The sequence below is a fragment of the Streptomyces sp. NBC_01485 genome (assembly GCF_036227125.1).
GTDB lineage: Bacteria > Actinomycetota > Actinomycetes > Streptomycetales > Streptomycetaceae > Streptomyces.
The window spans coordinates 1,815,756-2,735,559 of sequence record NZ_CP109435.1; the positions used below are offsets into that span (position 1 = coordinate 1,815,756).

General features: G+C 71.5%; 787 protein-coding genes, 2 tRNA genes, 3 rRNA genes, 1 other RNA gene, 28 pseudogenes and 3 riboswitches (2 of these 824 only partly in view). Of the genes and pseudogenes, 369 read left to right on the top strand and 452 right to left on the bottom strand.

All coding sequences use genetic code 11. From position 1 onward, the window contains the following. Both OG352_RS08410 and atzF read left to right on the top strand, forming a co-directional pair. On the top strand, nt 1-3,110 hold the 3' portion of the coding sequence (locus OG352_RS08410; protein WP_329215758.1) for a 5-oxoprolinase/urea amidolyase family protein. 439 nt of this gene lie to the left of the window's left edge; the window shows 3,110 of its 3,549 coding nt (coding positions 440-3,549); its start codon lies beyond the left edge, outside the window; the stop codon is at nt 3,108-3,110. A 17-nt stretch (nt 3,111-3,127) separates the two neighbouring features. Further along, on the top strand, nt 3,128-4,783 hold the full coding sequence (gene atzF / locus OG352_RS08415) for an allophanate hydrolase (protein ID WP_329215759.1): 1,656 nt from the start codon (nt 3,128-3,130) through the stop codon (nt 4,781-4,783). Nucleotides 4,784-4,878: 95 nt separating this feature from the next. Here the strand turns inward: atzF and OG352_RS08420 are convergent, their stop codons facing one another. The 11 genes from OG352_RS08420 to OG352_RS08470 form a co-directional block, all read right to left on the bottom strand. Further along, nucleotides 4,879-7,731, bottom strand: coding sequence for a DEAD/DEAH box helicase (locus OG352_RS08420; RefSeq protein ID WP_329215760.1), 2,853 nt, complete (start codon nt 7,729-7,731; stop codon nt 4,879-4,881). A gap of 142 nt (nt 7,732-7,873) precedes the next feature. Next, nucleotides 7,874-8,776, bottom strand: a complete 903-nt coding sequence (gene tatC / locus OG352_RS08425) for a twin-arginine translocase subunit TatC (protein WP_329223761.1) — start codon at nt 8,774-8,776, stop codon at nt 7,874-7,876. Between the two features lie 92 nt (nt 8,777-8,868). Next, complete coding sequence (tatA, locus tag OG352_RS08430) at nt 8,869-9,156, bottom strand: Sec-independent protein translocase subunit TatA (protein ID WP_329215761.1); 288 nt, start codon at nt 9,154-9,156, stop codon at nt 8,869-8,871. Between the two features lie 283 nt (nt 9,157-9,439). Then, nucleotides 9,440-9,634 carry a hypothetical protein gene (locus tag OG352_RS08435; protein WP_329215762.1) on the bottom strand — a complete coding sequence of 65 codons (195 nt, stop codon included), beginning with the start codon at nt 9,632-9,634 and terminating at the stop codon, nt 9,440-9,442. A 20-nt stretch (nt 9,635-9,654) separates the two neighbouring features. After that, nucleotides 9,655-9,945: a hypothetical protein gene (locus OG352_RS08440; protein ID WP_329215763.1), complete on the bottom strand. Its 291-nt coding sequence runs from the start codon at nt 9,943-9,945 to the stop codon at nt 9,655-9,657. Beyond that, on the bottom strand, nt 9,942-11,012 hold the full coding sequence (locus OG352_RS08445; RefSeq protein ID WP_329215764.1) for a helix-turn-helix transcriptional regulator: 1,071 nt from the start codon (nt 11,010-11,012) through the stop codon (nt 9,942-9,944). Before OG352_RS08445 ends, OG352_RS08440 begins: the two co-directional genes overlap by 4 nt. An 18-nt stretch (nt 11,013-11,030) precedes the next feature. Then, a complete protein-coding gene (locus OG352_RS08450) occupies nt 11,031-12,008 on the bottom strand; it encodes a helix-turn-helix transcriptional regulator (protein ID WP_329215765.1) in 978 nt (325 codons plus the stop codon). 129 nt (nt 12,009-12,137) lie between these two features. After that, a complete protein-coding gene (locus OG352_RS08455) occupies nt 12,138-12,509 on the bottom strand; it encodes an FKBP-type peptidyl-prolyl cis-trans isomerase (protein WP_256909863.1) in 372 nt (123 codons plus the stop codon). Nucleotides 12,510-12,574: 65 nt separating this feature from the next. After that, nucleotides 12,575-13,588, bottom strand: coding sequence for an FKBP-type peptidyl-prolyl cis-trans isomerase (locus OG352_RS08460; protein ID WP_329215766.1), 1,014 nt, complete (start codon nt 13,586-13,588; stop codon nt 12,575-12,577). Nucleotides 13,589-13,714: 126 nt separating this feature from the next. Continuing rightward, a complete protein-coding gene (gene pafA / locus OG352_RS08465) occupies nt 13,715-15,076 on the bottom strand; it encodes a Pup--protein ligase (protein ID WP_093774493.1) in 1,362 nt (453 codons plus the stop codon). A gap of 9 nt (nt 15,077-15,085) precedes the next feature. After that, entirely contained in the window at nt 15,086-16,345 is a 1,260-nt protein-coding gene (locus tag OG352_RS08470; RefSeq protein ID WP_329215767.1) for an MFS transporter, read from the bottom strand. Nucleotides 16,346-16,465: 120 nt separating this feature from the next. On the opposite strand from OG352_RS08470, the gene OG352_RS08475 reads away from it, so the two are divergent. Beyond that, nucleotides 16,466-17,482: a LacI family DNA-binding transcriptional regulator gene (locus OG352_RS08475; protein WP_329215768.1), complete on the top strand. Its 1,017-nt coding sequence runs from the start codon at nt 16,466-16,468 to the stop codon at nt 17,480-17,482. Between the two features lie 67 nt (nt 17,483-17,549). On the opposite strand, the gene prcA is transcribed toward OG352_RS08475, so the two are convergent. The 6 genes from prcA to arc form a co-directional block, all read right to left on the bottom strand. Next, entirely contained in the window at nt 17,550-18,287 is a 738-nt protein-coding gene (prcA, locus tag OG352_RS08480) for a proteasome subunit alpha (protein WP_329215769.1), read from the bottom strand. Between the two features lie 62 nt (nt 18,288-18,349). Then, nucleotides 18,350-19,195, bottom strand: coding sequence for a proteasome subunit beta (gene prcB / locus OG352_RS08485; RefSeq protein WP_329215770.1), 846 nt, complete (start codon nt 19,193-19,195; stop codon nt 18,350-18,352). Further along, on the bottom strand, nt 19,147-19,740 hold the full coding sequence (locus OG352_RS08490; protein WP_329215771.1) for an endonuclease VII domain-containing protein: 594 nt from the start codon (nt 19,738-19,740) through the stop codon (nt 19,147-19,149). The genes prcB and OG352_RS08490 overlap by 49 nt, the downstream gene beginning before the upstream one ends. Nucleotides 19,741-19,772: 32 nt before the next feature. Next, nucleotides 19,773-19,991 (bottom strand): ubiquitin-like protein Pup, encoded by a 219-nt coding sequence (locus OG352_RS08495; protein WP_328482900.1) that lies wholly within the window; start codon nt 19,989-19,991, stop codon nt 19,773-19,775. Between the two features lie 188 nt (nt 19,992-20,179). After that, nucleotides 20,180-21,691, bottom strand: a complete 1,512-nt coding sequence (gene dop / locus OG352_RS08500; protein ID WP_443072186.1) for a depupylase/deamidase Dop — start codon at nt 21,689-21,691, stop codon at nt 20,180-20,182. A 234-nt stretch (nt 21,692-21,925) separates the two neighbouring features. After that, nucleotides 21,926-23,692: a proteasome ATPase gene (gene arc / locus OG352_RS08505; protein ID WP_329215772.1), complete on the bottom strand. Its 1,767-nt coding sequence runs from the start codon at nt 23,690-23,692 to the stop codon at nt 21,926-21,928. A gap of 243 nt (nt 23,693-23,935) precedes the next feature. Between arc and OG352_RS08510 the strand changes: the two genes are divergently transcribed. Beyond that, entirely contained in the window at nt 23,936-24,241 is a 306-nt protein-coding gene (locus OG352_RS08510) for a ferredoxin (protein WP_329215773.1), read from the top strand. A gap of 57 nt (nt 24,242-24,298) precedes the next feature. Here the strand turns inward: OG352_RS08510 and OG352_RS08515 are convergent, their stop codons facing one another. The 3 genes from OG352_RS08515 to OG352_RS08525 all read right to left on the bottom strand — a co-directional run bounded on the left by OG352_RS08515 (nt 24,299) and on the right by OG352_RS08525 (nt 27,578). Continuing rightward, nucleotides 24,299-24,871 (bottom strand): hypothetical protein, encoded by a 573-nt coding sequence (locus tag OG352_RS08515; RefSeq protein ID WP_329215774.1) that lies wholly within the window; start codon nt 24,869-24,871, stop codon nt 24,299-24,301. A gap of 219 nt (nt 24,872-25,090) precedes the next feature. Next, nucleotides 25,091-25,993 (bottom strand): tRNA (adenine-N1)-methyltransferase, encoded by a 903-nt coding sequence (locus OG352_RS08520; protein WP_329215775.1) that lies wholly within the window; start codon nt 25,991-25,993, stop codon nt 25,091-25,093. Nucleotides 25,994-26,045: 52 nt separating this feature from the next. After that, entirely contained in the window at nt 26,046-27,578 is a 1,533-nt protein-coding gene (locus OG352_RS08525; RefSeq protein ID WP_329215776.1) for a site-2 protease family protein, read from the bottom strand. A 186-nt stretch (nt 27,579-27,764) separates the two neighbouring features. Here OG352_RS08525 and OG352_RS08530 point away from each other — a divergent pair, with 186 nt between their 5' ends. Further along, a complete protein-coding gene (locus OG352_RS08530) occupies nt 27,765-28,745 on the top strand; it encodes a RecB family exonuclease (protein ID WP_329215777.1) in 981 nt (326 codons plus the stop codon). Between the two features lie 15 nt (nt 28,746-28,760). Next, complete coding sequence (locus tag OG352_RS08535) at nt 28,761-29,432, top strand: response regulator transcription factor (protein ID WP_329215778.1); 672 nt, start codon at nt 28,761-28,763, stop codon at nt 29,430-29,432. 95 nt (nt 29,433-29,527) lie between these two features. On the opposite strand, the gene OG352_RS08540 is transcribed toward OG352_RS08535, so the two are convergent. From OG352_RS08540 to metH, 4 genes are all read right to left on the bottom strand, one after another. Then, complete coding sequence (locus OG352_RS08540; RefSeq protein ID WP_329215779.1) at nt 29,528-31,111, bottom strand: ABC transporter substrate-binding protein; 1,584 nt, start codon at nt 31,109-31,111, stop codon at nt 29,528-29,530. A 71-nt stretch (nt 31,112-31,182) separates the two neighbouring features. Further along, a complete protein-coding gene (locus OG352_RS08545) occupies nt 31,183-32,790 on the bottom strand; it encodes an ABC transporter substrate-binding protein (RefSeq protein WP_329215780.1) in 1,608 nt (535 codons plus the stop codon). A 479-nt stretch (nt 32,791-33,269) separates the two neighbouring features. Next, on the bottom strand, nt 33,270-33,968 hold the full coding sequence (locus OG352_RS08550; RefSeq protein WP_329215781.1) for an HAD family hydrolase: 699 nt from the start codon (nt 33,966-33,968) through the stop codon (nt 33,270-33,272). Nucleotides 33,969-34,119: 151 nt separating this feature from the next. Beyond that, on the bottom strand, nt 34,120-37,644 hold the full coding sequence (gene metH / locus OG352_RS08555) for a methionine synthase (protein WP_329215782.1): 3,525 nt from the start codon (nt 37,642-37,644) through the stop codon (nt 34,120-34,122). Between the two features lie 343 nt (nt 37,645-37,987). On the opposite strand from metH, the gene OG352_RS08560 reads away from it, so the two are divergent. The 4 genes from OG352_RS08560 (at nt 37,988) to OG352_RS08575 (ending at nt 43,154) form a co-directional block, all read left to right on the top strand. After that, nucleotides 37,988-38,752 (top strand): IclR family transcriptional regulator, encoded by a 765-nt coding sequence (locus OG352_RS08560; RefSeq protein WP_329215783.1) that lies wholly within the window; start codon nt 37,988-37,990, stop codon nt 38,750-38,752. A 347-nt stretch (nt 38,753-39,099) separates the two neighbouring features. Next, nucleotides 39,100-39,894 (top strand): MIP/aquaporin family protein, encoded by a 795-nt coding sequence (locus tag OG352_RS08565; RefSeq protein ID WP_329215784.1) that lies wholly within the window; start codon nt 39,100-39,102, stop codon nt 39,892-39,894. 85 nt (nt 39,895-39,979) lie between these two features. Continuing rightward, nucleotides 39,980-41,518 carry a glycerol kinase GlpK gene (gene glpK, locus OG352_RS08570; protein WP_329215785.1) on the top strand — a complete coding sequence of 513 codons (1,539 nt, stop codon included), beginning with the start codon at nt 39,980-39,982 and terminating at the stop codon, nt 41,516-41,518. A gap of 19 nt (nt 41,519-41,537) precedes the next feature. Next, the gene (locus OG352_RS08575) at nt 41,538-43,154 is read left to right on the top strand and encodes a glycerol-3-phosphate dehydrogenase/oxidase (protein WP_329215786.1); all 1,617 of its coding nucleotides are present in this window, start codon (nt 41,538-41,540) and stop codon (nt 43,152-43,154) included. A 149-nt stretch (nt 43,155-43,303) separates the two neighbouring features. On the opposite strand, the pseudogene OG352_RS08580 reads toward OG352_RS08575, so the two are convergent. Then, nucleotides 43,304-43,815, bottom strand: a pseudogene (locus OG352_RS08580) (phosphotransferase); the annotation flags it as partial. A 193-nt stretch (nt 43,816-44,008) separates the two neighbouring features. On the opposite strand from OG352_RS08580, the gene OG352_RS08585 reads away from it, so the two are divergent. Genes OG352_RS08585 through mtnB form a run of 3 tightly spaced genes read left to right on the top strand, consistent with a single transcriptional unit; the run spans nt 44,009 to nt 45,971 of the window. Then, nucleotides 44,009-44,608 carry a 1,2-dihydroxy-3-keto-5-methylthiopentene dioxygenase gene (locus OG352_RS08585; RefSeq protein ID WP_329215787.1) on the top strand — a complete coding sequence of 200 codons (600 nt, stop codon included), beginning with the start codon at nt 44,009-44,011 and terminating at the stop codon, nt 44,606-44,608. 2 nt (nt 44,609-44,610) lie between these two features. Further along, on the top strand, nt 44,611-45,366 hold the full coding sequence (gene mtnC / locus OG352_RS08590) for an acireductone synthase (RefSeq protein WP_443072474.1): 756 nt from the start codon (nt 44,611-44,613) through the stop codon (nt 45,364-45,366). Beyond that, nucleotides 45,363-45,971 (top strand): methylthioribulose 1-phosphate dehydratase, encoded by a 609-nt coding sequence (gene mtnB, locus OG352_RS08595; protein WP_329215789.1) that lies wholly within the window; start codon nt 45,363-45,365, stop codon nt 45,969-45,971. The genes mtnC and mtnB overlap by 4 nt, the downstream gene beginning before the upstream one ends. Before the next feature lie 19 nt (nt 45,972-45,990). On the opposite strand, the gene mtnA is transcribed toward mtnB, so the two are convergent. Further along, nucleotides 45,991-47,022: an S-methyl-5-thioribose-1-phosphate isomerase gene (gene mtnA / locus OG352_RS08600; RefSeq protein ID WP_329215790.1), complete on the bottom strand. Its 1,032-nt coding sequence runs from the start codon at nt 47,020-47,022 to the stop codon at nt 45,991-45,993. A 338-nt stretch (nt 47,023-47,360) separates the two neighbouring features. Between mtnA and OG352_RS08605 the strand changes: the two genes are divergently transcribed. The 8 genes from OG352_RS08605 (at nt 47,361) to OG352_RS08640 (ending at nt 55,824) form a co-directional block, all read left to right on the top strand. Next, nucleotides 47,361-48,425, top strand: coding sequence for a BMP family ABC transporter substrate-binding protein (locus OG352_RS08605; RefSeq protein ID WP_329215791.1), 1,065 nt, complete (start codon nt 47,361-47,363; stop codon nt 48,423-48,425). Continuing rightward, nucleotides 48,406-49,926, top strand: a complete 1,521-nt coding sequence (locus tag OG352_RS08610) for an ABC transporter ATP-binding protein (protein WP_329215792.1) — start codon at nt 48,406-48,408, stop codon at nt 49,924-49,926. The genes OG352_RS08605 and OG352_RS08610 overlap by 20 nt, the downstream gene beginning before the upstream one ends. A 16-nt stretch (nt 49,927-49,942) precedes the next feature. Continuing rightward, nucleotides 49,943-51,016: an ABC transporter permease gene (locus tag OG352_RS08615; RefSeq protein ID WP_329215793.1), complete on the top strand. Its 1,074-nt coding sequence runs from the start codon at nt 49,943-49,945 to the stop codon at nt 51,014-51,016. Then, nucleotides 51,016-51,885, top strand: coding sequence for an ABC transporter permease (locus tag OG352_RS08620; RefSeq protein ID WP_329215794.1), 870 nt, complete (start codon nt 51,016-51,018; stop codon nt 51,883-51,885). Before OG352_RS08615 ends, OG352_RS08620 begins: the two co-directional genes overlap by 1 nt. Then, the gene (locus OG352_RS08625; protein ID WP_329215795.1) at nt 51,882-52,634 is read left to right on the top strand and encodes a nucleoside phosphorylase; all 753 of its coding nucleotides are present in this window, start codon (nt 51,882-51,884) and stop codon (nt 52,632-52,634) included. The genes OG352_RS08620 and OG352_RS08625 overlap by 4 nt, the downstream gene beginning before the upstream one ends. Next, nucleotides 52,631-53,926, top strand: a complete 1,296-nt coding sequence (locus OG352_RS08630; RefSeq protein ID WP_329215796.1) for an amidohydrolase — start codon at nt 52,631-52,633, stop codon at nt 53,924-53,926. The genes OG352_RS08625 and OG352_RS08630 overlap by 4 nt, the downstream gene beginning before the upstream one ends. 76 nt (nt 53,927-54,002) lie before the next feature. Then, nucleotides 54,003-54,674 (top strand): FadR/GntR family transcriptional regulator, encoded by a 672-nt coding sequence (locus OG352_RS08635; protein ID WP_329215797.1) that lies wholly within the window; start codon nt 54,003-54,005, stop codon nt 54,672-54,674. 145 nt (nt 54,675-54,819) lie between these two features. Next, complete coding sequence (locus tag OG352_RS08640; protein WP_329215798.1) at nt 54,820-55,824, top strand: PAC2 family protein; 1,005 nt, start codon at nt 54,820-54,822, stop codon at nt 55,822-55,824. Between the two features lie 93 nt (nt 55,825-55,917). Here the strand turns inward: OG352_RS08640 and mshC are convergent, their stop codons facing one another. From mshC to OG352_RS08660, 4 genes are all read right to left on the bottom strand, one after another. Then, complete coding sequence (gene mshC, locus OG352_RS08645; protein ID WP_329215799.1) at nt 55,918-57,147, bottom strand: cysteine--1-D-myo-inosityl 2-amino-2-deoxy-alpha-D-glucopyranoside ligase; 1,230 nt, start codon at nt 57,145-57,147, stop codon at nt 55,918-55,920. 119 nt (nt 57,148-57,266) lie between these two features. Beyond that, nucleotides 57,267-58,109, bottom strand: coding sequence for an SCO1664 family protein (locus OG352_RS08650; protein WP_329215800.1), 843 nt, complete (start codon nt 58,107-58,109; stop codon nt 57,267-57,269). Beyond that, nucleotides 58,073-58,663, bottom strand: coding sequence for a DUF3090 domain-containing protein (locus OG352_RS08655; protein ID WP_329215801.1), 591 nt, complete (start codon nt 58,661-58,663; stop codon nt 58,073-58,075). The genes OG352_RS08650 and OG352_RS08655 overlap by 37 nt, the downstream gene beginning before the upstream one ends. Before the next feature lie 117 nt (nt 58,664-58,780). Next, entirely contained in the window at nt 58,781-59,467 is a 687-nt protein-coding gene (locus OG352_RS08660; protein WP_329215802.1) for a histidine phosphatase family protein, read from the bottom strand. Nucleotides 59,468-59,529: 62 nt separating this feature from the next. Between OG352_RS08660 and corA the strand changes: the two genes are divergently transcribed. Further along, nucleotides 59,530-60,528 (top strand): magnesium/cobalt transporter CorA, encoded by a 999-nt coding sequence (gene corA, locus OG352_RS08665; protein ID WP_329215803.1) that lies wholly within the window; start codon nt 59,530-59,532, stop codon nt 60,526-60,528. A gap of 36 nt (nt 60,529-60,564) precedes the next feature. Here the strand turns inward: corA and OG352_RS08670 are convergent, their stop codons facing one another. Continuing rightward, nucleotides 60,565-61,353: a ferritin-like domain-containing protein gene (locus OG352_RS08670; RefSeq protein ID WP_329215804.1), complete on the bottom strand. Its 789-nt coding sequence runs from the start codon at nt 61,351-61,353 to the stop codon at nt 60,565-60,567. 206 nt (nt 61,354-61,559) lie between these two features. Beyond that, the gene (locus OG352_RS08675; protein ID WP_329215805.1) at nt 61,560-62,615 is read right to left on the bottom strand and encodes an LLM class F420-dependent oxidoreductase; all 1,056 of its coding nucleotides are present in this window, start codon (nt 62,613-62,615) and stop codon (nt 61,560-61,562) included. A gap of 209 nt (nt 62,616-62,824) precedes the next feature. Between OG352_RS08675 and OG352_RS08680 the strand changes: the two genes are divergently transcribed. Next, entirely contained in the window at nt 62,825-63,811 is a 987-nt protein-coding gene (locus OG352_RS08680) for an aldo/keto reductase (protein WP_329215806.1), read from the top strand. Beyond that, a complete protein-coding gene (locus OG352_RS08685; protein WP_329215807.1) occupies nt 63,808-66,087 on the top strand; it encodes a helix-hairpin-helix domain-containing protein in 2,280 nt (759 codons plus the stop codon). Before OG352_RS08680 ends, OG352_RS08685 begins: the two co-directional genes overlap by 4 nt. A 103-nt stretch (nt 66,088-66,190) precedes the next feature. On the opposite strand, the gene OG352_RS08690 is transcribed toward OG352_RS08685, so the two are convergent. After that, complete coding sequence (locus tag OG352_RS08690) at nt 66,191-66,880, bottom strand: hypothetical protein (protein WP_329215808.1); 690 nt, start codon at nt 66,878-66,880, stop codon at nt 66,191-66,193. Between the two features lie 47 nt (nt 66,881-66,927). On the opposite strand from OG352_RS08690, the gene OG352_RS08695 reads away from it, so the two are divergent. Beyond that, nucleotides 66,928-67,116, top strand: a complete 189-nt coding sequence (locus OG352_RS08695; protein WP_319166212.1) for a DUF5703 family protein — start codon at nt 66,928-66,930, stop codon at nt 67,114-67,116. A gap of 72 nt (nt 67,117-67,188) precedes the next feature. Here OG352_RS08695 and OG352_RS08700 read toward each other — a convergent pair whose 3' ends face one another. The 3 genes from OG352_RS08700 to OG352_RS08710 form a co-directional block, all read right to left on the bottom strand. Continuing rightward, a complete protein-coding gene (locus OG352_RS08700) occupies nt 67,189-68,028 on the bottom strand; it encodes a chaplin (protein ID WP_329215809.1) in 840 nt (279 codons plus the stop codon). Nucleotides 68,029-68,209: 181 nt separating this feature from the next. Further along, a complete protein-coding gene (chpH, locus tag OG352_RS08705) occupies nt 68,210-68,443 on the bottom strand; it encodes a chaplin ChpH (protein WP_093774589.1) in 234 nt (77 codons plus the stop codon). A gap of 166 nt (nt 68,444-68,609) precedes the next feature. Next, a complete protein-coding gene (locus tag OG352_RS08710; RefSeq protein ID WP_329215810.1) occupies nt 68,610-69,938 on the bottom strand; it encodes a M20/M25/M40 family metallo-hydrolase in 1,329 nt (442 codons plus the stop codon). Nucleotides 69,939-70,142: 204 nt separating this feature from the next. Between OG352_RS08710 and OG352_RS08715 the strand changes: the two genes are divergently transcribed. From OG352_RS08715 to OG352_RS08730, 4 genes are all read left to right on the top strand, one after another. Further along, a tRNA-Leu gene (locus OG352_RS08715) sits at nt 70,143-70,227 on the top strand. 392 nt (nt 70,228-70,619) lie between these two features. Beyond that, nucleotides 70,620-74,492, top strand: a complete 3,873-nt coding sequence (locus tag OG352_RS08720) for a Pls/PosA family non-ribosomal peptide synthetase (RefSeq protein WP_329215811.1) — start codon at nt 70,620-70,622, stop codon at nt 74,490-74,492. 77 nt (nt 74,493-74,569) lie between these two features. Next, on the top strand, nt 74,570-75,922 hold the full coding sequence (locus tag OG352_RS08725; RefSeq protein ID WP_329215812.1) for a M1 family metallopeptidase: 1,353 nt from the start codon (nt 74,570-74,572) through the stop codon (nt 75,920-75,922). Between the two features lie 45 nt (nt 75,923-75,967). After that, a complete protein-coding gene (locus tag OG352_RS08730) occupies nt 75,968-76,411 on the top strand; it encodes a YchJ family protein (RefSeq protein WP_329215813.1) in 444 nt (147 codons plus the stop codon). A gap of 4 nt (nt 76,412-76,415) precedes the next feature. Here OG352_RS08730 and OG352_RS08735 read toward each other — a convergent pair whose 3' ends face one another. Then, nucleotides 76,416-77,117, bottom strand: coding sequence for a FadR/GntR family transcriptional regulator (locus OG352_RS08735; protein WP_329215814.1), 702 nt, complete (start codon nt 77,115-77,117; stop codon nt 76,416-76,418). Nucleotides 77,118-77,259: 142 nt separating this feature from the next. Between OG352_RS08735 and OG352_RS08740 the strand changes: the two genes are divergently transcribed. After that, entirely contained in the window at nt 77,260-77,760 is a 501-nt protein-coding gene (locus OG352_RS08740) for a gluconokinase (RefSeq protein ID WP_329215815.1), read from the top strand. Between the two features lie 9 nt (nt 77,761-77,769). Here OG352_RS08740 and OG352_RS08745 read toward each other — a convergent pair whose 3' ends face one another. Together OG352_RS08745 and OG352_RS08750 are read right to left on the bottom strand one after the other, a co-directional pair. Then, the gene (locus tag OG352_RS08745; RefSeq protein WP_329215816.1) at nt 77,770-78,390 is read right to left on the bottom strand and encodes a cytochrome b/b6 domain-containing protein; all 621 of its coding nucleotides are present in this window, start codon (nt 78,388-78,390) and stop codon (nt 77,770-77,772) included. Next, nucleotides 78,374-79,135 (bottom strand): molybdopterin-dependent oxidoreductase, encoded by a 762-nt coding sequence (locus OG352_RS08750; protein ID WP_329215817.1) that lies wholly within the window; start codon nt 79,133-79,135, stop codon nt 78,374-78,376. Before OG352_RS08750 ends, OG352_RS08745 begins: the two co-directional genes overlap by 17 nt. Before the next feature lie 377 nt (nt 79,136-79,512). Here OG352_RS08750 and OG352_RS08755 point away from each other — a divergent pair, with 377 nt between their 5' ends. From OG352_RS08755 to OG352_RS08770, 4 genes are all read left to right on the top strand, one after another. Further along, a complete protein-coding gene (locus OG352_RS08755) occupies nt 79,513-80,406 on the top strand; it encodes a DMT family transporter (RefSeq protein WP_329215818.1) in 894 nt (297 codons plus the stop codon). A gap of 86 nt (nt 80,407-80,492) precedes the next feature. Further along, the gene (locus OG352_RS08760) at nt 80,493-81,008 is read left to right on the top strand and encodes an NUDIX hydrolase (RefSeq protein ID WP_329215819.1); all 516 of its coding nucleotides are present in this window, start codon (nt 80,493-80,495) and stop codon (nt 81,006-81,008) included. A 65-nt stretch (nt 81,009-81,073) separates the two neighbouring features. Next, nucleotides 81,074-81,466, top strand: coding sequence for a YidH family protein (locus tag OG352_RS08765; RefSeq protein ID WP_093774611.1), 393 nt, complete (start codon nt 81,074-81,076; stop codon nt 81,464-81,466). Next, nucleotides 81,463-81,786 (top strand): DUF202 domain-containing protein, encoded by a 324-nt coding sequence (locus OG352_RS08770; RefSeq protein WP_329215820.1) that lies wholly within the window; start codon nt 81,463-81,465, stop codon nt 81,784-81,786. Before OG352_RS08765 ends, OG352_RS08770 begins: the two co-directional genes overlap by 4 nt. A 58-nt stretch (nt 81,787-81,844) precedes the next feature. On the opposite strand, the gene OG352_RS08775 is transcribed toward OG352_RS08770, so the two are convergent. Next, complete coding sequence (locus tag OG352_RS08775; RefSeq protein WP_329215821.1) at nt 81,845-82,810, bottom strand: NADP-dependent oxidoreductase; 966 nt, start codon at nt 82,808-82,810, stop codon at nt 81,845-81,847. 117 nt (nt 82,811-82,927) lie between these two features. Between OG352_RS08775 and OG352_RS08780 the strand changes: the two genes are divergently transcribed. From OG352_RS08780 to OG352_RS08790, 3 genes are all read left to right on the top strand, one after another. Beyond that, nucleotides 82,928-83,224, top strand: coding sequence for a hypothetical protein (locus OG352_RS08780; RefSeq protein ID WP_329215822.1), 297 nt, complete (start codon nt 82,928-82,930; stop codon nt 83,222-83,224). A gap of 190 nt (nt 83,225-83,414) precedes the next feature. Then, complete coding sequence (locus tag OG352_RS08785) at nt 83,415-84,437, top strand: phosphotransferase family protein (RefSeq protein ID WP_329215823.1); 1,023 nt, start codon at nt 83,415-83,417, stop codon at nt 84,435-84,437. Between the two features lie 6 nt (nt 84,438-84,443). Next, nucleotides 84,444-85,694: an acyl-CoA dehydrogenase family protein gene (locus OG352_RS08790; protein WP_329215824.1), complete on the top strand. Its 1,251-nt coding sequence runs from the start codon at nt 84,444-84,446 to the stop codon at nt 85,692-85,694. A gap of 91 nt (nt 85,695-85,785) precedes the next feature. Here the strand turns inward: OG352_RS08790 and OG352_RS08795 are convergent, their stop codons facing one another. From OG352_RS08795 to OG352_RS08805, 3 genes are read right to left on the bottom strand one after another with little or no spacing between them, the layout of a single operon-like run. Continuing rightward, entirely contained in the window at nt 85,786-86,379 is a 594-nt protein-coding gene (locus tag OG352_RS08795; protein WP_329215825.1) for a TetR/AcrR family transcriptional regulator, read from the bottom strand. Between the two features lie 56 nt (nt 86,380-86,435). After that, nucleotides 86,436-88,124 carry a class I adenylate-forming enzyme family protein gene (locus OG352_RS08800; RefSeq protein ID WP_329215826.1) on the bottom strand — a complete coding sequence of 563 codons (1,689 nt, stop codon included), beginning with the start codon at nt 88,122-88,124 and terminating at the stop codon, nt 86,436-86,438. Beyond that, on the bottom strand, nt 88,121-88,885 hold the full coding sequence (locus tag OG352_RS08805; RefSeq protein ID WP_329215827.1) for an SDR family oxidoreductase: 765 nt from the start codon (nt 88,883-88,885) through the stop codon (nt 88,121-88,123). The genes OG352_RS08800 and OG352_RS08805 overlap by 4 nt, the downstream gene beginning before the upstream one ends. A 222-nt stretch (nt 88,886-89,107) precedes the next feature. On the opposite strand from OG352_RS08805, the gene OG352_RS08810 reads away from it, so the two are divergent. Continuing rightward, nucleotides 89,108-90,388: a serine-threonine protein kinase gene (locus OG352_RS08810; RefSeq protein ID WP_329215828.1), complete on the top strand. Its 1,281-nt coding sequence runs from the start codon at nt 89,108-89,110 to the stop codon at nt 90,386-90,388. Between the two features lie 23 nt (nt 90,389-90,411). On the opposite strand, the gene OG352_RS08815 is transcribed toward OG352_RS08810, so the two are convergent. Further along, complete coding sequence (locus tag OG352_RS08815; RefSeq protein ID WP_329215829.1) at nt 90,412-93,198, bottom strand: penicillin acylase family protein; 2,787 nt, start codon at nt 93,196-93,198, stop codon at nt 90,412-90,414. Between the two features lie 223 nt (nt 93,199-93,421). Here OG352_RS08815 and OG352_RS08820 point away from each other — a divergent pair, with 223 nt between their 5' ends. After that, nucleotides 93,422-94,024: a hypothetical protein gene (locus OG352_RS08820; RefSeq protein ID WP_329215830.1), complete on the top strand. Its 603-nt coding sequence runs from the start codon at nt 93,422-93,424 to the stop codon at nt 94,022-94,024. Nucleotides 94,025-94,293: 269 nt separating this feature from the next. Continuing rightward, nucleotides 94,294-95,361 carry an RNA ligase (ATP) gene (locus tag OG352_RS08825; RefSeq protein ID WP_329215831.1) on the top strand — a complete coding sequence of 356 codons (1,068 nt, stop codon included), beginning with the start codon at nt 94,294-94,296 and terminating at the stop codon, nt 95,359-95,361. A 191-nt stretch (nt 95,362-95,552) separates the two neighbouring features. On the opposite strand, the gene soxR is transcribed toward OG352_RS08825, so the two are convergent. Continuing rightward, nucleotides 95,553-96,035, bottom strand: a complete 483-nt coding sequence (gene soxR, locus OG352_RS08830; RefSeq protein WP_329215832.1) for a redox-sensitive transcriptional activator SoxR — start codon at nt 96,033-96,035, stop codon at nt 95,553-95,555. Nucleotides 96,036-96,167: 132 nt separating this feature from the next. Between soxR and OG352_RS08835 the strand changes: the two genes are divergently transcribed. Beyond that, entirely contained in the window at nt 96,168-96,629 is a 462-nt protein-coding gene (locus OG352_RS08835) for a MaoC family dehydratase (protein ID WP_329215833.1), read from the top strand. 52 nt (nt 96,630-96,681) lie between these two features. On the opposite strand, the gene OG352_RS08840 is transcribed toward OG352_RS08835, so the two are convergent. From OG352_RS08840 to OG352_RS08850, 3 genes are all read right to left on the bottom strand, one after another. Continuing rightward, a complete protein-coding gene (locus OG352_RS08840; protein ID WP_329215834.1) occupies nt 96,682-97,308 on the bottom strand; it encodes a TetR/AcrR family transcriptional regulator in 627 nt (208 codons plus the stop codon). Between the two features lie 85 nt (nt 97,309-97,393). Further along, nucleotides 97,394-97,642 (bottom strand): YiaA/YiaB family inner membrane protein, encoded by a 249-nt coding sequence (locus OG352_RS08845; RefSeq protein ID WP_329215835.1) that lies wholly within the window; start codon nt 97,640-97,642, stop codon nt 97,394-97,396. A 97-nt stretch (nt 97,643-97,739) separates the two neighbouring features. Next, nucleotides 97,740-98,894, bottom strand: a complete 1,155-nt coding sequence (locus tag OG352_RS08850) for an acyl-CoA dehydrogenase family protein (protein WP_329223763.1) — start codon at nt 98,892-98,894, stop codon at nt 97,740-97,742. A gap of 103 nt (nt 98,895-98,997) precedes the next feature. Between OG352_RS08850 and OG352_RS08855 the strand changes: the two genes are divergently transcribed. From OG352_RS08855 to OG352_RS08865, 3 genes are all read left to right on the top strand, one after another. Further along, a complete protein-coding gene (locus OG352_RS08855) occupies nt 98,998-99,639 on the top strand; it encodes a TetR/AcrR family transcriptional regulator (protein ID WP_329215836.1) in 642 nt (213 codons plus the stop codon). Nucleotides 99,640-99,712: 73 nt separating this feature from the next. Then, nucleotides 99,713-100,564: an ArsR/SmtB family transcription factor gene (locus OG352_RS08860; RefSeq protein ID WP_329215837.1), complete on the top strand. Its 852-nt coding sequence runs from the start codon at nt 99,713-99,715 to the stop codon at nt 100,562-100,564. A 62-nt stretch (nt 100,565-100,626) separates the two neighbouring features. Then, nucleotides 100,627-101,559, top strand: coding sequence for a DMT family transporter (locus OG352_RS08865; protein ID WP_443072187.1), 933 nt, complete (start codon nt 100,627-100,629; stop codon nt 101,557-101,559). Here the strand turns inward: OG352_RS08865 and OG352_RS08870 are convergent. The 10 genes and pseudogenes from OG352_RS08870 to OG352_RS08915 all read right to left on the bottom strand — a co-directional run bounded on the left by OG352_RS08870 (nt 101,556) and on the right by OG352_RS08915 (nt 110,837). Further along, nucleotides 101,556-102,638 (bottom strand): Zn-dependent alcohol dehydrogenase, encoded by a 1,083-nt coding sequence (locus OG352_RS08870; protein ID WP_329215838.1) that lies wholly within the window; start codon nt 102,636-102,638, stop codon nt 101,556-101,558. The genes OG352_RS08865 and OG352_RS08870 overlap by 4 nt on opposite strands. 15 nt (nt 102,639-102,653) lie before the next feature. Further along, a complete protein-coding gene (locus tag OG352_RS08875; protein WP_329215839.1) occupies nt 102,654-104,042 on the bottom strand; it encodes an aldehyde dehydrogenase family protein in 1,389 nt (462 codons plus the stop codon). Between the two features lie 107 nt (nt 104,043-104,149). Then, nucleotides 104,150-104,311, bottom strand: a pseudogene (locus OG352_RS08880) (sugar ABC transporter ATP-binding protein); the annotation flags it as partial. A 52-nt stretch (nt 104,312-104,363) separates the two neighbouring features. Then, on the bottom strand, nt 104,364-105,101 hold the full coding sequence (locus tag OG352_RS08885; RefSeq protein WP_329215840.1) for a class F sortase: 738 nt from the start codon (nt 105,099-105,101) through the stop codon (nt 104,364-104,366). Continuing rightward, nucleotides 105,088-105,894, bottom strand: a complete 807-nt coding sequence (locus tag OG352_RS08890; RefSeq protein ID WP_329215841.1) for a hypothetical protein — start codon at nt 105,892-105,894, stop codon at nt 105,088-105,090. The genes OG352_RS08885 and OG352_RS08890 overlap by 14 nt, the downstream gene beginning before the upstream one ends. A 104-nt stretch (nt 105,895-105,998) precedes the next feature. After that, a complete protein-coding gene (locus OG352_RS08895) occupies nt 105,999-107,300 on the bottom strand; it encodes an MFS transporter (RefSeq protein ID WP_329215842.1) in 1,302 nt (433 codons plus the stop codon). 29 nt (nt 107,301-107,329) lie between these two features. Continuing rightward, nucleotides 107,330-108,781: a CitMHS family transporter gene (locus OG352_RS08900; protein ID WP_329215843.1), complete on the bottom strand. Its 1,452-nt coding sequence runs from the start codon at nt 108,779-108,781 to the stop codon at nt 107,330-107,332. A 124-nt stretch (nt 108,782-108,905) separates the two neighbouring features. After that, a pseudogene (locus tag OG352_RS08905) lies at nt 108,906-109,454 on the bottom strand (molybdopterin oxidoreductase family protein); the annotation flags it as partial. A gap of 116 nt (nt 109,455-109,570) precedes the next feature. Next, a complete protein-coding gene (locus tag OG352_RS08910) occupies nt 109,571-110,188 on the bottom strand; it encodes a TetR/AcrR family transcriptional regulator (protein WP_329215844.1) in 618 nt (205 codons plus the stop codon). 64 nt (nt 110,189-110,252) lie between these two features. Beyond that, nucleotides 110,253-110,837: a hypothetical protein gene (locus OG352_RS08915; RefSeq protein WP_329215845.1), complete on the bottom strand. Its 585-nt coding sequence runs from the start codon at nt 110,835-110,837 to the stop codon at nt 110,253-110,255. Nucleotides 110,838-111,011: 174 nt separating this feature from the next. Here OG352_RS08915 and hmgA point away from each other — a divergent pair, with 174 nt between their 5' ends. Genes hmgA through OG352_RS08935 form a run of 4 tightly spaced genes read left to right on the top strand, consistent with a single transcriptional unit; the run spans nt 111,012 to nt 115,541 of the window. Beyond that, entirely contained in the window at nt 111,012-112,343 is a 1,332-nt protein-coding gene (gene hmgA, locus OG352_RS08920; protein WP_329215846.1) for a homogentisate 1,2-dioxygenase, read from the top strand. 26 nt (nt 112,344-112,369) lie between these two features. Continuing rightward, complete coding sequence (locus OG352_RS08925; protein WP_329215847.1) at nt 112,370-113,119, top strand: GntR family transcriptional regulator; 750 nt, start codon at nt 112,370-112,372, stop codon at nt 113,117-113,119. A 25-nt stretch (nt 113,120-113,144) separates the two neighbouring features. After that, nucleotides 113,145-114,308, top strand: a complete 1,164-nt coding sequence (locus OG352_RS08930; RefSeq protein WP_329215848.1) for a type ISP restriction/modification enzyme — start codon at nt 113,145-113,147, stop codon at nt 114,306-114,308. Nucleotides 114,309-114,317: 9 nt separating this feature from the next. After that, nucleotides 114,318-115,541: a CaiB/BaiF CoA transferase family protein gene (locus OG352_RS08935; protein WP_329215849.1), complete on the top strand. Its 1,224-nt coding sequence runs from the start codon at nt 114,318-114,320 to the stop codon at nt 115,539-115,541. Between the two features lie 79 nt (nt 115,542-115,620). Here OG352_RS08935 and OG352_RS08940 read toward each other — a convergent pair whose 3' ends face one another. The 3 genes from OG352_RS08940 to OG352_RS08950 all read right to left on the bottom strand — a co-directional run bounded on the left by OG352_RS08940 (nt 115,621) and on the right by OG352_RS08950 (nt 117,404). Beyond that, a complete protein-coding gene (locus OG352_RS08940) occupies nt 115,621-115,920 on the bottom strand; it encodes a hypothetical protein (RefSeq protein ID WP_329215850.1) in 300 nt (99 codons plus the stop codon). A gap of 126 nt (nt 115,921-116,046) precedes the next feature. After that, entirely contained in the window at nt 116,047-116,865 is an 819-nt protein-coding gene (locus tag OG352_RS08945) for an anti-sigma factor (RefSeq protein ID WP_329215851.1), read from the bottom strand. After that, entirely contained in the window at nt 116,862-117,404 is a 543-nt protein-coding gene (locus OG352_RS08950; protein WP_329215852.1) for a sigma-70 family RNA polymerase sigma factor, read from the bottom strand. The genes OG352_RS08945 and OG352_RS08950 overlap by 4 nt, the downstream gene beginning before the upstream one ends. Before the next feature lie 210 nt (nt 117,405-117,614). On the opposite strand from OG352_RS08950, the gene OG352_RS08955 reads away from it, so the two are divergent. The 4 genes from OG352_RS08955 to OG352_RS08970 all read left to right on the top strand — a co-directional run bounded on the left by OG352_RS08955 (nt 117,615) and on the right by OG352_RS08970 (nt 124,480). Continuing rightward, nucleotides 117,615-119,123, top strand: a complete 1,509-nt coding sequence (locus tag OG352_RS08955) for a DUF4331 domain-containing protein (protein WP_329215853.1) — start codon at nt 117,615-117,617, stop codon at nt 119,121-119,123. 147 nt (nt 119,124-119,270) lie between these two features. Beyond that, a complete protein-coding gene (locus OG352_RS08960) occupies nt 119,271-121,061 on the top strand; it encodes a tetratricopeptide repeat protein (protein WP_329215854.1) in 1,791 nt (596 codons plus the stop codon). Then, entirely contained in the window at nt 121,058-122,794 is a 1,737-nt protein-coding gene (locus OG352_RS08965) for a nickel transporter (RefSeq protein WP_329215855.1), read from the top strand. The genes OG352_RS08960 and OG352_RS08965 overlap by 4 nt, the downstream gene beginning before the upstream one ends. A 60-nt stretch (nt 122,795-122,854) precedes the next feature. Next, nucleotides 122,855-124,480: a serine/threonine-protein kinase gene (locus tag OG352_RS08970; RefSeq protein ID WP_329215856.1), complete on the top strand. Its 1,626-nt coding sequence runs from the start codon at nt 122,855-122,857 to the stop codon at nt 124,478-124,480. A 4-nt stretch (nt 124,481-124,484) separates the two neighbouring features. Here OG352_RS08970 and OG352_RS08975 read toward each other — a convergent pair whose 3' ends face one another. Further along, nucleotides 124,485-125,291, bottom strand: a complete 807-nt coding sequence (locus OG352_RS08975) for an SGNH/GDSL hydrolase family protein (protein ID WP_329215857.1) — start codon at nt 125,289-125,291, stop codon at nt 124,485-124,487. Between the two features lie 534 nt (nt 125,292-125,825). Here OG352_RS08975 and OG352_RS08980 point away from each other — a divergent pair. From OG352_RS08980 to OG352_RS09000, 5 genes are all read left to right on the top strand, one after another. After that, nucleotides 125,826-126,665: a glycosyltransferase family 2 protein gene (locus OG352_RS08980; protein ID WP_329215858.1), complete on the top strand. Its 840-nt coding sequence runs from the start codon at nt 125,826-125,828 to the stop codon at nt 126,663-126,665. Beyond that, on the top strand, nt 126,662-127,669 hold the full coding sequence (locus OG352_RS08985) for a glycosyltransferase family 2 protein (RefSeq protein ID WP_329215859.1): 1,008 nt from the start codon (nt 126,662-126,664) through the stop codon (nt 127,667-127,669). The genes OG352_RS08980 and OG352_RS08985 overlap by 4 nt, the downstream gene beginning before the upstream one ends. Next, complete coding sequence (locus OG352_RS08990; protein ID WP_329215860.1) at nt 127,666-128,451, top strand: polysaccharide deacetylase family protein; 786 nt, start codon at nt 127,666-127,668, stop codon at nt 128,449-128,451. Before OG352_RS08985 ends, OG352_RS08990 begins: the two co-directional genes overlap by 4 nt. A gap of 319 nt (nt 128,452-128,770) precedes the next feature. Next, nucleotides 128,771-129,883, top strand: a complete 1,113-nt coding sequence (locus OG352_RS08995) for a DUF5925 domain-containing protein (RefSeq protein WP_329215861.1) — start codon at nt 128,771-128,773, stop codon at nt 129,881-129,883. 37 nt (nt 129,884-129,920) lie between these two features. Continuing rightward, nucleotides 129,921-130,706 carry a DUF72 domain-containing protein gene (locus OG352_RS09000; RefSeq protein ID WP_329215862.1) on the top strand — a complete coding sequence of 262 codons (786 nt, stop codon included), beginning with the start codon at nt 129,921-129,923 and terminating at the stop codon, nt 130,704-130,706. Nucleotides 130,707-130,739: 33 nt separating this feature from the next. On the opposite strand, the gene OG352_RS09005 is transcribed toward OG352_RS09000, so the two are convergent. Beyond that, complete coding sequence (locus tag OG352_RS09005; RefSeq protein ID WP_329215863.1) at nt 130,740-131,108, bottom strand: GntR family transcriptional regulator; 369 nt, start codon at nt 131,106-131,108, stop codon at nt 130,740-130,742. Between the two features lie 96 nt (nt 131,109-131,204). On the opposite strand from OG352_RS09005, the pseudogene OG352_RS09010 reads away from it, so the two are divergent. Beyond that, nucleotides 131,205-131,396 (top strand): annotated as a pseudogene (locus OG352_RS09010) (GNAT family N-acetyltransferase); the annotation flags it as partial. Beyond that, a complete protein-coding gene (locus tag OG352_RS09015) occupies nt 131,377-131,880 on the top strand; it encodes a DUF402 domain-containing protein (RefSeq protein WP_329215864.1) in 504 nt (167 codons plus the stop codon). The pseudogene OG352_RS09010 and the gene OG352_RS09015, both read left to right, overlap by 20 nt. 16 nt (nt 131,881-131,896) lie before the next feature. On the opposite strand, the gene OG352_RS09020 is transcribed toward OG352_RS09015, so the two are convergent. Then, complete coding sequence (locus OG352_RS09020; RefSeq protein ID WP_329215865.1) at nt 131,897-132,511, bottom strand: class I SAM-dependent methyltransferase; 615 nt, start codon at nt 132,509-132,511, stop codon at nt 131,897-131,899. A gap of 138 nt (nt 132,512-132,649) precedes the next feature. On the opposite strand from OG352_RS09020, the gene OG352_RS09025 reads away from it, so the two are divergent. Beyond that, nucleotides 132,650-132,784, top strand: a complete 135-nt coding sequence (locus OG352_RS09025; protein ID WP_020128204.1) for a hypothetical protein — start codon at nt 132,650-132,652, stop codon at nt 132,782-132,784. Nucleotides 132,785-132,806: 22 nt separating this feature from the next. On the opposite strand, the gene OG352_RS09030 is transcribed toward OG352_RS09025, so the two are convergent. The 5 genes from OG352_RS09030 to OG352_RS09050 form a co-directional block, all read right to left on the bottom strand. Then, nucleotides 132,807-133,268 carry a GNAT family N-acetyltransferase gene (locus OG352_RS09030; protein ID WP_329215866.1) on the bottom strand — a complete coding sequence of 154 codons (462 nt, stop codon included), beginning with the start codon at nt 133,266-133,268 and terminating at the stop codon, nt 132,807-132,809. 31 nt (nt 133,269-133,299) lie between these two features. Further along, nucleotides 133,300-134,187 (bottom strand): esterase/lipase family protein, encoded by an 888-nt coding sequence (locus tag OG352_RS09035; RefSeq protein WP_329215867.1) that lies wholly within the window; start codon nt 134,185-134,187, stop codon nt 133,300-133,302. 164 nt (nt 134,188-134,351) lie between these two features. Continuing rightward, a complete protein-coding gene (locus OG352_RS09040; RefSeq protein ID WP_329215868.1) occupies nt 134,352-135,398 on the bottom strand; it encodes a DNA polymerase Y family protein in 1,047 nt (348 codons plus the stop codon). Next, nucleotides 135,395-138,877 (bottom strand): DNA polymerase III subunit alpha, encoded by a 3,483-nt coding sequence (locus OG352_RS09045; RefSeq protein ID WP_329215869.1) that lies wholly within the window; start codon nt 138,875-138,877, stop codon nt 135,395-135,397. Before OG352_RS09045 ends, OG352_RS09040 begins: the two co-directional genes overlap by 4 nt. A 220-nt stretch (nt 138,878-139,097) precedes the next feature. After that, nucleotides 139,098-140,180, bottom strand: coding sequence for a S1 family peptidase (locus OG352_RS09050; protein ID WP_329215870.1), 1,083 nt, complete (start codon nt 140,178-140,180; stop codon nt 139,098-139,100). 378 nt (nt 140,181-140,558) lie between these two features. Between OG352_RS09050 and OG352_RS09055 the strand changes: the two genes are divergently transcribed. The 6 genes from OG352_RS09055 to OG352_RS09080 all read left to right on the top strand — a co-directional run bounded on the left by OG352_RS09055 (nt 140,559) and on the right by OG352_RS09080 (nt 151,214). Further along, the gene (locus OG352_RS09055) at nt 140,559-142,085 is read left to right on the top strand and encodes an acyl-CoA carboxylase subunit beta (protein ID WP_443072189.1); all 1,527 of its coding nucleotides are present in this window, start codon (nt 140,559-140,561) and stop codon (nt 142,083-142,085) included. Between the two features lie 67 nt (nt 142,086-142,152). Beyond that, the gene (locus OG352_RS09060) at nt 142,153-143,934 is read left to right on the top strand and encodes a fatty acyl-AMP ligase (protein WP_329215872.1); all 1,782 of its coding nucleotides are present in this window, start codon (nt 142,153-142,155) and stop codon (nt 143,932-143,934) included. Then, entirely contained in the window at nt 143,931-147,971 is a 4,041-nt protein-coding gene (locus OG352_RS09065) for an acyltransferase domain-containing protein (protein ID WP_329215873.1), read from the top strand. The genes OG352_RS09060 and OG352_RS09065 overlap by 4 nt, the downstream gene beginning before the upstream one ends. A 21-nt stretch (nt 147,972-147,992) precedes the next feature. After that, nucleotides 147,993-149,006 (top strand): alpha/beta hydrolase, encoded by a 1,014-nt coding sequence (locus OG352_RS09070; protein ID WP_329215874.1) that lies wholly within the window; start codon nt 147,993-147,995, stop codon nt 149,004-149,006. 182 nt (nt 149,007-149,188) lie between these two features. Continuing rightward, nucleotides 149,189-150,418: a PucR family transcriptional regulator gene (locus tag OG352_RS09075; RefSeq protein WP_329215875.1), complete on the top strand. Its 1,230-nt coding sequence runs from the start codon at nt 149,189-149,191 to the stop codon at nt 150,416-150,418. A 142-nt stretch (nt 150,419-150,560) separates the two neighbouring features. Continuing rightward, nucleotides 150,561-151,214: a cutinase family protein gene (locus tag OG352_RS09080; RefSeq protein WP_329215876.1), complete on the top strand. Its 654-nt coding sequence runs from the start codon at nt 150,561-150,563 to the stop codon at nt 151,212-151,214. 78 nt (nt 151,215-151,292) lie between these two features. Here OG352_RS09080 and OG352_RS09085 read toward each other — a convergent pair whose 3' ends face one another. The 6 genes from OG352_RS09085 to OG352_RS09110 all read right to left on the bottom strand — a co-directional run bounded on the left by OG352_RS09085 (nt 151,293) and on the right by OG352_RS09110 (nt 160,080). After that, on the bottom strand, nt 151,293-153,059 hold the full coding sequence (locus OG352_RS09085) for a hypothetical protein (protein WP_329215877.1): 1,767 nt from the start codon (nt 153,057-153,059) through the stop codon (nt 151,293-151,295). 232 nt (nt 153,060-153,291) lie between these two features. After that, complete coding sequence (locus tag OG352_RS09090) at nt 153,292-154,206, bottom strand: S1 family peptidase (RefSeq protein ID WP_329215878.1); 915 nt, start codon at nt 154,204-154,206, stop codon at nt 153,292-153,294. A 568-nt stretch (nt 154,207-154,774) separates the two neighbouring features. After that, nucleotides 154,775-155,800 (bottom strand): LLM class flavin-dependent oxidoreductase, encoded by a 1,026-nt coding sequence (locus OG352_RS09095; protein ID WP_329223765.1) that lies wholly within the window; start codon nt 155,798-155,800, stop codon nt 154,775-154,777. 58 nt (nt 155,801-155,858) lie between these two features. Continuing rightward, nucleotides 155,859-157,604 carry an FAD/NAD(P)-binding protein gene (locus tag OG352_RS09100; RefSeq protein WP_329215879.1) on the bottom strand — a complete coding sequence of 582 codons (1,746 nt, stop codon included), beginning with the start codon at nt 157,602-157,604 and terminating at the stop codon, nt 155,859-155,861. A 478-nt stretch (nt 157,605-158,082) separates the two neighbouring features. Continuing rightward, on the bottom strand, nt 158,083-158,682 hold the full coding sequence (locus tag OG352_RS09105) for a GTP-binding protein (RefSeq protein WP_329215880.1): 600 nt from the start codon (nt 158,680-158,682) through the stop codon (nt 158,083-158,085). 147 nt (nt 158,683-158,829) lie between these two features. Then, entirely contained in the window at nt 158,830-160,080 is a 1,251-nt protein-coding gene (locus OG352_RS09110; RefSeq protein WP_329215881.1) for a DUF5685 family protein, read from the bottom strand. 322 nt (nt 160,081-160,402) lie between these two features. Between OG352_RS09110 and OG352_RS09115 the strand changes: the two genes are divergently transcribed. Beyond that, complete coding sequence (locus OG352_RS09115) at nt 160,403-160,840, top strand: cell division protein SepF (protein ID WP_329215882.1); 438 nt, start codon at nt 160,403-160,405, stop codon at nt 160,838-160,840. A 40-nt stretch (nt 160,841-160,880) separates the two neighbouring features. On the opposite strand, the gene OG352_RS09120 is transcribed toward OG352_RS09115, so the two are convergent. Together OG352_RS09120 and OG352_RS09125 are read right to left on the bottom strand one after the other, a co-directional pair. Beyond that, nucleotides 160,881-162,071 (bottom strand): acyl-CoA dehydrogenase family protein, encoded by a 1,191-nt coding sequence (locus OG352_RS09120; RefSeq protein ID WP_329215883.1) that lies wholly within the window; start codon nt 162,069-162,071, stop codon nt 160,881-160,883. A gap of 295 nt (nt 162,072-162,366) precedes the next feature. Next, the gene (locus tag OG352_RS09125) at nt 162,367-163,968 is read right to left on the bottom strand and encodes an MFS transporter (protein ID WP_329215884.1); all 1,602 of its coding nucleotides are present in this window, start codon (nt 163,966-163,968) and stop codon (nt 162,367-162,369) included. A gap of 291 nt (nt 163,969-164,259) precedes the next feature. On the opposite strand from OG352_RS09125, the gene OG352_RS09130 reads away from it, so the two are divergent. Together OG352_RS09130 and OG352_RS09135 are read left to right on the top strand one after the other, a co-directional pair. After that, entirely contained in the window at nt 164,260-165,498 is a 1,239-nt protein-coding gene (locus OG352_RS09130) for a hypothetical protein (RefSeq protein ID WP_329215885.1), read from the top strand. A 206-nt stretch (nt 165,499-165,704) separates the two neighbouring features. Next, on the top strand, nt 165,705-166,766 hold the full coding sequence (locus OG352_RS09135) for a phosphatase PAP2 family protein (protein ID WP_329215886.1): 1,062 nt from the start codon (nt 165,705-165,707) through the stop codon (nt 166,764-166,766). Between the two features lie 169 nt (nt 166,767-166,935). Here OG352_RS09135 and OG352_RS09140 read toward each other — a convergent pair whose 3' ends face one another. Further along, nucleotides 166,936-167,151: an I78 family peptidase inhibitor gene (locus tag OG352_RS09140; protein WP_329215887.1), complete on the bottom strand. Its 216-nt coding sequence runs from the start codon at nt 167,149-167,151 to the stop codon at nt 166,936-166,938. A 437-nt stretch (nt 167,152-167,588) separates the two neighbouring features. Then, nucleotides 167,589-168,335, bottom strand: coding sequence for a LysM peptidoglycan-binding domain-containing protein (locus OG352_RS09145; RefSeq protein ID WP_329215888.1), 747 nt, complete (start codon nt 168,333-168,335; stop codon nt 167,589-167,591). Nucleotides 168,336-168,876: 541 nt separating this feature from the next. On the opposite strand from OG352_RS09145, the gene OG352_RS09150 reads away from it, so the two are divergent. Next, the gene (locus tag OG352_RS09150; protein ID WP_329215889.1) at nt 168,877-169,659 is read left to right on the top strand and encodes a hypothetical protein; all 783 of its coding nucleotides are present in this window, start codon (nt 168,877-168,879) and stop codon (nt 169,657-169,659) included. 163 nt (nt 169,660-169,822) lie between these two features. Further along, nucleotides 169,823-170,242 carry a hypothetical protein gene (locus OG352_RS09155; protein WP_329215890.1) on the top strand — a complete coding sequence of 140 codons (420 nt, stop codon included), beginning with the start codon at nt 169,823-169,825 and terminating at the stop codon, nt 170,240-170,242. Nucleotides 170,243-170,318: 76 nt separating this feature from the next. On the opposite strand, the gene der is transcribed toward OG352_RS09155, so the two are convergent. The 5 genes from der to aroH all read right to left on the bottom strand — a co-directional run bounded on the left by der (nt 170,319) and on the right by aroH (nt 174,974). Beyond that, nucleotides 170,319-171,803 (bottom strand): ribosome biogenesis GTPase Der, encoded by a 1,485-nt coding sequence (gene der / locus OG352_RS09160; protein ID WP_329215891.1) that lies wholly within the window; start codon nt 171,801-171,803, stop codon nt 170,319-170,321. A gap of 134 nt (nt 171,804-171,937) precedes the next feature. Continuing rightward, the gene (locus tag OG352_RS09165; RefSeq protein ID WP_329215892.1) at nt 171,938-172,630 is read right to left on the bottom strand and encodes a lysophospholipid acyltransferase family protein; all 693 of its coding nucleotides are present in this window, start codon (nt 172,628-172,630) and stop codon (nt 171,938-171,940) included. Beyond that, the gene (gene cmk, locus OG352_RS09170; protein ID WP_329215893.1) at nt 172,588-173,274 is read right to left on the bottom strand and encodes a (d)CMP kinase; all 687 of its coding nucleotides are present in this window, start codon (nt 173,272-173,274) and stop codon (nt 172,588-172,590) included. Before cmk ends, OG352_RS09165 begins: the two co-directional genes overlap by 43 nt. A gap of 255 nt (nt 173,275-173,529) precedes the next feature. Beyond that, nucleotides 173,530-174,615, bottom strand: coding sequence for a prephenate dehydrogenase (locus OG352_RS09175; protein ID WP_329215894.1), 1,086 nt, complete (start codon nt 174,613-174,615; stop codon nt 173,530-173,532). Then, complete coding sequence (aroH, locus tag OG352_RS09180; protein WP_329215895.1) at nt 174,612-174,974, bottom strand: chorismate mutase; 363 nt, start codon at nt 174,972-174,974, stop codon at nt 174,612-174,614. Before aroH ends, OG352_RS09175 begins: the two co-directional genes overlap by 4 nt. Nucleotides 174,975-175,210: 236 nt before the next feature. Between aroH and OG352_RS09185 the strand changes: the two genes are divergently transcribed. From OG352_RS09185 to OG352_RS09195, 3 genes are read left to right on the top strand one after another with little or no spacing between them, the layout of a single operon-like run. Next, nucleotides 175,211-175,867: a hypothetical protein gene (locus OG352_RS09185; protein WP_329215896.1), complete on the top strand. Its 657-nt coding sequence runs from the start codon at nt 175,211-175,213 to the stop codon at nt 175,865-175,867. 43 nt (nt 175,868-175,910) lie between these two features. Continuing rightward, nucleotides 175,911-176,495 carry a DUF6529 family protein gene (locus OG352_RS09190; protein WP_329215897.1) on the top strand — a complete coding sequence of 195 codons (585 nt, stop codon included), beginning with the start codon at nt 175,911-175,913 and terminating at the stop codon, nt 176,493-176,495. Continuing rightward, nucleotides 176,492-176,914: a Rieske (2Fe-2S) protein gene (locus tag OG352_RS09195; RefSeq protein ID WP_329215898.1), complete on the top strand. Its 423-nt coding sequence runs from the start codon at nt 176,492-176,494 to the stop codon at nt 176,912-176,914. Before OG352_RS09190 ends, OG352_RS09195 begins: the two co-directional genes overlap by 4 nt. A gap of 21 nt (nt 176,915-176,935) precedes the next feature. On the opposite strand, the gene OG352_RS09200 is transcribed toward OG352_RS09195, so the two are convergent. The 11 genes from OG352_RS09200 to OG352_RS09250 form a co-directional block, all read right to left on the bottom strand. Next, the gene (locus tag OG352_RS09200) at nt 176,936-177,961 is read right to left on the bottom strand and encodes an ADP-ribosylglycohydrolase family protein (RefSeq protein WP_329215899.1); all 1,026 of its coding nucleotides are present in this window, start codon (nt 177,959-177,961) and stop codon (nt 176,936-176,938) included. Further along, nucleotides 177,958-178,692 (bottom strand): NUDIX hydrolase, encoded by a 735-nt coding sequence (locus OG352_RS09205; protein ID WP_329215900.1) that lies wholly within the window; start codon nt 178,690-178,692, stop codon nt 177,958-177,960. The genes OG352_RS09200 and OG352_RS09205 overlap by 4 nt, the downstream gene beginning before the upstream one ends. A gap of 113 nt (nt 178,693-178,805) precedes the next feature. Continuing rightward, entirely contained in the window at nt 178,806-179,987 is a 1,182-nt protein-coding gene (locus OG352_RS09210; RefSeq protein ID WP_329215901.1) for a pseudouridine synthase, read from the bottom strand. After that, nucleotides 179,987-180,559 (bottom strand): SMC-Scp complex subunit ScpB, encoded by a 573-nt coding sequence (gene scpB, locus OG352_RS09215; RefSeq protein ID WP_329223766.1) that lies wholly within the window; start codon nt 180,557-180,559, stop codon nt 179,987-179,989. The genes OG352_RS09210 and scpB overlap by 1 nt, the downstream gene beginning before the upstream one ends. A 71-nt stretch (nt 180,560-180,630) precedes the next feature. Then, the gene (locus OG352_RS09220) at nt 180,631-181,611 is read right to left on the bottom strand and encodes a segregation and condensation protein A (protein WP_329215902.1); all 981 of its coding nucleotides are present in this window, start codon (nt 181,609-181,611) and stop codon (nt 180,631-180,633) included. Nucleotides 181,612-181,629: 18 nt separating this feature from the next. Next, a complete protein-coding gene (locus tag OG352_RS09225; protein WP_329215903.1) occupies nt 181,630-182,202 on the bottom strand; it encodes a hypothetical protein in 573 nt (190 codons plus the stop codon). After that, nucleotides 182,187-183,323, bottom strand: a complete 1,137-nt coding sequence (locus OG352_RS09230) for a ParA family protein (protein ID WP_329215904.1) — start codon at nt 183,321-183,323, stop codon at nt 182,187-182,189. The genes OG352_RS09225 and OG352_RS09230 overlap by 16 nt, the downstream gene beginning before the upstream one ends. Before the next feature lie 427 nt (nt 183,324-183,750). Continuing rightward, nucleotides 183,751-184,875, bottom strand: coding sequence for an alanine dehydrogenase (gene ald / locus OG352_RS09235; protein WP_329215905.1), 1,125 nt, complete (start codon nt 184,873-184,875; stop codon nt 183,751-183,753). 145 nt (nt 184,876-185,020) lie between these two features. Beyond that, the gene (locus OG352_RS09240; protein WP_329215906.1) at nt 185,021-187,141 is read right to left on the bottom strand and encodes a tetratricopeptide repeat protein; all 2,121 of its coding nucleotides are present in this window, start codon (nt 187,139-187,141) and stop codon (nt 185,021-185,023) included. Nucleotides 187,142-187,372: 231 nt separating this feature from the next. Further along, entirely contained in the window at nt 187,373-187,999 is a 627-nt protein-coding gene (locus tag OG352_RS09245; RefSeq protein ID WP_329215907.1) for an NUDIX hydrolase, read from the bottom strand. Between the two features lie 89 nt (nt 188,000-188,088). Then, nucleotides 188,089-189,813, bottom strand: a complete 1,725-nt coding sequence (locus OG352_RS09250; protein WP_329215908.1) for a CTP synthase — start codon at nt 189,811-189,813, stop codon at nt 188,089-188,091. Nucleotides 189,814-190,282: 469 nt separating this feature from the next. Here OG352_RS09250 and OG352_RS09255 point away from each other — a divergent pair, with 469 nt between their 5' ends. Together OG352_RS09255 and OG352_RS09260 are read left to right on the top strand one after the other, a co-directional pair. Further along, entirely contained in the window at nt 190,283-192,085 is a 1,803-nt protein-coding gene (locus OG352_RS09255) for a glycoside hydrolase family 15 protein (protein WP_329223767.1), read from the top strand. Nucleotides 192,086-192,181: 96 nt separating this feature from the next. After that, nucleotides 192,182-193,564, top strand: coding sequence for an FAD-binding oxidoreductase (locus OG352_RS09260; protein WP_329215909.1), 1,383 nt, complete (start codon nt 192,182-192,184; stop codon nt 193,562-193,564). A 6-nt stretch (nt 193,565-193,570) separates the two neighbouring features. Here OG352_RS09260 and OG352_RS09265 read toward each other — a convergent pair whose 3' ends face one another. Beyond that, complete coding sequence (locus tag OG352_RS09265; RefSeq protein WP_329215910.1) at nt 193,571-193,864, bottom strand: hypothetical protein; 294 nt, start codon at nt 193,862-193,864, stop codon at nt 193,571-193,573. A gap of 113 nt (nt 193,865-193,977) precedes the next feature. Here OG352_RS09265 and OG352_RS09270 point away from each other — a divergent pair, with 113 nt between their 5' ends. After that, a complete protein-coding gene (locus OG352_RS09270) occupies nt 193,978-195,639 on the top strand; it encodes a PucR family transcriptional regulator (RefSeq protein ID WP_329215911.1) in 1,662 nt (553 codons plus the stop codon). Between the two features lie 4 nt (nt 195,640-195,643). Here the strand turns inward: OG352_RS09270 and OG352_RS09275 are convergent, their stop codons facing one another. The 6 genes from OG352_RS09275 to OG352_RS09300 all read right to left on the bottom strand — a co-directional run bounded on the left by OG352_RS09275 (nt 195,644) and on the right by OG352_RS09300 (nt 201,870). After that, entirely contained in the window at nt 195,644-196,771 is a 1,128-nt protein-coding gene (locus OG352_RS09275; RefSeq protein WP_329215912.1) for a glycosyltransferase family 4 protein, read from the bottom strand. Nucleotides 196,772-197,023: 252 nt separating this feature from the next. Then, a complete protein-coding gene (locus OG352_RS09280) occupies nt 197,024-197,806 on the bottom strand; it encodes a hypothetical protein (protein ID WP_329215913.1) in 783 nt (260 codons plus the stop codon). A 63-nt stretch (nt 197,807-197,869) separates the two neighbouring features. Further along, nucleotides 197,870-199,588 carry a DNA repair protein RecN gene (recN, locus tag OG352_RS09285; protein WP_329223768.1) on the bottom strand — a complete coding sequence of 573 codons (1,719 nt, stop codon included), beginning with the start codon at nt 199,586-199,588 and terminating at the stop codon, nt 197,870-197,872. 193 nt (nt 199,589-199,781) lie between these two features. Continuing rightward, the gene (locus tag OG352_RS09290) at nt 199,782-200,687 is read right to left on the bottom strand and encodes an NAD kinase (protein ID WP_329215914.1); all 906 of its coding nucleotides are present in this window, start codon (nt 200,685-200,687) and stop codon (nt 199,782-199,784) included. After that, on the bottom strand, nt 200,684-201,499 hold the full coding sequence (locus OG352_RS09295; protein ID WP_329215915.1) for a TlyA family RNA methyltransferase: 816 nt from the start codon (nt 201,497-201,499) through the stop codon (nt 200,684-200,686). Before OG352_RS09295 ends, OG352_RS09290 begins: the two co-directional genes overlap by 4 nt. Nucleotides 201,500-201,576: 77 nt before the next feature. Then, nucleotides 201,577-201,870 carry a hypothetical protein gene (locus tag OG352_RS09300; protein ID WP_329215916.1) on the bottom strand — a complete coding sequence of 98 codons (294 nt, stop codon included), beginning with the start codon at nt 201,868-201,870 and terminating at the stop codon, nt 201,577-201,579. Between the two features lie 42 nt (nt 201,871-201,912). On the opposite strand from OG352_RS09300, the gene OG352_RS09305 reads away from it, so the two are divergent. Beyond that, on the top strand, nt 201,913-202,260 hold the full coding sequence (locus OG352_RS09305; protein ID WP_093780510.1) for an SCP2 sterol-binding domain-containing protein: 348 nt from the start codon (nt 201,913-201,915) through the stop codon (nt 202,258-202,260). Here the strand turns inward: OG352_RS09305 and OG352_RS09310 are convergent. The 4 genes from OG352_RS09310 to OG352_RS09325 all read right to left on the bottom strand — a co-directional run bounded on the left by OG352_RS09310 (nt 202,244) and on the right by OG352_RS09325 (nt 206,435). Beyond that, nucleotides 202,244-203,110 carry an ABC transporter ATP-binding protein gene (locus OG352_RS09310; protein ID WP_329223769.1) on the bottom strand — a complete coding sequence of 289 codons (867 nt, stop codon included), beginning with the start codon at nt 203,108-203,110 and terminating at the stop codon, nt 202,244-202,246. The two genes, OG352_RS09305 and OG352_RS09310, sit on opposite strands and share 17 nt — an antisense overlap. 17 nt (nt 203,111-203,127) lie before the next feature. Further along, complete coding sequence (locus OG352_RS09315) at nt 203,128-204,246, bottom strand: FecCD family ABC transporter permease (protein ID WP_329215917.1); 1,119 nt, start codon at nt 204,244-204,246, stop codon at nt 203,128-203,130. Beyond that, nucleotides 204,243-205,286, bottom strand: coding sequence for a FecCD family ABC transporter permease (locus OG352_RS09320; protein WP_329215918.1), 1,044 nt, complete (start codon nt 205,284-205,286; stop codon nt 204,243-204,245). Before OG352_RS09320 ends, OG352_RS09315 begins: the two co-directional genes overlap by 4 nt. Before the next feature lie 120 nt (nt 205,287-205,406). After that, nucleotides 205,407-206,435, bottom strand: coding sequence for an HAD hydrolase-like protein (locus OG352_RS09325; RefSeq protein WP_329215919.1), 1,029 nt, complete (start codon nt 206,433-206,435; stop codon nt 205,407-205,409). Between the two features lie 83 nt (nt 206,436-206,518). Here OG352_RS09325 and OG352_RS09330 point away from each other — a divergent pair, with 83 nt between their 5' ends. Further along, nucleotides 206,519-207,802: a DUF1015 domain-containing protein gene (locus tag OG352_RS09330; protein WP_329215920.1), complete on the top strand. Its 1,284-nt coding sequence runs from the start codon at nt 206,519-206,521 to the stop codon at nt 207,800-207,802. Between the two features lie 63 nt (nt 207,803-207,865). On the opposite strand, the gene OG352_RS09335 is transcribed toward OG352_RS09330, so the two are convergent. The 6 genes and pseudogenes from OG352_RS09335 to OG352_RS09360 form a co-directional block, all read right to left on the bottom strand. Next, complete coding sequence (locus tag OG352_RS09335) at nt 207,866-208,630, bottom strand: hypothetical protein (RefSeq protein ID WP_329215921.1); 765 nt, start codon at nt 208,628-208,630, stop codon at nt 207,866-207,868. Nucleotides 208,631-208,873: 243 nt separating this feature from the next. Next, nucleotides 208,874-209,572, bottom strand: a pseudogene (locus OG352_RS39945) (hypothetical protein); the annotation flags it as partial. Nucleotides 209,573-210,223: 651 nt separating this feature from the next. Further along, nucleotides 210,224-210,340 (bottom strand): 5S ribosomal RNA (rrf, locus tag OG352_RS09345). Between the two features lie 101 nt (nt 210,341-210,441). Beyond that, a 23S ribosomal RNA gene (locus OG352_RS09350) occupies nt 210,442-213,564 on the bottom strand. Between the two features lie 319 nt (nt 213,565-213,883). Continuing rightward, a 16S ribosomal RNA gene (locus tag OG352_RS09355) occupies nt 213,884-215,410 on the bottom strand. The 16S, 23S and 5S rRNA genes sit together here, the layout of an rRNA operon. Before the next feature lie 553 nt (nt 215,411-215,963). Next, complete coding sequence (locus tag OG352_RS09360) at nt 215,964-216,605, bottom strand: DNA-3-methyladenine glycosylase (protein ID WP_329215923.1); 642 nt, start codon at nt 216,603-216,605, stop codon at nt 215,964-215,966. Nucleotides 216,606-216,767: 162 nt separating this feature from the next. Here OG352_RS09360 and OG352_RS09365 point away from each other — a divergent pair, with 162 nt between their 5' ends. The 3 genes from OG352_RS09365 to OG352_RS09375 all read left to right on the top strand — a co-directional run bounded on the left by OG352_RS09365 (nt 216,768) and on the right by OG352_RS09375 (nt 218,850). Continuing rightward, a complete protein-coding gene (locus tag OG352_RS09365; protein WP_329215924.1) occupies nt 216,768-217,550 on the top strand; it encodes a sporulation protein in 783 nt (260 codons plus the stop codon). Between the two features lie 55 nt (nt 217,551-217,605). Next, the gene (locus tag OG352_RS09370; RefSeq protein WP_329215925.1) at nt 217,606-218,145 is read left to right on the top strand and encodes a YbhB/YbcL family Raf kinase inhibitor-like protein; all 540 of its coding nucleotides are present in this window, start codon (nt 217,606-217,608) and stop codon (nt 218,143-218,145) included. A 198-nt stretch (nt 218,146-218,343) separates the two neighbouring features. Continuing rightward, entirely contained in the window at nt 218,344-218,850 is a 507-nt protein-coding gene (locus OG352_RS09375) for an HNH endonuclease (RefSeq protein ID WP_329215926.1), read from the top strand. Between the two features lie 81 nt (nt 218,851-218,931). On the opposite strand, the gene OG352_RS09380 is transcribed toward OG352_RS09375, so the two are convergent. The 3 genes from OG352_RS09380 to OG352_RS09390 all read right to left on the bottom strand — a co-directional run bounded on the left by OG352_RS09380 (nt 218,932) and on the right by OG352_RS09390 (nt 221,375). Continuing rightward, a complete protein-coding gene (locus OG352_RS09380) occupies nt 218,932-219,894 on the bottom strand; it encodes an SPFH domain-containing protein (protein WP_329215927.1) in 963 nt (320 codons plus the stop codon). Nucleotides 219,895-220,036: 142 nt separating this feature from the next. Further along, a complete protein-coding gene (locus tag OG352_RS09385; RefSeq protein ID WP_329215928.1) occupies nt 220,037-220,468 on the bottom strand; it encodes an NfeD family protein in 432 nt (143 codons plus the stop codon). Between the two features lie 109 nt (nt 220,469-220,577). Next, nucleotides 220,578-221,375 carry an ABC transporter ATP-binding protein gene (locus tag OG352_RS09390; RefSeq protein ID WP_329215929.1) on the bottom strand — a complete coding sequence of 266 codons (798 nt, stop codon included), beginning with the start codon at nt 221,373-221,375 and terminating at the stop codon, nt 220,578-220,580. Nucleotides 221,376-221,528: 153 nt separating this feature from the next. Between OG352_RS09390 and OG352_RS09395 the strand changes: the two genes are divergently transcribed. After that, the gene (locus OG352_RS09395) at nt 221,529-222,317 is read left to right on the top strand and encodes a hypothetical protein (protein WP_329215930.1); all 789 of its coding nucleotides are present in this window, start codon (nt 221,529-221,531) and stop codon (nt 222,315-222,317) included. A 216-nt stretch (nt 222,318-222,533) separates the two neighbouring features. Here the strand turns inward: OG352_RS09395 and OG352_RS09400 are convergent, their stop codons facing one another. The 4 genes from OG352_RS09400 to OG352_RS09415 form a co-directional block, all read right to left on the bottom strand. Further along, nucleotides 222,534-222,773, bottom strand: a complete 240-nt coding sequence (locus OG352_RS09400) for a chaplin family protein (protein ID WP_329215931.1) — start codon at nt 222,771-222,773, stop codon at nt 222,534-222,536. 206 nt (nt 222,774-222,979) lie between these two features. Next, nucleotides 222,980-223,225: a chaplin ChpE gene (gene chpE / locus OG352_RS09405; protein ID WP_329215932.1), complete on the bottom strand. Its 246-nt coding sequence runs from the start codon at nt 223,223-223,225 to the stop codon at nt 222,980-222,982. A gap of 154 nt (nt 223,226-223,379) precedes the next feature. Further along, nucleotides 223,380-224,021, bottom strand: coding sequence for a response regulator transcription factor (locus OG352_RS09410; protein WP_329215933.1), 642 nt, complete (start codon nt 224,019-224,021; stop codon nt 223,380-223,382). Then, nucleotides 224,014-225,192 carry a GAF domain-containing sensor histidine kinase gene (locus OG352_RS09415; RefSeq protein ID WP_329215934.1) on the bottom strand — a complete coding sequence of 393 codons (1,179 nt, stop codon included), beginning with the start codon at nt 225,190-225,192 and terminating at the stop codon, nt 224,014-224,016. The genes OG352_RS09410 and OG352_RS09415 overlap by 8 nt, the downstream gene beginning before the upstream one ends. Nucleotides 225,193-225,432: 240 nt before the next feature. On the opposite strand from OG352_RS09415, the gene OG352_RS09420 reads away from it, so the two are divergent. The 3 genes from OG352_RS09420 (at nt 225,433) to OG352_RS09430 (ending at nt 228,259) form a co-directional block, all read left to right on the top strand. After that, nucleotides 225,433-226,131: an SDR family NAD(P)-dependent oxidoreductase gene (locus tag OG352_RS09420; RefSeq protein WP_329215935.1), complete on the top strand. Its 699-nt coding sequence runs from the start codon at nt 225,433-225,435 to the stop codon at nt 226,129-226,131. Further along, on the top strand, nt 226,128-227,183 hold the full coding sequence (locus OG352_RS09425) for an S-adenosylmethionine:tRNA ribosyltransferase-isomerase (RefSeq protein ID WP_329215936.1): 1,056 nt from the start codon (nt 226,128-226,130) through the stop codon (nt 227,181-227,183). The genes OG352_RS09420 and OG352_RS09425 overlap by 4 nt, the downstream gene beginning before the upstream one ends. Before the next feature lie 332 nt (nt 227,184-227,515). Continuing rightward, nucleotides 227,516-228,259 carry a transglycosylase SLT domain-containing protein gene (locus tag OG352_RS09430; protein ID WP_329215937.1) on the top strand — a complete coding sequence of 248 codons (744 nt, stop codon included), beginning with the start codon at nt 227,516-227,518 and terminating at the stop codon, nt 228,257-228,259. An 88-nt stretch (nt 228,260-228,347) separates the two neighbouring features. Here OG352_RS09430 and OG352_RS09435 read toward each other — a convergent pair whose 3' ends face one another. Then, entirely contained in the window at nt 228,348-230,900 is a 2,553-nt protein-coding gene (locus OG352_RS09435; RefSeq protein WP_329215938.1) for an ABC transporter ATP-binding protein/permease, read from the bottom strand. Between the two features lie 247 nt (nt 230,901-231,147). Here OG352_RS09435 and OG352_RS09440 point away from each other — a divergent pair, with 247 nt between their 5' ends. Together OG352_RS09440 and serB are read left to right on the top strand one after the other, a co-directional pair. After that, on the top strand, nt 231,148-233,133 hold the full coding sequence (locus OG352_RS09440; protein ID WP_329215939.1) for a streptophobe family protein: 1,986 nt from the start codon (nt 231,148-231,150) through the stop codon (nt 233,131-233,133). A 114-nt stretch (nt 233,134-233,247) separates the two neighbouring features. Continuing rightward, nucleotides 233,248-234,462 carry a phosphoserine phosphatase SerB gene (serB, locus tag OG352_RS09445; protein ID WP_329215941.1) on the top strand — a complete coding sequence of 405 codons (1,215 nt, stop codon included), beginning with the start codon at nt 233,248-233,250 and terminating at the stop codon, nt 234,460-234,462. Nucleotides 234,463-234,622: 160 nt separating this feature from the next. Here the strand turns inward: serB and OG352_RS09450 are convergent, their stop codons facing one another. The 4 genes and pseudogenes from OG352_RS09450 to OG352_RS09465 all read right to left on the bottom strand — a co-directional run bounded on the left by OG352_RS09450 (nt 234,623) and on the right by OG352_RS09465 (nt 237,049). Continuing rightward, nucleotides 234,623-235,141, bottom strand: a complete 519-nt coding sequence (locus OG352_RS09450) for a SixA phosphatase family protein (protein WP_329215943.1) — start codon at nt 235,139-235,141, stop codon at nt 234,623-234,625. A gap of 112 nt (nt 235,142-235,253) precedes the next feature. Then, entirely contained in the window at nt 235,254-235,460 is a 207-nt protein-coding gene (locus tag OG352_RS09455; RefSeq protein WP_329215944.1) for a hypothetical protein, read from the bottom strand. Nucleotides 235,461-235,686: 226 nt separating this feature from the next. Next, the gene (locus OG352_RS39950) at nt 235,687-235,803 is read right to left on the bottom strand and encodes an SGM_5486 family transporter-associated protein (RefSeq protein WP_443072191.1); all 117 of its coding nucleotides are present in this window, start codon (nt 235,801-235,803) and stop codon (nt 235,687-235,689) included. A 44-nt stretch (nt 235,804-235,847) separates the two neighbouring features. Continuing rightward, a pseudogene (locus OG352_RS09465) lies at nt 235,848-237,049 on the bottom strand (MFS transporter). Between OG352_RS09465 and OG352_RS09470 the strand changes: the two are divergent. After that, nucleotides 237,014-237,160: pseudogene (locus tag OG352_RS09470) on the top strand (GntR family transcriptional regulator); the annotation flags it as partial. The pseudogenes OG352_RS09465 and OG352_RS09470 overlap by 36 nt on opposite strands. Here OG352_RS09470 and OG352_RS09475 read toward each other — a convergent pair. The 3 genes from OG352_RS09475 to fabG all read right to left on the bottom strand — a co-directional run bounded on the left by OG352_RS09475 (nt 237,141) and on the right by fabG (nt 239,082). Continuing rightward, nucleotides 237,141-237,470, bottom strand: a complete 330-nt coding sequence (locus OG352_RS09475; protein ID WP_329215945.1) for a hypothetical protein — start codon at nt 237,468-237,470, stop codon at nt 237,141-237,143. The pseudogene OG352_RS09470 and the gene OG352_RS09475 sit on opposite strands and share 20 nt — an antisense overlap. 134 nt (nt 237,471-237,604) lie before the next feature. Further along, entirely contained in the window at nt 237,605-238,372 is a 768-nt protein-coding gene (gene fabI / locus OG352_RS09480) for an enoyl-ACP reductase FabI (protein WP_329215946.1), read from the bottom strand. A 5-nt stretch (nt 238,373-238,377) separates the two neighbouring features. After that, nucleotides 238,378-239,082, bottom strand: coding sequence for a 3-oxoacyl-[acyl-carrier-protein] reductase (gene fabG, locus OG352_RS09485; RefSeq protein WP_329215947.1), 705 nt, complete (start codon nt 239,080-239,082; stop codon nt 238,378-238,380). A gap of 244 nt (nt 239,083-239,326) precedes the next feature. Between fabG and OG352_RS09490 the strand changes: the two genes are divergently transcribed. The 3 genes from OG352_RS09490 (at nt 239,327) to tyrS (ending at nt 243,570) form a co-directional block, all read left to right on the top strand. Then, nucleotides 239,327-240,850 (top strand): TldD/PmbA family protein, encoded by a 1,524-nt coding sequence (locus tag OG352_RS09490; RefSeq protein WP_329215949.1) that lies wholly within the window; start codon nt 239,327-239,329, stop codon nt 240,848-240,850. Beyond that, complete coding sequence (locus OG352_RS09495) at nt 240,847-242,241, top strand: metallopeptidase TldD-related protein (protein WP_329215951.1); 1,395 nt, start codon at nt 240,847-240,849, stop codon at nt 242,239-242,241. Before OG352_RS09490 ends, OG352_RS09495 begins: the two co-directional genes overlap by 4 nt. 63 nt (nt 242,242-242,304) lie before the next feature. Next, nucleotides 242,305-243,570, top strand: a complete 1,266-nt coding sequence (gene tyrS / locus OG352_RS09500) for a tyrosine--tRNA ligase (protein ID WP_329215953.1) — start codon at nt 242,305-242,307, stop codon at nt 243,568-243,570. A 98-nt stretch (nt 243,571-243,668) separates the two neighbouring features. On the opposite strand, the gene OG352_RS09505 is transcribed toward tyrS, so the two are convergent. Continuing rightward, nucleotides 243,669-243,947 (bottom strand): GlsB/YeaQ/YmgE family stress response membrane protein, encoded by a 279-nt coding sequence (locus OG352_RS09505; RefSeq protein WP_329215955.1) that lies wholly within the window; start codon nt 243,945-243,947, stop codon nt 243,669-243,671. Between the two features lie 212 nt (nt 243,948-244,159). Between OG352_RS09505 and OG352_RS09510 the strand changes: the two genes are divergently transcribed. Together OG352_RS09510 and OG352_RS09515 are read left to right on the top strand one after the other, a co-directional pair. Next, entirely contained in the window at nt 244,160-244,585 is a 426-nt protein-coding gene (locus OG352_RS09510) for a DUF3099 domain-containing protein (protein ID WP_329215957.1), read from the top strand. A 201-nt stretch (nt 244,586-244,786) separates the two neighbouring features. Beyond that, entirely contained in the window at nt 244,787-245,011 is a 225-nt protein-coding gene (locus OG352_RS09515) for a hypothetical protein (RefSeq protein WP_329215959.1), read from the top strand. Here the strand turns inward: OG352_RS09515 and moaA are convergent. The 3 genes from moaA to OG352_RS09530 form a co-directional block, all read right to left on the bottom strand. Beyond that, the gene (gene moaA / locus OG352_RS09520; RefSeq protein ID WP_329215961.1) at nt 245,008-245,997 is read right to left on the bottom strand and encodes a GTP 3',8-cyclase MoaA; all 990 of its coding nucleotides are present in this window, start codon (nt 245,995-245,997) and stop codon (nt 245,008-245,010) included. The two genes, OG352_RS09515 and moaA, sit on opposite strands and share 4 nt — an antisense overlap. A 182-nt stretch (nt 245,998-246,179) precedes the next feature. Beyond that, nucleotides 246,180-247,808, bottom strand: a complete 1,629-nt coding sequence (locus OG352_RS09525) for a solute symporter family protein (protein WP_329215963.1) — start codon at nt 247,806-247,808, stop codon at nt 246,180-246,182. Next, nucleotides 247,805-248,161, bottom strand: a complete 357-nt coding sequence (locus tag OG352_RS09530; protein WP_329215965.1) for a DUF485 domain-containing protein — start codon at nt 248,159-248,161, stop codon at nt 247,805-247,807. Before OG352_RS09530 ends, OG352_RS09525 begins: the two co-directional genes overlap by 4 nt. A 339-nt stretch (nt 248,162-248,500) precedes the next feature. On the opposite strand from OG352_RS09530, the gene OG352_RS09535 reads away from it, so the two are divergent. From OG352_RS09535 to OG352_RS09545, 3 genes are all read left to right on the top strand, one after another. Next, the gene (locus OG352_RS09535) at nt 248,501-250,033 is read left to right on the top strand and encodes a S8 family serine peptidase (RefSeq protein ID WP_329215967.1); all 1,533 of its coding nucleotides are present in this window, start codon (nt 248,501-248,503) and stop codon (nt 250,031-250,033) included. 51 nt (nt 250,034-250,084) lie between these two features. Beyond that, nucleotides 250,085-251,575, top strand: coding sequence for a CoA transferase (locus tag OG352_RS09540; RefSeq protein WP_329215968.1), 1,491 nt, complete (start codon nt 250,085-250,087; stop codon nt 251,573-251,575). A 93-nt stretch (nt 251,576-251,668) separates the two neighbouring features. Then, nucleotides 251,669-252,631 carry a CopD family protein gene (locus tag OG352_RS09545; RefSeq protein WP_329215969.1) on the top strand — a complete coding sequence of 321 codons (963 nt, stop codon included), beginning with the start codon at nt 251,669-251,671 and terminating at the stop codon, nt 252,629-252,631. Between the two features lie 57 nt (nt 252,632-252,688). On the opposite strand, the gene OG352_RS09550 is transcribed toward OG352_RS09545, so the two are convergent. Together OG352_RS09550 and OG352_RS09565 are read right to left on the bottom strand one after the other, a co-directional pair. After that, the gene (locus OG352_RS09550; RefSeq protein WP_329215971.1) at nt 252,689-253,732 is read right to left on the bottom strand and encodes a zinc-dependent alcohol dehydrogenase family protein; all 1,044 of its coding nucleotides are present in this window, start codon (nt 253,730-253,732) and stop codon (nt 252,689-252,691) included. A gap of 602 nt (nt 253,733-254,334) precedes the next feature. Continuing rightward, complete coding sequence (locus OG352_RS09565; RefSeq protein WP_329215973.1) at nt 254,335-255,057, bottom strand: VIT1/CCC1 transporter family protein; 723 nt, start codon at nt 255,055-255,057, stop codon at nt 254,335-254,337. A gap of 204 nt (nt 255,058-255,261) precedes the next feature. On the opposite strand from OG352_RS09565, the gene OG352_RS09570 reads away from it, so the two are divergent. From OG352_RS09570 to OG352_RS09580, 3 genes are all read left to right on the top strand, one after another. Beyond that, complete coding sequence (locus OG352_RS09570) at nt 255,262-256,266, top strand: DEDDh family exonuclease (protein ID WP_329215975.1); 1,005 nt, start codon at nt 255,262-255,264, stop codon at nt 256,264-256,266. A gap of 133 nt (nt 256,267-256,399) precedes the next feature. Beyond that, a complete protein-coding gene (locus OG352_RS09575; RefSeq protein WP_329215977.1) occupies nt 256,400-256,633 on the top strand; it encodes a hypothetical protein in 234 nt (77 codons plus the stop codon). A gap of 71 nt (nt 256,634-256,704) precedes the next feature. Beyond that, a complete protein-coding gene (locus OG352_RS09580; protein ID WP_329215979.1) occupies nt 256,705-257,496 on the top strand; it encodes an SURF1 family cytochrome oxidase biogenesis protein in 792 nt (263 codons plus the stop codon). Nucleotides 257,497-257,649: 153 nt separating this feature from the next. Here OG352_RS09580 and OG352_RS09585 read toward each other — a convergent pair whose 3' ends face one another. Further along, nucleotides 257,650-257,841, bottom strand: a complete 192-nt coding sequence (locus OG352_RS09585; RefSeq protein ID WP_329215981.1) for a YbdD/YjiX family protein — start codon at nt 257,839-257,841, stop codon at nt 257,650-257,652. Next, nucleotides 257,838-259,994: a carbon starvation CstA family protein gene (locus tag OG352_RS09590; protein ID WP_329215983.1), complete on the bottom strand. Its 2,157-nt coding sequence runs from the start codon at nt 259,992-259,994 to the stop codon at nt 257,838-257,840. Before OG352_RS09590 ends, OG352_RS09585 begins: the two co-directional genes overlap by 4 nt. A gap of 229 nt (nt 259,995-260,223) precedes the next feature. On the opposite strand from OG352_RS09590, the gene OG352_RS09595 reads away from it, so the two are divergent. The 5 genes from OG352_RS09595 to OG352_RS09615 are packed head-to-tail and all read left to right on the top strand — an operon-like array spanning nt 260,224 to nt 265,279. Beyond that, nucleotides 260,224-261,780, top strand: a complete 1,557-nt coding sequence (locus tag OG352_RS09595; protein WP_329215985.1) for a sodium:solute symporter family protein — start codon at nt 260,224-260,226, stop codon at nt 261,778-261,780. Continuing rightward, nucleotides 261,777-262,352, top strand: coding sequence for a SigE family RNA polymerase sigma factor (locus OG352_RS09600; protein WP_443072193.1), 576 nt, complete (start codon nt 261,777-261,779; stop codon nt 262,350-262,352). The genes OG352_RS09595 and OG352_RS09600 overlap by 4 nt, the downstream gene beginning before the upstream one ends. Further along, a complete protein-coding gene (locus OG352_RS09605; RefSeq protein WP_329215987.1) occupies nt 262,349-262,678 on the top strand; it encodes a hypothetical protein in 330 nt (109 codons plus the stop codon). The genes OG352_RS09600 and OG352_RS09605 overlap by 4 nt, the downstream gene beginning before the upstream one ends. A gap of 33 nt (nt 262,679-262,711) precedes the next feature. Further along, on the top strand, nt 262,712-264,508 hold the full coding sequence (locus OG352_RS09610) for a glycoside hydrolase family 15 protein (RefSeq protein WP_329215989.1): 1,797 nt from the start codon (nt 262,712-262,714) through the stop codon (nt 264,506-264,508). A 15-nt stretch (nt 264,509-264,523) separates the two neighbouring features. After that, nucleotides 264,524-265,279: an SDR family oxidoreductase gene (locus tag OG352_RS09615; RefSeq protein WP_329215991.1), complete on the top strand. Its 756-nt coding sequence runs from the start codon at nt 264,524-264,526 to the stop codon at nt 265,277-265,279. A gap of 31 nt (nt 265,280-265,310) precedes the next feature. Here OG352_RS09615 and amaP read toward each other — a convergent pair whose 3' ends face one another. Genes amaP through OG352_RS09640 form a run of 5 tightly spaced genes read right to left on the bottom strand, consistent with a single transcriptional unit; the run spans nt 265,311 to nt 267,682 of the window. Further along, complete coding sequence (amaP, locus tag OG352_RS09620) at nt 265,311-265,898, bottom strand: alkaline shock response membrane anchor protein AmaP (RefSeq protein ID WP_329223772.1); 588 nt, start codon at nt 265,896-265,898, stop codon at nt 265,311-265,313. Then, nucleotides 265,895-266,581: a DUF6286 domain-containing protein gene (locus OG352_RS09625; protein ID WP_329215993.1), complete on the bottom strand. Its 687-nt coding sequence runs from the start codon at nt 266,579-266,581 to the stop codon at nt 265,895-265,897. The genes amaP and OG352_RS09625 overlap by 4 nt, the downstream gene beginning before the upstream one ends. Further along, a complete protein-coding gene (locus OG352_RS09630) occupies nt 266,578-266,952 on the bottom strand; it encodes an Asp23/Gls24 family envelope stress response protein (protein ID WP_329215995.1) in 375 nt (124 codons plus the stop codon). Before OG352_RS09630 ends, OG352_RS09625 begins: the two co-directional genes overlap by 4 nt. A gap of 17 nt (nt 266,953-266,969) precedes the next feature. Continuing rightward, on the bottom strand, nt 266,970-267,161 hold the full coding sequence (locus OG352_RS09635; protein WP_329215997.1) for a hypothetical protein: 192 nt from the start codon (nt 267,159-267,161) through the stop codon (nt 266,970-266,972). 35 nt (nt 267,162-267,196) lie between these two features. Next, nucleotides 267,197-267,682: an Asp23/Gls24 family envelope stress response protein gene (locus OG352_RS09640; RefSeq protein ID WP_329215998.1), complete on the bottom strand. Its 486-nt coding sequence runs from the start codon at nt 267,680-267,682 to the stop codon at nt 267,197-267,199. Between the two features lie 97 nt (nt 267,683-267,779). Between OG352_RS09640 and OG352_RS09645 the strand changes: the two genes are divergently transcribed. After that, the gene (locus tag OG352_RS09645) at nt 267,780-268,490 is read left to right on the top strand and encodes a nucleopolyhedrovirus P10 family protein (RefSeq protein ID WP_329215999.1); all 711 of its coding nucleotides are present in this window, start codon (nt 267,780-267,782) and stop codon (nt 268,488-268,490) included. Nucleotides 268,491-268,521: 31 nt separating this feature from the next. Here OG352_RS09645 and OG352_RS09650 read toward each other — a convergent pair whose 3' ends face one another. The 3 genes from OG352_RS09650 to OG352_RS09660 form a co-directional block, all read right to left on the bottom strand. Next, the gene (locus OG352_RS09650) at nt 268,522-269,325 is read right to left on the bottom strand and encodes an enoyl-CoA hydratase/isomerase family protein (RefSeq protein ID WP_329216001.1); all 804 of its coding nucleotides are present in this window, start codon (nt 269,323-269,325) and stop codon (nt 268,522-268,524) included. Between the two features lie 121 nt (nt 269,326-269,446). Further along, the gene (locus tag OG352_RS09655) at nt 269,447-269,668 is read right to left on the bottom strand and encodes a helix-turn-helix domain-containing protein (RefSeq protein WP_004002281.1); all 222 of its coding nucleotides are present in this window, start codon (nt 269,666-269,668) and stop codon (nt 269,447-269,449) included. 347 nt (nt 269,669-270,015) lie between these two features. Next, entirely contained in the window at nt 270,016-271,614 is a 1,599-nt protein-coding gene (locus OG352_RS09660; RefSeq protein ID WP_329216003.1) for an ABC-F family ATP-binding cassette domain-containing protein, read from the bottom strand. 278 nt (nt 271,615-271,892) lie between these two features. On the opposite strand from OG352_RS09660, the gene OG352_RS09665 reads away from it, so the two are divergent. Beyond that, nucleotides 271,893-272,306 (top strand): VOC family protein, encoded by a 414-nt coding sequence (locus tag OG352_RS09665; protein ID WP_329216005.1) that lies wholly within the window; start codon nt 271,893-271,895, stop codon nt 272,304-272,306. 36 nt (nt 272,307-272,342) lie between these two features. Here OG352_RS09665 and OG352_RS09670 read toward each other — a convergent pair whose 3' ends face one another. The 3 genes from OG352_RS09670 to OG352_RS09680 form a co-directional block, all read right to left on the bottom strand. Next, nucleotides 272,343-273,779: a hypothetical protein gene (locus tag OG352_RS09670; protein WP_329216007.1), complete on the bottom strand. Its 1,437-nt coding sequence runs from the start codon at nt 273,777-273,779 to the stop codon at nt 272,343-272,345. Nucleotides 273,780-274,009: 230 nt separating this feature from the next. After that, entirely contained in the window at nt 274,010-275,146 is a 1,137-nt protein-coding gene (locus tag OG352_RS09675) for an alpha/beta hydrolase (RefSeq protein WP_329216009.1), read from the bottom strand. Between the two features lie 105 nt (nt 275,147-275,251). After that, nucleotides 275,252-275,962, bottom strand: a complete 711-nt coding sequence (locus OG352_RS09680; RefSeq protein ID WP_329216011.1) for a class II aldolase/adducin family protein — start codon at nt 275,960-275,962, stop codon at nt 275,252-275,254. 137 nt (nt 275,963-276,099) lie between these two features. Here OG352_RS09680 and OG352_RS09685 point away from each other — a divergent pair, with 137 nt between their 5' ends. The 9 genes from OG352_RS09685 (at nt 276,100) to cobI (ending at nt 288,997) form a co-directional block, all read left to right on the top strand. Then, entirely contained in the window at nt 276,100-277,356 is a 1,257-nt protein-coding gene (locus OG352_RS09685; RefSeq protein ID WP_329216012.1) for an inorganic phosphate transporter, read from the top strand. A 50-nt stretch (nt 277,357-277,406) separates the two neighbouring features. After that, nucleotides 277,407-277,628 carry a hypothetical protein gene (locus tag OG352_RS09690; RefSeq protein WP_329216013.1) on the top strand — a complete coding sequence of 74 codons (222 nt, stop codon included), beginning with the start codon at nt 277,407-277,409 and terminating at the stop codon, nt 277,626-277,628. Nucleotides 277,629-277,766: 138 nt separating this feature from the next. Then, nucleotides 277,767-277,905, top strand: a riboswitch (cobalamin riboswitch). 101 nt (nt 277,906-278,006) lie between these two features. Next, nucleotides 278,007-278,948, top strand: coding sequence for a cobalamin biosynthesis protein (locus tag OG352_RS09695; RefSeq protein ID WP_329216014.1), 942 nt, complete (start codon nt 278,007-278,009; stop codon nt 278,946-278,948). Beyond that, nucleotides 278,945-280,456 carry a cobyric acid synthase gene (locus OG352_RS09700; protein ID WP_329216015.1) on the top strand — a complete coding sequence of 504 codons (1,512 nt, stop codon included), beginning with the start codon at nt 278,945-278,947 and terminating at the stop codon, nt 280,454-280,456. Before OG352_RS09695 ends, OG352_RS09700 begins: the two co-directional genes overlap by 4 nt. After that, nucleotides 280,453-284,124 (top strand): cobaltochelatase subunit CobN, encoded by a 3,672-nt coding sequence (gene cobN, locus OG352_RS09705; RefSeq protein ID WP_329216017.1) that lies wholly within the window; start codon nt 280,453-280,455, stop codon nt 284,122-284,124. Before OG352_RS09700 ends, cobN begins: the two co-directional genes overlap by 4 nt. Further along, on the top strand, nt 284,121-286,151 hold the full coding sequence (locus OG352_RS09710) for a putative cobaltochelatase (RefSeq protein WP_329216019.1): 2,031 nt from the start codon (nt 284,121-284,123) through the stop codon (nt 286,149-286,151). The genes cobN and OG352_RS09710 overlap by 4 nt, the downstream gene beginning before the upstream one ends. Beyond that, nucleotides 286,151-286,750, top strand: coding sequence for a cob(I)yrinic acid a,c-diamide adenosyltransferase (gene cobO / locus OG352_RS09715; RefSeq protein ID WP_329216021.1), 600 nt, complete (start codon nt 286,151-286,153; stop codon nt 286,748-286,750). The genes OG352_RS09710 and cobO overlap by 1 nt, the downstream gene beginning before the upstream one ends. Before the next feature lie 4 nt (nt 286,751-286,754). Further along, on the top strand, nt 286,755-288,269 hold the full coding sequence (locus OG352_RS09720; RefSeq protein ID WP_329216023.1) for a cobyrinate a,c-diamide synthase: 1,515 nt from the start codon (nt 286,755-286,757) through the stop codon (nt 288,267-288,269). Further along, complete coding sequence (gene cobI / locus OG352_RS09725; protein WP_329216024.1) at nt 288,266-288,997, top strand: precorrin-2 C(20)-methyltransferase; 732 nt, start codon at nt 288,266-288,268, stop codon at nt 288,995-288,997. Before OG352_RS09720 ends, cobI begins: the two co-directional genes overlap by 4 nt. Nucleotides 288,998-289,008: 11 nt before the next feature. Here the strand turns inward: cobI and OG352_RS09730 are convergent, their stop codons facing one another. Next, nucleotides 289,009-289,737, bottom strand: a complete 729-nt coding sequence (locus OG352_RS09730) for a ZIP family metal transporter (RefSeq protein WP_329216025.1) — start codon at nt 289,735-289,737, stop codon at nt 289,009-289,011. Between the two features lie 145 nt (nt 289,738-289,882). Between OG352_RS09730 and cobM the strand changes: the two genes are divergently transcribed. From cobM to cobC, 6 genes are read left to right on the top strand one after another with little or no spacing between them, the layout of a single operon-like run. Next, the gene (gene cobM / locus OG352_RS09735) at nt 289,883-290,701 is read left to right on the top strand and encodes a precorrin-4 C(11)-methyltransferase (RefSeq protein ID WP_329216026.1); all 819 of its coding nucleotides are present in this window, start codon (nt 289,883-289,885) and stop codon (nt 290,699-290,701) included. Beyond that, entirely contained in the window at nt 290,698-291,939 is a 1,242-nt protein-coding gene (cbiE, locus tag OG352_RS09740; RefSeq protein WP_329216027.1) for a precorrin-6y C5,15-methyltransferase (decarboxylating) subunit CbiE, read from the top strand. The genes cobM and cbiE overlap by 4 nt, the downstream gene beginning before the upstream one ends. Beyond that, complete coding sequence (gene cobJ, locus OG352_RS09745) at nt 291,936-293,645, top strand: precorrin-3B C(17)-methyltransferase (RefSeq protein ID WP_329216028.1); 1,710 nt, start codon at nt 291,936-291,938, stop codon at nt 293,643-293,645. The genes cbiE and cobJ overlap by 4 nt, the downstream gene beginning before the upstream one ends. Beyond that, nucleotides 293,642-294,301 carry a precorrin-8X methylmutase gene (locus tag OG352_RS09750; protein WP_329216029.1) on the top strand — a complete coding sequence of 220 codons (660 nt, stop codon included), beginning with the start codon at nt 293,642-293,644 and terminating at the stop codon, nt 294,299-294,301. The genes cobJ and OG352_RS09750 overlap by 4 nt, the downstream gene beginning before the upstream one ends. Continuing rightward, complete coding sequence (locus OG352_RS09755) at nt 294,298-295,242, top strand: sirohydrochlorin chelatase (protein WP_329216031.1); 945 nt, start codon at nt 294,298-294,300, stop codon at nt 295,240-295,242. The genes OG352_RS09750 and OG352_RS09755 overlap by 4 nt, the downstream gene beginning before the upstream one ends. Then, nucleotides 295,232-296,293 (top strand): Rv2231c family pyridoxal phosphate-dependent protein CobC, encoded by a 1,062-nt coding sequence (gene cobC, locus OG352_RS09760; protein WP_329216033.1) that lies wholly within the window; start codon nt 295,232-295,234, stop codon nt 296,291-296,293. Before OG352_RS09755 ends, cobC begins: the two co-directional genes overlap by 11 nt. Nucleotides 296,294-296,417: 124 nt before the next feature. Here cobC and OG352_RS09765 read toward each other — a convergent pair whose 3' ends face one another. From OG352_RS09765 to OG352_RS09785, 5 genes are all read right to left on the bottom strand, one after another. After that, a complete protein-coding gene (locus OG352_RS09765; RefSeq protein WP_329216035.1) occupies nt 296,418-297,419 on the bottom strand; it encodes an SCO1860 family LAETG-anchored protein in 1,002 nt (333 codons plus the stop codon). Nucleotides 297,420-297,604: 185 nt separating this feature from the next. Beyond that, the gene (locus OG352_RS09770) at nt 297,605-298,696 is read right to left on the bottom strand and encodes an amidohydrolase family protein (protein ID WP_329216036.1); all 1,092 of its coding nucleotides are present in this window, start codon (nt 298,694-298,696) and stop codon (nt 297,605-297,607) included. A gap of 126 nt (nt 298,697-298,822) precedes the next feature. Next, entirely contained in the window at nt 298,823-299,629 is an 807-nt protein-coding gene (locus OG352_RS09775) for an amino acid ABC transporter ATP-binding protein (protein ID WP_329216037.1), read from the bottom strand. Continuing rightward, nucleotides 299,626-300,459 (bottom strand): amino acid ABC transporter permease, encoded by an 834-nt coding sequence (locus OG352_RS09780; RefSeq protein ID WP_329216039.1) that lies wholly within the window; start codon nt 300,457-300,459, stop codon nt 299,626-299,628. The genes OG352_RS09775 and OG352_RS09780 overlap by 4 nt, the downstream gene beginning before the upstream one ends. 4 nt (nt 300,460-300,463) lie before the next feature. Then, nucleotides 300,464-301,348 carry a transporter substrate-binding domain-containing protein gene (locus OG352_RS09785; RefSeq protein ID WP_329216041.1) on the bottom strand — a complete coding sequence of 295 codons (885 nt, stop codon included), beginning with the start codon at nt 301,346-301,348 and terminating at the stop codon, nt 300,464-300,466. A gap of 91 nt (nt 301,349-301,439) precedes the next feature. On the opposite strand from OG352_RS09785, the gene OG352_RS09790 reads away from it, so the two are divergent. Next, nucleotides 301,440-302,540: a pyridoxal-phosphate-dependent aminotransferase family protein gene (locus OG352_RS09790; RefSeq protein WP_329216043.1), complete on the top strand. Its 1,101-nt coding sequence runs from the start codon at nt 301,440-301,442 to the stop codon at nt 302,538-302,540. Nucleotides 302,541-302,652: 112 nt separating this feature from the next. Next, a complete protein-coding gene (locus OG352_RS09795) occupies nt 302,653-303,093 on the top strand; it encodes a GNAT family N-acetyltransferase (RefSeq protein ID WP_329216045.1) in 441 nt (146 codons plus the stop codon). A gap of 177 nt (nt 303,094-303,270) precedes the next feature. On the opposite strand, the gene OG352_RS09800 is transcribed toward OG352_RS09795, so the two are convergent. Continuing rightward, nucleotides 303,271-303,849 carry a TetR/AcrR family transcriptional regulator gene (locus tag OG352_RS09800; RefSeq protein ID WP_329216046.1) on the bottom strand — a complete coding sequence of 193 codons (579 nt, stop codon included), beginning with the start codon at nt 303,847-303,849 and terminating at the stop codon, nt 303,271-303,273. Between the two features lie 90 nt (nt 303,850-303,939). Between OG352_RS09800 and OG352_RS09805 the strand changes: the two genes are divergently transcribed. From OG352_RS09805 to OG352_RS09815, 3 genes and pseudogenes are all read left to right on the top strand, one after another. Beyond that, nucleotides 303,940-304,386 carry a DUF1772 domain-containing protein gene (locus tag OG352_RS09805; protein WP_329216047.1) on the top strand — a complete coding sequence of 149 codons (447 nt, stop codon included), beginning with the start codon at nt 303,940-303,942 and terminating at the stop codon, nt 304,384-304,386. A 326-nt stretch (nt 304,387-304,712) separates the two neighbouring features. Continuing rightward, nucleotides 304,713-305,138 carry a DUF4267 domain-containing protein gene (locus OG352_RS09810; protein ID WP_329216049.1) on the top strand — a complete coding sequence of 142 codons (426 nt, stop codon included), beginning with the start codon at nt 304,713-304,715 and terminating at the stop codon, nt 305,136-305,138. Nucleotides 305,139-305,210: 72 nt separating this feature from the next. Next, nucleotides 305,211-305,720 (top strand): annotated as a pseudogene (locus tag OG352_RS09815) (transposase); the annotation flags it as partial. Between the two features lie 594 nt (nt 305,721-306,314). Here OG352_RS09815 and OG352_RS09820 read toward each other — a convergent pair. After that, nucleotides 306,315-307,259 (bottom strand): alpha/beta fold hydrolase, encoded by a 945-nt coding sequence (locus OG352_RS09820; RefSeq protein ID WP_329216051.1) that lies wholly within the window; start codon nt 307,257-307,259, stop codon nt 306,315-306,317. Between the two features lie 193 nt (nt 307,260-307,452). On the opposite strand from OG352_RS09820, the gene OG352_RS09825 reads away from it, so the two are divergent. Next, nucleotides 307,453-308,400: a helix-turn-helix transcriptional regulator gene (locus tag OG352_RS09825; protein WP_329216053.1), complete on the top strand. Its 948-nt coding sequence runs from the start codon at nt 307,453-307,455 to the stop codon at nt 308,398-308,400. Nucleotides 308,401-309,381: 981 nt separating this feature from the next. Here the strand turns inward: OG352_RS09825 and OG352_RS09830 are convergent. Next, nucleotides 309,382-309,948, bottom strand: a complete 567-nt coding sequence (locus tag OG352_RS09830) for a dihydrofolate reductase family protein (protein ID WP_329216055.1) — start codon at nt 309,946-309,948, stop codon at nt 309,382-309,384. A gap of 406 nt (nt 309,949-310,354) precedes the next feature. Here OG352_RS09830 and OG352_RS09835 point away from each other — a divergent pair, with 406 nt between their 5' ends. From OG352_RS09835 to thpD, 5 genes are all read left to right on the top strand, one after another. Then, on the top strand, nt 310,355-310,882 hold the full coding sequence (locus OG352_RS09835; protein ID WP_329216057.1) for a DinB family protein: 528 nt from the start codon (nt 310,355-310,357) through the stop codon (nt 310,880-310,882). Between the two features lie 257 nt (nt 310,883-311,139). Next, the gene (gene ectA / locus OG352_RS09840; RefSeq protein ID WP_329216059.1) at nt 311,140-311,673 is read left to right on the top strand and encodes a diaminobutyrate acetyltransferase; all 534 of its coding nucleotides are present in this window, start codon (nt 311,140-311,142) and stop codon (nt 311,671-311,673) included. 12 nt (nt 311,674-311,685) lie between these two features. Continuing rightward, a complete protein-coding gene (gene ectB / locus OG352_RS09845; protein ID WP_329216061.1) occupies nt 311,686-312,957 on the top strand; it encodes a diaminobutyrate--2-oxoglutarate transaminase in 1,272 nt (423 codons plus the stop codon). A gap of 51 nt (nt 312,958-313,008) precedes the next feature. Beyond that, nucleotides 313,009-313,413, top strand: a complete 405-nt coding sequence (locus tag OG352_RS09850) for an ectoine synthase (protein WP_329216063.1) — start codon at nt 313,009-313,011, stop codon at nt 313,411-313,413. 5 nt (nt 313,414-313,418) lie between these two features. Further along, nucleotides 313,419-314,306: an ectoine hydroxylase gene (thpD, locus tag OG352_RS09855; protein WP_329216064.1), complete on the top strand. Its 888-nt coding sequence runs from the start codon at nt 313,419-313,421 to the stop codon at nt 314,304-314,306. Between the two features lie 22 nt (nt 314,307-314,328). On the opposite strand, the gene OG352_RS09860 is transcribed toward thpD, so the two are convergent. The 5 genes from OG352_RS09860 to OG352_RS09880 all read right to left on the bottom strand — a co-directional run bounded on the left by OG352_RS09860 (nt 314,329) and on the right by OG352_RS09880 (nt 319,128). Next, nucleotides 314,329-315,390, bottom strand: coding sequence for an aminotransferase class V-fold PLP-dependent enzyme (locus OG352_RS09860; RefSeq protein WP_329216066.1), 1,062 nt, complete (start codon nt 315,388-315,390; stop codon nt 314,329-314,331). A 97-nt stretch (nt 315,391-315,487) separates the two neighbouring features. Further along, the gene (locus tag OG352_RS09865; protein ID WP_329216068.1) at nt 315,488-316,216 is read right to left on the bottom strand and encodes a DsbA family oxidoreductase; all 729 of its coding nucleotides are present in this window, start codon (nt 316,214-316,216) and stop codon (nt 315,488-315,490) included. Nucleotides 316,217-316,320: 104 nt separating this feature from the next. Further along, nucleotides 316,321-316,824, bottom strand: a complete 504-nt coding sequence (locus tag OG352_RS09870) for a GNAT family N-acetyltransferase (RefSeq protein ID WP_329216069.1) — start codon at nt 316,822-316,824, stop codon at nt 316,321-316,323. A gap of 61 nt (nt 316,825-316,885) precedes the next feature. Next, nucleotides 316,886-317,494, bottom strand: a complete 609-nt coding sequence (locus OG352_RS09875) for a DUF1349 domain-containing protein (RefSeq protein WP_329216070.1) — start codon at nt 317,492-317,494, stop codon at nt 316,886-316,888. A gap of 104 nt (nt 317,495-317,598) precedes the next feature. Continuing rightward, the gene (locus tag OG352_RS09880; RefSeq protein ID WP_329216072.1) at nt 317,599-319,128 is read right to left on the bottom strand and encodes an aldehyde dehydrogenase (NADP(+)); all 1,530 of its coding nucleotides are present in this window, start codon (nt 319,126-319,128) and stop codon (nt 317,599-317,601) included. A 121-nt stretch (nt 319,129-319,249) separates the two neighbouring features. Between OG352_RS09880 and OG352_RS09885 the strand changes: the two genes are divergently transcribed. The 3 genes from OG352_RS09885 to OG352_RS09895 all read left to right on the top strand — a co-directional run bounded on the left by OG352_RS09885 (nt 319,250) and on the right by OG352_RS09895 (nt 322,056). After that, nucleotides 319,250-320,023 (top strand): IclR family transcriptional regulator, encoded by a 774-nt coding sequence (locus OG352_RS09885; protein WP_329216073.1) that lies wholly within the window; start codon nt 319,250-319,252, stop codon nt 320,021-320,023. Nucleotides 320,024-320,026: 3 nt separating this feature from the next. Next, nucleotides 320,027-320,500: a GNAT family N-acetyltransferase gene (locus OG352_RS09890; RefSeq protein ID WP_329216074.1), complete on the top strand. Its 474-nt coding sequence runs from the start codon at nt 320,027-320,029 to the stop codon at nt 320,498-320,500. Between the two features lie 101 nt (nt 320,501-320,601). After that, nucleotides 320,602-322,056: a peptidoglycan D,D-transpeptidase FtsI family protein gene (locus OG352_RS09895; RefSeq protein WP_329216075.1), complete on the top strand. Its 1,455-nt coding sequence runs from the start codon at nt 320,602-320,604 to the stop codon at nt 322,054-322,056. Nucleotides 322,057-322,149: 93 nt separating this feature from the next. Here OG352_RS09895 and OG352_RS09900 read toward each other — a convergent pair whose 3' ends face one another. Further along, nucleotides 322,150-323,550 carry an NCS2 family permease gene (locus OG352_RS09900; RefSeq protein ID WP_329216077.1) on the bottom strand — a complete coding sequence of 467 codons (1,401 nt, stop codon included), beginning with the start codon at nt 323,548-323,550 and terminating at the stop codon, nt 322,150-322,152. A gap of 258 nt (nt 323,551-323,808) precedes the next feature. Here OG352_RS09900 and OG352_RS09905 point away from each other — a divergent pair, with 258 nt between their 5' ends. Together OG352_RS09905 and OG352_RS09910 are read left to right on the top strand one after the other, a co-directional pair. Continuing rightward, on the top strand, nt 323,809-324,378 hold the full coding sequence (locus OG352_RS09905) for a SigE family RNA polymerase sigma factor (RefSeq protein ID WP_329216079.1): 570 nt from the start codon (nt 323,809-323,811) through the stop codon (nt 324,376-324,378). Next, nucleotides 324,375-325,250 (top strand): hypothetical protein, encoded by an 876-nt coding sequence (locus OG352_RS09910; RefSeq protein ID WP_329216080.1) that lies wholly within the window; start codon nt 324,375-324,377, stop codon nt 325,248-325,250. The genes OG352_RS09905 and OG352_RS09910 overlap by 4 nt, the downstream gene beginning before the upstream one ends. 89 nt (nt 325,251-325,339) lie before the next feature. Here the strand turns inward: OG352_RS09910 and OG352_RS09915 are convergent, their stop codons facing one another. The 20 genes from OG352_RS09915 to OG352_RS10010 all read right to left on the bottom strand — a co-directional run bounded on the left by OG352_RS09915 (nt 325,340) and on the right by OG352_RS10010 (nt 347,847). Continuing rightward, on the bottom strand, nt 325,340-326,494 hold the full coding sequence (locus OG352_RS09915) for a right-handed parallel beta-helix repeat-containing protein (RefSeq protein WP_329216081.1): 1,155 nt from the start codon (nt 326,492-326,494) through the stop codon (nt 325,340-325,342). A 153-nt stretch (nt 326,495-326,647) separates the two neighbouring features. Continuing rightward, nucleotides 326,648-327,445, bottom strand: coding sequence for an HAD family acid phosphatase (locus OG352_RS09920; RefSeq protein WP_329216082.1), 798 nt, complete (start codon nt 327,443-327,445; stop codon nt 326,648-326,650). A gap of 207 nt (nt 327,446-327,652) precedes the next feature. After that, nucleotides 327,653-328,828: a dienelactone hydrolase family protein gene (locus tag OG352_RS09925; RefSeq protein ID WP_329216084.1), complete on the bottom strand. Its 1,176-nt coding sequence runs from the start codon at nt 328,826-328,828 to the stop codon at nt 327,653-327,655. After that, nucleotides 328,815-329,855, bottom strand: coding sequence for a pectinesterase family protein (locus tag OG352_RS09930; protein ID WP_329223773.1), 1,041 nt, complete (start codon nt 329,853-329,855; stop codon nt 328,815-328,817). Before OG352_RS09930 ends, OG352_RS09925 begins: the two co-directional genes overlap by 14 nt. Nucleotides 329,856-329,859: 4 nt before the next feature. Continuing rightward, nucleotides 329,860-331,008, bottom strand: a complete 1,149-nt coding sequence (locus tag OG352_RS09935) for a pectinesterase family protein (RefSeq protein WP_329216086.1) — start codon at nt 331,006-331,008, stop codon at nt 329,860-329,862. 104 nt (nt 331,009-331,112) lie between these two features. After that, nucleotides 331,113-332,426 carry a pectate lyase family protein gene (locus OG352_RS09940; protein WP_329216088.1) on the bottom strand — a complete coding sequence of 438 codons (1,314 nt, stop codon included), beginning with the start codon at nt 332,424-332,426 and terminating at the stop codon, nt 331,113-331,115. 37 nt (nt 332,427-332,463) lie between these two features. Beyond that, nucleotides 332,464-333,282 carry a rhamnogalacturonan acetylesterase gene (locus OG352_RS09945; RefSeq protein ID WP_329216089.1) on the bottom strand — a complete coding sequence of 273 codons (819 nt, stop codon included), beginning with the start codon at nt 333,280-333,282 and terminating at the stop codon, nt 332,464-332,466. Between the two features lie 93 nt (nt 333,283-333,375). Then, nucleotides 333,376-334,716, bottom strand: coding sequence for an ABC transporter substrate-binding protein (locus tag OG352_RS09950; protein ID WP_329216090.1), 1,341 nt, complete (start codon nt 334,714-334,716; stop codon nt 333,376-333,378). A 59-nt stretch (nt 334,717-334,775) separates the two neighbouring features. Beyond that, nucleotides 334,776-336,365: a glycoside hydrolase family 43 protein gene (locus tag OG352_RS09955; RefSeq protein WP_329216091.1), complete on the bottom strand. Its 1,590-nt coding sequence runs from the start codon at nt 336,363-336,365 to the stop codon at nt 334,776-334,778. After that, the gene (locus tag OG352_RS09960) at nt 336,362-337,216 is read right to left on the bottom strand and encodes a PmoA family protein (protein WP_329216092.1); all 855 of its coding nucleotides are present in this window, start codon (nt 337,214-337,216) and stop codon (nt 336,362-336,364) included. Before OG352_RS09960 ends, OG352_RS09955 begins: the two co-directional genes overlap by 4 nt. Beyond that, entirely contained in the window at nt 337,216-338,406 is a 1,191-nt protein-coding gene (locus OG352_RS09965; protein WP_329223774.1) for a Gfo/Idh/MocA family protein, read from the bottom strand. Before OG352_RS09965 ends, OG352_RS09960 begins: the two co-directional genes overlap by 1 nt. 199 nt (nt 338,407-338,605) lie before the next feature. Then, complete coding sequence (locus OG352_RS09970) at nt 338,606-339,505, bottom strand: carbohydrate ABC transporter permease (RefSeq protein ID WP_329216094.1); 900 nt, start codon at nt 339,503-339,505, stop codon at nt 338,606-338,608. Then, nucleotides 339,502-340,437: a carbohydrate ABC transporter permease gene (locus OG352_RS09975; protein ID WP_329216095.1), complete on the bottom strand. Its 936-nt coding sequence runs from the start codon at nt 340,435-340,437 to the stop codon at nt 339,502-339,504. The genes OG352_RS09970 and OG352_RS09975 overlap by 4 nt, the downstream gene beginning before the upstream one ends. 105 nt (nt 340,438-340,542) lie before the next feature. Further along, entirely contained in the window at nt 340,543-342,321 is a 1,779-nt protein-coding gene (gene araD, locus OG352_RS09980; RefSeq protein ID WP_329223775.1) for an L-arabinonate dehydratase, read from the bottom strand. Further along, nucleotides 342,318-343,229, bottom strand: coding sequence for a dihydrodipicolinate synthase family protein (locus OG352_RS09985; RefSeq protein ID WP_329216097.1), 912 nt, complete (start codon nt 343,227-343,229; stop codon nt 342,318-342,320). Before OG352_RS09985 ends, araD begins: the two co-directional genes overlap by 4 nt. Next, a complete protein-coding gene (locus OG352_RS09990) occupies nt 343,226-343,930 on the bottom strand; it encodes a GntR family transcriptional regulator (RefSeq protein ID WP_329216099.1) in 705 nt (234 codons plus the stop codon). The genes OG352_RS09985 and OG352_RS09990 overlap by 4 nt, the downstream gene beginning before the upstream one ends. Before the next feature lie 199 nt (nt 343,931-344,129). Continuing rightward, on the bottom strand, nt 344,130-344,891 hold the full coding sequence (locus OG352_RS09995; RefSeq protein WP_329216101.1) for an MBL fold metallo-hydrolase: 762 nt from the start codon (nt 344,889-344,891) through the stop codon (nt 344,130-344,132). 109 nt (nt 344,892-345,000) lie between these two features. Continuing rightward, nucleotides 345,001-345,594, bottom strand: coding sequence for a TIGR03086 family metal-binding protein (locus tag OG352_RS10000; RefSeq protein ID WP_329216104.1), 594 nt, complete (start codon nt 345,592-345,594; stop codon nt 345,001-345,003). Nucleotides 345,595-345,724: 130 nt separating this feature from the next. Beyond that, nucleotides 345,725-346,897 (bottom strand): hypothetical protein, encoded by a 1,173-nt coding sequence (locus OG352_RS10005; RefSeq protein WP_329216106.1) that lies wholly within the window; start codon nt 346,895-346,897, stop codon nt 345,725-345,727. After that, nucleotides 346,897-347,847 (bottom strand): 5-dehydro-4-deoxyglucarate dehydratase, encoded by a 951-nt coding sequence (locus OG352_RS10010; protein ID WP_329216108.1) that lies wholly within the window; start codon nt 347,845-347,847, stop codon nt 346,897-346,899. The genes OG352_RS10005 and OG352_RS10010 overlap by 1 nt, the downstream gene beginning before the upstream one ends. 228 nt (nt 347,848-348,075) lie before the next feature. Here OG352_RS10010 and OG352_RS10015 point away from each other — a divergent pair, with 228 nt between their 5' ends. From OG352_RS10015 to OG352_RS10045, 7 genes are all read left to right on the top strand, one after another. Then, nucleotides 348,076-348,900: an NAD-dependent epimerase/dehydratase family protein gene (locus OG352_RS10015; RefSeq protein WP_329216109.1), complete on the top strand. Its 825-nt coding sequence runs from the start codon at nt 348,076-348,078 to the stop codon at nt 348,898-348,900. Nucleotides 348,901-349,188: 288 nt separating this feature from the next. Beyond that, complete coding sequence (locus OG352_RS10020; protein ID WP_329216111.1) at nt 349,189-349,959, top strand: DeoR/GlpR family DNA-binding transcription regulator; 771 nt, start codon at nt 349,189-349,191, stop codon at nt 349,957-349,959. A 90-nt stretch (nt 349,960-350,049) separates the two neighbouring features. Continuing rightward, on the top strand, nt 350,050-351,420 hold the full coding sequence (locus tag OG352_RS10025) for an ABC transporter substrate-binding protein (protein WP_329216112.1): 1,371 nt from the start codon (nt 350,050-350,052) through the stop codon (nt 351,418-351,420). Continuing rightward, nucleotides 351,417-352,355, top strand: coding sequence for a carbohydrate ABC transporter permease (locus tag OG352_RS10030; protein WP_329216113.1), 939 nt, complete (start codon nt 351,417-351,419; stop codon nt 352,353-352,355). Before OG352_RS10025 ends, OG352_RS10030 begins: the two co-directional genes overlap by 4 nt. Then, nucleotides 352,352-353,176, top strand: a complete 825-nt coding sequence (locus tag OG352_RS10035) for a carbohydrate ABC transporter permease (protein ID WP_329216114.1) — start codon at nt 352,352-352,354, stop codon at nt 353,174-353,176. Before OG352_RS10030 ends, OG352_RS10035 begins: the two co-directional genes overlap by 4 nt. Beyond that, on the top strand, nt 353,173-354,162 hold the full coding sequence (locus OG352_RS10040) for a zinc-dependent alcohol dehydrogenase family protein (protein ID WP_329216115.1): 990 nt from the start codon (nt 353,173-353,175) through the stop codon (nt 354,160-354,162). The genes OG352_RS10035 and OG352_RS10040 overlap by 4 nt, the downstream gene beginning before the upstream one ends. Before the next feature lie 82 nt (nt 354,163-354,244). Further along, entirely contained in the window at nt 354,245-355,471 is a 1,227-nt protein-coding gene (locus OG352_RS10045; protein ID WP_329223776.1) for a TerD family protein, read from the top strand. Between the two features lie 108 nt (nt 355,472-355,579). Here OG352_RS10045 and OG352_RS10050 read toward each other — a convergent pair whose 3' ends face one another. From OG352_RS10050 to OG352_RS10075, 6 genes are all read right to left on the bottom strand, one after another. Further along, a complete protein-coding gene (locus OG352_RS10050; protein WP_329216117.1) occupies nt 355,580-356,155 on the bottom strand; it encodes a TetR/AcrR family transcriptional regulator in 576 nt (191 codons plus the stop codon). Between the two features lie 108 nt (nt 356,156-356,263). Next, nucleotides 356,264-357,289 (bottom strand): 1-aminocyclopropane-1-carboxylate deaminase, encoded by a 1,026-nt coding sequence (locus OG352_RS10055; RefSeq protein ID WP_329216119.1) that lies wholly within the window; start codon nt 357,287-357,289, stop codon nt 356,264-356,266. Nucleotides 357,290-357,346: 57 nt separating this feature from the next. After that, on the bottom strand, nt 357,347-358,015 hold the full coding sequence (locus OG352_RS10060; RefSeq protein ID WP_329216120.1) for a GntR family transcriptional regulator: 669 nt from the start codon (nt 358,013-358,015) through the stop codon (nt 357,347-357,349). A gap of 88 nt (nt 358,016-358,103) precedes the next feature. Beyond that, nucleotides 358,104-359,690, bottom strand: a complete 1,587-nt coding sequence (locus OG352_RS10065) for a TROVE domain-containing protein (protein ID WP_329216122.1) — start codon at nt 359,688-359,690, stop codon at nt 358,104-358,106. Nucleotides 359,691-360,044: 354 nt separating this feature from the next. Continuing rightward, nucleotides 360,045-361,532: an alkaline phosphatase PhoX gene (locus tag OG352_RS10070; protein ID WP_329216124.1), complete on the bottom strand. Its 1,488-nt coding sequence runs from the start codon at nt 361,530-361,532 to the stop codon at nt 360,045-360,047. 223 nt (nt 361,533-361,755) lie between these two features. Continuing rightward, a complete protein-coding gene (locus OG352_RS10075; RefSeq protein WP_329216126.1) occupies nt 361,756-363,270 on the bottom strand; it encodes a hypothetical protein in 1,515 nt (504 codons plus the stop codon). A gap of 357 nt (nt 363,271-363,627) precedes the next feature. On the opposite strand from OG352_RS10075, the gene OG352_RS10080 reads away from it, so the two are divergent. Then, nucleotides 363,628-365,451 carry an endonuclease/exonuclease/phosphatase family protein gene (locus OG352_RS10080; RefSeq protein WP_329216128.1) on the top strand — a complete coding sequence of 608 codons (1,824 nt, stop codon included), beginning with the start codon at nt 363,628-363,630 and terminating at the stop codon, nt 365,449-365,451. A 53-nt stretch (nt 365,452-365,504) separates the two neighbouring features. Here the strand turns inward: OG352_RS10080 and OG352_RS10085 are convergent, their stop codons facing one another. The 3 genes from OG352_RS10085 to OG352_RS10095 all read right to left on the bottom strand — a co-directional run bounded on the left by OG352_RS10085 (nt 365,505) and on the right by OG352_RS10095 (nt 367,318). Continuing rightward, nucleotides 365,505-366,239: an SRPBCC family protein gene (locus OG352_RS10085; protein WP_329216130.1), complete on the bottom strand. Its 735-nt coding sequence runs from the start codon at nt 366,237-366,239 to the stop codon at nt 365,505-365,507. 29 nt (nt 366,240-366,268) lie between these two features. After that, complete coding sequence (locus tag OG352_RS10090; protein ID WP_329216132.1) at nt 366,269-366,907, bottom strand: ArsR/SmtB family transcription factor; 639 nt, start codon at nt 366,905-366,907, stop codon at nt 366,269-366,271. Nucleotides 366,908-367,039: 132 nt separating this feature from the next. Next, on the bottom strand, nt 367,040-367,318 hold the full coding sequence (locus OG352_RS10095) for a DUF3618 domain-containing protein (protein ID WP_329216134.1): 279 nt from the start codon (nt 367,316-367,318) through the stop codon (nt 367,040-367,042). A gap of 166 nt (nt 367,319-367,484) precedes the next feature. Between OG352_RS10095 and dapA the strand changes: the two genes are divergently transcribed. Both dapA and OG352_RS10105 read left to right on the top strand, forming a co-directional pair. Further along, the gene (gene dapA / locus OG352_RS10100; RefSeq protein ID WP_329216136.1) at nt 367,485-368,417 is read left to right on the top strand and encodes a 4-hydroxy-tetrahydrodipicolinate synthase; all 933 of its coding nucleotides are present in this window, start codon (nt 367,485-367,487) and stop codon (nt 368,415-368,417) included. A gap of 4 nt (nt 368,418-368,421) precedes the next feature. Next, a complete protein-coding gene (locus OG352_RS10105; protein WP_329216138.1) occupies nt 368,422-368,925 on the top strand; it encodes a hypothetical protein in 504 nt (167 codons plus the stop codon). 60 nt (nt 368,926-368,985) lie between these two features. Here OG352_RS10105 and dapD read toward each other — a convergent pair whose 3' ends face one another. Continuing rightward, on the bottom strand, nt 368,986-369,975 hold the full coding sequence (gene dapD / locus OG352_RS10110; RefSeq protein WP_329216140.1) for a 2,3,4,5-tetrahydropyridine-2,6-dicarboxylate N-succinyltransferase: 990 nt from the start codon (nt 369,973-369,975) through the stop codon (nt 368,986-368,988). 396 nt (nt 369,976-370,371) lie between these two features. On the opposite strand from dapD, the gene OG352_RS10115 reads away from it, so the two are divergent. After that, on the top strand, nt 370,372-371,220 hold the full coding sequence (locus OG352_RS10115) for an AbfB domain-containing protein (protein WP_329216141.1): 849 nt from the start codon (nt 370,372-370,374) through the stop codon (nt 371,218-371,220). Between the two features lie 112 nt (nt 371,221-371,332). Here OG352_RS10115 and OG352_RS10120 read toward each other — a convergent pair whose 3' ends face one another. From OG352_RS10120 to OG352_RS10155, 8 genes are read right to left on the bottom strand one after another with little or no spacing between them, the layout of a single operon-like run. Further along, nucleotides 371,333-371,665 carry a metal-sulfur cluster assembly factor gene (locus OG352_RS10120; RefSeq protein ID WP_030612912.1) on the bottom strand — a complete coding sequence of 111 codons (333 nt, stop codon included), beginning with the start codon at nt 371,663-371,665 and terminating at the stop codon, nt 371,333-371,335. Further along, nucleotides 371,662-372,129, bottom strand: a complete 468-nt coding sequence (gene sufU / locus OG352_RS10125) for a Fe-S cluster assembly sulfur transfer protein SufU (RefSeq protein WP_329216143.1) — start codon at nt 372,127-372,129, stop codon at nt 371,662-371,664. The genes OG352_RS10120 and sufU overlap by 4 nt, the downstream gene beginning before the upstream one ends. A gap of 19 nt (nt 372,130-372,148) precedes the next feature. Next, entirely contained in the window at nt 372,149-373,405 is a 1,257-nt protein-coding gene (locus OG352_RS10130; RefSeq protein ID WP_329216144.1) for a cysteine desulfurase, read from the bottom strand. Then, nucleotides 373,402-374,166 carry a Fe-S cluster assembly ATPase SufC gene (gene sufC / locus OG352_RS10135; RefSeq protein ID WP_329216145.1) on the bottom strand — a complete coding sequence of 255 codons (765 nt, stop codon included), beginning with the start codon at nt 374,164-374,166 and terminating at the stop codon, nt 373,402-373,404. Before sufC ends, OG352_RS10130 begins: the two co-directional genes overlap by 4 nt. Nucleotides 374,167-374,173: 7 nt before the next feature. Further along, nucleotides 374,174-374,506, bottom strand: coding sequence for a non-heme iron oxygenase ferredoxin subunit (locus OG352_RS10140; RefSeq protein WP_329216147.1), 333 nt, complete (start codon nt 374,504-374,506; stop codon nt 374,174-374,176). Continuing rightward, nucleotides 374,506-375,723, bottom strand: coding sequence for a Fe-S cluster assembly protein SufD (sufD, locus tag OG352_RS10145; RefSeq protein ID WP_329216149.1), 1,218 nt, complete (start codon nt 375,721-375,723; stop codon nt 374,506-374,508). Before sufD ends, OG352_RS10140 begins: the two co-directional genes overlap by 1 nt. Before the next feature lie 58 nt (nt 375,724-375,781). Then, the gene (gene sufB, locus OG352_RS10150) at nt 375,782-377,206 is read right to left on the bottom strand and encodes a Fe-S cluster assembly protein SufB (RefSeq protein WP_329216151.1); all 1,425 of its coding nucleotides are present in this window, start codon (nt 377,204-377,206) and stop codon (nt 375,782-375,784) included. Further along, nucleotides 377,203-377,925: a helix-turn-helix transcriptional regulator gene (locus OG352_RS10155; RefSeq protein WP_329216153.1), complete on the bottom strand. Its 723-nt coding sequence runs from the start codon at nt 377,923-377,925 to the stop codon at nt 377,203-377,205. Before OG352_RS10155 ends, sufB begins: the two co-directional genes overlap by 4 nt. Before the next feature lie 160 nt (nt 377,926-378,085). Here OG352_RS10155 and OG352_RS10160 point away from each other — a divergent pair, with 160 nt between their 5' ends. From OG352_RS10160 to OG352_RS10175, 4 genes are all read left to right on the top strand, one after another. After that, nucleotides 378,086-378,889: an aminoglycoside N(3)-acetyltransferase gene (locus tag OG352_RS10160; protein ID WP_329216155.1), complete on the top strand. Its 804-nt coding sequence runs from the start codon at nt 378,086-378,088 to the stop codon at nt 378,887-378,889. A 46-nt stretch (nt 378,890-378,935) separates the two neighbouring features. After that, a complete protein-coding gene (locus tag OG352_RS10165) occupies nt 378,936-379,859 on the top strand; it encodes an ABC transporter ATP-binding protein (protein ID WP_329216156.1) in 924 nt (307 codons plus the stop codon). Then, nucleotides 379,856-380,644, top strand: a complete 789-nt coding sequence (locus OG352_RS10170; RefSeq protein WP_329216157.1) for an ABC transporter permease — start codon at nt 379,856-379,858, stop codon at nt 380,642-380,644. Before OG352_RS10165 ends, OG352_RS10170 begins: the two co-directional genes overlap by 4 nt. Before the next feature lie 63 nt (nt 380,645-380,707). Then, the gene (locus OG352_RS10175; RefSeq protein ID WP_329216159.1) at nt 380,708-381,718 is read left to right on the top strand and encodes a COX15/CtaA family protein; all 1,011 of its coding nucleotides are present in this window, start codon (nt 380,708-380,710) and stop codon (nt 381,716-381,718) included. A 22-nt stretch (nt 381,719-381,740) separates the two neighbouring features. Here OG352_RS10175 and OG352_RS10180 read toward each other — a convergent pair whose 3' ends face one another. The 4 genes from OG352_RS10180 to OG352_RS10195 all read right to left on the bottom strand — a co-directional run bounded on the left by OG352_RS10180 (nt 381,741) and on the right by OG352_RS10195 (nt 385,066). Next, the gene (locus OG352_RS10180; RefSeq protein WP_329216160.1) at nt 381,741-382,484 is read right to left on the bottom strand and encodes a nucleotidyltransferase domain-containing protein; all 744 of its coding nucleotides are present in this window, start codon (nt 382,482-382,484) and stop codon (nt 381,741-381,743) included. An 18-nt stretch (nt 382,485-382,502) separates the two neighbouring features. Beyond that, a complete protein-coding gene (locus tag OG352_RS10185) occupies nt 382,503-383,609 on the bottom strand; it encodes an amidohydrolase family protein (protein WP_329216161.1) in 1,107 nt (368 codons plus the stop codon). 80 nt (nt 383,610-383,689) lie between these two features. Beyond that, the gene (locus OG352_RS10190) at nt 383,690-384,034 is read right to left on the bottom strand and encodes a hypothetical protein (RefSeq protein ID WP_329216162.1); all 345 of its coding nucleotides are present in this window, start codon (nt 384,032-384,034) and stop codon (nt 383,690-383,692) included. Nucleotides 384,035-384,112: 78 nt separating this feature from the next. Then, nucleotides 384,113-385,066 carry a heme o synthase gene (locus tag OG352_RS10195; RefSeq protein WP_329216163.1) on the bottom strand — a complete coding sequence of 318 codons (954 nt, stop codon included), beginning with the start codon at nt 385,064-385,066 and terminating at the stop codon, nt 384,113-384,115. Nucleotides 385,067-385,421: 355 nt separating this feature from the next. Here OG352_RS10195 and tkt point away from each other — a divergent pair, with 355 nt between their 5' ends. The 5 genes from tkt to pgl are packed head-to-tail and all read left to right on the top strand — an operon-like array spanning nt 385,422 to nt 392,131. Further along, nucleotides 385,422-387,509 carry a transketolase gene (gene tkt, locus OG352_RS10200; protein ID WP_329216164.1) on the top strand — a complete coding sequence of 696 codons (2,088 nt, stop codon included), beginning with the start codon at nt 385,422-385,424 and terminating at the stop codon, nt 387,507-387,509. A 33-nt stretch (nt 387,510-387,542) separates the two neighbouring features. After that, nucleotides 387,543-388,661, top strand: coding sequence for a transaldolase (tal, locus tag OG352_RS10205; RefSeq protein ID WP_329216165.1), 1,119 nt, complete (start codon nt 387,543-387,545; stop codon nt 388,659-388,661). A gap of 4 nt (nt 388,662-388,665) precedes the next feature. Beyond that, nucleotides 388,666-390,204: a glucose-6-phosphate dehydrogenase gene (gene zwf / locus OG352_RS10210; protein ID WP_329216167.1), complete on the top strand. Its 1,539-nt coding sequence runs from the start codon at nt 388,666-388,668 to the stop codon at nt 390,202-390,204. Further along, nucleotides 390,201-391,352 (top strand): glucose-6-phosphate dehydrogenase assembly protein OpcA, encoded by a 1,152-nt coding sequence (gene opcA, locus OG352_RS10215; RefSeq protein WP_329216168.1) that lies wholly within the window; start codon nt 390,201-390,203, stop codon nt 391,350-391,352. The genes zwf and opcA overlap by 4 nt, the downstream gene beginning before the upstream one ends. Further along, complete coding sequence (pgl, locus tag OG352_RS10220; protein ID WP_329216169.1) at nt 391,349-392,131, top strand: 6-phosphogluconolactonase; 783 nt, start codon at nt 391,349-391,351, stop codon at nt 392,129-392,131. Before opcA ends, pgl begins: the two co-directional genes overlap by 4 nt. Nucleotides 392,132-392,165: 34 nt before the next feature. Here the strand turns inward: pgl and OG352_RS10225 are convergent, their stop codons facing one another. Then, nucleotides 392,166-393,056 carry a hypothetical protein gene (locus tag OG352_RS10225; RefSeq protein WP_329216171.1) on the bottom strand — a complete coding sequence of 297 codons (891 nt, stop codon included), beginning with the start codon at nt 393,054-393,056 and terminating at the stop codon, nt 392,166-392,168. A gap of 133 nt (nt 393,057-393,189) precedes the next feature. Beyond that, entirely contained in the window at nt 393,190-393,618 is a 429-nt protein-coding gene (gene tnpA / locus OG352_RS10230; protein ID WP_329216173.1) for an IS200/IS605 family transposase, read from the bottom strand. A 23-nt stretch (nt 393,619-393,641) separates the two neighbouring features. Here tnpA and OG352_RS10235 point away from each other — a divergent pair, with 23 nt between their 5' ends. Further along, nucleotides 393,642-394,922 carry an RNA-guided endonuclease InsQ/TnpB family protein gene (locus OG352_RS10235; protein ID WP_329216175.1) on the top strand — a complete coding sequence of 427 codons (1,281 nt, stop codon included), beginning with the start codon at nt 393,642-393,644 and terminating at the stop codon, nt 394,920-394,922. Nucleotides 394,923-395,063: 141 nt separating this feature from the next. Here the strand turns inward: OG352_RS10235 and pgi are convergent, their stop codons facing one another. The 12 genes and pseudogenes from pgi to uvrC all read right to left on the bottom strand — a co-directional run bounded on the left by pgi (nt 395,064) and on the right by uvrC (nt 410,294). After that, nucleotides 395,064-396,749: a glucose-6-phosphate isomerase gene (pgi, locus tag OG352_RS10240; RefSeq protein WP_329216176.1), complete on the bottom strand. Its 1,686-nt coding sequence runs from the start codon at nt 396,747-396,749 to the stop codon at nt 395,064-395,066. Nucleotides 396,750-396,822: 73 nt separating this feature from the next. Further along, a pseudogene (locus OG352_RS10245) lies at nt 396,823-397,558 on the bottom strand (MFS transporter). A 232-nt stretch (nt 397,559-397,790) separates the two neighbouring features. After that, nucleotides 397,791-398,126, bottom strand: coding sequence for an RNA polymerase-binding protein RbpA (locus OG352_RS10250; protein ID WP_010352468.1), 336 nt, complete (start codon nt 398,124-398,126; stop codon nt 397,791-397,793). Nucleotides 398,127-398,336: 210 nt separating this feature from the next. Further along, nucleotides 398,337-398,573: a preprotein translocase subunit SecG gene (gene secG / locus OG352_RS10255; protein ID WP_093773548.1), complete on the bottom strand. Its 237-nt coding sequence runs from the start codon at nt 398,571-398,573 to the stop codon at nt 398,337-398,339. Between the two features lie 144 nt (nt 398,574-398,717). Next, nucleotides 398,718-399,494, bottom strand: coding sequence for a triose-phosphate isomerase (gene tpiA / locus OG352_RS10260; RefSeq protein WP_329216178.1), 777 nt, complete (start codon nt 399,492-399,494; stop codon nt 398,718-398,720). A gap of 6 nt (nt 399,495-399,500) precedes the next feature. Then, complete coding sequence (locus OG352_RS10265; RefSeq protein WP_329216179.1) at nt 399,501-400,733, bottom strand: phosphoglycerate kinase; 1,233 nt, start codon at nt 400,731-400,733, stop codon at nt 399,501-399,503. Between the two features lie 108 nt (nt 400,734-400,841). Further along, nucleotides 400,842-401,852, bottom strand: coding sequence for a type I glyceraldehyde-3-phosphate dehydrogenase (gap, locus tag OG352_RS10270; protein WP_329216180.1), 1,011 nt, complete (start codon nt 401,850-401,852; stop codon nt 400,842-400,844). Nucleotides 401,853-402,080: 228 nt separating this feature from the next. Next, entirely contained in the window at nt 402,081-405,035 is a 2,955-nt protein-coding gene (locus OG352_RS10275) for a M14 family metallopeptidase (RefSeq protein ID WP_329216181.1), read from the bottom strand. Between the two features lie 144 nt (nt 405,036-405,179). Beyond that, complete coding sequence (gene whiA, locus OG352_RS10280) at nt 405,180-406,169, bottom strand: DNA-binding protein WhiA (RefSeq protein WP_329216183.1); 990 nt, start codon at nt 406,167-406,169, stop codon at nt 405,180-405,182. Beyond that, on the bottom strand, nt 406,160-407,227 hold the full coding sequence (locus tag OG352_RS10285) for a gluconeogenesis factor YvcK family protein (RefSeq protein WP_329216184.1): 1,068 nt from the start codon (nt 407,225-407,227) through the stop codon (nt 406,160-406,162). Before OG352_RS10285 ends, whiA begins: the two co-directional genes overlap by 10 nt. Continuing rightward, nucleotides 407,224-408,222, bottom strand: a complete 999-nt coding sequence (rapZ, locus tag OG352_RS10290) for an RNase adapter RapZ (RefSeq protein WP_329216186.1) — start codon at nt 408,220-408,222, stop codon at nt 407,224-407,226. Before rapZ ends, OG352_RS10285 begins: the two co-directional genes overlap by 4 nt. Beyond that, nucleotides 408,219-410,294, bottom strand: a complete 2,076-nt coding sequence (uvrC, locus tag OG352_RS10295; RefSeq protein ID WP_329216188.1) for an excinuclease ABC subunit UvrC — start codon at nt 410,292-410,294, stop codon at nt 408,219-408,221. Before uvrC ends, rapZ begins: the two co-directional genes overlap by 4 nt. A gap of 313 nt (nt 410,295-410,607) precedes the next feature. Here uvrC and OG352_RS10300 point away from each other — a divergent pair, with 313 nt between their 5' ends. Both OG352_RS10300 and OG352_RS10310 read left to right on the top strand, forming a co-directional pair. Next, on the top strand, nt 410,608-411,579 hold the full coding sequence (locus OG352_RS10300; RefSeq protein WP_329216189.1) for a hypothetical protein: 972 nt from the start codon (nt 410,608-410,610) through the stop codon (nt 411,577-411,579). A gap of 286 nt (nt 411,580-411,865) precedes the next feature. Beyond that, nucleotides 411,866-412,776, top strand: a pseudogene (locus tag OG352_RS10310) (carbohydrate kinase family protein). 126 nt (nt 412,777-412,902) lie between these two features. Here the strand turns inward: OG352_RS10310 and uvrA are convergent. Then, nucleotides 412,903-415,917, bottom strand: a complete 3,015-nt coding sequence (gene uvrA / locus OG352_RS10315; RefSeq protein WP_329216191.1) for an excinuclease ABC subunit UvrA — start codon at nt 415,915-415,917, stop codon at nt 412,903-412,905. Between the two features lie 222 nt (nt 415,918-416,139). On the opposite strand from uvrA, the gene OG352_RS10320 reads away from it, so the two are divergent. The 5 genes and pseudogenes from OG352_RS10320 to OG352_RS10340 all read left to right on the top strand — a co-directional run bounded on the left by OG352_RS10320 (nt 416,140) and on the right by OG352_RS10340 (nt 420,401). After that, complete coding sequence (locus OG352_RS10320; RefSeq protein WP_329216193.1) at nt 416,140-416,826, top strand: maleylpyruvate isomerase family mycothiol-dependent enzyme; 687 nt, start codon at nt 416,140-416,142, stop codon at nt 416,824-416,826. Nucleotides 416,827-416,835: 9 nt separating this feature from the next. Then, nucleotides 416,836-417,492, top strand: coding sequence for an MBL fold metallo-hydrolase (locus OG352_RS10325; protein ID WP_329216194.1), 657 nt, complete (start codon nt 416,836-416,838; stop codon nt 417,490-417,492). A gap of 314 nt (nt 417,493-417,806) precedes the next feature. Then, nucleotides 417,807-418,691 (top strand): ABC transporter substrate-binding protein, encoded by an 885-nt coding sequence (locus OG352_RS10330; RefSeq protein WP_329216196.1) that lies wholly within the window; start codon nt 417,807-417,809, stop codon nt 418,689-418,691. Then, nucleotides 418,688-419,650, top strand: coding sequence for an amino acid ABC transporter permease (locus tag OG352_RS10335; protein WP_329216198.1), 963 nt, complete (start codon nt 418,688-418,690; stop codon nt 419,648-419,650). The genes OG352_RS10330 and OG352_RS10335 overlap by 4 nt, the downstream gene beginning before the upstream one ends. After that, nucleotides 419,647-420,401: pseudogene (locus OG352_RS10340) on the top strand (amino acid ABC transporter ATP-binding protein). Before OG352_RS10335 ends, OG352_RS10340 begins: the two are co-directional and overlap by 4 nt. 50 nt (nt 420,402-420,451) lie before the next feature. On the opposite strand, the gene aroQ reads toward OG352_RS10340, so the two are convergent. Next, on the bottom strand, nt 420,452-420,925 hold the full coding sequence (aroQ, locus tag OG352_RS10345) for a type II 3-dehydroquinate dehydratase (protein ID WP_329216200.1): 474 nt from the start codon (nt 420,923-420,925) through the stop codon (nt 420,452-420,454). Between the two features lie 161 nt (nt 420,926-421,086). Here aroQ and OG352_RS10350 point away from each other — a divergent pair. Further along, nucleotides 421,087-421,296 (top strand): annotated as a pseudogene (locus OG352_RS10350) (LD-carboxypeptidase); the annotation flags it as partial. Between the two features lie 104 nt (nt 421,297-421,400). Next, on the top strand, nt 421,401-422,681 hold the full coding sequence (locus OG352_RS10355; protein WP_329216202.1) for an MFS transporter: 1,281 nt from the start codon (nt 421,401-421,403) through the stop codon (nt 422,679-422,681). Here the strand turns inward: OG352_RS10355 and OG352_RS10360 are convergent. The 7 genes from OG352_RS10360 to OG352_RS10390 form a co-directional block, all read right to left on the bottom strand. Then, nucleotides 422,671-423,771: a calcium:proton antiporter gene (locus OG352_RS10360; protein WP_329216204.1), complete on the bottom strand. Its 1,101-nt coding sequence runs from the start codon at nt 423,769-423,771 to the stop codon at nt 422,671-422,673. The genes OG352_RS10355 and OG352_RS10360 overlap by 11 nt on opposite strands. Before the next feature lie 143 nt (nt 423,772-423,914). After that, the gene (locus tag OG352_RS10365; protein WP_329216205.1) at nt 423,915-424,916 is read right to left on the bottom strand and encodes a TerC/Alx family metal homeostasis membrane protein; all 1,002 of its coding nucleotides are present in this window, start codon (nt 424,914-424,916) and stop codon (nt 423,915-423,917) included. 223 nt (nt 424,917-425,139) lie between these two features. Further along, nucleotides 425,140-427,164 (bottom strand): TerD family protein, encoded by a 2,025-nt coding sequence (locus tag OG352_RS10370; protein ID WP_329216207.1) that lies wholly within the window; start codon nt 427,162-427,164, stop codon nt 425,140-425,142. A 52-nt stretch (nt 427,165-427,216) separates the two neighbouring features. Then, a complete protein-coding gene (locus OG352_RS10375) occupies nt 427,217-427,795 on the bottom strand; it encodes a TerD family protein (protein ID WP_329216209.1) in 579 nt (192 codons plus the stop codon). A gap of 161 nt (nt 427,796-427,956) precedes the next feature. Further along, entirely contained in the window at nt 427,957-430,101 is a 2,145-nt protein-coding gene (gene uvrB / locus OG352_RS10380; RefSeq protein WP_329216211.1) for an excinuclease ABC subunit UvrB, read from the bottom strand. Nucleotides 430,102-430,263: 162 nt separating this feature from the next. Then, nucleotides 430,264-431,853: a group II intron reverse transcriptase/maturase gene (gene ltrA / locus OG352_RS10385; protein ID WP_329216213.1), complete on the bottom strand. Its 1,590-nt coding sequence runs from the start codon at nt 431,851-431,853 to the stop codon at nt 430,264-430,266. Between the two features lie 315 nt (nt 431,854-432,168). Next, nucleotides 432,169-433,035: an MHYT domain-containing protein gene (locus OG352_RS10390; protein ID WP_329223777.1), complete on the bottom strand. Its 867-nt coding sequence runs from the start codon at nt 433,033-433,035 to the stop codon at nt 432,169-432,171. A 271-nt stretch (nt 433,036-433,306) separates the two neighbouring features. Between OG352_RS10390 and OG352_RS10395 the strand changes: the two genes are divergently transcribed. The 3 genes from OG352_RS10395 (at nt 433,307) to OG352_RS10405 (ending at nt 436,339) form a co-directional block, all read left to right on the top strand. Continuing rightward, nucleotides 433,307-434,182 carry a glycerophosphodiester phosphodiesterase gene (locus OG352_RS10395; RefSeq protein WP_329216215.1) on the top strand — a complete coding sequence of 292 codons (876 nt, stop codon included), beginning with the start codon at nt 433,307-433,309 and terminating at the stop codon, nt 434,180-434,182. Between the two features lie 68 nt (nt 434,183-434,250). Beyond that, entirely contained in the window at nt 434,251-434,805 is a 555-nt protein-coding gene (locus OG352_RS10400; protein WP_329216217.1) for a methylated-DNA--[protein]-cysteine S-methyltransferase, read from the top strand. Nucleotides 434,806-434,971: 166 nt separating this feature from the next. Next, complete coding sequence (locus tag OG352_RS10405) at nt 434,972-436,339, top strand: MFS transporter (RefSeq protein ID WP_329216219.1); 1,368 nt, start codon at nt 434,972-434,974, stop codon at nt 436,337-436,339. A 17-nt stretch (nt 436,340-436,356) separates the two neighbouring features. Here OG352_RS10405 and OG352_RS10410 read toward each other — a convergent pair. Continuing rightward, nucleotides 436,357-436,461, bottom strand: a pseudogene (locus OG352_RS10410) (VOC family protein); the annotation flags it as partial. 103 nt (nt 436,462-436,564) lie between these two features. Here OG352_RS10410 and OG352_RS10415 point away from each other — a divergent pair. Both OG352_RS10415 and OG352_RS10420 read left to right on the top strand, forming a co-directional pair. After that, nucleotides 436,565-437,470 (top strand): pseudouridine-5'-phosphate glycosidase, encoded by a 906-nt coding sequence (locus OG352_RS10415; protein ID WP_329223778.1) that lies wholly within the window; start codon nt 436,565-436,567, stop codon nt 437,468-437,470. Then, entirely contained in the window at nt 437,467-438,576 is a 1,110-nt protein-coding gene (locus tag OG352_RS10420) for a carbohydrate kinase family protein (protein WP_443072197.1), read from the top strand. Before OG352_RS10415 ends, OG352_RS10420 begins: the two co-directional genes overlap by 4 nt. A 227-nt stretch (nt 438,577-438,803) precedes the next feature. Here the strand turns inward: OG352_RS10420 and OG352_RS10425 are convergent, their stop codons facing one another. Then, nucleotides 438,804-439,598 carry a methyltransferase domain-containing protein gene (locus tag OG352_RS10425; protein WP_329216221.1) on the bottom strand — a complete coding sequence of 265 codons (795 nt, stop codon included), beginning with the start codon at nt 439,596-439,598 and terminating at the stop codon, nt 438,804-438,806. A gap of 256 nt (nt 439,599-439,854) precedes the next feature. On the opposite strand from OG352_RS10425, the gene OG352_RS10430 reads away from it, so the two are divergent. Continuing rightward, nucleotides 439,855-440,982 carry a magnesium and cobalt transport protein CorA gene (locus tag OG352_RS10430; protein WP_329216222.1) on the top strand — a complete coding sequence of 376 codons (1,128 nt, stop codon included), beginning with the start codon at nt 439,855-439,857 and terminating at the stop codon, nt 440,980-440,982. A gap of 105 nt (nt 440,983-441,087) precedes the next feature. On the opposite strand, the gene OG352_RS10435 is transcribed toward OG352_RS10430, so the two are convergent. After that, complete coding sequence (locus OG352_RS10435) at nt 441,088-441,522, bottom strand: CBS domain-containing protein (RefSeq protein ID WP_329216224.1); 435 nt, start codon at nt 441,520-441,522, stop codon at nt 441,088-441,090. A 153-nt stretch (nt 441,523-441,675) separates the two neighbouring features. After that, entirely contained in the window at nt 441,676-442,317 is a 642-nt protein-coding gene (locus tag OG352_RS10440) for a uridine kinase (RefSeq protein WP_329216226.1), read from the bottom strand. Nucleotides 442,318-442,604: 287 nt separating this feature from the next. Between OG352_RS10440 and OG352_RS10445 the strand changes: the two are divergent. From OG352_RS10445 to OG352_RS10455, 3 genes and pseudogenes are all read left to right on the top strand, one after another. Next, a pseudogene (locus OG352_RS10445) lies at nt 442,605-443,285 on the top strand (DUF2293 domain-containing protein); the annotation flags it as partial. A gap of 176 nt (nt 443,286-443,461) precedes the next feature. After that, nucleotides 443,462-443,941 carry an anthrone oxygenase family protein gene (locus OG352_RS10450; RefSeq protein ID WP_329216230.1) on the top strand — a complete coding sequence of 160 codons (480 nt, stop codon included), beginning with the start codon at nt 443,462-443,464 and terminating at the stop codon, nt 443,939-443,941. 106 nt (nt 443,942-444,047) lie between these two features. Beyond that, nucleotides 444,048-445,535 (top strand): glutamate synthase subunit beta, encoded by a 1,488-nt coding sequence (locus tag OG352_RS10455; RefSeq protein WP_329216232.1) that lies wholly within the window; start codon nt 444,048-444,050, stop codon nt 445,533-445,535. 128 nt (nt 445,536-445,663) lie between these two features. Here OG352_RS10455 and OG352_RS10460 read toward each other — a convergent pair whose 3' ends face one another. After that, on the bottom strand, nt 445,664-446,170 hold the full coding sequence (locus OG352_RS10460) for a carboxymuconolactone decarboxylase family protein (protein ID WP_443072198.1): 507 nt from the start codon (nt 446,168-446,170) through the stop codon (nt 445,664-445,666). A 47-nt stretch (nt 446,171-446,217) separates the two neighbouring features. Between OG352_RS10460 and pdxR the strand changes: the two genes are divergently transcribed. Next, on the top strand, nt 446,218-447,720 hold the full coding sequence (gene pdxR / locus OG352_RS10465; RefSeq protein ID WP_329216233.1) for a MocR-like pyridoxine biosynthesis transcription factor PdxR: 1,503 nt from the start codon (nt 446,218-446,220) through the stop codon (nt 447,718-447,720). Nucleotides 447,721-447,848: 128 nt separating this feature from the next. Here the strand turns inward: pdxR and OG352_RS10470 are convergent, their stop codons facing one another. Further along, on the bottom strand, nt 447,849-448,124 hold the full coding sequence (locus OG352_RS10470) for a DUF397 domain-containing protein (protein WP_329216234.1): 276 nt from the start codon (nt 448,122-448,124) through the stop codon (nt 447,849-447,851). Further along, complete coding sequence (locus OG352_RS10475; protein ID WP_329216235.1) at nt 448,125-448,985, bottom strand: helix-turn-helix domain-containing protein; 861 nt, start codon at nt 448,983-448,985, stop codon at nt 448,125-448,127. 278 nt (nt 448,986-449,263) lie between these two features. On the opposite strand from OG352_RS10475, the gene OG352_RS10480 reads away from it, so the two are divergent. The 3 genes from OG352_RS10480 (at nt 449,264) to OG352_RS10490 (ending at nt 452,930) form a co-directional block, all read left to right on the top strand. Next, entirely contained in the window at nt 449,264-450,208 is a 945-nt protein-coding gene (locus tag OG352_RS10480) for an ATP-binding protein (RefSeq protein ID WP_329216237.1), read from the top strand. After that, nucleotides 450,205-450,657, top strand: coding sequence for a hypothetical protein (locus tag OG352_RS10485; RefSeq protein ID WP_329216238.1), 453 nt, complete (start codon nt 450,205-450,207; stop codon nt 450,655-450,657). Before OG352_RS10480 ends, OG352_RS10485 begins: the two co-directional genes overlap by 4 nt. Before the next feature lie 359 nt (nt 450,658-451,016). Further along, nucleotides 451,017-452,930 (top strand): ABC transporter ATP-binding protein, encoded by a 1,914-nt coding sequence (locus tag OG352_RS10490; RefSeq protein ID WP_329216239.1) that lies wholly within the window; start codon nt 451,017-451,019, stop codon nt 452,928-452,930. Between the two features lie 79 nt (nt 452,931-453,009). Here OG352_RS10490 and OG352_RS10495 read toward each other — a convergent pair whose 3' ends face one another. From OG352_RS10495 to OG352_RS10505, 3 genes and pseudogenes are all read right to left on the bottom strand, one after another. Then, complete coding sequence (locus tag OG352_RS10495; RefSeq protein WP_329224185.1) at nt 453,010-453,216, bottom strand: hypothetical protein; 207 nt, start codon at nt 453,214-453,216, stop codon at nt 453,010-453,012. Between the two features lie 131 nt (nt 453,217-453,347). Next, a pseudogene (locus tag OG352_RS10500) lies at nt 453,348-453,993 on the bottom strand (DUF899 domain-containing protein). A gap of 137 nt (nt 453,994-454,130) precedes the next feature. Next, on the bottom strand, nt 454,131-455,990 hold the full coding sequence (locus tag OG352_RS10505) for an FUSC family protein (RefSeq protein WP_329223781.1): 1,860 nt from the start codon (nt 455,988-455,990) through the stop codon (nt 454,131-454,133). Between the two features lie 461 nt (nt 455,991-456,451). Here OG352_RS10505 and OG352_RS10510 point away from each other — a divergent pair, with 461 nt between their 5' ends. Next, nucleotides 456,452-456,697, top strand: coding sequence for a hypothetical protein (locus tag OG352_RS10510; protein ID WP_329216240.1), 246 nt, complete (start codon nt 456,452-456,454; stop codon nt 456,695-456,697). Between the two features lie 153 nt (nt 456,698-456,850). Here the strand turns inward: OG352_RS10510 and OG352_RS10515 are convergent, their stop codons facing one another. Both OG352_RS10515 and OG352_RS10520 read right to left on the bottom strand, forming a co-directional pair. After that, nucleotides 456,851-457,582 carry an aspartate/glutamate racemase family protein gene (locus OG352_RS10515; RefSeq protein ID WP_329216241.1) on the bottom strand — a complete coding sequence of 244 codons (732 nt, stop codon included), beginning with the start codon at nt 457,580-457,582 and terminating at the stop codon, nt 456,851-456,853. Nucleotides 457,583-457,587: 5 nt separating this feature from the next. Beyond that, on the bottom strand, nt 457,588-459,066 hold the full coding sequence (locus tag OG352_RS10520; protein ID WP_329216242.1) for an NCS1 family nucleobase:cation symporter-1: 1,479 nt from the start codon (nt 459,064-459,066) through the stop codon (nt 457,588-457,590). Between the two features lie 155 nt (nt 459,067-459,221). Between OG352_RS10520 and OG352_RS10525 the strand changes: the two genes are divergently transcribed. Next, entirely contained in the window at nt 459,222-459,923 is a 702-nt protein-coding gene (locus OG352_RS10525) for a GntR family transcriptional regulator (RefSeq protein ID WP_329216244.1), read from the top strand. Nucleotides 459,924-459,941: 18 nt separating this feature from the next. On the opposite strand, the gene pip is transcribed toward OG352_RS10525, so the two are convergent. Together pip and OG352_RS10535 are read right to left on the bottom strand one after the other, a co-directional pair. Next, nucleotides 459,942-460,898, bottom strand: coding sequence for a prolyl aminopeptidase (gene pip / locus OG352_RS10530; RefSeq protein ID WP_329216246.1), 957 nt, complete (start codon nt 460,896-460,898; stop codon nt 459,942-459,944). Nucleotides 460,899-461,003: 105 nt separating this feature from the next. Then, the gene (locus OG352_RS10535) at nt 461,004-461,801 is read right to left on the bottom strand and encodes a uracil-DNA glycosylase (RefSeq protein WP_329216248.1); all 798 of its coding nucleotides are present in this window, start codon (nt 461,799-461,801) and stop codon (nt 461,004-461,006) included. Between the two features lie 60 nt (nt 461,802-461,861). On the opposite strand from OG352_RS10535, the gene OG352_RS10540 reads away from it, so the two are divergent. Next, complete coding sequence (locus OG352_RS10540; RefSeq protein WP_329223782.1) at nt 461,862-462,128, top strand: DUF6343 family protein; 267 nt, start codon at nt 461,862-461,864, stop codon at nt 462,126-462,128. A 29-nt stretch (nt 462,129-462,157) separates the two neighbouring features. Here the strand turns inward: OG352_RS10540 and OG352_RS10545 are convergent, their stop codons facing one another. From OG352_RS10545 to rpsA, 4 genes are all read right to left on the bottom strand, one after another. Then, nucleotides 462,158-462,538 carry a tetratricopeptide repeat protein gene (locus OG352_RS10545; protein WP_093773458.1) on the bottom strand — a complete coding sequence of 127 codons (381 nt, stop codon included), beginning with the start codon at nt 462,536-462,538 and terminating at the stop codon, nt 462,158-462,160. 50 nt (nt 462,539-462,588) lie between these two features. Beyond that, nucleotides 462,589-463,209, bottom strand: coding sequence for a dephospho-CoA kinase (gene coaE / locus OG352_RS10550; protein ID WP_329216250.1), 621 nt, complete (start codon nt 463,207-463,209; stop codon nt 462,589-462,591). A gap of 69 nt (nt 463,210-463,278) precedes the next feature. Then, on the bottom strand, nt 463,279-464,217 hold the full coding sequence (locus OG352_RS10555) for a PAC2 family protein (protein ID WP_329216251.1): 939 nt from the start codon (nt 464,215-464,217) through the stop codon (nt 463,279-463,281). Nucleotides 464,218-464,480: 263 nt separating this feature from the next. Then, nucleotides 464,481-465,989, bottom strand: coding sequence for a 30S ribosomal protein S1 (gene rpsA, locus OG352_RS10560; protein ID WP_329216252.1), 1,509 nt, complete (start codon nt 465,987-465,989; stop codon nt 464,481-464,483). Nucleotides 465,990-466,385: 396 nt separating this feature from the next. Here rpsA and OG352_RS10565 point away from each other — a divergent pair, with 396 nt between their 5' ends. Then, complete coding sequence (locus tag OG352_RS10565) at nt 466,386-467,210, top strand: class I SAM-dependent methyltransferase (protein WP_443072475.1); 825 nt, start codon at nt 466,386-466,388, stop codon at nt 467,208-467,210. Nucleotides 467,211-467,353: 143 nt separating this feature from the next. Beyond that, nucleotides 467,354-469,876: an ATP-dependent helicase HrpB gene (gene hrpB, locus OG352_RS10570; protein ID WP_329223784.1), complete on the top strand. Its 2,523-nt coding sequence runs from the start codon at nt 467,354-467,356 to the stop codon at nt 469,874-469,876. Here hrpB and OG352_RS10575 read toward each other — a convergent pair. The 3 genes from OG352_RS10575 to OG352_RS10585 all read right to left on the bottom strand — a co-directional run bounded on the left by OG352_RS10575 (nt 469,866) and on the right by OG352_RS10585 (nt 472,950). Further along, nucleotides 469,866-470,861, bottom strand: coding sequence for a DUF3068 domain-containing protein (locus OG352_RS10575; RefSeq protein WP_329216254.1), 996 nt, complete (start codon nt 470,859-470,861; stop codon nt 469,866-469,868). The genes hrpB and OG352_RS10575 overlap by 11 nt on opposite strands. Before the next feature lie 57 nt (nt 470,862-470,918). Then, nucleotides 470,919-471,053 (bottom strand): SPW_0924 family protein, encoded by a 135-nt coding sequence (locus OG352_RS10580; RefSeq protein WP_329216256.1) that lies wholly within the window; start codon nt 471,051-471,053, stop codon nt 470,919-470,921. A gap of 133 nt (nt 471,054-471,186) precedes the next feature. Then, entirely contained in the window at nt 471,187-472,950 is a 1,764-nt protein-coding gene (locus OG352_RS10585) for a lytic transglycosylase domain-containing protein (RefSeq protein WP_329216258.1), read from the bottom strand. 351 nt (nt 472,951-473,301) lie between these two features. Here OG352_RS10585 and OG352_RS10590 point away from each other — a divergent pair, with 351 nt between their 5' ends. Next, nucleotides 473,302-474,183, top strand: a complete 882-nt coding sequence (locus tag OG352_RS10590) for a DUF4184 family protein (RefSeq protein ID WP_329216260.1) — start codon at nt 473,302-473,304, stop codon at nt 474,181-474,183. On the opposite strand, the gene OG352_RS10595 is transcribed toward OG352_RS10590, so the two are convergent. After that, a complete protein-coding gene (locus tag OG352_RS10595) occupies nt 474,149-474,613 on the bottom strand; it encodes a hypothetical protein (RefSeq protein WP_329216261.1) in 465 nt (154 codons plus the stop codon). The genes OG352_RS10590 and OG352_RS10595 overlap by 35 nt on opposite strands. A 305-nt stretch (nt 474,614-474,918) precedes the next feature. Next, nucleotides 474,919-477,645, bottom strand: a complete 2,727-nt coding sequence (gene polA / locus OG352_RS10600; RefSeq protein WP_329216263.1) for a DNA polymerase I — start codon at nt 477,643-477,645, stop codon at nt 474,919-474,921. A 149-nt stretch (nt 477,646-477,794) separates the two neighbouring features. Here polA and OG352_RS10605 point away from each other — a divergent pair, with 149 nt between their 5' ends. From OG352_RS10605 to OG352_RS10645, 9 genes are all read left to right on the top strand, one after another. Then, nucleotides 477,795-480,074 carry an FdhF/YdeP family oxidoreductase gene (locus OG352_RS10605; protein ID WP_329216265.1) on the top strand — a complete coding sequence of 760 codons (2,280 nt, stop codon included), beginning with the start codon at nt 477,795-477,797 and terminating at the stop codon, nt 480,072-480,074. 50 nt (nt 480,075-480,124) lie between these two features. Next, on the top strand, nt 480,125-480,589 hold the full coding sequence (locus OG352_RS10610) for a hotdog fold thioesterase (RefSeq protein WP_329216267.1): 465 nt from the start codon (nt 480,125-480,127) through the stop codon (nt 480,587-480,589). 69 nt (nt 480,590-480,658) lie between these two features. Next, a complete protein-coding gene (locus OG352_RS10615) occupies nt 480,659-481,063 on the top strand; it encodes a hypothetical protein (RefSeq protein WP_329216269.1) in 405 nt (134 codons plus the stop codon). After that, on the top strand, nt 481,060-481,722 hold the full coding sequence (locus OG352_RS10620) for a Tat pathway signal sequence domain protein (RefSeq protein WP_329216270.1): 663 nt from the start codon (nt 481,060-481,062) through the stop codon (nt 481,720-481,722). The genes OG352_RS10615 and OG352_RS10620 overlap by 4 nt, the downstream gene beginning before the upstream one ends. Before the next feature lie 271 nt (nt 481,723-481,993). After that, a complete protein-coding gene (locus OG352_RS10625) occupies nt 481,994-483,220 on the top strand; it encodes a branched-chain amino acid ABC transporter substrate-binding protein (RefSeq protein WP_329216271.1) in 1,227 nt (408 codons plus the stop codon). Between the two features lie 109 nt (nt 483,221-483,329). Then, nucleotides 483,330-484,262: a branched-chain amino acid ABC transporter permease gene (locus tag OG352_RS10630; protein ID WP_329216273.1), complete on the top strand. Its 933-nt coding sequence runs from the start codon at nt 483,330-483,332 to the stop codon at nt 484,260-484,262. Nucleotides 484,263-484,267: 5 nt separating this feature from the next. After that, nucleotides 484,268-486,091 (top strand): branched-chain amino acid ABC transporter permease, encoded by a 1,824-nt coding sequence (locus OG352_RS10635; RefSeq protein ID WP_329216275.1) that lies wholly within the window; start codon nt 484,268-484,270, stop codon nt 486,089-486,091. 5 nt (nt 486,092-486,096) lie between these two features. Then, on the top strand, nt 486,097-487,008 hold the full coding sequence (locus tag OG352_RS10640; RefSeq protein WP_329216276.1) for an ABC transporter ATP-binding protein: 912 nt from the start codon (nt 486,097-486,099) through the stop codon (nt 487,006-487,008). After that, nucleotides 487,005-487,721 (top strand): ABC transporter ATP-binding protein, encoded by a 717-nt coding sequence (locus OG352_RS10645; RefSeq protein WP_329216277.1) that lies wholly within the window; start codon nt 487,005-487,007, stop codon nt 487,719-487,721. The genes OG352_RS10640 and OG352_RS10645 overlap by 4 nt, the downstream gene beginning before the upstream one ends. 92 nt (nt 487,722-487,813) lie before the next feature. On the opposite strand, the gene OG352_RS10650 is transcribed toward OG352_RS10645, so the two are convergent. Continuing rightward, nucleotides 487,814-488,470, bottom strand: a complete 657-nt coding sequence (locus tag OG352_RS10650) for an ANTAR domain-containing response regulator (RefSeq protein ID WP_329216278.1) — start codon at nt 488,468-488,470, stop codon at nt 487,814-487,816. A 99-nt stretch (nt 488,471-488,569) separates the two neighbouring features. Here OG352_RS10650 and OG352_RS10655 point away from each other — a divergent pair. After that, nucleotides 488,570-488,655: transfer RNA gene (locus tag OG352_RS10655), tRNA-Leu, on the top strand. A gap of 77 nt (nt 488,656-488,732) precedes the next feature. After that, nucleotides 488,733-489,521, top strand: coding sequence for a helix-turn-helix domain-containing protein (locus OG352_RS10660; protein WP_329216279.1), 789 nt, complete (start codon nt 488,733-488,735; stop codon nt 489,519-489,521). A gap of 10 nt (nt 489,522-489,531) precedes the next feature. On the opposite strand, the gene pyk is transcribed toward OG352_RS10660, so the two are convergent. Both pyk and OG352_RS10670 read right to left on the bottom strand, forming a co-directional pair. Then, a complete protein-coding gene (pyk, locus tag OG352_RS10665; protein ID WP_329216280.1) occupies nt 489,532-490,968 on the bottom strand; it encodes a pyruvate kinase in 1,437 nt (478 codons plus the stop codon). Between the two features lie 147 nt (nt 490,969-491,115). Continuing rightward, the gene (locus tag OG352_RS10670) at nt 491,116-491,817 is read right to left on the bottom strand and encodes an SIMPL domain-containing protein (RefSeq protein ID WP_329216281.1); all 702 of its coding nucleotides are present in this window, start codon (nt 491,815-491,817) and stop codon (nt 491,116-491,118) included. Between the two features lie 149 nt (nt 491,818-491,966). Between OG352_RS10670 and OG352_RS10675 the strand changes: the two genes are divergently transcribed. Then, complete coding sequence (locus OG352_RS10675; RefSeq protein WP_329216283.1) at nt 491,967-493,784, top strand: bifunctional metallophosphatase/5'-nucleotidase; 1,818 nt, start codon at nt 491,967-491,969, stop codon at nt 493,782-493,784. Between the two features lie 6 nt (nt 493,785-493,790). Here OG352_RS10675 and OG352_RS10680 read toward each other — a convergent pair whose 3' ends face one another. From OG352_RS10680 to OG352_RS10700, 5 genes are all read right to left on the bottom strand, one after another. Beyond that, entirely contained in the window at nt 493,791-494,627 is an 837-nt protein-coding gene (locus tag OG352_RS10680) for an inositol monophosphatase family protein (protein WP_329216284.1), read from the bottom strand. Between the two features lie 26 nt (nt 494,628-494,653). After that, complete coding sequence (locus OG352_RS10685; protein WP_329216286.1) at nt 494,654-496,105, bottom strand: lysine N(6)-hydroxylase/L-ornithine N(5)-oxygenase family protein; 1,452 nt, start codon at nt 496,103-496,105, stop codon at nt 494,654-494,656. Next, entirely contained in the window at nt 496,102-497,562 is a 1,461-nt protein-coding gene (locus tag OG352_RS10690) for a pyridoxal phosphate-dependent decarboxylase family protein (protein ID WP_329223785.1), read from the bottom strand. The genes OG352_RS10685 and OG352_RS10690 overlap by 4 nt, the downstream gene beginning before the upstream one ends. A 196-nt stretch (nt 497,563-497,758) precedes the next feature. Then, nucleotides 497,759-500,293 (bottom strand): aminopeptidase N, encoded by a 2,535-nt coding sequence (gene pepN, locus OG352_RS10695; RefSeq protein WP_329216287.1) that lies wholly within the window; start codon nt 500,291-500,293, stop codon nt 497,759-497,761. Between the two features lie 202 nt (nt 500,294-500,495). After that, nucleotides 500,496-500,867 carry a chorismate mutase gene (locus tag OG352_RS10700; RefSeq protein WP_329216289.1) on the bottom strand — a complete coding sequence of 124 codons (372 nt, stop codon included), beginning with the start codon at nt 500,865-500,867 and terminating at the stop codon, nt 500,496-500,498. A gap of 87 nt (nt 500,868-500,954) precedes the next feature. On the opposite strand from OG352_RS10700, the gene OG352_RS10705 reads away from it, so the two are divergent. After that, nucleotides 500,955-501,857 (top strand): hypothetical protein, encoded by a 903-nt coding sequence (locus OG352_RS10705; protein ID WP_329216290.1) that lies wholly within the window; start codon nt 500,955-500,957, stop codon nt 501,855-501,857. A 21-nt stretch (nt 501,858-501,878) separates the two neighbouring features. On the opposite strand, the gene OG352_RS10710 is transcribed toward OG352_RS10705, so the two are convergent. Further along, complete coding sequence (locus OG352_RS10710; protein WP_329223786.1) at nt 501,879-502,784, bottom strand: SDR family oxidoreductase; 906 nt, start codon at nt 502,782-502,784, stop codon at nt 501,879-501,881. A 14-nt stretch (nt 502,785-502,798) separates the two neighbouring features. After that, on the bottom strand, nt 502,799-503,560 hold the full coding sequence (locus tag OG352_RS10715) for an SDR family oxidoreductase (protein WP_329216292.1): 762 nt from the start codon (nt 503,558-503,560) through the stop codon (nt 502,799-502,801). Nucleotides 503,561-503,615: 55 nt separating this feature from the next. On the opposite strand from OG352_RS10715, the gene OG352_RS10720 reads away from it, so the two are divergent. From OG352_RS10720 to OG352_RS10735, 4 genes are read left to right on the top strand one after another with little or no spacing between them, the layout of a single operon-like run. Then, nucleotides 503,616-504,380, top strand: a complete 765-nt coding sequence (locus OG352_RS10720; protein ID WP_329216293.1) for an enoyl-CoA hydratase family protein — start codon at nt 503,616-503,618, stop codon at nt 504,378-504,380. Continuing rightward, nucleotides 504,381-505,217, top strand: coding sequence for a CoA transferase subunit A (locus OG352_RS10725; protein ID WP_329216295.1), 837 nt, complete (start codon nt 504,381-504,383; stop codon nt 505,215-505,217). Then, complete coding sequence (locus tag OG352_RS10730) at nt 505,214-505,960, top strand: CoA-transferase subunit beta (protein WP_329216296.1); 747 nt, start codon at nt 505,214-505,216, stop codon at nt 505,958-505,960. Before OG352_RS10725 ends, OG352_RS10730 begins: the two co-directional genes overlap by 4 nt. Further along, nucleotides 505,960-507,009: an NAD(P)H-dependent flavin oxidoreductase gene (locus OG352_RS10735; protein WP_329216298.1), complete on the top strand. Its 1,050-nt coding sequence runs from the start codon at nt 505,960-505,962 to the stop codon at nt 507,007-507,009. The genes OG352_RS10730 and OG352_RS10735 overlap by 1 nt, the downstream gene beginning before the upstream one ends. 46 nt (nt 507,010-507,055) lie before the next feature. Here the strand turns inward: OG352_RS10735 and OG352_RS10740 are convergent, their stop codons facing one another. The 3 genes from OG352_RS10740 to OG352_RS10750 are packed head-to-tail and all read right to left on the bottom strand — an operon-like array spanning nt 507,056 to nt 509,684. Continuing rightward, nucleotides 507,056-508,213 carry an acetyl-CoA C-acetyltransferase gene (locus OG352_RS10740; RefSeq protein WP_329216299.1) on the bottom strand — a complete coding sequence of 386 codons (1,158 nt, stop codon included), beginning with the start codon at nt 508,211-508,213 and terminating at the stop codon, nt 507,056-507,058. A gap of 55 nt (nt 508,214-508,268) precedes the next feature. Then, complete coding sequence (locus OG352_RS10745; protein ID WP_329216300.1) at nt 508,269-508,883, bottom strand: TetR/AcrR family transcriptional regulator; 615 nt, start codon at nt 508,881-508,883, stop codon at nt 508,269-508,271. A gap of 15 nt (nt 508,884-508,898) precedes the next feature. After that, nucleotides 508,899-509,684, bottom strand: coding sequence for an SDR family oxidoreductase (locus OG352_RS10750; RefSeq protein ID WP_329216301.1), 786 nt, complete (start codon nt 509,682-509,684; stop codon nt 508,899-508,901). Nucleotides 509,685-509,732: 48 nt separating this feature from the next. Between OG352_RS10750 and OG352_RS10755 the strand changes: the two genes are divergently transcribed. Together OG352_RS10755 and OG352_RS10760 are read left to right on the top strand one after the other, a co-directional pair. Further along, nucleotides 509,733-510,872 carry an acyl-CoA dehydrogenase family protein gene (locus OG352_RS10755; RefSeq protein ID WP_329216302.1) on the top strand — a complete coding sequence of 380 codons (1,140 nt, stop codon included), beginning with the start codon at nt 509,733-509,735 and terminating at the stop codon, nt 510,870-510,872. Continuing rightward, complete coding sequence (locus OG352_RS10760; protein ID WP_329216303.1) at nt 510,872-511,822, top strand: acyl-CoA dehydrogenase family protein; 951 nt, start codon at nt 510,872-510,874, stop codon at nt 511,820-511,822. The genes OG352_RS10755 and OG352_RS10760 overlap by 1 nt, the downstream gene beginning before the upstream one ends. A 54-nt stretch (nt 511,823-511,876) precedes the next feature. Here the strand turns inward: OG352_RS10760 and OG352_RS10765 are convergent, their stop codons facing one another. Next, nucleotides 511,877-512,368, bottom strand: a complete 492-nt coding sequence (locus tag OG352_RS10765) for an FBP domain-containing protein (RefSeq protein ID WP_329216304.1) — start codon at nt 512,366-512,368, stop codon at nt 511,877-511,879. Nucleotides 512,369-512,455: 87 nt separating this feature from the next. Here OG352_RS10765 and OG352_RS10770 point away from each other — a divergent pair, with 87 nt between their 5' ends. Next, the gene (locus OG352_RS10770) at nt 512,456-513,028 is read left to right on the top strand and encodes a TetR/AcrR family transcriptional regulator (RefSeq protein WP_329216305.1); all 573 of its coding nucleotides are present in this window, start codon (nt 512,456-512,458) and stop codon (nt 513,026-513,028) included. Nucleotides 513,029-513,037: 9 nt separating this feature from the next. Here OG352_RS10770 and qcrB (OG352_RS10775) read toward each other — a convergent pair whose 3' ends face one another. Continuing rightward, nucleotides 513,038-514,699, bottom strand: a complete 1,662-nt coding sequence (gene qcrB / locus OG352_RS10775) for a cytochrome bc1 complex cytochrome b subunit (protein ID WP_329216306.1) — start codon at nt 514,697-514,699, stop codon at nt 513,038-513,040. Between the two features lie 98 nt (nt 514,700-514,797). Beyond that, nucleotides 514,798-515,520, bottom strand: coding sequence for a vWA domain-containing protein (locus OG352_RS10780; protein WP_329216307.1), 723 nt, complete (start codon nt 515,518-515,520; stop codon nt 514,798-514,800). A gap of 117 nt (nt 515,521-515,637) precedes the next feature. Between OG352_RS10780 and OG352_RS10785 the strand changes: the two genes are divergently transcribed. Continuing rightward, nucleotides 515,638-516,450 (top strand): chitosanase, encoded by an 813-nt coding sequence (locus tag OG352_RS10785; RefSeq protein ID WP_329216308.1) that lies wholly within the window; start codon nt 515,638-515,640, stop codon nt 516,448-516,450. 124 nt (nt 516,451-516,574) lie between these two features. Here the strand turns inward: OG352_RS10785 and OG352_RS10790 are convergent, their stop codons facing one another. The 3 genes from OG352_RS10790 to OG352_RS10800 form a co-directional block, all read right to left on the bottom strand. Further along, nucleotides 516,575-518,035: a glutamate synthase subunit beta gene (locus OG352_RS10790; RefSeq protein WP_329216309.1), complete on the bottom strand. Its 1,461-nt coding sequence runs from the start codon at nt 518,033-518,035 to the stop codon at nt 516,575-516,577. Beyond that, nucleotides 518,028-522,659 carry a glutamate synthase large subunit gene (gene gltB / locus OG352_RS10795; RefSeq protein WP_329216310.1) on the bottom strand — a complete coding sequence of 1,544 codons (4,632 nt, stop codon included), beginning with the start codon at nt 522,657-522,659 and terminating at the stop codon, nt 518,028-518,030. The genes OG352_RS10790 and gltB overlap by 8 nt, the downstream gene beginning before the upstream one ends. A 416-nt stretch (nt 522,660-523,075) precedes the next feature. Further along, on the bottom strand, nt 523,076-523,807 hold the full coding sequence (locus OG352_RS10800) for a VIT1/CCC1 transporter family protein (RefSeq protein ID WP_329216311.1): 732 nt from the start codon (nt 523,805-523,807) through the stop codon (nt 523,076-523,078). 289 nt (nt 523,808-524,096) lie between these two features. On the opposite strand from OG352_RS10800, the gene OG352_RS10805 reads away from it, so the two are divergent. From OG352_RS10805 to OG352_RS10835, 7 genes are read left to right on the top strand one after another with little or no spacing between them, the layout of a single operon-like run. Beyond that, nucleotides 524,097-525,179, top strand: a complete 1,083-nt coding sequence (locus tag OG352_RS10805; protein WP_329216313.1) for an ADP-ribosylglycohydrolase family protein — start codon at nt 524,097-524,099, stop codon at nt 525,177-525,179. Then, nucleotides 525,176-526,579, top strand: coding sequence for an ADP-ribosylglycohydrolase family protein (locus OG352_RS10810; protein ID WP_329216315.1), 1,404 nt, complete (start codon nt 525,176-525,178; stop codon nt 526,577-526,579). The genes OG352_RS10805 and OG352_RS10810 overlap by 4 nt, the downstream gene beginning before the upstream one ends. A gap of 8 nt (nt 526,580-526,587) precedes the next feature. Further along, on the top strand, nt 526,588-527,781 hold the full coding sequence (locus OG352_RS10815) for an ADP-ribosylglycohydrolase family protein (protein WP_329216316.1): 1,194 nt from the start codon (nt 526,588-526,590) through the stop codon (nt 527,779-527,781). After that, nucleotides 527,769-529,178: an ADP-ribosylglycohydrolase family protein gene (locus OG352_RS10820; RefSeq protein ID WP_329216317.1), complete on the top strand. Its 1,410-nt coding sequence runs from the start codon at nt 527,769-527,771 to the stop codon at nt 529,176-529,178. Before OG352_RS10815 ends, OG352_RS10820 begins: the two co-directional genes overlap by 13 nt. Beyond that, a complete protein-coding gene (gene rbsK / locus OG352_RS10825; RefSeq protein WP_329216318.1) occupies nt 529,175-530,068 on the top strand; it encodes a ribokinase in 894 nt (297 codons plus the stop codon). The genes OG352_RS10820 and rbsK overlap by 4 nt, the downstream gene beginning before the upstream one ends. Then, complete coding sequence (locus OG352_RS10830; protein ID WP_329216319.1) at nt 530,065-531,279, top strand: CaiB/BaiF CoA transferase family protein; 1,215 nt, start codon at nt 530,065-530,067, stop codon at nt 531,277-531,279. The genes rbsK and OG352_RS10830 overlap by 4 nt, the downstream gene beginning before the upstream one ends. After that, complete coding sequence (locus OG352_RS10835; protein WP_329216320.1) at nt 531,276-532,130, top strand: HpcH/HpaI aldolase/citrate lyase family protein; 855 nt, start codon at nt 531,276-531,278, stop codon at nt 532,128-532,130. Before OG352_RS10830 ends, OG352_RS10835 begins: the two co-directional genes overlap by 4 nt. A gap of 375 nt (nt 532,131-532,505) precedes the next feature. On the opposite strand, the pseudogene lgt reads toward OG352_RS10835, so the two are convergent. The 11 genes and pseudogenes from lgt to hisI form a co-directional block, all read right to left on the bottom strand. Beyond that, nucleotides 532,506-533,384, bottom strand: a pseudogene (lgt, locus tag OG352_RS10840) (prolipoprotein diacylglyceryl transferase); the annotation flags it as partial. A 94-nt stretch (nt 533,385-533,478) separates the two neighbouring features. Beyond that, nucleotides 533,479-534,258: a thioredoxin domain-containing protein gene (locus OG352_RS10845; protein WP_329216321.1), complete on the bottom strand. Its 780-nt coding sequence runs from the start codon at nt 534,256-534,258 to the stop codon at nt 533,479-533,481. Between the two features lie 76 nt (nt 534,259-534,334). After that, on the bottom strand, nt 534,335-535,153 hold the full coding sequence (gene trpA / locus OG352_RS10850) for a tryptophan synthase subunit alpha (RefSeq protein WP_329216322.1): 819 nt from the start codon (nt 535,151-535,153) through the stop codon (nt 534,335-534,337). After that, nucleotides 535,150-536,433, bottom strand: a complete 1,284-nt coding sequence (gene trpB, locus OG352_RS10855) for a tryptophan synthase subunit beta (RefSeq protein ID WP_329216323.1) — start codon at nt 536,431-536,433, stop codon at nt 535,150-535,152. Before trpB ends, trpA begins: the two co-directional genes overlap by 4 nt. Nucleotides 536,434-536,501: 68 nt before the next feature. Further along, entirely contained in the window at nt 536,502-536,741 is a 240-nt protein-coding gene (gene trpM, locus OG352_RS39955) for a tryptophan biosynthesis modulator TrpM (protein WP_443072200.1), read from the bottom strand. 22 nt (nt 536,742-536,763) lie between these two features. Then, on the bottom strand, nt 536,764-537,573 hold the full coding sequence (trpC, locus tag OG352_RS10860; RefSeq protein ID WP_329216324.1) for an indole-3-glycerol phosphate synthase TrpC: 810 nt from the start codon (nt 537,571-537,573) through the stop codon (nt 536,764-536,766). A 121-nt stretch (nt 537,574-537,694) separates the two neighbouring features. Beyond that, nucleotides 537,695-538,129, bottom strand: coding sequence for a DUF2752 domain-containing protein (locus OG352_RS10865; protein WP_329216325.1), 435 nt, complete (start codon nt 538,127-538,129; stop codon nt 537,695-537,697). Nucleotides 538,130-538,215: 86 nt separating this feature from the next. Then, nucleotides 538,216-538,470 carry an HGxxPAAW family protein gene (locus OG352_RS10870; protein WP_329216326.1) on the bottom strand — a complete coding sequence of 85 codons (255 nt, stop codon included), beginning with the start codon at nt 538,468-538,470 and terminating at the stop codon, nt 538,216-538,218. A 168-nt stretch (nt 538,471-538,638) separates the two neighbouring features. Beyond that, nucleotides 538,639-539,289 carry a TIGR02234 family membrane protein gene (locus OG352_RS10875; RefSeq protein ID WP_329216327.1) on the bottom strand — a complete coding sequence of 217 codons (651 nt, stop codon included), beginning with the start codon at nt 539,287-539,289 and terminating at the stop codon, nt 538,639-538,641. Between the two features lie 84 nt (nt 539,290-539,373). Then, on the bottom strand, nt 539,374-540,852 hold the full coding sequence (locus OG352_RS10880; RefSeq protein WP_329216328.1) for an anthranilate synthase component I: 1,479 nt from the start codon (nt 540,850-540,852) through the stop codon (nt 539,374-539,376). Nucleotides 540,853-540,863: 11 nt separating this feature from the next. Continuing rightward, nucleotides 540,864-541,328 (bottom strand): phosphoribosyl-AMP cyclohydrolase, encoded by a 465-nt coding sequence (gene hisI / locus OG352_RS10885; RefSeq protein ID WP_329216329.1) that lies wholly within the window; start codon nt 541,326-541,328, stop codon nt 540,864-540,866. Nucleotides 541,329-541,410: 82 nt separating this feature from the next. Here hisI and OG352_RS10890 point away from each other — a divergent pair, with 82 nt between their 5' ends. Continuing rightward, nucleotides 541,411-542,046 (top strand): TIGR03085 family metal-binding protein, encoded by a 636-nt coding sequence (locus OG352_RS10890; protein WP_329216330.1) that lies wholly within the window; start codon nt 541,411-541,413, stop codon nt 542,044-542,046. A 12-nt stretch (nt 542,047-542,058) separates the two neighbouring features. Next, nucleotides 542,059-542,457 carry a VOC family protein gene (locus OG352_RS10895; protein ID WP_329216331.1) on the top strand — a complete coding sequence of 133 codons (399 nt, stop codon included), beginning with the start codon at nt 542,059-542,061 and terminating at the stop codon, nt 542,455-542,457. Nucleotides 542,458-542,463: 6 nt separating this feature from the next. Here the strand turns inward: OG352_RS10895 and hisF are convergent, their stop codons facing one another. The 8 genes from hisF to hisD are packed head-to-tail and all read right to left on the bottom strand — an operon-like array spanning nt 542,464 to nt 548,218. Then, nucleotides 542,464-543,219 (bottom strand): imidazole glycerol phosphate synthase subunit HisF, encoded by a 756-nt coding sequence (gene hisF, locus OG352_RS10900; RefSeq protein WP_329216332.1) that lies wholly within the window; start codon nt 543,217-543,219, stop codon nt 542,464-542,466. After that, a complete protein-coding gene (locus OG352_RS10905; RefSeq protein ID WP_329216333.1) occupies nt 543,216-543,611 on the bottom strand; it encodes a RidA family protein in 396 nt (131 codons plus the stop codon). The genes hisF and OG352_RS10905 overlap by 4 nt, the downstream gene beginning before the upstream one ends. Continuing rightward, nucleotides 543,608-544,333 carry a bifunctional 1-(5-phosphoribosyl)-5-((5-phosphoribosylamino)methylideneamino)imidazole-4-carboxamide isomerase/phosphoribosylanthranilate isomerase PriA gene (gene priA, locus OG352_RS10910; protein ID WP_329216334.1) on the bottom strand — a complete coding sequence of 242 codons (726 nt, stop codon included), beginning with the start codon at nt 544,331-544,333 and terminating at the stop codon, nt 543,608-543,610. The genes OG352_RS10905 and priA overlap by 4 nt, the downstream gene beginning before the upstream one ends. Then, nucleotides 544,330-544,986: an imidazole glycerol phosphate synthase subunit HisH gene (gene hisH / locus OG352_RS10915; protein ID WP_329216335.1), complete on the bottom strand. Its 657-nt coding sequence runs from the start codon at nt 544,984-544,986 to the stop codon at nt 544,330-544,332. Before hisH ends, priA begins: the two co-directional genes overlap by 4 nt. Beyond that, on the bottom strand, nt 544,983-545,147 hold the full coding sequence (locus tag OG352_RS10920) for a hypothetical protein (RefSeq protein ID WP_329216336.1): 165 nt from the start codon (nt 545,145-545,147) through the stop codon (nt 544,983-544,985). The genes hisH and OG352_RS10920 overlap by 4 nt, the downstream gene beginning before the upstream one ends. A 4-nt stretch (nt 545,148-545,151) precedes the next feature. Next, on the bottom strand, nt 545,152-545,745 hold the full coding sequence (gene hisB, locus OG352_RS10925; protein WP_329216337.1) for an imidazoleglycerol-phosphate dehydratase HisB: 594 nt from the start codon (nt 545,743-545,745) through the stop codon (nt 545,152-545,154). Then, nucleotides 545,742-546,881, bottom strand: coding sequence for a histidinol-phosphate transaminase (locus OG352_RS10930; protein ID WP_329216338.1), 1,140 nt, complete (start codon nt 546,879-546,881; stop codon nt 545,742-545,744). The genes hisB and OG352_RS10930 overlap by 4 nt, the downstream gene beginning before the upstream one ends. Continuing rightward, complete coding sequence (gene hisD, locus OG352_RS10935; RefSeq protein ID WP_329216340.1) at nt 546,878-548,218, bottom strand: histidinol dehydrogenase; 1,341 nt, start codon at nt 548,216-548,218, stop codon at nt 546,878-546,880. The genes OG352_RS10930 and hisD overlap by 4 nt, the downstream gene beginning before the upstream one ends. Nucleotides 548,219-548,353: 135 nt before the next feature. Here hisD and OG352_RS10940 point away from each other — a divergent pair, with 135 nt between their 5' ends. The 4 genes from OG352_RS10940 to ybaK all read left to right on the top strand — a co-directional run bounded on the left by OG352_RS10940 (nt 548,354) and on the right by ybaK (nt 552,399). Further along, nucleotides 548,354-549,931 (top strand): oxidoreductase, encoded by a 1,578-nt coding sequence (locus OG352_RS10940; protein WP_329216342.1) that lies wholly within the window; start codon nt 548,354-548,356, stop codon nt 549,929-549,931. A gap of 139 nt (nt 549,932-550,070) precedes the next feature. Continuing rightward, nucleotides 550,071-551,114 (top strand): hypothetical protein, encoded by a 1,044-nt coding sequence (locus tag OG352_RS10945; RefSeq protein WP_329216344.1) that lies wholly within the window; start codon nt 550,071-550,073, stop codon nt 551,112-551,114. Nucleotides 551,115-551,125: 11 nt separating this feature from the next. Continuing rightward, on the top strand, nt 551,126-551,866 hold the full coding sequence (locus OG352_RS10950) for an LON peptidase substrate-binding domain-containing protein (protein WP_329216346.1): 741 nt from the start codon (nt 551,126-551,128) through the stop codon (nt 551,864-551,866). 26 nt (nt 551,867-551,892) lie between these two features. Next, entirely contained in the window at nt 551,893-552,399 is a 507-nt protein-coding gene (gene ybaK / locus OG352_RS10955; protein ID WP_329216347.1) for a Cys-tRNA(Pro) deacylase, read from the top strand. 198 nt (nt 552,400-552,597) lie between these two features. On the opposite strand, the gene OG352_RS10960 is transcribed toward ybaK, so the two are convergent. From OG352_RS10960 to OG352_RS10975, 4 genes are all read right to left on the bottom strand, one after another. After that, nucleotides 552,598-553,320 carry a DUF2567 domain-containing protein gene (locus OG352_RS10960; RefSeq protein ID WP_329216349.1) on the bottom strand — a complete coding sequence of 241 codons (723 nt, stop codon included), beginning with the start codon at nt 553,318-553,320 and terminating at the stop codon, nt 552,598-552,600. 34 nt (nt 553,321-553,354) lie between these two features. Beyond that, nucleotides 553,355-554,179, bottom strand: a complete 825-nt coding sequence (locus tag OG352_RS10965; protein WP_329216350.1) for an ABC transporter permease — start codon at nt 554,177-554,179, stop codon at nt 553,355-553,357. A gap of 82 nt (nt 554,180-554,261) precedes the next feature. Next, entirely contained in the window at nt 554,262-555,281 is a 1,020-nt protein-coding gene (locus OG352_RS10970) for an ABC transporter ATP-binding protein (RefSeq protein ID WP_329216352.1), read from the bottom strand. 63 nt (nt 555,282-555,344) lie between these two features. Beyond that, nucleotides 555,345-556,574 (bottom strand): NYN domain-containing protein, encoded by a 1,230-nt coding sequence (locus tag OG352_RS10975; protein WP_329216353.1) that lies wholly within the window; start codon nt 556,572-556,574, stop codon nt 555,345-555,347. Between the two features lie 223 nt (nt 556,575-556,797). Here OG352_RS10975 and OG352_RS10980 point away from each other — a divergent pair, with 223 nt between their 5' ends. Beyond that, nucleotides 556,798-556,962 carry a hypothetical protein gene (locus tag OG352_RS10980; protein ID WP_329216354.1) on the top strand — a complete coding sequence of 55 codons (165 nt, stop codon included), beginning with the start codon at nt 556,798-556,800 and terminating at the stop codon, nt 556,960-556,962. An 82-nt stretch (nt 556,963-557,044) separates the two neighbouring features. Here the strand turns inward: OG352_RS10980 and dnaE are convergent, their stop codons facing one another. Continuing rightward, the gene (gene dnaE / locus OG352_RS10985) at nt 557,045-560,584 is read right to left on the bottom strand and encodes a DNA polymerase III subunit alpha (RefSeq protein WP_329216355.1); all 3,540 of its coding nucleotides are present in this window, start codon (nt 560,582-560,584) and stop codon (nt 557,045-557,047) included. Nucleotides 560,585-560,807: 223 nt separating this feature from the next. Here dnaE and OG352_RS10990 point away from each other — a divergent pair, with 223 nt between their 5' ends. The 4 genes from OG352_RS10990 to OG352_RS11005 all read left to right on the top strand — a co-directional run bounded on the left by OG352_RS10990 (nt 560,808) and on the right by OG352_RS11005 (nt 565,576). After that, a complete protein-coding gene (locus OG352_RS10990; protein ID WP_329216356.1) occupies nt 560,808-562,133 on the top strand; it encodes a DUF2252 domain-containing protein in 1,326 nt (441 codons plus the stop codon). Between the two features lie 67 nt (nt 562,134-562,200). After that, entirely contained in the window at nt 562,201-562,893 is a 693-nt protein-coding gene (locus OG352_RS10995; RefSeq protein ID WP_329216358.1) for a hypothetical protein, read from the top strand. 100 nt (nt 562,894-562,993) lie between these two features. Beyond that, entirely contained in the window at nt 562,994-563,803 is an 810-nt protein-coding gene (locus tag OG352_RS11000; RefSeq protein WP_329216359.1) for a thioredoxin domain-containing protein, read from the top strand. Between the two features lie 93 nt (nt 563,804-563,896). Continuing rightward, nucleotides 563,897-565,576 carry an alkaline phosphatase D family protein gene (locus tag OG352_RS11005; RefSeq protein WP_329216360.1) on the top strand — a complete coding sequence of 560 codons (1,680 nt, stop codon included), beginning with the start codon at nt 563,897-563,899 and terminating at the stop codon, nt 565,574-565,576. Nucleotides 565,577-565,583: 7 nt separating this feature from the next. Here OG352_RS11005 and OG352_RS11010 read toward each other — a convergent pair whose 3' ends face one another. Beyond that, on the bottom strand, nt 565,584-566,153 hold the full coding sequence (locus tag OG352_RS11010; RefSeq protein WP_329216361.1) for a dienelactone hydrolase family protein: 570 nt from the start codon (nt 566,151-566,153) through the stop codon (nt 565,584-565,586). 99 nt (nt 566,154-566,252) lie between these two features. On the opposite strand from OG352_RS11010, the gene OG352_RS11015 reads away from it, so the two are divergent. Then, a complete protein-coding gene (locus OG352_RS11015) occupies nt 566,253-567,362 on the top strand; it encodes a mechanosensitive ion channel family protein (RefSeq protein ID WP_329216363.1) in 1,110 nt (369 codons plus the stop codon). 55 nt (nt 567,363-567,417) lie between these two features. On the opposite strand, the gene OG352_RS11020 is transcribed toward OG352_RS11015, so the two are convergent. From OG352_RS11020 to OG352_RS11040, 5 genes are all read right to left on the bottom strand, one after another. Next, complete coding sequence (locus OG352_RS11020; RefSeq protein ID WP_329216365.1) at nt 567,418-569,004, bottom strand: Na+/H+ antiporter; 1,587 nt, start codon at nt 569,002-569,004, stop codon at nt 567,418-567,420. 65 nt (nt 569,005-569,069) lie between these two features. Continuing rightward, nucleotides 569,070-569,543, bottom strand: coding sequence for a GNAT family N-acetyltransferase (locus OG352_RS11025; protein ID WP_329216366.1), 474 nt, complete (start codon nt 569,541-569,543; stop codon nt 569,070-569,072). Next, a complete protein-coding gene (locus OG352_RS11030; RefSeq protein ID WP_329216368.1) occupies nt 569,540-570,484 on the bottom strand; it encodes an RluA family pseudouridine synthase in 945 nt (314 codons plus the stop codon). Before OG352_RS11030 ends, OG352_RS11025 begins: the two co-directional genes overlap by 4 nt. Nucleotides 570,485-570,606: 122 nt before the next feature. Next, a complete protein-coding gene (lspA, locus tag OG352_RS11035) occupies nt 570,607-571,215 on the bottom strand; it encodes a signal peptidase II (protein ID WP_329216369.1) in 609 nt (202 codons plus the stop codon). Between the two features lie 67 nt (nt 571,216-571,282). Continuing rightward, nucleotides 571,283-572,074, bottom strand: a complete 792-nt coding sequence (locus OG352_RS11040) for a TraR/DksA family transcriptional regulator (protein ID WP_443072202.1) — start codon at nt 572,072-572,074, stop codon at nt 571,283-571,285. A gap of 621 nt (nt 572,075-572,695) precedes the next feature. Here OG352_RS11040 and ileS point away from each other — a divergent pair. Further along, complete coding sequence (gene ileS, locus OG352_RS11045) at nt 572,696-575,845, top strand: isoleucine--tRNA ligase (RefSeq protein ID WP_329216373.1); 3,150 nt, start codon at nt 572,696-572,698, stop codon at nt 575,843-575,845. A gap of 190 nt (nt 575,846-576,035) precedes the next feature. On the opposite strand, the gene OG352_RS11050 is transcribed toward ileS, so the two are convergent. From OG352_RS11050 to rsmH, 16 genes are all read right to left on the bottom strand, one after another. Continuing rightward, the gene (locus tag OG352_RS11050; protein WP_329216375.1) at nt 576,036-577,346 is read right to left on the bottom strand and encodes a DivIVA domain-containing protein; all 1,311 of its coding nucleotides are present in this window, start codon (nt 577,344-577,346) and stop codon (nt 576,036-576,038) included. A gap of 52 nt (nt 577,347-577,398) precedes the next feature. After that, nucleotides 577,399-577,683, bottom strand: a complete 285-nt coding sequence (locus tag OG352_RS11055; RefSeq protein WP_329216377.1) for a YggT family protein — start codon at nt 577,681-577,683, stop codon at nt 577,399-577,401. Nucleotides 577,684-577,756: 73 nt separating this feature from the next. Beyond that, on the bottom strand, nt 577,757-578,398 hold the full coding sequence (locus tag OG352_RS11060) for a cell division protein SepF (RefSeq protein ID WP_329216378.1): 642 nt from the start codon (nt 578,396-578,398) through the stop codon (nt 577,757-577,759). A 127-nt stretch (nt 578,399-578,525) separates the two neighbouring features. Then, the gene (locus OG352_RS11065) at nt 578,526-579,245 is read right to left on the bottom strand and encodes a YggS family pyridoxal phosphate-dependent enzyme (RefSeq protein WP_329216379.1); all 720 of its coding nucleotides are present in this window, start codon (nt 579,243-579,245) and stop codon (nt 578,526-578,528) included. A 5-nt stretch (nt 579,246-579,250) separates the two neighbouring features. After that, entirely contained in the window at nt 579,251-579,979 is a 729-nt protein-coding gene (gene pgeF, locus OG352_RS11070; protein ID WP_329216380.1) for a peptidoglycan editing factor PgeF, read from the bottom strand. Further along, nucleotides 579,976-581,172, bottom strand: a complete 1,197-nt coding sequence (gene ftsZ, locus OG352_RS11075; RefSeq protein WP_329216382.1) for a cell division protein FtsZ — start codon at nt 581,170-581,172, stop codon at nt 579,976-579,978. The genes pgeF and ftsZ overlap by 4 nt, the downstream gene beginning before the upstream one ends. A 276-nt stretch (nt 581,173-581,448) precedes the next feature. Then, complete coding sequence (locus tag OG352_RS11080; RefSeq protein WP_329216384.1) at nt 581,449-582,243, bottom strand: cell division protein FtsQ/DivIB; 795 nt, start codon at nt 582,241-582,243, stop codon at nt 581,449-581,451. Between the two features lie 26 nt (nt 582,244-582,269). Beyond that, on the bottom strand, nt 582,270-583,367 hold the full coding sequence (gene murG / locus OG352_RS11085; protein ID WP_329216386.1) for an undecaprenyldiphospho-muramoylpentapeptide beta-N-acetylglucosaminyltransferase: 1,098 nt from the start codon (nt 583,365-583,367) through the stop codon (nt 582,270-582,272). Nucleotides 583,368-583,373: 6 nt separating this feature from the next. Further along, nucleotides 583,374-584,735 (bottom strand): putative lipid II flippase FtsW, encoded by a 1,362-nt coding sequence (gene ftsW / locus OG352_RS11090; protein ID WP_329216388.1) that lies wholly within the window; start codon nt 584,733-584,735, stop codon nt 583,374-583,376. A gap of 108 nt (nt 584,736-584,843) precedes the next feature. Continuing rightward, entirely contained in the window at nt 584,844-586,277 is a 1,434-nt protein-coding gene (gene murD, locus OG352_RS11095; RefSeq protein WP_329216390.1) for a UDP-N-acetylmuramoyl-L-alanine--D-glutamate ligase, read from the bottom strand. Continuing rightward, entirely contained in the window at nt 586,259-587,332 is a 1,074-nt protein-coding gene (mraY, locus tag OG352_RS11100) for a phospho-N-acetylmuramoyl-pentapeptide-transferase (protein ID WP_329216391.1), read from the bottom strand. Before mraY ends, murD begins: the two co-directional genes overlap by 19 nt. Then, nucleotides 587,329-588,744, bottom strand: coding sequence for a UDP-N-acetylmuramoyl-tripeptide--D-alanyl-D-alanine ligase (locus tag OG352_RS11105; RefSeq protein WP_329216393.1), 1,416 nt, complete (start codon nt 588,742-588,744; stop codon nt 587,329-587,331). The genes mraY and OG352_RS11105 overlap by 4 nt, the downstream gene beginning before the upstream one ends. 4 nt (nt 588,745-588,748) lie before the next feature. Continuing rightward, a complete protein-coding gene (locus OG352_RS11110) occupies nt 588,749-590,419 on the bottom strand; it encodes a UDP-N-acetylmuramoyl-L-alanyl-D-glutamate--2,6-diaminopimelate ligase (protein ID WP_443072206.1) in 1,671 nt (556 codons plus the stop codon). Between the two features lie 98 nt (nt 590,420-590,517). Then, nucleotides 590,518-592,485: a peptidoglycan D,D-transpeptidase FtsI family protein gene (locus OG352_RS11115; protein WP_329216397.1), complete on the bottom strand. Its 1,968-nt coding sequence runs from the start codon at nt 592,483-592,485 to the stop codon at nt 590,518-590,520. Nucleotides 592,486-592,490: 5 nt separating this feature from the next. Next, nucleotides 592,491-593,015: a septum formation initiator family protein gene (locus tag OG352_RS11120; protein ID WP_329216398.1), complete on the bottom strand. Its 525-nt coding sequence runs from the start codon at nt 593,013-593,015 to the stop codon at nt 592,491-592,493. A 44-nt stretch (nt 593,016-593,059) separates the two neighbouring features. Continuing rightward, complete coding sequence (rsmH, locus tag OG352_RS11125; RefSeq protein WP_329216400.1) at nt 593,060-594,064, bottom strand: 16S rRNA (cytosine(1402)-N(4))-methyltransferase RsmH; 1,005 nt, start codon at nt 594,062-594,064, stop codon at nt 593,060-593,062. Between the two features lie 330 nt (nt 594,065-594,394). Between rsmH and OG352_RS11130 the strand changes: the two genes are divergently transcribed. The 4 genes from OG352_RS11130 to OG352_RS11145 all read left to right on the top strand — a co-directional run bounded on the left by OG352_RS11130 (nt 594,395) and on the right by OG352_RS11145 (nt 600,100). Further along, nucleotides 594,395-594,949: a beta-class carbonic anhydrase gene (locus tag OG352_RS11130; RefSeq protein ID WP_329216401.1), complete on the top strand. Its 555-nt coding sequence runs from the start codon at nt 594,395-594,397 to the stop codon at nt 594,947-594,949. 239 nt (nt 594,950-595,188) lie between these two features. After that, nucleotides 595,189-596,223, top strand: a complete 1,035-nt coding sequence (locus OG352_RS11135) for an AAA family ATPase (protein WP_329216403.1) — start codon at nt 595,189-595,191, stop codon at nt 596,221-596,223. Then, the gene (locus OG352_RS11140; RefSeq protein WP_329216404.1) at nt 596,223-597,602 is read left to right on the top strand and encodes a DUF58 domain-containing protein; all 1,380 of its coding nucleotides are present in this window, start codon (nt 596,223-596,225) and stop codon (nt 597,600-597,602) included. The genes OG352_RS11135 and OG352_RS11140 overlap by 1 nt, the downstream gene beginning before the upstream one ends. Next, entirely contained in the window at nt 597,599-600,100 is a 2,502-nt protein-coding gene (locus OG352_RS11145) for a transglutaminase TgpA family protein (protein WP_329216406.1), read from the top strand. The genes OG352_RS11140 and OG352_RS11145 overlap by 4 nt, the downstream gene beginning before the upstream one ends. 110 nt (nt 600,101-600,210) lie before the next feature. Here the strand turns inward: OG352_RS11145 and OG352_RS11150 are convergent, their stop codons facing one another. From OG352_RS11150 to OG352_RS11160, 3 genes are all read right to left on the bottom strand, one after another. Continuing rightward, the gene (locus OG352_RS11150) at nt 600,211-600,615 is read right to left on the bottom strand and encodes a DUF3040 domain-containing protein (RefSeq protein WP_107444448.1); all 405 of its coding nucleotides are present in this window, start codon (nt 600,613-600,615) and stop codon (nt 600,211-600,213) included. Between the two features lie 276 nt (nt 600,616-600,891). Next, nucleotides 600,892-601,719, bottom strand: coding sequence for a methyltransferase (locus OG352_RS11155; RefSeq protein WP_329216408.1), 828 nt, complete (start codon nt 601,717-601,719; stop codon nt 600,892-600,894). Nucleotides 601,720-601,943: 224 nt separating this feature from the next. Further along, complete coding sequence (locus OG352_RS11160; RefSeq protein ID WP_329216409.1) at nt 601,944-602,555, bottom strand: SAV_6107 family HEPN domain-containing protein; 612 nt, start codon at nt 602,553-602,555, stop codon at nt 601,944-601,946. A gap of 174 nt (nt 602,556-602,729) precedes the next feature. On the opposite strand from OG352_RS11160, the gene OG352_RS11165 reads away from it, so the two are divergent. From OG352_RS11165 to OG352_RS11185, 5 genes are all read left to right on the top strand, one after another. Next, a complete protein-coding gene (locus tag OG352_RS11165) occupies nt 602,730-603,545 on the top strand; it encodes an ATP-binding cassette domain-containing protein (protein ID WP_329216410.1) in 816 nt (271 codons plus the stop codon). Beyond that, nucleotides 603,517-605,601, top strand: a complete 2,085-nt coding sequence (locus OG352_RS11170; protein ID WP_329216412.1) for a YhgE/Pip domain-containing protein — start codon at nt 603,517-603,519, stop codon at nt 605,599-605,601. The genes OG352_RS11165 and OG352_RS11170 overlap by 29 nt, the downstream gene beginning before the upstream one ends. Before the next feature lie 43 nt (nt 605,602-605,644). Beyond that, complete coding sequence (locus OG352_RS11175; RefSeq protein WP_329216413.1) at nt 605,645-606,271, top strand: TetR/AcrR family transcriptional regulator; 627 nt, start codon at nt 605,645-605,647, stop codon at nt 606,269-606,271. A gap of 441 nt (nt 606,272-606,712) precedes the next feature. Then, the gene (locus OG352_RS11180) at nt 606,713-607,327 is read left to right on the top strand and encodes a DUF4126 domain-containing protein (protein WP_329216415.1); all 615 of its coding nucleotides are present in this window, start codon (nt 606,713-606,715) and stop codon (nt 607,325-607,327) included. A gap of 47 nt (nt 607,328-607,374) precedes the next feature. Further along, nucleotides 607,375-608,847 carry a phytoene desaturase family protein gene (locus OG352_RS11185; protein ID WP_329216416.1) on the top strand — a complete coding sequence of 491 codons (1,473 nt, stop codon included), beginning with the start codon at nt 607,375-607,377 and terminating at the stop codon, nt 608,845-608,847. An 85-nt stretch (nt 608,848-608,932) separates the two neighbouring features. Here OG352_RS11185 and OG352_RS11190 read toward each other — a convergent pair whose 3' ends face one another. The 6 genes from OG352_RS11190 to OG352_RS11215 form a co-directional block, all read right to left on the bottom strand. Continuing rightward, the gene (locus OG352_RS11190) at nt 608,933-610,036 is read right to left on the bottom strand and encodes a hypothetical protein (protein WP_329216418.1); all 1,104 of its coding nucleotides are present in this window, start codon (nt 610,034-610,036) and stop codon (nt 608,933-608,935) included. A 56-nt stretch (nt 610,037-610,092) separates the two neighbouring features. Then, on the bottom strand, nt 610,093-611,016 hold the full coding sequence (gene metF, locus OG352_RS11195; protein ID WP_329216420.1) for a methylenetetrahydrofolate reductase [NAD(P)H]: 924 nt from the start codon (nt 611,014-611,016) through the stop codon (nt 610,093-610,095). Between the two features lie 123 nt (nt 611,017-611,139). Further along, entirely contained in the window at nt 611,140-611,787 is a 648-nt protein-coding gene (gene thiE / locus OG352_RS11200) for a thiamine phosphate synthase (RefSeq protein ID WP_329216422.1), read from the bottom strand. Between the two features lie 76 nt (nt 611,788-611,863). Beyond that, nucleotides 611,864-612,229 carry an Rv2175c family DNA-binding protein gene (locus tag OG352_RS11205; protein ID WP_329216424.1) on the bottom strand — a complete coding sequence of 122 codons (366 nt, stop codon included), beginning with the start codon at nt 612,227-612,229 and terminating at the stop codon, nt 611,864-611,866. Between the two features lie 86 nt (nt 612,230-612,315). Beyond that, entirely contained in the window at nt 612,316-613,563 is a 1,248-nt protein-coding gene (locus OG352_RS11210) for an NAD(P)/FAD-dependent oxidoreductase (protein ID WP_443072210.1), read from the bottom strand. 32 nt (nt 613,564-613,595) lie between these two features. Continuing rightward, nucleotides 613,596-613,946 (bottom strand): hypothetical protein, encoded by a 351-nt coding sequence (locus tag OG352_RS11215; RefSeq protein WP_329216426.1) that lies wholly within the window; start codon nt 613,944-613,946, stop codon nt 613,596-613,598. A gap of 85 nt (nt 613,947-614,031) precedes the next feature. Continuing rightward, nucleotides 614,032-614,143: riboswitch (TPP riboswitch) on the top strand. Here OG352_RS11215 and thiO point away from each other — a divergent pair. From thiO to OG352_RS11240, 5 genes are all read left to right on the top strand, one after another. Further along, nucleotides 614,141-615,307 carry a glycine oxidase ThiO gene (thiO, locus tag OG352_RS11220; protein ID WP_329216428.1) on the top strand — a complete coding sequence of 389 codons (1,167 nt, stop codon included), beginning with the start codon at nt 614,141-614,143 and terminating at the stop codon, nt 615,305-615,307. (Overlaps the previous riboswitch by 3 nt.) Continuing rightward, the gene (gene thiS / locus OG352_RS11225) at nt 615,304-615,504 is read left to right on the top strand and encodes a sulfur carrier protein ThiS (RefSeq protein ID WP_329216430.1); all 201 of its coding nucleotides are present in this window, start codon (nt 615,304-615,306) and stop codon (nt 615,502-615,504) included. The genes thiO and thiS overlap by 4 nt, the downstream gene beginning before the upstream one ends. Nucleotides 615,505-615,509: 5 nt before the next feature. Then, on the top strand, nt 615,510-616,304 hold the full coding sequence (locus tag OG352_RS11230; protein WP_329216432.1) for a thiazole synthase: 795 nt from the start codon (nt 615,510-615,512) through the stop codon (nt 616,302-616,304). A gap of 108 nt (nt 616,305-616,412) precedes the next feature. Then, a complete protein-coding gene (pknB, locus tag OG352_RS11235) occupies nt 616,413-618,386 on the top strand; it encodes a Stk1 family PASTA domain-containing Ser/Thr kinase (RefSeq protein ID WP_329216433.1) in 1,974 nt (657 codons plus the stop codon). A 34-nt stretch (nt 618,387-618,420) separates the two neighbouring features. After that, complete coding sequence (locus OG352_RS11240; protein WP_329216434.1) at nt 618,421-619,299, top strand: deoxyribonuclease IV; 879 nt, start codon at nt 618,421-618,423, stop codon at nt 619,297-619,299. 11 nt (nt 619,300-619,310) lie between these two features. On the opposite strand, the gene OG352_RS11245 is transcribed toward OG352_RS11240, so the two are convergent. Both OG352_RS11245 and OG352_RS11250 read right to left on the bottom strand, forming a co-directional pair. Beyond that, nucleotides 619,311-619,586 carry a hypothetical protein gene (locus OG352_RS11245; protein ID WP_329216436.1) on the bottom strand — a complete coding sequence of 92 codons (276 nt, stop codon included), beginning with the start codon at nt 619,584-619,586 and terminating at the stop codon, nt 619,311-619,313. 66 nt (nt 619,587-619,652) lie between these two features. Then, nucleotides 619,653-620,285 (bottom strand): sulfite oxidase-like oxidoreductase, encoded by a 633-nt coding sequence (locus OG352_RS11250; RefSeq protein WP_329216438.1) that lies wholly within the window; start codon nt 620,283-620,285, stop codon nt 619,653-619,655. Between the two features lie 187 nt (nt 620,286-620,472). Between OG352_RS11250 and bfr the strand changes: the two genes are divergently transcribed. After that, nucleotides 620,473-620,952: a bacterioferritin gene (gene bfr, locus OG352_RS11255; RefSeq protein ID WP_329216439.1), complete on the top strand. Its 480-nt coding sequence runs from the start codon at nt 620,473-620,475 to the stop codon at nt 620,950-620,952. 16 nt (nt 620,953-620,968) lie between these two features. Here the strand turns inward: bfr and OG352_RS11260 are convergent, their stop codons facing one another. Both OG352_RS11260 and OG352_RS11265 read right to left on the bottom strand, forming a co-directional pair. Then, a complete protein-coding gene (locus OG352_RS11260; RefSeq protein ID WP_329216440.1) occupies nt 620,969-621,208 on the bottom strand; it encodes a (2Fe-2S)-binding protein in 240 nt (79 codons plus the stop codon). Between the two features lie 133 nt (nt 621,209-621,341). Further along, nucleotides 621,342-622,694 carry a class II 3-deoxy-7-phosphoheptulonate synthase gene (locus OG352_RS11265; RefSeq protein WP_329216442.1) on the bottom strand — a complete coding sequence of 451 codons (1,353 nt, stop codon included), beginning with the start codon at nt 622,692-622,694 and terminating at the stop codon, nt 621,342-621,344. A 96-nt stretch (nt 622,695-622,790) separates the two neighbouring features. On the opposite strand from OG352_RS11265, the gene OG352_RS39960 reads away from it, so the two are divergent. Continuing rightward, a complete protein-coding gene (locus OG352_RS39960) occupies nt 622,791-622,859 on the top strand; it encodes a trp operon leader peptide (RefSeq protein WP_443072476.1) in 69 nt (22 codons plus the stop codon). A 100-nt stretch (nt 622,860-622,959) separates the two neighbouring features. Then, nucleotides 622,960-624,813: an anthranilate synthase family protein gene (locus OG352_RS11270; RefSeq protein ID WP_329216443.1), complete on the top strand. Its 1,854-nt coding sequence runs from the start codon at nt 622,960-622,962 to the stop codon at nt 624,811-624,813. Between the two features lie 16 nt (nt 624,814-624,829). Here the strand turns inward: OG352_RS11270 and OG352_RS11275 are convergent, their stop codons facing one another. From OG352_RS11275 to OG352_RS11290, 4 genes are read right to left on the bottom strand one after another with little or no spacing between them, the layout of a single operon-like run. Then, a complete protein-coding gene (locus OG352_RS11275; protein WP_329216445.1) occupies nt 624,830-625,858 on the bottom strand; it encodes a 6-phosphofructokinase in 1,029 nt (342 codons plus the stop codon). 60 nt (nt 625,859-625,918) lie between these two features. Next, nucleotides 625,919-626,599: a response regulator transcription factor gene (locus OG352_RS11280; protein WP_329216447.1), complete on the bottom strand. Its 681-nt coding sequence runs from the start codon at nt 626,597-626,599 to the stop codon at nt 625,919-625,921. Beyond that, complete coding sequence (gene macS / locus OG352_RS11285) at nt 626,596-627,828, bottom strand: MacS family sensor histidine kinase (RefSeq protein ID WP_329216449.1); 1,233 nt, start codon at nt 627,826-627,828, stop codon at nt 626,596-626,598. Before macS ends, OG352_RS11280 begins: the two co-directional genes overlap by 4 nt. Nucleotides 627,829-627,868: 40 nt before the next feature. Then, nucleotides 627,869-628,696 (bottom strand): lysophospholipid acyltransferase family protein, encoded by an 828-nt coding sequence (locus tag OG352_RS11290; RefSeq protein ID WP_329216450.1) that lies wholly within the window; start codon nt 628,694-628,696, stop codon nt 627,869-627,871. A gap of 159 nt (nt 628,697-628,855) precedes the next feature. Here OG352_RS11290 and OG352_RS11295 point away from each other — a divergent pair, with 159 nt between their 5' ends. Further along, nucleotides 628,856-629,662 carry an alpha/beta hydrolase gene (locus OG352_RS11295; protein ID WP_329216452.1) on the top strand — a complete coding sequence of 269 codons (807 nt, stop codon included), beginning with the start codon at nt 628,856-628,858 and terminating at the stop codon, nt 629,660-629,662. Then, nucleotides 629,655-630,335, top strand: coding sequence for a hypothetical protein (locus tag OG352_RS11300; protein ID WP_329216454.1), 681 nt, complete (start codon nt 629,655-629,657; stop codon nt 630,333-630,335). The genes OG352_RS11295 and OG352_RS11300 overlap by 8 nt, the downstream gene beginning before the upstream one ends. On the opposite strand, the gene OG352_RS11305 is transcribed toward OG352_RS11300, so the two are convergent. From OG352_RS11305 to OG352_RS11330, 6 genes are all read right to left on the bottom strand, one after another. Further along, complete coding sequence (locus OG352_RS11305; RefSeq protein WP_329216455.1) at nt 630,332-631,108, bottom strand: endonuclease/exonuclease/phosphatase family protein; 777 nt, start codon at nt 631,106-631,108, stop codon at nt 630,332-630,334. The genes OG352_RS11300 and OG352_RS11305 overlap by 4 nt on opposite strands. A 124-nt stretch (nt 631,109-631,232) precedes the next feature. Further along, complete coding sequence (locus OG352_RS11310) at nt 631,233-632,186, bottom strand: ROK family glucokinase (RefSeq protein ID WP_329216456.1); 954 nt, start codon at nt 632,184-632,186, stop codon at nt 631,233-631,235. A 67-nt stretch (nt 632,187-632,253) separates the two neighbouring features. Next, nucleotides 632,254-632,769: a DUF5304 domain-containing protein gene (locus tag OG352_RS11315; protein WP_329216457.1), complete on the bottom strand. Its 516-nt coding sequence runs from the start codon at nt 632,767-632,769 to the stop codon at nt 632,254-632,256. Nucleotides 632,770-632,874: 105 nt separating this feature from the next. Then, nucleotides 632,875-634,041 carry an ArsA family ATPase gene (locus tag OG352_RS11320; protein WP_329216458.1) on the bottom strand — a complete coding sequence of 389 codons (1,167 nt, stop codon included), beginning with the start codon at nt 634,039-634,041 and terminating at the stop codon, nt 632,875-632,877. 53 nt (nt 634,042-634,094) lie between these two features. Further along, nucleotides 634,095-634,547 carry an SRPBCC family protein gene (locus OG352_RS11325; RefSeq protein ID WP_329216460.1) on the bottom strand — a complete coding sequence of 151 codons (453 nt, stop codon included), beginning with the start codon at nt 634,545-634,547 and terminating at the stop codon, nt 634,095-634,097. A gap of 158 nt (nt 634,548-634,705) precedes the next feature. Next, nucleotides 634,706-635,461 carry a metallophosphoesterase family protein gene (locus OG352_RS11330; protein WP_329216461.1) on the bottom strand — a complete coding sequence of 252 codons (756 nt, stop codon included), beginning with the start codon at nt 635,459-635,461 and terminating at the stop codon, nt 634,706-634,708. A gap of 342 nt (nt 635,462-635,803) precedes the next feature. Here OG352_RS11330 and OG352_RS11335 point away from each other — a divergent pair, with 342 nt between their 5' ends. Then, entirely contained in the window at nt 635,804-637,600 is a 1,797-nt protein-coding gene (locus tag OG352_RS11335) for an AMP-dependent synthetase/ligase (protein ID WP_329216463.1), read from the top strand. Between the two features lie 28 nt (nt 637,601-637,628). Here OG352_RS11335 and OG352_RS11340 read toward each other — a convergent pair whose 3' ends face one another. Both OG352_RS11340 and OG352_RS11345 read right to left on the bottom strand, forming a co-directional pair. Continuing rightward, nucleotides 637,629-639,215 (bottom strand): GMC oxidoreductase, encoded by a 1,587-nt coding sequence (locus OG352_RS11340; RefSeq protein WP_329216465.1) that lies wholly within the window; start codon nt 639,213-639,215, stop codon nt 637,629-637,631. Nucleotides 639,216-639,319: 104 nt separating this feature from the next. Next, on the bottom strand, nt 639,320-640,462 hold the full coding sequence (locus OG352_RS11345) for a glycosyltransferase family 4 protein (RefSeq protein WP_329223788.1): 1,143 nt from the start codon (nt 640,460-640,462) through the stop codon (nt 639,320-639,322). An 85-nt stretch (nt 640,463-640,547) separates the two neighbouring features. On the opposite strand from OG352_RS11345, the gene OG352_RS11350 reads away from it, so the two are divergent. After that, nucleotides 640,548-641,822 (top strand): glycosyltransferase family 87 protein, encoded by a 1,275-nt coding sequence (locus OG352_RS11350; RefSeq protein ID WP_329216467.1) that lies wholly within the window; start codon nt 640,548-640,550, stop codon nt 641,820-641,822. Between the two features lie 29 nt (nt 641,823-641,851). Here the strand turns inward: OG352_RS11350 and OG352_RS11355 are convergent, their stop codons facing one another. After that, the gene (locus OG352_RS11355) at nt 641,852-642,772 is read right to left on the bottom strand and encodes an NAD(P)-dependent oxidoreductase (RefSeq protein ID WP_329223789.1); all 921 of its coding nucleotides are present in this window, start codon (nt 642,770-642,772) and stop codon (nt 641,852-641,854) included. Nucleotides 642,773-642,879: 107 nt separating this feature from the next. On the opposite strand from OG352_RS11355, the gene OG352_RS11360 reads away from it, so the two are divergent. Next, on the top strand, nt 642,880-643,251 hold the full coding sequence (locus tag OG352_RS11360) for a winged helix-turn-helix transcriptional regulator (protein ID WP_329216468.1): 372 nt from the start codon (nt 642,880-642,882) through the stop codon (nt 643,249-643,251). A 32-nt stretch (nt 643,252-643,283) separates the two neighbouring features. Here the strand turns inward: OG352_RS11360 and OG352_RS11365 are convergent, their stop codons facing one another. The 5 genes from OG352_RS11365 to OG352_RS11385 all read right to left on the bottom strand — a co-directional run bounded on the left by OG352_RS11365 (nt 643,284) and on the right by OG352_RS11385 (nt 648,666). Further along, entirely contained in the window at nt 643,284-644,507 is a 1,224-nt protein-coding gene (locus OG352_RS11365; RefSeq protein ID WP_329216469.1) for a hypothetical protein, read from the bottom strand. 39 nt (nt 644,508-644,546) lie between these two features. Continuing rightward, the gene (locus OG352_RS11370; protein ID WP_329216470.1) at nt 644,547-645,569 is read right to left on the bottom strand and encodes a C40 family peptidase; all 1,023 of its coding nucleotides are present in this window, start codon (nt 645,567-645,569) and stop codon (nt 644,547-644,549) included. A 222-nt stretch (nt 645,570-645,791) separates the two neighbouring features. Further along, entirely contained in the window at nt 645,792-646,832 is a 1,041-nt protein-coding gene (locus OG352_RS11375; RefSeq protein ID WP_329216471.1) for a C40 family peptidase, read from the bottom strand. Between the two features lie 212 nt (nt 646,833-647,044). After that, nucleotides 647,045-648,388: an NYN domain-containing protein gene (locus OG352_RS11380; protein WP_329216472.1), complete on the bottom strand. Its 1,344-nt coding sequence runs from the start codon at nt 648,386-648,388 to the stop codon at nt 647,045-647,047. A gap of 38 nt (nt 648,389-648,426) precedes the next feature. Further along, the gene (locus OG352_RS11385) at nt 648,427-648,666 is read right to left on the bottom strand and encodes a hypothetical protein (RefSeq protein ID WP_020129990.1); all 240 of its coding nucleotides are present in this window, start codon (nt 648,664-648,666) and stop codon (nt 648,427-648,429) included. 182 nt (nt 648,667-648,848) lie between these two features. On the opposite strand from OG352_RS11385, the gene OG352_RS11390 reads away from it, so the two are divergent. Next, nucleotides 648,849-649,565 (top strand): rhomboid family intramembrane serine protease, encoded by a 717-nt coding sequence (locus OG352_RS11390; protein WP_329216473.1) that lies wholly within the window; start codon nt 648,849-648,851, stop codon nt 649,563-649,565. 471 nt (nt 649,566-650,036) lie between these two features. Beyond that, nucleotides 650,037-650,318, top strand: a complete 282-nt coding sequence (locus OG352_RS11395) for an Lrp/AsnC family transcriptional regulator (protein ID WP_057579946.1) — start codon at nt 650,037-650,039, stop codon at nt 650,316-650,318. An 18-nt stretch (nt 650,319-650,336) separates the two neighbouring features. Here the strand turns inward: OG352_RS11395 and OG352_RS11400 are convergent, their stop codons facing one another. From OG352_RS11400 to ctaE, 6 genes are all read right to left on the bottom strand, one after another. Continuing rightward, nucleotides 650,337-651,710: an aminotransferase class V-fold PLP-dependent enzyme gene (locus OG352_RS11400; RefSeq protein WP_329216475.1), complete on the bottom strand. Its 1,374-nt coding sequence runs from the start codon at nt 651,708-651,710 to the stop codon at nt 650,337-650,339. 154 nt (nt 651,711-651,864) lie between these two features. Further along, a riboswitch (SAM riboswitch) is annotated at nt 651,865-651,981 on the bottom strand. Nucleotides 651,982-652,055: 74 nt separating this feature from the next. Continuing rightward, entirely contained in the window at nt 652,056-653,120 is a 1,065-nt protein-coding gene (trpD, locus tag OG352_RS11405) for an anthranilate phosphoribosyltransferase (protein WP_329216476.1), read from the bottom strand. A gap of 176 nt (nt 653,121-653,296) precedes the next feature. Then, a complete protein-coding gene (gene qcrB, locus OG352_RS11410; protein WP_329216477.1) occupies nt 653,297-654,934 on the bottom strand; it encodes a cytochrome bc1 complex cytochrome b subunit in 1,638 nt (545 codons plus the stop codon). Continuing rightward, on the bottom strand, nt 654,931-655,992 hold the full coding sequence (gene qcrA, locus OG352_RS11415; RefSeq protein WP_329216479.1) for a cytochrome bc1 complex Rieske iron-sulfur subunit: 1,062 nt from the start codon (nt 655,990-655,992) through the stop codon (nt 654,931-654,933). The genes qcrB (OG352_RS11410) and qcrA overlap by 4 nt, the downstream gene beginning before the upstream one ends. Beyond that, the gene (gene qcrC / locus OG352_RS11420; RefSeq protein ID WP_329216480.1) at nt 655,989-656,801 is read right to left on the bottom strand and encodes a cytochrome bc1 complex diheme cytochrome c subunit; all 813 of its coding nucleotides are present in this window, start codon (nt 656,799-656,801) and stop codon (nt 655,989-655,991) included. Before qcrC ends, qcrA begins: the two co-directional genes overlap by 4 nt. Before the next feature lie 61 nt (nt 656,802-656,862). Next, nucleotides 656,863-657,483, bottom strand: coding sequence for an aa3-type cytochrome oxidase subunit III (gene ctaE, locus OG352_RS11425; protein WP_329216482.1), 621 nt, complete (start codon nt 657,481-657,483; stop codon nt 656,863-656,865). Between the two features lie 178 nt (nt 657,484-657,661). Here ctaE and OG352_RS11430 point away from each other — a divergent pair, with 178 nt between their 5' ends. Next, nucleotides 657,662-658,066 (top strand): hypothetical protein, encoded by a 405-nt coding sequence (locus tag OG352_RS11430; protein WP_329216484.1) that lies wholly within the window; start codon nt 657,662-657,664, stop codon nt 658,064-658,066. Between the two features lie 102 nt (nt 658,067-658,168). Here OG352_RS11430 and OG352_RS11435 read toward each other — a convergent pair whose 3' ends face one another. The 4 genes from OG352_RS11435 to ctaC all read right to left on the bottom strand — a co-directional run bounded on the left by OG352_RS11435 (nt 658,169) and on the right by ctaC (nt 662,641). Continuing rightward, entirely contained in the window at nt 658,169-659,422 is a 1,254-nt protein-coding gene (locus OG352_RS11435; protein ID WP_329216486.1) for a L,D-transpeptidase, read from the bottom strand. Nucleotides 659,423-659,553: 131 nt separating this feature from the next. Continuing rightward, on the bottom strand, nt 659,554-659,952 hold the full coding sequence (locus tag OG352_RS11440; RefSeq protein ID WP_329216487.1) for a cytochrome c oxidase subunit 4: 399 nt from the start codon (nt 659,950-659,952) through the stop codon (nt 659,554-659,556). Next, nucleotides 659,949-661,685, bottom strand: coding sequence for an aa3-type cytochrome oxidase subunit I (ctaD, locus tag OG352_RS11445; protein ID WP_329216488.1), 1,737 nt, complete (start codon nt 661,683-661,685; stop codon nt 659,949-659,951). Before ctaD ends, OG352_RS11440 begins: the two co-directional genes overlap by 4 nt. Continuing rightward, nucleotides 661,682-662,641 (bottom strand): aa3-type cytochrome oxidase subunit II, encoded by a 960-nt coding sequence (gene ctaC / locus OG352_RS11450; RefSeq protein WP_329216490.1) that lies wholly within the window; start codon nt 662,639-662,641, stop codon nt 661,682-661,684. Before ctaC ends, ctaD begins: the two co-directional genes overlap by 4 nt. Nucleotides 662,642-662,962: 321 nt before the next feature. On the opposite strand from ctaC, the gene OG352_RS11455 reads away from it, so the two are divergent. Then, nucleotides 662,963-664,324, top strand: a complete 1,362-nt coding sequence (locus tag OG352_RS11455; RefSeq protein WP_329216492.1) for a cysteine desulfurase/sulfurtransferase TusA family protein — start codon at nt 662,963-662,965, stop codon at nt 664,322-664,324. A 19-nt stretch (nt 664,325-664,343) separates the two neighbouring features. On the opposite strand, the gene OG352_RS11460 is transcribed toward OG352_RS11455, so the two are convergent. After that, nucleotides 664,344-665,318 carry a carbohydrate kinase family protein gene (locus tag OG352_RS11460; protein WP_329216493.1) on the bottom strand — a complete coding sequence of 325 codons (975 nt, stop codon included), beginning with the start codon at nt 665,316-665,318 and terminating at the stop codon, nt 664,344-664,346. A 130-nt stretch (nt 665,319-665,448) separates the two neighbouring features. Here OG352_RS11460 and OG352_RS11465 point away from each other — a divergent pair, with 130 nt between their 5' ends. Continuing rightward, a complete protein-coding gene (locus OG352_RS11465; RefSeq protein ID WP_329216494.1) occupies nt 665,449-665,658 on the top strand; it encodes a hypothetical protein in 210 nt (69 codons plus the stop codon). 139 nt (nt 665,659-665,797) lie between these two features. Then, nucleotides 665,798-667,630 (top strand): hypothetical protein, encoded by a 1,833-nt coding sequence (locus OG352_RS11470; protein ID WP_329216496.1) that lies wholly within the window; start codon nt 665,798-665,800, stop codon nt 667,628-667,630. Nucleotides 667,631-667,747: 117 nt separating this feature from the next. Here the strand turns inward: OG352_RS11470 and erpA are convergent, their stop codons facing one another. After that, nucleotides 667,748-668,104, bottom strand: a complete 357-nt coding sequence (erpA, locus tag OG352_RS11475) for an iron-sulfur cluster insertion protein ErpA (protein ID WP_030039301.1) — start codon at nt 668,102-668,104, stop codon at nt 667,748-667,750. A gap of 310 nt (nt 668,105-668,414) precedes the next feature. Between erpA and nadA the strand changes: the two genes are divergently transcribed. Then, nucleotides 668,415-669,614, top strand: a complete 1,200-nt coding sequence (gene nadA / locus OG352_RS11480) for a quinolinate synthase NadA (RefSeq protein WP_329216499.1) — start codon at nt 668,415-668,417, stop codon at nt 669,612-669,614. Between the two features lie 21 nt (nt 669,615-669,635). Here the strand turns inward: nadA and OG352_RS11485 are convergent, their stop codons facing one another. From OG352_RS11485 to OG352_RS11505, 5 genes are all read right to left on the bottom strand, one after another. After that, nucleotides 669,636-671,873, bottom strand: coding sequence for a protein kinase domain-containing protein (locus tag OG352_RS11485; RefSeq protein WP_329216501.1), 2,238 nt, complete (start codon nt 671,871-671,873; stop codon nt 669,636-669,638). A 153-nt stretch (nt 671,874-672,026) separates the two neighbouring features. After that, nucleotides 672,027-672,710, bottom strand: coding sequence for a response regulator transcription factor (locus tag OG352_RS11490; RefSeq protein WP_329216502.1), 684 nt, complete (start codon nt 672,708-672,710; stop codon nt 672,027-672,029). Next, nucleotides 672,707-673,930 carry a sensor histidine kinase gene (locus OG352_RS11495; protein ID WP_329216503.1) on the bottom strand — a complete coding sequence of 408 codons (1,224 nt, stop codon included), beginning with the start codon at nt 673,928-673,930 and terminating at the stop codon, nt 672,707-672,709. The genes OG352_RS11490 and OG352_RS11495 overlap by 4 nt, the downstream gene beginning before the upstream one ends. Nucleotides 673,931-674,102: 172 nt before the next feature. Next, on the bottom strand, nt 674,103-674,381 hold the full coding sequence (pspAA, locus tag OG352_RS11500; RefSeq protein ID WP_329216504.1) for a PspA-associated protein PspAA: 279 nt from the start codon (nt 674,379-674,381) through the stop codon (nt 674,103-674,105). A 50-nt stretch (nt 674,382-674,431) separates the two neighbouring features. Continuing rightward, nucleotides 674,432-675,205 (bottom strand): PspA/IM30 family protein, encoded by a 774-nt coding sequence (locus OG352_RS11505; protein ID WP_329223790.1) that lies wholly within the window; start codon nt 675,203-675,205, stop codon nt 674,432-674,434. A 325-nt stretch (nt 675,206-675,530) separates the two neighbouring features. Between OG352_RS11505 and OG352_RS11510 the strand changes: the two genes are divergently transcribed. Beyond that, a complete protein-coding gene (locus OG352_RS11510) occupies nt 675,531-676,124 on the top strand; it encodes a DUF3043 domain-containing protein (RefSeq protein WP_329216506.1) in 594 nt (197 codons plus the stop codon). An 83-nt stretch (nt 676,125-676,207) separates the two neighbouring features. After that, nucleotides 676,208-676,909, top strand: coding sequence for a class I SAM-dependent methyltransferase (locus tag OG352_RS11515; RefSeq protein ID WP_329216507.1), 702 nt, complete (start codon nt 676,208-676,210; stop codon nt 676,907-676,909). A gap of 120 nt (nt 676,910-677,029) precedes the next feature. Here the strand turns inward: OG352_RS11515 and OG352_RS11520 are convergent, their stop codons facing one another. Then, nucleotides 677,030-677,242 carry a hypothetical protein gene (locus OG352_RS11520; protein ID WP_329216508.1) on the bottom strand — a complete coding sequence of 71 codons (213 nt, stop codon included), beginning with the start codon at nt 677,240-677,242 and terminating at the stop codon, nt 677,030-677,032. 114 nt (nt 677,243-677,356) lie between these two features. Between OG352_RS11520 and OG352_RS11525 the strand changes: the two genes are divergently transcribed. Next, nucleotides 677,357-678,565 (top strand): bifunctional adenosylcobinamide kinase/adenosylcobinamide-phosphate guanylyltransferase, encoded by a 1,209-nt coding sequence (locus OG352_RS11525; RefSeq protein WP_329216509.1) that lies wholly within the window; start codon nt 677,357-677,359, stop codon nt 678,563-678,565. Between the two features lie 40 nt (nt 678,566-678,605). On the opposite strand, the gene OG352_RS11530 is transcribed toward OG352_RS11525, so the two are convergent. Then, nucleotides 678,606-679,505 carry a class I SAM-dependent methyltransferase gene (locus OG352_RS11530; RefSeq protein WP_329216511.1) on the bottom strand — a complete coding sequence of 300 codons (900 nt, stop codon included), beginning with the start codon at nt 679,503-679,505 and terminating at the stop codon, nt 678,606-678,608. Between the two features lie 184 nt (nt 679,506-679,689). On the opposite strand from OG352_RS11530, the gene cobT reads away from it, so the two are divergent. From cobT to OG352_RS11545, 3 genes are all read left to right on the top strand, one after another. Then, on the top strand, nt 679,690-680,820 hold the full coding sequence (gene cobT, locus OG352_RS11535) for a nicotinate-nucleotide--dimethylbenzimidazole phosphoribosyltransferase (protein WP_329216512.1): 1,131 nt from the start codon (nt 679,690-679,692) through the stop codon (nt 680,818-680,820). Nucleotides 680,821-680,896: 76 nt separating this feature from the next. Beyond that, a complete protein-coding gene (locus tag OG352_RS11540; RefSeq protein ID WP_329216513.1) occupies nt 680,897-682,615 on the top strand; it encodes a phosphatidylglycerol lysyltransferase domain-containing protein in 1,719 nt (572 codons plus the stop codon). Beyond that, a complete protein-coding gene (locus OG352_RS11545) occupies nt 682,612-683,403 on the top strand; it encodes a hypothetical protein (protein ID WP_329216514.1) in 792 nt (263 codons plus the stop codon). The genes OG352_RS11540 and OG352_RS11545 overlap by 4 nt, the downstream gene beginning before the upstream one ends. 6 nt (nt 683,404-683,409) lie before the next feature. Here the strand turns inward: OG352_RS11545 and OG352_RS11550 are convergent, their stop codons facing one another. Beyond that, on the bottom strand, nt 683,410-684,174 hold the full coding sequence (locus tag OG352_RS11550) for a hypothetical protein (RefSeq protein WP_329216515.1): 765 nt from the start codon (nt 684,172-684,174) through the stop codon (nt 683,410-683,412). A 73-nt stretch (nt 684,175-684,247) separates the two neighbouring features. On the opposite strand from OG352_RS11550, the gene OG352_RS11555 reads away from it, so the two are divergent. Then, nucleotides 684,248-685,033 carry an adenosylcobinamide-GDP ribazoletransferase gene (locus tag OG352_RS11555; RefSeq protein ID WP_329223791.1) on the top strand — a complete coding sequence of 262 codons (786 nt, stop codon included), beginning with the start codon at nt 684,248-684,250 and terminating at the stop codon, nt 685,031-685,033. Nucleotides 685,034-685,040: 7 nt separating this feature from the next. Here OG352_RS11555 and OG352_RS11560 read toward each other — a convergent pair whose 3' ends face one another. Continuing rightward, on the bottom strand, nt 685,041-685,850 hold the full coding sequence (locus tag OG352_RS11560) for an endo alpha-1,4 polygalactosaminidase (RefSeq protein WP_329216516.1): 810 nt from the start codon (nt 685,848-685,850) through the stop codon (nt 685,041-685,043). 331 nt (nt 685,851-686,181) lie between these two features. Here OG352_RS11560 and OG352_RS11565 point away from each other — a divergent pair, with 331 nt between their 5' ends. The 7 genes from OG352_RS11565 to OG352_RS11595 all read left to right on the top strand — a co-directional run bounded on the left by OG352_RS11565 (nt 686,182) and on the right by OG352_RS11595 (nt 696,043). Continuing rightward, on the top strand, nt 686,182-687,708 hold the full coding sequence (locus OG352_RS11565; protein ID WP_329216517.1) for a leucyl aminopeptidase: 1,527 nt from the start codon (nt 686,182-686,184) through the stop codon (nt 687,706-687,708). A gap of 279 nt (nt 687,709-687,987) precedes the next feature. Further along, on the top strand, nt 687,988-689,376 hold the full coding sequence (gene lpdA / locus OG352_RS11570) for a dihydrolipoyl dehydrogenase (protein ID WP_329216519.1): 1,389 nt from the start codon (nt 687,988-687,990) through the stop codon (nt 689,374-689,376). Between the two features lie 68 nt (nt 689,377-689,444). Then, nucleotides 689,445-691,214 carry a 2-oxoglutarate dehydrogenase, E2 component, dihydrolipoamide succinyltransferase gene (gene sucB, locus OG352_RS11575; RefSeq protein ID WP_329216520.1) on the top strand — a complete coding sequence of 590 codons (1,770 nt, stop codon included), beginning with the start codon at nt 689,445-689,447 and terminating at the stop codon, nt 691,212-691,214. 333 nt (nt 691,215-691,547) lie between these two features. Next, complete coding sequence (locus tag OG352_RS11580) at nt 691,548-692,171, top strand: GntR family transcriptional regulator (protein ID WP_266396122.1); 624 nt, start codon at nt 691,548-691,550, stop codon at nt 692,169-692,171. 326 nt (nt 692,172-692,497) lie between these two features. Next, on the top strand, nt 692,498-695,203 hold the full coding sequence (aceE, locus tag OG352_RS11585; protein WP_329216524.1) for a pyruvate dehydrogenase (acetyl-transferring), homodimeric type: 2,706 nt from the start codon (nt 692,498-692,500) through the stop codon (nt 695,201-695,203). Between the two features lie 32 nt (nt 695,204-695,235). Further along, the gene (locus OG352_RS11590) at nt 695,236-695,397 is read left to right on the top strand and encodes a hypothetical protein (RefSeq protein ID WP_443072214.1); all 162 of its coding nucleotides are present in this window, start codon (nt 695,236-695,238) and stop codon (nt 695,395-695,397) included. Between the two features lie 124 nt (nt 695,398-695,521). Next, the gene (locus tag OG352_RS11595; RefSeq protein WP_329223792.1) at nt 695,522-696,043 is read left to right on the top strand and encodes a DUF4240 domain-containing protein; all 522 of its coding nucleotides are present in this window, start codon (nt 695,522-695,524) and stop codon (nt 696,041-696,043) included. A 30-nt stretch (nt 696,044-696,073) separates the two neighbouring features. Here the strand turns inward: OG352_RS11595 and OG352_RS11600 are convergent, their stop codons facing one another. Continuing rightward, on the bottom strand, nt 696,074-696,334 hold the full coding sequence (locus OG352_RS11600; RefSeq protein WP_329216525.1) for a hypothetical protein: 261 nt from the start codon (nt 696,332-696,334) through the stop codon (nt 696,074-696,076). A gap of 74 nt (nt 696,335-696,408) precedes the next feature. Continuing rightward, nucleotides 696,409-697,188, bottom strand: coding sequence for a peptidoglycan recognition protein family protein (locus OG352_RS11605; RefSeq protein WP_443072477.1), 780 nt, complete (start codon nt 697,186-697,188; stop codon nt 696,409-696,411). 288 nt (nt 697,189-697,476) lie between these two features. Here OG352_RS11605 and OG352_RS11610 point away from each other — a divergent pair, with 288 nt between their 5' ends. After that, nucleotides 697,477-698,661: a MarP family serine protease gene (locus OG352_RS11610; RefSeq protein ID WP_329216527.1), complete on the top strand. Its 1,185-nt coding sequence runs from the start codon at nt 697,477-697,479 to the stop codon at nt 698,659-698,661. Nucleotides 698,662-698,682: 21 nt separating this feature from the next. Here the strand turns inward: OG352_RS11610 and OG352_RS11615 are convergent, their stop codons facing one another. Next, nucleotides 698,683-699,180, bottom strand: a complete 498-nt coding sequence (locus OG352_RS11615) for a GNAT family N-acetyltransferase (RefSeq protein WP_329216528.1) — start codon at nt 699,178-699,180, stop codon at nt 698,683-698,685. Between the two features lie 71 nt (nt 699,181-699,251). Between OG352_RS11615 and OG352_RS11620 the strand changes: the two genes are divergently transcribed. Both OG352_RS11620 and OG352_RS11625 read left to right on the top strand, forming a co-directional pair. After that, nucleotides 699,252-700,145, top strand: a complete 894-nt coding sequence (locus OG352_RS11620; protein ID WP_329216529.1) for a TIGR01777 family oxidoreductase — start codon at nt 699,252-699,254, stop codon at nt 700,143-700,145. A gap of 161 nt (nt 700,146-700,306) precedes the next feature. Then, nucleotides 700,307-701,668, top strand: a complete 1,362-nt coding sequence (locus tag OG352_RS11625; protein WP_329216531.1) for an NAD(P)/FAD-dependent oxidoreductase — start codon at nt 700,307-700,309, stop codon at nt 701,666-701,668. A gap of 141 nt (nt 701,669-701,809) precedes the next feature. Here OG352_RS11625 and OG352_RS11630 read toward each other — a convergent pair whose 3' ends face one another. Then, nucleotides 701,810-703,348: a regulator gene (locus OG352_RS11630; RefSeq protein WP_329216533.1), complete on the bottom strand. Its 1,539-nt coding sequence runs from the start codon at nt 703,346-703,348 to the stop codon at nt 701,810-701,812. Nucleotides 703,349-703,592: 244 nt separating this feature from the next. Here OG352_RS11630 and lipB point away from each other — a divergent pair, with 244 nt between their 5' ends. From lipB to OG352_RS11650, 4 genes are all read left to right on the top strand, one after another. Further along, nucleotides 703,593-704,420 (top strand): lipoyl(octanoyl) transferase LipB, encoded by an 828-nt coding sequence (gene lipB, locus OG352_RS11635; protein WP_329216535.1) that lies wholly within the window; start codon nt 703,593-703,595, stop codon nt 704,418-704,420. Between the two features lie 73 nt (nt 704,421-704,493). Further along, nucleotides 704,494-705,459 carry a lipoyl synthase gene (lipA, locus tag OG352_RS11640; protein ID WP_329216537.1) on the top strand — a complete coding sequence of 322 codons (966 nt, stop codon included), beginning with the start codon at nt 704,494-704,496 and terminating at the stop codon, nt 705,457-705,459. 290 nt (nt 705,460-705,749) lie between these two features. Beyond that, nucleotides 705,750-705,950, top strand: a complete 201-nt coding sequence (locus OG352_RS11645; protein ID WP_329216538.1) for an SCO2195 family GlnR-regulated protein — start codon at nt 705,750-705,752, stop codon at nt 705,948-705,950. 116 nt (nt 705,951-706,066) lie between these two features. Next, nucleotides 706,067-706,771, top strand: coding sequence for a DUF4191 domain-containing protein (locus tag OG352_RS11650; protein WP_329216539.1), 705 nt, complete (start codon nt 706,067-706,069; stop codon nt 706,769-706,771). A 91-nt stretch (nt 706,772-706,862) separates the two neighbouring features. Here the strand turns inward: OG352_RS11650 and OG352_RS11655 are convergent, their stop codons facing one another. Further along, entirely contained in the window at nt 706,863-707,330 is a 468-nt protein-coding gene (locus tag OG352_RS11655; RefSeq protein ID WP_329216541.1) for an RDD family protein, read from the bottom strand. 197 nt (nt 707,331-707,527) lie between these two features. On the opposite strand from OG352_RS11655, the gene glnA reads away from it, so the two are divergent. The 5 genes from glnA to pspAB all read left to right on the top strand — a co-directional run bounded on the left by glnA (nt 707,528) and on the right by pspAB (nt 713,795). Next, a complete protein-coding gene (gene glnA, locus OG352_RS11660; RefSeq protein ID WP_329216542.1) occupies nt 707,528-708,937 on the top strand; it encodes a type I glutamate--ammonia ligase in 1,410 nt (469 codons plus the stop codon). 123 nt (nt 708,938-709,060) lie between these two features. After that, entirely contained in the window at nt 709,061-709,318 is a 258-nt protein-coding gene (locus tag OG352_RS11665; protein ID WP_329216543.1) for an SCO2583/SCO2584 N-terminal domain-containing protein, read from the top strand. A 144-nt stretch (nt 709,319-709,462) separates the two neighbouring features. Beyond that, nucleotides 709,463-712,135, top strand: coding sequence for a phosphorylase family protein (locus OG352_RS11670; RefSeq protein WP_329216544.1), 2,673 nt, complete (start codon nt 709,463-709,465; stop codon nt 712,133-712,135). A 119-nt stretch (nt 712,136-712,254) separates the two neighbouring features. Continuing rightward, a complete protein-coding gene (gene htpX, locus OG352_RS11675; protein ID WP_329216546.1) occupies nt 712,255-713,175 on the top strand; it encodes a zinc metalloprotease HtpX in 921 nt (306 codons plus the stop codon). Nucleotides 713,176-713,180: 5 nt separating this feature from the next. Next, entirely contained in the window at nt 713,181-713,795 is a 615-nt protein-coding gene (pspAB, locus tag OG352_RS11680; RefSeq protein WP_329216548.1) for a PspA-associated protein PspAB, read from the top strand. 185 nt (nt 713,796-713,980) lie between these two features. Here pspAB and OG352_RS11685 read toward each other — a convergent pair. Then, a pseudogene (locus tag OG352_RS11685) lies at nt 713,981-714,637 on the bottom strand (DUF2252 family protein); the annotation flags it as partial. A 2-nt stretch (nt 714,638-714,639) separates the two neighbouring features. Between OG352_RS11685 and OG352_RS11690 the strand changes: the two are divergent. Then, nucleotides 714,640-714,936, top strand: a pseudogene (locus OG352_RS11690) (DNA glycosylase AlkZ-like family protein); the annotation flags it as partial. A gap of 123 nt (nt 714,937-715,059) precedes the next feature. Here the strand turns inward: OG352_RS11690 and OG352_RS11695 are convergent. After that, entirely contained in the window at nt 715,060-715,380 is a 321-nt protein-coding gene (locus tag OG352_RS11695) for a hypothetical protein (protein ID WP_329216549.1), read from the bottom strand. Nucleotides 715,381-715,523: 143 nt separating this feature from the next. On the opposite strand from OG352_RS11695, the gene OG352_RS11700 reads away from it, so the two are divergent. After that, the gene (locus OG352_RS11700; RefSeq protein WP_329216550.1) at nt 715,524-715,883 is read left to right on the top strand and encodes an arsenate reductase family protein; all 360 of its coding nucleotides are present in this window, start codon (nt 715,524-715,526) and stop codon (nt 715,881-715,883) included. A gap of 52 nt (nt 715,884-715,935) precedes the next feature. Here the strand turns inward: OG352_RS11700 and OG352_RS11705 are convergent, their stop codons facing one another. Then, on the bottom strand, nt 715,936-716,784 hold the full coding sequence (locus OG352_RS11705; RefSeq protein ID WP_329216551.1) for an alpha/beta fold hydrolase: 849 nt from the start codon (nt 716,782-716,784) through the stop codon (nt 715,936-715,938). A gap of 105 nt (nt 716,785-716,889) precedes the next feature. On the opposite strand from OG352_RS11705, the gene OG352_RS11710 reads away from it, so the two are divergent. The 7 genes from OG352_RS11710 (at nt 716,890) to OG352_RS11740 (ending at nt 724,635) form a co-directional block, all read left to right on the top strand. Further along, nucleotides 716,890-717,366, top strand: a complete 477-nt coding sequence (locus OG352_RS11710) for a MarR family winged helix-turn-helix transcriptional regulator (RefSeq protein WP_329216552.1) — start codon at nt 716,890-716,892, stop codon at nt 717,364-717,366. A gap of 284 nt (nt 717,367-717,650) precedes the next feature. Next, on the top strand, nt 717,651-718,682 hold the full coding sequence (gene glnII / locus OG352_RS11715; RefSeq protein ID WP_329216553.1) for a glutamine synthetase: 1,032 nt from the start codon (nt 717,651-717,653) through the stop codon (nt 718,680-718,682). Between the two features lie 370 nt (nt 718,683-719,052). Then, nucleotides 719,053-719,646, top strand: a complete 594-nt coding sequence (locus tag OG352_RS11720) for a winged helix-turn-helix domain-containing protein (protein ID WP_329216555.1) — start codon at nt 719,053-719,055, stop codon at nt 719,644-719,646. A 132-nt stretch (nt 719,647-719,778) separates the two neighbouring features. After that, nucleotides 719,779-720,861, top strand: coding sequence for an NAD-dependent epimerase/dehydratase family protein (locus tag OG352_RS11725; protein ID WP_329216557.1), 1,083 nt, complete (start codon nt 719,779-719,781; stop codon nt 720,859-720,861). A 52-nt stretch (nt 720,862-720,913) separates the two neighbouring features. Next, on the top strand, nt 720,914-722,203 hold the full coding sequence (locus OG352_RS11730; RefSeq protein WP_329216558.1) for a sensor histidine kinase: 1,290 nt from the start codon (nt 720,914-720,916) through the stop codon (nt 722,201-722,203). Further along, nucleotides 722,188-722,844 carry a response regulator transcription factor gene (locus OG352_RS11735; RefSeq protein WP_329216559.1) on the top strand — a complete coding sequence of 219 codons (657 nt, stop codon included), beginning with the start codon at nt 722,188-722,190 and terminating at the stop codon, nt 722,842-722,844. The genes OG352_RS11730 and OG352_RS11735 overlap by 16 nt, the downstream gene beginning before the upstream one ends. Nucleotides 722,845-723,015: 171 nt before the next feature. After that, nucleotides 723,016-724,635 (top strand): DUF1996 domain-containing protein, encoded by a 1,620-nt coding sequence (locus OG352_RS11740; protein ID WP_329216560.1) that lies wholly within the window; start codon nt 723,016-723,018, stop codon nt 724,633-724,635. A 114-nt stretch (nt 724,636-724,749) separates the two neighbouring features. Here the strand turns inward: OG352_RS11740 and OG352_RS11745 are convergent, their stop codons facing one another. Then, nucleotides 724,750-725,199 (bottom strand): hypothetical protein, encoded by a 450-nt coding sequence (locus tag OG352_RS11745; RefSeq protein WP_329216561.1) that lies wholly within the window; start codon nt 725,197-725,199, stop codon nt 724,750-724,752. 101 nt (nt 725,200-725,300) lie between these two features. Here OG352_RS11745 and OG352_RS11750 point away from each other — a divergent pair, with 101 nt between their 5' ends. The 3 genes from OG352_RS11750 to OG352_RS11760 all read left to right on the top strand — a co-directional run bounded on the left by OG352_RS11750 (nt 725,301) and on the right by OG352_RS11760 (nt 728,611). After that, nucleotides 725,301-725,816, top strand: a complete 516-nt coding sequence (locus OG352_RS11750) for a tetratricopeptide repeat protein (protein ID WP_329216562.1) — start codon at nt 725,301-725,303, stop codon at nt 725,814-725,816. A gap of 45 nt (nt 725,817-725,861) precedes the next feature. After that, entirely contained in the window at nt 725,862-727,787 is a 1,926-nt protein-coding gene (locus OG352_RS11755; protein WP_329216564.1) for a hypothetical protein, read from the top strand. A 134-nt stretch (nt 727,788-727,921) separates the two neighbouring features. Then, the gene (locus OG352_RS11760; protein ID WP_329216566.1) at nt 727,922-728,611 is read left to right on the top strand and encodes a TetR/AcrR family transcriptional regulator; all 690 of its coding nucleotides are present in this window, start codon (nt 727,922-727,924) and stop codon (nt 728,609-728,611) included. 35 nt (nt 728,612-728,646) lie between these two features. Here the strand turns inward: OG352_RS11760 and OG352_RS11765 are convergent, their stop codons facing one another. The 9 genes and pseudogenes from OG352_RS11765 to OG352_RS11805 all read right to left on the bottom strand — a co-directional run bounded on the left by OG352_RS11765 (nt 728,647) and on the right by OG352_RS11805 (nt 742,264). After that, a complete protein-coding gene (locus OG352_RS11765; protein ID WP_329216567.1) occupies nt 728,647-729,009 on the bottom strand; it encodes a 5-carboxymethyl-2-hydroxymuconate Delta-isomerase in 363 nt (120 codons plus the stop codon). Between the two features lie 35 nt (nt 729,010-729,044). Next, the gene (locus OG352_RS11770; RefSeq protein WP_329216568.1) at nt 729,045-730,676 is read right to left on the bottom strand and encodes a fused response regulator/phosphatase; all 1,632 of its coding nucleotides are present in this window, start codon (nt 730,674-730,676) and stop codon (nt 729,045-729,047) included. 111 nt (nt 730,677-730,787) lie between these two features. Beyond that, nucleotides 730,788-733,463: pseudogene (gene pulA / locus OG352_RS11775) on the bottom strand (pullulanase-type alpha-1,6-glucosidase); the annotation flags it as partial. A 282-nt stretch (nt 733,464-733,745) separates the two neighbouring features. Further along, nucleotides 733,746-735,206 carry a glycoside hydrolase family 30 protein gene (locus OG352_RS11780; protein WP_329216570.1) on the bottom strand — a complete coding sequence of 487 codons (1,461 nt, stop codon included), beginning with the start codon at nt 735,204-735,206 and terminating at the stop codon, nt 733,746-733,748. A 152-nt stretch (nt 735,207-735,358) separates the two neighbouring features. Continuing rightward, nucleotides 735,359-736,744 (bottom strand): alpha-amylase, encoded by a 1,386-nt coding sequence (locus tag OG352_RS11785; RefSeq protein ID WP_329216572.1) that lies wholly within the window; start codon nt 736,742-736,744, stop codon nt 735,359-735,361. 220 nt (nt 736,745-736,964) lie between these two features. Next, a complete protein-coding gene (locus tag OG352_RS11790; RefSeq protein WP_329216574.1) occupies nt 736,965-738,698 on the bottom strand; it encodes a glycoside hydrolase family 13 protein in 1,734 nt (577 codons plus the stop codon). A 196-nt stretch (nt 738,699-738,894) separates the two neighbouring features. Then, entirely contained in the window at nt 738,895-739,809 is a 915-nt protein-coding gene (locus OG352_RS11795) for a sugar ABC transporter permease (RefSeq protein WP_329216575.1), read from the bottom strand. Nucleotides 739,810-739,822: 13 nt separating this feature from the next. Next, nucleotides 739,823-740,827, bottom strand: a complete 1,005-nt coding sequence (locus OG352_RS11800) for a carbohydrate ABC transporter permease (protein ID WP_329216577.1) — start codon at nt 740,825-740,827, stop codon at nt 739,823-739,825. A 159-nt stretch (nt 740,828-740,986) separates the two neighbouring features. Further along, complete coding sequence (locus OG352_RS11805) at nt 740,987-742,264, bottom strand: extracellular solute-binding protein (protein ID WP_329216579.1); 1,278 nt, start codon at nt 742,262-742,264, stop codon at nt 740,987-740,989. Nucleotides 742,265-742,687: 423 nt separating this feature from the next. On the opposite strand from OG352_RS11805, the gene OG352_RS11810 reads away from it, so the two are divergent. Beyond that, nucleotides 742,688-743,722: a LacI family DNA-binding transcriptional regulator gene (locus OG352_RS11810; RefSeq protein ID WP_329216581.1), complete on the top strand. Its 1,035-nt coding sequence runs from the start codon at nt 742,688-742,690 to the stop codon at nt 743,720-743,722. 132 nt (nt 743,723-743,854) lie between these two features. Then, nucleotides 743,855-744,715: a phosphatase PAP2 family protein gene (locus OG352_RS11815; RefSeq protein ID WP_329216582.1), complete on the top strand. Its 861-nt coding sequence runs from the start codon at nt 743,855-743,857 to the stop codon at nt 744,713-744,715. Nucleotides 744,716-744,872: 157 nt separating this feature from the next. On the opposite strand, the gene OG352_RS11820 is transcribed toward OG352_RS11815, so the two are convergent. The 3 genes and pseudogenes from OG352_RS11820 to OG352_RS11830 form a co-directional block, all read right to left on the bottom strand. Next, a complete protein-coding gene (locus tag OG352_RS11820; RefSeq protein ID WP_329216584.1) occupies nt 744,873-745,112 on the bottom strand; it encodes a LysR substrate-binding domain-containing protein in 240 nt (79 codons plus the stop codon). Beyond that, nucleotides 745,073-745,639: pseudogene (locus OG352_RS11825) on the bottom strand (IS200/IS605 family accessory protein TnpB-related protein); the annotation flags it as partial. The pseudogene OG352_RS11825 and the gene OG352_RS11820, both read right to left, overlap by 40 nt. Nucleotides 745,640-745,657: 18 nt before the next feature. After that, complete coding sequence (locus tag OG352_RS11830; RefSeq protein WP_329216585.1) at nt 745,658-748,651, bottom strand: bifunctional [glutamine synthetase] adenylyltransferase/[glutamine synthetase]-adenylyl-L-tyrosine phosphorylase; 2,994 nt, start codon at nt 748,649-748,651, stop codon at nt 745,658-745,660. Between the two features lie 159 nt (nt 748,652-748,810). Between OG352_RS11830 and OG352_RS11835 the strand changes: the two are divergent. From OG352_RS11835 to OG352_RS11850, 4 genes and pseudogenes are all read left to right on the top strand, one after another. Continuing rightward, nucleotides 748,811-749,286 (top strand): annotated as a pseudogene (locus OG352_RS11835) (VOC family protein). Nucleotides 749,287-749,452: 166 nt separating this feature from the next. Further along, on the top strand, nt 749,453-750,346 hold the full coding sequence (locus OG352_RS11840) for an alkaline phosphatase family protein (protein WP_329216586.1): 894 nt from the start codon (nt 749,453-749,455) through the stop codon (nt 750,344-750,346). A gap of 1 nt (nt 750,347) precedes the next feature. Next, the gene (locus tag OG352_RS11845) at nt 750,348-751,655 is read left to right on the top strand and encodes an MFS transporter (protein WP_329216587.1); all 1,308 of its coding nucleotides are present in this window, start codon (nt 750,348-750,350) and stop codon (nt 751,653-751,655) included. Then, on the top strand, nt 751,646-752,695 hold the full coding sequence (locus OG352_RS11850) for a TolB family protein (RefSeq protein ID WP_329216589.1): 1,050 nt from the start codon (nt 751,646-751,648) through the stop codon (nt 752,693-752,695). Before OG352_RS11845 ends, OG352_RS11850 begins: the two co-directional genes overlap by 10 nt. A 27-nt stretch (nt 752,696-752,722) precedes the next feature. On the opposite strand, the gene OG352_RS11855 is transcribed toward OG352_RS11850, so the two are convergent. After that, the gene (locus tag OG352_RS11855) at nt 752,723-754,084 is read right to left on the bottom strand and encodes a glutamine synthetase family protein (RefSeq protein WP_329216590.1); all 1,362 of its coding nucleotides are present in this window, start codon (nt 754,082-754,084) and stop codon (nt 752,723-752,725) included. A 507-nt stretch (nt 754,085-754,591) separates the two neighbouring features. On the opposite strand from OG352_RS11855, the gene OG352_RS11860 reads away from it, so the two are divergent. Then, nucleotides 754,592-754,813: a hypothetical protein gene (locus tag OG352_RS11860; protein WP_093774942.1), complete on the top strand. Its 222-nt coding sequence runs from the start codon at nt 754,592-754,594 to the stop codon at nt 754,811-754,813. A gap of 377 nt (nt 754,814-755,190) precedes the next feature. Here OG352_RS11860 and OG352_RS11865 read toward each other — a convergent pair whose 3' ends face one another. Continuing rightward, complete coding sequence (locus OG352_RS11865; RefSeq protein ID WP_329216592.1) at nt 755,191-755,457, bottom strand: DUF6959 family protein; 267 nt, start codon at nt 755,455-755,457, stop codon at nt 755,191-755,193. 68 nt (nt 755,458-755,525) lie between these two features. On the opposite strand from OG352_RS11865, the gene OG352_RS11870 reads away from it, so the two are divergent. Continuing rightward, nucleotides 755,526-755,714, top strand: a complete 189-nt coding sequence (locus OG352_RS11870; protein WP_329216594.1) for a hypothetical protein — start codon at nt 755,526-755,528, stop codon at nt 755,712-755,714. A 27-nt stretch (nt 755,715-755,741) separates the two neighbouring features. Here OG352_RS11870 and OG352_RS11875 read toward each other — a convergent pair whose 3' ends face one another. Continuing rightward, nucleotides 755,742-756,206 carry an RrF2 family transcriptional regulator gene (locus tag OG352_RS11875; protein WP_329216596.1) on the bottom strand — a complete coding sequence of 155 codons (465 nt, stop codon included), beginning with the start codon at nt 756,204-756,206 and terminating at the stop codon, nt 755,742-755,744. A 199-nt stretch (nt 756,207-756,405) separates the two neighbouring features. Between OG352_RS11875 and OG352_RS11880 the strand changes: the two genes are divergently transcribed. From OG352_RS11880 to OG352_RS11895, 4 genes are all read left to right on the top strand, one after another. Then, entirely contained in the window at nt 756,406-757,068 is a 663-nt protein-coding gene (locus OG352_RS11880) for a DUF3105 domain-containing protein (protein WP_329216598.1), read from the top strand. An 11-nt stretch (nt 757,069-757,079) separates the two neighbouring features. Beyond that, nucleotides 757,080-757,682 (top strand): DUF305 domain-containing protein, encoded by a 603-nt coding sequence (locus OG352_RS11885; RefSeq protein ID WP_329216600.1) that lies wholly within the window; start codon nt 757,080-757,082, stop codon nt 757,680-757,682. A gap of 274 nt (nt 757,683-757,956) precedes the next feature. Next, nucleotides 757,957-759,897, top strand: a complete 1,941-nt coding sequence (locus OG352_RS11890) for a S53 family peptidase (RefSeq protein WP_329216602.1) — start codon at nt 757,957-757,959, stop codon at nt 759,895-759,897. A gap of 123 nt (nt 759,898-760,020) precedes the next feature. Next, nucleotides 760,021-761,775, top strand: coding sequence for an NAD+ synthase (locus OG352_RS11895; protein WP_329216604.1), 1,755 nt, complete (start codon nt 760,021-760,023; stop codon nt 761,773-761,775). 132 nt (nt 761,776-761,907) lie between these two features. Here OG352_RS11895 and OG352_RS11900 read toward each other — a convergent pair. Together OG352_RS11900 and OG352_RS11905 are read right to left on the bottom strand one after the other, a co-directional pair. Next, nucleotides 761,908-762,278: pseudogene (locus OG352_RS11900) on the bottom strand (NUDIX domain-containing protein). A gap of 254 nt (nt 762,279-762,532) precedes the next feature. Beyond that, nucleotides 762,533-763,756, bottom strand: coding sequence for an RNA-guided endonuclease InsQ/TnpB family protein (locus OG352_RS11905; RefSeq protein ID WP_329216605.1), 1,224 nt, complete (start codon nt 763,754-763,756; stop codon nt 762,533-762,535). A 50-nt stretch (nt 763,757-763,806) separates the two neighbouring features. Between OG352_RS11905 and OG352_RS11910 the strand changes: the two genes are divergently transcribed. Beyond that, entirely contained in the window at nt 763,807-763,965 is a 159-nt protein-coding gene (locus OG352_RS11910) for an Arc family DNA-binding protein (RefSeq protein ID WP_329216607.1), read from the top strand. A gap of 183 nt (nt 763,966-764,148) precedes the next feature. Here the strand turns inward: OG352_RS11910 and OG352_RS11915 are convergent, their stop codons facing one another. The 6 genes and pseudogenes from OG352_RS11915 to OG352_RS11940 all read right to left on the bottom strand — a co-directional run bounded on the left by OG352_RS11915 (nt 764,149) and on the right by OG352_RS11940 (nt 769,367). Continuing rightward, nucleotides 764,149-764,667 (bottom strand): GNAT family N-acetyltransferase, encoded by a 519-nt coding sequence (locus OG352_RS11915; RefSeq protein ID WP_329216608.1) that lies wholly within the window; start codon nt 764,665-764,667, stop codon nt 764,149-764,151. A gap of 25 nt (nt 764,668-764,692) precedes the next feature. Further along, nucleotides 764,693-765,001, bottom strand: a pseudogene (locus OG352_RS11920) (UTRA domain-containing protein); the annotation flags it as partial. A 15-nt stretch (nt 765,002-765,016) separates the two neighbouring features. Beyond that, nucleotides 765,017-765,736: pseudogene (locus OG352_RS11925) on the bottom strand (MFS transporter); the annotation flags it as partial. A 36-nt stretch (nt 765,737-765,772) separates the two neighbouring features. Next, nucleotides 765,773-766,855, bottom strand: coding sequence for an endonuclease/exonuclease/phosphatase family protein (locus OG352_RS11930; protein ID WP_329216609.1), 1,083 nt, complete (start codon nt 766,853-766,855; stop codon nt 765,773-765,775). A gap of 181 nt (nt 766,856-767,036) precedes the next feature. Then, nucleotides 767,037-767,720: a TetR/AcrR family transcriptional regulator gene (locus tag OG352_RS11935; RefSeq protein ID WP_443072215.1), complete on the bottom strand. Its 684-nt coding sequence runs from the start codon at nt 767,718-767,720 to the stop codon at nt 767,037-767,039. Between the two features lie 54 nt (nt 767,721-767,774). Then, nucleotides 767,775-769,367 carry an MFS transporter gene (locus OG352_RS11940; protein WP_329216610.1) on the bottom strand — a complete coding sequence of 531 codons (1,593 nt, stop codon included), beginning with the start codon at nt 769,365-769,367 and terminating at the stop codon, nt 767,775-767,777. A 191-nt stretch (nt 769,368-769,558) separates the two neighbouring features. Here OG352_RS11940 and panB point away from each other — a divergent pair, with 191 nt between their 5' ends. The 3 genes from panB (at nt 769,559) to OG352_RS11955 (ending at nt 772,416) form a co-directional block, all read left to right on the top strand. After that, nucleotides 769,559-770,425 (top strand): 3-methyl-2-oxobutanoate hydroxymethyltransferase, encoded by an 867-nt coding sequence (panB, locus tag OG352_RS11945; RefSeq protein WP_329216612.1) that lies wholly within the window; start codon nt 769,559-769,561, stop codon nt 770,423-770,425. A 135-nt stretch (nt 770,426-770,560) separates the two neighbouring features. After that, a complete protein-coding gene (locus tag OG352_RS11950; protein ID WP_329216614.1) occupies nt 770,561-771,595 on the top strand; it encodes an ATP-binding cassette domain-containing protein in 1,035 nt (344 codons plus the stop codon). After that, nucleotides 771,592-772,416 (top strand): ABC transporter permease, encoded by an 825-nt coding sequence (locus OG352_RS11955; protein ID WP_329216616.1) that lies wholly within the window; start codon nt 771,592-771,594, stop codon nt 772,414-772,416. The genes OG352_RS11950 and OG352_RS11955 overlap by 4 nt, the downstream gene beginning before the upstream one ends. 26 nt (nt 772,417-772,442) lie before the next feature. Here OG352_RS11955 and OG352_RS11960 read toward each other — a convergent pair whose 3' ends face one another. Next, on the bottom strand, nt 772,443-775,904 hold the full coding sequence (locus tag OG352_RS11960) for an AfsR/SARP family transcriptional regulator (RefSeq protein ID WP_329216617.1): 3,462 nt from the start codon (nt 775,902-775,904) through the stop codon (nt 772,443-772,445). Nucleotides 775,905-776,157: 253 nt separating this feature from the next. On the opposite strand from OG352_RS11960, the gene OG352_RS11965 reads away from it, so the two are divergent. Further along, complete coding sequence (locus OG352_RS11965) at nt 776,158-776,955, top strand: site-2 protease family protein (protein ID WP_329216619.1); 798 nt, start codon at nt 776,158-776,160, stop codon at nt 776,953-776,955. Here OG352_RS11965 and OG352_RS11970 read toward each other — a convergent pair. Together OG352_RS11970 and npdG are read right to left on the bottom strand one after the other, a co-directional pair. Further along, entirely contained in the window at nt 776,945-777,115 is a 171-nt protein-coding gene (locus OG352_RS11970; RefSeq protein WP_177244470.1) for a hypothetical protein, read from the bottom strand. The two genes, OG352_RS11965 and OG352_RS11970, sit on opposite strands and share 11 nt — an antisense overlap. A 147-nt stretch (nt 777,116-777,262) precedes the next feature. Next, nucleotides 777,263-778,003: an NADPH-dependent F420 reductase gene (gene npdG / locus OG352_RS11975; protein ID WP_329216622.1), complete on the bottom strand. Its 741-nt coding sequence runs from the start codon at nt 778,001-778,003 to the stop codon at nt 777,263-777,265. Nucleotides 778,004-778,107: 104 nt separating this feature from the next. On the opposite strand from npdG, the gene OG352_RS11980 reads away from it, so the two are divergent. Then, the gene (locus OG352_RS11980) at nt 778,108-778,704 is read left to right on the top strand and encodes a hypothetical protein (RefSeq protein WP_329216624.1); all 597 of its coding nucleotides are present in this window, start codon (nt 778,108-778,110) and stop codon (nt 778,702-778,704) included. Between the two features lie 420 nt (nt 778,705-779,124). On the opposite strand, the gene OG352_RS11985 is transcribed toward OG352_RS11980, so the two are convergent. Next, nucleotides 779,125-780,294 carry a helix-turn-helix domain-containing protein gene (locus tag OG352_RS11985; RefSeq protein ID WP_329216626.1) on the bottom strand — a complete coding sequence of 390 codons (1,170 nt, stop codon included), beginning with the start codon at nt 780,292-780,294 and terminating at the stop codon, nt 779,125-779,127. 154 nt (nt 780,295-780,448) lie between these two features. Between OG352_RS11985 and OG352_RS11990 the strand changes: the two genes are divergently transcribed. The 3 genes from OG352_RS11990 (at nt 780,449) to OG352_RS12000 (ending at nt 783,031) form a co-directional block, all read left to right on the top strand. Next, the gene (locus tag OG352_RS11990) at nt 780,449-780,688 is read left to right on the top strand and encodes a hypothetical protein (RefSeq protein ID WP_329216627.1); all 240 of its coding nucleotides are present in this window, start codon (nt 780,449-780,451) and stop codon (nt 780,686-780,688) included. Nucleotides 780,689-781,255: 567 nt separating this feature from the next. Next, nucleotides 781,256-781,453, top strand: a complete 198-nt coding sequence (locus OG352_RS11995) for a hypothetical protein (protein WP_329216629.1) — start codon at nt 781,256-781,258, stop codon at nt 781,451-781,453. 234 nt (nt 781,454-781,687) lie between these two features. Further along, nucleotides 781,688-783,031 carry an MFS transporter gene (locus OG352_RS12000; protein WP_329216630.1) on the top strand — a complete coding sequence of 448 codons (1,344 nt, stop codon included), beginning with the start codon at nt 781,688-781,690 and terminating at the stop codon, nt 783,029-783,031. A 19-nt stretch (nt 783,032-783,050) separates the two neighbouring features. Here the strand turns inward: OG352_RS12000 and OG352_RS12005 are convergent, their stop codons facing one another. Further along, on the bottom strand, nt 783,051-783,284 hold the full coding sequence (locus OG352_RS12005; protein ID WP_329216632.1) for a hypothetical protein: 234 nt from the start codon (nt 783,282-783,284) through the stop codon (nt 783,051-783,053). A gap of 57 nt (nt 783,285-783,341) precedes the next feature. Here OG352_RS12005 and map point away from each other — a divergent pair, with 57 nt between their 5' ends. Both map and OG352_RS12015 read left to right on the top strand, forming a co-directional pair. Beyond that, nucleotides 783,342-784,199, top strand: a complete 858-nt coding sequence (gene map, locus OG352_RS12010; protein ID WP_329216633.1) for a type I methionyl aminopeptidase — start codon at nt 783,342-783,344, stop codon at nt 784,197-784,199. Between the two features lie 152 nt (nt 784,200-784,351). Continuing rightward, nucleotides 784,352-784,999, top strand: coding sequence for a biliverdin-producing heme oxygenase (locus tag OG352_RS12015; protein ID WP_329216635.1), 648 nt, complete (start codon nt 784,352-784,354; stop codon nt 784,997-784,999). A gap of 76 nt (nt 785,000-785,075) precedes the next feature. Here the strand turns inward: OG352_RS12015 and OG352_RS12020 are convergent, their stop codons facing one another. Together OG352_RS12020 and OG352_RS12025 are read right to left on the bottom strand one after the other, a co-directional pair. Beyond that, nucleotides 785,076-785,276, bottom strand: coding sequence for a hypothetical protein (locus OG352_RS12020; RefSeq protein ID WP_329216636.1), 201 nt, complete (start codon nt 785,274-785,276; stop codon nt 785,076-785,078). A gap of 123 nt (nt 785,277-785,399) precedes the next feature. Next, nucleotides 785,400-786,044 (bottom strand): PhzF family phenazine biosynthesis protein, encoded by a 645-nt coding sequence (locus OG352_RS12025; protein ID WP_329216638.1) that lies wholly within the window; start codon nt 786,042-786,044, stop codon nt 785,400-785,402. A 240-nt stretch (nt 786,045-786,284) separates the two neighbouring features. Between OG352_RS12025 and efeO the strand changes: the two genes are divergently transcribed. From efeO to OG352_RS12045, 4 genes are read left to right on the top strand one after another with little or no spacing between them, the layout of a single operon-like run. Next, nucleotides 786,285-787,424, top strand: coding sequence for an iron uptake system protein EfeO (gene efeO / locus OG352_RS12030; protein WP_329216640.1), 1,140 nt, complete (start codon nt 786,285-786,287; stop codon nt 787,422-787,424). Nucleotides 787,425-787,440: 16 nt separating this feature from the next. Then, complete coding sequence (efeB, locus tag OG352_RS12035) at nt 787,441-788,691, top strand: iron uptake transporter deferrochelatase/peroxidase subunit (protein ID WP_329216642.1); 1,251 nt, start codon at nt 787,441-787,443, stop codon at nt 788,689-788,691. A 3-nt stretch (nt 788,692-788,694) separates the two neighbouring features. Then, the gene (gene efeU / locus OG352_RS12040; RefSeq protein ID WP_329216643.1) at nt 788,695-789,588 is read left to right on the top strand and encodes an iron uptake transporter permease EfeU; all 894 of its coding nucleotides are present in this window, start codon (nt 788,695-788,697) and stop codon (nt 789,586-789,588) included. Beyond that, nucleotides 789,527-790,549: a hypothetical protein gene (locus tag OG352_RS12045; protein ID WP_329216644.1), complete on the top strand. Its 1,023-nt coding sequence runs from the start codon at nt 789,527-789,529 to the stop codon at nt 790,547-790,549. Before efeU ends, OG352_RS12045 begins: the two co-directional genes overlap by 62 nt. A 213-nt stretch (nt 790,550-790,762) precedes the next feature. Here OG352_RS12045 and OG352_RS12050 read toward each other — a convergent pair whose 3' ends face one another. The 3 genes from OG352_RS12050 to OG352_RS12060 all read right to left on the bottom strand — a co-directional run bounded on the left by OG352_RS12050 (nt 790,763) and on the right by OG352_RS12060 (nt 793,316). Beyond that, nucleotides 790,763-791,500, bottom strand: coding sequence for a bifunctional DNA primase/polymerase (locus OG352_RS12050; RefSeq protein ID WP_329223794.1), 738 nt, complete (start codon nt 791,498-791,500; stop codon nt 790,763-790,765). Between the two features lie 137 nt (nt 791,501-791,637). Beyond that, nucleotides 791,638-792,270, bottom strand: coding sequence for a TetR/AcrR family transcriptional regulator (locus OG352_RS12055; RefSeq protein ID WP_329216646.1), 633 nt, complete (start codon nt 792,268-792,270; stop codon nt 791,638-791,640). Nucleotides 792,271-792,314: 44 nt separating this feature from the next. After that, the gene (locus tag OG352_RS12060; protein ID WP_329216648.1) at nt 792,315-793,316 is read right to left on the bottom strand and encodes a Gfo/Idh/MocA family protein; all 1,002 of its coding nucleotides are present in this window, start codon (nt 793,314-793,316) and stop codon (nt 792,315-792,317) included. An 86-nt stretch (nt 793,317-793,402) separates the two neighbouring features. Between OG352_RS12060 and OG352_RS12065 the strand changes: the two genes are divergently transcribed. From OG352_RS12065 to OG352_RS12075, 3 genes are all read left to right on the top strand, one after another. After that, the gene (locus OG352_RS12065; protein WP_329216649.1) at nt 793,403-794,740 is read left to right on the top strand and encodes a multidrug effflux MFS transporter; all 1,338 of its coding nucleotides are present in this window, start codon (nt 793,403-793,405) and stop codon (nt 794,738-794,740) included. Continuing rightward, a complete protein-coding gene (locus OG352_RS12070; RefSeq protein ID WP_329216650.1) occupies nt 794,695-795,873 on the top strand; it encodes a serine hydrolase domain-containing protein in 1,179 nt (392 codons plus the stop codon). The genes OG352_RS12065 and OG352_RS12070 overlap by 46 nt, the downstream gene beginning before the upstream one ends. A 173-nt stretch (nt 795,874-796,046) precedes the next feature. Continuing rightward, the gene (locus OG352_RS12075) at nt 796,047-797,033 is read left to right on the top strand and encodes a small ribosomal subunit Rsm22 family protein (protein WP_329216651.1); all 987 of its coding nucleotides are present in this window, start codon (nt 796,047-796,049) and stop codon (nt 797,031-797,033) included. Between the two features lie 18 nt (nt 797,034-797,051). Here the strand turns inward: OG352_RS12075 and OG352_RS12080 are convergent, their stop codons facing one another. Further along, entirely contained in the window at nt 797,052-798,692 is a 1,641-nt protein-coding gene (locus OG352_RS12080) for an alkaline phosphatase D family protein (RefSeq protein WP_329216652.1), read from the bottom strand. A gap of 191 nt (nt 798,693-798,883) precedes the next feature. Between OG352_RS12080 and OG352_RS12085 the strand changes: the two genes are divergently transcribed. Further along, the gene (locus tag OG352_RS12085) at nt 798,884-799,654 is read left to right on the top strand and encodes an SDR family oxidoreductase (RefSeq protein ID WP_329216654.1); all 771 of its coding nucleotides are present in this window, start codon (nt 798,884-798,886) and stop codon (nt 799,652-799,654) included. 269 nt (nt 799,655-799,923) lie between these two features. Here the strand turns inward: OG352_RS12085 and OG352_RS12090 are convergent, their stop codons facing one another. Further along, nucleotides 799,924-801,123, bottom strand: a complete 1,200-nt coding sequence (locus OG352_RS12090) for a D-alanyl-D-alanine carboxypeptidase family protein (protein WP_329216655.1) — start codon at nt 801,121-801,123, stop codon at nt 799,924-799,926. A 564-nt stretch (nt 801,124-801,687) separates the two neighbouring features. Further along, the gene (locus OG352_RS12095; RefSeq protein ID WP_329216656.1) at nt 801,688-802,014 is read right to left on the bottom strand and encodes a nuclear transport factor 2 family protein; all 327 of its coding nucleotides are present in this window, start codon (nt 802,012-802,014) and stop codon (nt 801,688-801,690) included. Between the two features lie 115 nt (nt 802,015-802,129). On the opposite strand from OG352_RS12095, the gene OG352_RS12100 reads away from it, so the two are divergent. Next, a complete protein-coding gene (locus OG352_RS12100; protein ID WP_329216657.1) occupies nt 802,130-802,675 on the top strand; it encodes a DoxX family membrane protein in 546 nt (181 codons plus the stop codon). 48 nt (nt 802,676-802,723) lie between these two features. Next, a complete protein-coding gene (locus tag OG352_RS12105) occupies nt 802,724-803,107 on the top strand; it encodes a MazG-like family protein (RefSeq protein WP_329216658.1) in 384 nt (127 codons plus the stop codon). A 24-nt stretch (nt 803,108-803,131) separates the two neighbouring features. Here the strand turns inward: OG352_RS12105 and OG352_RS12110 are convergent, their stop codons facing one another. From OG352_RS12110 to OG352_RS12120, 3 genes are read right to left on the bottom strand one after another with little or no spacing between them, the layout of a single operon-like run. Next, a complete protein-coding gene (locus OG352_RS12110) occupies nt 803,132-803,854 on the bottom strand; it encodes a hypothetical protein (protein ID WP_329216659.1) in 723 nt (240 codons plus the stop codon). Between the two features lie 25 nt (nt 803,855-803,879). After that, nucleotides 803,880-806,144 (bottom strand): glycosyltransferase, encoded by a 2,265-nt coding sequence (locus OG352_RS12115; protein ID WP_329216660.1) that lies wholly within the window; start codon nt 806,142-806,144, stop codon nt 803,880-803,882. Further along, entirely contained in the window at nt 806,141-810,064 is a 3,924-nt protein-coding gene (locus OG352_RS12120; protein WP_329216661.1) for an NACHT domain-containing protein, read from the bottom strand. The genes OG352_RS12115 and OG352_RS12120 overlap by 4 nt, the downstream gene beginning before the upstream one ends. Nucleotides 810,065-810,742: 678 nt before the next feature. On the opposite strand from OG352_RS12120, the gene OG352_RS12125 reads away from it, so the two are divergent. The 7 genes and pseudogenes from OG352_RS12125 to asnB all read left to right on the top strand — a co-directional run bounded on the left by OG352_RS12125 (nt 810,743) and on the right by asnB (nt 840,777). Beyond that, the gene (locus OG352_RS12125) at nt 810,743-813,433 is read left to right on the top strand and encodes an acyltransferase domain-containing protein (protein WP_329216663.1); all 2,691 of its coding nucleotides are present in this window, start codon (nt 810,743-810,745) and stop codon (nt 813,431-813,433) included. A 123-nt stretch (nt 813,434-813,556) separates the two neighbouring features. Further along, nucleotides 813,557-818,974, top strand: a complete 5,418-nt coding sequence (locus OG352_RS12130) for a type I polyketide synthase (RefSeq protein ID WP_329216664.1) — start codon at nt 813,557-813,559, stop codon at nt 818,972-818,974. Nucleotides 818,975-818,986: 12 nt separating this feature from the next. Further along, nucleotides 818,987-825,514 (top strand): type I polyketide synthase, encoded by a 6,528-nt coding sequence (locus OG352_RS12135; RefSeq protein WP_329216666.1) that lies wholly within the window; start codon nt 818,987-818,989, stop codon nt 825,512-825,514. A gap of 125 nt (nt 825,515-825,639) precedes the next feature. Continuing rightward, complete coding sequence (locus OG352_RS12140) at nt 825,640-831,345, top strand: type I polyketide synthase (RefSeq protein WP_443072478.1); 5,706 nt, start codon at nt 825,640-825,642, stop codon at nt 831,343-831,345. 45 nt (nt 831,346-831,390) lie between these two features. Further along, nucleotides 831,391-838,269: pseudogene (locus OG352_RS12145) on the top strand (type I polyketide synthase); the annotation flags it as partial. A 102-nt stretch (nt 838,270-838,371) separates the two neighbouring features. Next, nucleotides 838,372-838,872: an SRPBCC family protein gene (locus tag OG352_RS12150; RefSeq protein ID WP_329216670.1), complete on the top strand. Its 501-nt coding sequence runs from the start codon at nt 838,372-838,374 to the stop codon at nt 838,870-838,872. Nucleotides 838,873-838,953: 81 nt separating this feature from the next. After that, nucleotides 838,954-840,777 (top strand): asparagine synthase (glutamine-hydrolyzing), encoded by a 1,824-nt coding sequence (gene asnB / locus OG352_RS12155; RefSeq protein ID WP_329216671.1) that lies wholly within the window; start codon nt 838,954-838,956, stop codon nt 840,775-840,777. 76 nt (nt 840,778-840,853) lie between these two features. Here the strand turns inward: asnB and OG352_RS12160 are convergent, their stop codons facing one another. Next, entirely contained in the window at nt 840,854-842,110 is a 1,257-nt protein-coding gene (locus OG352_RS12160) for a phthiocerol/phthiodiolone dimycocerosyl transferase family protein (RefSeq protein ID WP_443072218.1), read from the bottom strand. 396 nt (nt 842,111-842,506) lie between these two features. On the opposite strand from OG352_RS12160, the gene OG352_RS12165 reads away from it, so the two are divergent. From OG352_RS12165 to OG352_RS12180, 4 genes are all read left to right on the top strand, one after another. Further along, nucleotides 842,507-851,062, top strand: a complete 8,556-nt coding sequence (locus tag OG352_RS12165; protein ID WP_329216673.1) for a non-ribosomal peptide synthetase — start codon at nt 842,507-842,509, stop codon at nt 851,060-851,062. Continuing rightward, entirely contained in the window at nt 851,055-854,891 is a 3,837-nt protein-coding gene (locus tag OG352_RS12170) for a type I polyketide synthase (RefSeq protein ID WP_329216675.1), read from the top strand. Before OG352_RS12165 ends, OG352_RS12170 begins: the two co-directional genes overlap by 8 nt. Nucleotides 854,892-854,911: 20 nt before the next feature. Next, on the top strand, nt 854,912-855,694 hold the full coding sequence (locus OG352_RS12175; RefSeq protein ID WP_329223795.1) for an SDR family oxidoreductase: 783 nt from the start codon (nt 854,912-854,914) through the stop codon (nt 855,692-855,694). Nucleotides 855,695-855,785: 91 nt separating this feature from the next. Beyond that, nucleotides 855,786-856,619 (top strand): alpha/beta hydrolase family protein, encoded by an 834-nt coding sequence (locus OG352_RS12180; protein WP_329223796.1) that lies wholly within the window; start codon nt 855,786-855,788, stop codon nt 856,617-856,619. Between the two features lie 60 nt (nt 856,620-856,679). On the opposite strand, the gene OG352_RS12185 is transcribed toward OG352_RS12180, so the two are convergent. Next, nucleotides 856,680-857,291, bottom strand: a complete 612-nt coding sequence (locus OG352_RS12185) for a response regulator transcription factor (protein ID WP_329216676.1) — start codon at nt 857,289-857,291, stop codon at nt 856,680-856,682. After that, the gene (locus OG352_RS12190) at nt 857,237-858,553 is read right to left on the bottom strand and encodes a sensor histidine kinase (RefSeq protein WP_329216677.1); all 1,317 of its coding nucleotides are present in this window, start codon (nt 858,551-858,553) and stop codon (nt 857,237-857,239) included. The genes OG352_RS12185 and OG352_RS12190 overlap by 55 nt, the downstream gene beginning before the upstream one ends. Before the next feature lie 700 nt (nt 858,554-859,253). Here OG352_RS12190 and OG352_RS12195 point away from each other — a divergent pair. Then, nucleotides 859,254-860,078 (top strand): AfsR/SARP family transcriptional regulator, encoded by an 825-nt coding sequence (locus OG352_RS12195; protein WP_329216678.1) that lies wholly within the window; start codon nt 859,254-859,256, stop codon nt 860,076-860,078. A gap of 78 nt (nt 860,079-860,156) precedes the next feature. On the opposite strand, the gene OG352_RS12200 is transcribed toward OG352_RS12195, so the two are convergent. The 5 genes from OG352_RS12200 to OG352_RS12220 all read right to left on the bottom strand — a co-directional run bounded on the left by OG352_RS12200 (nt 860,157) and on the right by OG352_RS12220 (nt 864,990). Next, nucleotides 860,157-860,993 carry a thioesterase II family protein gene (locus tag OG352_RS12200; protein ID WP_329216679.1) on the bottom strand — a complete coding sequence of 279 codons (837 nt, stop codon included), beginning with the start codon at nt 860,991-860,993 and terminating at the stop codon, nt 860,157-860,159. Nucleotides 860,994-861,072: 79 nt separating this feature from the next. Further along, a complete protein-coding gene (locus OG352_RS12205) occupies nt 861,073-861,963 on the bottom strand; it encodes a 3-hydroxybutyryl-CoA dehydrogenase (protein WP_329216680.1) in 891 nt (296 codons plus the stop codon). Further along, nucleotides 861,960-862,958 (bottom strand): 3-oxoacyl-ACP synthase III family protein, encoded by a 999-nt coding sequence (locus tag OG352_RS12210; RefSeq protein ID WP_329216681.1) that lies wholly within the window; start codon nt 862,956-862,958, stop codon nt 861,960-861,962. The genes OG352_RS12205 and OG352_RS12210 overlap by 4 nt, the downstream gene beginning before the upstream one ends. Before the next feature lie 49 nt (nt 862,959-863,007). Next, nucleotides 863,008-864,378, bottom strand: coding sequence for a crotonyl-CoA carboxylase/reductase (ccrA, locus tag OG352_RS12215; RefSeq protein WP_329216682.1), 1,371 nt, complete (start codon nt 864,376-864,378; stop codon nt 863,008-863,010). Nucleotides 864,379-864,579: 201 nt separating this feature from the next. Next, complete coding sequence (locus OG352_RS12220; protein ID WP_329216683.1) at nt 864,580-864,990, bottom strand: hypothetical protein; 411 nt, start codon at nt 864,988-864,990, stop codon at nt 864,580-864,582. A 51-nt stretch (nt 864,991-865,041) separates the two neighbouring features. Between OG352_RS12220 and OG352_RS12225 the strand changes: the two genes are divergently transcribed. After that, complete coding sequence (locus OG352_RS12225) at nt 865,042-865,377, top strand: hypothetical protein (protein WP_329216684.1); 336 nt, start codon at nt 865,042-865,044, stop codon at nt 865,375-865,377. 94 nt (nt 865,378-865,471) lie between these two features. Further along, nucleotides 865,472-866,089: an RNA polymerase sigma factor gene (locus tag OG352_RS12230; protein WP_329216686.1), complete on the top strand. Its 618-nt coding sequence runs from the start codon at nt 865,472-865,474 to the stop codon at nt 866,087-866,089. A gap of 23 nt (nt 866,090-866,112) precedes the next feature. Here the strand turns inward: OG352_RS12230 and kynU are convergent, their stop codons facing one another. From kynU to paaA, 7 genes are all read right to left on the bottom strand, one after another. Next, nucleotides 866,113-867,387, bottom strand: coding sequence for a kynureninase (gene kynU, locus OG352_RS12235; protein WP_329216687.1), 1,275 nt, complete (start codon nt 867,385-867,387; stop codon nt 866,113-866,115). Then, nucleotides 867,380-868,261, bottom strand: coding sequence for a tryptophan 2,3-dioxygenase (locus tag OG352_RS12240; RefSeq protein ID WP_329216688.1), 882 nt, complete (start codon nt 868,259-868,261; stop codon nt 867,380-867,382). The genes kynU and OG352_RS12240 overlap by 8 nt, the downstream gene beginning before the upstream one ends. 79 nt (nt 868,262-868,340) lie before the next feature. Continuing rightward, entirely contained in the window at nt 868,341-869,534 is a 1,194-nt protein-coding gene (locus tag OG352_RS12245; protein ID WP_329216689.1) for a 2Fe-2S iron-sulfur cluster-binding protein, read from the bottom strand. An 8-nt stretch (nt 869,535-869,542) separates the two neighbouring features. Further along, nucleotides 869,543-870,196 carry a 1,2-phenylacetyl-CoA epoxidase subunit PaaD gene (paaD, locus tag OG352_RS12250; protein ID WP_329216690.1) on the bottom strand — a complete coding sequence of 218 codons (654 nt, stop codon included), beginning with the start codon at nt 870,194-870,196 and terminating at the stop codon, nt 869,543-869,545. Beyond that, entirely contained in the window at nt 870,193-870,897 is a 705-nt protein-coding gene (paaC, locus tag OG352_RS12255; protein ID WP_329223797.1) for a 1,2-phenylacetyl-CoA epoxidase subunit PaaC, read from the bottom strand. Before paaC ends, paaD begins: the two co-directional genes overlap by 4 nt. Before the next feature lie 133 nt (nt 870,898-871,030). Then, nucleotides 871,031-871,375, bottom strand: a complete 345-nt coding sequence (gene paaB, locus OG352_RS12260; RefSeq protein WP_329216692.1) for a 1,2-phenylacetyl-CoA epoxidase subunit PaaB — start codon at nt 871,373-871,375, stop codon at nt 871,031-871,033. After that, nucleotides 871,372-872,400 carry a 1,2-phenylacetyl-CoA epoxidase subunit PaaA gene (paaA, locus tag OG352_RS12265; protein WP_443072222.1) on the bottom strand — a complete coding sequence of 343 codons (1,029 nt, stop codon included), beginning with the start codon at nt 872,398-872,400 and terminating at the stop codon, nt 871,372-871,374. Before paaA ends, paaB begins: the two co-directional genes overlap by 4 nt. Before the next feature lie 265 nt (nt 872,401-872,665). Between paaA and OG352_RS12270 the strand changes: the two genes are divergently transcribed. From OG352_RS12270 to OG352_RS12290, 5 genes and pseudogenes are all read left to right on the top strand, one after another. Beyond that, entirely contained in the window at nt 872,666-872,917 is a 252-nt protein-coding gene (locus OG352_RS12270) for an acyl carrier protein (RefSeq protein ID WP_329216694.1), read from the top strand. Next, complete coding sequence (locus tag OG352_RS12275; RefSeq protein WP_329223799.1) at nt 872,917-874,392, top strand: class I adenylate-forming enzyme family protein; 1,476 nt, start codon at nt 872,917-872,919, stop codon at nt 874,390-874,392. The genes OG352_RS12270 and OG352_RS12275 overlap by 1 nt, the downstream gene beginning before the upstream one ends. Nucleotides 874,393-874,611: 219 nt before the next feature. Further along, nucleotides 874,612-874,962: a type II toxin-antitoxin system Phd/YefM family antitoxin gene (locus OG352_RS12280; RefSeq protein WP_329216695.1), complete on the top strand. Its 351-nt coding sequence runs from the start codon at nt 874,612-874,614 to the stop codon at nt 874,960-874,962. A gap of 153 nt (nt 874,963-875,115) precedes the next feature. Further along, nucleotides 875,116-875,301 (top strand): annotated as a pseudogene (locus OG352_RS12285) (type II toxin-antitoxin system Phd/YefM family antitoxin); the annotation flags it as partial. Beyond that, nucleotides 875,298-875,562: pseudogene (locus OG352_RS12290) on the top strand (Txe/YoeB family addiction module toxin). The pseudogenes OG352_RS12285 and OG352_RS12290, both read left to right, overlap by 4 nt. 21 nt (nt 875,563-875,583) lie before the next feature. On the opposite strand, the gene OG352_RS12295 reads toward OG352_RS12290, so the two are convergent. The 4 genes from OG352_RS12295 to OG352_RS12310 form a co-directional block, all read right to left on the bottom strand. After that, the gene (locus OG352_RS12295) at nt 875,584-875,721 is read right to left on the bottom strand and encodes a hypothetical protein (protein WP_329216696.1); all 138 of its coding nucleotides are present in this window, start codon (nt 875,719-875,721) and stop codon (nt 875,584-875,586) included. A gap of 22 nt (nt 875,722-875,743) precedes the next feature. Further along, the gene (locus OG352_RS12300) at nt 875,744-876,046 is read right to left on the bottom strand and encodes a hypothetical protein (protein ID WP_329216698.1); all 303 of its coding nucleotides are present in this window, start codon (nt 876,044-876,046) and stop codon (nt 875,744-875,746) included. Beyond that, nucleotides 876,043-876,336 (bottom strand): DUF6247 family protein, encoded by a 294-nt coding sequence (locus OG352_RS12305; RefSeq protein WP_329216700.1) that lies wholly within the window; start codon nt 876,334-876,336, stop codon nt 876,043-876,045. Before OG352_RS12305 ends, OG352_RS12300 begins: the two co-directional genes overlap by 4 nt. 76 nt (nt 876,337-876,412) lie before the next feature. Continuing rightward, the gene (locus OG352_RS12310) at nt 876,413-876,982 is read right to left on the bottom strand and encodes an ATP-binding protein (protein ID WP_329216702.1); all 570 of its coding nucleotides are present in this window, start codon (nt 876,980-876,982) and stop codon (nt 876,413-876,415) included. A gap of 248 nt (nt 876,983-877,230) precedes the next feature. Between OG352_RS12310 and OG352_RS12315 the strand changes: the two genes are divergently transcribed. From OG352_RS12315 to OG352_RS12330, 4 genes are all read left to right on the top strand, one after another. Beyond that, nucleotides 877,231-878,115, top strand: a complete 885-nt coding sequence (locus tag OG352_RS12315) for a helix-turn-helix domain-containing protein (protein ID WP_329216704.1) — start codon at nt 877,231-877,233, stop codon at nt 878,113-878,115. Continuing rightward, nucleotides 878,112-878,348 (top strand): DUF397 domain-containing protein, encoded by a 237-nt coding sequence (locus OG352_RS12320; RefSeq protein WP_329216705.1) that lies wholly within the window; start codon nt 878,112-878,114, stop codon nt 878,346-878,348. The genes OG352_RS12315 and OG352_RS12320 overlap by 4 nt, the downstream gene beginning before the upstream one ends. 189 nt (nt 878,349-878,537) lie before the next feature. Beyond that, nucleotides 878,538-880,433: a DUF2075 domain-containing protein gene (locus OG352_RS12325; RefSeq protein WP_329216706.1), complete on the top strand. Its 1,896-nt coding sequence runs from the start codon at nt 878,538-878,540 to the stop codon at nt 880,431-880,433. A 39-nt stretch (nt 880,434-880,472) separates the two neighbouring features. Next, a complete protein-coding gene (locus OG352_RS12330) occupies nt 880,473-880,910 on the top strand; it encodes a DNA/RNA helicase domain-containing protein (RefSeq protein WP_329216708.1) in 438 nt (145 codons plus the stop codon). Here the strand turns inward: OG352_RS12330 and OG352_RS12335 are convergent. The 3 genes from OG352_RS12335 to OG352_RS12345 form a co-directional block, all read right to left on the bottom strand. Next, nucleotides 880,841-882,487 carry a serine/threonine-protein kinase gene (locus tag OG352_RS12335; RefSeq protein WP_329216709.1) on the bottom strand — a complete coding sequence of 549 codons (1,647 nt, stop codon included), beginning with the start codon at nt 882,485-882,487 and terminating at the stop codon, nt 880,841-880,843. The genes OG352_RS12330 and OG352_RS12335 overlap by 70 nt on opposite strands. Before the next feature lie 1,127 nt (nt 882,488-883,614). Then, nucleotides 883,615-884,021: RNase P RNA component class A (gene rnpB / locus OG352_RS12340), an RNA gene on the bottom strand. A 121-nt stretch (nt 884,022-884,142) separates the two neighbouring features. After that, nucleotides 884,143-884,775, bottom strand: a complete 633-nt coding sequence (locus tag OG352_RS12345; RefSeq protein WP_329216710.1) for a TetR/AcrR family transcriptional regulator — start codon at nt 884,773-884,775, stop codon at nt 884,143-884,145. Nucleotides 884,776-884,826: 51 nt separating this feature from the next. Here OG352_RS12345 and OG352_RS12350 point away from each other — a divergent pair, with 51 nt between their 5' ends. Next, nucleotides 884,827-886,527 carry an FAD-dependent oxidoreductase gene (locus OG352_RS12350; RefSeq protein WP_443072479.1) on the top strand — a complete coding sequence of 567 codons (1,701 nt, stop codon included), beginning with the start codon at nt 884,827-884,829 and terminating at the stop codon, nt 886,525-886,527. A gap of 7 nt (nt 886,528-886,534) precedes the next feature. Here OG352_RS12350 and OG352_RS12355 read toward each other — a convergent pair whose 3' ends face one another. Beyond that, nucleotides 886,535-888,226, bottom strand: a complete 1,692-nt coding sequence (locus tag OG352_RS12355; RefSeq protein WP_329216713.1) for an RNB domain-containing ribonuclease — start codon at nt 888,224-888,226, stop codon at nt 886,535-886,537. Between the two features lie 78 nt (nt 888,227-888,304). On the opposite strand from OG352_RS12355, the gene yaaA reads away from it, so the two are divergent. Together yaaA and eda are read left to right on the top strand one after the other, a co-directional pair. Then, nucleotides 888,305-889,087 (top strand): peroxide stress protein YaaA, encoded by a 783-nt coding sequence (yaaA, locus tag OG352_RS12360; RefSeq protein WP_329216715.1) that lies wholly within the window; start codon nt 888,305-888,307, stop codon nt 889,085-889,087. Between the two features lie 75 nt (nt 889,088-889,162). Then, the gene (gene eda, locus OG352_RS12365) at nt 889,163-889,897 is read left to right on the top strand and encodes a bifunctional 4-hydroxy-2-oxoglutarate aldolase/2-dehydro-3-deoxy-phosphogluconate aldolase (RefSeq protein ID WP_329216717.1); all 735 of its coding nucleotides are present in this window, start codon (nt 889,163-889,165) and stop codon (nt 889,895-889,897) included. Here eda and OG352_RS12370 read toward each other — a convergent pair. From OG352_RS12370 to OG352_RS12380, 3 genes are read right to left on the bottom strand one after another with little or no spacing between them, the layout of a single operon-like run. Then, nucleotides 889,869-891,305 carry a bifunctional RNase H/acid phosphatase gene (locus OG352_RS12370; RefSeq protein WP_329216718.1) on the bottom strand — a complete coding sequence of 479 codons (1,437 nt, stop codon included), beginning with the start codon at nt 891,303-891,305 and terminating at the stop codon, nt 889,869-889,871. The genes eda and OG352_RS12370 overlap by 29 nt on opposite strands. Nucleotides 891,306-891,360: 55 nt before the next feature. Further along, on the bottom strand, nt 891,361-892,104 hold the full coding sequence (locus OG352_RS12375) for a zinc ribbon domain-containing protein (protein ID WP_329223800.1): 744 nt from the start codon (nt 892,102-892,104) through the stop codon (nt 891,361-891,363). Continuing rightward, nucleotides 892,101-893,015 (bottom strand): Nif3-like dinuclear metal center hexameric protein, encoded by a 915-nt coding sequence (locus OG352_RS12380; RefSeq protein WP_329216719.1) that lies wholly within the window; start codon nt 893,013-893,015, stop codon nt 892,101-892,103. The genes OG352_RS12375 and OG352_RS12380 overlap by 4 nt, the downstream gene beginning before the upstream one ends. Nucleotides 893,016-893,185: 170 nt before the next feature. On the opposite strand from OG352_RS12380, the gene OG352_RS12385 reads away from it, so the two are divergent. Further along, nucleotides 893,186-894,628, top strand: a complete 1,443-nt coding sequence (locus tag OG352_RS12385) for a hypothetical protein (protein ID WP_443072480.1) — start codon at nt 893,186-893,188, stop codon at nt 894,626-894,628. 97 nt (nt 894,629-894,725) lie between these two features. Next, on the top strand, nt 894,726-894,896 hold the full coding sequence (locus tag OG352_RS12390; RefSeq protein WP_329216722.1) for a hypothetical protein: 171 nt from the start codon (nt 894,726-894,728) through the stop codon (nt 894,894-894,896). A gap of 241 nt (nt 894,897-895,137) precedes the next feature. On the opposite strand, the gene OG352_RS12395 is transcribed toward OG352_RS12390, so the two are convergent. The 3 genes from OG352_RS12395 to OG352_RS12405 form a co-directional block, all read right to left on the bottom strand. Beyond that, the gene (locus tag OG352_RS12395; RefSeq protein ID WP_329216724.1) at nt 895,138-896,085 is read right to left on the bottom strand and encodes a 3-oxoacyl-ACP reductase; all 948 of its coding nucleotides are present in this window, start codon (nt 896,083-896,085) and stop codon (nt 895,138-895,140) included. A gap of 60 nt (nt 896,086-896,145) precedes the next feature. Continuing rightward, nucleotides 896,146-897,222: a Zn-dependent alcohol dehydrogenase gene (locus OG352_RS12400; protein WP_329216725.1), complete on the bottom strand. Its 1,077-nt coding sequence runs from the start codon at nt 897,220-897,222 to the stop codon at nt 896,146-896,148. A 111-nt stretch (nt 897,223-897,333) separates the two neighbouring features. Then, the gene (locus tag OG352_RS12405; protein WP_329216727.1) at nt 897,334-898,209 is read right to left on the bottom strand and encodes a MaoC/PaaZ C-terminal domain-containing protein; all 876 of its coding nucleotides are present in this window, start codon (nt 898,207-898,209) and stop codon (nt 897,334-897,336) included. Nucleotides 898,210-898,736: 527 nt separating this feature from the next. Here OG352_RS12405 and OG352_RS12410 point away from each other — a divergent pair. From OG352_RS12410 to OG352_RS12420, 3 genes are all read left to right on the top strand, one after another. Continuing rightward, nucleotides 898,737-900,149 carry a sensor histidine kinase gene (locus tag OG352_RS12410; protein WP_329223801.1) on the top strand — a complete coding sequence of 471 codons (1,413 nt, stop codon included), beginning with the start codon at nt 898,737-898,739 and terminating at the stop codon, nt 900,147-900,149. 29 nt (nt 900,150-900,178) lie between these two features. Continuing rightward, nucleotides 900,179-900,811 carry a response regulator transcription factor gene (locus OG352_RS12415; RefSeq protein ID WP_329223802.1) on the top strand — a complete coding sequence of 211 codons (633 nt, stop codon included), beginning with the start codon at nt 900,179-900,181 and terminating at the stop codon, nt 900,809-900,811. Nucleotides 900,812-900,880: 69 nt separating this feature from the next. Then, nucleotides 900,881-902,389, top strand: coding sequence for a hypothetical protein (locus OG352_RS12420; RefSeq protein ID WP_329216729.1), 1,509 nt, complete (start codon nt 900,881-900,883; stop codon nt 902,387-902,389). On the opposite strand, the gene OG352_RS12425 is transcribed toward OG352_RS12420, so the two are convergent. Continuing rightward, the gene (locus OG352_RS12425) at nt 902,386-903,036 is read right to left on the bottom strand and encodes a class I SAM-dependent methyltransferase (RefSeq protein WP_329216730.1); all 651 of its coding nucleotides are present in this window, start codon (nt 903,034-903,036) and stop codon (nt 902,386-902,388) included. The two genes, OG352_RS12420 and OG352_RS12425, sit on opposite strands and share 4 nt — an antisense overlap. 141 nt (nt 903,037-903,177) lie before the next feature. Then, nucleotides 903,178-904,920, bottom strand: a complete 1,743-nt coding sequence (locus OG352_RS12430) for an MFS transporter (RefSeq protein ID WP_329216732.1) — start codon at nt 904,918-904,920, stop codon at nt 903,178-903,180. Between the two features lie 52 nt (nt 904,921-904,972). On the opposite strand from OG352_RS12430, the pseudogene OG352_RS12435 reads away from it, so the two are divergent. From OG352_RS12435 to OG352_RS12460, 6 genes and pseudogenes are all read left to right on the top strand, one after another. Further along, nucleotides 904,973-905,230, top strand: a pseudogene (locus tag OG352_RS12435) (MFS transporter); the annotation flags it as partial. Between the two features lie 210 nt (nt 905,231-905,440). Then, nucleotides 905,441-906,472 (top strand): N-acetylmuramoyl-L-alanine amidase, encoded by a 1,032-nt coding sequence (locus OG352_RS12440; RefSeq protein ID WP_329216733.1) that lies wholly within the window; start codon nt 905,441-905,443, stop codon nt 906,470-906,472. Nucleotides 906,473-906,686: 214 nt separating this feature from the next. Next, nucleotides 906,687-907,268 (top strand): SgcJ/EcaC family oxidoreductase, encoded by a 582-nt coding sequence (locus OG352_RS12445; RefSeq protein WP_329216735.1) that lies wholly within the window; start codon nt 906,687-906,689, stop codon nt 907,266-907,268. A gap of 497 nt (nt 907,269-907,765) precedes the next feature. Further along, entirely contained in the window at nt 907,766-908,602 is an 837-nt protein-coding gene (locus OG352_RS12450) for a hypothetical protein (RefSeq protein ID WP_329216737.1), read from the top strand. 112 nt (nt 908,603-908,714) lie between these two features. After that, nucleotides 908,715-909,725 (top strand): LLM class F420-dependent oxidoreductase, encoded by a 1,011-nt coding sequence (locus OG352_RS12455; RefSeq protein ID WP_329216739.1) that lies wholly within the window; start codon nt 908,715-908,717, stop codon nt 909,723-909,725. Nucleotides 909,726-909,784: 59 nt separating this feature from the next. After that, entirely contained in the window at nt 909,785-910,078 is a 294-nt protein-coding gene (locus tag OG352_RS12460) for a hypothetical protein (RefSeq protein WP_329216740.1), read from the top strand. Between the two features lie 67 nt (nt 910,079-910,145). Here the strand turns inward: OG352_RS12460 and OG352_RS12465 are convergent, their stop codons facing one another. Genes OG352_RS12465 through OG352_RS12475 form a run of 3 tightly spaced genes read right to left on the bottom strand, consistent with a single transcriptional unit; the run spans nt 910,146 to nt 913,425 of the window. After that, nucleotides 910,146-911,216, bottom strand: a complete 1,071-nt coding sequence (locus OG352_RS12465; protein ID WP_329216741.1) for a prenyltransferase/squalene oxidase repeat-containing protein — start codon at nt 911,214-911,216, stop codon at nt 910,146-910,148. Continuing rightward, nucleotides 911,213-911,947: a class I SAM-dependent methyltransferase gene (locus tag OG352_RS12470; protein WP_329216743.1), complete on the bottom strand. Its 735-nt coding sequence runs from the start codon at nt 911,945-911,947 to the stop codon at nt 911,213-911,215. The genes OG352_RS12465 and OG352_RS12470 overlap by 4 nt, the downstream gene beginning before the upstream one ends. After that, nucleotides 911,941-913,425 (bottom strand): glycosyltransferase family 4 protein, encoded by a 1,485-nt coding sequence (locus OG352_RS12475; RefSeq protein ID WP_329216744.1) that lies wholly within the window; start codon nt 913,423-913,425, stop codon nt 911,941-911,943. The genes OG352_RS12470 and OG352_RS12475 overlap by 7 nt, the downstream gene beginning before the upstream one ends. A 180-nt stretch (nt 913,426-913,605) precedes the next feature. Between OG352_RS12475 and OG352_RS12480 the strand changes: the two genes are divergently transcribed. Then, nucleotides 913,606-914,226 (top strand): TetR family transcriptional regulator, encoded by a 621-nt coding sequence (locus OG352_RS12480; protein ID WP_329216745.1) that lies wholly within the window; start codon nt 913,606-913,608, stop codon nt 914,224-914,226. Between the two features lie 324 nt (nt 914,227-914,550). Here the strand turns inward: OG352_RS12480 and OG352_RS12485 are convergent, their stop codons facing one another. The 4 genes from OG352_RS12485 to OG352_RS12500 all read right to left on the bottom strand — a co-directional run bounded on the left by OG352_RS12485 (nt 914,551) and on the right by OG352_RS12500 (nt 916,850). Beyond that, the gene (locus OG352_RS12485; protein ID WP_329216746.1) at nt 914,551-914,784 is read right to left on the bottom strand and encodes a ferredoxin; all 234 of its coding nucleotides are present in this window, start codon (nt 914,782-914,784) and stop codon (nt 914,551-914,553) included. 6 nt (nt 914,785-914,790) lie between these two features. Further along, entirely contained in the window at nt 914,791-916,248 is a 1,458-nt protein-coding gene (locus OG352_RS12490) for an aldehyde dehydrogenase (RefSeq protein ID WP_329223803.1), read from the bottom strand. Nucleotides 916,249-916,390: 142 nt separating this feature from the next. After that, the gene (locus OG352_RS12495; protein ID WP_329216748.1) at nt 916,391-916,582 is read right to left on the bottom strand and encodes a hypothetical protein; all 192 of its coding nucleotides are present in this window, start codon (nt 916,580-916,582) and stop codon (nt 916,391-916,393) included. A 19-nt stretch (nt 916,583-916,601) separates the two neighbouring features. Continuing rightward, nucleotides 916,602-916,850 (bottom strand): hypothetical protein, encoded by a 249-nt coding sequence (locus tag OG352_RS12500; protein WP_329216749.1) that lies wholly within the window; start codon nt 916,848-916,850, stop codon nt 916,602-916,604. 503 nt (nt 916,851-917,353) lie between these two features. Here OG352_RS12500 and OG352_RS12505 point away from each other — a divergent pair. The 3 genes from OG352_RS12505 to OG352_RS12515 all read left to right on the top strand — a co-directional run. Beyond that, nucleotides 917,354-918,364, top strand: a complete 1,011-nt coding sequence (locus tag OG352_RS12505) for a ScbA/BarX family gamma-butyrolactone biosynthesis protein (protein ID WP_329216751.1) — start codon at nt 917,354-917,356, stop codon at nt 918,362-918,364. Further along, on the top strand, nt 918,361-919,074 hold the full coding sequence (locus OG352_RS12510) for an HAD family hydrolase (RefSeq protein ID WP_329216752.1): 714 nt from the start codon (nt 918,361-918,363) through the stop codon (nt 919,072-919,074). The genes OG352_RS12505 and OG352_RS12510 overlap by 4 nt, the downstream gene beginning before the upstream one ends. Nucleotides 919,075-919,382: 308 nt before the next feature. Further along, nucleotides 919,383-919,804, top strand: partial view of an MBL fold metallo-hydrolase gene (locus tag OG352_RS12515; RefSeq protein ID WP_329216753.1) — the beginning only. The gene runs 604 nt beyond the window's last position; 422 of the gene's 1,026 nt are visible here — the first part of the coding sequence; the start codon lies at nt 919,383-919,385; the stop codon falls past the right edge of the window.

A 919,804-nucleotide genomic window follows, 5' to 3' on the forward strand; every position in this document is an offset into this window, starting at 1 on the left:
AAGCCCAGCTCATCGGCTATCCGGTCATGCTCAAGGCGACGGGCGGAGGCGGCGGCATCGGCATGTCGGCCTGCCACTCCCCCGACGGACTCACCGACGCCTGGGAACGCGTCCAGCGCGTCGCCGCCGCCTCCTTCTCCTCCGCCGGCGTCTTCCTGGAACGGCTCGTGGAGCACGCCCGCCATGTCGAGGTGCAGGTCTTCGGCGACGGCGAGGGCAGGGTCGTCACCTTCGGCGACCGCGACTGCTCGCTCCAGCGCCGCAACCAGAAGGTCCTGGAGGAGGCGCCGGCCCCGGGCCTCCCTGACCACGTGCGCGACCAACTCACCTCCTCCGCCCGCGACTTGTGCGCCTCCGTCGGCTACCGCTCCGCCGGGACCGTCGAGTTCGTCTACGACGCGGCCCGCGAGGAGGCCTACTTCCTGGAGGTCAACACCCGTCTCCAGGTGGAACATCCGGTCACCGAGGAGATCTACGGCGTCGACCTGGTCGCCTGGATGCTGCGCCTGGCGCGCGGCGAGCGGGACGTCGTACACGACCCCGGCGCCCCGCGCGGCCACGCCGTCGAGGCCCGCCTCTACGCGGAGGACCCGAGCCGCGAACACCGGCCCAGCGCGGGCCTGTTGACCCGGGTCGAGTTCCCGGCCGGGGTACGCGTCGACGGCTGGGTGGAGACGGGCACCGAGGTGACCACGTCGTACGACCCGATGCTCGCGAAGGTGATCGCCTACGGCCCCGACCGGGAGCACGCGCTGCGCCGCCTCGACGAGGCGCTGGCCCGCACCCGCGTCGACGGCGTCGAGACCAACCTGGGGCTGGTGCGCGCCTCGCTCACCGACCCGGACTTCCGCCGGGCGACCCACTCCACGGCGACCCTCGCCACGGTCACCGACCCGACCCCGCGCATCGAGGTCGTCGCCGGCGGCACCCTCACCACCGTGCAGGACTGGCCCGGCCGCACCGGCCACTGGCAGGTCGGGGTGCCGCCGTCCGGCCCGATGGACGACCGCTCCTTCCGCCTCGGCAACCGGGCATTGGGCAACCCCGAGGGCACCCCGGGCCTGGAGTGCACCCTCCAGGGCCCGACGCTGCGCTTCACCCACCCCACGACGGTGTGCGTGACGGGCGCCCCGGCGCCGGTCGCCGTGGACGGCAGGGCGGTGCCGCAGTGGGAGCCCGTGACCGTGCCGGCCGGGGCCGTGCTGGAGATCGGCGCGCCCGGCGAACACGGCCTGCGCACCTACGTCCTGTTCTCGGGCGGCCTGGACGTCCCCGCCTTCCTGGGCAGCGCGAGCACCTTCACGCTGGGCCGCTTCGGCGGACACGGCGGGCGCGCGCTGCGGACGGGCGACGTCCTGCACGGCGGGACGACCACCGAGGGCGGGGCGGCCATAGAAGGCGGGGCGGCCGTAGAAGGCACCGCCGCACCGGTCACGGACCGTCCGGAGTTCGCCCCCGTCTGGCACATCGGCGCGGTCGAAGGCCCGCACGCGGCCCCGGAGTTCTTCACCGAGGACGACATCCGCGACTTCTACGCCGCCGACTGGAAGGTCCACTTCAACTCGGCCCGCACCGGCGTGCGCCTGGTGGGACCGAAACCGCGCTGGGCGCGCACGGACGGCGGCGAGGCGGGCCTGCACCCGTCCAACATCCACGACACGCCCTACTCCGTCGGCGCCGTCGACTACACCGGCGACATGCCGGTGCTGCTCGGCCCGGACGGCCCCTCGCTCGGCGGGTTCGTGTGCCCGGCGACCGTGCTCAGCTCCGAGCGCTGGAAGCTCGGCCAACTGCGCCCCGGCGACACGGTCCGCTTCCGGCCGGTGGACGTGTCCGGCGCGCCCCGCGCCGACATCGTCGACGGCGGCGTACTGGCCCGCGACGGCGACGTCACCTACCGGCGCAGCGGCGACGACAACCTGCTGGTCGAGTTCGGACCCATGCAACTCGACCTGGCGCTGCGCATGCGGGTCCACGCGCTGATGGAGGCGGTGGCCGAGGCGGACCTGACGGGCGTCAGCGACCTCACCCCGGGCATCCGCTCCCTCCAGATCCAGACGGACCCCCGCCGCCTCCCCCAACACGAACTCCTCGCGGTCGTCCGGGAGATGACGGCGGCCCTCCCGCCCTCGGACGAGCTGGTCGTCCCCTCCCGTACCGTGCACCTCCCCCTGTCCTGGGACGACCCGGCCACCCGCGAGGCGATCGCCCGCTACATGGCGGGCGTCCGCGACGACGCGCCCTGGTGCCCGTGGAACATCGAGTTCATCCGCCGGGTCAACGGCCTGGAGTCGGTGGCCGACGTCTACGACACGGTCTTCGCCGCGGAGTACCTGGTCCTGGGCCTGGGTGACGTCTACCTGGGCGCCCCGGTCGCCACCCCCCTCGACCCCCGCCACCGCCTGGTGACGACCAAGTACAACCCCGCACGCACCTGGACGGCCGAGAACTCGGTCGGTATCGGCGGGGCGTACCTGTGCGTCTACGGCATGGAGGGCCCCGGCGGCTACCAGTTCGTGGGCCGGACGACCCAGGTGTGGTCGCCCTGGCAGCAGCGCGGCGCGTTCGAGGCGGGCTCGCCCTGGCTGCTGCGCTTCTTCGACCGGATCCGCTGGTACCCGGTCGACCCGGACGAACTCCTCGACCTGCGGGCCGACATCATCTCGGGCCGCTTCGTGCCGCGCATCGAGGAGGGCACCTTCTCGCTCGCCGGGTACCAGACCTTCCTGGCCGAACACGCGGACTCCATCGCGGAGTTCAGGTCCGGCCAGCGCACCGCGTTCGCGGCGGAGCGGGACGCGTGGGAGGCGGCGGGCGAGTTCACCCGCGCGGAGGCCGCGGCAGCGCCGCCCGCTCCCCCTGCCGAGGTGGCACTCCCGCCGGGCGGCCGCCTGGTCGAGGCCGAATTCGCCGCGTCCGTATGGCAGTTGAACGTGTCTCCCGGCGACGAGGTGACGGCGGGACAGCCGCTGCTCGCCCTGGAGGCGATGAAGATGGAGTCCAGGGTGCACGCGCCGGTCGACGGCGTGGTGGCGCAGATCCTGGCCCGACCCGGCGACCAGGTCGAGGCGGGGACGGCACTGCTCGTCCTGGCCCCGGCCGCGAGCTGAACCCGAGGAGCACGAGAATGTCCCGCACCCTGTCCCGCGTCCGCGCCGCCTACGCCCGCATCGAGGCCACGGCCCGCCCGGAGATCTGGATCGACCTGCGGCCCCGGGAGGAGGTCGAGGCGGAGGCCCGCACGCTCGACGAACGGCTCGCCCGGGGCGAGCACCTCCCGCTCGCCGGCCGGCTGCTCGCCGCCAAGGGCAACATCGACGTGGCCGGCCTGCCCACCACGGCGGGCTGCCCGGCGTACGCCTACCAGCCCGCCGCCGACGCCCCCGTCGTGGCCCGCCTCCGGGCGGCCGGCGCGCTGGTGCTGGGCACCACGAACCTGGACCAGTTCGCGACCGGCCTGGTGGGCACCCGCTCCCCGCACGGCGCGGTCCGAGGCGCCCACGACCCGGCGCGGGTGAGCGGCGGTTCGAGCTCCGGCTCGGCCGTCGCGGTCGCTCTCGGCATCGTCGACCTCGCCCTCGGCACCGACACCGCCGGTTCGGGCCGGATCCCGGCCGCCTTCAACGGCATCGTCGGCCTCAAGCCCACCCGCGGCCTGGTCCCCACGGAGGGAGTCGTCCCGGCCTGCGCCTCGATCGACTGCGTGACGGTGTTCGCCCGCACGCTCCCCGAGGCCGAACGGGCACTGGCCCACATGGCGTCCCCGCCCGACCGCGCCCTGCCGTCCCTCCCCGCCCGAACCCCCGGCCCGTGGCGCATCGCGGTCCCGCCCCGCGAACAACTGGGCGAGCTGGACGAGGGCTGGGCGGAGGCCTACGAGGCGGCGGTACGGCAGGTCGGGGCGGCCGGGGCGGAGCTGCGCACCCTCGACCTCACCCCGTTCACCGAGGCCGCCGCGATGCTCTACCAGGGCGCGTTCGTCGCCGAGCGCTACACCGCCGTAGGCCACTTCGTCGACAAGTTGCTCGCGGAGGGCGGCGCGGGCCTGGACCCGACGGTCACCGGCATCATCACCCGAGCCCGCGACATCCCGGCCCACCAGCTCTACACGGACACCCAGCGCCTGACGGCCCTGCGCACCCGCGCCCTGGCCGAACTGGCCGACGCGGACGCCCTCTTGCTGCCGACGGCCCCCGGGCACCCCACCCTCGCCGAGGTCGCCGCCGACCCCCTTGGCGCCAACGCCCGCCTGGGCCGCTTCACCAACTCCACGAACCTCTTCGACCTGGCAGCGGTCGCCGTCCCGGCCGGCGAGGCAGGCGGCCTCCCCTTCGGCGTGATGCTGATCGGCCCGGCGTTCACGGACGAACGCCTGGCCCGAATCGCCGGACTGCTCCAACCGGATACGCAACTGGCAGTGGTGGGCGCGCACTTGACCGGCCAGCCACTGAACCCCCAACTCCTGGCCCTGGGCGCCCGCCTGGACCGCACGACGACAACAGCCGCCGCATACCGCCTCCACGCCCTGCACACGACCCCACCGAAGCCGGGCCTGGTACACGTGGGAGAAGGAGGCGCACAGATCGAGACAGAGATCTGGCACCTCCCACCAGAAGGCCTGGGCCGCCTACTGACGTCCCTCCCCCGCCCGATGACACTCGGCACCGTGCAACTGGCGGACGGCAGCAGCGTCCCGGGCTTCCTGTGCGAACCGAGCGCTCTGGAGAACGCCGAGGACATCACGCAACACGGCAGCTGGCGCTCATATCTCAACAAGCGCTGAGGCGAGGTACGTCAGGGGCGCGGGGCTCTATCGATTTGCGGCTCCGCCGCGTGGGCGCGAGCAACCACATGCTCCCCGCACCCGCCGTCAACCCGTCACCCCACCGACGAATAGGCGACAACCCCCCGCAGCAACTGATCAACCGCCTTACGCGCAGCCTTGGCCACGGTAGAACCCTCGGCCGCAGAGGCCGCAGAGATCTGCCCCAGCACATCAATCACCTGCTTGCACCACCGCACGAAGTCCCCCGCCGGCATCTCCGCCTCACGCAACACCTCATCGAGCCCCTTACCGGAAGCCCACATATACGCAGACCAGGCGAACCCGAGGTCAGGCTCACGCTGCCCGACCCCCTCCGTCTGGCTGATCCGGAAATCCTCCTCCAGCGCGTCCAGCCGCCCCCAGATCCGCACCATCTCACCGAGCGCGGCCTTCGCCTTGCCCGAGGGCAGCTTCGGCGCCATCGCGTCGTCGGCGACCCGCGACTCGTAGACCAGCGCCGAGACACAGGCGGCGAGCTCGGCGGGGGCCAGCCCCTCCCACACGCCCGCACGCAGGCATTCGCTCGCCAGCAGGTCGAGCTCGCCGTAGAGCCGGGCGAGCCGCTTGCCGTGCTCGGTGACCTCGTTGCCGCGCAGATAGTCCAGCTCGGTCAGCAGCGCCACGATCCGGTCGAACGTACGGGCGATGGTGTTGGTGCGTCCCTCGATACGGCGCTCCAGTTGCGAGGTGTCGCGCAGCAGCCGGTGGTAGCGCTCGGCCCAGCGGGCGTGGTCCTCGCGGTCGGAGCAGCCGTGGCAGGGGTGCGCGCGCAGCGCGGCGCGCAGCCGGGCGATCTCACGGTCGTCGGCGGCCTGGGCGCGCTGCTTGCGGGCCCGCTCCGGCGCGATGTGCCCGGCCTTGGTGCGCAGTGCGGAGGCGAGGTCGCGGCGGGACTGCGGCGAGCGCGGGTTGAACGTCTTGGGGATGCGCATCCGGTCCAGTGCCTCGACCGGTACCGGGAAGTCCATCGCGGCCAGCCGCTTGACCTGCCGCTCGGCGGTGAGGACCAGCGGACGCGGCCCGTCGTGCTGGTCGAAGCCGCGGTGACCGTTGGCCCGCCCGGCGGGCAGGCCCGGGTCGAGGACGAGTGCCAAGCCCGCGTACTTGCCGGCCGGCACGTGGATGACGTCGCCCGGCTTGAGCTTCTCCAGCGCCACGGCGGCCTCGACGCGCCGCTGGGTCGCGCCCTGCTTGGCCAGTTCGGTCTCGCGGTCCTTGAGATCGCGGCGCAGTTGCGCGTACTCGTCGAAGTCCCCGAGGTGGCAGGTCATGGAGGCCTTGTAGCCGTCGAGCCCCTCCTCGTTGCGCTGCACCTGCCGGGAGATCCCGACCACCGACCGGTCGGCCTGGAACTGCGCGAACGACGTCTCCAGCAGTTCCCTCGACCGGTGCCGGCCGAACTGCTCGACCAGGTTGACCGCCATGTTGTACGACGGTTTGAAGCTGGAGCGCAGCGGATACGTGCGGGTGCCGGCCAGTCCGGCGAGGTGGTCGGGGTTCATGGCGCGCTGCCACAGCACCACCGCGTGGCCCTCGACGTCGATGCCACGCCGGCCCGCGCGCCCGGTGAGCTGGGTGTACTCGCCGGGGGTGATGTCGGCGTGCTGCTCGCCGTTCCACTTGACGAGCTTCTCCAGCACCACGGACCGTGCGGGCATGTTGATGCCCAGCGCCAGCGTCTCGGTGGCGAACACGGCCTTGACCAGGCCGCGCACGAACAGTTCCTCGACGACCTCCTTGAACGACGGCAGCATGCCCGCGTGGTGGGCGGCGATACCGCGTTCCAGGCCCTCCAGCCACTCGTAGTAGCCGAGGACGTGCAGGTCCTCGTGCGGGATCGCGGCCGTGCGCTCCTCGACGAGGGCGCGGACCTCGGCCCGCGCGTCCTCGTCGTTCAGCCGCAGTCCGGCGTACAGGCACTGCTGGACGGCGGCCTCGCAGGCGGCGCGGCTGAAGATGAAGGTGATCGCGGGCAGCAGCCCCGCGGCGTCGAGCCGCTCGATGACCTCCGGCCGGCCCGGCGTCCACACCCGCGAACGCTGTCTGCGCTCCCGCTCACGGTCGGCCTCGCGCATGCTGCGGCCGCGTCTGCGGTCCTGGTACGAGGGCTTGCTCGCCTCCATGCGGGCCAGGCGCGCGAGGTCGGGGTTGACGGCCCTGCGGTGGCCCTCGCCCTCCTCGAACAGGTCGTACATCCGCCGTCCGGCGAGCACGTGCTGGAACAGCGGCACGGGCCGGTGCTCGGAGACGATCACCTCGGTGTCGCCGCGCACGGTGTCGAGCCAGTCGCCGAACTCCTCGGCGTTGGACACGGTCGCGGACAGACTGACCAGGGTGACCGACTCGGGAAGGTGAATGATCACTTCCTCCCATACGGCGCCCCGGAAGCGGTCGGAGAGGTAGTGCACCTCGTCCATCACCACGTAGCCCAGGCCGAGGAGGGTCTGCGAACCGGCGTACAGCATGTTCCGCAGCACCTCGGTGGTCATCACGACCACCGGGGCGTCGGAGTTGACGCTGTTGTCGCCGGTGAGCAGGCCCACCTTGTCGTTGCCGTAGCGGCGGCACAGGTCGGAGTACTTCTGGTTCGACAGCGCCTTGATGGGTGTCGTGTAGAAGCACTTCTTGCCCTGGAGCAGGGCGAGGTGGACGGCGAACTCGCCCACGATCGTCTTGCCCGAGCCGGTGGGGGCGGCCACCAGGACGCCCTTGCCCGCCTCGAGGGACTGGCAGGCCTCGATCTGGAAGGGGTCGAGACCGAAGTCGTACATCTCGCGGAAGGACGCGAGCGCGGTGGCCTGCTCGACAGCGCGCTTACGGGCTGCCGCATACCGCTCGGCCGGGGAGAGATCGTCTGTCATCGTGCTTTCGAGCGTACCGGGCCGCACTGACAACAGGACGATCATTATCCGGATCCACGGCTGGAGGTAGGCCGGGGTCGGCTCCGTGCGTGACCTGTGAGGCTCGTCGCCGCGTCACCGAAGAGCAGCAGGGGCCGGACGGATATCCGTCCGGCCCTCGTCCTTCCCGCCCGCTCGTCCGTCCCGCTCAGGTGACGTCGTCGTATCCGTTGACGCGCGACGATGTTCCCTCGATGCTCCCGGCCGCCTGATGCGACGCGGTCCCCGACGCCGACACGGGTTCGACCTCGTCGACGGCCTCCGGCGTGAGATCGATCCGCGACGCCTCGTCGTCGTCCAGCTCGGCGTCCGGATTCGCGCGGCGGCGGCGCCTGTCGTTGAGGAGGGAGACGCCCACGGCGATGAAGTACAGGACGATGATGGGACCGGCGAGCGCGATCATCCCGAAGGGGTCGGTGGTGGGGGTGGCCACGGCGCCGAAGACGAAGACGCCCATGACGACGCCACGCCACCAGCCGGCCATCCTGCGCCCGGTCACCATGCCGCTGAAGTTGAGCATGACAAGGAGGAGGGGCAGCTCGAAGGCCGCACCGAAGATCAGGATCATCCGGACGATGAAGTCCAGGACCTTGTCCATGGGCAGGATGTTCGCCGAACCGTCGGGCGTGATGCCGAGCAGCACGCGCATGCTGATCGGCAGAACCGTGTAGGCCAGCGCGGCACCGCCCAGGAAGAGCGGCACGGCCCCGGACACGAACCAGTAGGTGTACTTGCGCTCGTGCTTGTGCAGGCCCGGCGCCACGAACGCCCACAGCTGGTACAGCCAGATCGGGCTCGAAATGATGATTCCCGCCATGAAGCAGACCTTCACCGTGGTGGTGAAGGGCGACAGCAGGTCGGTGTACGCGATGACGGCGCAGGTGCCGCCGGTGGACTCACCCAGTCCCGTGGTGCACTTCGGCACCGGGCCCATCAGGAACGTCATCAGTTCCTGGCTGTAGAAGGCGACCACCACGGACACGACCGTGACGGCCAGCATGGCCTTCGCCAGCCGGTTGCGGAGCTCACGAAGATGATCCGCGAGGGGCATCCGCCCCTCGGGGTCCTTCTCCTGCTTCCGGGCAGACTTCAGCAACCCACGTTCCCATCTCGTACGGCGGGCCGGAGGTCACCGGCCCTGCGTCAGCGCTTCGTCGTGTCCGTCGGCTCGGTGACCGGGCGGGAGCTGGTCACGTCGCCGGGGGCGGCCTGGATGGTGCGCTGCGCCGGGGGCTGCTCGTCGTTGTTGGGCGGGCCGGCCGGGGTGGCCGTGCTGCTGCCCTCTTCCTTCATCGCCTTGGCCTCGCTCTTGAGAATGCGAGCGGACTTGCCGAGCGAGCGCGCCATGTCGGGAAGCTTCTTGGCGCCGAACAGTAGGATGACGACGACGAGGATGAGAAAAATCTCGGGGGCGCCGAGCCTTCCGAACATAAGTCTTTACCTTCTCACCGAGGCTGCGGGGGCGGGTTGCCGTCCGACCGGTCGGACATCCGTCCGAACAGTCGTACTGACAGCGATCGTAACGCTCCGGGGTAAACGTGAGGCAATCCCCGTGCGTACTCCCGGTAAGCGGTCCGGGCCTCGTTCTCCGAGCCGCGACCAGCAGCGTACCTGCCCCCGCCACCCGGACGGGAGGGCGAAGTGGCACAAAACGCATTCGCCGCAGGACTCACAGCACGCCCACAGCACACCGCGAGCCCCACCACAGCAGCCCTCACAGGGTGTCCACAGCCCGGGCCGCGCTCACGGCCGCCCGCTCCAGGTCCTGCGCGGCCCGGTCGATGCGCCGCGCGGACTCCGCGACCTGCCGCCCCAGCCGCTGCGCCTCCAGGAAGACCCGCACGACGAACACCGCGAGGACGACAAGACCCGCGAAACCCACGGCAACGGCGAACATCGGCCAGAACATGGAGCCGAGCCTAGACCCCGCTACGGGGTGTGCAGGCGCAGGGTCCGGACGCCGCCGCCGGTGAGCAGTTCGACGATCCGCTCGCCGGCCGGCTTGCGCACGGCCGCCCCGCAGTCGGGGCAGGTGAAGGAGTAGAAGGTGGTGCTGCTGGAGGCGCCGATCGCCAGCCGCAGGGCGCTCGCGGTGAGCTCGAAGGCCCCCCGGCAGTCGGGGCAGCCGGCTCTGAACCGCACCGGGGTCACGCTGCGCATTCCCGCGAACGCGGAAGCCACCGAGATGCCCGGCACACCGGACGCCACCGACTCGCTCAAAGCCCCTGCTCCCGCCCGTCGACCCGACTGTCACCCTGCCGCTGCCGCGAACGCGCCGGCAGGCCGCCCACCGCCCCCTGCGCCTCGATCCCGTCGTACGCCGCCAGCGCCTCGCGGGCGGCCCGGCGGGCGCTGTCGGCGAGGTCCGGCGGCGAGACGATCCGGCCCTCGCGGCCCAGGCGCAGGGCCAGCCGCCTCAGCGAGGCCGGTTCGGGCGTGCGCAGAGTGATACGCAGTCCGCCGTCCGGCAGCTCATCGGCGCTGTCGTGCGGGTAGTACTCGGCGACCCAGCGGCCGCCCGGCCCGACCTCGACGACGACCTCCGGGTCCTCTGCGGCCGGCTGCACCAGCCCCTCCGACAGGTCCCGCAGCTCGATCTCGGGCGGCGCGGACGGCTCGTCGAGAATCCTGATCTCGGCGACCCGGTCCAGCCGGAAGGTGCGCCGGGCCTCCGAGCGGCGGCACCAGGCCTCCACGTACGTGTGCCCGACGCTGACCAGCCGGATGGGGTCGATCTCGCGCTCGGTGACCTCGTCCCGAGCGGGCGAGTAGTAGCGGATCCACAGCCGGCGCCGCTCGGAGATCGCCCGGTCGACGTCCGCGAAGACCCCGCCCTCCGACTCGAACGTCACCGACAGCCGCGCGCTCGCGCCCGCCGCCTCACCGGCCGCGGCCTCCACCTTCGCCGTCGCCCGCAGCAGCGCCTGCCGGTCGCCCTCCCGCAGACCGGGCAGCGTGGACACCGCCCGGGCCGCCACCAGCAGCGCCGTCGCCTCGTCCGCGGCCAGCCGCAGCGGCTCGGCGGCCTCCGCGCCCAGCGCCGCCGGGTTGTGCCACCAGATACGCTCGCCGTCGGTGTCGATGTCGAGGAGATCGCCGCCGCGGAAACTCGTGCCGCACATGGGCAGCACATCGAGGTCCGAGACCAGCTCGTCCTCCGTGATCCCGAACGCGCGCGCCACGTCCTCGATCCGCGCGCCGGGGCGCTCCCTGAGATACGTCACCAGGGAGAGCATCCGCCGGGTCTGGTCGATCGCGTTCGCCGGCCTGACCGGTTTGCCTGCCACTGTGTTGCTCGCTCCCCCTCAGCCCTTCGCCACGGCCCGCAGCCGGTCCACGACGTCCGCCCGCAGTTCGGCGGGGTCCAGGACCACCACGTCCGGCCCGAACTCCACCAGCCAGGCGTCCAGCCCGTGCCCGTACGGAATCTCCAACTCGTCCCAGCCGTCCCCGAGTTCCCGAACCGCACTGGCCTTCGCCCGCAAGGGGTACCCGGAGCCCGTCCGCAGCCGGATCAGCGCGCTGCGGTCGGCGGTCTCCCCCGCCCAACTCGCGACCGTCTCCCGCACGGTGACGACATCGGGGACCTCCGCGGTCAAACGCGCCCCGCGCGAACGCACCTTCCCGGTGATCCGCGACAACCGGAACACCCGCTCCGCGCCCCGGTCCCGGTCGAAGCCCGCCAGATACCAGTGACCGCGCCAGCACTCCAGCGCCCACGGCTCGACATGCCGGGGCTCCGGGTGCGCGGCGGTCGCCTTGCGGTAGTCGAACACCACGGGACGACGGTCCCGGCAGGCCAGCATCAACGGCTCGAACGCGGCCTCGTGCACAGGGATCCGGGGCTCCAGCGCGCCGTGCGTCTCGTACGGGTCGACGTCCTCCGGGAGCCCCGCCGCACGCAGCTTCTGCAGGGCGCCGCTCGCGGCGCCCGCCAACCGCGCCTGCTGCCACACCTTGGCGGCCAGGCCAAGGGCCGCGGCCTCCTCGGCGTCCAGGGTGATGGGCGGCAGCCGGTTGCTGTCCCGGCGCGCGAGGTAGCCGATCTCGCCGTCCAGGCTCTCCACGGTCTCGATGACCAGGCCGAGCTCCCGCAGATCGTCCTTGTCCCGCTCGAACATCCGGTTGAAGGAGTCGTCCGACCCGGCCGCACCGCTCCCCGGCCGGAAGGTCTCGACATACGCCTCGATGGAATCGCGCAGCTCACGCTTGCTGAGCGGCCGGCGCGTCCCGAGCAGACACAGCGCCAGGTTCATCAGCCGCTCGGCCTTGGCAATGGCCATCGACGCCCTTCGCCTCCCCTATGGTGCTTACGATCGAGACCGTACCGCCCAGCGGTGCCGGGACAAAAGCCGAGGGCCCACACCCGGGCAGGCATGGGCCCCAGCCGATCACCACTGGTCCTACGACGATCAGACCCCGAGCAGGTCCACCACGAAGATCAGCGTCTCACCGGGCTTGATCGCCGGGGTCGGGCTCTGGTTGCCGTAGGCGAGGTGCGCGGGGATGGTCAGCTGACGACGGCCGCCGACCTTCATGCCCTGCACGCCCTGGTCCCAGCCCTTGATGACCCGGCCGCCGCCGAGCGGGAAGCGGAACGGCGTCCCACGGTTCCAGCTCGCGTCGAACTCCTCACCGGTGCTGAAGGCGACACCCACGTAGTGCACGGAAACGGTGTGACCCGCCTGCGCGACCTCGCCGTCGCCCTCCCAGATGTCCTTGATCTCGAGGTCCGCCGGGGGCTCGCCGCCGGGGAAGTCGATCTCGGGCTTGTCGATGCTCACGTCACTGGCTCCTGCATGTCTCACGGAAAGGCAACAACACGGACAGTCTTACATCTCTTGCTGCCTCACACCTTCGTGAGGATGTCCACCGAGAAGACCATCGTGGAGTCCTTCTCGATACCGCTGCCGCTCGGCGGACTGTCCCCGTAACCCAGCGCCGGGGGAACGACGATGACGACCCGGCTGCCCACCTTCTTGCCGGTCAGCCCCTGCGCCCAGCCCTTGACGACCCCCTGCAGCGAGAACGACGTCGGCGCGTCGCGGGTGTACGTCGAGTCGAACTCCTTGCCCGTCTCCCAGACGACGCCCTTGTACTGCACGAGCACGGTGTCGGCCGCCACGAGCGGCGCGCCGTCGCCCTCGATCACGTAGTTCGACACCAGCTTGGCCGGCGCGGCCGACTTGGGGATCTCGATCGAGGGCGCCTTGCCGTCGGTGTTCGTACCGACCTTCGGCACAGCGGCGTCGGACTGCGGGACGTCCTGGCCCTTGGCCGAGCTCTTCGGGCCGAACGCCTCCTGGATGTCGAACACGAACACCAGCGTGTCGGTGCCCTTGACACCCGCCTGCGCGTTGCCCTCCGCACCGAAACCCCAGGTCGGCGGGACGGAGAACTCCACCCGGCTGCCGACCTTCTTCCCCGTCAGGGCATAGCGGATGCCGTCCATGGAGGCACCCGGCGCGAGCTGGGTGAACTGCGGCTTGTTGGTCGAGAAGGTGTCCACGAGAACTTTCGCGGAGTCCCAGAGCTGGCCGATCAGGTTGGCCTGGATGGTGTCCTTCTCCACGACCGTCTTCCCACTGCCCGCGATCAGCGTCTTCACCGCCAGCTGGTCCGAAGGCGTACCGGTGCCCTTGGCGATCGTCGGCTTCTGACCGAACTTCGCCCCCGCCGTGATGGCCGGCAGCGGACCGTCGACGATCTTCGGCGGAGGCGCGGCCGACGTGGCCGACGGGGCCGGGGCGGAGGGCGACGCGCTGTCGCTCGCCTTGCTCGAGTCGGACTTGTCGTCACCGCACGCGGAGAGAGTGACCAGTCCCGCGGGTACGGCGGCAAGGATGAGTGAGCGTCGGCGCACGATGAAAGCCTCGTAATCGGTCGATCGTCTGATGGAGTGCGCGCAACTCTACGACGCGACGCGGGCACCGTACGGGAAACGTACGGTGCCCGCGTTGCGTTCCGCACCACATGCGGAACGCGTCGCTCACATGCCGGCGATCAGCTTCTCCACCCGGTCGTCCACCGAACGGAACGGGTCCTTGCACAGCACGGTGCGCTGCGCCTGGTCATTGAGCTTCAGGTGCACCCAGTCCACCGTGAAGTCCCGGCGCTGCTCCTGCGCACGCCGGATGAAGTCACCGCGCAACCGCGCCCGCGTGGTCTGCGGGGGCACCGACTTGCCCTCGAAGATCTTCAAGTCGTTGCAGATCCGGGCCGCCTGGCCCCTCCGCTCCAACAGGTAGTACAGACCACGACGACGGTGGATGTCGTGGTAGGCGAGGTCTATCTGCGCCACCCGCGGATGCGACATCGTCATGTTGTGCTTGGCCCGGTACCGCTCGATGAGCTTGTACTTCATCACCCAGTCGATCTCGGTGCCGATCGCGTCGAGGTCCTCCGCCTCGATCGAGTCCAGCGTGCGGCCCCACAGCTCCAGGACCTGGTCGACGACGCCGGTGCGGATGCCGCGACGCTCGACGAAGTCCACGGCCTTCTCGTAGTACTCGCGCTGCACCTCCAGCGCGGAGGCCTCCCGGCCACTGGCCAGCCGCACCTTGCGGCGGCCCGTGATGTCGTGACTGACCTCGCGGATCGCCCGGATCGGGTTCTCCAGCGTCAGATCCCGCATCACCGTGCCCGCCTCGATCATGCGCAGCACCAGATCGGTCGCACCGACCTTCAGCAGCATGGTCGTCTCGGACATGTTCGAGTCGCCCACGATGACATGCAGCCGGCGGTACCGCTCGGCGTCCGCGTGCGGCTCGTCACGCGTGTTGATGATGGGCCGCGAGCGGGTCGTCGCCGAGGAGACGCCCTCCCAGATGTGCTCGGCCCGCTGACTGACGCAGTAGACCGCCCCGCGGGGCGTCTGCAGCACCTTGCCCGCGCCGCACAGCAGCTGCCGGGTCACCAGGAACGGGATCAGGATGTCCGCGAGCCGGGAGAATTCCCCGTGCCGGGCCACCAGGTAGTTCTCGTGGCAACCATAGGAGTTGCCCGCCGAGTCCGTGTTGTTCTTGAAGAGGTAGACGTCGCCCGCGATTCCTTCCTCGTGCAGGCGTCGCTCCGCGTCCACCAGGAGTCCTTCGAGAATGCGCTCGCCCGCTTTGTCGTGGGTGACCAGCTCGGTCAGGTTGTCGCATTCCGGTGTCGCGTATTCCGGATGCGAACCCACGTCGAGATAGAGGCGGGCGCCGTTCCGCAGAAAGACATTACTGCTTCGGCCCCATGACACGACACGGCGGAAGAGGTACCGCGCCACCTCGTCGGGAGACAGTCGACGCTGTCCCCTGAACGTACATGTGACGCCGTACTCGTTCTCCAGCCCGAAAATGCGGCGGTCCATGAGTGAACATTACGCCCGATCACCCGAACTGAAACGGGGTTCGGCAGCACGGTTTGGATCATTTTCCGATGAAGCCGCAACCACCCCGCTTACAGCGGGAACTGCAAGTACCCGCCCTGTGGCCAGCAAAACCAAGAAAGCCACGGCCCCCGCCGCACCCGGCACCGCGAACCCCCACAGCGCACCGCCCGCCTCCACGACCGGCCCCGCCAGGCCCGTTCCCACCGACGCCCCCACCGTGAACGTCGTCACCAGCCACGAGAACGCCTCCGTCACCGTCCCGCGCGGCGCGTGCCGGTCCACGATGACGAACGCACACGCGAGGGCCGGCGCCAGGAACACCCCCGCCAGCGCCGCCAACGCCACCATGGCCACCGCACCCGGCATCAGCAGCAGCGGCAGGTAACACACCGCCAGCAACGCCACCAGCCCGCGCAGCCGCCGCTCCGGCGTCCCCGCCCACCGCCGCGCCCCGTACACCACACCGCCGACCAGCGCGCCGAGCCCCACGGCCGCCATCAGCCAGCCGTACACCGCGGCACCGCCGTGGTCGTCCGCGTACGCCACGGAGGCCACCGAGATCGACCCCAGGGCGATGCCGACGAACAGGAACGAACCCAGCAGCGCGAGCAGCCCCGGCGAACGCAGCGCGCCCAGCCAGTGCGCCTCGCGCGGATCGGAGCGCCACGCGCGCGAAGGGGCCGCCACGACCACCGAGAGCGCCCCCAGCACCCCCACGGCGTTCAGCACCAGCAGCGCGACCTGCGGCGACCACAGCGCCGTGCACAGCGTCACCAGCAGCGGGCCGACCGTGAACAGCACCTCCTGGGCGACGGCGTCCATGGCGTACGCCGTGTGGATCTGGTCCTCGCGGCGCAGCACCGACGGCCACAGGGCCCGCAGCCCGCCCTCCAGGGGCGGGGTGAACAGACCGGCGGCGGCCACCGCGGCGTACGCCGGCGCGAGCGGATCCGCGCCCACGACGGCGAACACCGCTATGGCGAGCGCCGAGGCCAGCGCGGCGGGCAACTGCACCCTCGGCTGCCCGTACAGATCGACCAGCCGCCCCAGCAACGGCTGCCCGACGGCGTTCGCGACGCCGTACACCGCCGCCAGCGCCCCCGCGAGGCTGTACGTGCCGCCCTGCGCGCGGACGAACAGCACGATCGCGATCGCGCCCGTGGCGTTGGGCAGCCGGCCGACGAGCGTGCCGGTCAGCAGCCGGGCGGCGTGCTTCGCCCTGAGGATCTCCAGGTATCCCGCGGCCAATGTCCCGCCTCCGTCGGCTCGCCCGAGGCGGTGGACCACCTCGAAGTTTTACGTATAACGTCTCTTGTCATACGTACCATGTGCGCTGTTCACCAGTCCAGACGAAGGAGCAGGCCCACCGTGGCACGAGGTAGCACGCGCCCTACGAGCCGCGACGTCGCCCAGGCCGCAGGAGTCTCCCAGGCCGCCGTCTCCCTCGTCCTCGGCGACAAGTGGCGCGGCCGCGTCTCCGCGACCACGGCCGAACGCGTACGGGAAGCCGCCCGCGAACTCGGCTACCGGCCCAACCTCGCCGCCCGCAACCTCCGCCTCGGCCACACCCGCACCGTCCTCCTCGTCGTCCCCGCCCTGACGACGGAATTCTTCGCCGGTGTCTACACCGGCGCGGCACGCGTGGCCGCCGAGCACGGCTTCGGAGTCGTCCTCTACCCCTCCCCCGAAGGCGTCGGCCCCGCCCGCGACCCCTTCGCCTCCGCCCAGGCCGCCCTCGACGGCGTCCTCGCCTCCTCCATGGCCGCCGACGCCCTCACCGCCATCCGCGGCGACCAGCTCCCCCTCGTCATGCTCGACAGCGACCCCACCGGAAGCCTCGGCGCGGCCACCGTCAACCTCGACATCACCGACGGCGTACGCCAGATCACCGACCACCTCCTCGGCCTCGGCCACCGGCACTTCCTGCACCTCGCGGCCGACGTGCCCTCCTGGACCTTCGAGGCACGCGCGCGTGAGCTCACCGAACGCATCGGCGCGGTGCCGGGCACCTCGGTCCGCACCGCCCCCGCCCCGATCTCCATCCCCGGCGCCCTGGCCGCCGCGGAAGCGGCCCTCAGCACCCCCGGACCACGCCCCACAGCCGTCGTCTGCGACGACGACAAACTCGCGGCCGGCGTCTACAAAGCCCTGCGCCGCCTCGGCCTGCGCGTACCCGACGACATGTCCGTCACCGGCCTGGACGACCTCGCCCTCGCCACCGCCCTCGACCCCGAACTGACGACCGTACGACTCGACGCCGAGCTCTTCGGCGAACGGGGCATGCAGGCCCTCCTCGCCGTCCTGGAGGGCCGCACACCGGACGGCGGGGACATCCCCGTCCAACTCGTCGTACGAGCCTCCACAGCCCCACCCAACGCCTCCTGAAACGCCTTGCGCCCCGGCCGAGGAGTCGACCGGGGCGCAAGGCGTGGGACGAGGGGTGAGGCGAGGGCTACTCCTCGTCGGAGCTCTCCGCCTCCGTGGACGCGCCGTCCGTCTCCAGCAGGCGCCCCAGCTGACGACCGACGATCCGCTTGAACTTGCGCTTCTGCGGCCGCGTACGGTCCAGCACCGCCACCTCCAGCCGCTCCGCCGGAATCTCCCGCTCCGTGCCGTTGGTGTCCCGCGACAGCGCCTGAACGGCCAGCTTCAACGCCTCGGCAAGGCTCATGCCCTCCTCGTGACGCTGATCCAGATAACCGCTGATCTGCTCGGCGTTGCCACCGACCGCCACCGAACCGTGCTCGTCCACGATCGACCCGTCGTGCGGCAGCCGGTAGATCTGGTCGCCGTCCGGCGTCTCACCGACCTCCGCCACGACCAGCTCCACCTCGTACGGCTTCTCACCGGCCGAGGAGAAGATCGTGCCCAGCGTCTGCGCGTACACGTTGGCCAGACCACGAGCGGTCACGTCGTCACGGTCGTAGGTGTAACCACGAAGATCGGCGTACCGGACGCCACCGATCCGCAGGTTCTCGTACTCGTTGTACTTACCGGCGGCCGCGAAACCGATCCGGTCGTAGATCTCGCTGAACTTGTGCAGCGCACGGGACGGATTCTCGCCGACGAACACGATGCCGTCGGCGTACTGGATCACGACGAGGCTGCGCCCGCGCGCGATGCCCTTGCGGGCGTACTCGGCGCGGTCGGCCATCGCCTGCTGGGGGGAGACATAGAACGGCGTCGACACCGGTTATCCGTCCCTTTCTGTCGAAGTCACTGGATCACCTGGGATGAGAACGGGGCCGCCGACTACAGCAGAGCGGCGCGCGGGCCGTCCGGCTGCTCCAGGCGACGCTCCAGGATCGAGCGGGCGATCTCCGACGACTCCTCGTCGGTCAGCCGACGGAAGCCGTCCTCGGTGATCACGGTGACGATCGGGTAGATCCGACGGGCGACATCGGGACCACCGGTCGCCGAGTCGTCGTCAGCCGCGTCGTAGAGGGCCTGGACCACGAGCGTCGTGGCCTCGTCCTCGGTCAGGTCGTTGCGGAAGAGCTTCTTCATCGCCCCGCGCGCGAAGATCGAGCCGGAGCCGGTGGCGGCGAAATGGTGCTCCTCGGAGCGACCGCCCGTGACGTCGTACGAGAAGATCCGGCCCCGGTCCCGGTCCACGTCGAACCCGGCGAACAGCGGAACCACGGCCAGGCCCTGCATGGCCATCCCCAGGTTCGAACGGATCATGGTCGACAAACGGTTCGCCTTGCCCTCCAGCGAGAGCTGCGCGCCTTCGACCTTCTCGAAGTGCTCCAGCTCCAACTGGAACAGCTTGACCATCTCGACGGCCAGACCGGCGGTACCGGCGATGCCGACGGCCGAGTACTCGTCCGCCGGGAAGACCTTCTCGATGTCCCGCTGCGCGATGACGTTGCCCATGGTGGCGCGGCGGTCACCGGCGAGCACGACTCCACCGGGGAACGTCACGGCCACGATCGTCGTCCCGTGCGGCGCCTCGATCACACCCTGCGTCGGAGGCAACTGCCGCTTGCCGGGCAGCATCTCCGGCTGGTGATCGGAGAGAAAGTCCATGAAGGACGAGGACCCGGGCGTCAGGAAGGCAGCCGGTAGACGCCCGGTGCTACGAGTGTTGGCTTCCACGTCGTTCCCTCCAGGTAGGCAACAGCCCGGCGACCGACGTCGGGATCGTCTCCCAACTTGCCGATGGCCGAATTGCAGTTGAAGCACAGTACGCCACGGACCCTACCCGTGTTGTGGCAGTGATCCACATGGACGGCAGGAGCTTTCAGGCAGATCACACAGAGCCCCATCTGAGAGGCGACCATGGCGTCCCGCTCGGCTTCCGTCATGCCGTACTGGCGTTTGAGATGCCCCCGCCGGCCCTTGACGGCTTTGCATGCCTTGCAACAGGTCGCAAGGCCGTCGGACGCTGTGGCGTTGCGGTGCCACTCACTGTGCGGCTTGATCTCCTCGCAGCTGCGGCAGAACTTGTGACCCTCGGGCGTCTCCACACGCGGCCGCACGTTCTTTCCCTTCGCCAGTTGCCGCGCCTGGTGATAAGCCGCCCAGCACTCCCGGCAGTAGGCCTGCAACCCGTCCCGGGTCGCCTTGTTACCGGCGAAGGTTGCTCGCGGCTTGGACTCCTTGCACCGCGAGCAACGCTTCACGCCCTCTTCGCTTGCCAACTCCAGACCCCCAGAAACCTTCGATACAAAGGCTACTGGCCGCCCTTCTGAACGAAACTTCGAACGAAGTCCTCGGCATTTTCCTCGAGTACATCGTCAATTTCGTCAAGAACCGAGTCCACGTCGTCGCTCAGCTTCTCCTGGCGCTCCTTGAGGTCTTCCGAGGCCTGCGCCTCGGGCGCCTGCTCTTCGGTCTCCTCCGTGGAGCGCGTCGCCTTCTGCTGGCCGCCGCCGGTGTCCTTGGTCGCCATAACCCTCACCCCGCTCTTTCGCCCGACATGGTCGACAGGTCGGCATTCCTGCCGATCGGTGATGATCAGACCCTACAAGCCGGGTCCGACATCGGCCCCGCAGTTGTCACAACGTACGGGCGCCACCTCGATGATTCCCGGACGAGGGGATTTCCACCCCGTCCGGCAGGTTCGGTCCGGGTGGCCGTTCAGCCGCCCGAGAGGACCCTGACCAGGTCTTCTGCCGTACGGCAGCGGTCCAGGAGCTCCTTGACATGATTTCGCGTTCCGCGAAGCGGTTCGAGGGTTGGGACGCGCTGGAGCGAATCCCGGCCCGGCAGGTCGAAGATCACCGAGTCCCAGGAGGCGGCGGCGACGTCGTCGGCGTACTGCTCCAGGCAGCGGCCGCGGAAGTACGCGCGCGTGTCCTCCGGGGGCTTCGTGATCGCCCGCTCGACCTCGGTCTCGTCCAGGAGCCGTTTCATGCGGCCGCGGGCCGCGAGACGGTTGTAGAGGCCCTTCTCGGCCCGTACGTCGGCGTACTGGAGGTCGACGAGGTGCAGGCGCGCGGCGTCCCAGTCGAGGCCGTCACGGCGCCGGTAGCCCTCCATGAGTTCCCGCTTGGCGACCCAGTCCAGTTCGCCGGCGAGGCTCATGGGGTCGTTCTCCAGGCGGTTCAGGGTGTCCTCCCAACGGGTGAGGACGTCCTTGGTCTGGTCGTCGGCGTCCGCGCCGTAGCGCTCCTCCACGTACTTGCGCGAGAGCTCGAAGTACTCCATCTGGAGTTGGACCGCGGTGAGTGTGCGGCCGCTGCGGAGGGTGACCAGGCGCTTGAGGGTCGGGTCGTGGGAGACCTGGTGAAGGGTGCGGACGGGCTGGTCGACGGCCAGGTCCACGGCGATGAAGCCGTCCTCGATCATGGAGAGGACCAGCGCCGTCGTGCCGAGCTTCAGGTACGTCGAGATCTCGGAGAGGTTCGCGTCGCCGATGATCACGTGGAGGCGGCGGTATTTCTCGGCGTCCGAGTGCGGTTCGTCGCGGGTGTTGATGATCGGGCGCTTGAGGGTCGTCTCGAGGCCGACCTCGACCTCGAAGTAGTCGGCGCGCTGGCTGAGCTGGAAGCCGTGTTCGTGGCCGTCCTGGCCGATGCCGACGCGGCCGGCGCCGGTGACGACCTGGCGCGAGACGAAGAACGGCGTCAGGTGGCGCACGATGTCGGAGAAGGCGGTTTCCCGCTTCATCAGGTAGTTCTCATGGGTGCCGTAGGAGGCGCCCTTGTTGTCGGTGTTGTTCTTGTAGAGGTGGATGGGCTGGGCGCCGGGCAACTGGGCGGCCCGTTCCGCCGCCTCGGCCATGATCCGTTCGCCGGCCTTGTCCCAGAGGACGGCGTCCCGGGGGTTGGTGACCTCGGGGGCGCTGTATTCGGGGTGTGCGTGGTCGACGTAGAGGCGGGCGCCGTTGGTGAGGATGACGTTGGCGAGGCCGATGTCCTCGTCGGTGAGCTGGCTGGAGTCGGCTGCCTCGCGGGCGAGGTCGAAGCCTCGCGCGTCGCGCAGCGGGTTCTCCTCCTCGAAGTCCCAGCGGGCCCGGCGGGCCCGGTGCATCGCCGCCGCGTAGGCGTTGACGATCTGGGACGAGGTGAGCATGGCATTGGCGTTGGGGTGGCCGGCAACGGAGATGCCGTACTCCGTCTCGATGCCCATTACTCGCCGTACGGTCATGCGGCCCTCCTTGCCCGGCGGCACCCTCGGTCGTGGGCGCCGCTCAGATACCGGTGGTGCTCCGGTGCGTGCGCGGTGCCCGTCCCCGCAACTCGCGACCCGGCGGTACGGAAGAGCCTAGAACGCCTCTGCGCTGGTGGGGAGATCATTTGCGTCATTGCCTTGCTCCAGCCGTGGCCTGAAAAACAGGGCGGCTGCGGGTACCCGTGGAGGGCACCCGCAGCCGCCCTGTTTTTACAGGTACTGTCCGGTGTTCGCCACCGTGTCGATGGAGCGTCCGGTGTCGGCGCCCTGCTTTCCGGTGATGAGGGTACGGATGTAGACGATCCGTTCGCCCTTCTTTCCGGAGATTCGGGCCCAGTCGTCGGGGTTGGTGGTGTTGGGAAGGTCCTCGTTCTCCTTGAACTCGTCCACGCATGCCTGGAGGAGGTGGGAGACGCGGAGGCCCTTCTGGTTCTTGTCGAGGAAGTCCTTGATCGCCATTTTCTTGGCGCGGCCCACGATGTTCTCGATCATTGCGCCGGAGTTGAAGTCCTTGAAGTAGAGGACTTCTTTGTCGCCGTTGGCGTAGGTGACTTCCAGGAAGCGGTTCTGCTCGGATTCGGCGTACATGTGTTCCACTGCCGTCTGGATCATGCTCTGGACGGTGATGGTCCTGTCGCCGCCGTGTTCGCCCACGTCCTCGGAGTGCAGGGGGAGGCGTTCGGTGAGGTACTTCTGGAAGATGTCCTTGGCCGCTTCGGCGTCCGGGCGCTCGATCTTGATCTTCACGTCGAGGCGGCCAGGGCGCAGGATGGCGGGGTCGATCATGTCCTCGCGGTTGGAGGCGCCGATGACGACCACGTTCTGCAGGCCTTCGACGCCGTCGATCTCGGCGAGGAGCTGCGGGACGATGGTGTTCTCGACATCGGAGCTGACGCCGGAGCCGCGGGTGCGGAAGAGGGATTCCATCTCGTCGAAGAAGACGATGACGGGGGTGCCCTCGGAGGCCTTCTCCCTGGCGCGCTGGAAGACGAGGCGGATCTGCCGCTCGGTCTCGCCGACGTACTTGTTGAGGAGCTCGGGGCCCTTGATATTGAGGAAGAAGCTCTTGCCGGTGGCCTGGCCGGTGACCTCGGCGACCTTTTTGGCCAGCGAGTTGGCGACGGCCTTGGCGATGAGCGTCTTGCCGCATCCGGGGGGCCCGTAGAGCAGGACGCCCTTGGGGGGGCGCAGCTCGTGCTCCTTGAAGAGGTCGGGGTAGAGGTAGGGGAGCTCGACGGCGTCGCGGATCATCTCGATCTGGCCGCCCAGACCGCCGATCTGCTCGTAGCCGATGTCCGGGACCTCTTCGAGGACGAGTTCCTCGACCTCGCTCTTGGGGACGACCTCGTAGACGTAGCCGGAGCGGGGTTCGAGCAAGAGGGCGTCGCCGGGGCGGATGACGACGTCGAGGAGTGGCTCGGCGAGCCGTACCACTCTTTCCTCGTCGGTGTGCCCCTGCACCAGGGCGCGTACGCCGTCCTCAAGGATCTCCTTGAGGGTGACGATGTCCCCGACGCTCTCGTACTCCATGGCCTCGACCACGTTGAGGGCTTCGTTGAGCATTACTTCCTGGCCGCGTCGTAGCTCGTCGAGCTCGACGCCGGGGCTGACGTTCACGCGGAGTTTGCGGCCTCCGGTGAAGATGTCGGCTGTGCCGTCCTCGTTCGCCGTGAGGAAGACACCGAAGCCGGCCGGCGGCTGGGCGAGCCGGTCGACTTCCTCCTTGAGGGCCACGATCTGGTCGCGGGCCTCACGGAGTGTGTTGGCGAGTCGCTCGTTCTGGGCGGACACGCCGGCCAGGTTGGTCTGCAGCTCGACGATCCGCTCTTCGAGAATCCTCGTGTGTCGCGGAGAGTCGGCGAGCTTACGTCGCAGGACGGCGATCTCCTGCTCAAGGTAGGCAATCTGCCCGGACGGGTCGTCGGACCCTCGTCCCGGGCGGATGCCGCGGTTCATGTCGTCGTCGTGGGCTGCCACGGTCCTCACCTCCTCCAAGGGGAGCTGGACGCTTCCAGACCCTACCTGGGTGGGTGTCGATTGAAACCCCTAGATCACAAAGACTGTCGGGGTGTGTCCGATCTTCACCCTTGCGCTCTCCCTCACGCCAGGGGGATACCCACGGAACATGCTCGGGAAGCGGCCGAGGGTAGGGTCGAAGTGTTCAACACCCGTCAGAGCCTGCATCGTTCCCTTGCGGCTCGACAGTAAACGGCAGGAGTTATGGGCGTGCAGCAGGAGGCCGGGGTCGGCGGCGAGGCGCTGGAGGTCTGGATCGACCAGGATCTCTGTACCGGTGACGGGATCTGCGTTCAGTACGCGCCGGAGGTGTTCGAGCTGGACATCGACGGTCTGGCTTATGTCAAGAGCGCGGACGACGAGCTGCTGCAGGCCAAGGGGGCCACGGCTCCGGTGCCGTTGCCGCTGCTGACGGACGTGGTGGACTCGTCGCGGGAGTGCCCGGGTGACTGCATTCATGTGCGGCGGGTTTCGGACAGCGTCGAGGTCTACGGTCCGGACGCGGAGTGAGGGTCCGGGTGCGGGCTGTGACGGCTGTCTGATTTCTCACAGGGCCGGTGGCCGGGATCAGACGCTGTGGGCGCCTGCGGGTGTCGAGCGGATGAACCTGTTGTCCTTCCACTGCCACTTGGCGCTGTCCTTCAGGTCGGGGCAGCAACTGGGTACGTCGGGTGTGGAGTAGCCGAGGAGTGTGGCGAGGACGGCTCCGTGGGCGACGGCGAGGCTGGTGACGGTTTTGCGGTCCTTGGGGGCGACGAGGGTGGCGACCACGCGCGCGTGGGTGCGGTCGGCGCTGTGGGTGAGGACGTAGACGCCGTCGGGCGGGGTGCCCATGGCGGCGTCGCAGTGGACGACGGCGACTGTTTCGGGGGTGCCGTCGCCGTCGAGGTCGCCGGTGGCCTGCTTGACGACGAGTGCCTGTACGGGGCCGCATTCGATGGGGAAGTCGACGCCTGTGGTGGCGGGGGCCACGGTGGTGGCGGGGGCGGGCTTGGCGTCGGTGGCCTGGGCGGCGGTCGCGGGTCTGGGCTGCAGGAGCGAGGAGAGCGCGATGACGCCGGCGAGGGCGGTGGCGGTCGCGACCCAGTGGATCGGCCGGGTGTGGGTGTGCGCCAGTTCCGGGACGGCGGGGTGCTGCACTAGGAGCGTCTCCTGTGATGGCTGTGCCGGTGGGGGTGGGGGGATTGGCCAGCATCGTGCCACACGTCACAGGGCGGGGGAACGGCGGGGTGCGGGGTTTCGGACGCCGGGTGCGGTGCGTGGGTGGGGGTCAACGGGAAGGCGCCGTGGTCGAGTTCCGGGTGTGGTGCGGGAACTCGGTCACGGCGCCTTGTCGTTGGGCGTGGTGTGGGGGCCGGGTCAGCGGCCGCTGCCTCCGTCGGCGTTGGGGCCGGAGTAGTCGTCGCCGTAGGCGCCCTTGGCGGGGCGGCGGCGGCGCATGGGGGGCTCGACGCCGTCGGCGAGGCGGCGGGCGGTGAGGAGGAAGCCGGTGTGGCCGATCATGCGGTGGTCCGGGCGGACGGCCAGGCCCTCGATGTGCCAGTTGCGGACCATCGACTCCCAGGCGCTCGGCTCGTTGAAGCAGCCGATCTCGCGGATGGACTCGACGGTCCGGGCGAGCTGGGTGGTGGTCGCGACGTAGCAGCAGACGATGCCGCCGGGCACGAGTGCCTTGGAGACGGCCTCGAGGCATTCCCAGGGGGCGAGCATATCGAGGATGACGCGGTCGACGTCGGTGTCGGAGAGGTTGTCCTGGAGGTCGCCGACGGTGAGCTGCCAGGCGGGGTGGGGGCCGCCGAAGTAACGCTCGACGTTCTGCTGGGCGATCTCGGCGAAGTCCTCGCGACGCTCGTAGCTGTGCAGCATCCCCTGGTCGCCGATGGCGCGCAGCAGGAAGCTGCTCAGCGAGCCGGAGCCGACGCCTGCTTCGACGACGCGGGCGCCGGGGAAGATGTCGGCGAAGGCGAGGATCTGCCCCGCGTCCTTGGGGTAGACCACGGCGGCGCCGCGGGGCATGGACAGGACGTAGTCGGGGAGCAGGGGGCGCAGCGCGAGGTAGGCGACGTTCCCGGTGGTGCGGACAACGCTGCCCTCGGGTGCGCCGATCAGTTCGTCGTGCGGGAAGGAACCCTTGTGGGTGTGGAAATTCTTCCCGGCTTCGAGCGTGAACGTGTAGTGGCGGCCCTTGGGGTCGGTCAGCTGAACCTGGTCCCCGACCTTGAAGGGCCCGCGCCTGCGGGCGGCACCGGTCGGTTCGGACATGTGAACAGCCTACCGGGGTTTGCCGGGGCCGCCGACCACCGCGTCGGCCGGGCTAGGAGGGCCTGGCCATGGCTTTGACGAAGGCGCGCTCGACGTCGGCGGCGGACAGGACGCCGAAGATCTCGCCGGTCTCCTCGACGACGAGGTACTCGGTGGCAGGGGTGGCGCGCAGGACGTCGAGGAGGTCCTCGCCGGCGAGTTCGGCGGAGATCCGCATGCCGTCGTCGAGGTCCTGGGCGAGGCCGCTGACGGCGACCCAGGGGCGGCGGTGTTCGGGTACGCCGACGATGGCGGCCTCGCGGACGAGGGAGAGGGGTTGGCCGTGGGCGTCGACGACGACGAGGGCGCGGGCGCCGGCGTCGTTGGCGCGGCGCAGGGCCTCGGAGAGGGGGGTCTGCGTCTCGACGGGGACGGCGCGGCGGGTGAGGGTGCGGGCGCGCAGTTCGGGGAGGTGTTCGCGCAGGCGGGCCATGCGCAGGCTGTTGCCGGCGCCGGTCCAGATGATCGCGGCGAGGATGGCGGCCAGGAGGGCGTCGGTGACGGTGTCCATGCCGACGCTGTCCTCGGCGCCGGAGCCGAGGGCGCCGGACTGGGTGAGCAGGGGCAGTCCGATGAGGACGGAGACGGCGAGGGCGCGGCCGACCCAGGCGGCGGCGACGGTGCCGCTCATGGGCTTGCCGGTGATCTTCCAGACGACGGCGCGGAGCATGCGGCCGCCGTCGAGGGGGAGGCCGGGCAGGAGGTTGAAGATCGCCACGATGAGGTTGGAGATCATCAGGCCGGCCAGCAGGACGCCGGGGACGGTGCCGGGCTCGACGGGCTGCATGGCGAGGTAGAAGAGGCCGGAGAGGGCGAGGGAGAGGAGCGGGCCGACGAAGGCGAGCCAGAACTCGCGGCCGGGGGTCTCGGCTTCCTTCTCGATCTCGGAGACGCCGCCGAAGAACTGGAGCTGGATGCGGCGGACGGGGAGTTTGAAGCGGAGGGCGGCGACGGTGTGGGCGAGTTCGTGGATGAGTACGGAGGCGTAGAAGGCGACGGCGAAGAAGAGGGAGACGAGGTAGCGGGCGGCGCCGAGTTCGGGCAGTACGCGGTCGAGCTGGCCGCCGAAGACCCAGGTGATGAGGGCGGCGACGAGGAACCAGCTCGGGGCGACGTAGACGGGTACGCCGAAGGGGCGGCCCATGAGGATGCCGCCGCGGGGCTGCTCCGGGGGGCGCGGGGGCGGGGGGCCTTTGGGGAGGGTCGGGGTGGGGGGTACGGGTTGCCCGGCCTCGATCTCGGCCTCGATCTCGGGCTCGGCCTCGGGCTTGGCCTCGGGTTCAGGCTTGACCTCGGGTTCGCCTTCGGCAAGCTTCTCGTTCTCACCCGTACTGCCCGTGTTGCCCGTACTCCCCGTGTTGCCCGTGTTGCCCGTGTTGCCCGTGTTGCCCGTGTTGCCCGTGCTACCGGTGGTGTTTTCGTCGTCGGGCTCCGGTGCGTCCGGGGTCCGGGCGAGGTCGGTGGCCGGAGACGCAGGTGTGGCGGGGTGCTCGGCCGACTGTTCGTTGTCCGGCCGCGGCCGCCCGCTCCCGCCGCTTTCCACCACGGTGTCCCCTCGATCGAAGCGTCTCCCGCTCGTGCCGGGCGGGAGGGTCTCGGACCGATGGTATGCGGCGGTCGGGACGTGTTCCGCCCCGGCACCCCCTGTGTTTCCCCGCTCGTCGCCGCTGTTCGGGGTGAGGTGGGGTGCGGGGCTGGGTGACTGTCAGTGGTGGGCCGTATGGTCTGAGGCATGGAGAGCAGCAGCGAGGACGTCGTCCCGGCGGGCGACGGCGGTGTGGTGGGCGGTGTGGTGGAGGTTGCGGCGCAGGCGGGGGCGGCCGTGCCCGAGGCGGTGGTGGCGGCCGTCGCCGTGGCGCCTGCCTCGCTGTCTCCGTCGCGGGCCGGTGATTTCATGCAGTGCCCGCTGCTGTACCGGTTCCGGGTGATCGACCGGCTGCCGGAGAAGCCGAGCCCGGCGGCGACGAAGGGGACGCTGGTGCACGCGGTCCTGGAGCGGTTGTTCGACGCGCCGGCGGCCGAGCGGACGGCGCCGCAGGCCAAGTCGCTGATCCCGGGTCAGTGGGACCGGCTGCGGGAGTCGCGGCCGGAGGTCGGGGAGCTGTTCGCCGACGATCCGGCGGGTGAGCGGCTGGCGGGCTGGCTGGCGGAGGCGGAGGGGCTGGTCGAGCGCTGGTTCACGCTGGAGGATCCGACGCGGCTGGAGCCCGCCGAGCGGGAGCTGTTCGTCGAGGCGGAGCTGGAGTCGGGGCTGCGGTTGCGCGGGATCATCGACCGGGTCGATGTGGCGCCCACCGGTGAGGTGCGGATCGTCGACTACAAGACGGGCAAGGCGCCCCGCGCGGAGTACGCCGACGGGGCGCTGTTCCAGATGAAGTTCTACGCCCTGGTGGTGTGGCGGCTGAAGAACGTGATTCCGCGCCGGCTCCAGCTCGTCTATCTCGGCAGTGGGGATGTGCTGACCTACGATCCCGTCCTCGCCGATCTCCAGCAGGTCGAGCGCAAGTTGCTGGCGCTGTGGGAGGCGATCCGGCTGGCGACGGAGACGGGTGAGTGGCGGCCGCGGCCGACCAAGCTGTGCGGCTGGTGCGACCATCAGGCGCACTGTCCGGAGTTCGGCGGCACTCCCCCGCCGTATCCGCTTCCGGTGACGTCGCCGGTGAGGGCGGCCGAGTCCGAGGGCGGGGCGCAGGGCAGAATGGGGCCGGGCTAGAGAAGGAGACTTATCGTGGCCATCCGCGTCCTACTGGTCGATGACCAGCCGCTGCTGCGCACGGGCTTCCGGATGATTCTGGAGGCCGAGCAGGACATCGCGGTCGTCGGCGAGGCCGGGGACGGTCTGCAGGCTCTCGACCAGGTGCGGGCGTTGCAGCCCGATGTGGTGCTGATGGACATCCGCATGCCGCGGATGGACGGGGTGGAGGCGACCCGGCAGATCACCGGGCCGGGGCGGGACGGTCCGGCGAAGGTGCTGGTGCTGACCACGTTCGATCTCGACGAGTACGTGGTGGAGGCGCTGCGGGCCGGGGCGAGCGGGTTCCTGCTGAAGGACGCGCCGGCCAACGAGCTGGTGCAGGCGATCCGGGTGGTGGCGGCCGGTGAGGCCATGCTGGCGCCGAGCATCACGCGCCGGCTGCTGGACAAGTACGCGACGCATCTGCCGTCGGGCGACGAGCCGGTGCCGGACGCGCTGAACACGCTCACCGACCGTGAGGTGGAGGTGCTGAAGCTGGTGGCGCGGGGTCTGTCGAACGCCGAGGTCGCCGCCGATCTGTTCGTCAGTGAGACGACCGTGAAGACGCACGTGGGGCATGTGCTGACGAAGCTGGGGCTGCGCGACCGGGTGCAGGCCGCGGTGTACGCGTACGAGAGCGGTCTGGTGCGTCCCGGCGCGCAGTAGGTCGCAGCAGGTCACGGTTACGGGGTACGGCACGCGAGTACGGCGACAAGGCGCCTCTCCCACCGGGAGGGGCGCCCTGTCGCGTGGTACGGCTGTCAGCCCTTGCTGAGTTCCCAGAAGCGGAACACGGTCGAGGCGTCCAGGCAGTTCTCCAGGCCGTAGACGTTGTCGCCGACGATCGCGTACTGCCTGGCCTGCCAGATCGGCAGGACGGGGAGCTGTTCGGCGACGATGTCCTGGATCTCGGCGTAGTCGGGGCCGGTGGCGGTGCGGTCGCTCTGGGCGGCGGTGCGCGGGAGGAGCGTGCCGGTGATGGCGTCGTCGGTGTAGTTGTTGCCGAGCACGTTGCCCTTGCCGAAGAAGGGCGAGGTGAAGTTGTCGGCGTCCGGGTAGTCGGGCACCCAGCCCTTGACGTAGACGCCGTACTTGCCGGCGGCTATGTCCTTCTCGTACTGGTCGTAGGCGACGGACTGGACGTCGGCGTCGAACAGGCCGCTGGCGTTGAGCTGGGCGGCGATGGCCGTCAGTTCCTGGTCGGTGGCGGGGCCGTAGCGGGACGGGGTGGACCAGAGGGTGAGCTTCACCTTGCCGGTGATGCCGTCGTCGGCGAGGGCGGCGGCGGCCTTGGCCTGGGAGGGGCGGGCGCCGTAGCGGTCGAAGAAGGCGGTGTTGTGGCCCGCGATGCCGGCCGGGATGATCGAGTAGAGGGGGTCGGCGGTGCCCTGGTAGACGTCCTTGATGAGGGCTTCGCGGTCGATCAGGTGGGCGATGGCCCGGCGGACGCCGAGCTTTCCGGCGACGGGGTCGGTCATGTTGAAGACGAGGTGCTGGACCTCGGCGCTGCTGCCCTCGACGGCCTCGGCGCCCGCGTCGGCGGTGGTGTGCTGGAGGTCGGCGATGTCGGCGGCGGTCAGGCCCCGGTAGGCGATGTCGACGTCGCCGGCGAGCAGCGCCTGCTTGAGGGCCTTCTGGTCGCCTCCGAAGAACTTCAGGGTGACGCCGGTGTTCTGGGCGTCGCCGGCGGTGCCCTTGTAGTTCTCGTTGACGGAGAAGGCGGCTTCGTCGTCGCCGAAGGAGTCCAGCTTGTAGGGGCCGGAGCCGACGGCGCCGCCGTCCTCGCGCAGGCCGTCGGCGTCGTACTCCTTGTGGTCGACGATGGAGCCGGCGCCCGAGGCGATCTTGCTGGGGAAGGTGGCGTCGGGGCTCTTCAGTCGGAAGACGACGGTCTTGGCGTCGGGTGTCTCGACCTTGTCGAGCGTGGAGAACATGACCGCCGGGCCGTCGTCGTCGTTGATCTTCAGCGTGCGGTCGAAGGAGAACTTGACGTCTTCGGAGGTGAGCGCGTCGCCGTTGCTGAACTTCAGGCCGTCCTTCAGCGTGCACGAGTAGACCTGGGTCTTCGTGTCGGTGAAGGAGCACTCCTTCGCAGCGTCCGGCTCGGGTTCGGTGCCGCCCTTGGGGAAGCTCAGCAGGGACTGGAAGACGTTGTTGAACAACAGCCAGGAGCCTGGGTCGTAGCCGGACGCCGGGTCCGTGGCGAGGACGTCGTCGGACATTCCCAGGACGACGGAGGAGGCGTCGCCCCCGGATCCTCCGCTCTGGGTGCCGCAGCCGGTCAACAGGCCGGAGGCCAGTCCCGCCACGATGGGCAGGACCGGCCACTGGTTGCGCATGTTCACGAAATGCCTTGTCGTCGGTTGTCGTCACACCGGAGCCGCCGTCCCGGGCCCCGGACCGTCTGGGGGTTCGGTCAGTTGCTGACGCCTCGGCCGAGCTCCCACAGTTGGAGGGTCGCGGAGGAGTTCAGCGCGTACGCCGTGCCCGTGATGTCGTTGTTGGCGGCGACGTACTGCTTGCCCTGCCACAGCGGCAGGATCGGAACGTCCTCGGCGACGATGTCCTGAATCTCCGTCAGGCTCTTGGCGGCGCTGAGGCGGTCGGCCTCGCGGCGGGAGGCCGGGATCAGGTCGGTAATGATGTCGCGGTTGGCGTAGGCGGACTTGAGGACGTTGTCCTTGTCGAGGAACGGCGCGACGAAGTTGTCGGCGTCGGGGAAGTCGGGGAACCAGCCCATGCCGTAGACGGCGTACTCGCCCTTGTGCTGGGCCGGGACGAACGACTCCCAGGGGGTGCCCTCGATGGAGACGTCGAACAGGCCGCTGTCGTTCAGCTGCTTCTGCAGCGTCTCGAACTCCAGCTTCGTGGCCGGGCCGTAGTGGTCGGTCGTGTAGTGCAGCGTCAGCTTCACCGGGGTGGTGATGTCCGCGTCGGCCAGCAGGGTCTTGGCCTTGCCGGCGTTCGGGTCGCCGTAGGTGTTGAAGAAGGAGTTGGAGTGGCCGATGAGGGTGGCCGGGACCAGCGAGTAGAGGGGCTCGGCCTGGGAGCCGTACACCTTGCTGACGAGCTCGGCGCGGTTGACGACCTGGGCCATCGCCTGGCGCACGGCCTTGGCCTTGACCTTCGGGGCGGTGGTGTTGAAGGCCAGGTAGCGGATCTCGAGGCCGTTGAGCTCGACCATGTCGATGTCCCCGCTGACGGAGCCCGCGGAGAGCTTCTGGATCTGCTCGGGCGACATGGTGCGGGTCATGAGGTCGACGTCGCCCTTCTGGAGGGCGGTTCCCATGGCGTCGGCGTCCTTGTAGGAGACCATGTCGACCTCGTCGTTGTTCACCTTCAGCGTCCCCTTGTAGTGGGCGTTCCTGGTGAACACGGCCTTGGTCATCTCGTCGCCGTCGGTCTCGGCCTTGAGGGTGTAGGGGCCGGAGCCGTCGACCGCGAAGCCGTCGCGCAGCTTGCCCTTCTCGTAGTCGTCGGGGTTGACGATGCCGGCGACCGGGGTCGACAACTTGAAGGGGAAAGTGGCGTCGGCGGTCTTGAGATGGAAGATGACTTCGTTGTCGCCCTGCGTTTCGATGGTGTCGATCGTGGAGAGCAGGGCGAACACGCCGGAGTCGGCCTTGATGGTGCGGGCGCGCTCGATGGAGAACTTGACGTCCTCGGCGGTGACGGCGTCGCCGTCCGCGAACTTCAGGCCGCTGCGCAGCTTGCAGGCGTAGCGCTCGTTGCCGCTGTCGGTGAAGCTGCAGCTCTGGGCCGCCTCGGGGACGGGCTCGCCCTCGCCCTTGGGCTGGATCATCAGGGTCTGCACGGTCTGGCGCAGGATGTTCCAGGTGCCGACGTCGTAGGAGTAGGCGGGGTCGAGCGGCGCCGGGGCGTCCTTGGTGGCGGTGAACCGGTCGGTGGTGCCGACGACGATGGCGTCACCGCTGCCGCCGGCGCTTTCGGACGCGCCGCAGGCGGCGAGTACGGGCGCGAGCAGACCGGCCACAGCCGGCAGCGCCAAAGTCTTGCGGTTCATGCTCGAGTTTCTCCACAGCTGTCGGTCCGTGTATCCGGCATGCAGGGATGTCGCGGCGGATCACGGGGTTAGGGCGATGGTCCCGCCACGAGGTTAGTCCGCAGCGGCACGAGGGGTCGCGGCCACCGGAGCTGAAAGCCCATCACACAGCGAAACCGGCCGTGGACGCACTGAACAAACGTCAGCGGAAGGATTCGTACGACGAATCACCAATCGGGACACAAGGACGCACCCGGCCCCCTCGATGAGAGCCCGGAAACACACGGAGAGTCATCTGTCGACCCCCGGCCAGGTGGGGAACGTCACATGCTCGAAAGGCTTCGGAGGGGCCGGAATTCAGCCGTCTTGGAGGCACCGGTGAAGATCCGAATTCCCCCGCGCGCGCACCCGCCGAATTCCTTGTCGTCGGCGGTGCACGCTGGGTGAACGCCCTATCGCAATTCCCGTCGCCGACCGCTCTTCAATGATCGTCTCGGGGATCAGCGGAGCGGCATCAGGCCACGTAGAAAAGGCAGGTCGACCTGTTCCAGGGAGGGGACGACGGTGCGTCGCGCGGACGGCGCGATGGGTGCCACGGAGGGCACCGCGACGACGTGACAGCCCGCCGCCTCCGCCGAGGCGACGCCGGTCGCGGTGTCCTCGACGACGGCGCATCTGGCGGGGTCCACGCCCAGTCCGGCGGCGGCGAACAGGTAGGGGTCGGGGTACGGCTTGGTGCGCGGGACCTCGTCGCCGGCCACGGTGAGGTGGAAGTTGCCGGCGCCGAGCGAGGCGAGGACGCGGTCGATGATGCGCCGGTGGGAGGCGGAGACGAGGGCGGTGGGGATGCCGTGCTCGGCCAGTTCGTCGAGCAGCCGGGCGGCGCCCGGCATCAGGGGCAGGGAGCGGGTGATGCGGTCCTCGAAGCCGTCGTTGAGCAGGACGGTCAGGTCGACGAGGGCGATCTCGGCCCCGGTCGCCTCGATCAGGAACCCGGCGCTGCGGGTCATCGGGCCGCCGACCACGACATGGCGCCAGGAGTCGTCGAGGGCGTGGCCGAGTCCGGCGAAGATCTCGACCTCGACGTCCCACCAGAAGCCCTCGGTGTCCACCAGGGTGCCGTCCATGTCGAGGAGCACGGCCTGCAGGGCTGAGCCCTCGGCCGTTCGGGTCACTGACGCGGGAACCGTGCTGGTCATCCACGTACCTCCTTGAGGGACGAGCAGGCCGGTTCCCGCGGGGGAACCGGCCTGCAGTGGACCGACCAGTGTACGACCTGTCCGATCAGTGTGCTCAGTGGCACGCCTGGCACCGTCCGTACGTCACCGCGCGTGCGTCACCGCGCGTGCGTCACCGCGCGTTGAAGTACTTCGCCTCGGGGTGGTGGATCACGATGGCGTCCGTGGACTGCTCGGGGTGCAGCTGGAACTCCTCGGAGAGGTGGACGCCGATCCGCTCGGGCCGGAGCAGGTCGGCGATCTTGGCGCGGTCCTCCAGGTTGGGGCAGGCGCCGTAGCCGAGGGAGAAGCGGGCGCCGCGGTACTTCAGGGCGAACATGTCCTCGACGTCGGCGGGATCCTCGCCGGCGAAGCCGAGTTCGGCGCGCACGCGCGCGTGCCAGTACTCGGCGAGGGCCTCCGCCAACTGCACGGACAGACCGTGCAGTTCGAGGTAGTCGCGGTAGGAGTTCGACTCGAAGAGCTTGGCGGTCTCCTCGCCGATGCGGTTGCCGACGGTGACGATCTGGAGGCCGACGACGTCCGTCTCCCCCGACTCCTCCGGGCGGAAGAAGTCGGCCAGGCACAGGCGGCGGCCGCGGCGCTGGCGGGGGAAGGTGAAGCGGGTGCGTTCGTTGCCCCGCTCGTCCAGGATGATCAGGTCGTCGTCCTTGGACACGCAGGGGAAGTAGCCGTAGACGACGGCGGCTTCGAGGAGGTTGTCGGTCTGGAGCTTGTCCAGCAGGCCGCGCAGCCGGGGCCGGCCCTCGGTCTCGACGAGTTCCTCGTAGGTCGGTCCGTCGCCGGTGCGGGCCTGCTTCAGGCCCCACTGGCCCTTGAACAGGGCGCCCTCGTCGAGCCAGGAGGCGTACTCCTTGAGCTGGATGCCCTTGATGACGCGCGTGCCGTCGAACGGCGGCCTGGGGACGGGGTTGTCGGTGGAGACGTCGGAGCGGACGTGCCCCTCCTCCGGGCGGTCCTCGACCTCGACGACGGCCGCGGCGGCGTCGGCGCGGACCCGGCGCTGCTTCAGCTCGGGCAGCTTCGCGCCGGGCACGCCCCGCTTGACGCCGATGAGGGCGTCCATGAGGCGCAGGCCCTCGAAGGCGTCGCGGGCGTAGCGGACCTCGCCCTCGTAGATCTCGTGCAGGTCCTGCTCGACGTACGCCCTGGTCAGGGCGGCGCCGCCGAGGATGACCGGGTAGTTCGCCGCGAGGCCGCGCTGGTTGAGCTCCTCCAGGTTCTCCTTCATGATCACCGTGGACTTGACCAGCAGGCCGGACATGCCGATGACGTCGGCGCGGTGCTCGGCGGCAGCGTCCAGGATCGCGGAGACCGGCTGCTTGATGCCGAGGTTGACGACGGTGTAGCCGTTGTTGGACAGGATGATGTCGACGAGGTTCTTGCCGATGTCGTGGACGTCGCCGCGGACGGTGGCCAGCACGATGGTGCCCTTGCCGTCGTCGTCGGTCTTCTCCATGTGCGGTTCGAGGTGGGCGACCGCGGTCTTCATGATCTCGGCGGACTGGAGCACGAACGGCAGTTGCATCTGGCCGGAGCCGAACAGTTCGCCGACGACCTTCATGCCGTCCAGCAGGGTCTCGTTGACGATGTCCAGGGCCGGGCGGCTCTGCAGCGCCTCGTCGAGGTCGGCCTCCAGGCCGTTCTTCTCGCCGTCGATGACGCGGCGCTTGAGGCGCTCGTCCAGGGGCAGGGCGGCGAGTTCCTCGGCCCTGCCTGCCTTGAGGGACTTCGCCGTGGCGCCCTCGAAGAGCTGCATGAGCTTCTGGAGCGGGTCGTACCCCTCGGCCCTGCGGTCATGGATGAGGTCGAGGGCGGTCCGCACCTCCTCCTCGCTGAAGCGGGCGATGGGCAGGATCTTCGACGCGTGGACGATCGCCGAGTCCAGGCCCGCCTTGACGCACTCGTCGAGGAAGACGGAGTTGAGCAGGATGCGGGCGGCCGGGTTGAGGCCGAAGGAGATGTTCGACAGGCCCAGGGTGGTCTGGACGTCGGGGTGTCGGCGCTTGAGCTCGCGGATCGCCTCGATGGTGGCGACGCCGTCGCCGCGGGACTCCTCCTGACCGGTGCAGATGGTGAAGGTCAGGGTGTCGATGAGGATGTCCTCCTCGCGGATGCCCCAGTTCCCGGTGAGGTCGTCGATGAGCCGTTCGGCGATCTCGACCTTCTTCTCGGGGGTGCGGGCCTGGCCCACCTCGTCGATGGTCAGCGCGATCAGCGCGGCGCCGTGCTCCTGGGCCAGCTTGGTGACCTTGGCGAAGCGGGACTCGGGGCCGTCGCCGTCCTCGTAGTTCACGGAGTTGATGACCGCGCGGCCGCCGAGCTTCTCCAGGCCGGCCCGGATGACCTCGACCTCGGTGGAGTCCAGGACGATCGGCAGGGTGGAGGCGGTGGCGAAGCGGCCGGCGAGTTCCGCCATGTCGGCGACGCCGTCGCGGCCCACGTAGTCCACGCACAGGTCGAGCAGGTGCGCGCCCTCGCGGATCTGCTCGCGGGCCAGCTCGACGCAGTCGTCCCAGCGGCCCTCCAGCATGGCCTCGCGGAACTTCTTGGAGCCGTTGGCGTTGGTGCGCTCCCCGATGGCCAGGTACGAGGTGTCCTGGCGGAAGGGGACCGTCTGGTAGAGGGAGGCGGCGCCGGCCTCGGGGCGGGGGTCGCGGGGCGGCGGGGTGAGGCCGCGGACCCGTTCGACGACCTGGCGCAGGTGCTCGGGGGTGGTGCCGCAGCAGCCGCCGACCAGGGACAGGCCGTAGTCGCGGACGAAGTTCTCCTGCGCGTCGGCGAGCTCCGGCGCGCTCAGCGGGTAGTGGGCGCCGTCCTTGCCGAGCACCGGCAGGCCCGCGTTCGGCATACAGGCCAGCGGGATGCGCGCGTTGCGGGCCAGGTAGCGCAGGTGCTCGCTCATCTCGGCCGGGCCGGTGGCGCAGTTCATGCCGATCATGTCGATGCCGAGCGGCTCCAGCGCCGTCAGGGCGGCGCCGATCTCCGAGCCGAGCAGCATGGTGCCGGTCGTCTCGACGGTCACGGAGACGATCAGCGGCACGTCCAGGCCGGCCAGCTCGCGGGCGCGGTGGGCGCCCAGCACGGCGGCCTTGGTCTGCAGCAGGTCCTGGGTGGTCTCGACGATGAGCGCGTCGGCGCCGCCGGTGATGAGGCCCTCGGCGTTGCGCTGATAGGCGTCGCGCAGCGTGGTGAAGCCGATGTGGCCGAGGGTGGGCAGCTTGGTGCCGGGGCCGATCGAGCCCAGCACCCAGCGGGTGCGGCCGTCGCGGGCGGCGAAGGCGTCGGCGGTCTCACGGGCGATGCGGGCGCCCGCCTCGGACAGCTCGTACACCCGTTCGGGGATGTCGTACTCGACCATGGCGGAGTGGTTTGCGCCGAACGTGTTGGTCTCGACGCAGTCCACGCCCGCGTCGAAGTACTCCTCGTGCACGGAGCGGACGATGTCCGGCCGGGTGATGTTGAGGATCTCGTTGCAGCCCTCGAGGTTCTCGAAGTCCTCGAGGGTGGGCTCCTGGGCCTGGAGCATGGTGCCCATGGCTCCGTCGGCCACAACCACTCGGGTGGCCAGGGCCTCTCGGAGCGCGGACACACGGGTCCGGCTGTCGGCGGAAGGGGTCGGCGGCACAGAGGCCATGGAAGGGCTCCCTCGGATGCGACGGCTGTCGGCTTTGTGTCACCTCAGGATGCGGGCAGAGCGGCATCCTGGGGAGAGCGCACGCCGTCAGGGTAGCCGGACGGAGGCCTTATGGTCAGGGGCGTCCACGGGACGGACGAACGTGGCGCGGGGGACGCGGCCCAGGGAGCGGGCGGGGCCCGGGCGCGTCGCTCCGGGGGACGAGTGACGTAACGCGTATCCGAACGCGAATCGGCCGACCGTTGGCGGGATGTCGGCATGGACCGGTAGTGTTCGACATTGCCGAACGGCGGTGGCAACTACCGCGCGTGGTTCGGTCGAAGGGGACGGAGGCAGGACGGCGATGGCACGGAACATCCAGTCGGTCGAACGTGCGGCCGCGATGCTGCGGCTGCTCGCGGGCGGCGAGCGGCGCCTGGGCCTGTCGGACATCGCCTCGTCCACGGGCCTGGCCAAGGGCACCGCCCACGGCATCCTGCGCACCCTCCAGCACGAGGGCTTCGTCGAGCAGGACGACGCCTCCGGGCGCTACCAGCTCGGCGCGGAGCTGCTGCGCCTGGGCACCACCTACCTGGATGTGCACGAGCTGCGCGCGCGTGCCCTGGTGTGGACGGACGACCTGGCCCGCTCCAGCGGCGAGAGCGTCCACCTGGGGGTGCTGCACCAGCAGGGCGTGCTGATCGTGCACCACGTCTTCCGGCCCGACGACAGCCGGCAGGTGCTGGAGATCGGGGCCATGCAGCCGTTGCACTCCACGGCCCTGGGCAAGGTGCTGTCGGCCTACGACCCGGTCGCGCACAGCGAGGCCCTGGAGGCCGAGCGCAAGCCCTTCACGGACCGTACGGTGTGCGAGCCGGAGGCCTTCGAGCACATCCTCGACCTCACGCGCGCGCGTGGGTACGCGGCCGACGTGGAGGAGACCTGGGAGGGCGTGGCCTCCATCGCCGCGCCCATCCACGACCGGCGCCGCATGCCCGTCGGCGCGGTCGGCATCACGGGCGCCGTGGAGCGGCTGGGCCGGGACGGCGAGCTGCGCCCCGAGCTGATCGCGGCGGTGCGCGACTGCGCCCGCGCGGTGTCACGGGACCTGGGCGCCGGGCGCTTCTGAGAAGTACGCGAGAGCGGGCCGGGACGTCGGACGACGTTCCGGCCTGTGGCATACGCCGAAATCGACCCTGAAGTGGACAAAAGGGCGAGAGTATGCGCACTGGCGCCAAGATCGATAAGCCGCACCGATCAATAACGATCGCGTTTTCGATAACAGCACTCTTGACGCACACGTAACGCCAGGACAAGACTCCCGTCCATCGGTCGGCATTGTCGAACACCTGACGGCAATACACGCTAGAGTGTGACAACGCCACAGGCCGGCATCGCTCTCACCCCCGAGGGCGCTCGAACCCCCGGCGGGAACCGGGGTTCGGCTTCCCTGGACGAAGGACAAAGGAGTCGCGGGTGTCCAGCTCCGACATCTTCATCGGCGAGACCATCGGTACCGCCATACTCATCCTGCTCGGCGGTGGCGTCTGCGCCGCCGTCACGCTGAAGGCCTCGAAGGCCCGAGGCGCCGGCTGGCTCGCCATCACCTTCGGGTGGGGTTTTGCCGTTCTGACGGCCGTCTACACCTCGGCGCCGCTCTCCGGCGCCCACCTCAACCCGGCGGTCACCCTCGCACTCGCGATCAAGGACGACGACTGGAGCAACGTTCCGGTCTACTGGGCCGGGCAGCTGCTCGGAGCCGCCATCGGCGCCACCCTGGTCTGGGTCGCCTACTACGGCCAGTTCCAGGCTCACCTCACCGACGAGGAGATCGTCGGCAAGCCGGACGCGCGGGCCACGAGCGGCAAGTCCGTCGAGGCGCGGGAACAGGCCGCAGGCCCGGTCCTGGGCATCTTCTCCACCGGCCCCGAGGTCCGCGTCGTCTGGCAGAACCTGGCCACGGAGATCATCGGCACGACCGTGCTGGTGCTGGCCGTCCTCACGCAGGGCCTCAACGACAAGGGCAACGGCCTCGGCACCCTGGGCGCGCTGATCACCGCGCTCGTGGTCGTCTCGATCGGCCTGTCCCTCGGCGGCCCGACCGGATACGCGATCAACCCGGCCCGTGACCTCGGTCCGCGCATCGTGCACTCCCTCCTGCCCCTGCCCAACAAGGGCGGCTCCGACTGGAGCTACGCCTGGATCCCGGTGGTCGGTCCGCTGATCGGCGGCGCGATCGCTGCAGGCATCTACAACGTCGCTTTTGCTTGAGAGCACCAGCAGAGCACCAGCCACACCGTGTAGTCGGCAGCGCCGTACAGACAGCACCTCACCCACGGAACCCCAGGAGCACACAGTGACCGACGCGCACACCGCCGGGCCGTTCATCGCCGCCATCGACCAGGGCACCACCTCCTCTCGCTGCATCGTCTTCGACCGGGACGGCCGCATCGTCTCCGTCGACCAGAAGGAGCACGAGCAGATCTTCCCCAAGCCGGGCTGGGTCGAGCACGACGCCAACGAGATCTGGACCAACGTCCAGGAGGTCGTCGCCTCCGCCATCGCGAAGGCCGGCATCACCCGCGACGACATCAAGGCCATCGGCATCACCAACCAGCGTGAGACCACGCTGCTGTGGGACAAGAACACCGGTGAGCCCGTCCACAACGCCATCGTCTGGCAGGACACCCGCACCGACGCCCTCTGCAAGGAGCTCGGCCGCAACGTCGGCCAGGACCGCTTCCGCCGCGAGACCGGCCTGCCGCTGGCCTCCTACTTCGCCGGTCCCAAGGCGCGCTGGCTGCTGGACAACGTCGAGGGGCTGCGCGAGCGCGCCGAGGCCGGCGACATCCTCTTCGGCACCATGGACAGCTGGGTCATCTGGAACCTGACGGGCGGGGTGAACGGCGGCAGGCACGTCACCGACGTCACCAACGCCTCCCGCACCATGCTGATGAACCTGCACACCATGCAGTGGGACGAGAAGATCGCCGAGTCCATCGGCGTCCCGCTGAACGTGCTGCCCGAGATCCGCTCCTCCGCCGAGGTCTACGGCGAGGTCGCCGGCGGCCGTCTCGGCGACCTGCTCGGCGGCATCCCGGTCGCCTCCGCGCTCGGCGACCAGCAGGCGGCGCTGTTCGGCCAGACCTGTTTCGCCGAGGGCGAGGCCAAGTCGACGTACGGCACCGGCACCTTCCTGCTGATGAACACCGGTGAGAAGCCGGTCAACTCGTACAACGGCCTGCTCACCACGGTCGGTTACCGCATCGGCGACCAGAAGGCCGTCTACGCCCTCGAGGGCTCGATCGCCGTCACCGGTTCGCTGGTGCAGTGGATGCGCGACCAGATGGGCCTGATCTCCACCGCCGCCGAGATCGAGACGCTCGCGCTGTCCGTCGAGGACAACGGCGGCGCCTACTTCGTGCCGGCCTTCTCCGGTCTGTTCGCCCCGTACTGGCGCTCCGACGCCCGTGGCGTGATCGCCGGCCTCACCCGGTACGTCACCAAGGCGCACCTCGCGCGCGCCGTCCTGGAGGCCACGGCCTGGCAGACCCGTGAGATCACCGACGCCATGACGAAGGACTCCGGCGTCGAGCTCGCAGCGATCAAGGTCGACGGCGGCATGACCTCCAACAACCTGCTGATGCAGACGCTCTCCGACTTCGTGGACGCCCCCGTGGTGCGCCCGATGGTCGCCGAGACCACCTGCCTCGGCGCCGCCTACGCCGCCGGTCTCGCCGTCGGCTTCTGGACCAGCACCGACGACCTGCGCGCCAACTGGCGCCGGGCCGCCGAGTGGACCCCCCGCATGGACGCGGAGAGCCGCGACCGTGAGTACAAGAGCTGGCTCAAGGCCGTGGAGCGGACCATGGGCTGGATCGAAGACGAAAACTGACGAGGAGTAAGAACCCCACATGACCAGTCAGTCCACCCTCCAGTCCGTGCCTGCCCTGGGGACGCGCCCGGCGTCCGGCTCGAACCCGAGCCGCGCCGAGACCCGGGAGCAGCTCTCCAAGGCGTCGTACGACCTCCTCGTCATCGGCGGCGGCATCCTGGGCATCTCCACCGCCTGGCACGCCGCGCAGTCCGGGCTCAGGGTGGCCCTGGTCGACGCCGGCGACTTCGCCGGCGCCACCTCCTCCGCCTCCTCCAAGCTGCTCCACGGCGGTCTGCGCTACCTGCAGACCGGCGCGGTGAGGCTGGTGGCGGAGAACCACTTCGAGCGCCGTGCGGTGTCCCGCCAGGTGGCCCCCCACCTGGCGAACCCGCTCACGTTCTACCTCCCCGTGTACAAGGGCGGGCCGCACGGCGCGGCGAAGCTCGGGGCGGGCGTCTTCGCCTACTCCGCGCTGTCGGCGTTCGGTGACGGCGTCGGCCACCTGCTGTCCCCGGCCAAGGCCGCGCAGGACGTGCCCGAGCTGCGCACCGACAACCTCAAGGCCGTGGCCGTGTACGGCGACGACCAGATGAACGACGCGCGCATGGCACTGATGACGGTGCGCGCGGCCGTCGAGGCGGGCGCGGTCGTCCTCAACCACGCCGAGGTCACCGGCCTGCGGTTCACCAAGGGCCGGGTGACGGGCGCCGACCTGCGCGACCGGCAGTCCGGCGACGAGTTCGGGGTCAACGCCCGTCTCGTCCTGAACGCGACCGGCCCGTGGGTCGACCACCTGCGCAAGCTGGAGGACCCGGACGCGGCGCCGTCCATCCGGCTGTCGAAGGGCGCGCATCTGGTCCTGAAGCGCACCGCCCCCTGGAAGGCGGCGCTCGCCACCCCCATCGACAAGTACCGCATCACCTTCGCCCTCCCCTGGGAGGACATGCTGCTGCTCGGCACCACCGACGAGGAGTTCGAGGGCGACCCGGCGGACGTCTCGGTGACCGAGAAGGACACCGCCCAGATACTGGACGAGGCCGCGTTCTCCATCCGCGACCAGCAGCTCGACCGTGACCTGATCACGTACTCCTTCGCGGGCCTGCGGGTGCTGCCGGGCGGCCCCGGCGCCACGGCGAAGGCCAAGCGCGAGACCGTGGTCACGGAGGGCCGGGGCGGCATGCTGTCCGTCGCTGGCGGCAAGTGGACGACGTTCCGGCACATCGGCCGTACGGTCATGCAGAAGCTGGAGGCGCTGCCGGGCCGTCCGCTGGGCGAGGACTTCGAGCCGATCTCCTCGCTGCCGAAGAAGCTGCCGCTGCCCGGCGTCGCCAACCCGCGCGCGGTCGCCCACCGTCTGCTGGTCGACCACCCGGCGCCCGGCCCGCGCATGGCGGCCGACACCGCCCGCCACCTGGCCACCCACTACGGTTCGCTGGCCTTCGACATCGCCCGCCTGGCCAACGACAACCCGGAGCTGGCCCAGCGGGTCCACCCGGACGCCCCCGAGATCTGGGCGCAGGTCGTCTACGCCCGCGACAACGAGTGGGCGCAGACCACGGACGACGTCCTGCGCCGCCGTACGACCCTCACGATCCGCGGCCTGGCCACGGACGACGTCCGCGCCAAGGTGCAGGACCTGCTCGACAAGAAGTGAGAAGTCGGCGGTACGACGTGAAGGGGGCGGCTCCACTGTGAGGGAGCCGCCCCCTTCACGTGCCGTGTGCGTCGTATGTCGTCTGCGGGCGCGTTGTGGCTGGTCGCGCCCACGCGGCGGAGCCGCATATCGATACAGCCCCGCGCCCCTCAGGTGGGCTGTACTACCGCCCTTACATCGTTCGGGTTCTTCAACTCCTCACGCTTCACGATCAGTTCGCGGCCCAGGAGCAGGGCGCGACGGGACGCCGGGACCGGGTCCGGGAGGGTGGTCAGGTCGGTCAGGTGGGCGAAGCCGATGATGCGGCGGACGATCTCCGTGCCGGCGTAGCCGACGGAGTCGGTCCAGACGCGGTGGAGGAAGCGGTCGAGGTAGGCGTCGTCGAAGAAGGTGTCGACGCGGGTCGGCCACAGGCGGCGGAACTCGGTCTCGAACGCCTCCCAGGAGAGGCCGAGTTGGTCGGCGTGGTCGGACAGGGTGCCCAGGGCGCGGGCCCGTTCCTCCGAGACCAGGGCGTTGGCCCAGTAGAGGCCGAGGTCGTAGCCGATGGGGCCGACGAAGGAGAACTCGGGGTCGAAGACCCGGACGACGGGGCGCCTTCGCGGATGCCGACCATCACGCTGCCGGTGTGCAGGTCGCCGTGCAGGAGTGCCTGGGCGTCCACGTACAGCCGCCGCACGAGCAGCGGCGTCTTCATACGCAGATCATGAGAACGTTTTCAGCCACCCGTCAAAGGAATGGACACCGAATCTCGCCATACGAGACAACGGCCATGTCACAGTACGTGTACAAGCCATCGGGAGTTACCCTTCGGCCAACCCCCGCTCTCTTTCCAGACTCCTGGAGTTGCTTCCGTGACGCTGCTGACGACCTGGTCCGAGTCCGGCCCGGAGACCCTGGTCCGCCGCACCGCCGACCCCGCCGAGATCGCCGAGGCCCTCAAGCCGCTGGGCGTGCGCTACGAGCAGTGGCCGATCCGCGCCGACGTGCCGTTCGACGCCGACAGCGAGACGGTGTTCGCGGCGTACGGCCCGGAGATCGAGAAGCTGAACGCGCAGGAGGGCTTCACCACCGTCGACGTCCTCGGTCTGCACCCGAGCGACGACCCGGAGTTCCCGGCGAAGGCGAAGGCCGCCCGCGCGAAGTTCCTTCAGGAGCACACCCACGACGACGATGACGAGGTCCGCTTCTTCGTCTCCGGCTCCGGCATCTTCTACCTGCACGTGAACGGCGAGGTGCACGCGGTCTTCTGCGAGAAGGGCGACCTGCTGGGCGTGCCGCGCGGCACCACCCACTGGTTCGACATGGGCACGCGGCCCTCCTTCACGGCGATCCGCTTCTTCCACGAGGAGGACGGCTGGATCGGCAACTTCACCGGCTCCACCATCGCGGGCCGCTTCCCGGACTACGACACGATCGCGGCGGGCTACGAGGCCGACAGGGCAGCCGCGTGAGCGTGCCGGACCGGTCGGCCCCGTCGGCCCCGTCGGCCCTGTCGTTCGACGTGGACGCCGTGGTGCTCGACATCGAGGGCACCACGAGCGCCACGGGCTTCGTCGTCAACGTGCTCTACCCGTACTCGCGCGCCCGCTTCGCCGAACTGCTCACCGAGCGCGCCGGGGAACCGGCCGTGGCCCGGGCGATCGCGCAGGTCCGGGAGCTCACGGGCGAGCCGGACGCCGACGCGGCCACCGTCGAGAAGGCGCTGAACGCCTGGCTCGACGAGGACCGCAAGGCCACACCCCTGAAGACCCTCCAGGGCGTCATCTGGTCCGAGGGCTTCGCCCGGGGCGACCTCGTCTCGCACTTCTACGACGACGTCGTACCGGAGTTGCGCGCCTGGCACGCGGCGGGCGTGCTGCTGTACGTCTACTCGTCCGGTTCGGTGGCCGCCCAGCGGGCGTGGTTCACCAACAGCCCTGCGGGCGACCTGACGTCGCTCGTGTCGGGTCTGTACGACACCGAGAACGCCGGACCCAAGCGGGACCCGGCGTCGTACCGCCGTATCGCGGAGGCGACCGGCGTCGAGCCGTCCCGGCTGCTCTTCCTCTCCGACCGACCCGGCGAGCTGGACGCGGCCGTCGGGGCGGGCTGGCATGCCGTGGGCATCCGGCGGCCCGGGGAGCCGTACTACGAGCAAGGCGTCGGCGACCACGCGCAGGCGGGGACGTTCGACGAGATCACCGTCAGCACTTCCAGGAGCCCTTCATGACCGCCCACATCAGCGCCCTCGACCTGGAGGAAGCGGGGGCGGTGCTCGCCGCCGAGTCCGCGCGCTTCGCCTCCTTCGGCTGGATGCGCGGCACCTCCGGCAACCTGTCGGTGGTGCTCACCCGCGACCCGCTGCGCCTCGCGGTGACCGCGAGCGGCCACGACAAGGGCGAACTGACGCCCGCGGACGTGGTGTTGGTGGACGGGGACGGCGCCGCCGTGCACGGGGGCAGGCCGTCCGCCGAGGCCGAGCTGCACGCGCGGGTGGCCGCGCTGACCGGCGCGGGCGCGGTCGTGCACGTCCACACGGTGGCGTCCGTGGCCATGGGACACCGGCACCCGGGCGGGATCGTCTTCAAGGACGTGGAGATGCTCAAGGGCGTCGGCCAGCCCGCGCACGACGTCGAGGTGACGCTGCCGGTCATCGCCAACAGCCAGGACATGAAGGTCCTCGGCGACCGGCTGGAGGCGGCCCGCGAACCCCGGATGCCGGCGGTGGTCGTGGCGGGCCACGGGCTGTACGTCTGGGGCGACACCCCGCGTCAGGCCCGCCACCACACCGAAGTCGTCGAGTGGCTCCTGGAGTTGGAGCTCACCCGCCGCTGATCTCGTGGAGCCGGCCAGGCTACTTCAGGTGCTCACCGGGGAGTTGACCGGCCGCCACTTCCAATACACCCCGCTCGGTGACCAGTCCGGTCACCAGCCGCCCCGGCGTGACGTCGAACGCCGGGTTGTGGCCGCGCGATTCGGCGGGCACGGTCCGTACCCCGCCCCACTCCAACACCTCGTCCTCGCCGCGGAGTTCGATGTGGATGGCGTCGCCGGTCGGGGTCGACAGGTCGACCGTGGTCGTCGGGGCCGCCACCAGGAACGGGATGCCCACGTCGGCGCAGGCCAGGGCGACGCCCACGGTGCCGACCTTGTTGGCGGTGTCGCCGTTGGCGGCGATGCGGTCGGCGCCGACGATCGCCGCGTCGACCTCGCCGCGCAGGATCGTGCCGGCCGCGGCCCCGTCGGCCTGGACGTAGTGCGGGATGCCTTCCTGGACCAACTCCCAGGCGGTCAGGCGCGATCCCTGGAGCAGCGGGCGGGTCTCGTCGGCGTAGACGACCTCGAGGCGTCCGCGCGCGTGCAGTTCACGGATGACTCCGAGGGCGGTGCCCCAGCCGGCGGTCGCCAGGGCGCCGGTGTTGCAGTGGGTGAGGATCCGCAGCGGCCGCTCCTCGCCGACCCGCTTCAGCAGCCAGTCCGCGCCGAAGGCGCCCATCGCGCGGTTCGCCTCGACGTCCTCGCGCTGGACGGCGGCGGCCTCCGCCAGGACCGCGTCGATGCCCTCGGCGAAGCGGGTCATGACCCGGTCCACGCACACCATGAGGTTCACGGCGGTCGGACGTGCCGCGCGGACCCGGGCGACGGCCTCGCGGGTCGCGGTCTCCGTCCAGCCCTCGCGCTCGCCCTGGAGCAGCGCGATCGCGACACCGTACGCACCCGCCGCACCGATCGCGGGGGCGCCGCGCACGACGAGACGCTGGATCGCGTCGACCAAGGTGTCCACATCGCGGACAACGACTGTCTCGGCACGATGCGGGAGCAGCGTCTGATCGATGAGCACGAGACCGTTTCCGGCCCAGTCGACAGCACGCAATTCCTGGGACATATCGGGACACTCCTGATGTTCCGGTGGTGTCGGCCACCGTACATGACCTGGGAGAACCATAGTTCGAGACAACCGAGCAGGTGTCCGGAAACGGGTGTTAGAGTCCAGCACCCGGTCCGCAGACCGAGACGAAGGAGGAAGACCCGTGCCGCTGACCAAGCGCCGTTTCCTCGACTTCGGCCGGTGTGCCGGCGACGGCTGTCGTAGCTGAGCCCGCCCCCTCGGCCCGCACGAGCACAGCCGCTCACCACCGCAGCCCGCACCACCGCAGCGCCCACCCCTCACTCCCCCCGTGCTCACCGCCGAGCGCGTCCCTCGGCATCCCCGGAAGGTCCCCGATGTACCGCAGAAACCGCCGCTCCGTGCAGTTCGCCGCGCTCGCGGCCGGCACCGCACTCCTCGCCACCGCCTGCAACGCCGCCGCGAAGAAGGACGACTCCGCCGCGAGCGCGAGCGGCAGCAGCGGTGGCGGCGGCAGGTCCTTCACCCTCGTCACCCCCGACGCCGTCGGGCAGAACGAGTTCCTGAAGCTCGCCGTCACCGGCGTCAAGAACGCGGCGAAGCAGCACGGCGGGACCGAGAAGGTCTACGAGTCCACCGACGCCGCCTCCCAGCAGCAGAACGTGGCCGCCGCGGTGGACGCGAAGCCGGACGTCATCGTACTGGTCGGCTTCGAGTTCGCCGACATCGTTGCCCAACAGGCCCAGAAGAACCCGAAGCAGCAGTTCCTGATCGTCGACGCCTGCACCACCAAGACCTTCAAGAACGTCAGTTGCGCGGTGTTCCGGGAGCACGAGGGCGTCTACCTCGCCGGCGCCGAGGCGGGCCTGCTGAGCAAGTCCGGCAAGGTCGGCGCGGTCGACGTGCTCGACACGCCCCAGTTCCGCCGCTACAGCGACCCGTTCGCGGCCGGCGCCAAGAAGGTCGCCGCCAAGACCGAGACGTCCACCCGGTTCGTCGGCGGCCAGTCCCCGTTCGACGACTCGGCGCGCGCCAAGGAGCAGGCCAACACCCTGCTCGCCAAGGGCTACGACCAGATCATGGCGGCGGCCGCGGCCGGCAACTACGGCGTCTTCGAGGCGGCGAAGGCCAAGGGCGCGTTCGCGTACGGCGTGGACGTCAACCAGTGCGTCTCGGCGCCGGGCACGGTCGTCGACAACGTGATCAAGCGCACGGACGTCGCCGTCGAGAAGGGCATCGAGTCGGTCCTCGGCGGCACGACGGGCACGACCGTCTCGTACGGCCTGAAGGAGGGCGGCATCAGCCTGACCGGCCTGGAGGACGGCGTGGACACGTCCAAGTGCGTGATCTCCGACCACAAGGACGTCCTGACGAAGGTCGAGGCGCTGCGCGACCAGATCGTCTCCGGAGAGCTGAAGGTCGATGACCCGGCTGCCGGCTGACACGGAACCCGCCGTCGAACTCCGGGGGATCACCAAGCGGTTCCCCGGCACGCTCGCCAACGACGCCGTCGACCTGACCGTCCGCCGCGGTGAGATCCACGCGCTGATGGGCGAGAACGGCGCGGGCAAGTCCACGCTCATGTCGGTCCTGTACGGCATGGAGCGCGCCGACGCCGGGACGGTCCGGATCGACGGGCGGGACGTGCGGTTCGCGAGTCCCTCCGCCGCCATGGCCGCCGGGCTCGGCATGGTCCACCAGAGTTTCAAGCTGTTCGACTCGCTGACGGTCGCCGAGAACGTCGTCTACGCCGCCGAGCCGCGCCGCTTCGGTCTGGTGGACCGGGCCGCCGCCCGCCGCAGGGTGCGCGAACTCGCCGAGGAACACGGGCTGGCCGTGGACCCGGACGCCCGGGTCGGCGACCTCCCGGTGGGGCTGCGCCAGCGCGTGGAGATCCTCAAGCTGCTGCACCGGGGCGCCCGTACGCTCATCCTCGACGAGCCGACGGCCGTGCTCACCCCGGCCGAGGCGGACGCCCTGTTCGCCGTGCTCAAGTCACTGACCGCGCAGGGCCGTACGGTGATCCTGGTCACCCACAAGCTGCGCGAGGTGCTGGAGGGCAGCGACCGCGTGACGGTCCTGCGGGACGGCCGGGTGGTGGCGCGTCTCGTCACCGCCGACACGACGGCCGGCGAGATCGCCGCCGCGATGACCGGCCGCGCGGTGGAGCTGGACCGCGTCCACGCGCCGGGCACGCCCGGTGCGGCGGTGCTGCGGGTCACCGGTCTCCGCACGGATTCCGTCCACGATGTGGACCTCACCGTCCACGCCGGCGAGATCGTCGGTATCGCGGGCGTCGCCGGGAACGGACAGAGCGAGCTGGTCGAGGCGCTGGCCGGACTGCGGCCGGTCACCGCCGGCCGGGTCACCCTCACCGGCGACGACATCACGCACGCCTCGGCCACCGAGCGCCGCGCGAAGGGCCTCGCGTATGTTCCCGAGGACCGGCACGCGGTGGGTACCGCGCCCGCCGCCTCGGTCGCGGACAACCTGGCGATGGGCCACCACCGTACGTCCCTCTCCTCCCGTGGCCTGCTGCCCCCGGCGGCCGTCCGCGCGCACGCCCGGCGGCTGGTCGAGCGGTTCGGCGTCAAGGCGGCGACCACCGGGGTGCCCGCGTCCGCGCTGTCCGGCGGCAATCTGCAGAAGCTGCTGATCGGCCGCGAACTCGCCCATGACGCACCGCTGTTGCTCGTCGAGCAGCCGACCCGCGGGGTCGACATCGGCGCCATCCAGAACATCCACGAGCAGATCGTCGCCTACCGCGACGCCGGTCACGCCGTCCTCCTCGTCTCGGCCGAGCTGAGCGAGATCCGGGGGCTCGCGGACCGGGTGCTGGTCATGTACGAGGGCCGCATCGCGGCCTCGTACGCCAGGGAAGAGGCGGACGAACGGACGCTGGGCCTCGCGATGGCGGGCGCCGCGGCGGAGGCGACCCACTGACATGACACGCACACTCATGGACACACGCGCACGCACACGCATCGCGGGAGCCCTGCGCTCCCCTCTCACCTTCTCCGTGCTCGCGGGCCTCGTCATCGGCGCGCTGTTCCTGCTCGGCACGGGCGCGGACCCGGTCACGGCGTACGAGGCGGTCCTGACCGGCGCGCTCGGCGGCGACGGCATCGGCTCGACGCTGACCACCGCCACCAGTGTGCTCGGACTGGCGCTCGCGCTGGCGATCCCGCTGCGGGCGGGGCTGATCAACCTCGGCGGCGACGGGCAGATGGTGCTCGGCGGGATCACGGCCGCCGTGACCGGTCTCTACTCGCCGCTGCCCGCTCCCCTCACCGTCGTCGCGGCTCTGCTGGCCGGCATGGCGGCGGGCGCCGGGTACGCCGTGCTGGCCGCCCTGTGCGAGAACCGCCTCGGCGTCCCGCTGCTGGTCAGCAGCCTGCTGCTGAGCTACCCGGCGGTGTCGCTCGCCTCCTACCTGGCGCGCTACCCGCTCAAGGAGCCCGGCTCCAGCCTGCCCCAGACCCGTGCGCTGCCCGACGGGGTGGCGCTGCCCGCGTTCGGCGACTCGACGGTCACCCTCGGGCTCGTCCTGGTCGCGCTCGCCGCCGCCGCGTACTGGTTCACCGACCGGCGCACCGCCGTCGGCTACGAGATCCGTATGACGGGCCTCAACTCCCGGTTCGCCGCGTACGCGGGGGTCGAACGCCGGGGCCTGACCCTGAAGTTGATGTCGGTCTCCGGCGGACTCGCCGGACTCGTGGGCGCGATCGGGGTGTTGAGCTTCCCCTACCGCTTCGTGGACGGCTCGCTCACCGCCCCGGGCTACACCTGGACGGGCCTCACGGCGGCCCTGCTCGCCGCCGCCGCTCCGCCGGGCACGGTGATCGCCGCGTTCTTCTTCGCCGTCCTCCAGGTCGGGGGCCTCGCGATGGAGCGGACCACCGAGGTGCCGCGCGAGCTGACCCAGGTGCTCCAGGCGATCGTGATCGTGTTCCTGGCGGCCCGGCTGCGCTTTCCCGGCCGCTGGTTCGCCTTCGGCTCCGGCCGTCGCTCCCCGGAAAGCGAGGCGGTGTGATGTTCCTCGACTCCGATCTCCTCATGTCGGCGCTGCGCGCCCTCACCCCGATCCTGCTGGCGGCCCTCGGCGGCGCGCTGTGCGAGCGGGCCGGGGTCTTCAACATCGGCCTCGAAGGCATGATGCTGATGGGCTGCTTCACGTCCGTGGCGACGAGCTGGTTCACCGGCAGCCCCTGGCTCGGCGTCCTGGCGGCGGCCCTCGCGGCAGCCGCGTACTCGCTGATCCTGGCCGTGGGCGCGGTCACCCTGCGCGGCGACGCGGTCGTCCTCGGCATCGCGATGAACCTGCTGGCCGTGGGCCTGACGAGCTTCCTGCTCCGTACCGTCTTCGGCGTACAGGGCACGTTTGACGATCCGTCACTCGCCGGGCTCCCACTGGTCGGTGGCTTCACCCCCCTCGCCTACCTCTCGTGGGCGGCGGTCGCGGTCGCCGCGCTGCTGCTGTCGCGGCATGTGTGGGGGCTCAGGCTGCGCGGGGTCGGCGAGGCGCCCGACGCGGCGGCCACGCTCGGCGTGAGCCCGGCGAAGTACCGGTACGGCGTGATCCTGCTGTCGGGAGTCCTGTGCGGGCTCGCGGGCGCCCAACTCGCCCTGGGCAACGTCACCTTGTTCACGGAGAACATGACGGCGGGCCGTGGTTGGATCGCTGTCGTGGCCGTCATGCTCGGTCGCGCCGCGCCACTGGGCGTCCTGCTCGCCGCGCTGCTGTTCGGGCTCGCGGAGGCGGCCGGGTTCCGTCTCCAGGGGCTCGGCCTGCCGCAGCAGGCGACCGACGCCGCCCCCTATGTCGTGACGCTCGGCGCGCTGTTCCTCACGACGGCCCGCCGCCGTCGCACCCGTCCTCGTACCACCGGAGCCGTCCGATGACCCAGGATCTGCTGCCCGTCACCCGTATTCCGCGCACCGGCCTCCCGGCGCACGCCGTGGTCGTCGGCGACCCGGCGCGCGCGGCGGCCGTCGCCGCGCTGCTCGACGGCGCCGAGGAGGTGTCGTACCACCGCGAGTACCGGGTGTTCAGCGGGAGTTGGAAGGGCGTGCCGGTCGTCGTCGCCTCGCACGGGGTGGGCGGGCCGGGCGCGATCCTGCTGTTCCAGGAGCTGGCGGACGCGGGCGTGCGCACCTTCCTGCGGTTCGGCACGGCCGGCGCGATGCGGCCGGGCATCGGGGACGGCGACCTGGTCATCGCGGAGGCGGCCGTCCGCGACGACGGCGTCACCCAGCAGCTGCTGCCCCCGGAGTACCCGGCGGTGGCCGCGCCCGAGGCGGTGTTCGCCCTCCAGCGGGCGGCCCGCGCGGCCGGCGCCCCGCACCACCGGGGCATCGTCTGGACCCGGGCCGCCTTCCAGCCGGGCCTGCTCCCGTTCTTCTCCTACGAGGGTGCCGGCCTCGCCGCCATCGAGATGGAGCTGTCCGCGCTGCTGGTCACGGCCTCGCTGCGCGGTCTGGTCGCGGGCGGGGTGCTGGTGATCGACGGGGCGAACGCCGACGAACTGGTCGACGAGCAGGCCACCGGCGGCTACGACCCGCACCGGGAGGTCGTCGCGGCCGGTGTCGAGCGCGGCGCGGTCGTGTCCCTGGAGGCGCTGCGGCTGCTGGCGGAAGGGGAGCGGGCGTGAGCATCGACCTGCTGGTGCACGGCGGTGACGTCCTCACGGTGGACGACGCCGGAACCGTCGTACGGAACGGGGCGGTCGCCGTCCACGAGGGCGAGATCATCGCCGTGGGGCCGGCCGACGTACTGCGCGAACGCCACACCGCCGCCGAGGAGGTCGACGCCGACGGCTGTCTCGTCCTGCCCGGGCTGATCAACACGCACACCCACCTCGCGATGACGCTGCTGCGCGGTCGCGCCGACGACGTCACCCTCCAGGGCTTCCTGGAAAGGGTGTTGAAGTGGGAGGCGGAGCTGCTGGCGCCGAAGAACGTGGCGGCGGCGGTGCGGCTGGCGGTCGCGGAGAGCGTCCGGGCCGGGGTGACGTCGGCGCTGGACATGTACTGGTTCCACGAGGCGGCCGAGCAGGCGGCCCGCGAGGCGGGCTGGCGGCTGCACACCGGCCCCACCTTCATGGACGTGCCCGAGCCGCCGGACGGCATCGCCTACGAGGACCGACTCGCCTGGGCACGGCGGGACTTGACCGCACGCGGGGCGGCGGGGCACGGAACGCGTCCGGTCGTCTTCGCACACTCCGCCTACACCCTCTCCCCCGCGCAGCTCACCGAAGTCTTCGCGCTGGCCCGGGAGTTCGTGGCGCTGGTGCACATCCACGCGGCCGAGAACGCCACCGAGGTCGCCACGGTGGAGGTGAAGTACGGGAAGCGGCCGGTGGAGTTGCTGGACTCCCTCGGGCTCCTCGGCCCCGATGTGCTGCTCGCGCACGCCGTCGACCTGACCGGCCCGGAGATCGCGGCGCTGGCCCGCACGGGCACCGCCGTCGCCCACTGTCCGGTGTCCAACCTGAAGTTGGGCTGCGGGATCGCGCCGGTGCCGCGCCTGCTCAGCGCGGGCGTGACGGTCGGGCTGGGAACGGACGGGGCCGTCAGCTCCAACTCGCTGGACGTGCTGGGCGCGGTGCGGCAGGCGGCGCTGGTGCACAAGGCCGGCGGCGACCCGACGGCGGTCGGCGCCGAGCAGGCCGTCCGGATGGCGACGATCGAGGGCGCGCGGGCGCTGGGGCTCGGGGAGCGGCTCGGCTCGCTGGAGGCGGGCAAGCGGGCCGACCTGATCGTGCTCGACCTGGCCGCACCGCATCTTCGCCCGCGCCACGACCCGTGGTCGACGCTCGCGTACGCGGCGCACTCGGCGGACGTGCGGGACACCGTCGTCGACGGGCGCGTGCTGATGCGCGACCGCAAGCTGACCACCCTCGACGAGCGGGCCGTGATCGCAGATCTGGAGGCATTGCTCTGATCTGCCCCCATAATGGCGCTGAGACATCCGATGTCTGGATCCGACGTCTGGGCGATGAGCGACAGGGAGGCCGGTCATGGCAGTCACCGACGAGGCGATCGAGAAGATCAAGGGCATGATCGTCTCGGGTGCGCTGCGCCCCGGGGAGCGGTTGCCCAAGGAGAGTGAGCTGGCCGCCGAGCTGGGCCTGTCCCGCAACTCTCTGCGGGAGGCGGTGCGCGCCCTGTCGCTGATCCGGATCCTGGACGTACGGCAGGGCGACGGCACGTACGTGACGAGCCTCGATCCCCAACTCCTCCTGGAGGCGCTGAGTTTCGTCGTCGACTTCCACCGCGACGACACGGTCCTGGAGTTCCTGGCGGTGCGCCGCATCCTGGAGCCGGCCGCGACCGCGATGGCCGCCCTGCGCATCAGCGAGCAGCAACTGAACGCGCTGGACGCCCAGTTGGACAAGCTGGGCGACGCGCCGTCGGTGGAGGAACTGGTCGCCTGCGACCTGGAGTTCCACCGGGGCATCGTGCAGAGCGCGGGCAACTCGGTGCTGTGTTCGCTGCTCGACGGGCTGTCCGGTCCCACCACCCGGGCCAGGATCTGGCGCGGTCTGACGCAGGAGGACGCGGTCACCGGCACCCTGCGCGAGCACCGGGCGATCCTCGCGGCCCTGCGCGACCGGGACGCGGAGGCGGCGCGGTCGTGGGCGACGGTGCACATCGCGAGCGTGGAGCAGTGGCTGCGCTCCACGCTGTGAAGAGGCGCGCCCGGTGAGGGGTGTTCGGGGGTGGCGATCGGGGCAGTGATCCGTTCACTCCCCCGTGCGAGGGGGCTGCGGGCGCCCCCGCAGAACGCCGTAAGGTTGGGTGGTCAAGCGAGGGCACGTCGGAAGGAGGCGCTGGGTGATCGAGCTCGAGGGGGTTCCCGAGCTGATCGACCCGGTCATGGTGGCCGCGTTCGAGGGCTGGAACGATGCCGGCGACGCCGCCTCCACCGCGGTCGCGCACCTGGAGCGGGAGTGGAAGGGCGAGGTGTTCGCGGCGCTGGACGCCGAGGACTACTACGACTTCCAGGTGAACCGCCCCACGGTGTGGATGGACGCCGGCGTGCGCAAGATCACCTGGCCGACGACGAGACTGTCGGTGGTCCGGGTCGGTGGCGAGAAACCACGCGACCTGGTGCTGGTACGCGGTATCGAACCGTCCATGCGCTGGCGTTCGTTCTGCAACGAGCTGCTGGGCTTCGCGCACGAGTTGGGCGTGGAACTGGTCGTCATCCTGGGCGCGCTGCTGGGTGACACCCCGCACACACGTCCGGTGCCGATCAGCGGGACGACGTCCGACGCGGACCTGGCGCAGCGGATGGACCTGGAGGAGACCAAGTACGAGGGCCCCACGGGCATCGTCGGCGTCCTCCAGGAGGCGTGCACGCACGCGGGTGTGCCCGCGGTCAGCCTCTGGGCGGCGGTGCCGCACTACGTGTCGCAGCCGCCGAACCCGAAGGCGACGCTGGCCCTCCTCAACCGCCTGGAGGACCTGATCGACGTGCGCATCCCGCTGGGCGAGCTGCCCGAGGACGCGCGCGCCTGGCAGGTGGGCGTGGACCAGTTGGCCGCCGAGGACACCGAGGTCGCCGAGTACGTGCAGACGCTGGAGGAGGCCCGGGACACCGCGGAGCTGCCGGAGGCGTCGGGCGAGGCGATCGCCCGCGAGTTCGAGCGCTACCTGCGGCGCCGGGACGGCGGCCCGTCCGACCCCGGCGAGCGCACCCGGCCCCCGAGGCCGCCGAAGCCACTCGGGGACTCCTCCGATGCGTCGGATGCCTCGGATGCCTCCGAGTCTTCTGACTCGTCTGACCCCTCTGACTCTTCTTCCGACTCCGACGACGAGGATTCGTCGGAGGACTGAGGGGACCAAAAAGGCTGGCAGGACGGAGAGGGGCGCTTCCCGGCGACGGGAAGCGCCCCTCTCTTTCGGCCTTCGGCCTTCGGCTCCGGTGCGTTACAGCGCGACGCCGAGCAGCGCGTCCACGGCCCGGGACACGACACCGGGGGCGCCGATGTCCGTACCGCCCTGCTCCTGCTGGAGCGCGGCCCAGCGGTCGACGGCGGCCAGGGCGGCCGGGGCGTCGAGGTCGCCCGCGAGGGCCTCGCGGATCTCCTCGACGAGCGCCTCGGCGGGCGGCCCGTCGGGCCGGGAGACGGCGGCCCGCCAGCGCCCGAGGCGGGCCTCGGCGTCCGCCAGGACCTGGTCGGTCCACTCCCAGTCGGCCCGGTAGTGGTGGGCGAGGAGGGTGAGACGGATGGCGGCGGGGTCGACGCCGTCCTGGCGCAGCCTCGACACGAAGACGAGGTTGCCCCTGGACTTGGACATCTTCTCGCCGTCGAGGGCGACCATGCCGGCGTGGACGTACGCCTTGGCCATGGGGAACTCGCCGGTCAGCACCTGGGCGTGGGAGGCGCCCATCTCGTGGTGCGGGAAGGCGAGGTCGGAGCCGCCGCCCTGGACGTCGAAGCCCATCCCGAGGTGGTCCAGGGCGATGGCCACGCACTCGATGTGCCAGCCGGGGCGGCCACGGCCGAGCGAGCCGCCGTCCCAGCTCGGCTCGCCCTCGCGGGCGGCCAGCCACAGGATCGGGTCGAGCGGGTTCTTCTTGCCCGGGCGGTCCGGGTCGCCGCCGCGCTCGGCGGACAGCAGCCGCATGGCGGCGGCGTCGAGGCCGGACACCTTGCCGAAGTCCGGGTCGGATTCGACCGAGAAGTAGGTGTCGCCCTCGAGGTCGTAGGCGGCGCCCGCGTCCCGGAGTCGTTCGACGAGCGGGACGATGCCGGGTATGGCCTCGACGGCGCCTATGTAGTGCTGCGGCGGGAGCATCCGCAGGGCGGTCATGTCCTCGCGGAAGAGGGCCGTCTCCTTCTCGGCGAGGGCGACCCAGTCGACGCCGTCGCGTTCGGCGCGCTCCAGCAGCGGGTCGTCGACGTCGGTGACGTTCTGGACGTAGTGGACCTGCCGCTTGGTGTCGAGCCACACGCGCTGAACCAGGTCGAACGCGTTGTAGGTCGCCGCGTGACCCATGTGGGTCGCGTCGTACGGCGTGATGCCGCAGACGTAGATACGGGCGACGGGACCGGGGTCGAGGGAGACCAAGCCGCCGGTCGCGGTGTCGTGGATCCTCAGGTCGCGGCCCTGACCAGGCAGGGCGGGGACCTCGGAAGCGGGCCAGGCATGCATGTCATGAGCCTAACCGGACGGAAGTTGCGTATACGAACCGGAGCGGTCCAGATGGCTGCGAAGGCGCTCTTGTGCGATCCCGGCGGATGTGCCGGGCGCGGCCGGAAAGCCTCGCGCGGCTACACCGGGGGCCAGGGGATCGCCGGCCACTCTCCGCTCGGCTCCGGGTGCTTCCCGGAGGCGAGGAGCGCCTCGGTACGCGCGCGTGTGGCGTCGAGTTCGGCCGGGGTGATGAGCCCGGCCAGGGTGGCGGCCAGCCGTCCGCCGGCCTCCAGGGCGCCCTGGAGGCCCTTGAGGGCCTCGACGGCCTCGCCGGTCAGGGGCTCGCCCGCCCAGCCCCACAGGAGCGTGCGCAGCTTGTTCTCGGCGTTGAAGGTGACGCCGTGGTCGATGCCGTAGAGCCGGCCGTCGGCGGTGGGCAGCAGGTGGCCGCCCTTGCGGTCGGCGTTGTTGATCACCGCGTCGAGGACGGCGAGCCGGCGCAGCCGTTCGTCGTCGGCGTGCACCAGCAGCGCGGTGCGGCCCTCGCCGACCTCGGCGAAGCCGATCGCCTTCCAGCCCGGCCCGGGTTCCTCCGCGTCCACGAGGGCGAGCAGTCCGGCCTCCGGGGCCGTCTCGATCCACAGCTGGCACATGCCCTCGCCGTGCGGCCCCTCGCGCAGCACGGTGGGCGGGACGAGGCCCCAGCCGGTCGCCGCGGAGACCTCGTAGGCGGCGACCTCGCGCTGGGCGAGGGTGCCGTCGGGGAAGTCCCACAGGGGTCTCTCCCCGGCGACGGGCTTGTAGACGCAGGCGGCCTCGCGGCCCTCGTGCGTGACGGTGCAGTACAGGGCCGCGTTCGAGGCGCCCGGGATGCGTCCGCGGACGGTGAGCTCGCCCCGCGCGAGGAGTGCGTACGCTTCGGCGGCGGCCGGGTCGGTGGTCGTCACGCCCCCCGGCGGTATCCGTTCTGGCGCGGACATACGTGTCCTTCCGGGTCGAGCGGCAGGCTGCACAGCGGGCACGGCGGCCGGCCGGCGTTGACGACGTCGAGGGCGCGCTTGGCGAAGGCGCGCGCCTGCGCGCCGGTGAGCCGGACCCGCAGCATCGGGGGCCCGTTCTCCTCGTCCTGGAGGAGTTTCTCCTCGGCCTCGGCGAGATCGTCCTCGGAGTCCGCGTCGAGCTCCACGAGGGCCTGCGCCTCGACGATCATGCGCTGTTCCTCGCCGTCCCAGGCCAGCGCCATGGTGCCGACCCGGAACTCCTCCTCGACCGGGGCGTCGAGGGGGGCCGTGTCGGTGTTCTCGGCGGGCGACACGGCGGGTACGGAGGCGCTGCCGCCGGTGCGGCGTACGACCTCGTCCAGCAGCTCGTCCATGCGCTCGGCGAGCGCGGCGACCTGGGTCTTCTCCAGGGCCACACTGGTCACTCGGGCGCCGGCGACGGCCTGGAGGAAGAAGGTACGGCGCCCGGGCAGTCCGACCGTACCGGCCACGAAGCGGTCCGGGGGGTCGTAGAGGAACACCTGACGGGACACGTCCTGTCTCCATGGGAATCGTGGGTCTGGGTCATCGTGGGTCGGGGAAGGCGTGGGGGAACGTCCGTGCGGGCACGCGCGCGTACGTGGACCGCTTCACCCTACTGCGGCCGACGATCACGGTGCGCCCGCACCACCCCCGACGGTCGCGTCCCCGGCGGGGGGCTCCTCGCGCGGCGCGAGCGAGGCGAAGTCGCCGGTGTCGCCGAGACGCACGACGAAGGGGCGCAGCCGGGTGTAACGGATCGCGGTCACGGAACACGGTTCCACGGAGATCCGCTGGAAGAGGTCGAGATGAAGACCGAGCGCGTCCGCGACGAGCGACTTGATGATGTCGCCGTGCGAGCACATCAGGTAGACGGCGTCGGAGCCGTGATCGCGCTCCACGCGCGCGTTCCACTCGCGCACCGCCTCGGCGGCCCGGGTCTGCATGGCCCGCATGGACTCGCCGCCGGGGAAGGCCGCCGCGGAGGGGTGCGCCTGCACGACCTCCATCAGGGGCTCGTCCATCAGCTCGGCGAGCTTGCGGCCGGACCAGTCGCCGTAGTGGCACTCCCCGATCCGCTCGTCGGTGTGCGCGCGCAGGCCGGGGCGGGCGTCGAGGAGGGGCCGGATCGTCTCCTGGCAGCGCTGCAGGGGGCTGGCGACGACCTCGGCGATCGGCAGCGCGTCGAGCCGCCCGGGCAGCGCGGCGGCCTGTGCGGTGCCGCGCTCGTCGAGGGCGACGCCGGGCGTCCAGCCGGCGAGCAGTCCGGAGGTGTTGGCGGTGGACCGGCCGTGCCGGACGAGGATCAACGTGGGCATGCGGCCCAGGGTAGGCGCAGCGCGGGGTGCGCCCGTCGGCGGACGGCGGGAGAATACGCTCCGTGATCGTCGACTGCGCCATCTACCGCGACGGGCGCCGCACGCAGGGGCCCGCGGACTTCTCCGACGCCCTGGCGCAGTGCCGCGGCGGGAGCGACGCGTTCGTCTGGATCGGCCTGTACGAGCCCACGGCGACCGAGTTCGACCAGGTCTCGCAGGAGTTCGGGCTGCATCCGCTGGCCGTCGAGGACGCCCTGAACGCGCATCAGCGTCCCAAGCTGGAGGTGTACGACGACTCGCTGTTCGTGGTCCTCAAGCCCGTGGGGTACGAGCCGAAGAGCGACATCGTCTCGTCCGGCGAGGTCATGGTCTTCGTCGGCGACTCGTTCGTGGTGACCGTCCGGCACGGCGAGGAAGCGCCCCTGGGCGCCGTACGACACCGTCTGGAGGCGGAGCCCGAGACGCTCCGGCACGGCCCTACGGCGGTGCTGTACTCGATCGCCGACGCCGTGGTCGACCACTACGTCGACGTGGCGGGCGAGTTGGGCACCGACCTGGAGGAGCTGGAGGCGGAGGTGTTCTCGCCGACCGGCGGCGGCTCGCGGCACACGGCGTCGCGCATCTACGCCTTCAAGCGGCAGATCCTGGAGTTCCGCAGGGCCACCGGCCCGCTCGCGCAGCCGCTGGACCGGCTCGCGGGCGGGGGGCTCTTCGGCGTGCGCGTGCCGTTCGTCCACGAGAAGGCCCGGCCGTTCTTCCGCGACGTCAGCGACCACCTCACGCGCGTGAACGAGTCCGTCGAGGGTCTCGACCGGCTGGTGTCGGACGTCCTGTCGGCGCATCTGGCGCAGATGAGCGTCCGGCAGAACGACGACATGCGGAAGATCTCCGCGTGGGCGGCCATGGCCGCGGTCCCTACGATGATCGCGGGGATCTACGGCATGAACTTCGACCACATGCCGGAGACGCACTGGCTTTGGTCCTACCCGGCCTTGATCCTGCTGATGGCCGGCCTGGAGGTACTGCTGTACCGGCTGTTCAAGCGGCGCGGCTGGCTGTAGGGGCGGGGCCGACGGCAGGTTCCCGGTCGGTTCGGTTCAGGCGAACTCGGGTGCCGGGGTGGACGGGCCGCCGAGTGCGTCGCGGCGCTCGGGCATCTCCAGGGAGACCATCCGCCGCCAGCCCGCGAGCCGCTCCCACGCGTGGACGGCATGGATGCCGGCCGCGAGGACGGCCGACCTGGCCGGGGGCCAGCCGAGGATGCGGCCCATGTGGGCCATGACGGCGAGGCTGACGTCCCGGTAGATCCCGATCTCGGCGAGCGCGCTCGCGCGCAGCGTCCGCTGGATGGCGCGGCCGTGCCCCGCGCGGGCGAGGCGCAGCAGTTCCTCGTGGCAGTAGGCGAGGTGGTTGTCCTCGTCGTTCGAGATCATCCGCACCGCCCGGCCGAGGCCGGGGTGGTCGGCGAAGTGCCGGCGCAGCAGCGCCATCTGTTCGGCGGCCCGCTGTTCGGTGACCCGGCTGTGGGCGAGGTAGGTGACGATGTCGGGCACGGTCAGCGACCGGTCCGCGGTGAGCCGGTCATGGGCGAGGCCGATGCCGGCCCGCTCCAGGAGCATCGTGTAGTCGGTGTCGCGCGGGACGGGCACGGGGGCGAGGCCGCGCTTCTTCATCAGCGCGTTGAAGATCCGCCCGTGTTTGTCCTCGTCGGCGCCGTGCCGGGCGATCTTGGGGGCCAGGTCGCGTTCGCTCTGCGGGACGAGCGCGGCGATCCTGGCGTTCTCCCAGCCGCCCTGCGACTCACCGCCGGCGGCGATGGAGCAGAAGAGCGCGAAGGACTCGTCGTTGTCGATGATCTCCTGGAACAGACTCTTCGCCGAAAGCATGCAAATGAGTCAAATGCGGCAGGGCAGATGCCGCAACACCTGCGATCCGACAACTGGGCCGAAAGACGGACGTCCGGAATCACGACGGGGGCGTAACCGCGCGCCTCCTGGCGCGTTGTTCCCCGTGACGGCCGTGGCGGGGAAGACCCCCGAGCCCCCACCACGGCCGCTGAAATCCTCCTCTTCCCCGCCTCCCCGGTAGCCCGCTATGCCAGCCCGGACAGCTCCAGGGCCTGCGCGCCGGCCCGCAGCGAGGCGAGGCGCTCGTCGAGGGTGAAGCCCGCGGGGGCGAGGGTGAGGGTGGTGACACCGGCCGCCGCGTAGGCCTTCATCCGGTCGGCGATCCGCTCCACCGAACCCAGCAGCGTCGTCCGGTCGATCAGCTCGTGCGGGACGGCCGCCGCGGCGCCCTGCTTGTCGCCGGACAGGTACTTGTCCTGGATCTCGGCGGCCGCCGCCTCGTACCCCATCCGCTGCGCGAGGTGGTTGTAGAAGTTCTGCTTACGGCTGCCCATGCCGCCGACGTACAGCGCGGTGTACGGGCGGAAGGTGTCGGCGAGCCTCTCCACGTCCTTGTCGTCGCCGACCGCGAGGGGCAGCGTCGGGCAGACGTCGAAGCCGTCCAGCGTCAGGCCGGCCTTCTCGCGTCCGGCCCGCAGGTACTTGATCGCGGTGTCCTCGAGGTGGTCGGCGGACGGGAAGATGAGCAGCGCGCCGTCGGCGATCTCGCCGGTCTGCTCCAGGTTCTTCGGCCCGATCGCGGCGATGTACAGCGGGATGTGCTCGCGTTCCGGGTGCACGGTCAGCTTGATCGGCTTGCCCGGACCGCCCGGCAGCGGCAGCGTCCAGTGCTCGCCGTCGTACGACAGCCGCTCGCGCGTCATCGCCTTGCGGACGATCGCGACGTACTCGCGCGTCCGGGACAGCGGCTTGTCGAACTTGACGCCGTACCAGCCCTCGGAGACCTGCGGGCCGGAGACGCCGAGGCCGAGGCGGAAACGGCCGCCGGAGAGGGAGTCGAGGGTGGCGGCGGTCATCGCGGTCATCGCGGGCTGACGCGCGGGGATCTGGAAGATGGCCGAGCCGACGTCGATCCGCTCGGTCTGCGCGGCGACCCAGGTGAGCACGGTGGCCGCGTCCGACCCGTAGGCCTCGGCGGCCCAGCAGACCGCGTACCCGAGGCGGTCGGCCTCCTGGGCGACGGCCAGGTTGTCGCCGTCCATTCCGGCACCCCAGTAGCCGAGGTTGATCCCGAGCTTCATGGCCGATCCCCTTACTGATCAGTAACGACGCTGTCGCGGAGACAGTAGCGCGGCGGTGCGCGTCGGGTCAGGCCGCGGTCCCGTTGTGCGGGACCCGTCACACGGCGGGACCGACGGCCCGGCCTGCGCCGAACTCCGCAGCTCCTCGCACGGATTCGGTTATCCACAGGCAACCCACTGCCCAGTTCTGGCCAGTAATCTCGGCGTTCATGGAGCAGAGGCATCTCGGCCGCACCGGCCTGCGTGTGTCCCGCATCGGGCTCGGCACCCTGACCTGGGGCCGTGACACCGACGAGCACGACGCCGCGGACGTCATGAAGACGTTCTGGGAGGCGGGCGGGACCCTCGTCGACACGGCCGACGTGTACGGCGACGGGGACGCCGAGTACCTGCTCGGGCGGCTCATAGACGGCCTGGTGCCGCGCCGGGACCTGATCATCTCGACCAAGGCGGGCAGCGTGCCCGACCCGGACCGCCGCTTCGACGGCTCGCGGGGCCACCTCCTGGCCGCCCTCGACGCCTCGCTGGCCCGGCTCGGCACGGACTACGTCGACCTGTGGCAGGTGCACGCCTTCGACCCGGACACCCCACTGGAGGAGACCCTCCAGGCCCTCGACATCGCTGTCGCCAGTGGCCGCGCGCGGTACGCCGGGGTCGCCGACTTCTGCGGCTGGCAGCTCGCCAAGGCGGCCACCTGGCAGCTCGCCGCGCCGGGCACCCGGACACGGCTGGCGGCGACGCAGATGGAGTACTCGCTGTTGCAGCGCGGCATCGAGCGCGAGGTGCTGCCGGCCGCGCTGGACCTGGGCATCGGCCTGCTGCCCTCGTCCCCGCTGGGGCGCGGGGTCCTCACCGGCAAGTACCGGGGCGACGCCCTGCCGCCCGACTCACGCGGCGCCTCGGACCACTTCGGGCTCTTCGTCGAGCCGTACCTCGACGACACCGCGAGCCGCATCGTGGACGCCGTGTCGACCGCCGCGGACGGACTCGCGGTGACCCCGATCCAGGTCGCCCTCGCCTGGGTCCGCGACCGGCCCGGCGTGGCCGCCCCGATCGTCGGCGCGCGCAACGCGCAGCAGCTCACGGCGGCATTGTCAGTGGAGGCCCTTAGTCTTCCTGACGAGATCTGCCGGGCCCTCGACGACGTGTCGGCGCCCCTGCACCGCTATCCCGATCACGACTGGAGCACGCTGTGAGCACGGACCCGGTCCCCCCGGAGAACACGGAGAACGCCGTTCCGGCGAAGCCGGGGGCCACCGGCGAACCGCCTGCCGCAGAGCCCGAGGACACGGCGCCGGCCCCCGAGCCCGAGGCCACCGAGGACACGGACGAGAGCGCGGACGGGGGCGGGGACGAAGAGACGCCCGCCTCGGAGGAAAGCGCCGAGGGTGTGAGCGCCGGCACGGAGACGCCCGCCGCGGACACAGCCGCCGCGCAGCTTTCCGAGGCTCAGGCCGAGCTTGCCGCGCAGAAGTTGGAGCGGGAGCGCATCGAGCGGCGCAAGGCCGAGAAGGCGGCGCCGATCACCGCCGGGGCCAAGCTCAGCGGAACGGCCGCCGACCTGCTGGCGGCCGTACGTGCCGTGGAGGGCGGCGCGAAGCCCCCGGCCGCCGCCTTCGCGGCAGAGCCCGCCCCGCGCCGCCCGGCCCCGGAGCCGGTACGGCGTCCGCAGCCCGTGGCCGCCCCCGTACCGGCGCCCGCGGCGGACACGGTCGAGGGCGTGCGACGCGTGCTGGCCGACGGCGGCGCGCCCGAGACGCTCGCGCCGCAGACCGCCGCCGCGCTCGGCGAGGGCGCCGTGGAGCTGCTGCGCGAGGATCCGTGGCACCTGCTGCGCGTCCCCGGCGTACGGCTCGAGCAGGCCGACGGGTTCGCGCGGGCGCTGCTCGGCCCGGAGTGCGCCCCCGACGACGAGCGACGTGGCCGCGCGGTGACGGTCTGGCTGCTGGAGCAGGCCGCCCTGGCCGGGCACACCGCCCTGGAGCTGCCGACGCTCACCGCGGCCCTCGGCAAGCAGGCCGTGCCGGACGCGGACGCTGCCGTGCAGGACACGCTGGCCGAGGGCGATGCCCTCGTCTTCCAGGACGCTCTGGACACGCCCGGAGCCGGACAGCCGACGGCGGCCACCGCAGAGAACGGCGACGAGAGCGGCGAAGAAGGCGGCGAAGCGGGCGAGGAGGCCCGGCCGGTTCGTGTCCTGGTCGGTCTGGAGCGGTACGCGCTCGCGGAGGAGAGCCTCGCCGACGCGCTGGCCCGCGTGGTCAACTCGCCGGCCAAGGAGGCCTCCGCGCCGTGGGATTCGGCGATCGCCGCCGCGTCCGGCAGCACGGCCGAGCTGATCCGTGCCGTCGCCGGGCACGGCCTGGTGCTGCACACCGGCGGCGAGGCCGCCCGCGCCGAACCGGCGGCCCTGCTCGCCGCGGCCCGGGCCCTGGGCCTGCGCACCGTCGCGGCCTGCCACACGCCGGACGGCCGGCGCCGCTTCACGGCTCTCCTCGGCGAGGCGGACGGCGCCGTCGTGACCGTCCCCGGTCTCCTCGCCGGCGCCGAGGGTCCCGGGCGGGACGCCGACGGGGCCTTCGCCCTCGACCTGCTGGTCGTGCTGGACGCGCCGCACCTGGACGTGGAGAGCGCGGCGATGCTGGCGGAGTCGCTGCCGGACGGGGCGCGGCTGGTGCTCAGCGGGGATCCGGCGGTGCTGTGGTCGGCCGGTCCCGGCCGGGTCTTCGGCGACCTGCTGGCGGCCCGGGTGTGCCCGCAGGTCGCCTCGCGCACGCCCGACCCGGGACCGCTCGGCGAGTTGGTCTCCGGCGTCGGCATCGGCGAGCTGAACCAGGTCGACGCGCCCGGCAAGGAGATCGTGATCGTGCCGGTACGGGACGCGGGCGAGGCCGTGCACCGGACGGTGCAGCTCGTCGCCGACTCGGTGCCGCGGGCCTTCGGGATCCCGCCCGAGGAGACGGTGGTGATCACCCCGGGGCACGGCGGCGCGGCCGGCACACGCGCGCTGAACGCCGCCCTCAAGGAACGGCTGAATCCGGGCCCCGGCCGCTTCGGCGGCTACGACCCCGGCGACCGGGTCGCCTACTCCCCCGTACCGGGCCGTACGGTGCCGGGCCGGGTGGTGACGGCCGACGCGGAGGGGCTGCACCTGACGTGCGCGGGCGTCGCCGTGGTCGTACCGAGGGAGCGGGTGGAACAGGCCGTGCGGCACGGGTGGTCGCTGACCGCGCACCAGGCGGTGGGCAGCCGATGGCCCGCGGCGGTCGTGGTCCTGCCCGGGGACGCCGCGCAGGCCCTCTCCCGCCCCTGGGTGTACACGGCCTTCGGCAGGGCGGAGCGCCATCTGTCCGTGGTGCACGGCGTCGATCAGGCCCTGCCGAAGGCCGTCGCCGAGGTACCGGCCAAGCCCCGCACGACCCGGCTGACGACGCTGCTGCGCGCCCAGGTCCCGGCGGTGGCCAGACCCTGACGCGAACGGCGGCGGTCACGAGGGTCGCCCCCTCGTGACCGCCGCCGTCAAGAACGTCCGGAATCCACCGGTCGGCGGCCCTGTCGGCTAACGGCCCTGTCGGCTAACGGTCCGCGTCCAGTGGCTCCAGGTCCTCGTCCTCGATGTCGTCCACGAGATCCCCGTCGCCGTCCTCGTCGTCGCCGTCCTCGAGTTCGTCGAACACCGAGCTCACGTCGAAGCGGCAGACCACCCGGCCGGGGTCGGCCGCTTCGAACGGGGTCTCCAGCCACTCGCCCGGCTCGGCCGGTTCCTCGGCGGCCAGCACCCACAGGGTGGAGTCGCCCTCCTCCAGGCCGAACTCCTTGTGCCGGGAGGCGATCTCGTCCGCCTCGAACTCGCCGAACAGGATGCCCAGCGCGCCGTGCACGGTGGCCGAGACTTCCGCGCCCGCTCCCCCGTCGTCCGCCGCCTCGACCCGCTGGGCCTGCGCCATCAGCCGCTGGGGCTCCGCGACGGCGTAGTCGCGGCGGATCAGCACGCTCAGCGCGTTCGGCTCCTCGGGGCCCTCGTACGGCGGCAGGGAGTCCTCCGCGCCGGGGATCTCGAAGGGCGTGACCTCGTCGTAGCGGTCGTAGAGCAGTTCGTCGTAGACCTCGGCGGCCGCGGCCAGCTCGTTGAACGCCTCGTAGACGGCCGGGTCGTCCTCACCCGTCCTGCGTTCGACCGCGGCCAGGTGGCGGTCGAGCGCGGTCTTGACCGCCTCGGCGGCGGCTCGTACCTCGGCAGCGGTGGGCTGCGCAGCATCAGACATAGTGCAGACGCTATCCGTACCGGGCCCCAGCCCGCACAATAGATGCGATGCCGGAATACGAATTTGTCGACGTCTACGTACCGCGCGGGGTCTCCCGCAACGAGGCGACACGACTGCTGACCGACCATGCCGAGTACGGACACTGGGAGTTGGACCGCCTGAGCCTGCTGCGTGACGGCAGCCGGCGGGTGCGGTTGCGCCGGCGCATCATCCGCCAGGTACGGGCCACGTGGTGAGGTGAGACGACGGAAACGGAGCGGGCCCCGCCGAGGCGGGGCCCGCTCCGTCGTGTGCGGTGCCCTGGAGAGTTACGCGGAGGCGCGTGCCTTGCGGTAGAGCACCGCGCCCGCGAGCAGCGCGCCCGCGCCGGCCGGCAGGGCGAGGCCGACCGGCAGCTCGCTGCCGGTGTGCGCGAGCTGCGCCGGGCCGGCGGCGGGCCGGTGGACGGCGCCGGCCGGCGTCACGTGGCCCGGGGTGGACGGCGCGCCCTCCGGCTTGGACGGGCTGGACTGTCCGTGCTCGCCCGGCTTGCCGGGGCCCTGCCGACCGGGCTTGCCCGGCGTCTCGTGGCCACGCGACGGAGGCGTGTGCACGCCGGAACCGCTGTCGTTGGCGCAGTCGTTGCCCATCGACGGGTTGAGGATCCCGACGACGTCGACGCTGTTGCCGCACACGTTCACCGGCACGTCGATCGGTGCCTGGACGTGGTTGCCGGAGCCGACACCCGGCGATCCGCCGGTGTGCCCGCCCGCGTGCGCGCCCCCGGAGCCCCCGTGCGCGCCGGAGCCGCCCTGGCCTCCACCGTGGCTTCCGCCCTGGTTCCCACCGTGGTTGCCGCCGTGGTTACCGGCCTGGCCGCCACCGCCTCCCCGGTGCTCGCCGTATCCGCCCGACGACGCACCGCCGCCCTTGTTGGCACAGGAGTTGCCGAAGGACGGGTTGAGCGCCCCGATGACGTCGACGGTGTTGCCGCAGACGTTGACCGGAACGTTGACGGGCGCCTGCACCGAGTTGCCCGACAGAACGCCGGGCGAGTCCGAGGCGGAGCCGTGCGCGCCGGTGTCGGCGTGGGCGTAGCCGCCGGCGGCGGCGATCACCCCCGTCGCCGCCGCCACGGTCATAAGGCTTTTACGGGTGACCTGTCGCATTGCTGAATCCCTGCTTTCGATCTCATCGCTCGTCCCGAATTCCTCGCATCATTCCAGCTGTTCGAATTCTTCGGGCTCTTCGACTACTTCGGTTTTCCTTCGGAAAACGACCGGTCGGCCCCGGAGCGCATGGCGTGCGCTCCGGGGCCGACGGTGTGGACGACCCCTCAGCGGGTCGACGTCACTTGTTGATGCAGGTGTTGCCGAAGGCGGGGTTCAGCAGCCCGATCACCGAGATCGTGTTGCCGCAGACGTTCACCGGGACGTGCACCGGAACCTGAACGACGTTGCCGGACAGGACACCCGGGGAGTGCACCGCGGCACCCTGGGCACCGGCGTCGGCGACAGCCAGGCCCGCACCCGCGAGAACCAGACCACCAGTGGCAGCCGCAGCGGCGACGACCTTCTTGATCATTATTCCTCCTTGTAGGCAAAGCGATCCCAATCAGCGGATCGCATCACCAGTAACGAGGCGGAATTAATGAGGCTACGCGCTTATCGTCGCATTCACTCTTCCCAGTCACGTCCGTACAAGCGGCCGATTTTCTGCGTCCGGTGAAATCTCGTTTCACCGGGACAATTCAGGACGCGTCGATGAAGCGGTCGAGCACGCGCACCCCGAACCGCAGCCCGTCCACCGGGACCCGCTCGTCGACGCCGTGGAACATCCCGGCGAAGTCCAGCTCCGGGGGGAGCTTCAGCGGGGCGAAGCCGAAGCCGCGGATGCCGAGGTCGTCGAAGGACTTGGCGTCCGTGCCGCCGGAGAGCATGTAGGGGATGGCCTTCGCGGTCGGGTCCTCGGCGAGCAGCGCGGACTGCATGGCCTCGACGAGCGGCCCGTCGAAGGAGGTCTCCAGGGCCTTGTCGGAGTGCACGTCCTCGCGGCGCACCTTCGGGCCGAGGATCCGGTCGAGGTCGGCGAGGAACTCGTCCTCGTGACCCGGCAGGAACCGTCCGTCCACGTGCGCGGTGGCCTCGCCCGGGATGACGTTGACCTTGTAGCCGGCGCCGAGCTGGGTCGGGTTGGCCGTGTTGCTGAGGGTCGCGCCGATCAGCTTGGCGATGCCGCCGAGCCGGGCGAGCGTCGACTGCATGTCCTCGGGGTCCAGCTCGGTGCCGAGGGCGTCGCCGAGCTCGTCGAGGAAGGCGCGGGTCGTCTTGGTGACCCGCACCGGGAAGGTGTGCCGGCCGAGCCGGGCGACCGCCTCGGACAGCTCGGTGATCGCGTTGTCCCGGTGGATCATCGAGCCGTGTCCGGCGGTGCCGGCGACGGTGAGCTTCATCCAGTGCATGCCCTTCTCGGCCGTCTGGATCAGGTAGAGCCGCCGCTCCTCGCTCACGGTGAACGAGAACCCGCCCACCTCGCTGATCGCCTCGGTGACGCCCTCGAAGAGGTCCGGGTGGTTGTCGACGAGGTGACGCGCGCCGTACGTACCGCCGGCCTCCTCGTCGGCCAGGAAGGCGAGGACGATGTCCCGGGGCGGCTTGCGCCCGCTGCGCAGCCGGTCGCGGACGACGGCCAGCGTCATCGCGTCCATGTCCTTCATGTCGACCGCGCCCCGGCCCCACACGCACCCGTCGGCGACCTCGCCGGAGAAGGGGTCGTGGGTCCAGTCGGCCGCGTTGGCCGGGACGACGTCGAGGTGACCGTGGATGAGCAGCGCGGGCCGGGACCGGTCCTCGCCCTCGATCCGGGCCACGGTGGAGGCCCGGCCCGGGTGCGACTCGTAGATCTTCGGTTCGAGCCCCACCTCGGCGAGCTTCTCGGCGACCCACTCGGCCGCCTTGCGCTCACCGGGACCCGAGTGGTCGCCGTAGTTGCTGGTGTCGATCCGGATCAGCTCGCGGCAGAGGTCCACGACCTCGTCCTCGCCGGTGACGCTCCTGGCCGTGTCGTCCGTAGCGCTCACGCTGCTTCCTCCCGCTGTCACTGCTGCTGGTCCTCCTCATCCTCCCTCTCCCCCGTGCCGGCGCCCAAGACCGGTCCCGGCCGGTCACACGCCGTTCACGCCGGATGCGGCTCCGGGCGGGCGTCCGCGGTGATCGGGCACCCCGGAAAGCCTGGTAATGTTTACGTCGTCGCCGCGGGGGAAACCCCGCACGACAGACACCTTGTCCGGGTGGCGGAATGGCAGACGCGCTAGCTTGAGGTGCTAGTGCCCTTTATCGGGCGTGGGGGTTCAAGTCCCCCCTCGGACACAGAACCAGAGAGGGTGGTTCCGGCCAATCGGCCGGGCCACCCTCTCTGGCATGCCAGCGCGAATCGGGGCCGGGCGGGGCTGATCGGGTCGGGTCGGACGAGCCGCCCGGGGTCGAGGAACCACACTCGTGACGCTCGCACAGGTACCGCAAGCGGGGCCTCGCGCCGATGTGGGGCAAGTCTCCCCGCCGTGTGGATCATGCAGGTCAGCGCGGCGCCCGCGGACTATCCTTGATCCTCGGACGGCCTCCCCGGGTGGCCGGTGGAAGGCGGTGACACTAGCGTCGTACTAAAATTTCCGGCTTGTTACGGAGCTGGACCGGACAACCCCAGGCAGACCTGCGGGCCCGCCGGCGCCCCGGAGGCTTCCGGGATCGAGACGCGAGGACCGATGGCAGCCACACACGAGAGCAGTGCTCTCGGCCTGCTCGACGAAGAAATCCGCGCACAACTCGGTGACAAGGCACGTTTCTCCGGTGGCCCCGCTGCCTCTCCGCGCACCCTCGTGGACGTCTTCGACGCGTCCGTGCGGTCGTACCCGGACGAGCTCGCCCTGGACGACGGCACCACTCCCCTCACCTACCGCGCCCTCGCCGTCGAGGTGGAGCACCTCCGGCGCCGGCTCGCCGCCGCCGGGGCCGGCCTCGGCGACCGGGTGGGCGTGCGCGTCCCGTCCGGCACCAACGACCTCTATGTGGCGATCCTGGCCGTCCTCGCCGTCGGCGCGGCCTACGTCCCGGTGGACGCCGAGGACCCCGACGAGCGGGCCGAGCTGGTGTTCGGGGAGGCGGAGGTACGGGCCGTCGTCGGGGCCGGGCACTCGATCACCGTCCACGGCGACGGCACCTCCGAAGCGGTCGCCGGGCGGCCCGGTCCCGAGCACGACGCGTGGGTCATCTTCACGTCCGGTTCCACCGGCAGGCCCAAGGGCGTCGCCGTCTCCCACCGCAGCGCCGCCGCCTTCGTGGACGCCGAGGCCGCGCTGTTCCTCACCGAGGAGCCGATCGGGCCCATAGACCGGGTCATGGCAGGACTGTCGGTGGCCTTCGACGCCTCCTGCGAGGAGATGTGGCTGGCCTGGCGGTACGGGGCCTGTCTGGTGCCCGTGCCGCGCTCGCAGGTCAGGAGCGGCGCCGATCTCGGGCCGTGGCTGGTCGAGCAGGAGATCACCGTCGTCTCGACCGTGCCGACGCTGGCCGCGCTGTGGGAGCCCGAGACCCTCAACGACGTACGGCTGCTGATCTTCGGCGGCGAGGCCTGCCCGCCCGAGCTGGTGCAGCGGCTGGTGACGGAGGGGCGGGAGGTCTGGAACACGTACGGGCCGACCGAGGCCACCGTCGTCGCCTGCGCGTCGCTCATGTCCGGCGAGGAGCCGATCCGGATCGGGCTGCCGCTGAAGGGCTGGGAACTGGCCGTCGTGGACGAGGCCGGGGAGCCCGTGCCGATGGGCGGCAGCGGGCAGTTGGTGATCGGCGGGGTCGGGCTCGCCCGGTATCTCGACGCCGAGAAGGACGCGGAGAAGTACGCGCCGCTGACCTCGCTGGGCTGGGAGCGGGCGTACCGCAGCGGTGACCTGGTGCGCGCCGACGCCGAGGGGCTCGTCTTCCTCGGGCGGGCCGACGAGCAGATCAAGCTCGGCGGGCGGCGGATCGAGCTGGGCGAGGTGGACGCGGCACTCCAGGCGCTGCCGGGTGTCGCGGGCGCCGCCGCCGCCGTACGGACCGCGCGCAGCGGCAACCAGCTCCTGGTCGGGTATGTCGTCACACAGGACGGCTGGGACCAGGCGGCGGCCGTGCAGCGGCTGCGCGCCGAGCTGCCGGCGGCCCTGGTGCCGCTGCTCGCGCCCGTCGGCGACCTGCCGACGCGCACGTCCGGGAAGGTCGACCGCAACGCCCTGCCGTGGCCCCTGGAGGGTCTGGAGACGGGCGGCCCGGCCGAGCAGCTCTACGGCACCGAGGCGTGGCTGGCCGAGCAGTGGACGGAAGTCCTCGGCATCCCCGTGGGCAGTGCCCGCGACGACTTCTTCGCGATCGGCGGCAGCAGTCTCGCCGCCGCCCAGCTCACGACGCGGCTGCGCACCCGCTATCCGAGCGCGGCCGTCCTCGACGTCTACCAGCAGCCCACCCTGCGCAAGCTGGCCCGGCACCTGGAGGAGTCCGCGCAGGACGACGGGTCGGTCCGGGCCGTCGCCCCGGTGCCCATGCGCGCCAAGGTGACGCAGCTTCTGCTGCTCGTTCCGCTGTTCACGCTGCTGGGGCTGCGCTGGACGGTGCCGCTGACCGTGCTCGGGAACCTGCTGCCCGCGTACGGCTGGCTGCCGGCCGCGCCCTGGTGGCTGGTCGGGTCGGGCGCGCTGCTGCTGTTCAGCCCGCCCGGACGGCTCGCGATCGGCGCGGGCGGGGCGCGGCTGCTGCTGCGCGGTGTGCAGCCGGGGCGGTACGCGCGCGGTGGCGGTGTGCATCTGCGGCTGTGGACGGCGGAGCGGCTGGCCGAGTTCAGCGGGGCGACCTCGCTGACCGGGTCCTGGCTGACGCGGTACGCGCGGGCGCTGGGCGCCAAGGTCGGGCCGGACGTGGACCTGCACTCGCTGCCGCCGGTCACCGGCCTGCTGAAGCTGGGCCGGGGCGCGGCCGTGGAGTCCGAGGTGGACCTGTCCGGCCACTGGCTGGACGGTGACCGGCTGGAGATCGGCCAGGTCAAGGTGGGCGCACACGCCGTGGTCGGCACGCGCAGCATCCTGTTCCCGGGCGCGCGGGTGGGCAAGCGGGCCGAGGTGGCGCCGGGTTCGGCGGTCACCGGTCAGGTGCCCACCGGTCAGCGGTGGGCGGGCGCGCCCGCGGTCAAGCTCGGCAAGGCCAAGCGCAACTGGCCCAAGGAGCGGCCGGCCCGGGGCACGTACTGGCGGGTGATGTACGGCCTGACGGGTTTCGCGCTGACCTCGCTGCCGGTGCTGGCGGCGGGCGCCGCCCTGCTGGTGGCGAGCCTGTTCGTGGCCCCGGGCGACGGGCTGGGCGAGGCGCTGCGGGGCGCCGCGCTGGCCCTGGTGCCGGCCACGCTCGCCTTCGGGCTCGCGTACGCGGTGGTGCTGCTGGTCGCCGTACGGCTGCTGAGCCTCGGTCTGCGCGAGGGGACGCATCCGACGCACAGCAGGATCGGCTGGCAGGCCTGGACCGTCACGCAGCTCATGGACCTCTCACGGGAGACCCTCTTCCCGCTGTACGCGGGGCTGGTCACGCCGGTGTGGCTGCGGCTGCTGGGGATGCGGATCGGCAAGGGCGCCGAGGTGTCGACCGTCCTCGCGCTGCCCAGCCTGACCACGGTCGGCGAGGGCGCGTTCCTGGCCGACGACACGCTGACCGCGCCGTACGAGCTCGGCGGCGGCTGGATGCGGATCGGGCGTGCGGAGATCGGGCGGCGGGCGTTCCTCGGCAACTCGGGGATGACCGCGCCGGGGCGCAGCGTGCCGGACGGCGGGCTGGTGGGCGTGTTGTCGGCGACGCCGAAGAAGGCGAAGAAGGGCAGCTCCTACCTGGGGCTGCCGCCGGTGAAGCTGCCGCGGAACACGGCCGGCGGCGACCAGAGCCGGACCTACGAGCCGCCCGCGCGGCTGCTGTGGGCGCGTGCCCTGGTGGAGCTGTGCCGGATCGTGCCGGTGTTCTGCTCGGCGGGGCTGGCCGTGCTGACGGTGGCGGCGCTGTGCGCGCTGGGCGTCTGGGCGCCGCTGCTGTCCGGGCTGGTGCTCTTCGCGGCGGGGGTGGCGGGCGCGCTGGTCTCGGTCGTCGCCAAGTGGCTGCTCGTGGGGCGTCACCGCAGCGGTGAGCATCCGCTGTGGAGCTCCTTCGTGTGGCGCAACGAGCTGGCGGACACGTTCGTCGAGGTGGTGGCCGTGCCGTGGCTGGCGGGCGCGGCGGTGGGCACGCCGGTGCTGACGGCGTGGCTGCGCGGGCTCGGGGCGCGGATCGGCCGGGGCACGTGGGTGGAGAGTTACTGGCTGCCGGAGTCGGACCTGGTGACGCTGGAGGACGGGGCGACGGTGAACCGTGGGTGCGTCCTGCAGACTCACCTCTTCCACGACCGGATCTTGCGGACGGATACTGTTGTTCTCCGTGCGGGCGCCACGCTGGGCCCGGGCGGGATCGTGCTGCCCGGCAGCACGATCGGGGCCCGTACGACCCTGGGTCCCGCGTCGCTCGTCATGGCCGCGGAGTCCGTCCCGGACGACACCCGCTGGCTCGGCAACCCGATCGAGGCATGGCGTCCCTGAAGGCGGGCCGCCTGGAGTCGGCGGGCGGTGCGCCGGCGACGGGTGGTTCGAGCACAGGTCAGGGAGCGGACGGGGAAGTGGCAGTTCAGCAAGCGGTAGGTCCGGACCCGTACTTTCCGGGCAACGGTGACTCCCGGTACCGGGTGCACCGCTACGAGCTCGCGCTGGACTACCGGCCCGGGCCGAACCGGCTGTCGGGGACGGCGCGGATCAACGCGATCGCCGGGCGGTCGCCGCTCACCGAATTCCAGCTGAATCTGGCCGACTTCAAGATCGGCCGGATCCGGGTGGACGGCCGGCAGCCGCACTACACGCACCGGGGCGGCAGGCTGCGCATCCGTCCCGCCAAGCCGATCCGCGCCGGCGCCGCCTTCACCGTGGAGGTGCACTGGTCGGGCAACCCCAAGCCGGTCAACAGCCCCTGGGGCGGGATCGGTTGGGAGGAGCTGGGCGACGGGGCGCTGGTGGCGAGCCAGCCGGTCGGGGCGCCGTCCTGGTACCCGTGCAACGACCGGCCGGCGGACAAGGCGTCGTATCTGATCTCGATCACGTGCCCGTCGTCGTACTCGGTGGTGGCGGGCGGCCGGCTGCTGACGCGGACCACGAAGGCCTCGACGACCACGTGGGTGTACGAGCAGGCGGCGCCGACGTCGAGCTATCTGGTCGGGCTGTCGATCGGCAAGTACCAGACGGTCCTGCTGGGCGATCCGGGTCTGGGCGGCGTCCCGCAGCACGGGCACCTTCCGGCGCATCTGCTGGCGGAGTTCTCGCGGGACTTCGCGCGCCAGCCCGGCATGATGCACCTCTTCCAACAGCTCTTCGGGCCTTACCCGTTCGACGAGTACGCGGTGGTGGTGACGGAGGAGGAGCTCGATGTCCCCGTCGAGGCACAGGGGTTGTCGCTGTTCGGCGCCAACCATGTGGACGGGGCGCGGGGTTCGGAGCGGCTCGTGGCGCACGAGCTGGCACACCAGTGGTTCGGCAACAGTGTGTCCATCGCCGACTGGCGGCACATCTGGCTGAACGAGGGGTTCGCCAAGTACGCGGAGTGGCTGTGGTCGGAGCGCTCGGGTGGCCGCAGCGCGCAGCAACTCGCCACCATCGCCCACCGGTTGCTGTCCGCGCAGCCGCAGGACCTGCGGCTGGCCGACCCCGGCCGCAAGTCGATGTTCGACGACCGGCTCTACGAGCGCGGCGGCCTCACCGTGCACGCGCTGCGCTGCGCGCTGGGCGACGAGGCGTTCTTCCGGATGCTGCGCGCCTGGCTCGCCCTGCACCGCAACGGCGCGGTGACGACGTCGACGTTCACCGCCCACGCGGCACGGTTCGCGGCGGAGCCGCTGGACGACTTCTTCGAGGCCTGGGTGTACCGGGGGGCGCTGCCGCCCATGCCGCTCCCGTTGGCGCCGCGGGGCGCGGAGTCGGCGTAGCGGGGCGGCGCCCGGCGAGGTGATGGGCCGGGCAGAATGGGGGCCATGTCCCGACGCACCGCCCGCCCGCGCCAGCGCGTGTCCGCCGCCGTCCCGGCCGGCGTCTCCGCCTCCTCTGCCGCCTGTCCCTGCGGTCTCTCCGAGTCGTACGAGGCCTGCTGCGGCCGTTTCCACGCGGGTGCGGCGGGTGGGGGCGCCCCGACCGCCGAGGCGCTCATGCGGTCGCGCTACAGCGCCTTCGCGAAGGGCGACGCGGGGTACCTGCTGCGGACGTGGCATCCGCGGACGCGGCCGGAGGGGCTGGAGCTCGATCCGGGGATGCGGTGGACGGGCCTGGAGATCCTCGCCACGGCCGACGGGAGCGCGTTCCACGCCACCGGGACGGTGGAGTTCCGGGCGTCCTACCGGGGCGGCGCCCTGCACGAGCGCAGCCGGTTCGAGCGGTTGGCCGGGGCGTGGGTGTACGTGGACGGGGAGTTCCCCGAGTAGCGCGCTACGGCGCCAGGACGTCCAGTTCCTGGAGGGCGCCGACGGTGATCTCGCGGGTGAGGTGCTCCGCGCGGGCCGCGTCGCCCTCGCGGACCGCCTCCGCGACCTGGACGTGGAGCGTGACGGCGGCCGGGTCGGGGTCCTCGAACATGACCTCGTGGTGCGTGCGGCCGGCCAGCACCTCCGCGACGACGTCGCCGAGGCGGGCGAACATCTCGTTGCCGGAGGCGGCCAGGATCACCCGGTGGAAGGCCACGTCGTGGACGAGGTACCCCTCCAGCCGGTGGCCGCGCGAGTGGGCCACCATGCCGAGCGCGCACTCGGTCAGCTCGGCGCACTGCTCCGCCGTGGCGTACTTCGCCGCCAGGCCCGCCGCGACCGGCTCGACCGCCGAGCGCAGGACGGTGAGCGAGCGCAGTTGGTGCGGGCGGTCGGCGCCGGCCAGGCGCCAGCGGATGACCTGCGGGTCGTAGACGTTCCACTCGGCCTTCGGCCGCACCGTCACGCCCACCCGGCGGCGGGACTCGACCAGGTGCATGGACTCCAGGACGCGGACCGCCTCGCGCATCACCGAGCGGGAGACCTCGAAGCGCTGGGCCAGTTCGTCGGTGCGCAGGACACTGCCCGGCGGGTACGCGCCCGCGGTGATCGCGGGGCCCAGGGCGTCCAGTACTCGGCCGTGCAGACCCCGGCCCGGAGTGGTCATGCACACAGAGTACGGGGTGGATCACCGAGCCGAAAGGTCAGACTTATTCGTCGCACCTCTTGAATTCGTCGTACCTAATCGGTTTGAGTGTGGTCGCGGCGTCCGTTTGACGTCGGGTGTCGACGAAGACAGCGAGGCAGAGATGCGTACCCCCCACGTCGTCGTGGTCATGGGCGTCGCCGGCACGGGCAAGACCACCGTCGGTCCGCTGCTCGCGGCCCGGCTGGGCGTCCCGTATGCCGAGGCCGACGACTTCCACCCGCCGGCCAGCATCGCCAAGATGTCGGCCGGCGTCCCGCTCGACGACGACGACCGGTGGCCGTGGCTCGACGCCATCGGCGGCTGGGCGGCCGGACGGGCCGGGCTCGGCGGGGTGGTCAGCTGCTCGGCGCTGAAGCGGTCGTACCGCGACCGGCTCAGGGCCGCCGCACCCGGGGTCGCCTTCGTGCACCTCACGGGCGACCGTGCGCTGATCGAGGACCGCATGGGGCACCGGCGGGGTCACTTCATGCCGGCCACGCTGCTGGACTCGCAGTTCGCCGCGCTCCAGCCCCTCCAGCCGGACGAGGCGGGCGTCGCCGTCGACGTCGCCGGCCCGCCCGAGGAGATCGCCGGCCGGGCCGCGACGGCGCTCGACGCCTAGGCGCGTCTGCTACGGGCGCCACAGGCGGTGTTCCCGCTCCGCCCACTCGCGGGTAACCGAGCCCGTGCGCATGCCGCGGCGGGACTCCGGGTCCGCCAGGGCCATGCCGATGTGGCCGGCCAGGACGACGCCGACGGTCAGCGCCAGCCAGTCGTGGACGAAGGTCGCGCTGGTGCGCCACATGATCGGGGTGAGGTGGGTGAACCACATGAGCAGGCCCGTGCCGAGCATCACCAGGGTCGCCCCGGCGATCCAGGCCGCGTAGACCTTCTGCCCGGCGTTGAACTTGGCCGCCGGACGCGACTCCCGGCGCTTGTCGCGGTGCAGGGCGGCGCGCAGCCAGCGCCGGTCGTGCGGGCCGAAGCGGTTGAGGTGTCCGAGGTCGGCGCGGAAGGCGCGGGAGGCCAGGCCCGCCAGGACGGGCACGGGCAGCGCGAGGCCCGCCCACTCGTGGACGCGGACCACCAGCTCACGGCGGCCCACGAGTTCGGCGAACTCCGGGATGTACAGGAAGGCCGCCGTCACCACGCACACGCCCATCAGGACGGCCGTGGTGCGGTGCACCCACCGTTCGGCGCGGGTGAAGCGGCGGACGGTCGGGGCGGCCGGCGCCTCAGCTCGTAGGCTCATCGTCGCGTCCGTTCGAACGGCCGACCCAGGCGTCGACGTCGTAGCCACGGTCCTCCCAGTAGCCGGGCTTCACCTTCTCGGTGACGGTGATGCCGGAGAGCCACTTGGCGGACTTGTAGAAGTACATGGGCGCCACGTAGAGGCGGACCGGGCCGCCGTGGTCGTGGCCGAGGTCCTTGTCCTGCATGCGCAGCGCGACCAGGACGTCGGCGCGGCGGGCCTGGGCGAGGGTGAGGCTCTCGGTGTAGGCGCCGTCGAAGCAGGTGAAGCGGATCGCGCCGGCCTTGGCCTTGACTCCGGCCGCGTCGAGCAGGGCGGACAGCCGGACGCCCTCGAAGGGCGTGCCCGGCACCCGCCAGCCGGTGACGCACTGGACGTCCTTGACCATCCGGGTCTGGGGCAGGGCCCTGAGGTCGGCCAGGGTGTAGGTGTGGGGGCGGTCGACCAGGCCGTCGACGGTGAGGCGGTAGTTCACGGCGTTCTTGTGCGGGACGGAGGACGTCACCGAGTAGTAGCGGAAGCCGCCGCCGTTGGGGAGCAGGCCGGTGAGGCCGGTGGGGTCGTTGTCGGCGGCGCTGCCGAGGAAGGCCTCCAGGCCGCGCTGGAGCGGGGGCGCGGCGACGACCCCCAGGGCGCCGAGCGCGAGGGTGCCGAGGAAGACGCGGCGGCCGACGGGGGCGCCGCGTCCGCCGGGTGCCTCAGGCGCTCCGGATGGTTCGGAGGGTCCGGACGGTTCGGGGTTCACCCTTCCATTCGAGCACTCGGGGGCCCGGCGGGGCCAGTGATCCAGGGCGGCCGTCAGATTTGCGTCATGACTTCTTACCCGCCTCTCATGACCCACCTCTCGTTACCCGTCTCTCGTTACCCGTCTCTCAGACCGGGCGTGGGCCGGTGGTGTGGCGTGCGCCATGGCGCGGCCCGGCCGCAGCGCCCACCATGGCCGTACGGTCGTCCCGCACCCCCGGGCCCGTCCCCGGGTGCCGCGGCCGAGTCAACCGCCCGGCTCCGGGTACTCCCGGAGCAGAGTTCCCGGCACTCCCAGGGCACCGGGAGCGCTGGGACGCTACAGTCGGCCACTACGCACCCCGTCCGTGGTCCGACCGGATGATCGAGGTACGCAGCGTGTCGGTTCTGGTTCTGGTCCTCGCCGTGAGCGCCGCCTGCTGCCTGGGCTTCGGATTCGTGCTCCAGCAGAACGCCGCCCAGAGGGCCCCGCTCGGCGACTTCCTCTCGCCTCGGCTGCTGCTCGACCTCATCAGGGTGCCGCGCTGGCTGGGCGGCATCGGCCTCATGGTGGCCGGCATGGTGCTGGGCGCGATCGCGCTCGGCCAGGGCGAGATCTCCCTGGTGGAACCGCTGCTCGCGACGAACCTGCTGTTCGCCCTCGCGCTCTCCCGCCGCCAGACGAAGCAGCCGCTGGGCCGCCAGGGCTGGTCGGGCCTGGCCCTGCTGGCGGGCGGGGTGACGACGTTCATCGTGGCGGGCGAACCGCGCGGCGGCAGCGCGGTCACCGATCCGCTGCGGCACTGGCTGATCATCGGCGTGATGATCGGCACGGCCCTGCTGCTCACCACGTACGCCAAACGCTCGCGCCTGAGCGCGGGCCCGGTGCTGCTGGCCACCGCGGCCGGTCTGCTGTACGGCGTCCAGGACGCGCTGACCCGGGTCAGCGGGCAGCGCTTCTCCGCCGACGGCCTCGGCGAGCTGCTGACCAGTTGGCAGCCGTACGCGGTGCTGGCCCTCGGCGTGACCGGGCTGGTGCTGGTCCAGAGCGCCTTCGAGACGGCCCCGCTGCGCATGTCCCTGCCCGCGCTGACGGCGGCCCAGCCGCTCGCCGGGATCATCTGCGGGGTCGGCTTCCTCGGTGACCGGCTGCACACCGACACCGGCGCACTGGCCTGGGAGGCGGCGGGGCTGGCGGCGATCGTCGCGGGCATCGTCCTCCTCGGACTGCACCCGGCGATGCCCCGGGGCACGGCCCCGCACGAGCGGGTGCCGGACCTCCAGCCCCAGTAGGCGTCGACGGCCGGCAGCACGGGGCGTCGGCGTCCGGCCTGCCTGGATTCCGGCCTGCTTGGATTTCCGCCTGCTTGGATGGGGCCATGAGCGCTGCTGACGAGATCCTCGACATCGTCGACGAGAACGACCGGGTCGTCGGGCGGTCCCCGCGCGGGCGGGCCTACGCCGAGGGACTGCGCCACCGCTGCGTGTTCATCCAGGCCAGGGACGCCGAGGGCCGGATCTTCGTGCACCGCCGCACCCCGACCAAGCTGGTCTTCCCCTCCCTGTACGACATGTTCGTCGGCGGGGTGGTCGGCGCGGGCGAGTCCTACGACGACGCCGCCCTGCGGGAGGCCGAGGAGGAGCTGGGGGTGAGCGGTCTGGCGCGCCCGGAGTTCCTCTTCAAGTTCCTCTACGAGGACGGCGCGGCCGGAAGCTGGTGGTCGGCCGTGTACGAGGTCCGCTGCGAGCTGCCGGTGAACCCGCAGGTGGAGGAGGTCGCCTGGCACGACTTCCTGCCCGAGGCTGAGGTCGAACGGCGGCTGTCCGGCTGGGCGTGGGTGCCGGACGGGCTCGCGGCGTACGAGCGGCTCCGGGCGCACCGGACGGCGGGCTGAGCAGGGCGGAGGGGAGCGGAGAAGGGCGGAGCAGGCGGTGGGTGGGGGCGGGTAGGGTCCTGCGGGTGATCGAGTTCGTGCAGAACGTCCGTCTGTGGTTCGCGCCCGAGCAGATCCGCGAGGAGGGCAGCACGCCCGACTACCGGTTCTCGCTGGCGAACGAGCGTACGTTCCTGGCCTGGCTGCGCACCGCGCTCGCGCTGATCGGCGGGGGCTTCGCGGTGGACCAGTTCCTGCCGGACCTGCGCTGGGGCTGGCGGGTCGGGCTGGCGCTCGCGCTGCTGGCGGCGGGCGTGCTGTGCTCCCTGCGCGCGGTGAACCACTGGATGCGCTGCGAGCGGGCGATGCGCCGGGGCGAGGATCTGCCGGCGTCCAGGTTCCCGGCGCTGCTGGGCGTGGTGGTCGCGGTGGTGGCCGTGGCGATGGTCGTCGTGGTGCTGGTGGGGTGGGAGGGGTGAGCGGCGCGGTCGTGCCGGTGCGCGATCCGGGGCTGCAGCCCGAGCGGACCCGGCTGGCCTGGCGGCGGACGACGCTGGCGAGCACCGTGGCCGCCGTACTCGCGGTGAGGGCCTCGCTGCACGGCGGTGTGTCCGTGTCCGGGGTCGTCGTCTGCGCGCTGGCCTGCGGTCTGTGGCTGGCGTTCCTGGCGCTCGCCCACCACCGGATCCGCGCCCTCGCCGCCACGTCGAGCCCGGCGGCCCTCACCCCGCGGCACGCCACGGCGGCGGTCCTGTGCACGGTGGCCACGGCGGCGTGCGCCGCGGCGCTGGTGCTCTGACTCCTACGCCGGACCGTCCCCGACTCCTAGGCCGTACCGTCCGCGTCCTCCGCGACTCCTACGCCGTACCGTCCGCGTCCTCCGCGCCCTCCGCGTCCCAGTCCACCGTGACCACGATCTTGCCCCGGGTGCGGCCCTCCTCGTTGAGCCGGTGGGCGTCGGCCGCGCGCTCCAGCGGGAAGGTGTCGGAAACGTGCACGGACACCACGCCCTGTTCGGCCAGTTCCGCCAGCCGGGTGAGGTCGTCGGCATCGGGCCGGACCCAGTAGTACCGGCCGCCGTAGCCGACGACGTCCCCGTCGGCGATGGACACCAGGCGCCCTTCCGGGGCCAGCAGGTTGGCGGAGACCTTCAGCGTCTCGCCGCCGATCGTGTCGAAGGCCGCGTCCACACCCTCGGGGGCCAGTCCGCGCACCCGTTCGGACAGTCCCTCGCCGTAGGTCACGGGCTCGCCGCCCAGCGAGCGCACGAAGTCGTGGTTGGCCTCGCTCGCCGTGCCGATCACCCGGGCTCCCAGATGCCGGGCGAGCTGCACGGCGATGGAGCCGACGCCGCCCGCCGCCGCGTGCACGAGGACGGTCTCGCCGCGCTTCACCTGGAGCGCCTTCATCAGCACCTGGTAGGCGGTGAGCCCGGCCAGCGGCAGGCCCGCGGCCTCCTCCCAGGTGAGGTTGCGCGGCTTGCGGGCGAGGGTGCGCACCGGGGCGGCGACGTACTCGGCGAAGGTGCCGCGGGAGAGGAAGTCCTCGCGGACGTAGCCCATGACCTCGTCGCCGATCGCGTACTCCGCGACGGAGAACCCGAGCTGCACGACGACGCCGGAGACGTCCCAGCCGGGGACCACCGGGAAGACGGCGTCGAAGACCGGGTCCAGGTACCCCTCGCGGGCCTTCCAGTCGATGGGGTTCACGGCCGCCGCCCGGACCTTCACCAGTACCGAGTCGGGGCCGACCTTGGGGTCTCGTACCTCACCGAATGTGAGTGTCTCGGGGCCGCCGTAGCGTGAGTAGCTGATGGCCTTCATGGTCCGACCCTCCGGGGTACGCGGACGCCACGCAAGCCGAATGACCCGTTATGCGGATTTCGCGTGGCACCCTGTCCGACGTCACACCCGCAGCCGCTCTTCGAAGGTGAGCACCTCATGACCACCCTCCATGCCGAACACTCCGCCCACACGCACACGCACGGTCCGGACTGCGGGCACACCGAGGTGAGCCACGGCGACCACGTCGACTATGCCCACGACGGGCATCTGCACCGTGCGCACGACGGCCACTGGGACGAGTGCGAGCCGGGCGGGCACGTGGCCCACGACGGGCACGAGCACCGGCACGGCGAGGACTGCGGGCACACGCGCGTGCGGCACGGCGACCACGTGGACTACGTGCACGACGGCCACCGGCACGCCGAGCACGACGGCCACTGGGACGATCACTGATCGCCGTTCGGGACCGGCGCTGACCGCGACCTGAATACGCCTGTCGACGGCTCCCCGCGCTTCTGCGCGGGGAGCCGTCGGCCTAGGGTGGCCCCGATCACGTTGGGTACCCCCACTGGACTCCATACCGACCGGTCGGCATGATGGGCGGGTCCCGTTCACCACGCCCACCCGTCCGTAGGAGTGACGCATGAGCCCCGACCACCCGCCCGGACTCGACCTCGACCGGCTGCGCGCCCTGCTGGAGCGCGAGCGGCCCGGTCTGGTCCACGGCCCGCTCACTGGCCGGCTGATCGAGGGCGGACGGTCGAACCTCACCTACGCGGTCACCGACGGCGCGGCGAAGTGGGTCGTACGGCGGCCGCCGCTCGGGCATGTCCTGGCCACCGCGCACGACATGCGGCGCGAGCACCGGGTGATCAGCGCGCTGCACCCGACGAGTGTGCCGGTGCCGCGCCCGGTGCTGCTGTGCGAGGACGAGGAGGTGCTCGGGTCGCCGTTCTACGTCATGGAGTTCGTCGAGGGCACCCCGTACCGCACGGCCGACGAGCTTCTCCCGCTTGGCCCGGAGCGCACCCGGAACGCGGTGCTGTCCCTCGTCGACACCCTCGTGGAACTGCACGCGGTGGACCCCGTCGAGGTGGGCCTCGCGGACTTCGGCCGGCCCGAGGGCTTCCTCGACCGGCAACTGCGGCGCTGGGGCAAGCAGTTGGACGCCTCCCGCACCCGTGAGCTGGCCGGCGTAGACGAACTGCACGCGGCGCTCGGGCGGCAACTGCCGGACTCCCCCGCGCCGTCCGTCGTGCACGGCGACTACCGGCTCGACAACGTGCTCATCGACGGCGAGGACCGGATCCGGGCGATCCTCGACTGGGAGATGTCGACGCTCGGCGACCCGCTGACCGACCTGGGCCTGCTGGTGATGTACAGCATGCCGCTGGAGCTGCCGAACTCCCCCATCTCCACGACCGCTTCGGCCGCCGGGCACCCGGCGCCCGCCGAGCTGATCGAGCGGTACGCGGCGCGGTCGGGGCGGGACGTCTCGGCGGTCTCCTGGTACACGGCGTTCGCCTGGTTCAAGCTCGCCGTGATCCTGGAGGGCATCCACTACCGGTACACGCTGGGCCAGACGGTCGGACGGGGCTTCGACCGCATCGGGGAGCTCGTCCCCGTCTTCATCGAGCACGGACTGACCACTCTTCAGGAAGGCTGACCGGCCATGGACTTCGCGTTCGACGCCCGCACCGAGGAACTCCGCGCCAAGCTGCTCGCCTTCATGGACGAGTACGTCTACCCGGCCGAGCCGGTGGCGGAGGAGCAGCGGGCCGCGCTGGCCTCCCCCTGGGACACCCCGGCCGTGGTCGAGGAGTTGAAGGCGGAGGCGCGCAGGCAGGGCCTGTGGAACCTCTTCCTCCCCGACGCCGAGCACGGCGCCGGCCTCACGAACCTCCAGTACGCGCCGCTGGCCGAAATCACGGGCCGTTCCCCGCAGTTGGCGCCGACGGCCCTGAACTGCGCCGCGCCGGACACCGGGAACATGGAGGTGCTCGCGCAGTTCGGCGACGAGCGGCAGAAGAAGCAGTGGCTGGAGCCGCTGCTCGCGGGCGAGATCCGTTCGGCGTTCGCGATGACCGAGCCGGAGGTGGCCTCCTCCGACGCCACGAACATCACCACGCTCATCGAGCGCGACGAGGGGGGCACCTCCCGCTCGAGCGAAGCCGAGAGTGGGGGAGAGTACGTGATCACCGGGCGTAAGTGGTACATCTCCGGGGCGATGAACCCGGACTGCAGGATCTTCATCGTGATGGGCAAGACGGACCCGGACGGGGCCGACATCCGCCGTCAGCAGTCGATGGTGCTGGTGCCGCGCGACACGCCGGGCGTCACGGTCAAGCGGGCCATGCAGGTGTTCGGGTACGAGGACCACTCCCACGGCGGCCACGCCGAGGTGGTTTTCGATCACGCGCGCGTACCGGTGACGAACCTGGTCGGCGAGGAGGGCGGCGGCTTCGCCATCGCGCAGGCGCGGCTCGGTCCCGGCCGGATCCACCACTGCATGCGGCTGATCGGCATGGCGGAGCGGGCGATCGAGCTGATGTGCCGCCGGGCCGTCTCCCGCGAAGCCTTCGGCAAGGCGCTGGCCCAGCAGGGCGTGGTGCAGAACTGGATCGCGGACGCGCGGGTCGCCGTCGAGCAACTGCGGCTGCTGGTGCTGAAGACGGCCTGGATGATGGACACCGTCGGCAACAAGGGCGCCCACACGGAGATCCAGTCCATCAAGATCGCCACGCCCCGTGCGGTCGTCGGCATCCTCGACCGGGCGATCCAGTTGCACGGCGCGGGCGGCGTCAGCCAGGACTTCCCGCTGGCCGAGCTGTACGCGAGCGCCCGCACCCTGATGCTCGCCGACGGCCCGGACGAGGTGCACCAACGCTCGCTGGCGCGACGGGAGTTGAAGAAGTACCTGTAGTCGAAGAAGTACCTGTGGAAACGAGGGAGCCCCGGCAGCAGTGCCGCCGGGGCTCCCTCTCCGCATCTCCCGCATCTACCGCGTCCGGCCGTCAGGGACGCAGGGCTCGCAGCAGCAGGTCGGCGAGCTGGTCCGCGACCTCCTGGGGGGTCATCGGGCCGTCCGGGCGGTACCAGGTCGACAGGTGGTGCACGGACCCGAAGTGGTAGTCGACCACCAGGTCGGCCGGGGTCGCCGTGGAGAAGACACCGGCCTCCTGACCCTCCTCGACGAGGGCGCGGAAGCGTTCGTGGTAGCGCCGGCGCTCGGCGCGCACCTGCTTGTACTTCTCCGGGCTCAGGTGGTGCATCGAGCGGAAGAAGATGTTCGCGTCGTCGAGGTTGTCGATGGTCGTGACGACGACGTCGGCCGCCGCGCCCCGCAGCCGCTCCTCGATCGGCCCCTCGGCGTCCGCGAAGGCGTCCAGCCGCTCCTGCTGGACGCGCAGCACGCGCGCGTACACCTCGTGCAGCAGGTCGTCCTTGGAGCCGAAGTAGTGGTACAGCGCCCCCTTGGTGACGCCCGCCGCCTCGACGATCTCCTGCACCGAGGTGCGGTCGTAGCCCTGCTCGGCGAAGAGCCGGGTGGCGGCGGCGAGGAGCCGCTGCGGAACAGGAGCCTCTGGGCCGTCCGTCGTCCTGGGCACTGCCGCCACCTGCCTTCCGTCTCGCTCTGCCGGTCGTGCGCGTACTGCTGCTCGTCCTACTGGCCGTGCCCGTTCTCCTGGTCACGCGCGCGGGTGCGCAGTTCCCGGCGGAGGATCTTCCCGGTCGCCGTCTTCGGCAGGTCGGCCAGAATCTCCACCTGCCGCGGATACTTGTACGCCGCCAGTCGGTCCTTGCAGTAGGCGGCGAGCGTATCGGCATCCGTTTCGGCCCCCGGACGCAGGCTGATGTACGCCTTCACGGTCTCCCCGCGATACCCGTCCGGCACCCCGACGACGGCCGCCTCGCGCACCGCCGGATGGGTGTACAGCACATCCTCGACCTCGCGCGGCCACACCTTGAAGCCGGACGCGTTGATCATGTCCTTCTTGCGGTCGACGACGTACAGCCAGCCCTGCTCGTCCATGAACCCGATGTCGCCGGTGCGCAGCTCGCCGCCGGGGAAGGTCTCGGCGGTTGCGTCGGGCCGCCGCCAGTACCCGGGCACGACCTGCGGCCCCCGGACGACGATCTCCCCCTGCTCGCCGAACGGCACCTCCGCGCCCTGCTCGTCGAGGATGCGTACGACAGTGTCGGGTCCGGGCAGGCCGACGGCGAGGGTCCCGGATGCCGGGTCGACCGGCGCCTCCAGGTGGGGCGGGACGGAGGCGCAGGGCGCGGTGCACTCGGTGAGCCCGTAGCCGTTGCGGAGGTAGGGCCCGAAGCCGGCGCGGAACTTCTCCACCAGGGCCGGCGGCACGGGCGCGCCGCCGGAGGAGATGTTCACGAAGGAGGCGAAGTGCTCGCGGGTGGCGGCCGGGTGCGCGCCCAGCGCCATGAAGGCGGTCGACGGGCCGACGGTGTAGTGCGGCGCGTGCTCGGCGAACGCGTCGAGCACCACCCCCGCCTCGAAGCGGTACGTCAGCACGAGCGTGCCCGCACTGTTCAGACAGGCGCCGAGCTGGCAGACCATGCCGGTGATGTGGAACAGGGGCGCGAGCGCGTAGTAGACGGGCGCCTCGGGCAGGTGCAGCCCGGTGCGCTGCCGCTCGGCGTTGAACATGATGTTGCCGTGCGTGTTGGTGGCGCCCTTGGGGGCGCCGCTGGTGCCGGAGGTGTAGCTGATCAGGGCGATGCCGTCGGAGACGGGATCGCGGCCCTCGGGGGCCTTGTGTCCGGCACGGGCGACGGCGGTGAGGTCGTCGGCGTCGGCCGCCTGCGGGAGCCGTTCGAAAGCGAGCACGCGCGCGTCGGTGCGCGTCTGGAAATCCAACTCGCACCCGGTGAGCACGATCGACACCGCCGAGTCCGCGACCGTCTCCCGCAGATACGACTCCCAGGCCCGGTCGGAGCAGATCAGCGCGGCCACCTCGCCGTCCCGCAGGACGTGGGCGACCTCCCCCGACTTGTACATCGGGTTGACGGGGACGACCGTCGCGCCCGCCTTCCAGGCGCCCAGCAGGGCGAGGACGAAGTGCGGGGAGTTCTGCAGCAGGACGGCGACCCGGTCGCCGGGCGCGAGGCCGCGGGCGGCGAGGTGACCGGCGACGGAGTCGCTGAGCTCGTCCACCTCGCGGTAGCCGAGCCGGCCGTCGAAGTAGGCGAGGCAGGTGCGGTCGGGGGCCTCGGCGACGGACCGGCGGAAGGCGTGCACGAGGGAGGCGGCCGGGTCGATCGGGGCGCGCTGGGCGTCGTCGAGGAGGGCCAGCCACGGCTGGGCCGCGTATCGGGAGGCGGGCTCGGTCATTCGGCGGCCTCCCACTTCTGCTGGAGGTGGTTCATGTTGGTCAGCCAGCGGTCGGGCTCACCGGCCCGCACCTGGTAGTACCCGGCGACCTCGGGGTGCGGCAGGATCAGGAAACGGTCCTCGGCGATGCCCTTGAACAGGGCGTCCGCGACGGCCTCCGGCTCGATCGCGGTCGGCTTGAGCACCAGGTCGCCCGCGCTGCCGGTGGCGTCCAGCATGTCGGTGCGGACGCCCTGGGGGCAGATCGCGTGGACGTTGATCCCCCGGTGGCGGTAGGTCAGCGACAGCCACTCGGCGAAGGCGTACGCGCCGTGCTTGGTGACGCTGTAGGGGGCGGCGCCGATCATGGTGAGCAGTCCGGCCGCGGAGACGGTGGACACGAACCGGCCCCGGCCGCGCTCCAGCCAGTCCGGCAGCAGCGCGTGCGCCGCGCGGACGTGCGCCATGACGTTGACGTCCCAGGCGAGCGCCCATACGGCCTCGTCGGCCGCCTCCGAGCCGCCCGAGGCGACCCCGGCGTTGGCGCAGTACACGTCGACGGTGCCGCCGAGCGCCTCCCGTGCCCGGTCGACGATCGCGGCGGCGTCGCCGGGGACCGCGATCCCGCCGATCTCGTCGGCGACGGCCTGTGCCCGCCCGGCGTCCAGGTCGTTGACGACGACCCGGGCCCCCTCGGCGGCGAAGCGGCGGGCCAGCGCCGCCCCGATGCCGCCCCCGGCTCCGGTCACGACCACTCCGGCATCCTGCACGGCTCCCACCATCGGTCTCCTTCGACACGCAGCGAATCGGCTCGAGCGCCAGACTAACCGGTCGGTATGTGTCAGGAAAGGGGCCACGGACGCCCCGCACAGGTACCGGCCACGTTCCGGCGGACGCGACGACATTATCTTTTGTACGGATGAGCCGTGACGTATAGCCAATTACCTCTGTTCGCAGGACGATGCGCGCACTTGGCGCACCGCTTCGGGGCGAGGGGGCCTGTCATGGCGGATCCGGCGATGAGCGTGACTCCCTACTGGGCGCTGACCTTCGACGCCGACGGGGATGTCGACGGCGGACAGCGGGACCGGCTGCTGACCGAGGTGAAGCGGCGCGGCGTCCGTGACCTGCTCCTCTTCTCGCACGGCTGGAACTGCGACCGCTCCGCCGCGACCCGCCTCTGCAGCCGCTTCTTCGCCCCCGTCCCCGCGCTCGCCCCGGCCGCGAAGATCGGCTACGTCGGCGTGGTGTGGCCGTCGATGCGCTTCTCGGACGAGCCGATCCCCGACTTCCCGCACTCCGCGGCGACCGACCCGACGCCCCGCACCGCGCTGGACGAGGACACCCGGCACGACCTCCTGGAGACGTTCCCGGGCCGGGCCACGGTGATCGACCAGATCGCGCGGATGCTGGAGCAGCGGCCGCCCGGGAGAGCCGAACTGGAGGAGTTCGGGCGGCTGGTGCGGCTGCTCGTGGACGTGGTGCCGCCGGGACCGCAGGCGCTGTTCGCGGCGGACACGCTGGCGGAGGGGGTGCCGCAGGACGAGCCGGAGATGTTCACGGGCTCGACGACGGCGGCCTGCGAGGAGTTCGCCCAGGCCCTGGCCGCACTCCAATCCCCGTCGCATACCGAGGAGTTCAGCCTCCCCAACCCGTGGGACGGCGCGCACGAGTTGCTGCGGCAGGCGACGTACTACGCGATGAAGCGGCGCGCGGGGACGGTCGGCGAGCGCGGACTCGGGCCGTTCGTCGGCCGGTTGGCGACGGTGACGCCCGGTGTCCGGGTGCATCTGGTGGGGCACAGCTTCGGCGGGCGGCTGGTGTCGTTCGCCCTGCGCGGGCTGCCCGAGGGGGTGCGCACGGTGAAGTCCGTGACGCTGCTCCAAGGGGCCTTCTCGCACTACGCGTTCGCGCCGCGCGGGGTGCTCCAGGGGCACCAGAACCGTATCGACGGCCCCCTGGTGTGCTGTTACTCGCGGTTCGACCAGGCGCTGGGCACGATGTACCCGCTGGCCTCGCGAATGGCGGGCGATTCTCAGGGGCTGGTCGGGGAGATGCTGGGCGCCAAGTGGGGTGCCATGGGGCACGACGGGGTGCAGGCGGTACCGGGCACGCGCGCGTACGCGCTCGCCGAGGCGCTGGCCGCTCCCCTGCCGACGTCAGGGTGTGTGAACGTGGACGCGGCGGCGGTGGTCAGGCGCGGCGGGGCGCCGGCCGGGGCGCACAGCGACATCGTGCACCCCGAGCTGGCGCGGCTGGTGCTGGCGGCGGGCCGCATCCGTTAGGACGCGACCCGCCGTCGTAGCGACTACCGGTGCGAGGTGAACTCCACCACCTGCTGGAAGGTGGGCCGGTTCTGCCAGCTGATGTTGCCGTGCTTGATGCCGCCCAGGGTGCGCTGGACGATCGAGTCGGCGCACCACTGGTTGCCCGCCGCGCACAGGTCGTCGCCGGGGTAGACCTGGGCCGCGGTCTTGCCGGCCGCCGTCTTCAGGGTGCTGATGAGGACGTCCCGGCAGCCGCCGAGGGTGCCGCCGCCGCAGTACTTCTGCGTCAGCCCGCCCTGCACGGACTCACCGAGCACGGCCCGGATGTCCTTGTCGACATAGCTCCACCAGCCGTACTGGAAGGAGCTTCCGGCGTGCGCCCCGGTCGGGCCGTGGGCGGCCGACGGGGGCTCGTCGACCCACAGGTTGGCGGTGAACGCCGTGTACAGGCCGGTGCCGAGACCGGGTTCGAACTCGGCCTTGACCAACAGCGGCCACCACGCGTCGAGGATGCGGATCGCGTCGGCGTCGGCGTACGTCTTCGAACCGGCCGTGGTCTCCGTGCGTTTACCGCCCGCCGTCAGCCAGGTCTGCAGCTTGGTCACCGCGGCCGCGGCCGTGGTGTCGGTGACCGTGGAGCTGTTGACGACCTTCAGCAGGTCGGGCAGGACGTCCTCGGCGCGCAGGTCCGCGAGCGCCGCCTCCGCCATCGCCTTCGTCAGGGACGCGCGCGTGACGCCGCCGGCCGCGACCAGCTTCTTCACCCGGTCCTCGAGCAGGTTGCCGCGGTGCACGGACCCGTCGCCCCAGGATGCGGTGGCGTAGTCCTTGGCCTGCTTGTTGTTCCAGGAGATGTAGTAGTCCTGGTCGATGGAGTTGGGGTGCGCCGAAGCCGGCGTGTAGTCGGCCGTGTTGGTGGCCGGCACCCAGTTCCGCCAGTCGTACGCCGCCTGCGCCCACACCGGGAACTCGGCGTCGACGCCGCTCGCGCGCACCGGGTTGTCGCCGCTGTTGTAGTACGCGGTGTGCGTGGAGTCGGCGTAGAACCAGTTGAAGGTGTAGTTGATGTGCTGCACCGCGCTCTGGAAGGTCTGCGGGCTCTTGACGTAGTCCGGGTCGTTCAGCATCTGGAAGCCGATGATCGAGTCGGCCTCGTGCATGTAGGAGGACCGCAGGGTGGTGTAGGCGACCTTCTTCCCGCCCACGGTCGCCCGGTACTCGACGGGTCCGTACTTGGTGCGGTAGACGCGCATCGTGTACGAGCCGGCGGCCGTCCCGTCGGCGGTGGTCGGCTTCCAGGCGTTCTTCTGCTCGGTCATGTCCATGGCCGTGCAGGTGCCGTGGAACAGGTAGTGGTAGTCGTCCTGGCACAGTTCGACCGCGTAGGTGTCGATGATGTCCTGGCCGGACGTGGTCGCGCTCCACGCGTAGTCCTGACCGCGCCCGAGCTCGACGTACATGCTCAGGCCGGCGAACGAGGCGCCGCGGGCGCTGATGCCCGGCCCCTGGATCTCCTGGAGCATGAGCAGTTGCGGGGCGAAGTAGCCGGTCTGCGGCCCGAAGACGGCGATCGGGTGACCACTGGCGGTGGCCTTCCCGCTCACCACGAGGGCGTTGGACATGCCCCGCCTGGCCGAACTGAGGGCGCTCGCGGTCGCCTTGGCGGAGGCGGCGGTGGCGCTCGCGTCGCCTCCGGTGCCGGTGGCGTCGTGGATCAGCGGCTCGGTCGTCACCGAGCCGGCGTCGGGCAGCGCCTCGCCCTGCGGGTTCGCGGGCTTGGCGGCGTACGGGAAGCTCTCGCCGTTGTGGACGGTGAGGACGGCCTCGGGATCGTTGCGCTCGCGGAACGCCTCCCAGACCTGACTGCCCTGCTCCACGCCGTACTTCTCCTGCGCGGCAAGCAGCGAGATCGCGTTGTTGACCTCGCCGCCGCCACCGGAGCCGAAGAGCGAGCCGATGACCGAGGCCAGCGCCACCAGGTCGGTGATCTTGAAGTGATCTATGGTGCCGGCGTTGGTGATTGAGTCCTTGTGTCCGGTCAGGACGTATTCACCGGGGAAGTAGCGCCCGCTGTCGGAGGCGTCGATGTAGGCGTTGATTCCGGCGAGGTAGGCGTTGGCGTCCGCGAGGGCCTGCTGACCGCGGGCGCCGTTGGTCGCGATGGCGTTGTCGATCTGGGCCTGGAGGTCTGCCTCGGTGTACGGAGCGTTGCGCCAGAACTGCTGTTCCAGACCCTGGTTGGAGGGAGCCCCGCCCGCGAAGGCGGTGAGCTGTCCCCGGCCGACGTGCCGGAAGACGTCCATGAGCCACAGCCGGTCCTGGCCTGCCGCATACCCGGCACCGAACTCGGTGCCGTATCTGGTGGTACCGGTGATGTGCGGTACGCCCGTCTTCTTGTCACGGACGATCGTCACGTCGGTCCGGCCCGCGGGCTGCAGAGTGGAGGCGACTTGATCGGAAGGCACGCCGAACGACGCGTCGTTGAAGAACGTGTTGATCGTGGCGTTGGTGAGCGTCGAGTAGCCCTTGGCCAGGTTGGCGTAGGGGCCGAGCTGATCCTCGGCGTGGTCCGGCTGGGCGCCGAAGGCCTGGTTGAGGAGGATCTGCGCGAGGGTGGCGTTGCCGTTCTGGCCGGGCGGCAGGATGTCGGAACACTGGCCGCCGCAGTAGTCGTTCGAGGCCGTGGCCTCGGCGGCCACGGCCACTTGGGAAAGGGGCGACAAAAGACCGGCAATCAGGGTGCATACAGAGACGGTCTTCAGGAACCCGGGGATTCTGCCGGGAGTTCTCAGTCTGTCGAGAGTGGTGCGGGGGGTGCGCCGAGGCATCGGCTTGCTCCTAGCGACGGGGGTCGGCGGAAGGTTACCGCCGGTATCCCCGAGATTGAAGATGAACATGCGTCACTTTTCAGAGTCGTCCCAGTCGGCTCGCGGAGATCGTCGGACATCGAAGGGAGCCGAATCGCGTGTCGATACGTCTATTCGACGACGTCCGTACGACGACGCCGAAGTGACCGAAGTACAGGTGCAGATGTGACGGAGGTGCATGGCGATGGCCGGTTTCCGGAGTCTGGCGAGACAGGTGCGAGACGCGCGCTGCGATCTGGCACTGCGGCGCTACTCGCTGCGCAAGTGCCTTGAGCGGTTCGCCCCTTACGGGCACCGCGCGACGTGGGACCACCTGTGCTCCCGGGCCGGGTTCGGACCCGAGGACCGCTCCCCCGATCCAGCGCGGCTCGTGGCCGCGCTGGACGAACTGGAGGAGGCGCGGGCGGTGTGGCTGGCCTACGAGGTCGAGTTCGCCGAGCGCCGCAAGAAGGAGAAGCACGACGGGCTGCGCCGGCCCGGCAGTGTGGACGACTGGCACCGCCTGACCTGGGGCGGTTTCGGCGTCGCCTGGTGCGACGACCCGCGGCTGCACCCCCGTCAGCCGCTGGCCGAGGTACTGCGCAGGCTGATCGCCGCGCTGGAGCGGGCACCGGGCGCGGGCTGCCCGGTGTGCGGCGGCGAGCGGCTGCCGTGGAAGTACGACCTGGATCACGAACCGTCGGCGGGCCCGGTCTGCGCGGACTGCGGAATTCTCGTACCGCGCCCCGTACTCACGGCCGAGACCCTGGCGTACGCCAGGCGCGGACGACTGCTGATGTCTGCCTGACACCGGCCTGAGCTCTGCCCAAGGCCGGCCACCGCGGCCGGCCTGAGAGCACACCGGGGGTGCGCCGGGGATGCCGCACCCCCTGTTTCTCCGGCCCGGAGTTGATCCCATCCGGACTCCGTGCACGACGACGAACGCCGTCGGCCGAAGAGAGCGACGCTACCAACACCAAAACAATTCGCTCCACCTCTTTCCACTGGAGACAGTAGGAGGCGATGAACCCACCCGAGACAGCACCTGAGTCCCCGCCAAGTCCCTGAAGGAGCCCCATGTCGACGCTGCGCGTCACCGCCGAAGTGCTGACCGTGCACGACCACCCCAACGCCGACGCCCTCGAACTGGCCCAGGTGGGCCTGTACCGAGCGGTCGTCGCCAAGGGTGCGTACCGCACCGGCGAGGCCGCTCTCTACATTCCCGAACAGTCGCTGCTCCCCGCCGAGTTGGTCGAGGAACTGGGGCTGACCGGGCGGCTGGCGGGCAGCAGGTCGGACCGGGTCAAGGCGGTGCGGCTCCGGGGCGAGCTGTCCCAGGGGATCGTCTGCCGGCCGAAGGCACTGGCCGACGTCGACCTGACGCAGGCGGCGACGGAGGGCACCGACTTCGCGGAACAGCTCGGCATCGTCAAGTGGGTACCGCCGATCCCGCCGACCATGAACGGCGAGGTCGAATCGGCGCCGGATCTGCTGCCCTGGGTCGACATCGAGAACATCCAGCGCTACCCCGGCATCTTCGAACCCGGCGAGCCCGTCATCGTCACCGAGAAACTGCACGGCTCGGCATGCCTGCTGACGTACGTGGCGGACGACGACCGGGTGTACGTCTCCTCGAAGGGCTTCGGCGCGAAGTCCCTGGCCCTGACGGAGGACCCGCGCAACCTCTACTGGCGGGCCGTACGCGCCCACGGCGTCCCCGAGGCGGCGGCCCGCCTCGCCGACCGGCTCGGTGCCCGCCGGATCGGCATCTTCGCGGAGGTGTACGGCGCGGGCGTACAGGACCTCACCTACGGAGCGGACGGCCGCCGCGACACCCTCGGATACGCGGTGTTCGACGTCTCCGCGGAGATCGACGGCAAGGTCCACTGGCTCAACGCGACACACGAGCTGAAGAACGAACTCCCCCTGGTCCCCCGCCTGTTCGAGGGCCCGTACGACGCCGACCACATCCTGGATTTCGCGACCGGCGGCGAAACGGTCTCCGGCCGCGAACTGCACCTGCGCGAGGGCGTGGTGATCCGGCCGTCGAACGAGCGCTACAGCCCGGTGACCGGCGGAAGGACGATCGCCAAGGCAGTCAGCGGCGCCTACCTGACCCGCAAGGGCGGAACCGAGTACGAGTAAGAGAGCGGCGCACACGCCACGACGCTCCGGAAGCCGCCGACGAACGGGAGCGGGTCGCGGTGGTGCGGCTCAGGCCGTCGCTCAGCTCGTCACAGCCAAGTCCGACTTGGCAGCAGACAGCAGTACGCCCAACACGCGACGGGCTCGCCGCGCCACCGCGACGCCGACCCACCCACCAGCCCGAGCCGCCCTCACCGCTCCCCGCACGCGCCCCGCGCCGGCTGCTCCACCAACAGCCGTGATCCAGAAGCCCGTTCGCCGAAGACGTCGTCCGGGTTGGACAGGACACACGTGGCAAGGGACAGGCAGCCGCACCCGATGCAGTCGGTGAGGTGATCGCGGAGCCGGTTGAGCTGCTTGATGCGCTCGTCCAGCTCCGCGCGCCACGCCGCCGAGAGACGGGCCCAGTCCTCCCGGGTCGGAGTGCGCTCCTCGGGAAGCTCGGCGAGGGCGTCCCGGATCGTGGCCAGGGGAATGCCGACCCGCTGCGCCGCGCGGACGAAGGCGACGCGGCGCAACGTGTCGCGGTGGTAGCGCCGCTGGTTGCCCGCCGTCCGGCGGCTGCTGATCAGACCCTTGGCCTCGTAGAAGTGCAGGGCGGACACGGCGGCGCCGCTGCGCGCGGCGAGCTGGCCGACCGTGAGCTCGTGGATCTTCTCGGGAATCTGCGGCACCCGCGAACCCTACCCACGCCCTTCACACCTCAGCCCCGTTGACATGGCCCCCTACACCCCACCATGCTAAGCAGTTGCTTAGACCTATGACACGGTGACATGGGCAGTGCGCGACTCGAGAGGGCCACAGACATGGCAGAGCCGAGGATCTTCACTTCCGCCGACGACCTCAAGGCGGCGGTGGGCGAGCAGTTGGGGTACACCGACTGGCTGCAGGTCGACCAGAAGCAGATCGACGTCTTCGCCGAGGCCACCGGCGACCACCAGTGGATCCACGTGGACCCCGAGAAGGCCGCCACCGGCCCGTTCGGCACCACCATCGCACACGGCTACCTCACCCTCTCCCTGCTGCCCCGCTTCGGCCCCCAGCTGATCAAGGTCGAGGGCGCGAAGATGGGCGTCAACTACGGGACGAACAAGGTGCGTTTCCCCGACATCGTCCCCGTCGGCTCACGCCTGCGCGCCACCGCGACGATCACCGGCGTGGACGACGTGAAGGGCGGCGTCCAGGTCACCGTCGCCTTCACGGTGGAGCGTGAGAACGGGCACAAGCCGGTGTGCGTGGCGGAGTCCGTGTCCCGCTACTACCTCTGACTGCCTACGACGTCCCACCCCGAACGACCCACCACCGCCGAACGGCCTCGGCCTACTTCGCCGCGCCCACCATCCGCAGCACGAGGTCGGCGTACAGCGCGCCGACCTCGTCGGGTGTGCGCGGCCCGTCGACGTTGAACCAGCGGGCCACGTCGATGCAGAGCGACAGCACGGCCAGCGTCGTCCCCTGCACGTCCGGCACGTCGAACTCGCCGCTCGCCACGCCGTCCTCGATGATCGCGCGCACCTCGGCGTCGACCTTCCGGCGCAGGTCGAGGATCTCGGCGCGGGCGTCGGGCCCGAGCGCGTCCAGTTCGTACTGGACGACGCGGGCCGTGGTGCGCCGCCCGGCGTGCCAGCGGACGAAGGAGCGCACGGCTTCCGCGAGCCGCGCGGTGGCGTCGCCCTCACCGGCGGCGGCCGTACGCAGGATGTCCAGCGCCCGGTCGTGCCCGATCCGGCTGATGCGGTGGAGCAGCTCTTCCTTGGTCTTGTAGTGGATGTAGAGGGCGGCCGGGCTCATCCCCGCGCGGCCGGCGATGTCACGGGTCGTCGTCGCGTGGTAGCCGCGCTCGGCGAAGGCCTCCACGGCGGCGACGAGCAGTCGCCGGGCCGCGTCAGGGGTGACCTCTTCCCACGGCTCGACCTCGCCGCCGGCTGTCTCCTCCGCCGTAGTCATCGCTGGCCCGCCCCTCTCGATACAAGACCTCCACCATACCGCCGAAGGTGAGCGCCCGCTTAGTGTGCCCGTTCAGGGGGTCCGTTCAGAGCTTTTCGAAGGGGCCGGGGCCGTACGCCCGGCCCGCCGCGTCCTGCTTGTCCCTGATCACCTTGGCCAGGGTGAACGCGGACGTGACGAGGTAGAGAACGGCGATCGCGAGGAAGGACCGCACCCAGGCGTCGGCGTGCAGCTTGAAGATGCCGATGGCGGTGGCCGCCATGGCCACGGCGAAGGACGCGACCGCCTGGCCGTAGAAGGCGGCGGTGTTCTGCTTGACCGGTGTCTCACTCATGGGGAGAAGCATCGGCGGACGGGGCGGCCACCACATCCGTGCGCCTACTCAGACGGATACTCACCCGGGCAGACGCTTCAGAACACCGCCAGATGCTTCAGAACGCCGAAACCCCCGTCAGAGCCCGCCCGATGAGCAGCTTCTGGATCTGGCTGGTGCCCTCGTAGAGGGTCATCACGCGCGCGTCGCGCAGCAGCTTGCCCACCGGATACTCGTCGATGTAGCCGTAGCCGCCGAAGACCTGGAGGGCGTTGTTGGCGGCGCGGACGGCGGCCTCCGAGGCGAAGAGCTTGGCCTTGGAGGACTCGGTGGCGAAGGGCAGGCCCCGGTCGATCAGGTCGGCGACCCGCCAGGTCAGCAGCCGGGCCGCGTCGACGTCGACCGCGATATCGCTGATCAGCTCCTGGACGAGCTGATGATGGGCGATGGTCTTCCCGCCGAACTGCTCGCGCTCGCCGGCGTACCGCACGGCCGCGTCCAGGGCGGCCTGGGCTATCCCGACGCAGCCCGCCGCGACCGACATACGACCCTTCGCCAGCGCCGACATGGCGACGGAGAACCCCTTGCCCTCGGGCGCCAGCATCGCGGAGGCGGGGACCCGGACGCCGTCCAGGACCACTTCGGCGGTCGCCTGGCCGCGCAGCCCGAGCTTGCCGTGGAGGGCGCGGCGGCGCAGGCCCGGGGTGTCGGTCGGCACGAGAAACGCGGAGACGCCCTTGTGTCCCGGCGCGTCGGTGGACCGGGCGAACAGCAGGATCACATCGGCCCAGGTCCCGTTGGTGATGAACATCTTGGTGCCGCTGATGACGTAGTCGTCGCCGTCGCGCACCGCCCGCGTCGAGAGGTTGCCGGCATCGGACCCCGTGCCGGGCTCGGTCAGTCCGAAGCAGCCGACGTACTCGCCGGACGTCAGCCCCGGCAGCCAGCGCCGCTTCTGCTCCTCGCTCCCCCAGGCCGCGACACTCTTGGCGACCAGGCCGAGGGAGACGGACACGATCCCGCGCACGGACGAGTCGCCGCGCCCCAGTTCCTCCGTGACCAGGCAGTACGCGAGATGGTCGCCGCCCGACCCGCCGTACTCCTCGTCGACCGTCAGACCGAGGAAGCCGACCTCGCCGAGCTTCTTGACGATGGACCGGTCGACGTCCTCCGCACGGTCCCAGGCGACGACGTGCGGGGCGATCTCGCGGTCCACGAACTCCCTGGCGAGCCGCCGGACGGCGGCCTGCTCCTCGCTGAGCCCCAGGTTCACCACGAGATCACCCCACACAGGAAGCCGGACCGGAAGCCGGACAAGAAGTCAGACATTAAATTAGCACTGCTAGTTTCTGTCACGCAGCCCTACTATGTGCGCCATGGCCCGACCGCGCAAGCCCCTCCTCAGCACCGACCGGATCGTCGAGACCGCACGGGCGCTCGTGGACGCGGAGGGTCTGGCGGCCGTCTCCACGCGTCGGCTCGCCGCCGAACTGGGGGTCAGCGGCCCCTCCCTCTACAACCACTTCCGCACGAAGGACGAGATCCTGGAGGCCGTCGCCGACTCGGTGAGCGCGCAGGTCGACCTGTCGATGTTCGAGGACGGCCGGGAGTGGCGGACCGCGCTGCGCGACTGGGCCGTCTCCTACCGGGCGGCCCTGCGCGACCACCCGAACATCGTCCCGGTGCTCGCCCAGGGCCCCGGCCGCCGTCCCGCCGGACTGCGCGTCGCCGACGCGGTGTACGGCGCGATGGTCCGCGCCGGGTGGCCGCCCTCGCAGGCCACCTCCATCGGCGCGCTGATGCGGTACTACGTCACGGGCTCCGCGCTCGGCTCGTTCGCCGGCGGATTCGTCGACGACATGAGCGCCTACGACCCCGCCGACTACCCGCACCTCGGCCAGGCCCACCTCCTGGCCGAGCAGCAGGAGAAGATCGACGAGCGGGCGTACCAGACGGGGCTGAGGGCGCTGCTGGACGGGCTGGCGCTCCAGTACGAGCAGGTGCGGCGCCCGGCGTAGACGGGTGGGCACAGACGGTTCGGCGTGGACGGTTCGGCGGGCGCCGAAGTGTTCGTGGCGCATCCTGGGACGCATGACCGGCAGGGACCTCACCAGGGACACCATCAGGGACGTACGGGATGTACGGGACGTACGGGCGCCGGGGCTGGCCGCGCTGGCCGGGCTCCTGGCCGACGAGACACGGGCCGGGTGCCTGCTGGCGCTGCTCGACGGGCGGGCCTGGACCGCCGGTGAGCTGGCCCGGCACGCGGGCGTGGCCGCGTCGACGTTGAGCGAGCACCTGGGCAAGCTGGTCGCGGGCGGGCTGCTCGCCGAGGAACGGCAGGGCCGGCACCGGTACGTGCGCCTCGCCGACACCCGGGTCGCCCAGCTCGTGGAGGACCTGGCAGCCCAGGTGGCCCCGGATCCGGCCCGCCGCCCGCGCACCCTGCGCGCCGCGAACGCCGGTTCGGCGATGGCCCGCGGCCGCACCTGCTACGACCACCTGGCCGGCCACCTCGGCATCGTCGTCACCGACGCGCTCACGGCACGCGGACTGCTGACCGCGGCAGGGCTCTCGGAACGCCCCGCTTCACCCCCGCGACAGACACCCCCGCGACGGACACCCCCGCGACGGACGCCTCCGCGACCGGCACCCCAGGAGCGGGCCACCGGGTTCGTGCTGACCGAGGCGGGGCTGCGGTGGTTCGAGGGGAGCGGCATCGCGCTCGACCGCGCGACCCGCCGCCCGCTCGCCCGCGCCTGCCTCGACTGGACCGAACGCCGACCCCACCTGGCGGGCGCCGCGGGCGCGGCCCTGTGCCGGCACGTCCTCGACGCGGGCTGGTGCGTACGCATCGGCTCCGAGCGGGCGGTGAAGGTGACGACGACGGGCGAACGGGCACTCGGTGAGCTGCTGGGCATCGAGCCGGGGGCTCTGCGGTGAGCCGTGGTGGCCGTCCGAAATCCGCGCGCCTCCGGCTCCTCACCCCTCCTGGCCTCGGGACCATGATGAACAGCGCTCGTCGTCCGGAACTGCTCGCCGCCGGTGCCGCCCTGGTGACGGTCATGGCTTGGGCCTCGGCCTTCGTGTCGATCCGCAGCGCGGGGTCCTCGTACGCGCCGGGCGCGCTGGCGCTCGGGCGGCTGCTGTCCGGGGCGCTGGTGCTGGGGGTGCTGTGCGCCGTACGGCGGGAGGGGTGGCCGCCGAGGTCCGCCTGGCGCGGCATAGCGGTGTCCGGTGTGCTGTGGTTCGGGTTCTACATGGTGGCGCTCAACTGGGGCGAGCAGCAGGTGGACGCCGGCACCGCGGCGCTCGTCGTGAACATCGGGCCGCTGCTGATCGCCCTGCTGAGCGCGCGGCTGCTCGGGGACGGGCTGCCGCCGAGGCTGCTGGCCGGGATGGCGGTGTCGTTCGCGGGGGCGGTGGTCGTGGGCCTGTCGATGTCGGGCGGGGGCGGATCCTCGCTGCTCGGGATGGTGCTGTGTCTGCTGGCCGCCGTGGCGTACGCGGGCGGGGTGGTGGCGCAGAAGCCGGCGCTCGGCCGGGCGAGTGCGCTCCAGGTGACGACGTTCGGGTGTCTGGTGGGCGCGGTGGTGTGCCTGCCGTTCGCCGGGCAGTTGGCGCGGGACGCGGCCGACGCCCCGCTGTCGGCCACGCTCAACATGGTCTACCTGGGGGTCGTGCCGACCGCGCTCGCCTTCACGACGTGGGCGTACGCCCTGGCCCGCACGACGGCCGGGCGGATGGGCGCGACGACGTACGCCGTGCCCGCGCTGGTCGTGCTGATGTCCTGGCTGGCGCTGGGCGAGGTGCCCGGGGTGTTCACCCTGGCGGGCGGGGCGCTGTGTCTGGCGGGGGTGGCGGTGTCCCGGTCGAGGGTGCGGCGGCGGCCTGCCGCACCCGAGCCCCGGGCCGACGACGAGCGGGCCCTGCGTTAGAACACCACCAGGGCCCGGCCGCCCTTCCCCGCCAGCATGTTGTCGAAGGCCGCCGGGATGTCCTCCAGGGTGATGCGGTCCGTCACCAGGGCGGTCAGGTCCAGGCGGCCCGCGCGGACGTGGTCGGCCAGCACCGGGAGGTCCCTCGCCGGGTCGGAGTTGCCGTAGACGCAGCCCGAGAGGGTGCGGCCCCAGTGGAAGAGTTCCAGGGCGTTGAAGGTGACCTGCTGGTCCTTGCCGCCGATGCCGACGACCGTGGTGCGGCCGCCGCGCCGGGTGGACTCCCAGGCCGTCCGGATGGTGACCGCGCGGCCCACGCACTCGATGGCCACGTCGACGCCCTGTCCGCCGGTGAGGGCGCGGATCTCGCGGGCGGTCTGTTCGGAGGCGACGACGTACTCCGTGGCGCCCGCCGCCCGCGCCAGCTCCTCCTTCTCCGGGGAGACGTCGACGGCGACGATCGTCGACGCGCCGGCGATCCGGGCCGCCTGGAGGGTGGCGAGGCCGACTCCGCCCGCGCCGAAGACGGCGACCGTCTCGCCGGGCAGCACTCGCGCGCAGTGGTGGACGGCGCCGTAGCCGGTGAGGACCGCGCAGCCGAGGAGGGCCGCGTCCGTGAGGGGGATGCCGTCGGGCAGGGGCAGCGCGCAGGACGCCGGGACGACCGTCTCCTCGGCGAAGGCGGCGACGTTCAGCCCCGGGTGGAGGTCCCGGCCGTCCGTCGTGCGGGCGTACACCTCGGCGGCGCCGTTCAGGGCGTTGGCGCACAGCCAGACCTCACCGAGCGAGCAGGCGTGGCAACGTCCGCAGGACGGCGCCCAGTTGAGGATGACCCCGTCACCGGGCGCGAGGTGTTCGACTCCCTCGCCGACGGAGACGACCGTGCCCGCGCCCTCGTGGCCGAGGACGGCCGGGACCGGCACCCGCATGGTGCCGTCGGACAGGGACAGGTCGGAGTGGCAGACCCCGGCGGCGGCGAGCCGGACCCGGACCCGGCCGGGGCCCGGCTCCGGAAGCTCGATGCCGGTGATCTCCAACGGTGCCCCGATGGCGGGCAGTACGGCGGCGCGGACGGCCATGGTCGACTGACTTCCTTAGAACTGGAGGGACTTGGTCTGGAGGTACTCGGCGAGGCCGTGCGTGCCCAGCTCGCGGCCGACGCCCGACTGCTTGTAACCGCCGAAGGGGGCGAGGGGGTTGAACCGGCCGCCGTTGATGTCGACCTGGCCGGTGTCCATCCGGCGGGCGAAGGCCACCGCCTCCGCCTCGTCACCGGCCCAGACGGCGCCCGCGAGGCCGTAGACCGTGCCGTTGGCGATCCGCAGGGCGTCCTCCTCGTCGTCGTAGCGCAGGAGGGACAGGACCGGGCCGAAGATCTCCTCCTGGGCGATCGTCATGTCGGGGGTGACGTCCGCGAACACGGTCGGGCTGACGAAGTAGCCCTGCTCGCGCGGGGATTCGGGTCCGCCGACGACCAGCCGCGCGCCCTCCGCCAGGCCCTTCTCGATGTAACTCCGTACGCGTGCCTGCTGTTTGGCGCTCACGACCGGGCCGATGCGGTCGCCGTACTTGCCGGCCGCCGCCGCGGCGAGCTCGACCGCCTCGTCGTACCGGTCGCGGTGGACGAGCATCCGGGTCCAGGCGCTGCACGTCTGGCCCGAGTTGGACATCACGTTGGCGACGCCGACGTTGACCGCGCGGGCGAGGTCGGCGCTGGGCAGGATGACGTTGGCGGACTTGCCGCCGAGTTCGAGGGCCACCTTCTTGACCGCGGCGCCGGCCGTCGCGGCGATGCGCTTCCCCACGGCCGTGGAGCCGGTGAAGGAGACCAGGTCGACGCCGGGGTGCTCGGCGAGGGCCTGGCCGGCGACCGGGCCGAGGCCGGTGACGAGGTTGAAGACACCGGCCGGGACGCCCGCCTCGTGGACCGCCTCCGCGAAGAGCTGCGCGACCAGCGGGGTGTCCTCGGCCGGTTTCAGGACCACCGTGCACCCGGCGGCGAGGGCCGGGGCGACCTTGGCGACGATCTGGTGCAGCGGGTAGTTCCACGGGGTGATGGCCCCGACCACGCCGACCGGCTCCCCGTACACGGTCGAGTTGCCGACCCTTTCCTCGAAGGAGTGGGTCGCGGCCAGCTCGGCGTAGGAGCCCGCGACCGCGATCGGCACGGCCGCGTGGACCGCCTGGGAGAAGGGCAGGGGGGAGCCGAGTTCGGCGGTGACCGTCTCGGCGATCTCGTCCTTGCGGGCCACCAGGACGTCCCGGAGGGCGCTGAGCCGGGCGGCGCGCTCGGCGGGCGGGGTGGCCGCCCAGCCGGGGAGCACGGCACGGGCGGCCCGTACGGCGGCGTCGACGTCCTCGGCGTCGCCCGCCGGGACCCGGGCGATCACCTGTTCGTCGGCCGGGTTGACGACCTCGATCACGCCCTGACCTGCGGCGGGGCGCCACGCTCCGTCGAGGTAGATACCGTCGTGTGCCTTCATGGTGTTCCCTCCGGGCGGGCCTCGTCGTCCGCGTCCCAAACTAGCGTCGTTAGTTTTCCGGCACCAGGGGACACCACCGGTACCCGGGGACACAGCCGTCGCCCCGCTCACTCGTCCAGGTCCGGCAGCCGCGCCGGAACCGGGCTGACGCGCTCGCCGTGCTGGTCGAAGACGAAGAGGTGGGCGACGTCGACGAGCAGCGGGATCTGCATGCCGTACCGCAGGTCGAAGTCGGGGGTGGTGCGGACGACGAGGTCGCCGAGGGTGCGGACCCCGGGGGACGTGGGCGGCGCGTCCTGCTGCGGGTGGTCCCGCGGCGGGTCAGCGGGTCGCCGTCAGATGGGCGAAGACGACGACGTTGCTGGTGTATCCCGTCGCGTGCCGGAAGAGACCCCCGCAGGTGAGCACGCGCAGCTCGGGGCGCTTGGTGGGGCCGTACACCTCCTTGTCGGGGAAGCCGGCCTTGTCGAAGACCCGCACCCGGTCGACGGTGTACACGGCGGTGCGGCCGTCGGCGCGCCGGGCCTCGATCCGGGCGCCCCGCGGGACACGGGCGAGGCCGGCGAAAACCGCCGGGCCGGTCTTGGTGTCGCGGTGCCCGACCGCGATCGCCGCACCCCGCTCCCCCGGTGTGGGGCCGCCCGCGTACCAGCCGACGAGTTTCGGCTTGTCGAGCGGCGGGGTCCCGAGGTGCCGGTCGGGGCCGAGCCGCAGGGGGACGATCGACGCGACGATGCCCAGGGACGGCACGCGCAGGGTGGTCGCCGGGGACCGGGGCAGCGGGCGGGGCGGCGTGGGGCGCGCGGCCGCCTTCTTGCCCGGTGCCCGGCCCGCCGCGTCCGCGTCGCCCTCGTCCGCGCCGCCCCCGGGGGCCGGGCCGGCCGGCGCCCCGTCGGACACCGCCGCTCCGGCCCGGGCCGGTGCGACCGGGGCGACGTGCCCCGTGCACCGGACGCCCGCCGTCACCAGGACGACCGCGAACACGGCCGTCCTGGCGAGACGGAAGGCACGGGTCCGGTACCAGGGCCTGCGCCTGCGTTCGCGCCTACGCGGCACCATGGTTGCGCCGGCGGATCAGCCGGAAGTACGCGGCGCCGCCGACGGCCGCCAGGCCGACAGCCGCGGCCCCCGCCAGCGGGGTGAAGGCCGCCGAGGTGTCGGCGAGGCCACCGCCACCGGCGTGCACGCCGCCCTCCGGGCCGCCCTTCTCGCCGCTCCAGGCACCGCCGGCCTGGCTGCTGCTCTGGCTGCTGCTCTGACCGCCGGCCTGGCTGGTGGTCTGGGCGCCGGTCTGGCCGCTGCCGCCCTGACCGCCGCCGCCCTGGCCGCCCGGGGCCACGGCCTCGCGGCCGTCGTCCGTGATCGGCCGGTTCGGGCTTCCGGCCGCTTCGCGCTGGTCGCCGTCGCGCCGGTTCTCCCGGCAGTCGATCTTGAAGATCTTCACCTTGGGCGAGGGCACCGGGGCCGCGCCGACGACGGGGACGATGTTCCACTCGAGCGTGTACGACCCCTCGGCCAGCCCCAGCGTGTCGGTGTGCCCGGCGCCGCCGGTGAGGGTGATGTTGCCGCTCACCGTGGCGGTGTCGGGGGCCGGGGGCCGCGCCTTGATGGTGTAGGCGACGGTGGTCAGTTCGCCGAAGTTGGCGGCGTCGAGGTAGAACCGGCAGGCCACCGGGTCGTCCTTGGAGACACCGGTGGGTACCTGCTCACGGTGGATCCTGATGTCGCCGGCTTCCCCTACGGCCACGGCCGCCGGTGCCGAGAGGCAGGTGAACCCCGCCGCGGCGAGCACCGTGAGGGCCGTGGCGCCGAGGCGGGAGCCGAGGGCGGGTGGGAGCGTCGAGCTGGACATGCGCATTCCTCCGAGTCAGGACGATTTTCATACAAATCGTTCTTGGCACCTGACTCTCTTTCACATCGACGCCCGCGACCGCGGGAGCGCCGCCCGACGCGCCGTCAAACATCGCTCGACCGGCGCAACCCCGATGCGGACGACCGGCGCGGCCCCGCACCCGACCCGGCCCCCTCACCACCACCCTCACCATCCCCCTCACTGTCACCCTCGCCGTCGCCGTCGCCGTCCGCTCGCGGCTCCCCCGGCGACCGCAGCGCCACCCCCGACGACAGCAGCAACAGCACGCCCAGCATCACGAACGGCGCGGCCACGCCCGCGATCCCGGCCACCAGTCCCGCGGCGGCGGGCGCGGCGACCTGGCCGAGCCGGTTGCCGGTGAGGCGCAGCGCGAGGGCGGTGGACCGGGCGCCGTCCGGGGCGGCCTGGACGACCGTCGTCATGGACAGCGGCTGCCCGACGCCGAGGCAGAAGCCGAGCAGCGCGAGGATCACGCCCAGCGCCCGGACCGGCACCGGAAGCGCGATCCCGGCACACAGCAGGGCCGCGAGCAGACAGGTCACGGTGAGCAGCGCCGTCCGGCCGAGCAGCCGCAGCAGCGGGGTGAGGACGAGCCGGCAGGCGATGGAGGCCGCCGCGCGGACGCTGAGCAGGACGCCGACGACCGACGGCGCGATGCCCCGGTGTTCGCCGACCACCGGCAGATAGGCGGTGAGGATGTCGGTCGCGGACAGCACGGAGAGGCTGATGAGGATGCCGGCGGGGACGCCCCGCGCGTGCAGGATGCGTCCGACGGAGACGCGATCGCCTTGCGCCGTACGGGACTTGGGCGTCGCCTCGCGGTGTTCGACGCGCCACAGCGAGGTGAACGCGACCGCGCAGCCCGCGCCCGCCACGAGCAGGGCGAGCGCGCTGCTGCCCGCCATGTCGTCGCCGCCGATCAGCACTCCGGCGGCGACGGGGCCGACCAGTTGGCCGAGGGAGGCGCCGATGGTGAAGTGGCCGAAGTTGCGGTCCTGTTCGTGCGGCGCGGACTGGCGGGCGACGAGCGACTGGGAGCCGATGACGAAGCAGAGGTGGCCGAGCCCCATCACCCCGCTCCACAGGGCCATCGTCCAGAGGGAGCCGGCGAGTCCGCTGAGCACGCAGCCGCCGGAGATGAGGACCACGCCGACGGGCAGCAGGGGGGCGCAGCGGCCGTGGTCGGTACGGCGGCCGAGCGGTACGGCGGCGAAGAGCGGCAGCAGCGCGTACACGCCCGCGATGACGCCGATGGCCCGCTCGTCCGCGCCGAGGGCGAGGGCCCGGTACGAGACGGCGGGCCGGGCCATCGACACCGCCCCCTGCGCGAAGCCGAAGGCGATGACGAGACGGAGCAGCCAGCCGCGGTTCGTGCCGGGCCTCACAAGTTCCTCCGGTTTCTCGGTAATTGAGGTCAGATGATTCCGAACAGCAGACCCGCGCCGAGGATCACCAGGCAGGTGAGCGCCGCCCACTTCACCACGAACCTCGTGTGGTCGCCGAACTCCACCCTCGCCATGCCGACGAGGACGTAGACGGCCGGGACCAGCGGGCTCGACATGTGCAGGGGCTGGCCGACGAGCGAGGCGCGGGCCATCTCCAGCGGCGTGACACCGTGCGCGGCGCCGGCCTCGGCGAGGACCGGCAGGACGCCGAAGTAGAAGCCGTCGTTCGACATGAAGTAGGTGAGCGGCAGGCTCAGGACGCCGGTGACGAGCGCCATGTGCGGGCCCATGCCCTCGGGGATGACGTCCACCATCCACGTGGCCATGTGGTCGACCATGCCGGTGCCCTGGAGGACGCCGGTGAAGACGGCGGCGGCGAAGACCATGCCGGAGACGTTGAGGACGTTGTCGGCGTGGGCGGCGAGCCGGGCCTTCTGGTCCGGGATGTGCGGGTAGTTGACGCTGAGGGCGAGCGCGGCGCCGAGCAGGAACAGCACCGGGATCGGCAGCAACTCCATGATCATGGCGGTCAGCAGACCGACCGTGAGCAGCGCGTTGAACCAGTACAGCTTGGGGCGCAGGGTGGCCCGGTTCGGGTCGAGGCCCTGGAAACCGTCGTCGGACTCGTCGTCGTCACCGAGGGCGGCGGCACCGGAACTCGCGGTCGGGGCAACGCCCTTGCCGGTGCCGGAGCCGGAACCGCCGGCGCCCACGAGAACCGCCTCGGTCCGCTCGGCCTTCTCCGCCACCTTCTCCGCCGCCTTCCCCGGGACCTTCTCCTCGACCAGCACCTCGTCCAGGGTCAGCACGCCGAGCCGGGTGCGCTCGCGGCGGCCGAGGACGTAGGAGAGGGCGAAGACGAAGAGCAGGCCCACGGCCAGCGCCGGGATCATCGGCACGAAGATGTCGCCGGCGTCCAGCTTCAGCGCGGTGGCGGCGCGGGCGGTCGGGCCGCCCCAAGGCAGCGTGTTCATCACGCCGTTGGCCATGGCCGCGACGCCCGTCATGACGACCAGGCTCATCTTCAGGCGCTTGTACAGCGGGTACATCGCCGAGACGGTGATCATGAAGGTGGTGGAGCCGTCGCCGTCGAGGGAGACGATCGCGGCGAGCAGTGCCGTGCCGACGACGATGCGCAGCGGGTCGGCCTTGCAGAACTTCAGGATGCCCCGGACGATCGGGTCGAAGAGGCCGACGTCGATCATCACACCGAAGTAGACGATCGCGAACATGAGCATCGCCGCCGTGGGGGCGAGGCTGGTGACGCCGTCGAGGACGTAGTCGCCGAGCTTGGCGCCCTTCCCGACGAAGACGCAGAACAGTGCCGGGATCAGCACGAGTGCCGCGATCGGCGACATCTTCTTCAGCATGATCAGGACCAGGAAGGTCGCGATCATGGCGAAGCCGAGGATGGTCAGCATGTGTGGATACCTAACGTTCGCCCTTGAACATCCCACCTGGGGGTCGGCGGTCCGTTGACGTTAGGTCCGTTCAAACGGTGTTAACAAGACGTTGACGTGCGAGCAATAAGCGCAAAACTCCAGGTCACGGCTTTGCCGCTAGCGCGGTGAGCTCGATGGGCACGCCGTTGAGGACCGCGTTGCCCGACAGCGGGTCCAGCAGGCTGCCGTCGAGGAGCTGGTTGACGTTGACGCCGGGGTCGACGGCGGCGTGCCTCAGGCGGGTGCCGGGGCGGTCGTGGCCCCAGCCGTGCGGCAGGCTCACCACACCCCGGCGCACGCGGTCGGTGACCTCGGCGGGCGCGACCACCTCGCCCCCGGCGCCCTTCACCCGCACCCGCGATCCGTCGGTCACGCCCAGCCGTTCGGCGTCCTCGGGGTGGATGTGCAGGGTGCAGCGGTTGGTGCCGCCGGTGAGGGCGGGGACGTTGTGCATCCAGCTGTTGTTGGACCGCAGGTGCCGCCGTCCGACGAGGACGAACCCGTCGGGCCGTCGCCGCAGTCCCTCGCGCAGGCGCGGGAGATCGTCGACGATCGGCTGCGGCAGCAGCTCGACGCGCCCGCTGCGGGTCTTCAGCGGCTGCGGCAGCCGGGGCTCGAGCGGTCCGAGGTCGATGCCGTGCGGACGGGCGAGCTTCACGGGCGAGGGCGCGGATGACCGGGGCGTCCACCTCGGTCGCGGGGGCGACCGCTTCCGGAGTGAAGTCCCGTACCGCGGTATGGCGGAGGGGGAGGGGTCGGGCGCGACCGTCAGTCCAGGGTCCGCGCCAGATACGCCCGCAGCAGCTCGCGCGTCTCGTCGATCACCTTCGGGTCGCCCTCCGGATCCACCCGGAACGCCAGTTGGACGAGGGTGTCGGCGGTCTCCACGGCGATCAGGAAGGTGCGGCGCAGGTCGTCGTCGGGCTCGCGGACGAGGTAGTCGGAGAGCAGGTCGGTGAGGCGGTCGGCGACGCGGTGGTTGGGTTCGGCGTGCCGGGCGCCGACCGGGATCTGGTTGCCGAAGTCGACGAGGGAGAAGCCGGGCGCGGTGCGCTTCATGGCCAGGTACTCGTCCAGTACGGCGTCCATGGCGGCCCGCCAGTCGCCCCGGCGCGCCCCCTTCAGGCGCTCGGTGACGTGCTCGGCGTAGTGCTCCAGGTTGCGCTGCGCGAGCGCGTCGGCCATCTGCCGCTTGTTGCCGAAGAAGCGGTAGACGGAGCCGATGGGGACACCGGCGCGCTCGGCGACGGCGCGGGTGCTCAGGGCGTCGTAGCCGACCTCGTCCAGCAGGCCGGCGCAGGCGTCGAGGATCCTGGTCAGCCGTTCGGCACTGCGCCGCTGGACGGGCGCACGACGGAGCGATGTCGCTTGGGGCACGGACTTCATGATGCCTTTCCGCCGCGGCCTGGTGAAGCTCGCCCCCGGGTACGAAGAAAGATGCCTGACGCACTCAAGGGGCCGGTGCTCCGGTCGGGGACCCGATGGGGGACTCGGAGAGGGATTCGGTGGGGGACTCGGAGGGGGACTCGGAGGGGGTCCCCGCCGACTCCGTGACGTCCGCCGTGGCCTGCACCGGCTTGCCGTCCACCGCCCACACCGTCGCGTCGTCCGCGTACAGGCGGGCGGAGACCTCGTGCGTGCCGTGCGGCAGGAAGCCGGCCGGGATGCGGTAGGCCGGGCCGCGCAGGTCGGCGATCGGCCGGTCGTCGACGTAGAGCCGGGCGATGCCGCGCCCGGTGACCGCCTGCTGCGCCGCCCCCGTCGGCGAGAACCGGAAGTTGGCCAGCTTCAGCCGTACGTCCCAGCCGCCGTCGGCGTCCGGCTGGACCTCCACGCCGACCTCGGGCGCCCCCTCCTTCGCGACCTCGCGGTAGTGGCGCCCGTCGTCGTCCGTGTGGTCCAGGACCTTGCCCACGGGCGAGGGCGACGCCACGGTCCGCTGCCCCCGCGCACCACTGGAGCCGCAGCCCGCGGATCCGGTCAGCAGCAGGACACAGACCGCGAGCGCGGCGGGAAGTGCGCGCGTCCACGACATGCTCGGGACACTAAGGCACCGGGCCCGGCCCGTGGATCCCCCTGAGGTCTGGTTCTCACCGCGCCGTGATCGTCCTCTGAGACGAGGACCGGCGGGCCTCTTGCGTCCGGGAAACCGCAATCCTACGGTGATACATAGGAATGGGCAGTGGAACCGGTCGGCAAGGGAGCGACGATGAGCAGCGGGGACGCACGCAAGACGGCCGAGGGGCTGACCTATCTCTCCGGGTTCGGCAACGAGCACGCCTCGGAGGCCGTGCCGGGCGCCCTGCCCGAGGGCCGCAACTCGCCGCAGCGCGCCCCGCTCGGCCTGTACGCGGAGCAGCTCAGCGGCAGCGCGTTCACCGAGCCGCGCGCCCACAACCGCCGCTCGTGGCTGTACCGGATCCGCCCGTCGGCCGCGCACCCGGCGTTCACCCGGATCGGCGACGGCGCGCTGCGCACCGGCCCCTTCACCCAGACGGTCCCCGACCCGAACCGGCTGCGCTGGAACCCGCTGCCCGAGCCGCCCGCCGGCACGGACTTCCTGGCCGGCCTGTGGACCCTGGGCGGCAACGGCGACGCCGCCCAGCGCACCGGCATGGCCGTGCACCTGTACCACGCGAACGCCTCGATGGACCGGGTGTTCAGCGACTCCGACGGCGAGCTGCTGATCGTCCCCGAGCGGGGCGGGCTGCTGCTGCGCACGGAGTTCGGGCTGCTGCACGCCGAGCCCGGCCATGTGGCGCTGATCCCGCGCGGGGTCCGCTTCCGCGTCGAACTCCTGGACGCCGCCGCCCGCGGCTACGTCTGCGAGAACTACGGCGCCCCGTTCCGCCTGCCCGACCTCGGCCCGATCGGCGCCAACGGCCTGGCCGCCGCCCGTGACTTCCGGGCCCCCGTCGCCGCGTACGAGGACGTCGAGGGCCCGGTGCGGGTCGTCAACAAGTTCTGCGGGCACCTCTGGGGCGCGACCTACGGCCACTCGCCGCTCGACGTCGTCGCCTGGCACGGCAACCATGTGCCGTACGTCTACGACCTGCGCCGTTTCAACGTCATCGGGTCGATCTCGCACGACCACCCGGACCCGTCGATCTTCACGGTGCTGACGGCCCCGACCGACACCCCCGGGCTGGCCGGCGTGGACTTCGTGGTCTTCGCCCCGCGCTGGCTGGTCGGCGAGGACACGTTCCGGCCGCCGTACTTCCACCGGAACGTGATGAGCGAGTACATGGGGCTCATCGAGGGGGCGTACGACGCCAAGGCGGAGGGCTTCGTGCCGGGCGGCGGTTCGCTGCACAACATGATGTCGGCACACGGCCCGGACCGGGAGACGTTCGACCGGGCGAGCGCCGCCGAGCTGAAACCGCAGAAGATCGACGACGGTCTGGCCTTCATGTTCGAGACGCGCTGGCCGCTCACGCTCACCCCGTACGCGGCCCGCGCGGACCATCTGCAACACCGCTACGACGACGTCTGGCAGGGCCTCGAACGCCACTTCCGTCCGTCCGGCGGACCATTGCACTGAACGTTGCCGACCGGTACGGATAGCCCGTGACCTCCTTCGCCCCGGACTCGATCGTCCTCACCCGCAAGCTGCCGCTGTGGTACCAGGTGTCGCAGTCGTTGCGCGCCTCGATACTCGGCCGCTCGCCCCGGGACCCGCTCCGGCTGCCCACCGAGGAGCAGTTGGCGGGGCACTACGGGGTGAGCGTGCTGACCATGCGGCAGGCGCTGAAGGAGCTGGAGGACGAGGGGCTGATCACCCGGCACCGGCGGCGCGGCACGTTCATCGAGCCGACGGCCCGGCGCGGCGCCCCGGTCCGGCTGCTCGGCTCGGTCGACGCGATCGTGGCCCAGCAGTCCGGCATGGCGACGGAGCTCCTCGGCCACGGCCGCGCGCCCGTCCCCGCCGAGGTCGCCGAGCACTTCCCGGACCTGGCCGAGGTGGCCACGTACCACCGGCTCAGGAGCGACGAGAAGACGGGCGAGCCCACCAACCACGCCCGCAACTACGTCCGTCCCGAGCTCGCCGCCCGCATCGACCCCGACGACCTGCTCCGCTGGCCCATGACGAAGGTGCTGCGGGACGTCGTGGGCGCGGACATCGGCCGGATCACCGACACGGTCGAGGCGCGGCTCGCGGACCCGGAGACGGCCCGGCTGCTCCGGGTCCCGCTGCTGAGCCCGATCCTGCACTGCACGGGCGTCACCCACGACACGGCCGGGCGGGTCCTGGACGCGGCCGTCATCCACTACCGGGGCGACCGTTTCTCCTTCACGGTCACACTCGACGCGACGTGACCCGGCGCGGGCGGGCCGTCGTACCATGCCACGCGTGACGCACGACGACGCTCCGCCGCTGGCGGACCTGATGCCGTGGTCCGTCGCACCGCCGCGGCTCGGCCGGGGCTGGCCGGCGGCGCCCGACCCCGCTTCCCTGACGGCCCGCTGGGACGCCCTGGTGCGGGCCGAGGGCGACGCCCGCGAGGCCCTGTTCGAGCCGACCCGCGCCCGCACCCTGCACACGGCGGTCGGGCAGCTCCCGGGCCGGACGGGCGGCGGCACCCAGAAACTCGCCCGCGCCTCCGGCCCCTGCCCGGAGCCGGTACGGGTCCTGGCGGCGCCCTTCGACGAGCAGTGGCTCATCCCCGACCACCGCCTGATCGACGCGGCCCGCCCGGAGGTGTGGCGGGTGGCGGACGACACACAGGTGTTCGTGATCGAGACACCCCAGGCGTCGCCGTGGCCGCTCCTCGCGACCTCACTCTTCCCCCTCCTGCGCCCGGGCCGGATCCGCCCGCTGTACCGGCGGCCGGGCGGCCGGGAACCGAACCTGGCGCCGGGCCTGCCGGAGCAGCTCCGCCGGCTCGGCCACTCCCCCGATCCGGTGGACTTCCTGGCGTGGACGCTGACCGCCGTCCGCCCCGATCTCACCGTGCCGCTCACCCGGGACCGCGAGCTCTGGGCGCGCGGTGTCGAGTCGGGCCACCGCGCGCTGCGGCTGCTGCGCCGGGCCGGCGAGCGCCCCAAACTGCCCGGCGGCCGCCGCCCCTACGTCCGCGCCCCGATCCCGGCCCGCCCCCTCACCCTGCACTACGACCGCGCCGAGGAGGCCCTCCACCTGGACGAGGGCCGCGTCTCCCCCGTCCCGCCCGAGGCCTGGGACTTCGGGGCGGACGCGGGCGGCCGGGTCCTGGAGCAGTGGTTCGCGGCGCGGACCGCGTCGGAGGCCGGGCCGGGCACCCTGGCCGCGATCCGCCCGGCGACCTGGCAGCAGGCATGGACCTCCGAACTCCTGGAGCTCATCACGGTGTTGGCGCTGCTGGCGGAAGTCGGCGCGCGGCGGGCCGAGTTGACGGTGCCGGACACGGTCACGGCGGCGGAGCTGCACGCGGCGGGCGTCCTGCCGGTCCCCGACGCGGCCCGCCGCCCGGCGACGGTCCTGGACCACCACGAGGAGGGCCCGGAGGGCCAGTTCGCGCTGATCTAGCATCCCCCCATGGATCCCACGAACCAGCCCCCGCCGCCACTGCCCTCGCCGCTGCCCCTGGAGGGCATCACCGTCGTCGCCGTCGAGCAGGCCGTCGCGGCGCCGTTCGCCACCCGGCAGCTCGCCGACCTCGGCGCCCGGGTGATCAAGGTCGAGCGGGTCGACGGCGGTGACTTCGCGCGCGGCTACGACACCGCCGCCGCGGGCCTCGCCTCGCACTTCGTGTGGTGCAACCGGGGCAAGGAGTCCCTCGCGCTGGACCTCAAGGACCCGCGGGGCCTGGACGTCGTACGGCGGCTGATCGCGGACGCGGACGTGTTCGTGCAGAACCTCGCGCAGGGGGCGGCGGCCCGGCTCGGCCTGGACGCGGCCACCCTGTGCGCGGCGCACCCGCGGCTGATCGCGGTCGACGTCTCCGGGTACGGGGCGGGCGGGCCGTACGCCGACAAGCGGGCCTACGACATGCTCGTGCAGTGCGAGGCGGGGCTGGTGTCGGTGACCGGGACGCCGGAGCAGCCGGTGAAGGCGGGGATCCCGGCGGCGGACATCGCGGCGGCCATGTACGCCTTCTCGGGCGTCCTGGCGGCGCTGGTGCGGCGGGGCACGACCGGGCGGGGCGGCCCGGTGGAGGTGTCGATGCTGGACGCGCTGGCGGAGTGGATGGGGCATCCGCTGCACCACTCCCTGCACGGGGGCACTCCCCCGGCCCGCACCGGTCTCGCGCACGCCGTGATCGCGCCCTACGACGCCTACGCCACCGCCGACGGCGGGCGGGTGCTGCTGTCCGTGCAGAACGACCGGGAGTGGCGGCGGCTGGCCGAACAGGTCGTCGGACGGCCCGAGTTGGGGACGGATCCGGCGTATGCGACGAACGCGGCACGGGTGACGAACCGGGCGCGCACGGACGCCCTGGTGGCGGAGGCGCTGGGTGCGCTGGGCGCCGACGAGGCGCTGGCGCGGCTGGCGGGGGCGGGGATCGCGTGCGCCCGCCTGAGGGATCTGCGCGAGCTGGCGGAGCATCCGCAACTGACGGCCCGTGAGCGGTGGCGGGAGGTGGGGACGCCGGTCGGGCCGCTGCGGGCGCTGCTGCCCCCGATCACGCTGCCGGGCGGGGAGGAGGCACGTATGGGGGACGTGCCCGCGCTCGGGGAGCACACCGAAGCATTGCTGCGTGCCGTGGGGATGACGGACGAGGAGATCGCAGCGCTGCGCCGGGATGGTGTGGCCGCCTGAGCGCGGGATTCAGCGGGACTCGGTACGTGAGGGACTCGGTAGGCGAGGGGGACTCAGTACGTGAGGACGCGTCGGCCGGTCAGTGCTTGTTGCCGCCGAACAGCGAGCGGCGCAGTCGGCGCAGGGGCGCGAAGAGCGAGACACGGCTCACCCGTGCCCGCGTCGTCATCTTGGAGCCGGGGTCGTTGGAGCCGTGGTCGCGCACGGGCTCACGCGCGGTCAGCTCCCGCATCAGCGAGGTCGCCTCGATCGTCTCCCGTTGCGGTATGGCGGGACCCGCCAGTACCGAGAGATGGCGGTCCAGGCGCGAGCTGGTCGCGCTGCTTCCGCAGGTGATCGCAGGGACCCTCGCCCTGCTGTGCACCGTTATCTGTTCCATGTCACTCCCCACCCGTACGAGTCCACCCGGCCCGGGCAGGTTAACCCTATCGCTCCATCGCGGCACCCGTGTATCGAGCTCACAGGATTCACCTTCCCCGTAAGGGGGTTGACGACCCCTCTCCGATCACTCTCCGAATCCAACCGATTTCAGGGTGAGTTGGACAACTGGCTGTGTGGTGGGCTGTGGTGACCCCCCGTCGGGCTCGACGGTCACAGCGAGTGATGTCGCCGCCTTGTCGAGACCGGTGGCGACGAGGGGCGTGTCGTCGTCGAAGAGCCCGAGGGAGCGTGGTTGCGCGCCCGGGCGCATGAGCCACAGCTGATGCGCCTGCCCGGTGGGCAGACCCCCGTACCCGTTCAAGGTGACGATCGCCTGCCCCTCCGAAGCGGAGGCGATCACTCCGATACTGCGGCCCTGGGCGTCCTTGCCGGTGCTCGCCAGCGCGTCCGGAGCCGCCAGAACGTGGGCGATCTCACGCGACTGGGCGCGCTCGGCGTTCAGCTGGTCCTGGGTGCGGTCGGCCTGGACGGCGAAGAGCGAGGCGACGACGAGGGCCGCGGCGGCGGCGGCCGTGGCGAGCGGTCCGAACAGCGGGCGGCGCGCACGGGGCGCACGGGAGCGTCCGGGCGGCGGCTGCGTGCCCCAGACGTGCGGGGGCAGTTGGGGCGCGTGCTCCCGGGCCGGCGCACGCGAGTGCTCCTGCGGGGTTCTCTGGACGGCGGCCAGCACCCGGATGCGCATATCGGCCGGCGGCGGGGCGGCCTGGGACCAGGCGAGCCGGACGGCGTCCTCGGCCAGCGCCCGCACCTCGGCGAAGCAGCGGTCGCAGCCCTTCAGATGCTTCTCGAAACGGAGGCGTTCATCGGGTTCGAGGGCGTCGAGCGCGTAGGGGGCCGCCAGCGAGTGCAGATCCTCGCGGCGGAACAGGCCGAGCACACTCATGCGGCACCTCCCAGGCACTCGCGCAGCCGCGTGAGCCCGTCACGCATCCGTGTCTTCACCGTGCCGAGCGGCAGCGACAGCCGGTCGGCCACTTCACGGTACGTGTAGCCGTCGTAGTAGGCGAGGGTGACGGACTGCCGCTGTAACGCCGTCAGCCGGTCCAGGCAGCGGCGGACCAACTGGCGTTCCAGGCCCGCCTCGACCTCCTCGGCCACCTGGTCGAAGGCGGGGTCGTGGTAGCGCCGGGCCTCGCGCTGCTCGCGGTCGACGGCCGCGCGGGCGCTGCGCACCCGGTCGACGGCGCGGCGGTGGGCGAGGGTGAGGATCCAGGAGAGGGCGCTGCCGCGGCTGGGGTCGAAGCGGCCGGCAGAGCGCCAGGCCTCCAGAAGCACTTCCTGGGCGACCTCCTCGGACTGTGCGGGATCCCTGACGACCCGGCGCACGAGCCCGAACACCGGCCCGGACACCAGCGCGTAGAGCTGTTCGAAGGCGTACTGGTCGCCTCCCGCCACCAGCACCAGAAGCTCGTCCGCCTCCATGCGGTCCCCCTCTCTGCGGCCGCCGCACCCGGACCGCCCCGTCATACCAGGCATACGCAACGAACACACCTCCGTTTTAGGGGTACGGATCGCGGCGCCCAAAACGCGGGTGAGAAGGAAATTAAAAGTTTTTCGGTTTCGACCAATCCGAAACCGCCCTCCGTTCCGTATCAGTGTCCGTCAGGCAAGTTGGCACAGAGGACGGACGGCATGACAGCTATCTCGCGGAGCGGCAACGGACGCAGGAGCGTCGCGACCCTCATATGCGGTGCGTTGGCCGCCGGGGGGCTCGCGGCCGCCGGCGCCGCCACGCTGGCCCCGGGGGCGGCATACGCCTCCAGCCACCGTGAGGCCCCCCTCATCTCGGGGACCCCGCAGTACGACAACACGGACGTGTACGCGTTCGTGAGCCCGGACCACCCGGACACGACGACGATCATCGCGAACTGGATCCCGTTCGAGGAGCCGGCCGGCGGCCCGAACTTCTTCCCGTTCGCCGAGGACGCCCAGTACGACCTGCACATCGACAACAACGGTGACGCGAAGGAGGACCTGACCTTCCGCTACACCTTCAAGACGCATACGAAGAACAAGAAGACGTTCCTCTACAACACCGGCGCCGTCGAGAGCCTGGACGACCCCGACCTGAACATCACGCAGACCTACGACCTCGAGCTGATCAAGTCGAAGAAGGGGAAGGTCGAGCACAAGACGAAGATCGCGGACGACGTGCCGGTGGCGCCGTCGAACGTGGGCAAGGCGTCGATGCCGAACTACTCGAAGCTGCGCGACCAGGCGATCTACAAGCTGCCCAACGGCGCCAAGACCTTCGCGGGCCAGGCCGACGACCCGTTCTTCCTGGACCTGCGCGTCTTCGACCTGCTCTACGGCGGCGACCTCTCCGAGGTCGGCAACGACACGCTCAAGGGCTACAACGTCAACTCGATCGCGCTGCAGGTCCCGAGCGACATGATCTCCGAGGGGAAGCACCAGCCGATCGTCGGCATCTGGTCGACCACCCAGCGCGAGAACGCCGAGGGCTACTACTCGCAGGTCTCGCGTCTCGGTATGCCGCTGGTCAACGAGGTCGTCAACCCGATCAAGGACAAGGACAAGTTCAACGCGTCCGAGCCCAAGGACGACGCCCAGTTCCTGAAGAACGTCACCAACCCGGAGCTGCCGAAGCTCATCGAGGCGATCTACAAGATCAAGGCGCCGGCCGAGCCGCGCAACGACCTCGTCGACGTGTTCCTGAAGGGCGTCAAGGGCCTCAACCAGCCGCCGTACGTGACGCCTTCGGAGGAACTGCGCCTCAACACCTCCATCAAGCCCACCGCCAGCCCCAAGCGGCTCGGTGTCCTCGACGGTGACAACGCGGGCTTCCCGAACGGCCGTCGCCTCACCGACGACGTGATCGACGCCTCGCTGCAGGTCGTCGAAGGCGAGCTGGTCGGTTCCAAGAACGACCTGGGCGACGCGGTCGACAAGAACGACAAGAACTTCGAGAAGTACTTCCCGTACGTCGCCCTGCCGACCGAGGGTTCGCGCGGCGCGACCGCGAAGAGCGGCGCCGACGTCCGCAGCCAGCTCGGTGACGCCCTCACGGGCTCCGACAACAACACCGCGCTGATCGCGTCCTCCGCGGGCGCCGGCGCTGCGGGCATCCTCCTCATCGGAGGCGGCCTGCTGTGGTGGCGCGGGCGGCGGCGCGCCTACTAGGCCCTCCGCCGAGACGGGCCGGGGAGAACCTGCACTCCCCGGCCCACCCCACCGACTGGCGCGGCCCGCGCACTCATCCCCCACGGCGCGGGCCGCGCCACCCCCATGCGAGCACACTGATCCACCCCAGGCGACCTAGGAGAGGGCATGTCCCCGCGGACGAACGACGGCGAACCGGAGCAGCCCGAGCACCCGGCCCCGGCCTCAGACCAATCGGCCCCGGCCCCGGACGCCGGGCGGGACCCCGAGGACGCCTCCGCCGTGGGCGACCCGATCGTGAGCGACGGGGCCGGGGCCGGCAAGGCCGAGGCGAAGCCCGGAGCCACCACCGCCGGAGACACCACCGCGGAGGACGCGACCACCGGGGACGACCTGCCGGAGTCCGCAGCCACCGAAGCCGCTGAAGCGGCGGAGGCCGTGACGGCCACCGGCCCCAGTACGCCGGTTGTCGATGCCCGCGTCGATGCCGGAGCCGACTCCGACCCCGGTGCCGCCGTCGCCGACGGCGCCGATACTGCCGCCGGTATCCATGCCGAGACCTCCGCCGAGACCTCCGCCGGTCCCGACGACCGTGTCGCCGCCGTTCGGCGGGTGGGTGCCGCCGGGCGGCGTTGGCGGGGGGTGCAACTCGGGGCGTGTGCGGCCATGTTGGCTGTCGCGCTCACTGCCGGGGCGATCGCGCTCGGGGCGGCGCGGGACGGGCAGAACGTGCCCGTGGCGACCGCCGCGGCGGTCTCTCCGGGGCTGCTCGCCAGCGGGAACCTCGACTCCAGCATCACCGCGCTCCAGGCCCATCTCCGCGTCCAGCCGAAGGACTTCGGCGGCTGGGCCACCCTCGGACTCGCCTACGTCGAGCAGGCCCGTACCAAGGGCGACCCCTCCCGCTACCCGCAGGCCGAGCAGGCCCTGAAGCGCTCCCTCGCCCTGCGCCCCGACAACGACCAGGCCCTCGCCGGCCGGGCCGCCCTCGCCGCCGCCCGGCACGACTTCGCGAACGCCCTGACCTTCGCCGACCAGGCGCTGAAGCTGAACCCCTACAGCGAGCGCGCCCTGTGCTCCCGTATCGACGCCCTCGTCGAGCTCGGCCGCTACGCCGACGCCGACCAGGCCGTGCGCACCGCCGACGAACGGCGGCCCGGAGTACCGGTGTTCACCCGCTACGCCTACGTCCACGAGCTGCGCGGCGACGTCACCACCGCCCGTCGGGTCCTGGACCGGGCGCTCGCCGCGTCGACCTCCCCAGGCGACATCGCCTACGTCGCCTCCCAGCTCGGCCAACTCGCCTGGAACCAGGGCGACTACCCCAGCGCGCTGACCCACTACGCGCGCGCCCTGGCCGCCGACGAGAACTACCTCCCCGCGCTGGAGGGCCGCGCCCGCGCCCAGGCCGCGATCGGTCAACAGGCCGAGGCCATCAAGGGGTTGGAGCTGATCGTCGCCCGCTATCCGCTGCCCGGCCCGCTGGTCGAGCTCGGCGAGCTGTACGACGCCCGGGGCGCCGAGGGCGACGCGGCGAAGGCCCAGGACCAGTACGTCCTCGTCGACGCGTGGACCGCCATCGCCCGCGCCAACGGCGTCAACGCCGACCTCGACACCGCGCTCGCCGCCGCCGACCACGGCGACAAGGCGACGGCCCTGCGCGCGGCCCGCGACGACTGGTCGCGCCGGCACACCGTGCACACGGCGGACGCGCTCGCCTGGGCCCTGCACGTCAACGGCAAGGACGCCGAGGCGCTCCCCTACGCCCGGCAGGCCACCGCCACCGGCTACCACAACGCGGCCTTCCTCTACCACCGCGGTGTGATCGAGAAGGCCACCGGTCACGCCGCCGACGCCCGTACCCACCTCTCCGCCGCCCTGAAGCTGAACCCCGGCTTCGCCACGCTGGGCGCCCGCGAGGCCCGTACGGCACTCAAGACGCTGGAGGCGAGCAAGTGATTTCCCGTCGTCTGCTCGCCTCCTGCGCGGCCGTGTTCACGGCCGGCTGCGCGCTCGCGCTGGTTCCTTCCGCCAGCGCGAGCGCGCACCCCCTCGGCAACTTCACCGTCAACCGCTACGACGGTCTCGTCGCCGCCCCCGGACAGCTCCGCGTCGACCACGTCGAGGACCTCGCCGAGATCCCGGCGACCCAGGCGAAGCCGGACATCGAACGCCTCGGGATGACCGAGTGGGCCCGGCAGCGGTGCGCGACGGCCGCGAGCGGCAGCAAGGTCACCGTCGACGGCGGCGCCGTCCCGCTCACCGCGGGCACGAGCAAGGCGGTCCTGCGGCCCGGTCAGGCGGGGCTGCACACCCTGCGCGTCGAGTGCCGGCTGACGGCCCCGCTCCCCGACGAGGCCACGATCACCCTCGGCTTCCACAGCGAGGGCGCCTCCAGCGGCCCCGGCTGGCGTGAGATCACCGCCCGCGGCGACCGTATGACGCTGACCGACTCCGACGTGCCGTCGAAGTCGACCTCGGGCGAACTCACCAGCTATCCCAAGGAGTTGCTCTCCTCCCCGGCGGACACCTCGACCGCGTCCGTGAAGGTGCGGCCGGGTGGCGCGGCCCTCGTCGAGGAGGGCCGTAACGCGCCGGCCGCGTCCATCCTGCCGCGCGGCGCCGACCGCTGGACGCAGGCCCTGAACAACCTGGTCGCCCGGCAGCACCTCACCGTCGGCTTCGCCGCGCTGGCGCTGGTGATCGCCATCGTGCTCGGCGCGCTGCACGCCGTCGCCCCGGGCCACGGCAAGACCATCATGGCCGCGACGGCGGCCGCCCGGGGCGGCAAGGCCCGGATGAAGGACGTCCTCCCGCTCGCCGCCTCCGTCACCATCACGCACACCCTGGGCGTCGTCGCCCTCGGCCTCCTCGTCACCGCCGGTTCGGCCGCCGCGCCCTCGGTGATCGCCTGGCTGGGCCTGGCGAGCGGCGCGCTGGTCCTCTTCGCGGGCGCGAGTCTCGCCCGCCGCGCCTGGCGCAACCGTGCCCCCGGCCACGCACCCGGCCACAGCCACGGTCACGACGACGGCCCCGGTCACAGCCATGACCACGGACACGACCATGACCACGGGCACGATCACGGACCTGGCCACGGGCACACCCACAGCCACGAGCCGTCCAAGCCCCCCGCCCGTCAACTCGCCCTCGTCGGAGCCCCCGCCGAACGCACGCACGACGACCACGGACACAGCCACGGGCACGGACACAGCCACGGCCACGAGCACCGTCACGACCACTCCGAGCACACCCACGACGAGCACGAGCACCCGCATCCCCACACCCACGACCACGGCCGTACCCACACGCACACCCACGGCGGCCGCACCCACACCCACGCCATCGCCCCCACCCTCCGCGGCACGATCCTCCTCGGCTTCGCCGGCGGCATGGTGCCCAGTCCGTCCGCCGTGGTCGTGCTGGTCGGCGCGGCGGCGCTCGGGCAGGCCTGGTTCGGGCTGCTGCTCGTCGTCGCGTACGGCGTCGGGCTCGCGCTGACCCTCACCGCCGCCGGGTTCGCCGTCGTCCGGCTGGGCTCGGGCGCGACCCGCCTGCTGGACCGGCAGCCGCGCTGGACCACCCACCCGGTCGTGACGCTCGTCCGCCGCAACATGCCCCTGTGGTCCGCGTTCCTCGTCGTGGCCCTGGGCGCCGGACTGGTGCTCAAGGGGGCCGCATCCGTGCTCGGCTGAGCTACGTTTGTGGAGTTGTGGAGGTTTTCGCCCGGATACGAAGAGCGGAATGGGGTCGCGGTGTCCGAAGAGGGCAGTGAACGTCTGATCGCGGGCCGCTACCGCCTGCTGACCCCGCTCGGCGAGGGCGGCATGGGGACGGTGTGGCGGGCTCTCGACGAGGTGCTGCACCGCGAGGTCGCCGTCAAGGAGGTCCGCGCCCCGCACGGGCTGTCGGCCTCCGACGTCGAGCGGCTGTACGCCCGGCTGGAGCGCGAGGCCTGGGCCGCGGCCCGGGTCGCGAACCGGAACGTCGTCACGGTGTACGACGTGGCCACGCAGGACGGGCGGCCCTGGATCGTCATGGAGATCGTGCGGGGGATCTCCCTCGCCGAGCTGCTGGACTCCGAGGGACCGCTGGAACCGGCGCGGGCCGCGCACATCGGGGCCGAGGTGCTGGCCGCGCTGCGGGCCGCGCACGAGGCCGGGGTGCTGCACCGGGACGTCAAACCGGCGAACGTGCTGCTGTCGAACGACGGCCGGGTGGTGCTCACCGACTTCGGCATCGCGACCGTCGAGGGCACGTCCGCGCTGACCATGACCGGCGAGGTCATCGGCTCCCCCGAGTTCCTCGCGCCGGAACGCGCGCTGGGGCGTACGCCGGGGCCCGAGTCGGACCTGTGGTCGCTGGGCGTGCTGCTGTACGCGGCGGTCGAGGGCAACTCCCCCTTCCGGTACGACACTCCGCTGAGCACCCTGCGCGCGATCGTCGACGAGGAACTGCCGCCGCCGCACCGGGCCGGGCCGCTCGCGCCCGTGATCGAGGGGCTGCTGCGCAAGGACCCGGCCGACCGGCTGCCCGCCGACACGGCCGAGCGTGACCTGCGGATCGTGGCGGCGGGCGGCGACCCGTACGAGGGAACCGCCCCTACGACGCCGCAGTCGCCGTACACGCCCTATCCGCCGACGGCCGTGACCCCCGCCGAGCCGTTCCGTCACGAGCCGTCCTCGCCGACCCCGCCCCAGCCCTGGACGGCGGCCCCGGCGACGGCCTCCTCGGCCGAGCCGCGACGCAACCGGCGCGCCGGGGTGGCCCTGGTCGCCGGTGTGGCGGTGCTCGCGCTGGCGGTCGCCGGGCTGACGTACGGGCTGCTGAACCGGGACAACGGCAGCGGCGGCAAGGCCACCGGTGGGGTCACCAACAGCGGTACGGACCTCGCGAGTTCACCGGCGACGCGGCCGGAGACGAGCAGCGAGGAGTCCAGCGAGTCGCCGAGTCCGAGTCCGAGCGAGAGCGCCTCCTCGGAGGCCCCGCCGCAGACCGTCGAGGTCACCGTCGCCGGCGCGAACACGGACTACTCCGGTTCCTGTCCGCCGTCGGACGCCGACGCGCCCGCCTTCACGGCGACGATCACCGTGGGGCAGTTGCCCGCGACGGTGTCCTACCGCTGGGTGTCGAAGGAGGGCGAGCTGTCCGGGCAGACCTGGAAGACGCTCGACTTCCCGTCGGGCGGCGGCAAGTCCCAGCAGGACAAGGTGATCGTGTCGACGTACGCGGAGAGCGGGACGTACCAGAACGCGATCGGCGTCGAGGTGCGGGAGCCGGTCAAGGCGACGTCCGACAAGGTGCCTTTCTCGGTCACCTGCGAGACGGAGGCCCCGACGGACGGGACCTCCCCCTCCCCCTCCTCCTCGCCGTCCGAGTGACGGCTCAGGCCGCGCTGTTCAGGACCGGCAGGTAGCCGCCCGACTGACCGGCTGCGGTCGGGTGGTAGGACTCGCCGATGTTCAGCAGGTTGAGGCTGTGCAGCCAGGAGCTGCCGGAGCAGATCTCGTGGCCGGTGAACGGGGTGCGGACGTCGCCGAAGACGAAGCCGTGGGCGGCGGCGCGCTTGGCGGTCGCCGCGTCGAGGTAGTCGGCCGCGTTGTTGATGGCGGAGCGCTTGGCCTCCGACAGGCCCAGGCAGACCGTGCGCAGCCGGTAGAAGCGGGGGTAGCCGATGACGACGACGCGGGCGTTCGGCGCCTTGGAGCGGATCGTCGAGTAGACGGTGTCGAGTTTGCCGGGGAGCGTCGAGTCGACGTAGGCCCTGGCGGTGTTGATGCGGTTCAGGCAGGAGCTGTCGGAGCCGGTGACACAGGTCGTCATGACGTCGGCGAAGCCGGCGTCGTTGCCGCCGACGGTGAGGGAGACCAGGCCGGTGGTGGAGTTCAGGCCGCCGAGCTGACCCGCCAGAACATCACCCGTTCGAGCGCCCGAGCAAGCGGCGAAAGTGAACGAGGCGGGGGCGTGGGCGGCGTTCCAGAGGTACGGGTACGCCTTGGTGCTGCGCTTGCAGTCGCCGCTGGAGCTGATGTAGCCGCCCGCGCCGACACCGGACGAGTAGGAGTCGCCGAGCGCCACATAGCCGCCGCCGGCGGCGAGTTGGGACCCTTGCGCCGAAGCCGCCCCGGTGAGGGCGGCGCTGACGGCGAGGAGGACTGAGCTGACGATGACGACAAGTCGGAAACGTCTCATGGAACCTCCTTTAGCAGGATCTCTGCCACAACTTTCGTAGCAATGACCCGCGTTGACGGGAAGTGTCCATGCCAAGTTTTGCCGTTTCCCGGCCCCTGCGGCACCACTCTGGAACACTTGTGCACATACACCGCACGCGTGTCCCCGACGGGACGCACCATTCTGTAACGGTCAAACGAACAAAAAGGTGAGAGGGCCATCAAGGGCTTGCCATCCGGGCTTAATCATCAATACCGTCATACATCTCACTCGCACGGACCGTCAGCAAGCGGCACCAGGGGAGGGCTCAGGGACCGCGGCGGTATCCGGAGCGGGGCGCGGTAGGGGGGTGCCGTGCTCGGTGACCGCATGTTGTGACCGAGTCGTGCCGCGCGGTCGGCTGCCGTCTTTCGCCGGTGGCCGGTCAGTTCTGCCAGCTCACCCGGTATGCGCGGAGAGCGTTCCGCCATGGGTGAGAAACCCCCCTTTCGAACCGGACGTGGATTCCGGGCTGCCCGGGGGTGGGCGGCCCACCGGACGAGAGGGACCAGACTCATGAGTTCTGTTCTGCAACCGGCGACCTCGGGCGAGGATCTCCAGGATCTCCAAGGCCCGTCGACCGCCGGCAAGTACCGGCCCATCTCCTCTCACCTGGCCATCGCGCCACCGGTGAGCGTGGTCATCCCGGCGATGAACGAGGCCGAGAACCTTCCGTACGTCTTCAAGACCCTGCCGGACTGGATCCACGAAGTGGTCCTGGTCGACGGCAACTCCACCGACGACACCGTCCAGGTCGCGCGCGACCTGTGGCCCGGCGTCAAGGTCGTCGCGCAGCGGGGCCGGGGCAAGGGCGACGCCCTGATCACCGGCTTCGAGGCGTGCAGCGGCGACATCATCGTGATGGTCGACGCGGACGGCTCGGCCGACGGCAACGAGATCGTGTCGTACGTCTCCGCCCTCGTCTCGGGCGCGGACTTCGCCAAGGGCTCCCGTTTCGCCAACGGCGGCGGCACCGACGACATGACCTTCATCCGGTGGCTCGGCAACCGGGTCCTGTGCGCCATCGTCAACCGCAAGTTCGGCGCCCGCTACACCGACCTGTGCTACGGCTACAACGCGTTCTGGCGACACTGCCTGGACAAGATCGAACTGGACTGCACCGGCTTCGAGATCGAGACCCTGATCAACATCCGGGTCGTCAAGGCGGGGCTGAAGGTGCAGGAGATACCCAGCCACGAGTACCTGCGCATCCACGGCGTCAGCAACCTGCGCGCCGTCCGCGACGGGCTGCGCGTACTGCGGGTGATCCTCCGGGAGCGGTCCAACCGGCGGGCGCTGCGCCGGCTGGCGCGCCGCTCGCCGATGCTCGACTCGGCCCGGGGAGAGGTGTCTTGAGCACGATCGACGTCTCCGTCGTCATCTGCGTGTACACCGAGGACCGCTGGGAGGACATCCTCGCGGCGGTCGCCTCGGTGCGGGCGCAGACCCACCCGGCCCTGGAGACGCTGGTCGTCGTCGACCACAACGCGACCCTCCTGGACCGGCTGAGAAGCGAGTACAAGGAGATCGGGGAGACCGGCGAGGTGCGGGTGCTGCCCAACGCGGGCCCGCGCGGTCTGTCGGCCGGCCGCAACACCGGCATCGCCGCCTCGTGCGGCGAGGTCGTCGCGTTCCTCGACGACGACGCCGTCGCCGAACGGGACTGGCTGCGCCGGTTCGCCGACCCCTACTCCGATCCCCGGGTGCTCGCCGTGGGCGGCCGGGCGGTGCCCGTCTGGTCGTCCGGCCGGCGGCCCGACTGGTTCCCCGAGGAGTTCGACTGGGTGGTGGGCTGCTCCTACCGGGGTCTGCCGCCCGGCCGGGTCCGGGTGCGCAACATCCTCGGCGGGAACGCCTCCTTCCGGCGCAGCGCGTTCGACTTCGTGGGCGGCTTCGCCACCGGCATCGGACGCGACGGCAGCAAGCGCCCGATGGGCGGCGAGGAGACGGATCTGTGCATCCGGCTCAGCCGCGCGAGACCCGACGCGATCCTGCTGATGGACGACCGTGCGGTGATCCATCACAAGGTGCCCGAGGGGCGCGAGCACTTCGGGTACTTCCGCACGCGCACCTACGCCGAGGGGCTGTCCAAGGCGCTCGTCGCCCGCAGCGTCGGCGCCGACAAGGGGCTGGAGACCGAACGCCGGTACGCCACGCGGGTGTTGCCGGCCGGTGTGCTGCGCGGACTGCGCGACCAACTGCTGGCCCGGCCCGGCGGCGCCCGGCGGGCGGGCGCGATCGTCGCCGGGGTGCTGACGGCGGCCGGCGGGTACGCGGTCGGCAGTCTGCGGGCGCGGCGGGCGGGGACGACGTTCGCCGTGGTGCCGATCTCCCCGGACGACGTGGAGCGTGCCGCATGACGCCGGAGCGCGTACCGATCCTCATGTACCACGCGGTCGCCGCCGCCCCGAGCGACGCCACCCGCGCCCTGTCGGTCACGCCCGAGGCGTTCGCCGGGCACCTGGCGGTGATCGCGGACCGGGGCCTGACCCCGCTCACCACCGCCGACCTGGCGGCCCGCTGGCGCACCGGCCGGCCGCTGCCGGACCGCCCGGTGCTGATCACCTTCGACGACGGCTACGAGGGCGTCCACCGGCACGCCCTCCCCGCCCTGTCGAAACACGGCTTCCCGGCCACCCTGTTCGTCTCCACCGGCTGGATCCGGGGTGCCTACGACACCGGCGGCGGCCTGGACACCATGCTGGACTGGGGTCAGGTACGCCAACTGGCGGACGGGGGCGTCGAGATCGGCGGACACAGCCACACCCACCCGCAGCTCGACCAGCTCGACGACGTCCGGCTGCGCGCCGAGCTGACCCGCTGCCGGGAGATCGTCGCCGACGAACTGGGCGGCCCGCCCGCGTCGTTCGCCTACCCGTACGGCTACTCCAGCCGCCGGGTGCGCGCGGCGGTGCGCGGACACGGCTTCGCGCAGGCGCTCGCCGTGGGCAACTCCCTCGCCCGCCGCGCCCAGGGGCCGTACGCCCTGCGGCGGGTGACGGTACGGCGTACCACGGACGCCGCCGAGTTCGAGCGGCTGCTCGACGGCCGGGCGATCGGCCGTACGTTCGCCCGGGACCGGGCGCTGACGAAGGGGTACGCGGTGGTCCGGCGGGCGCGGCGACTCCAGCGGCCGGTGTGAGAGGGGTGGCCCCGGCGGAGCCCGGTGCTGCTGGCTGATCCGCAGGGGGGTGGGTACGAGTTCCAGAACTGTGACACTCCCGGGGGGATGTGTCACAGTTCGCGGCCGACGGTATCCCGGTCCCCGGCACGGGCTCACCCTGGCCCGGACCGCCCAGGCGGAACGCGCCGCAGAACCGGAGCCCGTCGGGGCCACCACTCACGACCGTCCCGGCCCGTCAGCCGCACCCGGCACACCCGACACACCGAAGACTCCGGGCACACCACGCGTACTGCGGAAACCGGGTGCAGACGGGGCCCGTGTGCCCGATCATGGCCGCATGTCTGCCCAGCCACAGGACGCTCTGCCGATCCGGCTCAACGTCGACGACTCCGACTCCCCGTCCGACGTCGTCGACGCGCTGTTCCTCGGCCGCTTCGCGACGGGCGAGCAGCCGTACTCGCACGCCGCGAACATCGACCGCGTACGCTCCGGCGCGACCCTGCTGCCACCGCAGGCCCGCGTGCTGCGCGTCGCCCGCGACGACGACCGCAGCGCCACGCTCGCCGAGGGGGACGGCTGGACGCTGCTGATCTCCCGCTGGAACCACGGCGCCGACGTCACGGTCACCGCGACCACCGCCGAACTGGCCGCGAAGGTCCTCGACGAGGCCACCGACGGCGCGGCCGACGAGCCCGAACCCCAGCCGGAGAACGTGACCATGGGGTTCTGGTACGTCTCCCCGCGGCGCGGCCCGCACCGCACCACCCGCCAGATCTCCGCGGGCACCTGGGACGAGGTGCGCGCCAACTACACGGCCCCGGTCGCCCAGGCGATGGACCGCCTGATGGGGACGACCCCCGACGACATCGCGGGCCGGCTGCTCCTGCTGCACGGCCCGCCCGGCACCGGCAAGACGTCGGCGCTGCGCACGCTGGCCCGGTCCTGGCGGGAGTGGTGCCAGGTGGACTGCGTCCTGGACCCCGAGCGGCTCTTCTCCGACGTCGGCTATCTGATGGACATCGCGATCGGCGAGGAGGACGCCACCGGCAAGGGCCGCTGGCGGCTGCTGCTCCTGGAGGACTGCGACGAGCTGATCCGCGGCGAGGCCAAGCACACGGCGGGCCAGGCCCTGTCCCGGCTGCTGAACCTCACCGACGGCCTCCTCGGCCAGGGCCGCAACGTCCTGGTGGGCGTCACGACCAACGAGGACCTGGAGCGCCTGCACCCCGCCGTCGTCCGCCCCGGCCGCTGCCTGGCCCGCATCGAGGTCGGCCCGCTGACCCAGCGGGAGGCCGTGGACTGGCTGGGCAGGGAGGACGCCGTCGGCGGGGAGGAAGCCGTCGGCCGCGAGGGCGCGACGCTGGCCGAGCTGTACGCGCTGCGCCGGGGCACCTCCCCGACCTCGCTCCCGGAGCCCCGGGGGCGGTCGGACGCGGGGCTGTACCTGTAGGCGTCTCGGTGGCGGCATCAGGTGTTTTGATGGAGGTATGACGCTGTACGTCGGCACGTCCGGCTGGCAGTACAAGGACTGGAGGGGCGTCCTGTACCCGGCCGACATGCCCGTGCGGCGGTGGCTGGAGGAGTACGCGGAGCAGTTCGCCACCGTCGAGATCAACAACGCCTTCTACCGGCTGCCGTCGCGGGAGAACTTCGCGTCCTGGGCCGGGCGTGTCCCGCCGGACTTCGTGGCCGCGGTCAAGGCGAGCCGGTATCTGACCCACATCAAGCGGCTGCGGGACCCCGAGGAGCCGGTGCACCGCCTGATGACCCACGCGGCCGGCCTCGGCGCCCGCCTCGGCCCGGTCCTCCTCCAACTCCCGCCGACCCTGCGCGCCGACGCCGGGCTGCTGGACGCCTGTCTGTCCCGCTTCCCGTCCGACGCCCGGGTGGCCGTCGAACCGCGCCACGCGTCGTGGTGGACGCCGACGGTGCGCGGGGTGCTGGAGGCGCGGGGTGCGGCCCTGTGCTGGACGGACGTCGGCTCCCGCCCGGCCACCCCGCTGTGGCGGACCGCCGACTGGGGCTACGTCCGCTTCCACGAGGGCCGCGCCCAGCCGTGGCCGCGCTACGGCCGGCGCGCCCTGGAGACCTGGGTCGACCGCGTCGCGACGACCTGGCCGGACGGGGACCGGGGCGGCGGTGACGTGTACGCGTACTTCAACAACGACCCGGGCGGCGCGGCGGTCGGGGACGCGGCGCTGTTCGGCAGGACGGCGGAGCGGGCGGGCCTGACGGTGACCCGCACCCCTCGCGCGCTCGCGGCACGCGGCTGATCACGGCATGCGGGCCCTGCGGGCATGCCGTGATCAGCCCTGGTAGGCCGCCCGCAGGGCATCCCGCACGGCCGCCGTCGCCTGCTCCTCGGTGAGCCCCAGCCGCCGTACCCGCTCGGCGTACGCCTGCGCCGCGCCGGCCGCCTCGCGCTCCGCCGCCGTACCCGCCTCGGCGACGAACGTGCCGTTGCGCCCCCGGGTCTCGATCACCCCGTCCGCCTCCAGCGCCCGGTACGCCTTGGCGACGGTGTTCGCGGCGAGGCCGAGCGACTCGGCCAGTCCGCGCACCGTCGGCAGCCGGTAGCCGACCGGCAGCGCTCCCGACCGGGCCTGCCCGGCGATCTGCGCCCGCACCTGCTCGTACGGCGCGGCGCTCTCATCGATGTGGATCTTCAAGGTCACGGGCCGATTGTCCCGCACCCACCGCGAACGAGGGGCATGAGTGCGGGGCGTAAATGAGAGGCAGAGGGGCGGCTCCCGCCCGTAGCGTGCGCTCACATGACCGGCACCGCCCGCACCCACCGCGGCCGGGGCCTGGCCAAGCTCGTCAAGAACGCCTCCCTGCACCGCGCCCGTGCCACGGGGTACACGGAGGCGTACACGGGCAACGCGCCGATGCTCGCCATCAACAAGTGGTTCGGGTACGAGATCCACGCGACGGAGGTGCGGCATGTCCGCGAACTCGGCTGAGCCGGTGCGTCCGGTGGACGTCGTCCTGGTCAAAGCGGGCCGGACGAAGATCCGGTACGCGGCCGAACTGCTCTCGGACGACGGCACACGCATCGCCGTCCGCGCGCCCTGGGCCGGCGACGGCGTACGCGACTTCGGCTTCGTACGGTTCGAGGCGGGTGACGTCTTCACGGAGTACTACTGGCGCGACCGCTGGTACGCGGTGAAGGAGGTCCGCGACCGGGCGGGCGCCCTGAAGGGCTGGTACTGCGACGTCACCCGCCCGGCCGCCCTGTCCGGCGCCGAACTCGTCGTCGAGGACCTCGACCTGGACCTGTGGCGCTCCGCCGACGGGACGGACGTCCGACGACTGGACGAGGACGAGTTCGAGGAGAGCGGGCTGCGGGAGCGCGACCCGGCAGCCGCCGGGGCCGCGATGGCCGCCCTCGGCGAACTGGAGGTGTTCGCGTCCGTCGAGGGCGGCCTGGAGTCGCTGCTGGCGTAGGGGCGTAGGGGGCCGCTCACATCGTCGCCACCACCGCGTACCGCTCGTCGTCCACCTCCCCGCCCCACAGCCGCGCGTCGTCGGACAACCTCTCCACGCGTGTGTTCCCGGCGAGCGGGGCCAGCAGGCCGGTGAGCCGGTCCGCCGGTATGCCGACCGGGGTGACGGTCCCCCACACGCCCTCGACCAGCACGAGCCGGCCTCCGGGGCGCAGCAGGCCGCGCCAGTGCCGCAGGACGCGGGCGGGGTCGGGCAGGGTCCACAGCACGTGCCGTACGAGCAGGGCGTCGAAGCGCCGCTCGCCGACCGGGGGCGCCGCCGCGTCACCGAGGAGGAACACCGCGTCACGTCCGGCGAGTTTGGCGCGGGCCAGGTCGATCATGGCCGGGGACAGGTCGACCCCCGTCACCCGGTGCCCCTGTTCGGCGGCGAGGAGCGACAGGCTGCCGGTGCCGCAGCCGAGGTCGAGGACGTCGCAGCCGCGCTCCGGCAGCCAGCCCCGTAACCGCCGGGCCCAGGCCGTGCGCACCTCGGGGTCGCGCAGGCCGTGGTCCGGCTCGTCGTCGAAAGCGGGCGCCGCCGCGTCCCAGTCGACACCCGGCGGAGTCGGTTCATCACGCTTTTTCGTCATGCGCCCAAGAGTGACACCCACCACTGACACTCGAATCGTGACACCCGCCACTGACAGATCGCGGGCGATGAGGAACTCTCCCGGAAAGGGTCTACCTCCGTGAGAACGCGGAACTCGGTGGCCCTGAAGGAGGCAGCCATGCGCCGCACGACCGTGCAGAAGCCCCTGAAGAAGACGGACTCCCGCCGGATCCGCGACGAGGTCGACGAACGGCCCGCCGGCCGCCCCGAGGTGCGCAAGGACATCGCCCGCACCTGGTGGCCGGACGGCTGACACCGCCCGCTGGCGGACGCCGTCAGTCCAGCCGCTTGCGGTAGTGGAGGCGGTCGTACGGTCCGTCCATGCGCCGCTCCACGAACTCGTAGCCGTACCCCGGGTAGATCTCCTGGTTCTCCCACATCATCGCGTTCGTGCAGAGCCTGACCTCGGACAGGCCGAGCGCACGCGCGTGTGCGTCCACGAAGTGCAGCAGCCGCCGCCCGACGCCCTTGCCGTGGACGTCGGGGCGGACGGCGATGCTGTCGAGGAACAGGTGGTCCGCGAACGCCTCGACCACCACCAGGCCGACCACCGCGCCGGCGACCGGATCGCCGGTGACGTACACCTTCCCCGCGGCCACGTTCGCCGCGTGGTCCGCCTCCATGGGCGGCGGCACGCACCCGATGCGCTCGATGTAGTGCGTGTACGCCGCGTTCGTGACGGCCTTCACCGCCGCCACGTCGGCCGCCGTGGCAGGCCTGATCTCCTCACTCGTCATGCCGGGAACGCTACCCGGGGCGGGCTGCGGGTCAGCTCAGGGCGGACGCGCAGGTGGTGCGGGTGGCGTGGGCCGGGTCGAGTGCGCCTGCCACCTCGTGGTAGGCGATCCGGTCGAACAGTCCGATCGCCACGTGCTCGGAGAGGTCCAGCGGGCACAGGTCCTGGAGCAGGACGTTGCGCACGTCGGAGCCGCTGAGGTACTGGCTGCGCCACGGCGTGACCACCTCGTCGTACTTGGTGGCGATGACCGTGTAGTGGACGCCGGCGACGGTGTCGCCGCCCGCGTTGAGCCTGGTGAGGAAGGCCGAGCCGGCGATCTGGTCGGCGAGGCCGGGGGTGGCGGCCGAGAGGTGGTCCTGCGCGCCCGGGAAGTAGGGCAGCAGGTTGGCGAGTCCGCCGAGCGTGGTGCCGTGGTTGCTGGGGGCGAGGCCGACGAGCGCGTTCACCTTGGCGGCTCCGCCGAGGAACTTCAGGTAGTGACGCGGCATCATGCCGCCCTGCGAGTGGCCGACGAGGTCGGCCTTGGCGGCGCCGGTCGCGGCGAGCACCTTGTCGACGAAGACGGAGAGCTGCCCGGCCGACCTGTCGACGGGGCCGAGGCCGTCGAAGAGCGGGACGCCCGGCAGTCGGCCGTAGTCGACGGAGAAGACGCAGTATCCGCGGACCGTCAGGTAGGGGGCGAGGGCCAGCCAGTTGTCGACCGAGTTCCCGAAGGTGCCGGGCACGAGGACGACGGGGCGGGGGTGGGCGGCGGAGGGCTTGCAGTCGTAGTCGTTCCAACCGCTCGAAGGGGCGGTCGCGGTGAAGGCGGAGGCGGGGGTCGGGTCGGCGTGGGCGGCGGTCGCGGGGACGGTGACGGCCGCGGCGGCCAGCAGCAGTGCGGCGAGCGGTCCGAGCACGCGCTTCCAGGGCAGCATCGTGTGATCTCCTTGCGGCTCAAGGGAGGTGCGATGGCCTTACGCCCTGTGATCCGGATCACGAGGATGCTGTTCACTCGTCAAGTTACGGTTGAGTAGCTGAAGTGTGAAGTTACGCGTCGGTAAAAACTTCCAGTGGTAGTCGGCGACAGCCCGACCGAGGCCTACGCCGCCAGCGTTCCCGGTTTCACCGACTCCGGTCCGAACTTCGCCCGTACCCGGTCGGCCGCCTCCTCGACGCGGCGGACCTTCTCGTCGACGGGGTCGAAGGTGAGCTGGTGGGAGGCCTGCTCGGCGGGGGTGAGGGCCTCCGCGCGCAGGGCGAGCGCGCGGACCCGGGCGCGCTGGAGGCCGAGCGCCTCGTACAGGCCGTACGCGGTCCTCGTCAGGGCGGCGGAGTGTGCGGTCGGCTCCTCGAGGGTGCGGCTGCGGGTGGTGGAGATGGGGGTCCCCCCGCTCGAGCCTGTTCGAGCGGGGGGGAGGCCGGCGTAGCGGACGGTGAGGGTGAGGGTGCGGCAGACCTTCTCCACGGCGCGCAGCCGGGTGCCCAGTTCCTCGGCGGCCGAGAGGAGGGCTCGGCGGTGCCGGTCCGGGTCCAACTCGTCGAGGGGGAAGGGGCGTTCGGCGGCCAAGGAGCGGGAGACCGTGTTCGGGAGGACCCGGCCTCGGTCGATGCCGTTCGCCTTCTCGTGCAGGTCGCGGGCCGTCTTCGCGCCGATCAGGCGCTGGAGCGTGGACAGGGGTGCGGCGGCGACCCGGCCGAGGGTGTCGAGGCCGTACTCGCACAGGGTGCGGGCGGTCGCCGTACCGACACCGCGCAGCGCGGTGACGGGCTGCCCGGCGAGGAACTCCCGCACCTCGCTCTCGCCCTCGGGGACCGCGCAGGTCACCCCGGGCCGGGCACCCCGCAGCGCCAGGCGGGCCGTCATCGGGCCGGGACCGGCGCCGATCACGCAGTCGACCCCGTACCGCGCGAGCGCCCGCACCCGGATCACCGACGCCAACTCGACCGCGCTGCGCCCGAAGTACCGTTCGGCGCCCCGCAGATCGGCCAGCGCCCCGTCCGGCGGCAACGCCTCGACGACCGGCGTGAACTCCTCCAGCAGCCCGAGCAGCGCCGGCAGGACGGCCTCGTTCGTCGGTGTCGGTGTCGGCGTCGGCGTCGGCGTCGGCGTCGGCGGCAACTGGAAACGTACGCAGAGGATGGTCATCCCGCACTCCCCGGGCTCTGGTGCCACAACTTCCGTACCCTCGCGGGGTCTTCGCCCGCCGGGCGCAGATCGGCCCACGGATGCAGTTCGTATCCGGTCGGCAGCCGGATACGACGCCCGTCCGTCGGGTCGCCGTCCCGTTCTTCCTGTTCCCGGCCCGGCCCCAGTCCCGGTTCCGGCCCCGCCAGCCGCGCCGCCACCTCGTCCAGCCCGCCCTCGGCGCGCAGTTCGACGAGTTCGGCGAGGTTCCAGGCGGCGGCGCCCACCACGCTGAGGCTGCGCGGACCGCGCCGCTGCACCACCCCGCGCACCAGCAGCAGCCAGGAGTGGAAGACGGTGTGCGCGCACGCGTCGTGGGAGTCGTCGAAGAAGGCGAGGTCGACGAGGCCGGTGCCGTCGTCCAGGGTGGTGAAGATGACCCGCTTGCCGGACCGGATCGGCGGGGTCTGGGTGGCCGCCTTGGCGCCCGCGACCAGCACGGTCTCCCCGTGCCGGGTGTCCCGCAGCCGGCGCGCCGACACCACGCCCAACTCGTCGAGGAACGCGCGGTGGTCGTCCATCAGATTGCGCGAGGCGTCCATGGACAGCACCCCCAGCTCGGCACTGAGCCGCTCCGCCGAGGACAGGTCGGGAAGCCCGGCCGGAGCCGTCTCGCGCCCGCCGGACAAGGGGAGTTGACCGCCGCCCGCACCTCGCGCGCCCCGGTGCAGCTCGGTCAAGTGCAGTTGCAGGTCACGGCGGTTGGCACCGAAGGAGTCCAATGCCCCTACCTGGGCCAGCCGCCCGGCCAGCGGACGGCTCGGCCGCCCCCGCTCCCAGAAGTCCAGCAGCGAGGCGTACGGCTGCCCGTCCGCGATCCGCGCCGCCTCGGCCTCGCTGATGCCGTGCACGTCGGAGAGGGCCAGCCGAAGCCCCCAACACCCGCCGGAACCAACAGGTTCGGACACCAGTTCGATACGATGGGCGACCGCCGACCGGTTCACGTCCAGCGGCAGGATCGGCACCCCGCGCCGCCGCGCGTCCGCCAGCAGCAGCCGCTTCGGGTACATCCCGGGGTCGTGCGTGAGCAGCCCGGCGTAGAAGGCGGCCGGGTGGTGCGCCTTCAGCCACGCCGACTGGTACGTCGGGACGGCGAAGGCGACCGCGTGCGCCTTGCAGAAGCCGTAGGAACCGAAGGCCTCGACGATCTCCCAGGTCCGCCGGATCGTCTCCGCCCCGTACCCGTTCGCCGCCGCGCGCTCCGCGAACCACACCTTGATCCGCCCCTGCGACTCCGGATCGGACAGCCCGCGCCGCACCCGGTCCGCCTCGCCGCGCCCGCAGCCGGCCATGACGGCGACGATGTCGATGATCTGCTCGTGGAAGACGACGACCCCGTAGGTGTCCCGCAGCGCCTCTTCCAGGTCCGGGTGCGGATAGCGGATCGGCGCCCGCCCGTGCCGTGCCTCGATGAACGGCCGCACCATGTCGGCGGCGACCGGGCCGGGCCTAAACAGCGAGATGTCGACGACCAGGTCGTGGAAGGCGGCCGGCTGCAACCGCCCCACCAGGTCCCGCTGTCCCGGCGACTCGATCTGGAAGCAGCCCAGCGTCTCGGTGGACCGGATGAGCCGGTACGTCGCCGGGTCGCCGCCCTCGACCGCGTCCAGGTCGATCCGCTCCCCCGTCGCCCGCTCCACCTCCGCCACCGCGTGCGCCATCGCCGACTGCATCCGCACACCCAGCACGTCCAGTTTGAGCAGCCCGAGATCCTCGACGTCGTCCTTGTCGAACTGCGCCATGGGGAACCCCTCACCGCTGGTCGGCACGACCGGCGTACGGGAGAGGAGGGAGGCGTCGGAGAGGAGCACTCCGCACGGGTGCATGGCGACTCCGCGCGGGAGGGCGTCGAGGGCCTCGACCAGCGTCCAGAACCGTCCGTACTTCTCCCCCTCCCGTTGGAACTCCCCGGCGAGCGCCTTGAGTTCGGGCAGTTCCGCCAGGGCCGCGCGGGCGTCCCGGGCCCGGATGTGCGGGAAGGACTTGGCGACGCGGTCGATCTCGGCGGGGTCCATGGACAGGGCCGCGCCCACGTCCCGGATCGCGTGGCGGACCCGGTACGTCTCCGGCATCGCCACCGTCGCGACCCGCTCGGTGCCGAACCGGCCGATGATCGCGCGGTAGACCTCCAGGCGGCGCGCGGACTCCACGTCGATGTCGATGTCGGGCAGCACGACCCGCTCCTTGGACAGGAAGCGCTCCATCAGCAGCCCGTGCTCGACGGGGTCGGCGTGGGCGATGCCGAGGAGATGGTTGACGAGGGAGCCGGCGCCGGAGCCGCGTGCGGCGACCCGGATGCCCAGGTCCCGTACATCGTCGACGATCTGAGCGACCGTCAGGAAGTAGGAGGCGAAGCCGTGGTGGGCGATGATGTCCAGCTCGTGGTGCATCCGCTCCCAGTAGAGCACCGCCTCAGGAGAGCGGTGGTATCCCCGCCGCACCATCCCCGCCGCCGCCCGCGAGGCCAGTGTCCGCTGGGCGGTGCGGCGGTCCGCGCCGACGAGGTGCGGCTCGGGGAAGTGGACGGCGCCCATGCCGAGGTCGTCCTCGGGGTCGACCAGGCACTCGGCGGCCGTCGCCCGGGTCCGCTCCAGCAGGCGGTGGGCGGTGTCCCGGCGGAAGCCCGCGGCCTCCACGATCCGCTCCGCCGCCCCGAGCATGGCGTCCGCACCCTTGAGCCAGGCCTCGCCCGAGTCCGGTTCCCTGGTCGGGTCGATGGGGACGAGCCGGCGGGCGGCGTCCAGGACGTCCACGACCGGGCCCTGGCCGGGGTCGGCGTACCGGACGGCGTTGCTGAGGACGGGCCGGATCCGCTGTTCGGCGGCGAAGCCGACGGTGCGGGCGGCCAGCCGCAGGGAACCGGGTCCGGTGCCGGAGCGCCCGTGCCAGACGGCCTCCAGGCGCAGGGCGTCGCCGTACGTCTCCCGCCAGGGGGCGAGGAGCTTCGCGGCCCGGTCCGGACGGCCCGCGGCGAGCGCGCGGCCGACGTCGGAGTCGGGGCCGAGCAGGACGGTCAGGCCGTCGCCGTGGTTGCCGGCCCAGGGCAGCGACGGGGTGCCGGCGGCGGCGTGGGCGACGGTGACGATCCGGCACAGGTCGGCCCAGCCCCGGGCGCCGTCGCGGGCGAGGAAGGTGACGCGGGGGGCCGACTCGTCGACGAAGGCGCCGCCGCGCGCGGGCGTGCGGCGCCGGTCCCGCCGTACGTCACTCTCCTGGCGGACGGGCCCGGCGACCGCCAGGTCCACCCCGAACAGCGGGCGCACGCCGGCCCGCGCGCAGGCCTTGGCGAAGCGGACCGTGCCGGCGAGGGTGTCGCGGTCGGTGAGGGCGAGGGCGTCCATGCCCCGCTCCGCGGCGCGCTCGGCCAGCCGGTCCGGGTGCGAGGCGCCGTAGCGCAGGGAGAACCCGGAGACGGTGTGCAGATGCGTGAACCCTGGCACACGCACCTCCTGTACTCACGCCCACACTCTCGAACATCTGTTCCCAGCTCCCCCACCCCCACCATAGACCAAATCTCGAACATCTGTACGACGACTGCCTCACAGTCGCCCGCTCGCCGCCCGTCGGCCGCCCGCCAGTCGTCCGGGCGCCTCTCACCTGCGGAAACACGCGTGAGGTCCCGCCCCTCGCGCGCGGGGCGGGACCTCCGTGAGCCGTGCGTCAGCCGATCCGGGTGCCCGTCGCCGACAGTGCCTCTGTCACCGGCTGGAAGAACGTCTCCCCGCCGGAGGCGCAGTCGCCGCTGCCGCCCGAGGTCAGGCCGACGGCGCTGCCGCCCGAGAAGAGGGAGCCGCCGCTGTCGCCGGGCTCGGCGCAGACGTCGGTCTGGATGAGACCGTTGACGATGTCGCCGTTGCCGTAGTTCACCGTGGCGTCCAGACCGGTGACCGTGCCCGAGTGGACCCGGGTGGTCGTGCCGCTGCGGGTGACCTTCATGCCGACGGTGGCCTCGGTGGCGCCGGTGATCCGCTGGGCCGAGCCGTTGTAGAGGTTCACCTCGCTCGGGTGGTCGACGTCGGCGGTGTACTTCACCAGGCCGTAGTCGTCGCCCGGGAAGCTGGAGGTCTCGTTGACGCCGATCTCGGTGCCGGCGGAGTCCGACCAGGTGGAGATGGCGTCGGTGCAGTGCCCGGCGGTCAGGAAGTACGGCGCGCCGCCCTTGACCACGTTGAAGCCGAGCGAGCAGGTCCCGCCGGACCCCTCGATGGTGTCACCGCCGGCGATGAGGGGCTTGAACTCCCCCTTGGTGCGCTGGAGTTCGGCCACCTTGCCGAGTCCGCCGACAACCTTGGTGAGCTTGGTCCACTCGGCGTCGGAGACGGTGCGGTCGGCGGTGACGACGACCTTGTTGGTGGTCGGGTCGGTCACCCAGGCGGTGCCCGGGATGGTCGCGTCCGCCTTCAACGTCGTATGGGCGCCGGTCAGTTCGGCGAGGGAGTTCTCGACGATTCTGGCCTTCGCGCCGGCCGCCTCGGCGGTCTTCGCGGCGGCCGCGTCGAGGACGTTCACCACGAGGCTCCTGCTCTTGGCCTCGTAGTACGTGCCCGCCGCGTCGGCGCCGAGGTCCTCGCCGAGCGTCGAGGCGAGCTTCCCGGCCGCGAGGGCCGAGAGGGTGGCGGGCTGCGGGGTCTTCGCGGGCTCGCTGGCGTTCGCGGTCTGGAAGGTGACTCCCGCCGCGACGAGCGCGGCGACACCCGCACCCGTCATGACCGCCCGCCGCCCGGGTATGCGTCGGTGCTTCAACTCGCGTCCTCCTGTGGGGGGTCGGCCCGGCGCGGTGATGGAACCCGCGCCGGGCCGGAAGGCTGGTTGTTGACGAACGTTCACTCTTCCGAACCGCACAGGGAGCACACAAGGTCGCCCTCCGGAAGCGCACAAGGTGGGCACCGCGCGCCCTCCGCTCCTTCACCACCCCCTCTCACCACCCGTGTGCGGGCACACCGACCGGCGGTCTGTTGTCACCCAGGGACGAAGACGGTCCTCAGGAGACTCATCTCCCGCACACAGAAAGGTGATCCGCCCGGTCCTCCCCCTGTCCGCTGCCATATTCAGAGCCACTTTTCGGAGGTGGCTGTGACGCCAGAGGCGACAACGTCCCACATACGCGAGACAGTGACGCGTGTGCCCGACGGCACCGCCGGACGCCTCGCCGGTCTGGAGAGCCGACGGGCCCGGGCGGAGGCTCCGGGCGGCCCGCGACGACGCGGGGAGTACGGTGCCCGCGAGCGGATCAACCTGCTGCTGGACGTGGGCTCGTTCACCGAGACCGGCCTGTTCGTCCGGGGCCGGCCCACCGGGGACGGCTCCCGTGGGCCGTACGGCGACGGGGTGGTCACCGGCTACGGCACGGTCGACGGACGTCCGGTCTGTGTGTTCGCCCAGGACTCCACGGTGTTCGGCGGCAGCATGGGCGAGGCGTTCGGTGAGAAGACGATCGCCCTGATGGACCTCGCCCTGAAGACCGGCTGTCCGGTCGTCGGGCTCAACGACGGCGGCGGCGCCCGCATCCAGGAGGGCGTCGCCTCGCTCGCCCTCTACGCCGAGCTGGTGCGCCGCAACGTCAAGGCGTCCGGTGTGATCCCGCAGATCTCGGTCGTCCTCGGGCCGTGCGCCGGCGGGGCCGCGTACTCGCCGGCCATCACCGACTTCACCGTGATGGTGGACGGCGCCTCGCACATGTTCGTCACCGGACCCGACGTCATCGAGGCGGTCACCGGCGAACGCACCAGCGCCGAGGAGCTGGGCGGCGCCCGGGCCAGCAACACCGTCAACGGCAACGCCCACTTCCTCGCCGCCGACGAGGTCGACGCGCTGGACACCGTCCGCGACCTGCTGTCGTACCTGCCCGCCAACAACCTGGAGCCGCCCCCGCGGTACGCGCCGGGCGACGCGGCCGACGGCGCGCGGCTCGACGGGGTCGTGCCGGACCGGCTCGGGCAGGCCTACGACATGCGCGACATCCTGCGGGCGGTGGTCGACAACGGCGAACTGCTGGAGATCCAGGAGCTGTTCGCGCCCAACATCATCTGCGCGCTGGCCCTCGTCGAGGGCTCGCCCGTCGGCGTCGTCGCCAACCAGCCGCTGCACCGCGCCGGGGTCCTCGACATCGACGCCTCCGAGAAGGCCGCGCGTTTCGTGCGGTTCTGCGACGCGTTCGGCATCCCGGTGCTGACCTTCGCCGACGTCCCCGGCTATCTCTCCGGCGTCCGCCAGGAGCAGGCCGGGATCATCCGGCGCGGCGCCAAACTGCTGTACGCGTACGCCGAGGCGACCGTCCCGAAGGTCACCGTGGTGGTGCGCAAGGCCTACGGCGGCGGGTACGCGGTGATGGGCTCCAAGCATCTGGGCGCCGACCTCAACCTCGCCTGGCCCACGGCCCGGATCGCGGTCATGGGCGCCGAGGGCGCCGTCGGCGTCCTGCACCGGCGGGAACTCGCCGCCGCCGCCGACCCGGACGCGTTGCGCGCCCGCCTCGTCGCCGCGTACGAGAGCACGCACGGCACCCCCTATCTCGCCGCCGAGCGCGGCTACGTCGACGCCGTGATCGCCCCGCGCGACACCCGCCCGCAGATCTGCCGTGCCCTGCGGGCGCTGCGCGGCAAACGCGCCCCGATGCCGGAGCGCCGGCACGGCAACATCCCCCTCTGACCCCGCCCCCCTTCCGCTCCCTCCCTCCCCCGCCCCCTCCCCGTCCCGCTATGAGGAGCCGTCTCCGATGGACACCCCCCACCCCCCGCTCACGCCCGTGCCGGTGCCGGTGCCCCGCAGCCTGCCGGAGTACGTGCGGCACTGGGCCGGGGCCACCCCCGACCGCCGGGCGCTCACCTTCGTCGACCACCCCTCACCGCACGCGCGGGGCGTCCACCGCACCCTGACCTGGCGCCGCCTGGACCTGCGGGTACGGGCGCTGGCCGCCCGGCTCGCCGAGGAGGCCGAGCCCGGCGCGCGGGTCGCGCTGCTGTGCCCGCAGGGCCCGGAGTACGTCACCGCGTTCCTCGCGACGCTGGCCGCCGGGCTGGTCGCCGTACCGCTGTTCCCACCCGGGCTGCCCGGGCACGGCGACCGCCTCTCGGCCGTCCTCGCCGACGCGCGTCCGGCGGCCGTCGTGACGGCGAGCGGCGCCCTCGACGAGGTGCGGGAGTTCTGCGCGGGCGGCGCGGTGCCGGTCGTCGCCGCCGACCTCGTGCCCGACACCGCCGCCGACGACCTGCGGTGGGTCGCGCCGGACGACGACGCGGTCGCCTACCTCCAGTACACCTCCGGCTCGACCCGCACCCCGGCGGGCGTGGAGATCACGCACGCCAACGTCGTCGCCAACGCCCGTCAGGCGCTGGCCGCCTACGGCGCCGACGACCGGCCGGTGACCTGCGTGGGCTGGCTGCCGCTGTACCACGACATGGGGCTCGTACTGAGCGTCGCCGCCCCGGTCGTCCGGGGGCTGCTGTCGGTGCTCATGGAACCGGCCGCGTTCATGCAGGAGCCCGCGCGCTGGCTGCGGCTGCTCGCCACGCATCCGCACGCGTTGAGCGCCGCGCCCAACTTCGCCTACGACCACTGCGTCTCGGCCGTCACCGGCGCGCAGCGGGCGGGCCTGCGGCTGGACGGGGTCGCCGCGCTGATCAACGGCAGCGAGCCGGTCCGCCCCGGCACGGCCGACGCCTTCCACGCCGCCTTCGCCGGCCAGGGACTCTCGGCGGACACCCACTGTCCGTCGTACGGGCTCGCCGAGGCCACCGTCTTCGTCAGTGCCGCCCGGCCCGGGGAGCCGCTGCGCCGGTTCGCGCTCGACCGTGACGCCCTGGCCGGCGGGAAGGCCCTGCCCGCGCGGCCCGACGATCCCGGCGCCGTGCTGCTGGCGGGCTGCGGTACGCCGGCCGGCCAGCAGGTCCGCATCGCCGATCCCGTGTCCCGCACCGCCCTGTCCGAGGGGGAGGTCGGTGAGATCTGGGTACGCGGCCCCAACATCGGGCGCGGCTACTGGCAGCAGGAGGAGCTGACCCGGCGCGTCTTCGGCGCCGCGCTCGACGGCACGGCGGGCGGCTGGCTGCGCACCGGTGATCTGGGGACGGTCCTGGACGGCCAGTTGATCGTCACCGGCCGGCTGAAGGACCTCATCGTCGTCGACGGCCGCAACCACTATCCGCAGGACGTGGAGGCGACGGTCCAGGAGGCGCACCCGGCGGTGCGGCGCGGCCGGCTCGCCGCCTTCGCGGTGCCGGGCCCCGAGGGCGAAGGCAAAGGCAAAGGCATGGGCGAGGGCGAGCGGGTGGCCGTCGTGGCGGAGCACATACGGACCACGGACCTCGCCGAGATCGACGTACCGGTCCTGGTGCGCGCGTGCCGGGCGGCCGTGTCCGTCCGGCACGGGCTGCGGCTCGCCGACGTCGTCGTCGTGCCCCCGGACGCCGTGCCCCGTACGTCCAGCGGCAAGGTGTCGCGGGCGCTGACCCGCGAGCGGTATCTGGCGGGCGTCTACGCGGCGGGGAGCGCGCGATGAGCGCCGTCGACGAGGGCGCGCTGCGCCGGCTGATCGCCGAACGGGTCGCCGCCTGGAACGGCACGCCCGGCGCGGACGTCCCGATGGACCGGCCGCTGGCGGACCTCGGCATGTCCTCGCGGGACGCGCTGGTCCTGGCCGGGGAGCTCTCCTCGGCCACGGGTCGTGAGCTGCCCGCGACGCTGCTGTGGGAGGCGTCCACCGGCGACGCCCTGGTGGCGCACCTGTGCGGCGGCGCGGGGGCGCGGACCGCTCCCCGGGCCGCGCCGGAACCGCCCGGTGAGCCCGTCGCGCACGGCGAGCCCGTCGCGGTCATCGGGGTGGGGTGCCGGCTGCCGGGGGGTGTGCGCGGTCCGGGGGACTACTGGCGGCTGCTGAGCGAGGGCGTCGACGCGATCCGGCGGGTCCCGGAGGACCGGTGGCGTGACTTCACCGCCTTCCCGCCCGCCGACGCGCCCCGCTACGGCGGCTATCTCGACGACATCGCCGGGTTCGACGCGGACTTCTTCCACATCACACCGCGCGAGGCCGCCGTCATGGACCCGCAGCAGCGGATCCTGCTGGAGGTCGTCCACGAGACCCTCGACCACGCGGCCGTCCCCGCCGCCTCCCTCGCCGGCACCGCCACCGGTGTCTTCGTCGGCGTCTCCGCCCCCGAGTACGGCGCGCTGACCGGCGCGGACCCCGACGCCGTCGACCCCTGGGCGCCGGCCGGCGGGGCGTTGAGCGTGACCGCGGGGCGTCTGGCGTACGTGCTGGACACCCGGGGGCCGAGCATGGCCGTCGACACCGCCTGCTCGTCGTCGCTGGTCGCCGTGCACCACGCCTGTGTCAGTCTGCGCACCGGCGAGGTCGACACGGCGATCGCCGCCGGGGTCAACGTGCTGCTCTCCCCCGCCGTCACCGTCGCGTTCCGGCGGGCCGGCGCCCTCGCCCCGGACGGCCGGTGCAAGCCGTTCGCCGCGGCGGCCGACGGCATCGGGCGCGGCGAGGGCTGCGCGGCCGTGCTGCTGAAGCGGCTGTCCGACGCGGAGCGCGGCGGCGACCGCGTCCTCGCCGTCATCCGGGCCACGGCCGTCAACTCCGACGGCCGCTCCAACGGTCTCCTGGCCCCCAACCCCGTAGCCCAGCAAGCCCTGTTGAGCACCGCCTACGCACGGGCCGGGCTCGACCCGGCGCACGTCGACCACGTCGAGGCGCACGGCACCGGCACCCCGCTCGGCGACCCGATCGAGGCGGGCGCGCTCGGCGCCGTGCTGGGCGCCGGCCGCGATGCCGACCAGCCGCTGCTGCTCGGCTCCGTCAAGGGCAACCTCGGCCACCTGGAGTCCGCCGCGGGTATCGCCGGGCTGGTGAAGACGGTGCTCGCGCTGCACCACGACCTCGTTCCGCCGTCCCTGCACTGCGCGGGCGGCAGCGCGATCGACGACGTACGGCTGCGGGTGGTGACCGAGCCGGAGCCGTGGCCCCGCTACGGCGGCACGGCCACCGCCGGGGTCTCCGGGTTCGGGTTCGGCGGCACCAACGCCCATGCGGTGCTGGAGGAATGGCGACAAGGCACCCCACCGCCCCCGGCTCCGGCCGCCCGGCTCCATCTCCTCTCCGACCTCGACACCGCACGCGTCCGGGACACCGCGGCCCGGCTGGCCGAGTGGCTCCGTACGCCCGAGGGGAGTGCGGCGCACCCCGCCGACGTGGCGCGCACCCTCGCCGGGCGGACCGGACGCGGCCCGGTGCGGGCCGCCGTCGTCGCCCGCGACCGTCCCGAACTCGCCGACGCCCTGGCCGCGTTGGCGCAGGGCCACCCCCACCCCCGGGTCGTCACCGACGACCGCCCGCCCGCCGGGCGCGGGCCGGTGTGGGTCTTCTCCGGGTACGGCAGCCAGTGGGCCGGCATGGGGCGTCGGCTGCTGGCGGAGGAGCCCGTCTTCGCCGCCGCCGTGGAGAAGCTGGACGCCCAACTGGCCCCGGAGTGCGGGCTGTCCCTGTACGACCACCTGGCGTCGGGGGCCGCCCTCGATCGACTGGAGGTCGGCCAACCGGTCCTGTTCGGGACGCAGTTGGCGCTCGCCGAGCTGTGGCGCGCCCAGGGTGTCGAGCCCGCCGCCGTCATCGGCCACTCGGTGGGCGAGGTGGCCGCCGCGGTGTGCGCGGGCGCCCTGGACGTGTCGGACGCGGCCCGGGTCGTCGCCGTGCGGGCCCGGCTGCTCAGCGGGCTGCGGGGCGGCGCCATGGCCGTCGTCGACCTCGAGGACGACGAACTCGACGCCCTGGAGGGGGAGTTCCCCGACGTGCACGTCGCCGTGCACTCCTCGCCCGGCCAGAAGGTCGTCACCGGGACGGAGGAGGCGGTGTCCCGGCTGGTGCACGCGCTGGAGCTGCAAGGCCGGGCCGCCCGCCTCATGCGGGTCGCCGGCGCTGGACACTCACCTCAAGTCGACCCGCTGCTACCGGAGTTGACCAGTGCCCTGGCCGACGTCCGGGGCGTCCGGCCGGGCGTCCCGGTGTACTCGACCGTCCTGGACGACCCGCGCGGCGACGGGGTGTTCGACGCCGCCCACTGGGCCGCGAACCTGCGTCGGCCCGTGCGCCTGGACCGGGCCGTCGCGGCCGCCGCGGCCGACGGCCACACCGTCTTCGTCGAGATCTCGCCCCACCCGGTCCTCACCCGGGCCGTCACCGACACCGCGCCCGGCGCCCTCGCACTCGGCACCCTGCGCCGCGACGCCGACGACTCGGCGGCGTTCCTCACGCAGGTGGGAGCCCTGTACACGGCCGGCGGCCGCCTGCCGTCGCCGCCCGGCCAGGTCATCGACCTGCCCGCACCGCGCTGGCGGCACGTACGGCACTGGTGGACGGACCGGCGCCCGACAGCCACCACCTCCGTACCGGCCATGCGCGTACAGGAGGCCCGGGAGGCGGAGGCTCCGAAGGACGAGGACACCTCCGTCTCCGCCCGGCTGCGCCACCACATCGCCGCCGTCACCGGCCACCCGGCGGCCCGTGTCACGCCCACCACCGCCCTGACCGACCTCGGCCTGGACTCCCTGATGGCCGTCCGCATCCGCACCGCCGTCGAGCGCGAGTTCGGGGTCGAGCTGCCGCTGCGCGGTCTGCTCGGCGCCGGCACCGTCGAGAAGGCCGCCGATCACCTCCAACAGGCGCTCCTCGCAAGGGAGTCGGACTCCCCACTGCCACAATCCCCACTGCCACAATCCCCGCTGCCGGACTCCCCACTACGGCCCCTGCACGCCACCGGCTCGCGGCCCCCGCTCTTCCTCCTCCACGCCGCCGGCGGCACGACCGGCGTCTACGAGGCGCTCGTCGACCGACTCGACGGCGACCGCCCGGTGTTCGGACTGGAGCGGGTCGAAGAGGCCCGTACGGTGACCGGGAAAGCGCGCCGCTACGCCGAGGCGATCGCCGCCGTCCACCCCGACGGGCCTTGTCTGCTGGGCGGTTGGTCCTTCGGCGGCTTCGTCGCCCAGGAGACCGCACGGCAACTCGCCGCAGCCGGGCGGGACGTGGAGCTGGTCGTGCTCCTGGACTCCGTACGTCCGCTCCCGCTGCCCGGCGTGACACCGGCCGACCGGATCCGCGCCCACTTCACGGGCTTCGCACAACACGTCGCCGATGCCTACGGGGTCCGGCTGGAGCTGTCCTACGACGCGCTCGTCGCGATGGACGACGGCGCACGGATCGACGCCGTGCTGCGGGCCCTGCGCGAGGCCGCCGACGTGCCCGCCGCCGCTCTGGAGCACCAGCGCGCGTCCTATCTGGACCTCAGGATCGGCGAGGCCCATCGCCCGGGGCCCTACGACGGGCGGGTGGTCCTGTACCGGGCCGCCGAGCCCGCTCCGCACACCGTGCACGATCCCGCCTACCAGCGGGACGACGAGACGCTGGGCTGGGACGAGGTGTGCCCGCGCCTGACGGTCGTACCGGTCGCCGGACACCACCTGTCGCTGCTCGACCCCCCGCACGTCGACGAGCTCGCCGCCCGTCTGCGGCACGCACTCGCCGAGCACAGCCGCTGAACCGGACGACGAGGAGTCGCCATGTCCCACCCCACCACCGGAGTGTCCCGCCGCGCCGCCGCCAAAGCCGCGACGGCCGTCGGTCTGACCGCGCTGTTCGGCGCCGGATCCGCCACGGCCGAGGCCGCCACCGCCGAAGGCGTCGCGGCCAACGCCGTAGCTGACAATGCCGTCGCGGCCGAGGCCGTCACCCGGCTCGGACCGCGCACCCTGGACGTCACCGTGTCGTCCCCCGCCCTCGGCCGCAGCGCCCCGGTACGGCTGATCCTGCCGTCGGGCTTCGACAGCCAGACCGCGCGGACCTACCCCGTCCTGTATCTGCTGCACGGCGCCCACGACGACTACACCTCCTGGACCCGCGAGACGGACATCGAGGCCTTCACCGAGGGCCGGGAGCTGATCGTGGCGATCCCGGACGCGGGCCCCACCGGCATCCCCACCGTCTGGCGCAACGGCCCCGACTACGAGACCTTCCAGGTCCAGGAGGTCCCGGCGCTGCTCGCCCGGCAGTACCGGGCCTCCGGTGTGCGGGCCGTCGCCGGGGTCTCCACCGGCGGCTACGGCGCGATGGCGCACGCGGCACGTCACCCCGGGACGTTCGCCGCGGCCGCCTCCTACAGCGGCGTCCTGGACACCATGGCGCCGGGTGTGCCGCCGATCGTGGACGCCATCGTCGCCCGCGAGAACCTGCTGCCGCCGTCCCTCTGGGGCAACCCGGTGCTGAACCTCCTCACCTGGCGCGACTTCAACCCGCGCAGCCGGGCCGCGGGGCTGCGCGGCACCGGCCTCTACGTCTCCAGCGGCAGCGGTGCGGCCGGCGGCAGCAGCGGCGGCGGCAGCGGTGACTGGCTGCCCGGGGCGCTGGAGAGCGCCCTGTGGCCCTCCGCCCACGCCTTCACCGACACGCTCGCGCTGCTCCGCGTCCCGGTCACCACCCACTACTACGCGGGAGGAGGACACAGCTGGACGTACTGGAAGCAGGAGTTCACCACGTCGTGGCCGATGCTCGCCCGTGCGCTGGGGGTCCCGGAGTGACGCCGGCGCCGTCGGGGCACGGAACACCGGGACACGAGACGTCGGGACACGGAGCCTCGGCACACGGGACGTCGGGGCACGGAACGGAGCGCAGGGGACGTCCGTCCAACACAGGACTGTCCCCTCGCCCCACGGGCAACGGCCCACGGGTGAGCCGCTTCCGGATGAAAGCAGGGTCCGCCGTGGCTTCCCCCACTCCGCACGGTGCACCGGAGGGCCTCGGCGCCTCCCCGGTCCCACCCGACCTGGCCAAACTGCTGCGCGCCCAACTCGAGGCCGTCGCCGACGAGGTCGAGGAGGAGGTGCGCAGCCAGGTCCCCGAGTACGCGCGGCCGGCCGACGGGACGGAGCGCAAGCAGCTCAGAGGCGGGGTCGTACAGGCCCTCACCCTCTTCGTCGACCACATCGCCGACCCGCGCGGACCGGGGGACGCGATCGCGGCGACGTACTACGAACTCGGCCGCAGCGAGGCCCTGGAAGGCCGCAGCATGGACACGTTGCAGTCCGCGCTGCGCGTCGGCGGGCTGCACGCCTGGCGGCTGCTGGGCCGTACGGCGGAGGAACTCGGGCTGGACTCCGCGGTCGTGGCAGCCCTGGGCGAGCTGGCGTTCCGGACCGTCCACGAGGTGGCCGAGGCCGCGGCGGCCGGCTACGCGGAGGCCCGGCTGCACAGCACGGACGAGCTGGAACGGCGCCGCAGACGGCTGCTCGACCTGCTGCTGGGCGAGGGCCCGGTGTCCCTGGACGCCGTGCAGGACCTGGCGCACGGCGCCCGGTGGTCGGTGCCGCGGCACGTCGCGGTCGTCGCCCTCGCGTCCGCCACGGACCAGCGGGAGCAGGACTGGCCGCTCGCCGCGGCCGGGGCGCTGGTGGACATGGAGTCCCGGCCGCCCCGGATGCTGGTGCCCGACCCGGACGGTTCCGGCCGTTTCGGCGGGCGGGCGTTCGCCCTCGCGCTGCGCGGCCGTCCGGCGGCGATCGGCCCGACGGTCCCGCTCACCGAGGCCGCCCGGTCGCTGCACTGCGCCACCCGGGCGCTGGGGCTGATGGGCCGTGGCGTACTGCCCCGGCAGGGCGTGGTGCGCTGCGCCGACCATCTGTCGACCCTGCTGCTGCACGCCGACGAGCCGCTGCTCGCCCAGTTGGAGGCGCGGGTCCTCACGCCGCTCGACGCGGTGTCCGAGGGACAGCGCCCCCGGCTCGCCGAGACACTGCTCGCCTGGCTGCTCTGCGGCAGCAACGTGCCCGACGTCGCCGCCCGGCTGCACGTCCACCCGCAGACGGTCCGCTACCGCCTGCGCCAGCTGGAGAAACTGTTCGGCGACGCGCTGCACGACCCCGGCACCCGCCTGGACCTCATCCTGGCCCTGCGCGCCGAGGAACTGCGGGGCCAGAGCGACTGCGCGACGTGACGTAATTCCCGACTCACTTCGGCAACAAAAAATCGGGAATTTATGAATTCCCGTCCATAACACCCGGTCAGAAAACGCGAATACGTTCTGGATGTCCTTTCCCTCAGGCGCCGCATCGCGCCCCACCCGCAAAAGGATTCCCATGCGTATTCGCTCGTGCCTCGCCGCGCTCTCGCTGCTCGGCGGGGCCGGACTGGTCACCGTCACAGCGCCCACCGCGTCGGCCGCCGCACCGGCCGCCGCCTGTTCGGACATCGATGTCGTGGCAGCTCGTGGCACCTTCGAGCCCGGCACACTCGGTCTGATCGTCGGCGACCCGGTCCTCTCCGCCCTGAAGAGGAAACTGACGGGCAAAAGCCTCTCCGGCCACAAGGTGGACTATCCCGCGGACCTTTCCCTCACCTCCGCCGCACAGGGCAACGCGAACCTGGTGAACCACGTCAAAAACCAGGCGTCCGCCTGCCCGAACCAGCGTTTCGTCCTCGTCGGCTATTCGCAGGGCGCGAACGTCGTCGACAACTCCATCGGCATCAGCAGCGCCGGCGCGGTGGTCGGCAGCCCCGTCGTCGCCGCCATCCCCGCCGCCCTCGAACCGCGGGTCGCCGCGGTGCTGCTGTTCGGCAACCCGATCCGGGCCCTCGGCAAGAGCGTCACCGGCGTCTACCAGAGCCGCACGATCGACTTCTGCGCCCAGGGCGACCCCATCTGCGTGAACGGCGGCGACGACGTCCTGGCCCACCTCGGCTACACCGCGAACGCCGACGCGGCGGCAGCCTTCGCCGCGGGCAGGATCTGAGGTCCGAGTCGCGACCCCACGATGCGGGGCCCGGGAGGAGCTCGATCTCCTCCCGGGCCCTCTTCCGCACGGGTACGGCTACCGGGGGTCCCGTGCGAACTCGGTGAGGGCGGTCGAGACGGGCTCGGGCCGGCCGTTGTTCTGCACCGGCGCCGCGGTCAGCACGTCGAGGTGCTGGTAGCCGTCGGCGACCACGGGACGCAGGTCGGCCGGGATGCGGCCGGCCAGCAGTCCGTCGCCCGCGAGCACGGTGAGCGTCGGGTGGGCGGTGAGCCCCTCCGGGTGCGCGACGAGCCGCTTCACCTGCGGCGAGGCGGCCAGTTCGAGGTCGGTGATCAGCTTGGTCGGGAAGTACTGCTCGGTGAAGTCCAACGGCTGCTGGGCGAGGCTGCGGGCCAGCTCCTGGAGGTCGGTGACCTCCTTGTCGGCGCCGGTGAACGGCGTCCCGTCGGCCGACCGGTACCCCGGGTCGTCGGGGTCGCCGACCCGGTCGTAGTCGCGCCAGGTGTACAGCGGCCCGTGCGGCCGGTCCGGGATGGCCTTGTACGCGACGCCGGACAGCCCCGGCTGCTGGTCACCGCCGTTGGCGACGGGGAAGCTCTTGTCGGCGACCGGCCCGCCGTCGAAGAAGCCGACGCTGCTCTGCAGGAACGCCAGCGGTACGGAGTTGTCGTCCAGCAGCGCTCCCAGCACCGCCGCGTTGGTGAGCCGGAAGTCCTTCACCCCGGGCGAGCCGGTGAGGAAGGCGGCGGCGTCCTTGGAGAACAGGAAGCGGTTGGTCGTCTCGATGTTGAGGTCGGCTGGCAGATAGGCGGGCAGGTCGGCCTCGGCGCCCGGATCCCGTACGGCGCCCAGGCCGGCGATGGACAGCAGCGTCATGGTCGCGGGGTTGAGCAGCACCGGCGCGGACAGCGAACGCGGCAGCACGCCGCTGTCGAGCCCGGCCTGTACGACGCCGTAGCCGAGGCCGATGTCGGGCAGATTACTGTCGTCCGGGATGCTGCCGCTGAGGTCGGCGAGCGAGGTGGAGACGGTGGTGTCGAGGGCGAAGTAGCCGGCGCACTGGCGGTAGCCGGCGTCGGCGGTGGTGGCCGGGTTGCCGTCGAAGTCGGCGGTCGCGAAGTACCCGGTGACGACTCCGCCGAGCGAGTGCCCGCCGCACAGCACCTTCCGCGCGCGCAGCCCCTGGTCGGGGAGTTCGGCGACGAGCAGGTCGTACTGGTCGCGGACGGTCTGCTCGATGCCGAGCCTCGCCATCCACCCCAGCCGGTCGTTGCCGACGAACCCGGCGAAGGCCCGCCCGCCGACCTGCTTGCCGCGGTAGTAGTAGTCGACGGCCGTGTGCTGGTCGCCGGAGTCGATGCCGGTGTGGTCCTCCAGGCAGTTGGAGCGCCGGTCCAGGGCCCAGAACTCGATGTGCCGGCCCTGCTCGGCGGCGCGTGCCACGGTGTTGCGGGCGACGCTGTCGAACGCCCCGGCGCCCTCCAGGATGCCCGGCTGGGCGACGAGGATCCGGTCGGCGTCGGCCGACGCCGCGGGGCCGTCGGAGGAGCGGTAGCGCAGATACGACAGCCAGTCGCACGCCGCCGGACGCGCTCCGAAGGAGACCGGCAGCGGCGCCTTCACCCGCACCACCGACTCGGTCACCCCGGCGACCGGACTCGTCGACGCCACCGGCGTCTCGGTCCTCCCGGTGCTCCCGGTACTCGTGGTCCTCCCTGAACTCCCGGTCTCCCCCTGGGCGTTCGGGGCGGCCGCGGTGAGGGTGCCGGTGATCAGCAGCACCGCCAGCGCGGCACTGCGCAGTGCTTTCGCGGTTGTTCCTCTGCTGCGACTCGTGTTCATGACCGGACCGTAGGACCGCGGAGCCCACACGATCGGGCAGTGCTCACAAGAACGCAGCTACGGGCGACGCTTTTGTCAGACCTGGACGAACAGGTTCCGGCCCCCGGACAGGAGCGGCAGGAGCGAGCCCCCGCACGCCGGATCGCATCGCGTACGGGGGCTCGCCGGTAGGCCGGAGGTGCACTGCACCGGAGATGTGCTGGACGTGCGCTGGAGCGGACTGAAGGTGGGTTTAGAAGACGCTGACCCCGAAGGCGTTCAGGGCCTCCACCACCGGCTGGAAGAAGGTCGTACCGCCGGAGGTGCAGTTGCCGCTGCCGCCGGAGGTCAGACCGTAGGCGATGCCGCTGGTCGAGTACAGCGCCCCGCCGGAGTCGCCGCCCTCGGCGCAGACGTTGGTCTGGATCATGCCGTAGACGATGTCACCGCTGCCGTAGTTGACGGTCGCGTTCAGGGCGGTGACGCGCCCGCTGTGGATGCCGGTGGTCGAGCCGTCACGGTAGACCGTGGTGCCGACGCTGGGCGTGCCGGCGCTGGTGATGTCCGTGTTGCCCGCGGTACCGGACTTGGTGACCGAGGTGTTGGTGTACCGGACCAGCGCGTAGTCGTTGGTCGGGAAGCTGTAGCTGACGTTCGTGCCCAGCGTCGTCGACTGCCCGGAGTTGGAGTACCAGGTCGACGCGACCTCACCGCAGTGGCCGGCGGTGAGGAAGTAGTAGGTGCTGCCGCTGACCACGTTGAAGCCGAGCGAGCAGCGGTAGCCGCCGCCGTAGATGGCGTCGCCGCCGGCGATCAGCTTGCTGAACCTGCCGGGCGTGTGCTTGATCGTGAGCGCGCCGGCGTTGCTGCCCGCCTGCTCCTTGATCTGCGCGATCTCCGTGTCGGACACGGTGCTGTCGACCGTGACGACAACGCGCCCGCTCTTGCTGTCGACGGCCCAGGCGGTGCCCGGGACGTCCGCCGCGAGCACCGAGGCGCTCGCGCTCTTGAGCTGCGCGGTACTGAAGGTGGCGGTGTCGTCGGCCGCGCTCGCGTGGGGGGTCGCGATGGCGGCGGCGGCCACGAGTCCGGTGGCGACGGCGGTCAGCCGGGTCCGTCTCGAGATGCCACGCGTGGGGGTGGTGGGGGTGGTGCGCTTGTTCCTCACGTTTCGTTCCCTCCCAGGGGAAGTCGGGGGCCCGTCGTGTGGGGTCGGGGCCCGTGAGGCGCAGCCAGGACCGACGTTCGCCCGCATTTCCGGACACGCCGTGACCCTGACAAGCGCTGAGGGGGAGTATTCGACCGAACGGCCGGCCGGCGCAAGGGCACCTTTCGGCCGTCAGACCGCGAACGAACTGCGCGAGTTGAGCCCGCCTTCGACCCTCTTGCAGCCCTCTTGCCCCCGCTCAGACCAGGTTGCGCCTCTCTGTCTCGACCACCACGTCACAGGTGTTCCCCGGCGACGGGGAGAGACAGCGGAAAGAGAAGGAGGAAGTGCGGAGGAAGAGACGGGGAAAGCGTCACCCATGGCGCACGGAAGCGGCGCGGAACGTTCCAGGTCCGGCGTCGTGCATCCGTCCGCGTCGGGTGCGCCGGGGCGCGGAACACCGGCTGTCCGGAAGTGGACCGTCCGGAAAGGTTCCCTCGAATGCCGTACCGAACGCGCCACACTCCTGGAGCAACGAGGACGAATCCGTCGCCGGCGTCGGCCGGGGAGGCCACACATCGCCGCCCCGTCATACCACTCCCCCCGCGTACCGTCTGGCGGGCCGGCCCAGCCCCAGGTGTTCGCGGAGTGTGCTGCCGGGATAGAACGTGCGGAACAGGCCACGATGTTGGAGCAGTGCCACCGTGCCGTTGACCAGGCGTTCCAGGTCGCGGCGGGGTTCGACGGGGGTGAGGTGGAAGCCGTCGGCGGCGCCGCCCCGGTGCCAGGCGGCGATCAGGTCGGCGAGGTCGACCGGACCGCCACGGTAGAGCGGCCCTTCCGGGGTCTGCCGGGGGCCGCCTCCGCCGTGACCGGGTTCGGCGGCGCACTCGCCGTCGCCGAGATCGATCAGCAGACTCACCAGGACCCGCAGGGAGTTGGGGTCGCGCCCCAACCCGGCCGCGTCGGACCGCAGCCGCTCACGGACGGCACGCGCCTGCGCCAGGCTCGTCGCGCGGACGAGGGCCACGTCGGCGTGTTGGGCGACGGCGGACAGACCGGCTCCCTCGGCGGCGTCGACGACCCGCACAGGGTGACCCTGCGGAGATCTGGTCGCGCCCCCGCCCTCCCGGCTGTCCCGACCGTCCCGGATGTCCCGGCTGTCCCACAACTTCGCGGCCACGTCGGCGACTTCACCGGTCTCCTGCCACCACTCGTCCGGCCGTACGGCAGACCGGCGGCCGAACAGCCGGGCCTCCCCCTCGGTGGTGGAGACGTCGATCCGCCAGCCGGCCCGTCCCCGGCTGACCTGGTCGAGGGTGGCGATCGCGGCCGGGACGTGGAAGGGCTCGGTGTGGGTGGCGGTGAGCGTGGGCACCAGTCCGACGCGGTGCGTGGCCGGTGCCACCCGGGCGAGCACGGCCGCCGCGTCCGGCCCGGACAGGGCTCCGGACCGGGCCCCGGACCGGGCGAAGGCGTCGTCCAGCGTCACGAAGTCGAGCCCGCCGCGCTCGGCGAGCCGGGCCAGCTCGACGTAGGCGCCGACGTCGTACACCCCGGGCTGGTCGACGGCGGCGGCCAGGTGCAGCAGGCCCCGGCCGGGCGATGAGGTCATGGGAGTCATCGGGGTCATGGGAGAACCCTTTCTGTGGCACTTCGAAGTGGACGGGTTTTCACCCGACGGCGTCGGCGCCCAGGTCCCGCAGGAACACCAGGACGGCCCGTGCGGTGGCGTCGTTCTGCCGGAACGCGGGCCCGCCCGTGCGCGGCCGGGTGAAGGCCCCCGGCGTACGTGCGTCGGTGTGCGGCCCGAGCGCGAAGCGCCGTGGGTGCGGCCGGCCGGCCCGGTCCAGGACCCGCCCGTCGGCGTGGTCCACCCGCAGCAGCCCGTCCGGGGTCTCGCCGGCGCCGTCGGCGTACAGCTCGCGCAACAGCGGATCGAGAGCGCGCCGCAGCATCGGCTCGGGCAGCCGGGCCTCCACCAGCGCCCGCGCCTCGACGGAGAGTCCCGGCACGGTCGCACTCGACGCCCGGAACACACCGTCCTCGGCGCGTACGGCCATGTCGGCGCCGACGAACCTCACCACCCCCGCCCGGGACAGCGCGAGCAACTGCCGCAGCCGGGGTCCGGGCGGCCCGGAGGCGAGGTAGCTGAAGAACCCGTGCCACCAGGACCCGATGCCCCCGAGCCGGATCAACTGCCCGTAGACGGACAGCAATCCGAGGAACACGGCCAAGTCGGGCCTGTGGTCGGCCTGATGACGACGCCTCAGATCGTCCTCGACGTATCCGCGCAAGCCCTCCTGGAACTCCTCGAAGGACCCGTACGTCACCCCGTCCAACGGCCGGTCGAGCGCCGCCAGTTGGAGCCGGTCGCGCGGATCGGGCACGGCGGACGCGATCAGCGCCTCCCGCTCGACTCCCCCGGACGCGGCCGCGTACTTCTCCTCGAAGTCGGTCCAGGCCATCGCGGTCCGCTCGGCGTGCGCCGTGAACAGCCGGTGGTAGTGGGCGAAGCCCAACTCCTTCTCCACCAGCGGCCACACGTCCCGTCGGAAGTCGAAGCCGCCGGGCCGCGCGAGCAGCCCGTCGATCTCGGCGGGCCCCAGGAACCGGGGCAACAGCGGCCGCTCCCCCGTCCAGTCGTAGCCGATCTTCGCGTGGTACGGCACTCCGCGCCGCGAGCCGACGTACAGCACCGGCTCCCGCCCCGAGGGCAGGTACGTGTCGTCGCCCTCGTAGCGTCCGCCGCGCCCCTCGGTGAGCAGCACCATCAGGTCGACGAAGGCGAGCCCGAAGCCGCGCACCAAGGCGGGTTCACCCGGCCGCAGCGCGGACAGGTCACTGTCGGCGGTGAAGTCCGGCGGCAGATGCACAAGGTCGTGCGTACGCGCGTACGCCGCCAACTCACTTTGTTCCTGGTTGAGTTCGGCGTCGAGATGACCGAGGCCAAGGACGACGAGGTCGGCGGTCAGGGGCCGGGCGCGGCCCTCCAGCCACACCTGCTGACGTCCCTCGCGGGGGCCGCTCACCCGCAGGGCGCGGCGCGGGTGGTGATGGACGGCGACGGACGGGGGCAGGGCGGCGACGGCCTGTTCGTGCACCCGGCGCAGGTAGGAGCCCTGGATCTGCCGGTCGGCGAAGGTGCGCCCGTCGAGGCCGGCCCACTCGTGCAGCGTGGGGCCGGGGCGCACGGGCCCGTCCATCCGCACCGTCTCGTCGGTGAACATGGTGACGTCCTCGGCGTGCGAGTTCATCCACAGCAGCGGCGACTGGGCCGCCCGCCAGATGCGTCCGGCCCCCGGCGGATACGGGTCGACGAGATGGACGTCGAGACCCGAACCGGCGTACAGCTCGGGGGCGTTGGCGGCGATCCGCTCGATGAGACCGGTCCCGCGCGGCCCGGCCCCGACGATCACGAGAGACCGTCGCGCCGCATGAGCCGCCGGGGCTGTCGCGTGAGCTGCTGGGGTTGTGACCGAGGGAGGGCTCGACTCGGAAGGCATGCGAAGACTCCGTGACACGGGTGGGTGCCTGCACACGGTTCGCACAGTTCGCGCGGTTCGCACGACGGGAGATCACGGCCGAGCCCCTCAGCAGGGCCGTGCGGCGAGAGTACGCGGGGGTTTCCCCTCACTGTCAAGGCTGTCCGAACTGTGAGCCGTCCGAACTGTGAGCCGTCGCTCTCACATCGGTTGACGGGTATCCGTAGACCTGTTCCACTTGGCCCATGCATTCGCAGCGGTGGCTGGTCACCCGCTCCCACATCGACTTCGGTCGCGTGTGGTCCTGTTCCTGTTGAGCTGACCCACTGCGCGCCCGTGTTTCCGGGTGCTCTCTTCGCGTTCTCCCTCACCGTTCCGCCTTCACACACGCACGCTCACGCACCCCCTCCCCTCACCCCCGCGCCACCGCCGCGCCACGCCCGGGCACGGCGCGCGCCCCGACCACCCGGTCCATCAAGGCCCCCAGCACATCGCGCACCGAGCCCCGCTCCCGCGCGTCGCACTCCAGCACCGGCACCTCGGCGCTGAGCCCCAACGCCTCCCGGACCTCGTCCAGTTCGACCCGCTCGGCCCCGTCGAAGCGGTTCACGGCCAGGACGAACGGCGCGTCCTGGGACTCGAAGTAGTCGACGGCGGGGAAACTCTCCTCGATGCGCCGGGTGTCCGCGAGGACCACCGTGCCCAGCGCGCCCTCCACCAGGTCGTCCCACAGGAACGAGAAGCGGTCCTGTCCGGGCGTCCCGAACAGATACAGCGCGATGGTCCGGTCGAGCGTGATCCGCCCGAAGTCGAGCGCGACGGTGGTCGTCGTCTTGGACTCGACGCCCTCCAGCGAGTCGATCCCCACCGACACCTGGGTGATCGCCGCCTCCGTGTCGAGCGCCTCGATCTCGGAGACGGCCCCGATGAACGTGCTCTTGCCGACCCCGAGCCCCCCGCTCACCACGATCTTCACGGCGAGCGGCACGATTTTGTCAGAGCGACCGGGCATCGTCCGTGGTCCTTTCGCACATCCGCGTCCTCTCCGGGAGATACGTCCCCGGGAGGCCCACCGCTCACCGTGGCCGCACCCGCCACGGACGATGAGCACGTACACACGGCACGTGATGAGCACGCACACACGACACATGACGGCGCGTCAGCACGAGCAGTCGCAAGCGCAGCACTCACAGCACTCGCACGCGTCACAGCAGCCGGAGCCGCAGTCGCATCCGTCGCTGCACCGTCCCTCACGCCTCTTCCTCGACCACGGCCCCTCGAACGAGTCGGCGCAGCACACCCGGCAGGTGCAGCACAGCCCGACCGCGACCGCGCACCCGGCCCAGAAGCCCCGCTTGCCGGGCCGCGGCGGCTCACCACCGAAAGGGTTGCCGTAGGGGTTGCCAGGGGGCATGCCGTAGGGGTCGCCGGGCGCGTTCGGGTCCACCGGCCCCTGGGGGGCGTACGGCCCGGTCGGCGGCCCGAAGGCGCCCTGCGGACCCTGCCCCTGCCCAGGGCCCGGGCCCTGGCCGTGTGCGTGGCCGCACGAGGACGTCCCGAACGCCCGGTCCACCGACCGCTCCAGTTCGTGGGCGAGCAGCAGATGTGCCAGCCTGCCGTCCTCGAACTCCATGTCGCGCAGCGCGAGCCGGATGCCGTGCAGGGCGTCGTCGGCGAGCCGGCGGGCCTCGGGGAGCGGGGTGGCCGTGGCCGTCAGCGGGTTCCAGGCACCGGCCGCCGCGTCCGCCGCCCGGTCCTCGACCGCGTCCAGCAGATGCGCGAGCCGTCCGAAGAGGCGGCCCGCCTCGGCGAGCGGCACGGCGTTGCCCGGCCGGCCCGCCAGGACCGCGGTGTGCGCGAAGGCGGCGGCGGTGGCGGTCTCCGTCGGCTCGGTGACGGCTCGCAGGGAGGTGCCCGGTCCGGCGAGCGCCTCGATGCCGGTCTGCCGCTCGACGGCGTCGACGAGGACGGCGGTGTCGAACCCGACGGCGGCCCCGCCGCGTTCCCCGGCCCGCCCCCAGCTCGCGGCGACCCTGCGCGCGGCGACGGCGACCGGCCGCCGCGCCAGCAGCCCGTCCCCGTCGGCGACGTGGTCGCGCACCTTGGCCGAGGCGAGCACCAGCGAGACGGCGGCGGCGAGCCGCGCGCCCTCCCCCTGCGCGACGGACGCGGTGCGCATCCCGCGCAGCGGGCACGGTCCGGCCGTGCGCCGCCACCCGCCGGCCGCGGTCCGCTCGGCCTGAGCCTCCGTCAGAACCGAGATGAGCAGCCCGTCGTAGTTGGTGACCACCCGCGCGAACTGCCCGTGGTCGCCGCGCAGCGCGAGGCAGAGCCCGCACAGGTGCGCCATCCACTGGGTCTTGAGACCCTCACCGAGCCGATGAGCGCACGGCCTGACGATTCCGAACACGACAACCCCCGTCGTCCTTGGGACATTGAGCTGCCGCATGTTATCGACCGATTGTCACGTCGGAAGGAGGCCGGAAGGAGGTGTTCGGTTCACCCGGACGCACCGTACGTCACCCATCCGCCACAAAGAATCATATTTCACTCACAGTCAGCAGCCGTACGCGGTACGACCCTTGGGAGACGCGGGCTCTCGACGTATTCGCTGTGCACCAGTACCGTCACAAACCCCCCGCGCGGCGTCTATCCACTTGGCGCGACCTCAGCATCATGGACGACCATGGGGAATGCGGATAGCAGAAAGACCGCTGCGAGAGGAGGCGTCCATGGGATCGGTGCGCAAGGCGAGTGCCTGGCTTGGCCTCGTCGACGACAACGATGACGAGCGTTACTACGACGACGACTATTCCGAGGGGACCGACTCCGGGGACGCCTGGGTCACCGACCCCCGAGTGAAGGTGGCCACGGACACGGCCGAGGAGAAGGGCCGCCGGATCGGCACCGTCACCCCGGACAGTTTCCGGGACGCGCGGGCGATCGGTGAACTGTTCCGCGAGGGCGTGCCGGTCATCATGAACCTCACGGCCATGGAGGCGGGCGACGCCAAGCGCGTCGTCGACTTCGCGGCCGGGCTGATCTTCGGCCTGCGGGGTTCGATCGAGCGGGTGTCGACCCGGGTGTTCCTGCTGACCCCCGCCAACACGGAGATCGTGAACGGAGACCCGTCCTCCCATCGGACGGACGGTTTCTTCAACCAGAGCTGAGGCGGGGCCGCTCACCGGCCCTGCCTCGGCCCTGGCCGGGTCAGCGGAAGGCGTCGAGTCCGGTGAGCGCCTTGCCCAGCACGAGCTGATGCATCTCGACGGTGCCCTCGTAGGTGAGGACCGACTCGAGGTTGGTCGCGTGCCGCATGACGGGGTATTCGAGCGAGATCCCGTTCGCACCGAGGACGGTGCGGGCGGTCCGGCAGATCTCGATCGCCTCCCGTACGTTGTTGAGCTTGCCGAAGCTGACCTGCTCGGGACGCAGGCGGCCGGCGTCCATCCGCCGCCCCAGATGGTGGGCGAGCAGAATCCCCTTGTGCAGCTCGACCGCCATGTCGGCGAGCTTGGCCTGAGTGAGCTGGAACCCCCCGATGGGCCGCCCGAACTGCTCCCGGGTCTTCGCGTACTCGACCGCGGTCTCGAAACACGACCGGGCCGCTCCCATCGCTCCCCAGACGATCCCGTAGCGCGCGTGGGACAGACAACTCAGCGGCCCGCGCAGCCCGGTGACCTCCGGCAGGACGGCGTCTGCGGGCAACCGCACGTCGTCGAGGACGAGTTCGCTGGTCACGCTGGCCCGCAGGGACCACTTGTGCTTGATCTCGGGGGCGGTGAACCCGGCGGTGTCCGTGGGCACGACGAAACCGCGGATCCCGTCCTCCGTCTGCGCCCACACGACGGCGACGCCGGCGACGGACCCGTTGGTGATCCACATCTTGCGCCCGTCGAGCACCCAGTCCGAGCCGTCCCGCTTGGCGTGCGTGCGCATCCCGGCGGGGTCGGACCCGTGATCGGGTTCGGTGAGCCCGAAGCATCCGATGACCTCTCCGGCTGCCATGCGCGGCAGCCAGCGCTGCTTCTGCTCCTCGCTGCCGAAGCGGTGGATCGCGTACATGGCGAGGGAGCCCTGCACGGAGACGAGGGACCGGATCCCGGAGTCGGCGGCCTCGAGTTCGAGACAGGCCAGCCCGTACTGCACGGCGCTGGCGCCCGCGCATCCGTACCCGTCGAGGGACATCCCGAGGGCCCCGATCCCGCCGAGCTCGCGCGCGAGTTCCCGGATGACCGGCAGTTCCCCGCTCTCGTACCACCCGGCGACGTACGGCAGCACCCGGTCCGCCGCCCAGCTCCGCACGGTGTCACGGACCGCGAGATCCTCCGGCTCCAGCAGATCGTCGATCCCGAGCGGGTCGGCGGGGTCGAAGGGCGGCAGTTTCGAGGACGCGGACATGAGAAAGCCTCCGACAGAAACCAAAAACTAGCACCGCTAGTCACAATGTCCCGAGCGACGTTACGACGCACCGCCCGGCACGTCCAGTACACGCCGGGCACGCGCCCAGCACCGGCCCAGCACGCGCCCCGGCCCCGCAGGCCGCGGGCCGCGGGCCGCGGGCCGCGAGCCGCGAGCCGCGAGCCGCGAGCCGCGAGCCGCGAGCCGCGAGCCGCGAGCCGCCGACGGTGGTGTACCCCCACGGGCAACGCCCACCTCTCGCCCAAGAGTCACGGGTGGTGGGTGGGTGGGAGCCTCACACCGAGACGCGGGACTCCACGACTCCCCGGGGGCCCGGGAGCTCCACCTCCGCCGAAGGCACCTCGCACTGCATCACCCGCGGCAACCGCACCGCCATCACCGCCCCCAGCAGCAACAACCCCGCGCTCACCAGCAACGTCACATGCAGTCCGTGCACGAAGGAATCCCGCGCCGCACGACGCAGGGCGCCCCCCGCCGACCCCCCGAGCCGCCCGGCAACCTCGTAAGCCTCGCCCAGCGAATGCCCGGCCGCGGCCGACGCCGACGCCGGTACCCCCGGCACGGCGTTGAGTCCAGGCGCGTACGCCGCGTTCATCACGCTGCCGAGCAACGCGATCCCGATCCCGGCCCCCAACTGGTACGACGTCTCCCCGATCGCCGCCGCCCCGCCCGCCTGCTCCGGCGGAGCCTCGCTCAGCATCGACTCGTACGCCGCGAACAACGTCGTCTCCAGGCCGAAGCCCAGCAGCACGAACCCGGACAGCAGCAGCCCCGCGTTGTCCGACCCGCCCATCGCGGTCAGCGTCAGCACCGCTGCCGCGGTGAGCACGAACCCCCCGCACACCATCCGCCGCGGCCCGAACTGCCGCAGCAGCCGCGCCCCGGCCAGCCCCGCCGCCATCGCGGCGATCGTCAGCGGCAGCAGTCGTAGGCCCGTCTCCAGGGGAGACAGACCCAGCACCAGCTGCAAGTACTGCGCCGCGATCAGCTCCAGGCCGACCAGCGCCAGCATCGCCAGCACGATGCACCCCACCGACGTACTGAACGCCGGCCTCCCGAACATCCGCAGGTCCACCAGAGGATGGACGCGACGCCGCTGACGTCGTACGAACAACACGAGCAGCACCGTGCCCACCACCAGCGGCATCACGGTGAACGGCCCCACTTCCCCGGCGCCCAGCCGCTTCACGCCCAGCACGACGGCGAAGAGTCCCGCTGCGGCCGTCAGCGCGCCGACGACGTCCCACGGGCCGTTCCCCGCGCCGCGCGACTCGGGCAGCAGCAGCCGCCCCACCGGCAGGCTGACCAGCATCAGCGGGATGTTGACGAGGAAGACCGAGCCCCACCAGAAGTGTTCGAGCAGGAAGCCGCCGAGCAGCGGACCCACCGCCGCGCCCACCGCGGCCACCGCGCTCCAGATGCCTATCGCCAGCGCACGCTCACGCCGGAGCGGGAACACCTGCCGCAGGATCGACAGCGTCGCCGGCATGATCATCGCGCCGCCCACGCCCAGCAGCGCCCGCGCCACGATCAGCGTCTGCGCGCTCCCCGCGAACGCCGCCAGCGCGGAGGCGACGCCGAACAGGGCGTACCCGAGCAGCAGGATCCGCCGGCGGCCCACCTTGTCGCCGAGCGTGCCGAACAGGATCAGCAGCGAGGCGCAGACCAGCGGATACGTGTCCACGATCCAGAGCAGCTCGATCGCACCGGGCCGCAGGTCCTCGGTGACGGCGGGCACCGCCACGTGCAGCACGGTCGCGTCGACGGCGACCAGGAGCAGGCTGACGCACAGCACCACCAGGACGACCCAGCGGTTGGCACCGGCCCCGGCCGCCCGACGGCGCAGCCCTGCGGCGGCCATGGTCGTCCCGGACATGTACGTACCTCCCAGGTGATACCTCGGTCCGGCGGGCTCACGGGGTGGGGACTCCCCCGCGACTCGGCCGGAGAGCAGCGGTGGGGTGGTCTCCGACCCGCGCAGACGAACACGAGTGGAACGCAGCGTACGCGAGTTCGCGCCAGGGCCACGTGGCGGACCTCTCACACCCCACGGGCAACCCGTGTGGCGTAGGCCACTGCCCAGACCGTTGTTCGAATGCGCCCCGCACAACCGGCCCGTACGCCCCGACGGTCCCCGGCTCCGGGCACCCCGTCGATAATCGAGCCTGTGACCGATCTTGAGACGCGCGCGACGCCCCCCGGCTCCGCGACCCTGCGCCGGGCGGCCCCCGCCCTCCTGGGGTACGCGGCCGTGCGCGCCCTGGGCCTGCTGGCCCTCGCCCTGTGGAGCGCCGCCCGCGACAAGAACGCGTACACGCTGCTGACCGCCCGCTGGGACGCCCTCTGGTACACGAGGGTCGCCGAGCTGGGATACGGCTACGAGGTGCGGCTGCCGAACGGCGACGTCCACTCCAACCTCGCCTTCTTCCCGCTGCTGCCCTGGCTGGAACGGCTTCTGCACGCGGCGACCCCGCTGCCGTACGCCGGCGCCGGTCTCGTCGTGTCCCTGCTCGCCTCGCTCGCCGCGGCCTGGGGGATCTTCGCGGTCGCCGATCACGTGTACGGGCGCCGGGCCGGGGTGTGCGCGGTGCTGGTGTGGGCCGTCCTGCCCGTCGGGATCGTGCAGTCGATGGCGTACAGCGAGTCGCTCTTCACCGCGCTGGCCGCCTGGTCGCTGTACGCGGTGCTCACCGACCGCTGGGTGATCGCGGGGACGCTCGCGTCGTTGTCCGGCCTGACCCGCCCGGTGGGGCTCGCCGTGGTCGCGGCGGTGTGGGCGACCGGCGTGGCGTCCTTCCTCCGCGACCGGAACGCCTCCCGTGACCCGAACGCCCGCCGTGACCGGAACGCCTCCGCGACGGTCTCGTTCGCGCGAACCCGCAGCGCGACGCCCGAGCCCGGCGCACCCCCCTGCCGACGCGCCCTCGGCATGCTCCTCGCCCCCCTCGGCGCCGCCGGATACGTCCTGTGGGTCGGCCACCGCATCGGCCACGGTCCCCTCGGCTACCTCGACGTCCAGGCGGGCTGGCGCAACGGCTTCGACGGCGGGTACGCCTTCGCACGCTTCGTCGCCGGCAAGTTCACGTCCTTCCCGTCGGCCCTCGCCGGCCTCGGACTGATCGTCGGCGTCGCCCTGCTCCTGTGGCTGTACGTCGTCTGCGTACGGCAGCGCCAGCCGCTCCCGCTGCTGGTGTACGGGGGTGTCGTCCTCGCGCTCGCCCTGTGCGCGTCGAGCTACTTCGGCTCCAAGCCGCGCCTGCTGCTGCCCGCGTTCCCCCTGCTGCTGCCCCCCGCCCTGGCCCTGGCCCGGCTGCGGACGTCCAGGTCGGCACTGGTGGTGGGGTGCGTCGCGGTGGCTTCGGCCGTGTACGGCGCGTGGTGGCTGAACGGCTCCGGTCCTCCGTAAGAGGAGTCCTGCTTTTCAGTGAAACCTTTCATAAGTTCCCTAAAACTATCCCCTGGAATGATCAAAGGAATTGAAGGGAACAGGCTTCGACGATTAATGATTCCAGAGGGATAAACACCCTTCTGAGAGCAATCCCACATCACATCGTCATCACAAACCAGCGGAATCGGCCGGGTCTCGAGCTCACTCGCTGTAACGTCGTTTAGGTGCGTACCGAACAAAACCTCACCCGTCTGGACCGGGTGTTCGCGAGGCTCGACCGTGAGCCGGAACGACCGGCCCACATCGATGTGCCGAAGATGAGCAGGCACCGGGTCGCCCTGCTCGCCCTGACCCTGGCCTTCTACCTGGCGATCGTGTGGCTCGTGGTGATCACCTCGTGGCTCGTGCGCTTCGACTGGCAGGTCATGTTCTTCCGGCCGTACCAGCAGTGGCCCGAGATCCACGCGTTCCTCGACTACTACGTGGTCCTGGGCCAGCGTGGCCCGACCGCCGTGATGGTCGCCGCCTGGCTCGGCTGGCGGTCCTGGCGGCAGCACACCCTGCGCCCGATGCTCACCCTGGGCGCCTCGCTGCTGCTGCTGAACATCACCGTCGGCGCCGCGAAGCTCGGCATGGGCCGGCTCGGGCCCCACTACGCGACCACCATCGGTTCCAGCGAGATGGGCCTGGGCGGCGATATATTTCCCAGCGGCCACACCGCCAACGCCGTCGTGACCTGGGGAATCCTGGCGTATCTGGCGTCCACGCCGAGAGCCCGCCGCTGGCTGTCCGCCGTGTCCGCGGTGGTCTCGCTCGGCGTCGGCCTCACCACCGTCTACCTCGGTACGCACTGGCTGAGCGACGTGGTGCTCGGCTGGGCCGCGGGTCTGCTGGTCCTGCTGGCGCTGCCCTGGTGCGAGCCGCTGATCGCCCGCGCCGAGGTCTCGATCTTCGCGCTGCGCGACCGTCTGCGCGAGCGCCGTTCCGCCACGGCCCCGGTGCCGACGGCTCCCACGCCCACCCCTGCCCCTGCCCCCACGCCCGTCGCCGTACCCGTGTCGCTCAAGCCGCGCGCCATGGTCCAGGAGGAGGCACCCGCGGCCCACGAGCCGGTCGCTCCGGCCCGTGCGCCGCGCGCGCCGGTGTATCTGGCCCCCGGCCCGCACACGACCCGCTCGGAGCGCACTCCGGTCACCCCGGTCGGCAGCCGCCGTCCACCGCACGCCGACCGCCTCCCGCGCACCGCGCCGACCCCGACGGCGGCCCGCCCCCTGACCGGCGGCTGACCTGCGGCTGACCTGCGCGAACTCCGCCCCACAACGGCGGGACCCCGGTACGCACAACCCGGCCCCGCACCCGAAGGCCCCGGCCCCTGAACCCAGGAACCGGGGCCTTCGCCGTACCCGTAATGCGTAGCAGTACTTATGGCCCAGCAGTACTTGCGGGGATTGCCTCTCAGCCCTTCCAGGCGCGTGCCACGCGTCCGTCCCGTACCTCGAAATTCAGCCGCCCGAAGCGGTACTCCATGGTGATGATCGTCCCGGGCGCCAACGCGCGCACCGCCGACCACCCCCGTTCCCGCGCGAGGCGCTCGGCGCGCGCGGCCTCGAGGCCGACGTACCCGTCCGGACTGTCCTGGGGCTCCGCTGGCGGAGTGGGATTCGGTGCCATACCGCCACGCTAGGCCGCGAGCCGCGCCCCGGGAACCCCGGCCCCCGGACCGGTGCCGCGAATCGCTCCGGTCACACTTCTGTCACAGGATCACGACACGCGTTTCGACGAACTCCGTCACACGTACGAGCGGTTTCGTACGCCTTACGCGCGTATTCGAACGCAATTCCCGCGTGTCGTCCGGCCGCCTCGAATAACCGGCCGAAAAGCGCGCGGAGAACCCGCCCGCGGATCCCGGCGCATTCCGAATCCAGCGGGATCGCGCGACCTGACCGCCCATAGGAAATGCACGGCTCCCCCACATGTCCTCCGTACGCCCGGGGACACCCACCCGGGCGTCTCACGGTGTGCAGGCCACGGGCATGACCGGCACGACCGCAGTGGCCCCACCCGGTCGTCGCACCGGATGGGGCCACCTCGTCCCGTAGGGGGAACGGTCAGAGCACGAGGCGCTGGCCGGGCACGATCAGGTCGGGGTCGCCGCCGACGACGGCCTTGTTGGCGGCGTAGACGCGCTGCCAGGTGAGCCCGTGCCCGTCCGCGATGGTGCTGAGGGTGTCGCCCTGGCGGACGGTGTAGTCGCCGCGGGACGTACCGCGCGAGGTCTGGCTCGTCGAGCGCTCCGGCGCCTTCGAGGAGCTCGACCCGGAAGACCCCGACTCGGAAGACCCCGACTTGGAGGAACCGGACTTCGACGAGCCGTACTTGGACGAGCCCGACTTCGACGAGCCGGAGTAGGACTTCGAGGAGCTCGACTCGGTGGAACCCGACGTACCGGAGGACGACGAACCGCTCGTCCCGTTCGTCGGTGCGCTGCCGGACGCTCCGGCGCGCGCCGAGCAGGTCGGCCACGCGCCCCACCCCTGTGCGTTCTGCACCTTGGCGGCGACGGAGATCTGCTGTGCCTTGCTGGCCTTGTCGGCGGTGGACGCGTAGGCGGTGCCGCCGTACGCGCGCCAGGTGCCGGCGGAGAACTGCAGCCCGCCGTAGTACCCGTTGCCGGTGTTGATGGACCAGTTGCCGCCGCTCTCGCACCGGGCGATGCGGTCCCACACCCCGCTGTCGGCCGCCGCGGCGTTGCCGGTCGCGGAGAGCAGTCCGAGGGGGGCGAGGAGTATCGCCCCGGCGAGGACCGCCGTCTTGCGCGACGACGTGCGGGTGTGGTTATCGGCACATTCGGACATGTAGATCCCTCTCTACGGACCCGGGCTCCCCCTGACCGGAGCGCTTCGGCCGCGCAAGGACGCGGTCGTGGCGCTCCGCCCCGTCCGTCGGCGGTCGTGCTGCGCGTTGTCTGGCTCTGCGCGGCCGGCGGACGTACCCGAGCGGTGCTCGCTGCACACGGCGGTGCAATCTAGGGACCCTGACGACCCGTTATCAACCAACTCCCTGTTCTCCCAGGCCAGTTACTGGTTACCGTAGGTAGCGGCGAATTCAGGACACCTACTTCATCCACCTTTTTCACATTTTGTCGACCAGCCACTCGAACAAACTGTGAGTCAGTTCACCGGGCCAAGTTCCGTGATCTCCCCGTTACTTGACATGGAGTGGCCGATTCCGCACGCAGCGTGATCACGTGCGCAGGATGGTTCGATTACGTTGGCCGTGCAGCGTGACTCCCGCCACAGCTCGCCCGTTGTCTTCTTCATGAGCCGGGGACCCACCCGGACCACGAGCCGGAGCCACCCCGGCCTCGCCCAAGCACCGCATCCGAGGGAGTCACCCGTGCCGCGCATGCTCGACGTCAGCGACGAGGTACGCGCCGAGATCGGCGACGAAGAAGCCGACCGGCTGCTCGCCGGAGACAACGCCCCGGGCAGTTACGACTGCACGTCCTGCCGCACCCCGGGCGACTCCGAGAACGAACGCACCAGCACTGTCCTGTTCATCGGCGACGAGACCGCGGTCCTCGCCTTCGCCCACTCCACCTGCCTGCCCTCGCAGATCGTCCAGGTCACCGAGGAGCAGCTTCAGGGCGCGGTCCGCTCCATCAGCGGCGACACGGTCGACCTGGACCCCGACAAGGTCATCCCCGAGCAGGCCGTGCTCGGTGTGACCAGCGGACTCGTCCTGATCGCCGGGGAGTTGCACCCGGCCCTCGTCGTCGAGCCGACCGCGCCCATCGTGCGGCCCGGCACGACCGGCGCCGGCGACGACTTCCTGCCCCTTCTCATCGAGCAGGGCTTCATGCCGCTGAGCCAGCTCACCGAGGTCCCGCCGGTACAGCACGGCTGGTCCGTACTGCTCGCGATGGGCCAACTGCACGCCGTACTGCAGCCGTCGGTGAACGGCGGGCAGCCGGTCGCCTGGTGGCAGGCACATCAGCCGTTGCAGGTGACGGAGGGCTGGCGGGCCGCCGCCAACAAGCACCAGCAGGTACTGATGTTCGCGGCGCCGGTGGGCTCGATCGGCCGCCAGCCCAGGGAGGACCTGCTGCGGGACGCGCTCGACAAGTCCGCGGCGAACGGGCAGTTGGTGGGGGCGGCACTGCCCCTTGCCGGGACCTGAGACAAGCGCATGAGGGGGCGGGGACTGCGGGTTGCACGGCGGCGGCGGGTCGTTCGTGGCTGGTCCCGCCCACGCGGCGGAGCCGCATGTACACGCAGCCCCGCGCCCCTTCGGGCGCGCTGCACAACCGCATCTCTTCCCGTGCCGCGTCGTTTGGACATACGTGCACACCTATGACGTTCCCCGCCGCCCGTCCTACCAGTCGATCCCGTCCGCGCGACCGGCTCAGGACTCCCAGGGCGGCCCATCGGCCACGCCGATCTACGACGCGCTCTACTCCGAGTACGTCAAGACGTTCCGCTCGCTGCCGGGTGACCGCAGCGGCGAGGACGATCTGGGGTTCACCGCCTTCGGGAACATCCCGCACAGCACGGGCTCGTACGCGCCACCCCGCCCGGGGTCGTTCAGCAGTTCCTACAGCGCCTACAGCGCGGGGGCGCAGAGCGCGCGGCACGGGATCGGTCAGCAGTCCCAGTGGCAGCGGGTCGGGCAGATCGGCCAGCCGCACCCGCCCACCGCGATGCACCACATCCCTGCGGCACTCCCTGCGGCTCTCCCACCGGCGCCCCGCAGGACCGTCTGATCACGCTGCACATGGCTGAGGGCGGCACCCGTGACGGGTGCCGCCCTCAGCCATGTGGCCGCTTCTGGTGCTGCCGCTACTTCTTCTTGTTGGCGCCGCGCTTCTCGCGCACCCGCACCGAGATGTGGATCGGGGTCCCCTCGAAGCTGAACTCCTCGCGCAGCCGGCGCTCGATGAAGCGCCGGTAGCCCGCCTCGATGAACCCGGAGGCGAACAGGACGAAGCGCGGGGGCTTGGTGCCGGCCTGGGTGCCGAAGAGGATGCGGGGCTGCTTGCCGCCGCGGACCGGGTGCGGGTGGGCCGCGACCAGCTCGCCGAGGAAGGCGTTGAGGCGGCCCGTCGGGACGCGGGTCTCCCAGCCGACGAGGGCGGCCTCGATGCCCGGGACCAGCTTCTCCATGTGGCGGCCGGTGCGCGCCGAGACGTTCACCCGGGGCGCCCACGCGACCTGGGCGAGCTCGGTCTCGATCTCGCGCTCCAGGTAGTAGCGGCGCTCCTCGTCGAGGGTGTCCCACTTGTTGAAGGCGAGGACGATCGCGCGGCCCGCGTCGACGGCCATGGTGACGATCCGCTGGTCCTGGACCGAGATGGACTCGGAGGCGTCGATCAGGATGACCGCCACCTCGGCCTTCTCGACGGCGGCCGCGGTGCGCAGCGAGGCGTAGTAGTCGGCGCCCTGCTGGAGGTGGACGCGCTTGCGGATGCCCGCCGTGTCGACGAACTTCCAGGTGATGCCGCCGAGTTCGATCAGCTCGTCGACCGGGTCACGGGTGGTGCCCGCGATCTCGTTGACGACGACGCGCTCCTCGCCCGCCACCTTGTTCAGCAGCGAGGACTTGCCGACGTTCGGGCGGCCGATGAGCGCGATGCGGCGCGGTCCGCCGACCGCGGTGCCGAAGGTCTGCTCGGGCGCCTCGGGCAGCGCCTCCAGGACGGCGTCCAGCATGTCGCCCGTGCCGCGGCCGTGCAGCGCGGAGATCGGGTGCGGTTCGCCGAGGCCCAGGGACCACAGGTAGGACGCGTCGGCCTCGCCGCTCTGGCCGTCCACCTTGTTGGCGGCGAGCACGACGGGCTTGCCGGCCTTGCGCAGCAGCCGGACGACCGCCTCGTCGGTGTCGGTGGCGCCGACCTTGGCGTCCACGACGAAGACGACGGCGTCGGCCGCCTCGATCGCGTACTCGGCCTGCGCGGCCACGGAGGCGTCGATGCCGAGGACGTCCTGCTCCCAGCCGCCGGTGTCGACGACCTTGAAGCGGCGGCCCGCCCACTCGGCCTCGTAGGTGACACGGTCGCGGGTGACGCCGGGCTTGTCCTCGACGACCGCCTCGCGCCGCCCGATGATCCGGTTGACGAGGGTCGACTTGCCGACATTCGGGCGGCCGATGATGGCGAGGACCGGCAGCGGCCCGTGCCCGGCGGCCTCGATCGCCCCCTCGACGTCCTCGACGTCGAAGCCCTCGACGGCGGCGAGCTCCATGAACTCCGCGTACTCGGCGTCGCCGAGCGCCCCGTGATCGTGCTCGAAGCCGTCCGAGCCGTCGGGCTGGGTGTGGTCGTTCATGAAGTGCGTCCCTCGTCGTTCATTCGTGGTGATCGGTGGAGCACCCGGTTCGTCCGGGCTGATCCACTACTCGGTACTCGGTACTCGGTACTCGGTTTGCTCGGTTACTCAGTCAACTCGGTTTTCAGTGTCGCTCAGCGCCCGGTGAGGCGCCTGGCGTTTTCCAGGTGGGCGGCCAGATGCTTCTGGATGCGTTCGGTCGCCTCGTCCAGTGCCTTGCGGGTACGCCGTCCGCTGCCGTCGCCCGCCTCGAACGGGTCGCCGAAGACGACGTCGACGCGGGAGCGCAGCGGGGGCAGCGCCTTTATCAACCGTCCGCGCTTCTCGGAACTTCCCAGCACGGCGACGGGCACGATCGGGGCCCCGCCGCGGACGGCGAAGTAGGCGAGCCCGGCGCGCAGGGCGGCGAAGTCGCCCTCGCCCCGGGTGCCCTCCGGGAAGATCCCGAGGACCCCGCCGTTCTCCAGCACTCCCAGCGCGCGGGTGATGGCCGTGCGGTCGGCGGTCGCCCGGTCGACCTCGATCTGGCCGACACGGGTCATGAACCGGCCGAGCGGGCCGATGAACGCTTCCTTCTTGACCAGGAAGTGCGAGGCCCGGGGCGCCACGCCGATGACCATCGGGCCGTCGACGATGTGGGAGTGGTTGACCGCGAAGATCACGGGGCCGCTCGCGGGCACCTTCCAGGCGCCCAGCACGCGCGGCCGCCACAGCCCGTACATCAGGCCGACGCCGATCCGCCGCCCGACCTCGGCGCCCTTCTCGGAGGGCACGGACTCAGGACTCACCGCACGGCCCGCTTCTCCTCGACGAGGGTGACGACGCACTCGATGACCTGGGTCAGCGTCAGCTCGGTGGTGTCCACCTCGACGGCGTCGTCCGCCTTGGCGAGCGGGGAGGTCCTGCGGGAGGAGTCGGCCGCGTCCCGCTTGATCAGCGCCTCGCGGGTGCTGTGTATGTCGGCGCCCTTCAGCTCACCGCTGCGGCGGGCGGCGCGGGCCTCCGGCGAGGCGGTGAGGAAGATCTTCAGATCGGCGTCGGGCAGCACGGTCGTACCGATGTCCCGCCCCTCGACGACGATGCCCCGCTCGGCGGAGGCCGCCAGCGAGCGCTGCAGCTCGGTGATCCGGGCCCGCACCTCCGGTACGGCGCTCACCGCGCTGACCTTGGAGGTGACGTCCTGGGTGCGGATCGGGCCGGTCACGTCGAAGCCGTCGACCTCGATGGTCGGGGCGGCCGGGTCGGTGCCGGAGAGGATCTCCGGCTTGCCGGCGACCTCGGCGATCGCCGAGGGGTCCTCGACGTCGATCCCGTTGCTCACCATCCACCACGTGATCGCCCGGTACTGGGCACCGGTGTCCAGGTAGCTCAGCCCGAGCTGGGCGGCCACGGCCTTGGACGTGCTCGACTTGCCCGTGCCGGAGGGGCCGTCGATGGCGACAATCACGGGCTGGGTGGCGCCGTTTTCCACGGGGGGACACCTTCCTGGTGCGAGGCGGTGGATGTGCGGGGCGCGATCGTGCCCCGCACAAGGTTACCGGGCACAGGTCACTCGTCCGGCCGCTGCCCGTTCGTCACAGCCCGCTACCTGTTCAGCACCGGCCGGCCGCACTCAGCCCGTTGGGGGTCCCCCCTCGGGGGGAGCTCGAGGACGAGGCCCCTTCAGGGCCGAAGCGGGGGCCTGGGGGCGGCAGCCCCCAGCAGCGCCCACACCGGCACCGGGTGCCTACTTCCGGATAGCCCACCCTCGCTCACGCAACGCCGAAGACAGAACCACCGCGGACTTCGGCTCGACCCACAGCTGCACCAGCCCCGCCTGCTGCCCGGTCGCGTGCTCGATGCGTACGTCCTCGATGTTGACCCCCGCCTGCCCCGCGTCCGCGAAGATGCGGGCCAACTGCCCCGGCTGGTCGTCGATCAGCACGGCGACCACCTCGTACACCCGCGGAGCGGCCCCGTGCTTGCCGGGCACCCGCACCTGGCCCGCGTTGCCGCGGCGCAGGACGTCCTCGATGCCGCCGACGCCCTCGCCGCGCTCGGCGTCGTCGGAGGACTGCAGGGCGCGCAGGGCCCGCACCGTCTCCTCCAGGTCGGCGGCGACGTCGGTGAGCAGGTCGGCGACCGGTCCGGGGTTCGCGGACAGGATGTCGATCCACATCCCGGGCTCGGAGGCGGCGATCCGGGTGACGTCCCGGATGCCCTGCCCGCACAGCCGTACGGCGGCCTCCTCGGCGTGCTCCAGGCGCGCGGCGACCATGCTGGACACCAGGTGGGGCATGTGGGAGACCAGCGCCACCGCGCGGTCGTGGGCGTCCGCGTCCATGACCACCGGGACGGCGCGGCAGTGCGAGACCAGCTCCAGGGCGAGGTTCAGCACCTCGGTGTCGGTGTCCCGGGTCGGGGTGAGGACCCAGGGCCGTCCCTCGAACAGGTCGCCGGTCGCGGCCAGCGGCCCGGACTTCTCCCGCCCCGACATGGGATGCGTGCCGATGTAGGCCGACAGGTCGAGGCCGAGCGCCTCCAGCTCGCGGCGCGGCCCGCCCTTGACGCTGGCCACGTCGAGGTAGCCGCGGGCCACCCCCCGGCGCATCGCGTCGGCGAGCACACCGGCCACGTGGGCGGGCGGGGCGGCGACGATCGCGAGGTCGACCGGGCCCTCCGGCGCCTCGTCGGTGCCGGCGCCGAGCGCGGCGGCCGTGCGGGCCTGCTCGGGGTCGTGGTCGGCGAGGTGGACGACGACGCCCCGCTGGGCCAGGGCCAGGGCGGCGGACGTGCCGATCAGCCCGGTTCCGATGACGAGCGCGGTCCTCACTGGGCGATGTCCTTGCGCAGGGCGGCGGCGGTGCCGAGGTAGACGTGGCTGATCCCGGCGCGCGGCCGGTCGGACTCGATGTGCGCGAGGATGCGGACGACCCGCGGCATGGCGCCCTCGATGTCGAGTTCCTGGGCGCAGATCAGCGGCACGTCGACGATGCCCAGCTTGCGCGCGGCGGCCGCCGGGAAGTCGCTGTGCAGGTCGGGGGTGGCCGTGAACCAGATGCTGATCAGGTCGTCGGCGCTGAGGGAGTTCCGTTCCAGGACGGCGGTGAGCAGGGCCCCGACCTGCTCGTCCATGTGCCCGGCCTCGTCCCGCTCCAGTTGGACGGCTCCCCGGACCGCTCGTACCGCCACGGCGCTGCTCCTTGCTGATGTGTGATGCCTGATGTGCTGACGCCTGATGTGCTGACGCGCTGCCGATATACGGCGCTCGACGCATTGATGCATCAAGCGTAGTCAGCCCGGGTCGGTCCGGTGCGCGCCGACCGCGTGCCGAGACGGGAGTGCCTCCGTACGCCCTTTACGGCGGGTGCGGCCTGCGCTCTCATGGCACTCTGACGGCAGGACACCCGCATCGGGGAAGGCCCGACATGAAGCGTCCAGGACCCCTGCTCACCCTTCTCGCGGGACTGGTGCTCGGCCTGTTCCTGCTGACGCTCAACGTGACGACGGGGACGAAGACCGTCTCGTCCACGCAGCAGGAGAAGTCACCGACCCCGGCCCCCACCCGCAGCACCGCCGCGTCCCCCACGCCCACCCCCTCCCGTACCCCGGTCCCGGCCCCGGACTCCGACTACGCCGGCCGTACCGCCGACGACGCGGCGGCGATCGCCGTCTCCGTCCGCGACGGCAGGGCGATCGCGTACTTCTGCGACGGCCACACCCGGGAGTCCTGGCTCAAGGGCGACGTACGGGACGACGGCACGCTGAAGCTCACCGGGAAGAACGGCGCGAAGCTGGACGGCACGCTGCGGGACGGCAGGAAGATCGACGGCACGGTGGACGTCGGCGGCGGCCACCACGCGTTCACCGCGGACCGGGCGAAGAAGCCGTCCGGGTTGTGGCGGGCGACGGCCACCGTGCGCTCCGCGAAGATCGACGGCGGCTGGATCGTCCTGAAGGACGGCACCCAGGTCGGCATCCTCACCCGCGACGGCGAGCCCTCCCCCGCGCCCCGCATCGACCCGGCCACCGGCGCGGTGACGGTCGACGGACAGCGGCTCACAGCCCGCCCCGCAACGCCCTGACCGCCCGCACCCCACCCCTGACCCCTTTGAGCAGGGAGCCATCATGACCGTCGACCCGAACGCCGCCACCCAGGGTTTCCCCGCCCCCGAGCCCGCGCGGCGCGGCCCGCACCCCGCCCGCTACCTGGTCCCGGCGCTCGTCGCCGCCGCGGTCGCCGTCGCCCTGGGCGTGTACGGCAAGGTCCACGACCCGGCCGGGACGGCCTTCAACCTGGCCGGCTTCAGCAGCACGGGCGCGGTGAAGTCCTGGCTGGCGACGGCCGCGATCCTCTTCGCCCTGGTCCAGGTCGCCTCGGCGCTGATGCTCTACGGGAAGCTGCCGGGTCCCGCCTGGTCGGGCACGCTCCACCGCTGGTCGGGCCGCGCGGCCTTTCTGATCGCCGTCCCGGTTGCGGTGCACTGCCTGTACGCGCTTGGCTATCAGACGTATGAAACGCGTGTTTTGTGGCACTCCGCCCTGGGTTGCTTCTTCTTCGGCGCCTTCAGTGCCAAGATGCTGCTGCTCCGTTCGGAGCGACTCCCCGGATGGCTGCTGCCGATCGTCGGCGGACTCGTCTTCGCCACGCTCACGATCATCTGGCTGACCTCGGCCTTCTGGTTCTTCCGTACTTTCGGAGTGACGACATGACTCTCCCCGCGACACGACGCACGGTTCTCCTGGCGACGGGCGGCGCGGCAGCGGCGCTCACGGCGGCATGCAGCAACTACGGCGACAGCAATTCGTCCTCTTCCTCGTCCGAGAAGTCGTCGGCCGCGGCCGGCCGGGAACTGGCGAAGACGACCGACATCCCCGTCGGCGGAGGCAAGATCTTCGCGGACGAGAAGGTCGTCGTCACCCAGCCGACCAAGGACGACTTCAAGGCGTTCTCCGCGATCTGCACCCACATGGGCTGCACCGTGGCCAAAGTCGCGGACGGCACCATCGACTGCCCCTGCCACGGCAGCAAGTACCACATCGCCGACGGCTCGGTGGCTCACGGCCCGGCGCCCAAGCCGCTGCCCGCGGAGCAGATCACCGTCGCGGGCGGCGTCATCAAGCTGGCCTGAGCCCCCCGCCGGATCAACGGCTCACTGGTCCCAGAGCGCCCCGAGCGTCACCAGCTCCCCCTGGTACTCGATCCGGTCCGCCCACTCGGTCGGCCAGGCGTCCGCCCCGGCGTGCGCGCCCGCGAAGGCGCCCGCCAGACAGGCGATGGAGTCGGAGTCCCCCGACGAGCAGGCGGCCCGGCGCAGCACGGTCACCGGTTCGTCGGGGAAGAGCAGGAAGCACAGCAGGCCACTGGCCATGGCCTCCTCGGCGATCCACCCCGCCCCCGTCGCCAGGCACGGGTCGGTCTCGGGCGAGGGATCGCGCAGCGCTTCCTCAAGGCGCTCCAGCACGCCCAGGCACTCGTCCCAGCCGCGCGCCATGAAGTGCTCCGGGTCGGGGTCCTGGCCGCGGGTCCACAGGTCGTCGAGCCAGCGGTGGTGGTAGTGGGTGCGGTTGTCGAGGGCGTACGTGCGCAGCAGCCCGACCAGCGCGGCCGGGTCGGTGCCCTGTGTGAGCAGCCGCACGGCGTGGGCGGTGAGGTCGGAGGCGGCGAGCGCGGTGGGGTGGCCGTGGGTGAGGGCGGACTGGAGCTGCGCGGCCCCGGCGCGCTGCTCGTCGCTGAGCCCGGGGGCGAGGCCGAGGGGGGCGACGCGCATGTTGGCGCCGCAGCCCTTGGAGCCGATCTGGCTGGCGTCCTGCCAGACGCGCTTGCCGTCCTCGAGCAGGTCGCAGGCGGTCAGGCAGGTCTGCCCCGGAGCCCGGTTGTTGTCCGGCGACCGGTACCAGTCCACGAACTCCTTCCGCAGCGGCTGGGCCATGCCTCCGGGAGTGAGCAGCCCCCGGTCCATGGCGGTCCGCATGGCCCGCCCCACCGCGAGGGTCATCTGCGTGTCGTCGGAGACGAAGGCGCGCTTGGGCAGTTCCATCTCCCGCCACGGCCCGCACTTGGCGAGGATCGACGGGATGTCGTTGAACTCGGTCGGAAACCCGAGCGCGTCCCCCAGGGCGAGCCCCAGCAGGGATCCGGTGGCGCGCTTGCGGACGGCGGTGGTCGAGGTGGTCATGCGGGGCGTCCTTCCGGGGGCGGTCGCAGCAGGGGCGGGTGGAGTGCGGTGGCGGCGCCCGCGCGGTAGAGGGCGGCGGGCTTGCCGCGGCCGCCGGTCAGACGTGCGGCGCCGGGCACGGGTTCGACGAAGCCGGGGGTGGCGAGCACCTTGCGCCGGAAGTTGGGGCGGTCGAGCCCGGTCCCCCACACCGACTCGTAGACCTGCTGGAGCTCGCCGAGGGTGAACTCGGGCGGGCAGAAGGCGGTCGCGAGGCCGGTGCGCTCGAACTTGGCGCCGACCCGGTCGTGGGCGTCGGCCAGGATCCGGTCGTGGTCGAAGGCGAGCGGCTCGACACCGTCGTACGGCAGCCAGCGCGCCTGGGCCACGTCGCCGCCGCCGGTCGGCTCGGGGGCGTCGGGCAGCAGCGCGGCGAAGGCGACGGACACGACCCGCATCCGGGGGTCGCGGCCGGGCTCGCTGTAGGTGCGCAACTGCTCCAGGTGCAGCCCTGAGACGTCCTTCAGGCCGGTCTCCTCGGCGAGTTCGCGCCGGGCGGCCGTCTCCGCGGACTCGTCCGGCAGCACGAAGCCCCCGGGCAGCGCCCAGTGTCCGGCGTACGGCTCGTGGCCGCGCTCGATGAGCAGCACGTGCAGGGTGCCCGCGCGGAGCGTGAGGACGGCGAGATCGACGGTGACGGCGAAGGGCTCGTAGGCATGCTTGTCGTAGGCGTCCTGGCCGTGGCCCCACATGACGAACACCCCCTTTTAATAGTCATCACGACTATAAAAAGGGGGTGCGTCAGCGCACAAGCCCTCGGATCCTCAGGAATCCTTAAAGGCAGGGATCCTTGAAGCGGGGATCCTTAAAGGTCGACTTCCTGCATCAGCATGCCGACTTCGGTGTTGGACAGCCGTCGCAGCCAGCCCGACTTCTGGTCGCCCAGGGTGATCGGGCCGAAGGAGACCCGCACCAGCTTGTCGACCGGGAAGCCGGCCTCCGCCAGCATCCGGCGCACGATGTGCTTGCGGCCCTCGTGCAGGGTCACCTCGACCAGGTAGTTCTTGCCGGTCTGCTCGACGACCCGGAAGTGGTCCGCCTTCGCGTACCCGTCCTCCAACTGGATGCCGTCCTTGAGCTGCTTGCCCAGGTCGCGCGGGATCGGGCCCACGATGTGCGCGAGGTAGACCTTCTTCACGCCGTACTTGGGGTGGGTCAGCCGGTGCGCCAGCTCGCCGTGGTTGGTGAGGAGGATGACGCCCTCGGTCTCGGTGTCGAGCCGGCCCACGTGGAACAGCCGCGTCTCACGGTTGGTCACGTAGTCGCCGAGGCACTGCCGGCCCTCGGTGTCCTCCATCGTGGAGACGACACCGGCCGGCTTGTTCAGCGAGAAGAACTGGTACGACTGGGTCGCGACGGTCAGGCCGTCGACCTTGACCTCGTCGGTCTCCGGGTCGACCCGCTTGCCCTGTTCGAGCACGATCTCGCCGTTGACCTCGACCCGCGCCTGCTCGATCAGCTCCTCGCAGGACCGCCGGGAGCCGTAGCCCGCGCGCGCGAGGATCTTCTGCAGCCGCTCGCCCTCCTGCTCGGCGCCCGGGAAGGTCTTGGGAAGCTTGACGTCCTTCTTGCTCGCGTACCGCTCGCGGTTGCGCTCCTCGGCCCGCGCCTCGTACTCACGGGAGGTCGCCGGCACCGAACGGCCGCGCCCGGTGCCCTGGCTCTGCTTGGGCCCGCCCTTGGCGCCGCCGCGCGCGGAGGCGCCGCGCCCGGACTTCGGGCCCTCGTAGTTCCCGCTCGGCCCTACGTCGTAGCGGCGCTCCTCGGGACGGGGCTTGCCCTCGCGCTTCGGCCTGTCGTCGCGGTCGCGCCCTGCCCCGCCCGTCGGCTGGGAACCCCTGCCACCGGCCCCGCGGGAGTTGCCGCTTCCACCGGTCCCGCGAGGGTTGCCGCCCCCGCCGGTTCCCCGGGGCTTGCCGCCCCCACCGGTCCCGCGGGGGTTGCCGCGCCCGCTGTTCCTGCCACTGCCGCTGCCACTGCTTCGCATCAAAGTTCCGTCGTCGTCGTGTCGTCTGCATCTGCATCCGGTGCGTCCGGATCGAACGACGGGACCCCTTCCAGCGTCTCGGCCTCGATCGCCTCCGCCTCGGGGAGAAAGGGCGCGAGCTCCGGGAGCTCGTCCAGGCCTCGCAGGCCCATCCGCTCCAGAAAGTAGTTCGTCGTCCTGTACAGGATCGCACCTGTTTCGGGTTCCGCGCCCGCCTCCTCGACCAGACCCCGTTGGAGCAGCGTGCGCATGACGCCGTCACAGTTGACTCCGCGCACCGCGGAGACCCTGCTGCGGCTGACCGGCTGGCGGTACGCGACGACCGCCAGGGTCTCCAGCGCCGCCTGGGTGAGCCGCGCCTGCTGCCCGTCCAGGACGAAGCCCTCGACGGCCGCCGCGTACTCGGGCCGGGTGTAGAACCGCCAGCCGCCCGCGACGAGCCTGAGCTCGAAGCCACGCCCCTGCACGGTGTACTCGTCGGCCAGCTCGCGCAGCGCGCCGGCGACCTGCCGCCGGGGCCGCTGGAGGATCTTCGCGAGGTGCTCCTCGGTCGCGGGCTCGTCGACGACCATCAGGACGGCCTCCAGGGCCGGCTTGAGATCCAGTCCGGCGACGCTCTCCTCACTCACGCCACTCACGCCACTCACGTCTTCTTCTCCTCTCCGGACTTCCCGGGCTCCTCGGGCGGCCGGTCGAACTCGTCCGTGACCGTCGGCTGCGCGTCCCCGTCCCCGCCGGTCCAGCGCACCAGCAGCTCCCCGAGCGCGGTCTCCTGGTCGAGCGCGACGGCCTTCTCCCGGTACAGCTCCAGCAGCGCCAGGAACCTGGCCACGACGGTGAGGGTGTCGTCGGTGTCCTCGACGAGCGCCCGGAAGCTCGCCTCCCCCAGCTCCCGCAGCCGCGCGACGACGATCCCGGCCTGCTCCTGCACACTCACCAGCGGCGCGTGGATGTGGTCGACGTACACCTGCGGCTCGGCCCGGGGCTGCATCGCCTTGACCGCGAGCTTCGCGAACCCGGCCGCGCCGATGCTGATGACCACCTCGGGCAGCAGCTCGGCGTGGTGCGGTTCGAGCCCGACGGTACGGGGGTAGCGGCGTGCCTCGCGCTCCAGCCGGTGCGTGAAGACGTCGGCGACCTGCTTGTAGGCCCGGTACTGGAGCAGCCGGGCGAACAGCAGGTCCCGGGCTTCCAGCAGCGCGAGGTCGGCCTCGTCCTCGACCTCCGCGGTGGGCAGCAGCCGAGCGGCCTTCAGATCGAGCAGCGTGGCGGCCACGACCAGGAACTCGGTCGTCTGGTCGAGGTCCCAGTCCGGGCCCATCGCCCGGATGTGCGCCATGAACTCGTCGGTGACCTTCGACAGCGCGACCTCGGTGACGTCCAGCTTGTGCTTGGAGATGAGCTGGAGCAGCAGATCGAAGGGGCCCTCGAAGTTGGCGAGCCGCACCTTGAAGACGCCGTCGGGGGTGTCCTCGGCGGTGGCCGCCGGTTCCGGAGGCGGCGGCACGGCTTCGGGCACCGGAACGGGATCGGGCGCCGCCCCCGGCCCCCGCCCCAGCGCACGCCGACGGCCGGCTGCCGCGCCGGGGACTGAGGCTGGAGCTGGGACGTCGTTCGAGGTCATGGCCCCCGCAGGCTACCGCTAGCGCCCGCGCAGTCGTCGTACGAGGATGCTCGCGTCCCCGCGGCTCTCCAGGTCGGCGAGGACCACGGCGACCGCCTCGCGGACGATGCGCCCCCGGTCCACGGCCAGCCCGTGCTCACCGCGGAGCACCAGCCGGGCGTGCTCCAGGTCCATGAGCTCCTCGGCGGAGACATAGACGGTGATCTTCTCGTCGTGCCGCTCCCGGCCGCTTGGCCGACGGGAGGGGGCCCGCCCGCGCTTACGCGACTGGGTCTCGTCCGAGCCGTCCGCGGCAGAACCTTCCTGCACGCCCTGACGGCGCTCCCCGGCGGCGCCCCTGGTACGGGACTCCCCGGCGGCGGTCTGACCCGCCTCGGCCGCCGCGTGCTCGGCGCCCTCGCCGCCCTGCGCGGGCACGGCCTGCGGCGCGTCCTGCGCACCGCCGGCCGCCGCCCCGTCGCTCTCGCCGGCCGGCCCGGGCACCCGGGCGTCACCGCCTGAGGAGCGACGGGCCGCGGACGACTGAAGCGCCATTCCCCCTGTCGTACGGAAGAGTTCGTCGGCCCCCGGCAGACTCACTCGGCGGGACACCGGGCGAGCACCTCCCTGGCGAGCTGACGGTAGGCGGCGGCGCCGACCGAGTTGGATGCGTACGTGGTGATCGGCTCACCGGCGACCGTGGTCTCCGGGAAGCGGACCGTACGCCCGATGACCGTGTGGTAGACGTGGTCGTCGAACGCCTCGACCACGCGCGCGAGCACCTCACGGCTGTGCACGGTGCGCGAGTCGTACATCGTGGCGAGGATCCCGTCGAGCTCCAGATCCGGGTTCAGCCGCTCCTGGACCTTCTCGATGGTCTCGGTCAGCAGCGCCACACCCCGGAGGGCGAAGAACTCGCACTCCAGCGGCACGATCACCTTGTGCGCCGCCGTCAGGGCGTTGACCGTGAGCAGGCCGAGCGAGGGCTGACAGTCGATGACGATGTAGTCGTAGTCGGGCAACAGCGGCTTGAGCGCACGCTGGAGCGTGGACTCGCGCGCGACCTCGGAGACCAACTGGACCTCGGCGGCCGACAGGTCGATGTTGCTGGGCAGCAGGTCCATGTTGGGGACCGCGGTCTTCAGGAGCACCTCGTCCGCCGCCATGCCCCGCTCCATGAGCAGGTTGTAGACGGTGAGGTCGAGCTCCATCGGATTGACGCCGAGACCGACCGACAGCGCGCCCTGCGGGTCGAAGTCCACGAGCAGCACGCGTCGTCCGTACTCCGCGAGCGCGGCACCCAGGTTGATGGTCGACGTGGTCTTGCCCACGCCGCCCTTCTGGTTGCACATCGCGATGATCGTCGCGGGGCCGTGACTGGTCAGCGGGCCCGGGATCGGGAAGTACGGCAGCGGGCGTCCGGTCGGACCGACGCGCTCACGGCGCTGTCGGGCCGCGTCGGGCGCGAGCGTGGCCGCGTACTCCGGATCCGGCTCGTACTCGGCATCGGGATCGTAGAAATGCCCGTCGGGCAGTTCGTCGTAGTCGGCGAAGTGGTTGTGGGGCGCGCCACTTCCGTCGCCGGCCATGGCGTTCACGTGATGGCCATCCATGCTCTGGGGTGCTGTCTGAGCCAGTAGGGGGCTGGTCTGGCTCTGATGGGCTGCGAAGGTTCGGACAGCGACGGAGCCGACAGCCTCGAGCCCCGCGGAACCCGCGCCCCGCGTAAGCATTCCTGGATGACCACCCCCGGGAGAAAATGTCGACTCATTCACAAGTCGTCTTACCTCCTTGGTGACCAGGAAACTTCTAGACAAGGTCAGCGTGGCACCATGCCGACGGTTGGCGACTCTATGGCGTGTCGGGCGTCCGCAGCAACACAATCCGCCGGACCCGGCCCGATGTGTCGGCAATGAAACATCCCTCTGTCAAGGGCGTACGGCCGTCGCACGGCAGGCTTCACCGGTGAACGAATCGGTCGAAGGGTTACGTTCGAGGCGAGTTGACCGAGAGCCGCAAAGTGACCATACACACATCCGGCCGGGCCTTGTCGGGCAAGGTCCGGCCGGGTGCGCGAGGTTGACGACCCGTGTTGACGTATCGCCTTTTGCAGGCCGCCTACTTGGCCGTACGGGGTGGTCCAACGGGTGCTGGAACGGCTCAGCCGAGCAGGGACTCCAGCTCCAGGTGCTCCAGCCCGTGCGCCTCGGCGACCTCGCGGTAAACGACCTTGCCGTCATGGGTGTTGAGGCCCTTGGCCAGCGCGGGATCGCGGCGCAGCGCCTCCACCCAGCCCCGGTCGGCGAGTTCGACGATGTAGGGCAGCGTGGCGTTGGTGAGCGCGTAGGTGGAGGTGTTGGGGACCGCGCCGGGCATGTTGGCGACGCAGTAGAAGACCGAGTTGTGGACCGGGAAGGTCGGCTCGGCGTGGGTGGTCGGACGGGAGTCCTCGAAGCAGCCGCCCTGGTCGATCGCGATGTCGACAAGGACACTTCCCGGCTTCATCCGGGACACCAGCTCGTTGGTGACCAGCTTCGGGGCCTTGGCGCCCGGGATGAGGACGGCGCCGATCACGAGGTCGGCCTCGATGCAGGCCTTCTCCAGCTCGAAGGCGTTGGAGACGACCGTCTGGATCTTCGTACCGAAGATCTTGTCGGCTTCCTTGAGCTTGTTGATGTCCCGGTCGAGCAGGGTCACGTGGAAGCCCATGCCGATGGCGATCTGCGCCGCGTTCCAGCCGGAGACACCGCCGCCGATGACGACCGCCCGGGCGGCCAGCACGCCGGGGACGCCGCCGGGCAGCACACCGCGGCCGCCGTTGGCGCGCATCAGGTGGTAGGCGCCGACCTGGGGGGCCAGCCGGCCGGCCACCTCGGACATCGGGGCGAGCAGCGGCAGGGCGCGGCTCGGCAGCTCGACGGTCTCGTAGGCGATCGCCGTGGTGCCGGACCCGATGAGGGCGTCCGTGCACTCCTTGGAGGCGGCCAGGTGCAGGTAGGTGAAGAGCGTCTGGTCCTTGCGCAGCCGGTGGTACTCCTCGGCGATGGGCTCCTTGACCTTCAGCAGGAGGTCGGCGGTGGCCCACACCTCGTCGGCCGTGTCCAGGATCCGCGCACCGGCGGCCACGTACTCGGCGTCCAGGATCGACGAGCCGACACCGGCGCCTCGCTCGACGACGACCTGATGGCCGTGGCGCACCAGCTCGTGCACACCGGCGGGGGTGATGGCCACCCGGAACTCGTTGTTCTTGACCTCGCGGGGGATACCGACCTTCACGTCGATCACGGTCCTTGGCTCAGAGGGGCTCAGAGGGTGTGGGGGCACAGCGAGACCTGCCCGTGGGTACGGGACATGTCCGGAGACACCGCAGGGGAACGTGCGGCAGAGCCAGTCTAATGAAGGTGTTCCCGCTGTCTAGCCTTTCATTGCATCAATCTTCAGCGGATGTACTGCGGATTTCGCAGGTGTTAGCACCGTGTTCCAGTCGTTCCGACTGCTCCGGCCGCACTGGCTGCCCCAACTGCCCTGGCTGCCCCGGCCCTTCCGGCTTCGGCTCCCGGTCCGGGAGCTCCTCTCCCAGGATGCGCTCGGCCGCGCCCCGGTGCAGGCCGGCCGCCGCCGGGTCGCCGAGGCGCTCCAGGGTGTCGGCCAGCCTCAGCTGCACGGCGGCCTGCAGCCGCGTGTCCTCGGCGCGCCGGGCCCACTCCACCGCCTCCTGGCAGGTCCGCAGCGACTCCTCGGGGCGGCCCGCGTACTCCTGGACCCTGGCCAGCTCGCTCAGCGCCCGGGCGTGCGCGCCCACGTCGCCGTTCTTGCGGTGCCCGGCCGCCGCGGCCCGCCAGGCCCGCTGCGCCTCGCCGTAGCGGCCCGCGTAGGTGTGCGCGGTGGCGGTACGGCCGTAGAGGCGGGCGGCGTCCGCGCGCTCGTCCCGGGCCAGCCGCTGGGCGAGGGCCCGGCCGAACCAGTCGGCGGCCCGGTCGTAGTCCCCGAGTTCGAGATGCGCGCCCCCCACGGACTCCATCGCGCGGCCGATCGCGTACGGGTCGCCCGCCTCGCGTCCGGCGTCCAGCGCGGCCCGGTAGCGCACCAGGGCCTCCGCCGTGCGGCCGGTCCTGGCGTCCACGTCGGCCAGGTTGAGCAGGGCGGCGGCCTTCTCGCGGGGCAGGTTCCGGCGCTCGGCCACGTCCAGGACGAGCTGGTGGACGCCGTACAGGTCGGGCGCCGCCTCCTGGGTGCCGAAGTGCGCGACCATCGCCCTGACCAACTGGGACATCAGGCGGCGGGCCAGGGTGTCCAGCTCGCCGTCGGCGACCGCGAGGCGGGCCGAGGCGAGCAGGGCCGGACGGCGCACCCGCAGCCAGTCGGCGGCCGCGCGCGGGGTGGGGAAGCGCAGGGCACGGGGCAGGCCCTGGAGCTTCTCGCGGGCCTGGGGGTTGTCGGTCTCGGTGATGGCCCGGCAGGAGTGCAGCAGCCGCACCGTCCGCTCAAGCATGCGGGCGCGGGCCAACTGGAGCTCGGCCGGGCGGTCGTGGGTCTCTGCGGCGGCGCGCAGCAGGGGGTACAGGCAGCCGGGGACCTCGTACTGGGGCAGCGGGGAGTCCAGGGCCCGCAGCAGGCCCAGGGTGGTGAGGTCGTCCAGGGTGGTGTGGGCGGCGCCCACCGAGCAGCCGGCGAGCGCGGAGGCGGTGTGCGGGTCGGCGAGGCCGGCCGGGGCGAGGCACAGCAGTCGCAGTATCCGGGCGGCGGGGGCCGGCAGCGCGGCGTGCACGAGCCGGAAGACCCGGCTGAGCGGGGTGCCCTCGTCGCCCTCGGCGTGGAGCTGCTTGGCGAGGTCGGCGACGGCCGCGTTGGGGCGGGCGGCGAGCCAGCCGCCCGCCAGGATCAGCGCGGCGGGCTGGCCCTGGCAGGTTTCCACGAGGCCCTCGGCGGAGCGCGGGTCGACGGTGATGCGGACCGAGCCGGTGAACCGGGTCAGCAGTTCGAGGGCGGACTTGGTGTCCAGGCCGCCCAGGGTGCAGGGACGGACGTCCGCGATGCCGGTGAGCGGTCCGGCGGAGACGGCGACGAGCAGGCACTCCGGGGTGTCCGGGAGGAGCGCGTCGACCTGTTCGGCGCCGGCCGCGTCGTCGAGCAGGAGCAGCACGCGCCGTTCGGCGAGGGCCTCGCGCAGGAGGGCCGCGAGGTCGTCCTCGTCGGCGCCGGGCGGAGTCGGCACGTCCAGCGCGGCGAGCAGTGCGCGGGCGGCGCGCTCGACCGGTACGGGCGTGCCGTCGGGCTCGGCGAGGCGGGCGCGCAGGACGCCGTCCCGGTAGCGGTCGGCGAGCTGCCGGACGAGTTCTTCGGCGAGCGCCGTACGCCCGGAGCCGGGCCGGCCGGCGATGAGCAGCACGCGCGCGCGGGGGGCTTTCTTCCCGGAGATGGTGTCCAGCCCGGCGCGCTCGATGTCGGCGCGCAGTTCCTTCAACTCCCGGGTACGGCCCAGGAAATGGCCCTCTGTCGCAGCGTGTCCCGACAGCTGCACGCCGCCTGTGTCCACTGCCTGATCCGTCACGGGCCACACTCCCGTCCCACCGCACACGCAAGCCCGCCGGGACTCCGGATCGGGTGATTCCAGAGCCTAGTTCACGCTCTGCGACGTTCCGGGAGCAGTACGGCGGGGCACGGCCGAGACGTCCCCCGATCGGATCAGCCGATCGTCACACCGCCGGAGACCCGGGCGCGCCCGGAACTCGCCGGTTCGGGCCCGGTGTGTTCGGGCCGGGTGCGTTCAGGCGCGGTGCGTTCAGGACTCGAACGGACGGGCCGGCCACGGCGCCTCCGCCGGACGCAGCGCGTCGAGCCCGTCGCCGGCGCGCGCGGCGATCAGGGAAAGGACGCCCACGACGAGGCAGTTGCTGTGCACGTCGCCCGCGAGCACGCCCCGGACGAGCTCGTCGACCGGCACGCGCGCGTGCTCCATGTCGGCCTCCTCGTCCGCCACCGCGAAGCGCTCGCCGTCGGCCTCGGAGAGGCCGCGGGCCAGGAAGACGCGTACGGACTCGTCGCAGCCGCCCGCGGTCGGGTACACGTCGGTCAGCACCCGCCAGTCCTCGGCCTTGACGTGCGCCTCCTCGTACAGCTCGCGCTGGGCCGCGTGCAGCGGGTTCTCGCCGGGCACGTCGAGCAGGCCGGCCGGGATCTCCCACAGCTTCTGCCGCACGGGGTGGCGGTACTGCTTGATGAGCAGCACCCGCCCCTCGTCGTCGAGGGCGAGGACGGCCACCGAACCGGGGTGGACCTGGTAGTCCCGGCGGACCACCGAGCCGTCGGGCATGACCACCTCGTCGGTGCGGACCGAGGTCTTGTTGCCCACGAAGGGGGTCTCCGTGGCCCGGATCTCCCACGCCTCGGGGGTGTCCTTGATCGTCATGCCTGTCCTTCCACGTGCCACGTGCGCAAACGAAAACCGGGGCGCCAACCTTTGAAGGTTCGCACCCCGGCCACCGTACAACTGGTGTGTTACTTCGAAGCCTTCCCCGCCTCGGCCTTCCCCGCCTCGGCCTTCCCCGCCTCGGCCGTCGCCTCGACCGTCCGCCGCACCGCCGCCTTCACCAGGCCGGCGAACAGCGGGTGCGGACGCGTGGGCCGCGAGCGCAGCTCGGGGTGCGCCTGCGTGGCGACCAGGTAGGGGTGGACGTCACGCGGGTACTCGACGTACTCGACGAGCTTGCCGTCCGGCGAGGTGCCGGAAAACAGGATGCCCGCCTTCTTCTCCAGCTCCGCGCGGTAGGCGTTGTTCACCTCGTAGCGGTGCCGGTGCCGCTCCTCGACGTACTCCTTGCCGTCGTACACCTCGCGCACGATGGAGCCCTCGGCCAGCTTGGCCGGGTACATGCCCAGCCGCATCGTGCCGCCCATGTCGCCGTCGCCGGCGACGATGTCGAGCTGCTCGGCCATGGTGGAGATGACCGGGTGGCCGGTGGCCGAGTCGAACTCGGTGGAGTTGGCGTCGGGGATGCCGGCCAGGTTGCGCGCGGCCTCGATCACGATGCACTGCAGGCCCAGGCACAGGCCCAGCAGCGGGACCTTGTGCTCGCGGGCGTAGCGGATGGCGCCGACCTTGCCGAGCACCCCGCGGTCGCCGAAGCCGCCCGGGATGCAGACCCCGTCGACGTCCTCGAGCTGCGCCTTGGCGCCCGCCGGGGTCTTGCAGTCGTCCGACGTGACCCACTTGATCTTCACGCGGGCCTTGTTGGCGAAGCCGCCGGCCCGCAGCGCCTCGGTGACCGACAGGTAGGCGTCGGGCAGGTCGATGTACTTGCCGACCAGCGCGAGGGTGATCTCGTGGTCGGGGTTGTGGACGCGGTCGAGCAGGTCGTCCCAGGTCGTCCAGTCCACGTCGCGGAACGGCAGGTCCAGCTTGCGGACGACATAGGCGTCCAGGCCCTCGCCGTGCACGGTCTTGGGGATGTCGTAGATCGACTTGGCGTCGGGGCAGGCGACCACGGCGGACTCGTCGACGTCGCACATCAGCGAGATCTTGCGCTTGATCGCGGTCGGCACCTCGCGGTCGCAGCGCAGCACGATCGCGTCCGGCTGGATACCGATGTTCCGCAGGGCCGCGACCGAGTGCTGGGTCGGCTTGGTCTTCAGCTCGCCCGAGGGGCCGATGTACGGCAGGAGCGAGATGTGCACCACGAACACGTTGTCCCGGCCGACCTCGTGCCGGACCTGGCGGACCGTCTCCAGGAACGGCAGCGACTCGATGTCGCCGACAGTGCCGCCGACCTCCGTGATCACGACGTCCACCTCGTCCGTCGCCATGCGGCGGATGCGGTGCTTGATCTCGTTGGTGATGTGCGGGATGACCTGGACGGTGTCGCCCAGGTACTCGCCGCGCCGCTCCTTGGCGATCACCGTGTTGTAGACCTGGCCGGTGGTGACGTTCGCGGAGCCGTCGAGGTCGCGGTCGAGGAAACGCTCGTAGTGGCCGATGTCCAGGTCGGTCTCGGCGCCGTCGTTGGTGACGAACACCTCACCGTGCTGGAAGGGGTTCATCGTGCCCGGGTCGACATTCAGATACGGATCGAGTTTCTGCATCACGACGCGCAGACCGCGCGCCTTGAGCAGCATGCCGAGGCTGGAGGCCGTCAGACCCTTGCCGAGCGAGGAGGCGACACCCCCGGTGACGAAGATGTGCTTGGTCGTCGTGGCTGTGCCAGATCGAAAAGCAGTGGGCGTCATGGCCAAGAGGGGGCTCCCGTGGTCGCTATTTGGGGTTGCGGTTCGGGGGCTTCGAGACCACCGGTCCACGGGCTACCAGGGTATCAGCGCCTCGGAGACCTGGCTTCCGGCCACGCTCCGCGCACGGCCCGACACGGACGGCCGCTCCCGCACCGGTTCATCACTCGCCGCTCACCCGTTCGGCCCACCCACGTTGTCCGGAGCGGCACGCAGATCATCTACGTGCGTCGTATCCTGCTCGGACACTCGCTGCCGAGTCCGGTCGGAAAGACGGCACACCCCAGCCCGTATCCCACCGGAACAACGAGACCCCGTCAGTTCGTTGAGCAAGAATCGGCGTTTTGCCTATATGGCCGGCCGACTGCTTTGCTTCAGCGCTAAACGACGCATGACAAACCACCCCTTGACCGCACTAGCGACAGCCCCCGTACCGCATGGGGGCGACGTGGCCGTTCGACTGGAGTTGCACGTGGCCGGGCGCATCGAAGACTACGCACTCATCGGAGACATGCAGACTGCCGCCCTGGTCTGCCGGGACGGCACAGTCGACTGGCTGTGCCTGCCCCGCTTCGACTCGCACGCGATCTTCGCCGGTCTGCTCGGCACCGAGGAACACGGGTTCTGGCGGCTGGGCCCCGCGCACGCCTCGGACGCGCAGCCGCCCCGCGCGGCCCGGCGCACCTACCGGGGCGACTCGCTGATCCTGGAGTCCGAGTGGGACACCCCGCGCGGCACGGTCCGGGTGACCGACTTCATGCCCCCTCGTGACGGCGCGCCCCAGCTGATCCGCATCGTCGAGGGCGTCTCGGGCCGCGTCCCGATGCGCTCGACCCTGCGCATGCGGTTCTCCTACGGCCGGGTCGTCCCGTGGGTGCACAAGCACGAGGGCCGTACGGTGGCCGTCGCGGGCCCGGACTCGGTGTGGTTCGACACCGACTGCGAGACCTACGGCAAGTCGCTGACGACGTACGCGGACTTCACGGTCGCCCCCGGTGACCGGATCGCGTTCACCATCTCGTGGGAGCCCTCGCACAAGCAGCCGCCCGCGCTGCCGGAGCCCGAGCAGTCGCTGCAGGCCACGGAGGACTTCTGGCGCGAGTGGGTCGAGCACTGCACGTACCACGGCCCCTACCGCGAGGCCGTGATCCGCTCGCTGATCACCCTCAAGGCGCTGACCTACGCCCCCACCGGCGGCATCGTCGCCGCGCCCACCACCTCCCTCCCCGAGGACATCGGCGGCGTCCGCAACTGGGACTACCGCTACACCTGGCTGCGCGACGCGGCGATCACCCTGTCCTCGCTGCTGCGCACCGGCTACCGCGAGGAGGCCCGCGCCTGGCGCGAGTGGCTGCTGCGCGCGGTCGCCGGCGACCCCGAGAACCTGCAGATCATGTACGGCATCGCGGGCGAGCGCGAGCTCGGCGAGGCCGAGCTGGACTGGCTGCCCGGCTACGAGAACTCCGGCCCGGTCCGGGTCGGCAACGGCGCCGCCCACCAGCTCCAGCTCGACGTGTACGGCGAGGTCACCGAGGCCCTGCACCTGGGCCACATGACGGGCCTGGCCCGCAACGACTACGCCTCCCTCCTCCAGCTCAAGCTCATCCGCTACCTGGAGCAGCACTGGGACGAGCCGGACGAGGGCATCTGGGAGGTGCGCGGCCCGCGCCGCCACTTCGTGCACTCCAAGGTCATGGCCTGGGTCGCCGTCGACCGCACGATCAAGCTGATCGAGTCCGGCGACGCGGACGGCCCGCTGGAGCGGTGGCGCGAGCTGCGCGACGACATCCACCGGGACGTGTGCGAGAAGGGCTACGACAAGGAACGCAACACGTTCACGCAGTCCTACGGCTCGAAGGAGCTGGACGCGTCGCTGCTCCTGATCCCGCAGATGGGCTTCCTGCCCCCGGACGACAAGCGCGTCATCGGCACCATCGAGGCGATCCAGCGCGAGCTGTCCACCACGGACGGCTTCATCCTGCGCTACCCGACCTCGGGCGGCGACGAGGGCGTCGACGGCCTGCCGGGCGACGAGGGCGCCTTCCTGGCCTGCTCGTTCTGGATGGCGGACGACCTCGCGATGATCGGCCGCGTCGACGAGGCCCGCAAGCTGTTCGAGAAGCTGCTCTCCCTGCGCAACGACCTCGGTCTGCTCGCCGAGGAGTGGGACCCGCGTCTCAAGCGCCAGGTCGGCAACTTCCCGCAGGCCTTCAGCCACGTCCCCCTGATCGACACGGCCCTGCGCCTGACGGCGTCGGGGGCGTACGGCGGCTGATCCGGCTCCGCAAGGTCCGGCGGCTGAACAGGACCGCCGCGCCGCGCGCGCCTAGTCTGGGAAGGTCAGCAGCCCCTGCATGGAAGGGGGCGCCGTATGGCCTCCCCGTCGAAGGCGGGCGCGGCACTCGCCGCGTTGCGCGAGGATCTGGTCGGCGACGTGTTCGCTCCGGGGGATCCGGGCTACGACGAGGCCCGGACGGTCTTCAACGCGATGATCGACCGCCGTCCCGCCGTGATCGCCCAGTGTGTGGACGAGTCCGACGTCGTCCGGGCCGTGCGCTTCGCCCGTGACCTGGACCTGCGCGTCGCGGTGCGCGGCGGCGGGCACAGCGTGGCGGGCATGGCGCTAGGCGACGGGGCCGTGGTCGTGGACCTGCGTCACATGCGCGCGGTCGGCGTCGATCCGGCGGCCGAGGCGGTACGGATCGCGGGCGGGGCCACGATGAGCGACCTGGACCGGGCCTGCGAGCCGCACCGGCTGGCCACGACCGGCGGCCGGGCCTCCACGACCGGCGTCGGCGGCTTCGTCCTCGGCGGCGGCAGCGGCTGGCTGGACCGCTGCTGCGGGCTGGCGGTCGACAACCTGCTGGGCGTCGAGCTGGTCACCGCCGACGGCGAGCGGATCCACGCGAGCGGCGACGAGAACCCGGACCTGTTCTGGGCGCTGCACGGCGGCGGCGGAAACTTCGGCGTCGCCACCGCGCTCACCCTGAAGCTGCACGAGCTGCCCGAGTTCTCCATCGCCCTGCTGCTGTACCTCCCGGAGTACGGCCGGGAGGTCACCCGCACCTACCGTGACGTGATCACGGCAGGCCCGGACGAGGCGAGCGGCGCGGTCCTCTACGTCACCGGCCCGCCCGCGGAGTTCGTCCCGCCGCACCTGGTCGGCACGCTGCTGGTCGCGGCCCTGCTGACGTACGCCGGGGCCGAGGCGGACATGCGCAAGCTCGCCGAACCCCTGCTGGCGCTGCCGCACGAGTCGGAGATCGTCGGGGCGATGCCGTACGCCGACGTGCAGTGCATGCTCGACGACCCGCCCGGGATGCGGAACTACTGGTCGGCGGAGTACCTGACGGGCGCCCCCGACGCCCTCGTGGACGTCTTCTGCGCGCGCGGCGAGTCCGTGCCCGTGCCGACGGGCACCATGCACGCGCTGTTCCCGCAGGGCGGCGCGATCGGCTCCGGCCCGCACGAGTACCCCGTCCCCTACCGCGACGCGCCGTGGGCCGTGCACCCGTTCGGGCTGTGGGAGGACCCGGCGGACGACGAGCGGTGCGTCCAGTGGGTGCGGGACGTACGCGCCGCCGTACGGCCGTGGAGCACGGGCGCGGTCTACCTCAACTTCATCGGCGACGAGGGCACCGACCGGGTCGTGGCCGGTGTGGGCAGCGAGAACGCCCACCGGCTGGCGGAGGTGAAGCGGCGGTACGACCCGGACAACGTCTTCCGCTTCAACCACAACATCAAGCCCGCCTGAGCGCCGTCAGCGTCCGCTCCCCCGCCGGTCACCGGCCGTCGCCGGGACGAGCGCGATCTCGTCGAGCCCCGCCTCGGCATAGGCGTCGATCCGGGCGCGTACGGCGTCCAGGTCGCCCACCAGGCCGACGGTGGCCGCGGCTGCCGGGGGCAGGGCGCGGACCAGGGCGGCGCGGTCGGCGCCGGCCTCGGCGAGTTCGACGGCCTCGCCGAAACCGGCTTCGGCGAACACCTCGAGCCGGTCGGCGAGCGCCGCGACCCGCAGCGGCTCCTCGACCGGGCTGTCGTCCTCACGGGCCACGGCAACCACACTGAAGTCGCGGCGGCCACGCATGACCGGCCGCTACCCGGCCGCGGGCCGCCCACCCCGGTCGCGGATGTCGCCCCGACGTCGGCGCGGGTAGCGTCCGCTGCATGGACAGCCACAGCCGTACGGACCACCGCACGGACCACCGTTTCGACAGCCACGGCGCCGGCATCACCGTGCGGCGCGCGCTGGAGCTGCCCGGCCTGCGCAGCGGCCTGCCCGAGGTCCTCGCGGGCGCCGACCGGCTGGAGCGCGCCGTGCGCTGGGTGCACGCGGGCGAGGTCCCGCACATCGCCTCGCTGCTCAAGGGCGGCGAACTGCTGCTGACCACGGGCTACGGTCTCGGCACCCGGCCGGCCGAGCAGCGGGCGTTCGTCCGCACGCTGGCCGAGCGGGGCATCACGGCCCTGGTGATCGAGCTGGGCCCGCGCTTCACCCGGCTGCCCGCCGCCCTGGTCGAGACGGCCCGCGCGAGTGGGCTCCCCCTGGTCCAACTGCACCGCGAGGTGCCCTTCGTGACGGTCACGGAGGAGATCCACACCGAGATCGTCAACGGCCACTACGCGCTGCTCCAGCGGGCCGAGGAAGTGCACCGCCGCTGCACGGAGGCGCTGCTGGGCGGCGGCGGGATCCCTCAAGTGCTGGGCATCCTGGCCGACTTCAGCGGCAACCCGGTGTTCCTGGAGACGACCGACGGCCAACTCCTGTACGCGGCCGGAGCCGGACCCGAGGGCGCGGACCCGCTCCAGGTGTGGGAGGGGCTGCGCGGCCCGCACAAGGACGCGCCGCCGCCCGCCGGTTCGGTGCTGGTGGACGTGCCCGGGGGCGGGCCGGGGGCGGGTTCGGTGCGCGCCCGGCTCGTACTGCTGCCCGTGCGCGCCCCTCTCGCACCGGTGCACCGGATCGCCGCCGAGCGGGCGGCCGGGATCCTCGCCGTGGTACTGATGCAGGCCCGCCAGGAGGAGGAGCTCGCGGCGCGCGGCCGGGGCGACTTCCTCACCGACCTGGGCGAGGGCCGGATCGCCGCCGAGGACGCTCCGGCGCAGGCGCGCGTCCTCGGCTTCAGGCCGGGCGCCGGCCCGCTGCTCCCGGTCGTGATGCGGCTGGGCGACGGCCTTTCCCCCGGCGGCGGCTGGGCGGTGCTCGCGCGGGCGGTGGCCGAGGAGTTGGCATCGGTGGGCGTGCCGGTCCTGCTGGGCGTACGGCCGGTGGAGGGCCGGGTGCCGTTGCTGCTGGGGCTGCGTGCGGAGTCGGAGCGGCCGGCGGTGGCCGACCGGGTCGCGGCGGCGCTGCGGGCCGGCGTGGCACGGGCCGGGATGCGTCGGCCGGGGGCCGCGCCGCCGGTGGTCGTCGTCGGGGTCGCGGGCGGCTGGGCGGCCGCCTCGGCAAGCCTGCGGCACGCGGCGGAGACGGCGACCGCCGCGCAGGGCCTGCCGGACCGCCCCTGGTACGACGCCCGCCGCCTCGACATCGACCTGCTGCTGTGGCGGCTGCGCGAACACCCCGACCTGGCGGCCTTCGTGGACCGCGCGATCGGCCCGGTCCGCGACCACGACCACCGCTCCAGGCCGCCCCTGCTGCCCACCCTGGAGACCTACCTGGCGCACGCGGGCCGCAAGGCGGAGACGGCCCGCGAACTGCACCTGAACCGCCAGACGCTGTACAACCGCCTCGCCCGCATCGGCGAGTTGCTCGGCACCGACCTCGACGACCCGCAGACGGTCCTGGCGTTGAGCCTGGCGCTGCAGGCACGACGGCACGTGCTCTGAGGAGTCAGATCATCGGTCGGGGCTGCGTCAACTCGTCGTAGACGCTGAGGACTTGGGCGACGGTCTCGTCCTCGGTGGGCCAGGTGGCCGCCTGCCCGGTGCCCAAGTCCCGGAGGGCTTCGCAGCGTTCGGGGTCGCCGAGGAGTCGTACGACGACGGCGGCGAAGGTCTCCGCGTCGCCGGGCGGTACCAATTCGGCGGCGTCGCCGACGAGTTCGCGGATGCCGCCGGCCAGGGCCGCGACGAGCGGCACGCGTGCGTGCAGCGCCTCCTGCGCCAGGACCGACCGTGACTCCTCGCCGCCCGGCAGCAGCGCCAGGTCGGCGGCGGCGAGCAGTTCGCTCACGTCGTCCCGCCGCCCGAGCAGCCGGACCGGCAACTCCTCGTCCTCGATACGGCGCTGGAGTTCCGCCCGCTGCGGCCCTTCCCCGGCGACGACGACCAGGGGCACGGCGTCCAGCCGGCGCCAGGCGCGCGAGGCGTCCAGCAGGAGGTCGTAGCCGCGGTGGCGGTCCAGGGAGCCGACCGCCATGAGCAACGGGCGTCCGATGGCGCCGAGTTCGGCCCGCAGTTTGGAGGCCGGCTGCTCGGACTCCTCGGGCCCCTCGCCCCGGCGGGGTTCGGGCAGCGCCACGGCGGCGAGCCGCGCGTCGCGGGCGCCTGTACGGCGGGCCCGGTCCACGAGGTCGGAGGTGGTGCCGAGGACCACGGCGGCCGTCCTCGCGACCCGCCGTTCCAGCAGCCGCAGCAGATGGGCGCGGGCCCCTTCGGCGTGCGCCCGGCTGTGCCAGGTGACGACGAGCGGGGTGTGCCGGCCGCTGAGTGCGAGGACGGCCCGGAAGGAGGCGTGCAGCCCGTGCGCGTGGACCAGGTCGGCGTCCGTGCAGGCCGCCCGGAGCGCCGCCACGGACCCCGGATCGCTGCTGCGCGGCACGTGCACGTGTTCGGCTCCGGCGCCCGTGAAGTCGTAGGCGCGATCGGCCTCGACGGGGGCGCACACGGTCACTCGCACGCCCCGCGCGACGAGCCCCGCGGCCAGGGAGCGCACATGCGCGCTGCTGCCGGCGTTGCCGCCGCCCAGCACCTGCACGGTGCGCAGCGCGGACTGGCCGTGCGGTGAGTGGCTGCTCACGTGGCCGGGGCTCCTGGTTCGGCGTCGGACGGTCACGAAGAAACGTACGGAAGGACCGGGCGGAGGGGTGGACCGCTGACGTCCTCCACGTTCTACGCCCAAGGATGCCAGCACGTACGGGTGTTCCGTGCCGCCGAGCACCCCGGCACCCGGCAACAGGACCCCCCGCATCACCCACACGGGTGAGGAAAGCCAGGTTCCGTTCGAATCCCTGAGCCTGGATCACCCGAGTTTCGATCGCCGGACTCGCGACTACCCGAGTCCCGACCACCCGAACGCGGATCTCGCCGCCCCGCTCACCCGCTCCCCGCACACCGCGGCGGCCACCACGGCGGCGGCGTGCGCGACGAGCCCCGCACGCCCGTCGCCGGCCACCACCGCCACCCCGAGCAGCGCGCCCAACGCGTGCGCCCCGCTGTCGCCGAGCATCTCCCGCCCACCCAGATCCTCGGGCAGCACAGCCGCGCCGGCCCCGACCGCCACGGCGGACAGTTCCCCGGCCGCCCCCGCCCGCAGCAACCCCGGTGCAGCGAGCGCGAGTACGGCACCGGCGGCCCTCCCGGGGCGTACGTCCACGAGGTTGACGAAGTGCGCGGCCCCGGCGATCACCACCCCCGCGAGCACCTTGTCCAGGGGCCGCTCCTTCAGCAGCGCCCCCGCGACCAGCCCGGCCGCCGAGATCCCGAACAGCTTCACGGCCCCGCTCGTGACCTCGCCCTGCCGCAACGCGCCCAGATGCGCCCGGAAGCCCCGCCGCGGATCGCCGACGCCGACGACGTCGTCGTACGCCCCGCAGATCCCGGCGACGCCCACGGCGAGCGCGGCGCCCGGAGCCACCCGCCCGGCCGCGACCGCGCCGGCCAGAGCGACGGCGGGGCCGGCGTACAACCCGACCGTCCGCCCCGCATGGTTCTCGCGCTCCCAGCGCGCCCGCCCACCGGGCGCCGTCGCCCGCAACACCGCCGCCGTCGCCCGTGTCAGCCCGGCCGCCGCTGCGAACGCCGTGCCCCGTCCCCTTCGTACGCGTATGAACATGCCCTCACCTTAGGGAAACGGCGCATGTCCACGTCACGGCGGCCAGAGCGTCCAGGGGTGCCGCTATCCGTCCGCCCGCGCTGTCGCCAGCAGCTCTTCCGCGTGTGCGCGGGCCGTCTCGGAGTCCTCCTGGCCGGCGAGCATCCGGGACAGTTCCCTGATGCGGTCCTCGCCCTCCAGGATCTTCACGCCGGACCGGGTCACCGACCCGTCGTCGGTCTTCTCCACCAGCAACTGCCGGTCGGCGAAGGCCGCGACCTGCGGAAGGTGGGTGACGACCACGACCTGCGCGGTCTTCGCGAGCCGCGCCAGCCGCCGCCCGATCTCCACGGCCGCCTTGCCCCCCACGCCCGCGTCGACCTCGTCGAAGAGATACGTCGGCACGGGATCCGTCCCCGCGAACACGACCTCGACGGCGAGCATCACGCGCGACAGCTCACCGCCGGACGCGCCCTTGGCGATGGGCCGTGGTGGGGCGCCGGGATGCGGGGCGAGCAGCAGCTCGACCTCGTCCACGCCGGCCGGCCCGTACACCACGGCACGGCCGCCGACCTCGACACCCTCCGGGTCCTCGGTCTGCCGGATGTCGAACGACACGCGCGCGTGCGGCATGGCCAGGGAGGCCAGCTCGGCGGTCACCGCGGCGGCGAACCGCTCGGCGGCCTCCGTGCGCGCGTCCGTCAGCGCCTGCGCCAGCCCGCCGAGTTCGGCCCGCAGGCCGTCCCGTTCGGCGGTCAGTTCGTCGATGCGCTCGTCGTCGCCGTCCAGCTCGGTGAGCCGGGCGGCGCTCTGCTCGGCCCAGGCGAGAACGGCGTTCACGTCCGGACCGTACTTGCGCGTGAGCCCGGTGAGCGCGGCCCGCCGCTCCTCGACGGCCGACAGCCGCAGCGGATCGGCGTCGAGGTCGTCGGCGTACCCCGCGAGGTCGCCCGCCGCATCGCCCAGCAGGATCGCGATCTCCCCGATCCGGCCGGCGAGCGCGGCCAGCGCCGGATCGTGCGACCTGACGGCCTCCAGGGCCCGCTGCGCGCCCGCGACGAGCGTGGCGGCGTCGATGCCCTCGGGATCCTCCGGGTTACCGGCCAGAGCGGCGTGAGCGGCCGTCGCGGCGGACGACAGCGCCTCCGCGTGCCCGAGCCGCTCGGCCTCCTCGGCCAGCTCCGCGTCCTCCCCGGCGCGTGGTTCGACGCCGGCGATCTCGTCGAGCCCGAAGCGCAGCATGTCGGCTTCCTGAGCCCGCTCCCGCGCGCGGGTGACGATCTCCTCCAGCTCGACGGCCACGGCCCGCAGCCGCCGGTAGGCCTCGGTGTACTTGGCGAGCGGCACGGTCACCGCGTCGCCCGCGTACCGGTCGAGCGCCTGCCGCTGCCGGGACAGCTTCAGCAGCCCCTGCTGGTCGGTCTGCCCGTGCACGGCCACCAGCTCGTCGGCGAGCTCGGCGAGCACGCCCATGGGCACACTCCGCCCGCCCACATGCGCCCGCGACCGCCCCTCGGCGGAAACGGTACGGCTGATGATCAGGGCGCCGTCGTCGAGCTCGGCCCCGGCCTCCTCGGCCCGTACGACCACCGGGGCGCCCGCGGGCAGGGCGATCCGCCCCTCCACGACCGCCTTCTCGGCACCTATCCGCACGAGCGCGGGATCGGCGCGCCCGCCGAGCAGCAGCCCGAGGCTGGTGACCACCATGGTCTTGCCCGCACCCGTCTCACCCGTGACGGCGGTGAACCCGGGCGACAGCTCGACAACCGCGTCGTCGATGACCCCGAGCGACCGTATCCGCATCTCCTCCAACACGACCCGAACCTTACGAGGTCGGGGAGGCAAAGTGCGAGGCGGCCCGTCACCCGGGCGAGTGGACCCGCCCAGGGGCGCGGGGCCGCATCGGCATGCGGCTCCGCCGCGCGGGCGCGACCAGCCACAACAGGCCCGCAGCCGCCGCGAGTTCCCCGCCACCCCCTACAAACTGCGCAAACGGCTACGGCCGAGCCCCACGCCACCCGGAAACAGGCAACGCGAACTTCGCCACCAGCCGATCCGTGAACGAAGCGTGATGCAGCCGGGCAAGCCGAACCGGCACAGCCCCCCGCCGCACCTCGACCCGAGCCCCCGCGGGCAACTCGACGGTCCGCCGCCCGTCACACCACAGCACACCCGGCGGAATGTGCGGCAGCACCTCGACCGCAAGCACCGAATCCGGCGAGGTGACCAACGGCTTCGCGAACAACGCGTGCGCGCTGATCGGCACCATCAGCAACGCCTCCACCTCGGGCCACACCACAGGCCCACCGGCGGAGAACGCGTAGGCGGTGGACCCGGTCGGCGTCGACAGGACGATCCCGTCGCACCCGAACCCGGTGACCGGCCGCCCGTCGATCTCCAGCACCACTTCCAGCAGCTTCTCGGCGCCCGCCTTCTGCACGGCCGCCTCGTTCAGCGCCCAGTCGGTGTGCACGATGTCCCCGTTGCGATGCACGACGACGTCGACGGTCATCCGCTCCTCGACCTCGTACGCCTTCGCCACCACCCGGTCGACGACCTTGTCGAGGTCGTCCCGCTCGGCCTCGGCGAGGAAGCCGACGCTGCCGAGGTTGACGCCGAGCATCGGCACCCCCGACGCCCGCGCGAACTCCGCGCCGCGCAGCAGCGTGCCGTCACCGCCCAGGACGATGAGCAGCTCGCACCCCTCCAGGCACTGCGGGGTGGCCTCGGAGACGAGTTCCACCTCGTCAGGCAGGGGCAGGTCGGCGGCCTCGTACTCCAGGACGCGCACCCCGATGCCCTCGCGCAGCAGCCCCTTGACCACCAGCTCGGCGCTGCGAATGGCCGCGGGCCGCCCGGTGTGGGCAAGCAGGAAAACAGTTCGAGCTCGGTTCTGAGTCAACGCGGCCCCTCCGCAACTGCACGGTCAACATCCGCCGGGTCCAGGGCAGGCGCCCCGGCCCGGAGCCACAGAAAGTACTCGACATTGCCCGAAGGCCCGGGCAGCGGACTGGCGGTGACACCCTTCACCCCGAGCCCCAGCTCCCACGCCTTCCCGGCCACGCCCCGCACGGCTTCCGTCCGCAACTGCGGACTCCGTACGACGCCTCCGCTGCCGAGCCGTTCCTTCCCCACCTCGAACTGCGGCTTGACCATCATCACCAGGTCCGCGTCCGGCTTGGTGCACCGCGCAAGGGCGGGCAGGACCAACCCGAGCGGGATGAAGGACAAGTCCCCCACGACAAGATCCACAGACTCCCCATCGATCGCTTCAAGCGTCAACTCGCGTACGTTCGTACGGTCCTTGACCGTGACGCGTTCATCGCTCTGAAGAGACCAGGCGAGTTGTCCGTATCCGACGTCGACCGCGACGACATGCGCGGCGCCCGCCCGCAGCAGCACGTCGGTGAACCCCCCGGTGGACGCCCCGGCGTCCAGCGCCCGCCGCCCCTGCACCACGAGCCCCCGCGGTACGAAGGCGGCCAGCGCGCCGGCGAGCTTGTGCCCGCCCCGGGACACGTAGTCGGGGTCGTCGCCGTCGACGGCGACGACGATCGCGGCGGCCGTCTCCACCTGCGTGGCCGGCTTGGTCGCGACGGTCTTCCCGACGGAGACCCGCCCGGCGGCGATCAGCTGCCCGGCATGCTCACGCGAGCGCGCGAGCTTCCGGCGGACCAGCTCCGCGTCCAGACGGCGCCGTGCGACTCCTGCCACGTTCGGTTCAGCTCCTATTGCGTGTTGCCTGCTGCGTGTTGCCCGTTGCGTGTTGCGTGTTGCTAGTCCCTATTGCCCTACGACGTCGGGGGCCCCGGAGTTCCCGGGCGGGCGTCGAGCGCGGTGAGCGCGTCGCGCAGTCCCCGGTGTACATCCTCGTACACCTCGAGGTGCCCGTCCGTGGCGAGGTGGTCGGCGTCGGCCAGCCGGTCCAGACGGGCGTCGACCTCGGCGTCACCGGTGGGCGTGCGGGAGACGTTCAGCGGGGCAGGCGCGGCGGGGCCGTGCTCCGCCGTCTCAGGCGCGGCCTCCGTCGACGCACCCGCACCCGCGCCTGTCTCCGCCTCCGCCCCCGGCGCTGTGTCGCTCATGCCCAGACGCTACCTCGAACCGCTGAGGTACCGTCGATCACGATGGCCACGATCGAGGAGTGCCGCGCCGCACTCGAGAAGCTCTCGGACAACATGCAGAGCACCGAAGGGGACGTCCGGGCGGCCGCGGCCCTGGACCGTTCGGTGAGCTGCCGGATCACCGACCTGGACGTCACGTTCGTCGGCCGCATGGCGGACGGCCGGATCGTCGTCCACGACACCCTGCAAGGGCCCCCTCGGGAGAAGGCCCAGATCAGGCTGACCATGAGCGGCGACGACCTGGTCGCGCTGGTCGACGGCGGGCTGAACTTCGCGAAGGCCTGGGGCTCGGGCCGGGTGAAGCTGGAGGCCGGTCTGCGGGACCTGTTCCAGCTCAGGAAGCTGCTGTGACCGTCTCGCGCGCGCGTGCCTTCCGCGCCGCCGGCACCACCAGCGGAGTCCCCGTCTCGGGGTCGTCGATGACCTGACAGCGCAGCCCGAAGACCTCCTCCACCAGAGCGGCCGTGACGACGTCGTTCGGCGCGCCCTGCGCGATGACCTCGCCGCCCTTCAGCGCGATCAGGTGGGTGGCGTAGCGGGCGGCGTGGTTGAGGTCGTGCAGCACGGCGACGAGCGTGCGCCCCTGCTCCTCGTGCAGCTCCGCGCACAGGTCCAGTACGTCGATCTGGTGCTGGATGTCGAGGTAGGTCGTCGGCTCGTCGAGCAGCAGCAGCGGGGTCTGCTGGGCCAGGGCCATCGCGATCCACACGCGCTGCCGCTGCCCGCCGGACAGCTCGTCGACGTACCGGTCGGCGAGCTCGGCGACCCCGGTCTGCGCCATGGACTCCTGCACGACCCGCTCGTCCTCGGCCGACCACTGCCGCAGGATGCCCTGGTGCGGGTAGCGTCCGCGGCCGACGAGGTCGGCGACGGTGATCCCGTCGGGCGCGATGGACGACTGCGGCAGCAGCCCCAGCGTCCGCGCGACCTTCTTCGCGGGCATCGACTGGATGACCTGCCCGTCGAGCAGCACCCGGCCGTGGCTCGGCTTCAGCATCCGCGACAGCGCCCGCAGCAGCGTCGACTTGCCGCAGGCGTTGGGGCCGACGATCACGGTGAAGGAGTTGTCGGGTATCTCCACCGACAGCTGTTCGGCGATGACCCGCTGGTCGTAGGCGAGGGTGACGTTCTCGGCGGAGAGGCGGTTCACGGTGCTCCTTCGGTTGTTCGACCCGCGGCTTCCGGAAGGGGTGGCGCTCATGTCCGCAGTGGCGGTGGTCATATCCGGCCCGCCTTGCGCTCGGTGACCAGCAGCCACAGCAGGTAGACCCCGCCCAGCACGCCGGTGACCACGCCCACGGGCAGCTGTCCGTCGCCGAAGAGCCGCTGCGAGGCCCAGTCGGCGGTGACCAGCAGGACCGCGCCCATGCACAGGGACGGCACGAGGTTCGGCCCGGGCATGGGGGCACCTCCCGCGCCCTTGAGGCAGCGGGGGAGGGTCAGCCGCCGGGCGAGCTGCGGCGCGGTGAGCGCCACGAAGCTGACGGGGCCCGCGGCGGCGGTGGCCGCCGCGGTGAGCAGTACGGCGGAGACCATCAGCAGCAGCCGCACCCGCTCCACCCGCACGCCCAGCGCGTGCGAGACGTCGTCGCCCATCTCCATCATCCGCAGCCCGCGCGCGTTGGCGAGGACGAGCGGTACGAGCACGCCGGCCAGGGCGAGCAGCGGCCAGACCTGCTTCCAGTCCCGGCCGTCGAGGGTGCCGGTCATCCAGACGACCGCGCGGGCCGCGTCGACGAAGTCGGCCTTGGTGAGCAGGTATCCGTTGACCGCCGTCGCGACGGCCGAGACGCCGATGCCGACGAGCACCAGCCGGTACCCGTGCACGCCCCGCTTCCACGCCAGCAGGTAGATCAGGGCGCCGGTCACCAGCCCGCCCACCAGCGCGCCGACGGTCACCTGGGCGGCGCTCCCGGAGAACAGCACGATCATCACGAGCGCCCCGGCCGTCGCCCCCTGCCCGAGCCCCAGCACGTCCGGACTGCCCAGCGGGTTGCGCGACACGGCCTGGAACAGCGCCCCGCCGAGCCCGAGCGAGGCGCCGACGAGCAGCCCCACCAGGACGCGCGGCAGCCGCAGTTCGTTGACGATGAACTCCTGCCCGGCGTTGCCGTGGCCGAACAGCGTCCTGACGACGTCACCGGACGAGATCGGGAAGTCGCCGGTGCCGATCAGCACCACGCTCACGGCGAGCGCGGCGACCACCAGCAGCACGACGACGACCAGCGCCCGAGGATCCAGCCGGACGGACAGCCCACCCGGCGTACGCAGCGCACGAGGGGCATGAAGGGTCTTCTGCGCGGTGTTCGTGGTGTTCGTGGCGTTCGTGGTCTTCACAGCTGGGCCGTCCTCCGCCGTCGTACGAGAAAGATGAAGACCGGCCCGCCGATGATCGCGGTGATGATGCCGACCTGCACCTCGGACGGCCGTGCGACGACCCGGCCGATGACGTCGGAGCCGAGCAGCAGCACCGGCGACAGGATGGCCGCGTACGGCATGATCCAGCGCAGGTCGGGGCCGGTGAACGAGCGCACGACGTGCGGGACCATCAGCCCCACGAACACGATCGGCCCGCAGGCGGCGGTCGCCGCGCCGCACAGCACGGTCGCGGCGAGCATCGACAGCGCCCGGGTCCGGTTCAGGTCGGCGCCGAGCGCCTTGGCGGTGTCGTCGCCCATGGCCACGGCGTTCAGCGGCCGGGCGAGGACGAACGCGAGGAACGTGCCGACGGCCAGGAAGGGCAGCACCTGCCAGATGATCTCGTCGGTCGCCGAGGACAGCGAACCGACCGTCCAGAAACGCATCCTGGACAGCGCCGCTTCATCCATGATCATCACGGCCTGGATGTACCCGTAGAGCGCGGCGCTGATCGCGGTGCCGGCGAGCGCGAGCCGCACCGGCGTGGCCCCCCGGCTGCCACCGAGGAACCAGACCAGCGCGCCGACCGCGGCCGCCCCGAAGAAGGCGAACCACACATAGCCGGTCAGGCTGGTGACACCGAAGTAGGTGATGGCGGTGACGACGGCGGCCGAGGCGCCCGCGTTGATCCCGAGCAGCCCGGGGTCGGCCAGCGGATTGCGCGTCAGCGCCTGGAGCACGGCCCCGGACAGACCGAGCGCGGCCCCGACGAGCAGCCCGAGCACGGTCCGCGACAGCCGCTCGTCGACGACGACGTCCGCGTACGTCCCCGAGTCCTCGAACAGTCCGTGCCAGACCTGCGTGACGGACAACTCCTTGGCCCCGACGGCGATGCTCGCCACCGCCACCAACGCCAGGACCGCCACGGCGGCAAGCAGCCCAACGGCACGTGTCGCGTGGCGATTCGGGGGCGCGGGGGCGGTCTCCGCGCGCTGCTCGGGAACACTGTCGACCAACACGTAGTTAGGTTAGCCTACCCTGCCATTCCCCCTCGATCCCTGGTCACGACCGTTGCCGGGTTCACAGGTTCGGGACCGCTCACGGGTTCGGGTCGCTCAGAGACTCACGGGCTCACGGGCTCACAACCCCAGCCGCGCCAGCGCCTTGCCCCCGTCCAGCTCGCAACTCCCCTCCCCCGCCGCCGTCCAGGCCGCCGCGCACAACGCCCGCAGCCCGTCCAGGGCCTCGCCCTCGCCGTCCAGCTCCAGCCGGTCCGCCCGCGCGGTCGCCGTCCAGCCACCGCACCGGAACCCGCCGTCGGCCACGCCCACCTCCGGCTGCCCGGTGAGCAGCCCGCGCAGGTCGTTGTCGACATACGTCGGCCGGTGCTGCGGCGGCGCGGCGAGCAGTTGAGCACCGTCCGTGACCCCCGTGAGCACGAGCAGCGAGTCGACCTCCCCGTTGAACGCCCCCTCGATGTCCGTGTCCAGCCGGTCCCCGACGACCAACGGCCGCTCGGCGCCCGTCCGCAGGATCGTCTCCCGGTGCATGGGAGGCAGCGGCTTGCCCGCGACCTGCGGCTCGGCGCCGGTCGCGATCCGTACGACCTGCACCGCCGCCCCGTTGCCCGGCGCGATGCCCCGCCCGCTGGGGATCGTCAGGTCGGTGTTGGACGCGAACCACGGCACCCCGCGCGCGACGGCGTAGGACGCCTCGGCGAACCGCCCCCACGGCAGGTCGGGCCCGCCGAACCCCTGCACGACGGCCGCCGGATCGTCGTCCGCCGATTCGACCGGCTCGAGCCCGCGCTCCCGCAGCGCGACCCGCAGCCCCTCCCCGCCGATCACCAGCACCCGCGAACCCGCCGGCACCTGCTCACTGATCAGCCGCGCGACCGCCTGCGCCGAGGTGATGACCTCCTCGGCCCCCGTCGGTATCCCCAGCTCGGTGAGGTGCTCGGCCACGGTGTCCGGCGTCCGCAGCGCGTTGTTGGTGACGTACGCGAGCCGCATCCCGCCCGCGCGGGCGGTGGCCAGCGACTCGACGGCGTACGCGATCGCGTCACCCCCCGCGTACACCACCCCGTCGAGGTCGAGCAGCGCCGTGTCGTACGCCTCGCTCAGGGCCTGCCCACTGGCCTCGGGCCTCGTCCTGACGCTCCGGCTCATTGCACATCGCTCCTCGTTCGGTCCGCTTTCCCCCGATCATCCCGCATGCCACTGACACACGTAGACACACGTACGATGCCGGGATGAACACAGCAGGTCACTCGGAAGCAACGGCGCGCCGAGGCCTGGAACTCACCCCGTTCCGAGGCCTGCGCTACGACCCCGACCGGGTCGGCAGCCTCGCCGCGGTCACCTCCCCGCCGTACGACGTCGTCGTCCGCCCCGACGGCCTGCACCAACTCCAGGACGCGGACCCGTACAACATCGTCCGCCTGATCCTCCCCCAGGCCACCACCCCCACCGCCCGCACCGAACAGGCCGCCGGCGCCCTGCGCCGCTGGCTGTCCGAGGGCATCCTGACGGCCGACGCCGAGCCCGCCCTGTACGTCTACGAGCAGCGGCACGCGGACGGCATGCTCCAACGCGGCCTCATCGGCACCCTGCGCGTCTCGGAGCCGTCGGAGGGAATCGTCCTCCCGCACGAGGACGTCATGCCGCACATCGTCGCCGACCGGGCGGCCCTGATGCGCGCCACGCACGCCAACCTCGAGCCCCTGCTCCTCACCTACCGCGGCAACGGCACGGCGGCCGAGATCGTGGACCGCACCGCGGAGCACCCCCCGCTCCTGTCCACCACCACGCAGGACGGCTACAGCCACCGGCTCTGGGCGATCACCGACCCCGCCGAGACGGCCCGCGTGCAGACGGACCTCGCCCGCCACCAGGCCCTCATCGCCGACGGCCACCACCGCTGGGCGACCTACCTCCGGCTCCACGCGGAGCACCCCTCCCCCAGCCCCTGGGACCACGGCCTGGTCCTCCTGGTCGACACCGCCCGCTACCCCCTGCGCGTCCGCGCCATCCACCGCCTCCTGCACGGCCTGCCGGTCGCGGAGGCCCTGGCCGCGCTCGACGGCCGGTTCCGCGTCCAACGCCTGGCGGTCCCCCTCCCGGAGGCCCTCGACACCCTGGCGGACGCGGCCTGCGCGGGCAACGCGTTCCTCCTGGCGGGCGACGGCGCCTTCCACCTCCTGGACCGCCCGGACCCGGCGCTCCTCGACCGCACGATCCCCGCCGACCGCCCGGCGGCCTGGCGCACCCTGGACGCGACGGTCCTGCACGCCACGCTCCTAGACCACGTGTGGCACATCCCCGAGGACGACCCCGCCCGCATCGCCTACATCCACGACACGGCCGCGACGGTGGAGAAGGCGGAACGCGACGGCGGTACGGCGGTCCTGCTCCACCCGGTCCGCGAGGAGGTCGTCCGCGACCTCGCCCGCCAGGGCGTCACGATGCCCCGCAAGTCGACGTCGTTCGGCCCGAAACCGGCCTCGGGCCTGGTCCTGCGCGCACTCGACATCTGAACGCACAAAGGGGCGGGACCCGGTGACACCGGATCCCGCCCCCTAGACCTGTGTCAGGCCTCGTCAGTCCTCATCGCGCTCGGCCTTGACCTCGGCCACGTCGTCGACCTCGGCCTCCTCCACCACAGCCCCGGCGTCCTCGGTCTCGGTCTCACCCTCGGTCTCACCCTCGGTCTCGGTCTCGGTCTCGCTCTCGTCGAGGGCGTCGACGAAGTCCACCCCGTCGAGTTCGGCGAGCCGGTCAGAGGCGTCCGTGCTGCCGTCCTTGTCGGACTCGATGGCCTTCGCGAACCACTCCCGCGCCTCACCCTCGCGCCCGGCGGCGAGCAGCGCGTCGGCGTACGCGTACCGCAGCCGCGCGGTCCACGGCTGGACGGAGTTGGCGGCCAGCTCGGGGCTCTGCAGCGTCACGATGGCCGCGTCCAGTTGCCCCAGGTCACGCCGGGCCCCGGCCGCGACGAGCCGCATCTCCACCTGGCCGGCCTTGTCCAGCTTGTTCACCTCGGGAGCGCCGGCCATGTCGAGTGCCTTCTCCGGCCGCCCGAGCCCACGCTCGCAGTCGGCCATGACGGGCCACAGTTCGACACCGCCGCTCATCCGCCGCGCGGCCCGGAACTCGGCGAGCGCCTCGCTGTACTTCTGGTTGGCGTACGCGGCGAACCCGCCGGCCTCACGCACGGCGGCGACGCGCGAGGCAAGCCGCAGGGCCACCTTGGAGTAGGCGTACGCCTGCTCGGGGTCCTCGTCGATCAGCCGGGCGACCATCACCAGGTTCCTGGCGACGTCGTCGGCAAGCGTCTTGGGCAGGCTCATCAGCTCCTGCCGCACGTCCTTGTCGATCTCCTCACCGGTGACGTCCTCCGGGATCGGCAGCCGCTTGATCGGCTCACGGTCGCGGTCCCGCTCGTCACGGAACCGGCCGCCACCACCCTGCCGGTCGTCCCGACGGTCATCACGCCCGTCACGACCCCGGAACCCACCGGGCCGCGCACCCCTGTCATCCCCACGGGGCCCACGAGCCCCCCGGTCGTCCCGACCACGGAATCCACCGCCAGCGCCACCACCACGACTGTCGTCCCGCCGCACGAACCCACCACGGTCATCGCCCCGACGATCGTCACGCCGGTCATCGCGCCGGTCGTCACGCCGGAAGGCGGGACGGTCACCGGAACCACCGCGGTTGTCGTCACGCCGGAAGGGGGGACGGTCGCCACCACGGTTGTCGTCACGGCGGAAGGGGGGTCGGTCACCGGAACCACCGCGGTTGTCATCGCGGCGGAAGGCGGGACGGTCGCCACCACGGTTGTCGTCGCGACGGAACGCGGGACGGTCGCCACCACGGTTGTCGTCGCGACGGAACGCGGGACGGTCGCCACCACGGTTGTCGTCACGGCGGAAGGGGGGTCGGTCTCCACGGTCGTCCCGACGCGGCCCACGGTCACGGTCGTCCCGCTGGAACGCCGGCCGAGAACCCCGATCACCTTCACGACGGTCATCACGACGATCGTCCCGACGGAAACCGGGACGGTCACCGGAACCACCACGGTTGTCATCGCGGCGGAAGGGGGGACGGTCGCCACCACGGTTGTCGTCACGCCGGAAGGCGGGACGGTCCCCACGATCATCACGGCCCCGGTCGTCACGACGATCGTCCCGGCGGAAGCCCCCACGCTCACCAGAGCCACCACGGTTGTCATCACGACGGAACGCGGGACGGTCCCCACCACGATTGTCGTCACGCCGGTCGTCGCGGCGGAAGGCGGGACGGTCACCGGAGCCACCACGGTTGTCGTCACGGCGGAAGGGGGGTCGCTCGCCGCGGTCGTCGCGCCGGAAGGGGGGTCGGTCTCCACGGTCGTCCCGACGCGGCCCACGGTCACGGTCGTCCCGCTGGAACGCCGGCCGAGAACCCCGATCACCTTCACGACGGTCATCACGACGATCGTCCCGACGGAAACCGGGACGGTCACCGGAACCACCACGGTTGTCATCACGACGGAACGCGGGACGGTCCCCACCACGGTTGTCATCACGCCGGTCGTCGCGGCGGAAGGCGGGGCGGTCGCCACGGTCATCACGGCCCCGGTCGTCGCGACGATCATCGCGCCGGCCGTAACCACCGCCGCCACCACCACGGTTGTCGTCACGGCGGTTGTCGTCACGCCTGAAGGCGGGACGGTCGCCACGGTCCTGGCCCCCGCGGTTGGCACCGCGGTCGCCGCGGTCACCGCGGTCCCCATTGTCCCGTCGCCGCTGGTCGCGCTCCGGTCGATCGTCGGGAGAGTTGGTGGACATCGGGTGACTCCTGTCTTCGGTACCGCAAAACATTCTCGCGCACCCGGGTACCCGGCGCGCTCCGGAAAAACAAAAGGACCCTTGGCCCCAGCTGAACGCTGGGACCAAGGGTCCTTTCCAAAGATTGTTCGGCGGCGTCCTACTCTCCCACAGGGTCCCCCCTGCAGTACCATCGGCGCTGTAAGGCTTAGCTTCCGGGTTCGAAATGTAACCGGGCGTTTCCCTCACGCTATGACCACCGAAACCCTAATGGTTTCGAGCGAACAAGCACACTTTTTACTTGTTTTCAGCTCTAGCCGGCAACAGTCGTTGCCTCAGAACTAACACAGTGGACGCGAGCAACTGAGGACAAGCCCTCGGCCTATTAGTACCGGTCAGCTCCACCCATTACTGGGCTTCCACATCCGGCCTATCAACCCAGTCGTCTACTGGGAGCCTTAACCCCTCAAAGGGGGTGGGAATACTCATCTCGAAGCAGGCTTCCCGCTTAGATGCTTTCAGCGGTTATCCCTCCCGAACGTAGCCAACCAGCCATGCCCTTGGCAGAACAACTGGCACACCAGAGGTTCGTCCGTCCCGGTCCTCTCGTACTAGGGACAGCCCTTCTCAATATTCCTGCGCGCGCAGCGGATAGGGACCGAACTGTCTCACGACGTTCTAAACCCAGCTCGCGTACCGCTTTAATGGGCGAACAGCCCAACCCTTGGGACCGACTCCAGCCCCAGGATGCGACGAGCCGACATCGAGGTGCCAAACCATCCCGTCGATATGGACTCTTGGGGAAGATCAGCCTGTTATCCCCGGGGTACCTTTTATCCGTTGAGCGACGGCGCTTCCACAAGCCACCGCCGGATCACTAGTCCCGACTTTCGTCCCTGCTCGACCCGTCGGTCTCACAGTCAAGCTCCCTTGTGCACTTACACTCAACACCTGATTGCCAACCAGGCTGAGGGAACCTTTGGGCGCCTCCGTTACTCTTTAGGAGGCAACCGCCCCAGTTAAACTACCCATCAGACACTGTCCCTGATCCGGATCACGGACCCAGGTTAGACATCCAGCACGACCAGACTGGTATTTCAACGACGACTCCCCCTGAACTGGCGTCCAGAGTTCAAAGTCTCCCAGCTATCCTACACAAGCCGAACCGAACACCAATATCAAACTATAGTAAAGGTCCCGGGGTCTTTCCGTCCTGCTGCGCGAAACGAGCATCTTTACTCGTAGTGCAATTTCACCGGGCCTATGGTTGAGACAGTCGAGAAGTCGTTACGCCATTCGTGCAGGTCGGAACTTACCCGACAAGGAATTTCGCTACCTTAGGATGGTTATAGTTACCACCGCCGTTTACTGGCGCTTAAGTTCTCAGCTTCGCCACACCGAAATGTGACTAACCGGTCCCCTTAACGTTCCAGCACCGGGCAGGCGTCAGTCCGTATACATCGCCTTACGGCTTCGCACGGACCTGTGTTTTTAGTAAACAGTCGCTTCTCGCTGGTCTCTGCGGCCACCCCCAGCTCGGAGAGCAAGTCCCCTCACCAGTGATGGCCCCCCTTCTCCCGAAGTTACGGGGGCATTTTGCCGAGTTCCTTAACCATAGTTCACCCGAACGCCTCGGTATTCTCTACCTGACCACCTGAGTCGGTTTAGGGTACGGGCCGCCATGAAACTCGCTAGAGGCTTTTCTCGACAGCATAGGATCATCCACTTCGCCACAATCGGCTCGGCATCAGGTCTCAGCCTTAATGTGCGACGGATTTGCCTATCGCACGGCCTACACCCTTACCCCGGGACAACCACCGCCCGGGATGGACTACCTTCCTGCGTCACCCCATCACTCACCTACTACAAGTCTGGTCCGTCGGCTCCACCACTTTCCATTCCCCGAAGGGTCCGGAACGGCTTCACGGACTTAGCATCGCCTGATTCAATGTTTGACGCTTCACAGCGGGTACCGGAATATCAACCGGTTATCCATCGACTACGCCTGTCGGCCTCGCCTTAGGTCCCGACTTACCCTGGGCAGATCAGCTTGACCCAGGAACCCTTAGTCAATCGGCGCACACGTTTCTCACGTGTGTATCGCTACTCATGCCTGCATTCTCACTCGTGAACCGTCCACCACTGCCTTCCGGCGCGGCTTCACCCGGCACACGACGCTCCCCTACCCATCACAGCACCCGTTGGGGCTATATGCTGCAATGACACGACTTCGGCGGTACGCTTGAGCCCCGCTACATTGTCGGCGCGGAATCACTAGACCAGTGAGCTATTACGCACTCTTTCAAGGGTGGCTGCTTCTAAGCCAACCTCCTGGTTGTCTCTGCGACTCCACATCCTTTCCCACTTAGCGTACGCTTAGGGGCCTTAGTCGATGCTCTGGGCTGTTTCCCTCTCGACCATGGAGCTTATCCCCCACAGTCTCACTGCCGCGCTCTCACTTACCGGCATTCGGAGTTTGGCTAAGGTCAGTAACCCGGTAGGGCCCATCGCCTATCCAGTGCTCTACCTCCGGCAAGAAACACACGACGCTGCACCTAAATGCATTTCGGGGAGAACCAGCTATCACGGAGTTTGATTGGCCTTTCACCCCTAACCACAGGTCATCCCCCAGGTTTTCAACCCTGGTGGGTTCGGTCCTCCACGAAGTCTTACCTCCGCTTCAACCTGCCCATGGCTAGATCACTCCGCTTCGGGTCTTGAGCGTGCTACTCAAACGCCCTATTAGGACTCGCTTTCGCTACGGCTACCCCACCCGGGTTAACCTCGCAACACACCGCAAACTCGCAGGCTCATTCTTCAAAAGGCACGCAGTCACGAGACATGTGCAAGCACATGTCCGACGCTCCCACGGCTTGTAGGCACACGGTTTCAGGTACTATTTCACTCCGCTCCCGCGGTACTTTTCACCATTCCCTCACGGTACTATCCGCTATCGGTCACCAGGGAATATTTAGGCTTAGCGGGTGGTCCCGCCAGATTCACACGGGATTTCTCGGGCCCCGTGCTACTTGGGTGTCTCTCAAACGAGCCGTTGACGTTTCGGCTACGGGGGTCTTACCCTCTACGCCGGACCTTTCGCATGTCCTTCGCCTACATCAACGGTTTCTGACTCGCCTCACAGCCGGCAGACTGTGAAAGAGAGATCCCACAACCCCGTATGCGCAACCCCTGCCGGGTCTCACACGCATACGGTTTGGCCTCATCCGGTTTCGCTCGCCACTACTCCCGGAATCACGGTTGTTTTCTCTTCCTGCGGGTACTGAGATGTTTCACTTCCCCGCGTTCCCTCCACATACCCTATGTGTTCAGGTATGGGTGACAGCCCATGACGACTGCCGGGTTTCCCCATTCGGAAACCCCCGGATCAAAGCCTGGTTGACGACTCCCCGGGGACTATCGTGGCCTCCCACGTCCTTCATCGGTTCCTGGTGCCAAGGCATCCACCGTGCGCCCTTAAAAACTTGGCCACAGATGCTCGCGTCCACTGTGCAGTTCTCAAACAACGACCAGCCACCCATCACCCCCAACCCTCACCGGGTCGGAGTGCACTGGGGCCGGCACTGAAGACAGACCTTGCGGCCATACCCTCAGACACCCAACAGCGTGCCCGACCAACCCCCGCCCGAAGATCATGCTTTCCACACCCTTACGAGCAGTACTTGCAGCCTCCGACCCGGAAACCGGCCGAATAATCAACGTTCCACCCTTGAGCAACCACCGTCGGACATACGCCGACGTAATGGCCCTGGACCACCGGGCAAGCCCGGCAGCCTAGATGCTCCTTAGAAAGGAGGTGATCCAGCCGCACCTTCCGGTACGGCTACCTTGTTACGACTTCGTCCCAATCGCCAGTCCCACCTTCGACAGCTCCCTCCCCGTGAGGGGTTGGGCCACCGGCTTCGGGTGTTACCGACTTTCGTGACGTGACGGGCGGTGTGTACAAGGCCCGGGAACGTATTCACCGCAGCAATGCTGATCTGCGATTACTAGCAACTCCGACTTCATGGGGTCGAGTTGCAGACCCCAATCCGAACTGAGACCGGCTTTTTGAGATTCGCTCCACCTCACGGTTTCGCAGCTCTTTGTACCGGCCATTGTAGCACGTGTGCAGCCCAAGACATAAGGGGCATGATGACTTGACGTCGTCCCCACCTTCCTCCGAGTTGACCCCGGCAGTCTCCTGTGAGTCCCCATCACCCCGAAGGGCATGCTGGCAACACAGAACAAGGGTTGCGCTCGTTGCGGGACTTAACCCAACATCTCACGACACGAGCTGACGACAGCCATGCACCACCTGTACACCGACCACAAGGGGGCGACCATCTCTGGCCGTTTCCGGTGTATGTCAAGCCTTGGTAAGGTTCTTCGCGTTGCGTCGAATTAAGCCACATGCTCCGCTGCTTGTGCGGGCCCCCGTCAATTCCTTTGAGTTTTAGCCTTGCGGCCGTACTCCCCAGGCGGGGAACTTAATGCGTTAGCTGCGGCACCGACGACGTGGAATGTCGCCAACACCTAGTTCCCACCGTTTACGGCGTGGACTACCAGGGTATCTAATCCTGTTCGCTCCCCACGCTTTCGCTCCTCAGCGTCAGTAATGGCCCAGAGATCCGCCTTCGCCACCGGTGTTCCTCCTGATATCTGCGCATTTCACCGCTACACCAGGAATTCCGATCTCCCCTACCACACTCTAGTCTGCCCGTATCGAATGCAGACCCGGGGTTAAGCCCCGGGCTTTCACATCCGACGTGACAGACCGCCTACGAGCTCTTTACGCCCAATAATTCCGGACAACGCTTGCGCCCTACGTATTACCGCGGCTGCTGGCACGTAGTTAGCCGGCGCTTCTTCTGCAGGTACCGTCACTCTCGCTTCTTCCCTGCTGAAAGAGGTTTACAACCCGAAGGCCGTCATCCCTCACGCGGCGTCGCTGCATCAGGCTTTCGCCCATTGTGCAATATTCCCCACTGCTGCCTCCCGTAGGAGTCTGGGCCGTGTCTCAGTCCCAGTGTGGCCGGTCGCCCTCTCAGGCCGGCTACCCGTCGTCGCCTTGGTGAGCCATTACCTCACCAACAAGCTGATAGGCCGCGGGCTCATCCTTCACCGCCGGAGCTTTCAACCCCCACCCATGCGAGTGGAAGTATCATCCGGTATTAGACCCCGTTTCCAGGGCTTGTCCCAGAGTGAAGGGCAGATTGCCCACGTGTTACTCACCCGTTCGCCACTAATCCACCCCGAAAGGCTTCATCGTTCGACTTGCATGTGTTAAGCACGCCGCCAGCGTTCGTCCTGAGCCAGGATCAAACTCTCCGTGAATGTTTTCCCGACTATGCTTAATTAAAAGCGCGGGTCGACACCACGAGAGCGGAACAGCCAGGCGGAATAAGCCCGGCCGTTCACAGCGTCCTCGCTGTGTTTTGTTTCAAAGGAACCTCATCCCCGGCTATCACTGCCGGGAACGGGGTATCAACATATCTGGCGTTGATTTTTGGCACGCTGTTGAGTTCTCAAGGAACGGACGCTTCCTTTGTACTCACCCGAGAGACTCTCTCAGGCTTTCCTCCGGGCTTTTCCCTTCGGTCTTGCGTTTCCGACTCTATCAGATCCTTTTCTTGATCCGATTCCCTGTCGGCGGGATTGCCTTGGGCTTTGGGCTTTCGCCTGTCGGCCTTTCGACATTCACTACGTTAGCCGATTCCCTCCGCAACTCATAATCGAGTTCCGCCGAGTCGAATTCGGACATGCGGACACGCCGAATTCACCCCCGCTGAGGGGCGCTGTAGTAGTGGGTTGGCCGCTTCCGGCTGCTGGCGATTGCCGTACCCGGTTCAAGCGGCTCGGGCTACGTTACGCGCAGGCCAACAGTGAGTCAACTTCGTCGACGTCGTGGGGCGTGGGCCCGATAAGGGCTCACCGTCGGGTCGTTGGCGACCCAGTATCGCCAGGGGTGCACGGCCCCGTCGCCGGAGACTCCGGTGCGTGGGCCGCTGCGTACCTGGTCCGAGGGGACCGGGGTGCCCGTCAGGATCCTCAGCGGGGTGTCCCCGGTGGCGCAGGCGTCCGTGCCGTCAAGGGTTCTGTCCACGTCCAGGGCGGTGGCCAGGCGGGCAGGGCCTTTGGCCAGTTCCTTGTCATTTCGGGCTGAGAGTCGACGTTTGCGCGCCGACTCGGCCCCCTCGACGATCTCTCCGGCGCGGAGCAGGACGGCGCTCGCCGTGCCGTCCGGACCGCAGACGAGGTTCATGCAGTGCCACATGCCGTAGGTGAAGTAGACGTACACGTGTCCCGGCGGGCCGAACATCACGCTGTTGCGGGCCGTGGGGCCCCGGAAGGCGTGGGAGCCGGGGTCGTTGGGGCCGTCGTAGGCCTCGACCTCTGTGAGGCGCAGGGTGATCGGACCGTCGGGGGTCGTACGGACGAGCAGGCGGCCTAGGAGATCCTGGGCCACTTCCAGGACAGGGCGGTCGAAGAAGGTCCTGGGCAGGGGCGTACGGTCGGGGGTCGCGATCATGCCCGCCGAGCGTAGTGCAGACGGACGGGTGCGTCGGGGTGGTCAGCGGGTACGCGGCTTGCCAGGGTGTGGAGCGCGGAACCGGCCACGTCCGGATCGCGTTTGTAGGGGTCGAGGGATCGATCCCTCGGTTGAGGTCGTAGAAGGTCACGAGGGAGAGACATGGCGTTCAAGAAGCTGCTCGCGAGCCTGGGGGCCGGCGGAGCCTCGGTCGAGACGGTGCTGACCGAGGTCAACGTCGTTCCGGGCGGTGTCGTCCAGGGCGAGGTGCGGATCCAGGGCGGGTCCGTCAACCAGCAGATCGAGGGGCTGTCGGTCGGGCTGCAGGCCAAGGTCGAGGTCGAGAGCGGTGACCAGGAGTACAAGCAGGACGTCGAGTTCACGAAGCTGCGGCTCGGGGGCGCGTTCGAGCTGCAGGCGGGTGCCGTGCACACGGTGCCGTTCGGGCTCGAGATCCCCTGGGAGACGCCGGTCACGATGATCGACGGGCAGTCGCTGCGCGGGATGAACATCGGGGTGACCACCGAGCTGGAGATCGCCCGCGCCGTGGACTCCGGTGACCTGGACCCGATCAACGTCCACCCGCTGCCGGCGCAGAAGGCGATCCTGGACGCCTTCATCCAGTTGGGCTTCCGCTTCAAGAACGCGGACCTGGAGCGCGGTCACATCCGGGGTACGCGGCAGAAGCTGCCGTTCTACCAGGAGATCGAGTTCTTCCCGCCGTCGCAGTACCGGGGGCTGAACCAGGTCGAGCTGAGCTTCGTGGCCGACGGGAACGCGATGGACGTCGTCCTGGAGATGGACAAGAAGCCCGGGCTGTTCAGCGAGGGAAGTGACACCTTCCGCTCGTTCCAGGTGGGTCTGCACGACTACCAGGGGACCGACTGGGCCGCCTACCTCAACCAGTGGCTGTCCGAGGTCGGCAGCAAGCGCAACTGGTTCTAGGCTCGGAACCACTGATTCCACCGTCTCCCCACAGGATCGTTCAGGAGGTACCCAGGTGACCGAGCTCAAGCGGCGGCCGCTCCCCCATGACTTCCACCCGCCCGTGCCGTCGTTCACGGTGACGAGTGAGGATGTCGCGGAGGGCGCGACGCTCAGGAGTGCTCAGGTCCACACGGAGGGGAACACCTCGCCGCAGTTGCGGTGGAAGGGGTTCCCGCCCGAGACCAAGAGTTTCGCCGTGACCTGCTACGACCCGGACGCCCCGACGGGCAGCGGGTTCTGGCACTGGGTCCTGTTCGACATCCCGGCCTCGGTGACCGAGCTGCCGGCGGGTGCGGGCAGCGGCGCGTTCAAGGGGCTGCCGGAGGGTGCCGTACAGGCGCGTAACGACTACGGCGGCAAGGATTTCGGCGGTGCCGCTCCGCCGCCGGGGGACGGGCCGCACCGGTACGTCTTCACGGTGTACGCGGTCGATCAGGAGAAGCTCGGTCCTGACGCCGACGTCTCGCCCGCCGTCGTGGGGTTCAACCTGCGGTTCCACGCGATCGCCCGTGCTCAGCTGATCGGTGAGTACGAACATCCCACGGAGGGATGAGTCAGCTCATCGTTCATTGAACGTTTGCCCGCCCCCGGTCTTGGAAGTGATCAGGGGCGGGCATTTTGTTGCCGGGGGTCGCGGGGGTCACCTCCCGTGGAGCGGCAGATATTGCGTTGTCCATCTCGGCGTGCCCGGCCAGAGTTGGTCCCAGCCCGCCACGGGGGTGGGCCGGTGCACACAGGAGGTGGGCTGGTTATGCGGGACACGCTGGTACTGAACGCGAGCTTCGAGCCGCTGTCGACGGTGACGTTGAACCGAGCCGTCGTTCTGGTGCTTCAGGACAAGGCCGTCGTCGAGCAGGCCCACCCCGAACTGCGGATGCGCGGAGCCGAGGTCGACATTCCGGCGCCGCGGGTGATCAGGCTGTGCAGGTACGTACGGGTGCCGTTCCGAAGACAAGCTCCGTGGTCGAGGCGGGGTGTGCTGGTCAGGGACCGGCACCGGTGCGCGTACTGCGGTCGCCGGGCGACGACCGTGGACCACGTGGTGCCGCGGGCGCAGGGTGGTCAGGACTCGTGGCTGAACACGGTCGCGTCGTGCGCGGAGGACAACCACCGTAAGGCGAACCGGACTCCGGAGCAGGCGGAGATGCCGTTGCTGCGGCAGCCGTTCGAGCCGACGCCGGCGGACGCGATGCTGCTGTCGCTGGGGCAGGACGACCTGGCCGCACTGCCGGACTGGCTGACGTTGGACGCGGCGTAGTCCACCACGCCTGTACGTGACTGGGGCCCATCTCCGCTCGGGAGGTGGGCCCCAGTCACGTCACCAGTGTCATGTCACCGGTCAGTCGATCGACGGCTTCTCTCGGCGTTCGTTGCCACCGCCGTTGCCGTTACCGGAGTTGCCCGAGTTCCCGGAGTTGCCCCCGCCGAAGTTGCCGAAGTTGCCCATGCTGCCGGACAGGCCCTTGAGGGCGTCGCCGATTTCGCTGGGGACGATCCAGAGCTTGTTGGCGTCGCCCTGGGCGATCTTCGGGAGCATCTGGAGGTACTGGTAGGAGAGGAGTTTCTGGTCCGCGTCGCCGGCGTGGATCGCCTCGAAGACCGTACGCACGGCCTGGGCTTCGCCCTCGGCGCGCAGGGCGGCGGCCTTGGCCTCACCTTCGGCGCGCAGGATCTGGGACTGCTTCTCGCCCTCGGCGGTGAGGATCGCGGCCTGGCGCGTGCCTTCCGCGGTGAGGATCGCGGCGCGCTTGTCACGGTCGGCGCGCATCTGCTTCTCCATCGAGTCCTGGATGGAGGTCGGGGGCTCGATCGCCTTCAGTTCCACACGGTTGACGCGGATGCCCCACTTGCCGGTCGCCTCGTCGAGGACGCCGCGCAGGGCCGCGTTGATCTCCTCGCGGGAGGTCAGGGTCCGCTCCAGGTCCATGCCGCCGATGATGTTGCGGAGCGTGGTGACGGTGAGCTGCTCGATCGCCTGGATGTAGCTGGCGACCTCGTAGGTCGCGGCCCGGGCGTCGGTCACCTGGTAATAGATGACCGTGTCGATGTTGACGACCAGGTTGTCCTGGGTGATCACCGGCTGCGGCGGGAACGGGACGACCTGTTCGCGGAGGTCGATGCGGTTGCGGATGGTGTCTATGAACGGAACGACGATGTTGAGGCCCGCGTTGAGCGTGCGCGTGTAGCGGCCGAAGCGCTCCACGATCGCGGCGCTCGCCTGCGGGATGACCTGGATCGTCTTGATGAGGGCGATGAAGACCAACACCACCAGAATGACCAGGACGATGATGACCGGTTCCATCGCGGCTCCCCGTACCTTTCTCCGCCTCGGCGCTTTCGGAAGATCTTATGCCTGTTGAAGATCTTGCTGGTCGAGTCTGACAGACCGTCGTGCGGCTCGCGAGGTGTTCTGTTCACTTGTGTGGTGCGGGAGTTGTGCAAGGTCAGATGACGATCGCGGTCGCTCCCTCGATGTCCACGACGTCGACTTCCTGCCCCACCTCGTAGACGCGGCCGGTGTCGAGTGCGCGCGCCGACCAGACCTCTCCGGCGAGCTTGATCCGGCCGCCGGAGCCGTCGACGCGCTCCAGCACGACGGCCTGCTTGCCCTTCAACGCGTCGATGCCGGTGGCGAGTCGGGGGCCCTGCTTGCTGTGCCGGATCGCGATGGGGCGTACGACGGCGATGAGGGCGACGGAGACGACGATGAAGACGAGCACCTGGGCGACGGCTCCGAAGCCGAGGCCCGCGACGATCGCGGCGGCCACGGCGCCGACCGCGAACATGCCGAACTCGGGCATCGCGGTCACCACGAGCGGGATTCCGAGCGCTGCCGCGCCGACGAGCCACCACACCCACGCGTCGATGTCGTTCACACGGTCATGGTAGGGCCGCAGGTCCTGTTGCGGACAGGGCGCACAGGGGCAGGACCGGGGCAGGGCCAGAACGACCGGGGGTCAGGATCGGGGCAGAAACCGGGACGGGTCAGGACAGCGGCAGGCCCTGGGCCGTCCAGCGGTCGCCGACCTGTTCCACGACGAGCGGGAGGCCGAAGCAGAGGGAGAGGTTGCGGGAGCTGAGTTCCAGCTCGACCGGGCCAGCGGCGAGGATCTTGCCCTGGCGGATCATGAGGACGTGGGTGAAGCCGGGGGCGATCTCCTCGACGTGGTGCGTGACCATGATCATCGAGGGGGCGATGGGGTCGCGGGCGAGCCGGCCGAGTCGGCGTACGAGGTCCTCGCGGCCGCCGAGGTCGAGGCCGGCGGCGGGCTCGTCGAGGAGCAGCAGCTCGGGGTCGGTCATCAGGGCGCGGGCGATGAGGACGCGCTTGCGTTCGCCCTCGGAGAGGGTGCCGAACCTGCGCTCCAGGTAGTCGCTCATGCCGAGGCGGTCGAGGAAGGCGCGGGCGCGCTGCTCGTCGACGTCCTCGTACTCCTCCTGCCAGCCGGCCGTCATGCCGTAGGCGGCGGTGAGGACGGTCTGCAGGACGGTCTGGCGCTTGGGGAGCTTGTCGGCCAGGGCGATGCCGGCCATGCCGACGCGCGGGCGCAGCTCGAAGACGTCGGTGCCGGGCTTGCCGAGGGTCTCGCCGAGGACGGAGACGGTGCCGGCGCTGGGGAAGAGGTAGGTGGAGGCGATGTTCAGGAGGGTCGTCTTGCCGGCCCCGTTGGGACCGAGGATGACCCAGCGCTCGCCCTCCTTGACCGACCAGGAGACCTGGTCCACGAGAGCCCGGCCCTCACGGACCACGGTTACGTCCTGAAGCTCCAGAACATCGCTCATGAGCGCGTTGTCTCCCCTTGCAGTGTGGCCGGTCGGTTGTCGCGGACGCCTGTGGCTCGGACCGCCGCGCGTAGGTGGGCGCGGCCCCCTCGGGAAAATCTACGCCACCGGTCGGGCGGACCGTTCCATCGGTCCGGTCCTTAGGCTGGGGGCATGTTCTCGGAACCGCGCTCTGGTCGCCTTGCCGCTTGGGGAAATGCCCTGTTGGCCGGATTTGTATCGCCGGACGACGCCGTCGTCGCCATCGTCGGCGAGGACGCCGTGCACCGGGTGGAGGGGCTGCCCGGTGAGTCGGCGCCCGTCGGGCTCACGCTCGCGCTGGGGCGGCTGCGGGCGCTCGGGGTGAGCGGGATGCGGGTGGCGCTGCCCGCTCCCGGGCATCCGCTGGGGCTGAGCGGGCCGCCCGAGTTCAACGCGCGTGCGTTGGAGGCGGAGGAGGCGGTGGTCGGTTACGGCGCCGGGTACGGGCTGGTGCCCGAGGTGTACGAGGCGGGACCCGACGGTGATGTGCACGTCGAGGTCGTGTGGCACTGCCTGCCGGTGCGGGAGGCGCCGCCGGCCGATGTGCCGTCGCTGGGCGAGGCGGAGCGGGAGCTGGCGGAGGCGCTGCGGGATGCCACGGTGGTGTTGTCGCGGCTGGACCTGGCGGGGTCGGGGCCGGTGGCGGAGGCGGCGATCGACGCGTACCGGGCGCGGGCCGACCGGGGGCGGGAGGTGCTGGCGCCGGGGTATCCGCCTCGGGCGGTGCGGGTGTTGGAGATGGCGCGGCGGGTGGGGTTGCTGGTGTCGCTGGCGTACGAGAACGGGCCGGGTGGGGCGGTGAGTTCGGCTGAGATGGCGGTGCGGGCGGAGGCGTTGCGGCCGGTTGAGCGGACGGCTCGGCGGGCGCAGGTCGCTGCGTACAACTCCGTTGTGGAGGCGCGGGAGCGGGGGGTGCGGTGAGGGTGGGTTTCTGGTCGGCGTCTGCTGGTGTGAGCGGTGCTGGGGGCTGCCGCCCCCAGGCCCCCGCTATCGGCCCTTGAGGGCCTCGTCCTCAAACGCCGGACAGGCTGAGTTGTCCTGACCGGTGCCTCGTCCTCAAACGCCGGACGGGCTGACACAGCAGGGCCCACGCGTCGTCGTCGACGTGTGGGCCCTGCTTGCGCTTCGGCGGTGAGGTCAGTGGTTGACGCCCGTGTTGCCGAAGGCCGGGTTCAGCAGGGCGATGAGGTTGGCGGTGTTGCCGACCACGTTGACGGGGACGTTGACCGGGACCTGGACGGTGTTGCCCGAGCCGACGCCCGGCGACTTCACGGCCGCGCCTTCCGCGCCCGCGTCTGCGACGGCCGCACCGGCCGAGGCGCCTGCGGCGATACCGGCGACGGTGAGGGCCACGGCGGCCTTCCTGGCGATGTTCATGGGTTGCGTTCCTCCTGCGGTTGCGTGTCCGACCCGGCCGCGGGTCGTGCGCTGCCCAACGTGGAGGCCGTCCGCGACGGTGCGGGGAGTGAGCGCAACAGAGCTCGTTCGGATCATTGGAGCGACAAGCAGACCGGCCTCCCCGGTGGGGGCCGGGGAGGCCGGAGGTCACTGCGGGTCCGGACGGGACCTCAGCGGTCGGGACCTCAGTGGTTGAGACCCAGGTTGCCGAAGGCCGGGTTCAGCGCGCCGATGACGTTCACGCTGTTGCCGACGACGTTGACCGGGACGTGGACCGGGGCCTGGACGAGGTTGCCCGAGACGACGCCCGGCGAGCCCTTGGCCTCGCCGAGGGCGGTGGCGCCGTCGGTGGCGGAGGCCATGCCGGCACCCGCGGCCATCAGCCCGCCGGCCACCATCGTCACGGCCGCTGCCTTCTTCAGGTTCTTCACTTCTGACCCCTCCTAGCGATTGCCGCGGCAATCGCCGCGGCACGCACTGGAGAACGCCGGAGAGCGGCGAAGGATGCGCCATCCGGGGGACATTCCCACGACGGTATGAATCTCGGATCGGAAGTTAACCTTCCATGTTGCCGGCCGGTCCGTGTCAGTCGGCCATGCCATGGCGTACGGCCCACAGCGCGGCCTGGGTGCGGTCCGCGAGGTCGAGCTTCATCAGGATGTTCGAGACGTGTGTCTTGACCGTCTTCTCGGAGAGGACCAGGGCGCGGGCGATCTCGCGGTTGGAGCGGCCGTCCGTGATCAGGCCGAGCACCTCGCGCTCCCGTTCGGTGAGCGAACCGCCTCTCCCCTGGCCCGAGTTGGCCTCGTCCTGGGAGAGGAGCGCGCCGGCGACCTCCGGCTGGAGCAGGATGTGGCCGGCGTGGACCGAGCGGATGGCGCCGGCGAGGGCGTCGGGGTCCACGTCCTTGTAGACGTACCCGGCGGCGCCCGCGCGCAGGGCCGGGACGACCGTGCGCTGTTCGGTGAAGCTGGTGACGATCAGCACGCGTGCGGGGTTGTCGAGTTCGCGGAGTCTGCGGAGGGCCTCGACGCCGTCCATGCCGGGCATCTTGACGTCCATCAGGACGACGTCGGGCTTCAGCTCCTCGGCGCGGGCGACTCCTTCGGCGCCGTCGGCGGCCTCGCCGACGACCTCTATGTCGTCCTGCACTTCGAGGAAGGTGCGCAGGCCCCGGCGGACGACCTGGTGGTCGTCGACGAGCAGCACCTTGATCGGGTCAGCCACCGGGAGCCTCCAGCTCGATCGTGGTGCCCTTGCCGGGCGCCGAGTGCACCGTGAGCGTGCCGCCGATCCCGCTCGCGCGGTCCCGCATCGACACCAGGCCCAGGTGGCGGCCGGCCCGGCGGACCGTCGTCGGGTCGAAGCCGGCGCCGTCGTCCGAGACGCGCAGGACCGTGTCCTGGCCGCGCTTGCGGAGGGTGACCTCGACCCGCTCGGCGCCGGAGTGGCGCAGCGCGTTGTGCAGGGCCTCCTGGGCGACCCGCAGCAGGGCCTCCTCCTGGGCGGCGGGCAGGGCGCGGACGCCGTGGCTCGTGAAGGTCACGCGCGCGGCGTGAGCGCGGTCGAGGACCTGGATGTGGGTGCGGAGGGTGGCCACGAGGCCGTCCTCGTCGAGGGCGGCGGGCCGCAACTCCACTACTGCGGCGCGCAGTTCGTCGGCCGCCTCGGCGGCGAGGGCGGCGACCTGCTGCAACTCGCCCTTCGCGCGGGAGGGGTCGCGGTCGACGAGGGCGGCGGCGGCCTGGGCCGTGAGGCGCAGGGAGAACAGCTTCTGGCTGACCGCGTCGTGCAACTCGTGGGCCAGCCGCGAGCGTTCCTCGGCGATGGTCAGTTCGCGGCTGCGCTCGTACAGGCGGGCGTTGGTGAGGGCTATCGCCGCGTGCTGGGCGAGGATCGAGAGCAGTTCCTCGTCGTCCTCGGTGAAGCCGCAACTGCCGTCGGGCTTGGGGCACGGGGGGTGTGGGGGGTTTCCCCCCACAGGACGCAGCTTGTTCGCGAGGAAGAGGGCGCCGATGACCTCGTCGCCGTCGCGGATGGGCAGGCCCAGGAAGTCGGACATCTCGGGGTGGGCGGACGGCCAGCCCTCGAAGCGGGCGTCCTTGCGGACGTCGGCGAGGCGCTCGGGCCGGGCCTCGTGCAGCATCGCCGCCAGGATGCCGTGCTGGCGGGGCAGGGGGCCGATGGCCTTCCACTGCTTGTCGCTGATGCCGTCGACGACGAACTGGGCGAACCCGCCGTGATCGTCGGGGACGCCGAGGGCGGCGTACCGCGCGTTCAGCAGTTCACGGGCGGAGGCGACGATCGTCTTGAGGACGTCGCGCACCTCCAGGTGCCTGCTCATGGCCAGCAGCGCGGAACTCACCGCGGCGAGGCCGGACCGGGGGCCTTGGTTCATGTCCTCACGATACCGGCGGGGTGTGACACCGCGGATCGGTCCTGTGACACCGCGACCTGGGACGGGAGACCTAGGGCTGAGGTCCCGGGGTGCGGGGGTCCAGGGCTCGGGGAGCGGGTGTGCGGGCGTACGCCGAAGGTCCTGCGCGGTTGCGTCCCGGGTCCGAGGCGGGGGTGGGGGGCCGGTTCCTACGTTGGGGTCGTCGCCGAGTGGCGGCGGTCTGACGAGGGGACGGTTGTCATGCCGGTAGCGATCATCACGGGAGCGTCGAAGGGGCTGGGGCGAGCGCTGGCCCGGGCGCTGGCCGCGCGGGGGTGGGATCTGGTGCTCGACGCCAGGACGCCGGAGGTGCTGAAGGCCACAGCGGCGGCCGTGGCGTCGTACGGGAACCGGGTCGAGGCCCGCGCGGGGGATGTCACGGATCCGGGGCACCGGGCCGAGCTGGTGGCTGCCGCCCGGCAGCTCGGGGGCTGCGACCTGCTGGTGAACAACGCGAGCGCGCTGGGGGCCGAGCCGCTGGTGCGGCTGGCGGAGCTGCCGCTGGACGGGCTGCGGCGGGCGCTGGAGGTGAACGTCGTGGCGGCGCTGGGGCTGGTCCAGGAGGCGCTGCCGCTGCTGCGCGGGGCGCGGGCGGGCGCGGTGATCACCGTCAGTTCGGACGCGGCCGCCGAGGCGTACGGGACGTGGGGCGGTTACGGGGCGTCCAAGGCGGCCCTGGACCGGCTCGCGGCGGTGCTCGGCGTGGAGGAGCCGGGGCTGCGGGTGTGGGCGGTGGACCCCGGGGACATGGCCACGGACCTGTACGCGGCGGCCGTACCGGACGACGACGAGCCGCGGCCCGGGCCGGACAGTGTGGCGCCGGCTTTTCTGCGGCTGCTGGACGAGCGGCCGGCGAGCGGGCGGTACGGGGCTCAGGCGCTGCTGGAGGGAGGGCGATGACGCTGGCCGTGCAGGTGCCGGAGGAGTTGTCGGCGCGGGTGCCGGCCGAGCAGCGCGGGCCGGGACGGGACCGCGGTGATGTGCGGCTGCTGGTGTCGCGGGGGACGGAGGTGGCGCATCACGCGTTCCGGGAACTGCCGTGTCTGTTGCGGGCCGGGGACCTGCTGGTGGTGAACACCTCGCCGACGCTGGCGGCGGCCGTGAACGGGCGGATCTGGCACACCCGCGTGGTGGTGCACTTCTCCACGCGCGGGGACGACGGCCGGTGGGCCGTGGAGCTGCGGGAGCCGGACGGGAAGGGCACCACCCGCGCGCGTGCGGGTGGACCGGTGGGGGCTCAGGTGCGGCTGCCCGGGGGTGTGCGGTTGGTGCTGGAGGAGCCGCTGAGTCCGGGGAGCGGGCGGTTGTGGTGGGCGCGGGTGTCGCCCGGTGGGGCGGTGCCCGGGCTGCTGCGGGAGCACGGGCGTCCCATCCGTTACTCCTATACGGAGCGGGACCAGCCGCTGTCCGTCTACCAGACGGTGTTCGCGCTGCCGTCGGCCGTCGGGGCGGGCAGCGCGGAGATGCCGAGTGCGGCGCGGCCCTTCACTGCTGGGCTGGTGGCGGAGCTGGTGAGCCGGGGGGTGCGGTTCGCGCCGATCACGCTGCACACCGGGGTCGCCTCGGCGGAGGTGCACGAGCCGCCGTATCCGGAGCGGTTCGCGGTGCCGGAGGCGTCGGCGCGGCTGATCAACGCGGTGCGGGCGGAGGGCGGGCGGGTGGTGGCGGTGGGGACGACGGCGGTGCGGGCCGTGGAGTCGGCGGCCGGGGCGGACGGGGTCGTACGCGCGCGTGCGGGGTGGACGGATCTCGTCGTCACTCCCGCGCGCGGGGTGCGGGTGGTGGACGGGCTGCTGACCGGGCTGCACGAGCCGGAGGCCTCGCATCTGCTGATGCTGGAGGCGGTGGCGGGGCGGGCCTCGATCGACCGCGGCTACGACGAGGCGCTGCGCGGGCTCTATCTGTGGCACGAGTTCGGGGACGTGCACCTCATCCTCCCCGAGGAGCACTGACACAGAGCGTTGCTTTGGCAACTCGCGGTGAGAACGGGGTGGGGTCCCTGTGAGCCGGCGCATAGGGCGCAGGTCACCTACGAGGGTCAATAGGAGATAAAGGGGTCCGGCATGAGCGGGGCAGATAGCTCTATCTGTCCCGTTTTGCCCTTCCCTCATCCACTATCGAGGATCGTAGGTCACACCTTTGCGTGTCCTTTTTGCGGCAGCTAAGAATGGTTCTCGTCGCTCAGCGCCGTGGGTTCTCCCCGGCGGCGCCCGTGCCTCAAGCACCCGCTGTCCGCCGTCGGACGAAGAGAGCGACCTCCCCTATTCGAAGAGGTCCTTCCGCTATGCCCAAGAACACGCACAAGATCGCGATCGCGGGTGCCGCCACCCTCGGCGCCGCCGCCCTCGCCTTCTCCGTGGTGCCGGCCGACGCGCAGACGACCACTACGGGCGCCGTCTCCACGTCCCGGGTCGCCTACGGCTCCGCGCCGGTCCAGGACGTCAAGGCCAGCGTGACCGACCAGCTGGCCGGAGCGAGCGTGAAGGCCGACGCCATCGAGGCGAAGAAGAAGGCCGCCGCTGCCGCCGCCGCGAAGAAGAAGGCCGCAGCAGCGAAGGCCGTCGCCGCGAAGGCCGCTGCCGCGAAGAAGAAGGCGGCCGCCGAGGCCGCCGCCAAGAAGAAGGCCGCCGCCGCGCGCAAGGCGAAGGAGGCCGCGAGCCGGTCCGCCAAGCGCGCCGCGATCAAGAAGGCCGTCGGCAAGACCTACGCCAACAACCTCGACGGCTGGATCAAGCGCTCCCTGGACATCATGAAGTCCAAGGGCATTCCGGGCAGCTACCACGGCCTGCACAAGAACATCATGCGGGAGTCCTCGGGCAACCCGAACGCGATCAACAACTGGGACATCAACGCCATCAACGGCATCCCGTCCAAGGGCCTGCTCCAGGTGATCCCGCCGACCTTCAGCGCGTACCACGTGCCCGGTACGTCCTGGAACATCTACGACCCGGTCGCCAACATCACCGCCGCTGCGAACTACGCGGCCGACCGGTACGGCTCGATCGACAACGTCAACAGCGCGTACTGAGCCACCTCCACGCGCCGATGGGCGGCACCCCGTAACAGGGGTGCCGCCCATCGGCGTACTACGAGCCGTCGGCGTACTGCGGGAACGGCTACTTGCGCATGACCTCGGGCTCGTGGCGGCGCAGGAAGCGGGCCACGAAGAAGCCGCAGATCACGCCGAGGGCGATCAGCGCGGCCATGTCCAGGCCCCAGGCGCCGACGGTGTGCTCCCACAGCGGGTCCGTCGCGCCGCCGTCCTTCGGCGGGCTGATCTTGTTGAAGTCCAGCGTGGCGCCGGCGGCCGCGACGGCCCAGCGAGACGGCATCAGGTACGAGAACTCGTTGACGCCGACCGCGCCGTTCAGGCTGAACAGACAGCCGGTGAACACGACCTGGATGATCGCGAACATGACCAGCAGCGGCATGGTCTTCTCGGCCGTCTTCACCAGCGACGAGATGACCAGGCCGAACATCATCGAGGTGAAGCCCAGCGCCATGATCGGGATCGAGAGCTCGACCAGGGTGGCGCTGCCGAGGACCAGGCCCTCCGTCGGGATCTCCCGGCTCGCGAAGCCGATCACGCCGACCAGCAGGCCCTGGAGCACGGTGACGACGCCGAGCACGAACACCTTGGACATCAGGTACGCGGAGCGCGACAGGCCGGTCGCGCGTTCCCGCTCGTAGATGACCCGTTCCTTGATCAGCTCGCGGACGGAGTTCGCCGCGCCCGCGAAGCAGGCGCCGACCGCGAGGATCAGCAGGACGGTGGTGGCCGTGCCGTTGGGGATGATCCGCCCGGACTTCGGGTTGACCGGGTTGGGCAGCAGGCTGTTGCCGGAGTCGATGAGCAGGCTCACCGCGCCGAGGACGGCCGGCAGGATCACCGTCAGCGCCAGGAAGCCCTTGTCGGAGACGATCACCGAGACATAGCGGCGCACCAGTGTGACGAACTGGGACATCCAGCCCTGCGGCTTCGGCGGCTTCATCGCCTGCATCGGCGGCATCTGTACGGACTGCGGCGCGATGGCGTCGATGTCCGCGGCGTACATCTGGTAGTGCTGCGAGCCCTTCCAGCGGCCCGCCCAGTCGTAGTCGCGGTAGTTCTCGAAGGCGGAGAAGACGTCGGCCCAGGTGTCGTAGCCGAAGAAGTTCAGTGCCTCCTCGGGCGGGCCGAAGTAGGCGACCGAGCCGCCCGGGGCCATCACCAGGAGCTTGTCGCAGATCGCCAGCTCGGCCACGGAGTGCGTGACGACGAGGACCGTGCGGCCGTCGTCGGCGAGGCCGCGCAGCAACTGCATGACGTCGCGGTCCATGCCCGGGTCGAGGCCCGACGTGGGCTCGTCCAGGAAGATCAGCGACGGCTTGGTGAGCAGCTCCAGGGCCACCGAGACGCGCTTGCGCTGGCCACCGGAGAGGGAGGTGATCTTCTTCTCTTTGTGGATGTCGAGCTTGAGCTCGCGCAGCACCTCGTCGATGCGGGCGTCGCGCTCGGCGCCCGTGGTGTCGGCGGGGAAGCGGAGCTTGGCCGCGTACTTGAGGGCCCGCTTGACGGTCAGTTCCTTGTGCAGGATGTCGTCCTGCGGGACCAGGCCGATGCGCTGACGCAGTTCGGCGAACTGCTTGTAGAGGTTGCGGTTGTCGTAGAGCACGTCGCCCTGGTTGGCGGGCCGGTAGCCGGTGAGCGCCTTGAGCAGGGTGGACTTGCCGGAACCGGACGGTCCGATGACCGCGATCAGCGACTTCTCGGGGACGCCGAAGGAGACGTCCTTGAGGATCTGCTTGCCGCCGTCGACCGTGACGGTCAGGTGGCGGGCCGAGAAGGAGACCTCACCGGTGTCGACGAACTCCTCGAGCCGGTCGCCGACGATCCGGAACGTCGAGTGGCCGACGCCGACGACGTCGGTCGGGCCCAACTGGACCGAGCCGCCCTTGGCGATCGGCTGGCCGTTGACGTAGGTGCCGTTGTGCGAGCCGAGGTCGCGGATCTCCATGCGGCCGTCGGGCGTCGAGTGGAACTCGGCGTGGTTGCGCGAGACCTGCAGGTCGGAGACGACCAGCTCGTTCTCCAGGGCACGGCCGATGCGCATCACGCGGCCGAGGGAGAACTGGTGGAACGTGGTGGGGCTGCGGTCGCCGTAGACCGGCGGCGCCCCCGCGCCACCACCGGGAACCTTCTGGGCATGGCTTTCGGCCGGTCCCTGCTGCTGCGGGACCTGCGGTGCGGCCTGCTGCGGCTGCTGCCAGCCGGCCTGCGCGGGCGGCGTGCCCTGCGCGGCCTGCGGCTGCGGGGCCTGCTGGGCCGCCCAGCCCGGGTTCGCGGCCTGCGCGGCGTACGGCTGCTGCTGAGGCTGCGCGGCGGGCGCCTGCGCTCCCGCTCCCGTCAGGTTCAGCCGCGGCCCGTCGGTCGCGTTGCCCAGGTGCAGCGCCGAGCCAGGGCCGACCTCCAGCCGCTGGACCCGCTGGCCCTGCGCCCACGTGCCGTTGGTGCTGCCATGGTCCTCGACGACCCAACTGCGGCCGTTGAAGCTGACCGTGGCGTGACGCCAGGAGACCCTGGCGTCGTCTAGGACGACGTCCCCCTGCGGATCACGTCCGAGGGTGTATGTCCTGGACGGATCGAGCGTCCAGGTGCGTCCGTTCAATTCCAGTACGAGTTCCGGCACTCCAGCCCCACTGAGTTGTCCCCCGATTTAGCCCCATCGACGGGGAGTCTAGGGATGTCGAACATCGGGGGGAACTATTTCAGTAGCGGCCCCCTGACCGAAAGTCGGGCCTTGTGAAGAGCGTGCGTGAGCGTATCGGCCGTTCCCGTTGACGGGGTTGAAACCGGACCGGAGAGTGGTAAAAGCACGCGAGGGGGGACGGAAGCGGCGATCTTCGCCGCTGCGCACCGCGGATCGGGGGGTCTGCATGAGGGCCGGCACGGGTGTCGAGGGCAGTGGGAGCGCGACGCGTGGTGGGGGCGTGCCGTGGACGGACGTACTGCTGGCCGCCGTCGCCGCGGTGAGCTGGGCGTTGATCGGGATGGCGGGGACGGCGGCGCTCGGGCTGCATCTGCTGGAGGCGGACTCCGCGGGCTCGTTGGGCCCGATGACGGCCGCGGTGGTGGCCCTGGGGGCCGGGGGCTCGGTCACTCCGTCCGGCGACGTGTCCGCCTTCGGACTCACGGGCGCGCAGGCGACCACGGCCATCGAGATCACGCCATTGGGGGTGAGCCTGGTGGGTGCGCTGCTGCTGTCGTGGTTCTTCCTGCGGTCCCTGCGCGCGGCGGGAGTTGTGATCGCCCCGGCCGAACTCCTCGCGCGCGTCGGCGCGGTGGTCGCGCTGTTCGTGGCGATGCTCGGCGGGCTGGCCTGGGCGGGGCACGACGTCATCACGCTCGACGGGGCCTCGCTGGGTCTGGGTGATCTGCCCGGCGGGGGCGGGGGCGGCGCGGGAAGTGGCGGGGGTCTGGACATTCCCGGGCTCGGGGATATCGGGGACATCGGTGGGCTGCTGCCCGACCGGCTCGGCGATCTGGTCGACGCGAAGGCCGCGGTCGGCTTCACCGTCGACACGGCGCCCACGCTGCTCGGCGGCCTCGGCTGGTGCCTAGGCATCCTGCTGATCGCCCTGCTGGCCTCGCGCAGAACGCCGCTGCCGCGCGGCTGGGAGGCGGTGCACCGCGTGGTGCGGCCGGCGGTGTCCGCCGTGGTCACGGTGCTGCTGGTGGCGGTCGCGGCCGGGTTCACCGCGGCGGCGTACGCGGCGATCGGCGACGACCACCCCCGGCGGATCGCGGGAGCGGCGCTGCTCGGCGCCCCGAACGGGGTCTGGCTGGGCATCCCGCTCGGCCTGTTCGTCCCGTGGGACGGCCACGCGACGGGAGCCCTGACGAACCTCCTCCCGTCCCCGCTCGACGACCTCCTACGCCTCGGCACCGACCGGCCGGTGACACTGGGCCGCCTGGCCGAACTGGACGGCCGGGTGTGGCTGCTGGGCGTGGCGGCGGCCCTGATGATGCTGCTGGCGGGGGTGCTTACGGCTGTACGGACGCCGGTGGGTGGGGCGGAAGTCGGTGCAGGGGGCGGAGGAGCTGGCGGCGGCGTGATGGGTGGCGGGTCTCGGTCATGGAGGCGTGGGGTCGGGGGGTTCGTGGGGCGTTGTGCTGTGCGGGTGGGGGTAGTGGGTGCGTTGGCGTTGCCGTTGGTCGTCTGGCTGACGGAGGTGTCCGTGGACGCCTCGCTGTCCGTGCTGGGGTTCGATGCGTTCGGGGCCGGGGTCGCGTTGCACGGGCGCTTCGGTGCGGCGCTGTTGCTGGGCGCCGTGTGGGGTGCGGGGGCGGGGGCCGCCGGTGCGTTGCTGGCGTGTGTCACGGGGGCGGCGGGGCGGTGGGCGGCGCCGCTGGCACGGGGTGACCTGGGGGGTGTGGCGGCGGAGGTTTCCGGCGCGGGCCGTGGGCTTTCGGGGCACGCCGGTGACCGGGCGGGGCCGTACGCGCCGAGTACGTCGTACCGGGCGCCGAATCCGGCGACCAACCCCTACCTGCGGCTCCCGGAAGGGCTGCTGGACGTGCAGGACGCACGGCCGGAGCCGGAGCCGGAGCCGGCGCAGCGCGAAGGCGGCGGGAGCGAGCGATCGAGGCCGGGGCCGGGGCAGCGCGAAGGCGGCGGGAGCGAGCGATCGAGGCCGGGGCCGGGGCCGGGGCCGTACGAGAGTTCGCGGCCGGGCGAGCCCTCGGCGACGGACGGGCGTCCGGACGACGTCTACGGCGCACCGACCGTGGTCCGGCCGATCGGACCGCCTCCCCGCTTGCCGCGTCGGCCTCCTGGCCGGCGGCCGTCGTCCGGCCCGGACGAGGGGCCGCCTCCCCCACCGCCTGTTCCTCCCCCGCCCCCGCCGAGGGGGTCGCGGTGACGGTCGCGGTCGGCTGTTGGGGTGTTCGCCACCCCGCCGCCATTCACTGTTCCCCGTCCGTCAGGCGGACCTGAGCGGCGGAAGGCACTGGGTGCCGGATACGGTGGGTACACCATGAGCGCTTTGCAGACTTCGTCCCCCGACGTCCCCACGCTCCTTGTCAAGATCTTCGGCAAGGACAGACCGGGCATCACGGCCGGCCTCTTCGACACCCTCGCCGCCTACTCCGTCGACGTGGTCGACATCGAGCAGGTCGTCACCCGAGGCCGGATGGTGCTGTGCGCGCTCGTGACCGAGCCGCAGGCCGGCCTCGAGGGGGACCTGCGGTCGACGGTCCACAGCTGGGCCGAGTCGATGAAGATGCAGGCGGAGATCATCTCCGGTCTCGGCGACAACCGGCCGCGCGGCCTCGGACGGTCGCTGGTCACCGTGCTCGGGCATCCGCTCACCGCGCGGGCCACGGCGGCGATCGCCGCGAAGATCACGAAGGCCGGCGGCAACATCGACCGTGTCTTCCGGCTGGCCAAGTACCCGGTCACCGCCGTCGAGTTCGCCGTCTCCGGGGTGAAGACCGAGCCGTTGCGCACCGCCCTGGTCACGGACGCGGCGGTGCTCGGTGTGGACGTCGCCGTGGTGGACGCGGGGCTGTACCGGCGGGCCCAGCGGCTCGTCGTCATGGACGTCGACTCCACTCTCATCCAGGACGAGGTGATCGAGCTCTTCGCCGCGCACGCCGGCTGCGAGGACAAGGTCGCCGAGGTGACGGCGGCCGCGATGCGCGGTGAGCTCGACTTCGAGCAGTCGCTGCACGCGCGCGTGGCGCTGCTGGCGGGGCTGGACGCCTCGGTCGTGGACAAGGTGCGCGCCGAGGTGCGGCTGACGCCGGGTGCGCGCACGCTGATCCGGACGCTGAAGCGGCTCGGCTACCAGGTGGGCGTCGTCTCCGGTGGTTTCACCCAGGTCACCGACGATCTGCAGGAGCGGCTCGGGCTGGACTTCGCCCAGGCCAACACGCTGGAGATCATCGACGGCAAGCTGACCGGCAGGGTCACCGGCGAGATCGTGGACCGTGCGGGCAAGGCTCGGCTTCTGCGCAGGTTCGCCGCCGAGGCGGGCGTACCGCTGTCACAGACCGTGGCGATCGGTGACGGCGCCAATGACTTGGACATGCTCAACGCGGCCGGTCTCGGGGTCGCCTTCAACGCCAAGCCGGTGGTGCGCGAGGCGGCGCACACGGCGGTGAACGTGCCGTTCCTGGACACCGTCCTGTATCTGCTGGGCATCACCCGCGAAGAGGTCGAGGCCGCGGAGACGCACGACGAGCAGTAGCCCGGTGCTGAGCGAGCGGTAACCCGGGGCCGGGATACCGTCGGCCGCGAAATGTGACACATCCGCCCGGGAGTGTCACATTCGCGGAACTGGGACCCGGCTGCCCGTGGATTCGCCAGCAGCATCCCGTCGGCGGTGCCGGGCCCCGGCGCGCGGTGGGCTACTCGGAGGGCGCCCAGTAGTCGAGCAGCGTGGCCGTGCCCGGTTCCAGGGACTTCCAGGTGCCGTCGAAGGAGACGACGACGAAGGCGGCGGCCGGGAACCCGCGGCGGTGCATCCGCTCGCCCGCGTCACCGGCGGCCTGGCCGGACAGGACGTCGGCGAGTCCCTGGACGCCCGGGTTGTGGCCGATCAGGACGAGGTTGCGCACGTCGTCGGGTGTCTCGTTGAGCAGGGCGATCAGCTCGCCCGGCGTGGCCTCGTAGATCCGCTCCTCGTAGACGGTTTTCGGCCGCTGTGGGAACTCCTGGACGGCGAGCTTCCACGTCTCCCGGGTGCGGACCGCGGTGGAGCACAGGGCCAGGTCGAAGGGGATGCCGGTGTCGGTCAGCCTGTGTCCGGCGACGGCGGCGTCCTTACGCCCCCGTTCAGCGAGCGGGCGCTCGTGGTCGGTCACCTGGGGCCAGTCGGCTTTCGCATGGCGGAAGAGGACGATCCTGCGGGGTTCTGCGACGCTCATGAGTCCCAGCTTCGCATGAAACAGGCCATGGGGCGCAGGGAGTTGACATGCGGCTTCACCAGCGGTCCGAAGGCGGCCGGAGCCGCCCTCGCGGGGTGCGACAGGCACCGTCCTAGCGTGCGATCAGTTGCTGCACGCGCTCGACGAGCTGGGTGATCGCCGGGTCGCCGGTGGCCGCGTGGGCGTCGGCCGGGTTCAGTATCAGCACGAACAGGGTGATGAAGGCGAGGGTCGGCAGGGCGAGGGCCCACCAGGGCAGCCGGGTGCCGACGCCGCCCGAGGTGGCCGACTGGGGCCGGGTGTGCGTTGGGGCCGACATGGGTGCCTCCGCTGTCTTCGAGTGGTCCGGCGTCCGTCCGAGGTCCGTGGACGTCCGTGGACCGTGGCAGGTGTTTCCGCGTCGCGGTCACAACTCGAAGTTACGGAATCGGCGGCCCCCAACCCATCCGGAGATCCACCCACTTGACCCTGACCTCCACCCCCTAGGGGACAGGGGGGTTAACCCCACCCCCGCTCCCTTCCCCTGGTACAGCGGGGCCGGGCGATCAGGGTGAGGCGATGGTCGCGATGACGGCGATGATCACGAAGATGGCGAAGAACGAGCCGAAGACGAGCAGCATCTTCTTCTGGCCGTTCTGCGGATTCGGGTCGAGCAGAGGCATACGGCCAAGTCTCGCACCCCGCGCCCGTGACGCCTCCTCCGGGGTCAGCGGGCGGCTTCCGCCTCCCACCCGTGCGGTCAAGCCCACCAGGACGCCCACGACCGTCTGCGGGACCATCAGGGCCGCCATGAGGGCGAGGGGCAGGCCCCAGCCGCCGCTGTGCTGGTAGAGCACACCCACCAGGAGCGGGCCGGGGACGGAGATCAGGTAGCCGGTGCTCTGCGCGAAGGCCGACAGCTGGGCCACGCCCGCGCCGGTCCTGGCACGCATCCCGACCACCGTGAGGGCCAGAGGGAAGGCGCAGTTGGCGACGCCCAGCAGCAGGGCCCAGCCACAGGCACCGCCGACGGGCGCGAGGTACAGGCCGGCGTATCCGACGAGTCCGCAGTCCCCGAGCGCGACCACGATCGGGCCCTGGTGCGGCAGCCGGGTGGCGACGCGCGGGATGACGAAGGCCAGGGGCACGCCCATCGCCATCGTCACGGCGAGGAGCAGTCCGGCCGTGCTCGCGGGCACGCCCGCGTCCCGGAAGATCTGCGGCTCCGGCCCATGGTGATGCAGGCGGCGGTGACCTGGAGACCGAAGAAGACGGCGAGCGCCCAGGCGGTACGGCTCCTGGTGATGCGCAGCGGGACCGACGGCGTCCGCACGCGCGCGTGGATCTGCGGATCGACTCGCACCGCTCGCTCCCCCGAAGCCCCCGACGCCCCGGCCCCCTCGGCTCCTCCCGCATGTCCGCCGTCCCCGTACCGCCCGGCACCATGTCCCGGTCCCGGGCCAGTGCCAGTGCCAGTGCCAGTGCCAGTGCCAGTGCCGGCCACGGCAGGACGGCCGCCGCCGCCAGGGTCGCCCACACCGCGAGGCCGGTCTGCCAACTGCCGCCCAGTGCCTCGGTCATGGGCACGGTGATGGCGGCGGCGGTCGACGTGCCGAGCGCCAGGGCCATCGAGTACAGGCCGGTCACGGAGCCGACCCGGTCGGGAAAGTGCCGCTTGACGATGACCGGCATCAGGACGTTGCCGACGGCGATGCCCATGAGGGCGAGGGCGCTGGCGGCGAGGAAGCCGGCCGTGCCGCCCAGGTAGGGGCGGACCAGCAGTCCCGCCGTGATGGCGGCCATGCCCGCGCACACCACCGCGCCCGGACCGAAGCGGCGGGCGAGACGGGGGGCCATGACGCCGAAGGCGGCGAAGCAGAGCGGCGGCACGGAGGCGAGGAGCTGACGCCGGAGACGTACATGGACCACACGCGGCTGGTGGACGCGATCCGCGCGGGCGACGCGGAGGCGGCCGCCGTCGAGGCGGCGGGCTGTCCGCTGCTGTGCAGGCCCGGGCGGTTCAGATCTTCCGGTGGCTGACCCAGGCCGAGCGGACTTCCTTCCAGCAGCGCCCGGTGAGCCGTACGGTCACGGCGGGCCCGGCGTCGGTGGGGGCGCCGTCGGCGTCGAGGTCCCACCAGCGGTCGCACTCGATGTGGAGGGTGACGCGGTCGGTGTCGGCGTAGGGGTTGTGGCAGTAGGCGACGACATGGGAGCCGTCGACGCTCGTGCGGCACTCCGCGCCGAACGGTTCGGGCTTCGCCTGCGCGTGGGAGAGGGCCTCATAGGGCGCGCAGAGCGCGAGCGCGACGACGGCGGTCACTGGGGCGAGGAAACGGGACAGGCGCACAAGACAACCTCCTCGGCAGGGCTGGGGAGGGCTGCGCGTGGGTGAACGCGCACTTCATCGTGCCTGGTCGCAGACCTCACCCGCCCGGCCAGATAGGCCGGACGGGTGACGGGTGTGACGGGTGAGCGGCAGCGTCACGCTCCGATGGCGTGCAGACCGCCGTCCACGTGGACGATCTCGCCCGTGGTCTTCGGGAACCAGTCGCTCAGCAGGGCGACGACGCCCTTGCCGGCCGGCTCGGGGTCCTTGAGGTCCCACTCGAGCGGGGAGCGCTCGTCCCAGACGGCGGCCAGGTCGGCGAAGCCGGGGATGGACTTGGCGGCCATCGAGCCGATCGGGCCCGCGGAGACGAGGTTGCAGCGGATGTTCTGCTTGCCCAGGTCGCGCGCCATGTAGCGGCTGGTGGCCTCCAGGGCGGCCTTGGCCGGGCCCATCCAGTCGTACTGCGGCCAGGCGAAGGACGCGTCGAAGGTGAGGCCGACGACCGAGCCGCCGTTCTGCATCAGCGGCAGGCAGGCCATGGTGAGCGACTTCAGGGAGAACGCCGAGACGTGCATGGCCGTGGCGACCGACTCGAACGGCGTGTTCAGGAAGTTGCCGCCCAGGGCGTCCTGCGGCGCGAAGCCGATGGAGTGCACGACCCCGTCGAGGCCGCCGAGCTCCTCGCCGACGATGTCGGCCAGCCGGGCGAGGTGCTCGTCGTTCGTCACGTCGAGCTCGATGACCTTGGTGGGCTTCGGCAGCTTCCTGGCGATGCGCTCGGTCAGCGTGGGCCGCGGGAACGCGGTCAGGATGATCTCGGCGCCCTGCTCCTGGGCCAGCTTGGCGGTGTGGAAGGCGATGGAGGACTCCATCAGCACACCGGTGATCAGGACGCGCTTGCCCTCGAGAATTCCGCTCATGGTGATCAGTGACCCATTCCCAGTCCGCCGTCAACGGGGATGACGGCTCCAGTGATGTACGAGGCGTCGTCCGAGGCGAGGAACCGCACCGTCGCGGCGATCTCCTCCGGCTGCGCGTACCGGCCGAGCGGGACCTGCGAGACGATGCCCGCGCGCTGCTCGTCGGTGAGCACCTTGGTCATGTCGGTGTCGACGAAGCCGGGCGCGACGACGTTGAAGGTGATGTTGCGCGATCCCAGCTCACGGGCGAGGGAGCGCGCGAAGCCGACCAGGGCGGCCTTGGAGGCGGCGTAGTTCGCCTGCCCGGGCGAGCCGTAGAGGCCCACGACCGACGAGATCAGCACGACGCGGCCCTTCTTGGCGCGCAGCATGCCGCGGTTGGCGCGCTTGACCACGCGGAAGGTGCCAGTGAGGTTGGTGTCGATGACCGAGGTGAAGTCGTCCTCGGACATGCGCATCAGGAGCTGGTCCTTGGTGACGCCCGCGTTGGCGATCAGGACCTCGACGGGGCCGTGCGCGGCCTCGATCTCCTTGTAGGCCTGCTCCACCTGCTCGGTGTCGGTGATGTCGCACCTGACCGCCAGGAAGCCGGCCGGCGGCTCACCCGACCGGTACGTGATCGCGACCTTGTCGCCGGCGTCGGCGAACGCGCGGGCGATGGCGAGGCCGATGCCCCGGTTTCCTCCGGTGACGAGAACCGAGCGGCTCAACGGATCACCCTTTCGATTGGGGTCTGACACACCCGCCCGAACACATGACGGCAGGCGGCTTCCCTCGAAACCTATCGGTCCATGTCGGGCCTCGGACATTCGGGCACCGACAGTGGCGCACGGGCCAGTCTGTGGGGTCTCTACAGAATGTTTGCGGACGCGGGGCGGAAAGGTGTGGTCCGGGGGCCGCCGGGCGCGACATGATCGAGGTCTTCACACTTGACGACACCAGGGAGAGACGTAGGTGCCCCATACCATCGATGAAAGTTTCACGGCCCTACCCCTGCGCGCCCTCGCCGACGCCGCTCTCGCACGCGCGCGTGCGCTGGGGGCGGACCACGCGGACTTCCGGTTCGAGCGGGTGCGCAGCGCCTCCTGGCGGCTGCGGGACGCCAAGCCCTCCGGGTCGTCGGACACGACCGACCTGGGGTACGCGGTGCGGGTGGTGCACGGCGGAACGTGGGGGTTCGCGTCCGGCGTGGACCTGACGATGGACGCCGCGGCCAAGGTCGCCTCGCAGGCCGTGGCGATGGCCAAGCTGTCCGCGCAGGTGATCAAGGCGGCCGGGTCGGACGAGCGTGTGGACCTGGCGGAGGAGCCGGTGCACGCCGAGAAGACGTGGGTGTCGTCGTACGAGATCGATCCGTTCAGCGTGCCCGACGAGGAGAAGGCGGCGCTGCTCGCGGACTGGAGCGCGCGGCTGCTGGCGGCGAGCGGGATCAGCCATGTGGACGCCTCGCTGCTCACCGTCCACGAGAACAAGTTCTACGCCGACACGGCCGGGACGGTGACGACCCAGCAGCGGGTGCGGCTGCACCCGGCGCTGACCGCGGTGTCGGTCGACGAGTCCAGCGGCGAGTTCGACTCGATGCGCACGATCGCGCCGCCCGTCGGACGCGGCTGGGAGTACCTCACCGGCACCGGCTGGGACTGGGACGACGAGCTGGCGCGGATCCCGGAGCTGCTCGCCGAGAAGATGCGCGCGCCGAGCGTCGAGGCGGGGCTGTACGACCTGGTGGTCGACCCGTCCAACCTGTGGCTGACGATCCACGAGTCCATCGGGCACGCCACGGAGCTGGACCGGGCACTCGGCTACGAGGCCGCCTACGCCGGCACCTCCTTCGCCACCTTCGACCAGCTCGGCAAGCTGCGCTACGGCTCGGACCTGATGAACGTCACGGGTGACCGCACCGCCGAGCACGGCCTGGCGACCGTCGGGTACGACGACGAGGGCGTCGCGGGCCAGTCCTGGGACCTGGTGAAGGACGGCACGCTCGTCGGCTACCAGTTGGACCGGCGGATCGCGAAGCTGACCGGGTTCGAGCGCTCCAACGGGTGCGCGTTCGCCGACTCCCCCGGCCATGTGCCGGTGCAGCGCATGGCCAACGTGTCGCTGCGGCCGGATCCGGCCGGGATGTCGACCGAGGATCTGATCGGCAGCGTCGACCGGGGCATCTACGTCGTCGGGGACCGGTCGTGGTCCATCGACATGCAGCGGTACAACTTCCAGTTCACCGGCCAGCGCTTCTTCAGGATCGAGAACGGGCGGATCACCGGGCAGCTGCGGGACGTGGCCTACCAGGCGACGACGACCGACTTCTGGGGCTCGATGGCGGCGGTGGGCGGCCCGCAGACGTACGTCCTCGGCGGCGCCTTCAACTGCGGCAAGGCCCAGCCGGGCCAGGTCGCGGCCGTGTCGCACGGCTGCCCGTCGGCCCTGTTCAAGGGAGTCAACATCCTCAACACCACGCAGGAGGCCGGTCGATGAGCGCCCGTAGCATCAAGCCGCACGAGGTCGTCGAGCGGGCCCTCGCGCTGTCGCGGGCCGACGGCTGTGTCGTCATCGCCGACGAGCAGTCGACGGCCAACCTGCGCTGGGCGGGCAACGCACTGACGACCAACGGCGTCACGCGCGGGCGCACGCTCACCGTGATCGCCACGGTCGACGGCAAGGAGGGCGCCGCCACCGGTGTCGTCTCGCGGGCCGCGGTCACCGCGGACGACCTGGAGTCCCTCGTCCGGGCGGCCGAGGCCGCCGCGCACGGTGCGGGCCCCGCCGAGGACGCGCAGCCGCTGGTCACGGGTGTGGCGCAGTCCCCCGAGTTCACGGAGGCGCCCGCGGAGACCTCGTCGGCGGTGTTCGCGGACTTCGCGCCCGCTCTGGGCGAGGCGTTCGCACGCGCGCGTGCGGGCGGCCGGGAGCTGTACGGGTTCGCCAACCACGAGCTGGTCTCGACGTACCTGGGCACGTCGACCGGGCTGCGGCTGCGGCACGACCAGCCGAACGGGACACTGGAGCTCAACGCCAAGTCGCCGGACCGTACGCGCTCGGCGTGGGCGGGGCGCTCGACGCGGGACTTCAAGGACGTCGACCCGGCGGCGCTCGACGCCGAGCTGGCCGTCCGGCTGGGCTGGGCCGAGCGGCGGATCGAGCTGCCCGCCGGGCGGTACGAGACGCTGCTGCCGCCGACCGCGGTGGCCGACCTGATGATCTACCAGATGTGGTCGGCGTCGGGCCGGGACGCGACCGAGGGCCGGACGGTGTTCTCCAAGCCCGGCGGCGGCACCCGGCTCGGCGAGAAGCTGACCGACCTGCCGCTGACGCTGCGCAGCGACCCGAACGAGGCGGGCCTGGAGTCGGCACCGTTCGTCATCGCGCACTCCTCCGGCGGCGACCAGTCGGTCTTCGACAACGGGCTGCCGGTGCGGCCCACCGAGTGGGTCGGCGGGGGCGAGCTGAAGCACCTGACGACCACCCGGCACAGCGCGGCGCTGACCGGCCTGCCGTCGGCTCCTGGGGCCGACAACCTGATCCTGGACGGCGGCGCGGACCGCTCCCTGGAGGAGATGGTGTCGAGCACCGCGCGCGGGCTGCTGCTGACCTGCCTGTGGTACATCCGCGAGGTCGACCCGGCGACCCTGCTGCTCACCGGTCTGACCCGGGACGGCGTCTACCTCGTCGAGGACGGCGAGGTCGTCGGCGAGGTGAACAACTTCCGGTTCAACGAGTCGCCGGTCGGCCTGCTGGGGCGGGCGACGGAGGCGGGGCGTACGGAGAAGACGCTGCCCCGCGAGTGGAGCGACTGGTTCACCAGGGCCGCGATGCCCGCGCTGCGGGTGCCGGACTTCAATATGAGCTCTGTCAGTCAGGGCGTATAACCTCGTACCTGATTCGCGAGACCACTCAGGATTCACGAGACCACCCAAGGAGATACGAGAACCGTGACGGACATCGTCGACGAGCTGAAGTGGCGCGGCCTGTGGGCCCTGTCCACCGACGAGGACGCTTTGCGCAAGGCGCTCGCGGACGGTCCCGTCACGTTCTATTGCGGTTTCGACCCCACCGCGGCCAGCCTGCACGTCGGCCACCTGGTGCAGGTGCTCACCATGCGCCGGCTCCAGCTGGCGGGCCTGCGTCCGCTGGCCCTGGTGGGCGGGGCGACCGGCCAGATCGGCGACCCGCGCCCCACGGCGGAGCGCACGCTGAACGACCCGGAGACGGTCGCGAACTGGGTGACCCGGCTGCGCGGGCAGATCGAGCCGTTCCTGTCCTTCGAGGGCGAGAACGCCGCGGTGATGGTCAACAACCTGGACTGGACGGCCGGGCTGTCGGCCATCGAGTTCCTGCGGGACATCGGCAAGCACTTCCGCGTCAACAAGATGCTGACCAAGGACTCGGTGGCCCGGCGGCTGGAGTCCCAGGAGGGCATCAGCTACACGGAGTTCAGTTACCAGCTGCTCCAGGGCATGGACTTCCTGGAGCTGTACCGCCGCTACGGCTGCACGCTCCAGCAGGGCGGCAGCGACCAGTGGGGCAACCTGACGGCGGGCCTGGACCTGATCCACCGGCTGGAGCCGGAGGCCGAGGCGCACTGTCTGGCGACGCCGCTGATGGTCAAGGCGGACGGCACCAAGTTCGGCAAGACCGAGGGCGGCGCCGTCTGGCTCGACCCGGAGATGACGACGCCGTACGCGTTCTACCAGTTCTGGCTGAACGTGGACGACCGGGACATCTCGACGTACCTGCGGATCCTGTCCTTCAGGTCCCGGGCGGAGCTGGAGGAGCTGGAGAAGCAGACGGAGGAACGTCCGCAGGCCCGGGCCGCCCAGCGGGCGCTGGCCGAGGAGCTGACGACGCTGGTGCACGGCGCCGACCAGACGGCCGCGGTGATCAACGCGTCCAAGGCCCTCTTCGGCCAGGGTGAGCTGGGCGACCTCGACGAGCGGACGCTGGCCGCGGCCCTGTCCGAGGTGCCGCACGTCCAGGTCGCCGAGCTGGGCCCGGTCGTGGATCTGTTCGCCGAGGTCGGCCTGGTGGCCAGCAAGTCCGCCGCGCGGCGGACCGTGAAGGAGGGCGGGGCCTACGTGAACAACGTCAAGGTCTCGGCCGAGGACGCGGTTCCCGTACCGGAGGACCTCCTGCACGGGCGGTGGCTGGTGCTGCGGCGGGGCAAGAAGAACCTGGCCGCCGTCCAGGTCACCGGCTGACCGGTCACCGGTCCAGTCCACCGGTCAGCGGCTGGCGCATACGACGAAGGGGGGCGGCTTCCCGAGCTTGGGAAGCCGCCCCTTCGTCGTATGCCTGCTCAGGCGCGCTGTTTTCCCTTGCCCAGCGTCGCCATGTAGAGCATGTCGCCCAGGGCGACGATGATGATCGCGGCGATCAACTGGAACAGGTGCCGGCTCCAGTCGATGCCCGACGTGACCTCGACCCCTGCCGCGCGGGCGATCGCGTTGCCCACGATCGCGCCCAGCATGCCGAAAATGGTGGTCAGCCAGAGCGGGCTGTGCTGCTTGCCCGGGATGATCGCCTTCGCGATCAGGCCCAGCACGAATCCCACGATGATCGCCCACAACCAGCCCATGGCTGCCTCCTCGTACGGCTCTACGTGAGCATTGCCCTCAGTGTCGGCGCGCTCACCGTACGGCGCATGTCGGGTACGGCCGTACGCGGGACGGCGCAGAACGGTCGCCCGGACGGGGTGCGACCCGGTCTCGAAGGCGACGCAGTCGCGGCGTACCGTGGAAAAGCGAGGAGAGCCGGGGAGAGGCCGATGCGGGCGGACGGTGGAATGTGATGCGGAAGCAGGGTGGCGGCGGCAACGCCGAGGTGTTCCGGATCACCGGTGCGCGGCAGGGTCTCCAGGACGATGTGCGGGGGCGGCAGCGGCGGTACATCATCTCCATGTCGGTGCGTACGGTGTCGGTGATCCTCGCGGCGACGTTGTGGAACGTGGAACGGCATGTGGCGATCGTGGCGCTGGTCCTGGGGGTCGTTCTCCCCTATGTCGCGGTGGTGGTCGCCAACGCCGGGCGGGAGAACGTGCCTTCGCTGCCGTCCACCTTTCTGACCGCGCCGGTGCGGCCGGCGCTCGCTCCGCCGCGGGTCGGGGACGACTCCGCGGAATCCGTTCCGGAAGGGCCGGAAAGGGCGGAAAGGGAAGGCTTCGCGGAGTCTCTCCGGGAGGAGCCGGCGCCCGGTCCCGCTGAGCGGCAGCCATGAACCGGCCATGAACGGGCTGTGCGCCAAGCTCAGGAAAAGCTCAGATCAATCATGTTGTTCCAGTGCCGTGGGAGTGGTCCGCCGTGACATACTTCGTACGCGCTCCGCATCCCCCGTCGGAGCGACGGACCGACGCCGGGCAGCTCCCCCCGTGGCTGCTCGGCGTCGCCTTTGTGTGCGGGTTTTCTGCGAGACGAAGCTGTGAGTGACGAGACGCCGATCTGTTCCGCCAAGGGCTGCCGTGCCGACGCGGTGTGGGTGTTGGCGTGGAACAACCCGAAGATCCATACGCCGGAGCGGCGCAAGACGTGGCTCGCGTGCGAGGAGCACCGGGAGCATCTGTCGCAGTTCCTCGGCGTGCGGGGCTTCCTCAAGGACGTCGTCCTGCTGACCGAGTGGGAGTCCTCGGCCCCGGAGCGTTCCTAGCCGCCGATCGCCGACATCGGCCGGTCCGGCTGGAGGAAGCTCGGGTCGTCCAGGCCCGAGCCCGCTTTCTTGCCCCACATCGCCAGGCGCCAGACGCGGGCTATCTCCTCGTCGGGGGCACCGGAGCGCAGGGCTGCTCTCAGGTCGGTCTCCTCGCGGGCGAAGAGGCAGGTGCGGACCTGGCCGTCGGCGGTGAGGCGGGTGCGGTCGCAGGCGGCGCAGAACGGGCGGGTGACGGAGGCGATGACGCCGACGCGGTGCGGGCCGCCGTCCACCAGCCAGCGTTCGGCCGGGGCCGAGCCGCGTTCGTCCTGGCCCTCGGGGGTGAGGTCGAAGCGGGTGCGCAGGGAGGCCAGGATGTCGCCGGCCGTGACCATGCCCTCGCGCTTCCAGCCGTGTTGCGCGTCGAGGGGCATCTGCTCGATGAAGCGCAGCTCGTAGCCGTTCTCTACGGCCCAGGCCAGGAGGTCCGGGGCTTCGTCCTCGTTCAGGCCGGGCATCAGGACCGAGTTGACCTTCACCGGGGTGAGGCCCGCCTCGCGGGCGGCTTCGAGGCCTTCGAGGACGTCCTTGTGGCGGTCCCGGCGGGTGAGGGTCTTGAAGACGTCCGGACGCAGGGTGTCGAGGGAGACGTTGACCCGGTCCAGGCCCACCGTCTTCAGGGCGGCGGCGGTGCGGCGCAGGCCGATGCCGTTCGTCGTCAGGGACGTCTGGGGGCGGGGCGTCATAGCCGCGACCCGCTCGACGATGCCGACGAGGCCCGGACGCAGCAGGGGCTCGCCTCCGGTGAAGCGGACCTCCTCGATGCCGAGCGTGGAGACCGCTATGTCGATCAGGCGGACGATCTCGTCGTCCGTGAGGAGGTCTGGCTTGGCCAGCCACTGCAGGCCCTCCTCGGGCATGCAGTAGGTGCAGCGCAGGTTGCACCGGTCGGTCAGCGAGACTCTCAGGTCGGTGGCCACTCGGCCATAGGTGTCGATGAGCACGTGGGCCCCCTCCCTCGCAGCGGATCGCAGTACTTTCCCGTCACTTGCGAGCCTACGTGACGCCACTGACAACACCAGGGCCCGATCCCACCAGGCAGGACGCGGCCGCGTCGTAGGGATCTACGACGCGGCCGCGGGAGGAGACGTGGTCAGTGGGTGGTCGCCGGGTGCCCGGTGGGTGCTCAGTGGGCTCCGGTGCCGGTCAGGGAACGGACCTCCAGTTCGGCGTACTTGTCCTTGTCGGCCTCCTCCTTCGACAGGAGGGTGCCGACGACGCCCAGCAGGAAGCCGACCGGGATCGAGATGATGCCGGGGTTCTCCAGCGGGAACCAGTGGAAGTCGACGTCCGGGAACATCGAGGTGGGCTTGCCGGAGACGACCGGCGAGAACAGCACCAGGCCGACCGCGGTGACCAGGCCGCCGTAGATCGACCAGAGGGCCCCGGCTGTGGTGAACCGCTTCCAGAAGAGGCTGTAGAGGATCGTCGGGAGGTTGGCGGAGGCGGCGACCGCGAAGGCGAGGGCGACCAGGCCGGCGACGTTCAGATCGCGGGCGAGGGCGCCCAGGAGGATGGAGACCGCGCCGATGCCGACCGTGGCGTAGCGGGCCGCGGCCATCTCCTGCTTCTCGGTGGCCTGGCCCCGCTTGATGACGTTGGCGTAGATGTCGTGCGCGAAGGACGACGACGAGGCCAGGGTGAGGCCCGCGACGACCGCGAGGATCGTGGCGAAGGCGACCGCGGAGATGGTGGCCAGCAGGATCGCGCCCCAGTTGGAGTCGACGCCGCCCAGATGCAGGGCGAGGAGCGGTGCGGCCGTGTTGCCGGCCTTGTTGGAGGCGGTGATCTCGTCCGGCTTGATGAGCGCGGCGGCGCCGAAGCCGAGGGCGAGGGTCATCAGGTAGAAGGCGCCGATCAGGCCGATGGCCCAGAGGACCGACTTACGGGCGGCCTTGGCGGTGGGCACGGTGTAGAAGCGGATCAGGATGTGCGGCAGGCCCGCGGTGCCCAGGACCAGGGCGATGCCCAGGGAGATGAAGTCCAGCTTGGTGGTGCCGGTGGCGCCGTACTTCAGGCCGGGCTCCAGGAAGGCCGCGCCCTTGCCGCTGTTCTCGGCGGCCGAGCCGAGCAGGTCGGAGACGTTGAAGTCGAATTTCAGCAGGACCAGGAAGGTCAGCAGCAGGGCGCCCGCGATGAGCAGGACCGCCTTGACCATCTGGACCCAGGTGGTGCCCTTCATGCCGCCGATCGTCACGTAGACGATCATCAGGACGCCGACCAGGGCGACGATGCCGATCTTGCCGCCGTCGCTGGTGATGCCGAGGAGGAGCGAGACGAGGACGCCCGCGCCCGCCATCTGGGCCAGCAGGTAGAAGATCGAGACGACGATGGTGGAGGTGCCGGCGGCCGTGCGGACCGGGCGCTGGCGCATGCGGTACGCGAGGACGTCGCCCATCGTGTAGCGGCCGGAGTTGCGCAGCGGTTCGGCGACCAGGAGCAGGGCGACCAGCCAGGCGACCAGGAAGCCGATGGAGTACAGGAAGCCGTCGTAGCCGAAGAGGGCGATGGCGCCCGCGATGCCGAGGAAGGACGCGGCGGACATGTAGTCGCCGGAGACGGCGAGACCGTTCTGGAAACCGGTGAACTGGCGGCCGCCGGCGTAGAAGTCGGCGGCGTCCTTGGTCTGGCGGCCGGCCCAGACGGTGATGACGAGGGTCGCGACGACGAACACCGCGAACAGGGTGATGATCAGCGTGCGGTGCTCGCTCGCCTCGCCGGCGGCGAGCAGGGTGGTGTGCTGTGCGGGGCTCATGCGCCGCCCTCCATCCGGGACTTGATCGCCTCGGCCTTGGGGTCGAACCGGGCGGCGGCCACGCGCGCGTACCACCAGGCGATGAGGAACGTGGTGAGGAACTGGGCGAGGCCGAGGGTCATGGCCACGTTGAAGTTGCCGAAGAGCTTGGTGCCCATGAAGTCGCCCGCGTAGCTGGAGAGCAGGACGTACAGCAGGTACCAGGCGATGAAGGCGACGGTCAGCGGGAAGGCGAAGCCTCGGTAGGAGCTGCGCAGTTCACCGAATTCCGCGCTCTCCTGCACCGCGACGAACTCCTCGGTGGAGGGCAGCCGGGGTGAGGCTTTCGAGGGGGGTGGTGTCTCGGTGGCCACGGAGTCTCCTCGCATTGCGGGTGGCGGGTCGGGCGGGGGCTCGATCGTGCACGGGCTCCCTGTTCAAGGGCACGGCGGCGCGCTTGGACCGGTTCAACTCGTTCTGCTTCTTTCGGACGCGGTCTTTCGGACGGTTCTTTCCGACGGGTTCTCTGCCGGGTTCTCTCTGCCGGGTTCTTCCGGACGGGTTCTTCGAAGTCGGCGTCAAAGGTCGTTGCTGGCCGGCGAGTCGGGGAGATAGCTTCGGGGCCAGTACCACCCGTCATGTACCTGCCCAATACCTGTCCAAACGGCAGCCGCGCTTGGACAGGTCTCGTTTCCGGATGATGTGGAGACCCCATGGCTCATCTGCCTTCCAGACGCCGCCTCGCTCTCGCGGTGCCCGTCGTGCTGTCGCTGACCGCCTCCCTCGGCTTCCTGCCGACGGCGGCCTCCGCGGCGCCCGTCACGACCTCCGCCACGCAGGCGGCCGACGCCGGAACCCTGGCGTACGTCGTCAACACGAAGGTGGACCACCGCACGATCAAATCGGTGAAGAAGGCGATCGCCGCGGCCGGCGGCACCGTCGTCGCGGCGTACGACCGGATCGGCGTGCTCGTCGTCCACTCGGCGAACCCCGACTTCGGCGCGGCGATACGCGCGGTGCGCGGCGTGCAGTCGGCGGGTGCGACCCGTACCGCGCCGCTGAGCCCCGCCTGGACCACCGACGAGGGTGCGGCACAGGTCCTGTCGAAGGCGGAGGCCGCGAAGGTCGCGAAGGCGTCCGGCGCGGCGGGCCCGAGCGAGCCGCTCGAGGCCGACCAGTGGGACCTGCGGGCGATCGGCGCCGACAAGGCCGCCCTGATCAACCCGGGCAGCAAGAAGGTGACGGTCGCCGTGATCGACACCGGCGTCGACGACACCCACCCGGACCTCGCGCCGAACTTCTCCGCGGCCCAGTCGGCGAACTGCGTCGGCGGCGTCGCGGACACCAGCGCGGGCGCCTGGCGTCCGTACACCGCGGACGACTACCACGGCACGCATGTCGCCGGTGAGATCGCCGCGGCCCGCAACGGCATCGGCGTGGCGGGCGTGGCGCCCGGTGTGAAGGTCGCCGGCATCAAGGTGAGCGACCCCAAGGACGGCCTCTTCTACCCGGAGAACGTCGTCTGCGCCTTCGTGTTCGCCGCCGACCACGGCGTCGAGATCACGAACAACAGCTACTACGTTGACCCGTGGCTGTACAACTGCATGGACGACCCCGATCAGAAAGCCATTGTTGACGCGGTCAACAGGGCCCAGACGTACGCCCAGAAGAAGGGCACGCTCAACGTCGCCTCGGCGGGCAACTCCAACCACGACCTGGACTCCGGCGCCCTGGTCGACGCCTCCAGCCCCGACGACTCCACGCCGGTGACGCGCACGGTCGACCCGCACGAGTGCTTCGACGTGCCGACCCAGTTGCCGGGCGTCGTCACGGTGAGCGCGACGGGCGTCAAGGGCACCAAGTCGTACTACTCCACCTACGGCCAGGGCGTCATCGACGTCGCGGCTCCGGGCGGCGACAAGTACCAGATCCCGGACACCCCGTCGGCCAACGGCCGCATCCTGTCGACGCTGCCGAACAACACGTACGGCTACCTGCAGGGCACCTCGATGGCGTCCCCGCACGTGGCCGGCGTGGCCGCGCTGCTGAAGTCGACGCACCCGCACGCGAGCCCGGCCCAGTTGCAGGCGCTGCTCAAGCTGCAGGCCGACAGCACGGCCTGCCCGGCGGGGCCGTACGACGGTGACGGCGACGGTGTCGTGGACGCGACGTGCGTGGGCGGCAAGCGGGTCAACGGCTTCTTCGGCTTCGGTGTCGTCAACGCGTTGAAGGCCGTCAAGAAGTAGGTCCGGTCAAGGGGCCATGTATTGATTCAGTCAATACTGCATAGTGCAGTCATGACTGATATCAAGCTCGCCTGGTCCGCGGTCGGCGGCGATCCCGCCCTTCTCGCGCGCGTGACGACCGTGGTGCGGGAAGGCGCTCTCCCAGGGCGCCTTCCCGTGCGGGAGCTCGCGCGGGCCTGTGTGGGCGCGTGCGCGCTGGCCGGCGCCGAGCTGGGGGCGCGGCGGGCAGGGCTCTCGGAGGTGCCCGCGGTGCGGGTGGACGACGGGGCGGTGGCCGCCGCGTTCACCAGTGAGCGCCATGTGCTGGTCGACGGGCGCGCACCGGTCGCCTTCGCCCCGCTGTCGCGGTTCTGGCGCACGGCCGACGGCTGGGTACGCACCCACGCCAACTACCCCCACCACCGCGAGCGGCTGCTGACGGCGCTGGACCTGCCCGCGCACCTCGCGGATCCCTCGAACCCCGAGGACGCCGCCCCGGCTGCCGTGCAGGCGGCGCTCACCGAGCGCTCCGCCCTGGACGTGGAGGACGCGGTGTACGCGGCCGGGGGCCTGGCCGTCGCGTCGCGCACGCCCGGGGAGTGGGCCGCGCACGCGCAGGCGGCCGCGGTCGCCGCTCGCCCCCTGGTCGAGCGGGGCCGGCTGGACGGGGCACGCGCGCGTGCGTTCACCCCGCTGGACGGCGTCCCCCTGCTCCCGGCGGCAGGACTGCGCGTCCTGGACCTGACCCGGGTTCTCGCCGGGCCGGTCGCCACCCGCACCCTCGCCCTGCTGGGCGCGGACGTCCTGCGCCTCGACGCACCCCACCTGCCCGAGCTTCCCGACCAGCACGCCGACACGGGCTTCGGCAAGCGCTCGGCGCTGCTGGACCTGACGGCGGACCGGCGCCTCTTCGACGAGTTGCTCGCGGCGGCGGACGTCGTGGTCACGGGATACCGGCCGGGCGCCCTGGACCGGTTCGGGCTCTCCCCCGAGGCGCTGGCCGAACGCCGGCCCGGGCTGGTCGTGGCGCAGGTGTCGGCGTGGGGCGCGTACGGGCCGTGGGGCGGGCGACGCGGCTTCGACAGCCTGGTGCAGGTGGCCACCGGCATCGCGACCGTCGAGGGCTCGGCCGAGCGGCCCGGCGCGCTCCCCGCGCAGGCCCTCGACCATGGCACCGGCTATCTGCTGGCGGCGGCGGTGCTGCGGGCGCTGACCGAGCAGTCGTACGACGGCGGCAGCCGGTTCGTACGGCTGGCGCTGGCGCGGACGGCGGCATGGCTGACCGAAGACGTCGGCAGTGATCGAGGCATCGGGGCGGGCGACGGGAACGGCGTCCGGATGGACGAAGGTGACGGCAAAGGGATGCCCAAGGACGAGGAGCGAGAGGTGAACGGCCGGGTGAGCGGCGAGGTCTACCGGAGTGCGGAGCCCTGGCTCGCGGAGACCGACAGCCGTGTCGGGCGGCTGCGGTACGCCCTTCCGGCGGTGTCGTTCGACGGCGGCCCGGACGACTGGGCACGGCCGCCCGGGGCCTGGGGAGCCGATCCGGCGCGCTGGCTCTGAGCCCCCGACGGCTCACTCCCGCGCGCGTGCCGCGACCTTCGCCGACCTCACGGCGACTTGCCCCGTTTTGTCGGACATGGTGAAGATCCTGCCATGGCCCTCATACGACCGACCGAAGCAACCGACTCCGCACGCCGTACCGGCCCAGGTGCCGGTGTCGGCCGGGCAGTGGGGCTGCTCGTCCTGGTGGGGCTCGGGGCGCTGGTCCCCCTGATCGGGCCGTCCGTCGCCGCGCACGGCACCGGGGAGGCGGCGGCGCCGGACTCCGGTGCGGTCGCGCTGCTGCGGGCGGTGCTGTTCGCGTCGTTGTGCGTGCAGGTGGGCGAGCTGTTCGTGGCCGGACTCGCCCGGCGGGTGCCCGACGCCCCGGCCGACCGGCCGGGCAGTTGGGCGCCGTACGCGGCCGTCGTGGGGTTCGCCGCCGCCGCGGCGGTCGGAGAGCTGGTGCCGCACGGCCATGGCTCGCGGGACGGGGTCCTCGCGCTGCTGGAGGCGATCGCGTTCGCGGTGGCGGGGCTGTGCGCGCTCTCGCGCCGGCCGGACCACGGGGTGTGGCCGCTCGCGGCGGTCGTCCTGGCGGAGGCGCTGCGCGCGCACCCGCCGACCGAACACACGCCGCTGATCGGCTCGGGGCTGACGGTCGTGCACCTGACGTGCTCGGCGCTGTGGGCGGGCGGACTGCTGAACGTGCTGCGCACGCTGCGGAGGTGGGGCGGCGGCGAGGCGGGCGCCGCGCTGCTCGGGCTCTACGCGCGCGTGGCGGCCGTCCTGTTCGCCGGGGTGACCGCGACCGGGCTGTGCAGTTCGCTGCGCCGGCTGCCGTCGGCGACGGCGCTCGACCAGTTGACGACGACGGCGTACGGGCGCGTGCTGCTCGCGAAGGTGCTCCTCGTCGGTGCGGTCGCGCTGCTCGCCCTGTGGGCCCGGACCCGGTTGCGCCGGGCCCCCGACCCGCTGACCGCCTGCTCTCCCGCGCGCGTGGAGGTCGTCACGCTGGGTGTGGTGGTCGCGGTGTCGGGGTTGTTGACGGCGTTGCCGCTGCCGATCAAGGGTTGATGGCGAAAGGGGTGAAGGTTGATGACTGATCAAGGGTTGAGGATCAACTGTTGAGTGTCAGTTGGTCACCATGACCTTGAGGGCGGTGCGCTCGTCCATCGCCTTGTAGCCGTCCGGGACGCCCTCCATGCCGACGGTCAGGTCGAAGACGGGCGACGGGTCGATCGTGCCGTCCAGGACGTCGGGCAGCAGCTCGGGGATGTAGGCGCGGACCGGGGCGACGCCGCCGCGCAGCGCGATGTTGCGGTCGAACAGGACATTGAGGTCGAGGCCAGTGCCGCTGCCGTGCGGGACGCCCACAAAGCCGATGGCGCCGCCGTCACGGGTGACGCCGACCGCCGTACGCATGGACTGTTCGGTGCCGACCGCCTCGACGACGGCGTGCGCGCCCTGCCCGCGGGTGAGCTCGCGCACGGCCTCGACGGCGGCGTCCCCGCGTTCGGCGACGACGTCGGTGGCGCCGAAGCGGCGCGCGATGTCCGTACGGGCCTGGTGGCGGCCGAGCGCGATGATCCGCTCCGCGCCGAGCCGCTTGGCGGCCAGCACCGCGCACAGGCCGACGGCCCCGTCCCCGACCACGACGACGGTGGCGCCGGGGCGGGCTCCCGCGCCGAGGGCGGCGTGGTGGCCGGTGCCCAGCACGTCGGACAGGGTGAGCAGCGCGGCCAGCAGGTGGTCGTCGGAGGCCGCGTCCTTGGGCAGCCGGACGAGGGTGCCGTCGGCGAAGGGCACGCGCACGGCCTCGCCCTGGCCGCCGTCGTAGCCGACGGAGCCCCAGAAGCCGCCGTGCTCGCAGGACGTCGTCAGGCCCTCGCGGCAGTGGTCGCAGACGCCGTCGGACCACATGAAGGGCGCGACGACGAGGTCGCCGCGCCCGAGCGTCGTCACCTCGGAGCCGGTCTCCTCGACCATGCCGAGGAACTCGTGCCCGATCCGCTGGCCCGGCTGCCGGGCCGCCTCGCCGCGGTACGCCCACAGGTCGCTGCCGCAGATACAGGCGCGCAGCACCCGGACCACGGCGTCGGTGGGCAGTCGCACCACGGGCTCGGGTACGTCCTCCACACGTATGTCGAAGGGGGCGTGGATGGTGGTGGCGCGCATACGAGGGTCCTTCTCGTCTCTGGCTCTGGCTCTGGTGTACGTGCACTCAAGGGGTGGTCGAGCGCACTTCACGGTACGACGACGTCGCCGCGCGTCGCTCACGGAGGGTGCCGAGGGTGCCGAGGACCAGCAGGAGCTGTGCGGCGACGTACGTGAGCGTGATCCAGAGGTCGGGGCGCGGGGGCTGGGGCCAGTCGTGTGCTCTCCTCGACCGATGCCGGGTCGACCGGTGCGGAGGTGGCCGGTGACGGGCCGGCCGGTGACGGAGTGGCCGATGCCGGAGCGGTGGCGGGCGTCGGGCGCCAGCCCGGGCCGCCGAACACCCGTCCCGTCCGCTCGCGGCAACTGGTCGCCGCCTTCACGTCCTTGACGATCGCGACGTACTCATGAGTGGCCGACCACGGTGAGCAGCACGAAGGCGGGGATCGACCACAGCACGACATCGGGCAGGTTCGGCATGTCAGGCACCGTAGAACCGCTGGTGGCCTGCGGCTAGACGTTGTTACCCACAAGTATTACCGACGGTACGCGCTTGCTTCTTGGCCATGTCCGCCAAACCGGCGCCGACCAGTGCCAAGGACGGACGCCTCGCCTCCCGGCCCTCACACCCCAGCCGCCCCCAGCAGAGCCCCCACCGCGTACGTCACCCCCATCGCCAGCGCACCGCCTGCCACGTTCCGCAGTACCGCCCGGCCCGGTGACGCCGAGCCCAGGCGGGCGCTGCTCCAGCCGGTGACGGAAAGGGCCACCAGGACCGATGCGACCGTCACCGGGAGCCGCCAGTTCGTCGGGGGCAGGACGATGGCCAGGAGGGGGAGCAGGGCACCGGCGGTGAAGGCGAGGAAGCTCGCCCAGGCGGCGTGCCAGGGGTTGGTGAGGTCGTCGGGGTCGATGCCGAGCTCCACGCGCGCGTGGGCCTTCAGGGCATCCCGTTCCGTGAGCTGGACGGCGGCTTCCCGGGCCACCTCCCGGGACAGGCCCCGTTCCTCCAACAGCTCGGTCAGCTCCTCCAGTTCGGCCTCCGGCTGCTCGCGCAGTTCCCGGCGCTCCAGCGCGAGGGCGGCCTTCTCGGAGTCCCGTTGCGTCGACACGGAGACGTACTCCCCCGCCGCCATCGACATCGACCCGGCGAGCAGACCGGCGAGGCCGGCCGTCAGCAGCGCCGAGCGGTCGTCCGTCGCACCGGCCACGCCGACGACGAGGCCCGCGGTGGAGACGATGCCGTCGTTGGCGCCGAGGACGGCGGCGCGCAGCCAGTTCAGCCGGGATCCGAGCGAGCCGTCGTGGGCCTCGGAGTGGCCCTCTGCAGGGGTGGGTTCCGTCACAGGACGGAGGATGGCACAGCCCCGCGTGAACCTCGGGCCGCCGCCCTGGCGTTGGCCCGCCGTCAGCCGACGACCAAGCACACACGCGCGCGTGCGTCCCACGAACTCCCGTACGGTGCGAAAGGGTTCCCAGGGGCTTCCCCGCACTCTGTTCCCGGGGCAGGTGCGACGGGGTGTCAGTGGTGGCCCGTATCCTCAGTGACCATGCTCGAAGACCACATGACGACGGCGTCGTCCCCCACGGAGTGGCCGACCGCGTATCCCCAGGGGTACGCGGTTGTTGACGTGGAGACCACGGGCCTGGCCCGGGACGACCGGATCATCTCCGCCGCCGTCTACCGGCTGGACGCGCGCGGTGAGGTCGAGGACCACTGGTACACGCTGGTCAATCCGGAGCGCGATCCGGGGCCGGTGTGGATACACGGTCTGACGAGCGACGTGCTGGAGGGCGCGCCCCTCTTCCGGGACGTCGCCGAGGAGTTCGCGGCGCGGCTGGACGGGCGGGTGCTCGTCGCGCACAACGCGGTGTTCGACTGGCAGATGATCGCGCGGGAGTACGCGCGCGCGGAGCGCGAGGCGCCGGTGCGGCAGCGGCTGTGCACCATCGCGCTCTCCAAGGAGCTGGCGCTGCCGCTGCCCAACCACAAGCTGGAGTCGCTGGCGGCCCACTTCGGCGTCGTACAGCAGCGGGCGCACCATGCCCTCGACGACGCGCGCGTGCTCGCGGAGGCGTTCCGGCCGAGCCTGCGGGCCGCGGCGGCGGGCGGCGTCCGGCTGCCGCTGCTCGAATGCCGGCCGCTGACGGAGTGGACCGACCGGGCCGCGCCCCGGATCGGACAGCAGGCGAGCGGTCCGGGCGGCGGGTACGGCGGCGGTTATCGGCCGAGCAGTTGGCGGCCGTCCCGGAAGCGGCCCGCCTGCCCGTATCCCAACCCCGGGCGGTACGAGGACGGCAAGCGGCTCAGGCAGGGCATGCGGGTCGCCTTCTCGGGGGACACGTCGGTGGAGCGCGAGCTGCTGGAGGACCGCGCGACCGAGGCGGGGCTGCATGTGGCGACGAGTCTGTCCCGGGTGACCAGTCTCCTGGTCACCAACGACCCCGACTCGCACACGTCGAAGGTGGTCAAGGCGCGGCAGTTCGGGACGCCCGTCGTGGACGAGGCCGCCTTCGGGCAGCTCCTGCGGGATGTCGAGGCCGCCGACGGGTGAGCCGTACGCGGTGCGATGACCGTGACCCGTATGCGGTGCCTCGTACGCGGGGACCCGTACGTACGGGTGATTGGCGCGCGACTCGCCCGCTGCCCGCTCGCCCGCCCGGGGGTGACGGCCCACCCTGTGGCGCATGGCGAGATGCGAAGTTTGCGGCAATGACTACGGAATGAGCTTCGAGGTGCACGCGCAGGGCGCGGTGCACGTCTTCGACTGCTTCTCCTGTGCGATCCACCGGATGGCCCCCATCTGCGAGCACTGCCGGGTCCAGATCATCGGCCAGGGCGTCGAGGTCGAGGGGCACTGGTACTGCGGCGGCCACTGTGCGCGGGCGGAGGGGAGGCCGGGGATCGTCGACAAGGTGTGAGCCGGGCCCGGAAGGCACCCTTCCGGTACCCGCCCGAATGCGCCCCACGACCGAGTTGTACCGTCAGTGGGGTGTACCGCTTCCTGTTGTCCCGGCAGTGGGTGATCCTCACGCTGGTCGCGCTCCTCCTCATCCCCACGATGATCAGGCTGGGCTTCTGGCAGATGCACCGCTACGAAGAGCGCACCGCGCGCAACCAGCTCGTCGCCGACGCGCTGGGCGCCGAGCCGGTGCCCGTGGAGCGGCTGACCTCCCCCGGACACACCGTCACCACCGGCCAGCGGTACCGCGGTGTGACCGCGACCGGCACGTACGACACCGCGCGGGAAGTCGTCGTGCGGCGGCGCGTCAACTCCGACGAGACGGTCGGCTTCCTCGTCCTCACCCCGTTCGTCCTGACGGACGGCACGGTGCTGCTGGTCAACCGGGGCTGGATCCCCTCGGACGCGCCGACCCAGACCGCGTTCCCCAAGGTTCCCGCGCCGCCGCGCGGCCAGACCACCGTCACCGGGCGGCTGATGCCCGACGAGACGACCGAGGCGAGCGGCATCAAGGACCTCAAGGGGCTGCCGGACCGGCAGGTCATGCTGATCAACAGCGAGCAGGAGGCCCGGCGGCTCGGCGAGAAGGTGCTCGGCGGCTACATCGCGCAGACCGCGCCCGAGCCGAAGGGCGACACCCCGGAGCTGGTCGGGGCGCCCGGCAACGAGGACGCCGCGCTGAACTACGCGTACGCCATCCAGTGGTGGCTGTTCGCCGTGGGCGTCCCGGTCGGCTGGGTGGTGCAGGCGCGCCGCGAGGCCCGGGACCGGGCGCAGGCGGCGGCGCAGCAGACGGAGCGGGCCGAGCCGGCGCCGGTGTAGCGGACGCACACGCGTCCTCCGCTACACCGTCGCCGACTCTGGGCTCCCGACTCCCGGCTCCCGACTCTCGGCTCCCGACTCTCGGCTCCCGGCTCCCGGCTCTCCCCCGCCGCGCCTCCGGCCGTTCAGCAGCGGCGGTTCAGCAGCAGCGGTTCAGCAGCAGCGGCTCTGCGGATGCTCCTCGCGGTGGCGTGCCCGCAGCGCCTGGTACTCGCGTCTGCTCGGCACGGGAGCGTGCGGGTGGTGGTGGCGGTGCCGTTCGCAGTGGCGGTCGTACTCCGCCTCGCCGGTCAGCTCCCGCAGGTACCAGCGCACGGCCCGCGCCCAGCGCAGGGCGCCCCTCACGGCCGGGACTCCGCCAGAGACCCCACCGGGGGCTCCGTCGGCACGCCGATGCGGGACTCGACGTACGGCGCCTCGGTCGTCGGGAGCGGGACCGGGGACCGTACGGCCCGGACGCAGACCGCCGCCGCGTTCACGATCACCACGGCGACCAGCAGCAGGAACACGGCGATCAGGACGCCGTCCACGGTGGAGTTGGTGACGACCGTGTGCATGTCGGCCGGCGACTTCGCGGGCGCCAGCACCTGGCCGGCGTCGAGGGCGTCGGCGTAGCGCGCGCGTTGGGCGAAGAAGCCGACCCGGGGGTCGTCGGAGAAGAGCTTCTGCCAGCCTGCGGTGAAGGTGATCGCGACCACCCAGGCCAGCGGGACTCCGGTGACCCAGGCCCAGCGCAGCCGGCCGGACTTGATCAGCACGGTCGTGCAGACGGTCAGGGCGATGGCGGCCAGCAGTTGGTTCGCGATGCCGAACAGCGGGAAGAGCTGGTTGATCCCGCCGAGCGGGTCGGTGGCGCCGGAGTGCAGGAAGTAGCCCCAGGCGGCGACGACCAGGCCGCTGCACAGCCAGATGCCGGGCTTCCAGTTGACCCGGCCCAGCGGCTTCCACACGTTGCCGAGCATGTCCTGGAGCATGAAGCGGCCGACCCGGGTGCCCGCGTCCACCGTGGTCAGGATGAACAGCGCCTCGAACATGATGGCGAAGTGGTACCAGAAGGCCTTCATCGCGGTGCCGCCGAAGACGCCGGAGAAGATCTCCGACATGCCGACGGCGAGGGTGGGCGCGCCGCCCGAGCGGGCGATCAGGGTCTGTTCCTCGACCGCCTTCGCCGCCTGGGTGAGCTGGTCGGGGGTGATGGTGAAGCCAAGGCCCGCGACCGCGTGGGACGCCGACTCGGCCGTCGCGCCGAGCAGTCCGGCGGGGGCGTTCATGGCGTAGTAGAGGCCCGGTTCCAGGGTGGCCGCGGCGATCAGCGCCATGATCGCGACGAACGACTCCATCAGCATCGCGCCGTAGCCGATCAGCCGGACCTGGGACTCCTTCTCGATCAGCTTGGGCGTCGTCCCGGAGGCGACGAGCGCGTGGAAGCCGGAGAGCGCGCCGCACGCGATGGTGATGAAGAGGAACGGGAAGAGGGAGCCGGCGAAGACCGGGCCCGCGCCCGACGACGCGAAGTCGCTCACCGCGTCCGCCCTGAGCACGGGCGCGGCGACGACCACGCCGACCGCCAGCAGCGCGATCGTGCCGATCTTCATGAAGGTGGAGAGGTAGTCGCGCGGGGCGAGGAGCATCCACACGGGCAGGACCGAGGCGACGAAGCCGTAGCCGATGAGGCAGAAGACGAGGGTGGTGGGGCTGAGGGTGAAGGCGCCGGCCAGCGAGGAGTTCTGCACCCAACTGCCGCCGACGATCGCGAGCAGCAGCAGCGCGACGCCGATGAAGCTGGTCTCGACGACCCGGCCCGGGCGGATGCGGTGCAGCCAGAAGCCCATGAACAGGGCGATGGGGACGGTCATCGCGACCGAGAAGGTCCCCCAGGGCGAGTGGGCGAGGGCGTTGACGACGACCAGCGCCAGCACGCCCAGCAGGATGATCATGATGGCGAGGACGGCGACCAGCGCCGCCGCTCCGCCCGCGCGGCCTATCTCGTCGCGGGCCAACTGCCCGAGCGACTTGCCGTCCCGGCGCATCGACAGGAACAGCACCACCATGTCCTGCACAGCGCCCGCGAAGATCACTCCGGCGACGATCCACAGGGTGCCGGGCAGGTAGCCCATCTGGGCCGCGAGCACCGGTCCGACCAGCGGTCCCGCGCCGGCGATCGCGGCGAAGTGGTGGCCGAGCAGGACGCGGCGGTCGGTGGGCTGGAAGTCGACGCCGTCCTCGAGGCGTTCGGCGGGGGTGGCCCGGCTGTCGTCCGGCTTCAGCACCCGGCGGGCGATGAAGCGGGAGTAGAAGCGGTAGGCGATGGCGTACGAGCCGAGGGCCGCGACCACCAGCCAGACCGCCGAGATCTTCTCTCCCCGGGCGAGGGCGAGGACGCCCCAGGCGACGGCGCCGAGCAGGGCGACGACGGCCCACAGCAGCACGGACCTTGGTGATGTACGCGACTTTTCCGGCCCCGGGAGGCCGGTTTCGGGCAGGGTGGACGTCGACATGGCGGCTCCTCGCCTGGTGCGCAGAGGGTGCTGGGGTCAGCGAGGGGCGCGGCTCTCCCACTCGCTGTCGATCGGCCGATCGGCCGATCGGTCTGTGCAAGAGTTGCCCGCCCGCCGGAGATGGTTGACAGCGAATTTCCAGAGGATTTCCCGCCGGTTCCCTGTCAACCGAAACCGCCGTCCGCGCAACTGACCGATGAGGGAACAGGCACACCAAGGACGGTGACCCGTGGCCGACGGCGCCATGACCATGACGTTCCTCGCCGTGATCGGCGGGGCGTCGCTGCTCGCCGTGACCGCGCGGCGGCTGCGCCCCAGCGACCGGCTGCCCTCCCTGGAGGGCTGGGCGCTGGCCGACCGCTCCCTCGGCCCCGTCTGGACCTGGCTGCTGCTCGGCGGCACGATCTTCACCGCGTACACCTTCACGGCCGTCCCGGGACTGGCGTACGGCAACGGCGCGCCCGCGTTCTTCGCGGTGCCGTACACGGTGATCGTCTGCCCGCTCGCCTTCGTGCTGCTGAGCCGGCTGTGGAGCGTGGCCCGCAGGAACGGTTACGTCACCGCCGGCGACTTCGTGCGCGGGCGGTACGGGTCGCCGTCGCTGGCCCTGGTGGTGGCGCTGACCGGGATCCTCGCGACGATGCCGTATCTGGCGCTGCAACTGCTCGGGATACGGGCGGTGCTGACCGCCGGGGACCTGTATCCGCGCGGCGCGGCCGGCGATCTGGTGATGGTGGCGCTGTTCGCGGGGCTCGCCGTGGCCACCTACCGGCACGGGCTGCGGGCGCCCGCGGTGATCTCGGCGCTGAAGGCGGTGGCGGTGTTCGTGTCGCTGACCGCCGTGTGCTGGCTGGTGCTCGAACGGCTCGGCGGGCCCGGGGCGGTGTTCGAGGGCGCGGCGCGGCGGCTCGGCGGGACGGACGTGGCGCACTCCCCGCTGGTCCTCTCCCCCGCGCAGCAGCCCGCGTACGCCACGCTCGCGCTGGGTTCCGCGCTGGCGCTGCTGATGTACCCGCACGTGCTCACCGCCGGGTTCGCCGCCGACGGGCCGCGCACCCTGCGCAAGGTGTCGGCGGCGCTGCCCGTCTGGACGGGACTGCTCGCCCTCTTCGGCTTCCTCGGCGTCGCCGCCCTCGCGGCGGGGGTACGGGCTCCGCGCGGGAGCGCCGAGGCCGCCGTGCCGATGCTCGTCGACCGGCTGATGCCCGCCCCGCTCGCCGGGCTGGTGTTCGCGGCGATCACCGTGGGCGCGCTGGTCCCGGCGGCCGTGATGTCGATCGCGGCCGCCACCGGCTTCGTACGCAACGTGTACGTGGAGTACGTCCATCCGACGGCCACACCGAAGCGGCAGGTGCGCGTCGCCAAGGCGGTGTCGCTGACCGCGAAGGCGGGGGCGGTGGCGTTCGTGTTCGGGCTGCGCGACCAGGACGCCGTCAACCTGCAACTGCTGGGCGGGGTGTGGATCCTTCAGGTGTTCCCGGCCGTGGCCGTCGGGCTGTTCACCGGGCGGCTGCATCCGCGCGCGCTGCTCGCCGGGTGGGCGGCCGGCATGGCGGCCGGGACCTTCCTGGTGGTGCGCGAGGGGTTCTCGGCCGTCGTCGGCCTGGGCTTCGGACCGCTGGAGGTCTACGCCGGGCTGGTGGCGCTGCTGCTCAATCTGACCGTCGCGGTGGCCGGCACCGCGCTCCTCGAACGCCTCGGCGTGCCGCGCGGCGCCGACACCACCGACCTGCCCTCCCGCCTGGCCCTCAGGCGGCGCCCCGAGACGGGAGCGAACCACCCGTGAGACGCAGACCCCCGACCCCCGTGCAGGAGCCCCCCGTCGAGCCGCTCACCCCCGTGGCGGGCGACCCGGCGGACCTGGAACGCGAGGCCGGCCTCGCCCGGCTCTTCGAGCTGCACTACTCCTCGATGCTGCGGCTCGCCGTGCTGCTGGGCGCGGACGACCCGGAGAACGTGGTCGCCGAGGCCTACTACCAGATCTACCGCAAGTGGCGGCGGCTGCGGGACGTGCAGGCGGCTGAGGCGTATCTGCGCTCCACCGTCTGCAACCTGACCCGGATGCGGATACGGCACCTCCAGGTCGCCCGCCGGCACGTGGAGAGCCCGCCGGAGCTGCCCGACGAGATCGTGGCCTCCGCGGAGAACACCGCACTGCTCCACGACGACCAGCGGGTGCTGATCCACGCCCTCCAGCGGTTGCCGGCCCGGCAGCGGGAGGCGCTCGTGCTGCGGCACTGGCTCGGGCTGAAGGAGAGCGAGATCGCCGCCGCGATGGGCATCTCCGGCGGCTCCGTCAAGACCCACACCTCACGCGGCCTCGCCGCGCTCACCCAGGCGATGGAGACCCGGCGATGAAGGACGCAGACCACGCAGCCCGCACCGAGCGGGAGCTGCGCGAGGCCCTGGAGGCGCTGGCCGGCGGCGTACGGCCGGCCCCGGACGCGTATCGCACGGCGCGCGGCGAGTGGCTGCGGCGCGAACGCCGGCGGCGGCTGGTGCTCGCCGTGCTGATCGCCGTCGTCTTCGCGCTGGCCACGCTGAGCGGCCTGTGGGTGCTCAACCAGGCGCCGTCCGACCCCGGGGTCGTCTTCTCGGGCACCGCCGCCGGCACCGGCACCGGCACCGGCACCGGCACCGGCACCCAAGTGGGCGTGGCGTCACTCGCCCGGCCGCACCCCTGATTGCACCCCGGGTTCGCCGGGAACCCGCACCCCGTGCACCCCCGTATCGAGGACTACGCCCTCATCGGCGACGAACAGACCGTGGCCCTGGTCGGCATGGACGGTTCCGTCGACTGGCTCTGCCTGCCCCGGTTCGACTCCGGGGCCTGCTTCGCCCGCCTCCTCGGCGACGAGGAGAACGGCCACTGGCGCATCGCCCCCAAGGGCGTGAAGGGTCACTGCACCCGGCGCGCCTACCGCCCCGACACCCTTGTCCTGGACACCGAGTGGGAGACCGCCGAGGGCGCGATCCGGGTCACCGACCTGATGCCGCAGCGCGAGGCCGCCCCGGACGTCGTACGCATCGTCGAAGGTCTGCGCGGCCGGGTCACGGTCCGCAGCACGCTGCGGCTGCGCTTCGACTACGGCTCGATCGTGCCGTGGATGCGCCGGGTCGACGGCCATCGGGTGGCGGTCGCGGGACCGGACGCGGCCTGGCTGCGCAGCGAACCGCCCGTGCGCACCTGGGGCCAGGACTTCTCCACCCTCTCGGAGTTCACCGTCGGACCCGGCGAGCGGGTCGCGTTCGTCCTGACCTGGCACCCCTCGCACCACACCCGCCCACCGCTGTGCGACCCCTTCGAGGCGCTGGAGACCAGCGTCGCCGGCTGGCAGGCGTGGTCGGCCCGGTGCCGCTACCGGGGACCGTACCGGGACGCCGTGCTCCGCTCCCTGATCACCCTCAAGGCCCTCACCTACGCCCCCACCGGCGGCATCGCCGCGGCCGCCACCACCTCGCTGCCCGAGGAACTGGGCGGGGTACGCAACTGGGACTACCGCTACTGCTGGCTGCGGGACTCCACGCTCACCCTGAACGCCCTGCTGGCCGTCGGCTACCAGGAGGAGGCCGAGGCGTGGCGCGACTGGCTGCTGCGCGCGGTGGCGGGCGACCCGGCGGAGCTGCAGATCATGTACGGCCTGGCGGGCGAGCGGCGGCTGCCGGAGTACGAGGTGCCGTGGCTTGCGGGCTTCGCCGGCTCGGCGCCGGTCCGGATCGGCAACGGCGCGGTGAAGCAGCGTCAGCTCGACGTCTACGGCGAGGTCCTGGACTCGCTGTCGCTGGCCCGGCGCTCCGGGCTGCCGAGCAAGCCGCACATGTGGTCGCTCCAGGCACTGCTGCTGAAGTTCCTGCGCACGGAGTGGCACAAGCCGGACGAGGGGCTGTGGGAGGTGCGCGGCGGCCAGCGGCACTTCGTGCACTCCAAGGTGATGGTGTGGGTGGCCGCCGACCGCGCCGTACGCGGCATGGAGGACGACCCGAGCCTGCACGGCGACCTGGCGGGCTGGCGCGCCCTGCGCGACGAGGTGCACGCCGAGGTCTGCGCGAAGGGCTACGACCCCGACCGCAACACCTTCACCCAGTACTACGGCTCCCGTGAGCTGGACGCGGCGCTGCTGCTCATCCCGCGCGTCGGTTTCCTGCCGCCGGACGACCCGCGGGTGATCGGCACCGTCGACGCGGTCCGCGAGGAGCTCGGCCACAGCGGTCTGGTCCGCCGCTACAGCACCGAGGGCGGCGACGGCGCAGTCGTAGACGGGCTGCCGGGCGACGAGGGCGCGTTCCTGGCCTGCTCGTTCTGGCTCGCGGACGCGCTGCACATGACGGGCCGCACGCAGGAGGCACGGGACCTGTTCGACCGGCTCGTGGGCCTCGCCAACGACGTGGGGCTGCTGGCGGAGGAGTACGACCCGGTGGCCGGCCGGCACCTCGGCAACTTCCCGCAGGCCTTCAGTCACATCGGGCTGGTGAACACCGCCCTCGCCCTGTTCGGCGGCGCGCAGGCCCCATAGGGGAGGATGGGGGGCATGGATCTTGGACTGAAGGACCGGGTGTACGTCGTCACCGGGGCCACTCGCGGCCTGGGCAACGCCGCCGCGCGCGAGCTCGTCGCGGACGGCGCGAAGGTCGTCCTCACCGGGCGGGACGAGAAGCGCGTCGCCGACGCCGCGGCCGAGCTGGGGCCGAACGCGGTCGGGGTCGCCGTGGACAACGCCGAGCCGCAGGCGGCGGCCCGGCTGATCGCCGCGGCGCGGGAGGCCTTCGGCGGGTTCGACGGGGTGCTGGTGAGCGTGGGCGGTCCGCCGCCCGGGTTCGTCGCCGACAACACCGACGAGCAGTGGCAGGCCGCGTTCGAGTCGGTGTTCCTGGGCGCGGTGCGGCTCGCGCGGGCGGCGGCGGCCGAACTGACGGCGGGCGGGGTCATCGGGTTCGTGCTGTCGGGGTCGGTGCACGAGCCGATTCCCGGGCTGACCGTCTCCAACGGGCTGCGGCCGGGACTGGCCGGGTTCGCGAAGTCGCTCGCCGACGAGTTGGGGCCCCGGGGGATCCGGGTGGTGGGGCTGCTGCCGGCGCGGATCGACACGGACCGGGTGCGCGAACTGGACGGCCTGTCGGCCGACCCCGCGGCCACCCGGGTCGCGAACGAGTCCCGGATCCCGCTGCGGCGCTACGGGACTCCGGACGAGTTCGGCCGCGCGGCGGCGTTCCTGCTGTCTCCGGCGGCTTCCTATCTGACGGGGATCATGCTGCCGGTCGACGGCGGCATGCGGCACGGTTTCTGACGCCCCGCCGCCGCCGAAGCCCGAAGACCGCTCAACTGACCCTTTCCGCCTTGTGCTTGGCGCCCTTCATCCGCACCTCCGCCGGCAGCGCCCGCAGCGCCGCCGACTCCCTCGCGTGGGTCAGGGCCTGCGCCGTCAGGTCCTCCAGCACCGTCGCCGGGTCGACGTGGGGCTCCAGGAGCAGGCGTACGCGGGTCTCGGGCGCCTCCTTGCGGCCCGTCAGGTGGATGTGGACGTGGGCGACGCCGTCCATCCGGCCCGCCTCGCCCGCGAGGACGCCCTCCAGGGCGCGGCCCCGCAGCAGGGCGCCCGCGCCGTCGCCCGTGTCGACGAGGACCTCGCCGAGCCGGCGGCGGCGCAGAACCGCCGTCAGCCACCACAGGGCGAGCAGGACGACGAGCGCGAGGACGGCGATGACCGTCGGCCACCACCATGCCTCGTCGCGCCAGCGGGTGCGCTCGGCGGTGCTGAGGAGGCTGTCGTGGGGGCCGTCGTGCAGCCACCAGGAAGGCGGGGACGCGCCCAGGCCCACGGCCAGTACCGCGCCGCCGACGGCGAGCAGCACCAGCCCGGCGACTGCGAGGAGCACGCGGTTGACGGTACCGAGCATCGCCCTCAGCCCTTCTTCCCGGGCCGCCGCACCTGGACCGAGAGCGCGGGCGGCCGGGTCAGTCCCAGGCCGCGGACCGCGTCGGTGAGGACGGCTTCCAGGTCGTCGTGTACGTCGTCCAGGTCGCGGAAGTGCGAGACCGCGAGGACGTCGGCCTTGCGACGCCCGGCGCGCACCCGTGCCGACTGCACGCCGGCGACCTCCATGGCCCGGTCGCGCAGCACCAGCGCGGCGGCGCCCCGGTGCAGGCCGGCGCGGACGTCGGGGTGGGTGCGGCGCATCGGCAGGACGTCGCGCAGGCCCGGGGTGACGGCCAGGACGATCAGCCACAGGCCGAGGGCCGCCGCGACACCGGCGCCGACCAGCACCCAGATGTCGTCGAGGGGGCGCTCGGCGAGTTGCCGGGCGAGTCCGCGCCGCCAGGCCATGGCGGGCCGGTCGGCGCGGACGGCGACGACGTCGTAGAGGAAGCCGCCCGCGACGACCAGCAGCACCGCCGCGACGACGGCGGCCGGGACCCGGCGCGCCGACCAGAACCGGTGACCGGAGCGGCCTGTACCGCCGCCCTGTCCGGGATCGGCGCCTCCCGTGTTGTCTGCGTTGTCCGTGTTGCTCGTGTTGCCCGTGTTCCCCGTGGACTTCTCCAGAACGGGCGCTGTGCCTGTGCCCTGCAAGCCGCCGGGCTCGCTCATCGCGTCCTCCCGTGTGCCACGCCGGGGGCTGATGCCAGGTGCAGCCGTTCCACCTGGACGGCGACCTCCGGGACCGCCATTCCCACCAACGCGCCTACCCGCTGAGTGACCTGACGACGCACCTCATGGCAGCGGGCGCCGATATCGGTCGGGTACTCGAGCTCCAGGTGGACTCCGACGTGCGCGGCGTCATGGTGGACGACGACGGTGGCGTGCGGGATCCCGGCGCCCGGGGGCAGGGGGCCCACCGCCTCGCGGGCGGCCTGCGCGGCGATCTTCGCCACGACCCGGTCGGCGATCCGGGTCGCGCCGCGCCCGCCCGGGGGAACGGCGGCAGGGCGGCCGTCCGGCGCGCCGGTCCCCTCGCTCATCGCGGTCACCGCCACCGTCACCGGCGCCGGTCGTCACGGGTGCGGGTGCGGAAGAAGTCGCCGAGTTCCAGGTCGCCCTCCAGGAACCGGCCGACGACGAACCCGATGGCGCCCAGCGCCGCCACCAGCAGGAAGGCCCCGAACCCGCCGAAGTATCCGGCGAAGCCCAGCGCCATGCCGGCGATCATGCCGACCAAGGCCATACTCAAGGTGCTCTCCCCTCGGCAGTGCTCTCACCGCCTCGTCACTGGATCCGGGGCTCCGGCTCCTCGTCCTCTTCGTCGGGCAGTTTGACGTCGCTCACCGCGATGTTGACCTCGACGACCTCCAGTCCGGTCATCCGCTCCACGGCCGCGATCACGTTCTCCCGCACGGCCTGGGCGACGTCGGCGATGGCCACGCCGTAGTCGACGACGATCTCCAGGTCGAGCGCGGTCTGCACCTCGCCGACCTCGGCCTTCACGCCTCGGGTCACCGACTTCGAGCCGCCGGGCACCCGGTCCCGGACGGCGCCGAAGGTGCGGCTGAGGCCGCTGCCCATCGCGTGGACGCCGAGCACGTCCCGGGCCGCGAGGCCCGCGATCTTCTCCACGACTCCGTCGGCGATGGTGGTCCGCCCGCGGGTCGCCGCGGTCCCGCCGCCTCGTCGGGCGGCCTTGCGGGCCTGGAGCGGCTCGGTGCCGCTGTCGTCGGGGGTCTGCGTCCGGTTCTGCTGCGTTGACTCGGTCATCGCCGTAGGTCCTCACGTCCGGTTTCGTTCGTCGTCCCTTCGACCACGGTAAGCGCGGTTGCCCGACCGCGCCCCGGGGATGCGGCAGGCTGGAGCAATGACGGCGGACGGATGGACGAGCGCGGTACGGCACCAACTGGGCCTCGGCAGACTGCTCCCCCTGGGCGGGCCGCGCGACGGCGCGTGGATCACGGAGGAGGCGGCGGAGGCGGCGCTGCGGCGGGCGGTACGGGGTGTGGGAGGCGTACGGCTGGGGGCGCTCCGGCTGGGGCCGGCGGATCCGGAGGGCGCGTACGAGCCCGTCGTACCGGCCCCGCCGAGCGCGCCGGCGCCGGGACCGCTGCGGGTGACGGCGGAGTGCGCGGCGGCGACGTCCGAGCCGCTGCCGACGGCAGCGGCCCGGCTGCGGAGCGCCTTGGTGACGGCCGCGACGGAGCGGCTCGGGCTGGTGGTGACGGAGGTGGACGTACGGGTGACGGATCTGCTCGACGAGGACCCGCCGGCGCCGCGGCCCGAGCAGCCGGCCGCGCCGCTGCCGGGCGGCCCCGCCCTGGCCGGCGACGAGGCCTTCGTCGCCGCGGCGGCGCTGTCCGTGCCAGGAGTGACGGGCACGAGCGCGGTACGCCTGGAGGACCTCGATGAGCGGCAGGACGCGACGGCGACCCTGCCGCGTCGCCACGCGCGCGTAGAGATCGCGGTCGGCGTGGCCCACCGCGCGGTGGAGGTGGCCCGCGCGGTCCGGGGCGTGGTGTCGGAGACCCTGCCGGACCACCCGACGGTCGCCGTACTGGTGACGGCGGTCGGCTGACGGCGGTCGGTCGGGGGTGGTCGGCCGCCGGTTACTCGCCGATGCCTGCCACGTCTCGTAGGCGGCGGGACTGGGCGGCTCGTTCGGCGGCGCGTTGGTCGTCGTAGGTGCGGTCGGTGGCGCCGCGCAGGAGGGCCTTGGTCTCGATGACGGCCTCGCGGGGGGCGGCCAGGATCGCCGCGGCCAGTTCACGGGTCGCCGTGTCGAGTTCGGACGCGGGCACGGCGATGTTGGCGAGCCCGGAGCTCACCGCTTCCTCGGCGTGCACGAACCGGCCGGTCAGGCAGATCTCGGCGGCGCGGCCGTAGCCGACCAGGGAGACGAGGGGGTGCGTGCCCGTCAGGTCCGGTACCAGGCCCAGGCTGGTCTCCCGCATCGCGAACTGCACGTCGTCGGCGACGACGCGCAGGTCACAGGCGAGGGCCAGTTGGAAGCCCGCGCCGATGGCATGGCCCTGGACGGCGGCGATGGACACGAGGTCGTTGCGTCGCCACCAGGTGAAGCCCTCCTGGAACCCGGCGATGGCGGCGTCGAGTTCGGCGTCACCACTGCGCGCGAGTCCGATGAAGGACAGCTCGCCCTCGATCCCCTCGGGCGTGAACATCTGCCGGTCGAGCCCCGCGGAGAAGGACTTGCCCTCGCCGCGCAGCACGACCACGCGGACGGAGCCCGGCAGCAGCCGCCCGGCCTCGGCGAGCGCCCGCCACATCGCGGGGCTCTGCGCATTGCGCTTGGCCGGGTTGACCAGCGTCACCGTGGCGAGTGTGTCGTCGACGGTGAGCCGTACGCCGTCCTTGTCGAGCAGGGGAACGAGTTCCTGGTCGGGCGTGGCCATGGGGCGCCTCCGATGGATGCGGTGCGGTCAGCTAGCGTCAGCTAAGTGACTGCACAGTAACCACCCGGCCGATCGGAAGACCGACCGGGTGGCCACCATCGAAGCCGATGGGCCGCCCGGGTCAGGACGAGGCAGCCTTCTTGCCTCGAGTCGCCCCGCCACGCCCACGAAGCGTGACGCCCGACTCGCTGAGCATCCGGTGCACGAAGCCATACGAGCGGCCGGTCTCCTCGGCCAGCGCTCGGATGCTCGCACCGGAGTCGTACTTCTTCTTCAGGTCTGCCGCGAGCTTGTCGCGCGCGGCGCCGGTTACCCGGCTGCCCTTCTTCAGAGTCTCGGCCACCCGTGCCTCCTCATGGGAAGTGCGCTCTGGTCCCCTCATGATCACCCCTCCAGGGCGGGATGGCCACCCATTCGGCAAGGTCCGTGCAACAGGGTTCTGACGACAGGAGCGCGTCCCCACAAGTGGAATCTTCGATTCCGATCGGCGGCGTCCGTGGGGCCGAACGGGTTGTTGTGCGTCGTAGCAGGTCAGAGACGCGCGACGGCCGACCCCTTGTCGAGAAAGGGATCGGCCGCGAAATGGATGTAGGACACACCTCGGTACGAGGAGATCTCACACAGATGATGGATCACCGGTGGGCCGAATGATCCAGACGAATGATCCAACGCCGTGGATCACGTATTCGATCAGGCCAGCGCGACGAGATCGGCGTAGTCGGAGCCCCACAGGTCCTCGACGCCGTCGGGCAGCAGGATGATCCGCTCGGGCTGGAGCGCCTCCACCGCGCCCTCGTCGTGGGTGACGAGGACGACCGCGCCCTTGTAGGTACGCAGCGCGCCGAGGATCTCCTCACGGCTGGCGGGGTCGAGGTTGTTGGTGGGCTCGTCGAGGAGGAGGACGTTCGCCGAGGAGACGACCAGGGTGGCGAGGGCGAGCCGGGTCTTCTCGCCGCCGGACAGGACGCCGGCCGGCTTGTCGACGTCGTCCCCGGAGAACAGGAACGAGCCGAGCGTCTTGCGGACCTCCACGAGATCGAGGTCGGGGGCGGCGGAGCGCATGTTCTCCAGGACCGTGCGCTCCGGGTCGAGGGTCTCGTGCTCCTGGGCGTAGTAGCCGAGCTTGAGGCCGTGGCCCTCGATGACCTCACCGGTGTCGGGCTTCTCGGCGCCGCCGAGCAGGCGCAGGAGAGTCGTCTTGCCCGCGCCGTTCAGACCGAGGATGACGACGCGGGAGCCCTTGTCGATGGCCAGGTCGACGTCGGTGAAGATCTCCAGGGAGCCGTACGACTTCGACAGGCCCTCCGCCATGAGCGGGGTCTTGCCGCAGGGCGAGGGCTCGGGGAAGCGCAGCTTGGCGACCTTGTCGGAGACCCGGACCGCCTCGAGTCCGGCGAGCAGCCGGTCGGCGCGCTTGGCCATGTTCTGCGCGGCGACCGTCTTGGTGGCCTTGGCGCGCATCTTGTCGGCCTGCGAGTGGAGTGCGGCGGCCTTCTTCTCGGCGTTCTGCCGCTCGCGCTTGCGGCGCTTCTCGTCGGCCTCGCGCTGCTGCTGGTAGAGCCTCCAGCCCATGTTGTAGACGTCGATCTGGGAGCGGTTGGCGTCCAGGTAGAAGACCTTGTTGACGACCGTCTCGACCAGGTCGACGTCGTGGCTGATGACGATGAAGCCGCCGCGGTAGGTCTTGAGGTAGTCGCGCAGCCAGACGATCGAGTCGGCGTCGAGGTGGTTCGTCGGCTCGTCGAGGAGCAGGGTGTCCGCGTCGGAGAACAGGATGCGGGCCAGTTCGACGCGGCGGCGCTGACCGCCGGAGAGCGTGTGCAGGGGCTGGCCGAGCACGCGGTCGGGCAGGTTGAGCGCGGCGGCGATGGTCGAGGCCTCGGCCTCGGCGGAGTAGCCGCCCTTGGTGAGGAACTCCGTCTCCTGGCGCTCGTACTGGCGCATCGCCTTGTCGCGGGTGGCGCCGCTGCCGTTGGCGATCCGCTGTTCGTTCTCGCGCATCTTGCGGATCAGGACGTCGAGGCCGCGCGCGGAGAGGATGCGGTCGCGGGCGAGGACGTCCAGGTCGCCGGTGCGGGGGTCCTGCGGGAGGTAGCCGACCTCGCCGGAGCGGGTGACCTGGCCGCCGGCGGGAATGCCCTCGCCGGCCAGGACCTTGGTCAGCGTGGTCTTGCCGGCGCCGTTGCGCCCGACCAGGCCGATGCGGTCGCCCTTGGCTACACGGAAGGAGGCGTTCTCGATGAGGATGCGGGCACCGGCGCGCAGCTCGATGCCGGAGGCGGAGATCACGGACAGACTCCAGGCGGGGTCGTTGGCGGGATGGGCGGCTGAGGACGTTCCCGCCGTCTAATGCGCGAGGAGAAGGGCCATGAGGCCCAGTCTAACGGGACCGTGCAAGCACTTCTTCTACGTTCGGGTGTTCGATCTACGCGCGCGGGTGTGCGATTCGTCGCCCCGGGACGTCCCGCGACAGCCAGGGGCCGTTGTCAGTGGTCGCTGCGAGACTGGAACGGCGGATGACAAGTGCGGATGACAGGTTCGGCAGTGGTCACGAGGGAGTGGTCGGCATGGCAGGCATGAACGGCGGGCGTCCGAGCATCTATCCGACGGTGTTGTACACCGACGCGAAGGCGGCGATCCGCCAGCTCACGGAGGCCCTGGGGTTCACGGAACTGTCCGTGTACGAGGGCGAGGACGGCTCGGTGATGCACGCCGAGCTGGTACAGGGCAACGGCGCGGTCATGCTCGGCTCGAAGGGCCGCGGCGGTGTCTTCGACACGGCGATGAAGGGCGCGGGCCCGGCCGGGGTGTACGTCGTCGTGGACGACGTCGACGCACACCACCGGCGGGCCGTGGAGCACGGCGCGGAGATCCTGATGCCCCCGACGGACCAGGACTACGGCTCCCGGGACTACATGGCCCGCGACATCGAGGGCAACCTGTGGAGCTTCGGCACGTACGCGCCCGAGATACAGGGCTGACGGCCGGGCGGCATCAGGGGCCGGGCGGCCGGGGGCTCAGCTGCCCCCGGTGTGCACCTGGAAGGCGGCCCGGCGGACGGCCTTGGCCAGCGCCGGGTCGGGATGCGCGGCGGCGAGCGCCACCAGCACCTGCACGGTGCGCGGGTGTCCGACGGCGCGCACCTCGGTCAGCAGGGCGGGCACGGTCGGCTGCAGCGCGGACTCCAGGTGGCGTACGAGCATCGGCGCCTCCCCGTGGTCGGCGACGGCCGCGGCGGTGTCGACCCACAGCCAGGTGGCCTCCTCCCGGGTGAGCACCTCGTGGGCGTCCTCCGGGTCGATGCCGTCGTGCTCGGCGAGCCACAGCAGCGCGTACGGCCGCAGCGCCGGCTCGTCGACGACCGCGCGGACGTCGGGCTCGGCGGGGGCGCCGACGACGCGCAGCGCCTCGAAGGCGAGGCCGCGCAGCAGGGCGTCGTCGCCGCGGGCGGCGAGCAGCAGTTCGGTGACGGCGCTGCCGACGGTCCGGGCGGCGAGCCAGGCGCGGTACTCGGCGCGGGCCGCGTTCGGGCGGAGCTGGGCGCAGCCGCGGAGCATGCCCTCGGCCGACTGCTCGATGTTCCCGGCGGGGCTCTGCGCGGCGACGCAGATCTGCTCCAGCTTGACCCACACCGCCCAGTTGCCCAGCGGGGTGAGCGTCGCCTGTCCGGCGCCGCAGGTGAGGGCGCCGACGGCGGCGAGGGCGTGCAGGGCCCAGTCGAGGAGGGGGGCGAGTTCGGCGTCCTGGGCGGGCTCCGCCGGGTCGGCGTCCACGGGGAGGACCGGGGCCACGGGGGCCGTGGGTTCGGCGCCGGCGTTGTAGGGGACCTCGCAGCGCTCGGTGCGCAGTTCGGTGACGCGCTGGCGCAGCAGGTCCAGGAGCTGTTCCACGGGGACGGGCCCGGCGGAGAGCTGGAGGAAGGAGAGCACCTGGGGCATGGCCGAGACGACCTCGGCGACGGCGGCGTGCTCCTGGTCCCCGGGTTCCGGGGAGGCGAGCGACCAGGCGTCGAACAGGGCGACCCAGCCGCGCAGGACGGCGCTGTCGTCGCGGTCCCAGGCGCGCAGCCGCCAGCCGGGGCGGGCGCTGCCGCCGTGCACCTCGACGAGGCCGGCCAGGCGGGCGGTGTCCCAGTCGGCGCGGATCCGGTCGATGGTCAGGCCCAGATCACTGGCCGCCCGTTCGGCGGTCGTGTCGGAGAGGGTGGCCTTGCCGTCGGTGGTCGCGGCGTCTTTGCCGGGGCCGAGGGCGTTGTCGGCCCAGCGGGCGACACGCGCCGCCGCGGCCAGTCCGGAGCGCGCCATTCTGGCCAGCTCCGCGGGGGCCGGGGTGCCCTCCGGCGGGCGGGGTGCGGGGCGGCGCGGGCGCCGCTCGTTCACAGCTGAGGGTGCGGCGGCCAGGGGTCGCGGGCGGACGAGTCGAAGCCTGGAGTCGCGCGGGATACGGGACGTCACGGGTGCAGTCTTCCGGTTGACGGTCCGAAAACCCAAACGGAATGTCACGGCGGGCTACGGGACTGGCCAACGCACGGGGTGCGGAGAGGGGCGAGGAGACGTGTTCAGGCCAGTGGCACGGGCTTAAACGGAATGGTCGGGACCGCTCCGGGCGCCCTGTACCCCGGCTCACCTGAGCAGGCCGGATCGGCGGGTCGGATCAGCGGTTCACGGGCAGTTGGGGCCGGGGGTCACATCAGGGGGGTGAGGAAGCGGCGCAGGGCTTCCTCGTAGGCCGCGGGGTCGGCGTTCCACATGGCGCCGTGCTGGGCGTGCGGGACGGTGTGGAGGGCGACCAGTTCGGGGCGGCGGTCGGCGAGGCGGCGGGAGACCTTCCAGGGGGCGACGGTGTCGTCGGGGCCGTGGAGGATCAGGGTGGGGACCGTCAGCCGGGCCGGGTCGGCGGCCGTGTCGCCGTCGTCGCCGGGGCCGCCGTGCAGGCCGGTGCGGCCCTCGGCGGCGCGGACGGCGAGCGGCAGCAGCGCGCCGGGGGTGTGCCGGGCGGCGGCGAGGGCGCGCAGGGTCGTCCGCCAGTCGAGGACCGGGGAGTCCAGCACGAGCCCCGCGACGAGGTCGCGCGGACCGGAGTCGGCGGCGGCGCGCAGGGCCATGGTGGCGCCGGTGGACCAGCCGAGCAGGACGAGGCGTTCGGCGCCGTAGCGCACGGCGTACCGCATCGCCGCGTCCAGGTCGCGCCACTCGGTCGTGCCGAGATGGTTCAGGCCGTCCGGGGAGCGGGGTGCGCCCAGGTCGCCGCGGTAGGCGAGGGCGAGCACGGGGAAGCGGCGGCGGTGCAGGAAGCCCATGAGGTTCAGGGCGTGTTCGCGGGTGGTGCCCAGGCCGTGCACGGCGATCACCCACGTGCGGCGGTCGCCGGGGACGAACCAGGCGGGCAGGGTGCCCAGTTCGCCGGGGATGTCGATGTCGGCGTGGTCCAGGCCGAGGGCGCTGCCGGGGTTGCCGACGTACAGGTTCGGCGTGAGCCAGACCGCGTCGCCGGGGTTCAACGTGCCGTGGGTGACCCGTTCCAGGCGGCGTACGACGGTGTCGGCGGAGCGCGGGGCGGTGGACAGGACGGCGCCGACGACCGCGTGGGAGCCGTTCCCGGAGAGGCCGTGGGTGCCGGGGCGCAGGGCGGCCAGGTCACGGGTGAGGGTGATCCGGCCGGCGGCCGTGCCGTGCACGGTGAGCCGGGGTTCGGTGGGCAGCGGCCGGCCGGGCGGCGCCTTCAGCGCGGCGTCGCTGGCGAACCGGCCGGCGGCGACACCGGCTGCGCCGGCGGCCAGGACTGCGGTGACGGCGGCGGCCGTCGCTTTGACAGTGCGCACCCGTCCAGTGTCCTGGCCGTCCGTCGGACCGGCCAGTGCTGCGGGCGGGCGGGTGACGTGCGACGACGCGCGGCGGCGCTCACCCGCGAGGGCAGGTGGCGGTGCTCACCCACCACCGGAAGAGGGGTGCTGGCCGTACCCGCGCAGCCGCTCCCCCGCCTCCGCGACCTGTTCCTCCGTCAGGAGGGCGGGGCTGCGGCCGGGGAGCGACGAGGCCGTGAGCCACAGCCGGCACATCCACTCCAGTTGGGCCGTGCGGTCGTAGGCCTGGTCGAGGGTGATGCCGTAGGTGAGGGTGCCGTGGTTCCGCAGGAGGCAGCCGGTGCGGTCGGCGAGGGCGCGCAGCACGTTCCCGGCGAGTTCCTCGGTGCCGTACGCCGCGTAGGGGGCGACCCGGACGGGGCCGCCGAGCGCGCCCGCCATGTAGTGGACGCGGGGCAGTTCGTCGACGAGGGTCGAGACGGCCGTGGCGTGCACGGCGTGGGTGTGGACGACCGCGCCGGCGTCGGTGCCGCGGTAGACGGCGAGGTGCATGGGCAGTTCGCTGGTCGGGACCAGGGTGCCGAGCACCTGACGGCCGGTGAGGTCGACGCCGGTGACGTCGGCGGGGGTGAGCCGGTCGTAGGGCACGCCCGACGGTGTGACCAGCACGGTGTCGCCGACGCGCACGGAGACGTTGCCGGAGGTGCCGACGACCAGCCCGTCGGTCACGGTGCGGCGGGCGGTCGCCACGAGTGCCTCCCAGGCCCGGCGCACGTCCTCGGGACCCGTACGCCTCCCCCGCTGATTCCGCCGCTCGTTCCGCTGCTCAGCCATGTCACGATCCTGCCAGGACGCCCGGGGGACGGCACGGGCCGGATACGGACACTCCTACGCCCACCCCAGTTCATCTTCCGTTCACTCAGATTGCCTACGGTCAACCGGCCAATGACCTCGAACGATTGCCTGGGTAAATGGAAAACTTCTCGCTGATCCTCGCGATTGTGGTCGTCACCGCACTCGCGTTCGATTTCACGAACGGTTTTCATGACACCGCGAACGCGATGGCCACCACCATCTCGACCGGTGCTCTCAAGCCCAAGGTCGCGGTGGCCATGTCCGCCGTGCTGAACCTTGTGGGCGCTTTCCTCTCCGTGGAGGTCGCCAACACGATCTCCAAGGGTCTCGTCGACGAGACCGGCATCCGTCCCGAGGTCATCTTCGCGGCGTTGGTCGGCGCGATCCTCTGGAACCTGCTGACCTGGCTGGTGGGCCTGCCCTCCAGTTCCTCCCACGCCCTCATGGGCGGCCTGATCGGCGCCACCATCGCCTCGGCCGGCGCCGGCGCGGTGCACGGCGACGCGCTGGTCACCAAGGTGCTGATCCCGGCGATCGCGGCGCCGATCGTCGCCGGCGTCGCGGCTCTGCTCGCGACCCGCCTGTCCTACAGCCTCGGCAGGAAGGCCGACGGCAAGGCCGCGGCGAAGGGCTACCGCGCGGGCCAGATCGCCTCGGCCGGCCTGGTCTCCCTCGCGCACGGCACCAACGACGCGCAGAAGACGATGGGCATCATCACCCTCGCCCTGGTCGCCGGCGGCGCCGTGGCCCCCGACTCCGACCCGCCCACCTGGGTCATCCTCTCCGCCGGTCTCGCGATCGCGCTCGGCACCTACCTCGGCGGCTGGCGCATCATCCGCACCATGGGCAAGGGCCTGACCGACCTTCAGCCGCAGCAGGGCTTCGCCGCCCAGACCAGCGCGGCCACGGTCATCCTGGCCTCCTCCCACCTCGGCTTCTCCCTCTCCACCACGCACTCGGTCTCCGGTGCGGTGATGGGCGCGGGCCTGGGCCGCAAGGGCGGGGTGGTCCGCTGGTCGACGGCGACCCGCATGTTCGTCGCGTGGGGTCTGACGCTCCCGGCGGCGGCCCTGGTGGGCGCGCTGGCCGAGTCGGTCACCGACCTCGGCGACTGGGGTACGGCGGTCGTGGCCGTGTTCCTGGTGGCCTCCAGCGCGGCGATCTGGAAGATCTCGCGGCGCGAGGTCGTCGACGCGTCGAACGTCAACGAGACCGATGAGCCCGATGCGACCGGTACGACCGAGGAGTCGCCGGGCGTGATCACCGCGGCGATCGCAGCGGTGACCCCGCCTCCGGCGGGCCCGGTCACCGACGGCCTGACGGCCACCATCCCGTCCCCGGCCGCCACGTCCACCGAGCCCACGGCCGTCTGAGCCCGCGCGCTCAGCACGAAGCGCACCCGGTACGAAGGAAGAGAAACAGCATGAAGATCGACTGGGCGGCCCTGGGCTCCGTCTTCGGCGTCAGTCTCGTGGTCACCGTGGGCCTCGTGGCCCTGTTCACCCTCGGCATCATGGGCCTGTCCCGCCAGGAGCGGGTCACGGCCGAGGGCGGCTCGGCCGCCCTCGCGGTGACGGGCGCCTACGCGTGCTTCGCGGCCTGCGCGGCGGCGGTGGCCTACGGGATCTCACTGATCGTCGTCTGACGCGCCACCTGAACACCCCCGGGGTGCGGGACGGATCACCGTCGCGCACCCCGTTCTCGTGGTTCCCGTGACCGCGGCAACCGCCTCTGTGTGGGGTTCTGCACACTCCAGCCTCGCAGGTCAACGGCAAGTTGACGGGTCTTCCGGGCCCGTGGTGGACTGCCCGAGCCATATACGGCGGCAGGAGAGGAAGCCGGTGCGAATCCGGCGCGGTCCCGCCACTGTCACCGGGGAGTGAACCCCGGGAGCCAGGAACTCTCGCCGCCGGTCTCGTCGAACCAGGGCGTGGACACCCTGAGTGAGGACATATCGCCATGCTCGGCTGCCGATCGAGGTTCAGTACCAGCGCACCCTCCGACTCAGCGACCGGCTGAGCCGATGCGTGCCGATCGCGTCTTCGCGTACGGCGCCGCCGCCGGCCTTCTCGGCGACCACCTGCTCGGCGACCCGCGCCGCGGCCATCCGGTGGCCGCGTTCGGGCGGGCCGCGGGCGCCGTGGAGCGGGTGTTGTGGCGCGACCATCGCGGGTGGGGGGCGCTGCACACCGGGGTGTGCGTCGGCGGCGCCGTCGCCCTCGCGGCCGGTGCCGTGCGCTGCGTACGGTCCTCCCGCACCGCCTCCGTCGCCCTCACCGCCGCCGCCACCTGGGCCGTCGTCGGCGGGACCTCGCTCGCGCGCGAGGCGCGGGCCGTCGGGCGGGCGCTGGAGGCCGGGGACGTCGAAGGGGCCAGGGCGCGGCTGCCGCATCTGTGCGGCCGGGATCCGCAGGCGCTGGACGCCGACGGGATCGCCCGGGCCGTCGTCGAGTCAGTCGCCGAGAACACCTCGGACGCCGTGGTGGGGGCCCTGGTGTGGGGAGCCGTGGGCGGGGTGCCCGGGCTCGTCGGGTTCCGCGCCGTGAACACGCTCGACGCCATGGTCGGGCACAAGTCGCCCAGACACCGGCGCTACGGCTGGGCCTCCGCCCGTCTCGACGACGTGGCCGGCTGGCCGGGCGCCCGCCTCACCGCCGTCCTCGCGGCCGCCGCCGGCGACGATCCGCGGGGCGCCGTGCGCGCCTGGCGCACCGACGCCGCCAAGCACCCGAGCCCGAACGCCGGTCCCGTGGAGGCCTCGTTCGCGGGCGCCCTCGGGGTGCGGCTGGGCGGGACGCTGTCCTACGGCGGGCGGGTGGAGCACCGGCCCGTGCTCAACTCCCCGGGCCGCGCCGTGGACGTACCCGACATCGAGCGGGCCGTACGGCTCTCCCGGCGCGTCGGGCTGCTCGCCCTCGGCGTCGGGGTCGCCGGGCGGCTTCTCGCGAAGGGACGCAGGTCATGACGGGCGGCGGGCTGCTGGTCGCCGGCACCACCTCCGACGCCGGCAAGAGCGTCGTCACGGCCGGCATCTGCCGGTGGCTGGTGCGGCAAGGGGTGAAGGTCGCGCCCTTCAAGGCGCAGAACATGTCCCTCAATTCGTTCGTCACGCGCGAAGGCGCCGAGATCGGGCGGGCCCAGGCCATGCAGGCCCAGGCCTGCCGGGTCGAGCCGACCGCGCTGATGAACCCGGTGCTGCTCAAGCCCGGCGGCGAGCAGAGCAGCCAGGTGGTGCTGCTCGGGAAGCCCGTCGGGGAGCTCAGTGCCCGGGGGTATCACGGGGGGCGGCAGCAGAAACTCCTCGGAACCGTTCTCGACTGCCTCGCCGAGTTGCGGGGCACGTATGACGCGGTGATCTGTGAGGGGGCCGGCTCTCCTGCCGAGATCAATCTTCGGCGGACCGACATCGTGAACATGGGGATCGCGCGGGGCGCGCGGCTGCCCGTGCTCGTCGTCGGCGACATCGACCGCGGCGGGGTCTTCGCGTCCTTCTTCGGGACGGTCGCGCTGCTCTCGCCAGAGGACCAGGAACTCGTCGCCGGGTTCCTCGTCAACAAGTTCCGCGGGGACGTCTCCCTGCTGGAGCCGGGCCTCGACATGCTGCACGGGCTCACCGGGCGGCGGACGTACGGTGTGCTGCCGTTCCGGCACGGCCTCGGCATCGACGAGGAGGACGGCCTGCGCGTCTCCCTGCGCGGGACCGTGCGGGAGTCGAACACCGCCCCGCCCGTCGGCGAGGACGTGCTGCGGGTCGCCGTCTGCGCGATCCCGCTCATGTCCAACTTCACCGACGTGGACGCGCTGGCCGCCGAACCGGGCGTCGTCGTGCGGTTCGTGGACCGGCCCGAGGAACTGGCCGACGCCGACCTGGTCGTCGTACCGGGGACCCGGGGGACCGTGCGCGCCCTGGAGTGGCTGCGGGAACGCGGCCTCGCCGACGCCCTGCGCCGCCGGGCCGCCGAGCAGCGGCCCGTCCTCGGCGTCTGCGGCGGTTTCCAGATCCTCGGCGAGCACATCGAGGACGACGTCGAGAGCCGGCTCGGACAGGTCGACGGGCTCGGCCTCCTGCCCGTCCGGGTGCGGTTCGCCCGCGAGAAGACCCTCACCCGGCCCGTCGGGGAAGCCCTCGGCGAGCCGGTCGAGGGGTACGAGATCCATCACGGGGTCGCCGAGGTCACGGGCGGCGAGGCCTTCTTGGACGGCTGCCGGGTCGGCTCCGTCTGGGGCACGCACTGGCACGGCTCGCTGGAGTCGGACGGGTTCCGGCGGGCGTTTCTGCGCGAGGTGGCGGCCGCCGCGGGCCGGCGTTTCGTGCCCGCCGCCGACACCTCGTTCGCCGGGCTGCGCGAGGAGCAGCTCGACCGGCTCGGCGACCTGATCGAACAGCACGCGGACACCGACGCGCTCTGGCGGCTCATCGAGTCGGGCGCGCCGCAAGGACTGCCTTTCATTCCACCGGGAGCGCCCGCATGAGCACAGTGTTGTTGTTGTCGACCGCCGACACCGATCTGCTGGCGGCCCGGGCCGCCGCCGGCGCCGACTACCGGATCGGCAACCCGACCCGGGTGGACGTGGCGCAGGAGCTGCCCGCACTGCTCGACGGCGCGGACATCGCCGTCGTACGGCTGCTCGGCGGGAAGCGGGCCTGGGAGGACGGGCTCGCCGCGCTGAGGGCGTCCGGTGTGCCGACGGTGCTGCTGGGCGGCGAGAGCGTGCCGGACGCGGAGCTGATGGCCGAGTCGTCCGTCCCCGCCGGTGTGGTGGCGGAGGCGCTGCGGTACCTCGTCGAGGGCGGGCCGGACAACCTGACCGAACTCGCCCGGTTCCTCTCCGACACCGTGCTGCTGACGGGCGAGGGGTTCGTCGAGCCGCGGAAGATGCCCGAGTACGGCGTCCACGGCGAGCGTGCGTCCGTCGAGGGGCGGCCGACCATCGGGGTGCTCTTCTACCGGGCCCACGAGTTGAGCGGCAACACCGGCTTCGTGGACACCCTGTGCGACGCGATCGAGTCGAAGGGCGCCAACGCCCTTCCCGTGTACTGCGGTTCGCTGCGCGGCGCGGACCCGGAGCTGTACGAGATCCTCGGCAAGGCAGACACGCTGGTCGCCACGGTCCTGGCCGCCGGCGGCACGCACGCCTCGCAGGCCTCGGCGGGCGGGGACGAGGAGGCCTGGGACATCGGGGCGCTCGCCGACCTCGACGTGCCCGTCCTGCAAGGGCTTTGCCTGACGTCGTCGAAGAGCGCGTGGCAGGAGTCCGACGCCGCTGTCTCCCCCATGGACGCGGCGATGCAGGTCGCCATCCCGGAGTTCGACGGCCGGATCATCACGGTGCCCTTCTCCTTCAAGGAGCAGGGCCCGGACGACGTCCCGGTGTACGTCGCCGACCCCGAGCGGGCCGCACGGGTCGCCGGAATCGCCGTGCGGCACGCGCGGTTGAAGTACAAGCCGAACGCCGAGAAGAAGCTCGCGCTCGTCTTCACCGCCTACCCGACCAAGCACTCGCGGGTCGGCAACGCCGTCGGCCTTGACACGCCCGCCTCGGCCGTCCGGGTGCTGGACGCGCTGCGCGACTCGGGGTACGGCGTCACCGAACACCCCGACAACGGCGACGAGTTGATCCACCGGCTCATCAACGCCGGTGGCCACGACGTCGAATGGCTCACCGAGGAGCAGTTGGCCGCCGCGCCCGCGCGCGTGCCGCTCGCCGACTACCGGGCCTGGTTCGACAAGCTGGACGGCGAGTTGCGCAACGGCATGCTGGAGGCGTGGGGCGAGCCGCCGGGCAACCTGTACGTCGACGGCGACGACATCGTGCTGGCCTCCCTCCAGTTCGGGAACGTCGTCGTGATGATCCAGCCGCCGCGCGGCTTCGGCGAGAACCCCATCGCGATCTACCACGACCCCGACATGCCGCCGTCGCACCACTACATGGCCGCCTACCGGTGGCTGGAGGCCGCGACGTCGGAAGGGGGCTTCGGCGCGGACGCGATCGTGCACATGGGCAAGCACGGCACGATGGAGTGGCTGCCGGGCAAGGGCCTCGGGCTGAGCGGCGGCTGTGCGCCGGACGCCGTGCTCGGCGAACTGCCGCTGATCTACCCCTTCATCGTCAACGACCCCGGCGAGGGCACCCAGGCCAAGCGGCGTGGGCACGCCACCGTCGTCGACCACCTCGTCCCGCCGATGGCGCGCGCCGACACCTACGGCGACCTGGCCAAGCTGGAGCAGCTCCTCGACGAGTACGCGCTCGTCTCCGACCTGGACCCGACGAAGGCGCCGGCGGTGCGCGCGCAGATCTGGACGCTGGTGAAGGCGGCCGAGCTGCACCACGACCTGCACGTCGACGACCAGCCGGACGACGAGGCGTTCGACGAGTTCGTCATGCACATCGACGGCTATCTGTGCGAGATCAAGGACGTGCAGATCCGGGACGGCCTGCACATCCTCGGCGGCGGGCCGGTCGACGAGGCGCGGGTCAACCTCGTGCTGGCCGTGCTGCGCGCCTCGCAGGTGTGGGGCGGCACGGCGAACGCCCTGCCGGGGCTGCGAGCCTGCCTCGCCGAGCACTTCGGCCTGGTCGAGAAGGAACTGCTCGCCGAGCCGGGCGCGCCGGTGAAGGCGCCGGTGGAGCTGACCGACCTGGTCGAGGGGCCGGCCCGTTCGGCGGCCGACGCGATCGACCTGCTGGAGCAGCTGTGCCGTCGGTTCGCGGAGGGCATGGAGGAGCGGGGCTGGCAGACGGCCACCGTGCCCGCGCTGGTGCGCGAGGTCGTGGGCACCGAACTCCCGGACGCCGTCGCGGTGTTGGAGTTCGCCTGCACCGAGGTCGTACCGCGGCTGGCGAGGACGACCGACGAGATCGACCACATCCTCAAGGCCCTGAACGGCGGTTACATCCCGGCCGGCCCGTCGGGCTCGCCGACCCGCGGCCTGGTCAACGTCCTGCCGACCGGCCGCAACTTCTACTCGGTCGACCCCAAGGCCATTCCGTCCAGGCTGAGTTGGGAGGTCGGCCAGGCGCTGGCCGACTCCCTCGTGCAGCGCTACCTCCAGGACAACGGTGAGTACCCGAAGTCCGTCGGCCTGACGGTCTGGGGCACGTCCGCGATGCGCACCCAGGGCGACGACATCGCCGAGATCCTGGCACTGCTGGGCTGCCGCCCGGTGTGGGACGACGCCTCGCGCCGGGTCACCGGCTTCGAGGTGGTGCCGGTGACGGAGCTGGGCCGGCCGCGCATCGACGTCACGGTCCGCATCTCCGGGTTCTTCCGGGACGCGTTCCCGCACGTGGTCGGGCTGATCGACGACGCGGTGCGGGCGGTGGCGGATCTGGACGAACCCGCGGACTCCAACTACGTACGCGCCCACGTCGACGAGGACACCGCCGACCACGGCGACCGACGCCGCGCGAGCGCCCGCATCTTCGGCTCCAAGCCGGGGGCGTACGGGGCGGGTTTGCTGCCGCTGATCGACGCGCGGAACTGGCGCAGCGATGCGGACCTCGCCGAGGTGTACGCCGTCTGGGGCGGTTACGCGTACGGGCGCGGGCTGGACGGCCGGGCGGCGCGGGGGGACATGGAGACGGCGTTCCGGCGGATCGCGGTGGCGGCGAAAAATGTCGATACGAGAGAACATGATCTTGTCGACGCCGACGACTACTTCCAGTACCACGGTGGCATGGTCGCCATGGTGCGGCACCTGACGGGAGCCAACCCCGAGGCGTACGTGGGTGATTCGGCGACCCCGGACCAGGTGAAGACACGCACGCTGGGCGAGGAGACGCACCGGGTGTTCCGCGCCCGGGTGGTCAACCCGCGCTGGATGGCGGCCATGCGCCGACACGGCTACAAGGGCGCTTTCGAGATGGCGGCGACGGTCGACTACCTCTTCGGGTACGACGCCACGGCCGGGGTCGTGGACGACTGGATGTACGAGAAGCTCGCGTCCGAGTACGTGTTCTCACCGGAGAACCAGGACTTCATGCGGAAGTCCAACCCGTGGGCGCTGCGCGGCATCACCGAGCGGCTCCTCGAAGCCGCCGACCGCGGGCTGTGGGCGGAGCCGGACGCCGACACGATCGAGCGGCTGCGCGCCACCTACCTGGAGCTCGAAGGCGACTTGGAGGGTGACGAGAAGTGAGTACTCCTTTCCCGTTCACGGCCGTTGTCGGCCAGGACGACCTGCGGCTCGCGCTGCTGCTGAACGCCGTGTCGCCGGCGGTGGGCGGTGTGCTGGTCCGTGGTGAGAAGGGCACCGCCAAGTCGACGGCGGTGCGGGCGCTTTCGGCGCTGCTGCCTCCGCTGGAGGTCGTCGTCGGCTGCCGGTTCTCCTGCGCCCCCGCATCTCCCGACCCCGTGTGCCCGGACGGGCCGCACGAGCGCGCGTTCGAGACGCGGCCGTCGCGGATGGTCGAGCTGCCGGTCGGCGCCTCCGAGGACCGGCTCGTGGGCGCGCTGGACATCGAGCGGGCGCTCGCGGAGGGCGTCAAGGCGTTCGAGCCGGGGCTGCTCGCCGACGCGCACCGGGGCATCCTGTACGTCGACGAGGTCAACCTCCTTCACGACCACCTGGTCGACCTGTTGTTGGACGCGGCGGCGATGGGCGCGTCGTACGTGGAGCGCGAAGGCGTGTCCGTGCGGCACGCCTCGAAGTTCCTGCTCGTCGGGACCATGAACCCCGAAGAGGGCGAGCTGCGGCCGCAGTTGCTCGACCGGTTCGGGCTGACCGTCGAGGTCGCCGCCTCGCGGGAACCCGACCAGCGGGTGGAGGTCGTGCGGCGGCGGCTCGCGTACGACGACGATCCGGGCGGGTTCGCCGAGCGGTGGGCCGACGAGGAGAGCGCCGTACGGCAACGGATCGTCGCCGCACGGGAGTTGTTGCCGTCCGTGCGGCTCGGCGACGGGGCGCTGCGGCAGATCGCGGCCACCTGCGCCGCGTTCGAGGTGGACGGCATGCGCGCCGACATCGTCATGGCGCGGACGGCGACCGCGCTGGCCGCCTGGGCCGGGCGCACCGACGTGCTCGCCGAGGACGTACGGCAGGCGGCGCTGCTCGCGCTGCCGCACCGCCGGCGGCGTAATCCCTTTGACGCGCCGGGACTTGACGAGGACAAGCTCGACGAGACGCTGGAGGAGTTCGCCGGCGAGGGCGAGAGCGAGGGCGAAGGAAAGGGCGAGGGCGACGAGGACCCGGACCCGGACGGGCCGCCGGACGGGCCCGGTGACGGTGGGCAGCCCGCCCCGGACGCCGGTCCGCAGAGGGGTGGCGACACCGCCGCGCGGCCCGAGGCCGGCGAGGACGGGGAGCCGCAGGCCTCCGGCGCCGGGGAGCAGGCCGCCGCACGGGCTGCCGAGCCGTTCCGTACGAAGGTGCTCAGCGTGCCCGGGATCGGTGAGGGTGCCGCCGGGCGGCGTTCGCGGGCGCGGACCGAGCACGGGCGGACGACGGGTGCGCGGCGGCCCCGAGGGGCCCTGACCAAGCTGCACCTGGCGGCGACCGTGCAGGCAGCCGCGCCGCATCAGCGGGCGCGGGGGCGCTCGGGGCCGGGGCTCGTCATCCGCCGGGACGATCTGCGGCAGGCGACCCGGGAGGGGCGTGAGGGAAACCTCGTGCTGTTCGTGGTGGACGCCTCGGGGTCCATGGCCGCCCGGCAGCGGATGAGCGCGGTGAAGGGTGCCGTGCTGTCGCTGCTGCTCGACGCCTACCAGCGGCGGGACAAGGTGGGGCTGGTGACGTTCCGGGGGGCGGCGGCCGATGTGGCGTTGCCGCCGACGTCCTCGGTGGAGGCGGCGGCGGTCCGGCTGGAGTCGCTGCCGACCGGTGGGCGGACGCCGCTCGCCGCCGGACTGCTCAAGGCGCACGATGTGCTGCGGGTGGAGCGGCTGCGGGATCCGGCGCGGCGCGCGCTGGTCGTCGTGGTGACGGACGGACGGGCCACCGGTGGGCCCGAGCCCGTCGCGCTCGCGGGGCGGGCGGCTCGGCTGTTCGCCGCCGAGGGGGTCGCGTCGGTGGTCGTGGACTGCGAGTCCGGGCCGGTGCGGCTGGGGCTCGCGGGGCAGCTCGCGGGTGAGCTGGAGGGTACGGCGGTGACGCTCGACGAGTTGCGGGCGGACTCCATCGCCGGGCTGGTCAGGGACGTGCAGGGGACTTCCAGGAGGGCCGCTTAATGCCGCAGGGACAGCCGAGTGTCGTACCCGAGGACGGCCTGACGACCCGTCAGCGTCGTAATCGGCCGCTGGTCGTCGTGCACACCGGGATCGGCAAGGGCAAGTCCACCGCCGCGTTCGGGCTCGCGCTGCGCGCCTGGAACCAGGGGTGGCCGATCGGGGTGTTCCAGTTCGTCAAGTCGGCGAAGTGGAAGGTCGGCGAGGAGAACGCCCTTCGGGTGCTGGGGGCCAGCGGTGAGGGCGGTTCCGTCGACTGGCACAAGATGGGCGAGGGGTGGTCGTGGGTGCAGCGCGACTCCCAGATGGACAACGAGGAGAAGGCCCGCGAGGGCTGGGAGCAGGTCAAGCGGGATCTCGCCGCCGAGACGTACAAGCTGTACGTGCTCGACGAGTTCGCCTATCCGATGCACTGGGGGTGGGTCGACGTCGACGAGGTCGTCTCCGTGCTGCGGGAGCGGCCGGGGACCCAGCATGTCGTGATCACCGGGCGGAACGCGCCCGAGAAGCTCGTCGAACTCGCGGACCTGGTGACCGACATGTCGAAGGTCAAGCACCCGATGGACGCCGGGCAGAAGGGGCAGCGGGGGATCGAGTGGTGATGTCGTGGTGAAACCCTCCTCCGTGTCCTCCGTCCCTCGGCTGGTCATCGCCGCGCCGTCGTCCGGCAGCGGCAAGACCACCGTCGCCACGGGGTTGATGGCCGCGTTCGCCGCGCGGGGGCTCGCCGTGTCCCCGCACAAGGTCGGGCCGGACTACATCGACCCCGGGTACCACTCGCTCGCGACCGGGCGGGTGGGGCGGAACCTCGACGCGTATCTGTGCGGGCCGGAGTCGGTCGGGCCGCTGTTCGCGCATGGTGCGCGCGGGTGCGATGTGGCGATCGTCGAGGGTGTGATGGGGATGTTCGACGGGGCCGCGGGGGAAGGTGAACTGGCGTCCACCGCCCATGTGGCGAAGTTGCTGCGGGCGCCGGTGGTTCTCGTCGTGGACGCCTCGTCCCAGTCGCGGTCCGTCGCCGCGCTGGTGCACGGGTTCGCTTCCTGGGATCCGGAGGTGCGGGTCGGGGGCGTGATTCTGAACAAGGTCGCGTCGGATCGGCACGAGGAGTTGTTGCGGGAGGCGTTGGAGTCGGCCGGGGTGCCGGTGTTCGGGGTGTTGCGGCGGGTGGCGCAGGTGGATACGCCGTCGCGGCATCTGGGGTTGGTGCCGGTCGCCGAGCGGGGCGCTGCCGCGGTGGAGGCTGTGGCGGCCATGGGGGCGCAGGTTTCCCAAGGGTGCGATCTCGAGGCGCTGTTGGGGTTGGCGCGTGGGGCCGGTGCGTTGTCCTGTGCGGCTTGGGATGCGGCTGAGGTTCTGCGTTCCTCGCCCCCGCCGCCCCTTCCCGTCCCGTCCCTGGGGGCTGCGCCCCCAGACCCCCGCTATCGGCCCGAAGGGCCTCGTCCTCAAACTCCCCCAGAGGGGGTACCCCCAGAGGGGGTACCCCCAGACGGACTGGGTGCAACCGGCCTGGGTGGCAAAGTGACCGTTGCCGTCGCCGGAGGGTCCGCGTTCACCTTCTCCTATGCCGAGCATGCCGAGTTGCTCGCCGCCGCCGGGGCCGAGGTCGTCGTCTTCGATCCGTTGCGGGATGAGCGACTGCCCGACGGCACGCGGGGGTTGGTCATCGGGGGTGGGTTTCCCGAGGTGTACGTCGATGAGTTGTCGGCCAACGAGGCGCTGCGTAAGGCCGTTGCCGAGCTGGCGTTGAGCGGTGCTCCCGTCGCCGCCGAGTGTGCGGGGCTGCTCTACCTCTGCCGGGAGTTGGACGGGCAGCCGATGTGCGGGGTGCTGGAGGCCGGTGCCCGGATGACGGGGCGGCTGACGCTGGGGTATCGGGACGCCGTCGCCGTGAGCGACAGTGTGCTGGCCGTGGCCGGGACGCGGATGCGGGGGCACGAGTTTCATCGGACCGTCGTCGAGCCCGGCTCGGGGGCGGCTGCCGCCTGGGGGGTGCGGACCCCGCAGCGGCGGGTCGAAGGTTTTGTGGAGCGCGGTGTGCACGCGAGTTATCTGCACACGCACTGGGCGTCCGAGCCCGGTGTGGCCCGTCGGTTCGTGGAGAGGTGCCGGACGTCATGAGCAGCAAGCTGGTCGGAGTCGGGGTGGGTCCCGGGGATCCGGAGCTGGTGACCGTCAAGGGTGTCAACACGCTCCGGTCCGCCGATGTCGTCGTCGTCCCCGTGATGGACGGCGGTGAGCGGGGGCGGGCCGAGGCCACCGTTCTGCACTACGTGCCCGAGGAGAAGGTCGTCCGGGTCGTGTTCGCTCTGAACGAGCGGACCGACCGGGCGCGGCGGGAGGCCGCCTGGGACGCCGCCGGTGAGCGGGTCGCCGGGCTGCTGCGGGAGTACGAGGCCGTCGCCTTCGCGACCATCGGCGATCCCAACGTGTACTCCACGTTCACCTATCTCGCGCAGACGATCGTGGAGCTGGTGCCGGGGACGATCGTCGAGACCGTTCCCGGGATCACCGCCATGCAGGATCTCGCCGCCCGGTCGGGGGCCGTCCTGACGGAGGGGACGGAGCCGTTGACGCTGGTGCCCGTGACCGCCGGTTCCGCCGTGCTGAAGGACGCGCTCGCCGGACCGGGGACGGTCGTCGCCTACAAGTTCGGGCGGCAGGCCGCCGAGGTCGCCGAGGCGCTGCGGGAGACCGGGCGGATCGGGGACGCGGTGTGGGGGTCGGCGCTCGGGCTGGCGGAGGAGTCCATCCGGCCCGCCGCCGAGCTGGACGGCGAGCCGCTGCCCTACCTGTCGACGCTCATCGCTCCCGCGCGGCGCGCGGGCGGGCGGGGCGGCAAGCTGTGAGTCGCCGCACGTCAGCTCGCCAGGCCCACCACCAGCCAAATGAAGGCCGCGCCCGCGATCGTGCACAGCACGGTCGAGCGGGCGGGGTGTTCGTGGTGGGCCTCGGGCAGGATCTCGGCGGCCGCCAGATACAGCAGCGCGCCGCCGAAGAAGCCGAGATAGCCGCCGAGCAGTTGCTCCGGGATGGTGACGAAGGACGTCGAGAGCGCGCCCAGCACCGGGGCCGCCGCGTCCGCGAACAGCATGGCCACGGCCTTGCGGCGGGCGTTCCCGTACAGGCTGGTGATCGTGTAGGTGTTGAAGCCGTCCGCGAAGTCGTGGGCGACCACCGCCAGGGCCACGGCGGCGCCCATGCCGCCGCCCACCTGGAAGGCCGCGCCGATCGCCACGCCGTCCATGGCGCTGTGGCCGACCATCGCCGCGGCGGCCGTCAGACCGACCTCGGGGGTGCGGCCGTTGTGCTCCTCCGCGCCGTGCGCGGCCTGGCGGAGTGCCAGCAGGCGTTCCACCAGATGGGCCAGCAGGAAGCCCGCCACGAAGAGCAGGAGCGCGGCGGGGACGCCGAAGACCTCCGTGCCGGCCGCGTGCAGGGCCTCCGGCAGCAGGTCCAGGCCGACCACGCCCAGCATCAGGCCGCCGGCCAGGCCCAGCACCAGGTGGCGGCGGTCGGTCACGCGCTGCGCCGTCCAGCCGCCGGCCAGCGTCATGAGGAACGCGCCGAGCGCGACGAAGACCGCCATACGCCCTTCGTATCCGATCAACCCCCGGCCGCGCACATCCGGCCCCTGCCCTGACCTCCGTCAAGACCCCCGGCAATACTTCCGTTATGACCCGTTGCGACCCGCTTACGACCTGTTGCGATCCCCTGTGAGAGGACCCGAACCCATGGCCGATGCCCCCACCGGCAAGGTGACCTTCGTCGGTGCCGGCCCCGGCGCCGCCGACCTGCTGACGTTCCGTGCCGCGCGCGCCATCGCCGCGGCCGACGTCGTGATCTGGGCCGCGAGCCTGGTCCAGGCGGAGGTTCTCGAGCACGCGGGCGAGGGTGCGGAGATCCTCGACTCGGCCACGATGTCCCTGGAGGACGTCGTCGCCGTGTACGAGCGGGCGCGCCGGGAGGGGCTCAAGGTCGCCCGGATCCACTCCGGCGACCCCGCGCTCTGGGGCGGTACGCAGGAGCAGCTCGACCGGTGCGACGAGATCGGCGTCGAGACCGAGATCGTCCCGGGCGTCTCCTCCTTCTCCGCCGTCGCCGCGCTCGCCCGGCGCGAGCTGACGATCCCGGAGGTCGCGCAGTCCGTCGTCCTCACCCGGCTCGGCGGCGGCAAGACGCCGATGCCGCCCGGCGAGGAGGTGCGCGAGTTCGCCCGGCACGGCACGACCATGGCGATCTTCCTGTCGGCCGCCCGCAGCGGGCAGTTGGTGCGGGAGCTGCTGGAGGGCGGCTATCCGACGGCCACCCCGGTCGTCGTCGCCTACCAGGCGACCTGGCCGGAGGAGCTGGTCGTGAAGTGCACGATCGAGACGCTGGAGGAGACGGTGAAGGAGCACAAGCTCTGGAAGCACACCCTCTTCCTGGTCGGCCCGGCCCTGGACGCGCACGGCACCCGCTCGCACCTGTACCACCCCGGCCACTTCCACGGCTACCGCAAGGCGGACCCGGCGGCCCGGCGGGCGCTGCGCGAACGGGGTGCGAGTACGTGATCACCGTCGTCGGCACGGGCACCGGTGCGCCTCCGCCCGAGGACGTCCTCGCGGGGGCGGAACTCGTCGTGGGCGGGGGCCGGCATCTTGACGCGGTACGGCTGCCCGACGGCGTGGAGCGGATCGTCCTCGGTGCGCTGGCGCCGGCGCTCGACGTCGTCGAGGAGTACGTCGCGAAGGACCGGCGGGTGGTCGTGCTGGCGTCCGGGGATCCGGGGTTCTTCGGGATCGTGCGGGCGCTGGCCGAGCGGTTCGGGGCCGGGCGGCTGGACGTGCGGCCGGGGGTGTCCTCCGTGGCCGCCGCCTTCGCGCGGCACGGGCTGACCTGGGACGACGCCGTCGTCGTCAGCGCGCACGGGCGGGATCCGCGGACCGCCGTGCACGTCTGCCGGGCGTATCCGAAGGTCGGCGTGCTGACCGGGCCGGGCGCCGGGCCGGCCGAGCTGGGCGCCGCGCTCGCCCGCACCGCGCCCGGCCGGGTCCTCGTGGTCGCCTCCGCCCTCGGCGACCCGGTGCGCGAGCGGGTGGAGCGGGTCTCCCCCGCCGAGGCCGCGGAACGGGACTGGGGTACGGCGGTGAGCGTCGTCCTGTGCCTGGACGAGACGCGTCCGGCGGGCGGCCCGCGCACGCTCGCGGGGCCCGCGCTCCCGCCCGCCGGGTGGGCGCTGGCGGAGGACGGCTTCGCGCACCGCGACTCGATGATCACCAAGTTCGAGGTGCGGGCGCTGGCGCTGGCCCGCCTCGGACCGCGCGCCGGTGACCTGGTCTGGGACGTCGGCGCGGGCTCCGGCTCCGTGGCCGTGGAGTGCGCGCGGCTCGGGGCCGCCGTCAGCGCGGTCGAGAAAGCGGCGGACGGGGTGGAGCGGATCCGTGCCAACGCCCGTGCGCACGGCGTCGACGTGCATGTCGTGCACGGCGCCGCGCCCGACGCGCTGGCCGAACTCGACGATCCCGACGCCGTGTTCGTCGGCGGCGGGGGCCGCGAACTTCCTGGGATCACCGCCGCGTGCGCGCGGCGGGCCCGGCGGACGGTGGTGGTCGCGATGGCCGCGCTGGACCGGGTCCCGGCCGTGCGCGGCGCGCTCACGGACGCCGGATTCGACGTCGACGGCGTGCTGTTGCAGTCCTCGCGCCTCGCGCCGCTGCCGGGGGATGTCACCCGGCTCGCGGCGACCAATCCCGTTTTCCTGCTGTGGGGGACCCGCTCCGCAGTGCGTACCGAAGGAGTTGTTCTGTGATCGGCCTCATTTCCGCCACCGCGGCGGGGGCGGCGGCGCGCGACCGGCTGGCCGCGGCATGGCCGGACCGCACGCGCGTGTACGACGGACCCGTCGGGGACGCCGTACGGCGGGCGTTCGCGGAGTGCGAGCAGCTCGTGTGCTTCCTGGCGACGGGCGCGGTCGTCCGGCTCGTCGCGCCGCTGCTCGGCGACAAGGCGTCCGACCCGGGTGTGGTGTGCGTCGACGAGGCCGGGCGGTTCGCCGTGTCGCTGGTCGGCGGGCACGGCGGCGGGGCCAATGAACTCGCCCTCGAAGTAGGCGAGTTGCTGGGCGCCGAGCCCGTGGTGACCACGGCCACGGACGCCGTCGGCATCCCCGGTCTGGACACCCTCGGCCTCCCGGTGGAGGGCGATGTGGCGGGCGTGACGCGGGCCCTGCTGGACGGGGAGCCGGTCGCGCTGGACGCCGAGGTGGCGTGGCCGCTGCCGCCGGTGCCGTTCGCCGAACGGGGCGCGTACACCGTGCGGTTGACCGACCGGGCCGTCGAACCCGGCGAGCGTGAGGTGCTGCTGCGTCCGCCGTCCCTCGTGGTCGGCGTCGGCGCCTCCAAGGGCGCGCCGGTCGAGGAGGTGCTCGACGTGATCGAGGGCGCCCTGCGGGAGGCCGGCCTGTCCGCGCGCAGCGTCGCCGGACTCGCCACCGTCGACGCCAAGGCGGCGGAGCCCGGCATCGTGGCCGCCGCCTCGCGGCTCGGGGTGCCCGTAATGACGTACTCCGCCGGGGAGTTGGCCGCAGTCGAGGTGCCCAACCCCTCCGCCGCACCGCTTGCCGCCGTCGGCACGCCGTCCGTCGCGGAGGCCGCCGCGCTCGTCGGCGGGGGTGAACTCCTCGTACCCAAGCGGAAGTCGGAGCGCGCGGACGGGCGGCCCGCGATGGCGACCTGTGCCGTCGTACGTCGGCCGGGGCGCGGGCGGCTCGCGGTGGTCGGGCTCGGGCCGGGCGCCCGCGACCTGCTCACCCCGCGTGCGCACGCCGAACTGCGGCGCGCCGCCGTGCTGGTGGGGCTCGACCAGTACGTCGACCAGATCCGCGACCTGCTGCGGCCCGGCACCCGGATCCTGGAGTCGGGGCTCGGGGCCGAGGAGGAGCGGGCCCGCACGGCCGTCGCACAGGCCCGGCGCGGGCAGGCCGTCGCGCTGATCGGCAGCGGGGACGCGGGCGTGTACGCCATGGCCTCCCCCGCGCTCGCCGAGGCGTCCGACGACATCGACGTGGTCGGGGTGCCGGGGGTGACCGCCGCGCTCGCGGCCGGGGCGATCCTCGGTGCGCCGCTCGGCCACGACCACGTGTCGATCAGCCTGTCCGACCTGCACACGCCGTGGGAGGTCATCGAGCGGCGGGTGCGGGCGGCGGCCGAGGCGGACCTCGTCGTCACGTTCTACAACCCGCGTTCCCGGGGCCGCGACTGGCAGTTGCCCAAGGCGCTGTCGATCCTCGCCGGGCACCGGGAGCCGACGACGCCGGTGGGCGTCGTACGGAACGCCTCGCGCCCGGACGGGACCAGCCGGCTGACCACGCTCGCGGAACTCGACCCGGCGTGGGTCGACATGATGACCGTCGTCACGGTCGGCAACACCGCCACCCGGAACATCGCGGGGCGCATGGTGACGCCGCGCGGCTACCGCTGGCAGGAGAGCACGCAGGAGCAGGGGGAGGCGCAGTGAATCCGACGGCCCGTGTGGTCCATCCGATCGAGCAGGAGTCCTTCCGGCGGCTGCGTGCCCGCCTCGACACCTCGCACCTCCCGCCGCTGACCCGGGCGGTGGTGGAGCGGGTCATCCACTCCGCCGCCGATCTGGAGTACGCGGACGATCTCGTCCTGGACGAGGTCGAGTTGACGCAGGCGCATGCCGTGCTGCACGCCGGTGCGCCGGTCGTCGTGGACGTGGAGATGGTCGCGGCGGGCATCACGCGCCGCGAGACCGTCTGCCGGCTGAAGGACGCCAGGTCGGGGGCGGGGCTGACCCGTTCGGCCCATGCGGTCCGGCTGGCGTACGAGGAGGTCGGCCCGGGGGCGATCTGGGTGATCGGCTGTGCGCCGACCGCTCTGGAGGAGCTGCTGACGCTCGACGCCTCCCCCGCGCTCGTCATCGGGCTGCCCGTCGGTTTCGTCGGCGCGGCCGAGTCGAAGGCCGCGCTGCGCGAGAGCGGGCTGCCCGCCGTGAGCAACGTGTCCGAGAAGGGCGGGTCGGCGGTCGCCGCCGCCGCGCTCAACGCCCTGCTGTACACACCCCTTTCGTCCCCCGCATCGTCCCCCGCATCGTCCCCCGCTTCGTCTTCCGCTTCGTCTTCCGCTTCGTCTTCCGAGGAGAAACAGTGACCACCCCGCCGCCCGCCCTGCTCATCGCCGGCCATGGCACCCGGGACGAGGCCGGGGCCGAGGCGTTCCGTGACTTCGTACGGGAGTTGGGGCGCCGTCACCCCGAACTGCCCGTCGCGGGCGGCTTCATCGAGCTGTCCCCGCCGCCGCTGGGCGACGCCGTCGCCGACCTGGTGGAGCGGGGCGTGCGCCGGTTCGCCGCCGTTCCGCTGATGCTGGTGTCCGCCGGGCACGCCAAGGGGGACATCCCGGCGGCCCTGTCCCGCGAGAAGGAACGGCACCCGGGGATCTCGTACACGTACGGGCGTCCGCTGGGCCCGCACCCGGCGCTGCTGAACGTGCTGGAGCGGCGGCTGGAGGAGGCGCTGGGCACCGTGGGGCGCACCCCGGAGGACCTGGCCGACGTGACCGTGCTGCTGGTGGGGCGCGGGTCGACGGACCCGGACGCCAACGCCGAGGTGTACAAGGCGGCGCGCCTGCTGTGGGAGGGGCGAGGGTACGCGGGCGTGGAGACTGCGTTCGTGTCGCTGGCCGCGCCGGACGTGCCGAGCGGGCTCGACCGGTGCGTGAGGCTGGGCGCGCGGCGGATCATCGTCCTGCCGTACTTCCTGTTCACCGGGATCCTGCCGGACCGGGTGCGGCAGCAGACCGATGGCTGGGCTGCCGCGCACCCGGACGTGGAGGTGCGGTCGGCGGACGTCATCGGTCCCGAGCCGGAGCTGCTCGACCTGGTGATGGAGCGGTACGCGGAGGCCGTCAAGGGCGATCTGCGGATGAACTGCGACTCGTGCGTGTACCGGATCGCGCTGCCGGGGTTCGAGGACAAGGTGGGGCTGCCGCAGCAGCCGCACTTCCACCCGGACGACGACGGAGACCACGACGGCCACAACGGTCACGGGCATCATCACCACGGAGGGCACGCGCACTCCCATGCACACTGACGGGCACGATCTGCGCCACCACGGGGACGCCGAGGTGCGGGACGACGGCTCGGAGCTCGTCGACCTCGCCGTGAACGTCCGCGCGGACACGCCTCCGCGCTGGCTGCGCGAGCGCGTCGCCGCGTCCCTGACCGGCCTCGCGGCCTACCCGGACGGGCGGGCCGCCCGGGCGGCGGTCGCGGCGCGGCACGGGCTGCCGGTGGAGCGGGTGCTGCTGACGGCGGGCGCGGCGGAGGCGTTCGTGCTGCTGGCGCGCGCCCTGAAGGTCCGTCAACCCCTGGTCGTGCACCCGCAGTTCACGGAGCCGGAGGCGGCGCTGCGGGACGCCGGACACAGCGTGGACCGGCTGATACTGCGGGAGGAGGACGGTTTCCGGCTGGATCCGGCGGCCGTTCCCGAGGACGCCGACCTGGTGGTGATCGGCAATCCGACGAACCCGACGTCGGTGCTGCACCCGGCCGAGGCGATCGCCCAACTGGCGCGGGCCGGGCGGACGTTGGTGGTCGACGAGGCGTTCATGGACGCGGTGCCCGGCGAACGCGAGGCACTCGCCGACCGGACGGACGTACCCGGTCTGGTGGTGCTGCGCAGCCTGACGAAGACCTGGGGGCTGGCGGGGCTGCGCATCGGCTACGTCCTGGCGGCGCCGGACACGATCGCCGAGCTGGAACGGGCCCAGCCGCTGTGGCCGGTGTCCACCCCGGCACTGGCCGCGGCGGAGGCGTGCATGGGCACGCGGGCTCTGGCGGAAGCCGCCCACGCCGCCCACGGCATCGCCACGGACCGGGCCCATCTCGTGGCCGGACTCGAGGAGTTCGCCTCGGACGGGGTACGGGTCGTGGGGTCGGCGGAGGGATCGTTCGTGCTGGTCCGGCTCCCCCGGGCCGCCGCCGTCCGCGATCGGCTGCGCACGCTGGGGTTCGCGGTCCGCCGTGGGGACACCTTCCCGGGGCTGGACGCGGAGTGGCTGCGGCTGGCGGTACGGGACCGGGTGACGGTGAACCGCTTTCTCCAGGCACTGGACCAGGCGCTGGCACTGACGCGGAGATGAGGGCGACAAGGACAGCGGTCCGGGGATGACGGCGGCAAGGGCGGCGGTCCGGGCATGAGGGCGCGACGTGGCGAGGGGTACGGAACCGGCGGGACGTCCGTGTCCGTGCCCCTCGCCCGTCCGGTCAGCCCCGGTTCCGGCGGGCCATCGCCACCGCTCCCCCGCCCGCCGCCAGCAGGGCCACCGCGCCGCCCGCGAGGTACGGGGTCGTCGAACTGCCGCCGGTCCGGGCCAGGTCCGCCTGTGCGGGTGCGCCCTGGGCCTTCACGTCGGCGGCCGGGGCGGCGGCACTCGGCTCGGCGGACTGGGCCTGTTCTTCGCCCTGTTGCGACTCCTCCCCCTGTTGCGACTCCTCCCCCTGTTGGGGCTCCTCACCCTGCCCCTGTTCCTCCCCCTGTTTCCGTGCGGCGGGTGTCTCGCAGGTGGCCTTCGCGAGGGTGAGGGTGCCGGTGACCTCGGCGACGTTGAGGCTCAACGGGTTGACGGAGACGGTGAGTTCGAGGGCGGTGGCGGCTGCCGTGCGGGACGTCGTCTCGCGCTGGGAGAGGTCCAGGCGGACTTCGCCCACGCCCGGCGCCTTCACCTCCGTCGTGCCGCCCGTGCTCACCGACACCTTCTTGCCGAGGACCGTCACCGAGCCCAGCACGTCGGAGGCGGCGACCGGGGCCTTGCCGGTCTCGCAGGTCGCCTTCGAGGTGACCGCGCCGATCTCGATGACGGAGAGCAGCGGGAGGCCGGGGACGTGCAGCTTGGCGTGGGCGAGGCGGGTGGAGGCCTCGGCCTTCGTGTCGTCGACCGTCGCCTTGGCCTCGGCGACGTCCGCACGCAGGACGCTGAAGGGCCTGCCGCCGTCGACACCCTTCAACTCCGCGGTGAGCGCGGTCTTTTCGGCACTCTGCGGGGCCTGCACCTCGTTCAGGGAGACGGTGAGCGGGACGTCGACGGTCTTGTTGAGCAGGGCCACGTCGAGGCCGGTGCGCAGGACGGACGCGCTCGCGCGGCCCTGGCCGTCGGTCGCGTCGGCGGGGCCCGCGCCGGCCAGGGCCGCGGGACCTGCGGCCAGGGCCGTGGTCGCCAGGACGGTGGCGACGCGGCGTGCGGGCATGCGGAAGGTGTTGCCGTTCAAGGGTGGGACCCCCAGAAGAGACGCTTCGGGACCCCGTAAGAATTACGTACAAGTGGTCAACGGTCAGCACGCTGACGCGAGTTCACTCCAACGTGAGTTTTCCGTGCACATCTTCGAATCCCGCAGCACGTACGTTCTCCACAACCCCACACACCACACGACCCTCTGCCCACCGGCCGCTGCCCTCAGCTCATCACCGTCCCGTTCAGCACCACCCGGCGCGGGGCCGCCAGCACCCGTACGTCCGCGCGCGGATCCGTGTCGTAGACGACGAGGTCCGCCGGGGCGCCCTCGTCCAGACCGGGGCGCCCGAGCCACGCGCGTGCGCCCCAGGTCGTCGCCGAAAGCGCCTCCAGCGGCGGGATGCCCGCCGTCACCAGCTCGGCGACCTCCGCGGCCACCAGACCGTGCGGCAGCGTGCCGCCGGCGTCCGTGCCGACGAAGACGGGGATGCCGGCGTCGTAGGCGGCGCGCACGGTGTCGTAGCGGCGGGCGTGCAGCCGACGGAGGTGGGCCGACCAGCGCGGGAATTTTCCCTCGCCGCCGGCCGCGAGGCCGGGGAACGTGGCGATGTTGACGAGCGTCGGCACGATCGCGACGCCGCGCTCGACGAACAGCGGGATCAGGTCGTCCGTGAGGCCCGTCGCGTGCTCGACGCAGTCGATGCCCGATTCCACCAGGTCGCGCAGCGAGTTCTCGGCGAAGCAGTGGGCGGTGACCCGCGCGCCCAGCCGGTGGGCCTCCGCGATGGCCGCTTCGACCGCGTCCCGGGGCCAGCTCGGGGTCAGGTCGCCCACCTCGCGGTCGATCCAGTCGCCGACCAGCTTGACCCAGCCGTCGCCGCGCCGGGCCTCCCGGGCGACGTACGCGACCAGGTCCTCGGGCTCGATCTCGTGCGCGTAGCCGCGGATGTAGCGGCGGGTGCGGGCGATGTGCCGGCCCGCCCGGACGATCTTCGGGAGGTCGTCGCGGTCGTCGACCCAGCGGGTGTCCGAGGGCGAGCCGGCGTCGCGGATCAGCAGGGTGCCCGCCTCGCGGTCGGCCAGCGCCTGCTTCTCGGCGACGTCCGGCTCGACCGGCCCGTGCGGGCCCAGGCCCACATGGCAGTGGGCGTCGACCAGACCGGGCAGCGCCCAGCCCTCGACGGTCCGGACGTCGCGGGCGCCGCCGGGACGGTCGTAGGAGATCCGGCCGTCGACGACCCACAGCTCGTCGCGGACGTCCTCGGGTCCGACGACGATCCGCCCCTTCACGTGCAGCACCGCGTGATCGCTCATGCACCGCACCTTATTGAATCCTCCCCCTCGTAAACGAGGGGGATTCCTGGCTCAGGCCGCCTCCGGAGGCAGCGCCTCCGGGGGTCTTCCGCCATCAGCACCAGCCGGGGTGAGCCGCTTCGTGAGCTACTTCTCGGGGCCGGCCGCCTGGTCCGACACCTGGTGCGAGGTCTCCTCCTCCACCTCGGCCATCGCCGGGTCGAGGAGGCGGGAGAGGAAGTGGCGGGTGCGTTCGTGGCGCGGGGCGCCGATGACGTCGGCCGGGGCGCCGTCCTCGACGATGACGCCGCCGTCCATGAAGACGACCCGGTCGGCGACCTCGCGCGCGAAGGTCATCTCGTGGGTCACCACCATCATCGTCATGCCCTCGTGCGCGAGCCTGCGCATGACGGCCAGGACGTCCCCCACCAGCTCCGGGTCGAGCGCCGACGTCGGCTCGTCGAACAGCATCACCTCGGGGCCCATGGCGAGGGCGCGGGCGATCGCCACGCGCTGCTGCTGGCCGCCGGAGAGGGAGGCGGGGTAGGCGCTCGCCTTCTCCGACAGGCCCACCCGCTCCAGGTTCTCGGCGGCCACCCGCGCCGCCTCCGCCTTGCCGCGCCGCAGCACCCGGCGCTGCGGCAGCGTGAGGTTCTCGGTCACCGACAGGTGCGGGAAGAGGTTGAACTGCTGGAAGACCATGCCGATACGACGGCGTACGGCGTCGATGTCGACGTCGGGGTCGGTGAGTTCGGTGCCGCCGACGAAGACCTGGCCCTTGGTCGGCTCCTCCAGCAGGTTCACGCACCGCAGCAGCGTCGACTTGCCCGAGCCGGACGGGCCGATCACGCAGACGACCTCGCCCTGGCCGATCTCCAGGTCGATGCCGCGCAGCACCTCGTTGTCGCCGAACGACTTGTGCAGGTCGCGGACTTCGATCTCGGGTCGGCTCATTTCACGGCCTCCTGGGCCTTGGCCTCCATACGGCGCACGACGAAGCCGAGCGGGACGGTCACCAGCAGATAGCAGAGGCCGGCGACCAGGATCGGCGTGGAGTTGGCCTTCTCGCTGGCCAAGTCACGGCCGAACTTGGACAGTTCGCGTTCCGCCAGGGTCACGCCCAGGAGCAGGACCAGGGAGGAGTCCTTGAAGAGGATCACGAGTTCGTTGGTGAGCGGCGGCAGGATGATGCGGAACGCCTGCGGGATGACGATGGAGATCATCGCCCGCGCGGGCGAGAAGCCCAGCGAACGCGCCGCCTCCATCTGCCCCTTGGGCACCGCCTGGATGCCCGCGCGGAAGGTCTCCGCCATGTACGCGGCCCCCACCAGGCCGAGCGCGAGGGCGGCCTTGCCGTAGGTCCCGCCGATGATCTCCGTGCCGGGGAAGGCGAGCGGTACGGCCACGCCGATGAAGACGAAGATCAGCAGGGCCGGCAGACCACGGAAGATCTCGATGTAGACACCGGCCAGCCAGCGGTACGGGCCGACCGAGGACAGCCGCATCAGCGCGATGACCAGACCGAGCACCAGCCCGAGCACGAAGCCGGACAGCGTGTACAGCACGGTGTTCTTCAGCGCCAGCGTGATGACGTCGGGGAACATCTCCTTCGCGATGTCCCACTGGGCGAACTGGTTCTTCAGCCGCCCCCAGTCGGCCGTGACCGCGAAGACGATCACCGCCGCGACGAACACCGCGTACTGCGCCCCACGCGTCAGACTGCGCTTCTGACGCCGGGTCAGGCCCTTTCGCCGGGGCTGGAGTTGTACGTCCGTATCGGCCATGGGGTCAGGAGCCCGAGGCGGAGGCGGAGGCCGGGACGGAGCCCGACGGGGAGGCGGCCACGGACTCGTCGTACGGGCCGATCCACTGCTCGTACAGCGTCTTGTAGGTGCCGTCGGACTTCGCGTCCGCCAGCGCCTTGTTGACGGCGGCGAGCAGCTTGGCGTTGCCCTTCTTCACCGTGAAGCCGTACTGCTCACCGGTGTTGAGATTGTCGACGACCTTGAAGGCGCCGGCGTTGGCCTTGTCCTTCAACCAGCCCTGGACGACCGGGTAGTCGATGATGACGGCCTTGACCTGGCCGGTGCGCAGGCCGTTGAGGACGGCGTCGGAGGACTCGAAGGAGACCGGGTCCAAACCCTGCTTCGTGGCGTAGTCCTCGCCGGTGGTCTGTGCCTGGGCGCCGAGCTTGAGGCCCTTGGACTTCACGTCGGCGAGCGAGGTGACGCCCGCGCCCTTGTCGACCAGGACGGCCTGGGTGGCGTCGAAGTAGGGGTCGGAGAAGTCGACGTTCTTCTTGCGCTCGTCGGTGATGGTCATGCCGGCGGCGGCCACGTCGCACTGGCCGGAGTTGAGGAAGGCGCCGGTCTTGAAGTTCTCGAAGGGCGTGTCGACGATCTCCTGCCGCACGCCGAGGTTCTTGGCGACGAGGTCGATCAGGGACACGTCGAAGCCCTGCACCTTGCCGTCGATCTCCGACTGGAAGGGCGGGTAGGGCAGGTGGGTGCAGGTGGTGAGCTGGCCCGCCTTGACGAGCTCGACCCCGCCGGCGGCTGCCTTGGAGCCGCTGCCGCCGTCGTCACTGGAGGTACAGGCGGCCACGAGTATCAGCCCGGCCGTCGCGGTGGTGGCGGCCAGAACGCGGATCCGGCGCCCGGGGACGGTGTTCAAGGCGAACCTTCCTGTAAGGGAACTGAGGGGGCGGAGCACATGCCGGTTACTCTCGTCACGTCTACCCCGTGAGTGAAGAGAGAGCACCCCCGTGACGCACCCGTTCCTGGATCTCGCCCCGTTGAGCGCAGCGCACTTCGCCTCGATCGAGGACCGGGTGGCCCGGCTGCTGGACACCCGGCAGGACGTCGTGATCACTCAGGGCGAGGCGCTGCTGCCGCTGGAGGGCGCGATCAGGGGGACCGCCGGTCCGGGCACGGTGGCGCTGAACGTGATCACCGGTCCGTACGGGCAGACCTTCGGCGACTGGCTGCGGGACTGCGGCGCGACCGTGATCGACCTGGCGGTGCCCTTCCACACGGCGGTGACGGCGGCGCAGATCCGGGAGGCGTTCGCCGAGCACCCGGAGATCGACTTCGTCTCGCTGGTGCACGCGGAGGCGGCGACCGGCAACACCAACCCGGTCGCGGAGATCGGCGAGGTGGTGCGGGAGCACGGCGCGCTGTTCTACCTCGACGCGGTCGCCTCGATCGGCGCGGAGCCGGTGCTGCCGGACGCATGGGGCGTGGACCTGTGCGTGATCGGCGCGCAGAAGGCGATGGGCGGCCCGGCGGGCGTGTCGGCGGTGTCGGTGAGCGAGCGGGCATGGACGCGAATGTCCGCGAACCCGCACGCGCCCCGCCGCTCGTACCTCTCCCTCCTCGACTGGAAGGAGCGCTGGCTCGACGGCGGCCGCAAGACCCTCCTGCACGCACCGGCCCAACTGGAGATGCTGGCGCTGGAGGCCTGCGTCGAGCGGATCGAGGCGGAGGGCCTGGCCACGGTGATGGCCCGCCACGCCTCCGCCGCGGCGGCGACGCGCGCGGGCGCGGTGGCCCTGGGCGGCGGCCTGGAGCCGTACGTCCACGACGCGGCGGACGCGGCACCGGTCGCCACGACCCTGAGGGCCCCGTCAGGTGTGGCGGCGTCGGAGCTGGTGACCCGGGCCCTGGAAAACGACCCGGCACTGCCGCTGGCCGCGGGCGGGGGCGCACTGGCCAAGGAGATGATCCGGGTCAACCACTACGGGGTTGACGCGGTGCAGGGTGTGGTGCGCGGAAGCCTGACGGCTCTGGGGCTGGCGCTGGAGGAGAAGGGGCTGGCCGTGGATGTGGCGGGGGCGGTGCGGGCGGTGGAGCGGGCCTGGGGGTAGGACGCAGGGTCGGACCCAAGGGGCCAACGGGCGGGGCGGGGCCTGCCGGGCGGGTCCTGTCGGGCGGGCCGCCGCACCCGACCACCACCTACCACTCGCTTAGGAGTACCGCATGATCAGTATCGGCAAGCTCGTTCCGTCCGACAGGGCTGACTGGGAGGCCCTGTTCGGCGCGTACATCGACTTCTACCAGCGCGTCGAGCCGCCCGAGATGTACGACAGGGCCTGGCACGAATTCCAGGCGGACACACGTCTGCACGCCCTCGGGGCGAGGCTGGACGGCAGGCTCGTCGGCATCACGCACTTCTTCGTCCACCCCAACACGTCGGGGCCGGACGTCTGTTACCTCCAAGACCTCTTCACCGCACCGGACGCACGCGGCAAGGGCGCGGCCCGCGCACTGATCGCCGCCGTGTCCACCTGGGCCCAGACCCAAGGCTGCTGCCGCGTGTACTGGAACACCCACGAGTCCAACAGCACGGCCCGCCACCTCTACGACAAGGTGGCGGAGAACCGCGGTTTCCTCCGCTACCAGATCGAACTGCCCCACTAGGGCGCGTATCGGGTCGTGATCAATGAGCTCGCAGCCTCCGGGGCTGGTGCCCCGTCTGGGTGCGGGGCCCGGCGATCTGCGGCTGCGCCGTGTGGACGCGAATGACCGGAAGCGTTGCCGCAGGCAGGCAGCGGCGGGGCCCGAGGGCCCCGGCTGCGTGCCCGCCGAGGCGGTGTGTCAGACCATGGCGAGCCGGTCCACCAGCAGTTCCACCCTCGGCTCGGCGTCCTCGGGCAGCAGACGGCCCGCGCGGGTCAGGGTCGCAAGGCCGTGCAGGGCCGCCCAGAACACCTCGGTGAACAGCCCCGGGTGGACGCCGTCGCCGGCGACCTCGCCGAGAGTCTCCAGCAGGGCGGCGAAGGCGTCCTTCAGAGGCTCGGGGGTGTCCTCCTGCGCGTACGCCAGGCCGCCGTCGAGCTGGAACAAGGCGTCGTAGACCGCCGGGTTGCGTGCGGCGAAGTCGAGGTAGGCGCGGGCCAGGGCGGCGGCCCGGGCGCGGGGGCGGTCCGCGGCGGAGGTCGCGGCCCGCACCGCCGTGGCCAGTTCGGCGGCCCCCTGAAGGGCGACGGCGCCGACGATCTCGCGCTTGCCTCGGAAGTGGCTGTAGAGGACGGGCTGACTGTATTCGATGCGCTCGGCGAGCCGGCGGGTGGTGACTGCGTCCCAGCCCTGCTGCTCGGCGAGTTCGCGGGCTGTCGCCACGATGAGGCGCTCGCGCTCCGCCCGTTCGCGCTGCTTGCGTTCCTGTACCGACATGAATAGATCCTAGCATCGCTAGACAATCGAGCGGCGGCAGTACTAGCGTTGCCTCATCATCTAGCAATGCTAGTTCGCGGAGGGATCGTCATGCTCAACGCACTCGAGGTCGTCACCACCGTCGTCGTCGGCCTGATGGTGGGGGTGGAGTTCTCGGTCGCCTTCATCATGAACCGGATCCTGGACGCCCTTCCCGAGGACAGCGGCCAGCTCGGCCACGCCCACGGCGGCCGGATGCTCGGCGCCCTGATGCCGTTCTGGTACATCGGCTCGCTCGTCCTCAGCGCGATCTGGGCCGTCGCCGGGTGGCACCACCACGGCGCCGGACTGGTCGCCACCGCCGCCGGACTGCTGATCGTCAGCGTGGTCATGTCGATGCTGCTGCTCGTCCCGATCAACAACCGAAACAAGACCTGGACCCCCGAGAACCGGCCCGCCGACTGGAAGGAGCAGCTGCACCGCTGGGACCGCTACCACTACGTCCGCGTCGCCATCATCATCGCCGCCTTCGCCCTGCTCACCTCCGCCCTCGTCTGAAACCATCGCTGCCCCGACATGCGCTGGTTCGTCCCTGTATATCGACGGCTTTTGCCCCGTCGGGGTGAGCCCGAGAGGGCTTCGGATTTCTGACCCCGCGGGCCGACGCCGCGCCGGTGGCCGCACAATCCCCACTCCTCAGGGGCGGCTGACCACCGAAATCCCGACATCCGGAAATGCAGCTGCCGCGCAGATCCCACAACTGCGATCCCGGCAAGCTACGCCCCTCGATCAGCCGCGTCCGCGCGGCCTGATCAGGCCCCATACGACTCAGCAAGCTCCACGAGCACTCACCGAGTTGACGAAGTCTCGCAAGGAGAAGAACAGTGTCGCTGAAGAAGATCAATACCGTACTGGCCGCCGCCTTCATCTTCTTCATCCTCTGGTTCGGGATGGAGTTCATCCTGAGCCCGGAGACGACGGCGCCGGGCTTCGGCCTGCCGAGCTGGCCGTCCGGCGACGGCGACGGCTTCCTGATCATCAAGGGAATCCGCGACGTCGTCTTGGCCCTGGTCCTGGGCATCCTGCTGGTGACGGGCCACCGCCGGGCGCTGGGCTGGGTGCTGCTGGTGGAGGCCCTCGCCGCGTACGGCGACATGACCACGGTGCTGGCCCACCACGGCTCCGTGGCCACCGCGCTCGGCGTCCACGGCCTGACCGCGACACTGATGGTGGTCAACGGCCTGCTGATAATGCGCGAGACCCGCAAGGCCGCGGCCGCTCCGGTAACACCCGCCCCGCAGCGCGCATAAGGCGCGGATCGGGCCGTGATCAATCCGTGGGTCTCGCCCCGTTCCAGGCCCTGGCCCGGTAGACCGTCGTGCGTGACGCGTGCGCAACTGACGGACGAAGAGTGGGAGTTCATCGAGCCGCACCTGCCGATCGGCGAGTACGGCCCGTACCCCAAGACCCTGCGGCAGCAGTTCGAGGGCGTGATCTGGCGGTTCCGGACCGGCGGGCAGTGGCGGGAGATGCCGAGCGAGTTCGGTGCCTGGTCAACCGTCTCCAACCGCTTCCGCCAGTGGCGTGACGCCGGCGTGTTCGATGCCCTGCTGGAGGACCTGATCGCGGAGGCGGCGAAGCGGGGCGAGGTGGACCTGTCCCTGGTCGGCATCGACTCCACCACCGCACGCGCCCACCACGATGCCGCCGGGATGCACCTGGGCCAGAAGGTCCTCACCGCCCTGGAGAAGGCCGCCGCCGAAGAGGAGAAGGCCCGGCCGAAGGGGGCAGCCCGAAGAACAAAGCGGACGCGACGCCGAAGCGGCCCCGAGCGGGAGGAACGACGCCGGGTTCGCCGCCGGCGAAAGCTGCGCCTGGAGACCGCCCTCTTGGCAGTTCCCTTCGTGGTCGACAACGGTTCGCCACCGTCTCTCGACGTGGCCGGGGGAAGCCCGCATCCGGTAACAACGATGGGAGCTTCGCCGCCCGAGCCCTGCGCACGCCGCAAGCAACGGCCACATACTCAGTCGGGCCGATCAGAGGTGGCTCAGGATCCAGGTCTGGTGGGTGATCCGGCAGGTCGAACTCGAAGGGCCTGAGCGGACCTCGATCGCAGCTGCCTCCCTCGCCGAGTGGCAGCGATCGCATGTGGTGTTACCGGTCCCGCCGGTCGATTCGATTCCGGAGCCGTCGTAGCCACGTTTTCAGCTTGTACATGCGCCGAACGGGCCGGAGGGTTTTCCCTCCGGCCCGTTCGGGTTTTCCGTACCGCTGTCAGATGCTCCGGCGGGGCACCGGGGGAGCGAGGCCCGGCCGCTGCCTCGCTGTGCCGCTGTTCCCCCGTGAGTCTGCCCCCGGCTTGCCGTACGGCCGGTGGCCGTGGCTGATCGGACGGTGGCGGCTGCTCGGGCCTCGGCCGAAGAGAGATTCACACACCGCCCGACGGCTCGAAGAGCTTCAGGCGACACGAACCGGATCACGAGCCACTAAATGGCATCCTGCTGTTCCAGCCATTTCGTCATCGCCTGGTTCGTTTCTTCCGGCTTCTCTTGCTGGATCCAATGACCGCAATCCAGATTGACCACTTCCACATGGGGCACGAACTCTGCCAGCTTTTCAGACCTCTGGACCACATCCCGGTCGCCGTAGATCATGAGTGTGGGCTGCTGGATGATCGGGTCCACGTCCGCCAGCAAGCGCCAGTTGCGGTCAAGGTTCCTGTACCAATTCACACTGCCCGTGAACCCTGTCGATTCGAAGGCGGAGACGAAAACGGCCAGTTCGCTGTCGCTCATGACGGGATCACCGAGTGGCGTTTTCGCTCTGGCGAGATCGATCAGCGCCATACCCGGCTGAGGCTCCCTGGGGGGCTCGTTCTTCCGGTACATGTTGCGAAGGAACTGGAAGGTGTTCTCTTCGAACACGGCGTCCGCGACGCCTGGCTGCCGATTGAAGTGGACGAAATAGAAGTCGCCGCCAAGCACATCTTCCATGAACTCGATCCAGGGCTTTTCTCCGCGCTCCTGGTAAGGCAAGCTCAAGTTGATCACTTTGTTTACACGGTTCGGATGCAGCAGGGTCAGTCCCCAGACGACCATTGCACCCCAGTCATGACCGACAAAGGTGGCATCTTCGTATCCGTAGTGATCGAGAAGTGCGACGAGATCACCCGACAGGTGTTCAATGTCGTAGTCCGTTACTTCGGTCGGACGGGATGAGTTCCCATAACCCCGCTGGTTCGGGACGATGACATGGTAGCCCGCTGCGGCGAGGGCGGGCATCTGATGGCGCCAGGAAAAGGCGTGCTCCGGCCAGCCATGACAGAGCACGATGGGCTTTCCGGCATTCTGCCGGCCTGCTTCAAAGACTTCAAGCTCCACACCGTTGACCGAAATAAGGGTGGGCTTGGGAAAATCGGCTGGATCGAACATTGCATTTCCTCTCTTTCTTTTCGGGGTGATCAGGCTCAGGCGACGAAGGTTCCCGAAGACAGCGTCGGCGCACCCCCGACGGGCCGGGGCCGATACGGCCGTGGGCAGTGGGACCCGCCGGTGAGGCCATGTCGCCATCCTGCCGACCGAAACCGGTCACCCCATGACCGGTTTTTGTGGAAGTGTCGTCGGCATGCGAACCGACCGGCTGGTGGCCGTCCTCCTCCTGCTGCAACGGCGCGAGCAGGTGACAGCAGCAGAGGTCGCCCGAGAGCTGGAGGTCTCCGAGCGCACCGCCCGCCGCGACCTCGACGCCCTGGCCATGGCCGGGGTGCCCGTGTACTCCCTGCAGGGCCGAAGCGGCGGCTGGCGCCTCGTGGGCGGCGCCCGCACCGACCTGTCCGGGCTGACCGCCGGCGAGGCCCGCGCCCTGTTCCTGGTCGCCGGCCCGGCCTCGGCCGCGGCACCGGCCGTGAAAGCAGCACTGCGCAAGCTCGTCCATGCCCTGCCGGAACCCTTCCGGGTCCAGGCCGAGGCAGCAGCGTCGTCGCTGGTCACGGACCCGCAACGATGGGGGTCGAGCCGGATCGAGCACCGACCGCCCCGCTTCCTCGACGAACTCCAGGACGCGGTGATCCGCGGCGTCCAGGTACGGCTCGGCTACATCGACCGCAAAGGCACCGAAACCGAGAGAACCGTCCACCCCCTGGGCATCGTCGCCAAAGGCCCGTCGTGGTACCTCGTCTCCAACACCGAGGCGGGCCGGCGGACCTTCCGGATCGACCGCGTGTCGTCCGCCGACCCGACCGACGATCCCGTGCACCGACCCGAGGACTTCGACCTTGCCGAGAGCTGGCACGAGATCGCCGACGAGGTCGACCGCAAGCGAACGCCCCTCGAAATCCAGGCGGTATGCGCGCCCCACGGGATAGGCCTGCTCCGGATGGCGCTCGGCGGTCGGCTCGAGGTGGGAGGTTCCACGACCGACGGCCGCATCGAGGTCGTGATCCGCGGCCACAACGAGTACATGCTCGCCGGCGAGCTTGCCGGGCTGGTCGAATGGCTCGAGGTGACTGGCCCTCCGGGTGTGCGAGACCACCTGGCCTCGATCGGCAACGCGCTCGTCGAGCGATACGGCTGAGACCGTCCCATAGTGTCGAAGTGCGGATCTTGGAGGCGTCCTCGCGGAAAGCGGTGTCCCGGACGAAGTGGAGCCTGTTTTCGATCACCCAGCGCGCCCTCGAGATCGTCGCGATGCGTTCCGGGGACGCCTGCCGACTGGTCATCCCGGTGCCGGTCAGCGCGGCCGGCAGATGGGCGGCCGGGGTGGTTCCGAGGCGCGAGCCGCGGGCGCTCTTGCCGTCGACCGCGAGGGTGTCGGCACCGGCTGGGTCGTGTCCGAGGAGGTCGGCCAGGCCCCCGGGGCAGGTGTTCTTGATGACCCGCCGGATCGTCGCGCCGCTGGGCGGGATGCACACGGCCAGGGCGGTTGCGGTACGGGCACCGAGCCGGGCCAGAACGTCCTGCGGGGCGTCGGCGGCCCGCTCAGCGATCGCCACGTAACTCCTCGCCCGGCTCACCACAGCGGAGCAGGCGATCAGCAGCACTGCCACGAAGGGGTGAGCTTCCCGCGCCGGCACCGCGGGTCGGCCGGCGTGGCCAGCCGCTCGGCCAGCGCACCCGTCGCGCGGTGCTGACGGGTGGGCGACGTGCCCGGACAGACGGTGGCAGACTGACGGCACATCGAAGCTCCGTTGGGCGCGGGCGACTTGGGAAGGTCACCTCCGCAACGAGCTTCGTTGCGTCGTCAGCCGCATCGAGCGAGCAGTAACCGTGCGCGAGTGGATGGAACGGATGGGTGCCGAAGCAGGTTCGTGACACCCCTGGGCGGCAGTGCAGCCTGCTGGACAGGCTGAGGAAATGACACCGATCTGAGACAGCCGTCGGCCGAAACGTTGTGAGACTGACGAGGAACCCGCAGGTCACAGCGTCGGCGCATGACACCGAAAGTGAGAACCTACACCCATGTAGGGTCTCGCGGCTGATGTCGTAGTCTCACGGGCCGTGTCGTACCGATGTCGTATACGACATCACCGTGAGACTCGCGCGTGGGTGCTGCTGCTCAGCGCCTCGTCTCGTACCTGGTCAGGACCACGCCGCCGGGAAGCGTCCGCGTCTCCACCAGGTTCAGGTTCACCCAGCTGTCCAGCGCGGTGAAGAACGGCGTGCCGCTGCCCACCAGGACCGGATGGGCGGCGATCGCGTACTCGTCGATCAGCCCGGCGCGCATGGCCGACCCGGCGAGCGTTGCGCCGCCGATGTTCATTGGGCCGCCGTCCTCGGCCTTGAGCCGGGTGATCTCGGCGATCGCGTCGCCGGTGACCAGGCGGGTGTTCCAGTCGACCTTGTCGATCGTCGAGGAGAACACCACCTTCGGCGTGTCCCGCCAGTTCCGCGCGAACTCGATCTCCGCCGGGGTGGCGCCCGGCTGCTGGTCGCCGGTTGGCCAGTAGGAGCTCATCGTCTCCCACAGCTTGCGCCCGTACAGCGACAGGCCACTCGCCTGCTCGTGGTCGAGCCACCACTGGAACAGCTCGTCGCTCGGCGGTCCGCTCCAGCCGATGTCGTCGCCGGCCGCGGCGATGTAGCCGTCCAGGGTCAGGTTCATGCCGTAGATCAGTTTCCGCATGGCGCAGCCTTCCGTCCGTGGGTGTCCGGCGTATAGACCAGCGCGGCGCGGGAAACTCATCGGTGCGCGATCTGGGCTCGCCGGCAGTCCTCGTGCTCGGGGCTCAGCGTGGTGTACTCGGCCGACTCGGGCAAGCCGCCTGATCTCGACCTCGCCCTCGCGAGGAAATGCCACGGATTTGAGACTGATCACGGGTGACAAGGCCGTGAGGCAGCCAAGAACGCCCAGGTCACGCAAGATCGACATGTCACGAGCGGCGAGACCCTACATGGGCCCCTGATAGCGGCTACCAGGAGACGAAGTCATACGACACCGACGTCCGCGTAGATCTGGGCACGGTTCGTGAGGCTCAGCTTCCCCGAAACGGCCGGTGATCGATGTCAGTCCCCCGTGCCATCCTCCCCCCATGACCACCAACACACCCCAGCCCCTCCCCGACGGCCGACCCGTCCCCCTCATGACCGGTGATGAACTCCCCATGCTGGAGAGCTGGTTGGAGTTTCATCGGGGGACGCTTGTGTTGAAGTGTGCGGGGCTGGATGACGAGCAGGTGCGGCAAGTCGCCGCCGAGCCGTCCGCGTTGACGTTGCTCGGGCTGGTACAGCATCTCGCCGAAGTCGAACGGAACTGGTTCCAGCGGGCGTTCGCCGGGCTGGACGTGCCGCCGGTGTTCGAGGAGGAGACCGGGTACGTGCTCGACGCCGGGCGGGGGCTCGACGAGGCGCTGGCCGTGTGGCGGCGGGAGATCGCGCGGGGGCGGGAGTTGATCGCCGGGCGGTCACTGGAGGACACCGGGCGGATCGTCGACGGGCCGATGGCCGGCCTCGAGGTCAGTCTGCGCTGGGTGCTCATCCACATGATCGAGGAGTACGCCCGGCACAACGGTCACGCGGACATCCTCCGGGAGCGCATCGACGGGGCGACCGGATTCTGATTCCAGTTCTGAATTCGCGGCGATTCCGGGAATTCTCTCCAGGAGAGCCTTCCCTGTTCTCCTGCCCGGATTCCCTGCGGCTAAACGCAGGGAATTTCCGGCCGGTTACGAGTCCGTGACGCATTGCACAAGTGGTGCGGTATGTACCTTTCATGGGGTGCAAAGATGTGCAAATAGGGCTCCTGTCCCTGTGGCATCACGGAATCACCACGGCCTCTCCATGCGTTATTGAATTTCCCTGGGTAAGTTCAATCCGCATGACTGCCGCACAAGCAGACCTACGTATCGACCGCCCGTCGGTGGAAGACGGGACCGTACTCTGGCGTATCGCCAAGGAATCCGGAACGCTCGATCTGAACTCCTCCTACAGCTATCTGCTGTGGTGTCGCGACTTCGCCGGCACCTCGGCCGTGGTGCGGGCGGAGGGCGAGGCCGGCGGCGAGCCGGTCGGGTTCGTCACCGGGTATGTACGGCCGGAGGACCCGCACACCCTGCTGGTCTGGCAGGTGGCCGTAGACGCCGCGTACCGCGGTCGCGGACTCGCCGCCGCGCTGCTCGACGGGCTGACCGCGCGGCTCACCGCCGAACGCCCGCTCAGCCCGATCACCACCGTCGAGACCACGATCACGCCCGGCAACACCGCCTCCGAGCGGCTTTTCACGTCGTACGCCGAGCGGCACGGGGCTGCCGTCAGCCGCGAGGTGCTGTTCGGGGCCGGGCTGTTCCCCGACGGCCCGCACGACCCCGAAGTGCTGTACCGCATGGGCCCGTTGACCACACCTTCGCAGTAAGGAGCGATTCCCGTGAGCATCACCCAGCCCGACCTCAGCGTGTTCGAGACCCTCGAGTCCGAGGTGCGCAGCTACTGCCGTGGCTGGCCCGTCGTCTTCGACCGGGCGCAGGGCAGCCGCATGTACGACGAGGACGGTCATCGGTACCTGGACTTCTTCGCCGGTGCCGGGTCTCTCAACTACGGCCACAACAACCCCGTACTGAAACGGGCGTTGATCGACTATCTGATGCGGGACGGCGTCACGCACGGGCTCGACATGTCCACCGTCGCCAAGCGGTCCTTCCTGCAGACCTTCCAGGATCTGGTGCTGCGCCCGCGTGACCTGCCCTACAAGGTGATGTTCCCGGGCCCGACCGGCACCAACGCCGTGGAGTCCGCGCTGAAGCTGGCGCGGAAGGTGAAGGGGCGCGAGGCCATCGTGTCGTTCACCAACGCCTTCCACGGGATGTCGCTCGGATCGCTGGCCGTCACGGGCAACGCCTTCAAGCGGGCCGGCGCCGGGATCCCGCTGGTGCACGGCACGCCCATGCCGTTCGACAACTACTTCGACGGACGGATCCCCGACTTCCTGTGGTTCGAGCGGCTGCTCGAGGACCAGGGGTCCGGGCTCAACAAACCCGCGGCCGTGATCGTCGAGACCGTGCAGGGCGAGGGCGGCATCAACGTCGCGCGTCCGGAGTGGCTGCGGGCGCTGAAGGAGCTGTGCGAACGGCAGGACATGCTGCTGATCGTCGACGACATCCAGATGGGATGCGGGCGCACCGGGGCCTTCTTCTCCTTCGAGGAGGCCGGGATCGTCCCGGACATCGTCACCGTGTCCAAGTCCATCAGCGGCTACGGACTGCCCATGTCGCTCTGCCTGCTCCGGCCCGAGCTCGACGTGTGGGAGCCGGGCGAGCACAACGGCACCTTCCGCGGCAACAATCCGGCGTTCGTCACCGCCACCGCCGCCCTCGAGACGTACTGGGCCGACGGGTCCGCCATGGAGAAGCAGACCCGGGCGCGCGGCGAGCAGATCGAGCAGGCGCTCATCTCGATCACCGAGGAGAACCTCGCCGACGTCAAGGAGTACCGGGGCCGCGGACTCGTGTGGGGTCTGGAGTTCCACGAGAAGGCGCGGGCCGAGCGGGTCGCGCGGCGCGCCTTCGAGCTCGGGCTGCTGATCGAGACGTCCGGCCCGGAGAGCGAGGTCGTCAAGCTGCTGCCGGCCCTGACCATCACCCCGGAGGAGCTGGACGAGGGCCTCAGCGTCGTCGCCCGCGCCGTACGGGAAACCGTCTGACCACCATCGATCCGACACCTGACCACCCCTGTCGAGGAGGCATCGCACCCCGTGATCGTCCGTTCGTTCAAGGACATCGAAGGCACTGACCGGCATGTGCGGGCGGCGTCCGGCACCTGGGAGAGCAAGCGCATCGTGCTCGCCCGGGAACGGGTCGGGTTCTCGCTGCACGAGACGATTCTGTACGCGGGTACCGAGACGTCGATGTGGTACGCGAACCACGTCGAGGCCGTCGTCTGCGTCGAGGGCGAGGCCGAGCTGACCGACCACGAGACCGGGCGCGCGCACCGCGTCACGCCCGGGACCATGTACCTCCTCGACGGGCACGAGCGGCACACGTTGCGCGTCAAGGAGGACTTCCGCTGTCTCTGCGTGTTCAACCCGCCCGTGACCGGACGGGAGGACCATGACGACAACGGCGTCTACCCCCTGCTGACCGAGCCCGAGGAGGTGTGAGCGCCGTGACCACGCTCACCGATCTGTATCCCACCCGTGGCACCACCGAGGTGTCCGTCCCCCGCCAGGACCCCGTCGTCTGGGGCTCCCCCGACGCCGCCGGCCCGATCCCGACGGCCGGCCTCCAGACGTACGAGCGCGACGGCTTCCTCGGCGTCGACCAGTTGATCAGCGACGACGAGGCCACCGTCTGCCGGCGGGAGCTGGAGCGGCTCGTCGCCGACCCGGAGATCCGGGCGGACGAGCGGTCGATCGTCGAGCCACGGTCCAAGGAGATCCGGTCCGTCTTCGAGGTGCACAAGCTCAGTCCCGTGTTCGCCGCCCTGGTGCGCGACGAGCGGGTCGTCGGGCGGGCGCGGCAGATCCTCGGCTCGGACGTGTACGTCCACCAGTCTCGGATCAACGTCAAGCCGGGCTTCGGGGCCGGGGGCTTCTACTGGCACTCGGACTTCGAGACCTGGCACGCCGAGGACGGTCTGCCGAACATGCGGACGGTGTCCGTCTCGATCGCGCTGACCGAGAACTTCGACACCAACGGCGGGCTCATGATCATGCCGGGCTCGCACCGGACGTTCCTCGGCTGCGCCGGGGCCACCCCCGAGGACAACTACAAGAAGTCGTTGCAGATGCAGGACGCGGGCACGCCGTCCGACGAGGCGCTGACCTCGATGGCGGGCGACCACGGCATCAAGTTGTTCACCGGGAAGGCCGGTTCGGCGACCTGGTTCGACTGCAACTGCATGCACGGGTCCGGCGACAACATCACGCCGTTCCCGCGCAGCAATGTCTTCGTCGTGTTCAACAGCGTGGAGAACACGGCCGTGGAGCCGTTCGCGGCTCCGATCCGGCGGCCGGAGTTCATCGGGGCGAGGGACTTCACCCCGGTGCGGTGAATTCCCCACCCGGTGTGGGAGTTCAGCCCGACAGCGCGTCCAGCAGGTGGTCGACGTCGGCTGGTGTGTTGAACAGGTGGAAGGACGCGCGCAGGTTGCCCGCGCGTTCGGAGACCTGGATGCCGGCGGCGGCCAACTCGGGCTGACGGTGGGCCAGTCCGGGCACGGCGACGATCGCCGACCCGGGTGCGGGAACGGGTTCGTGGCCGAGGGTCGTGAGGCCCGCGCGGAAGCGGTCGGCGAGGGCGAGGTTGTGGGCGCGGATCGCCGACACGCCGAGTTCCTCGATCAGTTCGAGGGAGCGGCGCAGTCCGGCGTGGGTGAACAGGACGGGCGACAGGTCGAACCGCCGTGCCGAGTGGGCGAGTTCGGCGACCGGGCCGTAACAGCTCGCCTCGGGCTCCTCGCCCGCGACCCACCCCGCGAGGATCGGTGACAGTCCGCCGAAGTCCTCCGGGACGACGAGGAAGGCCGCGCCGTTCGGTCCGAGCAGCCACTTGTAGGAGACGGCGGCGGAGAAGTCGTGGGCGTCGGCGTCCGTCGGCAGCCAGCCGGCGGACTGCGAGAAGTCGACGTAGGTGCGCGCCCCGTGCGTGCGGGCCGCCTCGCGCAGGGCGGGCAGGTCGGCGATCCGGCCGTCGGCGGACTGGGCGGCGCTGACCGCGACCAGCGCCGTGCCGGGGCGGACGGAGTCGGCGATCCGCTCCAGCGGGACCTCGCGCACCTTGAGGTCGCCGCGGACGTGGAACGGGTTCAGCACGGAGGTGAAGTCGCCCTCGGCGGTGAGGACTTCGGCGCCCGCGGGAAGCGAGGCGGCGATCAGGCCGGTGTGCGCGGCGACCGACGCGCCCAGCGCCACCCGGCCCACCGGGACGCCGGCCAGCCGTGCGTACGCGGCCCGGCACGCCTCCACGTCCTCGTGCAGCGGAGTCAACGGCCTGCCCTCGGCCCGCAGCAGCGCCGCCTCATGCAGGGCGGCGACGGTGCGGGCGGGGAGGAGGCCGTTGCTCGCGGTGTTGAGATAGGTGGTCTTCGGGGCGAACTCGGCACGGACGAGGCTCTCGAAAGTCTCCGTAGTCTCCATGGGTTCCACTCTGCGGCCGCCAGAACTCATAGTCCATTGCGGCTTTCTACGTGGTTCCACCAAGCCACGCTTATGGATCGGCCCCGACCTGCGGTTTTCAGCCCTGCGGCACCGCGCACCCGTCGGGTCCGCAGACCTCCGCGCCGTCGCCACCGTCGCCGCCGCCGACCAGCTTCAGCGGGGAGCGGTCGCCCCAGGCCTGGGTCAGGGCCTGGGTGAAGACCTCGGCGGGCTGCGCGCCGGAGACGCCGACGGCGCGGTCCAGGACGAAGAACGGCACGCCGTTCGCGCCGAGTTGGGCGGCCTCGCGCTCGTCGGCGCGGACCTCGTCGGCGTAGGCGGCCGGGTCGGCGAGGACCGTGCGGGCGGCGTCCGCGTCGAGGCCCGCCTCGACGGCCAGGTCGACGAGCCGCTCGTCGCCCTCGGAGAAGACGGACCGCTCCTCGGCGAAGTTCGCCCGGTAGAGGATCTGGATCAGCTCGTCCTGCCGGCCGTGCTCCTTGGCGAAGTGCAGCAGGCGGTGCATGTCGAAGGTGCTGCCGTGGTCGCGGTCGCGGGTGCGGTAGGCGAGGCCCTCGGCGGCGGCCTGGGCACCGAGGTTCTCCTCGCCGGCCTGCGCCTGCGCCGCGCTCATGCCGTACTTCTTGCCGAGCATGGCCAGCACGGGCTGGATGTCACCCTTGGCGCGGCCGGGGTCCAGCTCGAAGGAGCGGTGCACCACCTCGACCTGGTCGCGGTGCGGGAAGGCCTCGAGCGCCTTCTCGAAGCGGGCCTTGCCCACGTAGCACCAGGGGCAGGCGATGTCGCTCCAGATCTCGACGCGCATGTCTCGGCTCTCTCCAGGTCGTACGGGTACGGAGACTCCCTCCGCCTGGTGTGTGAACGTTCAAGCGGCCGGTTTCATTCCCCGCCCGTCAGGTTTCGGCTCGTTCACTCCCCGCTCACCGGGAAACACAGGAAGAGATGGTGATCATCCTCGGCGGGCGGGTTCCGCGGGTCAGGAAACCAGCCCTGACGTGCGTAGAAGGCCTGGGCGCGCCGGTTGTCGACGTGCACGTCGAGCACGGCCGTGCGCCGGCCGTCCGCCCGCCACTGCTCGACACAGGCCGTGTGCAGGGCCGTACCGATGCCGCCGCGCCAGTGGCCGGGGTCGACGTGGAACTGGAACAGCTTGACGGTGTCGGCGGCCGAGCCCTCCGGCGTACGGAACGAGGCGAGGCCGACGATCCGCCCCTGCTCGACGACGCAGAGCACCTGGCCGTCGGGCCGCTCGATGGCCGTGCGCCAGTTCGCGAGCCAGTCGGTGCCGTCCTGCGGGACCCCGTCCGGGTAGTAGGTCGCCCGGGCGCGCGCGTGCAGCGCGGCGACCGCCTCCGCCTCGGCGGGCACGGCGGTACGGATCACCCGGTTTCCGGTCAGGCGCTCTTCGATCATGCACGGCAGGACGCGTCGGGCCGTCACGCCGGTTCCCGCCGGCCGGACCGCGCCCGCCTGCTCAGCTTCCGTCTCTCAGGTCGTCCGGCCACTCGGTCCTGAACTCGAGGTGGTCGTACGTCACGACGCACCCTTCTCCCATCGGCGACTGCGTCATGAAGCCGATGAGGGCCGCGCCGGTCTCCTTCTCCTCGCCGAGCGTGAACAGCCGGACGAAGGTCCAGCGCTTGCCGTCCCGGGAGGCGTGGAAGGCGAAGGCACGACCGGTGCGGCTCACCCGCAGCCAGACCGAACTGCCCTCCACGGTGAAGGAGTTGGCGTCGTCGGAGTGTCCCCGGGTGACCACCGTGCAGACGGTCGCCACGTCCGGGGAGTACTCCAGGCACAGCTTGGCCCAGGCCCGTTCACCGACATGGACGTACAACGCCCCCGCATCGAAGGCCCAGTTGAACCCCACGGTGACGCGCGCGATGAGCTGGAAGTCCCCTTCGGGCGCCCCCAGCAGCCGGGGCGCGTCGGCGGCGGGGTCCAGCGCCTCCCCCGTGGGCGGCACGAACCGGTCCTGCCGGGGCCCGGCCCAACCGGTCAACACCCCGTCCTCATGCGACCAGTGCCCGGAGGGCCCATAGGTACGGAGGGGAAAAGGCAGTTCGGGAAGCGAGACGTCCATAACCCGATTATCGCGGGTGAGCGCATCCCCCCGGGGGCGCGGGGAACTGCGCGACAAGCCACGACGGACCCGCACCCGCAACAAACCCGCACCCAAGCGGAGCGCTACCGCTCCAGACGCCCGTTGAACCGACGCGGAAGCCCCAGCTCGTTCTCGTCCCGGAGCTCCACAGGCAGCAGCGCAGCAGGAGCATTCTGGTAGGCGACCGGCCGCAGCCACCGCTCGATCGCCGTACCGCCCACAGAAGTAGACGTGGACGTCGTCGCCGGGTACGGACCACCGTGATGCTGAGCCGGCGCGACGGCGACACCAGTCGGCCATCCATTCACCAGCACGCGCCCCGCGAGCGGAGTCAGCTCGGCGAGGATCTCCGCACCGCGCCCCTCGCCGGAGGCCTCCCCGTCGGACAGCTGGACCGTCGCCGTCAGGTTGCCCGGCAGCCGCGACAGAACCGCCTTGACCTCGCCCTCGTCCTCGTAGCGGGCCACGACGGTGACCGGCCCGAAGCACTCCTCCAGCAGCAGGTCATGCGCCCCCTCGGCGGCGAGCCGGGCCGCGGGCACGGTCAGGAACCCCGCGCTGACGGTGTGCTCCCCGCCCGCGCCGGGCGTCACCGGCGACTCCACGTCGGCCAGCTCCGCACGCTCGGCGACCCCGGCGATGAAGTTGTCCCGCATCCGGTGGTCGAGCAGCACGCCCGCGTCGGTGTCGCTCACCGCGTCGGTCAGCGACTTGACCAGACCGTCGCCGGCCGCGCCGGACGGCACCAGGACCAGCCCGGGCTTGACGCAGAACTGCCCGACGCCCATGGTCATGGACCCGGCGAGCCCGGCGCCGATCTCCTCGGCACGCTCGACGGCGGCGGCCTCCGTCACCACGACGGGGTTCAGCGAGCCCAGCTCCCCGTGGAAGGGGATCGGCACCGGCCGGGCCGCGGCCGCGTCGAACAGCGCCCGCCCGCCCCGGATGGAGCCGGTGAAACCGGCGGCGGTGACCAGCGGGTGCCTGATCAGCTCGACGCCGGCCTCGAAGCCGTGCACGAGCCCGAGTACGTCCTGCGGGATGCCGTGCTCGGCGGCGGCGTGCCGCAGCACCTTGGCGACCAGCTCGGACAGCGCCGGGTGGTCGGGGTGGGCCTTGACGACGACCGGGTTGCCGGCCGCGAGCGCGCTGGCGGTGTCGCCGCCCGCGACGGAGAAGGCGAAGGGGAAGTTGGACGCCGAGTACACGGCGACCACGCCGAGCGGCACCTTGTAGCGGCGCAGGTCGGGGATGGGCGGGGTGGCGGCGCCGTCGGGGTGGTTGATGACGACGTCGAGGAAGGCGCCCTCGTCGACGATGTCGGCGAACGAGCGCAGTTGGTAGCAGGTGCGGGCGAGCTCGCCGTTCAGCCGGACCGGGCCGAGCGCGGTCTCCGCGTCGGCCACCTCGACCAGCGTGTCCTTGGCCGCCTGGAGCCGGTCGGCGGCGGAGCGCAGGAACGCGGCGCGGACGGTGCGGTCGGCGAGGGAGCCGCGGGCGGCGTGCCCGGCACGGACGACGGTGTCGACCTCCTCGGCCGTGGCCTCCACCGCGACCTGTTCCCGCTGCTTCCCGTTACGGGGGTCGACACTCCAGACTGGTGCTGCTGCCACCGCGGGTCCCTTCACATGCTCTGCATCAGCCTTGTTCGATATGCTGAACGCTGTCTCGGATGGTGAATATGCTGTCGAGACTATAACTTCAGCTTCTCGTCGAACGAAGGGGTCAAAGGCGATGGCGGCTGGCGAAACGGGGGGCGGGGCTCAGGTCAAGTCCGCGGTGCGGACGGTTGAGCTGCTGGAGTACTTCGCCGGACGCCCCGGTATGCATTCCCTCGCGGCGGTCCAGGAGGCCGTCGGGTATCCCAAGTCGAGCCTCTACATGCTGCTGCGCACGCTGGTGGAGCTGGGCTGGGTGGAGACGGACGCGACGGGCACGCGGTACGGCATCGGCGTACGGGCGCTGCTCGTCGGCACCTCCTACATCGACGGCGACGAGGTCGTCGCGGCGGCCAGACCGACCCTGGACCGGCTCTCGGACGACACCACCGAGACCATCCACCTGGCGCGGCTCGACGGCACGAACGTCGTCTACCTCGCCACCCGCCAGTCCCAGCACTACCTGCGCCCCTTCACCCGGGTCGGCCGGCGGCTGCCCGCCCACTCCACCTCCCTCGGCAAGGCGCTGCTGAGCACCTACCCCGACGAGCAGGTCCGCAAGATGCTCCCGGAGACGCTCCCGGCGCTGACCGAGCACACGATCACGGACCGCGAGAAGCTCATAGAGGAGCTGCGCCAGGTCCGCGAGCAGGGTTTCGCGGTGGACCGCGAGGAGAACACGCTGGGCCTGCGCTGCTTCGGCGTGGCGATCCCGTACCGCACGCCGGCCCGGGACGCGATCAGTTGCTCGGTGCCGGTGGCGAGGCTGACGCCCGCGCACGAGCAGATGGTGAAGGACGCGCTGTTCGACGCGCGCGACCGGCTGACCCTGGCGACCCGGAGGCTCTGAACGATGCAGGTCGTACTCCGCGCGGTACACGACAGCGACGTGCCGGTGTTCTACCGGCAGCTCAACGACCCGGAGGCCCTGTGGATGGCAGCGTTCACCCCTGAGGAGCCGGCCGACCGGGACGTCTTCGAGGCCCGCTGGAAGCGGATCCGGGCCTCGGCCGACGTGGTCGTACGGACCGTCCTGGCCGACGGGGACGTGATCGGCCACGCGTCCGTGTACGGGGAGCCGGGCGAGCGCGAGGTGACGTACTGGGTGGACCGCGCCTACTGGGGGCGCGGCGTGGCGACGGCCGCGCTGCGCGCGCTGCTGGCGGAGGTCGGGGAACGCCCGCTGTTCGCCCGGACCTCGGCGGACAACGCCGGCTCGCTGCGGGTCCTCCACAAGTGCGGCTTCCGGACGACCGCGCGGGCCACGGGGTACGCCCCCGCGCGCGGGGAGGACGTCGAGGAGCTCGTCCTGCGACTGGAGCCCTGAATCCGAACCGGCCCCGGACGGGCGGGCGTCAGATGAACAGACGATGAGAAATCCGGGCGGATGGGAACGATCGATCGCTTCCCGTTCGTCTTTCTGACGCAATGAACAAGACGATCAGGCGCGCCTCGGTCTTCGCGCTGCTGCTCGTGTTCGCCCTGCTGCTCCGGGCGACGTGGGTGCAGTTCTACGAGGGCCAGGCACTCGCAGACGACAAGGGCAACCGGCGCAACGCGATTCTGACGTACGCGGAGCCGCTCGGGAACATCATCGTGGCCGGAAAGGCGATCACCGGCTCGGCCGTCACGTCGGACGGCGACCTCAGATACAAGCGCACGTACACCGACGGCGAGCTGTACGCGGCGGTGACGGGCTACGCCTCGCAGAGCTACGCCCCGACCCAGCTCGAGGGCATCTACGCGGACCTGCTCAACGGCACGGACATCCGTCTGAAGACGGCACTGGACACGGTCACCAACAAGCGGGCCGACCCGGGCGACGTGCTCACCACGATCGATCCGGACGTACAGAAGGCGGCGTACGACGCGCTCGGCGACAAGAAGGGCGCGGCCGTCGCGATCGATCCGACGACCGGCCAGATCCTCGCGGTCGTGTCGACGCCGTCGTACGACCCGTCGTCGCTGACCGACGCCAACACCGCCCAGGCGGCCTGGACGAAGCTGAACGCGGACTCCGACAAGCCGCTCACCAACCGGGCGCTGCGCCAGCCGCTGGCACCGGGCTCCACGTTCAAACTGGTCGTGGCGGCGGCAGCGCTGGAGGACGGGCTGTACGCGTCGGTGGACGAGAAGACCGACAGCGAGGACCCGTACACCCTGCCGGGCACGCGGACGGTCCTGAAGAACGAGAACACGTCCGCGCCCTGTGAGAACGCCACGATCCGGGTCGCGTTGCAGTACTCCTGCAACAACGTCTTCGCGCACATGGCCGTCCAGCTCGGGCAGGACAAACTGAGGGCGATGGCCGAGAAGTTCGGCTTCAACGATGAGAGCCAGGACGTGCCGGTGCGGGCGTACGCGAGCGTGTACCCGTCCGGCATGGACGCGTCGTCCACGGCCCTGACCGGCATCGGCCAGTTCGACGTGACCGCGACCCCGCTGCAGATGGCCATGGTGCCGGCCGCCATAGCCAACGGCGGCAAGCTGGTCTCGCCGCACATGGTCGCGCAGATCACCGACAGCGGCGGCGACGTACTCAAGGACTACGACGACGAGGCGTCGACCACGCGGATCGTCAGCTCCTCCACCGCCGAGCAGTTGCGGTCGGCGATGCAGACGGTCGTAGAGAAGGGCACGGGCACGAACGCGCTCATCGACGGCGTCACCGTCGGCGGCAAGACGGGCACGGCCCAGAACGGCGAGAACAACAGCAAGGCGCCGTACGCCTGGTTCACGTCCTACGGCAAGTCCGACTCGACCGGCAAGGAGGTCGCCGTGGCGGTCGTGGTCGAACAGTCGGACGCGGCCCGCTCCGAGGTCAGCGGCAACGGCCTGGCGGCCCCGGTAGCAAGGGCCATGATGAAAGCAGCGCTGACGTAACCCACCAAGGGACGCGAGGCCGCATCGATATGCGGCTCCGCCGCGCGAGCGCGACCAGCCACGACAAACCCGCAGCCGGTCGCGCAGCGCACCTCACTTCACGCCGAGCACCTGCTCGATCGGGTCGATGGCGAAGTACACGAGGAACAGCGCCGACGCCCCCCACAACAGCCAGTGCACGTCCTTCGCCTTGCCGAGCACCGTCTTGATGAGGACGTACGCGACGAAGCCCGCGCCGATGCCGTTGGTGATCGAGTAGGTGAAGGGCATCACGGCGATGGTGAGGAACGCCGGGATGGCGATCTCGTACTTGTCCCAGTCGATGCCCTTGACCTGGGTCATCATCAGGAAGCCGACGGCGACGAGGGCCGGGGCGGCCGCCTGGAGCGGGACGATGGTGAGGACCGGGGTCAGGAACAGGGCGAGGGCGAAGAGGCCGCCGGTGACCACGTTGGAGAAGCCGGTGCGCGAGCCCTCGCCGACGCCGGCCGCCGACTCGATGTAGGAGGTCGCGGAGGACGACGAGGCCGCGCCGCCCGCGACCGCCGCCGCGCCGTCGATGAGCAGCACGCGGCCCAGGTTGGGCACCTGCCCCTTGTCGTCCAGCAGTCCGGCCTCCGCGCTGATGCCGACGACCGTGCCCATGGTGTCGAAGAAGTCGGACAGGATGAGCGTGAAGATCAGCAGGACGACCGTGATGACGCCGGTCTGGCCGAAGGCGCCGAACAGACTGAAGTGACCGATCAGCCCGAAGTCCGGGGTGTCGACGATCTTGTCGGGCCAGGAGGGCGTGGTCAGGCCCCAGGACTTGATGTCTGCGGTCGAGTTGATGACGATCGCGAGCAGCGTCATGGTGACGATGCTGATCAGGATCGCGCCCTTGACCTTGCGGGCGAGGAGTCCGATGGTCAGCAGCACGCCCAGGCAGAACACGAGGATCGGCCAGCCGGAGAGGGTGCCGGTGCCGCCGAGCTGCACGGGCACGGTCGTGTTCGCGGCGTCGGGGATCCGGCTGACGAAGCCGGCGTCGACGAAGCCGATGAAGGCGATGAACAGGCCGATGCCGACGCTGATCGCCTGCTTGAGCGGCTGCGGGATGGCGTGCATGACGGCCTCGCGCAGACCGGTCACCACCAGGACGCAGATCAGCAGCCCTTCGAGGACGATGAGGCCCATCGCGTCGTCCCAGCTCATCAGCGGGGCGATCTGGAAGGCGACGACCGCGTTCAGGCCGAGGCCCGCGGCCAGCGCGAGGGGCAGGTTGCCGCCGACGCCCATGATGATCGTCATGACGGCGGCCACCAGGGCGGTGGCGGTGGTGAGTTGGACGGTGTCGAGCTGGTGCCCGAACTTGTCCTTGGCGCTGCCCAGGATGATCGGGTTCAGGACGAGGATGTAGGCCATGGTGAAGAACGTGGCGAAGCCGCCGCGTATCTCCCGGCCGAAGGTGGACCCCCGTTCGGAGATCTTGAAAAACCGGTCGACGGTTTCCACGTGCGCTGCTCCCTGCTGCCTGGATGATCGTGTGCGGATGCTGGCTGGATTGTTCCCGTGTTGAACCGTCTTCAGGTTTTCGCCGTGTTACGGAATCGGGTTCCGCTTTCGGTCGGCCCGCCACAGGATGTTCGAACCCCCGTACTAAACCAGGCGGCGAGCCACTGCTACGCTTCCCGATCTCGTCCCGGCCACCTCCTCGGGACATCCCCGTCGAATCCACAGGAAACGCACAGGCGCATCGAGAAGAGGTCACCCGTGGGCACAGTCGTCGACGACGCCGCCTCCGTGGAATTCCATGCCTTCTTCGACCGTCACTACGCGGAACTGTCCCGTCTCGCCCACCTGTTGACCGGCGAGCCGGACGCCGCCGACGACCTGGCGGCGGACGCGCTCCTCGCGCTGTGGAACCGCTGGGACCGGGTGCGCGCGGCCGACCATCCGGTGGCGTACGCCCGTGGCGTCGTCGCCAACCTGGCCCGCACCCGCATCCGCAGCGCCGTCCGGGAGCGCCGCAGGATCGCCCTGTTCTGGTCGCAGCGCGAGGAGAAGACGGAGAACCCGGACGTCGCGGGCGTGGTGGACGTCCAGTCGGCGCTGCGCAGACTTCCGTTCCGCAAACGGGCCTGTGTGGTGCTGCGGCACGCCTTCGATCTCTCGGAGAAGGACACCGCGCTCGCCCTGGGGGTTTCGGTGGGTACGGTGAAGAGCCAGACCTCCAAGGGGATGGCCGAGTTGCAGAAGCTGCTCGGCGCGAAGGGGGCTCCGCTCACGATGCCTGCGATGGTGCGCACCGGTGAGGCCTCGGCCTCGGGAAGGGACCGATGAGGATGCGGCGGGACGGGCACGACGAGCTGCGTGCCCGGCTGCACGAGGCGGCCGGAGCGCACGAGCCCGACCGGGCGCGCATCCTGGCCCGGGTCGAGCGCGGCATGGCGGGGCAGGGGCAGGGGCAGGGGCAGGAGTGGTCCGATCACCGGGCGGCCCATCCCCCGTTGTGGGGCTGGGTGCGGATCGTGGGGGCCACGGCCGCGGTCGCGGGCATGCTCGGGGCCGGCGGCTACGCGGTGGCGTCCGCCGTGAAGGACGACGCCCCGGCGCAGCAGACGGTCTCCGTGTCGTCGCCGCCGGTCGAGTCCCCGGACGCGACGAGCCGCCCGCCGGCCTCGCCGAAGGCCACGCCGAGTTCCGGCGGCGGCGCGAAGGACCCGGCGAAGCCGAGCACCTCACCGGCGACGCCCGCCGCGCCCGCCGCCGAACTGCCGGCGACCGGCGACACCGAGGACGGCCCGCTGTGGTCGGACGGCTCGGTCGACCCGCACAGCAACGACTTCTGGGCGCAGAGCGACGTCACGCTGAAGACGTCCGAGGCGCTCACCGGGCTCACCGTGCAGCTGAAGGTCGCGCAGACCGGCGGGGTCTCGTCGGCGGGCGCCTGGCGTTCCCTGCCCGAGGGCGACTTCACCCTCACGGTCGCCGAGCGGAACGGCTTCCTGGTCTACACCTGGGTGCTCAAGCCGGGCCGTACGATCGCCAAGGGCGAGTGGGTGTTCGCCGGGCAGTACAACCACGACCGCGGCGGCCGGGACGCCAAGGGCGACACCTACGCGGTCACGGGCCGGTCGGCTAAGCAACAGGGCTCTGTGGGCGGCGACTTCGCCGCCCACGGGGGCGACGGGGACAACGAGGGCGACTCGTAGAAAACTACTGAGGGCTTTGCGTTCGCTTACTCACAGGCGCGGGTTCCGTGCGGTCGGTCACGCAGAACCCGAGCCCTCAAAGGCCACCGTCAGTTCATGGTGGAACCGATGGTCGTCGACCCCGTCGTCAGGAACGTGGTCGACGGCAACGCCCCGCTGCCCTGCCGGGAGCCGTACGCGGTGGTCGCGTCCGTCGACCTGAACGCCGGTGTGGACACCCCGCCGTCCCAGTTGTCGGCGGCGGAGACGGCGGACGGCCCGAGCTTGTCCGGCCCGCCCTTGTTGCCCACCGCGAGGTTCTGGGCGAGCCGGGCCTTACCGGTGGCGAAGTAGAAACCCGTCTGCGCATTGGCGTAGGCGGTGTTCCGGTTGAGTACGATCGCCCCGGTGTTGGAGTTCTCGGTGAAACCGTTCAACGAGTTGTCCCAGGCGGCGTTGTTGTTGACGGCATGCGCCACCGCGACTCCCCCGCCGCCGAGTTTGAACCCGTTCCCGTTGCCCTCGAAAGCGGAGTCGTTCCAGCGGTTCCTGCCGTTGCCGAAGGCCCACGAGTGCTCGATGGTGACCGGCGTGGAGAACTGCCACAGGTCGAGGCCGTCATCCGAATTGTCGTACAGCCGCGCGCCGGTGATCCTGTTGCCCGTTCCCGAGCCGAACTTGATGGCGATGCCGTCCGCGTTCTGGCCGTGCCCGGCCGCGTCGTAGTTCCCGTAACTGTCCAGGTTCTGCACGAGGTTGTTCACCGTGTTGTCGCCGCGCAGGGTGAAACCGGAGTCGCCGTTGTTCGCGGTGACCAGGTTCTTGAAGATGCCGCCGGTCGACGACGTGACGACGAAGCCCTGGGCCGGGGAGGACTGGAAGGTGAGGTTCTGCACGGTCCAGTAGCTGCCGTAGATCCCGGCGAGCCAGGAGCCGGCGGGCAGCTCGGAGCCGTCGATCCGCACCTTCTCGCTGCCGTAGGCCTGGAGCGTGATGGGGGCGGAACTGGTGCCGTTGGCCGTCGACTTGAGGGTGGCCGTCGGATAGTAGGTGCCGGCGCGGACCTGGATGACGGTGCCGGCGACCGCGTTCTTCACCGCCGACTCCAACTGCGCGGTGGTGGACACGGTGACCGTCGACGACGCGGCCTGGGCGTCGCCGTTCGACAGGCCGAGGTAGACGCCGCCCGCGCCCGCCGAGACGGCTACCGCGGCGGCGATCGAGAGGGTGCGCGTCCTGCGGTGACGTCCGGTGCTCAAACGCACGGGGCCGCTCCTTTCACTGGGGCAAATAGTACGAAACGGGCCGGAGGGGGTTACCCCGGCCCGTTTCTGCACCCCAGTCGCCGCCATGGCCGGAAAGGGTTGCCGCGTCCACGCGAAACAGATCGAAACTTTTCGCCGGACGGCGGCGGTGCGTCAGCTCACGAAGTACGTCGGGTTCGGGAGCTTGTACTTCTTGTCGGCGTGACCGCCCTCGAGGTCCGAGTACTGGTCGCCGAAGTTGGCGATGATCTCGTACCCGAGGTCGTCCTCGATGTGCTTGCGCGTACCGGCCTTGTACTGGACCGTCGTGCAGGTCCAGGTGCCCGGCGTCGCGCAGGCGCTCAGGTAGGACGGCGGGTTGACCGCGTCCTTGAGGAAGATGTGGGCGGCGTCGAGGTTCACGTCGGCGCCGACCTTCTTCAGGTTCTCGACGGCCGAGGCGCGCTGCGACTCCTTCAGGCCCGAGTTGTAGAAGACCGTGACGCCCTTGGAGTCGGCGTACCGCACCAGCTCGGGGCTGCCGAAGACCGCCGGGCGGTTCGCCTGAGCCACGTAGTCGGCCCAAGTGGTCGAGTTGTACGTGTAGTTGGTCTTCTTCTCGTAGTCGAGGCTGAGCAGCAGCGTGTCGTCGATGTCGAAGACGACCGCGGGCTTCTCACCCTTCTTGACCGCCTTGCGGGCGGCCTGGTCGATGTACTTCCGCGCGGCCTTGTCGAGGCTCGCGAGGTCCTTCGCGTACGGGCTGGTCGACGACGCCTGGTAGACGCCGTTCGCGTCCAGCGTGGTGCCGTAGTAGGTGTCGATGTCCTTCACCAGGAGCCCGATGTTGTAGGGCTCGTGGGTGGAGTTGGCCGTGGACTGGCCGGCCGTCGCCGCGCCGGCGCCGTACAGGGCGGCGCCGACGACGGCGCAGGCTGCGGCGAGGGCTGCGATGCGCAGTGGCTTATGCATGACACGTTTTCTACGCGCGTCACGTGGGTGAGCGCGAGACCCGTTGCCCTATCGATACCCTTTCGGCGGGCAAAAATCAGGTCAAGTGGCCGGATCGGGCACCCGGGTGGCCCAGCGGCCGGCCGGGCCCACCGGCCCGTCAGGTTGGCGTAGACGGTGGTGCGGTTGAGGACGATCGCGCCGGTGTTGGAGTTCTCGAGCGGTGGTTCACAGGACGGTGTCGAGCCAGGTGAAGACCTCGTCCTGCATGCGGTCGACGAAGACATGGCCGAGGTCGGGCCAGGTCGTGAGGCGCAACCGCTCCTCGGCGTGCCGGGACCGCCAGACGGTGCGCAGCCTGTCGTGGGCCGCGCGGACGCCGTCGGCGGGGAACAGCGGGTCGAGCCCGCCGTTGAGGAACAGCATCGGCCTGGGTGTGGCGATGCTCGCCACGTCGGGGAAGTCGAGGAACCGGGGAAGCCCGGGGTGGAGCATGTAGTAAGCGGACTGCCCGCGCAGGGTGTTGTCGCCGGGCACCATCATGTCCTTGAGGCCGGTCATCCAGCAGACGGCCGCCGCGGCGGCGAGGTCGTCGCTGAGGGCGGCCGTCTGCCAGGCGCGGAAGGCGCCCATGGAGAAGCCGACGGCCGCGATCCGGCCCCCGTCCACGCGGTCGAGGCCGGCCAGGAAACCGGCGGCCCGGGCGTCCTCGCGGGCCATGAGCCCGGCGAGCGAGGAGCCGAGGTTGAAGAAGTTGGCGGCGAGGGCCTGCTGTTGGTCGTAGGCGAGGGGGCCGCGATCGCCCCAGCCGAGGGCGTCCGCGCACAGGACGACGTAACCGCGCCGGGCCAGTTCGTCGCCGACGAACCGTCCGCTGAAGTACCTCTGCGACCATGCCTGCGCGGAGACGAGCCGCGTGTCGTCGTACCAGGGCCGGACCAGTTTCTCCTTGCCGATGTCGAACTTCGCCCCGTGGTCGTGCAGGAGGAGCACGGCCGGGAAGGGGCCGGGTCCGTCCGGGGTGAGGAGGGCGGCCCGGACGCGTTCGTGGTGGGTGAGAGACAGCGTCACCAACTCGCTGGTGTAGCCGTCCTGTTGACGTCGGCCGGTGAACTCGGGGGCGTACGGGGTCCGGTCCTCCCGGCCGACGATCAACAGCTCCTCGACCTTGGCGCGGGCGGCCCGGCGCCAGGCGCGGAAGTCGCGGATCGGGGAGTTTCCCCAGGCGAGCGGGAAGGTCAGCTCGGCGTTGAGAGCGGGGTGGAAGTCGGGCAGCGGCCCGTCCACGACGGCGGCCTGCGCGTCGGCGGTGGCGGCAGCCCCGGCCAGGAGGGCGGCCCCGGTGCCGACCACGAACGCCCGCCGCCCCACCGCCGCCGTCGTCGCCGGGTCACGGGCGCTCATACGGCCTCCAGTCCCCGAGATACGTCCGCCGGGTGTGGGTGACCGCCTCCTCGGCGGTCAGTTGCGGCCGGTTTTCCGGCACCGAAATCACCGCGCCCTGACCGGAGTTGCCGTACTCGCGAAAGCGCATGGTCTGCCACGGGTAGGCGTCGCGCATGTTGACGTACGGGGTCGCCGCGTCGGTCCCGGGACCGATCCAGGTGTCCCGCACGACCAGCGAGGGCCAGGCGGTCGTCTCGTACGACGGCACCCAGGGCCGGGCGATCTTGTACGCCGCGTTCTCGGCGCCGGAGGTGATCCGGCCCCGGAGGGCGAGGAAGCCGTAGGGGTTGGCGCGGGCGGTGGCGGGGGCGAAGACCATGCCCTTGGGGGTGAAGGCGACGTCCCGCTGGAGGGTGTGGAAGTGGCAGGCGTCGAAGACGGTCCGGCCGCGCCCGAAGACGAAGTCGACGTCGCCCTCGATGTAGCAGCGGTGGAAGTACTGCCGGTCGAAGGCGTCCAGCGCGGTCGTGTCCGCGAAGAGGGTGTCCTGGTGGGCCAGCAGCCGGACGTTCTCGAAGTGCGTGCGGTCGCCGGTCACATAGGCGGCTACCGCCTGGGTGCCGGTGATCTCCGGGTGGTCGGCGCGCAGCCAGTCGTTGGCGAGGGTGAGGTCGCGGACGGTGAGGCCGGGCGCGGCGGAGGTGAGGGTGGCGGAGCCCGCGGTGCCGTAGGTGCCGGACCCGTCGGGCTTCTGCGTCCCGTTGGCGTTGTCGTACACGAGGACGGCGGCGCGTGCGTCGCGGCTCGCACCGCACAGCGTCAACTCCCTTTTGCCGGCAGGGATGTTGACGACCTCCCGGTACGTTCCCGGGTGTACGACGATCGTCCGGCCGGGTCCGTCGACGGCGTCCACGGCGGCCTGGAGGGAGTCGCCGGGACGGACGTGCAGGACATGGCGGGAGTGGGCAAAAGCGGGTGTCGCGGCGCGCGTTGCGGTGATCAGGGCGCCGCCCGTGAGCCCGGCGAGGAGGGTGCGTCGGCGCAGCATCTCAAGCCTCCCCCTGCCAGGGCCGCCAGTTGCCGAGGTAGGTCTCGCGGGTCGCCGACTCGGCCTGTTCGCGGGTGAGTTGGGGGCGGTTGCCGGGGACGGTGATCTCGGCTCCCGGCCCGGTGTTGCGGTACTCGGCGAACCGCTGCTGCTGCCAGGGGAAGGAGGCCGACATGTCGGTGTAGGGCGCGACCGCGTCGAGGCCGGCGTCGAGGCGGGTGTCGCGGACGGTGAGCATGGGGCGGGCGGTGGTGTCGGAGCTGGGCACCCAGGGGCGGGCCAGCTTGTAGGCGGCGTCGGGCGCCTCGCTGCTGATCCGGCCGCGGCTGACCAGGTATCCCAGCGGGTTGGCGGCCGCCGTCGAGGGTGCGAAGACGAAGCCGTAGGGGGCGGCGGCCAGGTCGGTGCGGTTCAGGGTGCGGAAGTGGCAGTGCTCGTAGACGGCCGTCGCCCGGCCGAACACGAAGTCGACGTCGCCCTCGGCGTAGCAGTGCGCGTAGTACTGGCGGGCGAAGGCGCCGAGGGCGATCGAGTCGGCGTACAGGGTGTCCTGGTGGCCGAGGAAGCGGCAGTGGTGGAAGGCGGAGCGGTCGCCCTGGACCTTGATGGCGACGGCCTGGGTGCCGGTGATCTCCGGGTGGTCGGCGCGCAGCCAGTCGTTGGCGAAGGTGATCCAGCGGGCGGTGAAGCCGTCGGCCTGCACGGTGGTGGTGGCCGACCCGGTGGTGCCGTAGGTGCCGCCGCCGGGCTTGGGGGTGCCGGCCGCGTTGTCGTAGACGATGACGACGTCCCGGGGGTCCCCGGAGGCGCCGATCCAGGTGGCCTCGGTGCGGGTGACGTCGACGGCGACCGTCTCCCGGTACACCCCCGGTGCGAGGACGAGGGTCCAGCCGCTGCCTGCGGTGGCGGCGACGGCGGCGCGGACGGAGGTGAAGTCGCCCCGGCCGAGCGGGTCGACGTAGAGGGTCTTCGGGGTGCGGCGGGCGGTCGGCGACCCGTGGCGGCCGAACGGACCGCGCCGGGCGGAGGCTGCCCGCGCGGGCGCGGAGGCCAGGCCGAGGGCGGCGGCCGTACCGGCGGTCGCGGCCAGGAACCCCCGTCTGGAGAGGGGAAGTTGGGGGTGACGTAGATGGTGTCGGGGTGAGGGCATGCGGGTGCTCCTTGGCAGTGCGGCTCGCGGCTCTGCGGCTCTGCGGAGGGGGCCGGGGCGGGTGACGGGTGCCGCCCGCCCCGGCCGTCGGGGTGTCCGTCGGGTCAGCCCAGGCGTCCGGCGCCCGCGCCGCAGTCGACGATGCGCGGGACCGCGCGCGCCGGGTCGACCTTGGTGCGCAGGGTCGGCGTCCAGCCCGCGCCGGACTGCAGGACCTCACCGGGGATCTCCGCGTTGTGCACGGCGATCAGGTCGGTGAGCCTGCCGTTGACGTAGTTGTCGTCGGCGGTGACCGGGGACACGTTCCACCGCTTCAGCACCTTGGCCGCGCTGACCCCCGGCGGCAGCGTGAACGCGTTGTGCTGGGCGACGAGTTGGGACTCCTTGCCGATGCCGAAGCTGTAGGCGAAGGAGTCGTCTCCGACGAAGTGGTTGTTGTAGGAGTCGACTTGGCCGAAGCGGACGCGTGGAGCACGCTCGACCAGGTCCGAGAACCGGTTGTGATGGAACGTCACCTTCAGGTGCCCCCGGTCGCCGGTGGCCGTCGACTCGCTGTCGCTGTTGCCGATGAGGATCGTCTTGTCGTGCTCGGTGAAGACGTTCCAGGAGGCGGTGACGTAGTCGGCGCCCCGGACGATGTCCAACTCGCCGTCGTGCTGCTGGTAGAGCATGCCGAAGTAGGTCGGCGCGGCGCTGTCCGGGTGCGTGCCGTCGGTGAACGTGTTGTGGTCCAGCCAGACGTGCGTGGAGCCGTACACGACGGCGGTGTCGTACTCGGAGTTCCAGTTGCCGCTGGAGCCGTCGGTCGGGTCCCACTGCGGGAAGCAGTCGATGGGCGACTCGAAGGCGAGGTTGCGGACGATCACGTTGTCGACGGCCTTGATCTGCAGGCTGACGCCCTTGAACCCGGCGTTCTTCCCGATGCCGACGAGGGTGGTGTTGGCGGGGATGTTCGCCTTGATGGCCTTGTCCTGGGCGGCGGCGGAGGCGCGCCGCAGCCCCTCCGGGCTGTCGTCGGGCTCGGCGCTCAGGTCGGTGTCCAGTCCCCAGGTCTGCGGCGCGTACTTGGCGAGGTAGGCGTCGAAGTCGTAGCCGGGCGCGGCGAAGGCGTCACATCCCTCGGCGACGGCGTCGATGACGCCCTTCACCTTGATGATCTTCGGCGCGCTGCCGCCGGCGGCGAGGGCGGCCTTGAATCCGGCCCAGGTGGTGACGGTGTAGACGTGGGCGGCGTCGGCGGCCGATCCGCCGGTCGTCCCGGTCCCGTACGAGCCCCAGCCGTCGCCCGTGGCCAGGACCTGCCGGCCGAGGTCGCGGGAGACGGCGTGGGCGGAGGCCGTGCCGGTGGCGGTCAGCGCCAGCGCGGTGCACCCCACCAGGGCGGCTATGACGCGTCCATGACATATCTGTGTAGGCACTGTGCGGGTCTCCTCTGGATGAGAGAGCGGTGCGGTGCTACGAGGGCGGCGACGACAGCGGTGCCGAGAGCCGCGCGGGCCAGGTGATCCAGGACGTGGGGATCTCGTCGTGCAGCCGGACGACGTCACACGGCGCGAGCACCCGTGTCCGCAGCAGCTCCCCTGCGACGAGCCGCGCCACGGCGATCGCGCCCGGGGGATTGAAGTGCGTGTTGTCCTGCTCGGTCGGCGTCCAGTTGAAGTACGTCTTCGTCTCCTCGACCCCGAGTTCCTGCCACAGCGCGAGCGACCGGGCCTGGACGTCGAGCAGCGCCACCCGCTCCGACTCGGCGAGCGCGCGCATGGCGGCGGGGTACTCGCCGTGCGTCGGCTGGGCGGTCCCCTCGGCGTCGAACCTGCGGCGCTCGACGGGCGTGGCGAGCACCGGCCGCGCGCCCTTCGCGCGGGCGCCGTCGATGTGCATCCGCAGGTAGTCCTGGTACGTCGTCCAGGGCTCGGTGTACCGGGTCGGGTCGGTGTTCTTCTCGTCGTTGTGCGCGAACTGGATCAGCAGGAAGTCGCCCGGCCGGATCGCGGCGAGGACGGCGTCGAGCCGGCCTTCGTCGACGAAACTCTTCGAACTGCGCCCGTTCACCGCGTGGTTGGCGACGGGCCGGTCCTCGTGCAGAAAGAACGGAAGCGCCATTCCCCACCCGGTCTCGGGGGCGGCGTCGGAGTACTTCTGCGCGGCGGTGGAGTCACCGGCGATGTAGATCGTTCGCTTGCGTCCCCCGGCACGGGCGGTACCGGCCGCCGCGACACCGAGGGGGACGGCGGACAGCGCCGCCGAGGTGACCTGCCTACGGGTAAGAGACACGAACCTGCACCTCTTGTTCCTCTAGGGGCGCGGGGCGACTGCGCGACCAGCAACAACCGGCCCGCAGTCGCCCCGCAACCGAAACCACCCGAGCTATCCGTTGTTCTTCTTCCAGTCGGCCTGCGCAGCGTTCAGCTGCTTGGCCAACGTGCCCAGAAAGTCCTTCGCGCTCATCTTCCCGAGCAGCATCTTCTGGAAGTTCGGCTCGTTGTCGGCCTTGGAGATGGTGTTCCAGTCGGGCAGGTAGTACGGGAACTGCACGATCTTGGTGTCGGCCCCGTTGAGGGCCTCGGCGGCGAGCTTCGTCGGCTCGGCCTTCTGGATCCACTCGTCCTGCGCGGCCTCGGTGTTGGCGGGGATCTGCCCGGCGGACCGGTTGTACTTGGAGTTCTCCGCGTGCGAGACGGCGAACTCGACGAACTTCCAGGCCGCCGCCTTGTTCTTGCCGGGCTTGAAGACGCTCAGCCCGTCGACCGGGTTGGAGACCTGGACGCGACTGCCGTCGTCCCGGGTCGGGCTCGGGATGCCCCGGAACTTGCCCGCGCCCAGCGCCTTCAGGTGGTCCTGGTAGGAGCCGAGGTTGTGGCTCAGCATGCCGATGCTGCCGCTGTCCCACTGGGAGACCATCTTGGTGAAGTCGTTGTTGACGTCGGCGGACGGGGTGTCCTTCTTGTACAGGGCGACGTACTTCTCCAGCGCGGCGACGAGCTTCGGGTCGTCGACGGTGGTCTTGTCGCCGTTCCAGAAGGTGTCGACGCCGGACTGGCTGTACGCCGCGTCCAGGGCGGGCGCGATGGAGCCCTCGCCGCCGCGGATGGTGAAGCCGAACCTGTTCTTGTCCTTGTCGGTGAGCTTGTCGGCGGCCGCGTAGAACTTCGTCCAGGTGGTCGGCGCGTCCAGGCCGGCCTGCTCGAAGAGGTCGGTGCGGTACCAGAGCGTGCCGTTGTTGGACGAGGTGGGTATCTGGTACAGCGCGTCGCCGCCGCCGGCCGCCCGGCTGCTGTCCAGGAGGTTCTGGCTGAGCTTGCCCTTGAGGGCGCTCTTCGCCAGGCGGCTGTCCAGCGGCTCCAGCGCGCCCTGGACCGCGACCTCGGCGAGCATCGCGGTGCCCACGCCGCCGACGTCGGGCAGCCCGCCGCCCTGGATGGCGGTGTCGTACTTGGACTGGGCGCTCGCGGCCGGGATCCCGACGTACTTGACCTTGATGTCGGGGTTCGCCTTCTCGAAGTCGGCGATGATCTCCTTCCAGATGTCGGTACGGACACCGCCGTTGTTGTCCCAGAAGGTGATCTCCCCCTTGGCGGAGCCCTCGCCTCCCTTGTCCCCCGCCGCGCCGCTGCCGTCGTCGCCGCAGGCGGTGGCGGTCAACGCGAGCACGGAGCCCAGGGCGACGGCCAGGACGGCACGTCTGCTGCTGCGGATGCTGCTCTTCATATGTCGGCTCTCTTCTTCTGGATCCAGGCGGAGACATGAAGGTGTGCGCGTGTGGGGGGTCAGTGAGGGTCGAGAGGTCTGATCCGGAACTCGTCGAACATGGCCGCCCCGGCGTGCCCGGTCCCGACGGGTGCGAGGGCGAAGAGGCCGAGCAGGGCGCCGACCCAGCGCCAAGGGGTGGCGGCGAAGACGGGGCCGGAGGGGTGCGGGCCGTCGCCGACGTCGTAGGCGAAACGGCAGCGGGCGCCCGCGCCGATCTCGATCCGCAGCCGGGCCCGCCCCTCGGGGGCGAGTCGTGGGTGGGCGGCGTCCCGTTCCTTCTCCGCCACCGGTTCGGCGAAGCGGTGTACGAGGTGGACGGCGCCGTCGGCTCCCCGCTGGAGGCCGATCCAGGCGAAGGCGTCGCCGAGGACCGCGAGTCCGGCGCGGGCGCCCGGCTCCTCGCTGTGCAGCCGCAGCTCCACCTCGACGGCGGACGGGAGGCCGGGCAGTCGTTGGGTGAGGACGTTCGGCAGGGTGCGCAGGTCGTGCGCGTGGGCCGTCCGTACGCAGGTCAGGCGTAATCCGTCGGCGGAGTGCTGGGGCGCGAGGCCGTCCTGGGGGTTGGCCGTCCACGACCACTGGCGGCCGAGGCGTCCGCCGGGGAAGTCGTCGTCGGCGGCGGGCGCGGCGGACGGCTGCGCGGGCAGGTCGGGCCGCCGGTGCTCAAGGACCGGGGCGCCCTCGTCGCCGATCACCGGCCAGCCTCCCCCACTCTCGGCTCCTCCCCCACTCTCGGCTTCGCTCGAGCGGGGGGACCCCCATGAGCGGGAGGTGCCCCCAGCGCCCCAGCGCATGGGCTGGAGGTGGACGACCCGGCCGTACGCGCCGCGCTGCTGGAAGTGCAGGAACCAGTCCTCGCCGGACGGGGTGCGCACCCAGCCGCCCTGGTGGGGGCCGTTGACCTGGGTGTCCCGCTGTTCCAGGACGATCCGCGCCTCGTACGGGCCGAAGAAGTCCCGGGCGCGGAAGGCTCCCTGCCAGCCGGTCTCCACTCCCCCGGCGGGCGCGAGGATCCAGTACCAGCCGTCGCGCTGGTAGAGCTTCGGCCCTTCCAGGGTGAACCAGCCGGGGATGCGGTCGCCGTCGACGATCACTTTGCCCTCGTCGAGGACGGACGTCCCCTCGGGGTGCATCCGGTGGCCGGTGAGCCGGTTCTTGACGCCCGCGCGGGACTTGGCCCAGGCGTGGACCAGGTAGGCCTCGCCGGTCTCGTCGTCCCAGAGGGGGCAGGGGTCGATGAGCCCCTTGCCCTCCTTCACCAGGTGCGGGCGGCTCCAAGGGCCTCTGATCTCCGGGGCGTTGACCTGGAAGATGCCCTGGTCGGGGTCGCCCCAGAAGATCCAGAAGCGGTCGTCGTGCCATCTCAACGCGGGTGCCCAGACACCGCAGTCGTGGCGCGGCACCCTGAACTCGGCTGCTGGTTCGAGGCGTTCGAGGGCGTGGCCGACCAGCGTCCAGTTGACCAGGTCGCGCGAGTGCAGCAGCGGCAGTCCGGGAGCGCGGCCGAAGCTGGAGGCGGTGAGGTAGAAGTCGTCGCCCACCCGCACGACGTCCGGGTCGGACCAGTCGGCGTTCAGGACCGGGTTCGTGTACGTCTCCCGCGTCACTGGCTGACCGCCTTCCGGACCAGCGCCGCCGCCTCGTCCCGGTCCAGCGGGCCGTCGGCGACGACGGTGACGACGCGGCGTACGGCCGTCTCGCCGGGCGGGATGGGCAGCCGTTCCGCCGAGGCCAGCGAGGAGCCGACGCCCGGGTACTCGGCGGTGCGCACGAACCAGGGGTCGCGGCGGGTGGTCCCGGTGGCGCCCGCGAAGACGAGCGTCCAGCCGGCGCCTGCCAGGGCGAGCCAGTCCGCGCGGGCACCGTGCACCGACGCCTCGCCCTCCGCGTCGGCGGTGAACACCCGCGGGGCCCCGGCCTCCTTGCGGGCCCGCCAGAAGAAGCCGCCGTAGGCCGCTCCGGGGCGGCCGTTCGTCGCCGGGCTGCCGATGGACAGCGGCGCGGACGTGACGTTGGTGAGGGAGAAGGTGAAGTCCAACGCCCAGGCGGTGTCGGTGAGTTCGGTTGCCGCGACCGTACGGCGCTCGCGCAGCAGCTCGGCCCCGGCGGCGACCCAGCGCAGCTCCTCCACGAAGCCGTCGGGGTCGCGGAGCTGGAAGGAGCCGTGGCGCTGGGCGCCGTGGTTGTCCAGCTCGGTCGGTCCCTGGTCGCGGACGTAGGTGCGGCCGCCCCAGAAGTTGTGCCCCTCGACGTCGGGTACGGCTACACCGACGCCGAGGTGGTGGATGTGGTCGGCGGGGCCGAGCTCGGTGACCGCTGTGCCGGCCAGGGTGGTGACGGGGTGCAGGTAGGGGCGCGGGGAGAGCCGGGCGGGCAGCTCGGGCCGGGTGACGTAGCGGCCGACCGGGCGGCCCGCGACGCGCAGGACGACCGGTGAGTCGGGTGCCTGGGCCGTCATCAGGTGCTCACCTCTTTCGGATCTTCCGGGTACGCGGTCGGGGTCGCCCAGGGGGCGCCCAGTTCGGAGAAGAGGGCCAGGGTGTCGGCGGCGGCCGCCACGAGCCCGTCGATGCCGGGGACCGCCCTGCGGTCCTCGCCGGGCAGCAGGTGCCAGGCGTCGTCGGGCAGTTGGACCGGGTCGGGGGCCGTGCGGATCGCCTCGACGACCCGCATGAACGACTCGGTCGCGGCGGGCGGTACGAGCAGTTCGGCCCCGTCGGTGAGGTGCTCGACGAGGTTCTCCAGCAGGTCGGTGCTGCCGTACTCGTACTCCTCGGGGCCGTGCCCGGCGCGCTGGAGCAGGACGCGGTCCTGCTTGTACCAGTACGTGATCCGGCCGCGGCTGCCGTGGACGACGACGTACGGGTCGTCGGGGTCCTCGGCGCACAGCGTGGCCGCGACGACGATCCGACGGCCGTCGGCGGTGCTGACGCGGACGCAGGAGGTGTCGTCGGACTCGATGGCGTTGGCGTGCGCCAGCTCGGTCTCGATGCCGGTGACGTCCTCGGCGCGGGTGGCGCCGGCCAGCGCGAGGGCGGTCGCGACGGCGTGCGCGAGCGGGTTGGTGAGCGCCCCGTCGATCACGTCGACGCCGTTCAGCCGCCGCTTGCCCGCCCAGGGAGCGCGCCGGTAGTACGCCTCGGCGCGCGCCCACGCACCGGCGCCGCCCACGCCGGCCACCTCGCCGATCACCCCGTCGCCGATCAGCCTCCGGATCGCGGGCACCGCGTGCGAGCCCAGCGACTGGAAGCCGATCTGGCAGACCACGCCGGCCTCGGCGACCCCGTCGGCCATCCGGCGGAACTCGGCGTAGGAGGGCGCGGGCGGCTTCTCCAGGAGCAGGTGCACGCCCTTGCGGGCCGCGGTCAGGGCCAGGTCGGTGTGGGTGGGGATGGGGGTGCAGACGACGGCGATCCGGGCGCCGGTGGAGTCGAGCAGCGCGCCGAAGTCGGCGGACTGCTCGGGCGCGCCGAGGCCCTCGGGGATCTCGGCCGGGGCCAGCGGGGTCAGCTCGCAGATGCCCGCCAGCCGGACGATCCCCTTGTCCTGGAGCCGTCGGATGTTGTCCAGGTGCCAGCGGCCATGGCCACGCGCACCCGCGAGGACCACGGGGAGGGCGGTGCCTGTGGTGTCTGCGGTGCCCGTCATACCCGTAGGACCGGTGCCGCCCGTGTTGCCTGCGTTGCTCATGGGATCCTCCCTGCGCCCGCACCGCGTGCCACCTCGCGGTCGGCCACCGCGGCGCTGTCGATCTTTCCGTGCAGGGTAGGCGTCCGGCCGACGCACGCCGTGAGGTCGCGCGCGATGGCGATGATCTGACGGAGTCCTGCCTGATGGCGTCCCTGCCTCATCCCTTCACCGCCCCCGCGCTGAACCCGGTGATCAGCCACTTCTGGATGAAGGCGAAGACGATCACCACGGGGACGGCGGCGATGATGCCGCCCGCCGCCAGCGCGCCCAGGTCGACGCTGTCCGCGCTCATCAGGGTGTTGAGACCGACCGGGATCGTCTGCTTGCTCTGGTCGGAGAGGAACATCAGGGCGAACAGGAAGTGGTTCCAGGCGTGCACGAAGGCGAAGGAGCCGACGGCGATCAGCCCGGGGCGCAGGAGGGGCAGGACGACGATGCGGAAGGCGGTGAGCCGGTTGCAGCCGTCGACCCAGGCGGCCTCCTCCAGGGAGTAGGGCACGTTCCGGATGAAACCGCTGATCAGGATCATCGACAGGGGCAGTTGGAAGACCGTCTCGGCGATGATGACGCTGCCCAGCGAGTTGATCATCTTCAGCTCGGCGAAGATCTGGAAGAGCGGTACGAGCAGCAGCGCGCCCGGCACGAACTGGGTGCACAGCAGGGCGAGCATGAACCCGCGCTTGATCCTGAAGTCGAAGCGGGCGAGGGCGTAGCCGCCGGCCAGGGCGACGCCGGTCGTCAGCAGCAGCGTCGCCACGCCGGTGAGCACGCTGTTCTGGAAGTAGACCGCGAAGTCCCGCTCGTTCCACACCTTTTCGAAGTGCTCGAAGGTCATCGGCCAGGGCACGAGCGAGGTCGAGCCGGCCGGGCGGAGCGCGAACAGCAGGATCCAGTAGAAGGGGACGAGGGTGAAGACCAGGTAGATCGACAGGGGGAGGTAGATCTGCCAGCGGGGGGCCTCGTCCCAGGCGCGGTTCTTCCTGGGCGGCCGTCGGTCGGCTGCGGTGGGCACGCGCACGGGGGCGGGTGCGACCTCGGTGGCCTCCTCGGTGATCACTTGTCGCCTCCTCCGAACTTGCTCACCCGCAGATAGACCATCGAGCAGAAGAGCAGGATCACGAACGCGACCGTGGTGAGGGCGGACGCGTAGCCGAAGTTGTGGGCGTCGACGCTGGTGTTGGCGATGTAGAGCGGGAGGGTGGTGGTCTCCCCCGCCGGGCCGCCGCCGGTGAGCGTGTAGAGCAGGTCGACGTTGTTGAACTCCCACACCGCGCGCAGCAGCGTGGACAGGACGATGGCGTCCTTCAGGTGGGGCAGGGTGATGTGCCAGAACTGCTTGAGCCGGCCGGCCCCGTCGACCTCGGCGGCCTCGTACAGGTCCTTCGACACGGACTGGAGGTCGGCGAGGATGAGGATCGCGAAGAAGGGGACCCCGCGCCACAGGTCGGCGACGATCGCCGCCGGGAAGACCGTGGAGGTGTCCGACAGCCAGCTCGTGCCGTACTCGCCGACGCCCATGTCCGCGAGGTAACGGGTGATGCCCGTCTGGGAGTTGTAGAGCAGCACCCAGATCGCGGAGGTCAGCACGCCGGAGACGGCCCACGGGGAGAAGACGAGGGCGCGGCCGAGCGAGCGTCCGACGAAGGTCTGGTTGACGATCAGCGCCAGCGCCAGACCGAACAGCAGTTGCAGCCCGACCTCGACGACGACCCACTTGGCGCTGAAGGTCAGCGTGTCCCAGAACTGCGGGTCGTCGGTGAAGGCGTGGACGAAGTTGTCGAAGCCCGCGAAGCCGTTGCGCCACGGTTTGGTGGGGTTGTAGTTCTGCAGGCTGTAGTAGAAGACGCTGATGACGGGGTACGCGATGAAGCCCACCATCAGCAGGCCCGCCGGCGCGATCAGCAGGTACGGCAGCCTGCGCGGCGTGGCGGAGGCACGGCGCCGCCGGGGTGGCGCCGGCGGTTTCGCCACGGCTGCGGCTTGGGCCATGACCGTTCTCCGTTCTCGGTTACGTCTCTCAGTCACGTCGTGCGTGCGGCGTGCAGGAAGCGCTTTCTCTCCGCGCAGGGGTGTGCGCTGTCGTCCGTGCTCGGGTCAGCCCGCGTACGGGTCCGCGACCTTGCCCGGACGGGCCAGGAACTCGAAGTCGCAGCCGGTGTCGGCCTGGGTGATCTGTTCGTTGTAGAGCGCGCCGTAGCCGCGCTCGTACCGGATGGGCGGTGGCGTCCACTGCGCCCGGCGCCGCTCCAACTCCTCTTCGTCCACGTTGAGTCGGAGTGAGCGGGCCTCGACGTCGAGGGTGATCGAGTCGCCCGTGCGCACCAGTGCGAGGGGCCCGCCGACATGCGACTCGGGTGCCACGTGCAGCACGCACGTGCCGTAACTCGTCCCGCTCATCCGGGCGTCGGAGATCCGCACCATGTCCCGCACGCCCTGCTTGAGCAGGTGGTCGGGGAGGGGCAGCATGCCGTACTCGGGCATGCCCGGGCCGCCCTTGGGGCCGGATCCGCGCAGCACGAGCACGGTGTCGGCGGTGATGCCCAACTCCGGGTCGTTGATGGTGCGTTGCATGGTCCGGTAGTCGTCGAAGACGACCGCGCGGCCGGTGTGCTCGAGCAGGTGCGGCTCGGCGGCGACGTGCTTGATGACGGCGCCGTCCGGGCAGAGGTTGCCGCGCAGCACGGCGACCCCGCCCTCGGCCGCCACCGGGTTGTCCCGGGGCCGGATGACGTCGTCGTCGTGGACCCGGGCGCCGGCGAGCTGCTCGCGCAGGGTGTCGTGCGCGACGGTCGGGCGGTCCAGGTGGAGCAGGTCCGGGATCCGGGAGAGGAAGCCGGGCAGGCCGCCCGCGAAGTGGAAGTCCTCCATGAGGTACTTCCGGCCGCCGGGGCGGACGTTGGCGAGGACGGGGACCGTGCGGGCGATGCGGTCGAAGTCGTCGAGGGTGAGCGTGACGCCCGCGCGGCCGGCCATGGCGATGAGGTGGATGACGGCGTTCGTCGAACCGCCGAGGCCGAGGACGGTCGTCACCGCGTCCTCGAAGGCGTCGCGGGTGAGGATCTCGGAGAGGACGCGCCCCTTGTGGACCTGTTCGACGATCCTCATGCCGGACGACGCGGCCATCCGGTCGTGCCCGGAGTCCACGGCCGGGATGCTCGACGCCCCCGGCACCGTCACGCCCAGCGCCTCCGCGGCGGCCGTCAGCGTGGACGCCGTGCCCATCGTCATGCAGTGACCCGGCGAGCGGGCGAGGCCGCTCTCCAGCTCGGCCAGCTCGCAGTCACCGATCAGGCCGGCCCGCTTGTCGTCCCAGTACTTCCACATGTCGGTGCCCGAGCCGAGGACCTCGTTGCGCCAGTGGCCCGGCAGCATGGGTCCGGCCGGCACGAACACGGTGGGCAGGTCGACGCTCGCCGCGCCCATGAGCAGCGCGGGCGTCGTCTTGTCGCAGCCGCCCATCAGCACGGCCCCGTCGACCGGGTAGGAGCGCAGCAGCTCCTCGGTCTCCATGGCGAGGAGGTTGCGGTAGAGCATCGGGGTCGGCTTCTGGAAGGTCTCGCTCAGGGTGGCGACCGGGAACTCCAGCGGGAAACCGCCCGCCTGCCACACGCCCCGCTTCACGGCCTGGGCGCGGTCGCGCAGGTGGACGTGGCAGGGGTTGATGTCCGACCAGGTGTTGAGGATCGCGATGACCGGCTTGCCGAGGTGCTCCTCGGGGAGGTAGCCGAGCTGGCGGGTGCGGGCACGGTGACTGAAGGAGCGCAGGCCGTCGGTGCCGTACCACTGGTGGCTGCGGAGCTCCTCCGGGCGCTTGCGGTGCTGCTCCGGGCGCTGTCCTGACCGGTCGTCGGCATGATCGTCGAAGCGCTTCATATGGACCATCCGGCGGCTATGGCGGCGACCTCGGAGCGCTCGTCCTCGGGCAGCGGGCGGCTCGGCGGACGGACCTCGCGGCGGCAGAGTCCAAGGGAGGCAAGAGCCTCCTTGACGACGGTGACGTTGTTCGCGGAGCCGTTGGCGGCGCGCAGCTCCTCGAAGCGCCTGATCTGTTCCCACACCTTCATCGCCGCTGGATAGTCCCCTGATCGAAGCGCTTCGATCATGTTCAGCGAAACGGCCGGGGCGACGTTCACCAGCCCTGAGGTGAAGCCGGTGGCGCCCGCCGAGAAGTAGGAGGGGGCGTACGGCTCGGCGAGGCCGGCGACCCAGACGAAGCGCTCCAGACCGGCGTCCCGCGCGAAGGCGGCGAAGCGGGCGGCGTCCGGGACGGCGTACTTGACGCCGACGACGTTCGGACAGGCGTCGGCGAGTTCGGCGAGGCGCTCGCCGGGCAGTTGCGCGTTGCGGATGTACGGGACGACGCCCAGTTCGGGCACCGCCGCCGCGATCGCCCGGTGGTAGTCGACCCAGCCGCCCTGGGAGACGTAGGGGTGGACGGGCTGGTGGACCATCACCATCTGCGCGCCCAGCTCACGGGCGTGCCGCGCGGAGGCGACGGCGGTGGGGACGTCATGCCCGACACCGACGAGGATCGTCGAGCGGTCCCCCGCCTCCTCGATGGTCGACTCCGTGAGCAGGCGGCGCTCCTCGGGGGTGAGGGCGTAGAACTCGCCGGTGTTGCCGTTCGGGGTGAGGGTGGTGATCCCGCCGTCGAGCAGGCGGCGCAGCAGGGCCCGGTGGGCGGCCCGGTCGATGGTGCCGTCCTCGGCGAACGGGGTCACCGGGATGGCCACCACGTCGGCCAGGGCCGCACGCTGGGTCTCGAACGCCACGCTGCTCATTCCTGACCTTCCTGGTTCGTCGCCTGGTTCGTCGCCCGGTTCACTGCCTGGTTCGCTGCCGGGTCTTCCGCCCGGGGGAACGCCCGCTCGACGAAGGACGCGATGTGGGCGTGCAGGGCGCGGGCCGCGCCGTCCGCGTCGCCGGCCAGGGCGAGCCGCAGGATCTCGCGGTGCTCGCCGGCCTCCCGTTCCCACGAGGGCGAGGCGGCCCAGGCGACGGCGGAGACCAGGGCGGCCTGGTCGCGGACCTCGTCGAGCATCCGGCCGAGCAGCGGGTTGCCGCACGGCAGGTACAGGGCGCGGTGGAACTCCCGGTTGGCCAGGGACCGTTCGGCGGTGTCGGTCGCCTCGTCGGCGCTGGTCAGCGCGGACCGCGCGGCGTCCAGGGAGGCTCCGCGCCGCACCGCCCGCCGCAGCGCCTCGGGTTCGAGGAGCAGCCGGACGTCGTAGACCTCGCGCGCCATGTCCGCGTCCACCATGCGCACCGTGACGCCCTTGTACTGGCTCATGACGACCAGTCCGGTGCCGGCCAGCGTCTTGAGCGCCTCGCGCACCGGGGTCTTGGACACCCCGAACTGTGCGGCGAGTTCGGTCTCGACGAGGGCCTGACCGGGCGTCAGCCGTCCGGTGAGGATGCGGCGTTTGATCTCCTCCAGCACGTACTGCGTGCGGGAGGGGATCGGCGTGGGCACAGAGGTCATGCGCGCCTCTCGGATCTCGAATCTCGGGATCAGATCTCACATATCGCGTCTCATATATGACGTACGAAGTACGACGCGTTGAAGGTAGGAGCGCCCCTGCGTTTCGTCAATGCTTCTGACAAAGGACGTCGAAGACGTGTCAGAAAGGGTTGATCGAGGGGGAGTTGGCTCAGTGGGGGATGGTTCCGAGGGAGTTGGCTCAGAGGGGGATGGTCTCGCCCTCGCGGGCGGTGCGGGTGGGGCCGTCGAAGGCGAGGGCGGCCCGGGCGGTCGCGGCCTCCCGGGTCAGGGTGGGCCCGACGTGGGTGATGTACAGCTCCCGCACCCCCGCCTTGCGGGCGGCCGCGCCGGCGTCCTCCGGCGTGAGATGGACCTGCGGGTTGTGTTCGCCTTCGTCATGCCGGTCGAGGTCCGCCTCGCACAGGAACAGGTCGGCCCCGGAGGCGAGTTCGGTGAGCGCGTCGCACGGCCCGCTGTCCCCGGAGTAGGCGAAGACGCTCCCCTGGCACTCGGCGCGCAGCCCGTACGCCTCGGTGCCGTGCGCCACCCGGCGCGAGGTGAGGCGCACGTTCCAGTGCCGTACGGTGTGCCCGTCGAACAGGGCCCGGAAGTCGAAGACGCCGGTCAGGAACCGTACGTCCGGCCGGCCGAAGAAGCCCGCCAGGCGCCGGGCGCAGTCGATCGGCGCGTACACCGGGATCGGGGCCGGCGGGGTCATCCCGCCGTGGACGAGCGCGTAGGCGGCGGCGAGGAGATCGGCGCTGTGGTCGGCGTGGAGGTGGGAGATCCAGATCGCCGTGAGCCGGTCCGGATCCGTGTGCCTGCGCAACTCTGCGAACGTCCCGAACCCCGCGTCCACCCAGACCTCCGCCCCCGCGCCGCGCAGCAGATAGCCGGAGCAGGGGCGGCCCGGCCCCGGGTGCGGAGAGGCGGTGCCGAGGATGGTGAGGCTGAGGGGCATGGTGGGGAGCGTACGTTTCGGTTCCGCCGGGCGTGCCGTGACTACGTGCGTCTACGGCAACCGCAGGAGGCCGTCTACGCCCGGCCGCCTGTGTGGCCCGGCGGGTCGGCTACGGCGTCCACCCCGGGTCGCGGCCGCTCAGTCCGACCGTACGGTCGAGCAGCGGGGCGGCTTCGGGGACGGGCACGACGGGGCCGAAGATGCCGCCCCCGTCGTCCCCCTCGTCGGCGGCGGCCCGCAGGAACGTGTGCGAGGCCCGCAGCGCGGCCGGGTCGGGGGCGTACTCCTGCCCGGTGGCCCGCGCCAGGTCCCAGCCGTGGATGACGAGCTCGTCGGCGGCGACGGAGCCCGCGACCGCGCCGGGCAGGTCGACGCCGCCCGCGCGGGTCATGCCGGTCCAGGCGGCCGGGTCGCGCCAGGCGTCGGCCAGTTCGTCGAGCGCCTTGGGCAGTGCCTCGCGCCAGTCGGGGCCGATGTCCGGGGTGGCGGTGCCCGGAGGGGTGGCGGTCGTGGGGCCCAGGTCCTTGCGGGCGGCGTCGCGGAAGGCGACGGCGAGGCCGGTCAGGTGCCCGACCAGGTTGCGGACCGCGTAGTCCGGGCAGGGCGTACCGTCCGCGAGCTGCTCGTCGCGCACGCCCTCCGCGAGGCGCGCGATGATCCGGGCCTGGGGTCCGAGGTCGAAGGTCGTCATCGTGTCGGTCATACGGGGTAGACCGCCCGCACACCGAAAACTCATCGCACCCCGGCCTCGACCTGTACGCCCGGCGGGGCCCGTACCGAGCCCGTACCACCGCGTGCCCCGGCCCGAACAGCGGGATTCCCGGCGGGGGCCCTCAGCCGGCGGCCAGTGCCCCGCGTACGGCCTCCAGGTCGGCGTCCGACGCCAGCCCGGCGTGATACAGCCGCAGTTCCGTCGCCCCGAGTTCCCGCGCCCGCGCCGCGTCGGCCGCGAGGGTGCCCGGGCTGCCGCCCATGCCGGAGACGACGCCGAAGTTGGCCGCGACGACCGCGCCCGCGCGGCTCTGTTCGGCGAAGGGCGTCAGCAGGCCGGGTCCGCCCGCGCAGGGCACGACGACACCGTCCGCGACGGACAGGATGTGCGCGGGGTCGACGCCCGCGTTGGCGCCCACGTGGTACGTCACGGGGTCGGCGTGCAGCAGGATCTGGAAGCCGTCGGGCGCGGCGTCGCGCACCGCCCGGACCGCCGTCTCCTGAAGGGTGCGGGCCCGCTCGTCGCGCCACGCGCGCGTGGCCGCCGCCGTCTCCTCCCCGAGCAGCTTCTCGACCCCCGCCCAGCCCCCGTCGTCCGGCGCCCCCTGCCACAGCGGCTCCAGCGCGTCCCGTACGGCGGCGGCGAGCGCGTCGGCGTCCAGGCCCTGGGCGCCGTAGCCGGCCCGGCAGGTGGGGCAGAAGCAGAGCGCCATCAGGTAGAGGCCGGCGTCCCCGAGGCCGATGCCGCCGGTCTTGTCGTGGGCGTGCAGGTGCTGGAGGCCGTACCAGCCGAGGGACTCCAGTTCGGTGCCGCTCGCGCCGGGGCGTACGGCGGCCTCGGCGGCGAGTTCGACGAGGTACGCGCGCGTGGCGGGCTGCGCGATGCACGGCGCCCATGGGTAGCGATCGCCGTAGGCGTTGACGACCGAGGTGTCCGGATGGTCGGCGCCCAGGCGGGAGTTGTGCGCGAGGACCACCCAGGTGTGCACGTCGAGACCGGCCCGCGCGAGCGCGTCGGCGGCCTCCCCGTAGGCGTCGCCGGGGGCCCAGTCGCCGGCCGGGTACGGGCGCAGGGCGCGGCCCTTCCAACGGGCGCCCTCCGGGTCCGTGGGGTACAGCACGGCCGCGTGCTCGGCGGTGACGATGCGGTGGCGCGGGTGGCGCGGGGTGAGCGCGCGGGTGGAGTGGTAGGCGGCGGCGAGGGTCGCCTGCCGCACGCCGAGCGCGGCGATACGGGCCGGGGCCCCGGGATCGCCGACGACGTCCCAGGGGTAGACGAATGTCGACGCCTTCACTACTTGGCCTCCTCTTCCAGCACCAGCAGCGCGTAGCCGCGTTCGATCACCAGGGCGAGTTGCTTGACATGATCCTCGCTCGGTTCGTGCAGCGGCGGGCGGACCTCCCCGACGTCGAGCCCGCGCAGCCGGACGCCGGCCTTGACGAGGGAGACGGCGTAACCGCGGCCAAGCGCGCGTAGTTCGACGAACGGCCGGTAGAAGCCGTCGAGCAGGCGGTGGGCGGTGGTGTCGTCGCCGGTGGTGAGCGCCCGGTGGAAGGCGAGGGCGAGTTCGGGGGCGAAGCAGAACACGGCCGAGGAGTAGAGGGTGACGCCGAGGGCCCGGTAGGCGAGCTGGGTCTGTTCGGCGGTCGGCAGGCCGTTGAAGTAGAGGAAGTCGCCGGGGACCTCGGTGCGGACGGCGCTGACGATCCGCTGCATGAGGTCGAGGTCGCCGAGGCCGTCCTTGAGGCCGATGACGCCCTCGGTGCGGGCGAGCCGTACGACCGTCTCCGGGGTGAAGACGGCGTTGTCGCGCTGGTAGACGATCACGGGGAGCGCGGTCGCGGCCGCGACCTCCCGGTAGTGGCGCAGCAGGCCCTCCTGGGCGGCGACGACGAGGTAGGGCGGCAGGGCGAGCAGACCGTCCGCCCCGGCCGCCTCCGCCAGCTTCGCGTAGCGCACGGCGAGCGCGGTCCCGTAGCCCGCGCCGGCGACGACCGGCACCCGCCCGCCGGTCTCCTCGACGGCCGCCCGTACGCAGGCCTCGAACTCCTCCGGCGTGAGCGCGTGGAACTCCCCCGTGCCGCAGCAGGCGAAGACGGCCGCGGCGCCGGCCTCCACCCCGCGGCGGACGTGCGCGCGGTAGACGTCGAGGTCGACGGCGCCGTCGGGGCCGTAGGCGGTGACGGGGAAGAACAGCGGTCCGCTGGGGATACCGAGCCGGGCGGCGAGAGGGGCTGGCGTCACGGGCTCTCCCTTGAACTGACGCGTACGTTCTTCTGACCCACGTCCACATTTCTGAACAGGCCCACCCTAAAGAGCCGCCTTATGTCGGGTCAAGCAGGCAAATGACCAAGAGGGCAGCGGATTTCCCAGGTCCGCGCCACACTTGACGGGTACAGCGAGGGATCCATAACTTGTCCACGCATGTGAATGCCGACCACACATGAGGCCGCCGACCCAAGGAGACCGAGGATGCCCGCTCCCCGCACCGTTCTGCTCACCGGCGCCGCCGGCGGGCTCGGCACCCTGATGCGGGAGCTGCTGCCGACATACGGCTACGAGCTGCGCCTGCTCGACCTGCGCCCGATCGAGGGCGAGCCGGAGGCGATCGTCGCGGACCTGGCCGACAAGGCGGCGGTCCGGGAGGCCGTGCGGGGCGTCGACGCGGTCCTCCACCTCGCGGGCATCTCCCTGGAAGCCCCCTTCGAGAAAATCCTCGAGGCGAACATCGAGGGCACCTACCACCTGTACGAGGCCGCCCGTGAGGAGGGCGTCGGCCGGATCGTCTTCGCCTCCTCCAACCACGCGGTCGGCTACGCCCCCCGCCCCCGGGGCGACGCGCCTCTGGACGCGGCCGACCTCATCCCGGTCGACGTCCCGCACCGCCCGGACACCTTCTACGGCCTGTCCAAGGCCTTCGGCGAGGATCTCGCCCAGCTCTACTGGGACCGGCACGGCCTGGAGACGGTGTCGGTGCGCATCGGCTCCTGCTTCGCCGAGCCGACCAGCGTGCGCATGCTGTCGCTGTGGATGAGCCCGGCCGACGGCGCCCGCCTCTTCCACGCGGCGCTGACCGCCCCGGGCGTCGGCCACACCGTCGTCTACGGCTCCTCCGCCAACACCCGCCTGTGGTGGGACCTCGGCTCCGCGCGGGCGCTCGGTTACGAGCCGCAGGACGACTCCGAGCCGTACGCCGAGAAGCTGATCGCCGAGCAGGGCGAACTGGACCCGGAGAACATCGCCCACGCCCACCTGGGCGGCCACTTCGTCAACGACCCGCCGATCTGGCCGTACTGACCCTCCCTCACGGTCCTTTCGGGACACGGGCGGGCACCGAACGGGCCCGCCCGCCGCCGCATCCGGGCATCCGCGCTGCCCGAACCCACCCGCCTCCCGGCTCCACCGCAGGTCCGAGGCGGGCGGCCGGTTCGGGAAACGGGCCGAGACGGGCACCAACAGGCCCGCGACAGGCCTGTTCAGTGCCGCGCACCCGCTGTAGAACTTCCCCCGTGGACCCCACCGGGCGACGCCGGGCCCGAACGGGCAGGGCGAACGGGCAGGACAGCGGAAGAGCGAGGTGACGGCATGACCCCGAGGACGGCGGAGGACCGGCAGCGCGCGATCGTGCGCACCGCACGCGCCACCGGCTCGGTCGACGTCGCCGCGCTCGCCGTCGAACTGGGCGTGGCCAGGGAGACCGTACGGCGGGATCTGCGCACCCTGGAGGACCACGGGCTGGTACGCCGTACGCACGGCGGCGCCTATCCCGTGGAGAGCGCCGGCTTCGAGACCACGCTGGCCTTCCGCGCCACCAGCCACGTCCCCGAGAAGCGCCGGATCGCGGCCGCGGCGGCCAGGCTGCTCGGGGACGCCGAGACCGTCTTCGTCGACGAGGGCTTCACCCCGCAGCTCATCGCCGGGGCGCTGCCCAGGGACCGGCCGCTGACCGTGGTCACCGCGTCCCTGCCGGTCGCGGGCGCGCTCGCCGAGGCCGAGAACATGTCGGTGCTGCTGCTCGGCGGCCGGGTCCGCTCCGGCACGCTGGCCACCGTCGACCACTGGACGACGAAGATGCTGGCCGGCTTCGTCGTCGACCTCGCCTACCTCGGCGCCAACGGCATCTCCCGCGAGCACGGCCTGACCACCCCGGACCCGGCCGTCGGCGAGGTCAAGGCGCAGGCCGTGCGGGCGGCGCGCCGCGTGGTGTTCGCGGGCGTGCACACCAAGTTCGGCGCGGTCGGCTTCTGCCGGTTCGCCGAGGTGGGCGTGCTGGAGACGATCGTGACGAGCACCCTGCTTCCGACGGCCGAGGCCCATCGGTACTCACTGCTGGGACCACAGATCATCAGGGTTTGAAAAACCAACTCACCCACCATGGGGCACCTCCATACGGCACCCCCATGCCCCACCACGCGCGATACGTCCCTCTATGTCCAGGAGCGATCCATGCGAACCCAGAGCCGACGGAGGCCGCGAGCCACGCTCGCCGCGGTCGCCGCAGGGACGCTGCTCGCCCCGCTGCTCTCCGGCTGCTGGGCCGGGGCCGGCGGGGCGGGTTCCGGCGGCGACTCCATCAACGTCCTGATGGTCAACAACCCGCAGATGACGGAGTTGCAGAAGCTCACCGCCGACCACTTCACCAAGGAGACCGGCATCAAGGTCAGCTTCACCGTCCTCCCCGAGAACGACGTCCGCGACAAGATCAGCCAGGACTTCGCCAACCAGGCGGGCCAGTACGACGTGGCGACCCTGTCGAACTACGAGATCCCGATCTACGCCCGCAACGGCTGGCTGCACGAGATGGACTCCTACGTCGCGAACGACCCGGCGTACGACGAGCAGGACGTCCTGAAGCCGATGCGCGAATCCCTCACCGCCGACGACGGCAAGCTCTACGGCCAGCCCTTCTACGGCGAGTCGTCCTTCCTGATGTACCGCAAGGACGTGTTCGCGGCGAAGGGCCTGACGATGCCCGCGCACCCCACCTGGCAGCAGGTGGCCGACCTGGCGGCGAAGACGGACGGCGCCGAGCCCGGCATGAAGGGCATCTGCCTGCGCGGGCTGCCCGGCTGGGGCGAGGTGATGGCGCCCCTGACGACGGTCGTGAACACCTTCGGCGGCACCTGGTTCGACAAGGACTGGAAGGCGCGGCTGAACTCGCCCGAGTTCGAGAAGGCGACGAAGTTCTATGTCGACCTCGTCCGCGCGCACGGCGAGTCCGGGGCCGCCCAGTCCGGCTTCGCCGAGTGCCTGAACAACATGACCCAGGGCAAGGTCGCCATGTGGTACGACGCGACCTCCGCGGCCGGTTCCCTGGAGGCGGCGAAGTCCCCGGTCAAGGGCAGGATGGGGTACGCGCCGGCCCCCGTGGAGCGGACCGCCGCCTCCGGCTGGCTCTACACCTGGGCCTGGGGCATCCAGAAGGCCTCCCGCAACTCCGACAAGGCCTGGAAGTTCGTCTCCTGGGCGTCGGGCAAGCAGTACGAGCAGCTCGTCGGCCAGAAGGTCGGCTGGTCCGACGTGCCGGCCGGCAAGCGGGCGTCGACGTACACGAACGCCGACTACGTCCAAGAGGCCGCCGCCTTCCAGGAGATGACGAAGCAGGCCATCGAGGGGGCGAAGCCCAACGACCCCGGCGTGCAGCCGCGCCCCGCGCCCGGCATCCAGTTCGTCGGCATCCCCGAGTTCACCGACCTCGGCACCAGGGTCTCCCAGGAGATCAGCGCGGCCATCGCCGGACGCCAGTCCGTCGAGACGGCCCTGAGGAAGTCCCAGAAGATCGCCGAGCGGATCTCCGAGGAGTACGAGGGACGATGACCGCGACGACGACGGCCCCGCCGGCCACCGCACCCGTACGCCCCCTGCGGCAGCCCTCCGCCCGCCTGCGCGCCTGGGCGACCCGGGCCCCGCTGCTCCCCGCCCTGGTCTTCATGATCGTGGTCACCCAACTCCCCTTCGTGGCCACGCTGGTGATCTCCTTCTTCGACTGGAACGCCCTCTACCCCAAGGCCCGCCGCTTCACCGGCCTCGACAACTACCACCAGGTCCTGACCGACGCCGACCTGCGCCACTCGGTGTGGACGACCATCCTGCTGACGGCGACCGTGGTGCTGGTCAGCCTGGTGCTCGGGCTGGCCCTGGCACTGCTCCTGGACCGCCGCTTCCGCGGCCGGGGCGTGGTCCGCACGCTGCTGATCGCGCCCTTCCTGGTGGTCCCGGTGGCCGCGGCCCTGCTCTGGAAACACGTCCTCTACAACCCCGAATACGGCCTGCTCAACGGGCTTTCGCACTACGTGGGCGGCCCCCAGCCCGACTGGATCTCCGACACCCCGCTGCTCGCCGTCGAGGCCTCCCTCGTCTGGCAGTGGACGCCGTTCATGATGCTGATCCTGCTGGCCGGACTGCAGAGCCGCGACCAGCAGCAGATCGAGGCGGCCCGGGTGGACGGCGCGAGCGACTGGCAGATCTTCCGCCACCTCACCCTCCCCCACCTGCGCCGCTACCTCGAACTCGGCGCCCTGCTCGGCTCGATCTACATCGTGCAGAACTTCGACGCGGTCTTCACCATCACGTCCGGCGGCCTGGGCACGGCGAACCTCCCCTACACCGTCTACCAGAGCTTCTACCAGGCCCACGAGAACGGCCTCGCCTCGGCCGCCGGCGTCCTGGTGGTCATCGGCTCGATCGTCATCGCGACCTTCGCCCTGCGGGTCGTCTCGTCCCTGTTCCGCGAGGAGGTGTCCCGCGCATGAACGTCGTACGCCGAGGCGGCCTCGGGCTGCTGGCCTGGGTGGCCGGGATCGTGTTCTTCCTGCCCGTCGCCTGGATGGCCCTGACGTCCCTGCACTCCGAGCAGGACGCGGCGACCAACCCGCCGTCCTTCACCGCGTCGCTCACCCTCGACGGCTACCGCGAGTTCTTCGGCACCGGCGGCGGCGCGAGCCCGTGGCCGGCGCTGGTCAACTCGACGGTGGCGTCGCTCGGTTCGACCGTCCTGGTCCTGCTGCTCGCCCTCCCGGCGGCCTACGCGCTGTCGATCCGCCCGGTGCGGAAGTGGACGGACGTCCTGTTCTTCTTCCTGTCGACGAAGATGCTGCCGGTGGTGGCGGGCCTGCTGCCGATCTACCTGTTCGCGAAGAACGCCGGGCTGCTGGACAACATCTGGCTCCTGGTCGTCCTCTACACCTCCATGAACCTGCCGATCGCGGTGTGGATGATGCAGTCGTTCCTGTCCGAGGTCCCGGTGGCGATCATCGAGGCCGCGCGGGTGGACGGGGCACGGCTGCCGACGATCCTCGCGCGTGTGGTCGCCCCGATCGCCCTGCCGGGCATCGCGGCGACGGCCCTGATCTGCTTCATCTTCAGCTGGAACGAACTGCTCTTCGCCCGGGTGCTCACCGGTGTGGTCGCGGAGACCGCCCCCGTCTTCCTGACCGGCTTCATCACCAGCCAGGGCCTGTTCCTGGCGAAGGTGTGCGCCGCGTCGCTCGTCATCTCCCTGCCGGTGCTCGCCGCGGGGTTCGCCGCCCAGGACAAACTGGTCCAGGGCCTGTCCTTGGGAGCCGTGAAATGAAGGCCGCCGTCATCGAGTCCGTGGGCCGCGCCGTCGTCACCGAGGTCCCCGACCCGACGCCCGGGCCGCGCGAGGTCGTCGTAGAGGTCGCCGCCTGCGGTCTGTGCGGCACCGATCTGCACATCCTCCAGGGCGAGTTCGCGCCCAAGCTGCCCCTCGTGCCCGGGCACGAGTTCGCGGGCGCGGTGGTCGGGGTGGGCGCCGAGGTCACGGAGGTCTCCGTCGGCGACCGAGTGGCCGTGGACCCCTCGCTGTACTGCTACGAGTGCCGGCAGTGCCGCACCGGCCACAACAACCTCTGCGAACGGTGGGCCGCGATCGGCGTCACCACGGCGGGCGGGGCCGCGCAGTACGCGGTGGCACCGGCCGCGAACTGCGTACGGCTGCCCGAGCACGTCCGCACACAGGACGCGGCGCTGGTGGAGCCCTTGTCGTGCGCGGTGCGCGGCTACGACGTGCTCCGCTCGCGCCTGGGCGCGCATGTGCTGATCTACGGCTCCGGGACGATGGGCCTGATGATGCTGGAGCTCGCGAAGCGCACGGGCGCGGCCAGCGTCGACGTCGTCGACGTCAACCCCGCGCGCCTGGAGACGGCCCGTCGGCTGGGCGTCTCCGGGTCGGCGGCGAGCCCGGACGAGCTGGAGCGGCCACAGGGCTGGGACGTCGTCGTGGACGCCACGGGCAACGCGGCGGCGATCCAGGACGGCCTGGACCGGGTGGCGAAGGCGGGGACGTTCCTGCAGTTCGGGGTGGCGGACTACGCGACCCGGGTGACGATCGACCCGTACCGGATCTACAACCAGGAGATCACCATCACCGGGTCGATGGCGGTCCTGCACAGCTTCGAGCGGGCGGCCGAACTGTTCGCGAACGGCGTGCTGGACGCGGACGTCTTCATCAGCGACCGGATCCCGCTGGAGCGCTACCCGCAGGCGCTGGAGCAGTTCGCGGCGGGGGTCGGCCGCAAGATCGTCGTGGTGCCCTGACGGCTTTTGACACCTTTGACAGCTTCGGGCTCAGGTAAGGGAACGGCAAAGTGATGCCGTTCGTTCACCCGGCATGACAGCTATGACCCCCGGCTCGAACATCCCTCTCCCCGTCGCGCGCGTGACGGTGGACGTCGCCGCCCCGGTGCGGCTCGACGTTTCGGGCCTGCTGCTCACCGCAGACGGCAAGGTGCGCTCCGACGACGACTTCATCTTCTACAACCAGCCCAGCGGCCCCGGTGTCACGTACCGCACCGGCGGGGGTACGGCGCCCGACGCGATCGTCGTCGACACGGCCGCGCTCCCGCCCGGCATCGAGAAGATCGTCATCACCGCGAGCCCGGACGGCGCGGGCCAGACGTTCCAGGGCGTCGAACCGACGGCGACGATCCGCGGCGCGGACGACAACAGCGTCCTGGCCACCTTCACGCCCCCGCAGCTCGGCGGCGAGACGGCGCTGGTGGTCGTGGAGATCTACCTCAGGAACGGCGCCTGGAAGGCCCGCGCGGTCGGCCAGGGCTACGCCAACGGCCTGGCCGGCATCGCCACCGACTTCGGCGTGACGGTGGAGGAACCGGCACCGGCCGCAGCCCAGGCCCAGCCGGTCGCCCCGCCCACGCCGACGATGCGGACCCCGGTGGCGCCCTCGGCCCCGCCCGTGGACCCGCGCCTCGCCGCTCCCGCGCCGCCCGCCGCTCCCCCGGCCCCGCCCGCCGCCGCGCCGGGCACCGGGAAGATCAACCTCGACAAGGGGCGCGTCAGCCTCCAGAAGAACCAGACCGTCTCCCTCGTCAAGGGCGGGCAGCCGCTGCTCTCGCAGGTCAAGATGGGCCTCGGCTGGGAGCCCGCGTTCCGCGGCAAGGACATCGACCTGGACGCATCGGTCATCGCCTACGGCCCCCAGCGCAACCACATCGACAGCTGCTACTTCGGCAAGCTCTCCATCGTGAACGGCGCGATCAAGCACTCCGGGGACAACCTCACCGGCGAGGGCGGGGGCGACGACGAGGTGATCGTCGTCGACCTCGGCCGTCTCCCGCAGGAGGTGTCCGGTCTGGTCTTCACGGTGAACTCGTTCTCCGGCCAGAAGTTCACGGAGGTCGCCAAGGCGTACTGCCGCCTGCTGGACGCCGCGACCGGCGAGGAACTCGTCCGCTTCGACCTCACCGGCGCCGAACCGCAGACGGGCGTGCTGATGGCCAAGCTCATCCGGCAGTTCTCCGGTGAGTGGGAGATGACGGCCATGGGCGACTTCGTGAAGGCCCGTACGGTGCGGAACATGGTGAAGCCGGGCGCCCAGGCCCTGTAGCCGCGTCGCCGTCGTCGCCCGTAGACGTCCCCGACGCCAGTAGACGTCCCCGACGCATGTAGACGTTCCGCTGCCGGGCGCCCGCCACCAAGGGGGCGCCCGCAGCCGTCACCGCGCGGGCGGCCGCAGGCCCTCCGTCAGCAGCGACACATACCGGCGGATGGCACCGCTGTCGCCCTTCGCCAGCTCCGACGCCGTCGCCACCCCGTGCGCGAGGCGCAGTACGTCGATCGGCTCGACGTCCGCCCGCAGGGTCCCCTCCCGCTGCGCCGCCCCCACCAGCCGGGCCGCCGCGTCCTTCATGCTGCTGCCGCAGGCGGTGACCGCGGCCGCGCCGCCGTCCGTGACGGCGGAGCCCAGCAGTGACTTCAGGCCGCGGACCTGGATCGTGCCGACGCACAGCTCGTTGAGCCAGGCCACCAGCGCCTCGCCCGGCGGGAGTTCCCCGCCGAGTTCGTCGGCCCGCGCGGCGAGCGCCTCGATCCGGTCGAGGTAGGCCGCCTCCAGCAGCGCCTGACGGGTCGGGAAGTGCCGGTACAGCGTGCCGGATCCGACGCCCGCGCGCTTGGCGATGTCGTCGAGGGAGGCGCCCTCCCCATGCTCGGCGAAGGCCTCCGCCGCCGCCTTCAGCAAGCGCTCGTAGTTGCGGCGAGCGTCCGCGCGCATGGGCCTGACCTGCGTCATCCAGTTACTCCTCGCGCCGACGTCGTGCTGCCCGCATGTTCCACCACATCACGCGGCGACACCAGACGGGGCACGCGGTCGCGGGCGGTGTCTGGAACAGGGTGGCGTCTAGAACAGGGCGCTGTACGCGTTCAGCGCGGGCTGCCCGCCCAGGTGCGCGTACAGCACGGTGGCGGCGCGGCCGATCTCGCCGCGGGCGACCAGGTCGACGAGCCCGGCCATCGACTTCCCCTCGTAGACGGGGTCGGTGACCATGCCCTCGGTCCGCGCGGCGAGCCGCATCGCCTCCAGGGTCGTCCCGTCCGGGACTCCGTAGACACCGGCGTGGTAGCGCTCGTCGAGTTCGACGTCCTCGACGGTCAACTCCCGCCCCACACCGATCAGTTGACCGGCGCCGTGCGCGATGCGGGCGATCTGCTCGCGGGTCTCGGCGGGCCTGGCGGAGGCGTCGATCCCGATGACGCGCCGGGGCCGCCCGCCCGCCTCCTCCAGCGCCGCGAACCCGGCGACCATGCCGGCCTGGGTGGACCCGGTCACGGAACACACGATCACGGTGTCGAAGAAGACGCCCGACTGCCGCTCCTGCTCGGCGACTTCGTACGCCCACCCGGCGAACCCGAGCCCGCCGAGCGGATGGTCGGAGGCCCCGGCCGGGATGGCGTACGGCTTCCCGCCCGACTCCTCGACCTCCCTGAGCGCCAGCTCCCAGCTCTCCTTGAAGCCGATCCCGAACCCGGCCCGGACGAGCCGTACGTCCGCTCCGGCGAGCCGGCTGATCAGGATGTTGCCGACCTTGTCGTACACGGAGTCGGGCCACTCCACCCAACTCTCCTGCACCAGAACGCACTTGAGCCCGGCGCGGGCGGCGCAGGCCGCGACCTGACGGGTGTGGTTGGACTGCACCCCGCCGATCGACACGAGCGTGTCGCACCCCTGCGCGAGCGCGTCGGCGACCAGGTACTCCAGCTTGCGCGTCTTGTTCCCGCCGTACGCGATCCCGGAGTTGCAGTCCTCCCGCTTGGCCCAGAGGGCGGCGCCGCCGAGGTGGGCGGTGAGCCGTTCCAGCGGGTGGACGGGCGAGGGCCCGAAGAGGAGGGGGTAACGCGCGTACGAGGAGAGGGACTTCACGGCCATGGAGCCTCCTTGGCTCAGTCGGGTTCGCCTCAGCCGGTTCGCCTCAGCCGGTTCGCCTCAGCCGGCATCGTCGGCCAGGTCGACCAGATCGGCGAGTTCGGCCAGCGTGCGCCAGATCTCCGCCGTGACACGGACCGCCTCGGTCGCGTCACCGTCGGCGCAGGCCTCGATCAGCCGTCCGTGCAGTCCGGCCGAACGGCAGGTGCCGCCCTCACCGAAGCGCCGTCGCTCCAGCCGCCGGATGAGCGGGGTGTAGCGGGCGATGGTGGCGGCGGCCGCGCGGTTGCCGGCGGCCCGGACGAGGATGTCGTGCAGCTCGTCGTCGGCGCGCAGCGCGGCGTCGACGTCGCCGGCGGTGACTGCGGCCGTGAAGCGTTCGTTGGCCGTGCGCATCGCCTCGACGTCCGCCGCGAACAGCCGGGGCACCGCGACCCGGGTGGCCAGCTCGTGCATCGCCCCGACCACGGCCGCCGCGTCCCGTACGTCGCCGGCCACGACCGGGGTCACCCGCGTGTAGCTCTGCGGCTTGCTCTCCAGCAGCCCTTCGTCCACCAGCCGCGAGAACGCCTCCCGCACCGGCGCCCGGGACAGCCCGAGCCGCTCCGCGAGTTCGGCGTCGCGCACCACCGCACCGGGTGCGATGTCCCCGGCGACGATGGCGTCCCGGATGGTCTCGTAGGCGCGGTCCCGCAGAAGGGTGCGGCGGACGGGTCGTAGAGGCTCCACAAACTGAAATGTTAGATATCGGCCGCCCCGCGAACAAGCCCCGAACCCACCTCGAACCAACCCGGACCCACCCGAGTGAGCAGACGCCCTATCGGACGGCCCACGGCCAGTCGGCGTCCCGGGTGGCTTCCAGCAGCGGCACCATCCGGAAAGCCGCGTCCGAGAGCCCGCCGAAGGTGTGCCGGTTCGCCTTCCCCGACGGGCCGTGGCCCACGCGGTACCCGGCCAGGTTCCAGGTGTAGACCGGCACATTCGCCGGGACCTGGTCGGTCGGGTCGCCGTGGTGGCTGAAGGCGTACTGCTCGTCGGTGATGATCAGGACGCGGTCCTGCCCCCGGTAGTGCGCGCGGATCGCCGAGGTGGTGTCGGTGCCGCCCAGGTCGCCGAAGCGCTCCAGGATCTTGAGCACCGACTCGCCCGCGCCGGTCTCCAGTCGCTTGCTCATGGTGCCGAACTCGACGAGGTCCGCGTCGGCCGCCCGCAGCGCGAGCGCCGTGCCGAAGATCGCCGCCGCGTCGGCCCTGTTGAGCTCGGAGCGGTCCGACAGCCGGGAGTAGAACATCGAGCCCGAGCGATCGACGAGCACCAGCGTGCGGCCGGGCAGCGCGGGCACGTTGGCCAGCGAGTGTCCGAGCGCCTGCTCCAGCGGGTACGCCCAGCGCAGCGAGGGCGCGTGCCGGTACGCGGCGAGGTAGCGGAAGGGGAACTGCCGCGAGCGCGCGACCTCGGCGGGATCGCTGATCTTCGCCGCCACCTGCGCGGCCACCTCGTCCGAGACGCCGGCCTCGTCGAAATTGCGCAGATTTCGGAGCAATGCCATCGACCCCATGGACGGAATCACGGCCTCCCAGGCCGCGTTGTCCATCGGCCCCTGCAGCCAGCCCGCGAGCGCCTCCCACGTCATCCCGGCCGCCGCCAGCCGCTCGGCCCCGCCCTCCGACGTCACCACCGCGCGCCGCTCCCCCACCGGCAGCGCCATCAGCTCGCGGTGCGCGGTCAGGACACGGTTGGAGGCGGGCGGCACGGCGGTGTCCGGGTTGTGCCGGCGGTCCAGGGCGTACTGGAACAACTCGCCCTGCCACGGCTTGTCCGGGTCCGGCGCCGCGTGCACCACGTTGAGGATGTCGCCGAAGCGGTAGCCCTTGGACGCGGTGTCGTACTTCAGCAGCGACCTGCCGCCGTAGAGCCGCCGTACGGCGTCGGCGACCCCGCGCTTGACGGGCTTGGGGACGTTACGGCCGTACGTCGCCGTCCAGTACGCGAGCAGCTCGCCGGGCTCGTCGGGACGCCGCAGCACGGAGTCCACGACCTGCCGGTTCGAGGGACCGTCCGTGGCGCCCGCCGCCAGACGCGCGTGTACGTACTCGGCGGCGCCGACGATCGCGGCGGTACGGAGGTTGCCCTCGCCGCGCAGCCAGCCGAGCAGGCCGGCCGTCCAGGACGGGTCGCTGACGGCGAGTTCGCGCACGAGGTTCGCGAAACGGTCGTCGCGATCGGCGCCGGACTCGTAAAAGGTCTGCTGGGAGACGAAGTTGGCGATCGCCAGCAGGAAGAGCTCGGAGCGGGCGTCCCGCTCATGGCCTCGGCCGCCCTGGTGCGTACGGAGCACCCGGCCCGTGGTGGTCACGGGCGAGGTGGGCTGCGCCTTGGCGGTACGGGTGTTGAAGCGCGCCATGCTGAATTCCCCCCGAATTCATGGTGATTCCGAAAGGGAGGCGCAGCAGAGGGAAGGTGCCCGAGATCGGGAGTCGGCGACGGACTAAGCCAGATGCTCTACCCAACTGAGCTACACCGACCTGAAGTCGATGACGGGACTCGAACCCGCGACCGTCCGATCCGATGAAGTAACCGTTGCCTGCGCACCGGGCACCCACCGTATGCTGCGCCTCCCGAGATCAAGTCGGCGGCGGCGCTGGATTCTTTGGAAGAGAAGTAGCCGCTGCCTTCGCACCGGGAGGTGCGCTGTTCGTGATCTCACTGTAGGAGGCGCGGCATCGCGCGGGCGAGCGAATTAATGACGACTCATCGCTTACCGCTTCTGCCGCTTCCAAGGCCCCGTGATCGCGAGCATGATGCCCGGTGTCTGGATGTTGGCGAACAGGGTGTGGCCGTCGGGGGAGAAGGTGACACCGGTGAACTCGCTGTATTCCGGCTTCTCTTCGGTGCCGATGTTGAGTTCATTGCGGGCGATGGGGTAGGTGCGGCCGCTGTCGGTGGCGCCGAACAGGTGCTGGACGCCCTCGCCGTCCTCGGCGATGACGAGGCCGCCGTAGGGGGAGACCGTGATGTTGTCGGGGCCGTCGAACGCGCCGTCGGCGGACGGGTCGGGGTTCACGCCGAGCAGCACCTTCAGGGTGAGGGTGCGGCGCTTGGGGTCGTAGAACCAGACGGCGCCGTCGTGTTGTGCGCCGGGGCTCTCCTCACGGGCGTACGAGGAGACGATGTAGGTGCCGCCGTCGGCCCACCACATGCCCTCCAGTTTGCGGGCGCGGGTGACCTGGCCGGCGGCGAACTGCTTGCGGACGGGGACGGTCTTCGCGTCGCGGTCGGGGACGGTCACCCAGTCCACGCCGTACACCGTGCCGATCTTCGTGGCGCGGGACAGGTCGTCGACGAACTTGCCGCCGGAGTCGAAGCACTTGAAGGCCTCCAGGACGCCGGCGTCGTCGGCGAGGGTGCGCAGCTTGCCGCGCCCGTGGTGGAAGCCCGCCGGCGGGGTCCAGCGGTAGAGCAGGCCGTTGGGGCCGGAGGCGTCCTCGGTGAGGTAGGCGTGGCCGCGCCTGGGGTCGATGACGACGGCCTCGTGGGCGTACCGGCCCAGCGCCTTGACGGGCTTGGGGTTCCGGTTGGCGCGACGGTCGGCGGGGTCGACCTCGAAGACGTAGCCGTGGTCCTTGGTCATGCCGTTCTGGCCGGCCTTGTCCTCGGTCTCCTCGCAGGTGAGCCAGGTGTCCCAAGGGGTGCTGCCGCCCGCGCAGTTGGTGGAGGTGCCGGCGATGCCGACCCACTCGGCGACCCGGCCGCCGGGGCGCACCTCGACGACCGTGCAGCCGCCGGAGGCCGCCGGGTCGTAGACGAGGCCCTCGGTGAGCGGGACCGGGTACTGCCAGCTCGACCGCGGGCCCTTCAGCTCGTGGTTGTTGACGAGGAGGGTCGCGCCGCGCGGTCCGCGGAAGGCGGCGGTGCCGTCGTGGTTGGACGGGGTGATCTCGCCGGACTCCAGCGTGGTCTTCCCGCTGTGGGTGATGACGCGGTACGTGAAGCCGGCGGGCAGCGCGAGGATGCCGTCGGGGTCGGCGAGCAACGGCCCGTAGCCGACCCCGTGATGCCCGGCCGCCGCCGACGGCTCCCGCGATCCGTCCGCTGCGCCTGCCGCAGACTCGACGTCCGCAGGCTCGACGTCCGTGGACGCGAGGGCGTTCGGCGCGGTGGCGAGGGCGCCTACGCTGCCCGCCAGTGCGACCCCGGCACCGGTGATCGCGGATTGCCTGGCGAAGTCCCTGCGGGTGAGCGACATGGTGTCTCCTGAGACTCGGAAGTGCCGTGGAGTGGGACGGACCTCGGTTCGGCGACACCGTCCCGCGCATGCCTGAACGGGAGTTGAACGGGGAGCGACTTCAATGGACCCGCTTCCATGAGCCCGTACGGATCAGGCCACGAAAGCCCCAAGCCCCCCCTCAAACTCCCAAGTCCCCACGGGAGTCCGAAGAAGCCCCCTCCCCGAAAGAACCCGGGAAACGTCAACCGCCCTGCTGCGACCGTGCCTTGAACGCCGCCTTGCGTGCTTCCTTCGCGATGCGCTTGTCCGGGTGCAGGCGTCCCATCGCCTCCAGGACGTCCGGGGTCGCCGGGTGGTCGACGCGCCAGGCCGCCGCGAAGAAACCGCTGTGCTGCTGGGCCAACCCCTCGACGAGCGCCTGCAGTTCCTCGGAGTTGCCCTCGGCGGCGAGCTGCGCGGCCAGGGTGTCGATGGTGAGCCAGAAGACCAGGTCCTCGGAGGGGGCGGGGATGTCCGTCGCGCCGAGTTCGCTCAGCCATACGCGGGCGAGGCCGCCGAGTTCGGCATCGTCGAGAACGGTGCGCACGGCGGGTTCGGCCTGCGCGCCGAGGAGGGACAGGGCCTGCTGGCAGCGCAGTCGGCGCAGCGGGGCGCCGGGGTCCGAGCCGCGGGCGGCGGCCAGCAACTCCTGTGCGGCGGCGAGGGGTTCACGGCGGGCGAGCCACTGCTCGGTCTCGGCGAGGGCGGCGCGCGGGCCGTAGCCGGCGCTGCCGTCGAAGAGGGCGTCGGCGCCCTTGTCGGCGAGGTCCCCGACGGCCGGGGCCGCGAAGCCGGACTCCAGCAGCCGGGCCCGCAGCCCGTACAGGCCGAGCGGGGTGAGGCGCACCATGCCGTAGCGGGAGACGTCGGCCTCGTCGACCGGGACGACGGGCTCCTCCGCCACTGCGCCCGTCCCCGCACCCGTCCCCTCGACCGCCGCTTCGCCCGGCCCCTCTTCCACGTCCCCTTCCGCATCCCCGTCCACGTCCAGGTCCCCCAACAGCGCCTCGTCGACGGGCTGGTAGACGACGAGGCCGATCGGGTCCAGCAGCCGGAACTGTTCGTCGAGCCGCATCATCGCGTCGGAGACCTGCTCCAGGACGTCGTTGGTGGGCTCGTCCATGTCGCCGGGGATGATCATCGAGGCGGCGAGCGCGGGGAGCGGGACGGGGGCGTCGCCGGGGCCGTCCTCGCTGGCGGTCAGCAGGTAGAGGTTGCCGAGCACACCGTCGAGGAACTCGGCCTCGGCCTCCGGATCCCAGTCCAGCTTGGAGAAGTCGACCGCGCCGCCCTCGTCCATGACGTCGATCAGCGCGTCGAGGTCGGGCACGGCCGCATCCGCGATCACGGACTCCAGGGCGCCGAGCCAGACGGCGAGGACGTCGTGCGGGGAGCCGCCGGTGAGCAGCGCCAGGTCCTCGCCGGTCGCGACGGTGTCGGCCTGCTCGTCGACGACCTCCACGAGCCCGGTGTCCATGGCGAGCCGCCACGCCTCGCTCGCCTCGGCCGCCGCGTCGTCCCCGGCCAGTCCGAGCGCCTCGGCGGCGGCCGCCAACTGCTCCTCTACGAGCTGGCCGCCGGGGTCGACCCGGGTGCCGGGACCGGCCCAGCGGGCCAGCAGGGCGGCCCGGGAGAGCAACGGCGTGGACAGGGCGTCGCGCGCCAGCTCCGCTTCGGGGTGCAGCCGCACCGGCGGCAGGGGGGAGCTGTCTGACATCGGCTGGTTCTCCTCGGGCGCGGGGTGCCACCGGCCCGCCGGGGGCACGGGCACTGGGCCACTCAGCCTAGACGGATATGGACCCATGCCGCCCGGTTCATCTACCCGTCGGGCTGCGTACATGGCTGAAACCTTGACAAGTGGCCTGACCAGGCAGGAGATTGACGCGCGTAGAAATCCACTGGACACCTGTTCACCGTATTTTCTACGCGCGTCGCGCTCCGCCCCACCGGTCGCGGCCCCTCATCACCTGCCCGACCCTCGTTCCACCCTCGTCTCCACCCCTGATCTCCCCCCGTCTCCACCCTTGTTTCCACCCTGGTCCCGGCGCTCACGTACGTCCCCGGAGGGATTCCGTTGCCGAGCAAGAAGTCCGCGCGCCTCGCCGCGCTCACCGTCGCCGCCGTCTGTTCCGCGGCCTCCACCGTCGCCCTCACCGTGCCCGCGCAGGCGGACACCGTGGCCATTCACGACATCCAGGGCACGACCCGGATATCGCCGTACGCCGGCAAGGCGGTCACGGGTGTGGCCGGAATCGTCACCGGCGTCCGCACCTACGGCTCGTCCAAGGGGTTCTGGATCCAGGATCCGAACCCGGACGCCGACCCGGCCACCAGTGAGGGCGTCTTCGTCTTCACCAGCTCCGCCCCGAAGGTCGCCGTCGGCGACTCCGTCACGGTCACCGGCACGGTCTCGGAGTTCGTCCCGGGCGGCGCCTCGACGGGCAACCAGTCGATCACCGAGATCACCAAGCCGACGGTGACGGTCGTGTCGAGCGGCAACGCGGTTCCGGCCGCGACCGTCGTGAACGCGAAGTCGGTCCCGGGCGCGTACACGCCGGCCGGCGACACCGTCGCGAGCAACTCGATCAACGCGCTCACCCTGCGGCCCAAGAAGTACGCCCTGGACTACTACGAGTCCCTGGAGGGCATGAACGTCCGGGTCTCTGACGCGCGCGTGGTGACCGCCACCGACCCGTACAGCGAGCTGTGGGTCACGGTGAAGCCGCACGAGAACACCAGCCGCCGCGGTGGCGCCCTGTACGGCTCGTACACCTCGCAGAACACCGGCCGGCTGCAGATCCAGTCGCTGGGCGCGACGGCGGACTTCCCCGTCGCGAACGTCGGCGACAAGCTCACCGGCGTCACGTCCGGCCCGCTGGACTACAACCAGTTCGGCGGCTACACGCTCGTCGCGAGCCAACTCGGCACGCTCAAGAGCGACGGGCTGAAGCGGGAGACGACGAAGAAGCAGAAGAAGGGCGAACTCGCGGTCGCGACGTACAACGTCGAGAACCTCGACCCGTCCGACCCCACGTTCGAGGAGCACGCCTCCGCGATCGTGCACAACCTGAAGTCGCCCGACATCGTGTCCCTGGAGGAGATCCAGGACGACAACGGCGCGACGAACGACGGCACGACCGCCGCCGACGTCACCGTGAACAAGCTGATCGACGCGATCGTGGCCGCGGGCGGCCCGACGTACGAGTGGCGCTCGATCGACCCGGTCAACAACACCGACGGCGGCGAGCCGGGCGGAAACATCCGTCAGGTGTTCCTGTTCAACCCCGAGCGGGTGTCCTTCACCGACCGTGCGGGCGGCGACGCGACCACCGCCGTCGGCGTCACCAAGGTGCACGGCAAGGCGCAGCTCACCGCCTCGCCCGGCCGGATCGACCCGGCCAACACCGCCTGGAACTCCAGCCGCAAGCCGCTGGCCGGCGAGTTCGTCTTCCGTGGCCGCACGGTCTTCGTGATCGCCAACCACTTCAACTCCAAGGGCGGCGACCAGGGTCTGACCGCGCAGTACCAGCCGGTGGTGCGCAGCTCGGAGATCCAGCGCCACCAACAGGCGACGCTGGTCAACGCGTTCGTCAAGAACATCCTGGACGTGCAGAAGAACGCGGACGTCATCGCCCTGGGCGACATCAACGACTTCGAGTTCTCCGGCACCGCGCAGATCCTGGAGAGCGACGGCGCGCTGTGGTCGGCGATCAAGTCGCTGCCCAAGAACGAGCGTTACACCTACGACTACCAGGGCAACCAGCAGGTCCTGGACCAGATCCTGGTGAGCCCGTCGATCCGGTGCGGCGACTTCAAGTACGACAGCGTGCACATCAACTCGGAGTTCCACGACCAGATCAGCGACCACGACCCGCAGGTACTGCGCTTCGAGCCGTAGCCGCCGTTGCAGCTGTAGCTGTAGCTGTAGCTGTAGCTGGAGCTGGAGGTCTGTCAACTGTGCTGGCTGAACACTGCGTTCAGCCAGCCCTGCCAGGCGGTCTCGTTCGCCTTGGCGTCGGCGTCCGCGGCGAAGTCGTGGACGCTGACGCCGACCGGCGCGCCCCAGTGGTTGCGTCCGAAGATCCGCACGAGGGCGTCCTCAGTGCGCAGGCCGATGAAGTACGGGTCGAGGTAGTCGAGTACGGCATCGAAGTCCTGCGGGCCGCGCACCGCGACGCGGGTGCCGGTCGCCGTGTCGTCCGCCAGCCCCAGGGCCTGCCCGACCGCGGTGAGCGCGGTGGGCGTGACGGACGCCTCGCCTCCGTCGAGTTGGGCGAACGTGACGGGGCGGGGCGCGAAGTGCGTGAGGTACTCGCGCAGGGTGTGCAGGTAGAAGTCCGTGTGCTTGCTCGCCCCGTCGTACTGGTTGTCCCAGTCGTCGGTGAAGATCCCGCTGTGCACGTACCGCACCCAGGCGCGCCGGCCGCCGTCGCGCGACTCGATGACATGCTCGAGCTGGTTCAGGCTCTGGACGGAGAAGCCGACGTCCTCGCTGCGGATGGTGAGGTGGTGCGGCGGGTCCCAGGCGGTGACCGTCGACCCGAACGCCGCCTTGCCGCCCACCCGGGGCTCCGGTGCCTCCATCGGCCACAGGTATCCCCCGGTGCCGTTCGTGACCGCCTCCCACACCTCCTCCGGAGTGGCGTCGACCTCGAACTCGCGGGCGATCTCGAATTCCTTGGACATGGCTGCGCTCCTCAACTGGGCAAGTGGTCTTACGACTCGGCGAGTTCGGGGTTCATGGGGCGTACGGGTTCTTCGGGGTCCTGCGGCTGCTTGAGCGTGGGGTGGACGGCGATGACGATCCGGTGATCGCGGCCACCCTCGGCGTCGGGGGCGTCGTACTTGTGGATCAGAGCGCCGACCCCCGCCGTCAGCTCCTGGATGAACGCGGCCCGGTCCGCGGCCGAGGCGAAACGCACTTCGCCGTCCAGCGCGTACGTCGCCAGCCCCTTGCGGGCCTTCGCGGCACCGGTGATCAGCGAGCCGACGTCGCGCACCAGCCGAGCGCCGAGCGCGAGCAGCCAGCGCGCCGAGAGCTGGTCCCGGAAGCGGTCCGGATCAGGCTGCACGGCGGCGAGCGCGAGCGGTGAGATCACGTACGACGCGGCGGTCGCCCGCATCAGCCGCTCGGTGACATTCCCCTTACGGCGCTCGCCGGCCAGCTCCACCAGCCCGTGCCGCTCCAGCGCCTTGAGGTGGTAGTTCACCTTCTGCCGGGGCAGCCCGACCTTGCCGGCCAGCATCGCGGCCGATGCGGGTCCGGCCGCCAGCTCGGCGAGCAGCCTGGCCCGTATGGGGTCCAGCGAGACGGCTGCGGCCTCGGGGTCCTCGATCACGGTGACGTCCAACATGCAGCCACCGTCTCACCGAAAACTTTTTTTGTCCAGGGGAATCAAGTGTTCGGCGAGGGGGGACTACCGGGGAGGGGCTACCGGAGGGACAGGGCAGCGAGCAACGAGCGGGCTACCACCGCCCCACCGCGCTCAACACCCGCTCCGCCGCTTCCCGAGCACCCACGCCACCACGAGCGCCACACCCACCGCCACGCCCGTCGCACCCGCGATCACGATCGGCCGCGGATGGCGCGCCGTGCTGCGCAGTTGCACGGTCATCGCGCCGGCGCGGTCCATGAGGTCGGCGGCGCGGGCCCCGGTGCGACCGCGCACGTCCGCCTTGGCAGCCAACTCCTCGACCGTGGCCCCCAGTTGGTGCCTGGTGTGCTCGATCTGCCGACGCAGATCCGCCACTGTCCTGTCCGTCATCGGTGCGCCCTTTCCCTGGCCCCCGTCCATCCGTCCGGAACACCCGGGTACCCCGGCGGACCTGCACTACCCGCACACCCCCAAGCACAACCCGTAAGCACTCCTTATCAATACCATGCACAAAAATTAAGTGGAGCTTCTCGATGACCGGGCCGACACTACCCCCATGACGACAACCCCTCCCCCGCTCCCGCCCTCCCCCTTCGGACGCGCCCTCTGCGCGATGATCACGCCCTTCACCGGCTCCGGCGGGCTCGATCTCGACGGTGCGCAGCGGCTCGCCGAGCGACTGGTGGCGGCCGGGTGCGACGGGCTGGTGCTGTCCGGTACGACGGGTGAGTCGCCGACCACCACGGACGCCGAGAAGGCGGAGCTGGTGGCGGCGGTACGGGAGGCGGTGGGCGGGCGGGCCTCGATCGTCACGGGCGTGGGCACCTTCGACACCCGGCACACCCTCGACCTCACCCGCGCCGCCGAGAAGGCCGGAGCGGACGGCGTCCTCGTCGTCAGCCCGTACTACAGCAGGCTCCCGCAGGACGCCCTGGAGGCACACTTCCGGGAGGTCGCGGACGCGTCCGGGCTGCCCGTCATGCTGTACGACATCCCCGGCCGCACCGGCACCCGCATCGAGCCCGACACGTTGCTCCGACTCGCCGAGCACCCCCGGATCGTCGCCGTCAAGGACTGCTCCTACGACTTCCTCGGCACCCAAAAGGTGCTTTCCCGCACCGAGTTGGCGTACTACGCGGGCTGCGACGAACACAACCTCGCGCTCTACGCCGTAGGCGCGGCGGGCTACGTCAGCACGGTCGCGAACGTGGTCCCGGCCCAACTCCGCGCCGTCCTGGACACATTCGACGCGGGCGAGACGACCGAAGCCGCCCGCCTCCAGCAACGGGCCACGGAACTGGTGGAGTTGATGATGGCCTCGGGCCTGCCCGGCACCGTCACCACCAAGGCCCTCCTGAGCGACCTGAACCTACCGTCCGGCCCGGTCCGAGCACCGCTACGCCCCGCCGACCGGACGACGGCCGCCAACCTGCGCGCGGCCTACGAACGACTCGTCACACCCCCGCGCCCCCACGCTGCCGTACGGTGAACGGATGAGCCGACCGCTGCTCTACCTCGACGTCGACGGCCCCCTGAACCCCTACGCCGCCAAGCCCACGCAGCGGCCGGCGGGCTATACGACGATCAGGGCGGACGTGGGCCGTGAGCGACCGCTGCGAGTCTGGCTGCACCCCGGACACGGCGCAGCGCTGCTCCGCCTCCCTTACGACCTGTGCTGGGCCACGACGTGGATGGCCGAGGCCAACCGCTGGATCGCACCCGTGGTGGGCCTGCCCGAACTCCCGTACGTCGACTTCGGCGCGGCGCTCTTCGCCCACCGCCCCGACGGCGTCCACTGGAAGACGGAAACGATCGTCACCCACGCGGCGGGCCGCCCCTTCGTCTGGGTGGACGACGAACAGTCCCCCGCCGACACGGCATACGTCACCGCCCACCACCCCGCCCCGGCCCTCCTGCACCACGTGAACCCACGCATCGGCCTGCGGGACGAGGACTTCACGGCACTGGCGGAGTTCGCGGCGACGCTGCCCGTATGACGGAGCGCCCTTCCGCGGGCAGCGGGAGGGCGCTCCGTCATACGGGCTGGGCGTTCGGTGTCAGTTGTGGCTGTGCAGGATCTCGTTCAGGCCGCCCCAGACCGCGTTGTTCGGGCGGGCCTCGACCGCGCCGGTGACCGAGTTGCGGCGGAAGAGGATGTTCGAGGCGCCGGAGAGTTCGCGGGCCTTGACGATCTGGCCGTCGGGCATGGTGATCCGGGTGCCCGCGGTGACGTAGAGGCCGGCCTCGACGACGCACTCGTCGCCCAGCGCGATGCCGACGCCCGCCTCGGCGCCGATGAGGCAGCGCTCGCCGATGGAGATGATCACGTTGCCGCCGCCGGACAGCGTGCCCATCGTGGACGCGCCGCCGCCGATGTCCGAGCCGTCGCCGACGATGACGCCCGCGGAGATGCGGCCCTCGACCATCGACGTGCCGAGCGTGCCCGCGTTGAAGTTGACGAAGCCCTCATGCATGACCGTGGTGCCCTCGGCGAGGTGCGCGCCGAGGCGGACCCGGTCGGCGTCGGCGATCCGGACGCCCTTCGGGGCGACGTAGTCCGTCATGCGCGGGAACTTGTCGATGGAGGTGACCTGGAGGTGCAGGCCCTCCGCGCGGGCGTTCAGGCGGACCTGCTCGACGGCGTCGACGGCGACCGGGCCGAGCGAGGTCCAGGCGACGTTGGCGAGGTGGCCGAACATGCCGTCCAGGCTCTGCCCATGCGGCTTCACGAGCCGGTGCGAGAGCAGGTGCAGGCGCAGGTAGACGTCGTGCGCGTCGAGCGGCTTGTCGTCGAGCGAGGCGATGACCGTGCGGACCGCGACCACCTCGACGCCCCGCCGGGCGTCCGGACCGATCGCCTTCGCCGCGCCCTCGCCGAGCAGTTCCACGGCCTTCTCGGCGGACAGCCGCTCGGTGCCGGACGGGCCGGGCTCCGCGAGGAGCGCGGGCGCGGGGAACCAGGTGTCGAGAACGGTGCCGTCGGCGGCGATCGTGGCGAGGCCGGCGGCCGCGGCGCCGGTGGTGCGGGGGACAGTCGTGTCGGTCATGAGGGAAACCTAACCGGCGGGAGGGCGCGGAGGCCAACCCACACAGCGGTGTCTCAGGGAGCGAGCCGGGGGCCCCGCAGGCCCCCGCCGGCCTCGCACGTTCCCCTCAGGAGCACCCGAGATCACAGGAACCTCGAGAACCACGAGAGCCACGAGAGCCACGGGGACCTCGCGCAGCACGAAAGCCACGAGATCCGACCGCCGGTGAGCATCCGGGCCCCAACGATGCGTATACACGCATAGCAGCACACATGAGTCGCGGATTCGAAAGCGTTATGGAAAGCCCTCGCCCAAACGGATGAACGCGGGCCACAGGTTCCACTACTGTTTCACCGTTCACACACCGGGCCATCGCAGCCGCGGCAGCCGCCAGGGGTGCCGCTGGAGGAACAGCGCATGCCAGAAAACAAGTCCCGGCCGTCCCAGGACCAACGCTGGGAGAACGGCTGGGCCCCGGACACCTCCCGGGCACCCGGAACACGGCGCCTCTGGTTGGCCGGCGGCCTCGCCGTCGCCACCGTCTTGGCGTGCGTGACCGCAATCGCCCTCAACGACAAGCCCGTTGACAAGAAGACAGAAGCCCGTGAGGGACAGACGCTGTCGGACGACGAGACGGCGGGCGGCGGCCTGATCTCGTTCGCCACCCCCTCTCCGACCCCGTCGACGACACCCGAGGGGGACGACAAGGGCACGCCCGCATCCGCGTCCGTGTCCGCGTCGCCGCAGGCCCCCTCCTCCCCCAGGCCGCAGGGCAGTTCGGCTCCGCACACCCCGGCCAAGCCCTCCGCGTCACCGACGAAGAAGCCCACCCGACCCAAGCCGACCAGCTACAAGCGGTCGGTCCGCTCGGTCAACTACCCGGACCGCTACTGGCATGTGAGTGGCGGCCTGGTGAAACTCGACCCGGTGCGCGGCTCGGAGTCCCGTGCGGACTCCACCTTCACCGTGGTCAAGGGCCTGGCGGACAGCTCCTGTTACTCCTTCGTCACGGCCGGCGGCAGCTATCTGCGTCACTACAACTTCGTGCTGCGCGCCGACCGCAACGACGGCAAGGCCGTCTTCAAGAAGGACGCCACCTTCTGCTCCCGCGCCTCCGGCTTCTCCGGCGCGGTCATGCTGGAGTCGGTGAACTACCCCGGCCGGTACCTGCGGCACAAGGACTTCCAGCTCCGCCTGGACCCGTACCAGTACGACAGCCAGTACGCCTCCGACTCGGCGTTCCGGGTCGTCAACGCACTGTCGTAGGAAGCTCGGAAGCCCTGACACTCTGAAACACCCGGCAACTCTGAAACGCAGGAAAGCGGCGAGGTCCCCAGGGACCTCGCCGCTTTCCTGTGCTTCCGCCGGACGGCAGCTCTCAGACGTTGAACCCGAGCGCCCGAAGCTGCTCGCGGCCGTCGTCCGTGATCTTGTCCGGGCCCCACGGCGGCATCCAGACCCAGTTGATCCGCAGCTCGTTGACCAGGCCGTCCGTGGCGGACTTCGCCTGGTCCTCGATGACGTCCGTCAGCGGGCAGGCCGCCGACGTCAGGGTCATGTCGATCGTCGCGATGTTCGCGTCGTCGATGTGAATGCCGTAGATCAGCCCGAGGTTGACGACGTCGATGCCCAGTTCGGGGTCGACGACGTCGTACAGCGCCTCGCGGACCTCTTCCTCCGAGGCCGGCTTCATCTCAATGGTCTCGCTCATGCCGTCTTCCTTTCGGCGGCGTCCGAGCCCAGGGCCTGGACCGTCGCATCCTTCCACGCCATCCAGCTCAGCAGCGCGCACTTCACCCGGGCCGGGTACTTGGAGACGCCGGCGAACGCGACCGCGTCCTCCAGCACCTCCTCCATCGCGTCGTCGGGCTCGATCTTCCCCTTGGACTGCATCAGCTCCAGGAAGGTCTCCTGGATCTTCTGCGCCTCGGCGAGATCCTTGCCGACGAGGAGGTCGTTCAGCACGGAGGCCGACGCCTGGCTGATGGAGCAGCCCTGGCCCTCGTAGCTGACGTCCTCGATCTTCGTGCCGTCGTACTTCACACGCAGGGTGATCTCGTCGCCGCAGGTCGGGTTCACGTGGTGCACCTCGGCGTCGCCATCGCGCAGACCACGCCCGTGCGGGTGCTTGTAGTGGTCCAGGATGACTTCCTGGTACATCGAGTCCAGCTTCATGCGATCCCTCGCCAACCCCTCAGCCGAAGAAGTTCCGTACGTGCTCCAGTCCGTCGACCAGAGCGTCGATCTCGGCCGGCGTGGAGTACAGATAGAACGACGCTCGCGTGGTCGCGGGAATTCCGTACCGCAGGCAGACCGGGCGGGCGCAGTGGTGGCCGACGCGGACCGCGATGCCCTGCTCGTCCAGCACCTGGCCCACGTCGTGCGGGTGGATGTCGCCGAGCGTGAAGGAGATCGCCGCCCCCCGGTCCTCGGCCGTCGACGGGCCGATGATCCGCAGGTCGGGGACCTCGGTGAGCCGCTTCACCGCGTACTCGGTGAGCGCGTGCTCATGGGCGAGGACCTTGTCCATGCCGATCGCGGAGAGGTAGTCGATCGCCGCTCCCAGGCCCACCGCCTGGGCGATCGGCGGGGTGCCCGCCTCGAACTTGTGGGGTGCCGGGGCGTACGTCGACGAGTGCATCGACACCGTCTCGATCATCTCGCCGCCGCCGAGGAACGGGGGAAGGTCCTCCAGCAGCTCCTGGCGGCCCCAGAGGACGCCGATGCCGGTCGGGCCGCACATCTTGTGGCCGGTGAAGGCCACGAAGTCGGCCTGGAGGGCCTGTACGTCCAGCGGCATGTGCGGCGCGGCCTGCGAGGCGTCGATCAGGACCAGGGCCCCGACCTCCTGCGCGCGGCGCACGATCTTCTCGACCGGGTTGACCGTGCCCAGGATGTTGGACACCAGCACGAAGGAGACGATCTTCGTCTTCTCGGTGATGACCTCGTCTATGTTCGACAGGTCGAGCCGGCCGTCGTCGGTCAGGCCGAACCACTTCAGCTTCGCGCCCGTGCGCTGCGACAGCAGTTGCCACGGCACGATGTTGGAGTGGTGCTCCATCTCCGTGATGACGATCTCGGTCTCGTGGTCCACGCGGTAGGGCTCGTCGGCCCAGCCCAGCATGTTCGCCACGAGGTTCAGCGACTCGGAGGCGTTCTTGGTGAAGATGACCTCGTCGCGGCTGGGCGCGTTGATGAACGTCGCGACCTTGTCGCGCGCGCCCTCGTACAGCGCCGTGGCCTCCTCGGCGAGCACATGCACACCGCGGTGGACGTTGGCGTTGTAGCGCTCGTAGTACTCGTTCAGGGCGTCCAGCACCTGGCGCGGCTTCTGCGAGGTCGCCGCGTTGTCCAGGTACACGAGCTTCTTGCCGTCGTGGATCTGTCGGTCCAGGATCGGGAAGTCCTTGCGGATCGCCTCGGTGTCGAGGAGGCCCGGCAGCTGCGTCACGCTGATACGCCACCCTTCGTGTAAGCCTCGTAGCCCTCGTTCTCCAGCTTGTCGGCGAGTTCGGCGCCGCCGGACTCGGCGATCCGGCCGTCGGAGAAGACGTGCACGAAGTCGGGCTTGATGTAGCGGAGGATGCGCGTGTAGTGCGTGATCAGCAGGGTGCCGACCTCGCCGGTCTCGCGGACGCGGTTGACGCCCTCGGAGACGATGCGCAGGGCGTCGACGTCCAGACCGGAGTCCGTCTCGTCGAGGATCGCGACCTTCGGCCGCAGCAGCTCGAGCTGGAGGATCTCGTGGCGCTTCTTCTCGCCGCCGGAGAAGCCCTCGTTGACGTTGCGCTCGGCGAAGGCGGGGTCCATGTGGAGGCGCTGCATGGCCTCCTTGACCTCCTTCACCCAGGTGCGGAGCTTGGGGGCCTCGCCGCGGACGGCGGTGGCGGAGGTGCGCAGGAAGTTGGAGACCGAGACGCCGGGGATCTCGACCGGGTACTGCATCGCCAGGAACAGGCCCGCGCGGGCGCGCTCGTCGACGGACATCTCCAGGACGTTTTCGCCGTCGAGGGTGACGGTGCCGCTGGTGATCGTGTACTTGGGGTGGCCCGCGAGCGAGTAGGCGAGGGTCGACTTGCCGGAGCCGTTGGGGCCCATGATGGCGTGCGTCTCGCCCTGCTTCACGGTCAGGTCGACGCCCTTGAGGATCTCCTTCGTGGCGTTGTCGGCCTCGACGGTGACGTGCAGGTCGTGGATTTCAAGCGTTGCCATGGGTGCCTCAGGACTCCTGGGTGAGGGAGACGAGCACGTCGTCCCCTTCGATCTTTACGGGATATACGGGGACGGGGCGCGTCGCGGGAAGGCCGGACGGCTTGCCGGTGCGCAGGTCGAAGCTGGAGCCGTGCAGCCAGCACTCGATCTGGCAGTCCTCCACCTCGCCCTCGGAGAGCGAGACGTTCGCGTGCGAGCAGATGTCGTGGATGGCGAACACCTCCCCCTCGGTACGGACGACCGAGACCGGCGTGCCGTCGAGTTCCACCCGCCTCGGGGTGTCCTCCTCGAGCTCGCTCAGCCCGCAGGCTCGAATGAATCGAGCACGGTCGTCGGCCATCAGACGGTGGCCCCCAGCTCGGTCTCGATCCTGGCGAGCAGGCGCTCCTCGATGTCGTCGACACCGATCTGCTGGACCAGTTCGGCGAAGAAGCCGCGCACCACGAGGCGACGGGCCTCGTCAGCCGGGATGCCGCGGGCCATCAGGTAGAAGAGCTGCTCGTCGTCGAAGCGGCCGGTGGCGGAGGCGTGGCCGGCGCCGACGATCTCGCCGGTCTCGATCTCCAGGTTCGGCACGGAGTCGACCCGGGCGCCGTCGGTCAGCACCAGGTTGCGGTTCATCTCGTAGGTGTCGGTGCCCTCGGCGGCGGCCTCGATGAGCACGTCGCCGATCCACACCGCGTGCGCGGCCTCGCCCTGCAGCGCGCCCTTGTAGACGACGTTGGACTTGCAGTGCGGGACGTTGTGGTCGACCAGCAGGCGGTGCTCCTGGTGCTGGCCGGCGTCCGTGAAGTACAGGCCGAGCAGTTCGGCCTCGCCGCCGGGGCCGGCGTACGTCACGCGCGGGTGGAGGCGGACGAGGTCGCCGCCGAAGGTCACGACGACCGACTTGAAGCTCGCGTCGCGCCCGATGAGGGTGTTGTGCTGGGCCACGTGCACGGCCTTGTCGTCCCAGTCCTGGATGGAGACGACGGTCAGCTTCGCGCCGTCCCCGAGGACGTATTCGACGTTGGCGGCGACGACGGCGTCACCGGTGTGGTCGAGGACGACGACGGCCTCGGCGAAGGCGCCCAGCTCGATCACCTGGTGGGCGTAGGACACCCCGCCCTCGCCGTGCACCGCGACGCGGATCGGCTCGGTGAGCACCATGTCCTTGGGGACGGTGATCACGCCGGCCTTCTCGAACGCGGAGTACGCCTGGGCGGCGACCCGGTCCACGGGGGTGCCGGCCCTGCCGAGCCGGGCGTCGTCACGGTCGACGAGTTCGACGGTGACGCCCTCGGGGGCCTCGACGGCGACCTTGACGGCGCCGTCGGTCGCGGCGGCGGTGCCGTCGTGCAGCCCGCGCAGCCGCTCCAGCGGCGTGAACCGCCACTCCTCCTCGCGGCCGTGGGGGACCGGGAAGTCCGCCACGTCGAAGGACGGGGGCGCGCTCATGCGCGTGGCGACGGTCGACTCGGCGGCCACCGCGATCTGGCCCGCGGTGGTCGAGCCCGCGGGTGGGGGTCCCCCCGCCCGAGCGGATTCGAGGGTGGGGGAGTTCTGAGCCTCAGCCATGGCTGTCGGTCTGCTCGCTTTCTTGCGTGAGTGGCTTGATGGGTGGGGCGGTTGGCGGTTAGCCGACCGCGCCTTCCATCTGGAGCTCGATCAGCCGGTTGAGCTCGAGGGCGTACTCCATGGGCAGCTCCTTCGCGATGGGCTCGACGAAGCCGCGCACGATCATCGCCATCGCCTCGAACTCGCTCAGACCACGGCTCATCAGGTAGAAGAGCTGGTCGTCGGAGACCTTGGAGACGGTGGCCTCGTGGCCCATGGACACGTCGTCCTCACGAACGTCCACGTAGGGGTACGTGTCGGAGCGGGAGATGGTGTCGACGAGCAGCGCGTCGCACAGCACGTTCGACTTGGAGCCGTGGGCGCCCTCGCCGATCTCGACGAGACCGCGGTAGGACGTACGACCGCCGCCGCGCGCCACCGACTTGGAGACGATGTTGGAGGAGGTGTTCGGCGCCATGTGGACCATCTTGGAGCCGGCGTCCTGGTGCTGGCCCTCGCCCGCGAAGGCGATGGAGAGGGTCTCTCCCTTGGCGTGCTCGCCCATCAGGTAGACGGCCGGGTACTTCATCGTCACCTTGGAGCCGATGTTGCCGTCGATCCACTCCATGGTCGCGCCCTCGTACGCCACGGCGCGCTTGGTGACCAGGTTGTAGACGTTGTTCGACCAGTTCTGGATGGTCGTGTAGCGGCAGCGGGCGCCCTTCTTCACGATGATCTCGACCACCGCGGAGTGCAGGGAGTCCGAGGAGTAGATCGGCGCCGTACAACCCTCGACGTAGTGGACGTAGGCGCCCTCGTCGACGATGATCAGCGTCCGCTCGAACTGGCCCATGTTCTCCGTGTTGATACGGAAGTAGGCCTGGAGCGGGATCTCGACGTGCACGCCCTTGGGGACGTAGATGAACGAGCCGCCGGACCACACCGCGGTGTTCAGCGACGCGAACTTGTTGTCGCCGACCGGGATGACCGTGCCGAAGTACTCCTTGAAGAGCTCCGGGTGCTCCTTCAGCGCCGTGTCGGTGTCCATGAAGATGACACCCTGCGCCTCCAGCTCCTCGTTGATCTGGTGGTAGACGACCTCGGACTCGTACTGCGCGGCGACGCCGGCGACGAGGCGCTGCTTCTCCGCCTCCGGGATGCCGAGCTTGTCGTACGTGTTCTTGATGTCCTCGGGCAGGTCCTCCCAGGACTCCGCCTGCTTCTCCGTGGAACGCACGAAGTACTTGATGTTGTCGAAGTCGATGCCGGAGAGGTCCGAGCCCCAGTTCGGCATGGGCTTCTTCTCGAACAGGCGCAGGCCCTTGAGGCGGAGCTTGGTCATCCACTCCGGCTCGGACTTCTTGCCGGAGATGTCGCGGACGACGTCCTCGTTGATGCCGCGCTTGGCAGAGGCACCGGCCACGTCGGAGTCGGCCCAGCCGTATTCGTACGTGCCCAGACCCTCGAGCTCGGGGTGGGCGGTCTCCTCGATGGGGAGCGTCATGCGGGGTTCCTCCCGGCGGTGCTTGCGGATGCGTGGTGGTTGGCTGTGGAAACTCTGGGGATGAACGTCGTGCACACGCCGTCGCCGTGGGCGATGGTCGCCAGCCGCTGGACGTGCGTGCCCAGCAGCTGGGAGAAGACCTCGGTCTCCGCCTCGCAGAGCTGCGGGAACTCTTCCGCGACGTGGGCGACGGGGCAGTGGTGCTGGCACAGCTGCTCGCCGACCGGTGCGCTGCGCGCCGTGGCAGCGTACCCGTCCGCGCTCAGGGCCTTGGCGAGGGCTTCGGTCCGCTCCTCGGGGGCGGCGGCCTCCACCGCCTTGCGGTACTCGGCGGCCTGTCCGGCCATCCTGGCGCGCGCGAAGGCGACGACCGCCTCGTCCCCGCCGAAGCGTTCCTGGATGAAGCGCAGGGCGTCCGCGGCGAGCGTGTCGTAGGACTGGTCGAAGGCGTCACGGCCGCAGTCGGTGAGGACGAAGACCTTGGCGGGGCGTCCGCGCGTCCGCGCTCCGTACACCCGCTGCTCACGGGGCTCCACGACATCGTCGGCGACCAGTGCGTCGAGGTGGCGGCGGACGGCGGCGGGGGTGAGCCCGAGCCTTCCGGCCAGCTCGGTGACGGTCGACGGGCCGTGGTCCAGGATGGACCGCGCGACACGGTTGCGCGTGGAGCGCTCACCGGTCGCGAGCTCCTCCTGCGGGGCCGCGCCAACGTTTTTCACAACGCCATTGTTGCGTAATTCCTCAGGGGCAGGCAAGCCGGGTCCTCGCCGCCCCGGGTGCGGTGCATCACTTAGGTAAACCTAATCTGACCTGCGGGAATGATCTTTGATCGATCAATTCGGTGGCACGGCGTGCGCTTCTCGGGGAGACTGCCCGACCATGCCGACACCCCCTCCCACCGGCCCTCTCGTCACCCGCGCCACCCTCGCCGAGGACCTGCGCGCGCTCGGCGTCCGCCCCGGCGAGACGCTCCTCGTCCACGCGTCGCTCCGCTCCCTCGGCTGGGTCAGCGGCGGCGCGGTCGCCGTCGTCCAGGGGCTGCTCGACGCGCTCGGCCCGGACGGCACACTCGTGGCGCCCACCCAGTCCGGGAACCTGTCCGACCCGGCCCTGTGGTCCAACCCGCCCGTACCCGAGGAGTGGTGGGAGACGATCCGCGCCACCATGCCGGCCTACGACCCGCGCCGCACGCCCACGCACGGGGTCGGCGTGCTCCCGGAGACCGTCCGCACCTGGCCCGGCGCCCTGCGCAGCGCCCACCCGCACACCTCGTTCGCGGCACTCGGGGCGCGGGCGGCGGAGATCGTCGAGGGGCACGCCCCCGACTGCCGGCTCGGCGAGCGCAGCCCGCTGGCCCGACTGGAGCAGGCGGGCGCGCGGGTCCTGCTCCTCGGCGCCGGCTACGCCACCTGCACCAGCTTCCACCTGGCCGAATACCGGATACCGGCCCCGCGTGTCGCGATCGGCAGGCCCGGGCCCGACGGGGCATGGGAGGTCGTCACCGAGGTGTCGATCGACGCCGACCGGTTCGACGAGCTCGGCCACGACTTCGAACGCGACCGCGACCGCGATGTCGTACGGGGAAAGGTGGGCGGGGCCGACGTACGGCTGTTTCCGGTCGCGGACGCCGTGGCGTACGCGCAGCGGTGGCTGCCGCTGCACCGGCCCCGCGAGGAGTTCTGACACCCGCCGGTCTGAGCCCCCGCCGGCGAACCTAGACTCTTGAGCCATGCGAACTGAGCCTGTCGTCCGGGTCCAGGCCCTGGTGAAGCGGTACGGGACGAAGACGGCGGTGGACGGCCTCGACCTGACGGCCCGGCCGGGCGTCACCGCCGTCCTCGGACCCAACGGCGCCGGCAAGACGACCACGATCGAGACCTGCGAGGGGTACCGCAAGGCGGACTCCGGCACCGTGCGCGTCCTCGGCCTCGACCCGGTGAGACAGGCCTCCGACCTGCGCCCCCGGATCGGCGTGATGCTCCAGTCGGGGGGTGTGTACTCGGGTGCGCGGGCCGACGAGATGCTCCGCCACATGGCGAAACTGCACGCGCGTCCGCTGGACGTCGACGCCCTCGTCGAGCGCCTGGGCCTCGGCTCCTGCGGCCGGACGACGTACCGGCGCCTGTCCGGCGGCCAGCAGCAGCGCCTGGCACTGGCCATGGCCGTCGTCGGCCGCCCGGAGCTCGTGTTCCTGGACGAGCCGACGGCCGGCCTGGACCCGCAGGCCCGCCGCGCCACCTGGGACCTCGTACGGGACCTGCGCGCGGACGGCGTCTCGGTCATCCTGACCACCCACTACATGGACGAGGCCGAGCAGCTCGCCGACGACGTCGCGATCATCGACGCGGGCCGGGTCATCGCCCAGGGCTCCCCCGAGGAGCTGTGCCGGGGCGGCGCCGAGAACACCCTGCGCTTCACCGGCCGCCCCGGTCTCGACGTGAACTCCCTGCTCAAAGCCCTGCCCGCCGACAGCGCCGCCGCCGAGCTGACCCCGGGCTCCTACCGCGTCATGGGCAAGGTCGACCCGCAACTGCTGGCGACGGTCACCTCGTGGTGCGCGCAGCACGGGGTGATGCCGGACCGCATCTCGGTCGAACGGCACACGCTCGAAGACGTCTTTCTGGAGCTCACAGGCAAGGAGTTGCGTTCATGATCACCACCTCCGCCCCCACCGCCTCCGGCACCTACACGCCGAACCCCGGTGCCGCGCCCCTCCCCCGCATGATCGGGACGCAGGCGGCGCTGGAGACGAAGATGCTGCTGCGCAACGGCGAGCAACTGCTGCTCACCGTCGTGATCCCGACGCTGCTGCTGGTCCTGTTCAGCAGCGTGGACATCGTCGACACCGGCGCGGGCAAGGCGGTGGACTTCCTCGCCCCCGGCATCCTCGCGCTCGCCGTGCTGTCGACGGCCTTCACCGGCCAGGCCATCGCGACCGGCTTCGAACGCCGCTACGGCGTCCTCAAGCGGCTCGCCTCCTCGCCGCTGCCCCGTTGGGGCCTGATGACGGCGAAGACGCTGTCGGTCCTGGTCACCGAGATCCTCCAGGTGATCCTGCTGACGGTGATCGCCTTCGCGCTGGGCTGGCAGCCGCACGGCAACCCGGTGGCCGTCGTACTGCTCCTGGTCCTCGGCACGGCCGCCTTCTCGGGCCTCGGGCTGCTGATGGCGGGCACGCTGAAGGCGGAGGCGACGCTCGCCGCGGCCAACCTGGTCTTCCTGCTGCTGCTGGTGGGCGGCGGGGTGATCGTCCCGCTCGACAAGTTCCCGCCCGCCGCGCAGGACGTGCTCGGCGTGCTGCCCATCGCGGCCCTCTCCGACGGCCTGCGCGACGTCCTCCAGCACGGTGCGGGCATGCCCTGGGCCGACCTGGGGATCCTGGCGGCCTGGGCGGTCGTCGGCCTCGCGGCGGCGGGCCGTTTCTTCCGCTGGGAGTGAGGACGCAGAGGGCCCACGGGAAGTGGGGACCCTCGTGAAAGCGTGCACAAGCGTCCGCCTACGATGGGACGCGTGCCGAACCTGACCCGTGCCGACGCCGTAGCCGCCGTGCGCAACCCGCTCGCCTTCATCGCCGAACGCTGGACCCCCGCCCCCCGGACGGTGCGGCGGGCGGCCCTGTCCGCGCTCGTGATGTCGGTGGTCATCGTGGTCACCGGCGGTGCCGTCCGGCTCACGGGCTCCGGCCTCGGCTGCCCGACCTGGCCCAAGTGCACCGCCGACTCGCTCACCGCGACCAGCGCGATGGGCTTCCACGGCGCCATCGAGTTCGGCAACCGCATGCTGACGTACGTGCTGTGCGCGGCCGTCGGCTGGGCGATCGTCGCCGCACGCTCCGAGAAGCCGTACCGGCGCGGGCTGACCCGGCTGGGCTGGGCGCAGTTCTGGCTCGTGATGGGCAACGCGATCCTCGGCGGCATCGTGGTCCTCGTCGGACTCAACCCGTACACGGTCGCCGCGCACTTCCTGCTGGCCTCGGCGCTCACCGCCGTCGCCACGCTGATGTGGCAGCGCACCCGGGAGGGCGACGGCGCGCCCGAGCCGCTGGTCGGCGCGTCCGTGCGGCAACTGGTGTGGTTCCTGGTCGCCGCCGCGGCGCTGCTGATCGCCGTCGGCACGGTGGTCACCGGCTCCGGCCCGCACGCGGGCGACTCCAGCGAGGTCGAGCGGATGCCGCTGGACTGGGAGACGGTGAGCAAGCTGCACGCCGTACTCGCCTGGATCGTCGTGACCCTGACCTTCGCCCTGTGGTTCGTCCTGAAGGCGGTCGACTCCCCCAAGGCCCCCCTGGACCGCACCCGGGAGCTGTTCGTGGTCCTCCTCGCCCAGGGCGTCATCGGTTACGTCCAGTACTTCACGGACCTCCCCGAGGCCCTGGTCGGCATCCACATGCTCGGCTCCTGCCTGGTGTGGATCGCGGTACTGCGCGTCCTGCTGTCCCTGCGCGAACGCCCCGCCACGAAGCTCGGCCTCCCGGCCCCGGCGACCAGGACACCGGCCGACACGCACGCGTGAGGCGACCGTACGACGACGCCGCTCACCCGTACGTCTCCACGAGCCCGTCGATCGCCGGCCCCAGGTAGGCCCTGGCCAGCTCGCCCCGGCGGGCGAGCCACTCCTCGTCCGGCTCCCCCGGCCGCCCGTACCGGCGTCGCTCGATGTCCGCGACGACCTCCACCGGCGCCCCCAGTCCGGGAAGCGCGTCCAGTGCCTCCCGTTTGGTGATCAGGCGGCCCTCCCGGAGGGTGACGGCGGCGCGGGCGTACGTCAGCAGACCCAGGTCGACCCAGACGTCCCGCCGCCACAGCCGCGCCGTGCCGACGTTCGGCCGCCAGAACTCCTTCTGGTCGCGTACGACGAACTCGGCCAGCTCCCGGTCCGTCACCGTCGGGAGCAGTCCGGCGGGCGGCCGGCCCCGCAGCACCCGGCCGAAGGCGTGCAGCTCGCGCCGGGTGACGGGCGTGACCGGCCGGCGCGTCAGGCCGCCGTGCGCCCAGGTCGGGTGGGGGCGCTGGGGGTCCGCCGCCGTTTCGGGGGTCAGGTAGGTGCAGTGCAGCCCGGCGGCGAGAGGCTCGGCGCGCAGGTTCCGGTGCAGCGCGACGATCCGCCGTACGGTGCGCAGGGTCGGCGGAGTGTCCAGCACCGCGATGAGGTCCAGGTCGCTGCGGCCCTCCTGGTAGTCGCCCCCGGCGAGCGAGCCGTGCGCCCAGACCGCAGTGGGGGCGAGCGGCGAGAGAGCGGTCAGGAAGCGGGTCAGCAAGGCGTCGGTGTCGGTGGTCATCCGGGCAGTCTGGGCGGCTCAGCCCAGGCCGTACACCCTGCGGGCGTTTCCCGCCGCGATCAGGCCCGCCACGCGTTGCGCGTCCGGCAGGGACCACGCCCCCTCCGCGACCCAGGTGCCCAGTACGCGGGCCAGGGCCTCGCGGAACAGGCGGGCGCCGACCACGTGCAGTTCGGGCAGGCCCTGGGCGCCGCTGGAGAAGAGGATCTTGCCGAAGGGGGCGAGTTCCAGGATCTCCGCGAGGATCGTCGCGGCGCGGGCGCCGGTGCGGACGAGGGCCGCGCCGCAGTCGGCGTAGACGTGCGGGAAGACTCCGGCGAGGTGGGCGGCGTGGCGGTGGTAGGGGTAGGCGTGCAGCACGACGAGGTCGGTGCCGAGGCCGGCCGTCGCGCGGACGAAGTCGGTGAGCAGCACGGGGTCGGTGCGGTCGATGCGCGCTTCGGACGCCCCGAGCCCCGCGTGCAGTTGCAGGGGCAGTCCCGAGGCGACGGCGATCCACAGCAGGTGCCGTAGCAGTACCGGGTCGCTCAGTTCGCCGCCGACCCGGCGGGCGGCCAGCCATCGGCCGGCCGCGCCCCGCACCTCCCCCGGCCCGGGCGGCTCCGGCGCGAGGGCGAGGCCGTGCCGGACGCCCGCGACGGAGGTGAAGGCCACGGCGTTCGCCGCGGCCCCGTGGACCGCCTCGGCGAGGTTGGCGAGGAAGGACTCGACGGTGCCGGAGGTGTCGGCGACCTGTTCGGCGAGGAGTTCCAGGCGCACGATCTCGCGGGCCTCGGCGGCCCCGGCGGAGGCCAGCTCGGCCGGTCCTGTGAGGTCGCCGGGCAGGCCCGTGTCGACCAGGTAGGTGGTGATGCCGCTGCCGCGCAGCAGCCGGCGCCCCGATTCCAGTACGCCGAGTTCACGACGCCGGGCGAGATAGCGGGCGGGCGGGGAGTGCGGTTCCAGGCCGAGCAGCGGTGGGCACCAGCGGCGTACCGCGAACCCCGTCTGCGTGTCGAAGAACGTCGTCCCCGGGGCGGGCGGGCCCTCGGTACGCGACAACTGGGCCTCGAAGGTGCCGAGACCCAGCTCCGTTCTCAGGACGCCGTGGCAGTACTGGTCCACCAAGGACGGCGTTTCGATCATCCGGACTCCCCGAAACTGGACCTCGTACTCCTAAGGGTCCTAACGGGTGAGCCGGGTGGAGGTGTTGCGGGAGATGCCGCTCAGCCGTTCTTCGGTCCGCCGACCTGGATGCCCGCCATCCGCGTCCACTCGTACGGCCCTGTCCGCACCTTCGCCGCGAACTCGCCGTCGAAGGACTCGTGGGCGGTGATCCCGGCCTTCTCGACGGCCTGTTCGGCGAGGGCGACCGAGGGGGCCACGAGGTCGCCCCAGCCGCCGTCCTCGCCGACGAGGACGATGCGCGCGCCGCGCTCTCCGATGTACGCGACCTGGCTCTCGGCTCCGCCGTGCTCCTTGGCGAAGGCACTGATCTGCTTGGCGAGTCGGGCGGCCTTCCGCCCGTCCTTCGCCGCGTCCTTCGCGTCGACCTGCTGTGTGTCTGCCATGGCCAGGATGCTACTCACGAGTAGATGGACTGGCGAGAGCGGGCCCGTGTGACGTGCGTCAGCGCACGTCGGAGCATGTCAGCGCAGGAAGGGGTCCACCGCGACCGCCACGAACAGCAGTGACACATAGGTGATGGACCAGTGGAACAGCCGCATCTCCTTGAGCTTGCCGCCCGTCACCTCGGCCTTCGCGCGGGTGTGCAGGCCGTGCGCCTCCCACAGCCACCAGCCGCCGGCGACCAGCGCGACCGAGGTGTAGAACCAGCCGGTGTAGCCCAGGGGGGTCAGCAGCAGCGAGACGGCGACCATCACCCAGCTGTAGAGGACGATCTGCTTGGCGACGACCTTGTTGGAGGCGACGACCGGCAGCATCGGCACGCCCACGCGCGCGTAGTCGTCCTTCACCTTCATGGACAGCGGCCAGTAGTGCGGCGGCGTCCAGAAGAACATGACGAGGAAGAGGATGACCGGCGCCCACGACACGGAGTCCGTGACGGCCGACCAGCCGATCAGCACCGGCATGCAGCCGGCGATGCCGCCCCACACGATGTTCTGCGAGGTACGGCGCTTGAGGATCATCGTGTAGACGACGACGTAGAAGAGGAGCGCGCCGAGGGCGAGCCAGGCCGACAGCCAGTTGACGGTCAGGCCGAACAGGAGCGTCGAGACCACCGCGAGGGTGATGCCGAAGGCGAGGCACTCGCGCGGGCTGACCATGCCGGTGACCAGCGGGCGCTGCGAGGTGCGGTCCATCAGCGCGTCGATGTCGCGGTCGATGTACATGTTCAGCGCGTTGGCGCCGCCCGCGGAGAGGTAGCCGCCCAGGCAGGTCAGCAGCACCAGGCCGAGGTCCGGAACCCCCTGCTGCGCCAGGAACATCACCGGGACGGTGGTGATCAGCAGCAGCTCGATGATCCGCGGCTTCGTCAGCGCCACGAACGCCATGACCCGGGCCCCGAGTGGCCGCCGGCTCGGGCTCTGGCTCGTCCCGATAATCCCCACTGGACGGGATTCAACGGCCGTCACGCACACCCCTGACAGAGACTCCCAGCGAGCCTCCCCATGCGAATACGGGGTAAAGGCTCGCGCGTACCACGCCACTGTAGACGTTGCCCATACCCCGACATTCGCGGGGGTGGGGTCGTGTTGGAGAGGCCCTCCGGAAGAGCTGGGCGGCACTCTGTTGAGCACTCGTACGAGCGCCTCCGTATTCACCTGCTGAACAGCGGACACACCGGTCGGCAGGCGGATCCCGAAGACTCCCGGCAGTCTGGAATGACTCGAAAAAATGCACGTTCGCACGGGGGTAGGCTCGACAGCGGCCGGTGGGCGCCGCGTGCACCGGCATTCGACATGTGTGACATGTGGAGAGGAGCCCTGACCCAGGGTGAGCACCAAGCCGACCACCACAGACCTCGAGTGGACCGAGTTGGACCAGCGGGCCGTCGACACCGCCCGCGTCCTGGCCGCCGATGCCGTACAGAAGGTCGGCAACGGCCATCCCGGTACGGCGATGAGCCTGGCGCCTGCCGCGTACACCCTCTTCCAGAAGGTGATGCGACACGACCCGGCGGACGCCGACTGGGTCGGCCGCGACCGCTTCGTGCTGTCCGCGGGCCACTCGTCCCTGACCCTCTACACCCAGCTGTACCTGGCCGGTTTCGGCCTGGAGCTGGACGACCTCAAGGCGTTCCGCACCTGGGGTTCGAAGACGCCGGGCCACCCGGAGTACGGCCACACCACGGGCGTCGAGACGACGACCGGCCCCCTGGGCCAGGGTGTCGCCAACGCCGTCGGCATGGCGATGGCCGCCCGCTACGAGCGCGGTCTGTTCGACCCCGAGGCCCCGGTCGGCGAGTCGCCGTTCGACCACTTCATCTACGCGATCGCCGGTGACGGCTGCCTCCAGGAGGGCATCTCCGCCGAGGCGTCCTCGCTCGCCGGCCACCAGCGGCTCGGCAACCTGGTCCTGCTGTGGGACGACAACCACATCTCGATCGAGGGCGACACGGAGACGGCCGTCTCCGAGGACACCGTCAAGCGGTACGAGGCGTACGGCTGGCATGTGCAGCGCGTCGCCCCGAAGCCGGACGGCGACCTGGACCCGCACGCCCTCTACAACGCGATCGAGGCCGCGAAGCAGGTGACGGACAAGCCGTCCTTCATCGCGATGCGCTCGATCATCGCCTGGCCCGCGCCGAACGCGCAGAACACCGAGGCCGCGCACGGCTCGGCGCTCGGCGACGACGAGGTCGCGGCCACCAAGCGCGTCCTCGGCTTCGACCCGGAGCAGAGCTTCGAGGTCGCCGACGAGGTCATCGGCCACACCCGGCAGGCCCTGGAGCGGGGCGCGCAGGCGAAGGCGGAGTGGGAGAAGTCCTTCCAGCTCTGGCGCGACGACAACACCGAGCGCGCCGCCGAGTTCGACCGCGTCGCCGCGGGCGAGCTGCCGGCCGGCTGGGAGGAGAAGCTCCCGGTCTTCGAGCCCGGCAAGGGCGTCGCCACGCGTGCCGCGTCCGGCAAGGTGCTCCAGGCGCTCGGCGCGGTCATCCCCGAGCTGTGGGGCGGCTCCGCCGACCTCGCGGGCTCGAACAACACGACGATCGACAAGACGTCGTCGTTCCTCCCGGCGGACAACCCGCTGCCGGAGGCGAGCCCCTACGGCCGTACGGTCCACTTCGGCATCCGCGAGCACTCGATGGCCGCGGAGATGAACGGCATCGCGCTGCACGGCAACACCCGTGTCTACGGCGGCACGTTCCTCGTGTTCTCCGACTACATGCGCAACGCCGTGCGCCTGTCCGCACTGATGCACGTGCCGGTGACGTACGTGTGGACGCACGACTCCATCGGTCTCGGCGAGGACGGCCCGACGCACCAGCCGGTCGAGCACCTCGCGTCGCTGCGCGCGATCCCGGGCCTGAACGTCGTGCGCCCGGCCGACGCCAACGAGACGGTGATCGCCTGGCGCGAGATCCTCAGGCGCTGGACGAAGGTCTTCGGCAAGGGCGCCCCGCACGGTCTGGCCCTCACCCGCCAGGGCGTGCCGACGTACGAGCCCGACGAGAACGCGGCCAACGGCGGGTACGTCCTGTTCGAGGCCTCCTCGGGGACGCCCGAGGTGATCCTCCTCGCGACCGGTTCCGAGGTGCACGTCGCCGTCGAGGCGCGCGAGCGGCTCGAAGCCGACGGCGTGCCCACGCGGGTCGTGTCCATGCCGTGCGTGGAGTGGTTCGAGGAGCAGGACCAGGGGTACCGGGACAGCGTCCTGCCCCCGTCGGTCAAGGCCCGGGTCTCGGTCGAGGCGGGTATCGGTCTGACCTGGCACAAGTACGTCGGGGACGCCGGCCGCATCGTTTCCCTGGAGCACTTCGGTGCTTCGGCCGACGGCAAGGTCCTCTTCCAGGAGTACGGCTTCACTGCGGAGAACGTGGCCGCCAAGGCCCGGGAATCCCTCACCGCCGCCCAGCGCTGACGCTCACATACGACACGTAGGAGATGTAATTCCATGACAGACGCACTCAAGCGCCTCTCCGAAGAAGGCGTGGCGATCTGGCTGGACGACCTGTCGCGCAAGCGGATCACGTCCGGCAACCTCGCCGAACTGATCGACCAGCAGCACGTCGTGGGCGTCACCACCAACCCGTCCATCTTCCAGAAGGCGATCAGCAGCGGCGACGGCTACGAGCAGCAGCTCACCGACCTCGCCGCCCGCAAGGTCACCGTCGAAGAGGCCATCCGCATGATCACGACGGCGGACGTCCGCGACGCCGCCGACATCCTGCGCCCGGTCTTCGACGCCACCGGCGGCCAGGACGGCCGGGTGTCCATCGAGGTCGACCCGCGCCTGGCGCACCACACCACGCCGACCGTCGCCGAGGCCAAGCAGCTCGCCTGGCTGGTCGACCGCCCCAACACGCTGATCAAGATCCCGGCGACGAAGGCGGGCCTGCCGGCCATCACCGAGGTCATCGGCAACGGCATCAGCGTCAACGTCACGCTGATCTTCTCGCTGGAGCGCTACCGCGAGGTCATGGACGCCTACCTGGCGGGCCTGGAGAAGGCACAGGCCAAGGGCCTGGACCTGGCCCTGATCCACTCGGTGGCGTCCTTCTTCGTGTCCCGCGTGGACACCGAGATCGACAAGCGGCTCGACGCGCTCGGCACCCCCGAGGCCAAGGCCGCCCGCGGCAAGGCCGGCGTCGCCAACGCCCGCCTCGCCTACCAGGCGTACGAGGAGGTCTTCGCCGGCGAGCGCTGGAGCGCGCTGGCCAAGGCGGGCGCCAACAAGCAGCGCGCGCTGTGGGCCTCCACCGGTGTGAAGGACCCCGCGTACAAGGACACCCTGTACGTGGACGACCTGGTGGCGCCGAACACGGTCAACACCATGCCGGAGGCGACCCTCTTCGCCACCGAGGACCATGGGCGGATCACCGGCGACACGATCGCCGGCACCTACGAGCAGGCCCGCGCCGAGCTCGACGCCGTGGAGAAGCTCGGGATCTCCTACGCCGACGTGGTGCAGCTGCTGGAGGACGAGGGCGTCGAGAAGTTCGAGGCGTCCTGGAACGACCTGCTCAAGTCGACCGAGGCAGAGCTGGAACGCCTCGCCCCCTCGGAGGGCTGATCTCTTGTCGCCTTTCACCGGTGCCGGAGCGAATCCGCTCCGTGACCCCGCAGACCGACGGCTCCCGCGTATCGCGGGGCCGTCGGGCCTGGTCATCTTCGGCGTCACGGGCGATCTGTCCCGCAAGAAGCTCATGCCCGCCGTGTACGACCTCGCCAACCGGGGGCTGCTGCCGCCGGGCTTCTCCCTGGTCGGCTTCGCCCGCCGCGAGTGGGAGCACGAGGACTTCGCACAGGAGGTCCACGACGCCGTCAAGGAGCACTCCCGTACGCCCTTCCGCGAGGAGGTCTGGCAGCAGCTCGTCCAGGGCATGCGCTTCGTGCAGGGCACCTTCGACGACGACGACGCGTTCGAGCGGCTGCGCGGCACGATCGAGGAGCTCGACAAGGCACAGGGGACGGGCGGCAACTTCGCCTTCTACCTCTCCGTGCCGCCGGGCGCCTTCCCCGTCGTCATCCAGCAGCTGAAGAAGCACGGGCTGGCCGACCAGAAGAACGGCTCCTGGCGACGCGCGGTCATCGAGAAGCCGTTCGGCCACGACCTGACCTCGGCCGAGGATCTGAACAAGGTCGTCCACGAGGTGTTCGCCTCGGACCAGGTCTTCCGCATCGACCACTACCTGGGCAAGGAGACGGTCCAGAACATCCTGGCGCTGCGCTTCGCCAACACGATGTTCGAGCCGATCTGGAACCGGTCCTTCGTGGACCACGTGCAGATCACGATGGCCGAGGACATCGGCATCGGCGGCCGGGCCGGCTACTACGACGGCATCGGCGCCGCCCGTGACGTCATCCAGAACCACCTGCTCCAGCTCATGGCGCTGACCGCGATGGAGGAGCCCGCCTCCTTCGACGCGGACGCGCTGGCCGCCGAGAAGACCAAGGTGCTCGGCGCTGTGAGGCTGCCGAAGGACCTGGGCCGCGACACCGTGCGCGGCCAGTACGCGGCCGGCTGGCAGGGCGGCGAGAAGGCCGTCGGCTACCTCCAGGAAGACGGCATCGACGCCAAGTCGAAGACCGACACCTACGCGGCCGTCAAGCTGGGCGTCGACAACCGCCGCTGGGCGGGCGTCCCCTTCTACCTGCGCACCGGCAAGCGGCTGGGCCGCCGGGTGACGGAGATCGCGGTCGTCTTCCAGCGGGCACCGCACTCCCCCTTCGACTCCACGGCCACCGAGGAGCTGGGCGCGAACGCGATCGTCATCCGCGTCCAGCCCGACGAGGGCATCACGGTCCGCTTCGGCTCCAAGGTGCCCGGCACCTCCATGGAGATCCGGGACGTGTCCATGGACTTCGCCTACGGCGAGTCCTTCACGGAGTCCAGCCCCGAGGCGTACGAACGCCTCATCCTCGACGTGCTGCTGGGCGACTCGAACCTCTTCCCCCGCACGGAAGAGGTGGAGCTGTCCTGGAAGATCCTCGACCCGATCGAGCAGTACTGGGACAAGAACGGCAAGCCCGCGCAGTACCCGTCGGGCACCTGGGGGCCCGTCGAGGCCGACGAGATGCTCGAGCGAGACGGACGGAGCTGGCGCCGGCCATGAAGACAGACCTCACGGACACCACCGCCAGCAAGATCAACAAGGCGTTGGTGCAGGGCCGCCGTGCGATAGGCACGCCGGCCGTCGGCATGGTGCTCACCCTCGTCGTCGTCACGGACGAGGAGAACGCCTACGACGCCCTGAAGGCCGCGAACGACGCGTCGCACGAGCACCCCTCGCGCACGCTCGTGGTCATCAAGCGCGTCTCGCGCTCCTCCCGGGGCCGCACCCAGTCCCGCCTCGACGCCGAGGTGCGCCTCGGCACGGACGCGGGCAGCGGCGAGACGGTCATCCTCCGGCTGTACGGCGAGGTCTCCGACCACGCCCAGTCCGTCGTGCTGCCGCTGCTGCTGCCGGACGCGCCGGTGGTGGTCTGGTGGTCGGTGGACGCCCCGCGCGACCCGGCGGGCGACCCGCTGGGCGCCCTGGGCCAGCGCCGGGTCACCGACAGCTACGCGGCGGAGAAGCCCGTCGGCGAACTGCGCTCCCGCGCCGAGAGCTACGAGCCGGGCGACACCGACCTCGCGTGGGCCCGGATCACCCCGTGGCGCTCGATGCTGGCCGCCGCCCTCGACCAGGTCAACAGCGAGATCGTGTCCGCCGAGGTGGCGGGCGAGGAGTCCAACCCGAGCGTCGAACTGCTCGCGATGTGGCTCGCCGACCGGCTCCATGTGCACGTCCGGCGCGCGGTCTCGGCCGGTCCCGGCCTGACCCAGGTACGCCTGGAGACGACCGGCGGCCCGATCACGCTGCACCGCTCGGACGGCTCGATGGCCACGCTGGCGCTGCCCGGCCAGCCGGACCGCGCGGTGGCGCTCAAGCGCCGCGAGACGTCCGAGCTGCTCGCGGAGGAGCTGCGCAGGCTCGACCCCGACGACACGTACGCGTCCGCGCTGCGGTTCGGCGTGGACCGGCTCGGCGGGATCCAGTCGGCCGCGGAGCGGGTGGCGGTGCGGGCCGAGGCCGCCGCGCAGCCCGCGCCGTCCCTCCCGGTCCGCGCGGTGCCGGACCCGGTCACCCCGGCCGCCCCGGCCGCCCCGGCCGCGCCGAATCGGCTGGCCCTCGCCCCGTCGCAGGGCGAGGGCGAGGGTCAGGCCGACCGGCCGACTCCGGCGCAGATGCCGCCGGTCAGGAAAGCGGATTCGCCGTGAGCACGCCCCAACTGGTCGTGCACCGCGACAAGGAGCTGATGGCGCAGGCCGCCGCGGCCCGCCTCATCACGAAGATCGTGGACGCCCAGGCCTCCCGGGGCCAGGCGTCCGTGGTCCTCACGGGCGGCCGCAACGGCAACGGCCTGCTGGCCGCGCTGGCGGCGGCGCCCGCCCGGGACGCCGTCGACTGGGGCCGGCTCGACCTGTGGTGGGGCGACGAGCGCTTCCTGCCCGAGGGCGACCCGGAGCGCAACGTCACGCAGGCCCGCGAGGCCCTGCTGGACGCCGTCCCCGTGGACCCGAAGCGCGTGCACGCCATGCCCGCGTCGGACGGTCCGTACGGCGCCGACGTGGAGGCGGCCGCGGAGGCCTACGCCGAGGAGCTGGCCCGCGCGGCCGGCCCCGAGAACCACGGCGCCGTGCCCACCTTCGACGTCCTGATGCTGGGCGTCGGCCCGGACACCCACGTGGCCTCGCTCTTCCCCGAGCTGCCGGCCGTGCGGGAGACCGAGCGCACGGTGGTCGGCGTCCGCGGCGCGCCCAAGCCGCCGCCGACCCGGATCACCCTCACCCTCCCGGCGATCCGGGCGGCCCGTGAGGTGTGGCTGCTCGCGGCCGGCGAGGACAAGGCGCAGGCCGCGGCGATCGCCCTGTCCGGCGCGGGCGAGATCCAGGCCCCGGCGGCGGGCGCCCAGGGCCGCGCCCGCACCCTGTGGCTCCTGGACACGGCGGCGGCCTCCCGCCTCCCGAGAGCGCTGTACCCGCCGGCGTCCCCCTGACGCCGGCACCACCACCCCCACGGAGCCCGTACGGTCAACCGCCGTACGGGTTCCGTCCGTTGTGGGGCTGGTAGGAGCCGGGGCCGTACGGGTGCTGCTGCGGCGGCGGGTAGTACGGCGGCTGGGGCGCGCCCTGGTGGTACGGGTTGCCCTGCGCCGGCCCGTACGGGTTGCCCTGAGGGTGAGCGCGGCCCTGTGCGGGGATGCGCGGCGGGGTGGCCGGGTGGGCCGCCAGCCGGATGCCGTACCGCCGCTTGAGGCGCCGCATCTCCAGCAGGGCGATCCCCGTGACCGTGACCGGTGCGCCCAGGATGAAGACGATGCCCATGGTGAGGCTCAGGCCGTGCAGGTCGCCGGTGACCAGGTCGGGGACGGCCATCAGCCAGGTCGTCACCGTGGCGAGCAGCGGCGGCAGGGACCGGTGGACGGCGGCCGTGCCGAAGAAGTTCCCGGAGACCTGCACCGCCCCGTAGACCACCATGCCGGTCAGCCAGAGCGCCGTGAAGCCGAGCGGTACCAGCCAGAAGCCGCCGAGTGACATCGTCCCCTGCCACAGGAACACCAACCCGACGACCGAGCCGATGAAGAACAGCAGCAGCTTGAGCGAGTTGAGGAGCGGCACCCGCATCTGGCGGACGGTCCCGGTACGCCGCCACACGACAAGCATCAAGCCGACCGTCAGCGGCGTGATGAAGAGCACGACGGCGGACGCCGTCAGCATGTTCTCCAGCACTTCTTCGAAAGCGAACTTGCGCTGCACGAAGGTGTACACGCCGAAGGCCGCGACGGCTCCGGCGATGATGCGTGCCTTCTTGAGCCGATCCACGGACGGATCGACCGAGGCCGGGATCCACGCCGGGTGGTACAACGCCTGCGCCACCTGTTTCGGCTGCAGGATCGACCGCATCGACAGTCTGTCGCTCATCCAGTTCCCGCGCGTGCCAGCCAACTTCTACCTCTGATCTTGCGCAGTGCTCCGTCCTTTAGGGCGGAGGTGAGGCGCATCCTTGGTACGGAGGCGCGGAGCGCCGGAGTTCTCTGCGTCTGCGTGGTGAGGGTCAGGTGGGTCGCTGCTGGTTCTCGATGTACTGGCGGACGACGGTGAGCGGTGCGCCGCCGCATGATCCGGCGAAGTAGGAGCCGGACCAGAAGTGTCCGCCCCACAGGTACCGGCGGACATGCGCGTCGTACTCCTGGCGGAGTCGGCGCGAGCTGACGCCCTTGAGGGAGTTGACCAGCTTGGAGAGCTGGACTTTGGGCGGGTAGTGCACGAGCAGGTGGATGTGGTCCTGTTCGCCGTTGAACTGTTTCAGCTCGGCCTCGAAGTCGTCGCAGACCTCCCGCATGATCTCTTCGGTGCGGGTAAGCATGGCGTCGGTGAACGCCTTCCGCCGGTACTTCGTGACAAAAACCAAGTGAACGTGCAGGTTGTAGACAACATGGCGACCGGTTCTGACATCGGGATTAGGGTTCCAGCGCGGTGACATAAACCAATGCTAAACTCCCGGCTGTGAATCACGACACCCTGGTCAAGCGGCAGTTCGGGCACCGTGCCCGGCTTGCGCTGTCGCCTGCCGAGGTGCTGAAGACAGACGACCAGGCGCACGCCGCCCGCACGATGTGGAACTGTCTGCACGCGTGGTGGCAGATGATGCCGAAGGAGAAGCGGACGCTCGGACACGCGGACGCCGCGATCCGGCAAGCCCGTCAGGACATCGACTTCCTGGCAGTCCTCCCCGCCCAGGCCGCGCAAGCGGTCCTCAAGACGTACTTCCAGGCGTGGAAGAACTGCTGGGAAGGGCGGGCGGACGCACCGAACTTCAAGGGCCGGTTCCGGTCGGTGATGTCGGTGGACATCCCGCAGGGCCGTGACCTCAACATCGTCCGCGTGCACCGACGCTGGGGCATGGCCAACATTCCCAAGGTGGGCCGGGTCCGCTTCCGCTGGACCAAAGACCTCCCGGTGGGCAAGCACGCAGGCGCACAGAACCGGATCACCGGGGCCCGGCTGGTCAAGGACGCGCTCGGATGGCACATCGCCTTCCGCGTCCAGACCCTTGAGATCAAGCCCGAACCCCACACCGGCCCCGAAGTCGGCATCGACGTCGGGATCAACGTGCCCATCGCCCTCTCCGACGGCGAAACCCACGAGCACGGCGAGTGGCTGACCGCCAAGGAGAAGGCCAGGCTTTCGCACCTGGAGCAGCGCGCCTCGCGGCGTAAGCAGCACCGCAAGCCCGGCGAGCGCACCAGCCACCGACTGCATCGCACCTATGACCAGATCGCAGGACTCCGCGCGAAAGCCAAGCGCCGGGCCCTGGACTGGCAGCACCGTACGACCACCGTCATCGCCAAGCAGTACGGCACTGTCGTGGTCGAAGCACTCACCATCACGAACATGGTCAAGTCGGCCAGGGGCACCGTCGAGGAGCCGGGCAACAACGTTGCCCAGAAGTCCGGGCTGAACCGCTCCATCAGCGGCGAAGCGTGGGGCCGTACGGTCACGATGCTGACCTACAAGACCGCCCAGCATGGCGGCACCCTCCACCAGGTCCCGGCCCCCAACACGTCCCGGCGATGCTCCGCATGCGGTTTCATCACGCCCGGGAGCCGGGAGAGCCAGGCCGTGTTCGTATGCAAGAACCCGGACTGCGGCTGGTCGGGCAACGCCGACCACAACGCAGCCCGCAACGTCTTGCACCTGTACCGGATGGGCCACGCGCTCATCCCGGCTGCCGGGAGGGCAGTCGTCAGGCGCGCGAAGCACGTCAAACCCGCTGCCGCAAGGTAAGCAGGAATCTCCCGGCTTCAGCCGGGAGAGCACTTCAATCCCCCGAGTCGTCGCTGCGTGATCCTCGCGGATTTTACGGGAAGCGGACGGCCACTCGCCGCCCACTTCCCGCTCCGGTATCCGCTCCCCGCGCCCGGTGCCCTAACGGCCGCGCAGCTCCCGGTACTTGGCGACCAGGGCCGTGGTGGAGGCGTCCAGGCCCGGCACCTGCGCGCCCTCGGTCAGGGCGGGCTCGACGCGCTTGGCGAGGACCTTGCCGAGCTCCACGCCCCACTGGTCGAAGGAGTCGATGTTCCACACCGCGCCCTGCACGAACACCTTGTGCTCGTAGAGCGCGATGAGCTGACCGAGGACCGACGGGGTCAGTTCACGGGCGAGGATCGTGGTCGTCGGGTGGTCGCCCTGGAACGTCTTGTGCGCCACCAGCTCCTCCGGTACGCCCTCCGCGCGCACCTCATCGGGCGTCTTACCGAAGGCCAGCGCCTGCGTCTGGGCGAAGAAGTTGGCCATCAACAGGTCGTGCTGTGCCTTGAGTTCGTCGCTCAGCTCGGCGACCGGCTCGGCGAAGCCGATGAAGTCGGCCGGGATGAGCTTCGTGCCCTGGTGGATCAACTGGTAGTAGGCGTGCTGCCCGTTGGTGCCCGGCGTGCCCCAGACGATCGGCCCGGTCTGCCAGTCGACCTCCTTGCCGTCACGGCCGACGTACTTGCCGTTGGACTCCATGTCCAACTGCTGGAGGTAGGCGGCGAACTTGGACAGGTAGTGGCTGTAGGGCAGCACGGCGTGCGACTGGGCGCCGTGGAAGTTGCCGTACCAGATGCCCAACAGGCCCAGCAGCAGCGGCACGTTGGACTCGGCGGGCGCGGTGCGGAAGTGCTCGTCGACGAGGTGGAAGCCGTCGAGCATCTCGCGGAAGCGGTCCGGGCCGATGGCGATCATCAGCGACAGGCCGATCGCCGAGTCGAAGGAGTAACGGCCGCCGACCCAGTCCCAGAACTCGAACATGTTGGCCGTGTCGATGCCGAAGCCGGCGACCTTCTCCGCGTTCGTCGACAGCGCCACGAAGTGCTTCGCCACGGCCGTGTCTCCCCCACTCTCGACTTCGCTCGAGCGGGAGGTGCCCCCATCCAGCGCGGCCAGCAGCCAGGTGCGCGCGGAGGTCGCGTTGGTGATCGTCTCGATGGTGGTGAACGTCTTGGACGCGATGATGAACAGCGTCTCGGCCGGGTCCAGGTCGCGGGTGGCCTCGTGCAGGTCGGCGCCGTCCACGTTCGACACGAAGCGGACCGTGAGGTCGCGGTCGGTGAAGCCGCGCAGCACCTCGTAGGCCATCGCCGGGCCCAGGTCGGAGCCGCCGATGCCGATGTTCACCACGTTCTTGATGCGCTTGCCGGTGTGACCGGTCCAGGCGCCGGAGCGGACGCGGCCCGCGAAGTCGGCCATCTTGTCGAGGACCGCGTGCACCGCCGGGACGACGTTCTCCCCGTCGGCCTCGATCACCGCGTCGCGCGGGGCGCGCAGGGCGGTGTGCAGGACGGCGCGGTCCTCGGTGGTGTTGATCTTCTCGCCGCGGAACATGGCGTCCCGCAGGCCGAAGACGTCGGTGGCGGCGGCCAGCTCGCGCAACAGCCGCAGCGTCTCGTCGGTGACGAGGTGCTTGGAGTAGTCGATGTGCAGGTCCCCGACCTGCACCGTGTATCCGGCGCCGCGCCCGGGGTCGGCGGCGAACAGCTCCCGCAGCCCCACCTCGCCGACCTCCTCGCGGTGTTTGGCCAGAGCGGCCCACTCGGGCGTCTGGTTGAGCCTCGTACGGCCGTCTGCGTTCATGTCGGACTTCAGCCCTTCCTTGCCTGTCCATGCTGTTCAGCGCGCCTTGCCCCGCCGCTCCCAACCTAGTTGATCAGGCGGTGACGTGAGCCGTCGTGGCACCGTCCCGCGGGGCACCCACAGGTACGTCCGCCGTGGCCGCGGGTATCAACGCGGCGACGGCGAGTGCGAAGAGCAGGGCCGCCAGCAGGGCGGGCGCGTTGAGGCCGAAGGCGCCGGCCGCCGCTCCGCCGAGCAGGGCGCCCACGGGTGCGCCGGAGGTCGAGGCCGTCCGGAAGGCGGAGGCGATACGGCCCACCATGGACGCCGGACTGCGCTGCGGCCAGCAGATACGTGCCGGCGTCGGCGGCGAACGGCAGGAAGGCGCCGGCGCCGAGCAGCAGCGGCACGAACGGGCCGGCGAGCAGGCCGCCGGCGAGCTGTTGCCCGGTCATCAGGCGGGCGTTGGCCCCGCCGAGGGCCTCGGCGTCCACCAGGGAGGGCAGCAGGGCCGTGGCGGCGTTGTCGAAGAGTGTCTGAAGGGTGGTCAGCAGGAAGGCGAGGGCGAGCAGCAGGGCGATGGAGGCGTGGCCGAGGCCCACGGCGAGGGCGAAGGCGGCGACGAGCAGTCCGCGCACGGTGTCCACGGCCCACATCGCGCGCCGCTGGTCCACCCGGTCTGCGACGGCCCCGCCGAGCAGCCCGAACAGCAGCCACGGGAGGTAGGCGCAGGCGGTCACGGAGGCGATGACCAGGGGCTCGTCGGTGAGCTGGACGGCGAGCAGGGGCAGCGCGGTCGTCCGCAGCGCGTCCCCGAACCGCGAGATCACGGCGGCGCTCCACAGCCGCCCGAACCCTCCACGCCACGCGGGCGCACGCACTCCCGCCGTACCGACCGCCGCCACGACTCCCCCTCACGGTTTCGCCGGTTCACCGCAGACACGGGAACCGCTACGAAAACCGTAGAGGGCACCACTGACAATCGACCCGCACACGGACAGCCACCCGCGCCGTGAAACAGCTCCGGCCAGGCGCCTTCAGGCGCCCGGCCGGTCTCAACTTCTAGATCTCGCCCCGCAGTTTGGCGAGCGCCTCGGCGAGGATCGCCTCACCGTCCGCGTCGCTGCGCCGCTCCCGCACGTAGGCGAGGTGCGTCTTGTAGGGCTCGGTGCGCGGCGGGGCCGGGGGGTTGTCCCGGTCCTGTCCGGCCGGGAATCCGCAGCGGGGGCAGTCCCAGGTGTCGGGGACCTGCGCGTCGCTGGCGAAGCTGGGCTGCGTCTCGTGTCCGTTGGAGCACCAGAAGGAGATGCGCAGACGCGGCGCGGACTCGCCCCGCTCGGCCTCGCCCATCGGCCCCGCCCCGACCCGGCTTCCTCGGATCGCGTTGCCACTTGCCACGGTCGTAACTCCCTGCGTGATGGTGCCGCGAAGCGAGTCGGCGTTCTCGCCTCACTGCGAGCGCCTCAGTCTACGTAAGGCACAACGCGCGTCCAGTGATTGGAGTTACAGCTCCCACACGAAGACGCAAGCCCCATGATAGGCCGCGCTCAGCTGCGCGTACCGAACATGGGGCGTTACGTACCGGAATGTGTGCTCGGGCGAGGCGGCTCAGGTGTTCGACTTCATCACGATGCCGAGGACGATGATGGTGGCGAACCACAGCACACCGATGACGACGGTGATGCGGTCGAGGTTGCGCTCGGCGACCGAGGAACCGCCGACGGAGGACTGCATGCCGCCACCGAACATGTCGGAGAGGCCGCCGCCCTTTCCCTTGTGCATCAGCACCAGCAGCATCAGCAGCAGGCTGAAGACGATCAGGGCGATCGAGAACCCCAAAACCACGGCTGGACCAACTTCCTCGGATTCGGATGACCACTCGGATGAACAGCGGAGGCACAGCGTTGTCCGCTATGCCTCCGCAAGGGTACGACGGATCGCCGCTACCGCATACTCACAGCTCGGATCGCTGTGGGACCACCAGCGGGATCACTGGTCGCGGAAGCGCACGATCTTGACGAATTCGTCGGTGTCCAGCGAGGCGCCGCCGATCAGCGCGCCGTCGATGTCGGCCTGCGCCATGATCTCGGCGACGTTGCCGGACTTCACGGAGCCGCCGTACTGGATGCGGACCCGGTCCGCCAGCTCCTGGGTGTAGAGCTCGGCGAGCTTGGCGCGGATGGCGGCGCAGACCTCCTGCGCGTCCCCGGCGCCGCAGACCTTGCCGGTGCCGATGGCCCAGACGGGCTCGTAGGCGATCACGACGGACTCGGCCTGCTCGGCCGGGAGGTCCTTGAGACCGCCCTCGACCTGGGCGAGGGTGTGGGCGACGTGGTCGCCCGCCTCGCGGACCTCCAGCTCCTCGCCGACGCACAGGATCGGGGTCAGGCCGTGCTTGTAGGCGGCCTTGACCTTGGCGTTGACGAGCTCGTCGGTCTCGTTGTGGTACTGGCGGCGCTCGGAGTGGCCGATCGCCACGAACGCGCACTTCAGCTTGGCGAGCATGGGACCGGAGATCTCGCCGGTGTAGGCGCCGGAGTCGTGCGCCGAGATGTCCTGGGCGCCGTACTTGATCTTGAGCTTGTCGCCGTCCACCAGGGTCTGCACGGAGCGCAGGTCGGTGAAGGGCGGCAGGACGGCGACCTCGACGGCCTCGTAGTCCTTGTCGGCCAGGGCGAAGGCGAGCTTCTGGACGTGGGCGATGGCCTCGAGGTGGTTGAGGTTCATCTTCCAGTTGCCCGCCATCAGCGGCGTGCGAGTGGTCATACGGGGTCAGTCCTCCAGTGCGGCGAGGCCGGGGAGCGTCTTGCCCTCGAGGTATTCGAGGGAGGCGCCGCCGCCGGTCGAGATGTGGCCGAATGCGTTCTCGTCGAAGCCCAGGAGGCGGACGGCCGCGGCGGAGTCGCCACCGCCGACGACCGTGAAGGCCGGGGAGTCGACGAGGGCCTGGGCGACCTCTTTGGTGCCCTCGGCGTAGTCGGGGTGCTCGAAGACGCCCATGGGGCCGTTCCAGAAGACGGTGGCGGCGTCGGCGAGCTTCGAGGCGTACAGCTTGCGGGTCGCGGGACCGATGTCCAGACCCTCCTGGTCGGCGGGGATCGCGTCCGCGGCGACGGTGGTGGGGTTGGTCGGGGCCTTGGCCTTCAGGTCCGGGAACGAGGGCGACACGAGGACGTCGACGGGCAGGACCAGCTCGACGCCGGTCTTCTCCGCGCGCTCGATGTACTCCCGTACCGCCGGGACCTGGTCCTCCTGCAGGAGGGAGATGCCGACCTCGTGGCCCTGGGCCTTGAGGAAGGTGTAGGCCATGCCGCCGCCGATGAGGATGCGGTCGGCCTTGCCGAGGAGCTGGTCGATGACGGCGAGCTTGTCGGAGACCTTGGCGCCGCCGAGCGCGACGACGTAGGGCCGCTTGACGTCCTCGGTGAGCTTCTTCAGGACGCCGACCTCGGTGGCGATCAGGAAGCCGGCGGCGTGCGGCAGGCGCGCCGGGAGCTCGTGGACGGAGGCGTGCCGACGGTGCACCGCGCCGAAGCCGTCGCCGACGTAGACGTCCGCCAGGGCGGCGAGCCGGTCGGCGAACTCGCCGCGCTCGGCGTCGTCCTTGGCGGTCTCGCCCGGGTTGAAGCGCAGGTTCTCGATGACGGCGACCTGACCGTCGCTCAGGCCCGCGACCGTCGACCGCGCGGACTCGCCGACCGTGTCGGTCGCGAACGCCACGGCGGAGCCGAGGAGTTCACCGAGTCGGGCGGCGGCGGGGGCGAGCGAGAACGCCGGGTCCGGCGCGCCCTTGGGACGGCCCAGGTGCGAGGCGACGACCACCTTGGCGCCGGCCTCCGCGAGGGCCTTGACGGTGGGCAGCACGGCGCGGATCCGGCCGTCGTCGGCGATTGCTGCGGTGCCGGTGGGCTCGCCGCCGGTTGCGAGCGGCACGTTGAGGTCGGCGCGGACGAAGACCCGCTTGCCTGCGACGCCTTCGGCGAGAAGTTCGTCGATCGTCTTCATTACGGGGACTCCTGGGGAGGGCTCGTGGTGTACGTGCGGCAGGGCTCGGACGGCGCGTCCCTGCGCCGCCCGAGCCCTGCACTCACATCGAGGTGCCTGATCTGACGATCAGAGCTGGCCGCCGACGAAGACCGTGAGGTCGACGAGGCGGTTGGAGTAGCCCCACTCGTTGTCGTACCAGCCGAGGATCTTCACCGAGTTGCCCTCCTGGACCATGGTCAGGGAGGAGTCGAAGGTGCAGGAGGCCGGGTCGCCGACGATGTCCGAGGAGACGATCTCGTCCTCGGTGTAGGCCAGGTAGCCCTTGAGGTCGCCGTCCTCGGAGGCCTTCTTGAACGCGGCGTTGACCTCGTCCTTGGTGACCTCGCGCTGCAGCGTCACGACCAGGTCGGTGGCCGAGCCGGTCGGGACCGGGACGCGCATCGCGATGCCGTCGAGCTTGCCCTTGAGCTGCGGGAGGACCAGGGCGGTCGCCTTCGCGGCGCCCGTCGTGGTCGGGATGATGTTCTCGGCGGCGGCGCGGGCGCGGCGCAGGTCCGAGTGCGGGAAGTCCAGGATGCGCTGGTCGTTGGTGTACGCGTGGACCGTCGTCATCAGACCCTTGACGATGCCGAAGTTCTCGTCGAGGACCTTGGCCATCGGCGCCACACAGTTGGTGGTGCAGGAGGCGTTGGAGATGACGTGGTGGCTGGCCGCGTCGTACTTGTCCTGGTTGACGCCCATCACGATGGTGATGTCCTCGTCCTTGGCCGGAGCCGAGATGAGGACCTTCTTGGCGCCGCCCGCGATGTGCTTCGCGGCGTCGGCCTTCTTGGTGAAGATGCCGGTCGACTCGATGACGATGTCGACGCCGAGGTCGCCCCACGGAATGTCGGCGGGGTTGCGCTCGGAGAGCACCTTGATGGTGTGGCCGTCGACCGTGATCGTGTCGGCGGTGTGCGACACCTCGGCCTTGAGGCGGCCCAGGATGGTGTCGTACTTGAGCAGATGAGCCGTAGTCGCAGTGTCACCCAGGTCGTTGACAGCCACGATCTCGATGTCAGCACCCTGCTCCAGCAGCGCGCGGAAGTAGTTACGACCGATGCGGCCAAAGCCGTTGATGCCTACGCGGATCGTCACGAACCGATCTCCTCGTTGGTACGCCGGCTATGCGGTGCCGGCGAGCTGATTTGGGATGTCCCCGACCACCCACGACCCTACCTCTCCGGGACCGCCGGAGTGACATCGAGTCACCCATACACGGCAGGGCGGTCCGTACCCGCCAGTAGGGGTACGGACCGCCCTCGACCGGAAGACCCGATCACTCGATTTGATTACGACCGATCATGCGCGGTTGACTTCGCCACGTCAGCTCTCAAGTGAGGCCAGCGCCTTTCCGATGAGCGCCTTGCGGTCGGCCGCCGCGGTGACGTGCTCCAGGCCGAAGCCCAGCAGCACGGTGTCGTCGGTGGTGACCGCGCCGTACGTCTGGAACAGGACGCCGGTGCGCGTCCAGTCCTTCAGGACGGCCGGGCTGCCCGCGGGCGGACCGGCGACCTGCCAGGCGCCGAGCGACGTCTCGAAGCCCTCGGTCTCGCTGGCGGCGCCCCCGACGACCAGCGAGGCGTCGTCCACGAGGACGCCGTGGCCGCCGCTGCCGGGGTCGGTGACGTAGGAGATCGACACCTCGACGTTCTTGCCCGCGTACGCGCTCAGGTCGAAGCTCACCTGCTGCCAGCCGCTGGCGGCACCGGTGAAGGCGTTCCAGGAACCGGTGGTTCCGGTCGCGGTGCAGGTGTTGGCGCCGACGGTGAGGTAGTGCCGCAGCCACGGGTGCTCGTCGACGTAGAAGCCGCCCCCGCAGTCCGTGGGTACGGCGGTACTGGTGGCGCCGCCCGCCTCGGGGAGCGTGGTCCAGTCGTCGGCGCCGACCGTGTGGATCTCGACGATCGCGTTGTCGTAGCCCGGCTCGGTGTCCCACAGCAGCCGGGTGCGCAGGGCCGGCTTGTCCGCCGCGCCGACGCCGCTGAGGTCGATGGTGCGGGTGAGGCGCTTGTAGGCGTCGTCGGTGTGCACGGCGGCGGCCATGTACGAGCCCGCGTACGGCCCGTACGGGTTGACCGTCCCGGCGAACTGTCCGGCGCCCGCGCTCGCGAACTGCGGGTAGGCGGCGACGGGCAGTTCGTCCGAGGTGACCCCGTAGGTGCCGGCCTTGTCGAGCGGGTTGCCGGGCGCGGCGCCGAGGGCCCCGCTGAGGCCGCCGAGCTTTCCGGAGCCGGTGAAGCCGGTGGCGCCGGGGGTCGTCGTACGGGAGTAGGCGCCCAGGTAGTACTGGCTGAAGTCGTTCGACGGGGTGCCGTCGCCGAGGTCGACGTTGCCGCCGGCCTGCTCGCCCGCCTCGATCAGTTTGCCGCCCTCGTTGAGGAAGGCGCGCAGTTCGAGCTGGGTCGGGTTGCCGGGGACGTTCGCGCCCGTGTAGTGGACGACCGTGCCGAAGTGGCTCAGCACGCCGAGCGCGTCGGGCGCGCCCTGGGTGGCGACGTCCCAGACGAGCGCCTTGCGGCCGTTGGCCTTCAGCGCGTCGACGTAGGTCTGCGCCTGCGTGGCGGCCGCGCCCTCCTCGGCGACGACGAGCGTGTCGGCCTTGGGGCGGGCGGCGATCGTGTAGGTGAAGTGCGAGCTGGAGACCTTCTTGCCCGCCTTGGTCTCACCGGTGAACCACACCTCGACCTTGTCGCCCGGTTCGCCGTCCTGCACCTTGGCCCGGTACTCGTCGAAGTAGAGGTTGTCCTCCCCGCCGTAGGTCTCGCCGCCCTTCCAGGCCTTGAGCGCCTGGTCGTAGGTGCGGCCGCCGTTGACGCGGTACTTGAGCTCCTTGTCCCGGACCGCCTTCCGTACGACGACGGAGACCTCCTGGTCCGCGCCGCGCGAGTACGACGTGGTGAACGGCGCCGGGGTGAAGTCGGCCGCGCTCAGGCCCACCGAGGACGACGGCGTGTCGGGGTGCGCGGCGGACTCGGCGACGGAGAGCGCGAACGGGACGTTCTTGGCGAACTCGTCCTGGATCAGCTTCTCGTCGTCCGGGAAGTTGAAGCCCGACTGGCAGTCGGAGGCGTTCCACTGGTCGTTCGGGTCGAGGTTCGAGGCGGTCTGGCAGGTCGACATCTCGGGGGTGAACATCCCCAGGCCGTTGACGTTCGTCGCGTGGCCGTCCGCCTCGCCGTTCGTCGTGTACAGCTCCGAGGAGACCTGTGGGTGGTAGCCGGGGACCGCGGAGTTGTCGGGGGTGCCGGCGAGCGCCTTGTAGGCGACGTCGTCCGGGGTGTCGGTGGCCACCTGCCAGCCGACGCCGTAGAGCAGCAGTTCGGCGGCGGAGTGGTAGTTGATGCCGTAGGTGAACCCGATCCGCTTCTCGAAGGCGTCCAGGGCCCGGGTCTCGGGCTCGGAGCCGGGGCTCGCGCCGCGGTAGGTCTGGCTGGTGGGGTTGGGGGACGAACCCTCGTCGTCGTAGCCCCACTTGTAGGGGAAGTTGCGGTTGAGGTCGACGCCGTCGCCGGTGGAGATCGCGCCGTCGCCGTTGACGTCCCGCAGGTTCTTGCGCCACAGGCGGTTCGCAGGGTCCTGGAACGTGTAGTCGTAGCCGTCGGGGTTGGCCGACAGGACGAACCACAGCTCGCTGGAGTCCACGATCTTCTTGATGCGCCGGTCGGTGTCGTAGTTGTCCAGGTAGTGGTGCATCAGCCGCCGGGTCATCTCCGGGGTGATCCACTCACGCGCGTGCTGGTTGGACATGTACAGGACCGCGGGCTTGGAGCCGTCCGCGGACGTCTTCGCGTTCTTGGTCAGTTTGACCGCGAGGATGTCCTGGCCGTTCACCGTCTTGCCGATGGAGACGACCTTGGTGAGGCCCGGGTTCTCCTGACCGGTGCGCAGGATCTCCTCCCGCAGGCCGCCGCTGCCGCTGTACGGGCGGAACACGCCCTCGGCGGCGGCCTCGACGCGGTTCTCCGCCTTGGCCGAAAGTGTGTGCTCGGTGAGCTCGACGCCCTGCTTCTGGAGCTTTTTCGCCTGCTGGTCGGTGAGGTAGGCCTCGACCGTGGCGGTGCCCTTCTCGGGTACCTGCTCACTGAGTTCGTGGCCGTCCTGGCCGGCCGCAAGGAGCAGGGGTACCTGCTGCTTGGTGACCTCGGCGCGGAACACCTTGACCTCGTCCGGGTCGGGCTTCGGTGCGTTTGCGGGCTGTGCCTGGGCGATGGGCGCGAGCGCCGCTCCGCCGAGCAGCAGGGCGCCGACAGCGAGGATCGATCTCGCTCTTCGTCTCATGAACCCCCCTAGCGTGAGTTCGCCACAGCAGCGAACTCTGCCAGGCTCATGACAGTCGATGATCCAGTCAAGAGCGACTCAAAGCCACGCAAACGCCGGTGGCGTCACCCGATCAGGCGACGCCACCGGCATTCTGACAGGCCGTCAGCCGACCAGGTTGTCGGCGAGCTCCTCGCTGAGGTTGGCCTCCGTGCTCGGGATGCCCAGGTCGGAGGCGCGCTTGTCGGCCATCGCCAGCAGCCGGCGGATCCGGCCGGCGACCGCGTCCTTCGTCAGCGGCGGGTCGGCGAGCGCGCCCAGCTCCTCCAGGGAGGCCTGCTTGTGGTCCATGCGCAGCCGGCCGGCCGCCGCGAGGTGCTCGGGCACCTCGTCGCCGAGGATCTCCAGGGCGCGCTGGACGCGGGCCCCGGCGGCGACGGCGGCCCGCGCGGAGCGGCGCAGGTTGGCGTCGTCGAAGTTGGCGAGCCGGTTCGCCGTGGCGCGCACCTCGCGGCGCATCCGGCGCTCCTCCCAGGCCAGCACCGACTCGTGGGCGCCGAGCCGGGTGAGCAGCGCCCCGATCGCGTCGCCGTCACGGACGACGACCCGGTCGATCCCGCGCACCTCGCGCGCCTTCGCGGCGATGGAGAGCCGGCGGGCGGCGCCGACCAGCGCGAGCGCGGCCTCCGGGCCCGGGCAGGTCACCTCCAGGGAGGAGGAGCGGCCGGGCTCGGTGAGCGAGCCGTGCGCCAGGAAGGCCCCGCGCCAGGCCGCCTCCGCGTCACAGGTCGCGCCGGAGACCACCTGCGGGGGGAGCCCCCGGATCGGGCGGCCACGGCCGTCGACCAGTCCCGTCTGGCGGGCCAGCTGGTCGCCGCCCGCGACCACCCGCACCACGTACCGCGAGCCGCGGCGCAGACCGCCGGGGGCCATCACGATCAGCTCCGAGCTGTGCCCGAAGATCTCCATGATGTCCCGCTTGAGCCGCCGGGCCGCCATCGCGGTGTCCAGCTCCGCCTCGATCACGATCCGCCCGCTCACCAGGTGGAGGCCGCCGGCGAACCGCAGGACGGCGGAGACCTCCGCCTTTCTGCAGCAGGTCCGGGTGACGGGGAGCCGGGAGATCTCGTCCTTCACCGCTGCCGTCATCGCCATGGGCCGATCCTTCCATGCATCCGAAAAATACGGTCGTACGCGGCGGCCAACAGCTCCGGATCATGCCTCGGGGTTCCGTCGGGCCGGGCCACCGGCGCCAGCTCGACCGCGGCCCCGAACCGTTTGGCGGCGTCGGTCAGCGAGTCGCGGTCGGGCGCGGCGGCCTCGTCGGCCAGCACCACGTCCAGGGTGAGTTTAGGGGCGTGTCGTCCCAAAACCTCCAAATGACGCTGCGGGGAGAAGCCGTCGGTTTCTCCGGGCTGCGGGGCGAGGTTCAGGGAGAGCACCCGGCGGGCCTTCGTCTCCATGAGGGCGGTCAGCAGATCGGGCACCAGGAGGTGCGGCATGACCGAGGAGAACCAGGAGCCGGGCCCGAGCACCACCCAGTCCGCGTCCAGGACGGCGGCGACGGCCTCCGGGACGGCCGGCGGGTCGTTCGGCACCAGGTGCACGGACTGCACCTCCCCGCGGGTCAGCGCCACCGTCGCCTGTCCCCGGACGGTGTCGACGTCGTCCGGGCGCTCCGGATCGTGCCCCTTGACCAGCGCCTGGAGCTCCAGCGGCACGGCGGACATGGGCAGCACCCGGCCCTGCGCGCCGAGCAGCTTGCCGACCAGGTCCAGGGCCTGGACGTGGTCGCCGAGCTGCTCCCACAGGGCGACGATCAGCAGGTTGCCCACGGCGTGGCCGTTGATCTCGCCCTGCGACTGGAAGCGGTGCTGGATGACGCGGGCCCAGGTCTGGCCCCAGTCGTCGTCGCCGCACAGGGCGGCCAGCGCCTTGCGCAGGTCCCCGGGCGGCAGCACGCCCAGCTCGTCGCGCAGGCGTCCGCTGGAGCCGCCGTCGTCGGCCACGGTGACGACGCCGGTGAGGTCGCCGGTGATCCGGCGCAGCGCGGTGAGCGAGGCGGACAGGCCCATGCCGCCGCCCAGGGCGACGACCTTGGGCTGGGTGCCTCGGCGGCGCGGCTTGCCGCCCCGGGCCTCGACCGGCCGGCTCACGCGCCCGTCCGGCGGCACCTTGCGCAGCCGGCCGAGCCGCGCAGTACGTCCTGTCATTCCCGTCCCATGTCCCGGTGCACGACCACCGTCTCCACGCCCTCGGCCGCGAGGCGCGCGGCGAGCTTCTCCGACATGGCCACCGAGCGGTGCTTGCCGCCCGTACAGCCGACCGCGATGGTCACATAGCGCTTGCCCTCCCGGCGGTAGCCCGCGGCAACCAGCTGGAGGAGCTCCGCGTACCGGTCGAGGAACTCCTTCGCGCCGGGCTGGTTGAGGACGTACGCCGAGACCTCCTCGTGGAGGCCGCTGAAGGGGCGCAGCTCCGGGACCCAGTGCGGGTTGGGCAGGAAGCGCATGTCCACGACCAGGTCGGCGTCGACCGGCAGGCCGTACTTGAAGCCGAAGGACATCACGGTGGCCCGCAGCTCGGGCTCCTCGTCGCCCGCGAACTGGGCGTCCATCTTGGCGCGCAGCTCGTGCACGTTGAGGCTGGAGGTGTCGATCACCAGGTCGGCGTCGCCGCGCAGTTCCCGCAGCAGCTCGCGCTCGGCGGCGATCCCGTCGACGATACGGCCGTCGCCCTGGAGGGGGTGCGGGCGGCGCACCGACTCGAAGCGGCGCACCAGGGCGTCGTCGGAGGACTCCAGGAAGACGATCCGCCGGGTGACGTTCTTCGACCCGAGGTCGGCGAGGGACTCCCGGAGGTTGTCGAAGAAGCGCCGGCCGCGGACGTCGACGACGACCGCGATCCGCGCCACGTTGCCCTGGGAGCGGGCGCCCAGGTCCACCATGGTGGGGATCAGGGCGGGCGGGAGGTTGTCGACGACGAACCAGCCGAGGTCCTCCAGACACTTGGCCGCCGTGGAGCGGCCGGCCCCGGACATGCCGGAGATGATCACCAGCTCGGGGATGGCCGCCTCGGGGATCCCGGGCGGCGTGACGTCCGTACTCACCTGTGCTCCGTCTTCCTGACGTGCTTCTTGCTGAGGGCTGTCGGGGGCCGCTGGGGCCTGTTCCCGTTGGGCTGTGGGGTGTGTCTCGTGCTCGGTCATGTCTCCTGCCCCGGTCGTTCTTCCGGGGCGCCCGCCGTCACGGGATCTCCGGGGGGACCCGCCGTGGTGTCGGGTTCCTCATCTTCAATGATCTCTCCGGTCGCCGTGTTCACGGCGGGGGCGGGCGGTGCCGCCCGGGCGAGGGCCGCGGCGATGGTCTCGGCCGTCTTGCGGCCTATGCCGGGGACCTCGCAGATCTGGTCGATCGTCGCGGTGCGCAGCTTCTTCACCGAGCCGAAGTACTTGATCAGCGCCTGCTTGCGGGTCTCGCCGAGACCCGGCACCTCGTCCAGCGGGCCGGCGCGGAAACGCTTGGCCCGCTTGGTGCGCTGGTAGGTGATCGCGAAGCGGTGGGCCTCGTCGCGGACGCGCTGGAGCAGGTAGAGGCCCTCGCTGCTGCGGGGCAGGACGACCGGGTCGTCGTCGTCCGGCAGCCAGACCTCCTCCAGGCGCTTGGCGAGGCCGCAGACGGCGATGTCGTCGATGCCGAGCTCGTCCAGCGCCCGCCGGGCGGCCGCGACCTGCGGCTGTCCGCCGTCGACGACGACGAGCTGGGGCGGGTAGGCGAAGCGCTTGGGGCGGCCTTCGTCGTCCTTCAGACCTTGGCCGAGATCGCCCGGATCCTGGCCGGGGCCGCCGTCCGGCTCCTCGTCCACCCACTCGCCGGTGCGCTCCTTCTCGGCGAGGTAGCGCCGGAAGCGGCGGGTGATCACCTCGTGCATGGAGCGGACGTCGTCCTGCCCCTCGAAGCTCTTGATCTGGAAGCGGCGGTACTCGCTCTTGCGCTGCAGACCGTCCTCGAAGACGACCATGGAGGCCACGACGTCGTCGCCCTGGAGGTGGGAGATGTCGTAGCACTCGATCCGCAGCGGGGCGCTGACCAGGTCGAGGGCCTCGGCGATCTCCTCCAGGGCACGCGAGCGCGTGGTCAGGTCGGAGGCGCGCCTGGTCTTGTGCAGGACGAGCGCCTGCTGTGCGTTGCGCTCGACGGTCTCCATCAGGGCCTTCTTGTCGCCCCGCTGCGGGATGCGCAGCGACACATGGGACCCGCGGTGTCCGGTGAGCCACTCCTGGACGGGTTCGACGGGGTCGGGCAGGGCGGGGACCAGGACCTCCTTGGGGACGGAGTCGCCCCGCTCCTCGCCGTACAACTGCTGGAGGGCGTGCTCGACGAGGGCGCCGGTCGTGACGTCCTCGACCTTGTCGGTGACCCAGCCGCGCTGGCCGCGCACCCGGCCGCCGCGGACGTGGAAGATCTGGACGGCCGCCTCCAGCTCGTCCTCGGCGACCGCGATCAGGTCGGCGTCGGTCGCGTCAGCGAGCACGACCGCGTTCTTCTCCATGGCCTTCTTCAGGGCCTCGATGTCGTCGCGCAGGCGGGCGGCCCGCTCGTACTCCATCTCCTCGGCCGCCTCCATCATCTGCTTCTCCAGCCGGCGGAGGTAGGTGCCGGTGCGGCCGGTCATGAAGTCGCAGAACTCGTCGGCGAGTTCCCAGTGGTCGTCGGCGGAGATCCGGTCGACGCAGGGCGCGGAGCACTTGCCGATGTAGCCGAGCAGACAGGGCCGGCCGGTGCGGGTGGCGTTCTTGAAGACGCCGGCGGAGCAGGTGCGCACCGGGAAGACGCGCAGCAGCAGGTCGACCGTGTCCCGGATCGCCCACGCGTGCCCGTACGGCCCGAAGTACCTGACGCCCTTCTTCTTCTGGCCGCGCATCACCTGCACGCGCGGGAACTGCTCGTTCATCGTGACCGCGAGGTACGGGTAGCTCTTGTCGTCGCGGTACTTGACGTTGAACCGGGGGTCGTACTCCTTGATCCAGGAGTACTCCAGCTGGAGCGCCTCGACCTCCGTGGACACCACCGTCCACTCCACCGACGCGGCCGTGGTGACCATCGTGCGGGTGCGCGGGTGGAGGCCCGCCAGGTCCTGGAAGTAGCTCGCCAGGCGTTGGCGCAGGCTCTTGGCCTTCCCGACGTAGATCACCCGGCGGTGCTCGTCGCGGAATCGGTACACCCCGGGAGTGTCCGGGATCTGTCCCGGCTTGGGGCGGTAGCTGGAGGGGTCGGCCATGTCTCACACCCTACTGGCGCGGAGTGACACTCCGGCGGGGCTGTGGACAACCGTCGGGGTGTCCGACGGGGGCTGTGGACAAGCGCGGCCCGGGCGGGCGCGGCGCGGGGGCACCGACTCGGCCACGTGCACGTGTCACCTGGACATCAGGTGTTGTCGGGACTTGGTCAACACGCTTCAATGCGGGGGAACTCGGGGCCTTGAAGGCCGCCTCACGGACAGGTGAAGGAGCTTCGGCGTCGCAGGCAGGGCCCCGACCCCCCACACGTACGGTCCGACCAGCCGTCGTGAGCATTCACAGAGAGGCCCCTGCATGCCGCACGCCACACAGCACGCGGACGCCGCCGTCGACACCGCCGCGGCGGAACTGGAGACGGCCCTGCGCGGCGGCCCCTTCCACGTGGCGCTGCGTGCCGCGATCGCCGCCCGCGGACTGCCGTTGCAGCGTGTCCAGCACCATCTGTCGCGTTACGGGGTCAAGGTGGGCGTGACGAGCCTGAGTTACTGGCAGCAGGGCGCCCGGCGGCCGCAGCGCCCCGAGTCGCTGCGTGCCGTCCGCGCACTGGAGGAGATCCTGCACCTGCCGGACGAGTCCCTGATCCGGCTGCTCGCGGAGCCCGACGGCGCGGACCACGGTACGGCGGCCGGGCAGTCCGCCGCGGGCCGCTCCTACCGCTCGCTCCTGGAGGCCTCCGGCATTCTCGAACAACTGCTCGGCGAACTGGAGTGCCCCGTCGACGGTGGACTGCACACCCTGGGTCACCACGAGCGGGTCCGCATCGGGGCGCGCCGCGAGCTCCTGGGGCGCGAGTCGCAGCACATCGTGCGCGCCCACCGGGACGGCGTCGACCGCTTCGTGGCCGTCCACCACGGCGACCCCGGATGCGCACCGGAGAGGATGACGGTCCACGCCCTGGAGAACTGCCGGGCCGGCCGCGTCCGCCGCCACCACGACACCGGCGTGCTCGTCGCCGAGCTCCTCTTCGACACCCGCCTGAGGGCCGGCGACACCTTCCTCTTCCGCTACGGCGTCGAGGACGGCACCGCCGAAGCGTGCCGCGAGTACGTCCGCGGCTTCGGCTCGGCGGGCGGCCAGTACGCCCTCCAGGTCCGCTTCGACGAACACGCCCTGCCGGTACGCTGCCACCGGTTCACCCAGCACTCGGCGGCGGCACCGCGCAGCGGCCGCCAGGAACTGCCGTTCAGCGGCCGGCACCGCTCGGTGCACCTCGTCGAGCCACGGGTGCGGTCGGGCATGGTGGGCATCGGCTGGGACTGGGAGTGACCTGCGGATCGACCGATCGGCGATCAGGAGGCCGTACCCCCTGTTCCAGGGCGCCCGCCTCGATAACCTGGAGGATCTCCGTGCGATGACATCGGCGTCCTCGCCGGGCGGACGCTCCTCGAACGCCTCGGCGCGCCCGCCCGGCGCGGACCGTGCGGCTCGCCTGCTGGTTCGTCCATCGCACCTCGTGCGGCTGCGCGGAAGGCCCGTCCGGGGAGCGGCACGTACCGTCCGTGCAGCCCGAGAACTCCGAGAAGCATGCGAACCCCGTGAAAGGAGCCGCCCTGTGATCGTCGTCGCCGGTGAGGCCCTGATCGACCTGGTACCGCAGGGCACGGGTGCCCTCGCGGGTCTGCGGCCGGCGCTCGGCGGCGGCCCCTTCAACACGGCCGTCGCGCTGAGCCGCCTCGGCTCCCCCACGGCCTTCTGCTCCCGCACATCACGGGACGCCTTCGGCGAGGCACTGCTCGGCAGGCTGCGGGAGTCGGCCGTGGACGTGTCCGCGGTGCAGCGCGGTACGGAGCCGACCACCCTCGCGGTCGCCACGATCGACGGGAGCGGTTCGGCCGCCTACTCCTTCTACGTCGACGGCACCGCCGACCGGCTGTTCACGGCCCCGGCCACGCTGCCCACGGGGACGCGCGCGGTGTCCTTCGGCACCTGCTCGCTCGTCCTGGAGCCGGGCGCGAGCGCGTACGAGGAGCTGCTGCGGACCGCCGCGGCGCAGGGCCTGTTCACCGCGCTCGACCCGAACATCCGCCCCGGGCTGATTCGCGACGCCGACGCCTACCGGGCCCGCTTCAAGAGCTGGCTGCCCTCGGTGTCCCTGCTCAAGCTCTCCGAGGAGGACGCCGAGTGGCTGGGCGGGAACCCGCGCGAATGGCTGTCCGCCGGTCCCTCCGCCGTCGTGATCACCCAGGCGGCGACGGACTGACCGCCTTCACCCGGGACGGCGCCGTGCACCCGGTACCGGGTGAGAAGGTGGACGTCGTGGACACCATCGGGGCCGGGGACACCGTGAACGCGGCCCTGCTGCACGGCCTCTCGGTACGGGACGCGCTGTCGCCGGCAGCGCTCCAGCTCATGGGCGCCGACGGCTGGCAGCAGCTCCTGCGGTACGCGGCCCGCGCGGCGGCGATCACCTGCTCCCGGGCGGGCGCGGAACCGCCGTACGGCTACGAACTCGGCTTCCTCTAGCGCCTGTCGGGGCAACTGGCTGCTGAGGCAACGGACTGTGGGGACAACGGAGGGCGCCCTGCGGGGAGTTCCCGTGGGGCGCCGTCCGTCTCTCGAGCCCGTCAGGCCTTGCGGCCCGCGCGCTCGTCAGGCTTTGCGGGCCCGTGTCGTCTTCTTCGCGGGGGTCGCCTTCGTCGTCGCCCCGGCGGCCTTCTTGGTCGCCGTGTTGTTCGCTGTCGCCGTCGCCCTGGCCGCGGCCGTCTTCTTCGCCGCCGTCTTGCGTGGGGCCGGGGCCTTCACCGGAGCCGCGTCGCTGATCCGGTCGGCGCCGAGGACGTCCCGCAGGAACTTGCCGGTGTGGCTGGTCGACACCCCGGCGACCTCCTCCGGTGTGCCCTCGGCGATGACGAGACCGCCGCCGGCGCCGCCCTCGGGGCCCATGTCGACGACCCAGTCGGCGGTCTTGATCACGTCGAGGTTGTGCTCGATGACGATGACCGTGTTGCCCTTGTCGACGAGGCCGCCGAGCACCCTCAGGAGCTTGCTGATGTCCTCGAAGTGCAGACCCGTCGTCGGCTCGTCCAGGACGTAGACCGTGCGGCCGGTGGAGCGGCGCTGGAGCTCGCTGGCGAGCTTGACGCGCTGGGCCTCGCCGCCGGACAGGGTGGTCGCGGACTGGCCGAGCCGGACGTAGCCGAGGCCGACGTCCTTCAGGGTGTTGAGGTGGCGGGCGATCGCGGGGACGGCCTCGAAGAACTCCGTGGCCTCCTCGATCGGCATGTTCAGGACGTCGGCGATGGACTTGCCCTTGAAGTGGACCTCCAGGGTCTCCCGGTTGTAGCGGGCGCCGTGGCAGACCTCGCACGGGACGTAGACGTCCGGGAGGAAGTTCATCTCGATCTTGATCGTGCCGTCGCCCGCGCAGTTCTCGCAGCGGCCGCCCTTGACGTTGAAGGAGAAGCGGCCGGGCAGATAGCCGCGGACCTTCGCCTCGGTCGTCTCCGCGAACAGCTTGCGGACGTGGTCGAAGACGCCCGTGTAGGTGGCCGGGTTGGAGCGCGGGGTGCGGCCGATGGGCGACTGGTCGACGTGCACGACCTTGTCGACGAGGTCGTCGCCGTCCACACGCGTGTGGCGTCCCGGAACGTTCCTCGCGCCGTTCAGCTCGCGGGCCAGGTGCGTGTACAGGATGTCGTTGACCAGCGTCGACTTGCCGGAACCGGAGACGCCGGTGACCGCGGTGAACACGCCCAGCGGGAAGGAGACGTCGATGTCCTGCAGGTTGTTCTCGCGGGCGCCGTGCACGGTGAGCCGACGGGACGGGTCCTGCGGGCGCCGGATGTCGGGCACCGGGATCGCCTTCTTGCCGGACAGGTACTGCCCGGTCTGCGACTCCTCGTTGGCGAGCAGTTCCTTCAGGGAACCGCTGTGCACGACCTTGCCGCCGTGCTCGCCGGCGCCGGGGCCGATGTCGACGATCCAGTCGGCGATCTTGATGGTGTCCTCGTCGTGCTCGACGACGATGAGCGTGTTGCCCATGTCCCGCAGCCGGACGAGGGTCTCGATCAGCCGGTGGTTGTCGCGCTGGTGCAGGCCGATGGACGGCTCGTCGAGGACGTACAGGACGCCGACGAGGCCGGAGCCGATCTGGGTGGCCAGGCGGATGCGCTGGGCCTCGCCGCCGGAGAGCGTGCCGGCCGCGCGGTTGAGGGAGAGGTAGTCCAGGCCGACGTCGACCAGGAACTTGAGCCGTTCGTTGACCTCCTTCAGCACCCGCTCGGCGATCTTCTTGTCGCGGGCGTTGAGCTTGAGCTCGCCCAGGAAGTCCGCGCAGTCGCTGATGGACATGCCGGAGACCTCGGCGATGGACTTGTCCATGACCGTGACCGCGAGGACCAGCGGCTTGAGGCGCGTGCCCGCGCAGGTCGGGCAGGGCACCTCACGCATGTAGCCCTCGAAGCGCTCACGGCTGGCGTCGCTCTCGGCCTCGCCGTGCCGGCGCTTCACGAACGGGACGGCACCCTCGAAGGCTGTCGTGTACACGCGCTCACGGCCGTACCTGTTCCGGTACCGGACCTCGATCTGCGTCTTGTGGCCGTACAGCAGGGCCTTCCTGGCGCGCTGCGGCAGGCCCGCGAAGGGGATGTCCGTGCGGAAGCCGAGTGCCTCCGCGAGGGCGCCGATCAGGCGGCCGAAGTAGTCCTTGGTGTGGCCGTGCGACCAGGGGTGGATGGCGCCCTCGTCGAGGGACTTGTCCTCGTCCGGGATGATCAGCTCGGCGTCGACCTCCATGCGCGTGCCGATGCCGGAGCACTCGGGGCAGGCGCCGAAGGGCGAGTTGAAGGAGAAGGAGCGGGGCTCCAGCTCCTCGAAGGACAGGTCGTCGTACGGGCAGTACAGGTGCTCCGAGTACATGCGCTCGCGCTCGGGGTCGTCCTCGGGGAGGTCGACGAAGTCGAGCACGACCATGCCGCCGGCGAGGCCGAGGGCGGTCTCCACCGAGTCGGTGAGGCGGCGCTTGGCCGACTCCTTCACCGTGAGGCGGTCGATGACCACCTCGATGGTGTGCTTCTCCTGCTTCTTCAGCGTGGGCGGGTTGGAGAGCTGGATCGTCTCGCCGTCGACCCGCGCGCGGGAGTAGCCCTTGGTCTGGAGGTCGGCGAACAGGTCGACGAACTCGCCCTTGCGCTCGCGCACCAGCGGCGACAGCACCTGGAAGCGGCTGCCCTCCGGCAGCTCCAGCACCCTGTCGACGATGGCCTGCGGCGACTGGCGCGTGATCGGCCGGCTGCACTCGGGGCAGTGCGGCTTGCCGATGCGCGCGAAGAGCAGGCGCAGGTAGTCGTAGACCTCGGTGATGGTGCCGACGGTGGAGCGCGGGTTGCGCGAGGTCGACTTCTGGTCGATGGAGACGGCCGGGGAGAGGCCCTCGATGAAGTCGACGTCCGGCTTGTCCATCTGGCCGAGGAACTGGCGGGCGTACGAGGAGAGGGACTCGACGTAGCGCCGCTGGCCCTCGGCGAAGATGGTGTCGAAGGCCAGCGAGGACTTGCCCGACCCCGACAGGCCCGTGAAGACGATGAGCGAGTCGCGTGGCAGGTCGAGCGAGACATTCTTGAGGTTGTGCTCGCGCGCGCCACGGACGATGAGACGGTCGGCCACGCCGGTCCGCACCTTTCTTGAGAGAAGGACAGGGGCAGGGCCCCCGTCCTTCCCAGACTAGGGGGAGCCACTGACAACGCCGGTCGGGATTCACCGGTTCACAACAATCCCCGGCCTTCCAGCATGCCCGACGCCGCCACCGACCATATAGCACGTGCATTCGATTTCGGGGCGCGGTCCGCCACCTTCACCCGAAGGAGTGGCGGGGCTAGGGTCGGCAGCATGATTGATCACGCTCATGACCTGGAGTCTGTACGTGACGCGACCGAGCGGCTGCTCACCGCGGTCGCCGGACTGGACAACGCGTCGGTGCCCGAGCCGTCACGGCTGCCCGGCTGGAGCCGCGGTCACGTCCTCGCCCATGTCGCGCGCAACGCGGACGCTCTCGTGAACGTCTTCGAGGGCCGCCCCATGTACGCCGACGCGCAGGTCCGCGACGCCGACATCGAGCGGGACGCCCCGCGCCCCCTGGACGTCCAGCTCGCGGACGTACGGGAGAGCGGGGCCCGTCTCCAGGCGGCGGGGGCGGCACCCGCGGACTGGTCGCGCACGGTGCAGTTGCGCAACGGGGTCGTCGACTCGGCGGCCCGGGTGCCGTTCCGGCGGTGGGTGGAGGTCGAGCTGCACCACGTGGACCTGGGCATCGGCTACGAGCTGGAGAACCTGCCGCAGGAGTTCACCGAGCGGGAGACCGAGTTCCTCGCGGAGCGGTTCGCCGGGCATCCCGGCGTACCGCCGACGCGTCTGACGGACGGCACGCGCGCGTGGCACACGGGCCGGAAGGCCGACGATCCCGAGGTGACCGTCACCGGCTCCCCCGCGGACCTCCTGGGCTGGCTCGCCGGGCGCCGCGACGGATCCGCACTGACCGTCGAGGGCGGGCCCCTGCCGGGCCTTCCCCCGCTATAGGCTGCCGCCATGACGTACAGCGGAGAGGTGGCCGTCGGCGGACCGGCGGACGTGCACGAGCTCAAGGACCTGATGATCACCAAGGTCGCGGTCGGCCCGATGAACAACAACGCCTATCTGCTGCGCTGCCGGGCCACGGACGAGCAGTTGCTGATCGACGCGGCCAACGACGCGGAGGCACTGCTCGGCACGATCGGTGACGACGGCATCGCGTCCGTCGTCACCACCCATCAGCACGGCGATCACTGGCAGGCGCTCGCCGAGGTCGTGGCGGCCACGCGCGCGCGTACCTACGCCGGCCGGGAGGACGCCGACGGCATCCCCGTACCGACGGACGTCCCGGTCGACGACGGCGACGTCATCCGGGTGGGACACATGGAACTCACCGCGCGCCATCTGGTGGGGCACACGCCCGGCTCGATCGCCCTGGTCTACGACGACCCGCACGGCCACCCCCATGTGTTCACCGGCGACTGCCTGTTCCCCGGCGGCGTGGGCAACACCCGCAAGGATCCGAAGGCGTTCGCCAGCCTGATCCACGACGTCGAGACGAAGATCTTCGACGTGCTGCCGGACGAGACCTGGGTCTATCCGGGACACGGCGGCGACACGACGCTGGGCGCGGAGCGACCGCACCTTGCGGAGTGGCACGCGCGCGGGTGGTGAGTTTTCCCTACCGTCCGTACAGGGGGTGCGTGTTGGCGCGTGTCGCCCAACGCGTGCCCCGTGTGAATCGTGTGCACGCGCCGGCGCCTCGCGCACGCTCCCCGCACACGTGGTTGAGCGGTCAACTGGTGGCAGCCCCGCGCGGGATGACGGCTCCGGCGCGGATGGGCCGCCGGTCCACTTTCCCCGCCCTCGACCGGCGGCCCAGGCGCACTCCGCGCCCCTGTTCACGAGAACGCAACACCCGTTCCCAGAATGCGGACACCTGATGGTGTGACCTCGACAAACAGGGATTTCGCTGCCACTCTCCCGCCATGCATCCTGCCCCACGTGTTCTGCGCCGCGCCGTAGCCGGCGCCACCGTAGCCCTGCTCGCGACCGCTGCCGGCTGCGCTCCGCAGCCTGAGGACAAGGCGGCTTCCACGCCTTCCGGTTCGAGCGCGAACACCTGCGCCAAGGGCAAGCTCGCCACCGAGACCTCCGGCACGTTGACGATCGCGACCGACGAGCCGGCGTACGAGCCGTGGTTCAAGGACGACAAGCCTGCCGACGGCGAGGGCTTCGAGTCGGCCGTGGCGTACGCCGTCGCGCAGCAGCTCGGTTACGACAAGAGCGCCGTGGTCTGGCAGAGCGTGCCGTTCAACAAGGCTTTCGCGCCGGGCGAGAAGACCTTCGACTTCGACATCAACCAGGTGTCGATCAGCGACGAGCGCAAGAAGGCCGTGGACTTCTCGTCCGGCTACTACGACGTGCGCCAGGCCGTCATCGCCCTGAAGGGCACGAAGGCCGCCAAGGCGACGACCATCGCGGACCTCAAGGGCCTCAAGCTGGGCGCCCAGGTCGGCACGACCAGCCTGAACTACATCGACGACGTGGTGAAGCCGACGCGGCAGGCCGCCGTCTACGCCAAGAACGACCAGGCCAAGTCCGCGCTGAAGAACGGCCAGGTCGACGCCGTCGTGGTCGACCTGCCCACCGCCTTCTACATCACCGCCGCCGAGGTGACGGACGCCGAGATCGTCGGCCAGTTCGAGAACCAGGGCGCCGCGCCGGAGCAGTTCGGCCTGGTGCTCGACAAGGGCAGCGCACTCACCCCCTGCGTGACCGATGCCGTGGACACCCTCCGCAAGAACGGCACCCTGGCGAAGATCGAGCAGCAGTGGCTCTCCGACGCCGTCGACGCCCCGGTGCTCAAGTGACGGTCACGAAGGACGAGTCCGGCCGGGAAGGCGCGGACGACAAGGGCGACACGACCGGGGGTGACATGACCCGGGGTGGCCTGACCAAGGGCGACGAGGGCTCCCCCGCCGACGGCTACACCCCCTCCGTGCGGCGGCTGGAGCGCGAGCGCTACAAACGCGCGCGTGCCCGCCGCGCCACGGCGATCGCGGCGCTCTCGACCCTGTTCACGGGTGCCGTCCTCTACGTGGTCGTCGTCGGTGCGCCCGGCTGGCCGCGCACCAAGGAGACCTTCTTCAACGGGCAGTACGCGCGCGAGGCGTTCCCCAAGGTCCTCGAAGGGCTGTGGCTGAACGTCCGGCTGCTGCTGATCTGCGGCGTCGCCGTGCTGGTTCTCGGCATGCTCATCGCCATCGCCCGGACCCTGCGCGGCCCGGTGTTCTTCCCGCTGCGGGTGCTGGCGGCGGCGTACACGGACTTCTTCCGCGGGCTGCCGCTGATCATCAACCTGATGATCGTGGTGTTCGGCGTCCCGGCTCTGCGCCTTCAGGGCGTGACCGTCGACCCCGTGCTGCTGGGCGGTACGGCCCTGACGCTGACGTACTCGGCGTACGTCGCCGAGGTGTTCCGCGCGGGCATCGAGTCCGTGCACCCCTCGCAGCGCGCCGCGGCCCGCTCGCTGGGCCTGAACAACCGGCAGGCGCTGCGCTACGTGGTGCTCCCCCAGGCGGTGCGCCGCCAGGTGCCGCCCCTGTTGAACGATCTGGTGTCCCTTCAGAAGGACACCGGCCTCGTCTCGATCGGCGGCGCGATCGACGCCGTCCGCGCGGCGGACATCATCGTGGGCCGCAGCCTCAACTACACGCCGTACATCGTCGCGGGGCTCGTCTTCGTGGCGCTGACCATCCCGATGACCCGCTTCACGGACTGGGTGACGGCCCGGATGGACCGTCAGCGGGCCCAGGGAGGAACGACATGAGCGATGCTCCGGTGCTGCGGATGGAGTCCGTCCGCAAGACCTTCGGCGGCTCCGTCGTCCTGCGGGACGTCGACCTTGAGGTCGCCCCGCACACGGTGACGGCCCTGATCGGCACGTCCGGCTCCGGCAAGTCCACGCTGCTGCGCTGCGCCAACCTGCTGGAGGACATCGACGACGGCGCGATCTGGCTGGACGGCGAGGAGATCACCGACCCGCGCGCCGACCAGGACGCGGTACGGCGCCGGATCGGCGTGGTCTTCCAGGCGTACAACCTGTTCCCGCACATGACGGTGCTGGAGAACATCACGCTCGCCCCGCGCCGCGTGCACGGCGTCGCCCGTGCGGAGGCCGAGGAACACGCCAGGGGGCTCCTGGAGCGGCTCGGGCTGGCCGGCAAGGCCGACGAGAGTACCCCGACCGGCTCAGCGGCGGTCAGCAGCAGCGTGTGGCGATCGTGCGCGCCCTCGCCGTACGTCCCCGGCTGCTGCTGCTCGACGAGATCACCGCGGCCCTCGACCCGGAGCTGGTGGGCGAGGTCCTGAACGTCGTCCGTGATCTGAAGGGCGACGGCATGACCATGGTGCTGGCCACCCACGAGATGGGCTTCGCCCGCGAGGTCGCCGACCAGGTCTGTTTTCTGGACGGAGGCGTCGTGCTGGAGCGCGGCACCGCAGAGCAGCTCTTCGGCGACCCGCGACAGGAGCGCACGCAGCGCTTCCTGCGACGGATCGTGGACGCGGGCCGTCTGTAGGAGTAGCGGTAAGGGACTCCGGTAAGGGGTGTGCGCCTGGAGGCCGGTGCTTACGTGTCGGCCTTCCCAGCCCCCGCCAGCGCGGCGACGCGCTCCACGCCGAACACGTACCCCTGCACCCCGCACCCCGCGATGACGCCGTCCGCGCGCAGCGAGACGTACGAGTGGTGCCGGAAGGACTCGCGCTGGTGGATGTTGGAGATGTGGACCTCCAGCACCGGCAGGCCGTCGCAGGTGTTGAGGGCGTCCAGGATCGCGACCGAGGTGTGCGAGTAGGCGCCCGGGTTGATCACGATGCCACAGTGGTTCAACCGCGCTTCCTGGATCCAGTCGACGAGTTGCCCCTCGTGGTTGGACTGCCGGAAGTCCACCGTGCCGCCGTGCGCGGCCGCCGCCTTGACGCACATCGCCTCGACGTCGGCGAGCGTGTCGGAACCGTAGATCTCCGGCTGGCGCTGGCCCAGGAGGTTCAGGTTGGGGCCGTTCAGGATCATGATCGGGGCGTTGGCCAGGGTGCGGGGCACGGTTCCTCCGGTCCGTTCGGGGACGGTCCGTCGAGGACCGCTGCTCGGACCGGTCTATCACGGTGAGACCGCACGGCAGCAGGCCGTACCGTCCCGGCATGAACACGCCTGCCTACCTCCCAAGCCGTCGCCCGGTGACCGCACAGCCGTCGTCTCGCGGGTCCTTCGAGCAGCCCAACGGTCCCGAGGAGGGCGCCCGTTACGCCGCCGGGCAGCGCGAGGAAGTGGAGCGCGCGCTGAAGGCGTACGCCCCCGACATCCTGGCCGTCTTCGACGTCGACTTCGGCCACACCGGCCCTCAACTCGTCATCCCCTACGGCGGCACGGTCCGCGTCGACGGTCCCGCGCGACGCGTCACGGTCACCTACTGAGGCTCGCCGGAACCCGGCCGCGACCCCGCGCGCCCCCGTAACCGGCGGTCACCGTGGGTAGTTGACGCGGCATGCACGACGTACGCACCGTGAAGGCGCCCTCCATGCCACGGCTCGCGGCCGCCTCGCTCGCCGGGACGGCCATCGAGTTCTACGACTTCTTCGTCTACGGGACCGCGGCCGCGCTGGTCCTGGGGCCGCTGTTCTTCCCCACGTTCTCGCCGCTGGCGGGGACGCTGGCCGCGTTCGCGACGTTCGGCGTGGGGTTCGTGGCCCGGCCGCTGGGATCGGTGCTGTTCGGGCACATCGGGGACCGGCGCGGACGCCGGCCCGTCCTCGTCGCCTCCCTGCTGCTGACCGGCGCCTCGACGGTCGCGGTCGGCTGTGTGCCGACGTACGACTCGATCGGGGTGGCCGCGCCCCTGCTGCTGCTCGTCCTGCGTTTCCTGCAGGGGCTCGGGCTCGGCGGGGAGTGGGGCGGAGCGGTGCTGCTGACCGCGGAGCACGCGCCTGCCGGGCGGCGCGCGCTGTGGTCGAGCTTTCCGCAGGTCGGGCCCGCGGTGGGCTTCGTGCTCGCCAACGGGGTGGCGCTGGCCCTGTCGGCGACGCTGACCGAGGCGCAGTTCGCGCGGTGGGGGTGGCGAGTGCCGTTCTGGGCGGCCGGGGTACTGGCCGTGCTCGGGTTGTGGCTCAGGTCGTCGCTGCCCGAGAGCCCGCGGTTCCTGGAGATCGACGACCACGCGCGCGTGCCGCTCGTCGAGGTCGTCCGCGACCACTGGCGGCTCGTCCTGCTGACCGCCGGCGCGCTCGCCGTCGGGTACGCGATCTTCTACGCCGTGACGACCTGGTCCCTGGCGTACGCGACGGAGCGGCTCGGCGTGAGCCGTCCCGTCATGCTGACCTGCATCATGGCCGCCGTGGTGGTAAAGGGGGCGCTGACGCCCGTGATGGCGCTGCTCGGCGACCGCTTCGGCCGGCGGCCGTTGTGCCTCGCCGGATGCGCGGCGGCCGCGCTGTGGATGTTCCCGATGGTCGCCCTGCTCGCGACCGGCGAGCCGCTGCCGATGTTCGTCGGGTTCCTGGGGGCGCTGGTCGCGTTCGTGACGATGTTCGCGGTGATCGCGGCGTATCTGCCGGAGCTGTACGCGCCGCGCGTGCGCTGTACCGGTGCGGCGGTCGGTTACAATCTCGGCGGTGTCCTCGGGGGCGCGCTCACCCCGGTCGTGGCGACGGCACTCGCGGAGCACTCGGGGCGGGTGCCGTGGGGTGTGGGCGCGTATCTGACGGGGATCGCGCTGCTCAGTCTGGGCTGCTTCGCCCTGCTGCCGGAGACCCGGCCGGTGCTGGCGTCGTCCGCGATGCAGCCGCAGCCGGCTACGGATTGATCGCCAGTTCCAGGTACGCCGCGAACAGTACGAGGTGGACGCCGCCCTGCAGGGGTGTGGCCCGGCCCGGGACGACCGTCAGCGAGCTGACCGCGACGGTCAGCGCGAGCAGCACCATGTGGGTGGCGCCGAGGCCGAGGACGAGCGGCCCGGAGAGCCAGACGGAGGCCAGGGCGACCGCGGGGATGGTGAGGCCGATGCTGGCGATCGCGGAGCCGAACGCGAGGTTGAGGCTGGTCTGTACCCGGTCGCGGCGGGCGGAGCGCAGCGCGGCGATGGTCTCGGGGAGCAGCACGAGCAGGGCGATGATCACACCGACGACGGCGTGGGGCAGTCCGGCGGCCTCGACTGCGGACTCGATCGTGGGCGAGACCCCTTTGGCGAGGCCCACGACGCCGATCAGGGCCAGGCCGAGCAGCCCGAGACTGATCAGGGCGGTCCGGGAGGTCGGGGCGCCGGCGTGGTCGTCCGCGGTGATCACGTCTCCCTGCCGGGTGACCGGCAGGAAGTAGTCGCGGTGCCGGATGGTCTGCGTGGCCACGAACAGGCCGTAGAGGACCAGCGAGGACAGTGCGGCGAAGGTGAGCTGGACGCCGGAGAACTCCGGGCCCGGTCTGCTGGTGGTGAACGTCGGCAGGACGAGGCTGAGCGTGGCCAGGGTCGCGACGGTGGCCAGGGCGGCTCCGGTGCCCTCCGGGTTGAAGACCGCCGTGCCGTGGCGCAGGGAGGCGACCAGGAGGCACAGGCCGACGATGCCGTTGCAAGTGATCATCACGGCCGCGAAGACCGTGTCCCTGGCCAGCGTCGAGCTCTTCTCGCCGCCGTCCGCCATGAGCGTGACGATCAGGGCGACCTCGATGATCGTCACGGCGACCGCGAGGACGAGGGAGCCGAAGGGTTCGCCGACTCGGTGGGCGACGACCTCCGCGTGGTGCACGGCGGCCAGGACGGCTCCGGCGAGGACCAGGGTCACCAGCGCGACGCCCGCGCCGGGCAGATCGCGCCCCCAGGTCAGGGCCAGCAGGACGACCGCCAGTGCCGGCACGAGGGACGTCCACCGGGTCGTGACCGACCTGAGCCGAGCGATCATGCAGCGATCGTCGCAGAGCCGCAGGGCCTTCGCACTCCGGCCTGTAGGGCCCACGCGACGAGGGGCGAGGATGCGCCGGGAGCGGTGCCCGGCCATGTGCCGTGCACCGCTCCCGGGGGTGGTTGTTCCTGCGTCGTGCGTGGTCAGGCGCCGATGCTGTCTTTCGGAGCGCCTTCGCTCGCCGTCTGCGCCGCCTCGGCCGCCGCCTGCTTCTTCGAGGCGCGCAGGCTGGTGATCGTGGTGATGATCAGGACGGAGCAGATGACGCCGAGCGAGACCGGGATGCTGATCTCGGGGACGTGGACCCCGGACTCGTGCAGCGCGTGCAGCACCAGCTTCACGCCGATGAAGCCCAGGATGACCGACAGGCCGTAGCTGAGGTGGACCAGCTTCTTCAGGAGGCCGCCGATGAGGAAGTACAGCTGCCTGAGGCCCATCAGCGCGAACGCGTTGGCGGTGAAGACGATGTACGGGTCCTGCGTCAGGCCGAAGATCGCGGGGATCGAGTCGAGCGCGAAGAGCACGTCGGTCGTACCGATCGCGAGCATCACGACCAGCATCGGGGTCATGACCCGCTTACCGTTCTCCTCGATCCACAGCTTCGTGCCGTGGTAGCGGTCGGCGACACCGAAGCGCTTCTCCACCGCCTGCAGCAGCTTGTTCTCCTCGAACTCCTCGTCCTCCTCGTCGGCCCGGGCCTCCTGGATGAGCTTCCAGGCGGTCCAGATCAGGAAGGCGCCGAAGATGTAGAACACCCACGCGAAGCTGGCGAGGATCGCGGCGCCCACGGCGATGAAGATCGCCCGCAGCACCAGGGCTATGAGGACGCCGACGAGCAGGACCCGCTGCTGGTACTGCGACGGGACCGCGAACTTCGCCATGATCAGGACGAAGACGAACAGGTTGTCGACACTCAGCGACTTCTCGGTGATGAAGCCCGCGAAGAACTCGCCGGCGGGCTGACCGCCGCTGAAGAGCAGCAGCCCGAGTCCGAAGAGCCCGGCCAGGGCGATCCAGACGACCGTCCAGATTCCGGCTTCCTTGATCGACACGTCGTGCGGTTTGCGGCCGATGAAGAAGTCGACCCCGATGAGGGCCGCCAGGCCCACGATGGTCAGGACCCATAGGGCCACGGAAACATCCACTGCGCCTCCAGCAGTACGTAACGGCAGGTAATCAGCGTCGTCGCGCTGCCGGAGGTCTCTTCCACCCAGAACGGGCCGGCGCCCCGGGATCATTCCTGATCCGTATTGACGGGTACGCCGCAGCAGGGAGTACTCCCCTCCGTAGGGAAAACAGTACCCCAATCACCAAGAAAAGGTAAAGCGATTGGCAAAAGAAGTGCCAAGTCCCCAGGTCAGGGCTTCTTTACGTGTACTTGGTGCGAGCTGTCGCCACCTGGGCGAGGACCTGCTGGAGCACCCGGCTGCCGGGCGGCACGAGGGCCGGTTCGTACGTCCAGGCGTGCCCCACCCAGGGGTCGGCGAGGTGGTCCTCGGGCACCGGCGTCAGCCGCAGCAGCCCGCGCCACAGCGGGTCCAGCAACGGACCGTAATCGTCGGCGTCCTCCCGGTCGGCGACCATCATGAGATGGACGCCGACGGCCGGGCCCTCGTCCGCGAGGTAGCGCAGTTGGGTCACGGCGCGGTCGTCGAAGCCGTGCGGGAAGTCGTTGACGACCAGGAGCTGCTGGGAGGTGTCGAAGCCGGGCGGGAGCGAGTCGGCCGCGCCGCCGCGCACCGCCATGTGCACCAGATCGACGCGCTCGGTGAGCCGGCCCAGGATCGCCGCGACGCCGGCCGCGCCGGCCGCGGGCGGGGCCGCGAGCACCCCGGTCCGCACCAGCGGGGCCAGTTCCCGGGCGCCCGAACCGGCCGGGTCGACGACGTGCACGGTGAACTCGCCCGCCGGATGCACCGCCAGCAGCCGGGCGATGTGCGCCACGGCCGACTCCACGGCCAGGCGCCGCAGTTCGTGGGAGTCGGCGAACGACCCGGACGAGGCCGTCGTCCCGCTGTCGATCCACAGGCCGCGTTCGAGCGGCAGCCGCACCAGCATCGGGATGCGCAGCGGGTCGCTCTCGGGCAGGTGGAGGTCGCCCAGGCGCAGGGCCATGGGCATCTCCATGGGGACGCGGTAGGCATGCCAGACGGGGCTGTCCCAGCGCGCGTACGCGGCGGGCAGCGCGGGTTCGACGACGTCGGCCTCGGCACCGAGCTGGACGAGATCCCGGTCCAGGGCCTCTCTGGCCTGGTCGACGAGCTGGGCGTGTTTGGCCTGCGCCGCCTCGCGGGCGGCGTCGCCCTGGCCGCCGATCCTGTTGCGTGGGTCGGACAGGACCTGGTCGAGCTCCTTGTCCATCCGCGCGTCGGCGAAGTCGACGGCGCTGCGGAACGCGGCGGTGCTGCGGGCCAGGTCCTCGAACATGCCCCAGACCTGGTTGTAGAGCCGCTCCTCCATGGACCAGCCGGTCGCGTCACCCGCCACCGGACGGGCGGGCTGCCCGGGCTGGGCCGGGGGCGCGGTGGGCGGCGGCGGGGGCGGCGCCGCGTTCTGCCGGCGCGGGTGGCTGTAGTCGATCGGACCGCCGGTGGCGGGCGCCGCGGGCGACGTCGACCGGATGGCCGCGGGGTCCGTCGGCGTACTTCCCGCCGGGTGGCCGGTTCCCGGCCCCGAGGGGGCCTGCGCGTCCTGGGCCGGGCCGTACGGGCCGGTGGCGCCCTGGGCGCCTTGCTGCGGGCCGTACGGTGAGCCGCTCTGGTCCGGGCCGAGCGCGGACGTGGCCGCCTGCCGGGAGCGGTCGCCGTCGGCCCGCGGCGGCGGAGCCGGCACCGAGCGGGCCAGGCCCTGCGCGACGGCGTCGTGGATACCGGCCGCGAGCCGGTGCGCCTGTGGCAGGCCCTGGTCGGTGAGGAGTTCGGCGAGGCCGCCCGCGTAGCCCTGGCCGACGGCGCGCACCTTCCAGGCGCCCTGTCGCCGGTACAGCTCCAGTGCGACGACCGCCGACTCCGCCTCCAGGCCGGTGAGGGTGTAGGTGGCGACCTCGGTGCCGTCGAGCCCGGTGACCGCGACGAAGGGGGCCGCGACGGAGCCGAAGCTGCCCGGTCCCCCGGCGCCCGTGGGCAGCGCGAGCAGGACGGCGATCCGGTGCACGGCGGCCGGCATCGCGTCGAGGTCCACCGCGAGGCGGTGGTCGGCGGCCGCCTGCCGGGAGACCTCCAGGCCGGGCAGCGTGGGCACGCCCGGGTGGGCGACCCATTCGACGCCGTGGACCTTGCCGTTCTCGTCGCCGAGCGTGGCCGCCGCCACCACCGGCCGGCCGGCCGAGACCCGGATCTCGAGCCGGACCTGGGAGAGCGGGTGGTTCTGCCCCCGCACCAGCTCGGCCGTCATCGCCTGTCGTCCCCCTGCGTCGCGTGTGGTGTCGTCGGGTGCCGCTCGCCGTCTACAGCGCGGGCAGGATGGCGGGCATCAGGTCCTGGAAGGTACGGCCGTTGGCCGGCGAGCCCAGGGCCGTCATGTTCCAGCCCGCGCCCACGCGGTGCACCTTCGCCATGATCTGGGCCGTGTAGGCGCCGCCGCCGGCGAGCGTGTAGCGCGCGAGCTCCTGGCCGTTGGTCTCGTCGACCAGACGGCAGAACGCGTTCTGCACTTCCTGGAACGTCTGGCCGGTGAAGGAGTTCACGGTGAAGATGATCTGGTCGATGTGGACCGGCACGCGCGCGAGGTCGACGAGGATCGCCTCGTCGTCGCCGCCCTGGCCGACACCGCCGACGAGGTTGTCACCGGTGTGACGGACCGAGCCGTCGTCGCTCACCAGGTGGCGGAAGAAGACGACGTCGACCGGCTGCTTGTCCGCGAACAGAACGGCGGAGGCGTCGAGGTCGATCTCCCGGGTCCGGGAGCCGAACAGGCCGCGCCGCGGGGCCGCCTGCCAGCCGAGACCCATGCGCACCGCGGTCAGGCTGCCCCCGTCGCTCTTCTGCAGACTGATGGCCTGACCCTTGGTCATGTTGACGGTCACGCGCTGATTCCCCTCTCGGACTGTCCCCTGTTGCCGCGGACCCCGCGGTTGACGGAAACCCTACGCAAAGGCACTGACAATGCCCCACCCAGGCCCGCACTTTGTGTCGGTCTTGCAACACAGCACGTGCGCGGCCCGGGCACAGCCACCACACGGGTCCGTCAGGCCAGACCCGCCTCCCTCATCTGGCGCAGTTCCTTCTTCATCTCGGAGACCTCGTCGCGGATCCGGGCGGCGACCTCGAACTGGAGGTCCGCCGCGGCGGCCCGCATGCGTTCCGTCATCTCCTCGATCTGTCCGGCGAGTTCGGCTGCGGGACGGTCGGTCGGCACCGTCTCCTTGGCCTTGCCCTTGGCCGCCTTGGACTTCGCGCCCTTGGCCGCCTTGTCGCCGAGGGAGGGCACCGGGGCCTTGGTGCCCCGCCCGTCCTTCTTCGCGCGGTAGCCGGAGCCGAGCAACTGCTCCGTGTCGACCTCCTCGCGGGCGATCTGCGCGACGATGTCGTTGATCTTCTTGCGGAGCGGCTGCGGGTCGATGCCCTTCGCCGTGTTGTAGGCGACCTGCTTCTCCCGGCGGCGGTTGGTCTCCTCGATGGCCCGCTCCATCGACGGGGTGATCTTGTCGGCGTACATGTGGACCTGGCCGGAGACGTTGCGCGCCGCGCGGCCGATGGTCTGGATCAGCGAGGTGCCGGAGCGCAGGAAGCCCTCCTTGTCGGCGTCGAGGATCGCCACCAGGGACACCTCGGGCAGGTCGAGGCCCTCACGCAGCAGGTTGATGCCGACCAGGACGTCGAACTCGCCGGAGCGCAGCTCGCGCAGCAGCTCGATGCGGCGCAGCGTGTCGACGTCGCTGTGCAGGTAGCGCACCTGGATGCCGAGTTCCAGGAAGTAGTCGGTGAGGTCCTCGGCCATCTTCTTGGTGAGCGTGGTGACCAGGACGCGTTCGTCCTTCTCGACGCGCTCCCGGATCTCGTGCACCAGGTCGTCGATCTGCCCCTCGGTGGGCTTGACGACGACCTCCGGGTCGATGAGGCCGGTGGGGCGGATGATCTGCTCCACGACGCCGTCCCCGCGCGAGAGTTCGTACTTGCCGGGCGTCGCCGACAGGTAGACGGTCTGCCCGACGCGCACCTGGAACTCCTCCCACTTCAGGGGGCGGTTGTCGAGCGCGGAGGGCAGCCGGAAGCCGTGGTCGACGAGGGTGCGCTTGCGGGAGGCGTCGCCCTCGTACATGGCGCCGATCTGCGGGACGGTGTTGTGGGACTCGTCGATGACGAGCAGGAAGTCGTCCGGGAAGTAGTCGAGCAGGGTGTTCGGCGGGGAGCCGGGCAAGCGGCCGTCGAAGTGCATCGAGTAGTTCTCCACGCCGGAGCAGGAGCCGATCTGGCGGAGCATCTCGAGGTCGTACGTGGTACGCATCCGCAGCCGCTGGGCCTCCAGGAGCTTGCTCTGCTTCTCCAGCTCGGACAGGCGCTCGCCCAGCTCCTTCTCGATGTCGTTGGCCGCCCGCTCCAGGCGCTCGGGGCCCGCGACGTAGTGGGTGGCCGGGAAGATGTACAGGTACTCGTCGTCGCTGATGATCTCGCCGGTGAGCGGGTGGAGTGTGGAGAGGGCCTCGATCTCGTCGCCGAACATCTCGATGCGGACGGCGAGTTCCTCGTAGACCGGGAAGATCTCGATGGTGTCGCCGCGCACCCGGAAGGTGCCTCGGGTGAACGCCAGGTCGTTGCGCGTGTACTGGATGTCGACGAAGCGGCGCAGCAACTGGTCCCGGTCGAGTTCGTCGCCGACTCTGAGGGGGACCATCCGGTCCACGTACTCCTGTGGAGTACCGAGGCCGTAGATGCAGGAGACCGAGGCGACCACGATGACGTCCCGGCGGGTGAGCAGCGAGTTGGTCGCGGAGTGGCGCAGGCGCTCGACCTCCTCGTTGATCGAGGAGTCCTTCTCGATGTAGGTGTCCGACTGCGGGACGTACGCCTCGGGCTGGTAGTAGTCGTAGTAGGAGACGAAGTATTCGACCGCGTTGTTCGGCAGCAGTTCGCGGAACTCGTTCGCCAGTTGGGCGGCCAGGGTCTTGTTCGGTGCCATCACCAGGGTGGGGCGCTGGAGCTTCTCGATCATCCACGCGGTGGTCGCGGACTTTCCGGTGCCGGTCGCGCCGAGCAGGACGACGTCCTTCTCACCTGCCTGGATGCGCCGGGACAGCTCGGCGATGGCCGCCGGCTGGTCGCCGCTGGGCTGGTAGGGGCTGACGACCTCGAAAGGCGCCACCGTGCGTTCGATGTGGGAAACGGGCCGCATTGGTAGTTGAAGGCGCGGTGCTCTTACGAGTCCGTTTCCTTCGTCCCCTTTCAATCCGTGCGTGCGGTTTTCCCGCACACGGCTTACCGGTGATCTTCTTGACATGGTTACGCAGTCTTTGGATAACGAATCGTGCCGCGCAGTTGATACAGGCCGTGCCCGCTAAACCATTCCTCGGTCCAAGTCCAAATGCTGCCCTGTACGCAAGTTTCGTCCGCGTTTCTTGACCATCAGTCTGCGGAGCCGCCACACTACGTAGTCGTCAACAGTTCGGAACTTCCCAGCGGCGTTCCCGGTTCGGAAGTAGTTCCCCCAGCCGCGCAGGATTGGATTCAGATCCGCGATCACATCACGGATATCCCTTCCCGACCGGCGGCGGTCAGTCCGTTCTCGGACCTTGTCCCGGAGTCTCTTCATTGCTGCTTGCGATGGCCAGCGATGCAGGCAGAAGCGGACCTTGCCGTATTTCTCCCACACCCTGCCAGAGAAGCGAGCCCGGAAGTGGCAGCCGAGGAAGTCGAGTCCTTCCCGGCCCTCTCTGAGGTCAACTACTTTCGTCTTGTCCGGGTGCAGTTGCAGCCCCAGCGGTCGGAGAATTTCCCCGACCGCCTCCAGAGCAGCTCTGGCCTGGCGAGCCGAACGACACAGGACGACTCCGTCGTCGGCGTACCGCACGAGCTCACCTACTCCCCGCTGCATCAGCTCGGTGTCCAGAACGTGCAGGTAGATGTTGGCCAGCAGAGGCGAGATCACCCCGCCTTGAGGCGTCCCGGCAACCGTCCGCCGGACCTCACCGTCCACCATCACACCCGCTTGCAACCACAGGCGAACCAGCTTGAGGACCCTGCGGTCCGACACCCGGCGACCCACTTCGGCAAGCAGCCGACCATGGTCGATCTCGTCGAAGAAGCTCCGGATATCGAATTCGACAACAAAGTGACACCCCTTGGAGAAGCCGACTCGCAGCCGCTCCACCGCCTGCGTCGCCGACCGTTTCGGACGGAATCCGTACGAGCACGGGGAGAATCCCGCCTCGAACACCGGCTCCAAAACAATCTTTGCCGCCTGCTGGGCAACCCTGTCGCGGACAGCAGGAATTCCTAGCGGCCTCACACCGCCTTGCGGTTTCGGAATATCCACACGCCTGGCGGGCGCGGGACGATACGTGCCTGCACGCAGAGAAACCTGGAGTTCACCGAGCATCCGCCCGACTCCGTATTCCTTCTCCACGAATACCAGGGTGACCCGATCCACCCCAGCACTTCCTCTGTTGGCCCGGACCCGTTCCCACGCCTCCCACAGCACATCACCTCTGTGGATACGGTCGTAAAGGGCATGGAAACGCCGTTCCGGAGACTGCTTGGCCGCAGCCCATAGTCCGCGTTGAAGTTTTCGCACTTTCGAGACGGACGCATGTCCGTCCACTACGACAGGCTGTTGCCCGTCGGAGTAATTGGACCGGGTCGCCCCGGTCATGCCCTCGCACTTACCTTCGCTACAGACGTGATCAAAGTGAGGGCCCTTCCCTCCCGGCGCGTTATGTTGCACGCCGATCAGCGGTACTACGACCCTCTCGGACTCCCGCTGCCCTCCGGACGTTTTCACCATCGGCTTATACGTCCGGTCTCTTGCCTGATGCCAGGCGTGGTCAGACGGGTCTCTCCTGTTCCGGCCCAGACTGTGCACACGTGCCGCCCCCTCTACCCCGGAAGAACCCTGGAGGCTGACCCCGGAACAGGGCCCCCAGGACATGGCCTTCGCCCTGACATGACGGGCTCGGCTTCTTCGCTGCCGGTGTGACGAGGCTGCAGGGTTCGCTTCACGCTACGGCCCGCGTGCTTGCTCCCTCCAAAGAGGCTCTTGACATCCCGCTCAGCCCGCCGCGTCTCCGCGACGGACCGGGACCTGCTACCGGGCACTCCGGTGTCTACCCGGACGGGACTTCCACCCCTGAGCCTGGACCAGCTTTCAGGACGCACCATGCCATCCACCGTACGACCCCCCACTGACAACGCCGCCCGATCAGGGGTTTCGCGGCCGCAGGCCCGGGGGTTCGCGGTGGGGGACTCAGCGGTTCTGCGGGGTGCGGGACTCGCGGTACGCCACCTTCCGGCGGCCGCGGAGCTGGGCGCGGCGCGAGGGGTGCGGGACCGGCGGGTGCGCCGGGACGCCGGGTTTGTGCTCGGCGGGGGTCCAGGCGGGCTTGCCCATGACCATCAGCGGGTCGAACACCACGACGACGCCCGCGAGGCAGAGGAAGGCCAGGGGCCCGATCAGCATCGGCGCGAGGAGGGAGGCGGCCGAGTCGCCCGTGGCCGGGGCCCCGGTGCCGTGCAGATGGACGCTGAGAGCGACCATGCCGGTGTAGTGCATGCCGGTGACGGCCAGCCCCATGACGAGGCTGGCGCCCACGCTCCACAGGAAGCCCCTGACCTGCCCCGCGGCCCACAGGGCGGCGGTGGCGGCGGCCATCGCTATGGCGACGGAGGTGGCCACGGTGAGCGTGTTGTACTCGAGGTTGCCGTTGAAGCGCATCCCGGCCATGCCCAGGTAGTGCATCGACGCGATGCCCAGGCCGGTGAGGGTTCCCCCGGTGAACAGCGCGGTCCCGGTCGCGCCCTTGTAGCCGACGATGAAGATCCCGACGCCCACCATGACGATGGCGACGCCCAGGCTGGCGTAGGTGATCGCCTTGTCGTAGTGGATCGGGGCGCCCTCGACCGTGAAGCCGATCATCGCGATGAAGTGCATGGTCCAGATGCCCGAGCCGATCGCCGCCGAGCCGAGGGCGAGCCATCCGGGGCGCCAGGAGTGGGCGACCAGCAGGGCTCTGGTGGTGCAGCGCAGACCGAGGGCACCGCCGAGGCAGGCCATGAAGTAGGCCACCAGCGGGGTGACGAGTCCGTAGCTGAAACCGTCGACCGTGCCGTGCATGCGCGGTTGCCCTTCGCCCTGTTGCTGGATTTCCCTGAACACGCCCCTCCCAGGACCGCTGAGCGCGGTCAAGGCTGAGAGAGAGTATGACCCCCACCGGAATGGTCGAACGATTTTCCGGCAAAGAAACACGCCCTTACCCCACATGTGCGGCACCGGTGAGCGGCCTCGGGCGTCTCCTTTCCTTCTGTGGCCGTCCCACACTCCCCCGCCGTCACTCTTCTGCTGTCAGAGTTGAGCTGTACGTGATCGCCCGATGCGAGGAGTGCGCATGCACGCGCGCGTAGTTGCCGCCACGACCGCCGCCGCGGTCCTGGGCACCGTCGCCCTTCTGCTCCCCGTCCACGACGCCCGGGCGGGCATCGCCTCCCGGCCATCGGTGATCGCCCACCGGGGCGCCTCCGCCTACGCCCCCGAGAACACCCTGGACGCCGTCGACGAGGCCGCGTCGCTGGGCATGCTATGGGTGGAGAACGACGTCCAGCGCACCAGGGACGGCGAGCTCGTGGTGATCCACGACGACAGTCTCCGCCGTACGACCGACGCCGAGGAGGTGTTTCCCGGCCGTGCGCCCTGGAAGGTGAAGGACTTCACCGCGGCCGAGATCGCTCGGCTCGACGCGGGAAGCTGGTTCGGCGCCGCGCACGCGGGCGCGCGCGTGCCGACGCTGAAGCAGTACGTCGACCGGGTCGAGCACAACCACCAGAAGCTGCTCCTGGAGGTCAAGAACCCCGAGCTGTATCCGGGGATCGAGCAGCTGACCCTCAAGCTGCTGGGCAACGAGGGCTGGCTGGACCAGCGGCACCTCGCCAACCGGCTGATCGTGCAGAGCTTCAGCGCCGACAGCCTGCGTACCGTCCACGAGTTGAAGCCGGCGGTGCGGACCGGCCTGCTCGGTATGCCTGCCGTCGCGGACCTGCCCCGGTACTCGGGCTTCGCCGACCTGATCAACCCGTCGCACGCCTCCCTCTCCCAGAAGTACGTCTCCGCCGTGCACGCGCTGACCGGAGCGCACGGCAGGCCGATGGAGGTCTTCGCCTGGACCGTCGACGACGCCGCGACCGCCCGGACCGTCGCCGGGTACGGCGTCGACGGCGTCATCACGAACAAGCCCGACGTGGTGCGGCGGGCCTTGTACTGGTACTGACGGCGGCCGGTACCGGCGTCGTCCGGCGGTCCCGGGGCGTTGTCAGTGGCAGGTCGTACGGTGGGCGCATGGACAGCCACGGGCAGTACGAGCAGCAGGTCGTGTGGACCGTCGTCGGTACCGACATCGGTCCGTTGTTGCTGGCCGCGACCCGCGAGGGTCTGCTCAACGTCGTGTTCCACGCCACCGACGCGGTGCGGGCCAAGGCGCTCGACCGGCTGGCGGGCCGGCTGGGCACGGAGCCCGTCGAGGCGCCCGGCTCGCCGCTGCTGGCCGAGGCGATACGGCAGGTCGAGGCCTACTTCGCGGGTGAGCGGCGCGCCTTCGAGCTCCCGTTGGACTGGTCCCTGATCGCGGGCTTCAACCGGCAGGTGCTGCGCGAACTCGCCTCCGGCGTCCCGTACGGGGCGGTCGTCGGCTACGGCGATCTGGCCAAGCGGGTGGGGCAGCCGGGGGCGGCGCAGGCGGTGGGGGTGGCGATGGGTTCCAATCCCCTGCCGATCGTGGTGCCCTGCCACCGGGTCGTGGAGAGCGACGGCGGCATCGGCGGGTTCGGCGGCGGCCTGGAGACCAAGCGGAAGCTGCTCGCGCTGGAGGGAGTCCTGCCCGAGCCGCTGTTCTGAGGGCCGCTTGGAAGGCCGTTCCGAGGCCTTCCCAGGCCTTCCCAGGTGTTACGAGGCGTTCCGAGGCATTCCGAGGTCTGGGCTGGGCGGACGGCAGGGGGGAGACTGCGCCGGTGACCACACTTCTCACACATCAGTACGGCCGCGCCGTGATCGGGCGCGGGCTGTGACCGCCGTAGAGCGCGCCGCCGTGGCGCCCTTCGATGCCGAGCTGCTGCCCGCCCTGCGGCGCCGTACGACCGCGGTGCTGGTCACGAGCCAGATCCTCGGTGGGCTCGGTGTCGCCACCGGCATCGCGCTGGCCGCCGTACTGGCCCGGCAGGTCAGCGGCAGCGAGGCACTGTCCGGGCTCGCGCCCACCGCGACCGTTGCCGGCACCGCCGTGCTGTCGATACCGATGGCCGCGCTGATGACCGCGCGCGGGCGGCGGCCCGGGCTGGTGCTGGCCTATCTGGTGGGCGCGCTGGGGGCCGGGGTCGTCGTGGTGGCGGCGCGGGCTGGGAGCTTCCCGTTGCTGCTGTGCGGCATGGCCGCTTTCGGCGCGGCCTCCTCGGCGAACCTGCAGGCGCGGTTCGCCGCCGCCGACCTGGCCGAGCCGCACGGGCGGGCCCGGGCCATCTCCAACGTCGTATGGGCGACGACCATCGGCGCGGTCCTCGGCCCGAACATCGCCGCGCCCGCCGGCCGGAGTGTCGCCGGGCTCGGGATACCCGAGGCGGCGGGCCCCTTCCTGTGGGCGGCCGGGATCTTCGTCATATCGGCGGTCGTGGTGGCCGTGCTGCTGCGCCCCGACCCGCTGCTGACGGCCCGCGCTCTCGCACCGGAGGAGGATCGGTCCCCCGGAGCCCGTTCCCTGCGGGCCGGTCTGACGGCCGTCGCCGCTTCGCCCCGCGCGCGGCTCGCGCTCCTGACGGTGGCCGTGTCGCACACGGCGATGGTCTCGGTCATGGCGATGACCCCGCTCGCCCTCACCCACCATGGCGCGGGCATCGATCTCATCGGGCTGGTCATCAGCGGGCACATCGCGGGCATGTACGCGTTCGCGCCGCTGATGGGCCGGCTGGCGGACCGGGTGGGCCGGCTCTCGGTTACAGGGCTCGCGGCCGGGCTGATCGCCCTTGCGCTGTTTCTGGCGGGGACGGCCGGCGACAGCCACGGGCAGACGGCCGCCGGGCTCTTCGTGCTCGGCCTGGGCTGGTCGGCCGGGCTCGTGTCCGGTTCCGCGCTGCTCACGGACGCGGTCCCGCAGTCCGCGCGGGCCGCCGCCCAGGGGCTCTCGGACCTCACCATGAACACCTCGGCGGGGGTCGGCGGGGCGATCGCCGGGCTCGTGGTCGCACGGGCGAGCTACGCGTGGCTCAACGCCGCCGCGGCGATTCTGCTCGTCCCGCTGGCCGCCCTGGTGCTGTTCACCTGGAACAGGAACAGGAACAGGAACGGGGAGGGAGAGGCGGAGCCGGAAGGGGAGGGTGACGGGAAGGGGGGCAGGTCTGGGACGGCCGGTGAGAGTGCGACGGGGCTGGCTCAGTCGTAGTGCCGAGCCGTGCGAGGCCGGACAGGCTCCAGGCCGCCGGCCTTCGCGTAGGAGTCGACGGCGGCGATCGGGTCACGCACCCGGAGGACGACGTGGTCGAGGCGTGTCGAGTGGTCCGTCATGCGTCCCAGGCCGGTGTCGTCCCCCACAGGACGCAAGGGTTTGACCGGACGTGCCGCCCGCCAGAGATGAGGGGAGAGACGACGGACAGGAGGCAGGCGCGTGGTGCTGATGGTGTCGGATGAGGTGCGGGACGCGATCGACGCGCGTCGACCCGTGGTGGCCCTGGAGTCCACGATCATCTCCCACGGGCTGCCCCGCCCGCGCAACCTGCGGGTGGCGCTGGAGCTGGAGGCGGTCGTACGCGCGGAGGGCGCCGTACCGGCGACGATCGCGGTGCTGGACGGGCGGCCGCACGTGGGCCTGGACAAGGAGCAACTGGAGCGGGTCGCCAACGAGGACGGGTTCCGCAAGCTGGGTCATCGCGACCTGCCGCTCGCGGTGGCCTCCGGGGCGAGCGGGGCGACCACGGTGTCGGCGACGGCGCTGCTGGCGGCGCTGGCGGGCGTGCGGGTGTTCGCGACGGGCGGACTGGGCGGGGTGCACCGGGAGTGGACGCTCACCCAGGACGAGTCGGCCGATCTGGGGCTGCTGGCGAGCACTCGGATCACGGTGGTGTGCGCGGGGGTGAAGTCGATCCTGGACGTGCCGGCGACCCTGCAGCGGCTGGAGACGCTGGGCGTCGCCGTCGCCGGGTACGGCACCGACCGCTTCCCCGGGTTCTACCTGTCCGACTCGGGCCATCCGGTCGACTGGACGCTGGAGACCCCGCAGCAGGTGTCCGAGGTGATGCGGGCCCAGGACGCGCTCGGGCCGGTGGAGTCGGCGCTCATCGTCGCCAACCCGGTGCCGGAGGCGGAGCAACTGGATCCCGAGCTGCACGCGCGCGTGCTCGCCGACGCGCTGCACGCGTGCGAGGAGGCGGGCGTCACCGGCCAGGGCGTCACGCCGTTCCTGCTCGACTACCTGGTCCGGCACACCGACGGGGCGTCCCTCAACGCCAATCTGGCGGCGGTGCGGGGCAACGTGCGGCTGGCGGCTCGGGTCGCGGCGGCGTGGGCCGAGGCATGACCGACGGGCGACCGGGCGGGGCGGACCGCGGTCGTGACGGCCCTGTTCAGGGGCCAGAGTCCGGTTCCGGGTCTGATTCCGGGTGTCTATCTGGATCTGGATCTGGATCTGGGTCGGCGCCACCGTCCGATTCCGATGCGGCTTCGGATCCGGATTCCCGTTCGGGGCGTGCGGCGCTGCTGGTCGTCGGGGACGTCGTTACGGACGTCGTCGCCCGGCATCGGGGGCCGCTGGCCTCGGGGACGGACACGGTCTCGGTGATCCGGACCCTGCCGGGCGGCGCGGGCGCCAACGTGGCGTGCTGGGCCGCGCACTGGGGGTGTGCGGACGTACGGCTTCTCGGCCGGGTGGGCGCGGAGTCGGTGGCCTGGCACGAACGGGAGCTGACCGCCTGCGGGGTGCGGCCCCGGCTCGTCGTCGATCCGCAGGCGTCCACGGGGACGGTGATCTGCCTGGTCGACACGGGTGCCGCGGCGGAGCGGACGTTCCTCACCGACAGCGGCGCGGCCCTCCGGCTCGCCCCCGAGGACTGGTCGGACACCCTCCTGGACGGGGTCGGCCGCCTGCACCTGTCGGGATACCTGCTGTTCTCGGAGTCCGGACGGGCCCTGGTGCGTACGGCGTTGGCGTCGGCACGCGCGCGTGGGGTGCCGGTGAGCCTCGATCCGGCGTCGGCGGGCTTCCTGGTGGAACTGGGCGTCGACCGGTTCCTGTCCCTCGTCGAGGGGGTGGACGTCCTGCTGCCCAGCCGTGACGAGGCCTGTCTGCTCACCGGGCTGGTCGACGGGGCGGACGCTGCGGCCGAGCTGAGCCGCCATGTCCCGCTGGTGGTGTCGAAGCAGGGTGCGGACGGTGCGCTGGTGGCCCGGAACGGCACTGTGCTCACCGGCGTCCCCGCCGCTCCGGCTGTCCCCCGCGACACCACGGGCGCCGGCGACGCCTTCACGGGAGCGTTCCTCGCCGCGCTCCTGGCGGGCGCCGATGCCGGTGCCGCGGCGGCAGAGGGGTGCCGAGCGGGCGCTCGGGCAGTGCAACGGGTGGGCGCCAGACCACCAACGCCGGACGACGGGACGACGTCGCCGACCGACTCGGCCTGCGCCGGCTGAGGTCGCCTGGGGGTACCTGGGGGTGCCTGAGGGCGGGGTTCCGAAGCGGGGTTCCGAAGCGGGGAGGGGACGGGGCTTCTCGTCGGGGGGGCTCGACGGGAGTTTGGCGCGGGGCCCGGGTCCGGGGTGCCGACGGGGCCGGCGGGAGCTCAGTGTCCGAGGGCCGGCAGGGGCTCGGTGCCGGGTCCCGGCGAGGGCATCGGGGTGGGTGCCCATCGGTCGGGTGCCTAGTTCTTTCGGCCCCATGCCGAGATCATCGGCGCCGTGGCCAGGTCCATGCCGCCGGTGGCGACGTTCGTCAGGTGGCGGTCGATCTCCTCGTCGGTCGCGAGGCCCGCCCTGACGAGCTCGTCACGGATCTGCCGGACCGTCGCGGACTCCAGGGCGGCGCAGGCGGGTGAGGTGACGGGGAAGTAGGCGTCGGCCTCGACTCGGCGCAGCCCGGCCTCGCGGAGCAGACGCGGGAGCTTGCGACCGTAGGAGAGATCGGCGCCCCGGCCGGCGAGGAGCTGGCGGAAGCCGTGCCGCAGACGGTTCGCCAGTTGCTGTTCGGGCCCGTGCTCGTCGGGGCAGAGCAGGGGCTGAAGCGCCGGGTCGGCGTCCTCGATGAGGAGCCGTCCGCCGGGGCGCAGGGCCTTGACCATCGAGCGCATCGCCCGCTCCCGGTCCGGCACATGGACCAGGACGAGCCGGGCGTGCACCAGGTCGAAGCCCTCCATCGGCGGCTCCTCCACGCCGAGGTCGTGGACGCGCACCTCGACCGGCGGGCGGGCGACCGACGCCAGCCGGGAGGTGTCGATGTCGGTCGCGAGGACCTTGCCCGTCGGGCCGACCTTCTTCGCCAGCCAGGACACCACGGACGTGCCGCCGGCGCCTGCCTCCCAGCAGCGCCAGCCGGGTCCGATCCCCAGCCCTTCGAGGTGGCGGAACGTCGTGGCGTCGAAGAGGGCGGCGAAGGCGTCGAAGCGTTCTCCCGCCTCGGGCTGCCGGTTGTCGAGGAGGTACCCGTCGGATCGCGTCATGCGGCGATCATCCCAGTTGTCCCGCGTGCCGGAGGGGGTCGACGCGGCCGGGATCAGGAGCGCGGAAGCCGGGAACCCGCAGCGGAAAAGGCCGGCCGCCGGTCTCGTGAGCAGTCGAAAGTCCCGTTGTCCACAGGCGGGAACAAAGCGGAACGTTCCCTTTCCACAGGCTTACCCACCGCATGCGCGGGCCTGGCAGACTGGCTGGCCAGGGCGCAGGAATGCGGCGCGAGGAGTTTCACGCAAGGAGTCCCAGATGACCATGGCAGGGAATCTGCGGAAGGTCACCGGCCTCGGAGGGGTCGGCGGCCTGCGCAGGGTGGCGCGGTTGGCCCGGCGGCGCCCGCGGGTCGACCTGAGTCACCCCGCGCGGTCCCCGCTGGGTTCCTCGGTGGTGAACTGCGTGACGTACCGGGACGGCGTCCGGACCTTGCGCGGCGGAGACCTGGTCGACACGGTGGAGCGGGTGCGCAAGAGCGGTCACGGTTTCGTGTGGCTCGGCCTGCACGAACCGACGAACGAGGAGTTCGCGGGCATCGCCGAGCTGTTCGACCTGCATCCGCTGGCGGTCGAGGACGCCGTGGAGGCGCATCAGCGGCCGAAGGTCGAGCGGTACGGCGAGACGTTGTTCGCGGTGTTCAAGACGGTCTGCTACGTCGAGCACGAGGAACTCACGGCGACGAGCGAGGTGGTCAACACCGGCGAGATCATGGTGTTCGTCGGCCCGGACTTCGTGATCACGGTGCGGCACGGACGGCACGGCTCGCTCGGTCCGCTGCGCGAGGAGCTGGAGTCCGATCCGGGACAGCTCGGCAAGGGGCCGTCGGCGGTGCTGCACGCGATCGCGGACCACGTGGTCGACGACTACCTCAACGTCATCGACGCCGTGCAGGTGGACATCGACCAGGTCGAGACGGACGTGTTCGCGGAGAACGGCGCACGTGCGGACCCAGGTCGCATCTACCAGCTCAAGCGTGAACTCCTCGAACTGAAGCGGGCGGTGGTGCCGCTGGGCCGCCCGCTCCTGGACCTCGCGGACCGGCCGGTCCGGGTGGTCGATCCGGAGATACAGGCCTACTTCCGGGACGTCTCCGACCATCTGCTGCGGGCCACGGAACAGATCGCCGCCTTCGACGAACTGCTCAACTCGATCCTGCAGGCACATCTGGCGCAGGTCACGGTGGCGCAGAACGAGGACATGCGGAAGATCACGGCCTGGGCCGCGGTGATCGCCGTGCCGACGATGGTCTGCGGGGTGTACGGCATGAACTTCGACCACATGCCGGAACTGCACTGGAAGTTCGGCTACCCCCTGATCATCGGCGTGATATCCGTCGCCTGCTGGACCCTGTACCGGGGCTTCCGGCGCAACGGCTGGCTCTGAGCGACGGGGGCAGCGGCGGGTACGGGGGCATCCCCGGGTTCGACTGGTCCCCGGGTACGGGTGGTCCGGGTACGGGTCCCGTCAGGGCGACCGCGGTCTGCGCTGTCAGTGCCGGGCGGGTCCGGTCCTGGCATAGACGCTCTCGGCCCAGGTGGCGATCTGGTCCTCGGTCAGGTGCCGGGCCAGGTCGGCCTCGCTGATCATGCCCACCAGGCGCTTGTTCTCGATGACGGGCAGCCGGCGGATCTGGTGGTCCTGCATCTCCTGGAGCACCTCGCCGACGTCGGCGCCCGCGTCGATCCAGCGCGGTGTGCCCTGGGCCATCTCCCCGGCGGTGATCTTGGCGGGGTCGTGTCCCACGGCCACGCAGCCGACGACGATGTCCCGGTCGGTGAGGATGCCGCAGAGCCGCTCGTTCTCGTCGCTGATGGGCAGCGCTCCGACGTTCAGCTCGCGCATGAGCTGGGCGGCGCGGTCGAGGGTCTCGTGTGCGGGGATCCACTGGGCGCCCCGGTGCATGATCTCTGCGGCGGTGTTCATGGAGTACCTCCCGGTGCCGGACGGCCGGCGCGGCGCAGGGGGCACCGCTAGTCCCGGCGCCCTACATTCTCGCCGCGCCACCGGTCGCCCGCACCCGGAGCGCGGCCCCCGGGAGCCGCTTGTGCATCGAAAGGCGGTTCGCCGATGTGGGGTTCAGCCACCCCATGCCGGATGGCGCGGGTCGTCCGCGCGGACGAGGACGTCGGCCGCGGTGGCCGGTTCGGTCTCCTGGGCGTAGCGCTCGAAGGCGGGCAGCGTCCAGTGGTCGGCCTCGGGGGTACGTCGGCGCAGGGCAGGCGAGGAGAGCAGCACGTGGACGGTCAGATCGAAGGGGAACCAGTGACGCAACAGGAGGGGTCCATGCAGCAACAGGAAGCCGCCGGGCGGGAGTTGGACGTAGGAGCTGCGGGTGGCGCGGTCAGTGACGGGGTCCCGGAGGTCGGGCAGGATCCGTCCGTCGCCGCCGGGTTCGAGGGGATTGAACACCTCGCGCCACAGGGCACTGGTGTCGAACCAGCCGTCGTAATAGGCCTCCACGTCGTGATGGCCGTACTCCAGGCGGAGGGAGGCGGGGCGCAGGAAGCCGTGCGTGTCCACGACACGGGAGGGACGTCCGCGGGTGCGCAGGGCCTCGGCGACGCGCTCGGCGAGGTCTCCGGGACGGGCCGCCGGGGCGCCGTCGAAGGCGATGCGTGGCCAGGGGCCGCCGTCGTCCGGCTTCAGGTCGAGCAGCCGCTCGGCGAGGAGGTCGCCGAGCCGTTCCCAGGTGATCGCTTCGAGTCGCACACGGCCCATGATGCGTCAGCCGCCGGCTCGGACGCCTCGAACTCCTCGGACTTACGGGCGGCGAGCAGTTTCGGGAGATCCGGGAGACGCGTCCCACTCCAGGCGCTCCGGGCGCGGGCCGTCTTCGAGACACCGGATGAGCGGACCTCACGGTGGCGGTGCTGGACGAGATCGCGGTGCCGACACCGCACCGTACCCGGGTGTCGCTGTACAGCTCGGCGAGCTCGGCGAACAGGAAGGAGGACATGGGCCGCTGACCAGGTGCCGCCGCGTCCACCAGGGGGAATGAAGCCCCCATGGCACGTGCATCGCTCACAACTCCAGCACCCCGTACCGGGCTTGTCGTCGTCCAGCCGTTTCGGCGGAAGCACTGCGCCGCGTGTCGTCGCGGACCGATGCCGATGGTGGTCCTGGAGGACGCCGCGCCGCGCTGCCTCGACTGCGCCGATCTGGGGCACCTGGTGTTCCTGCCGCGCGGTGACACGGCACTGACGCGCAGGTCGCGGGAGGAGAGCGGGCTGTCGGCGGTGGTGGTCCGGTTCAACCGGCGCAAGGGGCGTTACGAGCGGCAGGGCGTCCTCGTCGAGGAGGCGGCGCTCGCGCGGGCCGAGGAACGGTGTCTGGCGGACGCCGAGGCGCGGCGGCGGCGCCGGGTGAGGGACGCGCGGCGGCGGGCGGCGCAGGACGAGCGGTTCGCGGAGACGTTCGCGGCGGAGATCCTGCGGCTGTTTCCGGGCTGCCCGGGAGACCGGGCGCGTGGGATCGCGGCGCACGCCTCGTTGCGCGGCAGCGGCCGGGTGGGGCGCAGTGCGGCCGGGAGGGCGTTGTCCGAGGGCGCGGTCGTCTCGGCGGTCGTGGCGTCCGTACGGCATCTGGACACGCCGTACGACCGGCTGCTGATGAGCGGCATGCCACGACACGAGGCGCGCCGACGGATCGCGACGGAGGTGGAGGGACGGCTGCGGGAGTGGGGGGCGGGGAGGGTGGGGGGAGGGGGAGGGGGAGGGGGAGGGGGAGGGGCCCCACCCCCCATAGGTCCTCGCGTGTCGTCACCTGTTGTGGGGATGGTCATCGATCATGAGCGGGGTTGTACTTGAGGTGGCGGACGGTACTCGGCAGGATCCGCGGTCCACGGGTGGGAGTTGACGTTGTCATGATCGAGGGGCCGTATCTGGTGCTCGCGATGCTGGGCGCTCTGGTGACGGGGCTGATGGCCGGGGTCTTCTGCGCCTTCTCGGTCCTGGTGATGCGGGGGCTCGCCGCGTTGCCGTCCACGCAGGGCGTCGCGGCGATGAACGCGATCAACTCATCGGCGATGACACCCGCGTTCATGGTCCTGTTCCTCGGCGCCGCGGCGCTGTGCGCGGTGATCACTGTGGTGACGTTCGTGTTGTGGCCGGACCACGGAACCGTTCACCTGCTGCTGGGCAGCGGGCTGTACCTGTGCGGCACGTTCGGGGTGACCGTGATGGCGAACGTGCCGCGCAACGAGGCGCTGATGCGGCTGGAGCCGGGTACGCCGGAGGCCGTCGCGTACTGGCCGACGTATCTGCGTGAGTGGACGAGGTGGAACCACGTGCGCACGGTCGCGTCCGCGGCCTCGGCGGTCGTGTACGTGCTGACCCTGGTCTGACGGCGCTGTTCCCTCCTGCGCTGGTGGCCGACGGGACGTATCGTGGCCGAAAGAGTGCCGCCCGATGACGCTCGGCCTGTCGCACGCGTACGCGAGGAAGACGTCCATGGCCGATCCCAAGGGATTCATGACCACACCCCGCCAGGACTGGCCGCGCCGGCCGGTCGAGGAGCGGGTCCGGGACTGGGACGAGGTGTACGTCCCCGGAGCGCTGCTGCCCATCGTCAGCAAGCAGGCCGACCGCTGCATGGACTGCGGCATACCGTTCTGCCACGACGCCTGTCCGCTCGGCAATCTGATCCCCGAGTGGAACGACCTGGTGTCGCGGGAGGACTGGCGGGCGGCGAGCGACCGGCTGCACGCGACGAACAACTTCCCCGAGTTCACCGGCCGGTTGTGTCCGGCGCCGTGCGAGGCCGGGTGCGTCCTCGCCATCAACCAGCCGGCCGTCACGATCAAGAACGTCGAGGTCGCGATCGCCGACCGGGCCTGGGCGGACGGTTTCACACCGCCGAGGCCGCCGGACCGGCTGTCGGGGAAGACGGTGGCGGTGATCGGTTCCGGTCCCACGGGGCTGGCCGCGGCGCAGCAGTTGACCCGGGCCGGGCACACGGTCGCCGTCTACGAGAAGGACGACCGGCCCGGCGGGCTGATGCGGTACGGCATTCCCGCGTTCAAGATGGAGAAGCACCATCTGGAGCGGCGGATCGAGCAGATGCGGGCGGAGGGCACGAAGTTCCGTACGTCGACCACCGTCGGGCGGGACGTCATGGCCGCGGATCTACGGTCGCGTTACGACGCCGTGGTGATCGCCACCGGGGCGACCGAGTGGCGTGAACTGCACGTTCCGGGGCGGGAGTTGACCGGCATCCAGCAGGCGATGGAGTATCTGCCGCTGTCCAACCGGGTGGGTGAGGGGGATCTGGAGACGTCCCCGATGTCCGCCGCCGGAAAGCATGTCGTGATCGTCGGCGGTGGCGACACCGGGGCCGACTGTCTGGGCACGGCGGTGCGCGAGGGTGCCGCGTCCGTGACGCAGTTGGACATCTACGCGCAGCCCGGCGCGGATCGCGACGAGGACGCCGACCCCTGGCCGACGTATCCGAAGATCTACCGGCTCTCGGCGGCGCACGAGGAGGCGCGCGACCTGGAGTCCGCGCCGGCGGCGGACGCGGACGCGCGGCTCTTCGCGGCGTCCACGCTCCGCTTCGCGGGCGACGAGACCGGGCACGTACGGTCGCTGCACCTCGTCGAGGTCGACGAGCGGCGCAGACCGGTCGCGGGCACCGCGCGGGTGCTCCCCGCCGACCTCGTACTGCTCGCCCTCGGCTTCTCCGGGCCCGACCGGGAGGACGGGCTCGTCGAACAACTCGGGCTGACGCTGGACCCGCGGGGCACGATCGCGCGGGACGGCGGCTTCGCGACGAACGTCCCCGGCGTGTTCGCCGCGGGTGACGCGGCGCGCGGCCAGTCGCTGATCGTGTGGGCCATCGCGGAGGGGCGGGCGGTGGCGGCGGCCGTCGACCGTCATCTGACGGGGAGTTCACGACTGCCGACGCCGATCGGGCCGTACGACCGGCCGATGAGCGTCTAGGGCCACGTCTGGCCCCCGTATGGAACTTGTGTGACCTTGGCTGAACCTTGCCTGGAGCCTGCCTGGGGCACACCTGGGACGGATCGTTTCAGCGCCGCTCGTCGGCTTCAGCACCTGCTCGTCGGGTTTCAGCGGCGCTCGTCCGTCCCCGCCACCTTCCCCGTGGCCAGGGCCACCCGGTTCCAGGTGTTGATCGTGCAGATCAGGGCCAGCACCTGGGCCAGTTCGCGCTCGTCGAAGCGGGCGGCGGCCTCGGTGTAGACGTCGTCCGGGACGCCTCCGTCGGCGACCAGCGTGACCGCCTCCGTGAGGGCCAGGGCCGCCTGTTCCTTCTCGGTGAAGAAGTGACGGGCCTCGCGCCAGACCGCGACCATGTGCAGCCGGTCCTCGCTCTCGCCGGCCTTGCGGGCGTCGTTCGTGTGCATGTGGAGGCAGTACGCGCAGTGGTTGAGGTGCGAGGCGCGGATCTGGATGAGTTCGACGAGCGCCGCGTCGAGGCCCTCGCGGGCGGCGGCGTCGAAGCCGATGAGGGCGCGGAACGCCTTGGGAGCGGTCTTCCCGAAGTCGAGGCGGGCCTTGTCCGTCGTCGCGTTCGTCGTCGCCGCGTTCGTCGTCGTCATGTTCTTCGTCGTCATGTGTCTCAACCTAGGGGCCGAAAAGACCCCCCGTAGGGTGCATTTTCATGGCGAATTCTTGGGTCAATTCCGCGGAGCGGATCGGTGCCGACCTGCACCTCGCGGTGGAGGGGCCGGGCGGGCGGCGGGCCGCTCTCATCCGCGCGCTGCGCGAGGCCGTGCGCAGCGGGCGGCTCGCTCCGGGAACCCGGCTGCCGCCGTACCGCTCGCTCGCCTCCGACCTCGGCGTCGCCCGCAACACGGTGGCCGACGCGTACGCGGAACTCGTCGCGGAGGGCTGGCTGACCGCCCGTCAGGGGTCCGGCACCCGGGTCGCCGACCGGGCCGTACCCCTGCGACACGCCGAGCGCCCGCCCGTTGAGGCACCTCCACGCGCGCGTGGCCCCCTGCACGACCTGCGGCAGGGCGCCCCGGACGCGTCGTCGTTCCCGCGCGCGGCCTGGCTGTCCGCCTACCGGCGGGCGCTCCAGCAGGCGCCCAACGAGGTGTTCGGGCCGGGCGATCCCGCCGGACGCCGGGAACTGCGCGAGGCCCTGACCGAGTACCTGGCACGCGCGCGTGGCGTACGCACGGAGCCCGAGCGCATCGTGATCTGCTCGGGCTTCGCCCACGCCCTGCGTCTCCTGTTCACCCCGGCGTTCACACCGGCGTTCATCCCTGCGTTCACGACAGCTTCCACCCCGGCGATCACCCCGGGCAGCGGAGTACTGCGCGGTCCGCTGGCCGTGGAGGCGTACGGGCTGGACTTTCACCGCGACCTGCTGGCCGCGGCGGGCGTGCGGACGACTCCCCTCCCCCTGGACGCCGACGGGGCGCGCGTCGAACGGCTGGGGCGCGAGCGGGCCGTCCTCCTCACGCCCGCGCACCAGTTCCCGACCGGCGGCCCGCTGCACGCGAGCCGCCGGAACGCCGTGATCGACTGGGCACGCGCGCGTGGCGGGGTGCTCGTCGAGGACGACTACGACGGCGAGTTCCGCTACGACCGCAAGCCCGTCGGCGCGGTCCAGGGGCTCGATCCCGAGCGGGTGATCTACGTCGGCTCGGTCAGCAAGAGCCTGTCGCCCGCGCTGCGTCTCGGGTGGATGGTGCTGCCCGAGCGGTACGTCGCCGGCGTCCTGGCCGCCAAGGGCGAACGGGAGGCCTGGGCGGGCGTCCTCGACCAGCTCGCCCTGGCCGACCTCGTCGCGTCCGGGGCGTACGACCGTCACGTACGGCGTATGCGGCAGCGTTACCGCGCCCGTCGGGACCGGCTGGTCGAGGCGCTCGCCGCACACGCGCCGCACGTGGAGGTCACCGGGGTCGCGGCCGGGCTCCACGCGGTGCTGCGGCTGCCGCCCGGCACCGAGCGGCCCACGGTGACGGCGGCCGCACGGCAGGGCGTGGCCCTGGACGGCCTGGCCGCGTTCCGGCATCCGGCGACGGACATGACCCCGCAGGACGGCCTCGTCGTCGGATACGCGACCCCGTCGGAGCACGCGTACGGGGCGGCGTTGGACGCACTGTGCAGGGCGCTGCCACGGAACGCGCAGCGGGGTCCCGCGTCCGGATGAGGCGCCGCGAGTCAGCTGTGACGCGCTACGCAGACCCCCGTAAATCCCCGTAGACCCCCATAGATCGTCGCAGGAAGACACAGTTGACTCGTGCCACCGCGCACGCTTCAGTCAATCAGCAGGGCGGGTCAGGAGAGCAGGAAGTCCGCCTCTCCCGCCTTGGCTCCCTCGATGAAGGCCGTCATCTCGTCGGAGGTGTAGATCAGCGCCGGACCGTCGGGGTCGGTGGACTGCCGGACGGCGATGCGGCCGTCGGCGAGCTTCATCGCCTCCAGGCAGTTGCCGCCGTTGCCGCCGCTCCACGGCTTGTGCCAGCCCTCGCTGCCCAGTTCCCGGGCGGGCATGCCGTTGTAGATCCGCTGAGCGCGGACCCGCGGCCTGGACGAGGTCTTGATGCGATCCATTCACAACTCCTTGCGGAGATCCCGGAGGATCTCCTTCGTGCGATGTGCTGTGGCGGCCTGCGCCGCCATGCGGTCCATGACCTCGAGGTGGGTCGCCACCTCGGTGCGCGCGTCGAGGTAGACGGCGCCGGTCAGGTACTCGCTGTAGACCATGTCCGGAAGCTCCGGCATGGCGAATCGGAACAGCACGAAGGGCCCGTACGTGCCCGGATGCGGCCCGTTCGCGAACGGGGCTACTTGCAGCGTCACGTGGGGCAGCTCCGCGGCGTCGAGCAGTTTGTCGATCTGCGCGCGCATCACCTCCGGGCCGCCGACCGGGCGGCGCAGCACCGTCTCGTCCATCACCACCCACAACCGGGGCGCGTCCTGACGGGTGAGCAGATCCTGGCGTTGTATGCGCAGGTCGACGAGGCGCTCGATGTCCTCGGGCCGGGTCTGGCCGATGGCGCCGGAGGTCAGGACGCCACGCGCGTAGTGCTCGGTCTGGAGCAGGCCGGGGACGAAGTGGGGCTCGTACTGGCGGATGAGGGAGGCGGCGCCCTCGAGGCTGACGTGCATCGAGAACCAGCCCGGCAGGACGTCGTGGAACCGCTGCCACCAGCCCGGCCTGTTGGCGTCCTCGGCGAGTTGGACGAAGCCGTCGGCCTCCTCGTCGGTGACGCCGTAGGCCTTGAGCAGCAGTTGCATGTACGGGATCTTGAGGCCGACCTCGGCCATCTCCATACGGCGGACGGTGGCGGGCGCGACGCGCAGGATGCGGGCGGCTTCCTCGCGCTTGAGCCCGGCGCGTTCCCGCAGGTCCAGGAGGCGCCGGCCGAGGACGACCTGTCCGACCGTCGGCGCGGACCGTGGTTCGCTCACGCTCCACCTCCACGAAGAGCCCGGTGGGCCGCGCGGGCGCTAACGCGGGCCCCGACCCGGCCGGTCACGAAAAGAATCCCGACAGCCCTACGGCGCCACTCGAAGACCTGATTCGAAGATCTGTACGACTGTGTACGGATTCTCCAATGATCCCAATTGGCGCCGTTCGACGTGCTGTTGCGAGCAGTGTGCCACGGCCCTTCACCACGTCATACGGCACTCTGCATTTTTCAGAGTGACACTTGCCAAGTGTTCACGGCGGGGCGATAGTGGCAAGCGTGATTCCGTCCGCGCCCTTAGGAACAGACGCCGCCGCAGGCCGCCCCCAGGGTCTCGGTGCCAGCGCGGGAGCAGGCCCCGACCAGGCCGCTGCCGAGCGCCGGTTCCGATTCGAACTGGCCGCCCATCCGGGTTCCCCCGCCCAGGCCAGACGCCTGACGAGGGCCCGGCTGACCGGCTGGTCGGTGTGCGCGGACACGTGTGACTCCGCCGCTCTGGTCATCACCGAGCTGGTCACCAACGCGATCGTGCACACCGCGAGCGACGTCGTCGTCTGCGAGCTGCACGACACCGACCACCTGGTCCGCATAGCCGTGCGTGACGAGGGTTGCGCGCCGGGTGAGCCCCACCCCTCCCCGCAGCGTCCCGAGGCGGAACACGGGAGGGGTTTGCTCCTCGTCGAGGCCCTCTGTCACGCCTGGGGCGCCCATGAGCACGGGCCCGGCCTGCTGGTCTGGGCCGACCTGCCCCGCAAGGCCGACGCGCCCCGCGACCCCGCCGAACCCCGCAACAGCCTGGGCGTCGACCCCGCCGAGCAGCGCCACGCCGACCTGGGCGAGCTCCTCGACACCCTGGACGAGTTCCCCGACGCCCCCGGCACCACCGGCGCACCGCGCACCGGCCCCGCCGGGCCCCGCAACGACCTCGGCTGGGGCGCCCGCCCGAAGCCGGGACCGTCCGACGGCCCCGGTGACGAGGGCGAGCCCGCGGAGCAGCACCACCGGCCCGCCGAGCAGCGCCGACGGGGAGTGCCCGACCAGGCCGCCGACGGTCCGGCTCGCCGCGTGACGCCACAGCGGCACCGCGCCCCCGAGCACGACGCCCGCGTCGCGCGCGACGCACGGATACCCGGCCACCCCGCCGGCGCCCACCCGCTCCCACTCCCCGTCCCGCTCCCGATCGCGCTGCCGCTCGAACACGGCCGCGAGCGGGGAAGGATATGAACGCCGGCCCCGGTCGGGCTCGGGTGCTGAGCCTGGACACGCTCGTACGCCTGAAGCGCGGTCCGGCCGGGGCTTCCGCCCCCGCCCCCGAACCTGTGCACCGGCTGGCCGTGCCCGACGGGATGACGGCCCCCCTGGGCTGCGACGCCGTGTCCGTCCCGGCCCATCTCGGCCCGCTGCTCATGCCGCGCCTGCCGCGCATGGGCTGCGTCTTCGCCGACGAGGCGCACTGGTGGTGGCTGGTCCCCGCCGACTCCGACTACGCCCTGGAATGGCCCGCCCCGGCCCGCTACTCCATGGGCGCGAGCGTCCCGGACGCGACGCGCCTCCCCGGCCTCGTCCACCGACCGGACGGCACGCTCCCGTACACCCCGCCGATACCCCTCTACCTGGCCCTGTGCCGCCTCACCGGCACGACGCCCGTATGGTCGCGGCCGATCAGCGCGTAGCCCCTGCCTTTCGCGTCCCGCCCTTTCGCGTCCGGTCTTCCGGTCTTCCGGCGTCCCGTCTTCCACGTCTTGCCTTCCGCCAGGCCGTCCAGGCACCGTCCGCGACGCCCTGCCCAGCGCACGCCCGCGCGTCCCGGCTCCCTCCTCCCGCGCCCTGCCCGCACGCGTCTCGTCCCGCGATAGTGGCCGTCGTCCACGAGCGCATGGGGAGGCCGACGGTGGGACAGGCGGAGGAAGCGGAGCAGCCGGCGAAGACAGGGAAATCGGAGAAGACGCGGCGGTCCGAGAAAGCGGAGCCGTCAGGGAAGGCGGCGACGGCTGGGAAGGCTGGGAAACCGCAGGGTTCCGACGAGCGTGACGTGTCCGAGTCGGAGCGGCTGCTGTTCGGCGGTCCGCTCCGCTACGACACGGGCTGGAACCAGCACACGGACGCCTTCCTGGAGCTGAACTTCCGCGCCATGATCACCGAGCTGCCCTCCCTCCTCTCCGCCAGTTTCCGGCTGGCCCGCCAGGCCGACCCGCGCGCCGCCCGGATCGTGCTGGTCGCGGAGGTGGGCCGGGGCGTGACGCAGGCGGTGAGTCTGCTCGCGGTGAACAGTGTGCTGGGCCGGCTGATCACCGGCGGCCCGATCGAGGACCGGTTGCGCGGCGCCGCCCCCGCGCTGGCCGCCATGGCCGTCGTCCTGCTCGTCGGAGTGGTGCTGCGGGCCGCGTCGACGTACGCCACCGGGCGGCTGGAGCCCAAGGTGGAGCGGGTGGCGACCGAGCTGTACCTGGAGCGGGCGGCGGCCGTGGAGCTCGCCGCGATCGAGGACCACGCCTTCCACAAGCTGCTGGACACCGCGCAGTACGGCGCCCGGTCCAGCCGTTACATGATCAGCCACGGCACGCGTGTCGTGAACGCGATGATCTCGCTGGCCGCGGCGGCCGGCGTGCTGACCGTGCTGCACCCGTTCCTGCTGCCGCTGCTGGTGACGATGACGCTGCCCAGCGCCTGGAGCGCCCTGACGAACGCCCGGCGCCGCTACGAGTCGTTCCACACCTGGGTGCAGCACGCGCGCGCGGGTCATCTGATCGCCGGTCTCCTCACCGAGCCGGAGGCCGCGCCCGAGATCCGCGTCCACGGGGTCGGGCCCTTCCTGCTGCGGCACTTCCGCGCGATGTCGGAGACCGCGGAGGCGGAGCAGGCCCGGCTGGCCCGGCTCGCGGCCCGCACCGGCCTGATCGCGGCGACCTGGACGGGCCTCGCGACCCTGGCGACCTACGCCACCCTCGGCGCCCTGCTGCTGACCAAGACGATGGCGCTGGCGGTGGCGGGCACGGCCGTGATCGCGATCCGCAGCGGCTCCGCGAGCCTGAACACCCTCGTCCTGGAGGTCAACCAACTGCACGAGGAAGCCCTGTTCGTGGGCGACCTGCAACGCCTGTACGTCGAGGCGGCCGAACGGGCGATCCCGGTGGGCGGTACGGCCCTGCCGGAGGATCCGCGCGAAATCCGCTTCGAGAACGTCACCTTCGGCTACCCGGGTGAGTCGGCGCGCCCCGCCCTCGACGACATCAGCCTCGCGCTCCCCCTCGGCCGGATCATCGCGCTCGTCGGCGAGAACGGCTCCGGCAAGACGACCCTGGTGAAGCTGCTGGCCGGGCTGTACAAGCCGGACCGGGGGCGGATCCTGTGGGACGACGTGGACGCGGCGGGCGCGGACCGGCACCAACTGGCGGAGCGGGTCGCGATGGTGGCGCAGGACTTCAAGCGGTGGCCGTTCACGGCCCGGGTCAACGTGGCCATCGGCCGCAGCGCCGTGCCGCTCACCGAGGAGCGGCTGGCCGCGTCGGTCGCGGAGGCGGGCGCGGAGGACGTCGTCGCGGATCTGCCGCGCGGTCTGGACACCCTGCTGGCCCGGCACTTCAGCGGCGGTCACGAGCTGTCCGGCGGCCAGTGGCAGCGCCTCGGCATCGCGCGGGCGGCATACCGGCGCGGGCGCATCCTGATCGTGGACGAGCCGACGGCGGCGCTGGACGCCCGGGCCGAGCTGGAGGTCTTCGAGAAGATCCGCGCGCTGGCCGACAGCGGCCAGACGGTCGTCCTGATCACCCATCGGCTGGCGTCGGTCCGGCATGCGGACCTGGTGCACGTCCTGGACCAGGGCCGGCTGGTGGAGTCCGGGACTCCGGACGAGCTGCTGGCGGGCGGTGGCGTCTACGCCGAGCTGTACGCACTCCAGGCCGATCAGTTCACTACGCGGGTGCCCGCCCCGTCACAGGCGGGCTGACACCTCGCAGGCTGACCCGTCGCAGGCGGGCTGATCCCTCACGGGCAGGCTGCCCGACCCTGGCCGGCCGGCCGACGGCTCACCGTGTGGCGTCGCTGCCCGGGACGACCACCAGGAACGTGTCCGTGGCGAGGTCCATGACGACCTCGGCGGGCAGCCCCTCCATGCGCCGCGCGTGCGCGAACTCCTCCGCCGGCCACGACCCGCGCGGCCCACCCGCGGGAAAGCGTTCGAGCACGGTCCGCCCGTTCACCATCTCGCACCTCCGGCCTCCGATGAGCGTCATGCTTGTAGGAGTTAACGCTCATCGGACGTCGAACGCCTCGCCCGGTTGCGGGACTGAGACGTAGTTGACACGGATTCGGCGCGGACTGTGAGGATCCGGTCACTTTCCGAACATCTCAGACACCTTCCGTGTCAACCTCCGTACTCGTCGTGGTAGCGGACGCGGGTAGCGCCTGCGGGTCCCATAGCCGTCAGGTCCAGGAAGCTGGTCGCCGGGCCGAGTCGGTCGAGCCCGCGCTCGAACGTCGTACAGGTATGGAAGACGCGGTCGCCCTCGCGCAGGAAGCAACTGACTCCGGGCCGCTCGACGAAGCCCCCGTCCTGCTCCACCGTCGCCTCGAAGTCGCGGTTGAAGTCGTCGTCGTCCGAGGAGTCCCAGGGCAGCGTCCAGCCCATCCGCGCCTTGAACGGCAGGATCCTCGTGAACGGCGCCCGGGACACGGCGGCGAACGAGGTCCCGCGCGCGTTCAGGTGCGCGAGGTGGCCGACCTGGTCGAGGAAGGCCGCGCAGCAGCGGCAGCCGGTCTCCCACTCGGGGGCGAACATGAAGTGGTGGACGACGAGTTGGTGACGGCCGTCGAAGAGGTCGAGGAGCCTGGCCTTGCCGTTGCCGCCGTCGAAGACGTACTCCTCGTCGACCTCGACCATGGGCAGTCGGCGGCGCTCGGCGTTCAGCGCGTCACGCGCGTGCCACCGCTTTCTCCTTGGCCAGCAGTTCTTCGCGCGCGGTGCGCCACTGCGCACGCGAGACGATCTCCGGAAGCTCCGGATGCGCCATGGCTGCCCCTCCTGTGCAACGGTCCGTCGGAGGGGGTGACTTTCGGGCGGCGCGGAACTCATCGCCGCCGCCGAACGTTTTTGCGTGCAGTGCTTTCGTGGAGTGAGCCGTGACCCGCAAAACGAGCCAGGGCGGGGCTACACCGCCGTCGGCAGTGTCGGGGCGGTGGCCGGGAGGCCTATCCGTTCCCTTCGGGTGGCGAGTTCGGTGAGGAGTTCGGTGAGTTGCCGGCGGTGGTGGGGGGTGAGGTGGCCGGTGTCGTCGAGGTGGACGGCGCAGGCGGTGGTTGTGTCGACGAGGCGTTCGAGGAGGGCGGCGAACTCGTCCGTGCCCTCCGTGTGCCGGGCGAGGGCCGGGAGTTCGTGGGCGGCGAGGGCGCTGGCGGTGCGGGCCCCGGCGAGGGTGCGGTAGGCCTCGCGGCGCAGGGTCCAGCGGACGGCGCGGTCGTCGGAGCCGTCGGAGCCCTCGGGTCCGTCCGAGCCGTCAGGGCCCTCGGGTCCGTCGAGGACGTGGGTGAGGTAGGCGTGCGCGGCGCCGGCCGCCACGGCCAGTTGGGCGCGTACCTGGCCGCCCCGCTCCCCCGCCATCGGCAGATGCCCGACGATCAGCACGATCGCGCAGGCCAGCAGCGTTTCCGCGATCCGGCTGACGGAGGCCTGCGGCTCCCCGCCGACCATCACCAGGGACAGCACGAGCACGGTGGCGACGGCGGTCTGGGCGGCGAAGTGCCGGGTGGAGACCGGTATCAGCGCACCGCAGAGGGCGACCAGCGCCACGAGCCCCTCCGGCCGGGGCAGCACGGCGGCGAACCCGGCGAAGAGCAGCGCCCCGAGCAAGGTCCCCGCCGCCCGGGACAGCACCCGGGACACCAGGGGCCCGAGGTCGGGCTTGACCAGGAAGACGGCGGTGGCGGGCAGCCAGTACCAGTGCGTGTGCTGCCCGTACCAGTGGGAGTGGTGCAGGGCCTGCGCGATGGCGGCGCTGGCCCCGAAGGAGAGGCCGACCCGCAGCCCGTACTCGCGCCCGCCCGCCCCGAACGCGGCGCGCAGCAGGGCTCGGGCACTGCGCCGACGGGTGTGCAGGTCGCCCCCGCCGCCTTCGTCGAAGGCGTCGGCGGCGTGCAGCAGGGCGTCGTCGAGGGCGCGCAGCGCGGGCGCGGACCGGGCGGGCGCGGGCAGCGACCCGGTGTGCGTGTTCTCGCGTACGGCGGCGGCGAGCCGCCGGGGTCCGGCCAGGGCCCGTTCGGAGACGGGCTCCCCGCCCCATGCGAGCGCGGTCGCGGCCTCGGCGAGGGGCAGCGCGGCGGCGTACTGGGCGTGCAGCCGCCGTTCGGCCGAGGAGCTGGCGTAGCGCCGCAGCCGGGGGCCGGCGAGGGCGTCCTGGGCGTGGTCGAGGGCGGCGGTGAGAGCGGCGCGGCGGGCGGTGGCGTGCTCGGTGCCGACGGCGTCGAGCAGTTCCGCGACGGCGTCGTACACCCGGGCCACCGCGTCCCGTTCCCCGTCGAACCGGAAGTCGCCGGTCAGGGCCCCCGGCGTGGGCAGCGCGAGCCGCAGTGCGAGCAGCCACGCCGCCCCGGCGAGGTAGGCGAGGGCGAGTGTCCAGCCCGGCTCCGGCACCGGCATCCCGGCGCCGATCGCCGCCGCGACCAGCAACTGCGTGCCCGCCCCGGAGGCGACGGGCCCGATGGCGCTCATCCCGCCGGCGAGGAGCCCGAGGCCGGTGAGGACGGCCGTCAGCACGACGGCCCCGACGTGACCCCCGACGTACGTCCCGACGAGCAGCCCGCCCGCACCCGCGAGCGCGGGCTCCCCGAGCCGCCGGACGGAGACCCGCCGGCTGCCGGGCCGGTCGTTGATCCCGGCGAGCATCGCGGCGATGGCGGCGACGACCCCGAGGGACGTGCGGTCGACGAGGACGCCGACGAGCAGCAGGGGTCCCGCCGCGAGCGCCCCGCGCGTGACCGCGCTCCAGGGCACGGGACCGCGCTGGGCGCGCAAGGGGTGGGCGAGCCAGGGCGGGAGAGCGGCGAATACGCGGGAGTGGACGGGTGCGCGGGAGTGGACGGGTGCGGACGAGCGCGGGGACACGAAGCTCCTGTCGGTGCGAGGGCGGGGGTGTGCCTTCGGGCGACGGTGGCCGGGGCGGTCGAGTCAGGTCGAGTCGGCGTGTCGGGTCGAGTCGGCGTGTCGGGTCGAGTCGGCGTGTCGGGTCGAGTCGGCGGATCAGGTCATCGGTGAGCTGTGGTGTCCACGGTACGGGGCGATCCTGGCGAGGTCGGGCCGGTCACGTCTCGGTGAGGTGACGCCCGGCCGGAATCCCGGGTTCTTTATGAACGCAAGGCCGGAAGCGAGGTTGTCCACGGTTGTCCGCCGCGAGGCGATTGTCAGTGGGGCGCGCTTCAATGGGGAGTGTGTCGTCACAGAGCGTGACGGCAGGAGTGCGGCGGGGGGAGCGGGTCTTGGAGAGGTACGTGGAGGACGGACGGCGGTACGTGTCGCTGGCCGGACTGCGGATGCGGGGATGGACGGGCGCGCTGGTGCACCGACTGCTCGGGCCGCCGGACCGGCTCAGCCTCGACCCACGCACGCGGGCCGCACCGCAGGTGCGCCTCTACCGCGTCGAGCGGGTCGAGGCGGCCGAGCGCGGCGAGGAGTTCCTGAAGGGCTGCGCCCCACGGGCCGGCGGACACGAGGAGTCCCCGTGAACAAGGACGTCACCCTCCTCAGAGCCGTCACCCTCCCAGTGCCGTGCCCGCGCCGCCCGTCCACCCCGTCCACCCGGTCCGCCCGGCCCACTTGGTCCGCCCGGTCCGCCCGGTCCGCCGGACACTCCGCGACCCAGCCCGCCGCGCGCCCCGCTACTCGGCCCGCCAGACCCTCCGCTTCGGCACGGGCTTCGCGAAGCTCCCCGCGCGGCTGGTCGTCAGACGCAGCCCCACCAGCGCCTCCGCCAGCTTCACCGCCGCCCCGACTCCGTCGACGACCGGAAGGCCGAGCTTCTCCCCCACCGTCCGCTGGAGTCCCGTCATTCCGGCGCACCCCAGCACCAGCACCTCGGCTCCCGCGTCCCGGGCCCGCTCGGCGGCGGCGAGGAAGGCCGCCTCCGTGCGGTCGGTGTCGCCGAGGTCGAGGACTCCGAGACCGGTGCCGACGACGGCGGCGCAGTTGCGGCCCACCCCGGCCAGTTCCAGGCTGTCCTCGATCTGGCCGCAGGACCGTTCCAGGGTGGTGACGACGCCGTAGCGGCGGCCCAGCAGGCAGGCCAGGTGGGCCGCGGCCTCGGTGATGTCGACGACAGGCACGTCGACCAGCTCCCGTACGCCCTCGCGTCCGTGCTCACCGAAGCCGGCCATGACGACGGCGTCGTAGGGCGGGCCGTCGTAGGTGCGCAGCGTGTCGATGACCGCAGCGGCGGAGAGATAGCTGTCGAGCCAGCCCTCCGCCGACTCGGGTCCCCAGACGGGGGTCAGACCGGTCACGGCGGTGCCCGGGCCAGCCGCGGCCCGGGCACCTCGCACGATCTCCTCGGTCATCTCCCGCGTGGTGTTGCAGTTGGTGACGACGATCCGTACGTCCCGCGCGTTCCGCACGCTTCTCAGACCTCCACGGGCTTCTCGGCGGCGACCTCGGATCCGGCCGTCCGCTCGTCGCGGCACAGCAGCACGTACAGGCCGGCGCCGAGGGCCGTCCCGATGAACCAGGAGTACGGGGCGACGTCGCTGAACGTCTTCACCAGCGCGAGCACCGCCGCGACCGCCGCGGAGGGGAGGAACGCCCACAGGGCCTTGGAGTTGACGCCCTTGCGGTAGTAGTAGCGGGAGCCGGGGGTGGCGTCGAACAGCTCGTTCACGTCGACGCGGCCGCGCTTGACCCAGTAGTAGTCGACCATGATCACGCCGAACAGGGGGCCGAGGAAGGCGCCGAGTCCGCCGAGGAAGTAGTTGACGACGGTCGGGTTGGAGAAGAGGTTCCAGGGGGTGACGACCAGGGCGGCCACCGTGCTGATCATGCCGCCGATCCTGAAGCTGATCTTCTGCGGCCAGACGTTGGCGAGGTCGTACGCCGGCGACACGAAGTTGGCGACGATGTTGACGCCCATGGTGGCGATGGCGAAGGTGAGCGCGCCCAGGATCAGCACCCAGGTGTTGCCGACCTTGGCGACCAGCTCCGCCGGGTCGGTGATGGCCTCGCCGAACACCTCCAGCGAGCCGGCGGTGACGATCACGGAGACGACCACGAACGCCGTCGAGTTGAGCGGCAGCCCCCAGAAGTTGCCGCGGCGGACCGTCTTGTAGTCGGGGGCGAAGCGGGAGAAGTCGCAGAAGTTCAGCATCAGCGTGCCGTAGGTGGCGAGGATCAGGCCGATCGCGCCGAACCACTGCCGCCACTGCTCGCCCACGGAGACGGGGTGCGGGGTGGAGGTGAGCGAGATGGTCCAGCCGGCCTTGGACAGGACCCAGATCGCCAGCGCGATCATCACCAGCCAGATCGCCGGGCCGCAGAAGTCCTGGAACTTGCGCACCGACTCCATGCCCTGGCTGATGATCAGCGCCTGGACCAGCCAGAGCGACAGGAAGGAGATCCAGCCGAGCGCGTCGAGGCCCAGGAAGGAGCTGTGCGTCCAGGACTCCAGGCCCGGCCAGGCCGCCAGCAGCATCACGTTGACGGCGACGGAGGCCAGGTAGGTCTGGATGCCATACCACATGATGGCGATCACGGCGCGGATGAGGGCGGGGATGTTGGCGCCCCAGACGCCGAAGCTGATGCGGCTGACCACCGGGAAGGGGACGCCGTGGCGCTGGCCGATCTTCCCCATCCAGTTCATGCCGATGTAGATGAGCACGAAGCCGACGAGGAGGGAGGTGAAGATCTGCCACACGTTCATGCCGAGGACCAGCAGGCCGGCGGCGAAGGTGTAGTTGCCGAGGTTGTGGACGTCCGACATCCACATGGCGAAGAGGTCGAAGACCTTCCAGTTCCGCTTCTCGGCGGGCACCAGGTCTTCGTTGGCGAGCCGGGGATCGGGGACGAACGCCGGTGCGTCGGTGACTTCGGCTCTGTCGGCGAGGGACACGGGGCCTCCATGGGCGAGGGGACGGAGGAGGACTGCTAGGCCGGGGTCGTTTGGTATACCAAACTCCCGACATGGTCTCGCCGTCAAGCATTCCGACCAATGTCCGTCCCGTTACAGCTCCGTAAAAGCCCCCTCGCATCGGCGAAGATGACCCCATGACGAAGATCGAACCGATCGGAGCGGTGCGCGAGCGCGTCCTGGGGACCCTGCGGCAGGAGATCATCTCGGGCCGGCTGCGTCCCGGCGACCGGCTCGTCGAACGCGAGCTGGCCGATCGGTTCGGCGTCTCCAGGGTGCCGGTCCGGGAGGCCATCCGGGCCCTGGTCGCAGAGGGCTTCGTCCTGTTCGAGACCCCCCGCCGTACGGTCGTCCGGCGACTGAGCCCCACGGACGTGCAGGAACTCTTCGAGCTGCGTGAGGCGTTGGAGGTGTACGCGGCCGGACTGGCCGCCGCCCGCGCGACCCCGGAGGACCTCGCGGAACTGCGGGAACTGCTGGCGAGCGCGGCGAGCGCCACCGAGGCCGGGGACGCCGAGGCGATCACCGCCGTCAACACCCGCTTCCACGACCGCCTTCTCGCCATGGCCGGCAACACCCTGCTGATCTCCGTCATGGAACCGGTCGGCGGCCGCCTGCAATGGCTCACCCGGCGCAACGAGGAATGGCCCCAACTCCTCACCGAACACCAGGACCTCTACGACGCCATCGCCTCCGGCGACCCCGAACGCGCCCGCGCCCACGCCCTGAGCCACGTACAGGCCAACTACCGCTCCACGGTGCGGCACCTTTTCGAGTCCCCGTCAGAATTCTCGTCCGAGTCACCGTCCGCACAGCCGTCCGCACAGCCGTCCGCCTAGACCGGTTTCAGCGCCGTGTCAGCGCCGGGCGTACCCGTCGGTGGCCGCGACCAGCGCCTCCCTCACACCCGGTGCCCCCGCATCGTGCCCGGCCTCGTCCACGACCACCAACTCGCAGTCAGGCCAGGCGTGCTGGAGCCGCCAGACGGTGCCGAGAAGGTTGCCGAAGTCGAGGCTGCCCTGCACGAGGGTGCCGGGGACGCCCTTGAGGAGGTGCGCGTCGCACAACACCGCGCCCTCCCCGTCCAGGAAGTGGCCGTTGCCCCAGTAGTGGGTGACGGTGCGGGCGAAGCCCATCCGGAACACCGGGTCCTCGAACCGCTGGACGGACCGCGGCGGCGCCGGGATCATCGCCGTCTCCCAGTCGGTCCACGCCCGCGCCGCCCGCTTCCGCACCCCGGGATCGGGCGACTCGAGCAGCCTGTTGTACGCGGCCGCCAGGTTGCCGTCCCGCGCCTCGCCCTCCGGCAACCCGGCCAGAAACCGCTCGAACGCCTCCGGGAACACCTTCCCCAACCCCCGGGTCAACAGCTCCACTTCGGCGTCGGACCCCGTCGCGACCCCGGTCAGCACCAGCTCGCTCACCGCCCCGGGATGCGTCTGCGCGTACCGCAACCCCAGCACCGACCCCCACGACACGCCCCACACCAGCCACCTCCCGATCCCCAACCGCCGCCGCAGCAGCTCCAGATCGGCCAGCAGCCGCGCCGTCGTGTTGACGCTCATGTCGGTGCCGTACGCACTCGCATGCGGGGTGGAGCGCCCGCATCCGCGCTGGTCGAGCAGCACGATCCGGTACGCGGCGGGGTCGAACAGCCGCCGGAAGTACGGCGTGCTCCCGGAGCCCGGCCCCCCGTGCAACACCAGCGCGGGCTTGCCCCGCGGGTTCCCGCAGGTCTCCCAGTACACGCGATTGCCGTCCCCGACGTCGAGCATGCCGTGGTCGTACGGTTCGATCTCCGGATACAGGCCCATCGGGGCACCGTACGATCCACACGCCGCCGCCGTCACACGACTTCCTGCCTCTGTGGCCACTGCCGCTGCCACTGCCGCTGCCGCTGCCGCTGCCGATGACTCGACTCACGCCATCCCCGCAGCCGTGCGCAGTACCTCCCGCAGCATCTCGGGGGTGAGCCGACCGGTGAAGGTGTTGCGCTGGCTGACGTGAAAACACCCGAAGACGTCAAGGCCGTGGCCGTCGCCCTGCCCCTGCCCCTGCCCCTGGCCCTGGCCCTGGCCCTGGCCCTGGCCGTCGTCCGGGCCCGCGAGGCGCACCCGCGCCCCGTGCGCGAAGGCGGGCCGCGGCCGGGGCACCGTCCAGCCCGCCTCGGCGAACGCGGGCAGCGCGGCCTGCCAGCCGAACGCGCCGAGCACGACGACCGCGCGCAGCGTCGGCCGCAGCAGCCGCAGTTCCTGCACCAGCCAGGGCCGGCAGGCGTCCCGCTCCCCGGGGGTGGGTTTGTTGGCGGGCGGCGCGCAGTGCACGGGCGAGGTGACGCGCACGCCGTACAGCTCCAGCCCGTCTTCGGCGGAGACGGAAGTGGGCTGCGAGGCGAGCCCCACGTCGTACAACGCCTGGTACAGCACGTCCCCGGAACGGTCGCCGGTGAACATACGGCCCGTACGGTTCCCGCCGTGCGCGGCCGGGGCGAGCCCCACGATCAGCAGCCGGGCGTCGGGCGGCCCGAACCCGGGCACGGGCCGCCCCCAGTACGTCCAGTCGGCGAAGGCCGCCCGCTTGGTACGGGCCACCTCCTCACGCCAGTCCACCAACCGAGGACACACCCCACACCCCGCGACCCGCCGGTCGAGCTCGGCGAGGGCCACGGCGCGGGCGGCGACGGGGGCGGACCCGGAGGGGGCGTCGGAGACGGCCATTTCTCCACCGTACGTTCCCTCGGACCGAGGAGTACGTTGCAAGGAGGAGCGGTGATCGGGATGCGTACGGGCAGTGAGCCGACGACAGCGCGCAGTGCGCTGAGGATGCGTCTGTGGCTGTCCCTGTGGGGACTGGCCTGGGCGATCTTCGGGACGGCCGCGTTCGCTCTCGTGGGGCGCCCGGGGTGGGCGGCGGCGTGCGGGGTGCTGTGGCTGGTGGTCACCGTCGATCTGACGATGATCGTCAGGCACCTCCGGCAGGGCCCCCACTATCAACCGGGCCGCGACATACCGCCGTACCGGCCGGCTGAGCACCGCCACCCCTGACGAGCACCGTCACCGTCCGGGGGTCGTCCTCAGGTCTCGAAGCGGGCCGCCTTCAGGTACTCCGGGTTGGGGTCCAGTGCCGCGGCCAGCCGGAAGTGGCGCTTGGCCTGGTCGCCGCGGCCCTGCCGCTCGTAGGTGCGGGCGAGCGCGAAGTGCGCGAACGCGTTGTCCGGCTCCCGCTCCAGGACGATGGTGAACTCCAGCTCGGCAGGCCGTAGTTGCGCGGCGGCGAAGAAGGCACGCGCGCGCAGCAGCCGGGCGGCGGTGTTCTCGGGGTGCGCGGCGATGACTCCGTCGAGCAGCTTCACCGCGCCCCGCGGGTCCCGTGCGGCGAGCAGTTGCTCGGCGGCACGGAAGTCGATGACATGTGTCTCCGGAGTACGTCCGGTCGAACCTGCGGTATCGGGCACGGAAAAATCCTTCCCTTGCTCGGAGGGTTCAACGCACGGAGCGCGGGCCGCTATTCCGGGGAGGTCTCGCGCGCCGCGTGCCCCTTGCGCACGAGGCCGTCCCACACGTCCCGCACGCGCTGTCGCAGTTCTGCCAGCGGTACGTCGTTGTCGATCACGATGTCCGCGATCTCCCGGCGCTGCTCGCGCGTCGCCTGGGCGGCCATCCGCGCGCGTGCGTCCTTCTCGGTCATGCCGCGCAGTCGGACAAGCCGGTCGAGCTGCGTGTCGGGGGCGGCGTCGACGACGACCACGGCGTCGTACAGGGCGGCGAGGCCGTTCTCGGTGAGGAGGGGGACGTCGTGGACGACGACGGCGTCCTCGGGGGCGCTCGCCTCCAGGTCGCGGGAGCGGGCGCCGACGAGGGGGTGCACGATCGAGTTGAGGAGCGCCAGTTTCCCGGGGTCGGCGAAGACGATCGAGCCCAGCCGGGGGCGGTCGAGGCTGCCGTCCGGGCCGAGCACGCCCTCGCCGAAGGCGTCGACGACCGCCGCGAGCCCCGGAGTTCCGGGCGCGACGACCTCACGCGCGATGCGGTCCGCGTCGATGAGTACGGCCCCGCACTCGACGAGCAGCCGCGACACCTCACTCTTGCCGGCGCCGATCCCGCCGGTCAGGCCCACCTTCAGCATGAGCGGAAGCTTAGGGCCTGCCGGTGACAACGCACCCGGCAGGCCCTGCGGGCCGCGCCTTCGGGCTGCTCAGCCCTCGCCCTCCCGCTCCGCGAGGAACCGCTCGAATTCCAGCCCGATCTCGTCGGCCGACGGAATGTCGACGGGCTCGGCGAGCATGTTGCCGCGGGTCTCGGCGCCGGCGGCGGCGTCGTACTGGTGCTCCAGGCCCTGGACGAGGGAGACGAGCTCGTCGTCGCCCTCCTGGATCTGGCGCTCGATCTCGGTCTGCGTACGGTGCGCGTCCGTGCGCAGGGCGTGGGCGATGCCCGGCAGGACCAGACCGGTCGCCGCCGTGATCGCCTCCAGGACGGTCAGCGCCGCGTCCGGGTACGTCGAACGGGCGATGTAGTGCGGGACATGCGCGGCGACGCCCAGAATGTCGTGGCCGGCCTCCATGAGGCGGTACTCGACGAGCGACTCGGCGCTGCCGGGGACCTGCGCCTCGTCGAACGGGCTGCGGTGGCCCGGCATGAGGTCGGTGCGGTTGCCGTGCGGGGTGAGGCCGACGGGGCGGGTGTGCGGGACACCCATGGGGATGCCGTGGAAGTTCACCGACAGGCGTACGCCGAGCCGCTCCACGATCTGCTTGACGGCGACGGCGAAGCGCTCCCACTCGACGTCCGGCTCGGGGCCGGACAGCAGCAGGAAGGGCGCGCCGGTGGTGTCCTGCACGAGCCGCACCTCGATGGCCGGCTCCTCGTACTCGGCCCACCGGTCGCGCTTGAACGTCAGCAGCGGGCGGCGGGCTCGGTAGTCCACGAGCCGGTCGTGGTCGAAGCGGGCGACGAGTTGGTGGGGCAGCGAGTCGAGGAGCCGGTCGACGATCTGCTCGCCGGTCTCGCCCGCGTCGATGTATCCGTCGAAGTGGTAGAGCATGACAAGTCCGGCCGACTCCTGCGCCAGCGCCATGTCGACGACTGCCAGGCCCTTCGGCTCCCATGCGTACAAACCCTGCGGATCAAGCACTTGGACCGCTCCCCTCATGTTCCTACTGCACAACGCACATGACGCCGCAGGCATTCCCGTTTCCGGCAACCATGATCACCCAACCCGACCAGGGCACCTTCTTAAGGGACGTCAGGTCCAACTCCCCCAGGGGCGCGGGGAACTGCGCGACCAACCCCCACCGACCCGCACCCGACCAACAACCCCCGCTCAACGGCAACACTGAGGGCCCGCACCTGAAAGGTGCGGGCCCTCAACTACCGGCTAAGCCTCAGCGGCAGCGTTCAGCTCTGGCCACCGGCCAGCTTCTCGCGCAGCGCGGCAAGCGCCTCGTCCGAAGCCAGGGCACCGGAGGTGTCCGCACCCTCGGAGGAGTACGAACCGCCGCCGCCACCAGTGGACGCGGCCGGAGCCGCACCCGCCGCGTCGCCGCCTTCGGCGGCAGCGGCCTCGTCGGCCTCGCGGGACTTGATGACCTGGGCCTGGTGCTGCTCGAAGCGCGTCTGCGCCTCGGCGTACTGGCCCTCCCACGCCTCGCGCTGGGTCTCGTAGCCCTCGAGCCAGTCGTTGGTCTCGGGGTCGAAGCCCTCGGGGTAGATGTAGTTGCCCTGGTCGTCGTAGGACGCGGCCATGCCGTACAGGGTCGGGTCGAACTCGACCGAGGCCGGGTCGGCACCGAAGGACTCGTTGGCCTGCTTCAGCGAGAGGCTGATGCGGCGGCGCTCGAGGTCGATGTCGATGACCTTGACGAAGATCTCGTCGTTGACCTGGACGACCTGCTCCGGGATCTCCACGTGGCGCTCGGCCAGCTCGGAGATGTGGACCAGACCCTCGATGCCCTCGTCCACGCGGACGAACGCACCGAACGGGACCAGCTTCGTGACCTTGCCGGGCACGACCTGGCCGATCTGGTGGGTCCGGGCGAACTGCTGCCACGGGTCTTCCTGGGTCGCCTTCAGCGACAGGGAGACACGCTCGCGGTCCATGTCGACGTCGAGGACCTCGACCGTGACCTCCTGGCCGACCTCGACGACCTCGGAGGGGTGGTCGATGTGCTTCCAGGACAGCTCGGAGACGTGGACCAGACCGTCGACGCCACCCAGGTCCACGAAGGCACCGAAGTTGACGATCGAGGAGACCACGCCGGAGCGGACCTGACCCTTCTGGAGGGTCGTGAGGAACGTCTGGCGGACCTCGGACTGGGTCTGCTCCAGCCAGGCACGGCGGGACAGGACCACGTTGTTGCGGTTCTTGTCCAGCTCGATGATCTTGGCCTCGAGCTCCTTGCCCACGTAGGGCTGGAGGTCGCGGACACGGCGCATCTCGACGAGAGAAGCCGGCAGGAAGCCTCGAAGGCCGATGTCGAGGATGAGTCCACCCTTGACGACCTCGATGACGGTACCGGTGACGATGCCGTCTTCTTCCTTGATCTTCTCGATCGTGCCCCAGGCACGCTCGTACTGAGCGCGCTTCTTGGACAGGATGAGACGGCCTTCCTTGTCCTCCTTCTGGAGAACAAGGGCCTCGATCTCGTCGCCCACGGCGACGACGTCGTTCGGGTCGACGTCGTGCTTGATGGAGAGCTCGCGGCTCGGGATGACGCCTTCGGTCTTGTAACCGATGTCGAGCAGGACCTCGTCCCGGTCGACCTTCACGATGACGCCGTCGACGATGTCGCCGTCGTTGAAGTACTTGATGGTCGCGTCGATCGCGGCGAGGAAAGCTTCCTCGTTACCGATGTCGTTGACCGCTACCTGCGGTGTGGTAGAGGTGGTCTCGGTGCTGCTCGTCATGTGGGAAAGGGCTCCGGTTACGGACAGAAAGTCGTAGGTACTGCTACGCCGGGAGCCCGTTATCGCTCTGAAGAAGGCCGGACAGCTTAGGAAGCACCCCACCAGGATGGTGTGGCGCCTCGAGAACCGAGGGGACAAACAACAGATGCGAGCGCAGCCTGCTAGGTCTGAGGTGCGCAGGCCCGCAGCGCAACTTGTAGCATACGGGGGCAGCCGGGCAGGGTCAATGCGCGAAGGCGCACACCCGGGGCGGATCACCGCATACCCGGCACACAACCTTTCTCCCGAGGCCGCAAAGGCCGCAGGAAGCCCCTCCGAAACACCTCGGTGACACCTCGGTGGCACCGTCGGGCGGGTTGGACGGAAGAGCCGCAGACTAATACGAGGGAGCCGATCATCCAAGAGCCCGCATCGTCCGACGAGCCGGCCCTCGGGCCGGAAGCCACCCGACGTGATGCCGACGTCGCCGAGAGTTCCCGGGCCAACCGGGGCTGGTGGGACCGCAACGCGGACGAATACCAGATCGAGCACGGCACCTTCCTCGGCGACGACCGTTTCGTGTGGGGTCCCGAGGGCCTGGACGAGGTGGAGGCCGAGCTGCTCGGCCCGCCGGAGGAACTGAAGGGCAAGGCGGTCCTGGAGATCGGCGCCGGCGCGGCCCAGTGCGCGCGCTGGCTGGCCGCGCAGGGCGCGCGTCCGGTCGCCCTGGACCTCTCCCACCGCCAGCTCCAGCACGCGCTGCGGATCGGCGGCGCGTTCCCCCTGGTGTGCGCCGACGCGGGCGCGCTGCCCTTCGCGGACGGCTCCTTCGACCTGGCCTGCTCGGCGTACGGGGCGCTGCCCTTCGTGGCCGATCCGGTGCTGGTCCTGAGGGAGGTGCGGCGGGTGCTGCGCCCGGGCGGCCGTTTCGTGTTCTCGGTGACCCACCCGATCCGCTGGGCGTTCCCGGACGAGCCGGGTCCCGAGGGCCTGTCGGTGTCCTCCTCGTACTTCGACCGCACCCCTTACGTCGAGCAGGACGACGAGGGCCGCGCGGTGTACGTGGAGCACCACCGGACGCTCGGCGACCGGGTCCGCGACATCGTGGCGGGCGGTTTCCGGCTGGTGGACCTGGTCGAGCCGGAGTGGCCGGCCTGGAACTCCTCGGAGTGGGGCGGCTGGTCCCCGCTGCGCGGGAACCTCATCCCGGGGACGGCCGTCTTCGTCTGCGAGCGGGACTAGGGCAGGACCAGGGCAGGACGTGAGCAGGGGACCAGGGAACAGTCCCTGGTCCCCTGCTCGCTTCCTCAAGTTCTCGCGCACGAATGTTCTCGCGCACGCGCGCGTGGGGCGTGTTTTCGGAGGCGTACGACACTAGGGGCGTGATCCCCCGTTACGACGCTCTCGACGTGCTGCCCGTGCGGGCCGCCCTGCCCGCTCTGAACGACGCGCTGGACGGGCACGGCGCCGCCGTCCTCGCCGCGCCGCCCGGCACCGGGAAGACGACGCTGGTGCCGCTCGCGCTGGCCGGGCTGCTGGGCGAGGGGCCCGCGCGGCGGGTGGTGGTGGCGGAGCCGCGGCGGATCGCGGCGCGGGCGGCGGCCCGGCGGATGGCGTGGCTGCTGGGCGAGAAGGCCGGGGAGAGCGTCGGGTACACCGTGCGCGGGGAGCGGGTCGTGGGGCGCCGCACGCGCGTGGAGGTCGTCACGACCGGTGTGCTGTTGCAGCGTCTCCAGCGCGACCAGGAGCTGGCGGGCGTCGACGTGGTGGTGCTGGACGAGTGCCATGAGCGGCATCTCGACGCGGACACCTCGGCCGCCTTCCTGTGGGACGTGCGCGAGACGCTGCGGCCCGAGCTGCGGCTGGTGGCCGCGTCGGCGACGACGGACACGGCCGGGTGGGCGCGGCTGCTGGGCGGGGCGCCGGTGGTGGAGGCCCGGGGCCCCGCCTTCGACGTCGAGGTGGTCTGGGCGCCGCCGGCCCGTGCCGTGCGGCCGCCGCACGGGATGCGGGTGGATCCCGTGCTGCTGACCCATGTGGCGTCGGTGGTGCGGCGGGCGCTGGCCGAGCGGTCGGGGGACGTGCTGTGTTTCCTGCCGGGTGTCGGGGAGATCGCGCGGGTCGCGGGGCAGCTCGGGGAACTGGGCGGGGTGGATGTGCTCCAGGTGCACGGGCGGGCTCCGGCGGCCGTGCAGGACGCGGTGCTGGCGCCCGCCGCGCGGCGCCGGGTGGTGCTCGCGACCTCCGTGGCGGAGTCCTCGCTGACCGTGCCCGGGGTGCGGGTGGTCGTCGACTCGGGGCTGGCCCGGGAGCCGCGGGTGGACCACGCGCGCGGGCTGAGCGCGCTCGCGACGGTGCGGGCCTCGCAGGCGGCGGGACGGCAGCGGGCGGGGCGGGCCGGGCGGGAGGCGCCGGGTGCGGTGTACCGGTGCTGGGCGGAGGCGGAGGATGCCCGTCTGGTGCCGTTCCCGGCTCCGGAGATCAAGGTGGCCGACCTGACCGCGTTCGCCCTCCAGGCGGCCTGCTGGGGCGATCCGGACGCCTCCGGACTGGCGTTGCTGGATCCGCCGCCGGGCGGGGCGATGGCGGCGGCTCGGTCGCTGCTGACGGCGATCGGCGCGGTGGACTCCGCCGGTCGGGCCACGGGACGGGGGGCGCGGCTGGCTCGGCTGGGGCTGCACCCCCGGCTGGGGCGGGCATTGCTGGACGGGGCCGCGCTGGTGGGGGTGGAGCGGGCCGTCGAGGTGGTCGCGCTGCTCAGCGAGGAGGCTCCGCGGGAGTACGGCGATGATCTGGCCGCCGCTCTGCGCAGTGCCCGGCGTGGGGGTGACGCCTACGGCGCGCGGTGGCGGGCGGAGGTTCGGCGGCTGCGGGCCGTCGTCTCCACGGACAAGTCCGACGCTCCCCCCAGTGGCTCCCTGCCGGTGGCCGTGGACGGCGAAGGCCTCGTGGGTCTCGTCGTCGCCCTCGCCTTCCCCGAGCGGATCGCGAGGCTCGACGGTGGTTCCTACCTCATGGTCTCCGGGACGCGGGCCGAGGTCCGGGAGGGCACCGGGCTGCGCGGTGCGCCCTGGCTCGCGGTCGCCGTCGCCGACCGGCCCGTCGGGAAGGGGCACGCGCGTGTGCAGCTCGCGGCGGTCGTGGACGAGGAGGTCGCCCGGCTCGCCGCCGGTGTGCTGCGCGACGAGCGCGACGAGGTGCACTGGGCCGACGGGGACGTCGTCGCGCGGCGCGTCGAGCGGCTGGGGGCCGTGGAGCTGGCGGTGCGGCCGCTGCGGGACGCCGACGCCGTCCTCGTACGCGGTGCGCTGCTCGAAGGGCTGGAGAGGGACGGGCTGGGGTTGCTGCGGTGGTCGCCCGAGGCGGGCGGGCTGCGGCAGCGGCTGGCCTTTGTGCGGCTGCGTCTCGGGGAGCCGTGGCCCGACGTCGGTGACGCGTCGCTCCACGCGCGCGTGGACGAGTGGCTGGAGCCCGAGCTGAGCCGCGCCCGGCGGCGGAGCGACCTCGGGCGGATCGATGCCGGGCAGGCGCTGGGGCGGCTGTTGCCCTGGCCCTCCGGGGAGGCGGGCCGGCTGGACGAGCTGGCGCCGGAGCGGATCACCGTCCCGAGTGGGTCCAGGATCCGGATCGACTACGCCGACCCGCAGCAGCCGGTTCTCGCGGTGAAGTTGCAGGAGATGTTCGGGTTGCAGGAGTCGCCGCGGGTGGCGGGGGTGCCGTTGCTCGTGCATCTGCTCTCGCCCGCCGGGCGGCCCGCGGCCGTCACCGCCGACCTCGCCTCCTTCTGGAAGGACGGCTACCAGGGGGTACGGGCGGAGTTGCGCGGCCGGTATCCGAAGCACCCCTGGCCCGAGGACCCGGCCGGCGCCGAGCCGACCCGGTACACCAACGCGCGGCTCAGGCGCTGACCGGCTGCGGCTGGGCGGGTTCGGTGGGGGCGTCCGGCCGTGCCGGGCGGCGGGCGCGGGCCTCCAGGTAGAGGGAGAGGGACAGCAGCAGGGCGCCCAGCAGGAGGAAGCCCCAGGGCAGGTAGGACGTCAGGAGCAGGACCAGGGTGCGGTTGGACTCGACCACGGACAGGGTGTGCTCGATGTAGTCCTCACGCATCTTCACGTGCCCGGCGAACGCGGTGACCTTCGCGCGGCCGCCGAGCAGGGATCCGCCGCGCAGTTCCTCCTGGTGGATCTCCTCGCCGTAGACGGGCGCTCCGGTGACCGGTTCGACCCAGAACTTGCGGACCGTGGTGTACCAGCGGGTGGTGCCGGTCTTGGCGACGGTCTCGGGGGTGATGCCGGCGACGGGCATCGTCCTGGGCAGGGCGACCTCGGTCCAGGGGACGGTCTGCTCGAAGTAGTAGACCTTGAGGCCGCGGAAGCTCTGGGTGCCCTTGTAGTGGATGGGGGCGCTGGTGCGGGTCTGCGCGTCGAAGTACTCGTAGTCCCGTTTCTGCGTCAGGAACGGCCACTTGAACTCGATGCCCGTCCGCCGGACCGGGTCGCCGTCGACCATCTCGCCGGTGGCGTGCACGGGTTCCTGGGTGTGGGCGTCGAAGATGTAGCGCTCGGGGACCTTGGAGACCATCTTGCCGTCGGGGCCCTGGACGTAGGACAGGCCGTCCCACACGACGACGTCCCGGCCGGCCGTCTTCTCGATCTTCTCGGAGGCGGCCACGTCACCCTTGAGGGTCTGCACGATGGTGACCTTGGGGACCGTGCGGGCGGTCATGGTGCCGTAGTCGAGGAGGGTGGCGTTCTTCGCCTCCAGGACCATGGTCTGGTACTCGTTCGCGGGGATCTTGGCCAGGCGCGGGAAGGCGTACCAGCGCAGCAGCGGGGACAGCGCCGCGCAGAACACGGCGAGGGCGAGCAGGATCAGGCCGGCCTTGCGGCGCATCTCGGCCTCCTTCGCGAGCGGACCGGGCGGACCGGGCCGACTGGACGGACCGGGCGGTCACGGGTGTGCGGGAACCGTCGTCAGCAGGGGCTTCGGGGAGGTCTTGCCGGTCGGTGCGCCCAGCGCGGTGAGCGTGAGGACCAGGGCGACCGCGACGGCGAGGCCGGTCGCGGCGGCGATCAGGGCACGCATACGGGCCTCCCGTAGCTGACAGGTCGTCAGGTGCGGCACGGTAGCAACGCGCGGGCGAGATGAGAACACGTCGCACAACACGACGGCGGCGCCCCTCCGGGAGGAAGGGGCGCCGCGGTCGTCGTCGTAAGGGTTACGGGGTGGGCGTCGCCGACTCCGACTCGCCGGGCGTGGGGCTCGGCGACGAGGACTCGGAGCCGGAGCCGGGGTCCGAGGCGGCCGCCGTGACGGTCAGTTCGAGCGTCAGGGTCGCGCCGCCCGTGGTGGTGATGCGGAGCAGGTAGGTGCCGGCGGTGGCGTCCGCGTACAGCTTGGGCAGTTGCAGCAGGCCGTTCGCGTCCGTCTGCAGGGCCAGGGTGCGGACGGGGTCGCCGGTCGCGGCGTCCTTGAAGTAGGGGCCCTTGTCGTTCGTGGTCGGGTCGTCGGCCGACTTGATCAGGGTGGCGGTGGCCGCGACCTTGTCCGCGACGGCGCCCTTGTACGTGGCCTTCACCTCGACCTGGTCGGCGAACTCGCCGCCCACGGTGCAGGTCAGCGCGGTCTGGCCGGTGCGGGCGAGCGTGTCGGCGGCGCGGGCGGTGACGGTGGCCGCGTAGTCGAGGGGGGTGAGCGCGCGGCCGAGGACCGTGGCGCGGACGGTGAAGGCACCGGTCTTCTCGCCCGCCACGAGTGCGGGCGCGAGCGCGACGCCCTTGGCGTCGGTGGAGATCAAGGCGACGGTCTCGCCGCCGGTGAAGGCGGCGTCGGTGTCGCCGACGATGCTGAAGCGGATCCTGACCTTGGCGACGGACTTGCCGGCCGCCGTCTCCGCGCGGGCGCTGATCCGGTCGGTGTACGTGTCGCCCGCCATGGCGGTGACGCTCGCCGTGCCCGCGGCCTCGAGGTGGTCGACCGTCTCGGTCGGCGTGGGGGCCGGCTTCGGGGGGGTCGGCTTGTCGGGCGGGCTCGGCACGCTCGGCACCGACGGCTTGGTGGGCTTCGTAGGCTTGCCAGGGGTGCTGGGCGTGGCGGGCGTCCACGGGGTGGACGGCGTAGTGGGCGTGGTGCTCGTGCCGTCGTCGCTGCGGTTGCCCGGGACGGAACCGGTGCCGTCGGCGACCTCGTGCGTGCCCTTGCGGTAGTACTCCAGCCACGACAGGACGGTGTTGAGGTAGTCCGTCGAGTTGTTGTAGCTGAGGATCGCGCTGCGCATCCCGGACGTCGTCGACATGTCCCAGTCGTAGCGGCACAGGTAGTGGCCGGCGGCGAGCGCGGCGTCGTAGATGTTGTTGGGGTCCTTCTTGCCGTCGGCGTTGCCGTCGCGGCCCGCCCAGGCCCAGGTGGACGGGATGAACTGCATGGGGCCGACGGCGCGGTCGTGGGTGCTGTCGCCGTCGTAGGCGCCGTTGTCGGTGTCGCTGATGTTGGCGAAGCCCACGCCGTTGAGGACCGGGCCGAGGATCGGCGACACGGTCGTGCCGTCCGCGCTGACGTCGCCGCCGCGGGCCTGGCCCGACTCGACCTTGCCGATGGCGGCGAGGAGCTGCCAGGGCAGTTTGCAGCCCGGCTTGGACTGCGCCAGTTCCGTCTCGGCCTTCTTGTAGGCGTCCAGGACGGTCGCGGGTATGCCGGCCTCGGCGGTGCCGGTGGCGGCCGGGGTGGTGGCGGAGCTCGCGCTCGGGGCGGGGTTCGGGCTGTTCAGCGGCGGCAGGTCCGTGTAGTACGGCGAGTTGCCGGTGGCGCTGTCACCCGTTCCGGTGCTTGGGTCGGCGGACGGGGTGTCGGCGGCGGTCTGTCTGCCGTGGCCGTCGGCCGTGACGTCCGGTGCCTGGGACGCGGCGAGAGCCGCGACCGCCAGTGCGGCCACGGTCGTGTTGACCGCTCCCTTGCGCAGTCTCGTGCCGAAATGCGCCGACATGAAGTGAAATCCTCCCGTGGACGCCGAACGCCCGTCTCTACGTCTGCACCCAGCCGTTACCGCTGATGTCGCTGTTACCGCTGATTGCCGTTGCCACTGTTGTGACGGTCAACCCGCCCCGAAGGTTGCACTCGTGGGCGGTTTGCGTCGTTCCGTTCCCTTGTGCTAAGCGCTTTCCGGGGCACGGTGGCCCAGGCGACCCTACGACAACTTCTTTTGCACCGGCACCCGTTCGGGCGCCGTTTTCACGGGCCGGTCACGTGCCGTTCGGCCGGGAACCATGCCCGGCACACTGGACGTCGTCGATCACCGGGCCGGCCGGCCCGCCAACATCCGCCCCTGGGAGCCCCGTTGCCGTTCACCCTGAGTCACGCCGCGGCCGTGCTGCCCGCCGTGCGCGCCGACGGAACCGGCCGCGGACCACTGGTGCCGGCCGTTCTCGTCGCGGGTTCGTTCGCTCCCGACATGACCTATTACGCGGCGAGTGTCCTGTCCGGGGCCATGGAGTTCGGCGACGTCACCCACTCCTTCGCCGGTGTGTTCACGGTCGACGTGCTCGTCGCCTGGGCGCTGGTGGGGCTGTGGCTGCTGGTGCGCGAGCCGCTGGTGGCGCTGCTGCCGCGGACCCGGCAGGGCCGGACGGCCGCCCTGACCCGCTGCGGAGCGCCACGCGCGCGTGTACGGCCGTCCGTAGTCCTGTGGTGGTACGTCTCGGCGGCGCTCGGCGCGCTGACGCACGTGGTGTGGGACGCGTTCACGCACCTCGACCGCTGGGGCATGCGGCTGTTCCCCGTCCTCGGCGAGCGGATCGCCGGCTCACCGCTGTACTGGTATCTGCAGTACGGCGGTTCGGCCGTGGCCGCGGTCGTGATCGCCGCGTTCCTGGCGTACGCGCTGCGCCGGGTGCCCGCCGGTGAGCCGCTGGGGGTCCCTGCGCTGTCGGCACGGGACCGGTGGTGGGCCGGTGCCGTGATCGGCGGCTGTGCGCTGGTCGCGGCGGTACGGCGGGCGACGCGGTGGTGGGGCTACTGGGGCGCGCGGGAGGCGAAGCCGTGGGAGCTCGTCCCGACGCTGTGCTTCGGGGCGGGCGCGGGGCTGGTGCTCGGGCTGCTGCTGTACGCCGTCGGCGTACGGCTGTGGCGTCCGGCCCGCCCGGCCGCCCGGGGTGTGTCCGCCGGGCGGCCGCAGCCGGAGGAGGTCAGCGGGGAGCGGAGCCGTCCGGGCGTTCGGTGAGGCGTGTCACGCTCGCGACGGAGACGGGGACGACCGGGAGGGCGGGGACGACCGGGAGGACGCGGATACGGCGGGCGGTACGGATACGGGGTCGGGGGAGCCGGCGGAGGGCGCCGAGGGCGAGGGCCAGGTAGCCGCGCACCGCCTCGGTCCACAGGCGCCAGGTGTCGCCCCGGAACACGAGCCGGAGAACGAACCGGGGGACGAGGTGGCCCAGCCGGGCGGCGACCGTACGGAAGAGCGTGCGGAGGGCCGTACGGAGGGCCGTGACAGGGCGGCTTCCCGGGATGCGGGGTGTGGCGGCGCCGGGTGCGAGGGCTGGGCGCGGTCGCGTCCAGGGAGCCGTGCCGGGGGCGAGCTGCGTGAGCGCGGTCGCCGTGGCGTGAACGCGTGCGGTGGCCGTCCGGCGGTGGTGCATGCGTATACCCATGGCGGCATCCTGGCGGGCGGGGCCGGGCAGAGGCCTGTTCTCGGGGGCCACGCGGGTGAGGGCCCTTCGGGGGATGACCGGGGGTGACGGACAACCCGGCGGAGGGGGCGGCTCATCTCGGGGTGCGGCGAGACACGCGAAGGGGGCCCTGCCGTTCCCGACAGGGCCCCCTTTCAGCAGGCCTGAGACACCACTTCCAGTAGGCCTGAAGTATCACGTCCAGCAGACCTGAGGATCACTTCCAGCAGACCTGAGGTGTCACTGTCAGCAGGCCTGAGGTGTCACTCCCGTCCCGCCGCCGGAGGCTAGTGCGCCGCCGACTCCCAGTCCGCGCCGTCGCCGACCGAGACGCCGAGCGGGACGTTGAGGTCGACGGCGGCGGCCATCTCGCGGCGGACCAGTTCCTCGACCGCCGCGCGCTCGCCGGGGGCGATCTCCAGGACGATTTCGTCGTGGACCTGGAGCAGCATGCGGGACTTGAGGTCCGCCGCGCGCAGTGCCTCGTCCACCTTCAGCATGGCGATCTTGACGATGTCGGCCGCCGTGCCCTGGATCGGCGCGTTCAGGGCCATGCGCTCGGCCGCCTCGCGGCGCTGGCGGTTGTCGCTGTTGAGGTCGGGCAGGTGGCGGCGGCGGCCGAACAGGGTCGCCGTGTAGCCCGTCGCCCGTGCCTCGTCGACCGCGCGGCGCAGGTAGTCCCGTACGCCGCCGAAGCGCTCGAAGTAGGCGTCCATCAGGGCACGGGCCTCGCCCGCGTCGATGTTCAGCTGCGCGGAGAGGCCGAACGCCGACAAGCCGTACGCCAGGCCGTAGGACATGGCCTTGATCTTGCGGCGCATCTCCGCGTCCACCGCGGACGGTTCGACGCCGAACACCTGGGAGGCGGCCGTGGTGTGCAGGTCCTCGCCGGAGGTGAACGCCTCGATGAGGCCCGCGTCCTCCGACAGGTGGGCCATCACGCGCAGTTCGATCTGGCTGTAGTCGGCCGTCATCAGGGACTCGAAGCCCTCGCCGACGACGAAGCCGCGGCGGATCGCCCGGCCCTCGTCCGTGCGGACGGGGATGTTCTGCAGGTTCGGGTCCGTGGACGACAGGCGGCCGGTGGCGGCGACCGTCTGGTTGAAGGTGGTGTGGATACGGCCGTCCGCGGCGATCGTCTTGATCAGGCCCTCGACCGTGACGCGGAGCTTCGCCTGCTCTCGGTGGCGGAGCATGACGACCGGCAGTTCGTTGTCGGTCTGGCCGGCGAGCCAGGCCAGGGCGTCGGCGTCGGTGGTGTAGCCGGTCTTGGTCTTCTTCGTCTTCGGCAGGCCCAGTTCGCCGAAGAGGACCTCCTGGAGCTGCTTGGGCGAGCCCAGGTTGAACTCGTGCCCGGCCGCCGCGTGCGCCTCCTTCACGGCCTGCTGGACGGCGCCCGCGAACATCTGCTCCATGGCCTCCAGGTGGGCGCGGTCGGCCGCGATGCCGTGCCGCTCCATACGGGCCAGGAGGGCGGAGGTGGGCAGCTCCATGTCGCGCAGCAGGTCGGCCGCGCCGACCTCCTCGAGACGGCCCCGGAAGGCCTCGCCGAGGTCGACGATCGTACGGGCCTGCACCATGAGGGCCTCGGCCTCGGCGCCGTCGTCCGCGCCGAAGGCGAGCTGGCCGTCGGCCGCGGCGGCCGGGGCCAGTTCACGGCCCAGGTACTCCAGGGACAGCGCGTCCAGGTCGAAGGAACGGCGGCCCGGCTTGACCAGGTAGGCGGCCAGCGCCGTGTCCATGGCGATGCCGGCGACGGACCAGCCGTGCTCGGCGAAGACGCGCATGGCGCCCTTGGCGTTGTGCAGGACCTTGGGGCGGTCCTCGGCGGCGAGCCAGGCCGCCCACGCGTTCTCGTCGGACTCGTCCAGCTCGGCCGGGTCGAACCAGGCGGCCGCTCCCTCGGCGGCGGCGAGCGCGACCTCGGCGACCGAGCCGGCGCCCAGCGCCCAGGTGTCGACGGTGGCGACGCCGAGGGTCCCGCCGCCGTGCCCGGCGAGCCAGCCGGCCAGCTCGCCGGTGCCCAGCACCGTGCCGTCCAGCTCCACGCCGCCGGTGGCCACCGGGGTCTGTTCGGCCTCCTCGGCGCCCGGGTCGACGGCGAGGAGCCGCTCGCGCAGCGAGGGGTTGCGGATCTCCAGGGTGTCCAGGACCATCGCGACGGCCGTGCGGTCGTAAGGCGCGCGCTCCAGGTCGGTGACCGCCTTGGGCAGTTCGACGTCCTTGACCATCTCGGTGAGGCGGCGGTTGAGCTTGACCGCCTCCAGGTGGTCGCGCAGGTTCTGCCCGGCCTTGCCCTTGACCTCCTCGACGCGCTCGACGAGGTCCGCGAACGAACCGAACTGGTTGATCCACTTCGCGGCCGTCTTCTCACCGACGCCGGGGATGCCCGGGAGGTTGTCGGACGGGTCGCCGCGCAGGGCCGCGAAGTCGGGGTACTGGGCGGGCGTCAACCCGTACTTCTCGACGACCTTCTCCGGGGTGAAGCGGGTCAGCTCGGAGACGCCCTTCGTCGGATACAGCACCGTGGTGTGGTCGCTGACCAGTTGGAAGGAGTCGCGGTCGCCGGTGACGATCAGCACGTCGAAGCCGGCGGCCTCGGCCTGGGTGGCGAGCGTGGCGATGACGTCGTCGGCCTCGAAGCCGTCGATCGCGAACCGTGAGACGTGCATCGCGTCGAGCAGCTCGCCGATCAGCTCGACCTGCCCCTTGAACTCGTCGGGCGTCTTGGAGCGGTTCGCCTTGTACTCGGTGAACTCCTCGGAGCGCCAGGTCTTGCGGGAGACGTCGAAGGCGACCGCGAAGTGCGTGGGCGCTTCGTCACGCAGGGTGTTGGCCAGCATCGACGCGAAGCCGTAGATCGCGTTGGTCGGCTGGCCCGTCGCGGTGGTGAAGTTCTCCGCGGGCAGCGCGAAGAACGCGCGGTAGGCCAGCGAGTGCCCGTCCATGAGCATCAGGCGCGGGCGGCTCTCGCCGGAAGGGCTGTCGGTCTTCTTCGCTGCTGTCTCTGCCACGCCCCCGATCCTGCCACGCCCCACTGACACTCGGTCCCGGCCGCCGCCCGTCGGGCCCGGACCGGGCCCGTACGGGAGCGCTGTCAGTGCCTCGTGCGAGGATCGAGGGGATGTGACACAGGTGAGCGAACGCAGAAGGAGAGCGCGCGATGGCAACGAAGCCGCCCAAGGCCGATCCGGTCCAGGACGCGCCGCAGGTCGCCGCGCCGAAGCACGCGGCGGCGGGCCTGCCGGCCGTCGGGCACTCCCTGCGCATCGCCCAGCAGCAGATGGGCGTCAAGCGCACCGCGCTGACGCTGCTGCGGGTGAACCAGAAGGACGGCTTCGACTGCCCGGGCTGCGCCTGGCCGGAGCCGGAGCACCGGCACGCCGCCGAGTTCTGCGAGAACGGCGCGAAGGCGGTCGCCGAGGAGGCGACGCTGCGCCGGGTCACCCCGGAGTTCTTCGCCGCGCACCCCGTCGCCGACCTCGCCGGCCGCAGCGGCTACTGGCTGGGCCAGCAGGGGCGGCTCACGCACCCCATGTACCTGCCCGAGGGCGGCGAGCGCTACGAGCCGGTCACCTGGGAGCGCGCCTTCGGCATCATCGCCGAGGAGACGGCCGCCCTCGCCTCCCCCGACGAGGCCGTCTTCTACACCTCGGGCCGCACCAGTAACGAGGCCGCGTTCCTCTACCAGCTCTTCGCGCGCGAGCTGGGCACCAACAACCTGCCGGACTGCTCCAACATGTGCCACGAGTCGTCCGGCTCGGCCCTGTCGGAGACCATCGGCATCGGCAAGGGCAGCGTCCTGCTGGAGGACCTCTACCGGGCCGACCTGATCATCGTCGCCGGGCAGAACCCGGGCACCAACCACCCCCGGATGCTCTCCGCCCTGGAGAAGGCCAAGGCGGGCGGCGCGAAGATCATCAGCGTCAACCCGCTGCCCGAGGCGGGCCTGGAGAAGTTCAAGAACCCGCAGACCCCGCAGGGCATGTTCAAGGGCGCGGCCCTCACCGACCTGTTCCTGCAGATCCGCATCGGCGGCGACCAGGCCCTCTTCCGTCTCCTCAACAAGCTCGTCCTCGAGACGGACGGCGCGCTCGACGAGGCGTTCATCGGCGAGCACACCCACGGCTTCGAGGAGTTCGCCGAGGCCGCCCGCGCCGCCGACTGGGACGAGACGCTCACCGCGACCGGCCTCACGCGCGCGGAGATCGAGGAAACCCTGCGCATGGTCCTCGCCTCCGAGCGCACCATCGTCTGCTGGGCGATGGGCCTCACCCAGCACAAGCACTCCGTGCCGACCATCCGCGAGGTCGTCAACTTCCTGCTGCTGCGCGGCAACATCGGCCGCCCCGGCGCGGGCGTCTGCCCGGTACGCGGCCACTCGAACGTGCAGGGCGACCGCACCATGGGCATCTTCGAGCGCCCCGCCCCGGCCTTCCTGGACGCCCTGGAGAAGGAGTTCGGCTTCGCGCCCCCGCGCGAGCACGGCTTCGACGTCGTCCGGGCCATCCGCGCGCTGCGCGACGGCGAGGCGAAGCTGTTCTTCGCCATGGGCGGCAACTTCGTGTCGGCCTCCCCCGACACCGACGTCACCGAGGCGGCGATGCGGCGCGCCCGGCTGACGGTGCACGTGTCGACGAAGCTCAACCGCTCACACGTCGTCACGGGCGCACGCGCCCTCATCCTGCCGACCCTGGGCCGCACCGAGCGCGACCTCCAGGGCGGCGGCGAGCAGTTCGTGACCGTCGAGGACTCCATGGGCATGGTGCACGCCTCCCGCGGCCGCCTCGCGCCCGCGAGCGCGCACCTGCTGTCCGAGCCGGCCATCGTCTGCCGCCTCGCCCGCAGCGTCCTCGGCGAGGACAGCAAGGTGCCGTGGGAGGAGTTCGAGAAGGACTACGCGACGATCCGGGACCGCATCGCGCGCGTGATCCCCGGCTTCGAGGACTTCAACGCGCGCGTGGCCCGCCCGGAAGGCTTCACGCTCCCGCACGCCCCGCGCGACGAGCGCCGCTTCCCCACGGCCACCGGCAAGGCCAACTTCACCGCCGCACCCGTCGAGTACCCGAAGCTGCCCGAGGGCCGCCTGCTGCTGCAGACGCTGCGCTCGCACGACCAGTACAACACCACGATCTACGGCCTCGACGACCGCTACCGGGGCATCAGGAACGGCCGCCGGGTCGTCCTGGTCAACGCCGACGACGCGCGCGCGTTCGGGCTCGCGGAGGGGTCGTACGTGGACCTGGTGAGCGAGTGGAAGGACGGCGTGGAGCGGCGGGCGCCCGGCTTCCGGGTCGTGCTCTACCCGACGCCCCGGGGCTGCGCGGCCGCCTACTACCCGGAGACCAACGTCCTGATACCGCTGGACGCCACCGCCGACACCAGCAACACCCCGGCCAGCAAGTCCGTCGTGGTCCGTCTGGAACAATCGTCGACCGACTGAGCGTTTGCTCAGTGACGCTGGACTGTGATCGACGAACGGAGCCGGACCCCATGGGCGAGCAGCAGCACGTGAAGTTCCCGCAAGAGGTCATCGACGAGTACGCCGTGCTCGGCATCGACATCGCGGCCCTGTTCTCCGCCGGGCACCTCGGCACGCGCATGGGCGTGGAGATCGTCGAGGCCGCCGCGGACCGGGTCGTCGGCACCATGCCGGTCGAGGGCAACACCCAGCCCTACGGACTGCTGCACGGCGGCGCCTCCGCGGTCCTCGCCGAGACCCTCGGCTCGGTCGGCGCCATGCTGCACGCCGGCAGCACCAAGCTGGCCGTCGGCGTCGACCTGAACTGCACGCACCACCGAGGCGTGAGTTCCGGCCTGGTCACCGGCGTGGCCACGCCCGTGCACCGGGGGCGCTCCACGGCGACGTACGAGATCGTGATCAGTGACGCCGAGGGGCGGCGGGTGTGCACCGCGCGGCTGACCTGTCTGCTGCGCGACGCCCCCTCGGCGGGCTGACGGCCCTCGGGAACACCGCACGGTCCGCACCCGTTGCCGCCTGCCGCCCCGGCGGCCTAGCGTCGGAGCATGGCAACGGGAGGCACCCCAGAGGCGAGGACGGCGGCACGGCTGCTCGGACCGGCCCTGCCGGCGGGCGCGCCGGCGACCGGCTGCGGCGAAGACCGCCCCCACGCCTCCCCCGCACCGCCCGGCACCCCGTCCGCATCCGCCGCCGCCCCCGAGGAGTTGTGCACCCGGATCGTCGCCCACTGGTCGCGCGAGGTGCTGGACGGCGACACCTACGGCGACTACCAGTCAATGGGGCTGTCCAACAGGCAGTACGAGATCCTGCGGACCGTCGTGGACGCCGCACGGGCCGCGGAGAAGACCCAAGGGGCCGACGCCGCAGCCGAGTTGATCGACCGGCGGGCCCGCGACGACTGCGCCGCCCGGTACCGCTCCGGCGACCCCGGCGAAGGCGCCTGGCGGTGAGCGGCATCGGCCCCGTGGAGCCCGGCGAGGGCACCCACCCCGGCACCTGGGACGCCCCCGCACCCACCGTCCCGCCCGGCCCCCGGCCCAACTCCCGCCCGCTCGCCCGCCGTTACGCCACCCACCGCCGTCCCGTACTCGCCGCCCTCACCGCCGCGCTGCTCCTCGCGGGCGGCGGCTACCTGTACGCGACCCGGCCCCACAGTGCCCAACCGGCCCCGCCCGCACCGCCGTTCCCGTCCGCACCGCCCTTCCCGTCCCAGGTGGTGGACGTCAGCTACCTCGGCGAGGTCGCCGTACCGCCCGGCACCCCGCCGCGCACCTTCGCCTTCGAGATACTGCTCGGCGTGACCGCGGGACCGCCCGTCACCGTGACCCGGGTGAGCCAGCCGTACGCCGGGCTGTCCCTGACCTCGGCCCCGGCGGCGCCTTTCCGGACCACGGCGGGTTCCGTCCGCAAGATCGTGATCACCATGCATGTGACGGAATGCGGGAAAGTGCCGGGGAACGCCGGACTCCCTTTCCTGGACGTAACTCTACGTAATGCGCGCGCAATAAGGGTCCACAGTTTCATCCTGGGAACGCCCTATGCGCAGGACCTCTCCGCAGCCCTGGAAGTCGCCTGCGGCAACGATTTCCGTCATCACCAAAACGCCTGAGACACCTGAACACATCCGGGTTCGTCCTGCGCGTTCTCACCATGCGGACAGGGCGAATCGGCCGGAATTCCGCTGTTCCACCCGCCAAGTACCGCTCTGCATTACCTCGTGTCATAACAAGAACATCACAGCCTTGGTCAGACCCTCCTCCCCGATACCCCACCCGCTTAGAGTCACGCCCAGTCACCGCGCGGCTGGAAAACCCCCTTCGGCTCAGCGCAGTACTCGGCCCCTTCCAGGGGGGAGGGCCGCCCAGGGAAAGGACTGGAACGTGCGTCAACGTTCGCTCATCGCCATAACCGCCGCGCTGTCCGCCGGAGCACTCACCCTCACCGCCTGCGGATCGCGCGACAGCGGCGACAAGGGCTCCGACAGCGGCGGCACCACCGTCACCATCGGTGTCGACGCCCCGCTGACCGGCGACCTGTCCGCCATGGGCCTCGGCATCAAGAACTCGGCCGACCTGGCGGTCAAGAACGCCAACAAGCAGAAGTACGTCGACGGCGTCACCTTCAAGATCGAGGCCAAGGACGACCAGGCCCAGCCCTCCGCCGGCCAGCAGAACGCCGCCGCCCTGGTCGCCGACAAGAGCGTCCTCGGTGTCGTAGGCCCGCTGAACTCCTCCGTCGCCGAGTCGATGCAGAAGGTCTTCGACGACGCCAAGCTCGTCGAGATCTCCCCCGCCAACACCGGCCCGTCCCTCACCCAGGGCGCCGACTGGCAGACCAAGAAGGTGCGCGGCTACAAGTCGTACTTCCGCACCGCGACCACGGACGCCATCCAGGGCCCGTTCGCCGCGCAGTACGTCTTCAACGACGCCAAGAAGAAGAAGGTCTTCGTCATCGACGACAAGAAGACCTACGGCGCGGGCCTCGCCGGCACCTTCACCGAGGAGTTCAAGAAGCTCGGCGGCACCGTCGTCGGCACCCAGCACATCAACCCGGACACCAAGGACTTCTCCGCGGTCGCCACCGAGGTCAAGAACTCCGGCGCCGACGTCGTCTACTACGGCGGCGAATACCCGCAGGCCGGCCCCCTCAGCAAGCAGATCAAGGCCGCCGGCGCCAAGATCCCGCTGGTCGGCGGTGACGGCATCAACTCCGCCGACTACATCCCGCTCGCCGGCGCCAGCGCCACCGGTGACCTCTCCACCTCCGTCGGCGCCCCGGTCGAGGAGCTCCCCTCCGCCAAGACGTTCGTCGCCGACTACAAGGCCGCCGGCTACAAGGACGCGTACTCCGCTTACGGCGGCTACGCCTACGACTCCGCCTGGGCCATCATCGAGGCCGTCAAGAAGGTCGTCGCCGACAACGGCGGCAAGCTGCCCGACGACGCCCGCGCCAAGATCACCGCCGCGGTCCAGAACGTCTCCTTCGACGGCGTCACCGGCAAGGTCGCCTTCGACGAGTACGGCGACGCCACCAACAAGCAGCTCACCGTCTACGCGGTCGAGAACGGTGCCTGGAAGGCCGTCAAGTCCGGCACCTTCGCCGGCTGACCCACACCCGCACCACAGCTGAGCCGCGCGGGGCGCGTACCACAGGCGCCCCGCGCGGACTCGCATCCGGCCCCCCGTCGAAACATCCGAACGTCTCGGAGGACATGCGGTGAACGAACTGCCGCAGCAGCTGGTCAACGGCCTGCTACTGGGATCCATGTACGGGCTGGTCGCCATCGGCTACACAATGGTCTATGGCATTGTCCAGCTCATCAACTTCGCCCACGGCGAGATCTTCATGACCGGAGCGTTCGGCGCTCTCACGGTCTACCTGTACATCCTGCCCGACGGCACATCCATGGCGATCGCCCTGCCACTGATGCTCGTCGGAGCGGTCATGGTCTCCGTCACCATCGCCGTGGGAGCGGAACGTTTCGCCTACCGCCCCCTCCGCACAGCACCACGCCTCGCCCCGCTCATCACCGCCATCGGCCTCTCCCTCGCCCTCCAGCAGGCCGTCTGGGCCTGGTACCCCAAGGCGACGTCCGCCCTCGTCTTCCCCCAGATCGACGGCGGCCCCTTCAACATCGGCAACGTCACCATCCAGACCGGTGACATCTTCCTGCTGATCGCCGCCCCCGTCAGCATGGGCATCCTCGCCTACTTCGTCATGAAGACCCGCACCGGACGCGGCATGCAGGCCACCGCCCAGGACCCCGACACCGCCAAACTCATGGGTGTCAACACCGACCGCATCATCGTGATCGCCTTCGCCCTCGGCGCGACCTTCGCCGCCGTCGGAGCCGTCGCCTACGGCCTCAAGTACGGCCAGATCTCCTTCACGATGGGCTTCATCCTCGGCCTCAAGGCCTTCACCGCGGCCGTCCTCGGTGGCATCGGCAACATCTACGGGGCCATGATCGGCGGCGTCGTCCTCGGCATCGCCGAAACCATCGCCACCGCCTACATCGCCGACATCCCCGGCATGGACAAGTTCGGCAGCCAGTCCTGGGCCGACGTCTGGGCCTTCGTACTCCTCATCCTCGTGCTCCTGCTGCGGCCCCAGGGCCTGCTCGGCGAGCGCGTCGCTGACAGGGCGTGACACCGATGACGACACAGACCACCACCCCCGAAGCGCTCACCAAGACCGCTTCCCCGCACGCCGGACTCATCGGCATCCCCGAGAACGTCGGCCGCGCCCTCGCCACCGGCGGCGGCATCCTCACCATCATCTCCGCCTTCCTCGCCTGGACCTGGACCTCCGCCTTCCCCGGCGACCTCACCGTCTACGGCTACCCCGGCGGCCTCCAGGTCCTCGTCCTCATCGGCGGCGCCCTCACCACCCTCTTCGCCCTCGCCTCCTACGGCATCAAGGGCCTCGGCTGGCTCATCCCCGCCGGCGCCGACGGCGCCGTCAAGTTCGCCGCCCTCGCCACCTTCGCCACCGCCTGGTACACGGTCATCTCGATCAGCGCCGACCTCGGCGGCATCGTCAACCTCGAAGCCGGCGGCTACCTCGTCGCCATAGGCAGCCTCGCCGCCTTCCTCGGCGCCCTCGCCCTGCCCTTCACCCACCCCGAGCCCGACCCGATCGACCCCGACGACACGTCGTGGGAGCACTCCAAGCACAAGGCCGCCCACCAGTGGGCCACCGTCAAGGCCGCCTTCGGCTCCGGCACCGCCCGCCCCGTCGGCAAGCTCCCCTCCTACGCCGAGATCCTCATCATCGTCGCCGTCCTCGGCCTCGGCCTCACCGTCTTCACCTACGGCATCGGCACCGAGTACGACGAACTGTTCGTCGGCTTCCTCATCACCACCGGCTTCAGCTTCGCCGCACTCAACAAGTGCGGCCTCGTCGCCCAAGCCAGCACGATCACCGCACGACACCAGAACATCACCATCTGCGGCGCCTTCGTCACCGCGGCCCTCTTCCCCTTCACCCAGACCGACGACCAGTACGCGACCCTCGGCGTCTACATCCTCATCTTCGCCACCGTCGCCCTCGGCCTGAACATCGTCGTCGGCCTCGCCGGCCTCCTCGACCTCGGCTACGTCGCCTTCCTCGGCGTCGGCGCCTACGCCGCCGCCATGGTCTCCGGCGCCCCCAGCTCCCCCTTCGACGTGCACTTCCCCTTCTGGGCAGCCGCACTCGTCGGCGCCGGCGCATCCCTCGTCTTCGGCGTCCTCATCGGCGCCCCGACCCTGCGACTGCGCGGCGACTATCTCGCCATCGTCACCCTCGGCTTCGGCGAGATCTTCCGCATCACCGCCAACAACCTCGACGGCACCTCCGGCCCCGACATCACCAACGGCTCCAACGGCATCTCCTCCATCCCGAACCTCGACGTCCTCGGGTTCGACTTCGGAGCCATCCACGACATCGCCGGCATCAACATCGGGCGCTTCGCCAACTACTTCTTCCTGATGCTGATCATCACCGCCATCGTCGTCCTCGTCTTCCGACGCAGCGGCAACTCCCGCATCGGCCGCGCCTGGGTCGCCATCCGCGAGGACGAGACCGCCGCCCTCGCCATGGGCATCAACGGCTTCCGCGTCAAACTCATCGCCTTCGCCGTCGGTGCCTCCCTCGCCGGCCTCGCCGGCACCGTCCAGGCCCACGTGACCTACACCGTCACCCCCGAGCAGTACCTCTTCGCCGGCCCCATCCCGCCCAACTCCGCCTTCCTCCTCGCCGCAGTCGTCCTCGGCGGCATGGGCACCATCGGCGGACCCCTCATCGGCGCCTCACTGCTCTTCCTCATCCCCAACAAACTCCAGTTCCTCGGCGACTACCAGCTCTTCGCCTTCGGCCTCGCACTCATCCTGCTGATGCGCTTCCGCCCCGAAGGGCTCATCCCCAACCGGCGCCGCCAGCTCGAGTTCCACGAGGAGGCGGAAGCACCCACCGTCCTCACGAAGGCAGGGGCCTGACCACCATGACCACCGACACCACCACCAAGACCGCCCCCGCCCCCGTCGGCGAAACGGTGCTCGACGCCCGCGGCGTCACCATGCGCTTCGGCGGCCTCACCGCCGTCCGCAACGTCAACCTCACCGTCAACAGCGGCGAGATCGTCGGCCTCATCGGCCCCAACGGCGCCGGCAAGACCACCTTCTTCAACTGCCTCACCGGCCTCTACATCCCCACCGAAGGCGAAGTCCGCTTCAAGGGCAACGTCCTGCCCCCCAAGTCCTTCAAGGTCACCGCCGCCGGCATCGCCCGCACCTTCCAGAACATCCGTCTGTTCGCCAACATGACGGTCCTGGAAAACGTCCTCGTCGGCCGCCACACCCGCACCAAGGAAGGCTTCTGGTCGGCCGTCCTGCGCCTCCCCGCCTTCCACCGGGCCGAAGCCGCCTCCCGCGAACGCGCCATGGAACTCCTGGCGTTCGTCGGCCTCGACAAGAAGGCCGACCACCTCGCACGCAACCTGCCCTACGGCGAACAGCGCAAGCTGGAGATCGCCCGAGCACTCGCGAGCGAACCCGGCCTGCTCCTCCTGGACGAGCCCACCGCCGGCATGAACCCGCAGGAAACCCGCGCGACGGAGGAGCTCGTCTTCGCCATCCGCGACCAGGGCATCGCCGTCCTCGTCATCGAGCACGACATGCGCTTCATCTTCAACCTCTGCGACCGCGTCGCCGTCCTCGTCCAGGGCGAGAAGCTCGTCGAAGGCGACAGCGCCACCGTCCAGGGAGACGAGCGCGTCGTCGCCGCCTACCTCGGCGAACCCTTCGAAAACGCCCCCGGCGACGAAGAGCTCGCCGAAGTCGAGGCCGCCGAAGCGCACGCCGCGGGCGCCGACACCCCGACGGACGCCGCGCCCGGCAAGGAGAACGACCGATGACCGCACTGCTCGAAGTCGAGGACCTCCGAGTCGCCTACGGCAAGATCGAAGCCGTCAAAGGCATCTCGTTCAAGGTCGAGGCAGGCGAGGTCGTCACCCTCGTCGGCACCAACGGCGCCGGCAAGACGACCACCCTGCGCACCCTCTCCGGGCTCCTCAAGCCCGTCGGCGGCCAGATCAAGTTCAACGGCAAATCGCTGAAGAAGATCCCCGCCTACAACATCGTCTCCCTCGGGCTCGCCCACTCCCCCGAGGGGCGGCACATCTTCCCCCGCATGACGATCGAGGACAACCTCCGCCTCGGCGCCTTCCTCCGCAGCGACAAGGCAGGCATCGAGAAGGACATCCAGCGCGCCTACGACCTCTTCCCCATCCTGGGCGAACGTCGCAAGCAGGCCGCGGGCACCCTCTCGGGCGGCGAGCAGCAGATGCTGGCCATGGGCCGCGCGCTCATGTCCCAGCCGAAACTGCTCATGCTGGACGAGCCCTCCATGGGCCTGTCCCCCATCATGATGCAGAAGATCATGGCCACCATCGCCGAGCTCAAGTCCCAGGGCATGACGATCCTGCTCATCGAGCAGAACGCCCAGGCGGCCCTTTCGCTCGCCGACCACGGCCACGTCATGGAGATCGGCAAGATCGTGCTCTCCGGCACGGGCCAGGACCTGCTCCACGACGAGTCCGTCCGCAAGGCGTACCTCGGCGAGGACTGAGTACCACCCGGTCCTCCTACGGCAACGAGGCCCGCGCCCCTTCTCCGGGCGCGGGCCTCGTCGTGCGTGTGAGGAGGTAGGGGGCGTAGGGACTATCCCTTGTTCGCCTTCTTCTCGTCGGCGTCCTGGATGACGGCCTCCGCGACCTGCTGCATGGACATACGGCGGTCCATCGACGTCTTCTGGATCCACCGGAACGCGGCCGGCTCCGTCAGCCCGTACTCCGTCTGAAGGATCGACTTCGCGCGGTCGACCAGCTTGCGGGTCTCCAGGCGCAGCGTGAGGTCCGCGACCTCGTTCTCCAGTTCCTTCAGCTCGGTGAACCGGGAAACGGCCATCTCGATCGCCGGGACGACGTCACTCTTGCTGAACGGCTTCACGAGGTAGGCCATGGCCCCTGCGTCGCGGGCACGCTCGACGAGGTCGCGCTGCGAGAAGGCGGTGAGCATGAGGACGGGGGCGATCCGCTCCTCTGCGATCTTCTCGGCCGCCGAGATGCCGTCCAGCTTGGGCATCTTCACGTCGAGGATGACGAGGTCCGGCCTGTGCTCACGGGCGAGCTCGACGGCCTGCTCACCGTCACCGGCCTCACCGACGACGCTGTAGCCCTCCTCCTCCAGCATCTCTTTGAGGTCGAGCCGGATCAGGGCCTCGTCCTCGGCGATGACGACACGGGTCGTCAGCGGAGGCACGTGCGACTTGTCGTCGTCGGGCGCGTCTACGGGCTGGGGCGACTCGGGGGCGGTCACGGGGGCTCCTTGTTGCGGGCCGGGCAGGTGCTGCTCCCTTAGAGCCTACCTAGCTGCGGCACGGCATGGTCACCCGGTACACTCCTCTTGGGTTGGCCAACCGGGTTGGCGGAATGGCAGACGCAGATGTCTCAAACACATCTGTCCGAAAGGACGTGCGGGTTCGAATCCCGCACCCGGTACCAATAAGCGGAGGATCACGTTCGCGTGGTCTTCCGCTTTTTGCTGCGCACGGTCGCGGCCAGTCACGCAACGTGTTCGCATGAACTTTCATGGCACCGAGGTTCGACAGAAGGCTCTCACTCTCCTGCGCGACGGCGTAAGCAACGCCGCCGTGGCCCGCGGCCTCAACGTTCCGCTGGGAACAGTCGGCTATTGGAAGCACATGGACCGCGCGAAACGCGGCGAGTGTCCTGGCGCGCATGACCCAAAGTGCCACCGGTGCGACGGGCGAGAGCTCGACGAGCCCGCGTATAGCTACCTCCTCGGCCTCTACCTTGGCGACGGCCACATCAGCCACTACTCCGAGCACCGCGTGCCGAACCTCATGATCACCTGCACCGAATCATGGTCCGGTCTCATGGACGAGTGCGAGCGAGCCATGCGCGCAGTCTTCCCCGACAACTCCGTGTGCCGCGTCCGCAGAACCGGGTGCCGCAACGTCAAGGTCTACTCGAAGCACCTGCACTGCCTGTTCCCCCAGCATGGCCCCGGCAAGAAGCACGAGCGTCTCATCGCCCTGGACCCCTGGCAGCAAGCCGTCGTCGACGCGCACCCCTGGGAGTTCATCCGCGGCCTCATCCACTCCGATGGATGCCGCATCACGAACTGGACCACCCGCATGGTCGCCGGTGAGCGCAAGCGCTACGAATACCCCCGCTACTTCTTCGCCAACAAGTCGGACGACATTCGGCGGCTCTTCACCGACACCCTCGACAAAGTAGGCGTCGAGTGGACCACGCTCGCTCGCGGCAGCGACCCCTTCAACATCTCCATCGCCCGCAAAGCCTCCGTCGCCCTGCTCGACACCCACGTAGGCCCCAAGTACTAACCCCCGCCCCCTACTCGGGACTGTCGTCCTCTCCGATGTGGTGTACGCGGACCAGGTTCGTCGAGCCCGACACCCCCGGAGGAGAACCGGCGGTAATCACCACCACGTCGCCCTTCTGGCACCGCCCGTACTTCAGCAGCAGCTCGTCCACCTGGTCGACCATCCCGTCCGTGGAGTCCGCCTGCGGGCCGAGGAAGGTCTCCACGCCCCAGGTCAGGTTCAGTTGGGAGCGAGTCGCCGGTTCCGGGGTGAAGGCCAGGAGGGGGATCGGGGAGCGGTAGCGGGACAGGCGGCGTACCGTGTCGCCGCTCTGGGTGAAGGCGACCAGGAACTTCGCGTCGAGGAAGTCGCCGATCTCGGCCGCGACCCGGGCGACCGCGCCGCCGTGGGTGCGGGGCTTGTTGCTTTCGGTCAGTTCGGGCAGGCCCTTGGCGAGCATGTCCTCCTCCGCCGCTTCCACGATCTTGGCCATCGTGCGGACGGTCTGGATCGCGTACTTGCCCACGCTCGTCTCGCCGGACAGCATCACCGCGTCGGTGCCGTCGATGACCGCGTTGGCGACGTCGCTCGCCTCCGCCCTCGTCGGGCGGGAGTTCTCGATCATGGAGTCGAGCATCTGTGTGGCGACGATGACCGGCTTGGCGTTGCGTTTGGCGAGTTTGACGGCGCGTTTTTGGACGAGGGGGACCTGTTCCAGCGGCATTTCGACGCCGAGGTCGCCGCGCGCCACCATGATTCCGTCGAAGGCGGCGACGATGCCCTCGATGTTCTCGACGGCCTGGGGTTTCTCGATCTTGGCGATGACCGGCAGGCGGCGGCCCTCTTCGTCCATGATGCGGTGGACGTCCTCGATGTCCTTGCCGCTGCGTACGAAGGACAGGGCGATGATGTCGCAGCCGGTGCGGAGTGCCCAGCGCAGGTCGGCTTCGTCCTTGTCCGAGAGGGCGGGGACGGAGACGGCCACGCCCGGGAGGTTGAGGCCTTTGTGGTCGGAGATGACGCCGCCTTCGACGACGCGTGTGTGGACGCGGGGGCCGTCGACTGCGGTCACCTGGAGGCAGACCTTGCCGTCGTCGACGAGGATGCGTTCGCCGGGGGTGACGTCGTGTGCCAGGCCGGCGTATGTCGTGCCGCACTGGCGGCGGTCGCCTTCGACGCCTTCCTCCACGGTGATGGTGAAGGTGTCGTCGCGTTCAAGGAGTACGGGGCCTTCGGTGAAGTGGCCGAGGCGGATCTTCGGGCCCTGAAGGTCGGCGAGGAGGCCGACGCTGTGGCCGGTCTCGTCGGAGGCCTTGCGTACGCGGTGGTAGCGCTCCTCGTGTTCGGCGTGGCTGCCGTGGCTGAGGTTGAGGCGGGCGACGTCCATTCCGGCGTCGACCAGGGCTTTGATCTGGTCGTACGAGTCGGTGGCGGGGCCCAGAGTGCAGACGATTTTCGCTCGGCGCATGGTTCGAGCCTAGGGCTTACCGGCGGGTAGGGAATTAGCGGCACATGGCTGCTCAACAACCTTTGCGTGAAGGGTTGTTGACAAGTAATAAATTGTGCGGGCCGGTGCTCTGATGAGCGTTTTTCCGAATGGGTTAATTCATGGAACTCAGAGGCGGGGCGGATTCATCGTGAACTGTGCGCTGACTTCGGCGCGGATCTGGATGCGTTGTGGTTCGAGGTCGAGGGGTTCGGGGGCGGCGGATTCGGTTTCCGCGGCGGCCATGGAGAAGCGGACGGCGCGGCGGTCGAAGCCGGCTCGGGGGTGGCCGCCGGGGGTGGCGGTGTCGGCGAGTTCGAGGAGGGCGGCCACGGTGGTGTCCAGTGCTGCGGCGTATTCCTTGGCGCGTTGTACGGCTTCTCGTACGGCTTGCCGGCGGGCTTGGCGGTGGACGGGTGAGCTGGGGCGCAGTTCCCACCAGGGGCCGTCGATGCGGGTGAGGTCGAGGTCGGCGAGGCGGGTGGTGAGTTCACCGAGGGTGGTGAAGTCGGTGAGTTCGGCGGTGAGGTGGACGGTGCCGTGGTGGGTGCGGACGCGTTCGCCTCTGCCGCGGTGGCCGAGTTCGGGGGTGATGGACAGTGCGCCGGTGGAGAGGTTCTCCACTGCGTCGCCGTAGGACTTGACGAGTTCGATGACGGTGGCGTTGCGGCGGGTGAGGTCGTCGAGGGTGGTGCGGCGGTCTTTGCCGCGGGCGGTGACGGTGATGCCGATGCGGGCGATCTCGGGGTCGACTTCGAGTTCGGCCTCGCCGCGGACTGTGAGGAGGGGGGCGTCGGGGGTGCCGTACGGGGGAATTCGCGGGGAGGTCATGCGTCCCACCTTGTCATGGTTTTCCCTGTTCAGGGGCCTGAATCGACCATGGTGGTCACCAGATCGAAACCTCCTGGACCTGTTGCCGTCGGGCTTGGCCGGGGCAGAATCTACGCGCGTCGTTGACCATTCCCCAAGGAGCACGAGACATGCCTTTGAACCGCCGGAAGTTCCTGAAGAAGTCCGCCGTGACCGGGGCGGGGGTGGCGATCGCGGGCGCGGCCGTGGCTCCGTCGGCGCAGGCCGCGGAGGTGAGGAAGCCGGTCGGGAAGCCGGTCAAGCAGCCGAAGCGGTATGCGCTGACCGTGCTGGGGACGACGGACCTTCATGGTCATGTCTTCAACTGGGACTACTTCAAGGACGCGGAGTACAAGGACGCGGCGGGCAACGCGCAGGGGCTGGCGCGTATCTCGACGCTGGTGAACCAGATCCGTGAGGAGAAGGGGCGCGAGAACACGCTGCTGCTGGACGCGGGCGACACGATCCAGGGCACGCCGCTGACGTACTACTACGCGAAGGTGGATCCGATCACCGCCAAGGGTGGTCCGGTGCATCCGATGGCGCAGGCGATGAACGCGATCGGGTATGACGCGGCGGCGCTGGGCAACCACGAGTTCAACTACGGTATCGAGACGCTGCGGAAGTTCGAGTCGCAGTTGCGTTTCCCGCTGCTGGGTGCGAACGCGGTGGACGCGAAGACGCTGAAGCCGGCCTTCCAGCCCTACGTCATGAAGACGTTCTGTGTGAAGGGCGCGCCGCCGGTGAAGGTGGCGGTGCTCGGGCTGACGAATCCGGGTATCGCGATCTGGGACAAGGCGTATGTGCAGGGCAAGCTGGCGTTCCCGGGGCTGGAGGAGCAGGCGGCGAAGTGGGTGCCGAAGCTGAAGTCGCTGGGTGCAGATGTGGTGATCGTGTCGGCGCACTCGGGTTCGTCGGGTACGTCGTCGTACGGTGACCAGTTGCCGTATGTGGAGAATTCGGCGGCGCTGGTGGCGCAGCAGGTGCCGGACATCGACGCGATTCTGGTCGGGCACGCGCATGTGGAGATTCCCGAGCTGAAGGTGACGAACGCGAAGACGGGCCGGACGGTTGTCCTGTCGGAGCCGTTGGCGTATGCGGAGCGGCTGTCGGTGTTCGATGTGGAGCTGGTGTTCGAGAAGGGGAGGTGGGTCGTCGAGTCCGTTTCCTCGAAGGTGCTGAACTCCAACTCGGTGGCGGACGACCCGAAGATCACGAAGTTGCTGGGTGACGAGCACGCGAAGGTCGTGAAGTACGTCAACCAGGTGGTCGGTACGGCGACGGAGACGTTGACGACGGTCGAGGCGCGGTACAAGGACGCTGCGATCATCGACCTGATCACGAGGGTGCAGGAGGACGTCGTCAGGGCGGCGCTGGCGGGTACGTCGTATGCGTCGCTGCCGGTGATCGCGCAGGCTTCGCCGTTCTCGCGGACTTCGGAGATCCCGGCGGGGAAGGTGACGATCCGGGATCTGTCGAGTCTGTACGTGTACGACAACACGCTGGTCGCGAAGTTGCTGACGGGTGCGCAGCTCCGGGCGTACCTGGAGTTCTCGGCGCAGTACTTCGTGCAGACGGCGGCGGACGCGGTCGTCGACACGGAGAAGCTGACGAACGCTGGCAACCGGCCGGACTACAACTACGACTATGTGTCGGGTCTGGCGTACGAGATCGACATCGCGCAGGCTGCGGGTTCGCGGATCAAGAACGTGACGTACAACGGTGTGGCGTTGGACGACGCGCAGCAGTTCGTGTTCGCGGTGAACAACTACCGGGCCAATGGCGGCGGTGCGTTCCCGCATGTGGCGGCGGCGCAGGAGCTGTGGGCGGAGTCGACGGAGATCCGGACGCGGATCGCGGAGTGGGTGACGGCGAAGGGTGTGCTGGAGCCGAAGGAGTTCGCGTCGGTGGACTGGAAGCTGACGCGGAACGGGACGCCGGTGTTCTAGGGCGCGTCATGCGCTGTGGTTCAGCACCGTTTTCTGCCAGAGGGCCGTCGCTTCCTCGGCGGCTCCTGGTGCGGTGAGCAGCAACGGGGTGTTGTGGGGCGGGAGTTGTGGGATGGCCACGGCTCCCGCCTCTGTTGCGATGAGCAGGGGTGGCAGGCCGTCGACGGGGTGGAATTCGCCGATGGCGGCCGCGGTGGCGCGGCCTGCGGCGACTTGGGCCAGGGACAGGGCTGTTGAGCCCATGATCCGTACGGTGCAGTGGCGGGTGGCGAGTTCGCGCAGGAGGTGGTCCATGCCGGGCCAGTGGGCGTGGGCGGCCCATTCGGTGAGGAAGACGTGGCCGGTGAGGGTGGAGTGGGCGGCGGCGTGGATGGGGTGGCCGTTGAGGTGGGCGCCGCCGCCCCGGGTGGCGGTGAAGATCTCCTGTCGCCAGGGGTCGGCGACGACGCCCAGCAGTGGTTCGCCCTGTGGGGTGGCCAGGCCCAGGGAGAACGAGCACCAGCCGATGCCGTGGGCGTAGTTGGTGGTGCCGTCGACGGGGTCGATGAGCCAGTGCGGGGCGCCCGGGGTGCCTGCGTGGACGCCGTGTTCCTCGCCTTCGACGCCGTACTCGGGGAACTCGCGGCGCAGGACGGTGCGGACGTGTGTCTCGACCGCTTCGTCGGTGGCGGTGACGATGTCGGCGGGGCCGTCCTTCTCGCGGACGTCGCTGACGTCGCCGATGGCGCGTGGGCGGCGGATGCGTCGGGTGGCCCACTCGGCGAGTTCCGTCGCGATCGTCAGTTCCCGGTCCATCTGCCTGCCACCGCCGCTGTCGCTGTCCTGCCGTCCGTCGCGGATCATCGTACGGGTCGGCGCTTTGAGTTCTTTCAGTCCTTGAGGCGTACGAAGGTGCCGCGTTGTGCGCCGATGGTGGGGCTGCCTGTCTGGCGGGGGACGGTCGGTTGGAGGCCGAAGGTGGTGAAGGCGGTGCGGGTGGGGAGGGGGTAGGTCTCTTTGGCGGTGAGGGTGTTGAGGATGGTGGCGCTGCGCCAGGCGGCGAGGCCGAGGTCGGGGGCGCCTACGCCGTGGGTGTGGCGTTCGGCGTTCTGGAGGTAGACGTTGCAGCCGGTGGCGGTGACGGAGGGGTCGAGGACGAGGCGGAAGTGTTCGTCGATGCGGGGGCGTTCGCTGTGGTCGCGGCGGATGTAGGGGTCGAGGCCGGCGAGGAGTGGTTCGAGGGGGCGTTCGCGGTGGCCGGTGGCGAGGACGACGGCGTCGGTGGTGAGGCGGCTGCGGGTGTTCTGCTGGATGTGTTCGAGGTGGAGTTCGATTTTGGTGGTGGCGATGCGGCCTGCGGTGCGGACGCGGACGCCGGGGGTGAGGACGGCGTCGGGCCAGCCGCCGTGCAGGGTGCGGCGGTAGAGCTCGTCGTGGATGGCGGCGAGGGTGTCGGCGTCGATGCCTTTGTGGAGTTGCCATTGGGCGCCGACGACGCGGTCGCGGGTGTTTTCGGGGAGGGCGTGGAAGTAGCGGGTGTAGTCGGGGGTGAAGTGTTCGAGGCCGAGTTTGGAGTACTCCATGGGGGCGAAGGCCTCGGTGCGGCCGATCCAGTGGAGTTGTTCGCGGCCGGTGGGGCGGTGGCGCAGGAGGTCTAGGAAGACTTCGGCGCCGGACTGTCCGGAGCCGACGACGGTGACGTGGCCGGCGGTGAGGAGGGTGTCGCGGTGGGCGAGGTAGTCGGTGGCGTGGACGACGGGGACGCCGGGGGCGTCGACGAGGGGGCGCAGGGCGTCGGGGACGTGGGGTTCGGTGCCGATGCCTAGGACGATGTTCCTGGTGTAGGTGCGGCCGAGGGCTTCGGCTTCGCCGTCGGTGTCGAGTTGGGTGAAGTCGACTTCGAAGACGTCGCGTTCGGGGTTCCAGCGGACGGCGTCGGCGTGGTGGCGGAAGTGGAGGCCGGGGAGGTTGTCGGCGACCCAGCGGCAGTAGGTGTCGTATTCGGCGCGCTGGATGTGGAAGCGCTCGGCGAAGTAGAAGGGGTAGAGGCGGTGGTGGGTTTTGAGGTAGTTGAGGAAGGTCCAGGGGCTGGTGGGGTCGGCGAGGGTGACGAGGTCGGCGAGGAAGGGGACCTGGATGCGGGCGCCGTCGATGAGGAGGCCGGGGTGCCAGTCGAAGCGGGGGCGTTGTTCGTAGAAGACGGTGTCGAGTTCGGCGAGGGGGTGGGCGAGGGCGGCGAGGGAGAGGTTGCAGGGGCCGATGCCGATGCCGACGAGGTCGCGGGGGGTGTCGGTGTCGCGGGGGGTTGGGGGGTGCGTGTTCGGGTGCGGGGGCGTGGTCATGCGGGGGTGTTTCCTTCCACCAGTTCCAGGAGGGCGGCCAGGTCGTCGGGCCGGGTGTGGGGGTTGAGGAGGGTGGTCTTGAGCCAGAGCCGGCCGCCGACGCGGGCGCGGCCGAGGACGGCGCGGCCGTCGGTGAGGAGGCGGCGGCGTATCTCGGCGACGGCGGGGTCGGTGGCGCCCGTGGGGCGGAAGAGGACGGTGCTGATGGTGGGCGGGGCGTGGAGTTCGAGGCCGGGGTGTGCGGTGACGAGGTCGGCGAACTCGTGGGCGTGGGCGCAGACCTGGTCGACGAGGGCGCCGAGGCCGGTGCGGCCGAGGGTTTTGAGGGTGACGGCGATTTTGAGGACGTCGGGGCGTCGGGTGGTGCGCAGGGAGCGGCCGAGGAGGTCGGGGAGGCCGGCTTCGGTGTCGTCGTCGGCGTTGAGGTAGTCGGCGTGGTGGTGGAGGGCGGTGAGGTCGCGGTCGTCGCGGACGGCGAGGAGTCCGGCGGCGACGGGCTGCCAGCCGAGTTTGTGCAGGTCGAGGGTGACGGTGTGGGCGGCGTCGAGACCGGCGAGTCGGGCGCGGTGGCGGTCGCTGAACAGGAGGCCGCCTCCGTAGGCGGCGTCGATGTGGAGGCGGGCGCCGTGGGACGCGCAGATCGCCGCGATCTCGGGGAGGGGGTCGATGAGTCCGGCGTCGGTGGTGCCCGCGGTGGCGGCGACGAGGACGGGGCCGGGGTGGGGGCCGGCGTGGGTGGTGAGGGCCTGGTCGAGGGCGGCGGGGTCGAGGGTGCCGGTGGGGGTGGGCAGGACGACGGGTTCGGGGAGGCCGAGGAGCCAGGCGGCGCGGGGCAGGGAGTGATGGGCGTTCGCTCCGCAGACGAGGCGGAGGGTGGGGCCGTGGGTTTCGCGGGCGAGGAGGAGGGCGAGGTGGTTGGCTTCGGTACCGCCGGTGGTGACGAGGGCGTCGGGGGTGCGGGGTGTGCCGGTTCGCTCTGCCGTGACCGTGGCCGTTGGCTCGGGCTGCCGGGGGGAGGGGGTGAGGTGTGGGGGGCCCGGGCGGGTGGGGCCGTAGACCTCGGCGGCCAGGGCCCGGGTGAGCAGGGCCTCCAGTTCGGAGGCGGCGGGGGCCTGGTCCCAGGAGTCGAGGGACGGGTTGAGGACGGAGACGGCGAGGTCGGCGGCGGTGGCTACGGCGAGGGGCGGGCAGTGCAGGTGGGCGGCGCAGAGGGGGTCCGCGGGGTCGGCGGCGCCTTCGGCGAGTGCGCGGACGAGGGTGCGCAGGGCGTCGGGGTCGCCGTGCTCGGGGAGGACGTCTCCCACGGCGGCCCGGACGTGGGCGGCGACCGCGTCCGGGCCGCCCGCGGGCAGGGGTCCGCCGCGGGCTCGGGCGCCGGCGTCGAGCGCGTCGAGGACGGTTGCGAGCAACGGCCTTAGGGCGTCGGGGCCTTCGGGTCCTGAGGCGAGGGGCGGCATGCTCACGGGGCCTCCTCCGGGGCGCGGGGCGGGTGCCCGCAGCGGGGAGTGCCAGCTTGTCGGGGATTACGGCGGCGCGCCCGAAAAGCCCGACGATCAGAACCCGAAAGGGGTATGCGCAGGTGCTTCTACGGTGGGCGTTGCCGGGGGCTGCCGCCCCCGGACCCCCGCTATCGGCCCTGAAGGGGCCTCGTCCTCAGGCGCCGGACGGGCTGGATTGGTCCCTCACCCTCAACGCCCGTGCCAAGTCGTCCAGTTGGTCGATGAGTTTGCGGCGTAGGGAGGGGGTGGGGGCGGCGGCCGTGAGGCATTGTTCGCCCAGGTGGAGGGTGTCGGGGGTGACGGCGTGGGCGGGGAAGGCCCAGCGGCCGGCGGCGTCGGCGATGGCGGGGCCTCGACGGGCGGCCACGGCGACGGCGTCCTCGTAGAAGCGTGGGACGTACTCGCTGACGAGGTCGGCCTGTTCGGGCTGCCAGAAGCCCTGGGCGGTGGCGGTGAAGAGGTAGTTGGAGAGGTCGTCGCTCTCGAACATGGCCGCCCAGGCGGTGCGCTTGGCGTCCGCGTCGGGGAGGGCGGCGCGGCAGCGGGCTGCGCCCTCCTGGCCGGTGGCGGAGGGGTCGCGGGCGAGTTCGGCGGCGATGGCGGCCTCGTCGGTGGCGCCGAGGACGGCGAGCCGGGCGAGGACGCGCCAGCGCAGGTCGGGGTCGAGTTCGGGGCCGCCGGGGACGGTGCCTTCGGCGAGCCAGGCGTCGATGGTGTCGGGGTGGGCGGCGACGTCGATGAAGTGGCGTACGGCGATGAGGCGCAGGCCGGGGTGGTCGCCGTCCTCGGTGCGGCGGATGAGGTCGCGGCAGAGGGCGGAGAGGGTGGCGAGGGCGGCGGGGCGCTGTTCGGGGGTGAGGTAGCGGTCGGCGACCTGGCCGGCGGCGAAGGCGAGGACGCCTTGGACGAGGGCGAGGTCGGTTTCGCGCGGGAGGTGGGCGCGGGCGGCGTCGAGGTAGGCGGTGGGGGCGAGTTCGCCGTCGCGGACGGCGTCGCGCAGGGCGTTCCAGACGACGGCGCGGGTGAGCGGGCCGGGCAGGCCGGAGAGGCCGGTGCGGACGGTTTCGAAGGAGGCGGGGTCGAAGCGGACCTTGGTGTAGGTGAGGTCGCCGTCGTTGAGGAGGAGCAGGGCGGGGCGCTTGCCGAGGGGCTGGGGTGCGTTCTGCGGGATGTCGACGTCGAGGCGTTCGCGCAGGGTGAGGTGGCGGCCCTCGTCGGCGAGGTCGAGGTCGTAGAGGCCGACGGCGATGCGGTGGGGGCGGCTGCCCTGGTGGGTGACGGTGAGGGTGTGGTCGCCGCCTGAGCCGCTGAGGGTGGGGGTGAGGGTGTCGACGCCGGTGGTGCGCAGCCAGGCGTCGGCCCAGGCGTGTACGTCGCGTTCGGTGTGGGAGGCGAGGGAGTCGATGAAGTCGGCGAGGGTGGCGTTGGCGAACTTGTGGCGGGCGAAGTGGGTGTTGATGCCGGCGAGGAAGTCCTTGTCGCCGAGCCAGGTCACGAGTTGCCGTAGTGCGGAGGCGCCCTTGGCATAGGAGATGCCGTCGAAGTTGAGGAGGGCGGCGGCGGTGTCGTCGACGTTCTCGGGGGCGACGGGGTGGGTGGAGGGGCGCTGGTCGGCGTCGTAGCCCCAGGCCTTGCGGACGACGCCGAAGTCGGTCCAGGTGTCGGTGCCCCTCCATCTGGGGGGTTCCCCCCCAGACCCCCCGGGGCGGACTTCGTTGAGGGTCTGGTAGCCCATGTACTCGGCGAAGGACTCGTTCAGCCAGATGTCGTCCCACCACTGGAGGGTGACGAGGTCGCCGAACCACATGTGGGCCATCTCGTGGGCGATGACCATGGCGCGGGTCTGGCGTTCGGTGTCGGTGACGGCGGAGCGGTAGACGAACTCGTCGCGGAAGGTGACGAGGCCCGGGTTCTCCATGGCGCCGGCGTTGAACTCGGGGACGAACGCCTGGTCGTAGGAGTCGAAGGGGTAGGGCTCGTCGAACTTCTCGTGGTAGCGGTCGTAGCACTGGCGGGTGATCTCGAGCAGTTCGTCGGCGTCCGCGTCGAGGTGGGGGGCGAGGGAGCGGCGGCAGTGGAGGCCGAAGGGCAGGCCTCGGTGTTCGGTGCGGACGGAGTGCCAGGGGCCGGCGGCGACGGCGACGAGGTAGGTGGAGATGAGGGGGGTGGGGGCGGCCTGCCAGCGGCCCTCGCCGAGGTGTTCGGTGATGCCGTTGGCGAGGACGGTCCAGTTCTCGGGGGCCTTGACGGTGAGGGCGAAGACGGCCTTGAGGTCGGGCTGGTCGAAGGCGGCGAAGACGCGCTGGACGTCGTCCATGAAGAGCTGGGTGTAGAGGTACGTCTCGCCGTCGGTGGGGTCGGTGAAGCGGTGCATGCCCTCGCCGGTGCGGGAGTAGCGCATGCTCGCCCGGACGCGCAGTTCGTGTTCGCCGGCGGTGAGGTCGTTCAGGGGGAGCCGGTTGTCGTCCAGGGTCTGCGGGTCGAGGGGCTCGCCGTCGAGGGTGACGGAGTGCAGTGCGGCAGGCCTGACCTCGACGAAGGTGTCCCCGCTGGCGCGCGCCGCGAACCGGATGACGGTGACGGAGTCGAAGGTCTCGTCGCCGGTCGTCAGGTCGAGCTCGATGGTGTAGCTGTGGACGTCGAGGAGCTTGGCACGGCTTTGCGCTGCGTCGCGCGTCAGTACGGACATGAACGACATGCTGCCTGATGCCGCAGGCCAGGCACAGGGGCGGATCGGTACGCGCCCTATGTCCGTTCTCGCGCCTGGGCGCCGCCGCGTCGCCCGGGGAGAGAAGTCGGAGGAGGGGGAGGGAGATGGGGAACTGTGACAGATCGCCCCCGAAGTGTCACACTCTGCGCCCTACTACCCTGCCGCGCGCCCGCCCCGGGGGTCAGCTCGGCGAGGAGGCGGTGCTGTTGGCGGTGCCGCTGACGGCGTCCTCGGCGATGCGCTCGTGGTGGCGGATCACCTCGGCGATGATGAAGTTGAGGAACTTCTCGGCGAACGCGGGGTCGAGCCTGGCGTTCTCGGCGAGGGTGCGCAGCCGGGCGATCTGGCGGGCCTCGCGGGCCTGGTCGGCGGGCGGCAGCTGGTGGCGGGCCTTGAGGTGGCCGACCTGCTGGGTGGCCTTGAAGCGTTCGGCGAGCATGTGGACGACGGCCGCGTCGATGTTGTCGATGCTGTCGCGCAGCCGGGCGAGCTCCTCGCGGACGGCGGGGTCGACGTCACCGGTTCCGGCGCCGGGGGTGTTGCTGGTGGTCATGGGCGTCCACCCTAGTGCGCCGGGTCCTCGTACAGTGGAACCGGGTGCACTGGGTGCACGGCGTCCTGGCGTGTTGGGGGTGCGGGCGTGGCGAACGGCGGGCCGGTCGAGCACGGTTATCGGCATCTGGAGACGGTGCGGGCCGCCGTCACGGCGTTGTACCGGCGGTTGTCGTACGACACCATCCACCAGTTCGCCACCAGCGTGGCCCCGGCGGACGTGGCGTTCTGCGACACCGACGATCTGTATCCGGGGGTGCAGCGGGTGGCGCGTGAGCTGGTGCGGCACTACCGGTTGCCGGATGCCCGGATGATCGTCTCCTTCCGGGAGATGGAGCACGCGGCGAACGTCGAACTCGCGGCGGGCCCCGAGTACTTCGTCGAGCTGAACGACCGGTTCCGTACGCATCGGCGGGACATCGGGGCGGCGCTGGCGCACGAGATCATGCACGTCTATCTGCATCGCGTGGGGCTGTCCTTCCCGGGCACGCGGGACAACGAGATCCTGACGGACACGGCGACGACGTATCTGGGGGCGGGCTGGCTGCTCCTGGACGCGTACCGGGAGGACGGGGCGTCCTCGCAGAAGCTGGGGTATCTGACGCCGGAGGAGTTCGGGTACGTGCTGGCGAAGCGGTCGCTGGTGTTCGGCGAGGATCCGTCGGTGTGGTTCACGAGTGCGCAGGCGTACACGGCGTACGAGCGGGGCATGGAGCGGGCCCGGCACGACGAGCGGCAGCCGCCGCTGACGGCCGCCGGCTGGGCGGGGCGCCGCCGCTACGCCCGCGACCGCCGGCACGCCCAGGACGACCGCCCGGCCGCGCCGGCCCCGGACGCCCCGTACGCGTTCGTGCCGGACCCGGATCCGCCGGGGCCGCTGCGGGTGACGTTCCCGTGCCCGACGTGCCACCAGCGGATCAGGGTGCCGGTACGGGGTCGGGTGCGGGCGCGGTGCGGGTTGTGCCGGACGGTGCTGGAGTGCGACACCTGAGCCCGGGCTGCGGAGCCCGGGCTAGGCCCCGTACACCGGCCCCGGCGGCTCGGATCCGGCCAGCAGTTTCCGTACGGCCTCGCCCGCCTCCGCCGGGTTCCAGCGGGCGCCCTTGTCGGCGGTGGGGCCCGGCCGCCAGCCCTCCATGACGGTGATCCGGCCGGCCTCCGCCTCGAAGACGCGGCCGGTGACGCCCTCGCTCCGCGCGGAGCCGAGCCAGACGACGAGCGGGGAGACGTTCTCGGGGGCCATGGCGTCGAAGCCGGTGTCGGGGGCCGCCATGGTCTCGGCGAAGGCGCGTTCCGTCATCCGGGTGCGGGCGGCGGGCGCGAGGGCGTTGACCTGGACGCCGTAGCGGGCGAGTTCGGCCGCGGCGACCAGTGTGAGGGCGACGATGCCGGCCTTGGCCGCGCTGTAGTTGCCCTGTCCGACCGAGCCCAGCAGCCCCGCTCCGCTGCTGGTGTTGACGATCCGGGCGACCGGCGTGCGGCCCGCCTTGGCCTCGGCCCGCCAGTGCGCGGCGGCGTGTCTCAGGGTGAGGAAGTGCCCCTTGAGGTGGACGCGCAGGACGGCGTCCCAGTCGTCCTCGTCGAGGTTGACGAGCATCCGGTCGCGCAGGAAGCCGGCGTTGTTGACGAGGGTGTCGAGCCGGCCGTACGTCTCCAGGGCGGTCGTCACGAGGGAGGCGGCGCCCCCGGGGGTGGCGATGTCGCCGCCGTGGGCGACGGCGTCGCCGCCCGCCGCGCGGATCTCCTCGGCGACGCGGGCGGCCGGGGACTCGGCGTCCGAGGTGCCGTCCGGCCCCACCCCCAGGTCGTTGACGACGACGCACGCGCCCTCCGCCGCGAACGCGAGCGCGTGCGCGCGGCCGAGGCCGCGTCCGGCGCCGGTGACGACGACCACGCGGCCGTCGCAGATTCCTGTCATCTCGGCGTCTCCTCTCACGTCACCTCTCCTTTCTCGCTTTTCTCCTTGTTGGCGGTCGCGGCGTCGAGGAACGCGGGCCGCTCCCCTCCCCCGTGCACGAGCAGGCTCGCCCCGCTGATGTACGCGGCGGCGTCGGAGGCGAGGAAGACGGCCGCCGCGCCCACGTCGGCGGGCCGGGCGAGCCGGCCGAGCGGGACGGTGCGGGCGACGGCCTCGACGCCGTCCTCGCCGCCGTAGTGCAGGTGGGCCAGCTCGGTGTGGACCATGCCGACGACCAGGGTGTTCACGCGCACCTGCGGGGCCCACTCCACGGCCATGGACCGCGCGAGGTTCTCCAGCCCCGCCTTGGCCGCGCCGTACGCGGCCGAGCCGGGCGAGGGGCGGCTGCCGCTGACGCTGCCGATCATCACGACCGAGCCGCCGGTGCGCCTGAGGTGGTCGTAGGCGGCGAGGGAGACCGTCAGCGGGGCGAGGAGGTTGAGTTCGATCACGCGCGCGTGGCGCTCTGGTTCCGCGTCGGCGAGTCTGCGGTACGGCGCGCCGCCCGCGTTGTTGACGAGGACGTCGAGCCGGGGCAGCCCGGCGAAGAACTCCCGTACGGCGTCGGCGTCCCGCACGTCCAGCGGCGCGAACCCGGTCTTCGGGACCGGGGTTTCGGGCGGCCGGCGGGCGCAGACCACGACCTCGGCGCCCGCGCGCACGAGGGAGCGCGCGATACCGGCGCCCACGCCCCGGGTGCCACCGGTGACGACGGCGACCTTCCCGTCCAGCTCCATTCGCTGCTACCTTTCCACCTAACAAACGTTTGGTGGAAAGGTAGCTGATGCTTCCATGGGTGTCTCCACCTCGTCCCCGGAAAAGGGGCCGGAAAAGGGGATCGCGGTCGTCACGGTCGACGTTCCGCCGGTCAACGCGCTGCCGGTGGACGGCTGGTTCGCGCTGGCCGACGCGGTGCGCGCGGCGGGCCGGGACCCGGGGACCCGCTGCGTGGTGCTGACCGCGCGGGGCCGGGGGTTCAACGCGGGGGTGGACATCAAGGAACTGCAGGCGCGGGGCAGAAGCGCGCTGATCGGCGCCAACCGGGGCTGCTTCGAGGCGTTCGCGGCGGTGTACGAGTGCGAGGTGCCCGTGGTCGCGGCGGTGCACGGCTTCTGCCTGGGCGGCGGCATCGGCCTGGTGGGCAACGCGGACGTGATCGTGGCGAGCGAGGACGCCGTGTTCGGCCTGCCCGAGCTGGACCGGGGCGCCCTGGGCGCGGCCACCCACCTCGCCCGCCTGGTCCCCCAGCACCTGATGCGCGCCCTGTACTACACCTCGCGCACGGTCACGGCGGCCGAGCTGCACGCGCACGGCTCGGTGTGGCGGGTGGTGCCGAGTGACGAACTACAAGCTGCCGCAAGGGAGTTGGCCGGTGAGATCGCCGCGAAGGACGGTGAGCTGCTCCGGCTCGCCAAGGCGGCCCTCAACGGCATCGACCCGGTCGACGTGCGCCGCAGCTACCGCTTCGAGCAGGGCTTCACCTTCGAGGCGAGCGTCGCCGGGGTGGCCGACCGGGTCCGGGACACATTCGGCAAGGACGGGACCGAGGGGGCTTAGGTGGGCGACAAGACGATGACCGCCGAGGAGGTCGTCTCCCGGCTGCGCAGCGGGATGACCCTCGGCATCGGCGGCTGGGGCTCGCGCCGCAAGCCGATGGCCCTGGTCAGGGCGTTGCTGCGGTCGGAGGTCACCGACCTGACCGTCGTGTCGTACGGCGGTCCGGACGTCGGGATGCTGGCGGCGGCGGGGCGGATCCGCAAGCTGGTGGCCGCCTTCGTCACCCTCGACTCGATCCCCCTCGAACCGCACTACCGCGCGGCCCGCGAGCGCGGTGCCTTCGAGCTGATGGAGATCGACGAGGCGATGTTCATGTGGGGGCTGCGCGCCGCCGCGCACCGGCTGCCCTTCCTGCCGGTGCGGGCGGGGCTCGGCTCGGACGTGATGCGGGTCAACCCCGGGCTGCGCACGGTGACTTCGCCGTACGACGACCAGGAGACGTTCGTCGCCATGCCCGCGCTGCGGCTGGACGCGGCCCTGGTGCACGTCAACCGGGCCGACCGGCTGGGCAACGGGCAGTATCTGGGCCCGGATCCGTACTTCGACGACCTCTTCTGCGAGGCGGCCGACGAGGCGTACGTGTCGTGCGAACGGGTCGTCGACACGGCCGAGTTGACGAAGGAGGCGGCGCCGCAGTCGCTGCTGGTCAAGCGGCACACGGTGACGGGGGTCGTCGAGGCCCCGAACGGCGCGCACTTCACGTCCTGCGCCCCCGACTACGGCCGGGACGAGGCGTTCCAGAAGCGGTACGCGACCACGCCCTGGCCGGAGTTCGCGGCGCGCTACCTGGCCGGGGACGAACAGGCGTACCGGTCGGCGGCCGGGGAGGAGGCATGAGGGACGACATGACCGAGGTGACCGAGGTGACCCGTGCCGAGTACTGCGTGGTCGCCTGCGCCGAGGCCTGGCGCGGCGGGGGCGAGATCCTGGCGAGCCCGATGGGCGTGATCCCGTCCGTGGGCGCCCGTCTCGCCCGGCACACCTTCGCGCCGGACCTGCTGCTGACCGACGGCGAGGCACTGCTCGTCGGCCCGGACGGCACCGTCGAGGGCTGGCTGCCGTACCGGCAGCATCTGGCCCTGGTCACCGGGGGCAGGCGGCACGTGATGATGGGCGCGAGCCAGATCGACCGGTACGGCAACCAGAACATCTCCTGCATCGGCGACTGGGCGAAGCCGAAGCGGCAACTGCTCGGGGTGCGCGGCGCGCCGGTCAACACCCTCAACAACCCGACGAGTTACTGGATCCCGAGGCATTCGCGGCGGGTCTTCGTCGAGAAGGTCGACATGGTGTGCGGGGTGGGGTACGACCGTGCGGCCGAGGCCGGGGCCCGTCATCACCGCATTCCCCGGGTCGTCTCCGACCTCGGTGTCTTCGACTTCGCCACGCCCGGCCACGCGATGCGGCTGGCGTCGGTGCATCCGGGGGTGAGCGTGGACCAGGTGCGGGAGGCGACGGGCTTCGACCTCGTGATCCCGGACGAGGTGCCCCGTACCCGTGAACCGACGGCGCGGGAGCTCCGGTTGATCCGCGACGTGCTCGATCCGGGCGCCGTGCGCGCGCGGGAGGTCGCCGTCTGATGGAGACGGCACTCACCCGGCTGGTCGGGGTCCGCCACCCGATCGTGCAGACCGGGATGGGGTGGGTGGCGGGGCCGCGCCTGGTGTCGGCGGCGGCGAACGCGGGCGCGCTGGGCGTCCTGGGCTCGGCGACGATGACCGTCGACGGGCTGCGGGAGGCCGTACGGGAGGTCAAGTCCCGTACGGACGCGCCGTTCGGGGTCAATCTCCGCGCCGACGCGGCGGACGCGGGCGACCGGGTGCGGATCATCCTCGACGAGGGGGTGCGGGTCGCGTCCTTCGCGCTGGCCCCCTCCCGCGAGCTGATCGGCGAGCTGAAGGAGGCGGGGGTCGTCGTCATCCCGTCGGTCGGCGCGCGTCGGCACGCCGAGAAGGTCGCGGCGTGGGGGGCGGACGCGGTGGTCGTGCAGGGCGGCGAGGGCGGCGGGCACACCGGCGAGGTGGCGACGACGGTGCTGCTGCCGCAGGTGGTGGACGCCGTGGACATACCGGTCGTGGCGGCGGGCGGCTTCTACGACGGGCGGGGGCTGGTGGCGGCGCTGGCGTACGGGGCGGCGGGCGTGGCCATGGGGACGCGGTTCCTGCTGACGTCGGACTCGACGGTGCCGGACGCGGTGAAGGCGCGGTACCTGGCGGCGACGGTCCGGGACGTGACGGTGACGCGGGCGGTCGACGGTCTGCCGCATCGCATGCTGCGTACGGACCTGGTGGCCTCGCTGGAGAACTCCGGCCGGGCACGGAGACTGCTGCACGCGGTCCGCCGGGCGGCCGGCTTCCGGAGGCTCTCCGGTCTCACCTGGCCTCAACTGGTCCGGGACGGACTCGCGATGAGGCACGGCAAGGACCTGACCTGGAGCCAGGTGCTGCTCGCGGCGAACACCCCGATGCTGCTGAGATCGGCGATGGTGGAGGGCCGTACGGACCTGGGGGTGATGGCCTCCGGGCAGGTCGCCGGGGTGATCGACGACCTGCCGTCGTGCGCGGAGCTGGTGGAGCGGATCATGAAGGAGGCGGAGGAGATCAGGCAGCGGCTCACAGCCTCTCCCTGATCACCGTCACAGCCGCTCGATGACCGTCAAGACCACTCTGTGACCGTCACAGCCGCTCGATGACCGTCACGTTCGCCTGGCCGCCGCCCTCGCACATCGTCTGGAGGCCGAACCGGCCGCCGGTGCGCTCCAGTTCGTGCAGCAGGGTCGTCATCAGCTTCACGCCCGTCGCGCCGAGCGGGTGGCCGAGGGCGATCGCGCCGCCGTTGACGTTGACCTTCTCCGGGTCCGCGCCGGTCTCCTTCAGCCAGGCCAGGACGACGGGCGCGAACGCCTCGTTGATCTCGACGAGGTCGATGTCGTCGATGGACAGGCCGGTCTTCTTCAGAGCGTGCGCGGTGGCCGGGATCGGCGCGGTCAGCATGCGGATGGGGTCCTCGCCGCGCACGGAGAGGTGGTGCACGCGCGCCCGGGGCGTCAGCCCGTGCTCGCGCACCGCCCGCTCCGAGGCCAGCAGCATGGCCGCCGCGCCGTCGGAGACCTGCGAGGAGCAGGCGGCGGTGACGGTGCCGCCGGGGATGACGGGCTTCAGCCCGGCCATCTTCTCCAGAGAGGTGTCCCGGCGCGGTCCCTCGTCGGCGGTGACGTCCCCGTACGCGACGGTCTCCCGCGCGAACCGGCCCTCGTCGATCGCGCGCACCGCCCGCCGGTGCGAGCGCAGCGCGAACTCCTCCTGGTCCGGCCGGCTGATGCCCCACTTGGCGGCGATCATCTCGGCGCCGGCGAACTGGTTCACGGCCCGGTCCCCGTACCGTGCGCGCCAGCCCTCGCTGCCCGCGAAGGGGCCCTGGGTGAAGCCGAGGGGCTCGGCGGCCTGCCGGGTGGCGAAGGCGATCGGGATCTGCGACATGTTCTGCACGCCGCCCGCGACCACCAGGTCCTGCGTCCCGGACAGCACGCCCTGCGCGGCGAAGTGCACGGCCTGCTGCGAGGAGCCGCACTGCCGGTCCACGGTCACGCCCGGCACCTCCTCGGGCAGCCCGGCGGCCAGCCAGCAGGTCCGCGCGATGTCCCCGGCCTGCGGCCCGACCGCGTCCAGGCAGCCGAAGACGACGTCCTCCACCGCCGCCGGGTCGATGCCCGAGCGCGCGAGAAGTTCCTTGAGCACATGGGCGCCGAGATCGGCCGGGTGCACCCCGGACAGACCTCCCGCGCGCCGCCCCACGGGCGTACGGACCGCTTCGACGATGTAGGCCTCGGCCATGACGACTCCCTCGCTGAAAAGGGCACTTGAATCGGCTTGAACCGGCTTGAACCGGCTACGTGCGTACGGCGATCCCGTCGAGGACCATCGACAGGTACTGCCGGGCGATCTCCTCCGGGCTGTGCTGTCCGCCGGGCCGGTACCAGGACGCGGCGACCCACACCGTGTCGCGGACGAACCGGTAGGTGAGCCGGACGTCGAGGTCGGCGCGGAAGACCTGGTCGGCGACCCCGCGCTCCAGCGTGGCCAGCCACGCCTTCTCGAACCGGCGCTGCGAGTCGGCGAGGAACGCGAACCGTTCCTGCGCCACGAGCTGTCTGCTCTCCTTCTGGTAGATCGCGACGGCGGCGCGGTGCCGGTCGATCTCCCGGAACGACTCGGTGACCAGGGCCTCGAGGGTCTCGCGGGGGCCGAGGCCGGCGGCGAGCACGGTGTCGTAGCCGCCCCACAGCTCGTCGAGGAAGGTGCGCAGGATCTCCTCGAGCATCGACTCCTTGGAGTCGAAGTGGTAGTAGAGGCTGCCCGCGAGCATGCCCGCGTGGTCCGCGATCTTGCGGACGGTGGTGGCGTTGTAACCCTGCTCGGCGAAGACCTCTGCGGCGGTGTCGAGGAGTTCGGCGCGGCGCGCGGGCGCGGCGGTCACCTGGGGCTTCTTCTTCGTAGGAGGCACGGATCCATTGTCGTCCTAGGCGTGCTGGCTGCTGACGGAGACGACCTCGCCGGTCAGGTACGAGGAGTAGCCGGACGCGAGGAACACGATGACGTTGGCCACCTCCCAGGGCTCGGCGTACCGCCCGAAGGCCTCGCGCGCGGTGAGTTCCGCGAGCAGTTCGGGGGTGGTGACCTTCACCAGGTGCGGGTGCATGGCGAGGCTCGGCGAGACGGCGTTGACCCGTACCCCGTACGCGGCGGCCTCGATCGCCGCGCACCGGGTCAGCGCCATCACGCCGGCCTTCGCGGCGGCGTAGTGCGCCTGCCCGGCCTGGGCGCGCCAGCCGACGACGGAGGCGTTGTTGACGATGACGCCCCCGCCGCTCCCCCGCATCAGCCGCAGGGCGGCCCGGGTGCACCGGAACGTGCCGTTCAGTGTCACGTCGAGCACCCGGGACCACTGTTCGTCGGTCATGTCGACGAGGTCCGAGGTGCCGCCCAGACCGGCGTTGTTCACGACGATGTCGAGGCGGCCGTGCAGCCGTACGGCGGTGTCGAAGAGGGCCCGCACCTGGGTCTCGTCGGTGACGTCGCACGGGAGGGCCGCCACCGCACCCTCGAACTCGGCGGCGAGCCCGGCCTCGTGCTCCTTGAGCCGGCGCGCGTGGGCGTCGCTGATCAGCACGCGCGCGCCCTCCTCCAGGAAGCGGCGCGCGGTGGCGCCGCCGATCCCCGCTCCCGCCGCCGCGGTGATGACGGCGGTGCGCCCCCGCAGCAGCCCGTGCCCGGGTTCGTAGACCGGACTCTCGACGCCTGTCATAGGGCCACGCTAACCTACCAAACACTTGTTAGGGAAGGATTGCCGCTGATGGACCTCGACTTCACCCCCGCCGAGGAAGCGTTCCGCGCCGAGGCCCGCGCCTGGCTGCGCGCGCACGTGCCGCCGGTTCCCCTCCCGTCGCTGGAGACCGGGGAGGGCTTCGCGGCGCACCGCACGTGGGAGGCCGAACTCGCCGCGGACCGCTGGTCGGTGGTGAACTGGCCGGCGCGGTACGGCGGGCGGGACGCCGGTCTGATCCGCTGGCTGGTGTTCGAGGAGGAGTACTACGCGGCGGGGGCGCCGGGCCGGGTCGGGCAGAACGGCGTCAGCCTGCTCGCGCCGACCCTCTTCGACCACGGCACGCAGGAGCAACGCGCGCGCGTGCTGCCGTCGATGGCGACCGGCGAGGTGGTCTGGGCACAGGCGTGGTCGGAGCCGGAGGCGGGCTCCGACCTGGCCTCGCTGCGCTCCCGGGCCGTCCGCGCGGACGGCGGCTGGCGTTTGAGCGGCCAGAAGACGTGGTCGTCGCGGGCGGCCTTCGCCGACCGTGCGTTCGGCCTGTTCCGCAGCGACCCGGCCCCGGCCCGCCCCCACCAGGGCCTGACGTACCTGATGTTCGACCTGCGCGCGCCGGGCGTCACGGTCCGCCCGATCGGCCGCCTCGACGGGAAACCGGCGTTCGCCGAACTGTTCCTGGACGACGTCTTCGTACCGGACGAGGACGTGATCGGCGAGGCCGGCCAGGGCTGGCGGGTGGCCATGTCCACGGCGGGCGACGAACGGGGGCTGACGCTCCGTTCGCCCGGCCGCTTCCTGGCAGCCGCGGACCGCCTCCACGGTCTGTGGCGGGACAGGGGCTGCCCCGCCTGGGCCCGCGACCGGGTCGCCGACGCGCTGTCCGGCGCCCGCGCCTACCAGCTCTTCGCCTACGCGGCCGCCTCCCGCTTCCTCGACGGCGAGTCGATCGGCCCGGAGTCCAGCCTGAACAAGGTCTTCTGGTCCGAGTACGACATCGCGCTGCACGAGACGGCCCTCGACCTGCTGGGCGAGGAGGGCGAGTCGGCGGACTCCGCCTGGGCCGAGGCGTACGTGTTCGCACTCGCCGGTCCCGTCTACGCCGGTACGAACGAGATCCAGCGCGACATCATCGCCGAGCGCCTGCTCGGCCTGCCGAAGGGCCGCCGCTGATGCGTTTCCTCCTGGACACCGAGCAGCGGGCGTTCGCCGCCTCGCTGGACGCGATGCTGACGGCCGCCGACACCCCGCGCGCGGTACGGGACTGGAGCCGGGGCGAGCACGCGCGCGGGCGGGCCCTGTGGGCGCGGATCGCCGAGGCGGGCGTCTTCGCGCTGGCGGTCCCGGAGGCGTACGAGGGGCTGGGGCCCCGGCCGGTCGAACTGGCCGTCGCCTTCGTGGAGTTGGGGCGGCACGCGGTGCCGGGCCCGCTGGTGGAGACGGTCGTGGCGGCGACCCTGCTGCTCGATCCGGGCCCGGCGAAGCGGTTCCTCCCGGCGCTGGCCTCGGGCGAGTCGACGGCGACGGTGGCGCACGAGGGCTCGTACGCGGTGGACGGCGACGCGGCGACCCTACGGCTGGCCCTGGCCGCCGACGGTCTCCGGCTCGCCCCGGGGCACGGCCCGGTCCGGCCGTCCCTCGACCCGGCCCGGCGGCTCACCCGCCTGCTGCCGGGCGGTGAGCTCCTCGCGCCGGACCCGCCCGTGGACCGCGCGCTGCTCTGGGCCCGCCTGGCCACCGCGGCACAGGCGCTGGGGGTGGGTCTGGCGCTGCTGGAGCGGACGGTGGCGTACGTCGGGCAGCGTGTGCAGTTCGGGGTGCCGATCGGCTCGTTCCAGGCGGTCAAGCACCGGCTGGCGGACGCGAAGACCGCGCTGGAGTTCGCCCGGCCCCTGGTCCTGGGCGCCGCCGTCACGATGGCCCCGGCGGACGTCGCCGCCGCGAAGGTGAGCGCCTGCGAGGCGTCGTACGCGACCGCGCGCACCGCGCTCCAACTGCACGGCGCGATCGGCTACACGGCGGAGTACGACCTGTCGCTCTGGCTCACCAAGGCCCGCGCCCTGCGCACGGCCTGGGGCACGCCGGACGAGTGCCGGGCGGAGATACTGGCGGCCCGCGCCTGACCTCGGCGCCCGACCTCGGCGCCCGACCTCGGCGCCCGACCTCACCTCGTGACCTCAGCTCGTGACCTTGGCGATGAAGGCGGCGAGGTTGGTCACGGTCCGCTGGATCTTCTCCTCCAGGGTGATCGTCTCGGGCAGCCGGGCGCCGATGCCCGCGTCCCGCTTGCCGCGCACGTAGAGCGAGCAGGCGAGGTCGCTGCAGATGTAGGCCCCCACCGAGTTGCCCTGCTGCCCGGCCCGGCCCGCCTTCGGCGCGACCATCAGGGAGACGCCGCCGGAGTGCGTGGTCAGGCACATCGTGCACATGCTGCGCCGCGCCTGCCAGGAGCCGGCTGCGGAGGAGCGCAGTGCGAGCGCCTTCGGCCGGCCGTCCAGCTCCACGACGAGGTAGGCCCGGTCGGGGGCCTGGGGGTCGCGCCAGCCCAGGTAGTCCAGGTCCTCCCAGGGCTGGTCGGCCAGGTCGCGCGGCACGGACAGGCGCTTGGTCTCACCCTTGGTGCAGTTCACGAAGGCGGCACGGATCTCTTGCTCGGTCAGCGGCTTCATAGCGGTGAGGCTAATTTGCCTAAAGGTTTTAGGCAAACGCATAATTGCCGAAGCCGAAGGAGCGGGCGGACGAACGGGAGGACGAACATGGTGCGGGTCGGACTGACCACGGAACGCCTGGTCCGGGCTGGTGCGGAGCTGGCCGACGAGGTCGGCTTCGACCAGGTGACCGTCTCGGCGCTCGCCAGACGCTTCGACGTCAAGGTCGCGAGCCTGTACTCGCACGTGAAGAACTCCGACGACCTCAGGACCCGGATCGCCCTGCTCGCCCTGGAGGAACTCGCCGACCGGGGCGACCTCGCGCTGGCCGGCCGGGCCGGCAAGGACGCCCTGACCGCCCTGGGCGACGTCTACCGCGACTACGCCCGCGAGCACCCCGGCCGCTACGCCGCGGCCCAACTGAGACTCGGCCCCGAGGCGGCGGCCGCGAGCGCGGGCGGCCGGCACGCCCGGATGACCCGGGCGATCCTGCGCGGCTACGACCTCACCGAGCCGGACCAGACCCACGCCGTCCGCCTGCTGGGCAGCGTCTTCCACGGCTACGTCACCCTGGAGCTCGGCGGCGGCTTCAGCCACAGCGCCCCCGACACCCAGGAGACCTGGACCCGGATCCTGGACGCCCTCGACGCCCTGCTGCGCACCTGGCCGCCCAAGGAGTGACCGGTCACCTCAGTGCTCGTGCCCGCCGGTCAGCTCGCGGTACTCCTCCGGCGTCGGCTTGGGTATGTGGCTGTCGGTCCCGAACACGGCCCGCGCCAGCCGCGCCCGCACCCGCTGGGCCACCGTGACCGGCCGCCGGACCCCGTTGTGGTCGACGAGCGGCCCGATCTCGTACGGCGGGGCCTGCTCGTGCTGGGTGAGGGTGAACAGCCGGGCCCGGTCCAGGGGTTCGTGGACCTCGACGTACTCGCCGTGCGGGAGGCGCTTGATGGTCCCCGTCTCCCGGCCGTGCAGCACCAGGTCCCGGTCCCGGCGCTGGAGTCCCAGGCAGATCCGCTTGGTGACCATGAAGGCGACGACCGGCCCGGCAAACACGGAGACCCGCACGAACCAGGTGATCGCGTTGATGGACAGATGCAGATGCGTGGCCACGATGTCGTTGCCGCCGCCGATCAGCAGCACCGCGTACAGCGTCAGCCAGGCCACGCCGAGGCCGGTGCGCACGGGCGCGTTGCGGGGCCGGTCGAGGATGTGGTGCTCCCGTTTGTCGCCGGTGATCCACGCCTCGGCGAACGGGTAGAGGCCGATGGCGAGCAGGATCAGCGGGAACAGCGAGAACGGGATGAGGACGCCCAGCTCCAGGGTGTGACCCCAGGCGTTGATCTCCCAGCCCGGCATCACCCGGACCAGCCCCTCGGAGAAGCCGAGGTACCAGTCCGGCTGGGCGCCGGTCGTCACCAGGTCCGGCCGGTACGGTCCGAACGCCCACACGGGGTTGATGCTCGCGATCCCGCCCATCACCGCCAGCACGCCGAAGACCAGGAAGAAGAACCCGCCCGCCTTCGCCATGTACACCGGCATGAAGGGCATCCCGACCACGCTCTTCTGGTCGCGTCCGGGCCCCGGGTACTGGGTGTGCTTGTGGAAGAACACCAGGATGAGATGGGCGACGACCAGCCCCAGCATGATCCCGGGCAGCAGCAGGACGTGGATCGGGAAGAACCGCGAGATGATGTCGTGGCCCGGGAACTCCCCGCCGAAGAGGAAGAACGACAGGTACGTCCCGACGATCGGGACGGACAGGATCGCGCCGTCGGCGAACCGGACGCCGGTGCCGGAGAGCATGTCGTCCGGGAGCGAGTAGCCGGTCAGCCCGGTGAGGATGCCGAGGAACAGCAGCAGCCAGCCGAACAGCCAGTTGACCTCGCGCGGCTTGCGGAACGCGCCGGTGAAGAACACCCGCATCATGTGCACGAGCATGCCGGTGACGAACACCAGCGCCGCCCAGTGGTGGATCTGCCGGATCAGCAGCCCGCCGCGCACGTCGAAACTGATGTGGAGCGTCGACTCGTACGCCTTCGTCATCACGACGCCGTTGAGCGGCGCGTACGAGCCGTGGTAGACGACCTCGGCGCTGCTCGGCTCGAAGAACAGGGTGAGGTAGACGCCGGTGAGGAGGAGGATCAGGAAGCTGTAGAGGCAGACTTCGCCGAGCATGAAGGACCAGTGGTCGGGGAACACCTTGCGCAGGTTGGCCTTGGCCAGCGCGTACAGCCCGAGCCGTCCGTCGGCCCAGTCGGCGAGCCGCTCCCCCTTGCCGGGCCCATCACCCCCTGACCCCGAACTCCCGCTGTCCACAACCCCGTTCACTGCTTGCGCGCCGTCACCCATACGTCGCCGCCTCCCCGTCGGACCGAGATCAGAGTGGCACGAAGCACCCGCCACGCCAACAGCGCGAACAGAAGCCGGGAGCGGGAGTGGAGAGACGGTTACGGCCGTACGATCCCCGCCGCCCGTGCGGCCACCAGCCACTTGGGGAACTCCCCCACCAGCCGGTCGTACAGCTCCGCGTCCGCCGTCTTCGCCGGGTCCGAACCGGCGTGGAAGAACCCGGCGTTGTCGACCGCCCGCTTCTCCGGGACGGGCAGTTCGTCGAGCTTGCGCAGGAAGTCGAACTGCCTGCTGCCCCGGTCGCCGAAGCCGATGAACTGCCAGAACATCGGCAGCTTCGACGCCTTGCACAGATAGCGTTCCGCGGCGACCTTGTCGATCGGGCCGCCGTCGGTCTGGAACACGACGAACGCCGGGTCCGTCGAGCCGCTGTCGAGGTAGTGGTCGATGACGGCGTCCATGGCGACGTGGTAGCTCGTCTTGCCCATGTGGCCGAGCCCGGCCACGATGCTGTCCACCCGCCCCTGATGGTCGGCGAGGGCGATGTCGGTGACGGCGTCGACGTCCGTGGAGAAGACGACGACCGGCACCCGGCCGTCGTCGTCGAGGTGCGCGGACAGCCCCAACACCCGGTCGGCGAGCGCCTGCACGCTGCCGTCCCGGTAGTACGGCTTCATCGACCCCGAGTAGTCGACGACGAGGTAGACGGCGGCCCGCTGCCCGTCGAGACCGTGCTTCGCGAGTGAAACCCCGGCGCTCTTGTACAGGTTGACCAGCGCGGGCGCGGTCTCCAGGACCTTGGTGAGACTGATCGCGACCATGGCGCACAGCCTCCCACACCGCCTGTGCCATGCCCCCTGTCCGTCCTTTTGTTCGTTCGCCGACTAATTAGTATGGAATGACAAGGAAGATCACATTCCGGCCTTAAAGTGTGCGGCATGAAACGTGCCGCCGCCCTGGTCTGCGTCGCCGTCGCGTCGACGGTGTACCTGCTCACCCCCGCCCAGCCCGCCCAGCCGACGGTCGGCGTCCGGGCGACCCCGCCGGGTCTCGCCGCCCCGGCGCAGAAGGAACTGGCCCAACAGATCGTGGCGAGCGCCGAGAACGGCACCCTGAACTGGCGCAGCGCGTACGGCTACGTCGAGGACATCGGCGACGGCCAGGGCTACACGGCGGGCCTGATCGGCTTCTGCACCGGCACCCACGATCTGCTCACCCTCGTCGAGCAGTACACCCGCGCCCATCCGGACAACGCCCTCGCCCCCTACCTCCCGGCCCTGCGCCGGGTCGACGGCACCGACTCGCACGCCGGTCTGGACCCGGGTTTCCCGGCCGCCTGGCGGACCGAGTCGAGCGTGCCCGCCTTCCGGGCGGCGCAGGACGCCGAGCGCGACCGCGTCTACTTCAACCCGGCGGTGCGCCGCGGCCGGGCCGACGGTCTGGGCGCGCTGGGCCAGTTCATCTACTACGACGCCCTGGTCTTCCACGGCCCCGGCGCGGGCCCGACCAGCTTCGACGGCATCCGCGCCCGCGCCGTGCAGCAGGCCCGCACGCCCGCGCAGGGCGGCGACGAGGCCGACTACCTCGACGCGTTCCTCGACGCCCGCCGCCGCGCCATGCTGACCCGGCACCCCGGCATCGACACCTCCCGCGTCGACACGACCCAGCGCCGCTTCCTGCGCGACGGCAACCTCGACCTGCTTCCGCCGCTGCGGTGGCAGGTGTACGGCGAGACCTACCAGGTGCCGTAAACGCTTCAGGTCCAGGGCGTCCGGGCATGCGGCGGCGCCTGCCCGGTCGTCCGGTCGGGGACTGTTGGGCAGGCGCTGCCTGTGTTCCGCACGCCTTTGTGCGGGACGTTCTACGGGGTGGCCGTCAGACCATCAGCGAGCGGTCCGTCGGGCGGATCGGGGCCGGCAGTTCGCTGGCGCCGGTCAGGAACCGGTCGACGCCGCGGGCGGCCGAGCGGCCCTCCGCGATCGCCCACACGATGAGCGACTGGCCGCGGCCCGCGTCACCGGCGACGTACACGCCCGGGACGCTGGTCTGGAAGTCGGCGTCGCGGGCGATGTTGCCGCGCTCGTCGAGGTCCAGGCCGAACTGCGCGACGAGGCCGTTGTCCTGGTCGGTGCCGGTGAAGCCCATGGCGAGGGTGACCAGTTGGGCGGGGATCTTGCGCTCCGTGCCCGGCTTCGGGGTCAGGCGGCCGTCGATGAACTCGACCTCGGTGAGGTGCAGCCACTGGACGTTGCCGTCCTCGTCGCCCTCGAAGTGGGTCGTCGAGACGGAGTAGACCCGCTCGCCGCCCTCCTCGTGCGCGGAGGTGACCTTGTACAGCATCGGGAAGGTCGGCCACGGCTGACCCGGGCTGCGCTCCTCGCCCGGCCTCGGCATGATCTCCAACTGCGTGACGGAGGCCGCGCCCTGGCGGTGGGCGGTGCCCACGCAGTCGGCGCCGGTGTCGCCGCCGCCGATGACCACGACGTGCTTGCCCGCGGCCGAGATCGGGGAGGTGACGTAGTCGCCCTCCTGGACCTTGTTCGACAGGGGCAGGTACTCCATCGCCTGGTACACGCCCTTCAACTCCCGCCCGGGGACGGGGAGATCACGGGCGGTGGTGGCGCCGGCGGCGATGACGATCGCGTCGTAGCGCTTCTTCAGGTCGGTCGCCTTGAGGTCGCGGCCGATCTCGATGCCGGTACGGAAGCGGGTGCCCTCCGCGCGCATCTGCTCGATGCGGCGGTTGATGTGCCGCTTCTCCATCTTGAACTCGGGGATGCCGTACCGCAGGAGGCCGCCGACGCGGTCCGCGCGCTCGTAGACGGCGACGGTGTGGCCGGCCCGGGTGAGCTGCTGGGCGGCGGCCAGGCCCGCCGGGCCCGAGCCGATGACCGCGACGGTCTTGCCGGACAGCCGCTCGGGGGCCTGCGGGGCGACGTCACCGGTCTCCCACGCCTTGTCGATGATCGAGACCTCGACGTTCTTGATGGTGACGGCCGGCTGGTTGATGCCCAGCACACACGCCGACTCGCACGGAGCGGGGCACAGCCGGCCCGTGAACTCCGGGAAGTTGTTCGTGGCGTGCAGACGCTCCGACGCGGCCGACCAGTTCTCGCGGTAGGCGAAGTCGTTCCACTCGGGGATCAGGTTCCCCAGCGGACAGCCGTTGTGGCAGAACGGGATGCCGCAGTCCATGCACCGGCCGGCCTGCTTGCCGATGATCGGCAGCAGCGAGCCCGGGACGTAGACCTCGTTCCAGTCCTTCAGACGCACGTCGACGGGACGGGACCGGGCGACCTCACGGCCGTGGTTCAGAAAGCCCTTCGGGTCAGCCATTGGTCGCCGCCTCCATCATCTTCTCGGTGATCTCGGACTCGGAGAGTCCCGCCTGCTCGGCGGCGTCCTTGGCGGCGAGCACTGCCTTGTACGTGCGGGGGATGATCTTGCTGAAGCGCTCCACGGACGCGTCCCAGTCGGCGAGCAGCTTCTCGGCGACCGTCGAGGCGGTCTCCTCGGCGTGCCGGCGCACCACGTCGTGCAGCCACTGCCTGTCGGTGTCGTCCAGCGCCTCGACGGCGTCCAGGTTGCCGACGTTGACGTTGTCGCGGTTCAGGTCGATCACGTAGGCGACACCGCCGGACATGCCGGCCGCGAAGTTACGGCCCGTCTCGCCGAGGACCACCGCGCGGCCGCCGGTCATGTACTCGCAGCCGTGGTCGCCCACGCCCTCCGAGACGACCGTCGCACCCGAGTTGCGGACGCAGAACCGCTCACCGGTCCGCCCGCGCAGGAACAGTTCGCCGCCGGTCGCGCCGTAGGCGATGGTGTTGCCCGCGATGGTGGAGAACTCGGCGAGGTGGTCGGCGCCCCGGTCCGGGCGGACGACGACCCGGCCGCCGGAGAGACCCTTGCCGACGTAGTCGTTGGCGTCGCCCTCCAGGCGCAGCGTGACGCCGCGCGGGAGGAAGGCGCCGAAGGACTGGCCGGCGGAGCCGGTGAAGGTGATGTCGATGGTGTTCTCGGGCAGGCCCGCACCGCCGAACTTCTTCGTCACCTCGTGGCCGAGCATGGTGCCGACCGTGCGGTTGATGTTGCGGATGGAGACCTGGGCGCGCACCGGCTGGGCGTCGGTCGCGGAGTCCGCGGCCAGGGCGTCGGCGGCGAGCTTGATCAGCTCGTTGTCGAGCGCCTTCTCCAGGCCGTGGTCCTGTGCGATGACCTGGTGCAGGGCCGCGCCCTCGGGCAGCTCGGGCACGTAGAAGAGGGGGGCCAGGTTGAGGCCCTGCGCCTTCCAGTGGTCGACGGCGCGCTCGACGTCGAGGACCTCGGCGTGGCCGACGGCCTCCTCGATCGAGCGGAAGCCCAGCTCGGCCAGCAGCTCGCGGACCTCTTCGGCGATGAACCTGAAGAAGTTCACGACGTACTCGGCCTTGCCGGCGAACCGGTCGCGCAGCACCGGGTTCTGGGTGGCGATGCCGACGGGGCAGGTGTCCAGGTGGCAGACGCGCATCATGACGCAGCCGGAGACGACGAGCGGCGCGGTCGCGAAACCGAACTCCTCGGCGCCCAGCAGCGCGGCGATGATCACGTCACGGCCGGTCTTGAGCTGGCCGTCGGTCTGCACGACGATGCGGTCGCGCAGGCCGTTGAGCAGCAGCGTCTGCTGGGTCTCGGCGAGACCGAGCTCCCAGGGGCCGCCCGCGTGCTTCAGCGAGGTGAGCGGCGAGGCGCCCGTACCGCCGTCGTGGCCGGAGATGAGCACGACGTCCGCGTGCGCCTTCGACACACCCGCGGCGACCGTGCCGACGCCGACCTCCGAGACCAGCTTCACGTGGATCCGCGCCTGCGGGTTCGCGTTCTTCAGGTCGTGGATGAGCTGGGCCAGGTCCTCGATGGAGTAGATGTCGTGGTGCGGCGGCGGGGAGATGAGGCCCACGCCCGGGGTGGAGTGCCGGGTCTTGGCGACCCACGGGTACACCTTGTGGCCGGGCAGTTGGCCGCCCTCGCCGGGCTTGGCGCCCTGGGCCATCTTGATCTGGATGTCGTCCGCGTTGACCAGGTACTCGGACGTGACGCCGAAGCGGCCGGAGGCGACCTGCTTGATGGCGCTGCGCCGGGCCGGGTCGTACAGCCGGTCCGCGTCCTCGCCGCCCTCACCGGTGTTGGACTTGCCGCCCAACTGGTTCATGGCGATGGCGAGGGTCTCGTGCGCCTCCAGGGAGATGGAGCCGTACGACATGGCGCCGGTGGAGAAGCGCCTGACGATCTCGGAGACCGGCTCGACCTCGTCGATCGAGATCGGCTCGCGGCCGGACTTGAAGCCGAAGAGCCCGCGCAGCGTCATGAGGCGCTCGGACTGCTCGTTCACCCGGTCCGTGTACTTCTTGAAGATGTCGTAGTCGCCCGCGCGCGTCGAGTGCTGGAGGCGGAAGACCGTCTCCGGGTCGAACAGGTGCGGCTCGCCCTCGCGGCGCCACTGGTACTCGCCGCCTATCTCCAGGGCGCGGTGCGCGGGCGCGATGCCGCTGGCCGGGTACGCCTTGGCGTGGCGGGCGGCGACCTCCTTGGCGATGACGTCGATGCCGACGCCGCCGATCTTGGTGGCGGTGCCGTTGAAGTACTTCTCGACGAAGGCGTCGTCGAGCCCGACGGCCTCGAAGACCTGGGCGCCGCGGTAGGAGGCGACGGTCGAGATGCCCATCTTGGACATGACCTTCAGGACGCCCTTGCCGAGCGCGTAGATCAGGTTGCGGATCGCCTGCTCGGGCTCCAGGCCGCTGATGAAGGTGCCCGCGCGCAGCAGGTCCTCCGCCGACTCCATCGCCAGGTACGGGTTGACGGCGGCGGCGCCGAAGCCGATCAGCAGGGCCACGTGGTGGACCTCGCGGACGTCGCCGGCCTCGACCAGCAGGCCCACCTCGGTGCGCTGCTTGGTGCGGATGAGGTGGTGGTGGACGGCCGCGGTGAGCAGCAGCGACGGGATCGGCGCGTGCTCGGCGTCCGAGTGCCGGTCCGACAGGACGATGAGCCGGGCGCCGTTGTCGATGGCGGCGTCGGCCTCGGCGCAGATCTCCTCGAGGCGGGCGGCGAGGGCCTCGCCGCCGCCGTGCACCCGGTACAGGCCGGAGAGGGTGGCGGCCTTGAAGCCGGGCATGTCGTTGTCGGCGTTGATGTGGATGAGCTTGGCCAGCTCGTCGTTGTCGATGACCGGGAACGGCAGGGTGACCGTCCGGCAGGACGAGGCGCTCGGCTCGAGCAGGTTGCCCTGCGGGCCGAGGGAGGAGCGCAGGGAGGTGACCAGCTCCTCCCGGATCGCGTCCAGCGGCGGGTTGGTGACCTGCGCGAACAGCTGGGTGAAGTAGTCGAAGAGGAGCCGGGGGCGGGCGGAGAGCGCGGCGATGGGCGAGTCGGTGCCCATCGAACCGATCGGCTCGGCGGCGGACTTGGCCATCGGGGCGAGCAGGACGCGCAGCTCTTCCTCGGTGTAGCCGAAGGTCTGCTGGCGGCGGGTGACCGAGGCGTGCGTGTGCACGATGTGCTCGCGCTCGGGCAGGTCGACGAGTTCGATCTCGCCGGCCTCGAGCCACTCGGCGTACGGCTTCTCGGCGGCGAGGGCCGCCTTGATCTCGTCGTCCTCGATGATGCGGTGCTCGGCGGTGTCGACGAGGAACATCTTGCCGGGCTGCAGACGGCCCTTGCGGACGACCTTGGCGGGGTCGATGTCCAGGACGCCGACCTCGGAGCCGAGGACGACGAGGCCGTCGTCGGTGACCCAGTAGCGGCCGGGACGCAGACCGTTGCGGTCGAGGACCGCGCCGACCTGGACGCCGTCGGTGAAGGTGACGCAGGCCGGGCCGTCCCAGGGCTCCATCATCGTGGAGTGGAACTCGTAGAAGGCGCGCCGGGCCGGGTCCATGGAGTCGTGGTTCTCCCACGCCTCCGGGATCATCATCAGCACGGAGTGCGGCAGCGAGCGGCCACCGAGGTGGAGCAGTTCGAGCACCTCGTCGAAGGACGCGGAGTCGGAGGCGTCCGGCGTACAGACCGGGAAGATCCGCTCGATGGACTTCTCGTCCTGCCCGCTGTGCCCATGGTCGGCAGAGCCGAACAGATCCGAGACGAGCTGCGACTCGCGGGCGCGCATCCAGTTGCGGTTGCCCTTGACGGTGTTGATCTCACCGTTGTGCGCGACGAAGCGGTACGGGTGGGCGAGCGGCCACGACGGGAAGGTGTTCGTCGAGAAGCGCGAGTGGACGAGCGACACGGCCGAGGCGAAGCGGCGGTCGGACAGGTCCGGGAAGAAGGGCTCGAGCTGGCCGGTGGTCAGCATGCCCTTGTAGACGATCGTCCGCGCGGACAGCGAGGGGAAGTAGACGCCGGCCTCGCGCTCGGCGCGCTTGCGCAGCACGAACGACTTGCGGTCGAGGTCGATGCCCGTGGCGGGCTCGGCCGCGCCGTCGGCCACGAAGACCTGGCGGAAGGCGGGCATCGTGGAGCGGGCGGTGGCGCCGAGGAGTCCCGGGGCGACCGGGACCTCACGCCAGCCGAGGACGGTGAGGCCCTCGTCGGCGGCGATCGTCTCGATCTGTGAGACGGCGTCCTGCATGCCGTCCTCGGGGAGGAAGGCGATACCGACGGCGTAGCCGCCGGCCTCGGGCAGCTCGAAACCGGCCACCTCACGGAAGAAGGCGTCGGGGACCTGGGTGAGGATGCCCGCGCCGTCGCCGGAGTCCGGCTCGGAGCCGGTGGCGCCACGGTGTTCGAGGTTGCGCAGAACGGTGAGCGCCTGCTCGACCAGCGTATGGCTCGCCTCGCCGGTGAGGTTCGCAACGAAGCCGACGCCACAGGCGTCGTGCTCGTTGCGGGGGTCGTACATACCCTGCGCAGCAGGGCGAGCATCCATGAAAGACCAGTTCTGGCCATTCGCGGAATGCTGGGACGGCTGGCGCGGCGTACGCATCGGCTCTCCCGTCGTCGTCTCAAGTGGCTGGGGATCCCTCCCAGGCTCTTAAGGCTCTGGGGGAGATTGCTTGCGAAGGGACGACGTTGGCCCTCTGCGTGACTGCAAAATTTCGTGCAGGTTACATGATGGAGCGGTTCTCGGGAACCGGATGCTCCGTTCCAACATGCGGACGCCACGGGCTCGCGACAGGGGTGTCCCGCACGTGGCTGAAAGTATGTGGGGACCGGACGGAACGAGATCGGTCAGATCGGTGCCCGTCGGTCCGGAAGGCGGGGCGAGCGGCGTCGTCCGCCCCGCGAGTGCGCCGCAGGCTTCATTGCCCACAGCGCTTACGGCTCATGCCCACTGGTCAAGCATCCGAAACCAGTCGGTAACGGCTACTTATACGGCCCAACGCATAAATAGCATCCGACCTATCCTACGGCCGTTCCGAACAAACCGCCCAGGGCGTACGTCACACCCGCCGCCGCACCCCCGAGCACGAGCTGCCGCAGCCCGCTGAACCACCAGGTCCGCGCGGTCACCCGGGCCACCACCGCGCCGCAGCCGAACAGCCCGGACAGCGCCAGCAGCACGGCCGGCCACAGCGAGGCGGCCCCCAGCAGATACGGCAGGACGGGCAGCAGCGCGCCCAGCGCGAACGCCCCGAAGCTCGACACGGCGGCGACCAGCGGCGAGGGCAGGTCCGACGGATCGATGCCCAGCTCCTCACGGGCGTGTATCTCCAGCGCCTGTTCGGGATCGCGCGAGAGCTGCCGCGCGACCTGCCGGGCCAGCGCGGGCTCGACCCCCCGGGACACGTACAGCGCGGCGAGCTCGGCCTCCTCGTCCTGCGGATGCTTCCGCAGCTCCGCCCGCTCCACGTCCAGCTCGGCCTCGACGAGTTCGCGCTGCGAGGCGACGGAGGTGTACTCACCGGCCGCCATGGAGAAGGCCCCGGCGGCGAGACCGGCCAGGCCGGTGACGACGATGACCTGCGGCCCGACCGCCCCGCCGGCCACGCCGGTCATCAGGGCGAGGTTGGAGACCAGGCCGTCCATCGCCCCGAACACGGCGGGCCGCAGCCAGCCTCCGTTGACATCGCGGTGCGTGTGGTTGTCACGGTGCGCCTCGTGCAGCGCGGCTTCGGTCTCGATGATGGCCATGAGGTCCCCCAGGGGGCTTCGGACAGCTTCAGATAGCTGAGGCAAAGCTAAGTTTGGATTGATTCCACTTTTCGACAGAACCGAAGATACGCCGGTGAATCCCCTCCCGCCAGAAAGGAAAGGCTGGGCTAACCTGCGGTTTTCCCACCATCCGCTCATCCGAAGGCTCCCCCGCACAGATGTCGACCGGGTGACATGAAGGCGTTTCAGGCTGAGGTCAACCGCCGATGGTGGGACACATCCGTAAAGGGTTCCGCGCCCGTGCGGACCCCCCAAGGAGAGGCCGTGCATGGCATCGATCCGTGAACGGGCCCGCGGCGCCCTGCTCGGCCTCGCCGTGGGCGACGCGCTCGGCGCACCCGCCGAGAACATGAAGCCGTCCGAGATCCGCGCCCGCTGGGGCCGCATCACGGGCTATGTCAGCGAGAAACCGGCCGGTACGGACGACACGGAGTACGCGATCTTCTCCGGCCTGCTCCTCGCCCGCCACGGCTCGGCGCTCACCCCGGCCCACGTGGAGGCGGCCTGGCACCAGTGGATCGCCGACCTCGACGAGGGCCCCTTCCGCGGCGCCGGCTTCAGCGAACGCGGCACCCTGGAGAACCTCCGCCGAGGCCTGGCGGCGCCGATCTCGGCCCAGCACCGGCACGCCTGGAGCGACGGTCTGGCGATGCGCGCGGCCCCCTTCGGCGTCTTCGCCGCGGGCCGCCCGGCGGAAGCGGCCCGTCTGGTCGCGATCGACGGCGCGGTCAGCCACGACGGCGAGGGCATCTACGGCGGCCAGGCGGTCGCGGCGGGAGTGGCGGCGGCGATGGCGGGCGCCCCGGCGATCGCGGTGGTGGCCTCGGCCCTGGCGGTGATCCCCGAGGACTCCTGGACGGCGCGTTCCCTGCGCCGGGCGGTGACGGTGGCCCACCGGGGCGAACGGGCGGTTCGCTCCGCCGTCGTCATCGGCGGCTACCCCTGGACCGACCTGGCCCCCGAAGCCGTCGCCCTCGCCTTCGGCGCCTACGCGGCAGCCGACGGCGACTTCCGCGAGGCCGTCCTCACGGCCGTGAACATGGGCCGCGACGCGGACACGACGGCGGCGGTGGCGGGCGCCCTGGCCGGCGCGACCCAGGGCGTCTCGGCGATCCCACCGGAGTGGTCGGCCGCCATCGGCCCGGCCCGCGGCACCTGCCTGCCCTCGATGGCCGGCCACCACGTCCTGGACGTGGCGGAACTACTGGTCCCCGAGGAGGGCGGCAAGTGGGGCGAGGACATGGTCGCGGACGAACTGGTCCCGACCCTGATGCGCCTGGACCGGTTCTCCCCGCCGGACCGAACCACCTTCACCCTGACGGCGACCACCGAGACGAAGGCACGACCATGAGACCACCGGGCCCGTGGGCCGAGGGAACGACCGGAGCGACAACAACGCTCCCGAACCCACCCGCAGCCGCCGACGACGAGGGCACCTCACAGGGCGGCACCTCACAGGGGCGGTCCGCCCCCGACACCGCGACCCGCACGACCGACCGCCCACCCGCAGCCGCCGACGGCGGGAACCCCCCACAGGGGCCACCCGCACCCGACAACGAAAGTCGCACGCGCGGTGCGGGTGGGAACGACGAGGCCGACGGCGAAGCCGAGGCCGTTGACCACGCCCAGCCCCTGCAAGGAACCCGCGTGGAAGGCCTCCTGCTGGGCCTCGCCGCAGGCGACGCCGCCGGCTGGCCCGCCGCCCGCCACCGAGCCGCCCGCATGCCCGAGTGGACCCGCCGCCTCACCCGGGAGCTCGACACCTTCGCCGAACACAACGCGACGACGACCCTCCCCGTCCCGATCGCCCTCAACCAACCCCCCGAACCCCTGCGCCTGGGCCCCTCCGACGACGCCGAGTGGGCGGCCTTCGCCGCGGAGGCGGTCCTGCGCGCGGGCGACGACACCGTCCTCGCCGACCTCAGCCGGGAACGCCGTATGCGCGCCGCGATCGACCTCACCTGGAACGCGATCGCCAGCGAGGTCGCGGCGGCAGCCGACCGCGCCCCCGAGGTCGAGTCCGCCGTCCTCCCCCTCCGCGCCCGCATCTCCGTCCGCGCCGGCCTCGGCAACCTCGCCGCCGGTCTGCGCCCGCCCGCCACCGGCCACGACAACCCCCACTACTTCGACGACGCGGCCTGCGTACGCGCCTGCGTCCTCGCGGTGGCCCACCCCGGCGACCCCCGACTCGCCGCCGACCTCGCCGAGTTCGACGCCCGTTACTCCCAGGACGGCGACGGCGTGCACGGCGCCCGCGCGATGGCAGCGGCCGTCTCGCTGGCCCTGGTCGGCGCCGACCCCGACACCTGCGTGGCGGCGGCGCTCGCCGAACTCCCCGAGCACACGGAGATCGGCCGCAACGCCCGCCACGCGCTCAAGCTGGCCCACGACGCCGACAGCGCCTTCGCGCTGGTCCCCCTCCTGGAACACCAGATCGTCGACCACGTCTACAGCTACGGCATCGCGGCTGCGGAGACGGTCCCGGTGGCCCTGGCTCTGGTAACGGCGTCCGGCGGCCGTATCTCCGAAGCCGTACCGGCGGCCGCCTGCCTCTCGCGCGTCGCGGACTCGGCCCCGGCCCTCGCGGGCGCGCTGACGGGCGCGTTGGGCGGCGGCGCCGCGATCCCCGCCGCGTGGCGCGACAGTTGCCGCACCCTCTCCGGCTGCGTACTCCCCCGTCTCACCGGCACCGACCTGGTGGAACTCGCCGAACTCCTGGAAGCCACACAACCGGCCCCACCAGGAGCATGATTCGGGCTATGACGCCCGAAGCACGAAAAAGCAGCACAGCACAGGAAAGAAACCACCAAACCCTCGAAGAACGCATCACCGGCGCCCTCGTGGGAGCCGCCGTCGGCGACGCCCTCGGCGGCCCCGTCGAGGGCTACTCCCCCGACCGGATCCTCGAACGCCACGGCGGCCGGGTGCACGGCATCGTCGGCCCCTGGAACGGCGACGACTGGCGCACCGCCCGCCCCATCGCCCCGTACCACAAGGGCGACGGCCACATCACCGACGACACCTTGATGACGCACGCGCTGATCAGGGTCTACGCCACGGTCCGCGACCACCTGGACGCCTACGCGATCACCGACCACCTGGTCCCGGACCTGATGACGACCCCCCGCTGGATCCCGGAACTGGAGGCCGAGGCCCTCCCCCTGCACCGGATCTTCCTGGCGGAGAAATGGCTGGTGACGAAACTCCACTACGGCCATGCCGACCCGCGCGAGGCCGGCGTCGGCAACATCGTCAACTGCGGTGCGGCGATGTACATGGCCCCGGTGGGCCTGGTCAACGCGGCCGACCCGGCGGGCGCGTACGCCGAGGCGCTGGACATCGCGGGCGCCCACCAGTCGTCGTACGGCCGGGAGGCGGCGGGCGTCTTCGCGGCGGCGGTGGCGGCGGCCTGCGCACCGGACGCGACCCCGGAATCGGTGGTGGCGACCTGTCTGGCCCTGGCGAAGGACGGCACGCGCGAGGCGATCGAGAGGGTCTGCGAAGAGGCCGCCCGCCACACCGACTTCGAGTCCGCGCTGACCCCGCTGCGGGAGGCGGTGACGCCGTACGACACGGTGGGCCCCGACTACCGTCGGCCCTCCCTGGCCGCCCGCCGCCCCTCACGCCTGCACGCGATCGAGGAACTCCCGGTCGCCCTGGGCATGTTGCTGGTCGCGGGCGGCGACTACCGGCAGGCGGTCCTGGGCTCGGTGAACTACGGCCGCGACTGCGACTCGATCGCGACGATGGCGGGAGCCGTGGCCGGCGCCCTGGGCTCGCCGGTCCCGGACGACTGGTCGAAGCGGGTCGCCGAGGCCAGCCGCCTGGACCTCTGGCAGCCGGCGGCGACACTCGCCGAGGTCACCCGGGAGATCTTCGACCGCGACGTGCGCCGCCGCCGCACCCACGAGCAGGCGTTCTCCGCCCTCGGAGGCCCGAGATGCTCCGACTGACCTGGGTCCAGCCGGAGGACCTCCTCGGCCACGAACTGCGCCAGGCCGCCCAGGACGGCCGGGAACCATGGGCGGTCGCCGCCCGCTGGAAGGCGGCGGGAGGCTGCGAGGCCCCGCCCCGGGCAGGTGCCTCCCCCCAACGGGCCTCCCGCTACCTGCGCCTGCTCGCGGACGACCTCCTGGACGAACTGGCCGACCTGCCCGGCAAGTTGACGGACGACGAGCCGACCGACCTGGAACGGATCAGGTCCCGGTGCCCCCACTGGCCGACCCGCCCGACCGACGCCCACGCCCGCACCACGGCCCACTCACCGACCCCGGGCCCGGCCCCCACCCCGACCAGCCTGGAAGCGGCCTGGCTGGGCCGAGCCGTCGGCTGTCTCCTCGGCAAACCCGTCGAGAAACTCCCCCTGGACGCCATCCGCGCCCTCGCCCGCTCCACCGGAAACTGGCCCCTCACCAGCTACTTCACCGCCCGAGGAGTCCCCGAGGCCCTCCTCGAAGCCCACCCCTGGAACCGCCGCTCGGCCACCACCTCCCTCGCCGAGAACATCGACGGCATGCCCGAGGACGACGACCTCAACTACCCCCTCCTCAACCTCCTCCTGCTCCAGCGCCACGGCAGGAACTTCACCACCACGGACGTGGCCCGGCTCTGGCTGGACGAACTCCCGGCGGGCCGCACCTTCACCGCCGAACGCGTCGCCCTGCGCAACCTCCTCGCCGGCATCGAACCCCCGCACACCGCCCGCCACCGCAACCCCTTCCGCGAATGGATCGGCGCCCTCATCCGCGCCGACGTCCACGGCTGGACCAACCCCGGCGACCCGGCCGCGGCAGCCGAACAGGCCCACCGCGACGCCACCCTCACCCACACCGCCAACGGCGTCTACGCCGCGATGTTCACGGCGGCCACCATCGCCGCGGCCACGACCGGCACCCACGACATCCACGCCTGCCTGCACACCGGCCTGACCGTGATCCCACCCCGCTCCCGGCTGGCGAAAGCGATCACCCACGCGGTCCAACTCGCCGAGGAACAACCCGACTTCGACACGGTCGTGGACGAACTCCACGCCACCCACCAGGCCTATCACTGGGTCCACGCGATCCCCAACACCGCCCTGATCGCCGCCGCCCTCACCCACGCGGACGGCGACTTCACCGGCTCCATCTGCCGTGCCGTGTCCGCAGGCCTGGACACCGACTCCAACGGCGCCACCGCGGGCGGCATCGCCGGCCTCCTCGCCGGCGACCCGGCCGCCCTCCCCGACCGCTGGACTGCCCCCCTCAAGAACCGCCTGGCCACCTCCGTCGCCGACCTGGGCGGCGTCGGCTTCGACACCCTGGCCCACCTGACCTGGTCCCTCACCCACCGGGAGGCTTCCCGCCCATGACCGACATCGTCGTGCTCGGCAGCACGAACATGGACCTCGTCGCCTACGTCGAGAAACCCCCGCAGCGCGGGGAGACCGTGACGGGACGGGAGTTCCGTACGATCCCCGGCGGCAAGGGCGCAGGCCAGGCGATCGCCGCCGCCCACGCGGGCGCCACCGTCTCGCTGATCGGCGCGGTCGGCAACGACGCCTTCGGCGCCCACCTGCGCTCCACCCTCGAACACTCGGGCGTGAACACCGACCACCTGCGCACCGTCGAGTTCCCCTCCGGCACCGCGCACATCGTCGTGGACGACGAGGGCGGCAACGCCATCGTCGTCGTCCCCGGCGCGAACGGCACCGTCGACCACCTCGTCCCCGGCGACGAAGTCCTCATCGGCTCCGCCGACGCGCTCCTGCTCCAGCTCGAAGTCCCCCTGGCGGCGGTCGTCGCGGGCGCCCGGGCGGCCCGCGCCCACGGCGTCCGGACGATCCTCACCCCGGCCCCCGCCCAGCCCCTCCCGCCCGAACTCCTCGGCGTCGTCGACCTGTTGGTCCCCAACGAGCACGAGGCCACCGCCCTGACCGGCCGCACCGACCCGCGCGAGGCGGCCACCGCCCTGCTGGGATGCGTCCCGGAGGTGATCGTCACACTGGGCGCGGCCGGCAGCCTCTACGCGGCCCGCGGCGCCGAACCCGTCACCGTCCCGGCCCCGCACGTCACCGCCGTCGACTCGACCGGCGCGGGCGACACCTTCGTCGGCGCCCTCGCCGTGGCCCTCGGCGAGGGCCGCCCCGTCCCCGAGGCCCTGGCCTGGGCCGCCGCCGCAGCCGCCCTCTCGGTCCAGCGCCCGGGCGCCTCCGCGTCGATGCCGTACCGCTCCGAGATCGACAAGCAGCACGCCTCATGACCGGGACATCGGAGACGACGGAGAAGACCGGCCCCCTGCACGGGCTGCGGGTCCTCGACCTGGCCACCCTCTTCGCCGGTCCGCTCGCCGCGACCATGCTCGGCGACTTCGGCGCGGAGGTCATCAAGGTCGAGCACCCCACCCAGCCCGACCCCTCCCGGGGACACGGCCCGTCCAAGGACGGCGTGGGCCTGTGGTGGAAGCTCCTCGGCCGCAACAAGCGCACCATCACCCTGAACCTCTCCCGGCCCGGCGGGCGCGCCACCCTCCTGCGCCTCGCCGCCACCGCCGACGTGATCATCGAGAACTTCCGCCCCGGCACCCTGGAGAAGTGGGATCTCGGCTGGGAGGACCTGTCGGCGGCCAACCCGCGTCTGGTCCTCGCCCGGGTCACCGCCTTCGGCCAGTTCGGCCCCTACGCTCACCGCCCCGGCTTCGGCACCCTCGCCGAGGCGATGAGCGGTTTCGCCGCGATCACCGGCGAACCGGACGCCTCCCCGACCCTCCCGCCCTTCGGCCTGGCCGACTCCATCGCGGGCCTGGCCACCGCCTACGCCGTCATGACGGCCCTCACCGCCCGCGACCGCACCGGCGAGGGCCAGGTCGTCGACATGGCGATCATCGAGCCCATCCTCACCGTCCTCGGCCCCCAGCCCCTCTGGTACGACCAACTGGGCTACGTCCAGGCCCGCACCGGCAACCGGTCCGCCAACAACGCCCCGCGCAACACCTACCGCACGGCCGACGGAGGCTGGGTCGCCGTCTCGACCTCCGCGCAGTCGGTCGCGGAGCGCGTACTGCGCCTGGTCGGCCGCCCCGACCTGATCGACGAGCCCTGGTTCGCGACGGGCGCCGACCGGGCCGCCCACGCCGACGTCCTCGACGCGGCGGTCGGCACCTGGATCGCCGCCCGCACCCGCACCGACGTCCTGGCCGCCTTCGAGAAGGCGGAGGCGGCGATCGCCCCCGTCCAGGACGTCCGGGACGTGATGACCGACCCCCAGTACCAGGCCCTCGACACGATCACCTCGGTCGACGACCCGGAGCTGGGCCGGATCCGCATGCAGAACGTCCTCTTCCGGCTCTCCGCGACCCCCGGCGCGATCCGCTGGTCCGGCCGCCCGCACGGCGCCGACACGCGGACGGTACTGACGGAACTCGGCCTGACCCCGGCCGAACTGACGTCCCTCCACGAAGAGGGCGCACTGTGACGACAGCCTCGACGAAACCCCCGACAACCCCTCTGACCTGGCTGTACGCCCCCGGCGACCGTCCGCGGACCGTCACCAAGGCCCTCGCCTGCGGCGCCGACGTCGTCATCATCGACCTGGAGGACGCGGTCGCCCCGGACCGCAAGGAGTACGCCCGCACGGCCACCGCCGAACGCCTCTCCGAGCCCCAGCCGGTCCCCGTCCACGTCCGGGTGAACGCCCTGGACAGCCCGTTCGCCGCGGCGGACCTCCGCGGCGTGGCCGCCCTCCCCGGCGTCTCCGGCCTGCGCCTGCCGAAGGTGACGTCCCCGCACCAGATCACCCGGGTCGCCGAGACCGTCCCCCGGACCGACCGTGGAGCCACCCCCCTCCACGCCCTCCTGGAAACAGCCCTCGGCATCGAACACGCCTACGCCATCGCCTGCGCCCACCCCTCCCTGCGCGGCATCGCCCTCGGCGAGGCGGACCTGCGCGCCGACCTGGGCCTGCGCAACGACGCGGGCCTCGACTGGTCCCGCTCCCGTGTCGTCGTCGCCGCCCGGGCCGCGGGCCTGGCACCCCCGCCCCAGTCGGTCCACCCCGACATCCGCGATCTGGAGGGCCTGGCCACCACCTGCGCCCACGGCCGCGTCCTCGGCTTCCTGGGCCGCGCCGCCATCCACCCCCGCCAGCTCCCGATCATCGAACGGGCCTACCTGCCCACGGAACAGGAACTGGAGGCGGCCGAGACGATCGTCAAGGCCGCGGCGCGGGAACAGGGCGCCCAGGCCCTCCCGGACGGCCGCTTCGTCGACGCGGCGGTGGTGGCGACGGCCCAGCGCACCCTGTCCCTGGCACCCCGCAGGGCCTGACTCCCCCACACACGACGAAGGGCGCCCGGCAAACCCGGGCGCCCTTCGTCGTACAACCAGCAGTCAGCTCTTCTTACCCGCCGACCCGGCCTCGTCCTTGACCCCAGCGTTGACCTCGGCCTTGACCCCAGCGTTGACCTCGGCCTTGACCCCAGCGTTGACCTCGTCCTTGACCCCAGCGTTGACCTCGTCCTTGACCCCAGCGTTGACCTCGTCCTTGGCCTCAGCCTTCGCTTCCGCCTTGGCTCCGGCTTCGTCGTCGTCGGCGTCGTCCTTCGCGTCGGAGGCCACCGCCTCGCCCGCGGTCTCGCCGGGCGCGTCCTTCGCCGCCTCGTCCGCCTTGTCCTTGGGCTCGTCCTTCGACTTGCCCTCACCCTCGGCGACCTCTTCGGCCTCACCGCCGGAGGCACCCTCACCGCCGGAGGCATCCTCGTCGGCGGCGGCCGGCTCCACGATCTCCTCGCGCCCCGGCCGCTTCTTCGCCGAGATCACGATGTACGCCACCGCGAGCACGAACACGATCAGCGCGGTCCAGACGTTGAGACGCAGGCCCAGGATGTGGTGGGCGTCGTCGACGCGCATGTTCTCGATCCACGCGCGGCCCGCGCAGTACGCGGCGACGTACAGCGCGAACGCCCGGCCGTGGCCCAGCTTGAAGCGGCGGTCGGCCCAGATGACGAGGAGCGCGACGCCGATGCACCACAGCGACTCGTACAGGAACGTCGGGTGGTAGTAGCCGGGCACGCGGCCGTCCACCGAGGACGTGATGTGCAGGGCCCAGGGGAGGTCGGTCTCCCGGCCGTACAGCTCCTGGTTGAACCAGTTGCCCCAGCGGCCGATGGCCTGGGCGAGGGCGATGCCGGGCGCGATGGCGTCGGCGTACGCGGGCAGGGCGATGCCCCGGCGGCGACAGCCGATCCACGCGCCCACCGCTCCGAGCGAGATCGCGCCCCAGATACCGAGGCCGCCCTCCCAGACCTTGAAGGCGTCCACCCAGTCACGGCCCTCGCTGAAGTACAGCTCGTAGTCCGTGATCACGTGGTAGAGCCGGCCGCCGACCAGCCCGAAGGGCACCGCCCAGACGGCGATGTCGGCGACCGTGCCGACCCGCCCGCCCCGGGCGACCCAGCGCCTGTTGCCGAGCCAGACCCCGACGAAGACGCCGATGATGATGCAGAACGCGTAGCCGCGCAGCGGAATGGGGCCGAGATACAGCACTCCGTGCGACGGGCTGGGAATGTAGGCAAGTTCCATAGCAGGTTCGACGCTACCCTGCCGGACCGGGCAGACGGCGGGCGGCCCGGCTACGGCTCCATAACGGGCGGGTGTGAAAGGGCCTTACCCTTTGTCACCCTTTGTCGGCCTCCTCGATCATCTGCTTCAGCTTCGCCGGTGTCATCGACTGGTCCGCGTAGATGTTCTTGCCGTTGAACAGCACGGTCGGGGTGCCGCCGAAGTGGCCGTTCTGGAAGGCCTGGTTGGACTTCTCGACCCAGCTGTTGTGCGTGCCGTCCTCGACGCAGGTGCGGAACGCGGGGGTGACCAGGCCGTCGACCTTGCCCGCGAGCTCGATGAGCTTGGCGTTCTTGGCGTAGGCGTCGTCCGTCTCCACCGGCTGGTTCTCGTAGAGCACGTCGTGGTAGGCCGGGAACTTTCCGGCGTCCTGGGCGCAGGCCGCCGCGTTCGCCGCGGCGCGGGAGCCGGTGCCGCTCATGTTGCCGTCGATGAGGGTGGCCAGGTGGTACTCGACCTTGAGCTTTCCGGCGTCCGTCAGCTCGTGGACCGTGGGGCGGTACGCCGACTCGAAGGCCTTGCAGGCCGGGCAGCGGAAGTCCTCCCACACGGTGAGCGTGGACTTGGCGCTCTCCTTGCCGACGGGGATCGCCAGGGCGTCCTGGCCCTTCGCCCCCGAGGGCGCCACGACCGGGCCCGCCTTGTCACTGCCGCTGTCGTCCTTGCCGGAGTTCGCGGCGACGACGCCGATCACCGCCGCCAGGCCCAGGACGCAGACGACGCTCGACACCACGATCAGCGTCCGTCGCCGCCGCTCGGCGGCCTTCTGCTTGTCGCGCTCCGCCGCCAGCCGCTCCCGGGCGGTGCGCTTTCCCTCACGATTTTTGTCGCTCACACCCCCAGAACGAACCGGGGAGGCGCATTGCGCCTCCCCGACCCCAGGTCCACCCGTTCGAGTGAGCGAACCCCCGTCACGCCTGTCGGCGCACGCCCTTCGCCAGGTCGCCCGCGAGCGCGCGCACGGCCTCGACGCCGGCCGCGTCGTCCGGCGCGTCCAGCATCCGCTTGACGAAGGCCGAGCCGACGATCACGCCGTCGGCGAAGCCTGCCACCTCGGCGGCCTGCGTGGCGTCGGAGACGCCGAGGCCGACGCAGACGGGCAGGCCGGTGCCGGTGGCCCGGGTCCGCTCGACCAGGTCCTGGGCCTGCGCGCCCACCGACACACGGGTGCCGGTGACCCCCATCAGCGAGGCGGCGTAGACGAAGCCGCTGCCCGCCTCGGTGATCTGCGCGAGCCGCGCGTCCCTGCTGCTCGGCGCCACGACGAAGATCGTCGCCAGGCCGTGCTTCTCGGCGTGCTCCCTCCACAGCGCCGACTCCTGCACCGGCAGGTCGGGCAGGATGCAGCCCGCGCCGCCCGCCTCGGCCAGTTCGGCGGTGAAGCGCTCGACGCCGTAGCGGTCGATCGGGTTCCAGTACGTCATGACGAGGATCGGCTTCCCGGTGGCCTCGTAGGCCTCGCGGACCGTGCGCATGACGTCCGCGATACGCACCCCGCCGCGCAGGGCGATGTCGTCGGCGGTCTGGATGACCGGCCCGTCGAGCACGGGGTCGCTGTGCGGCAGACCGACCTCGACGACGTCCGCGCCGCCGTCGAGGACGGCCTTGATCGCCTCGATGCCGCCGTCCACGGTCGGGAACCCGGCCGGGAGGTAGGCGATGAGCGCGGAGCGGTCCTCGGCCTTGGCGGCGGCGAGGGTGTCGGCCAGCAGCCGGATGTTCCCGCTCACTTCGCGTCCCCCTCGATCTCGGCGGTGTCGGCCGCGTTGGCGGCGACCTCGGCGTCGGTGTCGTACAGCCCGAAGTAGCGGGCGGCGGTGTCCATGTCCTTGTCGCCTCGACCGGACAGGTTGACGATGATCAGCCCGTCCTTGCCGAGCTCCTTGCCGACCTCCAGGGCGCCGGCCAGCGCGTGCGCGCTCTCGATGGCCGGGATGATGCCCTCGGTGCGCGACAGCAGGCGCAGCGCCTGCATGGCCGCGTCGTCGGTGACCGCGCGGTACTCGGCGCGGCCGGTGTCCTTGAGGTAGGAGTGCTCGGGGCCGATGCCCGGGTAGTCCAGTCCCGCCGAGATGGAGTACGGCTCGGTGATCTGGCCCTCGTCGTCCTGGAGGACGTAGGAGCGGGAGCCGTGCAGGATGCCGGGCTCGCCCGCGGTCAGGGTCGCCGCGTGCTCGCCGGTCTCGATGCCGTGCCCGGCCGGTTCGCAGCCGACGAGGCGTACGTCGGCGTCCGGGATGAAGGCGTGGAACAGGCCGATGGCGTTGGAACCGCCGCCGACGCAGGCGACGGCCGCGTCGGGCAGCCGCCCGGCGCGCTCCAGGATCTGGCGGCGGGCCTCGACGCCGATGACGCGGTGGAAGTCGCGGACCATCGCCGGGAAGGGGTGCGGTCCGGCGACCGTGCCGAAGAGGTAGTGGGTGCGGTCGACGTTGGCGACCCAGTCGCGGAAGGCCTCGTTGATGGCGTCCTTCAGCGTGCGGCTGCCGGACTTCACGGCCACGACCTCGGCGCCCAGCATGCGCATCCGGGCCACGTTGAGGGCCTGGCGCTGGGTGTCGATCTCACCCATGTAGATCGTGCACTCGAGCCCGAAGAGGGCGCAGGCGGTGGCCGTGGCCACGCCGTGCTGGCCGGCGCCGGTCTCGGCGATCACCCGCGTCTTGCCCATGCGCCTGGTCAGCAGCGCCTGGCCGAGCACGTTGTTGATCTTGTGGGAGCCGGTGTGGTTGAGGTCCTCGCGCTTGAGGAAGATGCGTGCGCCGCCGGCGTGTTCGGCGAACCTCGGCACCTCGGTGAGGGAACTGGGGCGGCCGGTGTAGTGGACGAGCAGGTCGTCCAGCTCGCGGGCGAACTCGGGGTCGTGCTTCGCCTTGTCGTACTCGACGGCGACCTCGTCCACGGCGGCGACGAGGGCCTCCGGGATGAACTTGCCGCCGAACGCGCCGAAGTAGCCCTCGGCGGTGGGGACTTGGCCCTCCGGGTCGGGGATGAAGAACTCGCTGGGCATACGGAAACCTCACGGTGGGTTTGTGGAAAGAACCTAATCGCCGTGGGGGCGGAGCTTGATGAACGACCTCAGGCCGTACGTGGCTGGTCGCGCCCACGCGGCGGAGCCGCACATCCGGGCACTGCCCCGCGCCCCTCAGGGGCGCGTTGCCATCGCTGTCCGTTGACCTGGCCGGGTTCGTCTCCGATGACGTAGCGCACCCTGCGGCCGTGTACGCGCCGTGCGGGCGCGCGACAGCCTCGGGGCCTGCAGCCGCGCGCGAGGCGGGCGTACGGGTCCCTGGTCGCCAGGGTGGTCGAGACGGTCATCGCGGGTCAGCGTACCGGCCGGTCAGCCGCGGCCGTGGCGCAGGGCCGGGTGTTCGCCCGCCGCGACCAGGTCGGCGACCGCTGTCTTGGGGTCGCGGCCCGTCACCAGGGACTCGCCGACCAGGACGGCGTCGGCGCCGGCGTTGGCGTACGCGATGAGGTCGTGCGGGCCCCGGACGCCGGACTCGGCGATCTTGACGATGTGGGCCGGGATCTCGGGGGCGACGCGTTCGAAGGTCCCGCGGTCGACCTCGAGGGTCTTCAGGTTGCGCGCGTTGACGCCGATCACCTTGGCGCCCGCGTCGACGGCGCGCTCGACCTCGACCTCGTCGTGGACCTCGACCAGCGGGGTGAGGCCGATGGAGACGGCGCGCTCGATGAGGGACTCCAGGGCCGACTGCTCGAGGGCGGCCACGATCAGCAGCGCGAGGTCGGCGCCGTACGCGCGGGCCTCCCACAGCTGGTACGAGGTGACGATGAAGTCCTTGCGCAGCACGGGGATGTCCACGCGCGCGCGTACCGCTTCGAGGTCGGCCAGGGAGCCGCCGAAGCGGCGCTCCTCGGTGAGGACGGAGATGACGGCCGCGCCGCCCGCCTCGTAGTCGGCGGCCAGGGCGGCCGGGTCGGCGATGGCGGCCAGGGCGCCCTTGGACGGGCTGGAGCGCTTGACCTCGCAGATGACCTTGACGCCGTCACCGCGCAGGGCGGCCACGCCGTCCTTGGCCGCGGGAGCCTTCGCCGCGCGCTCCTTGAGCTCCTCGAGGCTGACGCGCGCCTGCCGCTCCGCGAGGTCGGCACGGACTCCGTCGATGATCTCGTCGAGCACACTCACGCGAGCGGCCCCCTTCCGGCAACCGGTGGAAAACGATGGTCACTCCGATGGTATCCGGAGGAAGGCGATGGCCTCACATCCAGCCGCCGGCGGTCCCATTACCTGGACATTTGCCGGTTGATCAAGGATGCAGCCAGCCACCGAACGGCAGGTTCCGGACGACCGTGAAGACCAGCAGCGATGCGCCCAGCGCCCAGAGCCGCACCGAGGTGAGGTCGACGCGCACGGGGCGTCCGCGTGCCACGCGGACCACCCAGACGGTCCACACCACCGCGAAGCCCAGGAAGGCGACGACGGCCATGGCGTTGTCCTGGAGGGCGGCCTGGAAGTCCCCGTGCACGAAGGCGTGCGCGCTGCGCAGGCCGCCGCAGCCGGGGCAGTACAGGCCCGTGTAGCGCAGGAGCGGGCAGACGGGGTAGTGGCCGGGCTCGTTGGGGTCGACGGCCCCGACGTAGGCGAAGGCGCCGACGACGGCCGTGAGGATCCCGGCGGGCACGGCGAGTCGTCCCCGCGTCGTTGACGTCACCCTCTGGCTGTCGGCGTTCACGCCTCGCATTGTGCCCCGCCGGGGTGCCACGCGCGCGTGAGGGGCGGCCGGTGTGCACCGGCCGCCCCTCACCAGGTCGCGTCTGTCGTGGGGGCTCAGCCCTCGACGGTGGCCGGCTCGCGGGTCACCGGCGCGGTCTTGTGCACCGGGTGCGTCTCCTTCGGCATGCCCAGGCCGGCCGCGCGCATCGCGCCGCCGACCACACCGGCGAGGAGCACGATCGCCATGCCGGCCCAGAACCCGAGCGGCTCGGCCATCACCATGAACGCGCCCGCGACGGTGAAGCCGATGATGGCGATGGTGACGCCGGTCCAGGCGGCCGGGGTGTGTCCGTGGCTGCTGCCCGCCATGACTTGCTCCTCATTGCTGTCTCTGTGTCCGTCCGAGCCGGACGCTCGTCGTCCATTGTCCCGTACGCACGCGCGTACCGGACGCGGGGGTGGTATCCGTTCGCGTCTGATTCACCACATCGGGAACCGCGGACGGCAACGCATCGGGAACCGCGGACGGCGGCCTGGTCAGACCGGGTCCATGCCCGTCGGGTCCTCGCCGCGGTCCAGGGCCTTCCACATGTCCTCGGGCCGGTCGGGGTCGACGGGCTTGGGGGCGCGCCGGGGGCGCGGGGTGCCGTCGCGTTCGTAGCGGCCGGACATGGCGGGCCACTGGCGGCCGTAGCGCAGGGCCAGCAGGCCGGCCAGGAGGATCAGGGCGCCGCCCGCGGCCGCCGCGTAGGGCCAGGCGGTGTGGGTGAACGAGGCCACGGTGGCCGAGGTGTCGCCGGAGGCCTTCGCGGCCTGCTCGTCGAGCGCGGTGCCGTCGGTGGCGCCGAGCAGGGCGGCGGCCATGATCCCGGCGCCGGAGAGCGCGAGGAGGGCGGAGACCGCGAAACGGCCGGTCCGGCGGACGGCGAAGACGGCGACGAGCGCGGCGAGGCCCACTATGGCGAGCGCCGCGGGCAGGCCCGTGACGTCGCTGCCCCTGGCGGTCAGGGGGAAGGCGCCGCCGGCCACCGTCGCCGTGCCCGCCGACCAGCGCTGCCGGGTGGCCAGCAGGGCCACGGCCGCGCCCAGCGCGCCGCACAGCAGGGCGAGGGCGAGGCTCCGGCGGCCGGACCGGGCGGCGGTGTCGGATGCGGATCGGGGGTGCGGAACAGCAGTCACGTACCCCACTATCGCCTGAACCCCGGGCGAACCGTCACCCGGGGTTCATATGACCCTCGTCCTACTGCCCGAGCCGGTTACCGCCCGAGCCGGCTATCGCCCGAGCCGGTTGGCCGTGTGGACGGCGCGCAGGACCGCCGCCGCCTTGTTGCGGCACTCCTGGTCCTCGGCGACGGGGTCGGAGTCGGCGACGATGCCGGCGCCGGCCTGGACGTAGGCCGTGCCGTCGCGCAGCAGGGCCGTGCGGATGGCGATGGCGGTGTCGGAGTCGCCCGCGAAGTCCAGATAGCCCACGCAGCCGCCGTACAGGCCGCGCCGGGACGGTTCCAGTTCGTCGATGATCTGCATGGCGCGGGGCTTGGGGGCGCCGGAGAGGGTGCCGGCGGGGAAGCAGGCGGTGAGGACGTCGAATGCGGTGCGGCCGGCGGCGACCTTGCCGGTGACCGTCGAGACGATGTGCATCACGTGCGAGTACCGCTCGACGGACATGAAGTCGACGACCTCGACCGAGCCCGGCTCGCAGACCCGGCCCAGGTCGTTGCGGCCCAGGTCGACGAGCATGAGGTGCTCGGCGCGCTCCTTGGGGTCGGCGAGCAGTTCGTCGGCGAGGGCCTGGTCCTCGTGCGGGGTGGCCCCGCGGTGCCGGGTGCCGGCGATGGGGTGGACCATGGCGTGCCCGTCCTCGACCTTGACGAGCGCCTCGGGGGACGAGCCGACCACGTCGAAGCCGTCGAAGCGGAACAGGTACATGTACGGGGAGGGGTTCGTGGCCCGCAGCACCCGGTACACGTCCAGCGCGCTTGCCGTGCACGGCGTTTCGAAGCGCTGGGAGGGGACGACCTGGAAGGCCTCGCCCGCGCGGATGCGCTCCTTGATGTCCTCGACGGCCGTCCGGAAGTCGGGGCCGCCCCACAGGGCGGTGTACTCGGGCAGCTCGGAGGGCGGGAGGACGGCCGGGGGCTGGGCCACCGCGCGCGTGAGGTCGGCCTCCATGGCGTCCAGGCGGGCGACCGCGTCCGTGTACGCCTCGTCGACGCCGGTGTCGAGGTCGTTGTGGTTGATCGCGTTGGCGATCAGCAGGACGGAGCCCTCCCAGTGGTCCATGACGGCGAGATCGCTGGTCAGGAGCATGGTCAGCTCGGGCAGTCGCAGGTCGTCCCGCTCACCGGGGCCGATCTTCTCCAGGCGGCGCACGATGTCGTAGCCGAGGTAGCCGACCATGCCGCCGGTGAAGGGCGGCATGCCCTCCTGGTGGGGGGTGTGCAGGGTCTCGATGGTGGCGCGCAGGGCGGCGAGCGGGTCGCCGTCCGTGGGGACGCCGACGGGCGGGGTGCCGAGCCAGTGGGTCTGGCCGTCGAGCGCGGTGAGGGTGGCGGCGCTTCGGACGCCGACGAAGGAGTACCGGGACCACGAGCGGCCGTTCTCCGCGGACTCCAGGAGGAAGGTGCCGGTGCGCTCGGCGGCGAGCTTGCGGTAGAGCGCGACCGGGGTGTCGCCGTCGGCGAGGAGCTTGCGGGTGACCGGGATGACACGGCGGTCGCCGGCCAGCTTGCGGAACGTCTCGAGGTCCATGGCGGCTGACCTTACTGATCCACGGCGGCGGCGTCGGAATCGGCACCGCCCGTCGGCAGGACGTCCAGCAGGACGTCGGTGTCGAAGCAGGTGCGCGCGCCGGTGTGGCAGGCGGCGCCGACCTGGTCGACCTTGACGAGGACGGTGTCGGCGTCGCAGTCGAGGGCGACGGACCTGACCCACTGGAAGTGGCCGGAGGTGTCGCCCTTGACCCAGTACTCCCGGCGGCTGCGCGACCAGTAGGTGCAGCGGCCGGTGGTGAGCGTGCGGTGCAGCGCCTCGTCGTCCATCCAGCCGAGCATGAGCACCTCACCGGTGTCGTACTGCTGGGCGATGGCGGGGACGAGGCCGTCGGCGCTGCGCTTGAGGCGCGCGGCGATCTCGGGGGCGAGGCGACTGGACGGAGAACTGTGGCGCGAAGCGCCTCGTTGAGGGGCGGTGGTCGGGTGACGGGCGGGCGGGGGCGTGCTGGTCATGGTGCCATTCTGCCGCGCACCACTGACAGTGACGGACGTGCGTCCACTGGGCGGACCCTCTACGTGGCCGTAGGCTGACTGCATGTCGACTTTCGCCAAGCGTGAACGGCTTCTGCTCGCCGATCTCTTGGAGACCGCGGGTCCCGAGGCGCCGACCCTCTGCGAGGGCTGGCAGACCCGGGACCTGGCCGCGCACGTGGTGGTGCGCGAGCGCCGCCCGGACGCCGCCGGCGGCCTGGTGCTCCCCCAGCTCGCGGCCCGCCTGGACAAGGTGATGGAGGAGTTCGCGGCCAAGCCGTACGACGAGCTGATCCAGCTCATCCGGACCGGCCCGCCGCGCTTCTCGCCCTTCCAGCTCAAGCAGATCGACGAGGCGTCGAACACGATCGAGTTCTACGTCCACACCGAGGACGTCCGGCGCGCCCAGCCGGACTGGACGCCGCGCGAGCTCGACCCGGTCTTCCAGGACACCCTGTGGTCCCGGCTGGAGCGCGCGGCGCGCCTGATGGGCCGCGGCACCCCGACGGGCCTGGTCCTACGCCGCGCGGACGGCCGTACGGCGGTCGCCAACCGGGGCACTCCGGTGGTGACGGCGACCGGGGAGCCGTCGGAGCTGCTGCTGTTCCTGCACGGCCGGCGGAGCGCGGCCAAGGTGGAGCTGGAGGGCGAGAAGGACGCGATCGCCAAACTGCACGGCGGCAAGCAGCTCGGCATCTGAGAGGAACCGTTCATGATCAAGGTCGCGATGACCAGCGTGTACGTCGACGACGTCACGAAGGCGCACGCCTTCTACACGGACGTCCTGGGCTTCGAGACGCGCCTGCACATGGACCTCGGCGGCGGCACCCTGCTCGTCACCGTGGGCGCGCCGGAAGGGGCCCAGCCGGATCTCCAGTTGCTGCTGGAGCCCGGCCAGGGCCCCATCGCGGAGCCGTACCGAGCGGCACTGCGCGAGGCGGGCCTGCCGTGCATCGTCTTCTCCGTCGACGACATCGAGGCGGAGTACGAGCGCCTGCGGTCCCTGGGCGTGCGCTTCACCCACAAGCCACAGGAACAGGGCCCGGTCATCGCAGCCGTCCTGGACGACACCGTGGGCAACCTGATCCAACTGACTCAGCCGAAAGGATGAGGCGCGTCACCGCACAGGGTGTCCCGCCCCTCTCAGCGCGTCCTTGACCTGTCCGATGCGTAGGTCGCCGAAGTGGAACACCGATGCGGCCAGGACCGCGTTCGCGCCCGCTTCGACGGCCGGGGGGAAGTCGGTGAGGGTGCCGGCGCCGCCGGAGGCGATCAGGGGGATCGTCACGTGTCTGCGGACGGCCGTGATCATCTCCAGGTCGTAGCCGTCCTTCGTGCCGTCGGCGTCCATCGAGTTGAGCAGGATCTCGCCCGCGCCCAGCTCGGCCGCCCGGTGCGCCCACTCGATCGCGTCGATGCCGGTGCCCTTGCGGCCGCCGTGGGTCGTCACCTCGAAGGATCCGGACGCGGTGCGCCTGGCGTCCACCGAGAGGACCAGTACCTGGCTGCCGAAGCGCTCCGCGATCTCCTTGATCAGCTCGGGGCGGGCGATCGCGGCCGTGTTCACGCCCACCTTGTCGGCGCCCGCCCGCAGCAGCTTGTCGACGTCCTCGGGGGTGCGCACCCCGCCGCCGACGGTGAGCGGGATGAACACCTGCTCGGCGGTGCGGCGCACCACGTCGTACGTCGTCTCGCGGTTGCCCGAGGAGGCGGTGATGTCCAGGAACGTCAGCTCGTCGGCGCCCTCGGCGTCGTACACCTTGGCCATCTCGACGGGGTCGCCCGCGTCGCGCAGGTTCTGGAAGTTGACGCCCTTGACGACCCGGCCGTTGTCCACGTCCAGGCAGGGGATGACTCGGATCGCCAGGGTCATGACGGCACTCCTCGGAACGCCTCCACCTCGACCTCGACGACCAGGCTGGGGTCCACGAAGCCGGAGACGATGATCATGGATGCGGCGGGCCGGACGGCGTCGAACAGCTCCTTGTGGGCGCGTCCGACGTCGTCCACGTCCCGCGCGTGGGTGATGTACATGCGGGTCCGCACGACGTCGCCGCGGCCGAGACCCAGTTGCTCCAGCGCCGCGAACGCGACGTTGAAGGCGTTGACCGTCTGCTCGTGGGGACCGCCGCCGGCGATCTGGCCGTCCACTATCGACGTGCAGCCGGAGACCAGCACCAGCCCGTTCGGCAGCTCCACCGCGCGGGAGTAGCCGAAGGTCTCCTCCCAGGGCGCGCCGGTCGTGACGCGTCGCAGCTCGCTCACCGGGCCACCGCCTCCAGGGCCTCTTCCAGCGTGAACGCCTTCGCGTAGAGCGCCTTGCCGACGATGGAGCCCTCGACGCCGAGGGGCACCAGCTCGGCGATGGCCCGCAGGTCGTCCAGGGACGACACGCCGCCCGACGCCACGACCGGCCGGTCCGTCACCGCGCACACGTTCTTCAGGAGCTCCAGGTTCGGGCCCTGCAGCGTGCCGTCCTTGGCGATGTCGGTGACGACGTACCGCGCGCAGCCCTCCTGGTCGAGGCGGGCCAGCGTCTCGTAGAGGTCGCCGCCGTCGCGGGTCCAGCCACGGCCGCGCAGGGTCGTGCCCCGGACGTCGAGGCCGACCGCGATCTTGTCGCCGTGCTCGGCGATGATCTTGGCGACCCACTCGGGCGTCTCCAGGGCGGCGGTGCCCAGGTTCACCCGGGTGCAGCCGGTGGCGAGGGCGGCGGCGAGGGTGTCGTCGTCGCGGATGCCGCCGGACAGCTCCACCTTGATGTCCATGGCCCCCGCGACCTCCGCGATCAGCGCGCGGTTGTCGCCGGTGCCGAACGCGGCGTCCAGGTCGACCAGGTGCAGCCACTCGGCGCCCGAGCGCTGCCAGGCGAGGGCGGCTTCGAGGGGCGAACCGTAAGAAGTCTCCGTGCCCGACTCGCCGTGCACGAGACGGACGGCCTGGCCGTCGCGGACGTCGACGGCGGGGAGGAGTTCGAGCTTGCTCACAGGGTTCCGATCCAGTTGGTGAGGAGCTGGGCGCCGGCGTCGCCGGACTTCTCGGGGTGGAACTGCGTGGCCCACAGGGCGCCGTTCTCCACGGCGGCCACGAAGGGCTTGCCGTGCGTCGACCAGGTCACCAGGGGCGCCCGTATCGCCGCGTTGGTGGTCTCCAGGGACCACTCCTGGACTGCGTAGGAGTGCACGAAGTAGAAGCGCGCGTCCGGGTCCAGGCCGGCGAACAGCTCGGAGCCGGCCGGGGCGTCGACGGTGTTCCAGCCCATGTGGGGCACGATCTCGGCCTGGAGCGGCTCGACCGCGCCGGGCCATTCGTCCAGGCCCTCGGTCTCCACGCCGTGCTCGATGCCGCGCGCGAACAGGATCTGCATGCCGACGCAGATGCCCAGCACGGGCCGGCCGCCGGACAGCCGGCGGCCGACGATCCAGTCGCCGCGGGCCTCGCGCAGGCCCTTCATGCAGGCGGCGAAGGCCCCGACGCCCGGCACGAGCAGCCCGTCGGCGTTCATGGCCGTGTCGAAGTCACGCGTGATCTCCACGTCGGCCCCCGCGCGCGCGAGGGCGCGCTCGGCGGAGCGGACGTTGCCGAAGCCGTAGTCGAAGACGACCACCTTCTTGGCGCCGTTCGTGCCGGTGGCGGTCAATTCCACACCTCCAGCCGCACCACGCCCGCGACGAGACACATCGTGGCGCCGATCGAGAGCAGCACGATCAGGCTCTTCGGCATCTGCTGTTTGACGAACGAGTAGATGCCGCCGGCCAGGAAGAGGCCGACGACGATCAGGATGGTCGAGAGTCCCGTCATGGCTCTACAGCGCGCCCTTCGTGGAGGGGAGGATGCCGGCCGCGCGCGGGTCGCGCTCGGCGGCGTAGCGCAGCGCCCGGGCGAGCGCCTTGAACTGGCATTCCACGATGTGGTGCGCGTTGCGCCCGTAGGGCACGTGCACGTGCAGCGCGATCTGCGCCTGGGCGACGAAGGACTCCAGGATGTGCCGGGTCATCGTGGTGTCGTACTCGCCGATCATCGGCGCCATCTTCTCGGGCTCGGTGTGCACGAGGTAGGGGCGGCCGGACAGGTCGACGGTGACCTGGGCGAGGGACTCGTCCAGCGGGACCGTGCAGTTGCCGAAGCGGTAGATCCCCACCTTGTCGCCGAGCGCCTGCTTGAAGGCGGCGCCGAGCGCGAGGGCGGTGTCCTCGATGGTGTGGTGGGAGTCGATGTGCAGGTCGCCGTCGGTCTTCACGGTCAGGTCGAACAGGCCGTGCCGGCCGAGCTGGTCGAGCATGTGGTCGTAGAAGCCGACGCCCGTCGACACGTCGACCTTGCCGGTGCCGTCGAGGTTGATCTCGACGAGGACCGAGGTCTCCTTCGTCGTCCGCTCCACACGTCCTACGCGGTTCATGCGCTCTGCTCCTTCGGGGGCGTGGGGGTGTCCCCCACAAAACACTGCAATTCACGTACCGCGTCGAGGAACGCGTCGTTCTCTTCGGGGGTTCCCGCGGTGACCCGCAGCCAGCCGGGGACGCCGTTGTCGCGGACCAGGACGCCCCGGTCGAGGATCTGCTGCCAGACCGTGTGGGCGTCGGCGAACCGCCCGAACTGCACGAAGTTGGCGTCGGACGCCGTGACCTCGTACCCGATCGCGAGCAGCTCGCCCACCAGCCGGTCCCGCTCCGACTTGAGCTGCTCGACGTACTTCAGCAGCGTGCCGGTGTGCTCCAGGGCGGCCAGCGCGGTCGCCTGGGTGACGGCCGACAGGTGGTACGGCAGCCGGACGAGCTGGACGGCGTCCACGACCGCCGGGTGCGCGGCGAGGTAGCCGAGGCGCAGACCGGCCGCGCCGAAGGCCTTCGACATCGTCCGCGAGACGACGAGATTCGGCCGACCTTCGAGCAGCGGCAGCAGCGAGTCGCCGTGGCTGAACTCGACGTACGCCTCGTCGACGACGACCATCGACGGCCGCGCGGCCTGAGCGGCCTCGTACAGCGCGAGGACCGTCTCGGCCGGGACCGCGGTGCCGGTGGGGTTGTTGGGGGTGGTGATGAAGACGACGTCCGGGCGGTGCTCGGCGACGGCCCGCTCGGCCGCCGCGAGGTCGATGGTGAAGTCCGCGCCGCGCGGGCCGGAGATCCAGCCGGTCCCGGTGCCGCGCGCGATGAGCCCGTGCATCGAGTACGACGGCTCGAAGCCGATCGCCGTACGGCCCGGCCCGCCGAAGGTCTGGAGCAGCTGCTGGATGACCTCGTTGGAGCCGTTGGCGGCCCACACGTTGGCCGGGCCGACCTCGTACCCGGCGGTGTCGGTCAGGTACTTCGCGAGCTGGGTGCGCAGCTCGACGGCGTCGCGGTCCGGGTAGCGGTTGAGGTCGCGGGCCGCCTCGCGCACCCGCTCGGCGATCCGCTCGACCAGCGGCTCGGGCAGCGGGTAGGGGTTCTCGTTGGTGTTCAGCCGTACGGGGACGTCGAGTTGGGGCGCGCCGTAGGGGGACTTGCCGCGCAGCTCGTCCCGTACGGGGAGATCGTCGATTCCGAAGCTCATTTGCTCGTCGGTACCTTCCACCCGAACCTCGCCTTGACCGCCGCGCCGTGCGCGGGCAGGTCCTCCGCCTCCGCCAGCGTCACCACGTGGTGCGCGACGTCGGCCAGCGCGTCGCGCGTGTAGTCGACGATGTGGATGCCGCGGAGGAAGGACTGCACCGACAGCCCGGAGGAGTGGCAGGCGCAGCCGCCGGTGGGCAGCACGTGGTTGGACCCGGCCGCGTAGTCGCCCAGGGAGACCGGCGCCCAGGGGCCGACGAAGATCGCGCCCGCGTTCCTGACCCGGTCGGCCACGGCGGCGGCGTCGGCCGTCTGGATCTCCAGGTGCTCGGCGCCGTACGCGTCGACGACGCGCAGGCCCTCGTCGATCCCGTCGACGAGGACGATCGCCGACTGGCGGCCGGCGAGCGCCGGGACGATCCGGTCGTCGATGTGCTTGGTGGCCGCGACCTGCGGCTGGAGTTCCTTCTCGACGGCGTCCGCCAGCGCGACGGAGTCGGTGACGAGGACGGCGGCGGCCAGCGGGTCGTGCTCGGCCTGGCTGATCAGGTCGGCGGCGACGTGCACCGGGTCGGCGCTGTCGTCGGCCAGGACCGCGATCTCGGTCGGGCCGGCCTCGGCGTCGATGCCGATCTTTCCGGTGAAGTAGCGCTTGGCGGCGGCGACCCAGATGTTGCCGGGGCCGGTGACCATGTTGGCGGGCGGGCAGGACTCGGTGCCGTACGCGAACATCGCGACGGCGGTCGCGCCACCGGCCGCGTACACCTCGTCGACGCCGAGCAGGGCGCACGCGGCGAGGATCGTCGGGTGCGGGAGGCCGTCGAACTCGGCCTGCGCCGGGGAGGCCAGGGCGATCGACTCGACGCCCGCCTCCTGGGCCGGCACGACGTTCATGATCACGGACGACGGGTAGACGGACCGGCCGCCGGGCGCGTACAGCCCGACCCGCTCGACCGGCACCCACTTCTCGGTCACCGACCCGCCGGGCACGACCTGCGTCGTGTGCGTCGTACGGCGCTGCGCGCGGTGGACGAGACGGGCGCGGCGGACGGACTCCTCCAGGGCCGCGCGCACGGCCGGGTCGAGCTGCTCCAGCGCGTCGGCGATCGCCTGTGCCGGGACCCGTACGGAGGCCAGCCGCACGCCGTCGAACTTCTCGGCGAAGTCGATCAGCGCCGCGTCGCCCCGATGATGCACGGCCTCGCAGATCGGACGCACCTTCTCCAGGGCGGCCGAGACGTCGAATTCGGCTCGGGGCAGCAGGTCGCGCAGGGCGGGGCCCTCGGGAAGGGTGTCGCCGCGCAGATCGATTCGGGCCAGCGAGAAATGTTGCAGCACGAGGTCAATTCTCTCAGACCGGGATCGGACGTCGTCCGCGCGTATCAATGGCTGATACAGAACGTGGCCGGACCGCGGCCGGAACCCGGAAGATCACCTTCACGTCTAGCGTTCGGGTGACCGAAGGGGTGACGTGTGACGGAGGGGGCCGGCGTGCACGCCGGGGAGCTGCCGGACGATCTGACCGCCGCCGAGGCCGGCATGTGGCAGGCCTTCCGCGACGGCACCGTGTACGACCTGAGCAGCGGGGACACGGTCGTCGACGATCCGCACGGCGGGCATCCGTGGGGCGCGGCGCGGACCGTGCGGGCGCGGATCGTCGCCTGGCTGCTGCTGGCGGGGCCGCCCGCGCTGGCCGGCCGGGTGGCCTCGCTGAAGCTGGCCGGCGTGCAGATCAGCGGCTCCCTGGACCTCGCGGGCGGCACGGTGGTGCCGTATCTGGAGATGAAGCGCTGCAGGTTCGAGCGGGAGGTGCTGATGCCGGAGGCGCGTTTCACGACGATGCGGATGGTGGACTGCTCGGTGCCGCGGCTGGAGGCGGCCCGGGTGCACACCGAGGGCGATCTGCACCTGCCGCGCTGCCGCTTCCACAACGGCGTCCGGCTCACCGACGCGCACATCGGGACGGACCTGCTGCTCAACCAGGCGATCGTCTACCGCGACCGGTCCGGCCGTTCGATCGCCGCCGACGGCATGACGGTCGGCCAGGACCTCCAGGCGGAGCTGCTGGAGTCGCACGGCGAGCTGAGTCTGCGCAGCGCCACCATCGGCGTGTCGCTGAGCCTGCGCGGGGCGCGGCTGACCAACCCGTACACGCGGCTCGCGCTGAACGCGCCCCAGCTGACCGTGGGGCGCTCCCTGTATCTGACCCCGGCCGGCGTCGGCGGCCAGGCGCTGAGCGGCACGACTCCCGCGCGCGGGACGCGCATCCAGCGCTTCGACTGCCGGGGCGGGGTGCGCCTGGACGACGGGCGGTTCGGCGACGCCGTCGACCTGGAGCGGGCCCGGTTCACCTTCACGGAGGACCAGGAGCTGTCGCTGCGCCGGGTGCAGACGCCCGAGCTGCGCTTCCTCGGGGAGCCGCCGGCGCGCGGCAAGGTGGTGCTGTCGGGCGCCCGGGTGATCAACCTCGTCGACCGGGCGAGCGCCTGGCCGGGCCCCGGCCGTCTGCACATGGGCGGCTTCGCGTACGAGAACCTGGTGCCGCAGGGTCCGTTCCCGCTGGCCGAGCGGCTGCGCTGGGTGGCCGCGGCGACCGCCGAGTACGCCCCGGAGCCGTACGAGCGGCTGGCGACCGTACTGCGTACCGGCGGGGAGGACGAGGACGCCCGCGAGGTGCTGCTCGCCAAACAGCGCCGCCGCCGCGAGACGCTGCCGCCCGCGGCTAAGCTCGTGGGCTACGCCCAGGACTGGACGGTCGCCTACGGGTACCGGCCGGGCCGCGCGGCGGTGTGGATGGCGGTGCTGTGGGCGGCCAGTTCCCTGGCCTTCGCGCACGCCGCGCATCCGCCCGTCAACCGCGACGGGCACCCGCCCTGGAACCCGGCCCTCTTCGCGCTCGACCTGCTGCTGCCCGTCATCGACCTGGGGCAGGTCGGCCAGTGGCAGTTGCGCGGCGGCTGGCAGTGGCTGTCGACGGCGCTGATCCTGCTCGGCTGGGTCCTGGCGACGACGGTGGCGGCGGGGGCGACGCGACTGCTGCGCCGGGGCTGACCGCGCCCGGCCATCGACAGGCGGTCGACCGACCACAGTTGTTGAACGGTCACCTTTTTACCGCCCCTTGACTCTGCGCCGTACAACTTTCCACAGGTTGCCCGAACCCTCTGGCGCAATCTGAACCTGCGGCTTTTCAATGGTCGGCACCATGGCTCTGCTGCCCCCCTTCATCCGCGCCTCCCGGGCTTCCCGGACGCCGCGGAACGCCGCCCCCCACAGCGCCGCCGGGCTCCCCGCCGACGACGAGGTGCTCCTCGACGTACCCGACGACCGGCTCGGACCCGCGCTGGTCGCCGCCGCGCTGGGCGCCTACGCGCCCGCCGCCGAGCTGCTGGCCCGCACCCGGGAACGCGCCGAGTGGGAGTACCACGACCGGTACACGACCCGGCTGGCGTCCTTCGCGCACGCGCGTCCGGACTGGTTCGCGGAGTGGCGTGCCGCCGCCCCGCGCGACCCCGACGTGCTGCTCGTCTCCGCCCAGCTCGCGGTGGACCGGGCCTGGCGGTCGCCGGCCCGGGCCGAGCTGCTGCGCGAGGTGAGCCCGCTGATCACGGCGGCCGCGCAGAGCGACGTCCGCGACCCGGTGCCGTGGCGGATCGCCCTGGACCACGCGCGCGGGACCCGTGCCGGACACAAGTACTTCGGCGAACTGTGGGCGGCCGCGGTCCGCCGCGCCCCGCACCACTACGGCTGCCATGTGGCCGCCAAGCGCTACCTGGCCGAGTCGTGGCACGGCTCCCACCGCGAGTGCTTCGACTTCGCCGACCGCGCCGCTCAGGACGCGCCGGCCGGCTCCCTCGTCCAGGCGCTGCCCGCGCGGGCAGCGCTCACGTACCTGACCGACGGCTGCGGCCCCGAGGTGCCGCGCGAGCGGCTGGACGCCGCCGCCGACCGGGCCGTCGCGCTGTCCGCGCGCTTCCCGGGCCTCGACCCGTGGCCGGCCGAGATCCGCAACCTCCTGACGTACGTCCTGGTCCGCCTCGGCCGCCGCGACGACGCCCTCGTACAACTGCGCCTGATCGGCCCGTACGCCACGTCCTTCCCCTGGGGCAGACTGTCGGACGACCCGCTCGGCCACTTCCTCGCGGTACGTGAGGAAGTGCGCTCGGGCCCGTCCGCGCAGCCGCCCTGGCCCCCCGGGAACGGGCACGGCGGACACGCCCACCCCGTGGACCACTAGGCTTCTGCGTCGTGACCACCGTCCGCCTGCCGCTCTTCCCCCTGAACTCGGTGTTGTTCCCGGGACTCGTGCTCCCGCTCAACGTCTTCGAGGAGCGCTATCGCGCCATGATGCGCGACCTGCTGAAGACCCCCGAGGACGAAACGCGCCGGTTCGCCGTCGTCGCCATCCGCGACGGCCACGAGGTGGCGCCCAGCGCCTCGGGGCTGCCCGGCCGGACGGCGCTGCCCGAGCGCGGCCCCGCGGCCGGGTTCGGCGACGACCCGGTGAAGTCGTTCCACGGTGTCGGCTGCGTGGCCGACGCGGCGACGATCCGCGAGCGGGCCGACGGCACGTTCGAGGTGCTGGCGACGGGCACGACGCGGGTGAAGCTGCTGTCGGTGGACGCGTCGGGCCCGTTCCTGACGGCCGAGCTCCAGGAGCTGCCGGAGGACCCGGGCGACGAGGCGGGCGCCCTCGCGCAGGGCGTGCTGCGGGCCTTCCGCCAGTACCAGAAGCGGCTGGCGGGCGCCCGCGAACGCTCCCTGGCCACCGGCGCGGACCTCCCCGACGACCCCTCGGTCGTGTCGTACCTGGTGGCGGCCGCGATGATGCTGGACACCCCCACCAAACAGCGCTTCCTCCAAGCTCCCGACACGGCTTCCCGCCTGCGGGACGAACTGAAACTCCTTCGCGCGGAGACGGCGATCATCCGTAACCTGCCCTCGCTCCCCGCGTCGGACCTGACGCGAGCCCCGACGAGTCTCAACTGACGTCACCGAGAAGGCCCGAACCCCGCATGGCGAAGAAGCCGAAGAAGCAGCAACAGCAGTCCGGGGGCACGCCCGCGACGGTGGCCCTGACGGCGGCCGGCGTGGACTTCACGGTCCACGCCTACGACCACGACCCGAGCCACCCGTCCTACGGCGAGGAGGCGGCCGAGGCGATGGGCGTCTCCCCCGGCCGGGTCTTCAAGACCCTGGTGGCGGACGTGGACGGCACCCTGACGGTCGCGGTGGTCCCGGTGGCAGGCTCCCTGGACCTCAAGGCCCTGGCATCGGCGGTGGGCGGCAAACGAGCGGCGATGGCCGACCCGACCCTGGCAGAACGCACCACGGGCTACGTCCGAGGCGGCATCTCCCCCCTGGGCCAACGCAAAAAACTCCCCACAGTCCTGGACGCCTCGGCAACAACCCACCCCACCATCTGCGTCTCGGCAGGCAGAAGGGGCCTGGAGCTGGAACTAGCCCCGACAGACCTGGCCAACCTGACGGAAGCGGTACTGGCCCCGATCGGCAGAGCCTGAGCCCATTCCAGCCCGTTGGGGCTCCCCTCTGCGGGTGCCCTTCACGACGCCGGTCCGCACATTCCAGCCCGTTGGGGTCCCCCCTCTGGGGGAGTTTGAGGACGAGGCCCCTTCAGGGCCGACAGCGGGGGTCCGGCGGCGCAGTCCCCAGGGACGGGATGGGAACGGGCAAGGGCGGCGGAGGCGAAGAAACCCGCCCTACCCCACAGGCGCCCCGTACCCGCCCTCGGGCACGCCCCCCTGCGGCAGATACGGATCAGGATCCCGAGGCCCGAACAACGCCGTAAGCCCCAGATGCACCACCAACGCCGCCAACGACCACGCCAGCAACGCCCCCTTCGCCCCCAGCTTCAACGGCGCCGAGAACGTCACCCCCTTGCCCACGGCCCGCGCATGCGCGATCACATCGGACTCGGGCCCGAGCCACACCCCCAGCCGCCAGGCCAGCACCGACCCGAGAATCCCCCCGAGGGCGAGCGCGACAACGATCGGCACTCCCCCACGCCGCCGCCACGCGAACACCGCGACCGCACTCACCGCACCGACCGCCAGGGCCAACAGCGTGAACGTCCCGTCCACCCCGATCGCCTGCTCCCCCTCGGTGTCCTTGAAGTAGACGACCCAGTTGCCCTCCACCAGATCACCCACCAGCGGCACCTTCGGCACCAGCCACACCCACAGCAGCCCCAGCAGCGCCCCGAGGAACGCGACCACCACCGTGATCGCGGCGGCTTCGCGCAGTTCGGTCTTCATCCCGGGCCCGTCCTGTCCGTAGGACACGTCGTAAGGCGCGCCGGCCACACCGGCGTACCCTCCGCCCGACGGAGGCCAGGCCTCATACGGAGACGGAGACTGAGACGGGGACGGCTCGTGCGAAGACGGTTCGTGCGGCGGCGGAGGCGGAGTCAGCGGTGCGGTCACTCTGCCATCGTGCCAGGCCCGCCTGTGCGGCGCGTCACCGGACGGCGGCCCGGCGGTACGCCCAGGTGGCGACGGCGAGCGACACGACGCCCACCCCCGCGCACACGGCGAGGTCCCCGAGCACGAACGCCCAGTCGGGGTCGGCCCGGAAGGTCCGGGCGAACGCCTCGACGCCGTACGTCGACGGCAGCAGGTCACGGGCGAAGCGCACCGCGTCCGGCATCCGGTCCGGCGGCAGCACGCCCAGCAGCAGCGCGGCCGACATGCCGAGCTGCCCCAGCACGGTGGCCAGCTCCGGCCGCGACGCGAGCAGCCCGAAGGCCGCCCCGAGCCCGGACAGCGCGGCGCCCGCCAGCGGAATCACGAGGGCGAGCACCCACAGATGCGTCAGCGGCAGCCCGAACAGCACGCTCCCGAACACCGCGGTCACCAAGGTCCCCGGCACGGTGAACGAGGCATACGCCCCCGCCGCCCCCAGCACCACGGCCGCAGGCGGCACCGGCAGCGTCGCGTAGTGATCGAGCCCCCCGCTCGCCCGCAACTGCCCGAAGTACTGCGCGAGCAGATTCAGCGCGACGAAGGCGACGACCAGCACGGCCGACCCCGCGACCACGGCCTCCGCCTCGCGCCCGCCGTCCACGACACCCCGCATCATGATCAGGATGCCGACCGACTGGAAGGTCGCCACGAACAGCAGCGGGATGCGCGCCACCCGCGCCCGGGACAACTGCGCCCGGTACACGGCCACGAGCGACGGCCACAGCCGCGCGCGCGGCGCCAGCTCGGCCGCGGCGGCCCGGGCCGGCTCCGGGACGGTCCGGGTGCTGCCCGGCAGAACCTCGGCGGGTACGACACTCACGTGGCGCTGCTCCTCTTCCCTACGGTTCTCACACCGTCCCATACGGAGATGACGACCCTCGCACTCATGCCCGCACCCCCGCTCACGCCCGCACCAGCCCCTGCCGGGCCGCCCCGCCCAGCGCCAGGTAGACGTCCTCCAGGCTCGGGGTGGCCAGGGTGAAGTCGTCCAGGGCGGCGAAGGCGGCCCCGCCGGTGACGGTGGCGACGACCGCGCGGGCCTCGTCGGGCGCGAGCCGCAGCGTCCAGCGGCGCCCGGACTCCACGGCCCGCTCGCGCAGCGCGGCGACCTCGGGCACGTCCAGCGGCGCCCGCTCCCGCCACACCAGCTCCACCCGCACCTCCCCGGCGACCTGCTCCTTGAGCCCGGACGGGGTGTCGCAGGCGATGACCCGGCCCTGGTCGAGGACGGCGACCCGGTCGAGGACGGTCTCCGCCTCGATGACGTTGTGGGTGACGAGCAGCACGGTCGTCCCGCGTTCGGCGCGCCGCCGGTCCACGGCGGCCCACACGGCCCGCCGCGCGACCGGGTCCATCCCGGTGGTCGGCTCGTCCAGCACCAGCAGCGGCCGCTCCCCCACCAGCACGGCGGCGAAGCAGGCCAGCCGCCGCTGCCCGCCGGACAGCTTGCGCAGCGGCCGTCCGGCGATCGGCGTGAGGCCCAGCTCGTCGAGGACGGCGTCCCGCTCCCGGCGGGCCGTGCGCACGTCGAGGCCGCGCAGCCGTCCGGTGGTCTCGGCGGCGAGGGAGACGGTGAGCTCGTCGAGGGCGGTGGACTCCTGCCCGAGGTAGGCGAGGAGCCGCGCGGCCCGCTCGGGGTGGCGTACGACGTCGTGGCCGAGGATCTCCACGCGGCCCGTGTCCGGCCGCATGAGCCCGGTCATCTGCCGGACGAGGGTGGACTTGCCGGCCCCGTTCGGCCCGAGCAGCCCGAAGATCTCACCGCGCCGGATGTCCAGCCGTACGTCGTCGGTGGCCCGGACCTCGGGCGTCGCGGGAGTGCCGCGCCGGCCCCGGACCGCCGGATACGTCTTGGTCAGCCCGCGCACGGCACACACGACCTCGTCCCCGTGCCGAACTACCGATGCCGCGCGCGTACTCACAAGGGACGAGAGTACGGGGTCGGGGACCTCCGTTCGCCGTCGGGGCCGTCCGGGCCGCCCGGTTCAGTCCCCCGCCGGAGCGTGCTCGGCCGCCGTCCGGACGTCGACCTCGCGCCAGAAGCCCGCCCGGATGGCGTACCGGTCGTGTTCGTCGATCTGGTCGTCCTTGTGGGCGAGCAGGCCGAAGCGGGCCGCGTACCGCAGCAGCTCGCCGTCGAGGCGGTGCGGGATGCGCGGGTACATGCCCGACAGCTTCTGCAGATGGCCCTGGTCGCCGAGGCGCCCCATCCACCGGCGGGCGAAGACCTGCCCCACCTCGTAGGGGTCGCCGCCGACGGTGGTGATGTCCTCCTCGCGGTCGGCCCACCGCTGCTCCGCCGTCGTGACCTGCGCGAGCGTCGGCATCGAGGCGACCTCGGAGGGTTCGGCCACGACGCCGGGGCGGTCGACCCAGCCCTTGTCGGAGGACCAGCGCAGGGTCGCGGTGGTGGGGTGCTGGGCGGCCTGGGCGCCGGGTGCGCGCAGGGCGGCCAGGTCCTTGGGGGTCGGGACGCCCTTGGGGGCGGGGACGCGCTCCTGCGCGCCGTTCTCGGAGGCGGCGGAGGAGGGGTGCTCGGAGGGGTGCTCGGCCTCCTGGGCGGTCCGCTCGGCGGGGCGGGCGAGGCCGGAGTCGGGCAGCGGCGCGGAGAGGATCGCGGCGATCTCGGGCCGGGGCACGGGCGTCGGCGCGCAGATCCCGCCGATCTCCTTGGCGCGGACGGCCTTGGTGATCCACGCACGATCCAGGACGCGCCGTTCGTCGGCCTCGGCGACGAGGTCCTCGGACTGGTTGTAGTCGCCGTCGGCGGCCTGGACGGCCCACAGGTGGACGGCGACGCCGTGCTCCTTGGCGGCCATCATGCCGGGCAGCAGATCGCCGTCGCCGGTGACGAGGACGACGTCGGAGCAGGCCCGGTTGCGGGCCAGCTCGGTCAGCTCGGCGTGCATGGCCGCGTCGACGCCCTTCTGCGCCCAGCGGCCGTCGCTGCGGGTCAGGGCGCCGAGCCGGACCGTGACCCGGGGCATCACCCGCAGCCTGCGGTGCTCGGGCTGGGGGACGCGGTCCGGGGCGCCGTCGAACCAGTAGATGCGCAGCAGTGGCCGCTCGGTCTCGGACTCGGCCTGTTCGCGCAGGCCCTGGACGAGGGCGGAGTGATCCACGGTGATCCGGGATCTCGACGGCTCCCCGGCAAGGAGACTGGCGGCGGCCCCCAGCAGATACCCGGCGTCCACCAGGACGATGCAGCGGTCCACACGACTCACCCTCTTTACGGGAGGTTTGCTTTGGGCTTCCTTCGAGTCTGCCCGACCTGACGGGGGTTAACGGCCCGAACTCGATCTTCGGCGTGGCGTTTCGGGCACTTCCGCTCCGACACCCCCTGTTACAGACGGTAATTATCCAAAATGCGTCATAAGTCAGCCTATGTGAGTCTGGTCCCGTCTCTGGCCCTCAGATCCCCCCAGGAGGCAGATCGCCATGGCCAAGCACAAGAAGCAGGAACGTAAACAGCCGCAGTCCGAGCGTGGTCAGCAGCAGGCCCAGCAGTCCTCGATGCAGGAGCAGGCCGAGCAGCGCATCTCGCAGGTGACGCCCGCCGATGTCGCCCGCAAGGGCCGGCAGAAGCGCTTCGGCCACAACTGACGTCCGCAGGACGGGCTGTTGCAGCCCAGGCACACCGAGGGGCGCATCCGAAACCGGATGCGCCCCTCACGCTTGACTCCCGTCAGCCCGCCAGGCAGGACGGGCCGAGCAGCACCTTCAGGTCGCCGAACAGCGCGGGGTCGGGCTTGACCCGGTGCCGGTCCAGGCGCAGGACGGTCGTCTTCGTCGGGCCCTGGAGCCTGATCCGGACCTCACTGTCGCCCCGGTGGTGGGTGAGGATCTCGCCGAGGCGGTTGATCATCGGCGGGGTGACCCGGGTGGCCGGGATGGTGAGGATCACGGGCGCGTTGGTGCCCGCGTTCGACAGGTCCGGGACCTGGAGTTCCATGGCGACCAGCCGCGGCACGTCCTCGCGCTTGTCGAGGCGGCCCTTGACGAACACGACGGCGTCCTCGACGAGTTGGGTCGACACGAGCTGGTAGGTCGCGGGGAAGAACATGCACTCGATGGAGCCGGCGAGGTCCTCGACGGTGGCGATCGCCCAGGCGTTGCCCTGCTTGGTCATCTTGCGCTGGAGGCCCGAGATGATGCCGCCGATGGTGACGACCGCGCCGTCCGCGTGCTCACCTCCGGTGAGCTGGGCGATGCCCGCGTCGGCCTTGTCGGACAGCACGTGTTCCAGGCCGAAGAGCGGGTGGTCGGAGACGTACAGGCCGAGCATCTCCCGCTCCTGGGCGAGCAGATACGTCTTCTCCCACTCGTCGGTGGTGAACTCGACGTCGAGGCCGAAGCCGGGCTCGCTGGTCTCCTCCTCGCCCATCCCGCCGAACAGGTCGAACTGCCCCTCGGCCTCCTTGCGCTTGACCGCGACCACGTTGTCGATCATCGGCTCGAAGTGCGCGGTGAGGCCCTTGCGGGTGTGCCCCATCGTGTCGAACGCGCCCGCCTTGATCAGCGACTCCGTGGTGCGCTTGTTGCAGGCGACCGCCTCGACCTTGTCGAGGTAGTCGGGGAAGGAGGCGTACTTCCCCTTGGCCTTGCGGCTGCGGATGATCGACTCGACCACGTTCGTACCGACGTTGCGGACCGCTTCGAGACCGAACAGGATCACGTCGTCACCCTGGGCGGCGAAGTTGTGCACCGACTCGTTGACGTTCGGCGGCAGCACCTTGATGCGCATGCGCCGGCACTCGTTCAGATAGATCGCGGACTTGTCCTTGTCGTCCTTGACCGAGGTGAGCAGCGCGGCCATGTACTCGGCCGGGTAGTTCGCCTTGAGGTAGGCGGTCCAGTACGAGACCAGTCCGTACGCGGCCGAGTGGGCCTTGTTGAAGGCGTAGCCGGCGAACGGGACCAGTACGTCCCACAGGCCCTGGATGGCCTCGTCGCTGTAGCCGTGCTTCTTGGCGCCGGCCTGGAAGATGGTGAAGTTCTTGGCCAGTTCGTCGGGCTTCTTCTTGCCCATCACGCGGCGCAGGATGTCGGCCTCGCCGAGCGAGTACCCGGCGATGATCTGGGCGGCCTTCTGCACCTGCTCCTGGTAGACGATCAGGCCGTAGGTGACGGCCAGGACCTCCCGGAGGGGCTCCTCCAGTTCCTTGTGGATCGGGGTGATCTCCTGGAGTTTGTTCTTGCGCAGCGCGTAGTTGGTGTGCGAGTCCATGCCCATCGGGCCCGGACGGTAGAGCGCGGAGACGGCGGAGATGTCCTCGAAGTTGTCGGGCTTCATCAGGCGCAGCAGGGAGCGCATGGGGCCGCCGTCGAACTGGAAGACGCCGAGGGTGTCGCCGCGCTGGAGGAGTTCGAAGGTCGTCGGGTCGTCCAGCGGCAGGGCCAGCAGGTCGAGTTCGACGCCCTTGTTGGACTTCACCATCTTGACGGCGTCGTCCATGATCGTCAGGTTGCGCAGGCCCAGGAAGTCCATCTTCAGCAGGCCGAGCGACTCGCACTGCGGGTAGTCCCACTGCGTGATGGTCACGCCGTCGGTGTGCCGCACCCAGATCGGGGCGTGGTCGACGATCGGCTCGCTGGACATGATCACGCCGGCCGCGTGCACGCCCATCTGCCGGACCAGGCCCTCGACGCCCTTGGCGGTGTCGATGACCTTCTTCACGTCCGGTTCGTTCTCGTACATCGACCGGATCTCGCCGGCCTCGCTGTAGCGCGGGTGCGAGGGGTCGGTGATGCCGTTGAGGTCGATGCCCTTGCCGAGCACGTCGGCGGGCATCGCCTTGGTGAGGCGGTCGCCCATGGCGTACGGGTAGCCCAGCACGCGCGCGGAGTCCTTGATCGCGTTCTTGGCCTTGATCTTGCCGTAGGTGCCGATCATGGCGACCTTGTCGGCGCCGTACTTCTCGGTCACGTACCGGATGACCTCGACGCGCCGGCGCTCGTCGAAGTCGATGTCGACGTCGGGCATGGAGACGCGCTCGGGGTTGAGGAACCGCTCGAAGATCAGGCCGTGCGGGATCGGGTCGAGGTCGGTGATGCCCATGGCGTAGGCGACGATCGAGCCGGCCGCGGAGCCTCGGCCGGGGCCGACCGCGATGCCCTGCTTCTTGGCCCACATGATGAAGTCGGCGACGACGAGGAAGTAGCCCGGGAACCCCATCTGGATGATGACGTCCATCTCGTACTCGACCTGCTTCTGCCGGTCGTCGGGGACGCCGCCGGGGAAGCGGCGCTCCATCCCGAGGCGGACCTCCTCCTTGAACCAGGTGACCTCGGTGAAGCCCTCGGGGATGTCGAACTTCGGCATGAGGTTCTTCGCCTCGAACATGCCGCTGGTGTCGATCTGCTCGGCGACCAGGAGGGTGTTGGCGCAGCCCTCCTGCCAGGCGTCCGAGGAGTCGATGGCGTACATCTCGTCCGTGGTCTTCAGGTAGTAGCCGGTGCCGTCGAACCTGAAGCGGTCGGGGTCGGAGAGGTTCTTGCCGGTCTGGATGCACAGCAGGGCGTCGTGCGCGGTCGCCTCGTGCGCGTACGTGTAGTGCGAGTCGTTCGTCACCAGCGGCGGGATGCCGAGCTTCCTGCCGATGTCGAGGAGGCCGTCGCGGACCCGGCGCTCGATCTCGATGCCGTGGTCCATCAGCTCCAGGAAGTAGCGGTCCTTGCCGAAGATGTCCTGGTACTCGGAGGCCGCCTTCAGCGCCTCGTCGTACTGGCCGAGGCGCAGCCGGGTCTGGAGCTCGCCGGAGGGGCAGCCGGTGGAGGCGATGAGCCCCTCGGACCACTGGGAGATGGTCTCCTTGTCCATCCGGGGCCACTTCTGCAGCCAGCCCTCGGCGTACGCGTCCGAGGAGAGCTTGAAGAGGTTGTGCAGGCCCGTCGCGTTGGCCGCCCAGATCGTCTTGTGGGTGTAACCGCCGGAACCGGAGACGTCGTCGCGCTTCTGGTGCGGCTGGCCCCACTGGATCTTCCGCTTGTTGCGCCGCGACTCGGGGGCGACGTACGCCTCGATCCCGATGATCGGCGTCACGCCCGCCTTCTTGGCGGTGTGGAAGAAGTCGTACGCCCCGTGCAGGTTGCCGTGGTCGGACATGGCGATATGGGTCATGCCCATCTCGTTGCACGCGTCGAACATGTCCTTCAGCCGCGCGGCACCGTCCAGCAGCGAGTACTGGGTGTGGACGTGCAGGTGCGTGAACGGCGGCTTTGACACGGCGTGGCCTCCATGGGCAGATGCAGCGGCGCGAAGCGCCTCGTTGAGGGGTGGTGGTCGGGTGACGGGTGGGCACTGGGCGACGGGCTGGCGGACAGTCTGGGGGGACAGCGTCGAAGTCTAAGCCTCGCCACTGACAATCACCGGGCACTCCCGCGTACCGTCGTGCGTTGGACGGCAGAGACGCTGTCGTCCAACGCACTGCACCAGGAGGCACCCAGCGATGTCGGTTCCGCAGCTCAACGACGAGCACCGCGGCGAGGAGATCCTCGCCGTCTTCGACACCGCGTTCGGCGAGCTCCTGGCCGCCGACCCGGCCGCGTTCCGCGTGAAGTTCCGGAAGATGGCGGCCTCGGCCTTCGCGTTCTACCGGGGCACGGCGGGCCTCTTCTACCACGACCTGGACGCCGAGAAGCGGGGCGGCCCGTTCCTGGACGAGCGCACCTCGCGCGTGTGGATCCACGGCGACCTGCACGCGGAGAACTTCGGCACGTACATGGACGCCACGGGCCGGCTGATCTTCAACGTCAACGACTTCGACGAGGCGTACGTCGGCCCCTTCACCTGGGACCTCAAGCGGCTCTCCGCCTCCCTCGCCCTCATCGGCTACGCCAAGGCGCTCGGCGACGAGCAGATCAGCGAGCTGGTGGAGGTGTACGCGGGCGCGTACCGCGAGCGCGTCCACGCCCTGGCGACCGGCGCCAAGAGCGACGAGGTACCGCCGTTCACCCTGGACACCGCCCAGGGCCCGCTGCTGGACGCGCTGCGCGACGCCCGTTCCCTGACCCGCTTCGGACTCCTCGACTCCATGACGGAGATCCGCGACTTCGAGCGCCGCTTCGCCCCCGGCGGCGGCTCCATCGAGCTGGACGCGGCCACCCGCTACAAGGTCCTCGCGGCCTTCGACGGCTATCTGGAGACGCTGCCGGAGACGTCGCTGACCCGCCCGGACTCCTACCGGGTGAAGGACGTCGTGGGCCGCCGGGGCATCGGCATCGGCTCGGCCGGTCTGCCGTCGTACAACATCCTCCTGGAGGGCCACAGCGACGCCCTGGAGAACGACGTCGTGATCTACATCAAGCAGGCCCAGACCCCGGCCGTCTCCCGGCACATCACCGACCCGGCGATCCGCGGCTACTTCCAGCACGAGGGGCACCGCACGGTGATCTCCCAGCGCGCCCTCCAGGCGCACGCCGACCCGTGGCTGGGCTGGACCGAGCTGGACGGCGCGGGGCAGCTGGTCGCCGAGGTCTCGCCGTACGCGGTCGACCTGGACTGGGGCGACATCGACGACCCGGAGGAGATCGCGGGCGTCGTCGCCGACCTGGGCCGGGCCACGGCCACGATGCACGCGGCGGCGGACGACACCTCCGGCGAGTCCCTGGTGCCCTTCTCCACGGAGCGGGCCATCGACGCGGCGATCGCGGCCGACGAGGAGGGCTTCGCGCCCCTGCTGGTCGACTTCGCGCACGCCTACGGCGCACGCGCGCGTGCCGACCACCAGATCTTCGTCGACCTGTTCCGCAACGGCCGGATTCCAGGTCTCTAACGGTCCGCCGCTCACCAGGGCCCTTTAGCGGTCCCTTACGGGAGCACGTGACACACTCTCCTCCGCTATGGACATATCCGGGACCCGCCTCAGAGCCGTACGCGCGGCGCTGTTCACGGCACTCGTCGTGACACTCAGCACCGCGTCGCACGTGCTGCTGTCGCGGGCCCCTCTGCCGCTCAACACGGTGGCCGCCGTCGCGGCCGCCGTGTTCGCCTGCGCGTACGCCCTCGCGAGCCGCGAGTGCCGCTTCAGGCGGATCGCCGCCCTGCTGATCCCGCTGGAGCTGGCGGCCGACACCGTCTTCACCACCGGCCAGCACGTCTGCTACGGCCGGGCCGGCGGCCCGGTCGCCGGCCCGCTGGCCTCGGTCGGCTGGGACGTGCTGTGCGGCGACGGCACCCCCGTCGGCAGCCCGCTGGCCCAGGTCGCCGGCGCCGACACCGACAAGCTCGGCGGACTGCTGGCCCACGCCGACCCGGCCACCGCGTGGCTGCTGCTCGGCGCGCACGTCTGCGTCGGCCTGATCGCGGCCGCCTGGCTGCGCCGGGGCGAGCGAGCGCTGGCCCGACTGCTGGGAGCGGCGACCGCGACGACCTTCCGGCCGCTGCTGCTGGCCGTCGCCTCCGTGACCGTACGACGCGCCCCGGCGGCCCGCCGCCTGCCGCGGCCCACGCGCCGTACGACCACCGTCCGCGAGCGGATCCTCGTGCACACCCTGGGACGGCGTGGACCGCCGTGCTCGGCCGCCGCGGTCTGAACAGACCGAACAGACCGGCGTACCCGAACACACCCCAGTCCCCCCGGTCCCACACGAACTTCCGCGTACCCACCCGTACGCGTCCCCTTTGGAGAACACCATGAGCAAGCGGAACAGCGCGGCGGCGAAGACGGCGGCCCGGGAGCGGCTGCGCGCCGAGCGTGAGCGCGACGCCAAGCGGGCCAAGATCAGGCGGCAGGTCATCGTCGCCTGCTCGGCCGTCGCCGTGCTGGCCGCGGCCGGCGGCATAGGATACGCCGTCGTCCAGGCCAACAAGCCCAGCCACTGGGAGGCCATGAAGAGCGAGAAGGTCGTCGCCCCGGCCAACACGACGGGCACCGACGGCACCACCGTCGTCATCGGCAAGAGCACCGCGAAGAAGACCCTCAAGGTCTACGAGGACCCGCGCTGCCCCGTGTGCGCGCAGTTCGAGCAGACCGTCGGCTCGACCCTGAAGAAGGACGTCGACGCCGGCAAGTACAAGTTCCAGTACGTCGGCGCCACGTTCATCGACAACAAGGACAACGGCGAGGGCTCCAAGAACGCGCTGAGCGCCCTGGGCGCCGCGCTGAACGTCAGCGACGAGGCGTTCCTCGAGTACAAGACCGCGCTGTACTCGGCGAAGTGGCACCCGGACGAGACGACCGACGAGTTCAAGGACGACGCCTACCTCATCAAGGTCGCGAACACCGTCTCCGCGCTGAAGAGCAACACGAAGTTCCAGGACGCGGTCAAGAAGGGCACCTACGACGCCTGGGCGATGGCCATGTCGAAGACCTTCGACACCAACAAGGAGCGCGTGACCGGCACTCCGGGCTTCGTCATGGATGGCAAGCAGCTCAACAACGCCAGCCCGCTGCTGACGGTGGCCGACTTCGAGAAGGTCGTGGGCGAGGCCCTCAAGGGCTGACCCCGACGGGAATCCCAGACTCCGCATGAAGAGCGGGCGAACTTTCCACGTTCGCCCGCTCTTTCGTCGTACTGGTCAGTAATCTCATCGCCCGTGACCAGTCGATACAGATCGTCCGAGAGCGCCGACACTGCGTCGGAGCGCCCCAACTCCCTTTCCCCGCGCCGCCGTACGGCTCTCAAGGCCGCGGCGGCGACCGCTGTCCTGGCCGGCCCGCTCGTCGCCGCGCTGCCCGCCCGCGCCGCCGAGGCGCCCGTCTTCCTGCACGGCCTCGCCTCCGGCGACCCGCTGCCCGACGGCGTGCTGCTGTGGACCCGCGTGACGCCCACCGCCGCCGCGACACCCGGTTCCGGGGCCGGCCCGGACACCGAGGTGAGCTGGGTCGTCGCCACGGACAGGGCGCTGACGAACATCGTGACCAAGGGCTCCACCACCGCCACGGCCGCGACCGACCACACCGTCAAGGCCGACATCCGCGGCCTGGCGCCCGCGACCGACTACTACTTCCGCTTCTCGGCCGGCGGCACCGACTCCCCGGTGGCGCGCACCCGCACCGCGCCGGCGGCGGACGCCGCCGTGCCGGGCCTGCGCTTCGGCGTGGTCTCCTGCGCCAACTGGGAGGCCGGCTACTTCTCCTCGTACCGTCACCTCGCGGCCCGCGGCGACCTGGACGCCTGGCTGCATCTCGGCGACTACATCTACGAGTACGGCACCGGCACGTACGGCGCGCGCGGCACCGTCGTACGGCAGCACGCGCCCACGCACGAGATCCTCACGCTCGCCGACTACCGCACCCGGCACGGCAAATACAAGACGGACCCGGACCTTCAGGCCCTGCACGCCAAGGCGCCGGTCGTCGCGATCTGGGACGACCACGAGTTCGCCAACGACAGTTGGTCGGGCGGCGCGGAGAACCACACCGAGGGCGCCGAGGGCGCCTGGTCGGTCCGTCAGGCGGCCGCCAAGCAGGCCTACTTCGAGTGGATGCCGGTCCGCCCGGCCATCGCCGGCACCACCTACCGGCGGCTGCGCTTCGGCAAGCTCGCCGATCTGTCCCTGCTGGACCTGCGCTCGTTCCGCTCGCAGCAGGTCGCCGTCGGCAAGGGCACCGTCGACGACCCGGACCGGACGATCACCGGGCGCGCCCAACTGGACTGGCTGAAGGCCGGGCTGAAGACGTCCGACACCACCTGGCGGCTGATCGGCAACTCGGTGATGATCTCGCCGTTCGTCATCGGCTCGCTCTCCGCCGACCTGTTCAAGCCGCTCGCCAAGCTGCTCGGGCTGCCGCAGGACGGCCTCGGCCTCAACACCGACCAGTGGGACGGCTACACCGACGACCGCCGCGAGATCCTCGCCCACCTTCGCTCCAACGCCATCGGCAACACCGTCTTCCTGACCGGTGACATCCACATGGCGTGGGCCAACGACGTGCCGGTGGACGCGGGCACGTACCCCCTGTCGGCCTCGGCGGCCACGGAGTTCGTGGTCACCTCGGTGACCTCCGACAACCTCGACGACATCGTGAAGGTCCCCGAGGGCACCCTCACCGCGGTCGCCGCGCCCCTCATCCAGGTCGCCAACCGGCATGTGCACTGGGTCGACACCGACCGGCACGGCTACGGCATCCTGGACATAACGGCCCAGCGCGCGCAGATGGACTACTACGTCCTGTCCGACCGCACGAAGGCCAACGCGACCTCGACCTGGGCCCGTTCGTACCGCACGCGCACCGGCACCCAGAAGGTCGAGCGGACGTACGACCCGGTGTAACCGGCGGCTACAGCGAGTCGAGGAAGCCGAGCGCCACCCGCCAGGTGGCCTCGGCGGCCTCCGCGTCGTAGTCGGGCAGATCGGGGTCGGTGTACAGGTGCCCGGCGCCCGCGTACCGGTAGATCTCCACGTCGGCTCCGGCTCTGCCCATCTGCAGATACCAGGCGCTCAGCCAGTCGTCCGTCTCGAACGGGTCCGGCTCCGCGACGTGCAACTGCACCGGCAGGTCGTCCACCGAGACGTTCGGCGCGAGGTCCGAGGTGCCGTGCAGGAGCAGCAGGCCCCGCGCCTTGTCGTCGCCGAGGGCGAGGGTCTGCGCGATCGACGCGCCCAGCGAGAACCCCGCGTACACCAGGCCGCGCTCCGAGTAGGGCGCGGCGGCCAGGACGGCTCTCTTCAGCAGCTCGTCCTTGCCGATCTCCTCCTTGCGCGCCCTGCCCTCCTCGACCGTGTCGAACGTGCGCCCCCCGAAGAGGTCCGGCGTCCACACCTCGTGCCCGGCCGCGCGCAGCCGGTCCGCCGCCGCGCGGACCGCGGGCCTGGGGCCGTAGGTCGAGTGAAAGAGCATGATGTTCATGCGCCCATGGTGCCAGCCCGCACTGACAGCGCCGCGCGTGCGCCGGTTCACACGAAGTCGCATGTTCAAGCCCCCGCGGACCCGGTTACGTTCGAAGGCATGGAGAACCTGCTCCGGCCCGTGATCGTGGTCGGCGGTTCGGTCGTGCTGACAGTCCTCATCGGCTGGGCCACCGACCGTCTGCTGTCCAAGGCCGACCGACGCCACCCCGAGACCCCGCTGTGGGGCCTGCTGCGCCGTGGCCGCGTCCCCTACCAGCTCGTGCTGTGCGCGGCGATGCTGCGAGGGTCCTACGACGCGGCACAACTGCTGGAGGACCACCGGACCGGCATCGGCCGGGCCCTGACGCTGGTGCTGATCGGCGCGGCGTCGTGGCTGGTGATCCGGATCACGGCGGCGGTCGTGGAGACGACGTACTCGCGCTACGCGCGCGTGCACCGCGATCCGGCCCGGATCCGGCGGGTGCGGACCCAGGTGTCGCTGATCATGCGGGTGGTCGCGGCCGTCGTCGGCGTGGTGGCCGTGGCCGCGATGCTGCTGACGTTCCCCGCGATGCGCGCGGCGGGCGCCTCGCTGCTGGCCTCGGCCGGCATCCTCGGCATCGTCGCCGGTGTGGCCGCCCAGTCGACGCTGAGCAACCTGTTCGCGGGGCTGCAGATCGCCTTCGGCGACATGGTGCGCATCGGCGACACCGTGGTCGTGGACGGCGAGTGGGGCACCGTCGAGGAGATCACCCTGACCTTCCTGACCGTGCGCACCTGGGACGAGCGCCGGATCACCATGCCGGTGTCGTACTTCACCTCGAAGCCGTTCGAGAACTGGTCGCGCGGCACCCCGCAGATGACCGGCATCGTCTACTTCCACGTCGACCACACGGCGCCGGTCGACGCGATGCGCGAGAAGCTGCGCGACATCCTGCGCGAGTGCCCCGCCTGGGACGGCCGCGCCTGCGGCCTGGACGTCACGGACACCACCCCCAACACGATGCAGGTACGGGCCCTGGTCACGGCGAAGGACGCCGACGACATCTGGACGGTGCGGGTCACGGTCCGCGAGCAGATGGTCCGCTGGCTGGCCCGGGAGCACCCGTACGCGCTGCCGAGGGTCAACACGGCGGACGCGACCCCGCCGCCGGGCGGACGCCTGCCGGGTCCGTCCTCGTCCCGGGACGGGGCCGTCTCCCCGGACGGGGCCGCCCACCGCGCGTGAGGCCGGCGCGGCCGGGTCGGGAGGGGACGGTCGGGCCGGGTCGGGTCGGGTCGGGTCATCTGAGGCTGCGCACGTCCAGATGCCGCAGCACCCGGTCCACGATCTCCGGGTCGGCGCCCGGCTCGCTGCGCGCGGCCACCACCTCGTGGCGGGCGGCGCTGAGCATCTCCGCCTGGATCCGCCGCACCCGCTTCAGCCTGCGCACCCGCTGCTCGTGCGCCTCGCGCCGCTCGTCCTCGCCCACGTCCGGGCTGATCCGCACCCCGATGTCGAAGGCCCGCCGCAGCATCTGCTCGGACAGCTCCTCCGGCAACTCCTCCTCGGCCTCGATCTCCCGCAGCCGCCGCTTCGCCGCCTTCGCGGCCCGCACCGCCAGCTCCTTCTCGAAGGCCTTCTCCCGGTCGGTGTCCGACTGCACGTCGAGCCGCTTCACCAGCCACGGCAAGGTCAGCCCCTGAAGGACCAGCGTCGCCATGATCACGCCGAAGGCGATGAAGATGATCTCGTCCCGGTCGGGGAAGGGGCCGCCCTCCTCGGTCTTCAGCGGGACGGCCAGCGCCAGCGCCACCGAGGCCACCCCGCGCATCCCGGACCACCACATGACGACGGTCTCCCGCCAGCTCATCGGAATGTCCTCGTCGTGGTCCGGCCTGGCGTGCAGCCGCTTCGTCAGCCAGGTCGCCGGCAGCAGCCACAGCAGCCGTACGACGACGACCACGGCCACGATCACCGCCGCCCAGCCCAGCATCTCCCCCCACCGCCCGGACGCCGTCCGGATCGCGTTGTGCAGCTCCAGCCCGATCAGCCCGAACGCGACGCCCGTGACGAGGGTGTCGATGATCTCCCAGAAGGTGTGGCCGGCCAGCCGGGTCAGCACGTCGTCGGGGTCGGTGGCGTACTCGGCGAGGAACAGCGCGGTGGTCAGCACGGCCAGCACCCCGGACCCGTGGAACTCCTCCGCCAGCACGTACGAGGCGTACGGCACCAGGAGCGTCAGCCCGATCTGCAGCGTGGTGTCCCCGAGGACGTCCAGCAGCCGGTTGGCGCCCCACCCGAGCACGACGCCCACCGCGACCGCGACCACCGCGGACAGCACCAGGTCGAGACCGGCCCGCCACGGCGAGAACGACCCGCTCACGGCCGCGGCGATCGCGACGTGGTACAGCACGATGGCCGTCACGTCGTTGAACAGCCCCTCGCCCTCCAGGATGGACACCAGCCTGCGGGGCAGCCCGAGTTGTCCGGCCACGGCGGTGGCGGCGACCGGGTCGGGCGGCGCGACCAGCGCCCCGAGCGCGACGGCCGCGGCGATCGGCAGCCCCGGCACGATCGCGTGGGCCACGGCCGCCACGCACACCGTCGTGACGAACACCAGCGCCACGGCGAGCAGGAGGATCGGCCGCACGTTCGCCGCGAACTGCCGCCAGGAGGTGCGCCGTACCGCCGCGTACAGCAGGGGCGGCAGGAGGAGGGGCAGGATGAGCTCCGGCGGGATCTCGACGTTGGGCACGAAGTCGAGGACCGCGAGGACGATCCCGAGCAGCGTCATGAGCACCGGCGCGGGCAGCCCCAGCCGGTCCCCGACCGGGACGCTCACCACGGCCCCGAGCAACAGCACGAACAGCAGGGCCAGTTGATCCACGGTCGGGCTCCGGGGCTAGGCGATCAAGAAGATCCAGGCCTCCAGCGTCGCACGGCCGCCGGGCGCTACAGCGAACGCCGCATGGACCGGTGCGCGATCCCCGCGTCCGGGAACTCCGGCCCGTACGCCACGTACCCCAGCCGCTCGTAGAAACCCAGCGCCTGTGTCTGCGCGTGCAGGTCCACGGCCGTGAGCCCACGCGCGCGTGCCGCCTCCTCGACGGCCCGCACCAGCGCCGCCCCGACGCCCAGCCCGCGCGCCTCGCGCAGTACGGCGAGCCGCCCGAGCGAGCCCACCGCCGGGTCGCCGTCGGTCCTGGCCGCGGCCGCCTCGCCGGACAGCAGCCGTCCGGTCCCGAGCGGCAGCCCGTCCGCCCGGATCGCCAGCACGTGCACGGCACCGGCGTCGTGGGCGTCGTACTCCAGGTCCTCGGGGACGCCCTGCTCGCCGACGAAGACCTCCTTGCGCACCGCGAAGCACGCCTCCCGGTCGGCCGGGTCCTCGGCGACGCGCAGCGTGTACGCGCGCGGGCCGCTCACCCGTATGTCTCCTCACGCACCTGGTCGAGGGCCTGCTGCAGGTCCTCGGGGTAGCCGCTGGCGAACTCCGCCCACTGCCCGTCCCCGGGGTGCTCGAAGCCCAGCCGGACGGCGTGCAGCCACTGCCGGGTCAGGCCCAGCCGCTTGGCGAGCGTCGGGTCGGCGCCGTAGGTGAGGTCGCCGACGCAGGGGTGGCGGTGGGCGGCCATGTGGACGCGGATCTGGTGCGTGCGGCCCGTCTCCAGCTTGACGTCCAGCAGGGAGGCCGCGCGGAAGGCCTCGATGAGGTCGTAGTGCGTGACGGACGGCTTGCCCTCGGCCGTGACCGCCCACTTGTAGTCGTGCTGGGGGTGGCGGCCGATGGGCGCGTCGATCGTGCCGCTCGTCGGGTCCGGGTGGCCCTGGACGAGGGTCTGGTAGCGCTTGTCGACCGTGCGCTCCTTGAACTGGCGCTTCAGCGACGTGTACGCCCGCTCCGACTTGGCGACCACCATCAGGCCGGACGTGCCGACGTCGAGGCGGTGCACGATGCCCTGGCGCTCGGCGGCACCGGAGGTGGAGATGCGGTACCCGGCGGCGGCGAGCCCGCCGATGACGGTCGGCCCGCTCCAGCCGGGCGACGGGTGCGCGGCCACGCCGACCGGCTTGCCGATCACGACCACGTCGTCGTCGTCGTGCACGATCTCCATGCCCTCGACCGGCTCGGCGACGATCTGCACCGGCGCGGGCGCCTGCGGCATCTCGACCTCCAGCCAGGCCCCGCCGATCACCCGCTCGGATTTGCCGACCACCGAGCCGTCGACCGTGACCTTCCCCGCCGCGGCGAGCTCAGCGGCCTTGGTGCGGGAGAAGCCGAACATGCGGGAGATGGCGGCGTCGACGCGCTCGCCCTCCAGGCCGTCCGGCACGGGCAGGGTACGGATCTCGGGAATCGTGCTCACCCGTCGAGTATGCAGGACAGCGCCGACACCACCGTACGAAGCCTGTGGACAACCGTCCGCGGACCCTGTGGAAAAGGTCGGCCCCGGTGGTCGGTCCAGATGGTCGGTCCAGGTGGAAAGGGTCAGTCCTTGTGGACGGTCCCGTCCGGGTCCAGCCCCTTGAAGGACAGCAGCACGATCAGGATGCCGCCGCAGACGATCGCCGAGTCGGCGAGGTTGAAGACCGCGAAGTGCTTGGGCGCGATGAAGTCCACGACCGCGCCCTCGAAGACGCCCGGCGCGCGGAAGATCCGGTCGGTGAGGTTGCCCAGCGCGCCGCCCAGCAGCAGGCCCAGCGCGATCGCCCAGGGCAGGCTGTACAGCTTGCGGGCGAGCCGGGCGATCACCACGATCACGGCCGAGGCGATCACCGTGAAGATGATCGTGAAGGCCTCGCCGAAGCCGAAGGCCGCGCCCGCGTTGCGGATGGCCTCGAACTTCAGCCAGTCCCCGACGATCTCGATCGGCGCGTGGTGCTCCAGCTTGGCGACCACGATCATCTTGCTGACCAGGTCGAGCGCGTACGCGAACATGGCCACGGCGAAGAGCACGGCGATACGGCGCTTGCCCCTGGGCCGTGCCGCCCCGTTCACCCCGGCGCTCTCCTGCCCGCCCGGTCCGGACGACTGCTCCGGCTCGGATCCCGCCCCTGGGATGTCCGGCGTACCGATGACGCGCTCCGCCTCTGCCACGTGAGTCCCTCAACCTAGGTACCTGACTGAGGACGAGGGTACGGCACACCCCCCGGCGGCCAGGCGATCAGTACCGGCGCTCCTGTTTCTGCTTGCACTCGACGCACAGCGTGGCCCGCGGGAAGGCCTGCATCCGGGCCTTGCCGATGGCGTTGCCGCAGTTCTCGCACAGGCCGTAGGTACCGGCGTCCAGCCGTTCCAGGGCGTGCTCGGTCTGGATCAGCATCTCGCGCGCGTTGGCGGCCAGCGCCAGTTCGTGTTCGCGCGTGATGTTCTTCGTCCCGGTGTCGGCCTGGTCGTCGCCGGCGCCGTCCCCCGAGTCCCGCATCAGCCCCGCCAGGGCCGTCTCGGACGTCGCGAGCTCCGTCCGCAGCCGCTCCTGCTCGGACTGCAGCTCCGCGCGGGCGTCCTCGACCTCCTCCGGCGTCCACGGCTCCTCGCCGGGGCGCACCGCGAGCTCGCCCGGCTCCGCCGCGGCGAGGCGTGCCTTGGGGACGGCGGTCTTCGCCGCCGTGGCCGTACCCGGAGTCTTCTTCGCAACCACTGTCGTGGCTCCCGTCTGCTCCGCGGCCGAGGCCGCGCCCACCTTCTTGGCCGTGCTCTTCCTGCCCGCACCCGTCGCGGCCACGCCCTTGGCGCCGCCGGTCTTCTTGGCGGCCGCTTTCTTGGCGGTGACCTTCTTGGCAGCGGTCTTCCCCGCCACCGACTCCTTGACCACCGCCTTCTTCGCCACCGGCTTCCTGGCAGCCGGTTTCTTGGTCGCCGGTTTCCTGGCCGCCGCCTTCTTCGTCCCCCCGGCGGCAGCCGACGGCACCGTTTCCGCACCCTTGACGGGCTGGGCGGTCTTCTTCGCCACCATGGCCGCGGCCCCTTCACATATTGTGATCTTGCACGCGAATCGTGCTGGGACGATAAATCGACCTGGAGCCCGCGGCAACGGGGCGCACCGCCCGATTCGCCCGCCTCGCGCACGCCTCGCGGCAAGCCTGCATGCGTTGTGCCCAGCTCCCCGCCCGGTAATCCGCCGAGCGAGGCGTCCCGGAATACGATCCCGCATACCGCCACATTCAGCCACCATTCGGGGCATGCCGGACCCGTCTGCCCGTCGCGCCCGACGGCCCCGAAAACCGGTCGGCCGCTGTCGGTGGGGAGCCGTACACTGGGCGGAGCGAAAAGCGTGGATGGGGACGAGTAGCGGCGTACGCAGCCCAGAGCGACCCGGGGACGGTGGAAGCCCGGGGGCGAGCGCGACGCGAAGATCACCCCGGAGCCGCCGGAAGAAGACCCGCAGCGGGTCGGTAGAACCGGCATCGCGACCCCAATGAGGGGGCTCACCGGAGCGCAGAGCGCACCGGAGGGCCAAGGAGGGTGGTACCGCGGGAGCGCGCCGCACACGGCGTCCGCAGCAGCTACTGAGTAGCGGCTCAGGCTCTCGTCCCTCCGGACGGAAGGCAGAAAGTCCGCCGGAGGAAGCTCGCTGATGACAACGCCGACGTACCGCCAGGTGCCCGCCCAGGTCGACCTGCCCGCCCTCGAGCACGCGGTGCTCGACTTCTGGCGCGAGCAGAAGATCTTCGCCAGGAGCCTGGAGCAGTCCGAGGGCCGCCCCGAGTGGGTGTTCTACGAGGGCCCGCCCACCGCCAACGGCATGCCCGGCGCCCACCACATCGAGGCACGCGTCTTCAAGGACGTCTTCCCCCGCTTCCGCACCATGCGCGGCTACCACGTGGCCCGCAAGGCCGGCTGGGACTGCCACGGCCTCCCGGTCGAGCTGGCGGTGGAGAAGGAGCTCGGCTTCGCCGGCAAGCAGGACATCGAGGCGTACGGCATCGCCGAGTTCAACGCCAGGTGCCGCGAGTCCGTGACCCGGCACACCGACGCCTTCAGCGAACTGACGACCCGCATGGGCTACTGGGTCGACCTCGACGACGCCTACCGGACCATGGACCCGGAGTACGTCGAGTCGGTCTGGTGGTCGCTCAAGGAGATCTTCGGCAAGGGCCTGCTGACCCAGGACCACCGCGTCGCCCCCTGGTGCCCCCGCTGCGGCACCGGCCTCTCCGACCACGAGCTGGCCCAGGGCTACGAGACGGTCGTCGACCCCTCCGTGTACGTCCGTTTCCCCCTCACCTCCGGTCCCCTCGCCGGCGAAGCCGCGCTCCTCGTCTGGACGACGACGCCCTGGACGCTGGTCTCCAACACGGCCATCGCCGCGCACCCCGACGTCACCTACGTCGTCGCGACCGACGGCGAGGAGAAGCTCGTCGTCGCCGAGCCGCTGCTCGCCAAGGCGCTCGGCGAGGGCTGGGAGACCACCGGCCAGTCCTTCACCGGCGCCGAGATGGAGCGCTGGTCGTATCAACGTCCGTTCGAGCTGGTCGAGTTCCCGGCGGGCGTGGAAACCCACTACGTGGTGAACGCCGAGTACGTCACGACCGAGGACGGCACGGGTCTGGTCCACCAGTCCCCCGCCTTCGGCGAGGACGACCTCAAGGTGTGCCGCGCCTACGGCCTGCCGGTGGTGAACCCGGTCCGCCCCGACGGCACCTTCGAGGAGTCCGTCCCCATGGTCGGCGGCGTCTTCTTCAAGAAGGCGGACGAAAAGCTCACCGAGGACCTCCAGCAGCGCGGCCTCCTCTTCAAGCACATCCCGTACGAGCACAGCTACCCGCACTGCTGGCGCTGCCACACCGCGCTCCTCTACTACGCGCAGCCGTCCTGGTACATCCGCACGACGGCCGTCAAGGACCGCCTCCTCCAGGAGAACGAGAAGACCAACTGGTTCCCGGACACGGTCAAGCACGGCCGCTTCGGCGACTGGCTGAACAACAACATCGACTGGGCGCTGTCCCGCAGCCGCTACTGGGGCACCCCGCTGCCCATCTGGCGCTGCGAGGACGACCACCTCACGGTCGTCGGCTCCCGCGCGGAGCTCACCGGACTGACCGGCGCCGACCAGTCGGAGCTGGACCCGCACCGCCCGTACATCGACGCGGTCACCTTCGCCTGTCCCCAGGACGACTGCGGGCGGACGGCCACGCGCGTGCCGGAGGTCATCGACGCCTGGTACGACTCGGGTTCGATGCCGTTCGCGCAGTGGGGCTACCCGTACAAGAACAAGGACCTGTTCGAGTCCCGCTACCCGGCGCAGTTCATCTCCGAGGCCATCGACCAGACCCGCGGCTGGTTCTACACGCTGATGGCGGTCGGCACCCTGGTCTTCGACAAGTCCTCGTACGAGAACGTCGTCTGCCTGGGCCACATCCTCGCCGAGGACGGCCGCAAGATGTCCAAGCACCTGGGCAACACCCTGGAGCCGATCCCGCTCATGGACCGGCACGGCGCCGATGCCGTCCGCTGGTTCATGGCCGCCGGCGGCTCCCCGTGGGCGGCCCGCCGGGTGGGCCACGGCACCATCCAGGAGGTCGTCCGCAAGACGCTCCTGACGTACTGGAACACGGTCGCCTTCCAGGCCCTGTACGCCCGTACGTCCGGCTGGGCGCCCAGCGAGGCCGACCCGGCCCCCGCCGACCGGCCCGTCCTGGACCGCTGGCTGCTGTCGGAGCTGCACGCCCTCACCGACCAGGTGACCCAGGCCCTGGAGGCCTACGACACCCAGCGCGCCGGCAAGCTGCTCTCGGCGTTCGTCGACGACCTGTCCAACTGGTACGTCCGCCGCTCCCGCCGCCGCTTCTGGCAGGGCGACAAGGCCGCGCTGCGCACCCTGCACGAGGTCGTCGAGACGGTCACGAAGCTGATGGCCCCGCTGACCCCGTTCATCACCGAGCGGGTCTGGCAGGACCTCGTCGTACCCGTCACCCCGGACGCACCGGCGTCCGTCCACCTCTCCTCCTGGCCGGCGGCGGACCTCTCCGCGATCGACCCGGAGCTGTCGAAGCAGATGGTCCTGGTCCGCCGCCTGGTGGAGCTGGGCCGCGCCACGCGCGCGGAGTCGGGCGTCAAGACCCGCCAGCCGCTGCGCCGCGCCCTGATCGCGGTCACCGGCTTCGACGCCCTCTCCGCCGAACTGCACACGCAGATCACGGAGGAGCTGAACGTCGAGTCCCTGGCCTCCCTCTCCGAGGTCGGCGGGTCACTGGTCGACACCACCGCCAAGGCCAACTTCCGGGCCCTGGGCAAGCGGTTCGGCAAGCGCGTCCAGGACGTCGCCAAGGCCGTCGCCAACGCCGACGCGGCCGCGCTGTCCCTCGCCCTGCGCGAGGGCACGGCGTCCGTGGAGGTCGACGGCGAGACGGTCACGCTCGCCCCGGACGAGGTGATCATCACGGAGACCCCGCGCGAGGGCTGGTCGGTCGCCTCCGACTCCGGCGCCACGGTCGCCCTCGACCTGGAGATCACCGAGGAACTGCGCCGCGCGGGCCTGGCCCGGGACGCGATCCGCCTGATCCAGGAGGCCCGCAAGAACAGCGGCCTCGACGTCGCCGACCGCATCGCGCTGCGCTGGACCGCGACCGACCCGGCCACCGCCGACGCCCTGGACGGTCACGCCGGCCTGATCGCCGACGAGGTCCTCGCCACGGACTTCGCCCAGGGTGTGGCCGACGACACGTACGGCACGCCGTTCACCGACGAGGGCCTGACACTGACGTTCCGCCTGCGCAAGGCGTAGGGCGCAGGTCGTACCAGGTCGTACTACGAGGGCCCGGTTTCCCTTCGGGGGCCGGGCCCTCCCGTTCGTCCGGCAGGCGAACCCCGCCGTGATCGCTGTCAACACGCGTAAAAAGGGCGGGACCCCGGAGGAAAAATTCCGGGGTCCCGCCCTTTGAACGCTGCCGACGCCTAAGGCGTACTACTGGCCGTCAGTTGTCGTCCTCGTCGATCAGGAAGCCGCGCATCGGCGAGGGAGCCTGGCCCATCGGGGAGGGACCCTGCGGACGTACCGGCGCCATCGGCTGAGTCATCGCCGGGGACATCTGCTGCTGCTGTCCGCCGTAGGACGGAGCGGCCGGGCTCGGTGCGCCCATGCCCGGGTTGCCGCCGTAGGACGGGGCGCTCGCGCCGGCCGGAGCCATCGAAGGCGCCGGGGACGGCGGCAGGGAGGCAGCGGCCGGGGCACGCGGCGGAGCGAGGGAGTCGTCGGCCTGGGTCTCCAGCTGGCGCAGCTGGGACTCGAGGTAGGACTTCAGGCGCGTACGGTACTCGCGCTCGAAGCCACGCAGGTCCTCGACCTTGCGCTCCAGCGTCGCGCGGGCGGACTCCAGGGAGCCCATGGCGACGCGGTGCTTCTCCTGCGCGTCCCGCTCCAGGGCGTCGGCCTTGGCACGGGCGTCACGCTCGAGACCCTCGGCACGCGAACGCGCCTCGCCGACGATCTTGTTGGCCTCGGAACGGGCCTCGGCGATCGCCTGGTCGGCGGTCTGCTGGGCCAGCGAGAGGACACGGGCGGCGCTGTCGCCACCGGGGCCCTGACCGGGGCCGCCCATCGGACCACCCATGGGGCCGCCCATCGGGCCACCCATCTGCTGCTGCATGGGCTGGCCGCCCATCGGACCCTGGCCCATCGGACCCTGACCCATCGGGCCCTGGCCCATCGGACCTTGACCCATGGGGCCCTGACCCATCGGGCCGGGACCCTGCGGACCACCCTGGCCGCCGCCGGGACCGGCGGGCAACTGCGGGGCACCGCTCGGCAGCTGGGGCGGGCCACCCATGGGGCCGCCCATCTGCTGCTGCGGCGGGCCCGATATGCCGGCGGGCACCGGGCCGCCGGGGCCTCGCATGCCCTGCTGCGGCATTCCCTGCGGAGGCATTCCCTGCTGGGGCATGCCCTGCTGCTGCATACCGCCCTGCATACCGCCTTGCTGCATGCCACCCTGCTGTTGCATGCCGCCCTGCTGCATACCGCCTTGCTGCTGCATGCCACCTTGCTGCTGCATGCCGCCCTGCTGCTGGTCCTGCTCCGGAGGCTTGCGCATGTTCTGCTGGTTCTGGGCAGCAGCACGCGTCGCCGCGGCCAGTTTGGCGCGCAGGTCCTCGTTCTCCCGGAGCAGGCGGGTCAGTTCGGCTTCGACCTCGTCGAGGAAGGCATCGACCTCGTCCTCGTCATAGCCTTCTCGGAGGCGGACGGTCGTGAACTGCTTGTTCCGCACGTCCTCGGGGGTCAACGGCATCTCTTCACCTCAACGTAGTCGTCGGCATCGGCAAGACGGTAGTTCACATCGCTCACAGCTGGCTCACGATCGAGATCAGGATGTAGACGATGATCATCAGTACGAAGAAGGACAGATCGAGCGCCACGCCCCCGAGACGCAACGGCGGGATGACCCGCCGTAGGAGCTTGAGCGGTGGATCGGTGACAGTGTAGGTGGCCTCCAGAACGACCACCATCGCCTTGCCGGGCTGCCATGAGCGGGCGAACTGGAAGACGTAGTCCATGACCAACCGGAAGATGAGCACGATGAGGAAGACCATCAGCGCGATGTAGACAACATCCAGGACCACGCTCATGTTCGGTGCTTCCCTCTCCCCATGCTCTGTACCGCTTCGTACTTCTTTGTACTGCCGTATCCGGTCGTGCGTCTCAGCTCTGGTTGAAGAACCCGCCCTCTGCGATGCGGGCCTTGTCCTCCGCCGTGACATCGACGTTAGCAGGCGACAACAGGAACACCTTCTGCGTCACCCGCTCGATGCTTCCGTGAAGACCAAACACCAAACCGGCCGCAAAGTCGACAAGTCGCTTTGCGTCTGTGTCATCCATCTCAGTCAGATTCATGATCACCGGGGTGCCCTCACGGAAGTGTTCCCCGATGGTACGGGCCTCGTTGTAGGTCCGGGGGTGAAGTGTGGTGATCCGGTACGGCTCTCGTTCCGACACGACCTTGGGCATGATCACCGGTGCGTTCTTCTCCAGGGACTGACGTTCTTGTGTGATGGATGCCACGGGCGCGATGCGCGCCGGACGCCCGGATTCAGCGCCGAGCGAAGACGATCGGGCCACCGGCTCACGCGGAGCGGGCGGCTGCACGATTCGCATCTCTTCGTCTCTTTGGGACTGATGTGCACCGTGGGACTGGTGAGCCGGCTCGTGTCGCCGGTGGTCCCGCTCGGGCTCAGGGTCGAGCTCGGGTTCGAAGTCGTCGTCGGGGTCGAATCCCCGGCCGTCGTACCCATCGTCCTCCACGAGGCCGAGGTAGACCGCCATCTTGCGCATCGCGCCGGCCATTCTCTGAGTCCTCCGCTCTGTGGTGGATCGACTTTCGACTGCCAAGTCCCGCGATCCACGTGGCCCTTGTACCCGCCATCGGCGGTAATGACCATATTTTCTGCTGTGGTCCGACTTCCTGGCGACGTTACCCGAGCCTGGGGCGGACTCCGAGTACCGAGGTGCCGACGCGTACATGTGTCGCTCCGGCCGCCACGGCCTCCTCGAGGTCCGCACTCATCCCTGCGGACACCATGTTCGCAGCCGGATGGACTCGGCGCAGGTCAGTCGACAAATCCATCAACCGCCCGAACGCCGCCCGTTGGCGCCCCGCGTACTCCCCGGTCAGGGGTGCGACGGTCATCAGTCCGTCAAGCCGCAGCCCCGGGGAGCCGGCGACCAGAGCGGCCAACTCCTCGATGCCGCCGGGGGCCACGCCGCCCCGCTCACCCCGCTCGCTCAGCCCGGCGTCGAGGGCCACCTGGATCAGACAGCCCACCTCGCGCCCGGCGCGCACGGCCTCCTTCGACAGGGCCGTCACCAGCCTGGCCCGGTCGACCGACTGCACCACATCCGCGTAACCGACCACGGAGCGCACCTTGTTGGTCTGCAACTGGCCGACGAAGTGCCACTGGAGGGGCAGGTCGGCGCAGTCTGCCGCCTTGGGCGCCGCGTCCTGGTCCTTGTTCTCGGCGACCTGGCGCACACCGAGCTCCGACAGGATCCGCACATCGCTCGCCGGGTAGGTCTTGGTGACCACGACCAGGGTCACCTCGTCCCGCTTGCGGCCGGCGGCCGCACACGCGGCGGCGATGCGCTCCTCCACCTTCGCCAGGTTCGCGGCGAGTTCGTCCCTACGGTCGGTCATGCCCGTCAGCCCAGCCAGACATATCCCGCGAGTCGCCCCGTGGAGCGGTCGCGGCGGTACGAGAAGTGGTCCTTCGACTCGCGGGTGCACACCGGCGACGCCTCCCGGTCGGGCACCCCGAGCCGGTCGAGCTGCGCGTGCACCCCGGCGGTCACGTCGACCGCGGGAGTGCCCCAGCTCGTCTCGGCGTGCGCGGCCGGTTCGACGGCGGCGACCTCGGCGCGCATCTCCTCCGGCACCTCGTAGCACCGGCCGCACACGGCGGGTCCGGTGCGGGCGACGATCCGGGAGGGGTCGGCGCCGAGCGACTCCATCGCGTCGATCGCGGCGGGCACGATCCCCTTGACCATGCCGGGGCGCCCGGCGTGGGCCGCGGCGACGACGCCGGCGACCGGGTCGGCGAGCAGCACCGGCACGCAGTCGGCGGTCAGCACGGCGAGCGCGAGTCCGCGCGTCGCGGTCACCAGACCGTCGACCGGCGGGGTGGCCGCGGTGGTCCACGGGCCCTCGACCTCGGCGACGTCGTTGCCGTGCACCTGGTTCATCCAGACCACCCGGCCGGGGACGAGCCCCAGCGACCTGGCGGCCAGCTCACGGTTGGCGCGCACGGCCTCGGGGTCGTCGCCGACCGCTCCGCCGAGGTTGAGCTGCTCATACGGAGCGGCGCTCACCCCGCCCCACCGGTCGGTGAAGGCGAAGTGCGCGCCGCTCGCGCTCTCGCGCTGTCCTATCACTTCAGGAAGTCCGGCACGTCCAGCTCCTCGGCCGCGCTGTCCGAGTAGGTCCGCGACGGCGGGACCGGCGGGGAGACCGGGTGGTCGGCCACCGGCTCGGGGGCCGGCTCCGGGTCCTCCTTCGGGGTCACGCTGCCGAGCGAGCCGAAGGACGGGCGGCTCTCGTTCTGCCGTACCGGAGTGGGCTCGTCGCGGCGGGCCGAGGACGAGGACGAACCCATGACGGTCTCCCGGCGGGTCGGGGGCTGCCCCCCGTCGAAGCCGGCCGCGATGACGGTGACCCGGACCTCGTCGCCGAGCGCGTCGTCGATGACCGCGCCGAAGATGATGTTGGCCTCGGGGTGGGCGGCCTCGCTGACCAGTTGGGCGGCCTCGTTGATCTCGAACAGGCCGAGGTCGGAGCCGCCGGAGATGGAGAGCAGGACGCCCCGGGCGCCGTCGATGGAGGCCTCCAGGAGCGGCGAGGAGATCGCCATCTCGGCGGCGGCCACCGCGCGGTCGTCGCCGCGGGCCGAGCCGATGCCCATGAGGGCCGAACCGGCCTCGGACATGACCGACTTGACGTCGGCGAAGTCCAGGTTGATCAGACCGGGGGTGGTGATGAGATCGGTGATGCCCTGAACGCCGGAGAGCAGGACCTGGTCGGCCGACTTGAAGGCGTCGAGGACCGAGACCTGGCGGTCCGAGATGGACAGCAGCCGGTCGTTGGGGATGACGATGAGGGTGTCGACCTCTTCCCGGAGTTCGGCGATGCCGTCCTCCGCCTGGTTGGCGCGGCGCCGTCCCTCGAAGGTGAACGGGCGGGTGACCACGCCGATGGTGAGGGCGCCCAGGGAGCGGGCGATGTTGGCCACGACGGGCGCGCCGCCGGTGCCGGTGCCGCCTCCCTCGCCGGCCGTCACGAAGACCATGTCGGCCCCCTTGAGGACCTCCTCGATCTCCTCGCGGTGGTCCTCGGCGGCCTTGCGGCCGACGGCCGGGTTGGCGCCGGCGCCAAGGCCGCGGGTCAGTTCGCGGCCGACGTCGAGCTTGACGTCGGCGTCGCTCATCAACAGCGCCTGCGCGTCGGTGTTGATGGCGATGAACTCGACGCCCTTGAGACCGACCTCGATCATCCGGTTGATGGCATTGACACCACCGCCGCCGACACCGATGACTTTGATGACTGCGAGGTAGTTCTGCGGTGCTGCCACGTCGAAGGCCTCTCGCCTCGAGTTACGTGTCGTCGCCTCGCAGGTGATGCGATCCGACGACTGATGCCGAATGGGACGGTCCGTTTCCCGACCCGAACCCTAACGGTGAAGTTTAGGGTTACCAGTGTGTCTGTTCCTTGGAGTCTTCTGAACAGGACACTAAGTCGACAAGTGGCGCCCGTTCAACGAACACGCCGAACCTCCCGTTTTTCTTTTCACCCTATGTGATCAGCCGTGTCCGTGCCCAACCAGGGTGCTGGCCTGCGCAGATGTGCGTCAACTCCCTGATGACGCAGGGGCGGTGGGAGCACTCACGTCGAAGTGCCGTGCGGCCGGGGCGGCTTTCATGAGTGCGGTGAGTGCGCGGCCCTTCGCCGCGCCCTTCTCGGCGCTCCCCCACGCGACCGTGCGGCCGCCCCTCAACTCCAGCGAGATGCCGTCGTACGAACGGACCTTGACCAGCCGGGTGTCCCGCGCGACGGCGGCCGGAAGGGAGCCGGCGGCCTTCACCGCCTCCCGCACCAGCCGCGCCTCGCCGAAGCGGCGCAGACTCGCGGCGGCCGAACGCGAGGAGGAAACGGCCATTTCCAGAAGCGGAACGCCTTTCGGAGCCTCGGAAACCGTGGCGAAACGGACGCCTTCGTCGTCCACTTCCATGAACTTCGCCCCTTTTTGGACAAGCAGAATCGGCGTCCGTTCGATCACTTTCAGGCCGATTCCATGAGGCCAGGAACGAACCACGTCAACCGAGTCGATTCGGGGCAGTTCCGTACGCAACCGGGCTTCGATCGCATCGGTGTCGATGGAAATCAACGGCGATCCGACCGGTACGGCGGCGGCTTCGCGCACCTGTTGCGGCGTCAGCACGCTCGTGCCCGAGACGGAGACGCGCTCCACCCGCAGCCACTTGGAGCCGTACAGCACCCAGATGGCGCCCGCGCCGAGGAGCACGACGACCAGCGCGAGAATGATGATCATACGAAGCCGGCGCGGCCCCAGCCGCCGGACAAGGGGCGGGCCGGACGACTCCTGCTGGCGTGCCCCGCGCTCGGCGGTGGCGGATCCGGCCACGCTCCCTGCCCTTTCGTCACACGTGCCTATCGGCGTGCACGAGAGGCGGCGATCGCCTCGTACACCATGCCGACAAGCAGGTCGTCGGCGTCCCGGCGGCCGAACTCGCTGGCGGCGCGGGACATCTCGTACAGCCGGTGCGGGTCGGCGAGGACGGGCAGGACGGTCTCCCGGACCCACTCGGGGGTCAGTTCCGCGTCGTCGACCAGCAGTCCGCCGCCCGCCTTGACCACCGGCTGGGCGTTCAGCCGCTGTTCGCCGTTGCCGATGGGCAGCGGGACGTAGGCGGCCGGGAGCCCGACGGCGGAGAGTTCGGCGACGGTCATCGCGCCCGCGCGGCAGAGCATCAAGTCGGCGGCGGCGTACGCGAGGTCCATCCGGTCCACGTACGGTACCGGGATATAGGGGGGCATTCCCGGCATCTGCTGTACGTGCGGCAGTTCGTTCTTCGGGCCGACCGCGTGCAGGATCTGGATGCCGGCCTGCTGGAGGTAGGGCGCGACCTGCTGGACGACCTCGTTGAGGCGGCGGGCGCCCTGCGAGCCGCCGGAGACCAGCAGCGTGGGCAGGTTGGGGTCGAGCCCGAACATCGCACGGGCCTCGGGGCGCACGGCGGCGCGGTCCAGGGTGGCGATGGAGCGGCGCAGCGGGATGCCGATGTAGCGGGCGTCCCGCAGCTTGCTGTCGGGCGTGGAGACGGCCACCCGGGCCGCGTAGCGGGAGCCGATCTTGTTGGCCAGGCCGGGGCGGGCGTTGGCCTCGTGGACGACGATCGGGACGCCCAGGCGCTTGGCCGCGAGGTAGCCGGGCAGCGCCACGTAGCCGCCGAAGCCGACGACGCAGTCCGCCTTGGTGCGCTCCAGGATCTGCTCGGCGGCCTTGATCGTGCCGCGCAGCCGGCCCGGGACGGTGATCAGCTCGGGGGTGGGCTTGCGCGGCAGCGGCACGGCGGGGATCAGCGCGAGGTCGTAGCCCCGCTGCGGAACGAGCGTGGTCTCCAGGCCGCGTTCCGTGCCCAGGGCCGTGATCCCCACGGTGGGGTCCTGCCTGCGCAGGGCGTCCGCGAGGGCGAGCGCGGGCTCGATGTGGCCGGCGGTCCCCCCACCAGCGAGTACGACATGCACCGAAATTCACCGCTCTCCGGACGAGCGCGCCGCCGAGGCACGCCGTCGCATCGTGTTCCATCTCCGGGGGCTCCGGTCGAACGCGGGGCCCCCCGCCCCCCGTTTTCTACCAAAACGGGGATGCCGCATCGCAAGCGCCGCCCGCGCAGCGGGCTCGTCGCGTGCGAAGGCGATCAGCAACCCGATGGCGAACATGGTCGGCAGCAGGGCGGAACCCCCGTAGGAGAACAGCGGGAGCGGGACGCCGGCGATCGGCAGCAGGCCGAGCACCGCACCGATGTTGATCACCGCCTGAGCGGTGATCCAGGTGGTCACGCCTCCCGCGGCATACCTCACGAAGGGGTCCTCCGTGCGTCCGGCCACGCGGATACCCGCATAGCCTAGAGCCGCGAAGAGGGCGAGTACCGACAGCGTCCCCGCGAGGCCCAGTTCCTCGCCGGTGACGGCGAAGATGAAGTCGGTGTGCGCTTCGGGGAGTTGACCCCATTTCTCCACACTCGCACCGAGCCCCGAGCCGAAGATCCCGCCGGAGGCCAGGGCGTAGATCCCGTGCACGGCCTGCCAGCAGGCGTCGCCCGGACCGGGGTCGGTGGCGCCGATGCACTGGAGCCGGGCCATCCGGTTCGGGCTGGTCTTGATGAGGATCACACCGATCGCGGCGGCGATCGACAGCACCCCGACGAAGAGCCGGGTGGGCGCCCCCGCCAGCCACAGCAGGCCGAACAGGATCGCCGTCAGGATGATCGCCGTGCCCATGTCGCCGCCGAGCATGATCAGCCCGAGCAGCATGAACGCGACCGGCACCAGCGGCACCAGCATGTGCTTCCACTGGGCCAGCAGGTTCTTGTCCTGTTTGCGGGCGAGCAGATCGGCGGCCCACAGCACCAGCGCGAGCTTGCCGAACTCGCTGGGCTGGATCTGGAAGGAGCCGCCGAGCGAGATCCAGTTCTGGTTGCCGTTGACCGACATCCCTATCCCCGGCACCTGCACCAGGGCCATCATGAAGACGGCCCCGGCGAGGATCGGATAGGCGAGCGCCCGGTGCAGCTTCACCGGCATCCGGGACGCGGCCAGCAGCAGCACCGCCCCGATGGTGGCGGCCAGGAACTGTTTGCGGAAGAAGAACGATCCCGGCAACGACATCTGCAGCGCGGTGATCTGGGAGGCCGAGTAGACCATCACGAGGCCCAGCACGGTGATCAGCAGGCTGCCGCCGAAGATCAGGTAGTAGGCGGTCAGCGGCCGGTCCCAGGCCTTCTGGACACGCGTGCACAGCCGGCGCAGGGGGTTGTCGCGGCGCGGGCGGGCGGCGGCGGGTCTGCGGACGGTCCGCCGGACGGGCGGCCGCCCGGTACGGCTACCGGGCATCCGCTGCTCCGCTGCCCGCGGCGCGAGCGCCGTAGCCGGTGTCGGCGCCGTACGTCGGCCGTGACGGTCCCACGCGTCCCTCCCAAGGTCGCCCGGCAGGCGGCCGGGTCAGGTGCCGAGTTCGCCAACGGCAGAAGCGAACGCGTCACCGCGCTGGTTGTAGTTGACGAACATGTCCATGGAGGCGCAGGCCGGGGCGAGGAGCACCGTGTCGCCTTCGGCGGCGAGGCGCCGGGCCTCCTGGACAGCCGCGAGCATCGCCCCAGTGTCGGTCCGGTCGAGGTCGACGACGGGTACTTCCGGGGCGTGTCGCGTCAGGGCTTCGTGGATCAGGGCGCGATCGGCGCCGATGAGCACGACGGCGCGAAGTCGCTGCGCCGACTTGGCGACCAGCTCGTCGAAGGTCGCGCCCTTGGCGAGCCCGCCCGCGATCCAGACGATCGACTCGTAGGCGGCCAACGAGGCCTGTGCGGCATGTGTGTTGGTCGCCTTGGAGTCGTCGACGTACGCGACGCCGTCCACGTCCGCCACGTGGGCGATGCGGTGGGCGTCCGGGGTGAAGGCCCGCAGACCGTCCCGTACGGCCTTGGGAGGCACCCCGTAGGCCCGGGCGAGGGCCGCCGCGGCAAGGGCGTTGGCGATGTTGTGCGGGGCGGGCGGATCGACGTCCGCGACCTCGGCGAGTTCCTGGGCGTTCCTCTGCCGGTCCTCGACGAAGGCGCGGTCGACCAGGATGCCGTCCACGACGCCGAGTTGGGAGGGCGCGGGCGCACCGAGCGTGAAGCCGACGGCCCGGCAGCCCTCCTCGACGTCAGCCTCGCGCACCAGGTCCTCGGTGGCCCGGTCGGCGACGTTGTAGACGCAGGCGACGCGATTGCCCTCGTAGACACGGCCCTTGTCCTTGGCGTACGCCTCCATGGAGCCGTGCCAGTCGAGGTGGTCGGGGGCGAGGTTGAGGACGGCGGCGGAGTGGGCGCGCAGGGAGGGCGCCCAGTGCAGTTGGTAGCTGGAGAGCTCGACGGCGAGGACGTCGTAGCGCTCCTCGCCGAGGACGGCGTCCAGCAGCGAGACGCCGATGTTGCCGACGGCCGCCGTGCGCAGGCCAGCCGCGGTCAGGATCGAGGCCAGCATCCGGGTGGTGGTCGTCTTGCCGTTGGTGCCGGTGACGCACAGCCAGGGAGCCGCGTCGGGTCCCCTGAGCCGCCAGGCCAGTTCGACGTCGCCCCAGACCGGCACGCCGGCTTCGCGGGCGGCCGTGAAGAGGGGCTTGTCGGGCTTCCAGCCGGGTGCGGTGACGACGAGTTCGGTGCCCTCGGGCAGGGTCGCCCCGTCGCCGAGGCGCACGGTGACGCCCAGGGCCCGCAGCTCGGCGGCCTGCTCACGCGCGCGTGCGTCGTCGCCGTCGTTGACGACGGTGACCTTCGCGCCGAGCCCGTGCAGCACCTTGGCCGCCGGGATGCCGGAGACGCCGAGCCCGGCGACGGTGACGTGCTTGCCCTCCCAGGAGGGCCCCTGCCGGTCGGTCACTTGTCTGCTGCCCATCCCGCGTAGAAGAGACCCAGTCCGACGATCACACAGATGCCCTGGATGATCCAGAAACGGACCACCACAAGGACCTCGGACCAGCCCTTGAGTTCGAAGTGGTGCTGGAGTGGCGCCATCCGGAAGACTCGCTTGCCGGTGAGCTTGAAGGAGCCGACCTGGATGACCACGGACATGGTGATCAGGACGAACAGGCCGCCGAGGAGGGCGATCAGCAGCTCGGTGCGGGAGCAGATCGCGAGACCCGCCAGCACACCGCCGAGCGCCAGCGAACCGGTGTCGCCCATGAAGATCTTGGCCGGTGAGGTGTTCCACCACAGGAAGCCGAGGCAGGCGCCCATCAGCGCCGAGGCGATGACCGCGAGGTCCAGCGGATCGCGTACCTCATAACAGGCACTGGGGTTGGTCAGCGTCTCGCCGTTGGCGCAGGACTCCTGGAACTGCCAGACGCCGATGAACGTGTACGCGCCGAAGACGAGGACGGAGGCGCCGGTGGCGAGGCCGTCCAGACCGTCCGTCAGGTTCACGCCGTTGGACATCGCGAGGATCATGAACAGCGCCCAGACCACGAACAGCACCGGGCCGATCGTCCAGCCGAAGTCCGTGATGAACGACAGCTTGGTGGAGGCCGGGGTGTTGCCGCGCGAGTCGGAGAACTGCAGCGAGAGCACCGCGAAGGTGATGCCGACGATGAGCTGGCCGGCCATCTTCGCCTTGGCCCGCAGACCCAGCGAACGCCGCTTGACGATCTTGATGTAGTCGTCGAGGAAGCCGACCAGGCCCATGCCGCACATCAGGCCCAGCACCAGCAGACCGGTGTAGCTCGGCGGATTGCCCGTGATCAGCTTGGACAGGAAGTACGCCGCGATCGTCGCGAAGATGAAGGCGATGCCGCCCATGGTCGGCGTACCGCGCTTGCTGGCGTGCTCGCGCGGGCCGTCGTCGCGGATGTACTGGCCGTAGCCCTTGCGGGCCAGCAGCTTGATCAGCAGCGGTGTGCCGCCCAGCGTGAGGAAGAGACCGATCACACCCGCGAACAGGATCTGATTCATCATCGGGCGGCGACCTCACCCTCGGCCCCGGTCGCGAGCAGCGCCTGCGCGACGCTCTCGAGACCGACCGAACGGGACGCCTTCACGAGTACGACGTCCCCCGGGCGCAACTCGCTGCGCAACAGGTCGACAGCCGCCTGTGCGTCGGACACGTGCACCGACTCCTCACCCCACGAACCCTCGTTATATGCGCCCAGTTGCAGCCAGGCGGCTTCCCTGCCCCCGACCGCGACGAGCTTGCCGACATTGAGCCGGACGGCGAGCCGTCCGACCGCGTCGTGCTCGGCGAGCGCCTCGTCCCCGAGCTCGGCCATCTTGCCGAGCACCGCCCAGGTCCGCCGCCCCTTGCCCATGGCCGCGAGCGCGCGCAAAGCGGCTCGCATGGACTCGGGGTTCGCGTTGTAGGCGTCGTTGACGATCGTCACGCCGTCCGGGCGCTCGGTGACCTCCATCCGCCAGCGGGAGAGGGAGCCCGCCTCGGAGAGTGCGGTGGCGATCTCTTCCACGGACATGCCCAGCTCATGGGCGACGGCGGCCGCGGCGAGCGCGTTCGACACGTGGTGCTCACCGTACAGGCGCATGGTCACGTCGCTGCACCCGGAGGGTGTGCGAAGGCTGAAGGCGGGCTGTCCGCTGTCCGTGAGTCGCACGTTCTCGGCCCGTACGTCCGCTTCGCCGGACTCTCCGAAAAGGACCACCTTCGCGGTCGTACGGGAGGCCATGGCCCGTACCAATGGGTCGTCGGCGTTGAGGACCGCGACACCGCCCTCGCTCGCCGGCGGAAGGGACTCGACCAACTCGCCCTTTGCCTGTGCGATCTGTTCGCGGCCGCCGAACTCGCCGATGTGGGCGGTGCCGACGTTGAGGACGAGGCCGACCTTGGGGGGCGTCAGTTCCGTGAGGTAGCGGATGTGACCGATGCCGCGGGCGCCCATCTCCAGCACGAGGAACCTGGTTTCCTCGGTGGCGGACAGCGCGGTCAGCGGCAGCCCGATCTCGTTGTTGAGCGAGCCGGGCGTGAAGACGGTCGGCGCCTTGCGGCGGAGCACCTGGGCGATGAGGTCCTTGGTGCTGGTCTTGCCGGCCGAGCCGGTGAGCGCGACGAGGGTCGTGCCGAGCCGCTGCACGACATGCCGCGCGAGGGCGCCGAGCGCCGCCTGGACGTCGTCCACGACGATCGCGGGGACGCCGACCGGACGGGCGGCCAGTACGGCCGCCGCGCCCGCCTCGACGACCGCCGCCGCGTAGTCGTGGCCGTCCACGCGTTCGCCGGCGAAGGCGACGAAGAGGCTGCCGGGCGCCACCTCGCGGGAGTCCCGGACGACCGGTCCGGTGACCCGCACGGACGGATCCGGTATGTCGTGCGTCTGCCCGCCGACGACTGCTGCGATCTCGGCGAGGGAGAGGGCGATCACAAGTTCATCCCTGGGTCTGCTGGATAGCTTCGCGAAGCACCTGGCGGTCGTCGAACGGACGGACGACGCCGGCGATGTCCTGGCCCTGCTCATGGCCCTTGCCCGCGACCAGCACGGTGTCCCCGGTGTGCGCGCGGGCGACGACCGCGGCGATCGCCGCGGCCCGGTCCTCGAACAGGAGGACCTCGCCGCGCTCGTGCGCGGGCACGGACGCCGCGCCCTCGAGCATGGTCGCGAGGATCGCGAGGGGGTCCTCGGAGCGGGGGTTGTCTGAGGTCAGTACGGCGGTGTCGGCGAGCCGCGCCACGGCGGCGCCCATCGGGGCGCGCTTGGTCCTGTCCCGGTCGCCGCCGCAGCCGAGGACGACGTGCAGCCGGCCCTTGGTGACCTTGCGCAGCGCCTTCAGGACCGACTCGACGGCGTCCGTCTTGTGGGCGTAGTCGACGACCGCGAGGTAGGACTGCCCGGCGTCCACCCGCTCCAGCCGCCCCGGCACGCCCGGCACCGCGGCGACGCCGTCGGCGGCGGTCTGCGGGTCGAGGCCGGCGGCGGCGAGGGAGACGATCGCGGCGAGGGTGTTCGCCACGTTGAAGGAGCCCGGCAGCGGCGCCCTGGCGGCGACCCGGGCGCCGTCCGGGCCCACGACGGTGAACGTCGAGTCCATGGGGCCGATCTCGACGTCCGCGGCGCGCCAGTCGGCGTCCGGATGGCCCTCGGCGGAGAAGGTGACGACGGGGACCTCGGCCTCGTGGACCAGCCGTCGGCCGTACTCGTCGTCGAAGTTGACCACGCCGAGTTTGCTGCGTTTCCGGGTGAACAGTTGTGCCTTGGCCCGGAAGTAGTCCTCCATGTCGGAGTGGAACTCCATGTGTTCCGGGCTGAGGTTGTTGAAGACGGCGATGTCGAAGACGCAGCCGTCGACCCGGCCGAGGACCAGCGCGTGGCTGGAGACCTCCATGGCGACCGCCTCGACCCCGCGCTCGCGCATGACGGCGAACAGGGCCTGGAGGTCGGTGGCTTCGGGGGTGGTGCGCTCGGACTTGATGCGCTCCTCGCCGATGCGCATCTCCACCGTGCCGATGAGCCCCGTGGACTTGACGGACTTGAGGCCGCCCTCGACGAGGTAGGCGGTGGTGGTCTTGCCGGAGGTGCCGGTGATGCCGATCTGGAGCAGGCCGCGGCCGGGGCGGCCGTAGATGGTGGCCGCCAGTTCGCCCATCCGCGCGCGCGGGTCGTCGACCACCAAGACCGGCAGGCCGGTCGCGGCGGCGCGCTCGGCGCCGGTGGGGTCGGTCAGGACGGCGACCGCGCCGAGGCCCGCGGCCTGCGTGACGAAGTCGGCGCCGTGCAGGCGGGCGCCCGGGAGGGCGGCGTACAGGTCGCCGGGGCGGACCGCGCGCGAGTCGTGGGTGATGCCCGTGACCTCGGCGGCGGCGCTCGCCGGCAGTTCGGCACCCAGTTGGCCGGCGAGCTCCGCGAGGGGTGTGGCGGAGACCTGGGCCGGCCTGGGCGGTCCGGGATATGTCACGGAAGCGCCCCTCTGGGTGGTGTGGGACTGATCAGCGTGTGGCACGGCGGTGAGCGTACCGGGCGCACCGGCCTGCGGGCGAAGCGAGGGCGCGGACGCCGCCGCGGGCGGTGCGGGGTTCCCGGGGTCGGGAGTGATCATGGTCACGGGCTGGTTCCTGGCTTGTTCGGCGCTGAACAGTGACGGTCCGGGTCGGAGGCGGGCAAGGGGGACGAGGTGGGGCGGGGCTGTGCGCGGGCAGGGGGTCAGGGGGTGAAGGAGACCGGGAGGTTCGCGGCCTTCGCGCCGGTCGGCGGGACCTGGAGGGTCTTCAGGGCGAACTCCATGACCTGTTTGAAGACGGGACCGCAGATCTGGCCGCCGAAGTAGCTGCCCTTGGTGGCGTTCTGGATGGCGCAGTACACGGTGACCCGGGGGCTGTCGGCGGGCGCGAACCCGGCGAACGACGAGGTGTAGCCCTTGTAGGTGCCGGTGGCCGGATCCACTCGGTTGGCGGTACCGGTCTTGCCCGCGACGCGGTATCCGGGGATGCGCGCCTTGGCGCCGGTGCCCTCCTCGTCGTCCACGACCGACTCCAGCATGTGGGCGAGGGTCTTCGCCGTCTTCTGGCTGACGACACGGGACTGCGCGGGCGCCTCGGCGGGGGTGAACCGTCCGTCCGGCCCCTTGGTGCCGCGCACCAGGGTGGGCGCGACGCGGACCCCGCCGTTGGCGATCGTCGAGTACACGGAGGCCGCCTGAAGCGCGCTCAGGGACATGCCCTGGCCGAAAGGGATCGTGTACTGCTGCGAGGTCGACCACGCGGCGGGCGCGGCGAGGATGCCTCTGGTCTCGCCGGGGAAGCCGAGCCCGGTGGAGCCGCCGATGCCGAACTTGCGCAGGTAGGAGTAGAGGACCCGGTTGGCCTCGGTCTGCGTCTTGCCGAGCTGGCCGGTGGCCAGGATGGTGCCGATGTTGCTGGACTTGGCGAGCACTCCGTTGAGGGTGAGGTACCAGGTGGCGTGGTCGATGTCGTCCTGGAAGAGCCGGTCGCCGCGGTGCAGCCGGTTGGGCACGGTGACGTGCGTGAGCGGCGTCGCGGCGTTCTCCTCCAGGACGGCGGCCATCGACATGACCTTGGCGGTGGAGCCGGGCTCGTAGGCGTCCTGGACGGCCGGGTTGCCCAGGTCGGCGGCGCTGGCCTTCGAGAGGTCGTTGGGGTCGAAGCCGGGCGAGTTGGCCATGGCGAGGATCTCGCCGGTGCGGGTGTCCTGGACGATGACGTAGCCGCGGTCCGCCGCGGACTCCTTCACCTGCTCGGTGATGGCGTTCTGCGCGGCCCACTGGATGTCGCGGTCGATCGTCAGCTCGACGTCGGAGCCTGGCACCGCGGGGGTCTCGGTGGAGCCCGCGGTGGGCACCTGGCGGCCGCCGGACTGGGCGTAGCGGATCTTGCCGTCCTGGCCGGCCAGGGTGGTGTTCAGCTGCTGCTCGACAGCGCCGCCGCCCTTGCCGTCGGCGTTGACCCAGCCCAGTATCCCGGCGGCGAGCTCGCCGTTGGGGTACACGCGCTTGGTGCTGGGCACGGCGAGGACGCCCGCGAGGACGTTGACCGTGGACTTGTCCGACCGCGCCTTCGTGGCGAGCGCGGACTTCAGGTCCTTGATCTGCTTCCAGACCTGCGGGGTCTGCCGGCCGGCCAGCATCGTGTACCGCGCGGCCGGGTCCTCGGGCCGCAGCTTCTTGACCAGCGCGGGCTGCTCCTGGCCGAGGATCGGCGCGAGGAGCGCGGCCGCCTGCTCGGGGCCGTCGTCGACCTTCAACTGCTTCCGGTTGAACATCGTGGGGTCGGCCGTGATGTCGTACGCGTCCTCGCTGGTCGCGAAGGCGATGCCGCCGCGGTCGGTGATCTCGCCGCGCTCGGCGGCCAGCACCCGGCCGATGTACCGGTTCTGCTCGGCCTTGGCGGCGTAGGTGCTCGCGTCGACGGCCTGCACCTGGAGGAGGCGGACCACGAAGGCGAGGAGCACCAGGGCGAGCGCGAGGCCGACCATGCGCAGCCGGGGGCGGGGGCTGCCGAGCCGGATCACGCGCGCGGGCGCGGGGCGGAGGGCGGGGGCGGTCGGACGGCGGGCCGGGCGGGCGCCGGGGCCCGGGCGCCGCTGGGCGGAGGCGGGGCGGGCGGGCCGGGCGGGGCCCGGTACGCGTCGGCGGGGCGGTTCCCTGTCGGACACTTCCGTCACCTGCCGGGGGTCTCGGGGGCGGCTGCGGTCGGGGCGGGGCTCTGGGCCGGGGGCTCGCCCGGCATGGGCGCCGCGGGGGACGGCGGGGAGACGATCGTCTGGTCGAGCGAGACGGCCTCCGGCGGCCGTACGACGGGGGCGTCCTGGACGGGCAGCCAGGCGGCGGGCGAGGGGACGCCCTTCACGGTGCCGTCGGGGTTCAGGAAGGCCGGGTCGCCACCGGGGACCATTCCGAGTTCGCGTGCGCGGCGCTGGAGGGCGTCCGGGGCGGAGTAGGCGTCGATGTCGCGCTGGAGCGCCTGCTCCTCGTCGGTGAGGCTCTTGGTGTCCCTCTGGAGGTCGTCCATCTTGAACGAGCCCTCGCTGAGCGCGGAGTTCATCACGAGCAGTCCGATGAGACCGCCGCCGAGGAGGAGGACGACGAGAAGGACGAACGGGGTGCGGGCCGCCTGCCGCGGGCCGGCCGGGAAGAGCCGCGCGAACCGGGCGGCCCTCCCCTTCAGTTCGGGTTTCCTTTTCACACGCCCACCCCCAGGTGGAGTTGCGGACCCTCGGCTCACGCCCGTCATTCGATGGACTCCCTGATTCGCTCGGCCCCGCGCAGTCGTGCCGGGGCGGCGCGCCGGTTCTCGGCGACCTCTTCCTCGCTGGGAAGTTCGGCACCACGGGTGAGCAGCTTGAGCCGGGGCTGGTAGCGCTCGGGGACGACCGGCAGCCCGGGCGGCGCGGTGTTGGCGGCGCCGGCCGCGAACACCTGCTTGACCAGCCGGTCTTCGAGCGAGTGGTACGACAGGACGGCGATCCGCCCGGTCACGTCGAGCGTCTGCACGGCGGCCGGGATCGCCCGCTCCAGGACGGAGAGTTCGCCGTTGACCTCGATGCGCAGCGCCTGGAAGGTGCGCTTGGCGGGGTTGCCGCCGGTGCGCTTGGCGGCCTGCGGCAGTGCGTTGCGGATCAGCTCGACGAGCCGCGCGCTGTTGGTGAACGGCTCCTGGACACGCTCGCGCACGACCGCGGACACGATCCGCTTGGCCTGCTTCTCCTCGCCGTACGCCCGCAGGATCCGGACGAGTTCGCCGGGCGGGTAGGTGTTGAGGACCTCGGCGGCGCTGACGCCGGTCGTCTGGTCCATGCGCATGTCGAGCGGCGCGTCCTGGGCGTAGGCGAAGCCCCGGTCGGCCTGGTCGAGTTGCATGGAGGAGACGCCGAGGTCGAACAGAACGCCCTGCACGCGCGCGAGGCCGAGCGTTTCCAGTACGTCGGGCAGCTCGTCGTAGACCGCGTGCACCAGGGTGGCCCGCTCGCCGAAGGGGGCGAGGCGCTCACCGGACAGGCGCAGGGCCTCCTTGTCGCGGTCGAGGGCGACGAGCCGGACCTCGGGGAACTGCGTCAGCAGGGCCTCGCTGTGCCCGCCGAGACCGAGCGTGCAGTCGACGACGACCGCTCCGGGCCGCTGGATGGCGGGGGCCAACAGGTCCAGGCACCGCTGGAGCATCACCGGGACGTGTCGACTCTGTCCCTCCCGTCGCCCGCCGCCACCCTTGTTCGAATGCGCTTCGCGCCCTTCCACTATTGGGGCCCTCTCAGATCCAGCGGGGTGTACGCACCGCCGGGTCAACGCCCCCTCAGGAAGGGAAGGCCTGCCGGCGCCGCGGGGAGATCTCCGGCAACCGGGCCGGGGTCTCACGGGATTCAGTCCAGCAGGGAGATCGTCGCCTCCCGCTTCGCGTCACTTTAGTCCACGGTGTCTCGCGGTCAATCAACCGGCCTGTGCGGCGCGGCCCGTGCGGGGCACCCCTGCGCACAGCCTTGTGGCTTACCTCACAAAGAGACCATGATGACGCTCTTTTTCCCTTCTCACAGGACGACCGGAACAAGCGTGACCAGTACCGTCATGGTTATGACGACTTCTGCATCGGTTCCCGCAGGGCCCGAAGGCGCCATAATCGCGGGCGCCGTCACGGACCGCCTCGTCGAGGCGAACGAACAGTACGCCGCCGCGTTCTCCGACCCCGGGATGGACGCCCGTCCCGTCCTGCACGTCGCGATCGTGGCCTGCATGGACGCCCGGCTCGACCTGCACGCCGCGCTCGGGCTGGAGCTGGGCGACTGCCACACCATCCGCAACGCGGGCGGGGTCGTCACCGACGACGTGATCCGCTCCCTCACCATCAGCCAGCGGGCGCTCGGCACCCGCAGCATCGTCCTCATCCACCACACCGGCTGCGGCCTGGAGACCCTCACCGAGGAGTTCCGGCACGAGCTGGAGATGGAGGTCGGCCAGCGTCCGGCCTGGGCCGTGGAGGCCTTCCGGGACGTCGACCAGGACGTCCGGCAGTCGATGCAGCGGGTGCGCACCTCGCCGTTCCTGGTGCACACCGACGACGTGCGCGGCTTCGTGTTCGACGTGAAGACGGGTCTGCTGCGCGAGATCGACCCTCGCGATCAGGCGTGATCGCCCGTAATCACTGTCGTTACGCTGTGGATTTCCACCCCTCGGGCACCCGATTAGCCATAACACCGACATATCGCGGACAGTTGTCCACAGGCGAGTGACACGAATCGGTAACGGCAGCAAGAATGCGGGTGTGACGCCACGCTGAGCACTTTGCGAACGGCGTCCGTGATTCGGGGTGGGCCGGTTTGCCGCACAGAGCGTCGGCCCGGAGAAAGTTTTGGGCCGAGGAGGGCCGGGTGACGACCTATGACGAGCGAGCGAGCCTCACAGATCTGACCGCCACTGTGGAGCGTGTCCGCAGTTCGGTGGAAGGAGTGATCGAGGGCAAGCCCGAGGTCGTACGGCTTTCGCTGACCGTGCTCCTCGCCGAGGGGCATCTGCTGATCGAGGACGTGCCGGGCGTCGGCAAGACGATGCTCGCCAAGGCGCTGGCGAAGTCCATCGACTGCTCGGTGCGCCGTATCCAGTTCACGCCCGACCTGCTGCCCTCGGACATCACCGGGGTGTCCATCTGGGACCAGCAGCGCCGGGAGTTCGAGTTCAAGCCGGGCGCGATCTTCTCGCAGATCGTGATCGGCGACGAGATCAACCGCGCCTCGCCCAAGACGCAGTCGGCGCTCCTGGAGTCGCTGGAGGAGCGCCAGGTCACGATCGACGGGACGACGTACGAGCTGCCCAGCCCGTTCATGGTGGTGGCCACCCAGAACCCGGTCGAGATGGAGGGCACCTACCCGCTGCCCGAGGCCCAGCGCGACCGCTTCATGGCCCGCGTCTCCATCGGCTACCCGAGCCCCGAGGCCGAGCTGCAGATGCTCGACGTGCACGGCGGGGCCAGCCCCCTGGACGACCTCCAGCCGGTCGCGCACGCGCACGAGATCCTGAAGCTGATCGACGCCGTGCGCGGTGTGCACGTCGCCGAGTCGGTCCGCCGCTACGCGGTCGACCTGGTCACCGCCACCCGCACCCACCCCGACCTCAGACTCGGCGCCTCCCCGCGCGCGACGCTGCATCTGGTGCGCGCGGCCAGGGCGACCGCCGCCCTCAGCGGCCGGGACTACGCGCTGCCGGACGACGTGCAGAACCTGGCCGTGGCCGTCCTCGCCCACCGTCTGCTGCCCACCGCGCAGGCCCAGCTGAACCGCCGCACGGCGGAGCAGGTCGTCGAGGAGATCATCCAGCGCACCCCGGTGCCCGCGGCCCCCCAGCAGCACGGGTACGGGCTGGGCCACGGCACGCAGGCCTACGGCCAGCAGCAGTCGCGGAGGCTGTGATGGCCGCCGGGGGGACCGGGCAGCCGTCCGCCGGCCGCGCTGAGGGCGAGAAGGGCGGCGCGCGGACTGCCCTGGCCGGTCTGACCACCCGCGGCCGCTCCTTCCTGGCCGCCGGCATCGCGGCCGCCGTCTGCGCCTATGTGCTCGGACAGCCCGACCTGCTGCGGGTCGGGCTGCTGCTGTCCGCCCTGCCGCTGATCTGCGCGGCCGTCGTCTACCGCACCCGCTACCGGGTGGCCGGCAGCCGCCGGCTCTCCCCCGCGCGCGTGCCCGCCGGCAGCGAGGCCCGCGTCCATCTGCGGATGGACAACGTCTCGCGGCTGCCCACCGGCCTGCTGATGCTCCAGGACCGGGTGCCGTACGTGCTCGGCCCGCGCCCCCGCTTCGTCCTGGACCGGGTGGAGGCGGGCGGCCGCCGCGAGGTGTCCTACCGGGTCCGCTCCGACCTGCGCGGCCGCTACCCGCTGGGCCCGCTCCAACTGCGCCTGAACGACCCGTTCGGCATGTGCGAACTGACCCGCTCCTTCTCGACGTACGACACGCTGACGGTGATTCCGCGCGTCGAGGCGCTGCCGCCGGTCCGGCTGACCGGCGAGGCCAAGGGGTACGGCGACGGACGGCAGCGCTCGCTGGCCCTGGCCGGCGAGGACGACGTGATCCCGCGCGGCTACCGCTATGGCGACGACCTGCGCCGCGTGCACTGGCGCCTCACCGCGCGCTACGGCGAGCTGATGGTGCGCCGCGAGGAACAGCCCCAGCGCTCCCGCTGCACGGTGCTGCTGGACACCCGGGGCCTGGCCTACGAGGGCGCGGGCCCGGACTCGGCCTTCGAGTGGGCGGTCTCGGGCGCCGCGTCCGTGCTGGTGCACATGCTCGAACGGGGCTTCTCCGTACGGCTGCTGACGGACACGGGCGACTCGGTGCCCGGCGAGGGCGCCGACGGGTTCGCCGGCGCGAACCAGGGGTCGGCGGACGCGGCCGGGCTGATGATGGACACCCTCGCGGTGGTCGACCACTCCGACGGCACGGGCCTGTCCCGAGCGTACGACGTGCTGCGCGGCGGCAACGAAGGGCTGCTGGTGGCCTTCCTCGGCGATCTCGACGAGGAGCAGGCGGCGGTGGCCGCGAAGATGCGCCAGCGCAGCGGAGGCGCGGTCGCCTTCCTGCTGGACGGCGAGGGCTGGATTCGTGAACCGAACGGCGGTCCCGATCCGATGAAGAGGCAGGAGGAGCGGCTGCGGTTGCTGCGCGAGGCGGGCTGGACGGCCGTGAGCGTGCCGCGGGGCGCTTCGGTGAACGAGCTGTGGCGTCAGGCGGACCGCGACCGGGCGGGCGTGATGACGGCGAGCGCGGCGAGCGGCGGGGAGGGAAGCGGATGAGCGGGCGGGCTCGACTGACGCTGTGCTCGGCGGCGGCGACGCTGCTGGCCTCGTGCGCCCTGCTGCCCCTGGTGGAGCCGGCGACGTGGCTGCTCCAGGCGGTGTTCCTGCTGGCGATCCAGTCCGGGGTGGGCGCGGCGACCCGGCGGGTGCCGCTGGCCCGGCCGCTGACCGTGGCCGCCCAGACCCTGGTCACGCTGATGCTGCTGACCGTGGTCTTCGCCCGGGAGCACGCCGTCGCCGGTCTGGTCCCCGGCCCGGAGGCCTTCCGGCACTTCGGCGACCTGCTCCGGTCGGGCGCCGACGACGTGGGGCGGTACGCGATACCGGCCCCGCTGTCCGACGGCATCCAGTTGATGGTGCTCGGCGGGGTGCTGGTGATCGGCCTGGCGGTGGACACCCTCGCGGTGACGTTCCGCAACGCGGCCCCGGCCGGGCTGCCGCTGCTGGCGCTGTACTCGGTCGCCGCGGGCCTGTCCGACGGGGCGGCCGACTGGCTGTGGTTCCTGGCCGCCGCCGCCGGCTATCTGATGCTGCTGCTCGCCGAGGGCCGGGAGCGGCTCTCGCAGTGGGGCCGGGTCTTCGGCGGTGCCGCGCGCGGCGCGGGCGGGCCGCCGGGTCCGGTGGCCCCGGTGCGCACCGGCCGGCGCATCGGCATGGCCGCGCTGGGCGTCGCCCTGGCGGTGCCGCTGCTGCCGCTGCCTGCGATACAGGGCGGCCTGCTGGGCGGGGCGGGCACCGGTGTGGGCGCGGGCAACGGCAGCGGGGGCACGATCTCCGCGGTCAACCCGCTGGTGTCGCTGCGCGACAGTCTGAACGTGGACGAGGACCGCACGATCCTGACCCTGCGCACCAACACCAGCAACACGTCCGACCTGTACCTGCGGATCGTGTCGCTGGACGACTTCGACGGCACCACGTGGAAGCCGGCGAAGCGCCACATCGTCACCGTGCCGGACGAGTTCCCCACGCCCACCGGCCTGGGCCCCGGCGTCAAACGCACGGAGATCACGACCCGGATCGCGGCCGCCCAGGACTACCGCCAGGACTGGCTGCCCATGCCCTACCCGCCCAGCGGCGTGCAGGTCAAGGGCAACTGGCGGTACGAGCCGGTCGGTATGACCCTCGTCGGCGACCACGGCCAGAACACCAGCGGCAAGACGTACCAGGTGACGAGCCTCGACGTGCAGCCGACGGCGGAGCAACTGGCCTCTGCCCCGAAGGCGCCCGGTTCGGTGCTCAGGGACTACACGAAGGTCCCGGACTCCCTGCCGACGGTGGTGGCGGAGCAGGCCCGTGAGATCACCAAGGACGCCGCGAGCGACTACGAGAAGGCGGTCGCGCTCCAGGACTACTTCGCGGTGACGGGCGGCTTCGAGTACGACACCCAGGTCGAGGTGGGCAGCGGTCCGGGCGCGATCGCCCGCTTCCTGCGGGACAAGCAGGGCTTCTGCGTGCACTTCTCGTTCGCGATGGCCGCGATGGCCCGCACGCTGGGCATACCGGCGCGGGTCGCGGTGGGCTTCGCGCCGGGTTCCCCGCAGGCGGACGGTTCGGTGGCGGTGAGCCTGAAGGACGCGCACGCCTGGCCGGAGCTGTACTTCGAGGGCGTGGGCTGGACCCGCTTCGAGCCGACCCCGACCCGGGGCACGACGCCCACGTACACGCTGCCGGACACGTCGGGCGACACGGTTCCCCAGCTGCCGCAGGCCTCGCGTTCGGCGGACGCGGCGCCGTCGGCCCAGCCCTCGGCGAGCACCAGTTGCTCGGCCCAGGACAAGAAGCTGGAGGGCTGCGCGGGCGCGCTGCCGGTGAACCAGGCGGGCCAGGGCGGCGGCGGTACCCCGTGGTACGAGATCGCCGGCTGGACCCTGCTGGGGGTCGCGCTGCTCGGCCTGCCGCTGCTGCCGATGCTGTGGCGGCTGCGGCGGCGTTCGGTGCGGCTGGCGTCCGCCCAGCACTCCGCGTCCGCGGCGGCCGGGTCGCCCCCGGGCCGGCGCAAGGGCGGCGACGGCGGGCGGGCGGACGACGCCGGTCCCGCGGTGCTGCTGGACGTGCCGCCGGGCGAGGCCGGCGATGCGGCCGTCGGTCATGTCCTGGCGGTGTGGCGCGAGCTCACCGACACGGCCTGGGACTACGGCATCGAGCCGGACGAGGCGCTGACCCCGCGGCGCGCGGCGGCGCGGATCGTCCGGATCGGCGAGCTGGACGAGACGGTGGGCCGTGCGGTGCACCGGGTCGCGGGCGCCGTGGAGCAGGTGCTGTACGCCCCGCAGCCGAGGGCCGAGGCCGGGCTGGCCGACGAGGTCCGTACGGTCCGGGCGGCCCTGCGGGAGAAGGCCGGCTGGAGCACACGCGTGCGTGCCGTGGCGGCGCCGCGTTCGGCCGTCCGCGCGGTCTGGGACCTCGCCGACCGCTGGACGGCCCTCAAGGCGTCCTGGACGGCCCGTCTGACGGCCCTGGTGCGCCGGCCGTCCGGCCAGCAGAGCGGCGGCTGAGGGAGTACGGCCGCTGGGCGGCCGGGCACCGGCGGTAGCGGCACATACGTGAGGGGGCGACCACCCGGCCGGGTGGTCGCCCCCTCAACGCTGTTGGTACGTGGGCGGTGTCAGTGGCCGCCCTGTTCGTCACGCCGGCGCTGCCAGCGCTGCTCGATCCGGTCCATCATGGAGCGCTTCTGCCGGCCCTGGCCTCGGGTGTGCGGGGCGCCCGGGGCGCCGGCCGCGGCCTGCTCGCCCGGCTTGGGTGCCTTGCGCCAGCCGGTCACGGCGAGCACCGCACAGCCCAGCATGACGAGGAAGCCCACCACGCTCAGCCAGACCTGTTTGGCGACCATACCGGCCATGAGGAGCGCGATTCCCACGAGGAAGCCAGCGACCGCCTGGTAGACCCGCCGCCGGGTGTACGTACGCAGCCCGCTTCCCTCGAGCGCCGACGCGAACTTGGGATCTTCGGCGTACAGCGCTCGCTCCATCTGCTCGAGCATGCGCTGCTCGTGCTCCGAGAGCGGCACGGAGTCCTCCTCATCGTGCAGTCGCCGGGGCGACCCGGGGGGTCCCTTCAGGATAGGCAGGGAATCGCCCCCGTGAAACCCGCCCCTCTACGCCAATTGGCCAACCGGAGCCCGTCATGGACGTCCCGGCTCGCTGAGGATTCCATTCCCCGGCGGCCGACCCGTCATGCCGGGCGGTCTCCTTAGATCATACGGCGCACTGCGCCCGAACGGGGGGCCTGTGGCGTACTCCATGCGCGGCCAAGGCCCTGATCAGGGGTACGCCCCGGGAGGCGCTCAGGTCGCTTCGGTCCCCCGCGTCTCCCCGAGTACGTGGAGCTGGGTGGCGACGGAGTGGAAGGCGGGGAGTTCGGCGGCGGCCTCCTCCAGCTTCAGCAGGGCCTCCAGGGCGCCCGGCTCGGTGTCCACGAGGACGCCGGGGACGAGGTCGGCGAAGACCCGCACACCGTGTACGGCGCCGACCCTGAGGCCCGCGCCCTCGACCAGTTCGGTGAGCTGCTCGGCGGTGAAGCGGCGCGGCACGGGGTCGCCGGCGCCCCAGCGGCCGTCGGGGCCGGTAAGTGCCTGGCGGGCCTCCTTGAAGTGGCCGGCGAGGGCGCGCGCGAGCACGGCTCCGCCGAGGCCGGCGGCGAGGAGGCTGAGGACGCCCTCCGGGCGCAGCGCGGCCACCACGTTGCGGACGCCCTCGGCGGGGTCGTCGACGTACTCCAGGACGCCGTGGCACAGGACGGCGTCGTAGCCGCCGCGGTCGACGACGTCGAAGAGGCCGTGGGCGTCGCCCTGGACGCCCGTCACACGGTCGGCGACGCCGGCCTCGGCGGTGCGGCGCTCCAGGGCGAACAGCGCGTTGGGGCTGGGGTCGACGACGGTGACCCGGTGCCCCAGGAGGGCGACGGGCACCGCGAAGTTGCCGCTGCCGCCGCCGGTGTCGAGGACGTCCAGCGACGCACGGCCGGTCGCCTTGACCCGGCGTTCGAGGGCGTCCTGGAGGACCTCCCAGACCACGGCGGTGCGGAGTGAGGCGCGGGGCCGGGAGGGGGCGGAGCGCTGCGGCGTCGGTCGCGTGCTGGGGTGGGAGACGGGCGGGCGCATCGGGTCCGACACGGCAGTTGACTCCTCGGCGCGGCACCGCCTCTTGCGCGGCGGAGCGAACGGGCTGCCTCCCCGGGTCCGGCCCGGCCGCGGTGCGGGCGGGCGGGCCGGGGGGAGGCTTCAGGCGTCTTCCACCCTATTGCCTCCGCATGGCCTCCGGCGCCTCGCCCGGTCACGGTGGCGTCGCCCGCGCGTCACGGCGGCGGGGTGCACCGGCCCGGGTCCGGCGGCGCGCCTCAGCCCGCGTCCGGCAGGTCGCGCACCGCGCCGGAGCCGCCCGGCTCACCCCCTTCCCCGTGACCTTCCCGGCGCCCTTCCCGATGCGCCTCCTGGCGCCCCTCCTGGCGTGGCTGCGGCAGGATCGGCTGGAGGACCAGCATGCGTTCGACGAGGCGGAGGAACATCGCCACGTCGCGGATCAGGTCGTCGGCGTCCCGGCGGGTCGCCGCGCCCTCGATGCCCGCCTCGGCCCGGGCGCGGCGCGGGGCCCCGGAGGCGAACAGCGCGCTCCACTCGGTGAGTTCGGGCACTATCTCGGGGAGCACTTCCCAGGCGCTGCGGATGCGGGCCCGGCGGCGCGGGGAGGGGTCCGGGCGGCCCCGGGCGGCGAGGACGGCCGCCGCGGTGCGCAAGGCCGCGAGGTGGGCCGTGGCGTAGCTCTCGTTGGGGGTGTCGAGGACTGCCGCCTCGTCCAGCCCGGCGCGGGCCTGGGCGAGCAGGTCGAGGGCGGCCGGCGGGGCCGTGGTGCGGCGCAGCACGGGGTGCACGTCGCTCGCCGGGCCGGTGAGTGAGGGGGCAGGGCCGGTGGCGCGGCGCCGGTGTGCGGCGGCTGCGTGGTGGTTGGCCATGACGAACCTCCGGTCGTCTGTGTGACGGCACGCCTTCATACGGGTGTGCCGTATGTGCCCATCGTGCGGTATGCCACTGACAATCCGTTCTGACCTGGGGTTTTGCTTCGATCGGGAGTTCGGGCTAATTTCTGCACTGACCAGTCAGTTCAATTCGGGATCCTTGGGGGACCTGTGGACGGAGTCGGTGTCAGCGCCGACGGCTTCGGGCTCCGAGGCCCTCGCGGTTGGGCGTTCCGAGGCATCGGCGTCGACGCGGAGCCGGGCTCGCTGATCGCGATCGAGGGGCCCTCCGGCTCCGGCCGGACGAGCCTGCTGCTCGCCCTCACCGGGCGGATGAAGGCCACCGAGGGGACGGCGACCGTGGGCGGGACGCGGCTGCCGAAGCGGCTGGCGGCCGTGCGGCGCGTCGCCGCGCTCGCCCACGTCACCGGTGTGACCGACCTCGACCCGTCCCTGACCGTCGGGGAGCACCTGCGCGAACGGGCGTTGCTGCAACGGCGGTTCGGCGGCTCCGTACGGGAGTTGCTGCGCCCGCGCGCGGAGCGGGCGACGGAGTCGGGGCTGCGGATCGACGCCGCGCTCGACGCCGCCGGGCTCGACCGCGAGGCTCTGCCCAAGGGTTCGCGGACCGCCGTCCGCGATCTGGAGCGGCTCGAAGCCCTGCGGCTGTCCGTGGCGCTGGCGCTCATCGGACGCCCCGGGCTGCTCGGCGTCGACGACGTCGACCTGAAGCTGACGGGCGCCGAGCGGGAAGCGGCCTGGGCGCTGCTCAGGTCCCTCGCCGAGGCGGGGACGACCGTCCTCGCGGTGTGCGCCGAGGCCCCCGAGGGCACCGTCGCGCTCTCCACGCGCGCGGACGCCGACGCGACCGCCCAGGAGACGGTGACCGACACGGTGACCGCCACCCAGGCGGACACCGACACCGATACAGAGACCGAGCGGGAAGAGGAGAAGGCCGATGCGCTCGCCGAGACTGGCCGCGCTTGAGCTCCGGCGTTTCGGCCGGGGCAAGCTCCCCCGGGCCGCGCTCGTCGCGCTCCTGCTGCTGCCCCTGCTGTACGGCGCGCTGTACCTGTGGTCCTTCTGGGACCCGTACGGCAGGCTCGACCGCATCCCCGTGGCGCTCGTGAACGACGACAAGGGGGCCACCGCCGACGGCAGGAAGCTCAGCGCCGGGGACGAGATCACGAAAGGCCTGCGTGACAGCGAGGTCTTCGACTGGCACGAGGTGAGTGCCGCCGAGGCACGCGCGGGCGTGGAGGACGGCAGGTACTACCTGTCGCTGACCATGCCGGCCGACTTCAGCCGGCGCATCGCCTCCAGTGCGGGCGACTCCCCCGAGACGAGCGCCCTCCAGGTGCGCACGAACGACGCGAACAACTACATCGTCGGGCAGATCTCGCGGACGGTCTTCGGCGAGGTGCGCACGGCCGCGTCCACGAAGGCCTCGCGGTCCTTCCTCGACAAGATCTTCGTGTCCTTCTCCGACATCCACGGCGCGACCGCGAAGGCCGCCGACGGGGCCGACGACCTCAAGGGCGGCATCGGGAAGGCCGAGGCGGGCTCCAAGGACCTCGCCGACGGGCTGAGCGACGCCAAGGACGGCAGCGGCAAGCTGGCGAAGGGCCTGACGAAGCTCGACAAGGGCGCCGACAGCCTCCAGGACGGCTCGCAGAAGGTCGCGGACGGTACCCAGAAGCTCGCCGACAAGGTCAACGGGGTCGCCGACACGCTGGGGCCCTTCCTCGAGGACAACGAGAAGACCATCGGGGACACCGCCCGGCTGGTCGCCGACTCCGCCAAGGTGATCGGCGACAACCTGGAGATCCTGGTGAAGGCGGCCCCGACCGCCGCCGAGGGCGCCCGCACGGCCTCCGACACGCTGGCCGCCGTCTACGAGGCGCGCTGCGAGACACAGGTGCTGCCCGACCCGGCGTGCGCCGACCTGAAGAAGGCCAAGGACGCGGCCGCCGACGTGGCGAAGGTCGCCGACGACCTCAACACGCTGATCGCCGACCAGGACGGCGACCTGAAGACGCTCCGCACGAACCTCGCCGCCCTCCAGAAGCAGGCCAAGTCGCTCGCCGACAGCTCCCCGCACCTCTCCGAGGACCTCGACGACGCCGTGTCCAAGGTCAACGCGCTCAACACGGGCGCCGCGAAGGTCGCCAGGGGCGCCAAGAAGCTCAACACCGGCCTCGGCACGGCCAAGACGGGCTCCGTCGACCTGGACGACGGCGTCGGCAAGCTGGAGACGGGCGCCGAGGACCTCAACGGCGGCATGTTCAAGCTCTCCGACGGCTCCGGGAAGCTCGCCGACGGTCTGCACGACGGCGTCGAGCAGATCCCCGACTACGACGCGAAGCAGCGCGACGCGCGCACCGCCGTCATGGCCGACCCCGTACGGCTCGCCTCGCAGGATCTGCACAAGGCGCCCAACTACGGCACCGGTTTCGCCCCGTACTTCATCCCGCTGTCGCTGTGGGTGGGCGCGATGGTGGCGTACATGCTGATCGCGCCGATGAACCGGCGCGCGCTCGCCTCGGGGGCCTCGGCGTGGCGGATCGCGCTGGCGGGCTGGCTGCCGGTGGTCGCGATCGGGGTGCTCCAGACGACGGCCCTGATGGCCGTGCTGCACTGGGCGATCGGCCTGGAGATGGCGCGGGCGGCCGGCACGGTGGGCTTCCTGTTCCTCGTGACGGCATGTTTCGCGGCCCTCATACAGTGGCTCAACGCGCGCTTCGGAGCGGCGGGCCGGATTCTCGTACTCGCCCTGCTGATGCTGCAGTTGACGTCGGCGGGCGGCACGTACCCGGTGCAGACCAGCCCGGACTTCTTCAACGCGCTGCACCCCTTCCTGCCGATGAGCTACGTCGTCGAGGCCCTCAGGAGGCTCATCACGGGCGGCGAGCTGGCACCGGTGTGGCACGCGTGCGTGGTGCTCACCGCGTTCACCGCGGGCGCCCTCGCGCTGACCGCCCTGTCGGCGCACCGCCGCCAGGTGTGGACACTCGACCGACTGCATCCGGAGCTCAGCCTGTGAAGACAGGCAGCCGGGAGGCAGGGTTCCTGTGACAATCAGCACCATGGAAAGCAGCACCACCCCGGGCGGCCGCACCCGCCGCGAGGCCACCCGGCAGAAGCTCTACGAGGCCGCCGTCACGCTCATCGCCGAACAGGGCTTCTCCGCGACCACGGTGGACGAGATCGCCGAACGGGCCGGCGTCGCGAAGGGCACGGTCTACTACAACTTCGCGAGCAAGTCCGTCCTCTTCGAGGAGCTGCTGAGGCACGGCGTGGGCCTCCTCACCGCCTCGCTGCGGGAGGCCGCCGAGCGCACCGCGCGGGAGGGCGGCGGCAAGGTCGACGCCCTGGACGCGATGGTCCGCGCGGGGCTCGTCTTCATCGAACGCTACCCGTCCTTCACCCAGCTCTACGTGGCCGAGCTGTGGCGCACCAACCGGGCCTGGCAGTCCACGCTCATGGTGGTGCGGCAGGAGGCGGTGTCCGTGGTGGAGGGGGTGCTGCGCGAGGGCATCGAGAACGGCGAGTTCAGCGACGAGATCGACGTACCGCTGACGGCGTCCGCGCTGGTCGGCATGGTGCTGGTGGCCGCTCTGGACTGGCAGGCCTTCCAGTCGGAACGGTCCCTGGACGACGTCCACTCGGCGCTGTCGCGGCTGTTACAGGGGCGGGCGAGCGGTCGCCGCTGACCGGGCGGCACGCGCGCGTACGGCTACGAAGGACCGCACGCGCGCGTGCAACCGGCAGGAACACGAAAGCGCCGGTCCGTCGGTGGCCACGTACCCCGTGGGCCGCCTCGAACCGGCGCTTCCGCATGCTCCCCCCGTTTCCCCCGTTCCCCCGTTACCTCCCCCGTTGTTCCCCCGTGCGGTCGTTCCCCCGGGGTGCCACCCCCCGTGCCTCGCTCCCGCCGAACTGGCCGGCGGAAGGAGCGGATCGAGGGCCGCTCCGTTCCGGCGCCCCGTGTCGCCGGTGCCGGAGCCGTGCCCCTTCTCCGTGCCTCCACTCTCTCCTTCGCGCAGGTCGGCCCCCATCCGCGCGCGTACTCAACTCACCCACTGAGTACGCGTACTCAGAGCTGCGCACGCACCCCCAGGACGCCGCACCGCCGACTGGTTACGATCGCGTCCGTGTCCGTACTCCCCTTGGTCTTCACGAGCGGCTGGGCCAGCGGCGTCAACGCCTACGCGGTGGTGCTGCTCCTCGGCGTCTTCGGCGCGACCGGTCTGAGCGACGACGTGCCGCAGACGCTGCAACGCCCCGAGGTGCTCGTCGCCGCGGGCGTGCTGTTCCTGTGCAAGGCCGTCGCCGACAAGATTCCCTACGTCGACTCGGCGTGGGACTCGGTCCACACGGTGATCCGGCCGCTGGCCGGGGCCTGGGTGGGCGCGCTGCTCGCCGGGCAGAGCGGTTCGCTCCCGGACGTGGCGGCGGGGCTGCTGGGCGGTTCCACGGCGCTGGCCAGCCACACCGTCAAGGCGGGCACCCGGATGGCGGTCAACGCCTCGCCGGAGCCGTTCAGCAACGTGCTCGTGAGCCTGGCGGAGGATCTCGGGGTCGCCGGGATCGTGACGTTCGCGATGTTCCACCCGGGCGCGGCGGCGATCATCGCGGGCGGCCTGCTGCTGGCCGGTCTGACGGTCCTGTTCTTCCTGGTCTCACGGATCCGCCGCTTCCTGCGGCGCAGGGCGCAGCGGCGGGAGGAACGGCGCCTGACGGGGCGGACGGAGTCCCCGCCCTGGTGAGCCACCGCCGGTGAGCCGCGTCAGTGGTGGCCGATAAAGTCGCGGGCATGGGACGGATTGCGGTGATCGGCGCCGGGATGGGCGCGCTGGCGGCGGCTGCCCGGCTGGCCGTGGCGGGCCACCGGGTGACGGTGTACGAGCGGACGGAGACGTACGGCGGAGCGGTGCGCCGCTTCGAGCGGGACGGCTTCGGCTTCGACACCGGCCCGGGTCTGCTGCCCCTGCCCGCCGTCTACCGCGACCTGTTCGTCAAGACCGGCAAGGAGCCGCTGGAGGCCTGCGTCGAGCTGGTCCAGGTCGACCCGTCGGCCCGGCACGTGTTCGCGGACGGGACCGAGGTGTCCCTGCCGAACGCCTCGCGCGCGGGGGTCGTCTCGGCGCTGGACGAGGCGCTCGGGGCGCGGGCCGGGCAGCGCTGGGGCGACTTCCTGGTCCGGGCCCGCGAGGCCTGGGACCGCACCCGCCGCCCGCTCCTGGAGGAGCCCCTGTGGCCGAACTGGTCGGTGCTGGCCGACCGCGAGCCCTACCCGGCGGTCCCGCACAAGCGGCTGCTGCGCACCCGGCAGGCGGGCACCCTCGCCGAGGTCGGCGCCTGGGAGCTGCGCGATCCCCGGCTCGCCGCGCTTCTCGAGAGCCACGCGCTCGCGTACGGCCTGGATCCACGGGTCGCCCCGGCCAGCGCGGCCGTCCTGCCGTACATGGAGCACGCCTTCGGCACCTGGTACGTGCGCGGGGGGATGCGGGAGCTGGCCCGCGCGGTGTACGAGCGGTGTCTCGCGCGCCGCGTCGAGTTCGTCTTCGACGCCGAGGTCACCCGGGTCCTGGAGAAGGACGGCCGCGCGGCGGGCGTGGAGCGATCCGACGGCACGGTCGCGGAGGCGGACTTCGTGCTCGCCCCCGGCAGCGCCGACGGTCTGCCCGCTCGCGCCGAGGGCGAAGTAGCCCCGCAACAGGGCCTGCCCAGCCGTCTGACCGTGCTGCTCGCACTGCGCGGCGCCCGGCCGGAAGGGACCGCGCACCGCACGGTGGTGCACACGGCGGACCGCGAGGGCGAGTTGGAGAGCCTGTTCGGTACGACGCCGTCGGTGCCCGCGCAACCGACGGCGACGGTCGTGCGGCCCGACGACCCCGGGCTGATCCCGGACGGCGACCATGAGGCGGTCACCCTCAGCGCCGTCGTCCCCGCCGGGGCGGAGATACGCGACGAACAGGTGGACGCGCTGATCGCCGCCGCCGAGCGGGCCGTTCCCGGACTGCGGGACCGCGTGCTGTGGCGGGAGGTGCGCACCCCCGCCGACGTCGGGCGGGAGACCGGCGCGGCGGGCGGGGCCGTCCCGGCGCCCGCGCTGGCCGCGGCCGGGGGCCGGCTGCTGCACCCCGGCAACTCCACGGGCCTGCAAGGCCTGTTCACCGTCGGCGGATGGTCGCACCCGGGCGGCGGGCTCCCGCACGCGGGGATGTCGGGCGCGCTGGTGTCCGGCCTGATCGTGGAGGGACCGGAGTTCCGGGGCTCGCAGTGAGCCCCCGGCAGCGCGCCGGGCGGGCGGCGCCCCGGGGACGAACGCGGCCGTCAGAACCGATACCGCTGCTCAGAACCTGAGCACTTCAGAACCGATACTGCTCGTCGAAACCGTTGCCCTGGCCCTGCTGCTGCCCCTGCTGCTGTCCGTCGCCCTGGTACGGGTACTGCTGCTGCTCGGGCGGGAATTCGGCGCCGAGCGGGTCGTCGGTGTTGCGCTGCTGCGGGACCCAGACGCCGCCGGCCGGGGTCTCCCCGTAGCCGCCGGTGCCGTACTGGTCCTGGCCGTAGCCCTGTTGCCCGTACTGCTGCTGGCCGTAGCCGGCGTCGTAGGAGCCGCCGCCGTAGGTCTGGGTGCCGATGTACGGGTCGGAGTAGGCGGCGTACTGCTGCTCGCCGGTGGCGTCGTAGCCGTACTGCTGCTGGTGGTAGCCGGCGTACGTGTCGTATCCGTAGTTCTGGTCCGCGCCCTGGGCGGTCGCCGCGTACTGGTCCTGCTCCTGCGGCGGGGCCTGGCCGTTCGCGGCCGCGTACGCGGCGTCGCTGTATATGCCGTAGGTGCCGGTGTCGTCGGGCAGGGGCTGCGGCTCGTAGACGGAGGCGTTCCCGGCGGCCGTGGGGTCGCCGCCGCGGGCCGCGGGCGTGAAGACGTCGTCGCGGTCGTAGTCGTCGTCGCCGAACGTGTTCCGGTCGCCGAAGGCGTTGCCGCCCTGGCCGAACGCCATGTCGTCGGCACCGTACGGCCCGTCGGAGTCGGGAGCGGTCTGGGCCGCCGCCAGGTCGGAGCCCTCGAGGTTCGGGTCCTGGCGCTCGCCCTTGCCGCGGCGGCGCTTGGTCAGCTTGCCGCCGCCGATGCCCAGGCCGCCGCCGATGCCGAGGCTGCCGCCGATCCCGCTGCTCTTCCCTTCGGCCGCATCCGAGTCCGCGTCAGTGTCGGTGCGCCGGAAGGCCCAGCCCTCCGCGAATCCGCGCCGGAACGAGAGGGTGACGTAGGTCTGGCCGACCGCGAAGGCGACCGCGCCCAGCGCGATGACGACGACCGACGGGATCAGGACACCGAAGACGACGCCGAGGAAGCCCACGAAGGCCAGCAGTCGCCAGCGCAACCGCGCCTTGTACTGGAGCAGCACCTCACCGAGCAGCCACAGCGCGACAATTCCGAACGCGATGTAGAGGACCGTCCAGCCCATGTACGCCCCTCTCCCAGTGGCCGCTACGCAGTGTGTCTCAATCCGGTGCGACCGGTCTAGGCCTGCGGCGGATGGTGCAGGCCCAGGTTCTCGTAGATTTCCAGCGTCGCCGTGGAGTTGTTGAGCGTGATGAAGTGCAGTCCGGGCACTCCCTCGGCCAGCAGCCGTGCGCAGAACTCCGTGGCGAAGTCGATGCCAATGGAGCGTACAGCGGCCGGATCGTCTTTGGCTGTGCGGATCCGCTCTTTCAGGGCGTCCGGGAAGTGGGCGTTACTGAGCGTGGGCAGGCGTTCCAGCATCTTCACGCTCGTCACCGGAAGGACCTCCGGGATGACCGGAGTCACACAGCCGGCCGCCGCGACCCGGTCGCGCAGCCGGAGGTAGGACTCGGGATCGAAGAACATCTGCGTGATGGCGTAGTCGGCGCCGGCCCGGCACTTGTCGACGAAGTGCGTGACGTCCATGTCCCAGTCGCCGGAGCGCGGGTGCATCTCGGGGAAGGCGGCGACGCCCACGCAGAAGTCGCCCGACTCCTTGATGAGCCGGACGAGTTCGGCGGCGTACGTCAGGCCTCGTGGGTGCGGCACCCAGGGGCCCATCGGGTCGCCGGGCGGGTCGCCGCGCACGGCGAGCATGTTGCGGATCCCTGCGTCGGCGTACTGGCCGATGATGTTGCGCAGTTCGGCGATGGAGTGGTCCACGGCGGTGAGGTGCGCGACCGGCGTGAGGGTGGTGTCCACGACGATCTGCTGGGTCTCCCTGACCGTGGTCGCCCGCGTGGAGCCGCCGGCACCGTACGTCACCGAGACGAAGTCGGGGGCGACCGCCTCGACCCTGCGCAGCGCGTCCCACAGGCTGCGCTCACCCTTGGGCGTCTTCGGCGCGTAGAACTCGAACGAGTACGTCGTCTTGCCGGTCGCCAGGATGTCGCGCACGGTGCGCGCGCGGTCCGTCCTGGTGGATGCGGTTCCTAGGGCCATACCCGCAGGTTAGTCAGGGGTGGCCGGTCCCCCAACCGGATGCGGTGATTTTGCCCGGATTGTCGACTTGTTGTCCATCCCTTGGACAGCCGTACGGGGGACGCCGAAGGCTGGGCGACGGGGCTACGCCTCGCCCAGCCGCTTCGCGAACTCCGCCGCCGCGGCGCCGGGGTCGTCCGCCTCCGTGATCGCGCGGACGACGACGACCCGGCGGGCGCCCGCCGCCAGTACCTCGTCCAGGTTGGCCAGGTCGATCCCGCCGATGGCGAACCAGGGGCGGTCGGTGCCGAGGGAGGCCGTGTGCCGGACCAGGTCGAGGCCGGGGGCGTGGCGGCCGGGCTTGGTGGGGGTGGGCCAGCACGGGCCGGTGCAGAAGTAGTCCACGCCCTCCTGGACCGCGGCGGCCTCGGCTTCCGCCTCGGCGTGCGTGGAGCGGCCTATGAGGACGTCGTCGCCGAGGATCGCGCGGGCCGCGGGGACCGGCAGGTCGCCCTGTCCCAGGTGCAGGACGGCGGCGCCGGCGGCGTGGGCGACGTCCGCGCGGTCGTTGACCGCGAGCAGCCTGCCGTGCCGGGCGCAGGCGTCGGCGAACACCTTCAGGTGTGCCAGCTCTTCGGCCGCCTCCAGGCCCTTGTCGCGCAACTGGACGATGTCTACGCCGCCCGCGAGGACCGCGTCCAGGAACTCCGGAAGGTCGCCCTGGCGGGTGCGGGCGTCCGTGCAGAGGTAGAGCCGGGCGTCGGCGAGGCGGGCGCGGGCGGTGTCGGGCATACGAAGGTCCCCCCAGGGTGGTGGCGTACGGGGGCGGGCGGGCCCCCGTACACCGGGTGATGGTTCGAATCTCGGCTCAGACGGCGAGCGCCTGGGCGCGGCGCTTCACCTCCGTGCCGCGATTCTCACTCAGGGCCTGCGCCGGAGTACCGGGCAGGCTCGGGTCGGGAGTGAACAGCCACTCCAGCATCTCTTCGTCCGAAAACCCGTCGTCCCGCAGCAGGGTCAGGGTCCCGGTAAGGCCCTTCACCACCTTGTCCCCGTCGATGAAGGCGGCGGGGACGTGCAGCGCGCGGTTCTCGCCTCGGCGTACGGCGATCACCTGTCCCTCCTTCAGCAGCTGGCGGACACGCGTCACCTCGACATCGAGCATTTCCGCGATGTCGGGCACGGTGAGCCAGGCGGGGACGAGAGCATCGATCTTTGCGTCAATCTCGGTCACGGGAACAAGCCTGCCATCTGCCACTGACAGTCGGAAGCGGAGGTGCTCCGCCGGGGGCCCGGTGGGTCGCCGTTCGGGTGCGGCGCCTAGGAGGTCGCGGTCGCGTCCTTCAAGGGGCGGGCCGGGTCCGTCAGTGCCTCCGCGTCCATGCGGCGGCCCGCCTGGATCAGCCGTCGGCCCTGGGCGAGGTCGCGGGGGCGGCCCACGGCCAGGAGGGCGATCAGACGGTCCTCGCGCAGCCAGCACACCGTCCAGGCCGGTCCGGACGGGTCGCCGCGCCACAGGGTGCTGTCGGCGGCGGCGTGGTGGCCGGCGTACTGGACGAAGCGGCCGAACTGCTCGGACCAGAAGTACGGGACGGGGTCGTAGACGGCCGGGGGCTCGTCGGTGGCGGCGCCGAGGATGTTCGCGGCGACCGTGCGCGGCCCCTGGAGGGCGTTGTCCCAGTGGTGGACGAGGAGCCGCTCGCCGTACCTTCCCGAAGGGAAGGAGGCGCAGTCGCCGACCGCGTACACGTCCGGTACGGAGGTGCGCAGGCAGGCGTCGGCCACGACCTCGCGGTGCGCGCCGAGCTCGATGCCGGAGCCGGCCAGCCAGGTGGTGGCGGGGCGGGCGCCGATGCCGACCACGACGGCCTCGGCGGGCAGCCGCGAGCCGTCGTCGAGGACGACCGCGCCGGCCTCGACACGCGCCACGCGCGCGTGGGTGCGCAGGTCGACGCCGTTGTCGGCGTACCAGGCGGTCATCGGGGCGGCCACCTCGGCGGGCAGCGCGCCCGCCAGCGGCCGGTCGGCGGCCTCGACGACGGTGACCGCGCAGCCGGCCGCGCGCGCGGCGGTGGCGAACTCCGCGCCGATCCAGCCGGCGCCGACGACCACGACGTCGTGCTGCCGGGCGAGCACGGGCCGCAGCCGTTCGGCGTCGTCCAGGGTGCGCAGCAGGTGCACGCCGGGCACGCCCTCGGTGCCGGGCAGCCGGACCGGTTCGGCGCCGGTGGCGAGGACGAGGACGTCGTACGGGACGGGGCCGGTCCCGGTGTCCAGCTCGTGGTCGGCGGGGCGCAGGCCGAGGACCTCGCGGCCGAGGACCAGCTCGATGCCGAGGCCCTCGAAGTCGACGTCGAAGGCGGAGTGCTCGGCCTTGCCGAGCAGGACGGCCTTGGACAGCGGGGGCCGGTCGTAGGGCTGGTGGGGTTCGGCGCCGATCAGCGTCACCGTGCCGTCGAAGCCCTGTTCGCGCAGGGCGACGGCGGTCTGCACCCCGGCCATGCCCGCGCCGACGACCACCACGCGCCGCCCGGCCGGGCCGCCTTCTTCGTGCCTCTGCTCGCTCACCTGATCACCTTAGACAGCTGACTGTTCGTCAGTCAGCCGTCGTGCTCCGTGACCTGCTCCACAACGCTGGTGCCGGCGCCCTCCCGCGACTCCCACTCCCAGGTCTCCGCCAGCCGCACCCGCCCGTCCGGCAGCTCCTCGACCGTCGACACGCAGTGCCCCGAGGACGTCGTCCCGTCGTGCTCGAGCTGGACGTACCGGAAGTCGAGCCGGTCCCCCCGCCGGGTACCCACGAGGTGGCCGCGTACGACGTCGCCGCCCGCGTAGTCCGCCCAGATCACGCCGTCCCGCTCGCGGTACGTGAAGCGGGTGCGGGTGCCGACCTGGCCCGGGGCCTGGTCGGCGACGGGGGCGAGGACGAGGCCGTCGAGCGAACGGGACACGGGCGAAGTCTCCCTCACTGGGACGCACGGCACGGGGACACACGGCCTTACCGAGACGCGAGACGTCGGGCTAGGGTGGCCAACGTAGAGCACTCGCGGGAGCCCGGACGCACCGGGCTGAGAGGGAGGCTGGCGGCCTCCGACCGTACGAACCTGATCCGGGTCATGCCGGCGAAGGGAGGGGCTGGACGCCCATGTCGTCTCCACGTACGTCAGACGTCCTCGTCATCGGGGGCGGGATCATCGGGCTGGTCACGGCCTGGCGGGCCGCGCAGCGCGGCTTCGCCACGGCGGTGGTCGACCCGGCGCCGGGCGGCGGGGCCGCCCAGGTGGCGGCCGGGATGCTGGCCGCCGTCACGGAACTGCACCACGGCGAGCAGACCCTGCTCGGGCTCAATCTCGCGTCGGCGCGCCGCTATCCGGACTTCGTGGCGGAGCTGACGGAGCTGACCGGCCACGACCTCGGCTACCGGCGCTGCGGCACGCTCGCGGTCGCGCTGGACTCCGACGACCGCGCCCACCTGCGCGAACTGCACACCCTGCAACGGCAGTCGGGGCTGGAGTCGGAGTGGCTGTCGGGCCGGGAGTGCCGGCGCCTGGAGCCGATGCTCGCGCCGGGGGTGCGCGGCGGACTGCGGGTGGACGGCGACCACCAGGTCGATCCGCGTCGGCTGGCCGGGGCGCTGCTGGCCGCGTGCGAGCGGGCGGGCGTGGTCTTCCGGCGCACGTGGGCCGAGCGTCTTTCGGTCGTGGGCGAGCGGGCCGCGGGGGTCGTCACCCGGGACGGTACGGCGCTGGCGGCGGAGCAGGTGGTGCTCGCCGGCGGCAGCCTCAGCGGGCGGCTGGCCGGGGTCCCCGCGGACGTGCTGCCGCCCGTACGGCCGGTGAAGGGGCAGGTGCTGCGGCTGACCGTGCCGAAGCGGTACGCGCCGTTCCTGAGCCGGACGGTACGGGCCGTGGTGCGCGGCAGCCAGGTCTACCTGGTGCCGCGCGAGAACGGCGAGCTGGTCGTGGGCGCGACCAGCGAGGAGCTGGGCTGGGACACGACGGTGACGGCGGGGGGCGTGTACGAACTGCTGCGCGACGCCCATGAGCTGGTGCCGGGGATCACCGAGCTGCCGCTGACGGAGACCCGCGCGGGCCTGCGCCCCGGCTCCCCGGACAACGCGCCGCTGCTCGGGCCGACCGGCCTGGCGGGGCTGCTGCTGGCCACCGGCCACTACCGCAACGGCGTGCTGCTGACGCCGGTGACCGGCGACGCGATGGCGCACGCCCTGGCCACCGGTGAGCTCCCGGACGAGGCCCGCCCCTTCACCCCCCGGCGCTTTTGCGCCGCCGCACTCTCGGAGCAGCCCGCATGAACATCTCGGTGAACGGTCAGCGGCGGGAGTTCGCTCCCGGCACGGCTCTCGACAGCGTCGTACGAGCCCTGACCCCGGCGCCCGCCGGGGTGGCCGCCGCGCTCAACGAAACGGTCGTCCCGCGCGCGCAGTGGCCCGCGACGGCGCTGTGCGACGGCGACCGGGTGGAAGTCCTGACCGCCGTGCAGGGAGGCTGACCGCCATGGCCGACGATCCCTTCGTCCTCGGGGGTACGTCCTTCTCGTCCCGGCTGATCATGGGTACGGGCGGTGCGCCCAGTCTGGAGGTGCTGGAACGGGCGCTGGTCGCCTCCGGGACCGAGCTGACCACGGTCGCGATGCGACGCGTGGACCCTTCGGTGCACGGTTCGGTGCTGTCGGTGCTGGAGCGGCTGGGCATCCGGGTGCTGCCGAACACGGCGGGGTGCTTCACGGCCGGGGAGGCGGTGCTGACGGCCCGGCTGGCGCGGGAGGCGCTGGGCACGTCCCTGGTCAAGCTGGAGGTCATCGCCGACGAGCGGACGCTGCTGCCGGACCCGGTCGAGCTGCTGGAGGCGGCGGAGACGCTGGTGGACGACGGGTTCACGGTGCTGCCGTACACGAACGACGATCCGGTGCTGGCCCGGAAGCTGGAGGACGTGGGCTGTGCGGCGGTGATGCCGCTGGGCTCGCCGATCGGCTCCGGCCTGGGCATCCGCAACCCGCACAACTTCCAGCTGATCGTCGAGCACGCGCGCGTGCCGGTGATCCTGGACGCGGGGGCCGGTACGGCGTCGGACGTGGCGCTGGCGATGGAGCTGGGGTGCGCGGGGGTGATGCTGGCGTCGGCGGTGACGCGGGCGAGGGATCCCGAGCGGATGGCGTCGGCGATGCGGGCCGGTGTCAAGGCGGGCAGGCTGGCCCGCCTGGCCGGCCGGATCCCCCGGCGCTACTTCGCGGAGGCGTCGTCCCCCGCGGAGGGCCTGGCGGCGCTGGACCCGGAGCGCCCCGCGTTCTGAATCCAGCCACCCGTCACCCTCCGGTTCGCGTCACAGGTCGGCTGCAGTCAGGGGTCGATCACGGTGGAGGCCGCGGCGGTGTCAGTGACGGCTCGTACACTCACCTGCGTGGACACGACCCTTCAGGACCCTCTGGTCGGGCAGGTGCTCGACGGCCGGTATCGCGTCGAGGCGCGGATCGCCGTCGGCGGGATGGCCACGGTCTACCGGGCCGTGGACACCCGCCTCGACCGCGTGCTCGCGCTCAAGGTGATGCATCCGGCGCTCGCCGCCGACGGCGCGTTCGTCGACCGGTTCATCCGTGAGGCGAAGTCCGTCGCCCGCCTCGCCCACCCGAATGTCGTTCAGGTGTTCGACCAGGGTGCCGACGGGTCGTACGTCTATCTCGCCATGGAGTACATCGCCGGCTGCACGCTGCGTGACGTGCTGCGCGAGCGCGGGGCGCTCCAGCCGCGGGCCGCGCTCGACATCCTGGAGCCGGTGCTCGCCGCGCTCGGCGCCGCGCACCGGGCCGGGTTCGTGCACCGGGACATGAAGCCCGAGAACGTGCTGATAGGGGACGACGGACGGGTCAAGGTCGCCGACTTCGGGCTGGTGCGGTCCGTGGACACCGTCACCAGCACCACCGGGGCCGTGCTCGGCACCGTCGCCTATCTCGCCCCGGAACAGATCGAGCAGCCCGGCGCCGCCGATCCCCGCGTCGACGTGTACGCGTGCGGGGTCGTGCTCTACGAGATGCTCACCGGCGAGAAGCCGCACGACGGGGACTCCCCCGCGATCGTGCTCTACAAGCACCTCCACGAGGACGTTCCGCCGCCGTCGGCCCTCGTCCCCGGGCTGCCGTTCGAGCTGGACGAGCTGGTCGCCGCCGCCACCGCCCGCACTCCCGCCGTCCGGCCGTACGACGCGGTCGCGCTGCTCGGGCAGGTGCGGGAGGCGCGCGCGCCGCTCACCGAGGAGCAGTTGGACGCGCTGCCGCCGCAGGCCGTCTCCGCCGGCCACGACATCGCCGAGGACCGGACGAGCGTGATCCCGCGCTCGCTCACCGTGCCGCGCCCGCTGCCCGTCAACGAGGACGACTACGAGGGCCGCTACGACAGCGTGAACGGGTCGGACGACGGGGTGGCCGACCTCAACCGGACCTCCCGGTTCCAGAGCCCGCCGCCGCTGCCTCCCCGGCGCCGTTCCCTGGGCCGGCCCCGGCGCGGAGTGCTCGCGGTCGTCACCGTCGTCCTGCTGGTGCTCGGGGTCGGTGCGGGCGTCTGGTACATCAACTCCGGGCAGTTCACCAAGGTCCCGGCGGTGCTGACGCAGCAGGAGGCCGAGGCCACGAAGCGGCTGGAGGCGGCCGGGATCGAGGTCGGCAAGGTCGAGCGCAAGTACAGCGACACCGCCAAGCGCGGCACGGTCATCGACACCGACCCCGGGCCTGGCGCCCGTATCCGCAAGCACGACTCCGTGACGCTCACCGTCTCGCGCGGCCCGGAGATCGTGAAGGTGCCGGACGTACAGGGCTCCCGGCTGGACAAGGCCGAGGCGCTGCTGAAGACGGACGGCCTGGAACCGGGCCTGGTCACCGAGGCGTTCAGCAAGGACGTCATCAAGGGCTTCGTGATCAGCACCGACCCGGCGGCGGGCAGCCGGCGCCGTGCGGGCACGGCGGTCTCCCTCGTCGTCAGCAAGGGCAGCCCGATCGACGTCCCGGACGTCACGGGTCAGGACCTGGACGCCGCCAAGGCCGAGCTGGAGGAGGCCGGCCTGAAGGTGCGGGTCTCCGCCGAGGAGGTCAACTCCGCGTTCGGCAAGGGGCAGGTCGCGGCGCAGTCCCCGGAGAAGGGCGGCGAGGCCGCCGACGGCGACACGGTGACGCTGACGCTGTCCAAGGGGCCGGAGATGGTCGAGGTCCCGGACGTGGTGGGGGCGAGCGTCGACGACGCCAAGTCGCTCCTCGAACAGTCCGGGTTCGAGGTCAAGGAGGACCGCGGGCTGCTCGGGCTGTTCGGCGACACCGTGAAGAGCCAGTCCGTGAAGGCCGGCGGCACGGCGCCCAAGGGGTCGACGATCACCATCACCATCCGGTGACCGGCGGGTCTGCGGGGCATGACACCCTGACCGGGTGAGTCCTGAAGCCCCCTTCCCCTCCCGCAATCCCGTCGGCGGCCATGTCCCCGTGGCCGGCGGTCTGCACGACGTGGGCATGTCGTACGCGCACGATCTCCAGGCCGAGACGGTCCAGGTGTTCGTCGCCAACCCGCGCGGCTGGGCCACGCCCGTCGGCAACCCGCGGCAGGACGAGGCCTTCCGGGAGGCGTGCGCGGCGCGGTCGGTCCCGGCGTACGTGCACGCGCCGTACCTGATCAACTTCGGCTCGCACACCGAGGCGACGGCCGAGAAGTCGGTGGAGTCCCTGCGGCACTCGCTGCGCCGCGGGCGGGAGATCGGCGCGCTGGGCGTGGTCGTGCACACGGGGAGCGCGACGGGCGGGCGGGACCGGTCCGTGGCGCTGAAGCAGGTGCGCGAGTACCTGCTGCCGCTGCTGGACGAGCTGACCCACGACGACGACCCGTTCCTGCTGCTGGAGTCCACGGCCGGCCAGGGCGCCTCGCTCTGCTCCCGGACCTGGGACTTCGGGCCGTACTTCGAGGCGCTGGACGCCCATCCCAGGCTGGGCGTCTGCCTCGACACCTGTCACATCTTCGCCGCCGGGCACGACCTGACCGGCCCGTCCGGCATGCACCAGACCCTGGACCTGCTGGTGGACACGGTCGGCGAGGGCCGGCTGAAGCTGATCCACGCCAACGACTCCAAGGACGTCGTCGGCGCCCACAAGGACCGGCACGAGAACATCGGCGCCGGCCACATCGGCGAGGACCCCTTCCGCGCCCTGATGACCCACCCGGCGACCGCGGGCGTACCCCTGATCATCGAGACACCCGGCGGCAAGGAGGGCCACGCGGCGGACGTTGAACGCCTGAAGAGACTCCGGGACGGCTGAGCCGCCGGATGTCAGTCCTCGTTCTCGAACAGCACCTGGGACGTGTCGACGATGTGCACCACGAGCACGATCAGCAGCCCGTCGCTGATGACGTACTCGATGGCCATGCTGTGGGTCAGTGCGAGGGAACGGGTGTTCTCGTCACCGGAGATCGGCGAGGAGATCTTGGTGTGGGGGTCCGTGGAGACTATGGCGAGGCCACGCTGGAGCAGCTCACGGCGGTCGTCCGGGAGACTGTCGCGCACGCGCGCCGCGGCCTCCGAGAAGATCACGTTGAAGACTGTCATCGAGGCTCCTTGCACGGTTGTCGCAGTATCCGGCACCGACCCTACCGGCATCCGCGGTCCCGCAGGTCAGAGTTCCGGCCCGTCCCCCGGGACCTCCTGGTAGGAGTAACGCTGTTCCTTCCAGGGGTCGCCGACGTTGTGGTAGCCGCGTTCCTCCCAGAAGCCTCGGCGGTCGGCGGTCATGTACTCGACGCCGCGCACCCACTTGGGGCCCTTCCAGGCGTAGAGGTGGGGGACGACCAGGCGGAGCGGGAAGCCGTGTTCGGCGGTGAGGAGTTCGCCGTCCTTGTGGGTGGCGAAGATCGTGCGCTCGGCGGCGAAGTCGGACAGGCGCAGGTTGGAGCTGAACCCGTACTCGGCCCACACCATCACATGGGTGACGTTCGCCGCGGGCGGCGCGAACTCCAGGATGGTCCGGGCCTGGATCCCGCCCCACTCGGCGCCGAGCATGCTGAACTTCGTCACGCAGTGCAGATCGGCCATGACCGACGTGTACGGAAGGGCCGTGAACTCCTCGTGGTTCCAGCAGCTCTTCTCGCCGTCGGCGGTGGCGCCGAAGACCCTGAACTCCCAGCGCTCCGGCCGGAACCTGGGCACCGGACCGTAGTGCGTGACCGGCCAGCCCCGTTGCAGTCGCTGCCCCGGCGGAAGCTCGGACACCGCTTCTTCCCCAGACGCGTACTCCACCGGACGACCCATGGCTCCCATCCTGACAGACCCCGGACGGTGCACATGACCGGCCATGACCGGCCATATCCCGAATCGGGCAACTGCTACTAAGCATGCACTAACTTACTAAGTACGCACTTACTGGACGATCTTCGGCGCCGGTGCAATCATGCGGCGGCAACCTCCCCCGATCCCCGACGTGGAAGGAGCCTCTGCGATGCAGGGCGACCCCGAGGTCATCGAGTTCCTCAACGAGCAGCTCACCGGTGAGCTCACCGCGATCAACCAGTACTTCCTCCACGCCAAGATGCAGGAGAACTTCGGCTGGACGAAGCTCGCGAAGTACACGCGCCACGAGTCGTTCGACGAGATGAAGCACGCGGAGGTGCTCACCGACCGGATCCTCTTCCTGGACGGGCTGCCGAACTACCAGCGGCTCTTCCACGTGCGCGTGGGACAGACCGTCAAGGAGATGTTCGAGGCCGACCGGCAGGTCGAGGTCGAGGCGATCGACCGCCTGAAGCGCGGCATCAAGGTGATGCGCGAGAAGGGCGACGTCACGTCCGCGAACATCTTCGAGTCGATCCTCGAGGACGAGGAGCACCACATCGACTACCTCGACACCCAGCTGGAACTGGTGGAGAAGCTCGGCGAGGCGCTCTACCTCGCGCAGCTCATCGAGCAGCCGGAGAGCTAGGCCACCCGCGAAACGGCTACGCGGCTTCCTCGAGCTCGGCGAAGGCCGGCTCAGCGAAGGCCGGCTCGCCGCGGTCGGCCAGGTCCCGGCTCGGGCAGGCGCCCCGGCCGAGGATCGCCTGGATCCGGCGGACGCACGAGCCGCAGTCGGTGCCGGCCTTGCAGGCGGAGGCGATCTGGCGGGGCGTGCAGGCTCCGTCGTCCGCATGCCGCCGGACCTGCGCCTCGGTCACACCGAAGCAACTGCAGACGTACACGCGGATTCACCTCCTGCCGAGATCAATAAGGCTAACCTAACCTTACCCGGCGCTCGGAGGTCGCAAAAGTGGAGTGGGGCGCGGATCGTATGTGATCCGCGCCCCACTCCATGTCCAGGTGACTATCAGGCGACTACTGGTCGCGGTACATCTCCGCGACGAGGAACGCCAGGTCGAGCGACTGGCTGCGGTTCAGGCGCGGGTCGCAGGCCGTCTCGTAGCGCTGGTGGAGGTCGTCGACGAAGATCTCGTCGCCGCCGCCCACGCACTCGGTGACGTCGTCACCGGTCAGCTCGACGTGGATGCCGCCCGGGTGGGTGCCGAGGGCCTTGTGGACCTCGAAGAAGCCCTTGACCTCGTCGAGCACGTCGTCGAAGCGGCGGGTCTTGTGACCGGAGGCCGCCTCGTAGGTGTTGCCGTGCATCGGGTCGGTGATCCAGGCGACGGTCGCGCCCGAGGCGGTGACCTTCTCGACCAGCTCGGGCAGCTTGTCGCGGACCTTGTCGGCGCCCATGCGGACGATGAAGGTCAGCCGGCCGGGCTCCCGGTCGGGGTCGAGGCGCTCGATGTACTGCAGCGCCTCCTCGGCCGTGGTCGTCGGGCCGAGCTTGATGCCGACGGGGTTGCGGATCTTCGAGGCGAACTCGATGTGCGCGTGGTCCAGCTGCCGGGTGCGCTCACCGATCCACACCATGTGCGCCGAGACGTCGTACAGCTTCCCGGTGCGGGAGTCGACCCGGGTCAGGGCGGACTCGTAGTCGAGCAGCAGCGCCTCGTGCGAGGAGTAGAACTCGACGGTCTTGAACTCCTCCGGGTCGACCCCGCAGGCGTGCATGAAGTGCAGCGCCTGGTCGATCTCGCGGGCGAGCTGCTCGTAGCGCTGGCCGGAGGGGGACGACTTCACGAAGTCCTGGTTCCAGGCGTGCACCTGGCGCAGGTCGGCGTAGCCGCCGGTGGCGAAGGCGCGCACCAGGTTGAGCGTGGAGGCGGACGCGTTGTACATCCGCTTCAGGCGCTCGGGGTCCGGGATGCGGGACGCCTCGTCGAAGGCGAAGCCGTTGACCGAGTCGCCCCGGTACGTCGGCAGCGTCACACCGTCACGGGTCTCGGTGCCCTTGGAGCGCGGCTTGGAGTACTGACCGGCGATCCGGCCGACCTTGACGACCGGCACGGACGCGGCGTACGTGAGCACGGCGCCCATCTGGAGGAGGGTCTTGAGCTTGTTGCGGATGTGGTCGGCGGACACCGCGTCGAAGGCCTCCGCGCAGTCGCCGCCCTGGAGGAGGAACGCCTCTCCCTTGGCGACGGCCGCCATCCGGGCGCGCAGCTGATCGCACTCGCCCGCGAAGACGAGCGGCGGATACGACTCGAGGTCCGCGATCACTGCGCGCAGAGCCTCGGTGTCGGGGTACTCGGGCTGCTGCGCCGCGGGCAGGTCTCGCCAGGTGTTGCCAGCGCTCGCGCTGGTCTTAGCGTTCACGGTCACGGAGTCAACATTACGGGGTCGTGTCGAGTCGTTTTCGCACGGCTCGACAGGTGAGACGCCCACCCGCTCAGATGCGTGTGGGATAGGGTGCGGCTCATGTTCGCGCCTTCGACCCAGGACCCGACCCAGAACTGGTGGTGGACCGCTCATCCGGCGGCCCACTGACTGCGCGTACGCAAGACTTCGCGAAGGCCGCCCCGAGGGGCGGCCTTCCGTGTTTCCAGCACCGGGCCGTTCCTCACCGCTCACCGACGGAAGAGGAACCATGGACCTGACACAGCTGCCGCACGACGACCGTCCCTTCGCCCTGCTGTGCCGTCGCGCCCCGGGCCACGACCACGACCTGATCGAGGTCGTGATCGGCCCGGTCGGCACCTACGACCGTCTCGCCGACCTCCCCGACGAGGGCCTGGCGCTCGTCCCGTTCCGGCAGATCCACGAGCGGGGCTTCGACGTCCGCGACGACGGCACGCCGCTGGCCTTCCTCGTCCCCGAGGAGCGCCACGAGATCCCGCTCGCCGACGCCCTCGCGCAGCTCCCCGCGCACGACGTCCAGGTCGCGGGCGGCGGCTTCGACGTGGGCGACGAGGAGTACGCGGAGATCGTCGGGCGGGTGCTGCGGGACGAGATCGGGCGGGGCGCGGGCGCGAACTTCGTGATCCGGCGGACCTACGAGGGTGAGATCGACGGATTCGGCCGGGCCGACGCGCTCGCGCTGTTCCGGCGGCTTCTGGTGGGCGAGCGGGGCGCGTACTGGACGTTCGTCGTGCACACCGGGGACCGGACGCTGGTCGGGGCCAGTCCCGAGGCGCATGTCCGCATGTCGGGCGGCACGGTCGTCATGAACCCGATCAGCGGGACGTACCGGTATCCGGCGGAGGGGCCGACGCCCGGGCACCTGCTGGACTTCCTCGCCGACGGCAAGGAGATCGAGGAGCTGTCGATGGTCGTCGACGAGGAGCTCAAGATGATGTGCACCGTCGGCGACATGGGCGGGGTGGTGGTCGGCCCCCGGCTGAAGGAGATGGCGCATCTCGCGCACACCGAGTACGAACTGCGCGGGAAGTCCTCGCTGGACGTGCGGGAGGTCCTGAAGGAGACGATGTTCGCGGCGACCGTCACCGGGTCGCCGGTGCAGAACGCCTGCCGGGTCATCGAGCGGCACGAGACCGGCGGGCGCGGCTACTACGCGGGGGCGCTGGCGCTGCTCGGCCGGGACTCCGGCGGCGCGCAGACCCTCGACTCCCCCATCCTCATCCGCACCGCCGACATCGACGCGGCCGGGCGGCTGCGGGTGCCGGTCGGCGCCACGCTGGTGCGGGGCTCGGACCCGGCGGGCGAGGTCGCGGAGACGCACGCGAAGGCGGCGGGCGTCCTGGCGGCTCTCGGCGTACGGCCGGGCAGGCCCAGCCAGGAGCGCACGCGCCCGCGGCTGGCCGACGACCCCCGGGTGCGGGCCGCGCTGGACGGGCGCCGGGCCTCGCTGGCGCCGTTCTGGCTGCGGATGCAGGAGCGGACGGCGGAACTGGCCGGGCACGCGCTCGTCGTCGACGGCGAGGACACCTTCACGGCGATGCTCGCGCACGTGCTGCGGTCGAGCGGGCTGGAGGTGAGCGTGCGGCGGTACGACCAACCCGGGCTGCGGGAGGAGGTGCTCGGGCACGAGGGGCCGGTCGTGCTGGGCCCCGGGCCCGGTGACCCGTCCGACCCGAACGACCCGAAGATGCGGTTCCTGCGGGAGCTGACCGCGCTGGTCCTGCGGGAGCACCGGTACGGCGTCCTCGGGGTCTGCCTCGGGCACGAGCTGATCGCGGCGGAACTGGGCCTGGGCATCGTACGGAAGGAGGTGCCGTATCAGGGGGCGCAGACGGCGGTGGAGCTGTTCGGGCGGGAGGAGACCGTCGGGTTCTACAACAGCTTCGTGGCGCACTGCGACGACGAGGCCCTGCGGGAGCTGGCCGCGCACGGGGTGGAGGTGAGCCGCGCCGCGAACGGGGAGGTGCACGCGGTGCGGGGGCCCGGGTTCGCGGGCGTCCAGTTCCATCCGGAGTCGGTGCTGACGTTGAACGGGGCGGTGATCGTGCGGGAGTTGCTGGGGGCGCTGCGGCCCGTCGGTTAGCCGGCTCGCTCGCCGGCTAGCCGAAGAACACCCCCACCTCCGCGTACAGTTCCGGGTTCACGGTCTTCAGGCGGGCCGTTGCCTGGGCGATCGGTACACGGACTATGTCCGTGCCGCGCAGGGCGACCATCGTGCCGAAGTCGCCCTCGTGGACGGCGTCGATCGCGTGCAGGCCGAAGCGGGTGGCGAGCCAGCGGTCGAAGGCGCTCGGGGTGCCGCCGCGCTGGACGTGGCCGAGGACCGTCGTACGGGCCTCCTTCCCCGTCCGGCGCTCGATCTCCTTGGCGAGCCACTCGCCGACGCCGGACAGCCGGACGTGTCCGAAGGAGTCCAGCGAGCCGTCCTTCAGGACCGCCTCGCCGTCCTTCGGCATCGCGCCCTCGGCGACGACCACGATCGGCGCGTAGGAGGAGCGGAAGCGGGAGGTCACCCAGGCGCAGACCTGGTCGACGTCGAAGCGCTGCTCGGGGATGAGGATGACGTTGGCGCCGCCGGCCAGGCCCGAGTGCAGGGCGATCCAGCCGGCGTGCCGGCCCATCACCTCGACGACCAGGACCCGCATATGGGACTCGGCGGTGGTGTGCAGGCGGTCGATGGCCTCGGTGGCGATGCCGACGGCGGTGTCGAAGCCGAAGGTGTAGTCGGTGGCGGAGAGGTCGTTGTCGATGGTCTTCGGGACGCCGACGCAGGGGATCTCGTGGTCGTCGGAGAGCCGGGCGGCGACGCCGAGGGTGTCCTCGCCGCCGATCGTGATCAGCGCCTCGATGCGCTGCGCGGCCAGGGTCTCCCTGATGCGGGCGACGCCGTCCTCCTCCTTGAGCGGGTTGGTCCGCGAGGAGCCGAGGATGGTGCCGCCCCGGGGCAGGATGCCGCGCACGGCGGGAATGTCGAGGGGGACCGACCTGCCGTCCAGGAGACCCCGCCAGCCGTCCCGGAACCCGGTGAACTCATGGCCGTACTCCTGGACGCCCTTGCGGACGACGGCCCGGATGACGGCGTTGAGGCCGGGGCAGTCCCCGCCACCGGTCAGTACTCCGACGCGCATGGACGAGTCCCTTCGCCGTGAGCCGTGGCTGCCTGACGCAGTGTCAGTGTCGCGCGCGCCTCACTCGTCGTCGAGGCCTCGTTCGATGGCGTACCGGACGAGTTCCACCCTGTTGTGCAGTTGCAGCTTGCCGAGGGTGTTCTGGACGTGGTTCTGGACCGTGCGGTGGGAGATGACGAGGCGTTCGGCGATCTGCTTGTAGCTCAGGCCCTTGGCGACCAGCCGCAGCACCTCGGTCTCGCGGTCGGTCAGCCGGGGCGCGTCGGACGCGTCGCCGCCGCCGGTGGCGGGGCCGGGGTCGGAGGCGAGCCGGCGGTACTCGCCGAGGACCAGTCCGGCCAGGCCCGGGGTGAACACCGGGTCGCCGACGGCCGTGCGGCGCACCGCGTCCAACAGCTCGTCCGTGGACGCCGACTTCAGCAGGTAGCCGGTCGCACCGGACTTCACCGCCTCCAGCACGTCGGCGTGCTCACCGCTCGCCGACAGCACGAGGACCCGCAGGGCGGGATCGGCGGCGACGACCTCCTTGCACACCTGGACGCCCGGCTTCGCGGGCAGGTTCAGGTCGAGCACCAGTACGTCGGGCGTGGTGGCCTTGGCGCGGCGTACGGCCTGCTCGCCGTCGCCGGCGGTGGCGACGACGTCGAGGCCGGCCTCGGCCAGGTCCCGGGCGACCGCGTCGCGCCACATGGGGTGGTCGTCGACCACCATGACCTTGATCGGATCCTGCTGCCTGCTCATCGCTGTCCCGCCTTCCCCCGTCGCACGTTCTGCTCCTTCGGCACCGTCAGTTCGACCTCCGTGCCCTGGCCCGGTGTCGAGATCAGCTCGGCGCTGCCGCCGAGGTCGCGCAGCCGGCCCCGGATCGACTGGGCGACCCCGAGCCGCCCCTCGCCCTCGGCCTGCGCGAGCCGCCCCTCCGGGATGCCGGGCCCGTCGTCCCGGACGGTGACGATCACCTCGTCCGGCTCGTCCTCGACCAGGATCCAGGCCCGGGCGTCCGGACCGGCGTGCCTGCGTACGTTGTCCAGGGCGGCCCCGACGGCGGCGGCCAGCTCCCTCGCGGCGGGCGCGGGCAGCAGCACCGGGGCGCCGGGCTCGGCGAGGTTGACGCGGGCGGCGGCGAAGGGGGCGAGCAGCGCGCGCAGGTCGACGGGAGCGTCCGAGTCGTCCCCGGTGTCCTCGTCCACGACGCGTACGACGGCCCCCTCGGCCTCGTCCTCCGACACCCGGGAGACCGGTACGAGCCCGCCGGAGACCAGGGTGCGCAGCGCGACCTCCTGTTCGCCGGCCATCCGGCCAAGCTCGCCCGCCTCGCCGCCCAGGACCGCGCCGCGCCGCTGCACCATGGCCAGCACCTGGAGCACGCCGTCGTGGATGTCCCGGGCGAGGCGCTCCCGTTCCCTGGTGGCGGCCTCGATCTCCAGGGCGCGGGCGAGGGTGCGCTCGGAGGCGCGGGCGACCTCGACGACGTAGCCGATGGCGATGGAGGCGACCCAGACGAGGATCACGTTGTGCACGGTGTCGCGGGCCGGGTGGCCGCGCTCGATCAGGTTGGCGACGGCGACGGGCGTGGAGGCGAACGCGGCCCAGCGCCAGCCGCCCTTGATGGCGAACGCGAGGACCGACCCGGCCGTCCATATCGACGGCAGCGTGGGTCCGCCGTGGTCGATGAACCCGTCGTTTACGACCAGCGGGGTCAGGACGATGCCGGTGAGCGCGACGGCGAGGTCGACGGCGAGGAATCGTTTCGTGCAGGCCGCCGCGTTCTGCACCCGGGGCAGGGTGGCGAGCGTCCAGACGAAGAGGACGGCGAAGTAGGCGATGGCGATGCCGGGCCGGTCGAAGTTCTCGTAGACGGCGGCGAACAGGCCGACCGCGTACAGCATCGTCAGCACCCGGTAGCCGGCGAGCGCGCGCCACAGCGGCAGCTCGACCGACATCCTCATGACTCTCTCGCGCCTGGCCATCCGTCCGGTCCCCCCGCCCGCCCCGCCCCCGAAGCGCCGACTACTGGGCTTCTCTTCCTTCTGCTTCTTCTGTTTCTGCTTCTTCTGTTTCTTCTTCTGCCGCTGCTTCCGCTTCTTCTTTTTCCTTCTTGGCCTGGTCCTTCTCGGCCTGCGCGAGCACCGCCTTGGCGGCCTTCTCCGCTTCCCTGTCGGCCTTCGCCGCGTCCGCGATCTGCCGCTTGGCGGCGGTCGCGTAGATGTCGACGTACTCCTGGCCGGAGAGCTTCATGATCTCGTACATGACCTCGTCGGTCACCGCGCGCAGGACGAAGCGGTCGTGGTCCATGCCGTGGTAGCGGCTGAAGTCCAGCGGCTTGCCGATGCGGATGCCGGGCCGCATGAGCTTCGGCATGACCTGTCCCGGGGGCTGGATCTTCTCCGTGTCGATCATGGCGACCGGTATCACGGGCGCGCCGGTGGCGAGCGCCACGCGGGCGAGGCCGCCCGGTTTGCCGCGGTAGAGGCGGCCGTCGGGCGAGCGGGTGCCCTCCGGGTAGATGCCGAACAGTTCGCCGCGCTCCAGCACGTCCATGCCGCTCTTGACGGCGGCCTCGCCGGCGCCGCGCGCGCCCGAGCGGTCCACGGGGAGCTGGCCGACGCCCTTGAAGAAGGCCGCCGTCAGCCGGCCCTTCACGCCGGGCGTGGTGAAGTACTCGGCCTTCGCGATGAAGGTGACCTTGCGGTCGAGGATCGCGGGCAGGAAGAACGAGTCGGAGAACGACAGGTGGTTGCTCGCCAGGATCGCGGGGCCCTCGGCGGGGATGTGCTCGAGGCCTTCCACCCAGGGTCTGAAGGTGACCTTCAGCGGTCCCCCGATAGCGACCTTCATCGCGCCGTACAACAAGCGAGTGCCTCCTGTGTGTGTCATCAGACCTTATCCCGGAGTGTCGGCAATGGCTCCGACGACCCTGGTCGGTGTCAGTGGGGTCGCGTACGGTGAAGCACACGTCCCTCCCACGAAGAACAGACGAAGAACAGGAGACCGAAGTTGCCGGTCCTTCCTGGAGCCGAGCCGTACCGCCATGAGGGCGGGGAGGTCGGGGTCCTCCTGTGTCACGGCTTCACCGGTTCCCCGCAGTCGCTGCGGCCCTGGGCGCGCCATCTGGCCGGGCAGGGTCTGACCGTCTCGCTGCCCCTGCTGCCGGGGCACGGCACGCGCTGGGAGGACATGGCGCTCACCGGCTGGCAGGACTGGTACGCGGAGGTGGACCGCGAGTTGTGCGCCCTGCGCGGCCGTTGCGCGCGCGTGTTCGTGGCCGGTCTGTCGATGGGCGGCGCGCTGGCCCTGCGGCTGGCCGCGAAGCACGGCGAGGGCGGAGGCGGGGCGGCGGGCCTGGGCGGGGTCGAGGGCGTCATCGTCGTCAACCCGGCGAACAAGGTGCACGGGCTGTCCGCGTACGCCCTTCCGGTGGCCCGCCATCTCGTCCGGACGACGAAGGGGATCGCGAGCGACATCGCGAAGGACGGCGTCTCGGAGACCGGGTACGACCGGGTGCCGCTGCACTCGGCGCACTCCCTGCGGACCTTCCTGCGGCTGGTCGACGCCGAGCTGCCGCAGGTCACCCAGCCGCTGCTGCTCCTGCGCAGCGTGCACGACCACGTCGTACCGCCGGCCGACTCGGCCCGGGTCCTCAGCCGGGTGTCGTCGACGGACGTGACCGAGATCCTGCTGGAACAGAGCTACCACGTGGCAACGTTGGACCACGATGCGGACCGGATCTTCGAGGAGAGCTACGCGTTCATCGCCCGGATCGCGCCCAGTGTCGGCAAGGAAGGGACGGCCGTAGGTGGCTGAGCACGACTCCGACCGCGAGGACCGGGAGAACCGGGACGAGCGGGAAGGCCGGGACGGCCTGGACGGCCCGGATGCCCGTACGGGCCGCGAGCCGGAGGAGCAGAGCGTGCCCTTCGACGAGGCCGCCGCGTGGGCGGCGATCGTCGCGGGGTACGGCGAGGAGCCGGTGGACCCGCCGGGCGCGAAGCCGTTCAAGTCGGTCGAGGACCTGGCGCTCCTCGAGGTCGGGACGAACGGCGAGGAGTCCGGGGCGGACTCGGTGGCGGAATCCGGGGCGGAATCCGGCAAAGAGCCCGAGAAGGACCCCGACGAGGAGAAGAAACCGGCCAAGCCGCTGGGCAGCTCGATCGCCTTCGCGCCGGGCGTCGGCCCGCGCGACTACGCGGCTCCCGAGCCCGTGGAGGAGGACTTCGACGAGGACGACGAGGGCCACTTCGTCCCGCCGGAGCCGCCGCCGCTGCCCGCCGCCGACACCACGGCCAAGTTCGCCTGGCTCGGGGTGATCGGCGGGCCGGTGCTGCTGCTGCTCGCGGTGCTGCTGGGCTGGGAGATGACGTGGTGGCTGTCGACCGTCTGCATCGGCGGCTTCCTCGGCGGGTTCGCCACGCTGGTGGCGCGGATGCGGCCGGACGACGAGGACGAAGAGGGGCCGGGGCGGGGAGCGGTCGTCTAGCCGACAGGGATCTGGCCGACAGGGATCTGGCCGACAGGGATTCTGAGGGCGGCCAGCACCGGGAGGTGGTCCGTGGCCGCCCTCAAGTCGCTCCCGGTGACTCCCGGGAGCTCGTTCGGCACGCCGCAGCCCAGTACGCGTACGTCCCTCGTCGCGAAGATTCCGTCGATACGGCGGTCCGGCCCGGTGGACGGGAACGTGTGCTCGGCGCCCCAGGGTGCGGCCGTGCGGCAGTCCTGGAGACCGGCTGCCAGGCGGGCGAAGGTGCGGCCCTGTGGTCTCTCGTTGATGTCGCCGCCCACGACCGCGTGCTCCACGCCCATCCCGGCGAGCCGGTCGAGGAGCAGGCCGCCCTGGTCGTGGCGCTCGTCGCGGTCGAGGCTGAGGTGGCAACTGACGACGCCCAGGCGGGCGCCCGCGAAGCGGACGACGGCGGTGGCCAGCCCGCGGCGGAACTCGCCGCGGGTGAGGGGCAGGAGGACGTCCTCGGTGCGTTCGACGGTCGCCCTCAGCGAGCAGAGGATCGCGGGGCCGGCCGCTGTTCCGCCGCCGGTGAGGATCACCTGGCCGGTGGCCGCGGCCAGGCGGGCCAGTTTCTTGCGCCAGCGGAAGAAGAGGGGGGATTCCTGGAGGAGGACCAGGTCGGGGGCGCAGGCGGTGATGACGCGGGCGAGGGCGTCGGTGTCGTCCCGCAGGGAGCGGATGTTGTAGCTCAGGACCCGGATGACGGCCGAACCGTCGGACTCGGTGCGGGAGTTGGGGAGCGGCGGCATGGTGATCAATTTACGCCTATTGGGGTGGGGCGCGAGGATTGTGCGCGAGTGCCGGTTCGTTGTGGCTTGTCGCGCCCACGCGGCGGAGCCGCATGTCGATACAGCCCCGCGCCCCTGAGGGGCCCTACATGATGGGGTCGGGTTCCCTCGCCAGGTCCGCCGCGCCCACCAAGCCTGCCTCGTTGCCCAGTTGGGCGGCGATCACCTCGGCGACCGGGCGCCAGTTGCCGCCGACCAGCCAGCGTTTGTAGGACTTGCGGATCGGGTCCAGGACCAGTTCGCCCTCGTCGGAGAGGCCGCCGCCGACGATGAAGGCGGACGGGTCGAAGAGGGAGGCCAGGTCGGCGAGGCCGGCGCCGGCCCAGCGGGCGAGTTCGCGGTAGGAGTCGACGGCGACCGCGTCGCCCTTGCGGGCGGCCATGGAGATGTGTTTGCCCTCGATGCCCTCGGGGCTGCCGTCGCCCAGGCCGAGCAGGAGTTCGGCGTTCTCCGGGGTGGCCTTGGCGCGCTGCTTGGCGTAGCGCACGAGGGCGCGGCCGGAGGCGTACTGCTCCCAGCAGCCCTGCGAGCCGCAGCCGCACAGCAGGCCGTCCGGCACCATGCGGATGTGGCCGAACTCGGCGGCGACGCCGAAGTGGCCGCGGCGCAGCTTGTTGCCGATGATGATGCCGCCGCCGAGGCCGGTGCCGAGGGTGATGCAGATGACGTTGCGGTGGCCCTTGCCGGCGCCGAACTTGTACTCGCCCCAGGCGGCGGCGTTGGCGTCGTTCTCGACGACGACCGGGAGGCCGACGCGGGCCTCGACCTTCTGCTGGAGCGGCTCGTTGCGCCAGTCGATGTTGGGGGCGAAGTAGACCGTGGAGCGCTGGCGGTCGACGTAGCCGGCGGCGCCGATGCCCACGCCGACGATCTCGTGCCCGGCGCGCGCGCCCTCGACGGCGGAGACGATGGCGTCGACGATGCCCTCGGGCGTGCCCGGGGTCGGCACCTTGTGGGTCGAGAGGATGTTGCCTTCCTCGTCGACCACACCGGCCGCGATCTTCGTGCCGCCGATGTCGACGCCGATGGTGAGTCCCATGAATCCCTCAGTTTCGGTCGAGCCCCGCTACGGCCAACCGTACCCGAGGCCCTGCCGCGGGAGGGCCTCAGTCCAGGTCGATGCGCTGGCCGGGACCGGTGTCGTCGCCGCCGTCGCGGCCCGGGCGACGGGGGTCCTCGCGCGGGTCGTCCGCCCCGGTCGTCCAGCGTCGTTCCTGGGTCTGGACGGCGGAGCGGTAGGCGGCGAGGAGCTCGGTGCCGGCGGCGGCGAGGTGGTCGAAGACGTCCGGGTTGCGCTCGATGACGGGATCCACGGCGGCCTTCGCCTGCTGGACGACCTGGCGGACCACCTGCTGGGCGGCCGGCCCGGCGACCGCCCCGAGCAGCGGGGACTGGATCGACGACAGTTTCTCGCCGACCGCGTCGACGAACCTGCGCAGTTCCTCGGCGGCCGAGCCCGGGGGCGGGCCGTGCCGGTCGCGGCGGCGGGCCTTCTCCGCCGCCAGGTCCTCGGCGGTGGCGGTGGCCCAGGCGTCGGCATCGCTCACGCGGGGCTCTTCGTCGACGGGCTCTGTCCCGGCGGGCTCCCCGGCGGCGTCGGGCGTGGGGCGCTCTTCGCTCATGACGGACTCCTGACGACTCCAGGCGGGTCCCGATGGACGCCGCCCGCTCACGGCTCGTCTCTACGACGTTACCCGAACGGCGGTACGGCGTTCATCGTGCCCGCGTCATCGGGCCTGCGGCCACAGCCCGGGATCGGGCGCGAACCGCACGCACAGCTCGCCGTCGCGCAGGGCGGCGCCGTCGACGGTGCAGCGGCGCAGGACGGAGGGCAGCGCGACGATGCGGCGGAACGGCCCGGCGGTGACGACGAGTTCGTCGCCGCGGCGGACGAGGTCCAGCTCGTCGCGCAGGGCGCCGGGCAGCGGCAGGTGCCAGACGAGCACGCCGTCCTGCGCGAGCCGGTCGGCGACGGGCCACTCGACCGGGGAGGTGTCCGGGTTGACGCCGGGCACCGCGAGGGCGGCGAGGTCGTCGGCGCCGCGGGGGTCGTGCCCGAGGTGGGAGACGGGGCGCGCGGCCTCGCCCCACTCCCCCAGGGCCTTGCGCTGCTGGGTGACGAGCCGGCCGAGCCATCCGTCGTCGGCGGCCGTCTCCGGCAGGACGCGGTTGGCGACGAGGGACTCGACGGGCAGGGCGCGCAGGGCGAGGCCGAGGCGGGCCTCGCGGACGGCGTCGGCGCCGGCCGGTCCGGGCTCGGCGACGAGGCGGACGGCGGTGTCGCGGTCGGCGAGGACGGCCTCGACGGCGGCCAGCTCCAGGTCCCAGCGGGCGGTCGTCTCGTACAGCCACTCGGCGGGCATCGGGACGCCGGCGAGGCGGCCGAGCATGGGGCGCAGGGCGCGGGCGGCCTGCCGTTCCGGCGGGAGCAGGCGGCGCAGGTAGCGGCGCAGTTCCTCGGGGAGGGCCAGCAGGGCGAGGGCCTGTGCGACGGGCGGCAGGTCGACGACGAGGAGGTCGTGCGTCTCGGAGAGGGCCGCGTCCCGCAGTGCGCGCAGGAGGGTGAGCTCCTCGGCGCCGGGGAGGGGGGTGACCTCCTCCGGGTCGAGCCGGGAGGCGCCGAGCAGGTCGAGGACGGTGGTGGCGCGGTCCTGGAAGGCGGTCAGGTCGTCCCGGAAGCCGGCCGTCGCGTCGGGGCGCCAGGCGGTGAGGTGCGGGGTGACCCTGACGGGGCTCGCCCCGGTGGGCGTCCCGAGTGCCGCGCCGAGGGTGTCGGTGCGGTCGGCGCTGAGCACGAGGGTGCGGGTGCCTCCGGCGGCCGCGTGGTGCGCGGTGGCGGCCGCGACTGTCGTACGGCCGCTGCCGCCGGGGCCGGTGATCAGGAGGGTGCGCATGAGGGTGAACCGTAACCGAGGAGGGGTGGGGCCTTGACCGACTTCTCCCCGACCTACTTCTCCCCGGGATCCCCCGACTCCACGCGCTTCTTCAGGCCCGCGAGCGCGCGGTCGATGATGACCTTCTCCGCCTTGCGCTTGATCATGCCCAGCATGGGGATCTTGACGTCCACCGTGAGCTGGTAGGTGACCTCGGTCGCGCCCGCGCCGGCCGGCTTGAGGAGGTAGGAGCCGTCGAGCTGGCGCAGCATCTGGGACTTCACCAGCGTCCAGGACACCTCGTACTCGCCGGTCCAGGTGTAGCCGAGGACCTGGTCGTCCTTGATGGCGCCGGCGTCCATGACCAGGCGGACCTGCTCGGCGCGGCCCTGCCCGTCCGTCTCGAGGATCTCGGCCTGCTTCACCTCTCCGGTCCAGTCCGGGTAGCGGGCGAAGTCGGCGATCACCGCCATGACGTCGGCCGGTGCCGCCTCGATCGTGATGCTCGAGCTGGTGTGTTCCGCCATCGCGGTGGCTCCTCCAGATGCGGGCCGGTACGTGCGGGCCGGTGCGTGTGTGCAGCGTGTTCGTGCGGGAAGCGTCTTCGTGCGTGCAGCGTGAAGGCTACCGCGCGCCCGACCAGCCGCCTTCACCCGGAGTCAGGTCGCCGCTCCCGTCCCTCCCGTCACCACTCCAGCGCCCACGGTTTGCCGCTGCCCGCGAAGTGCCCGACGTTGACGCATTCGGTGGCCCCGATCCGCATCCGGGGGGCGAGCGGCTGGTGGACGTGGCCGAAGAGCGAGTAGCGGGGCCGGGTGCGGCGGATGGCGTCCAGCAGGGCGCGGCTGCCCCGTTCGAAGCGGCGCGCCACGGTGTCGTAGACGAGTTCCGGCACCTCGGGCGGGATGTGGGTGCACAGCACGTCGACCTCGCCGACGGCCTCGACCTTCGCCGCGTACTCCTCGTCGCTGATCTCGTACGGGGTGCGCATGGGCGTCCTGAGGCCGCCGCCCACGAAGCCGAAGACCCGGCCGCCGATCTCCACCCGCTCGCCGTCGAGGACGGTCGTGCCCGGTCCGGCGAACTCCGGCCACAGTTTCGGCATGTCGACGTTGCCGTAGGTCGCGTACGTCGGGGTCGGGAACGCCGGGAACAGCTCGGCGTACTGCTTGCGGACCGCCTGCTCGATCAGTGCGGCCCGGTCGCCGCCGACGCCGCCCCACAGCCGGGCGCCGAGTTCGCGGGCCTCCTCGAAGCGGCGGGCGGTGCGCAGTCCGACGATGAGGTCGGCGTTCGCCACGCCGAAGAGGTCGGGGAAGATGCCGCGGGAGTGGTCGGCGTAGTCGAGGAACAGCACCAGGTCGCCCAGACAGATCAGCGCGTCCGCGCCTTCTCCGGCCCGGGCCAGGTCGCGCGCGTTGCCGTGCACGTCGCTGACCACGTGAATGCGTGTTCTGTGGTTACCGGACGGTGTGGGTGCCATGTCGATCAAGGGTAAGCGTGTGCGGCACACGTGAACAGTGGCCGCCCGGATACCGGTTACTGGCCAGTCAGTAAAGCGGTGGACTACTGTCACCCGGGAAACACCAATCTGTGTGACGCAGCGAACATCTCGTCGGACCCCCCTGTCGAAGAGGCCATACCGGCGGGTAACGTCCGGGCAGTCCAGTCGTGCTCAGGATTTCGAACACTCACCGGGACACCTGAGCACAGCCCGAGCCTTGGACCGCACCGTCGCATCACACAACGTCGTGGCGCCGGCGCCCTATGAGGAGCAGCAGTCTTGCGCGAGTTCAGCCTTCCGGCTTTGTACGAGGTCCCTGCGGACGGCAACCTGACCGACATCGTCCGCAGAAACGCCGCGCAGCATCCCGACGTCGCCGTCATCGCCCGCAAGGTGGGCGGCGCCTGGCAGGACGTGACGGCCACGGCCTTCCTGGCCGAGGTGCAGGCCGCCGCCAAGGGCCTCATCGCCTCCGGTGTCCAGCCCGGCGACCGGGTCGGCCTGATGTCGCGCACCCGCTACGAGTGGACGCTGCTCGACTTCGCGATCTGGTGCGCGGGCGCGGTCACCGTCCCGGTGTACGAGACCAGCTCGGCGGAGCAGGTGCAGTGGATCCTCTCCGACTCGGGCGCCACCGCCATGATCGTCGAGCTGGACAACCACGCCGCCGCCGTCGAGTCGGTGCGTGACACGCTGCCCACGCTGAAGCACGTCTGGCAGATAGAGGCCGGGGGCGTCGAGGAGCTCGGGCGGCTCGGCAGGGACGTCTCCGACGAGGCCGTCGAGGAGCGCGGCTCGCAGGCCAAGGCCGACGACCCGGCGACCATCGTCTACACCTCCGGCACGACCGGCCGGCCCAAGGGCTGTGTGCTCACCCACCGCAGCTTCTTCGCCGAGTGCGGGAACGTCGTGGAGCGGCTGCGGCCGCTGTTCCGCACGGGCGAGTGCAGCGTGCTGCTGTTCCTGCCGCTGGCGCACGTCTTCGGCCGGCTGGTGCAGATCGCGCCGATGATGGCGCCGATCAGGCTGGGCACCGTCCCGGACATCAAGAACCTCACCGACGAGCTGGCGTCCTTCCGGCCGACGCTGATCCTGGGTGTGCCGCGGGTCTTCGAGAAGGTCTACAACTCGGCGCGAGCCAAGGCGCAGGCGGACGGCAAGGGCGCGATCTTCGACAAGGCGGCGGACACCGCGATCGCGTACAGCAAGGCGCTGGAGCTTCCGGCGGGCCCGCCGCTCGCTCTGAAGATCAAGCACAAGGTGTTCGACAAGCTGGTCTACGGCAAGCTGCGCGGGGTCCTCGGCGGCAAGGGCGAGTACGCGATCTCCGGCGGCGCCCCGCTGGGCGAGCGCCTGGGTCACTTCTTCCGCGGCATCGGTTTCACCGTCCTGGAGGGCTACGGCCTGACGGAGTCCTGCGCGGCCACCGCCTTCAACCCGTGGGACCGGCAGAAGATCGGCACGGTCGGCCAGCCGCTGCCGGGCTCGGTGGTGCGGATCGCGGACGACGGCGAGGTGCTGCTGCACGGCGAGCACCTGTTCAAGGAGTACTGGAACAACCCGGCGGCGACCGCCGAGGCGCTGGCCGACGGCTGGTTCCACACCGGTGACATCGGCACCCTCGACGAGGACGGCTATCTGCGGATCACCGGCCGCAAGAAGGAGATCATCGTCACCGCGGGCGGCAAGAACGTCGCCCCGGCCGTGATCGAGGACCGGATCCGCGCGCACGCGCTGGTCGCGGAGTGCATGGTGGTGGGCGACGGGCGGCCGTTCGTGGGCGCGCTGGTCACCATCGACGAGGAGTTCCTGGGTCGTTGGGCCGCCGACCACGGCAAGCCGGCGGACTCGACCGCGGCGTCGCTGCGCGACGACGCCGACCTGCAGGCCGCCGTCCAGTCGGCGATCGACGACGGCAACGCCGCGGTCTCGAAGGCGGAATCGGTGCGGAAGTTCCGCATTCTCTCCTCCCAGTTCACGGAGGACTCGGGCCATCTCACGCCGTCGCTGAAGCTCAAGCGCAACGTCGTGGCGAAGGACTACGCGGGCGAGATCGAGGCGATCTACTCCAAGTAGCCGCCCTCTCAGGTCTCTTGACGAACCGTCATGGCGCGGTGTCCTCCACGAGGACCCGCGCCATGATGCGTTCGGCGAGCGCGGTGATGGTGACGAACGGGTTCACGCCGATGTTGCCGGGCACCAGTGAGCCGTCGGTGACGTACAGCTTCGAATACCCCTTCACCCGGCCGTAGTTGTCGGTCGCCTTCCCCAACACGCAGCCGCCGAGCGGGTGGTAGGTGAAGTCGTCGGCGAAGACCTTGTTGCCTGAGCCGAAGAGGTCGTACCGGTAGATGGTGGAGTTCGCCGCGTTGATCCGGTCGAACAGCTTCTTCGCCATGGCGACGGAGACGGCGCTCTGGGCCGCGCTCCAGCCCAGTTGGACGCCCCCGCTCGCCGAGTCGTACGTGAACGCGGCCCGCTGCGGGTTCTTGGTGATCGCCAGATAGAGGCTGACCCAGTGCTCGAGTCCCGTGGGCAGCGGGGCGATCTCCGCGAAGACGGGGTTGGCGGTGTTGGCCCAGTCGTCGATGCCCATGACCGGCATGGTCGACTGGTTGGCGCCGACGGTGTCCCACAGGTGGTTGGCGCGCCCGAGCATCACGTTCCCGTTGGTGCCCCAGCCCGCCCCGACGGACCCGTCCAGCGCGGGCAGCGTGCCCGTGTCCCGTGCCCGGACGAGGAGTTCGCTGGTGCCGAGGCTGCCGCCGCCGAGGAAGAGGTAGGTGCAGCCGTACTGCTTGGTCTCGACGACCGCGCCGGTGTCGTCGATGCGGTCGGCGGTGAGGAGGTAACTCCCGTCGCTCGCACGGCTGATGGCACGCACCTTCTCCATGGTGTGGATCGTGACGTTGCCGGTGCCGAGCGCCGACGCCAGATACGTCTTGTCGAGGCTCTTCTTGCCGTGGTTGTTGCCGTAGATGACCTCCTGCCCGAGGGCCGACTTGGTGGCGGTGCCGGCGGCCTCGCGCTGCATGTAGCCGAAGTCGTAGACGCTGGGCACGAAGGTGGTCTTCAGGCCGGTGTTCGCCGCGTGCTTGCGGGAGACGCGGGTGAACCGGTACCAGTCGGTCGACTCGAACCAGGCGGGGTCGACGGTGTTGACGCCGAGCATGGCGCGGGCGCGCGGGAAGTACGTCGAGTACATCTCGGTCGCGTCGACGGTGGGGAACTGCTCGGCGAAGTAGGACTGGAGCGGGGTGACCGCCATCGAGCCGTTGACCAGGGAGCCGCCCCCGACCCCGCGCCCCACGAAGACGGACATGTCGGCGAAGTGCACGCGGTCCAGGACGCCCGGGTAGAGGTTGATGTCCTTGTTGACGACGTCCAGCCACAGGAAGGTGGCCAGCGGCGCCTCGGTGCGGGTCTTGAACCACATGGAGCGGGAGTCGGGGCCGGCGGTGTTGCAGAAGACCTTGCCGTCGGCGCCGGCCGTGTTCCACAGCCGGCCCATCTCGATCACGAGGGTGCGGATGCCGGCCTGGCCGAGGCGCAGGGCGGCGACGGCGGCGCCGTAGCCGGAGCCGACGACGACGGCGGGGGCGGACTCGACCGCGGCGGGCTCGTCCGCGCGGGCGGACTGCAGGCCCACGCGGGTGAAACCGAGAGTGGCCGCCGTCTGGAGGGCGGCCATACCAAGGATTTGACGTCTCGTCAGGTGATGCTGCGTCAGTTTGGCTGTCATGTGCGCAGCATCAGCGCAAATCCGTCGTCCGCCTAGAGCGCGAACGGAAAAGTCTAGAGCAATGTTCTCAGCCGCTCGGCGAGGAGATCCCAGCGCCATCGCTCCTCGACCCACTGCCGCCCCCGCTCCCCCATCCGGCGGCGCAGTTCGGCGTCCCCCAGCAGGACGGCGATCCGCTCGGCGACGTCGGCGGGGGCGCCGCCCCGTACGACCCACCCCGTCTCCCCGTCGAGGACGGCGTCCGGCGCGCCGCCCGAGTCCCCGGCGACCACGGGCAGCCCGGTCGCCGACGCCTCCAGGTAGACGATGCCGAGGCCCTCGACGTCGAGTCCGCCCCGGCGCGTCCGGCACGGCATCGCGAAGACGTCCCCGGCGCCGAAGTGGGCGGGCAGCTCCGACCAGTCCACGGCCCCGGTGAAGCGCACCGAGGCCGCCACCCCGCGCTCGTGGGCGAGCCTGCGCAGGTCCTTCTCGTAGGGGCCGCCCCCGACGATCAGCAGGACCGCGTCCGGCTCGGCGGCCAGGATCCGGGGCATGGCCAGGATCAGCGTGTCCTGCCCCTTGCGCGGCACCAGCCGCGAGACGCACACCACCACCGGCCGGCCCGTCAGCCCGAGCCGCGCGCGCACCGCTTCGCCGCCCGAGCCCGGGTGGAAGGTCTTCTCGTCGACGCCCGGCGGCAACTGCACCATCCGGCCGGCCGCCTCGGCGCTCAGCGCGGTCGCGATCCGCGAGCGGGTGTACTCGCCGAGGTAGGTGACGGTGTCCGTGACCTCGCCGATCCGGCCGAGGAGCTGCCGGGCGGCGGGCAACTGCGCCCACCCGGCCTCGTGCCCGTGCGTCGTCGCCACCAGCCGTTCGGCGCCCGCCCTGCGCAGCGCCGGCGCCATCAGCCCGAGCGGCGCGGCCGCCCCGAACCACACCGACGCGCACCCGTGCTCCCGCAGCAGCCCGACGGCCCGCCGGGTCACCCGGGGCGTCGGCAGCAGCATCGTCGTGGAGTCCCGTACGACGGTGAAGGGCTGCTCGGCGTCGAACGCGGCCGTCGCCCGGACGCCCTCGCGGGAACGCTTCCAGGTGGAGGCGTAGACGACGAGGCGGTCGGGGTCGAGGCGGAGTGCCATGTTGTGCAGGAACGCCTGGATGCCGCCCGGGCGGGGCGGGAAGTCGTTCGTCACGATCAGGGTCTTGTGCATAGCGGCCATCGCAGCCGACCTTATCCAAACGCCGCGCACAGCCGCGCGGGCCGCGCTTCACAGCTGTCCGGGGGATCATGGCCCCATGACGACGAAGGCCCCGAGACCGCCCCTGGCCTCGCCCTCGACCTCGCCCCTGCCCGCACCCCTGACGCCACTGCTGGCGACCTGGGGCGTGACCCGGCTGATCCTGCTGCTCTTCGTCTTCAAGGTGTTCCTCTTCCCCGGCCCGGACGTCACCACCGACGTCTCCGTCATCTACCAGGGCTGGTACGAGGTGCTGCGCACCGGAACGTTCCCGCAGGCCGACGTCACCTGGCAGTACCCGCCCGCCGCAGCCCTGGCGATCCTCTCCCCCGCCCTGCTCCCGTTCCTCGACTACGCGTCGGCCTTCTTCCTCCTGGCCTTCCTGGCCGACCTGGCCGTCCTCGTCCTGCTGCTGAACACGGGCCTGCGCCCCGGCCGGTCCCTGCGCGGCGCGTGGACCTGGGTGGCGGGCGTCCCGCTGCTCGGCCCGACCGTCTACTCCCGCTACGACGTCATGGTGACGGCGGTCGCGGTCGCCGCGCTGCTCGCCGGCGCCCGGCACCCCCGGGTGATGGGGGCGCTGACGGGTCTGGCGGCGCTGCTGAAGGTGTGGCCGGTGCTGCTCCTGGCGGGCGCGGTACGCCGCCGCGCCTGGACCACGGCGGCGCTGACGGCCGCCGCCCTGTCGCTGCTCTTCGCCCTCGCCATGCCGGGCGCCTTCGCCTTCCTCACCTTCCAGCGCGACCGGGGCACGGAGGTGGAGTCGCTGGGCGCCCTCGCCCTCCATGTGGCCCGCCAGTTCGGCTGGCGGGGCGAGGTTCTGATGAACTACGGCTCACTGGAGTTCCTCGGCCCGTACGTGGACGTGGTGAGCGATGTGTCCCTGGGGCTGACCGCGGTCGCGTTCGGCTGGCTGCTGCTGTGGCGGCTCCTGGCACGCCGCTTCACCCCGCACATGCTCGCCGACGCGGCGTTCACGGCGGTCCTGCTGTTCACGGTCACCAGCCGGGTCATCAGCCCCCAGTACCTGGTCTGGCTGATCGGCCTCGCGGCGGTCTGCCTCTGCTTCCGCGCCACCCGCATGACCCTGCCCGCCGCCCTGGTCCTGGCCGCGTCGTTCGTGACGGTCCTGGAGTTCCCGATCCTGTTCGAGGACGTCGTCACCAGCACCCCCCTGGGCGTCACCCTCCTGTTCCTCCGCAACGGGCTTCTGGCGGCCGCGACGCTGACCGCGGCCCGGCGGCTGTGGCGATCGACGGTGCCGGAGCCCGGGGCGCGCGCTCCACTCCCCGACCGGCCCGCCCTCGCCGACGAGCGGGCCGTCTCCTCCTGAGGCCGAGGAACTCAAGGGCACATCTTCGGTCAGCGCGGCTCTCGGATGCTGTCGATGATGCGGGTCCAGTTGTCGCCGCCGTGTCCGTTCTCGATCGCGCGCCGGTAGTGGGCCTGCACGGCCAGGGGGAGAGCGAGGTCGAGGCCGAGTGACGTGCTGGTCTCGACGATGTGGTCGGACGTCGCGCCCATCATGGTGACCGTGCTGAGGTCGCCGGGATGCCGGCCGGCGTCCAGCGCGGTGCCGGGGGCTTCCTCTCCGGCCCTCAGGATGGCGCCGATCGAGTCGGCGAAGGAGAGCAGCTCCGGCATTGTTTCCGTGGCCTTCATTCCTGCGGCGCCCAGCATCGCGGTGGCGTGCATCAGGGCGGACAGGCTGGTGAGGAACACCGCGAGCTGGGCTTGGTACATCATCTGGGCGAGGCCCGGATCCTCGCCCAGATGCTTGGGCGTGCCGAGGGGTGCCAGAACCGCCCGGTGGTTCTCCATCACGTCGTAGGGGCCGCTGTAGTAGACATGGGCCGCCTCCGTGCCGACCATCGGCGCCGGGGCCATGACACCACCGGTGAGGAAGGCGGCGCCGTGGCCCGCCGCCCAGGTCGCCGCCTCGCGGGTGCGGTCGGGCGTGTCCGAACTCAGGTTGACCAGTGTCCGGCCGGCGAGCGACGCGGTGGCGCCGCCGAGGATGTCGTACATCGCCTGGTAGTCGGTGAGGCTGAGGATCACCAAGTCACTCGCTTCGACCGCCTCGCCAGGTGTCGCCGCGAGCGTCGCCCCGTCGGCGACGACGCCGTCGGCCCGACCGGCCGTGCGGTTCCAGACGGTGACCCGGTGGCCGACGGTGAGGAGGGTGCGGGTCATCGCCTGCCCCATCGGCCCGAGTCCGATCACGGTGACGGCGCTGTCCTGGCTGGTGGCGGGGTTCTGTTGGTCATTCTGATGTTCGTTCAGTTGTCCGTTCAGTTGTTCGTTCACCCCTCCATCCTCGGAGAGCGCCACTACTCTCGGAAGTACCCACTTTTTTGTGTGGTACTTACCTTTTCGTAAGGGGATCAATGATGGCCAAAGCGCCGAGGCACGGGCCTTACATCTGCGGCATCGACGCCGCGCTCGACGTGGTGAGCGGCAAGTGGAAGGGACTGATCCTCTGGGAACTCGACGCCCATGGCGTACGCCGCTTCGCCGAACTCCGTCGCGGTCTGCCAGGAGTGAGCGAGAAGATGCTGACCCAGCACCTGCGTGAGATGGAGGAGGACGGACTCGTGCACCGGGAGGTCTACGCCCAGGTGCCGCCACGGGTGGAGTACTCCCTGACCGAGCACGGGCACACGCTCAACCAGGCTCTCGAGCCGCTCGGCGCCTGGGGCAGTGAACGGACGCGTCGCGAAGGCTTCGGAGTGGTCGACGTGGCCGAGACCTCACACGGCTGAGCACCGAGCATCCCGGCCACCGAGCGGCTCGCTCAGGCGAGTTGGGACCGCAGGTACTGCTGCCAGTCCGTCGTGAACTGGGACAGGGACGTGGCCAGGACGTTCGTCAGCGCGTCCTCGACCGCCCCCGCCCGTTCCCTGTGCTCGCCCACCGCCCGGTAGAACGCGTCCAGCTTCGCCTCGTCCCAGCGTTCGGCGATCATCCGGCAGGCCAGCCAGCCGCCCTCGTACGCCGAGGCCAGCCGGTTCGCGTCGCCGGCGAAACCGAAGTCGGCGTCGGTGGGGAGTGCCGCCGGGACGTCGCCGGCGGTGACGGCGTGCTGGAGTTCCGGGGCGGCCTCGGCGGGCGTGCGGCCGGTGTCGCGGTAGCCGACCCAGTCGGCGTAGCCCTCGGACAGCCACAGCGGGGTGGCGGCGTTGGTGTGGGCGCGGGTGGCGACATGAGTGGTCTCGTGGGTGAGGACCACCTGCCGGCCGACCCGCCCGAGCATGCCGTACGCGTCGGGGTTGACGATGACCCGGTCCGCGGGCGTCCTCGCCCCGCCGCCCGTCTCGCCCGTCGTCACCGCGGCGATCCCCCGGTAGGAGGAGGCGGGCGAGCCGAGCAGCGCCGCCATGCCCTCCAGCGACTTCGGTACGAGGACGACGACATGCCCGGCCCAGTCGGTGCCCCAGGCCGCCGACACCGCCGGGACGGCGTCGTCCGCCAGGTCCGCGAAGGACCGCAGCCGTGCGCCGGACTGGCCGACCCCCAGCACGAGACTGTGCGCGCCCCGGACGGCGCTCACCGTGCCCTGGTCCCACAGTTGCTCGCCGGTCTTCTTCGCGGGCTTCTCGGAGGTCACCGACCACCGGCCGGCCCCGCCACGGGCGAGGCCCAGGACGCGGGCCGTGGTCACCGGGGCCTTGTCGTAGCCGTCGACCCGGTAGCTCAGCTCGGCGTCGGCGGTGGCGGAGTCGGAGCCGCCGTCCCGGTGGACGGCCGTCACGCGGTACGACCAGGCCGCCAGCGGGACGGCCCGTACGGCGGCGTACCCGGCCGCGGTGCCGGTGGCCGCGTAGGCGCTCGCGTCATGGCCGAGGACCGCGGCGGCGCGCCGGTCCAGCACCCGCTGCACGTCGGCCCGCGCGCTGTCCGTCCCGGGGCGCCCGCCGCCGCAGCCGACCAGGGACACCAGCAGGGAGAGGAGCAGCGGGACGAGCAGCAGGCAGCGCCCCGGGACCCCGGAGCCGCGCGTCCGCCGTCGACCAGCCATCCACCCGATCGTACGGGGACCTCCCCGCACGGGCTGCGGTCAGGGCCTGGTGACGGACGACACCGGCATCATCCCGACCGGGTCGTACCGCACCGGCGCGCCCGGGTAGGGGGCGTGGATGACCTGGCCGTTGCCCACGTACATGCCGACATGGCTGGCGTCGGAGCGGTAGGTGACGATGTCGCCGGGCTGGGCCTGGGACAGCGGCACCCGGCGGCCCGCGTGCGCCTGGGCCTGCGAGGTGCGCGGCAGGGAGACGCCGGCCTGCGCGTACGACCACTGCATGAGGCCCGAACAGTCGAAGCCGGAGGGGCCGGTGGCGCCCCACACGTACGGCTTGCCGAGCGCGGAGCGGGCCGCGGCCAGCGCGGCGCCCGCCCGGCCCGACGCCGGGACGACGCCCGAGAGGTCGGGCATGTCCTCGCGGCCGGAACGGGAGGCCCGGTCGTAGTCGGCGCGTTCGGCGGACGGCAGGGAGTTGAGCAACCGCCGCGCCTTGGCGAGCTTCTGCTCCACGGTCCGCTTGTGGCTCACGACGGCCTTGCGGCTCTTCTCCAGCTCGGCGAGCCGACCGGCGGCCTCGGCGCGCTCCTGGGTCAACTCGCGCATGGCGCCCTGGAGTTCCTTCAGTTCACCGGCCTGGCGGGCGGTGATCCGGTCCAGGACGGACGCCTTGTCGAGGTAGTCCTCCGGGTCGTCGGAGAACAGCAGCGCCAGGGACGGGTCGAGACCGCCGGACCGGTACTGGGCGCCGGCCAGCGAACCGAGCCGCTCGCGCATGCCGTTGATGCGCTCCTGCTGCCGGGCGATGTGGTCCTGGGCGTCGCCGACCTGCTCGCGCAGCGTGCCGGCGCGTTCGTCGGCCTTGTTGTAGGCCTCGGTGGCGTTCTCGGCCTCTTCGTAGAGACGGTCCACCTCGGAGCGGGTGTCGTCGTGCGGCGCGGCCGTGGCCGGTACGGCGGAGACGGCGCCGAGTGCGGCGGCCGCGAGGGACAGCACGCTCAGGGCGCTGTAGGCGCCCCCGTTGAACCCGGACTGTGCAAGGCGGCGATGGGACCCCACGGGAAGCCGCGCTCCTTCCGCTGGCGGACAGGGAAACGCGGCAGACAGTAGCCCCGCGGCGGGGGGTCGGCCAAAGACCTCGGTGGGCACAGACAGTGACGCCCCGCCGCTGACGCAGGTCACCGGCGGGGCGTGGGGTCACTTCTCGTCGTCATGATTCGCCCGTTCGGGCGGCGTGGTGTCCCGATCTTGAGATTGATCGGACCCACGTTTCGGGGTTGATCAGACCCGGACGCCGAACATGAACGGGCCGCCGATCGTGCTCATCGACTCGTAGCGCACGACGGTTCCGGTGCGCGGGGCGTGCAGGATCTGGCCGTTGCCCGCGTAGAGGCCGACGTGGTGCAGGTCGTTGAAGAAGAACACCAGGTCGCCGACCTGGAGGTCGCTCTGCGAGTAGATGCGCGTCCCGGTGTTGGCCTGGGCCTCCGAGGTCCGCGGGATGCCGACGCCGGCCTGCGCGTAGGCCCAGGAGGTGAGGCCCGAGCAGTCGTAGGAGGACGGGCCGGTGGCGCCGTAGACGTACGGCGTGCCGATCTTGGACTGGGCGGCGGAGAACGCGGCGGCGGCGCGGCCGGAGGCGGAGCCGGTGTCCCCGAGGTCGACGCGCTCGGAGGAGGAGCGGCTCGCGCGGTCCTGGTCGGCGGCGAGGTCGGCCTTGTCCTTGGCCGTCAGCGTGTTGTAGAGCTCCCGCGCCTCGGCCAGCTTGCCCTGGACTTCCTTCTTCTTCTTGCCCAGTTCGGTGCGGGTGGAGGCGAGGTCCTTGAGCTTGGTGGACGCCTCGCTGCGCTCCTGGGCGAGCTCGCGCTGCTTCTCCTGGATCTTCTTCAGCGCCTCGACCTGCTGGGCGCTGAGCTGGTCGGCGGTGGACGCCTTGTCCAGGAAGTCGTCCGGATTCGAGGAGAGGAGGAGCTGCAGGGAGGAGTCGATGGAACCGGTGCGGTACTGGGCGGCGGCCGCCAGGCCTATGGAGTCGCGCAGTTCGTTGAGGTCCGCCTGCCCGCGGGCGACGTTGTCCTGGATGGTGGAGATCTCCTTCTGGAGCTTCTCCTGCTTCTCCTGGGCCCCGTTGTACTGCTCGGTGGCCTGCTCCGCCTCTTCGTAGAGCTTGTCGACCTTGGTCTTGACCTCGTCCTTGTTGAGCTTCTCGCTGGGCGCCGCGTTGGCGGCCTGGGAGCTCAGGACGACGGCAGCGGCGGCTGCGGTGGTCAGCACGGTCACGCGGGTGCGACTGGGCTGCTTCGGTCGACGGTGGGACGCCACGGAGACGGGCTCCTTCTTTTGAGTGATCACCCGTGTGGAGGTTCGAGGACCAAACCTTAGTGACCTTGCCGTGATCAGTTCAAATCCCCGGGCGAAAAAAACGCATCGCGCAACGCAGTTTTTTCACACAACTCACGTGCAGTGATGCACGATTGACACTACGTTGCGCGACGAATCCGCCAATTCGGTCATTAAACCTGAAACTTCAACGTTCAGGACAGTCGCTTCAGAAGTACCGCGGAAGCCACCGGCCGGGCGCCCGCCCTGGCGACCCCGTCGGCCACCTCGCGGTCGGTCGAGGCGACGATCACCGGCCGGCCGGGCGGCTCGGCCCGCACCAGTTGACGGATCAGCTCGTCGGCGGTCACGCCCGGCTTGGAGAACAGCACCCGCACCCCGCGCGGCGGCGCGAGGAGCACCGGAGCGGCCAGTTCTGCCCCGTCGAAGACGCAGGTGACCTCGGCGCCGGTCTGCGCGGCGAGCTGCGAGAGCTGCCCGAGGAGCCTGAGCCGCTGCTTCTCCAGCGGCATCTGCGGATAGCCGGTCTTGGTGACGTTGTAGCCGTCGACGACGAGATGCGCCTGCGGCAGCGCGAGAAGCTGGTCGAGGATGGCCGGATCGTGCTCCGACAGGGCGCGCGCCGCGATGTCCTTCGGGGTCATCCGGCCCGGTTCGACCGCGTCGACGGTCTCCGCCGGCCGTACCGACAGCGGCGGCAACGCCAGTTCCCGGCGCAGCCCCTGAGCCGCGTCGAGCACGGTGTCCAGCAGCAGCCGCAGCCGCATGTCCTCGACGCTGCGGCCCTCGCGCGCCGCCCGCCGGGTGGCCTCCAGGCTGCCTTCCACCTCGCCGAGCCGCGCCTTCAGCCGCCTGCTCTCGCTCTCCGCGGCGGACACCTGCGTCTGCCCCTCGGAGCGCACGGTCTCCATCTCGCCCTGCACCTTGCGCAGCGCGGCCTCACCGCGCTTGACGTCGCTGAGGGCCGAACGCAGCTTGCGGTGCAGCGACTCGGCCTCCTTCTTCGCCGCGTCCAGCTCCGTACGCAGCCGCTCGGTGTCGGTCCGGGTCTGCTCACGGGCCCGGTCGAGCTCCTCACGCAGCCGCTCCAGCTCGGCCCGGCTCTCTTCGCCGGCGCGCTCGGCGTCCGCCCGCTGGGCCTCCTCACCGGCCGCGGTGACCAGCTTCACCCAGCCCGTGGGCCGCAGCACATAGGCCGCGGCCGCAACGTCCAGCGGGTCCGCGGCCGGGGTCGGCGAGCCGGAGTCGAGAGCGCCGGACAGCTCCGGCTGACCCTCTCTGAACTTCTCGGCGATACGTTGCCGGAACAGCGGGTCGGTCTCCAGCGCCGCCGCCATCGCGGTGCCCGCGAACTTGGCCCGCCGGTTCGGCGCGAACCGGGCGTACTGGCGCAACTGGGCGGGCAGTTCGCCGACGGTCAGCCCGCCGAAGCCGTCGGAGACGATCTGCACGACTCTGCGCCGCACGCCGTCCGGCAGCGGACGGTCGAGCATCTCGGCGGCGCCGTCGCCCGGCCCCCCGCCTGCGCTCTCCACCATCCGTCACACCCCACATATCCGTGCGGGGCCGCCTCCCGTCAGGAGCCGGCGCCCGGCCGATCCACTAGTTCCACCTGGTCCACGGCGTTGCACCAGCGGCACCGCACCGACTCGATGGTCTCACTGACCACCTCGCGCTCCTCGACCTTCGGCTCGCCCGCGAGGTCGAGGTGCACGTACTCGACGACCTTCGACGAGCGCGTCACGTCGAACCGCGTGAGGTTGCCGCAGAGCGTGCAGCGCCACCGCGTCGCGGCGGTCGGCAGGGGAACCGTCATCGTGACTTTCCGCTCCTTCTAGTGTGATACGTCCGTCGTGCTTCCAGGGCCGGGTCGCGCCGGAGGCTCCCCCGTCCATGTGGCTCGTAACCCTACGGCCTGGCGGGTACCCGCCGCCCGTCCGTCCACGGCGGCGAGGCGGTCTGGGGATGGTGCGTCCCGTTACGTCATGCTCTGTGGTCATGATCGGCAACTGGAGCGGGACCGTCCGCAGAGCCCTCCGCAGCCCCTCGGCGCCGGTGACCTACGGACTGATCGCCCTGTGCTGTCTGGTCTTCCTGATCGGCCCGGGCTCGGGACTCGATCCGGCGTACGGCACCGGCGACGAACTGCTGGCCGCGCAGCGTGCCTACTTCCGGCGCTGGGGCGTGGTGCCCGCCGAGCTCTTCGAGGGCGCCCCCCGGGCCGCCCTGACCCCGGCCACGGCCCTCTTCGTCCACGGCAGCTGGGTGCATCTGCTGGGCAACATGATCTTCCTCTACGTCTTCGGGGCGCTGACCGAGGAGCGGATGGGCCGCGTCGAGTTCACGCTCTTCTACCTCGGCTGCGGCTACCTGGCCCTGCTGGGCTACGCCGCCGCCAACGCCGAGTCGTCGCAGTCCCTGGTCGGCGCCTCCGGGGCGATCTCCGCGGTCCTCGGCGCGTTCCTGTACCTGTTTCCCCGAGCGCGGGTGACCAGTCTCCTGCCGTTCCTGTTCTTCCTGCCGCTGCGCTTCCCGGCGTGGGTCGTACTGCCGTTCTGGGCGGCCCTGCAGTGGGTGGCGGCGGGGCAGGCGGCCCAGGGGCCGGGGGTGGCGTATCTGGCGCACCTGGTGGGCTTCGGCCTGGGGCTCGGCTACGCGTGGGCGCGTTTCGGCCGGCGGACGACCGGGGTGGTGCCGGACTCGGGGGCGGGCTGAGCGACCTCCGCCCCGATTCAACCGCGCCCCTGCGCGCGTCACACCGCTCATCCCCCTTTGTTCCGATCGATGCCCTCACCAACGACTCGACCACCGGGAAACAGATCCGTATTCATATCCGCAAGACCCAGTCGGCCGGTGGCCCGCATCACCGCCCGCCCACCAGCACGTCGCCCGGTGCCGCCAGGTCACCATCCGCGGGCTCGGAGAACTCCGCGACACCGTTCTCTTTGAATTCCTCGAGAATCAGATAAAGAACTCCGCGCAACGACAGTTGACCGGCCTCGTGGAATTACCTGAAGAATTCATGGTGGGCGGCAAGCGGATACGCCCGATTCGCACCGTGTTGGGCCGGCAGGCGGCCGGCGGAGAGACCCCGGCGGCCGATCCCTGTCCGCCTTTGGTGAGCCACGGCTCACGTCATAGAGTGAAGCCCGCCCAGTTCCGGCCCCCCGAGGGAGAGAACCAGCCGTGATCACCGCGATCGTCCTCATCAAGACCAGCGTGGACCGGATCCCCGAGATCGCCGAGCGGATCGCCTCGCTGGAGTCCGTGAGCGAGGTCTTCTCCGTCACCGGGACCTACGACCTGATCGCCATGGTGCGGGTGAAGCAGCACGAGGACCTGGCGGAGGTCATCCCGGGCAGCATCAGCAAGATTCCGGGGGTGGAGGGCACGGACACGCACGTCGCCTTCCGTACGTACTCGCAGCACGACCTGGAGGCGGCGTTCGCGATCGGCCTGGACTCCTGACCGCCGGCTCCTGACCGCCTACACCGCCGGGACGCAGCGGCCGCCTTCCGTCCGGTACTGCCACTGCGCGCCCTCGGCGACCAGTTCCCGCACCGCGTCGACGAAGCGCTCCACGTGCTCGTCGGGGGTGCCGGCGCCGAAGCTGACGCGGATCGCGTTGAGGGACTTCTCGCCCGGGGCCGCCTCGGGGGCGCCGCACTCGCCCTGGGTCTGCGGGTCGCTGCCCAGCAGGGTGCGGACCAGCGGGTGGGCGCAGAAGAGGCCGTCGCGGACGCCGATGCCGTACTCGGCGGAGAGGGCGGCGGCGAAGTGGGAGCTGTTCCAGCCCTCCACGACGAAGGAGAGCACGCCGACCCGCGGGGCGTCGTCGCCGAACAGGGACAACACCCTGACCTGCGGCACCTCGGCCAGGCCCGCCCGGACCTTCGCGATCAGGTGCTCCTCGCGGGCGACCAGTGTGTCGAAGCCGGCCTCGGTGAGCGCCTTGCAGGCCGAGGCGATGGAGTAGGCGCCGATCACGTTCGGCGAGCCGGCCTCGTGGCGGGCGGCGCTCTCGTGCCACTCCACGTCCACTCCCCCGTCCGCGCGCCGCGTGACCTTGCGGCTGGCGCCGCCGCCCGCGAGGTACGGGGCGGCCTCGACCAGCCAGTCGGCCCGCCCGGCCAGGACGCCGGAGCCGAACGGGGCGTACAGCTTGTGGCCGGAGAAGGCGACCCAGTCGACGTCGAGGTCACGGACGGAGACCGGGTGGTGGGGGGCCAACTGGGCGGCGTCCAGGACGATCCGGGCGCCGTGCGCGTGGGCGGCGGCGGCCAGTTCGCGGACCGGCCACAGCTCGCCGGTGACGTTCGAGGCGCCGGTGACGCAGACCAGGGCCGGGCCGGAGGGGTCGCGGTCGGCGAGGGCCCGCTCCAGGGTCTCGACGGCCTGGCGCGGGGTGCGCGGGGCGTCGAGGCAGGTCACCCGGGCGTCCTGCCAGGGCAGCAGCGAGGCGTGGTGCTCGGTCTCGAAGACGAAGACCTGGCAGTCGGCGGGGAGCGCCCGCGCCAGCAGGTTGAGGGAGTCCGTCGTCGAACGGGTGAAGATCAGTTGGTCGTCGGGGCGGCAGTCGAGGAACTCCTCGACCGTGCGGCGGGCGTTCTCGAAGAGGTCCGTGGAGAGCTGGGAGAGGTAGCCGGCGCCCCGGTGGACGCTGCCGTAGTACGGGGCGTACGCCGCCACGTCGTCCCAGACGCGCTGGAGGGCGGGGGCGCTGGCCGCATAGTCGAGCGCCGCGTAGGTGACCTCGCCGCCCGTCACGAGCGGGACGGTGACATCCCGGCCGAGAACGGGCAGGGGTGCACAAATGGTCCGGGCGGAGACAGCGGTGGAGGCAGCACTGGAGACAGACATGACGGAACTCCCGTGAGAGGAAGGAGGAAACGGCGCGGCGGCCGGAAAAGGGGTGTGCGGAGGCGGGGCGGTAGCCCTATCGCATTCGCTTGCTCACGGAAGACTCCCTCGAGACCCAGGACCCCTGGACTGCGTCCGCTCGACGAGCGGGAGGGGTCCGCGCTTGCCGTAGACCTCACTGCCTACGACCTGGTCTTCACCCGGGGCACCCCGCCACGGACGGAGGGTTGCCGGACAGTCGGCCGGGGCCTCATGACTGTCACTCATGACCTGGTACAGGAACGTACGTGAAGTGATCGCGATCCCGCAACCCGTGTCCGGATCACGGGACCGCGCCACCGCCGGCTACGCGTTGCTGGCGGCCACCCAGCGCTCCAGGGACCGCTTGGCCGCGCCGGAGTCGATCGACTCGGCCGCCCTGGCCATGCCGGCCCGGAGCTGCCCGGCCAGCGTCCCGGCGCCCGGGTCGAGCGCCACGAGCGCCGCCGCCGAGTTCAGCAGGACGGCGTCCCGCACCGGGCCCGTGTCGCCCTCCAGGAGACGGCGGGCCACCTCCGCGTTGAACGACGGGTCCCCGCCGCGCAGGGCCTCCACCGGGACCAGGTCGAGGCCGACGTCACGCGGGTCGAAGGACTCCTCGGTGACCTTGCCGTCGCGGACCACCCACACCCGGGAGGTGGCCGTCGTGGTCAGCTCGTCCAGGCCGTCGTCGCCCCGGAAGACCAGGGACGAGTTGCCGCGCTCGGCGAAGACGCCCGCGACGACCGGCGCCATGCGCGGGTCCGCGACCCCGACCGCCTGAGCGCGCACCTTCGCCGGGTTGGTCAGCGGGCCGAGCACGTTGAACACCGTGCGGATGCCCAACTGGCCGCGCGCGGCGCCCACATGACGCAGCGCCGGGTGGAACTTGATCGCGAAGCAGAAGGTGATCCCGGCCTCCTGGGCCACCTCCGCCACCCGCCCCGGCGCCAGCTCCAGATTGACGCCGAGCTTCTCCAGGACGTCCGAGGCGCCGGACGCGGAGGACGCGGCCCGGTTGCCGTGCTTGACGACCGTGGCGCCCGCGCCGGCCACGACGATCGCCGACATCGTGGAGATGTTGACCGTCTTCGCGCCGTCGCCGCCCGTGCCGACGATGTCGACGGTCGGCCCCGGCACCTCGATCAGGTTGGCGTGCTCGTACATCGCCCGGACCAGCCCGTTGATCTCCTCGACGGTCTCGCCCTTGGCCCGCAGCGCCACCACGAACCCGGCGATCTGCGCGTCGGTCGCCTCGCCGCGCATGATCCGGTCCAGCGCCCAGAACGTGGCGTCGGCGCCCTGGTCGCGGCCGGACAGCAGACCGTTCAGCACCTCGGGCCAGGAACGGCCCGCCGCGGTGTCGCCTCCAGCGGGGGTCACAGCGCTCATAGCCGCTCCTGTGTCTGTCGTCGTGTGTCGTCATGTGCCGTCACGGTCATGTGTCGCCAGGACAAAGTGACCTGTGAACCCCACCCTATCCAGCCCGTGGGCACGGCAAAGGGCCCCGTCCGAAGACCGGACGGGACCCTTTGGGGTTGGCGTGGCGACGCCTGGTGATCAGGTGATCAGTGGTGGCCGTGGCCGCTCGTGATCTCCTTGTACTCCTCGACAGTCGGCTTCGGGATCTGCTGGTCCTCGCCGAAGTACGCCCCGCTGATCTTGGCGCGGAGCTTCTCCTTGCCCGTCACCTTGCGCTCGACACCGTTCTCGTCGACCGACGGGCCGATCGCGGCCGGCGCGTACTGCTCGTGCGCGGTGAGGGTGTGCAGCTGCTCCTGGCTGAGCGGCTCGTGGATCTCGATGAACTCACCGTGCGGCAGGCGCTTGATGGTGCCGGTCTCCCGGCCGTGCAGCACCTTGTCCCGGTCCCGGCGCTGCAGGCCGAGGCAGATCCGCTTGGTGAAGACGTACGCGATGACCGGTCCGACGAAGAAGAAGATCCGGACGAACCAGGTGATCGAGTTGATCGACAGGTGGAGGTGGGTGGCCCACAGGTCGTTGCCACCGGCGACCAGCGTGATCATGTACATCGTGACCCAGGCGACGCCCAGCGCCGTACGGGTCGGCGCGTTGCGCGGGCGGTCCAGGATGTGGTGCTCGCGCCTGTCGCCGGTGATCCACGACTCGATGAACGGGTAGGCCGCCAGCGCGGCGAGGACCACACCGAACAGGACCAGCGGGATGAACACGCCCAGGACGAGCGTGTGACCCCAGAGGTTGATCTCCCAGCCCGGCATGAAGCGGATCAGACCCTCGGCGAAGCCCAGGTACCAGTCGGGCTGGGCGCCGGTCGACACCTGGTCCGGACGGTAGGGGCCCATGGCCCAGACCGGGTTGATCTGCGCGATGGCCGAGATGACCGCGATGACGCCGAAGACCAGGAAGAAGAAGCCTCCGGCCTTGGCCATGTACACCGGCAGCAGCGGCATGCCGACGACGTTCTTGTTGCTCTTGCCGGGGCCCGCGAACTGCGTGTGCTTGTGGTAGAAGACCAGGATCAGGTGGCCCACCATCAGGCCGAGCATGATGCCCGGCAGCAGCAGGATGTGGATCGAGTAGAACCGCGCCACGAAGTCGTGGCCCGGGAACTCCCCGCCGAACAGGAACATCGAGATGTACGTGCCGACGATCGGCATCGACAGGATGGCGCCCTGGGTGAAGCGGACGCCGGTGCCGGAGAGCAGGTCGTCCGGGAGCGAGTAACCGGTGAAGCCGGTGAACATGCCCAGGACGAACAGCAGGAAGCCGAACAGCCAGTTGATCTCACGCGGCTTGCGGAACGCGCCCGTGAAGAACACGCGCATCATGTGCACGAACATGCCGGCGAGGAAGATCAGCGCCGCCCAGTGGTGGATCTGCCGGATGAGCAGACCGCCGCGCACGTCGAACGAGATGTGCAGGGTCGAGCTGAACGCCTCGGACATCAGCTGTCCCTGGAGCGGGACGTAGCTGCCGTGGTACTCCACCTCGCTCATCGACGGGTGGAAGAACAGCGTCAGATACACACCCGTCAGGATGATGATGACGAAGCTGTACATGCACACTTCGCCCAGCATGAACGACCAGTGGTCGGGGAAGATCTTGCGCATGTTGGCCTTGGCCAGGGAGTAGATCCCGAGCCGGCCGTCGGCCCAGTCGGCGACACGTTCGCCGGCCGGCGCCTTCCCGCGTTCGCGGGACTCTGTGGTCTCTGTGGTGCTCATCCGCGCTCCCAGAATGCAGGACCGACGGGCTCTTCGAAGTCGCCGAGCGCCTCGAGGTAGCCCTCGTCGTTCACACCGATGCGCAACTGCGGCAGGGCGTGACCGGCCGGGCCGAAGATGACCTTGGCGCCGTCGGAGAGGTCGAAGGTGGACTGGTGGCAGGGGCACAGCACGTGGTGCGTCTGCTGCTCGTACAGCGAGATCGGGCAACCGACGTGCGTGCAGATCTTCGAGTACGCCACGATGCCCTGGAAGGACCAGTCGAGTTCCTGCTTGTCCTTGATGTCGTCCGGCTGGAGCCGGACGATCATCAGGGCCGCCTTGGCGATCTCGTTCTGGAACTCCTCGTCGTGCTCCTCCAGGCCCTCGGGCTTGACGAAGGTGAGCGAACCGACGGCGACGTCCGAGGGACGCAGCGGCTCGTTCGTGTTCATGTTGACGAGCAGCTTGCCCTTGGCCCACAGCGTGTGCCGGAGCTTGTCCTCGGGCAGCGGGCCGAGGTCGCGCAGCAGCACGACGCCGGACAGCGGCACCAGGGCGACCGCGCCGAACATCGTGTTGCGGATCAGCTTGCGCCGGCCCATGCCCGATTCCTTGGCGCCCTGCTTGAAGTCCGCGTGGACCTTGGCACGGACCTCGGGGGACGCGGCGATCGGGTGGCGCTCGTCGGCGACCTCCTCGTCCGACATCAGGGTGCGGGCCCAGTGGACCGCGCCGGCGCCGATGGTGAACAGCGCCGTGCCCAGCGTCAGACCCAGCGCGAAGTTCAGCGCGCTGAGGTGGCCGATCGGGAACACGAAGATCGACTTGTCGGCGGGGATCGCCACGTACGAGGCGATGAAGGCGACCGTGGAGAGCATCGACAGCGTGAACAGGAAGGCGACCGCACGCTCGGACCGCTTGGCGGCCCGCTCGTCGATGTCCTGGATGCGGTGCTCGTGGGGCGGCAGCCCCGGGTCTGCGAACGGGTTCTGCTCGTCCGCGACGTCCACGGCGCCGTGCGCGTGGTGGCCCTGCTCAGCGGGCAGGTTCTCTTCTGGAATGTCTTGGCTACTCATGACTTCTTGGCCTTTGCGGTCCGAGCGGCGACCCAGACGGCGACCGCGATCATGGCGCCGAGGCCGAAGATCCAGGAGAACAGGCCCTCACTGACCGGCCCGATGCCGCCCAGTTCCAGCCCACCGGGGTTGTTCGTCTCGTCACTGTTGACCGCGTGCAGGTACGCGATGATGTCCTTCTTGTTCTGCTCCGACAGCGTGGTGTCGGGGAAGGAAGGCATGTTCTGCGGGCCGGTCTGCATGGCCTCGTACATGTGCTTCGGGTCCACGTCCTCCAGCGTCGGAGCGTACTTGCCCTCGGTGAGGGCGCCGCCCTTGCCGGTGAAGTTGTGGCACTGCGCGCAGTTGGTGCGGAACAGTTCGCCACCCTTGGCGATGTCCGCGCCCTCCGGGCCGTAGTCGGCCTCGGTCGGGACGGACGGACCGGCGCCGAGGGCGGAGATGTACGCGGCGAGCTGGTCGATCTGCGCCTGCGTGTAGATGACCTTCTTGGCGGGCACCTGGGCGCCCTGGGAGGTCGCCGCCGGCATACGGCCGGTGCCGACCTGGAAGTCGACGGCCGCGGCGCCGACGCCGACCAGGCTCGGACCGTCAGAGCTGCCCTGACCGCCGGTGCCGTGGCAACTGGCGCAGCCTACGGCGTAGAGCTTCTTGCCCTCGTCGATGGCGAGGGACTGGGCGGTGTCGTCTGCCTGCGCCTTGCTCGCAGGCGCGAACACGGCGTACAGCCCCCCTGTGCATGCCAGCGCGAGGAGTAGGACGACGAGCGCCGCCAGCGGATGGCGTCGTCGTGCGGAGAGCTTTTTCACGGATTACCCCGGTGTCAGGATCTTCTGCGTCGATGCTTGCGATGTGCGGGAGCGGGCCCGGCTACTTGATCATGTAGATCGTGGCGAAGAGTCCGATCCAGACGACATCGACGAAGTGCCAGTAGTAGGACACGACGATGGCCGCTGTCGCCTGCTCGTGAGTGAACCTCTTGGCCGCGTAGGTGCGCCCGAGAACGAACAGGAAGGCGATGAGGCCGCCCGTCACGTGCATGCCGTGGAAGCCGGTCGTCAGGTAGAACACCGAGCCGTACGGGTCGGAGGAGAGCGAGAGCCCGTCCTCCTTCACCAGCTCCGTGTACTCGTAGATCTGACCGCCGATGAAGATCGCACCCATGATGAAGGTGACGATGAACCACATCCGGAGCTTCTTCACGTCACCGCGCTCGGCGGCGAAGACGCCGAGCTGGCAGGTGAGGGAGGAGAGCACCAGGATCGTGGTGTTCGTCGCCGAGAACGGGAAGTTCAGATGGGCTGCCATCTCCTTCCAGTGGTCGGGACCTGTCACCGATCGCAGGGTGAAGTACATCGCGAAGAGGGCCGCGAAGAACATCAGCTCGGAGCTCAACCAGATGATGGTTCCGACGCTGGTCAGGTTCGGCCGATTGACCGACGGGTGCGCGTGCCCGGTTTCTACTGTCGTTGCTGTCGCCACGACCGACATTATGTCGGTCCCTTATCCCGCCCTCACTCCGGGGGGTGCCGTTCGGAGTGTTCACACCGTGTGTACTGCCCGTATGGCCCATCGAAGTGGTGTTCCAACCGGTGTTGACCGGGTGTTCAAGGGAGTAGCATCCGCGGCATCGGTTCTGTCCGTACGACGCTGATGTCACGGAGGAAGCATGCAGGCGACCGCCACGGTGCTGGTCTACAGCGACGACTCCAACACCCGCGAGCAGGTACGGCTCGCGGCGGGGCGCAGGCCCGCGCCGGACGCCCCCTTGGTGGAGTTCGTGGAGTGCGCGACGCCGGCCGCGGCCGTCAGGGAGCTGGACAAGGGCGGGATCGACGTCTGCGTCTTCGACGGGGAGGCCTCGCCGTTGGGCGGCATGGGGTTGTGCCGGCAGATCAAGGACGAGGTGTTCCGGTGTCCGCCGGTGCTCGTGCTCATCGGGCGGCCTCAGGACGCGTGGCTGGCCACGTGGAGTCGGGCTGACGCGGCCGTGACGTTGCCTGTGGAGCCTGTGGAGTTCGCGGGGGCGCTTGCTTCTCTGCTGCGGGCCAAGGGGCTTCAGCAGAGCGCCTGAGGGGCTGGGGCGCAGGGTTCTGTGGCGTCTGCGGGTCCGCTGTGGCTGGTCGCGCCCACGCGGCGGAGCCGCACATCGATACGGCCCCGCGCCCCCAGGGTGCTACACGGCCGCTGGACTGAGTCTTGACGTCTGCTGGTCCGTGTTCTGCTTGGCGGCTGTCAGGGCGCTGCCCTTGGTCCAGTTCGGCCAGGTCAGGTTCCAGTCGCCGAAGCCGTTGCCGAAGGTCTCCATCGTGTCGCCGGCGCTGTTGACGACCTGGACGACGTCGCCGGCGCGGACGTTGTCGAAGAACCACTCGGCGTTGGCCGTGCTCATGCCCGTGCAGCCGTGGCTGACGTTCGCGTAACCCTGGGAGCCCACGGACCAGGGGGCGGCGTGGACGTACTCGCCGCTCCAGGTGACACGGGTGGCGTAGTAGACGGGCAGGTCGTAGGACTCCGAGGAGCCTTCCGAGATGCCGACGGTGGTGCTGCGCATCCGTACGAAGTACTCCTTGCCCAGGACGACCTTGATGCCGTTGCGGGTATCGAAGCCGGGCTTTCCGGTGGTGACGGGGAGCTGTTTGATCTCCTCGTTGTTCTTGAAGACCGTCATGGAGTGCGACGACGCGTCCGTCACGGCGATGACCCGGTCGCCGGTCGTGAGCTTGAGGTCCTTCGCGGGGCCGCCCCACAGCCGGTCGCCGATCTTGATGCCGTCCAGGTTGCTGTGGACGCGGAGGGTGGCGTGGGCGGGCCAGTAGTCCTTGGGGCGGTAGTGGAGTTCCTTGTCGTCCACCCAGTGCCAGGCGCCCGGCGCCGAGGGCGTGGAGTCGACCTTGAGGGCCCGTTCGACGACGGCCCGCTGGGCGGGGTCCTTGACGGGCTGGTCCAGCTTGGCGGTGACGGGCTGGCCGACGCCGTATTCGCCGGCGTCGGGGCCGAAGGTGACCGTCAGGCGCTTCTTCGTGGTGGGCTTGCCGGTGTCGAAGGTGAGGACCCGGCGGCCGGGGGCGCCGTCGTCGTCCTCGGTGCTCACCCGGACCGTGTAGCGGACGCCTGCGGCCAGCGGCTCGGTGCTGTGCCAGCGGCTGCCGTCGGCGGAGAGTTCGCCCGCGAGATAGCGGCCTGTGCCGTCCACGGCGGTGACGTCCGTGATGCGGTCGTCGTCCTCGGCGGTGACTTCGAGCGGCTTGTCCGGATCGGCCTTCCTGCCGTCGTCCTTGGGGCCGTTGAAGGAGATCTGGTCCGTCGCGTCGTAGGGGCGCGCGGAGAGGGGGTTGCCGTCCGAGCCGCAGGCGCTTGCGACCGCGCCCAGGGCGATCACCAGCAGGGTGCAGCCGACGACGGTGCGGGGGCGGGGTTCGTGGCTCATGACTTCACGCTAGGGAGCCGCGTCAACCGTGGCGCGCTGAGTGACACGGACGGAGGACGTCCGCTACGCCAAAAGCGTGAGCCCGGACCCTCCTGACGGAGTGTCCGGGCTCACGCCGCGTTCAACGCGTGCTACTGGGTGCGGCTCTCACCGTGGTAGTACTCGAAGACCCAGCCCCACAGGCCGATGAGGATCAGCGGGACGGAGAAGTAGAGCAGCCACCAGCCCACCGCGACGCCCAGGAAGGCCAGGGCGCCGCCGATGCCGAGCGACAGCGGCTGCCAGCTGTGCGGGCTGAAGAAGCCCAGCTCGCCGGCGTCGTCCGCGACGTCCGCTTCCTTGTTGTCCTGCGCGCCCGCGTCGACCCGCCGGGCGGTGAAGCCCAGGTAGAAGCCGATCATGATGGACAGGCCGAAGGCCAGGAAGAGGGCCGTGGTGCCGGCCGGCTCCTTCGACCACACGCCATAGACGATCGCGATGACGAGGATGAAGACGCTCAGCCAGGTGAACATCCTGCCTTGGACCTTCACTTGCCGGCCTCCTTGCTGCCCGTGATGGCGCTGGCACCGTGGCCGGCGTGCTCCAGCTGCTCGAGCGCGGCGATCTCCGGGTGGTGCAGGTCGAACGCCGGGGATTCACTGCGGATCCGCGGCAGGGTGAGGAAGTTGTGGCGCGGCGGCGGGCAGGAGGTCGCCCACTCCAGGGAGCGGCCGTAGCCCCACGGGTCGTCGACGCCGACCGGCTTGCCGTACTTGGCGGTCTTCCACACGTTGTAGAAGAACGGCAGGACGGACAGACCGAGGACGAACGAGCTGATCGTCGAGATCGTGTTCAGGGCGGTGAAGCCGTCGGCCGCCAGGTAGTCGGCGTAACGGCGCGGCATGCCCTCGGCGCCCAGCCAGTGCTGGACCAGGAAGGTGCCGTGGAAGCCGACGAACAGCGTCCAGAAGGTGATCTTGCCGAGCCGCTCGTCGAGCATCTTGCCGGTGAACTTCGGCCACCAGAAGTGGAAGCCGGAGAACATCGCGAAGACGACGGTGCCGAAGACGACGTAGTGGAAGTGCGCCACCACGAAGTACGAGTCGGACACGTGGAAGTCCAGCGGCGGCGAGGCCAGGATGACGCCGGTCAGACCGCCGAAGGTGAAGGTGATGAGGAAGCCCGTCGCCCACAGCATCGGTGTCTCGAAGGACAGCGAGCCCTTCCACATCGTTCCGATCCAGTTGAAGAACTTCACGCCCGTTGGTACGGCGATGAGGAACGTCATGAAGGAGAAGAACGGCAGCAGTACGCCACCGGTGACGTACATGTGGTGCGCCCACACCGTGACGGACAGACCGGCGATCGAGATGGTCGCGGCGATCAGGCCCATGTAGCCGAACATCGGCTTGCGGGAGAACACCGGGATCACTTCGGAGATGATGCCGAAGAACGGCAGGGCGATGATGTACACCTCTGGATGGCCGAAGAACCAGAAGAGGTGTTGCCACAGCAACGCGCCGCCGTTGGCCGCGTCGAAGACGTGGGCGCCGAACTTCCGGTCCGCCTCCAGGGCGAACAGCGCGGCCGCGAGGACCGGGAAGGCCAGCAGGACCAGGACACCGGTCAGCAGCACGTTCCACACGAAGATCGGCATGCGGAACATGGTCATGCCCGGTGCGCGCATGCAGATGATCGTGGTGATGAAGTTGACCGAGCCGAGGATCGTGCCGAAGCCGGAGAAGGCCAGGCCCATGATCCACATGTCGGCGCCGATGCCGGGCGAGCGGACCGCGTCCGACAGCGGGGCGTAGGCGAACCAGCCGAAGTCGGCCGCACCCTGCGGGGTGAGGAAGCCGGCGACGGCGATGAGCGAGCCGAACAGGTACAGCCAGTAGGCGAACATGTTCAGCCGCGGGAAGGCGACGTCCGGCGCACCGATCTGGAGCGGCATGATCCAGTTCGTGAAGCCGGCGAACAGCGGCGTCGCGAACATCAGCAGCATGATCGTGCCGTGCATCGTGAACGCCTGGTTGAACTGCTCGTTCGACATGATCTGCAGGCCCGGCCGGGCCAGCTCGGCGCGCATGAAGAGCGCCATCACGCCACCGATGCAGAAGAACGCGAACGACGTGACCAGGTACAACGTACCGATGGTCTTGTGGTCGGTGGTCGTCAGCCACTTCACGACGACGTTGCCGGGCTGCTTGCGCCGGACCGGCAGCTCATTCTCGTAGGAGTCTTCAGCTGCCGCGGCACCCTGGGGTTCGTTGAGGATGCTCACAGGTTGTTCGTCTCCCGGTTCTTCTCGTGGCTCGTCTGCTCGATGCCCGCGGGAACGTAACCGGTCTGCCCCTTCTTCACGAGATCCTTGAGGTGCTGCTCGTAGCGCTCCTGGGAGACGACCTTCACGTTGAAGAGCATCCGGGAGTGGTCGACGCCGCAGAGCTCGGCGCACTTGCCCAGGAAGGTGCCCTCCCTGTTGGGGGTCACCTGGAAGGAGTTGGTGTGACCCGGGATGACGTCCTGCTTCATGAGGAACGGCACCACCCAGAAGTCGTGGATGACGTCACGCGAGGTCAGGATGAAGCGGACCGTCTTGCCCTCGGGGAGCCAGAGGGTCGGGCCCGGGTTGTTGGTCTGCGGGTTCCGCTCGTTGGGGACGCCGCAGGTGTACGTGCCACCCGCGTTGTCCGGGAAGTCCGTCTTGAACCGGTCCGGGATGGCGGCCAGGTTCTTGTCGGTCTTCGCGTCCCCGTCGGAACCTTCGACGTTCTCGATGTAGTTGAAGCACCAGCTCCACTGGAAGCCGACCACGTTCACCGTGACGTCGGGCTTCTTGTCGAGGCTCAGCAGCTTCGACTCGTCACGGGCCGTGAAGTAGAAAAAGACCGAGACGATGATGATCGGGACCACCGTGTACAGCGCCTCGATGGGCATGTTGTACCGGGTCTGCGGAGGAACCTCGATCTTCGTGCGGCTGCGCCTGTGGAAGAAAACGCTCCACAGGATCAGGCCCCACACCAGCACGCCGGTGGCCAGCGCGGCGGCCCAGGAGCCCTGCCACAGGGAGAGGACGCGTGGCGCCTCTTCTGTGACGGGGGTGGGCATACCAAGGCGGGGGAAGTCCTTGTATGTGCAACCGGTGGCGGTCGCCAGGACCAGGCCCGCGGTCATTGCCTGCAGCAGCTTCCGCCGCATCGGGCGCCGCGGCGAGCGGTCGGAGCCGTTGGGACTCACGTAGCGCCTTCCCGAGAGTCTCGCCCGCGCGGTTGGCTGCGGCCTGCCTTCTCGCGGGTCGGTCGCCGCCCTGCGTCGGGCAGGGGTTTGGATGTTTATGCGGACCAAACCCTAGCCGACGCCTTCAGGGGGGTCGCGGGGAGGGTGGCATACGCGCCGCGGGTCACCCCGAAGGGGTGGGATAGGCGCCTAATAGGTCGTCAATGCGGGTTGTGCGGCGAGTGCGGCTTTCGTTGTGGCTGGTCGGGCCCACGTGGCGGAGCCGCACCTCGGCACGGTGCCGCGCCCCGGTTCGGCCCGCCCGCGTCTTACCGTTGCCGTGTGTCCTACTTCGACGCGGCCTCCGCCGCCCCCCTTCATCCCGTCGCTCGTCAGGCGCTGTTGGCCTCGCTCGACGAAGGGTGGGCCGATCCCGCACGCCTCTACCGGGAAGGGCGGCGGGCCCGCCTGCTGCTGGACGCGGCGCGGGAGACGGTCGCGGACGCCGTCGGGTGCCGGGCCGACGAGCTGGTGTTCACGTCGTCCGGGACGCGGGCCGTGCAGAGCGGCATCGCGGGGGCGTTGGCCGGGCGGCGGCGGGTGGGACGTCACCTGATCGTGTCATCGGTCGAACACTCCTCGGTACTCCATTCGGCCGAGGCGTTCGAGGCGGAGGGTGGGTCGGTGACCCACGTGCCGGTGACGCGGACGGGAGCGGCGACCGTCGGGTCGTACGCCGAGGCGCTGCGGGCCGACACCGCGCTCGCCTGTCTGCAGTCCGCCAACCACGAGGTGGGGACCGAGCAGCCGGTGGCGGCGGTGGCCGAGGCGTGCCGGGCCGCGGGGGTGCCGCTGCTGGTGGACGCGGCCCAGTCGCTCGGGTGGGGGCGGGTGGCCGGGGACTGGTCGGTGCTGACGGCCGGGGCGCGCAAGTGGGGCGGACCGGCGGGGGTCGGGCTGCTCGTCGTCCGCAAGGGCGTGCGGTTCGCGGCGCGGGAGGCGGAGGAGTTCGGCGGGCTGCCCGCGGTCGTGGCGGCCGCCGCGTCCCTGCGGGCCGTGCGCGCCGAGGCCGACCGGGAGGCGGTACGGCTGCGGGAGCTGACGGAGCGGATCCGGGTACGGGTGCCCGCGCTGGTCCCTGATGTGGAGGTGGTCGGGGATCCGGAGGGGCGGCTGCCGGGGATCGTCACGTTCTCGTGCCTGTACGTCGACGGGGAGGCGCTGCTGCACGAGTTGGACCGGGCGGGGTTCTCCGTCTCGTCCGGGTCGTCGTGCACCAGCAGCACGTTGACGCCCAGCCATGTGCTGAGGGCGATGGGAGTACTGAGTGAGGGAAACGTGCGGGTTTCGTTGCCGGCGGGGGTCGCCGAGGAGGACGTGGAGCGGTTCCTCGCCGTGCTGCCGGGGGCCGTGGCCGGGGTGCGGGAGCGGCTCGGGGCACCTGTGTCGGCGTCCGCGCAGGTGGCGGAGGTGCGGGGGGAGGCGCTCGTCGTGGACGCGCTGGGCAGGCGGTGTCCGATCCCCGTCATCGAGCTGGCGAAGGTCATCGGGGACGTGCCGGTCGGGGGCACGGTGCGGGTGCTGTCCGACGACGAGGCGGCCCGGCTCGACATCCCCGCGTGGTGCGAGATGCGGGGGCAGGAGTACGTCGGTGAGGAGCCGGCGGACCGCGGTGCGGTCTATGTGGTCCGCCGGCTCTCCTGAGTCACACCAGGTTCTTACGTCACACCAGGTGCTTACGGACCTCGGTCGCGGCCTCGTCGCCGTACGCCTTGGTGAAGCGGTCCATGAAGTGGGTGCGGCGCAGGCGGTACTCCTGGGTGCCGACCGTCTCGATGACGAGGGTGGCGAGCATGCAGCCGATCTGCGCGGCGCGCTCGTGGGAGACGCCCCAGGCGAGGCCGGAGAGGAAGCCGGCGCGGAAGGCGTCGCCGACGCCCGTCGGCTCGACCTTGGCGTCCTCCTCCGGGCAGCCGACCTCGATCGGGTCCTCGCCGGCCCGCTCGATACGGACGCCGCGCGAGCCGAGGGTGGTGACGCGGTGGCCGACCTTGGTGAGGATCTCGGCGTCGCTCCAGCCGGTCTTGGACTCGATGAGGCCCTTCTCGTACTCGTTGGAGAAGAGGTACGTGGCGCCCTCCAGCAGTATCCGGATCTCGTCGCCGTTCATCCGGGCGATCTGCTGGGAGAAGTCGGCGGCGAAGGGGATCGAGCGGGAACGGCACTCCTCGGTGTGCCGGAGCATCGCCTCGGGGTCGTCGGCGCCGATCAGGACCAGGTCGAGGCCGCCCACCCGGTCGGCGACGGTCTTCAGCTCGATCAGGCGGGCCTCGCTCATCGCGCCCGTGTAGAAGGAGCCGATCTGGTTGTGGTCGGCGTCGGTGGTGCAGACGAAACGGGCCGTGTGCAGGGTCTCGGAGATACGGACCGAGCTGGTGTCGACACCGTGCCGGTCCAGCCAGGCCCGGTACTCGTCGAAGTCCGCGCCCGCGGCGCCGACCAGGACCGGGCTGGTCCCCAGCTGGCCCATGCCGAAGGCGATGTTCGCGCCCACGCCGCCCCGGCGCACGTCCAGGTTGTCGACCAGGAAGGACAGCGAGACCGTGTGCAACTGGTCCGCGACCAGCTGGTCGGCGAAGCGGCCGGGGAACGTCATGAGGTGGTCGGTCGCGATGGAGCCGGTGACTGCGATGCGCACGGCGTGGACACTCCTGTGGGGAGGGGGGATTGACAGTTCACGCTACCCGGTCGCCCGGCGCCACTGAAGCAGCCGAAACTACCCGATAGTAGATCTTTCTTCGCAGGCCCGGGCGTGCCACGGTTCGGTTATGACGAACCTCAAGGTCCACGTCCCCGTTCCGGCCGACCTCGACGGCGACCTGGCGTCGCTGCGCGGGGACGGCGCCCGGATGGCTCCGCACTGGGCGACCCCGGAGAAGATCACTTCCCTGCCGGTCTCCCCGTCACTCATCCACGGCGTGAGCGTCCCGGCGAAGTCGGCGCGGCTGCTGGAGGCGATGCCCGACTACGGCAACTAGGGGATTTCCCTCGGTTCTCACCTGTTTCCCTCGGCAGGGCGCTCGGAAGGGAACCGTGCGCTCCCCCGGCGCGTCCCATCGGCGTCCCCCGTAAAGGGGATGTGAGGTACGACAGCAGGGCAGCCGAAGGAGCGATGCGGTGACCACCGAGCGACCCGAGAACGACGACGCCGCGCGCGAGCCGGAAGAGCCGGTAAAGACGGAAGCGACGAACGAGACGGACGAGACGGACGAGACGGGCCACGAAGAGGCGAAGGCCGAGGAGTCCGGTCTCCCCGAGGCTGTCGCGGAGCCCGGCCTCCCCGCGCCGGAATCCGCGGAGCCGGCCGCCGCTGCGGCTTCCGGCGCGGACTCCGGCACGGAGGAACCCGTTGCGGCCTCCGGCACGGACGAACCCCCTGCGGCCTCCGTTGCTGACCAACCCGTTGCGGATTCCGTGCCGGACGCCGAGGAACCTTCCGTCGTTTCTGTCCCGGGCACGGATCCGGACGCGGACGAGTCCGGATCCGGGTCGCGGCGGCGCTCCCCCGTGCTGATCGCCTCCGTCGCCGCCGCCGCTGTGCTGCTGGTGGGTGGCGGTGGGGCGTACCTCACCTCCAGCGCCGTCAGCGGCTCGGGCGGCGGGGCCGGCTCCGGGGCGCCCTCCGGGGACGGCACCCCGGCGGCGCTCCTCCTGGACGACTACTCCGGGGGTACGGGTACCCCCGAGGGCGGTACGAACGGCATCGCGCCCGGTGAGCCGAACCCTTACGGGGTGACGTACAAGGCCGTCGGCACGCTTCCGGACGGTCCCGGCTCCGCGTCCGCGTACTGGGCGAAGGGCGAGGTCACGAAGGACGACGTGGCCCGGCTGGCGAAGGCGCTGGGGGCCGCGGGGACGCCGATGATCGAGGGCGATGCCTGGAAGGTCGGTTCCGGGAACGACGGCTCGGGGCCGGTGCTGCGGGTGAACCGGCAGGCGCCGGGCACGTGGACGTTCACCCGGTACACGCCCGGCACCGACAACTGCACGGGCGGCACCGTCAAGTGCACCCCGGGCACCGTGGCCCCGGCCGGCGACCCGGTGAGCGAGGCGGTCGCGAAGAAGGCGGCGGCGCCGGTCCTGAAGGCGGTGGGGCAGGACGACGCCAAGGTGGACGCGAGCCAGATCATGGGCGCCCAGCGGGTGGTGAACGCCGACCCGGTGATCGGCGGCCTGCCCACCTACGGGTGGACGACCGGGATCAGCGTCAACGCGCAGGGCGAGGTCGTCGGCGGGAACGGGCAACTGGAGACGCCGGCGAAGGGCGACACGTACCCCTTGCTGAGCGCTCAGGAGGCGCTGGACGCACTGAACTCGGTGCCGGGGGCTCCGGAGACTCCGGCGACCCCGGGGACCGATCACCGGATGGGCATCGGCGGGTGTGCCAGCCCGGTGCCGTTGAAGGACCGGCTGGAGAGTCCGTGCGGTTCGTCGACGGCGGCGCCGACGCAGGAGACGGTGACGGTCGAGGACGCGGTGCTCGGGCTCGCCCCGCACACCTCGGGCGGCCGGCAGGTGCTCGTACCGTCCTGGCTGTTCGACGTGAAGGCGGCGGGGGCGGCGGACGGCTACACGGTGACGCAGCCGGCCGTCGAGCCGGCGTATCTGAAGTCCGCCACGACGCCCACGCCCGCCCCGACGCCGTCCGGCAGCTCGCAGACGCGTGACGTGCAGGTGGACGGCTACACCGTCGAGGGCGACGCGCTGGTCGTGAGCTTCACCGGCGGGGTGTGCGCCGACTACAAGGCGACGGCGGCCGAGAGCGGGGGCGAGGTGAAGGTCACCGTGACCGAGACGCCCTGGCCGGACAAGATCTGCATCATGATCGCCAAGCAGTTCCACCAGACCGTGCAACTGGACGCGTCGCTGGGCAGCCGCAAGGTGGTCGGCTCCGACGGCACGACGATCCCGCTGGAGAAGCCGGGGGCGCGGCTGCCGCAGGTGCAGTAGCCCGGTGGTCCGGTAGCCGGCGGTACGGCGAACGGCGAAGGCGGCGGCCCCGTTGGAGGGGGTCGCCGCCTTCGTGTGCCGGTCAGCCGGACCAGCCCGGAAACGGGCTGTGACGGCTTAGCTGAAGGAGTCGCCGCAGGCGCAGGAGCCCGTCGCGTTCGGGTTGTCGATCGTGAAGCCCTGCTTCTCGATGGTGTCGACGAAGTCGATCGACGCGCCGCCCAGGTACGGGGCGCTCATGCGGTCGGTGACGACCTTGACGCCGTCGAAGTCCTTGACGACGTCACCGTCGAGGGAACGCTCGTCGAAGAAGAGCTGGTAGCGCAGGCCGGAGCAGCCGCCGGGCTGAACGGCGACGCGCAGGGCCAGGTCTTCACGGCCTTCCTGGTCGAGCAGGGCCTTGACCTTCGCCGCGGCGGCGTCGGACAGAATGATGCCGTCGGTGACGGTGCTGGTCTCGTCCGATACGGACATCTACATCTCTCCCGGGTTGTACGGAGACTGCTTGCCGACGGTTGCAACCGACGGGGCCGCGGATTCATTCCGGGCCCAGCTCTTGTCTTGCTTCTCTTGTCGTTCCCTTCTCATGCTCGCACATGCGGTTGCGAGCGGAAAACGCCTCTCGGCCCGCCTCCAGCGTGTCTTCGGGGCGCCTCCACGGCATCTGCAGGGCGTCTTCGGGATTCACGTCACATCGACGCTATGACCATCGTCAAAGTGACTTTATGCGGGTTATCATAGATAACGTCAGTTCGACGAAAAGCAGAAAGAAAGGGTGCGTGTCGTGACCGCCGCCCAGACCACGGAGCTCGACGTACAGCCGTCTCCGCTCGCCCTGTTGCTGCTCGGCCGTGACGCCGACCCGAAGAGCGAGCGGGGTGTCGAGTGCCCCGGCGACCTGCCCTCCCCGTCCGACCCGGACCTGGTGGAGCGGGCGCGCGCGGCCAAGGAGAAGCTCGGAGACAAGGTCTTCGTGCTCGGCCACCACTACCAGCGCGACGAGGTCATCCAGTTCGCCGACGTCACGGGCGACTCCTTCAAGCTGGCCCGGGACGCGGCCGCCCGCCCGGAGGCCGAGTACATCGTCTTCTGCGGTGTGCACTTCATGGCCGAGTCGGCCGACATCCTGACGTCGGACGACCAGAAGGTGGTCCTCCCCGACCTCGCCGCCGGCTGTTCGATGGCCGACATGGCGACGGCCGAGCAGGTCGCCGAGTGCTGGGACGTGCTGACCGAGGCCGGCATAGCCGAGCAGGTCGTGCCCGTCTCGTACATGAACTCGTCCGCCGACATCAAGGCGTTCACGGGCAGGCACGGCGGCACGATCTGCACCTCGTCGAACGCCCAGCGCGCGCTGGAGTGGGCCTTCGAGCAAGGGGACGGCCCCGCGACGACGAAGGTGCTGTTCCTGCCCGACCAGCACCTCGGCCGCAACACCGCCGTCCGCGACCTGGGCATGTCCCTGGAGGACTGCGTCCTGTACAACCCGCACAAGCCGAACGGCGGGCTGACCGCCGAGCAGTTGCGCGACGCGAAGATGATCCTGTGGCGCGGCCACTGCTCGGTGCACGGCCGCTTCAGCGTGGAGTCGGTGGAGGACGTGCGCGCCCGGATCCCCGGCGTCAACGTGCTCGTGCACCCCGAGTGCCGGCACGAGGTCGTGGCGGCGGCGGACTACGTCGGCTCGACCGAGTACATCATCAAGGCGCTGGAGGCGGCCCCGGCCGGCTCGAAGTGGGCCATCGGGACCGAGCTGAACCTGGTGCGCCGCCTGGCGAACCGTTTCGCGCCCGAGGGCAAGGAGATCGTCTTCCTCGACAAGACGGTCTGCTTCTGCTCGACCATGAACCGCATCGACCTCCCCCACCTGGTCTGGACCCTGGAGTCGCTGGCCGCGGGCAAGCTGGTCAACCGGATCCAGGTCGACGACGAGACCGAGAAGTTCGCGAAGCTGGCGCTGGAGCGGATGCTGGCGCTGCCGTAGCCGCGCTCCCGTGGGCCCGGATCACCCCGCCAGCGGCTCCTGGTCGGGGTGGGCCGGGTCCAGCGTGAAGACGGTGCCGTCGGGGCTGAGCACCACCAGGGCGCCCTTGTCGGTGAACACCTGCGCCGAGGCATAACCGGCCCCGACGACCTGCTCGGCCCGCGCGGGTGACTCCCACAGCAGGCTGCCCGTCCCGATGTCGAGGGCGGCGACCCGTCCGGAGGCGCTGGCCGCGAACACCGCCTGTCCCCGCGCGTCGGCGACGGGAGTACCGGGCTGCTGAAGGGTCGTCGAGGTCCGCCACAGCCGCTCGCCCGTCTCGGGCGAGTGGGCGACCAGTTGCCCCGCGGAGGAGGCGAAGCAGAGCACTCCGCCCACCAGTGCCACCGCGCCGCGCGGGTCGCCCGCCAGCTTCCTCTTGCGTACGGCGCCGGTGCCCGGGTCGATCAGCAGGACCTGGGCGTACGCCGACTCCGCGGAACTCCCGGTGTCCCGCGCGGCGTACATCACGAAGGCCAGATCGCCGCCGACGGTGCCGACGTGGACGACGTCGCCGTCCGGCACGCTCACCTTCCGGGTCGAGCCGTCGGCCGGGTCGACGGCGTAGAACACGGTGCGCGACGGTGTGCCCGCGTCGGTGCAGCCGGCGTACGGGACGCTGTCTACGTCGTAGAACCGGCATCCGTAGGTGGGCCCGGCGGGCAGCGTGGCCGTCCAGCGCGCGGTGCCGTCGCGTGGGTCGCGGGCGGTCACCCCGTCGCCGTCCGGGACCAGCAGCAGATCGCCCACGAGGGCGGCGGCGGTGGCGCCGCTCGTGCTCACCGGGCGCGACCAGAGCCGCTCGCCGGTGGCGGAGTCGAGGGCGACGACGGTCGTGGCCTGGTCGTTGCCCGCGCTGTTCAGGACCGTCTGGGAGACCAGCAGCACGCCGTCGTGCACCCCGAGGACGGTGCTGCCGTACGCCTCCCGTGTCACGCCCGAGGGCAGGGAGTCGGCCCGCCAGACGAGCCGGCCCGTCACCCCGTCGACCCGGACCGGGAGGGTGGCGTTGCCGCCGCAGTACAGGGCGCCCGGTCCCATGGCGCAGGACAGGGAGGTGCTGCCGGTGTCGGAGGCCCCGCCGCCCAGCGGCTTCGTCACCCCGCTCGCGGCGGTCCCGAACACCGAGGTCCGCCAGGGCTGCCAGCCGTTGGGCAGGGGCTCCCAGCCGGCGGAGTCGGAGCCGGTGCTGTCCGACTCCCCCGACTCGCTCCTGGTGAACGGGGTGAAGCCGAGCAGGTAACCGGTGAGGGCCACGGCCAGGAGCCCCGCCACGCCGGCCAGGACCGGCCACCGGCGCAGCCGGGAGCGGCGGCCCGTGCGGGGCGGGGCGGCGACCGGTCCCGGCTCCTCGCTCGCCGCGGGCGCGGGCGGCAGACGCAGGGTCACCGTCTCCGGGTCGCCCGGCGCGGGTTCGGGCAGCGCCTCCGCGAACTCCCCTGCCAGCTCGTCGAGTCCGGGCCGGTCGTCGGCGTCCTTGGCCAGGCAGCGGGTCAGGACCGCGCGCAGCGGCTCGGCGACCGCGTCCACCGTCGGTTCCTCGTGCATCACCCGCCACGCCGTCAGATACGGGCTGTCGGCGTCGAAGGGGCCGCGCCCGGTCACGGCGAACACCAGCAGCGCGCCGAGCGAGAAGACGTCCGAGGCGGGGCCGACCGACCGGGCGTCCTTGAACTGCTCCGGCGACATGAACGGCGGGGTGCCGATCGCGTGACCGGTCTCGGTGAGGGTCTGGTTCTCGGCGGCACGGGAGATGCCGAAGTCGATGACCCGGGGGCCATCCTCGGCCATCAGGACGTTGGCGGGCTTGAGGTCGCGGTGGACGACCCCGGCCCGGTGGATCTCCCGCAGCGCCTCGACCAGCCCGAGGGCGAGGCGCCGCAGTTCCGCGCCCCGTAGGGGGCCGTGCTCGCGGATGCGGGCGGAGAGCGCGGGGCCGGGCACGTACTGGGTGGCCATCCAGGGCCGTACAGCGTCCGGGTCGGCGTCCACGACCGGGGCGGTGAACGCGCCGCTCACCTTGCGGACGGCGTCGATCTCCTGCCGGAAGCGGGCGCGGAACACCGCGTCCTCGGCGTACTGGGCGTGCACCACCTTGACGGCGACCTCACGCCCCGAGCGCGACCGGGCCCGGTAGACGACGCCCATGCCTCCGGCCCCGAGACGGTCGACGATGCGGTATCCGCCGAGTGCCTTCGGGTCGTCCTTGTGCAGAGGCACGGCCCTGTTCCCTTCCCCCGCCGAGCAGTTCGAGTCACAGGATATGAAATGCCCGCGGGGGAAGGGGTGTCGGCACGAGCGTGACCTCGGACGCCGGCCGGTTCCGGGGACTTCTCGGGCGCCTGCTCCCCGCACGGTGCGGGACCGCCGGGCTCACTCCGCCCTCGGGCGTACCAGTCCCGATTCGTACGCGATCACCACGAGCTGCGCCCGGTCGCGTGCGCCCAGCTTCGCCATGGCCCGGTTGACGTGCGTCTTCACGGTCAGCGGGCTGACCTCCAGGCGCTCGGCGATCTCGTCGTTGGAATGCCCGCCGGCGACCTGGACGAGCACCTCGCGCTCGCGCACGGTGAGCGCGCCGAGCCGGGCGGAGCGGGCCGGGTCGTGGTCGTCGTCCGCCGTGCCGCCCTGGGCGAGGAAGCGGGCGATGAGGCCCTTGGTGGCGGTCGGCGAGAGCAGCGCCTCCCCGCCCGCGGCGATCCGGATCGCGCTCAGCAGCTCCTCGGGCTCGCTGCCCTTGCCGAGGAACCCGGAGGCCCCGGCCCGCAGCGACTGCACCACGTAGTCGTCGACCTCGAACGTCGTCAGGATGACCACCCGGACGGCCGCGAGGGAGGGATCGGCGCTGATCATCCGGGTCGCGGCGAGACCGTCGGTGCCGGGCATGCGGATGTCCATCAGGACGACGTCGGCGCGCTCCTCCTTCGCCAGCCGGACCGCCTGCGCGCCGTCGGACGCCTCGCCGACCACCTCCATGTCGGGCTCGGAGTCGACGAGCACCCGGAACGCGCTGCGCAGCAGGGCCTGGTCGTCGGCGAGCAGGACGCGGATGGTCATACGGTCTCCCCCGTGGTGGCCGTGCGGGTCTTGACCGGCAGGATGGCATGGACGCGGAAGCCGCCTCCGTAGCGGGGACCGGTGGTGAGGGTGCCGCGCAGGGCGGTGACGCGTTCCCGCATGCCGAGCAGGCCGTGGCCGCCGCCGGCCGCCGGCGACTCGTCGTCCGCACGGAGCCCGTCGTCGAGGACGGTGACCTCGATGTTCGGTCCCACGCGGACGACGCTGACCTCGGCCTTCGCCTCCGCTCCCGCGTGTTTCTGGACGTTGGTCAGGGCCTCCTGGATGACCCGGTAGGCGGCCAGGCCGACGGCGGCCGGGAGGGTGGTGCCGTCGTCGGTGCGGGCCACGTCGACCTGGAGTCCGGCGTTGCGGAAGGTGCCGGCGAGATCTTCGAGGCGGTCCAGGCCGGGGGCGGGTTCGGTGGGGGCCTCGGGGTCGCCGGACTGGCGCAGCAGGCCGACGGTGGCCCGCAGTTCGTTGAGCGCGGAGCGGCTGGCCTCGCGGACGTGCGCGAGGGCCTCCTTGGCCTGGTCGGGCCGCTTGTCCATGACGTGCGCGGCGACCCCGGCCTGCACGTTGACCAGGGCGATGTGGTGGGCGACGACGTCGTGCAGGTCGCGGGCGATGCGCAGGCGCTCCTCGGCGACCCGGCGGCGGGCCTCCTCCTCGCGGGTGCGTTCGGCGCGCTCGGCGCGGTCCCGGATGGCCTGGACGACGGCCTGGCGGCTGCGGACCGCGTCCCCGGCGGTGGCGCCGATGCCGGTCCAGGCGAGGATCCCCAGGTTCTCCTGCGCGTACCAGGGCAGCGGTCCGGCGAGCATGGCGGCGCCGGTGAGGACCGTCATGGTGAGCAGGCCGGCCCGCAGGGTGGTGGCGCGGTCGGTGGAGGCGGCGACGGTGAACAGGGCGACGACGGCGCACATGGCGACCGGGGCGCGGGGGTCGCCGGTGACGCACTCGACGAGGGAGACGGTGCCGGTGACGGCCAGGACCGGCATGGGGGCGCTGCGGCGGAAGACGAGGGCGACGGCGCCGAGGGTCATCAGGAGCAGGCTCAGCGGGTCCGGGGCGCGGATGCTCCAGCTCACGCCGCGCTGGCCGTGGGGGTCGACGAAGGAGCCGGCCAGCATGGAGAGGAGTACGGCGGCGGCGAGGGTGGCGTCGAGGGCGAGGGGGTGAGCTTGCAGTTGGCACCGGGCTCGGGCGAGGGGGGTCACTTTTGGGGGGTCACTTCTTGGTTACCGTCGCTTTCCGTGCCGTCACTGGGGGCTGCCGCCCCCAGGCCCCCGCTTCGGCCCTGAAGGGGCCTCGTCCTCAAAACGCCGGACGGGCTGAAATGCACCGACCGGCGCTGAGAAGTGAAGGCCCTCAGCCCTGAATGCGTGCCCCTCAGCCCGGGATGAGCCCGTCGTCGCTCAGCATCTCCCGGACCTCCTCCAGGCTGGCGTCCGGGGCCGGGAGGATGAGTTCCGAGGGTTCCAGGGCGTCGTCCGGCAGGGGGGTGCCGAGGCGGCGGACGGCGTCCAGGAGGGCGCCGAGGGTGTGGTGGAAGCCCTCCTCGTCGCCGCTCTCCATCGCGGCCAGCAGCTCGTCGTCCAGCTTGTTCAGTTCGACGAAGTGGGAGTCGGCCAGCTTCCACTGGCCCTCCCCCATGATCCGTACGATCATGTCGCTCTCCTCGGCTCCGGTCCCCGGCGCCGGACCGCTGTAATCAGGTGTTACTGCTTGTCGAAGCGCGGGGTGTCCTGCGGCTGCTGCTGGGACTGCGGCGACTTGCTCGTGCCACCTTCGATGGCCTGCTGCCCGGCGGAGCTGCCTCCGGCGAGCTCTGCCTTCATGCGCTGCAGTTCCAGCTCTACATCCGTACCACCGGAGAGGCGGTCCAGCTCGGCCTGGAGGTCGTCCTTGGCGATGCCCGTGGGGTCGTCGAGGGCGCCGGAGGCCATCAGCTCGTCGAGGGCTCCGGCCCTGGCCTGGAGCTGGGCGGTCTTGTCCTCGGCGCGCTGGATGGCCAGGCCGACGTCGCCCATCTCCTCGGAGATGCCCGAGAAGGCCTCGCCGATGCGGGTCTGGGCCTGGGCGGCGGTGTAGGTGGCCTTGATGGTCTCCTTCTTGGTGCGGAAGGCGTCCACCTTGGCCTGGAGTCGCTGGGCCGCGAGGGTGAGCTTCTCCTCCTCGCCCTGGAGCGTGGAGTGCTGCGTCTCGAGGTCGGTGACCTGCTGCTGGAGGGCGGCGCGGCGGGAGAGCGCCTCGCGGGCGAGGTCCTCACGGCCGAGCGCGAGCGCCTTGCGGCCCTGGTCCTCCAGCTTGGTGGACTGCGACTGCAACTGGTTGAGCTGGAGTTCCAGCCGCTTGCGCGAGGTGGCCACGTCGGCGACGCCGCGACGGACCTTCTGGAGCAGCTCCAGTTGTTTCTGGTACGAGTAGTCGAGGGTCTCGCGCGGGTCCTCGGCCCGGTCAAGGGCCTTGTTCGCCTTCGCGCGGAAGATCATCCCCATACGCTTCATGACACCGCTCATGGGCTTCGCGCGCCCCCTTCTGACGGACAAGCTCACAGGTCTGCGACAGAACCCACAGTACGGGCCCTGCATCCATTGACGCACTGTTCGGGGACGGATGCGCTCATCCCCAAGGACGACTGACCAAGCCCTTGCTCCGGCGTGAGGAGTAGGTGACTTTCAGGGTGAGCGATAGATCACCCCACGCCCCTTCTCCCCCACTCCTGCCCGGTCTGTCCCTTCTACAGACGACTGGTGTTGCCGGATCGTTCCCCTCCGGGCTGGGGTCCATGCCCGGGAGCGCTTACCCTTGGGTTTTGTGTTCCGTAGCCGTGCCAAGGAAGAGAAGGCCCCCGCCGACGCGGTGGTGACCGACTCCAAGCAGACCCGCGACCCGCAGGCCCCCAAGGGCAGGCCCACGCCCAAGCGCAGTGAGGCCCAGTCCCAGCGCCGCAGCGCCGCCAATACGTCGACCTCGCGCAAGGACGCCTCGAAGCGTCAGCGCGAGGAGCGCCGCGCCCAGCTCGACCGGCAGCGCCAGGCGCTGGCGGGCGGTGACGAGCGTTATCTGCCGGTCCGTGACAAGGGCCCGGTGCGCAAGTTCGCCCGTGACTTCGTCGACTCCCGGTTCAACGTGGCGGAGTTCTTCCTGCCGATGGCCGTGATCATCCTCGTGCTGAGCATGGTGCGGGTGGGCTCGCTGCAGACCATCGCGCTGCTGCTGTGGCTCGTCGTGATCGTGCTGATCGTGCTGGACTCGTTCGTCACCGGCTTCCGGCTGCGCAAGCAGTTGGCCGAGCGCTTCCCCGACCAGAACCGGCGGGGCGCGGTGGCCTACGCGCTGATGCGCTCGCTCCAGATGCGCCGGCTCCGGCTGCCGAAGCCGCGGCTCAAGCGCGGAGCGCGGCCCTGAGCACTGCGGCTTTCTCCGGGGGAGCGGCCGAGGCCTGGCTGAGCAGGCTGGGCGGGCTGCGGGACGTCGTACGACAGGAGCTGGTGGCCCGGCAGCTCGACGAGCAGATAGCGGGGCGCTACCCGGTCGGGCAGCGGCTGCGGGTCCTCGACGTCGGGATGGGCCAGGGCACGCAGGCGCTGCGGCTGGCCCGGCTCGGACATCAGGTGACCGGTCTGGAGCAGGACGCGACGATGGTCGCCGCGGCCCGTGAGGCGCTGTGCGGCGAGCCCGAGGGCATCCGGGAGCGGATGCGGATCATCGAGGGCGACGGCCGGGACACCGGGGTGCACTTCCTGCCCGGCAGTTTCGACGTGGTGCTGTGCCACGGCGTGCTCATGTACGTCGAGGAGCCGGACCCGCTGCTCGCCGGGCTCGCACGGATGCTGGCCCCGGGCGGACTACTGTCGCTGCTGGTCAGGAACGCGGACGCGCTGGCCATGCGGCCCGGACTGTCCGGCGACTGGGCGGGCACGCTCGGCGCCTTCGACACGTCGACCTACCGCAACCGGCTCGGCCTGGACGTACGGGCGGACCGGCTGTCGACGCTGACCGGCACGCTCGCCGGGATCGGGGCTCCGCTGCAGGCCTGGTTCGGCGTGCGGGTCTTCACGGACACGGCGGCGGACGACACGGAGATCCCGGGCGACGTAGAAACCCTGCTGGCCGCCGAGGAGCGCGCCGGGCGGACCGACCCCTACCGGCAGGTCGCGGCGCTGCTGCACCTGTGCGGCGTACGCGGCTGAGCGGCGTACGCGGCCGGGTGGGTGAACTCCGCTCGTTCGAGTGAACGGCAGCCGGTGTGCGGCGATCGGTGGGCGGCAGCCGGGGTGGCCTTGTGCGGCCACCCCGACGCATACGCGTGGTCAGGCCTCGTTCGCCTGCAGGCTCATCGGGCCGTAGATCTCGGTGGCGTCCTCGAACAGCCGCACCTGGGCCGCGCCGCCTTCGAGGAGGTCCTTCCAGACCTCCCCGATCCAGGACTCGGCGTCCCCCTGCGTGGTGAACTCCTCGGGCTCCACCGCGGGTGGGACCTCCGTCCCGTCGGCCTTCTCGAACCGCCACGTCCATGCCGCCATGTACGCCTCCCAGCTGTGACCACGTGCAGAGCAGAAGCCGGATCTTGGTCCGGTTCCTGCCGAGCAGCCTAGTCGGATGCGCAAGACCAGGTCAGACGCGCGAAAATCAGCTCCGTGGAAGTCACTCTGCTCGGTACCGGTGCCCCGGCGGGCCTGCCCCGCCCCGACTGTCCCTGCGCCGTGTGCGCGACCTCGCTCGGCGCACACGCGCGTGCGGCGACCGCGTTGCTCGTGGACGGGGCCCTGCTGCTCGACCTGACGCCGGGCGCGGCGTTCGCCGCCGCGCGCGCCGGTCATTCGCTGGGCGGGGTGCGGCAGGTGCTGCTGACCCACCCGCACGACGGCCCCCCGGTGGAGGTGCCGGCCGGACTGCCGCAGCCCGGCCGGGTGCCGGACTGGCGGGAGTTGGCGCTGCTGACGGGGCATCGGGTGCGGGCGGTGGCGATGGACGCGCCGGGCACGGGGTACGCGGTCACCGGCCCGGACGGGCGGCGGCTGCTGTATCTGCCGCCGGGGGGCGCGCCGGCCGGGCTGGAGGAGCGGTCGGGGCCCGTCGAGCGGTACGACTTGGTCCTCGCGGATCTCGTGGGGCGGCCGGACGCGCTGGCGAAGCTGCGGGCGGTGGGCGCGGTGGGGCCGACGACCGACGTGGTCGCCGTCCATCTGGACCACGGCGTGCCGCCGGGCGCGGAGCTCGGGCGGCGGCTCGCGGCGGCGGGTGCGCGGACGGTGCCGGACGGGTCGACGCTGACGGTGGGCGTGTACGAGGACGTACCGGACGTGCCGCGCCGGACTCTGGTGCTGGGCGGCGCCCGGTCGGGGAAGTCGGTGGAGGCCGAACGGCGGCTGGAGTCCTTCCCGGACGTGCTGTACGTGGCGACCGGGGGCACCCGGGGCGGGGACACCGAGTGGGCGTCGCGGGTCTCGGCGCACCGCGAGCGGCGGCCCGGGTCCTGGCAGACGACGGAGACCTGCGACGTCGTTCCCCTGCTGGGCAAGGACGGGGCGCCGCTGCTGATCGACTGTCTGTCGCTGTGGCTGACGGACGTCATGGACTCCGTCGGGGCGTGGGACGACGCGGTGTGGGCGGACGGCGGCGAACGGGCGCTGCGCGCACGGGTGGTGGAGCTGGCACAGGCCGTGCGCGCGGCGCGGCGGACGGTCGTCCTGGTGTCCAACGAGGTCGGCTCGGGGATCGTGCCGGCCACGGCGTCGGGGCGGCGCTACCGCGACGAGCTGGGACGGCTCAACGCGGCGGTCGCCGCCGAGTGCGAGGAGGTCGTCCTGGTGGTGGCGGGTCAGGCACTGGTGCTCCGGGGCTGAACGGCCCGGTTTCCGGGCCCGAACGGCCGGTTCCGGTGGCTCAGTTCTTCCGGGCGATGATCCGGTAGGCGTTGGAGAAGCGGGTGCGGCGCAGGGCCGGGGCCAGGAGGTGGTCGAGCGCCGCGGCCAGGGCGGTCAGGGGTTTGGCCGTGCGGTGCAGGCGGGTCCGGTCGAGGTAGCGCGAGGCGGCCGTCGTCAGGTCGTGGGGGGTGTGCGGGGCCTTGCGGTCCGTCACGACGATCTCGCAGCCCTGGGCTTGCAGTTCGGTGCGGAGGTTGGCCAGGGGGATCAGGTGGAGGTGGCGGGGCTGGTCGTGGGAGGGCCACCACTTGCCGAGGAGGGCGGCGGACGCGCTGGCGGGGTCCGGGAGTTCCAGGAGGAGGTGGCCGCCCGGCCGCAGGGCGGCCAGCGCCGCCGCGAGTTCCCGTCGCGGGTCCCGGGTGTGTTCCAGGTGGTGGAGCATGCTGACCACGTCGTAGCGGCCGCGCAGCCGGGACAGGATCTCCGGGGTCGTCAGGTGGCCCACGTGGGCCTCGTCGAGGCGGCCCGCGGCCTGCGCCCGCTCCACTCTCGCCGTCGGGTCCACCCCGTCGAACGCCGTGTAGGCGAACACTTCCTTCGCCGCCGCCGGGAAGGGCGCGTCGCCCGTCCCGACGTCCAGCCAGCTCTCCGGTTCGGGGAAGGGCAGCATCGCCCTGGCCGTGGCCCTCAGTTGCCCGCGGCCGGTCCGTTCGTCGCCCTCGGCGCCGTACAGCGCCAGCCCCTCGGTGGTCAGGCGCGGGTTCTGGAAGGCGTGGGCGCAGTCCCGGCACTCGTCGACCACGAACGTGCCGGGTCTGCGGTGGCGGAGGTCCGGTGCGCGCAGCCGGGTGCGCAGGCGCTTCGAGCCGCACCAGGGGCAGTCGTCGCGGCGCGGCTCGTGGACGGGCCTGGGGGGCATGAGCGGCTCCGGGGGATGACGGGAAGAGCTGCGGGAGGAGCGAAGGACAAGCGGACAGCGAGCGAACGGCAATTTGCGGCAAAACGGAACGTATGGGATCCCGATCTTGGGCGCAATGACGTCACGCGGGCGTGGTGACGACGGAGCGCGGAACTGTTCGATCGGTGCCGGTACTGTTCGGCGAATGAGCTCGCTTAATCTCGACGACTTCACCGATCTGATCGAGCGCCCCGACGGCGGGGTGCGCCGCGACGCGGAGGCGCGCCGGGAACGTCAGATCGTGCCGCCCGGATCGCTGGGACGCCTGGACGAACTGGGCGAGTGGCTGGCGGCGGCGCAGGGCTCGTCGCCCGTGCGACCGGTCGAGCGGCCGCGGGTGGTGCTGTTCGCCGGTGACCACGGGATCGCCGAGCTCGGCGTCTCGGCCCGACCGGCGGGCAGCGCCGCGGAGTTGGTGCGGGAGGTACTGGAGGGCGGCCGTCCGGTCTCCGTGCTCGCCCGCCGTCTCGGCGTGCCGGTGCGGGTCGTGGACATGGCCCTGGACTGCGACCCGGACACGTTCCCCGAGGACGTCGTACGGCACCGGGTGCGGCGCGGCAGCGGCCGGATCGACATCGAGGACGCGCTGACGGTCGAGCAGGCCGAGGCCGCGTTCCGGGCGGGCATGGCCGTCGCCGACGAGGAGGCCGACTCCGGTACGGATCTGGTCGTCCTCGGTGACGTCAGCGTCGGCGGGACGACGGCCGCGGGCGTGCTGGTCGCCGCGCTGTGCGGGACGGACGCGTCCGTGGTGACCGGGCGGGGCGGCGAGGCGATCGACGACCTGGCATGGATGCGCAAGTGCGCCGCCATCCGGGACGCGTTGCGCCGGGCGCGGCCGGTGCTCGGGGAGCAGGTGCAGTTGCTGGCGACGGTGGGCGGGGCCGACCTCGCCGCCATGACGGGCTTTCTGCTCCAGTGCGCGGTACGGAAGTTGCCGGTCGTCCTGGACGGCGTCGTCGCGGCCGCCTGCGCGCTCGTCGGGCAGCGGATCGCGTTCCGGGCGCCGGACTGGTGGCTGGCCGCGCACACGAGCGGCGAACCGGGCCAGGCGAAGGCACTCGACCGGATGGCTCTGGAACCGCTCCTCGACCAGGGCGTGAAGGTCGGCGAGGGCGCCGGCGCCCTGCTCGCGCTCCCGCTGGTCCAGGCCGCGGCGGCTCTGGCCGCGGAACTCCCCGAGAAGCCCGAGAAGCCCGAGGCGTCTGAATCATCCGCGGTGTCCGACGAGAAGGCCGAGAGTTCGGAGTCCGCGGAGGAAGCAGCGGCGGAGTAGAACCCGAACCCGAGGAAAGGGACAGGCAGCACCAAAAGAGCGGTTTCCCGGAAGTGCACCCATATGATCACCACTCATGGGCAACACCCGGGGCGCCGCCGCCTTCGCCGTCTGGTATCTGCGGGCCGTCGCGTTCGTCAACTTCCTCAGTGCGGTGTGGGTCTCCCTGGGGCAGGACGTCCGACGGCACAACCAGGAGAACCTGTTCACGCCGTACCTGCTGACGGCCGGCTTCGCGTCCGGGGTCTTCACCGCGTTCCTGGCCGTCACCATGCGGCGGCGCAAACGGGCCGCGTGGATCCTGAACCTCGGCCTCAGCGGGGCGTTCCTCGCGCTGTTCGCGCCGGCCATGGCGTTCCCGGAGATCCGGCGGTACCCGCAGAACTGGGTCTCGCTCGCGCTCACCGCCGCCTTCGTGGCCGCGCTGCTCGCCGGGCGGCGGGAGTTCTACGCGAAGGGCGACCGGTCCAACCCGAGGCTCGCCGCGGCCGTCGGCGCCGGCGGGCTGCTGGGCGCCTCGCTGCTGGCCGCCCTGCTGGTGACGGTGACCGACCAGGCGTCCGCCGCGTCCACCTTCCTCGAACGCTGGCGCTACGGCACCCTGCGGCTGGTCTCGGTCGCCGCCGACGACGACCGCGTCCCCGGGATCGCCCCGCCCACCTGGGTGGACGTCGCCGTCAACGTGCTGAGCACGGTGCTCGTCCTCGCCGTCCTGTACGCCGCGTTCCGCTCCCGGCGGGCCGTCGACCCGCTCACCGAGGACGACGAGAAACGGCTGCGGGAACTCCTCGACCGGCACGGTGAGCGGGACTCGCTCGGCTACTTCGCACTCCGCCGCGAGAAGAGCGTGTGCTTCTCGCCGACCGGCAAGGCGGCCGTCGCCTACCGCGTCGTCGGCGGGGTGTCGCTGGCGTCCGGGGATCCGCTCGGCGACCCGGAGGCGTGGCCGGGGGCGATCGAGCCGTGGCTCGCCGAGGCGCGGGCGCACGGCTGGATCCCGGCGGTGATGGGCGCGAGCGAGGAGGCCGGCACCGTGTACGCACGGCACGGCCTGGACGCCCTGGAGCTGGGCGACGAGGCGCTCGTGGAGGTCGCCGAGTTCACCCTCGAGGGGCGTGCCATGCGGACCGTCCGGCAGGCCTGCAACCGGGTCCGGCGGGCCGGGTACACGGTGCGGGTACGACGGCACGAGGACATCCCGGCCGACGAGATGACGTACCTCCTGCGCCGCGCCGACGACTGGCGCGACGGGGCCACCGAGCGCGGGTTCAGCATGGCGCTGGGGCGGCTCGGGGACCCGGAGGACGGGCGCTGCGTGCTGCTGGAGTGCCACGACGCGCACGGCGAACTGCGCGCACTGCTCTCCTTCGTGCCGTGGGGCCCGCACGGCCTGTCCCTGGACCTGATGCGCCGGGACCGCGACGGCGACAACGGCCTGATGGAGTTCATGGTCATCGAACTGCTGCTGCGCGCCCGGGACCTGGGTGTCACCGCGGTTTCGCTCAACTTCGCCGTGTTCCGCTCGGTCTTCGAGAGGGGCGCGCGCCTCGGCGCCGGGCCGGTGCTGAGGCTGTGGCGGTCGCTGCTCGGCTTCTTCTCGCGCTGGTGGCAGATCGAGTCGCTGTACCGCGCCAACGCCAAGTACCGGCCCATCTGGGAGCCCCGCTTCCTGCTCTTCGAGAAGAGCGCCGACCTGCCCCGCATCGCCGTCGCGTCGGCACGGGCGGAGGGGTTCCTGGAGGCGCCGGGACTGCCGAAGTGGCTGCACCGCAAGCACCTGGAGACCCACCGGTGATCCGGATCACGGCGAGCCGGGTCGCGAGGAACCGGGTCGCCCGCTGGGCCCGCGCCGAATGGGGGCCGCTGTACGAGGCCGTACGGGATCCCCTGGTGGCGCGGCGGTGGCGGGCGGCGCCCATGACGCTGGGGGCGGTGTGCCTGACGTCGGTGACGCAGATCGTGCAGAACCAGTCGTGGGGCTTCCAGCCGGTCCAGAACCTCGGGGCGGTGCGGGCCGAGGACCCGTTGTGGCTCGCCCTGCTGCGCACCCCGTTCTCGCTCTTCGTGCCCGCGCTGGACCTGCCGGTCTGGGGCGCCCTCGCGCAGATCCTGCTGGTGTTCGGCATCGCGGAACTCTGCCTGGGCTGGTGGCGCACCCTCGTGATCGCCTACGCCGCCACCCTCGCGGGCACCCTGTACGCCCGTGCGGGCATCGCCCTCGGCCCCGACAGCCCCCTCGGCCTGCCCGCCGCGGACGCCCACATCGTCGACACCGGCCCGTCGGCGGCCGTCGTCGGCCTCGCGGTGTTCCTGGGCTGGCGCTATCGCGCGTACGTGACGGCGGCATCGGTGATCGTCGCCATAGTCGTAGAGGTCCTGCTGAAGAACAACCTCGCGGGCAAGGAGCACGTGGCGGCGATCGTGGCGGTGGTCCTGCTGTGCGGGGCGGGCAAGTACGTAAGGGGCTTCAGGGCAGCGCCCCTTAAGGGGCGCGGGACTGCATCTGTCAGCGGCTCCGCCGCGGGGCGCGACCAGCCACGCACGACCCGCACCCGCCACACCACCAGAACCCCGCCCCAGTAGGCGCCCTCACTCCCGCTCGGCCGACTGAGCGAGCTCCGCGTCCGTCTTCCCGCCCAGCCAGTCCCCCACCACCCGCCGGGGCCGCGCCCACCGCCGGTCGTGGTGAAAGGCACGCAGCATCGCCCGCGCACGGGCACGTGGACGCCGCCGGTAGAACCGCCGTGCCCACGGCGACCCGGGCCGGGCCACCCGAACCAGCCCCACCAGCCCCACGAACGGCACGAACACGCTGAAGACCGCCATCTTGGCCTTGCCCTTCGCCAGTACGGCCAGCGAGAACAGGAAGTTGACCACGACGGTGGAGATGACGCCTCCCCGGTCCTGGAGCTCCTCGTCGCTCATGTCGTCGACGCCGAACGGCGAGAAGCCGACCAGCAGCAGTCCGACCAGGGCGGCGGTCAGCACCACGGCCTCCACGCTCTTGCGGCCCGCCTCCGTCCAGTACACGTCGTCGAGGTGCAGGATCAGCGCGAACTCGTCGAGGACGAGGCCCGTGCCGATGCCGAAGACGACCGCGAAGGCGCCCGAGCCGAAGCCGTGCCGGCCGCTGGCCACCGCGCCGAAGCCGCCCGTGACCGTCAGGACGACGCCCGGCACCACGTGGTGGATGTGCACCCCGCCGGAGCTGACGTTGCCGAAGGGCCCCTTGCCCGCCCGGATGAGACGCGTGATGACCCGGGTGATCAGGAAGGTGAGCACGAACGCGGTCAGGGCGAGCAGCAGCGGGAGCTTGCCCGGTTCGACGATGTTGCGCTGCAGCCAGTGGCCCATGCGGTCAGTCTCGCGGGGCGAGGGGTGGGCTGCCTCGCGGGTGCGGCGTCCGGGCTACTCTGCCGCGGTGCCCATGACCTCGCCCTTCGACGGCCTCCGCTTCGCCTTCGGCACCCTCACCGTGTTCCCGGTCGAGGTGACCCGCTGGGACCGGCGGGCCGCGCGCGGCGGCATGCTGGCCGCCCCCGTGGTCGGGCTGGTCGTCGGCGGCTGCGCGGCCGGGCTCGGGCTGCTGCTGCTCCGCCTGGGCGCGAGCCCGTTGCTGGCCGCCGTCGCCTCCGCCGCCGTACCCGCCGTCCTCACCCGCGGTCTGCACCTCGACGGGCTGGCCGACACCGCGGACGGCCTCGGCAGCGGCAAGCCCGCCGAGGACGCGCTGCGGATCATGAAGCAGTCGGACATCGGCCCGTTCGGCGTTCTCACGCTCGTCCTCGTGCTGCTGGCCCAGGTGGCCGCGCTGACGCAGCTCTACGACGCCTCGTGGGCGCTGGGCGCGCTGGCCGCCGTCGTCTCGGCGACCGCGGCCCGGCTCGCGCTGACCCTGGCGGCCCGCGACGGGGTGCCGCCCGCGCGGCCGGAGGGGCTGGGGGCGGCGGTCGCCGGCGTGGTCCCGGTGCGGGGTGCGGTCCTGGCCGCCGTCGCCGTCACGCTGGCGGCGGCGGCCGGCGGAGCGTGGTGCGGGCCGTACGACGCCGTCCGGCCGGTGCTCGCCGTGCTCGCCGCCCTCGTCGCCGCCGAACTGCTCCTGCGGCACTGCACGCGCCGCTTCGGCGGGGTCACCGGGGACGTGTTCGGCGGCCTCGCAGAGACGGCGGCGACCACCGCGCTCGTGGTGTTCTGCCTGGGGGGTCAGGGCTGACGCGGTGCTAACAGGCCTCGCGCCACACCCCCAGTTCGTACTTCTTCAGCAGTGAACTCAGCTTCAGGCGGCGGGAGTCGGCGCAGAAGTCGCTCGTGGGGAGTTCGTACTCGACGTGGAAGGCGGCCTTGCCCGCCTCGATGAACGGGGTCAACTCCGCGCACTCGTGGTACTGGGCGCACTGTTCGTTGACGGCGAAGTCGAAGTCGTCGACGAGTTGGGGGATCTGCCCGAGGTCGTTCTTCAGGCCGACGGACATGCCGCGGTCGTGGGCGAGGTCGGCGATGAGGCGGTTGTAGCGGAGCTGGTCGGCGGCCTTGAGCGGGAAGCCGGTGGTGTTCTTGTAGCCGTCCATGTTGTCCGGCTCGACCGCGTCGAAGCCCTTGTCGCGGCACATGTCGAGGCGGGCCGCCATCAGGGGTTCCAGGACGTCGGTCTTGCGTATGTCGAGCCAGCGTTCGCCCTTCCAGCCGTTGCCCTTGCCGAGCACCGACTTGGGGAACTTCTCCGCGTCGGGGCGCCAGTCCTCCCACGCGCCGGTGGAGAGGTAGCAGATGACCTTGCGGCCGTCGTCGTGCAGCTCACCGACCGTGTCCTCGGTCTGGTCGAAGCCGTCGATGTCGTAGACCGGCACGTCGACGGTGGTGTCGAGCCGGCCGCTGAGCTGCCACTGCCAGTCGATGCCGGGGGCCGGCTGCCAGAACTTCCCTTCCGACGGCGGGTCGTCCGGCCGGCCGGCCGGTTCGGCGTCCGGCGCGGAGGCGCAGCCCACGAGGAGCAGGACGAGGAGGGACAGCAGAAGGGTCGGACGTCTCACGGGGCGGGCTCCAGGGGGTGCGGCAACTTACCCCAGCATGATCGCCGTCCGCGCGCACCGGAACCCAATGGGTGTGAGCCGACTCATGGAGTGCGAGGATCGAGAAGTGGCTAAGACGCCACCGACAGGTGAACACGCGCGTGCATGGGCCAACGCACACGCACGCGTACGCTCATTGACGGGATTCGCCACGCCGGTCCGCCGCGCCGGTGAGGCAGACCCCCCGGGTAGCACCGCGCCCGCCGACCGGCTCCAGGGCCGATCGTCGGGCCTGGTCGACCCACATCCTCCGGCCACCGCAACTCCACATCGGAAGCGAGATTTCACCACCGTGACTGCTCTCACTCTCAGCACCGCCGCGGCGCCCGGCCTCCGGGCCGACGCGATCGTGATCGGTGTCGCCAAGGGCGCGAAAGGCCCGATCGTTGCCCCAGGCGCCGAAGCCCTCGACTCGGCCTACGACGGCCGGCTCGCCGGCGTTCTGGAAACCCTCGGTGCCTCCGGGGCCGAGGGCGAGGTGACGAAGCTGCCCGCCCCGGCCGGCTTCAAGGCACCGCTCGTGCTCGCGGTGGGGCTCGGAGCCGAGCCCGAGAAGGACGCCGGTTTCGACGCCGAGGCGCTGCGCCGGGCGGCCGGCGTGGCCGCCCGCACCCTCACCGGCACCAAGAAGGCCGCGTTCGCGCTGCCGGTGACCGACGCCGCCGACATCGGCGCGATCGCCGAGGGCGTGGTGCTCGGCGCGTACTCCTTCGACGCCTACAAGCACAACGGCGGTGACGCCAAGGCCAAGAGCGCCAAGGCGCCGCTCGCCGAGGCCGCCCTGCTCGGCGGGAAGCCGCGCGACGCCGCCCACAAGGCCGCGCTGCTGCGTGCCGCCGCCGTCGGCGAGGAGCTCAACCGCGCCCGCGACCTGATCAACATGCCGCCGAACGACCTCGACCCCGAGGCGTTCGCCGCCCTGGCGCAGACCGCGGCCAAGGAGCACGGCATCAAGGTGCAGGTGCTCGACGAGAAGGCCCTCGCCAAGGGCGGCTACGGCGGCATCGTCGGCGTCGGCGTCGGCTCGGCCGCGGCCCCGCGCCTGGTGAAGCTGTCGTACACGTCCGCCAAGGCGAAGAAGCACCTCGCGCTCGTCGGCAAGGGCATCACCTACGACTCGGGCGGCATCTCGCTCAAGCCCGCCGGGCACAACGAGACGATGAAGTGCGACATGAGCGGCGCGGCGGCGGTCTTCGCCGCCGTCGTCGCCACCGCGCGCCTCGGCCTCGAGGTCAACGTCACCGGCTGGCTGGCGCTCGCCGAGAACATGCCGTCCGGCTCCGCCACCCGCCCGGGTGACGTGCTGCGCATGTACAGCGGCAAGACCGTCGAGGTGCTCAACACCGACGCCGAGGGCCGGCTGGTCCTGGCGGACGCGCTGTGGGCGGCCTCCGAGGAGAAGCCGGACGCGATCGTCGACGTGGCGACGCTGACCGGCGCGATGATGCTGGCGCTGGGCAACCGGACCTTCGGGATCATGGCCAACGACGAGGCGTTCCGCTCCTCGCTGCACGAGGCCGCCGAGGAGGTCGGGGAGCCGGCGTGGCCGATGCCGCTGCCGGAGCACCTGCGCAAGGGCATGGACTCCGCCGTCGCCGACATCGCGAACATGGGTGAGCGGATGGGCGGCGGGCTGGTCGCCGGGCTCTTCCTGCGGGAGTTCGTGGGCGAGGGGATCACCTGGGCGCACCTGGACATCGCCGGGCCGGCGTTCAACGAGGGCGGGCCGTTCGGCTACACGCCGAAGGGCGGTACGGGGTCCGCGGTGCGGACGCTGGTTCGCCTTGCCGAACTGACCGCGGCGGGCGATCTCGGTTAGTGCCCTTGGTGCGGGGACTGTGCGCCTGATCACTCGGGTCCGTCCGTTTTGTGGCGGGTGCGGGCCGGGTGTGGTCGGTCGCGCGGTTCCCCGCGCCCCTGGGTCGGGACAGTGGGCGGTCTCACATAGGTGCCCCGTGTCTCGTTGCCCCTCGACAAGTGCGAGGATGGGGCCTGGCAGGACAGGGCCCCCACCACAGGGCCGAGACAGAGCGGCCGGACACCAGCCGCCGACCGGTCACTGGAGACCGGCGTGGCGCACATGCATGGAGGACGTGACGTGGCGAACGACGCCAGCACCGTTTTCGACCTAGTGATCCTCGGCGGTGGCAGTGGCGGTTACGCCGCGGCCCTGCGCGGGGCGCAGCTGGGTCTGGACGTCGCCCTGATCGAGAAGGACAAGGTCGGCGGTACCTGCCTGCACCGGGGTTGCATCCCCACCAAGGCCCTGCTGCACGCGGGCGAGATCGCCGACCAGGCCCGCGAGAGCGAGCAGTTCGGCGTCAAGGCCACCTTCGAGGGCATCGACGTCCCCGCCGTCCACAAGTACAAGGACGGCGTCGTCTCCGGCCTGTACAAGGGTCTGCAGGGGCTCATCGCCTCCCGCAAGGTGACGTACATCGAGGGCGAGGGCCGACTGTCCTCCCCCACCTCCGTCGACGTGAACGGCCAGCGCGTGCAGGGCCGCCATGTCCTGCTGGCGACCGGCTCCGTGCCGAAGTCGCTGCCGGGCCTGGAGATCGACGGCAACCGGATCATCTCCTCCGACCACGCCCTCGTCCTGGACCGCGTGCCGAAGTCCGCGATCATCCTGGGCGGCGGCGTCATCGGCGTCGAGTTCGCCTCGGCGTGGAAGTCCTTCGGCTCGGACGTCACGATCATCGAGGGCCTCAAGCACCTGGCGCCGCTCGAGGACGAGAACTCCTCCAAGCTTCTTGAGCGCGCGTTCCGCAAGCGCGGCATCAAGTTCAACCTGGGCACCTTCTTCTCGAAGGCCGAGTACACCGCCGACGGCGTCAAGGTCACCCTGGCCGACGGCAAGGAGTTCGAGGCCGAGCTCCTGCTGGTCGCGGTGGGCCGCGGGCCCGTCTCCGCCGGTCTGGGCTACGAGGAGCAGGGCGTCGCGACGGACCGCGGCTACGTCCTGGTCGACGAGTACATGCGCACCAACGTCCCGACCCTCTCCGCCGTCGGCGACCTGGTCCCGACGCTCCAGCTCGCGCACGTCGGCTTCGCCGAGGGCATGCTGGTCGCGGAGCGGCTGGCCGGTCAGAAGGTCGTTCCGATCGACTACGACGGTGTCCCCCGGGTGACGTACTGCCACCCCGAGGTCGCCTCCGTGGGCATCACCGAGGCCAAGGCCAAGGAGATCTACGGCGCGGACAAGGTCGTCGCTCTGAAGTACAACCTGGCGGGCAACGGCAAGAGCAAGATCCTGGGCACCTCGGGCGAGATCAAGCTCGTCCAGGTGAAGGACGGTGCCGTGGTCGGCGTCCACATGGTCGGCGACCGCATGGGCGAGCAGGTCGGCGAAGCCCAGCTGATCTACAACTGGGAGGCGCTGCCGGCCGAGGTCGCGCAGCTCATCCACGCCCACCCGACGCAGAACGAGGCGCTCGGCGAGGCCCACCTGGCCCTGGCGGGCAAGCCGCTGCACTCGCACGACTGACCCTCGGTCGAAGAAGCGACTCCGCGATGAACACAGACTTCCGCAATTCGTAAGGAGCAACCGAAACCATGGCGGTTTCCGTAACCCTTCCGGCGCTCGGCGAGAGCGTCACCGAGGGCACTGTCACCCGCTGGCTGAAGGCCGAGGGTGAGCGCGTCGAGGCCGACGAGCCGCTGCTCGAGGTGTCGACCGACAAGGTCGACACCGAGATCCCCTCGCCCGTGTCCGGCATCCTCGCGTCCATCAAGGTCGCCGAGGACGAGACGGTCGAGGTCGGCGCCGAGCTGGCCCTCATCGACGACGGCACGGGCGCCCCGGCCCCCGCTGCCGCCCCGGCCGCCGAGCCCGTCGCGGCCCCGGCTCCGGTGGCCGAGGCCCCCGCTGCCCCCGCCCCGGCCCCCGAGGCCCCGGCCGCGCCGGCCGCCGCCCCCGCCGGTGGCGCGTCCGGTACGGACGTGGTGCTGCCCGCGCTCGGTGAGTCCGTCACCGAGGGCACCGTCACCCGCTGGCTGAAGTCGGTCGGCGACAGCGTCGAGGCCGACGAGCCGCTGCTCGAGGTCTCCACGGACAAGGTCGACACCGAGATCCCGGCGCCCACCTCCGGTGTGCTGCTCGAGATCACGGTCGCCGAGGACGAGACCGCCGAGGTCGGCGCCAAGCTCGCCGTCATCGGCGCCCCGGGCGCCGCCCCGGCAGCTGCCCCGGCACCCGCTGCCCCGGCACCGGCGCCCGTAGCCGCTGCCCCGGCACCGGTCGCTCCGGCTGCCCCGGCACCGGCTCCGGCTGCTCCGGCTCCCGCGCCGGTCGCCGCCGCCCCGGCACCGGTCGCCCCGGCCCCCGCGCCGGTCGCTCCCGCTCCGGTCGCCCCGGCCGCCCCCGCCCCCGCGGCTCCCGCCGCCGGTGACGACGGCGCCTACGTGACCCCGCTGGTGCGCAAGCTCGCCGCCGAGAGCGGCGTCGACCTGGCCGCCGTCAAGGGCACCGGCGTCGGCGGCCGGATCCGCAAGCAGGACGTCATCGCCGCCGCCGAGGCCGCGAAGGCCGCCGCCGCTGCCCCGGCTCCGGTCGCCGCCGCCCCGGCCGCCAAGAAGGCGGCCCCGGCGCTGGAGGTGTCGCCGCTGCGTGGCCAGACCGTCAAGATGCCGCGCATCCGCAAGGTCATCGGCGACAACATGGTCAAGGCGCTGCACGAGCAGGCGCAGCTGTCGTCGGTCGTCGAGGTCGACGTCACGCGTCTGATGCGGCTGCGTGCCAAGGCGAAGGACTCCTTCGCGGCGCGCGAGGGCGTCAAGCTCTCCCCGATGCCGTTCTTCGTGAAGGCGGCGGCCCAGGCGCTGAAGGCCCACCCGGTCATCAACGCCAAGATCAACGAGGCCGACGGCACGATCACCTACTTCGGCACCGAGAACATCAACATCGCGGTGGACTCGGAGAAGGGCCTGATGACCCCGGTCATCAAGGGCGCCGGCGACCTCAACATCGCCGGTATCTCCAAGGCCACGGCCGAGCTGGCCGGCAAGGTCCGCGGCAACAAGATCACCCCGGACGAGCTGTCCGGCGGCACCTTCACCATCTCCAACACCGGTTCGCGCGGTGCGCTCTTCGACACGATCATCGTGCCGCCGGGCCAGGTCGCGATCCTCGGCATCGGTGCCACGGTCAAGCGTCCGGCCGTCATCGAGACGGAGGAGGGCACGGTCATCGGCGTCCGCGACATGACGTACCTGACCCTGTCCTACGACCACCGCCTGGTCGACGGCGCCGACGCGGCCCGTTACCTCACCGCGGTCAAGTCGATCCTGGAAGCGGGCGAGTTCGAGGTCGAACTCGGCCTGTAACCCCCAGGACCAGCACAGCGAGCGCCCCCGTCCAGAGCTTTCCGGACGGGGGCGCTCGTCTTTCGCCTCGCCGATCGGCGTCCTCACGGCAACCTGCTCCTCGGCGTCCAAGTCCCGCGCCCAGCCACACGCGGCCCCGGGCCGCCCCGCGGTGGCGGGGACCGGGCTCCGGGGCGGCCGGGGTGGCCGAACCCCCGGAAAACGCCGTGTAAGTCTCGTCTCACCTGCGTAAAAGCCACCCCACGGGCCCGCCCGGAAAGCGCTCACGGCCGTATTGTCTAGACGTCAAACGCCCCCGGGGCCGATGGGCGGCCCCTGCTCGAAGGAGCCCTCATGACCGCGCCCGTCGTCCACTCGCTGCGCGAACAGATCCGCGAGCACATCGTGGAGGGGATCGTCAGCGGGCGCTGGAAGCCGGGTGAGCGGATCGTGGAGCGGCGGATCGCGACCGAGCTGGAGGTCAGCCAGACGCCGGTGCGGGAGGCGCTGCGCGAGCTGGAGTCGCTGCGGCTGATCGAGTCCGCGCCGAACAAGGGCGTGCGGGTGCGCAACCTCACGGCGGCGGACCTGGAGGAGAGCTACCCCGTACGGGCCGGCCTGGAGGCGATCGCGGCGGAGCTGGCCGCCCAGCGGCTCGCCGAGGACTGCTCGGCCCTCGAACCCCATGTCGCCGCCCTGTACGAGGCCGACCGTGACGCCGACGGAACCGGCCAGGTGCGGCACACCGTCGGCTTCCACCGGGAGCTGGTGCGGGCGGCCGGCAACTCGGTGCTGCTGCACACCTGGGAGGGCCTCGGCATCGAGGTGTTCACGGCGCTGTCCATCCGCTGGCTGGGAACCGTGCAGCAGTCGTACGCGGAGGAGCACGAGGAGCTGGTCGCCGCGTTCAAGCGGCGCGACCCCCGGATCGCCGAGCTGGTGAAGGCGCATGTGCTGGGGTGCGCGCCGAGGGCGTGACCCCCTCGGACACCCCCGCGGACCCCCTCGAACAGCAGCCGGACAGCAGCCGGACACCAGTCGAGCACCCCCTCGCTCACCTGCGGAAACGGCTGGAATTCGCCCCAAATAAAGCGGCACCCGGTGCCCGTGCGAAAGGCACCCCGTGCCGACTTTCTCGTAATCGAGAGGTTTTGCCCTGGAACCCTTTGATCGATCATCGATCAGGGGGTTACAGTCGCCGACGGACTCCCACCAGAGTCCACGCCCTGTCCTGCCAAAGACCAAGGGCACCCCCGGAACACCCACCTCACAGGGAACCCCCTTCGACTGAGGAAGGCGGCGACATGACCGACCCCCAGGCCATCCAGCCGAGCGCGCTCGACCAGCTCCCCGACCGGGACCCGGAGGAGACCGCCGAATGGCAGGCCTCCCTGGACGCGGTCGCCAAGGCGGCCGGGCCGCACCGTGCCGCGTACCTGATGCGCCGCACGCTGGAGCGTGCCGAGGGCAACGGCATCGCGCTGCCGAAGCTGCTCGAGACGGACTACGTCAACACCATCCCCACCGCCGCCGAGCCCTCCGCTCCCGGCGACGAGGAGATGGAGCGGAAGATCACCGCGTGGAACCGCTGGAACGCGGCCGCGATGGTCAGCCGGGGCAGCAAACACGGCGTCGGCGGCCACATCGCCACCTTCGCCTCCGCCGCCTGGCTCTACGAGACCGGCTTCAACCACTTCTTCAAGGGCAAGGAGCGGGACGGGTCCGGCGACCAGCTCTACATCCAGGGCCACGCCTCCCCCGGCATCTATGCCCGCGCCTTCCTCGACGGCCGGCTGACCGAGCAGCACCTCGACAACTTCCGCCAGGAGGCGGGCGGCAACGGCCTCCCGTCGTACCCGCACCCGCGGCGGCTGCCCTGGCTGTGGGAGTTCCCGACCGTCTCCATGGGCCTCGGTCCGCTCTCCGCCATCTACCAGGCGCGCTTCAACCGGTACCTCACCAACCGGGGTATCAAGGACGTCTCGGCGTCCCACGTCTGGGCGTTCCTCGGTGACGGCGAGATGGACGAGCCCGAGTCGACGGCGGCACTCGCCCTCGCCTCCCGCGAGGGCCTGGACAACCTGACCTTCGTCATCAACTGCAACCTGCAGCGCCTCGACGGCCCGGTCCGCGCGAACTTCAAGATCGTGCAGGAGCTGGAGGCCCAGTTCCGCGGCGCCGGCTGGAACGTCGTGAAGTCGCTGTGGGGCTCGGCGTGGGACGAGCTGTTCCAGCTCGACACGACCGGCGCGCTCGTCCGGCGGCTGCGCGAGGTACCGGACGCCCAGGTGCAGACGTACCAGACGCGCGACGCCGCCTACATCCGCCACGACTTCTTCGGCAAGGACCCGGCGCTCGTCGAGATGGCGAAGCTGCTGTCCGACGACAGGATCCTGGAGTGTTTCCACCTCTCCCGCGGTGGTCACGAGGCGCGCAAGGTGTACGCCGCGTACAAGGCGGCCGTCGAGTTCAAGGGCGCGCCGACCGTCATCCTGGCCCAGACCGTCAAGGGCCACACCCTCGGCGAGGGCTTCGCGTCGAAGAACGCCAACCACCAGATGAAGAAGCTCTCGGTGGACGAGTTCAAGACCATGCGCGACCTGCTGGAACTGCCGATCAAGGACAGCGACTTCGTCGACGGTGTCGTGCCCTACGGCCACCCCGGCGCCGACGCTCCCGAGGTGCGCTACCTCCAGGAGCGCCGCGCGGCGCTCGGCGGCCCGGCCCCGGCCCGCCGTACGCACGCGCTCGCCCCGCTGCCGGCCCCCGCCGAGAAGACGTTCGCCTCCTTCGACAAGGGGTCCGGCTCCCAGAACCTGGCCACCACCATGGCCTTCGTCCGCCTGATCAAGGACCTGGTCCGCGACAAGGAGACGGGCAGGCGCTGGGTGCCGATCGTCCCGGACGAGGCGCGCACGTTCGGCATGGAGTCGCTCTTCCCGTCCCTCGGGATCTACTCCCCCAAGGGCCAGACGTACGAGCCGGTCGACCGTGACCAGCTCATGTACTACAAGGAGGCCAAGAACGGCCAGATCCTCAACGAGGGGATCACCGAGGCCGGTTCGATGGCCGACTTCATCGCCGCGTCCACCGCGTACTCCACGCACGGCGAGACGATGATCCCGTTCTACATCTTCTACTCGATGTTCGGCTGGCAGCGCACGGCCGACCAGATGTGGCAGCTCGGCGACCAGCTCGGCCGCGGCTTCCTCGTCGGCGCCACGGCCGGCCGTACGACCCTGACGGGCGAGGGCCTCCAGCACGCCGACGGCCACTCCCCGGTCATCGCCGCGACCAACCCGGCCGCCCTCAGCTACGACCCGGCGTTCGCGTACGAGGTCGCCACGATCGTCAAGGACGGTCTGCGCCGGATGTACGGCGCGGCGGACCCAGGCGTGGACCAGAACGTCTTCTACTACCTGACCGTCTACAACGAGCCGATGCCGCAGCCCGCCAAGCCGTCCGCCTCCGGCGTCGACGAGGGCATCGTCAAGGGCCTGTACCGCTTCAACACGGCGGAGTCGGCGGGGGTGGACGTGGCGGCGGCCAACGCCCCGCGCATCCAGCTCCTGGGTTCGGGCACCGCGATCCACTGGGCGCTCGCGGCGCAGAAGCTGCTCGCCGAGGAGTGGGGTGTGGCCGCCGACGTGTGGTCCGCGACCTCCTGGACCGAGCTGCGCCGTGACGCGCTGGAGGCCGACGCGGCCCTGCTGCGCGGCGAGGAGCGCGTGCCGTACGTCCGGCAGGCGCTGCAGGGCGCCGAGGGCCCGGTCCTCGCGGTCTCCGACTACATGCGCCAGGTCCCGGACCAGATCGCGCAGTGGGTCGAGCAGGACTACTCCTCGCTGGGCGCGGACGGCTTCGGTCTGTCCGACACCCGCGCCGCGGCCCGCCGTCACTTCGGCGTCGACGCGCAGTCGATCGTCGTCGCGGCCCTGGCCCAGCTCGCCCGCCGCGGCGAGGTCAAGGCCACGTCCGTGAAGGAGGCGCGCGAGCGCTACGGCCTGTAGGCGACAGCTCTACGGGAAGGGGGGTGCGGCGGGTGCCGCGCCCCCTTTCTCGTTCCCCCTCGTCCCCGCTGGAGGTGGCGCACGGTCAGCTCACGGCGCTGGGGGCCGAGGCCGAGGTGGTCGTCCCCGAGTCCCTGCGGAAACGGTTCACCGAGGACGCGGCGCGGCTGACGGAGTTGTACGGGCGCGGCTGACCGAGTCGTACCGGCGTGGGTGACCGAGTCGTACCGGCGCGCTGACCGAGTCGTACCGGCGTGGGTGACAATCCCCGGCACTCCGGGTGCGTCGGGCACCTTGAGGCACGATGCTGGACGCGTGATGGACGAGACGGAGTTCTGGGAGCTGGTGGACGCCTCCCGCGAGGCCGCCGAGGGTGATCCCGAGGAGCAGGCCGACCTGCTCGTGGAGCGGCTGGTCCGGTTGGACCCGGATTCCGTGCTCGACTTCGCCCGGCACTTCGAGTCCCGCTACAACCGCGCCTACCGCTGGGATCTGTGGGGCGCCGCCTGGCTGCTGCTGGACGGGGCGAGCGACGACGCCTTCGACTTCTTCCGGTGCTGGCTGATCGGGCAGGGCCGCGAGGTCTTCGAGGGCGCGCTGCACAACGACCCGGACTCGCTCGCCGACCTGCTGGACGACTTCGACGAGGAGATCGACGGCGACGGCGAGGAGCTCGGCTACGCGGCCGACGAGGCCTACGAGCAGCTCACCGGGACCGTCGCCCCGGACCTGGGCATCCCGCCCGTGCCCTCCGAACCCGAGGGCACGCCCGTGGACTTCGAGAACGAGGGTGCGCTGGCCGAGCGGTATCCCCGGCTGTGGCAGCGTTTCAAGGAGTGAGGCTGGCCGGGGCGGCGGGCGTGCCGGGCGTCATACGGCGAGCTTGCGGCGGGTGCTGTCCGCCGGGATGTAGGCCTGCGTCCGGTCGATCCGCACCGCGTGGTGCATGGGCGCCCTGTTGGCCTGTTCCAGGGCGGACGCGGTGGCCGCGGCCGGGCCCAGGACGACCGCGGCGACGGCGCAGAGCACGGTCCAGGGGCTGCGCGCGGCCCTCGACCAGCCCGCGCCCCGCTGCGCGCCCTCGGCGCTGCTCCGCGTGGCCTCCGTGGACCGAGTACGGCTGCTGTTCATGGGATCCCCACCTCCGGTCGGCTTGTGTTGTGCATGACCGTAGGACGTGGGAATGGGAGGACCCTGAACGCCGCCTAAGGGGTTCCTGTGAGCGTGGGCGCGGCCGTTCTGCCCTGGAGGCGGGCGGCCGTGGCGCGGATCTCCGGGAGGCGGGCGGTGAGGGCGGCGCCGGGGCAGGTGGTCATGTAGCCGTCCCGGTGGCCGGCCAGGGCGGGGAGGGTGGCGGTGGTGCCGGCGGCGTAGCGGCTGAGGCTGTTGCTGGAGGTGAGGCGGACGGTCGAGCGCGGGTCGGTGCCGGTCAGGCCGAGTTTCCAGGCGGTCAGGGCGGCGATCGCGTCGACCATCGCCTGCGGCACCGGCACGCCGGCGGTGAACGTGCCGAGTGCGGCGATACCGGCCGTGCGGTGGTTGAAGCCCTGGGTGTGGGCGCCGGTGACGGCGCGGTCGACGCCGCCGGCCCGGCCCTCGTAGACGGTGCCGCAGCGGTCGACGAGGAAGTTGTAGCCGATGTCGTCCCAGCCGCGGGCGGCGGTCTGGCCCGTGTACAGGGAGCGGATGATGCGGGGCGCGTCGGCGCAGTCGTAGCCGTTGGGCGAGTCGGTGTGGTGGACGAAGACGGCGACGACCTTGTCGTCGTAGCGCGGGGGCGGCTGCGCGTGCCGGGCGAGGTCGTCCAGCCAGGCGGCGCGCGGTACGACCGGCGGGCGGGCTGCCCGGTGCCCGGCGGCGGGGCGGGCGGCGGCCGGGCGGCCGGCGCGGGCGGCCAGGGCGTCCGTCGCCGCGTGGTCGACACCGCCCGCGCACAGCCCCAGGGCCGCGACGGCGGCGAGCCCGGGCACGCAGCCCAGGAGCACGAGGAGCGGGCCCGGTATCCGCGCCGGGCGCGGCCCGCGCGGTCCCCGCGGACCGCGGGGGGTCGGCCTGAGAGCTCGGCGGGCGCACATGAACCCACTGTCGTCCGGTTCCGGTCCGCCCGCGATGTGTGGTGTGCCACCTGGTGGAACCATCCTCCCGGTGCCCGCCGTTTCACGAGGTACCCGCACACGTGGCCGGTTGTGGACGTCGTGTGCGCGTGATCGACGGGTAACTGATCACTGGGCCCTTCCCGCACGTACTAGGGGATCTGAGAGAAAGGGGGCCGTGTGGACCTGCTCGACATCCTGCTGGCGCTGGTGATCCTCGCCTACGCCGGCTCCGGCTACCGGCGTGGGCTGGTGGCCGGCTGTGTCTCGCTGGCCGGGTTCGTGGGCGGCGCGGTGATCGGCGTGTGGGTCCTGCCGTGGGTGATGGACCTGGTGACTCCGGGGACCACCGGGGCGACCGTGGCCGCCGTGTTCACGGTGCTCGTCCCGGCGGTGGTCGGGCACGAGCTGGCGGGGCGGCTGGCGCTGCGGCTGCGCCGGGAGCTGGACCGGGGGCCGCTGCGGGTGGCGGACGGGGTCGGCGGCGCGGTGGCGAACGCGGTGGCGGTGCTGATCGTGGCGTGGGTGGCGGCGAGCGTGCTGGGCGCGTCCTCGTCGCCGGTGGTCACGTCGTCGATACGGGACTCACGGCTGCTGGGTGCCGTGCAGGACGCCATGCCGGACACCACGCCCACCTGGTTCTCGCGGGCCACGTCGGCGCTGACCCAGGCGGGCTTCCCGCAGGTCTTCAACCCGTTCGAGAACGAGTCGACGGCCGAGGTCGCCAAGCCCTCCGGCGACAGTGTCACGGCGCTCGCGACCAGCGCGGCCAAGCTGAGCACGGTGAAGATCGAGGGCGCCGCGGGCAACCAGGGCCGCGAGGGCAGCGGCTTCGTGTACGCGAGCGAGCATGTGATGACCAACGCGCACGTGGTGGCGGGCATCGACGAACCGACCGTACGGATCGGCGGCGTGGGGCGGTCGTACGACGCGCGCGTGGTGTTCTTCGACCCGGACAAGGACGTGGCCGTGCTGTACGTGCCGGATCTGCGGGCCCCGGTGCTGCGCTTCGACGACGACGCCTCGCGCGGGGACTCGGCGGTCGTGGCCGGCTATCCGCAGGACGGCGATCTGAACCTCCAGGCGGCGACGGTCGCGAACCGGGTGAAGGCGACCGGCCGGAACATCTACAACGACGAGATCGTCACCCGCGAGATCTACTCGATCCGCTCCACCGTCCGCCCCGGCAACTCCGGCGGCCCGCTGCTGACCACCGACGGCCGGGTCTACGGCGTCGTCTTCGCCCGCTCCACCTCCGACGACGAGACGGGGTACGTGCTGACGGTCGCCGAGGTCGCCGGCGACGCCGAGCGGGCGTCGACGGCGACGCGGCCGGTGGACACGGGTGCCCTGATCACGTCATAGCCGTCATGGACCTCATGGACCTCATAGGGAGCGCCCCATGAGCACGTCGTCCACGTACGCGCCGTCCAGCAGGAACTCCTCGGGCAGCACGCCCTCCACCGCGAACCCCTCGGCCGCGTAGAGCGCCCGCGCCGCGGTGTTGTGGCCGAGGACGCGCAGGGTGATGCGGCGGGCGCCCTGCCGCCGGGCCTCCTCGACGGCCGCGCGGACCAGCGCCCGCCCGACGCCCCGGCCGCGCGCCTCGTCGAGGACGGCGAGGCCCTGGATCTGCCGGACGTGCCGGTTGCAGGCGAGCTTGGTGGGACGGGTGAGGGTGACGTAGCCGACCACGCGGTCGTCGAGTTCGGCGACCAGGTTGTCCTCGGGCGCGTGCCGCTCGTCGAAGAAGGGGCCGTACGGCGGCTGCGGCTCGGGCATCACGGCGTGCAGCGGGGACCACGTGAGACGGTCGACGAGACTCAGCGCCTCGCCGTCGGCGGGCACCGCGGCGCGTATACGAAGTGCGGAGGGTTCGGGCATGGCCGTCACCCTAGAGCGGAGGGCGGCGGCCCGACCGGGCTTTTCTCCGGCCACCGGGCAGGATGGACGGCATGGAACGTACGCGAATCGCGGTGGCCGGTGCGTCCGGCCTGATCGGCAGCGCCCTGGTGCGGTCTCTGACCGCCGACGGACACGAGGTCGCGCGCCTGGTGCGCCATGCGCCCCGGGGCGCGGACGAGGTGCGCTGGGACCCCGAGCGGGCGCAGCTGGACACGGCGGGGCTCGCCGGGTGCGACGCCGTGGTCAACCTGGCGGGGGCGGGGGTCGGCGACCGGCGCTGGAGCGAGGCGTACAAGAAACGGATCCACGACAGCCGGGTGCACGGCACGTCGGCGCTGGCGAAGGCGGTCGCCTCGCTCGACGACCGGCCGCGGGTGTTCGTGAACGGCAGCGCGATGGGTCTGTACGGCGAGACGGGCGACCGGATCGTGGACGAGAGCGCGCCGGCCGGCCGCGGCTTCCTGCCGGAGCTGTGCGTGGAGTGGGAGGCCGCCGCGGCTCCGGCCCAGGAGGCGGGCGTCCGTACGGTCTTCACCCGGACCGGTCTTGTCGTGGCGCGCGGCGGTGGGGCCTGGGGCAGGCTGTTCCCCCTGTTCAGGGCCGGGCTCGGGGGGCGGATGGGCGACGGCCGGCAGTACTGGTCGTACGTCGCGCTGCACGACGAGGTGGCGGCGATCCGGCATCTCCTGGACCGGGACGACCTGTCGGGGCCGTTCAACCTGACCGCGCCCGAGCCGCTGACCAACCGTGAGATCACCGCGGCGATGGGGCGGGTGCTGCACCGGCCGACGCTCTTCACGGTGCCCGCGCCGGTGTTGCGGACGGTGCTGGGCGAGATGGCCGGGGACGTGCTGGGCAGCGCGCGGGTGGTGCCGAAGCGGCTGCTGGAGTCCGGGTTCACCTTCGCGTTCCCCGGGATCGAGGATGCCATCCGGGCAGCCTGATCCCCTTCGTGACCGTATGCCACCGCCGTGCGACCGTGCTCTGTCGATGCGCGACTGTTCCTGACCGATCACGGCCCTAACCTCGATCCGAACTCGGGCATCCCGAACGGCCGTCGGGGGCATGACGTCTCCACCGGCCGCGCAACCTCGAGGAGGGGCACGTGCTTGAGCCCGCGTACCAGGCAGACGTCGTCGTGGTGGGAGCCGGAATCGCCGGCCTCTCCGCGGCACAGCGACTGACCAGCGCAGGAGTAACGACCGCGGTCCTGGAGGCCGCCCCTTACGTGGGGGGCCGCATGTCGACGGAGAAGATCGACGGGTTCCGGCTCGACCGCATCGGGCAGTTGCTGTCCACCGCGTATCCCGAACTGGCCCTGACACCGGGGCTGGACGCGCTCGTCCTGCGTCCGTTCGCGCCGGGGGTGCTGCTGCACAGCGACGGGCGCCATCACCGCGCGGGCGCCCAGGCGGGCGCGGGGAGCGCGAGGGGCGCACTGCATGCCGTACGCGCCCTGGCGAGCGCTCCCTTGCCGGGCTCCCCGCCCGTGCGGGCGGGCGCGCCGCTGGGCAGCGCCGTGGACCAGGCGCGGCTGGGCGCCGCGCTCACCCGGATCGCGGCGACTCCGGCCGAACGGCTGCTGCGCCGCCCGGAGTTGCCGGCCGCGCAGGCCCTCGCGGCGCGCGGGGTGCCGGCCCGCACGGTCGACGGGTTCCTGCGCCCGCTGCTGGCGGCGCTGCTCTGCGACCCGGACCTCACCACCTCCAGCCGGTGCGCGGACCTCGCGCTGCGGGCCTTCGCGGCCGGGCGGCTGTCGCTGCCGGAGGGCGGGGCGGAGGTGCTGCCGGAGCTGCTCGCGCGGACGCTGCCGGCGGGCACCGTGCACACCGGGGTGCGGGTCACCTCGGTCTCCACGACCTTGGTGACCACCGCCGAGCACGGCGAGTTCCGCTGCCGGGCCGTCCTGGTGGCCACCGACGCGCGCACGGCGGCGGAGCTGCTGCCCGGCCTGCGGGTGCCCGGGTTCCACCCGGTGACGGTCGTCCACCACACGACGGACGAGCCGCCCCGGACGGGGGCCTCGCTGCTCCTCGACGCCGACCGGGGCGGGCCGGTGGCGCACACGGCGGTGATCAGCGCGGTGGATCCGAGCCGGGCGCCCGCGGGCCGGGCGCTGATCTCGTCCACGGTCCTCGGCACGCCGCCGCCGGGCGTCGACACCGCCGTACGCATGCACCTGTCCCGCCTCTACGGCGTCCCGACCGCGCGCTGGGAAACGCTGGCCGTGCACCACACCGCCGAGGCCGTCCCGGCGATGCGGGCGCCGCACGACCTGCGCCGTCCCGTACGCCTGCTGGCGGGCCTGTACGTGTGCGGCGACCACCGGGACACCAGCACCGTCCAGGGCGCCCTGCACTCCGCGCACCGGGCCGCGTCGGCGATCGTCTCCGACCTGCGCGCGGCAGGTTCCCTGCACGTGGCCGACCCGCTGCCGACGACCCAGGAGGAACAGGCAGCGGCCTGACCGACACCGCCCCTGGGGGCTGCCGCCCCCAGACCCCCCAATCCAGCCCGTCCGGGGGCACCCCCTCTGGGGGAGTTTGAGGACGAGGCCCCTTAAGGACCGAAGCGGGGGTCTGGGGGCGCAGCCCCCAGGGGGCGGGCGTCACCCCAGGGCCGCCACCTTGTCGCGGTACGTCCGTACCGGGGCCGCGTCCCGGTACGGCTCCAGGCGGCGTTCGAAGTCCCTCACGTACTCCAGGGCACGCACCGACCGCATCTCCGCCGCCTGGCCGGCGGCCTCCGCCGCGTGCTGGCAGGCCTGGTCGAGTTCGCCGAGGCCGAGCCGGGCGGAGGCGAGGACGACGCGGCAGAACAGCCGGCTGCGGGCATGGGCGGCGGGACGCAGTTGCAGCGAGCGCTCGGCGTGCTGGGCTGCGGCCCGGAACTGCTGGAGGTCACGGTGGCAGTGCCCGAACTCGTCGGCCAACTGCGCCTCGTCGAAGAACCGCGCCCAGTACGGCACCTCGTCCCCCGCTTTGGCCGCCTCCAGCGCCCGCTCGGCCCGCACGAGCGCGGCGGTCGAGGCCCGCACCTCGCCCAGCACCCCGTGCCCGCGCGCCTCCGCCGAGTGCAGCAGCGCCTGCACGACGGGCGGGGCGCCCGTGCCGACCCCCTGCTGGGCCACCCGCGCGAGCTGCACCGCCTCGCGCCCGTGCCCGAGATAGACGGCCTGGCGGCTCATGGTGACCAGGACGAAGGAGCCGTACGCCCGGTCCGCGGCCGCCTGGGAGAGGCGCAGGGCCTGGACGAAGTACCGCTGGGCCAGGCCGTGCGCGGCGATGTCGAAGGAGGTCCAGCCGGCGAGCCGGGTCAGGTCGGCGGCGGCGCCGAAGAGACGGCGGCCGGTCTGCTCACCGTAGGAGCCGCGCAGCATGGGCTCGCACTCGTGCTCCAGGTAGCGCACGAGGGCCTGCCGGGCGTGCCCGCCGCCGTACCTGTCGTCGAGGGTGCGGAAGAGCTCGCCGACCGAACGGAGCGCGGAGATGTCGCCGCCGGTGACCCGCTGGGCGGGCGGGCGCTCACCGCCCTGGCCGCGCTGCCGGGGGACGGCCGCAGGACCGGGCATGACCTGCACGGTCGCCGGCGCCGGCTGTGCGGACGGGGGCTGCTGCCGGGGTGTGGCGGACCCGGGCGGCCGGGTGGCCGGGCGGCCCTGGACGGGGACCCGGGCGGCGGCGGGCGGCTCGCTGCGGGCGACCTTCTCGTCGGCCCGCCCGATCAGCCAGTCGCGGCTCGGCACGACGAGTCCCGCGGGCGTGAAGGCGATCTTGCGGAGCTCGGCGTGGCTGCCGGAGTCCTTGCGCCAGAGCCCGCCGACGATGTCGATGGCCTCCTCGGGCGTGGAGGCGAACTCCAGGCCCGCGTAGACGGGGGCGCAGGCGTCCAGACCGAGGTCCTGGGCCGTGAGCCGACGGCCCAGGCGCCGGGTGAAGACCTCGGCGATGAGGGCGGGGGTGGTGCCCCGGGGCTGCTGCCCGCGCAGCCACCGGGTGACGGACGTCTTGTCGTATCTGAGGTCCAGCCCGTGTTCGAGGCCGAGCTGATCGACGCGACGGGCCAGTCCCGCGTTGGAGAAGCCCGCTTCTGCGATGAGCGCGGCTAGTTGGCGGTTGGGAGTGCGCTGCGCGGGTCGTTCCGTCATCTGCGGTGCGGTCTCCTGCCTCCCGGGCCTGTGACGTGCCCGGATGAATGCCCTGATTGCTGTGATCAGCCCTTTTGGCCTCGTGAACGGCGCGAATGTAGCGGAGAGTAAGCAGTCGATCGCACATCTCGGCGCTCATTCATCCGATCGTGTGAGGATTGGCCGTGGGGCTGACGCGGAACGCGCGGACGTACAGTGGCTGGGGCGCGGCACGCGCCTGACGACTTTCAGGGAGGCGCTTGCCGTGAGCGGGCTGCGGTTCGTCCGGATGGGGTTCGGCGGGGACGCCGTCGAGTACCAGGAGGCGTGGGACGAGCAACGCCGGGTGCACGCGGCCCGGTTCGCCGACGAGATCCCGGACACCGTGCTGCTCCTGGAGCACCCCCCGGTCTACACGGCCGGCCGGCGCACCGCCGACGTCGAGCGCCCCCTGGACGGCACCCCGGTCGTCGACGTGGACCGCGGCGGCAAGATCACCTGGCACGGGCCGGGGCAGCTGGTGGGCTACCCGATCCTGAAGCTGCCGCGTCCGGTGGACGTCGTCGCCCATGTGCGGCGGCTGGAGGACGCCCTGATCAGGGTGTGCGCGGAGTTCGGCGTCGAGACGTCCCGGGTGGAGGGGCGGAGCGGGGTGTGGGTGCTCGGCGATCCGGTGGAGCGGCGCCCGTCGCCCGGCGGCCTGTCGCTGGACCTCGATCCCCGGCTCACCGACGAGGAGTTCGACCCCCGGCTGAACGGTCCGGAGTACGCGCCGTCCAACGCCGGCCAGCGGCGCGAGGACCGGAAGATCGCGGCGATCGGCATCCGGGTCGCCAAGGGCGTCACGATGCACGGCTTCGCGCTCAACGTGAACCCGGACAACAAGTGGTTCGACCGGATCATCCCGTGCGGGATCCGCGACGCGGGCGTCGCCTCCCTGGCCGGCGAGCTGGGCCGGGACGTGACGATCGAGGAGGTGCTGCCGGTGGCGCAGCGGCACCTGACGGACGTCCTGGAGAACGCCGAGCCGAGGCCGCGGGAGATCGAGAAGGAACCCGCAGTACCCGTAGTGCCCGCAGCACCCGCAGCCTGAGGCACCGGCGGGCTTTCAAATCCACGGGCGTACCCTTGGGCACGCCGAAGAATCAATCGTTAGGGAGCCGGTCGTGTCCGCAGTCGCACCCGACGGACGCAAGATGCTGCGCCTGGAGGTCCGTAACGCCCAGACCCCCATCGAGCGTAAGCCCGAGTGGATCAAGACGCGGGCGAAAATGGGCCCCGAGTACACGAAGATGCAGAACCTCGTGAAGAGCGAGGGGCTGCACACCGTCTGCCAGGAAGCCGGCTGCCCCAACATCTACGAGTGCTGGGAGGACCGCGAGGCGACCTTCCTCATCGGCGGCGACCAGTGCACCCGGCGCTGCGACTTCTGCCAGATCGACACCGGCAAGCCCGAGGCGCTGGACCGCGACGAGCCCCGCCGGGTGGGCGAGTCCGTCGTCACGATGGACCTGAACTACGCCACCATCACCGGCGTCGCGCGCGACGACCTGGCGGACGGCGGGGCGTGGCTGTACGCCGAGACGGTCCGGCAGATCCACGAGCAGACCGCCGGCCGCGAGTCCGGCCCTACGAAGGTGGAGCTGCTCGCCCCCGACTTCAACGCCGTCCCGGAGCAGCTCGCCGAGGTCTTCTCCTCGCGGCCCGAGGTCTTCGCGCACAACGTCGAGACGGTGCCGCGGATCTTCAAGCGGATCCGCCCCGGCTTCCGTTACGAGCGTTCACTGAACGTCATCACGGCCGCCCGCGACTTCGGACTGGTCACCAAGTCGAACCTGATCCTCGGCATGGGCGAGACCCGCGAGGAGGTCAGCGAGGCGCTTCGGCAACTGCACGAGGCGGGCTGCGAGCTGGTCACCATCACGCAGTACCTGCGGCCCTCCGTGCGCCACCACCCCGTCGAGCGCTGGGTCAAGCCGCACGAGTTCGTGGAGCTGAAGGAGGAGGCCGACCAGATCGGCTTCTCCGGCGTGATGTCGGGTCCGCTGGTACGGTCCTCCTACCGCGCCGGACGCCTGTACCAGATGGCCGTCGAGAAGCGCGGCGCGTTCATCGCCGGCCAGGCCGTCTGACGCTACGTCACCTCCCTTGCGCCGTACGGTCGCAAGCCGAGTGTGTGAACTCGCGCACAAGCCGCTACCCGCCGGTAGTGGCCGATACGACGCGGTCCTGACCGTCCTCGCAGATGAGGACGGCCGTCAGGGCCGCGTCAGCGTTTCGGCCCTGCGCATCAAGGCTTCATTCGCGTTTGACCGGTCGGTCACGCCCTGGTAACACCAATCAGTGACGCTGGTATCACATCACGTACACCAGGCAGTCCACGCAGCCCCGTACCCGAAGCCGTCCGAGGGGGACCTCCGCCATGCAGGCCGCGCCCGTTCACGCCACCGCGATCCCGACCTTCACCAACGCACTGCGCGCCGTCGAGTCGCTGCTCATGAGCAGCGGTCAGCGCACCGCCCGTCGCAACGCCTGGACCTCCGTGCTGGAGGACCGCCGTCGCGCCAAGGACCGGGTCGAGACGCAGCGCGTCCTCGAAGCGGTCACCTCCCCCCGCCCGTGAGCTCCCTCACCCACCCCTGAGGTTCCCCGCCCGCCCCTGAGGTTCGTCTCCCTCCTGCGGTTTCCGGTCCCCTCCTGCCGTCGTAGGCACCTGCGGGGCCACGTAGACTTCGGGGCATGGCGAGAAGTGACAGCGCGGCGGACGCCGCCAACCCCGGGCGACTGAAGCAGATCGCCCTGACGTACAAGATGACCCGCAAGGCCGACAAGACGATCGGCCTGGTACTCGCGGGCATCTTCCTCCTCATCTTCGGCGTCTTTCTCGCGATCGGTTTCCTGATCGGCCACCCGGTCTACCTGGGCATCCTGGGCTTCCTGCTCGCCTTCCTCGGGACGGCGATCGTGTTCGGGCGCAGGGCCGAGCGGGCCGCCTTCGGTCAGATGGAGGGCCAGCCCGGCGCGGCCGCGGCCGTCCTCGACAACATCGGCCGGGGCTGGACGACGACCCCCGCGGTGGCGATGAACCGCAGCCAGGACGTGGTGCACCGGGCCGTCGGCAAGGCCGGCATCGTCCTGGTCGCCGAGGGCAACCCGAACCGGGTGAAGAGCCTGCTGGCCGCCGAGAAGAAGAAGATGAACCGCATCGTCGCGGACGTCCCGGTGCACGACGTGATCGTCGGTACGGGCGAGGGCCAGATCGCGCTGAAGAAGCTGCGCACCACCCTGCTCAAGTACCCGCGCGTCCTGGCGGGCCCGCAGGTGACGGCCACCAACGACCGGCTGCGCGCCATGGGCGACCTGATGACCAACATGCCGCTGCCCAAGGGCCCGATGCCGAAGGGCATGCGCCTGCCGAAGGGCGGCGGCGGCAAGGCCCGCTGAATCGCCTTTCCCACGTCACGAAGGGGGCGCCCAGATCACTGGGCGCCCCCTTCGTCGTACTCCGGGGCCAGATCCGCACCTCGCCTCGGCACTAGATCCGTACCTCGACCGTGCCCGCCAGGCGGTCGTGCAGGCCCCTGCCGTCGCGGTCCCAGACCAGGGCGGGGAGCGCCAGGCAGAGCAGGGCCGTGCGCAGGAGGGCGCGCAGGGGGTTGACCGTGCCGGTCTCGAGGGTGAGCACGCGTACGCCGAAGAGGCGCTTGCCCGGGGTGAAGCCGAGGGTGCCGACGGTGAGGACACCCATCACGAAGAAGATCAGCAGGGCCCAGTTCGAGGTCGACTGCCCATAGCTGTGCGTGATCAGCTGGGATGCAATCAGCGTGCTCATGCCCCAGTCCACGGCCAGCGCGCCGAGCCGCCGTCCCGGGCGGGCGATCGAGCCCGGCCCCTCCTCCGGCAGACCGAGCTGTTCGCCCCGGTATCCGAAGTCGACACCGGCATCCTCGGCCGCCGCGCGGGGGCCCGAGAGCCACGATCCGATTGCATCCCTCTTGTCCACCCGACCACCGTACTGGGAGCGTTTCGCGATACGGACACGAGGGGTGTACCGGACGGCGTCCGGTTAACTTGTGCGAAACAATTGGGTCACGCCCGAGAAATCAGCCGTCCCTAGGGTCGACGGCAGCGTGTGCCACCGCACTGGCCGCACGAACGAACTACCACCCCGGCTCGACGGCCGGGAGTAGGAGGAGCTGGATGTTCCAGAACGCCGACGAGGCCAAGAAGTTCATCGCAGACGAGGACGTCAAATTCGTCGACGTCCGCTTCTGCGACCTGCCGGGCGTCATGCAGCACTTCACGCTGCCCGTCGAGGCGTTCGACCCGGACGAGGAGCTCGCGTTCGACGGCTCGTCGATCCGCGGCTTCCAGGCCATCCACGAGTCCGACATGGCGCTGCGCGCCGACCTGTCGACCGCGCGCGTCGACCCGTTCCGCCGTGACAAGACGGTGAACATCAACTTCTTCATCCACGACCCGATCACGGGCGAGCAGTACTCCCGCGACCCGCGCAACGTGGCGAAGAAGGCGGAGGCCTACCTGGCGTCGACCGGTATCGCCGACACCGCGTACTTCGGTCCCGAGGCCGAGTTCTACGTCTTCGACAGCGTGCGCTTCCAGACCTCCGCGAACGAGTCCTTCTACCACATCGACTCCGAGGCGGGCGCCTGGAACACCGGTGCGGTCGAGAACAACCGCGGCTACAAGGTCCGCTACAAGGGCGGCTACTTCCCGACCCCGCCGGTCGACCACTTCGCCGACCTGCGTGCGGAGATCTCCCTGGAGCTGGCCGCGTCCGGCCTCCAGGTCGAGCGCCAGCACCACGAGGTGGGCACCGCCGGCCAGGCCGAGATCAACTACAAGTTCAACACGCTGCTCGCCGCGGCCGACGACCTCCAGCTCTTCAAGTACATCGTGAAGAACGTCGCCTGGCGCAACGGCAAGACCGCGACCTTCATGCCGAAGCCGATCTTCGGCGACAACGGCTCGGGCATGCACGTCCACCAGTCGCTGTGGACCGGCGGCCAGCCGCTCTTCTACGACGAGACCGGCTACGCGGGCCTCTCGGACATGGCCCGCTACTACATCGGCGGCATCCTCAAGCACGCCCCGTCGCTGCTGGCCTTCACCAACCCGACGGTGAACTCCTACCACCGTCTGGTGCCGGGCTTCGAGGCGCCGGTGAACCTGGTGTACTCGCAGCGCAACCGCTCCGCGGCCATGCGTATCCCGATCACGGGCTCCAACCCGAAGGCCAAGCGCGTCGAGTTCCGCGCGCCCGACTCCTCCGGCAACCCGTACCTCGCCTTCTCGGCCCTGCTGCTCGCGGGCCTGGACGGCATCAAGAACAAGATCGAGCCGGCCGAGCCGATCGACAAGGACCTCTACGAGCTGGCCCCCGAGGAGCACGCGGGCGTCGCCCAGGTCCCGACCTCCCTCCCGGCCGTCCTGGACCGCCTCGAGGCCGACCACGAGTTCCTGCTCGCCGGTGACGTCTTCACGTCCGACCTGATCGAGACCTGGATCGACTACAAGCGCACGAACGAGATCGCCCCGCTGCAGCTGCGCCCGCACCCGCACGAGTTCGAGCTCTACTTCGACGTGTGATCGGACCGCGCGTACCTCACGCGCGGACCGTCCGACGCCCCCGCTCTGTTTCTCAGGGCGGGGGCGTCGTCGTATGGTTTCTGGCACTGCTGTTCGAGAACAGGTGACGGGGGAGACACGGGGATGCCCGAACAGGACGATACGGAGCGGGAGTTCGACCTCAGGTGGGCGGACGACGCGACGCACAAGGAACCCTCCGCGCGGGCCCGGATGCTGGCCGCCCGCTGGAAGGAGAACCCGCCCGAGCCGGTGCCGTTCCGGGGTGACCCCGGGCCGGTGACGCCACGTCGTTCGTCGTGGGTGTCGACGGCACTCGTCCTGGGGTGCGTGGTCGCGGTGATCCTGCTGCTGGGGTACGTGCGGTTCCGGGCACCCTATTAGAACAGGAGGCAATCCGCCTTACTGCCAGGGCTGTTGGGCTGCGCGGTGCTACTTTGTGCCTCTTCGCTCACCCTCGGTGTCCAGGTCAACACAAGAACGGTTGGTCCGGTGACAACAGTCCGTCCTTCGCGTACCGCTGTCGTCGTGACAGCGCTTCCTGTGGAGTTCTCGCCGCTGCTGGACCGTCTCAGGTCCGAGAACGCCCGGTCCAAGGGGCAGCGGAGAGTCAACGCCACCGTGGTGCAGACCTTCGAGCTCGACGGCGCCTACGCCTCGTGGACCGTGCACCTGGCCCAGGTGGGCATGACGAACGTCGTCGCCGCGCTGGGCACGCACGGCCTCCTGGACGAGCTGCGGCCGGACGTCGCGCTCCTGGTCGGGATCGCGGGCAGCCTCAAGGACGACATTCCTCCGGGTGACGTCGTGGTCGCGACGAAGGTGTACGAGATCCACGGCGCCAAGGTGTCGGCCGAGGGCAACGGCGCCCGTCCCGACGCCGTGGACACCTCGCTCTCCCTGTGGCAGACGGCGCTCTACGCGGACGTCCGCAGCAAGTGCCACTTCAAGCCGATCGCCTCCGGCGACGTCGTGCTCGACGCCAAGTCCGGTGACCTGCGGAGGCTGCTCAACAGCACCTATCAGGATGCGGCCGCCCTGGAGATGGAGGGCTTCGGCTTCTGCAAGGCGGCGCAGCGTCACCGTACGGAAGCCCTCGTCATCCGCGGGATCAGCGACCGTGCGGACGGCGAGAAGGGTGCGGCCGACGCCGGCGGCGGCCAGCAGCGGGCGGCCGCCCACGCGGCGGAGGTGGCCGTCGCCGTCCTGCTGCAGCACCAGCCCGAGAGCTCCGGTGCCGAGCTGCCGACGTCACCTCCGTCGTCGCCGCCGGTGAAGAAGAAGACCTCCGCGCGTCCTCCCCGGTGGCATGCCGGCCGCTGGAAGGGCCGGGCGAAGGTCTGGTTGTCGCTCACCGCTGGGGCGGTGGCCCTCGGGCTCGTCATCCACTCGTGCGGGGGCGGTGGCGACGGGGGTGGCAGCGACGACGCCACGACGCTCTCCGGGCCCGTCGCGCCCTCTCTGCCGGCCTGTGATCAGGCGGACACCGTGCCGCTCGTCATCGCCGCCTCCGTCGACAAGTCGGAGCCCATGCGGCGGGCGGCCGAGGACTACGGCGACCGGGCCGCGGGCGGAAAGTGCCTGCGGATCGAGGTCGAGGACAAGAACTCGGGCGACGGGATGCGCGCCCTGGTAGACGGCTGGGGCGAGTCCGACGGGGCGAAGCCGGATGTGTGGGCGCCGGCCGGGAGCTCGTGGCTGTCGCTGGCCAGGGCCGCCGCGAAGGGGAAGAACGCGCAGCAGTTCCCGGAGCGTGCGGAATCGATCGTGCAGAGCCCGTTGACCATCGCCATGCCGAAGCCGATGGCCGAGGCGCTGAACTGGCCCGAGCGGCGGTTCACCTGGAGTCAGCTCGCCGAGTGGGCGAAGAGCGCCGACGGCTTCTGGGCGGGGCACAAGAAGCCGGAGTGGGGTCCCTTCAAACTCGGCAAGACCAACCCGGGGTACTCCACGTCCGGGCTCAACGCGACCGTCGCCGCCTTCTACGCCAGGACGGGCACCAGCGGTGAGCTCGCCGTCCCGCACATCGACGATGTCGGCAACCAGGCGTTCGTCAAGAGCATCGAGCAGGCCGCGGTCCACTACGGCGACACGACGCTGACCTTCCTCGCCCATCTCCGCGAGGCGGACCGCACCAGCCCGCAGAAGGCCATGTCGTACATCTCCGCCGTCACGCTGGAGGAGAACACCGTGGCCGCCTACAACGCGGGCTATCCCTGCGGCGCGCTCAGCACGGCGGACGGCTGTGCGAAGACCAGCCCGCCGGACACCCCCCTGGTCTCGTTCTATCCGAAGGACGGCGTCCCGTTCTCCGAGCACCCGTACATCGAGCTGAACGGGATGAGCACCGCGAAGAAGGCGGTCGCCGACGACTTCCTCCGGTACCTGCAGAGCCCCGACATCTACGGCAAGCGGTTCGCCCCCTACGGCTTCCGCACCCACGAGGGCACCCCCAAGAAGTCCGCGCTGCTGGTCAAGGCCAACGGAGTCCTGCCCGAGGCGGGGTTCACCCGCATGCCGATGCCCGAGGGCGACGTCCTCGTCGAGCTGCTGAAGGTCTGGCCGACGCTGCGCCGACGGGCCAACGTCCGCATCGTCATCGACACCTCGGAGTCGATGAACGACGTGATCCCCGGCACCGGCGACACCAAGATGGAGCGCCTGAAGCAGGCCGAGGCCACCCTGTTCGACGAGTTCACCGGCACCGACCGGGTCGGTCTGTGGAAGTTCTCCGACGCCTTCGTGCTCGGCGGCGGCCACGACTACAAGGAACTGGTGCCGCTCGGCCCGTACAACCAGAAGCTGCCCGGCGGCACCCGCGCCGACCTGCTGTCCGACAACGTCGAGGGCCTGGAGGCGGACGGTGCGACCGGTCTGTACGACACGCTCGACGCCGCGACCAAGGCCATGCGGGACGACTACGACCCCCAGGCCATCAACGCGATCGTGCTGCTCACCGACGGCCGCAACGAGGACGGCGACAGCCTGACCAAGGCGGAGCTGCTGAAGCGGATCAAGGACCCGGCCCGGCCCCAGATCCGGGTCTTCACCATCGCCTACGGGAGCAAGGCCGACGAGGACGACGCGAACGGCAGGAGCGTGCTGGAGGAGATCGCGGACGCCAGCGGCGGGAAGGCCTACGACGCGAAGAAGGCCGAGACGATCGAGCAGGTCATCACCAGCGTGATCTCCAACTTCTGACCCGTTCCTCTACCCGGCCCCATTCCTTTACCCGGCGCAGAGCCGATCTCGGGCTGTCCATGGCAGGCGCGGGCGCACAATGGGCAGTGGGGCGAGTGCCTGACTGCGGGGTGATGCAGATGCAGAGCCGTTTCCGGAGCGACCGGGGTCTGACCGTGCGGATGACGGTCACCTTGTTCCTGCTCGGATTTCTGTACGTGGCGTTCGTCGTCGCGTTGATCGTGTTGCTGAAGTCGTGGGTGCTGGTCGTCGTGCTCATGGCGGTCATGTTCGTCGCGCAGTTCTGGTTCTCCGACCGGATCGCGATGTTCGCCATGCGCGGGCGGGTCGTGGAGCGGGAGGAGTATCCCGAGCTGCACGCCGTCGTGGACCGGTTGTGCGCCCTGTCCGACATGCCCAAGCCGGTCGTCGCCGTGTCCGATATGGACATGCCCAACGCCTTCGCGACCGGGCGCAATCCCGGTCACGCGGTGGTGTGCGTGACGACGGGGCTGCTGCGGCGGCTGGAGCCGGCCGAGCTGGAGGGCGTGCTCGCGCACGAGCTGTCGCACGTGGCGCACAAGGACGTGGCCGTGATCACGGTCGCGTCGTTCCTGGGCGTGATCGCGGGGCTGATCGTACGGTTCGCGTTCTACTCGCAGCTCTTCGGCGGCGGGCGCCGGGACCAGAACACGGCGGTCGTCTTCGCCGTGATCATGGGTGTCTCGGCGGCCGTCTACGCGCTGAGCTTCCTCCTCATCCGGGCGCTGTCCCGGTACCGGGAGCTGGCGGCGGACCGGGCGGCGGCGCAACTGACCGGCCGCCCCTCGGCGCTGGCCTCCGCGCTGACGAAGGTGTCCGGCGACATCGCCCGCATCCCGACGAAGGACCTGCGGACGGCCCAGGCCTTCAACGCCTTCTACTTCACCCCGGCGACGGGCCGGGAGCCGGGCATCGAACGGTACTTCTCCACCCACCCGAGCCTGGAGCAGCGGCTCGAGCAGCTCGGGCGGATCTCCGCCGAGCTGGGCGAGGCGGCCACTCCTGGAAAGGCAAGCTGAGGCGCATGGGGCTGCTGGACATCCTGCTCGGCCGGACGAAGCCGGTCATGCCCGACCTCGATCAGTTGTTCGCACTGCCGTCCGCGGCGGTGACGCTGGAGGCGGCGGCCGGGTTCGTCCCGACCGGGCAGGGTGCCGTGTGCTTCGCGACCGTCGAGGGCTCGGCCTTCGACCAGACCCACCGCGAGGTCCAGGCGCTCCTCGACGCGGACACCGAGCGCACCGGCCCCCCGGTACGGCTCCTGCGCGACGGCTACGGCTACTCCTGGCTGGTCTCGCAACGCACCCCCGACCAACTGCCGCTCCTGGTCAACGACCTGCACGCGGTGAACAGCGCGATGGAGGTCAACGGTTTCGGTCCCCAACTGCTGTGCTCCCTCGCCGGGTTCGAGGAGACGGGGGCGGGAGTGGCGGAGACAGGGGCCGGGGGCGGGCGTCGGCTGGCGCTCGTGTATCTGTACAAAAGGGGTACGTTCTACCCGTTCGCGCCGCTGCCCGGTGGTGGACAGCGGCGCGACAACCCGCTGGAGCTACAGGTGAAGGCCGCCCTGACGAACGACCTACGGATCGAACAGGACCTGAGCCGCTGGTTCCCGGTCTGGGGAGCCCCCGGCCTCTGAACCGGCCCTGGCCGGCTGTACTGCTTGCGGTGTCCGTGATCGACGCGCATGTTCCGGCGGACGGGCCGCTGGTGCTCGTCGGGTTCAGCATGAGCGGACAGACGGTGGCCGACCTCGTCGCGCACTACGGCCCCCGGGTGACGGCCCTGGGGCTGTGCTCGCCCCCTGCCGGTGCGAGGCTGACCTCAGACCCCCGGCGCCGCCGTCACCACCCCCGCCGCGATCGCCGCGCCCAGGGCCGCGTGGTCGGCGGTGGTGCGGTCGGCGTAGGCGAGGGCGAAGTCGGCGACGGCGCGTTCGAAGGTGTCGGCGCCGCCGAGGTAGCCGGCGATGGCGATGCGGTCGCCGGAGCGGGCGTGGGCGCGGGCCAGGGCCGTGCCGCACAGCCGGGCGTACGCCAGGAGGTCGGCCGGGGACATGCCGGCGACGTCGGCGGAGCCCTTCATGTCACGCAGTTGACGCCCGTAGAAGGCGCGGCCCTGCGGCCCGGTCATCCAGCCCAGGAAGATGTCGCCGGCGGCCTGGAGCAGCCGCTGCCCGGCGACGACCCGGTGGCCGGGATGGCCGTAGGGGCCGTTCGGCAGGTGTTCCTCGAGGACGGACGCGCGGGCCTCCTTGATCTGGAGGAACAGCGGATCGCCGGTGTCGCGCCCGGCGAGCAGCACGATGAAGCAGCGGGTGCCGACGCTGCCGACGCCGACGACCTTGCGGGCGGCGTCGACGAAGCGGTAGCGGTCCAGCAGTACGCGGCGCTCCTCGGCGAGGGTGGAGCGGTAGTCGCTGAAGATCTTCCGCAGGGCGGCGCCGTCGGAGGCGCCGGCCGGTTCGAGCAGCGGCGGGTCGACCGACCGCGATGGGCTGGCAGGGCCGGGACTGGTGTCTGGCCCCTGAGCTGCGGCCCGCCCTGTTCGACTACAGCGGCAATGTGGGGCCGACGGTGTGGTGGGACGGGCAGGTGGTGGGGAGTCGGGCCCAGCGGTCCGACGGCGAGGTCGCGTGGCGGATCCTGGACGAGGAGGGTGTGGGGAGGGACGCGAAGGCGGCGATCGGGGCGCAGGCCGAGCGGTTGGGGTCGTGGCTGGGGGCGACCCGGGTGACCCCGAGGTTCCGGACGCCGGCGGAGAAGGAGTTGGCGGGGTGAGTGCTGCGGGTTCTGGGAGTGCGTGGGTGCTGTAACTCGTCACGCGGCGACCCCTGTTACTCCTCTTACTCCTCGCGCGGCAGCGCCGGGCGCCGTCATGGACGACGGCGCCCGGCGCCGGGCTCACCGCGAGTAACGCAGCAGTGCCCGCACCATGTGGCACGTCGTGTCCGACGGCGGGTGAACGTTGATCAGCTGGGCCGTGCTGCGGATCTTCTCGTTGCGGGCCTGGTTCGGCATGTACACCCCCAGGTCGAGGAGGGCGATCGCAAGGCGCATGGCCTTGAGGCGACGGTTGTGCATGACGTACCAGTCGCGCGGTCGCCCGGGCGGCAACGGCCGCTTCTCGACGGGCACATAGGGCAGATCGAGCTGGACGGAACGCTTCGCGGTGGACTGGGTCGGTATCGGCAACGGCTTCGGCTTCAGTGCGGCAGCGGGCACAGGCATCCTCCTGTCGCGGACAGGGCCCGACCCGGAACCCCTCCGGCGGACCCTCGAACACTGCTCCTATTCTACTGCCCACCACTGACAAAAGCCCCTGATCACAGGGGCTTTCGGCACCTTCGCCCGCTACCGTGGGCGCCATGGAGATCTGGATCAACCCCGCCTGTTCCAAGTGCCGCAGCGCCCTCACGCTCCTCGACGCCGAGGGCGCCGACTACACCGTCCGCCGCTACCTGGAGGACGTACCGAGCGAGGACGAGATCAGGGGCGTACTCGACCGTCTCGGCCTGGAACCCTGGGACATCACCCGCACCCAGGAGGCCGACGCCAAGGAACTCGGCCTGAAGGACTGGGCGCGGGACGCGGACACGCGCGAACGCTGGATCACCGCGCTCGCCGCGCACCCCAAGCTCATCCAGCGCCCGATCATCACCGCCGACGACGGCACCGCGCTGGTGGCCCGTACGGACGAGGCCGTACGCGACGCCCTGTCCCGCTAGCCGGGCTGAGAGCCGGCCGGCCGATGCCCCGATCGAGAAGGCGGGGCGAGGCTCAGCCGCCGAGAAACTCGCCGAGGCGGCGGCCCGTTCTGGAGGGCGCGGCGGGCGGCAGCGCGTGATGGGAGACGTCCGGGAGGACGACCGTCTCGACACCGCGCACCATCTCGCCGGCCCGGGTCGTCACCTCGTACGCGTCATGGGTCCTGCTGTTCGCGGCCACGAGCAGCAGGACCGGCACGTCCAGGGTCCGCAACGCCTCGGGCCCGGGACGCGGACCCGTCACCGGCTTCCCCGACGGGAACCCCGCAGCCGTCTCCTGCAACCGCAGCCAGTCGGGGTCCAGAGCCGTTCCCCCGGTCTCCCACTCCAGGAAGGCCCGCACCCGGCGCGGGGTGGGCCGCAGCAACATGGGCAGGGCGTGCAGGAGATACGCCGGCCGGTACCCGGCGAAACACCGCGTCGGGTCGAGGAGGAACAGCCGGCGTACACGCTCGGGGGCGCGCAGGGTGTGGTGCAGGGCGATCCAGCCACCGTAGGAGTGCCCGCCGACGTCGGCCCGCTCGACGCCCAGCCCCGCGAGCACCGCGTCCAGCCAGTCGCCCAGGTCGGCGACGCTCCGCAGGCCGCCTCCTTGGGCGCTGCGCCCCGCCGCCCCGATCAGGTCCACGGCGTACACCCGCCGGATCCGGGCCAGTTCGGCCGCCTGGGCGTACCAGGAGGCGGAGGTCGCTCCCCCGCCCCCGGGCAGGAGCAGCAGCGGGGGCGCGTCACGCGGACCGCAGACGTTGACGTACGTCGTACCGAAGGGCGTGGAGACCGTCACCGCCTCCCGGTCTCCCGGCCACTTGGCCATGACCTTGTCGTAGGCCGCCTGAAAAGCACCGTCGTCGTACGCAACCATCGAGCCTCCCGCCACCGTCCCACGTCCCGTATTATCTCGCTGCACAAGATACTCGCCGACCAAGACAATAACCGAGCAGGACAGCAGCCGTGGGAGCACAGCCGTATGCCGCCGACCGAAAGCCCGGAGCCGGTGACCGAGTTGGAAACCGTCCACCTGCTGCGTGCGGTGACGGTCGAACTCGGCCTGCACAGCGCCCGGTTCGCGAACCGCAACGGCATGCATCCGACGGACGTACGCGCCCTGATCGCCCTCATGGACGCCAGGCGCGCGGACGAGGAGATGACGGCCGGGCGGCTCGGGGCCGCGCTCGGGCTGAACTCGGCGGGCACGACCGCCCTCGTCGACCGACTGGAACGGGCCGGTCACGTCCGCCGGACGCGCGGCGCGGCGGACCGGCGCAAGGTCGTCATCGAGGTGGACGACCACGCGGTCGCCCTCGGCCAGGCCTTCTTCGGTCCGCTCATCGGGCAGGTGACGGAACTGCTCCGGGGTTACGACGAGCGGGAGCGGGCGGCGATCCAGGGCTTCCTGGACGGCGTACGGAAAGCGGCGACCGAGGAGAGCCGACCTGAGGCATGACCCGGTCCCGCGCGTCCCAACCCCATCGCATACGAGTCACCCGGCAGCCGCCGCCCACTGTCGGCTGCCGCCCCTCTGCGACCGCGAACGGCAACTTGCTGCCGGGTCGGTGTTCTCACACCGTGAGTCGCACCACAGAACCACCAGGTAACACGGGGTTCACATTTGGGCAATGATCGGGAAATCGCCTGTTGACAAGCTTCCGGGCAAACAGGTGGCGCCCCAGTGCCGCAGCGCCGCAGCACCCGCAAGTGCGTCAGACACACCCCCGAAGGAAGTGGCCCGTGACCTTCAAGGCTGAGTACATCTGGATCGACGGCACCCAGCCGACCGCCAAGCTCCGCTCCAAGACCAGGATCGTCACGGGCGAGCCCGTCGGCCTGGACGCGCTGCCGATCTGGGGCTTTGACGGGTCGTCCACGAACCAGGCCGAGGGCCACTCCTCGGACCGTGTCCTCAAGCCGGTCTTCACCTGCCCCGACCCGATCCGCGGCGGCGACGACATCCTCGTCCTGTGCGAGGTCCTCGAGATCGACATGACGCCGCACGAGTCCAACACCCGTGCCGCGCTCGCCGAGGTCGCCGCGAAGTTCGCCGGTCAGGAGCCGATCTTCGGCATCGAGCAGGAGTACACGTTCTTCCAGGACGGCTACCCGCTCGGCTTCCCCAGGGGCGGCTTCCCGGCCCCGCAGGGCGGCTACTACTGCGGCGTCGGCGCCGACGAGATCTTCGGCCGTGAGGTCGTCGAGGCGCACCTGGACAACTGTCTCGCCGCCGGTCTCGCGATCTCCGGCATCAACGCCGAGGTCATGCCCGGCCAGTGGGAGTTCCAGGTCGGCCCGGTGTCCCCGCTGGAGGTCTCCGACCACCTGTGGGTGGCCCGTTGGCTGCTCTACCGCACCGCCGAGGACTTCGGCGTCTCCGCCACCCTCGACCCGAAGCCGGTCAAGGGCGACTGGAACGGCGCGGGCGCGCACACCAACTTCTCCACGAAGGCGATGCGCGAGGGCTACGACGCGATCATCACCGCGTGCGAGTCGCTCGGCGAGGGCTCGAAGCCGCTCGACCACGTCAAGCACTACGGCGCCGGCATCGACGACCGTCTGACGGGCCTGCACGAGACCGCCCCGTGGAACGAGTACTCCTACGGCGTCTCCAACCGCGGCGCCTCGGTCCGCATCCCGTGGCAGGTCGAGAAGGACGGCAAGGGTTACATCGAGGACCGCCGCCCCAACGCCAACGTCGACCCGTACCTGGTGACGCGTCTGATCGTCGACACCTGCTGCTCGGCGCTGGAGAAGGCCGGCCAGGTCTGATCCCAGGGTCTCAGGATCCCCGGTTCTTCCCGGAGAGGGGCGCCCGCCGTCACGGTGGGCGCCCCTCTCCGCGCTGATCCGATCCGTGCCAAGTCATGCCAAGGAAGCGTCCAAGCTGTGAGAAAGAGGCTCCTGTAACGGGCGCGTGTCTGCTTCAATGGGGCCATGGCCAGCTTCCAGAAGTACTCCGCGACGGGTCGCCATGACCTCGAGCCCTTCTGGCCTTCCCGTCAGCACCACGACTTCGACCGGGTGTGTTGCCGCGCGACGAACGCGTCGGCCCGCTAAAGCCGTACACCCCGGCCTTCGCCGACGCGAGATGACGTACGTCCCTCCCGACGAACTTCTCGCGCGAAAGAGCTGACCTCTCATGGCGACCACTCGTTCTCTCTCCTCCGCTCCTCTCCCCAGCACCATCAGCCCCGTCAGTCCCGTCGGCCCCGTCCAGAACGCCGCCCGGCACCGGCTGCGGGCCGTCGATCCGGACGAGGTGGTGGACGTCGCGGATCTGCTGCCGCCCGGCGCCACCTGGCTGCCCGCACCGCAGCACACCCTGCCCACGCTGCCCGGCCGGCCGGCGATGGTCGGCTACCTGGTCCTGATCCCGGCGGACCAGCGCCAGCCGTTCCAGCCGGTACCGTCACCGCCGTCGCCGGAGCCGGGCGTCGGCGAGCCGCTCGTGCGGGTCGACGCCGTGCAGCGCACCGCCGAGGTGGACGGGCAGCAACTCGACCTGACCTACCTGGAGTTCGAGCTGCTCGCGCACCTGGTGGCGCACCCGAACCGGGTGCACACCCGCGACCAGCTCGTCACCACGGTGTGGGGTTACGGCCACGTCGGTGACGGCCGCACGGTCGACGTCCACATCGCCCGGCTGCGCCGCAAGCTGGGCGCGCGGCACCGCCAGTCGATCCAGACGGTGCGCCGGGTCGGCTACAAGTTCACCCCGCCCACCGCCCGCTGACCCACGGACCCTCTGCCCCTCTGCCCCTCTGCCCCTCTGCCCCTCTGCCCCTCTGCCCCTCTGCCCCTCTGCCCCTCTGCCCTCAGCAGAGGACGGTTCCGCCCCGCGCCCCGGCCGGGCACAGTCACCGGTATGAGACTTCTGGTGCTGGGCGGTACGGAGTTCGCGGGACGGGCCGTCGTCGAGGCGGCCCTCGGGCGCGGGTGGGACGTGACGGTCTTCAACCGGGGGCGGCACGCACCCGCCCCCGGCACCCGGTCACTGACCGGTGACCGCACCGCGCCCGGGGGCCTCGACGCCCTCGCCGCCCCCGACGAGGGCGAGGGTGACTGGGACGCCGTCGTCGACACCTGGTCGGCGGCGCCCCGCGCGGTGCACGAGGCGGCGCGGCTGCTGCGGGGCCGCGCCCGCCGGTACGTGTACGTGTCGAGCTGCTCGGTGTACACCTGGGCCCCGCCCGCCGGATACACCGAGGACGCGGCCGTCGTCGAGGGCGCCGCACCCGGCGCCGACCGGACCGACTACGTCCGGGACAAGCGCGGCGGCGAGCTGGCCGTGGTCGACGCCTTCGGCGCGGAGGCTTCCGTCCTCGTACGGGCCGGGCTGATCCTCGGCCCGTACGAGAACGTCGGCCGGCTGCCCTGGTGGCTGACCCGGATCGCCCGCGGCGGCCCGGTCCTGGCCCCCGGCCCGCGCGAACTGCCCTTGCAGTACGTCGACGTCCGCGACCTCGCCGAGTGGATCCTCGGGGCGATCGAACGGGAGTTGAGCGGCCCGTACAACCTGATGAGTCGTCAAGGGCACGCCACCATGGGCGAGTTGCTGGAGGCGTGTGTCCGGGTGACCGGTTCTGCGGCCGAACTGCGCTGGACCGCCCCGGAGATCGTCCTCGACGCGGGCATCGAGCCGTGGACCGAACTGCCCGTATGGGTGCCGCCGGGCAGTGACATGCACGACGCCCTCCACGCGGCCGACGTCTCACGGGCCCTGGCGACGGGCCTCGCCTGCCGTCCCGTCGAGGAGACCGTCGCCGACACGTGGAACTGGCTGCGGTCGATCGGCGGCACGGCACCCCGACGCCCGGACCGGCCGCCACTGGGCCTGGACCCGGAGGTGGAGAAAAAGGTGCTCGCGGCGGGCACGAACACAGCCGGCAACGCACCTGGCCAAGCGGCCGGCAACGCGGCCGGGGGTGTATCTGGCACCACCCCCTGACCGGGGGTCTCAGCCCCGTGCCCTCCCCCCGCGGCTCGGCCAGACTGGCCGCATGAACACCAACACGAAGAGCGACGACGGGCGTTCGAGGGCTCGGGGGATGATCCTCGCCGCGGGGCGGGGGCTCGTGCTGGCCGTGCTGGCGCTGCCGTCGGCCGTCCTGGGCATCACCCTCTCCCTCGTCTCCATGGCCCTGATACCGGTCGGGGTCGGGATCGTCACCACGCCCCAGGTGGTCAAGGGGGTGCGTGCCTACGCCGGTTGGCGGCGGGCGCTCGCCGAGCGGTGGGGCGGGGTGCGCGTCCCGTCGGCGTACCGGCCGCTGCCCGACACCGCCAACCCGTGGACGCTCACCTTCGCGCTGCTGCGCGACCCGGCGACCTGGCGGGACCTGCGCTGGCTGCCGGTGGACATGACGGCGGGGTTCCTGACCGCGCTGCTGCCGCCGCTCCTGATCCTCTACCCCCTGGAGGGGTTCGCGCTGGCGGCAGGGCTGTGGCGGACCATGACGGGCGGGCCGTACGCCGAGTACGGGCCGTACTGGTACGCCTTCGTGCCGGTCAGCGGGCAGGGCACCGCGCTCGTCGCCGGCGCCCTGGGGGCCGTCATCCTCGTCGTCGCCCACCGGTACACGGTGAGCGCGATGCACGCCCACTTCTGTCTCACCCGCGCCTACCTCTCCCCCAGCGAGGCCGAACTGGCCGAACGCGTACGGGTGTTGACCGAGACCCGGCAGGACGCCGTGGACACCTCCGCCGCCGAACTGCGGCGCATCGAGCGGGACTTGCACGACGGCGCCCAGGCGCGGCTGGTGGCGATGGGCATGGACCTCGGCACCGTCGAGATGCTGCTCGACAAGAACCCGGAGAAAGCCAGGGAGTTGCTCGCCAAGACCCGCCGGTCCTCCGCCGAGGCGCTCTCCGAACTGCGCGACCTGGTGCGCGGGATCCACCCGCCGGTGCTGGCCGAGCGTGGACTCGGCGACGCCGTACGGGCGTTGGCGCTGCGGCTGCCGGTCGCCACCGAGGTGACGGTCGAGCTCGGCGCGGGCCGCGCGGACGCGCCCGTGGAGTCGGCGGCCTACTTCGCGGTGAGCGAGGTGCTCACCAACGCGGTCAAGCACTCCGGCGCCGACCGGATCTGGGTCGACCTCCACCACACGGACGGCCATCTGCGGATCTCCGTCACCGACAACGGCAAGGGCGGCGCGGTCATCGGGGCGGGCTCGGGGCTGGCCGGGATCGAACGGCGGCTGGGTACATTCGACGGCGTCCTGGCCGTCGGCTCCCCCGCCGGCGGTCCCACCATGGTGACCATGGAGATCCCTTGCGTGTTGTCCTAGCCGAGGACCTCTTCCTGCTGCGGGACGGCCTCGTCCGGCTGCTGGAGGCCTACGACTTCGAGATCGCCGCCGCCGTCGAGAGCGGGCCCGAACTCGAGCGGGCCCTCGCCGAACTGGCGCCGGACGTCGCCGTGGTCGACGTCCGGCTGCCGCCGACGCACACCGACGAGGGCCTGCAGTGCGCCCTTCGGGCCCGCCGCCGAAAGCCCGGGCTGCCGGTGCTGGTCCTCTCCCAGCACGTCGAGCAGTTGTACGCGCGCGAGTTGCTCGCCGACGGCAGCGGCGGGGTCGGCTATCTGCTGAAGGACCGGGTGTTCGACGCGGAGCAGTTCGTGGACGCCGTACGGCGGGTCGCGGCGGGCGGTACGGCGATGGACCCGGAGGTGATCCGGCAACTGCTGGCCCGGCGTTCGGGCGACGGGGAAGGGCCGGTGGACCGGCTCACTCCGCGCGAACGGGAGGTCATGGAACTGATGGCGCAGGGCCGGTCGAACGCGGCGATCGCCGCCCAAATGGTCGTCACCGAGCGGGCCGTCGCCAAACACACCGCCAATATTTTTCTGAAGCTCGGTCTGGAGGTCTCCGACGACGACAACCGCAGGGTGCTGGCGGTGCTGGCCTATCTGGACCGGGACCGGTGAGCAGTGCGACCGCTGTGTGCTGTGCGTGCGTTGGGGGCGGTTTGTCGTTCGGAGCTCTCATCAATTTCTGAGAAGGCTGAACACCTGTGGGGCGACGTTCGTAAGTGAGGGAGCAGCTTCACTCCTGTCGGGCACCTCGATGCTGCCCCGCAAGGAAGTCAGAGGAGTTCCATGGGACGCAACATACGTAAACGCCGTTCGTCGATGGCCACGAAGGCCGTGGCAGCATCGGCGGCCCTAGCGCTCGGTGGGGGCGGGCTGATCTGGGCGAACTTCTACGCTTCGGCGCACGAGTCCAACTCGGGTCAGAACGAGACCAAGGCCTCCACCGCGGGCGCGCAGGTCGCCACCATCTCCTGCCCTGATGTGGGGCAGAAGCTGACGAACGTTCCGAACGGGGCGAAACAAGGCGTAGCGACTGAGCTGGCGAACCTCGACAAGCAGATCACCGAGGCCTACGCCCGGCTCGCTTCGACGCGCCAGGCCCAGGCCGGTGACTCCGGGTTCGTGCAGAACGCGATCACCGGCCCCCTCAAGGAAAAGAGGGCGGCCACGATCGACCGGATCCGGATCAACGTCCAGCGTTCCGGTGGTCAGTTCAACAACTCGCTGAGCCAGCTCGCGGCCTGCACCACGCAGGGCGCGAACACCAACGCCGGGCAGGCCGGTAACGGCCAGCAGAACAACGGCGGCCAGCAGCAGAACGGCCAGAACAACGGCCAGAACAACAACGGCCAGCAGCAGAACGGCGGCCAGAACAACGGCGGCCAGCAGAACAACGGTGGCCAGCAGAACAACGGCAACAACGGCCAGAACAACGGCCAGAACAACGGCCAGCAGCAGAACGGCCAGGGCGGCAACGGCCCCGCCGCCGCGGACTTCGTGGACATCACGAAGGTCCAGGGCAACGCCCAGTTGGGCGTGGGTCAGAACGGTCTCCCCGCGAACGGCAACAGCGGTTCCAAGGGCACCTTCACGTCGAACTGCGGCACCAACGGGAACGACAACCACAACACGGACAACGTGATCGTCGCCCCCGGTGTCACCAACGGCGCCCACCACCTGCACGACTACGTCGGCAACCAGAACAACGACGCCTTCGCGAGCGACCAGGACCTGGCGAACGGCGGCACGAGCTGCCAGAACCAGGGCGACAAGTCCTCGTACTTCTGGCCGGTGCTGCGTATCCAGGACGGCTCGCAGGACTTCGACCAGAACAACGACGGTGGCGGCAAGGAAGGCAACGTCGGCAAGATCCTTCAGCCCGCCCAGGCGCAGCTGAAGTTCGTCGGCAACAAGAAGGGCAACGTCGTCGCGATGCCGACCGCCCTGCGCATCATCACCGGTGACGCCAAGGCCTTCGTCAACGGCAACGCCAACGCCAACGTGAACTGGAGCTGCACCGGCTTCGAGAACAAGGTGCAGCTGAAGGAGCAGTACCCGATCTGCCCGCAGGGCAGCCAGGTGGTGCGTACGACCAACTTCCAGAGCTGCTGGGACGGCAAGAACATCGACAGCGCCAACCACCGCACGCACGTGGCGTTCGTCCAGGGCGACGGCACCTGCGGCAACGGTTTCCAGGCGATCCCGCAGCTCCAGGTCCGACTGGTCTACAACGTTCCGGCCCCGAAGCTCCAGAACGGCACGGTGGTGAACCCGTACGCGGTGGACACCTTCCCGGAGAACCTGCACAAGCCGGTCACCGACCACAACGACTTCATCAACTTCTTCTCCACGAACCTGATGAACACGATGGTCAACTGCATCAACACCGGCAAGAACTGCAAGTAGGCACGTAAGGCAAGCAGCCCACAGCGAAAGGCCGGCGGTGAGGATTCCTCACCGCCGGCCTTTCGTGCTGCCCGCGTTCGTTCGGCGAGCGCTCGAAGAGCGCTCGGCGAGCGTTCAGTGAGCGGAGTGCGAGGCGCCGTCCGACGCCTCGTTCGAGGCGTGCGCGGAGTGGTCCGTGCCCTCCTCGATGTCACCGCCGAGCGTGTTCCGCAGCGAGGTGACGGTGCTGGTCTCCTCGCCCACGGCCACCCACTTGCGGCCGACCAGGTAGTGACCGCCGTAGTCCTTGGCCCCGTTGATCCACTCGCGCTGGCCGCGGTCGGTGGCGAAGGTCAGCAGGATGAACTTGCCCGCGGTGGTCTTGCACAGGGCCTGCCGGAGTTCGTCGGCGTCGGTCTGCATGTTGGGCGTGCACTTCACCTGGGACGCCAGGTGCTCCAGGCTGCCGGTCGCGGCCACCGGCACGCTCTTCGTGTCCGTGCCGTCGCCGGAACCGCAGCCCGTCAGCACCAGCGCCGTCGCGGCGGCGGCTGCCGCCACGAGCATCGATCGGGTCACCTTCATGTGTTCCTCCCTGCAAGAGCCTCGTTCTGGATACGGCTCCCGCGTGCGGTGCGCTCAAAATACCGGTGCCCCACCTGGCACGCTCGTGCGAGGGTGGGCCGGTGAACCGAGACTGGGAAGATCGCGTGACCGCCGCCTGGGCCACCTTCGACGAGTATCCGCAGGACCGGGCCGCCGCGTTCCGGGCCGTGATCGACACGCTCGTCGCCGAGCTCCCCGAGGGCAGCCCGCTGGGCCTCTTCGAGCAGGCCTGCGCCTGGGACTCGACCGGCCACTCGGACCGGGCGGCCCCGCTCTACCGGGAGGCCCTGGCCCGCGGCCTCGGCGACCTGAGCGGCTACAAGGGCCGGCGCGCCAAGATCCAACTCTCCAGCTCGCTGCGCAACATCGGCCAGGCCGACGAGGGCGTCAAGCTCCTCACCCCCGAACTGGACGCCCCGTCCGACGAGTTGGACGACGCCGTACGCGCCTGTCTGGCGCTGTGCCTGTCCAGCCTGGGCCGCGACCGCGAGGGCCTGTCCCTGGTGATCGGTGCCCTGGCCCCCCATCTGCCGCGCTACCAGCGGTCGATGGCCAACTACGCGCGGGCGCTGGTCGAGGACGCCGACGCGGGCTGACCCGTCCGGCGGTGACCATCCCCCGCGTCGCTCGTTCTGCTGGGCGTGCAGTCACAGGATGTCGCCCCGCGCCCCGCACCCGGTTCCGCCGCCGACCGGATCGTCGACGTCGAGCAGGCCGAGGCCGCGCTCGTCGAGCACTACCCGCGCCTGGTCCGGCTCGCCTATCTGGTGCTGCCCCCAGGCCTCGGCCGCGGCCGGCGCGTCCTCACCGCCCACGCCCTCGCCCAGCGCGCCCTGCCCCGCCGCCGCGCCTGCGCCCCGGCCGTCCCGGCCCAGTCCACCGGCCGCGACGGCGACCCCGGGTACGCCTTCGTCCGCCTCCAGGTGGTCCGTACGGCGCTGGAGGCGGGGCTGCCGATGAGGCTGCGGGCGTGGCCCAAGCGCGCGCAGCTCCCGCCGCTGCTCCCCCAGGCGTGGGGCCTGCGCCTCTTCCCGCACTCCGGCGGCGCCGACGAACTCGCCCTGGACCAGCGGCTGTCCGCCCTGTCCGGCCCGGCCCGGGCCGCGTACGTCCTGCGCGGCCTGGAGAAACTCCCCGACGGCGACGTGCGCGAGGTGCTGTCCGAGGCCGGCGTCGACGACGTGGACGGCGCGCTGCGCGAGTCCGGCAAGATCCCCGCCGCGCAGTACGCGCTGCTCGGCTCCCCCGAGTTCGACCCCTGTTCGCTCCAGGCCCGGCCCACCGACCTGATGCGCCGCCGCCAGCACACCAGGGCCGGTCTCGCCGCCGCGGCGGCCCTCGCGGTCTGCGGCGCGCTGGTCGTGCTGCCCGGTGACGGCTGGGGGCCCGACGGCGCGGCCGCCCCGGCGTACGCGCAGAACCCGGCCGCCGAGGCCGCGCTCGACCCCGGGCGGCTGGTGAAGGTCTCCCCCGCCGCCTGGAAGACCTCCCCGCGCACCGACTTCTCGGTCTGGCCGGCGCGCGGCCCCCTCGCCGGCGACACCGCGCTGCTGCGCCGGGCCCTCGCCGTCTGGGCCCGCCCCGGCGAGAGGGTCCGCGTCTCCGCCACTCCGGAGACCCCCTTCGGCGGCCCCGCCGGACCGCCCCAGCTCCTCTACGCGGGCGACGTCGACAACGCGCGCGTGGTGATCCTCTACGACGGTCTGCGCATCGCCCGCTACGCCGAGCCGAAGGACGGCACGGCCGGGGCGGCCCTGGACTTCGCGCGGGTCGACGGCGCGACCGGCGCCGAGGCGGGCGCGCTGGTGCTGGGCCGGGCCGACGGCAACGTCCGCTATCTGACGGCCCCCTGGGTGACGAAGGCCGGCGCGCGGGACCTGTCGAAGCCGGGCGCCGGGGTGATGGACATGACGCTGACGGACGGGATCACCTCGCCGCTGGCCAGCCCGGCCACCCAGACCGGCACCTGCACGACGTGGAACGTGCTCCAACTGACCGACGCCACCGGCAGCCACCTCCTCGGCGACCTGGGCGAACTCGTCCCCGCCCGCCTCACCGCCGGCCGCCCGGCCGCGCCCGAGGAGGCGACCGACGCACAAGCGCTGCGGACCTGGGCGCCGTTCGCCTGTTCGCTGGCCGACGCGCGCGGGCAGGGCGTACGGACGGTCAACGCGTGGGCGTACACACGGCAGCGACTGCCCGACGCGAGCGGGGCGGCGGCCTGGGTGTGCACCCGCGCCGAGACCTGGCGGGGCGACGGGAGCCGGGTGCTGGCCCAGTTCCACACGCCGGGCGGGCTGTTCGGGGCGGCCGTGGCGAAGGCCGGGGACGTGCCGGCGTGCGGGCCGCGCGATCCGCATGTGCTGGCCGGGGTGCTGTGGAAGTCGAAGGGCGGCGACTGGTACCTGCTCGCGGCCGGCGACAAGGCGACGGCGTCCATCCGGTCCACGGGCGGCGTACGCGGCTCCGGGCAGGGCAACCTGCTGACGGTGCCGGCGAAGCAGGGCGCGCAGGCCGGCCTGGAGGGCAGGCTGACGGACGGGCGGTCGGTCAACGGGCTGCGCTGATCCGCGCACAGCGGTTCACCTGCGTCTCGCGGGCGCGAAGTCGACGCCTGGTGCTTGATATGTGACGGAAACAGGGTGAACGTCTGAGCCGGTCTGGTCCGTTGGAGTCCGGATCCGATCGGTAAGGTGCTCGTATGACTACCGGGGTTCGTCGCAGAATGGGAGTCGAGGAGCGTCGGCAGCAGTTGATCGGCGTCGCCCTCGACCTGTTCGCCCAGCGCTCGCCCGACGAGGTCTCCATCGACGAGATAGCCGCCGCCGCGGGCATCTCGCGGCCCCTCGTCTACCACTACTTCCCCGGCAAACTCAGCCTGTACGAGGCCGCGTTGAAGCGGGCGTCGGAGGATCTGGCGAGCCGGTTCGCCGAGCCGCGCGAGGGTCCGCTCGGCGCCCGGCTGCTGCGCGTGATGCACCGGTTCTTCGACTTCGTCGACGCGCACGGCCCGGGCTTCTCGGCCCTGATGCGCGGCGGCCCGGCGGTCGGCTCGTCGACGACGAACGCGCTCGTCGACTCCGTACGCCAGGTCGCCTACGAACAGATCCTGTCGCATCTGGGCATCACCGATCCGCCGCCGCGGCTCGAACTGATCGTCCGGTCGTGGATCTCGCTCGCCGAGTCGACCGCGCTGATCTGGCTGGACGGGCGGCGCATCCCGCGCGGCGAGCTGGAGGTCCAGCTCGTGCACGACTTCGCCGCGCTGACGGCCGTCGCCGCCGCCTACGACGACGAGCTGCGGACGCTGCTGCGCCCCGTGCTGGGCGGCGAGCCGGCCGACGGCCCCTTCGGCGACCTGGTCACCCGGCTCGTCGCCCTGGCTTCCTGAGCCCGGTCTCGTGAGCCCGGCCTCGTGAGCCGGTCCTAGCTCTCGTACTTGCGGTACGACGGGTCGAGATCGCGGACCTCGGCGGAGGCGTGGAGTACGAAGGTGTCGTCCGCCACGTGCTCGCGCAGCAGCTCCAGCACGGTTTCGGTCAGCTTCGTCTTCGTCTCGTCGGTGCGCCCGGCGAGGAGCCCGAGCGTGACGTGGACGACCGCGTGCCGCCGCTCCTCGGGGTCGTCGTAGCCGAACGCGGTGAACTCGGACGGACGGAACAGGGTCTTGCAGGCCTCCGGCTTGGCGGCCGCGATCTCGACCACCGAGGTGTGCAGGGCCCGCGCGAACGAGGCCCGGTCGAAGGCGGACGCCATCGTGGTCGAGTAGTCGACGGTGATCTGCGGCATGGGCACTCCCGTTCTAGGAACAGACTGCGCTCAGCCTAGTTCGTCAGCCGCAGGGCCAGCATGGCGATGTCGTCCTCCCGGTCGTGGTCGAAGCAGGTGAGGAGGGTGTCGCAGAGGGCGTCCAGGCCCGGCATGGCGCCGGTGGCCGCCGCGCGGAGGTGCTCCATGGAGACCGCGAGGTCGGTGCCCCGGGTCTCGATCAGACCGTCGGTGACCATGAGGAGCCGGTCGGTGGGTTCGAGGAACAGTTCGGTGGGCGCCGGGTGGGGCACGCCCAGGCCGAGCAGGGGGCCGGCCGCCTTGGCGTAGTCGGCGCTGCGGGTGTCGCGGACGATCAGCGGCGGGATGTGCCCGGCGTTGGCGATACGGGTGCGGCCGGTGGCGGGGTCGATCAGGACGAGGCAGACGGTCGCAGTGACCTCGGGGTGGTAGCGCTGGAGCATCCGGTCGAGGCGCCCGGCGAGCACGGCCGGGTCGCTCTCGTCGACGCAGTAGGCGCGCAGCGCGTGCCGGATCTCGACCATCACGGTCGCCGCCTCCAGCGAGTGCCCGACCACGTCGCCGACCGCGACCAGCACCCCTTCCCCGGTGCGCAGGGCGGCGTAGAAGTCGCCGCCGATCTCGGTCTCCCGGGACGCGGGCACATAGCGGACGACGACGTCGACGCCCGGCAGCTCGGGCAGCCGGTGCGGCTGGGGCAGGAAGCTGTGCTGGAGGGTGAGGGCGACGTGCCGTTCGACCTGGTACATGAGCAGCGGTTCGGCGGCGAGCACGGCGGCCTGGGCGAGGCGGGCGAGCAGGGACTCGGTCTCGGGGTCCACCCGTCGGACCCCGCGGGTGGGCGTGGCCAGGCACACCGAGGCCCGGCCGTCCTGGGTGGGGATCAGCACCAGCCGGGCGTCGTGCCGCACCTCCGGCCGGAAGAACCCGGCGGGCCACAGCGGCGCGGGCACGGTGGTGATCCGCACCCCCGCCTGCCCGGCCTGCCCCTGGCCGAGGCGCCGCAGCAGGGCGGCGACGGCCCGGTGGGCGCCCGCGTCGGGCAGGGCGAGGGTGGTGCGGTTGCGGGAGAGCGCGCGGTACAGCTCGTCGTCCGGGCCGAGGACGAAGACGGCGGCGGGCGCGCCGGTCAGCCGCGCGGCGCCCTCGGCGGCGGCGTGGGCGAGTTCCTGCGGGGAGCGCGCCGCCTGGATGGTGACGATCGCCTCCGACAGCAGCGTCAGCCGCCGGGTCGCCGCCTGGTCGTCGGCCCGCAGCCGGGCGGCCCGCACCGCGGCCCGGACCACCGCGTCGATCTCCTCGGGCTCGGCGGGCATCGCCAGATGGGCTTCGCCGCCGGCGTCCAGCCCCTCGGCGCGGTCGCCGGGGGCCAGCTCGCCGGCCGAGAAGTGCACGACGGGCAGGCCGGCCATGTGGGGCCGGGCCTTGAGCCGGCGGCACAGCTCGAAGCCGCTCATGTCGGGCAGGTCGACGTCGACGAGGGCAACGTCCGGCAGCGCGCCCTCGCGCCGCCGTACGTCCAGTTCGACGAGCGCCTCGGCGCCGGTGCCGACCGCGACGACCTGGTGGCCGGCCCGGCGCAGCACGGCGCCCAGGGCGAACCGGCCGGCCGACGTGGGGTCCACCACGAGCACGGTCGTGCCGGTCCGTCTGCCGCTGACGTCCATGTGCCAACCCTCGGACTCAACCGTCGGAGCAGACCTGGTTCGAGGCCTGCTCCACCACGGTAATGCCCTTGTCCAGAGCACCAGTTAGGCGCGTACGTCCACGGCGTACCTCTAGGGCGTCGTCCGGGAGAACACCGCAACGGTGCGGCCCGGCACGGTGAACGTTGCGGATCCCGCCTCGTACGACGACGACCTGACGGTGGCGTCCGTCCCCGCCGCCTGTACCGGGTGCAGCCGGTATCCCGTCCCGGCGAGCGCGTCGACGGTCTGCTTCTGCGGGGTCGGCGTCGCGTTGAACACGACGACCAGGTCGCCGAGTCGCATGGTGATGACGCCGGGTGTCTCGTCCTTGCCGGACAGCGGGAAGGACAGCGCCGACTGCACCTGCGCGGCCGTCGCGAGGGAGAACGCCCGCTCCGTCGCATGGATCCGCAGCAGGTCACGGTAGGCGGCGGAGGTGGCGGTGATCTGCGGGCAGCCGACGCTGACGGCGGTCAACAGGGGTTTGGCGTAAGGCCACTTGGACGCGTTGTCGGCGGCCGGCGGCAGTCCGCGCCCGAAGCCGTTGCCGGCGGCGCAGTGCCAGTGGACCGCGTTGAACCAGTCGCCGCTGTCGTAGGAGTTGCGGTCCAGGGACTTGGAGCGCAGCAGGTCCGAGCCCGCCTGGGACAGCGCGGGGCCCTGGGAGAGGGCGGCTGTGGCCAGGGCGAGGACCTGCATACGGGAGCGGTCGGACGCGGAGGTGCCGGCCGGCAACTTGTAGGTGAGGGCGTCGAACAGGGACTCGTTGTCGTGCGCGTCGACGTAGGCGAGGGCGTCGCCGGGCGCGTCCGCGTAGCCGGCCGGGGCGCCGTTGTAGTCGACCTCGGCGCCGGTGACGTCCTTGCCGTCGGTGCCGGTGAAGCGGTAGGCGGCGAGGCTTCCGGAGAGGCCGACCTTGATGAGGTCCTGGTAGTGGAGCAGCCGCGCCTTCTGCTGCGCCGAACTGCCGTTGCCCGTGGATGAGTTGGGGTCGGTGTAGAGCCCGGAGGCGAAGCCCTGGACGCCCGGGTCCCCGTCGAACGGCCCGCCGCCGCGTACGGCGTCCCGGGCGCGGTCGGAGAACGTCGCGATGCCGGTGCCGGCCATGTTCTTCTGCGTGGCCTGCACGAACCGGGCGTCGTCGGCGACCTCGCCGAAGTTCCAGCCCTCGCCGTACAGGATGATCTTCTTGCCGTCGACGTCGTCCCTGGCGAGGGTCAGCGCGTCGAGCGCCTTGCGCACCGCCAGGATGTTCGCCTTCGGCTGGTGCCCCATGAGGTCGAAGCGGAACCCGTCGACCTTGTACTCCCTGGCCCAGGTGACGACCGAGTCGACGACCAGCTTGCCCATCATCGCGTTCTCGGTCGCCGTGTTCGCACAGCATGTGCTGGTGGCGACGGACCCGTCGGCGAGCAGCCGCTGGTAGTAGCCGGGGACGATCCGGTCCAGGACGCTGGTCTGCGCCTGCCCGCTCGCCGCCGTGTGGTTGTAGACCACGTCCATGACGACCCGGAGGCCGTCCCGGTTCAGCGCCGCGACCATCTTCCGGAACTCGACCGTACGGGCCGTCCCGTCCGGATCGCTGGCGTACGAACCCTCGGGGACCGTGTAGTGGTACGGGTCGTAGCCCCAGTTGTAGGCGTCCTTCGCGGCGCTCGCGGTCACGCACTCCTGCTGCTTCTCGGAGGCCGCCGGGTAGGAGGCGAGATCGCAGTCGGCGACCGTCTGGTCGGCCTTGTTCTCGGGGATGGTGGCGATGTCGAAGACGGGCAGCAGATGGACGTACGACGTGCCCGCCGCCGCCAGTTCCCGCAGATGCTTCGAGCCGTCGCTGCCCTGGTCGGTGAAGGCCAGGTAGCCGCCCCGGTCCCGCGCGGGGACCGTGGGGTCGGCGACGGAGAAGTCGCGGACGTGCAGCTCCTGGATCCGGGCGTCCTTCAGCGGGACGGCCTTCGGCTTGCGCAGCGACGACCAGCCGCCGGGGGCGAGGGACTTGTCGTCGAGGTCGACGACCAGGCTGCGCGCGGAGTCGGTGGTGAGGGCGACCGAGCAGGGGTCGGTGACCTTGTTGGTGACGACCTTGCGGACGCTGGGCGCCCACACGGTCACGGCGTACCGGTAGGGCTTGTTCCGCCAGGACTTGGGGCCGGTGACGGACCAGACGCCGGTCGTGTCGTTCCGCTTCATCCGCACGGTGGAGCCGTCGAGTTCCAGTGCCACCCGCTGCGCCGTCGGCGCCCAGACGGACAGTGTGGGGCGGCCGTTGTGGAAGGTCGGGCCGAGCCGCGCCTTGGTCGCGCCGGTGGCGTAGAGGTCGTCCAGCACGCCCGCGATCTGCACCCCGGTCGCGGCCAACACCGCGCCGTTCGCGGCCCGTTGGGTGGCGACGACCTGGCCGGTCAGTGCCGCACGCACCCGGTCCCGGTCGCGCGGGTCGACGGACCAGGCGGTGTAGGCCTTGAGGTGCGGGTACTTGGCCTTCTGGGCGTCGGTGAGCGCGGTCTTCGTCAGCCGCAGCCACTTGGCGGCCCCGGTGAGCGTGCCGTTCGCGACGGCGATCGATCCCTCGCGGCTGTACAGCAGTTGGGTGGAGGCGGCGGCCTCTGAGCCGTTCCAGGCGACCGTGTTCCGGTCGATCCAGACCGCCTTGGAGGTGGTCAGGTCCAGCGCCGCCGCAGAACCGGCCGGCTGCGGGAGCAGGTGCTTCTCCTGGCCGTTCAGCAGCCGCACCTCGTGGCCGCTGGCCGTGAGGTCCAGTGACTGGTCGGCGGAGTCCTCGGTGCCGTTCTTGTCGTCGTGCCGGGCGGGGGCGGCGGCCGGTTTCGCGTCGGACGGCGGCGGGGGCGGACTGTCCGCGTGGGCCGCGAGCGGCTGCACGAGGACTGCGGCGAGCGCGGCGACGGTGACGGCCGCGATCCGTCTTCTCGGTGTCACAGGCGGGAACTCCTAGCGATTGCGGCTCTCTTGCTCTCTTGGGTCCGACCCCGCGCGACCGTATCGCCGCCGCAACACTTACAGCAAGAGTCCTGCAATCGATGGAAAGAATTTTCACCTGAGACTGCTCAGCAGGTCGGCCTCCGTCGCCGGTGGTCCCTTGATGGTGTACGTGACGAGTGACCGGGCCGGGACCGTGGCGGCCAGGGAGCCTCCGTCGACCGCGAGGGCCGGCTGCTGGGCGGTGTTGTGCGTGGCGTCGGTGAGGTACGGGGTCGCCGTGCCCGTCGTGATCCCCGTGTTCGGCAGGCTGAACGACACCTGGTCGGCGCTGGTGCCCGCGTTGAGCGCCACGACCGTCACCGTGCCGTCGGTGTTGCGGAACGCCGAGAGCCTGAGGTCGGCGTCGGGGGTGGTGGCGCCGATGCGGACGGCGCCGGGGCGGATGAAACGGCTGTAGTTGGCCAGCGCCCACAGCCGCTTCGACACGTGGTAGCTGTCGCCGTCCATCTGGATCAGCCCCCGGGTGGCGCCGGTCGACGCGCCGTACCAGTAGACGTAGCCGCTGGTGTTGCCCTTGGTGAGGGCGTCGTGGACGGCGGAGGCGACGGTGAAGCCGTCGTAGCCGCTTCCGTCGTCCCAACTCTCGTTCCAGGTCGTGCCGTTGGGCGACCACTCCGACATCCAGGTGCGTTTCCGGGTGGGCAGCGGCGCGTCGACGGCACTGGCGTAGTTGTGGCCGGTGTGGGTGGCGACGAGTCCCCGGGCCGTCGCGTCGGCCTCGATGGCGCTGCTGTAGGCCTTCTGCTGGTTCCAGCCGAAGGAGTCACAGCAGGCGACCTGGTACCCGGCCGAGCCCGCGACCGGGCCGAGGACCTTCGTGAACTCGACGGCCTGGGCGGGGGTGAGCCGCATGGAGTCGTACGTCGCCGTCCAGTCGGGCTCGTTGGTGAAGCCGAGGTCGGTGACGGGAATGCCTGCCTGGCCGTAGAACCTGGCGTACTGCACAAGGTAGTTCGCGTACGCCCCGCGCCAGTCGCCGCTCGCGCAGGAGGCCCCGGCGAGACCGCACAGCGTCCCGCCGTTGGCATCGGTCCCGTTGGTCTTCATGTAGCCGGGAGCTGTCCAGGCGTCGGCGTAGAAACGGTTCACCCCATAGGCCTTGGCCTGCTGCGCCAGCCACACCTGGCCCTTGTCGTAGCCGTCCCACACGTACCGGGGGGTCGCGTCCGGACCGCCGGGGTCGGTCGGCTGGATGCCCGAGTCGATGCCGAGGCGCAGGATGCTCAGTCCGGCACCGGTGCTGCGGCTCAGCAGCAGGTCGAGGATCTCGCGCTGGCGCTGGGCCGACAGCCCCTGCGACCCGTTCATGATGGCGGCCCGCCCGAAGTGCTCGGAGAACCCGAAGCCGTCGATGGGCTGGTACCTGGTCGAGCCGTCGACGGTCGCCGAGGTGACGGCCTCTCCGACCTCGACGGACACGGCCGGCGAAGCCGCCGTGGCCCCCGTGGCCCCGGCGACGGTGAGGAGGACGGCCGTGGAGGTCAGTGTCCATTTCCTGAGTCTGCTCAGCATGATCCGCCCAATCGTGGGAGCGCTCCCATGTGGTCAGTGCGGAACGTAGAGCGGTGTCATGGAACCGTCAACCCCTCGCGTACCGCGCACTGTTCGCCTGTTCGTCTGTCCGCCTGCTCACGGCGACAGCGCGCGGTACGCGAGGTGGAGACTCAGCAGCTCGACTTGCCGGCGTAGATCGCCAGGGCCGTGTTGGCGCCGAGGGTCGCCGTGAACTGCCCCGAACCGTTCACGTTCACGGTCGAGTTGTTCTGCACGTTGCAGTACGTGCCGGCGGGAAGGGACGTCTGGTACGTCCGACTCAGGGAACCGCTCTCGTGGTTGATGGCGACGTATCCCTTACTGCCCCGCCCGAAGGCGATCGCGTCGCCCCCGTTGTCCCACCAGTCGGTGACCGACTCGCCCCGCGTGGCGTTACGGAAGGCGACCATGCGCCCGATCTCCGGCCAGGCGTGCTGACACTTCCAGCCGTCCTGCCAACAGGCGCTCACGGCCCCGCCGTTGGGCGGACCCGCGTCCGCGTCCGACCATTCGTAACCGGAGTTGACGTCCGGAGCGCCGTACGGATGGGCGAGCATGAACACGTTGGCGAGCGTGTAGTTCGCGCCGTCCTTGTAGTTGAGGGTCGACCCGTTGCGCTCGGTGTCGTGGTTGTCGACGAACACACCGGCGACGGAGCTGCTCAGGTACCCCCAGCCCTCGCCGTAGTTCTTCAGATAGGCGAGGTTCTCGTTGTTGAAGACGCGCTTGAGGTCGTAGGCGTAGCGGAACTCCTGGACGTCCCCGTTGCCCGTGTACTCGGTGGGCTGGACGGCCTCTCCGCTCCCGTAGATGAACTCCTGTTTCCAGTACACGCCCGGATTCGTCAGCCGCGACTTGATGCCGGCGAGGTCGGCGGCGTCGATGTGCTTGGCCGCGTCGATGCGGAAGCCGTCGACGCCGAGGGCGAGCAGGTCGTTCAGGTACCCGGCGATGGTCTTGCGGACGTACTCCTCACCGGTGTCCAGGTCGGCGAGGCCGACGAGTTCGCAGTGCTGGACGTTCCAGCGGTCGGTGTAGTCGGTCACCCGGGAGGTGCAGTCGTCGAAGTCGGCATAGGAGTAGAGGCCGGGGTAGTCGTACTTCGTGTACGAAGACCCTCCGGTCCCCGTGCCGCCGCCCGCCGCCATGTGGTTGACGACGGCGTCGGCGACGACCTTCACACCGGCCGCGTGGCAGGTGTTCACCATGTTCTGGAACGCCGTACGGTCGCCCAGCCGGCCCGCGATTCTGTAGCTGACGGGCTGGTACGACGTCCACCACTGCGAGCCCTGCATGTGCTCGGCGGGCGGGGAGACCTGGACGTATCCGTAACCGGCCGGGCCGAGCGTGTTGGTGCACTCCTTGGCGACCGAGGCGAAGTTCCACTCGAAGAGGACGGCGGTGACGTCCTTGGCGCCGGGCGGGGTGGCGTACGCGGTGGAGGCGCCGGGGGCGATGACGACGGCCGCGGCGGCGGCCAGGGCGAGGGCGCCCGAAAGGGGTTTGCTGCTTGCCATGTGGGGTTCCTTCTCCATTGAAGGCTCTTGCTGAAATCTTTCAGAAACCTTGCGGTGGCGAGATGTTATGGGGCCGCCGACCGAAAGGGCAGAGGGGGAGACGTGAAAGATCTGCAAGGAAAAACGCCCGAGGCCCGCCGCTCGACCAGGGAGCAGCGGGCCAGGGTGATGTGACGGACCATCAGTGAACGTGTCAGGGCACCGTCGTCAGGCGCCGTCGTCAGGCGGTCGTGAACCAGACCGTCGTGTCCGCCGGCAGCTTCGCCTCGCCGGCGTCCGTCTCCGCCACCTCACCGCTCGCGAGCAGTACGCGGCCGTGTGCCGGGGTCGTCACCGACTCGCCCGTGGTGTTCGTGACGCACACGAACTCGCCGCGGCGGAAGGCGAGGACACCCTCCGGGGCCTTCAGCCACTCCACCGAGTCGCCCGCGCCGAGGTCGGGGTCGGAGCGGCGGACGGCGAGGGCCGAGCGGTAGAGCTCCAGGGTCGAGCCCGCCGCGCCCTCCTGCGCCTCCACGCTCAACTCGCCCCAGACGGACGGCTGGGGCAGCCAGCTGCCGCCGTCGCCGAAGCCGTACGACGAGCCCTCGCGGGTCCACGGGATCGGGACGCGGCAGCCGTCGCGGAAGCCGTCCTGGCCCGCGCCGCGGAAGTACGCCGGGTCCTGGCGGACCTCGTCGGGCAGGTCGACGACGTCGGGGAGGCCGAGTTCCTCGCCCTGGTAGACGTAGGCCGAGCCCGGCAGCGCCAGCATCAGCAGCGTCGCCGCCCGCGCCCGCCGCAGGCCCAGCTCGCGGTCGCCCGCGGTGCGGATCTGGGTGCCGAGGCCGGGCGGGTTCGCGAAGCGCGTCGCGTGGCGGGTGACGTCGTGGTTGGAGAGGACCCAGGTCGCCGGGGCGCCGACCGGACGCATCGCCTCGAGGGTGCGGTCGATGACCGTCCGCAGCTCCTTCGCGTCCCAGTCCGTGCCCAGGTACTGGAAGTTGAAGGCCTGGTGGAGTTCGTCGGGGCGGACGTAGTTCGCCGTCCGCTCCACCGTCGGCGTCCAGGCCTCCGCGACGAAGATGCGCCCGCCCGTCTCCCGCCCCCGCCCTTCCGAGGAAGGCCCTCCGGGCCCCTTCCGATTTCCCGAGTACTCGTCGAGGATCAGCCGCCACTCGCGGTAGATCTCGTGGACGCCTTCCTGGTCGAAGAACGGCACGACATCGTTGCCCAGCAGCTTGAGTTGCTCGTGCGCGCCGAGGTCGGGGAGGCCGGGGGCCTTCACCAGGCCGTGGGCGACGTCGACGCGGAAGCCGTCCACGCCCATGTCGAGCCAGAAGCGCAGGATCGAGCGGAACTCGTCTCCCACCGCCGGGTGTTCCCAGTTGAAGTCGGGCTGTTCGGAGGCGAAGAGGTGGAGGTACCACTCGCCGGGCGAGCCATCCGGTTCGGTCACCCGCGTCCAGGCAGGGCCGCCGAAGATGGACTCCCAGTCGTTGGGCGGGAGTTCGCCGCCCTCGCCCTTGCCCGCACGGAAGTAGTAGCGGTCGCGGAGCGGGGAGCCGGGGCCTTCCGCCACCGCCCGCCTGAACCACTCGTGCTGGTCGGAGGAGTGGTTCGGCACCAGGTCGACGATGACCCTCAGGCCCAGTTCGCGGGCTTCGCGGATGAGCGCGTCGGCGTCCAGGAGGTTGCCGAACATGGGGTCGACGGCACGGTAGTCGGCGACGTCGTAGCCGGCGTCGGCCTGCGGGGAGGCGTAGAAGGGGCTGAGCCACACGGCGTCCACGCCGAGGTCGCGCAGGTACGGGAGTCGGGAGCGTACGCCTTCCAGGTCGCCCATGCCGTCGCCGTTGCTGTCGGCGAAACTGCGCGGGTACACCTGGTAGATCACCGCGTCCCGCCACCAGTCGCTGCGCTTGGCCTTGGCGGAGTCGGGTGCTGGGGCGATGACGGAGTGCTGCTGGGTCATGGCGTCCTTGGTCCGTGACGGGGTTCTGGTCATGGGGAGTTGCAGACGAGGCGGCCGTGGTGTCAGCGGGGTCGGATGGACACCACAGCCGCCTCGGGTCTTGGGTGCGGCGGAGTGGGGGCTGGTCGCGCGCACGCGGCGGAGCCGCATATCGATTCAGTCCCGCGCCCCTTCGGGGCGCTCGTGAACCGGCGTTCTAGCCCTTCGTGCCGCCCGCCGTCAGCCCGGTCACCAGGTTCTTCTGCACGAGGTAGAAGAACCCGGCGGCGGGTATCGCGATCAGCACCGCGGTGGCGGCCATGAGGTTGCGCTGCGCGTCGTGCTCGCTGACGAAGGACTGCAGGCCGACGGCGAGCGTGTACTTGTCGTCGCTGAGCATGAACGTCGAGGCGAAGGCGACCTCGCTGAAGGCGGTGAGGAAGTTGTAGAAGGCGGCCACCGCGAGGCCGGGCTTGGCCAGCGGCAGGATCAGCCGGAAGAAGGTGCCGAAGGGGGTGAGCCCGTCGACGCGTCCCGCCTCGTCGATCTCGAAGGGGATGGTGTCGAAGTACCCCTTGAGCAGCCAGGCGCTGTACGGGATGACGGTGGTGCAGTAGACGAGGACCAGGCCGAGGTAGTTGTCGATGAGCTGCAGCTCGGACAGGATCTGGTACATCGGGACCATCAGCACGGCGACCGGGAACATCTGGGTGACCAGCAGCACCCACATGAACTTCTTGTAGCCGGGGAAGCGCATGCGGGAGACGGCGTAGCCGGTGGTGGCGGCGATGAGCACGCCGATGGCCGTGGTGCCGAGCGTGACGATGAGAGAGCTCTTCAACCAGTCGAAGAACTCGGTGTGCTGGACGACGAACGCGTAGTTGTCGAACGTCATCTTGGCCCAGATGCCGCCCGGGTGCAGGTAGTCGTCCTTGTCCGGGCCGAGGGACAGGTAGACCAGCCAGCCGATCGGGAAGAGCGCGATCAGGCTCGCGACGCTCAGGACGCCGTGCGAGACGAGGGAGCCGGCGAGGCTGTTCTCGCCGCGCCGCCGGACCCGGCGCGGGGCCCGGGCGGAGCCGGAGTTCTGCGCGCTCGCGGGGGCGAGGGGCTCGGTTGCGGTGGTACTCATGGGAACTCCTGCCTCAGATCGCGAGCTGCTGCTCGTTGCGGTTCAGCCAGCGGCGGTAGAACGAGGTGAAGACGATCAGGATGGCCAGCAGCAGGATGCCGTAGGCGGCGGACTGTGCGAAGTCACGCGGCTGTTGTCCGAAGCCGAGGTAGTACGCCCAGGTGACGAGGATCTGCGCGTCCGGCGCGGTGGTGCCGAACAGCAGGAAGATGACGGCGAACTGGTTGAACGTCCAGATGACGCCGAGCAGGACGACGGTGGAGCTGACGGACCTCAGTCCCGGCAGGGTGACGTACCGGAAGCGCTGCCAGGCGCTCGCGCCGTCCATCTCGGCGGCCTCGTACAGCGATCCGTCGATGGCCTGGAGGCCGCCGAGCAGCGAGATCATCATGAACGGCACACCGCACCAGGTGTTGACCATGATCGCGGCGAACCGCTGCCAGAAGGTGTCCTCCAGCCACAGCGGTGTCGGCAGATGCAGCGCGTCGAGCGCGGAGTTGATGACGCCGCCGTCCGCGAGCATGAACCGCCAGCCGAAGACGGTGACGAACGTGGGCACCGCCCACGGCAGGACCAGGATCAGCCGGTACACCGTGCGCCCGCGCAGCTTCTGGTTGAGCAGGAGCGCGAGGCCGAGTCCGATGCCGTAGTGCAGGGCGACGCAGGACGCCGTCCACACGATCGTCCAGATGAAGTGCGACCAGAAGCGGTCGTAGGCCGTCGGGCCCCACAGGATGTCGGCGTAGTTGTCGAGGCCGATGAACTTGTAGGTGGCGTCGATGTGGTTGACGCCGATGGTGCGCGCGGTGTTGAGGCTGTCGGCGTCGGTCAGCGTCAGGTAGAGGCCGTACACCAGGGGGTACAGGACGAGGGTGCCGAGCACGATCGCCACCGGGGCGATCATCACGTACGCGTACCAGTGCTTGTGGTAGCCGTGCTTGAGGCGCGTGCCCAGCCCGGGCCTCGGCTCACGGTCACCGCGGCGCTTGCCGGTCGCGCGGTCGATGGCGACTGTCATGATGCGACACCTTCTGGATCTTCAGGCTGGATCTTCGGGCGGATCTTCGAGGGGGCTGCACGGCGGTGTACTGCGACCTGCGCCGCCGTACGACTCACAGTCCGGTGGCCGCCGGATCCCTCCCCCCATGAAGTGGGAGATCCGACGGCCACGCGGGGCTTACTTGCCGAAGTCCGGCACCAGCTTGGCGATGGCCAGTTCAGCGTTGCCCAGGCCCTTGTCGAGGGACTCCTTGCCACCCGCGATCTTGGGCAGTTCGGTGTCGAGCGGACCCCACAGGGAGCTGTACTCCGGCAGCGCGGGGCGCGGCTGGGCGGAGGACAGGACGCTCTGGTAGCCGGCGATGCCCGGGTCGGCCTTGACGGCGGGGGTGTAGGCGTCGTCGCGCGTCGGCAGCGTGGAGTTCTTCTGGGCGATGGCCGCCTGGGACGACGCGGAGGTCATGAAGTCGACGAACTTCAGCGCGGCGGCCTGGTGGGCCTTGTCGGAGCCGGCGTAGACGGACAGGTTGTGGCCGCCGGTCGGGGCGCCCGCCTTGCCGGTGGAACCGGCCGGGACGGTGGCGATGCCGAGGTTGGTCTTGTCCTTGAAGGCGCTGCCCTTGTAGAAGTTCGTGATCTCCCAGGGGCCCTGGATGATCGCGGCGACCTTGCCGTTGACGAAGGCGTCCTGGATGTGGGCGTAGGCGTCGGCGGTGGTGTCGGCCTTGTGCAGGCCCTTGCCGTCGAAGAGGCCGAGCCAGGTGCCGTACGCCTTCTTCGCCGCCGCCGAGTCGACGGTGACCTTCTTGGCGTCGGCGTCGACGGTGTCGGTGCCCTCGCCGTAGAGGAAGGGCTGGGCGTAGTAGCCCGCCGTGGCGGAGCCCCAGTAGCCGTCGACGCCGGTCTTGGCCTTGACGGTGGCGGCGGCCGTCTTCAGCTCGGCCCAGGTCTTCGGGACGGCGGTGAGGCCGGCCTGCGCGAAGAGGCTCTTGTTGTAGACGAGCGCGAGGGTGTCGGTGACCAGCGGCACACCGTACGTCTTGCCTTCGTACTTGGCCTGCTCGATCAGGTTCGGCTTGAACGCGGCCTGGTCCTTGAGGGCCTCGGTGCCGTCCAGCGGCAGGAAGTAGCCCTTCTTGGCGAAGGCGGGGGTCCAGCCGACCTCGGAGCGCATCACGTCCGGGGCGCCGGAGGCGCCGGCGGCGGTGTCGAACTTGTTCAGCGCCTGGTCGAAGGGCACGTTGACGTACTTGACCTTGACGCCCTTGTCGGCGGCCTCGAACTGCTTGACCAGGGCCTGGTAGGTGGGCGACTCGTTGGTGGCGTTGGAGGTGTCCCACCAGGTGATGGTGACCGGCCCGGACGAGTTGTCGCTGCCGCTGCCGTCCCCGCCGCAGGCCGTCGCCGCGAGGGCGAAGGACGCCACCAGCGCGGTGGCCGCTATGCCACGCCGCATGTGTTTCTCCTTGAGGGTGAAAGCCCGGAAAGCTACGGGAAGCGGTCCCGTCCGCCGCCCTGCCGGCTCCGACCGCGCCGTTGCCGCCGCCGGGCGACGTGAACGTAACAGCGATGTAAGCGGCACGAAAGAGCTTGCAGCAAAAAAGTGCAAGAGATCTCCGAAGTTATCCGCACGTGACGTGTGCGTGACCTTTCCTCGACCGCCGTGAGACCGTAGTTGTCGCGGTTGGGCGGCTCCGGAGCGGGGCGCGCGGCGGCTGTGCAAGACTCTGCAAGCTTTTGCCATCAGTTTCATGAGGGTCCATGAGGGAGTGCGATGACGCAGCAGCCCGGGGCGGGCCGTTCACCCGGTCGACCACGGCGTCCGGTCAGGCGTCCGATCGGTGTGCAAGACAGCAACCGACCGGTACAGTCCACCCCTGTGACCACACGGCTTGCCGACATCGCTGCACAGGCGGGGGTGAGCGAAGCGACCGTCAGCCGCGTCCTCAACGGCAAGCCTGGCGTCGCCGCCACCACCCGTCAGTCCGTGCTCGCCGCTCTGGACGTCCTGGGCTACGAGCGCCCGATCCGGTTGCGCCAGCGCAGCGCGGGTCTGGTCGGCCTCATCACGCCGGAGCTGGAGAACCCGATATTCCCGGCCCTGGCGCAGGTCATCGGCCAGGCGCTGACCCGGCAGGGCTACACCCCGGTCCTCGCCACCCAGACCCCGGGCGGCTCCACGGAGGACGAGCTGACCGAGATGCTGGTCGACCGCGGCGTCGCCGGCATCATCTACGTCTCCGGGCTGCACGCGGACACCACGGCCGACATGCAGCGCTACGAGCAGCTGCGCGCGCAGGGTGTCCCCTTCGTCCTGGTGGACGGCTTCTCCCCCAAGGTGCAGGCCCCGTTCATCTCCCCCGACGACCGGGCGGCGATGACCCTGGCGGTCACCCACCTCGTCTCCCTCGGGCACACCCGGGTGGGCCTGGCCCTGGGCCCCAAGCGCTTCGTCCCGGTCCAGCGCAAGATCGAGGGCTTCGTCCGGGCGATGCAGGACCAGCTGGACCTGAGCCCGCAGACGATCGAGACGGAGTTCGTCCAGCACTCGCTCTACACCCTGGAGGGCGGTCAGGCGGCGACCACGGCCCTGATCGACCGGGGCTGTACGGCGGTCGTCTGCGCCAGCGACATGATGGCGCTGGGCGCGATACGAGCGGCCAGGCAGCGCGGTCTCGCGGTCCCCCGGGACTTCTCGGTGGTCGGCTTCGACGACTCCCCCCTGATCGCCTTCACCGACCCGCCCCTCACCACGGTCCGCAAGCCGGTCCCGGCGATGGGCCAGGCAGCCGTCCGCACTCTCCTGGAGGAGATCGGCGGGACTCCGGCGCCGCACAGTGAGTTCGTGTTCATGCCGGAACTGGTGGTGCGCGGTTCGACCGCTTCGGCACCCGGGGACCGGAATCGTCCCTAGGGCGGAGAAACCAGTGTTTTCTCCCAGTACGCCAGGAGTAGACGTGGGCGTCCGCCTGTTGTAGAACATGCGGGGCGAACCCGTCCGGGGGATGATCGGGCCAAGAGGGCTTTTCTGGCAGACTTTATGTCCATGGGTGAATCGACTGTGACTTCGCTGGAAGGCCGTGACCAGGCCGTTCCGTACCCGGTCACGACCGAGCCCCGGCAGCGCCGGCTCGCCCGGCTGCGCACCCCCCGCCGCCCTCGCCTGTGGTTCGAGATCCTCCTGATCGCGGTGAGTTACTGGACGTACTCACTCGTGCGCAACGCGGTCCCGGAGCAACGCGCCGCGGCGCTGCGCAACACGGACTGGATCTGGCGCATGGAGAACCACCTCAGCATCGCCGTCGAGGAGTCCGTAAACCACGCGGTGAACTCGGTGACCTGGCTCGTCGTGGGCATGAACTACTACTACGCGACGCTGCACTTCGTCATCACCCTGACCGTCCTGGTCTGGCTCTACCGCAGCCACCCCGGCCGGTACGCGGCGACGCGCCTGGTCCTGTTCGCCACCACGGCGGTCGCCCTGGTCGGCTACTACCTGTACCCCCTGGCGCCCCCGCGCCTGATGCCGGGCGGCGGCTTCGTCGACACGGTGATGGTGCACCAGACGTGGGGCTCGATGGCGTCCGGCGACCTGAAACACATGTCGAACCAGTACGCGGCGATGCCGTCGATGCACATCGGCTGGTCCGTGTGGTGCGGCCTGACGATCTTCGCCCTCGCCAGACTCCCCTGGGTCCGCGTCCTGGGCCTGCTCTACCCGATGGCGACGCTGGTGGTCATCGTCGCCACGGCCAACCACTTCTGGCTGGACGCGGTGGGCGGCATCCTCTGCCTGGCCTTCGGCTTCACGGTGGCCCGCCTCTGGTACGGCACGCTGCCGTACGCCCTGCCGAGGCTGGTGCCGCCGAGAAAACAGCGCAGCCCGCTGCTCCCGACCAAGGCGTAGCCCCGCGCTTGCCGCCACGACGTAACCCCGCGCTCCCCGCCACGGCGCAGCCCTGCCCTCGCCCCGCGAAAACGTGACACTCACCCCTCCACCTGTAACGTTCACCGCTCCCCCTGCCCCGCCCCCGTCCCTGTCCCCCTCAGGCCCCTCAGGCCCCTCAGGGAGACTCGCTCCCCCCGGCCGCGGCCCGCAGCGCATCGATGAAGGCGTCCAAGGCGGGCTGCGCCGGCGCCGTCTCCCGGACCACGACGTGAATGCCCCGCACCGGCACCGGATCACGCACCTCCCGCACCACCACCCGCGGATGCCGACTGCCCAGCCCCAGCCGAGGCACCAGACTCACCCCGAGCCCGGCGGCGACGAACCGAGGGGCTTCCGCCAGTGCTGGGCGCCCCACCGGCTGGTGTAGGCCGGGTCGGTAGGCCGGGTCGACCGCGATGACCGCGATGCCGGTCCGGTCGGCCATGGAGGTGAGGCGGGCGCGGAGGCGGCCGGTGGGCATGCCGGAGACGAGCTGCCGGAACCGGCGTTTGCGGCCGTGCTTCTCGCGGGTCTTCCCGGCGGTGAAGTCGAGGTCTTCGACGGCGATCTCTGTGACGCCGCAGGCCTTGGCCCAGTGCAGCAGTCGGGTGAGGGCGTGGCGGATCTGGGCGTCACGGTGCTGTGCGGTGCCGGACAGGTCGAAGGGGAAGCGGCGGGGGTGGCCGGTCGGGTGGCCGTGGGTGTCGAGGCGCCGGGCGGCGAGGTGGTCGGCGTTCATGTCGACGCCGATCACGCCGTCGGCCAGGGCCACCGCCATCGGGACGGTCCGGGATGCCGGGATCTGCCAGGACGCGGTCAGGTACCAGCGGTCCCGCTGTACGTCGTAGTGGATGCGGTAGCGACCGCGCGGTTGGCTTCCACCCGGTCCGTCCACTCCTGCCCAGTTCCCGACCCCTCCCCCTACCCCGCGTAGAACAGCTCGTCCACCACCCCCCGGGCCCGCCGCGCGGTACGCCGATAGTCGTCCAGCATGTCCCCCACCCGCCCGGGCCCGTACCCCAAGTACCGCCCCACAGCGACCAGTTCACGAGGATCGGTCGGAAAGGTGTCCCCGGCCCGCCCCCGCACCAGCATCACCGCGTTACGCACCCGGGTGGCCAGCACCCAAGCCTCGCCCAACGTCCCCGCGTCCTCCTCCGAGATGAGCCCGGCGCCACAAGCGGCGGCGAGCGCCTCCCGGGTGCGCGTGGTCCGCAACCCCGGCTCCGTGGCCCCGTGCCGCATCTGGAGCAACTGCACGGTCCACTCCACGTCGGAGAGCCCGCCGGGCCCGAGCTTGGTGTGCAGCTTGGGATCAGCGCCCCGGGGCAACCGCTCCGACTCCATACGAGCCTTGAGCCGCCGGATCTCCCGGACGGCGTCGTCCCCGAGCCCGCCCGCCGGATACCTCAGCGGATCGACCAGTTCGATGAACCGCCGCCCCAACTCCTCGTCCCCCGCGACGGGTTCGGCCCGCAGCAGCGCCTGTGACTCCCACCCCAGCGACCACCGCCGGTAGTAGGCCGCGTAGGACTTCAACGACCGTACGAGCGGCCCCGACTTGCCCTCGGGCCGCAGGTCGGCGTCCACGAGCAGCGGCGGATCGGCACTGGGGATCTGAAGCAGCCGGCGCATCTCGGAGACGACCTTGTTGGCGGCGTCCGAGGCCTCGCGCTCGTCGACGCCGTCCCGGGGCTCGTGCACGAACAGCACATCGGCGTCGGACCCGTATCCCAGCTCGTGCCCGCCGAAGCGCCCCATCCCCACCACGGCGAAGCGCGTGGGAAGGGTGTCCCCCCACCCCTCACGCACGACCGCCCGCAGCGTCCCGGCCAGCGTGGCGGCCGTGAGGTCCGACACGGCTCCGCCCACCAGGTCGACGAGAGCCCCCTGATCGGCCTCGACGGGCTGCGCCTCGGTGCCGTAGGAGCCGACGATGTCCGCGGCGGCCGTACGGAACAGTTCGCGCCGGCGCACCCCGCGCGCCGCGGTGACGGCCTGCACAGCGCCCTCGGCCCGCCCGACCGCGGAGAGTATCTCCTGCTCCAACTGGGCCCGCCCGCGCGGCTCGAGCCCCCCGCCGTCCCCGTCCCCGAGCAGCGCCACCGCTTCGGGCGCCCGCATCAGCAGATCGGGGGCGAGCCGCCCGGCGGACAGGACGCGGGCGAGGTTCTCCGCGGCGGCCCCTTCGTCCCTCAACAGCCGTAGGTACCAAGGCGTCTTGCCGAGCGCGTCCGACACCTTGCGGAAGTTCAGCAGTCCCGCGTCCGGGTCGGCGGAGTCCGCGAACCAGCCCAACAGCACGGGAAGCAGGGTGCGTTGGATGGCGGCCTTGCGGGAGACGCCGGAGGCCAGCGCCTCCAGGTGGCGCAGCGCCGAGGCGGGATCGGCGTACCCGAGCGCGACGAGCCGTTCCCGGGCCGCCGCAGGGCTCAACCGGCTCTCGCCGGGCGCGAGTTGGGCGACGGCGTCGAGCAGCGGCCGGTAGAACAGTTTCTCGTGCAGCCGCCGGACCATCGCCGCGTACCGCTTCCACTCCCGTCCCAGTTCGACGACCGGATCGGTCCGCAGCCCGAGGGACCGGCCGAGCCGCCGCAGCTCGGCCTCGCTCTCCGGTACGAGATGGGTCCGCCGCAGCCGGTAGAGCTGGATCCGGTGCTCCATGGACCGCAGGAACCGGTAGGCGACGTCGAGTTGGACGGCATCGGCCCGCCCGACGTAACCCCCCGCGGCGAGCGCCTGCAGCGCGTCGAGCGTGGTCCCGCTGCGCAACGAGGCGTCGGCCCGCCCGTGCACCAGTTGAAGCAACTGCACGGCGAACTCGACGTCTCTCAACCCCCCGGGCCCGAGCTTGAGTTCACGCTCGACCTCGGCGACCGGAATGTTCTCGACGACCCGCCGCCGCATCTTCTGCACGTCGGTGACGAAGTTCTCCCGCTCGGCGGCCTTCCACACCAGCGGCTCGACGGCGGCGACGTACGCGGCCCCCAGCGCCAGATCGCCCGCCACCGGCCGCGCCTTCAACAGGGCCTGGAACTCCCAGGTCTTGGCCCACCGCTGGTAGTAGGCGAGATGACTGCTCAGCGTCCGCACGAGCGGCCCGTTGCGCCCTTCGGGCCGCAGGTTGGCGTCGACGGGCCAGATGGACCCTTCCACGGTGGTCTCGGAACAGATCCGCATCATGTGCGAGGCGAGCTTGGTGGCGGCCCGCAGCGCCTTCCCCTCGTCGGCCCCGTCGACGGCCTCCCCCACGAAGATGACGTCGACGTCCGACACGTAGTTCAGCTCGTGCCCGCCGCACTTGCCCATGGCGACGACGGCGAGCCGGCACAACGCGGCGTCGTCGGGCGCGTCGGCCCGCGCCAGCCCCAGAGCCGCCCGCAGCGTAGCCGTGGCGAGGTCGGCGAGCTCGGCGGCGGTCTCGGCGAGCTCGGTGGTCCCGCACACGTCACGCGCCGCGATGGCCAGCAGACACCGCCGGTAGGCGACGCGCAGCAGCACGGGATCCGTGGCCCCGGCGAGCCCGCGCTCGAACTCCTCCACGCCGGGGTGCAGATCCCGGGGCTCGTACATGACCAGCGCCTCCCAGTCGCGGGGATGCCGGGCCAGATGATCGGCGAGGGCGGCGGACGCTCCCAGCACCCCCAGCAGCCGGTCCCGCAGCGGCTTGGCCGCTATCAGCGTGTCGAGCAGCTCCCGCCGGGCGGTGTGCCCGGGCTGCGCCTCCAGCAGCCGGACGAGACCGTGCAGGGCGAGATCGGGATCGGCGGTGTCCCCGAGGGCCTCCAGCAGAACCGGATCGTTGCGCACCGGGGACAGCTCGGGCCCGTCGAGCAGCCGCTCGGCGGCTGACGGATCGGTGAAGCCGTGCCGCAGCAGCCGAGTGAAGGTACTGCTCCTGCGCCCCGGCGCCATCCTGGCCTCCTCGTCCGGTCAAGGTCGTAGCACTTGAGCCTAGCCCTCACCTCACGGTGGCGCTCCGGCCCGGTTTCGGGTTCTGTGTCGAGGGCTGAACGCAGAGAACGGCGAGGGAACAAGGGAACACCCAGGACAGGAGGTCCCATGACCACGAACATGAACATGACCCTAGAAGTGATCACGCTGCCGGTGTCGGACGTGGACCGGGCCAAGGAGTTCTACCGCGACAAGGTCGGCTTCCACGTGGACCTCGACGGCGAGGTGATGGAGGGCGTACGGATCGTGCAGCTCACCCCGCCGGGCTCGGGCTGCTCGATCGCCCTGGTCGACGGCCTCCAGATCCCGACGGGAACCCCGCGACCGGGCACCTACCACGGCATGCAGCTCTGCGTGACGGACGCGAAGGCGGCGTACGAGGAACTGACCGCCCGGGGCCTGGACGTCAGCGAGCCGGTGCGGTTCGCCCCGCAGGACGGCGCGACCTTCATGTACTTCAAGGACCCGGACGATGGGGGTCCCCCCGCTCGAGCGAAGCCGAGAGTGGGGGAGGCTGGGCGATCCAGGAGTACCGCCGCCGCGAGACCGAGCCCCTGCACAAGGTGCTGGCACAGTCGGCGGAGCCGACGGACTGACGGGACCGGCGAAGCCGGCGGGCCGACAGAACCGACCAGGCAGCAGGGTTAGTTCACCCGGTCTTCATCCTTCGGGTTGAACGACGTAGGCCAAGGGCATCTTGGCGTGTGCATGCTCTAGCCGCACCGCAGCCCGCCCCCGCCCTTCCCCCCACCGGAGGTAGATGTGTCCGGCAGCTCCCTGTACCGCCGCAGCCGCGCCGTCGTGGCATCCGCACTCGCCTTCACGGCGGCCGCCGTCGGCCTGTGGTCCGGGCTCGGCGGCTCCTCCTCGCCCGCGCGGGCCGCGGCCGGCGTGCCGACCCCGGACCACGTGGTCGTCGTGGTCTTCGAGAACCACGCCTACAGCCAGGTGATCGGCGCCTCCGGCGCGCCGTACCTCAACTCGCTCAGGACCGGCGGGGCCAGCCTCTCCCAGTCGTACGCCGAGACCCACCCGAGCCAGCCCAACTACTTCGCCCTGTTCTCCGGCTCCACCCAGGGCATCACGGACGACGGCTGCTACACGCCCGGCTTCTCCTCGGCCCCGAACCTCGCCTCGGAGCTGATCGCGGCCGGCCGCACCTGGGCGAGCTACAACGAGACGCTGCCCAGCCAGGGCTCGACGACGTGCAGCAGCGGCAAGTACGCCCGCAAGCACAACCCGTGGTTCGGGTTCGGCAACGTCCCGACGTCGACGGCGAAGACGTTCGCGCAGTTCCCGACCGACTACGCGACGCTCCCCCACGTGTCCTTCGTCGTCCCCAACCTGTGCAGCGACATGCACGACTGCTCGGTGGCGACCGGCGACACCTGGCTGAAGAACAACCTGGGCGCGTACGCCACCTGGGCCAAGACCCACAACAGCCTCCTCGTCGTCACCTTCGACGAGGACAACCGCCTCGCCGGCAACCGCATCCCGACGGTCCTCTACGGCCAGCCGGTCACGGCGGGTTCGACCTCGTCGACGACCTACAACCACTACGACCTGCTGCGCACCCTGGAGGACGGCCAGGGCCTGACGACCCACGCGGGCAACGCGGCCTCCGCGACGGACATCACGGGGATCTGGGCCTCCTGAGATGTACGTGGCGGACAGCCGAAACGTGACACATGACCCACCCGGTGTCACATTGTCCGCGGAAGACGCCGCCCGGCCCCCCGCCGGGCGGCGCCGCGCCGCGGTCGCGCCCACGGTCCTCGCGCTGGGCACGGTCAGCCTGATCACCGACGTGTCGTCGGAGATGGTGACGGCCGTCCTCCCCCTGTACCTGGTGGCGGGCCTCGGCCTGTCCCCGCTGGGCTTCGGGCTCCTGGACGGCGTCTACAACGGCTTCTCCGCGGTCGTACGCCTGGCCGGCGGCCACCTCGCCGACCGGGGCGGCGGCCGTCACAAATGGGTGGCGGGGGCGGGCTACGCCCTCTCGGCGCTCTGCAAGCCCCTGCTGCTCCTGGCCCACACGCTGACCCCCATCGGCCTGATCCTGGCCGCCGACCGCACCGGCAAGGGCCTGCGCACGGCCCCGCGCGACGCGCTGATCTCCCTCTCGTCCACGCCGGAGACCCGTGGACGCGCCTTCGGGGTACACCGCGCGATGGACACGGCGGGCGCACTGCTCGGCCCGCTGGCGGCGTTCCTGATCCTGCGCGCGACGGTGGACGGCTACGACGCCGTGTTCACGGTCAGCTTCTGCGTGGCGGTCGTCGGAGTACTCGTACTGATCCTCTTCGTACCGAACACGCCCAAGCCACCCCCACCCGACGCGGCAGAAGCCAGAGAACGGACCGCACGCCCGACCCTCCGCGCCGCCCTCGCCCTCCTCCGCCACCGCGACCTGCGCCGCATCACGCTGTGCGCCCTGCTGCTGGGCCTGGCCACGGTCAGCGACTCCTTCGTCTACCTGCTGCTGCAACACCGTCTGGGCGTCCCCGACCGCTGGTTCGCCCTGCTGCCGCTCGGCACGGCGGCGGCGTTCCTGCTCCTCGCCGTGCCGCTGGGCCGGCTGGCGGACCGTATCGGCCGCCGCCGGGTCTTCCTCACCGGCCACGGAGCGCTGCTCCTCGCCTACGGGCTCCTGCTCACGTCCTGGCACGGCCCCGCGCTGCCCTACGCCGTCCTGCTCCTGCACGGCGGCTTCTACGCGGCGACCGACGGCGTGCTGATGGCGGCGGCCTCGGACTGCGTGCCGGAGGAACTGCGCTCGTCGGGACTGGCCCTCGTCCAGACCGGCCAGGCACTGGCCCGCTTCGTCTGCTCGCTCGCCTTCGGAGCGGCCTGGACGCTGTGGGGCGACCGTACGGCGCTCATGGCGTCGACGGCTGCGCTGGCGCTGTGCGCGGCGTTCTCCCTGACCCTCCGCCCGACCCAGGAGCCCGCCACATGCCCCTGACCCCACCCCCCGCCCCGGCCCCGGCCCTGCGCAACCGCGTCCTGGTACTCCTCGCGGCCGTCGCCGTCCTCGCCGGGGTGGCGACGGCCTCGGTGCTGCACGCGTCGGCGCGGGCGGAGCAGCGCAACCAGGTCCAGGCGGGCGGCCCGAAGGTCACCGCCGGCCGGATCACCCTGACGGACACCGGCCGCATGGTGTTCCGCAACATGGCCTGGGGCCCGCACCGCGACGAACTGACGACGGTCCCGGCATCGGACCCCGCCGGCCCGCGCACCGCCTCGGGCGTCAAGTGCCTCCGCTTCTACGCCGCTTCGGGCACCGGAGTCTGCCTCCAGGCGGTGCACGGCGCGGTGACGGACACGTACCGCGCCCTGATCCTCGACGCCCACCTCAAAGAGACGGCCCGCTACGACGTCCCCGGCATCCCCTCCCGCGCCCGCGTCTCCCCCACCGGCCGCTTCGCCGCCTGGACGGCGTTCGTGGGCGGCGACTCGTACGCGGGCACGAACTTCTCGACCCGGACGGCGATCGTGGACACGCGCACGGGGAAGCCGACCCCGTCCCTGGAGGCGTTCCGCATCCTCAAGGACGGCCACGACTACCACGCGGCGGACGTCAACTTCTGGGGCGTGACCTTCGCCGCGGACGACCGCACCTTCTACGCGACGCTGGCCACGAAGGGCAGGACGTACCTGATCAAGGGCGACCTGAGCACCCGCACGGCGACAACCCTGCACACGAACGTGGAGTGCCCGTCCCTCTCCCCCGACGGCACCCGCATCGCCTTCAAGAAACGGGTGAAGGGCCTCCCGAAGGACGCCCCCTGGCACCTCTACGTCCTCGACCTCCGCACCCTCCGCGAAACCCCGCTCACCGAACCCCGCAGCGTCGACGACCAGCCGGTCTGGCGCAACGCCCACACCATCGTCTACGCCCTCCCCGGCGACTACGGAGCGGACCTGTACACCGTCCCGGCAGACGGCACAGGAAAGCCGCGGCGCATCAGCACCGCGGCGGTGTCCCCTGCGTTCGTGGAGTAGGCGGGGCAGGTGGAGCAGCGGGAGGGACTAGAGAACCGGCAGGTTCTTCCGCAGCTCGAAGGCCGTGACCTCGCTGCGGTACTCCTCCCACTCCGCCTTCTTGTTGCGGAGGAAGAAGTCGAAGACGTGCTCGCCGAGCGTCTCGGCGACGAGGTCGCTGCGCTCCATCAGGCCCAGCGCCTCACCGAGGTTCTGCGGGAGCGGCTCGATGCCCATGGCCCGCCGCTCGGCGTCCGACAGCGCCCAGACGTCGTCCTCGGCGCCCGGCGGAAGCTCGTAGCCCTCCTCGACGCCCTTGAGGCCGGCGGCGAGCAGCATGGCGTACGCCAGGTACGGGTTGGCGCCGGTGTCGAGGGAGCGGACCTCGATGCGCGCGGAGCCCGTCTTGCCGGGCTTGTACATCGGGACGCGGACGAGCGCGGAGCGGTTGTTGTGGCCCCAGCAGATGTAGGACGGCGCCTCGCCGCCCGCACCGGCCGTGCGCTCGGAGCCGCCCCAGATGCGCTTGTAGGAGTTGACCCACTGGTTGGTGACGGCGGCGATCTCGGCGGCGTGCTTCAGCAGGCCCGCGATGAAGGACCGGCCGACCTTGGAGAGCTGGTACTCGGCGCCGGACTCGTAGAACGCGTTGCGGTCGCCCTCGAAGAGGGAGAGGTGCGTGTGCATGCCGCTGCCCGGGTGCTCGCTGAACGGCTTCGGCATGAAGGTCGCCTGGACCCCCTGCTCCAGCGCGACCTGCTTCATGACCAGGCGGAACGTCATGATGTTGTCGGCCGTGGAGAGCGCGTCGGCGTAGCGCAGGTCGATCTCCTGCTGGCCGGGGGCGCCCTCGTGGTGCGAGAACTCGACCGAGATGCCCATCGACTCCAGCATGGTGATCGCCTGGCGGCGGAAGTCCATGCCGACGTTGTGCGGGGTGTGGTCGAAGTAGCCGGAGTAGTCGGCCGGGGTCGGGCGGGAGCCGTCGGTCGGCTTGTCCTTCAGCAGGAAGAACTCGATCTCCGGGTGGGTGTAGAAGGTGAAGCCCAGGTCGGAGGCGCGGGCGAGGGCGCGCTTCAGTACGTACCGCGGGTCCGCGAAGGACGGCGAGCCGTCCGGCATGAGGATGTCGCAGAACATGCGGGCGGTGCCGGGGGCCTCCGCGCGCCAGGGCAGGACCTGGAAGGTGGACGGATCCGGCTTGGCGATCATGTCGGACTCGTAGACCCGGGCGAAGCCCTCGATCGCGGAGCCGTCGAAGCCGATGCCCTCGTCGAACGCCTGCTCGAGCTCGGCGGGGGCCACGGCGACGGACTTGAGGAAGCCCAGCACGTCCGTGAACCACAGCCGTACGAACCGGATGTCGCGCTCCTCCAACGTCCGGAGCACGAACTCCTGCTGCTTGTCCATCTTCCGCTTCCCCATCCTTGCTGGTCAGGCCGCCTGTCTCCCGTCCCACGGAGAGGCGGTCGGGCACCCGAGCATCACACCACAACACCATTTCGTGCGCGTTGCGGACCATGATCGCCTCGGCGACCCTGGCCTGAACGTCTCACGTCCGGCAGATGTACTGCTCTCCCGCCCATCTTGCCTGCTCGGCCCGCCATCCGTAATGCCCGACCCCTTCCGTCTCGCCTCCCCCTCTAATTTGCACTCCAGATGCAACTTTACCTGGCGCATCTGTGACGCCTTCGGCGTCGACACGAGACCGACCGGGACCGACTGAGACCGGCGACGACCGGCCGGGACCCATACGACTACGGTTTCGAAACAAGCACGGTTTCGAAGGTCCACTTGCCGCCGGGCGGACAGTCGGCGCAGGTCCCCGCTGTTTTCGCCGTCCGGGACGGGATCGAACCGCGGATGTGATGCAGACGGCCGCAGCGATCGGACGCGCGCTGGCGCATACTGGTGGCAATGACGAAGCCAGCTGCCCAGAAGCGTTATCTGCCCACCAGCCCCTTCAAGGCCCCGGTGGCGCCGGTCCCCAAGCAGTTCGCCGTGGGAGACCAGGTCACACACGACATGTACGGCCTCGGCCGTGTGGTCGGCATCGAGGATGGGATCGCGGTGCTTGTGGATTTCGGCTCGGCTCAAGAGCGGATCTTGAGTCCCTACGCCAAGATGAGCAAGCTGTAGGACCGCTGCGCCCGGTCACGGCAGACCGGGCCTCCATCATGACCCCGTACCGAATGGGAGACCTCTCATCGAACTGACCTCGCTGTTCTCCGCTCCGGAGGGGGCGCCCCGCGGTGCCACCGCAGCATCGCCGCCTCCGACGACGAACCCCTTCCAGGCCCCCGACTTCGGCGACATCGAGACCTACTCGCTCGACGATGCGCACGCATCCGCCGTCCCCGGCATGGGTGCCACTCAGCGCAGGGCGGGCTAGCTCCGACAACGACCGAGCCAGTCCCAGAACTTCCCCCTCCCGCCGGTAGGCGGGCATCCCGGTATGCCCGTCCTATGATCGGCGTCGGAGCGGGCTCGAGGGGTGGGCCCGGGGGCGGCCGAGTTCAGTACGGTCGTGGGATTCCGTGCTCCTCCAGCGCGGTCGCGTAGCGCTCCAGCAGGGCGTCGAGGCCTGTCAGGAGAAGGCCGGCGGTGTCGCGGGCGTCGGTCAGGTCCCCGCGGTCGCATGCCTCCACCAGCTCGGCCACGTCGCTGCGGAGGATGTGCAGGGAGTCGCCCTGCACCAGAACTCCGGGGAAGCGGCGGCCGGGCAGGCGGACGACGGCGTCGTTGCCGCCGGTGGTGAACAGCTCTGCTTCGATGCGTTCCATCGCGCCATCCAACCCGCCATGACCAGATGTGTTCAAGGGTCAGGTGTGTTCCATGGACGGGGGCAGCGGTGAGCAGGAGGCGCTACGTCGCCCGGGGTGTGCCGGGGGGCTACCGGATCTGGGACAACCGGGGGCGCCGGTGGTGGGGCGATCTGTACGAGCTGTGCCCGGACGATCTCCTCGTCGAACTCAACGGCCAGGCGGACCCGGAACGGATCACCGCACTGCTGAGGCACCACCGGGCCCGGAAGCGATGACCACCACCCGACCCGCCCGACTCCGCATCACTCCGGCCGCGCCGTGATCCCCAGCAGCAACGGCCCCGTCGGCTCCCGCACGATGTCCGCGACCGTGATCGGGTCCAGGGACTCGAAGAACGCCTCCTGCGCGCGACGCAGGGCGCCGCGGAGTCGGCAGGCCGAGTTCAGGGGGCAGGGGGTGGCGCCCTGGCAGTCGACGACGTCGCCGTCGCCCTCGAAGGTGCGCACCAGTGCGCCCACCGACGCCGTACGGCCCCGCTCCGTCAGGGTCAGCCCGCCGCCCCTCCCCCGGCGGGCCTCCAGCAGGCCCAGGTGCTGAAGCTCGGCCACGACCTTGGCCGCGTGGGTGTAGGGGACCTCCATCGCGGCCGCGACCTCGCGTGTCGTGGGGATCACAGGGGTCGAGGGGGTGGCCGCCGGGGCCTCGTCCGTCACCGCGAGCCGCATGAGGACGCGCAGGGCCAGGTCGGTGGATCGCAGCAGCCGCATGGGAGGAAGCGTAGATAATGCGCATCTCCGCTTCAAATTATCGTCCCTGCCTACGGGATCCCCCACCCTCCGCACTACGATCAGCGGACCGTAGACAGAAGTAGACAGAAGCAGTAGCAATCTCAGGACCAGAAGCAGCAGCAGAAGCACCCCTCCCGCCCCGCCCCTTTCACCTTTCCCCCAGAAAAGGACAGGCCTCATGGGTTCCGCCGACAAGACCAGCAGCGTGACGCGCAAGGCGCGTATAGAGGAGATGCGGCGGGCCGAGCAGGCCCGTGAGCGGCGTAACCGGGTTCTCGCGATCGGGGGCAGTGCCGTCGCCGTCGTCGCGCTCGTCGCCGGTGGTGTGTTCGTCGTGAAGTCGCAGTCCGGCGACGACTCCTCCGCCGCCGACTCCAAGTCCTCGGGGCACTTCGTCACCGGTTCGGACGGGGTCAGGACGTGGAAGGGCACCCTCGGCCGTACGCACGTCGCCAAGACCGTGAAGTACGCGACCGAGCCCCCCGTCGGCGGTGACCACAACCAGGTCTGGATGAACTGCAACGGCGACGTCTACACCAAGGCGCTCAACAACATGAACGCCGTCCACTCGCTGGAGCACGGCGCGGTCTGGGTGACGTACAACAGCAAGGCGGGCAAGGCCGACGTCGCCGCGCTCGCCGCCAAGGTCAAGAAGACGCCGTACACGCTCATGAGCCCGGACGACGACCAGGCCGACCCGATCATGCTCACCGCGTGGGGACACCAGCGCACGGTGACGAGTGCGAGCGACGCGAACGTGGACAAGTTCTTCGCGAAGTTCGTGCAGGGCTCGCAGACGCCCGAGCCGGGCGCGGCCTGCACGGGTGGTCTGCCGCAGTGAGGTACGCGGGTGTGGCGGTCGCCGTGGCCGGGGTGCTCGTCGCCGCGGGGGCGATCACGTACTCCGTCGCCGAGGACGGCGGGGCGGGCGGCGCGCCCCCGGCCGTCGAATCCGCCGACGCCGGGTTCGCCCGGGACATGGCGGTGCATCACCAGCAGGCCGTCGAGATGTCGTACATCGTGCGGGACCGGACGGCCGACGAGGACGTCCGGCGGCTCGCCTACGACATCGCGCAGACGCAGGCCAACCAGCGCGGCATGCTGCTGGGTTGGCTCGATCTCTGGGGGCTGCCGAAGGTGTCGTCCGACGCGCCCATGACCTGGATGGGCATGGGCGACATGGCCGACGGCGAGGACGGCGCGCTCATGCCGGGGATGGCGACCAACAGCGAGTTGAAGAAGCTGGGCACCCTCAACGGCAAGCAGGCGGAGGTGTTTTTCCTCCAGCTCATGACCGAACACCACAAGGGCGGCATCCACATGGCGCAGGGGTGTGTCGCCAAGTGCACCGTGGGCGTGGAGAAGCGGCTCGCGCAGGGCATGGTCGACGCGCAGGAGTCGGAGATCAAGCTCATGGCCGACATGCTGAAGGAGCGGGGCGCCGAAGCCCGGTGACGGAACGACCGGCGACTGAGCGATCCCGATGACGGAGCGACTCCGGTGACGGGACGTCCCGGTGACGGAAAGGTCCTGATGACGGAAAGATCCCGGTAACGGGAAATTCTTCGCCCGGCCGTCACACTGCCGAAAGGACCTAAACCCCAAATCGCCTCTGACAGCGGTTACTTGGGTTCTTCTTGGTCTTCACATTCCCCTGACATGAACGGTTCACGGCCAGAGTGGCCGAGACGAGTGATCTACTCGCGTCGAACCACATACAGGGGGTCCTATGAGATCCAACCGTGCCGCGCTGCGCGCCGGAGCGAGCATGGCAGCGACGCTGCCCATGATCGCCGGCGCACTGGCGCTCGGTATACCCGCGGCGCACGCCGCGGACAGCCCCACCCGTGACACGCTGGCCGGGACCAAGCCGGCGTGGGCCACGACGAAGGCGGACAAGGGCTCGACCCCGGACAGCAGCCAGGTCTCCGCCCGTGTCTACCTCGCGGGAGACGCCGCCGGCCTCGCCGCGTACGCGAAGGCCGTGGCCGACCCAAGCTCCGCCGCCTACGGCAAGTACCTCTCCGCCGGCCAGGCGCAGGCCCGCTTCGGCGCGAGCGCGGCGCAGGTGGCCGCGGTCAAGTCGTGGCTGACGGCCGCCGGTCTGAAGGTGACGGGCACCACGGAGCACTACGTCTCCGTGAGCGGTGAAGTCGCCGCCGCCGAGAAGGCGTTCGGCACCCAGCTGCACAACTACGCCAAGAGCGGCAGGACTTACCGCGCCCCCGCGAAGGCAGCCTCGGCGCCCGCGGGTCTCGACGGCGCCGTGCTGACCGTCACCGGCCTGGACAACGCGCCCCACAAGGCCAACTCCAAGGACCAGCTCCCGCCGCCGGACGCGGTGTTCAAGAACGCCGGGCCGTTCTCCTCGTACTACGGCTCCAACGTGGCGAAGACCCTCCCGTCGGCGTACGGCAAGAAGATCCCGTACGCCGTCCAGGGGTACACGGGCAAGCAGTTGCGGGCCGCCTACGGCGCCGGGAAGTACACCGGCAAGGGCGTGCGCGTCGCCATCACCGACGCCTACGCCTCGCCCACGATCGCCTTCGACTCGGCCACGTACGCGAAGGCGCACGGCGACGGTGCCTGGAAGACGAGCCAGCTGAAGCAGGTCCTGCCCGCGCAGTTCACCAGGACCAAGGAGTGCGGGGCGTCCGGCTGGTACGGCGAGGAGACCCTCGACGTCGAAGCCGTGCACGCGGTCGCGCCGGACGCGAACGTCACGTACGTGGGCGCCGCGTCCTGCTACGACGACGATCTGCTCGACTCGCTGAGCAAGGTCGTCGACAACCACCTGGCCGACATCGTCTCCAACTCCTGGGGCGACGTCGAGGCCAGCCAGACGCCGGACCTGGCGGCCGCCTACGACCAGGTCTTCCAGTTCGGCGCGGTCGAGGGGATCGGTTTCTACTTCTCCTCCGGCGACGACGGCGACGAGGTCGCCAACACCGGTACGAAGCAGGTCGACACCCCGGCCAACTCGGCGTGGGTGACGGCGGTCGGCGGTACCTCGCTGGCGGTCGGCAAGGGCGACAAGTACCTGTTCGAGACCGGCTGGGGCACCGACAAGGCCGTCCTGTCGGCCGACGGCAAGAGCTGGACCGGCTTCCCGGGCACGTACAACTCGGGCGCGGGCGGCGGCACCAGCAAGAACGTCGCGCAGCCGTACTACCAGAAGGGCATCGTCCCGAAGGCGCTGGCCACGGCGAACAACGCCGCCGGCAACCGCGTCGTCCCGGACATCTCGGCGATCGCCGACCCGAACACCGGCTTCCGCGTCGGCCAGACGCAGACCTTCCCGGACGGGTCCCAGCAGTACGCCGAGTACCGCATCGGCGGCACCTCGCTCGCCGCTCCGGTGATCGCGGCCGTGCAGGCGCTGGCCCAGGAGGCGCACGGCGGCAAGGCGATCGGTTTCGCCAACCCGTCGATCTACGCCAAGTTCGGCTCGCGGGTCTACCACGACGTCACGGACAAGCCGGCGGGCTCCGAGCTCGCAGTCGCGCGCGTCGACTTCGTCAACGGCCTCGACGCGACGGGCGGTCTGCTGACCTCCGTCCGCAGCCTCGGCAAGGACAGCTCGCTGTCCGCGGTGAAGGGCTACGACGACGTCACCGGCGTCGGCACGCCGGCGAGCGGCTACGTCGACTCGTACCGCAGCAAGCGCTGAGCAGTAGCTGAGCAGTACCGGTAGGCACCGGGCTGAGCAGTACCCGTAGAGGTCGGGGGGTGCGTGAGGTGCGTGACACCTCACGCACCCCCATCGCGTCTCTCTGACGATTACACTGGCCCCGTGCCTCAACTTCGTCTCGCTCTGAACCAGATCGACTCGCGCGTCGGCGACCTCGTCGGCAACACCGAAACGATCCTCCGCTGGACCCGGCACTCCGCCGAACAGGGAGCGCATCTCGTGGCGTTCCCGGAGATGGCGCTGACCGGGTATCCCGTCGAGGACCTCGCCCTGCGCTCCTCCTTCGTCGAGGCCTCCCGCGCGGCCCTGCACACGCTCGCCGCGCGCCTGGCCGAGGAGGGCTTCGGGGAGCTGCCGGTGGTCGTCGGCTACCTCGACCGGTCGCAGAACGACCAGCCGAAGTTCGGCCGCCCGGCCGGCTCCCCGCGCAACGCGGCGGCGGTGCTGCACGGCGGCGAGGTCGTCCTGTCCTTCGCCAAGCACCACCTCCCGAACTACGGCGTCTTCGACGAGTTCCGCTACTTCGTGCCCGGCGACACCATGCCGGTGGTCCGGGTGCGCGGTGTGGACGTGGCGCTCGCGATCTGCGAGGACCTCTGGCAGGACGGCGGCCGGGTGCCGGCGGCGCGCTCCGCCGAGGCCGGTCTGCTGCTCTCGGTCAACGCCTCCCCCTACGAGCGGGACAAGGACGACACCCGCCTGGAGCTGGTCCGCAAGCGGGCGCAGGAGGCGGGCTGCACCACCGCCTACCTCGCGATGATCGGCGGCCAGGACGAGCTGGTCTTCGACGGCGACTCGATCGTCGTCGACAAGGACGGCGAGGTGATCGCGCGGGCGCCGCAGTTCTCGGAAGGGTGCGTGGTCCTGGACCTCGACCTGCCCGCGGCTTCCGCCGACGCGCCGACGGGCATCGTCGACGACGGTCTGCGCATCGACCGCGTCGTGCTGTCCCAGGAGCCGCTGCCGGCGTACGAGCCGGAGCTGTCCGGCGGGTACGCGGAGCGGCTGGACGATGCCGAGGAGGTCTACTCGGCGCTGGTCGTGGGCCTGCGGGCGTACGTCGCGAAGAACGGCTTCACGTCGGTGCTCATCGGCCTGTCGGGCGGTATCGACTCGGCGCTGGTGGCGGCGATCGCGTGCGACGCGGTGGGCGCGCAGAACGTGTACGGCGTGTCGATGCCGTCGAAGTACTCCTCCGAGCACTCCAAGGGCGACGCGGCGGAGCTGGCGCGCCGGACGGGCCTGAACTTCCGCACGGTCCCGATCGAGCCGATGTTCGACGCGTACATGGGTGCGCTGGGGCTGACCGGCCTGGCGGAGGAGAACCTCCAGTCACGCCTGCGCGGCACGCTGCTGATGGCCGTCTCCAACCAGGAGGGCCACATCGTGCTGGCCCCCGGCAACAAGTCGGAGCTGGCGGTGGGGTATTCGACGCTGTACGGCGACTCGGTGGGGGCGTACGGGCCCATCAAGGACGTGTACAAGACGTGGATCTTCCGCCTGGCGGAGTGGCGCAACCGCGCTGCGGCTGAACGCGGCCAGACCCCGCCGATCCCCGAGAACTCGATCACCAAGCCCCCGAGCGCGGAACTCCGCCCCGGCCAGGTCGACACGGACTCCCTCCCCGACTACCCCGTCCTGGACGCGATCCTCGAGATGTACGTCGACCGGGACCAGGGCGCCGATGCGATCGTCGCGGCGGGCTACGACCGTGAGCTGGTCGCCAAGACCCTGCGTATGGTGGACACGGCCGAGTACAAGCGGCGCCAGTACCCGCCGGGCACGAAGATCTCGGCAAAGGGCTTCGGCAAGGACCGCCGCCTGCCGATCACCAACAACTGGCGCGAGTCGCTCTGACCGGCCCTTCGCCCACCCACCCACCCACCCACCCGACTCACTCGGTCAAGAGGTCGCCCTCCTCCGGGGCTCCGCCCCGGACCCCGGCGGATGTCGTGCGGGTGCGGGTGGGTCGTGGCATGGGTCGTGGCGTCACCGGAGAGCGGGTATTTCGCCGTTCCGCCAGTCGTTCACTCGCTTGCGGATGCTCGGGGCCATGGGGAGTGCGTCCACGCCGGCGGGCTCGAACCAGCGGACGACGTCCGCTGGTTTCGCCCGACACCCGACACGGTCAACTCGCCGGCCACGGGCCGGGCCAGGAAGCAGATGGTTTCCCGAGCGGCGCAGCCAGGGTGGGACTCGCCGATGTTCATGACACCGCCGGGCAGAGCCGACATGCCGTTGTCACTGCGGCGTTGGAGCAGGATGCGGCCGGAATCGTCGACCACGACCACGGAGGCTGCCGGTACAGGACTGTTCGCCTTCGGGGCGTCCGGGTCGTCCTCGTCATCACGCCTGGCCATTGGTCTGCCTTTCCCATGCCGGGTCTTCGGACTTGGGCGGTGCGGCTCTCTGCCAGGTGCCTGCCCGGGGGGTGGTCCGCACAGAAAGGTGACACTTCGGTGCGGGAGTGTCACATTCCCGCAGCTCACCTACCGGGGACCCGGCGTGCCCGCGCACCGCTCACCTTCGAAGACCCGCCATGCCGGGGTGCCCCGGTTCCATAGTTCCTGGACGTTTGACATCCTCCCCCAGCTAAAGCAGGGGGATTCCTGGCTCAGGCTGCCTCCGGGAGCAGCGCTCCCGGGGGTCTTGCGCCCTCAGCGCCAGCCGGGTTGAGACCAGCCCGGACGAGCATCACGCGGGCGGAGTTCTTGTCCCTGGGGGACACGGCTCCGCACGCGGTGCATGCGTAGATTCGTTCAGAAAGGGGCAGTGCGTGCTTGGTTCTCGCTCCGCACGACGCGCAGTCCATGGTGGTGTGCGCGGGGTGCACGAGGTGGATGTCCCGTGCGTGTTTGCGGCCCATGTCGATGAGGGCAGTCTTGGTGGCGCCGATCGCGGCGTCCGCTGCTTTGCGGGCCATGGTGGTCTTGGCGAGGAACTTCGGGCGGAAGTCCTCGACGGCGATCGCGTCGTGGTCGCGGACCACGGACTTGGCCCATTTGCGGGCGGTGTCCTGCCGCTGTCGGGCGACCTTCTTGTACAGCTTCGCGGTCTGCGTCTGGGCCTGCCGGTAGCCCTTGGACGCGGCCTGTCCCTTGGCGGGGCGGCGGCGGGCCATCATCCGCTGACAGCGCGCGAGGCGCTGCGCGGCGTTCTTCCCGTGCTGGGCGTGCGGGAGGTCGTGGGCGTCGGACGTGGTGGTCGCGGTCTCCTTGACGCCCCAGTCGACACCGAGGACGCGGCCGGTCGCGGGAAGCGGCTGGGCTTCGGTGGCGACGACGAACGACGCGTACCAGTGCCCGACGCTGTCGCGGTACACCCGCACCGAGGACGGTACGCAGGGCAGGTCCCGCGACCACACCACCATCAGCACGATCCCGCCCGCGAGGTGCAGGCGGCCGTCCTTCAGCCGGAATCCACGGGTTGTGTAGTTCAGCGTGGGCAGGGCCTCACGCTTCTTCTTCACCCTGGGCATGCCCGCGCGCTGCCGCATCGGCAGTCCGGCCCTGATGTCCTTCATCGCCTTGGCGCGGGACTTCGCGAAGTCGCGGATGGTCTGCTGCTGCGGCACCGAGGCGCCCTCATGCAGCCAGGCCATCGCGGTGCGGGCCCCGGTCAGCATCCTGTCGAGCTGAGCCGGGCCGCACGTCGTCTTCCCGGCCGTCTCCCGGTTCAGGTGGTGGACCTTGCGGGACATGGCAACGCACTCGTTCCAGATCCACCGGCAGCGCGCCCACTCGGCCTCAAGGCCGGTGCGGGCGGTCGACGACACGCGGAGCCGGTAGGTGTACCGGGCATGCCCCGTATCCCCCGAAACCTGCCGTCGTGTCGTCATGGTGTCACTCTACCACTCGCAGACCACTCGAAACCCACTAGTCTGGAGTCATGGATGAAGAGAAGCGCATCACGCTCCGTCTGCCCGCCCATCTGCATGAGTGGCTTGCCGCTCAGGCCAAGTCTGCCCGCAGGTCCCTCAACTCCGAGATCGTCTACCGGCTGGAGGTCGAGCGCGCCGCCGCCGGAGCTGACGCCGAATCGCCCTGACGCCGATTCGGCTTTTCCTGCCCTGCTCCACAGGAGTCCGATTCCTCCCCGGCCTCAAGGCCGGGGCATCCTCGGAGGAACCCGGTGAAGCGAAGCGATCGGACATGCCATCGTCCGCCTCTCCCAACTGATCACGATCGCTGGAGACTGACCGGGCCGGGCCATCTGGCTGGCCTGGATCGGTCAGGTGCCGGGGGCGGCGTAGCAGATCGCCTCGATGCTCTGTTCCGCGCCGAAGCGGTGAGTCGTCCGCCCCGTCCTGAACCAGCCGAGGCGCTCGTAAAGGCGTATGGCCGCCTGGTCCTTGACCATCACGTCCAGGACCAGGCGGCGGCCATGGCTCACCGCGTAGTCCATGGCCGCCCGGACCAACTGCTCGCCCACGGCGCACTCGCGTGCGTCTCTGACGACGAAGAGCCGGGCCAGCACCCCGATGTGCCGCTCGTCGTCCACGTCCTGTTCGGCCCACAGCCTCAGGGCGCCCTCGCCACGCGGCCGCATCACCGCCACATGGCCGACGATCCTTCCCCCGGCCTCCGCGACCCAGGACGCCAGTACGTCGTCGGACCGCAGCCAGTCCTCCGGACGGGCCACCCCCTCGACCGGATAGCCGTCGGTGGCGTGCACGTCGGTCAGTGCCGCTGCGGCGACGGGGAGATCCGCGTCCTCGAAGGGGCGGATGACGGTGCTGGTGCTCTGCATGCCGGGCTCCTCGGGCGTTCGGCGATCACTCGACGGGCAGTTCGTAGAGCAGGCCGGTCAGGTCCGCGCGGTGCACGTAGCGGGACACCTCGAACGGCTCGCCCTCCTGGTCCAGGCTGGTGTGCAGGATCTCGATGACGGGGACGCCGGAGGGCAGCCCGAGTACCGCGGTTTCGGCCGGTGTCGGCATGCGTGCGGTGATCTCGTCCCGTACCCGGGTCATGACGTGGCCGAGGTCTTCGAGTCGGCCGTAGATCCCGTTCTTGCCGGTATGGGGCTGCGTCAGCGGCGTGCCGTCGGCCTCGTCCCACCTGAGGTAGGTCGAGACGAGCTCCCCTCCGGAAGGGCGTCAGTGACGCACGCCTGCCTCCGCAGGCTGCGACACGTGGGTCGCGACGACGCGCTCGCGCCCGCCGCCCTGCGGGGCCCTCCGCCGGTCCACCCCGTAGGCGACCCCCGCCACCATCAGACCCAGCACCGCCAGCGCCGCGCCCGCGACCGCCGGGGACGTGACGGTGAAGCCTGCTGCCAGGGCCAGGCCGCCGATCCAGGCGCCGCCCGCGTTGGCCAGGTTGAAGGCTGCCTGATTGGCGGAGGAGGCCAGGGAGGGGCCCGCCGCTGCCTTTTCCATCACCATCAGGTTCAGGGGGGAGCCCGTCACGAACGCCGCCACGCCCAGCAGGAGGACGGCCAGTGCGCCGCCCCACGCGGTCGTCATCAGGAGGGGGAAGAGGGCCAGGACGACCGCGAGGGACGTCAGGCCGGCGAACAGGGTGCCGCGCATCGCGTGGTCGGCGAGGCGTCCGCCCAGCAGGTTGCCGATCGTCGCGCCGACGCCGAACAGGGCCAGCAGCAGCGTCACGCTGGAGTCGGCGTACCCGGCGGAGTCCGTCAGCATCGGCGTGATGTAGCTGTACGCGGAGAAGAGGGCGCCGAAGCCCGCGACCGTCGTGCCCAGCGCCAGCCAGACCGGGAGGGACCTCAGGGCCGCCAGTTCGCCGCGCAGGCCCGCCGCGGGCGCCGCCTGCGGCAGGCCCCGCGGGATCAGCAGGGCCAGACGGAACAAAGCATCCCCGGGCCGCTATTCCAGCAGATGACCTGCTGGTTAAGGTGTGGTGACCTTCACACGCGCCGCCACCGGAAGGTGGTCGCTGCCGGTCCGGGGCAGGGTCCAGGACGTCACCGGGTCCACGCCCTTCACCATGATCTGGTCGATCCGCGCCATCGGGAACGACGCGGGCCAACTGAAGCCGAAGCCGTTGCCCGCCGCGCCCTGCGTGGAACGCATCTGGGACGTCACCGCGTTGAGCGAGCGGTCGTTCATGGTGCCGTTGAGGTCGCCGAGCAGGATCACCCGGGTCAGCGGCTCGTCGGCGATCGCCTCGCCCAGCGCGTCCGCGCTCGTGTCGCGCTGCCGGGCGGTGAACCCGGCCTGCAGCTTGACCCGCACCGAGGGAAGGTGCGCGACGTAGACGGCGACCTGCCCCTGCGGCGTCGTGATCGTCGCCCGCATCGCGCGCGTCCAGCCCAGCTTGATGTCGACGGGCTTCACGGAGCTCAGCGGGTACTTGCTCCACAGGCCGACCGTGCCCTGCACCGAGTGGTACCTGTACGTCGCCGCCAACGCCTTCTCGTACACCGGCACCGCCGCGTCGGTCAGCTCCTCCAGCGCCAGCACGTCCGCCTCGGACGCGGCGACGTCACGGGCGGTGTCGGCGGCGTCGGGGTTCTCGGCGTTGACGTTGTGGGTGGCGACGGTGAGGTCGCCGCCGCTGCCGGTCTTGTCGCCGAGCAGCCCGCCGAAGAGGTTCAGCCAGACCACGGCCGTCAGGACGACGGCGATCAGCGCGATCGCCGACCTGCGCACCAGCGCGAGCACCAGCAGCACCGGCACGAAGACGCCGATCCAGGGCAGGAACGTCTCCGTGAGGCTGCCGAGGTTGCCGTAGCGGTTGGGGATGCGCGAGTGCACCAGCATCACCAGGGAGAAGGCCAGCGCGAACCCGGCGAGGACCAGGCCCCGCCGCCAGACGCGCGGATCGCCGCGCCAGCCCGCGAGGGCCCGCCCTGGAGCGCGGGAAAGGGTGCGGAGGAAAGTGCTGATCAGGCGCCGAAGCCGGGTTCCCCGAGGCTCGGGTCCCGAGCCTCCGTTGTCGTCCGTCTCCGTCATGTACGCCTGCTGCGCCATACCGTCGCCTCACTGCCTGCCGTGCACACCGTCCGTCCCCCGGGTACGACCCTAGGGGATGATCGGGTCCGTTCTCGCCGTCCCGCGACGGCCGTACGGGCACCATGACGAACGCGGCGCTCTCACGGGTTCCGGCGCCGGGGCGCGCGGCCCGCTCTGTGACGAAACGCGCACACGCGGGCTACGGGGCCGGGGAACTGACGGGTCGTAGCCCGGCCAGCAGCGTGTCGACGATGCGTTCCGGGAGGTTCTCGGGGAGCTCGGCGTCGGGGCGCAGGACGGAGCGGACGAGCATCGGGCCGACGACGATGTCGTTCACCAGTTCCACGTCCAGGTCGGCGCGGAGTTCGCCGTTCTCCTGGCCGCGGCGCAGGACGTCGACGCCCATCCGACGCCGGGGCGCTATGACCGCGGCGTGGTAGGCCGCCCAGATCTTCGGGCTGCTCTTCATCTGGGTGTGCGCGTTGTGCAGGATCGCCGAGGAACGGTTGGCGAGGCCGCGCTGCCGCATCGATTCGAGCAGCATGATCAGGTCGTCGCGCATGGAGGTGCCCGGGAGCAGTTCGGGGTCCTCGGGCTCGGTGGCGCGCAGGACGTCGACGAAGAGTTCCTCCTTGCCGCTCCAGCGGCGGTAGATGGTGGCCTTGCCGACACCGGCGGTACGGGCGATGCGCTCGATGGAGATCTCGGCGAGCGGGACGCCCTCCTCCAGCAGCTTCAACGTCCCCTCGATGATGGCCCGTTCCACGGCCTCGCTCCGGGGCCGCCCCCGGACGGGCTGCTCCGCGGCACCGGTCCCGCTGTCGGCGCGGGTCCCGATATCGGTGTCGGTGCCGCTGTCGGTGCCGTCGTCGGTAAGGCTCACGTCCACAGGTCCTTCCTCTGATCCTCTCGTCATACCGGGGAATTGTCGCCCGGTCTACGACTTCGCCCGCACCAACTCCCCCTTCTCCGTGTCCTCCTGGGCGGGCTTCGGCCGGCCCGGCAGGAACGCGGCCACCACGACCGCGCCCACCAGGGCCACTCCGGCGCCGCACAGGGCGGTGACGTGCATGGCGTGCAGGAAGGCGTCGTTGGCGGGGGCGATCAGCGCCCTGCCCGGTTCGCCGAGTTTCGCGGCGACCCCGAGCGTCGCCTCGATGGACTCGCCCGCCGTGTCGCGCAGGCCGGCCGGCAGCGCGCCGAGGTGGCCCTCGATGCCGTTGCGGTACGCCGTCGACAGCACGGAGCCGAGGACGGCGATGCCGAGCGCGCCGCCGACCTGGCGGAAGGTGTTGCTCAGCGCGGAGGCGGAGCCGGCCTTCTCGCGGGGCAGGGCCTGCATGATGACGACGCTGGTCGGGGTCATGATGTGGGCCATTCCGGCGCCCATGCAGAAGAAGACGACCTCCAGGATCCAGATCGGGGTGTCCGCGTCCAGCGTGGCGAACGCCGCCAGCGTCGCCGTCAGGACGAGCATCGCCGCCGTGGTCGTGGCCCTGATCCCGATGCGGTCCACGACCAGCCGGGCGCGCGGCGCGAAGATCAGTTGGGCGGCGGCCAGCGGCAGCAGCAACAGGCCCGTCTTCAGCGGCGAGTAGCCGCGCACGCTCTGGGTGTAGAAGACCGAGAAGAAGGTCACGCCCATCAGCGCGAAGAAGACCAGCGCGATGACGGAGATCGCGGCGGAGAACACCTTGTTCCTGAAGTAGCCGACGTCTATGGACGGATGGTCGCTGCGCTTCTCGAACACCACGAACGCGGCGAGGACGACGAGTCCGGCCCCTATGGTCGCGAGCACGGCCGGGTCCGTGAAGTCGGCCAGTTCGCCGCCCTTGATGATGCCGTACACGAGCAGGACCAGGCCGACGACGGACAGGGCGACGCCGACGGGGTCGAGCCGGCCCGGCTTCGGGTCGCGGGACTCGGGCACCAGCCACAGCATCAGCCCGACCGCGAGCAGCACGATCGGCACGTTGACGAGGAAGACCGAGCCCCACCAGAAGTGGTCGAGGAGGAGACCGCCGGTGATGGGGCCGATGGCGATGGCCAGGCCGACGCCGCCCGCCCAGACGCCGATCGCCTTGGGCTGCTCCTCGCGCTCGAAGACGTTCATCAGGACGGCGAGGGTGGCGGGCATCACGAAGGCGGCGCCCAGCGCCATCAGCGCGCGGAAGGCGATGAGCTGGGCGGGCGAGCCGGACTCGGCGGCGAGCGCGGAGCCGACGCCGAAGACGGCGAGCCCGCCGAGCAGGACCTTCTTGCGGCCGATCCGGTCACCGAGGAGACCGGCGGAGAACAGCAGCCCCGCGAAGACGAGCGTGTAGGCGTTGATCGCCCACTCCAGCTCGCTCTGGGTGGCGCCGAGGCCGATCGGGGCGGGCGTCGAGATCGTCTTGATAGCGACGTTCAGGATCGAGTTGTCGAGCACCACGATCAGCAGGCTCAGCATCAGGACGCCGAGGATCGCCCAGCGACGCCGGTGCACCGCTTCCGGTATCCGCGGCGCTGCGGGAACGGCAGGAGTAGTCATGACGCCGAGCCTAGGACACTTCCGATACGAGACCGTCTCGTATCGATTCTCTTACCGCGTTTCTTACCCTTTTCCTTACTGAGGCCTTACCCACAGGGGGTGCCCTGGTCCTCCCCGACCCGAGGTGCCACCATGGGAGGTGGTCCGGGGACGCCGTAAGGGTGCCTCGAGATGACGAAGGAGCCGTTGCAATGACGCAGCTTTCGGCTGCCCACACGAAGACCTCCGACGGCAGCAAGGCGCTGTACGGAGGGAAGGGCACCCGCCGTATCACCGTCCGCGACCTCGCCGTCGCCAAGGAGCGCGGCGAGAAGTGGCCCATGCTCACCGCGTACGACGCGACGACCGCGTCCGTCTTCGACGAGGCCGGGATCCCGGTGATCCTGGTGGGCGACTCGGCGGGCAACTGCCACCTCGGGTACGAGACGACCGTGCCCGTCACCCTCGACGAGATCACGATGCTGTCGGCGGCGGTCGTACGCGGTACGAACCGCGCCCTGGTCGTCGGCGACCTGCCCTTCGGCTCCTACCAGGAGGGGCCGGTGCAGGCGCTGCGCTCGGCGACCCGGCTGGTGAAGGAGGCCGGGGTCGGGGCCGTGAAGCTGGAGGGCGGCGAGCGCTCGCACCGGCAGATCGAGCTGATGGTGGAGTCCGGCATCCCGGTCATGGCGCACATCGGCCTGACCCCGCAGTCCGTGCACACGACGGGTTACCGCGTGCAGGGGCGCGGCGAGGAGGCCGCCCAGCAACTGCTGCGCGACGCCAAGGCGATCCAGGACGCGGGCGCGTTCGCGGTGGTCCTGGAGCTGGTTCCGGCGGAGCTGGCGGCCGAGGTCACGCGGATGCTGCACATCCCGACGATCGGCATCGGCGCCGGGCCGCAGACGGACGCGCAGGTGCTGGTCTGGACCGACATGCTCGGGCTGACCGGCGGGCGGGTCCCGAAGTTCGTGAAGCAGTACGCCGACCTGCGCGCCGTCATGAGCGACGCGGTGAAGGCGTTCGCGGAGGACGTCGTCGGCGGAACGTTCCCGCAGGAAGAGCACAGCGTCCACTGAGCCGACCCCCACCATCACGGACAGCCCACCTACAGCCCCCACCGACAGCCCGCCGACCGTCCCGTCGGCGGGCTGTCGGCATCGTGTAGGCCTCGTGTCGGTGGTTTGTCGGTGGGGGCTGGCACGGTTGCTCCCATGACGCGAATCGACAAGAACCCCAGTGGCGCGGGAAGCGCTGTAACCGTTCGGGGGTTGGTCAAGCACTACGGCGAGACCAAGGCACTGGACGGCGTCGACCTGGATGTACGCGAGGGGACCGTGATGGGGGTGCTCGGGCCGAACGGCGCCGGGAAGACCACCCTCGTCCGGATCCTGTCCACCCTGCTCGCTCCCGACAGCGGGCAGGCCACCGTCGTCGGCTACGACGTCGTACGCCAGCCCCGGCAGTTGCGCCGGGTGATCGGGCTCACCGGGCAGTACGCCTCGGTGGACGAGAAGCTCCCCGGGTGGGAGAACCTGTACCTCATCGGGCGGCTGCTCGACCTGTCCCGCAAGGACGCCCGCACGCGCGCCGACGAGCTGCTGGAGCGGTTCTCGCTGACCGAGGCCGGCAAGCGGCCGGCGAGCACCTACTCCGGCGGTATGCGGCGGCGGCTCGACCTCGCCGCGTCGATGATCGGCCGGCCGCAGGTGCTGTTCCTGGACGAGCCGACCACCGGCCTCGACCCGCGCACCCGCAACGAGGTGTGGACCGAGGTCAAGGCGATGGTCGGGGAGGGCGTCACGGTCCTGCTGACCACGCAGTACATGGAGGAGGCCGAGCAGCTCGCCTCCGAGCTGACCGTCGTCGACCGGGGCAAGGTCATCGCGAACGGCGGCATAGAGGAACTCAAGGCGAAGGTCGGCGGGCGGACGCTGCGCGTACGGCCGGTCGATCCGCTCCAGGTGCGGCCGCTCGCCCGGATGATCGACGAGCTGGGCGTCACCGGGCTCGCCGGCACCACCGTGGACACCGCCAACGGCACCCTGCTGGTGCCGATCCTCAGCGACGAACAACTGACCGCCGTGGTCGGCGCGGTGATCGCGCGCGGTGTCACCGTCTCCTCCATCACCACCGAACTCCCCAGCCTGGACGAGGTGTTCCTGTCCCTCACCGGCCACCGCGCCGGTGCCCCGCAGGACACCGTGCCCACCGAGACCGCCGAGACCCGCGAGGAGGTCGCCGTATGAGCGCCGCCACGATCACCGCCACCGCCCCCACCGCCGCGGACGCCCGTATCCCGCTGCGCAGCCACCTCCGGCACACCGGCGCGCTGATCCGCCGCAACCTGCTGTGGATCCGCCAGGACCCGGAGTCCATGTTCGACGCCGTGCTGTTCCCGGTGATCTTCACGCTGCTGTTCGTGTACGTCTTCGGCGGCTCCATCGGCCAGTCGCTGGGCGGCGGACAGGAGGCGTACGTGCAGTACGTCGTCCCGGGGCTGCTGGCCATGATGGGGATGAACATGTCCCAGGGCGTGGGCACCGGGTTCAACACGGACTTCAACTCCGGGGTCATGGACCGCTTCCGGTCCCTGCCGATCGGGCGCGGCTCGGTGCTGATCGCCAAGATCGTGGTGGAGCTGATGCGGATGCTCGTCGCGTGCGGGATCCTCCTGCTCGTGGGCGTGCTGGTGGGCTTCGACATCACGAGCTGGCCCGGCCTGTTCGGCGCCGTGGGCCTTGCCACGGTGTTCGGCTCGGCGCTGATGTGGGTGTTCATCACCCTCGGCGTGACGATGAAGAGCCCGCAGTCCGTGCAGGCCATGGGCTTCCTGGTGCTGATGCCGCTGCAGTTCGGCTCGTCGATCTTCGCGCCGACCAGCTCGATGCCGGGCTGGCTGCAGAACTTCACCGACTACAACCCGCTGTCCGCACTCGCGGACGCGGCGCGCGGACTCATGGTGGGCGGCCCGGTCGCGCACGGGCTGTGGGTGACGCTGGCCTGGTCGGTGGGGCTGACGGCGGTGATGGCGCCGGTCGCGATCCACAAGTTCCGCACCAAGAGCTGAAGTTCATGACCGAGCCCCTGGAAGGCTCACACCAGGGCGGCGGCCTCCTCGTAGGAGAGGCCGCCGCCTTCGGCGTACGCGGCCTCGAACTCCTCGTCGCCGAGTGCGGCGCGGGTGCGGGTCATGGCCAGTTCGCGGGCCTCGCGCTCCGGACGCGGGGACACGTGGCGCGACGGCAGCAGGGCGACGGCGGCGCCCAGGCAGCGGGCGGCGTCAGCGGCGCGGCTGCCGCCGTCCAGGCCGGTGAGCGCGGTCGCGGCGACGCAGAGGAAGAAGGAGCGCATGTGCGGGGCCATGGCCACCGACAGCGGGTCCGTACCCCGTTCCAGGGCGGCGCGGGCACCGGCCAGGGCCTGCGTGTACCGGCCGTCGGCCGCGTCCAGCCAGGCCTCCGCGCCCAGGATGTTGGCGTCGAAGAACACGAAGTGCCCGAAGGTGAAGTCCTCACGCAGCAGCCGGAGTTGCTCGCGGGCCTCGGTGACGCGTCCGGTGAAGGCGAGCCGGCCGGCGAGGAAGAGACGGGCGGCCGGGACGGCCTCGCTGCCGGCGTGCTCCGGGCCGTCGATCACCTCGCGCAGCACGCGCTCGCCCCGCTCCTCCTCCCCCGCCTCCAGCAGCACGTTGCCCAGCCGGGCGGAGAGGACCGCCAACTGGGCGCGGGCGCCGAGCCGTTCGGCGAACTCCATGGCGTCCACGTAGTCGGCGGCGGCCTTGCGGTAGGCGCCGAGCCGTTCGTGGGCCTCGGCGCGGGCGGAGAGCGCCTCGGCGGTGCCCCAGGCGTCGCCCAGGCGCCGGAAGATCTCCAGTGCCTCGACAGCGTCCCGGAAGGCGTTCTCGGCCCAGTCGGCGCGGTTGGCGAGGATGTTGGCGCGCAGTTGCAGGCAGGAGGCGAGCTCCCACTCGTAGCCGGGCGTGCGGCGGCAGGTGTCGATGTTGGCGTCGACGATCGTGCGGATGCGCTCCACGTCGCCGGTCAGCAGCACGGCGTAGAACCAGAGCAGGCCGGGTGTACGGCAGGTCTGGGGGAGGCCGGGCTCGTAGGCGCCGGCGATCAGGCGCAGCTTGAGCTGCGCGGCCGGGGTCTGCCAGGCCTCCAACTCGGTGTCCATACAGGCCAGTTGGGCCAGATGGACACCGCGGCGGGCCTCCCGGAGGGCCTCGCCGGTCAGCGGGGGCGGGGCGTCGATGGCGGACTTCCACACCGGGGCTGCCCGGCGCAGGGGTTCGGCGAAGGGGTCGGGGCCGAGGGACATGACCTCGACGCACCAGGTGCGGGCCTCGAGGCGCAGGTCGCGCATCTGCCAGTACCAGACCAGGGACAGGGTCAGGCAGAGCGCCTCCTGCTCGTCGCGTGCGGCGACGGCGCGGCGCAGCGCGGTGCGCAGGTTCTCGTACTCCAGCTGGAAGCGGTCGACGGCGTCGCGCTGGGCGGGGCCGCGCAGCAACGGCTCGGTGGTGCGGGCGAGTTCACGGTAGTACGTGAGATGCGCGCGCTCGGCGGCGGCCCGCCGGCCCGACTCGTCCAGCCGCTCGGCCGCGTACTCGGCGACGGTCTCCAGGAGCCGGTAGCGCATGTCGCCGCCGGGGCCGGGGGCGGCGACGACGAGCGACTTGTCCACGAGGGACGCGAGCGGGGTCAGGGAGTCCAGCGGGTCGCGTGCGTCGGGGCCGCACACCGCCTCGACGGCGGCGAGGTCGCAGCCGCGCGCGAAGACCGACAGCCGGGCCAGGACGTCGCGTTCGTCCTCGTCGAGCAGGTCCCAGGACCAGTCGACGACGGCCCGCAGGGTCTGCTGGCGGGGCAGGACGGTGCGGCTGCCGGAGGTGAGGAGCCGGAAGCGGTCGTCGAGCCGGTCGGCGATCTGACGGGGCGTCAACATCCGTAGCCGGGCGGCCGCGAGCTCGATCGCGAGGGGCAGACCGTCGAGGCGCCGGCAGATCTCGGCGCAGGCCGCCGCCGTGTCGGCGTCGGCGTCGGTCCGGAAGCCGGGGCGGGCCGCCGCGCCCCGGTCGGCGAGCAGCCGCAGCGCGACGGGCTGCGGCAGCGGAGCCAGCGGGCGCAGCACCTCGCCGGGCACGCCGAGCGGCTCCCGGCTGGTGGCCAGCACCGTCACCCCCGGGCAGCGCGCCAGCAGTTCCTCGACGAGGCGGGCGGCGGCCTCGACGACGTGCTCGCAGTTGTCGAGGACGATCAGCATGCGCCGTCGGGCGCAGTGCTCGACCAGACGCTCCACGGGGTCGTCGTGCCGCTCGGAGGCGGCCCGCAACTCCTCGGCACCGGCGCCGAACAGCACGGTCTCGCGGGCTCCCACGGCGGTCAGGACGGCCTGCGGCACGGCGTCCGGGTCGGCGACGGGCGCGAGCTCGGCCAGCCACACGCCGTCGCGCGCGCCGGGCTGCGCCGCGTCATGCACCGTGTCATACGCCGTGTCATGTGCCCCGCGATGGGCCGTGTCCTGTGCCGCGTCCCGGACGGCCTCGGCGGCCTCCTGCGACAGCCGCGTCTTGCCGGCCCCGCCCGGCCCGAGCAGCGTGACGAGCCGCGCGCTCGCGAGGTCCCCCCGGATGGCCGCGATGTCGTCCTCCCGGCCGACGAAGGAGGTGAGACGGGCACGGAGGTTGCCGGGCGGCGGTGCGGGGGACGGCGACTCCCCGGGGACCGGGGTGGGGACGGGGACGGCGGCGACGGGACCGCCGGGACGGGACGCCTCCCTCGCGTTTTTCACGCCCACCCGGCCGTCCGGGGCTTTCTGGGCGGCGGCCGGGTTGAGCAACTCGCTGTGCAGGGTGCGCAGTTCGGGGCCGGGGTCGGTGCCGAGGCGGTCTGCCAGGAGTCGGCGGACGTCGTCGTACGCGGCCAGCGCCTGGGCGGTGCGGCCCGCTGCGCGCAGGGCGCGCAGGCGCAGGGCCTGGAGGGGCTCGTCCAGCGGGTGGGCGTCGCACAGGGCGGTGAGTTCGGGCAGCGACCGCTCGGCGTGGCCGAGGGCGATCGCGGCGGTGTGCCGGGCGCGCACCGCGTCGAGGCGGCGGGCCTCCCAGCGGGCCGCCTCGGCGGCGCGGTCGGGCAGGTCGGCGAGGGCCGGGCCGTGCCACAGGGCGAGGGCGTCGTCGAGGAGGACCGCCGCCTTGGTGGGGTCGCCGTCGGCGAGGGCGCGGGCGCCGTCGGCGGTCAGCCGCTCGAACCGGTGCAGGTCGACGTCGTCGGGGGCGGCGGCCAGCCGGTAGCCGCCGTCGGCGGAGTCGATCGCGCCCGCCCCGAGGGTCCGGCGCAGCCGCCCGACCAGCGCCTGGAGCGCGCCCGGCGCGTCGGCGGGCGGGTCCCCGGCCCACACCTCCTCCGTCAGCAGCCCCGCGGGAACGCTCCGCCCGGCCCGCAGCGCGAGCACGGTGAGCAGGGCACGCAGCCGCGCCCCGCCGACGGCGACGGGGGTGCCGTCGGGACGGAGTGCCTGGGTGGTGCCGAGGATGCGATAGCGCACGGGGTCCATTCTCTCCGGTGGAACCGGGGACGGTCACGGGGTTCGGTCGGGGTGGCGCGTGCGGCCTGGGGTGGGGTGTGCGGGCGGGGGTGGCGTGTGCGGTCGGTCCAGCCTCCGCGGAACCTTCCGTCCACCTTCCTAGGAACCTACGGCCGGTCGCGAGACGTTTTCCCCGTACACCTCGGCCGGGTACGGTCGGGCAGTTCCACGCGTTCCGCGCGTTCCAGACGTTCCACACGTGCTTACGAGCCCAGGGGGCCCCATGACCACCGCCACCACCAGCCGCGGCGAGCGGAGGATCAGTCCCGTCTTCCTCGGGATCCTGGCCGTGACGGCGGTCACCGGCTGGGCGACCTGGACGGGGTTCGCCGAGCGGCCGGGAGTGGCGGTGTTCCTGTTCGTGACGGCCGCCTGGATCGTCTCCCTGTGTCTGCACGAGTACGCACACGCGCGTACCGCCCTGCACAGCGGTGACATCTCGGTCGGCACGAAGGGATATCTGACGCTCAACCCGCTCGCCTACACGCACGCCCTGCTCAGCATCGTGCTGCCGGTCATCTTCGTGATCATGGGCGGGATCGGTCTGCCGGGCGGCGCCGTCTTCATCGAGCGCGGGCGGATCCGGGGGCGGTGGCGGCACAGTCTGATCTCGGCGGCCGGTCCGCTGACGAACGTGCTGTTCGCGGTGGTGTGCACGGCGCCGTTCTGGCTGAACGCGCTGGACGGGGTGCCGGACGAGTTCCGGTTCGCGCTCGCCTTCCTCGCCATGCTCCAGGTCACGGCCGCGATCCTGAACTTCCTGCCGGTGCCGGGGCTGGACGGCTACGGGGTCGTCGAGCCCTGGCTGTCGTACGGCGTCAAGCGGCAGGTGGAGCCGTTCGCGCCGTTCGGGCTGCTGTTCGTGTTCGCGCTGCTGTGGGTGCCGGCGGTGAACCGGGAGTTCTTCGACGCGATCTACTCGGTCCTGGACGCGCTCGGTGTGCGCCCGGGCGAGATCGACTGCGGTCAGTGGCTGTACCGCTTCTGGGAGGGCACGCCCGAGATGTGCGTCAGCCGGTGACGGTCTTGCCGCGCTTCACGTAGTACCAGCACATGTTGCTGGACAGTCCGGCCAGCAGCACCCACACGACGCCCAGCCAACTGCCCTGCACGAAGGAGACGACGGCCGCGGCGGTGGCGAGGAGGCAGACGACGAGGGCGTAGAGGGCGAGGCGGGACATGGGACTGCTCTCCTGTCGGGGACTCGGGGGACGACTCTGTGTGCTCGGGGGGCTCGGCGCACTCGGGGGACACTGACACTGCGGCACCGCCATACTGCTCTGTACCGCGTACCGCGTACCGCGTACCGCCCAGTGTCCCCCATACGCTCATACGTCCGTGACGCGCAGGCCCGCGTGGGCCTTGTAGCGGCGGTTGACCGAGATCAGGTTGGCGACCAGGGACTCCACCTGGTGGGCGTTGCGCAGCCGCCCGGCGAAGACGCCGCGCATGCCGGGGATCCGGCCGGCCAGGGCCTGCACGATCTCGACGTCGGCCCGCTCCTCGCCCAGCACCATCACATCGGTGTCGATCTCCTCGACCTCCGGGTCCTGGAGGAGGACCGCCGAGAGGTGGTGGAAGGCGGCGGCGACGCGGGAGTCCGGCAGCAGGGCGGCGGCCTGTTCGGCGGCGCTGCCCTCCGCCGGCTTCAGCGCGTAGGCGCCCTTCTTGTCGAAGCCGAGCGGGTTGACGCAGTCGACGACGAGCTTTCCGGCCAGTTCCTCGCGCAGCGACTCCAGCGTCTTGCCGTGGCCGTCCCACGGTACGGCGACGATCACGATGTCGCTGCGGCGCGCGGTCTCGGCGTTGTCGGCGCCCTCGACGCCGTGGCCGAGCTCGTCGGCGGCGGCCCGGGCGCGGTCGGCGGCGCGCGAGCCGATGATCACCTTCTGGCCGGCCTTGGCGAGCCGGTAGGCGAGGCCCTTGCCCTGCGGGCCGGTCCCGCCGAGCACGCCGACGACGAGCCCCGAGACGTCGGGAAGGTCCCACGGGTCCTTGGCGGGAGACTTCGCCGGTGCGCCCGCGGGGGTGTTCACAGGGGTGTTCTGTGCACTGTCGGTAGAGGTCATGGGCCGACTTTACGTGGGCGTGGCGGGCGCCCTTTCGCTGCTCCGGGTGAACGCGACGGCGAACCGTCCGCCCCCGGTGGCCGATTGGGGCAGTATGCGGCCGCATGGACGCCGTACGGGTCGCGCTGTTGCGTGAGGTGCTCGCCGGGACCGAGTGGCTGGGGGCCACGCGGAGGTTCGGCGCGGTGCTGCGGGGGTCGGTCGTGTCGCACGGGGGCGGGCTGCTGCTGGTGGGCACGGCGGCGTACGAGCCCTGGCATCTCGCGGCGCATCTGGTGGACGAGGCGGCGTGGTCGGGTACGCCGGAGCTGGCGCCGACGCTCGTACGGCATGCCGCGCGGCCCTCGGACCCCGCGCATCTCGCGGTGGGCCTGGGCCGGATCGAGGCGGCCCGGCGGGGCGAGACGCTGCTGGTGGCATCGCCGTCGGGGGACGCGCCGCTCCTCGAACGCGTGGCGGACGCCCGCCGGGCCGGCGTCACGATCCTCGCCCTCGGTCCCGGCGAGGGAGACCTGACGGCCCTGGCCCACGAGACGCTCCCCGTGCCGGACGGCTCCGAGCTGGACCTCGACACCGTGCAGCACCTGGTGAGCGCGGCGGCCGGCGAGACGCCGCCCCCGACCAGAGGACGCCGCCGCCTCACCGACCGCCTCACCCACCTCGCCGAACGCCTGACAGCCCCGCCCCCTCCCCCGTGGTGACCCCCTCGCCCGCCCGCCCGCCTCGGTCAGACAGCTGCCTTCGGCAGGACAACCCCGGGGCACGACTACCCCCGGCGGACGCTTCTCTGAGCGGTGTCTGTCGGCCCGGGCGGGGATGCCAGGTGCTAGGCGGCGGGTGACCGGCGGCGGGACACCTGTTTCTCCGGACCCCGTCTCAGCCTGGATACCGGCGGCCATCATGCGCGGGTCCGCACGTCCCTCGACCCTGAAAGACGGCACCAGCAGCGGCAGCGTCCAAACCGGCTGCCCCGTGCAAACCGGCGTCGCTCCTCCGCCAGGGAGGCCGTCACCTGAGCGACGGCCGACGCGCGTGGCCCCCGTCACGTCCACCGAAGGTACGCCGGCTTCATCCACGCAGCGGCAGTCGGGGACACCAAAACCACAACGCGGCCACAGTCGTCAGAAAGGCAAACCTGCTCGCTTGGCGAGGCGGGTCAAGCGCGGGTTACTCCGGCGGTGCAGGGACGTGAGCACGCGCATCAGCTCCTGAGACGTCGGGTGGACCCGGGCCATCTCGGGCGCGACGTCCCACGCCTCTTCGAGCGACTCCAGCGCGGCGTCACGATCGCCCAGGGCGAGGTGCGAGCGGCTGAGGTTCATGTGCAGGGGTCCGATGCGGGTCGCGGGCAGCGAGGTACCGCCCCGGATCAGGTCGTCGGCGGTGTCCAGCGCGGTGCGGTGCTGGTCCATGTCGGAGTACGTCGAGATGACGTGCGTGGCGGTCTGGTCGGGCCCGAAGTGGATGCCGTGTTCGTCGGCGTCCGCGCCGTACGCCTCGGCCGTACGCCACGCGGCTTCGATGTGCTGCCGGGCGGTGGCCTTGTCCTTGAGGCGTCCGGCCAGCGTCAGCCCCCGCAGGTGCAGGATGCCCAGGCCGAACGCACGGTCGCGGCCGTGCAAGGTCGTCTCGGCCTCCACAATCGCGCGGTCCACGATGGCCAACCCGCCCCCGAAGTCACCGGAGTTGAGGAAGGTCCCGGCCTCGTCGCGGGCTGCCACTGTGACGGCGATCGGGTTCGCCCGCTCGGCGGCCAGCCGCTGCTTCATGACGGCCAGTTCGGCGAGGTGCATCCAGCGGTGCCGGGCGGCCAGCCAGTACACGACCGAGTAGGTGTCGGCGACGCGTGTCCATGCGTCAGGCGACTGGGTGGCGTGAGCGTAGCTGGTCGTACGGGTCAGCACGCCTGGGGTCTTCTGCAAGACCGCTGACAGCTCGGTCCGGTAGCGGTGCTCGTTCAGTTCTGCCAGCTCGCGCGGCAGGTCCTCAGGGTGAGGAGGTGGCGCGTCGGGGATGTCGAACCGCCGAACGGCGTAGTTCAAGGCGGTCACGCTGGTCTCGTCGCCCTTGGTGACGGGCGCAGTGCCGAGCAACTCGTCGAGGGTCATCCGCATGGCCTGCGCAAGGGAGGCAGCGATGCCCTGCGTCAGCGCGCGGTCGCCCACCTCGATCTTGCTGAGCAGCGAGACCGACACACCCGCCCGTCGGGCAAGAGCGACCTGACTCAGGCCGCGTTCCTTGCGGCAGACCGCAACGTTCGTACCGGGTCCGGGAACCTTGGTCGCGCTCATACTGTGCGTCTTCCCCGCTCGACTTCCGTTACGTCCCATCGTCTCACCGCTGCCACTCGCGCGCCGTGGTGTTGTGCAAGAGGTGTGCAAGTTCGGTTTGCACGGCGGCAGTTCTCTTGGGTGACACACGTATGCCCAGGTGGGACGAGGGATCATGGCACAGACATATGAGAAGCCGCCGACGATGCTCAGCCACGGCGAACTGCCGGACCCGGCGGGGACGCTCGTCGAGGACACGATGCACGAGCGGACCGGCGAACTCGTCGGCGTAATCGAGGAGCGCACCAAGGAAGGCAGGAAGCTCATCAGCCAGACGGCGTACCTGCGCCCCAAGGGGGGTGGCATGGAATGGGAAACGCCTTTGGCCCGTATCCAGCTCGTCGAGAGCCGCTAGACGTACCCACGAAGCGCGCGGCCCTCGTCACCTCAGGCGACGTGATCGGCTACGAGGGCGAGTGGCGCACCGTCAAGGAGACGTCCACCGCTCGGGTCCGATGGGCGGGTTAGCCATCGTGGTCACCTGGGAGGAGGGCGGCACGGCACGCTTCCCCGCCGGTGACGAACTCCTGTCAGGCGAACCGGACTCCACCTGACCAACACTTGAGCCCCAACCCGACTCCACCGGGTTGGGGCTCAGTTGTGTTCCCCGACCTCGCTTGCACGCGGTGGTATCTTGCTTGGCGAGTAGTAGTCGCACGCAATGTGCGGTGAAGCAGACTCGGGAAGAAGCTGACTGGTACACCTCACGGCAACCGTGACGTGTAACTCGCACGGCGTGAGTCAGTTGCCTAGGGCTTTTCCGCCCAGAAGTTTGGATGTTCACACTGGTGGGCAACCGCCTGCCAGCACCGAGAACATTTGCGCACACGTCGGCGCGGGTGTCTCGGTCCGAACCGTAGGGTTCGGATCGAGGCTGCCTACGCACCGCCGATCCGACCCATGACAGGGAAGGTAAGAATCGGTGGACGGCACCGCCATCATCATCATTCTCGCCATCGCTGGCGTGGCTTCCGTGCTGCTCTTCGCGCTTAAAGGGCTGCTGGACCAGGTCCCGGACGTGATCGACTCCGTCGGGAAAGCACGCGACGCATGGCACCGCTTCAAGAAGCCCGAGCTGCCGCCGCGAGCGGACGACCAGGAGCCGCCTGCTGCCGCGTAGACCCGTCGTGGGGTCTCCGTCACTCTCCCTGGACATGAGAAGACCGCCCCGGGCGCGCTCGGGGCGGTCTTCTGTGCGGCGGGAGGGCCGTCCGTGGGCTCAAGCAGCGATGGCCACCCGGAACTGGATCGGAGCCAGAACGGTGCGCCCGGTTAGAGGTGTGGGGTGGCCGGTCTTCGGCGGGTTCGAAAAGCAGTTGCCCGCCTCTTGCGTGGCCGCCGAGCATGACCCCTCGTGACCGACGACGACGCCCCCGCCGCTCCCACACCCGCCCCCTCCCCCACCGGCTTCCGCGCGCTGCTCCCCGATCTCGCCCCCTGGCGGGCCTCGCGGGACTTCCGGCGGCTCTGGGTTTCGGGGGCCGTGTCCAACTTCGGGAGTTTCCTCACCTTCGTGGCGTTGCCGGTGCAGCTGAAGGAGCTGACCGGGTCGGCCGCGGCCGTCGGGGCGATCGGGGCCGTGGAGCTGGTGCCGCTCCTGGTGTTCGGGCTATACGGCGGGGCGCTCGCGGACGCCTGGGACAAGCGGAAGCTGATTTTGTGGACGGAGGCCGGGCAGGGGCTGCTGAGCGCCGTGCTGCTGGTCAACGCGCTGATGCCGGGCCCCGCCGTCTGGCCGCTGTACCTCGTCGCCGCGCTGTCCTCCGCCCTGGTCTCCGTCCAGCGGCCCGCGCTGGACTCGCTGTGGCCGCGGATCGTCGCCCACGAGCACCTGCCGGCGGCGACCTCGCTGAACTCCCTGCGGTGGACCGTGGGCGGGGTCGCCGGACCGGCGCTGGCCGGCGTCGTCGTCGCGTACGCGGGCCTCGGCTGGGCCTACGCCGCCGACCTGCTCACCTTCGTCGTCTCCGTCGCCCTGGTCGTGCCCATCGCCGCCTCACCCGCCGCGCACGAAGCCGCGAAGCCCTCGCTCAGGGCCGTCGCCGAGGGCGCCCGGTACGCCTGGGGCCGCAAGGAGCTCCTCGGTACGTACGCCGTCGACCTGGCCGCGATGTTCCTCGCGATGCCGCTCGCCGTCCTGCCGTTCCTCGCCGACGAACTGGACGCGGAGTGGTCGCTCGGCCTGATGTACGCGGCCGTTCCGGCGGGGGCGATGGTCGTGAGCCTGACCAGCGGCTGGACCTCGCGGGTGCACCGGCACGGGCGGATGGTGGTGCTGTCGGCCGCGCTGTGGGGCCTGGCGATCGCGGGCGCGGGGCTCGTGGGGAACGTATGGCTGGTGCTGCTGTTCCTGGCCCTGGCCGGCGGCTGCGACATGGTCAGCGGGATCTTCCGCGGGGTGATGTGGAACCAGACGATCCCGGACGAGCTGCGCGGGCGGCTCGCCGGGATCGAGTTGCTGTCCTACTCGGTGGGGCCGACGGTCGGCCAGTTGCGCAGCGGCGGTTTCGCGGCCTGGGTGGGGGTGCGGACGTCGGTCTGGTCGGGCGGGGTGCTGTGCGCCGGGGCGGTGGGACTGCTCGCGCTCTGCCTGCCGGGGCTGATGACGTACGACGTCCGCACGAACGAGCACGCGGCGCGGCTGCGGAACCAGCGGACCGCGACCGCAGCCACGGCCGCGCCTGTCGTGGACGCGTGATCGGTGTGACCAGTGTCGATCAGTCGTCGTCCGGTGTGCCGCCGGTCGGGGCGTCGTGCCACTTGGGGTCGTTCTCCCACTGGAGGTTGCGCTCGCGGGCGCTCTCCATCGCGTGTTCGGCCTCGACGCGGGTGGCGTAGGGACCGAAGCGGTCCTTGCCCGGGCACTCCGGGCCCTCCTCGACCTTCTTGTGCTCCAGGCAGTAGTACCACTCGCCCGGTTTGCCGGCGGTCCGCTTCTTGAACAGGGGCATGACGGCTCCTCTCGCCACCGACATGTTCCCCCATGGCCGCTCGTTAGACTCACCGGCATGTCTGGCCAGTCGCTACTCGTCCCAGGGGTGCAGTCCCCCATCCGTTCCGTGCCCGGAAACATCCGCCGCCCCGAGTACGTCGGCAAGCCCGCGCCGACGCCGTACACCGGACCGGAGGTGCAGACGCCCGAGACGGTCGAGGCGATGCGCCGGGCCGGCCGGATCGCCGCGCAGGCGATGGCGGAGGCCGCGAAGCTGATCTCGCCGGGGGTCACCACCGACGAACTCGACAAGGTCGCGCACGAGTACATGTGCGACCACGGCGCCTACCCGTCGACACTGGGCTACCGCGGCTTCCCCAAGTCCCTGTGCACCAGCGTCAACGAAATCATCTGCCACGGCATCCCGGACTCGACGGTGCTGCGCGACGGCGACATCGTCAACCTGGACGTGACCGCGTACATCGGCGGCGTGCACGGCGACAACAACGCCACGTACCTGGTGGGGGACGTCGACGAGGAGTCGCGGCTGCTGGTGGAGCGGACCCGGGAGTCCCTCGAGCGGGCGATCAAGGCGGTCCGGCCCGGCCGGCAGATCAACATCATCGGGCGGGTCATCGAGTCGTACGCGAAGCGGTTCGGGTACGGCGTGGTGCGGGACTTCACGGGGCACGGGATCAACTCGTCGTTCCACTCCGGGCTGATCATCCCGCACTACGACAGCCCGCACGCGACGACCGTCATCCAGCCCGGGATGACGTTCACGATCGAGCCGATGCTGACGCTCGGCACCCACGACTACGACCTGTGGGACGACGGCTGGACCGTGGTGACCAAGGACCGCAAGCGGACGGCCCAGTTCGAGCACACGCTGGTGGTGACGGAGACGGGGGCGGAGATCCTCACCCTGCCGTGACCATCCCTCCTCACCCTGAGCCCGCTCTCCTCTCGGAGGGCGGGCTTTTCGTGGTCCGGGTAGGTTTTTACCGACGGGCTGTCGGGAAACATACCGACAGAAGGTCGGCAAAGCGTTGACTTAGGTAAGCCTAACCATAGAAAATCGAGCCCATGGACTCCTTCTCGACAGTCATCCGCACCGCGTCCCACGAGCAGCATGTGGAGGCCGAGACCTCGACGTTCATGAGCGACCTCCTCGGCGGCAGGCTGGGCGTCGAGGCGTACGCGCGCTACACCGAGCAGCTCTGGTTCGTGTACGAGGCGCTGGAGACCGGCGCCCACCGGCTGGCCTCGGACCCGGCGGCCGGGCCCTTCATACAGCCCGAGCTGTTCCGGCTGCCGGCGCTGGAGCGGGACCTCGCGCACCTGCGGGGCGCCGGGTGGCGGACGGGTCTGTCGGCCCTGCCGGCGACCGAGGCGTACGCGGCGCGGGTGCGGGAGTGCGCCGAGCGGTGGCCGGCCGGGTACATAGCCCACCACTACACGCGCTACCTGGGCGACCTCTCCGGCGGGCAGATCATCCGCGACAAGGCGGAGCGCACCTGGGGCTTCGAGCGCAAGGGCGACGGCGTCCGCTTCTACGTCTTCGAGGGGATCGGCAACCCGGCGGCGTTCAAGCGGGGGTACCGGGAACTGCTGGACGGGGTGCGCGCGGACGATCTGGAGAAGCAGCGGATCGTGAGCGAGTGCAAGCGCGCGTTCGCGCTGAACACGGCGGTCTTCCGGGCCCTGGGCGAGGAGTTCCCGCTCTCGGCGTGAACCGGTCCCCCTCGCCGCACGGCGAGGAGGCCCGGTGCGATGTCACGTCACATCACGTCACGTCGTGCACGTCATGTCAGAAGCGGTGGCAGTGCGCGCCGCCCCAGAAGATGTCGGCGGACGACGTGTCGATGCCGCCGAAGTACGGGCTGCAGATGCCCTCGTGGCCACCGGAGTGGTGGTGGCGGGGACCCTCGTCGGCGGTGGCGGTCGTCGCGCCGACGGCGGCGAGGGCGATACCCAGGACGGTTGCGGCCAGGACGGATCGGATACGCATGGTGTTCCTCTCACGGGGCTGAGTGGTCACGCCCAGTGGTCCCCGCTCGTCTCCGCCCGCACACGCCAGACCACCCGTACGGCCGCCCAAAAGACCACGGACGCGCGCAACCGGCCGTATGGTTCAGCGCTCCAGAAACACGCGTCCGCCGATCTCCACCCAGCCGTACGGCTGCGGGGCGGTCAGGATCTGGGAGCCCGCGCCCTGGGTGATGTTCAGGGCGCGGCCGAGCTGCTCGGTGAGCAGGAGCGCCGCGGCGCCCGTCGCCTCGTCCTCGTCGATGCCGTCGTCGCGGCCGGGGAAGCCGCGGGCGCGGACGCGGCCGGCGGGTTCGTCCTCCCAGGCCCAGGCGTAGAGCCACTCGCCCTTCGGCGGTATGGAGAGGTCGTCGACCTCGGCGGCGGTGGCGTACTGGCGGAGGGTGCGCGGCGGGGCCCACTCCGCGCGCGCCTCGATCCAGGTGAACTCCCCGTCCAGGCGGGCGCCCACGACGCCGGCCGGCGTGACGAGTTCGGGGACGTCGAGCAGCCAGGCGACGCCGACGCACGGGTGGCCCGCGAAGGGCGGGCGCGTGGTGGGCGTGTAGATGTCGACGATCCCGCGCTCGGGGTCGTCGACGAACACCGTCTCGCTGAAGCCGAGTTTCGCCGCGAGGCCCTGACGGTCCTCGCGGTCCGGCAGCACCGAGCCTTCGCGAACCACGCCCAGTTCGTTGCCGTAGCCGCCGTTCGGCGCGCAGAAGACGCGGAGCACGTCGTAATCAGTCACCGGGGAATTGAAACACCGCTCGAGGAGGTGGACCCCCAAGCGGAATCTTTGAATCTCCTTTGACTCTCCCTTGGGGTCCGTTTTGAGCCACCGTGATCGGCTCGTGTCCTTACCGCGCCTATGAGAGGTGAATCACGGCACGGTCGGGTATTACGCAGGTAAGCCTTGGATAAGTTAGGCGAGGCTCACCAATCCTGTGAGTCCTGTCACGTGAATATTCAGCCATCGCTGGGAGCCCGAATGCGAGCCGCCAGACTGTCCGTTGTCACCGCCGTCACCGCCGTGACCGCACTGACCGCCGTCACGGGGTGCACCTCGAAGAGTGACGCGAAAGACGGCGACCGTGTCATCAGCGTGACCGCCACCGACTCCAAGTGCGAGACCTCCAAGAAGGAGATCTCCGCCGGGCACGTCGAACTCGCCATCGAGAACAAGGGTTCCAAGGTCACCGAGGTCTACGTCCTCTTCCCGGACGACCGCGTCGTCAGCGAGCGCGAGAACATCGGCCCCGGCACCAAGCAGCGGGTCACCGCCGAGGTGAAGGCCGGTTCGTACCAGATCGCCTGCAAGCCGGGCATGAAGGGCGACGGCATCCGCCAGGAGCTGAAGGTCACCGGCGGCTCCGTCGCCAAGCGCGACCCCCGCCTGGACAAGGCCGTGGCCGCCTACCGCGCCTACGCGCAGACCCAGGCCGACGAGACGCTGCCGAGGGTCGAGACCTTCGTCGCGGCGATCAAGGCCGGGAACATCGAGGCCGCGAAGAAGGCCTACGCCCCCTCCCGCATCGGCTGGGAGCGCACGGAGCCGGTCGCCGAGTCCTTCGGCGACATCGACCCCCTGGTCGACACCCGCGCGGACGGCCTGGAGGCCGGCCAGAAGTGGACCGGCTGGCACCGCCTGGAGAAGTCGCTCTGGGCGGACAAGAAGATCACCGCCGAGGACAAGACCCTCGCCGACAAGCTCGTCATCGACCTGAAGGACTGGCAGCAGCGGGTCGGCAAGGCCGAGATCACCCCGACCTCCATGGCCAACGGCGCCAAGGAGCTCCTCGACGAGGTCGCCACCGGCAAGATCACCGGCGAGGAGGACCGCTACTCGCACACCGACCTGGTCGACTTCAAGGCCAACATCGAGGGCGCGCAGCAGTCGTACGAGCTGCTGAAGCCGGTCGCCACGGAGAACGACGCGGCCCTGGTCACCGAGCTGGACAAGCAGTTCGCCGCGCTGAACACGCTGCTGGACGCCTACCGCCCGAACACGTCGTCGTACGAGTTCACGTCGTACGACAAGGTCGGCGCCGCCGACCGCAAGAAGCTCTCGGACGCGGTCAACGCGCTCGCCGAGCCGCTGTCCAAGCTCGCCGCCGCCGTGGCGAAGTAGCCGGGGGACCAGAGACATGTCCGAGACCCAGAGCAGCAGCAGCCCGTCCCGTCGGTCGCTGATCGGCTGGGGCGGTGCCGGGCTCGCGCTCGGCGCCGCCGCGGCCGGCGGCGCGGTCGCGATGACCCGGGCCGGCGACGACGTCGCCCCCGCGGCCGCCGACACGGGCGGCGGCGTCGACTTCCACGGCACGTACCAGGCGGGCATCGCCACGCCCGTGCAGGACCGGCTGCACTTCGCCGCGTTCGACGTGCAGACGGGCGACCGCGCCGAGTTCGTCCAGTTGCTGAAGGACTGGACCGAGGCGGCGCGCCGGATGACGGCCGGCAAGACGGTCGGGGAGGGCGCGTACGGCGGTCTCGCCGAGGCGCCGCCGGACGACACCGGCGAGGCGCTGGGGCTCAAGCCGTCCCGGCTGACCCTCACGATCGGGTTCGGGCCGTCCCTGTTCGCCAAGTTCGGGCTCAAGGACCAGCGGCCGGACGCCCTCGTCGACCTGCCGCAGTTCGCCGGGGACGCGCTCGACGCGGCCCGCAGCAACGGCGACCTGTGCGTCCAGGCCTGTGCGGACGACCCGCAGGTCGCCGTGCACGCGATCCGCAACCTGGCCCGGATCGGCATGGGCAAGGTCGTCATCCGCTGGTCGCAGCTCGGCTTCGGCAAGACCTCGTCCACGACGCCCGAGGCGCAGACCCCGCGCAACCTGATGGGCTTCAAGGACGGCACCCGCAACATCGCGGGCACCGAGACGGACCGGCTGAAGAAGTTCGTGTGGGTCGGCGAGAAGGACGGTCCCGGCTGGATGACGGGCGGCTCCTATCTCGTCGCCCGGCGGATCCGGATGCACATCGAGACCTGGGACCGCACCTCGCTCCAGGAGCAGGAGGACATCTTCGGCCGCGACAAGGGCGAGGGCGCGCCGGTCGGCAAGGCCAAGGAGCACGACGCGCCGTTCCTGAAGGCGATGCTGCCCGACGCGCACGTACGGCTCGCGCATCCGGACTCCAACCAGGGCGCGACGATCCTGCGCCGCGGCTACTCCTTCACCGACGGCACCGACGGCCTGGGGCGTCTGGAGGCCGGGCTGTTCTTCCTCGCCTACATGCGGGACGTGAGCGACGGCTTCATCCGCATCCAGCGCCACCTGGCGACCGACGCGCTCAACGAGTACATCCAGCACGTGGGTTCGGCGGTCTTCGCCGTCCCGCCGGGCGTCCGCGACAAGGACGACTGGTGGGGCCGGACGCTGTTCTCCAAGGAGGCGTGACCCGTGTTCTCGAACTACCTGATCGGACTGCGCGAGGGCCTGGAAGCCAGCCTCGTCGTCTGCATCCTCATCGCCTACCTGGTGAAGACCGACCGCCGGGACGCGCTGAAGCCCGTGTGGACCGGCATCGCCATCGCGGTGCTCATCGCGATGGGCTTCGGCTGCGTCCTCGAATTCGGCTCGCAGGAGCTGACGTTCGAGGCGCAGGAGGCGCTCGGCGGGTCGCTGTCGATCGTCGCCGTCTGCCTGGTGACGTGGATGGTGTTCTGGATGCGGCGCACCGCCCGGCATCTGAAGTCGGAGCTGCACGGCAAGCTGGACGCGGCCCTGGCGATGGGCACCGGCGCGCTGGTCGCCACCGCGTTCCTCGCGGTCGGCCGGGAGGGCCTGGAGACGGCCCTGTTCGTGTGGGCGTCCGTCCACGCGGCCGGCGACGGCACCCCGCGCCCGCTGATCGGCGTCGCGCTGGGCCTGGCGACGGCCGTCCTGCTGGGCTGGCTGTTCTATCGCGGGGCCCTGCGGATCAACCTGGCGAGGTTCTTCACCTGGACGGGCGGCATGCTCGTCGTCGTGGCCGCGGGCGTGCTGGCGTACGGCGTCCACGACCTCCAGGAGGCCGACTGGATCCCCGGTCTGACGAACAAGGCGTTCGACATCAGCGGCGCGATCCCGCCGGACAGTTGGTACGGCACGCTGCTGAAGGGCGTGTTCAACTTCCAGCCCGATCCGACGGTCCTCCAGGTCACGGTGTGGCTGCTGTACCTGGTCCCGACGCTCGCGCTGTTCCTCGCCCCGGTAGGGTTCGCCTCCGGGAAGGGGAGGGTGAAGTCACCTGATGACCAGGGAACGCAGCCTGACGACCGGGGTTCGCAGGACTCGAAGGCTCCGCAGGCGTGACCGGTACGCACTCATAGCGGCCTCGCTCACCGCCGTCTCGCTCACGGCGAGCGGCTGCATGGTGGTCCACGGGGAGCGCGAGGTGCTCCCGGCGGCCACGCGGGCGGAGGCCGCGAAGGCGGTCGAGCAGTTCACGACCGCGTACAACAAGGCGGACGCCGCGTACGACAGTTCGCTGGACGCCGCGTACACCGCCGGCACCCTCGGGGCCATCGACGCGGCGCGGCTGAAGGCGGGGCGCGTCAACAGCCCCGGCGGCAATCCGCAGCACTCGCCGCTGGTGTTCTCGGACGTGAAGTACACGATCGTCGAGAAGGCGGGCTGGCCGCGCTGGTTCATCGCCGACGCGAAGGGCAACAAGGGCGACGACTCGCGCTGGCTGATGGTGTTCACCCGGGGCGGGTTGTCGGAGCCGTGGCAGGCGACGTACCTGACGCTGGTGGCGCCGGGGTCGGTGCCGGAGTTCAAGAAGGACGCGGACGGCTTCGCGGCGGCCGTACCGGCGGACACCGCCGAACTGGCGCTCCCGCCCGCGGACTTGAGCGAGGACTACGCGGCGTATTTGCAGAGCGGCAAGGGTGTCTTCGCGGACGGCGCGTACACGAGCGTGCTGCGGGACACGCGTGCGAAGAACACGACCAAGCCGGGGCTTGTCACGCAGTACATCGACCAGCCGCTGACCGAGGACGACTACGCGCCGCTGGCCGTGCGGACCTTGGACGGGGGGGCGTTGGTGTTTTTCGCGACGCATCACTACACGAAGCAGACGGCTGCGCCGGGGGCCGCTGTGCCTACTCCTAACCGGAGTGTGCAGGCGTTGACGGTCGGTGAGGTGAAGCTGTCGCTGACTATGGAGTTCGTGTCCAGCGGTGTTGCTTTGGACCCGGGGACGAGTTCGGGGAGCGGGAAGGTGTCGATGCTCAGCCGGTTGGAGGGGTTGACCGGGGCCAAGGGGGAGTGAGGTTGTTGTTCGTCTGCGGGTGCGCTGTGGCTGGTCGCGCCCACGCGGCGGAGCCGCAGATCAGACACAGCCCCGCGCCCCTAAAGGACGTTGCAGTCACCCGTGATTGCCCGCGCGCCCCTGAAAGCGCTGCAGTCACCCGCGTTGCCCGCGCGCGCCCCTGACTACGCTCCAGCCACCCGTGATTGCCCGTGCCCCAGCGAAATGGGGCCGTCAGCCGCGTAGGGGCCAGGCTCCTGCTGTGTGGTTCTGGTCTCGGTCTACGTGGTGGGCGCAGGCGTCTGTGAGGGGTTCCAGGAGGGTCAGGGGGTCGGGGAGGGGGTGTTCGGGGCCTCGTAGCCAGTGGACCGTGTGGTTGTCGGGGCCGGGGAGGCGGGCGGGGGGCACCAGGACGTAGGAGCCTCGGCAGTGCCAGCGCAGGCCGGGGTGTTCGTCCATGGTCTCGGGGCGGCAGTCCAGCTCGCACGGCCACCACTCGTCCTCGTCCTCGGGGGTGCCGCGGGTGAGGGTGAAGAAGAGCATGCGGCCGTCGTCGCTCACGGCGACCGGGCCGACCTCGACGCCGGCGCCGAGCAGCCGCTCCAGGGCCTGCTGTCCGGCATCCACGGGCACGTCGAGGACGTCGTGCGTCAGGCCGGTGGCGGTGATGAAGTTGGCCTGCGGCTGGTGCCGGGCCCAGCGCTCGACCTGGGCGCGGTCGGTGGTGGACTGCGACTGCCAGGCGAAGGACACCGGGTGCCGGGCGGGGGTCGGGCAGCCGACCCGGTCGCAGGAGCAGCCGTAGCCGGGGGCCGGGTAGGCGGCGGGCGCGAGGGGGAGTCCCGCTCCGGCGGCGGCGAGCAGCAGGGCCTCGCGGTCGCCGTCGTCGACGGCCTCGGCCGGGCCGCTGCCGCGCAGCAGCCGAGAGATTCTGCCCCACAGACCGGTCCGGCCGTCGAACTCCGCGCTCATCTGACCCCTCGCCTCGCTGGTGCCGACAGCATGCCTCATGGTCCCACCATCCTGCGCATCGGGGGTCCGGAGCCGTGAATCGGGGCAGGGGGGACGGGTGGGGCCAGAGCTACCCATGTGCCTCACCGGTCACCGGGTCACCGTGGTGCGAGGCCGTGGAGGGCGTAGTCGACGAGGGTGTCGGTGTACTCGTACGTGATCGGGCCCGTGTACTGGAGCCAGCGCTGGGCGAGCGGGGAGATGAAGAACTCGAGGGCGATGCGCGGGTCGAGGTCGGCGCGGACCTGGCCGGCCTCCTGGGCGGCGCGCAGCCGGTCGACGTAGAGCCGGATGCTCGGTTCCATGAGCTTGGCGGTGAACTCGCGGCCGACCTGTTCGTCGACCACGCCCTCGGCGGCCAGGGCCCGGGAGGGCGCCTCGAACCTGGGGTCCGTCAACTGGTCGACGGTGGCCCGCAGTACGGCCTTGATGTCGGTGGCGAGGTCGCCGGTGTCGGGGATGGCGTACGGCTCCCGCTCCGAGGCTCCCGCGTCCCGCGCCGCCTCTTCGCTGAGGTCGAGGAACGCCTCCAGCAGGACGTCGGCCTTCGACCCCCACCACCGGTAGATGGTCTGCTTGCCGACGCCCGCGCGGGCGGCGATGCCCTCGATCGTCGTCCTCGGGTAGCCGACCTCCGCGACGAGGGCGAGGGCCGCGTCGTAGATGGCGCGCCGGGACCGCTCGCTGCGGCGGGTGGTGTCGGGGGCCGGTTTTCCGGACTGGGTGACCATGGGCCGACGGTACCAAGGCGTGAGACGGGACGTCTCGCGAGCGGTTACTCGTCCGCTCCCGGGTAGCGCACCCCGATCCGCTCGCGGACCGCGTCCAGGGTTCGCATGACGGCGAGGCTGCCGTCGAGCGGGGCGAGCGGGGACTCGGTCTCGCCGGCCCGCAGGGCGCGCATGACCTCGCGGGCCTCGTGCCGGAACGTGTGGCGGGGTCCGTCGGCCGGGTCGGCGGCGAACTCCTCGGGGTCGCGGCCGGCGCGGTGCAGGACGAGACGGTCGGGATAGAAGAAGCCGGACGGGATGTCGATCCGGCCGCGGGAACCGGTGACGGAGGCGGTGGTGCCCGTGCCGCCGACGACCGAGCAGTGCAGGGCGGCGAGCGCGCCGGAGTCCCAGGACAGCGCCAGGGCGGTCTGGAGGTCGACGCCCTCGGCGGACAGGACGGCCTGGGCGGCGATGCCGGACGGCTCGCCGAGCAGGAGGTGGGCGAAGGAGACGGGGTAGACGCCGAGGTCGAGGAGGGCGCCGCCGCCCTGGGCGGGGTCGCGCAGCCGGTGAGCGGGCGGGAAGGGGCCCTCGAGGCCGAAGTCGGCCTGCACGGTGCGGACTTCGCCGATCGCGCCGTCGTCGACGAGGGCCTTGAGGCGGCGGATGACCGGGTTGCAGTACATCCACATGGCTTCCATGAGGAAGCGGTCGTGCTCCTTGGCCAGCGCGACCAGTTCCTCGGCCTCGCGCACGTTCAGCGTGAACGCCTTCTCGCAGAGCACGTTGCGCCCGGCCTCCAGGCAGAGGCCGGCGGCGGCGCGGTGGGCGGCGTGCGGGGTGGCGACGTAGACGACGTCGATGTCCTCGTCGGCCGCGAGCAGGCCCCAGTCGCCGTAGGCGCGGGGGATGCCGAACCGTTCGGCGAACGCCTTCGCGGAGGCCTCGGTGCGCGAGGCGACCGCGACGACCTCCGCGTCGGGCAGGTCGATCAGGTCGGCCGTGAAAGCGGCCGCGATCCCGCCGGTCGCCAGGATTCCCCATCGCACCGTGTCCGTCGTCATAGCCCGCCCGCCCCTTGTCCCGTCCCAGCAGTCTGTTCGAGCTGAGAGCATAGGCGGCTCAGACGTCGGAGAGGGAGGGCGGCCGTATGCCGGAGGGTGGGGCGATACCGGAAGCGAAACCCGGGGCGATACCGGAGGTGTCGCGTACGGCCGTCACAGAAGAGAAGGCCACCGGTACTCGCGAGGTACCGCCGCCGCTGCGCGAGCGGCGGCGGGCCGGATGGTTCGTCACCCTCGTGCTGGGCGGTCTGACCGCCACTCCCCCGCTGTCGATGGACATGTACCTCCCGGCCCTGCCGGAGGTCACCCGCGCCCTGTCCGCGCCCGCCGCGACCGTGCAGCTCACGCTGACGGCGTGCCTGGCGGGGATGGCGCTGGGGCAGTTGGTGGTCGGCCCGATGAGCGACCGGTGGGGGCGCCGGCGTCCGCTGCTCGCCGGACTCGCCGTGTACGTGGTGGCGACCGCGCTGTGCGCCCTGGCGCCGACCGTCGAGCTGCTGATCGCGTTCCGGCTGCTCCAGGGCCTCGCGGGCGCGGCGGGGATCGTGATCGCGCGGGCCGTCGTACGCGATCTGTACGACGGCGTGGCGATGGCCCGCTTCTTCTCCACCCTGATGCTGATCTCCGGGGTCGCGCCGGTGGTGGCGCCGCTGATCGGTGCGCAGATCCTGCGGGCGACGGACTGGCGGGGCGTGTTCGCGGTGCTCACGGTGGTGGGGCTGCTGCTGGCCGGGGTGGTGTGGACGCGGCTGCCGGAGACCCTCGACGCCGCCGACCGGCACGTGGGCGGGGTCGGCGAGGCCCTGCGCTCGATGCGCCGGCTCCTCTCCGACCTGTACTTCACCGGCTACCTGCTCACGGGCGGCTTCGCCTTCGCCGCGCTGTTCGCGTACATCTCCGCGTCGCCGTTCGTGGTCCAGGAGATCTACGGCGCCTCGACGCAGACGTTCGGGCTGCTGTTCGCGGTGAACTCGGTCGGGCTGGTGGCGGTCGGGCAGGTCAACGGCAAGGTGCTGGTGGGCCGGGTGCGGCTGGACCGGGTGCTGGCCGTCGGGCTGACGGTGGTCGTAGTGGCCGCCGCCGCGCTGCTGCTGATGACGACGGGGGTGTTCGGCGAGGTCGGGCTGGTGCCGGTGGCCACCGCGCTGTTCGTCCTCATGTCGGCGATGGGCGTGACGCTGCCCAACGCCCAGACCCTCGCTCTGATGCGGGTGCGGCACTCCGCCGGTTCCGCCTCCGCGCTGCTCGGTACGTCGTCCTTCGCGATCGGCGCGGTGGCCTCGCCGCTGGTCGGGATCGCGGGCGAGCGGACGGCCGTCCCGATGGCCGTCGTCCAGTTGACCGCAGCGGTGGTGGCGCTGGCCTGCTTCGTGGTTATGTGCCGTCCCTGGAGGAACACGGGGGCGGAAGGAGCAAGGAGCTGAGCGCACCGAAACTGCGCGTCGACACACCGGAACGGGCCGGGCTCGACCCCGAGGAGACGCGGCTCCTCGTCCGCGACGTCGTGGACCTCACCGCCGGGGACGAGCCCTGGGCGCCGGGCGCGGTCGTGGTCGCCGGTCGCGGGCCGGTGATCGCCGTGCGGGAGGCGTCGGGGTGGGCGGTGCGGTACTCGGCGTACGACCCGGCGACGGACACGGGCGTGGAGCTGCCGGTGCGGGCACGGGTCCCGATGACCGTGGACACCCCCTTCGACCTGGCGTCCCTGACCAAGCTGTTCACGTCGGTCGCGGCGGTGCAGCAGATCGAGCGCGGCACCCTCGGCATCGACGCGCGGATCGGCGCCTACCTGCCCGACTTCCGCGAGGCCGCCGCCCACGACATCACCGTCCGCCAGCTCCTCACCCACACCTCCGGGCTGCGCCCCGAGCTGCCGCTGTACGACTGCGCGGACGACGCGGCGCGGCTGGAACTGCTGCGCGCGGAAGCGCCGTCCGGCGAACCGGGCGCGCACGGGTACGGGTACGGGTACTCGGACCTGAACATGCTGTTGCTCCAGCAGCTTCTGGAACGGCTGACCGGCCGCACGCTCGACATCCTCGTGCGCGAAGGGATCACCCGCCCGCTGGGGATGACGTCGACCGACTTCGGGCCGTGCCCCGGCGCGGCGGCGACGGAGGACCAGCGGCGGCCGTGGGCCAAGGCGGACCGGGGGATGCTGCGGGGCGTGGTGCACGACGAGAACGCGTGGGCGCTGGGCGGGGTGGCCGGTCACGCGGGCCTCTTCTCGACCGGCCAGGACCTGGCCGTGTTCTGCCGCACCCTGCTGGCGGGCGGCTCGTACGGCCCCGCCCGCATCCTCGGCCCGGACTTCGTGGAACTCCTGCTGACCCCGCCGGGGCTGGGCTTCGCGGTGGACCAGCCGTGGTTCATGGGCGAGTTGGCGGGCGAGGGCGCGGTGGGCCATACGGGCTTCACGGGTACCTCGCTGGTCATCGACCCGGCGACGGACACGTTCGTGGTGCTGCTGGCGAACACGGTGCATCCGGTGCGGAGGGCGCCGGACAGCGGGCCGCGGGCACTGGTGGGGACGCGGATGGCGATGGCGGTGCGGTGAGGGCGGTGCGGTGAGGGTGCCTTGGCGGTGGCGGGTGCCGGCATTTCAGCCCGTTGGGGGTCCCCCCTCTGGGGGAGTTTGAGGACGAGGCCCCTTCAGGGCCGAAGCGGGGGCCTGGGGGCGGCGGCCCCCGGCAACGTCCACACCGACACCGGGTGGCGCATAATCGCCAGGTGAACGTGTCCGTATCCGCCGCCGAGACCCTCCGTACCGCCCTCGGAGAGCTCCTCGACGGGCTTCCGCCCAAGCAGGCCGCGCAGGCCGTCGACCGGCTCATCGCCGCCTACCGGGGCGCGACCCCGACCGACGCGCCCATCCTGCGCGACCGCGCGGACGTCGCCGCCTACGCCGCGTACCGGATGCCGGCGACCTTCGAGGCGGTCCGGTCGGCGCTGGAGGCGTTCGCGGACGCCGTGCCGGAGTGGACGCCGGGCAGCCATGTGGACGTCGGCGGCGGCACGGGCGCGGCGACCTGGGCGGTCGGCGCGACGTGGGAGGGGCGGCGCCCGGTGACGGTCCTGGACTGGGCCGAACCCGCGCTGGCCCTGGGCCGGGAGATCGCCGCCGCGAACCCGGCACTGGCGGACGTCCGCTGGCAGCGCGCCCGCATCGGCGCGGCCCTCGCGCTGGACCCGACGGACCTGGTCACCGTCTCCTACGTCCTCAACGAACTCACCGCCCCCGACCGCGCCGCCCTCGTGGACGCCGCCGCGTCGGCCGCGCAGGCGGTGGTGATCGTCGAGCCGGGCACTCCGGACGGCTACGCCCGGCTGATCGAGGCCCGCGACCGGCTGATCGCCGCGGGTTTCCGTGTCGCCGCGCCCTGCCCGCACAGCGCGGCCTGCCCGATCGTCCCCGGCACGGACTGGTGCCACTTCTCGGCGCGGGTCAGCCGTTCCTCCCTGCACCGGCAGGTCAAGGGCGGCTCGCTGCCCTACGAGGACGAGAAGTTCAGCTACGTCGCGGCGGCCCGCTTCCCCGTGTCCCCCGCCCCCGCCCGGGTGGTCCGGCGGCCCCAGATCCGCAAGGGTCAGGTGCTCCTCGACCTGTGCGAGACCGAGGAGCGGCTGAGCCGTACGACGGTGACGAAGAAACACGGGGACCTGTACAAGGCGGCCCGGGACGCGGACTGGGGCGACGTCTGGCCGCCGGTCCGGTAACGCGTCGTCTTTCGCGGCTCAGGCCGGCTTGAGCCCCTGGTCACCGGCCTCCGTGACGAACGACGCGGCCGTGGTGAGCGGGGCGCCCTGCGTGGTGACGTAGGGAATGGTCTTGAAGTCGGCGCGGGCGAGGTCGCGGCCGAGGGTGACGGTCGCGTAGCCGCGCAGGCCGTTGTAGAACTTCAGGTGCGGGTTGGCGGCCAGGTAGGCGGCCCAGTTGGCGGGCTTGGCCGAGCCGTTGCCGCCGCTGGAGATCGACGAGGTGACGATCTCGGTGCCGAGCGTCTTCGACGCCGGGTCGGCGAAGTCCCGCTTGATGTCGAAGCCGTAGTGCACGTGGACGTCGCCGGTGAGGACCATCAGGTTCTCGACGCCGGTCGCCTCCGCGCCGGCCAGGATCCGTGTCCGGGAGGCCGGGTAGCCGTCCCAGGAGTCCATGGAGACCCGGGCGGGCACGGCGGTCGAGTCGTGCCGCCGGGCGAAGGTGACCTGCTGCGGGACCACGTTCCACAGGGCGTGCGAGTGCCGCCAGCCGTCGATCAGCCAGCGTTCCTGGGCGTCGCCGGTGAGGGTGCGGGCCGGGTCCTCGGACTCGGGGCCTGGGAACTGCCAGCCGTCGCCGTACGCCTGGTCGGAGCGGTACTGGCGGGTGTCGAGGACGTCGAACTGGGCGAGCCGGCCCCAGTGCAGGCGCCGGTAGAGGCGGAGGTCGGGGCCGTCGGGGAGCTGGGGGCGGCGCAGCGGCTGGTTCTCCCAGTAGGCGCGGTAGGCGGCGGCCCGGCGGATGAGGAACTCCTCGGCGGGGTCGTCGTTCTCCGACACCGCGCCCGCGTAGTTGTTCTCGGTCTCGTGGTCGTCCCAGGTGACGACGAAGGGGTGGGCGGCGTGCGCGGCCAGCAGGTCGGGGTCGGACTTGTAGAGGGCGTACTTGAGGCGGTAGTCGTCCAGGGTCACCATCTCGTGGCCGTAGACGGCGGGCACGGTCCCGGCCGGGTAGGCGCGGGCGCCGCCCACGCCGCTGACGGCGTACTCGTAGAGGTAGTCGCCGAGGTGCAGGACGACGTCCACGTCGTCCTCGGCGAGGTGCTTGTAGGCGGTGAAGTAGCCCTGGTCGTAGCGCTGGCAGGAGACCACGCCGAGGGTGAGGGCGGACGCGTCGGCGCCCGGGGCGGGGGCGGTGCGGGTGCGGCCGGTGCGGCTGATCCAGGTGCCCGCCTTGAAGCGGTAGTAGTACACGCGGTCGTCGTCGAGGCCGTCGACCTGGACGTGCGCGCTGTGGCCGAACTCCGGGTGCGCGAGGGTGGTGCCGCGTCTGACGGGCCGGCGGAAGGTCTCGTCGCGGGCCAGTTCCCAGTGGACGGTGACGCGCTCGGCGGGCAGTCCGCCGTCCGCCTGGTAGGGGGCGGGCGCGAGGCGCGTCCAGAGGAGGACGGAGCCGGGCAGCGGGTCGCCGGAGGCGACGCCGAGGGTGAAGGGGTCGTCGGTGAGCTGCGCGGGGTCGAGTTCGGCGGCGGCCGCGGCGCCGGCGGCGGGCAGGTTCACCGTGAAGGCGAGCGCGGCGGCGGCCGCGGCGGTGCTGAGGAAGCGGCGGCGGCCCAAGTGGCGGGCGGTGGCGCGGAGTTCGGGGGTGTACGGGGACGGGCGTGCTGCGGGTGTCATTCCGGTCCTCCCCTGGAAACGGCTGCACCTGGCAAACGGCTGCACCAGGAACATGGCTGCACCAGGCATTGGAGTGGCCGGGGACGGCTCGGGGGAGTCATCGGGTTGGCGCGTACACAACAATCGGATGACGGACGCGTGAGTTCCGCATGCCGGACGACGCATTCCGGCCTGTCGTACGCTGCCGCCCCATGAATACCAAGCAGAGTGCCGAACACGGCAGGATCGCGGTCGTCACGGGGGCCGGTTCCGGGATCGGGCGGGCGGTGGCCGTGGAACTGCTGCGTGCGGGCTGGTCGGTGGCGCTGACGGGGCGGCGGGCCGAGACCCTGGAGGCGACGGCCGCGCTGGCGCCCGAGGGCGCGAGTCTCGCCGTACGGACGGACGTCTCACACCCCGACGACGTGACGGCCCTCTTCGACGCCGTACGCGAGCGGTTCGGGCGGCTGGACCTGCTGTTCAACAACGCGGGCACGTTCGGGCCGGGCGGGGTGCCGTTCGAGGAACTCCCCTACGACGCCTGGCGGCACGTGGTGGACACCAACCTCAACGGGGCGTTCCTGTGCGCACAGGGGGCGTACCGGCAGATGAAGGAGCAGGACCCGCGCGGCGGACGCATCATCAACAACGGCTCGATCTCGGCGCACACGCCCCGCCCGCACTCGGCGCCCTACACGGCGACCAAGCACGCCCTCACCGGGCTGACCAAGTCCCTGTCGCTGGACGGCCGGGCGTACGGCATCGCGGTCGGCCAGATCGACATCGGCAACGCGGCGACCGACATGACGGCGCGGATGCAGACGGGCGCGTTGCAGGCCAGCGGCGAGACGGCGCCGGAACCGGTGATGGACGTCGCCGACGTCGCGCGCACGGTGCGGCACATGGCGGAACTGCCACTGGAGGCGAACATGCAGTTCGTGACGGTGCTGGCGACGGCGATGCCGTACGTGGGACGGGGCTGAGGCGGCCGGGCCGAGGCGGCCCCCAACCTGCACAAGCGGAATCTGTTCATCCGGCCCATTGCCGCCGGTAGCGGCCCTATGCTCGACCCGTCTGCACAAGACCTTCACACTTGAGGCACGAAAGTTCCACAAGTCGCAACCATGAACCATGCCCGAGGGGGGAAGGGCAGCCGTCCCACGGCACCGGGTGGGGGTGGATCTCGCTGGGACCGCGAGGGACCGCGAGATACGCACCGGGCCGTGGGACGACTGCCGCATGCCGCACACGCTCACTTCGCGGAGGACTCCACGGAACTGTCCGCGGAAGCCTCCGCGGGTGGCGTCCCGCCGGCGCGGCGGGCGGCGCGACGCCTGCGCAGTGCGTACGCAGCGCCCGCCGCCAGCGCCACCACTCCCCCGGCCCCGCCGAGCACACCCCAGCCGCCCGGACCGCGCGAGCCGTCGTCCGCCGACGAGGCCTGTGACCCGGCGTGCGGCGCGTCGCCGTCGCCCTCTCCGGAGCGTGACACCCGCGTCCCGCCCTCGCTCAACGGCTCGGCCAGCGTCCCGGCCGCACGTGCCGAACTCCCTTGCGCGAAGCCCCAGTCGAGCAGCGTGGCCGTCTCCTCGTAGACGGCGTTGTGGCCGCTGTCGGGATGCAGCACGGTGACGACGAGGGTGCGGCCGGCCCGGGTCGCGGCACCGGTGAAGGTGTTGCCGGCGTTGCTGGTGTAGCCGTTCTTGACGCCGATCATCCCCGGGTACGGCGTCACCCCGAGCGTGCCCGACAGGAGCCGGTCGGTGTTCTCGATCTCGAACGTCTTTCCGCCGCCGGCCGGGAAGCGGGCGGTCCGCGTGCCGCAGTAGGCGCGGAAGTCGGCGTTCTTCAGGCCGTGCCGGGCGAACAGGGCGAGGTCGTAGGCGGAGGACAGCTGGCCCTTGTGGTCGTAGCCGTCGGGGCTGACGACGTGGGTGTCCAGCGCCTGGAGGTCGGCCGCCCTCGCCTGCATCTCGGCGACCGTCTTCGCGACGCCGCCGTTCATCCGGGCGAGCACCTGCACGGCGTCGTTGCCCGAGCGCAGGAACACGCCCTGCCACAACTGCTCGACGGTGTACGTGATCCCGGCCTTCACGCCGACGAGGCTGGAACCGGACGGAACGCCGGCCAGGTCGGCGTCGGTCACCGTGTACCGCTCGGTGCGCTCGAAACTGCCGAGCAGGGTGTCCGCGAACAGCATCTTCAGCGTGGAGGCGGGCGCGACGCGCAGATGCGGGCGGTAGGAGGCGAGCACCTCGCCGCTGTCGTGGTCGGCGAGCAGCCAGGCCCGGGCGGTCAGCTTCGCCGGCGGGGCGGCGGTGCCCGCGCGCGACGGGGCGGCCAGTGGCGCTGCGAGCGGTGCGGTGGCCGCGACGGCCAGCAGGGAACGCCGGGACGGGCGCGGGGACGAGCGCGGGGGCAGGTGCCGGGACGAGCGCGAGGATGCGTGCACTGCGGGACCGTACAAGACCGCACCCGGACGCACCAGTGCGGGCGGTGGAGGAACTGCACGAGGCGCGGGTGCTGTGGCTCGCGCGGGCGGAGGAGTACGCCGCGCAGCGCCGGGCGGAGAAGCGGGCCGGGCGGCGGGCTGTGGCGAACCCGCGACCGTGGTGGCTGCGGAGCAGGTGGGAGGGCCCGGACCGCGCCTGGTACGAAGACCCGTTTCGCCACCCGCCGCTGCGGTTGTCCGGGTACGTCCGGCGGCAGAACGTGATTCTGGACGGCGCCGATCTCCCCGGCTGCCCTGCCTGCGGGGACGAGGGACCGCTGGAGCCGAACTCGACCGGGCACGGCTGGGTCGAGCTGTGCCGTGGGTGCGCGTGGGCACCGGTGCCATGTCCGTGCGGGCAGCGGCGCCGGCTCGTGCCGGAGACCCCGTACGGCTGGAACGAGATCTGGCAGCGGGCACACATGAGCGATGACGGCATGCCGAACCCACACCGGCCCACGGGCCAGCCAGGGCTGGCCCGTTGGATGCGGCACGGCGAACGCTCGGGACGACTCGGGGAGGCTGCTACGCCTGCCCGGTCTCGAACCGGGAGATCCGCCCGTCGTCCTCGACCGTGAAACTCCACTTGGTGCGCATCTCGCCCCAGGTGTCGTTGCTGTAGTCGGCGATGAGGGCCCGGCCGCCGTCCGACTCCTTGGTGACGTCCATGTGGCCGTGGGAGGAGAGGATCTCCCGCTCGATCCACTGGACGAGGTCACGGTCGGAGCCGTCGTCCGCCATGGTGGCGTCGGGGGTGAGGAGGCTGCGGAAGGCCCCCTCGTCATGGGCGTTGACGGCGGTGACGAAGGCGCGGACGGCGGGGTCGCTGAGTCTGGCTGTCTGAATCGACATGCCAGCCAGACTCACACCGCCGTCCGGCCCCCGCCACCCGAACGGCGTCCAGGACGGGCCGGACGGGTGTGCGGGGTGCGACGGTGGACACACAGACGTCCATGAGGGAGTCACCGTGACGTGTTTCGACCGACGTGACCTGGGCCTGCTGCTGCTCCGGCTGGGCACCGGCGGAGTGCTGGCGGCGCACGGCGCGCAGAAGCTCTTCGGCTGGTTCGGCGGACACGGCCTGGAAGGGACCGGCCAGTTCATGGAGTCCGTCGGCTACGCGCCGGGCAAGGCGAGCGCCACGGCGTCGGGCCTGGCGGAAACGGGCGGCGGCGTGCTCCTCGCCCTGGGCCTGGCCACCCCGGCGGCGGGCGCGGCGGCTGCCGGGGCAATGGCGGGCGCGGCGGCGGTGCACGCCCCGAACGGCTTCTTCAACGCCGAGGGCGGCTACGAGTACGCGGCGACCCTGGGCCTGGCCGCCGCGGGCCTCGCCGTCACCGGCCCCGGCCGCCTCTCCCTCGACCACGCGCTCGGCCACGTCTTCGACCGCGGCTGGATGGTCCCGGTCGCCCTCGGCGCGACGGCGGCGGCCACGGCGACGGTCGTCGGCCTGCGCAACCAGCGCCTGCGCAGGCGCGAAGAGGGCGAACAGCAGGCGCTGTTCGAGGAGTAGTCAGAGGAGTAGTCACCGAGTGCGGGCGTGACCTGGCAGCCTGCGCCCATGACGACCCAGGACCAGCCCGAGCCCACCGCGGCCACCACCCCCGGTGCCCCCGCCGCCGCCGCCGACCTCTGGCCCACCATCGACGCCCTGTGGACCTGGCTGGACGCCAACCAGGCGCGCGACGGCCGCGAGGCGCTGCTCCTGCGCATGTTGAAGCTGTCGGAGGAGGTCGGCGAGGTGGCCCAGGCGGCCATCGGCGCGACGGGCCAGAACCCCCGCAAGGGCACCACCCACACCTGGGACGACGTCCAGGGCGAGCTGTGCGACGTCGTCATCACGGCGTTGGTGGCCCTGCGCACCCTGACACCGGAGCCGGAGGCGGTGTTCGTGCGGCATCTGGGGAGGGTGGCCGAGCGGTCGTTGGCCCCGAAGGCCCAATGACCTCCGGATCCGCGGCGGGGCGCATCACGTGTGCGGCGCGCCGCTTCCCGGTGCGAAGGCCTCCCGTGTCACATCGCGCGCGAAGCTCGCCCGTTGGAACCCATAAGTAGCGATGTCCGAGACTTTGAGGACGACACAGAAGCGCTCGACCGAGGCGAGGCGCCCGGCGACCTCCCGGTAGTTCCGCTTGAGGTAGTGAATGGCGGCCTGATTCGCCAGAGAGCTCTGCCCGCAGATGAGCACGACCGGGCGCGTGGCCTCCGGCGGCGTGAACCTGGCCACCAGGGTGTGTTCCACGTGGTCGTGTTCGAACAGATAGCGGTGCTCCCCCACGACAATGGCCGCCGCGTCGGGACCGGGACCGTAGGGAACGATGCCGACGCCGGGCAGATGGGCCGCCAGATGGCCGCCGGTGCGGACGTTGGCCTCGCCCAGAGGGCCTCCGATGCAGTACTCGGTGCGGCCGTCGTTGCTGCCCCGGAAGTCGTCACTGGACTCCGTGACGACTTCGCAGCCGACTTGGCTGGCCAGCATCGCCACCTCGATGATGGCGCGTATCTCCTTGTGGGTGGCGGCGCCCTTCACGTTGTACTTGTTACCGATGACGACCAGGCAGGTCTCACCCGGCACGAGGCCGAAGAAGTCAGCCTTGCCCCGCAGCACACGGGCGTTCTTCCCCCGCTCCCAGAGCCAGACGACCGCACCGCCGATGAGACTGGTCACCAGTCCGACCAGCACGTTGACCACAAGTGCGTAGATCGCTGCCCCCTTGTCAGAATCCGATCTCGGTGAGAAGCCCGTCGACCGAACGCGACCACGGCAGTCGCTCGGCCAGATCGACGCGGAGTGCCTCGGCTGCCCCGAACTTCTGCTCGCTCCTCCAAAGCATGCTGTCGATCTCGCGGGCCCAGGTCTGGATGTCGGAGTCGAGGTCGCCCGACATGGGCACCACCCACGACGCCGCCCTTTCGTCGCCGAGTACTTCCCTCAGGAGCATGCCGAGCCCGCTCGCCTCGCTCACCAACACCGGGGTGCCGTCCACGATGGCCTCCTGCGCAACAAGGCCGAAACCCTCAGCCCGGGACGGCATGATGACCAGGCTCGCCCGGATGAGGTCGTCTGCGAGCCGCTCCTCGTCAGTGGTGTACAGCCGCGGCACGATGTTCAGCTTCGGGTTGGCCGCCCACTCGTCCAGTTTTCGCTTCTGCTGTTCCGCCTCCTCCTCGGGGACGCCGCGGACCACGAGTTCGACCGGTCGTCTCCGTGCCTTGTGCCGCCAGTCCGCAACCAGGCCGCACGCCGCCGCGGCCAGATCGAGGCCCTTGAGCTCGGCGTCTTCGGTGCGGCCCATGAGCAGGACGGTGAGAGGGTTCCCGTCCGGCGTCTTGCGCGGTCGTGGGTCGGTGAGGTCGAAGCCTGGGTCGAAGCGAAGCGCATCGGTGTCGTCGCGCCCGGCGAAGTAACCGCGGAACCGGCCGTGCAGCCGGGGCCCGACCGCGACCAGCCGATCCGCGGCTCGGCCCAGACGGACCTCGATCCACGTCCGGTTGTCGGCGCTCACGGTGGCATCGTTCTGGCGGTCGGGCTTGTGCCACTCGGTCTCGTCCGGGGCCATGTGCACGAAGTGCAACTTCTTCGCCGACGGGAAAATCGCCGCCTGCACCTGGGCGGCCGGCCCGGTGATCCGGCCGTGCCCAATCACGAGGTCGGGGACCGCACCCTCGGGCAGTTGCGGCCGGTGCATCAGGCTGGCCATCTCGTCCGCCCCGTCGACCGGCCGACTCCGCAGAAGAGTAACGCCGGCTGCCTTCGCCTTGCCCACCTCGTCATCGGTGGCGTTCACCACCAGGCACACGACGCGAACCCGCTCGCGGGCGAGCGCGAGGCAGAGTTCGCGGTTGAACGTGCTCAGGCCGCCGTGTGCGGAAGACCATTCGGTGGCGACGACCAGGGCGGTGCACCGGTACCGAGCGGCAGCACTCGGTCGGGGCGCCGTCGTGCCGACGGTCGCCGACCGCAGATATGCCGCGAGCTCGTCAGAGAACAACCCGACCGAGTCGTCCCTGCGTATGAGTACGCCCTTGTTGACAAGGTCCTGCACGTCCTCGGCGTGAAGAGCGGAGACCGGCCCGCCGGAGGCGACCGCATGCAGCAGCGCTGTGCCCCGTCCGGACAGGTCGAGGTCTACCTCCTCGATGAGCCGGTCAAAGTACGAGTGAAACGACGCGGCTTCCAGCTCGTGGGCCTTGCGTACGTCGACCTCACCGGTCTCCGCGAACTCGTGCACCACACGTCTGCACAGGATCCCCAAGAGGTAGGGATGGCGCCCGCAGCGGGCGAGGAGTTCGGACTCGACCGCGTGGAGATCGACGCCGACGGCCCCGGCCAGGTCCAGCAGTTCGGCTACTTCGACCGGTTCCAGAAGACCGACGTACAACTGGGAGGACATGACGCCGTCCAGCCGCGATCCCCCGGCCGCGTCCGCCTCGATCTCGAAGACCGAACGACGCGACAGCGTCACCAACCCCACGGAGTAGCGGGGTTCGCTGACCAACGAGCGCAGGAGCTGGTAGGCGGAGAGGTCTACCAGGACCCAGGGGGCGCGGTCGAATTCGTCCAGGACCAGCAGGACATGGATCCCCCGGCGACCAGCCGCCTCGAAATAGGTGGTCACCGCGTTCTCGAGGTCGTACCAACCGCGCGCGTTGCGCACGGTGGTGTTGAACCGGTCCAGATCGGGAATGCTCGGGAACTTCGCCGTGACCTCACTCGTGAGGGTGCGGAACAGCCCGAAGACCGAGTCCAGTTCGACCACGGAGACCCGGACGACCGCCAGGTCGACCCGGTCGATCCGGCGCAGCGCCTGCTCGACCACGCTGGTCTTGCCGAACCGGTGCTGGCCGAGGACGCTCAGGTTCCCCAGACGTCCCGGACTCCGCCACACCGACTCGATCGTCCTGACCAGCTCGGCTCGTTCGACGAAACCGTCGGCGGCTGGCACGCCGCCCACGCCCTCGTAGGGATTCGCTGTGCTCATGGGCGTCCTTCCGGGGCCGCGAAGTACCGCCGCAGCCACTCCTCGTACAGACCTACGACGAACTGGTACCGGTCGCCTACTTGTCGGACGACCTCGCGGGAGACGAGATGTTCCAGGAGCTCGGGAGCAAGAGGTCCCTCATGGCACCGCTGGATCGCTTCCCTCGATGCGGGCCCGTCGTGACACGCCCGGGTCACGGCGACCAGGGCGGCACGCAGTTCAGGGGCCGTCCAGCGTGGGTCGCCGGCGTCGGGGGACTCCAGGCCGTCGAAGTGCCCTCGCCGCAGGGTGTCCAGCAGATGCGCCGTGACCTGACGCACGTCGGCGTCCGTGGCCATGCTGGCGTGCTCCTTGTTCATGTGCTGGACGAGCCCGTAGCAGATCTTCTGGATGTAGTAGGGGTTCCCGCCGGTGAGCCGGAGGATCTCGTCAAGGGCCCGGTCGTGATAACGGCTGACCCGGCCCCCGGGAGTGTCGAGCAGGACCGGTTGCTGCATGAGCGCCCGGGCGTCGGGCTCCGCGAGACAGGTGACGCGTTCGAGGCCGAAGACTCCGAATGCGTTCGGGTCATCCTCAACAAGTCGTTCCAGATGTGTCTGGCCGACCAGCACGAGGTGGAACAGCCGGCGCTCGATGATGGCCTTGAACGTCCGCATGAAGGACGGATGCACCAGCTCATCGCGGATCCACTGGTCCATGTATTGGAATTCGTCGATGAACACCACCCAGGGCGGACTGTCAGGCCGGGCGGTCCGGTAGCGGTCGAACAGACCGGTGCAGTCCCCGACCGGATCAGGACTCTCGATCAGCGCCTCGCGGTCGAAGCCGTCGGGAATCAGCCTGGGCCCGGTCGTGATGGTCTTGTCGGCGCCTTCCAGGATCCGCCACAGCAGCGTGCCGAGCAATGTGCCCTGGTCGGTGTTGCGTTTCTGCTGCGGGGTCAGCCCGCCCAGGTTCCCGACATCGACAACGGGGAGCCCGTGGACCACTCTGAGCCGCCGCATCAGCTCCACGCCGATGGAGGACTTGCCGGTGCGCTTCTGGCCGAAGAGCGCGATGCCCGCCCCGGGCTTGGACGCACCGCGAAGTCTGGTGAGGATCTTGTCGATCAGCTCGTCCCGGCCGTAGAGCATGTCGGGATCGTCCACTGGGCTGCCCGAGTCACCGGCCGTGAAGGGGTTGGGCTCGACGGGCGTGTGGTCCCTGTCCACCGCGACAGTCAGACGTGCCTGCCGAACCGCATCGTCCTCGCTGTCGCGGGGCCGGTAGTGGAGAGTCACCTCCACCTCGATCTCGGTGGCGTCCTGTGCGGTCTCGGTGAGCTCCAGCCGGAGCAGAACGGTCGTGGCCGCGCCGCCGCTCACCGGCGCGGGCACCTCGGTCCGCCCGTTCCCCTGAATGAGGAGTGCCGGATCGCCGGTGGCGGTGAGCCACGCCGATTCGATGGGAGCACTGCGTTCGTCCTCGTTGGCCACCTCAACCGGCACGGTGACGATCCTGCCCACGAGGCGGGCCGAGGGCAGGGCCTCGTGGATCCCGGGCTGCGGCTGATGCCGCTTGGCCAGCAGGCGTCTCTCGTCGTGTACGAGGGTCTCGATCCGGGCGGCCGCGGGTTCGGAGAGCTCGACGGACAGGTCCGTCGGAGCACCGCGGACGGCAGCGCGCACCGCCCCCGCGTACCGCGCGGCCGCGCGCAGGGCCGCATCCCGTTCGTCGAACTGCCGGTGTCGCAAGAAGTGGTCGAGCCGGTCGAGCGCCCGGGCGAGTCCCTCCAGTTCGAGCGTCTCGGTCACCTGCTCCTTCAGACAGTCGGCCACTCGCTCCCTGGCGTGCAGCAGCACCTCCTTGCGTAATGCCAGCTGAGCCAGCCCGCAGAACTGGTGCACGAGGTCCCGGCGTGCGCGGTGCCATTTCTCGATGGCCGGTTCCCAGCCGGTGGTGGTCGTCGCACCGGCCGGATCGGTGCCGAGGTCGTCGGCGAATTGCCGGGCGAGCTCCTCATCCGCGCGCAAGGCGTTGACGACCAGTCGGGCGGCCCCCTTGTGAGCGGCCACCAGGGGAACCATCAGTCCGCAGGCCTTGGCTCCCGCCTCCCGGCAGGAGGCGCGCAGGGCCCGTTCGACCTCGGCCTCAACCTCAGGGTCCGCAGTGGAGCCGAGATACGCGAGGCAGGCCAGGCGCACATCGGCCATGCGCGGCCGCTTCCGGTCCAGGTCCCGCAGCGCGGCGAGGCACAGGTCCCGGGAGGACGCGAGGCTCTGTCCACGCATGGCGTATCCCAGGGCGATCAGCCCCTTGAAGCGGTAGCCGCTCGCCTCGCCGTGCCTTGCCGCTTCGGTGGCGAGGACCGCGGCCGACAGGAAGGCGGAGGCGTCGGCCTCGGACCATTCGTGGGCCGGGCGCGATTCCGCTCGCGTCAGCAGACCGGCGATGTCCTCCCGGCCGACCGGCCGGTGCTGATCGCGGGCCCTCCGCAGCAGTTCGGCCGCAGGAGCCGAGTGTTCCTTCTCGACGAACGCGGTCAGCGTGCCCGTCGTCGCCCCAACGGTGCGCTGCGGACGACGCAGCCGGGGCAGCAGCGAGCGTAATTCCGGCTCGATCTGCGGAGTGACCTCCGCGCAGGCCAGAGCCAGGTCCAGCGCCTCGTCGGTACCGCGCGTGAGACACGCCTCGATGAAGGGGCTCGCGTCCGCCGAGGATGCCCAGGTGAGGATGATGTCGCGCCACCGGGGATCCTCCATGTGCTCGACGAGCAGCCGAACCGATCCCTGGGCACCGATCTGTACCGCGGCGAGGTAATCCTGGAACGCGCGATGAGCGAAGGCGTACATACCGTTGCCGGGTCGTACGAGGATGCCGTCCTCGACCATCAGCCGCAGGAACCGTTCCGGGTCCATGGAGCCGGACCTGAGCAGCGCACGTTCGATCATCCGCGCGCACTTCGCCTCGGACGCCTGCTCACTTCCGTCTTCCGTCAGGGCCAGCGCCAGTACCCGGACGACCCGCTGTGCCCGCACCGGTGATATTTCGGGAGAGCCCGCCACTCGGAACTGGCGGCGCGACAGCAGGAACTCGACGAACTCGCCGTACACCGCGGTGCGGCTGCTGGGCAGCTGGCCGGTGAAGCGGTAACGGGTTGTCAGCAGCCTGAGCATCACCGGGTTTCTCGCCAGTTCGAACAGGTCGGGCCGGGCGCGCAGCGCGTCCAGCATCTTGCGCGTGTCGAGGCGAGCGTTTTCCTTCGCGCGACGGCTGACGAGCCCCGAATTGTCACGCAGCCAGTGCTCCAGATACTCGGCGACCTGCTTGTCCGTGAAGCGTTGCAAGGTCAGTCTCTGGGCAGTCTCCGAGGGCCACTCGGGGGCGGGCAGGGCGCGGGAGGTAATCAGGAAGTCGTTGGCCGGATGGCGTGCCACTTGTTCCGCGATCCAGAGGGACACCGCGTGCTGCTCCGCGAAGGCGACCTCGTCCAGTCCGTCCAGGAGTACCAGGCACCGGCCGTCGTCCAGCCTTCTCTGGAACCAGCCGACCCGGCTCCCGCCCTGAGACTCACGAACGGAGGCATGAATGACATCTGCGAGCGTGATCCAGGGGGTGTCGGCGATGTCGTGGGCATGATCCCGTAACTGCAGCAGGACCGGAATGCTTCGCGGTGACTTCAGTTCGCCCTCCGCGGCCTTCAGAGCGAGTTGCTTGAGCAGGGTCGTCTTACCGGCCCCCGGACCGCCGACCAGCGTCAGGACAGCGGGCTTCGATGCGCCCAGACAGTGCGTGATCGGCTGTTGCCCGGTCCGCCCGGCCTTTGTGACGTGAATGTCAACGAAGAACTCGTCCCTCGGGGGAAGGACGGACCCATGTGTCTTCGTTCCTGTCGTACTGCCGGAACCGGACAGGCGGCAGAGGCCTACGACGTGTTGCAAGTACCGCGATGAGAAACTCCCACTTTTCCACCCCATTCGCGCCGCAGCCGTGCCGCCGGCCAAGCCGAGGAATCCGGCAAAGCCGGCGACAACGACAAAGGCCCACCCGCCGCCACCTCTGCCGAACAGCGCAAGGATGACGGTGCTGGCGATGCTGGCGAAGCTGGTCGCTACCACCGCGCCAACGACGCGATACGTGGACAGGGATTGCCTGACCAACATGAAGCCCCCCGATTCCGCGACCTCGGCCAGACCAAGGACACGTCTTTCATACCGCTTGCACGGCTTCGCATGTAGCTCAATGTCCAGATCGGGATGCGGAAACGGGAGAGAGAGTGGCAGCCGAGTCGGGCTGTGCGGCGGCGTTCATCGTGTATGTGGGGCGGTTCGCGTCCGAGCCGGTGGATTGAGTTGTTGCGGGCGGGGGTGGAGGAGGCGGCGTTGCCGCCGTTGTCGGAGCCGCCGGGCACCTGAGGAGTCGGCTGGCTCGGCCGGGTGGCGGCTTCGGTGACCGGTGACATCGAGCCAGTCTCAAGGTCTGGTCAAGCGGTCGGCGTCAGGGTGTTGGCGAGCGAGCAAGCGTCAGCGCAGCGTGCGAGAGCCGGCGACAGCGGCTGCGGACGGAACCGTCCGATCCGCACGCACGACGAGACCAGTGACGAGAAGGCCGATCACGCCGTGACCAGCAGACTTCCTTGGCCCGAGCCCGACCATGACACCGGCGTCGACACGAACGCCGACGCCGACGCCGCGGACACCTCGATCGTGATCGTCGGCCTGGCGGCCCCGGAGGGGGCTCCCGAGGCTGTGCGCTGGCCGGACGGGTCCGGCCAGGTCGGCGTGCGGGTGCGCCCGGTGCCCGACGGGGTCGCGGCGTTCTTCGGGGACTCCGTGCGCGGGGCGTCCCGCGAGCGGCTCGGCGCGCTGCACCTGGTGTGGGCCGCGTTGGAGGACGCCGGGATCGTTCCCGGTTCGCTGCGCGACGCCGATGTGGGTGTGTTTCTCGTGCAGGCGGAGAAAGAGGCGGAAGCAGAGACAGAGGCCGGGGACGGGGACGTCGGCGGCTCGGACGGGTTGGCGGCGGCCGTCGGGGGCGATCTCGGCTGGCCGCGGGGACCCCGGGTGACGCTCGGCGCGGGACTTCCGGCGCGGGCGGCGGTCGAGTCGGCCGCCGAGCGGCTGCGCCGCGGGGAGTGCGACGTGGCTGTGGCGGGTTCCGTCACGGGCGCGGTCGCGGTCCTGCGGCGGGGCTCCACCGCCGTACGGGCCGGTGAGCGGGTGCTCGCGGCGGCGGAGGCGTTCGGCTCCGCCGCTCCGCCCGCCCCTGCTGCCGCCCCCGACGGCGGGCCCGCGCTGTTGGCCGGGCGGCTGGTGCCGCTCGTGCTGTCCGGGCGGAGCGACGCCGCCGTGGCGGCGCTGGCCCGGGGTCTGCTGGCGCGTTTCGAGGCCGACGCCGAGCTGTCGCCGGCCGACGTGGGGTGGTCGCTGGCGACGACCCGTACGACCGGCCTCGGACGGCGGGCCGTGCTGTTCGCCACCGACCGGGAGGAGGCGGTGCGCGGGCTGCGGGCAGTCGCCGAGGGCGGGTTCGCCCCGCTGCTGTTCCGTACGGCACCCGGTGCGAGCGTCGAGGGCGGTGGACGCGCGGTCCATGTCTTCCCCGGGCTGGGCTCCCCGTGGCCGGGCATGGCGCTCGACCTGCTGGCCGCCTCCGACGTTTTCCGTTCCCGGATGGAGGACTGCGCGCGGGCCATCGACCCCCTCGTTCCGTGGTCGCTGCACGATGTACTGCGCGGTGCCCCGGGCACGCCGGCCCTGACGGACGTGGACGTCGTCGTGCCGGTCCTGCTCGCGGTGGGGGTGTCGCTGTCCGCGCTGTGGAGCGCCTGCGGTGTGGAGCCCGCGGTCGCCCTCGGGGCCAGCCTCGGTGAGATCGCCGCCGCGCAGGTCGTGGGTGCGCTGACGCTGGACGAGGCCGCACGGGTGGCCGTCCTGTGGAGCCGGATGCAGGCGGAGGCGGTCGGAACGGGCGCACTGGCCGCAGCGGCCCTGTCGCCCGGCGAACTCCGTCCGCTGCTCGACGCCGGGCACCTGCGCGGCCGGGTCCACTTCGCCGGTACGAACGGTCCGCGCTCCGTGCTGTTCGGCGGGGAGCGCGCGGCCGTGGCCGAAGTCGTCGAGATGCTCACGGCCGAGGGCGTACAGGTCAAGGGGCTGAACCTCGCTCTCGCCGCGCACACGCCGGGCGTGACCGTCGACACCACCGCGTTCCTCGCCGGTACGGCGGCGATCGCGCCGGCCCCCGCCGCCGTGCCCTTCTATTCCTCCGTCACCGGCGGCGAGTTCGAGACGACCGGGCTGGACGGCGCGTACTGGCTCCGCAACCTCACCTCCGAGGTGCGGTTCGAGACGGCCGTACGTGCCCTGTGGGCGGCAGGTCACCGCACGTTTCTCGAGGTCAGCCCGCATCCCGTGCTGCTCGGTGGGGTGGCGGAGACGCTGGCGGACATCGCTGCGGGCGCGGGAGCGGGCGACGGGGCGGCGGCGTCGTCCGGCCTCGTCGGCACCCTGCGCCGGGGGCAGGACGGGGTCACGGAGTGGCTGACGGCGATGGCGCAGCTCTACGTGCGCGGGGTCGCCGTCGACTGGGGCGCCGTCTTCCGGGGCCGTGGCGCCCGGCGGATCGCCCTGCCGACGTATCCGTTCGGCGCCGAGGGGACGGACCGGCAGCCCGGGGCCGTCCCGACGGCCGCGACCGGTGGTGCACCGGGCACGGGTGCCGGCACCGGCACCGGGGGGCTGTCCCTCGCCGGTCTCACGGCGGGTGAACGGGCCTTTGCGGTCGAGGAGTTCGTGCGGGTCCACGTGGCGAGGGTGCTGAGGCACGACGACCCGGACGCGGTCGCCCTGGATCGTGGGTTCCTGCAGTCCGGCTTCGACTCGATACAGGCCGTGGAGCTGCGCAACCAGCTCAACGAGGCCACCGGGCTGCGGCTGCCCACGACGCTGGTCTTCGATCACCCGACTCCCGCGTCCGTCGCGGACCTCATCGGCGAGCTGCTGACCGTCCGGCCGGAGCACGGTCCGCAGCACGGTCCGGGGCGGGGCGCGGACCAGGGCCGGGAACCGGCCTTCCTCGCCCGACTCGACTCCCTGGAAGCCGAGTTGCTCGCCTCCGGCCTGCTGCGCGACGACGACGGCGACGGCCCCGAGCACGCTGCCGGGCGGGAGCGCGTGACGGCACGGCTGCGCGACCTGCTGGAGCGGCTGGAGCGGCTGGAGCGGTCGGCCCCGGACGACGAGGACGAGTTCGAGGGCGCGTCTTTGGAGGAGTTGCTCGACATCGTCGACAGCGAACTGCACAAGTAGCGAACGCACAAGTGACGTACGAACTGCACAAGTCCTGACATGGCGACCCGGCCGTAGACCTCTGCGAACGCCTCGTACGCCATCGGGAAGCTCCCCCCACGCACACGGAAAGGTCACGGCACCATGACGAGCGGTGCGAAGAACGGGACGGCCGGCGCTGCGACCGGCGACAGCAGGGTCGTGGACACGTTGAAGCGGCTCACCCTCGACCTGCGCAACACCCGGCAGCGGCTTCGGGAAGTCGAGGAATCGGCCCGTGAGCCGATCGCGATCGTCGGCATGGCCTGTCGTTTCCCCGGCGGGGTCGAGTCCCCCGAGGACCTGTGGCGGCTGGTGACGGAGGAACGGGACGTCATCTCGCCGCTGCCGACCGACCGGGGCTGGGACGAGCGCCTGTACGACCCGGATCCGGCGCGGCACGGCACGGTCTACGTCCGGGAAGGCGGCTTTCTGGACGATCCGGCCGGCTTCGATCCCGCGTTCTTCGGGATGAGCACCCGGGAGGCGCTGGCGACCGACCCGCAGCAGCGACTGCTGCTGGAGACCTCCTGGGAGGCCGTCGAACGGGCCGGTATCGACCCTACGTCGCTGCGCGGCAGCCGTACCGGCGTGTTCGCGGGCGTCTTCTACCAGGACTACGCGGCCCGGCTGCGCAACGCCCCGGGCGAGTTCGAGGGCTATCTCGCCGGCGGCAGCACGGGCAGCGTGGCGTCCGGCCGCGTCGCGTACACGCTCGGCCTCGAAGGACCGGCCGTCAGCATCGACACGGCCTGCTCCTCGTCGCTCGTGGCCCTGCACCAGGCCGCGCAGGCGATACGGGCGGGCGAGTGCGATCTCGCGCTGGCGGGCGGGGTGACGGTGATGGCGTCGCCGCAGTGGCTGGTGCAGTTCAGCCGGCAGCGCGGGCTGGCCACGGACGCGCGGTGCAAGGCGTTCGCCGCCGCCGCGGACGGCACGTCGCTCGGCGAGGGCGTCGGGATGCTGCTGCTGGAGCGGCTGTCCGACGCGCGGCGCAACGGCCGGCGGGTCCTCGCCGTCATCCGCGGTTCCGCGGCCAACCAGGACGGTGCGAGCAGCGGACTGACCGCGCCGAGCGGGCCGGCGCAGCGCCGGGTGATCGGGCAGGCCCTGGACCAGGCGGGGTTGTCGCCCGCGGACGTGGACGCGGTGGAGGCGCACGGCACCGGCACGAAGCTGGGCGACCCCATCGAGGCGCAGGCCCTGATCGCCGCCTACGGCCAGGGCCGTCCCGCCGGCCGGCCGATGTGGCTCGGCTCGGTCAAGTCCAACATCGGGCACCCGCAGGCCGCCGCCGGGGTGGCCGGCGTGATCAAGATGGTGAAGGCGATGGAGCACGGCGTGCTGCCGCGCACCCTGCACGTGGACGCGCCGAGCCCGAAGGTGGACTGGTCGGCGGGCGCGGTCGAGCTGCTGACCGAGGCCCGGGACTGGCCGGACACGGGCCGCCCGCGCCGGGCCGGCGTCTCGGCGTTCGGCGTCAGCGGCACCAACGCGCATGTGGTGCTGGAGCAGCCGGAGCGGAGCGCCGATTCCGGACCGCTCTCGGAAGCGGACCAGACGCGGACGTGGCCCACCGGGATGCCGTGGGTGCTGTCCGGGCGCAGTGCCGACGCCCTGCGGGCGCAGGCCGAGCGGCTGGCGGCCCATGTGGCGGCGCATCCGGAGGTGACGCGTGCGGAGGTCGGCGCGGGGCTGGCGCGCGGCCGGTCGGTGTTCGAGCACCGGGCGGTGGTCGTCGGCGCGGACCGGGACGAACTCCTCGCGGGTCTGACGGCGCTGGCGGCGGGCCGGCCGTCGCCCGCGGTGTTCCACGGCCGGGTCACCGCCGACAGCCGTACCGTCCTGGTGCTCTCCGACCACGGTCTGGCGCAGGATCTCGACTGGGCGGCCCGGCTCGTGCTGACCTGTCCGACGTTCTCCCGGCGGCTGGCGCACTGCCAGCGGGCGCTGGCCGCGGTCGGCGACCACGCGCTGCGCGGCGGCGCCTTCCCGGGGTCCGAGCCGGGTGTGCGGTGGGCGGTGCTGGTGGCGCTCGCCGGGGTGTGGGAGGAGTACGGCGTACGGCCCGCGGCGGTGGTCGGCGAAGGTGTCGGCGAGATCGCGGCGGCCTGTGTGTCCGGCGCGATGTCGCTGGAGGAGGGCGCGCGGGCGGCCGCGCACGGCACCGGGGTGGAGGCCGACGAGGGCCGGATTCCGCTGCTGGGGACGTCCTCGACGCCGCTCGGCGCCGCCGTCCGCACGTTGAGCGCGCGCGGTCACGCGCTGTTCGTGGAGGTCGGGGCCGACTCGGCCGTCGCGCCCCGGCTCACGGCGGCCCTGGAGGGGCACGCGGCGCGGGTCGTCGTCTCGCCGGTGGGCGGGGCGAGCGGGGCGGACGGGCTGCTGCCCGCGCTGGCCCGGCTGCACGTGGGCGGCACGACGGTGGCCTGGCCCACGGCCTTCCCCGACCTGAGCCTGGCGGGCCGCCCGCCGGCCGACCTGCCGACGTACGCCTTCCAGCGGCGTCGGCACTGGCTGGACGACGGGCCCCGCACGCTCGACACGGTCGCGGCCGGGCTCGCGCCCGCGGACCATCCGCTGCTCGGTGCGACCGTGGAACTCCCGGACGACGGCGGCCTGTTGTTCACCGGCCGGCTGTCGACGGCCGCTCAGCCGTGGCTCGCCGACCACGTGGTGGCGGGCCGGATGCTGCTGCCGGGCACGGCGATGCTGGAGCTGGCCCGGTGGGCGGGGGCGTACGCCGGCTGCGACCGGGTGGCGGAGCTGACCCTGCACAGCCCGCTCGAACTGGCCGCCGATCCGCGCGCGGGCCGGGCGATCCGGCTCCGGCTGACCGACGCGGACGCCACGGGCCGCCGACGCCTCACGCTGTCGTCGCGGCCCGGTCCGGACGAGCCGTGGACGCGCCACGCGACGGGAACCCTCGACACGGACGACACGGACGGCGGCGCGGGCGCGGCGGCGCGCCGGTCCGACCTGGTCACCTGGCCGCCCGCGGCGGCCCGGAGCGTGGACATCGACGACTTCCACCGGCGGGCGAAGGAGCACGGGATCGTGTACGGGCCCGCGTTCCAGGGCCTGCGGGCGGTGTGGCGACGCGGCGACGAGGTGTTCGCCGAGGTCGCCCTGCCGGAGGGGACGCAGGCGGAGGCCGGGCTCTACGGACTGCACCCGGCGCTGCTCGACGCCGGGCTCCAGGCCTGGCATGCGGCGCGCCCCGAGGCGCTGGAGCGGCGGCTGGTGCCGTACACCTGGCGTGGGACGACGACGGCGGGCGCCGCCGGGCCGAGCGGGCTGCGGGTGCGGCTCGCGCTCGTGGACGGTCCGGCGCCCGGCACGGACGGCACCGGCGTCTCGGTGTCCATCGAGGTCGCCGACGCGGCCGGGGTGCCGGTGGCGTCGGTGGCGGCGCTGCACCTCAGGTCCCTGGGCCGGGGACCGGCCGACACCGCCGGCGCGGGCATGCTGCTGCGCAGCCGGTGGATGCCGTACGCCGGGTCCGGGCTGCCGGGCGACGCCGAACCGGTCGCCGCGCTCGGGGAGCCGGACGCGCTGCCGGTGACCGTCGATGCCCGGTACTCCGCTCTCGACGCCCTCGGTTCGGCGCTCGCCGCCGGGGCGCCCGCGCCGGACGTGGTCCTGCTGCCGGTCACTGCGGACGGCGACCACGCGGATGTGCCGGGAGCCGTGCGTGCGGCGACCGCCGGTGTCCTGGCCGTGCTGCAGTCGTGGCTCGCCGAGCCGGCGCTGGGCGCGAGCAGGCTGGTGGCGGTGGTGCGGGAGCGGGTCGGCGAGGCCGCCCTCGTCGACGACGCCGTACGCGCGCTGATCCGCACCGCGCGCACCGAGCACCCGCGCCGGTTCGGGCTGCTGTCCCTCGGCGACGGCGAGGTTCCGGCGCCGGAGGTGTTCACGCGGGCGCTGCGGGCCGTCCGGGAGGAACCGGAGGTCGCCGTCCGGGAGGGCCTGCTGTGGGTGCCGCGCCTGGCGGAGGTGGCGGAAGCGGAGTACGAGCGGGACGGCAAGGCACCGGGGCGTGCCGTGGATCCCGACGGCACCGTGCTGATCACCGGGGGGACCGGCACCCTGGGCGGGCTGGTGGCCCGGCATCTGGTCGCCCGGGGGGCCCGGCGCCTGGTCCTGACCGGGCGGCGCGGTGAAGCGGCGCCCGGGGCCGCCGAGCTGGCGGCGGAACTGACCGCGCAGGGGGCCGAGGTCACGGTGGTGGCCTGCGACGTGGCCGACGCGGACGCCGTGGCGGCGGTGCTGGACGGCGTGCCGCAGGAGCACCCGCTGACCGTCGTCGTGCACGCCGCCGGCGTGACGGACGACGGGACCCTCACCTCGCTGACCGGCGACCGGCTCGCCGCCGTACTGCGGCCGAAGGTGGACGCCGCGTGGCATCTGCACGAGCTGACGCGCGGGCTGGACCTCGCCGAGTTCGTGACGTTCTCGTCCGTGTCCGGCGTCTTCGGCGCCGCCGGGCAGGCGAACTACGCGGCGGCCAACGTCTTCCTCGACGCCCTCGCCCGGTACCGGCGTGCCCAGGGCCTGCCCGGTCTGTCGCTGGCCTGGGGTCCGTGGGCCGAACGCAGCGCGCTGACCGGCGACCTGACGGAGGCGGACTGGGCGCGCATCGGCCAGGACGGTGTCCGTGCCCTGGCCACCGGGGACGCTCTCGCTCTCTTCGACGCCGCCCGCCTGCGGAAGGAGACCGTCGAGGAGTCGGTGCTCGTCGCGCTGCGGCTCGACCTCGCGCAGGTGCGGAAGCGGAACGCCGCCGGTCGGCTCCTGCCGCCGCTGCGCTCGCTGGTGGACGGCCCCGAGACGGCCTCCGAGACCACCTCCGAGACCACTCCCGGGGCGGCTCCCGAGACCGCTCCCGAGGCGGAGCGGCGGCCGGGCGCCGGCGCCGAGGGGGGCGGCCCGGCACCGGCGTCGTCCTTCCCGGAGCGGGTGCGGGCGATGCCGGAGGCGGAGCGCAGGCGGGCCCTGCTCGACCTGGTCCGTACGCACACGGCGAGGGCCCTGGGCGAGGGGACGGCCGAGGACATCGATCCGGACCGGGGCTTCGCCGAGCTGGGCGTCGACTCCCTGTCCGGCCTGGACCTCCAGGAGAAGCTGCTCGAAGCCACCGGCGTCGACCTGCCGAACACCGTGATCTACGACCATCCGACCGCCGCCGCGCTCGCCGACCACCTGTGCGCGCAGCTCGGCGGCACGGCGGACGACGCCGCCTCCGCCGGGCCGGCCCTGGCCGAGGTGGACCGGCTGGAGGCGTTCCTGGCCTCCTTCGCCGAGACCGCCGGCGCCGAGGCCAGGGAGACGGTCGCCCACCGGCTGCTGGACCTGGTGTCCCGCTGGCCCGGTGGCACGGGAGCGGACGACCGCGACGGCAGGGACCCCGACGGGCCACAGCCGGCGGACCTCGCGTCGGCGTCCGACGACGAACTCTTCGAGGTTCTCCAGCAGATGCGCTCCGCCGGCAGCGGAACTCCGTCGAATCACCAGAGTTTTTAGGAGCGGGCTCACGTGTCGCAGTCATCGACGTCACCGTCGCAGCAGTCGCCTTCACCGAAGGGCGCGTCGCCGTCGCAGTCGCAGGTGGAGAAGTTCCGCGAACACCTGCGCTGGGCCACCACCGAACTGGGCGAGGCTCAGCGCCGGGTGGCCGAGCTGGAGGAGGCCGCCCGCGAGCCCGTCGCGATCGTGGGCATGGCGTGCCGGTTCCCCGGCGGCGTGGACTCCCCCGAGTCCCTGTGGCGGCTGGTGACGGAGGGCCGGGACGCCATCGGCACGGCGCCGGCCGAACGGGGCTGGTCCACCGGGGAGTCGCAGGGCGCCGACTGCGCGCGGCCGGGCGCGTCCGCCGGCTGGGAAGGCGGCTTCCTGGACCGGGCCGCCGACTTCGACCCGGCGTTCTTCGGGATCAGCCCGCGCGAGGCCGTCGCCATGGACCCGCAGCAGCGACTGCTGCTGGAGGTGTCGTGGGAGGCCTTCGAACGCGCGGGCATCGACCCGGCGACGCTGCGCGGCACCCGGGTCGGCGTGTACGCGGGGCTGATGTACCACGACCACGCCACCCGCCTGGGCAAGGCGGACGACGACGGCACCGGTTTCCTGAGCGGCGGCAACTGGGGCAGCGTCGCCTCCGGCCGGATCTCCTACACGCTGGGCCTGGAGGGACCGGCCGCCACCATCGACACCGCCTGCTCGTCGTCGCTGGTCGCCCTGCACCTGGCCGTGCAGGCGGTACGGCGCGGCGAGTGCACCATGGCGCTGGCGGGCGGGGTGACCGTGATGGCCACGCCGGGCACCTTCGAGGGCTTCAGCCGACTGGGCGGGCTGGCGCCCGACGGGCGCATCAAGTCCTTCGCGGCCTCCGCCGACGGCACGACCTGGAGCGAGGGCGCCGGCATGCTGGTCGTCGAGCGTCTGTCGGACGCGCGGCGGGCCGGTCACCGGGTCCTCGCCGTCGTCCGCGGCTCCGCGGTCAACCAGGACGGCGCGACGAGCAGCCTGTCCGCGCCGAACGGTCCCTCGCAGCAGCGGGTCATCCGGGCCGCGCTGGCCGAGTCCCGGCTCTCCCCCGACCTGGTGGACGCGGTGGACGCGCACGGTACGGGCACGAAGCTGGGCGACCCGATCGAGGCGCAGGCCCTGATCGCCACGTACGGCCAGAACCGCCAAAGGCCTTTGTGGCTGGGCTCGTTGAAGTCCAACATCGGGCACGCGCAGGCCGCCGCCGGTGTCGGCGGTGTGATCAAGATGGTCATGGCCATGCGCCACGGCGAGCTGCCCAGGACCCTCCACGTGGACGCGCCGACCCCGCACGTGGACTGGTCCGCGGGCAAGGTGGAGCTGCTGACCGAGCGGCGGGAGTGGCCCGACACGGGCCGTCCCCGCCGCGCCGCCGTGTCCTCGTTCGGTGTCAGCGGCACCAACGCGCACGTGGTGCTGGAGCAGGCGCCCGCCGAGCCCGGGGAGGCTGCGGGCGAGCCTGCCGCGCCGGTCGTGCCGCTGGTGCTCTCCGCCCGCGACACCGCCGCGCTGCACGCCCAGGCCGAGCGCCTGGCCGCCCGTCTCGGCGACGGCCCGTCGGACGTACGCGCCACCGCCCGCGCCCTGCTGACGGGGCGCACCGCGTTCGGCAGCCGGGCCGTGGTCCTCGGCGCGGACCGGGACGAACTGCTCGCCGGGCTACGGGCGTTGGCGGCCGGGTCCGAGGCGCCCGGTGTCGTCACCGGGCAGGGTGCCTTCGAGCGTCCGGTGTTCGTCTTCCCGGGCCAGGGCTCGCAGTGGGCCGGCATGGCCACCGAACTCCTGAAGACCTCCGACGTCTTCGCCCGGTCCATCGCCGACTGCGACACGGCGCTCTCCCCCCACGTCGACTGGTCCCTCACCGAAGTCCTGGGCAGCGGTGAGCAGTTGACCCGGGTGGACGTCGTGCAGCCCGCCCTGTTCTCGGTGATGGTGTCCCTCGCCGCGCTGTGGCGCTCCCTCGGCGTCGAGCCCGCCGCCGTCATCGGCCACTCCCAGGGCGAGATCGCCGCCGCCGTCGTCGCCGGGGCGCTGACCCTGGAGGACGGCGCCAAGGTCGCCGCCCTGCGCAGCCGGGCCATCCTGAAGCTCGCCGGGCGCGGCGGCATGGTCTCGCTCCCCCTCCCCCACGAGCGGGCCACCGATCTCATCGCCCCCTGGCGCGAGCGGATCGGCGTCGCCGCCCGCAACAGCGTCAACGCCACCGTCGTCGCGGGCGACGCGCCGGCCCTCGACGAACTCCTCGCGCACTGCGAGGAGCGGCAGATCCGGGCCCGGCGCATCGACGTCGACTACGCCTCCCACACCTCGCACGTCGAAGCCATCGAGGACGACCTCGCCCGCCTCCTCGCGGGCATCGCCCCCCGTACCGGCACGGTCCCGTTCTACTCGACGGTCACCGGCGAACCCGTCGACACCGCCGGACTCGACGCCGGCTACTGGTACACCAACCTGCGCCGGACCGTCCGCCTCACCGACGCCCTCCGGGCGGCACGCGCGGCGGGCCACACGGCGTTCGTCGAGTGCAGCCCCCATCCCGTCCTCACCCACGCGATCGACGAGGTCCTGGAGGAGGCCGACGTCTTCTCCGTCGGCTCCCTGCGCCGCGACGAGGGCGGCTGGACCCGCTTCCTCACCTCCGCCGCCCACGCCCACACCCACGGCCTCCCCGTCGACTGGACCCCCGTCCTCGGCGCCGGCGACCGCGACCCCGACCTGCCCACCTACCCGTTCCAGCGCAAGAGCTACTGGCTGGAGGCCTCGCCGAGCGCCACCGCCGACGTCCGCGCCGCCGGACTCGACCCCGCCGACCACCCCCTGCTCGGCGCCACGCTCACCCTCGCCGACGACGAGGTGGTGCTGACCGGCAGGCTGTCGCTGAAGGCGCAGCCGTGGCTCGCCGACCACACCGTGTGGGGCACGGCCCTGGTGCCGGGAACGGCGCTGCTGGACCTCGCCGTACGGGCCGCCGACCAGGTCGGCTGCACAGTGCTGGAGGAACTGACCCTCCAGGCGCCGCTCGTCCTGCCCGAGGACGGCGTCCTGCGGCTTCAGGTCATGGTCGGCGGGGCCGACGACGGCGGCCGGCGGTCGGTCGCCGTCCACTCGCGTCCGGAGCGGGCGGCGGCCGACGTGCCCTGGGAACGCCATGCGACCGGTTTCGTGTCGCCCGGCGCCGACCGGCCGGACTGGGACCTCGCGCAGTGGCCGCCGGCCGGTGCGCGGCCGGTGGATCTGTCGGGGCTGTACCCGCGGCTCGCCGAGAGCGGGCTCGGCTACGGGCCGGTGTTCCAGGGGCTGCGCGCGCTGTGGCGGCACGGCGACGAGCTGTTCGCCGAGGTCGCGCTCCCGCCGGAGCAGCACGACGCGGCCGGCGGTTACGGGATCCACCCGGCCCTGCTCGACGCGGCGTTGCACGCCAGTCTCGCCGAGGGGGTCGGCACGGTCCGGCTGCCGTTCTCGTGGACGGGCGTCTCGCTGTACGCGACCGGCGCCACCACCCTGCGCGTACGCCTCACCTCCCGGGGCGCGGACGGGCTCTCGCTCGCCGTCGCGGACCAGGGCGGAGTTCCGGTCGCCGAGGTGGAGTCGCTGGTGACCCGGGCGGTGAGCGAGGAACAGCTCCGGGCCGCCCGCGCCGAGGAGCGGGTCCCGCTGCTGACGGTGGACTGGGCCGGCCATCCCCTCCCGGACACCGGGCCGGACCGGGTGATCGTCCTCGGCCTCGACGACCTGGACCTGGGGTTCGAGACGTGCGCCGACCTCGACGCGCTGGCGGCCCTCGCACCCGCCGCGACGGTGGTGCTGGCCTGCGCGGCCCCGGCAGACGGGGCCCAGGCGGACACGGCCACGGCCGTGCGCGGCGAGGTGCACCGTGTGCTCGGCGTCGTGCGGCGGTGGCTGACGGACGAACGGTTCGCCGAGGCGACGCTGGCCGTGGTCACCCGGGGCGCGGTCGCGGCGGGCGACGGCGAGAGCGCGCGGGACCTGGTGCACGCGCCCCTGTGGGGTCTGCTGCGCTCGGCGCAGTCCGAGAACCCCGGCCGGTTCGTGCTGGCGGATGTCGACGGGCGGGAGTCCTCGCGCGGCGTGCTGCGCCGCGCCCTGGCCTCCGGTGAGCCGCAACTCGCGCTGCGCGACGGGCGGTTGTCGGCGCCACGGCTGGTACGGGCCGCGGCCGGGCGGACGCTTCAGCCGCCGGCGGACGGCTCGACGTGGCGGCTGGACACCGCGGGCAAGGGCACGCTGGAGAACGTCGCGCTGCTGCCGTACCCGCAGGCGTCGGCGCCGCTCGCCCCGGGGCAGGTGCGGTTCTCGGTGCGGGCGTCCGGCATCAACTTCCGCGATGTGCTGCTGGGCCTCGGTGTGGTCGACCAGACCATCATGGGCGGCGAGGCCGCGGGCGTGGTCCTGGAGGTGGCGCCGGACGTCACCGACCTGGCCCCCGGGGACCGGGTGATGGGCCTGGCCCGTGGCTCCTTCGGCCCGGTCGTGGTCGTCGACCGCCGGCTGCTCGTGCCGCTGCCCGAGCACTGGACGTACGCGGAGGGCGCCTCGATCCCCGTCGCGTTCCTGACCGCGTACATGGGCCTGGTCGATCTGGCGGACCTGCGCGCCGGTGAGTCGGTGCTGATCCACGCGGCCACCGGCGGTGTGGGACTGGCCGCGCTGCAACTGGCCCGGCATCTGGGCGCCGAGGTGTTCGCGACGGCGAGTCCCGCCAAGTGGGAGACGCTGCGCGCGCTGGGCGTGCCCGAGGAGCGGATCGCCACGTCCCGGTCGCTGGACTTCGAGGAGCGGATCCGGGCGGCGGCCGGCGACCGCGGCGTGGACGTCGTGCTGAACTCCCTCTCCGGCGAGTTCGTGGACGCCTCGCTGCGGCTGCTCGGCTCCGACGGCGGCCGGCTCCTGGAGATGGGCAAGACCGACATCCGGGACGCCGAACGGGTCGCGGCCGACCACCCCGGCGTCTCGTACCTCTGGTACGACCTGGTCTCGGCCGGCGTCGAGCACGTCGGCCGGATGCTGGCCGAGATGATGCCGCTGTTCCACAGCGGGGTGCTGCGGCCCCTCCCGACGGCGGCCTGGGACGTCCGGCGTGCCGTGGACGCCTTCCGCTACATGAGCCAGGCCCGGCACATCGGCAAGCTGGTGTTCACCATGCCGCCGCTCGCGCTCGACCCGAACGGCACGGTGCTGGTCACCGGCGGTACGGGCGCGCTGGGCGGGCTGGTGGCCCGCCGGCTGGTCGCCGAGCACGGCGTACGGCGTCTGCTGCTGCTGGGCCGCCGCGGCCTCGCGGCCGAGGGCGCCGACGCGCTGCGCGCCGAACTGGCCGCGGCGGGCGCGGAGGTGACCGTCGCGGCCTGCGACAGCGCCGACCGCGAGGCACTCGCGGCCGTCCTGTCCGAGGTGCCGCCGGAGCACCCGCTCACCGGCGTCGTGCACGCGGCCGGTGTCCTCGACGACGCGCTGGTGGGCTCGCTGACGCCCGAGCAGGTCGACGCGGTGCTGCGGCCCAAGGTGGACGCGGCGTGGCATCTGCACGAGCTGACCCGGGACATGGATCTGGCCGCCTTCGTCCTGTTCTCCTCGGCGGCGGGCACGCTGGGCACCCCGGGACAGGGCAACTACGCGGCGGCCAACGTCTTCCTCGACGCGCTCGCGGAGCAGCGGCGGGCCCAGGGTCTGCCCGGTGTCTCGGTGGCCTGGGGCCTGTGGGAGCGGTCGAGCGGGATGACCGGCCATCTGGCCGCCGGCGATCTGGCGCGGCTGCGCCGGGCCGGGATGAGCGCGCTGACCGACGCCGAGGGGCTGGACCTGTTCGACGCGGCGCTGGGCGCGGACCGGGCGCCGGTGGTGGCGGTGCGGCTGGACGTCGGCGCGGTCCGCGCGTCGGGCGCCGTCCATCCCCTGCTGCGGCAGTTGGCCGGCGCCCCGGCCCGGCGGGCGGTGGCGGCCGGCCCGGCGGGCGCGGAGCCGGGCGGGCAGGGCCTGCGCGGCCGGCTGGCCGCGCGGCCGGCCGCCGAGCGCGGCAGGCTGCTGCTGGATCTCGTGCGCGATCAGGCGGCCCTCGTCCTCGGGCACGAGACGAGCACGGCGATCGGCCTCGACCAGGCGTTCAAGGAGCTCGGCTTCGACTCCCTCACGGCGGTGGAACTGCGCAACCGCCTGAACACGCAGACCGGTCTGCGGCTCCCGCCGACGCTGATCTTCGACTACCCGACGGCGACGGCGCTGGGCGAGCACCTGCTGCGCGCACTGGACTTCGGCCCGGCGCCGCAGGCACCGGCGGACGTCCCCGACGACGACGTACGGCGGCTGCTCGCCACGATCCCGCCGGCCCGGCTGCGGGAGTCCGGCCTGCTGGCGGCCCTGCTGGAGCTGGCCGGGCCGGCCGAGGAGGCGTTCGGCGGCCCGGCGCCCGCCGCGGACGGCGACCCGGACGACGTCGACGACGTCGACGACCTGGACGCGGACGACCTCATCGAGCTGGCGCTCGGCGCCGGCGAGCAGTGACCGCGTACGGGCCCCGGACAACGACCATGAGCGGAGAGGGAATCCCTGTGACGCAGGACCTGCCGGGCACGCGGGCCGAGGAGGGCGCCGGGACGAGCGGCCCGGGCGGCGACCGGACCGAGCGCATGATGGAGGCGCTGCGCCACTCCGTGAAGGAGAACAAGCGCCTCCAGCAGCAGAACCGGCAGCTGGTGGAGGCCCGCCACGAGCCGATCGCCATCGTCGGCATGGGCTGCCGCTTCCCGGGCGGCGTGCGCTCGCCCGAGGACTACTGGCAGTTGCTGGCCGAGGGGCGGGACGCGATCACGCCGTTCCCGTCCGACCGGGGCTGGGACGTCGAGTCGCTGTACGACCCGGACCCCGACCGGCCGGGCCGCACCTACGGGCGCAGCGGCGGGTTCCTGCGGGACGCCGGCCGGTTCGACGCCGGCTTCTTCGGGATCAGCCCGCGTGAGGCCCTCGCCATGGACCCGCAGCAGCGGCAGTTGCTGGAGACCTCCTGGGAGGCCCTCGAACGGGCCGGCATCGACCCGACGTCGCTGCGCGGCAGCCGCACGGGTGTGTTCGTCGGCGCGGCGCAGCTCGGCTACGGCGGGGCGGATGCCGCGTCCGAGGGCACCGAGGGCTATCTGCTGACCGGCACCACGCCGAGCGTCGCCTCCGGCCGGCTCGCGTACACCCTCGGCCTCGAGGGGCCGGCGATCACCGTCGACACGGCGTGCTCGGCGTCGCTGGTCGCGCTGCATCTGGCGGCGCGGTCGCTGCGGGACGGCGAGTGCGAACGGGCGCTGGTCGGCGGGGCGTTCGTGATGGCGAGCCCCTTCATGTTCGTGGAGTTCAGCAGGCAGCGCGGGCTCGCGGCCGACGGCCGCGTCAAGGCGTTCGCCGCCGCCGCGGACGGCACCACCTGGGGCGAGGGCGTCGGGGTGCTGCTGGTGGAGCGGCTGTCGGACGCGCGGCGGCACGGGCACCGGGTGCTCGCCGTGATGCGCGGCAGCGCCGTCAACCAGGACGGCGCCTCCAACGGCCTGACCGCCCCCAGCGGACCTTCCCAGCAGCGCGTGATCCGGGCGGCCCTCGCCGACGCGCGTCTCACCCCGGCCGACGTGGACGCGGTGGAGGGACACGGCACCGGCACGAGGCTGGGCGACCCGATCGAGGCACAGGCGCTGCTCGCCACGTACGGACAGAACCGGGCGGAGCCGCTGTGGCTGGGCTCGGCGAAGTCCAACATCGGGCACACCTCGCACGCGGCCGGTGTCGCCGGGGTCATCAAGACGGTGCTGGCGATGCGGCACGGCGTCCTGCCCGCGACCCTGCACGTGGACGAGCCGACCCCGCACGTCGACTGGTCGAGCGGGGCCGTGCGGCTGCTGTCCGAGCGGCGGGAGTGGCCGGCGGCCGACCGGCCCCGGCGCGCGGCGGTGTCGTCCTTCGGGATCAGCGGCACCAACGCGCACGTCATCCTGGAGCAGGCCGAGGAGTACGCCGACGGGGAATCCGGGAACGCCGGGACCACCGGGAACACGGACGTGCCGGGCGCGTCCGGCGAGGAGACCCGGGCCGCCGTCCCGGCGCTCGTCCCCTGGTTGCTGTCCGCCGCCGACCCGCGGGCCCTGCGGGCCCAGGCCGAGCGGCTGCGCGACGCGGTCGTCGCGCACCCGGACCTCGATCCGGCGGCGCTCGCCCTGCCGCTGGCCGCCACGCGGGCGAGCCTCGCCCACCGGGCCGTGATCGTCGGCACCGGCCGGGACGAGCTGCTCTCCGGGCTGGACGCGCTGCGCGGCGGCGGTGAGGCCGAGCCCGGCCGGGTCGTCACCGGCACGGCGGCGCGCGGCACCGGCCTGGCCTTCCTGTTCACCGGCCAGGGTGCCCAACGGGCCGCCATGGGGCGGGAGTTGTACGCCGCCCAGCCGGTGTTCGCCGAGTCCCTGGACCGGATCTGCGCGCTGTTCGCCGAGCGGGCGGACCTGCCGCTGCGCGAGGTGCTGTTCGCCGACGCGGGGTCGGAGCAGGCGGCGCTGCTGGAGCGTACGCGGTGGACGCAGGCCGCGCTGTTCGCCCTCGAGGTGAGCCTGTACCGGCTGGTCGAGTCGTGGGGGGTGCGCCCCGACCATCTGCTGGGCCACTCCGTCGGCGAGCTGGCCGCCGCGCACGTCGCGGGCGTCTTCTCGCTCGAGGACGCGGTCACCGCGGTGGCGGCCCGCGGCCGGCTCATGCAGGAACTGCCGTCCGGCGGGCTGATGGCAGCCGTCCAGGCCACCGAGGACGAGGTCGCCGAACTGCTCACGGGCCACACCGACCTGGCCGGCATCGCCGCGGTCAACGGCCCGGCCTCCGTGGTCGTGTCGGGTGACGAGGGCGTGGTGCGCACGGTGGCCGAGGCGCTGCGCGCCCGGGGGCGGCGGACGAAGGAACTGGCCGTGAGCCACGCGTTCCACTCTCCGCGCATGGACGGCATGCTGGACGCCTTCCGCACCGTTCTGTCCTCGCTGGACCTGCGCGAGCCGCTCATCCCCGTCGTCTCGAACGTCACCGGCCGCCCGGTCACCGCGCGGGAGATCCGCTCCGCCGACTACTGGGTGCGGCACGTCCGCCAGGCGGTGCGTTTCCACGACGGCGTGCGCACGCTCCTGGACCTGGGGGTGCGCACGTTCCTGGAGCTGGGGCCGGACGGGGTGCTGTCCGCGATGACCCGCGAAGGCTCCGCCGTGCTGCCCCAGGAGGAGCGCTCCGGCGTCCTCGCGCTGCCGTTGCTGCGCCGTGGCCGCTCCGAGGTCCGCACGGTCCTCACCGCGCTGGCCGAGGCGCACGTCCGGGGCACCGCCGTGGACTGGCGGGCGTACCTCACGGCCGCCGGCACCGGGGCCGGGCGGCGGCTGCCGCTGGAGCTGCCGACGTACGCCTTCCAGGGCGAGCGCTACTGGCTGTCCGCCGACGCGACCCCGCCGGCCGAGCCGGGCGATCTGGGGCTGGACCCGGCCGGGCACCCGCTGCTCGGCGCGGTGCTCACCCCGGTGGACGGCGGCGGGCTGGTCCTCACCGGCCGGCTGTCCTCCCGTACGCCGGGCTGGCTCGCCGACCACGTGGTGCTGGGCTCGACCGTGGTCCCGGGCACCGCCCACCTCGAACTCGCCCTGCACGCTGGCAGGTTGACGGGCTGCGGCACGGTGGAGGAGCTGGTCCAGGAGAGCCCGCTGATCCTCGGCGAGGACGACGCCGTCCACATCCGGCTCACCGTCGGAGCGGACGACGGCAGCGGACGACGGCGGTTCACCGTGTCCTCCCGGCCGGCGTCCGCGGCGCCCGCGGAGGGCGGGGCCGGCGCGCCGCCCTGGACCCGTCATGCCGACGGTGTGCTGTCGGACGCCGACTCCGGGACTCCCGCCGGCACCGGCCTGACGGGCGCGTGGCCGCCCGCCGGGGCCGAGCCGGTCGACCTCACCGGCTTCTACGACGCGGTCGCCCTCGACGGCTTCACGTACGGGACGTCCTTCCAGGGGCTGCGCACGATGTGGCGCTCGGGCCGGGACCTCTACGGCGAGGTGGAGCTGCCGGAGCCCTTCCGGGCGGAGGCGGCCCACTACGGCGTGCACCCCGCGCTGCTGGACGCCGCCCTGCACACGGCCCTGGTCGGCGACACGGGCGAACAGGTGCGGCTGCCGTTCGCCTGGCAGGGCGTACGGCTGCACCGCACCCGCGCCGCGGCGTTGCGGGTGCGTCTGTCGCCGGTCGGCGACGACGCGCTGGCGGTGCTGGTGACGGACGCGGAGGGAACGCCGGTGGTCTCGGTGGAGTCGCTGCGGATCCGGCCCGTCTCCGCCGGGCAGTTGCGGGCCGCCGCCCGGCCCCGGCACCCGGACGGCCTCTTCCACGTCGCGTGGCAGCCGCCGGCCGGGTCCGGCGGCGGGACGGTCCGGGATGTCGTCGCCGTGGGCGACGGCACACTGCCGGACGGCCTGGCGGCCGAGACGTTCGCCGACGTGGCGGCGCTGGGGGCGGCCGTGGCGGCTGGCCGGCCGGTGCCCGGCGCGGTGGTGTGGGACTGCGCGGCGGCGGTGCCCGCCGACGCCGACGTCCCGACGGCCGCCCGAGCGGCCGAGCGGGCGGCGCGGTCCACGCTCGTGTCCTGGGCGGCCGACGAACGGCTCACCGGGGCACGGCTGGTCGTGGTGACCCGGGACGCGGTGGCCACGGGCGACGGCGACGCCGTACGGGGACTGCGGCAGGCGCCGGTGTGGGGGCTCGTACGGGCCGCCCAGGCCGAGCATCCCGACCGGTTCGTCCTGCTGGACGTGGACGGGGCCACGGCAACGGACGGGGAGCTGTGGCGGGCGGCGCTCGGCTGCGGCGAACCGCACCTCGCGCTGCGCGACGGCACACTGCTGACGCCCCGTCTCGTACGGACCCGGGTGGCGTCCTCGGACGGTTCGGCGCCGGTCGCGGGGCTCGGCCCCGAGGGGACGGTCCTCGTCACGGGCGGCACGGGCGCCCTCGGCGGCCTCGTCGCCCGCCGTCTCGTGACGGAACACGGGGTGCGCAGGCTGGTCCTGCTGAGCCGCGGCGGGCCGCGGTCCGCCGGGGCCCGGGAGCTGGCCGACGCGCTGGGCGCACTGGGCGCGGACGTGACCGTGGAGGCGTGCGACGCGGCCGACCGGGACGCGTTGTCGGCCGTACTGGACCGGATTCCCGCCGCCCACCCGCTGACGGCGGTGATCCACGCGGCGGGCGTCGTCGACGACGGCGTGCTCGACGCGGCGACCCCCGAAACCGTGGACGCCGTCCTGCGCCCGAAGCTCGACGCGGCCTGGCATCTGCACGAACTGACCCGGAAGACGGCTCCGGCCGCCTTCGTCCTGTTCTCCTCCGCCACGGCCACGCTCGGCGCCCCGGGCCAGAGCTCCTACGCCGCCGCCAACGCCTTCCTCGACGCCCTCGCCCAGCACCGCGCGGCCCTGGGGCTGCCGGCGGTCTCACTGGCCTGGGGCGCGTGGGACGCGGGCATGGCGGCCCGCCTGGACGACACGGCCGTGCGGCGCATGCGGCGCGCCGGTGTCCTCCCGCTGTCGCCCGAGGACGGACTGGCACTGTTCGACGCGGCCTTGACGGCCCCGGACTCCGGGACCGGGACCGGGACCGGGACCGGGGAGGAGCGGACACCGCGCACGCTGCTGCCGCTCCGCCTCGACCCGGCCGCGCTGCGCGGCGCGGGCGACGCCGTCCCCGCGCTGCTGCGCGGGCTCGTGCGCCCGCCGGCCCCGGAGGCGGCGGCCGGCGCGCCGGCCGGGGAGGACGCCTCCGGCGCACTGCGGCAGCGGCTCACCGGAGCCGACCCGGAGAAGCGGGAGCGGATCCTGCTCGACCTGGTGCGCCGCACGGTCGCCGAGGTGCTCGGGCACACCGACGGCTCCGCCGTCGCACCGGGGCGTGCCTTCAACGACCTGGGCTTCGACTCGCTGACGTCCGTGGAACTGCGCAACCGGCTGGGCGCCGTGACCGGGCTCCGGCTGCCCGCGACCGTCGTCTTCGACCGTCCTTCCGCGCAGGCTCTCGCCCGGTACGTGGACGGCGCGCTGCCCCGGGACGACGTCCCGCCGGTCGACCCGGTGCTCGCCGAACTCGACCGGCTGGAGCGGACGTTGGCCGGCATCGCGGCCGAGCACCCCGACCGCGCCCGGATCACCGCACGGCTGCGGGCGGTCGTCGCCGACTGGGGCCTGGCACCGGCGGCCGGCGCCGGCCCTGCCCCGGACGCGCCGACGTTGCGTCTCGACTCGGCCGACGACGACGCCGTCTTCGACTACATCACCAACGAACTCGGGATCTCCTGACCCGTGCGGAACAGAGAGGACAGCGCGACCGTGGCGAACAGCGAGACCACCGAGGACAAGCTCCGTTACTTCCTCAAGAAGGTGACGGCCGACCTCCAGCAGACCCGCGTGCGGCTGACGGAGCTGGAGTCCGTCGAGGGCGAGCCGATCGCCGTCGTCGGCATGTCGTGCCGCTACCCCGGCGGCGTCGAGTCGGCGGACGGGCTGTGGCGGCTGGTCCTGGAGGGCCGGGACGCGACGTCTCCCTTCCCGACCGACCGGGGCTGGGACCTCGATGCGCTGTACGACCCGGACCCGGACGTGCCGGGGACGACGTACAACCGCGAGGGCGGCTTCCTCGACGAGGCCGGTCACTTCGACGCCGGTTTCTTCGACATCGCCCCGCGCGAGGCCCTCGCCATGGACCCGCAGCAGCGGCTGCTGCTGGAGACCGCGTGGGAGGCGTTCGAGCACGCGGGCATCGACCCGACGACGCTGCGGGGCAGCCGCACGGGCGTGTTCATGGGCACCGGCCAGCAGGACTACGCGGCGCTCGTGCGGCGCGCCCCCGAGCTGGAGGGCTATCTGATCGGCGGCCTCGCCGCGAGCGTCCTGTCGGGACGGCTGTCGTACTTCTTCGGGCTGGAGGGCCCGGCGCTCACCGTCGACACGGCGTGCTCGGCGTCGCTGGCCGCCCTGCACGTGGCCGTCTCGTCGCTGCGGCGCGGCGAGAGCGAACTGGCCCTGGCCGGCGGGGCGACGGTGATGGCGGGACCCGGCATGTTCACCGCGACGGCCCGTCAGCGCGGTGTGTCGTCCGACGGCCGCTGCAAGGCCTTCGCCGCCGCCGCGGACGGCACGGGCTTCGCCGAGGGCGCCGGCGTCCTCGTACTGGAACGTCTGTCGGACGCGCGGCGCAACGGGCACCGGGTGCTGGCCGTCGTCCGCGGCAGCGCCGTCAACCAGGACGGCGCCTCCAACGGCCTGACCGCCCCCAGCGGGCCTTCCCAGGAGCGCGTCATCCGGCAGGCCCTCGCCAACGCCCGCCTCACCCCCGCCGACGTGGACGTGGTGGAGGCGCACGGCACCGGCACCGTGCTCGGTGACCCGATCGAGGCGCAGGCGGTGCTCGCGACGTACGGCCAGGACCGCGAAGAGCCTTTGTGGCTGGGCTCGTTCAAGTCCAACATCGGGCACGCGCAGGCCGCCGCCGGGGTCGGCGGCATCATCAAGATGATCATGGCGATACGCAACGGCGTCCTGCCCAGGACCCTCCACGTCGACGCGCCGACCCCGCACGTGGACTGGTCGGCGGGCCAGGTGGAGCTGCTCACCGAGCAGCGGGAGTGGCCCGACACCGACCGGCCCCGCCGCGCCGCCGTCTCCTCTTTCGGCGTCAGCGGCACCAACGCGCACGTGGTGCTGGAACAGGCGCCCGCCGAAACCCCCGAGGCCACCGAGGCCCCCGAGATGCCCGGGGCGGCGGACGAGCCCGCGCCGCTCCTCGCACCCCGCGCCCCCCTCGCGCCGATCGTCCCGCTCGCCCTCTCCGCCCGTGACACCGCCGCGCTCCGCGCCCAGGGCGAGCGCCTCGCCGCGCGCCTCGACGGCCTTCCGGACGTACGCGAGGTGGCCCACGCTCTCCTCACCCAGCGAGCCGGCCTCGACCACCGCGCGGTGGTCCTCGGCGCCGACCGGGACGAACTCCTGGCCGGACTCGATGCGTTGGCCACCGGTGCCGCGGCTCCCGGCGTCATCACCGGGCAGGGCGCGTACGAGCGTCCGGTGTTCGTCTTCCCGGGCCAGGGCACGCAGTGGGTCGGCATGGCCACCGAACTCCTGAAGACGTCCGACGTGTTCGCCCGGTCGATCGCCGACTGCGAGGCCGCCCTCGCCCCGTACGTCGACTGGTCCCTCACCGAGGCGCTGTGCAGCGGGGAGCAGATCTCCCGCTCGGTCGTCGTGCAGCCCGCCCTGTTCTCGGTGATGGTGTCCCTGGCCGCCCTGTGGCGCTCCCTCGGCGTCGAGCCCGCCGCCGTCATCGGCCACTCCCAGGGCGAGATCGCCGCCGCCGTCGTCGCCGGTGCCCTCGCCCTGGACGACGGCGCCAGGATCGTCGCGCTGCGCAGCCAGGCCCTGTTGGCCGTGACCGGGCAGGGCGGCCTGGTCTCCCTGGCGGTGTCCGAGGAGCGGGCGGGCGAGCTGATCGAGCCCTGGCAGGGGCGGATGCACGTGGCCGTCGTCAACGGCCCCGGAGCCACCGTCATCGCCGGCGAGCCCAAGGACCTGGCCGAACTCGTCGCGCTCTGCGAGAAGCAGGAGATCCGCGCCCGCCGCATCGACGCCGACTACGCCTCCCACTCCCCGTACGTCGAACCCGTCAAGGACGAGGTCCTCCGGGTCGTGTCGGGCATCACGCCCCGTTCGAGCACGATCCCGTTCTACTCCACGGTCACCGGCGAACCCGTCGACACCGCCGGGCTCGACGCCGACTACTGGTACTCGAACCTGCGCCGGCCCGTCCGCCTCGTCGACGCGGCCCGCACCGCGTTCGCCGAAGGCCACACCGCGTTCATCGAGTGCAGCCCCCACCCGGTCCTCACCCTCGCCCTCGAAGCCACCGCCGAGGAGGCGGAGCGGGACGTCTTCGTCACCGGCACCCTCCGCCGCGACGAGGGCGGCTGGACCCGTGTCCTCACCTCCGCCGCCCACGCCCACACGCACGGCCTCCCCGTCGACTGGAGCGGGTTCACCACACCGCCCGGCCGGGTCCTGGAGCTGCCGACGTATCCCTTCCAGCGCAAGCGCTACTGGGTGGACGTCCGGCCGGCGGACACCCTGCCCGCGCACCTGGGCGCCGTCCCCGCGTTCGCGCCGGCGGGCGCCGGCCAGCAGTCCGGGGGCGACGCCGAGGGCACGGACCTGGCCCGCCGGCTGGCCGGACTGCCCGAGGACGAACGGCGGCAACTGGTGCTGGACCTGGTGGTGGACCAGGCCACGGCCGTGCTGGGCCTGCCGGCCCCCGTCGCCGCCGACCGCACCTTCAACGACCTCGGCTACGCCTCGATGACCGCGGTCGAGCTGCGCAACCGGCTGCGCGCCGCGACCGGCAGCCGGCTGTCGGCGTCCGTCGTCTTCGACTACCCGACGCCGCGGTCCCTCGCCGGGCATCTCCTCGACCGGCTCTCCGGCACCAGGAACCCCGCTCCGGCGGCGCGGGCCGACGCGTCCGCGGCCACGGACGGCGACCCGATCGCGATCGTCTCGATGGCCTGCCGCTTCCCCGGAGGCGTGCGGAGCCCGGAGGACCTGTGGCGGCTGGTCGCGGACGGCGCCGACGCGATCTCGTTCTTCCCCGAGGACCGCGGCTGGGACGTCGAGGGGGTCTACGACCCCGACCCGGAGCGCGTCGGCCACACGTACACCCGCGAGGGCGGCTTCATCGACGGCGCCGACCGCTTCGACGCGGCGTTCTTCGGGATCAGCCCGCGCGAGGCCCTCGCCATGGACCCGCAGCAGCGGCTGCTCCTGGAGACCTCCTGGGAGCTGTTCGAGCACGCCGGCATCGACCCGACCACCCTGCGGGGCAGCCGTACCGGCGTCTTCGCGGGCCTGGCCGGGCAGGACTATCCGCAGCTGGTGGCGGGGACGTCCGCGCGGGAGGGCGTCGAGGCCTTCCTGCTGACGGGCGGCGCGGCGAGCGTGCTGTCCGGCAGGCTCTCGTACACCTTCGGTCTGGAGGGGCCGGCGGTGACCGTGGACACCGCGTGCTCGTCGTCGCTGGTGGCGCTGCATCTGGCGGCGCAGGCGCTGCGGGCGGGCGAGTGCGAGATGGCGCTGGCCGGCGGGGTCACCGTGCTGTCGACGCCGGAGTCGTTCATCGGCTTCAGCCGGACGGGCGGACTGTCCCCGGACGGCCGGTGCAAGCCGTTCTCGGCCGGCGCCGACGGTACGAGCTGGGGTGAGGGCGTCGGTCTGCTGCTGCTGGAGCGGCTGTCGGACGCCCGGCGCCAGGGGCATCGCGTGCTGGCCGTCATCCGCGGCACCGCCACCAACCAGGACGGCGCCAGCAACGGGATGTCCGCGCCCAACGGCCCCGCCCAGCAGCGCGTCATCCGCCAGACGCTGGCCAACGCCCGCCTCGTCCCCGCCGACGTCGACGCCGTGGAGGCGCACGGCACCGGCACCACGCTCGGCGACCCGATCGAGGCGCAGGCGCTGCTGGAGACCTACGGGCAGGACCGGGCGGCCGACCGGCCGCTGCGGGTGGGCTCGGTGAAGTCCAACATCGGGCACACGGCCGCCGCCGCCGGCGTGGCCGGTGTCATCAAGATGGTGAAGGCCATGGAGCACGGCGTGCTGCCGCGCATCGTGCACCTGAGCGAGCCGACGCCGCACGTGGACTGGTCCGCGGGCGCCATGGAGCTGCTGTCCGAGGCGGTCCCGTGGCCGGAGACCGGGCGCCCCCGGCGCGCCGGTGTGTCGGCGTTCGGCATCAGCGGGACGAACGCGCACGTGATCCTGGAGCAGCCGTCCCCGGAGGACGGGACCCCGCGGCCCGAGGAGCCCGCGACGGCGCCCGCGACGGCGCCGGGGACCCTGCCGTGGCTGCTGTCGGCGCACAGCGCGGCGGCCCTGCGGGCGCAGGCGGAGCGCCTGCGCGAGCACCTGTCCGCGCGGCCCGGGACGGACCTGGCGGCCGTGGCCGGCACGCTGGCCTTCACCCGTGCCGCGCTGCCGCACCGCGCGGTGGTCGTCGGCGACGGCCGGGCGGACTTCGACGCGGGTCTCGCGGCCCTGGCGTCGGGCGCGGCGGCCCCCGGCCTGGTGCGCGGTACGCCCGCCACCGGCCGACTCGGTTTCCTCTTCCCCGGCGAGGGCAGCCAATTCCCTTGCATGGGGCGCGAGTTGTACGAGCGGTACCCGGTCTTCGCGCGGGCGCTGGACGAACTGTGCGAGGCGCTGGACCGTGAGCTGAACCCCGAGGGCGACGCGGCCCGGCCCGCGCTGCGCGAGGTGCTGTTCGCCGAGTCCGGCACCCCGCAGGCGGCCCTGCTGGACGACACCGGGTACGCCCAGGCCGCCCTGTTCGCCGTCGGCGCGGCGTCGTTCTGGCTGCTCCAGTCGTGGGACGTGGTCCCGGACGTGCTGGGCGGCCACGCGGTCGGCGAGCTGACGGCCCTGTACGCGGCGGGCGTGCTGTCGGCCGAGGACGCCTGCCGGCTGGTGGCGGCGCGCGGGCGGCTGACGCGGGCGGCGTCCGGCGAGGAGTCCGCCGAGGAGTTCGGCCTGGTCGCGGGCGCGCTGGCCTTCCGACCGCCGCGCATCGCACTGGTGTCGGGCGGGTCGGACCGCACGGCCGAGGAGACGGGCACGCCCGAGTACTGGGTGCGCCACCTGCGTGAAGCGGCCGGTGCTCACGACGTCGTGGGCGCCCTGCTGGACGCCGGGGTCACGACGGTGGTCGAGCCCGGCGCGGGCGGTGTGCTGACGGCGCTCGTGCGGGACGCGGCGGCCGAGCGCCCGGGCCCGGCCGTCGAGGCGGTGCCGCTGCTGCGGAGCGACCACCCCGAACAGCAGAGCGCGCTCGAAGCACTGGCCCGGCTGCACGTGCGCGGGACGCGGGTCGACTGGTCCGCCGTCCTGGACGTCCCGGCCGACGCCCATGTCGACCTCCCCACCTACGCGTTCCAGAGCCGCCGTTTCTGGCCGGACGGCACGCTCCCGGCGGCGGCCCGGACGGCCGGCACCGGAGGCGGGGAACCCGCGGGCGACGCGGCGGCGCTGCTGCGCGAACGCCTGGCCCCGCTCACGGCCGGCGCCCGCGAGGACGCCCTGCGCGCCCTGATCGCCCGGCAGGTCGCCACGTCCCTCGGGCACGCCGACACCACGGAGGTCGAGGAGGCGCTGAGCCTCCCGGAGCTGGGCATCGAATCCGTCATGGCCGCGGAGATCCGCGCCCACCTCCAGACGGCCACCGGAGCGCGGCTCCCCTCCACGGCCCTCTTCGAGCACCCCACGCTCGACGGCTTCGCCGCCCACCTCCACACGCTGCTGGTCACCGCGTCGCTGCTGCCCCCGCCGGGGGACCAGCCCGGCGGGGCCCCGGAAGGCCCGACCGTCCCGGAGCCCACCGGCAGGGGCGTCCTCGCCTCGCTGGCCGCACGGGCCGCGAAGGACGGCCGGTTCGCCGAGTTCACCGCGTTCCTTCAGGACACCGCCCGGTTCCGGGAGACGTTCGACGCGAAGGACGTCGAGGCCGGGACGGTACGGCGACCCGCGCCGGTGCGGCTCACGAGCGGCGGTGACGGACCCGCACTCGTGTGCTTCCCGTCGTTCGCGGGCAAGTCCGGCGGCCACCAGTACGCGCGGCTCGCCGCCGGCGCGCGCGGGGATCAGGACGTCTGGGTGCTGCCCGCGCCCGGCTTCGTCGCGGGCGAACCCCTGCCCGCGGACCTCGACGCACTGGTCGGGCTGCACGCCGACGACGTCGAACGGTGCACGGACGGCGCGCCCTTCGCGCTCCTCGGGCACTCCGCCGGAGGCTGGCTCGCGCACGCGGTGGCCGTGGAGCTGGTGCGCCGGGGCGCACGTCCGGCGGCCCTGGTCCTGCTGGACAGCTACGCGCCCGGCAGTCCCGTGCTGCCGCACATCGGCGATTACATCGGCCGTTCGATGGCCGAGTCCCCCGCCGAAGGCGCCGCCGCCCTCCTGGACGACACCGTCCTGACCGCTATGGGCGGCATCGCCCGGGTCTTCGCGGGCTGGCGCCCGGCCGGCCTCGACGTCCCGGCCCTCCAGGTCCGGGCGACCGAGGCGCTGCCGGAACCCGGGTTCCCCGAGTCCGGCTGGCAGGCGCGCTGGCCCGGCCGGCCCGCGCCCGACGAGGTGGACGTGCCCGGCGACCACTTCACGATGATCACCGAGCACGCCGGGACCACCCTCGACGCGGTCCGCACCCGCCTCTCGTCCCTGACCCCGCGCTCCTGACCCCCCTCCCCCCAAAAAAAGCCGCTTCCCCGCAGACCCCGGAAGGACCACCCCCCGATGCCCACCCGCTGGCACCCGGTCGAAGAGGCCGACGACTCGCTCCTCACCACCGCGTCCCTCTACCTGACGCGCTCCGTCGACGTTCCCTACCCGGCCGAGGAGACCTGGGCGGCCCTGACCGACGACAGCGGCCCGGCGCACTGGACCAAGGGCGTGAAGCGGCTGACCTGGACCTCGCCCCGGCCGTTCGGGGTCGGCACGACCCGGGAGGTGGAGACCCGCGGAGGCTTCGTGCTGCGCGAGCGCTTCTACCGCTGGGACGAGGGACACCGCAAGACGTTCACGGTCGTCGGGAGCACCCACAACGTCTTCAAGCGCCTCGTGGAGGACTACGTCGTGGAGTCCACCCCCGAAGGCTCCCGGCTCACCTGGCAGTGGGCCGGTGACCTGCACCGCCCGTGGTCGTACCTGAAGCCCGTGCTGAAGCGGCTCGTCCTGGAGCCGACGGCCGAGTCCCACATCGGCGGCCTGCCGGCCCACATGGCGGCCAACCGCTGACACCGCCCCGCACGGTCCGGACCACCCCCGGACCACCCCCGGACCGACACCGAACAGAACATCAGCAGGAAGAGGACGCACATGTGTGGGATCGTCGGCTGGATCGCCTTCCAGCGTGACCTGGAGAAGGAACGCCCCACCCTCGACGCGATGACCGCCACCATGGCCTGCCGCGGCCCGGACGCCGGGGGCACCTGGATGTCGCCGCACGCCGCCCTGGGGCACCGCCGGCTGTCGATCATCGACCTGGAGGGCGGTGTCCAGCCGATGACGGCGGACACCCCGGACGGCCCGGTGGTGCTCACGTACAGCGGTGAGGCGTACAACTTCCGGGAGCTGCGCGACGAACTGCGCCGCCGTGGCCACGCGTTCCGCACCTCCAGCGACACCGAGGTCGTCCTGCGCGGCTACCTGGAGTGGGGCGAGGAGGTCGCCGACCGGCTCCTCGGCATGTTCGCGCTGGGCATCTGGGACGGCCGGAAGGACCGCCTGATCCTGCTCCGCGACCAGCTCGGCATCAAGCCGCTGTACGTGTACGAGACCGAGGACGGCGTCCTGTTCGGCTCGGAGGCCAAGGCGATCCTCGCCCATCCGGCCGTGGAGGCCGTCGTGGACCGGGACGGCTTCCGGGAAATGATGGGGTACGTCAAGGAACCGGGCCTGACCCCGTGGAAGGGCATGCGGGAGGTCAGGCCGGGCACCATGCTGATCGTCGACCGGGGCGGGGTGCGCGAGCGGGTCTACTGGCGGCTGGAGGTCGAGGAGCACCAGGACGACAAGGAGACGACGGTACGCCGCATCCGTGAGCTGCTGGAGGACAGCGTCCGGCGGCAGTTGGTCGCGGACGTGCCGCTGTGCCTGCTGCTCTCCGGCGGCCTGGACTCCAGCGCCCTGACGGCTCTGGCCGCCCGCGAACTGGCCGAGGAGGGCCGTCAGGCCAGGACGTTCACGGTCGACTTCGAGGACGCGGACGACTTCCGCGGCGACGAGTTCCGCACCTCGCCGGACGCCCCGTTCGCCCGCGAGGTCGTGGACCACGTCGGCACGCTGCACAGCGACATCCGGCTGGACCACAAGGAGCTGGCCGACCCCGACGTACGCCGGGCCGTGATCACGGCCCAGGATCTTCCGTTCGGCTTCGGCGAGGGCGACAACTCCCTCTACCTGCTGTTCAAGGCGATCCGCGAGCACTCGACGGTGGCCCTGTCCGGCGAGTCCGCCGACGAGACGTTCGGCGGCTACCCGTGGTTCCACATACCCGCGGTGCAGCAGACCGCGATGTTCCCCTGGCTGACGGCCGCCCAGCCCGTCAAGATGTACGACCGGGAGCTGGCGTTCGACACCCTGGACCTGCCCGGCTTCTGGGCGCAGCGCTGGTCCGACACGGTCGCGCGGGTGCCGTCCCTGCCCGGCGAGGACGCGCACGAGCGCCGGATGCGCGAGTTCTGCTACGTCCACGTGACCAACTGGCTCGGCACGCTGCTGGACCGCAAGGACCGGATCAGCATGGCGGCCGGACTGGAGGTGCGGGTGCCGATCTGCGACCACCGGCTGGTGCAGTACGTCTTCAACACGCCGTGGTCGATGAAGACGTTCGACGGCCGGGAGAAGAGCCTGCTGCGCGCCGCCGTGCGCGACACGCTGCCGGCGTCGGTGGCGGACCGGGTCAAGGCGAGTTACCCGCTGACCCAGGAGCTGAGCTACCTGGGGGAGGTGCAGCGCCAGGCCGGCCAGTTGATGTCGGACGACCACCGCGCGGTGGAGTTCTTCGACCGGGCGACGCTCACCGAGGCCGTGCACGGAAAGCCGGAGGTCATGACGCGTGTCGGGCGCGACACGATCGAGCGGGTCCTCGACCTGGCGGTCTGGCTGGACCTCTACCGCCCCACCCTCAAGCTGTCCTGACCACCCCGCGGCCCCGGCCGTGCCCACCCCGCGGCGGGCCCGGCCGGGGCCGCGGACGTGCCCTCACGACCCGGCCTCACGCCTCGGCGAGGGCGAGCAGGCTCGCCTGGACCTCGTCGGCCAGCTCACGCATGAACGGCCGGCTGAAGCAGGCGGTGTAGTGCGGGAACTCGATGGCGAGACGGCCGTCGAACGTCGTGATGCAGGCCAGCATCGGGCTGCGGCCGGCCTGCGGGAAGTAGTGCTCGCGGGCGGGCGTGAGCCGTACGTCGGTGACGCGCGTGCCCTCCGGGAGGCGCGGGCCGGACACGGCCCCCAGGTTGGTGACGATGACCGTGCCGAGGTGGAGTGCCGGATGCCGCGGGGCGGACGGCATGATCCGCATCTCCCGGAAGTGGTCGCCGCGGTCGAGGAAGTCCCGCATGCCGTCGCCGACCTCACGCGCCAGCTCCAGTACGTCGCTCTCCTTGCCGACGGGCAGGACCTGCACGTTCATGGTGACCGCGGGGACCATGCGGGCGGCGGGCACCGGCGGCGACAGCCGCGAGCGCAGATCGACCGGTGACGTGCAGCCCAGGAGGCGCGGGTCCGTGCCGTCCATGCGGCGGCGGGCGGCGAGCAGCAGGGCGGCGCTGATCAGGGCGTGCACGGACAGTCCTGCCGTGCGGGCCCGCTCGCGCAGTCCGGTGGTCGCTCCGGAGTCGAGCACCAGCCGCTGGAACTCCAGGCGGTAGGGCTCCTCGGGCGCTTCCTCCGTCGCCTTCACGTCGTACTGGACGAGTTCGACCGGGTGGCTGCCGATCCTCTCCACGCGCTGTTGCAGGTGCTTCGCCGTGTCGGCCAGGTCCGAGGGGGGCAGCAGCGCGCTGACGGGCTCGGCGAGTCCGGCCACGGGCCGGGGCGGGGCCTCGGTGCCGTCGACGATGTCCCGGTAGCGGTCCCAGAGGGTGTTGAGCAGGGCGATCCCGCTGTGTCCGTCGGTGATGACGTGGTCGATGCTCAGGACCAGGGTGTGCCGCTCCTCGCCGGGGCCGGTGCCGGGGTCGGTCACCAGGACCGCCCGGGTCAGCGGACCGCCCACCGTCAGCGGGGTGTTGAGCTCCTCGAGAAACGCCTCCTCGCCCCCGGCGCGGGTCCGCAGCCGGGGCCGCTCGGCCTCCGGGAGGGATTCGAGGGCGTGGCCGTCGCCGTCCGGGACGATGCGCGTCAGGAGCTGCGGCTGCTCCGCCGTGACCGCCTCGAACGCCGCGGACAGCGCCGCCGGGTCGACGGGGCCGTCCAGGACGCAGGAGAGGACCGCCCTGCTTCGCTGGGCGACGTAAAGGTTTTCCACGGGGCACAGTGCGCGTCGCATGCAAACAGCCTTTCTCACTGACGAATTCGCCTGCTCGAATTCTCCGGCTCACATTCTCCGGTCCGAACTCTCCGGCTCGTACTTTCCGCGGATCCTCACACCGGCGCCTCGAGGGGAAGTCGAGCGCGCCTCAAGGGGTCGGCGAGCGGGGGCACTTCCCACCGGGTGGAGAACACCCAGGTGGAGGCGGGTGAGACGTTGCCTCGAGTCTGGTTCGCGTGTCGCTTGAGCCGCCCTGGAGTGCCTTGACTAGCCCGCCGCGGGTCGAGCAATGTGAGGCGACGCAAGGCGATTTCCGCCTGCCCTGATTCCCTGTTCGACAGCATTCAGCGGGTGATTGGTGTGCAATCCCGCTCGTCATCGAGGGTTGGTTCCATGGCAGTCCAGCAGCACGAACATCGCCCGCTGTCGGGAGCCCAGGAAGGTCTGTGGTTCGCCGGACGTCTGGCGGCGCACGCCGCCGCCTACAACACCGGTGAGTACGTGGAGATCCACGGCCCGGTCGACACCGGCCTGTTCGAGACCGCGCTGCGCCGTACGGTCGGTGAGGCCGACACCTTCGCGCTGCGTTTCGTGGAGACCCCGGACGGACCCCGCTGCGTGGTGGCCGACGACCCGGACGCCTGGCCGCTGCACCGCGTCGACGTCGCCGCCGAGCCCGATCCGCAGGCCGCTGCGCGGGACTGGATCCGGCGGGACCTGGCGACGCCGACCGACCTCGTCGCGGGGCCGCTGTTCTCGCACGCGCTGATCACGCTGGGGCCGGACCGGTTCGTCTGGTTCCTGCGGGCCCATCACATCCTGCTGGACGGTTACAGCTACAAGCTGGTGGCCCGCCGGCTCGCCGACACGTACACCGCTCTCGCCGCCGGGCGCGAGCCGGAGCCCGCCGGCTTCGAGCCGGTCGCCCGGCTCCAGGCCGAGGAAGCCGCCTACGCGGCCTCCGAGCGTCACGACCGGGACCGCGCGTACTGGGCGTCCCGGCTGGCCGCGCTGCCCGACCCGGTCCGGCTCACCGAGCGCACGGCCCCGCCCGAGGCGCCCTTCCTGCGCCGCACCCACGACCTCACGCCCGCCGAGAACGAGGCGCTGGGCGCGGCGGCCGTCCGCCTCGGGGTCTCCCCCACCGACCTGCTGGTGGGCGCCGTCACCGCGTATCTGCACCGGATGACCGGCGCCGACGACATGGTCCTGGGCCTGTCCACGATGAGCCGGCTCGGCTCGGCCGCGCTGCGCACGCCGGGCACCGCCTCCGACATCCTGCCGCTGCGCGTCACCGCCTCGCCGACCGCGCCGGTGGGCGACCTCGTGCGGTCCGTGGCCGAGGAGTTGCGGTCGCTGCGCCGGCACCAGCAGTACCGGGGCGAGTCGGTGCGCCGCGACCTGGGCCTCATGGGCGCGGGGCGCGGCGTGCACGGGCCGGTGGTCAACGTCGTCCCGTTCGCCGAGGACCTGACGTTCGCCGGGCATCCCACGACCTCCCACCACCTCTCCGGCGGCGCGGTCGAGGATCTCCAGATCAGCGTGCGCCCGGGAGCCGAGGCCGGTGGCCGGTGGCTGGCGTTCGACGCCAACCCGGCGGTGTACGAGCAGGCCGAACTGGACACCCACCTGCGGCGGTTCCTCCATCTGCTGGACCAACTCGTCGCCGGAGACGGGCAGTCGGCGCTCGCCGACGTGTCCATGCTGCTGCCGGGCGAGGAGCCGCGGACCCGGCCCCTGCGCACCTACACCGTCACGGGCACCCTCACCGGGCGCTTCGAGGAGCAGGCGGCCCGCGTTCCGCACGCCGTCGCGGTGACCTGCGAGGGTGAGCATCTCGGTTACGCCGAACTCAACGCGGACGCCAACCGGTTGGCGCGGCTGCTCGTCGAGCGCGGTGCGGGACCGGGCACGGCGGTCGCGCTCGCGCTGCCTCGCGGGGCGCGTCTGATCGTGGCGCTGCTCGCGGTGCTGAAGACGGGTGCCGCGTATCTGCCGCTGGACACCGGGCACCCGGCCGAGCGGCTGCGGCTCGTCACCGAGGACGTGCCGCCGGCCGTGCTCGTCACCGACGCCGGCACCGCGGGGGCGCTTCCCGCGATACCGGCGCCGACCGTCGTCCTGGGCGACCCGGAGACCGACGCGGATCTCGCCGCCCGCCCGCCCGGCGACCTCACCGACGCGGACCGCACCGGTCCCACGGGCCCGGACGACCTCGCTTACATCATCCACACCTCCGGTTCCACCGGCCGCCCCAAGGGCGTCCCCATTCCGCACTCCAACGTGCTGCGGCTGTTCGAAGCCTCCGACGAGCACTACGACTTCGGCGCGGACGACGTGTGGTCGCTCTTCCACTCGTACGCCTTCGACGTCTCCGTCTGGGAGATCTGGGGTGCGCTGCTGTACGGCGGCCGGCTCGTCGTCGTGCCGTCCGCGGTGACCCGCTCGCCGCGCGACTTCCTGCGGCTGCTGCGGGAGGAGCGCGTCACGGTGCTCAGTCAGACGCCGTCCGCGTTCGAGCATCTGATGCGGTCGGATCTGGACGGCGAGCGCGCCGAGACGGCCCTGCGGTACGTCGTGTTCGCCGGTGAGGCGCTGCGGATGGAGCGGCTGCGGCCGTGGGCCGACCGGTACGGGCTGGACGCGCCGGCGCTGATCAACATGTACGGCATCACCGAGACGACCGTCCACTCCACCTTCCAGCGGGTGACCCGGGCCCACCTGGACGATCCGCGGCACGCCAGCGTGATCGGCGTCGCGCTGGACGATCTGTGCATCCACCTGCTCGACCAGTCGCTGCGGCCGGTTCCGCCCGGGGTGACCGGCGAGATCCATGTGTCGGGGGCGGGTCTGGCGCCCGGCTACCACGCACGGCCCGAGCTGACGGCCGAGCGGTTCGTCCAGGACCCGTTCGGTCCGCCCGGCACGGCGATGTACCGCTCCGGCGACCTCGCCCGGCGCAGGGCCGACGGGACGCTGGAGTACATAGGGCGCGCCGACCAGCAGGTGAAGATCCGCGGGTTCCGTATCGAGCCCGGCGAGATCCAGGCCGTGCTCGCCGAGTACGCGGAGGTCGCCTCGGCGGCGGTCGTCGCACGGCGGACCGCGGGCGGCGACCCGCAGCTCGTCGCGTACGCCGTGCCGGCGGCGGGACACCGCCCGGACCCGGCCGAGCTGCGCGCCCGCCTGGCCGAGCAGTTGCCCGCGCACCTGGTCCCGGCGGCCTGTGTGCTGATCGACACGCTGCCGCTGACCGCGAACGGCAAGCTCGACGTGCGGGCCCTGCCCGAGCCGGACTTCACCGACGCCGCGACGGGGCAGCGCCCGACGACGCCCGAACAGGCGCTGGTCTGCCGCCTGTTCGCCGAGGTGCTGGGGCTGCCCGGGGACTCCGTGGGCGTAAGCGCCGACTTCTTCGACCTGGGCGGGCACTCGCTGCTGGCGGTGACGCTGCTGGCCAGGCTGCGGGCCGAGGCGGGCCGGGACATCCCGATGACGGTGCTCTTCGACACGCCGACGCCCGCGGCCCTGGCGCTCCGGCTGACGCAGGAGTCCGCCTCGGCTCTGCGGCTGCCCCCGCTGGTGGCGGCGGCGCGTCCCGAGCGGGTGCCGCTGTCGTTCGCGCAGGAGCGGATGTGGTTCCTCAACCGGCTGGACGGGGCCGCGGCGACGTACAACATCCCGCTGGCCGTCCCGCTGGAGCACGACCTCGACGAGGAGGCGCTGCGCGCGGCGCTCGCCGATGTCGTGGACCGGCACGAGAGCCTGCGCACGGTGTTCGCGGACGACGGGGACGGCGCGCACCAGCGGATCCTGCCGCCCGGGACGCTGCGTCCGCAGCTGCTGGTCGTGGACTGCCCGGACGAGGAGGTGGACGCGCAGGCCGCCGTGGCGGGCCGGCACCGCTTCGACCTGACGCGGGAGAGCGCCCTGTGGGCCGCGCTCGTCGGCGCCGGGGCGCGCCGCACGCTGCTGCTCGTCCTGCACCACAGCGCCGCCGACGGCTGGTCGCTGCGGCCCCTGGCGGAGGATCTGAGCGCCGCCTACGAGGCCCGCCGGGAGGGCCGGGCACCGCTCGACGAGCCGCTGCCGGTGCAGTACGCCGACTACGCGCTGTGGCAGCGCGCCGTCCTGGCCCCCGCGCCCGAGGGGCCCGGCCGGCTGGAGCAGTTGACCGGTTTCTGGCGCGAGGCTCTCGCGGGGCTGCCCGAGGAGAGCGCCCTGCCCGCCGACCGGGCCCGGCCCGCCGTGTCCGGCGGCGCCGGCGCGAGTGTGTCGGCGACCGTGGACGCGGCGCTGCACGAGCGGCTGGAGCGGCTGGCGGACGCCGAGGGCGCGAGCCTGTTCATGGTCCTGCACACCGCCGTGGCCGCGCTGCTGTCCCGCTGGGGCGCCGGCACCGACCTGGCGATCGGCACACCGGTGGCCGCACGCTCCGAGGCCGCGCTGGACGACGTCATCGGGCTGGTCACCAACACGCTCGTGCTGCGCACCGACGCCTCGGACGATCCCGCTTTCCGTGAACTGCTCGCGCGAAACCGCCGGTTCGACCTCGCGGCCCTGGACCACCAGGACCTGCCGTTCGACCTGCTCGTGGACGCCCTCAACCCGCCCCGGCACCCGGCCCGCCATCCGCTGTTCCAGGTCATGCTGGCCCTGCAGAACAACGAACCGGCGGTGCTGCGGCTCGACGGCCGGCGCACCCCGCTGCGGCCCACGGCCACCGGCACCGCCAAGTTCGACCTCTTCGTGGACGTCATGGTCCGGCGGGACGAGCAGGGTACGTCCGACGGCCTGGACCTCCATGTCGAGTACGCCACCGACCTGTTCGCCCCGCAGACCGCCGTCCGCTTCACCGAGTCGCTGTCCGCCGTCCTCGGCGCCGTGTGCGCGGATCCGGCGCTGCGCGTGAGCGAGCTGCCCGCACGCGGGCCGCTGCCGCAGAGCCTGGCCGGTGACCCGGCCGCCGCGGCGCTGGAGGTCGCCGGTGTGCGCGACGCGGTCGCGCCGGCGCCCCGCGAGGGCTCCGCCGCGCCTGCTCTGTACGTGGTGCCCGGGCGGGCCACCGCGCCCGGCCAGGTGGAGCGGTCCCTCGACGCCCCGCACGTCATCGCCGTGAACGGGCTGCCGCGCACCGCGCAGGGCGCCCTGGACGTCGACGCGCTGCGCGCGCTGCCCGCCGTCGACGCCGCCGCCGCGGCCCGCTGGGAGCGGGAGCTGGCCCAGCTCCCCGGAGTCCGCGAGGCGCGGGTCGAACTGGAGGACATGCCCGAGGAGTTGGGCCGGATCCACCCCGGGCCGCCACGGCCGGAGAACCGGCCGGAGACCTCTTCCGGCCCCGGGTCCGGGTCACGGCCTGGCCGCGTCCCCGCTCTCAGCGAGGGCCCGGCCCTGCCCGAACCGTCCGTCCCGAGCTGGGCGGCGGCCCTCACCCGCGCGGCGGCCAAGCCGCACGGCGAGATCGTGCACGTACGCGCCGACGGCACCGAGACCCGCCGCGGCTACGCCTCGCTCGTCCAGGAGGCCTCCCGGGTGCTGGCCGCGCTGCGGCAGAAGGGGCTGCGGCCGGGCGATCAGGTCGTCCTCCAGTGCTCGGACACGGAGGACTTCGTGGCCGTGCTGTGGGGCTGCGTCCTCGGCGGGTTCGTGGCCGTGCCGCTGACCGTGCCCGCCTCCTACGCCACCCCCTCGGCCGCGGTCACCAAGCTGGAGGGCATCTGGCGGATGCTGGACCGGCCGTGGATCGTCGCCTCGCCGTCGGACGCGCCCGGACTGCGGGAGCTCGCCGAGCGCGACGGCTGGCCGGGGCTGCGGCTGACCACCGCCGACGCGCTGCGCGAGGCGCCCGAGGACCGCGACTGGCACGAGGCGGCGCCGGACGACCTGATCCTGATGCTGATGACCTCGGGCAGCACCGGCCTGCCCAAGGCCGTGCGGATCACCCACCGGGGCGCGCTGACCCGCTCGGCGGCCACCGAGGCGATGAACGGCCTGGGCGAGCACGACGTCAGCCTCAACTGGATCCCGCTGGACCATGTGACCGGCGTGGTGATGTTCCACCTGCGGGACGTGTACCTCGGCTGCCGCCAGGTCCACGCGCCGACCGCGTGGATCCTCCAGGACCCGCTGCGCTGGGCCGACCTCGCCGACCGGCACCGCGTCAGCGTCACCTGGGCGCCGAACTTCGCCTTCGGGCTCTTCGCCGAGCAGGCGCACCGTTTCGGGGGCCGGACCTGGGACCTGTCGCCGATGCGGCTGGTGATGAACGCCGGCGAGGTCGTCGTGGCCTCCGCCGCGCGCCGCTTCCTGCACGTCCTGCGTCCGTTCGGGATGCCGCAGGACGTGATGCACCCCGGCTGGGGCATGTCCGAGACCTGTTCGGTGGTCACCGACAGTGTGCTGCCCGCCGAGCCGCCGGGCCACGACGAGTCGTTCGTCAGCTGCGGGCTGCCGTATCCCGGGTTCGCCATGCGGATCGTCGACGGCGAGGACACCGTCCTGGCCGAGGGCGACGTCGGCCGGCTCCAGGTGCGCGGGACCTCGGTCACCCGGGGCTACCACGACAACGCGAAGGCGAACGCGGAGTCGTTCGCGGCGGACGGCTGGTTCGACACCGGCGACCTGGCCTTCCTGCGCGGCGGTGAGCTGTACATCACCGGCCGGGCCAAGGACGTCATCATCGTCAACGGCGTCAACCACTTCAGTCACGAGATCGAGTCCTGCGTCGAGGAACTCCCCTGCGTGGTACGGAGTTTCACGGCCGCCGTCGCGGTCCGCTCCGATCCGTCCGCGAGCACCGACGAACTCGTCCTCTACTTCCACCTCGCCGAGGGCCACGACCTCGCCGCCGCCCTGCGCGAGATCGGCGGCAAGGTGACCCGGGAGATCGGCGTGAGCCCGGCCTTCCTCGTCCCCGTCGGCCCCGGGGACATCCCGAAGACCGAGATCGGGAAGATCCAGCGCACCAAGCTCCGCAAGAGTTTCGAGGCAGGGGACTTCGACGAGGCGGTGCGCGGGGCCCAACTGCTGCTCGGCGGCGCGGCCACCCTGCCGGACTGGTTCCTGCGGCCGGTGTGGCAGCGGGCCGACGCCCTGCGCCCGCCGCTCAGCGCGGCGGGGCGGCACGTCCTCGTGCTGGCCGGGCGCGAACCCGAGGCCGCCGCACGCGTGGCCGGCCGGCTGCGCGCAGGGGGCGGGCTGTGCACGGTGGTCACCGAGGGGCCGGCGTACGAGCGGATCGACGCCGCCGCCTACCGGGTACGGCCCACCGAAATGGGCGACTTCGCAGCCGTGCTGGAACGGCTCGACGCCGACGGGCGCGAGGTCGACGCCGTACTCCGGCTCGGCTCGGCCGACGGCGCCGACCCCGCCGAGTCCCTGCTCGCCTTCGTCCGCGCGCTGATCGTCCGCCATGATCCGAAGCGCCCGCTGCCCCTGCTGTACGCCACGGCCGGCGCGCACGCCGTCACGCCGCACGACCGGGCGCGCTGCGACCACGCCACGTCCGTGGGGCTGCTCAAGTCCCTGCGCGAGGAGCAGCCCTGGCTGCGGGGCGTCCATGTCGACGTGGCCCCGGACTGGGACGTGGACGCGCTGCTCGGCGAGCTGACGGCCGCGCCCGGGGAGGCCGAGGTCGCCCACCGCGACGGCCACCGGTACGTACGCCGCCTGGCGCCGCTGCCCGACCCGCCGCCGCGCACCCTGCCGTCCACCGCCGGATTCCACCTGGTCAGCGGCGGCCTCGGCGGGGTGGGCGTCGAGATCGCCGAGCATCTGCTCCAGACGCCCGGTACGAGGCTGCTGCTGCTCGGCCGCGGTGAGCCCGGCGACGAGGCGGCGCGGCTCGCCCGGCTCGGGGACGTGCGCTGGGCGCGGGCCGACGTCACCGACACCGCGCAGGTGCGGGCCGCCGTACGCGAGGCGGGCGAGGCGTGGGGCGTGCCCCTGACCTCGGTGCTGCATCTGGCCGGCGCCTTCGACGAGCGGCCGGTGAGCGAGCTCGACACGAAGAGCTGGCGCACCGCTCTGGACGCGAAGGTGCGGGGCGCCTGGGCGCTGCACGAGATCGCGGTGGAGCACCCGGTCGACTCCTTCGTCACCTTCTCCTCCGTCAACGGCTACTTCGGCGGCGCGCTGAACTCCGCGTACTCGGCCGCCAACGCGTTCCTGGACGCGCTGGCCGTGCACCGCCGTCACCTGGGGCTGCCCGGGCAGAGCCTGGCCTGGAGCATGTGGCGCGAGCGGGGCATGAGCCGCGGCTACGGGCTCACCTCGCTGACCGAGGCCCGGGGCTACCGGGTCCTCGACCCGGCCATGGCGGTGCGCTCGTTCGACTTCGCGCGCTCCCTGGACGAGCCGCACGTCCTGATCGGCGCCGACCGTACGGCGCCGTGGGTGCGCAGTCACGTCGTGGGCCCGGTACGGCAGGTGCGGCGGCTCGCGGCGCGGGTCGCCCTCGACGAGGGCACCGACCTCGGCGCGCTGCATCGCGAGGCGGCCCGCAGCGCGGTGGGCGACGCGTGGGTGCTGCGGTCGGCCGGCACGGCCGCCGACCGGCCCGAGGCCGCGGAGGCCGGCGAGGAGTCGCGCCGTCTGGAGACCAGGCTCGCCGCGCTCTGGTGCGCGGTGCTGGGCCGGGACCGGGTCGGCCGGGACGACAACTTCTTCGGCCTGGGCGGCAATTCGCTGCTCCTGGTCGGCGCGCAGGCGGCGATCAACAAGGAACTGGGCTGCGAGCTGAGCGTGGTGGACCTGTTCGCGCATCCGACGGTGCGGGCGCTCGCCCGCCACCTGGCCGAGAGCGGAGCCGGCGCCACCGAGGTAGAGGCGGCACCCGAGCCCGGCCGGCCCACCGGCCTGGACCGGGCCAGGCAGCAGGCGCAGCGGCAGCGGGCGGCCCGCGGCGCCCGGCGCTCCGTACGGGACCGGAAGGACCGAACCGATGGCTGAGCCCACCACCGAGCCGGACGAGGAGCTGCCCGCCGTCGCCGTGATCGGCATGGCGGCGCGCTTCCCGGGCGCGGACGACGTCGACGCGTTCTGGGAGAACCTGGCCGCGGGCCGGGAGGCGGTGCGTCCGGTCACCGACGAGGAGTTCCTCGCGGCGGGCGGCGACCCGGCGGACCTCGACGACCCGACCCTGATCCGGATGGCGTCCGTGGTCGAGGGCATCGACCTCTTCGACGCGGACTTCTTCGGCATGAGCCCCGCCGAGGCGGCCGTCGTCGACCCGCAGCAGCGGCTGCTGCTGGAGCTGGCGTACCACGCGCTGGAGGACGCGGGGCAGGTGGGCGAGGCGCAGGAGACCACCACCGGCGTCTACGCGGGCGCCGGCGACAGCCGCTACTACCCGGCGCACGTCCATCCCCGGTTCGCCGGTCAGCCGGGGTCGGTGGCGCTGGTGCACGCGGCCACGGCCAACTCGCTCGGCACGCTGGCCACCCGGGTCTCCTACGAACTCGGGCTCACCGGGCCGAGTCTGTCGCTGCAGACGGCGTGCTCCACGGCGCTGGTGGCGCTGCACACCGCGTGCCAGGACCTGCTGGACCACCGCGTCGACCTGGCGCTCGCCGGGGCGGTGTCCCTGAACCCCTCGGCGGTTCTCGGCTACCGGCACGTGCCGGACGGGCCGTTCTCGCCGGACGGGCGCTGCCGGGCCTTCTCGGCGGACGCGGCCGGCACCTCCTCGGGCAACGGGGGCGGGGTGGTCGTACTGAAGCGGCTGGAGGACGCGCTCGCCGACGGTGACCGGATCCGGGCCGTGGTGCGGGGCTCGGCGGTCAACAACGACGGGCGCCGCAAGGTCGGGTTCACCGCGCCCAGCGGGCCCGGCCAGACCGAGGTGATCCTCGCCGCGCAGGCGCAGGCCGACATCGACGCCGGCACGATCGGGCTGGTCGAGGCGCACGGCACCGCCACCCGGATCGGCGATCCGATCGAGGTGGCGGCGCTGACCGAGGCGTTCCGGCAGAGCACGGACCGGCGCGGGTTCTGCGCGCTGGGCTCGGTGAAGACCAACATCGGGCATCTCGGCGCGGCGGCCGGCATGGCCGGCCTCGTCAAGGCCGTACTCGCCCTCGAACACCGGCGGATACCACCCAGCCTGCACTTCGGCACGCCGAATCCGCTGATCGACTTCGCGTCCGGTCCGTTCCGGGTGCCGACCGCGCTGGAGGAGTGGCCCGACCCCGGCCATCCGCGCCGGGCGGCGGTCGGCGCCCTGGGCGTCGGCGGCACCAACGCCCACGTCATCGTCGAGGAGGCGCCGGCCGCCTCACCGGAGGCGTCCCGGCCGGCCGGGACGTCCCGGCGGCACGTCCTGCCGCTGTCCGCGCGCACGGCGGGCGCGCTGCGCGGCCAGGCCGAGGCGCTGGCCCGCCATCTGGAACGCCGGCCCGAGCTGCGGCTCGACGACGTCGCGCACTCCCTGCGCACCGGACGCCCGGCCCTGCGCCACCGGCTCTCCGTCAGCGCCACGACGCCCGCCGAGGCCGTGGCCGCGCTGCGCACCCCGCAGCCGCCGGTGGGTCCGGTGCCCGACGATCCGCCGCGGGTGGCGTTCCTGCTGCCCGGCGGCGGCACCCAGTACCCCGGCATGGGCGCCGAGCTGTACCGGGACGACGACGTCTACCGCGACGCCGTGGACCGGTGCGCGGGCATCCTGCGGCCGGTCGTCGGCGGCGATCTGCGGACCGCGCTGTTCGGCGAGGGGGCCGCGCCGGGCAGCATCGAGTCCTTCCTCGCGCTGGTCGTCACCGAGTACGCGCTGGCCACGACGCTGATCGAGCGGGGCGTGCGCCCCGACGCGCTGATCGGGCACTCGCTCGGCGAGTACACGGCGGCCTGTCTGGCCGGGGTGATGGAGCTCGACGAGATGCTGCCGGTGGTCGCCGAGCGCCTGCGGCTCATCGCCTCCCGGCGCGGGGCGACCGTCGGCGTCGCCGCCGCCGCCGACGCCGTCGCGCCGCTGCTCGGCCCGGACCTGTCACTGGCGGCCGTGAACGGCCCGGCGGCCTGCACGGTCGCCGGACAGGACGACGCGGTGGCCCGGTTCGAGGCCGAACTCACCCGCCGGGACGTGCCGTTCCGCCGGCTGCGGATGCCCGCCGCCGCCCACTCCCACGTCCTCGACCCGATCCTCGAGACCTTCGCCGGTCATCTGCGCACCCTGCGGCTGCGCGCGCCCCGGATCCCGTACGTCACCAATGTCACCGGCGCCTGGATCACCGACGCGCAGGCGACGGACGTACGGCACTGGGTCGACCACACGCGGCGCACCGTGCGGTTCGCCGACGGCGTGCGGACGCTGTGGGCGGCCGGCCGGCCGGTGCTGGTGGAGATCGGGCCCGGGGACAGCATGACCAAGCTGGCCCGGGCCGTGCTGGAGCACGAGGACCCGGTGACGGTCACGACCATGCGGCACGCCAAGGCCGACCTGCCCGACGGCTTCGTCTTCGCGGGCGCGCTCGGCAGGCTGTGGGCCGCCGGTGTCGACTCGGCGCTGCCCCACGCCACCGGTCCCACCGGGCCGGCGCGCCGGGTGCCGCTGCCCGGGTACGCCTTCGACCGGCGGCGGCACTGGATCGACGCCCCGGGCGCGCACACCGGGCCGGGGGCGGCCGGGCAGGAGCGGGCCGTGGCCGCGGGCGGCGGGCGGACGCCCCGTCCGCTGCTGACCACCGAGCACGTGGCGCCGCGCACGGAGCGGGAGCGGGCGGTGGCCGAGGTGTGGGAGGAACAGTTGGGCATCGACGGCGTCGGCGTCCACGACAACTTCTTCGACCTCGGCGGCGACTCGATGCGGGCCGTGCTCCTCGCGGGCCGCCTGCGTTCGACGGGTGTCCTGGACGTGCCCGGCGGCTCGCTGCTGACCGCTCCCACGGTCGCCGGCCTGCTGGAATGGGCCGACGAGCAGGCCGACGGGCGCAAGGGCCCGTCCCCGGCCGCGCTCGGCCCCCTGCTGCCGCTGCGCCGCGAGGGCGCCGAGACGCCCCTGTTCTGCGTCCACCCCGGCGCGGGCGTCGCCTGGCGCTACACCGGGCTGCTTCCCCATCTCGGCCCGGACCAGCCGGTGTTCGGCATCCAGGCGCACGGCCTCGACGGCACCCGCCCGCCCGCACCGGACGCCGCGTCCATGGTGGCGTCGTACGTGGACCTCGTGCGCGAGGTCCAGCCCAGCGGCCCGTACCGGCTGCTGGGCTGGTCCTACGGCGGTTTCGTCGCGCACGCCATGGCCTGCGCGCTCCAGGAGCGGGGCGAGCAGGTCGAGTTGCTGGCCATGCTGGACGCCCCGCAGCCCCTCGGCACGTGCTACAGCCCACAGGAGGTCGAACGGCAGGTGGCCGGGCTGCTGACGCGGGTGGCGGGGCTGCCGGCCGACGCGGACACGGCGGTCCCGGACGTCGACGGCGTGCTGGCGCGCATCGGCGAGGATCCGGCCGACGGCGACACGACGGCTCCGGTGACGCGCGCCGAGGCCGCGGCGATCGCCGACGTGATGCGCAACAACCTGCGCATCGCACCGCAGTTCGCTCCGGGCGTCCTCCGCGGCGAGGTGCTGTTCTTCACCGCCGCCGAGGACGCCGGCACGGACGGCGCCGATTCCGCGCTCGCCGCCGGAAAGGCGGACGCGTGGCGGCCGTACGTCGCCGGACCGCTGACCGATCACCGCGTGCCGTGCGGCCACTACGAGATGACCGAACCCGCTCCCATGGCCATGATCGGCGCCGTGCTCGCCAAGGCGCTGAACCCCACTTCCAGGAACAGGAGACGACCGTGACAGGCACCGTGACAGGCACCGTGACAGGCACCGGACGACAGCAGGGCAGGACCGCGCTGGTCACCGGAGGCAGCCGCGGCATCGGGCGGGCCGTCAGCATGCGGCTGGCGAGCGAGGGCGCGCTGGTCGCCGTCCACTACGGGCACGACGAGGCGGCGGCGGACCGTACGGTCAAGGAGATCGAGACGGACGGCGGCCGGGCGTTCGCGATCCACGCGGAACTGGGCGTCCCCGGTGACGCGACCACCCTGTGGTCCGCGTTCGACCGCGGACTCGCCGCGTACGCCCCGGATGCCGGGCCGGGCCTGGACATCCTGGTCAACAACGCCGGGATCACCCTTCCTCGGACGATCGGGCAGGTCACCGAGGAGGACTACGACCGCGTCTTCGCCGTCAACACCAAGGCCCCGTTCTTCATCCTCCAGCAGGGCATCGGCCGGCTGCGGGACGGGGGCCGGATCATCACCGTCTCGTCGGGGGCCACGCGCTTCGCGTTCCCGGGGATCATCGCGTACTGCATGACCAAGGCGGCCCTGGACCACGTGACGCTGTCCCTCGCCGTCGAGCTCGCCCCGCGGAACATCACGGTGAACTCGGTCGCCCCCGGCTTCACCGACACCGAGATCAACCCGACCCTGCAGAATCCGCAGATCCGGCAGGCGCTGTCCGCGTACTCGCCGTTCGACCGGCTCGGCGAGCCGGCGGACATCGCCGACGTGGTCGCCTTCGTCGCGAGCGAGGACGCCCGCTGGATGACCGGCCAGTGGCTCGCCGCGACCGGCGGCGTCCACCTCGGCCTGTAGGCCGGCCGGTTCGCGCATCCCCCAGCCCGTTCCACGAGGACGGCGGTTCCGAGGTTCCAAGGAGCACTTCATGAACGACGACGCGGGCGCGGTGGCTTCCCGGGAGATCTCGGCCTTCGCCGCCGAGGAGGAGCGGCGCGTCCTGAACCTGCGGCCGGTCCTCGCGCCGGTGCACGGGAAGTACGGCGACCATCCCCACCAGACCTACGACGCCTGGCCCGCCGAGGATCCGGGGGCACCGCTGGTGCTGTTGCTGCACGGCGGGTACTGGCGCTACGACCGGATGCACCTGACGCCGTTCGCCGCCTGGCTGGCGGCACAGGGCTTCTCCGTGCTGCTGCCGGGCTTCCGCCGGTCCGGGGGCGCCGGCGGTTATCCGGAGACCTTCGACGACGTCGCCCGGATCGTGGACACGCTGCCCGAGGGCCGGCCGTACGTCCTGGCCGGCCACTGCTCCGGCGGCCATCTCGCCCTGTGGTGCGCGGCCCGCGCCCTCCTGCCCGCCGACTCGCCCTGGCACACGGCGTCCCTCCCGCCCGCCGTGCTCGCCCTCGCCCCGCTGACCGACCTCGAGGCCACCCGCCGAGGCCGGCTCAGCAACGACGCGGCGCTCCAACTCCTCGGCGGATCTGGCCTGTTCGAGGAGCGGCTGCCGTACGCCGACCCGCTGACCCTGCTGACGGGAGCGGGCACGACGGGCGTACGAACGGTGCTGCTGCACGGCGCGGTGGACGAGGAGGTCCCCCTGTCCCAGTTCACGGACTACGCGGCGGTCCACGCCGACCTGGAGACGGTCGTCCTGCCCGGCACCGGCCACTACACGCTCATCGAGCCCGGCGCACCCGGCGCGCTCGCGGTCGCCGACACCATCCGCCGCCTGGCCACGGCCACGACCGCCGGTCGGACACCGCCGTCCGTGCTGTAGTTCCGCTCCACCTCGTCTCAAGCCCGGCCCGAAAAACTCTCGGTGTGGCCGTCAGCCGACTCAGGTCAGCCAGCCCTGGTCGTAGGCGATCCGGACCGCGTCGAGACGGTTGCGCGCGCCGAGCTTGGTGACGACGGTGGTCAGGTAGTTGCGCACGGTCCCCTTGGACAGGCACAGGTTGTTCGCTATCTCGCAGACGTCGGCGCCTCGGGCCGCCTGCCGCAGAACCTCCGTCTCCCGGACGGACAGGAGGTTCTCCTGGCAGTTCCAGGCGTCCAGCAGCAGTTCGGGGTCGATGGCGCGCTGACCGGCGGCGACCGCCCGCACCGACTTGGCGAGCTGGCTCGGCGGGGCGCCCTTGAGGAGGAACCCCGGCACCTGGGCGGCCAGCGCCCGCCGCAGCAGGCCCGGGGCGCTGAAGGAGGTCAGGATCAGGGTGCGGCAGCCCGGGAGCTTCTGGTGGAGTTCCGCCGCCGCGGTGAGCCCGTCCGTGCCGGGGAGCTCGATGTCGAGCACCGCGACGTCGGGCCGGGTCTCGAGAGCGGTCGGGACGATGTCGTCCCCCCGGCTCACCGAGGCCACGACGGTCAGATCCGCTTCCAGCTCCAGCAGGGCGATCAGCGCCCCGCGGACCATATGGACATCCTCGGCGAGCAGGATTCTGGTGTGCATGGTCCTTTACTTTCGCTCTGTGCGTTCCGGCTCCGCGCCGGTGCGATTTCCCTGACCCCCGTTGCTTCGGCGGTGGCCGCCTGACCGTTCGAAGGACACAGTGGCACCTCCGCGACGAGACGGAAGCGACCGTCCTCCAGGACGCCCGCCTCCGTCCGGCCGCCGAGCGCCGCCAGGCGGGTGCCGAGATTGGCCAGTCCGTGGCCGCCGGGGAGTCCGGCGGCGGACGGGACGACCCCGTCGTTCACCATGACGAGCCGCACGGCGACGCCGGACACGGTGAGCGTGATGTGGCAGTTCCTGGCCCTGCTGTGCTTGAGGACGTTGGTGGTTCCCTCCCTCAGCACGATCGCCAGGACGGCGTCGAGCGCCGGGTCCAGCCGGTCGTGGTCGGTCATCATGGTCACGCCCACGTCGGCCGTGGTCAGGACCGACCGCACCGCGTCCTGCTCGGCCGCGAACGACATGGGGTACCGGTAGCCCTTGGCCACCGCGCGCAGGTCGGTGAGCGCCTGGCGCGAGATCTCCAGCATCGCCGCGATCTCCTGACGGGCGCGCCACTCCTCCGCCGGAACCAGCCGATGGGCCAGCTCCCCCTTCAGGATCATGGCGGAGAGGCTGCCCCCCAACAGGTCGTGGAGGTCCCGCGAGAGGCGCAGCCGCTCACGTGTCACCGCCGCCCTGGCCAGTTCGCCCCGTTCGGCCTGCACCTCGACGACGCGATCGGCGAGTCTGCTGAACCCCCAGATCATCCACCCCGCCAGCACCGTGTCCACGGCGTACGAGACAGCCGTGAGGAACGGCGCCTCCGCCCAGGCGATGCCCAGCGCGCTGGCGACGACCAGAGTCCAGACGAGCCAGGCCCAGCGCATGTCGACCAGCAGGACCGAAGCGGCCAGTGGCCCCGCCATCCGGACCCAGGGGGTGCCGTAACAGAGGATGGGCAGATAGGTCAGCGCGGCCTGCGCGCAGAGGAACGCCAGCAGCCGGCCGTTCGTCCGCAGCCGCGCCCCCACCTTCACGACAGCCGTCTGGGCGGCGAACGCGAGCGCGAAAAGCACTAAGAGCGCGAGGACGGGCGCGGGGCGGGTCTGCTCGGCCAGCGCGTCGAACAGGCACCGCGAGGCGATCAGCGCGAGCGGGACGACGCTGATGATCCGGGTCAGCCAGTACGTGGGAATCGCCTGGTCCGGCAGCCGGCCCAGACGGCCCAGACGGTCCCGCCACCACTCCCCGAGCGCTCCGGGGGGCGTCTTACGCAAGGTCCCGACGCGCCTTGCACTGCCCCGGGCGGCACCCACGATTCCGTCTCCTCACGAGCACCGGCCGTTCGCGGTGCGGCAGTGGCCCGACCTCAAACGTGCCGCGCGATGCGGGAGTTCCCCGTCCCCATGACTGACCGAACGTCAAAATTACCGTCGCCCTCCGAATGTCGCATTCATGCCACACGGTTGCCATTTCCGATCGCCCGGGGACGGCCGCGTCGACGACGGTCGACCACGGGTGGATTTTCGCGAGGAAATGAAATAATTAGGGCAAAACAAAAACGCGGAGAAGTCATGGCATTCCGCACGCCACACGAGGTCCGCGCCCCACGGGCCCCGCCGGCGACCCCCCGGGCGGTGAATAACGGCCCCCGATTCCGCGACGTGCCGCGCGGAGATAATTCCGGCGTGGAACTAACGGGGGTGACGAGTGGGGGGAGGCGCATGGATCCATGATGGCTTCCTTTGAAGCCTCTATGCAAGATCTTGAAACTTAAAAGTCAGGCTCCAAGTATACGCGGACAGGATGCCCAACAGGTGGACTCCGCCCACTGGTTGGCCGCCGAGCCGCCCCGGGGCCGCTTGAGCTGTGACGTGACATATTCATGTCCAGACTCGTGAATGGGGCACTGGGCCGCACGGCCACGACCCTGCAAGTCTTCGAGCACGTTCCGCAAGACAGCAGAGGACTCGGATGATGGACATCACCGTTCTCGGGCCGTTCACAGCCGCCTACCGGCAGTCGTCGTTCGTCCCCAGTGCCACCAAGCCCCGTCAGGTCCTGGCGCTGTTGGCGCTGCAGGCCGACCACGTCGTCACCGTGCCGACCCTGATGGAGGAGATCTGGGGCGAGGAATTGCCCCGCAGCGCCGCCACCACACTGCAGACCTACATCCTGCAGTTGCGCCGCAAGCTCTCCGCGGCCCTGGAGTGCGACGGCGTGGACGCGAAGGACGTCCTGGTGACACGGCACGGCGGGTATCTCCTGCGGGCCCAGCCCGGATGGGTGGACGCGCAGGAGTTCGAGAAGCTGGCCGCCTCGGGCGGCAGAGCTCTGGAGGCGGGTGACGACCGCACGGCCTCCGGAGTCCTCGGCCAGGCCCTCGGGCTCTGGTTCGGGCCCGCCCTGGTGGATGTGAAGGTGGGCCGGGTGCTGGAGCTGGACGTCATCCGGCTGGAGGAGAAGCGGATGGCCGTCCTGGAGCAGCGGATCGACGCGGACCTCAGGCTGGGCTGCCATGGCGAACTGGTCCCGGAACTCTCCGTGTTGGCCGCCCGGCACCCCATGCACGAGACGTTCTGCGCGCAGCTCATGACGGCGCTGTACCGGTCCGGCGGCACGTGGCGGGCCCTGGAGGTCTACCAGCGGTTGCGTTCGGCCATGGTGAAGGAACTGGGCCTGGAACCCTCGGAGCGGCTGAAGCGGCTGCACCAGACGGTGCTTTCCGGCGAGGAGATTCCCGACCACCGCCGCTCGGCCATGTCCCACGCTCGCGCCATGGCCCGGCCGGCCGCCGCCTGAGGGCCGGTCCCGGCCGGCGCCGTGTCGCGCCGGCCCGGCAGGTCGCCACCCCCATGGGCGATCTGCCGGGCGAAGGACTCACCGCCCGGCAGCCACGGGCCGGCCCGCGCAGTCGTCCCCTTCCCCTTCCCCCGCGGGTGGAGCGAGCCGGGCGAGCCGGGCCGCCAGGGCCGTCCGGAACTCCGGCTCGTCGAGGAAGAAGTGGCCCGCGCGCACCGGCGTCAGGTCGAAGGGCCGTGAGGTCTGCTCGGCCCAGGCCGCCATGCCCGCCGGATCGGTCAGCCTGTCCTGGAGTCCCACGAAGGCGGCGATCGGCACGTCCAGCGGCTCGCGGTGCGTGTGCGCGTAGGTCTCGACCATCCGCAGGTCGGCGCGGAGCGACGGCAGGAACACCTGGAGCACCGCCGGCTGCGCGAGCAGGGCCTGCGGGATGCCGCCCATCCGGCTCACCCCGGCCGTGAACGACGGATCCGCGAGCGCGTGGAGCGGCTCGTGGGACAGCGGCCACACGGGGCTGTTGCGCGCGGAGACGAGCAGCAGTTCGGGCGGTGTGCCCAGCTGCCGCAGCCGCCGCGTGGTCTCGTAGCCGACGAGCGCGCCGAAACTGTGGCCGAACAGGGCGAAGGGCCGCCCCCGGCCGTCGCCCTCCCCCGTCGGATCCGGCAGACCCGTGAGATCCGGCGACTCCGGCAGCCCCGGCAGACCCATCAGACGGATCACCTCGGTCACCACCTGCCCCATCTCCCGCAGCGGGCGCTCGCGCAACCGCCGTCCGTGGCCTGGCAGTTCCAGCGGGACCACCCGCACTCCCGGCGGCACCGCGGTCGCCAGGCCGGCGTACGGCTGTGCGCTGCCGCCGGCGTGCGGCAGGCAGTAGAGGGTCAGCCAGGTCTCGGGGGCGGAGACCCGCGTCATGGTGCGTCTCCCTTCCGGCGGCACGGGGAAGGCCCGTGCCGCGTCGATCGTCAGTGGGTCCGGCCTCGGTGGGGCCGGGTCAGCCGTAACGGTAGAACCCTCGCCCCGTCTTCTTGCCCAGGACCCCGCCTTCGACCATGCGGGTCAGCACCGGCGGCGGGGCGTAGAGCGGCTCCTTGAACTCGTCGTAGAGGGCTTCGGCCACCGAGTGCAGGACGTCCAGGCCGATCAGGTCGGCGAGCCTGAGCGGGCCCACGGGGTGGGAGCAGCCCAGCACCATGCCGCGGTCGACGGTCTCGGCGGACGCGACGCCCGACTCGACCATCCGCATGGCGGCCAGCAGATACGGCACCAGCAGCGCGTTCACCACGAACCCGGTGCGGTCCACCGACCGGACGGCCTGCTTGCCGAGGCCCACGGTGACGAACTCCTCGGCCCGGGTCAGCACCGACTCGTCCGTGTGCAGGGAGGGGATGAGCTCGACGAGCGGGATGCGCTGCGCCGGGCTGAAGAAGTGCATGCCCAGGACCTGCCCGGGCCGGCCGGTCGCGCTCGCCATGGCCGTGATGGACAGGGAGGAGGTGTTGGAGGCCAGGATCGCCGCCGGATCCTCCAGCGTCTTGTCGAGCTGGGCGAACAGTTCGACCTTGGCGGCCTTGTCCTCGGCGATGCTCTCGATCACCAGGTGACGGTCCGCCAGGTCGATCAGGTCGGTGGTGAAGGAGATCCGGCTCAGCGCCGCGTCCCGCTCGGCCGCGCCGATCCGCTCCGCGCGCACCGCCCGGTCGAGGGAGCTGAAGACCCGGTCGCGCCCGGCCACGAGCGAGCGCGGCGAGGAGACAGCCACCCGGACGTCGTACCCGGCCAGCGCCGACAGTTCGGCGATGCCCGAGCCCATCAGCCCGCAGCCGACGACCCCGACCCGCTCCACTCCGCCGGCCGCTTCCTCGCGGTGTGACGTCGCGTTCATGCGGCGACCCCCCAGCGCAGGTAGGCGGCCGCCATCGACATGCCGCCGCCGAAGCTGCCCAGCATGACCAGGTCGCCGGGGCGCAGGTGTCCGGCGCGGGCGGCGTCGTCCAGGGTGACCGCGACCGAGGCGCTCCCGGTGTTGCCGTAGCGCTCCAGGGTGCGGTGGGTGTGCGCGTGCGCCAGGCCGCTGACCTCGACGAGCTGGGAGAGCAGTACGCCGTTGGGCTGGTGCGGGACGAAGTGCCGCACCTCGCTGAGCGGCAGGCCCGTCCGGTCGGCCAGGCTCTGGGCGAAGGGCGGGAAGTTCTCCATCACGAAGTCCCGCACGCCCCGCCCGTCCATGCGGAAGAAGTGGTCACCGCGGGCGAGGGTCCCGGCGGACGCCGGGAGCCGGCTGCCGCCCGCGTCCACCCGGATGAGCCGCTGGGCATCGCCGCGGCTGGCGAGTTCGAAGTCGACGAACCCGGACCCGTCCTCCGTCCGGCCGACGAGCGCGGCCCCGGCGCCGTCGCCGAGCAGCACCGCCGTACGGCGGTCGGAGAAGTCCAGGGACCGGGAGTACAGGTCGGCGGCGACCACGAGGGCGAGGCTCTCCGGCCGCTGGGCGACCAGGGCGCGGGCGAGCGCGAGGGCGTAGACGAAGCCGCTGCACACCACGTTGATGTCGAAGCAGGCGGCGCGCGTGGCGCCCAGGACGTGCTGGACGAGGTTGGCGGTGGGAGGCTGCGGCGAGTCCCCCGTCGAGGTGGAGACGATCAGGTAGTCGACGTCCTCGGCCCGCACGCCGGCGCGCTCCAGGGCCTCGGCCGCCGCGTGGGCGGCGAGGTCGGACGTGGCTTCGTGGGGTGCCGCGTAGCGCCGGCTCCTGATCTGCGTCTTGCGCTCGATCCATTCGGCTTCCACCCCAACACGTTCGGCGACCTCGGCGTTGCTCACCTCCTGCTTCGGGAAATACGAACTCGTACTCAGGATTCCTATGGTGTGGGGAACCATGGGGCAGTGTCTCCTCGGGACGGGATTCCGGGACCGTTTCGATTCCGGGTCAGGCCGGACTCCCGGTGGGGGCGGAAGTCCGGGTGGAAGTCGGGGCGGGATTCCGCAAGGGGTTGAGCCGGTTCTCCCCGATCCTCACCCGCAGTTCGGGATCGGTGACGCCCAGTCCCTCTTTCGGGGCGAGGCAGAGCACTCCGACCTTTCCGACGTGCCGGTTCTGCTGCACCAGGCGTATCGCCGTGGCGGCTTCCTCGAGCGGATGGACGTCGGACAGTGCCGGAACGAGTTTTCCGAGGGTGAACAGCCGGTTGCACTCCGCCATCTCCTGCAGGTTCGCGGCATGGCTGCCGACAATGCGCTTGAGATTCATCCACAGATAGCGGTTGTCGTACTCGTGCTGATAGCCGGTGCTCGATCCGCAGGTGACGACCGTGCCCCCGCGCCGGACCACGAAGACCGAGATGCCGAACGTCGCCCGGCCGACGAAGTCGAAGACGACGTGGGGATCCTCGCCGGTCTCCCGGCGGATGATCCGGCCCAGCCGCTTGCCCAGGGCGATCGGGTCGTCGGGCGTGGTGTCGCCGTCCAGGCCGATCTCCGCCCGGTTGATCACCACGTCGCAGCCGAGGTCCCGCACCAGCTGCGCCTTCTCCTCCGAGCCGACCACGCCGACCGGGATGCCGCCCGCGTTCTTGACCAGTTGGACGGCGTAGGCGCCGAGGCCGCCGGCCGCGCCCCAGATCAGGACGATGTCGCCGAGCTTGATCCGGGCCGCCCGGTCGCTGATCAGCATCCGGTAGGCGGTGCCCGCCGTCAGCAGGTTGACGGCCGCCTCCTCCCAGGTCAGATGGGCCGGCTTGGGCAGGAGCTGGCTCGCCCGGACCACCGAGTAGTGCGCCAGCCCGCCGAAGTTGGTCTCGAAGCCCCAGGCGCGCTGCCCGTTGCCGAGCACGCCGTCGGAGTGGGTCATCGGCTCGTGGTCGTCGACCTGCACGGGGCTGACCACGACGTGGTCGCCGACCTGCCAGCGGCGGATGCCGGAGCCCACGCGGACGATGACGCCGGCGGCGTCCGACCCGATGACGTGGTAGGGCTGGTCGTGCCGGGCGGAGAAGCCGCCCTCCCTGCCGAAGCGTTCCAGGAAGTCGAAGGTCGGGAGCGGCTCGAACATGGCCGACCAGACGCTGTTGTAATTCACGGAACTGGCCATCACGGCCACCAGCACCTCGTCCGGGGCCAGTTCCGGCATGGGCACCATACCGACGTGGACCGATTTCCGGACGTCCTTGTCCTCGACCCCCGCGAAAATACCCACGTCCTCCTTGCGGAGGTGGGCGGCAAGGTATTCGTCCGGGACTTTCTCCTGCTTCAGTTCTTCCGGGTCCGCGCCGGCCAGTACCGCCTCGGTCAGGGAAAACATGGAAATTCCTCCGATGCGACTCAGAACAACATGATGGATTCCCGCTCGGTGACCTCTGCGGCCTCGAACCTCTCGCACTGCGGAGGTTCTCCGGGCATCGCGGACACCTCCTCCGGTCCGGGAGCACGGGGCCCGGACCGGATCACACCACCGCCGGGTCGCACTTCGGCGGATATCCACTTGAGGCCGGGCGCGGCCGGTTCAGCCGGGGCTCCAGGCGGATTCCAGTCGGCCTGGCCAGGCTCGCGGCATGAGAAACCCCGATGCCCGAGCCGACCCGGCGTTCGACGTCGCGGTGCTCGGCGGCCGTCTCTCGGCCGGCCTGCCGGCGGCGGTTCCGGCCAGGCAGGGCGTCCGGGTTCTGCTGGTGAACCCGCGGGGTGATCTTCGCGCGCCCGCGGGCGAGACGACGGCGCCGTACACCGCCGAGGTCTTCCGGTTGCCGGCCCACCGCTTCGAGGTGCCCGAGATCGCCGCGTTCGGCCGGTTCCCCGAGCTGCCCGCACGGCTGCGCGGCTGCGCGGCGCCGGCGGCGACTGGTCCGCCGAGCCGTTCGCACGCGTCGCCCGCCTCCAGGATGAGCTGGCCCGGCACGGCGACCGGCTGCTGCACGCGGCGCGCACCGCGTGCCAGGACTTCCGGCTGTGGAGCGCCTTCTGCCGGATGTGGCTGGTGTGGCAGCAGCTCGCCCAACCGGCGCTGCGCCGGGCCCGCCTCGACGCCGAGGCGTCGCCGGGGGGCGACTGGTCGGCGGTCGAGTGGTACGAGCTGCGCTGGATGTGGTTCCACGCCCCGGCGGGACTGCGGGAACTGGTGGGGCGTTCGCTGGACGCCATCGACGACGTACGGGCGGGGACCCGGACGCCCGGCCAGGCGGCGGACGTGATCTTACGGGGGCTGAAGGACGGGGCCTTCGCGCCCTCACCGGCCGTCCTCAAGAGCCACCGGCCCCGGCTCCACCACTCCCCGTGGCGCGAGCGGCTGCGCCTGCTCCGGTAACCGCGGAGAGCGCCGTCACCACCAAGCCGCCGTCACCACCAGGCCGCCGACCGTCTGGCCAGGCCGCCCGCCCGCCACACTCGTGGGAGCCCCCATGTCCAGCACCCTCATGTCCAGCCCCCTCGCGTCCGGCACGCCTACGTCCAGCACGCCCGACACCGGCGTCGAGCCGCGGGGCACCGACGTCGTCGCCCTCCGCGACCGCCATGTCCCGGAGGTGAGCGCCCTGTTGCCCCGCGCCCAGGCCGGCGACCGCCAGGCGATGAACGACCTGTTGCAGCACGTCGCCCCGCTGGTCGTACGGCTGTGTCAGCGGGTCACCCTGCGGCACGGCCCGGACGCCGCGCAGGAGGCCATGGTCGCGATCTACCGCGGCATCCGCGGACTGCGCGAGCCGGGTGCCTTCTACGCCTGGGTCCGCGCCATCGCGGTACGCGAGGCCGTCCGCACCCAGCGGCGACTGGGCGACTTCGCCGCCGAGGACCTGCCCGACCTGGTCCAGGACGCCAACCCCATGGCCGCCGTCCACATCAGCGACGTCCTGGACCGGCTGCCGGACCACCATCGCGAGGTGCTCACCCTGCGCGTGCTCTACGGCCTGGACGAGCAGGAGATGGCGACCGCGCTCGCCCTGCCGCTCGGCACGGTCCGCTCCCGGCTGTACCGGGCCCGCCGCAACTTCCACGACGCCTGGCACCAGCAGTCCGCCTGACCGGCCCGGACACCGCCGGCCGGTCAGGTGACGGCGGCGCGCCGCCGCAGGCGCGGGTCCTGGTGCTCCCCCCGGCTCACCGCCTCCCACAGGTGCCGTACGGCGGTCAGCATGTCCTGGTGGGAGACGTACAGGGCGTTGACGCCGAACCGCAGCAGGTCCGGGGCCCGCATGTCGCCGATGACACCGCGGGCGGCGAGCGCGGCCACCAGCGGATACGCGTCCGGGTGCCGCAGCGCCACCTGACTGCCGCGCCGGTGCGGCTCCCGTGGGGTGACCACGGTGAAGCCGAGACCGTCCAGCAGGGTGTCGGCGCAGTCCATGAAGAACCCGGTCAGCGACAGGCTCTTGGCCCGGATCTCCTCCATCCCGGTCCCCTCGAACGCGGTGAGGGCCGCCTCCAGCGCGAGCAGGGAGAGGATCGGCGGCGTGCCGATCCGGGCCCGCTCCACTCCCGGGGCGGGGGTGTAGTCGCCGCTGAGTCCGAAGGGGTCCGCGTGCCCGTTCCAGCCGGTGAGCGGCTGGTCGAAGGCGGCCTGGTGGCGCCGGGCGACGTAGACGAAGGCGGGGGCGCCCGGGCCGCCGGACAGGAACTTGTAGCCGCAGCCCACCGCCAGGTCGACGTCCAGCTCGTCCAGCCGGACGGGCAGCGCGCCGGCCGCGTGGCACAGGTCCCACAGCATCAGCCCCCCGGCCACCTGAACGGCACGGGTGACGGAGGCCATGTCGTGGAGCTCACCGGTGCGGTAGTCGACCGGGGAGTAGCCGGCCACCGCCACCTCGTCTCCCCGTTCGGCGAGGAAGCGGGGCAGGCCGTCCACCGCGACCCGGCAGACCTCCATGCCGAGCAGCCGGGCCACCGAGTCGGCGATGTACTGGTCGGTGGGGAAGTGTCCCGGGTCGGTCAGCAGCAGCCGCCGTCCGGGACGCAGCCGCGCCGCCGCCGTCAGGGCGTTGAAGAGCTGCACGGTGGTGGAGTCGCCCGCCGCGGTCTGCCCGGGCGCCGCGCCGAGCAGCCGTCCGATCGCGTCCCCCACCCGCAGCGGCGCCTGCCACCACTGGTGCTCGTTCCAGGACCGGATCAGGCCTTCGCCCCACTGCCGGTGGACGGCGTCCGCGAGCGCTTCCGGCACCGCGGCCGGCAGCGCGCCGAGCGAGTTGCCGTCCAGATAGACGGTGCCGTCCGGCAGGACGAAGCGGTCCCGCCGGCCCGCCAGCGGGTCGGCGGCGTCGAGCGCGGACGCCCGCACCCGCAGTTCCTCCAGGGCGGGCGCGGCTTCGAGGGTCTCCCTAGACAAGGCCGCGCACCGTCCAGAGCTCGGGGAACACGGCGCGCGTGTTGCGCTTCTCCAGCCAGGCGACGCCCGAGGAGCCGCCGCTGCCCGACTTGGCGCCCATCGCCCGGCGGGTGGCGAGGAGATGGTCGCCGCGCCAGCGCAGGACCAGCTCGGCGACGTCGGTCAGCGCCTCGCCCAGGGCGAGCAGCGGGTCGTTCTGCGGCCCGGCGTAGATGCCCCGCCAGGCCTCCTCGACGTCCGGGTCGGCCTCGTAGGCGACGGTCAGGTCGCGCTCCAGCACGCGCTCCGGGACGGGCAGGCCCCGGCGGTGCAGGTAGGCCAGCGCCGCGTCGTACAGCGACGGCTCGTAGAGCAGTTCCTCCAGCGCGGCGTACGCCCGGGGATCCGCCCGCTGCGGGTTCATCAGCGACCGGGACTTGTCACCGAGCAGGAACTCCATGTGCCGGTACTGCGCCGACTGGAAGCCGGACGCCTCGCCGAACGCCTCGCGGAAACTGTTGAACTGGGCCGGGGTCATCCTCGCGATCGGCCCGAAGGAGTCGTTGAGGGCGCGATGGGCGCTGATGCTGCGGCGCAGGGCGTCCATGGCGCCCTCGTGGTCGTCCTTGGACAGCGCGTCCCGGGCGGCCTTCCACTCGTGGACGACGAGGGTGAGCCACAGCTCCATCACCTGGGTCGTGACCAGGAACGTCATCTCGTCCGGAGAGTCGGTCAGGGGCTGCTGGAGGGAGGACAGGACCGAGGCGTGGACGTACTCGTCGTAGGGGGTCTTTCCCTGGAAGGTCACCACCGGTGCGTCCAGCGGGTCGTCCAGCGGGTCGTCCAGCGGTTCGTCCGTCCCCGGGTCGCAGGGCAGTGACGTGGTGTCGGTCATCGCGTCTCCGTAAAGGTGTGGGGGTGGCCCGGTGGGGCCGGATGCGGCTGATGACGTCGCTTCGTGCGGACGTCGCCGCTCAGAGGTCGAAGTCCAGCGCCGTGTCGTCGGACTCCGGGCGGGCGCGGCAGGCGAGGGTGTATCCCGCCGCGAGTTCCGCGGGCCCCAGCACGTGCTGGCGGCCGGTCGTGACGGTGCCGCGGGTCACCCTGGCGCGGCAGCTTCCGCACAGGCCCTCGCGGCAGGAGTACGGGGTGTCCGGTCTGACCCGCAGCAGCGCGTCCAGCGCCGTCCGGTCCTGCTCCTCCATGACGGCCACGGCCGTCCGGCCGCCGAGGGAGGCCGTGATCCGCACGGTGCGGCCGCGGAGTTCGGCCGCCGGTGGCGGCGGGTCCTGGGGGCCGAGGGAGAAGAGTTCGGCGTGGGTCCGGGCCGGGTCGGCGCCCCACCCGGTCAGTGCCTCGCGCACCGACGTGACCATCCCCCACGGCCCGCAGAGGTAGAAGTACGCGTCGCCGTCCGGCTCGGCGCCGACCGCGCGGAGCAGTCCCGGCAGCCTCGCGGTGTCGACGTGCCCGGAGAGCAGCTCGGCCTCGCGCGTCTCCCGGGTCAGCAGGTACAGGGGCAGGAACCGGTCGACGTAGGCGTCCTTGAGGTCGGCCAGTTCGTCGGCGAGCAGCACCGACCGGGCCGTACGGTTGGTGTAGATCAGCGACACCCGGCACCCCGGGTCGTCCCGCAGGGCCGCCGTGGCCATGCTCAGCAGCGGAGTGATGCCGCTGCCCGCGGCCACCATCACATGGTGCGCGCCAGGCTGCGCCACGAGCCCGAACCCGCCGGTCGGCGGCCCGACGTCCAGCGTGTCACCGGCGGCCAGCACGGTCGTCGCGTACTCCCCGAAGCCGCCCGGGCCGAGCCGCTTGACCACCAGCCGCAGTTCGCGCGGCGCGGAGGGGGGCGGGCAGATCGAGTAACTGCGGCGGATCTCCGTCCCGTTCAGGACATGCCGGACGGTCACATGCTGACCGGGCCGGTGGACGAAAGCGTCGGCATCGTCGCCTGCGTCGCCTGCGTCGCCTGCGTCGGCCGACTGGTCCGGGACGTCCGGGAGGTCCAGGGTGAGGGCCACCGCGTCGTCGGTGAGCGGCCGCACCCGCGCCACGCGCAGCCGGTGCCATCCGGCCGCCCGCCCGGTGGGGGCCGGCGCGGTGGGCGTAGGCGCGGTGGGCGTAGGCGCGGTGGGCGTAGGCGCGCCCTGCTCGGTCGTCGTCATGGGCGCCGTCACACCGCCTTCATGTGGGGGAAGGACTCCTTGCAGGCGGTGCACACCAGGATCGTCTGGCAGCCGGTCTGCCCGAACGGGCCGAGCGGCCGGGTCGCCACGGAACCGCAGTGCGGGCAGGGCCGGCCGAGGCCGAGCCGGACCGGCAGCGGCGCTCCGGCGTCGCCGGGCGGCACGATGCCGTGGTCGGCGAGCTTGCGGCGGCCCGCCTCGCTGATCCAGTCGGTGGTCCACGCGGGCGCGAGCGCCCACGTCACCCGCCCGTAGGGATGCCCGCACTCCGCCAGTACGGTCCGCAGGTCGGCCTCGATCGCCGAGAGCGCCGGACAGCCGAGGTAGGTCGGCGTGACGACGACCTCCACGTCACCGTCCGCGCCCTCCCGCACCGCACGGATCACGCCCAGGTCGGCCAGGCTGATCATCGGCAGTTCCGGGTCGGGTACGGCCCCCACCCGGTCCGCGATCCGGTCGAGGTCCGACCGGAGATCCGACCGCAGGTCCGACCGGAGATCCGCCTGGAGGTCCGACTGGAGGTCCGAGCGGAGGTCCGACCGAAGGTCCGAGCGGAGGTCCGAGCGGAGATCCGCCTGAAGGTCCGACCGGAGATCTGCCTGAAGGTCCGACTGGAGGTCCGCCTGGAAGGCCGCGCTCACCAGACACCCCCCGGGTACTGCCGGAAGACCGACTGGAACTCGGCCAGCAGCGGCGCGAACCCCTCGGTGTGGAGCCCCGCCCGCCCGCCGGTCGCCTGCCAGGACGGCGCCGGGACGGTGAGCTGGGCCTCCGCCAAAACCTCGGCCACGTCCCGTTCCCAGGCGGCCCGCAGGCGCGCCGGGGCGACCGCCGTGCCGTCGGTGTCGAGCCGGGCCGTCAGGTCGTCGGCCTCGAACAGCTCGGCCGCGTAGGGCCAGACCTGCTCCAGCCCCGCCTGCATCCGCCGCCGGCTCTCCCCGGTGCCCAGACCCAGCCGTACGGTCCACTGCGAGGCGTGCATGCGGTGGTACTCCGCCTCCTTGACCGCGCGAGCGGCGAACGACGCCAGCCCCTCGTCGGCCGCCGCCGCCAGTTCCGCGTACAGCAGACACATGTAGTGCGTGTACGCCAACTGCCGGGCGACGGTGACGGCGAAGTCGCCGTTGGGCAGCTCCAGCAGCAGCGCGTTGCGGAACTCCCGCTCGGTCCTGCGGTAGGCGAGGTCGTCGTCGTCGCGGTGCGTCCCGTCGGCACGGCCGCTGAGGCTCAGCAGGGTGCGGGCGTGGCCGAGCAGGTCGACGGCGATGTTCGACAGGGCCAGGTCTTCTTCGATGGTGGGGGCGTTGGTCACCCACGCGCACAGTCGCTGACAGAGGATCAGCGCGTCGTCACCGAGCCTGAGGGCGTACTCGGCGACGTCGCGATCCCGCGTACCGGCAACGGCATCGGTACCGGCATCGACCCCGCCTCCGCCTCCGCCTCCGCCTCCGCCTCCGCCTCCGCCTCCGGCGAGTTCACTCGTCACGGTCGCCTGCCTCGTTCGCCTCGTGCACCTCGTGCACCTCGTGCACCTCGTTGAGCGGTACGTACACCTGCGGATACCGGTAGGGCTTGTCGGCTCCGTTGCTGAAGAAGGGGTCCTTCTCGCCGGGCGACGAGGCACGCACCCCGTCGGAGCGCACCACCCAGATCGACACCGGGTCACCCCGGCGGGTGTAGAGGTCCCGGGCGTTGGCGATGGCCATGTCGGCGTCCGCGCCGTGGACCGACCCGACATGCTGGTGGGAGAGGCCACGACGCGGCCTGATGAACACCTCCCAGGGCGTCTGCGCCCCGGTGACTCCGCGTTCCCGGCTCACTGTTCCCGCCCCTCGGTCGTCCCGCGTGCCGCGTAGGCGTCGGCCGCCGCGCGCACCCACGCCCCGTTCTCGTGGGCCGCCACCCGGTGCGCCAGCCGCTGCCGGCCGCACTGAGCGCCGGCGGCCAGTGCGGTGCGGTACACCTGCCAGTCCACGGGAGTGAAGTCGTGGTGCCCGCGCTCCTCGTTCCAGCGGATCGCCGGGTCGGGCAGGGTCACCCCGAGCCGCTCCGCCTGCGGGACGACGGTGTCCACGAAGCGCTGGCGCAGCTCGTCGTTGGTGTGGCGCTTGATCCCCCAGGCCATCGAACGGCGACTGACCGCGGCGCCCAGGGCCGCGGCCCGCGCGTCCCCGCCACCGCCGTCGACCGTGTCGGGCGGGCCGAACATCAGGGCCACCGCGGGCAGCCACCACCGGTCGACGGCGTCCTGCGCCATCGCCTGCTGCTCCCGCGTGCCCCGGCACAGCGCCCAGAGCAGGTCGTATCCCTGCCGGACGTGGAAGGTCTCCTCCTGGCACACCCGCTGCATGGCCCGCGCGTACGGGCCGTAGGAGGTGCGGCACAGCGGGGCCTGGTTGATCACGGCCGCGCCGTCCGTCAGCCAGGCGATCGCCCCGGTGTCGGCCCAGGTCAGGGCGGGGTGGTTGAACGTGTCCGCGGACCGCTGGTGGCCGCGGTGCAGCGCGTCGAGGAGTTCGGCCCGGGTGACGCCGAGGGTCTCCGCCGCCGCGTACAGGTACAGGCCGTGTCCGGCCTCGTCCTGCACCTTGGCGAGCAGGGCCGCCTTGCGTTGCAGGGAGGGCGCCCGGGTCAGCCAGGACCCCTCCGGCTGCATCCCGATGATCTCCGAGTGCGCGTGCTGGGCGACCTGCCGGATCACCATCCGGCGGTAGCCGTCGGGCAGCCAGTCCCGGGGTTCTATCCGCTCGTCGGCCGCGACGAGCGCCTCGAAGTACTCGTCGAGATGCTCGCCGTCCGCGGCGACGGCCGTGGAACCTGCCTCGGAACCTGCCTCGGTGGTCACCTTGAACCTCCGCTCCCTCTACCCCGCTGTCCGGACCGTGCGAAGAACTCCCTTGCCGGGGGCTTCACATACGGAGGAGTGGCGAAGCGACCGCGGCAATCCCTCCCCCACCCCCCGGAACGCTGTGATCAACACCACAGCGGTGGCAGGGATTGCCGGCGCGCTCCCGCCCCTCCTTTCCGATCCGAGGGACCGGTCCGAGATGCCGGTCCGATCCGAGAGACCGGCTCGGCGCCCGGCCTGGCGCTGTGAAAGGTGGACCCCCATGAGCACCGTACGAGAGCTACTCACCGAACTGACCGGGACGTCGGAGTACGCCGAGAAGCTCAGCGACGAGACCGAACTGGCCGCCAGCGGCATCGACTCGGGAGACCTCGTGCGTCTGGTCCTGCTCATCGAGCAGCGCGTGGGGGTGGAGATCACCGCCGAGGACATGGAGAAGCTGTCCACGATCGCGGACTACGAGCGGTTCCTCGGCGAACACGCCGCCTCGGCCGCGCAGCCGGACGGTGCGTGATGTGGCTGACCCAGTTGCTGGAGCGCAACCGCCAGTGCTTCCCGGAGCGGACGGCACTGGTGGACGCGCACCGCTCGGTCACCTGGGCCGAGTTCCACGACCGGGTGACCCGGCTCGCCCACGGGCTCGCCGGGCGCGGCATCGGCAGCGGTGACCGGGTGGCGGTCCTCTCGCTGGACCGCGTCGAGGTGCTGGAGACGTACTTCGCGCTGGCCCGGCTGGGAGCGCTGTTCGTCCCGCTCAACCACAGCCTCACGCCCGCCGAGGTGGCCGGGATCGCGGAGCGCTGCACCCCGGTCGCGGTGATCGGTGAGTCGGCCCTGCTGGACCGGCATCCGGACCTGCCGGTGCGCCTCCGCGTACCGCTGGACGACGCCGAGTTCGCCGCACTGTGCGAGACGGACCCGGCCGACGGCGCGGACCTGCCCGACGTCCCGGACGACGCCCTGGCGGCGATCCTGCACACCTCGGCGACCACCGGCCGGGCCAAGGGCGTCGCCGTCGACCACGCCTCGTTCCGGGCCATCGCGCTCGGCTGGCTCGCCCAGGTCCGGCCCACGGACGACATGGTCCTGGTCAACTGCTGCCCGCTGTACCACGGCAGCATGGTGATCTCCCTGACCTACATGGCCGCGGGCGCCACCGTGGTGCTCATGCCGGGCTTCCAGCCGCAGCGGGCGCTGGCCGCGATCGAGGACAACCGGGCCACGCACGTCTGGCTGGTGCCGCAGATGCTCCGCTTCCTGATGCAGACGAAGTCGCTGCAGCGAACGGACCTGACCAGCCTGCGCGAGGTGCTCTACGGCGCCGCGCCGATGCCGCCGGAGGTCTACGCCGAGGCCGTGGAACAGCTCGGCTGCGGCTTCCGCCAGGTCTACGGCATGACCGAGGTCGGCGGCCCCTACATCACGCTCGGCCCGGACGAACACCCCGCGCCCGGCACCACCGACGTGATCCCGGCCGGCCGGGTGATCCCCGGCATGTCGGTGAAGGCCCTGGACCCGAAGGACCAGGAGGTGGCCCCCGGCGTCATCGGGGAGATCTGCGCACGCGGCCCCGGGGTGATGCGCGCCTACTGGAACGACGAGAAGGCCACGGCCGAGATCACGACGGACGGCTGGACCCGCACCGGCGACCTCGGCTTCATCGACGGCGACGGCCGGGTACACCTGATCGACCGCTGCAAGGACCTGATCATCCGGGCGGGCCAGAACGTCTACCCCCGAGAGATAGAACAGGCCCTACGCACCCACCCCGCGGTGCACGACGCCGCCGTGGTCGGAGTGACGGACGCGGACTACGGCGAAGTCCCCCTGGCCTTCGTCGTCACCAACCCCGGAACCACCCCCGACGACCTGCAATCCCACCTGACCACCCTCCTGGCCACCTACAAACGCCCCCGACACATCCGCTTCATAGACGAGATCCCCAGAAACCCCGCAGGCAAGATCCTCAAAAAGTCCCTCCCCGTCTGACCCCCCACACCTTGCCGCCCACTCCCCGGCTCCGCCGACCACCCCCAACGAGAAAGGGCCTCCGACACAGGTCGGAGGCCCTTGCGCAAGCAAATCCGCAGGAAGACGTTCACGTACGACACCCACCCATGCCCTCACCCTCTGCCGGGACGGGACACTCACCGGAATCCGTACTAGAATCTGTACAGAATCAAGCCTCTGTATGGGTACGGTGACAGCATGGAGATCCCTGAGGTCGTGACCGTCAGCGACGCGCGCGCGAGACTGTCGCGGATCCTGACCGACCTGTCGGAGTCCGGCGCGGATGCCGACCCGGTCCTGATCGGCGCCCACCGCAAGCCCCAGGGCGTCCTCCTGTCCGTCGAGGCCTTCGAGGCGCTGAGCGGCCGAGCGGCACGACGTGCGGCCGTCGCCTCGGCCACCGGCTCCATCGAGGCCGAGGGGCTCCAGGCCTCCAAGGCCTCCGACCGCGACACCGAGGCGTACGTGAAGGGCGACGTCGACGCGGACACCCTGGTCGCCCGCGCGATCGCCCGCCACCGACAGACTTCGGACCGGCGGGCAGGGTGAACGATCCGTACGCCATGCCCAACGGCGTACTGCGCAACAAACTCGGCATCACCGACCATCAGCTGCTCGCGGCAGCGGAGGCGGACATCACCCGGGCGCGCCTAGTCATGCTCGCCGAACGCCCCCTACCCGGCACGTACGACCTCGGCCATCTCCAAGAACGGCGACGCCATCCTCATGTCTGCAGAGGACTACGACGCCTGGCAGGAGACCATCCATCTCCTACGCTCCCCAGCCAACGCCCGCCGCCTCATGGAAGCCGTCGCCCGCGACCGTGCGGGCCAGACAGGGATCGCGAAGACCCTGGAAGACCTCCAGGAACTGGCCGGTGAGGAGTGAGGGACGTCAACTTCGACCCAGCCGCCTGGGACGACTTCCAGCACTGGCTGGAGACCGACCGCGAGATGGTGCGCCGCGTCGTTCGCCTCATCGCCGAAATCCAGCGCGACCCGTTCAACGGCATCGGTAAGCCCGAACCGCTCAAGGGAGACCTGTCCGGTTACTGGTCGCGACGCATCGACGACGAACACCGCCTCGTCTACCGAGCCGACGACAAAACAGGTCAAGATCCTCAAGGCTCGGTACCACTACACGGACTGACGTCGGCCTCGAAAGTTCTGGTCACAGCCTCTCATTGAGGACTGCGACCAGCACGGTCGCCTCGTAGCCGACGGCAGGCATGCCGTAGCCCTTGCCCACGACCTGGTGGCCTTGCCCTGCGGGAAGTCCCGGGAACGCCCAGGTGTCGGTACAGGGCACACACTTGCTGCAAAGGTCTCCGTCAGGTCTGCGGCTCGTTGCTCACGTCGTCGGGGGTGACCGTGATGATCGCGACCGCCGGCGGATGCGGCTGAGGAGCGTACGCGTACACGATGGTCAGGCCCGGCATGTCTTCGCGTGGTTCGAGCCGAGTCCGGTAGACGACCGTGTCGCCGTTACCGTGCACCGAGCCGCGCCGAATTCCGAGTTTGGGACTGTCCTCCAGCTCCCGTCGCAGTCCTTCGACAGCCTGCTGAGCGACCGGACCGAGCGTCTGGAGGCGTTTCGCCGCCGAGGACGTGATCACGGCGATGGCTCGACTCACTCCTGCTTGCCTTTCTTGACCTCAGCAATGAGGTCGAGCCCCTCCTGAAGCGCATCGTCGAACTCGGGATCACTGAAGGCACGGATGCTGCCGGCATACGTCTTGATGACGTCGGCAACCTGGTGGAGGTCGGTGGCCGTGGCGGCGTCCAGGGCACGAGCAAGATCTGCCTCAAAGCTCTCGGCGTCCCCCGGGAACCCCCGCCCGTCCCGCAGGGCGGCGCGAATGTCGGCCACAGTCCTGAGCTGAGACGGTGATGTGTGCGTGGTCTCGGCGTGCTCCGCACTCATGAATCCTCCTCGGGCCTGAGATGCGCTTACGACCATAGTCGCGCTCACAGGTCGATCACGAGCCGGATGACCCCATTCATACGTCCCCCCGCTGCCGCACGACAAGCGGCTCGGCCGCCTGGACCCGCAACGCCGGGCCCTCGTCCAACTCCAACACCACGGCGGAGTCCGCGGCGCCGATCCGCTCACTCCGTACGCTGACGACCACACGCCACTCACCCCACACCCTCACCCGCTGCCCAGACCGCACCAGAACCGCCGCGACCTCCCTCCCCACGGGCTCGGCCACGAGGTCCGGCGCCTTCAGCTCGACCCACACCGTCTTCCCGATCCCGCCCACGCGCTCCTCAACTCCCCACCGATGAGCCAACGCCTCGACGAGCAACAACCCCCGCCCGCAGGTCTCCTCATCACCGGGCGCCCGCGCTTCGGGCCGACCCGAGCCCGCGTCACTGACCTCCAGCCGCAGCAACCCCTCCGCCAGCGATCGCGCGATCCGTACACCCACCCGCCGGTCGCTCGGCACGGGCACGCACAGCGCGTTGGTCACCAGTTCCGAGAGCACCAACTCGGCTGATTCCAGGACGTCTTGACTGACCCCCCACTCCCCCAGCACGGCATGCGCCAGCGCTCGAGTTCTGGGCACGCTGCGCCGGCAACGGGTTAACCGAAAGGTCACTTCATTCTGTGCAGCCATGGCAGCCCCAGGGGGTCGATGCGCGGCCGGAGCCCCATACAGACGGCCGGTTGGGCCGTGGGACGCCGATGTCATGCCGAGCAGGATGTACGCGCATCACCTCAATCGGCAACGTTGCTGATTGAGATGGCAGCAATATTCCACCTTTCGAGTTAATCCCACCCGCATGTATCCACGGCTCTGCTAAACGTGTTGGCATGCTTACCAAGAGCACCACCCCGAACCCCTCGACCGTGCTCGGCCGCCAACTCGGCGACGAACTGCGTCGGTTGCGAGAGGCCGCAAAGCTGACCACCACTCAGGCGGCGGACGCCCTCGACTGCACCAAGGGCAAGATCAGCCGGATCGAGAACGGTCGAGTCGCGGTGCGGCTCCCGGACCTGACCGCGATGCTGCACGCCTACGAGGCACCGGACCCCGAACTCCGTGAGCGGCTGAGTGCACTGGCGCGCAAGGCCAACCGCCGTCGCCGGCAGGGATGGTGGAACCAGTACGGATCCGTGCTCGCCGACACGTACCGCGACTACATCGCGCTGGAGGCCATGGCCGGGGAGATCCGCACGTTCCAGGCGCAGTTGGTTCCCGGCCTACTCCAAACCCCGGAGTACATCCGTGCCGTGACGGTGGCTTCGCAGCAGTGGCAGACGGCAGACGAGATCGAGAAATTCGTCCAGGTGCGCCTCGCCCGACAGGAACGACTCACCGGCGACTCCCCTTTGCACCTCTGGGCGGTGCTGTCGGAGGCCGTTCTCCTCCAACAGGTTGGCGGACCCCAGGTAATGCAGGCGCAGTTGGAGCACCTCCTGTCCACTTCCGAGCACCCCAACGTGACCATCCAGGTCCTGCCGTTCTCGCGCGGAGCGCACGCGAGTATGTTCGGCCCGTACGTAGTACTGGGTTTCCCGGAGGAGGCAGCGCTCGACGTAGTGCTGGCGGACAATCCGACCGGCTCCATCTGGCTGGAGCGGGAGGCAGAAGTAGCCCGCTACCAGGATCTGTTCGACGCCGCTCGCACGTCCGCGCTCTCTCCGATGGAATCCGGTACCGTCATCCGACGCAGGGCCAAGGAGCACAGAGCATGAATCGCGCACGCCACAGCACGCCAGACCTGTCGGGCGCGAAGTGGCGCAGCAGCACCTTCAGCGGTGGCAACAACGAGTGCGTTGAGATCGCTGACAACGTTCCCGCCGTCATACCGGTCCGCGACAGCAAGCGTCCCACTGGCCCGGCGATCGCCTTCACCCCCCAAGCCTGGCGCGCATTCATCTCCACCTGGGCTGAAGCCGGCGGCCGAGGGCCTTCGACAACGGGGTAGCCGCTCCCCTGCCGCCGCCCCCAGCCGCATTCCGTCTGCGCCGTCCCCTCCTTGTGATCCACGCACTGACCTAGGATGACGAGAACCATCTCAGCGGCCCGACGGGCTTCCTGATCCGCCTGCGCGCGGACATCGGAGGACATGCCCCCACCCGCACGAGTCTTCTTCGTGCTGCCTGGGGGCATTTTCTTGCTGTTCCGTGAGTCCGCGGCGTCCGTGGCCGCCCGCATCCTCGAAGGGTCGCTGGCGCTGTATCTGACCGAGAACTTCCGTCACCAGCATGGCCGGAACGCCGGTCAGGCGGAGATACGGTCCTGGGAACGCAGCCTCCCGGCCCTCGTCAACGCGCTCATGGAGGCCGGCCTCGACAGCGTCGAGGTCCTCATCGAGTACAGCCTGCCCCTCACGAGCAAGCGCGCGGACGCCGTACTCGCCGGCGTGCACCCCACCACGGGCGAACCGTCGTACGTCGTAGTCGAACTCAAGCAGTGGAGTGCGGCCTATCCGGAGGAGGACGAGCCGCTGCTGTGCCGGATCGACGCCTACCCGCAGCCCGTACTCAACCCGATCGAGCAGGTCCGGGGCTACTGCGAGTACCTGGTGTCGTTCAACGGCGCGCTGGAACGGATGCCGAAGTCGCTGGCCGGGGTGGCGTTCCTCCACAACGCGACGGAGTTCGGCGTCGCGGGGCTGCGGAGCGTCAAGGAGGACCAACGCGGCCGGATGTACACCGGCGAACAGCGCGGCGCCTTCCTGGACTTCCTGCGCTCGCGGCTCGCCGCGAAGCCCGGCGCGGAGGCGGCGGACGTACTGCTCGGCGGCAAGATCCGGCCGTCCAAGCAGTTGATGGCCGTTGCTGCTGCCGAGATCCGCGACCGCGAGCAGTTCGTCCTCATCGCCGAACAGCGGGTCGCCTACGAGCAGGTCATGTCCGCCGTACGCAAGGCCAAGCGGTCCAACCACAAGCAGGTCATCGTGGTGACCGGCGGTCCCGGCTCCGGCAAGAGCGTGGTCGCGCTGTCGTTGCTGGGTGAGCTGTACCGGCGCGGGGTGACCGCTTTGCACGCGACGGGATCCGCCTCGTTCACCAAGACCATGCGCAAGGTCGCCGGGGCGCGAATGCCCGCCGTGCAGCAGTTGTTCAAGTACTTCAACAGCTTCATGGACGCCGAACCGAACGACCTCGACGTACTGATCTGTGACGAGGCCCATCGCCTGCGGAAGACCTCCGCCAACCGCTACACCAAGGCGGAACTGCGCACGGGCCGTCCCCAGGTGGCGGAGCTGATCGACGCGGCCCGGGTGCCGGTGTTCCTGCTCGACCAGCACCAGGTGGTACGGCCCGGCGAGATGGGGACGAAGGAGGAGATCAAACGGGCCGCAGCCGCGCAGGGCCTCGACTGCACGGTCGTCGAGTTGGACGGCCAGTTCCGGTGCGGTGGGAGTGACGCGTACGAGAAGTGGGTCGTCGACCTGCTCGGGCTGGAGGGTGGCACGCCCAGCCAGTGGGAACCCGACGGCAAGCTGGAGCTGCGGACCGCCCAGAGCCCCCGGGAACTGGAGGACTTCCTCGTGGCGCGCCGCCAGGAGGACCACTACAGCGCGCGGATGTCGGCCGGCTACTGCTGGAAGTGGACCACCAAGGTCACCCCGGGCATGACGACACTTCCCGCTGACGTCGTCATCGGCGACTGGGCACGTCCGTGGAACGTGTACGGCGAACGGTCCGTCCTCGGCGCGCCGCCCGCGCCCCTGTGGGCCACCGACCCGGCCGGCTTTGGCCAGGTCGGCTGCGTCTACACCGCACAGGGCTTCGAGTACGACTGGTCAGGTGTGATCATCGGCCCCGACCTGGTGTGGCGTACAGACCGCTGGGTCGTGGACCGCACGGCATCGAAGGACCCAATCTTCACGAAGGCGACGCCGGACAGCGACATCGACCGGTTGATCCGCAACACGTACAAGGTCCTGCTGACCCGGGGCATGGTCGGCACGATTGTCTACTCGACGGACCCGGAGACGTGCGAGAAGCTGAGCTCGCTTGTGTCTCCGGTGTCCGGGGTAGCGACACCCGCCGTCGTGTAGTCGGGCGTAGGTGAAACCGACCGGGGCCACACATCGAAATTGCCGCTCACCAAGCTCGCTTCGCCAAAGGTGGATGATCTCCTCGACGCGGCCCGTGTGACCGTCTTCCTGCTGGACAGAAGCCAAGTCGTACGTCCCAACGAAGTGGGGACGGTGGAGCTGATCCAGGAAGCCACGAAGAACCGGCTTATAACGCCCAGAAAATACGAGCTCGACAAGCAGTTCCGGTGCGGAGGCAGCGACCGCTATCGCGACTGGGTCCACGATCTCCTCGGTATCTCCAGCCGCGAGCCGGACAGTTGGATACCGGACGGCCTCATGCATGTCGAGGTGGCGGACTGTCCGTCAATTGGGGTGTCCGTCAAAGGGGAACAAGCTCAGCGTTCTGCGGTGCGCACAGCGATGCGTCATTGCTTTTGGACGTCGGCCGCGACGATGGCGCCATCGCGAACGGTGTACGTGCCGGCGAACAACTGATGCGTTCCGTCCGTCTGCAACGCGTCGAGCCGCATGGTCACGGTGTCCCCGGAGGCGGACTCGATGGTGACCGTATCGGAGACGGTGCCGGAGAAGCCCTTGACGAAGGAGTCGTAGGACCCGCCCAGATTCTTCCCCCCGAGGTCCCATGCGCGCGTGTAGTCCCCGGCGTTGATGGCGGCGAAGTAGTCCTCGACGACCTGCTGGGGAGGCGCGGCGACGGTGGTGGTCGGAGGGGCTGATGTCGATGCGGGGCTGGACCGTGCCGGTGCCGGGGTCTCGTCGGCCTTGCTGGGCGGACTTTGTGCAGCCGTCCGGGTGACGGTGGCCTGCGAAGTGACGGTGCTCCGCGAAGTGACCGTGCTCTGCGAGGTAGCGGGTGCGGACTGCGGGGTGTCTCGGGAGTCGATGGTCATCACCACGGCTGCGGCGCCGCCACCCACCAGTACCACCGCCAGTGCCGCCCCGGCGATCAGCAGCGACTTGCGCCGCCCGGGCCGACCGTCGTCCGCGCCGTCCGGATGGGCGTGGTGGCCGGCGGGGGGCACTCGTACGGTCGGCGGGGTGGCCACCCCATTCTCGTCGTCTGCCGCCGGGCCGGGCTCGGCTCGGTTGTCCCACCCGTGTGCCGGCACCGGCGTGGGCGGTGTCGTCCGGGTCGGTTCCCGGGCGAGGCGCTCCTTGTCGGCGCTGTCCGTCGGCGGCGCCACCTGCGTGGGCGGATGCTCCGCCGCCCCGGGCGCGGGTGCACGCACCGGCAGCCCGGCCGCCACATCGCCCAGCATCCGCTGAGCCTGCTCAGCCGTCATCCGCTCGTTCGGGTCCTTACGCAGCAGCGCTTCTATGACAGGGGCGAGCGGGCCCGCGTGCCGGGGTTCCGGCAGTTCCTCGGCGACCACCGCCTGCAAGGTGCTCATCGTCGTGGTGCGGCGGAACGGTGACTGCCCCTCCACCGCGGCGTACAGCGTCACGCCGAGGGACCACAGATCGGATTCCGGGCCCGGCCGGTGGCCCGTGGCACGCTCCGGGGCGAGGTAGTCCGGCGAACCGATGACGTCGCCGGTGCGGGTCAGGCCGCTGGAGCCTCCCACGACGGCGATGCCGAAGTCGGTGAGCACCACCCGGCCGCCGCGCTCAAGCAGCACGTTGGCGGGTTTGACGTCCCGGTGGAGAACCCCCAGCTGATGCGCCCGGTCCAGCGCCGACAGTAACTGCACTCCGAGTCGGGCCGCGTCTCGTGGCAGCAGTGTCCCCTCCGTGGCAATGACGTCGGCGAGTGACTGCCCGTCGACCAGCTCCATCACGATCCACGGTCGACCGTCCTCTTCCAACACATCGAATACAGTGACGACCCCCGGATGTTTGACCCGCGCCGCGGCCCGTGCCTCCTGCTCCATGCGGGCGTGCAGCACCGCGAGCTCTTCGCGCGGCAGGCCGCTGACCGTCAGCTCCTTCACCGCCACCTCACGGCTGAGCACCTGATCCCGCGCCCGCCACACGGTGCCCATCCCGCCGCGGCCGAGCTGCTCGACGAGGAGATACCGGCCGGCCAGCAGCCGCTCTTCATCGCCACTCATGGCGCTCCCGAGCCGTGATCGGGCAGGCGTGGGCGCCGTGCAGAAGGTGGACGTGTCGTCATGGTTCCTCACTTCCGCGCCGTCATACGGCCGAGGATCCCGCCTCTTTTCCATGCTGTGCCGACTGCTCGGTATTGTCGCGCCGAACCGCGTGCCGACGCCGCCCCGGACACAGTACGTATGAGGAGTCCGGTCCTTGGCGGGAGGTTCCGTGAGTCTTCGAGTGGGCCTGTCGTCGCCTGACGGTGCGGTCACCTCGCGAACCGTCCTCGCACATGCCGGTCGATTGCCGGTTCCGTCGCTCCGTCGTGCCGGTCGTGATCCGCAGCCGGGCTCGATGAGCGGCGATTTCGCAGGTCAGCAGGTATCGGCTCGACCGGGTCGGCCGATACAGAAGGACTCCAGCTTTTCGACGAGGCCGCTTCCTGGGCTGTGATTCAAGAACCAGCCGACCGACGAGGGCTTCGCGGGAAGCCCCTGGGAAATCGGTCGTCCGGCAGTACTTCGCGCAGGGCCGACACTGACGGCCGCATTGTCCGCGCGAACTCACGTACCTCCGATCACACCCACGGGAGAGTCATGCGTATCCGTACCGTCCTGGTCAAGAACCATGACGAGGGAGCGCGTGGATCAAGACCTGTCCGGCCGAGGTCCAGAAGAACATCAGAGGCAAGCCGTACCTCCGCGACTCCCGCCCGAAGGACGCCGAGAGCTGCTGAATGCCGTGACCGGGAACCGCAGGACGGGCGGCCGGCCCGCCCGTCACAGAGCGTGCCCAGCCTGCGGCACCCCGGCCGTGTGTGAGCAAGGCCAGGAAGGGGCTGCATCCCGATGCAGCCCCTTTCGCCATGTCCACGACCGCGGCAGGTGGGGCTGGGTACACCTGCCGTGGGGCTGTTTCGGCTGTTTTCCGGCTGCACCCCCAAACACGCCCGGGGACTTGGCCGGCATCGACACAGAACCGCCCGCCTGGCCGAAGCGCCGCCCCGGCGAACCGGCCCTGAGCAGGGCGATCAATCTTCGCTCGGCCCCGTTTGAACCGGTGCGGAGCGAGATCAGACCAAGCCCGCGATTCGATAAAAAAGGGCCCCTGACCAGCATATTCGCTGACCAGGGGTCCTCTGCGGCAGACGAGTCGGGCTGTACGCCGGGTTCTGTCGCCCGGGTGCCTTGCGGCGGCCCGGGGAGACGGCCATCCATCTAGGGCCGGCGTTGCCGCCGGCCTCGTGCGGTCTACCCGCGGACTCGGGCGGGCAGCCCTCGAACGTCCGCGCAGAGCCGCTTTTCACGGCGGCTCCTTTTGACCTTGCTCCGGGTGGGGTTTACCTAGCTGCCCAGGTCGCCCTGGGCACTGGTGGTCTCTTACACCACCGTTTCACCCTTACCCGACGCCGAAGCGCCGGGCGGTTTGTTTTCTGTGGCACTGTCCCGCGGGTCACCCCGGGTGGCCGTTAGCCATCACCCTGCCCTGTGGAGCCCGGACGTTCCTCGGGAAGCCCCTAAGGGGACTCCACGCGGCCGTCCGCCCGGCTCGTCTGCCGTGCCGACCATGCTACCGGCCCGCCGCCCCCTCGCCGTCCCGAGGCCGCCAGGACCGACGGCTCGGGGATTTCACCGGGCAGCGCAGGTGGGGAGCCGCGCGCACGTCCTCCCCGTCAGCCGGTCCCGAACACCCCCTCCAGCGCGTCGAAGGCCGCCTCCATCCGCGCCCGGTGTTCGTTTGCGACGGTCGCCGCCCGCTCTCCCGCGAGGAGGCGGCGCGCGGTGGTGACGTAGAGCGAGCGGTAGGCCGCGATCGTCATGGCGGCCGCGAGGTGCGGGTCGGAAAGTTCGGGGGCGGTCTCTACGAGGGTCCGTGCCAGGGCCTCTTCCACCTCCTCGACGCCCTCGCGGGCGCGGGCGCTCAGTGCGGGCGAGTCGATGACGATCCGCCAGAAGTGCGGGAAGTTGTCGTGGAGGCCGCCCAACGGGTGCTGCTGGTCGATGAGTTGAAGCGCGAGGGCGCGGAGGGCGGTGAACGGGCTCTCGGCGGGCCCGCGTTGTCGAACCGCTTCCGTGAACATCTCCACGGCCTCGGGGATGCGGTCGAGGAAGAGGTCCTCCTTGCGCGGGAAGTAGTTGAAGACGGTCATCGCGGACACGTCCGCCGCCCTCGCGACCTCCGCGACCGTCACCTCGTCGAAGCCGCGCTCGAAGAACAGGCCGGTCGCCACGTTCGAGATCCGTTGCCGCGTGGCCTGCTTCTTGCGCTCCCGAAGGGACGGTTCCGCTTTCTTTTCCTCCACCATGAGGAAAACTATAGCGGCCACAAACTTTTAGTGACTACAGTGAAACTCATGATGGACATGGAGATGGGGACTGACACGGAGATGGGTACGGAGTACGACGTTGTCGTGGTCGGTGCCGGGCCGGTCGGGCTGATGCTGGCGTGCGAGCTGGCGCTCGGCGGGGTGCGGACGCTGGTCGTCGAGCGGCTGGCCGAGGTGGACGAGACGATCAAGGCGGGCGGGATCAACTCCCCGACCGCCGTCGCCCTCTACCGACGCGGACTGCTGCCCGCGCTCGCGGAGGCCCAGGAGACGGCGATGAGCCTTTTCCGGGAGTTCCGGGGGTTCCGGGGGTTCCGGGGGTTCCGGGGGTTGCAGGAGGCGCAGAAGGCCCGGGGCGAGGACGGCGGCGCGGGGGCGGTGCCGCTGCCGAGGTTCGCCGGGCACTTCGGCGGGATCATGCTCGACGCCCGCCTGCTGGACGACTCGGACCCGGACTTCGCGGACCTCGGACCGGTCGACGGCATCCGTCTGGTCCCCCAGGCGACGCTGGAGCGGCTGCTCGGCGAACGCGCCCGGGAACTGGGCGTGGAGGTGCGCCGCCAGGTCGAAGTGACCGGCTTCGACGCCGGACACGCTGACGGCTCCGACGGCGACGGCGTCACCGTACGCCTCACGCCCGGGCGGGACGTGCGCGCGGGCTGGCTCGTCGGATGCGACGGCGGGCGCAGCACCGTCCGCAAGCTCGCCGGGTTCGGCTTCCCGGGCACGCCCCCGGAGATCACCGGCTACCAGGCGATCGCCGACCTGACCGGCACCGAGGGGCTGCGCAGCGGCTGGCAGACGACGGACGTCGGGACGTACGCGCATGGTCCGATGCCCGGCCGCATCCTGACCGTGGAGTTCGACGGGCCGCCCGCCGACCGCGAAACTCCCGTCACCATCGAGGAGTTGCAGGCCAGTGTGCGCCGCGTGACCGGTGTGGACGTGACGGTGGACAAGGTGCGCTCGATCACCCGGTTCACCGACAACTGCCGCCAGACGAGCAGTTATCGCGCGGGCCGGGTGCTGCTCGCGGGCGACGCGGCGCATGTGCACTCGCCGTTCGGCGGGCAGGGGCTCAACCTGGGCATCGGGGACGCGATGAACCTCGGCTGGAAACTCGCGGCGGTGGTGCGCGGGCACGCCCCCGAGGGCCTGCTCGACTCGTACACACGTGAACGGCATCCGATCGGCGCGTGGGTGCTGGAGTGGACGCGGGCCCAGGTCGCGCTGATGCGCCCCGAGTCGCATGCGCGCGCCCTGCGCAAGGTGGTCATCGGCATGACGGAGACGGTCGACGGCACCACCCACCTGGCCAAGAGGATCTCCGGCGTCTGGCAGCACTACGACCTGCCCGGCGACCACCCGCTCGTCGGCCGCAGCGCCCCCGACCTGGAACTCGCCGACGGCACCCGGCTCGCCGACCACCTGCACACCGGACGCCCCCTGCTGCTCGACCTGGCCGACGACCCGAAGCTGCGCGCCCGCGCGGAGGGCCACGGCGACCGGGTGGACGTCCGCACGGTCGCCGCCCCCGCCCGCCCACAGCTCACGGCACTGCTCGTGCGGCCGGACGGATACGTGGCATGGGCGGCGGACACCGAACGCCTGCCGGAGAACGCAGAGAACACAGAAGGCACGCAGGGCACGGAGGGCACAGAAGGCGCAAAAGACCCAGGGGACACACTGGAGGCGGCGCTGGAACGCTGGTTCGGGGCTCCTGCCCGCTGAGTCGCCGTCAGGCGGGTACGAAGCGGATCGCCGGGGACGTCAAGGCCGTTGAGGCCGTTGAGGCCGTTGAGGCCGTTGAGGCCGTTGAGGCCGTTGAGGCCGTTGAGGCCGTTGAGGCCGTTGAGGCCGTTGAGGCCGTTGAGGCCGTTGAGGCCGTTGAGGCCGTTGAGGCCGTTGAGGCCGTTGAGGCCGTCGGAGATGCCGGGGATATCGGGGACGTCCGGGCCGTCGGATCGGCCTGGGTGAGGCGGACGCGGAGGCGTTCTCCGAGGGGGAGGGCGGTGTCGGGGGCGCCGTCGATGCGGCCGATGACCGCCGGGGATTCCAGTTGGACGGTGCCGACGGTCGGCCGGCGCTCGTCCACGTCCACCACGTACCCGTCGAACACCTCGCCGACCCGGTCCTTCAGCAGCGCGGCCTCGACCAGGTCGACGCAGCCGCGCTCGACGGCGTTCGCGCGCCGCCCGCCCTCCGCCATCTCCTTCGGCAGCGCGTCGAGCACGGCGAGCACCCAGTCGGGCGGGGCGTGACCGGCGACGGCGGCGAGGCAGAGCTCGGTGGCGTGCCGGTCGGCCAGGCGGCGCAGCGGGGCCGTGCAGTGGGTGTACGGGGCGGCGACGGCGGCGTGGGTCGTGATGCCGGGGAGTCTCCCGTCGCGGAAGACGGTGTAGCCGGCGCCCCGCAGCAGGGTCGTGCACTCCTGGAGGAAGGCCGCGTGCCGGGGGTCGTGCGGGTCGAGGGAGCGGATGAGCCGCGCGTACGAGACATGGTGCGGCCAGTCGATGCGCAGCGCGTGCGCGGTGCGGCGCAGGCGGCCGACAGCGCCGTCGGGCGCGGCGGGGAGCGTGCGCAGGATGCCCGTGCCCGAGGCCAGCATCAGGTCGGCCGCGGCCATTCCGGTGAGGAGGGAGAGCTGCGCGTTCCAGCCCTCGGCGGGCAGCGGGGCGCGGTAGCTCAACTCGTAGGTGCGGTCGCGGTCGTGGCCATGGCCGTGGTCATGAGCGTGGTCATGAGCGTGGTCATGGTCGTCGTCGTGCTCGATGATCTCCTGCTCGGGCACGTCGAGGGAGATCCCGCCTCGCTCCGCCTCCAGCCGCTCCCGCAACTTTCCTACGACGGCGAGAAGTTGGAGTGGGTCCTCGGCGGTCCCCGCGTCGATCTGCCGTTGCACGCCCGCGTAGTCGAGCTTGGCGCGGCTGCGGACGAGGGCACGGCGGACGTCGACGGCGACGGCCTGGCCGTCCGCGTCGAGGTCGATGGTCCACAGCGCGGCCGGGCGGACCTTGCCGGGCAGCAGACTGGCGGCGCCCTCGCTGAGCACGGCCGGATGCAGCGGGACCTTGCCGTCGGGGAAGTAGAGGGTGTTCACCCGGCGGTGTGCCTCGGCGTCCAGCAGCCCGCCGGGGACGACGAACGCGGCGACGTCTGCGATGGCGTACCGGACGCGGTAGCCGGCGCCCTGCCGGGAGAGGTGCAGCGCCTGGTCGAGGTCGGTGGAGGCGGGCGGGTCGAGGGTGAGGAAGGGAAGGTCGGTGGCGTCGTACGAGGGGAGGGCCGGGGCCTGCGCGGCGTGCTCCGCCTCGGCGAGGACCGCGAGCGGGAAGGCGGCCGGGACGTCGAGTCTCGTGCGCAGTGCGGTGAGGGCGGCCCGGAGTGGGGCTTCGGGGGCGCCGGTCACGCGGATGTGGCGGCGGGGCATGCAACGAGCGTAGGTCCGGGTGCGCGAGGTGGCACGCCGTACGCTGGCGCGGCAGAGCTCTACCGAAGGAGATTTCCCGTGCTCGTCCTGCTGCCGCCCTCCGAAGGCAAGGCGTCCTTTGGACGTGGCGCCCCGCTCAAGCCTGAGGCTCTCTCCCTGCCGGGGCTCGGCGCCGCCCGCGAGGCCGTCCTCGACGAACTTGTCGAGCTGTGCGCGGCCGACGAGGAGAAGGCGCGCGAGGTGCTCGGGCTGAGCGAGGGGCTGCGCGGCGAGGTCGCGAAGAACCTGGAGCTGCGCACGGCGGCCGCCCGGCCGGCCGGGGAGATCTACACGGGGGTCCTGTACGACGCCCTCGGCCTGGCCTCGCTCGACGCGGCGGCGAGGCGGCGCGCGGCCCGCTCGCTGCTCGTCTTCTCGGGGTTGTGGGGCGCCGTCCGGGTGACGGACCGCATCCCGTCGTACCGCTGCTCGATGGGCGTGCGGCTGCCGGGGCTGGGGGCGCTGGGCGCGCACTGGCGCACTCCGATGGCATCCGTGCTGCCCGAGGCGGCGGGGGACGGGCTGGTGCTGGACCTGCGGTCGGCGGCGTACGCGGCCGCGTGGAAGCCGAAGGGCGAGGTCGCGGGGCGGACGGCGAGCGTACGGGTGCTGCACGCGCCGACCCGGAAGGTCGTCAGCCACTTCAACAAGGCGACGAAGGGGCGGATCGTACGGAGCCTGCTGACGTCGGGGATCGCCCCCAAGGGTCCGGCGGAACTGGTGGAGGCGTTGCGGGACCTCGGGTACGTGGTGGAGGAGCAGGCGCCGGCGAGGTCGGGGACTTCGTGGACGCTGGACGTGCTGGTGGACGAGGTGCACTGAGACACCGGTCGGGCGTGATTGCAGCATGCGCAACGACCTTTGCGCGTGCTGCACACCGGGGGCAGGATGGGGCACATGACCTCACCGCCGCCCTCCTCTTCGGCTGCCTCGGTACTGGATCTGGCCGCGGCGGCCGTCGTCCCCGTAGTGGTCGTTCAGGACGCCGCCGACGCCGTACCGCTGGCGCGGGCGCTGGTCGCGGGTGGGCTGCCCGCGATCGAGGTGACGCTGCGGACGCCGTCGGCGCTCGACGCTATCCGGGAGATCTCCGGGTCGGTCCCGGAGGCGGTCGTCGGGGCCGGGACGGTGCTCACGCCGGAGCAGGTGACGGCGTGCGGGGCGGCCGGGGCGCGGTTCCTGGTGAGTCCCGGGTGGACGGACGCCCTGCTGACGGCGATGCGGGCGTCCGGGCTGCCCTTCCTGCCCGGGGTGTCGACCACGTCGGAGGTGGTGGCGCTGCTGGAGCGGGGGGTGCGGGAGATGAAGTTCTTCCCGGCGCAGGCGGCGGGCGGTACGGCCTACCTCAGGTCACTGGCCGGACCACTCCCTCAGGCCCGTTTCTGCCCCACGGGAGGCATCGGCCCGGACAACGCGCCGGAGTATCTGTCCCTGCCCAACGTCGTTTGCGTGGGCGGGAGTTGGATGGTCCCGGCGGAGGCGGTGGCGGCGCGGGACTGGGCGCGGATCGAGGGCCTGGCCCGCACCGCCTCACACCTGAGGACCAGGACCAATGTCGGGACCGGCCTCGGGACCGGCCTCGGAACCGGCCTCGGAACCGGCCTCAGGGCCGAAGGTGGGACGTGTCGTTGAGGAGGCGGACGCTGGCGTTGCCGTCCGCGTAGTAGGCCACCGCCGACAGCGAGGCGGCCGACAGTTCCATGCGGAACAGCGACTCGGGCGGGGCGCCCAGGGCGAGCCGTACGAACGTCTTGATCGGGGTCACGTGGGTGACCAGCAGGACCGTGCGGCCCGCGTACTCCGCGACCAGCCGGTCGCGGGTGGCGGCGATCCGGGTGGCGGTCGCCGCGAAGCTCTCGCCGCCGCCGGTCGGCTCGGCCTCCGGGTCGGCCAGCCAGGCGTTCAGGTCGTCGGGGTGACGCTCGCGGACCTCGCCGAAGGTCAGCCCCTCCCAGGCCCCGAAGTCCGTCTCGATCAGCCCGTCCTCGACGGTGACCTCCAGCCCGAGGCGGGCGGCGACGGCCCCCGCGGTCTCGCGGGTGCGGGCCAGCGGGGAGGCCAGGATGTGCTGGATCGTCCCACGCCGGGCCAGCGCGGCGGCGACGCGTTCGGCCTGCTCCCGCCCGACGTCCGAGAGGGAGGGATCGGTGCCACCGCTACCGGAGAACCGCTTCTGCGGCGTAAGCAGCGTCTCCCCGTGCCGCAGCAACACAAAGGTGGCCGGCGCCCCGAGATCGGGAGCCGCACCCCAGCCGACGGAGGGGGTGGCTGAGGGAGGGGGAGTCGGAGTCGGCGTGGTGGCGGAGGAGGAGGGAGCAGAAGGGTCCGGAGTGGTGCCGGTGGCGACGGTGTGGGCGGCCCGGAGATCGGCGTCGTCCTTCGCCCCACTCTCCTTACCGGTTTCCCCACCGTCCTCCTTGGCCGGGCCGCCGGGGTCCTGGGCCACCGGGCGATCCTGCGTCCCCGCCCCCGGCCGCCCCTGGGCCAGCGCCGCGCGGGCCTTCGCCGCACCCGCCGTGGCGTCGCCGGGTGGGGCGGAGGGGGCTGGGGCGGAGGGGTCCGGGGCGGACGAGGTCACGGCGGGACGGGCGTCGAGGGCGGCGCGGGACGCACCGGCGTCCCACTGTTCGCCCCGCTTGCCCGCGTCCATCGCCTCGTTCGCCAGGCGGTCGGCGTGCTTGTTCTGGGCGCGCGGGATCCACTCGTAGGTGACCTGCCCGGACGGGAGGATCCGGGCCGCCTCCGCGGCGAGCGGCTTCATGTCGGGGTGCTTGATCTTCCAGCGGCCGGACATCTGCTCGACGACCAGCTTGGAGTCCATGCGGACGTGCACGCGGGCCGACGGGTCGAGTTCACGGGCGGCGCCCAGACCGGCCACCAGTCCCCGGTACTCGGCGACGTTGTTGGTGGCGACGCCGATGTACTCGGCCCGCTCGACGAGTGTCTCCCCCGTCGCCGCGTCGATCACCACGCTGCCGTAGCCCGCGGGCCCCGGGTTGCCCCGCGACCCGCCATCGGCCTCGACGATGAACTCCCGCACGACGTAAGCCCCTTACCGAGTAACCCAGTACCGATTACCGATTACCGATTACCGACTACAGACCGGACTCGGACGTGCGGACCAGGATGCGGTGGCAGTTCTCGCAGCGTACGACCGTGTCGCGCGGGGCCGAGCGGATCTCGTTGACGTCGGTGATCGCCAGCTCCTGACGGCAGCCCTGGCAGGTGCGCTGGAGGAGCCTGGCCGCGCCGACGCCGCCCTGCTGCTCGCGCAACTTGTCGTAGAGCTTCAGCAGGTCGGCGGGGATGGACGCGGCGACGAGCGCGCGCTCCTTCGTCACCGTGGCGGCCTCGCCGTCGAACTCCCCGAAGGCGGCGTCGCGGCGCGCGGTGGCGTCGTCGATCTTCCCCTGCACGGAGCCGACCCGCTCGCTCAGCTCGGCGACCCGCTCCTGCGCGGACTCGCGGCGCTCCATGACCTCCAGGACGATGTCCTCGAGGTCGCCCTGCCGCTTGGCGAGGGAGACGATCTCCTTCTGGAGGTTCTCCAGGTCCTTCGGCGAGGTGACCGCCCCGGAGTCCAGCCGCTGCTGGTCACGCGCGGCGCGCTGACGCACCTGGTCCACGTCCTGCTCGGCCTTGGTCTGCTCGCGGGCGGTGTCGCTGTCCTCGGTCTGCGCGGCCACCAGGAGGTCGCGCAGTTGCGTCAGGTCCTTGTTCAGCGACTCGATCTCGGTGTGCTCGGGCAGGGACCTCCGCTTGTGCGCGAGCTGCTGGAGCCGGGCGTCGAAAGCCTGGACGTCGAGGAGTCGGATCTGGTCGGCGGGCTCGGCGTTCAGTTGGGGGCTCCCGGTGTTTCGGTGGCGGGTGTGGCGGGGGTGGCGGGTGTGGACGCCGCGTGGGCGGTCCAGGGGTCGGTGACCGTACGGGAGACATGGACCCGAAGGCCCCATTCCCTCCGGTCGGAGATCTCGTCGAGCTGGGCGGCGGCCAGCTCGCACCAGGGCCACTCGGTGGCCCAGTGCGCCGCGTCGAGCAGCGCGAGAGGTGAGTGGGGGGTGCCGTGGGCGCTGTCGGCGCTGTGGGCGCGGTCCGCGATGAACTCCGACGCCGGGTGGTGGCGCAGGTCCGCGGTGAGGAAGGCGTCGACGCCGGCCGCTCGGACGTGGTCGAAGAGGCTGTCGCCGGACCCGCCGCTGACGGCGACGGTCCGCACCGTCGCCTCCGGGTCCCCCGCCACCCGGATGCCCTGCGCGGTCGCGGGCAGCCGCTCGGCGGCGCGGGCTGCGAGCTCGCGGACGGTGAGCGGGTGGTCGAGTTCGCAGACGCGGCCGAGACCGCGCCGCCCCTCGGGGTCGCTCGGGTCCGGCACGAGCGGCCGTACGACCCGCAGGTCGAGGGCGCCGGCGAGGGCGTCGCTCACCCCCGGGTCGGCGGTGTCGGCGTTGGTATGGGCGACGTGCAGGGCGATGTCGTTCTTGATGAGGGTGTGCACCACACGGCCCTTGAAGGTGCCGGCCGCGACGGTCGTCGTCCCGCGCAGATACAGCGGGTGGTGGGTGACGAGCAGATCGGCACCGAGCCGCACGGCCTCGTCGACGATCTCCTGGACGGGATCGACGGCGAACAGAACCCGGGAGACCTCCTGCTCGGGGTCGCCCACGACGGTACCGACCGCGTCCCAGGACTCGGCCCGTTCGGCGGGCCACAGGTTCTCCAGCGCGGTGATGACTTCAGACAGACGGGGCACGGGGAAAGGCTACCTGGCCGTTCTGCGAACCCGTACCGATGCACACCGCTTCCGCGACCCTCAGGCGAATCGCTTCTGCACCACTCTTATGAGGGAGCGGACCGCCCGTCGGTCCCACGTCCGCGCGTACGAAAACTAGCTTCGTGGCCGGAGGTGGCGGAACGATGACGATGCCGGCCTGTGCGATCGAGCCCACCGCGGCGGACGGGGCGAACGACGGGGTGAACCCCGAGGTCCCCTACGGGGAGAACTTTGAGGTCCCTGAGGCGCTCTACGGGAGGAACCTCGAGGTACCTCAGGCACCTGAGGTACCTGACGTCTCTGAGGTTCCCGAGGTCGCACCCGAGGCCGCCGTTGAGGTCCCCCTTGAGGCCGCCCATGTGACCCCTGCGGCCTCAGCCGTTCCTGCGGCCCATGTGGCCCACGTGGCCTCTACGGTCCCTGTGGCCTTTACGGTCCCTGTGACCCCCGCGGTCCCCGAGCGCAGCCGCGCCGAGCGTACGCCGCCGCACGCTGACCGCGTGATCGCGGACTGCGTGATCACGGCGGACGGCGCCTACGCCGCGCGCCTCGCCCGCAGCGGTGACTCCTGGTTCCCGGAGCGCTGGACCCTGGACGGCCCCGAGCCGTACGCCGTACCGCTGCCCGGCAACCAGCCCGAGGAGCCCGGCACGCAGGTGCAGCCGATGGCCGACGGCCGGGTCCTGATCCGGCGGCCGACCGACGGACGGCACGCCTTCTCCCTGCTGTACCCGACCGGCCCCGACACGGGCGAACTGCCGCTGGGCGCCGTCGAGTGCCCGGACGAGGGCACCCGGCTGCACCTGCTCCCCCCGGCCCCCTGCGGGAGACGCGCGTACGCCCTCGCCGTCGGCCGCTGGACGACGACCCTGTGGCTGGTCGCGGGCGGCTCCTTCGGCCCCGAGCACGTCGCCGAGATCCCCGGCCGCTGCTCGGGCGGCGTCTGGCTCGACCGTACGGGCCGGATGCTCGCGCTGGACCGTGAGGCCGGCGGCCGGACCAAGGCGATCGTGGTGGACCTGGAGCGCGGCGGCGAGGTGTCGCCGCTGCTGCAGATCTCCGCCGACAGCGACGACCGGCTGCTGCTCGCCGACCCCGACAGCGGCCTGCTGCTCATCGGCTCCGACGCCCCCTCACCGGGCGAGGCCCGCCTGGGCTGGGGGGTCCTCGGCAGCACCCTGCCGGTCCGCTTCCCGGAGTCCCTGCACCTGCCCGGCCACACCCTCACCCCGTTCGCGATCCAGCCGGGCCAGGTGCTCCTGCCGGAGGCCTGCGCGGTGGCGCTGCGCATCGACGGCCACTACGGCGGCCACTTCGGCACCTGGGTCGGCGTGTGGCGCCCGGCCGACCGCCGACTGCACCAACTCGCCGCCCCTGACGGCTGGTTGGCGGGCAGCGGGCTGTGGACACCGGGGGGCGTCCTCCGTCTGCCGTACGCCACGGAGGCGGAACCCTGCGGGGTGGCACCGCTGCCGGCACCACCACCGGCACCTGTCTCTGCGCCGCCCTCACCGGTCCCCGCCCAACCACCCCTCGCCCTCCGTCCGATCCCCCTCCAACAAGCCCCTCTCGGCAGCCTTGTAACGAAGTAGCTGCGGTTGGCGTGGCCGCCTGGATTCACCCCTCGGTGTGCTGGATAAAATCGCCCGGCTGTACAGAAAGATCATGTTGACGGGGTGAACTTTTCCGATGAGCGACGCAAGCACGAAGCAGCCGCTGTCCGCCGACTCCCAGGAGACGGCCGGTCACGGCCGGCACCGGGGCCCGGTCTCGTCCCACGACGGCGACTCGGCCCCGCACGGCCGGCACCGCAAGCCGGCCGAGAGCAGGACCGAGGACAGGGCCGAAGCGACTGTCTGAGCAGTACGAGCAGTACGAGCAGTACACGGCAGGCAGTCTGAGCAGTACGCGGTAGACCGAAGGGGCTCCGGACGTCCGACGACGGACGACCGGAGCCCCTTCGCTTGCCTTACCTCTACCTCTACCTCTACCTCTGTCTCTGTCTCTGTCTCTGTCTCTGTCTCTGTCTCTGTCTCTGTCTCTGTCTCTGTCTCTGTCTCTGTCTCTGTCTCTGTCTCTGTCTCTGTCTCTGTCTCTGTCCCTATCTCTCCGCGCGCCGCAGCCCCAGCACCTCCGCCGCCGCGAACGTCTCCCCCGGCGGCCGGTCCGCGTAGTGCGGGGTGAGGACGGCGTCGAGCTCGTCGTAGCTGAAGGTGTCCTGCTTGCTGTCGAACTTCGCCTGGACACGCGGCCGTTCGACGACGGCGACCATCCCGCCGTGCACGACGAGCAGTTGCCCGTTGATGCGGGCGGCGGCCGGCGAGGCCAAGTAGCCGACCAGCGGGGCGACATGCTCGGGGGCGAGGGGGTCGAGGCCGCCCTCGGCCGACTGGTCGACGCCGGCGAAGACGTCCTCCGTCATCCTGGTGCGGGCGCGCGGGCAGATGACGTTGGCCGTCACCCCGTACTTGGCGAGCGCGAGCGCGGAGGACGTCGTCAGTCCGACGATCCCCCCTTTCGCGGCAGCGTAGTTGGGCTGCCCGGCCGAGCCCGCGAGGAACGCCTCCGACGAGGTGTTCACGATCCGCCCGTACACCGGCCCGCCCGCCGCCTTGGACCGCTCACGCCAGTGCGCGGCGGCGAACCGGGTCGTGTTGAAGTGGCCTTTGAGGTGCACCCGGACGACCGCGTCCCACTCCTCCTCGGCCATCGAGAAGACCATCCGGTCGCGCAGGATGCCCGCGTTGTTGACGACGACGTCCAGCTTGCCGAACGTGCCGACGGCCAACTCGACCAGTTCGCACGCCTGTCGGAAGTCGGACACGTCCCCGGTGTGAACGAGTGCGGTGCCGCCGGCCGCCCGGATCTCCGCCGCGACCTCCTCCGCGGGGCCCACCGACGCCTCGCCCGAGCCGTCCCGCCCCGGCTGCCCGTAGTCGTTGACGACGACGGCCGCGCCGAGCCGGGCCAGCTCCAGCGCCTCGGCCCGGCCGAGCCCGCGCCCGGCGCCGGTGACGATCGCCGACAGCCCTTCCAGTGGCAGTGCCATCCCCAAGTCCCCGCCCCTCAGATCGCCTTGCACTCTCACATCACTCAGCTATATGCAGGTTCAGATCTCTATGCAGGTGCGGAGCGCCGCGCCTGTGCGCATCTGGTCCAGCGCCTCGTTGATCTCGGAGAGCGCCACGCGGTGGGTGATCAGGCCCGACAGGTCGATCCGGCCGGTCCGCCACAGGGCGATCGTCCGCTCGTAGGAGCGCAGGACGTCCCCGCCGCCGTACATCGAGGGCAGGATGCGCTTCTCGTCGAAGAACAGCTCGAACATGCTGAGTTGGAGATAGTCGTCGAGAGCTCCCGCGCCGACGACGACGAGGGTGCCGCCGCGCCGGGTGTTCTCGTACGCGGTGCGGGCGGTGGCGGAACGGCCGACGACCTCGAAGACGTAGTCGAATCCCTCGCCGCCGGTGACCTGTTGCTTGGCGCCCGGCAGCTCGTCCGGTGAAACGGCCTTCGTGGCACCGAACTTGAGCGCGGACTCGCGGCGCGAGGCGACCGGGTCGACGGCGACGATCTCGGCGGCGCCCTTGAGCCGCGCGCCCTGGATCGCGGAGATGCCGACGCCGCCGCAGCCGATGACGGCGACCGTCGAACCGGCCTGCACGTCAGCGGTGTTGAGCGCGGCGCCGAGTCCGGTGGTCACGCCGCAGCCGATGAGGGCGGCGACGTCGAAGGGGACGTCGTCGGGGATCGGGACGGCGCAGCCCGCGTCGACCACGACCTCCTCGGCGAAGGTGCCGGTGCCGGCGAAGCCGAAGACGTCTCCGCCGGGCCGCCTGAAGTTGGGAGTGCCCGCGTTCATGAAGCCGGCCAGGCACAGTTGGGTCTGGCCGCGCTTGCAGGCGGGACACGCCCCGCAGGCCGGCAGCCAGCAGACGACGACCCGGTCACCGGGCTTCAAGTGGCTGACGCCGTCGCCGACTTCGAGGATCTCGCCCGCGCCCTCGTGACCGGGCACGAACGGCGCGGGCTGCGGCAGCACCCCGCCCATCGCGGACAGGTCCGAGTGGCACAGTCCCGTGGCCCGCACCCGGATCCTGACCCGTCCGGGGCCGAAGCCCACCGCCTCGACGTCGTCGAGGACCTCCAGCTTGTCCTGACCGATCTCGTGCAGTACGGCTGCGCGCATGGTGCGGCTCCCCTCAAGTCCCCTCGGATGTTGGGCGGTTCAGGAAGTGCTTCAGACGGTGGTTCAGGAGGTGCTTCAGAACGTGGTCAAGGAAGTGGTTCAGAAGGTGGTTCAGGTGTGTTCGACGATCGTGTCGGTGAGGACGGGCGCGTCGCCGCGCTCGACCGCGCTCACGGCCACCCGCACCTCGCCAGCCCCGCGCCACAGCCGGATGCGCAGGGTCTCGCCGGGGAAGACGACCCCGGCGAAGCGGGTGCTGTACGAGCGCACCCGGCTCACGTCGCCGTCGAGCAGGGTGTCGACGACCGCCTTGAGCGTGATGCCGTACGTGCACAGGCCGTGCAGGATGGGCCGCTCGAACCCGGCGAGCTTCGCGAACTCGGGGTCGGCGTGCAGCGGGTTGTAGTCACCGGAAAGCCGGTAGAGCAGGGCCTGGTCCTCGCGAACGGCCCGTTCGACCGTCCGGTCCGGCTCACCGGCGGGTGGTCGGAGGCGGGCGGACGGCCCCCGGTCGCCGCCCCAGCCGCCCTCGCCCCGGACGAAGATCTGGGCGTCGTTGGTCCACAGCGGCCCGTCCGCGTCGGCGACCTCGGTGCGCATGACGAGGAGGGCGGCCTTGCCCTTGTCGTACACGCCGGCGATGCGCCCGGTGGCGGTCGCCCGGCCGGTCACCGGGATCGGACGGTGGATCTCCAGGCGCTGGCCGCCGTGCAGGACCCGGGCGAGGTCGACGTCGACGCCGGGCATGGACAGTCCGCTGATCACACCGGGCGAGCCGGAGCCCGCGACGGTGGCGAAACTGGGCAGGACGTGCAGCCGTGACTCCAGCGTGTAGCGCAGTTCGTCGCCGTCGGTGGCGGGGCTCGGCTTGTCGGGGTTGGCGCCCGCGCCGATGCCGAGGTGGTACAGCAGGACGTCCCGGTGGCCCCAGGTGATCTCGCCGGTCCGGGGTTCGGCGGCGAGCGCCTTGGCTGCGTCGATGGGCATGGAGCTCCTGACAACTCGGGTCGATCGGACCACTCAGATCGATCGGACTGCTCGGACCGCTCGGATCGGTCAGATCGCTCGGATCACTCAGAGACCTCGGCACGGCCGTCCGCACCGATCGGCCGCACCGAGGTCGTGACGGGGCCGCGGAACCCGCCCGCTCTAGAACGCGTTCCAGTGCGGCGACCCCTGTATAGCCCAGGCCCCGGCACTTGTGAAGACACCTGACGGCATGTCAGATACGGGACTCGGATACGGCCACCCATGACATTTGTCCCGGCCGAGTGCGTACATCCGGCACTGCCGCGGGCGGGCTCACGGCCGTAGCGTCGAAGACAGCCGCACAGCCGTGGAACGACGGAACCGGGGGACGGAGCATGGACATGGGCAAGGGCACAGGCACGGGCACGGGCAAGGGCACGGGCACGGGCACGGGCACGGGCAGGGACTTGGGCAGGGGCACGGGCAAGGGCACGGGCAAGGGCACGGGCAAGGGCACGGGCAGGGACTTGGGCAGGGGCACGGGCATGGCGAGGACGCTGGAGGAACGGCGGCGCGCGCTGGCCTGCCGGCGGGACGCCTGGCGCGCGGCCTACCGCGAGGGGCGGAAGCAGCAGCGGTACTGGCGGGACAACAAGCACCGCCTGAAGGCCGAGTGCAAGGCCGCCCGCAAGGCCGGGCAGGTCTCCGAGGAGCCCGGCCCGCCGGCCAACGGCTTCTCGCTGCTGCCGTGGCTGCTGATGGGGATGGGCGCGTTCTCCAACCTGTTCCAGGGCCAGACCCCGAACCCCTGGATCGGCGGCCTGGGCGTCCTGACGTTCAACTCGCTCTACATCTACGTCGCCTTCCGCTCGTTCGCCAAGGACTGCCGCGACACCCTGTCGACCCGGCTGGCCCTCGCCGGCCTCGGCGTGGTGGCCTGCGCCCTCGCCCTCGGCTACGGCGGCAACTGGCTGCTCTTCCTGCCACTGTTCGGCCTCGCGACGGGCGCCGTCCTGCGCGGCCGCCACCTGCGCAGCCTGGGGACGGCCGTGGCGGTCCTCGCCGGAGTGATCGCCTGCGTCCACGACGGCTGGAACGGCCTGACCATCGCCTACGCCACCTGGATCTCGACCATGGTGACGGCCGCGATCCTCTCCCTCTCCGAGGCCGTACGGGACCTGCGCGCCGCCCGCGAGGAGCTGGCCCGCCGGGCCGTGGAGGAGGAACGGCTGCGCTTCTCCCGCGATCTGCACGACCTGCTCGGCCACACGCTCTCGGTGATCGTGGTGAAGTCGGAGGCGGCCAGACGGCTGGCACCGCGCGACATGGACGCGGCCCTCTCGCAGGTCGCGGACATCGAGGCGGTGGGCCGGCAGGCGCTGACCGAGATCCGGGAGGCGGTCACCGGCTACCGCGAGGGCAGCCTGGTCACGGAGCTGGACCGGGCCCGCTCGGCCCTGACGGCGGCGGGCGTCGAACCGTCGGTGAGCCGGTCCGGGCCGCCGCCCGAGCCGCAGACCGCGGCCCTGCTGGGCTGGGTGGTGCGCGAGGCGGTCACCAACGTCGTCCGGCACAGCGGCGCGACCCGCTGCCGGATCACCGTGTCGGGCACCCCGGAACGAGTCCGCCTGACGGTGACGGACAACGGCACCGGCGCCCCGGCCGCCGACGACTGCCGCCCACCCGGCACCGGCCTGACCGGCCTGCGCGAACGCCTCACCACAGCGGGCGGCGCGCTGACAGCGGGCCCGGAACCACACGGCGGCTTCACTGTCACGGCGGAACTGCCGGCGGAACTCCCGGTGGAGCCACCGGCGGAACTCCCGATGGGCTCACACGCGGGCGGGCGCGGAGACGGGTGCCCCCCGACTTCGGCCCCATCCCCTGCCCCCGCCCCGGCACCGGCCCCCGCCGACACCGCGCCGTCCATGGCCGTCGGACCTACCCTTGGGCCGTGACCGAGACGCCGGGTTGGCCCGTGAACGAGATGCCCCGTGACCACCGCCCCGCCAAGTCCATCAGGGTGCTGCTCGCGGAGGACCAGGGCATGATGCGCGGGGCGCTGGCCCTGCTGCTGGGGCTGGAGGCCGACATCGAGGTGGTCGCACAGGTCGGCACCGGGGACGCGATCGTGGACGCGGCCCTCCTCCACCGCCCGGACGTCGCGCTCCTCGACATCGAGCTCCCCGGCATCAGCGGCCTGGACGCCGCCGCCGAGCTGCGCGAGCAGGCGCCGGACTGCCGGGTGCTGATCCTGACCACGTTCGGCCGGCCGGGCTACCTGCGCCGGGCCATGGAGGCCGGGGCCGCCGGTTTCCTGGTGAAGGACGGTCCGGTGGAGGAGCTGGCGGCGGCGATCCGCCGGGTGCTGACCGGGGAGACGGTGGTCGACCCGGCGCTCGCCACGGCCGCGCTGAGCGCCGGCCCGAACCCGCTCACCGCCCGCGAGTGCGACGTACTGAAGGCGTCCGTGGACGGCGCGACGGTCGCCGATATCGCCGCCCGGCTGCACCTGTCCGAGTCCACGGTCCGCAACTACCTGTCCTCCGCGATCGGCAAGACGGGCACCCGCAACCGGATGGAGGCGATGCGGGAGGCACGTCAGCAGGGCTGGCTGTAGTGGCTGGCTGTAGGTACTGGTTGCCGAGGCCGGCTGTAAGGACTGGACCACTGCTGGCATAGTGCCGGGATGCGTTTACCCATACCCCTACGGATATCGATCCTCCGTCGTCCGGCCGCCCTGCTGACCGCTCTCACGGCCGTGTTCGCGTCGGCGTCGGCCTCCGTACCCGCCGTGGCCGACGGGTATGACGAGTCCGACCAGGTAGTGATGCGCTTCGAGACCGTGAAGACCTTCGTCATGTACAACGCCGACGAGGGGGCCAGGGCCTCGAACGACGACTTCGTCGTCCCCGTCTTCGTCGAGCCGAGCAAGGGCGGCGAACGGGCCCACAACGTCAAGGTCGTCGTGGACGCGTCGGGGCTGGCGGGCATCGCCCGGCTCGGCGACAACCGCGCGTGCGAGGCCGAGGGCCCGATCTACACCTGCGGCTACGGCGACCTGCAGAACGGCGACGGCGAGAGCTACACGCCCCTCACCCTCCTCGGCGTGGACGGCGTCGAGCCGGGCGACAGCGGGACGGTGACGTACACCGCCACCGCCGACAACGCGCCCACCATCACCAGCACCACCCGCATGACCGTCGGCGGGCCGACGCTGTCCGCACCCGGGCGGGAGGAGGCCGTGAACGGACTGGCACCCGGGAAGCCCGCGACCGTGACCCCACAGCTCGCCAACAACACGGGCTTCCCCGCGCAGCAGCCCGTCGCCCTCCAGGTCAACGTGTCGGACGGCCTGACGCTGACCGCCCGGCACAGCAACTGCTTCTACGCCGGGCCCACGCCCACCTCCGCATGGTGCACGTTCCCCACGAAGCCCGCGCCGGGCGCCGCCTACCGCACGAGCGCCCCGCTGGTCTACACGGTCACCGCGCCCGACAAGCTGACCGGCGAGGTGACCTACGCCTGGTCGTCGGCGCCGCAGAAGCCCGCCGACCACACCGTGCGCGGCACCGGCGCCCCGCTCACCCTGGTCCGCACCGCCGCGCACAAGGACTTCGGCGACAGCCAGGGCAGGGTCGCCGTGACCACCGATGTGCAGGCCGACTACCGTCCGGTCACCGCGACCGTGCGGGGCCGGGTCGGCGACACGGTGAAGGTGCGGCTGGGGGTGGACGCCCTCGGCCCCGGCCGGCCGCCCGGCGACGAGGAGTTGGGCTACTTCGAGGTGGTCCCGCCGGAGGGCACCACGGTCACCTCCATCCCGTACACCTTCGAGGACGACGGCGGGAAGTGGGCGTGCGACCGGCCGGGGACGCCGGGCGGGGCGTTCATCTGCGAGATCGGCTACGACAGTTTCCTCGAGGCCCGGCACGAGGACGGCACGACCGCCATCGACTTCCACATCCGCATCGACCGACAGGTCCCCGGCGCGAAGGGCACCATCAGCACCTACAACCCCTTCGACCGCACCCCCGGCAACGACGTCGCCGCGATCCCCCTGGAGGCGTCCCCCGCCCCGCCGTACCGCTCCGTCCTCCGCCCCGCCGTACTCGTACCGACGACCCTGGCGGCACTGGCGGGCGCGCTCCTCTGCTTCCGCCTCCGCCGTCGTCGCCGCAGGGATACGACTTCCTAGATACCGGCGCCCGTGCGCCGCAGCACCCGCAGCGAGCCGGTGTCCGAGACCTCCGTGAAGGCTCCGGAGGCCAGGGCTCGCAGGTAGACGCGGTAGGGGGCCTGGCCGGTGAACTCGTCGACCGGGTCGGGGAACACGTCGTGGATGACGAGGAACCCGCCCTCGGCGACATGCGGGGCCCAGCCCTCGTAGTCGGAGGTGGCGTGCTCGTCGGTGTGGCCGCCGTCGACGAAGACGAGGCCGAGGGGCGCGTTCCAGAACGCGGCGATCTGCGGCGACCGTCCGACCAGCGCGACCACGTGCTCTTCGAGGCCGGCCCGGTGCAGGGTCCGGCGGAAGGTGGGCAGCGTGTCCATCAGGCCGATCTCGGGGTCGACGGTCTCCGGGTCGTGGTAGTCCCAGCCCGGCTGCTGCTCCTCGCTGCCCCGGTGGTGGTCGAGTGTGAGCGCGCTGACCCCGGCCTGGCGGGCCGCGTCCGCGAGCAGGATCGTGGAACGCCCGCAGTAGGTGCCGACCTCGAGCAACGGCAGCCCGAGCGCACCCGCCTCGACGGCGACGGCGTACAGCGCGAGCCCCTCGTCGACCGGCATGAACCCCTTCGCCGCCTCGAACGCGGCCAGAATCTCGGGCTTGGGCGCCGCGGACATGGGGAGCCTTTCGGTTGGTCGTACGCAGGTATGGGACCTCATGCTGCCGTACCCCCGCCGATCGATCGACAGGGGGTACGGAGAGGGCGGCGCAGAGCGGGAACAGGGGCGTTCTGCCCGGTGTCCGTCAGACGGGGTCCGTCAGACGGTGACCGTCGCGCTCGGGAGGGCCAGGTCCAGGTCCACCGGGCGTTCGTCGCCCGCGTGGGTCGCGGAGCTCGCCAGCGGTCCGTGGCCGGTGGCCTTGGCGGCCAGAACATACGCGCCCTGGGCCGGGACGGCGAGGGCGTAGCCGCCGTCCTCGTCCGACAGGGTGGCGCCGGCCTGCCGGCCGCGGCGGTCGATCAGGGTGACCTTGGCGCGGGCGACCGGCGCGCCGTCGGCGTCCAGGACCCTCCCGCGAAAGCCCCGCAGAGCCTCCTGCGCGCGCTCCAGGTCGGCGTTCTCCTCGCTGCCGGCGTGCAGTTGCGCGGCCGTCGAGGGGCGCTGCTGCTTCGGCAGGAAGAGGGCGAGGACCAGGCCGACGGCGACGGCGGCCGTGGCGATCAGGAAGGAGACGCGGAAGCCGTGCATGGTCGGGACCGCGACGCCGCCCACGTCGTTCGCGGTGTTGGCCAGCACCATGCCGATGACGGCGCTCGACACCGACGTACCGATGGACCGCATCAGGGTGTTGAGACCGTTGGCCGCGCCGGTCTCCGAGGCCGGGACCGCGCCGACGATCAGCGCGGGGAGGGAGGAGTAGGCGAGGCCGATGCCGGCGCCCAGGACGACCGAGATGACGAGGCTCTGCCAGGCGGCGCTCATCAGGCCGAGGCCGGCGCCGTACCCGATCGCGATGATCAGCATGCCGAGGATCAGGGTGAACTTGGGGCCGTACTTCGCGGAGAGGCGGGCGTAGACGGGCGCGGTGATCATCATCGTCAGGCCGAGCGGCGCGACGAGCAGACCGGCGGCGACCATCGACTGGCCGAGGCCGTAGCCGGTGGCCTTCGGCAGTTGGAGGAGCTGCGGCAGGACCAGGGAGACGACGTAGAACGAGACGCCGACCATGATCGAGGCCAGGTTGGTGAAGAGGACGGCGGGGCGGGCCGTGGTGCGCAGGTCCACCAGCGGGGCCTTCACCCGCAGCTCCATCAGGCCCCACAGGAGGAGGACGACGGCCGCGGCGGCGAAGAGTCCGAGGGTGGTGCCGGAGGTCCAGCCCCAGTCGCTGCCCTTGGTGATCGGCAGCAGGAAGAGCACCAGGCCGGTGGAGAGGCCGATCGCGCCCAGGACGTCGAAGGTGCCCTCGGCGCGGGCCGGGGACTCGGGGACGACGAGGAGGGTGAGGCCGATCGCGAGGACGCCGAGGCCGGCGGCGCCGTAGAAGAGGGCGTGCCAGTCGGCGTGCTGGGCGACCAGGGCCGCGGCGGGCAGGGCGAGGCCGCCGCCGACGCCGATCGAGGAGCTCATCAGCGCCATCGCCGAGCCGAGCTTCTCGCGGGGCAGCATGTCCCGCATCAGGCCGATGCCGAGGGGTATCGCGCCCATGGCGAAGCCCTGGAGCGTACGGCCCACGATCATCATGAGCAGGTCACTGGTGAGCGCGCTGACCAGGGCGCCGACGACCATCACGGCGAGGCTGAGGATCAGCATGCGCCGCTTGCCGTACAGGTCGCCGAGGCGGCCCATGATCGGGGTGGCGACGGCGCCGGACAGGAGCGTCGAGGTCAGCACCCAGGTGGCGTTGCTGGGCGCGGTGCCCAGCAGTTGCGGCAGATCCTTGATGACGGGGACCAGCAGGGTCTGCATCACCGCGACCACGATGCCCGCGAAGGCGAGGACCGGGACGACGGATCCGCTCGCTGGGCGGGTTGGCCGGTCGGTCGTCGTGTGCGTCATGGGGTGGGGCCTCCGGGGCGGTGCGTCAGGGATACATGGAGACCGAACCTGTATGCATGGGCAACTATTCCGATGCTTCGGCTTACTAACGGTTTCTTTAGCTTCTCTTGACGCTTCCCCGGCCTGGCTGCTCGTGGCGCTCGCCTGCGCCGGGCAGTTCCTCGTCGTGCTCGACGTGTCGGTCGTGAACGTGGCACTGCCGTCGATGCGCACAGATCTCGGCATGAGCCCGTCCGGCCTGCAGTGGGTGGTGAACGCGTACTCGATCGCCTTCGCTGGGTTCATGCTGCTCGGCGGCCGGGCGGGCGACCACCCACCCGAGGCACTGACAGAGAGCTACGCCCTGGCCTTCCGTACGGGCACGGCCGTCCTGCTGGTGGGGGTGGCCCTGATACTGGTGTGGCTACCGCGAAAAATCCCCAGCCACCGAGGCAACGACCCGGACGGCTCAGGGTCGGACTGCCCGGGGTCGGCTGCGCGCCCCCTGAGTCCTCGCCGGGGTGCCCGTTAGGGTGGCAGCGTGTCGTACGCAGGCTCGAACCCCGGCCCCTTCGATCCCTCCGATCCCTCCGCGCCCTTCGGCCCCCCGCAGCCGCGCCGCTCTCCGCTGCGCCGCCCGCTGACCGTGGCGCTCGCCGTGCTCGTGCCCGGGGCGCTGCTGGGCTGGCTGGCGTTCGAGGCACTGGCCGGGACGGGGACCGGGACCGGGACCGGCGGGGACAGCGGGCCGGACCGGGGGGCCGGACCGGCGGCATCGTCGTCCACGCTGCGCTCCCCCACCGACAGCGCGACCGGCGACGGCACAACCGGTGACGAGAAGCAGGGCGTCGGCGGGAAGCAGGATGCCGGCGGCACCGTCTCCACCGCGCCCGCCTCCCTCAAGGGCAAGGTCGTCGTCATCGACCCCGGCCACAACCCCACCAACTTCGAGCACACCGCCGACATCAACCGCAAGGTGGACATCGGCACCAACTGGAAGGAGTGCGACACCACCGGAACGTCCACCAACTCCGACTACAGCGAAGCGAAGTTCACACTGGACGTGGCCCACCGGCTGCGCACCCTGCTGCAACAGCAGGGCGCCACGGTGAAGTTGACGCAGGACGGGGACCGGCCGTACGGCCCGTGCGTCGACGAGCGCGCCCGGATCGGGAACGCGGCGCACGCCGACGCGGTCGTCTCGATCCACGCCGACGGCTCCGCGGCCGGCAACCGCGGCTTCCACGTGATCATGCCGGGCGAGGTGCACGAGGGTGCCGCCGACACCCGTGCCGTCGTCGCCCCGTCGAAGGATCTCGGAAAGCTGATCGCGGGCAACTTCGCTCGTACGACGGGCAGTTCACCGTCCAACTACATCGGCGACGGCTCCGGTCTCGTCACGCGTACGGACCTGGGCGGTCTCAACCTGTCAACCGTTCCCAAGGTGTTCATCGAGTGCGGCAACATGCGCGACAGCAAGGACGCCGCACTGCTGACCAGTGCCACCTGGCGACAGAAGGCGGCACAGGGACTCTCGGACGGCATCGCGGGCTTCCTGAAGCGATCCTCCTGAGACACCCGCGCACCGCGAGCCACGCACTACGAGCTACGCACAGCGCACTACGTACATCGCGCTACATACAGCACCCACTCCCCTACGCTCCGCGTTTTGGAACTCCCTTACCTATCCGCTGGCCATGTGCTGTGCCCGGCTTTACCCCGATTCTGTGAAAGTGAAAACCGTTCCCATCAGAGCAGGGGACATTCACTGCCAACAGGAGTTCGTGATGAAGCGTCAGACGCGCAACCGTGCCGCCCTCGCCGCCGGTGCGGCCGTATTCGCCGCCGCCACCCTCACCGCCGGAGTCAGCGTGGCCGCGCCGGAGCACCGCACGCCCCACGCCGGGTACGACCACTCGTCGTACGGCAACGGCTACGACCGGTCGGGCAAGTCCGCCAAGCCGGCCCAGCCCGCCAAGGCGACCAAGGCGCAGATCGCGACCCTCTTCGACGGCTGGAACAAGGCGCTGCAGACCGGTGACTCCCAGAAGGTCGCCGCCCGCTACGCCCCGGGCGCGGCGCTGCTGCCCACCGCCTCGGACCAGATCCGCACCACGCACGCCCAGATAGTCGACTACTTCGACAAGTTCCTGAAGAACAAGCCGGTGGGCGAGAAGGTCAGAACCGTCATCAACGTCCTGGACAGCGACTCGGCGATCGACACCGGCCTGTACAAGTTCCACGTTACCGACGCGAAGACCGGGAAGAAGAGCACGATCGACGCCCGCTACACCTACGTGTACGAGAAGATCGGCGGCAAGTGGCTGATCGTGAACCACCACTCCTCGGTACTGCCCGCCGCGAGCTGACACCGACCGTTCCCGAAGGAACACGGAGGTGGAGGGCCAGGGAGACACGGCCGCCGGGTCCGTCAGGACCGGGATGAGCGCCCCCACGGCTGATCCCGATCGACGGACCCGACCGACGACCCCGCTCGGGGCCCCGGCAGACCGCCTCGGCCCTCCACCAGGAGCCCGGGCTCCGATCGTCATCCGATCGCCACAGGAGCCCACCCCGGCTCCCATTCGTCGCAGGAGCCCACCCGGCTCCGATCGTCTCGAAATCCGATCGTCTTTGAATGAAGGCTTGAGGGACAAGCTGAGGGAATCGTGAGTTTCCTGCGCGGGTAGTGATCAGTGCGCTGATCCGGGCGGACAGCGCAATCGTGCGGACGATAGGGTCCTCCCTACGATGAGGGGCCACCCCCGCGCTTCACACGGGGGCCTGACGGCGACATGGTGACAGCGACGCCTCTACTGATACCTGTATGCGTACCGATGACGAGACGACTCACGAAGGACCTGAAGTGAATATCCGCTCCCTCACTCGAGGCGACGGCGTGGTGATCGGAGCAGCGGTGTTGCTGTTCATCGCGTCGTTCTTCGATCTCTACTCGATCGACGGGATCCCTGACAGCTACGACATGCCGAGCCTCTGGAGCAGCGGGCCGGTCCTGTTCAGCGTCGTTCTCGCGGGGATCATCGCCGCCGCACTCGTGGTCATCAGCCGGGGACTGCCGCAGGTGCCCAAGGTCGCCGGACTGGACCTCCGCCAGTTCGGCGTGGCCTTCGCGGTCTTCGCCGCGTGGAGCGCGCTCGGCAACGTCTTCGACCCGTCCGGCGGTTACGACAACGTCGGCGACAGCTCGAACAGTCCCAGCCCCGGTGCAGGCCTGATCCTGGCCCTCATCGCCGTGCTGGCCCTGGCCGCAGCCGCCGTCGCCACCCCCCTCGTCCCCGCCCTGCAGGCCGGTCTCGTCCCGGCCCCCAAGCCGCCGGCCCCCCAGCCCTACGGCGCGCAGCCGCCCACCGGTTACGGCTACCCGGGCGCGGCGCAGCCGTCGGCGTTCGGCGGTCAGCCGCAGCAGGGGCAGCCCGGTCAGCCGGGCCAGCCGGGTCCGTCGCCGTTCGCCGCCCAGCCGGGTCCGGCGCAGCCGCCGGCGGCGGACTTCTCGCCGTTCTGGTTCGCCGTGCCGGTGCCGCGTCCGCTGTACGCGGAGGACGGCCAGCCGATGCCGATCGCCGAACTGGCGCCGGGCACCTGGTACCTCGCGGTCGAGCAGGGCGCCCAGGGTCTGGTCGCGCAGACCCAGGACGGCCGTCGCGGCGTCCTGCGGGACGCCTCCGGCATCCAGCGCGGCTGAGGCGGCCCAGGTCACGTTCCGCACGGCCCCTCGCCCTTCCGGGCGGGGGGCCGTTGTCGTACAGTCGCAGCCCCGTGTCCGACGAACTCTGACGGACCGTCAGGAGGCTGGTATGCGGCTCGGTCTGGCGCTCGGCTACTGGGGCCGCGGCCCCGCCCCCGACCATGTGGAGCTGGCGCGCGAGGCGGAACGGCTCGGCTACGACTCCGTCTGGACGGCGGAGTCGTGGGGCTCGGACGCCTTCACCCCCCTCACCTGGATCGCCGCCCGGACATCGACGATCAAGCTCGGTACGGCGGTTGCCCAGATGGCGGCCCGCTCCCCCACCACGACCGCGATGCACGCCCTCACCCTGGACCACCTCTCCGGCGGCCGGATGATGCTCGGCCTCGGCCTGTCGGGCCCGCAGGTGGTCGAGGGCTGGTACGGCCGGCCCTTCCCGAAGTCGCCGCTCACCGCGACCCGGGAGTACGTGGACGTCGTACGCCAGGTCCTGCGCCGGGAGGCCCCGGTGGAACTGGACGGCCGTTTCCACTCCCACCCCTACCGCGCCCCGGACGCCACGGGCCTGGGCCGACCGCTCAAGTCCATCACCCACCCCCTGCGCCCCGACCTGCCGGTGCTGCTCGGCGCGGAGGGGCCGAAGAACGTGGCCCAGACGATCCGTATCGCCGACGGCTGGCTGCCGCTGTACTGGTCGCCGAACCGGCCGGACGCGTACGGCCCGGCGGTGGCGGAGCTGCCCGAGGGCTTCCGGGTCGCGCCGCTCACCCGGGCGCTGGTCTGCGACGACGTCACCGAGGGGCTGCTGCCCGTGAAGGCCATGCTCGGCTTCTACATCGGCGGCATGGGCCACGCCACCCGCAACTTCCACGCCGACCTGATGGCACGCATGGGGTACGAGGAGGAGGCCCGGCGCATCCAGGAACTGTTCCTGGCCGGCCGGCGCGAGGAGGCCGTGCTCGCCGTACCGGACGCCTTCGCCGACGAGATCTCTCTCGTCGGCCCCCACGAACGCATCGCCGAACGCCTTCAGGCCTGGCGCAAGGGCCCGGTGACGGACCTGCTGGTCGTCGCACCGGACCCGCACACCCTGCGGGTACTGGCCGAGCTCAACTCGTGAGCTCAACTCCTAACGGCCCGACGGGGTTTCATACGGCCTCGAACGGCAACTCGAACCACATGTCCCCTCGATATCGCAACGGTGCCAACCAGGCAGGGACGGTCGTCGCGGTCGTCGCCGATGTCATGGCCCTCATCCTGGGCCTGTGGATCCTGATGTACCTGCTCGACGCCAACCGCGCCAACAGCTTCGTGCAGTTCATCCACGACACGGCCGGCTGGCTCGCAGGCTGGTCCCACGACCTGTTCACCTTCGACGAGGCCTGGGCCAGGGTGGTGGCGGGCTACGGCCTGGCAGCGGTGGTGTACCTCTTCATCGGCCACGCGATCGCCAACCGGGTCCACCGCCACTGAACCCCGGGCTCCTGATCTCTCAGGCTCCGGGGATCCCGAACTCTCAGACTCCCGGGATCCCGAACTCTCAGGCGCAGCAGTCCACTTCGAGCCCGAAGGGAAGCTGCTCCCCGCCGAACACGGCGCACGTGGCGTCGTGCCCGCCGAGCGCGGCGACGGCCAGCACCAGCGACCCCGCCGTCCAAGTGGTCAGCTCCCGGGGCCAGATGGCCTGGTCGTCGAACACGAACCCGGTCCAGTACAGCCCCGACTCCGCGTCCCGCAGATGCTGGATCGACTGGAGGATCTCCAGCGCCCGGTCGGACTCGCCCATCGCCCAGAGGGCGAGGGCGAGTTCGGCGGACTCGCCCCCCGTCACCCACGGGTTCGGGACGACGCACCGCACGCCGAGGCCGGGGACCACGAACCGTTCCCAGTCCGCCTCGATACGGGACTTGGCCTCCGCGCCGGTCAACGCGCCGCCCAGCACCGGGTAGTACCAGTCCATCGAGTAGCGGTCCTTGTCGAGGAACCGCTCCGGATGCCGGCGTATCGCGTGCCGCAGTGCGCCCGCCGCCAACTCCCAGTCCGGCTGCGGCTCTTCGCGCTGCTCGGCGATCGCCAGCGCGCAGCGCAGCGCCTGGTGGATCGAGGAGGAGCCGGTGAGGAGCGCGTCGGCGGTCGGGGTGCCGTCGTCCTCGCGCCGCCAGCCGATCTGCCCGCCCGGCTGCTGGAGCCGCAGCACGCACTCGACGGCCGCGTAGACGGTCGGCCACAGGCGGTCGAGGAACATGTCGTCGCCGGTGGAGAGATAGTGGTGCCAGACGCCTACGGCGACGTAGGCGACGAAGTTCGTCTCGCGGCCCCGGTCGGTGACGTCGTCGTAGGCGCCGTCGGCGTACGCCGCGAACCACGAGCCGTCCTCGTTCTGGTGCCGGGCCAGCCAGTTGTAGGCCCGCTCGGCGGCCTCGTGCTCGCCGGCCGCGTCCAGCGCCATCGCGGCCTCGGTGTGGTCCCACGGGTCGAGGTGGTGACCCCGGAACCACGGGATCGCACCGTCCTCCCGCTGCACGGCGAGGATCCCGGCGACGGTCTCGGCGGCCTGCTCGGCGGTGAGGACCCCGGGCAGGACGAGGTGTTCTGTCCGGGGAGTGGTCACTTGGCGTCCACTCGGGGCAGGTGCGGCTTGGTCGCGTAGGCGACGAAGCTCTTGCCGATCAGCGGGTTCAGCGCCTGCTCGGCGACCCGTGTCGCGAGCGGCTTCTTCATGATGTCCCAGACCAGCAGCTTGTGGTACGCCCGCACCGGCAGCGCCCGGTCGTTGTCGACGCCGAACGCGCACTTCAGCCACCAGTACGGCGAGTGCAGCCCGTGCGCGTGGTGGGTGCCGTAGGGCTTCAGGCCCGCCTCGCGGATCTTCGCGAGCAGTTCGTCCGCCTTGTAGATGCGGATGTGGCCGCCCTCGACCTCGTGGTAGGCGTCGGAGAGGGCCCAGCAGACCTTCTCGGGGCCGTAACGCGGGACGGTGACGGCGATCCGCCCGCCGGGCTTCAGCACGCGCACCATCTCCGCCAGCACGCCCTTGTCGTCCGGGATGTGCTCCATGACCTCGGAGATGATGACGACGTCGAAGGACTCGTCGGGGAAGGGCAGCGCCAGGGCGTCGCCCTCCATGGCGGTGGCGGTGGCGCCCTCGGGGGCCTCGCCGGCCTCCTTCATCGCCGCGAACCACTTGGCGACCTCGCGGATCTCCTCGGCGTTCTGGTCGAGGGCCACGACCTGCGCGCCGCGCCGGTAGCACTCGAAGGCGTGCCGGCCCGCCCCGCAACCGAGGTCCAGGACCCGGTCGCCCGGGGCGAGCGGGAACCGGGAGAAGTCGACGGTCAGCACGTGGCCCTGCTTTCGCGATCGGATGCTTCAGAAACATCGGATACATCTGATGCTTCGGATACGACGTCGACGACGTCACTGGTGTCATCGGCGTCACTGGTGTCACCGGCTCGGGGGGCCGGCACCGGTGCCGCGGACGCCCGCCGGTGGCCGACGTCGGCTTTCCCGTGGGCTGTCCCGTCGGCTATCGCCTCGCGGTAGCGGGCCACGGTGCCCTCGGCGGCCCGCGCCCAGGTGAACCGGTCCAGCACCCGTTCCCGCCCGGCCGCACCCAGCCGTACCCGCAGTTCGGGATCGTCCAGGAGCCGGCTCAAACCCGCGGCGAGCGCGCCCGCGTCGCCCGGCGGCACGGCGAGGCAGGTCTCCCCGTCGCGCCCGGCGACCTCGGGGATCGCCCCGCCGGTCGTGGCGATCAGCGGGGTGCCCGTGGCCATGGCCTCGGCGGCCGGCAGGGAGAAGCCCTCGTACAGCGACGGCACGCAGGCGACCTCCGCCGAGCGCACCAGGTCGACCAGTTCGGGATCGGAGATGCCCTTGACGAACTCGACGGCGCCTTCGAGGCCGTACCGCTCGATCGCCTGGGCCACCGGCCCCTCCTGCGGGCGCTTGCCGACGACGACGAGGTGGGCGTGCGGGTGCTCGGTGCGCACCTTCGCCAGCGCCTCGACGAGGAAGACCAGGCCCTTGAGGGGGACGTCCGCGCTGGACGTCGTCACGATCCGGCCCGGCAGCCGGGGCACGGCGGGATTCGGTGCGAACAGGTCGGTGTCGGCGCCGATGTGGACGACGTGGATACGGTCGTCGCCGACGCCGAGGTGGTCGGCGATCTCCTGGCGGGAGGTGCCGGAGACGGTGAGCACGGACGGCAGCCGGCGCGCGACGCGCTTCTGCATCCGGGTGAACCCGTACCAACGGCGCACGGACGCACGGCGCTTGAAGCCCTCGGCGGCGTCCAGCTCCAACTGCCGGTCCACGGTGATGGGATGGTGGATGGTGGTGACCAGAGGAGCGCCGACGTCCCCCAACAGCCCGTACCCCAGGGTCTGGTTGTCGTGCACCACGTCGAACTCCCCACGCCGGGCGCGGAGATGGCGGCGGGCACGGAGGGAGAAGGTCAGCGGCTCGGGGAACCCGCCGGTCCACATCGTCGCCACTTCGAGGGCGTCGATCCAGTCGCGGTACTCGCCGCGCTTCGGGGTGCGGAAGGGGTCCGGCTGGCGGTAGAGGTCGAGGCTGGGCAGCTCGGTGAGGGAGAGGCGGTCGTCGTGGCCCGGGTCCAGCACCGGATAGGGCTGGGAGCCGATGACCTCGACGCGGTGGCCGAGGCGTACGAGCTCACGCGAGAGATGCCGTACGTAGACACCCTGGCCCCCGCAGAACGGGTTCCCCTTATAGGTGAGGAGCGCGATGTCGAGCGGCCGCTCTCCGTCGGCCGCGAGATCATGCCGGGACCCCGCCTGACTGGCCTCCGCGGTCACTCCGGGCCCCCTTCTGCCTGCAATTCCCCGCGAGACTACGACGGGACGGTAATCTAGAACAAGTTTCAGACTTGATCGTCCGGGAGGCTCTGAATCTACCGGCAGGTAGGACCGCCGTGAGCAGTGGATCAGGTGATTCACGCCACCAGGACTGTCACGGAACGGACCGGAACGGGACCCATGCCACCCACCCCACCCACCCCACCGCCACAGTCCTCACCCCTCACCGAGCGGCAGGAGGCGCGCCGCCGCCGGATCCTGCACGCGAGCGCGCAGTTGGCCAGCCGGGGCGGTTTCGACGCGGTGCAGATGCGGGAGGTCGCGGAGTCCTCACAGGTCGCCCTCGGCACCCTCTACCGGTACTTCCCGTCCAAGGTGCATCTGCTGGTCGCCACGATGCAGGACCAACTGGAGCACATGCACGGCACGTTGAGGAAGAAGCCGCCGACGGGCGAGCGGGCGGCGGACCGGGTCGAGGAGACCCTGATGCGCGCCTTCCGTGCCCTGCAGCGTGAACCGCATCTGGCCGACGCGATGGTGCGCGCCCTGACCTTCGCCGACCGCAGCGTCTCCCCGGAGGTCGACCAGGTCTCGCGTCAGACGACGGCGATCATCCTCGACGCGATGGGCCTCACCGACCCCACGCCCGAGCAGCTCTCCACGGTCCGCGTCATCGAGCACACCTGGCACTCGGCGCTCGTCACCTGGCTGTCGGGCCGCGCGTCCATCGCCCAGGTCCGGATAGACATCGAGACGGTGTGCCGGCTCATCGACGTGACGGACCCCCGGGCGCACGAATAGGGCCCGGGCCCAGCCCACGCACCGGACAGGTCCGGACCGGACCGGGCACACAAAAGGGACCTACGAGACGATCGGGGGTCGCCTTCGGGTCCAGTCCTGCGACCTTCAGGTCCCTCAGCCCGTCCGTCGACGTCGGCCCCAGCGGATGCCCGTACCTCTCGGCGTCTCGCCAAAGTCGGCTACTCCGGTCGGACTCCCTCATCTCGTCTCGTAGGCCACTACCAGAGTAGAACGCCCAGGGCGTGATTGAACACCCCAAAAGGAATATTTTTCACTAATCCGGTTTCGGCACCCCGGCTTCTACTCCTCTACTCCTCTACTCCTCTACTCCTCCGGCGGGAACACCGCCTCCCCGCTCCCCACCAGCGTGATCATGATCGCCTCCACCGGGCAGCTCTCGGCCGCCGCGAGCACCCGCTCGTTGGCGTCCGTGTCCGGGGCGACCGGATGCGACTGACGCGCGGTGTCCAGCCGGAAACCCTCGGCCGCGTGGTGGATGCACTGGGCGGAGCCGATGCACAGGGCGCGGTCCACCTCGACGTGCCACCGGTCCCCCATGGCCCCTCAGCCCTCCCAGCCGGCCGGCAGATGGATCATCTTGTGCTCCAGGTACTCGCCGAAGCCCTCGGGCCCGAACTCCCGGCCCAGGCCGGAGTTCTTGTAACCGCCGAACGGCCCGAGCATGTCGAGGCTGAACGTGTTGACGGAGTACGTCCCGGTACGGACCTGCCGCGCGACCTCGATGCCGTGCGCCACGTCGGCCGTCCACACGCTGCCGCTCAGCCCGTAGTCGGAGTCGTTCGCGATCTTCAGCGCCTCGGACTCGTCGCCGTAGGGCAGGAGGCAGATCACCGGTCCGAAGATCTCCTCGCGGGCGATCCGCATGGAGTTGTCGACGTCGCCGAACAGGGTCGGTTCCACGTACCAGCCGCGTTCCAGGCCCGCCGGACGCCCGCCGCCCGTGAGGATCTTCGCGCCCTCCTCCTGCCCGATGCGGATGTAGTCGAGGTTCCTGCGCTGCTGCCGCCGCGCCACCAGCGGGCCGACCTGGGTCGCCGGGTCCAGCGGGTCGCCGACGACCAGCGCCGCCGCGGCGGCGGCGAAGGCGTCCGCGAACTCGTCGTAGCGCGAACGCGGCAGCAGGATGCGGGTCTGGGCCACGCACGCCTGCCCGTTGTTCATCCAGGCGGCCGAGACGATCTGGGGGACGGCCGTGGCGAGGTCCGCGTCCGGCAGGACGATCGCCGCCGACTTGCCGCCGAGCTCCAGCGTCACGCGCGTGAGGTTGCGGGCCGCCACCTCCATGACCCGCCTCCCGGCCGCGACCGAGCCGGTGAACGCGACCTTGTCGACGCCCGGATGCCCGACCAGGTACTCGCTCACCTCGCGGTCCGCGGGCAGGATCGACAGCACGCCCTCCGGCAGCCCTGCCTCGCGCGTGATCTCCGCGAGGATGTACGCGTCGAGCGGCGACTCCGGGGACGGCTTCAGCACCACCGCGCACCCGGTGAGCAGCGCGGGCGCGAGCTTGGCGGCGGCGACGAACTGCGGGACGTTCCAGGGGACGACGGCCGCGACCACGCCCACCGGTTCGCGCCGCACGAGGATCTTCCCGAGCACGCCGTCGCGGCGCTCCTCGTAGGTGAAGTCCCGCGCGACCTTGATCGCCGCGTCCCACACCATCATCGCGCCGAGGGCCTGCGCGAGGACGCTCCAGGAGTACGGGGAGCCGTTCTCGGAGGAGATCACGCGGGCGATCTCCTCGTGGCGCAGGGCGATGCCGTCCTTGATGCGGGTGACGACGGCGATCCGCTCGTCGAGCGACATGCGCGGCCAGGGTCCCTCGTCGAAGGCGCGGCGCGCCGCGGCGACGGCCCGGTCGACGTCGGCGGTCGACGCGTGCGGCACCCGCCCGATGACCTCCTCGGTGTGCGGCGAGACCACCTCGATGACGTCCTCGCCCAGGGGGTCGGTCAACTCCCCGCCGATGAACAGCTGTCCGTGTTCCACGAGCTCGGCCATGACCATCGCCTTCGCCTTCGTCCACATGGTTCTGAATGGTTTCTGACGGTGTATCAGAAACTGATATCAGTTCCAGTCAAACTAAGCCAGGGCCGGGACCAAACAGCCCCCCACCAGCGGGTTTGCTGCTGGGGGGGCGCCGTCATGCCGCCTGGGCCGCCTGTGGGCCGTCGTTGCCCTCACCGGCCGCGCGATACATGCCGTCGACCGCCTTTCGCGTGCGGCTCTCGCTGCTCGGGAGCGGGAGAACACCAGCGGCCACAAGGGCAGGCTTCCATGCCTGCACGTTGAAGTTGTTGCGCACGAGCGCGCCGCCCTCGGGAGCGGTGAACAACAGCTCCTTTCACCGTCAGTCACTCCTCGTTCTCCACGAAGAACAGCGCCGGCCCGTCGACCGGGTGGACGTCGAGACCAGGAACAACCGGATGATCAGCGCGCGGATCCGCACCAGCGTCCAGCCGCTCCACATCCCAGCCGTGCGCCAGACTCCCGTGCCCCAACTCCCCTACGAAACGCTCCCATTGGGCAGGGCCCAGAAGTTCCACGCACATCGGCCCCTTCGAACGCAGCGCCTCCACCCCGCCCTCGCGCCACTTCTCCACCTGGCGCTCCCCGACCCGGAGCTCACGCGCGACGTCCGTGGTCGTCTCCCCACGCGAACCGCTCCGCGGCCTCCAGCCTCAACTGTTCACGAGCCGCCTGCCGCTTCGGCGTCAGCCCGCCTCCCTGCGGATACCTCATCTCAGCATCAGCCGACAAACAGCGACATGATCCACCGGGAGAACCTGTGGACCGTCACGAAACCCTGCCGAAGGAGGTTTGGAGTCCAGAGATTTCGCCCCGCCCCGCTTGACAGGGATTGCGGATGTACTAAACACTTCAAGTACTGCTGAAGAGCTGGTTTATACCAATCGGTAACCAAGGGTGGAGGCGGCGCTGTTAACGGTGACGTCTGCCCGAGCAACTATTTATCCAGAAATCGGAACCAGCGCCGAACCAAGCCGACAACCCGTCGGATTCCGTCGCGGATTGACGAAATAAGCAGCATTTCGGACCGCTATCCAACCTTGGTGTGGAAAATACCTGACTCAAGGATGGCAATTTCATGATAGACGAAATCCCGGCACTCTCGTTCACTGGAACAGTCGATCGCGCCTTGGTTCACCGCGCAGCGGTCGCCGAGGTCTTCGTCACCGATTCGGCACAGCTGAGCGGAAATCAGTTCCTGGTGGCTGCACAGCTTCCGCGTGTGCACGGCTATTACAGCGACCACGTCACCTCACCTGCGGCATATGATCCGCTCCTGCTGCTCGAAGTGTTCAGACAGGCCGGAATCCAGGCCACACACCGCTACATGAACGCCCCGCTGCGCAGCAGCTACATTTTCGACGGCTGTGATCTACGGATCCATAGCCACAGCGCGCTGGGTATCGGAGCACTCCCCGGCGAGGTGCTGATGCGCGGAACAATAATCGAGGAGAAGACCCGCAAAGGCGTATTGTGCGGCGGGCTGATGGAGATCGACGCCACGATCGGAGGCCGACCGGTGGCCTCGGTTCTATTCGACTTCCGCTGGATTCCATCGGAGACCTGGAGGGCACTCCGCAGCCGAATGCGCAGCACATTGCAACAGGAGGCGAGCCGCGCCTACCACACCGATCGTCGTCTGGCTCCGGCTGTCGTCGGCCGGCGTTCGACAGAGAACGTGGTACTCGCCGACGCCACCGTGCATGGGCGCGAAGTACACGCCCAGGTCGTCGTAGACCAGGCACACCCGGCGCTGTTCGACCATCCGCTCGACCACATACCGGGTGCGGTGATATTCGAGTCCCTGCGCCAGACCTCGCTGTATACGGCCCATGAACTCTTCGGCCTCTCACCGCGCGGCCTCGCGGTCTCCCGGTGCCGAACAACGTTTTCGCGTATCGGGGAGTTCGAACTGCCCACCGACTGCCGCGCGGTGGTACTGGGCTCCTCCACCCCCAACCAGCTCGACCTGGAACTCAGCCTGACCCAGGAGGGCGACGAGATCGCCTCGGCAGACATCTCGCTGGTCACCACACGACCCCTCATCGGGTATCCCGTGCCGGCGGCAGAAGCGGCCGCCCTCGTATGAGTGCGAACTTCACTGCGGAAGCGGAGTCACGGAACACCGCCTCCGACATGGTCTGGTTCGACTTCGGAGGCGTCCTGTCGCCACCGCTCGACAGCATCTTCGTCGAGTACGGCCGCAAGACCGGCGTCACCCCGGCCCAGCTCCAGCAGGCCCTGAGGGACTCCAGCGCCATCCTCGGCGGCAACGCGCTGTCCGCTCTCGAACTCAGTGAGATCACCGAGGTCGAGTTCGGCCGACTGCTGCGCAGGGCACTGACCGGGGTGGATCTCTCCGCCGCCAGGCTGGAGACGTTCGGCGCCCAGTGGTTCGAAGGAGTGCAGGCCAATCCCTTGATGATCGGGGCTGCTCGCACGCTGCGGGCGCTGGGACACCGAATCGGCGTCCTGTCCAACAACGTGGTGGAGTGGGAACCGTACTGGCGCCCGATGATCTCCGAGATGGGAGAGCCGGACTGCGTAATCGACTCCTGCCGGGTCGGCTGCCGCAAACCGGACCCACGGATCTTCGGCATCGCCGAGCGGACCGCGAGCGTACGTCCCGGGAACTGCGTCCTCATCGACGATGTGGCCGAGAACTGCACGGCCGCAGTCACAGCAGGCTGGCAGGCCGTCCACTTCCGCACTGACCAGCAAACACTCACCGAACTGAGCCAACTCCTCGGTCACAGCGAGCTGCTGGCAGCCGCCCCTTCCCCTGTCGCGCGGCTTTAGCCTCACTCTTGCGTCACGGTCCGTCGGTTCTTCCAGGGGGCCGTTTCGCTGTCGTCGGCAGCTGATTTGGCGGCCGCCGCGCGCCCGAACCCCGGCCGACAGCACGCCCTTCTTCAGGAATCCAGTGTCGTCAACGAGGGGGCCGACGACAACCGGCAACGACCGCTCCACGGCTGGCCAGAGCGGTTCTCTCGGGCTTCCCTCCTGATTAATCTGACAGCTCGTCAGTTCCGGTTATAGTGGGCAATGACCGTGAGACGGAGGGCAGTTACGGAGGGCCGATGGCGGAGGGCGGACATGGAGGGCAGATGACTGAGGCGTTCGATCACGGCGGGGGTGTGCGGTCCCTGCGGGTCCCCATCCCGGACAACCCACTCGGCCACACGCTCGTCTACGTCGTCGACACCGACCGCGGACCGGTGCTGATCGACACCGGCTGGGACGACCCCGCTTCCTGGGACGCCCTGACCTCGGGACTGACCGCGTGCGGCACCTCCGTCGCCGAGCTGCACGGTGTCGTCATCACCCACCATCACCCCGACCATCACGGCCTGTCGGCCAAGGCGCGGGAGGCGTCCGGGGCGTGGGTGGCGATGCACGCGGCGGACGCGTCGATCGTGCGGCGGACCCGGGAGACCCGCCCCGAGCGCTGGTACACGTACATGGCCGACAAGCTGGCCGCCGCCGGCGCCCCCGACGACCACCTCACCCCCCTGCGCACGGCCCCCCG

Bases quoted from the DNA above. Each gene is read 5' to 3' on its own strand.
- OG352_RS09910 (WP_329216080.1), top strand. From the start codon at position 324,375: ATGAGGATGCGGCGGGACGGGCACGACGAGCTGCGTGCCCGGCTGCAC.
- OG352_RS09525 (WP_329215963.1), bottom strand. From the start codon at position 247,808: ATGAGCCCCGCACAGCACACCACCCTGCTCGCCGCCGGCGAGGCGAGC.
- OG352_RS09065 (WP_329215873.1), top strand. From the start codon at position 143,931: ATGAGCGCCGTCGACGAGGGCGCGCTGCGCCGGCTGATCGCCGAACGG.
- OG352_RS10535 (WP_329216248.1), bottom strand. From the start codon at position 461,801: ATGGCCGTCTCCGACGCCCCCTCCGGGTCCGCCCCCGTCGCCGCCCGC.
- OG352_RS09380 (WP_329215927.1), bottom strand. From the start codon at position 219,894: ATGGAACCGGTCATCATCGTCCTGGTCATTCTGGTGGTGTTGGTCTTC.
- OG352_RS08660 (WP_329215802.1), bottom strand. From the start codon at position 59,467: ATGCCCACGTTGATCCTCGTCCGGCACGGCCGGTCCACCGCCAACACC.
- OG352_RS09365 (WP_329215924.1), top strand. From the start codon at position 216,768: ATGGCGTTCAAGAAGCTGCTCGCGAGCCTGGGGGCCGGCGGAGCCTCG.
- OG352_RS08785 (WP_329215823.1), top strand. From the start codon at position 83,415: ATGAGCCCCGACCACCCGCCCGGACTCGACCTCGACCGGCTGCGCGCC.
- OG352_RS09920 (WP_329216082.1), bottom strand. From the start codon at position 327,445: ATGCATAAGCCACTGCGCATCGCAGCCCTCGCCGCAGCCTGCGCCGTC.
- OG352_RS12455 (WP_329216739.1), top strand. From the start codon at position 908,715: ATGCGGCTCGGTCTGGCGCTCGGCTACTGGGGCCGCGGCCCCGCCCCC.
- OG352_RS10275 (WP_329216181.1), bottom strand. From the start codon at position 405,035: ATGAGACGAAGAGCGAGATCGATCCTCGCTGTCGGCGCCCTGCTGCTC.
- OG352_RS11345 (WP_329223788.1), bottom strand. From the start codon at position 640,462: ATGCACAAGACCCTGATCGTGACGAACGACTTCCCGCCCCGCCCGGGC.
- OG352_RS08520 (WP_329215775.1), bottom strand. From the start codon at position 25,993: ATGTCCGAACCGACCGGTGCCGCCCGCAGGCGCGGGCCCTTCAAGGTC.
- ectA (WP_329216059.1), top strand. From the start codon at position 311,140: ATGACTGCCGCACAAGCAGACCTACGTATCGACCGCCCGTCGGTGGAA.
- OG352_RS09875 (WP_329216070.1), bottom strand. From the start codon at position 317,494: ATGGACGTCTCGCTTCCCGAACTGCCTTTTCCCCTCCGTACCTATGGG.
- OG352_RS11645 (WP_329216538.1), top strand. From the start codon at position 705,750: ATGCAGGCCGCGCCCGTTCACGCCACCGCGATCCCGACCTTCACCAAC.
- OG352_RS08835 (WP_329215833.1), top strand. From the start codon at position 96,168: ATGGCAGAGCCGAGGATCTTCACTTCCGCCGACGACCTCAAGGCGGCG.
- OG352_RS10455 (WP_329216232.1), top strand. From the start codon at position 444,048: ATGGCCGATCCCAAGGGATTCATGACCACACCCCGCCAGGACTGGCCG.
- efeB (WP_329216642.1), top strand. From the start codon at position 787,441: ATGTCCGAGACCCAGAGCAGCAGCAGCCCGTCCCGTCGGTCGCTGATC.
- OG352_RS10710 (WP_329223786.1), bottom strand. From the start codon at position 502,784: ATGACAGGAATCTGCGACGGCCGCGTGGTCGTCGTCACCGGCGCCGGA.
- OG352_RS10440 (WP_329216226.1), bottom strand. From the start codon at position 442,317: ATGGGCCGTGTGCGACTCGAAGCGATCACCTGGGAACGGCTCGGCGAC.
- OG352_RS10740 (WP_329216299.1), bottom strand. From the start codon at position 508,213: ATGGCCGAGGCCTACATCGTCGAAGCGGTCCGTACGCCCGTGGGGCGG.
- OG352_RS10920 (WP_329216336.1), bottom strand. From the start codon at position 545,147: ATGACGGGACTCTCGACCATCCTGATCGTCGTCGGCCTCTTCCTGGCC.
- OG352_RS09770 (WP_329216036.1), bottom strand. From the start codon at position 298,696: ATGAGCGATCACGCGGTGCTGCACGTGAAGGGGCGGATCGTCGTCGGA.
- OG352_RS10755 (WP_329216302.1), top strand. From the start codon at position 509,733: ATGGACCTCGACTTCACCCCCGCCGAGGAAGCGTTCCGCGCCGAGGCC.
- OG352_RS08735 (WP_329215814.1), bottom strand. From the start codon at position 77,117: ATGACCACTCCGGGCCGGGGTCTGCACGGCCGAGTACTGGACGCCCTG.
- tatA (WP_329215761.1), bottom strand. From the start codon at position 9,156: ATGTTCGGAAGGCTCGGCGCCCCCGAGATTTTTCTCATCCTCGTCGTC.
- OG352_RS11950 (WP_329216614.1), top strand. From the start codon at position 770,561: ATGACGCGAATCGACAAGAACCCCAGTGGCGCGGGAAGCGCTGTAACC.
- OG352_RS10330 (WP_329216196.1), top strand. From the start codon at position 417,807: ATGCATCCTGCCCCACGTGTTCTGCGCCGCGCCGTAGCCGGCGCCACC.
- OG352_RS10015 (WP_329216109.1), top strand. From the start codon at position 348,076: ATGCCCGCTCCCCGCACCGTTCTGCTCACCGGCGCCGCCGGCGGGCTC.
- OG352_RS10045 (WP_329223776.1), top strand. From the start codon at position 354,245: ATGACCCCCGGCTCGAACATCCCTCTCCCCGTCGCGCGCGTGACGGTG.
- OG352_RS08845 (WP_329215835.1), bottom strand. From the start codon at position 97,642: ATGAGTGAGACACCGGTCAAGCAGAACACCGCCGCCTTCTACGGCCAG.
- OG352_RS12270 (WP_329216694.1), top strand. From the start codon at position 872,666: ATGAGCACCGTACGAGAGCTACTCACCGAACTGACCGGGACGTCGGAG.
- OG352_RS08800 (WP_329215826.1), bottom strand. From the start codon at position 88,124: ATGACCGAGCCCGCCTCCCGATACGCGGCCCAGCCGTGGCTGGCCCTC.
- OG352_RS08935 (WP_329215849.1), top strand. From the start codon at position 114,318: ATGGATCCCACGAACCAGCCCCCGCCGCCACTGCCCTCGCCGCTGCCC.
- rapZ (WP_329216186.1), bottom strand. From the start codon at position 408,222: ATGACCGAGCACGAGACACACCCCACAGCCCAACGGGAACAGGCCCCA.
- OG352_RS08625 (WP_329215795.1), top strand. From the start codon at position 51,882: ATGACCCAGGATCTGCTGCCCGTCACCCGTATTCCGCGCACCGGCCTC.
- hisF (WP_329216332.1), bottom strand. From the start codon at position 543,219: ATGACCCTGGCGATCCGAGTCATCCCCTGCCTGGACGTGGACAACGGC.
- OG352_RS12185 (WP_329216676.1), bottom strand. From the start codon at position 857,291: ATGCACACCAGAATCCTGCTCGCCGAGGATGTCCATATGGTCCGCGGG.
- OG352_RS11050 (WP_329216375.1), bottom strand. From the start codon at position 577,346: ATGCCGTTGACCCCCGAGGACGTGCGGAACAAGCAGTTCACGACCGTC.
- sufB (WP_329216151.1), bottom strand. From the start codon at position 377,206: ATGACGCTCCCCATCGAGGAGACCGCCCACCCCGAGCTCGAGGGTCTG.
- chpH (WP_093774589.1), bottom strand. From the start codon at position 68,443: ATGATCAAGAAGGTCGTCGCCGCTGCGGCTGCCACTGGTGGTCTGGTT.
- OG352_RS08825 (WP_329215831.1), top strand. From the start codon at position 94,294: ATGTCGACGCTGCGCGTCACCGCCGAAGTGCTGACCGTGCACGACCAC.
- OG352_RS09030 (WP_329215866.1), bottom strand. From the start codon at position 133,268: ATGACGAGTGAGGAGATCAGGCCTGCCACGGCGGCCGACGTGGCGGCG.
- OG352_RS09190 (WP_329215897.1), top strand. From the start codon at position 175,911: ATGACCGTCGACCCGAACGCCGCCACCCAGGGTTTCCCCGCCCCCGAG.
- OG352_RS09185 (WP_329215896.1), top strand. From the start codon at position 175,211: ATGAAGCGTCCAGGACCCCTGCTCACCCTTCTCGCGGGACTGGTGCTC.
- OG352_RS09430 (WP_329215937.1), top strand. From the start codon at position 227,516: ATGCCCAAGAACACGCACAAGATCGCGATCGCGGGTGCCGCCACCCTC.
- OG352_RS11010 (WP_329216361.1), bottom strand. From the start codon at position 566,153: ATGAACATCATGCTCTTTCACTCGACCTACGGCCCCAGGCCCGCGGTC.
- OG352_RS12045 (WP_329216644.1), top strand. From the start codon at position 789,527: ATGACCAGGGAACGCAGCCTGACGACCGGGGTTCGCAGGACTCGAAGG.
- OG352_RS10170 (WP_329216157.1), top strand. From the start codon at position 379,856: ATGATCACCACCTCCGCCCCCACCGCCTCCGGCACCTACACGCCGAAC.
- OG352_RS11765 (WP_329216567.1), bottom strand. From the start codon at position 729,009: ATGCCGCAGATCACCGTCGACTACTCGACCACGATGGCGTCCGCCTTC.
- OG352_RS10095 (WP_329216134.1), bottom strand. From the start codon at position 367,318: ATGACGGACAGGACAGTGGCGGATCTGCGTCGGCAGATCGAGCACACC.
- OG352_RS11400 (WP_329216475.1), bottom strand. From the start codon at position 651,710: ATGTCTGTCTCCAGTGCTGCCTCCACCGCTGTCTCCGCCCGGACCATT.
- OG352_RS09145 (WP_329215888.1), bottom strand. From the start codon at position 168,335: ATGTCCGAATGTGCCGATAACCACACCCGCACGTCGTCGCGCAAGACG.
- OG352_RS08990 (WP_329215860.1), top strand. From the start codon at position 127,666: ATGACGCCGGAGCGCGTACCGATCCTCATGTACCACGCGGTCGCCGCC.
- hisI (WP_329216329.1), bottom strand. From the start codon at position 541,328: ATGACCAGCACGCCCCCGCCCGCCCGTCACCCGACCACCGCCCCTCAA.
- OG352_RS09950 (WP_329216090.1), bottom strand. From the start codon at position 334,716: ATGAAGAGCAGCATCCGCAGCAGCAGACGTGCCGTCCTGGCCGTCGCC.
- OG352_RS10395 (WP_329216215.1), top strand. From the start codon at position 433,307: ATGCACGCGCGCGTAGTTGCCGCCACGACCGCCGCCGCGGTCCTGGGC.
- OG352_RS10120 (WP_030612912.1), bottom strand. From the start codon at position 371,665: ATGAGCGAGACCATTGAGATGAAGCCGGCCTCGGAGGAAGAGGTCCGC.
- OG352_RS09115 (WP_329215882.1), top strand. From the start codon at position 160,403: ATGGGATCGGTGCGCAAGGCGAGTGCCTGGCTTGGCCTCGTCGACGAC.
- OG352_RS12490 (WP_329223803.1), bottom strand. From the start codon at position 916,248: ATGGCCGAGCTCGTGGAACACGGACAGCTGTTCATCGGCGGGGAGTTG.
- OG352_RS10265 (WP_329216179.1), bottom strand. From the start codon at position 400,733: ATGAAGACGATCGACGAACTTCTCGCCGAAGGCGTCGCAGGCAAGCGG.
- OG352_RS11980 (WP_329216624.1), top strand. From the start codon at position 778,108: ATGGACGCCGTACGGGTCGCGCTGTTGCGTGAGGTGCTCGCCGGGACC.
- OG352_RS09280 (WP_329215913.1), bottom strand. From the start codon at position 197,806: ATGTTCATACGCGTACGAAGGGGACGGGGCACGGCGTTCGCAGCGGCG.
- OG352_RS08805 (WP_329215827.1), bottom strand. From the start codon at position 88,885: ATGGTGGGAGCCGTGCAGGATGCCGGAGTGGTCGTGACCGGAGCCGGG.
- OG352_RS11245 (WP_329216436.1), bottom strand. From the start codon at position 619,586: ATGACAGTCTTCAACGTGATCTTCTCGGAGGCCGCGGCGCGCGTGCGC.
- asnB (WP_329216671.1), top strand. From the start codon at position 838,954: ATGTGTGGGATCGTCGGCTGGATCGCCTTCCAGCGTGACCTGGAGAAG.
- OG352_RS08615 (WP_329215793.1), top strand. From the start codon at position 49,943: ATGGACACACGCGCACGCACACGCATCGCGGGAGCCCTGCGCTCCCCT.
- trpM (WP_443072200.1), bottom strand. From the start codon at position 536,741: ATGACCGTCTCGACCACCCTGGCGACCAGGGACCCGTACGCCCGCCTC.
- thiO (WP_329216428.1), top strand. From the start codon at position 614,141: ATGTCGTCTCCACGTACGTCAGACGTCCTCGTCATCGGGGGCGGGATC.
- OG352_RS09415 (WP_329215934.1), bottom strand. From the start codon at position 225,192: ATGAACCAAGGCCCCCGGTCCGGCCTCGCCGCGGTGAGTTCCGCGCTG.
- OG352_RS11800 (WP_329216577.1), bottom strand. From the start codon at position 740,827: ATGACAGTCGCCATCGACCGCGCGACCGGCAAGCGCCGCGGTGACCGT.
- OG352_RS09220 (WP_329215902.1), bottom strand. From the start codon at position 181,611: ATGACCTCGAACGACGTCCCAGCTCCAGCCTCAGTCCCCGGCGCGGCA.
- OG352_RS10065 (WP_329216122.1), bottom strand. From the start codon at position 359,690: ATGGCGCGCTTCAACACCCGTACCGCCAAGGCGCAGCCCACCTCGCCC.
- OG352_RS39950 (WP_443072191.1), bottom strand. From the start codon at position 235,803: ATGCCTCTGCTCGACCCGAATCCGCAGAACGGCCAGAAGAAGATGCTG.
- OG352_RS09390 (WP_329215929.1), bottom strand. From the start codon at position 221,375: ATGAGCGATGTTCTGGAGCTTCAGGACGTAACCGTGGTCCGTGAGGGC.
- OG352_RS08980 (WP_329215858.1), top strand. From the start codon at position 125,826: ATGAGTTCTGTTCTGCAACCGGCGACCTCGGGCGAGGATCTCCAGGAT.
- OG352_RS12410 (WP_329223801.1), top strand. From the start codon at position 898,737: ATGGCGAGGACGCTGGAGGAACGGCGGCGCGCGCTGGCCTGCCGGCGG.
- OG352_RS10785 (WP_329216308.1), top strand. From the start codon at position 515,638: ATGAAACGTGCCGCCGCCCTGGTCTGCGTCGCCGTCGCGTCGACGGTG.
- rpsA (WP_329216252.1), bottom strand. From the start codon at position 465,989: ATGACGAGCAGCACCGAGACCACCTCTACCACACCGCAGGTAGCGGTC.
- OG352_RS12170 (WP_329216675.1), top strand. From the start codon at position 851,055: ATGGCTGAGCCCACCACCGAGCCGGACGAGGAGCTGCCCGCCGTCGCC.
- OG352_RS09260 (WP_329215909.1), top strand. From the start codon at position 192,182: ATGGCCTCCCCGTCGAAGGCGGGCGCGGCACTCGCCGCGTTGCGCGAG.
- OG352_RS10585 (WP_329216258.1), bottom strand. From the start codon at position 472,950: ATGTCGGCGCATTTCGGCACGAGACTGCGCAAGGGAGCGGTCAACACG.
- OG352_RS12150 (WP_329216670.1), top strand. From the start codon at position 838,372: ATGCCCACCCGCTGGCACCCGGTCGAAGAGGCCGACGACTCGCTCCTC.
- cobI (WP_329216024.1), top strand. From the start codon at position 288,266: ATGAGCAGCAAGCTGGTCGGAGTCGGGGTGGGTCCCGGGGATCCGGAG.
- OG352_RS12425 (WP_329216730.1), bottom strand. From the start codon at position 903,036: ATGTCCGCGGCGCCCAAGCCCGAGATTCTGGCCGCGTTCGAGGCGGCG.
- OG352_RS10360 (WP_329216204.1), bottom strand. From the start codon at position 423,771: ATGATCGCTCGGCTCAGGTCGGTCACGACCCGGTGGACGTCCCTCGTG.
- pgi (WP_329216176.1), bottom strand. From the start codon at position 396,749: ATGAACGCAGACGGCCGTACGAGGCTCAACCAGACGCCCGAGTGGGCC.
- OG352_RS10000 (WP_329216104.1), bottom strand. From the start codon at position 345,594: ATGACCGACACGATGACGACCTTCGACCTCGGACCCCAGGCCCGGATC.
- OG352_RS11910 (WP_329216607.1), top strand. From the start codon at position 763,807: ATGGATGAAGAGAAGCGCATCACGCTCCGTCTGCCCGCCCATCTGCAT.
- OG352_RS08815 (WP_329215829.1), bottom strand. From the start codon at position 93,198: ATGCCTCGGCGCACCCCCCGCACCACTCTCGACAGACTGAGAACTCCC.
- gltB (WP_329216310.1), bottom strand. From the start codon at position 522,659: ATGCGTACGCCGCGCCAGCCGTCCCAGCATTCCGCGAATGGCCAGAAC.
- OG352_RS10190 (WP_329216162.1), bottom strand. From the start codon at position 384,034: ATGGCAGACACACAGCAGGTCGACGCGAAGGACGCGGCGAAGGACGGG.
- OG352_RS11465 (WP_329216494.1), top strand. From the start codon at position 665,449: ATGACGAACCTCAAGGTCCACGTCCCCGTTCCGGCCGACCTCGACGGC.
- dop (WP_443072186.1), bottom strand. From the start codon at position 21,691: ATGACCGTACGGCGAGTAATGGGCATCGAGACGGAGTACGGCATCTCC.
- OG352_RS09625 (WP_329215993.1), bottom strand. From the start codon at position 266,581: ATGAGCGAGCCCGGCGGCTTGCAGGGCACAGGCACAGCGCCCGTTCTG.
- OG352_RS08700 (WP_329215809.1), bottom strand. From the start codon at position 68,028: ATGCGACAGGTCACCCGTAAAAGCCTTATGACCGTGGCGGCGGCGACG.
- sufU (WP_329216143.1), bottom strand. From the start codon at position 372,129: ATGAAGCTGGACTCGATGTACCAGGAAGTCATCCTGGACCACTACAAG.
- OG352_RS10370 (WP_329216207.1), bottom strand. From the start codon at position 427,164: ATGACGGCCGAGCTGGTGCGGGGGCAGAACCACCCGCTCTCCCAGGTC.
- OG352_RS08635 (WP_329215797.1), top strand. From the start codon at position 54,003: ATGGCAGTCACCGACGAGGCGATCGAGAAGATCAAGGGCATGATCGTC.
- OG352_RS09400 (WP_329215931.1), bottom strand. From the start codon at position 222,773: ATGAACATCGCCAGGAAGGCCGCCGTGGCCCTCACCGTCGCCGGTATC.
- OG352_RS10225 (WP_329216171.1), bottom strand. From the start codon at position 393,056: ATGAGCGACAGACTGTCGATGCGGTCGATCCTGCAGCCGAAACAGGTG.
- aceE (WP_329216524.1), top strand. From the start codon at position 692,498: ATGACCGACCCCCAGGCCATCCAGCCGAGCGCGCTCGACCAGCTCCCC.
- OG352_RS11290 (WP_329216450.1), bottom strand. From the start codon at position 628,696: ATGAAGGTCGCTATCGGGGGACCGCTGAAGGTCACCTTCAGACCCTGG.
- OG352_RS12385 (WP_443072480.1), top strand. From the start codon at position 893,186: ATGCCGGCCTGTGCGATCGAGCCCACCGCGGCGGACGGGGCGAACGAC.
- OG352_RS12510 (WP_329216752.1), top strand. From the start codon at position 918,361: ATGAGTGCGAACTTCACTGCGGAAGCGGAGTCACGGAACACCGCCTCC.
- OG352_RS08885 (WP_329215840.1), bottom strand. From the start codon at position 105,101: ATGGTGCCGCGTAGGCGCGAACGCAGGCGCAGGCCCTGGTACCGGACC.
- sufC (WP_329216145.1), bottom strand. From the start codon at position 374,166: ATGGCAACGCTTGAAATCCACGACCTGCACGTCACCGTCGAGGCCGAC.
- OG352_RS09040 (WP_329215868.1), bottom strand. From the start codon at position 135,398: ATGACCATCCTCTGCGTACGTTTCCAGTTGCCGCCGACGCCGACGCCG.
- OG352_RS09080 (WP_329215876.1), top strand. From the start codon at position 150,561: ATGCGTATTCGCTCGTGCCTCGCCGCGCTCTCGCTGCTCGGCGGGGCC.
- uvrB (WP_329216211.1), bottom strand. From the start codon at position 430,101: ATGCGGCCCGTTTCCCACATCGAACGCACGGTGGCGCCTTTCGAGGTC.
- OG352_RS10325 (WP_329216194.1), top strand. From the start codon at position 416,836: ATGACGTACAGCGGAGAGGTGGCCGTCGGCGGACCGGCGGACGTGCAC.
- OG352_RS10420 (WP_443072197.1), top strand. From the start codon at position 437,467: ATGACCGACGGGCGACCGGGCGGGGCGGACCGCGGTCGTGACGGCCCT.
- OG352_RS11175 (WP_329216413.1), top strand. From the start codon at position 605,645: ATGGAAAGCAGCACCACCCCGGGCGGCCGCACCCGCCGCGAGGCCACC.
- OG352_RS12055 (WP_329216646.1), bottom strand. From the start codon at position 792,270: ATGGTCACCCAGTCCGGAAAACCGGCCCCCGACACCACCCGCCGCAGC.
- OG352_RS08760 (WP_329215819.1), top strand. From the start codon at position 80,493: ATGAGCGCTGCTGACGAGATCCTCGACATCGTCGACGAGAACGACCGG.
- OG352_RS09885 (WP_329216073.1), top strand. From the start codon at position 319,250: ATGGCGGCTGGCGAAACGGGGGGCGGGGCTCAGGTCAAGTCCGCGGTG.
- hisB (WP_329216337.1), bottom strand. From the start codon at position 545,745: ATGAACCGCGTAGGACGTGTGGAGCGGACGACGAAGGAGACCTCGGTC.
- OG352_RS12085 (WP_329216654.1), top strand. From the start codon at position 798,884: ATGAATACCAAGCAGAGTGCCGAACACGGCAGGATCGCGGTCGTCACG.
- ileS (WP_329216373.1), top strand. From the start codon at position 572,696: ATGACAACGCCGACGTACCGCCAGGTGCCCGCCCAGGTCGACCTGCCC.
- OG352_RS12460 (WP_329216740.1), top strand. From the start codon at position 909,785: ATGTCCCCTCGATATCGCAACGGTGCCAACCAGGCAGGGACGGTCGTC.
- OG352_RS08780 (WP_329215822.1), top strand. From the start codon at position 82,928: ATGACCACCCTCCATGCCGAACACTCCGCCCACACGCACACGCACGGT.
- OG352_RS11970 (WP_177244470.1), bottom strand. From the start codon at position 777,115: ATGTCCCGCCTCGCCCTCTACGCCCTCGTCGTCTGCCTCCTCGCCACC.
- OG352_RS10715 (WP_329216292.1), bottom strand. From the start codon at position 503,560: ATGGAGCTGGACGGGAAGGTCGCCGTCGTCACCGGTGGCACCCGGGGC.
- OG352_RS11630 (WP_329216533.1), bottom strand. From the start codon at position 703,348: ATGACGGAACGACCCGCGCAGCGCACTCCCAACCGCCAACTAGCCGCG.
- OG352_RS11650 (WP_329216539.1), top strand. From the start codon at position 706,067: ATGGCGAGAAGTGACAGCGCGGCGGACGCCGCCAACCCCGGGCGACTG.
- OG352_RS09825 (WP_329216053.1), top strand. From the start codon at position 307,453: ATGCGAACCGACCGGCTGGTGGCCGTCCTCCTCCTGCTGCAACGGCGC.
- OG352_RS09015 (WP_329215864.1), top strand. From the start codon at position 131,377: ATGTCCGCGAACTCGGCTGAGCCGGTGCGTCCGGTGGACGTCGTCCTG.
- pdxR (WP_329216233.1), top strand. From the start codon at position 446,218: ATGGCGAATTCTTGGGTCAATTCCGCGGAGCGGATCGGTGCCGACCTG.
- OG352_RS10055 (WP_329216119.1), bottom strand. From the start codon at position 357,289: ATGGCCGTGAAGTCCCTCTCCTCGTACGCGCGTTACCCCCTCCTCTTC.
- OG352_RS09550 (WP_329215971.1), bottom strand. From the start codon at position 253,732: ATGCGCGCCACCACCATCCACGCCCCCTTCGACATACGTGTGGAGGAC.
- metH (WP_329215782.1), bottom strand. From the start codon at position 37,644: ATGGCCTCTGTGCCGCCGACCCCTTCCGCCGACAGCCGGACCCGTGTG.
- OG352_RS11040 (WP_443072202.1), bottom strand. From the start codon at position 572,074: ATGGTGGCGAAGAAGACCGCCCAGCCCGTCAAGGGTGCGGAAACGGTG.
- OG352_RS10425 (WP_329216221.1), bottom strand. From the start codon at position 439,598: ATGACGCGATCCGACGGGTACCTCCTCGACAACCGGCAGCCCGAGGCG.
- OG352_RS10800 (WP_329216311.1), bottom strand. From the start codon at position 523,807: ATGGCCATCATCGAGACCGAAGCCGCGCTGCACGAGGCGCACCGTGAC.
- dapA (WP_329216136.1), top strand. From the start codon at position 367,485: ATGACGACAACCCCTCCCCCGCTCCCGCCCTCCCCCTTCGGACGCGCC.
- OG352_RS11785 (WP_329216572.1), bottom strand. From the start codon at position 736,744: ATGGCAAGCAGCAAACCCCTTTCGGGCGCCCTCGCCCTGGCCGCCGCC.
- OG352_RS10035 (WP_329216114.1), top strand. From the start codon at position 352,352: ATGAACGTCGTACGCCGAGGCGGCCTCGGGCTGCTGGCCTGGGTGGCC.
- ccrA (WP_329216682.1), bottom strand. From the start codon at position 864,378: ATGTTTTCCCTGACCGAGGCGGTACTGGCCGGCGCGGACCCGGAAGAA.
- OG352_RS11730 (WP_329216558.1), top strand. From the start codon at position 720,914: ATGAACACCAACACGAAGAGCGACGACGGGCGTTCGAGGGCTCGGGGG.
- OG352_RS08510 (WP_329215773.1), top strand. From the start codon at position 23,936: ATGGGCGTGCAGCAGGAGGCCGGGGTCGGCGGCGAGGCGCTGGAGGTC.
- OG352_RS10610 (WP_329216267.1), top strand. From the start codon at position 480,125: ATGGGCGAGCAGCAGCACGTGAAGTTCCCGCAAGAGGTCATCGACGAG.
- OG352_RS09860 (WP_329216066.1), bottom strand. From the start codon at position 315,390: ATGGAGACTACGGAGACTTTCGAGAGCCTCGTCCGTGCCGAGTTCGCC.
- tnpA (WP_329216173.1), bottom strand. From the start codon at position 393,618: ATGTCACCGCGCTGGAACCCTAATCCCGATGTCAGAACCGGTCGCCAT.
- OG352_RS12210 (WP_329216681.1), bottom strand. From the start codon at position 862,958: ATGGTTCCCCACACCATAGGAATCCTGAGTACGAGTTCGTATTTCCCG.
- OG352_RS12480 (WP_329216745.1), top strand. From the start codon at position 913,606: ATGCCACCCACCCCACCCACCCCACCGCCACAGTCCTCACCCCTCACC.
- OG352_RS11280 (WP_329216447.1), bottom strand. From the start codon at position 626,599: ATGAGCAGGCAGCAGGATCCGATCAAGGTCATGGTGGTCGACGACCAC.
- OG352_RS11855 (WP_329216590.1), bottom strand. From the start codon at position 754,084: ATGGACAAGCAGCAGGAGTTCGTGCTCCGGACGTTGGAGGAGCGCGAC.
- OG352_RS08740 (WP_329215815.1), top strand. From the start codon at position 77,260: ATGCGTACCCCCCACGTCGTCGTGGTCATGGGCGTCGCCGGCACGGGC.
- OG352_RS10675 (WP_329216283.1), top strand. From the start codon at position 491,967: ATGCCTTTGAACCGCCGGAAGTTCCTGAAGAAGTCCGCCGTGACCGGG.
- cobN (WP_329216017.1), top strand. From the start codon at position 280,453: ATGAGCACAGTGTTGTTGTTGTCGACCGCCGACACCGATCTGCTGGCG.
- OG352_RS12345 (WP_329216710.1), bottom strand. From the start codon at position 884,775: ATGGTGGAGGAAAAGAAAGCGGAACCGTCCCTTCGGGAGCGCAAGAAG.
- pyk (WP_329216280.1), bottom strand. From the start codon at position 490,968: ATGCGCCGAGCGAAAATCGTCTGCACTCTGGGCCCCGCCACCGACTCG.
- OG352_RS11055 (WP_329216377.1), bottom strand. From the start codon at position 577,683: ATGAGCGTGGTCCTGGATGTTGTCTACATCGCGCTGATGGTCTTCCTC.
- OG352_RS08450 (WP_329215765.1), bottom strand. From the start codon at position 12,008: ATGGCCATTGCCAAGGCCGAGCGGCTGATGAACCTGGCGCTGTGTCTG.
- OG352_RS09210 (WP_329215901.1), bottom strand. From the start codon at position 179,987: ATGCGAAGCAGTGGCAGCGGCAGTGGCAGGAACAGCGGGCGCGGCAAC.
- sucB (WP_329216520.1), top strand. From the start codon at position 689,445: ATGGCGGTTTCCGTAACCCTTCCGGCGCTCGGCGAGAGCGTCACCGAG.
- OG352_RS12275 (WP_329223799.1), top strand. From the start codon at position 872,917: ATGTGGCTGACCCAGTTGCTGGAGCGCAACCGCCAGTGCTTCCCGGAG.
- OG352_RS09330 (WP_329215920.1), top strand. From the start codon at position 206,519: ATGAACACAGCAGGTCACTCGGAAGCAACGGCGCGCCGAGGCCTGGAA.
- OG352_RS12230 (WP_329216686.1), top strand. From the start codon at position 865,472: ATGTCCAGCACCCTCATGTCCAGCCCCCTCGCGTCCGGCACGCCTACG.
- OG352_RS09830 (WP_329216055.1), bottom strand. From the start codon at position 309,948: ATGCGGAAACTGATCTACGGCATGAACCTGACCCTGGACGGCTACATC.
- murD (WP_329216390.1), bottom strand. From the start codon at position 586,277: ATGGGCAGCAGACAAGTGACCGACCGGCAGGGGCCCTCCTGGGAGGGC.
- OG352_RS10790 (WP_329216309.1), bottom strand. From the start codon at position 518,035: ATGGCTGACCCGAAGGGCTTTCTGAACCACGGCCGTGAGGTCGCCCGG.
- OG352_RS10830 (WP_329216319.1), top strand. From the start codon at position 530,065: ATGACCGGGACATCGGAGACGACGGAGAAGACCGGCCCCCTGCACGGG.
- OG352_RS10805 (WP_329216313.1), top strand. From the start codon at position 524,097: ATGGCATCGATCCGTGAACGGGCCCGCGGCGCCCTGCTCGGCCTCGCC.
- serB (WP_329215941.1), top strand. From the start codon at position 233,248: ATGAGCGCTTTGCAGACTTCGTCCCCCGACGTCCCCACGCTCCTTGTC.
- OG352_RS11790 (WP_329216574.1), bottom strand. From the start codon at position 738,698: ATGACCCAGCAGCACTCCGTCATCGCCCCAGCACCCGACTCCGCCAAG.
- pspAA (WP_329216504.1), bottom strand. From the start codon at position 674,381: ATGATCGTACGGATCATGGGGGAGGGCCAGTGGAAGCTGGCCGACTCC.
- OG352_RS09545 (WP_329215969.1), top strand. From the start codon at position 251,669: ATGGCCCTCATACGACCGACCGAAGCAACCGACTCCGCACGCCGTACC.
- OG352_RS09440 (WP_329215939.1), top strand. From the start codon at position 231,148: ATGAGGGCCGGCACGGGTGTCGAGGGCAGTGGGAGCGCGACGCGTGGT.
- OG352_RS08730 (WP_329215813.1), top strand. From the start codon at position 75,968: ATGTCCCGACGCACCGCCCGCCCGCGCCAGCGCGTGTCCGCCGCCGTC.
- eda (WP_329216717.1), top strand. From the start codon at position 889,163: ATGACCTCACCGCCGCCCTCCTCTTCGGCTGCCTCGGTACTGGATCTG.
- OG352_RS10945 (WP_329216344.1), top strand. From the start codon at position 550,071: ATGGTCGGCACCATGGCTCTGCTGCCCCCCTTCATCCGCGCCTCCCGG.
- OG352_RS11340 (WP_329216465.1), bottom strand. From the start codon at position 639,215: ATGGCCGCCCTCCAGACGGCGGCCACTCTCGGTTTCACCCGCGTGGGC.
- OG352_RS11875 (WP_329216596.1), bottom strand. From the start codon at position 756,206: ATGCGGCTGCTGCGATCCACCGACCTGGCCCTGCGCGTCCTCATGCGG.
- OG352_RS09935 (WP_329216086.1), bottom strand. From the start codon at position 331,008: ATGCCCTCACCCCGACACCATCTACGTCACCCCCAACTTCCCCTCTCC.
- OG352_RS09025 (WP_020128204.1), top strand. From the start codon at position 132,650: ATGCGCCGCACGACCGTGCAGAAGCCCCTGAAGAAGACGGACTCCCGC.
- OG352_RS09870 (WP_329216069.1), bottom strand. From the start codon at position 316,824: ATGATCGAAGAGCGCCTGACCGGAAACCGGGTGATCCGTACCGCCGTG.
- OG352_RS11725 (WP_329216557.1), top strand. From the start codon at position 719,779: ATGAGACTTCTGGTGCTGGGCGGTACGGAGTTCGCGGGACGGGCCGTC.
- OG352_RS10105 (WP_329216138.1), top strand. From the start codon at position 368,422: ATGAGCCGACCGCTGCTCTACCTCGACGTCGACGGCCCCCTGAACCCC.
- OG352_RS08975 (WP_329215857.1), bottom strand. From the start codon at position 125,291: ATGAGACGTTTCCGACTTGTCGTCATCGTCAGCTCAGTCCTCCTCGCC.
- OG352_RS09695 (WP_329216014.1), top strand. From the start codon at position 278,007: ATGCGTGCCGATCGCGTCTTCGCGTACGGCGCCGCCGCCGGCCTTCTC.
- OG352_RS09245 (WP_329215907.1), bottom strand. From the start codon at position 187,999: ATGACGATCAAGGACACCCCCGAGGCGTGGGAGATCCGGGCCACGGAG.
- OG352_RS11430 (WP_329216484.1), top strand. From the start codon at position 657,662: ATGCAGGCGACCGCCACGGTGCTGGTCTACAGCGACGACTCCAACACC.
- OG352_RS12415 (WP_329223802.1), top strand. From the start codon at position 900,179: ATGCCCCGTGACCACCGCCCCGCCAAGTCCATCAGGGTGCTGCTCGCG.
- pspAB (WP_329216548.1), top strand. From the start codon at position 713,181: ATGGGGCTGCTGGACATCCTGCTCGGCCGGACGAAGCCGGTCATGCCC.
- OG352_RS09865 (WP_329216068.1), bottom strand. From the start codon at position 316,216: ATGCGCGTCGAGATCTGGAGCGACATCGCCTGCCCCTGGTGCTACGTG.
- OG352_RS10780 (WP_329216307.1), bottom strand. From the start codon at position 515,520: ATGGTCGCGATCAGTCTCACCAAGGTCCTGGAGACCGCGCCCGCGCTG.
- OG352_RS11015 (WP_329216363.1), top strand. From the start codon at position 566,253: ATGGAGAACCTGCTCCGGCCCGTGATCGTGGTCGGCGGTTCGGTCGTG.
- OG352_RS10020 (WP_329216111.1), top strand. From the start codon at position 349,189: ATGACCCCGAGGACGGCGGAGGACCGGCAGCGCGCGATCGTGCGCACC.
- OG352_RS12195 (WP_329216678.1), top strand. From the start codon at position 859,254: ATGGACATCACCGTTCTCGGGCCGTTCACAGCCGCCTACCGGCAGTCG.
- OG352_RS12405 (WP_329216727.1), bottom strand. From the start codon at position 898,209: ATGCCCATCGACGCAGCCAAGGCGCTCGCCGCCGAACCCCGGACCGGC.
- OG352_RS09590 (WP_329215983.1), bottom strand. From the start codon at position 259,994: ATGTCGACGTCCACCCTGCCCGAAACCGGCCTCCCGGGGCCGGAAAAG.
- OG352_RS12225 (WP_329216684.1), top strand. From the start codon at position 865,042: ATGTGGCTGGTGTGGCAGCAGCTCGCCCAACCGGCGCTGCGCCGGGCC.
- dapD (WP_329216140.1), bottom strand. From the start codon at position 369,975: ATGACCGACACGACTGTCCCCCGCACCACCGGCGCCGCGGCCGCCGGC.
- OG352_RS11805 (WP_329216579.1), bottom strand. From the start codon at position 742,264: ATGCGGCGTGGCATAGCGGCCACCGCGCTGGTGGCGTCCTTCGCCCTC.
- OG352_RS11595 (WP_329223792.1), top strand. From the start codon at position 695,522: ATGGACGAGACGGAGTTCTGGGAGCTGGTGGACGCCTCCCGCGAGGCC.
- OG352_RS10930 (WP_329216338.1), bottom strand. From the start codon at position 546,881: ATGAGCTTCGGAATCGACGATCTCCCCGTACGGGACGAGCTGCGCGGC.
- OG352_RS10810 (WP_329216315.1), top strand. From the start codon at position 525,176: ATGAGACCACCGGGCCCGTGGGCCGAGGGAACGACCGGAGCGACAACA.
- OG352_RS10680 (WP_329216284.1), bottom strand. From the start codon at position 494,627: ATGATCCGCGACGGACGGCAGGACAGCGACAGCGGCGGTGGCAGGCAG.
- OG352_RS09270 (WP_329215911.1), top strand. From the start codon at position 193,978: ATGGACAGCCACAGCCGTACGGACCACCGCACGGACCACCGTTTCGAC.
- OG352_RS12445 (WP_329216735.1), top strand. From the start codon at position 906,687: ATGAAGCGTCAGACGCGCAACCGTGCCGCCCTCGCCGCCGGTGCGGCC.
- mtnA (WP_329215790.1), bottom strand. From the start codon at position 47,022: ATGTCCCAGGAATTGCGTGCTGTCGACTGGGCCGGAAACGGTCTCGTG.
- OG352_RS12060 (WP_329216648.1), bottom strand. From the start codon at position 793,316: ATGACGACGGACACGGTGCGATGGGGAATCCTGGCGACCGGCGGGATC.
- OG352_RS08420 (WP_329215760.1), bottom strand. From the start codon at position 7,731: ATGATCGTCCTGTTGTCAGTGCGGCCCGGTACGCTCGAAAGCACGATG.
- OG352_RS11305 (WP_329216455.1), bottom strand. From the start codon at position 631,108: ATGCCGCCGCTCCCCAACTCCCGCACCGAGTCCGACGGTTCGGCCGTC.
- OG352_RS09035 (WP_329215867.1), bottom strand. From the start codon at position 134,187: ATGCTGCCCTGGAAGCGCGTGCTCGGACCGCTCGCCGCACTGCTGCTG.
- OG352_RS12315 (WP_329216704.1), top strand. From the start codon at position 877,231: ATGCTTACCAAGAGCACCACCCCGAACCCCTCGACCGTGCTCGGCCGC.
- OG352_RS10995 (WP_329216358.1), top strand. From the start codon at position 562,201: ATGGACATATCCGGGACCCGCCTCAGAGCCGTACGCGCGGCGCTGTTC.
- OG352_RS10635 (WP_329216275.1), top strand. From the start codon at position 484,268: ATGACGACACAGACCACCACCCCCGAAGCGCTCACCAAGACCGCTTCC.
- OG352_RS09570 (WP_329215975.1), top strand. From the start codon at position 255,262: ATGCTCGAAGACCACATGACGACGGCGTCGTCCCCCACGGAGTGGCCG.
- OG352_RS10990 (WP_329216356.1), top strand. From the start codon at position 560,808: ATGTCGGTTCCGCAGCTCAACGACGAGCACCGCGGCGAGGAGATCCTC.
- OG352_RS10070 (WP_329216124.1), bottom strand. From the start codon at position 361,532: ATGTCGCTCACCCGCAGGGACTTCGCCAGGCAATCCGCGATCACCGGT.
- OG352_RS11275 (WP_329216445.1), bottom strand. From the start codon at position 625,858: ATGCGCGTCGGAGTACTGACCGGTGGCGGGGACTGCCCCGGCCTCAAC.
- OG352_RS09700 (WP_329216015.1), top strand. From the start codon at position 278,945: ATGACGGGCGGCGGGCTGCTGGTCGCCGGCACCACCTCCGACGCCGGC.
- OG352_RS12105 (WP_329216658.1), top strand. From the start codon at position 802,724: ATGACGACCCAGGACCAGCCCGAGCCCACCGCGGCCACCACCCCCGGT.
- OG352_RS10720 (WP_329216293.1), top strand. From the start codon at position 503,616: ATGGGTGTCTCCACCTCGTCCCCGGAAAAGGGGCCGGAAAAGGGGATC.
- OG352_RS08950 (WP_329215852.1), bottom strand. From the start codon at position 117,404: ATGGAGGCGGACGAGCTTCTGGTGCTGGTGGCGGGAGGCGACCAGTAC.
- OG352_RS08550 (WP_329215781.1), bottom strand. From the start codon at position 33,968: ATGACCAGCACGGTTCCCGCGTCAGTGACCCGAACGGCCGAGGGCTCA.
- OG352_RS08745 (WP_329215816.1), bottom strand. From the start codon at position 78,390: ATGAGCCTACGAGCTGAGGCGCCGGCCGCCCCGACCGTCCGCCGCTTC.
- OG352_RS11360 (WP_329216468.1), top strand. From the start codon at position 642,880: ATGGCCAAAGCGCCGAGGCACGGGCCTTACATCTGCGGCATCGACGCC.
- OG352_RS08605 (WP_329215791.1), top strand. From the start codon at position 47,361: ATGTACCGCAGAAACCGCCGCTCCGTGCAGTTCGCCGCGCTCGCGGCC.
- OG352_RS10180 (WP_329216160.1), bottom strand. From the start codon at position 382,484: ATGACCACCGACACCGACGCCTTGCTGACCCGCTTCCTGACCGCTCTC.
- OG352_RS11915 (WP_329216608.1), bottom strand. From the start codon at position 764,667: ATGCAGAGCACCAGCACCGTCATCCGCCCCTTCGAGGACGCGGATCTC.
- uvrC (WP_329216188.1), bottom strand. From the start codon at position 410,294: ATGGCCGACCCCTCCAGCTACCGCCCCAAGCCGGGACAGATCCCGGAC.
- htpX (WP_329216546.1), top strand. From the start codon at position 712,255: ATGCAGAGCCGTTTCCGGAGCGACCGGGGTCTGACCGTGCGGATGACG.
- OG352_RS09205 (WP_329215900.1), bottom strand. From the start codon at position 178,692: ATGTGGGGCCACGGCCAGGACGCCTACGACAAGCATGCCTACGAGCCC.
- OG352_RS12140 (WP_443072478.1), top strand. From the start codon at position 825,640: ATGATGGAGGCGCTGCGCCACTCCGTGAAGGAGAACAAGCGCCTCCAG.
- OG352_RS11700 (WP_329216550.1), top strand. From the start codon at position 715,524: ATGGAGATCTGGATCAACCCCGCCTGTTCCAAGTGCCGCAGCGCCCTC.
- OG352_RS10450 (WP_329216230.1), top strand. From the start codon at position 443,462: ATGATCGAGGGGCCGTATCTGGTGCTCGCGATGCTGGGCGCTCTGGTG.
- efeO (WP_329216640.1), top strand. From the start codon at position 786,285: ATGCGAGCCGCCAGACTGTCCGTTGTCACCGCCGTCACCGCCGTGACC.
- OG352_RS11000 (WP_329216359.1), top strand. From the start codon at position 562,994: ATGAGCAAGCGGAACAGCGCGGCGGCGAAGACGGCGGCCCGGGAGCGG.
- OG352_RS10895 (WP_329216331.1), top strand. From the start codon at position 542,059: ATGATCAAGGTCGCGATGACCAGCGTGTACGTCGACGACGTCACGAAG.
- OG352_RS08900 (WP_329215843.1), bottom strand. From the start codon at position 108,781: ATGCTGACCATCCTCGGCTTCGCCATGATCGCGACCTTCCTGGTCCTG.
- OG352_RS09535 (WP_329215967.1), top strand. From the start codon at position 248,501: ATGGCTCATCTGCCTTCCAGACGCCGCCTCGCTCTCGCGGTGCCCGTC.
- OG352_RS11170 (WP_329216412.1), top strand. From the start codon at position 603,517: ATGCGCTCGCCGAGACTGGCCGCGCTTGAGCTCCGGCGTTTCGGCCGG.
- OG352_RS11780 (WP_329216570.1), bottom strand. From the start codon at position 735,206: ATGCTGAGCAGACTCAGGAAATGGACACTGACCTCCACGGCCGTCCTC.
- OG352_RS09120 (WP_329215883.1), bottom strand. From the start codon at position 162,071: ATGTCCGCGTCCTCGAAACTGCCGCCCTTCGACCCCGCCGACCCGCTC.
- glnA (WP_329216542.1), top strand. From the start codon at position 707,528: ATGTTCCAGAACGCCGACGAGGCCAAGAAGTTCATCGCAGACGAGGAC.
- OG352_RS09690 (WP_329216013.1), top strand. From the start codon at position 277,407: ATGAAGATCGACTGGGCGGCCCTGGGCTCCGTCTTCGGCGTCAGTCTC.
- OG352_RS11160 (WP_329216409.1), bottom strand. From the start codon at position 602,555: ATGGCCAACCACCACGCAGCCGCCGCACACCGGCGCCGCGCCACCGGC.
- OG352_RS09200 (WP_329215899.1), bottom strand. From the start codon at position 177,961: ATGACCACCTCGACCACCGCCGTCCGCAAGCGCGCCACCGGATCCCTG.
- OG352_RS09680 (WP_329216011.1), bottom strand. From the start codon at position 275,962: ATGGCTGAGCAGCGGAACGAGCGGCGGAATCAGCGGGGGAGGCGTACG.
- OG352_RS11550 (WP_329216515.1), bottom strand. From the start codon at position 684,174: ATGGGCCACTGGCTGCAGCGCAACATCGTCGAACCGGGCAAGCTCCCG.
- sufD (WP_329216149.1), bottom strand. From the start codon at position 375,723: ATGGCTGAGGCTCAGAACTCCCCCACCCTCGAATCCGCTCGGGCGGGG.
- OG352_RS10085 (WP_329216130.1), bottom strand. From the start codon at position 366,239: ATGTCCAAGGAATTCGAGATCGCCCGCGAGTTCGAGGTCGACGCCACT.
- tpiA (WP_329216178.1), bottom strand. From the start codon at position 399,494: ATGACCACTCGCACGCCGCTGATGGCGGGCAACTGGAAGATGAACCTC.
- cobC (WP_329216033.1), top strand. From the start codon at position 295,232: ATGCACACTGACGGGCACGATCTGCGCCACCACGGGGACGCCGAGGTG.
- OG352_RS11665 (WP_329216543.1), top strand. From the start codon at position 709,061: ATGCCCGAACAGGACGATACGGAGCGGGAGTTCGACCTCAGGTGGGCG.
- OG352_RS11310 (WP_329216456.1), bottom strand. From the start codon at position 632,186: ATGGGACTCACCATCGGCGTCGACATCGGCGGCACGAAGATCGCGGCC.
- OG352_RS09685 (WP_329216012.1), top strand. From the start codon at position 276,100: ATGGAAAACTTCTCGCTGATCCTCGCGATTGTGGTCGTCACCGCACTC.
- OG352_RS10525 (WP_329216244.1), top strand. From the start codon at position 459,222: ATGACGAAGATCGAACCGATCGGAGCGGTGCGCGAGCGCGTCCTGGGG.
- OG352_RS08610 (WP_329215792.1), top strand. From the start codon at position 48,406: ATGACCCGGCTGCCGGCTGACACGGAACCCGCCGTCGAACTCCGGGGG.
- OG352_RS10815 (WP_329216316.1), top strand. From the start codon at position 526,588: ATGACGCCCGAAGCACGAAAAAGCAGCACAGCACAGGAAAGAAACCAC.
- OG352_RS08890 (WP_329215841.1), bottom strand. From the start codon at position 105,894: ATGTCCAGCTCGACGCTCCCACCCGCCCTCGGCTCCCGCCTCGGCGCC.
- OG352_RS09250 (WP_329215908.1), bottom strand. From the start codon at position 189,813: ATGACGCCCACTGCTTTTCGATCTGGCACAGCCACGACGACCAAGCAC.
- OG352_RS12355 (WP_329216713.1), bottom strand. From the start codon at position 888,226: ATGCCCCGCCGCCACATCCGCGTGACCGGCGCCCCCGAAGCCCCACTC.
- OG352_RS09925 (WP_329216084.1), bottom strand. From the start codon at position 328,828: ATGAGCGCCCGTGACCCGGCGACGACGGCGGCGGTGGGGCGGCGGGCG.
- OG352_RS10670 (WP_329216281.1), bottom strand. From the start codon at position 491,817: ATGACCTCCCCGCGAATTCCCCCGTACGGCACCCCCGACGCCCCCCTC.
- OG352_RS12240 (WP_329216688.1), bottom strand. From the start codon at position 868,261: ATGACCGACACCACGTCACTGCCCTGCGACCCGGGGACGGACGAACCG.
- OG352_RS08530 (WP_329215777.1), top strand. From the start codon at position 27,765: ATGGAGAGCAGCAGCGAGGACGTCGTCCCGGCGGGCGACGGCGGTGTG.
- OG352_RS10595 (WP_329216261.1), bottom strand. From the start codon at position 474,613: ATGGGTATACGCATGCACCACCGCCGGACGGCCACCGCACGCGTTCAC.
- OG352_RS10160 (WP_329216155.1), top strand. From the start codon at position 378,086: ATGCCGACACCCCCTCCCACCGGCCCTCTCGTCACCCGCGCCACCCTC.
- OG352_RS09820 (WP_329216051.1), bottom strand. From the start codon at position 307,259: ATGTTCGATCCAGCCGATTTTCCCAAGCCCACCCTTATTTCGGTCAAC.
- OG352_RS12165 (WP_329216673.1), top strand. From the start codon at position 842,507: ATGGCAGTCCAGCAGCACGAACATCGCCCGCTGTCGGGAGCCCAGGAA.
- OG352_RS09975 (WP_329216095.1), bottom strand. From the start codon at position 340,437: ATGGCCCAAGCCGCAGCCGTGGCGAAACCGCCGGCGCCACCCCGGCGG.
- cobT (WP_329216512.1), top strand. From the start codon at position 679,690: ATGAGCTCGCTTAATCTCGACGACTTCACCGATCTGATCGAGCGCCCC.
- OG352_RS09230 (WP_329215904.1), bottom strand. From the start codon at position 183,323: ATGCTTACGCGGGGCGCGGGTTCCGCGGGGCTCGAGGCTGTCGGCTCC.
- tatC (WP_329223761.1), bottom strand. From the start codon at position 8,776: ATGCCCCTCGCGGATCATCTTCGTGAGCTCCGCAACCGGCTGGCGAAG.
- OG352_RS09510 (WP_329215957.1), top strand. From the start codon at position 244,160: ATGCGGAAGCAGGGTGGCGGCGGCAACGCCGAGGTGTTCCGGATCACC.
- OG352_RS08545 (WP_329215780.1), bottom strand. From the start codon at position 32,790: ATGAACCGCAAGACTTTGGCGCTGCCGGCTGTGGCCGGTCTGCTCGCG.
- OG352_RS11185 (WP_329216416.1), top strand. From the start codon at position 607,375: ATGGGACGGATTGCGGTGATCGGCGCCGGGATGGGCGCGCTGGCGGCG.
- OG352_RS11540 (WP_329216513.1), top strand. From the start codon at position 680,897: ATGGGCAACACCCGGGGCGCCGCCGCCTTCGCCGTCTGGTATCTGCGG.
- OG352_RS10765 (WP_329216304.1), bottom strand. From the start codon at position 512,368: ATGAAGCCGCTGACCGAGCAAGAGATCCGTGCCGCCTTCGTGAACTGC.
- OG352_RS11065 (WP_329216379.1), bottom strand. From the start codon at position 579,245: ATGACCGACCGTAGGGACGAACTCGCCGCGAACCTGGCGAAGGTGGAG.
- OG352_RS11830 (WP_329216585.1), bottom strand. From the start codon at position 748,651: ATGGCGCCGGGGCGCAGGAGCAGTACCTTCACTCGGCTGCTGCGGCAC.
- OG352_RS10735 (WP_329216298.1), top strand. From the start codon at position 505,960: ATGGAGACGGCACTCACCCGGCTGGTCGGGGTCCGCCACCCGATCGTG.
- atzF (WP_329215759.1), top strand. From the start codon at position 3,128: ATGTCCCGCACCCTGTCCCGCGTCCGCGCCGCCTACGCCCGCATCGAG.
- map (WP_329216633.1), top strand. From the start codon at position 783,342: ATGTCTGGCCAGTCGCTACTCGTCCCAGGGGTGCAGTCCCCCATCCGT.
- OG352_RS11845 (WP_329216587.1), top strand. From the start codon at position 750,348: ATGTACGTGGCGGACAGCCGAAACGTGACACATGACCCACCCGGTGTC.
- OG352_RS09020 (WP_329215865.1), bottom strand. From the start codon at position 132,511: ATGACGAAAAAGCGTGATGAACCGACTCCGCCGGGTGTCGACTGGGAC.
- OG352_RS09895 (WP_329216075.1), top strand. From the start codon at position 320,602: ATGAACAAGACGATCAGGCGCGCCTCGGTCTTCGCGCTGCTGCTCGTG.
- OG352_RS10880 (WP_329216328.1), bottom strand. From the start codon at position 540,852: ATGGACCTCGAGACGTTCCGCAAGCTGGCCGGCGACCGCCGTGTCATC.
- OG352_RS10470 (WP_329216234.1), bottom strand. From the start codon at position 448,124: ATGGATCGCATCAAGACCTCGTCCAGGCCGCGGGTCCGCGCTCAGCGG.
- OG352_RS12015 (WP_329216635.1), top strand. From the start codon at position 784,352: ATGGACTCCTTCTCGACAGTCATCCGCACCGCGTCCCACGAGCAGCAT.
- OG352_RS11865 (WP_329216592.1), bottom strand. From the start codon at position 755,457: ATGGAACGCATCGAAGCAGAGCTGTTCACCACCGGCGGCAACGACGCC.
- OG352_RS09805 (WP_329216047.1), top strand. From the start codon at position 303,940: ATGCTCAACGCACTCGAGGTCGTCACCACCGTCGTCGTCGGCCTGATG.
- OG352_RS11905 (WP_329216605.1), bottom strand. From the start codon at position 763,756: ATGACGACACGACGGCAGGTTTCGGGGGATACGGGGCATGCCCGGTAC.
- OG352_RS09125 (WP_329215884.1), bottom strand. From the start codon at position 163,968: ATGTCCGGGACGACCATGGCCGCCGCAGGGCTGCGCCGTCGGGCGGCC.
- OG352_RS08775 (WP_329215821.1), bottom strand. From the start codon at position 82,810: ATGAAGGCCATCAGCTACTCACGCTACGGCGGCCCCGAGACACTCACA.
- OG352_RS10700 (WP_329216289.1), bottom strand. From the start codon at position 500,867: ATGACCACCAGCAACACCCCCGGCGCCGGAACCGGTGACGTCGACCCC.
- OG352_RS08720 (WP_329215811.1), top strand. From the start codon at position 70,620: ATGGCAGCCACACACGAGAGCAGTGCTCTCGGCCTGCTCGACGAAGAA.
- OG352_RS10165 (WP_329216156.1), top strand. From the start codon at position 378,936: ATGCGAACTGAGCCTGTCGTCCGGGTCCAGGCCCTGGTGAAGCGGTAC.
- OG352_RS10750 (WP_329216301.1), bottom strand. From the start codon at position 509,684: ATGACAGGCGTCGAGAGTCCGGTCTACGAACCCGGGCACGGGCTGCTG.
- OG352_RS10605 (WP_329216265.1), top strand. From the start codon at position 477,795: ATGGCAACGAAGCCGCCCAAGGCCGATCCGGTCCAGGACGCGCCGCAG.
- OG352_RS11320 (WP_329216458.1), bottom strand. From the start codon at position 634,041: ATGCGCACCCTCCTGATCACCGGCCCCGGCGGCAGCGGCCGTACGACA.
- OG352_RS12130 (WP_329216664.1), top strand. From the start codon at position 813,557: ATGACGAGCGGTGCGAAGAACGGGACGGCCGGCGCTGCGACCGGCGAC.
- OG352_RS09985 (WP_329216097.1), bottom strand. From the start codon at position 343,229: ATGAGCAGCGTGGCGTTCGAGACCCAGCGTGCGGCCCTGGCCGACGTG.
- OG352_RS10685 (WP_329216286.1), bottom strand. From the start codon at position 496,105: ATGACCACGCCCCCGCACCCGAACACGCACCCCCCAACCCCCCGCGAC.
- OG352_RS09795 (WP_329216045.1), top strand. From the start codon at position 302,653: ATGATCAGTATCGGCAAGCTCGTTCCGTCCGACAGGGCTGACTGGGAG.
- OG352_RS09960 (WP_329216092.1), bottom strand. From the start codon at position 337,216: ATGACGGCCCAGGCACCCGACTCACCGGTCGTCCTGCGCGTCGCGGGC.
- OG352_RS08955 (WP_329215853.1), top strand. From the start codon at position 117,615: ATGACAGCTATCTCGCGGAGCGGCAACGGACGCAGGAGCGTCGCGACC.
- OG352_RS08960 (WP_329215854.1), top strand. From the start codon at position 119,271: ATGTCCCCGCGGACGAACGACGGCGAACCGGAGCAGCCCGAGCACCCG.
- OG352_RS09085 (WP_329215877.1), bottom strand. From the start codon at position 153,059: ATGAACACGAGTCGCAGCAGAGGAACAACCGCGAAAGCACTGCGCAGT.
- OG352_RS11960 (WP_329216617.1), bottom strand. From the start codon at position 775,904: ATGGACCCCGTGCGCTATCGCATCCTCGGCACCACCCAGGCACTCCGT.
- OG352_RS12430 (WP_329216732.1), bottom strand. From the start codon at position 904,920: ATGACGCACACGACGACCGACCGGCCAACCCGCCCAGCGAGCGGATCC.
- OG352_RS10770 (WP_329216305.1), top strand. From the start codon at position 512,456: ATGGTGCGGGTCGGACTGACCACGGAACGCCTGGTCCGGGCTGGTGCG.
- cobM (WP_329216026.1), top strand. From the start codon at position 289,883: ATGGCCGATGCCCCCACCGGCAAGGTGACCTTCGTCGGTGCCGGCCCC.
- scpB (WP_329223766.1), bottom strand. From the start codon at position 180,559: ATGGTCGTCGACGAGCCCGCGACCGAGGAGCACCTCGCGAAGATCCTC.
- OG352_RS12080 (WP_329216652.1), bottom strand. From the start codon at position 798,692: ATGACACCCGCAGCACGCCCGTCCCCGTACACCCCCGAACTCCGCGCC.
- OG352_RS11520 (WP_329216508.1), bottom strand. From the start codon at position 677,242: ATGGCGGCATGGACGTGGCGGTTCGAGAAGGCCGACGGGACGGAGGTC.
- OG352_RS12505 (WP_329216751.1), top strand. From the start codon at position 917,354: ATGATAGACGAAATCCCGGCACTCTCGTTCACTGGAACAGTCGATCGC.
- OG352_RS10430 (WP_329216222.1), top strand. From the start codon at position 439,855: ATGACCATGGCAGGGAATCTGCGGAAGGTCACCGGCCTCGGAGGGGTC.
- OG352_RS11380 (WP_329216472.1), bottom strand. From the start codon at position 648,388: ATGGTGGAGAGCGCAGGCGGGGGGCCGGGCGACGGCGCCGCCGAGATG.
- OG352_RS12245 (WP_329216689.1), bottom strand. From the start codon at position 869,534: ATGACGACGACCGAGCAGGGCGCGCCTACGCCCACCGCGCCTACGCCC.
- OG352_RS09730 (WP_329216025.1), bottom strand. From the start codon at position 289,737: ATGGCGGTCTTCGTCGCGCTCGGCGCGTTCCTCATGACGCTGGCCGGC.
- hmgA (WP_329215846.1), top strand. From the start codon at position 111,012: ATGAGCAGCGGGGACGCACGCAAGACGGCCGAGGGGCTGACCTATCTC.
- OG352_RS11365 (WP_329216469.1), bottom strand. From the start codon at position 644,507: ATGGCTGGTCGACGGCGGACGCGCGGCTCCGGGGTCCCGGGGCGCTGC.
- OG352_RS10615 (WP_329216269.1), top strand. From the start codon at position 480,659: ATGGCAACGGGAGGCACCCCAGAGGCGAGGACGGCGGCACGGCTGCTC.
- trpB (WP_329216323.1), bottom strand. From the start codon at position 536,433: ATGCCCAGCGAGTTCTTCATCCCCGACCCGGAGGGCCAAGTCCCCACC.
- OG352_RS10435 (WP_329216224.1), bottom strand. From the start codon at position 441,522: ATGAACACCGCCGCAGAGATCATGCACCGGGGCGCCCAGTGGATCCCC.
- OG352_RS08675 (WP_329215805.1), bottom strand. From the start codon at position 62,615: ATGAAGCTCGGGATCAACCTCGGCTACTGGGGTGCCGGAATGGACGGC.
- OG352_RS09630 (WP_329215995.1), bottom strand. From the start codon at position 266,952: ATGAGCGAGGGGACCGGCGCGCCGGACGGCCGCCCTGCCGCCGTTCCC.
- OG352_RS10355 (WP_329216202.1), top strand. From the start codon at position 421,401: ATGCCACGGCTCGCGGCCGCCTCGCTCGCCGGGACGGCCATCGAGTTC.
- ybaK (WP_329216347.1), top strand. From the start codon at position 551,893: ATGGCGAAGAAGCCGAAGAAGCAGCAACAGCAGTCCGGGGGCACGCCC.
- OG352_RS08860 (WP_329215837.1), top strand. From the start codon at position 99,713: ATGACCGGCAGGGACCTCACCAGGGACACCATCAGGGACGTACGGGAT.
- tal (WP_329216165.1), top strand. From the start codon at position 387,543: ATGACAGACGCACTCAAGCGCCTCTCCGAAGAAGGCGTGGCGATCTGG.
- OG352_RS09000 (WP_329215862.1), top strand. From the start codon at position 129,921: ATGACGCTGTACGTCGGCACGTCCGGCTGGCAGTACAAGGACTGGAGG.
- OG352_RS11615 (WP_329216528.1), bottom strand. From the start codon at position 699,180: ATGCCCGAACCCTCCGCACTTCGTATACGCGCCGCGGTGCCCGCCGAC.
- OG352_RS11955 (WP_329216616.1), top strand. From the start codon at position 771,592: ATGAGCGCCGCCACGATCACCGCCACCGCCCCCACCGCCGCGGACGCC.
- OG352_RS11390 (WP_329216473.1), top strand. From the start codon at position 648,849: ATGATCGGCAACTGGAGCGGGACCGTCCGCAGAGCCCTCCGCAGCCCC.
- OG352_RS11740 (WP_329216560.1), top strand. From the start codon at position 723,016: ATGGGACGCAACATACGTAAACGCCGTTCGTCGATGGCCACGAAGGCC.
- OG352_RS11230 (WP_329216432.1), top strand. From the start codon at position 615,510: ATGGCCGACGATCCCTTCGTCCTCGGGGGTACGTCCTTCTCGTCCCGG.
- OG352_RS10640 (WP_329216276.1), top strand. From the start codon at position 486,097: ATGACCACCGACACCACCACCAAGACCGCCCCCGCCCCCGTCGGCGAA.
- OG352_RS08810 (WP_329215828.1), top strand. From the start codon at position 89,108: ATGGCGGATCCGGCGATGAGCGTGACTCCCTACTGGGCGCTGACCTTC.
- OG352_RS11435 (WP_329216486.1), bottom strand. From the start codon at position 659,422: ATGAGCCACGAACCCCGCCCCCGCACCGTCGTCGGCTGCACCCTGCTG.
- OG352_RS08560 (WP_329215783.1), top strand. From the start codon at position 37,988: ATGGCACGGAACATCCAGTCGGTCGAACGTGCGGCCGCGATGCTGCGG.
- OG352_RS10660 (WP_329216279.1), top strand. From the start codon at position 488,733: ATGAACTTTCATGGCACCGAGGTTCGACAGAAGGCTCTCACTCTCCTG.
- OG352_RS12335 (WP_329216709.1), bottom strand. From the start codon at position 882,487: ATGAGTGGCGATGAAGAGCGGCTGCTGGCCGGCCGGTATCTCCTCGTC.
- OG352_RS10185 (WP_329216161.1), bottom strand. From the start codon at position 383,609: ATGATCGAAACGCCGTCCTTGGTGGACCAGTACTGCCACGGCGTCCTG.
- pafA (WP_093774493.1), bottom strand. From the start codon at position 15,076: ATGGACCGCCGCATTTTCGGGCTGGAGAACGAGTACGGCGTCACATGT.
- mtnB (WP_329215789.1), top strand. From the start codon at position 45,363: ATGACCGCCCACATCAGCGCCCTCGACCTGGAGGAAGCGGGGGCGGTG.
- OG352_RS08575 (WP_329215786.1), top strand. From the start codon at position 41,538: ATGACCAGTCAGTCCACCCTCCAGTCCGTGCCTGCCCTGGGGACGCGC.
- OG352_RS09305 (WP_093780510.1), top strand. From the start codon at position 201,913: ATGGCCACGATCGAGGAGTGCCGCGCCGCACTCGAGAAGCTCTCGGAC.
- OG352_RS11815 (WP_329216582.1), top strand. From the start codon at position 743,855: ATGGGTGAATCGACTGTGACTTCGCTGGAAGGCCGTGACCAGGCCGTT.
- OG352_RS11250 (WP_329216438.1), bottom strand. From the start codon at position 620,285: ATGGGTCGTCCGGTGGAGTACGCGTCTGGGGAAGAAGCGGTGTCCGAG.
- opcA (WP_329216168.1), top strand. From the start codon at position 390,201: ATGAAGACAGACCTCACGGACACCACCGCCAGCAAGATCAACAAGGCG.
- OG352_RS11060 (WP_329216378.1), bottom strand. From the start codon at position 578,398: ATGGCCGGCGCGATGCGCAAGATGGCGGTCTACCTCGGCCTCGTGGAG.
- OG352_RS10030 (WP_329216113.1), top strand. From the start codon at position 351,417: ATGACCGCGACGACGACGGCCCCGCCGGCCACCGCACCCGTACGCCCC.
- OG352_RS12390 (WP_329216722.1), top strand. From the start codon at position 894,726: ATGAGCGACGCAAGCACGAAGCAGCCGCTGTCCGCCGACTCCCAGGAG.
- OG352_RS09195 (WP_329215898.1), top strand. From the start codon at position 176,492: ATGACTCTCCCCGCGACACGACGCACGGTTCTCCTGGCGACGGGCGGC.
- OG352_RS10400 (WP_329216217.1), top strand. From the start codon at position 434,251: ATGGACAGCCACGGGCAGTACGAGCAGCAGGTCGTGTGGACCGTCGTC.
- OG352_RS10115 (WP_329216141.1), top strand. From the start codon at position 370,372: ATGCCAGAAAACAAGTCCCGGCCGTCCCAGGACCAACGCTGGGAGAAC.
- panB (WP_329216612.1), top strand. From the start codon at position 769,559: ATGACGCAGCTTTCGGCTGCCCACACGAAGACCTCCGACGGCAGCAAG.
- OG352_RS12400 (WP_329216725.1), bottom strand. From the start codon at position 897,222: ATGCGCGCAGCCGTACTGCACGAGATCGGTCAGGACAAGCTGGAGGTC.
- pepN (WP_329216287.1), bottom strand. From the start codon at position 500,293: ATGTCCGTACTGACGCGCGACGCAGCGCAAAGCCGTGCCAAGCTCCTC.
- OG352_RS11145 (WP_329216406.1), top strand. From the start codon at position 597,599: ATGAGCGGGCGGGCTCGACTGACGCTGTGCTCGGCGGCGGCGACGCTG.
- OG352_RS10090 (WP_329216132.1), bottom strand. From the start codon at position 366,907: ATGTTGGACGTCACCGTGATCGAGGACCCCGAGGCCGCAGCCGTCTCG.
- whiA (WP_329216183.1), bottom strand. From the start codon at position 406,169: ATGGCGATGACGGCAGCGGTGAAGGACGAGATCTCCCGGCTCCCCGTC.
- OG352_RS10495 (WP_329224185.1), bottom strand. From the start codon at position 453,216: ATGACGCTCATCGGAGGCCGGAGGTGCGAGATGGTGAACGGGCGGACC.
- OG352_RS09505 (WP_329215955.1), bottom strand. From the start codon at position 243,947: ATGGGCTGGTTGTGGGCGATCATCGTGGGATTCGTGCTGGGCCTGATC.
- OG352_RS09450 (WP_329215943.1), bottom strand. From the start codon at position 235,141: ATGAGCGTCGCAGAACCCCGCAGGATCGTCCTCTTCCGCCATGCGAAA.
- OG352_RS09615 (WP_329215991.1), top strand. From the start codon at position 264,524: ATGGATCTTGGACTGAAGGACCGGGTGTACGTCGTCACCGGGGCCACT.
- OG352_RS12115 (WP_329216660.1), bottom strand. From the start codon at position 806,144: ATGAGCACAGCGAATCCCTACGAGGGCGTGGGCGGCGTGCCAGCCGCC.
- OG352_RS08865 (WP_443072187.1), top strand. From the start codon at position 100,627: ATGATGAACAGCGCTCGTCGTCCGGAACTGCTCGCCGCCGGTGCCGCC.
- OG352_RS09140 (WP_329215887.1), bottom strand. From the start codon at position 167,151: ATGGCACCGAATCCCACTCCGCCAGCGGAGCCCCAGGACAGTCCGGAC.
- OG352_RS08650 (WP_329215800.1), bottom strand. From the start codon at position 58,109: ATGTCCGCGCCAGAACGGATACCGCCGGGGGGCGTGACGACCACCGAC.
- OG352_RS11315 (WP_329216457.1), bottom strand. From the start codon at position 632,769: ATGAGCGAAGAGCGCCCCACGCCCGACGCCGCCGGGGAGCCCGCCGGG.
- OG352_RS12320 (WP_329216705.1), top strand. From the start codon at position 878,112: ATGAATCGCGCACGCCACAGCACGCCAGACCTGTCGGGCGCGAAGTGG.
- OG352_RS12205 (WP_329216680.1), bottom strand. From the start codon at position 861,963: ATGAACGCGACGTCACACCGCGAGGAAGCGGCCGGCGGAGTGGAGCGG.
- OG352_RS10690 (WP_329223785.1), bottom strand. From the start codon at position 497,562: ATGCCGCCCCTCGCCTCAGGACCCGAAGGCCCCGACGCCCTAAGGCCG.
- OG352_RS10540 (WP_329223782.1), top strand. From the start codon at position 461,862: ATGCGTACGGGCAGTGAGCCGACGACAGCGCGCAGTGCGCTGAGGATG.
- OG352_RS09095 (WP_329223765.1), bottom strand. From the start codon at position 155,800: ATGACCTCATCGCCCGGCCGGGGCCTGCTGCACCTGGCCGCCGCCGTC.
- pip (WP_329216246.1), bottom strand. From the start codon at position 460,898: ATGGGCCTGTATCCGGAGATCGAACCGTACGACCACGGCATGCTCGAC.
- OG352_RS09605 (WP_329215987.1), top strand. From the start codon at position 262,349: ATGAAGGACGCAGACCACGCAGCCCGCACCGAGCGGGAGCTGCGCGAG.
- cobO (WP_329216021.1), top strand. From the start codon at position 286,151: ATGCCGCAGGGACAGCCGAGTGTCGTACCCGAGGACGGCCTGACGACC.
- OG352_RS09360 (WP_329215923.1), bottom strand. From the start codon at position 216,605: ATGATCGCGACCCCCGACCGTACGCCCCTGCCCAGGACCTTCTTCGAC.
- OG352_RS10890 (WP_329216330.1), top strand. From the start codon at position 541,411: ATGTCGACTTTCGCCAAGCGTGAACGGCTTCTGCTCGCCGATCTCTTG.
- OG352_RS08915 (WP_329215845.1), bottom strand. From the start codon at position 110,837: ATGTCGTGGACGCGCGCACTTCCCGCCGCGCTCGCGGTCTGTGTCCTG.
- OG352_RS09425 (WP_329215936.1), top strand. From the start codon at position 226,128: ATGACGCTGGCCGTGCAGGTGCCGGAGGAGTTGTCGGCGCGGGTGCCG.
- OG352_RS11880 (WP_329216598.1), top strand. From the start codon at position 756,406: ATGGGTTCCGCCGACAAGACCAGCAGCGTGACGCGCAAGGCGCGTATA.
- OG352_RS12350 (WP_443072479.1), top strand. From the start codon at position 884,827: ATGGACATGGAGATGGGGACTGACACGGAGATGGGTACGGAGTACGAC.
- OG352_RS08930 (WP_329215848.1), top strand. From the start codon at position 113,145: ATGCCACGCGTGACGCACGACGACGCTCCGCCGCTGGCGGACCTGATG.
- OG352_RS10460 (WP_443072198.1), bottom strand. From the start codon at position 446,170: ATGACGACGAAGAACATGACGACGACGAACGCGGCGACGACGAACGCG.
- OG352_RS08620 (WP_329215794.1), top strand. From the start codon at position 51,016: ATGTTCCTCGACTCCGATCTCCTCATGTCGGCGCTGCGCGCCCTCACC.
- ltrA (WP_329216213.1), bottom strand. From the start codon at position 431,853: ATGTCCTGGGGGCCCTGTTCCGGGGTCAGCCTCCAGGGTTCTTCCGGG.
- OG352_RS11990 (WP_329216627.1), top strand. From the start codon at position 780,449: ATGGCACAGACATATGAGAAGCCGCCGACGATGCTCAGCCACGGCGAA.
- OG352_RS09800 (WP_329216046.1), bottom strand. From the start codon at position 303,849: ATGTCGGTACAGGAACGCAAGCAGCGCGAACGGGCGGAGCGCGAGCGC.
- OG352_RS09300 (WP_329215916.1), bottom strand. From the start codon at position 201,870: ATGAGCGACACAGCGCCGGGGGCGGAGGCGGAGACAGGCGCGGGTGCG.
- OG352_RS08855 (WP_329215836.1), top strand. From the start codon at position 98,998: ATGGCCCGACCGCGCAAGCCCCTCCTCAGCACCGACCGGATCGTCGAG.
- OG352_RS11745 (WP_329216561.1), bottom strand. From the start codon at position 725,199: ATGAAGGTGACCCGATCGATGCTCGTGGCGGCAGCCGCCGCCGCGACG.
- npdG (WP_329216622.1), bottom strand. From the start codon at position 778,003: ATGACCTCTACCGACAGTGCACAGAACACCCCTGTGAACACCCCCGCG.
- OG352_RS09310 (WP_329223769.1), bottom strand. From the start codon at position 203,110: ATGAGCGCCACCCCTTCCGGAAGCCGCGGGTCGAACAACCGAAGGAGC.
- ctaE (WP_329216482.1), bottom strand. From the start codon at position 657,483: ATGTCGGTCGTGGCGACAGCAACGACAGTAGAAACCGGGCACGCGCAC.
- OG352_RS08840 (WP_329215834.1), bottom strand. From the start codon at position 97,308: ATGACTACGGCGGAGGAGACAGCCGGCGGCGAGGTCGAGCCGTGGGAA.
- OG352_RS10175 (WP_329216159.1), top strand. From the start codon at position 380,708: ATGGGACGCGTGCCGAACCTGACCCGTGCCGACGCCGTAGCCGCCGTG.
- OG352_RS12065 (WP_329216649.1), top strand. From the start codon at position 793,403: ATGCCGGAGGGTGGGGCGATACCGGAAGCGAAACCCGGGGCGATACCG.
- OG352_RS10040 (WP_329216115.1), top strand. From the start codon at position 353,173: ATGAAGGCCGCCGTCATCGAGTCCGTGGGCCGCGCCGTCGTCACCGAG.
- OG352_RS11705 (WP_329216551.1), bottom strand. From the start codon at position 716,784: ATGGTTGCGTACGACGACGGTGCTTTTCAGGCGGCCTACGACAAGGTC.
- OG352_RS12420 (WP_329216729.1), top strand. From the start codon at position 900,881: ATGCGTTTACCCATACCCCTACGGATATCGATCCTCCGTCGTCCGGCC.
- OG352_RS11760 (WP_329216566.1), top strand. From the start codon at position 727,922: ATGACTACCGGGGTTCGTCGCAGAATGGGAGTCGAGGAGCGTCGGCAG.
- OG352_RS10390 (WP_329223777.1), bottom strand. From the start codon at position 433,035: ATGCACGGCACGGTCGACGGTTTCAGCTACGGACTCGTCACCCCGCTG.
- OG352_RS10760 (WP_329216303.1), top strand. From the start codon at position 510,872: ATGCGTTTCCTCCTGGACACCGAGCAGCGGGCGTTCGCCGCCTCGCTG.
- OG352_RS10300 (WP_329216189.1), top strand. From the start codon at position 410,608: ATGCCGCACGCCACACAGCACGCGGACGCCGCCGTCGACACCGCCGCG.
- OG352_RS09375 (WP_329215926.1), top strand. From the start codon at position 218,344: ATGCGGGACACGCTGGTACTGAACGCGAGCTTCGAGCCGCTGTCGACG.
- OG352_RS11530 (WP_329216511.1), bottom strand. From the start codon at position 679,505: ATGCCCCCCAGGCCCGTCCACGAGCCGCGCCGCGACGACTGCCCCTGG.
- OG352_RS08670 (WP_329215804.1), bottom strand. From the start codon at position 61,353: ATGCTTTCGGCGAAGAGTCTGTTCCAGGAGATCATCGACAACGACGAG.
- OG352_RS09665 (WP_329216005.1), top strand. From the start codon at position 271,893: ATGGCAGGCATGAACGGCGGGCGTCCGAGCATCTATCCGACGGTGTTG.
- OG352_RS08910 (WP_329215844.1), bottom strand. From the start codon at position 110,188: ATGAAGTCCGTGCCCCAAGCGACATCGCTCCGTCGTGCGCCCGTCCAG.
- trpD (WP_329216476.1), bottom strand. From the start codon at position 653,120: ATGAGCGCTGTGACCCCCGCTGGAGGCGACACCGCGGCGGGCCGTTCC.
- der (WP_329215891.1), bottom strand. From the start codon at position 171,803: ATGAACGACCACACCCAGCCCGACGGCTCGGACGGCTTCGAGCACGAT.
- OG352_RS10140 (WP_329216147.1), bottom strand. From the start codon at position 374,506: ATGGCCGACGACCGTGCTCGATTCATTCGAGCCTGCGGGCTGAGCGAG.
- OG352_RS12200 (WP_329216679.1), bottom strand. From the start codon at position 860,993: ATGACGCGGGTCTCCGCCCCCGAGACCTGGCTGACCCTCTACTGCCTG.
- OG352_RS09650 (WP_329216001.1), bottom strand. From the start codon at position 269,325: ATGGCCACGCCCGACCAGGAACTCGTTCCCCTGCTCGACAAGGACGGC.
- OG352_RS08495 (WP_328482900.1), bottom strand. From the start codon at position 19,991: ATGGCGACCAAGGACACCGGCGGCGGCCAGCAGAAGGCGACGCGCTCC.
- thiE (WP_329216422.1), bottom strand. From the start codon at position 611,787: ATGCCCGACACCGCCCGCGCCCGCCTCGCCGACGCCCGGCTCTACCTC.
- OG352_RS11325 (WP_329216460.1), bottom strand. From the start codon at position 634,547: ATGGCGGAACACACCAGCTCGAGCATCACGATCGAGGCGGCACCGGCC.
- qcrB (WP_329216477.1), bottom strand. From the start codon at position 654,934: ATGAGCACCACAGAGACCACAGAGTCCCGCGAACGCGGGAAGGCGCCG.
- thiS (WP_329216430.1), top strand. From the start codon at position 615,304: ATGAACATCTCGGTGAACGGTCAGCGGCGGGAGTTCGCTCCCGGCACG.
- araD (WP_329223775.1), bottom strand. From the start codon at position 342,321: ATGAAGCGCTTCGACGATCATGCCGACGACCGGTCAGGACAGCGCCCG.
- OG352_RS10050 (WP_329216117.1), bottom strand. From the start codon at position 356,155: ATGACGCAGGTCAGGCCCATGCGCGCGGACGCTCGCCGCAACTACGAG.
- OG352_RS12095 (WP_329216656.1), bottom strand. From the start codon at position 802,014: ATGTCGATTCAGACAGCCAGACTCAGCGACCCCGCCGTCCGCGCCTTC.
- recN (WP_329223768.1), bottom strand. From the start codon at position 199,588: ATGCGGATACGGTCGCTCGGGGTCATCGACGACGCGGTTGTCGAGCTG.
- OG352_RS11600 (WP_329216525.1), bottom strand. From the start codon at position 696,334: ATGAACAGCAGCCGTACTCGGTCCACGGAGGCCACGCGGAGCAGCGCC.
- OG352_RS11890 (WP_329216602.1), top strand. From the start codon at position 757,957: ATGAGATCCAACCGTGCCGCGCTGCGCGCCGGAGCGAGCATGGCAGCG.
- mraY (WP_329216391.1), bottom strand. From the start codon at position 587,332: ATGATGAATCAGATCCTGTTCGCGGGTGTGATCGGTCTCTTCCTCACG.
- OG352_RS08995 (WP_329215861.1), top strand. From the start codon at position 128,771: ATGTCTGCCCAGCCACAGGACGCTCTGCCGATCCGGCTCAACGTCGAC.
- coaE (WP_329216250.1), bottom strand. From the start codon at position 463,209: ATGCTGAAGGTGGGCCTGACCGGCGGGATCGGCGCCGGCAAGAGTGAG.
- OG352_RS08680 (WP_329215806.1), top strand. From the start codon at position 62,825: ATGGAGCAGAGGCATCTCGGCCGCACCGGCCTGCGTGTGTCCCGCATC.
- OG352_RS08435 (WP_329215762.1), bottom strand. From the start codon at position 9,634: ATGTTCTGGCCGATGTTCGCCGTTGCCGTGGGTTTCGCGGGTCTTGTC.
- erpA (WP_030039301.1), bottom strand. From the start codon at position 668,104: ATGTCCGTATCGGACGAGACCAGCACCGTCACCGACGGCATCATTCTG.
- OG352_RS09395 (WP_329215930.1), top strand. From the start codon at position 221,529: ATGTTCTCGGAACCGCGCTCTGGTCGCCTTGCCGCTTGGGGAAATGCC.
- OG352_RS11490 (WP_329216502.1), bottom strand. From the start codon at position 672,710: ATGACCATCCGCGTCCTGCTCGCCGACGACCAGGCCCTGCTGCGCAGC.
- OG352_RS11580 (WP_266396122.1), top strand. From the start codon at position 691,548: ATGACCGCGCCCGTCGTCCACTCGCTGCGCGAACAGATCCGCGAGCAC.
- OG352_RS12020 (WP_329216636.1), bottom strand. From the start codon at position 785,276: ATGCGTATCCGATCCGTCCTGGCCGCAACCGTCCTGGGTATCGCCCTC.
- OG352_RS10580 (WP_329216256.1), bottom strand. From the start codon at position 471,053: ATGCGTGCCCTGATCGCCGCCGCGACCGGCCTCGCCGTCGCGGTCGCC.
- mshC (WP_329215799.1), bottom strand. From the start codon at position 57,147: ATGCATGCCTGGCCCGCTTCCGAGGTCCCCGCCCTGCCTGGTCAGGGC.
- OG352_RS08695 (WP_319166212.1), top strand. From the start codon at position 66,928: ATGCCGGAATACGAATTTGTCGACGTCTACGTACCGCGCGGGGTCTCC.
- OG352_RS10285 (WP_329216184.1), bottom strand. From the start codon at position 407,227: ATGACAGGACGTACTGCGCGGCTCGGCCGGCTGCGCAAGGTGCCGCCG.
- OG352_RS09060 (WP_329215872.1), top strand. From the start codon at position 142,153: ATGGACACCCCCCACCCCCCGCTCACGCCCGTGCCGGTGCCGGTGCCC.
- OG352_RS12395 (WP_329216724.1), bottom strand. From the start codon at position 896,085: ATGGCACTGCCACTGGAAGGGCTGTCGGCGATCGTCACCGGCGCCGGG.
- rbsK (WP_329216318.1), top strand. From the start codon at position 529,175: ATGACCGACATCGTCGTGCTCGGCAGCACGAACATGGACCTCGTCGCC.
- OG352_RS12305 (WP_329216700.1), bottom strand. From the start codon at position 876,336: ATGAGTGCGGAGCACGCCGAGACCACGCACACATCACCGTCTCAGCTC.
- OG352_RS08820 (WP_329215830.1), top strand. From the start codon at position 93,422: ATGGCCGGTTTCCGGAGTCTGGCGAGACAGGTGCGAGACGCGCGCTGC.
- OG352_RS11850 (WP_329216589.1), top strand. From the start codon at position 751,646: ATGCCCCTGACCCCACCCCCCGCCCCGGCCCCGGCCCTGCGCAACCGC.
- OG352_RS08790 (WP_329215824.1), top strand. From the start codon at position 84,444: ATGGACTTCGCGTTCGACGCCCGCACCGAGGAACTCCGCGCCAAGCTG.
- OG352_RS08870 (WP_329215838.1), bottom strand. From the start codon at position 102,638: ATGGCCGTCCGCGCCGCCGTACTGCCCGCCATCGGGGCACCGTTGGAG.
- OG352_RS11795 (WP_329216575.1), bottom strand. From the start codon at position 739,809: ATGAGTACCACCGCAACCGAGCCCCTCGCCCCCGCGAGCGCGCAGAAC.
- OG352_RS12050 (WP_329223794.1), bottom strand. From the start codon at position 791,500: ATGAGCGCGGAGTTCGACGGCCGGACCGGTCTGTGGGGCAGAATCTCT.
- OG352_RS11770 (WP_329216568.1), bottom strand. From the start codon at position 730,676: ATGGACGTCAGCGGCAGACGGACCGGCACGACCGTGCTCGTGGTGGAC.
- OG352_RS10320 (WP_329216193.1), top strand. From the start codon at position 416,140: ATGATTGATCACGCTCATGACCTGGAGTCTGTACGTGACGCGACCGAG.
- OG352_RS11505 (WP_329223790.1), bottom strand. From the start codon at position 675,205: ATGATCTTCCGCGCGAAGGCGAACAAGGCCCTTGACCGGGCCGAGGAC.
- OG352_RS09325 (WP_329215919.1), bottom strand. From the start codon at position 206,435: ATGAGCCGGAGCGTCAGGACGAGGCCCGAGGCCAGTGGGCAGGCCCTG.
- fabI (WP_329215946.1), bottom strand. From the start codon at position 238,372: ATGAGCGGAATTCTCGAGGGCAAGCGCGTCCTGATCACCGGTGTGCTG.
- OG352_RS09540 (WP_329215968.1), top strand. From the start codon at position 250,085: ATGACTGATATCAAGCTCGCCTGGTCCGCGGTCGGCGGCGATCCCGCC.
- OG352_RS08690 (WP_329215808.1), bottom strand. From the start codon at position 66,880: ATGTCTGATGCTGCGCAGCCCACCGCTGCCGAGGTACGAGCCGCCGCC.
- OG352_RS10870 (WP_329216326.1), bottom strand. From the start codon at position 538,470: ATGGCGGGCAGCAGCCACGGACACACCCCGGCCGCCTGGACCGGCGTC.
- OG352_RS10075 (WP_329216126.1), bottom strand. From the start codon at position 363,270: ATGTCAGACAGCTCCCCCCTGCCGCCGGTGCGGCTGCACCCCGAAGCG.
- OG352_RS09575 (WP_329215977.1), top strand. From the start codon at position 256,400: ATGGCGAGATGCGAAGTTTGCGGCAATGACTACGGAATGAGCTTCGAG.
- OG352_RS10980 (WP_329216354.1), top strand. From the start codon at position 556,798: ATGGCCAAGCACAAGAAGCAGGAACGTAAACAGCCGCAGTCCGAGCGT.
- OG352_RS08875 (WP_329215839.1), bottom strand. From the start codon at position 104,042: ATGAAGGCACACGACGGTATCTACCTCGACGGAGCGTGGCGCCCCGCC.
- OG352_RS11270 (WP_329216443.1), top strand. From the start codon at position 622,960: ATGGACCTGACACAGCTGCCGCACGACGACCGTCCCTTCGCCCTGCTG.
- OG352_RS11720 (WP_329216555.1), top strand. From the start codon at position 719,053: ATGGCGACCACTCGTTCTCTCTCCTCCGCTCCTCTCCCCAGCACCATC.
- OG352_RS12485 (WP_329216746.1), bottom strand. From the start codon at position 914,784: ATGGGGGACCGGTGGCACGTCGAGGTGGACCGCGCCCTGTGCATCGGC.
- ftsW (WP_329216388.1), bottom strand. From the start codon at position 584,735: ATGCCCGGTAGCCGTACCGGGCGGCCGCCCGTCCGGCGGACCGTCCGC.
- OG352_RS11385 (WP_020129990.1), bottom strand. From the start codon at position 648,666: ATGACGGTTCCCCTGCCGACCGCCGCGACGCGGTGGCGCTGCACGCTC.
- OG352_RS09645 (WP_329215999.1), top strand. From the start codon at position 267,780: ATGACGGCGGACGGATGGACGAGCGCGGTACGGCACCAACTGGGCCTC.
- OG352_RS09640 (WP_329215998.1), bottom strand. From the start codon at position 267,682: ATGACCGAGTCAACGCAGCAGAACCGGACGCAGACCCCCGACGACAGC.
- OG352_RS12005 (WP_329216632.1), bottom strand. From the start codon at position 783,284: ATGCCCCTGTTCAAGAAGCGGACCGCCGGCAAACCGGGCGAGTGGTAC.
- OG352_RS09495 (WP_329215951.1), top strand. From the start codon at position 240,847: ATGAGCGCCCGTAGCATCAAGCCGCACGAGGTCGTCGAGCGGGCCCTC.
- OG352_RS10820 (WP_329216317.1), top strand. From the start codon at position 527,769: ATGCTCCGACTGACCTGGGTCCAGCCGGAGGACCTCCTCGGCCACGAA.
- OG352_RS11985 (WP_329216626.1), bottom strand. From the start codon at position 780,294: ATGAGCGCGACCAAGGTTCCCGGACCCGGTACGAACGTTGCGGTCTGC.
- OG352_RS08945 (WP_329215851.1), bottom strand. From the start codon at position 116,865: ATGAGTGTGCTCGGCCTGTTCCGCCGCGAGGATCTGCACTCGCTGGCG.
- OG352_RS09420 (WP_329215935.1), top strand. From the start codon at position 225,433: ATGCCGGTAGCGATCATCACGGGAGCGTCGAAGGGGCTGGGGCGAGCG.
- OG352_RS10645 (WP_329216277.1), top strand. From the start codon at position 487,005: ATGACCGCACTGCTCGAAGTCGAGGACCTCCGAGTCGCCTACGGCAAG.
- OG352_RS11620 (WP_329216529.1), top strand. From the start codon at position 699,252: ATGGAACGTACGCGAATCGCGGTGGCCGGTGCGTCCGGCCTGATCGGC.
- OG352_RS11710 (WP_329216552.1), top strand. From the start codon at position 716,890: ATGCCGCCGACCGAAAGCCCGGAGCCGGTGACCGAGTTGGAAACCGTC.
- OG352_RS09890 (WP_329216074.1), top strand. From the start codon at position 320,027: ATGCAGGTCGTACTCCGCGCGGTACACGACAGCGACGTGCCGGTGTTC.
- OG352_RS09995 (WP_329216101.1), bottom strand. From the start codon at position 344,891: ATGCCCCTCAGCCTCACCATCCTCGGCACCGCCTCTCCGCACCCGGGG.
- qcrA (WP_329216479.1), bottom strand. From the start codon at position 655,992: ATGAGTAGCCAAGACATTCCAGAAGAGAACCTGCCCGCTGAGCAGGGC.
- OG352_RS11190 (WP_329216418.1), bottom strand. From the start codon at position 610,036: ATGGGCTGGACGGTCCTCTACATCGCGTTCGGAATTGTCGCGCTGTGG.
- qcrB (WP_329216306.1), bottom strand. From the start codon at position 514,699: ATGGGTGACGGCGCGCAAGCAGTGAACGGGGTTGTGGACAGCGGGAGT.
- OG352_RS09455 (WP_329215944.1), bottom strand. From the start codon at position 235,460: ATGTCGGCCCCAACGCACACCCGGCCCCAGTCGGCCACCTCGGGCGGC.
- OG352_RS12280 (WP_329216695.1), top strand. From the start codon at position 874,612: ATGGAGATCCCTGAGGTCGTGACCGTCAGCGACGCGCGCGCGAGACTG.
- OG352_RS10025 (WP_329216112.1), top strand. From the start codon at position 350,050: ATGCGAACCCAGAGCCGACGGAGGCCGCGAGCCACGCTCGCCGCGGTC.
- OG352_RS11555 (WP_329223791.1), top strand. From the start codon at position 684,248: ATGACCTCGCCCTTCGACGGCCTCCGCTTCGCCTTCGGCACCCTCACC.
- macS (WP_329216449.1), bottom strand. From the start codon at position 627,828: ATGGCCAGGCGCGAGAGAGTCATGAGGATGTCGGTCGAGCTGCCGCTG.
- OG352_RS09965 (WP_329223774.1), bottom strand. From the start codon at position 338,406: ATGACGGGCACCGCAGACACCACAGGCACCGCCCTCCCCGTGGTCCTC.
- OG352_RS09105 (WP_329215880.1), bottom strand. From the start codon at position 158,682: ATGCCCGGTCGCTCTGACAAAATCGTGCCGCTCGCCGTGAAGATCGTG.
- OG352_RS09835 (WP_329216057.1), top strand. From the start codon at position 310,355: ATGACCACCAACACACCCCAGCCCCTCCCCGACGGCCGACCCGTCCCC.
- OG352_RS10575 (WP_329216254.1), bottom strand. From the start codon at position 470,861: ATGCGCCGCAAGGCCGGCCTGATCCTGCTCGCCCTCGCCGTGTTCTGC.
- OG352_RS11140 (WP_329216404.1), top strand. From the start codon at position 596,223: ATGGCCGCCGGGGGGACCGGGCAGCCGTCCGCCGGCCGCGCTGAGGGC.
- OG352_RS11940 (WP_329216610.1), bottom strand. From the start codon at position 769,367: ATGACTACTCCTGCCGTTCCCGCAGCGCCGCGGATACCGGAAGCGGTG.
- OG352_RS11350 (WP_329216467.1), top strand. From the start codon at position 640,548: ATGACGACGAAGGCCCCGAGACCGCCCCTGGCCTCGCCCTCGACCTCG.
- OG352_RS10485 (WP_329216238.1), top strand. From the start codon at position 450,205: ATGAACGCCGGCCCCGGTCGGGCTCGGGTGCTGAGCCTGGACACGCTC.
- metF (WP_329216420.1), bottom strand. From the start codon at position 611,016: ATGGCCCTAGGAACCGCATCCACCAGGACGGACCGCGCGCGCACCGTG.
- bfr (WP_329216439.1), top strand. From the start codon at position 620,473: ATGCAGGGCGACCCCGAGGTCATCGAGTTCCTCAACGAGCAGCTCACC.
- OG352_RS10730 (WP_329216296.1), top strand. From the start codon at position 505,214: ATGAGGGACGACATGACCGAGGTGACCGAGGTGACCCGTGCCGAGTAC.
- OG352_RS09775 (WP_329216037.1), bottom strand. From the start codon at position 299,629: ATGAGCCGACCCGAGATCGAAGTCCGCGACCTGCACAAGTCGTTCGGC.
- OG352_RS09990 (WP_329216099.1), bottom strand. From the start codon at position 343,930: ATGACCTCTGTGCCCACGCCGATCCCCTCCCGCACGCAGTACGTGCTG.
- OG352_RS10865 (WP_329216325.1), bottom strand. From the start codon at position 538,129: ATGCGAGGCGTGAACGCCGACAGCCAGAGGGTGACGTCAACGACGCGG.
- OG352_RS08940 (WP_329215850.1), bottom strand. From the start codon at position 115,920: ATGGAACAGATAACGGTGCACAGCAGGGCGAGGGTCCCTGCGATCACC.
- OG352_RS09780 (WP_329216039.1), bottom strand. From the start codon at position 300,459: ATGGCCGATACGGACGTACAACTCCAGCCCCGGCGAAAGGGCCTGACC.
- OG352_RS11965 (WP_329216619.1), top strand. From the start codon at position 776,158: ATGACCACCGCCACCACCAGCCGCGGCGAGCGGAGGATCAGTCCCGTC.
- OG352_RS09070 (WP_329215874.1), top strand. From the start codon at position 147,993: ATGTCCCACCCCACCACCGGAGTGTCCCGCCGCGCCGCCGCCAAAGCC.
- OG352_RS11860 (WP_093774942.1), top strand. From the start codon at position 754,592: ATGACGAAGCCAGCTGCCCAGAAGCGTTATCTGCCCACCAGCCCCTTC.
- OG352_RS11930 (WP_329216609.1), bottom strand. From the start codon at position 766,855: ATGGCGCAGCAGGCGTACATGACGGAGACGGACGACAACGGAGGCTCG.
- OG352_RS11130 (WP_329216401.1), top strand. From the start codon at position 594,395: ATGACGACTTCTGCATCGGTTCCCGCAGGGCCCGAAGGCGCCATAATC.